We start from the raw sequence: 922,746 nt of genomic DNA, 5'->3' as shown, positions 1-922,746 counted from the left end.
TGAGTTTCGGCGGGCCCAGCGGTCCCGCCCTACCGCACGTTTCGTCACTTCTTCAGGAAATTCTCAATAGGGCAAATCGACGGGCGACGCGGTTACTTGAACTCGGCGGCGCGGTCGGGCTTGGCCCACGCGGTGTAGAGTTCCGCGAGGTGCTCGCGCGTTTCCTGGACGATGCTGCGGCGGAGAGCGGGAATGCGTTCGAGGTTGGCGGCGAGGGCGCGGTGGCCTTCGAGCAGCAACGGCTCGGCTTCAGTAAAACGGCCGAGGCGCGCGAGCGCGGTGCCGAGTTGCGCGCGGGCGGCGGCGGTCACCCAGCTGGAGGAGTCGGCGCGGAGTTGAGCGTCGAGCGATTCGCGGAGGACGGGCTCGGCGGCGGCGGGTTGATTTTGCCGGAGGAGCAGGTCGCCGAGTTGAAACAGAGCGGCGAGGGTGTGCGGATGGGTGGAGCCGAGCGCGGTGCGGCGGAGTTCGAGCGTTTCGCGGGTGAGGGCGCTCGCTTCGGCGAGTTTGTTTTCGCGGCGGTAGGTGTCGGCGAGATTGCCCATGAAGACGAGCGTTTCCATGTGGCGGTCCCCGAGCGTGCGGCGGGCGATCTCGACGGCGGTGAGCTGGAGACGCTCGGCGTCGGCGAGACGGCCGAGCGCTTTATAGACGCCGCTGAGGTTGTTGGTCGTGACGAGGGTGTCGTGGTGATCGGGGCCGAGGACGCGGCGGCGGAAGGCGAGGATGCGCTCGTTGATCTCGGCGGCCTCCGCGAATTTGCCCTGATCGCGGCACGCGAGGGCGACGTTGTTCCAGGCGGTGATCGTGTCGGGGTGATCGGGGCCGTGGGCGGCGGTTTCGATTTCGGCGGCTTCGCGGAAGGTCGCCTCGGCTTCGGCGAAACGTGACTGTTGGTTGCGCAGGCTGCCGAGGATACTGAGGCCGAAGAAACGGTCGGGGCTTTGGGCGCCGAAGACTTGGCGCGAGAGTGCAACGTTTTCGACGATGAGCGTCTCTGCCTCGGCGAGGCGGCCGAGGTCGCGGAGGTTTGCGGCGAGGCCGTCGGCGGCGGCGAGCGTGTCGGGATGCTCGCGACCGAGGAGCTTGCGGGTGCGTTCGAAGGTGGCGCGGTGGAGGCGTTCGGCGTCGGCGGAGCGGCCGAGGTTGGTGAGTTCGCCGGCGACTTGGCGGGCGGAGATGAGCGTGAGCGGGGCGTCGGAGCCGAGTTGCGCGACGCGGATTTTCCAGGCCTGTTCGATGTGCGGGAGCGCTTGCGGATACTCGCCGAGCGAGTCGTAAACGTGTCCGATCATGTTGTGCACGTCGGCCTTCACGAGTGGCTGATCGGCAAAGCGGGATTCGAGGCGGGCGGCGGCGCGGTCGAGGACCGTGCGGAGTTTGAGATCGCGGTCGGGTTGCTCAGTGGGCGCGGCCTGGGCGAGGAGATCGTTCTGGAGAAAGTCGGCGAGGGCGCGACTGGTCTGCGCTTCGGTGCGGGCGGCGCGTTCGGCGTGGCGCGCGCGGACAGCGAGCGACGAGCTGATGATCGTGGCGGCGAGCAGCACGGTGACGAACGCGGCGCCGATGCCGAAGGCGACGCGGTGGCGGCGGGCGTAGCGGGCGAAGCGCGTCCATGCGCCGGGCGGTTGGGCGAGGATCGGCTCGCCGGCCAAGAAGCGGCGCAAGTCCTCCGCGAGCGCGGCGGCGCTGGCGTAGCGGCGCTCGGGTTCGCGTTCGAGGAGTTTGAGCGTGATGGTCTCGAGCTCGGGTGGCGTCGCGGGCGCGAGGTAGCGGAGCGAAGGCGGGGGACGTTGCTCGACGAGCTGCGGGAGCGTGGCCGCGCTCGCGCCCGCGAACGGCGTGCGGCCGGCGAGCATTTCGTAGGCGATGACGCCGAGGGCGTAGAGATCGCTCGCGGCGGTGACGGCGCCGCTGCCGCCGCGGATGGCTTCGGGGGCGAGGTAGTGCGGGGTGCCGAGGACGCCCGTGACGGCGGTGAGGTCGCCGCCCGGCTCGAGTTCGGCGGCGAGGCCGAAGTCGGCGAGGCGCGGCTCGTCGCCGTCGAGGAGGATGTTGGAGGGCTTGAGGTCGCGGTGGAGGACGCCTTCGCCGTGCGTGTAGGCGAGCGCGCCGGAAATTTTATGGAGCAGGCTGGCGGCGTCGCGCGGCGCGAGCGGACCGCGGCGGAGGCGTTGCGCGAGATCGCCGCCTTCGACGTAGTCCATCGTGAAGAACACGTGGCCGTCGGCGCGGCCGGAGTCGTGCACCGCGACGATGTGCGGATGGCGGAGGCGCGCGGCGGTTTGGGCTTCGCGGAGGAAACGGAGTTCGGGGCCGGCGGCGCTGCCGGTGTCGGGCAGGGCTTTCAGCGCGACGATACGGCCGAGGGCGCTCTGGCGCGCGGCGTAGACGCGGCCCATGCCGCCGCGGCCGATGTCGTCGATGATCTCGTAGGCGCCGATGCGGCGGAGTCCGCCGGGGCGGTTGTCCGCGGGTTCTTCGAGTGGCGGGGTGAGCGCGAAATCCTCGCCAGCGAGCGCGCGCAAGCCTGCGCAGCGCAGGCACACGCCGCCGACGGCGAACGGGTGCGCGGTGGAGCCGCCGCAGGACGGGCAGATGTTGAAGAACGGTTGGGCGGAAACGCTGGGCATGGCCGGTGCGGCGCGAGCGGGAGAACGAGAACGATTGCGAGAAAGAGGAACGATTGATCAGGCGCGGAGGGCTTGGAGGAGGTGCTGCATTTCGGCGCGCACTTCGGTCGGGTCGCTGACGGTGGCGGCGACCTCGAGTTTCACGAGTTCGGCGTAGCGTTGATTGAGGCGGTGGACCCACACGGCGACGTTGGTGCGCGTGGTGCCGAGTGCGGCGGCGGCGCGGTCGTAGTCGCCGGGGCTGGGCGCGGCGCTGAGGAAGGCTTTGAGCACGGCGAACTGCTCGCGGCGCGCGGGCGTGGATTGCTCGTCCTCGAGTTTGCGCAGGGCGCGGGCGAGCAGGGTGAGCGCCCAGCTGCGTTCGAACACGCTGCTCGGGTCGGCGGCGGGCTGGTCGACGGTGGCGAGTTCGCGTTCGGCGTCGACGGAGGCCCAGTCGATGAATTGCGCGCGGCCGCCGCGTTTTTGCGCCGAGGCGCGCTCGAAGTGTTCGCTGAGGAAATGCCGCAGCGCGCCGACGAGGTAGCCGCGGAAGCGACCTTTGGCCGGATCGGGGCGGTCGAGAAAATCGCCGTCGAGGAGGTAGACGAAGAAGTTCTGCGTGAGATCCTCGGCGTCGGCGGGCGAGTGGCCGCGGCGGCGGAGGTAACCGTAGATCGGCAGCCAGTAACTGGCGCAGAGTTGCTCGAGCGCGGAGCGGCGATTGGTGGAGTCGCGACGCGCCTGCAGGATCACGCTCCACTGTGTGGGCGCGAACGGGGCGCCGGCCTCGGTGTCGGGCGGCGGCGTGGGGCGGGGCGCGTTATCAGTCATGACTACCAATCGGTCGCGATCGGGAGTGCGTGACTGTTTTGACGCCGGAGCGGGACCGTCAAGGGATAACCGGGCGCGGAGGAGGGCCATGGGGCTGGCCGGCGGTGCGACGGCGGAGGACAATTAGCGCCGCGATGCAGACCAGCAGCCCGCCAACGAGGGCGGATGATGCGGGTTCGGGCACGGTGGAGAGGACGAGGCTGTGATCGTCGGAGAACGCGTCGATGTAGGAGCCGCCGTTGGCGCCGCGCTGGGAGACGATCGTGTAGGTGATGGCGCGCGTGCCGACCGGCACGGCGAAAGAGTCGGAGTAGTAGTTCCAGAGCGAGCCGCCGGAGTAACTGGAATTCAGATCGGCCGTGGTGGCGGTGCCGAGCGAGTTGGAGGAGGCGTCCTGAAAGGTAAGCGTGACGTGGAGGTAGTCGGGCAGGCCGCCTTGATAGTAGATGTTATACCAAAGCGAGACGTCGGCTGAGACCAGTCCGGCGTCGATGCGGTCTAGGATGACGGAGGAGAGGGACGTGAGATTCACGAGTTGGCCGAGCGTGCCGGAAGCGCCGGGTGCGGCACCGGCGACGAATTGGCGCGTTCCGCTGTGCGGGTTGTAGCCGGGATCATAGGTGCCGGCGTCGGCCAGGTAGCCGACGCCGCTGGTGATCGTCCATCCAGTGAGGTTGGACTCGGCGCCGGGATTGGTGAGCAGTTCGCCGGTGAGAATGGTCTGTGCCGAGACTGACGAGGCGCAGACGAGCGACACGCCGAATGCGACGACGGCGAGAAAGGAAGAGCGAGTGGGCGCGATCCGCGAGTGCGTCGCGCGGGCGTGGAGAAGAGTGCGCATGAAGAATCGGGAGGATTGGGGAAACGCGGGCGGGCGATTGCAGAAAAACAGAAAAATCGCCGCCGACGCGGGAGAGGCGTCGGCGGCGAAGCGGGTCGGGCGGAGTAAGTGATGCGACTGAGTGGTGGTGGGACTGTCACCTAGTAGGTGACAACGTGCGCAGGGGCGGACCGTGATGTGCGAGTGCGCGGCGCCGGAGAAGTGTAACCTATTAGGTTACACTTTCCGGGAAGCGGCGCTGAGCCGCGCGGCGGGCTCCGTGGGCGGTGACGACGGAAATACTCCGAAAAAAAACCGCCGGCACTTTTCGGTGCCGGCGGTGGTGAGCGATGGTCACTTGTTAGGTGATCATCCAATGAGGGCTGTGAGGGACGAGTAACCTATTAGGTTACTCGTGCGGGATCACTGCAGCGCGGCGCTGAGGTCGAAGACGAGCAGGCCGGAGGCGTCGGCGGTGAAGGCGCCGGTGGCGCTGGGCTGGACGACGATGTTGGCGTTGGCGCCGTTTTGGACGGCGATGACGCTGTAGCGCGCACCGGGGGCGAAGCCGCTGAGGTGATGCTTCGTCGTGGTGAGCGGCGCGCTGTAGGCGGTGCCGTTGGTCGTGGCGCCGTAGTTTACGGCGAAGAGCGCGACTTGGTTGCCGACGATCGCGCCGGCGAAGGGGTCGCCTGCGGTGCTGGCGAGCAGCGTGGGCGTGAGTTGCGCGGAGGCGGCGTCGGCGCCTTGGAGGACGTGGAGGAAGCGCGTGCTCGTCGGGTTCGTGGTGTCCTCGACGACGAGGCGGCCCTTCGACGGCTCGAGTTGCGCGACGTTGGTGAGCGTGCCGTCCTCGGCGATGTAGGTCATCGTGCCGTTCGCCGGGAGGAGCGAGTGCACGAAGAGATACTGGCCGCGCGGCGTGACGACGGTGGCGCGGCGATTCGCGGCGTCGAGCGTCGGCGTGGCGGTGAGCGTGAGGTTGAAGCGCTTGAAGCCGTTGTGGACCGACGAGGCGCGGTCGTAGACGACCACGACGTCGGGCTGGAGCCAGAGGAGTGAGCGGCTGGCGTGCGAGATGTCGAGAAGCGCGTCGGCCGGCGCGAATTGATTGGGGCGGTTGTAGAGCGCGGTCAGATCGGTCTGAGCGTGCGTGTAGCCGGGGCCGGAGCTGGCGGTGGTGATCGGGTCGCCGCTGCTCTGGTGCATGTTCCACTGCGAGCCGTATTTCAGATACGGGCGCTCATACCACTGAATGAAGGGATCGCCGGAGGCGCACCAGTTCTGGAGCGAGAGCGTGTTGTGCCAGATCGTGGACTGGCCGACGCCGTAGTTGTCGTAGTTGGAGAACTCCTTGGTGAGCCACTCGCCTTTGCGGTAGAACTGAAACTGGCCGCCGTCGCAGTTCTGGTGGTTGATCGAGAGCCAGCCGGAGCGGAAGTCGAGGAACGTGGCGTTGGGTGACCAGTCGGTGCGCGCGAGGATGCGGCCGAGGCCGGGGTCCCAATGCGTGGTGGCGTAGCCCGGGCGCGGATCGGCGGGATTCATCGCGGTCGGGTCGGTGGGATCGAAGAGCATGAACGCGAGGATCGGCTCGTGCGTGCTGTAGGGGCGCTTGAGGCGTTCGATGAAACCGGAGGCGCCGCCCTCGACGGCGTTCAGCGCGATCCAGCGGGCGGCGTTGAGGTGGTCGCTGCGGCCTTGCTTCAATTCGACGAGCGCGAGCAGCGCGAACTGCGTCATGTTGTCGGGCGTGATCCAGAGGCGGAGCAGGTCGCCGAAGTTGGCGAACGAATACACGGGCCCGAGGTAGGATTGCGCGGGATCGATCTGCTGCTTCGGCACCATCATCGAGAGGAAGCCGTGCACGTAGCGGTCCCAATGCGGCGAGCCGACGAGGCTGACTTGCGGGCCGCAGAAGGCGGGATCGGTGAAGCCGGCGGTCTGCATCGCGAGGAGCTGGCCCTGGATGTAGGCGATGGAGTGGCCGTAGAGGCCGCCTTCGGGCGCGTTGCCGCCGGAGGCGAGGCCGACCTTGGCGGTGGCGGGGAGATTCAGCGCGGCGCGCACCTCGGCGGGATCGCCGAACATCGCGAACTGCTGGTAGAGCCACGCGCCGGTGGCGTTGGAGAGGTAGGAGCGCAGCGTGTTGCCGAGCGCGGCGTCGGGCAGCGAGGCGTCGAGCGCGGGATCGTCGACCGGATCGAAGGCGAGCGGCATCATGGTGATGAGGCGCGCGTGGTTGAGGTAGTAATTGTTCGCCGTCATTCGGTAGGCGTGGCCGCCGGGGAGAAGTTGCAGGCTGTTCGTGACGCGGTTGGGTTTCGGAGAGTCGCCGCCGGTGGTGTAGGCGGTGATGCAATCCTCGGCCCACGTCATGAAGACTTGGCGGATGACGGCCTTGTCCGAGGCGGTGAGGATCGTGACGGGCGAGCCGGCGGCGTCGGTCACGCCTTGGAGCCAGTCGGCGAGCAGCGGCCAGGTTTCACCGGCGGAGTTGGAGCGGTTGAAAATCGAGAAAATCGGATCGCGGAACGGCGCGCCCTTGAGGTGCGGTTTGGCTGCCTCGTTCATGATATACATGAACAGGTCGCGCGCCTTCTGCGCGTAGAGGAGGCGGGCGTTGGCGTCGGGATCGACGAGCGCGTGGAAGGCGAGGACGAGCGCGTGCTGCTCGCTCACCATGTCGCTGGTGACGTTGGGGCCGGCGTAGCCGTCGATGTTGCCGGAATCCGGATACGGATTGGCGGGCTGGCCGTTCGGGAAGCAGAGCGTGTGGACGTGGAGCGCGAGCTGGAGATTGGTGCGCAGGGCCTGTTGCCAGATCGGATTGCCGGCGTGTGCCCAGGAGCGGAGACGCGGGAGGTCGCTCGTGTTGAGCCAGAGACGCGGGTGGCCGGCGACGGTGGCGGGGATGGGCTTCGGCGTGTGGAACGTGGCGGTGATCGCGACGTTGGAGTTCGGCATCTGGAACGTCGTGGTGCTCGCGAGCGCGTCGGCGAACGCGACGGAGCCGCTCCACTGCTTGAAGGCTTGGCCGGCGGGCGGAGTGCCGGCGGCGAGCGTGACGGTCGTGTAGGGCGCGGCGGTGATCGTGGCGGCGCCGTTGGCCGTGCCGTTCGTGACGGTGACGGTGTAGACAGACTGCTGCGGCGTGCCACCGCCGGGAGGCTGCGTGGTCGGCGGGGTGTAGCCGGCGGGCGCGTCGATGGTGAGTTTGATCGTGCCGGTGGCGCTGGCGCCGACGGAATCGGTGACGCTGACGTAGGCGGAGAACGGATAGGAATAAATCCACGGCGAGGTGCCGACGGTGCCGGAGATCAGGCCGGAGGTGGAGAGCGAGAGGCCGGACTCGAGCGAGCCGCCGAGGATTTTCCACGAGTAGGGCGCGGTGCCGCCGGTGGCGGAGAGCTGGTGCGAGTAGGTGGTGCCGCCGGTGGCGTTGGGCAGCGTGGCGGCGGAGGAGATCGTGAGCGGCGCGGCGGCGGGTGGTGGCGGCGTGGTGGCGGCCTGGTAGTTCGCGGTGACGGTGGTGGCCGTCGCGGGCATGGGGAACGTGGTGGTGGCGGCGCTCGCGTTGGCGAAGGCGACGTTGCCACTCCAGTTCTTGAACGACTGGCCCGCGGGCGCGGCGGCGGCGACGACGGTCGCGGTGCTGCCGGCGGTGAGCGAGGTGGCGGCGGCGCCGTTCACGGTGCCGTTGACGACGGTGAGCGTGTAGCTCGCGGCGGGCGGCGGAGTGGCCGTGCCGGCGACGACCGTGACGGTGGTGATGGCGGAGTTGGCCTTCTGGCCAGCGGTGTCGTAGGCCGTGACGCGGAGGAAGACGTTGCCGGTCGCGGTGGGCGTCCACGAGACGGAGAACGGCGCGGCGGTGGCGGTGCCGATGAGCTGGCCGAGCTGGAGGTTGAAGAACTCGACCTTGGCGATCGGGTTGGCGTTGCCCGAGACAGTCGCGGAGATCGTGACCGGAGTGCCGGTGGCGACGGTGGATTTGTTGGCCGGCGCGGTGATCGACGGTTGGAAGGGCTGCGTCGCTGCGAGCAGCGGACGCGCGAAGGCGAGGAATACGGTGCAGGTCGCGAGGAGCGCGAGCCACACCGTGATGCGTGGAGCAGTGTCAGTGTGTTTCATCGCGACGGATTCCCGGGTGGGGCCGGCGGGCATTTCAGCTTTTACACGGCGTCTTAGCCGACCGGCCAAGTGCCGCGGGATTTTCGCGAATTCGCGTAATCGCCGCCCGCCGTCTCCCCAAACCGCGCCGATGAAACCGTCGTCTCTTTTCTCGCTCTGCTCGTGGTTCCGGGTGGCGGGGTTCGGTGTTTGCGCGGCGGTGCAGGCGCAGGTCTCGGTCGTCGACCTCGGCACTCCGACCAGCAACAGCGTGGCTTACGCGGTGAGCAACGGCCAGCAGGCGGGCTTCGACGGAACGGTCGCGACGGTGTGGAGCGGAAGCGCGGGCAGCGCCGTGAATCTCAACCCCGCGGGCGCATTCGATTCGCATGCGCGCGCGACGAACGGCACGCAGCAAGGCGGCTGGGCGGATTTCGTTGGCGTGAACGGCAACGATCACGCGGCGCTGTGGAGCGGCACGGCGGCGAGTTTCGTCGATTTGCACCCGGCGGGCGCGTCGTCCTCGATCGTCCTGGCCTTGAGCGCCACGCAACAGAGCGGCTCGGCGCACTACTCGGGCGTAGCGCATGCGACGCTCTGGAACGGCACGGCGGCAAGCGCGGTGGACCTGAATCCGGCCGGCGCGGGCGGCTCCGAGATTCTCGTGCTGAACGGCGCGCAACAAGGCGGCCAGGCGCTCTTCGGCGGCGTGGCGCACGCGGGGCTGTGGAGCGGGAGTGCCGCGAGTTTCGTCGATCTGCATCCGGCGGGCGCCGACTACTCGCTGGTCTACACGATGACCGGAGCGGCGCAGGCGGGCCAGATGGGCGTCGGCGGGAATTCGCATGCGGCGCTGTGGTTCGGCAGTGCGGCGAGCGTCGTGGATTTAAATCCGGCGGGCGCGACGAGCTCGGCTGCCTACGCGGTGGTCGGTTCGTATCAGGCCGGTGTCGCGCAGATTGGCGGTTACGATCACGCCGGTTGGTGGGCGGGCGACGCGGCGACGTTCCACGACCTGCAGCCGGCGATCACGGCGGCGATCGGGCCGAGCTTCACGTCGTCGATCATCCACGGCGCGGAACTGGTGGGCAACACGCTGTATTTGGTCGGCCAAGCCTACGATGCGGGCATGGCCGACCAGCGCGCGATCCTCGTGACGGTTTCGGCGGTGCCGGAGCCGGCGGCGAGCGCGTTGATGATCGCGCTCGTGGTGCTCGGGGCGATGTGGCTGGTGTTGCGCCGGCGGAAGGTCGTGTCGTGAACCGGTTCGCCCGAGGTGCGCTGCTGTTTCTGGTGTTCGCCGGCGTGCTGGCGGCGCAGACGACGCTCTACGTGACGGTGGGGCCGTATTTTTATTCGTTCAACGCGCTCACCGGCGCGGCCATCGCGGCGCCGTTGGGAAACACGAATTCGTATACGTGGCAGTCCGCGCTCGATGGCAAAGGCCAGCTCTACGTCGCGTTGTATGGGCAGGGGCAGGTGGGCCTCTACAACGCGGCCACCGGCGCCACGCTCAATCAGACCTTTCTGCAGACGGGCGTGAACACGCCGACCGGGTTGGCGTTGTGGGGCAACAATCTCTACGTGGCCTCGCAGCCGCTGCAGCGGATCAGCCTCTACGACGCGACGACCGGCGCGCTCGCGAACGCGAATTTCCTGACCGGTTTCGCCTCGCCCGAATACCTGCTCTCCGACGGAAACGGGCGACTCTACGTCAGCGACTACGCGGGGACCGTGGGCGTGTTCGATGCCGCCACGGGCGCGGCCATCAACCGCAACCTCGTCACCGGCATCGCCGGAGTGCCCATGGGAATGGCCGTGAACACCGCGAACAACCGGCTCTACGTCGCGTCGGTGCAGGGAAACAGCGTGGCGGTTTTCGACGCCACGACCGGAGCGATGATCAACTCGAATCTCATCAGCGGACTCACCAGTCCGCGCGCGCTCGCGCTCGATCCGGCCGGGGCGCTCTATGTCAGTTCTTACAACAGCACCGGCGGCTACTACCAAGTCGGCAAGTTCGATGGTCTCACGGGCGCGGCGATCAACCCGACGCTGTTGATCAACGGCGGCAGCATCACGTCGTTGAACATTCTCGCGGTGCCCGAGCCCACGACTTGGGTGTGTCTCGCTATCGGCGTTGTGTGGCTCGGGTGCTGCGGCTGGCGCCGCCGGCGCGCTACCTGACGCGGCGGTATTCGCGCCAGCGCTCGTTGTCGCCGAAGAGCGGAAACGGCTCCGCCACCGGTTGGTCCTGCGCGAGCACGAAGCGTGGCGTGAAGAGCTTCGCCTCGTCGGCCGCGTGGAGTTGATACGGCGGACCGCCCTGTTCCTCGCCGAGGTAGAACAGGCCCACGAGCACGCCGCCGGGCTTCAGCAGCTGCGCCATCCGGGTGATGTATTTCGGACGCAACTCGGGCGGGAGCGCGCAGAGGAAAGTGCGTTCGTAGACCACATCGAACGGCGCCGCCGCGAAATCGAAGGTGAAGTAGTCCCCGAGAAACACGCGGTCGGCGAGCAGCGGCCCGAGGTTGGCGCGGGCGCGCTCGACGGCGGCGGGCGCGAAATCCACCGCGGTCACGTCGTAGCCCGCCTCGTAGAACGCCGCGATCTCGTGCCCCGCGCCGCAACCGGGGATGAGCGCGCGTCCGCCGTTCGGGCGTGCTTCGAGATAGCGCTTCAGCTGGGGCGGCACACCACCGTAATCCCACGGCGTCGTGCCGGAGGCGTAGCGCTCGTCCCAGAACTCCGGGCGCGAGGGGTGGCTCATGGCAAAGAAAGAACCGCACCACGAGGGTGCGGTTCCAAGAAAATATTCGGCGCACTGCCCCCAGCGCGCCCGGCGGGAGGATCCCGCCGCACCCGCCGGACAGCCACACACGGCCACTCCGGCGGGCGGAAAGTCAGTGGGCGTCCTTGCGACGGAAACGCGGCAGCAGCATCGGCGTGCGGCGGCGGTAGTCGTGGTATTCCGGATGCGCGTTGGCGAGATCGCGTTCCTCGAACTGGATCGCGACGAAAATGTAGGCCGTCGTCAGGAGAGCGAAGAAGAGATGCGCCACGGTCATGTGCGGCGTGAGCCAGAAGGTCATCAGCCACCCGACGTAGAGCGGATGGCGGACGACTTGGTAGAGTCCGGGCGTGACGAAGCGCAGGCCGGTGTAGTCGCGGCCGTGGAAGAACAGCCACACTTGGCGCAGGCCGAGCAGATCGAAGTGATGAATGAGAAACGTCGTCGCGAGCACGACGAGCCAGCCGAGGGCGTAGCCCACTTGCAGCAGCAGGCGCACCGCGGGTTGTTCGACGGTCCACACGCTGCCGCCCATCGGCTCCCAGTAGCGGAAGAGCACAAGCAGCGCGACCGACGACGCCAGCACGTAGGTGGAGCGCTCGGCGGCGACGGGGACGAACCGCGTGAGCCAGCGCTTGAAAAACGGGCGCGCCATCACGCTGTGTTGCAGCGCGAACAGGCCGATCAGCGCGGCGTCGATCAGCGCGGCTCCGCCGAACGACGTCGCCGGCGTGCCGTCGATCGTCTTGGGGACCATGAAACCGCCGATGAAACCGACCGCATACAGGACGGTGCCGAAGAAGACCGCGTAGGCGAAAAGACCGTAGAGCAGCACGGCGACGCGGAAGAGGAACGAGGCGTTTCTCATGGAGGCGCGAGTCAGTGCGTGTCGCGCGCGAGTTCAAGGGCGCGCGTCCTAGCCGGTGGCGGGAGGGAATGGACCTCACAAATTCGGTGGCCCTTTCGCGCCGGAAACCGCCGCGCCGAGCCGGCCGATGCATTTGCACGCGCCGCTCAAGCGCGGCGCGGTTGTGCCGATGAGCACCGTCGCAGTCTTAGTTTTCAACCCCCGTTGTCTATGTCCACGAAGCACCTTGCCGGTTTGCTGGCCTTGGCGTGCGCCGTCACGGCGTTCGCGGCCGAGAAGAATCAATTGCGCGTCGAATCCAGCCGCGCGCTGCGGCTGGTCATCGTCGATGCCGAGCGCAAAGCAGCCGGCCACGATGCCCTGCACACCGCGTTCGCGGAGGCGCTGGCGTTCGAGCTGGGCCAGCGCTGCAAGGAGCCGGTGCCCGTGAAGCCGCAGACGCAGGACGCGGATCGCGCCGCCTTCGGCCTCGCCAACGGCAGTTGCGATGTCGGCCTGATCGTCGGCAACGGCATCCCGCGCGCGATGGTTTCGGCGGACTTCGAAATCCTGAAGGCGTCACAGACGGGCCCGAAGGCGAAGTTCGCGCTCTACTTCGTCATCCGCAAAGAAGACGCCGGACTGGCCCAGATGCTGTCCGCCGCGTTTCCCGAGACCTTGAAGGGGCAGTTTTTCCTGCGCGCGGTGGCCAAGGCCAACGGCCAGGACGTTCCCGACGATTGGCAAATCGTGGTCGCGGCGAAGTGATTTTGCCGGCGCCGGCCTGCGGTGTCGCGAAGGGAATAAGCGGCGCTCGCCGAGCGGATGAGGTTTGGTGCAATTCTTGCCGGGGCCGGATTTCCGCCGCGACGCGCGCAAAGATACGGTCTTAGTGGCGCGCGGGGGCGGCTTTGGAGCTTTGCTCATGCAGGCGATGAGTGCAGCTCACCGGCGAAAAATGGGCCGGAACGCACGCGACGCGGATTTCGCCCGCGCTGCACACTCGGCGTGCTTGCGGAAAAGCGCGCACGGGCGCATTCGCGAGACATGGCCGAGGAAATCGACGGGGTGAGCGTGACGGCGCCGGAGTCGGGCACCGCGGGCGGGCAACTCATCGGTGAAAGCGAAGTGATGCGACGCTTGCGACGCGCGGCGGAGGAGATCGCGCGGAGCGACGTGACCGTGCTGATCGAGGGCGAGAGCGGCACCGGCAAGGAGCTCGTGGCGCGGCTCATTCACGAACACAGCGCGCGGGCGGCGCGGCCCTTCATTTTCGTCAACTGCGCGGCGCTGCCCGAGCAACTCGTGGAGGCGGAGCTGTTCGGTTACCGCAAGGGCGCATTCACGGATGCGCGCGCGGACAAACTCGGGCGCTTCCAACTCGCGGACGGCGGCACGCTTTTTCTCGACGAGATCGGCGACCTTTCGCCGAAGGGGCAGGGCGACCTGCTGCGCGTGCTCGAGGACGGCGCGTTCCGCATGGTCGGTGGCACGGAGCTGGTCCGCGTCGACGTGCGCGTGGTGGCGGCGACGAACAAGAACCTGCTCGATGCGGTGGCGGCGGGGAAGTTTCGCGAGGATCTCTACTACCGCCTGCATGTGATTCCGATCGCGGTGCCGCCGCTGCGCGAGCGTGCGGAGGACATTCCGCTGTTGATCGAGGCGTTCGTGGTGCGCTTCTGCGCGAAGCACCGGCGCCGCGCGAAGCGGCTCGCGCCGGAGGCGATGCGGCTGTGCCAGCGGTTCCCGTGGCCGGGCAACATCCGGCAGCTGCGCAATGTCGCCGAGCGCATCGTCGTGACTTCGAGCGGGCCGGTGATTGGCGTCGATGAGTTGCCCGACGAAATTCGCGCGCAGGAAAGCGCCGGCGTCAGCGTGGAAATCCGCGCGGGCATGACGATCGAGGAGGCGGAGAAATTGCTCATCACTCAGACGATCAAACACGCCACGGCGAACCGCGCGGCCGCGGCGCGCCTGCTCGGCATCAGCCGTCGAGCGCTGCAATACAAGTTGAAGCGCTACGGGCTGCTCGAACCGAAGGTGGTCTGAAATTTGCACCGCGCGCCGGCGCGGCGTGCAAGGATTGCGCCGCGCGGCCGTGGGGAAAACGCCCAGATGCCGTGGGAGCGGCGGGTGATTCGCGCGGCAAGTGGTTCGCGTGCGCCCGCTAACGTGCGCCCGCGCAGGGGCGGCACGCGCATTGCGAAGGAAGGAGGCGTGCCCGCACCGGGCACACCAACCGAAAGCTTCCCATGAATCCCGAACTCAATCCCACCGCGGGCGCCAGTGCGCCCGTCATCGCTCAGCCGACCAACACGCCGGTCGTCGTTTCCGTGACGCCGATCGCATCCGCCGCGCCCGCTCCCGCCGTCGCGTCCGTTGCCGCGCCGAAACCCGCGCCGCGTCCCGTCAAGAAGCCGCGCGCCACGAAACGCACGCCCGTCCTCTGAACTGGTTCCACGCAGGCGGCCCGCGCGCCGGGCCGCCTTTTCTTTTTCCACTTATGAACGCTTCCATTCCCGTCCTTCAGGAACTCCATTCGATCGAGGTCGCCGCCGCCGGTGATCTCTCGCCCGAGCGCGCGGCCCGCGCGGCCGAGTTGCGGGCGTCGTTGCCGCCACCGGTGCTGGCGCACTACAACCGGCTCGTCGTGAACGGCGCGAAGCCGTTCGCCGAAGTTCGCCGCGGCGTCTGCGGCGCGTGCCACTTGAAACTCGCGTCGTGGATCCGCCAGGTGGCGGCGAGCGACGAGCTGCATCTTTGCGAACACTGCGGGGCGTATCTCGTGTTTGTCCCGGAGGAGCCCGCGCGCGCCGCCGTCACGCCGCGCGTGGCGCGCCGCAAGGCTTCGCGCATCGACCTCATCCGCGTCGCGGCGACAGCCGGCGTGCATTGAGGCGTCGCATCCGGGCGGCGGCCCGATCGCGCTGCAACCGGCGTCGGCGGCGAGGGGGCGGTGTGGCGCTACTCGCGCCGACGGCGCACGGCGAGCGCGACGAGCCCGAGTCCGAGGCCCAGGAACGCGAATGTGGAGGGCTCGGGAATGGAGGAGACGCCGTGGAGGCGAACGTCCGCGAGTTGTGATGCGGTGAGCGCGCCGTTGTAGAAGAAAAGCTCGTCGATGGTGCCGGCGAAGTATTGGCCGGAACTGGGATTCATGCCGACGCGCGTGAGGTTCCAGCCCGTGCCGAGCACGGCATTGGTGGCGGTGTAGGCGCGGTCGTCGACGTAGAGGGTGGCGGTTTGTGCGGGCTGGTCGTAGACGACGGCGACAAAGGTCCAAGTGTCGGTCGCGACGCTCTCGCCGCCGAGTGCGCCGCCGCTGCCGATGCCCGCGCTCCAGCCGGTGGTGCTGCCGCGGTCGTCGATGCCGAGGGAGCGGTCGAAACCTCCGTTGTCCTGCGAGACGATCTGGCGGATCGGCGTGTTGCTGGAGGCGCGCACCCAAGCACCGATGGTCAGTCGCGGGTAGACGCTGGGGTTGATGTTGAGGCCGGCCATCTCGAGGTAGTTCGATGTGCCGTTGAAGAGGTAGGCTCCGCCTTGGGCGCCCGCGCCGGTGTAGCCGCCGCTCGCGGTGTAGGTGGCGTTGACGGTGTTGGCACTGAAGCCGTGATTGGTCGCATCCACGGCGTTGCCGGCGAACGGGAAATACGCGATCAGCTGCGCTGGGACGACGGGGACGCATGAAAGCGCGGCGGCGAGGGCGAGGAGAAAACGGAAAAGCACGGAACGAGAAGGCGTGGTCGGAGAATGAAAATCCCGACACCTGGCACGCATACGAAGACGGCGCTGAGGAGGGATTTCAGGCGGGCCGAATACTGGCGAAGCGGGGTCGCGCACCGCGCGTAATTCGGCGAGACGCGCCGAGCGGGCGGCAAAAGGCGGCAGGCTTCGATGAAGCGAATAGGGCGTGGCGATGAGTTCCACGGCGTCGGGCACTCCGGGACCGGCGTCGAAGAGCTTGGGCGGTGTCGCGGTGCGAGCGGCGATCTCTTCCCATCGGCGCGGGCGATGGCGCCGCGTCGCTCGACTCAGGTGCGTCGGCGGCGAAGGTGGAACTGGCGCCGAAGGCGAGCGGCGCGGCGGTGAGAGGGATCAGGCGATTTTGGCTATTTTTTCGCCGGTCAGTGCGGGGGCGGGGCGTTCGAACCGTTGGCGCAGGCGCAGGAACGGTTTTTCCACGGCGAGATAGAGCAACCAGCCGACAAGCAGCGCGCTGCCGCCATAGACGAAAAAGGCCTGCGCCGTGCCCTTCGGCACGAAGGCGGGGAAGTGGTCGCGCAGCACGGCCCAGGTCATCTTGTGCGTGAGGTAGGTGCTGAACGTGATCGTCGCGAGCCAGCGGGCGCCGGGGATTTCCACGCGCGACCACACGCTGGCCGGGCTCGCGGCCATCACGAGGAGCAGGCCAAAGCCGACGGCGAGCAACGGGTAGCCGAGCACGACTGCGGCTTCCGTCGTGCGCGGGAATGCCACCGCGATGGCGACCGCGAGCACGACCGCCCCGAGCGCGCCGACCCACGCGTGGTGCGCCGCGGCGCGTTGCCACCACGCGGGACGAAAGCTGCGGATCGCGGCGAGCGTCACGCCGACGAGCAAACCGTCGCAGCGCACCGTCGTGGGATAGTAAACTGTTTCCACGAAACGCCACGGCTCGGTGTCGAGCACCGCGCCCCCGTCGAGCGTGTGCCGCCAGAGCCACAAGCGGAGCGCCACGCCGCCGAGCGCGACGGCGGCGATGAGCGCGGCGACGAGGCGCGCGGAGCCGAGCCGCAACGCGCCCCATGCGAGACACGGGAAGAGCAGATAAAAATGCTCCTCCACGCACAGCGACCACGCGTGCGAGAACGCGATGTTGTGTTGGTAGTCGATGAGGAAGTTCTGCGTGAACGTGAGGAACTGCCACGCGGGCTGCATCCCGGGCGACTCGCGCCACTGCGGCAGCCACGCGTAGAGTGCCACGACGACGCCGTAAGCCGGCAGGATGCGGAACGCGCGGCGAAGGTAGAATTTTCGGATGGCGCCGGGCTCCGCGCGGTCGAACGAGCTGAAGAGTTGCAGCGCGATCAAGTAGCCGCTGAGGACGAAGAACAGGTCCACCGCCATCCAGCCGGAGCGGGCGACAAAGGGGAACGGCGTGCCGAGCCCCAGCACGAGGCCGTGAAAAAACAGCACCCACAAAATCGCGATCGCTCGCAGCAGATCCAGTCCCGCAAAACGCATCGCGGGAGAGTTCCGCCGCGGAGGGAGACTACAACGGGAAATTGTTCACAATCGCGCGGAGCGCGGGGCGAAAAGCCAAACGGGAGCGCGCGAGTGAGTGCGCAAAAACCGCGTCGCTTGGAGAGGGATTTTCACTCGGAAAAAGCCGTATTACGGCAAAATCGTTTTAGGAGATTTTGCGGGGAATCGGGGCAATGGGAAGGTGGGCGTGAGGCTGGCGCTTTGCGGTGCACCTCGATCGAAAGAAGGGCGCGTGCAAGCACGCTGCCTACGGCGGACACCAGGACTCAGCTCGGCGTCAGGGCGTGCGGGTTTCGGCGAGGAGTTTTTCGATGCGCTGGGTGCGCGGGGGCGTCGCGCCGAAGGCTTCGCGCGCGGTCTCGGCGGCGGGCGCGAGGAGGTCGCGGGCTGTGGCGAGTCACGAGAAGGCCGCGGGGTGTGCGCGTCGGTTCAGTGCAACAGCTCGGCGAGGCGCTGGCACAACACGCGATGCGCAGGGCTGGCGAGGTCGGTGAACGCGAAGTGGTCGGCGTCCGCGAGTTCGACGAACTCGACTTCGTCGCCCGCCGCGCGCGCGGCGGCGGCGTAGTCGCGGGTGAGGGTGAACGGGAGCACGTCGTCCACGGTGCCGTGCAAGAGCAGTTGGTGCGTGCCGAGCGGAAGCAGGCGGTGCGGGTCGGCAGCAGCGTAGCGAGCGGGATGAGATTCGGGGGTGCCGCCGAGGAAGGTGGCGACGGCGTCGCGGCCGGAGTGCAACGCGTGGGCTTGGGCCAGATCGGCCACTGGCGCGAGGCCGGCGGCGCCGCGCAGGCGCACGCGCCGCGGCCCGGTCACGGCGGAGGAGGGGCGATTTTTCGCTGCTGCCCACAATGCGAGGTGGCCTCCGGCGGAGTGTCCGGCGACTACGACGCGCGAGAGATCGAGCGCGACGCCTTGGTCTACGAGAGCGGCGAGGTGGTCGATGCCTTCGGCGACATCGGAAAGAGTGCCCGGCCAGCCGCCGCCCGGCTCGCCGACGCGGCGGTATTCCAGATTCCAAACCGCGTAGCCCCGCGCGACGAGATCGGTCGCGATCGGTGCTAGTTCGTCGCGACCATAGGGCGCGCGCCAGAAGCCGCCGTGCAGCAGGACGACGACGGCCGGCCGCGCATTCGCGGGCAGATAGAGATCTCCGACTTGGCTGGGCGCGGAGCCGTAGGCGAGGGTTTGCATGACGGGTGGGAAGGCTTCGCCGTGACGACGGCGTGGCAAGCGCGGAAGATATCAATGCCCAAGCTTCCCATCGTGGGCGCGTTGCCCTGGTGACGTCAGCGAAGAGAGCGGGGCCGTGAAGCGAATGGCGACCGCTGAGAGCTGGCGGACAAAAATGAAAAAGGCCGGTCGTGAGACCGGCCGGCTATCGGGGGTTGCAGACCGCCGCTACCGAAAGAGACAAGCGCGGGGACTCAGATGAGTCCGAGCTTCATCTTTCCCTCTTCGGAAATCATCGATTGGTTCCAGGGTGGTTCCCAGGTGATGCGCACGTCGGCGGCGGCGACGCCGGGGACGAGGAGGATTTTGCTCTTCGCGTCTTCGGCGATGACCGGGCCCATGCCACAGCCGGGAGCGGTGAGCGTCATGGCGACGTCGACCTTGTGGCCGCCGTCGTCGGCCTTCGAAATGTCCATCGTGTAGATGAGGCCGAGGTCGACGATGTTGACGGGGATTTCCGGGTCGTAGACTTGGCGGAGTTGTTGCCAGATCTGCTCGGGATCGGGCGCGCCGTCCGGCGAAGTTGAGGGCTGGGAGTTGAGGGTTGAGGGCGCGGCGACTTGTTCGCCGAGCGCGTCAGCGTCGGTGCTGTTGATGCGGAACAGGCCGTAGCCCGTCTGCACCGTGTAGCTGCCGCCGAGGACTTGGTGGATGAGGACGGTCTCGCCGGCGGGGAGCGTCTGCTTGTCGCCGGACGGGATCTGGTGCGCGACGACGTCGCGGGAGAGGGTGCGTTCGCGGTTTTGCATGGGAGCTGTCAGCTATCGGCTGTCAGCGATCAGCTTTTCTGCTCCGGCCCGGTTTGGCGAGCTGAGAGCTGAAGGCTGAGCGCTGATCGCTTACTCTTTGAACTTGGCGCGGATGATTTCGCTCAGGCGGTCGTGGAGTTCCTGGTTCTCGATTTTGCCGAGGACTTCCTCGAAGAAACCGAAGACGAGCAACTCGTCGGCTTGGGCTTTCGCGATGCCGCGCGACTGGAGATAAAATTCCTGCTCGGCGGGGATGCGGGCGGACGTGGCGCCGTGGGTGCAGCGGACGTCGTTGGCCTGGATCTCGAGGCCGGGGAGCGAGTGCGCCTCGGCGTCGTCGGAGAGCATGAGGTTGCGGTTCGACTGATAGGCGTCGGTCTTCTGCGCGTCGGGATCGACGACGATCAGGCCGGAGAAGATGGTCTTCGCCTTGTCGAGGAGCGCGTTCTTGTAGAGGAGATTCGAAGACGTGTTGGGCGCCTGGTGAATCTGCAGCGTGCGCTGGTCGAACTCCTGCGTGTCGTGCGCGATCGTGAGCGCGAGCATCTCCGAGTGCGCGCCGGGCGCTTGCAACTGAGAGAAACTCTCGTGCCGCGCCTGGCGCGCACCGGCGTGGAGATTGAGGGAGAGCACGCGCGCGTCGCGGCGGGCGACGGTGGCGTTGAATTGGAGCGAGAGCGTCTCGCGGCTCCAGTCCTGCATGGCGACGTAGGTGATCTGCGCGCCGTGGCCGGCGAAGAGGTCGTTGCCGCCGCAGACGAACTGGCGCTCGCCCGCGTTGGCGGAGCGGAAGAAATCGGCGACGGTGACCTTCGCGTTCTCGTCGGCGACGACGAGCGTGTGCGGGAAGAGGGCGGTGCCGGAGTGGGCGGCGTAGTGGAAGACGCCGAACGGGACGGCGACCTCGGTGTTCTTCGGCACGTAGACGAAGGCGCCGTCCTCGAGGAAAGCCTCGTGCAAGGCGGCGAATTTCTCGGAGCCGAGCTTCGACGGCTGCGTGAGCAGGTGTTCGCGGACGAGTTCACCGTGCTTGAGGAGGGCGTTTTGGAGCGACTCGAAGATCACGCCCTTCTGCGCGAACTCGGCGGCGACGGACTCGTTCACGACCACGCGGTGGTTGGCGAGCGCGAGCGTGCCGGCGCCGGTGATGCCCATCGTGGTGTGGTGGGCGTCGGCGAGTTGGATCGGCTCGGGCAGCGTGAAGCCGTCGAGCGTGAGCGCGGCGAAGTTGGAGAAACGCCAGCCCTCGTCGGTGCGCTTGGGCATCGGGAGGGCGGCGAAGCGCTCGTAAGCGGCGCGCTTGCGGTCGAGCCACCACGCGGGGAGGTGGGCGACGCGCGTGAGGTGCGCGGCGAAGGCTTCGCGGGTGAAGGAGCCGACGGTGGCGGAAGTGGGAGCGGAAACGGAAGAGGGCATTGGGTTTGGATCGTTCTCGTTCTCTTGCTCGTTCTCGTTCTCTCGGTCTTCTCCTTCGTCGTTCGTTTGGAGAACTAGAAGGAGAACGAGGAACGAGAACGACTTGGACGTCAGCCGACGGAGCCTTCCATTTCGAGGTCGATGAGGCGCTTCAGCTCCACCGAGTATTCCATCGGGAACTGGCGGGCGAGGTCGTTGATGAAGCCGTTCACGGCGAGGCTCATCGCCTGCGCTTCGGTGAGGCCGCGCTGTTGCATGTAGAAGATCATGTCTTCGGAAACCTTGGACACGCTCGCCTCGTGCTGCGTGGCGTTCTTGTCGCCGCGCACGGTGATGGCGGGGTAGGTGTCGGTGCGGCTGTTCGTGTTGATGAGCAGCGCGTCGCACTCCGTGTTGTTTTTGCAGCCCTTGAGATTCTTCGGGATGTGGACTTGGCCGCGGTAAGTCGCGCGACCCTGGCCGACGGAGATGGATTTGGAGATGACGTTGGACGTCGTGTTGTTGGCGGCGTGGATCATCTTCGCGCCGGTGTCCTGGTGCTGGCCGTCGTTGGCGAGGGCGATGGAGATGACTTCGCCGCGGGCGCGCTCGCCCTTCAGAACGACGCCGGGGTATTTCATGGTGAGGCGGCTGCCGATGTTGCAGTCGATCCACTTGATCTCGGCGTCTTCCATCGCGAGGCCGCGCTTGGTGACGAGGTTGTAGACGTTGGGCGCCCAGTTCTGGACGGTGATGTATTGGATCTTGGCGCCCTTGAGCGCGACGAGCTCGACGACCGCGCTGTGCAGCGTGGAGGTGGAGAACTTCGGCGCGGTGCAGCCTTCCATGTAGACGACCTCGGCGCCTTCGTCGGCGATGATGAGCGTGCGCTCGAATTGGCCGAAATTTTCCGCGTTGATGCGGAAGTAGGCTTGGAGCGGGTGCGAGACCTTCACGCCCGGCGGGACGTAGATAAAGGAGCCGCCGGAGAACACGGCGCTGTTGAGCGCGGAGAACTTGTTGTCGCCGGTCGGGATGACCTTGCCGAACCACTTGCGGAACAGCTCGGGGTGTTCGCGGAGGCCTTCGGTGGAGTTGACGAAGATAACGCCCTGCTTCGCGACGGCTTCCTTGATGTTCGAGTAGGCGGCCTCGGAGTCGAACTGCGCTTCGACGCCGGCGAGGAACTTGCGCTCCTGCTCGGGGATGCCGAGGCGCTCGAAGGTTTTCTTGATGTCGTCGGGGACCTCGTCCCACGTGCGCTTCGGCTTCTGGCCGCTCGAGAGGTAATAGCGGATCTTGTCGAAATTGATGTTCTCGAGATCCTTCGTCGCCCAATGCGTGGGCATGGGTTTTTCGAGGAAGGTCTTGAGGGCCTTGAGGCGGAATTCGAGGAGCCAGTCGGCTTCCTTCTTCACCGAGCTGATGTAGCGGACGGTGTTTTCCGTGAGGCCGGTGCCGGCGTCGAACTCGTAGTTGACGTCGTAGCTGAAGTTGCCGGCGGATTGGTCGATGCCCGCGACTGGATTTTCGACGGCGGCGTCGACGGCATCGGTTTCACTCGGAGGTTTCATGAGGTGGGCGGAAAGTTGAGAGCTGAGAGTTTGTAGGAGCCTGCTTGCAGGCGATGGGTTGCAGGGTCGCCTGCAAGCAGGCTCCTACAAGGTGGCGCGAAGCGGCGTTCAGGCTTTGACGAGTTCCTTCTTCACCCAGTCGTAGCCCTTGGCCTCGAGTTCGAGGGCGAGGGACTTGTCGCCGCTCTTCACGATGCGGCCGTCATACATGACGTGGACGAAGTCCGGGACGATGTAGTTCAGGAGGCGTTGGTAGTGCGTGATGAGGAGGACGCCGAGGTTGGGGCCGCGGAGGGTGTTGACGCCTTCGGCGACGATGCGCAGCGCGTCGATGTCGAGGCCGGAGTCGGTCTCGTCCATGACGGAGAACTTGGGTTCGAGCATCGCCATCTGGAGGATCTCGCAGCGCTTCTTTTCGCCGCCGGAGAAGCCTTCGTTGACCGAGCGGGAAGTGAACTTCCGGTCGATCTTGAGCATGTCCATCTTCGAGTAGAGGCGCTTGTAGTAAGCGGTGGCGTCGAGCTCCTCGCCCTCGGCCATGCGGGCTTGGACGGCGGCGCGGAGGAAGTTGGCGATGGAGACGCCCGGGATCTCGCTCGGGTATTGGAAGGCGAGGAAGAGGCCGGCGCGGGCGCGCTCGTCGACTTCCATGGAGAGGATCGACTGGCCGTTCATCAGCACGTCACCGCTCGTGATCGTGTAGTCGGGGTGGCCGGCGATGGCCTTGGAGAGCGTGCTTTTGCCGGTGCCGTTGGGGCCCATGATGGCGTGCACTTCGCCCTGATTGATCGTCAGGCTGAGGCCTTTGACGATGGGCTTCTCGCCGATGCTGATGTGGAGGTCTTTGATTTCGAGTTGGCTCATGTCCGGATGCGGAAAGTTGAGAGTTGAGGGCTGAGAGTTGGGAGAGGGGTCAGTTGGCGCCGTGCGTGATGGGCGGGTGGGCGGCTTTGCCGCGGAAGCTCAGTTCGATGTCCGACGCGCTGAAGCCCGGCGGGAGCAGCTCGTGGAGGCGCGCGATGACGTCGGCGGGCAGCTCGATGTCGTGGAGTTCGCCCGTCGCCTCGTCGCGGAAATGCGCGTGCTGGCAGAGATTCGGGCAATAGCGCGTCGGCGCGCGCTCGAAGTTCACCTGGCGGACGAGGCCGCACTGCACGAGCGTCTCGAGGCAATTGTAGACGGTGGCGAGCGAGATGGTCGGCATCTGGGACTTCACGCGGGCGAAGATTTCGTCGGCCGTCGGGTGGTCGCGTTTTTCAACGATGACCTTGAAAACGACTTCGCGCTGCGGCGTGGGCCGCAGGCCGGAGTCGGTGAGGCGCTTCACGAGCGCGTCGGGGGTGAAAGGCGTGGTTTCGTTGTCCATTGAGGAGGAGCGGTGAAGGCAATGCGGTTGGGACTGAGTTTCAAGTGAGAATTAGAATAGTTCTAATTCCATTGTGTCATCCGGCGGCACCAAACCGCTCAAGTGGCGGTCTGGCAGTGGTATCGTTCGGGTGGTCGTTCTTTCCCCCTTTTGCCCTGAGGCTGCCTGAGCAGGCGGCTTCAGCCGGCTCCGCAGATAAGCTCGCCGTCGCCAACCCTCGCGGCCTGGCTTCTGCTTAAATTGAGTGGTCCTCCACGTTTCCCCCGGTTAACACGCTGACTGGAATGAATTTTCATCGTCTCATCACGACGCTCGCCGCTTTCGCGTGGCTCGCCTCCGCCGGGTCGCTGCGTGCCGGCGTCGAGCGGGTCACGGTCGATCACGAATACGTGAAGCAGCTCGCGGCGGAGATCGCCACTGAGCCCTACGAGCCCCCGCGCGAGCAAGTGAGCCCGTTTTTCCGGAAGCTCGGCTACGACCAATATCGCCGCATCCGTTTCATTCCGGAGAACTCCTTGTGGCGGTCGGACAACCTGCCGTTTCAGGTCCAGTTCTTTCATCCCGGCTACCTGTTCAACCAGACTGTCGAGGTGCACGAGTTCACGGCGACGCACACGCAGCCGCTGCCGTTCACCCAGAAATTCTTCGACTACCAGGAGCTGAAACCGTCCTTCTGGGCCAAGCGCGGCCTCAACTACGCGGGCTTCCGCGTGATCAACGAAATCAACCAGCCGGGCAAATGGGACGAGATCATCTCGTTTCTCGGCGCGAGCTACTTCCGCGCCCTCGCGAAGGAGCAGCGTTACGGCCTCTCCGCGCGCGGCCTCGCGCTCAACTCCGGTGGTCCCGCGCCCGAGGAGTTCCCGTCGTTCATCGAATTTTGGCTCGGCAAGCCCGACCTCGGTGCGAAATCCCTCGTCGTCCACGCCCTGCTCGACAGCAAATCCGTCTGCGGCGCCTACAGCTTCGTCATCACGCCGGGCGACGAGACCGTCGTGGACGTGAAGGCCACGCTCTATTTCCGCACCGCCGTCGATCTGCCGGGCTTTGCGCCGCTCACGAGCATGTTCTGGTATGGCGAGATGTCGCCGCACCACTACGGCGATTTCCGCCCCGAGGTGCACGACTCCGACGGCCTGCTCGTCGCCCCCAGCAAGGACGAGCGCGTCTGGCGCCCGCTCACGAATCCGCCCGGCTTGCTCCGCAGCGACATCCCCGCGCCCGCGCTCGCCGGCTTCGGCCTGCTCCAGCGCGACCGCAACTTCTCCAGCTACGAAGACCTCGAGGCCTTCTACCACATGCGCCCGAGCGTCTGGGTCGAAGCGATCGGCCAGTGGCCCGCCGGCAAAGTCCGCCTCGTCGAGCTGCCCGCCGGCAACGAATTCAACGACAACATCGTCGCCTTCTTCACGCCCGACGCCCCGGTCGCACTCGGCAAGCCGATGGAGCTGAACTGGCGCCTCCACTGGACCAACGCGTCCACTTTCGGCGGCGGGTTGGGCTGGGTGCGCTCGACGCGCCAGACCCAGCACGACGGCGCCGAGAACCGCACGCGCTACGTCGTCGATTTCAACGGCCTCAAGCCCGACGTCGTGCCCGTCGACGCCGAGCTTTTTCCCGAAATCGTCACCGCCGGCCCCGCCAAGCTCGAGCACACGCACGTCGTCCGCAACGAGCAGGACGGCTCGTGGCGCCTCGTGATGGCATTCTCCGCGCCCGCCGGCTCGCCGCTCACCGAGCTGCGCGCCCGCCTCAAGCTCGGCGACAAGGTCGTCACCGAGACTTGGGCGATGTCCTGGAAGCCGTGAACGCCGCCGGCAAAGTGGCCGACGCCGCCGAGTGGGCGGAGGCGCGCGAACGCGTTCGCGCCTACCTGTGTGCGCACGGGGTGCCGTCGGCCCGCCTCGAAGAGTTGACCGAGCAAGTGCTCGCCTTCGCGCGCGAGCGCCGCAGTTCGCAGATGGAGCAACATCCGGTCGAGATCGCCGCCGACGCCGCGATGCTGCTCATCGACGGCTGGATTCAGATGCACGTCGGCACCGACCCGACGGAAAACGAAGGCCGCCGCTACGCGCACGAACGCGCCGCCGTGCACCTCGCCGACCTGCCGCAGCGCTGGCCGCAGCATTTTCTCCGCGACGACGATCTGCCGCCGGAGATGCTCCGCGAACTCCGCACGACCTACGTCGAAGCCGGACCCGATCTCGAATTCTCCAACATGACGCCGCGCGCCATCGACCTCGGCGTCGTCTCGGAAGTCGCCGACAACACCTGGCGCACCTTCGACAAGTGGCCGTTCCTTCGTGGTGTCGCCACGTGGCTGGTCTACCTCGGCGCGCTCGCCGCCGCGTTCTACGCCGTCCGCTACTGATGAATTTCCCCGCCCGCAGCTTTGGCCGGTGGAGCGCATTGACCCCAATGCGCTCACTGCGCGCGCTCGCTGCGAACGAGCGCGTTGAGGTCAACGCGCTCCACCTCGGCGCGCTTTGTCTCTGAAAATGGGCTTCCGCTTCAAAGTCCCGCTGCTGCCCTTCGAGCTGCGCTCGCCCTCGCGCATCACGCGCCGGCGCACCGCGGTCGTGACCTTCGTCGTCGTCGTCACCGCCACCGGCTCGTTCCTGATGGGCGACCTGCTCTGGGGCATGCCGCTCAAGGGCTCCGCGTGGGTGATCTGGGCGCTGTTCACGCTGCTCTTCGGGTTACTCTCGTTCGGCGCGTCGCAGGCGGCCTTCGGCTTCCTCGCGCGCCGCGGGCGTGGCGACCGCGCCACGATTTTCAACACGCTGCCGGAGGACCCGTCGACCGTTCCGCTCGCGCCGACCGCGATCGTGTTGCCCGTCTACAACGAGGAAGTGACCCGCGTCTTCGCCGGTTTGCGCGCCATCTACAAATCCATCGAGCGCACCGGCCAGATCGAGCATTTCGATTTCTTCATCCTCAGCGATTCGACCGAGCCCGACCAGTGGATCAAGGAGGAACTCGCTTGGGTCGAACTCTGCCGCGAGCTCGGCGCGCGCGGCCGCATTTTCTACCGCAAGCGTCGCATCAACTCGAACAAGAAGGCCGGCAACATCGGCGACTTCCTGCGCCGCTGGGGCCGCCGTTTCCGCTACATGGTTGTGCTCGATGCCGACAGCGTGATGGCGGGCGAGTCGATCGTCACGATGGTGCGCCTGATGGAGCGCAACCCGCGCGCCGGCCTCATCCAGTCCGCGCCCGCGCTCATGGGCGCCGAGACGCTCTTCGCGCGCGTGTTGCAATTCTCTTCGCGGCTCTACGGCCCGATCTTTCTCGCCGGCCTGAACTACTGGCAACAGAGCGAGGGTAATTACTGGGGGCACAACGCCATCATCCGCGTGAAGGCGTTCATCGACCACTGCGCGCTGCCGCAATTGCCCGGACGCGAACCGTTCGGCGGTCGCATCCTCTCACACGATTTCGTCGAGGCCGCGCTGCTGCGTCGCGCCGGTTACGAAGTGTGGCTCACGCCGGGACTCGAGGGCAGTTACGAGGAGTTGCCGCCGACGCTGATCGACTACGCCAAGCGCGACCGCCGTTGGGCGCAGGGCAACATGCAGCACGTGTGGCTGGTCTTCGCGCGCGGCCTGCACAGCGTCAGCCGCGTGCACTTTGCGATGGGCATCCTCGCCTACAGCTCGTCGCTCTTCTGGTTCGTGTCGCTCGTGATCGGCACGCTCTTCATGGTGGGCTTCAATCGCACCGGTCTCACTTGGATGCCCGAGCCCGGCGTGGCATACCTCCTGGGCCTGCCCGCCGGGGCGCAGGGGGGCGTGCTCGCGGTCGCGACGTTCGTGTTGCTCTTCCTCTCGAAGGTCCTCGCTGTGTTCGATCTCGCGCTGCAACCCGGCGGCACGGCGCGTTTCGGCGGCCTCGGCAAAGTCTGCGCGGGCGTGCTCGGCGAAGTGCTGTTCTCCATCCTGCTCGCGCCGGTGCTGATGCTCTTCCACGCGAAATTCGTCGTCTCGATCATCCTCGGCAGCGGCGTGAAATGGGTCACCCAGCGCCGCGACAGCGAGGACACGATCAACTGGCGCGAAGCCTACGAGACGCACAAGGGCCACCTCGCGCTCGGTCTCATCTGGACGCTCGTGCTGGTGCTCTTTGCGCCGGGGCTGCTGGCGTGGATGTCACCGGTGCTGCTCGGCATGATTCTCGCGGTGCCCTTTTCCGCGTTCACCGCGCTCCGCCGCTACGGACAGGCCGCGCAACGCGCCGGCATCTTCTGCACGCCGGATGAACTCGACCCGCCGGCCGAGTTGCGCGAATTGCAAGCCAAGCTCGAGGAGCCCGCGACCGCGGCGTTCAGCGCGGAAATGGGCGGACGCGACGTGGCGTTCACGCGCGCGATCGTCGACCCCTACGTCAACGCCGTGCACCGCTGCCAGCTGCGCGACCGGCGCGCGCGGGCCGAGGCGATCACGGAATATTTCCGCATGATGCAGGAACACCTGTTGCGCGAGGGACCCGCGGCCATGAAGTCGCACGAGAAACTCGCGCTGCTCGCCGACGCCGACTCAATGGACCGCCTGCACCGCGAAGTCTGGACGCGTCCGCTGAGTGAGCTCGCCCCGTGGTGGCGCGACGCGCTCGCCGGTTATTCGCCGCGCGCCGTGGCCTGACGCGGTTTAGCTGAACTGTGACCGCGCTTGTAGCGCGGGCTTCCAGCCTGCGTTAGGGCGCGTCTTCAAATTGAAGTGTAGCCGCGGCGCGGAACGTAGTCCGCGCACTCTCCTCGAGCGCGAGCGGCTGCCGTATTTTCGGAAACGCCATAGCGTCTTTTCTGCTTTTCTGTAGCCGGGCTCGCTGAGCCCGGTCGCGCTTCCTCCCTCTGAAAAGCCCCTTTCCGGGGTCAGCGACCCCGGCAACATTTCTTTGAAAACGCCATAGAGCGTTTTAAGCTGAACTGAGGCCTACGCCACCTCCTCCGCTGCGGCCCCGCTTTGGTTTAAACCACCCTGACGGTGGCGAGCTGGCGGGCACGGGGAGGCGTTGGCGCGGCCGCGGGCGTGGAGCTGGCGGCGGCGATCATGCTGGCCGGTGCGGGCGCGGATACGCGTCCGACCAGCCGGGCCAGCTCGGCGATCGACGATTTCAACTCCGTGGATAGTGCGATGAGCTCGTGGGCGATGCCGGCGCCTTCCTCGGCGCGGGCGGCGCTGCCTTGGATTACCTTGTCCATTTCCGCCACCGCGTGGTTCACCTGCGCGATCCCTTGCGTCTGCTCGGAGGAGGCGCGGGCGATTTCGCCGACGAGCTCGTCGACGCCTCGCGATTTCGCGGCGATCTCCTGAAGTCCGGCGGCCACCTTCTGGCAAACCTCGGCGCCATGCCGGCTTTTCGCAACGGAGTCGTCGATGCGCGCCGCAGTCTCGCGCGCGGCCACCGCGCTGCGCTGGGCCAGCGCGCGGACTTCCTCCGCGACGACGGCGAAACCCGCCCCGGCCTCGCCTGCCCGGGCGGCCTCGACGGCCGCGTTGAGCGCGAGGATGTTGGTTTGGAAGGCGATCTCGTCGATGGTCTTGATGATCTTCGCGATGCCGGCGCTCGATTCCGTGATCGCGGACATGGCGCTGTTCATCGCGGCCACCTCCTGCGTGCCCTGATCGGCGGCGTGTCGGGCCTGCGTGGCCAGTTCCTTGGCACGACCGGCGCCGTCGGCGTTGTGCTTGGCCATGCTGGAAATCTCCTCGAGGGAGGCGGAGGTTTGTTCGAGCGATGCCGCCTGCGACGACGCTCCCTCGGCGAGCACCGCGCTGTTCTCCGACAGCGCCTTCGACGAAGTATCGTTGCGTTCGGCGCCCTCGCTGAGGCGCTGGATGAGTGCCGCGAAAGGACGCGGGATGCTGCGCGCGACGACCAGCGACAGGGCGGCGAGCAGCACGAAGCTCGCCCCGGCGGCCACGAGCACGCGACGCATAAACCGTGAGAACTGGGCCGCGCTTTCGTCATTGGCGGCGTGGGCGGCGGCCTCGATCGCTTCGCTGAGCTTGGCCATTGAGTCCTCCAATTCGTGGAAGGATTCCTGCACGGCGGTGAAATTGTTGGTCGCGGCCGCGAGATCGCGCCGGCTGAGGGTCACGCTTTCCTCGACCACTTTGACGTAGCGGTCCAGCGGCGCGCCGATGGCGTCGAGTTGGGCGAGGATGTGCGGGTCGAGCGGACGCTGGCGGTTTTCGGCCATCTTGGCCCGGATTTCCTGCGCATGCTCATGGAGATCGCGCTCGACCTCCTGGGACATCGCGTGGTCCCCGCGTTGCGCGGCGAGCACGGCGGCCATCGCGTCGCCGCGGAGAGCGTCATGCATCATGTCGGCGTATTGCTGCGTCTGGAGCGCGCTGGCGAGTTGCAGCATGTGGCCGTTGCCCGCGCGGATCGCGGAGAATTCGCGAAACGCGACCCCCAGGATGGCAACGAGCGCGATCGTCGCGAGCACAGTGATGCTGAATACCTTTTGGGTAACCGAGAAGTTCATGCGGGGAAACTCGCCCGGCGGGGGACCCGGTTTTCGAGATGACCCGTCAACCATCGACCCCGGGCCGCAGGTCTTGAGGCCCATTTCGCCCCGCTCCGTCGATGGCCCCCGCTCTCAGGCCGACTGGCTCTGGAGTTTTTTTGGGGGTGTCCCCAAAAACCAATGCCACGGCTCGTATCCGATGTGGTGTGGATTGTTGCGGGGATACGAGAGGGTGAACCCAAATTCGGCCGCGCGACGCCGCAGCCAGCGATATTCCTTGGTGCGGTCGAAGGTGGCCTCGAAGTGGGCGCTCTCGTCCGGCGATCCGATGTCGATCGCGCGTCCGGTGTGGTGCTCGCTGCAGCCGGGCGCTGCGACGTAGCGCAGGATGTCCGCCAGCGGCCTGCCTTTCGCGAGGTGGCCGCGGATGATCTTCGTTTGGCGGGCCACGCTGCGGAATCCGGAGAGCGGCAGCAGCGTCAGGCCGTCCGCGGCGGCGGCATCGCGCATCCGGCGCCAGGCAGCGGCCGCGCGCGGCGTGAGCCGGATGGCTTTGCCATCGTCGTGCGCGCGGGCGACGAGCACGAGCTTCGTCGCTTCTCGTTGCAGCGGCAGTCCGCGCACTCGCGGATAGTCGGCGGGAATGCCGAGCTGCTTCCAGACGCGCGCGTAGCGATGCTTAGCCACCGTGCTCGGCGAGCCAGCGTTCGGCTTCGATCGCGGCTTGGCAACCCATGCCGGCGGCGGTGATGGCCTGCCGGAAAACGTGGTCGGCGCAATCGCCCGCGACATAGACGCCGGGCGTCTTCGTGCGCACTTGCGAACCGGTGACCGGCACGAAATAGCCCTGCTCGTCCGTATCCACCGCGCCTTTGAACGGCTCGGTGTTCGGCACGTGGCCGATGGCGACGAAGACGCCCTTCACGGGGAGCACGCTCTCGGCGTTCGTCTTCACGTTCTTGATCTTCAGGCCGGAGACGGCGCCCTCGGCGACGCCTTCGACGGAGACCGGCACGCTGTCCCACACGCATTCGATCTTCGGGTGCGAGGTCGCGCGGTCCGCCATGATCTTCGAGGCGCGCAATGTGTCGCGGCGGTGGACGAGGTAAACTTTCTTGGCGAAGCGCGTGAGGAACAGCGCCTCTTCGGCCGCGCTGTCGCCGCCGCCGATGACCGCGACGTCCATGTTGCGGTAGAACGCGCCGTCGCAGGTCGCGCAAGTCGTCACGCCCTTGCCGCCGTAGAGTTCCTTCTCGCCCGGGATGCCCGTCATGCGCGGCGAGGCGCCGGTGGCGACGATGATGACCTTGGCTTTGATCTCACGGTCGGTGAGCTTGAGCGTGTGCGGCCAGCTCGAGGTATCGAGCCCGGTCACGGTGCCGCTCTCGTAGCGCGTGCCGAATTTCTCCGCCTGCTTGCGGAGGTTCTGCATCAGCATGAAGCCGTCGACGCCCTCCGGAAAACCGGGGAAGTTCTCCACCTCGGACGTCGTCGTCAGCTGCCCGCCCGGCAGGGAGCCTTCGATGACGAGCGGCTGCAGGTTGGCGCGACCGGTGTAGATGGCGGCGGTGAGCCCGGCGCAACCGGTGCCGACGATGACGACATTTTCGATTTGGGGGGCGGACATGGGAAAAGGCCATCAGAGAACTCACGCCTCTGCGCAGCGCAACTCCGCAGATGGGCTTGTGCCGAAAGAACCAATCGCGTGGCGGCTTGCGCCCGCCCCGGCGCGCGCGCAACTTGCCCCGATGTCCGCGCCCGGTCCGCACGACGGCTTCTTCACTTTCGATACGCATATCGACACACCCACGGCGTCGCTCATGCGCGACGGCTGGGATTTCGGCGTGCGACACGAGCGCGCCGCCGATCGCACGCAATGCGATCTGCCGCGCATGGCCGACGGCGGCGTCGACGCGCTGGGCTTCGCGGTGTTCGTGACGCAGGCCGCGCGCACGCCCCCGGGCTTCGCGCTGGCGCACGAGAAGGCGATGCAGGTCTTCGATCGCATCCACGCGGTCGTGGCGCAGCATGCGGACCGTTGCGGCATCGCGCTCCGCGCCGACGACGGCCCGCGACTCAAGGCCGAGGGCAAGCGCGCGCTCTATCTCGCCATTGAGAACAGCTACTCGCTCGGACTCGACGCGGGCAACGTGGCGAGATTCCACGCGCGCGGCGTGCGCATGCTCGGTCTGAATCACATGGTGCACAACGACGTCGCGGACTCGTCCACCGATCCGCGTCCGCCGGAGTGGGGCGGGCTGAGCCCGTTCGGCAAGGAAGTGATGGCCGAGTGCAACCGTCTCGGCATCGCGCTCGACGCCTCGCACGCGAGCGACGATGCGCTCTGGGATTTGCTCGAGCTGTCGGCCACGCCGCCGTTGCTCACCCACAGCGGTTGCCGCGCAGTGTGCGATCACCCGCGCAACATCGGCGATGAGCTGCTCCGCGCGCTCGCGGCGAAGGGCGGCGTGATCCAGATCAACGCGCTGCCCATCGCCGTGAAGAACTCCCCCGGCAACCGCCAGACCGAGGAAGGCGCGAAGCTCTTGCTCAAATTGAAGGACCTCGTGCTCACGCCGGAAATCCGCGCGCAATACGCGGGGGAGTGGGCGCGGATCGACCGCGAACATCCCGCGCCTAAGTGCACGCTCGAGGATTACATCGCGCACGTGGAGCACGCCGTGGCGGTCGCGGGCATCGATCACGTCGGCATCGGTTGCGATTTCGACGGCGGCGGCGGAGTCGACGGGCTCGATCAGGTCGGCGACTATCCGAATCTCACCCGCGCCCTGCGCGCGCGCGGCTGGAGCGAAGAGGCGCTGGCGAAGCTCTGGGGACAGAACACGCTGCGCGTCCTGCGCGCATGCGAAACGCACGCGGCGCGCTGACGCGACTTCTCCCGTCCGGGAAATTGGTTGAATGGTGCGGCAACCGCCGAGCCATTCGCGGCTGATGACGGCGCGCAGCAGCGCGTAAACTTCACCTCGGTCGCGTGGCACTCAAGCGCTCTTGCGCGAACGCTTTTTCGGCCCTCGCCGAGCAAGCGGCTTCTCCGGGTCGCGGCCGATCTGGAACTCCGAGAAATCGTTCCAGACGCCTTCGTAGGCTTTGTCCTGTTTGTAGATTTGCAGGATGCGCGCGTGCTCCTGGTCCGTCGTGGGGAAGATGCGCGGTTCCTCGCCCGGCAGGAACATTGCCGTGTAGGAGCGCTTTCCATCGTCCATGCGTCGGATGACGAGCATGGAGCACTGCTATGCCGCTCGCGCTCGCGCGCAACCCCGCAGTCGCGGCATGTCCGGCGCGCCTCCGCGGTCGCGGCATGATTGCGCCGGCGGTGTCTGGCAAAGTTCTTAATGAGCAACTATTGAAGATCACCTAAAGGAGTGCCTGAGGCGGCATCACGGGTAGGGCGGGACCGCTGGTCACGACCTGCCGCGCGCGTCGTCATTTCTGAGAGTGTCACCCGCTGGCGCCGCGGGCGCTGAATACGCCCGTGCGCGATTGCGGCGCGGACTGAGTAGGGGGACGTCGGGAAGAAAAGTTCTTAATGAGCAACAAACGCTCCCGGCAGAAAGATCACCTGGCACTACTCCGTTACGTGAGTGCGCTTGCAAGGCAGCCCGCGACCTCCGGGCGCGGGTGCCTGGGACCCGTCCTCGGAGAGGCCGGGCCACCTCGCGTTCTCCGAGTGAAAATAGGGACCTAACGGAGTAGTGCCGTGGACCGCGGTTTTTTCTGTAGCCGGGCTGGCTGAGCCCGGTCGGCGCTTCTTCCCTCGGGAAAGTCTCTTTCCGGGGGCAGCGACCCCGGCTACATTGTTTTTGAAAACGCTGAGGGTGCGGGAGCTGGTCGGCGACGCATGCGGCAAGAGCGCGATTGCACCGTCGCGTGCGGCGCGCAGCGTTGCGCCATGGCCACTGCGCTCCTTGCCGGCGGGTCCGGACTTGTCGGCGGTTATCTTCTCCAAGAGTTACTCGCCGCGCCGGAATACGATCGCGTGGTGGCGGTCGCGCGCCGCCCGCTCGGAGTGGAGCACCCGAAGCTCACGCAGATCACCACGGAGTTCGCCGCGCTACGGCAGCTCGCCCCGCCGCTGCGCGGAGACGACGCGTTCTGCTGCCTCGGCACGACGATCAAGAAGGCGGGTTCGCGCGAGGCGTTCCGCGCCGTCGACCAAGGCGCCGTGCTGGCGTTTGCGTGGGCGGCGCAGCAGGGCGGCGCGAAGCGTTTCTTCCATGTCTCGTCGATGGGGGCGGACGCGGCCTCGCGATTTTTCTACACCCGTGTGAAAGGCGAAACGGATCACGCGCTGGAAGTGATGAACTTCGATACGCTCGGCGTTTTTCGCCCAAGCCTGTTGCTCGGTCCGCGGACGGAATATCGACTGGGCGAGCGGCTCAGCGCGGTGGGGCTGGCGATGGCCGCGCCGTTCCTCGTCGGAAGCTGGCGCAAATTCCGCGCGATCGAAGCCGAAGTGGTGGCGCGGGCGATGGTGCGCGCGTCGTTCGGGCGCGGACCGCGCGGGACGCTTATTTTCGAGTCGGGCGAGATTCAGGATCTCGGCCGTCGTTAGCCGGCGTGTCGCCGCGCGAGACCGGGCGCAGCACGATGGTCTGCTTGTCCGTCTTGCCGCCGACGCGGAGCGCGAGCGTCACGGGCAATTCGTCGGGGAGGTCGCCGCGGACGAACGAAGTCATCGGTGTAAACTCGGCCGTCTCGCCGGGCGGCACCGTGAGCTTGGCGGGGAGCACGACGAAATTGCCGAGCGGAGAATCGAAATCCGGCGCGGCGACCTCGAGCGGTGCGCTGCCGGTGTTGCGCAAGCGCAGGTGAATCATCAGCGGCAGTCCGCCCGCCGGTGCGATGCGCGGGCCGCCTCCGCCAAACTCTCCGCGCGTCTCCTCACCGCCACGTTCGCCGCCTCCGCGCGGACCGCCGTGGCTTCCACCGCCCGGGCCACCGCCGAATTGCATGGGGCCGGCGCCGCCGCCGAAACTCATGCCGCCACCTCCGCCTCGGCGCCCGCCACCGCCCTCGCGACCGCCGCGCGTGTTGCCCTCGCCGCCGCCTTCGGGGCGCTGGAATTCCATGCCGACGTGCACCGTGGCGACGAGCTGGCCGCCGAAGAACATGCCTTCGCCCGCGACAGGTGTAGGGGGCTTGGGCGGTGCGCCGCGGTGCGGGCGGTCGTCGGACGCGCACGAGGCGAGCAAGCTGGCAACCAGGACGGCCATCAACGATGGCCAGAAGCGGGGGCGGGAGCGCATCCGGTTTGAGACGCGCGAATCGCGTGAAGGTTTCGCGGCGCGCGGGAGTTTGGGACCAAGCGCGCCGCGCACGGGACGAGACCGCGCTGTCAGCTCCAGTGGTAGTTGAAGCTGACGCTGATTCGCTCCTCGGTCGTGCGATTCGCGGCGACTTCGTGGCGGAGCCAGCTTTCGAAGAGCAAAAGCCAGCCGGCTTTCGCGGGATAAGTGATGTGCTGCTGGTTTTCGCGGCGCGCTGCGGCGACTTTCGGCGGCGCGGCCATGAACTTGCTCAGGCGCGGGTCCTCGAACTTCAGGCCGGGGCAGCCGGGCGGCGTGACGACGTAATACGTGCCGCTGATGAAGCTGTTGGGATGCAGGTGCAGGCTGTGCGCGGCGTGCTCGGGCATGATGTTCACCCAGAAATCGCTCATCGCGATCTCGCGGCCGCGGAGATCCATGTCGAGTTCGCGGGCGAATTTCCGCACGTGCGCGGTGATTTTCTTCTCGAGCGCGGCGAAGGTGGACGAGAATTCGTGCAGGCGGTTCAGCGAGGCGTAGGAGGTGTAGCCGCCGGGGTAGTTCTTCTCGCACCACTTGCGGCCGGCGGCGTCGTAGTCGCGGATGCGGCGGCACTCGTCGGCGAGCTCGGCGTTGAAGCGCTCGAGTCCGGTCCGGAGCAGCGGTTCATGGTAAAGGTAGGTCGGAAACCAGGCGCGCGTCGGCATGGCGGGACTGTGAGCTGCCGTCCCGGCTCGTCGCAAGGGACGAAAAATCCCTGAAAGCCGCGCGCAGCGAGTTTTGAGATTGAGCTAGGGGTTTTCCCCTGTTTCACAGGCCAGCTTGGATTTATGAAACACACCCTTCACCGCATCCTCGCGAGCTCCTTGGTGGTGCTCGCCCTCGCCAGCGCCGCCCGCGCCGACCGCATCGAGCTGACCGACGGCTCCGTCGTGAACGGCAAGCTCCTCTCCGCCGATCAGGGCCAGTTCAAGGTCGAGACGAAGTTCGCCGGCGTGATCACCATCGCGCAGGACCAGATCAAGGCCTTCTCGACCGACGAGGCCGTGAACGTCGGCCTGAAGGCCGGCACGCAGGTGCTCGGCACCGTCGCCTCCACCGGTGGCGGCATCGCCGTGACCGCCGCCGACGGCCAGATGTCCGCCAGCGCCGCCAACGTCGTCGCCGTCTGGCGCCCGGGCGAGGACAGCCCCGCCATCCGCGAGGCCAAGGCCGCCGCCGAGAAACTCAAGCGCCGCTGGGCCTACGAGGCCGGCGTCGCGATCAACGGCCGCACGGGCGGCTCCGAAAAATTCGCCGGCGCGCTCGGCTTCAAGGCCACGCTCGAGAGCAGCGAGGACAAGCTGATGTTCAACGCCGCGATCAACCGCGCGCAGGAAAACGGCAACCAGACCGCCGACGACTGGAAAGCCGGAGTCGACTACTCCTCGTTCTTCACCGGCTCCGCCGTGTGGTATGCCCGCACCGAGCTCTCGAAGGACAAGATCAAGAACATCACCCTGCGCTCGAACTCCGCGTTCGGTGTCGGCCGCAAGCTCGTGAAGACCGACGCACAGGACCTCGAGGTGCGCTTCGGTGTGGGCTACATCTATGAGACCTACACGGGCGTGACGCCGGACTTCAGCTCCGCCGGCCTCGACCTCGCCGTGATCAACAAGCAGACCATCGGCTGGGCCACGATGAACAACTCGCTGACCTACACGCCGTCGTTCAAGGATTTCTCGAACTACCGCGCCGTGCACGAGACGACCTTCGACCTGCCGATCAAGTCCGGCGATTTCTGGAAGCTGCGCATGGGCGTGAACAACGACTACCAGAGCCAGCCCGCGGGCAACGCCACGAAGCTCGACACGACCTACTTCACCGCGCTGATCCTGAACTGGAAGTAAGCGCAAGTCGCCCGGCGCGCTCGGAGCGCCGGCGGAAATTTCAAAGCGGAGCCGCGAGGCTCCGCTTTTTTTGCGGCCAGGCGGAGGGCCAGGCAGGCGATGCGAGACAGCTTAGCTGTCGCCCTCGCCGTTGTAGGAGCCTGCTTGCAGGCGACCCAACGACCGGGCGGGAGTGCGCGATTGGTCGCCTGCAAGCAGGCTCCTACATTGGCTGATCCGGGAACGCGGCCTCGCTCCCGCTGCCGCTCACGCCTCCAGCGCGAAGCTCCGCACCACCCGATACGCCGGCGGCGACCCGGCGCGCAGCTCGCTCGCGTAGAGCTCGAACGACGCCACGCGGAACGGCGGCGCTTCGAACGCGCGGTGGCGGTGCAGAAATTTGTCTAGGCGCTTCGCGTCGGTCTGCTCGCCGAGCCGCGCGACCGTGAAGTGCGGCGCGAACGTCCGCACGTCGATCGTCATGTCGACCGAGAGCAGCGCCTCGTCGACTTGCTTGCGCAGTTGAAAGAGCCGCGTGTGTCCGGTGCCTACGCCGGCCCACAGCACCTTGGCCGGGCCGCGCGGGGGAAACACACCGAGCCCGCCCACCGGCAGCACGAACGGCTCCACGCGCACGCGCGCGAGCGCGGCCTCGATGTGCTCCTGTTTTTCCGGCGACAGGTCGCCGATGAAACGCAGCGTGAGGTGCAGGTTGTCCGCTGGCACCCAGCGCGTGTCGGCGAGGAAGTCGTCCGCCAGTGCCGCGAGGTCGGAGCGCACGACGGCGGGCGGCGTGAGGGCGACGAAGAGGCGCAGCGGACTCATGCGGGTGAGCGAAGCGGCGCGCGCCGGCTCCGCCAGCGCAAAGTGCCGCGCGAAAAAGGTGTGGAGCCCGCCGCTTCCCGCTGTTTGCTTCCGCGCCATGAAGAAAGCCGTCCTGCTGTTCTGCGTCCTGGTTCTGAGCGTGAGTGCGGGTGAGAGTTTCTGGGAGCGACTCACGCCGGAGCAGCGGGCGAAGGCCGGTCTCGAGAGCCTGACGCCGGAGCAACGCGCTGCGCTCGACGCGCTCGCGGCCGAATTCGCGGCGAGCGAGTCGGGTCACGCCGCCACCGCCGCCCGCGAGAAGGCGATCGCCGAGACGAAGGCGGTGGCCCAAGCCGAAGCCAAGGCCGAGGCGAAAGCCGAAATCGAACGCGAGAAAAAGGCGCGCGTCGGCCTCGAGGAGAAGCGCTCGCCGGCGGCGGACACGATTCGCGCGAAACTCATCGGCACGTTCCGCGCATGGGGCCCGGGCGCGGTATTTCCGCTCGAGAACGGACAAATTTGGATGGCCGAGAAGAACAGCGAGGAGCGCTTCTTCGGCCGGCGCGACAACGTGGAGGTCGAGATCCGCCCGTCGTCGTTCAACACTTGGAAGCTCTACCTTCTGCCGGACGGACTCTGGATCCGCGTGAAGCGCATCAAGTGATCCGGGCTGGCGGGAGCTGGCTCGATTCCGTGGCGATGTGGCGTGCGCTGGCGAGGCGCGCCTGAGCTAGCGCCGCGAGTTCCGCGCCCATGGAGTCCGCGGAAGGCTCAGTCTTTCTTGAGCAGCAACGGAACGATCTGCGGGTAGATTTCGCGGGCGATGGCGCCGGGGTTTTCGGTCGCGGGATAATCGGCACTCCATATCGCGATGCCGTCGACCGTGCGCTCGATTCTCACCCAGGTGACCGGCTGCCCGTCAACCGTGGCAGGAGCGCAGGAGAGCACGAGGCGCGCGCCGAGGGCGGCCCCGCGGGCGGCAGGCGTTTCGCCTTCCTTCAAGGGCATGGTGCTGAGACTTGTCCGGACGCCGTTCAGCAGGACCAGTTTGCCGAAGAGTTCACCGGCGAGGGCCATGCCGTTGCTCGCCCCCGAGTGGGTGACGATGATCAGGTCGACCGGACGTTTTGCGGCGGCCGTGTTGGGCTCCGCCCGGCGCCGCGGATCGTCGGCCTTCGCGGCGACATCCTCCGGCTGGCTGGATTTCTGCGGGGGCGCGCTCTCCATGCTCATGGAGCAGTTCGTGAACGCGTTCAGCGCAGCGACGACGAGAAGGGCGCACGCGAGGATGCGGCTCCAGCTCGGGAGCTTGAGCCAGGAGTGCCAGAGTTTTCTCCATCCGCTGGCCGGCGCGACGGGGGCCGATGGCGGGAGGTATTCCGGGGCGCGGGCGACCTGGGCTGGTCGTGGCGCGGCTGCGGGCGCGTGGTGCAAGCGCTGCGGGCCGCCGGCGGCGAGCCGTCGCGCGAGTTCGCGGAACGCCGGAGTGGCGTCGCCCCCGGGCACGCGCAGCCACTGCACGGTCAGGAATTTCTCGGGGACCCGCGAGGTGGCCTCCGTCGATTCGTCGATGGCCACGGGCAGGAGAAACACGACTTCGTCGGCCATATCGAGCATGCGCTCGAGCGCGAAGCGCCACTCACGTCGGAAATAGCCTTCGAGCCGGGCGCTCGCGCGGGTGGAGATCACGGGCATGAAGTAGGTGCACTCGCGGATCTGGCGGCGGATTTTTGCGTCCCAAGCCTCGCCGCCGGTGAGCTCATTTTCGTCATACCACGCGTCGACCCCGACCTCGTTCAGCGCGTCGCGCAGCTTGCGGATGGCGGGCCGGTCTTCGGAGGCGTAGCTCAGGAAAACGGACGGGCGGCCGGCGGGGGCGGGATCTTGGGACATGACGGCGGGCGAGGCTTGCGTCGAGGAGGACGCCGTCAACGGACCTGAGACGAGGGGGCGGAGCTTGCGCCGAGCTGCGGTCGGGTTGCGTCGTAGGCGGGTTGTCGTGCGGTCGCCGCAGAGGCCTCTCACGGCACCGGAACCTGGCTCGCGGGCGCTCCGTGTCGTCCGCGAGCAGGCGATTCCACGTGCGCCTCTTCGGTTTTTCGTCGCTGCCTCACTGGAGGCCGCGGTCGAGCGGCGCGCGGTAACTCAACCGAGCGTCCGAATGCCTCGGGGCGCGCTCGAAGCGCGGGGCGCGCGCTTCAAGGCGCGACGATCTTCACGTCGCGCAGAATCCACTTCTTCTCCGCGTCGCGGCCCATCTGCGCGGTGATGGCGTCGCCCTTCTTCACGCGGGCGAGCACTTCGGCTTCGACGCGGAACATCATTGTCATCGCGCGCATCACGCCGGGGATGTCCTCGTGTTTCACGACGAGCGCGGATTTGTCGGCGAGGACTTCGACCACGACGCCTTTGAGCGGGTGCGTCTGCGGAGCGGGAGCGGAGTCGGCGGCGGTCGCGGCGGGCTTCTCGTCGCCGGCGTGGCAGCAGCAGACTTCCTTGCCCTTGCAGCAGGCGCAGCCGCAGTTCTTGGCGGAGTCAGCGGCGAAAAGCGCGGCGGGGAGCAGCGAGATGAAGGCGAGGAGGACGGAGCGGAGTTTCATGGTGAATCGTTGACGGAAGGATGAGTGGGCGCGGTGGGTTCGCAAATCTCTAGGAGCGCGAGTTCGTCGCCGCGGACGACGGCGAGCGGGCGCGGAGTGGTGGCGCTCGCGCTCGGGGCGGGGGCGGGTTTCAGCGCGGCGGCGTTGATCAGTGCGGTGTGGATTTGCGTGGCGGCGGGGGATTTCGGGTTGGAGGCGTCCTTGGGGACGGCGTCGGTCCAGCTGATGAGGGCGGTGAGGCCGTCGCCGTCGCGCCGCGCGGCCATGCGCGCGAAGCCGCTGGCGCGGACCGAGGACGTCGCGGCGACGAGCTGCGGCGCGGAGAGCGTGCCGTCGGGGAAAATGCGGCGCACGTAGAGGCCGGCGTCGTTGCCCTGCGACTTCGCCTCGAGCCAGGAGACGAGTGAGGAATTGTCGGCGAGTTTCACGAGGTCGACGCGACCGATGGGGCGACCGAGATCTATGGCGAGCGCGGGGCCGAAGGTGACGCCGCCGTCGCGCGAGACCTTGGCTTGCACGCGCGCGATGCCGTTGGCGGCGGTGAACCACGCGATGGCGAGCGACTCGCCGCGCGCGTCGGCCGCGGGGCCGTTGACGGGGCACGCGGGGATTTTCCAACCGTCGTCGTGGAGCGGGCGCGGCGGGCCCCAGATCGTCTGGTTGAAAAAGCAGATGCGGTTGTCGCGGATTTCCTCCCGCGTGTGGCCGCGGTAGGCGACGACGAGGCGGTCGCCGCCGAGGTGTGCGAGCGTGGTCTGGCAACAGGTGCAGACGTCGGGATCGACAACCCAGTCCTGCAACGTGGCGCCGTCGGACGCGAGCAGGCGGGACTTCAGGCGCATCGCGGGTGCGTAGGGCGCGTTGGGGTCTTTGGCCGGCTGGGCTCCGCCTTCGCCCAGGCTACGGCGCGACGCGCTTCGCGCGGGATCGCGGACGCGTGCGCCTTCGAGCCAGACGGCGAGCAAGCGTCCGCCGCTGAGCGGAGCGAGCGAGACGAATTCGTGGCCGAGGTGGTCGGGTTTGCTCCACGTGGCGCCGCCGTCGCGCGAGCGGGAGAACCAACCGTCGTAGCCGTGGGCGTCTTCGCCTTCGGGCTTTTGAAACCACTGCGCCCAGAGCTGGCCGTCGGTGCCGACGGTGAGCGAGGCGAAGTCGGCCCAGTTCTCCATGAGCAGTTCCGTGCTGACGATCGGTCGTGGTGCACTCCACGCGTCCGCGCCGGGCGCGAGGGTGACGAGCCACAGTGCGCGCTCGCCGGCGGCGACGCCGGGGCCGGCGTAGGTCAGGTAAGTGGTTCCGTCGGGTCCGGTGTGGAGCGACGATTCCTGGGTGTCGGCGGGAGCGGGCGACGGGAACTCGCGCACGGCGCCGTGGGCGGTTTGCGCGCAGAACGCGAGGCTGAGCAGGACGGCGTGGAAAGTCCGTGTCATGGCGTGGGAACCGCGAAGGTGAGATTGCCCCAGTAACTTTGCCAGTCGTATCCGGGTGCCTCGGCGAGCGGGACCATGTGCACGACGCTGATCATCCAATCGCCGGCGGAGGGGAGCGTGAAGGCGACCGTGCCGTCGGCGGCGGTGCGGGCGGGGAGTTCGGTGAGCTTGTCGCCCTGGCGATGCCACGCGCGGACGAGGGCGCCGGCGAGCGGCTGGTCGTCGAAGAACACGGTGAAGCCGAGCGAGCCGCCGGGGCGCAGCCGGAACGGATCGGCGCGCGGCACGATTTCGAGGCGCTGGCCGGTGCGGGTGGCGTAGGTGGTGTCGGACGCCGCGCCGACGCGCACGAGGGTTTTGACGCAGCGGCGGTAGAGTTCGCGGCCGGGGGATTTTTCCTGACCGCGCTCCGCGCGGAGGGCGAGGATGTGATCGAGGCCGTCTTCGCGCAGGTAGTCGTTGAATTTCTCCGCTTCGAGCGTGATGGGTTTGGCGATGGTATCGACGGCGAGGAGGTGCGTGCCGGCGCCGGAGAGCGGAAGGGACAGCGTGTGCGACTCGGAGGCGGTGGCGTGGACGCGCGAGTATTCGTCGATGCGGCTCGAGGCGGAGATGTCGCAAAACGCGGTGACGAGGTCGCGCGTGAAGGGACGGGACTCGCCTTTGAAGTCCGTGCCGACGCGCAGCGCGAACTCGACGGTGTCGTCGGGCGCGGCGAAATGCGACGAGGGGCGCAGCCAGAATTCGTGCGCGGAAAGCGGGGCCGCGAGGAGGGCCAGAAAGGAGAGGGAGCGGAGTGCGGTCGTGATCATGGGAGGCGGAGGGCGGACGGAGGAGGGACGAGGCGGGCGTGAGGACGGCCCGCGCCGTCCCTCCCATCCTGCAATGGGCTAGAAGGTCACGCGCGTCGAGAACTCGGCGCTGATCGGGTCGGCGAGGCGGCGCATCGTGGTGCCGGCGACGGGTTCGTATTCGGCGTCGGTGAGGTTGCGGCCGCGGAGGTTGAAGACGAGGCGGCGCCACGTGTAGCTCACGCCGGCGTCGACGGTGGTGTAGCCGGAGGCGACGACGGAGTTGTTGTTGTTGGCGAAGCGGTCGCTGACGTGGCGAACGGCGGCGTTGAGCGCGAAGCCGTTGGCGAAGCGCTTCGAGGCGAAGAAGCCGAGAACCCACTCGGGGACGTTCGACGGTGTGTTGCCGCTGCGGTTGATGACGCCGGTGCCGAGGTTCTCGGCGAAGGAGCCATACCACGCGTCGGTCCACGCGGCGTTGCCCTCGAGGCGCCAGCCGGGAGCGGGTGACCACGCGAGCGCGGCTTCGACGCCGCGGGAGTTTTGCGCGCCGATCTGCTGCGAGATGCGCAGGCCGGTGAGCGGGTCGAGCGTGGAGGCGAGGAGGTTGTTCTTCTCGATGTCGAAGAGCGCGAGCGTGGCGTCGAGGTTTCTGCTGAGCGAGCCCTTGAGGCCGACTTCGTATTGGCGGCCGGTTTGCAGGGCGAAGTCGTTCGACGTGGCGGTGAACGAGACGAGTTGCGTGGTGGGCTCGGCGGCGCGGCTGTAGCTGGCGTAGAGGTTCAGGTCTTTCATCACGGACCAGACGAGGCCGCCGCGACCGGTCCACGGGGAATAGCTTTTCGTGTAGGTGGCGAAGGCGGTGGTGGGCGTGACGAGCGTGTCGCGTTGGAGGTCGATGGAGTCGTGACGCAGGCCGGCGACGAGTTTGAGCGAGGGCGTGAGGTCGAGGGCGTCCTCGAGGTAGAACGCGAGGGTGTCGATCACGATGTGCGAGGTCTTGAGGAACTGATCGGGGTTGCCGGGGCCGTAGGTCTGCGCGGGATTGAGGAGCGTCACGCTGGTGGCGATGGTGGCGAGGCCGGCTGGCGTGCCGCCGCGCGTGAGGTTGTTGCGCTCGAAGAAGCCGCCGACGATCACGCGGTTCGGCCGGCCGGCGAGCGTGCCCTTGTAGATGGCGTCGAGGCGGTCGCCGCTGAGGATGTCGTCGCGGTAGATGTGGAGAAACGAGGAGCGCGAGACGAGCTGCGTGACGGGATTCCAGACGTTGGCCTCGAGGTTGCGCCACTTGAGGAGCTGCGTGGCGAGGTAGGCTTCGTTGCGAATTTCCCACTCGGGCGAGAGGCGCAGCTCGGCGCGGAGGCGCGAGAAGGTGTTCTCGGTCTTCGCGTAGTTATCGAGGATGTTGTAGTTGGTGCGGCGCGCGGCGGGCTCGATGCGGGGATTCACCATGCGGTCGGTGGCGCTGTTGAACGTGCGGACTTCGACCGGCGAATTGGCGACGGTGGTGTTGATCACGCCGTCGTAGACAACCGGATTGCCGTAGTAGGACTCGTTCCAGTCTTTCAGGCCGGTGGTGTTGAAGGTGAGTTTCAACGCGTCGTTGACTTGCCAGCTGAGCGCGGCGGCGAGGCCGTCGTAACGCTGGGCGTTGCGGTCAACGTAGCCGGCGGTCTCGTTGTGCGAGTAGTCGATGCGCGAGGTGACGCTGCCTGTCTTGCCGAGCGGAAGCGGGCCGCCCCAGCCGAGGCCGTAGCGGTAGCTGTCCCACGCGCCGATGGAGGCAAAGGCTTCGCCGCCGGCGCGCGCGCTCGGCGGTTTCGAGAGATAGTTCACCGCGCCGCCAATGGCGCCTTCGCCGAACATGAGCGAGGCGGGGCCTTTGAGGATCTCGACGCGGTCGAGGAGGAACGAGTCGACGGTGCGCGAGGATTGCGACGCGGTGTTCTGACGGATGCCGTCGCGCATGATGGTGACAGAGTTCGAGCCAAAGCCGCGCGTGGAGTAGGTCGGGATCGAGCCGAACTGCGTGCCGCCGGTCATGCCGACGGCGGCCTCGACCGCTTCGACGGCAGTGCGGAGGCCGCGCAGTTGCATCACTTCCTGCGAGACGATCGAGACGGAGGCGGGAAGGTCGCGGTTGGAGAGACCGAGACGCGAGCCGGTGGCGGGCGCGGAATCGAGCGGGAGCGAGAAGTCCTTTTGCTTTTCCGCGGTGACTTCGAACTCGTCGAGTTTGACGACCTCGGGTTTGGCGTCGCCGGCCGGGGCGGCGGGCGCGGTTTGGGCGCGCAGGCCGGTCGTGGCGAGCAACGCAAGGAGCGTGAGAGAAGGGAGCGTGGATGGCTTCATGACGAAATACACGGTGACGGTGGAGGGTTCGGGTTCAGCGCGCGTTGAGTTCTTCCCAGGTCCAGAACTTGTCGCGCTTCACGGTGAGGCGGATGACGGAGACCTGTTCGGCGGTGACGGCGGGGGCTTGGTTGCCCCAGGAGTTGCGCGCGTAGGTGATCGCGGCGGCGAGGTCAGCGTCGTTGAGCACGGGGCCTTGCGGCGGCATGACGCTGTTGAACTCGTGGCCGTTGACGGTGATCGGGCCTTGGAGGCCGTGGAGCGTGGCGCGGATGATCTTGCCTGGATCGGCTTCGGTGATGAGCGGCGATCCGGCGAGCGGCGGGAAAACGGCCGGCACGCCCTGGCCATTGGCTTGGTGGCAGACGGCGCAGACTTTTTCGAAAACGGCTTTGCCGGCTAGCACCTGGCGCGCGAGCGCGTCCTCGGGGGACTCGGTCGCTGCGGTGGGCGCGGTGGCTTCGGAGCCGGATTTCGAACAGCCGGCGAGCGTGAGGAGGGCGAGGCCGGCGGTGAACGCGGCAACGCGGGTGGAGCGGAATGATTTCATGGTGTTGCGAAAGAGGAGGGCCGCCCCGGCGCTCTTATGAAAAACCCGACAGGACAAATGACGGTTTTTCCGCCGGAGCGGCCCAAGTCGTGGAGGGAAGGTCAGAGGGTGACGTCGAGTTTGAGCCAGAGTGTGCGGCCAGGCTCGTTGACGCGCGCGGTCTGGACGAAGCCGGAGACCATCGCGCCGGATTTGCTGAGGTGTTCCGCGAAGGCGCGGTCGAAGACATTGTCCACGCCGGCGGAGAGGCGGGCGCGCGTGGTGGGTTTCCAACTGGCGTGCAGCGAGAGCGTGCCGAAGCCGGCGGTCTCGCCGAGATCCTGTCCGACGATGTTGCCTTGGCCGATCGCGACGCGATTCTGGCGCGCGACGGCGCGGAGGAGCGCGCCGGCCGACCATGTCGGGCGCGTGTAGGCGAGGGCGAGGCGTGACTCGAGCGGCGGGAGCTGCGCGAGTGGGCGCGCGTCGGTGTCGTTCGCGCCGTGCACGTAGGCGAGCGAGGCGTCGAGTTTCCAGTCGGAGGCGAAGCGCCACACGAGGCCGGCCTCGCCGCCGCGCGTGGTGGCGTCGATGTTCCGCGTCACGACGGCGCTGCGCGTGCCCATCATGCCGGACGGTTTCGTGAAGCCGCTCTGGACGAGGATGAAGTCGTCGATGCGCGCAGCGAAGAGCGAGGCGTTCCACTCGAGCGCGCCGAGTTTGCCGATCGCGCCGACGTCGAGCTGCGTGGTGGTCTCGGGACGCGTGCCGAAGGCGGTCACGCTGTCCGTGGACTCGTTCTTGATCGCCTCCCAATAGTCAGGATAGCGCTGCGTGCGGCCGAGACCGGCGAAGAGCGTCGTGGCTCGACCGGACGTGCCGAGGTCGCGTTCGTAGCGGACGAAGCCGCTGGCAAGATCGCTGGTGCGCGTGTGGCCGGCGGAGGGATTCGGCGCGGTGCTCATCATCGAGAGCGCGACCGCAGCGCGGCTGTCGGTGGCTTCCCAGCGGTCGAGGCGTGCGCCGGCGTAGGCGCGCGAGCCGGGCGCGGGCGCGATGGCGGCCTCGCCGAAGAGACCGCGTTGTTTGAAACGGGCGTCGCGGACGCGGGCCATCGCCTCATAGGGCATCGTCGTCTCGTTCATCGTCGACCGGACGGTGTGGAGGTTGGTCTGCGTGTCGGCGCCGAGCGTGAGGCGCGTGGACTCGCCCGGCGTGAGCTCGAGTTGCGCGGTGGCGCCGGTGGTCTCGCGGTCGGGGTTGGCGACGGCGGGATTGGGCATCATCATCGATGCGGCGAACGGCCGCAGCGAGTAGTTGTCCATCACGTGGTCGACGTAGTTGTGGAAACCGCGCAGCTCGACGGCGGCGACGAGCGGGGTGAGTTGTTCGCGGCGGAGGCGGAGCGCGTAGTTCTCGCGGGCGAATTTCACGCCGTCCATCGCGCGGTCGGCGTAGGCTGCCTCGCCGTCGCTGACCGCGCCGGAGAGTTCGACGAACGTGAGCGCGTCCGGCGTCCAGGCGGCGGTGGCGTTTGCGCTCCAGCGCTTGTAGGCGCTGTGCACATCGCGGCCCGCGCCGTCGGCGTAGTCGTCGGCGCGCGTGGTGGTGCCGGTGGCGCGGACTTGCCAGTCGGGCGCGCCGGTGCGGGCGTCGGCCACGGCGTCGAAGCGCCCGAAACTGCCGGCGGTGACGGAGCCGAAGAGCGACGACTCGCGCGCGGCGAGACGGCGGTAAGTGCGCTCGAAGAGCACGACGCCGGCGCTGTTGCCCGGACCATGGAGGACGGATTGCGGGCCCTTCACGACGGTGATGCGGTCGTAGGCGGCGGGAAAAACGTAGGCGGTCGGCGGATCCATGCGGTTGCCGCAGCCGCCGAAGATGCACTGGCCGTCGAGCTGCACGCCGAGGCGCGAGCCGGCCATGCCGCGGAGCACGGGATCGCCGTCGGTGCCGCCTTTGCGAATGACGGCGAAGCCCGGCACGGCGCGCAGCGCATCGGCGCCATCGTGCGCGGGCATGGGTTGCGCGGGGGCTTTCGGATCAGTGGTGACGACGAGCGGCTGCGCGGCCCTGGCGCCGGTGACGACCAACGGGTCGAGTTCGACGGCGGGCTCGCGGGCGGGTGGAGAGGCGGGCTCGGACGCGGTGGCGACCAGAGCCGTGAGAGAGAGGGAAGCGGCGAAACGGAAAAACGAGTGCATGACGAAGGAGCGCGAAAAACGCGCAGGGAGACGGGGACGTGCGCGCGCGGACGGAGGCCGGCGCGGCCAAACGCAACGGACGCAGCGCTACGAGGCGCGCGTCGACGGGAGCGTGGTGGGAGGGCTCGGGGGCGCGTTAAACGCGCGGGGGCGGCACGGGCACCGCATCGGTGCGCGTGAGGCCGGCCTCGTTGGCGAGGCCCGGCCAGGCGAAATCAGGAGCGATCACCACGACCGGAGGCGTGGCGTGAAAAGCGAGGACGACACGGTCGCTGCCGCCGAGGGCGTCGTCGCGCGGCAATTGGTCGCGCGCGGTGTCCTGCGCGGATTGGGCAACGTGACAGAGGTCGCACGCCTCGCCGCCGACGAAGGTCACGCGCAGCGCCTCGTGCACCGGCATGACGGCGGAGTAGTCCTGAAACATCTTCGCCCACGCGACGACCTGCACGACGTTCCACACCGCGCCATTGGCACAAAGCCAGGCGACGAGCAGCGCGATCGTGGAGAATTTGCGGCGCATCGGCGGGGAGGCATGCGCACGCGGCGCGCACAGGGCAAGCGCTTTCGCGAAACGTGACGCGCGGAATCACGCCGTTAAGCGAGTCCGATAAGTTGCGCTGTGACTGCGCAGGCGAGCACGACGGCCCACGCCGGCACGCGGGGCACGAGCAGCGCGATGAACGCCGCGGCGACGAGCACCGCGCTGCGCCAATCGCCGAGCGCCGCGCGGCCGATCGGGTGAATGAGCGCGGCGAGCAGCAGGCCGACGACGGCGGCGTTGGCGCCCCGCAGAGCGGCTTGCGCGCGCGGATCGGTGCGGAGCGTTTGCCAGAAGGGCAGTGCGGCGGCGACGAGCAGCAGGCCGGGAAGAAAAATCCAGAGCGTGGCCCACGCCGCGCCGGCGATGCCGTGCGTGGTCCCGCCGAGGAAGGCAGCGAACGTGAAGAGCGGTCCCGGCATCGCCTGCGCCGCGCCGTAACCGGCGAGGAATTGCTCCGCCGTGACGCCGTCCGTTGCGACGAACTCGCGCTGCAGCAGCGGCAGCACGACATGGCCGCCGCCAAAGACGAGCGCGCCGGCGCGGTAGCATTTGTCCGCCAACGCCGCAGGCCAATTTGCCGTATTACGGCAAATTGCCGGAAACGCGACGAGGAGGCAGAGGAATACCGCCAGAAAAATCGCGGAAGCGCGGAAGGACGGAAGCGCGGACGCTGCGGCGGGGCGTTGCGGCTTCGCGGTGCGGTCACGATGGAGCCACGCGACGCCAATGGCAGCGCCGGCGACGATCACGGCGAACTGCATCCACGCGACGGGTGCGAGCAGCAGCGTGGTGGCGCTGGCGAGCACGAGGGCGGAGCGCGTGGTGTCGGGGGCGAGCGTGCGCCACATCGCGAGCACGGCTTGGGCGACGACGGCGACGGCGGCGAGTTTGAGGCCGTGCAGCCAGCCGGTGCCGAGGAGCGCGCTGAGTTGTCCCGTGCCGAGCGCGAAGGCCGTCATCAGCGCGGCGCTCGGCAGCGTGAAGCCGAGCCACGCGGCGATCCCGCCGGCCCAGCCGCGCCAGAGGTAGCCGAGACCGAAGCCGGTCTGGCTGCTCGCGGGGCCGGGGAGGAATTGGCAGAGCGCGACGAGGTCGGCGTAGTGCGCCTCGTCGATCCAGCGGCGGCGCTCGACGTAGTCGCGGCGGAAGTAGGCGAGGTGCGCGACCGGTCCGCCGAACGACGTGCAACCGAGGCGCAGCGCGGCGAGGAAGATCTGCGGGACGGTCGGAGGCGGCGGTGGATTGGCCACGGGGAGGAGCGAAGCAGTTGAACCACGAATGGACACGAATGAACACAAATGACGAGAGGCGGTGTGACTTTTTCGCGTCAGGGCATGGCGACCTGTTTCCGAGCACGAGTGGCGCGGCGTGCCGACTGGGGTGTGGCTTGGAGCGTCGCGAGCAAGCTCGCTCCCACAGTGGATCCCGCGCGGTTTTGCGGAGGCTTGCGCCGGGGAATAGGGCGACGCTCAATCTGGTCGCGCGACGCACCATGCTCCTCGCTCTTCACAAACCTTACGGCGTCCTCTCGCAGTTCACGCCCGAGCCCGGCTCGCGGTGGCGGACGCTCGCGGAGTTTGGTTTGCCGAAGAACGTTTACGCGCTCGGGCGGCTCGATGCGGATAGCGAGGGATTGCTGCTGCTCAGCGACGAGGCGGGGTTGAATTCGCGGTTGCTCGATCCGGAGCGCGGGCACCGGCGGGAATATTGGGTGCAGGTGGAGCGCATCCCGACCGACGCGGCGCTGGCGCAGCTCGCGCGCGGCGTGACGATCGGCGACTATCGCACGCAACCGTGCGGCGTGCGGCGGTTGGAGCCGGCGCCGGAGTTGCCGCCGCGCGAGCCGCCGATCCGCGTGCGGCAGAGCGTGCCGGATTGCTGGCTGGCGCTGGAATTGAGCGAGGGAAAAAACCGGCAGGTGCGACGCATGACCGCGGCGGTGGGGCATCCGACGTTGCGGCTGGTGCGCGCACGGATCGGCGCGTTGACGCTCGCGTCGCTCCAGCTGTCGCCTGGCCGTTGGCGGGAACTCACGCGCGGGGAACGCGACGTGGTGTTCGCCGCTTGAAGCAGGACCATCGCGGCCGCCCGGGCCGCCGAGTCACGCGCGGGCCGGTGTTTGCGAGGCGTCGTTCTCCGCGAGCGCGGTCGCCAGGTGGCGGCGCAGTTTGCGCGAGGACACGCGGAGCTTCAGGACGCGGCGCGCGAACGAGGAGTTGTCCGGATGGATTTTGAAATCGACGGCGTCGACGGCGAAGTCGCGCAGGGTGCGCTGGCGGCCGATGTCGCGAACGAATTCGAGATCCGGATCGAAAAAACCGGGAAGCGCGCTCAGCAGCGGATAAAGCAGCAGTCCTTGGAGCGGCAATGAGCGCAGCAGCGCACGGCGCGCGAAATGCTCGGCGTTGATCCGATGGCGGGCACAGTAGCGCTCGGCGATGGTGGGCATGCGGACGCGCATCCGACGGTGCGAGCGTCGCCGCCTCGAAGACGAACTGACGAACGGAGCTGGGCGGTTGACGAGCGGCGCGTCAGGACCGGGCGACCTGGGGGATTTTCCCTGTGAAACGCGGGCCGAAGACGCACAGCACGAGGCCGGAAATCACGAAGGCGGCCGCGGCGATTTTCCAGCCCGGCAGCGACTCATGCAGATAGATCGCCGAAGTCACCATGCCGAACACCGGCACCAGCAGCGTGAATGGCGTGACGGTCGATGCGGGGTAGTGGCCGAGCAGCCAGCTCCAGATGGTGTAGGCGACGAGCGTCGAGAGGTAGACGGTGTAGGCGACGCACACCCAAGCGGTGGCGCCGGTGTGCGTGAGGGCATGCGCGATGGCTCCGGGACCCTCGAAGGCGAGCGAGGCGGCCAACATCGGGAGCGGCACCACGAGCCCGCCCCACACGACGAGCGCGAGCGGGTTCACTTTGCCGAGGCGGCGCGAGGTGACGTTGGCGAAGCCCCACGAGGCCGCGGCGAGGAGCAGGCAGAGGAAACCCGCGAGCGTCATCTCGCCGCCGGTGTGCCGGCCGACGATGAAGAAACCGCCGGCGGCGACGAGCGCGCCGGCCACCTGCACGAGGCGCACGCGTTCGCCGAGCATCACGACCGAGAGCGCGAGCGACACGAAAACCTGGAACTGGAGCACGAGCGAGGCGAGGCCGGCGGGCATGCCGAGTCGCATGCCGAGAAACATGAAGGCAAATTGCGCGGCGAACATCGTGAGGCCGTAGGTGAGAAGCTGCGCCCAGGTGATCGCCGGCCGCGGCAGGAAGAACACGAGCGGCAGCGACACGAAGACGAAGCGCACGGCGCAGAGCAGCAGCGGCGGCAGATCGACGAGCGCGAGCTTCAGCGCGACAAAATTGGAGCCCCAAATCGCGACGACGAGGAGGGCGAGCAAAAGATGGCGGAGCGGAAGCGTGGAAGGCACGCCGGGAAGGTTGCGGCGGCGCGGCGCGCAGCAAGGGCGGAACGTGTTCCGCTCGCTCTGCTTTCGCCTAATTTGACCGGCACAGATGCGAGCGCGGCGCGGCGGGGATGCCACTGCGGGCAAGCAGAACGCGTTGAGGTCAACGCGTTCCACCAAGGAAAGCGTCAGGCGGTCTTGAAGACGAAGAGCTGGCCCTTGGCGGTGCCAACGGCGAGCAGCGCGTCGTCGCCGCGCCACGCGAACTTGGTCGCGGCGGAGGGCATTTTCACTTCGGCGAAAAGCGGATTCTTGCGCGCTGGCGCCCAGAGCGAGAACTCGCCTTCGGCGGAGCCGCTGGCGAGCAGGCCGTGGGAATTTTGAAACGCGACCGCGACGACGCGATTGTTGTGCGGGAGCATGAGCGGCTCGCGGCCTTCGGGGCCGGCGCCACTGCAATCCCAGACGCAAGCGTCGCGACCGCCGCCGGTGGCGAGCCATTTGGAGTCGTGGGAAAACGAGAGTTCCTTCAGCCGCGTCTCGTAGCCGCTCATGTGCAGCTCGAGATCCTCGGCGGGCGCCCAGAGGTGCACGGCGTTGTCGTGGCAGCCGGCGACGAGCCAGCGGCGGTCGGGCGACCACGTGAGCGCGTAGATCGCGTTGCCGTAGGAGAATTCCTTGTGTGCCGTGAAATCGGCGGTGTTCCAGAGGGAAACGTGGCCGAAGCAGGCGGCGGCGAGAAGGACGGGGGAGTTGAGAGTGGAGGGTTGAGAGTTGAGGGATGGCGACGCGGCGAGGGCGGCGATGGTTTTTGGGGCGTCGGGGAATGCGTGCGCGGTCGAACCGTCGGCGCGGAGAGCGAGGAGTTTTCGGCCGGCGGCGGCGAAGAGAAGCTGAGCGCCGAGAGCGGAGGGTTGAGCGCTGGTGGTCCAGACGAGGTGCTCGACCCACGCGTTGCCGAGTTTGGCTTCCGCGGTTTGGGCGCCGGTCGCGGCGCTCCAGAAACGCACGCAGCCGTCCTGGCCGCCGCTGGCGAGGACGTCGCCGGACGGCGACCACGCGAGGCAGTTGGCGCCGTCTTCGTGGCCCGTGAGCGTGTGCTTCACGGCGCCGGTCGCGGCGTCGTAGAGCGAGATGCCGCCGGCGGCGGACGCGGCGGCGAGGAGTGAGCCGTCCGGCGACCACGCGAGGTCGATCGCGTAGTCGTCGAGCGTGGCGGCCCAATGCTTGGCAAAATTCATGGTTCCCCAGTAGCGAGTAGCGGGTAGCGGGTAGCGAGTAGAAAGAGAACCCGCGAGGCACTGAGCGCGACGTCGACTCGTCCGCGCCGAATGCGGCGCACCAAGATCACTGCGAGCAGCGTCCTGCTTGTGCGGTGTGCGGCCGGGGCGCTCTGCGCCCGTTGAAATTGAAGGTGGAAGTTTAGGCGTCCACTCGCGCCGAGCGTGTCGCGGCCGGTGAACCACTTATGCCGAAGTCCGGGCGGCGCTGACGCGGGATCGGTGGCGACGCAGGGCTGCCGCGCAGAGAGCGGCGGCGGCGAGGATGGCGGCGTAGGTCGAGGGCTCGGGCACGGCGCTCACGGTGAGTGCGAAACCGCGCGAGGTGATGTTCATCGTCTCGAGGTCGAAGTAGGATCCTGAACCGACGATTTGGCCGCTGTCGTTGATGCCGTAGGCGTAGTTGAGGCTCACAAATCCGCTCGCGGTGGCACCGTCGCTGAACGAGCCGACGAAGAGTGTGTTGAGGCTGATCATCTCGCTGTTGGCGTAGTAGAAGGCGCGGCTGTTGTCGTCGTCGTCGGTCGAGTAGCCCACGACCGCGCCGGAGGCGTTGATGCCCCGCGCCACGCTGGACGTGTCGCCGAGGAGCGTGCCGAGGTCGCGCATGACGCCGCCGGAATAGGCGAAGGCGTGGTTGTCGCCGTTGCTGTTGCGCGAGACGCCGACGATCGCGCCGGCATCGTTGAGCGCGAAGGCATCGGAAGTGTCGCCGCCGAGCGTGCCGAGGTCCGACATGACCCCGCCGCTGTAGACGAAGGCGCGGTCGTTGTTGCTGGCGTTGCCGGCGTAGCCGACGATGGTGCCCGAGCTGTTGATGGCACGCGCGCCGCTGTAGTCGCCGCCGAGGGCGCCGAGATTCTGCATCGTGCCGCCGGAGTGGGAGAAGGCGAACGAGTTGCCGCCGGCCGTGGCGGCGTAGCCGACGACGACCCCGGAGTTGTTGATGCCGAAGGCGGCGCTGTTGTTTTCGCCGCCGAGGGTGCCGAGGTCGGTCATCACGCCGGCGCTGTAGACGAAGGGGTGGCTCGAGCCGGCGCCGAAGTAGGCCTCGCCCACGACGGCGCCGTTCGAATTGATGCCGTAGGCCCAGCCGCCGTAGGTGAGGCTCAGCTGGGTCAGGACGCCGTTCGAGAAGCTGACCGGATAACTTTCGGAGAGATCGTTGGCCGAGGCGCCGGCGACGACGCCGGAGGAGTTGATCGCCCAGGCTGCGTTGTCCAGGTAGCGATTCGTGGTGGCGATCAACGGCAACGTCGTGAGGCCGGAGCCGACGTAGGATTGCGCCAACGCGAGCGGCGCGGAGAACAGAAGGAACGCGACGGCGGGAAGCAGCAGGGAGCGACGGGGCATGCGGCACGATGAAAATGGCTGGGCGGTGGCGCTACGTGAAACCGCGTTCGGCCGGACCGAAGAAGACCATGTTCGTTCGACCAGGCGGCGCTCGTTGCGACCTTCGGCGCGGAGATAACTCCGTCGCCTGCGATTGCGCGCCGGATTGGCGTGTCTTTTGCGGCGGGCCTGTTTGCTTGGGCGCGTGCCCGAGCTGCCGGACATCACTGTTTACCTCGAAGCGCTGGAGGCGCGTGTCGTGGGCCAGGTGCTCGAACGTGTGCGGGTGCTCGATATTTTCGTGCTGCGCACGGCGCTGCCGCCGATCGATGCGCTCACGGGGCAGCGGGTGGCGCGGTTGCGGAGAATGGGGAAGCGGATCGCTTTCGGATTCGAGGATGGGAAGTGGCTCGTGTTGCACCTGATGATCGCGGGGCGACTGCAGTGGACTGGGGGCGCGCTCGCCGGGCCGGCGCAGTTGAAGGTGAAGAACGCGCTCGCGCATCTCGGGTTCGCGAACGGCGTGCTGACGCTCACCGAGGCGGGCACGAAACATCGGGCGTCGCTGCATGTCGTCGCGGACGAGGCGGGTCTGGCGGCGCACGCGCGCGGCGGGTTGGATGTCTTTGCGGCAACGGCAGCGGAATTCGCGGCGCGGTTGCGGAGCGAGAATCACACATTGAAACGCGCGCTGACCGATCCGCGGCTGTTCGACGGCATCGGCAACGCCTACTCGGACGAGATCCTGCACGCGGCGCGACTGTCGCCGGTTGCGCTGACGTCGAAGCTCGGCGACCGGGAGATCGCGCGACTGCACGGGGCGACGCAGCGCACGCTGCGCGAGTGGACCGAGCGATTGCGCGCGGAGGCGGGAGAAAAATTCCCGGCGAACGTCACGGCGTTTCGCCCGGAGATGGCGGTGCACGGGAAGTTCGGCGAGCCGTGTCCGGTGTGCGGCACGGCGGTGCAGCGGATCCGCTACGCGGAGAACGAGGTGAACTATTGCCCGCGCTGCCAGACGGGCGGGAAGCTGCTGGCGGATCGCTCGCTCTCGCGGCTGCTCAACTCGGATTGGCCGAAGACGATCGACGAGTGGGAAGAGCGGCAGGCGGCGCGGTGAGGCGCGTCACTGCGGCTTCGCGGCGGTGAGCACGCCATCCGCGATGCGGTTCGCGATTGCCGAGGGATCTTCCGTGAGCACGAAAGTGCCGGACCACGCGACGGCGCCGGTCTCGCTTTTGATCAGAACGATCTCGAGGCTGGCCTCGCTCGCGGGAGTCGCCGGGGCGGCCGTTTCGCCGGCGGGCGGATTTGCGGGTGCGGCGGGAGTCGCGGTGGGGCGAACGATGCGCGCGCCGAGCACGAAGCCGGCGTCGAGGCGTTTGCCGAGGGCGGCGAGGGCTTCATTCGACGGCGCGGGGAGCGGCGTGGCGATGAGACCGGTTTCACCGGCGCGCTCAATGGAGAGGCGGCCCCAGAGCGGCGTGAAGACCTGGCGGAGAAACGCTGCGTCCTTTTCGTCGGTGATGCCCGCGTGGAAGGGGACGGCGACGATCTGTTTGTCGGAGGCTTCGGAGTTTTTGATCTCGGTGGCGAGGCGCTTGGCCACTTCGTTGCCGAATTCGGCGAGGCCGGCGGGGAGGCCGGATTCCTTGAGGGCCTTCTGCGCGGCGGCGAGGTCGGCGGCCGTGAGCTGGGGCTTGTTGCGCTTCTCGGTTTTCTCCGCGGGGGCTTTCCCGGTCGGGGGCGCTGAGCGGCTGCGCACGCAATAGGAGAAAAACGAAATGCACGCCCAGACGATGAGGATGATGCGAATCCACTTCGGCGCGCGGCGGAGGAGCAGCCACGCCGCGGTGATGACCCACCAGATCACTTCGGCGAGGAATTTCAGGCCGGCGGGCATGCCGTTGCCTTGCACGTGGGGAAACGGCGGCATCGGCGGCGGGCCGTCGTGGTTGGCGGAATGAGAGTCGTGCGGCGCCGGGCTCGTCGGCAGCGGCGGAGGAGCACCGTGCGCGGGCGTGGTCGTGGCGCGTGAGATCGGCGGCTCGGCGCGGCCGCGCGGCGGCAGCGGTGCAAGGTGCTCGCCGGTGGCGATGCGGCGCGCGAGGTTTTCCAAGGCCGGTGTCGCGGCGCCGCCGGCAGCACGAAGCCATTGCACGGCGAAGAATTTTTCCGGGACGCGGGCGTTGTTCTCCGAGGTGCCGTCGATGCAGACGGGCAGGAGGAACATCACGTCGTCGGCCATATCGAGCGTGCGCTCGACGGCGAGGCGCCACTCGCGGCGGAAGTAGCCTTCCTTGCGTCGCTCGGTGTTGGCCGAGATGACGGGCATGAAGTAGTCGCACTCGCGGATCTGGCGACGGATCTTGGCGTCCCACGAGTCGCCGCCGCCGAGTTCGTTTTCGTCATACCACACGTCGAGACCGGCCGCGGCGAGCGTGTCGCGCAGTCGACGCGCGGCTTCGCGATCCTCGGAGGCGTAGCTGATGAACAGCGTCGGCTTGGGTGTCGGTGTGGCGGGGGACGTCACGCGGGGCGACGTTCGCAATGCCGTCGGGGCGGGTCAAGCGCGCGGCGTGTGGCACGGGAGCGCGGGAATTTTGGTGCGCGGCGGGCGGCGGAGCGCGTAGGGTGGCCGCATGATGTTGGCGTGCGCGTTCCTGGCAGTGGCGGTGGCGGCGTTGTGGCTACCGGGCGTGTGGTTCGGCCGGCCGGCGTGGCAGTGGATCACGGTGGCCGCGCTCGGTGTGTCGTGGTGGGCGGGCGCGCTCGACGCGACCGGCGCGTGCGTGGCCGTCGTGTGGTTCTGGGCCGCGCACTTGTGGGCGAGCGATGGCGGCGCGCCGCGCGGTCGGCGGGGACTGGAGGCAGGCATCGTGCTGGTGGCGGCGGTGGCGTTGATGACGCACGGAATGCCGGGCTTCGCGAATCCGCGCGTGATCGGGCCGGTGCGGTTCACGCCGGATGCGGTGCCGTTTTCGCTCTATGTGAATTTCGACAAGACACTGATCGCGCTCGCGCTGCTCGGGCTGGCGCACGCGCGCGTGGGCTCGGCGCGCGAGGGGCGCAGCGTGCTGGGCGAGGTCGCGAAGATTGCACCGCTGACGATTGCGGTCGTGTTGGCAGGATCGTTCGCGCTCGGCTACGTGCGCTGGGCGCCGAAGCTGCCGGCGGAGGCGCCGCTGTGGCTGGCGGTGAATTTGCTGTTCACGTGCACGGCGGAGGAGGCGCTGTTCCGCGGGTTCGTGCAAGGCGGGTTGCGGCGAGCGTGGGCGCAGCGGCGCGGCGGCAACTGGCTCGCGCTGGCGGTCGGCGCGGTGACGTTCGGCCTCGCGCACGCGGCGGGCGGTTGGAAATACGTGGCGCTCGCGACGGTGGCGGGCGCGGGCTATGGCTGGGTTTACGAGCGGACGCAGCGCGTCGAGGCGAGCGTGCTCGCGCACTGGTCGCTGAACGCGCTGCACTTTTTCCTGTTCACCTATCCGGCGCTGGCGCGGTGAGCGAGTGATCGGGCGAGTAACCTAATAGGTTACTCAGCGGGCGGTGCGGCGGGAGTTTCTCGCTCTGGCGCGTGCGAGAAACTGTCACCTATTAGGTGACAGTTCAGGCGGCGCGCGACTGGACCGACGCGCGGCGCTGACGGCGGTAGGCGGCCAGGCTCAGAGCGGCGGCACCGAGGAGGGCGGCGGTGGTGGCGGGCTCGGGGACGGCGGTGAGTTGGAGCGTGGAGCCGACGAGGGCGAGCGAGTAGGTGTAGCCGCTGACCGTGGAACCGAGAATGAAGTCGCTGGCGGTGAAGCTGCTGGTGGTGGCGCCGGAGAAATCGAAGAGCGTGTAGCTGGCGGCGGTGAAGCCGCCGGCGTTGCTGAGGTTGAGCGTGATGCCGCCGGCGGAGGCGGAGCCGGTCAGAGTGCCGCCGCTGACGCGAATGAGGTCGCTGGTGGTGCCGAGTTGGAAATCGAGCACGGCGCCATCGTTGAGCGTGAGGCCGTTGGTGAACGAGAGCGTGCCGGGCGAGTTGCCGGGCGCGAGGTGGGCGCCGGACTCGAGCGTGGTGGGACCGTCGATGAAACCGCTACCGCCGAGCGTGGCGCCCGCTTGGACGGTGACGCTGCCGGAGCCGAAGGCCGAGCCGGTGGTGTTGTTGGCGAGCAGCGTGCCGTCCTCGATCGTGGTGCTGCCGGTGTAGGTGTTGGCGCCGGTGAGGGACGTGGCGCCCGGACCGCGATGGACGACGTCGATTCCTCCCTCGATCGTCGAGGCGAAGATGTAGGTGCCGCCGCCGACCGCTCCGGTGTGGTTGAAAACCACTTGCCCGGTGCCGGAGCCACCGGCAATGGCGGCTGCGATGGTGCCGGCGGCTCCGCCGTCGCCGATCTTGAGCGTGCCGGAGCTGCCGCTGTTGACGCCGAGTTGGATGACGCGCTGCGTGGAGCCCGAGTCGAAATTGATCGCGCCGCCGTCTTTCACGATGAGGGTGCCGTTGCCGTTGTATCCGTTCCAGATGTAGTCGTGGGCCGTGTAGACCGCATCGGTGCCGTTGACCGTGAGTGTGCCGGTGCCGTCGTTTTGGTAGCCGAGATAGGTGTAGCGGGCGCTGCTGGCGTGGGCGCCGTCGGCGACGGTCATCGTGCCGGTGGCGCTGGAGCCGAGGAAGAGGTCGCTGGCGTTGGTGAAGGTGGAGCCGGTGCCGCTGACAGTGATCGCGCCGCTAGAACCCGCGTTATGGCCGACGTGGTTCGACGTCCAGGTGACAGTGGTGGCGAACGTGCCACCGCCGGTGACGGAGAGTGAGCCGGAGCCAGACTCACCGAGGTAGAAGTAGCCGGTGGTGAACGACGAACCGGGGCCGTCGATCGAGATTTTGCCCTGCGAGTTACTTGAGGCGGTGCCGAAAACCGTCAAGTCCGCGGAGGCGGTGGCGCCGCCGGTGAGGTTGAGCTGACCGATGCTAGAGTAGTAGTTGCCCAATCTGAGTTCGTTGAGGTTCGTCCAAGTCGAGCCGGCGCCGTCGACGTTGACGGTGCCATTCGCGGCGTAGCCGATGTAGCCGTAGGTGTTAGTGACCGCGCTGCCGCTCTGGATGTTCAGCGTGCCGTCCGTGAAGATGAATCCGACGTAGAGATCGTTGCCGATGTCCCAAGGCGAGGACTGGTCGGTGGGCACAGTGACGGTGCTGGTGATTTGAACCTGCGCTTCGACGGCCGGGATGAGCAACGTGGCGAGACCGAGCGAGAGAGCGTGCTGGAGCGGACGGAGTGAAGCGCGCGGAGACGGATGCATGTGGCGGGCGGATCGACCAAAAAGCCCGGCGCGGGCCGGGCTTTCTCGCGAGTTCAGGTGGAGAGTTTGAGTTTAAGTTGTCGGTGCGGCGGTGGCGCGGCGGCGGCGGATCGCGGTCACGCATAGAGCTACGGCGGCGAGGGCGGCGGCGTAGGTCGACGGTTCCGGCACGGCGCTGGGGGTCGCGGTGAGAATGGCGCCGTTCAGGATCGCGTTGCGGTTGATGGCGTCGCTGATCGCAAACGAGAGGTTGCCCGCGCCATCGGTGGTCAGGTCGGCAAAAATGGCGCCGGTGGTCTGGTAGTATCGGACACCCCGGCTTTCGAAGCCAGTGGACCAGACGGTCGCGACGCCATTGATGCTCGGCGTGTCACTGTCTAGGAAGAAGCTGAGGCCGTGCGCGACGCTGAAAATCTCAAGACTGTAGATGAGCGAATTGTCCAAGCCGGAAAAGGTGAGCGTGAGCGTGTTGGTGCCGGTGGCGGTGCCCCAAGCACCGTCGCTCGTGACGGAAGCCGGTGCGCTGGTGATTCCGTTTCCGGCGGCGTAGTCGCCGAGGGTGTTGAATCCGCCGCTGCCATTCGTCGTGAGTGTGGCGCTGACGCTCGTCGAGTTGCCGGTGGTGAGTTCAAGTCCCGTTTCGCTGCCACCAAACGTGTTGATCGAGGTCCAATTGGTCGCGGTGCCGTTGTTGCCGTCGGGCGAAGTGGTGTTGATGTCCACGCCGATCCTCTGGCCGACGATGAGTTGGGCCGAAGCGACGGTGGCGAGAGAAACGACCAGGAGGAAAGCGGCGATGCGGTGGAGCATGGAAAAGTGGGGGCGGAAAGGTTCGGTGCGGTGAAGCTGCGCGCGGCTGCGGTGGGGCCAAGGCGGCAAACCTCGTAGTTCTACGAGGTCGGGGGATTGGGCGCTTGCGGCGGCGGGAGTGGTGTCGTGAACTGCCGTGATGCCCCCGGCTGTGCTGGCCCGCAGGTTCGATTTGTTCTTCGTGTTGGTGCTGACCGTCACCGTGGTCGGCGTGCTGATGCTGGGCGTGGCGGGGGATCGCGCCGGGATGCATGCGCTGCCGGAGGGCGCGGACGCGACGGTCGAGGTGCTGCACGATCCGGTGGCGAGTTTCACGTTCGCGCAGGCGCTCGCGCAGCCGGCGGCGGAGTGGCGGCGCTGGAGCGGGCCGGGCTACATTCAGTCGTTCTACGGCGAGGCGGTGTGGGTGAAATTCGTTTTGCGGAACACGAATGACGCGCCGCAGCGCGGCGTGCTGGCGGATGCGGAGTATTACACCGATCGCATCGATCTTTGGACGAGCGACGGCCGCGGCGGCTGGAACCGGCAACGCGCCGGCGAGTGGGTGCCGGCGGCGGAGAAATCGCTGTGGGGGCGCGATGCGGCATTCCTCGTCGAGGTGCCGGCGCACGGCGAGCGGGTGTGCGTGATGCGGCTCGAGGATCATTTCGGCGTGTGGCTGCGGCCGGTGTGGTGGCCGGAAGTGCGGGTGTTCCTCGCCGCGCAAACCAAGAACACGGTCGTTGAGGCATGTTATTTCGGCATCCTGCTCGCGCTGCTCGTCTACAACGGTGTGCTCGGCGTGCGGCTGCGGCATCGCGACATCGGCTGGTATCTCGGCTATCTCGGCGCGGCGGGCGTGTTCATGTTTTTCTGGCGGAGCGAGCATCAGGTGTTCGGTTTGGCGCTCGGTTCGCCCGTGATGGAAACCTGCCTGATGCTCGGACTGGCGGGCAGCGGGTTCTGTCTCGTGCAATTCGCGCGCGTGTTCCTCGAACTGCCGCAGCGCACGCCGCGGCTCGATTTCGTCGTGCGCGTCGCGCGTTCGCTCACGCTCGTGCTCGCGGCGGGCGCGCCGACGATGCTGTGGGTCAACAACACGATCTGGCTGCACTTTGTCGTGGGCGGAGTGGCGGCGACGCACGTGGTGTTGTTCGTGGCGGCGGGTGTCGCGTGGCGGGCGGGCGCGGCGCAAGCGCGGTATTTCGTGCTCTCGTTTGCGTTGCTGACGGCCGGAGCTGCGCCGGCGGCGACGATCTGGTTGCTGTCGCTGCCGCTGAATTTCTCCGCGCGCGCGATCATGATGGGTTCGGCGGTGGAAATGCTGCTGCTCTCGCTGGCGCTGGCGGATCGCTTTGCCCGCCTGCAGGAGGAAAAGATCGCCGCGCAACAGCGCGCGATGGCCGAGGCCGAGCAACGCCACGCGATGCAGGAGGCTTATGCCGACGAACTCGAGTTCGAGGTCCGCGAGCGCACGCGCGAACTGGAGGCGGCCAACGCGGACAAGGATCGCATGCTCGCGGTGCTCGGCCACGATCTGCGCGGCCCGCTGAGCGGCCTGACGCAGACCGCCGAGCACCTGATCGAGCAGCGCGATGCGCGCGGCGACGCGAGTTTCCCGCGCGACGTTGCCGGCACGGGCCGCGCGCTGCTGCTGCTGATCGAGGATCTGGTGTTGTGGGCGCGGTTGCGCGCCGGGACGCCGGAGATCGCGTCGCGTTCGCTCGACCTGTTGGTGGCGCCGGCGGTGACCATGCATCGCAGCCTCGCGGATCGGGCGCGGGTGGAGTTGCAGCTGCAACTGCCGGCGGGTCTGCGCGTGGAGACCGATCTCGTCCTCGCACAGACGCTCGTGCGCAATCTCATCGGCAACGCCGTGAAGCACGCGCGCACGCGGGTGATCGTATCCGCGAGCGCGACGGCCGGCGGCGTGCAACTCGTGGTGAGCGATGACGGTCCGGGCCTGCCGGCGGAAGTCGCGGCGCGGTTGCAGGATGACGGGGCGGTGTTCAGCGCGGGCGGTCTCGGACTGCGCCTGTGCCGGGAAATTTGCCGACAGTTGAACGTGCCGCTGAGCAACCGAGCGGCGCCGGGCGGTGGAGCGGAGTTCGGTTTCGTGTTGCCGGCGGCGCGGGAGGCGCGGCAGGTCGCATGAGCGCGCCCGCGGAGTTTGCGGCGACGTGCCGCGTGTTCGTGGTGGAAGACCAGGGGATGTTTCGCGCGTTTCTGGAGCGATGGCTGGCGACGCAGCCGGGTTTCGCGCTCGCGGGGACGGCGCGCACGGGCGAGGAGGCGCTCGCGGCGCTCGAAGCGGCGCGCCCGGACGTGTTGCTCGTCGACTTGCAGCTGCCGGGCGTGGACGGGCTGGGTTTCGTGCGCGCGGCGCGGCAGACGCGGCCGCAACTTCGTTCGCTCGTGCTGTCGTCGCTGATGGATCCGCTGGCGCTGACGCGGGTGCGGGAAAGCGGCGTGGAAGGCTATCTCGAGAAGGATGCGCCGCCGGCGGAGTTGGGCGAGGCGCTGCGGGCGGTGGCGCGAGGGCGCGAGTATTTCTCGGCGCGGTTCCGTGCGGCGCTGGCGGCCGAGCGCGCCAACGCGGCGGCGGTCGGCAAGGTTCTCTCGCGGCGCGAGCAACAGGTGATGAGCCACGTGCTCGAGGGAAAAACGAGCCGCGAGATCGCCGAGGCGCTCGGCGTGAGCGTGCGCACGGTGGAGTTTCATCGGGCGAACGTCATGACGAAACTCGGCGCGACCAGCGTCGCGGAGTTGCACGCGATCGCGCGGCGGTCCGGGACGACGTGAGGAAATTGGCGGACGGACGGTGGAGGAGAGAAGCCGCTGGGTTTACGAGCGCTTCGTTGCGCATCCAACCGCTGCCGGGGGGCGACCAGCGAACGCTGGTCGGTGATTACAGGAACTATTCGGCGCGGTCAGACGAGGCAGGCTTTGAAGCCTTCGGTCAACGCGGCGCGGTCGAGGTTTTTGCCGATGAAGACGAGGGTGTTGGTGCGGTTTTCGTCGCGCTGCCATTCGCGGTCGAACTTCGCGTCGAAGAGCATGTGCACACCTTGGAAGACGAGGCGCTTGTTGGTGCCTTTCACGCAGAGCACGCCCTTCATGCGGTAGATGTCGCCGCCGTGTTTCTGGAGGAGGTTCGAGATCCAGTCGTTGAGCTTCTTTCCGTCGAGGTCGCCGGGGACGCTGATGCCGACGGAGGAGACGGCTTCGTCGTGCGAGTGTTCGTGGCGGAAGGTGCGGTCCCAGGCGTAGCGGAGGAAGCGTGGCTCTGTGGCCGGGCTCGTTGAGCCCGGGCCGGGGTCGGAGACCCCGGCTACAGCATAGAGATGCGTGGGGACGTCGTGGCCGGTGAAGAGCAGATAGCGGCCGGCGGCGGGGATCGTGAGGCGGAACTTGCCGTATTCGTTGGCGAGTTTGAGGCGGTTGAGTTTCGAGCCGACGATGAGCGGCTCGCCGGGGAGGACGATGTTTTCCCAGTCGGAGAAGACTTGGACGACCTCGTGGATGACTTTCTCGAAAGCAGCGGTTGTAGCCGGGCTCGCTGAGCCTGGCCAACCGGGGTCAACGACCCCGGCTACAGGGAGAACGACAACATCGAGTTCGTTGTGGTTGTGGCCGCAGTCGGGACCGCACTCGTGATCGTGTTCGCCGTGGTGGTGGTGCGCGTGGTCGCCGTGATCGTGGTCGTGGCCGCAGTCGTGCTCGTCGGCTTCGGCGGGATCGTGGCCGATCTCTAGTTCGTGTTCGCCGGGTTGCAGTTCGTAGCCGCCGGCCCACTCGAAGGGGTATTCCATCTCGAGGAACTGCGGGTCGACTTCGACGGCGCGCTCGAGTTTGAAACCGCCGAGATTGAGCACGCGGTCGATCGGGACGGCGGCGTTTTGCGCGCGGTAGACTTTCGCGACGGCATTGATGCGGCGGAGGCGTTGCTCGAGCGCGTCGAGTTCGGCGGGCGTGATGAGGTCGGTCTTGTTGAGCAGGATGACGTCGGCGAAAGCGACTTGCTTGAGCGCTTCGGGCGAGTCGTCGAGGTGGAGCAGGATGTGTTTCGCGTCGACGACGGTGACGATGCCGTCGAGGGAGAACTGCTCGCGCATCTCCGGGTCGGTGAAGAAGGTTTGTGCGACCGGCGCGGGGTTGGCGAGGCCGGTGGTTTCGATGAGGATGGCGTCGAGGCGGTCCTTGCGCTTCATGAGGCGCGCGAGGATGCGGAGGAGGTCGCCGCGCACGGTGCAGCAGATGCAGCCGTTGTTCATCTCGAAGATTTCCTCGTCGCTCTGGATCACGAGCTGGTTGTCGACGCCGACTTCGCCGAACTCGTTTTCGATGACGGCGATTTTCTTGCCGTGCTGCTCGGTGAGGATGCGGTTGAGCAGCGTGGTTTTGCCGGCGCCGAGGAAGCCGGTGAGGACGGTGACGGGAATGGGAGCGTTGGCCATGTCGGAGGACGGAAATCGGAGGACGGAGAACAGAAGACAGAGGACAGAAAGGGCGCAGAGGCAAGCGGGGCTTGCGGCACCGGCGCGGCGCGTAGACGTCGCAGGCGGCGTGCGCGCGGTGCGTCGCTCCGGTTCGGAGCGCGGCCGCACGACGCGCGAGCGCGAGACGACGCAACGCGTTCGAGCAAAGTTGCTCATTAAGAACTTTCGCCGGGTGGCGGGGAGGCTTGCGCTGCGGCGAGGGGCGCGGTGGATTGGCGGCCATGAGCGATTTGCCGCCGTTGCCGACTGAACCGAAACCCGGACTCTACCGCCACTACAAGGGCAACGAGTATCGCGTGCTCGGGCTGGCGCGGCATTCGGAGACGCTGGAGCCGCTCGTGGTTTATCAGGCGCTCTACGGCGAGCGTGGCACGTGGGTGCGGCCCGCGGGGATGTGGAGCGAGATCGTCGAGGTCGGCGGGCAGCGCGTGGTGCGGTTTGCGCGGATCGGCGATTGAGCGGGCGAGCCGAGGCGTGCGGCGGCGCAGGGGGCGACGGCGCGGAAACGAACTTGAGCGGAGCGGCTGAGGGCGGTTGGGGCAACCGCCCCTACCGGAGGGCGAGGGGCCGATGCGTTGGCGGAGCACCCTCGCTCGGAGAGCGCGGGCTGCCTCATGCGGCTTTTTTGTGCGCGGCGAGCGCGGCGGCGAATTCTGCGCGGATTTCCTCCAGAGCGTGCTGGGTCTCGGGGGACTTCAGCATGGCCTGTGCGATCGCGGTGCCGAGGCGGCGGCCGGCGACGACGTCGCTCGGATAATGCGCGCCGCCGTAAAGGCGGCTGAGGCAGACGAGCTCGGCTTGGTGGGTGAATTCGGCGGCGTGTTCCGGGAGCGCGGCGGCGAGCAGCGTGGCGTGCAGCCAAGCGGCGGTGGAGTGTCCGCTGGGGTAGGAGGCGCCGTCGGGTTTGTTTTCGAGGGCGAGGACGAGCGCGGGGTTGTCCTGATGGGGCCGGAGGCGGGCGTAGGTGTTCTTGGCGCGGTCGGTGAAGGGACGCGTTTCGCCGGTGGAGTTTTTGATGAACGCCGCGAGTTTCGGGAGCGTCTGCGCCGTCGCCCAGTCACCGACGACGGGCTGGACCATCTTGAAGACGTCGTATTTTTCCCAGCGGCGGGCGAGGGCGACCTGTTCGGGCGTGCGGTTCTGCGCGAGCAGGGCAAGCGTGGCGCGTTCGGCTTCGGCGACGATGGAGTCGGGGGCGGGCGGCGGCGGGACGACTTGGAGCGGATCGAGCGCGTCTGGGGCGAGGAAGGCTGCGCGCGCGAGGCTAACGACGAGCGTGAACAAAACCGCACAACGTAACATGCCGGCGGATTGAACACGCGCTGCGCACGGTGTCGATAGAACGTTGACGAACGGTGCGTCACCGCTCGTCCGGCGCGACCTTACTCGACGGTGCGGAGCTGGATGCTGTCGACGCGCTGATTCGTCTCGGTGGTGATGTCGGAGACGATGACGATTTTGTCGCCGGCGTTGAGGCGGCCGAGTTTGCGCAGGGCGGAGACGGCGCGCTCGAGGGTTTTTTCCGGATCGCCGAAGGGGTGGAGGAGATAGGGTTCGACGCCGCGGACGATCTTCAGGTGGCGCAGCGTGTCGATCGAGTCGGTGACGGCGAGGATCGGCGCGCAGGTGGGGCGGTGGGCGGCGAGGCCGGCGGCGGTGATGCCGCGGCGCGTGAAGCAGAGCAGCGAGGAGTTCGGCAGCTCGTTGGCCATGATGACGGCGGAGCGGAGGAGCTTCATGCGCTCGGCGATGAAGACGGCGGGTTCCTCGATGTCGGCGGCCATCTCCTGTTCGATGCGGCGGGAGATCTTGTCGAGGATGGCGACGCACTCGAGGGGGTATTTGCCGACGGTGGTTTCGCCGGAGAGCATGACGCAGTCGGCGCGTTCGTAGACGGCGTTGGCGACGTCGGTGATCTCGGCGCGAGTGGGCATCGGCTGGCCGATCATCGACTCGAGCATGTGGGTGGCGATGATGACGGGGCGTCCGATGGCGAGGCAGATGGAGACGGAGCGGCGCTGGACGACGGGGAGGTCTTCGAGGGGGATCTCGATGCCGAGATCGCCGCGGGCGACCATGAGGACGTCGGTGGCGCGGATGATTTCCTCGAGGTGCTCGATGGCGGATTGGTCCTCGATCTTGGCGATGATGCGCGCGGCCGAGCCGTGTTGCTTGAGGAAAGTGCGGAGGTCGTGCACGTCGCTGCCTTCGCGGACGAAGGACAGCGCGACGAAGTCGATGCCTTCCTGGATGCCGACGAGCGTGTCGCCGCGGTCCTTTTCCGTGAAGGACGGGAGATTCACCCGCACGCCCGGGAGGTTGATGTGGCGGCGGGACTTCAGCTCACCCGGAGTGAGCACACGGCAGCGGATGCGCGTGTCGTTTTTCTCGAGCACCTCGAGGCGGATGAGGCCGCTGTCGACGAGGACGGTGTCGCCGACGCGGATGTCGTTGACGAGATTGCGGTAGTTGACGTCGACGGAGCGGACCTCCTCGGCGCGTTCGGTCTCGTTGTCGGGTTTGACGGAGAAGTCGAAAATCTCGCCCGCCTTCAGCTCGATGGGGAGGGCGACGTCGCCGGTGCGGATCTCGGGTCCCTTGATGTCCATCATGATCGCGACTTCGCGGCCGCATTTGCGCGAAACCTCGCGGATGCGGCGGATGATGGTGCGGGTCCAGTCGTGGTTGGCGTGCGCCATGTTGAGGCGGACGACATCGACGCCGGCCTCCATCAATTGCGTGAGCATCGCTTCGCTCTCGGTGGCGGGGCCGAGAGTCGCGATGATTTTGGTGCGGCGGAAAGGCACGGGCGTCATGCGGGGCGAAAAGAAGGCCCGGCCGGGGGCCGGTGCAAAGCAAAAGGCTGTGTCACCATGAGCGGAACGATTTGTTACAGGCGGTTAGTAGTTTTTCCGTGCCATGCCCGGGGGTTCCACTACACAAAAAGGCGCGTTTCGCGTCGTTGGCCCACTTCTTCTCTCGCCCTCATGTCGCTCAGCATCGTCGCCCTCTGCCTACTCTGTGTCGTCGGCATCTACTTCTACAACAACCCGCTCAAGCACGGCCCGTGGTTCCTGAGCCGGCGGTTCATCAACTGGTTCCCGCTTGGGATGACGTATGCGTTCCTCTACATGGGGCGCTACAACCTCACGGTGGCGAAGAATTCCTTCGGCGCGCGGATGACGAACGAGGACTTCGGCCTCATCTTCGCGGCGGGCACGATCACCTACGGTCTTTCGTTCCTCGTGAACGGCCCGCTCGTCGACAAGATCGGTGGCAAGGCCGGCATCCTCATCGCCGCCGCCGGCTCGGCGATCGCGAACATCGCGATGGGCGTCCTCACGTGGATGGCGGTGACGGACCGCGCGCAGTTCAACTTGGTCGTGGTGTTCTCGATCGTCTACGCGCTCAACATGTATTTCCAGAGCTACGGCGCCGTCTCGATCATCAAGGTGAAGGCGAACTGGTTCCACGTCCGCGAGCGCGGCGTGTTCGGCGCGATCTTCGGCACGCTCATTTCGTTCGGCGTGTATTTCGCCTTCGATTGGGGCCGCGCGCTCATCGAGATGACGAGGAAGAGCCCGACGTGGAACGTCGGCTGGCTGCAAGATACGCTCCGCGCGCTCTTCATGCCTGACGGCGTCCATGTCGATGCGACTTGGACCGTGTTCTTCGTGCCGGCGGCGCTGCTCATCATCTGGATGGCACTCGATGCCTGGCTGATCAAGGAACTGCCCGAGGACGCCGGTTTCCCGCACCTCGACACCCACGACGCGTCCTCCGGTCACATGCACGAGGAATACACCACGATGGATCTGCTGAAAAAAGTCTTCGGCAGTCCGATCATGCTCCTCGTCGCCGGCGTCGAACTGACCTCCGGCGTGCTCCGCAACGGCATCATGCAGTGGTATACGGTCTTCGCGCACGACGTGCCGCAAAAGGGGGCCGAGGGCATCCTCAACAACTGGGGCCTGCTACTCTGCATCTTCGGCATCGTGGGTGGTTTCGCGGGAGGCCTCATCTCCGACAAGTATTTCCAATCCCGCCGCGGACCGCCGGCGGCATTGTTTTCGTGCTTCATGCTCATGATGGCGGCGGTCATGGCCATGTTCATCTTCTCGATGCCGTGGCTCGTCGGCGTTGCTGCACTGCTCATCGTCGCGGCCGTCACCGGCGTGCACTCGCTGATGTCGGGCACGGCGGCGGCGGATTTCGGCGGCCGCAAGGCGACGGCGACCTGCTCGGGCATCGTCGACGGCTGCGTCTATCTTGGCAGCGGCATCCAATCGATCTGCGTCGGCTACCTCTCCGCCAACAGCTGGCGCTGGTGGCCGATCTTCCTCATGCCCTTCGCGCTCGTCGGCGCGTTCATCGCCTGGCGCATGTGGCACGAGCTGCCGGCGGCCACCCGGAAATACATCGAGGAAAACGAGAGCAAGGCGCAGAAGCCGGCCAAGGCCTGACGCGCGCGCCATCCCCCTCCGACGCCGGCCCGCGGGACGGCGTTTCTGTTTTCGCCTAAAACTCCAACGGCTCGCTCGCGCCGCCCGGGGCGACGACCGAGAAGTTGCACCGCAGCGCCGCGAGCGCGGGACCGCACGCGGCTTCGACGGCGGCCGGCGAATTGCAGTCGCGGCTGAGGTGCGCGAAAAACACGTGGCGCCAGCGCGGGTTCGCCACCGATTGCAGCAGCTCCCGCGCGGCTTCGTTGGAGAGGTGGCCGTGCCGGCCGTTGATGCGCTGTTTCACCGACCACGGGCGCTTCGTGTCGGCCTCGAGCAGGCGCGGGCAGTAGTTCGCCTCAATCACGAGCACGTCGGCGTCGCGCACGCGCTCGCGCACGTGTTGCGGCGCGTGGCCGAGGTCGGTGAGCCAAGCGAGCGTGCGGCGCGGAGCGAAGAGGTCGCCCTCCTGGCCGTGCGAGATGAAGAACCCGACCGGATCCTGCGCGTCGTGCGGCACCGAGAACGCGCTGACCTCAAGGTCGCGGAAGCGGAACGTCGCGCCGGTCTCGAAGACCTGCCAGTTGGCGCGGTGCTTGAGCGTGCGCTGCACGGCCTGCGCCGTGCCGTGGTTCGCGAAGACGCGGATGTTTGGGTGCTTCGCGAGGCCGCCCAGTCCGGAGGCATGGTCGCCGTGCTCGTGCGTCAGGAAAATGGCGTCGATGCGCTCGAGCGACTCGCCGGCGGCGGCCAGCATCTCGCCGAGCCGGCGCGCGGAGAAGCCGGCGTCGACGAGCACCCGCGTGTCGTCGGTGGTGAGGAGAGCGGCGTTGCCGTTGCTGCCGCTGCCGAGAATGCGAAAGCGCACGGGCATCGCGGCGATTGAGCGGCGCGCGCGCGGCGCGGAGCAAGGGAAAAGTCCGGAATCGCTCCACGCCCGCCGTGCGTTTGGCCTTCGCGCGGCGCGTCGTGCCGAAGGTCTTCGCCCGACGCGCCGAGTTGGCGCCGAGCGAATTGTCACCGATTAGGTGACCGATTCCGATAGACGTGGGGGCGAATGGGGAGCCGGCGGTGCGTGGCGCCGGCGGCATTCAGGAGAAGTCGCAGAGCTCGCCGATCGCGGCGGCGGAGCCGTCGCGGGCCCAGCCGTCGAGTTGCGCCTGGTCCTTCAGTTGCTGCCCGCGGAGGCGCGAGACGAGGGCGAAGGTGTTGGAGCACTCGGACAGGGCGGTCATGTCGCCCCAGAGTTTTTCGAACTGCGCGACGGGATAGACGTCCTCCTGGCCGTGACCCCAGCGCTTCTTCACGTCCTTGAGCGTGACGTAAGTCGGCAGGCGAGCGCCGAGCGTGCGGACGGCGGCGGCGCATTTTTCCGCATCGGCGAGATCGGCGCGAGTAAGGGAGAAGAGCGCGAGCAGGCGGTCGAGGTCGATCCAGCAGGTGTTCGTGTTGTAGTAGGTCAGCGCGAACTCGTCCTCCTCGCGCGGCAGGGCGAGGCCTTCGACGAGGCGCACGCGGTCGTCGACCCGTGCGAGGCCGCCGCCGTGATCGTCGATCCGGCGCGTGATGACTTCCCAGCCGAGCGTGGTGCCGGCGGATTGGAACCAGTCGACCATCGCGGGATCGGGCGTGGCGCCGAGCGTGTCGATGTTGTGCACGACGAGCGTGCGGAGCTGCGGATGCGCGGCGAGCAGGCGGGCGAGCACGCCGTTCTTGAGGAGATTGGGAATCTCGAACCAGTGGCCGACGGGATGCAGGCACTGCGCGGGCAGGTTGTCCGTGTAGTCGGCGCCTTCGCCGGTCGCGCGCGCCCAGTTCGTCAGCGCGGCGCGCACGCTGTCGCGCATTTTCTGCTTCTGTTCGTCGAGACGCTGCTGCGCGGTCTCCTCCCACGCGAAGTGGAGGTCGCGCACGGTCGGCACGAGGCGCAGGCCGATCGAGCGGCCCGGCGAGAGCCAGACGTCGCGGCCGAGTGCGTCGCCCACGAGCTGGCGCAAGCGGGACTCGATCGGCGCGTGGGTCAGATGGCTCGTGGTGAACACGTGGGGAATCGTCGCGCCGTGCGCGCGGGCGAGGTGGCGCGTCTTGGCGAGATGGACCTCGATGAAACTGCGGTGGCGGCCGGAGAATTTCGCGAACGGGTGCAGGCCCTTCACCACGCCGGCGCCCTGCGTCCAGCGGCTGCCGACGCCGGCGGCGTAGGTGACGACGGCGACCTCGCCGCGACGGAGCGCGGCCTCGCCGGCGGCGCGATGCGCGGCGTCGACGCGCGTGGCGTCGAAGAGTTCGCGGGCGGGCACGTCGTCGATGCGCGTCGTGGTCGGCAGACGGTTCATCGCGAGACCGATGCGGCCGTTGCGGAGGTCGGCGCGGATTTGCTCGTGCTGGACGGGATCGAAGCCGTTCGCGGTGAGTTGTGCGTGGAGTTGCTGCGCTGCGTCGTCCTTGTCCGCCGCCGACGGCAGCAGGCGGTCGAGCAATGTGGGCAGCGCGGAGGAATATTCGGGCAGCGTGCGTGCGGCGGCGGTGAATTGCTGGACGTCGCTGCGTTCGCGCGCGGAGAGGTCGCGAACCTCGCGGCGCAGGACGGCGGGCATCGCGGCCTGATAGTAGCCGACGGGCAGCAGCGCGGCGGGACCGGCGAGCAGCGAGGCGACGGAGCCGTGCTCGTTGATGGCGAAGTCGTAGACCACCGGGTCCATCGCGAACGGCAGCGCGGCGGCGAGCTCGCGCTTCGTCTCGAGCATCGTGCGCTGGAGAAATTCCTGGCCGGCGCGTTTCTTCTCCGGCGCGAAGATGAAGCCCATGCCGCCGCCGGACATGCCGCCGAGCATCCAGAAACCCCAGAAGTCGTCGCCGAACGCGGCGCGGACTTTTTCGATGAGCTGCTCGGTGTAGGAGGTCGTCACCCACGGGATGATCGTGTGGAGCGGGCCGAAGAAATTGTCGGTCAACGCGCGACCGAGCGCGCGGATGTCTCCGCGAGCGAGGAGCGCGAGGATCTCGTCGAGCGTGGCGACGGCTTGCCCGCGGGCGCGCCAAGCGGCGTCGCTGCGCAGCAGGTATTTCTCGGTCACCATTTCGAGGATCGGGCCGACGTTTTGCGCCATGCCGCCGTGGACCAGCACGAGCGAGTCCTGGAGTTTTTTTCGCGCCTCGGCCGGCACGCGGTCGGGGCCGAGCAGCGTGTGGCGCGGGAGAAGGCAGCCGCGGCTGGTGCCGTGTTCGGCGTCACCCGGGCGCGCGACGGCGCCTTCGATCAGCTTGATGCCGGGCCAAAGGCCGCCGGAGTCCTGCCAACCGCCGCCGGAGCCGCCGAGCCATTCGCCGAGGATGGCGCGGGCGGCGACCATGCGGCGCTCGGGCTCGGTCATGGGGCCGGAGAGCGACGCGATCTGGCTGGTGGCGCGCATGCACACGCCGATGAGCGCGCCGAGGAGATTGGTGGAGACGGCGAGGCGCGAGCCCTTGGGGATGCGGTTGACGTTGCTGACCAGCTCGAAGCCGCGGCCGGGGCCGAAGATGCGCGCGAGCAGGTCGGCGAGCTGCGTGCCCGAGCTTTCGATGCCCGGAGGAACGAGGCCGGCGGCGATGATCGCGGCCTTGAGCAAGCCGAGATAGTCGCGGCCGAAATCGAAGACGTCGTCGAGTTTCTCGAGTCGCGCGCTCGCCTCAAGGTCGACGCTCGCGAGGCGGATGACGGGTTCGTCGATGACGCGGAAGTAGGCTTCGACCGGCGGACGCGGCGCCGCGTCGCGGCCGTGGACGCCGAGATCGATGGAGATGTTGAGCACGCGCGCGCCTTCCGGAAAATCCATCCCGAGGAAAAAGATGTCGCTCCAGCCGCAGTGCGTGAGGTCCATGCGCACGGGCGTGCATTCGCGCAGGACGGGGAAGGGCGCGGCGGCGTGCTCGCGTCGCAGCAGCTCCGGATGGACCCGCAGCGGCTGGTCGAGCGGATGGCCGAGGCGGAACATCCAGGCGTTGCCGCGCGTGGAGCGCACGGTGCGGCGCACTTGGTCGGCGAGGGTTTGAAACGCGAGCTGGTGATACGCGGCGGCGAGCGCGGAGGAGAGCGTCTCGTTCGCGCCCTGCTCGGCGAAGGCGGCCTGGAAGTGCGAGATTGCCTCCTCGAAGCGTCGGTCGAGCAGCTGGGCAAAACCCTTTTGCGGCACGCGTCCCGTGCGGGCGTAGCCGGCGCGGGCGGGCAGCTCGTAGCGGTGGATCGCGGCGAGGAAAAACAACGCGCGCACGCGGTGGTAGAGGTTCGTCTCGCGACGGCGGAAGGCCTCGAGCTCGGCGCAGGCGGCGAGAAGCTCGGCGACGGAGCGGCCGGCGCACCAGCGTTCGAGGGCGAGGTCGCGCAGCGCGGGCTCCGCGCCGGCGATGATGTCGGTGATCCGCGGCGTCATGGCTTAGTTGGCGCGGATAGCGAGCAGTTCGATCACCTGCGTGAGCACGAGGTCGCGGTCGCGGCCGGCGAGCGAGAGCGCGAGTTGCGCCGTGAGCAGGCCGTAGGGCGCGCCGATGTCGTAGCGGCGGCCGGCGAGGGCGAGCGCGAGGTAGCGGCGTTTCGCGGCGAGCGCGTGGAGGGCGGGCGACAGGCCGAGCGCGGCGTCCGGCGCGGCGGCGCGCCGCTCTTCGAGCAAGGTGAAGATTTCGCCGTCGAGCGCATGCAGGCCGAAGAAACAGAGGTAGAACCCGGCGCGCAGGCCGGGGACGATAAGCTGTTGCTCGGCGAGGGTGGGCGTCGGTTTTTCGAGGACGGTCTCGATTTGGTAGAGCGAGCGCTCGCCGTTGCCAACGAGGTGGCCGCCGATGGCGCCGTAGGAAGTGAGGAGACTCTCGCGCGTGGGCTGCACGGCGGACACCGGCGCGTTTTCCTGTGCGGCGGCATCGATCAGCTGGCGGGCGCAGCTCACGGCACCCGAGGCGACATGCAAGTGGTCGCCGACGAGGTGAAGGAAGGCATCGGTGCCGCAGAATTCGCGACCGCAAAGCAGGGCGTGCCCGTAGCCGCGTGGTTCATTTTGCGGGACGAAGCGCACGCGGTCGCGCAGCGGCCCGCAAGCGGCGGCATAGGCGGCCTCGTCGCCGGGGCACACGACGACGGCGAATTCCTCGATCCCGGCGCTGGCCGCTTCAGCGAGCACGATCTGGAGGGCGGATTTCGTTTCGCCGTCGCGGTCGACGAGCGTTTGCAAGGGCAGGGCGCGCTGCTTGGGGTTCGCGGCGGTGATGAGGGCTTTGCGGATTTTCATGGCGGCCGGAGGTCCATCGTCGCGAGCGGCGCCGGACCCGGCAACGGCGAACTTGACCGGAGCGGGGCCGCGTCCCGGGCGGCGCAGTTGACGCGGCGGGGAAACTGGCTTGGCTCGTCCCTCCATGCCCGCGAAACGCACCGCCCGTTCCCGACGTCCCGCCACCGCCCGCGCGGCCCAGCCGGCGTCCGTGCGCGTGCTCGATGGCGTCGTGACCATTACGCGCCAGGTGCACTTCAACTCCGCGCACCGGCTCTACAACCCGACGAAGAGCCTCGCTTGGAACCAGCAGCAATACGGCCTCTGCACGAACCCGCACTGGCACGGCCACAACTACGTGCTCGAGGTTTCGCTGCGCGGCCGCCCCGATCCGGTGACCGGCTACCTCATGGACCTCGCCGAGCTGAAGCGCATCCTCCAGCGCGCGATCGTCGACAAGTGCGACCACCGCAACCTGAACGACGAGGTCGATTTCCTTCGCGGCATCATTCCCTCGACCGAGAACCTCGTGATCGCGTTCTGGAACGAGATCGCCCCGCACATCAATCTCCCGCACGCGCGCCTGCATTGCGTGCGCCTCTACGAAACCCCACGCAACTTCGCCGAGTATTTCGGCCCCGACGCCAGCTAACCCCGACGACCCGGGGCTACGGTTATCGTCCCAACCGCCTGGCGTTCCACGCACTCAAAAACGACATGAGCAAATCCAAGCCGATGTATCTGCATCGCTCCGCTGCCGGCACCGCGCCGCGCACCGCCCGGAGCTACGATGCGAAGTTCCGCGCCACGCCGGCCTACCGCGCCTCGCTGCCCGACATGATGGAGGCCGCGCACGACGCCATCCAAGGCGCGAACGTGCCGATCCAGCAGGTCGGCATCCATAATTTCAAACTCCCGCTGAAATACCGCACGAAGTCCGGCGAGACCCTCACGCTCGAGACGAGCGTCACCGGCACCGTGTCGCTCGAGGCCGAGCTGAAGGGCATCAACATGAGCCGCATCATGCGGACCTTCTACGAGCACAAGGACGAGGTCACGACCGGCGAGTGGATGGGCAAGGTCCTGAAAAACTACCTGCGCAACATCGACAGCAAGGACGCGCGGCTGAAAATCTCGTTCTCCTACCCGATGGTGCGCGAGAGCCTGCGCAGCGGCCTCGAGGGTTATCAGTTCTACAACGTCGCGTTCGAGGGCGTGATGACCCGCGACGGACGCTATCGGCGCTTCATCCACTTCGACTTCGTCTACTCGTCCGCCTGCCCGTGCTCCGCGGAACTCAGCGAGCATGCGCGCGACCAGCGCGGCGCCTACACCGTGCCGCACTCGCAGCGCAGCAAGGCGCGCGTCACCGTCGAGGAGGCGCCCGGGAAGAAAATCTGGATCGAGGACATCCACGCGCTCTGCCTCCGCGCGCTCCAGACCGAGACGCAGGTGATGGTGAAGCGCGAGGACGAGCAGGCGTTCGCCGAGCTCAACGGCGCCTACCTCAAATTCGTCGAGGACGCCGCGCGCCTGCTCTACAAGGAGTTCGACGCCGAGAAGCGCATCATCGATTTCCGCATCGCGTGCTCGCACCTCGAGTCGCTGCACTCGCACGACGCCGTGAGCGTGATCTGCAAGGGCGTGAAGGGCGGCTTCACCGCCGACTTCATGGACTTCGGCGCGCTGCTCTGTTGACGAAAGGCGGCGGCGCATGTGGCAGGAACTCACGCGCGGCACGGCCTTGTTGACCGCGGCCGCCTTGCTGCTGCTGCTCGGCTTTTTCCTCTGGCGCGTGAACAGCGCGCTGAAAAACGCCTTCCGCCATCGCGAGAGCTACGCGGAAAACCTGCGCCGCGCCGGCCGGACGGCCGAGGCGGACCGCGTCGACGCTGAGACGCGCGGGCTTGCGCGACGGTTGCCGCTCTACGGCCGGATTTTGGTCGTCGCCGCGCTCGCGCTCGGTGCCGTTGGTTTGCTGCGACTGCGGTGAACTGACCGATTGTAGGAGCCTGCTTGCAGGCGACCGCCGCGGCTCCGCAGCAGAAACGAACTTCGGCCATCTTTGGTCGCCTGCAAGCAGGCTCCTACAGGCAAACCCCGCAAGACCGCGGCACACGAGGGCCGCCGTGGTTTGGGATTTGGAGTTTGGCGATTTTCCGCCCACGGTGGCGCGGTGCCGAAAAAATCTCCGCCCGTCGCTCCCGCTCCCGTCGTGCTCATCACCGGCGCCTCGCAAGGCATCGGCGCCGCCATCGCGCGCGTCTTCGCCGCCGAGCTGAAAGGCGTGCGCCTCGCACTCGTCGCTCGCAACGCGCGCAACCTGCGCGCGGTCGCGGCCGAGTGCGCCCAGTTCGGCGCGGAAGCCGCGACGTTCGCGTGCGACACGAGCGACGAGGCCGCAGTGGCGAAGATGGCGCGCGGTGTCGCGAGGCGTTTCGGCACCGTCGATGTCCTGATCAACAACGCCGGCGCGTTTACGCAGGCGAAGTTCGCCGACACGACGGTCGCGGAGTTCGATCGCATGATCGCGGTGAACCTGCGCAGCGCGTTCCTCGTCACGCGCGCGTTCCTGTCGGCGATGACGGAGCGGGGCAGCGGAGACATCTTCTTCATGAGTTCGATCGCGGGGCTCGGCGCGTATCCGAATGCGGCGGCGTATTGCGCGGCGAAGTTCGGCGTGACCGGTCTCGCGCAGGTGTTGCGCGCGGAAACGCGCGACGCAGGTGTGCGGGTGTGCTGCGTGCATCCGGGCGCGACGTGGTCGCCGTCGTGGAGCGGCAGCGGCGTGACGCCGGAGCGCATCATGCCCGCCGAGGATGTGGCGCGCGCGTTCCTCGATGTTTACCGGCTCGGTCGCACGACGGTGGTCGAGGAAATCGTGCTGCGTCCACAGCTGGGCGACCTCTGAAAGTTTCGCGCGTCCCGCGTGCCACCAGGGCTGGATGGGGCAGAGATTCACCGGAGATTTACCGGGGCGGGCGTCCTAGCCGAAAGGCCCTCGGGGTATTCACCCAGTCGCGAGTAAATTGGCTCGCGCGCAGGCGCGGCGATTTCACCTTCGCCCCCGACCGGCATGAGCTCCCCACGACTCAGCATACTTGCGCTATTCCTTTTCGCGACCCTCGCGGCGCGCGGGACCGCGCAGACCGTGCTCTACCGTGATTTCACGAGCACGACCGGCCTGACTCGGAACAGCGTCTCCGTCTCCGGCGGTGCGATCACTCTGGCGGACAACGCCAACGACCGCGGGTCGGTTTTCACGTCGTCGACCTATTCGATCTCGAGCTTCAGCGCCGCGTTTGAGTTCCGGATCACCAATCCGGGCGGTGGCACGGATTCGTTCAACCAGCAGGGCGCGGACGGACTCGCGTTCGTCATCCAGCGCGCGCAAGCGAATGCGCTGGGCAGCTCGGGCGAGGGCCTCGGCTATCTGGGAATCAATCAAAGCGTCGCGGTCGAATTCGACACGTGGTTCAACTCCACCCGGGCCGATCCCGACTCCAACCACTACGGCCTCGATCTCAATGGCAGCGTGAACTCGGTCGTCACGGCGGCGGAGTCGACGCGATTCGACAACGGCCAGAAGTGGTCCGTGTGGGTGGACTACAACGGCACGGCCTTGGAAGTGCGCGCGAGCACGACGGGCGTGCGCCCCACGACGGCGTCGCTGACCTACGGCACGGCGCAGAATCCGTTCGATCTCGCGACGGCGATCGGCGGCGCGAACGCCTACATCGGCTTCACCGGCGCGACCGGCTCCGCCACGGGGACGCACCAGCTGCTGTCCTTCGCTTTCTCCGACACGTATGTCCCGGGCGGAATTTCAGTCATTCCGGAGCCGTCGACCTACGCGCTGTTCGGCCTCGGGCTCGGTTTGGTCGGAGTGGCGGCTTGGCGCCGTCGGCGCGGTTGAGCGCCGAGCGTCCGGTGTGGGCGTAGTCAGTCCCTGTCGCTTGCACGCGGCTCGGCGTCGAGTTCGTGGCAGGCGTGGAGGAAGGTCGCGGCGGACCACGCCTGGTAGGCCTTGCCCATCGGCCGGCCGGTCTGGCCGTGCACCCACTCGTTGAATTCCCACTCGCGGTCGCGGCCGAGTTGGTTGACTTGCGCGAGGCGCACCAGCTCGCGGCAGGCGACTTCGTGGAAACCGAGTCGCTGGATGAAGCGCACCCACAGGCCGCCGATGAAGGGCCAGATGCCGCCGTTGTGGTAGTGGTGCGGCAGGTTGAGCAGGTTGACCGTGTAGTAGGCGCGCCAGTCGGGATCGCCTGACTGCACCACCGGGTAAAGGTTGGCGACGGGCCAGGGCTGGTTGACGCCGACGCCCCACATGAAGCGGAAGGCCGTGCGCGCGCGCTCGACGTCGAGCACGTTCATGAGGAACGCGAGGATGTTCGCGTAGGTGTCGCAGCGCCAGTTGAAGGCGAAGGGCGTGATCTCGGCCAAGAGATATTGCGTGTCGCCGAGCGCGAACTGCCGGTCGGCGAAGCGGTGCGGGCGCGTCTCGGTGCTGGCGCCGTTCGTGGTCGGCCAGAAGGCCTCGAGCACGCGCGCGCGGATTTTTTGCGAGCGACGCAGGTAGGCCGCGGCTTGGTCGAACTGGCCCATGAGCTCGAGGATGCGGCCGTAGCAGACGTTCGCGCCGAACCACAGCACCTCGTCGTAGAGAACGTTGTAGCTGCGGCCGAAGAGGTCGGTCCAGTCGCCGGCTTCCGGGATCTCGAGCAGGCCGTCGTTGTTGGCGTCGTGGGCGGCGAGCCAGACCATGACGTCGTGCAGGCGGTCGGCGTGGCGGTAGAGCAGGGTGAGGTCGCCGGTGCGGGCGGCGTAGTTGTAGAGCGCGATGACGACCCACAGGCCGCTGTCGATCGAGGCGATGTTGCCCACGCCGGAGTAGTCGGCTTCGCCGGTGTCAATGCGGACGTTGGCCGGGATCTGGCCGTGCACGGAGACGGCGCCGAGCAGCGTCTCGAAGGTCCGGACCTGCGCCGCGCGCACCTCGGGGTCGTCCACGGAGAGAGTGCTCCAGATCGTGATGGCGCCGTCGCGCGCCCAGACGCTGCGGTAGTTGGCGTCGGTGCCGGTGACGGTGTTGTCGGCGAGCGAGCAGGCGGAGAAGCCGAGCGGCGTGATGTTGCGCTTCAACGCCTCAAGTGCGCGGGCGTAGCCGGTGCGGAGCAGTTCGCGTTCGTGATCGGCGAGTCCGCCGAGGTGCGTGCCGGTGAAGAGCTGGCGGAAGCTCGGCGCGAGATCGTCGGCGGCGATGCGAGCCTCGGCGCGGCTCGGCACGGCGCAGACCACGCCGAAGTGGCAGAGCCCATCGAGCACGCCCTCGGCGAGGATCTGGCGCGAGGTGTAGATCGGGATGTCGACCGTGGCCTCGAAGAGTTCGGGCTGGGCGTTTTCCACGATGATGCCGCGGACGCCGGGCAGGCGGAACATCGAGGCGTCGTTGCCCGTGTCGCCAGCGACGAGAGTTTCGTCGAAGGCGATCCCGAGGCGCGGAGCGAGCCAGGCGAGCGCGCCGCCCTTGGTGGCTTGGCGCGGAAGGATGTCGAGGTCGCGCGAGCTGGAGTAGACGACGTTGACCTCGAGACCCGCGAGCGCGAGCTGCGCGCGCAACTCGCGGACCGCGCTGCGCGGCGCACGGTCGAGGAACCAGCTGGACTTGAACTCGTGTTGGAACTCGTCGGGCTGCGCCCGGGCGCCGGGAAACTGGCCGACGATCTGGCGGACGAGCGCGAGGTCCCAGCCGGTCCGGAGGTGCGCGTGGAATTCGGTGAGGAAGGCGCCCGCGCGCACGTCGTAGATCTGCGTGCCGACCCCGCCGATGTAGAATTCGGCGGCGGGCAGCGTGCCGTCGTCGATGAAGCGCCGGAGGTCGTCCACCAAGCGTCCGCTGTTGTAGGCGAGGAGCGGGCGCGCGGCCGGGTCGAGTGCTTCCCAGGCAAATTTGAAGCGGCGCGTCGCCTCGGGATTGCCGAGGAGCGTGCCGTCGAGGTCGGAGCTGAAGAGGCGAATGGAAGGCATCGGGGGCGGGAGTTGAGAGTGAGGGTTGAGAGTTGAGGGACCGAGTGGAGGAGAAGCGCGGTGCGTTGCTGGCGGTCTGCGCTCAACTCTCACCTCTCAACTATTAACAGTCCCTAGTCGCCGTCGTTCCACGGCTCGTCCCACTCGGTGTCGCTGAAGGCGAGCGCGGTGGCGCGTTCCTCGATGAGGCTGACGAGCTGCTGGGCGATGCCGGTCCAGGTGAAGAGGCTGCGGGCCTTGTGCGCGCCCATGCGCGAAAGCCGTTGGGAGAGCCGCGGGTGTTTCAGGACCTTCACGATGGAGATGCCGAGGTCGAGCTTGTCGAACGAGTCGGCGTAGAGCGCGTGGCGGCCGAAGGTGAGCGCGCGGTAGAGACCGCCGTGCGTGGTGACCACCGTCGGCGTGCCGCAGGCCATCGCCTCGATCGCGGTCATGCCGAAGGGCTCGTAGCGGCTGCTGAGCACGAAGACGTCCGCGGCGCGGTAGCGGTTGGCGAGGTCACGGTCGGAGACGAAGCCGCCGAACGTGACGCGCGATTGCAAGCGGTAGCGGCGGACGCGTTTCTTCAGATCGGCGAGGATTTCTTTTTCCGCCGCGTTGAGGCGCGTGCCGCCGACGGCGAGATGGAGATGCGCATCCTCGATGCGCGGAGCGACGATGGAGAAGGCGTCGATGAGCAGGTCGTAGCCCTTGTTGCGGGCGAGGCGGCCGATCGCGAGGACGACCTTGCCGTCGTAGCCGAGGCGACGGCGCAGGGTGTTGCGCGAGGCGGCGCTGACGGGGAAGAAGCGGTTGTCGTCGTAGCCCGGCGGGATCATGTGCACGTGCTCGGCGGGCGCGCCGTAGTCGGCGGCGATCATGTCGACTTGGAGCGGCGTGGTGGCGATGACCTCGTCGCAGGTGGCGTAGAGGTGGCGCTCCTCCTGGATGCGCTGGGTGAAGTTGTATTTCTCCTCGAAGCGCGCGACGTCGTGCGGGTAGTCGCGTTCCATCAGCTGCTTTTTCCACAGCCCGAGCGAGTGCGGCGTGTGGATGTGCGGCACGTCGAGCGCCTCGGCGAGACGCCGGGTGGCGACGCCGGCGTCCCAATAGTGGCTGTTGAAAAATTGGTAGCGCAGCCGGTGCCGGGCGATGAAGCGCAAGGCGTGTTCCGCCCACTCGGCGAGGTGGCGCGCGAGGTATTCCTTGTCGATGAAGTTCGGGCCGCCGCACGGCATGCGGATGATGCGCACGCGCTCGGCGACGGCTTCGATTTCGGGTTGGTCCTCGAAGCGGCGCGTCCAGATGTCGACCTCGTAGCCGAGTTGCGCGAGCTTCTTCGAGAGTTCGAGCACGTAGACCACCTGGCCGCCGGTATCGGCGGCGCCGAGTGGCGGCTGGGCGGCGACGTAGCCGTGCGTGGAGACCATGCCGATGCGCGGCAGGCGGGACTCAGGGAGCTTGTTGGGCATGCGATCCTTTGGTTCGGCCCGGGCACGCTGAGTCGGCGGCGGGCGGTGGATGAAGATCCGCGTCGAAACAGACGCGGTCGCCGCAGCGGCGGCGAATTGGCGGCGCGCTCGCGCGCGTGCGTGGAAGCGAACCCGTGCTATCGCACTGACCGCGCGAGCGACGCCGCGGTCAATCAATTCGGCTGCTCGCGCCTGCCAAGGTTTCGCTCATGGGGGATTTCCCCAAAATTGCTGCCGTGGCGATGCGGCCTGGTTCACGCGCGGCGAAGCGTGAACAGCGCGACCTCGGGCCGGACGTTGAAGCGCACGCGCATCAGGTGGCCGACGCCGCGGGAAATGTAGAGCTGGCGCTCGCCGGCGAGATCGAAGGCGCCGCAGGTGTAGCGGCGGTTTTTCACCGGCAGGATGGGCGGCGGGAGGAACGGGGGTTTGCATTGGCCGCCGTGCGTGTGGCCGGCGAGGATCCAGCCGTGGAAATTTTCCCAGCCCGGCAGGTCGCATGCGTCCGGGTTGTGGCAAAGCGCGAGAACCGGCGCGCCGGCGGGCAATCCGGCCAGCGCACGCGTCGGGTTGAAGCGGCCGGCCCAGAGGTCGTCGAAGCCGACGATGCGCAAGCCGGCGCAATCCGCCTGGGCGTTGCGCAGCACCTGCACGCCGGCGCGCGTGAGCTCGGCGGTGACGGCGTCGGCCTCGTCGGGGTGGCTCCAATTGTGGCCGTAGTCGTGATTGCCGAGGACGGCGTAGCTGCCGAGCGAGCCGCGCGGAAATCCCGCGAGGAGCCGCCGAAGCTCGGCGAGACCGGCCGCGCCGCTGGAGGTGATGAGATCGCCGGTCTGCACGACGATATCCGGCCGGCGCGCAGCGACGCGGCGAAACGTCTCGGCGATGTAGTCGGGATCGACGGTCCAGCCGACATGCACATCGGAAAAATGGGCCAGCGTGCGACCCACAAGGTGCGTCGGCAGGTGGCGGATCGGCAGCTCGCGCTCGGTGATCTCGAGCCAATGCGGCTCGACGCGCCAAGTGTAGAGGAAGGTCAACGGCACGCCCGCGGCGGCGGCAAGAAAGGCGCGGCGGGTGAGGGGGCGAGTGGGCATGGGCGGAGCCGGTTTGTTCACGCTGCCGTTCGCCGCGGCCGTGCGCAAGCGCCGCGAGTTTTCGGCTCGAAGGCGGGGCGCGGCGCGGCACACTCCGCGAGTCGGCGTCGTGTGACGCCGCGGCGCGCCGGGGCCACGGCGGGTCGATCCCCACGCGTATCTCCCGATCGTCTCCGGCCCCATGAACATCCCTCGTTCGCTTCGCGCCGCGCTTTGCGCGGTCGGCATTCTCCTGTCGCTCGCCGCGCGTGTCGCGGCCCAAACCACGGCCGAGCCGCGGGTCACCGCGCTCACCGGACATCTCGAATTGGGCTACGACATCCGGGTGACCATCGCGGGCTTGGCGGCGTGGGCGGCGCAACCGGGCAACGACGTCGGGCGACTCGTGCCGGTGATCAACGGCCGCGCGATTCGCGGTTGTTACCCGATCGAGCAGGACCTCGCGGACGGCACGGTGAATTTCCGCCCGCAGATTCTTCCGCAAAACCGCGACGTCTGGGTTGATCTGTTGGGCGAGCCAAAATCGCGGACGAAGGCGGTGGCGTTCTCGGTCGAGCAGGAGGATCGTTCGCCGTTCGCTACCGCGCTGACCGGCAAGGCCAGCCCGCAGCTCACGGTGATTTCCGGCGTCTACGGCGCAATCGCGCTCGTGTTGGTGGCGTTGATCGGGACCACGTGCGTGTGGCTTGGCCAGCGCACCGGGCTGCTCCGTGACGCCGGTCCCGCGGGTCAGCTGCGTCCCTACAATCTCGGCCGCTGCCAGATGGCGTTTTGGTTTTTGCTCACGTTCGTCTCCTACATCGTCATCTGGCTCATCACCGATGCGGCGGACACGATCACACCGGGTTTGCTCGGGTTGATGGGCATCAGCGCGACGACGGCGCTCGGCGAGGTCTTCATCGATGCCAACAAGGACGCGACGGCGGACACGCAGCGCCAGGCTTTGAGTGCGGAGCGCCAAGCGCTCGCGCAGGCGGTCAGCGAGACCGAAGCGAAACTCGCCACGTTCGCGGACGACGCGGTCGGCGCCCGCTCAGACTCGACGCGCCAGCTGACGGAGCAGCGCACGCGACTCGCGCAGATCGACGCGCAACTCCCGGCGCTGGCGCCGACTCCCGGCGCGAACGTCTCGGGCGGTTTCCTCGTCGACATCCTGTCCGACGCGCAGGGCTACAGCTTCCACCGTTTCCAAATCGTCGCGTGGACGCTCGCGCTGGGGCTGGTCTTTCTCTCCTCGGTCTACAACAGCCTCGCGATGCCGGAATTCAGCGCGACGATGCTCGGCCTGATGGGCATGAGCGCCGGCACCTACATCGGCTTCAAGTTCCCGGAAAAACGCTGAGGCGCCGCGCGGTTCGCGGGGAAGCAGGCTTGCGCGCCTCGGCGATTCGTGCCGAAACAGGCGCGTGACCACCAGCCGTCCCATCGTGCTCGTCGTCGAAGACGAAGCGGGCATCGCCGAAACGATCGTGTATGCGCTGCGCACCGAAGGGTTCGCGCCGCTCTGGAAAACGACCGGACGCGACGCGCTCGCGGCCTTGCGGACGGAGCCGGTTGCGCTGGTGGTGCTCGACGTCGGTTTGCCGGATATGAGCGGTTTCGACGTGTGCCGCGAGCTGCAGCGTCTCTCGCCGGTGCCGGTGATTTTCCTGACGGCGCGCGCGAGCGAGGTGGACAAGATCGTGGGGCTCGAGCTCGGGGCGGACGACTATCTGGCCAAGCCGTTCAGTCCGCGCGAGCTCACGGCGCGGGTGCGCGCGGTGCTACGGCGCACGCAGGGCGCGCCGCGCACGGCGGCGACGGCCGGGGCGGTGTGGCAACACGACGCGGAGCGCTGTCGCATCGTGTTCCGAGGGCGCACGCTCGATCTGACGCGCAACGAGTATCGGTTGCTGGCGACGCTGCTAGCCGCGCCGGGCCGCGTCTTCAGTCGCGACCAGCTGATGACCGCGGCGTGGGACGATCCGGGCGCGGCGCTCGATCGCACGGTCGATGCCCACGTGAAACAGGTGCGCGCGAAGCTGCGCGAGGTGGACGCGGAGAGCGATCCGATCGTCACCCATCGCGGGCTGGGGTATTCGCTGAGGGAGGAAACGTGAGTGGCGCGTGGCACAGCGCCGCTGGCCTTTGGCGTAGGGCCGGTCTCCGACCGGCCGGGTTTGAGGGCTGCTCGGCGGTAGCGGCCGCGTGTTTGGGTGCAACTTGGCCGGTCGGAGACCGGCCCTACGGATGAAAATTCGCACGATCATTTTTGGCGTCTACGTGGGCGTGTCGGCCTTGGGATTCGCGGCCGTGATGGGCATGGCGCTGCGCGACGTGCGGCTGCGCTACGTGGAGTCGATGCGCCGGACGATGGGCGACACGGCGGTGTTCCTCGCGAATTTTGCGGCGCAGGAGCCAGAGGCGGATTGGGCGCGGCGGCTGCGGCAAATGCCGGCGCAGGCCGAGCTGTTGCGGGTGTTCGCGTGCGATGCGGACGGGCGCGTGGCGTTCGACGCCGGCCGGCGCGACGTCGGGCAGGTTTATGAGTGGGGCATGTTCGGCGGTGGAAAATTCGCCTCGGAGAACTACACGCTGCCGAACGTCGCGGTCGTGGACAACGAGCTGCGCGTGCGCGCTCCGGTGCGGCGGGGCAACGAAATCGTCGGCTGGGTCGGCGTGGGCCGTCCGCTGGCGACGGTGGTCGAGGGCGTGACCCGCGCGCGCTGGCGGCTGGTTTTCTGGGCCGGCGCGATCGCCCTCGTGATGATCGCGGTCGGCTGGTGGGTGTCGGCGCAATTGGTGCGCTCGCTCGAGCGTCTGACGGTGCACGCGCGGGCGGTGCGTGACGGGCGCGCGTCGGTGGCGCCGACGTCGCGGGCGCGAGAGATCGCGGAGTTGGCGCGGGCGTTCGAGGAGATGCGCGATGCGCTGGAGGGGCGGCAGCACGTCGAGCGCTACACGCAGGTGCTAGCGCACGAGGTGAAGGCGCCGCTGGCCGCGATTCGCGGGGCGGCGGAGCTGATGGACGAGACGATGCCGGAGGAGCAGCGCGCGAGATTTCTGGCCAATATCCGCGCGGAAGCGGCGCGCATCCAGGCGATCATCGAACGGCTGCTCGAGCTGTCGTCGCTGGAGGCGCGGAAGCAGTTGCAACGCACCGAAGCGCTCGCGCCGGCGGCGCTGGTCGCGGAGGCGGCGGATGTGCTGCGCGGGGCGTTCGCGGCGGCGGGCGTGACGCTGCGGGTGGAGGCCGCCGAGGGAGCGAACGTGCGCGGCGAGCGCGTGCTGTTGCGCGAGGCGCTGGTGAATCTGTTGCAGAACGCGCTGGATTTCTCGCCGCGCGGGGCGGAGGTGACGCTGCGCGCGGTCGAGGCGGAGGGACGCGTGAGATTCGTCGTCGAGGATCGCGGGCCGGGCGTGCCGGACTACGCGCTCCCGCGGGTGTTCGAGCGGTTTTATTCGCTGCCGCGGCCGGGCACGGAGCGGAAAAGCACGGGCCTCGGACTCGCGCTCGTGCGCGAGATCGCGCATCTGCACGGCGGCGAAGCGACGTTGGAGAATCGCGCGGACGGCGCGGGGGCACGGGCGGTGTTGAGTGTGCCGACGGAGTAGGGCGCGACCGCTCGGCTCGTCGCGCAGCTGGCATCACCTTCTCGGCGCGCCCAGCGGTCGCGCCCTACCTTTCGCGTCAGGATTTCATCCACGGTTCATCGGGATTTCACAGACGCCGGACAGGATGAGTGCATGGAAAACGCCTTGCCTCCCGTCATCGTCGCGCCGGCCAAGCGGCGCAGTCACGTCAGCCTCAAGCTGCTCTTCATCGCGTTGCTCGTGTTGGTGCTGCACGGGCCGCTGGCGCTGATCAACGATCTGCGGCAGGAGCGCGCGCAGAATCGCGTGGAGGGCGAGAGGGCGGTGATCGAGCGTCGCGTGGCGGCGCGGAAAACGGGCGATGTCGACACGCAGCGCGTGACGCCGCCAACGTCGGCGGCGACCGAGAGCGCGCCCGCCGAAGGTTACCGGATGGTCGAGCGGGCGCTGAAACACAGCGTGCTGGTGCTGACGCTGGTGTTCACGGCGTTTTTCCTCTTCGAGACGCTGGCGGGGTTGCGGCTGCACGCGGTGCACTACGGCTTGGTGGGCGCGGCGCTGTGTTTGTTCTACCTGGCGCTGCTGGCGCTCGGCGAGGTGCTCGATCCGGGTTGGGCGTATGTCGGCGCGGCGGTGGCGTCGTCGCTGCTGATCGTGGGTTACAGTGCGTCGATTCTGCGGAGCTACGCGCGGGCGGCGTCGATCGCGGCGCTGCTCGCGAGCGAACACAGCGTGCTCTACGTCGTGCTGCGAATGGAGAATTACGCGCTGCTCGCCGGCACAGCGGCGCTGTTTGCGGTGCTCGCCGCGCTGATGTGGTTCACGCGGAAGGTCGACTGGTTCGCGCAGGAGGCAGGGAAGGAAGTGCGGGCGTGAGCGAGAACGCCGATGAATCACTTAGTGGCGGCGTTGGGCAGGGTAGCGGCCGCAGCGTTGGACTGTGCGCTCAGGTAACGCGGTTGGCGTCCGCATGGGCCGAGTGGGTATTGAAGTCGCGGTAGCGAAAGTGCTTTTCGATCAGCGCCTCGACGAAATCGGGATCCTCGATACCGAGGAAACCGACGTCGCGATGATTCACGCGGCCCTTGGTGCCTTGGTAGGGAATCGTGGTGAAGACGACGGAGCCACCGGTCAGCTTGCGACGAGTCTTGCGGAGGAAGCGGATGTCGCGGTCGATGTAGCTTTCGGTTTCGCTACGCCAAGGGAGGACGCGAACGATGAGCAGCCGAGATTCGGTGATGCCGTAGAGCGTGAAGAGCGACTGAATTATCTCCCAGATGATACCGCCAAACATGAACAATCCGCCGGCGAACATGAGCAGAGAAATGAAGTTGAAGTCGGTTTCCCATGCGCCAGCACCTGCGAAGGCGAGCCAAGCAGTCATGAAGAGCAGGACGAAGATTTTATCGCCGCTCAGAAAAGCCAGCGCTTCGGGTTCTTCTCTCCAGAGGAGGGTTTCGCCGGGACGGAGTTCGGATTCTAGAAACTGCTGTTTGGTCATGCGGCGGCAGCTTTTCGTCGCCTGCGAGCAGGCTCCTACAACAGGGATTGCTGATCGCTGCCGGCTAACGGTTTCAGGCCGATGGCGTGGTAGCCTTTCGGCGTGAGGACGCGGCCTTGGGCGGTGCGGGCGAGGTAGCCTTCCTGAATGAGGAACGGTTCGTGGACTTCCTCGAGCGTGTCGGCTTCCTCGCCGACGGCGATGGCGATGGTGCCGAGGCCGACGGGGCCGCCTTTGTAGTTTTCGGCCATGAGGCGGAGGACGCGTTTGTCCATCTCGTCGAGGCCGGCGGCGTCGATTTCGAGGAGTTCGAGTGCGGCGGCGGCGACGGGCTGCGTGATTTTGCCCTTCGCTTTTTCCTGCGCGTAGTCACGGACGAAGTTGACGAGATTGTTGGCGATGCGCGGCGTGCCGCGGGCGCGGGTGGCGATTTCCTGGGCGCCGCCGGCGTCGATCTCGACCTTCAGCAGGCCGCAGCTGCGCTCGACGATGCCGCAGAGCGTGGCGCGATCGTAGTAGTCGAGGCGGGTGTTGAGCGTGAAGCGCGAGCGGAGCGGCGCGGTAAGCAGGCCGGCGCGCGTCGTGGCGCCGACGAGCGTGAACCTCGGGATCGTGAGCCGGACGCTGCGGGCGTTCGGGCCTTGGTCGATCATGATGTCGAGGCGGAAGTCCTCCATCGCCGAGTAGAGATACTCCTCGACGGTTTTCGAGATGCGGTGGATTTCGTCGATGAAGAGGATGTCGCCTTCCTCGAGGTTGGTGAGCATGCCGGCGAGGTCGCCGGGTTTCTCGATCACGGGGCCGGAGGTGACGCGGACGTTGCGGCCGAGTTCGTGGCCAAGGATGAAGGCGAGCGTCGTTTTGCCGAGGCCGGGCGGGCCGGAGAGGAGGATGTGGTTGAGGGCTTCGCCGCGGCGCTTCGAGGCGCCGACCATGATCTTGAGGCGGTCGACGGTTTTCGGCTGGCCGGCGAAATCGGCGAAGGAGAGCGGACGCAGCGCGGCCTCGGTCTGCGAAACCGGCGCGCTCAGGGCGTTCGTGATGAAGTCGGTGCCGGTCGCTTTCGGCGACGGGCTTTTCGACGCGGACGCGGTGGGCTGGGTGAGGGGGCGGTTCGTGCCTCTAGCGGGCTCGGGCATGCGCTCAGTTCAGCACTTTGAGGACGGAATGCCAGCCCGGTCAGCCGGATTTTTCGGCGGTGGCGGGCAGCCAGCCCTGAGCGCGATACCACGCGATTTCGTCGCGGAGCGTGTCGGCGAGCGGACGGAAAGAGAGGCCCAGCTCGCGGAAGCTTTTCTGATGATCGAAGCGTGAGCGGTCGTTTTCTTGAGCCATGAGACGCACGGTGGCGAGACTGAGCAGCGCCGGGCGTCTGGCGATCCGCGCAACGGATTCTTCCATCAAGCCGAGGAGCCGAAGCGCGAAGAGCGGGATGCGGCGGCGCGGTGAGGGCACGCCGCTGGCGCGCTCGAGCTCGGCGAACAGGCCCGCCATGTCGCAGTGCCGGCCCGCGGCGAGGTAGCGCTCTCCGCGCCGGCCGTGTTCGGCGGCAGCGATCAGCGCCGCGGCGACGTCGCGCGCGTCAACGATCGAGAACGTTCCGGGCGGCACGCCGGGGAGTTTGCGTTGCACGAAATCGAGGACGGTTTGTCCCGCGGAAGTCGGTCCGCTGTCGCCGGGGCCGTGCATCCAGCCGGGCAGGACGAAACAGGCCCACATGTCGGCGTGGCGCGCGAGGAATTTCTCCACTTCGTGTTCGGACTGAATCTTGCTGCGATAGTAGTCGTCGGCTTCGTCGGGGGTGCGGCGCATGGTCTCGTCAATCAACGCGCCGGGAGGGCCGTTGAGCACGGCGATGGAGGAAGTGTGGACGAACCGGCGGACACCGGCGTCCCAAGCCGCGTGCAGGAGGTCTCGGGTGCCGGAGACGTTGACGCGATGCAGGCGCTCGCGGTGATCGCCGCCTTGGTAGGCGGCGCGGAAGTGGGCGGCCGTGTGGAAAACGACGTCGACCTGCGCCAAGGCCTTGGCGAACGAGCCGACATTGGTCATATCACCCTCGATGATTTCCACTCCCGTGAGTTCGGAGAGCTGCTTTTCCGCCTTGGCGCGGGAGCGGGCCAAGGCGCGGACGCCGATGCCGCGGGCGACGAGCGCGCGGACGAGATTGCTGCCGAGCAGGCCCGTGGCGCCAGTGACGAAGGCTCGACGCGGAGGGGCTGGCGGCGGAGAAGGACGAGTTTTCATTTCAGATACCGGACGGTATTTGGAGGAACTCGACTGTCCAGAGTAATTTGCCGATATGAACCGACGACCCCTTAAGCGCTCGCGCGCGGAAACCCAGGCGGAAACCCGGCGGCTCCTGCTGGATGCGGCAGCGCAGATGTTTGCGCGGCGCGGTTATCACGGAGTGTCGATCGACGAAGTGGCGGAGGCCGCCGGCTACTCGAAAGGCGCGGTGTATGCGAATTTCGACAGCAAGCAGGACCTGCTGCTGCAGCTGCTGGGCGAGCACATGGAGGCCAAACTGCAGAGCCTCGAGGCGGCGTTGCTACCCGCCGGAATCGAGGGACCGCGGTTGGATCATCTGGAGCAATGGCTCGGGGCCACGAATGCGGTCGCGGACTGGCCGCTGCTTGCGCTCGAACTTCAGCTGCATGCGCGGCGCGATCGGCGTTTCGGGATGAGGGCCGACCGGCTCTTCGAAGAACACCGGGCGCGCTTGGCGGAGTTGATCGGGCGATTCTTTGCGGCTGCGGGGCGAAAGCCGCCGGTGCCGGTTGCCGAGCTGGCGCGTGGTTGTTCGGCGCTCGCGGAAGGACTGGCGTGTCAGAGCGGTCTCGGCGATCCGGCGAAGTCGCCCGCTGGTCGACTGCTCGCGGCGTGGATGGGCGCGCTGTTGGAAACGGCGCCGAAGGTCGGCGCCAAGCCGGGCGGCTAGCTCACGGGGGAGACTTGGGGCCGCGCTGGCCCGGGCGGCTTACGGTGCGGGAGTCGGGGCGGATTTTTCCGAGAGTAGAGGGATTGGGGAATCCCAAACCCAAAGTCGGAAATCCAAGATCATCTCACTTCCATTCCACCTGCGCGCCGATGCTGCGGAGGTTTTCGACGAAGTTCGGGTGGGCGCGCTTGATGGTGTCGGCGTTTTTCACGACGGATTTGCCCTCGATGCTCGCGGCGACCATGTAGAGCGCGACGGCGGCGCGGATGATGTAGGGCGCCTCGACCGTGGTGGGGCGCAGCGGCTTGGCGCCGAAGACAGTGATGCGATGCGGATCGCTGACGACGATGTGCGCGCCGAACTTCGAGAGCTCGGCCATCCACGTGAAGCCGCCTTCGTAGACCTTGTTCCAGAACATCACCTCGCCCTTGGCGCGGACGGAGAGCGCGATCATAACGGGCAGCAGGTCGACGGGGAAATAGGGCCACGGCGCGGCTTCGATCTTCGGCAGCAGGTTCGTGGTGAACGGTTGCTCGACGACGAGTTTTTGCTTCTTCGCGACGAACGCAGTGTCGCCTTCGTAGCCGACCTGCACACCGAGTTTGGCGAAGGAGCGGTTGATGAGATCGAAGTGGTGCGGGAGCGAGTTCGTGACGCGCACTTCGCCGCCGGTGATGGCGCCGAGGGCGAGGAAAGTGACGACCTCGTGGTGGTCCGTGTTGATGGTGAACGAGCCGCCTTTGAGTTTTTTCACGCCGCGCACGGTGATCTTGCTCGTGCCGAGGCCTTCGAGGTCGGCGCCCATGCCGACGAGGGCGGCGCAGAGGTCCTGCACGTGCGGCTCGCTCGCGGCGTTGATGATGACGGATTCGCCCTCGGCGAGCGCGGCGGCCATGACGAAGTTCTCCGTCGCGGTGACCGACATGTAGTCGGGCCAGTGGCGCGCGCCCTTGAAGCGGTTCTTCAGCCGGATGGTGAGCTTCTCGCCGCGGCTCATCGTGGCGCCGAGTTTTTCGAGGATCTCGAGGTGCGGATCGAGCTCGCGGATGCCGAGCGAGCAACCTTTGGCGTTGGTCGGCACGACGAGCTTCTTCATGCGCTGGAGCAGCGGCGCGAAGAGGAGCACCGAGGAGCGCATGCCGGATGGCAGCTCGCCGTCGAGGCGCGCGGCGTCGAAGGTGGAGTGGTCGACGTCCATGCGGCCGGCGCCGCGGTCCCAGTTGATGCGCGAACCCTGCTCCACGAAAAAGCCGACGAGCTTGTCGACGTCGGTGATGTTCGGGACGTTGAGCAGCGTCACCTTCTCGTCGGTGAGGAGCGTGGCGCAGAGGATCGGGAGGACGGAATTCTTGTTGCCGGACGGCGTGATGGTGCCGCTGAGGGGCTTGCCGCCGTGAACGATGAGGTCAGCCATGAAGGGAAGTTGAGAGCTGAGAGTTGAGAGCTAAGAGCAACTCGGCCGCAGAGGTGATCGCCGGCGCGAGGGATATGAAAAGGGATGCGCGAACTTCCGTCGAAGCGTCCTGCGATGCGACAAAAAAAGGCGCCCCGGAACGGAGCGCCTTGGAAGAATTTTTCGTGAGCGAGGGCTCAGGCCTGCGGGGCGTCGCCGCCACCGCCGTTGCCGCCACGGTTGTCGCCGCGGAAGCCGCCGCGATCGCCACCGCGGCCACGTCCGCCCCGGCGACGACGACGGAAGCCGTCCGCGCTACCGCTCCGGCCGCCGTCACCACCGCGACCTTCGCCGCGGAAGTCGCCACCGCCGCGGTTTTCACCGCCGCCTTGGGGCTGGCCTTCGCCACCTTGTTCGCCGCGCGGAGCATTGTCGCCGCCTTGGCCGTAAGGACGATCGCCGCCACGATGGTGGCGATGACCGCCGCGTCCGCCGCGGTGATGACGATGACCACCGCGTTCGCCGCGGTGTTCGCCGCCGCCGTGCGAGTGCGGTTGCTCGGGCTTGGCTTCGGGTTGGGCGCTGCCGCCCGTGAAGAAGGCTTTGATCTTGGCGAAGAAGCCGGTGGGCTTCGCGGCGGCGGCCTGCGTGGCCTCCTGCGCGCGTTGCTCGCGATCTTCGCGGCGGAATTCCGGGCGCTGGTGGCGCAGCTGCTCGCGCGGAGGCTGGCCCTCGGGGCGCGGCTCGCGGGGCGCTTGCTCGCCGCCTTCGCGGCGGTCGCGACGGTCGCCTTCATAGCGGCCTTCGCGGCGCGGACGGTCACCGCGCGGTTCGCGCGGGCCGCGGAAGCTGTCGCTTTCCCAGGTTTGCGGGGCGACCGACTTCGGACGCTCGGGCGGGAGAATGTTGAGTTCGGCTTTTTCCTCGGGCGTGGACGCGGCCGGAGTGGCGGCGGGACCATCGAGCGGGAAGAGCTCGGCGGGAGCGGCCTTCGACGAGGCTTCGGCGGGCTTCGCAGTCGGGGCGACGGCAGTCGCTTGCGCGGGGGCTTCGGCGACCGGGGCCGGAGCAACGGTTTCGGCGGCGGGAGCGGCCTCGGCTTGCGGGGCGGGCTCGGGCGTCGCGGGAGCGAACGGGTTCTGGTATTCGCGCGGGGCGTTGACGATCTCGATCGCGGTGGGCTTGTAGTCTGACTTGGCGGGGGCCGCGGCGGCTGCGGGTGAGGCGGCGCTGGGGCGTTTGCCGCGGGCCAGGCCCGAGCCGCGGCTGGAGCCGAACGAGGAGACCGGCGCGCTCGCAGCGTCTGCCGGCGGAGTCGCGGCGGCCTCGGCGGGCGCACCGGACTGGTCATTGGTGGACATGTCTATCTTCTTGTTTGGAAAGCGCCTGCCGGGAACGGCGGCGCTGGTGGGTTGGTGCCGGCCGGAGCCCGCGGGGCGGTCTCGACACACCGCGCAGGGCGCAGTGAAACGGCGGCAATAGGAGAAGCCACGGTCGGCAAACCCGCACTCCCGCGCAACAGCTAATTTTTCCGGTCCGGGGCTTGCCAGTCGCTCCGGCCGCTCCCACGCTGCGGCGCCATGGACAAACTCGAGGAGATCTTCCGCATGCAAGATGCGCTGAATAAGCGCATTGGGGTGAATCTGCCGCCGCCGACCGACGAGGAAAAGGCGAAGTGGATCCTGAACTACACGCGGGCGATGCAGCAGGAAACCGCCGAGTTGATCGACTCCGTGCCGTGGAAGTGGTGGGCCAAATACCAGAAGTTCGACGAGCAGAACGCGAAGGTGGAGGTCGTCGACCTGTTCCACTTCCTCGTGTCGCTCGCGCAGACGCTGGGCATGACCGCGGACGATGTTTACCAGGCTTACCTGAAGAAGAACCAGGTGAACCACGCGCGTCAGGATTCGGGCTACGCCAAGAAGGACGAGGCGGACTCGAAGCACATCTGAGCCGGCGCAGCGCGCCGGTTCAGGGGGCAGGTTTCAGCGGTCAGCGATCAGCGTGATGAGGGAGAGCGGTGCCGGCAGGAGTGCGCGGTGCAGCTTTCAGCAATCAGCGCGGTCAGAGGGCAGAGGTGTGCACGGAGGCGGCTGAGCGGTCCGTGGTGCCTTGGTGTAGGAGCCTGCTTGCAGGCGATGAAGCGAGTTCGTGCGCGTTTTGACTCCTCGAAACGCGGAGGGTCGCCTGCAAGCAGGCTCCTACAAGACTGGGCGGGGTCTGGGCGCGTGACGTTGCGCTTTGAGCGCGGCGCGGCGGCGCGGCGATGCCGCGCTCGCGCGCTTCAGATCACCGCGACGAAGCTCCCGTCGAATTCGACGGCGGGCTTGCCGTTGGGGCCTTCGACGATGGCGCGCAGTTCCATGCGTGCCTTTTGGTTGCGACCCAGATCGGCGAGGAAAGCGCGGACGAGTTCCGGCGACGGACGCTCGCACACGGCGCGCAGCGGGCCGGTGACGGGAGCGCGGTAGAGGGCGTTGCTGCGTTTCACGACGACGTGGCCGTCGAGGCCGGCGTCGCGCAGCACCATCCAGAGTGAGCCGTAGCACGCGAGCGTGGGCAGCGCGTGGAGCGAGCCGCCGAACGCGGTGCCGAGGTGGTTCTTGTTCGGCTCGAGCGGCGCTTCGAGGACGAGCCGTTGCGCGCTCGCTTCCACGGCGCGCAGGCCCATCGCCCGCGTGAGCGGGATTTGCTCGTGGAGAAACGCGGTGAGTCCGTCGGCGGTGACGCTGTCGGGGACGAGGTGGCTCATGCGGGGCGCAAAATGGCGGTGCGTCCCGGGCGCGGGCAAGGTTTGTTCTGCCGTCGGAGATTCGAAGCGTGGCGAATTTGTCCTGCGGCGACGCGCTGGTGCGTTGTAGAGTTGCAACTCCTCACTCCATGAAATCCTCCGACGACCGTTCACTCTACCTGCTCCTGCTTCACCAACCCGCGGTCGGTCCGCACCCGACGGCGGCACAGATGCGCGAAATCATGGAGCAATTTGCGCAATGGATGGATCGCATCCGCGCCGACGGACAGCTGGTGGCGTCGCACGGTTTGAAGAACAAGGGCAAGGTCCTGCGTGGTCGGCGCGGCGCGACGATCGCGGACGGTCCTTACGCGGAGGCGAAGGAAATCGTCGGCGGCTACGTGCTGATTCGCGCGCGGAGCCTGACTCAGGCCACGGCGGTGGCGCGGCGCTGTCCGGGGCTCGATCATCGGCTCGTGGTCGAGGTGCGGCCGGTGAAGCACTGAGTCGCGCGACGCGGCAGCTGGGCTGGTTGCGGACTGGGATCAGTCGCCGATGATTTTGATCAGCACGCGCTTTTTCCGGCGGCCGTCGAACTCGCCGTAGAAGATCTGTTCCCACGGCCCGAAATCGAGTGCGCCGGCAGTGATGGCGACGACGACCTCGCGGCCCATGATCTGGCGTTTCAGGTGCGCGTCGGCGTTGTCCTCGCCGGTGCGGTTGTGGTCGTAGGCGCTGTGCGGCTTCTCGGGCGCGAGTTTTTCCAACCAGCGTTCATAGTCCGCGTGGAGGCCGCGCTCGTCGTCGTTGATGAAGACGGAGGCGGAGATGTGCATGGCGTTGACGAGGCAAGTCCTTCGCGCACGCCGCTGGCGGCGACTGCGGCCTCGACCTGCGGGGTGATGTTGAGGAATGCGCGGCGCGTCGGCGTCTCGAACCAGAGTTCCTGACGGTGGGATTTCACGCTGGCGACGATGCGCGCGGGTCGCAGGGTGTCAGCATGGAATGCCGTTCCAGCTGCGGTGCGTGTTGCATCGCGCCGAGCATCACGTCGCCGATTCCGGGCATGCCGCGCGGCAAGCCGGCGGGGATTCCGTGCGTGCAGCTGTTGCCGGACATGCGGTGCGCGATTTTCGGACGGCCGGAGCGACCGGTGTTTTGCGCGAGCTTGCGGCCGAGCGAGGAGATGTGTGGCGGGTCGCGTGAGGAAGCGCTGGCGTTCCTCACGCGGCTGGAACAGCAGACAAAATAAAAAGCCCCGCGTGGACGCGGGGCTCGTGAGGCGGGCGAAGATCGCGTGGCCGTCGCTCAGTCCGCGCCGTTGACGCGTTTGTAGGCGAGGGCGGCCACGGTCGCGCCGACGAAGTTGGCGACGAGGTAGATCCAGATGCTGCCCCAGGCGATGATCTTCATCGTGCAGACGCCGATGGCGACGGCGGGGTTGAACACGCCGCCGGAGATGCCGCCGACGGCATAGGCGCCGCTCAGCACCGTGAAGCCGATGGCGAAACCGTAGAAGGAATTGCCGCTGGTGCCTTTCGCGGTGGCGACGTTGAGCACGACCCAGACGAGCGCGAAGGTGAAGAGAAACTCGGCGAGCAGGGCGGGGAGGATTTCGGGCGTCATCGCGCCGCCGATGGCCGCGGCCTTGGTGACGAGGCCGGTTTTGAGCGCTTGCACGCAGAACGAGGCGCCGAAAGCGCCGCCGACCTGGGATGCCATGTAGGGCACGACGTCGGCGGTGTCGCATTTGCCCCGCAGCCAGACGCCGAGCGTGACGGCGGGATTGAAGTGTCCGCCGGAAACGTGTCCGCCGGCGAAAATCATCACCGCGAGGACGGAGCCGATCGCGAGTGGTGCCATGTCTCCCGCGCCGGGCGCGATGACGGTCATGCCGATCGTGAAGACGAGGAAGAAGGTGCCGATGAACTCGACGAGGTATTTTTTCATAACGTGGGTGGGTGGCGCGGAACGCTGCGGCAAGGCGGCGCGCTAGTCGAGTCGCGAGCGGACGACACACGGTGGGCGCTTGCAACTTTCGGCGGTCGGGCCGAGTGATAGGGGCGTGACTCGGTTCGTGAAAATGGTCGCGGTGGCACTCGCCGTTCTCGTCGGCGCGGTGGCCGCATTCTTCGGGATGTTGGTCGTCGGCGCGATTCTGATCGCGACGGGCCTGCTGGCGTTGCTGGGCGGCAAGCGGTTCAAGGTAAACGTTGCCACGCGCCCGGCTTCGCGGACGGGCGCGCCCAATGGAACGGCCGCGCCGCCGGCGGGCGGAGACGTCATCGACGTCGAGACGCGCAAGGTCGAGCCGCCGCCGCGCGAGTTGACCTGAGCGCGCGGGTTACGCGGTGCGGAGGGCGGCGCCTTCGCGCAGGCCGGTGCCGTAGGCGGTGAAGACCTTGCGGATCTCGTCGCGCACGCGGCGGAATTCGGCGAGCACTTCGGCGTCGGTGCCGGTGGCGTGTGCGGGATCGTCGAAGCGCCAGTGGTGGCGGTTCACCTGGCCGGGGAAGATGGGGCAGGCTTGGTCGGCGACGCCGCAGACGGTGATCACGGTGGTGATCGGCGTGTGCATGAATTCCTTCATGTGCTTCGAGGTGTGCGCGGAGAGATCGATGCCGATCTCGCGCATCACTTCGATGGCTTTCGGGTGCACGTAGCCGGCGGGTTTCGAGCCGGCGCTGTGGACGGCGACGACATCGCCGGCGGCGGCGCGGAGGACGCCTTCGGCCATGTGGCTGCGGCAGGAATTGCCGGTGCAGAGGATGAGGACGTTGGGTTGGGACATGCGGGGAAGCAGTTGAGCGTTGAGGGATGAAAGTTGAGAGGGGCCGGTGGCGGCGGCTCAGGCGGCTTGGCCGAACCAGCGGCGGCGGAACCAGAAGGCGACGTGCACGAGGCCGATGAGCGCGGGGACTTCGATGAGCGGTCCGACCACCGCGGCGAACGCGACGCCGGAGTTCAGGCCGAAGACCGCGATGGCGACCGCAATCGCGAGCTCGAAGTTGTTGCCCGCTGAGGTGAACGCGAGCGTGGTGGCGCGCGGGTAGTCGGCGCCGAGTTTCTTCGCCATCGCGAAGCTGACGAGGAACATGATCGCGAAATAGATCACGAGCGGCAGCGCGATGCGTAGGACATCGAGCGGGAGTTTCACGATGGCGCCGCCCTTGAAGGTGAACATCACCACGATGGTGAAGAGGAGCGCGCCGAGCGTGAGCGGCGAGATGCGCGGGATGAATTTCCGCTCATACCATTCCTCGCCCTTGAGCGGCACGAGCAGCACGCGGCTGAGCACACCGGCGGCGAACGGGATGCCGAGGTAGATCATCACGCTCCAGAAGATGTCGATCATGCGCACCGGCACGACCGCGCCAGCGAGGCCGAAATACGGCGGCAGCACGGTGATGAAAATCCACGCGAAGAAGCTGTAGAACACGATTTGCGCGATGCTGTTCAACGCGACGAGGCCGGCGGCGTATTCGGGGCTGCCCTTGGCGAGATCGTTCCAGACGAGCACCATCGCGATGCAGCGCGCGATGCCGACGAGGATGAGGCCGACCATGTAGTCCGGGTGGTCGCGCAGGAGGGTCACCGCGAGCAGGAACATCAGCACGGGACCGACGAGCCAGTTCTGCACGAGCGAAAGCGAGAGCACGCGGACGTCCGCGAAGACCTTGGGCAGTTGCGCGTATTTCACCTTCGCGAGCGGCGGATACATCATGACGATGAGGCCGATCGCGATGGGGAGATTCGTGGTGCCGACGGTCAGCGGCGCGAAGAACGCGGCCGGGTCGGCGATGACGAAATTGCCGAGCAGCACGCCGGCCGCCATGGCGGCGAAAATCCAGACCGTGAGGTAGCGGTCGAGGAAGAACATTTTCTGGGCGACGGAGTCACTCATGTGCGGGAAGGTTCAGCGGCGGGTGAGACGGAGGATGCGGCGGCGGGGCACGGCCGGCGTGGCGCAGCCGCAATCGATTTGGGTGGAGAGATGGGCGAGGCGCTCGAGGTCGCGGGCGAACTGCGGCTCGGTCGCGCGGGCGTCCTGCAGGCAGCCGAGGTTGGCCGTGAGCGCGGGCGGCGCGGGATCGACGAGCGCGTAGACGCGCCAGGGACCCTGTTGCGACGTGGCGACCAAGCCGTTGCGGCGGAGGTAGGCGAGGTGGCGGGAGATGCGCGCCTGCGGGAGCTTCAGCGCCGCCTCGAGGTGGCAGACGCAGAGCGGCTGCTGCGCGAGGAGGTTGAGCAGGCGCAGCCGCGTCGCGTCGCAGAGGCAGTCGTAGATGCGGAGCAGGTGCACGCGGACAGGAAGGCACGCGGATTCGTATTCGCCAAGGCGAATATGAGGGGCTGACGCGCGGCGACGTTACTTTTGCGTGACGCGGTGCGGCGGCCGGCGGGTTCGGGGCCGCCTCAGGCGCCGGCGGCCCAGTTTTCGAGGAAGGTCTGTCGCTTAACGGGGTTGAACTCGACGAAACGGTAGGTGGCGACGCCAGCTTGCGCGTAGGGATCGTTGCGGAAGAAGGTCTCGAGTTCGGCCTTGGAGGGAGCGCGGGCGATCACCATCCCGCCCACCCGCGGATTTTGCGGACCCGACATGAGTAGCCAGCCGCGGTCGTAGCCGGTTTGGAGAAACGCGCGGTGCTCCGGCAGGATCGGCTCGATGCGGCTGAGTTCGACGGTGAAGGTGATTTCGACGACGAAATGGAGCATACGGCGGAGAAAAACATGAACGTCGCCCACTGCCTACGCCGGGTCAGGTCATAGCGCCGGAGTGTGAAATGGCGCCAAAAAATGCCCTGCGGCCGGGCTTGGCCGCAGGCGCGCGGAACTGGCGCGGGAGCGTGGTAGGTTGCGACCGGTTCGCGTCACGCGCTGGCGGTGCGCGCGAGATAGACCGTGCCGGCGGAGTCGCGGTCGAGGAGCGGATTCGGGAAAGTGATGACTTCGGCGCGGACGGTGGCGAAGACTGTCTGGAGCACGCTGACGAACACCGCGTCCGGCGGGTCGTCCGACCACATCGAGAACACGCCACCGGGGTGGAGGTGGGCGGTCATGGCGCGGAGACTGGCCGTCGTGTAGAAACCGGCGTTGGCGCTCGCGAGGTGGTCGCGCGGGGTGTGGTCGATGTCGAGCAGGATGGCGTGGTATTTCCGCGCCTGATCGAAACCGAGAGGCGAGGTTGCGAGCGCGAAAAAATCGCCCGCCGCCAACACGCAGCGCGGGTCGGCGGTGAGACGCGGCCCGAGCGGAACCAGCCCGCGCCGATGCCAGTCGATGACGGGCGGGAGGAACTCCACCACGCGGAGGCTGCGAACCTGCGGGTAGGCAAGCGCTGCGGCCGCCGTGTAGCCGAGGCCCAGCCCTCCGACTACCGCGTCGCAGGGGCCGCCGCCGAGTTCGCGCAGCGCGAGATCGGACACGGCGTCCTCGACCGCGTGAAACATGCTCGTCATGAGGAAGGAGTCGCCGAGCATCACTTCGTGCACCGTGAGATCGCCGAGCATGGCGACGGTGCGGCGGCGCAGGACGAGGTCGCCCAGCGGCGTCGGTTGGAAATCGAGTTCCTCGAAGAACGGCTTGGGCGAAGGCATGTCCGCAGTGTGCGGGCGGCGAGACCGGCGGCTACTGTATTCCCGGCGTCGTTTTGAACCGAAGGGCGCGGCGCGCATTTCCCGCCCGCTCAGGAACAGAGGCGAACTCAGGCTGGCGGGGTGGAGGAGACGAGGCGGGTGATACGGCGGGCGCCCCAGCAATTAAACTGGCGGGAGTGCTCGGCCCCGTCCGCTCCGTGAGCGTGGAGAGGGTGGGAAACGCGTGGCCGGACCAGATTGCGCCGGCGCCGGGCGGCAAGATTTGTGTCGATTCGTGTCCATTAGTGGTTCCCCTCTGATCGCTCCGCTTCCCGACATGGCCAAGTCCGACGAATCCACCCCGAAGATCATCTTCTCGATGCTCGGCGTCTCGAAGAAAATCGAGCGCAAGGAAATCCTCCGCGACATCTCGCTGTCGTTTTTCTACGGCGCGAAGATCGGCGTGCTCGGCCTCAACGGCTCCGGCAAGTCCTCGCTGATGCGCATCCTCGCCGGGCTCGACAAGGAGTTCGACGGGCATGTGGCGTTCGAGCCGGGCTATCCGGTGGGTTTTCTCCCGCAGGAACCCGCGCTCACGCCCGGCGCGACGGTGCGCGCGTGCGTCGAGGAGGGCGTGAAGCACCTCACCGATCTCACGGCCGCCTACGATGCGTCGTGGGATGAGATCGCCGCGGCCGAGGACGACGCGGCGCGCGATGCGATCACGGAGAAGCAGACGAAATTGCAGGAGCAGATCGACGCGCTCGGCGCGTGGGACACGGCACCGATGGTCGAGCAGGCGATGGACGCGCTGCGTTGTCCGCCGCCGGACGCGATCGTCGACACGCTGTCGGGTGGCGAGCGCCGCCGCGTCGCGCTGGCGCGGTTGCTGTTGCAGAAGCCGTCGATTCTCCTCCTCGACGAACCGACGAACCACCTCGACGCCGAGAGCGTAGGCTGGCTCGAGCAGCACCTCGCGCGTTACGAGGGCACGGTCATCGCGGTGACGCACGATCGCTATTTCTTGGACAACGTCGCGGGCTGGATCCTCGAACTCGACCGCGGCCACGGCATCCCGTGGAAGGGCAATTACTCCGGCTGGCTCGAGCAGAAGCAGAAGCGCCTCGCGATCGAGCAGCGCACCGAGGACCGCCGCCAGAAGGCAATGGCGCGCGAACTCGAGTGGATCCGCGCCGGCGCGAAGGCGCGGCAGGCGAAAGGTCAGGCGCGCATCAATGCCTACGAGGCGATGCTCAAGCAGGATGTGGCGGAGCAGGAGAAGAAGTTCGAAATCATCATCCCGCCCGGTCCGCGCCTCGGCACGCTTGTGGTGGAAGCGCAGGGCATCACCAAGGCTTACGGCGACAAGTTACTCTATGAAAACCTGTCCTTCTCGCTGCCGCCTGGCGGCATCGTCGGCGTGATCGGTCCCAACGGCGTCGGCAAGACGACGTTGTTCAAGATGATGACGGCGCTCGAGCAGCCCGACGCGGGCCAGTTTCGCGTCGGCGAGACGGTGAAGACGGCCTACGTCGAGCAGTCGCGCGACTCGTTGCAGAACGAGAAAACGATTTGGGAGGTGATCAGCGACGGCCAGGAAATAATGCCGCTCGGCGCGCGCACGGTGAACAGCCGGGCGTATTGCGCGCAGTTCGGTTTCACCGGCGCGGACCAGCAGAAGAAGGTCGGCGTGCTCTCCGGTGGCGAGCGCAACCGCGTGCTTCTCGCGCGCGTGCTGAAGAGCGGCGCGAACCTCATCCTGCTCGACGAGCCGACGAACGACCTCGACGTGAACTCGATCCGTGCACTCGAGGAAGGTCTCGAAAATTTCGCCGGTTGCGCGGTGGTCATTTCGCACGATCGCTGGTTCCTCGACCGCATCGCGACGCACATCATGGCGTTCGAGGGCGACAGCTACGTGCACTGGTTCGCGGGCAATTACTCCAGCTACATGGAGGATTACCACCGTCGGAAGGGCAAGGAGGCCGACCAGCCGCACCGGGTGAAGTATCGGCGTTTGACCCGCTGAGCACGGGCGAAGGTGGTCGCCGCCGCCGCGGCGGCGACAGGCGTCGTCGAGGACGCCGACGCCCACCACCGAATCTGGCTGCGCGACTCGCGGTCGCTGCTAACGGGCGCAAAAAAACCCGCACTGAGGTGCGGGTTTAGCACGAAAGGGCTTTTCGTTTGGCTCAGGCGGCGATCGGAGCGGGCTGAAGAGCGCGGCGCTGGCGGAGGCGGAGAGCGACCAGACCGGCGACGAGCACCAATGCGGCGAGCGAAGCGACTGTGCTGGCTTCGGGAACGGGGGTGGTAAAAACGGAGATCTGAGAGAAAGTCCAATCGTTGAAGCCGATATTCGTGGCACCGTAAGCGAATGCATCGATGTTCGTGACGCCGAGACCGAGATTCGTGCCGCCGGTGAGATCGGTGAGCATCAGTGCGTAGGTGTTGCCGGGGCTAGTGTTGTAGCCATAGGTGGCGGAAATCATCGGAGAGACCAGCGTCGTCAGGTCGAATGTGTATGCGTAGGTGTTGTAAGGGCCGCCGGGGCTGGTGTTATTGGGGAGAGGCGCCCAGCCGGAGTTTGACGCGGGAATGTTGATCGTGCCGAAAGAGACCGTGGTGCCGCCGACGAAGCTGGAGCCATTCCATTGACCAAAGGTCGCACTCAGGTTGGTCGCGGCCGAGGACCCACCGGCGCCTGCAAAAAAGTTATACGTCATGCTCTGCACCGAGTAGACGCCGGTGAAGGTCTGCCCGAAGGTGCCTCCGTTAAAGGTGAAGACGCTGCCGCTGTAAGCGGGTCGAGTGTCAAACGTCTGAGGTTCGGCCAAAGCAGAGCCAACCAGGCCGAAAAGGCCGGTCGCGAGGAGGAGTAACGTGGTGCGCAATTTCATGCTGGGGTGATTACCTTAGTGTATTTCGGGAATGGCAACTAAAAATTGTTCACAGGCGGGAATTTTACCTAGCGGACGTCACCATGCTTTGGAGGATGGCGCGCATTTGGGCGCGGGCGTTGCCGCCGTTGGAGTCGAGGGCGACGGAGAGCAGCTGGGCCGGCTGGTGTTGCCTGCCTTCTCGGATGTCGCTCCATCGGTGCTCCCAAGCGGTGCGATTGGAGCCGTCGGTTGAGAGGAGCGGTTGGCCGCGGGCGGAGTCCCAAATGACGAAAGCGACCAGCATGTCCGTGCCGGCGCGTCGGAATCTGTAAATGTTGAACACCAATCGATTACTGGGGACCTGAATCTCGATCGGATCCTCATCGGCGACCAATTCGCACCCACTCAGCGGAAGGCAGACCGTGGGGTTGTGGAGGAACGGCACGAAGCGTGCGATCTGTCCCTTCGTCCATTGCACGTAGTAGGCCCAGACCCACTCCCCGCTCGGCAACGCCCAACGGGCAGCCGTGAAACCATTAGGGCGGAGCATGTCGCGGGCGACCTCGCCCAAGCCCTCCGCTTGGTAGGTCGGCAGGCCGGTCGGCCAGCGGACGGTCCATTGCGGAACCTCATTTTGGGCGCGTGCGCCGCGGAGATACCACAGGCGGGCGCCCGCCTCGTTGATCGCCAGCAAGCTGACAATCGCCCCCACCCAAACCCAGCCTGGGTGCAGTGCCGGCAGCGTCGGCCGCGCCTCTTGGCGAACAATCGGCTGCGGCATGCGGTAGCCGGCCCACTTGATCGCCAGCCAGCCGGTGCCGATCACGCTCGCGACCATCGCGGCCCAGCCGGCGATATCGTGCGCCGCGAGCACCGCGGCTTCGCCTTCCCCCGCGCGCCAGGCGAGGAAAAGGATGCGGAAAAATTCCCCGCGATCGCGAAGCCGACGCTCAAGCCGAGCAGGCCCGCGCGGCGCGCCCAGCCGAAGCGATACCATTCGCCGAAAAACAGGCCGATCATCACACACGCCTGCAGCGAGCGGATGCCGCCGCACGCTTCGTCGATGCCGACCCAGCCGGTGGCGAGACGGATGCTCGTGCCGGTCGCGAGCGCCGGCCGGCCGAACAGGTTGGCCAGTTCCGCCACGATGCTCGCGAACACCTCGCGCATCGGCACGATCAAGCCCGACTCGATCACGCTCGGCGTCGGGAGGGCGCTGATGAGCAGGACCATCGGGGGCAACGTCCAGCGTAGGCCTTCACGACCGCCGATCAGCCATGCGCCCAGCGCGACCACGACGACCGCGCCTGCCACCGAGCCGGCCAGGAACGTCGGCAGGAGCGGATAAGGAATCGTCAGCAGCCGAACCGGCACCGCCAGCAGCACCACGAGCGCCGCCGCGGCCCACAGCCATTTGGGAATGTCGCGCGGTGTGGTCGCGATCGGTCGCTCCGTCCATCGTTCCCACCACAAGAACGCCATCAGGACAGGCACCGCCCACGCGTGGCCGAGATCAGCGGAGTTGGACCAAGCGGCGGCCAGCGGCGAGAGCAGGAGCAAACCTCCTGCTGCCACGATCGCGGTGACCGCGAGCGTCGTGCGTCGTGTCGCTTCCATCTCGGCTTAGTTCTTCTTGGCCGGCGCCTTGGCGGCGGGCTTACGCGTCAGCTCGGTATTCGCGCGGCTGAACAAGAACGTTTCCTCCGGCAGGAAATCCACGTTGGCGCCGCGTTTTTGCGCGGCTTCGACTCCGGCGGCGTTCTTGCCGACGCCGTAGATGAAGGCGAGGTAGGGCGCGCGGGGCGGGTAGTCGCGGTCGGTTTCGGCGAGCTGGTTGACGAGCGCGATGGCTTCGGCGCCGCGTTCCGCCTGCGCGAGCGCGAAGGCGTAGTCGGTGATGTAGGTGGCGTTCTTCGGATCGGCGTCGTGGAGCTTCTTCAGCGTTTCCTTCGCCTGGTTCCAGGTGGAGTTCGGCTCGATCAACAGGCTGAGCAGCGCCCAGTCATGCTGATAGCGCGGGACGGAAGGATCGGAGTCGCGCAGCGTCCGCAGCACATCGCGCATGTCGGCGGTGCGCTTCTTTTCGCGGAAGATGTTGAACAGCGCCTGATGCGCCCACGTCTGGTCCGGATAGCCGCGAGCGATCGCCCACAGCGCGCGCTCCGCTTCGTCCGTCCAGCCCCAGAGAGAGGCGAGGCGTTGCAGCGTGCGCAGCGCGGACAGGCTGGTTTGCGCCTTCGTCACGGCGACATCCCACGCTTCACGGCGCAGGTTGAGGTGCGAGGGCTCGTCGAGCGCTTGGGCGGCGACAACGACCTTCAACACTTCGCGGGGGAACGGGCCCCAGCCGCCGGCTTCGAGGGCGGGGAAAAGGTGGTCCCAGTCTTTCAGCTGGGCGTAAGCGTCGACGCGGCTCGCTTGCACGGCGGGAAGGTCGCGGACCTTGGCCGGCAGCGTGTCGAGCCACGCGAGCATTTCCTTGCCGTGGCCTTGCACGAGCAGCCACTGCGCGAAAACCGGCGCGTCGGCCTCGGTGCCGGCGGCTTTGGCGAGTGGCGGCATCAGTTGCTCGAGCGGTTTTTTCTGCACGAGCAGCTCCAAGTTCGCGAGTTGGAGGCGGTCGTTGAAAACAGACTTGGGGTTCGCGACGATCGCGCGCCAGCGGCGTTCGGCATCGGCGTAGTCCTTGCGGCGGATCGCGTCGCTCGCCAGGCCGCGCTCGATTTCGAGACTGAGGGCGGGATTCTCGCGCGCGATCTGGTCGAGCTGCGCCCGCGCTTCCTCGCGGCGTTTCTCCGAGGGGTTTTGCAGGTAGAGCAGGGCTTCGGAGCGCTTCAGTTCGACGCTGTCGGGCGTGCGCTTGCGGAGCTCGTCCAACAGCGCGGCGACGACGATCGTGTCGCTGGTCGAGGCCGCGTAGGCGAGGGCGGCCTGGAGCATCGGGGTCTGCGCGGAGAGCGCGGGAGAGGTGCCGCTGAGCGCGTCCTTCGCGGCGTTGAAATCGCCGAAGCGGATGCAGCATACGACGAGCTTGGCGGCGTCTTCGGCGGAGTTCGGCATCGCTTCGACGACGGCGCGGCGGAGTCGCATCGCCTGCGGGGCGCCGACTTGTTCGAGCATGTCCGCGGCGAGGCGGAGCGCGTTGGGGTCGCCGGGCACGGCTTTCAGCGCGACCTCGAGGGCGACTTGGGCGCTCGCGGCGTCGCGCTTGTCCATGAACTCGCGCGCCTGCACGAGCGCGCGCTGCTGTTTCCAGCGGGCGTAGCGCGGCACAGCGTAGTTATACAAACGCCAACCGCCGTAGGCGAGTGCGGCAATGCCCGCGAGCACGCCGAGGAAAATGAACCGGCCGCGATTACGCGAGCGGCGTCGAACCTGCATGAGTTGCATGGGGGCCTTCTGGGTTGCGATCGGCGCCATCGCGCCGGGTGACCGGGGGCAGCGCGTGCGCCAACTGCTAGTGTCCGCTTCCGTTGCGTCGAGGGAGAAATCCGGCGGCTCGCGTCCCAACCGCTCGGAACCGGAAGGGTTTGGCACCGGTGAATGATCGTGAACGGAGCGCGTCCATCGTCATCAGGCGGCGGCGGAGTGGCGCAGGGCGTGCGCGGTGTCGAGCGTCTGGCGCGCGAGCTCGAGCTGGGCTTTGTTGAGCGCGATGCGTTGCGCGCTGTGCCAGCCGATGAGCACGAGGCCGGTGGTGCGTTTGCCGTCGGTCATGGGGATGAGCACGAACGAGGGCGGCGCTCCGGTGGCGTCGAGCATCCAGGACGGGAGATAGGGCTTCAGCTTGGGATCGCGGAGATCGTGGATGACGACCGCCTCGCGCCGCGTGAAGCAGACGCCGAAGACCGTCCGTTCATCCGAGCGCACGGTGGCGACGAGCTGGAAGCGCGCCCAGCGCTCGCCGACGCCTTGGTTGAGCGAGAGCACGGGGCTGCCGGCCTGGCTTCCGAAGTGCCAGCATTCCTGTGCGCCGAAGCTGTCGCGCACGAGGTCGAGCGCGCTGAGCCACGGATCGCCCGCCACGGGAACGGGCGGCTCCGGCATGGGCGCGGTCTCGAATGGCGGCGCGGAAATCGGTTTGAGTTCTTCCGGCAGCGGCGTGGCGGCGCGGATTTCCTCTACGGGCGGCTCGGCTTCCGGAGCAGGCGGGACGTCCGCGGCGGGCTCGGGGGCTGGCGCGATGATCTCGCTCGCGGCTTCATGGGTCGGCGCGAGCGTGTCGTGATTGGGCGATTCCGCATCGAGGCGCGGCGCGGTAGCGGCCGACGAGTTGAGCGGGGCGGATTCGGCGGCGGCGATCGGAGCCACCGCGGCTTCGCCGAGCGCTTGCGCGAGGGTCGTGTTGATCGCGTCGTCCTGCGCAGCGGTGACGAGCACCTCGGGGCCGGCTTCGGGGGCGGGTGGCGTGATCGCGACCGTGTCGGGCGCCACGTGCTGCACGCGGGCGCGGATGCGGTTGAGGCTGGTGGTGGGCAGCGCCGCGATGCCTTCGGTGCCGAGGAAACTCGAGAGTCGCGAGTCGGCGTGCGCGAGCGCCTCCGGAATGTATTCGAGGGCGTCGGGGATCACTCGGCGGAAACGTTTCGCGAGCTCGCGGGTTTCCTCGCCGAAGGTGTCGGAGCCCTTGTTGCCGTCGAGCGCAGCGCGGGCGATGCGGGTGCCGAAGTCGGCCATCGCGAGCAGACGGGTCTCCGGGAGCGTGGCGGTGCCGCCCATCGCCTCGGGCGAGACGTCGCGCAGCGCCTTCATGAATTCCTCGGGCAGGCGGGCGCCGGCGAGGAGCTTGCGGCTGAGTTCGAGCGGCGTGGTGCCGAACATGCCGCGGAAGGCGAGGTCCTCGGGCTTGTCCTTCAGACGGTTCATCGCCTCGCGGTAGTGCTCGAGCGAAACGGCGGGGAGGATGATGTAGCCGAAATTGCGGAGCGTCGCGGCGGCGAACGCCAGCTCGGGATCGACGTAGCCGAATTTCTGCGCGCAGCCTTGGGCGATCAGGCCGGCGCACAGGGCCTGGGCCGCGGCCTCGCGTTGCTCGGGTGGGTTGCGGCCGCCGGCGTTTTCGACCAGCATGATCGAGAGCGTGAGGCTGCGCACGCGGCTGAAGCCGATCTGGTGGATCGCGTGGGTGAGCGACGACAGGGGCGTGAAACTCGGGTTGTGCACGATCGTGTTCGCGATTTGCACGATCCGCGCGAGGACGGCGGCGTCCTTTTCGATCAAGTCGGCCAGCTCCTGAATGGTCACCTCGGCGAGGTTGGTGGAGATGGTCTCGATGATGGCCAGCAGCTCGGGCAAGCCGGCGCCCTTGCCGTTCTGCAGGGCGGCGCGGGCACGCTCGAGCGTCGCGGTGGCCGAGAGTGGGGTAATCACCTGTCCTGCATCGGCTCGCGACCGTGGCGGTTTAGTCCCAGCCGGGAAAAACCGCCGAAAATTACGGGGAAACTCCTGCCGGCTGCAGCGAGGGGCGGGCTGCAGCCGGATTTTTGCGTTAGCGGACGAAGAGCGTGCGTTCGCGGCAGCGCAGGTCGTCGCGGTCGTAGTAGCGCTGCCACCACGGCGCGGCCTTGCCGTCGGGCTTCGGTCCTTGCAGGCGCAGGGGTTTGGCGGCTGTGGCCTGCGTCAATGCGGCGCGGAAGTGGTTGTGGTCGACGAGTCGCAGCGCCTCGATCGCGTAGGCCGTGGCGACGTTGCGATCGTAGAGGGCGAAGAGGTTGTCGTTGTTCTCCTGCTCGGCGAGTTCAGCGAGGTTGGATGAACCGGCGAAGACGACGGGGTTCGTGTCGTTGAAATCGACGACGATGAACTTGTGGTGGATCACCTGCCCCTGGCCGCCCGCGGTCTCCTTGCGGAAGTTGGCCGGCACCTGCTGGGAGAGCGCGGCGAAAGGCACGAGCACGCCGCGATTCGAGCCGGGTTTGTAGAGGCTGATGTCGCCGCTGGTCTTCTGCGTGATGCCGTAGCTGTAGATGCCCGGATCGGCCGCGACTTCGCGGAGGCGTTTGAGCGTGGCGCCGGAGCCGCCGAGCTCCATCACGGCGAACAGGACCGAGCTGTCCGCGGCGGCGAGTTCCTGGCTCACGAGGTCCAGCGAGATTTTGCCGTCGGTGTGCGGGGCGAAACTCAGTTTCGCGGTCGGCAGGTCGAGCGGCGGCACGTCGAGCCAGGCCTTGGCGAGGGCGCTTTTCTTGAACGGTTCCGTGCCGCTGAATTTATCGCCGGGCTTTTCGACGCCGCTCGCGAACGCGAGGTCGAAGGCCTGGCCGAACCAGCCGGCGACGGTGGCGTCGTTCCAGCGCAGCACGTTGTTCGCCTGCACGTAGAGGCCGCGGACGGAGAAGTTCGCCGAGCCGCTGATCGCGGCGACGGGCACGCCGTTGCGGCGCAGGATCATCACCTTCTGATGCGCGTAGCGGCGGAAATGTCCGTAGCGCACCGCGGCGCCGGCGTCCGCCAGACGGCGGCCGGCAACAGGCTCGAGCGCGCCGGCTTTGGTGTGGCCGTCGGAGTCGTCGATGAAGACGCGGAGCTTGTTCTTCAGCTTCGCCAGATCGGCGAGGAGATCGGGTGCGTCGAGGTCGTAGGCGAACACATCGACGCTGACGTTGGCGCTCGACTGCGCGGCGGCGAGGCAGTCGGCGACGAACGTCTTGATAATTTCGCGGCCGTGGCCGCCGAGCCAGGCCCAGCGCTCCTCATAGGGTTTGATGTCGAAATCGAGCGTCTTGCCAGGCCGAACGTCGGCGTTCTTGAACCGCGTCGCGTAGGCCTGCGAGCTCATGTAGCCGCGCGTGAATCCGTATTCGAGGTTCGCGAATCCGTCGGCCTGCAGGTCCAGTTGCGTGGCGACCGTGGGACCTTTCTTGAGGCCGCTCGCGCCGTGATACATCGCCGTGACCTCGTAGGTGAAGACGCCAGGCGGCACGCTCGCGGGGAAATGCACCCAGTGGAATTTCTGGAACGGCGCGGCGACGGAATCCGTCCACACGCGGTCCTTGGCGGTGGTCTTGCTCGTGTAGGCGGTGGCGAAACTCAGGCGGTTCGGCAGCCAATACGCGGCGCCCTTCGGCGGTTTCACTCGGATGGCGAAGCCGGCGAGGCCAGCGGTGAGCGACTCGGCGAGATCGAACGCGAGCAAAGCGGAGCGGTCCCCGCGATAACCTTTGACCGTCAGGCCGTCCCGCGTGTGGACGGCCGAGAGAGCGGTGTGCATGACTATCTCCTCGTGTTAGCGGCCCGTGCGGGACGGATTCTGCGCCGCCGAGAGGAGGGGGAAACTCAAAAAACGGACGTGACCGAATCGTCACTCGAAGCCGAACAGCTCGCCCATCTGCCGGCGCTCTTTCTTGGTCGGCCGGCCGCGACCGCGCTCGCGGGCGAGCAGGTGCTCGAGATTGGCCTGCTTCGCGCGCTCGTATTCGGCGGCGGGCGTGAGATCGACGATGAAGTCCGGGAGTTGTTTCGCCGCCACCCGCGAACGCGGCACGCCGACGACCTTGAGGGTGCGCGTGATCATGCCGACGCGCGCGGCCACGACTTCGCCGACGTGGATGTCGCGGCCGGGTTTCGCGTCGAGGCCGTTGACCTGCACGCGGCCGTTGCGGCAGACGGCGGCGGCCTCGGCGCGGGTTTTGAACACGCGCACGCTCCAGAGCCATTTGTCGAGGCGGGTATCGTCCATGATGCGATCGAAGGTCGCCGCCATGAGAGCCGCGAACGCGCCCAAAAACAAGCGCGCGGCGCGCGGATGCCGCTGTAGGACCCTGCTTGCAGGCGACCAATGCGCCCGCGGAGCAATCTCAAGATTGCCGGCAAGCAGGCTCCTGCAATTGGCGCGAAGGCGCGTTCAGCGTCCGCCGTGGCGGCGTTCCCAGGCGAAGAGGTATTGTTGCGCCAGCCCGGCGAGCGGACCGAAGTGCGTGCGCCCGAAGTGCGCGACTTGGGAGGGCTTCCATCCCTCGAGGCCGTAGCGGCGCGCGAGCGATTTCAGGATCCACGTATCCACGGGAAACGCCTCGAGCTGGCCCGCGCCAAAGAGCAGCACGCAGTCCGCAACCTTCTCGCCGACGCCGGGCAATTCCAGCAGCCGCGCCTTCGCTTCGGGATACGGCGCGGCTTCGGTCGCCTCAAGCCAGCCGGGGCGCGCGGCGATGAACAGGGCCGTCTCGCGGATGTAGCGGGCGCGGAAACCGAGCAGGCACGCGCGGAGATCGGCTTCGGGGATCGCGGCGAGTTCGGACCACGTGGGCAGACGGTGAAGGGTAGGGTCGGACCGCTGGGCCGACTGCAAAGATGTTCGCGGCGGGCCCAGCGGTCCCGCCCGACCGTCGGCGGCGGCAACTTCGCCCGTGAGGGGCGCGCCGTGGCGTTCGGCGAGGAGCGCGACCATTTGCTTGATCTGCACGATCTGTTTCGTGGCGCTGCAGAGGAAGCCGAGCAGCGTCTCGCCGAACGGCTGACGCAACAGGCGCAGATCGCGGAACACGCTCACGCATTGCGCGAGGTGCGCGTCGCTGCGCCACGGCAACGCGTCGGCCAGCGCGGCCCAATCGTGTTCGTGGCCGAGGTAGCGCGGGAGCTCCGCCGCGACACGCGCTTCGAGCGCGAGCGGCGCGCGCCACTCGAGCGTGTTGTCTGCGAGGCGCAGTTGCGCGACGCAGTCCGACCACGCGCCGGTCCAAATGCCGTCGGCTTCCTGGCGCCAGCGGAACGCCTGGCCGCCATCGAGCGTCTCGGCGAGCACGGCGGCGGCGGGAGACCAGCCGGCGATCCGCCGCCACTCACTCCAGCCGCGCGGAGCCATGCCTCACTTCTGGGCGGGTTTTTCCCAGAGGTAGCTCTTCTCGGTCGCGAGGACCTTGCCGTCGGCGTCGACGAGCTCGAGCTTCCACGCCATCGGCGAAATCGTGTTCGCGGCCCAGTCGGCGCCGGTCAGGCCCAGTTGATAGACTTGGTTGCCGGCGGGCAGCGCCGCGGAGAACTCGAAATGGCGCGGTTGCGTCGCGCCGGGCGTGACCACTTCGAGGCGGAAGCGGATGTCGCGCGCCGGGCCGTCGTTGTCGGTGCGGACGAGGAAGTAGTAGCCGCCGCGCGCGGCGGGTTGCGTGCGCAGGACGACTTCGCCGCCGCTGTTTTCGCGGCCGGTGAAGTATTCCGAGATGCGCTTGAACGACGCGGCGTCGCGCCAGCCGGTGAACACGCGCACGACGCGCACTTCGGCGGCGGAGAGCGTGGTCGCGGCGGTGGCGAGGACGAGGAGGAGCGCGAGGTGTCGCATCGGGCGGACGGTGCCGTCAGGGCGCGGCGAGGTAAACCTTTTTGTATTGGTGGAAGCCGAGCAGCGCGGGCTCCCAGCCCTTCACGGCCGGGCTGATGAGATACGAGCGCGCGCCGAAGAAAACCGGCGCGATCGGCGCGGCGTCGAGCAGGCGCGCTTCGGCCGCTTGGAACGACGCGTAGCGCTTCGCCTGTTCGGGCGCGACGGCGGCGGCGGCGATCGCGGCGTCGTAGTCGCGGTCGGCCCAGCCGGTCCAGTTGTTCGAGCCGCCGCCGACAAACATGTCGAGGAACGTCACCGGGTCCACGAAGTCGCCGACCCAACGCGCGCTCGAGATCGCGTAGTTCAGCGACTGCTGGTTCGAGACCCAGGTCTTCTGCTCCATCGGCGAGAGCGTCACATGGATGCCGAGGTCGCGCGCCCACATCGCCTGGATGGCTTCGAGCGTCTTGGCGTGGAGTTCGTCGTTCTTGATCTGCACGTCGAGCGTCGGGAAGTTTTTCCCCTCGGAAAATCCGGCGGCGGCGAGCAGCGCCTTGGCCTGCGCGATGTCGTGCGCCACGCGCGCGGTGGCGGTGTAGCCGGCGCAATCGGGCGGCGTGTAGTGCGGCGCGGGCGCGCGCGTGCCGCGCAGCAGCGTGCGCGAGAGCTGCTCGCGGTCGATGGCGAGCGAGAGCGCGCGGCGGACGCGGGCGTCGTGCAGCGGCGGACGCGTGGTGTTGAAGCGCAGGAAGAACGTCTCGAGGAACGGGTCGAGCCGCAGCGACTGGGGCGCGGTCTTGCGGTAGGTGTCGACCTTGGCGAGCGGCAGCTCGTTGGTGATGTCGACTTGGCCCGCGCGGAAGTTGCGCTCGTCGACGTCCAGATTCTCCGTCGGGAAAAACACGATGCGTTCGAGGCGCACGGTGGCGGCGTCCCAGTAGTGGGCGTTGCGCACGACTTCGACGCGCGCGTGGGACTCCCAAGTCTTGAGCGTGAACGGGCCGTTGCCGACGAGATTGCCGGGGCGCGTCCACGCGGTGCCGCGCGCGGCCGTCGCGCCGAATTTCTCCAGCACGCGCGGTGGCAAGGGAAACCAGATGGGGTTGGCCGTCAGCGCGGGCAGATACGGCGTGGGGCGCGTGAGCGTGAGGCGGAGCGTGTGGTCGTCGGTGGCTTCGGCGCCGAGCGTGGCGGGGTCGGCCTTGGCGTTGGCGATCGCCTCGGCGTTTTTCAGTGGGAAGAGCAGGTAGCTGTATTCGGCGGCGAGCTGCGGCGAGAGGGCGCGATGCCATGAGGCGACGAAATCGCCCGCGGTGAGCGGCGAGCCGTCGGACCATTTTAGATTGGCGCGGAGATGGAAGGTCCACGTGAGGCCGTCGGCGGAAACGTCCCACCGTTCGGCGGCGGCGGGCACGGGCGAGGAGGTTTTCTCGTCCAGCGCGCAGAGTCCCTCGAAGAGCGCGAGCGCGATGTTCTGGTCGGTGAAGGCGGTCATCACCTGCGGATCGAGATCCTGCGGTTCGGCGCCGTTGCCGATGCGCAGGACCGCGCCGGGTGCGGTGGCGGACTTCGGCGCGGACTTGGAGCAGCCGGCGAGCGCGAGGGCGGCGGCGGTCAGGAGGAGCGTGATGAGACGCATGGCGGCAAAATGCATGCGAGTGGGCCGCGCGCAAGGCGCTGAAATCCCGGCGCGGTGTGCCGATGAGGAATTGGAGCCCCCTTTTGAGCGCCTCCGCCCGATCTCCTTCCTCCTCCGCGGTCGTCGCCGAACTGCAAAGCCGGCATGCCACCGAAGTGCGGAGCTATGCCGTGGAATTGTGGGACGGGGACGAGGGCAAGGCCGCCGCCTCGCTCGAGGTGTTTTGGCGCGAATGGGTGCCGCCGCCGGGTGTGGCGGACGAGATTCCGCGGGAATTCGTGTTCGCCGCCGCGCGCCGACAAATCGTGGCCGACCTCCGCCGCGCCGGAGCGAGCCCGGCGGAAGCGGAACTCGAAAACGACACGGGCGGGGAATCCCAGGACGCGAGCGCGCGCCTTGCGGGGCGTTTTCGGCGACTCACCTCCAAGCAACAGGAGCTGGTGCGGCTCCACCTGAAGCATCGCTTCGATCTGGATGAGATTGCGGAGATCGCCGACCTGACGCCGGCCAACGCGGCGCAGGTGTTGCACACCGCGATCGGCAAACTGAACGGCTCGGCGCTCGACGATGCCCGCGCCGTGCGTCTGGCGCTCGCCGGAACCAGTGGCGATGCGCTCGCGAGCGAGACCCCGGAGCGACGCGCGCACGTGGCGGAGCTGCGCGTGACGTTGGAGGTGATCCGGCAGGTGCTGGCGCGGGGCGCGGAAACGTTCCGGCCGCGTCCGAGCGCGAAACGCCGGCGGGCGGTGTGGCTTTGGGTGGTCGCTGTCGGTTTGGGTGTGGTCGCGATCGCAGCGGCGGTCTGGTTTGCGCGTCGCGAGGCGCCGAGCGCGAGCGCCGTTGCGACGTCTGACGCGGGCGGGCAGCAGCGCGTGGCGATTCGCCGCGTAGCCGGCGATGCGGCGCCGCCCGAGCGGAAGGCAGCCGCAGCGGAAGATCGAGGTTTCCCGAGCGCGAGCGGACTGAGGTCGCCGAACCGCACGACTATGGCAGCCGCCGCGACGACCGATGCGGGCGCAAGCGAGCGTGCGCCGGGCGGGCCGAGCGCGACGACGGCATTGAGTGTCCAAAGCACCCCGCCACCGGCGCGCGGCGGAGGCACCGCCGATCCGGCAAGGAGCGTCCCGCCGGAAGCCGCCGCGACGAAGAGCGCGGTCGCGGAGGCGGGTGGCATTTCCGGCGGTGCGCCGGCGATTTCTGTCTCTGCGGAAACGCCGGGCGGCTCGCGCTCTGTTGCCGTTACCGAGGCTCGTGGCGCTGACCGAGCCGCGTCCTCCGGGACTAGCGCGCCGCCCGATTCCGGTCCGACCGGCGCGCGCGCGCCGACGGAGAAAATTGAGGAGTTGCGCGCGGTCGAGCAGAAGCCCTTGCGGCCGTTGTCGGACAAATTGGACACGGCCCCGATCGCGGCGCTGCGCAAGGCGCTGACGGCGTCGCGCTGGCCGACGCGCGCGGAAGTGAGCGTCGGCGCGCTGCTGGGTGCGTTGCCGCCGTCGCCCGAGCCGCCGCGAAGCGAGGCACCGGTGTTTTCAACGCGCGTGGAGTCGAGCGTTTCGCCGTCGAATTCGGCGCGTCGCCTTGTGCGCGTGGCGGTGCGGGCGCGCGACGATGCGCCGGCCACACGCGCGCCGGCGACCGTGATTCTCCTGCTGGATGTTTCGGGTTCGATGGATGCGCCGAATCGGTTGCCGCTGGTGCAGGCGGCGGTGGCGGGCCTGTTGCGCCGATTGCAGCCGGAGGATCGCGTCGGCATCGTGACGTATGCGGGCGAGCCGACGATTCTGTTGCCGCCGGCGCGATTGGCGAACGAGCGCGAGGTGCGCGGGGCGATCGATGCGCTCGAGGCGAAGGGGCGCACGAATGGCGGCGCGGGCCTGCGCGAGGCGTTCGCGATGGCGGCGGCGGATGCGGGCGCGGGCGGGGAACACGTGGTGATTCTCTGCACCGACGGCGATTTCAACATGGGCGCGACGAGCGAGGAGGAGCTCGGCGCGTTGATCGACGGACAACGCGACGCCGGCGTGCGGCTGGCGATCTTCGGCTTCGGCCGCGCGGATCGGATCGATGCGCGACTCGAAGCGCTGGCGGCCCGTGCGCGCGGCGGCAGCGGCTACGTGAACACGCAGGCCGAGGCGGAGCAGGCGTTGGTTTCGCAACTGGACCGGTTGTTCGCGCCGGTGGCGGAGCAGGTGAGTGCGACGGTGGAGTTCGACCCGGCGCGCGTGGCGCGGGTGCGGCGGATCGGTGACGAGGAGATGACGCCGGTCGTGCGCGGAGCGGAGATTCCGATCGCGCAGCGGAGGCGTGTGCTGCCCGGGGAAACGCTGTCGGCGCTGTTCGAGGTCGAACCCGCGACCGGAGCAGGGGCGGACTCGAGCGTGAGCGCGGAAGGCGAAGCTTGGCGCGTGCGCGTCGCGGCGCGGTTGCCGGGCGATGACGGGCAAAGCCCGTATTACGGACTTTCGTCGGGCGCGGTGGGCGCGGGGGAGTTTGCGTCGGCGTCGGTGGATTTCCGTTTTGCGGTGGCAGCCGGGTTGTTTGGCGAGGTGTTGCGGGCCGGGCCGGCGGAGGCGGCGCGGTTGGACGACGTGGCGCGGTGGGCGCGTGGCGCGGTCGGCGAGGATGCGGGGGGCTATCGCGCGGAGCTGATCGCTTTGATGGAGTCGGCGCAGCGTGCGGTGCAGCGCTGAGGAGTTGTCCTCCGGCGTCGCGTCAATGCCGCAATCGACCTGAATTTCGCGGCGGCAGCGGAGCAATTTCGTTTGCTGCGTCGGGCGCGAGCGGGCAATTACTCGCGCCAATATGGAGTGGTTTTACGCGAATGGAGGGAATCGCATGGGACCGGTGAATGCGACGGCGTTCGAGGGTCTGGTGCGCGACAACATCGTGGTGGCCGACACGCTCGTGTGGGCCAAGGGCATGGCGGATTGGCAGCGCTGGAGCGAAGTCGAGCCGACGACGGGCGTGTGCACGGTGTCGGGCGGGCGTTTTTTCACGCGCGACCTCGTGTCGCACGACGGCAAGCTCGTGAGCGCGGAGCAGAAGGACGAGTATTTCCAACGCGTGCGCGAGGGCGTGCAGCACCCGGGCGAGGTGCACTTCGCGGGATTCTGGGTCCGGTTCCTGGCGAAGTTCCTCGACGGGTTGCTGCTGTGGATTCCGAACGCGGCGATCAGCTTCGGGTTGTCGGCGGTGTTTTTCGGCAAGTTCTTGTATTCGCCGCAGATCAACCAATTCGATCTCGGCAAGTGGCTCGCGTATCAGGGCACGGCGATGCTGTGCTCGACACTCGTGAATGTGACCTTCCAGTGGTTTTTCCTGACCCGCCACGGCGCGACGCCGGGCAAGATGGCGCTCGGGCTGAAGGTCGTGCGCAGCGACGGATCGCCGATCACGGGCGGTCGCGCGGTCGGCCGCGCCTTGGCGGAAGTCGTGAGCAGTCTCACGCTGCTAATCGGCTACATCCTCGCGGCGTTCGATGACGAGAAGCGCGCACTGCACGACCGCATGTGCGACACGCGTGTGATCCGCACGAAATGACCCCGCACAAGCTCGCGTGCCCCAAGTGCCGGCGCACCGTGCCGGAGGTTTTCTGGCAGGGCGTCGACATCGTGCGCTGCCCGGCGTGCGAGGGCGAGTTCGAGCAACTGCGTTTCCCGGCGCTCGCGGCGGCGCGGCGCGTGGAGCGGGCCGGCGCGACCGCGGCGGGCGAGGCCAATTGCTATTTCCACGCCGAGAACCGGGCCGAGGTGGCGTGCGACGGCTGCGGGCGCTACGTGTGCGCGGTGTGCCGGGTGCCGATGAGCGGAAAAAACTACTGCCCGTCCTGCCTCGAGACCCGCGCGGACCGGCGCAAGCTGCCGGAGAACCACCGCGTCCTGTATGATCGCATCGCGCTCGTGCTGGCGTTCCTGCCGCTGATCATGTGGCCGCTGACGCTGATCAGCGCGCCGGTCGCGCTGGGGGTTTGCTTCTACGCGTGGAAAAAGCCCGGCAGCCTCGTGCCGGGATGGCGGCGCACCCGCCTCGTGATCGCGGGTCTCGTCGCGCTGATCCAGGTGGGCGTCTGGCTGTTCGTTTTTGGTTCGATGCTGTTCCGCTGACATGGCCGAAACCACCGCTCCCTCCACTCCCGTTTACCGCAAGCTCACGCCGTTGAAGCGCGGGTTCGGCGTGCTTTCGCAGCTCTGCCTCGCGCCGGACCACCTGCTGCATCTCACGTCCACCGGCTACAACGAAACCTACCGCCGGTTCTACCTGCGCGACATCCAGGCCATGCTGATCGTGCACACGGCGCGGCGAGTCATCTACGCGAGCGTGTTCGTGGTGGTGGGCCTGCTGGCGCTTATGATCGTGCACAGCGCGGGAGGCGGTGCGTGGGGCATGAGCATCGTCGGCGCGGTGGTCGCGGCCTTGCTCGTCTGGAATCACCTGCGCGGCGCCGGCTGCCGGGTGGTGGTCATCACGGCCGTGCAGCAGGAAAACGTGAACGCGCTCTGCCGCCTGCCGCGCACGCGGAAAGTGTTGGCCGAGCTCCGGCCGCTGATCGAAGCCGCGCAGGCCGATCTCGCGGCGGCGAACGCCGCGGATGTCGCCCCGCCCGCGGAGTCCGGTGGCGCGAGCGCGGCGCCGATTCCGCCGCCGCTGCCACCTCCGCTGCCGCCGGCGTTGCCGTCATGAGTTCGTTCGCGACGCGAAAATGCGTGCGGCACACCGAGCGCGAGGCGGTGGCGCGGTGTCCGTCGTGCGGAGGAGATTTTTGTCGCGAGTGCATCGTGGAGCATGACGGACGTGTCTTGTGCGCGACCTGCCTCGCGAAAACGGTGGCGACGACGGGCGCGGCGAAGCCATCGGCGGCGTGGCTGCCGCGGAGCGGCGACGTCGCCGTGACGGCGGCGTGCGTGCTGTTGCTCTGGGTCGCGTTCTACGGTTTTGGGCAGTTTCTGAAAGCGCTGCCGCCGCAGCTGCACGAAGGCACGGTGTGGCGCGAGGCGTTGGACAATCCGGGTCATGGCGAAACGCCCTGAGGCAAAGACGATCCCGCGTGCGGTCGACCTGATCGAGGAGGCCGTGCATCTGCTGCGCGCGCATCCCGGTGCGCTCGGGCTCTACTACGCGGGCGCGGCGCCGTTCGCGTGCGGAGTGGTGTTTTTCTGGGCTTACGTGAGCTGGTTCGTGCCGAGTGACGGCGCGATCGCGCTCGGAGCGCTGGGACTGGCGCTGGCCTTTGGCGTGATGCGAACGGCGCAGCACCGCTACGCCCAGAATCTGCGCGCGCACCTGACCGGCGACGCGCTCCCGCGCTGGCGCACGCGCGACTGGACGCGCGAATGTGCGGCGCAATTTCGCCTCCAGGCGCCGGGCGTGGTGGTGCTGCCGCTCGCGGCGGGCTTCGGTGTGCCGTTCGGCTGGGCCTACGCGTATTTCCAGAGCGCGGCCGTGCTGCCGTCGGGCGACGGAGCGAGCGCGGCGGAGCGGCGGCGCGCGGCCTGGGAGCAGGCGATGTTGTGGCCGGCGCAAAATCACTGGGCGCTGGCGATCCTGTCGATTCTCTGGTCGATGGTCTTTCTGAATGTGGCGGTGGCGTTCGTGGTGGTGCCGATGCTGGCGACGCGCTGGCTCGGGCTGCACACGGTTTTCGCGCTGTCGGGTTGGTCGTATTTCAACACGACGTTCCTCGCCGTGATCGCCGCGCTGACGCACCTCGCGGTCGGGCCGTTGATCAAGGCGTTCTACGTCGTGCGCGTGTTTCGCGGCGAGGCGCGCCGCAGCGGCGCCGATTTGCTGCTCGTGCTGCGACGCGAGCAGGCCCGACGCACGGCCGCGCGGGCGGGGATTGCGGCGCTCGTGTTCGCGACGCTGTGGCTCGGCGGCGTGCCGACCGCGCGCGCGGCGGACGTGTCGCCGACGCCGACCGTCGCGCTGGAGCCGCGGCAACTCGATCGCGCGCTCGATGAGGTGCTCGCGCGCCCGGATTTCCGCTGGCGGCTGCGGCCGCCGCCGGAGGCAGCGGAGGCACGGAGGAAAAAGGAAGGCATCGTCATGGGTTTCCTGCGCGCGACCTTCGAGACCGCGCGCGAAGTCGTTCGCTCGGTCTCGCGCTGGCTGGATGGTGCGAAGCGTTGGCTCGCCGACCTGTTGCCCGGCGGCAAGGACGACAAGACGCCGGCGCGCTCGCGGGATGGCACGGCGTCGCTGCGCTGGATGGATGTCCTGCAGTTCGGCGCCTACGCGCTGCTCGCGATCGTGGCGGGACTGTTGCTCTGGGTCGTGTGGAAGGTTTTCGAGCACAACCGGACGCGCCCGCTCGCGGGCGGCGCGGCCGGCGCGTTGCCCACGGCGGCGCCGGATTTGCGCGACGAAAACGTCGAGGCGTCGCGCCTGCCCGCACACGAATGGCTCGCGCTCGCCCGCGCGAAACTGGCGGAAGGCGAGTGGCGGCTGGCGTGGCGCGCGCTCTTCCTGGCGACCATCGCGACGCACGCGCACGACGGGCTGTTGTCGCTGGCGAAGTTCAAGACGAACCTCGACTACGAGCGCGAACTGCGGCGGCGCGCGCTCGGTCGGTCGGGCGTGGCGGAGGATTTCCGGGCGCGCCGCGAGGCGTTCGAGGCGGTGTGGTATGGCCATGAGCCCGCGAATGCCGAGGCGGCGCGCGATTGGCTGCGGCAACTGGAGGCTCCGCGATGAACCGCCGCGCGCTCCGTTGGTTGTTTCCCGTGGCCGCGCTGGTGTTGGCGGCGCTCGCGCTCGGATGGGTGTTTTCGATCCGGCTCGGCGGCGGCGACGCGTATCCGCCTTACTCGTCGTTCCGGTCGGACGCGCTCGGCACGCGCGCGCTTTACGAGGCGCTGGAGACTCTGCCGGATTTCCGCGTCGAGCGGCAGTTGAAGCCGCTCGCGCGGCTCGGCGCGGAGCCGCGACTCGTGGTGTTGCCGGGATTGCTCTGGCACGACTGGGAGAAAATTCCCGAGGATGAACTCGCGGCGCTGAACGCGGCGGCGAACGCCGGCAGCACGGTGGTGCTGGCGTTCCAGAGCGTGAGCAAAGCCGAGGAAGAGGAGTGGGTCGCCGCGGAGAAAGCGCGGGAGAAGCGTGAGGCCGAGGCGAAGAAACGAGCCGGCGAGGACGAAGACGAGAAGGACAAAAAAGCGAAGAAGCCGGCGCGCGGACCCGGTGGGCGCGCCAAACGCGAGCCGGAGGAAAAAACAATCGCCGACGCATGGCAGGTCGGACTCGGCGTGCGGACGTTGTTGGCGCCGCCCACGGCGCAGCGCGATGCGACGGCGCCGGCGCAGCTCACGGCCACTCTCGAGTGGCACGGCGAACTGTGTTTCAAGCCGACCGATGGCTCGCCGTGGCGGACGCTTTACGCGCGCGGGCCGTCGACGGTGGCGGTTGTGCGATCCTTCGGCGCGGGCAAGATCGTGCTGCTCGGCGACGCGTTCGCGCTCAGCAACGAGGCGATGCAGAAGAATCGCGCGACCGGATTGGTGGCGTGGCTCGTCGGCGGGCATCGGCGCGCGGTGTTCGTCGAGAGCGCGCTCGGACTCGGCGAGGAGAACGGCGTCGGATTTCTCGCGCGACGCTATGGCTTGGGTGGCGCGCTGGCGCTGCTCGCTTTGCTCGCGGCGCTGTATCTGTGGCGGCGCGCGGTGGCGTTTTATCCGGTGCGCGATCCGCTCGAAGCCGGCGGCGAGATTGCACTCGGTTACGAGCCGGCGGCGGGGCTCACGGCGCTGCTGCGGCGGGCGCTCGGCGCGGGCGCGGTGTTGCCGGCGTGCGTCGAGGAGTGGCGCGCGGCCCGGCGGGCGGGCGGCAATGCGGCAGCGACGGCGCGTTTCAACGCGGCGTGGGAAGCGCGCGACCCGAAGGTGGCGCCGACCGAAACCTACAACACGCTCGTGCGGGAGCTGAAACCGCGCTGAATTTATGAACGAGAAACTCGAACCCACCCTCGCCGCGCTCGCGGCGGCCCGCCGCGAAGTCGCCAAGGTCATCATCGGCCAGTCGGCGGCGGTCGAGCTGGCGCTCATCACGATCCTCACGCGCCAGCACGCGCTGCTCGAAGGCGTGCCTGGCGTGGCGAAGACGCTGCTGGTGCGCACGCTCGCCCACGTGCTCGGAGCGGAGAGCGGCCGCGTGCAGTTCACGCCCGACCTCATGCCAGCCGACATCACCGGCACGAACATCTTCAACCTGCAGACGAATCAGTTCACGCTGGTGCGCGGGCCGGTGTTCACGACGTTCATGCTGGCGGACGAGATCAACCGCGCGCCGGCGAAGACGCAGGCCGCGCTGCTGCAGGCGATGCAGGAGCGCTGTGTGACGATCGATCGCGAGACGCACGCGCTCGATCCGGACTTCACCGTGTTCGCGACGCAGAACCCGGCGGAGTCCGAGGGCACTTATCCGCTGCCCGAGGCCCAGAAGGATCGTTTCATGTTCCGGATCCAGATGGCGTGTCCCGCGCGCGACGACGAAATCTCGCTTGCGCGTCGGATGCTCACGGCCGACGCGCCCGAGGCGGCGCTGGCGCGCGGTGACGTGCAGGCGGTGCTCGAACGCGGCCAGCTGGCGACGCTCCGCGCCAGCCTCGATGCGATCGCGGTGCGCGACGAGTTGATGGCTTACATCGTGGATCTCGTGCGCGCGACGCGCACGGACGAGAGCGTGCTCGTGGGCGCCGGCCCGCGCGCGACGCAGTCGCTGTTGCTCGGCGGCCGGGCGAAGGCGGCGATCGAGGGACGCGACTACGTGACGCCGGACGACATCCGGCAGCTCGCGCCGGCGGTGCTCGCGCACCGCATCGTGCTGCGGCCGGAGTTCGAGATCGAAGGGCTGTCGGTCAACGAGGTGCTGAACCGGTTGCTGGAGCAGGTCGCGGTGCCGCGCTGAGACGTTTCATGATCCCCGTTCCCTCCCGTCGTCTTTTGTGGTGCGTCGCGGCGCTCGTGCCGGCGGCTGCGCTCGCGGGGCCGTTGGCGGAACTTTGGCCGCTGTGCGTGATCGCTCTGGCGGCGTTGGCGCTCGTGGCGGGCGTGGATCTGTTGCTGACGTTGCGCGCGGGACACCTGCCGGTCGTGACGGGTGAGGCGGTGAGCCGGCTGACGAAGGATCGCGGGGCGAAGTTGCCGCTCGTGCTCAGCTACGACGCAGGCGCGCCGGCCGAAGTGCGGCTGGGTCTCGCGCTGCCGGGCGTGTTCGCCAGCAAGGAGCGCGTCCTCCGCGTGGCGTTGCCCGCGGGTGGCAAGCGCGTGCTCGTGCACTGGGAATGCACGGGCGAGCGCCGCGGCCGCTACACGCCCGGCCCTGTGTGCCTCGAGGCGGATTCGCGGCTCGGCTTCTGGCAATTGCGCGCACAGCAGCCGCTCGCGGGCGAGTTGCGCGTCTATCCGAACTTGTTTTCCGAGCGGCGGCAGCTGGCGGCGCTGTTCCTGAATCGGGGGCTGGCCGGGGTGCAACTGCGGCGGACCGTGGGGCGCGGGCGCGAGTTCGAGCGGCTGCGCGAGTATCAGCCGGGCGACAGCTTCGACGAGGTGCATTGGAAAGGCACGGCGAAGCGCGGCCGGCCGGTGACGAAGATTTTCCAGGTCGAGCGCACGCAGGAGATATATGTCGTGATCGACGCGTCGCGGCTGTCGGCGCGACCGGTGACGATCGAGGGGCGCAGCGTGACGACGCTCGAGCGGCAGATCACGGCGACGCTCGTGCTGTTGCTCGCGGCGGGGCGGCAGGGCGACCGATTCGGGTTGGTGGCGCACGATGCGCGCGTGCGGACGTTCGTGCGCGCCGGGAGCGGCGCGACGCACTACGGGGCCTGTCGCGAGGCCGTGCATGCGCTGGAGCCGAGCGAGACGACGCCGGATTTTGCGGAGTTGTTCGCGCTGCTGCGCACGCGGCTGCAGCGGCGCTCGCTGCTGGTTTTTCTCACGGATTTGAGTGATCCGGTGCTGGCGGAGGAGTTCGTGAAACACATTCCCGTGCTCTCGCGGCAGCATCTCGTGCTCGTGAACCAGGTGCGCGCGCCCGGAGCGGAGGCGTTGTTCACCCGGCCGGTGGCGAACGAGGCGGAGATGGTGGCGCGGCTGGCCGGACACTACCAGTGGCGCGAGGCGCACGAGATCGCGCGGTTGCTGCGCCCGCATGGCGTGACGTGCGCGTTGCTCGAACACGAGCGGCTGGCGGCGGAAATGGTCGGGCAATACCTGCGCGTGAAGGGAGGCGGTTTGCTGTGATCGTCGATCTCGCGAGATTCGTGGCCGCGGAGGAGCCGTATTGGCTGCGGCTGGAGAAGATGCTCGACCGTCGCCAGCGCGACGCGTGGGCGCCGCTGTCGCTCGCGGAGGCGAAGGAACTGGACTATCTCTACCGGCGAGCGGGCGCGGATTTGGCGCGCGTGGCGTCGTTTTCGGCGGAGCCGGAAATGCGCCGGCGGCTGGAGCTGCTGGTGGCGCGGGCTTACGCGGAGATCCACGGCACGCGGCGGGTCGGGTCGGCGCGGTTGCGGCCGTGGCAGTGGTTGAGCGCGACGTTTCCGCAGACGCTGCGGCGGCACGCGCGGGCGCTGTTGCTCACGGTCGTGATCACGTTGGTCGGTGCGATCTTCGGCGGCGTGGCGGTGGCGGTGGACCCGGAGGCGAAGGAGGCGTTGATGCCGTTTTCGCATCTGCGCGGCGACCCGGCGGATCGCGTCGCCGAGGAGGAAGCGGCGATGAAGGACCGGCTGGCGGGTCACAAGGCGACGTTTGCGGGCGAGCTGATGACGCACAACACGCGCGTGTCGCTCTTCGCGCTGGCGCTCGGTTTCGCGTGGGGCGCGGGCACGATCGTGCTGCTGTTCTACAACGGCGTGATTCTCGGCGCGGTGATTGCGGATTATTTGTTGGCGGGGCAGGGCGTGTTTCTCGCGGGCTGGCTGCTGCCGCACGGCGTGATCGAGATTCCGGCGATCCTCGTTGGCGCGACTGGTGGTTTCGTGCTGGCGCGCGCGGTGATCGGACGCGACGACGGGCGTCCGCTGGCGGTGCGGTTGCGCGCGGTGGCGGATGACGTGGCGACGCTCGCTGCGGGCACGGCGCTGATGCTGGTGTGGGCGGGCGTGGTGGAGTCGTATTTGTCGCAGTATCACGAGCCGGCGATCCCGTATGCGTTGAAGATCGCTTTCGGCGTGGTGGAGCTGGGGTTGCTGGTCGCGTATTTCGGCTGGGTCGGGCGCGGCAAGGCGAAGGAGGCGGCGTCGTGAGCGACGAGCGCGTCGATCGGTTGCGCGTGCGCACGCCCGAGGGCGTGAGTTTCACGTTTCATCTGGCGAGCCCGGTGACGCGGCTGGCGGCGTGGTTTGTCGACGCGCTGACGATCATGGCGGCGTGGACGGCGATCTCGGCGGCGATTTTGTTGCTGGGATTGCTGAGTGCGGACGTTGCGCGCGGCGCGGTGCGGATCGGGTTTTTCGTCTGGGTGACCGGCTACGGCATCGTGTTGGAGTGGCTGTGGAACGGGCAGACGCTCGGGAAACGGATGTTGCGGCTGCGCGTGATGGACGAGCGCGGGTTGCCGCTGCGGTTTTCGCAGATCGTGATTCGCAATCTGCTGCGCGCGATCGACGTGTTGCCGGTCGCGTATCTCGTCGGTGGCGTGGCGGCGCTGATGGGGCGGAAGAGCCAGCGGCTGGGGGATTTTGCGGCGGCGACCATCGTGGTGCACGAGGCGCCGCCGGTGCGGGTGGATCTTGGCGGCATTGTGCTGGCGAAATACAACTCGCTGCGCGGGCAGCAGCACGTGGCGGCGCGGTTGCGGGCGCAGATCAGCCCGGCGCTGGCGTATGCGGCGTTGCAGGCGTTGTGGCGGCGCGAGGAGTTGGACGACGCGGCGCGGGTGACGCTGTTTGCGGAGCTGGCGCGGCATTTCCGGTCGCTGACGACGTTGCCGGCCGAAGTGGACGAGGGGATTTCGGACGAGCAGTTCGTGCGCAACGTGGTGGAGGTGGTGTTCGGAGCGCGGCCTGAGTCGGCGGCGGTGGGCGGCGCGCCGGCTGCTGCGGTGGCGCGTTGAGGCGCGCGGCGCTATTTTTCTGGTTTTGGGCCTAAGAAGACGCAGGCTCGCCCGTCGAGCATGGCAGGTGACGTGAACACCCCAGGAACAATCAATGAAAGCCATGCCTTCGTGGAGACGGCGGTCGCCCGCCATCAAGCGCCGTTGCTGCGCTATGCCACTCGACTCCTGCACGGAGACGCCGACCGCGCGCGCGACGTCGTGCAGGACACGTTCGTCAAATTGCTCGCGCAGAAGCCGGCCGACGTCGAGGGGCACCTCGCGGAGTGGCTGTTCACGGTGTGCCGCAACCGCGCGCTCGACGTCTTGCGGAAGGAGGGGCGCATGAAGTTCTTCGAAGAAGGCCAGGCCGAGCGCCTGACGACCGCCGAGCCGCTGCCGGGCGCGGGCGCGGAGCGGGCCGAGGCGCAGGCCGCGGTGTTGAAGCTCATCGAGCGCCTGCCGCGCAACCAGCAGGAGGTCGTGCGCCTCAAGTTTCAAAACGGTTTTAGCTACAAGGAAATCAGCCGCATCACGTCGCTGTCGGTGACGAATGTCGGCTTCATCCTGCACACCGCGGTTGCGCGGCTGCGGAAGGAGATGGCGGCGCAGGCCGACTAAGGCGCGCCCCAGAAAAGGAAACGACCATGAAAATTTCGGAATACAACCAAGACGATCCCCGCCTGACCGCTTATGCGCTCGGCGAGATGGAGCCGGCGGAACGCGCCGAGTTTGAGCAGTGGCTGCTGCAGCAGCCCGAGGCGCAGAAAGCGGTGGACGAGATTCGCGCCGCAGCGGCGATGCTGGGCGACGCGCTGGCGGCAGAGCCGGCGACGATGGCGAATGCGCCCGTCATCGATGCGAGCGCAGTGCTGGCCGCGCAGCCGAAAGCGGAGCCGGTCGACGAGTATCGTCGGAAACGCAGCAAGCTCCTGCAATTTCCCGCGCTCTATTACATGACCGCCAGCCTCGCGGCGGCGTGTTTCACGGTGATGTTCTTCACGTCCGCCGAATACCAATCGAAGGAGCAGAAGCGCTACATCGAGATGAACGAGGCGATGGCGGACGCGATGCGTGCGAAGGCGGCGGGCGCCGAGGTCGCGCGTCGCAGCGAATTGGAGTCGCGCGCGGCGGAAGTGCAGGCGCAGCGTCCGGCTGTGACGTTTGCTTTGCCGTCGACCCCACCGCCGCCGCCACCGATTGAGGCCGCGCAGGTCGCGCTGGCGGGTGTGAGCGCCACCGATCAGGTTGCGAGTGGTGACGCGCCGATCTCAGCACCCCTCGAGTTGCGGGCGAATCAGGGCAATGACGCGATCAAGCTCCAGCAATTCGCCGTGACCGGTGCGGCGCCGGCCAGCGCAGGCTCCACGCAGGAGCAGGTGACGTTCGGCTACGGGTGGGCGGCCGGTTCTCGCCCGGCGGCCGCGCGGATGGTTTCAACTCTGGACGCGAAGCGCAAACCGTTGAGCGTCTCCGGCGGGCCGGTGCTTTCGCAGACGGAGCCGTCGAACACCGAAAGCTACGCGCATACCGAGGAGAATCCGTTTCTCACTGTCGCGCAGAACCCGCTGTCGACGTTCTCGGTCGACGTCGACACGGCGTCCTACGCGAACGTGCGGCGCTTCCTTCAGCAAAAGATTCTCCCGCCGAAGGGGGCGGTGCGCATCGAGGAACTCGTGAACTATTTCCCGTATCGCTACGCGCCGCCCACGGATCGCGCGCCGTTTGCCGCACATATGGAGGTGGCGAGCGCGCCGTGGGCGCCGGAGCACCGGCTCGTGCGCATCGGTTTGAAGGGCCGCGAGGTCAGCGACGCGGCGCGGCCGAAGGCGAATCTCGTGTTCCTGTTGGACGTGTCCGGCTCGATGAATGCGGCGAACAAGCTCCCGCTCGTGAAGCAGTCGATGCGGATGATGTTGGAAAAGCTCCGCGCGGATGACCGTGTGGCCATCGTGGTCTACGCGGGCGCGTCGGGCATGGCGTTGCCATCGACGCCGGTGCGCGAGAAGGCGAAGATCATTTCCGCCATCGATCAGCTGCAGGCCGAGGGTTCGACGAACGGCGCGGCTGGCATCCAGCTCGCTTACGACATCGCGAAGGCGAACTTCGTCAGTGGCGGCGTCAACCGCGTGGTGCTGGCGACGGACGGCGACTTCAACGTCGGCGTGTCGAGCGAGAGCGAGCTGACGGGCTTGATCCAGGAGAAGGCGAAGAGCGGTGTGTTCCTGAGTGTGCTCGGTTTCGGCATGGGCAACTACAAGGACAGCACGCTCGAGCAGCTGGCCGACAAGGGTAACGGCAATTACGCCTACATCGACTCGCTGGCTGAGGCGAAAAAGACGCTGGTCGAGCAGGCTGGCGGCACGCTCGTCACGATCGCGAAAGACGTGAAGCTCCAGGTGGAGTTCAATCCGGCGGTGGCGCAGGCGTATCGCCTCATCGGTTACGAGAACCGCATGCTCCGGAAGGAAGATTTCAACAACGACAAGGTCGACGCCGGCGAAATCGGCGCGGGCCACACGGTCACGGCGCTCTACGAGGTGATCCCGGTCGGCGTGGCGATGCCCGATGTCGGCTCGGTCGACGCGCTGAAGTATCAGAAGACGGACGTCGGAGGACGGAAGACCGATGACGGTGGGCGGATGACAAACGCGCGGGGTCTGGCTGGTGCGAACGGCGAGCTGTTGACGCTGAAGATTCGTTACAAGGAGCCGGCGGGCGACGTGAGCACGAAGCTCGAGTTCCCGCTGCGCGACAGCGGCCAGGCGTTTGCGGATGCGAGCGTGGATTTCAAGTTCGCGGCGGCGGTCGCGGCGTTCGGCATGCGCTTGAAGGATTCGCCGCATCACGGCGAAGCCAGTTTCGCGGCCATCTCCGACTGGGCGCGCGAGGGCACCGGCGACGATGCCGGCGGCTACCGCGCGGAGTTCGTCGGACTCGTGGGCGATGCGGCCTCGCTGGCGGAGAATTGAGGCGCTGAGGCGGCGCGACGAACGATCCACGGAGATCGTTCGTTCGCGCGGAGGTAGGGCGGCGAGCGCCTTCGCCGCCGCGATGCGGCGTGGAGCGGAGTTCGCGCCCTACCTTTTCTGCTGCGCCCGCAGGCCGCGAAATACCGGCACGAAAAAAGCCCGCTCGGGTGAGCGGGCTCGGAAAGGGGCGACTTGGGTCGCGGCCGAGTTACTTGTGCTCGGGCTTCTTCTCTTCCTTCTTGCCGTCCTTCTCCGCCTTGCAGCCGCAGGGGCCGTCTTTGCAGCACTCCTTGCAGTCTTTGCAATCCTTGCAGGCTTCCTTCTTGGCATCGCCGCCGGCGAAGGCGAGCGAGCCGAGGGTGAGGGCGAAGAGGGTGACGACGAGACGAGTGAGGTTTTTCATGTAGTCTGGGGATTTGGGTTGGAAGATGCGCCGCTCGGAACGAGTCGGCGTCGAGGGCGTAATACGACAGATTTGACCGGCCCCCTCGAACTTTTTTTGACGATGCTCAGGGATGCTCCCAGGGATTGATATGTGCCACGGAACGCTCTTGCCGGGCGTCCGGGGCGACCAAATCCTCGCAAGATGGCACAATTTGGACCTTTCGCCGTCGTTCGAGCGCAGCAACTGGCGCCGCAATTCGCGGTGACGTTCGCTTACGTGGAGGAGGCGTTGCGCGCCGGTTCTGAGATAAACCGGCGGATTCTCGCCGTGCCGGCGGGAACGAGCCACCGCGTCGAACTAGGTGGCGGCGTCTTCGCGATGGAGCAGGCTTACCGGACGAAGGCGCGGCCGGAGGGATTCTTCGAGGCGCACCGCCGCTATATCGATGTGCAAGTGATCGTGGCGGGCGCGGAGGCGATGGAGGTGGATGACGTCGCGCGGCTGACGGTGACGGTGCCCTACGATGCGGAGCGCGATTTCGAGAAATTCGCCAATAGCCAGCCGGCATCTCGACTGATCGTGCGTGCGGGCGACATTGCGCTGTTTTTCCCCGCTGACGGACACATGCCTTCGCTCCACGAACGGGACGATGCGCAAGTGGTGCAAAAGACGGTCGTGAAGGTGCCGGTTTTTTGAGCGCGTGAATTACCGTCACCATTATCACGCCGGGAATTATGCCGACGTGTTCAAGCACGTGTTGCTGCAGCAACTCGTGCGCGCGATGCAGCGGAAGGAGAAGGGATTTCTCTACCTCGACACGCACGCGGGGCGCGGCGGCTACGACCTGAGCACGACCAACGTGCTGCCCGACGGGCGCGAGCGCGCGCCGGAGTGGCCGGCGGGCATTGGCCGTGTGTGGAGTGCGCCCGGTTTGCCGGAAGACGTGAATCACTACGTGGCGGCGGTGCGGGAGTTTCAGATGCGCGCCGGTGGCAGTGAGGTGGGCGAGCCGCAGCTTTATCCCGGGTCGCCGTGGATCGTGGCGGCGCTTTTACGGGCGCAGGATCGCGCGGCGCTGTGCGAATTGCGTGAAGACGACGCAGAGGCGCTGGCGCAGGATTTTCGCGCGCATCGGCGCGTGTCGGTGCAGCGCATGGATGGTTACACGGCGTTGAAGGCGATGCTGCCGCCGCCGGAGAAACGCGCGCTCGTGCTGATTGATCCGCCATTCGAGAACGCGAGCGAGTTCGCTGACATCCGCTTGGCGCTGCGCGAGGCGCTGGCGCGATTTCCGAGCGGAACCTATGCGATCTGGTATCCGATCACGGAGCGCGCGAAGAGCGATCGGTTCCTGCGGGAGGTGGCGGACTCGCCGTTTGCGCCGCCGGCGTTGTGCGCGGAGTTGCAGATCGCAGCGGATGCGTCGCAGGTGCGCATGAAAGGCTGCGGTCTGCTCGTGTTGAATCCGCCGTGGCAGATCGACGCGGAATTTCGCCGGGTGTTGCCGACGCTCGCGGAGCGGTTGCGGCAGGATGCGGGCGGCGAGGCGCGCGTCAGCTGGCCGGTGCCGGAGCGTTGAGCAGCGAAGCGGCGGAATCGGCAGCGGCGCCGACGCGGCGAGTGATGCGATTCGCCGTGAAGGGCAGCGGCTCGAAGATCACGCGCGGGTTGAGTTGCGGTGCGCGGAAAACCGGACGCCCCCACAGCACATCGCGCTTCGCCGTCGATCGAGGGGCGAAACCGGCCGAAACGGCGCGGCTGAGGCGTTGGGTGAAGTGCGTCATGGTGGTCCTCCTGTGAAACGCGGAGAGGACACTTTGTTTCTCGAAAAATGCCGGGGCGGAGAAATTTCTCGGCCGGACCTCGGCTCGCTGACGACTCGAAGCGGCGAGGCGGCGCGGTGACGCGCGCGTTTTGTTCGGAGATCGGGGCAGTAAGGAGAGAAATTCGCTGACAGCGGTGAAGTGGCGCGCGGTTTTGTGAATAACCCGGCCGCGGCCGAATCTCTGACCCCTAAATGGGAAGCGGGCCGCCCACCCCTGGGCGGCCCGCCATTGCTGTTATCTACCCCAAACCCCCGCTAGGCGGGGGAAGCTATGCGAGAAGGGATATAGCCGGTTTCATGCCACGCGGCGTGCCAAGCTGCGTGTCACAGAAACATTACGTTTCGGCACGACGATCATTAGGACACCGGCGCGCATCTCGGCGCGGAGCGAGGCGAAGTCGAAACCCAGGCCGAGGCGGAGCTTCAGCTCGTAGTCGCGCTGGGCGGCTTCGAGGTGGAGCGCGGAGAAATTCACGCGCACCGGGTGGCTCTTGCGGGCGACGATCACGAGGTCCGGTCCGCGCGTGGTGATGTCCACGTGGCTGGGGTCCACGCCGGGGATGAAGACGGCGAGTTTCAGCGCCTGCGCGAGGTCCGTGATCTCGTAACGAGGCTGACGGAACTCCGCGACGGCGACGTTTTCGTCGGTCTCGGAGTGGCTGAGGGCTGGGATGATCGTATGCATTGACTGGAAAAATTGGGAAAAGGGAATGAAGAGCGGGGCTCGTCGGTTTTCACCGGCGGGTCTCCTGGGTTGAGGACGATGACCTTGGTCTCGGTCTACGTCAGGCCAGGCAGCCCGCGTCGGTAAGTTTCGACCAAATGGCGACGCATTGGCGCTGCTGCAGCTGTTGCTGCATGCCACGGCACGCGACCATCTGCGAAAGCGCAGCATGGCGGACGTGACGATGGACTGGAGCGGCGTGAGCCATTAGGTAAGTGGTTTGAACGATGCTCAGACGCATCGGATAAACAAGTGGTTTCTTAAGCCGGAACCGTGCCAGCCACCACTATGACTCAAAGGCACAGCTCTCTTGCCCCGGCGAAAACGGCCCGGCAGGGTGCAGAGCATGAGCAAACCGATGCGCGACGACCAAACCACGGTGGCGGAGCTGCGGGAGCGCGTGATGGCGTTCGCGCGCGAGCGGGATTGGGTGCAGTTCCACTCGCCGAAAAACCTGAGCATGGCGCTCGCCGCCGAGGCGGGCGAGTTGATGGAGCATTTTCTCTGGGCGGAATCCGCGGCGTCGCAGGGCGTCGTGCAGGATCCGAAGAAGCGCCAGAAGATCGCCGACGAAGTCGCGGACGTGGTGATCTACGCGCTGGAATTCGCCAACATCAGCGGGCTCGACGTGGCTGCCTCGATCGAGGCGAAACTCGCGCAGAACGCCGCGAAATATCCGGTCGAGAAGGCGCGCGGACGCGCGGACAAGTATACGGAACTCTGACGAAACCGGATTTGGGAGAGCGGAAACCGGAAAGAGTCCGGAACCGCGCGTGATCGCGGCAACGGGGTAACGTGCGCCATTTGCGCCATGTGCGCCGTGACGATGGGGAATGGCGCTCGAGGCCCTATGCGCTCTCCGGTTTCCCCGATCCGGTATCGCGTCAGGGCCGGCCGCCGAAAGTCACGTAGTCGTCAAGTTCCAGCCAGTCGAACCACGTGGCGACGTCTTCGCGCTGCGGCGCGTTCTTGCGGTGGATATCGTTGAAGAATTCGCGGCCGTCCGGGTTCGTCGGCGTGAGTTGCTCGAACCAGCGCGACCACTCGGCGACTTCGCTCGGGTGCTTTTTCGCCGCGGCCTGCACGAAGGCGAGCAGTTCGCTGTCGCTCTTGCCGGTCTTGACCTCGGCGAACATCGCCTCGGGCGCGATGCCGGTGAAGGCCCAGAAGCGTTTGTCCATCGGGCAATCGAAATGGTAGTCGCCGTTCGTGCCGGCGATCTGCGCGCGGGCCTTGTCGATCAGGCGCGGCAAGTGCACGTAGCCGCCGAGGCGCGTGCGCGGGCTGCGGGGCGGATGGCGCGTGAGATCGGGCGCGGCGAAGGAGATGGCGTTGGCGGCGGCGCCGGCGGGCGCGGTGTAGGCGTTGTGGATGTTGGACATGGTCAGGAAACAGGCGGGATGCGCGGGCCGGCGTGGCAAGCGCAGCCGGGAGCGCAGGGCGTGGCGGACGCCGCGGGCGTCGACTTCTCGCTGACGCCCATGAGGCCGTAGCCACCGGAGATTACGCGGCGCACGCGCTGGCCGGATGCCGGGTCGCGCGTGAGCGGAGCGTCCTTCATGCTTTGGACGACTTCAAAACGACGCGGCGTATCGCCGGGCTGCTCGGGGATCGTTTCGTAGACGTAGGTGGCCATGGGACGCCTTTGGTTGAAATCCGAAACGCCCGCGATGCAAGCGCGCGGCTTCGGTCTCGACGCGGCCCGGGGCGCGGGGCAGTGGTTTTGGCCGATGAAGGCCTCCGCCGCCCTCGAAAAATACTACGTGCTGCCGTGCTGCCTGCTGCTGCTGAACCTCGCGAACGAGATCATCGCCTACAAGGCGAAGCTCATCGAGGACGGGCTGCTGCGCACGCTGTTCATCATGGGCACGGTGCTGTTCGGGGCGTCGGTCGTGGCATTCGCGATCGCGCCGGCGGTCGTGTGGTGCGTGCAATCGCTGCGGCGCACCAGCCGCTCGGCGGGCGGCGGCGTGGGCGAGCTGGCGTTCCTGGCCGTGCTCGGGGCGGCGATTTTCTGGCTCTATTACCGCAACTACCTCATCGGCACGGAGGCCATCCTGCCGGCGGCGTGGCGGAATTACTGAAGAAATTCGGGCAGGCGGAGCTGCGAAATTCGCTCTTCGAGCTGTTGAAGTTCCGGACAAAGCACTCGAATGCGTCTGTAACGACGGACTGCCTCGCGCATGAGTTCGTGGCGTCCTTCCGCCGGCAGATCGTAAACGCGGCGCTCTTTGGCGAACGGCTCGAAATAGGTCTCCTTCGGGTCGCATTCGGTGCGAATGGCATTCCAGTTTGGGCGGTTGAACCCGGCCAGCAGCCAGATTTCAAGTTCCTCAATAGCTTGAAAGGCGATGAAGTGGCACCTTGGGCCTAGTGTTCCCGATGCTTCCACCCTGCGCTCCAACTCGCGTAGTGCGTGCTCGCGATCACCACCGCGAGGGCGGTCGGGAGCGCAGCAATCGCGATCGACCAAAAGCAAGATCAAGTCAGCCATTCCAGAGCGGGTGGCGATTACCGGCAGCAACAGCTTCGTATCCATCGCTTGCTCGACGCTCCCCATTCGTTCTGGAACCGCAGCTACTCGCGCTCGCGTGCCGAGGTATTGGAACAGGGCTTGAAGCGTCAGTTCCGCGATGAAGCGATCTCGCGGGTAATCTTCCAACACGATCGAGACATTCACGATTGCGGAGGCTCTTCGTTCACGAACGAAATCTCGGAAGGCTGGCCCTCGGCAAAATATACGGCGTCTTCGAACCATCCGCTTTCGAACAATCGCGAGGCCTCCGACTTTTGGAGCGTGTCTTCGAGGTGAGGGATTTCTCGAAATGGCTTTAGGCGTGTGTCCGCTGAGGAGGGCAGGCGATAGGCCAAATAGGCATGTTCGCGGTGATTTCGTCCCAGCCATCCCAGCAGCGCCGGTGAATGGGTAGTCAATAACACCTGTGGCTTGCCGTCTGAAACCTGTTTTTGTAACAACTCGCTCACCAATTGCACGCGCGTCGGGTGCAGTCCGCTTTCGATTTCTTCGAAACAGAGCAGAGATGGAGCTTCGGGTGAAATGACGGACGCAAGAATGCCTAGAAAACGCACTGTTCCGTCGGAAGCACTCGAAAGTGGCACCTTCCGTCCACTAGCCTCTTCGAGAACGGCGAGAATCTTGCCGTCCGGATATTCCTCAAAGGTGAATCGGACCACGTCCATTGGCGTCAGAGCTTTGATCCATCCTGCCAAAACAATCTCCTTGTTCTGATCTTCGACCAAGTAGCGGAGGACGGAGCTGAGATTGTCGCCGGATTCATTGATCGTTTTCTCCCCTGGAACCGAGGGTTGCCGCATTGCGGCAGGGTTGAAATCGATGAAGCGGATGCTGGATAGCTGACTGCGAAGCCGCGTGATTGATCTAGCGACTCGGTTTGCGGCCCAGTCGTCGCGGATCGAAGTGGCTTCCGCCACTTGCGAGAGCATCGGCTGATGCGAGGGAAACGTAGCTCGTTGCCCTTTCCTGAAGTCACCGCCGGCGGGCAGGCGAACATCGAGGACCTTCATTCCTCGGTCTGCCGAGTATGTTTCAAAACGAAGGCTTCCGTTTTCGATCAGTTTTTCGGAAGCGATCAGGGGCCCCTTGTTGTCAACCGATACTTCCACCGAATAGTCGAACTGATCGACTACCGTTCGCAGGGTTAGGCTGTGCTGATCGAAGCGAACGGTTCCGGGCGCGCCGCCTCGTATGCCTGGCCAGCCGACACCACTCTTGCCGCCAAAAATCTCAGGCAGCGTAAGACCGCGGCCAACGGCATGAAGGAACTTGAGCGCGTCGCGCAGGTTGCTTTTCCCTGTCGCGTTGGCGCCAATGATCGTGGTGATCGGACCGAACTGCAGCTCCGCTTTCGGAAAGCTCTTAAAATTCGTCAGCGAGAGCGTGGTGAACATGCGCGGTAGCGTGGCAGATTTCCAAATCGGTGGAAGCCGAGATATCGTTTCACTTACGGTCGCGGAACTTTGCACTAGGCGGGCCAGCCGGCGCGGAGTTCCTCCGGCGTGCGGCCGGCGGCGCGCAGGGCGCGGAGCGAGAGCGCGTCGTGGCGTTTGGCGAGGCGCACGCCGGCTTCGTCGGTGACGAGCGGGCAATGGTGGAACGCGGGCGCGGCGTGGCCGAGGGCGCGGAAAAGCAGGAGCTGGCGGAACGTCGACTTGATCAAGTCGGCGCCGCGCACGACTTCCGTGATGCCGAGGTCGGCGTCGTCGACGGCGCAGGCGAGTTGGTAGCTCGGCGCGTCGTCCTTTCGCCAAACCAGGAAATCGCCGAAATCGCGGCCGGCGACCGCCTGTTGCGGACCGAAATGGCCGTCGACGAACGCGATCGTCTCGCCGTCGGGCACGCGGAAGCGCCAGTTCACCGTCACCGGGTCGGTGAGCGGCGGCAGCGGCGCGTCGGCGGGCGGGCGGAACTCGGGTGGGTAGAGCGGCTCGTCGGATTCGTCGCCCTCGTGCGGGGCGGTGGCGGCGGCGAGCACGTCCTTGCGCGAGCGGTGGCACGGATAGATGAAGCCGCCGGCGTGCAGCCGGGCGAGCGCGGCGCGGTAGATCGGGAGGCGCGCGCTCTGGGAGATCATCGGCTCGCGCCACGTGAGGCCAAACCAGGTGAGGTCTTCGCGCATGGCGGTGACGAATTCCGGGCGGCAGCGCGCGGTGTCGAGGTCGTCGTTGCGCAGAAGCAACTCGCCGCCGGCGGCGTGCGCGCGTTGGTGGGCGATCCAGAAGGTGCGCGCGTGCCCGAGGTGAAGGAAGCCCGTGGGCGAAGGGGCGAGGCGGCCGCGGTAGGTGGACGAAAGAGGAACCACTGATGGACACTAATGAACACTGATGAAGCTGCGCCGAGCCGGAAAATTAGTGCTGATTAGTGAGGATTAGTGGTTTCAAAGGAGCGGATGAAGTCCCTGTGCGTCTACTGTTCCTCGAGCGATCGGCTGGAGGCGAAGTATGTGTCGATGGCCGAGCAGGTCGGAGTCGAGATCGCCCGCCGCGGCTGGGCGCTCGTCTACGGTGGCGGCAAGACCGGCCTGATGGGCGCCGTGGCGCGCGGCACGAAGGGCGCGGGCGGTCGCGTGATCGGCGTCATCCCGGAGTTCATGAAAGCGCGCGAACTCGAATTCACCGAGGCGGACGAGCTGATTTCGGTGATCACGATGCGCGAGCGGAAGATGCTCATGGAGACGCGGGCCGATGCCTTCCTGGCGCTGCCGGGCGGCTGGGGCACGCTGGAGGAGTTGCTGGAAATCCTGACGCTTGCGCACCTCGAGGTGCTGCAAAAGCCCATCGTGATCTTCAACCAGGACGGCTACTACGACGACTTGCTGCGGATGTTCGACCGGATCGTGAGCGAGAATTTCATGCGCGAGACGATTCGCGGGAAATTTGCGGTCGCGAAATCGATCGAGGAGGTTTTCCCGCTAATCGACGGTTGGAAACACCAGCCGGGTGACGCGAAGTGGTATCAAACGCGCTGACGCCATGACGCTCGAGGATACGGTGGCGCTGCTGCGCCGGCACGAGGCGCGGGTGGAGGCCGGACATGAGGCGACGATGCTGGCGGAATATTTCCCGTTCATCGCGGCGCATCCGGATTGTTTGCTGCGGACGTGCCGCGACGGGCATCTCACGGCGTCCGCTTGGGTCGTGGATGTGGCGCGCTCGCGCGTGCTGCTGACGCATCATCGGAAACTCAATCTGTGGGTGCAGCTCGGCGGGCACGCGGACGGCGAGGCGGACTTGCTTACGGCGGCGTTGCGCGAGGTGCAGGAGGAATCCGGCCTGACGCGGGTGCGCGCAGTGTCGGCGGAGATTTTCGACGTGGACCGCCATCGCATCCCCGCACGCAAGACCGAGCCGGAGCACTGGCATTTCGATGTGCGTTTCCTGATCGAGGCGGACGGCAGCGAGCCTGTGGTCGTCAGCGACGAGTCGCACGATGTGGCCTGGGTGTCGCTGGCCGAGGCGACGCGGCTCAATCCCGAGGAGTCGATCGCGCGGATGGTGCGGAAGACGCGTGGGGCGGCTTGACCTCAAGACGCTCGAAAGTGTTGCCGACGACGTGCCTCCTCGAACGCGTTGAGGTCAACGCGTTCCACCTTAACGGTAGAGCGTGACGAGATCTTCCGTGCGCGCCCAGCCGGTTTGGCCGCCGGCGAAGTTCAGGCGGCTCCAGCCGAGGAAGGTCTTGTCGACGATGGCGATCGAACCGGCGGAGAGCGCGGTGGTTTTCTGCGTGTCGGCCTCGGTGGGCAGCGAGCGAAGCGTGGAGGCGCGCCAGACGAGGACGGCGTCGCGTTGCGCGAGCTGGCCGTAGGTGCGCAGGCTGAACGTGGCGGCGGCGGCGAGCAGGATGGCGAGCAGCACGACGGTGAGCGCGGTCGGGCGCGCCCAGTAGCCGACGCGGTGGTAGCCGTTCAAGAGGAGCAGGCAGAGCGCGGCGGCGATGAGCAGCGCGGCGGCGAGGACGGCGAGTTGCCATGTGCCGGGCGACGCGGCGCGGGCGAGGGCGTGGCGGCCTTCGCCGCGGGAGAACTCCACGAGCTCGGGCGGCGCCATGCCGGAACGTTGCAGGCCGAGCGCGAGATCGGCGCGTGTGTTCTCGTCCGAGGGAGCGAGGAGGAATGCGGCGGTCCAGTGCGCGGTGGCTTCGGCCCAGCGGTCTTGTTGCGCGAGGGCGAGGCCGAGGTTGTGGCGGAGCGTCCAGTCGCGCGGATCGGCGGAGACTGATTTGCGCCACGCGCTTTCGGCGGCGGTGAAGCGACCGGCCTTGTAGTCGGCCGGCGCATCGGCGCGGGCGACGTTCGGAGCGAAGACGACCACGAGCGCGAAGAGGAACGGCAACAGGTGCCGCGGGGCGAACAGTGAGAGCACGGGCCAGCCGGGGATGCGCACGGCTTGGAGGGCGCCTTCGGCGCGGAGCGGCCAGTCCTGCGGCAGCGCTCCGTCGCGGCTGTGTTGGGCGCGGTCGGCTTCGTTCCAGAGTGCGCTCCAGGCGCCGGCGGCATCCTTGGCGCGGGCGGCGATGGTTTCCTGGACGAGCGGGGCACCGGGTGCGGCGTGCGGGATTTCCCAGAGGGCGGCGGTGTGGAGCTGCCAGAGGCGGAGCTGGGTGTTGCGCGCGTTGCTGTCGGGTCCGACGGTGCGCATGCGGTCGAGCACGCCGGCGAGGGCGGCGAGGGAGTCGCGGCGGCGGCGCTGCGGGTCGAGCGCGCGCGAACGCTGCGCGGCGAGCGTGAGCCAGAGCAACAGAGGACAGAGGACGGAGGACAGAAGACCGAGGATGACGAGGCGATCGGTCGGCATCGGGGCGACGCCGTGACGCGATTCGAGCAGCGGATCGCGCGGGAGGTTCTCGGGCGGCGTCGGCGCGACGGGATCGGGGAGCTTCAGCGTCGGGGCGGCGTTGTTGGCGGGCGGGTTGAGCGAGAATTGCACGGGGCCGTTCGCTTGCGGTGCGACGGGCGTGGCGGCGGCGGGGCCGACGGTGATCGTGACCGGTTCGGTGGTGATCGTCTTGTAGGAACTCGTCGCGGTGTCGAAGTAGGTGAATTTGACGGAGCCGAGCTTGTAGGTGCCGGGCTTGTTGGGGACGAGGACGACGTCTTCGCTGAGTGAACCTTCGAAGAGCGCGTTGTCCTTCATCGTGCGCTTGGACTTGGGCTGCACGACGGAGAAGTCGCTGGAGACTTCGCGTTGCGGCAGGCCGGCGATGTCGGGCCAGTTGCCGAGCCCGGTGAGTTCGAGCGTCCAGGTGACGGGCTCGCCGACGGCGGGCGCGGTGGGCACGACTTTGGAGACGAGGGCAAAGGTGCCGACGGCGCCGGAGAAATCGCCCGGGCCGGCGGGGAGCGGCTTGATGGTCAGCTCGAGCGGGTCGGTGGCGAGGACGCGTTGCTCGACGGATTGCTGGGCGAAGAGCCCGAAGCCGACGGTGCCGACGTTGAGGTTGACGAGCTGTTGCGCGGGCTTGATCGTGAAGGTGCCGGGCTGTTTCGCGTAGCCGCGCGTGGTCTGCGTGACGAGGAAGCGGCGTTCGCCACGGAGCATCGTCTCGCTCGGCTCGGGCTTGGACCAGTCCTCGACGACGAGCGGCGTGGGTTGCCAGTCGATGTTGGAGGCGGGCGAGTGGAAGTAGCGTTTGATGACGCTGAGTTCGTAGGCGATCGGAAAGACCTCGCCGGCCCAGAAGGTGTTTTTCGGGATGTTGAGTTTGGCGGAGGAGATGTCGGTGACGGACAAGCCGCTGCTGCCGACGGTGGCGTCGCCGACGGAGTAGGTGGCGGGGGCGACGCGGAGCGCGCCCTTGTCGGTCTGGATGGTGAACGCGGGGATCGTGATCGTGGAGCGCTTCGAGGGGCGAACGGGGTAGGTGAGCGTGAAGCGGCGCGAGACCTTGAAGTTGATCATCTGCGTCTCGCTGCTTTGCGAGGGACGGCCGAAGGTCAGGCCGTCGACTTGCGGCACCGGCGGCGCGCCGTCGGGTTCGCATTCCTCGAACACGAGGGAGAGTTCGCTGACCTGGTTGTAGCCGAGCTGGCCGGCGCCGGGTTCCCAGCGCACGGTCTGGGCGCGAAGGGTCGTGCCGGCGATGAGCGCGACGACGAGCGAGGCGAAGAAAAGCAGGAAAGTGAAGCGCGAGGCCACGGGGGTGGGAGCGGGAGGGCGGGCGATGGTGGGTCGGGTCGCCTGCAAGCAGGCTCCTACATGGCGAGAGGCGGCGAGTATGGAAAGCGGGCGCATTACCAGTCCTTGCCTTTCTTCGGCGCTTTTTGCGGCTGACCTTGCATGAGCTGTTGGAGCTTGGCGGGCGAATCCTGATTGCGGACCTGTTCGAGCTTCTGGAGCGGCATGGCGAGGTCGGGATCGAGCGGGACTTCCATTTTCTTTTCCTTCTGGCCGCCGACTTTCTGGGTCTGCGGCTGCGGGGGCTGTTGTGGAGGTTGTTTTTCGTCGTCGGTTTTCGGCGGCTCTTTCTGGTCCTTCATGTCGCCGAAGGCGTCCTGTTGCTGCTTCTGCTGCTCCTGTTGCTTTTGCTGGTCGGAATTCTGTTGGTCCTGCTGCTGTTGCTGCTGCTGGTCCTGTTTCTGTTGATCTTGGTTCTGCTGATTCTGCTGTTGGTTTTTTTGATCCTGCTTCTGCTGCTGGTCTTGTTTCTGGTCCTGCTTTTTGTCTTCCGGCGGTTTCTCCAACAGTTGTTCGAGTTCCTTGCGCAGGCGTGGCCAGTCGGCGGCCTTGGCGTCGGCTTTCTCGCCGAGGTCGACGGCGGCGAGCGCGTCCTTGACGACGCCTTCGGGCGGACGTTGCTGGCCGGACTTCATGCGTTCGCCGTAGGTGAGGGTCGTTTGCGCGAGGTCAGCGCAATCCTTCGCGGCGAGCGCGCTCTTGTCGGCGAGGCGAGCGACGGTGGTGGTGAGCGGCTTGGAGAGGGTGTCGGACTCGCCGCCTTCGGCGGCGAGAGCTGAGGGTTGAGAGCTGAGAGCTGAGAGCCAGAAGATGGCAGCCAAGGTCGCGACGCGGGCAGCGGTGCCTTGGGCGCTCCGCGTTCCGCGATCGGCATTTCGCGCTTTTCCGCCCAGCGGCAGCGCGCGCTCGCGGGGGCGCACGGGGAACTCGGCCCAGAAGCTGATGAAGAGCAGCAGCAGGCCGGGCGCGAGGAACCACTGGAAGCGCTCGATCTTGCGCGCGGTGTTTTTCTCGGAGAACTCGCCCTTCCTGCCGGCTTCGACGGTTTTCTTGAGCAGCGACGGCATGTCGATCCACGCGCTGGCGTCGGCGTAAGCGCCGCCGGTGGATTGCGCGAGGTCTTGCAGCGTGGAGCTGTTGAGACGCGAAAGCACGACGGCGCCGCGGTCGTCCTTTACGAAACCGCCGCTGCCGTCGGGGATGAAGGAGCCTTGCGTGGTGCCGACGCCGAGACCGATCACGCGGATGCCCTTCGTCTTGAGCTGTTCGCCGAGTTCCTTCCAGCCGTCCTCGGTGCTTTCACCGTCGGAGAGGATGATGAGGTAGCGGTCGGCGGTCGACGTGCCGAAGGCCTGCATCGAGGTTTCGAGCATGGCTTTGTAGTTCGAGCCGCCCTCGGGGAGGAAATCGGGTTTCAGCGCCGGCAGAAACTCCCGCAAGATCTCGTAGTCGGCGCTCAACGGGCTCTGGAGAAACGCGGTGCCGGCGAACAGCACGAGGCCGACGCGCTCGCCCTTCAGGCCGTCGAGGAGCGAAGTGATGAGGAGCTTCGAGCGGTCGAGGCGCGAGGGCTTCACGTCCTGCGCCAGCATCGAGCGCGAGAGGTCGACGGCGATGAGCACTTCGCGCGACTGGTCGAAGACTTTTTCCTCGATCACGCCCCACTGCGGGCGGGCGAGCGCGATGATGCACAGCGCGAGGCCGAACCACAGCCAGAGGCGCGGGCGCGTCTCGGCGGTGGTGTGGCGCGTGCCGAGCGAGACATCGAACGAGCCGGCCCAAGCGCGTGCGACCTTCGGCAGATCGGCGGCGGCGGTGGTGGCGCGACGCGCGAGCTCCCATGAGAAGAGCAACAGCAGCGGAAGCAGCAGCCAAAGAAGGTGCGGTGAGTGGAAATCGGGAATCATGCGCTCTTTCGAGGTAGGGCCGGACCGCTGGGCCGGCCGATATCCCGCGGCGCGCCCAGCGGTCGCGCCCTACCTCTCGGCAGTTGCGGTGGGAGGGCGACTAGGGCGCCGAGGAAGAGGAGCACGGCGCCGGGACTGGCGAACCACGCGAACAGCTCGGTCGTGATCAGGTAGGACTTGGCCTGAAATTCGATCTTCTGGGCGGCGTCGATCGCGGCGAAGGCTTTCTCGATCGTGTCGGAATCGGCGGCGCGGAAGAACTTGCCGCCGGTGGCGTCGGCCATGGCGCGGAGCTGGCCTTCGTCGAGGTCAGAGATGGCGCGGCGGTAGCCGATCTTGTTGCCGTTGTCGTCGAAGACCGGCATCGGCACGAGGCCGTCGCGGCCGGCGCCGACGGTATAGAGGGGAACGTTGCGGGACTTCGCGATCTCGGTCGCCTGCTCGGGCGTGAGCAGGCCGCGGTTGTTGGCGCCGTCGGTGAGGAGGACGACGAACGCTCCTTTGCGTTTGTTGCCCTCTTCGCGTCCGGCTTGTTCGAGTCGCGTCAGCGCGACGCCGAGGCCGTCGCCGATGGCGGTGCCGTCCTCGATCAGGCCGATCTTCAGGCGCTCGATTTGGCGCGCGAGCCAGTCGTGGTCGAAGGTGAGTGGCGCGAGCGTGTAGGCGCGGCCGGAGAACACGACGAGCCCGATGCGGTCGCTGGTGCGCTGGGTGATGAAGGCTTGGATGACGGGCTTGATCGCCTGCAGGCGGTTGATGCGGTCGCCGCCGCGCTCGTAATCCTCCGCGAGCATCGAGCCGGAGAGGTCGATCGCGAGCATGAGGTCGTAGCCTTGCTGCTTCACCTCGCGCTTGTCCTCGACGATTTGCGGACGGGCGAGGGCGACGATGAGCAACACGAGCCCCGTCAGCGCGAGAGCCGCAGGCCAGCGCGAGGTCGGGATGAACGTCGGTCGATGCCACGCGCCCGCGAACGGCACGACGAGCACCGGCGCGCCGCGACGGCCGCGGACCCAGATCAGCAGCGGCAGCATAAGCAGCGCGGCGAGCCACCAAGGATCGGCGAAGGTGTAGTTCGTGATCGTCATTCGACGAAGTGCGAAGGGCCAGGTGACAAGGGCCAGGAGCTGCGAAGCATGCGGTGCATCGGTGAGCGGGTTCTTGTTACTTGGTCCTTGTCACGGGCTGCTTTTCGCCGCGCTAACGGCGATTTCCCGCGGCCATGCGGGCGTGGAAAAAGCGGACGAGTGCGTCGAGGCGATCCTCGCCCGTGCCGACGACGAGGCGGCTGAGCGGATTCGGGAAGAGATCGCGGAAAGCTTGCTCGCGCTGGTCGACCCAGAGCTGGTGCGCCGCGCGTTGCGCGGAGGAGGCGCCGTTGAGGTTCACGAGGCGGCCGGTGGTCGGGTCGTAGGCGGTGAGCACGCGGCCGTGCGGCAGCTCGCGGTCCCACGGGTCGTCGACGCGGAAGCCCATCGTCTGATAGCGGCGCGAGAGCACGCTCCACCCTTCCGGATAGGCGCGCGGCGCGAAATCGCCGAGCCAGATCAGGATCGAGTGGCGCGGAGCGGCGTGGGCCAGCAGGCGCCACGGGATGAAATCGGCGGAGGGTTGAGAGTTGAGGGCTGAGAGTTGAGGGCTCTCGAGCGACGGCGCATCGCGTCCGAGCAGCTGGGCGGCGAGATGGAGAATCTGGCCGCGGCCGCGGACGGGTTCCTTGAGCGTGTAGCCTTCGGGCGAGGCGTGGAGGAAGCCGACGCGGTCGCGGTTGACGGCGCCGAGCAGCATGACGAGGCCGGCGAGTTCGAGCAGCGCCTCGCGTTTGGATTTTTCGCCGGAGCCGAATTGCAGGCTGACGCTGTCCTCGAGCACGAGCAGCAGCGTGACTTCGCGTTCCTCGATGAATTTCTTGCGGTAGGGTTCGCCGAGGCGCGCGGTGACGTTCCAGTCGATGTCGCGGATGTCGTCGCCGAAGGTGTATTTGACGACCTGGTCGAACTCCATGCCGCGGCCGCGGAAGGCCGAGCGATACTCGCCGCTGAGCACGTTCTCGACCGCATGGCGCACCTTCCACTCCAGCTGGCGCAGCAGCGCGAGCTGGGAGGTGACGACGGACGTGTGCTCTGTGATCGGGTTGGGCATTTACTCGTTCTTCGTTCTCGTTCTCTTTCCTCGTTCTCTCGGGTGGTGCGCGGGGAGAACGATTACGAGAACGAGAAAGATCTGGTTCAGGCCTTGGCCGGGACCGGCGTGCGCTCGAGGACTTGCGTGAGGATCTTGTCGGAGGACAGCTCCTCGGCCTCGGCTTCGTAGGTGAGACCGACGCGGTGGCGCAGGGCGTCGTGGAAGATTTCCTGCACCAGCACGGGCGACAGGTAGTCGGAGCCGCGCAGCCAAGCGAGCGCGCGGCCAGCTTGGAAGAGTGCGAGCGAGGCGCGCGGGGAGGCGCCGAAATTCAGCAGGCGCTTGGACGCGCCGCCTTCGGAGGCGGCCGCGAGGTCGCGCGTGCCGCGCACGAGCGCGAGGATGTAGGCCTGCACGCCGGGCGAGACGTGCACGGCGTCGACGTAGGTGCGGAGCGCGATGAGTTCCTCGCCGCTCGAAACGGGTTGGAGTGCGGGCGCCTTCGTTACTTGGCCCCACATTTCCATCATGCGCGCCTCCTCGGCGGCGGTGGGATAGTCGACGAGCAGCTTGAAGAGGAAGCGGTCGGTCTGCGCCTCGGGCAACGGGTAGGTGCCTTCCTGCTCGACCGGGTTTTGCGTCGCCATGACGAAAAACGGCTTCGGCAGCTGGTGAGAGTGGCCACCGATCGTGACCTGGCGTTCCTGCATGGCTTCGAGCAGCGCGGATTGGACTTTGGCGGGCGCGCGGTTGATTTCGTCGGCGAGGACGAGGTTGGCGAAGATCGGGCCTTTGTGCGTGGCGAAGGCGCCGTCCTTGGGCGAAAAAATCATCGTGCCCACGACGTCGGAGGGCAGCAGGTCGGGCGTGAATTGGATGCGCTCGAACTGGACGCCCAGCGCGGTGCCGAGCGACTTGATCAGGAGCGTTTTGGCCAAGCCGGGCATGCCCTCGAGGAGCACGTGGCCGTTGGCGAGGAGGGCGACGAGGAGACGTTCGACGACGGCGTCCTGACCGATGACGGCTTTGCCGATTTCTGCGCGGAGTTTTTGGGACCAAGCGGGGCCGTTACTCATAAGTGGGCAGTGAAGGGAGGGGGTTGGGGAGTGACAAGCGCCGAACCGCGAGCGGCGCGTGGCGTCGGATGAACACGCGCGCGGCTGCGACAGACGGTTGGGGGGCGTCGGTGTTTCGACTCGCAAAAGCGGTCACGATTGCACGTGCGAGGAGGCGGGCGGCTGAGGGCAACATCGGTCCGTTTACGCGGCGCCGGCACCGCGATTTGTCTACTTGTTGAGCGAAAAGTGCCGATGGAATGGCTTGCAGGGAAGCCGTCGGCATCCCGGCACGTATGGGCAACCGGGCAGAACTTTTTCTCCTTCTGGCCTCGGCGGTAACGCTGAGGGCGCAGGTGCTGTTGAGCGACGATTTCGGGTCCAATGGCGCGCTGGATCCGAGTCGCTGGGTCGCGGGGCCGTCGATCGATGGCTCGTCGGTCACACAAGCGGGCGGGAGCGCGGTGTTTTTCCAGCATGGCGTGCTGTGCTCGGCCCAGGCTCTGGCTCAAGACATCGTGGTGACCGGGACCATGCGCATCGGGACCGGGGGCGACGAGTTGATGGTGGGCATCCGGACGGCCGGGACGGCGGGCACCAATCATTGGGGCGACCACGCCGGCATCGTGTTCGAGGTTTCGCGATGGGGCAGCGATACGCTCGGGATTTTCTACATGGATCAGTCGGGCGGCTTCTACGCGCTCGCGCAAAAGAGCTACGCCCTGACGACGGGAGCGTCCTACGCATTCACCGTCACGGCGCAGGGCAACCAACTGAGTTTTGCGATCAACGGCGTCACCCAACTCACGGCGACGAGCAGTGTCAGTTACGGCGACTACGTGACGATCGCCAATAGCGCCGGTGCGGGAGCGACCAGTTATCTGGACTCGATTTCGGTGACGGCCGTGCCGGAGCCGGCGCCCGTGGCGTTCGCCGCCGGGCTGTGCGGCTTGGGTATCGTGGCTGTCCGCCGGTGGCGGCGGGCCTGAGAATCTTCGTGCGCCGCCGGTTCGGCCGGCCCACGCTGTAGGCATGACCGGATGGCCTGATTTCGTGGTGGGGGACCTGGCGGCGCGACTGGAGCGGATCGGGCTGCGCGCCGACGATTTCGAGGAACGTTACGTGCGGGGAGCGGGAGCGGGCGGCCAGAAGATCAACAAGACCTCCTCCACGGTTTGCGTGAGGCACCGCCCGAGCGGGATGGAGGTTCGCTGCCAGCGCGAGCGTTCGCAGGTGCGGAATCGTCGTCTCGCTTGGGAGGAGATCACGGCGAAACTGGAACAGTCGCGCGCTTCCGCCGCCCACGCCGCGCAGGCGGCGCGCGAGCTGGTGCGCCGGCAGTCGCGCCAGAAATCGCGCGGCCAGAAGGCGCGGATGATCGCGGGTAAGAAGCACCGGGCGAGCATCCGGGGCGCGCGCCGCGGCGGTGCGGACGGGTGGTGACGGCGGGAGCGGCGAGCCGCATTGACCTGCGCGCTCGCGGCTAGCCGACTGGCCCGTGGATTCGCGCTTTCCTTCATTTCGGCGGGGGTGTTGGGTTGCGGGACACACATGAATCTCCTCGTCACGAACGACGACGGCATCGGCTCGCCTTTCTTCCATGAACTGGTCCACGCGCTCCGCGCCGCCGGCCACCAACTTTATCTCGCCGTTCCCGCCTCGGAACAGAGCTGGACCGGCGCTTCGAAGACCCGCTCGCGCCCGGTGAAGTGCGCCAAGGTCGACCGCGGCTTCGGTTGTCCGACGTGGATGCTCGACGGCACGCCGTCCGACTGCGTGAACATCGCCATCGCGCACCTGCTCGGCGACGTGAAGATCGACGCGGTGGTGAGCGGCATCAACGTCGGCTTCAACTGCTCGCTCGGCTTCATCCTCGCCAGCGGCACGGTCGCCGGCGCGTGGGAAGGGGCACTGCACGGGTTGCCGGCGTTCTCGTTTTCGCAGGACGTCTCGGAGGAAGTCTACGCGCATCTCAAGGAGCGCGGCGGCGAGCCCGAGGGCGAGTTGCTCGCGACACTCAAGACCTCCGCCGCGCACGCCGCGCGCCTCGTCGGCGAACTCGCGCCCGGCATGCCGCGCAACAGTTTCACGGTGCAGAACATCAATTTCCCGATCCCGTGCCGCGCCGACACGCCGGTGAAACGCACGGTGCCCGCGCAGGTGCACGTGCCGGGGCTGTTCTCGCCGGCGGCGGACGACGGTTCGCACCGGCTCGTGTGGGGCAACATCGTCGACGTATCGCCGCCCGAGCCGCTCTCGGATGTGCGCTGTCTCGAGCAGGGCTGCATCAGTCACACGGTTCTCGACTACCGTCGTCTCGGGCATAGTTAAGAGCGGATGCAGTCGAGTCAGCCCGATCCGAAAAAAGGTGAGCGTGAATACTTCGCGCGCATCGGCCCGAAAGGCATCCGGCATGCGACGCTTAAACCGTTTTCCGAGGACAATTGTGCGGCGAATCTCGCGCATCTGGATGCCCTGTTTCATTTTCTCACGCCACCGCCGGCGCGGATCGTGGAGTTCGGTTGCGGCACGGGGTGGCTCTCGCTCTTTCTCGCCACCCGTGGCTACGCCGTCACCGCGGTCGACATTGCGCCGGAAGCCGTCGCCGCCGCGAAGCGGCAGCAGGAACTTCGTGGGATCGCCGGTGCGGAATTCCTGGTCGGCGACTACGAACACCCCGTGGCCGGAACGGGCTTCGACTACGCGTTGTTTTTCGACGCGCTGCACCACGCCGAGGACGAACAGCTCGCCGTGCAACGCGCCTACGACGCGCTGCGGCCGGGCGGCGCAATGATCGCGTTCGAGACGCGGGAGGGACACAGCGAAACGGAGATTTCGAGGCGCGCGGTTGCTGAGTTCGGGGTGCACGAGAAGGACATGTCGTGCGCCAAAATCGCTGAACTCGGCCGCCGCTCCGGGTTCAGTCGGCATCTCATCCTGCCGCGCGCGCATGAGACGATGCGCAGCCTCTATCGTCCGAGCTACGCGAAAGCCACGGGCCAGTTCGACCTGCGCGTGCGCCTGTTGCTCAGCAAACTGCGCGTGATTCGCCGTCTGTTCACGTCGGCGGACGAACAGTTTGTCGTCCTCTGGAAGTGAATGGGTGGCGTTCGGCGCGGGTCGCATGTCGGCGGGAACGTTGACCCCTGCAGCCCGCGCGGATTCGCTCGGTGAGATGACGCGCGTTCGCCTCGCCGGGATTCCGCTCGAAGTTTCGCCGCTGTGCCTCGGCGGCGTGCCATTCGGAGCGCCGCTTGACGACGCGGCGACGTTTGCGTTGCTCGATCGGTTCGTGGCGCTCGGCGGCAATTTCATCGACACGGCGCGGATGTATTCCGATTGGCTGCCGGGCGAAAAGGGCCGCAGCGAACGCGTGCTCGGCGACTGGTTGCGCGCACGAGGCATTCGCGAACGGCTCGTCGTCGCGACCAAGGGCATGCATCCCGACCTCGCGACGGTCCACGTGCCGCGCAGTTCGGCCGCGGAGATCCGCTCCGACCTCGAAGCGAGTCTGCGGACGCTGCGCCTCGAGACGATCGACCTCTATTGGCTGCATCGCGACGACCCGGCGCGGCCGGTCGAGCATTTCGTGGACGTGCTCAATGCCTTCGCGCGCGAGGGCAAGGTGCGGGCGTTCGGGTTTTCGAACTGGACGGCGGAGCGACTGCGGGCGGCGCACGATTACGCGCGGCGAAGCGGACAGCAGACGCTCACGGCGAGCCAGCCCTTCTGGTGTCTCGGTTGCCGTCAGGCGAAGGAACCGGGCTTCACGGGCTGGGTGAAAATGGACGCGGCGGTGCACGCCTTTCACGTCGAGAGCGGCGTGGCGGTCATTCCCTACACGGCGCAGGCGAAGGGATTCTTCACCAAGGCGCAGCTGTCGCCCGAGAAGCAGCCGCGCGATTTCGCCGCGCACGAATTCAACACGCCGGCGAATCAGGCGCTCGCGCGCGCGGTGGGCGAGATGGCGCGGGCGCGCGGCGTGACCGCGAATGCGGTCGTGCTGGCGTATCTGTGGACGCGGCCGTTTCCGGTCGTGCCGATCATCGGCGCCAGCCGCCCGGCGCAACTCGACGACAATTTCGCGGCGGCGGGCTTTCGTCTGAGCGCGGAAGAACTACGAGCGCTGGAAGCGGCGTCGAATTCGGGGCTCGAGTAGCACCGTCGTCCGTTCATTCGCGGAGTCCGGGCGGTTTCCGCGGGACGACGTCGGTGTCGTCGACCGGCGCGGCGTCGCGCGGTAACCTAATAGGTTACTCGGCGTCCGGGCTACTTGGCGCGCGACGGGGTTGGCGGGGAAGGGTTGCAGGGGTTGCTACTTCAGCAGCGCGGCTTTTTCCGCCGGCGTGAGGTAGGCGATTTCGAGGGCGTTGCGGCGGGCTTGGAGAATCTCGGCCGGCGTGAGGCCGGCGGCGGGCGCGGCAACTTCGAGTTCGTGGCGCAGGTCGATGTCGCTCACGCCGGGGTCGTCGGTGTTGATGGTGGCGAGTAGGTCGTGGGCGAGGAATTGCTTCAACGGATGCTCGGTGAGCGAGCGCACGGTGTTCGTCTGGATGTTGCTCGTGAGGTTCGCCTCGATGCCGATGCGGTGGTCGCGCAGGTAGTCCATGAGCACGGGATCGTCGACGGCTCGGACGCAATGGCCGATGCGGGTGGCGCCGAGTTCGCGCAGGGCGGCCCAGACGCTCGGCGCGCCGCCGGCTTCGCCAGCGTGGACGGTGATGTGCCAGCCGGCGTCGCGGCCGCGCTTGAAGTGCTCGCGGAAGAGTTCGGCGGGCCAGTTCTTCTCGTCGCCGGCGAGGTCCAGCGCGGTGATCAAGTCGCGGTGCGCGAGGAGCGCCTCCAGCTCGCGTGTGCAACTCTCCGGGCCGAAGGTGCGGCTGAGGATGCCGATGAGCTTCACCTTTACTCCCGTGGCGCGGCTGCCTTCGCGCACGCCTTCCGCGATGGCGGTGATAACGTCGCGCTGGTCGAGGTTGTGGGCCTGCGCCATGAAATACGGGCTGAAGCGCAGCTCGAGATACGCGATGCCCTCGCGGTGGGCGTCCTCGACGTTTTCCCGCGCGACGCGGCGGCAGGCGTCGGTGTCGCCGAGCACGCCGACCATCCAGTCAAGCCGCTGCAGAAACGCGATGAGGTCCTGCACGGCGCCGTGAATCTGCACGTGCGGACGGAGCGTCTCGATGGTGTCGCCCGGGAGCCGCACGCCGAATTTTTGGCCGAGTTCTAGGATCGTCGCGAGACGGACGCTGCCGTCGAGGTGGCGGTGGAGGTCGAGAAGCGGCAAAGAATCTGACATTCGCGCAGTCTGAAGATACGTCGCGCCGGGCACAACGCTGCGGTTGCGTTTGGCGGCAATCCGTCTTCACTGCCCGGCCCGATGATCGAAGTCGAAAATCTCACGCGCGTCTTCCGCACCTACAAGAAAAAGCCCGGTTTTTGGGGCGGCGTGACGGGCTTGTTCAAACGCGATTTCGAGGAGACGCGCGCGGCGGACAACATCAGTTTCTCGATCAAGGAGGGCGAATTCGTCGGCTTCCTCGGACCGAACGGCGCGGGCAAGACCACGACGTTGAAGATGCTGTCGGGTCTCATTTATCCCACGAGCGGCCAGGCGCGCGTGGCGGGCTTCGATCCGTCGAAGCGCGAGAACGCCTACCGCCGGCTCTTCGCGCTCGTGCTCGGCCAGAAGAACCAGCTGTGGTGGGACCTGCCGGCGCTCGAGTCGTTTTTCCTGCTGCGCGCGATCTACGGGCTCGAGCCGAAAGAGTATCAGCAGACGCTCGACGAGTTGGTCGCACTGCTCGGCGTCGGTCACAAGCTGAACGTGCAGGTGCGCGAGCTCTCGCTCGGTGAGCGCATGAAGATGGAGCTGATCGCGGCGCTCCTGCATCGCCCGCGCGTGCTGTTCCTCGACGAGCCGACGATCGGCCTCGACGTCGTGTCGCAGAAGAACGTCCGCGACTTCCTCCGCTCCTATAACCGGAAGAACAAGACGACGATCCTGCTCACGAGCCACTACATGGCCGATATTTCGCAGCTCTGCGAACGCGTGATCGTGATCGACCACGGCAAGAAGATCTACGACGGCAACCTCGACCGCATCGCGGGCGCGGGCGCGCGGCAGCGCATCATCAAGTTCAAGCCGCGCGACGGCGCGTTCCCGGCGGATTGGAAACCAAGCTCCGGCGAGGCGAAGACGTGCGAAGACGGCGAGATTCTCCTCCACGTGCCGAGCGAGCAGGTGACGGCGGTGTGCCAGCAAATCCTCCAGCAGGGCGCGGTGGACGATATCACAATCCAGGATGTCCCGCTCGAGGACATCATCAGCGAGATTTTCTCGCGCGGCGCCGCGGCGCGTTGAACGCGCGGAGCGACTAGGACTGGGGCGCGAGCTTTTCGCGCACGAGCGCGGTCAGCGCGGCGACGTTGAACGGTTTTTCGACCACGGTCGCGTCGGTCGTCGCGGGCGGAATGGCGGCTTCGCCGATCGTCGTGAGGAAAGACTGAATGCCGGGTTGCAGCAGGCGGGCCTCTCGCGCGAGCTCGGCGCCGGACGGGCCGGCGCGAGGATCGAGTTCGATGACGAGGCCTTCGAACGTCTCGTCGACGAGCAGCGCGCGCGTGCGGTCGGCGTTCGGGCTCTTCACGACGTGGAAGTCGCGGCCGAGCACCATGGCGAGCGTGTCGGCGACGGCGGGATTGTCATCCTGCACGAGCACGGCGGGGCGCAGCAACTCGTCGTAGAGACCGGAGCGTTGCAGGGCGGAGGCAAGGAGCGCGTCCGGCGTGCGGCCGTCGCGACCGAGTTCGGAGTAACTCAGGCGCAAGCCGGGCACTCCGGCGAAAGCGCCGCGCACCTGTCTCAGGCGGGCGCGGAGCGCGAGGCCGCCGCCGGCGAGCACGAGGCCGATGCGGTGGGCGTCGTAGGGTCCGGCGATTTCGGAATTCTGGAGCGCGGCGCGCACGGCCGGCAGGCGGCGGAGGACGCCGTTCTGCGGATCGGCGCTTTCGACGAGCGCGATGCCGCAACGTTGGTTGCCCGCCAGCGCGCGGAACACCTCGCGCTGGAAGCCGTCCATCAGCCGACTCTGGTCCGGCGTGAGGTCCTGCAGCACGAGAATCCACACGCCGCCCGCGTCGGGGGCGCGGCGGACTTCGCCATAGACGAGTTTGCCGTCGGCACGCAGGTGGAAGTTCTCCGTGCCGGTCTCGAAGTCCGCGAACGGCAGCGTCGCGGATCCGAGCCAGCGGACGGCGGATTCGTTGGCGACGATCGGACGGCGATCCAGGCCGTAGGCGGCGATGCCGACGGGCGCTTGATTCAGCAACAGGCGCAGCAGTTCGCGGCCGCGCGCGGCGTCCTGCGCGCGCTGCGCCTGCGACAGTGCGGCGCCGAGGAAGTCGGCGAGGCCCGCGAGCAGGTGAAGGTCTTCCGCGGCGAACGGCCGGCGCTGGTCCACGCCGACCTGCAACGCACCGAGGTTGCCGGCGTCGCTCATGATCGGGAGCGAGAGCGTGGCGGGCGGGAAGCGCGAGACGCCTTCCGCGATGCCGCGGTCGAGCGCGATGAGCGAATGCTCGAAGGTCGGCGAGCGGTCGAGCGCGGCCTGCAGACCGGCGACGAAGCGGTCGAAGTTGTCGAATTGCCCGAACGCGCGCGCGAGGGCGCGGAGCGCGGCGGGGCCGTTGACGGGAATGGTGGCGGCGGCGGACATCGGTTACGCGGGCGGCAAGTAGACGCGGAAAGTGGTGCCCTGACCGGGCGTGCTGGCGACTTGGATTTCGCCGTGGTGGTGCTGCACGATGCGCTTCACGATCGCGAGACCGAGGCCCATGCCGTGTTTGCCGCGGCGTTCGCCGGTGGCCTTCGTGGTCGTGAACGGCTCGAAGATGCGCGGCTGGACTTTCGGGTCGATGCCCGGGCCGTTGTCGCTGACGCTGGCGCAGAGCTGTGGTGTCGGCACGTCGGCGGTGCGAAGCTCGAGCGAGAATTTCAGCTGGCCGCCGCCCTTCGGCTCCATGGCTTGGAGCGCGTTTTGCGAGAGATTGAGGAAGACCTGGAGCAGCTGGCTGTGGTTGCCGCGCACCGGCGGCAGCTGCGAGACGGCTTCGAGCGAGAGCACGACGTGCACGCGGTCGGCCTCGGGGCGGATGATCTCGGCGACGGTGCGGACGACTTCGGCGAGGCTGACGGCGGTCATCTCGACCTTGTTGCTCTCGGCGAAGGCGGCGACGTTTTCGACGATGCTGGCGATGCGGTTCACGTCGCGTTGCACGACGCCGCTGAATTCATGGAGCGAGTCTGGATCCGGCCGGCTCTCCTTCAGCAGCGCGGAAAAGGTCTGGATCGAGGTGAGCGGGTTGCGCAGTTCGTGGGCGAGGCCGGCGGCGAGCGTGCCAAGCGCGATCAGTTTCTCGGTCTGGCTGGCGCGGCGCTCCAGTTGGCGGGCGCGGAGCGTGACGGCGACCTGGAGGCACAGTGACTCGAGGAGCGTGATCTCGGCTTCGGTGTAGCGTTCGCCGCGTTCGCGCGGTCCGAGGAGGAGGATGCCGGAGATGAAGTCGTCGCTGGCGATGGGGAAGGCGGCCTCGACGGGGAGTTTTTCGCGCCAAGTGGCCAGGGCCTGCACGACGTCGGGGGCGAATTCGACTTCCGAGCCATCGAAGAACAGCGGGCCCGGGCGTTCCTGGAACACGCGTGTGAGGGCGAAATCGATGGGGAGAATCTGCGGCGCGCGCGGCCAGCCGTGCACGGCGCGCAGCTGGTAGTCGCGGTCGAATTCGGTGCGCGCGTAGGCGACGGCGGCTTCGAGGTTGAAGGCCTTGGCGATCTCGCGCGCGGTGTTTTCGAAGATTTCCTGTTCACTGCCGAGCGAGACGAGGCGGACGCCGAATTCCTTGAGCGCCTGTTGCTGGCCCTGGCGGCGGCGGAGGTAAGTTTGCGCGAGGATGCGATCGGTGGCGCGTTGCAATCGAGGCGCGGCCCAGAGGAAGAACAGGCAGATGACGATGCAGACGAGGAAGTGGGTGAGCAGTTCGACCGACCCGAATTCGTAGCCGAGCGGCGGCCCGATGGTCGCGATGAGCAGCAGGTAGAAGACGCCCAGCGTGACCGCGATGCCGAGCTGGACGGTGGCGTGGACGAAGTCGTAGGTGACGAGCGGCAGCTGGTAGCGCGACACCGCGTGCGCCATGATCACGAGGTAGAGGAAGATGAGCAGGTTGCCGAACGGGGCGAGCTTCACGCCATACCAGAGAGGGAAGTTTGTTGCGCCGCCGCTGAAGCCGACGATCGAGGCGAGCAGGATGTTGCGGAGCTGCGTGGCGCGCCCGCCGGTGGCCGCGCGGAGGTGCTTGATCAGCAGGTAGCCGGCTTGGAGGGTGAACGCGCCGAAGAGCGTCAGATAAACCCAGTAGAGCGAACCGGCCCGCGGCCAGTAAGGCATCGACATCATGGGGCCGACGCCCGCCACCATGTGCGGGGTGAAATTCACCAACGCCAGCACGATGGCGGTCACGTAGCCGCCGCGGACCCACCAGCGGTGGTCCTCGCCGCAGAGTTCCGAGATGAAATGGAAGAACGCGACCGGCACGAAATACGCGAACAGCATCAGCAGGCGCGTGAAGAACAGCGCGTGCGTGGCGTCGTCGGCGATTTGCCAGAGGAAGTAGGCCGCGGACCAGCAGCCGGTGAAGAACGCGAAGACGCCGAACCGGATGTTGATGCTATCCTGCCGTCCGCGGGCGACGACGGCGAACGCGAGAATGCCAGCTCCCAGGAAATTCAGGAACGAGGAGATGGCGAGATAGCCGCTCACTTCTGGGCCTTGATAACCACCGCCTGGTTGCCGAGCGAGTGAAAGCTCTCGCGCACGCTGAAACCGGTTTCGAGCACGAGGCCGGCGAGCTCCGTGTCGCTGAAGAACGCGTAGTGGCCGACTTCCTCCTTCAGGCGGATCTTGCCGGCGGCGCGCAGGAGGTTGCGGGCGCGCTCCAGCTCCTCGGGTGAGGCCTGCTGGTCCATGAAATCGCGGTAGATCGCCGACATGTCGCAGTGCGGCTTCATGCTCGACGCCACGAGCACAGCGCCGGGTTTGGCGACGCGGTGCAGTTCGCGCAGGAGCAGCTGCGGGCGTTTCAGGTAGGAGAGCACGAGGCTGCAGCACACGACGTCGAACGTGCCGTCGGCGAAGGGCAGGCGAGGGGCGCCGCTGGCATCGCCGAGGTCGTTGAAGTCGAAACGCAGATAACCCATGCCCGGCGGGCCGCCGCGCGCGACTTCGGCGCGATCGCGATCGAGCGTGGTGAGGTGGTTGCCGAGGGCGTCGTTCAGGCCGCGTTCGGTCAGCTCGAGGCCGACGTAGAGTGACGGCGCTTCCGGTGCAGCGGCCTTCACGCGACGCTGGCGGATGGTCTCGTGCAGCACCCAGCGGCCGAACATGCCGTTGCCGCAGCCGGCATCGAGCACGGCGGCGCCGGGGCGGAACGCGCAGAGGCGGCCGAGCAGCTCCATGTAGTCGCGGTAGTCCTGCGATTTCTCGAGGACGGAGTATTTCTCAAGGTAGCCGGACCAGAAATTCGTCTCGGTCTCGGCGGGCGCCTCGGAGCGGCGGAGGCGCTCGCGCTCGTCCTTGTTCTGCGCGATGACGAGCTTCTTGTCGGGCACCTGGAGCTTGGCTTGATCGTCGCCGGGATAGTCGCGCTCGCTGAGGCAGGCCCAGACGACACGGCGGAAAACCTGCTCGGCGGCGCGGGGATTCTCACGGACCTCGTGCATCGCGCCTTCGACGGCGACGAGCTTGGCGAGCGGCTGATTTTCGGTGGCGCGAACGACATCGCCGTGGGCGACCCAAGCGTCGTTCATTGCGAAGAAATAGATCAGCGGCACCTTGAGCTTCGCGATGTCGGCGACCGTGCCCTCCAAATCGTGCATGCGGGTATCGACCGCGGTGCCGAGGAAGATTTCGCCGTTGATGTCGAAACCGAGAATGTCGGTCAGGCCCCAGTGGCGGCCTTGCAGGAAGGTCCCGAAGATGTCCTCGCGGTAAACCTCGCGCAGCGTGTGCTGCATGTTCACCACGCCCACGACGCTGATGAGGCGGGTGATCCGGGTTTCCGTGACTGCGGCGCGGAAGGCGCAGCGGGCGGAGAGGCTGTTCGAGACGAGCACCGCTTCGCGCGCATAGCCCTTTTCCGCGAGGAAGTCGTAGCAGGCGATGATGTCGTCGACCGCGCCCGGCAGGCTGAAATCCTGCATGCGACCCTCGCTCTCGCCGACGTGGTTGGTCTGGTCGAAGCGGAGGACGTTGAGGCCGTTCGCCGCGAGATAATAGGCCAGCTGGAGGTTGTTTTTCTTGGTCTCGCCGTATTTCGGGGCGATCACCACCCACGGGCGGCTGGCGAGCTGGCCGGTGTGGTCGAGGCACGCCGCGACCTTCAGCCCCGTCCGGCTGGGAAAATAGACGTAGTCCGTCCGAATTTGTCCGGTGTGGACACTCGAAGAATCCGCAATCATCTGAATCGGCCCGCGCCCCGAAAAAGAGAGAATTTCCCAAGCTGATGCAACGAGCAAGTCACGCTGCTAGGGAGATTTCCGGGTTTGTTCACAGGAGTTCACGCTTGCTTCGATTGGCGAGCGTCCGTCTCCTCGACGCACTCACAGGAAGTGACCCGGCTTCTCCTCATTACCGACGATTCCCCTTCGGCGCTGCTTCTCCAAACGGCGCTGGCTTCGTCCGCCGACTTCCAAATCCATCAGCGGTCCTCCGTCGGGGACGCTCGTGGACCACTCACCGCCGGGGCTTTTGAAGCCGGCCTGTTCGTGCCGGCGCGTGTGGACGCGGAATTCGCCCAGTCGCTCGCCGCCGCACGGGCCGTAGCCCCCCAGTTGGCGGTCGTGGTCGTGGCTCCGGCCGGCACGACGGTCGAGGCGCAGGCGCGGCTGCTCGCCGCCGGCGCGGACAGCGTGCTCTTTCAACCGCTGGATGTGGCCGCGTTGGCCGCCAATCTCACGCGCCTGACCGCTCGCGCGGCCGTGACCGCGGGCTCGGGCGGCGGCGATTCGGCGCCCGTGTTCGCGCCGAACCGGCTCAATGCCAAGGCTGCCGCGCTGTCCTCTGCGCTCGAAGTGCTGCGGGATTTTTCGCAGGTGCTGGGCTACTCGCTCGATTACCGGCAGTTGACGCACCACTTCATCCTGAAACTCCGCGAAGTCGTCGGCGTCTCGCGCATCGCCATCTTCCTCGAAGCGCCTGCGGCCGACGCCCTGCCGGGCACTGCGCGCGGGGAAAACTCCGCGCTGCCCTGCGCCGCGGCGATCGGCCTGTCCGCGGATCTCGTCGAGTGTTTCGCGCTGACCCGCCGCAGCGGGCTCGGGCGCCAGCTCTCGCAAAACCCGCAGATCCTCCGCTCGCCCGCCGGCTCGTCCGCGCCGTTCGTCGACCCGAAGCTCGCGCGCGAGTTCGAGGTGCTCGGCGGCCAGGTCGCCATCCCGGTCAACGACCGCGAGCGCACGCTCGGCGTCGCGGTCCTCGGCGGCCGGATCACCGGCGGCGAGTTCAGCGACGAGGAGCTGCTGCTCGTTTACCATCTGCTCGAGGAGCTCGGCCTCGCGGTGAAGAACAGCTGGCTGCACCATCAACTCGTCGGCAGCCACCGGCTCTTCGCCAGCGTGCTGAACGGCCTCACCGTTGGCGCGCTCGTGCTCGGTCCCGCGCAGCAGCTCGTCTACGCGAATCGCGCGATCATCACCTTCCTCCGCGGCGACGCCGCCACCCAGCTCGACGTCCACGACCTGCCCGCCGCGATCGCCGCGAAACTCCACGAAGCCAGCGAGCGCGGCGTCGAGGTGGAGCCGTTCTTCCACGAGATGGGCGAGGGCGCGGCTGCCCGCGTGTTCCGCGCCACGGTCATCCCGCTGCGCCAGAGCGGCAGCAAGCTCCCGCAGACCGCGCTTCTGCTCCTCGAGGATTTCACGAAGATCCGCGCCGCGCAGCGCGCTGAGATCGAGTCGTCGAACCTGAAGCTGATTTCGCTCATCGCGCGCCGCTTCGCGCACGAGATCCGCAACTCGCTCGTGCCGCTCACGACCCACGCGCAGCTCTTCGACGCCGAGATCGAGCACGCGGATTTCCGGGAGTCGCTGAAAACCGCGCTCGCGCGCGAGACGCAGCGCATCCAGCGGTTCACCGACCAGATGCTGCTCCTCGCGCGTTCCGAGCAGGCGCCTGCGGAACTCGTCCCGCTCGACGACATCCTGCGCGCGGCCTTCGAAAAATCCCGCGCCTACGCCGGCGGCGAGGCGGTGCTCGACATCCAGAGCGACATCCCGCCCGTGATGCTGCGCTGCAACCGCGCCAGCCTCGCGCATGCGTTCCAAGAGATCTTTCTCAACGGCCTGCAATCGAGCGCCGACGGCGCGCGCCGCGTGAGCGTGGGATTGAACGCCGCGCCCACCGCCGACGGCCGCGCCGAGCTGATCATGCGCTTCCGCGACAGCGGCAGCGGTTTCGCCGCCGACGCGGCGCCGCGTGCCACCGAACCGTTTTTCACTACTCGCAACACCGGCGTTGGTCTGGGCCTGACCATCGCCCGCCGAGTGATCGAGGCTCATCAGGGACACCTCGACATTCAGCCGCGGCTCACGCCGGGCGATGCGGATCTCACGATTCGGTTACCTCTCCCACGCTAAGCATGATTCCGGTCACATCACCTCGCACCGCCCGCGCACTCGTTGCGTCGCTGGGCGGAGCCCTCGTTCTCCTGGCCGCCGCGCCCGCCGCGCTGGCCTCCGGCACGCGCGTCGGTTTCAAGGACGCCTTCGCCACCGCGCGCGGCAACGCCTTCGTCGCCACCGCCGACAATCCCAGCGCGCTCTACTATAACCCGGCCGGCATCGCCCAGCTCGAAGGCACGCAGTTCGCCGGCAACATCTACGAAGTCGCGCTCTCGTCCGACTATTCGGGTGCCGCCGGTTCGGCGTCGATGAACGATGACTACGTCACCGTGCCCGCCGTCTACGTCACGTGGAAGCCCGCCGGCGCCCCGTGGGCCTACGGCATCGGCGTCTACGCGCCCTTCGGCTTGAAGAGCGATTGGCCCAACTCGTCCCCGCTGCGCACCTTCGCGCTGAAGAACGAGCAGACGTTCCGCACCTTCAATTTCACCGGTGCGTGGCAGGTCTCGCCGGAAGTCTCGCTCGGCCTCAGCGCGACCTACAATCGCGTCTCGACGAACCTCAACCGCGCCCTCGGCGTCTTCGCACCGAACGACCTGTTTCGCTTCGAGGGCGACGGCCACGCGTTCGGTTTCAACGCCGGCCTCCTCTGGAAAATCAACGAGCGCCACCAGTTCGGCCTCAGCTACCAGAGCCGCACGCGCGTGAAGCTCGAAGGCACCTCGTCCACGATCCCGCTCGTCGCCAGCGAGCCGGCAAACGCCACCTTCGATTTCCCGGAAGTTGTGATCGTCGGCTGGTCGTTCCGCCCCACGCCACAGTGGAACATCGAGGCGAACATCGATTGGACAAACTGGGATCGCTTCAACGTCGTCACCGTCAACAAGGCCTCGGGCAACCAGCCGCTCCCGTTCAACTGGGAGTCCGGCACCTTCTACGAACTCGGCGCGACGCGCTACCTGAGCGGCGGCTGGAACGTCTCGGGCGGCATTTGCTACACGGAGAACAACACGCCCGACGCCACCTACACGCCCGCCGTGCCCGACAGCGACAAGACCTTCTACTCGCTCGGCGTCGGCTACCGCGGCCCGGCCTTCTCGGCGGACTTCGCCTGGCAATACGCGACCGGCGACTCGCGCCGCGTCACGGGCAGCCCGGCCAACCTCCTCGGCGGCACGGCCGATGGTTCCTACAAGAACTCGATCAACGCCTTCTCGCTTTCCCTCGGCTACAAGTTCTAATCCGCCCTCGCGCACTCATGCTCGCCGCCCCCGCGTCCGTGTCCACCGTCCCCGCCAACGTCACCGCACCTTCCACGCTCCCGACGCTCCTGATCGTCGACGACGAGGAGGGCCCGCGGCACTCGTTGCGGATGGTGTTCCGGCAGGATTTCAACGTCCACGCGGTCGAGAACGGCGACAAGGCGCTCGATTACGCCAAGGCGCACCCGGTGCAGCTGGCGATCCTCGATATCCGCATGGCCGGCAAGTCCGGCATCGACGTGCTCCGCGGCCTCAAGGCCATCGATCCGCACATCGAGGTTATCATGCTCACCGCCTACGAAACGATCGAGACCGCGCGCCAGGCGCTGCGGCTCGGCGCGTGCGATTACCTGAGCAAGCCGTTCGATCTTTCGACGATTCGCGAAGCCGTGACGCGCGCGCTGCACCTGCGCCGGATTTCGGAAACCGTTTCCTCCACCTCCGAGCGCCTGAAGGCCCTCAGCGAGCAACTCAACGACGCCTCCGTGAAGGAGGAGATGGCGCGCACCACGACCGAGATCTACGCCGGCGCGCTGCACGACATCAACAACCCGCTCACCGTCATCACCGGCTACGTCGAACTCCTCCGCCACAAGCTCGACAGCGTCGGCTCGCTCTACGGCGCCGACCTTCAGGCCGTGCGCGAGGACGTCAATCTCCTCGCCAAGCAGGTCAACACCTGCGCCGCCATCACGCGCCGCTACCTGCGCTTCGTGAACAAGCGCAGCGCGCAAGCCCCCGAGGTTTCCGTCAACCAAGTCATCGACGACGTGCACACGCTGATGCGCGGCCACCCGAGCCTGCGCGGCGGCAAGCTCTCCGCCAAATACCTCGAACGCGACGCCTCCGCGCAAATCGGCGGCACCGAGCTGATTCAGATTCTCCTCAACCTCACGGTGAACGCATTCCAGAGCGCCGAGCGCCCGCAGACCGTGTGGATCGCCGCCGAGCGCTACGACGACCCGCTGAAGATCGAGACCTTCCGCGACACGCCCGAGGAGCGCTTCATCAACCTCGAGTCCTTCGCCAACCACGCGCCGTTGGTCGCTCTCTCCGTCATCGATCAGGGCCCCGGCATTCCGCAGGACGTGCTCTCGCGCATCTTCGAGCCGTATTTCACCACGAAGGCTCAGTCCGGCACCGGCCTCGGCCTCGCGATCGTCGTCCGCCTCGTGAAGCATCACTGCGGCCTCATCCAAGTGAAGACCAAGCTCGGCGAAGGCACGCGCTTCACGATCTACCTCCCCGCCAAGGATCCGAGCAACTCCGGCAACCCGTTCGGGAAGTGATTCGCCCGGGCCGCAGCGGGTCCGGCCCGCTCGCCCGCGTCTCATCCGGCCCGCCAGCGCCACAAGCGAGGATGCGGCCGCCGATACCGGTCACCTAATAGGTTACTCGTTCCCTCGTGTCCGCTGCGGACGGGCCGATCTGCGGTCGCGACTCCGCCGCTCGGCTGCGCGCTTGCCCGCGTGTCGCATCAGGGCTTCACTCCGCGCGTGATCGAAATCGTCATCGCGCTCATCTCAGCCGCGCTCGCGGGCGGACTCGGCTGGTTCTATGCGCATTCGCGCTCCGCCGCCGTCGCCGAGCGCGCACGCCTCGCCGTCGAGCAACTGGCCGCCGCCCAGGTCGAGCTGTCCAACCTCCGCACCCAGATCGCCGCCCTTGCCTCCGACAAGTCCCGCCTCGACACGCTGCTCACCGCCGAACGCGACGCCCTCGCGCGCGCGCAGACGCAGTTGACCGACACCTTCAAGGCCCTCGCCGCCGACGCGCTCAGCCGCAACAACGACGAATTCCTCAAGCGCGCTGGCGAGTCCCTCGTGAAGCCGATCCGCGAATCCCTCGACAAGGTTGACACGAAAATCGTCGCTCTCGAGAAGGCCCGCACTGAGGCCTACGGCTCCCTCTCGGAACAGCTCAAGGGCCTCGCCTCCACCAGCGCCTCGCTCCAATCCGAGACCACCAAGCTCTCGCGCTCGCTTCGCTCCACCTCCACCGCCGGCCGCTGGGGCGAGCTCCAGCTCCAGCGCGTCGTCGAGCTCGCCGGCATGGTCGAGAACGTCGACTTCATCCAGCAGACCGCCGTCGGCGAGTTCCGCCCGGACATGATCGTCCGCTTGCCGGGCGGCAAATCCATCGCCGTCGACGCCAAGGCACCCATGCAGGCCTACCTCGAGGCCCTCGAAGCCGCCGACGAGTCCGTGCGGAAGGCCAAGTTCGCCGAGCACGCCCGCGCGGTCCGCACGCACATCGACGCGCTCGGCAACAAGGCCTACTGGAAAGCCATCCAGCCCGCCCCCGAGTTCGTCGTTCTCTTCATCCCCGGCGAAGCCTTCTACTCCGCCGCGCTCCGCTACGAACCCGACCTCTTCGAGCGCGGCACCAGCGTCGGCGTCATTCTCGCTTCGCCCGCCACCCTCATCGCCCTCCTCAAGGCCGCCGCCTACGGTTGGAAACAGGAGGCGCTCTCGAAAAACGCCGACGAGATCCGCCGCCTCGGCGTCGAACTGCACGAGCGCATCGCCACCGTGGCCGACAACCTCGACGCGCTCGGCCAGCGCCTCACGCAGGCCGTCACCGCCTACAACAGCACCGTCACGTCCGTCGAAGGTCGCGTCCTCGTCACCGGCCGCAAGCTCGAGAAGCTCGGCTCCGGCTCGGACAAGAAGATCGTCGAGCCGCGTCTCATCGAAGAGACGCCCAAGGGCCTCACTGCTCCGGAGCTGAAACGATGAACTCTCCGTCACTCGAAGGCCGCTGGCAGCCGCTCTACGCCGAACTCGACGGCGAGCAGGCGCCCCAGGAAGTGCTCCAGCAAACCGAGTTCGAACTCGACGCCGGTATCTACACCGTGCGCTTCGGCGGCGTCGCGGCGGACACCGGTTCGTTCACCGTCGACGCAGACACGGCGCACCATCTCACGCTGCACGGCGCCGTCGGCCCCAACGCCGGGCGCACCATTCCGTGCCTTTTCAAGTTCATCGACGACACGTTGATGATCTGCTTCGGCCTCGGCGGCACGCGCCCAAAGAATTTCCGCACCGCGCCCGGCGCGCAGCTCTACCTCGTCACGTATTCCCGGCGATAGGCCGGCGTTGGCGCACGCGCCAGACGCAACCGACCACGGTCAAGAGCCCGAACACTGCGAGGGCGATCAGGACCGGCCACAGGATGTGCGGATTCGTCCGGCTCTTGCGGAGCACGAGCAACGGCAGCGCCAGATACCAGCCGCCTGCGAGCAACCCCAGCCAGTTCATCCAGCGCAGCGAACCACGGCCCCAGAAACTCAGCGACCAGCCCGCAACGAGCGGCAGGCCCAGCAACGCCCAGAAAAGGGGCCGCCCGGTCGCTCCGCCGACGCCGCCGCCACTCGACAGGACGCCGATCGCGCCGAAGCCGAACGCGGCCAGCGCGAAGTTCGTCGCCCGGGCGCGCTGCACCGTGCGGTCCGCCGGGGAGACGAACGCCGCGGCGGCCAGCAGCGCCGTGCCCGCGAACAGGACGACCCCGCCGTCGAGCGGATCGATGCCGCCTACCAGCACCGCCAATCCGCCGAGGATCGCCAAAGCTTGGCCCCACTTTTCGCGCGTTGTCATGGCGGCATTCTACGCCTCCGCGCACCGTCACACCCACGACAATCTTTGCGCAGTGCACCGACGCGGGATTTTGCTTTTGCGAGCAGAACGGCAATCTGCGGCTATCTCTACCGCCATGCTCCGCGTCTCCGGCCTGTTCATCTATCCCGTGAAGTCCTGCCGCGGTCTGTCGCTCGACGTCGCGAACGTGGATGAGCTCGGGCTCGTCGGCGATCGCCGGTTTCTCGTGGTCGATGAGACGGGCAAATTTCTCACCCAGCGCACTCACGCGCGCATGGCGCAGATCGCGACCGCGCTCGACGCCGAGCGGCTGACTCTCTCGGCGCAAGGCGCCGGTTCGGTCTCCATCGCGCGCGCGCCGGACCCGGGCGCGCCGCTGCGCGGTGTGACGGTTTGGAAGCATAACGATCTGCAGGCGGAGGACTGCGGTCCGGAAGCGGCGCAGTGGTTGAGCGGTTTTCTCGGCGCCCGGCTGTCGCTCGTGCGGATCGGTCCGGCGTTCGAGCGGAACGTCCTGAAGAAAGCCGGCCGGCCGGGGGATGTGTTCAACTTCGCCGATGCGGTGCCGGTCTTGATCGCGGGCGAGGCCTCGCTCGCGGACCTGAACGATTGCATCCAGGAAAACGGCGGCGAGCCGGTGCCGATGGATCGTTTTCGCCCGAACATCGTCGTGAGCGGCGGCGCGCCGTTCGCGGAGGATGACTGGCCCACGGCGCGGATCGGCGACGTCGTGCTGCGCAACGCCGGCAAGAGCATCCGCTGCATCGTCACCACCACGGACCAACTCACCGGCGAGCGCGGCAAGGAGCCGCTGCGGACGCTGGCGACCTACCGGCGCGACGCGACGGATCCGACAGGAGTGTGTTTTGGCACGAATTTCATCAACGAGACGAAGTGCGGCGTGTTGCGCGTCGGCGCGGAGGTCGTCGTTGGCGGAGGTGCAGTATGAGCGGGGAGGGCACGGTCTTTTCGCGCGACGTGTTGCTCGCGGTCGGTTTCACGTTGCTGATCGCGGGCGTGTTCCTGCGCGGCTTCGCGCGCTCGACGCGGCGGTCGCTCGCGCTGCGTCGACAGCACGAGTTGCACGTGCACGGAGTCGACCGAGGTGCGGCGGCGGAGGAGCCGGTGAAAACGACTCACTTCGAGCGAAACGTCGGCCGCTATGCCGCTGCGGGCGTGGCGCTCGGCCTAGCGGTGATCGTGGTCGCCTTCTTCCGCTCCTGAGGCGCGGCGCGGTCAGGCCGACGATTTGTCGGGGAGTTCTTTCGCTTCGATGTGCCCGAGGCGGCGCGATTCAGTGAGCAGCCACACCATGTAGCCGACGATGGCGAGGTTCACGACGAGTGCGGTGATCTTGAACCAGGAGACGCGGTGGAAAATCTCGTAGATCTCGACCGGCACGTAGATCGCGCCACTGAGCGCCGCGAGCCACTCGGCCCAGCGGCGTTGCAGCCACAGGCCGTAGGCTTCGGCAAAGCGGAGAGCCGAATACAGCGCGGCGAGGCACGCGAGCAGCACGAGGTGCGTGTTGTTCACGTTGCTCATCGCCTCGATGAAAATGTGCGGGTAGTGGTGCGCGGGGTTCAGGTGCAGTCGCGCGACGAGGTGCTCCGCGAAAGCGGCTTGGTCGCGGCCGAGCAACGAGAGGAGCCCGAAGCCGACGATGAGCACGATCGCACCCTTCAGCGCCTCGAGCGCGGCGACGATGCGAAGGCCTTTCTTGTGGGACGGGACGGACACGCGAATTTCGGAACTTACCGCGGCCACGTCGCGAGGCAAAGGCTTACTCGTGCCCGAACGGCTCTACCGGGCGGAAACCCGGCGTTCGGCAGGCGGCATCGCGCTCGGCGGGCGTGGCGAAGAGATAGGCGGCATATCCGCCGAAGCCGCCGCCGCAGTATTTCCATGCGAGCGGGCGGCACGCGGCGAGCGCTGATGCGGCAGGCGCAGCGGCGTCGCCGGGCAAGGGATCCATGCCTTCGGCGCGTTGCGCGGCGTAGGACTGGCGCACGGCGTCGGCGAGGAGCGCGAAGTCGCTTTTCCACACCGCATCACGCGCCGTCCGGCCGGCGCGGTAAATCGCATCGTAGTCGCGCGCGCTGTCGGCGATGGCAGGAGTGCAGTGGCCTTTGCCCGTCCAATAGAGCGCGAGTTTGCCGGCGAGAAGCGCGCCGTCGGTTTTGATTTCGAGGACAGGCTTCGGTCCGCTGCGCCAGGCGCAGAGGCCGCCTTCGCGAATGATGGCGGGGTCTTGCCAACCGACGCCGAGGTCGAGTTCGGCGGCCACGCCGTCCTTGCCGTTGAGCAAGGCCCACGCGCCGCTGCCGCCGAGGCCGGCCTTGTGTTCGTAGGGCCAGTCGCGGAGGGAGACGGTCGGCGAAATCGCGCAGTTGACGATATAGCCGCCGGCGCGGGCGTGGCGCGGGACGTCGAGCCAGCCGCCGGCGAAATCGATGCGCAACGGCGCCTCGCTCGGCGCTTTGATCCAACGGACGATCTCGGAAGTGGAGACCGGCGTGAATTGCGGCGGGGTTTTCGGGAGGACGACGTAGCGCGCGCCGACTTGGGCGCAGAGGGCGCGTTTCAGGTCGGCGTATTTGTCGTCCTCCGTGACGGCGAGGATGTCGGGCCGGAGGCGCAGAAAGTCGTCCTTGAAGTCGAGGCCGTGCTCGGTGCCGTGGGTGACGATGACTTCGTCGACCATGTCGAGCGCGGCGATGAGGGCGCGCTTATGGTCGTCGGGCAGCGAGCTGCGGCGCTGCTTGTGCTGCCAGAGCACGTCGGCGCCGGCGAAGGTCACGGTGAGGTGCGTGCCGAGGGCTTTGGCTTCGCGGAAGAACTGGACGTGACCGGCGTGCAGAATGTCGTAGCAGCCGGAGACGAAAACACGGGTCATTCGGGAGAGGTTTAGCGAAAGAGCGCGCCGGGTTGCACGCGCGGAATTGCGTCGAAGCACGCGAGCGCGCGTCCCGATGAATTTGCCGTATTACGGCAAATTCATCGGGGCTGGGCCGCGGGCGTCGCGGTGGCGCGGGGCAGGTGGGCGTCCCCGTGGGGGCAAAGAAAAAGCCGCGACGTGAGTCGCGGCTTCGATGCGGAAGAGGGCGGTTGGGGCAACCGCCCCTACCGGTTGCGTTAGGATTGCGCGGGGGCGTCGGCGGCCGGAGCGGCGGGAGCCGGGGCGGCGTCGGCCGCGGGCTGCTTCTGCTGCTCGAGGTCCTTCATCGCGGCGCGGCGGCTGAGGCGGACCTTGCCGGAGCGCTCGTCGATGCCGATGCACTTGACGGTGATGGAGTCGCCGACCTTGACGACGTCTTCAGTGCGGCGGACGCGGAAGTCCGCGAGCTCGGAGATGTGCACGAGGCCTTCCTTGCCCGGGAGACACTCGACGAACGCGCCGAACTCCTTCGTGCCGGTGACGCGGCCGGTGTAGATCTTGTTCATCTCGATCTGGGCGCCGCCGCCGCAGAGGGCGTCGATCTCCTGCACGGCGCGGTTCATCGCGTCGGCATTGTTCGAGTAGATGAACACCTTGCCGGAGTCGTCCTCGGCGATGTCGATCTGCGCGCCGGTCGTCTCGGTGATGCGGCGGATCGTCTTGCCACCGGGTCCGATGAGCAGGCCGATCTTTTCGGGATCGATCTGGATCGTCTGGATGCGGGGGGCGTAGGTGCTGAGGTCCTTGCGCGGCGCCGGGAGGGCGGCGAGCATGGTCTTCAGGATCTCGATGCGCGCGTCGCGGGCTTGGAAGATCGCGGTCTTGGCGATCTCGAAGGGCAGGCCGTTGATCTTGAGGTCGAGCTGGAAGCCGGTGATGCCCTTGGTGGTGCCGGCGAGCTTGAAGTCCATGTCGCCGAAGTGGTCTTCCTCACCGAGAATGTCGGTGATCGTGACCCACTTCTCGATGCCGCCTTCGGCGTTGTTCTGGGTCATGAGACCGCAGGAGATGCCGGCGACCGGGGCGATGATCGGCACGCCCGCGTCCATGAGGGAGAGACAGCCGCCGCAGATCGAAGCCATCGAGGTCGAGCCGTTGGAGGCCATGATCTCGGAGACGACGCGGATGGAGTAGGGGAACACGTCCTCGGGCGGGAGCACCGGGACGAGCGAGCGCTCGGCGAGGGCGCCGTGGCCGATTTCGCGGCGGCCGGGGCCGGTGAAGCGGCCGGTTTCGCCGACGGAGAACGGCGGGAAGTAGTAGTGAAGGAAGAACGACTTGGAGGTCGCGCCGACGGTGAGGCCGTCCATTTCCTGGGCTACCTTGGTGGGCCCGAGGGTGGTGATGGCGATGTTCTGCGTGTCGCCACGCTGGAAGGTCGCGGAGCCGTGCACGCGGGGGAGAACGCCGACTTCGGCGTGGAGCGGACGGATGTCCTTCTGGCCGCGGCCGTCGGCGCGGACGCCCTTGGTGAGGACGGTCTGGCGGTAGGCCTTGTATTGCAGGTCTTCGAACACGACGTTCAGGTCGACGTCGGTGAACTTGTCGGCGCCGAGCTCGGCGGTGAGGGCGGCCTTGGCCTCCTCCTTGAGAACCTTCACGGCGGCGCTGCGGGCAGCCTTTTCCTTGCCGAAGATGGCGGTGGCGAGGCGGTCGGCCGGGACGACGCGCTCGATGATGGCGCGGGCCTCGGGCGTGGCGCCGACGAGGGCGAACTGCGCCTTCGGCTTGCCGCACTTGGCGACGAGCTCCTCGATGGCGGCGATGATCGGCTGGATGGCTTGGTGACCGAATTCGAGGGCCTTGATGAACTCCTCTTCGGGCAGCTGGTCGGCCGAGCCTTCGATCATCAGCATGTCCTTCTTCGTGCCGACGTAGATGAGGTCGAGCGTGGAGGAGAACATCTGCTCGATCGTCGGGTTGGCGACGAACGCGCCGTCGATCAACGCGACGCGGACGCAGCCGATCGGGCCGGCCCACGGAATGTCGGAGATGGCGAGGGCGGCGCTGGCGCCGTTGACCATCGAGATGTCGGAGTCGTTGACTTGGTCGGCCGACAGGAGCTGGCCGATGATCTGGACTTCATTGAGGAAGCCTTCCGGGAAGAGGGGGCGGCAGGGACGGTCGCAGAGGCGCGAGGTGAGGATTTCCTTCTCGGACGGACGGCCTTCGCGCTTGAAGTAGCCGCCGGGGAAGCGGCCGGCCGCGGCGTATTTTTCGCGGTAGTCGACCGTCAGGGGGAAGAAGTCCTGGCCGGGGCGCATGGTTTGCGCGGCGCAGGCGGTGACCATGACGTTGGTCTCACCGACCGTGACGATGACGGCGCCGCCGGCGAGATTGCCGTAGGTGCCGGTGGAGAACTTGATGCCCAAGCCGGGCACTTCGATAACGTGTTTCTGATTCATTTGATCTAACTTCGGATGTAGGTGCGCCGCCTCGGCCGCAAAGGGCGGCAGGCGGAGCGGGGTTCGAACGATTGGCCGTTTCCGTTCCCCTCTGAATCAGTTGCCGAGATATTTCGGATTACTGCTCCCTTGGGTGGAGCGCGTTGACCTCAACGCGCGGGGCTTCGGTTGCCTGAACGCGTTGGGGTCAACGCGTTCCACCTTGGAAGGAGTAAGCGGAAATGTCCCGGTGAACTGGTCGCGAGGTGAACAAAAGGCGGCCCGACGGTGGGCCGCCTTTCGTGAAAGCGGGTTACTTACGCAGGTTGAGCTTCTGGAGAAGCTCGTTGTATTTGGCGAGGTCTTCGCGCTTGAGGTAATCAAGCAGCTTACGACGGCGGCTCGCCATCTGGAGGAGGCCGCGGCGGCTGTGGAAGTCCTTGCGATGCGTGCGCAGGTGCTCGGTCAAGTGATTGATGCGAGCAGTGAGCAGCGCGATCTGGACGTCGCTGGAGCCGGTGTCCTTCTCGTGGGTTTTGAACTGGGCGATAACTTCTGACTTAACGGGTTGTGACATTGGTTTATGTTGTTGATGGCGCGGTCATTTTGGAGGCTTTCGCCTCGTGCCGCCCGCTTTTGGAGGGCCGGCGGCACCGTTATCCGTCCGGTTGCCCGGACTGACCGTGGTGGGAGCCCGCGACCAGCGGACTCTCACTAACGCAAGCCGCCATTAACCAAACCGGCCGGGCGGCGGGCAAGCGCTAATTTGCGAGACTATCGCCACAGGATATGCGTTGCGATCAGGAGTGCGATGAACCCCAGCAATGAGAACCAAGCCGCCTTTACCCAACGGTTTCGCGTGAAGCGGAGTGCCATGTAGTTGATCATGTAGAAAAAGCTGAGCCCCAGCGTCACACCCAACACGTGCCCAACGATTCCCAACTTGCGCTCCCAGTATTCCTCGGATCCGAAAAGCCGGAGAACCCAGCTCAACGTCGCGACGAAAACGAAATAGAAAAGGGAGCCGCGGAAAAGGCGTTCGCCTATCGAGCGTGCCGGGCGGCCAAGCTCTACTTCTTCCGCGAGCTTCGGATTGATCATGGAATCGAATTACCCCGCCCGCAGCGTCAGCCCCCTGATGCCTTCGCACCCGGGCAGCTTCCGGAGCTTTTCGAGGATTTGGAGGCGGTGGTGGAAGAGTTCGTTGCGCACCACGGCGTGCGAGCACAGCACCAGCAATTGGCCGCGTTCGACGACGACCGGGTGCGAGTAGGTGGCGTTGGCCACGCCGACGAGTTCGGCCCACTTTTCCCGGATCGAGTGCTCCAGCGAGTCGTGGCTGATGCGGTATTTGACCAGCAGCTCGTCGATCAGCTTGCCGAGGTCCTGCGTCTTGCGGTGACGCGACCGGCTATCCTCCTCCGGCAGGCCGCGGAAGGACGCGATGAGGTTCTCGACCTCGTGACTGAACTCTTTGGGCGCTTCGGGCATTACCGGAGGTGAACCACGAATGGACACGAATGAACACGAATGGTCCGGAATTCGTGTCTATTGGTGTTCATTCGTGGTTGCCTGGCTTGGGCTCGGGCTAGCGCGATGCTCGTGTTCGTAGAGCCGGCTGTAGCGCACGAAGGCGCCGAAGGCGGTGGCCCATGCGATGTAGAAACCGGGAAAGCCGTCGAGAAAACCCAGCCGCAGCACATACGCGCGGAAGAACCGCCACGCCGGCCGGAACACCGCCGCGCCGAGTGAAAAGCGGCCGCCCTTGGCCATCTGTTGCTGGAGGAACAGATCGGCAAACGGGTTGATCTTCGCCACGTGGTGGCTGAGCGTCGGGAAGGAGTAATGGTGCAGGTCGCCGCGGAGCGTCGCGACCGGACCGTCGACGTGCATGTGCTCGTGCACGAATTGGTCGCCGCCCCACCGGCAGTGCGCGCGGTTCACGAGGCGGGTGTTGTGGTCGGGATACCAGTCGCCGTGCGTGATCCAGCGGTCGATGAACCAGACCTTGCGCGGGAAGCGCGCCGCGTGGAACTTCCGGTCGTCGCCGCGCGCGAAGAACGCCTCGATCTCCGCGCGGAGCGCCGGCGAGACTTCCTCGTCGGCGTCGAGGCAGAGCGCCCACGGTTGCGAGCAGCGGTCGAGCGCGAAGTTCTTCGTGTCGCGGTAGCCGCGCCACTCGGTCTCGAACACCAGCGCGCCGTGCCGCATCGCGACTTCGGCGCTGGGGTCGGTGGTGTTGTTGAGCACGACGACAATTTCCGCGGTCCATCCGCGCACGCTTTCGAAGCAGCGCGGCAGCGAGTGCGCCTCGTTGCGGGCGATGATGGAGACGGAGATGGGCAGCGCTTTGGACACGTTCGGCGCGAGGAGGACACATCCGCCGCGCCATGGCAACGCGGACGATGACGACGCTGGTTCCCCCGCCCGGAGGTCGCGGGCTGCCCGGCGAAGAAAGGTTTTACTTGGAGCGTCCTCCGGCGAAGCTGCGCCGGATGTCCGTCGCGATCGTCATCCCGGTGCTCAACCAGCTCGCCTACACGCAGGGCTGCGTGCGGTGCCTGCAACCGGACCTCGCGGCGGGCGTGAAGGTGATCGTCGTCGACAACGGCTCGACCGACGGCACGCGCGAGTGGCTGGCGACGCAGCCCGCGCTCACGGTCATCCGCAACGAGCAGAACCGCGGCTGCGCACCCGCGTGGAACCAGGGTGTCCGCGCAGCCAATGTTCCTATTAAGAACATTGGCGAAGACGCGCAGGCGAGCGGCCGGGAGACGAATGTTCTTAATAGGAACATTGCCGGGGCGGCGCCGGACTGGGTCGTGGTGCTGAATAATGATGTGCTGTTGCCGGCGGGGTGGCTCGCGGCGTTGCTGGGCGCGGCGGGGCGGCATGGGCTCGATGTGGTTTGCCCGGCGATGCGCGAGCGCGACCAGAATTACGATTTCGAGAGCTACGCGCGCGAGTTCACGACGAAGCTCGGCGGCGTGGTGCGACGTGGCGGAGCGCACGGTGTTTGTTTTGCGGTGCGGCGCGCGGTGTTCGAAAAGATCGGCGGATTCGACGAGGCGTTTCGCATCGGGCAGTTCGAGGATGCGGATTTCTTCCGGCGCGCGCGGTTGGCGGGCTTTCGCACGGGCGTGGTCGGCGCGTGTTTCATTCATCACTTCGGGTCGGTGACGCAGGACGCGCTGAGCGACACGAAGAAGCAGCGGCCCTACGAGGCGGAGAACCGTGCGTATTTCCGGAAGAAATGGAAATTGGGCTGGGCGCGGCGCCGTTGGGAGAAGGCGGCGGACGGCTTGCGCGATTGGTGGTGGCGGACGGCGGAGCGCGCGCGCTTCGGGCACACGCTGCACGAGAAGTGGGATGGGGAACGCGTGCGGTTTTATTGAGGCGGAGAAATCGCGAAAGCGCGGAGAGGCGGCGACACGAAACGTCCTTCCGTGATTTCGCTCTTCCGTGTTTCCGCGATCTGGTTCGGCTCGTTCGGAGAACTCGCCCTACCTGATCGCCGCGCGCGCGGCGGCGAGCACGCGCTCGACCGTGATGTTGCGCACGCAGTGGTTGTGATACGAGTCCTCCGGCGCGCACTGGCCGGGTGAGACGCAATGCACGCACGGCAGCGGCGGTTGGAGCGTGACGTGGCCGGTGCCGACCGGTTGCCAGATGTTCATCGGCTGCGAGCCGAACAGTGCGACTACGCGCGTGCCGGAGGCGGCGGCGACGTGCATCGGGCCGCTGTCGTGGCAGAGCAGCGCGGGAGCGGCGGCGAAAAGGCCGGCGAGCTGCGTGACACCGAGACGCTGATCGATGCGGACGGCGGGCGACCGCAGGTGGTGGAGGATTTCATCGACGGTGCCCTGTTCGCCGGGGCCGGCGATGATCGCGGTCGTCACGCCCGACTCGGCATGGAGCGCGTCGATGACTTGCGCGTAGTTTTGCGGTGGCCAGATGCGCCACGCGCTCCGCGAGCCGGGATGCACGAGCAGGCGCGCGCCGCGGAGGAGTTCGCGTCCGGCGGCGATTTCGGCCGGACGCGGCACGAGGCGGGTTTCGCGGGTGACGATCGGCACGCCGATCTGCTCGAGAACGTGGAGGTAGAGATCCGTGATGTGCCGCGTGTCGAGGAACTCTCGCGGAACTTGGACGGCGGACGTGTAGAGCGCGGCGAAGTGCAGGCGTTCGCCGTGGCGGACGGTGGCTCGCGCGCCGGCGCCGGTGGCGCGGGCGATGACGGCGGTCTTGTCGCGGTTGTCGAGGTCGAGCACGTGCGTGAAGCCCGCGCGGCGCACGCGCCAGAGGAAACCCGGCCATGCGGCGGCGGTTTGCGGAAACAGCCAGCGTTCGTCGACGTCCGGATTGAGTTCGAGAATCGGCGCATAGGCCGGCTCGCAAAGGACGCCGATACGCGCGGTCGGCCAGTGCTGTTTTAAATTTCGCAGGAGCGAGCCGAGCAGCACAATATCGCCGAGGTAGCGGCGGCGGATGACGAGAACGTGCGGAGCGGCGGGCACGCCCCGGATGTTGCGGCGCGGTGCGGCCGGGCGGCAATCCAACTTTGCCGACCTCAGAGCATGTAGGCATTTGCGCTAGCCCACTCGGGCCGGACGGCGAGGGCGTCGCGGCGCTTGTCGAGTGAGTGGCGCAGGTTCTCGAGCGGGCGCTGCACGGCGTGACGCAATTGGCAGGCCACGCGCCATCCGGTGGAGAGGGGCGTCGTCCGGTCCGGCGAAGGCGGCGGTCCGCCTACCCGGCGTTCCGCTTTCTTCAGGTAGTGGGAGGCGCGGTAGAGAATCAGCCGGTAGTCGAACTCGGTCAGGCCGGCGGCGGTGCGTTTCTTCGGCGAGTCGAGAAACTGCGCGACGAGGCGCAGCGTTTCCTGCTGGGCGACCGCGGCGTGGTGATTCGCGTGGGACTGTTGCGCGTCGTGGCGCCGGAAGGCGATGAGAGGCTCGGGCGTGTAGGCGAGATCGCCGGCTTCGAGGAGGTGCAGCCAGAGCTCGAGATCGACCAATTGTCGAAAGGCGGGCGAGAAGCCGCGGTCGAGCGCGGAGCGTCGCAGCAGCACGGCGCTGGGTTCGCCGATGAGGTTTTGATTGGCGAGCAGGCAGCGGCCGATCAACGCGCGGCCGGGGTGCAGGCCGGCGCGGCGCAGGGGATTCCAGAGATCGAGGGGACGGGAGTCCTCGTCCATCACGCGGCGCGCGGCGGTGGCGATGACGGCGCGCGGGTGGCGCTCGAGCAGCTCGACCAGACGCGAGATCGCGTGGCGGGAATTGAAGGCGTCGTCGCCGAAGAGGAATTTCACGTAGTCCCCGCGCGCCTGACTCAGGCACCAGTTCCAGTGGGGAACCATGCCGAGGTTGCGCGGTTGGATCACGACCCGCACGCGTGGGTCGGCTTGGGTCAGTTCACGGATGATGCTGGCCGAGTCGTCGGTCGATCCATCGTCGCTCACGAGGATTTCCAGGTCGGAATAGTCCTGCGCGAGCGCGGACTGCAGGGCCTGCGGGAGGAAGCGGGCGTAGTTGTAGGTCGGGATGAGGACGCTGACCAGCGGCGGGCGGGAGGGATTGAGTCGGCTCACGCCGCCTACGACGCGCGTTCGCGAAATGTGTTTCCCCGGTGTCGCGGGTCTCCGATAGGCCAATCTGCGGCCCGCGGGGAACAAGGCGTTCTCCCCTGCGTTGAAACGTGCGCCGGCCGGGACGAAAAAATCCGAAGATTTTTTCGGGAACCGCTTCAGGGCGCCGTCGTGCCGCCGGCCTGGCGGTCGTAGAGCGATTTGTAGAGGGCGTTGCCGGCGTAGAGCGCGGCGTGGTCGCCTTGGGCGATGACGCGACCGTGATCGAAAACCAAAATCATCGAGGCGTCGCGGATCGTGCTGAAGCGGTGCGCGATGATGAGCACGGTCTTGCCGACGACGAGATGGCGCAGGGCGTCCTGCACGGCGGCTTCGCTGTCGGAGTCGAGCGCGCTGGTGGCTTCGTCGAGGATGAGGATCGGGGCGTTGCGCAGGAACGCGCGGGCGATGGCGAGGCGCTGCTTTTGTCCGCCGGAGAGGAGCGCGCCGCGTTCGCCGACGACGGTGTCGTAGCCCTGCGGCTGTTTCTCGATGAACTCGTGGGCGTGTGCGGCTTTAGCGGCGGCGACGACTTCGTCGCGCGTGGCGCCCTCGCGGCCGAGGAGCAGGTTGTTGAAGATGGTGTCGTTGAAGAGCACCGGTTCCTGCGAGACGAGCGCGATGTTGCGGCGCAGGTCGGCGAGCCGCATGGCGCGGACGTCGATGCTGTCGATGGCGACGCGGCCGGCGGCGACTTCGTAGAAGCGCGGGACGAGGTTGGCGAAGGTGGTCTTGCCCGCGCCGCTCGGGCCGACGAGCGCGCAGACGGTGCCCGCAGGGATGCGCGCGGTGACTTGGGAGAGTGCCGGGCTGTCGCCGTAGGAGAACGACACGTCCTCGAACGCGAGGTCGCCGCGCAGGCGCGAGACGGCGACGGGCGCGGCGGGATCGGCGATGGTGACGGGTTCGTGGAGGACGACTTCGAGGCGGTCGAGCGAGGCTTCGCCGCGTTTCATCTCGCTGTTGAGCGCGCCCATTTTCTTCACGGGCTCGTAGGAGGTGTAGAGCGCGCTGATGATCGAGATGAACGTCGCGAGGTCGACGCCGCTGCCGTAGGCGTAGATGAGGGTGAAGGCGATGCCGCCGGCGGAGATCACCTCGATCGCCGGCGTGAGGGCTTGGGCGTATTTCGTGATCTTCATCTGCGCCGTCACGAGTGCGGCGGTGCCGGCGGCGAAGCGCTTGGTCTCGCGTTCCTCAAGGCTGAAGGCGCGGACTTCGCGTGCGGCGGAGAGGTTTTCTGAAAAGTGAGAAGTCACGTGTCCGAGGCGCGACTGCATGTCCGCAGCCCGCTTGATGACCTTCTTGCCGACGAAGCGAATCGGGAGAACCACCAACGGCACGGCGGCGAGGCACACGAGCATGAGCGCGACGCCTTGCGAGGTGTAGGCGAGGTAGCCGACGGCGAAGATCGAGCCGATGAGAGTTGCCGGCTGCTTGATGCCGTCGTTCGCCAGCTGCGTGAGCGTGAACTGGAGCTGCGCGGTGTCGGCGAGGCCGCGCGAGATCAGGTCGCCGGTCTGCTTGCGTTGGACGAACGAGAGCGGGAGCAGCTGGAGCTTGCGGAAGTAGTCGAGGCGGATGGCCTCGAGGATGCGGACGCCGGCGTATTGCGTGTAGAAACTGTTGAGGTAGCCCGTCACGGCGCGCAGCAGGAACACCATCGGTATGCACGCCGCGATGAGCATGACGGTCGACATGGGCAGCGCGCCGCCTTGTCGGTCGAAGATGGGCGGGAAGACGTATTTGACGAGCAGCGGGATGCCGGCGCCGCTCGCGACGCCGTAGAGCACGCCGTAGCAAATGGCCTTCGCGATGGGACCGCGGACTTGCTTGAGGTAACCGAAATACGGGCGGAAGCGGCGGAGAGTCATTGGGCGCGGCGGAAAGGGTTAGTCCTTCGCCGCGCGGACGTCCAGCGCGTCGCGCAGGCCGTCGCCGAGGAAGTTGAGCGAGAAAAGCGTGAGCGAAAACACGCCGCCAGGGAACACGAGGAGCCACCAGTATTCCTCCATTTTCTCCGCGCCGTCCTTGATCAGCGTGCCCCACGAACTCATGGGCGGCTGGACGCCGAGGCCGAGGAAGCTGAGGAAGGCTTCGAGCAACATCACGGCGGGAATGGTGAGCGTCGTGTAGACGATGATCGGGCCGAGGATGTTCGGGATCAGGTGGCGGAGGACGATGCGGCGATTGCTGTAGCCGAGCGAGCGGGCGGCTTCGATGAATTCCATTTTCTTCAACGCCATGACCTGACCGCGGACGATGCGTGCCATCGTCAACCACTCGACGGCACCGATCGCGACGAAGAGCAGGATGATGTTCCGGCCGAAGATTACCATGAGCAGGATCACGAAAATCGTGAACGGCAGGGCGTAGAGGATGTCGACGATGCGCATGAGCACCGCGTCGACCTTGCCGCCGTGATAGCCGGCGGCTGCGCCGTAGAGCACGCCGATGGTGAGCGCCACGAACGTCGCGCTCAGGCCCACGCCGAGCGAGATGCGGCCGCCGTAGAGCATGCGCACGAGCAGATCGCGGCCGAGCGTGTCGGTGCCGAGCCAGTGTGCGCCGGACGGTGGCGTGGCGCCGAGGTCGAGGTTCTGGTCTTGGTAAGACAGATTGAAGAAGAGAGGCGCGAGCAGGCAGAGCGTGCTCAGGACGAGCAGCGTCACGCCGCCGAAGACCGCGAGCTTGTTCTTTTTGAGCCGGTGCCAGGCGTCCGCGCCCAACGAGTGGCCGGCTTCCTCGGGAGCGGCGGCGGGCTGAGCGGAGGAGGTGAGGGGAAGCGCCACGGAGTTAGGTGCCCACGGAATACGCGGAAAACACGGAAGAGGAAAAACCACTAAACACACGAAAGGGGGCTGCCGCGCTCGGAAGCTCTTTCGTGTCTTTCGTGTGTTTCGTGGTGAACATGCTCATTCGAATTTCAGCTTCGGGTTGAGCCAGACCTGCGCGATGTCGACGAGCAGGTTCATCACGACGAGCAGGCCGCCGTAAAGGATGACGGTGCCGAGGACCAAGGTGTAGTCGCGATTGAAGGCGCTGTTCACGAACTCGCGGCCGAGGCCGGGGATTTGGAAAATCGTCTCGATGACGAACGAGCCGGTGAGGATGCCGGCGATGGCGGGCCCGAGAAACGACACGACTGGCAACAGGCCGCCGCGGAGCGCGTGCTTGAAGATGATGCGCGCCTCAGTGGCACCCTTGGCGCGGGCGGTGCGGATGAAATCCTGGTGCAGCACCTCAAGCATGCCGCCGCGCGTGAGACGCATGATGTAGGCCGCGTAGACGAAGCCGAGCGTCACGCCCGGCAGAATCCGGTCAGTCGGCCCATACCAACCGGAGACGTTGAACCAGTGGAGGTAGATGCCGAGCGAGAGCGCGAGGATCGGGCCCAGCACAAAAGTCGGCACGCAAATCCCGATCATACCCACGCCGCTGCACAGGTAGTCCAGAAAGGTGTTCCGCTTCACCGCGGCGATGACGCCAAGCGGGAGGCCGAGCGTGAGCGCGATGAGGAGCGCCCACGCGCCGAGTTCGAGCGAGACGGGGAGCTTGTCGGCGATGATTTCGTTGACCGTGCGGTTGGTGTATTTGAACGAAGGGCCGAGGTCGCCCTGCGCGAGCTTGCCGAGGTAGGTGAGGTATTGGCGCCAGAGCGGCTGATCGAGGCCGTAGTGCGCTTCGAGATTTTTCAGAATCTCCGGCGGGATCGCCTTCTCCGCGGTGAACGGCCCACCCGGCACGAAGCGCACCATGAAGAACGTCGCCGTGATGATGAAGAAGATCACGGGAATCGTCTGCAGCAGGCGGCGGAGGACGAAGCGGAGCATGGTCGGAGGACGGGTGAAAGAGGACAGAGGACGGAGGACGGAGGCCAGACGGAAACGGCCCGCCATGGTGGTTTGGAGCTTCCCGTCCGGCGGCGGATACTGCTTTCTTTCGTCCGCGAACCGCGCTGGTATCGCAGCCCTGATGATGAGCAACCCCTCCACGCCGTGTCATCGCCCGTAGCCAATTTCGTCGGCAAATTCACCGTGCTGAACGGCGCATCGCGCGAGTTGTGGCTGACCTTCGGCGTCAAGCTGCTGAACTTCGCGGCCTACACCGTCACCAACCTGACGCTCAAGCGCTGGCTCTCGACGGAGTTCGGTTACTCCGACCAGCAGGCGCTCGGCCTCGTGGGCGTGTGGTCGATCGTCATGACCGGAAGCACTCTGCTGGTTGGCGCGCTGACGGACGCGATTGGACTGCGGAAATCTTTCTTCCTCGGCATCTGGATCTGCATCGTCGGACGGGCGGTGATGGTGTTCGCACCGACGCCGTGGATCGCCATCGGCTTGGGCATGTTCCCCCTCGCCATCGGCGAAGCGCTGGGCACGCCGGTGTTGGTCGCCGCCACCCGCAAATTCTCCACCACGGCGCAACGTTCGATCTCGTTTTCCGGCGCCTACATGATGGTCAACGCCGGCTCGTTCATCGCTTCGATCCTGTTCGACGAGGTGCGGCAGGGGTTGGGCGAGAACGGTCATCTGACGCTGCCGGTTCTCGGCACCACGCTGACGACTTATCGCACGTTGTTCTTGGTGAGCTTCGGTCTCGAAGTGCTGATGCTGCCGCTGGTGTGGCTGATGCGGCGTGGCGTCGAAGTCACGGACGACGGAGTGAAGATCGTGCCCCCGCCGCCCAAAGTGGCATCGGGGAACATGCTGGAAGAATTTTCGGAATCCGTCGCCGGCAGCTTGAGGGAAACCGTGCGGATCTTCCGCGATCTTTTCCGCCAATCGGGCTTCTACCGGTTGATCGCGTTCCTGGTGCTGATAGCGTTCCTGAAACTGATCTTCATGCAGATGTATTACGTGTTTCCCGAGTTCGGCATCCGCGTGCTCGGCGACGGCGCGCCGGTCGGGAGACTCTGGGCGATCAACGCGCTGATCGTCGTCTTGCTCACGCCGATCGTGGGCGCGCTCACGCAGCGGTTTCCGGCCTACAGCGTGGTGACGGTCGGCGGGTTCATCTCGGCGGCATCGGTGTTCGTGATGGCCATGCCGCCCGCGTGGTTTCAGCCGCTGGCGGACAGCGCGGCCGGTCAATGGCTCGGCCACAGCTATCTGGGCGTGAAGGGCGGCATCCATCCCTACTATGTGATGGTCGCGCTCTACGTCATCGTGCTGTCGATCGGCGAGGCGTTCTACTCGCCGCGCGTGTATGAATACGCCTCTTCCATCGCGCCCGCGGGCCAGGAGGCGTCCTACGGAGCGCTGTCCTACATTCCGCTGCTGCTCGCGAAACTCTTCATCGGAACTTTCTCCGGCGTGCTGCTCGCGCGATATTGTCCGGCTGTCGGCGAGCGCCAACCGGAGACCATGTGGCTGTTCGTGGCGCTCACCGCCACCATCGCGCCGGTGGGCCTGATCGCGCTGCGCAACGTGATCCGGGTGCGCGAGGCCGGGCGGGAGAGTTGAGCGCGGATTGACGTGATTGAGTGGGCGCCGGGTTGAGTCAGGCTCTTGGTTGCCGATGTCGGTCTGCCGTCGCCGGTGTGGAAACCGGCGACCACCTTGCGGCAAACTGCGAACGGGTGGGCGTCGGTTTCCAGACCGACGCCGGTCGCCAATGGGGACATCGGCGACCACCCCGTGCTGGCCCGGTTAGTTGGGCGCTGGCGTCGCTGATGGCGCCTCGAGCGCGGCGGCATCAATGACCCACGGCCAATCGTCTGGGCGGGCACAGAGGGCTCGCGCGACGGGATTGTTGCGAATGTAAGCGGCTTTCAGTTCGAACTCGGCGTCGTTGCGGATCCGGTGATCGAAGTAGTTGTCTTGCCAGGCGACCTTCAGTGTCCGCGTTTGCCACGCCTTCCAACGACCAACAGTGAATCGCATTTCCGAATCAGGCGGAAAGCTGATGAGCGCGTGCAGATGGTCGGGCATGAGCACCATCAGGTGGCAAAACCAAGATGCCCGCTGGTGGTAGAAATTCACGGAGGCCAACAGACCGCGCGCGATGGCCGGATCCGTCAACGGATGCCGGTTCTCTCGGCTCGCGCGAATTCGGAGGTGAAATATCGCGCCTGTTTTCACCCAGGTGGGAGTCTTGTGGTGTAGGCGCCGGGTTGAGTCGCGGGGCATCGGACGTCGGCGTGGCCCCGCCGTCGCCGGTATGGAAACCGGCGACCACCTTGCGGCAAACTGCAAACGGGTGGGCGTCGGTTTCCAGACCGACGCCTGTCGCCGATGGGGACATCGGCGACCACCTCGGGGCGATGCTAGTCGCGAGCCTTTTCCCGCATCATCGCGTCGCGCTTGGGCTTGAACTCGTTGCCGGCGCGCCATTGCGGCCAGGTGTCGCCGTTGGCGATGCGGAGGCCGACTTCGACGAGGAACGCGGTGTCCTGCGCCGCGCCCTCGAAGGTCCAGTCAGGCTGCACTTCGTCGGTGACCTTGTGGTAGCGGTTGGCGACGTAGTCCTTCACCTGCTTCTCGGCGAAGTCCTCGTCCTGGCCGATATACTTGCGGCCGTTCTTCGGGTAGTAGGAAGGCACGCCGACCTTCGCGAATTCGAAGTGGTCGCTGCGGTAGTAGGAGCCGAATTCCGGGTGCGCCTCGGGGCCCATGGTGCGACCCATCTCCTTGGCGACGGCGATGCCGATGTCGTCGATGGTCGAGGCGCCGAAGCCGATCGTGGTCATGTCGCTCGTCGGGTTGAAGGGATTCGCGCCGTCGATGTTGATGTTCGCGACGGTTTTGTTGAGCGGGTAGAGCGGATTCTCGGCGTAGTAGCGGGAGCCGAGCAGGCCTTTTTCCTCGGCGGTGACGGAGAGGAAAAGGATGCTGCGCTTCGGGCGCTGGTCGGCCGGGAGCTTCGACATGATCTCGGCGATCTCGAGCAGCACGGCGCAACCGGCGGCGTTGTCCGCGGCGCCGTTGAAGATCTGGTCGCCGACGAGCTTCGGTTCGCGGCCGAGGTGATCCCAGTGCGCGGTGTAGATGACGAACTCGTCCTTCAGCTTCGGATCGGCCCCGGGGATCATCGCGACGACGTTGCGCGAAGCGACGTTGCGGAGCTGGTTCTCGACGACGAACGACGCCTTGGTGCCGAGCGGCATTGGCGTGAAGTCGCGGGTCGCGGCGGCTTTCTTCGCGGCGTCGTAGTCCTTGCCGCACGAGGCGAAGAGCCGGCGCGCCGCGTCGAGCGTGAGCCAGCCTTCCATCGCGACGTGGCCGGCGTTCTTGTCGAGCGCGCTGATCTCGAAGTTCTCACGCGCGCGGCTGCCGGTGACGACGGCGAAGGGATACGCGGCCGGCCCAGTCTCGTGGACGATGAGGCACGCGGTCGCGCCTTTGGCGGCGGCGATCTCGTATTTGTAGGTCCAGCGGCCGTAGTAGGTCATGGCTTTGCCGCCGAAAACCTTCGGGTCGAGCCCGCCGGTCTTCGGGTCGAGGACGGGCGGGTCATTGATGAGCATGACGACGGTTTTGCCGCGCACGTCGACGCCCTTGTAGTCATCCCAGCCGAACTCCGGCGCGACAATGCCGTAGCCGACGAAGACCACGTCGGTGTCCTTCGCTTCGACGCGCGGCTCGATGCGCGACGACGGGCCGACGAAGTCGTTGATGTTTTCCATCGTGAGCGTGACGCCGTCGCGGTTGAACGAAAGCGTGGGGGCGGAGGTGATGCCGACGAGCGGCGCGTTTTGCAGGAAGCCGCCCTCGGGGTTGCCGGGCTGGAGGCCCATTTTCTGAAACTCGCCAACGAGGTAGGCGACGGTCTTGTCCTCACCGGGCGTGCCGGGCGCGCGGCCTTCGAATTCATCGGAGGCGAGAACCTTCGTGCGCTCGAGGATGCGCGCGGCGGAGGCGGCGTGGGGAAGCGGAGGAAGTTCGGCGAACGCGCTCGCGGTGGCGAGCAGCGCGCCGAGGATACAGGCGGCGGGGCGGTGAGGTGACATGGTTAGGTTGTGTGTGAGAAAAAGCGGGAACGGGATCACGGCTTGGCCGCGGTCCGGAGTGAGGCATCGCGGACGGCTTTGAACTCGGTGCCAGGTTTCCATTCGGGGATGGTGTCGGCGTTGGCGACGCGGAGGCCGAGGGCGAGGAGGAACTTCGCGTCGGCCGCGGCGCCGCCGCAGGTCCAGTCGGGGCGGACTTCGTCGGAGACCTTGTGGTAATCGTTCACGAGATACGAGAGGCGCAGTTTCTCGCCGGTGCCGGCGGGCGCGTCGAGGAGATCGACGCCGGAGCGCACGAAGAAAGCCGGCACGCCGACCTTCGCGAACTCGAAGTGATCGCTGCGGTAATAGTAACCTTTCTCCGGCTCGGAGTCGGGACGCAGCACGCGGCCTTGCTCGCGGGCGATGGCGGCGGCGTAGTCGTCGAGTGTAGACGGATTGCGGCCGACGATCTCCAGATCGCGCGTCGGGCCATAGGCGAGGTTCGCGTCCAGCGGCTCGATGTTGAGGTTGGCGACGGTGCGCGCGAGCGGGTGGAGCGGGTTGCGCGCGTAGAATTGCGAGCCGAGGATGCCTTTTTCTTCGTAAGTCGGCGAGAAGAACAACAGCGAACGACGCGGGCGCTCGGCGGCGGGCAGCGCGGCGGTGACTTGCGCGATCTCGAGCATCATGGCGACGGAGATGGCGTTGTCGGCGGCGCCGTTGAGGATCTGGTCGCCGGTGAGCGCGGGGTTGCGGCCATAGGCGTCCCAGTGCGCGGAATAGACGACGAATTCGTCGCGCAACTTGGGATCGGAACCGGGCAGGAGCGCGATGACGTTGCGCGAGGTGACGCTGCGGACCTTGTTCGCGACGGCGACGTGGGCGCGGGCGCCGAGCGACACCGGGCGGAAGTCGCGGCGCGCGGCGGCGGCTTTCAGCGCGGCGTAGTCGTGGCCGGCGGCGGCGAAGAGCCGGCGCGCGGTGTCGAGCGTGATCCAGCCTTCGACGGCGACGCGCTGCTGGCTCGCCGCCTCGGAGCCGACGTCGAACGTCTCGCGTCCCGAGCCGGCGGCGATGACGGCGAACGGATAACCGGCCGGACCGGTCTCGTGCACGATGAAGACGGCGGCGGCACCGCGCGCGGAGGCGCTCTCGAATTTGTAGGTCCAGCGGCCGTAGTAGGTCATCGCCTTGCCGCCGAAGATCGTGTCGTCGAGCTGGCCGGTTTTCGCGTCGGTGATCGGCGGGTCGTTGATGAGCATCACGACGATCTTGCCGCGCACGTCGACGTCCTTGAAATCGTCCCAGCCGAATTCGGGCGCGGTGATGCCGTAGCCGACGAAGACGACTTCGCTGTCCTTCAGCTCGACCTGCGGCTGGCGGCGGCGCGAGAGCGCGATGAAGTCGAGGCCGACTTGCGGCGTGAGCGATTGCTTGGCGGAAGCGCCGAAGGAGAACGTGAGCGCGGATTGCGACGTGAGGCCGGTGGTGACGACGTTTTGGACGAACGTGCCATCGGGGTTGCCGGGTTGCAGGCCGAGTTTTTGAAACTCGCTGATGAGGTAGGCGACGGTCTTGTCCTCGCCCGGCGTGCCGGGGGCGCGGCCTTCGAATTCGTCGGAGGCGAGCACCTTGGTGCGCTCGAGGATGCGGGCGGCGGAAGGCGTGGGGACTTCAGCGATCGCGCTCGTGCAGGCGAGCAGTGTGAGCAGGCTGAGGGAGGCTTTCATGCGAAAGGGTGACTTCTTCATAGAAGCGGTTCCAGAGCGCGTCTTGGCGCCAGCCGGAGACGTGTGGGGCGACGAGGTAGTCCTGGGAATTGAAGTAGAACGGCACGACGGGCAACTGGTCGAGCAAGCGCTGCTCGGCGGCGCGGTAAAGTTCGGTGCGACGAGTGGCGTCGGTTTCGCGGCGAGCGTCGCGTGCGAGTTCGTCGTAACGAGCGTCGGACCAGCGCGGGAAGTTGCCCGGCGCGCCGGTGGTGAGTTCGTCGAAGAGCGCGCTCGCGTCGTCGTAGTCGGGGATGGCGGGCATGAGCGCGATGGCGAAGTCGCCGGCGATGACGGCGGCCATGTGGACTTTGCCCTCGCGCTGGACGATGGACGTCTCGATGCCGAGTTCGCGGCGCCACATTTGTTGGGCGGCCTCGAGAATGGCGGGGTTCACGTTCCAGGCGGCGAGTTCGAGTTTCGGAAAACCTTTGCCGCCGGGGAAACCGGCTTCGGCGAGGAGCGCGCGCGCGGCGGCGGGATCGGGAGTGAGTTGCGCGGCGCCAGTGTAGCCGCCGAGACCCGGCGGGATGAAGCTTAGGGCGGGGCGCTGGGCGCCGCGGAGGATGTTGCGGACGATGGCGTCGCGATCGAGCGCGAGGGCGAGGGCGCGGCGAACGCGGATGTCGTCGAGTGGCGGGCGCGTGGTGTTGAGGGCGAAGTAGCGCGTCTCGTGGAGCGGCTGGCGGCGGAGCGTGGGCGCGGCGTAGTTATCCAGTTTGGTGAACGGCACCGCCATGGTGAGGTCGACTTGGCCGGCGCGAAAGGCGCGCTCCTCGGTGTCGCCGCTGTCGTAGATTTGGTAGCGGACGCCGGTGAGTTTGATGCGGTCGACGGCGTGGTAGTGCGGGCTGCGTGTGACGAGGAGGTGCTGGGCCTTGCGCCACTCGGCGAGGATGAACGGGCCGTTGCCGGCGTAGTGGCCGGGCTCGGTCCACGGCGCGCCGCGCGCGGTGGCGCCGCCGAATTTTTCCACGGTGGCGGAATGCACGGGCAGCCACGGGCCGCTGGCGGCGAGCGCGAGGAGGTGCGGCGTGGGTTGTTCGAGCGTGAGGACGACGGTGCGCGCGTCGGGTGCGGTGACGCCGAGCTGGGTGGGTTCGGAGATGTGGCCGCGGTAGAATGCGGCGGCGTTCTTCAGCACAAAGAAGAGCGGGGCTTTCGGCGCGCCGAGGGCGGGCGTGAGCGCGCGGCGGAAGGAGTAGACGAAGTCGGCGGCGGTGACGGAATCGCCGTTGGACCAGTGCGCGTCGGCGCGGAGATGGAACGTCCACGTGAGACCGTCGGCGGAAGTTGCCCAGCGCTCGGCGACGCCGGGGAGTGGCGGGCCGCCGGCGGGATTGGGGACGACGAGGCCTTCGGTGAGCGCGCGGATGAGGAAGAATTCGTCCGGCAGCGTGGCGAGGTGCGGATCGAGCGTTGCGGGCTCGTTGCGCTGGCTGATGCGGAGCAGTTGCTCGGTCGAGGCGGGTGCGTCGCGGCGGCATCCTGTCCAGATCACGCAGAGTGCGAGGGCACAAAGCAGGGAGGACAGTGGACGGAGGACGGAGGACAGGCGGCGGAAGACGGACGGACGCGCCGCTGCGAGGGCTTGTGGCGCGGAACGGAGTCCGCGCCCTACCGTCATCTCACGGCGCGAGCGACACATGCCGGTAATCCATGTGATCCATCGGATTTGGCAACCAGTCCTTCACGGACGGGGAACAGAGATAGACGTGCGTGTTGAAGTAGACCGGGATGCAGGGCGAGCCTTCGAGCATGACGAGTTCGGCTTGTTGGAGGAGCTGGCCGCGAGCGGTGGCGTCCTTCTCGGTCATCGCGCGGTTCATCAGGGCGTCGTAGTCGGGGCTGGCCCAGCCGGTGTGGTTGTTGCCGGCGTCACTGCGCCAGAGGTCGAGGAAGGTGGTGGCGTCGAGGTAGTCGCCAACCCAATCGCCGAAGAGCAGCTGGTAGTTGCCGGTGCGCCGGTTGGCGAAGGCGACCTTGTATTCCTGGTTCACGAGCTGGACCTCGATGCCGAGATCGCGGCGCCACATTTCCTGGATGGCTTCGACGACGAGGCGGAGCACTTCGGAATTGTTGTAGGTGATCTCGAGCGGCGGGAAGCCCTGGCCGCCGGGATAGCCGGCCTCGGCGAGGAGTTTTTTCGCGGTGTCGAGGTCGCGGGGTGGCAGCGCGGGCACGGGGTAGTCGGGCATCTCGCGCGGCACGAGCGAGGGAGCGGGGCGCTGGCCGCCGCGGAGGACTTTTTCGACGATGAGCGCGCGGTCGATGGCGAGCGAGAGCGCGCGGCGGACGAGCGCGTTGTCGAGCGGGGGCTTGCGGGTGTTGGCGCGGAAGAAATACGTGCTGAGATACGGGTCGATGCGCAGCGACTCGGGCATCGACTGGCGGTAGCTGGCGAGTTTCGAGAGCGAGAGATTGTAGGTGAGGTGGAGCTGGCCGGCGCGGAAGGCGCGCTCCTCGGCGTCGACGCTGTCGATCGGGTAGAAGACGATGGAGTTGAGCTTCACGTGCTCGCGGTCCCAGTAGGTCGCGGATTTCTCGACGACGAGGCGCTGGTGCGACGTCCACTCCTTGAGATGGAACGGGCCGCTGGTGACGATGCGTTGCGGCGTGGTCCACGCGGTGCCGCGCTGGTAGGCGTTGCCGGCGGCGGCGATGGCGCGGACGTTGACGGGGCGCCACGGGGAGTTGAGGAGGACTTGGAGAAAATACGGTGCGGGCGCAGTGAGATGGACGACGAGCGTGCGGGCGTCGGGTGCAGCGAGACCGACGGCGGAGAAGTCGGCTTTGCCTTTGTTGAACTCCTCGGCGCCGCGGACCATGTAGAGCATGTAGGCGTAGTCGGCGGCGAGCGTCGGCGTGAGGATGCGTTTCCAGGATTCGACGCAGTCCTGCGCGGTGAGGGGTTCGCCGTTGGACCACTTGGCGTTGGCGCGCAGGTGAAACGTGTAGGTGAGGCCGTCGGTGGAAATGTCCCACCGCTCGGCGAGGGCGGGGACGGGCTTGAGGGTCTTCGGGTCGAAGCTGACGAGCGGCTCGAACAGCGAATGGAGGACCTTGGCTTCGCCGATGCCGGTAACGACGTGCGGATCGAGGTCGCTCGGCTCGGCGCCGATGCTCATGTGCAGCGTGCCGGTGCGGTTGCCGATTTGGACGGGCGTCTCGCGCTTTGAGCAGGCGGTGCCGAAACAGAGGACGGAGGACAGAAGACAGAGGACTGAAAGGCGCGTGAGGTGGAGCGCGTTGACCTCAACGCGCTTGTTGGTCGTGCGAGAGCGCATTGGGGTCAATGCGCTCCACCACACGAGTCGGCGGTCACAGACCGCCGCTACAGGGGGAAGCTGCGTGGACATGAGAAACTCAGACGCGCTCGATGAGCGCGACCGCGTGCGCGGCGATGGCGAGGCCGCGGCCGATGTCGTCGCCGCCCTCGTTGGTCGTTGCCTTCAACCCGACGCAATCGACCGGCAGGCCGGTGGAGCGGGCGAGGGCGGCTTTCATCTCGGCGAGGTGCGGGGCGATCTTCGGTCGCTCGGCGATGAGCGAGGCGTCGATGTTGGCGGGGCGCCAGCCGCGTTCGCGGAGCGCGGCGACGACGTGTTGGAGGAGGACTTGCGAGTCGGCGCCTTTCCAGCGCGGGTCGGTGTTGGGGAAAAAGTGGCCGATGTCGGGCAGCGCGGCGGCGCCGAGCAGGGCGTCGCAGATGGCGTGGGTGAGCGCATCGGCGTCGGAGTGGCCGTCGAGGCCGAAGTCGCAATCGAATTTCACGCCGCCGAGGACGAGTGCGCGTCCCGGCACCGTGCGGTGGATGTCGTAGCCGTGACCGATGCGGAAGGAGGACATGAGAGCGGTCAGCGATCAGCTCTCAGCGCTCAGCTCCCGGAACAGGAACTCGGCGTAGGCGAGGTCTTGCGGAGTGGTGAGCTTCGGGTTCGGGTGCGGGTTCTCGAGGAGGGCGACGGGGTGTTTCAGCAGCTCGACGGCGGAGGCGTCGTCGGTGAGGCGTTTCTTCTGCGCGGCGGCTTTGGCGTAGGCGCGGCAGATGAGGTCGCGGGAGAAGACTTGCGGGGTCTCCATGGCCCAGAGCTGGTCGCGGTTGAGGTTGCGGAGCATGCCTTCGCCGGAGTGTTCCTTGATCGTGTCGGTGACGCGGTGGGCGAGGACGACGGCGTCCTCGCGGCGGACGATCTTGTGGAGCGCGTGCAGTTGCTCCGGGCGGACGAGCGGGCGGGCGCAGTCGTGGATGAAGACGTATTTCACGTCCTCGGGGAGTTCGGCGAGGGCGGCGGCGACGGAGTCCTGGCGTTCGTCGCCGCCGGGGACGAAGAGCGTGGGCGTGGGCGCGTAGGCGGAGAGTTCGACCATCTGGCGTTGGTCGCGGTAGGTGACGACGAAGAAGTCGATGACGCCGCTGCGGTAGAACGTGGCGGCGGAGTGCGCGAAGACCGGTTTGCCGGCGAGCGGGGCGAGGATCTTGTCGGGGACGGCGCCGGCCATGCGGCGGCTGCTGCCGGCGGCGAGAAGGATGGCGGCGGTGCGGCTCATGGGGTAAAAAAAGCTGAGAGCTGAGAGTCTAGAGCTGAGAGATTCATCTGAGCGGTGAGACCGGTTAGGCGCCGTTGAGTTCGGCGAGGATGCCGCGGGCGGCGGCGGCGGGATCGGCGGCCTTGAGAATCGGGCGGCCGACGACGATGTAGCTCGAACCGGCGCGGGCGGCGGCGGCGGGAGTCATGACGCGCTTCTGGTCGTCGCCCCCTTGCTCGCTCGCGGGGCGGATGCCGGGCGTGACGAGTTGCATGTGGGCCGGGAGCGAGGAGCGGAGCAAAGAGACTTCGAGCGGCGAGCAGACGAGGCCGCGCATGCCGCTGTCGGCGGCGAGGCGGCCGAGGCGGGCGACTTGTTGCTCGGGGGCGACGCTGACGCCGATCTCGGCGAGGCCGGTGGCGTCCATGGAGGTGAGCACGGTGACGCCGAGAAGGAGGAGGTTGGGATTCGATTTTTGCTGGGCGGCGACGGCGGCGCGCATCATCTCGCTGCCGCCGGCGGTGTGGAGCGTGAGCATCTTGATCGGCAGCGGGCCGAGCGACTCGACGGCTTTGGCGACGGTGTTGGGGATGTCGTGCAGCTTGAGATCGAGGAAGATGTCGAAGCCCATCCCGGCGACTTCGCGCACGTAGTTCGGCCCGTAGGCGGTGAACATCTGGAGGCCGATCTTCACCCAGCGGAGCTGGCCGCGCAATTGGCGGAGGATCGGGGCGGCTTCTTCGCGCGTGGGAACGTCTAAGGCAAGGATCAGGTCGCAGGGCATGCGGGGAGACCACTAATGGAGAGGAACCCGGCTGAATCAAAGAGAGAATTCGCGGGGACGGGCCGGAAGGAGGGGGCGGCAAATGCCCGGCCAGTTTCGGCTAGGAGACCGCGCGGCACTGTGCCTAACTGAAAAGGCGTGCGATGAACGTGACCGTTTCCAGTCCGGCGAAGATCAACCTGTTCCTGGCCATCACGGGCCGGCGGGCGGACGGTTTTCATGATCTCGTCTCGGTGGCGGCGCCGCTGGAGTTCGGGGATGAGCTCGGCGCAGAGGAGGTGACGCGGCAGACGGAAGACGGAGGTCGGGGGACGGAGGGCCAAGCGGCGCGGTTCACGATGGCGTGCGATGCAGCCGACGTGCCGGTCGATGGGACGAATTTGATTTTGAAGGCCGCGGAATTGTTCGCGGCGACGACCGGCTGGGATGGCGCGGCGCACTTTCAGTTGGTGAAGCGGATCCCGATGGGCGCGGGGCTCGGCGGCGGCAGCAGCAATGCGGTCGCGGCGCTGCGCGCGCTCAATCAGCTCGCGGGCGGGCGCGCGAACGAGGCCGAACTCGAGGCGATGGCGGCGCGGCTGGGGTCGGATTGCGTGCTGTTCCTGCGGAGCGCGCCGGTGGTGATGCGCGGTCGCGGCGAGCGCGTGGAATCGCTTCCGGCCTCGGCGGCGGCACGCCTGCGCGGGCGGCGCGTGCTGGTGTTCAAGCCGAGTTTCGGCATCGCGACGCCGTGGGCCTACGGGCGCATGGTGGCGCGCGGGAGCGACTATCTCGATGCGGCGCGCGCCGAGGAGAAATTGGCGGCGTGGCTCGCGAGTGGCGCGCCGGCGGAGGAACTCCTTTTCAACAACATGGAGCCGGCGGCATTCGGGAAATTCGTCGCGCTGCCCGTGCTGCTGGCGCGGTTGCGGGAGGAGTTTGGGCTCGCGCCGCGCATGAGCGGCAGCGGCAGCGCGTGCTTCGCCCTGCTCGGTGACAATCAGGCAACGACCCCAATCGTGGCCCGAATTCGCGAAGCGTGGGGCGAGACGGCCACGGTCGTGGAGACGCGAATCGCCTAGTTACGCATTGACCGGGTTTGGCGACGCTTCGTTAATCATCGGACGCACATGGACGCCCGCGGCAAAACCGAGACAGTGATCCGGGGCATCGCCGCATCGCGCGGCATCGCCTACGGACAGGTGTTTCTATACCTGCAGAGCGAGCTCGAGGTGCCGCGCTATCAGGTGGAGCCGGCCAAGCGCGTGCAGGAAATCGCGCGCTTCGAGCAGGCGCTGGTGACCACGCGCCAGCAAATCGCCGCGATCCAGCAGCAGGTGCGGAAAAATCTCAGCGAGGAGGAGGCGCTCATCTTCGACGCGCACCAGATGGTGCTCGAGGATCAGGCGCTCATCGGCGAGACGATCCGGGATTTCGAGACGACGGGGCTGAACATCGAGACCTGCTTCAACGCCGTTGCGCAGCGCTACATCCAGGCATTCGCGGAGATCGACGACGAATACCTCCGCGAGCGCGCGGCCGACATCAAGGACGTTGCCCGGCGCGTGCTGCACGTGCTGCTCGGCCAGTCGGCGATGAATCTCTCCGAGCTGGTCGAGAAACGCATCATCGTCGCGCACGACATCTCGCCCTCGGAGGCTGCCGGCATCGATCGGAGCGCCGCGCTGGGCATCGTGACCGACAGCGGCAGCCGCACGAGTCACGCGGTGATCGTGGCGCGTTCGATGAAGATCCCGGCGGTCGTCGCCGTGCGCGATCTGACGAAGAGCGCGAAGGACGGCGACTGGATCATCATCGACGGCTACGATGGCGTCGCGATCCTGCACCCGACGCAGGCGACGCTGTTCCGCTACGGCAAGATTCAGAAGGAGAAGAGTTCGTTCGAAACGCGCCTGCTCGCGGCGAACGAATTGCCGGCCGAGACGCTCGACGGCGTGCGCGTGACGCTCCGCGCCAACATCGAGAAGGCCGACGAAGTCGCGCTCGTGCGCCAGTATCGAGGCGAGGGCGTGGGCCTTTACCGCACCGAGTATCTTTACCTCAGTTCGCACCACCTGCCGAACGAGGAGCACCAATACGCGAACTACCGCGCCATCGTCGAAGGCCTCGCGCCCGCGCCGGTGACGATCCGCACGCTCGATATCGGCGGCGACAAGCCATTGCCCGGCAACCCGGAGCTGATCGGCCCCGAGGCGAATCCGTTCCTCGGCTTCCGCGCGATCCGCATGTGCCTCGAGAATCCGGAGCTATTCAAGGAGCAGCTCCGCGCCATCCTCCGGGCCAGCGCGCACGGCAAGGTCGAGATCATGTATCCGATGATCGGCTGCGCCGAGGAGCTTGAGAAAGCCAACGCGCTGCTCGCGGAGGCCAAGGCCGAGCTGAAGGAGCGCGGCCAGGCGTTCGACGAGAAGGTGCGCGTCGGCACGATGATCGAGATTCCCAGCGCGGCGCTCGCGGCCGACACGCTCGCGCCGCACTGCCAGTTCTTCAGCATCGGCACGAACGACCTGATCCAATACCTGCTCGCGATCGATCGCGGCAACAACCGCATCGCGCACCTCTACGACCCGACGCACCCCGCGGTGCTGCGCGTCTTGAAGCAGGTGATCGACGCCGCGCACCAGTATCACCTCAAGGTGAGCGTGTGCGGCGAGATGGCCGGCGACCCGATCTACGCGCCGTTGCTCGTCGGGCTGGGCGTGGATGAACTGAGCATGACGCCCCCGCTCCTGCCGGCGGTGAAGTATCTGGTGCGCGCGATGAAGTTCAGCGAAGCGCAGAAGCTCGCCGCGGATTGCCTGGCGCAGACCGATTCGAAGAAGACCGCTGCGATCGTCGACGCGTTCTACGAAAAGCACGTCGGCACGGAGTAACGCGCCTCGCTAGTTGACGAACGTCGCCTTCACGCGGCGGGACACCAGGAAGTAGGGCACCCACAACAGGGCCTGGAGTGAGGCTCGGATCGCCTCCATGTAGGTCCCAATCGCGGTCGGGTCTTTGGTGTTGCCGATCAACCAACCCCCGAGCGCATCGATAGCATGTAGCGCGACCATGGCGAGCAGCAGGGCGATCACGAGTTTCGGCGCTTGGCGTTTGGTGCGGAAGAAAAACACCGCGGCGATCACGCCGAGGGCCAGCACGGAGACGTTGCCTGCGAGTTCGAAGACCAGCAGCGTGATCGTGCCCGGTTGGTAAGTCGGCGAGCCCGGCGACGAGAAGGTGTCCCACACCTGGGAGTTGAAGTAGGCGTTGGCGGTGGAGCCGAACGTGTAGAGCAAGGTGAAGGGCCGAATCACGAGACTGATCGCGGGTAGGATCAGCCAGCCCCCGATGCCGCGCAGATGGGAGTCGACCAGCGGCGGTGGCTGGTCCGTGGGCAATCGATCGAGCCAGAGCGCGAATTTCGTCCAAGCGATCAAGAGAACCACGACGAGCAGAACGGAGCGCCAATTCAACTCGAAGCCATCGCTCGGCGCCGGGACGGACGCGGCCGGCGTCGCGGCGGCCTCGCCGTGGCGAAGCGTGTAGCCGACTTCCTTGCGGATACGCGCGAGCTCGGCGACGTGTTTCGGCAAATCCGCCGCGAGGACGTGATCGGCGCGGGACTGCCACGTGTAGAGTGCGCGGAAGACCTGATCGGCGTAGTGCGACTCGACGTGGAAGCGATACCACGGTGTCTCGATGGTTTGATCGTCTCCGTTGAGTTGCCACGAGCCGCGGAGGTGGATGTTGGTGCGGACCGTGATGTCCACCGGATGATCCAACTCGAGTGGCGCGCTGCGAGTGAGGCTGTCTGGTTGCACGATCCTGTTGTTCAGATCCCACGGGTAGAACTCGGCCGTCCGGGCGCTTTTGTCGGCCGTCAATTGCCAGAGATCAGGCACGGTGCAGTGCAGCTCGATCTCGATGATGTTGCGCTCGGCGTCGTCACGCCAAATCACCGGTGAGCTGAGGGTGAGCGACGGGAAGCCGCGCTTCTGCCGGTCGAGGTATTCGCGCGTGACCTCGTCCTTCGTGCGGCCGGCGAGGTAGGCGCGGGTGCTGTATGCGCTGGCCCCAAAATAGCGGTAGATGATGTCGAGTTGCGCGGGCTTTTCCGCGTCTTCGTAGGAAAAATCCTGAGTGACTTCCACGCGACGCCGGGCCTCGGCCCGCGCAGGAATGCGCTGCAGTCCCACCGCCGCGGCGGGATGCACGACCAGGCCGGCAGTGTCGGTCTCGGCGTCGCGCTGGAGGAGGTTGCCCCGGTCGTGAAGGCTCGTCGGGTCGAGCCAGTAAGTTTGTTCGCCAAGAACGACGCGGGCGATGACGTGGTTGAACGCGTAGGGGCTCGGCAGGGATTCGGTGGTGGTGTGGAGGCGGTAGGTGTTCACCAGCGTCGGGGCGGCAGCAATGCCCGCTTCGCGGAGGAGCGCGCAGAAGAGCGTGACCTTGTCCTTGCAGTCGCCGAAACGCTGCCGGAGCACCTGCGCGGGTGGGTGCGGGCGGTGGGTGTTGGCGCCGAGTTCGACACCGAGGTAGCGGACTTCGCGTTGGACGAAGTCGAGAATCGCGAGAACTTTTTGCTCGGGCGTCGCGGCGGGGGCGGCAAGCGCGAGAGCTTTTTCGCGGAGCTCGGGCGCGTCGGGGAATTGAGTGTAGAGTGGCAGCGCCCAAGCGCGAACAGCCTCCCAGTCGGCAAACTCGCTGACGGCGAGGTAGGGGTATTGGACGTGCCACGAAGGCGCGTCGTCCTCGGCATTTACGGGCGCAACGTTGCGAGAAGTCCACGTGTGATCGGCGATGCCGGTGGTGCTCGCGGTGAGGTGATGCTCGAGCTTGGCCTGACCAACGACGCGCCAATGGAGCGGACGCTCGGCGGGCATGATGATGCGGATGCGCTCAAACGCGACGGGAGAGCGCCAAGCGATGGAGGTGGAGTCGATGAACTTGCCTTCGAACACGGGATTCATGCCGCGGACAGTGAAGGCGCACTCGACGATATCGCCCTTTCGCACGTCGGCCAGCGTCGTGATGGCGGAGAGCTCACCGTTGAACATCTGGCGCTCGAGGTCGCGCTCCTGCTGGATGACTTTGATCTCGGAGAGATTCAGTCGGTCCTGTGTGGCACCGTCCCGCCAGATTCGAATGAAGTGCAGTTCGAGTCTGGCGTAGCTCGGGTCGAAATACTGGGAAAGTTGCGCGCCGGCGGACAGGCCGGCGTCGGAGGTGATCCGATAGGCGTAGTAGGTGGTCGTAGCCTGGTCGGCGACCTGCGTCTGTTGATCGAAGACGTAGTAGGAAAGCTCGTGGTGCGCGTCTTCGGTGGTGAGGGGGCGCCGGCTTTCGGCGGCGAGATCAAACTCGGTCGACAGCGTGAACCAATCGGGCAGCGAGGCGATGCGGGGCTGTCGGGCGGAGTCGTCGACGGCCGAGACGGCGACAACCGTGGCTAACCAGAGTGCGATGCGGATGGCGGTGCGAAAATGACGACGGATCATCGGGGGCCCGCGCAAGCACAGCAGCCGCGTTTGGCCGGGCAACGTAATTCAAGTGCGAGGTGCGTGCGACGCGTTGCGGAGTAGCACGCGCATTGCGCGCGGTTAGGCGGGTTCATACCGCGACGCGCGCATTGCCGAGCGGGCGGGGACATGATAGCCACGTCGGCCGTCAGCTGAGTATTGCTGTTTTTGGAGAACCCCCACCATGGCGAATATCAAAGCGAAGGGCACGATCGGCATCCTGACGGGTGGCGGCGACGTGCCAGGACTCAACCCCGCGATTCGTGCAGTCACGATTCGCGCCCTGCGCGAAGGCTACAAGGTCATCGGCATCCGCAAAGGCTGGGGCGGACTCGTCTCGATGATCCGCGACAAGGACCACGACAACAGCGAGTATTTCGTGCACCTCACCGAGGAGATCGTGAACCGCGCGGGGCGCACCGGAGGCACGTTCCTGCACAGCTCGCGCACGCGCCCGAGCCACGTCCCGAAGAACAGCGTGCCCGAGCACCTGAAGTCCACCTATAACGCGGACCTCAACGACCTCACGCCCGAAGTGCTCAAGAACCTCGAGTGGCTCGGCGTTGACCACATCATCCCGATCGGCGGCGACGACACGCTCAGTTACGGCGTGCACCTGTTCCAGCGCGGCGTGAAGGTGATCGCGATTCCGAAGACGATGGACAATGACGTCCCCGGCACGGACTACTGCATCGGTTTCAGCACCTGCGTGTCGCGCACGATCAGCCTCGTGAACACGCTGCGCACGTCAGCGGGCTCGCATGAGCGCTTCCTCGTCGTCGAGGTCTTCGGTCGCTACGCGGGCTTCACGGCGATGCTGCCGACGATGGCCGGCGCGGCGAACCGCTGTGTTATCCCCGAGTGGAAATTCAACATCGAGCGGCTCACCGAGCTGCTCGTCTCGGACCGCGTCAACAACCCCAGCAAATACTCGATCGTGCTCGTTTCCGAGGGCGCGTCCTTCGAGGGCGAAGAGATGGTTTATGAGAGCGCCGAGAAGGACATGTTCGGCCACGCCAAGCTCGGCGGTATCGGCGACATGGTGGCGTCGCGGCTCAAGGACCTCTCCCCGAAATTCAACAAGGGGAAGAAAATCGAGTGCATCAACCAGCGCCTCGGCTACCTCGTGCGCGGCGGCGATCCCGACGCGGTGGACTCGATCGTGCCGATGGCCTATGGCAACCTCGCGCTCGATCTCATCATGCAGGGCATCCACGGGCGGCTCGTGGTGTTGAAGAACGGCCGTTACGACAACCTGCCGATCGAGGTCATCACCTCGACCAAGAAGGTCGTGAACGTCGACAAGTTCTACAACACCGACCGCCTGCGCCCGCACTACCACAGCTTCGAGATGCGCCCGCAGTTCATCATGACGAGCGAGTGAGACGCAGCGCGGCTTTCCGAGATCGGTGCCGGCGTCCCCGCCGGCAACGGACGTTCGCGGCCTTGCGGGCGCTCGGCCCTGCACTCACGTTTCGCGCGTTTGCAGTGGAGGGCCGAGCTCCTGCGAGGCCGCAGTGCGATGCGGCGAAAAATTCGTTCTCCCGCTAGCGATCGTGCCACCTCAGCTCGTGAATTTCTCCGGCGAAAGGCCAATCTGCGGCGCGCGCAACCAAGCCCTGGCGCACCGGATTGTTGCAGACGTATTCCCATTTCCGGGCGTAGGAATCACCGGTGCGGAGCTGCGTGTCCCAAAAGTTCTTTTGCCAGATCGGCCTCTCCTCGGCCCGTTTCCAGGCGCGGGTCGACAGATTTTTCCAATAGCTGATCCAGTCACGGAGCGGTGATGCAGGCCAGACGTTCGGGGCGCAGAAAAGATGCAGGTGATCAGGCATCACGACATAGCGCCCAATTTGCCAGCGATCAGCTTGGCTCCACGCGGAAAGGAGAAGCTGGTGGACGTTGGTGTTGGCGAGCAACGATCTCCGGCGATGCACGCAGACGGTGACGAATACGACGATGCTGCGATTTTCGTTTTCGTGGGTCGCGAAGTGCGCGGGATGTTTGCGCTCCGGAAGCATGGGAAGGTGTTCGCAGATAGTTGGCTTCGAGGGCGGCGGCCTCGCGGGAGCTCGGCCCTCCCAGGCTATGAGAATTACGCCGCTGGCAATCGCGCGGTGAAGCGTGCGCCGCGGCCGGGCTCGTTGGCGGCGGTGAGCGTGCCGCCGTGGTTCTGCACGATGGCTCGCGCGATCGCGAGGCCGAGGCCGGTGTGGCCGCTGCCGCCGGTGCGGGCAGCGTCGGCGCGGTAGAAACGCTCGAAAAGGTGCGGCAGGTGCGTCGGCGGGATGCCCGGACCGTCGTCGACCACGGTCAGCGTCACGCCCTCTGCGGTGGTGGTGCAGGCGACGCACACGATGCCGCCGGGGCTGTCGTGATGCTGAAGTGCGTTGGCCACGAGGTTCGAGGCGAGAATGGAAAGCGCTGCGGGATCGCCGAGGCACACGGCGGGCTGCAGGTCGGTCTCGACGGTGAGCTGGCGCTCGGCGGCGAGCGGTCGGAGATGCGCGACCGTATCGCGGAGCAACGCGGCGAGGTCGCAGCGTTCGCGCGGGGCGTCGGCGCCAGCCTCCTGCCGGGCGAGCAGGAGCAACGATTCGGTGAGCTGCCGCATGCGCTCGGCGGCGGTTTGGCAAGTGGCGAGGGCGGCGCGGTATTCCTCGGACGAACGCTCGCGCTTGAGCGCGCGTTGGGTCTCGGCGAGCAGGATCGTGACGGGCGTTTTCAGCTCGTGCGAGGCGTCGGCAGTGAACTGCTTCTGCCGCTCAATCGCGGTGTGCAGGCGGTCGAACGTGGTGTCGAGCACGCGGCCGAGCTGGTCGAGTTCGCTGTCGCCCACGGTGGTGCCGATGCGCTCGGCGAGATTGCCCTCCGCGATGCGCGTGGCGGTGCGACTGATTTTTTGGATTGGCCGGATGGCGCGGCCGGCGAGCCACCAGCCGCCGAGCAGGCCGAGCGCCCAGATGGCGAGGCCGGTGCCGGCGAGCGAGAGCACGAAGCGTTTCATCTCCTCGCGCTCGGGCGTGAGGTCGGCGCCGACGACGCTGGTGATGCCTTCGGGATTGCGGTGGATCGTCTCGCGGCGGTCGCCGAGCGTGCGCCAGTCGTCGTTGAACGCCTCGGGCGAAAGCGGTTGGCCGGCCAGATCGGCGGGAAGATTTGGCGAACGGAGCAGGATGCGACCGTCGACGTCACGGAAGACGAAGTAGGTGTAGCCGGGCTCGGTGCCGTTGAACAACGAGGCTGCGGCGGCCGGGATGACCGGATGCGGTCCGCGGAGGTATTCCATCACGCGCGCCGGGGAGAATGGCTCGGGTTTGCCGGTGAGCGGCGACGGCGGCAGCGCCTCGACCAGACTGCGAATGAGCGTGCGTTCGGCCTGGGTGATGTTGCGGTCGGCGCGGCGGAGCTGGTTGGTCCATGCGAGCCGGTAGATCGCGCCGCAGAAGGCGAGGATGACGCCGAGCAACAGGACAGCGTGCCAGACTTGGACGCGCCAGCGGATGGAATGGAAGAGCGAACTCATTCGATGGCGTAGCCGTGACCGCGGCGCGTGGTGATGAAATCGCGGCCGAGTTTTTTGCGGAGGTTGGAGACGTGGACGTCGAGTAGGTTGGAGAGCGTGCTGTCGTTCTCGTCGAAGAGGTGTTCGTAGAGCTCGGTGCGGCTGACGACCTGGCCGCGGTGGAGCGCGAGGTATTCGAGCAGCGCGTATTCGCGGGCGGTGAGCACGATTTCCTCGCCGGCGAGCGTCGCGCGTCGCGCCGCGGTGTCGAGGACGAGGTCGCCGACCTGCAGGGTTGACTGCGTCTGGCCGGCAGTGCGGCGGATGAGCGCGCGGAGGCGGGCGAGCAGTTCGTCGAGGTCGAAGGGTTTGGTCAGGTAATCGTCGGCGCCGAGGTCGAGGCCGCGCACGCGGTCGGGCACGGCGTCGCGCGCGGTGAGCATGAGCACGGGAGTGCGCCGCGCGGGGCGGAGGCCGGCGAGCACGCCCCAGCCGTCGAGCTTGGGCAACATCACGTCGAGGACGATGGCGTCGTAGGCGGTCTCGCGCGCCTTGAAGAGGCCTTCCTCGCCGTCGGCGGCGGTGTCGACGGCGAACTGCTCCTCGCGCAGCGCGGCGGTGAGGCTGCGGAGGAGAAGCGGATCATCTTCGACGAGGAGGACGCGCATGCGGGGACTCACTCATGCCGCAGGGCGTTGATCGGATCAAGCCGCGCGGCGCGGCGCGCCGGGGTGAAGCCGAAGGCGATGCCGACGGCGGCGGAGAAGATGAACGCGATGACGTTGATCTGGGTGTTGAAGACGAAGCCCACGCTGATCAGCTGCGCGAGGCCGGCGCAGAGGCCGACGGCGAGCAGGATGCCGATGAGGCCGCCGACGCAGGAGAGCGTGACAGCTTCGACGAGGAACTGCAGCAGGACCTCGTGCGCGGTGGCGCCGATGGCGAGGCGGATGCCGATCTCGCGGGTGCGCTCGGTGACGGAGACGAGCATGATGTTCATGATGCCGATGCCGCCGACCATCAGGCTCACGCCGGCGACGGCGGCGAGCAGCATGGTCATCATCTGCGTCGAGGAGCTGAGCGTCTCGGCGATCTGGCGTGTGTCGAAGACGCTGAAATTGTTCTCCTGGTTAGACTGGAGATTGCGGCGCGAACGCATGAGGCGGGTGATGTCGGCGATGAGCGCATTGCTGTCGGCGCCGTCCTGCGCGGAGATGCTGATTTGGGTGATGTCGTGCGTCGTGGTGCGGCCGACGAGGCGGCGCTGCAGCGTGGTGAGCGGCACGACGAGCGTGTCGTCCTGGTCGCCCATGCCCGCCTGGCCTTTGCTGGCGAGGAGACCGATGATCTCGACCGAGGCGCGACCGACGCGGAGCTTGGCGCCGATCGGGTTCTCGTCCCCGAAGAGTTCCTTGCGCACGGTCTGGCCGATGACGGCGACGGCGGCGCCGGTCTTGAGTTCGGCGTCGCTGAAGAAGCGGCCTTCGGCCAGCGACCACTTGTTGATGGTGAAATAATCGGGCGTGGAGCCGGTGACGTTGGTTGCGCGGGCGTTGTTGAGGTAGATCGTGCTGAGGGAGGTCGAGCGGATCGGCGCGATGGCGGCGATGCCGGCGACCTGTTCGCCGAGGATGACGGCGTCCTGCTCGGAGAAGTTGGGCACGCCGGCCGACGACGCGCGCGGGCCGAAGCCAGCGCCGGGTCGGAGCATGAGCAGGTTGCTGCCGAGCGAGGAAATCTGCTCGCGCACGGCGTTGGTGGCGCCGTCGCCGAGGGTGACCATGGTGATGACGGCGCTGACACCGATGATCACGCCGAGGACGGTGAGGAAGGCGCGGGTGAGGTTGCGGCGGATTTCCCGCACGGCGATGGCGAAGGCGTTCCAGATCATGGGAGGAGTGGGTCAGGCGGCGGCGCGCCGGTCGGATTCGATGAGGCCGTCCTTCACGCGGACGACGCGTTGGGCGTAGGCGGCGACGTCGTCCTCGTGCGTGACGAGGATGACGGTGATGCCGTGCTCGGTGTTGAGGCGGACGAGGAGGTCCATGACGTCGCGCGTCGTGGACGAGTCGAGGTTGCCGGTGGGTTCGTCGGCGAAGAGCGTGCTCGGTTCGGTGACGAGGGCGCGCGCGATGGCGACGCGCTGCTGCTGGCCGCCGGAAAGCTCGGCCGGCGTGTTGCGAAGCTTGTCGGGCAGGCCGACGGACGTGAGCGCGGCGCGGGCGAGTTCGTGGCGTTCGCGGCGCGGGATGCCGCGGTAGAGGAGCGGCAGCTCGACGTTTTCGAGCGCGCTGGTGCGGGCGAGGAGATTGAAGCCTTGGAAGATGAAGCCCAGCGCGTGGCGGCGGAGCAGCGCGCGCTGGTTGGCGTCGAGCCCTTCGACGGCGATGCCCTGATAGAGATACGAGCCGGTGGTCGGCGTATCGAGGCAGCCGAGGATGTTCATCAAGGTGGATTTGCCGGAGCCGCTCGGGCCCATGATGGCGACGAACTCGCCGCGCTGGATCGTGAGATCGACGCCGCGCAACGCCTGGAAGGCGGCGTCGCCGCTGCCGTAGGTTTTGCTCAGCTGGCGGAGTTCGATGAGAGGAATGTCGGCGGCGGAGTTCATGACGCTGGCGAGTTGAGGCGGAGGATGACGGGCGCGCCTTCGGTCAGGCCGTCGGCCGAGACTTCGGTGTAGCGGCCGTCGGTGAGGCCGAGTTTCACGGAGACGGCTTGCGGCTGGCCGTCGCGCAGCACCCAGAGACGGCCGGTGCCGATGGGAAGTTTCTCGGCGTTGGCGTCGCCCTTGTTGCTGCCTTGGCGGCGCGGCGGCATCGGCGTGAGGCTTTGCACGAAGGATTTTTTCGCGGCGGTGGTGGCGGGCGCGGCCGACGCGGGATCGAAACGCAACGCGGCGGCCGGCACGAGGAGCACGCCCTTGGCCTCGGCGACCTTGATGTCGGCGGTGGCGGTCATGCCCGGGCGCAGGCTGAGGTCGTCGTTGGAGACTTCGAGGTCGGTCTCGTAGGTGACGACGTTGTTGGTCGTGGTGGAGCCGTAGGCGACGCGCGAGACGTTGGCGCGGTAGGCGCGGTTGGGCCAGGCGTCGACGGTGAAGCTGGAGTGGAGGCCGGCGGTGACGCGGCCGATGTCGGCTTCGGCGACGGTGACCTTGAGCTTCATATGCTCGAGGTTCTCGGCGAGGACGAAGAGCTCGGGCGCGTTCAGCGAGGCGGCGACGGTCTGGCCCGGCTCGACGCTGCGGGTGAGGACGATGCCGTCGATCGGCGACTTGATGATGGCTTTGCCGAGATCGTTTTCGTTGATGCGTAGCTGGGCCTCGGCCTGCGCGACGGAGGCTTGGGCGCTGAGCAAGTTGGCGCGGGCGCGCGTGGCGGCGGCTTCGGCGGCGTCGAGATCGGATTGCGAGGGCAACTTGCCGCCGCTGACGCGGTGGAGTTCCTGCTGACGCGCGAGCGTGGCGGCGGTTTCCTTGACGGTGGCCTCGGCCTGCGCGACGGAAGCCTGCGCGGATTTCAGCGCGGCGCGGCTGCTCTCGGCCTGCTGGGCGACTTTGGTGCTGTCGAGCTTGGCGAGCGGTTGGCCCTTTTTCACGCGGTCGTTGATGTCGACGTAAACCTCGAGGATCGTGCCGGAGAGTTCGGAGCCGACGGTGACCTCGTTGGTCGGCTCGAGATTGCCGGTGGCGGTGATGGTGAGGCCGAGGTCGCCGCGGCGCACGGCTTCGGTGGCGTAGGTTGGGCCCTGGTTTTTCGCGGCGCGGGCGCGGCTGATCCAGAAACCACCGCCGAGCACGATGACGGCGGCGAGGGCGATCAGGATATAGCGGGTTTTCTTTTCGGAACCGGCGTTGCCGGCGCGGATGACGGCGGCGAGGTCGGCGGGTTTTTGGGAAGGGGAGGTGGGCTTCATGGCGATGACGGTAAAGGGTTCAAGAGTTGGTCCAGCCGCCGCCGAGGGCTTTGTAGAGCTGGATGTGAGCGGTGGCGCGGTCTGCGTTGGCGGTGACTTGCTGCTGCTCGACGCTGAGGAGGGTGCGTTGGGCTTCGAGGACGGTGAGGAGATCGGCCTGGCCGGCTTGGTATTGCAGCTCGGCGAGGTGCTCGGCTTCGCGCGCGGCGGTGACGGCGGTGTCGAGAATCGCGAGGCGCTCGGTGTTGCGCTGGACGGAGACGAGGGCGTTCTCGACTTCGGAAAGCGCGGTGAGGACGGTCGACTCGTAACTGATGAGCGCTTGTTTTTGCAGGGCGCCCTGCACGCGGATGGTCTGCTGGATTTTGCCGCTGGCGAAGATCGGCGCGGTCAGGCTGCCGAGGACGCTGGCCACGGTGGACTCGGGCGAGAAGAGCTTGCCGGCCTCGAGCGCGTCGACGCCGAGCGAACCGGTGAGGTTGAGCGACGGGAAGCGCGCGCGCTCGGCCGCGGAGGTGCGTGCGGCGGCGGCTTCGACGGCGCGGGCGGCGGCGCGGACATCAGGGCGCTGGCGCAGCGTCTCGGCGGGGATGCCGGTGGCGAGCGTGGCAGCGACGGCGGGCACGGCGGCGGATTCGCCGAGCAACGCGTCGAGCGCGCCGGGCGTTTGGCCGGAGAGCAACGCGAGCTGGTTGCGCGTCTGCGTGACGGTCTGCTGCAAAGTCGGCAGCGACGCGCGCGTCTGCTCGAGCGTGCTGACGGCCTGTTGCGTATCGAGCGCGGTGACGGTGCCGGCCTGCTCGCGCCAGCGCGTGAGCTGGAGCGTCTCTTCGCGCGAGGCGAGGTTGCGGCGGACGATTACGAGCTGTGCCTCGGCGGAGCGGAGCGTCACGTAGGCGGTGGCGACTTCGGCGGCGAGCGAGGCTTGGGCGCTGCGGAGATTTTCCTCGGTCTGCGCGAGATCGGCGGCGGTGGCGTCGAGCGTTTTGCGGTTCTGGCCGAAGAGATCGATCTCCCAGCTCGCGTCGAGCGAGGCGGAGTATTTTTCCGCGCGAGTGGTGACGTCAGTGTTGCGATTGTTCGTGCGCGAGCCCGAGCCGGAGATAGAGGCGGACAACGACGGCAGCAGCGCGGCGCGTTGGACGCCGTAGCGTGCGCGCGATTCCTCGATTTTGGCGAGGGCGGTGCGCACGTCGGGGCTGGATTGCAGCGCACCGGCGATGAGGCGGTCGAGGACCGGGTCGTTGAATTGCTTCCACCATTGCGCGAGCGCGGTGGCGTCGGCGGGGCCACCCGCGGTGGTTTGCTGCCACGCAGTCGGGACGGCGGCCGCGGAGCGGACGGGGTCGGCGGCGACGGCGCTGTGGAGGGCGAGGCTCGCCAGGGCGGAGCTGGCGAGGCCGAAGCGGAGAGAGGAGAGTGAAAGGCGCGGGATCGGCATGACGGCGGGAATGTGCGCCGAAGATAGCCGAGCGAACCTTTAGGGAACGTGAAGCGCTGTGCGCCGCCGCGCAAAAGACACAGCGCGGCTCGCTTGCGTATTTTTTCGCCGGAGAAGCCCGGCGCAGAAGACGAACGACGGCGAGCCGTCGCGGCGGCGCTCAGCGCGCGGCCTTCACTCCGCTGGCGAGCAGCGTCTCGAAGCGCGGTTCGCCTTCTTCGCGCGCGACCGTCGTGACTTCGACTTTCTGGAAGCCGGCTTTCTTCAGGAAGCCGTGCAGCGCGCTCTCCTTGAAGCCGAGCCAGAGGTCGCCGTAGAGCTCGCGGGCTTTTTCGAAGGTGTGCTCCTTCAGGTCGAGGACCACGAGCTGGCCGCCGGGTTTCAAAATGCGGAACGCTTCGTCGACCGCGGCCTGCGGGTGCGCGGCGTGGTGCAGCGCTTGCGAGAGGATGGCGAGGTCGACGGACTTGTCGGCGAGCGGCACCTGCTCGATGTCGCCGAGCTTGTAGCTGAGATTGGCGAGGCCGTTCTTCTTCGCGAGTTCGGTGCCGACCTCGACCATCTTCGGCGAACTGTCGATGCACCACACGCGTTCGGCGCGATTCGCGAGGAGTTGCGAGACGAGGCCTTCGCCGGCGCCGAGGTCGGCGACGGTGATCGCAGGCACGAGGCGGAGCGCGAGATGGCCAAGCGCCTCCCACGAGCGGCCGGGGCAGTAGCCTTTGCCGAGGCGGCCGGCGATGAGGTTGAAATACTGCTCGGAGACGCGACGGCGGCGCTGGAGCACGCGGTCGAGATTCTCGCGGTCCTCGGCGGACTCGGGCAAATCCGACACGGAATCGCAGGCGGCGCGCAGGAGCGCGAGTTGCTTGGGCGCGAGATTCGGGCGCAGGGAGTAGAAGGCTTTTTTGCCTTCGCGACGGTCGTTCACGAAGCCGGCTTGGCGGAGGAGAGCGAGCTGGGACGAGATGCGGGACTGACCCATGCCGAGGATGTCCTGCAACTCGGCGACCGAGAGCTCTTCCTTGAGGAGCAACGCGAGCACGCGCAGCCGCGTGGAGTCGGAGAGGATTTTCAGGCTGTCCCAGGAGGTGCTCATGCGTTCGGGTGAAGCTGAAGCGCGCGCCGCCGGGGCGCAATCGCGCTGTGCGGCGCGGTCAACCCAGCCATTTCTGCACGAGCAGCACGCCCTGCCAGAGTCCGAGGGCCATGATGCACAGGCCGGAAATCACGTGGAGATAATGGAGTGTCCGGGCGTGCAGGCGGTCGCGGAGGGCGCCGGCGCCGAGACTGAGCAACAGCCACCACGTGGCCGAGCCGGTGAAGACGCCGGCGACGAGTTCGAGTGCGTGCAGCGGCGTCGTGGCCGAGACGCCGAGGCCGACACCGGCGAAGATCGCGACGAAGGCGAGCACGGTCGCCGGGCTGGTGAGCGTGAGGGCGAGCGTGGAGAGATAGGCGGCTTGCCAGCTGCGGGTGGGCGGAGGCGGCGCTTCCGCGGCGGCCTTGGCGGGTGGTTGGGCGAGGACGGTTTTTAGCCCGAGTGCGACGAGGAAGAGTCCGCCGAAAAACTGCAGCCACGACTCCATGCGCAGCAGGAAGGATGAGATCGCGGTCAGGCCGAAGGCGGCGATCAGGCCGTAGAGCGCGTCGGCCGAGGCGGCGCCGAGACCCGAAACAAAACCCGTGACGCGACCGTATACCAAGGTGCGACGGAGGCAGAGAAAACCGATCGGGCCGACAGGGACGGCGATGGCGAATCCGATGAGCAGACCTTTGAAAAACATCGGCGAATCCGGCGACGATTCCGGACGGCGCGCCGGTTGACAAATCAAAAGGTCCGGGGAGGCGACAGGCGTGTCGCTGGCCGCCCCGCACGTGTGGAAGTCAGGTTGGTCGAACGACTGGGCCGCAAAACGAAACGGCCGCGACTTGAGTCGCGGCCGGAGATTTTTTGCGGCGGTCGTGGAGCGCCGCTACTGCGAGGCGGAGATCAGGCCTTGGCTTCGGCGTAGCGGGCGATGCCGGCGACTTGATACTCGTGGTTGGCGCCGGCGATCTTGAGCTTCACGTGCTCGCCGACCTTGCGACCGAGGAGGGCCTGGCCGAGCGGAGTCTTGTAGGCGATGACGTGATTGTCCGGATCGGAATCCCAGGCGCCAGCGACGGTGTAGCGGACGGCCTTGCCGTTGGTGACGTCGCGGAGGTCGACGATCGTGCCGACGGAAACCTGGTCGGTCGTGGCATCGGCGAAATCCGAGATGCGCGCGCGGGCCAGGTCGCGCTCGAGCTGCGCTTTTTGCGCCATGAGCACGGACTGGTCCTGCTTCGCCATCTTGAACTCGGAGTTCTCGCGGAGGTCGCCGTGTTCGCGGGCGGCGGCGATGGCCTTGGAGTTGTCCGGGATGCGCTTGGAGACGATCTCCTCGTATTCGGTGCGCTTTTTCTCGTAGCTGGAGCGCGAGACGATGAGCTGCTCGTCCTTGGCCTCGGCGTCGCCGGCGACGAGCGCCTGAAGCGAGGGGAAGAGTTTGATGAAGCGGGCGAGGAGGGACTTCTTGGTGAGTTCCTCGAAGCCTTGGTTGAGGAGAAGAGTATTCGCGAGGTCGCGGGCCGTCTCGGTGTCGGCGGTGGCGAGGAGATCGGAGATGAGCTCCGGATCATCGCTCAGCGCCTCGGCGAGCGGGATGCGGCGCGTGCCGGCGGACTGGAGCGCCTCGTAGTCGATGGCGAAGAAGATCGCGGAGAGCAGGCGCGGCGTGACGAGGTTGTTGAGCAGCTTGGCGAACTTCTTCGAGTGACGGTTCTTGATCACCCAGAGGAGGACGGGCGCGCGGAGGTTTTGCTCGGTCTTCCAACGGACGAGGGTCTGCGCGAGTTCATCGGACTGGCCGTGCTCGACGAGGAAGTTGATGCACTCGGTGGTGAACTTGCCCTGCGAGGTCTTGAGGAGGGCGAAGACGATTTCGCGCCACTCGAGCGGGTGGGTCTCCTTCACGAGGTCGAGGAAGCGCGATTGGAAGTGAACCGGGATCTTCTCGGCGATGGCGCTGAGGCCGCGGACTTCCTTGATGAGCTCGGCTTGCGGCGGGTTCAGCTTGGTGGAGTCGTGGCCGAGGATGCGGGCGAGTTCGTCGCGGACGAAGGCGCCGTAGAGGCGCTCGGCGGCATCGAGCTGGTTGGAGTCGCGGACGGCTTCGGTCAGGCCGGTGAGGACGGACTGGAGACCGGCTTTGGCCTCTTCCTTGATCGACGCGGCGAGGAGGTCCTCGGCGAGGGTGATGCGGCGGCGGGCGGAGCGGGTGGTGCCGAAGGCTTCGAGGATCTCGTCCTCGGCGGAAACGGGTTCCTCGCGGACGACGTAGACTTCGGTCTTCTTGGCCGGGACGCCGACGCGCGGGTCCTTGATGAGCTGCTTTTTGACGTTGGAGAACCAGCGCTTGAACTTCTCCTCACCGACGACCTGGGTGAGGGTCGACTCCAGCTCGATGGCGGAGGCGGCTTTGTTCGGGTAAACGGAGAGCGTCTCGATGACCAGCTGGACGGGGTTGTTCTCGATCAAGTCCTCGACCTTGGCGGCTTCGGTTTCCTTGCGGGCGAGGATGTGCTTCGCCGGCAGGACGTCCATGGTGTTGATGCAGAACGCCGGGTCCATCGCGTGGGATTTCTTCCCCTTGAAGTCGATGAGCAGCTTGCCGGCGGACTCGTCGAAGCTCTTGATCTGGCCGAAGCCCCAGCTGCGGTGCATCACGTAGGCGCCGGCTTCCATCGCCTCCAGTTTCGATTTCGACGCCTTCAAGGCGGGATTTTTGGCGATGATCGCGGAGATAACCTCGGAATTCATATTTGCGTAGCGAGTCGTTGAAAGGGTTAGTTCAGTCCGACATGCGCAACGTTGTCAAACAGGGTTTCCTCAAGCCCCGCTCCTCCACGGTGAAACCCGGTTCGGACGGTTGGGAAACCGCCGTGCTCCTCGTCGAGCGCTGGCTCGCGACCAAGCAGCGCGTGGACACGCTGTTGGAACAACTTACGCCGGGTCTCCTGCCTCAGGAACGCGCCCGGGCGCAGCATCTTTTCTACGGTGTCGTCCGTTGGGCCGACCGTCTCGACGCCGCCCTGGCCGGGCTGATGGCGCGTGCGCCGCGGACCAAGGTGCGGGCGGTGCTGTTCGTGGCCGGGTTCGAATTGCTGGAGGCCGGCGCCGAGCCGGCGAAAGTCGTCCATCATGCGGTCGAGAAGGCCAAAAAAGTCGCGAGCCTCAAGGAGGCCGGCTTGATCAACGCCGTCGCCCGCAAGCTGGCAGCGCGACTGGCCGAAAAACCGGCGGCCCTCGCCGAAGCCTACGCGCACCCGGCTTGGCTGGTGACCCGCTGGGAAAAACAGTTTGGAGCGGACGCGACGCGGCAACTGCTCGAATGGAACCAGCAGCCGGCGCCGGTCTACGCGCGCTGGCGCGCGACCGACGCGAGCGTGGTGCCGCCGGAATTTCTCACGCCGACGAAATGGGAAACTTATTTCGAGGTTAAGGCCGGCCACTGGGACGAGGTCCGCCAGCTCGCGCAAAAAGGCGCGCTCTATCTTCAGGACCCGTCGACGCGCCTCTGTATCGAGTTGCTCGCGCCAACCGCCAACGAGACGATCCTCGACGCCTGCGCCGCGCCGGGCGGCAAGAGCCTGCTCATCGCCGATGTGATGAAGACCGGCCGCGTGGTCGCGCTGGATTTGCCGGCGGCGGAAGGCGAGCGCGACGTGCGTTTCGAGCGCTTGAAGGAAAACCTGACGCGCGTGCCGGCCGGCGTGGAGGTCGCGCTGATGCCGGGCGATCTGCGGCAGATCGCGCCGAAATTTTTCAAGGAGTTCAACCTGCCGGAAAGCTACGACGCCGTGCTCCTCGACGCGCCGTGCAGCAACACGGGCGTCATGCGCCACCGCATCGACGTGAAGTGGCGGCTGCAGGAAGGCGATTTCGCGAAACACGCCGCGCAGCAGCTCGCGTTGCTCCGCTCCGCGGCGCGCCTCGTGCGCGAGGGTGGCCGGCTCGTCTACTCGACGTGCAGCATCGACCCGGCGGAAAACGAGGAAGTCGTGCAGCAATTCATCAAGCACTCGCGCACGCCCTGGCAACTCGAGCGCCACGTGCTGGCCTATCCGTGGATCGACGGCCACGACGGCGCGGGGGCCTTCCTGCTGCGCAGGAAGTAGTGGTCAGCTATCAGCAATCAGCCAGACAAGCGGCACTCGGGTTATTTGAGCCGGGCACGCATGTCCGGCTCGTGTTGCAGGCCACTATGCTCCGGAGCTGAAAGCTGATCGCTGACAGCTGAAGGCTGAAGGCTGACCGCTGCCTATGGCACCAACTCGAAGACTGGGATCTCCACGTCGTATTCGCGGGTGCCGGTCAGGAAAGTGTAGGTGATCTTCGCGGCGCTCTTCACGAGCAGCGCGTAGCGTTCGAAATCCCAGTTGGCCACCGGCTCGCCGTTGATGCGGACGACGAGGTCGCCTTGTTGCACGCCGAGCGCGGTCGTCGGCGAGTCGGGGATGATCGTCATGACGCGCCAATACGCCGGCGCGCGCGAGAACGACAGGCCGGTGCTGCGGCGCGGCTCCATCTTCACCATGCCATCGGTGTCGCGCGTGAACGTCGCGTAGTTGCGGCGTTGATCGAAGGTGATCGCGAAGTGCTTCAGCAACTCGCCGCCGACGGCTGAGAGCTGGTCGGTGAGGTCGACGACGGGTTGTTCGACGACGTGCGCGCCGAGCCAGAGGTTTTGCGCGACGCGTCCGACTTGCTGCGCGCGGTCGCCGGCGAGGGAAGAAACGACGGTGCCGGGGCGCGGACCGGCGGCGAAGCGCGGGTGCAGGCCGGCGGGGTTGAGGTTGAGCGCGCCGTCGCTGCCCGTGTCGACGAGAACCACGAACGACTCGTTGCCGAGCTGCACGGGAATGAGCGGCGTGCTTTGCTCGTTGTTGAAGGCGATGGTCGACGTGCGGCCGCGGTTGATCGGCGGCACCGGCGTCAGCGGTTGCGGGGCGACGACGAGGCGCGAATTCGGATAATCGAGGGTGAGCAACGTGTCGCGGAAGACCGGGAAGCCAATCAGGCCGTCGATGGTGAGACCGAGGTGCGCGGAGAGCTCCGCGAAGTCGTAGACGAGCGCCGGCACGCGCTCGAACACCGCGTCGCCGAATTGCAGGCGCTTCAGCGAGACCGCTTCGAGCGTGACCTCGCCGCCGTTGGCCGAACGAACGCGCACGCTGCGCTTGGTGGCGTCGCGGTCCTTATGGCCGATGGCCTTGGCGAGCGGCGCGGAGACGAGCGTGGCGGTGGAGCCGGTGTCGACGAGGAAGCGGCGCGTCGTGCCGTCGGCCTGCACGGCTTCGACGAGGAAGAAATTTGAGACAATGCGCGCCGGCAGCGTCGAGGGCTTCGTCGCGACGACGGTCTTGCCGGGGCGGCCGAACGGCAGGCTCGCGCAACCCGCCGCGACCAGCAGCCAAACGGCGGCGAGCAGCGGGAACAGGAAAGTGCGCAAGGCGGTTTTCATTTGTGCGGTTGCGGCAGTGCGAGGCCGAGCGCGAAGGGCACGACGAGCAGCGCGCCGGCGAGCGCGAAGGTCGCGGTGCCGCCGACTTGGAAGAACAACACGCCGGCCACAGCCGGGCTGCACGCGCGCGCGAGGAAACCGAGCGAGCGGAAGATGCCGGTGACCTTGCCTTGCTCCTCCGCCGAGGCGTAGAGCGAGATGAGCGACGAGAGGCCGACGTTGGCGAAGCCGGAGCCGACCGAGCAGAAGGTCAGCGCGACATACATCAGCGGCACCGAGTGCAGCAGGCCGACGGTGAGACCGAGACCGACCATGCCGATCGCGACGAAGGCGATGCCCAGGACTGCGGCGCGTTTTTCGCCCATGCGCGGCACGAGCCGGCGGACGAGGAAGCCCTGCGTGAGGATCGAGACGACGCCATTGTAGACGAACACGCTGACAAGGTCGCGCGGCGAGTAGTGGAACGCGTCCGCAGCGAAGAACGTGATGAGCGTCTCGAAGAAGCTGAAGCCGAACGTGAGCAAGAAGCCCACGACGTTGGTGCGGCGGATCGCGGCGTCGGGCAGCGTCAGCAGCGCGCGCAGCGGATTGCGCTCGCGCAGCGTGGCGCCGGCGCCGCGTTTGTCCTCGGGCAACGTCTCGCGGAAACGCGCGGCGATCCACAGCAGGTTCACGAGACACATGCCGAGCGCGATGAGCGCCGGGACGCTAAAAGGATGGATGCCCCACGCGGCGAGGCTCGGATGCGCGGTCAGGAGATTGAAGCCCGACGTGAGTCCGCCGATCGCGGGGCCGGTCAGGAAGCCCAGGCCGAACGCCGCGCCGACGATACCCATGCCCTTGGCGCGATTTTCGCGCGTGGTGACGTCGGCGACCGACGCGATCGCGACGGCGAGGTTGCCGCCCATGATGCCGGCCAGCACGCGGCCGACGAGGAAGACGACGAACGAGCCGCTGAACACGAGCAACAGGTAGCTCAGGGCGTTGCCCGCCACGGTGAGCAGCAGCACGGGACGCCGGCCGACGCGGTCAGAGCGCGCGCCCCACACGGGCGAGAACAGGAACTGCATGAACGCGTAGACCGAGCCGAGCAGGCCGCCGAACAGCGCGGCGACGGCGACCTCGGGCACATGGGAGTTGTGCGCGAACGATTGCAGCTGCGCGAACAGCGTGGCGAACAGGCCGCCCTGCGGCTCGTGCGCGATGTAGTAGCGGAGCAGTTCCGGCCCGAGCGGGAAGAAAATCGAGAAGCCGATCAGGTCGATGTAGAGCGTCAGGAAGATGACGCCGAGCGAGAGCGGCTTGGGAGCGGTGGACGGAGTGGACACGGGAAGCGGCACGTTGGCGAAAAGACGTCGCCGCGCAAAGCCCGTTTCGCGTCCTCGCGAGGATTGCGGCGCGGCGGGGTGAGATCCCCACGGTTTCCGCCGGCGCGTGGATTCGGAGGGCGAATCCGTCAGGATTTCGCGGAGTGCGCCGCGGTCACCGCGCGAGATGTTTCTTCAGCTCGGCGATGAGCGCGGAGATCTCGAACGGCTTTTGGAGAAACGCGACGGCGCCGAGTTGCGCGCAGCGCTTGGCGGTGTCGATGGCGCTGTAGCCGGAGATGAGAATCACTTTTTGCTGGCCGCCCTGCATGCGCAGACGACGGAGCGTCTCTTCGCCGGACAGGCCGGGCATCGTGAGATCCAGTAGGATCAAATCGATCGCGCGCGTGTGTTCACGACAGAGGCGCAAGGCAGTCTCGCCGTCGGGAGCCTCGAGCGCTTCCAGTCCGGCCATCTGCAGCGCGAGCAAGGTCATGTCGCGCACGTGCATCTCGTCGTCGACCACCAGCACCGTGCCGCGCAACTCCGGCCGGTTGGCGGCGCCCGGTGTTCCCGCGGTCGGACCATGGGACGCATGGGCCTTGGCGCCCGCTGGCGCGGCGGGAAGCAGAAGGCGGAAAGTCGAGCCGACGCCCGGTTCCGATTCGACGAACAGGGCGCCGTGATGGCTGCGAACGATGCCGAGCACGGCGGAGAGACCGAGACCGCGGCCGGAAAATTTGGTGCTGAAAAAAGGCTCGAAGATGCGCGCGAGCATTTCGGCCGGCATGCCGACGCCGGTGTCCGTGACCTCGAGCCCGACGTAGAGGCCGCCGGGCAAGTCGGGTCGCTCGACCGCGCCGCGCAGTTGCAGACGGGTCATCTCGGTGGCGAAGGTGCGGAGCGTGACCAGGCCGGATCCTTCGACGATGGACTCCGCGGCATTCATCACGAGGTTCATGACGATTTGCCGGAGTTGCGTGGCGTCGGCTTGGACGGCGGGCAGCGCGCTGTGCAGCCGGAGGTCGAGGCGCGCGCTCTTGGGCAGCGAGACTTGGAGCAGGCCCGTGGTGTCGCGGACGAGTTCGGAGAGGTTGACGCGACTGGTGGTCAGCGGGCTCTTGCCGGCGTAGGCGAGCATCTGGCCGCAGAGGTCGGCGGCGCGGCGCGAGGCTTTCTCGATTTGTTGCAACTGGGCGTGAACCGGGTGGGAGGCGGAGAGGGATTGGCGCGCGAGGGAGGCGTTGCCGAGGATGGCGGTGAGGAGATTGTTGAAATCGTGGGCGATGCCACCGGCGAGCACGCCGAGGCTCTCGAGCTTTTGCGTCTCCACCATCTGGCGGTCGAACTCGCGGGTGCGCGATTCGGCCTCCTTGCGCGCGGTGGCGTCGACCTTGAGGCCTTCCAGCGCGATGGCACGGCCACCGGCGTCGTAGACGACGTGGCCGCGCTCCCAGAGGTGGCGCTCGCTGCCGTCGGCGTGGCGCACGCGGTATTCGAGTTCGAAGGTGCTTTGTTTCGCGATGGCTTCGTTGATGCGCCGTTCGCACTCGGCGAGATCCTCGGCGCGCAGCCGATCAGCCCAGCGGACCCGGTTGCTGACGAAGTCATCGGCGGTGAAGCCGCACAGGTCGACGATGCCCTCGCTGACGAACTCGACCGCGAAGGGCGAGGCGGGTGCGCAGCGGTAGGCCGCGCCGGGCATGTCGGACAAAATGGACGCGAGCCGGCGGCGGCTTTCGAGGAGTTCGGCGGTGCGCTCCTCGACCTCGCGTTCGATGCGCGCGGTGCGCGAGAGTAGGCCGAGGGCGACGAGGGCGGCGAGGGCGACGAAGCCGAGCTCCACGGCGAGCACCATCCACGGAATGAGGGTGCGCTGGCGGGTCTCCCAGACCGGATTGGGCGCGACGACGATGCGCCATTTGCGGCCGCCGACGTCGAAGGTCTCGCTCATCGCATCGGCGGGATTGGTCGGGAATACCGGGGCCTCGATGACGGACGCGGCGGCATCGCGGCTGCCGCTGTATTCGCGGCCGTTGATGCGGGCGTAGAGCAGCCTCAGGTGATCGAATTGTGCGCTGTCGTCGTAGTAGGCGAAGTCGAGCGCGTCGTCGGGGTTTTCCGCATGCACTTGTTTGAGCAGCGAATCGACCGAGAAGATCGCTTGGATGAATCCGGCAAAGCCGTCGGGGGCCGCGCCCGGAATGTCGGCGTGAAAGACTGGCGTGATGAAGATGACGCCGGAGCCGCGGTCGGTGGCGGTGGTGCGGATCAGGCGCACTTGCGGGCTGATCTGCATGTGTCGCGTGGCGCGCGCGGCGTCGAGGATCGGCCGGGTCACGATGCTGGCGTGCAGATCGAAGCCGAGCGAAGGCTCGTTGCCGGCCAGCGGCTCGACCCAGGTGATGGGCCAGTATTCGTCGCGGTCGCGCGCGGGGATGGCGGCGCTGCCGAGCTGCGTCGGCACGTCTCGCTCCCAGATATGGAAGCCCGGCGCGCCACCGTCGGCGATGCGAGTGGCCTCGAATGCCGGGCGACGTTTGCGGGTGACGCGCGGCGCCCATTGGAACGCGCGCGCGGCGGGCAGGCGTTCGAGCAGCGGGCGCGTGTAGTCGGAGAACTCCTTCAGCGAGACGTCGTCGGAGTGTTCGAAATACGCCCGCAGTCCGCGGACGACTTCCTGGTGCAGGAGCAGCCGCTCGCGAGCGAGCCGCATGTGCACCGAGGAGCGCCGCTGGAACGTCGCCTCGATGCGACGCTGCTCCGTTTGCCGGACAAATCCCCAGCCGGCGAACGAGAGCGCCGCGCCGACGATGACGAGGGCAGCGACGATCTCGCGGCGGCGGGCCACGAGGGCCGAGGGAGCGGCCGGAATTTCCATCAAGCGCGATAGGGCAACGGGAAGTTGCCCGTGAGGGCAACGACCTTCGCCTTCACGTCGGCCAGCGCCGCGGCTTCCTGCTCCGTGCCGATGGCGACGAGCACCTGGTCGATCAACGCGGCGACCTGCTGGAACTCGGCTTCCTTGAAGCCGCGCGTCGTCATGGCCGGCGACCCGAGGCGGATGCCGGAGGCCTGGAAGGGCGAGCGCGTCTCGAACGGCACGGTGTTCTTGTTGCAGGTGATGTTGGCGCGATCGAGCGTCTCCTGCGCGACCTTGCCGGTGAGGTTCGGAAGCTTGGCGCGGAGGTCGACGAGCATGAGGTGGTTGTCGGTGCCGCCGGAGACGATCTTGTAGCCGCGTGCGACCATCGCCTCGGCGAGGGCGGCGGCGTTCTTCACGACCTGTTGCGAATAGGTTTTGAACTCGGGCTTCAGCGCTTCGCCGAAGCACACGGCCTTGGCGGCGATGACGTGCATGAGCGGGCCGCCTTGCGTGCCGGGGAACACGGCGGAATCGATCGCCTTCGCGTGGGCCGCCTTGCAGAGGATGAGGCCGCCGCGCGGGCCGCGGAGGGTTTTGTGCGTCGTGGTGGTGACGAAATCGGCATGCGGCACCGGCGACGGATGCACGCCCGAGGCGACGAGGCCGGCGATGTGCGCGATGTCGGCGAAGAGATACGCGCCGACCGAGCGCGCGATCTCGCCCATGCGGGCGAAGTCGATGACGCGCGAGTAGGCGCTGGCGCCGACGGTGATCATCTTGGGCTTCTCGCGCTGGGCGACGGCGGCGAGCTCGTCGTAGTCGATCAGGCCGTTGTCCTCGCGGACGCCGTATTGGCAGAAGTTGTAGAGTTTGCCGGAGAAGTTCGCCGGGTTGCCGTGCGTGAGGTGGCCGCCGTGGCTGAGATTCATGCCGAGGAGCTTGTCGCCCGGCTGGAGGACGGCGGCGTAGACGGCGGTGTTGGCTTGCGCGCCGGAGTGCGGCTGGACGTTGGCGTGCTCGGCGCCGAAGAGTTGCTTCGCGCGCTCGATGGCGAGCGTCTCGACTTGGTCGACGTATTCGCAGCCGCCATACCAGCGCTTGGCCGGGTAACCTTCGGCGTATTTGTTCGTGAGCACGCTGCCCTGCGCCTCCATGGCGGCGGGGTAGGTGAAGTTTTCCGAAGCGATCAGCTCGATGTGATGCTGCTGGCGCGAGAGCTCGCCGACGATGGCGGCGTGCAGGGCGGGATCGAGCTGGGCGAGGGGAGCGGAGTTGAGCGACATGTGGAAAATCAGGAGACGGGCACGAGAGTCTTCAGCTGCGCGACGATGCTGGGGATGGCCTCAACCATCTCGTCGCGGCTCGCTTCGTAGAGCTTGAGCGGACCGCCGAAGGGATCGGCGATCTCGCGGCTGGCGCCGTCGGGGAGAAAATCGCGGAACAGATGCAGGCGCTCGGGCACGGGCGAAGCCTGCAGCTCGATCAGGCTGCGATGCGACTCGGTCATGCACAGCACGAGCAGCGCGGTGTTGAGCATGTCCTGGGTCAGTGGCCGCGCGCGATGCGCCGCGATGTCGATGCCGACCTTCTTGAGCGCGACGACGGAGTTGTCCGAAACGTATTCGCCGGGACGCGCGGCGACACCGGCGGAGACCACTTTGAGGTTCTTCAGCGGGCCATTCTCGGCGGCGAGGGCGTGAGAGAGCAGGCCTTCGGCCATGGGGCTGCGGCAGATGTTTGCCGTGCAGACAACGATGATGGGGCCCGGAGCTGGCATGAAATGACCGCCAACGGGTAAGCACTAACCTGCGCGCTGCAAGCCAAAGGGCGGGCGCGTCGCGTCACCGGCTCCGGCTGAGTCGAGCGATGGGCGCGTTGAGAAGCCGTGCGCCGCGCTCAGCTGCGTTTCAGCGCCGCGAGCGCGCGGTGCAGATGCACGGCGCGTTGGAGGACGCGGTCGGTCAGAACCGGGGCCTTTTCCGGGGCGGGCTTGGCGAGATCGGGCTCGGCGGGGGGCGCGGCGTTGGGGTTGCCGTGCTCGAATTCCTTCACGAGCGAGGCTTCGTCGAAGCGCTCCTTTTCGATTTTTCCCGTGATGAGCGCTTCGAGCGTCATCCCGCCGTCGAAGGCGTCGTAGGCGCGACGATCGGCGTCGGCGGTTTGGGCGACGACGACGGTGGGCACGGGGAGGGATTCCGCGACGCCGAGCGTCACCGCGGGCGTCTTGAGCAAGACGGGCGTGAGCGCGGCCGGAGTTTGCGGAGAGACAAGCACGAGCAGCGGCGCGCCGCCGGAGCGGCGGGCGAGAACGCCGCCGAACGCGGTCGCGTCGTCGTCGCTCGCGGTCGTGTAGCGCAGGTCGACGACGAGGGCGGTGCCGCGGGGCAGCGTGCGGGCGAGCAAATCCTGCGCGTCGGCGACGCGGTGCACGCGGAGGTAGCCCAGGCCTTCGCCGAGGTCGTGCAGCTCGGAGGCGATCGCGGCCGATGTGTCTGCGGACGCCGAGGGCGCGGCATCGGCTGCGAAGATGGGTGCAGGCAGCGTGAGGGCGCAGAGCGCGGCGAGGAGCGAGAGGGATTTCATCGGCGGTTGAGCTGGCGGGCGCCGATGTCGCGGCGGAAATATTTCGAGGCGCACTGGAGCGCGTCGCACGCGGCGTAGGCGCGGTCGGCGGCTTCGCGCAGCGTGGAGGCGAGCGCGGTCACGCCGAGGACGCGACCGCCATTCGTGACGATTTCGCCGGCGGTGTTTTTCGCCGTGCCGGCGTGGAAGATCGTCGTGCCGGGCGGAAGCGCGGCGGGGAAGGTGATGACGTCGCCCTTGGGAAATTTGTCCGGATAACCTTTCGCGGCGACGACGACGCAGAGCGCGGCTTCGGGGCGGACTTCGAGAGTGGTGCCGGCGAGCTGGCCGGTGGCGGCGCGCCAGAGCAACGCGAGCAGGTCGGTCCTCAGACGCGGGAGCACGACCTGCGTCTCGGGGTCGCCGAAGCGCGTGTTGTATTCGAGGACACTCGGGCCGCTCGCGGTGAGCATGATGCCGATGAAGAGCGTGCCGCGGAAATCGATGCCTTCGCTCGCGATCGCGTCGACGGAGGGCTTCACGATTTCGCGGTCGATGCGCGCGAGCAGGTCGGGCGTGACGACTTCGGCCGGCGAGTAGGTGCCCATGCCGCCGGTGTTCGGGCCGGTGTCGCCGTCGCCGACGCGTTTGTGATCCTGCGAGACGGGAAGGATGACGTAATCGCGACCGGAGACGACGACGAGGATCGAGGTCTCGTCGCCGAACATGCAGTCCTCGACGAGAATCTGGCTGCCGGCGGAGCCGAATTTGTTGCCGGCGAGCATGTCGTGCACGGCGGCCTCGGCTTCGGCGAGTGTTTGCGCGACGACGACGCCTTTGCCGGCTGCGAGGCCGTCGGCCTTGATCACGATCGGCGCGCCGCGTTGGCGGATGTAGTCGAGTGCGGGCGCGACTTCCGTGAAGATGCCGGCGGCGGCGGTCGGGATGCCGTATTTCAGCAGGATCTGTTTCGTGAAAACCTTCGAGGCTTCGAGGCGCGCGCCGTCGGCCTTGGGGCCGTAGGCGGGAATGCCGGCCTTGATCAGCGCGTCGACTAGCCCGAGCGAGAGCGGCACTTCGGGGCCGACGACGACGAACTCGATGCGCTCGCGCTGCGCGAGTTCGACGAGGCCGGCGATGTCGTCGGCGGCGATGGGGAAGCACGCGACGTCCTGCGCGATGCCGGCGTTGCCCGGAGCGCAAATCACGCGCGGCTTAGCCGGCGAGGCGAGCAGCGAGCGCACGAGCGTGTGTTCACGCCCGCCGGAACCGATGACGAGGACGGAGGTGGGAAGTTTCGCGGAAGCCACAGGTGGAGAACAGATGGGCACGGATGCCGGGCCGCGTCCAGCCCGCGGATGCGCATGACGCGGCGTCCCGACGCGGATTTTTTGTCCGCTTTTGCGCCGACGCGCGGTTAGAGAGTGAAGCCGCATGTCGAACGATGCCGAACTCCTCCGAACTTACGTGCAGCGCCGGGACGAGGGCGCGTTCACCGAACTGGTGCGCCGGCATGTCGACGTGGTGTATGCCGCCGCGTTGCGGCGCGCCAATGGGCGGGCGCATCTTGCGGAGGACATCACACAGCGCGTCTTCTGCGATCTCGCCCGCAAGGCCGCGCTCCTGGCGCATCATCCCGTGCTGATCGGCTGGTTGCATCGCAGCACGCGCTACGCGGCGATCGATGCGCTGCGCGCCGAAATGCGACGCGAGAAAATCGCCCGCGAACTCACCGCCATGACCGACTCATCGTCCGACGCCGAAATCACGGTGCCGTGGGAGCAGTTGCGTCCCGTGCTCGATGCGGCGCTCGACGAGCTTTCCGCGCGCGATCGCGAGCTCGTGTTGCTGCGCTATTTTTCCGGGCTGACGTTCGCCGACGCGGGCGCGCGGTTCGGCTTGCGCGAGGATGCGGCGCGGCGGCGCACGGAGCGCGCGCTCGACAAATTGCGCGGTCTTCTCGCGCGGCGCGGCGTCACGTCGACGACGGCGGCGCTGGGCGTGTTGCTGGCGAATCAGCCGCTCGTGGCGGCGCCGGCGGGTGTGGCCGCGAGCGTGTCGGCGGCGGCGGTGGCCGCGGCGCCGACCGGCGCGGCGGCGGCCGTGGCGACGTTTTTTCTTATGAACAAGACTGCTGCTGTCGCGCTGAGCGCGCTGGTTGCCGTGGGTCTCACGACTGTGGTGTGGACCTCCGTGGCCCGGGATCGTGGTCCGGAACTGGAATCGCTCCGCGCGGAAAACGCGAAGCTCACGCGCGCCAACGCGGCGGGAGCGCCGTCGAGCGAAGTCGCGGCGATCGCCAACGAATACGCGACGACGGCGACCGCGATTTCGCGGGCCATGGAGCGACGGCAGGCGAACCGAACCGGTGCGGCGGCGTCCGCGAAACCCGACGCGGCCTCCGCGGGCGAAGTCACGGCGCGCGGGCACCGCAATCACGGCACGGCGACGGCGCACGATGCGGCGCTGACGTTCGGTTGGGCGACGGATATCTGCGATCCGGATGAGCTGGCGAAGCTGGTCTATTTCGACGCGAAGGCGCGAGAGGCCGCGGTCGCGGTGCTCGCGGGAATGCCGGAGGAGATTCGCGCGCAGTATCCGACGCCGGAGAAGCTCTACGGGATGTTGCTGGCGGCGTCATGTCTCGAGGCTCCGCCGCCCTCGGCGGAGATGATGGAGCGGATGATGAAGGTCGTGGAAATCGCTCCGGGCCGCGCGGCGTCGCGGCGCGTGGGCTCGGACCGGAATTATCACGAGTATCAGCTCACCGAAACGGGTTGGAAATACGTATTGCCCGAGGGCGGTGTGAAAGGTCTCCCCGGCATCCTGAACAGCGGGACGCTGGCGCGGTTGAACAAAACGGCGGCGACGTCGCCCTGAGTCATGAAGATTTTCAAATGGATCATCGGTGCGGCCGTTGTGGCGGCAGTGCTCACGACGGGAGGGCTGACCTATCGCCAGAGACAACAGGACGGCGAAATCCGTCGTCTGCGCAGCGAGAACAACCGTTTGCGCGGCGAGGCTTACCGGCGGCAGGCGAGTGCTGCGGTGCCCGTCGCGTCAACGGGGAGCGAGACGGCTCGCACCTCCCGCGCGAAACCGGCCGAGGTGGTGACGCGGAAGGTCGAGGAGTATCGCAACGAAGGTCGCGCGACCGCACGGGCGACGCTGCAGACGCTCGCGTGGAGCTGCGACCGTGCTGACTTGGAGGCGTTGAAGAGCCTGGTGCAATCGGAGCCGGACGCGCGGGCGAAGGCGGAGGCGTTCTACGCGAGCTTGCCGGCGGAGGGGCGCGGCCAATGGAAGTCGGCGGACGAGATGGTGGCGTCGTTCGTGATGCTGGCGGCGCAGATGAGTCCGTTTCCGAGCGCCGATGTGCTCGACGCTGCGGCGATGGAATCGGCTGGCGAGGAGCGGATGATGTTGCGAGTGCCCGGCACCAACAAGGATCGCTTGGCGTTTCAGCGCGGCGCGGACGGGAACTGGAGCTGCGTGATCGACGTGCGAAGGATGGATAGGCTCCTGGCGATGGCGAAGGAATTGGCGACGTCGGCTCGTTGAGCCGGCGGCGCATTCAGCATAAGGACGCCGGCCGGGCTGGGGAGCCCGGCCGGCTTGCGCGTCTTGCGTGGTGGGCACCGGCGTTCCCGCCGACGCGTGTCGCCGCCGCCGACCGGTTGCTCAGAGCACCTGCAGCGTCTTGCGGTAGAAGCGGAGGACTTCGTCGGGGTCTTCGGAGAAGAGGACGTAGTCCTTCATCCACGCGGGCGCGCGTTTCTCGCGGATCATCAGGTTGACCTGTTTCTCGAGATCCTTCCAGAAGCCGGAGCCGAAGAACACGTAGGGCGTGCGCGGGCGGATGCCGAGCTTGAGGTTGCAGAGCTCGATGCCGATTTCTTCGAGCGTGCCGACGCCGCCGACGTTGAAGATGCAAAAGTCGGCGACTTCGAACCACTTTTGGCGGAAGTGCCGCGACGTTTCCTGGAACGTGTTGAAGAAGTCCACGCCGAGCTCGGGCGGCTGCGCCTCGAGTTCGAGGAAGCACGCGCCGGTGAGCGCGCCTTTCGCGCGGGCGGTCTCGGTGGCGAGGCGCATGACGCCGCCGCCGCCGCCGGTGAGCACGCCGATGTTCGGGCCGATGAAGCCGCTGAGTTTCTCGACGAGCGAGGAGATGCGCGCGGTGTCGTCGGCGTCGAGCTGCACGGCGGAGCCGTAGAACGCGAGGATGGGGCTCTCCTGGAATTTCTTCGCCATCTCCTCACGCACGAAGAAGCCGTGGCCCTTCTTGTAGGTGTGGAGGTAGAGGTCGTTGGTCATCTCGTCGTGCCAGTAGACGGGGATGCCGAGCGAGTTGAAGGTATCGAGGCGCGCGTGCGCGTTCGAGGAAAGGAAGTAGCCGTGCGTGCGCGAGGCGCGGCGGAAGATGACACGCTTGAGCTTCACGTCGCCGAGGCGCGTGATGAGCTCCATGTGCTCGAGCAGGTCTGGGAAGTAGTCGGCGATGAGCGTGTCGGCGTCGGCGGGAGCGCTGTCGAGCGCCTCGATGAGGGTGTTGGCGCCGAGGGGGCAGGAGCCGGCTTCGAGGAGTTTCTTGAGGTCCTCGTCGTTCGCGCGGACGACGACGGCGCGGTTGGCCATCGTGGCGCTCTGGCCGCGGACGGTGATCTTGGTTTTCGGTTTCGCGCCGCCGGAGTCGACAGCCGGATACTCGTCGAGGCACTTGTAGAGCGTCGAGACGGTGGAGAGCAGGCGCGTGCGGCGTTTGGCGAGCGACTTGAACTCGGTGTCCTCGGACGGCGGCGAGCGGAAGACCTCGACGGAGACCATGGGGTTCACGACGGGTTGATCGCCCTTGTTGTAGATTTCCAACATGACGTTCGTGCCGAACGTCTTCACGGGATCGAGCAGCACGGCGCTGGTGTGGAGGCCGAAGTTGCCCTCGCCGGGGCTGAGCACGACGAAGTGCTCTTTCAAATAGAGCGAGCAGCTCGTGAGGATGCCGGCGCGCGGCGGGATGGTGAGCGGCGAGGCGTCGTGACGGATCTGGACCTTGTCGATGAAGCTGCGGCCAGCGTAGCCGGAGACGATGTGCTCGAAGTTCAGGCGCGTGAGGCGCGGGCTGAGCGTGTAGCTGACGGCGTGGGGCGTGAAGAACACGCGGCCCTGCGAGTCGATGGAGATGGTGTTCGGGAGCTTGAGCTGGTTGGCCTGCACGGCGTCCCAGATTTCCTTGGTCGAGAGCTTGGCGGCGACGGGCGCGAAGAAGAGGCGGCCGGCGGGCACGCCGGGGCGCAGGAGTTTCTTCCAGTAGGGCGCATTCGGGAAACTCTGGTCGTAGAGCGAGCAGACGACGTCGAGGACCAGACGGTGGCCGTCGACGCTGGGCGCGCCCTGCGCGATCATCTCGATGCCGATGCGCGCGAGCGACGAGCGCTCGGTGAACCGCAGGTCGGCGAGGTGCGCCTTGAGGAACTCCATCTCGGAGGGATTGCGCGGCCAGAAGGCGAGAGTGAGGCTGACGGAGTCGGCGCCGTTCTTGGTCTTGACGGTCAAAATCTGGCCATCGGTGCTGTGCCAGAATTGGTTTTCGTTCATGGGATTGGCGAGGGTGGGCAAGGGCGCGGCGAGTGACAAGCCCGTGATGTTCACAGCTCCGGTGTCGGGCGCGGCCCGAGGGAAAATGGCCGCCAAAGGGGTTGATTTTTGGCGAGCGGCCCCGCAAGTTCGCTCTTTTAACGGCACAAAGAACCCGGGCCGTTTTCCAACCGGGGCCTCATCCCTCAATGAAATTCACGTCCAAACTCAGCGCAGGCATCGCCTCCCTCGGCCTGCTCGTCGCCGCGACTGCCCAAGCGCAGAACCCGGTCAAATTCGAACTCCCGCAGGTCGGCAGCGGCGCGCAGGCGCCCGCCGCTCAGACGGCCCCGGCCAATGCGGCCGCTCCCGCCGCCGCTCCGGCTGCTCCCGCGGTGACCTACACCGAAGCGCAGATCATGGAGGCTTATGGCTGGATGCTCGCGGCGCGCGGCAACTTCGCCGGCTACGAGTTCACGCCCGCCCAGATCGACGCGATGGCCAAGGGCATGACCGAGGCCGCGCAGGGCAAGGACCTCACTTACGACGGCAAGCAGATGGGCGAGCAGCTCCAGGCTTTCCTCGCGAAGAAGCAGCAGGCTCTCCTCGAGAAGATTCGCGTCGCGAACCTCGCCAACACCGCCGAGTTCTTCACCAAGCTGAAGGAAAACAAGGCCGTGAAGGAACTCGCGAACAGCAACGGCCTCCGCTACGAAGTCCTCAAGGAGGGCAAGGGCCAGATCGCGAAGGAAGGTCAGCTCGCCAAGATCCACCTCATCGGCGCGTTCACCAACGGCCAGGTCTTCGAGTCCACGCTCCAGCAGCAACAGCAGGGCGGCGGCATTCCGGAGCCGGTCGACGTGCTCGTGAAGTCCGGCACCAATGCGCCCGAGGGCCTCATCCTCGCGCTCAAGAACATGCCGGTCGGCGCGAAGTGGCGCCTCTACGTCCCGCCGCACCTCGCCTACGGCGACACCGGCGCTCCCGGCATCCCGCCGGCCGCGACGCTCCTCTTCGAAGTCGAAGTGTTCGGCGTGGCCGACGCCCCGGCCGAGCAGCCCGCGGCGAAGTAAGCGCGAGCGACAGCCCGACGAAATTTCAGAATCACCAACGCGCTCCCGACCGGGAGCGCGTTTTTGTTTTCGGTCCGCCGAACACGTCTGCTTCGGAGGGCCCGCGTCCCCGCGGGCCGGAAATCGGTTCGCACCGATGATCCGCGGAGGGCGAGGCTGATCGCCGCCGCGTTGCGAACGCCTCCACCGCCCCGCGCTCAGCTTTGTGCGACCGTCGCCGCGAAATCCGCGGCGAAGCGATCCACGGTTTCCGGCGCCGTCGCCCACGAGCACATGAGGCGGTAGCCGTTCTCGCCGATGAAGCGGTAGAATTGCCAGCCGCGCGCCGCGAGCGCGTCGGCCTGTGCGGAGGTCAGCTCGACGAACACGCCGTTTACCTCCGGCTCGACGACGAGCTTGCCGCCGGCGGCGATGAGCGCGCGGGCGAGGCGTTGCGCCATGGCGTTGGCGTGCGCGGCGTGCTTAAGCCAGGCGCCGCCTTCGAGCATGCCGCACCATTGCGCGGCGGCGAAGCGCTGCTTCGAGGCGAGCTGCGCGCCCTGCTTCACGCGATACTCGAACTCGCGCGCGTGCTCGCGATTGAAGAACACGACGGCCTCGGTGGTGTTCATGCCGTTCTTCGTGCCGCCGAAGCTGAGCACGTCGACGCCGGCGCGCCACGTGAAGTCGGCGGGCGCGATGCCGCGCGGCGCGAGCGCGGCGGCGACGTTGGCGAAGCGCGCGCCGTCCATGTGCACGCCGAGCCCGTGCGCGTGCGCGAGGTCGGCGACAGCGCGAACCTCGTCGGGTTGATAAAGGGTGCCCCACTCGGTGGCCTGCGTGAGTGAGAGTGCGCCGGGTTTCGGATAATGCACGCCGTGTCCGCGCGAGAAGACGGGTTCGATGTCGGCGGGGCGCAGTTTGCAGTTCGGACCTTTGACGGTGATGACCTTGCCGCCGCCGAGGAAGAATTCCGGCGCGCTGCATTCGTCGGTGTCGACGTGGGAGAATTCGTGGCAGATGACGCTGTGATAGCTGCGGCAGAATTGCGCGAGCGCGAGCGAGTTGGCGGCGGTGCCGTTGAAGACGAAGAACACTTCGCAGTCCGTCGCGAAGACGTCGCGGATGAGCTGCTTGGCGCGAGCGGTCCACGGATCGTTGCCGTAGGAGGGAACCGTGCCGGCGTTGGCGGCGGTGAGGGCGGCGAGCGCTTCGGGCGCGATGCCGGCGGTGTTGTCGCTCGCGAAAGTGTAGTCGGGCGGGACGGACGCGGACATGGTGCGCGGAGGTTTGGCGAAACGCCGCGGGTTGCCGAGAGAGAAGTGCCGGCGCGAATGTTCCTATTGAGCAACTTTGGGCGTTCGCAGCTCGAGGATCGCGTGTGCGCTTCCGGGGCGACAGGTGGGGGCGCGACGCACGGCGGCCTTGCGCCGCGGGCGCGGGCGGTATTCGTTCGCGCGAGTGGAAGCGCCCCGCGTCAACCTCTACCTCGTGGGTTTCGCCGGCACCGGCAAGAGCACGGTCGGCCGGCACGCGGCGCGCACGCTCGGCTACACGCTGCTCGACGTCGACCACGAGATCGAAGCGGCGCAGGGGAAGCCGATCCCGCAGATTTTCGCGGAGCAAGGGGAGCCGGCGTTTCGCGCGATGGAGCGCGCGTTCATCGAGAGCGGGCATCCGGCGGACGGTTGCGTAGTCTCGTGTGGCGGCGGATTGGTGGTGCAGGACGGAATGCTCGAGTTGCTCAAGGCACGTGGCGTGGTGATTTGCCTGCACGCGTCGCTCGCGACGGTTTTGGAGCGCACCGGACGCAACAATCACCGGCCGTTGCTGGCCGGAGAGAATCGCGAGGAAAAACTCCGCACGCTCTATGCGGCGCGCGAGCCGATCTATCGGCGCACCGGCACGATGGTTCTCACGGACTCGCGGCCGCTGCGCGAAATCGTCGCGCACGTGTTGCGCGTCTATCGGCAGGAAGCGCGCGAGTGGCGGCCGACGGCATGAGCGGGTCCACGCAGTCCGCGCTCGCGGGCGAGCGCCGGGAGGAATTGCGCGGTCGATTGCTCGCGTGTGGTTTCGACGTGGTGCGGTTCGCGTCGGCGGCGCCGGCGGGTGGTGAGGCCTTGCGCGCGTGGCTGGCGGCCGGGATGCACGCGGACATGGCGTGGATGGAGCGCACGGTGGGGAAGCGCGGCGACGCGTCGCTCGTGCTCGAGGGCGCGAGGAGCGTCGTGGTGCTCGGCGTGAACTATCGCGGGAGCGATGCGCTCGAGGAAGAGTTCGCGACGACGGTGCGGCCGCGTTGGGCGCGCTATGCGTTGCACGAGGATTACCACGACACGATGAAGCCGGGTCTCGCCGCGGCCGGGCGGGTGCTGGAGGAGTTCTGCGGCGCGGCGGCGACGGATTACCGCTACTACACGGACACGGGGCCGGTGCTGGAGCGCGGTTTCGCGGCGCGGGCGGGCGTGGGATTTCGCGGGAAGAACGGCATGCTTGTTTCGCGCGAGCACGGGAACTGGTTGTTCCTGTCGGTGATCCTGACGCGCGTGGCGATCGAGTCGGACGCGCCGCTGCGTCCGGAGCTCGCGCGGGCAACGGGCGACGAGCCGGCGGGGTTGTTGTGCGGCAAGTGCACGCGGTGCATCGAGGCGTGTCCGACGGCGGCCATCACTGCGCCGGGCGTGGTCGACGCGCGGCGGTGCATTTCGTATCAGACGATCGAGAACAAGGGTGTGATTCCGCGCGAGCTGCGCACGGGGATCGGCGCGCGGGTTTACGGGTGCGACGTGTGCCTCGAGGTGTGTCCGTGGAACCGGTTTGCGCGCGAGGGGCGTAAGACGTTGCTCGTGGCGCGCGAGGAGCTCGCGGGTCTGACGCTCGCGGAGTTGCTCGCGCTGACGCCGGAGAGATTCGCGACGGCTTTCCGGCGCACGGCGGTGAAGCGACTGAAATTATCGGGCCTGTTGCGGAACGCGTGCGTGGTGGCGGGCAATTCGGGCGATGCGGCACACGTGCCGGCGCTCGTTGGACTGGCGATGCATGAGCTGCCGCTGGTGCGGGCGCACGCGGTGTGGGCGGTGCGGAAGCTGGCGGGCGGACGCGCGGCGGAGTTGCTCGCGGCGACGCGCGCGACGGAGACGGACGCGGCGGTGCTCGCGGAATACGCGGGTGTTCCCTAGGGCCTTTTCTGTAGCCGGGCTCGCTGCGCCCGGTCGGCGCTGCTTCGCTTGGGAAAGCCCTTTTCCGGGGTCAGCGACCCCGGCTACATTATTTTTGGAAAATGGTGTAGATGCTCGCCTTCGTCCCGGTGGCGGTGGGGGGCGCCGACGTCCGACCGGGTCGGCGCTATTTCGCGGCGAAGAGTGCGCGCATGCGCTCGGCGAACACGGGCGGCGGGCGGACGGGCTCGCCCTTTTTGTTGATGAAGCTGTGGACGGTGAAGCCGGTGACGAGCAGCTCGTCGCCGCGTTTGACTTCGTAGTCGAGGCGGATGCGCAGGAGCGGTTTCTCGGCGAGGGTCGTGATGACCGTGATCTCGTCGTCGTAGAGTGCGGGACGGAGGTATTTCGCGCCGACTTCGATCACGGGCAGGAGGTAGCCTTGCGTTTCGAGGTCGCGGTAGACGATGCCGTGCTCCTTGAGGAGGTTGGTGCGGCCGACTTCGAACCAAGCGAGGTAGTTGCCGTGGTAGACTACGCCCATCATGTCGGTTTCGGCGTAGCGCACGTGAACGGTGGAGCGAGAGACGATCATTGCGGCGGGGGCGTGGTTGCGGCGGGCGCGGCGGGTTGTCCAAACAAGGTGAGCGCGGCGGCGTCCCAGGTGTGGCTGAGGGCGCGGGCCTGGCCGGCGGCGCCGAAGCGGCGGCAAAGCGCGGGGTCGTTGATCAGGCGAGCGAAGGCGGCGGTCAGCGCGGCGGAGTCGTCGGGAGGCACGAGGATGCCGGTCTCGCCGTCGATCACGGCTTCGGGCACGCCGCCGATGGCGTGGGCGACGACCGGCAGGGCGTGCGCGCCGGCCTCGAGGTAGACGAGACCGAAGCCTTCGATGCTGAGTTTGTGCGGCATGCTCGTCATCGCGAAGATGTCGGCTTGGGCGTAGATCGGGCCGAGGTCGGCGTCGGGCACGTCGCCGAGGAATTTGACCGGGAAGCCGGCTTCGGTGGCGGCGGCGCGGATGGCGGGTTCGTAGTTCTCTTTGCCGTGTCCGCCGACGATCCAGTATTCGAGCCGGGCCCGCAGGGGGGACGGGAGGGCTTTGAGGGCTTGGAGGACGCGGAGCTGGCCCTTGCGGGGGTGGATGCGCGCGACGGTGAGGATGACGATGCGGTCTTTCGGTGCGCGCGGCCCGGGCAGATTGGCGGATGCAAAGTCGGCGCGGAGTGCGCCGGGGGTGAGAACGACCTTGGGGGCGGTGTCGGGGAAGAGGTCAACGAGCAGACGTTCGGCGTAGCGGCTGACGACGCTGATGCGGTCGGCGCGGTCGAAGAGCCGCCGGGCGCTCGCGCGCATGAGCGGGCGCATGGCGAGTTTCAGAATCTCGGAGCCGTGGAGCGTGATGACCAGTTTGCCCGGGGGCAGAATGTCGAAGAACTGCAGGAGCGCCATCGACAGCAGCGGCCCCGGCTCGGGGACGTAGAGGGTCGCGTCCTCCCAGTGCTCGCGGTGGCGCAGGAGGTGGCGCGCTGTCCGCCACTGGTTGAGGAGGCTGTGGGAGCCGTCGATATTCAGCCGGTTGACTTGGAAAGGCCAGGTGGGCTCGGTCGTTTTGCTTGGGAGTTTCGGCGCCCAAACCTCCACGGCATAGCCCAACCGCGAAGCCGCCGCAGCCATCTCCGCGGTGTAGACCGCGATGCCACCGCGATGGGGAAAGAACTCGTGCGTCACGGTCACGAGGCGTGGCTGGGTAGGTTCGGACATGGGAACGTTGGGTTTAGGCTGGGGGAGGGTGCCGCCGCCAGCGAATTATTAATGGAGGCTTTGCGGGGCTTCGTTGTCGTAACGGCGGCACCATCGGCCACCCGGCCCCTAGGTTTTTAGGGTTTACACTCTCAGGCAGGTTCACCTAATTCTCCCCAAATGGCACAGGCAGTTAACAATCCTTCGGGATTTCAGCTCAAACCGTTTACTCCCGAGGATGATGCAAACCTTCGCGAGGCCTTGAAGCGTTGCTCCGCGGCGACTTACGAGGCGGCGGCTCAGTTCCGCAAAACCGGCAACACCGAGCACCTGCCCGCCATCGTCCTTGGCATCATTGAGCGCTTCGTCGAGCCCGACCTCCGCGCCAAGCTGAAGGACGCAGACGACGACCTGCGGATCATCGAGGACCTCGGCATCGATTCGCTGACGATGATGGAAATCGTCATCCTCGTGGAAGATGTGCTGCAGATGTCGATCAACAACGAAGAGCTGCGCCACCTCCGCACGGTTGGCGACGTGAAGACCTTCATCGAGTGCAAGGTCCGCGGCTTGCCCCTCCCGAAGCCCACCAAATTTCTCCCGATCGAGCAAATCGCGTCGATCATGCCGATCCAGCCGCCGTTCCTGTTCCTGAGCGAAGCCTCGGTTAGCGCGCACGGCGCCAACGCCAAATACAAGATCAGCGGCCAGGAGTTCTTTCTCCAGGGTCACTTCAAGGACAACCCCGTGCTGCCCGCCTCGATCATGCTCGAAGCGCTCGGCCAACTGGGTGTGCTCTTCCTCCTTGAGGCCCAGATCGGCGAAGCCGGCAAGACGGTCGACCCGAAGATGATTTTCTTCACCTCCTGCGAAGGCGTCCGCTGCCACCGCGTGTGCCGTCCGGGTGACGTGCTCAGTCTCTCGATCAAGCCGAAGCGCCTGAAGCTCCCGCTCGCCACCTTCGAAGGCCAGATTCGCGTCGGCCAGGAGAAGGCTGCGATCGCCGAGGAAATCACGCTCACCTTCGCCTTTGCCGAGGAAACCGCCCAGCCCGCCGCCGTCGCGGCGCCGGCCGACGCGGTCGGCAAGCAGATCGAGAGCACCGGCTCGCAGCCCACCGCAGCCACGGCCTGAGCGCGAGCTGGATGGCTTCCGTTTTGCACGGGCCTGTTGACCGGCCCGGCGAAACGCTCTTGAGTGTCCCGATTCTGTCGCCGGCCCCCGCTCGGCGACGCCCCTGACCTCACTCATGCGCAAAGTCTACATCACCGGCGTCGGCTTCATCACGAGCATCGGCAACGATCTCGCCACCGTCACGGAGAGCTTGCGCGAGTTGCGCCACGGCATGGTGCTCTACCCGCCGTTCCAGAAGCCGGACATCCCGGTCAAGGTCGCCGCTCCGATCAAGGACTTCCAAACCGACACGACCGACGCGGAGGACTGGAAATTTCCCGCCCGCTACAGCATTCGCCGCGAATTGCTCCGCGGCATGGCGCCGCACGGCGTCTACGCCTACTGCGCGATGCTCCAAGCCCTCGAAGACGCGAAACTCACCGAGGCCGACTACTCGAACAACGACACCGGCCTCTACGCCGCGTCCGGTGGTTCACCCTTCCTGCTCGGCTACTACCTGGAGCGCCTGCGGAAATTCGGCGTCATGCGCTGCCAGCCGCTCGGCATCGTCGCGTCCATCGCCGGCACGGTTAACTTCAATCTCGTCTCGCATTTTAAGATCAAGGGCGCGTCCACCGGCTTCTCCTCCGCTTGCGCTTCGTCGGCCCACGCCCTCGGTTTCGCCTACGACGAAATCACTCTCGGCCGCCAGAAACGCATGTTCGTCGTCGGCGCCGAAGACGGCAACGTCGAGAGCATCCTGCCGTTCGCCGGCATGCGCGCGCTCTCCGTCCAAACCGATCCCGCGCAAGCCTCGCGCCCGTTCGACGCGGCGCGCGATGGCTTCGTCGGCACCGGCGGCGCGACGGTCGTGGTGCTCGAGAGCGAGGAAGAGGTCGAGCGCCGCGGTGCGAAAATCTACTGCGAAGTCGCCGGCTGGGGCCAGGCCTCCGACGGCCACAACGTCGCCATCTCGCACCCCGAAGGCACCGGATTGCGCATCGCGATCGAAAACGCCTTCAAGGCCGCCGACATCACGCCCGACCAAGTCGACTACGTGAACGCCCACGCCACCTCGACGCCCATCGGCGACATGTCCGAGGCGCGCGCCCTCAAGGCCATTTTCGGCAACGCCCCGACGCGTCCCGCCATCAGCAGCACGAAGGCGCTGACCGGCCACGGGCTCTCGCTCGCCGGCGCGATGGAGGCGGCGTTTTGCGCCGTCGCGATCCGCGAGGGCTTCATGCCCGGCTCGGCGCACATCACGAAACTCGACCCGGCCTGCGAAGGACTGAACATCATCCGCTCCACGCTGCCCAACCGCCCGAACGTCGTGCTCAGTAACAGCAGCGGCTTCGGCGGCGCCAACGTCGCCCTCGTGCTGAAGAGCGTCTGAGCCGCCGATGAGCGCCGCCCCGCTTTCGTCGCGCTACCGCACCGCCTTCGTGACCGGCGCCAGCACCGGACTCGGGCTGGCCTTCACGGAGATGTTGCTCGCGGAAGGCGTCGAGGTGTGGGGCACCGCGCGCGATACAAAACGCCTCGCCCCGCGCGAGCGCTTCCACGCCGTCGCGCTCGAACTCGGCGACGGCGCCGCGGCCGAGCGCGTTTTTCTCGAAGCGGACCGCGCCGCCGGTGGCTTCGATATCGTGATCAACAACGCCGGTTTCGGCGCCTTCGGCAGTTTCGCCGAGACCGATTTTGCGCTCTGGCAACGCCAGCTGGAAATCATGCTGGTGAACACCGCGCGCCTTTCGCACGCGGCGCTCCGCGGCCTACTCGCGCGCAAGCGCGGCGTGCTGGTGAACATCTCGTCGCTCGCCGCCGAGTTCCCGATGCCCTACCAGGCGACCTACAACGTCGTGAAGTCCGGCCTCAGTGCGCTGAACGAGAGCCTGATGTTCGAGACCGCCGGCACCGGCGTCGCCGTGATCGATTTCCGCCCGGGCGATTATCGCACCGATTTCGAAGGCGCGGTCGTGCGCCCGGAAAAACTCGCCGACGCCAAACAAGAACGCGTCTGGGCCGCGTTCCACCGTCTGATGGAGGGCGGCCCGGCGCCGGCACACGCCGCCGATTCCCTCCGCCGCGCCCTGCAACGCGGCCGCAGCGGCACGGTGCGCACCGGACGTTTCTTCCAGGCGGTCGTCAGCCCGTTCCTCGCGCGTTTCGGTTCGCTGTCGCTCCGGCGCGCGATCATCGGCAAATACTTCGATCTCTGACATGGCGCGCGTCCGCATCCTCATACTGACCTCCTCGACCGGCGCCGGCCACGACGCGCGCGCCCAAGCCTTTGCCGAGTGGTGCTTCGAACTCTACCGCCACGACGTCGACGTGCGCATCGAGCAGATGCTCGAAAAGTCCTCCACGTTTTTCCGGTGGGGCGTCGAGTTCTACAACTGGATCCAGAAAAAGTCCCCGTGGATCCACAAGGCATTCTTCCTCTTCGTCGAGCTGCTCAGCCTCCTGAATCGCCGCTCGGTTTCCTGGGGCCGCCGCTACTACGAGAAGGTGCTCCTCGACTACCGGCCGCACCTCATCTTCAGCGTCCACGACTGCCTGAATCGCGGCTACTTCCAACTCGCGCGCAAAATGCTCGGCGCGGACAAGGTGCGCTGTGCGACCTATTGCGGCGAGTTCTCCGGCGGCTTCGGCTACAGCGTGAACTGGGTCGAGCCGACGGCGGACCTCTACATTTCGCGCACGCCGACCGCCAGCGACTATGCCGTGAAACTCGGCATGCCCCGCGAGCGCACCCGCGTCCGCGGCCACCTCATGCGCCCGCGCGCGCACCTCGAGGTGCTCAAGACCGCGAGCGCCAAGCGCGATTATCTCGTCGACACTCTCGAGCTGCGTCCCGACCTGTTCACGGTCTTCCTCGCGACCGGCGGCAACGGCGCCAACAACCATCTTGAGCTCCTCCCGCGGCTCCTGCCCTACGGCGACCGCGTGCAGGCCATCGTCATCTGCGGCCGCAATCGCGACGCCTACAACGACGTGCTGCACTGGCGCAACGAGCACCCGGAACTCAACTGCTTCGTCGACGGTTTCTCCGAGGAAGTGCACCTGCTCCTACAGGTGAGCGATGCGACCGTCACGCGCGGCGGCACGACAACTTGCGCGAAGGCGCTGCACTTCGAGTGCCCGATCATTTTCAACGCCTTCGGCGGTGTCATGCCTCAGGAGGAACTCACGGTGAAATTCTTCCGCAATGGTCACGGCGCGGAGATCATCCGCAACGCCGACGATTTCGCCGCGCTGATCAAGCGCTGGCAGGAAACGCCGCAGGATTATCGCGAGCTCCGCGAGCGATTCCTTTCGCTCCGCTACGACGAGGAGCCGACGACCGTCATCACCGAACTCGTCGACCTCGCGCAACAAGTCAGCGGCACCCGCCTGAAGCCCCGCGCGTTCCCGCCGCCGAAGACGAAATAGACGCGTGAAATTGAGTGGGCTCGTGGCCGGAAGCGTCCGCTCAATCGAGAGCGAACTGAATCGCCACCTCGCTCGCGCAGCGAACCGGCACGCCATCTTTTCGGCCCGGGGCGAATTTCCATTGAAGCACGCACTGTTGTGCCGGCGCGGCAAAGCCCGGATGGGTTGCGTTGACGACTCGGGCGAGCTGCACTGAACCGTCGGGTTCAACGATGAACTCCACGCGAGCTTGCCCAGTGATCTTTTTCTCCCGGAGCTCGATGGGGTAGTTCGGCGCGATTCGCCGTATGGGCACGGGCAACGAGTCGTTCGCGTTCTTCGCCGGGTCGAGCGCCTGCAATTGGCCGAACAGAGGACTGGACGGGCCACGGTCGGGCTTCGGCGGCGGAGGTTGCGACGCGCAGCCGGCGAGAATCCATGCAACTAGGGTGACTGATGGGAGATGAAACCAGCGATTCATCGGGCGGATTCGGCATCAGACGATGCACTTGGGGAAAAGTCGGAGCGAGCAGGATCGCATCTTTTTTGTGTCCCTGCGAGCCGCTTCGTGGCTAGTTCATCGGCTGCTTGCCCGCTCGCCCGCTCAAAGTCGCGTTTCTGTTCACGACCTTTCCGAAGACCTCGGAAACGTTCCTGCAGCGCGACGTTGCGGCATTGATCGACCACGGCGTCGACGTGCGGCTCTACTCGCTGTGGGGTGGCGGCGGTGAGTTTCGCGGCCGTCCGGTGCGCACCTTCAATCTCTGGAAGCTCGTGCCGTTGTTCGTGTTCACGATTCCGTGGAACTGCCTGCGGCGTCCGCGCATCGTTCGCGATCTCTTCGAGGGCGTGATCATGCGCGCCCCACCGGCGTGGCTGAATTTCTGGGAGAACATGCTCGGGGCCGGTTTCGCCGGGTGCTTCTACCGCGAGTTCCGCCGCGATCCGCCCGATCTCGTGCACGGCGCGTGGGCTGGCGCGCCCGCGACGGCCGGGTGGTTGCTCTGGCGCATCCTCGGTCTGCCGTTCAGCTGCGGTGCGCATGCTTACGATCTCTATGAGCACGGCGGCGACTGGTGGCTGCTCGAGAAGCTGCGCCTCGCGCGCTTCGTGCAGACCTCGACCGACACTGGCCGGCAATATCTCATCGAGCATGGCATCGCGGCGGAGAAAATTTTCTCCATCCGTCGAGGCCTCGCGGAGTTTCCCGCGTTCAAACCGCTGCGCGCGTCGCGCCGTCCGCTGCGCCTGCTCTGCATCGCGCGGCTCGTGGAGAAGAAGGGACTGCATCACCAGCTCCGCATCTACGCGGCGTTGCGCGATGCTGGCTTTGCATTCGAGGCGCGCATCGCGGGCGATGGGCCGCTGCGCGAGGAATTGCGCGCGCTCGCGGCCTCGCTGGGTCTTTCCGCGCACGTGAAATTCCTCGGCCAGCTGCCGCACGAGCAAATCTGGAGTGAACTCGCCTGGGCCGACGTGCTGCTGCACACCGGCGTGGTGGCGCCGAGCGGCGATCGCGACGGATTGCCCAACGTCATCCCCGAAGCCATGGCCGCCGGAGTGCTGGTCGTGAGTTCGCCGGTGTCGGCGACGGTCGAAGCCGTGCAGTCGGAACGCACCGGTTTGGTGTGCGATGTCGACCTCCCGGCGGCGTGGAAAGTTGCGCTGGAGCGCCTCGCCACCGACGACGCGCTCGCGGATCGCTTGCGGCGCGGAGCGCGGGCATGGGTGGAGGAAAATTACGACGCGCGGAAAAACACCGCGCGCCTGCTCGAACTCTTTCAGTCGGTGGCCCGGCGATGATCTACTTCGACGTCACCAAAATGCACGCCGCCCGCCAGAAGTCGGGCCTGACGCGCGTGAGTTCGCGCCTGCTGGCGGAGATGCGAGACGCCGTCGTGCCGGTAGCGTGGAGGAAAGGGCGATTCGAAACGGTCGAGGCGAAGGCCCGCATCGTGATCTTCCACGCGAGCGACTGGCTGCTGACGGTCGAGCTATTCAGCGGGGCGGAGCGACCGGGCTTTCGCGAGTTCATCGCGCGTCCGCCTTGTCGGCTTGCGGCAATTTTCCCGGACGCGATTCCGCTGACGCATCCGCATATCACTTGGCCGCACAGCGTGCAGCGTCATCCGGACTACATGAAGCTGCTTGCCGGCTTCGATCGCGTGTGGGGCATCTCGCGCGCGGTGGAGCGTGATCTCACGGGCTTCTGGGCGTGGCAGGGCGCGGCGGTGCGGGCGCAGACGGGCGCGGTGGAACTCGGTTCGGATTTCGACGGCTCGCCGCGCGCGAGCGTGGCAACGGCGGTGCCGGCGCGCGGGTCGTTTCTCTGCGTGGGCATCATCGAGCCGCGCAAAAACCAGATGTTTCTGCTGGATGCGGCCGAGGCGCTGTGGCGCGCCGGAGCCGACTTTGACCTGCACATCGTCGGGCGCGTGAATCCTCACTTCGGCGAGCCGATCGTGAAGCGCATCAAAACGCTCGCGAAGCGGGAGCGCCGCCTGCAGCTGCACGTGGCCGCGAACGACGCGAAGCTCCGCGAACTCTACGCGAACGCGAGCGCGGTGGCGTTTCCGACGATCGCGGAGGGTTGCGGCCTGCCGGTGATCGAGGCGCTGTGGCGCGGCGTGCCGTGCGTGTGCAGCGACTTGCCGGTGTTGCGCGAGAACGCCGATCACGGCGGCTGCGTTGTCGCAAAGACGAACGATCCCGGCGACTGGACGGCGAAACTAGGCGCAATGCTGAGCGATGCGACGCTGCAAAGGCGGCTGCGCGCCGAGGCTGTCACGCGGCCGTTGCCGACGTGGAGGCAGGCGGCCGAGGTCTTGTTGAGCGGCTTGCGCTGAGCGCGACGCTCAGAGCTGCTTCACCGCGTAGGCCATCGCGGCGTGGATCTTTTCCAGATCCTCGTCGCTGTGAAGCGCGGAGACGGCGGTGCGGATCAGGTCCTTGCCCGGGGGAACCGCGGGCGCGATGGACATGACCGTGAAGACGCCCTTCTCGAGCAGCGCCTGCCAGAAGCGGTAAACCAGTTCCTTCGAGCCGAGCACGATCGGCACGGCGGGCGTTTCGCTGTCCCAAGTGTCGAGGCCGAGGCCCTTGAGCATCTCGCGGTAACGCTTGGTGTTCCGCCAGAGACGTTCGAGGTGCTGCGGCTCGCTCTGCATAATGTCGAGCGAGGCGGAGGCGGTGAACGCCATGCTCGGGCTGATCGCCGCGCTGAAGAGCGTCTGCTTCGAGTTCGTGCGGAGATACTCGATGAGGTCCTTGCCGCCGGCGACATAGCCGCCGGTGCTCGCGAGCGACTTGGACATCGAGCCGCAGATGATGTCGACCTTCTCGTTCAGCTTGAAGTGGTCGACGGTGCCGCGGCCCTGATGGCCGAGCACGCCGAAGCCGTGAGCGTCGTCGACCACCGTGAAACAGCCGGCCTCTTCGCCGAGTTGGGCGATCTCGGGCAGGCGGCAGATGTGGCCTTCCATCGAGTAGACGCCTTCGACGACGAGCATTTTCGGCGTGCTGAAGGGGATGCTCTTCAGCACCTGGCGCAGGTCCTCGGGGTTGTTGTGGCTGAAGCGCTCGACGGCCGCCATCGAGAGGCGCACGCCGTCCCAGAGGCAGGAGTGGATGTTCTTGTCGGCGACGATGGTGTCGCCTTTCTGCGCGAAAGTCGCGACCGCGGAGCAGCAGGAAACGTAGCCCGCGACGCTGATGTGGCAGGCCTCGCGGCCGAGAAACGCGGCGAGCTTTTCCTCGAGTTCGACGTGGTAGGCGCGCGAGCCGTTCGAGATGCGGGCGCCCGTCGTGCTCGTGCCCCACTTTTTGGCGGCGGCGCCGGTGGCCTCGATGACCTTCGGATGGAACGACAGGCCGAGGTAGTCGTTGCTCGAAAGCATGATCATGTCCCGCCCTTGCAGCCGGATGTGCGTGCCCTGTTGCGCCTCCATCGCGTGGTAGTAGGGCTTGTATTTCAGGCGCATCTTCGTCGCGTAGTCGTCCTTCGCGCGTTCGATGATCGCCTTCTTGGTCTTGGTGAAGAGGGAGAGGGCCATGGATATCCGCCGCTGACTACGCGGCGAAACGGAGGGGTTGGCAACCGCAAAGGCCGAACTTCAGTCGCGGCGCGGCAGCGCGGCCATCCAGCCGAGTAATTCGCCGGCGTAGTCGCTCCACGAGCGGAATTTGCGCGCGCGCGCCTGCGCCGCCAGATCGGCGGCGAGCGCCGCATCACCCAACAACTGACGCATCGCGGTCGCGAGATGGTCCGCGTCGGGTCGATCGAGCAGCAGCACGCCGCCACCCCGCGCGGCCTCGCCGAGCGCGCCGTGCCCCGAGCCGATGCACGGCCGGCCGTGTTGCAGGCTCTCCACGACGGGCAGGCCGAATCCTTCGATGAGCGATGGGTAAACCGTGAAGGCGCAGCGCGCGTAGGCGGCGTGCAGTTTCTCGTCCGAGACGGGGCCGTGATGCGTGATCTTGCGGCCGCTCTCGCGCAGCGTCGCGATCCGCGCGAGCGCCGGCGCGGCGGTGTCGGCGCGGGCGAGGCCGATCAACTCGAGTTCGAAATCGCGACCTTCGCGCCAGAGCGTCTCGGCGGCCTCGAGGAGCGCGAGGTGGTTCTTGCGGCCTTCGATGGTGCTGACGCAGAGCACGCGTGGCGCGCCACCGCTATTCGCGGCGCCGAGGGCCCCCGTGGGCACCGGGTCGACGCCGTTGGGGATCGCGCACACGGGCGGCGTCCGCGCGATGCCGGCCCAGCGCCAGAAATCGCGCAGGCTCGCCGCCGAATCCTCGGAGACCGCAGCGATGCCGTCGAATTGCGCGAGCTCGACGAGGTAGCCGGGCAGTCGCGCGACGGTGGCGGGCGGAGTGAGTTCGGGGAATTTCAGCCCGATTGCGTCGTGGAAAACCGCCACGCGCGGGCCGCGCACGCGCGCGAGCAGCGCGGGGAGTTGGGCGGCGACCTTGGTGGAGAAAAGTTCCGGCACCACGAGGCCGCGGGCCGGCGGCAGTTCGCCGCTGCGGCCCAGCAGGCGCCGCGCGCGCCCGGCGAGTTTCTGGGTCAGCGTCCACTTTGCGCCGCGCGAGCCGCTGCCGCCCCCGGAATCGCGCAACGTGGCGAGTTCCTGCGCCGTGAGACCGCGCCACGCGTGCTCGTGCGGATCGAAGCAGATCGGCGCGGCTTGCCCGCGTTTTTCCAGTTCGCGGAACAGCGAGCGCACGACGCGCTGGATGCCGGTCTGCGCGCGCGTGTGGCTGGTGTGAGTGGCGTCGAGGAGGATCATCGGCGACAGCAGTCGGTAGTGTCTGCGGTGCGATGGCGCGAACCTGCGCGTGGTCCGATCATTCCGCTGGACGCACCGCGAGCCAGCGTAGCGCAAGCCCTTGGCGCACTTTCGGTGACGCGTCGGCGTCGGGTGCCCCGGGGGGCGGCGGTGCGGGCGTGGCGTCAGGGAGCACAAGCTGGATGACCCCGAACGGCCGGGCGTTCCACATGGCCTTTCCCACGACCGCGCGGATCACGCCGGGCTCAGTGAAAGGCGAATCGAAGATGAGCTGGCCGTTGAATAGCAGCTGGCAGCGCTGATGCGGAGCCTTGCCGGATCCGGTGGTGTAGGGAAGTGCCACCACTTCAAGAAACACGTCGCGTGTCGCGGGCTGCGCACGAAAGATCAGCGCGGCGTGCTGATCTGTGATCGGTGTGAGGGTATCCGTCGCCGTGCCGAGTCCCGTCGCAATCACATTCAATCCGCGCCCTCCGGTGCGAAAATCGAGTCGATCTCCGGTGGGGTTGACGGCTTCGGTAAACCTCCGACTTGCTCCCTTCTCGAGCTCGAGGATGGGTTCGGCGCTCGTGGTCTTGTCGATGGCGGCTTCGCTGACGAACCACATGTGCCAGATGCGGATGGCCTCAGAAACGTGTAAACTGGGGCGGGCGGAGAAGATCGCGGGCTTGGCATCCGGTAGCGACAGTTCGAGCACCGCACGGCGACTGGCGTTCCACAGCGCGGCCGGAATGGTGACGGTGGGCAGCGTGCGCGCAGGCGTCAGCGCGAGTTCGCCCACGCGCGTGCCATTCCAACGAATCTGGACGCGTTGCTGCGGGGAATTCCACGCAGCGATGTCTAACAAAAGTTGCACGTCGCTGCTGGTGGGCTTGGGCGCGAAGAGAAAGCGAACGGCGTTCTCGTCGGAACAGGCTGAGTCGACGTTGCCCGTGGTGAGGCCATTGATGACGTGACGGAAGGCGTTTTGGTTGAGGCCGAATGAGAGAGTGGCGCCGCGTGGGTCTACAACGGCGGGTTCTGCCGCAACGCTCAATTTCCGCGGCGCTGGCACGCGGCCCTCGCCTGCACGGGAGAGCCACCAAACGTCGGCGGCGTTTTCGGGCGCCGGGCCGAGATGACGGATGTCATGCTCGCGACCGAACATAAAGTTCCACGATTGTGCGGTGTAGAATGGGATCCCGTTGCGCTGCAATTCCAGAGCGACCGCGGCGGCCGCGGGCCAAGTCTCGTGTTCAAAGACGAGCAACTTGGCGCGTTTACCCGGGTGTTCCTGCAGGAGCCGGGCGACCGTGTCGCGCACTGCGCGGCCTGTTTCGTCATCGTTCAGCGGGCGAGCGGCAAAGCCTCGCGTGAAACCGACGGCGGCAAAGCACAGAATCAAGACCACCGCCGTCGGCGATTCGCGCGGTGGAAACAGAGTGAGAACAACTCCGAGGCCCAGCACCGCGCCGAAATAATAGACGCCGTAGTAGAAGAACCCGTTGAACTGATACATTGGCCCGGCTTGGAGCAGTCCCCAAATGGCGCAAAGGCTCATCGTCAGGGCGAACATGAGATAGGCCGCGGCGATGAAGCGGCGCGGCGCCTCGGCCAAACGATCGCGGCGAAGGAAAAAGAGCGCGGCCGGTGCCAGAAGTGCGAGCACCCAGAGCGCCAGGCGGAGAGCGTTAAACGCGAAGAACTGTGCGGTCGCGTCGCCCAAGTGCGTGAGAATTTCTTCCTGATTGGTCGCGTAGGTTGTGAACGACAGGAAATAAAGGAATGACTGCAGCAGCGTCTTGCCGTGGCTCGCGTTCGAAAGAAACCGCCCGAGAATGGTGGCGACATTCGACTCGGTCCCGTAGCGGACCACATCGATGGCGAGCGGCAAAACGAAGATACCGATGCAGGCGACGCAAAACCACAGCGTGCGACGGTGTGCCCGCAGTTCCGCCCGCCAATCAATGCCACGCCGGCGCCCTTCACGCCAGTTGGCAAAGAGGGCGACCCCACCCAACGCTCCGACGAACAGGGGTTGAGCGACGTGGCCGTGGAAGAGAAATCCGCCGGTCAGAGTCATCACGGCGACGTCGCGGGTTCGCCCCGCGGCGACAGAGCACGCCGCCGCGAGAAAGCAGAGGAATGGCATCAGCAGCACGTGCGGCGGCCAAACACTGGTGAAAGCTCCGAAGGTGTTGGAAAAGTGCCACGCCCCAAGCACCAGCGCCCCAGGCAAGAGATAAGGCGAGGTCAGCCAGCTTTCCACGATCGCAAGGGCGAGGACGAAGCAAGCGACCTGTAGGATCAGCGACCCCAGGATATGCGCATTGTGGGGAGCCGGCGTGACGCCGAAAGTGTCGTGGAAGATGAACTCGGACGCGGCGTAGACGTAGAAGAATGCGGGACCTGGATGATTGAATTCGAACCGCGAGTAGTTGCCGTAGATTTCGCGCAGGTGCTTCGCGTTCGTCGTCTGCAAGCTGTTCACCGCGCTGTCGCCTTGTTCGAAAATCGGTGTCTCCACCAGCACGCCTTGCCACGCGGCGAGCAGGGCCACCAGCAGCACGCAGGCGGCCAGCGCCGTGATGCGCCAGACGGATCGCGGTTGGGTGAAAAGGAGCGACATGAACCCGATAGCGTGAGGTGTAAGCTGATTTCAGCGCAATGAGTTTTTGGTCACGACTTCAGCGCAGCGATCGATTATGGAGAGGACACCGGTCGCGGCGCGAGCAAAGCGAAGTCGCTTCCCGTCAGCAATCGCGCCTGCCCGGTGCCCACGGTGTCGGCCCATTCGCGGCTAACCAATCGCGGCGCTCGCGTGTCATGCGGTGATTCGAAAGCGACGGACTCATGCGCATATCCACCGCTTTGCGCGCTGCCGGCAGCGAAGCTGATCGTGACGTCTCGAAGAAAATAGGTTGCCCACATGCTGTGGAAGAATGCCCATTGAAACGTGTCCGCCTCGATCACCACTCGTTCCACGCGGGCATCGCGTAACGCGGACCCGAGATCGAGCCAGTCGCGGTGAAGGGTCTTCCGGCCGCTCCACTTCCAATTGTCGGTGAAAACGACGACCTGAACGTAGGCGAAGAACACGATTGCAGCGGCGATGACGCCTGCGCGCGAAAGCCGAGCGTTCAAGGCGCCGGCTAGAGCAACGACGCCGACGGGCAACACCGATGCGATGAAGATCGCCGAAAATTGGACGGTTTTTTGCCAGCCGTAGAGGAAGCCCGTCTGCGCTGTGTAGCCCGCGAGAACCAGTGCGCCGAGGAAGAGCGCCAGGAGCCCGACTCGATCACGCGAACGAGCAACGACGAAGCCGAATGCCACGATCAAGCCGAGCGACGCAAGCGCGCCCCCGACCACCCCGAGTTCGGTTCCGACTTTGGAGGACAAGCTGAGCAGTGCGGGGATGAATTCCGACGGCTCGGTCTTGCCGAGCACGTTGGCCCAGTTCGTATTCGCTCGTGCGCTTGCGAACGAGACGCCGAAGCCATGCCACGCGCGCACCGTCGTGGCAGGATTGATGAGCGCACCGAGCGTGCTCGCGCTGAAGAGCGCGGCGATCGCCCACGCTTGCGTGCGCGGTTCGCCAACGACGCGGCGCAGCGTCAACGCGCCCGCGGGCAAGAGCACGAACGGCGCCATCTCGGGATAGCTGCAGAGCAGCGCATGAAACGCGACCGCGGCGACACCGACTTCGAGCACACGATCACGTCGCGCAACGGCGCGAAAAGAGTGCTCGAGTCCGAGCACGAAGGTGGTGCCAGCGAGCATGCCGAGGAGATTGGGCAGGTTCTCGTTGTGGTGGAAGAAGGCAAACAGCGGCTGGGCGGCGCCCAGCATTGCGAGCATCACGCCGGTGACGCGGTCCACGATGAAGAAACGGATCACCAGGTAACACGCCGCGAGCCAGACCGAGAACAGGGCGGCGGAAGCGAACAGATAGGCGCGCAGCGGCGAGGTCTGCGTCAGCGAAGCGCACAGGGCGACCCATGCTTCGGATCCCATGCGTCCCCAGCCAGGCTGCCAGCCGGCGATGGCGGTTGTGACATTCAGCCACGGGTGTTCAGCGTTGCGCGTGAACAGGGCGAGGTAGTTGCTTTCGCGCAGCCGTTCCGCGCCCATGACCCAGAAAAACGCATCGTGGTTTGCCGCGCCGCCGTAGAACAGCACGTCGGAGCGTATCAGCGGAGCTAGTAAGATCGCGAGAAACAGCGCCGCGCTCAACGCAACCACCGCACCGCGACGCGAAAACCACAACCCTACCAGTTCGCGCGCGTCGCTGCGCACCACTCCCGGCAACGAAAGCCCGGCAGGCAGCAGGCAGATCCACGCGCCGAATCCCCGCAGCGGCACGAACGCGTTCACGGCGGCGGCAGCACACAAGAGCAGGCAGAGGCCGATGAGCAGGCTCCACGCGAGGCGTTCGCCGGGCGTTGTCCCGAGTCGTCGGCCGCACCACGCACCGAGCAGCCACAGCGCGACGGGTGCGCCCGCGAGGATGAGCAGTCCGGTCAGCATCGAAAGATCATTGAAACGCGATCAAATGGCGGTGCATCTCGGTTCGACCAGCTCACTGGCGGAGCCGGCGGCGAACTCGAACATGCATCAGGGTTTTGGAGCGATTCGCAGGTTGCTCAACTTGAAGCCTAGAATGCGGGAGTCCGCGTTAGACGGGCGGACCGCCCGTCCGTTGAACCGAAAGGTCACCAAATTCGAACCGGGTTGCAGGGTCAGGAACAAATTCGCTTTAGGAATGGGCGCGGGACCGGCATTCACGCGCCAAACGATCTTGCGGTTGAAGTTGGCGATGAGCACGCCGGGCCGCAGCGCGCTGGCCTCGAGCGTCAATTCGGCAGCTTGCGGCTCATGACTCGACGACCAGATGAGCAGAGTCGCTTCGTTGCCGGCCCAGCGCCAAGAATCGCTGGAGTCGTGCTCAAGGGGAAACCAACCTTCACCGGCGTAGAGGTGGAACTGGTCTTCTCTCACGAGCGTCGTGTGCCACGGATCGGACAACCGCGCGTCGTTGAGATCCGGCAAACGTGGTGTGTGGACAGGCTGGAGGGCGAAGACGATGTGTTCACCGGCTTGCACCAGGACTTTTTTTCCGAGGGCTTTGAGCTGTGAACGCAGTTGTGCGCCCCCGTCGGAAAATGCCGATTTGTTAAGATAGAGCGCGGCGTAGCCGGCTTCCTCGAGGGCAGCGCAGAGAAGATCTGTGGGCAGCGTGGCGACGTAGCGTTCCCACCGCAGCGCGCGTTCGTTTGCGAGCAGGCCGTAGCTAAAGCGCGTTCGCTCGGTGAACAACCAAGGCCGAAACAGTTCGTAGTCGGTCATGGCGTGAACAGGAGGTTGTTCCAAAAAGGGGACGGCCGGCAGTTGGAAGACAGCGGCGCCGGCCGGCAATTGTGTGTCCAACGCCGCACCCACTTCCCGATCAATCGCGATTTGGTTGGCGAGGGCAGCGTTCGCCGAAGACGAGCGCGGCTTGGGCACTTGATCCCAAAGGCCGATCGCCACCAGCGCCGTGGTAATCACGACGGCCGCGACGGGGGAGACGCGGCGACCGGCGCGCGAGGCCCATGAGGCGAGCGCGAACAGCGCCAGCGCCAGCAAGTAAATACTGTAGCGATTGCCCGCGCGGAACAGGTCGAGGCCGCCGAAAGCCAGCAGGCTGTTGATTCCGCCGATCACGAAAAAAATCGTGATCCCGGAAAATGCCGCCGCGTAGCCGGGGCGCGCGCGCGGACCACCCCGGCGCCAGCGCCGCACGATCGAGCCGATCATGCAGAGCAGGCCCGCAAGGCCTGCCAGACCGAAGTAAGGAGAAAACAACTCGCCCTTGAAGGTGCTTACCGCGGCATAGCGCTCGCCGATTGCGCCCACCTCGCCCCAGCGATGCGAAGGTGGCGGGATGAACCACTCGATGGGTCGGAGACCGTAGAGTTCGGTGGCAGCATAGTTACGTTCCAGTCCGGAATCTCCGCGCAGCATGGCCAGCAGCGAGCTGTAGTTCAGTAACACCAGCGTGCCGAAAAAAATGGCAAGGCAGATGCCGCCCCACCGCAAGTTCGCGCGGCGTCGAGCCGTGGCCGCTTGGTAGGCCAGCGCCCCCCCCATCAACAGGCAGTAGGCGAAGCCAAAATAGGGATTGCCCATGCCCGTCGCCACTGCGGTGGCGATCCCAAACCAGCGCCAGCGTGCGAGTCGCAGCAATTGATGTCCGCTGCCGATTAACCACACGTGCAGCAGCTGAGCTGGCACGACGTAGGCGAGCGTGAAGGAAAAGTGCGACAGGCTCCGGTGCAGCAGATAGAAACTGAACCCGAACAAAACGGCCGCGCCGGTGGCAAACGGCGTGCGATGTCCCAGCGCGCGACTGCAAAGATAGAATACTGCCACTGCGCTGAGGTGGGCGAACAGCAAGGCTAGGTTACTGGCTGGGATCAGCCCAATCGTCGCGCCGATCTTCCCGAAGAGAATAAAGAGCGGTGCATCGGGCATGGGGTAGCTCGACCAATCGGCGCCCCATGGTGCGCCGATCGGAGGCATGGTTTTATCGAAGAAGAACGCCAGGCCGAGTTGCCCGGAGAGTTTCAGTCGCGCCAGGACTTCCAAAGCATCGATCGAATACGCGGCCGGCAGTTGCCACGCGCTCCACCGCCACAGGCCTGTGGCCCAGAGCGCCGTGCCCACGATCGCGGCTGCGGTTAGCGAGCGGTAGAGAGCGGTGCTTTTTTCAACGCGCAGTCGCATGTGTAGTCGCCGCGAGGATGGCAAAAGAGACAGGGCAGGCCATCCCTTTCTATGCCGACATTTTGCGAGCTCGCGGTAAATCTCGTCGCCTCGTGGATCGCGACGGCTAATTTTCCGCGCCGTGCACGACGACGAATACCGCAAGATGGCCGACGTTGAGGACGTCATGTGGTATTACCGCGCGCTGCATCGCCACGTCGCGGCAGCGCTGCGTGGAGTGGCGGAACCGGATGCGAGGATTCTCGATGCCGGATGCGGCACCGGCGGCCTGTTGCGGCGGCTCGCCGCGACGAGTGCTCGCTGGCGGCTGGAGGGACTGGATTTTTCGGCGATCGCCGTCGAGGCGGCGCGGGTGCGCACGGGTCTGCCGGTGACGCTCGGCTCGGTGACGGCGCTGCCGTTTGCGGACGGGCAGTTCGATGCGGTGGTGTCGTGCGATGTCGTGTGTCAGGTGCCGGACGGTCGTGCGGCATTGGCGGAGTTTCGGCGCGTGCTGAAGCCGGGCGGCGCACTGGTGCTGACGATGCCGGCGTATCGCTGGATGCATTCGTATCACGACCGCCAGGTGGGAAATCTCTGGCGCTGCTCGCGGGGCGAGCTGAACGAGCTGCTGCGCGCCAGCGGGCTGCGTCCGACGTGGTCGAGCTATTGGAATACGACGACCTTCCCGTTGGCGGTGGTGCGGAGGAAACTCTTTCCCGCCCCGGAAGGAGCGAGCGATGTGTTTCTGTTTCCGCCGGCGATCGAGCGTGCGTTCGATGTGCTGATGCAACTGGAAAACGTCTGGCTGCGGACGGGCAGTGCGCTCCCGTTCGGCAGCTCGGTGATCGTTGTGGCGCGGGGCGTTGACAGAGCGGCGGCGGCGTGGTGATTTCGCCTTCGCTCATGTCGACCCCGGACCAGCCGGCTCTCAGCTTCGTCATCCCGCTTTACTACAGCGTCGAGACCATTCGGCCGCTGGTGAAGGAAATCGAGGCGCTCACGATCGCCGGCGGGCACGAGATCGTCCTGGTGAACGATGGTAGCCGTGATGCGACGGCGACGGTCTGCCGCGAGCTCGTGCGCGAGGCGCGGGTGCCGATCACGTTCGTGAATCACGCGCGGAATTTCGGCGAGCACAACGCCGTGCTGACGGGCTACCGCCATGCGCGGGGACTTCATGTGGTGAATCTCGACGACGACGGGCAGAATCCGCCCACGGAGGCCGTGCGGTTGTGGGAAAAGGCGCAGGCGGAGGGACTCGATGTCGTCTATGGTCACTACGCGCAGAAGGAGCATTCGCCGTTTCGGAATTTCGGCAGCTGGTTCACCAATCGACTGACGGACTATGTGCTCGATAAGCCGCGGGGCTTTTATCTTTCGAGTTTTCGGTGCGTGAGCGCATTCGTGGCGAAGGAGGTCGCGGGCCACGAGGGCCCGTTCCCGTATATCGACGGGCTACTGCTGCAGGTGACACAGAGCATCGGCTCACTCGAGGTGCAGCATCGGGCGAGACAAGCGGGACAAAGCGGCTACACGCTGCGCCGTCTGTTGCGACTCTGGGCGAGCACGTTCGTGAATTTCTCCGTGATGCCGCTGCGCATCGCGACGCTGCTCGGGCTCGTCATGGCAGCGGGGGGACTCGCCGGCCTCGCGATCGTCTTCTATCTGCGCTTCATGAACGACGGCCCGGGATACGGCTGGGGTTCGCTGATGGGCGCGCTGCTGGTGTTCTCCGGCACGCAGTTGGTGATGCTCGGACTGATTGGGGAGTATATCGGCCGGATGTTTCTCACGGTGAATCGCCGGCCGCAATCGGTGGTGCGCTCAGTTGAGTGTGGCGGCCCAGTGGCCTGAACCCCGCTAGGTTTACCAAAGACTGAAAGCGTCGAGGCGCTGGCGATAACGCCGGCCGATCGCGGCGGGAGAGAACAAACGGCGGATGTCGGCCGCGCCTTGTTGACCGAGGCGTTGCGCCAACGCCGAATCCGACACGACTTGTCGCATTGCGTGAGCGGCGTGCTCGACATCGGCATCGGCCCAAGTCTGGCCGCGGGCGTAGGGGCCGTGATCGCGCTCGAGGGTCTTGAGTTGGTAGCGAATCGGGAAGCCGTTGGCGGCGGTCACGAACTCCGTGGTGGCGGACCAATCGGTGCTGATGACCGGTTTGCCGAGGAACATCGCTTCGGCGAGTCCGAGGCCGAAGCCTTCGGCGCGGTGGAGCGAGACGAAGCAGTCGCAGGCTTGCTGGAGCTCGAGCACCGTCTCGCGCGGCAGCGTGTCGCAGATCAGGTGAGCGTCCGGCAGGTCGGCGAGTTGCGCTTGGAGTTCGGCGAACTCGGCGGGATTGAGGCCTGGATTGTGCGTCTTGATGACGAGGCCCGCCGAGCCGGGATTCGGGAACGCGCGCTTGAACGCGGCAATGACGGCCTGCGGGTTCTTGCGCTCCTGCGTCGAGTTGAGGTCGTAGATGAAAAGGAAGAGAAATTTGCGCGCGGGCAGGCCGAACTTGGCGCGGAAGTCGCCGCGTGGGATCGGAAAATCGATCGCGAGAGGCATGGTCAGGACCGGCTTCGGCAGCTTTGCGGCGATCGCGGTGCGCGCGAAGTCGGACAGGCACCAAATCTCATCGAACAGGCGGTGATGGCGCACGCGGCTGTCGGGAAAATCGGTCAGTTCCCACGCCCAGAAGCCGATGTTGTAGCGGCCTTGGCGAAAGGCCTTGCCATGATGATGCTCGATTTCCTCGGCCTGCGGAGCGTCGAGATGGAAGACGTTGATCGGATACGGATTCTCCTCCTGCAGACGTGCGGTGAACGAGTCGTCGTTGCGCGAGTTCAGGCAGTTGATCTTGAGCTCCACGAGTGCGGTCGGCAGCTGGACGGCGTCAGCAGCGCGCACCATGCACCGCGCCATCTCGGCGACTCCGAGTGCGGCGCGGAAGTGACCGATGACGTTGAGGCCCGGCTTCCAACTTTGCTGCACGAAGGGGCGGGCCGGCGTGAGATGGCCGAGACGGAAATTAATGAGCTCCTTTCCGTCGACGCGCAGCGCCTCGAGCGCGAGCGAGCGATTGCGGCGCTGGAGGCGGTATTCCTGTAGCAGCTTGTAGAGGGACGACGGCAGAAACTTCAGCGGCTTCGTCACGCGCCCGAGCCAGGCAAGCCAGTTGCTCCAATAAACGTCGTCGAGTTCCAGCGTGACGACGGACTTTTCTGGCAAACCGCCTCCCGGCAGAGGGAATTGCCACAGGAAGGCGCCCGCGCGCACCGGCCAGATGGCGCCGAGTTCTTTCCCATTCAGTTTCACCCGGAGGCCGGGGAACGGCACCGAGGTGGGAAACTCCTTCGAGTAGTCGACAACGGTGCCGATGATCTCGAGGCGGTGCCCGGGCACCACGACCGGCACGCCGATTTCGCCGCGGTCACGGAGCCATGCGGTGGTGCCGCTGAAGAACACTCGGTGACTCGGCCATTGCGTCTCCTGCGGTGGCGACCAACCAGCGACGGAGCGCGAAGCGGGCGACGTTTGTCTGCTCCAAAGCGACATAGGATTGGTCAGGAGAGCGGCAAACCGTGCGGCGCGGCAAGCGCTTTCCCTGCGTGGAGGAGCTGCTCCCAGCGCGATTCCTCCGCATGAAGATTCTGGCTGACATTGCTCTCGGCCCAGCGGCCAGGACGCGGTGTGACGCCGGCGAGAAAATCGGCCGCGGCCTTCTCAGCTCTCGGGTGCCGCGGGAGGCGGCCGGCTTGGGCGTCGGCGAGAAAAGTCTCGCACCAGGCGCGCCACGCCTCGCGTTCGAACACGTCGCGCCAGCGGCGAAAAAGGCGGTAAGAATTTTCTTCGTTGCGAAGGTTTCTTCCCGGTGAAGCGCTGACGTGGTGCAGCACGACGCTTTGCAGCGCCGTCCAAGTGGAGCGACCGGCTTGGCGGGCACGGAAGCAGAGATCCACGTCCTCGCCGCCGTTTTTGAATTCCTCGTCGAAGACGCCGAGTTGCGCGAAGAGTCCGCGTGGGATCGCGAAACACGCGCCTGTGACAGCCGGCATCGCGGCGTAGCCCGGTGTGGTGGTCGTGGCGGACGGCAGCGTTTTAAGGTGCACGGGTTTCCCGTTGGCACTGACAACAAGGCCGGCGTGGTCGAGCGTGCGGTCGGCGTGTCGGAGTTGCACGTTGCCGATGATGCCGGACCGCGGAAGGCGAGCGAAGCCTGCGTGCATCGGCTCGAACCAGCCCGGCTGCAGCACGAGGTCGTTGTTGAGAAAAAAAAGAAACTCCCCCGTGGCGACTGCCGCGCCGCGGTTGCAGGTGGCCGCGAAGCCCTGGTTTTTCTCGTTGAGGATGACGCGTGTGGGCGTGGGCAGCGTCTCCAGCCAGCTACGCGTGCCATCGGTGCTGCCATCGTCGACGAAAATGATCTCGTGCGCCAGTCCGGCGGGAAGCGTCTCGCGCAGGCTCGTCAACATGGCCTGAGTGAGCGGCAGGCAGTTGAAAAGCGGGATGATGAACGAGACCTGCATGGAACTTCAGCGCGTTGAGGAGCGCGTTCTCGCGAACGCCAAGCTCAGGCGAGAAGGCGGCGGAGGTAGTCGCCGTAGGAGGACTTGCCGAGCTTCTTGATGTTGGCTTCGAGGCCGGCGCGGTCGATCCAGTCTTTCTTGAAGGCGATTTCCTCGAGGCAGGCGATTTTCAGGCCGGTGCGGTTTTCGAGGACGTGGACGAAGGTGGCGGCTTCGACGAGCGAGTCGTGCGTGCCGGTGTCGAGCCACGCGGTGCCGCGGCCGAAGAGTTCGACGTGGAGCGCGCCGCGTTCGAGGTAGAGGCGGTTGAGGTCGGTGATTTCGAGTTCGCCGCGCGCGGAGGGCTTGAGGCTGCGGGCGAGGGCGACGACTTGTTCGTCGTAGAAATAGAGGCCGGGGACGGCGTAGTTGGACTTGGGCTGCTTGGGCTTTTCCTCGAGTGAGACGACGCGGCCATCCGGGGCGAATTCGACCACGCCGTAGGCGGTGGGGTTGGCAACGTGGTAGCCGAAAATGGTGGAGCCGGCGGTGCGACGGGTGGCTTGTTCCAGCGAGCCGACGAATTCTGCGCCGTAGAAAAGATTGTCGCCGAGAACGAGGGCGGATGGCTCGGTGCCGTTGAGGAAGCCGACGTCGGCGGCGATGGTGAACGCTTGGGCGAGGCCGTCGGGGCTGGGTTGCTCGGCGTAGGAAAATTTGAGGCCGAGGTTCGCGCCGTCGCCGAGGAGTTTCTTGAAGAGCGGCAGATCGGTGGGCGTGGAGATGACGAGGATCTCGCGGATGCCGGCGAGCATGAGCACCGAGATCGGGTAGTAGATCATCGGCTTGTCGTAGACCGGCATGAGCTGCTTCGAGATCGCGATGGTGAGCGGGTAGAGGCGGGTGCCGGAGCCGCCGGCGAGGACGATGCCTTTGCGATTCATGGGGGTAAAATCAGACTTTGGTGCCGAGGCGTTCGCGGGAGTATTTCTTCGCGGTGATGTCGGCGGCCCAGCTGCGGTGCGTCAGATACCAGTCCACGGTCTTCTCGATGCCGGTGGCGAAGGTTTCGGCGGGTTTCCAGCCGAGTTCGCGGTGGATTTTGGTCGCGTCGATGGCGTAGCGGCGGTCGTGGCCGGGGCGGTCGGCGACGTAGGTGATTTGCTTCGTGTAGCTCTGGCCGTCGGCGCGCGGGGATTTTTTGTCCAGCAGCGCGCAGATGGTGTTCACGATTTCGATGTTCGGCTTTTCGTTCCAGCCGCCGATGTTGTAGGTCTCGCCGACGCGGCCGCCGAGGAGCACGGTCCAGATGGCGCTGGCGTGGTCTTCGACGTAGAGCCAGTCGCGGATCTGCATGCCGTCGCCGTAAACGGGAAGGTTTTTCCCCTCGAGGGCGTTGAGGATCATCAACGGGATGAGTTTCTCGGGAAAGTGGAACGGGCCGTAGTTGTTCGAGCAGTTGGTGGTGAGCGTCGGCAGGCCGTAGGTGTGCTGGTAGGCGCGGACGAGGTGGTCGCTGGCGGCCTTGGAGGCGGCGTAGGGCGAGTTGGGCTCGAAATTGTGGTCCTCGGTGAACGCGGCAGCTCCGGGCTTGAGCGAGCCGTAGACTTCGTCGGTGGAGACGTGGAGGAAGCGGAAGGCGCTCTTCTTCGGCTCGGGGAGTTTGGACCAGTATTGCTTGGCGCAGTTGAGGAGGCGGAGCGTGCCGACGACGTTGGTCTGGATGAAGGGCTCGGGCGAATCGATGGAGCGATCGACATGCGACTCGGCAGCGAAGTTCACCACGGCGTCGATCTGGTGCTCGGCGAGGAGCTGCGCAACGAGCGTGGTGTCACCGATGTCGCCGTGCGCAAAAACGTAGCGCGGATCGGAGGCGAGGTCGGCGAGGTTGGCGGGGTTGCCGGCATAGGTGAGGGCGTCGAGATTGACGAGCTTCGTGAGCTTCGAGCCATTTTCGAGCAGGCGCTGGCGGATGAAGTTGGAGCCGATGAAGCCGCAGCCTCCGGTGACGAGGACGTTCATGGGGAAATCAGGCGGAGCGCACCCAGCGGCGCAGGTCGCGTTCGACGGCTTCGTGGACCTCCGTCATGCGGATGCCAGTCGCGGCGAGCTTCGAGGAGTTCATGACGCAGTTGGAGCGTGGGGTCTTGGCGGCTTTCGACATGAAGTCGGCTTCGTCTTTGAAGAACTGGAAGTTCTTGTCGGAAACGCCGGTCTTCTTGATCAGCTCGACGACCTCGTGCGTGGTGATCTGGCCGGGGTTGGTGACGTTGTAGGTGCCGAAGGGCACACGCTTCTCCCAGCAGGCGAAGGTGGCGGCGACGAACTCTTCGAGTTGCGAAATGGAGTTGGTGGCTTCGAGCAGCGTGGCGTAGCGCTGGAGCTTCGTGAGGTAGTTGCGCGGGTTGTCGACTTCGTTGAAGGGGATGCGCAGGCGCCAGACGTAGACGCTCGGTTTGTCGGCGAGGACCTCTTCGCCGAGGGCTTTCGTGCCGGAGTAGAACGAGCAGTTGTTAGTGCGGAAGGAAAAGTTCGGTGTGTCGGTCTCGGTGAAGCCGGACCCGTCCTTGCGCGCGCCGGTGTAGATGCAGCCGGAGGAGACGTGGCCCCACGGCACGCCGGCATCGGCGCAGGCGAGGGCGATGGTGCCGGGGAGGACGGCGTTGCCATCGAGGCACTCGGACTTGTGCAGTTCGCAGGCGTCGACGTTGGGTTTGCCGGTGTAGCCGGCGGCGTTGATCAGGAACTCGGGTTTTTCGCGACGGAGCAGGTCCGTGAGCGTGGCGCGGTCGGCGTAGTTGACGTCCGCGCGCCGCAGATTGCGGAACGGGATGCCCTTGCGCGTGAGCAGGGCCTGATAGGCGTGGCCGACGTAACCGGAGCCTCCGAGCAGGTAGATCATGGAGCGGTTACGAGACAGCGTGGTGCGGCGGGCGTCAACACGCTGTTTTGAGAGCGAGAACACTTACTTTTTTCGGTAGTCGCCGCGGGAGAAATACTTTTCCAGCCAGACGTAGGCGCAGATGAAAAAGTAGCGGCTGCCCATCTCCTTGATCTTTAGCTTGGCCTCGCCGTATTTGCGATTGCGCCAGGAAATCGGCATGCTGGTCCAGCTGTAGCCGCGGACGATGGCTTTCAGCGGGATCTCGACGGTGAGGTTGAAATGCGGCGCGAGAAACGGCCGGCAGCCTTCGATCACGGTGCGGCGGTAGGCCTTGAAGGCGTTGGTCGTATCATTGAGCGGGATGTTGAATCCGATTCGCACGAAGAAATTCGCGAGGCGATTCACGAGCAGCTTCACGCGTGGGTAGTCGATGACCTCGCCGCCCTTGACGAAACGGGAGCCGAAGACGCAATCCCAGCCGTCGTTCAGCAGACGCCAGTAGTTCACGGCGTCGGCGGGCGAGTCGGAGGCGTCGGCCATCATGATGGCGACCGCATCGCCTTTCATATGGTTAAGACCGTAGACGACGGCGCGGCCGAAGCCATGCGGGCCGGGATTTTGGACGGGAGCGAGCGTGGGAATCTTCTGCTTCAGCTCCTGTAGCACGGTCCAAGTGCGGTCGCGGCTGCCGTCGTCGACCACCACGATCTCGTGCGGCACGCCTTCGCGGGTGAAGGTCTCGTAGATGTCCGTCAGCGTGGGCGGCAGCGAGTCCTGCTCGTCCCGGGCAGGGATAACGATCGAATAAAGTCGGAGAGGCGCGGCGGCCGCGGGCATCGGACCATTCGACAACAACCGGGCTGCGGGGCAAGCCCGGGCTAGCGGGGCGCAGACAGCTCCAACCAATCGGGGTGCGCTTCGGCATGGCGGGCGATTTCGTCGAGGATTGCCGACGCGGCCGTCCGCGGTTGCCAGTTCCAGAGCCGGGTGGCTTTCGCGTGGTCCAGGACGATCCACGGGATGTCGAACGGCCGCGGTGTGCCGTCCTGCGCCACCGTGTGCGGACCGAAGCGCCCGGCGCACCAATCGCTGAGTTGCTTGAGCGACATGGCGGATGCGGCGCCACCGGAGAGGTTGATGAGCCGATCCGCTGTGCCGAGTTTGCCGGCGCGGAACTGTTTTTCCAACAGCGGCACCAAGTCCCGCGGATGCAGGCAATCGCGCACCTGATGGCCGAGGCCACCGAAGCCGAGGTATTTCAACGGACGCTTCCGCCGCCACGCGTTGATCCAGTAGGCAAAGATGCCTTGGTCCGCGCGACCGAACTGGCCTGCGCCCGCGAGCACGCCGCAGCGGTTGATGAAGACCGGAAAGCCAAATGTTTCGCCGTATTCGAGCGCCATCGCCTCGGAAGCGAGCTTGGTGGCGCCGTAGAGCGAGATCGGCGCGCCGGTGGAGAATTCCTCGTTCAACCCCGCCGCGCTCAACTGCGGCGGCAGCGGGCGGCTGACGTCGGGGACGAAGGCGTCACGCTCGACCGCGACCGCGAGGCTGGCCAGCGGCGCGATCGAATAGACGCGGCTGGTGCTCAGGAGAATGAAGCCCGCGCGGTGGCGCTTGCAGTATTCGAGAACGTTGATCGTGCCGGTGAGGTTGTGGTCGACGAGCTCGCGTGAACTCGTCTTGCCGTCGACGCCGGCGAGCACGCTGGGGTTCGCCGCCGCATCGATCACGAAGTCCGCGGGCGGCAACGCATCGATTTGATCGGCGAAGCGCAGGTCGGCCGTGATGACCTTCACGCCGAGTTGCGCCAGCGGCGCGCGATTCGTTTCGCTGCCCGGGCGGATGAAATTGTCGAATCCCCATACCTCGTAACCGCCCGCCTCCACGAGCACGCGTGCGACCGTGCTGCCGACGAAACCGCAAATGCCGGTGATGAGGACGCGCATGCTCCGATCACGGAAGCAAACCGCCGAGGAAGGGGAAAGCGGGAAATCGACGGCGCGCGCTCAAAATTGCCAGCGACAGGCACCGGAAAGGCCGGTGGAAGCGGAGCGCTGACCGCTCGTGGCGAGGTTTGCAGCGATCGAGATCCCCACGTGGCGGGTGGCTTGCCAGTAAACGCCGACGTCGGCTTGCAACTCGTCGGCCTCGGCTGGCCGTCCGGGCGCGAGGTAATAGTCCGTGTCGCCCGAGGCAAAGTGCGATGGGACGCTCCGGTCGCGATCGAGTTCGTGCAGCCAGCGGATCGCAAGATGCGGGCTCCACTTCGAGCGGCTCGGCGCAGGCGCGAGGTTGAGACCCGCGAGAAGGCGTAGCGAGCGATTGCGCCAGTCGGCGAAATGCATGCCTGCGTTGCCTGCGGCCGATTCGCTGAAGTCACCGGCGCGCCAGGTGGACTCCAGTGCGCCCACTTCAACCGTGAGCTGCCCACGCGGACTGCGGAAGTCGCGCGCGGCCGTGAGCGAAAAGTCCCACTGCTTGGCCGTGGGATGGGCAACCGCGAGCGCGTCGAAACCGGAGTAGGTGATGCGGCGGCGAAGCGAGTATTCGTGCTGAGTGAACGCGATTGTCGCATCGAGGTGGACCGGACCGGCGCTCCATCGCCCATGCAACCCGGGAGTGATGCTGCGATTCGACGATCGGCTGCCGACTTCGTCGAGTTGGACGGTCTCTTCGTCTCTTGCCACGCTGGTGGCTAGCGTCCACGTGCTCCCGCGCCAGACGGCGCCGGCGATGCCGCCATCCGACGATGCGACAGAGCGCGGGTGTTCGCCGTTCGCGTCGCGCTCGCGGCGGGTATGACGTGCGGAGAAGAACACGCTATTGGGGGCGTCGAGCTGGCGTTCGATCCCGGCGTGGCGAGCGGCGGATTGGACGAACGCTTGATCGGGCAGTTCCGCGTAGCGATCTGGGGTCAGTGCGGCGAGTGCGGTGCGCACGTCGTCAGTGGCGGTCATACGGTTGAGGCCGGCGAGCAGATCGAAGTAGCCGGCTTGGGCCGTCGCGAGGGTCTCATCGAGATGGACGCCGAGCGCGGTGGAGGCGGGCGAGTTGGCGGCGGCGAGGCCGGCGAAGGATTGCTGCTGCAACCGGACGGCCACGTCGGTCGCCGTGTATTCCAAGGCAGCCTTGAGCATCGCGGTGGAGCTGGGCAGTCCGTTGGTGGTGGTGAACCGGCTGACAATTCTACTCGCGGCGACGACGGGATAGCGGTGGCTGCCGACCTGCGCGGCGACCGGCAGCGCTCCGAGGTTCAGTGCACCGTCGAGACTGGCGGTGCCGCCAACACTTACATTGGCGGTGGCGGGCGAGGTCAGCGACAGCTGGCTGCCGGACGCCAGCGAGAGGTCGCCGCCGACGCGGAGCGGATTGTTCCCCATTGCGATATCGACGTTGCCGCTGATCGATTTTATCGCGACGGGACCGGTTGCTTCGGTTGCATCGATGCGGATCATGCCGGCGATCGAATTCGTGCCGACAATTGCCAACCCTGCGGTGTTGGCGGCGTCTTGAATGCGAATGGTGGCACAATCGATCGATGAAACGGTGCGAACGAGTCCATCGCGCACGGACGACTGGTCCCGGAAAACAACCAGCGAACCTCCGAGAAATGAGTTCATGGCAATCTCGCCGCCATCAAGGATGGACGCGTCGCGGAATTCCAAGCTGCCGTTACCTCTTCCTGCACCGACGAGGATATGGCCGCGATCGACGGAGCTGTCGGCGAAGATCACGGCGGAGCGCGCGTTGAAGAAGGTGTTGTAGACTGTGGCTAGGATGTCGCCTTGGAAGACCGAGGCGGCTGCGAAACGCAGGGTGCCGTTCGGCACAGACAATCTACCGTGATCACCTGCAGGTGATACGCCGGCGCCGCTGATGGTGAGTGTGGCCGCTTGAAGTGCGCCGGCCGGGCCCGCGCGATCAACGCCACCCACCTGAACTTCTCCTCGCGGCAAGTCGAGCGCAGCGAGCGTGATGTCGGTGCCGCTGATGATGGCGAAGTTCCCTCCGCTCGGAGGCGAGGTCGGAAACACGGCGATCGCGCTCAGGGAGTTTGGCACGCCGTCACTCCAGTTGGTGGGATCGGCCCACGCTTGTGAGCCGGAGGCGGGCGCAATCCAAGTGGAAGTCTGCGCCAGGCCGATGGCCGGGATCAGGAAGGCGACGAGGAACGCCGGGCGCGCGAGCACGAGGATTTTATCGGATGACATGACGGGGCGATGTGGGGCCGTTCGTCATCCACGACATTCCGTCGGCTGACTTCCGCCATCGGTGCCCGAGAAATTTCGCCAGGCTCGCCGCTCAAAACGTCGCCGTGAGCGAGAGGGAGAGCGTGCGGCCGCGCCAGTCGCCGTAGGATTGCACGCCGGCACCGGAGGGGGCGTTGACGTAGCGCGGGAAGGCGGCGGCGAAGACGTTGTTCACGCGGAGTTGTGCGCGCAGGCCGTGGTGGGCGTCTGTCCACGGCAGCCAGCGGGCGAGATCGCCCTGGATGTAGACGTCGGCTTGCCAGGTGGACGCGATGCGGTCGGAGCCTTGCGAAGCCCATTCAAAATCGGGGAGCCGGCGCGAACCGAAGTAGTGGGCGTCGGCGCCGAGGCCCCAGGCGGGACGATTCCAACTCGCGCCGACGTTGAGGCGGTGGCGCAGCAGATGGACGTTCGACATCGAGCCGTCGGGGTGGTCGATTTGGTCGACGACGCGGCTGCCGGGCAACAGCTGGCGATCGTAGCGCTGGAAGTAGACCCAGCGTGAATAGAGATCGAGCGTGCCGCCGCCGATGGCGGGCAGGCTCACGTCGGTCGAGAAGTTCCAGTTCTGGGAGTGGCGGCGTGCGGCGTTGATGATGCCGCCGGAAACCTGCGTGATGCGACCGGAGGCGTCGCGGCGCACGCGATCCGGCAAGACCGTTTCGAGGTTCACGGCGTCCTGAGCCTTCAGGTCGAAGAGTTCGTTGGTCTTGCGCGTATCCACGAAATCGAGCGCGAGGCGGAGGCGGCGCGTGCGGCCGCGCTGGAAGATCACGCCGGCGGTTTGAGTGATCGCGTCCTCGGTTTTGAGTCCGGGGTCGACTGGCTGCGTGGCGTTGACCACGTAGCCTTGCTGGAGGATGGGGTCGAAGATGAAGGTGCCCTCGCTGCCGCCAGTGCCGCCGCCGGGCGCGACGATTTGCCGGCTCATGCCCGGGGTAGGGAAGCGGCTCGAGGTGCTGAAGCTGCCGCGAAAAGCCAGGCCGCCGACGAACTCGGCTTTGAGGGCGAGCGTGGGGGCGACGTAGGCTTCGCTGGCGTTGTTTGAGGCGATGTAGCGGGCGGCGACGTCGGCTTCGAGCGACGCGAGCCAGCGCGGCAGCCAAGCGGAGGGGAGCAGCGGCGCCTGCAGTTCGCCGAAGCCGCTGTAGCGTTCGATCGAGCGCGCGCCCCACGTCTGCGTGTCGCCGACGATGCCGCCGTTGCCATAGCGACGGTAGTCCACGTAAGACGCGCGGTGGTTGCGGCGGTAGTCGACACCGGCGTTTACGACCGCGCGGCCGGTGGGCAGCGTGATGTCCTGATTCGTGGCGCGGACGGCGGCGTCGAGCGCGTCGTAGTCACTGAATGTCACCGTCTGGCCGCGGCCACCGTAGAAGACCAGCGCCTCGTCGTAGAATGCCGCAGGTGCGTCGGTGGTTTGCGTGTCGCGCAGCGGGTTGTAGCGACCTTGGTCGACGAGGCGCTGCCAAGCGGTGGGATCGACTTCGACGATGCCGCGCAGCCGCGTGACCGAGCGTGCGAATTGCAGGTCGGTCGCCACGCGCCACTCAGCGGGCAGGCGGATCAACGCGCCTGCCAGCACCGAGTAGGCTTCCTGGCGGACGCGCGTGTAGTCGGGGCCGAGGGCGCGGGGGATTTCGTTGAGCGAGACGGCCACTTCGCGTCCGAAAGGGTTGAACGGCGACGTCGCCGGCAGGCGTAAGTCTTGCGAGAAGACGTTGTAGCCGCGGTCGAGTTGTGTGGCGGAATACGAGCCGTCGAGGCCGAGCTGCACGCGCGGGGTGAGATCGTAATTGAGCGAGCCAAACCACGTCGCGCGGTCCTGCCGGCGGCCGTAGGCGTAGTCGCGCGTCGCCGGCGAGGACGAGAAACCGCCCGGAGTGCGGAACAGCGCGGTGCTGCGCACGCCATCGCGTCCGGCGAAGGCGGCGAGTCCTCCAAGGCCGTCGGCCCCGGGCGCGACGGACGTGAAGCGTGAGGAGCCGCCGGGCAACACGGGCGCGCCGTCGAGGCTGCGCACATTCGGCGTGGCGCGAAAAATCTGATCGCTGGCGGTGTCGACCGGCCGCGCCGCGATCAACCCGAGTTCGGCCTCGGTGGGCGGCAGGTTGCGGCTGAACGTGGCGTTGAGCCGCACGCGCAACCGGCCGTCGAGCAACGTGCGGCCGTGCAGCAGTGCCACCGTCTTTTCGGGCGCGTCGTAGCCCGCGAGCGTGTTGGTGTAGGACGTGTGCACCTCGGTGGAGTTGAACTCCGGGCGCAGCACGAGATTAATCACGCCGCCGACGGCGTTGCCGCCGTAGAGCGCGGCCGCGGAGACGGGCAGGACTTCGACCTGTTCGATGAGGCTGAGCGGGACGATGTTGACGTCCGGCGCGCCGAGGCGGCCGGAGACGTCTTGGATTGTCTCGGGCAGGCGGCGGCCGTTGATGAAGATGATGGTTTCGTCGCGCTCGAAGCCGCGCAGTTGGAGGTTGGAGCTGCCGGTCGTCACGAGGCTGGTCTCGGTGCTCGATTCTGCGGGGCTCGCGGCGGCGTCGCTGTCGAGCAGTTCGCGGCTGAGAAACTGGTTCAGGTTGACCGCGCCGCTGCGGACGATCTGGTCGCGGTTGTAGACGGCGAACGGCAGCGCGTCGTCGACGGTGCGCGGCAGGTCGAGATTGCCGGCGGCGCGCCGCGCGATGAGCACGGGGTTGCGTGAGGTGCGGAGCGAGTTCGACTCGGCGTTGACGGTGTAGGGCGCGAGCACGGTGACGTCGCTGCCCAGCCGCAAGCGCACTGGCGCGAGCGTGAGCACGCGATGCGGCTCCACGGTGAGATCGACGAGTTCGACCGGTTGGAAACCGTCGGAGGCGACGTGCAGCCGCCAGCTTCCCGCGGGCACGGCGTCGAAGTTGAATTCGCCATCGCGGTCGGTGGCGGTCGCCTTGGCGGTGCCGAGCAAGCGCACGGCGATGCCGGCGATGCCGCGGCCATCCGGAAGCAGGATGCGGCCGTGGACCGCGCCGGTCGCGGGCGCGGCGCGCACAAGGAACTTGCCGGCGCGATTGCGGCGGCCGACGAAGCCGGTGCCTTCGAGAAGTTGAGCGAGCGCGGCCTCGGGCTCGAGTCGGCCGGACACGGCATGGGCGGCCACGCGGTCGAGTTCGTCGAAGGCGAAGAGGACCTCGACTTCGGCCTGGGCGGAAAAGGCGAGCAGTGCCTGCGCGGCGGATTGCGCGGGCAGCGAGAAGTCGCGCGGCGCGGCCCGGCTCGATGGGTTCGAGGCGAGGGCGAAGCAGAGCAGCGGCAGCGCGCGAACGAGAACACGGAAGAACTGACGCACGGCGACGGCGAAGCGGTTCAAGGCGCGTGGGCGGGGACGACGAGGTAGCCGCCATTCTCATCGCGGCGGACTTTGACCTGCAGGCTGTCTTCGATGCCGCTGAAGAATCCGTCGAGGTCGTCGAGGCTGAAACGTCCGCCGACGGTGCGCGCGGCGACTTCCGGGGCGGCGTGGAACGTGCGGCCATGGTAGCGCGCGAGCAGGGCGAGGGCCTCATCGAGGCGCGTGCCGGCGAAGATGGCGAGACCTTGGCGCCAGGCGAGTGCGCGTTCGAGGGCGGCCGCGTCGAGCGTGCGCTGGACAATGTTATCGCCGTCGATGGCGAGCTGGCTGCCCGGCAGGAGATCGACGGGCTCGGCGCGCAGGGGGCGCACGCGGACTTTGCCGGAGGCGACCGTGACGTGGAGTGTGGCCGGGGCTGCAAGAACATCGAAGGCCGTGCCGGTCACGCGGACAGTGCCGTCGGGCGTCTCGACGAGGAACGGGCGCGCGGCATCGGGCGTGACGGTGAAGAACGCCTGTCCGGAGGCGAGCCGCACGCGGCGCTCGGTGCGGGTGAACTCGACGCGCAGGCTGGTGTGGGCGTTGAGTTCGACCGACGAGCCGTCGGTGAGTGCGAGGGTTTGGCGTTGGCCCACCGCCGTGACGGTCGTCTCGACGCGAGCCGCGGGAGAGGCGATGTGGAACACCAAGGCGACTGCCGCCGCCGCTGCGAGCGTCGCTCCGGCCCAAATCGGCCAGCGCGACCAGGGACGCGACGAGGCGAGCCTTGGTGCCGGGGGGATTTCCGCAACCTGATCCCCGATACCTGCAAGCAACGGCATCTGCTGTTCGAGGTTCGCGGAAAATTGGCAATAGGACGAGAGGAGCGCGCGGTGGTCCGGCGCGGCGGCGAGCCAAGCGTCGAGCGCGGCGCGGTCGTCCGAGGAGAGATCGGAGCCATCGAGGCGCGCGGCCCAGAGTGCGGCTTGGTCCTCGGCCGCGGGGTTCGGGGAAGGGGATGGCTTCATGGTTGTGCCTCCTGGGGAGAGGCAGTGGTGACGGGCGAGGCGGACTCCAAGTCGGCGCGGAGGAGACGAAGTGCGCGAGCGTGCTGCTTTTCGATCGTGCTGATCGCGATGCCGAGGCGGGCCGATATTTCCTGGTGAGAGAGCTGCTCGATTTTGCGGAGAAGCAGCACGGTGCGGCAGCCTTCGGGGAGGCGTGCGATGGCGGCGTCGAGGCGAGCGAGCTCCTGGCGGGCGATCACCTGTTGCACGACGCCGGGAGCGGTGGCGGCCGCGCGGTCGGCGTCGATTTCGGCGGGGACGACGGGGGAGATTGCGCGGCGTTTGAGGCGGTTGATGGCGAGACGGCGCGCGGTGGTGTAGAGGAGCGCGTCGGGATTTTGCGCCGAGGCGTTTTCTACGGACGGACGGACGCGGAGATAGGCGTCGTGCGCGACGTCCTCGGCCTCGGCGGGATTGCCCAGCAGGCGCGAGAGGTAGCGGCGCAGCGGGCTGATCGTGCGGCGGTAGAGTCCGGAAAATGGCGAAGAGTCATCTCTCATCGTCGGCTTGTCCTTGTATCCGACAATCCGTGGATGCCAACCCGCTACTCGGCGCGTGGATTTTTGCTGGAACGATGAGTGTGTGCGCCCAGTGAGGCGGCAAGGGCGAGAACGGCGCTCATCGAGGCCGCGCCACCGCCGGACGATCCGGCGGAGCTCGGTGCGGGGGGGGTTGTCCAAATACCATTGGAAAGTGGGCAAGGGGACGCCGGAGGCGGCAGTGGTGAAGGCGACGCTCGTGCCGGCGGTGACGGTGGTGCTGGCGGGGTGCTGCGTTAAGACGGGGGGCGGTGGGTTGAGCTTTCCGAATGACGGAGCCGTTCGCGATGTAGAGGTTGTCGGCGGTGTCGAGGGCGAGTCCTTCAGGGCGATGAAAGCGGGCGGTGGAGCCTGAGCCGTCGGTCGCGCCGACGCTCGACGCGCCGGCGAACGTGGTCACCCCGAGTAAGCCGGAGGCGAGACCGCCGCGGAAGCGGGCAGCAAAATTGCCAGGAGGAAGGCTGGGACCGTGAAGCGAGCAGGCATCGGTGCGAGCGGGTTGGCCGCACCCAGGCTGACAGATAAAGCGGTCCGGCCAGCTACCGCCTGCGCCGATGAATCACGGGAGCCCGCGGTTTCAGGCGGTCTTCGGGCGGGCTTTCCACGCTTCGACGATCTGGCGGATGGTTTCCTCGAGCGAGACGCTGATGTCCCAGCTCGGGTAGTGCGCGCGCATTTTCCGCAGGTCCGAGTAATAGCAGATGTGGTCGCCGGCGCGGTTCTGATCGACGTAGGTGTAGATCTGTTTCTTGCCGGAGAACTTTTCCGCAATCTGGAACGCCTCAAGGATCGAGCAGGAGTTATTCTTGCCGCCGCCGAGGTTATAGACCTCGCCGGCGCGCGGCGCGCTGACGAACGCGGCCATGAAGCGCGCGACGTCGAGCGAGTGGATGTTGTCGCGGACCTGTTTGCCCTTGTAGCCGAAGACGCGGTATTCGCGGCCCTCGAGGTTGCACTTCACGAGGTAGCTGAGGAAGCCGTGGAGCTCGACGCCGCTGTGGTTCGGGCCGGTGAGGCAACCGCCGCGCAGCGCGCAGGTGGGCATATTGAAGTAGCGGCCGTATTCCTGGACCATCACGTCGGCGGCGACTTTCGATGCGCCGAAGAGCGAGTGCTTCGACTGGTCGATCGTGAAGGTCTCGGCGATGCCGTGCGCATAGGCGGGATCGGCGTAGTCCCAGCGGGTCTCGAGTTCGGCGAGTTTGATGGAGTTGGGCGCGTCGCCGTAGACCTTGTTCGTGCTCATGTGCACGAAGGGCGACTCGGGGCACGCCTGGCGCGCGGCCTCGAGGAGGTTGAGCGTGCCGACGGCGTTGGTGTCGAAATCGTCGAAGGGAATCGCGGCGGCGCGGTCGTGCGACGGCTGCGCGGCGGTGTGGACGATGACCGAGGGTTTGAGTTGCTTCACGAGCGCGAGCACGCCCGTGCGGTCGCGGATGTCGAGTTCGTGATGCTGGAAGCCCTGCAGGTCCTGCGTGAGGCGCTGCTGATTCCAGCGGGTGTCACCCTGCGGGCCGAAGAAGACGGCGCGCTGGTTGTTGTCGACGCCGTGGACAGTGTAGCCCTGCGCGGCGAAGTAAACGCACACTTCGGAGCCAATGAGGCCCGAGGAACCGGTGACGAGGATGGTTTTAGCCATGAGAGAGAACAGTTAGAGCTTCGGCGGAGCGGGTTCAACTCGATCGCGCCGAATGTAGAGGCGAGCGTGGATCTCGTCGACGATCTGCACGTAATCGGCGCGGACCAATGCGGCTAGTTCCGGAAATGTCTCGTGCCCGAACTCGCCCCGGTCCTGATAGGCGAAGGCGCCGTCGCCGACCGCGTCGATGAAGACGGCGGGTCGGTTGCGATGGAAATCGGACAGGTAGCGCTGGCGGTAGTAGTGCTGCCATGGTCCCGGTTCGATCTGGCGCTGACTGTGGGCATCCCTGATGGCCTGGGGTAGCTGGCCATGCACGTAGATCTCCGTTGACCATCCCCAGACGGCTATCGTGTCGCCAGGGCGGGCAACTTGACGAACCCGGCTCGCGAGAGAGCCATAGGGGTGCCGCCAGTGGTCCGACAGCTGGCCAATCATGAAGGGGGCCGGCAGCGTCGCGCGCACGGCGACCAGGGCGAGCGGCGCGGCAAACAGCGCGCCGAGAGTGGCCCAGCGCAATGCGCGGTGCCGCGAGTCGGCCGCCGTGCGGAGGGCGGCGCCAGCCAGGGCCGCGAGGGGGATTATCGAAAACAGCAGATAGTGGGAAAATCCGCGGCGCGGAGATAATACGACGATCACGGCCGTGGCCGCCAGCAGGGCCGTAGCCGCTCCAAAGGTCGAGGGGCGTTGGCGACGCATTGCGGTGGTGGCCAAACCGACGAAGAGCAGGCCTCCGCACGCGATCAGAAACGCAGGGAAGATCCGGAGTGGCGTGGTTAGTCGTGCGAATTCCCGGAGCACGAACAAAAGATCCCATCCTTGATCGGCGTATTGGAAATTGCGGGCGATGTAGCTGAACCAGAAATCTGACCACACGTGCTGTTGCGCCAAGCAGCCCGCCGCCAGCAGCGTCGGCACCGCGAGACCGACGGCGTAGCAGGCGAGTTCGGTTGCGGACGTCTTCCAGCTGACGTTGCCGCGGAGCAGCGCGAGCCAGCAAGCGCCGCCAGCGAAGAGAACGACGAAGGGCGAGGCTTGGAGTTTCGCCCACGGTAGAAGGCCAGCGACGAAGCCGGCTGCGATCCAGCCCGGACGAGTGTGGCCCGAAGACCCCGGCCGGGTGCGCCACCATAGGGCGGCAGCGGCGGTCGAGAGGAAGATCGGCACATGCTCGGTGCTGTAGTGAATGAACTCCCAGTCCGTCGACAGGGCGAACATGAGCGTGGCGGCGAGCGTCGCGGGCAACGCCGACGGCCCGGCTTCCTGCGCGAGCGTGCGGCGCAGGATGACGAGGCTGCCGGCGACGAGAAGCAGGCCCACGAGCCGGGCAAAAAAGAAATCCAGCGGGGCACCGACAAGATGCGGCAGGAGCAACACGTAGAAGTCCAGCGGGCCGGCGGTCGCACCGTCCACCGAGCGCCAGAAAACGGGATCGTGGGCGAGGGTAATAGCACCCGCGATCTGTTGGGCTTCATCCGGGGTGAGTTGATGGGCGGCGAGCAGGAATGGCCAACGCCACGCGAACAAGGTCGCCACGATAGCGGCGTCGATCCACGCGTCGTTGGTGCCTCGGCCCGGGGAGCGCGATGTCGCCCGCCAAGCCAGAATCACCGCCCAGCCGGTCACCGCCAGTGCAAGGCTCCAGTAGAGGAACGGATATGCATCGAGCCAGCTAAACAGAGCTTTCAGCATCGCGCCCTCTTCAGAGTGGACCGAAGCGCGACTTGGCCCAGGCCCATAGCCAAGTGATTGGGTCGCGAATGACGCGGATCTTCTTCCCCTCCGCGAACGAGCGCGACGTGTAGCTGACGGGAATCTCGATCGGCCGGTGGCCGGCGCGCACGAGCTTGATCAGCAGCTCCCAGTCGAAATCGAAGCGGTTGCACGTGAGCGTAACGCCCCGCAGACACTCGCGCCGGAAAACCTTATACATCGTAAACGGATCGCGCAGCCACACCCAGAGCGAGGCGTTGATCAGCAGAGTGAATCCCCAATGCGCACAGTTCAGCACGAAGGCGCGGACCGGCTGGTCGTCGAAATGGCGGATCTTGAAACCGCCCTTGCCGTGCCGCGAGCCGAGCACGAACGTCCGCTCCCCCGCGAGGATCGGGGCGAGCAGCGGTTCGTAGTCGTCGAGGCTGTATTCGAGATCACCGTCCTGGATGAGGACGATGTCGCCCGTGGCCGCAGCGAGCCCGGCGCGGACGGCGTGGCCCTTGCCGCGCGGACGATCCTCCAGGATCACGTGCACACGCGGGTGCGAAGCGTAGCTTTGCACGACGGCGCGCGAACCGTCCGTGGAATTGCTCTCCACGAGGATGATCTCGATCGGCACGCCCGCGATTTCCTTCGCGATAAGTTTATCGAGCGCTTCGCGAACGGTGCTGATCTCGTTGTAGACGGGAACGATGACGGAAAGCGTGCTCAAAGGCCGGAAGGAAAGCCGGTCGGACCGCCTCGCGTCAATCGGAACCTCAGGGCGCCGCGGCGCGTTCGCGGCGGCCCCAACGCCAGCCGGCGGCGATCAGGCCGGCGAGGCCGAACGCGGCGAGCCCAAGCGCCAGATCGAAGTGCCGCGGCACGTAGCGGAAGGCGATGCGGTGCGAGCCGGCGCGATCGATCACGATGCCCTTGAAGGCGTGGTTCAGCCGGAGATAAGGCACCGTCCGGCCGTCGAGCTCCGCGCGAAAATCGCCCTTGATCCATGCCTCGGTCAGCACCACGACGCCGGGGCCGGGGGCGTTGATCTCGAACTCGGTTCGATTGTTCGTGAGCGCGTAGCGAGTGGCGGGGACGATTTGCCGGGTGCTCGCGTCACGCGAGAGCGAGGCCGGCAATTCGCCCGCATCCTGCGCTTGGATCGCGGCGAGCGGGCGCGCCGGGTCGCCGCGCACGAGCGCGGCGAAGTCCGTCACGTCTTCGTAAACCGCCACGCGGTCGGTGAAGAACGCGCGGGGCCACGCGGCTTCGTTGCGGTAGAGATCGAGGTCGGCCATGCGCACGGGTTTCAGCCAGCGACCGAGCACGCCCTGATCGCTGTGGAGGTCGACGATATAGCGGACGTTGAACAGATTCAGAAACGGCAGTGTTTGGCCGAGTTCCGCGGGGTCGAAGTAGAGGCGCCAGTCCCAGATGCGTGGGATGCCGAACGCCTCCTGCACTTGGCGCACATACGGGTTCATCAGCGCATCGCCGCCGTTGATGCCTTCGACGTCGTAGACACTGCTCCAGCCGGAGAAGAGGTTGTTGTGCAACCCGACCGCGCGGCCCGGCTCGCCGCGCGCGTCGGCATGGAGCGCCTCCATCGCCGCGGAGCGGGCGAAGAAGTCCTGGCGCGGTGCGGCGTCGAGCGTCTGGCCCGGATAGGGTGAGTGCACCTGCATGCCGTGTTTCCACAGCAACGTGAGCGTGCACGCCGTCGCGAACAGCACCACGCCCGCGCTCAGCGCGCGGCGACGCAGCGAGCGGTCCACCGCCCAGGCGAGGCCCGCCAGCGCCGCGAGCAGCGACGCGAAATAACCCCAGACGAAATCGCTGCGCGGCACCGTCTCGCCCCAATGCAGGTAGGTGTAGGTGCTGCGGTGCACGGCCTGCGTGAAGCCGAGGTAGAGGAATACCAGCGCGAAGAGCAGCAGCGCGCCCACCGCGAGGTCGCCGCGGCCCTCGGGCGTGCCGAAGCGGGCGCGGGCCTGCGCGAAGCCGACGCCTGCGAGCACGGCGCAGAGATGAATCAGGCCGACGCCAAACGAATTGTCGATGTGGTGGATGTTGCCGAAGAACGGCCAGTTCGCGATCCACTGCGGCGGCACGAGGCCGAAGACGAACGCCAGCGGCACGAGAGCCGCGAGCGCGAAGCCTAGCGCGAAGCGGTTGTGCGCCGCCGCGCGGAGATTGGCGAGGAACAGCAGCACGCCTGCGAGCAGCAGAAAATTGCTCGAGGGATTGAACACGCGCTCTCCCTCCCAGAGCGGACGCAGCAGCGCCTCGTCGAACAACCCGAGCAGCAGGCTCGGCTGGAGCTGGTAGGCGAAGGTCTCGTTGTAGCTCGAATAGGACGAGCGAATCGTGTCGACGAACGTCAGCCACAGCGGCGCGGTGACGAGCAGGAGCGCCGTGCCTGCCGCCGCCGCGATCCCGGTGCGCCGCGCGCGCTCGCGCCACGGCGCCGCCGAGCACAGCACGAGCACGGCGCCGACGAAGTTGAGCGAGAGCACGGAGACGTAGGCTTCCTTCGCGGTGCCGCTGGTTATCATCGCAGCGTTGGTGACGACGAGGCCGACGGCCGACCAGTAAAGTCCGCGCCGCGTCTCGGCCGAGCAAAGGCGGCACCACGCGTAGAGGATCCACGGGCCGTAGCAGAAACTGAAGAACGCTGGGTGATTTGCGCGGAATGCAAAGAATCCGCTGAACACCGCCGCGAACGCCACGAGCGCTGCTGCGAGGCGCTGGCGCGTGATGTGCCAGACGACCAAGCCGAGGCCGAAGCCGAGGAGCCACTTCGCCGCGAGGTATTTCAGGTCCCACGCCCAGGCGTTGCCGCCCGCGAGCGCGACGAGCGTGTTGAGCGGATCGCCGATCATCATCTGGCCTTGGCCGAGCAGCGGCGTGCCCGCGGAGTTGTAGCGGTTCCAGAGGGGAATTTCGAAATGGTCGTAGATGCCGCGGGACTGCACCGCGGTCATCGGCACGTGTTGCCACATGATCGCGCCGACGTCGGCGCCGCGCACGTCGACCTGCGCGGCCTCCTTCGCGCCGGGGAGGGTCGGAAAGCCGTCGTAGAGGAGAACCGTGCCGTAGTTCGGCGACACCAGACTGGCGCCGAGGAAAACCACGGGATAGGTGCTGAGCACGACCGCCAACGCCGCCACCGCGGCGATGAACCCGCGGGGATTCGCGGCGGCCCAAGCGCGCAGGCGCGAGAAGGCGCGCGCGAGCGGCGGCGAAAGGCGCGGCCAGGTGGCAATCGCTGCGCCGACCAACAGCGCGAGCACGACGAACACCGGCACGGCACGGCCGAGCATCGGCAGCAGCGCGGAGCCGGCTTTCACCGGCAGGCGGATGAGATCGGTGTGGAGCGCAACGTTCAGATAGGCATCGTTGGCGCCAGATGTCGTCTCGAGCACGAACGTGTCGCCGCGGACGCTGGTGCGCGCTATCTGGTTGGCCGCCTTGAAATCCTCCGGCGCGAAACGGTGCAGCACGGAGCCGTCGGGGCGGCGAATGACGGCCTCGGCGATCGTGACCGTGCCGTCGCCATCGATGGGGTCGAAGCGCAGTTCGCGCACCACCTCGGCGTTGAGGCGGAAGCGGAGCGTGGCCGCCGGTCCGGGCGCGACGGGCACGCGCGCGGAATCGGTCTCGTTGAACTTCCGGCCGGCGTTGTAGAAGAGCTGCGCCGTGCCGCCTACGGTCGAGGAGAGCGTGACCTCGAAATTGTGGAACTGGCGCTCCTCCACCGCGCCATGGAAGGGCAGGATCGTGTTGGCCACGACGAAGCTCAGCACTGCGACACCGAGCAACGGGGAGAGCCACCGCAACCAATTCATCGGGCAAGGGTCTTCGAGCGCCGCGTTGCCGGGCAAGACTTAACGACGGGCCAGCGCTCGTTCCATCGCGAGCAGCAGCACGGCCGCGATACCGGAGACGAGCGCGAGCCAGCGCCCGAGCGAGGCGAAGCGCGCGGCGATCGCGGAAAAGCGCGCGACTTCGACTGGTTCCTCGAATGCGAGCCAGCCGGACGGCCGCTCGATACGCGCGACGAGCTGCGCCGTGCCGGCGGGCAAGGCGACGGTGGCCGAAAACTCCGGGCTGTGGCCGGTGCGCTCGGCGAGCACGTCGGCGACCGGCGCGCCGAGGCGGGTATCCCGGAACTGCAGGATCGGCGCCGCTGCGCCGGCGAGGGCGCCGTCGAAGCGGAAAAGGAGCGTGGTCGAACGGGGGAAGTCCATGACGACGCTTTCCCATGTGCCCGCGCGGCCGCCGCGGGAACTCCAGTGGCGCGAGGGTCGCGCGGCCTCAGTGCCGGCGGCGACTTCGTGCAGCACCTCGTCGCCGCGTGCGGTTTGCAGGCGCAGAGGCGGGCGGACGCTGGCGGGCATGATGGCGCGAAGCGCGGGCTGGTCGATGCGTTCGCGGAAGTTGTTCGCGTTGGGGTAAGGAAAATCCTCGCCGCGCAAGTGACTCGGATCGCCGGTGGCGAGGTAGGCGCGGGTATTGGCCTCGCAGCGCGCGTAGTAGTCGCGAGTTGCCGGGAGGTCGTTGACGTAGTTTGCGCGCGTCAGGCGATAGACGCCCCAACCGGCGGTGGCGCTCCACGCGACGAGCAATGCCACCGCGGCGAACCGCCACCCGCGGACGCAGCGCTGCACGAGCCACGCGGAGGCGAGACCGTTGACAGCGAGTCCGAGGGCGAGGGTGTCCATGTAGCGCGAGGCCGGATAGTCGGCACCGGCGCCGCGGGCGTAGGCGGATGCAAGAATCTGCGCGAGCGTCCAGCCTCCGAGGGCAAACAGCACGAGAGCGTCGGACCGCGGGTCCTCGGTGGCGCGCTGCGCGAGCCGCGCGGCGAGGCCGACGAGCGGCGCCCAGAGGAGCGCGGCGGCCCAAGGGGACTCAAGCGGCCACTCGAGACTGTGAAGCGTGTAACGGAAAAATTCGGAGAGGTCGCGCGCCTTGAGCGGATCGTGGCCGACGTAATGCACGTGGAGCGCTGCGCCCGCCGCGATGAGCGCTGCGCAGAGCACCAGCGAGGGCCCTTGTGATCGCAGCGGACGGCTGCCGCGCCAACTTTGCAGGAGCGCGACCGCGACGACGGCGACGGCGGCGAGGAGACCGGACGCCATGCTAAATAGTGCGAGCAATCCCGCGACGCCACCCAGCCACCAACGGGCTGTGCCGGGTGCCGACGTCGGTAGCAGCACGATCGCGGAGAAGGATAGCAGCAGCAGGAAGTATTGTTGCGAGTGGAAGCCGCTGATCACGTTTTGCCACGAGATGGGCAGCCCGATGAGCGCGGCAGCGAGCACGAAGCCCACCGCCGAGCCCGATGCACCGAGCAGTCGGCGGGCAAAACCCCAGAGTGCGATCGCGAGGCCGGCGTGCAGGAAAGCGTTGACGACGCATTGGAGGCGCGCGTCCCACTGGCCGTTGACGGCGAGTTCGGCCATCCCAAGCAGGCGCGTGAGGGCGACGCGGTGCTCGTTGTGCGGGCGGATCAGATGCTCGAGCGTGAGCCCACCCTTGGCCCAAGGCACGAAGACCGTGATGCCTTCGGCATCCCATTGGTCCCACATCGGCAGGTCGGAGCCGAAGCGGTGCACGACATCAAGTTTCAGCCCCACCACGATACCGCACAGAGCGAGGGCGAGCAGAGCGGTGACAAAACGGCGGCGCATGAGACAGGGAAATGTCACTCGCGCGCCGCGGCGGCGTCAAAAGGAAACCCGTTGCGGCTCAGTCCATCGGTTGCCTGAGGATTGCGACCGACTGCCCGAGGTTGCCGAATTCGCGCATGCGCTGGCCGCCCTCCCACACGATCTCCTCCGGGATCGGGAAATGCGGTTTGTCACCGTCGTGGATCGAGACGATTTCAAAACCGGCATGCGCAGCGAAAGCGCGGATCGCGTCGCGGTCGAGGAACTGGTTTAGATGCCGTCCGTGCTCCTGCCGGATATAAGATGCCGCGAAGGTGTCCCAATGGCAGGGCACCGCGAACTCGAGGAAGGAGAAAACAAACGTGCCACCCGGCTTGAGCACGCGCTTCACCTCGTGAAAGTAGCGGTAGGTGTCCTCGTGCAACAGATGAGTGAAAACCGAAAAGAAACATGCGTAGTCGGCAACTGCGTCGTCGCACGGAATCGCTTGGCCTTCGGTGGCGACAAAGCGCCAATCGGGGCGTTGGCAAAGCTCCCGTGCGTAGTCGAGCAGCGCAGGCACGACGTCGCACCCAATATAGCGAATAGCGGGGAACGGCGCCAGCTGCGCGGCGAGCCGACCGGAGCCGCAACCGATGTCGGCGAGCAAGTGTCCGTCCGCAAGTCTGAGCGAGCGCAGGAGAAAGTGCTCAAGCTTTCCGACGGCAATGAACTCGCCACCGATCGCCTGACGAAGAGCTTGATCGCGCTGAATGCGCTCTTCGAGCGCCGCCACGTGGCGCTGGTAAGCCGAGCGGGAGTGAGTGTCGGTCATGCGGCAGGATACGCGGTGTGCTGTTACCCATTCGACAACCGGTCGAGCGAAACCCTCTATTGCGAACTGCGCGAGGCGCCCGGAAAACACGGGCGCCGCCTCGCCGCTCGATCAGTGCGGATAGCAGCCTTGGCTGACGAGATCGGGAGGGACCGACCAGCTCAAGTTCGACGCCCCGATCTTTCGCACGATTACGCGCGAAGCGAGACAACCATAGTGCCATTCGACCCGGCTGGCATGGCTGTCGGCTCTGAGCAAGGATGGACCCATGACGCAGGGCATGCCCATGCCGCGACCGACGATCTCGAAGCCCGTGGCGGCATTGAAGAGAGCGTCCCAAGCGAAGTCGGAAAAGCGAAAATAGTCCCAAGGAACCTCATGCACAGGCCATGATTGGTGCGTATTGATCATCGCCAGTCCGCCGAGCTTCATGACCTTGTTGAGTTCAAGAGACACGAGCCATGGCATCGCGAGGTGTTCCCAGACGGAGACTGAAAACACGAAGTCGAAGTGGTCTCGCGGCAGTGTTTGCGAGAGTGCGTGCGCGTCGCCGACTACGGTTACATTCTCTCCGGCCAGTATGTCGAATCCCGTGTAGTTGCAGGTGGCGGGAAACAGGTTGCGGCGGCTGATGCCGGAACGCGCGCGCGAGCCGATCTCAAGCACGTTGCCCTGCGGCAGAGCCTGCACCGCGCCCCAGAACGGGCCTTCGCTGTTGAGGAATGGGTCAGCTGCGAGGCCGGCTTGGGCGGGAGCGGCGAGTTCCATGCGCCCGTCGGGATACTGGAAAATCAACCGAATGCGTGTCAGCTCGTCAAAGGGGGTATTAACGGGCAACGCGTGGTGGAAATGGAACGACCAATGATCGCAGTCCGAAGCGTTGAAATCATCATTCGCGGCGACGACTGCGTGGAGCGTCCCATCCCAGCGCTGCACATGGGGAATGGGGCGACCGACACCCCGACAATGCACGCGACCTCGCACAAAGAGCACATCACGAAACACGAAGAAATCGCGGATCTCGCATTCGGCCGAGACGACCGCCGTTGATGGCTGGACCCTAGGTTTGATCAGCCAGCGCAGCAACGACGTCATAATCATGTCCTCGTGGGTCGCGGCGGGCAGGCGTATTTGAAACCTTCGATCTCGAGCGAGAAGTTCGGGTTGTAGGCCGGGTCGCTCTCGAGCTCGGCACCCCACGTGCGCTGCATGTAGGCGACTTCGTTCGCGAAACGTGCCTGCTTCTCCGGCGTGTCCTCGGTGCCGCGGCTCGCGGACTCGTGGTGGTAGAGCTCGGCGAAGGGCGTCCAGAGATTCAGATAGCCGGCCGCGCGGACCTTCAGGCAGAAATCGACGTCGTTGAACGCCACGGCGAGGTCGCGCTCGTTCAGTCCGCCGACTTGTTCGTAGACCGCCTTGCGGACGAGCAGGCACGCGCCGGTGACGGCGGAGTAGTTCTGCGCGAGGCGCGCGCGGTTCTTGTAGCCGTCGGTGTGGCCGGGCTGGCGATAGAACGCGTGGTTCGCCACGCCGCCGAGGCCCAGGATGATGCCCGCGTGTTGCAGCGTGCCGTCGGGGTAAAGCAGCTTGGCGCCAACGCACCCGATCTCCGGACGCACAGCGTGCGCAACCATCTCGTCGAGCCAGTCCGGGTTGATGACTTCGAGGTCGTTGTTGAGCAGGCCGACGATCGAGCCGCGCGCGTGCGCGACGGCGAAATTGTTGATCGCGGAATAATTGAAGGGCGCCGCGTAACGGACGACCCGCACGCGGGCGTCGCGCGCCGAAACGGTGGCGAACCACTCAAGGGTGGCGGGTTCCACGGACTCGTTGTCGACCACGACGATTTCGAAGGCCGGGTAAGTCGTCTTCGCCAGGATGCTCTCGACACAGGTGCGCGTGAGCGCGAGGCGGTCGCGCGTCGGGATCAGCAGCGAGACGAGCGGCGCCGGCGACGGCAGCGGGCGGACGATGCGCCAGTGGTCGCCGGGCACGGGGCGTAGTTCGACTGGCGCGCCGAGCGCCGCGAAATGATCGCGCAGCGCGCGCTCGGCGGCGGTGACGGTGTAGTTCTTCTCGCCGACGGCGCGCGCGGTGGAGCCGGCGATGGCGCGCCAGTGGTAGAGGACTTCGGGGATGTGGACCACCTCGCTCGGCCGCATCGTGCGGATGAGGCGCAGCGCGAGATCCCAATCCTGGCTGCCTTCGAGGCCGACGCGGAAGCCGCCGACGGTGCGGATCTTTTCCGTGCGAATGACGGAGAGGTGCGAGAGGCAATTCTGGCCGAGCAGCAGGTCGGGCAGGAAGTCGGGTTTGAGGTAGGGATCGAAACGCTCGCCGCGCTCGTCGATCTTGTCCTCGTCGGTGTAGAAGAAATGGGCATCGGGCCGGCGCGCGATCTCGAGCGCGACGCGGGCGAGGGCGCGGGGCGAGAGTTCGTCGTCATGGTCCAGCAGGGCGACGAACTCGCCGCGCGCGATCTCGAGCGCGGAGTTGCTGGCGGCGGAAATGTGGCCGTTGCGTTCGCGCAGCACGAGGCGGATGCGCGGGTCGGCGGCGGCGAGCTCCTGCAGCACGCGGCGCACGTGCGGCGCGGTGGACGCGTCGTCGGCAATGCAGAGTTCCCACTCATCGTAAGCCTGCGCCTGCACGGAGGCGACGACGCGGCGCAGCCAGATTTCCGGCGTGTTGTAGACCGGCATCACGACCGAGATCAGCGGCCGGTGCGGGAGGCGGGCGACGGCGTCGCGGAGCGCGCGCAGGGCGCTGGGCGTGATCGCTTCGTAGAGGTGCAGCCACTTCTGGTAGGACTCGATCTCCGGCGGTCGCGCGGGCGGGAAAACCACCAGCCCGCGGCGGAGCAGCAGCTGCCACTCGCCGTCACCGCGGCGCGCTTCGACGACGACGGGGAAGCGGCCGGCTTCGAGAATCGTGTCGATGGCGAAGCCGCAGCTCGCGGCCACGACCGGGCCGTGCACGGCGGTGACGTCGTCACGTTTTAGACCGGCTTTGCCGCGAAAAACTCGTTCACCGATCGTCGCGCGGACATCGTCGGGCGTCGTGCCGTCGGGCAAAACGCACCAGCCGCGGATGAGCAGCGGGCCGGCGGCGTGGTGCCAGAAGATCGGTTCGTCGACCGAGAACTTCGCGTCGGGTGCAGGCGGCGTTGCGGGCGCAGCTGCGACTGGCGTAGGTGTCGGGTTCGCGGGCGTGCGGTCGAGGAATTGCCGGCGCAGTGCGCGGAGCGGCGCGGTGGCCTGCCAGGAGAAGGTCTCCTGCATGTTCCTAATCTTGCGCTCGCGGTCGGCGATGCGCGCGGAGAGTTGCGCGGCGGTGTCTTCGGCGACGGCGGTGGTGCGGACGAGTTCGGCTTGGAAGTTGTAGAGCTGGCGCTGGAGCGTGGCGATGATGCCCTCGAGTTCGGCGATGCGCTGCTGTTGCGCGGCAATTTGCTCGGTGGCGCTTTTCTTGAAGGCGGCAAAGGCTTCCTGCGTGCCGGCGAGCGTCTGTTCGAGGTTGGCGACGTGCGAGCGCGTTAGCTCGCGCTGCTGTTCGAGGCGGGCAATTTCCTCCTCGAGCTTGGCGCGGAGTTCGGTGCCGAGGCCGCGGCGCGCGGCGGTCTCGGCGGCGCGGAGCGAGGCGGTGAGAAGATCGAGCTGTCCGAGGGCGGCGGCGCGAATCGCGGCGTCGGACGAGGCGAGTTGGCGGCCGAGCAATTCACCGAACAGCGCGCTCTCGGAATCGCCGTCGCGCAATTGCTTCCACGCGGCGCGGCTGGGGGCGGCGGTGGCGGCCGTGTAGGCGTCGAGCAGGCGCGCGCCGACGCGATCGGGCGCGAAGGTTGCGCGGGCGAAGGCGGCGGCGTTTTCGCCGAGCGTGCGGGCGAGCGCGGTGTCGGCGAGGACGCGTCCGGCGAGCGTGGCGATTTCCTCGGCGTCGCCGCGACGGAGCAGCAGGGCATCGATACCGTTGCGCAGTTGCAGGCCGACGTTGGTCGCGGGGGCGACGATGGGGCGGCCCGTGGCGAGAAATTCGGGGAGCTTCGACGGCAGGCGGTAGTCGTCGAACGCACCGGGTTGACCGGGTTGCACGAGCACGTCGGCGAGCGCGAGCAGCGCCGGGAGCTGGGCCTTCGGCACGAAGCCGGCGTCGAGCGTGAAGCGTTTCCAGTCGAACGCGCAGTCGCGCACGAATTCCTCGGGATGAAAGCCCGTGCGCACGAGGCGGACGGCGTGGCCGCGCTCGTGGAGCAGGTGCACGGCGCGGAGGAGCTCGCGCATCGCGGGCGTGCTGGCGAAGGTGGTGCTGCCGGTGTAGACGATGACTTTCTCATGGCGCGCGAGGCCGAGCGAGTGGCGCAGCGCCTCGTCGGGCGGCTGCGGATGGTAGAGCGAGAAATCGACGCCAGGTGGCAGCTCGTGCGTGGGCACGGTGGCGGGCACGAACTCGCCAAGGCGCGCGACGATCACGGTGGCGGCGTCGGCGAGCGCGAGGAGCTGGCGGTAGCGACGCGGGTGGCTGACGCCGTCGGGCAAGAGCGCGGCGAGCTCGTCGTCGGTCAACGTGGCGAGCTCGGCAAAGGGTTTCTTGGCGAACGCGGCGGTGAGGTGTTCCTCGTTGTCTTCGAGGTGAACGACGACGCGGGTGGCGGGCGCGAGGGCTTGGTGCGCGAGGACGAAGCGTCGGACACATTCGCGGGGCGTCCACGCGTGGAGCACATCGGCCGGGCGCCCGTCAGCGAAGCGGACTTCGCCGTGGAGGACTTGCGCGTAGTTGGCGGCGGTGAACGCCGGCTGCGCGATGGCGGAGAGCGTCTCGAGTCCGCGCGGGACGGCGACGATGCAGGAGTGGCCTTGGCGCGTGAGCCAGTCGGCGAAGCCGCCGATATGGTTCAGGCTGTTGGTGGTGAAATCGCCGTAGTTGACGAAAAGGATGTTCACCAGGCGGTGCCGCGCTCAGCGAGCGGAGGCGGCGATCTTCGATTTGTCCTTGGGCTCGGGGAGATTCTCGAAACCGGGGGCAAACTTGAAGACGACGGCATCCCACGGCGTGGCGCCGCGGAGGGCGCGGTTGGGCGTGAGGCTCCACTCGCAGATGAGGCGGCCGGTGAGGTTCGGATCGGCGAGGCCGACGTCGGCGAAGGTGTTTTCGCGCGCCTCGAGGCGGTTCACGGTCGAGTAGAGGCGGCCGCGGAAGTCGGCGAAGACGAGGGCGGGCGTATTGCCGCCGGCGCGGACGATCGACTGGGCGTCGTTGTTGCGGCCGGCGCGGGCGAGAAGGAAGGCGAGGTCGGCGAGCTGGCCGTGGCGGCGGCCGACAGCGACGGCTTCGGGGTAACGCTCTTGGTTGGCGAGGGCGTCCATTGCGTCGCCCGCCCACGCGGCCTCAGGCGCGAGGCGGGCAGCGGTGTCGAGCTGGCCGAGGAACGCGTAGTAGCGCGCGTAGTCGGCGCGGATTTCCGTGGCGGGCTGCGCGCCGAAGCTGCGGTAGAAATCGTGGACGGAGGCGGCGGGCTGGTCCGGATTTTGGATGCCGTCGAGGCCGTCGTAGAGGCCCTTGAGCGGGCGTTTTTCCTGCGTGGCGCGGTCGATGTGCTTTTGTCGGCGCACGAGGCCGCGGAACATCGCGGCGCGGAGCACGCCGGCGTGCTCAGGATAGGCCTTAAGGAAAGCGTCGAGCGTCTCAGCGGTCTCGCCGCGGAAGGCGATGGCCTCGGCCTGCGTCGAGAGCAGGAAGCGGTAGGGCGCGGCGTCGTTCCTGGCGTTGGCGACGAGTTCGTTGGCGAGCTTGTCGTTGCGGTAGGTGGCGGCTTGGCGGACGACGATGTTCCAGAGCCAGAGGCGTTCGTCGTCGAGGACGGGGAACGCGAGGGCTTCGCTCCAGCGGATCTGGCGGCAGAGGGTCTCGACGATGGTTTGGAGGAGGGCTTTCTTGCCGTCGTCGTCGGTGTTGGTCTCGAGGCCGTAGAGGAAGATGGCGCAGTTCACGGCATCGAAAGCGGCGACTTTCTTCTCTTCGAGGCGCGGGAGGACCCGGGTCTTGAAGTATTCCGGCGCGAAACTGCCGACTTTCAGTGCGTGGTCGCCGAGTTGTTTGGCGGTGGGCGTCGAGGGGTAGGCGCGGGTGACGCGGTCGAGGTTGGCGCCGGCGCGCTTCCAATGGAACTGGATGTAGGCGTAGGAGTATTTTCCTTCGACGACGTTGTTCACGTAGTCGTTTGCACGCGCGTAAAGGCGCGCGGCTTCGGCGTCGGCTTCGGGGCCGGAGAAGGCGGTGATGCCTTCCTGCGCGTGGAGGGCGAGGGCGAGGAGCGGGAGGAGGAGCAGGCGGCGAAGCAGCATCGGACGGAAAAAGTCGCGCCGGCGGACGCGGGGCCCGCCGGCGCGAGGAGTTGAATCAGAGTTTGTAGCCGGCGGCGGCGGCGTCCTTGGCGAACATCTTCACAGTGTCGAGCGACAGCGCGGTGAGGTCCATGCCATACATCTTGGCGGCCTTGCCGAGGATGTCGTGCGGGACGGTGACGATGTCGCAGCCGGAGTCGGCGGCCTGGAAGATGTTGAGGACTTCGCGGACGGAGGCCCAGAGGAGTTCGGCCTTGGGCTGACCGGCGAGGAGGGCCTTGGAGGCGCGCATGATCGGCATTGGGTCGACGCCGGTGTCGGCGATGCGGCCGGCGAACACGGAGACGACGGACGGCACGGCGGGATTGAGCGCGGCGGCGACGCCGGCGACCTGCTCGAGCGTGAGGAGCGCGGTGATGTTGAGCTTCACGTTCTGAGCGGCGAGCTCCTTGATCAGCGGGAGGCAGGAGGCGCCGACGGAGTTCGTGATCGGGATCTTCACGTAGACGTTCGAGCCCCAAGAGGCGATCTTCAGCGCCTGGCGCTTCATATCGACGAGGTCGTCGGTGAAGACTTCGAGCGAAATGGGTTTCGCGGTGACGGTCTGGAGCACGTCCTTCGAGAACGCCTCGTAGTCCTTGATGCCGGCCTTGTTCATCAAGGTCGGGTTGGTCGTCAGGCCCTTGATGTAGGGCTTGGCGTAAAGATCGAGGATGCCGGCTTTGTCGGCACCATCAGCATAGATTTGGATCTTGAGATCGCTGAGGGATTTCATGGGGGAGAGGGTCGGATTGAATGGGTTGGGCTTAGAGGCGGGCAAGGATAATCCCGGTCGCCTCGGTGAAGGATTTGACGGTGTAATCGGGCTTCGCGCGCAGCTTCTCGTCGTAGCCCCAATCGATGAAGATCGTGCGCACGCCGGCGGCAGCGCCGCAGTCGATATCGCGCCAGCGATCGCCCACCATCCAGCTCCGCGACAGGTCGAGGCCGAGCTGGCGCGCGGCGTCGAGGAGCATCGCGGGCTTGGGCTTGCGGCATTCGCACGGTTGCCCGTGGTCGGTGCCGCCATGGTAGCAGACTTGGATGAGGTCGAGCTGCGGGATGAGCGTGCGCAGGTGGGCGTGCATGGCCTCCACGACGGATTGTGGCTGCGTGCCGCGGCCGACGTCGGGTTGATTGGTCGCGACGACGAGTGCGAAGCCGGCGGCGTGGAGTCGGGCGCAGTTTTCCGCGACGCCGTCGAGCAGGCGAAACTCGCCGATGGTGGCCGGCGGGTAGGGCTTGCCGTCGCGGACGACGGGGGCGTTCAGCGTGCCGTCGCGATCGAGGAAGACGGCGGGACGAAGAGTCATGGGGCGAAAAAAGGCCGCGCCTCGCGGCGCGGCCAGCGGAGAGATCAGAGTTGTGCGGCGAGGCAGCTCACTTTTTCGCGACGACGCTTTCCCACTTGGTCTGGTTCACCTTGAGGTCGGGGTGCGACACGAAGAGATGCCAGACGACGGCTTGGAAGGCCTCGGAGTGCGGGGTGATGTTATTGGCGTTGACGGTCGGGACGATGACGCAGGCATCGGCCTGAGTGGCGGTGTAGCCGCCGTCCTTGCCGAGGATGCCGATGACGCGTGCACCGACCTGCTTCGCGAGCTGGATGGCGGAGATGAAGCCCGGCGAGACGTTCTTCTCGAGGTTGCCGCCGCCGACGGAGAGGACGAAGAGGCAGTCCTTGCTGTTGAGCTTCGAGCCGCGGAGCCACTCGACAAACACGCTGGCCCAACCTTCGTCGTTGGTGCGGGCGGTGAGTTCGGAGACGTTGTCGGTCGGGGCGTAGCACTCGATGCCCGCAATCTTGCGGAAATCGTTCACCGCGTGCGAAGCATTGGCGGCGCTGCCGCCGACGCCGAGGATGAACAGGCGGCCGCCGCGGGCGCGCACGGCCACGAGCTCGGCGACGCATTTCTCGCAATCGACCGGGTTGAGCTTGGAGACAATTTCAGCGGTCTCCTTGAGGTGCTGAACAGAATAGGACATGGAGCGATACAGGTGTTGGTTGAGGGGGGAGTGAAGTCGAATATTCGACGAAAACTGTGTCGAGTGGATAGCGGGTGCCGGGATCACGCTTGTCGCCGAATGCTCACGACGTCCCTCCGGCACGCAGCAAGCGGTCGAGTTCCTGCAGGCCGGTGTGCGAGCCGATTTCGTAGAAGCGCTGTTTCATCTCATAGCCGGCGAGTTCGCCGCGGTGCACGAGGTCGGTTTGCACCGCGGCGAGGTCGACGACGGCGTCGCGCGGGTAGCCATCGAAGGCCGCGGCGCGGAAGAGGCTCAGGCCGTAGTCGATATGGCGCATCTGCGGGACTTTTTCTTTTTTAGAATAGAGGCGGATGCGGCCGTCTTCCCACCAGACGTTGCTGGCATCGTAGGCTTCCCGGTTTTCGAAAACGGTCATCAGGCCGAGCTTGCCGGAATCGAGGAACGACTGGCCGACGGCGCGGTAGTCGACGGGCAGGTAGGAGTCGCCGTAGAGCACGTAGAACGCGTCGCCGAGCTTGGGAAGGGCGCGGATGAGCGCGCCGCCGGTGCCCATCAGTTTCTCGCCATCGAACGAGTAATCGAGCTGCATGCCCCACTTCGAGCCGTCGCCGTATTCCTCGACGATTTTCTCGCCGAGGTAGCCGACACAGAGCACGACGCGTGTGAGCCCCTGGCTCTTGAGGAGGCGAATTTGGTGCGAGAAAAACGGCTCGCCCGCGACCTCGACGAGGAGCTTAGGCACCTTTTCGGTGATGGGGCGGAGCCGGGTGGCGAGGCCACCGGCGAGGAGGGCGACGGGGAGATCCTGTGGTTTCATGCGGCCTTAGAAGGCGACGTAGATGAAAGGTTCGATGGGCAGCGAAATGCGGTAAAGCAAGTAATGCAGGAACAGCCCGAGCGCCGCACCGAGGAGAAAAAGGCCGAGCAGGCGACGCGCGGAAGGGCGCGGCGGCTCCGAGCGCGGAACGGGAGCGGGCGGAGGCGTGGGATGGGACGCGGCGCTCATGGTTTTTTCTGGGCGAGACTGCGAATTTCTCGCGCAACGAGTTCGGCGAGTTTGTCGCCGCCGGAAGGCGTGAGGTGCGTGCGGTCGTGGAAGTCCTCCACGGCGAAATCCGTGCCGTAGATCGCACTGGCGATACCGTGTTCGCGCCAGAGCGCGGCGTAGGCGGCGAACACGGCGTCGTCGCGCGCGCGTTCGGCGGCGGTGAGGTGCGTGCGGTGGTAGGGCGAACTTTGGCTCAGGAGCATCAGCATCCGGGGGCGTAGCGAGGGAGGGAAGGTCTTCTCAAGGTCGTCGCCGGCGGAGGCGAGGCGCGTGGTGTCGACGCTCCAGCCGCCGTTCGGCGTGGGCGTGGCTAGCGGCGCGGTGACGCTGCGGACGATTTCCATCTCGCGCACGAGATTCGGCCCGAAGCGTTCGGCGACGGGCGGAGGCGGGGTTTCGTCGTCGGGAAATGCATCGCGCGCGCGCCACGAGGAGGTGCCGGTCACGCGATTCCAGACGGTGAATGCGTAGCGGTAGGCGACGTGTTGCCAGAGCGCCTGGAAATGAAACCACCGATCAAGCGCGGCACCGCGCATCTCTTCTTCGCGTTCGCGGCGTGTGTTGTCGGGCAGCGAGGCGAGGCGGAAGGAGAGGTCTTTTTCTCGCAAAGGCCAATCGTGCAGCGCGCCGCGGGCGCGCGCGGCCCAGAAGAAGTGACGGTAAAAACCTTCGAAAGCACGCACGACGCCGCCGGGCGACGTGTTGGCGATGTAGACGACAGGCACGTCGCGGCGGAGTAACGACTCGGCGACGAGGGCGCCTGCCTCGCTGGGGAAAGCGCCGCGGAACGACAGGTTGACGACCACGAAATTGGGGCCGAGCAACTCCTGCAGGCGCAGGCTCCAGAGGCGGTCCTCGGGCTGGCCGACGCCGTTGAGCACGGAGTTGCCACCGACGATGACGAGCGTCTTGCCGGGCTGCCAGTGGGCGAGGGCGAGATTCTCCAGCGACGCGAACGTCGGGTAGAAGAGCGACTCCGGGCTGATGAACGGATGAAAGCGCCGGAAGCGATCCGGTTTGCTGTAGCCTTCGGCGGCTGCGCCGAGGAACACGGCGAGCGCGAAGCCGGCGAGGAGGCCGGCGAGCAGAGCGAGTGTCGGGAGCCGGCTGCGCACGATCAGGCGACAGTGCGCATCGCGCGGCGCTTGGCAATGCAGGCGCGCCGCGCGTGGGACGGAATCGCGCGCTCAGTTTTGCGCGACAACCTTGCTGCCCTCGAAGTCGAAGCGGAAGCGGACCTCCTGCAGGCCCTTCTCGCGCATCGCGTGGCGCAGCTTGGTCTTGTCGGCCGCGTAGAACATGAGGAAGCCACCGCCGCCGGCGCCGATGAGTTTGCCGCCGAGCGCGCCGTGGGCCATCGCGTAGTCATACCACTCGTTGATGTGCGCGTTCGACATGCCGGAGCTGCGGGCCTTCTTGCGCTGCCAGTGGACATCCATGAGGCGGGCGAACTCCTCGAGATTGCCCGTCTCGAGGCACTCGAGCGACTTGTAGCCGAGCTCCTTCGTGAAGTGCAGGTTGTCGAGCATCGCCTTGTCGTTCTGCTTGGACTTGTCGTTCTGGTCCTTGAGGATCGCGGAGGCGGAGCGCGAGTAGCCGGTGAAGAAGAGGAGGAGGTTGTCCTCGAGATTGTAGAGCGTCTCCTCGGAGATGTTGCAGGGGCGGTATTCGACGCGGCCGTCCTTATGGAACGTGAAAGCGGTGATGCCGCCGATGGCCGCGATATATTGATCCTGCTTGCCGATGGGTTCGCCGAGTTTGTTGAGTTCGATGTCGCAGGCCTGTTCGGCCAGTTCGGCAGGCGAGACGATGTTTTTCTTGTAGGTGTGGAGCGCCTTCAGCAGCGCGGTCGTGAAGCTGCCGGAGGAGCCGAGACCGGTGCCGCCGGGGATGTCGGCCATCGAGGTGAGCTCGATGTGCGGATCGGTCACGCCGGTGAGCTTCAGCGCCTCGCGGACGATCGGGTGCTCGACCTGATCGACGGACTGCACGCGCTCGAGCTTCGAATATTTGACGATGATGTCCTGCTGAAACGTGCGGTGCTTCGTGATGTAGACGTATTTGTCGATCGCCGCAGCGACGAGGAAGCCGGTGTGCTCGCGGTAGTAGGACGGCAAATCAGTGCCGCCGCCGCCAAGGGAAATGCGCAGGGGGGAACGCGTGATGATCATGTTGCGGGCAAGAAATCGGATTACAGGAGGGCGGGAAGTGGAAAAGAAGTGGGCGGTCGGCTAGTAACGGTGCTACGGGCGCGGATAACCGCTGCTGCGGTAGATCGTTTCCACGATTTCCAGCGTGCGGATGCCTTCAGCCAAGCCCGGCTGCGGCTGGCGGCCGAGCCGGATGTCTTCGATGAACGCGGCCGTTTCGAGCGCCCACGAATCGTCGGTGTGGCCCGCGTAGTTGGAGATCTGGGCTTCGGGGCGTTGGCCGAGTTTCTCCGCCGGCATCGGATAATAGGTGAGCGTCTCGTTGCCGTAGCTGCCACCGAGGCCTTCGATGATGATCTTGCCGGTGCGACCATAGAGCTCGAGCGAGAACATGTTTTTCCACTCCGTGCAGCTGGCGTGCAGCCAAGCGGTTTGATCAGCCCCGGTGCGGAGCGAGATGAAGGCGTTGTCGTCAACCTTCATGTCCCAGAAATTGGTCGTGGCGTGCCCCTCGATGCGGGTGAACTCGCCGAGGAACCAGCCGGCGAGGTCGATCAAATGCACGCCTTGGTCGATCAGTTCGCCGCCGCCGGAGAGCGCGGGGTTGGCGCGCCATTCGCGGTCGTAGCCGTGCCGTCCGCCATGGCCGTAGCGACCGCGCAGGAACATCATCGGTCCGAGCGCGCCGGCTTCGAAGAGTTCGCGTGCCTTGCGCAGGGCGGGGTGGAAGCGGTGGTTGTAGCCGATGCGGACCTTCGCGCCGGTCCTCTCGGCGGCGGTTTGGATCTCGCGGAGTTGGGCGGCGTTGAGCGCTCCGGGTTTTTCGACGAGCACGTGTTTGCCGGCGCGGACGGCGTCGAGGGTGATGGGCGCGAGGGCGCTGTTGAGCGTGGCGACGACGACGGCGTCGACCTGCGGATCGGCGAGGACGGCCTTGTAGTCGGTGATGCCCCGGCATCCCGGCGTGAGCGCGGCGAGATCGGCCGCGCGGGCGGCGTCGAGGTCGCAGGTATAGAGAATCGGGTGGGGCTTGAGGCCGTTGACGCGTTTGCGGCCGATGAGACCGCAACCGATCACCGCGAAGCGCAAAGGGTTTTGCGACTTGTCACACATAGAGGGTGCAGTTTCTCAGCGCGTGTGCGATGGGCAAGCTAGAGTTTCAGTCGACACGCGCGTCACCGTTCGCATCGCGGGCTGTATGAGGTGTTCGGGAGCGCCGATCGCATTGTGCCCGGCACCCATGCAGCGCGTTTCGCGGCGGGTTACGAGGATGGGCTGGCCGCGTCGCGGGGAGGGCGCTGCGGTGAACGGCTTGCCGTGGGGTGCGCGTTAAGGAGCAACGCGGTGGAAACTCACCCAGCGAACCGACTGGCCATCGATCATTCACGTCGCCCGCGACCGGCGCGGCGCCCCTGTCTACGGCGGCTTGACGGCTCGTGTTTCGTGGCGCCGCGGGGAGGTTTTGCGCTTGTGGCGGGAGTGAAAACGCGCGCTTTTTTTCGTCCTGCGCGTGTGTAAACTTTCCCCCCAGATCCCTGAGGTTCGCGCCGGCCGCCTTTGGTTGGAGCGTGCGTTGACCGTCGCGGTGTTGCTGGCGGTGCTGGCATTCTATCAATGGACGATCGATCCGTCCGGAAAATTGCCAGCGTTTGATCGCGGCGGCAGCGATCACTACAACTTGCTCTTGCGCGGCTGGCTGAAGGGACAACTCGCGATGGACGTCGCGCCGGACCCGGTGCTCGATGCGATGGCCAATCCCTACGACCCGACGCAGCGCGGTGCGCACGGGGTGCACGACGCCTCGTATTTCCGAGGCAAGCACTACCTTTACTTCGGCGCCGCGCCGGCGCTGCTGCTGCACTGGCCGGGGCACGCTCTCACCGGCAATTTCGTCACGCCGCGCTATGCGGTGCTGTTCTTCGCCGGGTGCGGCTGGATCGTTGCGGCGTGGCTGTGGCGTGCGATTTGCCGCCGCGCCGGCGCGCGCGGGGCGATCTACTGGCTTGGCCTGCTCGCGATCGGCGCGGGGAATTTCGTGGTGCCGTTCCTGCGCCGACCGGACGTGTGGGAAATCGCGATCGCGTGTGCCCACGCGTTGTTCATGACGACGCTCGCGTGCACGTGGCGCGCACTGGATTCGCCGCGGCGCGCGGGGTGGTTCGCCGGCGCCGGGCTCGCGCTCGGTCTCGCGATCGCGTCGCGCCCGGTGTATCTCGCGGCGGGTTTCGTGATGCTGGCGCCGTTGTGGCGTGCGGCACAGGAGGCGGGGTGGGGCAATTTCTGGCGGCGCGCGACGTGGTGGCGGCTGTTCGCGGCCGGGCTGGCGCCGCTGCTCGTCGTGGGTGCGCTGATGGCGTGGCACAATTACGCGCGTTTCGGCAACCCGTTCGAGTCGGGCCACACTTACCAACTCGCGGGCATGGAGGACCACACGAAGCAGTCGGCGTTCGGCGGCGCGTTCATCCTCTATAATCTTCGTCTCTACCTGCTGACCCTGCCGCAGTTCACCGCGTATTTCCCGTTCCTGACGGTGGCGAATGTGCCGCCGGCACCCGCGGGCTACATCGGCACCGAGGACGTGCAAGGCGTGCTGCTCGGCGCGCCGTGGGCGCTGCTCGGTCTCGCGCTGCTCGTGCCGCGCTGGCGCCCGCGCGGCGTGGCGGGCGTGTGGACGGCGATGCTCGCGCTGTCCGGCGCGGGGGCGTTGCTCGTGCTGTCGACCTTCGGCGGCTCGACGAATCGCTACATCGTGGACTTTTTTCCGGCATGGATCCTCGTCGGCAGCATCGGGGCGCTCGGGCTCACTGGTGCGTTCGCCGGCGACGTGCGGCGGTGGATGGTGGCCGTTTGCGCAGCGCTTGCGCTGTGGTCGGCGGCGTTCAACGCGATGATGAGCGCGCAGCACAACCGGCTGTTCGAAGTGCTGTTCCCGGTGGAATTCGAGCGCGTCGCGCGCGGAGCGAACTGGTTGCCGTGGACGTTCGAGCGCGTGCGCGGCGTCGACTACGGGCCGCTGGAACTACGGGTCGTATTTCCGGAAACGCATCTAGGTGACGTCGAGTGCCTTGTTGCGACGGGGCGCCATTTCCTCGCCGACTATCTTTACGTGCAGCGCGTCGAAGGGCATCGCATTCGCTTCGGTTTCGAGCACACGGCCTACGGTGGCGGCATCGGGCCGTTCGTCGATTACCTGCCCGGGCGCGAGAATGTCATCCAGATCGAGATGGGTTCGCTGTATCCGCCGGCGTCGCATCCGCTTTTCCGCGGGATGACGCCTGATCAGATTGCGCGGCGAAAGAACCAGGTGCGGGTGCTCGTGAACGGCAAGGAGGCGCTCGCGCTGCGTGAGGCGAGCTGTTTCGAGGCGACGGAGTTTGCGCCGTCGCTCGGCACGAGCGGTCCGCTGCGGCCGGCCTTCAAGGGCGATTTCTCCGGCCGCATCGTCGCGCAACGCCGCGTGCCACTCACCGCGGAATCGCTCGCGCGCGAGGAGACCGGCCCGCTCCGCCTCATCGTGGAGCTCCCCGGCTGGACCGGCCCCGGCAGTCTCCCGCTCGTGTGCTCGGGGCGCACCGGCGCGGGCGATTTGATTTTCCTCCAGCGCGTCGCGGAGAATCGCATCGTGATCGGGCACGATCACTGGGGCTCGGGGGCCATCGAATCCGAGCTAATAGACGTGGTTCCCGGTGAGCACCTCGATTTCTGGATCAGCGCACCACCGCTCCGGCGCGACGGCAGCACGAGCGGGCTCGTGGTGAAGCTCAACGGTCGCACGCTGCTCGACGCGCCCCGGGATTTTCACCCCCCCGCCGGCCCGGCGCGCATCGGGGTGAACTCCATCGGCGCCTCCACCTCCTCTCCGCGGTTTTCCGGCCGGATCGTCTCCGCCACCCGCGAGTGAAACGCGGCGGGAATTGCGTTGTCAGCGCCTGAGCGCTCCCGCTTCTTGGACGCTGCGTTGATGAAGTTGCCGCGTGAATCCCTGCTGCGCCTCCTCCGTTTCGGGACGGTGGGCGTGACCGTCATGTTTTTTTTCATGGCGCTGAACTGGGCGTTTGGCCGCGTGCTCGCGCCGCAACTGGCCTTCCTCGCGGCCTATCCGCCGGCGCTGCTGCTCCACTACCTGCTTAACAAGCGCTGGACCTTCGCCGACGCGACGCCGACGGATAGCCGCAAGGTCGCCGATTACCTGCACACGGTGCTCGTCACCTTCCTGATCCAGTGGCCGGTTTTCACGCTCGCACAGACCGTGTTCGGCTGCCCCGCATGGTTCGCAGCGGGCGTGGCCAACCTCACGCAGATGACCGCCAGCTTCCTGCTGCTGCAATGGCGCGTCTTCCATCCGGACGCCGCCAAACGCGAACTCACCGCGCGCGACGCTTGGGGTCGCCTGCTCGGACTCGTCGTCACGCTCGCGCTGAGCGCGTTGCTGCTCTGGACCGTGCTCGGAAAATGGGAATTTCCGCGCCTCGGTGGCGAGCAAGGCGATTACTACAACCGCCTCCTCCGCGGCTTCCAGCACGGCACGCTCGCACTCGATCTGCCGGTGCCGCCGCGGCTCGCGCAACTCGCCACGCCCTGGGACCCGACGCAGCGCCCGGCCGATCTGTTCGTGCCGCCCGACGTCAGCTACGCGAACGGCAAATTCTATCTCTACTTCGGCGTGGCGCCGGTGGTGACGCTACTCGCGCCGTTCAAGCTGCTCACCGGACAGGAGCTGCCGTTCCCGTATGCGCTCGCGACGTTCGTGCTCGCGGCGTTCTGGATGCTCGCGGCGCTCTGGTTGCGCGTCGTTCGCGATCAATTTCCCCGCGCGAGCCTCCTGACCCGCATCGGCGGCCTCGTGGTGCTGGGACTCTGCGGCGGGCTGCTCGTGCTGGCGCGACGCGCGAATTTTTGGGAACTGCCCATCGCCGCCGGCCAGTTCTATCTCTCGGCCTTCGTCGCGTGCTCCTACGCGGCGTTGCGCGCGCCGCGTCCGTCGCGCTGGCTCGCGCTCGCCGGCTTGTGCCTCGGCCTCGCGGTCGGTTGCCGTCCCACGCTCGTCGTCGCGGGCGCCGGTCTTGCCGTGCTCGTGCTGGCGCTGACCGCGCGCGCCGCCCGGCGTGACGGCGCGGGGTGGCTGCCGACCTTCGTGCGGCACTGCCTCTGGGCCGGGGTGCCGCTCGCGCTGTGCGTGGCGGCGCTGCTCGCCTACAACCAGGCGCGTTTCGGCAATCCGCTCGAGTTCGGCCTGAATTACCAGCTCACGTCCGTTTACGAAGCGAAGGCGCGACACTTCAGCCTCAGCTACGTGCCCTTCAACCTCCGCGCATATTTCTGGGTGGTGCCGGAGGTGAACCGCTATTTCCCGTTTCTCTCCCAACCGGAACTGCCCACGCCGCCGGCCGGCTACTACTCGGCGGAATTCGTCTACGGCTTGTTCTGGGTTTGTCCGGTGCTGCTGCTCGTCGCGCTGACTGGCAGGCAACTCGCGCGGCGGCGCGACGACTGGCCGGCGGACGCCGCGGTGCTCGTCGGCGTGTGCGGCGCAATGGCGCTCGTGACGACCGCGTTGATGCTCTGCTTCAACACCGCCGTCTCGCGCTACGAAGCGGATTTCCTTCCGTGGTGGCTGTTGTGCGGCCTCGTAGGCTTCGCCGCATGGGAGCAACGCGCGGCCAAACCCGGCCTCGGTCGCGCGCTCTTCGCCGTCGCCGCGGGCGTGTCGGGCCTCGCGGCGTTTCTCGGTAGCAGCGCGCTCCACGGCATGCTGCTGGATCGCAATCCCGAAGCGTATCGCGCGCTCGGCCGGGCCTTCAATACACCGATCGCGTGGTGGGAAAAGCTCACCGGCCAATCCACAGGCCCGGTCGAGATGGAAGTCTATTTCTCGATCCGCCCCGGCAAGGGTCGCGAGCCGCTGCTCGCGCTCGGCCGCCATGTGCCGGGCAGCGCGATGTTCTACGTCGAGCACCTCGACGACGACCGCGTGAAATTCAGCTTCGAGTCCGCGCGGCAGGAGTTGATCGAAACCGAGCCCATCGCGCTTCCGCGCGGTCGTCCGCACCGGGTGCGCCTCGAGACGGGCGCGCTGTATCCGCCGGCGGAGCATCCGCTCTTCGCTGATCGGTCGCCGCTCGAAATCGCGAGCGTCAAGGACTGGGTGCGCATCGCCGTTGATGGCCGCATGCTGCTCGATCGCGCGGCGGGCGCGCCGGAGATTCCGCCCGATGCAGTCGCTGCCGGCGCGGATCGCCGCAGCGGACGCGATGCGGTTTTCTCGGGTGTGATCGATCGCGTGACGCGCACCGGCTTGCCGCCGCCGCTCGTGGATACGGGGGCGGGCGGGGATGTTTCGCTCGCGGTGAAACTACCGGCGCCCGGCGTGGCGTGGACTACGGCGTTCGCGGTGCCGGCGAATGAGGTCGGTCTCGCTCAGCCGCTGGTGACCGTTGGCGAGAGCGGGCGCTCCGATCTGCTCGCCGTCGCGCCGGCCGAGGAGAGCTTCAAGTTTTTCTACGAACGCTGGGGTGCCGGCCTGGTCGAGAGCCCGATCTTCCCGCTCGGTGCGGAGCGCGCGCTGGCGCTGCGCGTGCGGCTCGGCTCGTTGCTGGCGATCGCGCCCGGCTCGCCCCTAGTCGCATTGCGGCGCACGCTTGCGGTGTGGCAGGACGGGAAACCGATTTGGTGGCTTCGCACGGAGCCGCCGCCGGCGGATGCGGGCGTCGTTCGCGTCGCGCGCAACGCCATCGGTTCGAACGCGGCGGCCACGCTCTTCCGCGGACGCATCGGCGATTGGCGGCGTGAGCCGGCGCCCGCCGCGTGGCGCGCGGGCCCCTTCGCGGGCGTCGAACTCACCCTCGGTGGACGTGGCGTTGGCACACAGCCGCTGGTGGCGACCGGCAAGGCCGGCGCGGCGAACACGCTCGCGATCGACTGGTCGCGTCCGGGTGTCGCGCGGTTGCTCTACGATCACTGGGGTTACTCGGCGACGAGCGGGCCGGAGTTTGCCTGGGCGGACGGCGAAGCACATGCGCTCGCGATCGAGCTGCCCGCGTTCCCCACGCTCGGCGGGAATGGCGCGGCACAGAAGGGGCCGTTGCGCGTGCGTGTTGACGGCCGCGTGGTGTGGGAGACGGAGGTGTCGTTTTATCCTGCAGCCAGCGAGACGTTGGTGCTCGGCGAAAATCGCGCGGGCTCGTCCGTGGCTGCGCCGGAGTTGACGAGCGTGCTGCTCGACGTGCGGCAGGTGCCGCTCGGCAACGAGAAACCATGAGCGGTTCGACGGTGCAGACTCGGCCTCTCGTCCGCTGGCGGGGCGCGGCAGCAGTCGCGGCGACGGTGGCGCTCGTCGCATGGTTTTACTGGTGGACGGTGCTGACGACGGCGGAAGACGTGCGCATCGACGGACCGAAGCGCGATTACTACAACCTGCTCGTCGATGGTTTCCAGCAAGGCCATCTCTGGATGGATGCGAAGCCGGACCCGGAACTGCTCAAGCTCCCGCCCGAGCAGCGGCCGGGTCGCGCGCCGTATCTGCTCGATGCGAGTCTCTACCGCGACCGCTATTACCTGTATTTCGGCGTCGCGCCGGTTGTGCTGCTGTTCTGGCCGTTCGCGGCGCTGACGGGAAATGACCTGCCGGTGGCGGTGGCGGCGCTCGTGCTCGCGCTCGCTGCGCTTGCGGTCTCTCTGCTCTGGTGGCGCGAGATGCGCCGGCGCTTTTTCCCGGCGCTCGGACGGAGTTGGGACATGCTCGCTGTGCTCGCGCTGGGTCTTTGCACGGTGATGCCGTCGACGCTGCGGCGTCCGCTCTTTTACGAAGTCGCCATCACGGCGGGCTGGGTGTTCGGGGCGCTGATGCTCTGGGCGCTCGCGCGCGCGGCGCGGAGTCCGCGGCCGGCACGCTGGCTCGTCGCGGCTGGCATCGCATGCGGCCTCGCGATCGGCTCGCGCGCGAATCTCGCGCCGGTCGCGCTGCTCGCGCTCACGCTCGGTGCGTGGCTCACCGCCCGTGTGCAAGGCGGCGGGATGCGGCGCGCGGTGGCGTGCGTGGCGTTCGCGGCGGCCGGCGCGGCGCCGATCGGTGCTGGGTTGGCGGGCTACAACTACGCGCGCTTCGGCAGCGTGCTGGAATTCGGCCACAGCTATCAACTCGGCCTGAATCCGCAGCGGATGTTTCGCGGCACGAATCTCGCGCACAACATACCGCTCTACTATTTCGCGCCGCCGCAGCTGAGCGTCTACTTCCCGTTCTTGGCGCCGGCGGAGGAGCCGCCGAAGCCGGTGGACTACATTGGTCGTGAGCATGTGCATGGTGAGTTCGCCTGGGTGCTGGTCGCCGCGCTCGCCGCGGTGTCGGCACTCGCGGCGCGGCGCTGGCGCGCGCTGGGCGAGTTCGCGTTGGCTGCGCTGCCGGTCGCCGTGTGGTTCGGCGGCAATCTGCTCGTGACGAGCCTGACGGGCGTGCGCGCGAATCGTTACATGCTGGATTTCCATCCGGCGCTGGTGTGGCTCACGCTTGGGGTGTGCGGGCTGGCGTTCGTCGAGCGGCGCACGGCGTTGCGGGTGCTCGCGGCGGGCAGCGGGCTCTTCGTCCTCGGTGCGGCGCTTTTCAACGTGCTCGCGAGCATGCAGGTGCATGGGTTCTTCGCCACGACCGATCAGGCCCGCTATCGCGAGACGGCTTCGCGCGCGGACGCATTTGTCGCCCGGCTCGCTCCGGGACTATTCAAGAACGTCGGCGACCAGACGGCGGAGTTGCAGTGGCCCGCGGAAGGGGCGGGTGGACGGCATCCGCTGCTGTCGGCCGGCGCGACAGGTTTCGACGACGGCGTGTGGGTCGACTTCGACGGCGGGCGTCGCGCGCGTTTTGTCTACCAGCACTGGGAATACGGCACGGCCGCCGGCGAGTGGTTCGATTTCCAGCCCGGCGCACGCAGCCGCGTGCGAGTGACGGGGGCCTTCCTCCTGCCGCCGGTGCGTCACGCGTGGTATGGCGCGCGCACCGCTGATGAGCGCGCGGTGCTCAAGCGCCGGTTGCGCATCGCGGTCGACGGGCAGTTGCGGTTTGAACGCGACGTGCCGAGCCACGACACCTCGCCGACGCAGGTGCGGTGGGGAAGCTGGCGGATCGGTCGTTCGCCGGACGCGGTTTTTCCAGGGCGCATTCTCGCCCCGGGCTCGACGCCGCTAGATGACAGCTGGGTGGCGGCGCGGCTGGCGCGCGCGGGGACAATCCGCCTCTCGCTGACGTTGCCGCGCGATCGTTTCGGACTGGCAGAGCCGCTGGTCGTCACCGGCGGCTATCCGCGCTGTGACATGCTGTATGTGATATTTACGCGGCCCGGGTTTGTGCGGCTGGTGCATGATCGATTTTCCGCCGGCGATGAGCAGTCGGAGGAATTTGCCGTCGACTACCAGCAACCGCAGTTCGTCGAGGTGGAACTGCCGTTCGCTCGAGATCCCCTTGGTTGGACGGAGGGCGACCGCATCGAACTCGCCGACGGTGCGCCGCCGCGAGTGCGCTGGAACGGCCGCGAAGTGCTCGTTCTCGGCAAGGGCGCGCACCCATCGACCCCGGCGGAAATCGTGCTCGGCGCGAACCTCGTGCAGGCCTCCGGTGCGCGACGCTCGTTCGCCGGCGAAATGCTTGAAGGCATGCGGTTGCGTCCGCTCCACACGGCCGCGAGCGGGGCGCTCGATGCGCCGGCGTTCACGGCCGCAACGTTCCGTGGCACGCGCGGCACGATCATCGCGTGGCGCCGCGGCGACGGGTCGCGCGCAGCGATCGTATGGCGGCGCGATACGCCCGCGGCGGCGCCGCGGCTTGGCTGGGCTGATGAGGACCGCGTGGTGTGGAGCGGGCAAACCCTCGACGCCAGCGGCGCAGCTTTGCATGTGGAGTTACCGCAAGCACGCCTCGCCGCCGACGAGAAGGGCCGCGGGCTTCTCGAGGTGGAGCAGGGCGGCAAGATCGTGCTAACGGCGCTGACCGATTTCTTCACGGCGGCTCCGGCCGAGGCGCGGGCGCTCGAGGGCGAATGGCGCGGCACGGCGCTGCGGCAGTCAGCGGAGGCTGCCCATGCACCGACATTGCCCGGCCGCGTGCGTCTGAGGTTCAGCGTGCCCGAGGATGGATTTCTCCGCAGCCAACCGCTCCTGCTGGCCGGCAAAGCGGGGGCGGCCGATTCGGTCTATCTGCGTCCGGTGGGAGGAGGGCGCTACGTCGCGGGCATCGACCACTGGGGCTACGGCGGCGCCGAGAGCGCGCCATTCGCGCTGCCGCCCGGCGTGCACACGGTCGTCATGGAGCTGGCCACGTTGTTGCCCGGCGGCGCACGGCAAGGTGTGCGCGTCTGGGTGAACGATGCGCTGGTGCTCAACGAACCCAACCAAGCGCTGCATCCGGTGCAGCCGGCGGACGTGGTGTTCGCCCGCAATCCTGCCGGCATGTCGACCAGCGGCGAGAAATTCGAAGGCACGCTCTACTCGGTGCGCACCGACGTGCCGACGCCGCAATGAGCACGACGGCGGCGAAATCTCGCTCGACGGCGAGCGCGGTGGCCGCGTCTCGGCGTCCGGCGCCATGGCTGTTGGCGGCAGTGGCGCTGGTGCTGTTCTCCTATGGGGCGATCACGTGGCGCGTGACGAACGGCCGTCTGATCGGCCGTGAACCAGCGGCCTATTACGAGCTGCTTACCGAAGCCGTCGTGCATGGGCGCACGTCGTTGAGCCTCGAGCCGGATCCGCGCCTGGCGCAGCTTGCGAATCCGTGGGCGGGGCCGCAGGGCATCCCGCGCGCGCACGACGCGACCTACTTTGGAGGAAAATACTACCTCTACTTCGGCGTCGCGCCGGTGGTGCTCGTGCTCGCGCCGTGGCGGATCGTCACGGGCACTTACCTGACGGATTCGGCGGCGATTCTGGTGTTCATCGCATTCGGCTATCTGCTCGGCCTGCGCTTCGTGCTCCGCGCCGCGCGCGAGAGTGGTGCGACGCTCGGCGATCGCGCCGCGGCGGGCGTGGCGCTGGCGCTGGGGTGGGGCGCGTTTCTGCACTACAACCTCGCGGGTGCGCAATTTTATCAGGTGCCGATCGCGTGCGCGTTTGCGTGCACGATGGCGGCGGCCAACGCGCTGCTCGCGGCGTGGCGGCGCGAGGGACGCGGCGCGGTGGCGGCGTGGCTGGCGGGCGGAAGTTTTTTCGCCGGCGCCGCCGTGGGCGCGCGGCCGAATTTTCTTTTCGTGCTGCCCGTGTTCGGCGTCGCGGGTGCGGCGCTGGCGTGGCGGCGGCAACGTGCCGGTGAGCGTCGCGCCGCGCTGATATTGCTCGGCGCGACGGTGGGGCCGGCGGCGCTCGTGGGCGCGGCGCTCGCGGGCTACAACTACGCGCGCTTCGGCGATCCGCTTGAGTTTGGGTTGAGCTATCAATTCGCCGCGATCGACATGAGGCATTTCAAGCTCTTCGGCCCGGAGTTTTTTGCGCGATGTTTCGACGCCTATCTACTCTCGCCTGCGCGTTACTCGATCTATTACCCATTCGTCGGCCTGCGCGAGGAGACGTTCGGCCTGCTCACGTGGGCGCCGGCGGCGCTGATGGCGCTGGGGGCGCCGTGGTTCGCGTGGAGTCGCCGCGCGGAGTCCGGCTCGTCGGCGACCGGGGCAGCCACTCTCTTCGCGGCGGCGGCGGGGGTGACGACGCTCGGAACGCTGTTGCTCTACTCTTACCAACTCGAGCGCTACGAACTGGATTTTCTCGGTCCGCTGATGGTTGCGGCGTGGGTGGTCGCGCTCCTCGCGTGGCCGACCGCGCGCATGCTCGGGCGCATCGTGATCGGGTTGTCGCTCGCCTGGACCGCGTTGCATTCGATGGCTTTTACGCTGCCGCCCGCAGACACTACACGGTGGGCGCATGTGGCGAATCTCGTGCCGGCCGCGGCGGAGCGTGTGCTGAGTTGGAAACACGGTCCGCTCGAACTAACGGTCACAATGGCGGATTGCGCGGTCGGCGCGCAGCAGCCGCTGTTCGCGACGGCCGAGGGACGCGACGCAGTGTTCTTGCAGCGCACGGGCGGGGCGACCTTCCGCGTGGGCTTCGCGCACCGCGGATTTCCGGGCGTCTACGGAGATGCATTCGAGGCCCGGCCCGGCGAGCGGCGGAAGTTTGTCGTGGATCTCGGCGGCCTGTATCCCCCGGCGGAACATCCGTTTTTCGACGGGTGGAGCGCGGCGGAGGTCGCCGTGCTGCGGCGGCGCGTGAGTGTGCGTTGCGATGGCCGCGAGGTGCTGCGCGCGGAATCGGTTTTTCACGGTTCGAGCCGGCTCGATTGGGAGTTCGGGACGGCGAGCGGGCTCGATTGGATCGAGCGGCGGTTCAGCGGGCGCATCGAGAGCTGGCGCGTGCTGCCGTTCGATCGCGCGAGTGTGACGGCGGGGCTCGGCAGCGGGCCGGTGCGCCTGAGGCTACGCTTTCCGTCGTTCGTGAACATGGTCGGCGAGCCACTGATCAGCACGGGGCGCAGCGGTGCGGGCGATCTGGTTTACGTCTTCTACGTCGCGCCCGGGCGCGTGCGGTTCGCTCATGACTCATGGAGCAGCGGCTTGCTCGAGTCGGACGTGGTTTCGTTCGATCCGCTCGAGGAGCAAGTGGTCGACGTCGATTTCGGCGGGCTGCATCCCGTGGCGGCGCCGGGTGTGCGGACGCTCGGGGAGTTCCGATTGGGTTTCAACGGTCGCGAAGTGCTGCGTGCGGCCCGGCACTATCATCCGGCGTTGGCGAGCGAGGTGGCATTCGGCTACAACGCCATCCGCGCGAGCACGGCGGATGTGCGCTTCCGCGGCGAGCGGTTGGCGGCGGAGCGGTTGTCCGCATGGCCGGAGCCGCCGGCCGATTTCGGCCCGATTGCGCTGACGTTGCGCTGGCCGGAGAAGCTGCCGATCGGACGCGCGGAGCCGTTGCTCGTGACCGGACGGACCGGCGCGGCGGATGTGATTTGGGTGCGCTATGTGGACGCGACGCATGCGGTGATCGGCTACGACTGCTGGGGTCGCGGCGGACCGCAGACTCCGCCGCTGGCGATTGAGCCGGCTGGCGTGGCGACGGTCCAGATCGCGCTGGGCAATCTGTTCACTCCGCGGGCAGCGGCCTGGAGCGCGCTCACGCCGGAAGCACGCGCGCGGGCCGCCGAACTCTTGCGCGTGCGGGTCGATGGCCGTGTCGTCCTCGATGTGCCGGCGGCGCCGCACCCGACGGCGCCGGCAGAGATAAAGACTGGGCGCAACGACATTGGCGCATCGTCGTGTGCGGCGGTTTTCAGCGGAGAAATCCTGCGGGTGCAGCGGGTTGATCCCGCAGTGGGTGGTTGACCGAAGGAATTGGTTGCGTAGCTCCGGAGCGCTCCTTTCGCTCGGACCTTTCCATGCTGAAGTCCCCCCGTCGTGTTCTGGTCGTAGGCGCCGGCCCGGCCGGCCTCACCGCTGCCTACGAAGCGCAGAGGGAGGGTTGGAGCGCGGTCGTGCTCGAGAAGGATCCGGAGTATGTCGGCGGCATTTCGCGCACGGTGCGCAGCGGCGGGTATCGCTTCGACATCGGCGGACACCGGTTCTTCAGCAAGTCGCCGGAGGTCACTCGCTGGTGGAAAGAGCGGCTGCCGGACGATTTCATCCAGGTGCAGCGCATGTCGCGCATCTACTATCGCGGGCGTTATTTCGATTACCCGCTGCGGCCGTGGAACGCGCTCTCGAATCTTGGCGTCTTCACGAGTATGGCGTGCGTGGTCAGCTACGCTTGGGCGCGGGTGTTCCCGCGCGAACCTGAGGTGTCGTTCGAGGACTGGGTCTCGAATCGCTTTGGCCGGCGACTCTTCAATATTTTCTTCAAAACCTACACGGAGAAAGTCTGGGGCATCCCGACCAGCCAGTTGAGCGCCGACTGGGCCGCGCAGCGCATCAAGGGCCTCTCGCTCTCGCGCGCGATCCTGAACGCTTTCCGTGGTGCGCCGAAGAAGTCCGGCGAGGTCATCAAGACGCTCATCGACACCTTCGACTACCCGCGCTTCGGTCCGGGGCAGATGTGGGAAAAGACGGCGGCCGACATCCGCGCGCTCGGCGGCGAGGTGCGGCTCGGCTGGCGCGTGGAGCGCATTCGCCACGCGAACGGGCGCGTCACCGCGCTCGAGGCGGTGCGCGCGGACGGCGGGCGGGAGACGTTCGAGGCCGACGCGTTCATCCTCTCGATGCCACTGCGCGAAACCGCGCTGGCGTTCGATCCGCCGCTGCCGGCCGCGGCGCAGCAGGTGGCGCGGGCGTTGAGCTATCGCGATTTTCTCACCGTGGCGCTCGTGGTTGAGGGCGAGAATCCGTTTCCGGACAACTGGATCTACATCCATGAACCGGGCGTGAAGCTGGGGCGCATCCAGAATTTCAAGAACTGGAGCGAGGCGATGATCGGTCGGGCAGGCACGACGTGCCTCGGGTTGGAGTATTTCTGTTTCGAGGGCGACGGCCTGTGGTCGATGAGCGATGCCGACCTCATTGCGCTCGGCACACGCGAACTCGAGCAACTCGGCCTCGCTCGCGCCGCGCAGGTGCGCGAGGGCAGTGTGGTGCGCGTGGAGAAGGCTTACCCGGTTTACGATCCTGGCTATCAGGCGAACGTCGACGCGATCCGCGCTGCGCTCGCGCCGTTTTCCAACCTGCAGGTGATCGGCCGCAACGGCATGCACAAATACAACAACCAGGACCACTCGATGATGACGGCGATGCTGGCCGTGAAAAATCTCGAGGGTGGCGCGTTCAATCTCTGGAACGTCAACACCGACGCGGAATACCACGAGGAAGTCCGCTCGGGTGAAGACGGCAATGCGGGTCGCGCGGTGCCGCGGCGCGTGGGCGAATGACGCCTCAGAACTTCTTGCCGCGCTCTTCCGGCACGATGCGGCGCAAGGTGTAGATGTCCGACGCGGCGAGTTCCACGGCCTTCGTGTGCAGCGTCTCCCAAGGGTCCCATGGTGCGCTGAGCAGGCGGCCGGTGATGCCGTCGGATTGTTCGGAGAGCAGGTATTCGACGAGATCGAGCGCGCGGGCGAGCGAGGATCCGCCGGTTTGCTTCTGCTTCAGCGCCGCGGCGTATTCGGCCGCGCCGACGATCGCGGGGCCCTTGGCGATGACCTCGTCGGTGAGGCGAGTGTTGATGGCGCCCGGCGCGATGGCGTTGATGTCGTAGGGCTGGCCGCGCATTTCCTCGGCGATGGTTTCGACCAGGCGGACGACGCCGGTTTTGGCCACGCCGTAGGCGGAGAAATTGAGACGTGACTTCGTGGCGCCGCCGCCGGAGAAGCACACGACTTTGGCGCGGCGCGCGGTGCGGGCGAGGAGCGGCTGGCTGGCGCGCAGCGTGTAGAACGTGCCGTCGAGATTCGCGCGCACGGTGGCGCTCCACCCGAGCGGGTCGGCGCTGAGCGCCGGGCCGATCTCGCCCTGCACGCCCGCGCAGGCGATGACGGCATCGAGCGAGGCGGTCTGCGCGTGCACCTCGGCGCACGCGCGCTCGACCTGGGCCCACTCGCCCACGTCGCAGCGGATGGCATGGAACTTCGGCCCGATCGATTCCTGCGCCGAGCGGGCGAGGCCCCAGACTTCGTGGCCGTGCTGGACGAGGCGCTCGGCGAGAGCGCGGCCTATGCCGGAGCTGGAGCCCGTGAGAAGGATTTTCATGGGAGGAAAATTGGAGGCGAACCGCGCCGCGTGCTCAACGCTGTTGTGCCGGGGCGGCGAGCGTGATGCCGCGGCGACAGTAGAGCACGACCTTGCGACCGAAGAGTTCGTAGTCGGCCGCGCGTTCCAGCTCGCGCGCGGCGATCACCGTGAGTTGCGGGTGCAGGCGTCGCATCTGCTCGTCGTAAGGCCATTGGCTGCGCGATCCGCTCTCGGTCAGAAAGACGAAATCGCTCTCGCGCAGGCGTCGCACGATGACGTCGTCGGCCTCGGCGGCGATACCAGTCGGGAGTTTCATTTCAAACTGCACCCAGCGGCGGTGGCGCTCGTAGCAGACGACGCGGAGGATCTGTGCGTCGAGGTAATCGGTGATTTCGTCGGTGGCGATATTGGGGCGATTGAGGCCGGCGCAGCGCGAGGCCTCGTAGAGCTGGTCGGCGATGGTGGCCGCGCGGCGTGCGTCGGCGGCGAAGCCGGGATCGTTGGCGCCGGCGCGCAGCGCGAGCATGAATGAGGTGCCGCCAAACAGCAGCGCGGCCCCCGCTGCGACCGCCAGCGCGCGCGGGCCGGGGGCGGCCCAGCGCACGAGACCGAGCAGTGCGAGCACGGCACCGGGGTTCAGGATGCCGAGCACGACTTCCGATTTTTGAGAATGGAAAACGAGCACGACCGCGGGCGCGAAGAAGAGGAGGGCACCCAGCCCGAGCCACTCGCGCGCGATGGCGGCGGGCGCGGCGTCGGCTTTGCGCGGCAGCAGGCGCACCGCGGCGGCGAAAGCCGCGAGTCCCAGCGCGGCGAGACCGAAGCTGGCGCGCGCGTGCCAGTCCGCCCAATGGCCGAAGACGAACCGCACGGAATCAAGGAGACCGAGGTGCGGCGAGCGCAGCGCGCTTTCGGGGCCGATGAAGTGGCCGACGACGTAGTAGTTCCAGACCCAGTCGCGGTTGATCCAGAAGATCGGTGCGGCGAGCGCGGCTGCGAGGGCGGCGGAGAAGAGCAGATGGGCGAGCCGCGTGCGGCGATCCGGCTGGCGCACCAGCCAGACGAACAGCCCGACGAAGACGAGCACGAGATACGTGCCCGTAAGAAACCGCGTGAGCAGGGCCAGCGCGCAGGCGGCGCCGAAGGCGAGCGACCCGCGGCGCGAACGGAAGCCGTCGCTCGCTAGCAGCGCCGCGCTGAGCACGCCAAAGGCGCACACCGCGAGATGGTCGAGGCGGAAGTCGATCGCGGTGCCCGGTCGCACGAGCCACGGTCCCGCCAGCGCGAGCGGCAGTGCGGCGGCGAGCACCGTGAACGCGAGCGAGCGCGAACGACGCCACACGGCGAGCGCAAGGGCAGCTTGCCACGCGACGAACGCCAGCATGTTCAAGGCGAGTGCGGCGCTGCGCGACGGGCCGGCGAAGAGGAAAATGGTGATCGCGCCGAAGTCATGAAGCGTGCCTTGGGCAGACGGGTTGACGAGCGCGTCCCACAGGCCGCGCGCGACACCGACTTCGCGCAGGTGTTCGTAACCGGTGTAGGCTTCGGTGAGGTATTGGATCTGGTCGTTCCAGCGCGGGTAGACCCACGCGTGGTGCTGCGAGGTGGCGCGATCGAACGCGAGGAATTCTCCCAGCAAGGCGCCGGCGACGAGCAGCCCGACCAGCCACAGGCGGACGCGGGCGGGCGCGGCGTTCAGCGTTTCACCCATGGGGCGGCGATGGTGGTGTCGATCTCGGGCACGTCGCCTTGGTGCGCGACCGGCAGGAGAATGGGACGAAGATCGACCTTCTGGTAGGCCCGCTCGACGTTGTCGGTGAACTTGGCCTCGTAGCTGATCACCGTGCCGGCGCGGCGGCTTTGCTCGCGCCGCACGGAGGTGATGAGGAAACGCGTGCCGCGCGGGATGACATCGAGGATGCGGACGCCGGACTGTTCTCTGCCGCGCGCAGTGGCGGTGGCGGTCTCGGGCAGGGCAGCGACGCGCGTGCGGGCGTCGCGGTGATTCGTGCCGAGGAGAGGGAAGCCGCTGGTGGGGTGCTCGCGATCGGCGAAGACGAAGCAATCCTGCTGGAGGATGTATTCGCGTCCGGGGACGACATCGTAGGGCGCGAGGCCGTTGACGTAGGAGATTTTCGTCGTGTTGACCTGAAACCAGATGAACCAGCCCACGAGGGCGGCGCCGACGATCGCGATGAGCCACTTCATGCCGGTAGCGAAGGCCAAGCTCGGGCGGTTGGCGAATTGAAACTCACTGCGCGCGAGGCGCGAAGAGGCGGTCGAGGAGGCGCTTCAGCTCGACCGAAAGCAGCAATGTGACCACGAGGGCGACGACCATGCCCAGCGCGAGCGTGGGCGGTGTGGGTTGGCTGACGTGAAACCAGCGAATTTGCAGGATTGTATTGTAGTCGCGGAGCAGCGGTTGGTGGATCAGGAAAATTTCGAGCGAATGGGCGCCGAGGAAGGCGAGCGTGCGCTGCACGGGCGCGGCCGCACTTGCGGGCAGGGCGGGACGCAGCCAGAGCGTGTAGGCGGCAATTAGGGCGAGCCCCGCCACCGCGGTGTGAAACACGATGCCCTGCGTGTAGGGCACGTAGACGAGGATGAAAAACGCGGCGCCGAGGGTGGCGTTGGCATCGAGCGTGAGTCGTCCGTCGCGCAGCAGGCGACCGAGCAGGATGCCGAGCACGAAGCCGGGCAGACGGAGGCCCAGATGCGCGAACATCGCGGATTGTCCGGAGAAGAAGAAGGCGAACGAAACCGCCACCGCGACGAGCGCGCCGGCCAGCAGCAGCGACTCGCTGGAACGCAGGCGACGGAACCACAAGTAGAGCAGGTAGAGGGAGACGATGAGCGTGATGAACCAGAACGAATCGTTCACGGAGAGGCCGAGACCGTCGCCAAACCACGCGTGGACACCGAGCGCGTGCAAGGCGAGGTTGATCGGGGAAGCCGGTTGTTCGAGGACCACCGCATTTGCGACGGCGTAGGCGGCGAGCACGATCCAATAAGCGGGAGCAATGCGGCGCAGCCGGCGCGCGAGAAATTTTCCCGCTGGTTCGTCCCCGTGGCTGCCGAGCGCGAGGCCGGCACCGCTGAGGATCACGAAGATGTCGACGCCGAGATCGCCGTGAAGGAAATTCTGCCAGACGAGAACGCCTCCGGCATGGTAAAGCACAACGAGGAGAATCGCGAGGCCCTTGAGTTCGTCGAAGGCTGCGATGCGACCGGCGCGAGGGCCGCCGGGGACGGTGAGGGTGAGTTGCATGGGGTGCAGCGCTCGCGCTCCAGCGGCGCCGGCGAAATGTTTTCCGAATCCGTCGCAGCGGGTCAATCCCGCGCGGGCGCTCAGTGGTTGGCGCGGCGCACGGCGGCGGAGGCCTCCGCAGGCGTGAGCGCGAGACGTTCGAAGCGACCGTCGAAGAATTCCGGCGTGGTGCTGAAACCGGCCGAGTTCAGACCGAGCGTAATCTGAGAGAACGAGGCGAGGTGGAGATTGAGATCGAAGCGGGCCAGCTCGCGGTCCGACGAGAGCACAACGAGTTGGCGGGCGAAGGCGCCGGAAGCGCCGTGCACGAGCGGGCCGATCACGATGTCGAGCTGGGTGCGGCCGGGGGGCAGATCGATTTCGGGGCCGGCGAGCAGCCCGCGGCTCCACTCGTCGACGGCAAGACGCCAGCGTTTCTCGCCCACCGGCTGAAGCAGCAGCAACGATCCGGCGCCGGTGGTGCCACTCGCGAGGAGAGGCTGCGGGGCGCGGGAGCCTTCCGGTTGTTCAAAGGCGATGCGGATCACGCCTTCGGGGCCCGTGGCCATCGGTGGCATGTTGAGAGGCTGCCAGGTGACGCGTTCGATGGTGCCGGAAAACTTCGGCGAGTAGGCGTTGTAGGTTTTCCAGTTGGTGCCGAATTGGCGGTCCCACGGCGCGGCTTCGAAGAAGGTCATCACGCTGTCGAGCACGACCTGATCGTCGAGGATGACGCGCACGCGGTTCTTGTGCGCGCGCACGGCGGTGGCGTCGAATTGCCGGTTGAAGGGATCGTCGAGCGGCGGGAGCAGGCTGCCCATCTCGATCTTCACCCGGTAAGGACGGTTCGGCTCGTAGGCGAGGAGGGTGGAACGAGGTCCGCCGTAGCCGTTGTGGTCGGCGATGAATTCGAGGTAGCCGTTGGGGTGCTGCGCGACGTAGACGGCATCCGTGTAGAGCGGCACACCGGTGGTCAGCAGTGGCTCCACGACGGCGTGCTGCGTCGGCGCGAAGCGCACGGTGAGCTCGGGCCAGCCGGCACGCGCGAGTCCGAGAGTTTGCCAAGTCGACCAACTGGGGTTCAGCCAGGTGCTGAGTTGTTTGAACTCTTCGCGTCGCGTGTTGCGGAAGTGATCGAATTGCTGGATGGCGCAGAGCAAGTTGACTCCCGCGACGGTGATCGCGCCGAGGAGCGTGACGGTGCGCCACAGGCGGCCGAGGCCCGGTGCAGGAGTTTGCGCCAGCATGCCGACCGCGAGGATCGCGAGCAGCGTGGCGGGAAATTGAAAGTCGACGAGGTAGCGATTCGCACGGATACCGAAGCTCATCAGACACGCGGCGGAGATTAGCCCCGCAGCGGCGATGACGATCGCGGGGCGGCGCGCCTCGCGCAGCACCGGGAGTTTCGCACGCACGGCGAAAAATGCGCCGGCGATCCAGAGTGCGAACAGCGTGAAGGCGAGTTGGCCGTGGATCGCCTCGATGCCGTGGTAGCCTGGCGGACGAAAGCTGCCGTTGAGCGGGTAGGTGAAGGGAAAGTAGGGCAGGAACGACGGTGGGTTGAGGTAATACCAACGGAAGTTGGGCCAGAGAAAATCGAGGCCGATGGCGCGCTCGCCGGTCGTGAAGAAGACGTTTTCTCCGTAGTTGAAGCCGAACTCGGTGATGCTGCGGAAGCGGACGTAATTGTAGATCGCGAGACCCGCGCCGAGGGCGGCGGCGGGCAGGATCGTGGTGGCGGCGAGTGCGACGCCGCGCTGGCGCGTCCGCGGACCCTCCCGCCACGCCCACCACGCCACGAGCGCGAGGAGGGGCGCGAGCAGCACGAGATTGGGATGGCCCGACACAGCCAAGCCGACGGCCACGCTGCCCGCCAGGAGCCAAGGGAGCGCACGGGTCGGAGCGCGCAGCGCCTGTGTGATCGCAAGTGCGAAGCCGGCCAAGCATGCGTAGCCGAGCGAGAGCGGCAGCTCGTAGAACATCGATCGCCGCACGAGGAACAGCGTGCCGGTGCCGAAGGCAAGGAGCACGACGGCGCTGCAATCGGTGAGCGCGCCCGCGGCGGGAAACCAAGCGAGCTTGGCGCGCCGATACCAAGCGAGGCTGAGCAGGAAGCCGATGGCGGTGAACGCCACCGTCGCGACGTTGAGCGAGAGATCGTGGCCGGTGAGTGCGGAGTAGGGCCAGAGGAGAAGCGCGGCCGGGCCGACGCCGTAGAACAGATAATAGTGCCCTTCGAAGAGCGAGGCATCGAGCGCGCGGGGAGCTCGCTCGCGCACCGCTGGGTCTGGACTCAAGCGGTCGGGGTGGACCGGGAGGTTGAGGTAGGTGTGGCCCGACTGAAAACCGTCGACGAGCAGGTTGTAGTAATCCGTCTGCTGTCCGCGGAATTGGTAGCTCGTGCGGAACTGGTCGGTGTTCTTGCCGAGCCAGACGAAGACGGCGATGGCCGCCAGCACGAGGCAGCGCGCGCTCCAAGGCAGACGGGCGGGCGAGCTCGGGGCGGCCATCCGAACTTACTTGCGGGCCTCGTAGACCCAGCGGTTGGCCTCGAGCCAGCGGAGCGTCTTGATGATGCCTTGCTCGATGGTGAGTTTCGGTTTCCAGCCGGTGGACTGGATCTTTTTCGTGTCGAGGAAGATGAAGGGATTGTCGCCGATCCAGCCGCGGTTGCCGCCGGTGTATTCGAGCTTCGGCTGCAGACCGAGCGTGGCGCAAATGTGGCGGATGGAGTCGTTGACCTGCACGAATTCGGGCGTGCCGAGATTGTAGACCTGGGTGTGGTGCTTGGCGTTTTTCGCCGTGGCTTGACGCGTGACGTGAAGCATCGCGTCGATGCAGTCCTGCACGTAGAGGTAGCTCTTGCGTTGCGATCCGTCGCCGAGCACACGGAGGCGGTCGGGATGCTCGATCAGCTGCTTGTAGAAGTCGAAGACGTGGCCGTGGGTGTAGCGTTCGCCGAGGATGGAGACGAAGCGGAAGATGTAGGCTTCTTCGATCTGCGCGCCCTCGGCGTAGGCGGCGAGGAGGCCTTCGCCAGCGGTCTTGGAGGCGCCATACAGCGAGGTTTGGATCGGGAAGGAGTCGGTTTCAGGCGTGGGGCGTTCGGGCGTGACGAGCGCTTCGCCGTAGACGGATCCCGTGGAGGAGAAGCCGATGCGTTTCACACCATTGGCGCGCATGGCTTCGAGGACGTTGAAGGTCGCGATGGTGTTTTGCTCGAGATCCTTTCGCGGATGCTGCCAGCCGTCCTTGATGTCGGCGTTGGCGGCGAGGTGGAACACGAAGTCGACTCCCTTCATCGCGGCGGTGATTGCGGGGAGGTCGAGGTTGTCGCCGCGGATGAGTTGGAAATTTGGATGCTTCAGCGCGCCATCGAGGAAACGGATTTGGCCGGTGGAAAGGTTGTCCCAGCCGGTGACCCGCACGCCGTCCGCGAGGAGGCGGTCGACGAGATTGGAACCAATGAAGCCGGCGGCGCCGGTGACGAAGACGTGTTGCATGTCGGAGGGAAAACGAAGCGCGACAGTTGCGGGCGAGGCAAGCTCTAGTCTCGATCTACGGGCTTGGGGCGATGGTGGTGGTGGCTGGGATGGGCTCGGCGCTCACGATGCTGCCGGAGTAGGCGGCTACGCCGGAGCTGGCGCCGATGCTGTTGTAGCCGAAATAGACTTCGTCCGCGCGTGCGCGGTTGAACGGGCGCTCCAACTGCGCGACCGCCCGTCCATCAAAACGGATGAGAAGCGGGCCATAAAGTTGATGTGTCCCCCCGGGCTGCCCACGGGTGATCGGGAGCATGTGAATCTCGATGACATGCTCCTCCGCTTCGCTGACCGTGAAGCTCGGGGATTCCCAGAGGCCGCCGCCCCAGCTGTCGTGGCCGAAGCGCCATTCGCGCGGACCCACGCACCGGAGGACAATCAGGTCTCCGGATCCACTGCGTCCCGTCGCGACGAGCGGCTGGGGCGCCGTGATGCCTTCCGGTGGCAGTGTGATTCGCAGCCTCACCGCGCCCGTTTGCGGCCAGTTCGCGGGCGGGCGCAGCGTGATCGCGCCCCGTCGAACATCGGAAATGCGACCGCTGAACTTCGCGGCGCTGACGTCCCCGGCGATCGGGTTCGAACCGACGAAAACACGGTTCGACGTGGACGGGTAGGTGTCGACGGGCGCTTCGAGCAGCTTTTGTCCGTCCAGTCTGACTGAGAGCATGCGGCGCGTCTCGGTGACGGTGGTAGGATCGGCGCCCCGCCAAAACGGGTGTTGCGGTGCCGGAAGCAGGGAGCCGAGTTCGATGGCGAGCGCGTAGCGGCGGCCGGGCACGATCTCCACAGGGCGCGACTCGGGGCCGCCGGCGCCGGGGTGGAAGAAACCGACTCGGATGCGCGTGGGCGATTCGTAGCGGACGTAGATGATGTCGCCCGTCGAGTTCAACCCGCCGGTGGAGAGGAGCGGCTCGCGCACGCCGGCGGGGCGAGATGCGAACTCCACTTCGGCGTGCAGGGGCCCATAGCGGACACCGCTGATGCGCTCCACGAAGGCCGCCACGGTGTTGCTGCCACGTTCGAGCGCGAGGTAGAGCGGTCGGGGAGACTTGGCGGATACGCCGATGAAGAGTCCGGCGAGCAACGTCCACGCCGTGACGGCAATCAGAGTCGCACACGTGACCCAGCGAAGGCCGGCGCGCCAGTCGCGCGCGCGCTCGATGAGCACGAAGGCGCTGAGACTGCCCGCCAGGAGCAACGCCGGGGTGAAGTCCACCATGTAGCGGGTCTCCGACCAGTGGAACATCGCGAGCACGGCGAAATTCAGCAAGCCGAGCGTGGCCACCGCCAGCGCGGACGCCACGAAGTCATGGCGTTTCGTCAAGGTCAGTGCAGGCAGCGCGAGCCCGAGGCCGGCCAGAGGCACATAGAGCAGGACGCCGTAGGGGCGCGTGCCATTGAAATAGAACGGGAAGAACTGCGTGAGATCCAGGGCCCGGAGGAAATACATCTCGCAGTTCGTGAAGAAGTATTTGGTGCCCATGATCGCGACCGCAGTGATATCCGCGCCGGTGACGGCGTAGCGCATGCCGAATTCGAACGGGCTGTCGAATCGCAGGTAGTTGTGCAGCGCAAGCAGCGCAGCGACAGTGCCGATCGGAGCGACAAGCGCCGCGGCGAGGGAACGCATGCGAGCGCGGCGTTCGCTGACTGGCGCAGCGAGCAGCATCTGTCCGAAAGGAAAGAGCATTGTCGCCCCGGCAAGGACGTAGACGGGCCGCGCGCCGACGGCGAGACCCGCCATCAGGCTTGCCCCGGCGAGATACCAGCGTCCGTGGCGCCAATCCGCAGCCCAAGCTGCGCGCGAAGCGAGGTTCAGCATCAGCATGCCGCAGAAGAAGGCGGTGCTGATCGGCACAGTGTAGAATGTCGGCGAACTGGTGATCGCGAACAGGGGCGAGCCGAGTGCGAGCGTTAGCACGAAGACCGGCGGCCAGAGAGAATTCAGGCCGGGAAAGTGACGTCGGCGCACTTCGTTAAGCCAGATCGCGGCCAACGCCACGCCGAGAAACGAGAAGATGGCCGTCGTGAGCGCATCGGCGAGGTAGCGGCCTGTGGCACCGCGCCAGGGGAGTTGCAGGAGCGCGACGGGTGTCACGCCGAAATACATGTAGTATTTCCCGTGCAGGTAGCTCGCATCGTGGAGGCGCGGAATGCCTTGATAGCCGGCGTAGGGGTTGGCCAGCTCCGCTAGGCGCGGATCGGGCTCGGGGACAAAATGCAGTTGCCCGCGGTGCCACGCCTCGGTTTGCAGCCCGTAGAGCCCGATGGGGATGTCGCTGTCCCACGCGCCGCCCGTGGTGATGAGTGCGTCGGAAAAGTAGAGCCATCCGATCAGCGCGAGAACGGCCCAGAGCAGAATGCTCTCGCGGCGTCGCCTGCCCGTCGCGGGGGGGGAGAGTGGCGGGCGACCGGTCATGCGCGTCCGGACGTCAGCGCAGCGGCGTGGCGCGGGGAACGAGCGAGTAGCCGATGCAGAGGTTGCAGAACCACAGGGGCACGCCGAGCGGGAAGTAGGCGCGCGACTCGATGGTAAAATAGGGTTCCAGCTCGGCAACAATCTCGGGCACTAGGTTGATGTGCTCGCGCTGGTAGAACTCCGAGTAAGGCGCGGTGAAGTGGCGCTTCCAGACGCGTTCGGCCGAAATCTTGCGCGCGAGGCCGTAAGCGGGACTGCCCTCGGTCGGGATGACGATGAGCATGCGGCCGTTCTGCTTGTTGAGCAGGCGATACGCCTCGCGGACGGCGGCGGGGAGATTGGGCAGGTGCTCGAGGACGTGGACGGCGATGTAGCGATCGAAGAAGCCGTCGGGAAAATCCATGCGCTGCTGGCAATCGCCGACGACGGTCTTCACGTTCGGGAAGCGCCGGCGGATCTCCGCCGCCATGTTCTCACGGTATTCGTTGCAGTAGTAATTCCGCTCCTGCTCGGGCGTGAGCTTCTCGTATTCGAGGTGTTCGCCGAGTCCGGCGCCGATCTCGATCGTCGTCTTGAATTGCGCGGGCGAATGCTTGACCGGGAAGGTGTGGTTGAATTTCTCGACCAAGCCGTAGCGCGGGCGGCCGGCGAGTTCTTCGTGCCACATCTTCATGAACGCGTCGCTGCGTTCCTTCTGTTCCGGCGTGAGCGCCGGCAGGACCTTGGGCCACTTGGTAGCGGGAGAGGTGGTCGACATGCGAACCTCCGATGAAGCGCGCCCCGTGCGCGAAGTCCAATACGGAATTTTACCGCCCGGTGCGCCGCGCCGCCCGCAGCAGGAGCCACGGCAATACCGCCAGGCTGGTCAGCGAGAGATACCAAGCTGCACGCAGGGCGAGCGGGCCGGGATAAGTGAGCACCACGTCGACTTCGCCGGCCGGCACCGGCACCTGCACGAGGCCGTGGGTGGATTTTTGCACCGGGACGAAGCGGCCGTCCACGCGGGCGGCATAGCCGTCGATCCACATGCGAGGCGTCTCCAGGAAACCCACCTTCGGTGTGCGGACGCGCGCATGGAGCGGCATGTTGCCGAGCATCTGGATAGGCAACGCGGCATGGTCGAACGGGAGCACACGGTAGGAAACGCCGGGCCGGATCGAGGAGACGTTGACCTGCTGCGGGCCGGCACCGGTGAGGCGGAGTGGCGTGGCCTTGGTGGCGGCGGGGCCGGCGCCGAAGGCGCGGGGCTCGCCGTTCGACGGGAGCGTGAAGGCGCGGCGAACGCCGGGCGCTTGGACGACGACCTCGCCGGTGAGATCGGGCGCCGAGAAGGCGAACTCGATCAGATAGTCGCGCCTGCCTTCGAGCGTGATAAAGCTCTCGATGGTGATGGAGGCAAACTCGCCGGAGCCGGCCGCGACGAGCGCAGCCTGGGTGTTGTCCGCGACGGTTTGGCCCGTGGCGTCGACGATGCGCAGTTCAAACTCCGGATCGGTCCAGCCATTCGTGAAGTAGGGTGGTATCTGTCCGAAAAACGCATAAGAATAGCGGCTGAGCGTGAGGTTGTTCGGCGAAAACATCTGGCGATGCACCGCCGGCGCTATCACTGCCACGCCCGGTCGCGCGTGCAGCAGTGAAATCTGCCAAGCACTCCAGCCAACCGCGGCGGCAAGGAGTGCATGTGTTAACCAGCGGACCTTCGTATCGCGCAGGCTGAACGCGCCCAAGACGACTGCCGCGGAACCTAGCAGCGGGTAAAACCTCTGGCCAGGCCAAGTCATCTGCGCCACGAGCGGCGACGGCAGCGCGCGCCAGAGCGATTCGGCGAGATGCGGCCACGGGAAAAGCAGCAGCAGCACGAGTGCGATCGGTAGCGCAAACCCCGCCGCTGCTCGCCGCTGCACCGCAAGTATCGCAACGCCCGCGGCGAGCAGCAGCCACAGCGGCAGGCCGAATTGCAGCGCGAAGGGCTGTCCAGTCGCGTAGGGCCGCAGCGCTTCGGCGATGACGGCGCGCCAAACCGACCAGCTGAATTCGGCGAAAGGCGGATTGATGGTGGGAGTCGGCGCGACGTCCAATGTCGCCAAGGACACCCAGACGTAGGCTGCCATTGCGGCGAACAAGAGTCCTCCGAGGAGGATCGCGCGCCAGGTCTGTCGCAGTCGACCCGGACGCACGCACTCGGCGGCAATTGCGAATCCCCACAGTAGCGAGAACCACACCGCGATGGGACTATGCGCATACCAAATGAAACCAACTGCACCGGCGGCGAGGACGTGTGCGCCCGTGTTATCCGTGCGCTCGACTATCGCCAGTAATGCGAACCAGCCGAGCACAAGCGCAGGTGCCGCCATGTAGGTGGCGAACATATCCATCAACGTCAGCGGGCCGTAGATGGCCGGCGACAGCACATAGATCGCCGCGAGCAGCCACGCCACGGCGCGCCGACGTCCGGAGGCATGCAGCGCGGCAGCGTAGGCGGCGAGTGCGGCGAGGATCGCGGTCGCGGCGACGACCAGATTCTGTAACTGGACGGCTGATAGGCGACGAAACGTGGCTAGATCGATCAGGCCGGCGAGATGCGTGAAATAGGGCGCGGTGCGCACCGTATGCACGCCGCCGTTGAATTGATAGTCGCTGCCGCCGACGAGGATCGGCCGGACGCCGGCGCGCTCCTGTGCGACGAAATCGGCCACTTGGAGCGCGTAGTGGTGGCTGTCTCCGGCGCCGATCGCGCTCGCGCTGACGTAGGGGCGCACCGAATAGAGCGCGATGGGAATCAGCAGCGCTGCTAGCGCGGCGTCCTGCCAGCGCCACTGCGCGACACGGACGAGCGGGCGCACCGCCGCAAGAATCGCTAACGCGACGGCGCCGAGAAAGATTCCGGTGAGCATCGGCGCCGGTGGAGGGTCAGGAGTTGAACCCTTCGGCGCGGTCGACGATGAACTTCGGACGGCTGCGGACTTCTTCGTAGATGCGGCCGATGTATTCGCCGAGGATGCCGACGCTGATCAGCTGGATGCCGCCGAGGAACAGAATGAGAATCACGATCGTCGGATTGCCGAGCGGGAACGGGAAGCCCGCGAGCTTCATCGCCAGATACGCCAGTCCGATCAGGAACGACGCGCCGGCGATCACGAAGCCCGCCATCGTGCTCAGCGTGAGCGCGTAGGTGGAGAAGCAGAAGATGCCGTTGAAACCGATGCGCAGCGAGCCGAGGAAGCGGTTGTAGTTCGTCTCGCCGGCGAAGCGCGCGGGTCGGTCGAACGGAATCAGGCACTGCTTGAAGCCGACGACCGCGACCATGCCGCGCAGGAAGCCGTGGGACTCCTTCAAGCGAACGACTTCCTCGACCACGCGACGCGACATCAGGCGAAAATCGCCCGTGTTGGGCGGGATGCGCACGTCGGCGATCTTGTTGATCACCTTGTAGCCGGTGGAGGCGACGAGCTTCTTGATCCACGGCTCGCCCGTGCGCTCGCGGCGCTGCGGCAGCACGACGTCGTAGCCTTCGCGCCACTTGGCGATCATTTCCGCGACGAGCTCAGGCGGGTCTTGCAGATCGACGTCCATCACGATGACGGCGCGGCCGCGTGAGTAGGAGAGTCCGGCGAGAGTGGCCATCGGCTGGCCGAAGCGGCGGGAAAACTTCAGGAGCTTGATGCGCTCATCCTTCGCGCGCTCTTCGAGGACGACTTCCTCCGTGCGGTCCGGAGACGGGTCGAGCGAGAAGATGATTTCGTAGTCCTCGGTGATCCGCGAGAGGATGGGACGCAGCCGCCGGAGGAACTCCGGGACGTTCTTCTCTTCCTTGTAAACGGGGACGACGAGGCTGAGCAGCATGAGAGGGCTCTACGGAAACGATCAGTCGAAGTCGATATTCACGATGCGGAACGAGCGCTGGCGGCGGTCGCCTTTCGAGAGTTCGTAGACGCGATCCGAGGAGAGTTCGACGTGGCGTGCGGTAGTGGCCGAGAGCGGCACTTCGATGCGCTCGGTTTTATCGAGGCCGAGCGTGCGCGCGGTGACGGCGCCGTCGACGCTGACGTTGACCGCGTAGTCGCTGCGCGACGGGTAGCGGATGACTTCGATGAAGGCGTGTTTGGCCTTGTCGGTTGCCGGAAGAGTGAGCGTGGCGTGGTTTTCAACCCAACCGTCCTGATCGACGTGGGCGAGCTGGAACAGATAGCCCGAGCGGTGCCAGCCGCGGGCGAAGAGGTCGGTGCGGCTAAGGTTCTCGAACGAGATGTTCTTGATCAGGAACGAGCGCTGGCGCTTGCCGTCGGGCAGGGCGAACTCCGCGGCGGCGTCGAGCTGCACGCTGTGCGCTTTGCCGCCGAGGAGCGGGACGAAAGCGCTGAAGTAGGTGCCTTTGCGGACGATGTCGGCGGAGTAGCGCTGGCCGTCGAGCGCGAGCGTGAGGCGGTTTTCGTCGACCTTGGCCCAGCCCGGCATTTCGAAGTCGATTTTCAGCACCTTGAAATCGCTAAAGAGCGGCGCGTCGAATTTGGCGCTGCGGCCGATCCAGCCGTCGTCGTCGACGCCCTGAAGCTTGAAGCCCTCGCCGGAGCGGTTGCGGATGGCGCGGAAGGACGAGAAGTCGGGCAAATCGCCGACGGATAGCTCGCGGACGAAGGCGGAGAGATAGCGCGTGTCGCGTTCGCCGTAGGGCATGGAGCCGGAGAATTGCAGGCGGATCGTGGTGACGTCGGCCGGCTCGCGGACGAGGCGCGTGAGCGTGAATTCGCCGGAGCGGAGGTTCACGATCTCAGTCGGCTTGTCGTTGATGCTGATCGTGAGGTCGAGGCCGCGGGTGCGATACTCGGGCGTGTCGGGGACGTAGCCTTTGAAGTAGACGACCTGGCCGGGGTGCGAGCCGGCGAGTTTGAAGAACGAGTCGGGGCCGACCCAGCCGTCTTCGAACAGGCCGGAATACTCGAGGCCGGGATAGCGTGAGAGGTCCTTGGGAAATTCACCGATCTTCGCGGGGCGAACGAGTTTTTGGTATTCCTCGTCGGTGATGAGCGAGATGTCGCGCGTGAAGCCGACGAGACGGCGGTCGTCGAGGTTGAACTTCTCGCCCCAGAGCTGCATCAGGCCGGTCTTGCGCTTCATGATCGGCTGCGCCTTGTCGGCGAAGTCGACCGTGATGTAGGCCTGTTGCTCGAAGAACTCGGGCTCGAGGAGCGGCGAGACGATACGGGCGGAGCCGGCGCCGACGAAGCCGAGCGGGAAGTCTTCCTTGCCGATTACCTTGGCGCCCTTCGGCAGGTTGTAACGATCGCCACCGAGCGGGGTGCGGGTGAAATCGACGACCAGACGGATTTTCTCGGTCGGGCGAACCACACGGAAAAGGTTGTAGCGGCCTGTGCCGTGGAAGTAGACGGAGCCGCCGGTGACGGGTTCGCGCTCACGCTGGAAGAACGCGGCCTTGAAGCGGGCGGAGGAGTAGTAGTGCGGTCCGAGCTCCGAGTGGATGAAGACAAGGCGGTTCTTCACCTGGCTCTCGAGCTGGTATTGATACATGTTGTGTTCGTGCCAGCCCTCGCCGGGGGCGAACTTGTTGAAGTGGTCGAGCGGCGCGCGGATGGCGACGAAGAGGCGGTCGCCGTAGTTGAGGTGGCGCGAGCTGTTTTCGGTCCAGTTGTTGTCGAGCTTGTTGATCGTCATCACCCGGTAGTCGGGGACTTCGCCCTCCATGATTTCGCTGGGCAGGAACGGGCGGAGCAGCGCGAGTTTTTCGATGAGGCGGGCTTGCGGGCCGAGGTCGGGATCGGGCGTGCGCAGGAAGTTCAGCACCGCGATGTTCGCGATGTTGTCCATGTAGCTGCGGCTGAGGAATCGCGTGTCGATGTCCTTGGTGTATTGCGCGAGCATCTTCGCGCTGACGACGTTGCTGATGTCCGACTCGATGGCGTCGAACTTCAGATCTTTCGGCGGGGTGAAGCCCACGCCGAGTTCAGAGGCACCCACGACTTCGGAGAGGCCGCCGCCGTAGTTACCGAGCGAGGCGTAGCTGTAGTAGACGTGGCTCGGCACGGTGCAGAGCATGAAGATCACCAGCGCCGTCCGCGCGGCACGGCGCCAGTTCAGCTCGAGCAGACGAATGAAGCCCTTGGCCAGCAGCAGCGTGACGACCGGCTGCGCGAACATCGCGAGTTTGAAGAGACCGAAGTCCTGCCCCTTGAAAAACAGGAAGAACCCGAGGCCCGACATGATCACGGCGATGTAGCCCACGGGCTCGCGACCGAGGAGGTTCTTGATCGCGGCCCAGAGGAAGTAGATGAGGAAGAGCAGACCAATCGCGATCTGCACCGAGATCAGCGGGTCGACGCCCACGACGCCGAAGGCGTGCAGACCGAACAGCATCGGGACGAACGACGGCACCAGTGTCCACGGGAACAGCACGAGGCCGCCCGACTGGTCGTTGATCTCGGCCATCGCGCCGAGACCGGCCGAACCGACCGACTGCATGACGAGCGTGTTGATGAACTGGTAAGTGCTCGTGCCGAGCAGCGCGAAGGTGATCACGGCCGCGCCGAGCACCGTCAGCGCAAAGGGCTTGAACGCCTCCGGCCGCGTGTAGCGCAGGTGGAGCGCGTAGAGCACGATCGAGATCGCCACGAATGGCGCCACTTCGGGGTAGAAAATGCCGAGACAGGTCGTGACGATGCCGGCGAGGCCGAAGCGCCGCCAGTTGTTCTCGCGCGTCGTGAGCAGCAGCGCGCACGCCGTCAGCAGGATCGCAATGCCTCCCACCTGGGCGATGAGCTGGTAGAGCGTGCCGAGGCCGAACAGCGGGCTCGTCGCGAACAGCAGGAACGCCAGCAGCGTGAGCTTCCGGTAGCGCCCGCGCCAGATCGCGATCGCGCCCATGGCGAAGATCTGGAGCATCGAGAACACCATGATCACCGGCATGAACACCTGGTGAGGCTTCAAGCCCGTGACGGACGACGCGAACGCCAGCGTCAGCTCCGAGCCCGGCCGGATTTGCTGCAGGCCGTGCATGAACCAGTAGTGCTGCGTGTAGTCGCGGCCCTCGAGCTGGGTCTGCTCCGGCAAGTCGTAGTAGCCGTGGTGCAGGAAGCGGTCGGCGGCCAGACAGTAGTTGGCCATGTCGTCGTTACCGTAGGAAATCCAGTTGAAGCCGAACTTGAACATCGGCCAGCCCGCGTAGAGCACGAACAGCGTGGCGATGCCGACAAACTTGCCCAGCTGGCGCCACGGAAACTTCGGCTTGCGCCACCACAGGATCGCGGCCGACGCCACCAAGAGGCCGACGGCGAGCCACGGTCCGAAGGTTTTTACCGGGATGCCCCAGATGTTGAGGCGCGTCATCGTCACGATGAGCGTGGCGAGGCCGATGGTCGGCGAGATGAACCAGCTCCAGAGGATGCCGAGCCGGGGCCGGAAAAGGCTCACCACCGCCTGACCGACGACGGTGAAGAACGCGAACAGAGCAAGGACCAGAAGGAAGGGCAGCATTTGGTAAAACCGTAAAGGGCCTAGGAGAACAAACTAGACTCGCAGACCAAGGCTAAAAAGCTTCGCCGTGACACCGCTGGCAAACCGTGTTTTGCGGGCGAAATGTTCGATGCGGGACGGATCGGGATTCGGGCCATGGATCCGGGTGCGGATGCGGGTCATCTCCTCGTGGCCCGTCGTGTGGATTGCCGCGCTCGTCTTCTGTTCCACATGCACGCGGAAGGCACCGAGGAAATACGGCACGCGCACGATCCTCGCCTTCGCCTGTTGCATGCGCGCGATCAGATCCCAATCGAGTGCGAATTGGAACGACGGGTCGAGCCCGCCGATGGCTTCCCACGCGCGCCGGCGGAAGAACATCGTCTCCTGCGGCACGTAGTCGATCCAGTCCAGCACGTGCGGGTCGTGCTTCGGCAGGAACCAGCGGCCAATTTCCTGATCGAAGTCGTCGATCACGATGCGGTGGCCGTAAATCACGTCGACGTCCGGGTGGCGCGCGAAATACTCGCCGACGTAGCGGAGCGCCCGCGGCGCGATCAAGTCGTCGGAGTTCAGCCACGCCATGATGTCGTCCGGCCGGCCGGGCAGGCGCGCGAAACCGCGGCGGATGGCGTCCGACTGGCCGCGGTCCTTGACCGACTCCCAGCTTGTCAGCCGATCGGTGTAACGCTTCAGGATTTCCACGCTGCCGTCCCTTGAGCCGCCGTCCTGCACATGGTAGCGGAGCTTCGGGTAGCCTTGGTTGAGCACGCTGATCATCGTGCTCTCGAGGAATCGGTCCTGGTTGTAGGACGGCGTGACGATATCGAATTCCGGCAAGTGCGCGTCGGGCACGCTCGGTTTGCGCCTCAGGCCCTTGTCCCAGACGATCGGTCTCGGCTCGTATTGGCGAAGGACGCCGAGCTGGACTTCCTTCTCCTCCACGAGCGAGCGAAACGCCCACGCCTCGAGCGGACGCGTGACCTTCTGCTGGAAGAACGCGCGGGTCGCCACCCACGTCTTCTGCGCGCGGCTGAGGCCGGCGTTGTGCGCGGCGATTTGCTGGATGAGCGCTTCGCGCTCGTCGCACGCGCGCTTGAGCTGCTGGAGGACCACTTCCTTTTCATGCAGCCAGCGGCCGAAGCGTTTCGTCTGCTCGAGCTCGCCATAGCCGGCGGCGTAGTTGTCCGCGGTCGCGCGCGCTTCCTTGAGCATGAGTTCGAGGTTGCGGATGTGGACGTCCTTGTCGTGCAGCGCCTGCCCGTAATACGTGGCATCGAGCGGCAGCGCGGCGAAATGCGCCTGCACCTTGGCCAGCTCGGCCGTGAGCAAGTCGCGCTCGGTGGTGAGCGCGGCCAGCGAGGCGTCGCGTGCCGAGATCGTCGCGTCCTTCTTGTGGTGCGCCTCGACATGCTCGGCGACCTGCCGCTGGAAGTCCTTCACGATGTCCGTGAGCTTGAAGATGAGCGCCTCGCGCTCGTTGCATGTCGCCTTCAGCTGCTCGATCTCGGAATCCTTGGTGTTCGCCTCGGATTTGAGCGAGGCGATCTCGGTGTCCTTGGTGTTGGTTTCCGACTTGAGCGAGGCGATCTCGCCGTCCTTCACGTCGGCCTCGTGCTTGAGCGAGGCGATCTCGGTGTCCTTGGTGTTGGCCTCGCTCTTGAGGTCGCCGATCTCGGTGTCCTTTTGCGCGCACTCGGCTTCGAGCTCGGCCTTGATCGACTCCATCTCGACCTTGCGCTCCTCGGCGGCGCGCTTCAGGTCGTCGATCTCGACGTCCTTCTCGCGGCCGAGGTGGGTGAGTTCTTCGATCTTGTGCTGACGGTCGAGCCGGTCGCCCTGTAACTCGCGGTAGCGCGGCGTGACGGCGGCGATGAGCCGCAACGCGTCGGCGGAGACGGACTTTGATTCGAGAATGACGTCGAGCGGCTGTTCGCCCGCGGCGAGGAGCTGGCGCACGGCGGCGATGGCGTCGGTGGCGGAGACGAACTTCACGCACGGCGCGTCGCCGAAGTGGCAATCCCAGTTGCACCCGAAGCACGGCAGCGGTTGCACGAGCGAAATCACCTGCCGCCCCGCGGGACGGAAACGCGGCCAGTGTCCGCCGCCAAACACCGCGGCGACGGGTGTGCCGACGGCGGCGGCGAGGTGCATCGGGCCGGTGTCGTGGCCGAAATACAGGCGCGCGCTCTGCAGCACGGCGGCCAGCAAAGGCATCTCGCCGTCACGACCGAGCCACAGCCCGGGACGCGCGGCGCCGGCTTGCTCGCACGCGGCGGCCACGGCTTCGAGCGCGGCGCGTTCGCTGGTGTGGCCGAGCAGCAGCACGGGCAGCTTTTCCTCCTGCTGGAGGTGGCGGACGACGGCGGCGAAGCGGTCCGCGGGCCAGGCCTTGATCGCGACGTTGGCCAAGCCCGCGGCGAAGACCGCAGCCCAACGTTTCGGCTGCAGGCCGTGTTGCGCGAGCACCGCGGCGGCGGCTTGCTGCGCGGCCGGCGGCACATGGAGCGTTGGCACGGTGCGCGGCGCGGCGCGGCCGAGGAGGTGGTCGACGAGGCGGAAATTGTTCTCCCATTCCTGCGCGCGCTCGTCGACGGCGATGGTCTCGGGAAACACCTCGCGCGTGGTGACGCCGAAGGCGATTTGCGCGGCGTTGGCGAAGAGCGGATCAATCTCGCCCGCGCCGAGCGCGACGCGTCGTGCCTGCGGGAAGCGCGCGGCAAGCGCGACCTCGAGCCAGGTGCGGTTCAGCGTCGCCGCGACGATGAGGTCGGGCGGGCTGTCTGTGAGCGCGGCGAAGAGTTTTTCCAGCTCTGCGCGCGCGGCGTCGGGTGCGTCCTTGAAGGGGTTGATCGCCGCCGCCTGCCAGCGCACCGTGTCAGGGAACAGGGGCGCGAGCGTGTCGTAGCCCGGCCGGACGAGGAGCGTGTGACGCGCCTGCGGCCAAGCCGTCATGAGTTGGTCGAGCGCCGAGGCGAAAATCACCAAATCGCCGAATGTATCGGGTCGGACGTAGAGGATGTTCTTGAGCGGTGATTCCACGCAGTGAAGCGGAACAGAAAAAGGGCCGCGCTCGGGGGAGGCGAGCCTGATTTGGATTCGCAGGGGCGCCCACCTAAAGCGGCCTCAACGTGGAGGGGAATCCGACGAAAGGCGCCCGCGGAACGGATTGCCGTCGGCGAACTTCGGATCGAGATCGCGGCCGTAGCCAAACGTCCAACCCGCAGCGGTGCTTTGTGCACAGTCTGTTTCCCACAGCGGGTGGTCGTTGAAGTCGACGCGCAAGCGCGGAGAGGCGCTGGTGTCGAACCGGACAGTAATGCGGTGGGGCACGAAATAGCTGACGGGCAGCGGATCGCTGAGGATCTTGAGAATGCCGCCCTTGCGGCAGCCGATGCGGACGTGGCGGTCGTCCTGGTAAAACGCGACGACCGCCATGGTTGCGCCCGCTTCATCGCGCCAGCTCAGGAGAGTTTCGTAGACTTCGTGGCGACCGACCGGGAAGGTGGCCCGGAGCGTGACGGGCACGGCGTTCGTGACGTGCGGCGCGGAATCCTCGTTCCACCGGTTCGTGGCCCACACAGTGCAGCCAACGCCGAGCACCAATGCGGCCGCGGCGAACCGGCGCGCACTGGCCGGCTGCGAGCCGTTGGCCGTCGCGCGGGCGACGCGCGAGTGCGACACACGCACACTGGCCAGCGCTGCTGCCGCGACCAGGAGCCAGGCTGCCGCCGTGGTCCAGAAGGATATCTGGAGAAGCGGCGGCGCGGCATAGGTGAGGCGGATGCTGGACGCGCCCGCAGGGACGGGGAACATGAGCAGCCCGTTCGGCGAGCGAGCGGCGGTGACGGCGCGTCCGTCGACGGTCACGCGATAGTCGCGCAGGTAGAGCTTGGGCGTTTCGAGCCAGCCCTCGGAGGGAAGGTTCAACGCGAGCGCAAACGGCGTCAGCCCGGTCAGTCGCACGGGAAGATGCTCGCGTTGCACCACGAGCGATTGCACGGCGGCAAAGTCCGGGACCGGCGTGTTGCTGCGACTGAAGAACTCCACGCGCACTTCTTCGGGCGTGTTGCTTTCGTTGCGGAGCATGGTGGATTTCGTTTGTCGCGGGCCCGGACCGAACGCGCGCGGGCCGCCGGAGACGGGCAAATCGAACCGTCGCGCAATCCGGGAGCCGGTGAACACGAGCGTGCCTTCCGCGCCAGGATCATGGAAGCGGAAGCGGACGCAAACCGTGCTGCGGGGCGGCAACGTGATCGTTCCGGCGAGCTGGGCTCCATGCGGCACGGCGACGAAGCGCAGTGCGCGCTCTCGCGCCGCAGCCTGTTGCATGAAGCGCTGGTTCGACACGCGAACGTCGCCCGTCACGGGATTGATGAGGCGATTCTGGTTTTCCGCATCCATGTAGCCGAACGAGAAATGATCCGGCAGGTAGCCCCACATCTCATACGAATAGCGCGAGAGGGTGGCATTCTCCGGGAGGAGAAAACGGCGCGTCGCCGCCTCGGTGCGCGTGGCGCGGTGGCCGCGCGCGAGGAAGTGCCTGGATTCCCACGTGCTCGCGAGCGCGCCGAGAGCCAGCAGCCCGGTGCAGAGATGTTGGGCGCGTGACGTGCGCACCCGTGCCAGCGCGAGCACCGTTGCGATCGGGATGAGCGCGGAAAGAATCGGGTAGATGCGTTGCGCCGGCCATTTTTCCGAAACGGTCATCAGGAACACCGGCATCGAGCTCCAGAATCGATCCGTCACGCCGGGCCAAGGCACCAGCAGGAGGAACAGTCCCCCGCCAGCGAGCGCGCACGCCCGGCCTGCGCCGTCGTTGCGCCACGCGAGGCCGAGCGCGGCCGCGCCGGCGAGGAGCAACCCGGGCGCGAGGTGGAGATCGTGCACGAGATCGGCTCCGGCGGGGCTGACCGATCGCCATAGTCCGTCCCAAGCAGCGACAATCGAGTCGTAGACGGCGCCGCGCGCGAGCTCGAAGCCGAGGTAGGGATTTGCCGGCACATCGAGCGTCGCCACCGACACGAAGACGTATTGGCAGAGCATCATGCACAACAGCGCCGCGCCCGCCTGCCGCAGCAGCGTCTCTCTCCGGAAACCCTGTGCCGCCCAGCGCGCGATCTCGACGCCGGCGGTGAGCAGCGACGCCCACAATGCGATCGGCGCATGGGCCAGCCAAAGGAGCGCGAGGGCGAGCGCCTGGGCACACGGTCCGGCCACCGATTCCGGACGCCGCCAGGCCTTCGCCCAGCCCCAAAACAGCCAGGGCAGCCAAGGCAGCGCGACCCATGATGCCAACATGTCCCCCGCGTAGACCAGCGCGAGCACACCGGGCGAGCTCACGAACAGCACCGCGAGCCATGTCGCGCTCCACCGCTGGCGGCCGGCGAGCGAGCTGAGGGCCGCATATGCGCTCAACGCCGCCGCGAGCAGACTGCCGACGACTACCAGGTTCTGCACGGCGATGGGACTGAGCGTCCGGCCGGTGGCGAGATCCAGGAGTCCGCCCAAGTGCTGGAAATACGGCGCCACCCGCAGGGGATGCACCCCGCCATGGAACGCCGTGATGCTTTGCCCGACCCACACCGGAAAAATACCTCCGCGCACCTGCGCGAGGAAATCCGCCATTGCGCGACCATAGTGCTCCGCGTCGCCGGCCCCCACCAAGCGCGCCGTGAAATAGGGGTGGATCAGCAGCAACGCCGCGCCGGTCACGACAACGATGCGTGCCACTTCGGGCGCCACGCGACGGTCTTGCGCGATGCCCGCGACGATTAACCCGCGCAATATCAGTCCCGCGAGCACGGCCGCGCCCGCCGACAAAACGGGAGAGATTGCCCCACCGCTGAACATCCAGACCGCGAGAACCACACTGAAGACGCTCGCGCGCCTCCACCGCGCAAGCCGGTGGAACTCGGAACGCGGCAGGCCCAGTGCAGCGGTGACAGCCCGCGGATCGACCACGAGCAAAGCGAAAAACCACCATGCCACGCCGACCCAGAGCGACGCGGAAACCAGCATGCCGCGCCCGCCGAACCCTATGGACAGCACCGAGCCTAGCACGCAAATGACGGCGTGCGGCACAAGCCGGTGGCTAGGTAGTGCGGGGCGAGACAAGACCAACTCGTATGCGCTTTCATCGACCAGCAACCGCCGAAGCGGAACTGGGGTTGGACGACGATGCGCAGACGAGGCGGCGACTCAGGCGGTTCCACGCGAGTTATTCAAGTCCTTCTGCCGGGAAATTTCGGAGGACAGTCCGCAGAACCCGCCTTAGCTTCGCTCGCGCAGCTCAATCTGGAGTCGCTGCATCGCCCACCAGCGGTCGGTGGATTCGTAGGCCTTGTCGAGCAGGGCTTGGACGAGCCGGCCGGTCGGCTGCGCGGCGAGCGCGGTCGCGATGGCGGCGTCAGATGGCGTCGCGAGCGGCGCGCGACTTGCGGTGAAGAACAGATCGTAGCTGTAGACCGGATTCGCGAACTCGATCGCGGGAAAACCGAGTCGCCGGAAAAACTCTCCCGCACTCCGCCGACTGAACAGGTAGAGATGCTCGTCGTTGTTCCCATCCATGTGCTTCAGGAACAAATCGCCCGTGTGCCGCAGGTCTGCCTCGGTGAGGTGTTCCTTGTATTCGGGCGTCTGGATGACGAAGAACCCGTCGGGTGCGAGCAGTCGCGCGCAGTGCGCGAGCGTGCCGGCGGGCTCGGGCAGGTGTTCGAGCACGTCATTCAGCACGATGACATCGAAGCCGCCGGCGGGCAGCGCCAGATCCTCGACGCGGCCGGCGAGGGCGCGGATGCCGAAGTTTTTCTGCGCAAACTCGACCACCCACGGGCTCATCTCCGTGCCGGTGGCCTCGAATCCCGCCCAGCCGAGCAGCGCGACGTAGCCGCCGTGGCCGCAGCCGATCTCGAGCACCTTCGCCGGCGGCAGGCGGCGCGCGAGCAGGTGTCGCAGCCAGTGCGTGCAGCGCTCGGGCAAGTCGAGGCGCGCGCGCTGCGCGATATCGGGCAGGCCGTGGTGCTCGGACTGGCGTTTCAGCCAGTAGTCCTTGCTGTAGAATTCACCTTCGTCGCGCGACACGCGGTCGCCGTCGGCGCGCAGCGGCGCGCGGCTCACCAGCGTGCCGCACGCTTTGCACACGCGGTAATCCGCGGAGTAGTCGTCGAGGTGCGGGTGTCCGCACCAGCAGGCGCGCTGGGTGGCGGCGGTCATGCGTAGGAAATTTCCATCGGCAGCTTGGCGATGCCGTAGAAGGGCAGGGCGCCCGGCGCGTGGTGGCTGATCGTGAACGGTCCCACGCCACCCACGCGGTCGTGGAAGTGGCCGACGTTCGGATTGTCGGCGTCGAATTCCGCGGCGTCGAACGACAGCGTGTAGACGCCCGGCTGCACCGACCACGTGAGGCGGAACTCGAGCAGGATTTCCTGTCCGGCCGCGAGCGCCGGCAAATCGAAGCGCAGCTGCGGCGTGCCCGCGGCGAACACGAGGTTGTTCATCCGGTCGTGCACTTGGAGGCCGACCGACGGTCGGCGCACGGCGGTCTTCGCGCGCAGGAGGAGGTGGATGCGCGCCTGCTGCTGCAACTCGAACTCCGTCGCGGGCGTGCCGTGCGCGTCGAACACCGCACCGGCGACGAACTCGAACTCGCGGTCGCCGATGCGGGACTTCGCGCCGGCGAGCAGATCGTGCGCGAGCGCGGCCGAGCGCGCGGCGGTGTTCACGGTCTGGTGCGTGCCGGCGACGGCGTGCTCCGACGCGGCCCCGCGATGCAGGCTGAAGTAGCGCGCGACGCACTCCTCGGGCGCACCGTCGTGGATGAGCCGGCCGTTGTGCAGCAGGAGGCACCGCGAGCAGAGGTTTTGCACCGCCGCCATGTCGTGCGAAACGAAGATCAGCGTCGCGCCTGCGGCGAGGATTTCGCGGATGCGATCGAAGCACTTTTGCGTGAAGAACACGTCGCCCACGCTCAGCGCCTCGTCGACGATCAACACGTCGGGCTGCACGCTCACCGCGACGGCGAACGCCAAGCGCATCATCATGCCGCTGGAGTAGGTTTTCACCGGCTCGTCGATGAAATCGCCGATGTCCGCGAACTGCGCGATGGACGGGAACAGCCGCTCCATGTCCGCGTGCGAGAGGCCGAGAATGGCGCCGTTGAGGTAGACGTTTTCGCGGCCAGTGAAGTCCGGGTTGAAGCCCGAGCCGAGCTCAAGCAGCGCGGAGATGCGGCCGTGGGTCGCGATCGCACCGTGGCTCGGCTGCAAGATGCCGGCGATGAGTTGCAGCAGCGTGCTCTTGCCGGAGCCGTTGCGGCCGATGATGCCCAGCGCTTCGCCGCGGCGGACTTGGAACGTCAGCGGTTCCAGCGCGCGGAAATCGCGGAAGCACGCCGCGGCCGACGCCTCGAGCTTGGCGCGCGTGCCGGAGCCGGCGGGGAACAGTCGCGCCGCGCCGGCGAGCAGCGGACGTTTCAGCCGCGCGGCCGGCTCGGGCCAGAGACGGTAGGTCTTGGCGACGGACTCGGCGGTGATGACGAGGGATTCGCTCATGTCACAGCGCTTCCGCAAACGTGCGCTTGCTCGCGCGGAACACCGCATAGCCGAGCGCGAACATCGCCGCGCCGAAACCCCACGTGTAGGCGAGGTGCAGACCATTCACGGGTTGGTCGAAGAGGAGCGCGTCGCGTGCGAGGTCGATGGTGTGGAGCAGGGGATTCCACTTCAGGATCGACCAGCCGAAGGCGGACTTTTCAGCGATGCGCTCGGGCGTGAAGAACACCGCGCTCGACCACAGGAGGATCTGCGAGAGCAGCGGCACGATCTGCGTGATGTCGCGGAAGTAGACTCCGGCTGCGGCGAGCAGCCAGCCGAGTCCGACGGTGAGCAACACAAGCGGGAGCAAAATCAGCGGCAGCCACGCGAGGCCGGTGAGGCTGAGGCCGTGGCCGATGGTCGCCGCGGAGATCGCCACCAACGCGAGGCTGATCATGGCGTGAAACCAGAACGCGCCGAGCTGCGCCAGCGACAGGATTTCGACTGGGAAGACGACTTTCTTCACCAAATTCGGTTGCGAGAGCACGATGGTCGGCGCGACAGCCATGGTCTCGGCGACGAGGTGAAACAGGAGCAGCCCCAGAAAGACGCCGATGGCGTAATCCTTGCCCGTCTCGTTGGGGAGCACATGAAAGCGCCCGCCGAAGATATAGCCGAAGACGACGACATAGAGCGCGGCGGTGAACAGCGGCGTGAGCACGGCCCAGACGAACCCCAGGTAGCTGCCGCGATGCCGCATCTCGATCGCGCGCAGCGTGAATTGCCACCAAAGCGCGCGATGCGCGGCGAAGGCACGAGGACTAGGCGAAAAATTCCCCACAAGAATCAGGGAGGTTGCCGGCGTAGGGACCGGCGAGTCAATCGCGGAGGTCCTTGGGCGACTCTGGTTCGGCGACAGCCTTGGCAGGGTCCGGATGATTCCATTCGGGAGCCGCCTCGCGGGGGAAAAAGCGCGCCACGTCGCTGGGCAGGTAGGCCTCGTAGTCGTCGAGCGCGTTCGCTGCGTCGAGAGCGTGCGGCAAGACGAAGCGCGGCAATTGGGGGCTCATCACTGCGCGGACTTGCGGTGGAAGCGCCGGTGCAATCTGTGAGGCATTCGGGAACGGCGTTGCCTCGGCCTCCGAAGCGGATAGGGTGGGGGCATGCGTGACCGCAGGGCGCGAAATGGGCGAGGAATGCGGGGCGTTGGCGGCGCGCGTTGGCGGCCCGGGTCGGTTCAGCCGAACGCCCACAACCGCGGCGATAGTAAGAAGAAAAACTGAGCTGAGGATTAGCCGCCGCATGTTCGCAGGCTACGCGAGATCCTCTGCAGGGCAAGGGACAACACGACTGCGCTGCCGGGGGAGAAATCCCCTTGCATGAATATCTGCGCACGCTTGGCTGTGGCGTGCGGATTGGGCCACCGCAAATTTGTCACCTCGGAATAGGAATCCTGCTCGGGACCGGGAGGGCCCTGGCATGATTCCCCTGTCCAGCGGCCCCTCCCTTTCAATGCCCCGTGGCACTGCCCAGCTTGCTCAACCTATTACCTGCCTTTCCCCCATGCAAACGGCCCCCTCGCCTCTGATGCTCTTCTTGTCTGCTGCTTCCTTCGGGAAGCGCCTCGCGCGCATGAGCTGTCGGCTCAGCCTTTTTTTGTTCGCATGGGGGGGCGCGATTTCCTCGTGGGCTGCCGCTCCGTCGATTTACAACCTGCCGCCGTTCGTGACGGTGGACTCGGGGCAGTCGCTTACGCTGACGCCTGCGGTCGCCGGGACAACGCCGATCACCTACCAATGGAAGAAGAATGGGGTGGACATCAGCGGGGCTACCACCGCGTCCTTCTGGAAATCGCCGGTCGCCACTGCCGATGCCGGCGACTACACGCTGGTCGCCACGAATGCGTCCGGCTCGACGACGAGCAGTGTTGTCACGGTTCAGGTGAATGCGCCGCAGCCCCCCATGCTGTATCCGACCAGCACCGCCGTTTCGTGCGATTACGGCACCACGTTGTCGTTATCAATGACGGTCGCGGGCACGACACCTATGACCTTCCAGTGGAAAAAGAATGGCGTCGATATCCCCAACGCAACTTCCAGCAATTATTCCAAGAATTTGGTTACCGGCAACGATGCTGGGGTCTACACCCTCGTGGCGACCAACTCCGCAGGCTCAGCCACGAGCAGCGGCGTCACGGTGACTGTCGCCGATCCGGTCGCCCCCGAAATCTATGAACTGCCGTTGAACCGCACTGCGGAGCGCGGTGGGTCGTTCTCGCTGTCCGCCACGGTCAGCGGTTCGCAGCCCATGACATTTCAGTGGCAAAAAGACTCCGTCGACATTCCGAATGCGACCGACCGATACTATTCAAAATCGGATGTCGCGGACGGCGATGCGGGCGCCTATCGGCTGGTGGCGACCAACGCCGCCGGGAGCACCACTAGCGCCGATATCCCGGTGTCGGTGATCGCGCCGCAGCCGCCCTCGGCTCCCGCGATTACGTTCTATTCGACGCCGTCGGCTACCGCTTACGGGGATTCGATTTCGATCTACGCGTCCGTGACCGGAACCCAGCCGATGACTTTCCAGTGGTATCGCGACGGCACCGCCCTGCCCGGGCGCACGAGCAGCAGCCTCTACCTATCGCCCGCCAAGGTGTCCGACTCGGGCTCATATACGCTGCGCGCCACCAACTCTGTGGGCACGACCACGAGTATCGCCGTGCCCGTGACCGTTTCGGCGCCCGTCGGACCGACGGTTTCACCCCTGAACGCCAGCGTGAATTTGTCTTACGGTAGTTCGCTTAACCTTTCGGTCAACGCATCCGGCAGCCCCAGTCTACGCTATCAGTGGACAAAAGACGGCAATTTTATCCCAGGGGCGAGTTCCTCCTACTATTCCAAGGGCTCGGTCACGACTGCGGACGCCGGCCGCTACGCGGTGATCGTTGCCAACGACTGGGGCACCGTCACCAGTTCGGCTGCCGTGGTCACGGTGGCGCAACCGGTCGCGCCGACGATCCAGCTCAACGGCGCTGCGACGATCGATGTCGCCTACGGCGCTTCCTTTTCGATCTCACCGACGGTCAGCGGCACTTCGCCGATGACCTACGAGTGGCGGCGCAATGGCGTGACGCTGTTCGACGCGACGGGATCATCCATCGGCCGGTCGAGTGTGACCGGGGCCGATGCCGGCACCTACACGCTGGTGGTGACGAACGCCTGGGGCACCACCACGAGCACCGGAACGGTCGTCACGGTCGGCGCCGCGGTCGCGCCGCAGATCACCGGAGTGCCCGCCACCCTCAATGTGTCGTCGGGATCAAGCTTCAGCTTAAACGCCAGCATCGCAGGCACTGCGCCGATCGTTTATCAGTGGAACAAGAATGGCGTTCCCATTCCCGGTGCGACCTCCACTTCCTACTCGAAGGGCCTGCTTTCGGTTTCGGATAGCGGCATGTATACGCTCACGGCCGTGAATGTGGCCGGATCGACCACGAGTAGTGCTTGCACCCTGACGGTGTCCGCTCCGATCGCTCCGGTCATCTCCGGCATGCCCAGCAGTGCCACCATTAACTACGGCGCCTCCGTTTCCCTCTCGCCGAACGTGACGGGCACCTCGCCGATGACTTTGCAGTGGTCGAAGAACGGGAACGCGATTCCGGGCGCGAACAGCTCTTCGTTCTACCTATACAGCGCCACACCGTCGGACAACGGCACCTACACGCTCACCGCGACGAACGGGGCGGGCAGCACCACCAGCGCCGGATATCAGCTGACGGTTTTGCCGGGGCAGCCGCCGGTCGTCCACAATCTTCCCTCCACGATCACTATCAACCAGGGCAGCTCGTTCGCCATTTACCCGTTCGTCCAAGGGACTGGGCCCATGAACTTCCAGTGGCGGCGGGACGGCGTGGCCATCGTGGGCGCGATCAACTCCAGTTTCTCGAAGTCTTCCGCCCTTCCCGCAGACAGCGGCGCCTACTCGCTCGTGGTTACCAATGCGTGGGGCGCCGTCACGACGCGCGACATTTCGGTGACCGTGACGCCGGCGGTCGCTCCCGCCGTGCTCGACGTGCCGGCGGCGCGCACCGCCAACTATGGCGACTCGATCACGCTCTCGCCCGCAGTCGTCGGCACCGGACCTCTCTCGTATCAATGGTCGAAGGACGGGAATCCCATTCCCGGAGCAAATTCGCGGACGCTCGGGTTCTCGCCGGCGACCCCGGCCGTGAACGGCATTTACACCCTCACGGTCTCCAATGCGGTCGGGTCGGTCACGAGTCCTGGAATTACCCTGATCGTCAACCCTGCGGTGCCGCCCGCAATTTTCAATCTGCCGACAGATTTGAATCTCAGCTACGGATCGACGAGCCTATCGCTCGGCGCGATGGTCGTGGGCAGCTGGCCGATGTCCTACGTGTGGCGTAAGGACGGCGTGCCGCTTGGATCCAGCAACACTTCCTTTTCCAAATACGGCAGCATCACCCCGGCTGACAGCGGCGTCTACACGCTCACGGCAAGTAACGTCGCCGGGACCGCGACCAGCACGGTGAACGTGACCGTGGCAGCCGCAGCGGCCCCCAGTATCAGCGGCCTGCCGGCGACGTTGTCTGTCGTTTATGGTGGATCGATCAACCTCAACGCGAGTGTCAGCGGCAGCCCGTCGATCCGTTATCAATGGCGCAAGAACGGCGCCGATATCCCCGGAGCCAACAACTCCTATTTTAACGTTGGAGCCGCCACGCCATCGGACAGTGGCCAGTATTCGCTCGTGGCGACCAATGTTGCCGGCACGGCCACGAGCGCTTCCGTGGCAGTGACCGTCCAGGCCGTGGTCCCGGTCTCCTTTCTCGAGCAGCCCAGCTCGATCGCTGTTCAACCCGGCCTCACCGCGAATTTCTCCGTGCAGACGGCGGGCACAAGCCCGATCTCCTACCAATGGTATCGGAATGGTAGCGCAATCATTGGCTCCACCTCGAACGCGCTGGTGTTGTCCGGCGTGCAGTCGGCATCGGCGGGCGACTATACCGTGGTGGCGCGCAACGCCGGAGGTGAAGTGACCAGCAACGTTGCGACTTTGACGATGGAGACCCCGGTCGGCGTTCTGTCCGTCGCTGGTGGCAGCTGGCATTCAGCGATCCTGAAGGCAGACGGAACCCTGTGGATGGTTGGCGGCAACCTCTACGGCCAGTTAGGCAACGGGAGTTTCCGCGGCCGGCTGAATCCCACGCAGGTCGCAACCGGCGTGACGAGCGTCGCAACCGGCAACGATTTTACGATCTTTTTGAAGAACGATGGCACGCTGTGGGGCATGGGCAACAACGCGCAGGGACAGCTCGGCGATGGCACCACGCAGACGCGTGCCCTGCCGATCCAGATTGCCACGAACGTCGTCGCGGTCGCTGCCGGCTGGGCCCACACGCTCTTCGTGAAAAACGATGGCTCACTGTGGGGCATGGGCAACAACACCTCCGGCCAGCTGGGCGATGGCGCGGCGACCAACCGGCTTTCCCCGATTGCGATCGCGACTGCCGGTGTGCGCGCCGTGGCTGCGGGCGGCAACTCCAGCTATTATGTCACCGACGCGGGGACCCTTTGGGCGATCGGTGCTAATGGCAACGGACAATTGGGCGTGGGTGACGCGACGGATCGCCTCGTTCCCGTTTCCGTGACGACGGGCGTTGTCTCCGTGTCCGCGAGCGGAGGCCACGTCCTCTGGGTGAAGGCGGATGGCAGCCTTTGGGCCGCAGGCGGCAATGGCTACGGCCAGCTCGGCGACGGCACGACCACGCCGCGCTCGTCCGCGGTGCAGGTCGCCACCGGCGTGGAAAGCGCGGCCGCGGGAAGTTCGTTCAGCGCCTACGTGAAGTCCGACGGTTCCTTGTGGACGGTCGGCATCAATAGTTCCGGGCAACTGGGCGACGGCTCGTGGAGCAGCCGCACCACACCCGCAAGCATCGCCTCCGACGTTGCGTTCGCGATCGCCAGCCCCACCAACCTGTTCGTCATCTCGACGACCGGAGCACTCTACGCGACCGGCGAGAACTATTCCGGCGCACTCGGCGACGGGACCACATCTTCTCGGAACACACTGACCTTGTTGAGCGCCGCCCCGTCCAGCCTCGCACCTCGCCCCTTGCCGGCGGAGCAGGCCGTCGCTAGCGGTGGCGTGGTGCGCCTCTCGGTCTTCGGTGCCGGTGGCGCGAGCTATCAGTGGTATCGCAACGGCGTCGCGATCAGCGGCGCCACCGGTCGCACGCTGACACTCGGCGGCGTGCAGTCGGCCGATGCCGGCGACTACTCGGTCCTCGTCACGCTCGCCAACAGCTCCGTCGTGACCTTGCATTCGTGGGTTGGCGTGCGGTCGAGTCGCACCGCACACGGCGATCTCGATCGCGATGGCGCCCCTGATCTCGTCCTGGAGAACGCCGTCACCGGCCAGCGACTCATCTGGCGCATGCGCAACGGCGGCATCGTCGGCTCGGTGTCGCTGCCGACATTGAGCGCGGGCTGGCACTTCGCCGGCACGGGCGACTTCAACCGCGACGCCGTTGCCGACATTGTGCTGCAGAATACGCAAACGGGCGAACGGGTGATCTGGCTGATGAACGGTGGGACGATCACGGGATCGGCCGGCCTGCCGACGCTGCCGCTGGTTTGGCAGATTGCCTGTATCGGGGACGTCGACGGCGATGGCAGCGCTGACGTCGTGCTACAGAACACCGACACCGGGGACCGCCTCGTCTGGAAGATGAACGGCGTGGCGATCGCGACGTCGCTCGGCCTGCCGACTCTGGCACCGGAATGGCAAATTTGCGCCGTGATCGACATCGACTCCGATGGGCAGAACGATCTGGTGCTGCAGAACGTCCGCACCGGCGAGCGCAAGGTGTGGATCCTCGCGCTTCAGTCAGGTCAGCTGTCGATCAATCGAACCATCCCCCTGCCGACCTTCTACGCGGGCTGGCGATTTGCGGGCGGCGGCTTCTACACCACCGACGGCAAGCCCAACCTGCTTCTGCAAAACTCCCTGACTGGAGACCGCATTCTGTGGTCGATGGGTAGCGACGGCGCCATTCTCGGTTCCACCGCCCTGCCGACCCTTCCCGCCGATTGGTCGTTCGCCGGCGCGGCGACGAATCGCGCGCCGATTTCGGGCCCGCACGACCTGAGCGGCGACGGCGGCAGCGACATCCTGGTAACGAACACCGCGACGGGCGACCGCGTCATGTGGGTTATGCAAAACGGAGCCATCGCCGGCTCGATCGGCTTGCCCACGCTGCCGGCCGAGTGGCGCTTCGCCGGCATCGGAGACTTCAATGCCGATGGCCTCAACGACATCGTTGTCGAGAACACGAACACGGGTGACCGTGTGCTGTGGTTTATGAACAACGGCACGATCGGCGGCGGCGCCGGCCTGCCCGCCCTTGCGCCAGCGTGGCGTTTCGCCGCTGTCGTCGACGTCAACCTCGATGGCCAGCCCGACATCGTCCTGCAGAACACCAGCACCGGCGAACGCGCGATTTGGGTGATGGACCGCGCCAAGGTGGACAGCACCATCGCGCTGCCGACCCTGCCGACAAGCTGGAACATTGCCGCCGCCGGCAAGTTCACCGCCGATGGCCGCGCCAACCTCGTGCTCGAAAACACCAGCACTGGTGACCGGCTGTTCTGGAGCCTCAACCCCGACGGTTCTATCGCGCAATCGACCGGCCTGCCCACCCTGCCCGTGAGCTGGCGCTTCGCCGGCTCCGGCGACTTCAACACCGACGGCAAACCGGACCTCATCCTGGAGAACATGAGCACGGGCGACCGGGTGATTTGGGTGATGGACCGCACCACCATCGCCAGCTCGCTCGGGCTGCCGACTCTCCCGGCGTCCTGGACGCTGCGCGACTAAAGAACCGGCCAGTGTGATTAGTTCCCACTGGCCTATGAACGGACGGCTCCACGCACCGAGGCCGCACTAGGAGGTTCTGGCATGAACATGCCTGCGTGTTTTTGCTTTCGTGCTTCTGCTGAACTCTCCCGTTTGGCGTGGGGCGCGGCCCTTGTCCTGCAACTTGCGTCACCTTCGGCCGGGTATGGTGCCCCTTTGGGTCCTTGGCCGCAGCAGAGTCCAAGCCTCCGCCAACACCTTTCCCAGCCGGGCCGACCTTTATGGAGGCGTCTAGTTCGAAGGGGGGGTATCGGATCGTCGACAGTGGGGTGGAGTCCAGCTCGGCATCGGGCGAGTTCTGGACGAACGCCGATGTGGAGCGACTCGGAGGAAATCGTATCATGGCAATCGCTGGAGGGCCGACTGGGCTTGTGGCGACGAACGGAACGACCCAAGGAGTTTTTCTTTTCGACCACTGGCGAGGTATGGGCTGCCGGCGTGGTTTCGCGCGCGAGCAGTGTCTACGAGGACGTGGTCTATGCGGACGGTCGATTTGTTGCGGTGGGGGGCGACATTGCGACTTCTATTGATGGCAGGACGCGGCGTGCCGTCTGGAGCAACGAGCCTAGGCGCGGTTTTCGCGGAGTGGTTCGTGGGACAACGGAATGAGTCGCCGTCAATGTGGTCGGTCGCGTTTTCGGTCGACGGACGACGAGACGTGGGAGGAAACGGACCCAGTAGGGGGGGCGCACAGGAGTCGCCTTGGGTAGCGGTCGCTGCGTGGTGGTGTCCGCCTGCGGCGGGATTTATTCGTCCACGGACGGAGGCCATTGGCAATCGCACGGCTTGTCGCCCCGGCCGGAAGGCTCGGAACTGCACGGCGTCATTTCCAGACCAACCTAGCTTAGTGGGTCTTTGCGATCGCTTGCGGTCCAGATTTGTTGACCTCATCTGACAGAGAAAATTGGGTCGTCGATGAAGGGACTTTCGGCTCCAGCGCGATTCGGCGCCTGTTCAGCGGCAATGGCAGAATCATCGCGATTGGCGACCGAGGTGCTTTTTCCGCTCCGCCCAAATCGGGCCGACGATTGAACTGGAGCCCAGAAGCGGGACCGTGCTTTCCGGTCAAAGCGTCACTTTGTCCGTGCGCGCTAGTGAGGAATCGAATCTGCAGTGATATGAAGGATTGAGCGGAGATACGAGGCGGCGGATCGCCGGAGCCACGACGGAGACCTTTGTGAGCGGCCCACTCACCAATGCCACTGCCTACTGGGCGAGGGCGGCGGATAGCTCCGGCTCCACTGACAGCGAGACCGCAACGATTCAACTGGCCGTCGCCCCCGCCATCTCCGTTCAACCGGCGGATATCGATCCACGGGTCGGGGATTCGATCAGTCTTTCCGTTTCGGCGACGGGAGTGCCCGCACCGACGTTCCAATGGTATCACGGCATCGCGGGCGACGTCAGCCATCCCATTGAAGGCGCGACCTTGGCCACCTTGAGCCTCACGGCCCCTGCGGAGGTCGCCGCTATTGGGTCCGAGTCACCAACATCACTGGCAAGGTCGACAGCGCGGCCGGCAAGGTCGTGTCGTGGCAGCGGATCGCCCAGAAACGGCTATAGACCCGCTGGTTTAATTTGGGCGACCGGATGTGCGTGGGCGCGCACAAAGCAAGCCCGGTCGGGGCAACCATGGCGTCGCTTTTCAGCACTACGAACTTGGCGGACTGGCAGGAGGAACCGATCCCGATGCTGGTGCCGCTCAACGTCGCGGCGAACGAGGCGGGGAATGTTGGGTGGCAGTTTGCGACGTCGCGAGTTCTTCACCCACGAAACAGATTTTCTATTCCATCGACACACACGAATGGACTCAGGCGGCCATGCCGGCCGGATATCAATCCCAAGGGGTGTCCGCTGTCGCCTACGGCAACGGCCGCTTTGTCGTCGCCGGACGGGCGCAACTGGACGGCGGTGTCGTTCGGCCCGAATGTCGGTGACGGTATTCGCACGATCTATTTCGATGGCACGAAATTCATCGGAGGCGGCGACGGTTATGCCGCGGGCTACGCCGGGATTTCCGTGGGTGCGGTTTTCACGTCCACAGACGGCCTCACGCGGACGCGACGCTACCTGAGTCCCTTTTCGTCGCCAACGGCTCACCCGGACACGATTGGAGGAATCGCGCGGATTAAAAAGGTGGGTGATAGCTTAGTCGCGATCGGGGATAGCGAGTACAAGTTCATGTTTTCGTCGGACGGAGTGACGTGGACGGTGGTCGGCATTCCCGGTTCCGGCCCCGGCGGGTCGAGAGTGAAGGATATCGCATTCGGCAATGGGGTTTACGTTATGGGAACCGACAGCAGCCCGGCGCTATACACCTCGCCCAACGCGGTGACGTGGACGGCGCACACCGCGCCGCCTTCTCGGGAAAATCCGAGAGCCGCTTCCCTCGCGCTCACCTTTTGGCGAGGTGAGTTTATCGCTGCTCGCGGGACCACGGTCTACACTTCCGTTGACGGCGCTATCCGGCGCGTCCGCGCCGGCACACCTAGCCTACAGCCCAATATGTCTGTCGCCGCCTACCGGGCGGCGGGGCGATATGTGCGCTACAGCGCCTAGGCGTCCTATCCCGACAGCTTTGCGTTTCAGTTTGGGAATGGGCTGAAGTGGGAGCCGATCGCGACTCCTCCGGCGCGCGCGGAGACTCTCGGCGGTGGCTGGTTCGTGGGAGTCGACGACACTCACGCTTGGCGCTCCGTCGATAGAAATAACTGGACTGCGACGAGCCTGCCGTCGAGCGATGGTAGCTATTCGTCCCTGACGTATGCGGGTGGCCGTTTTTGCGTTCGGCTCGGCGGGCAAGCTCGCCGTGTCTACCGGTGGGGCTGTGTGGGCGACCCAGAGCCTGCCCGGCGGTCCGCTGATTAGGGATGTCTTGTCTGCTGCTGGAAAATTTTGGATGCTCGCGGGCAATAGGATTCTCTCGTCGTCGGACGGCCTCACCTGGTTCGTGGCAAAGGAGTTCAGTGGCTTGGCGCCTTGGTGGATCCTCTATGCCCAAGGGAAATTCTGGATCGATTCGTTCGTGTCCCTCGACGGCGTCCAATGGACCGCGCGCGATCAACAGTGGGGCAAAATGGTTCACCTGAACGGACGTTTCTATGGTTGGACGAGCCATTTCTCCGGTCTGGCAGTCTCGGACGATGGCGGAACTTGGCGGCAGACGACATTTTTCCCGCCCGGCTTTCCGTTCGACAGCGCCGCGGCCGGGGATGATGGCCAAGTGCTCTTGGCGTCGACCGACACGATCTGGCCGTCTGTTCCGGATCACTACGTGCCTCCTCCGGTCATCACGGGAGAGCTGACGCAGGACGTTGTGCTCGGCCGGCCCTTTTCGTTCCGAATTTCGGCCTGCGAATCCCCCAGCGCGTTCAATGCCTTGGGTTTGCCACCGGGATTGGCGGTCGATCTCGCGACGGGACAGATTTCCGGCACGCCGACTGCGGCGGGGACGTTCATCCTTACGCTGGCCGCCGCGAGCTCGCGCGGGCGGGACACCAAGAATCTCACGCTGATCGTTGCGCCACCTCCGCCGCCCGTGATCACGGACGCTTCCGGAGTGATAGTGGCGTGCGGTTTCCCCGCGCGATTCCCTTATTTCATCAAGCAACCTCCCCACGAGCTACAATGCGCTCGGTCTGCCTGCCGGTCTCTCCGTCGACCAAACCACGGGAGTAATCTCGGGCGTGCCGACGACGCTCGGGACGTTCGGCGCGCAACTCGTGGCGGCAAACTGGGGCGACACGGCGTGGGCCGATCTCCATTTGCAGGTGCGCGTCCCCGCACCCGATTCCCTGGCCAGCGGTCTGCAAAGCGATCTGCCGCTGGAGAACGGTCGCACCGGTGGGCGGGTGATTTGGCAGATGAAGGGTGTCGAGATCGCCACCTCGCTCTCGCTGCCGACCTTGGCGCCAGCGTGGCTGGTTTGCGCGGTGATCGACCTGCCGACGTTCTATGCCGGCTGGCGGTTTGCCGGCGCGGGTTTCCACACTGTGGATGGCAGGTCGAACATTGTTCTGCAAAATTCGCTCAGCGGCGAGCGCGTGCTATGGGCGAGGGGAGTCGCGGGCGACATCCTCGGCTCGACCGGCCTGCCGACCCTGCCGGCCGAATGGCGCTTCGCCGGCATTGGCGACTCCAACGGGGACGGGCTCCACGACCTCCTCTTGGAAAATACGAGCACGGGAGACCGTGTGCTCTGGATGATGAACAACAGCGTGATCGGTGGCGGTGCCGAGCTCCCGGCCTTGGCGGCGACCTAGCGGATTGCGGCGGTGGTGGACGTGAATCTCGATGGGCAACCCGACATCGTGCGGTAGAACGCCACCACCGGTGAGCGCGCGATCTGGGTCATGGACCGCACAAAGGTGGACAACACGATTGCGCTGCCAACTCTGCCGACGGAGTGGGGCATCGCGGCGGCGGGCCCGTTCGCGGCCGATGAGCTGGACAATCTGATTTCGGAGAACACCCGCACCGGCGACCGTGTCTTCTGGAGCCTGAATCCGAACGAGACGATCGCGCGATCAATCGGCTTGCCCACCTTGGCGGTGAGTTGGCGCATCGTGGGCTCCGGTGATTTCAACGGCGATGGCGGGCCCGACATTTTGCTCGAAAACACTGGCACCGGCGATCGGGTCGTTTGGGTCATGGTTCACACGAAAATCGCGAGTTCCCTCGGCCTCCCGACCCTTCGTCCGTCATGGCGCCTGAGGGGCTGAGGGCTAAAACCGCGACGGCCGCAGAACGACCGCGTTATCGCTCGCAGGCTGGTGCCGATTCTTGATTGCATAACTGCGGCGCGGTTGCCCTTGTGGGGCACTCATGAAAGTCGTCATTCTGTGCGGTGGCAAAGGCACGCGCCTGCGCGAAGAAACCGAGTATCGGCCGAAGCCGATGGTCCCGGTGGGGAATCGGCCGATCTTGTGGCACATTATGAAAATCTACGCGGCTTTTGGCCACCGGGATTTCATCCTTTGCCTCGGCTACAAGGGCGAAATGATCAAGGATTTCTTTCGCAACTACCAGTGGCACACATGCGACGCCACCTTGTCGCTCGGTCGCGGGACAAAAGTGACTTTCAACAACCGCCACACCGAGGAAAATTGGAAGGTGACACTGGCGGAAACTGGCGAAAACGCCATGACCGCCTACCGGATCCGCCAGATCAAAAGATATATTGGGCGCGACCAGACATTCCTCCTCACCTACGGCGACGGCGTGGGCAACGTGGACATTGCCGCGACGATCCGGCAACACCGCCAATCCAAGGCGGTGTGCACCATGACCGCAGTGCACCCCCCAGGGCGGTTCGGCGAGCTGTCGCTCGACGTTGCGCAGCGGGTGGTGGGCTTCAACGAAAAGCCCCAGACGGTGGGGGGCTATATCAACGGCGGTTTCATGGTCTGTGACCGCGCTATCTTCGATTATCTGCCGGACGACCCCGGCATGATGCTCGAGCAGCAACCGATGAAGGAGCTTACGCGCGACGGCAAACTCGGCGCCTACCTGCACGAGGGTTTTTGGCAGCCGATGGACACGTTCCAGGAATTCACGCTGCTCAACCGCCTCTGGGAGGGTGGAGAGGCGCCGTGGAAGATCTGGTGACTATGTTCCACGATTTCTATCGCGGCAGGAAGGTGTTCGTCACCGGACACACCGGCTTCAAGGGCAGCTGGCTGTGCGAATGGTTGCTGCTGCTCGGCGCGGAGGTGACCGGCTACAGTCTTCCGGCGGAAAACGGTTCGCTGTTCGCTCAGCTGGGCTTGGCCACGCGTATTGGCCGTCACATCGAAGCCGATATTCGCGATCCTGCGCGGCTTGCGGCCGAGATGACGGCGTGCGCGCCGGACGTTGTCTTCCACCTCGCTGCGCAGCCGCTCGTGCGCCTCTCCTACGCGCACCCGGTCGAGACGTATGCCACCAATGTGATGGGAACCGTTCACGTGTTATCGGCGACGCGGCAGCTGACACACCCATGCACTGTCGTCGTCGTTACCACGGACAAATGCTACGAGAATCGTGAATGGGTTCATAGCTACCGCGAGGAGGATTCGATGGGGGGCTGGGATCCCTACAGTTCGAGCAAGGGCTGCGCAGAATTGGTTGTGAGTGCTTTCCGCCGCTCCTATTTCCCCGCCCTCGCGTCCACGGTTCGGCTCGCGAGCGCGCGGGCGGGCAATGTCATCGGCGGCGGCGACTGGGCGCTCGACCGGATCGTGCCGGATTGCGTTCGCAGCCTGAAGGCGGGCGATCCGATCCCCGTGCGCAACAAGGTTGCTACGCGGCCCTGGCAGCACGTCCTGGAGCCGCTCAGCGGCTATCTTTTACTCGGCGCCCGACTCGCCACCGCCGAAGGACGCGAACGCGAAATCCTGGCTTCCGCCTTCAACCTCGGCCCTGCGATGACCTCCAACCGCACCGTGGCGGACCTCGTCGCCGAGATCTTGCGACATTGGCCGGGGCGCTGGGAAGACCGGAGCGATCCGCATGCGGTGCACGAGGCGAAGCTTCTGAATCTCGCCACCGATAAAGCCTACCATCATCTCGGCTGGCAGCCGGTCTGGCCATTCGCCGAGGCGATTGAGCAGACCGTGACGTGGTATCGGCAGGATCACGAAAAAACCGTCGCCGCGCCCGCGCTGACGCGCGGACAGATCCAGCGTTACGCGGAGGCTGCGGGCGCACTTTCACTTTCCTGGACACAATGAATTCCCCCTCATCCTTGGCGGAAAAGAAAGCCGAGATACTGCGCCTCGTGCGAGAGTATAGCGCAACAGCCCATGCTCATTTGCGCCCCGGGCGCGAGGCGCCGAGGGCGACGAGCCACGGGTTCAGGCCGGGCGAGGACGTCGTTCCCTACGCGGGGCGCGTCTTCACCGAGGACGAGGTGGAGGCGGCCATCGGCACGACCCTCGATTTCTGGCTGACGCTCGGCGTCGAGGGCGAAGCATTCGAGCACGAGCTTGCCGGCTTCCTCGGCGTGAAGCATACGCTGCTGGTCAACTCCGGCTCGTCGGCCAATCTCGTCGCGCTCGCGACGCTCACCAGCCACAAGCTTCCGCCGGCCAAACGAATCATGCCGGGCGACGAGGTGATCACCGTCGCGGCGGGCTTTCCCACCACCGTCGCTCCGATCGTCCAGCTCGGCGCGGTCCCGGTGTTCATCGACAATGATCCCGTCACGGGCAACGCGCGGGTCGATCGGTTGGAGGCTGCATACGTGCCGGGGCGCTCCAAGGCGGTGATGATGGCGCACACGCTCGGCAATCCCTTCGATCTCGGCGAGGTGCTCGCCTTCTGCCGCCGCCACGATTTGTGGCTGATCGAGGACAACTGCGACGCGTTGGGCTGCACTTATTCGCTGCCGATCGAACGCGCGCAGACGCTCGGCTTCACTGAGAATTCGCCGGGCATACCATCCGACGGCCGCACGATCACCCGCTACACCGGCACTTGGGGCGACATTTCCACGCAATCATTCTATCCCCCGCATCACCTGACGATGGGCGAGGGCGGCGCGGTCAACATCGTGCATCGTCCGCCGCTCAAGACCTACGCGGAAAGTTTCCGCGACTGGGGCCGCGACTGCTGGTGCGCGAGCGGGAAGGACAATACCTGCCACAAGCGCTTCGGCTGGCAGCTCGGTGAGCTGCCCGAAGGCTACGACCACAAATACATCTACAGCCACCTCGGCTACAATCTGAAGCCTCTTGACCCCCAGGCGGCGATCGGTCGGCAGCAGTTGCGCAAGCTCCCCGCGTTCATCGAGGCGCGGAAGCGCAACTGGGAGCACCTGCGGGCCGGCCTTGCCGGGCTCGAAGATCGCCTCGATTTCTCCCTTCCGACCCACGCGACCGAGTGGACGGCCCGCGGTTTCTCCTGGGATGCCACGGGAGCTCGCACCGATTGCTCGTGGTTCGGCTTCATGCTGCGGGTGCGGCCGAACGCCGGCTTCACACGCACCGATCTCGCGCGCCATCTCGACGAGAAGAAAATCGGCAACCGCATGCTCTTTGGCGGCAATTTGCTCCGCCAGCCGGTCTTCGTGCAGCTCAAGCGGGATCGGCCGCAGGCGTTTCGCGTCGTGGGCGGAGTGGAGGGGGCCGACGAGATCATGAATACTGCGGTGTTCGTCGGCACCTATCCGGGGCTCACCGTGCCGATGCTCGACCATATGGTCGAGACGATCCGCAATTTCTGCCGGCGCTGATTTTTCGCCCATGCGGCCGCTCGCCAGCAACGATCTTGAGGAAATCCTCCAGCGCACCCGGCCGCTGTGGGAAGAGGTGCGCGGAGCGCGGCTGTTCCTCACCGGAGGCACCGGTTTTTTTGGCTGCTGGCTCACGGAATCGTTTTTGCACGCGAATCGCCGCCTCGGCTTGGGCGCTTCGCTGGTGGTGCTCACGCGCGATCGCGACCGCTTTGCCGCCAAGGCCCCGCATCTGGCGGCGGCGGGGGAAATCCAGCTGCTGGTCGGCGACGCCAAGGGCTTTCCACTGCCGGCTGGCGCGTTTGATTTTGCCTGCCATGTCGCGACGGAAACCCGGCCCAACTACGAAGCGGTGAGCGCGGCGGAAATGCTCACCAGCAATCTCGCGGGAACGCAGCGCTTTCTTGAGTTTGTCGTCGCGAGCGGCGTCCGAAAATTCCTGTTCACCAGCTCTGGCGCGGCTTACGGGGCCCAGCCGGCCGAGATCGAGCATCTCCGCGAAGACCACCCGTTCGCTCCTGATGCGATGAGTCCTGCGGCGGCCTACGGCGAGAGCAAGCGCGCCTCCGAGGTGCTATGTGCGGCGGCCAGCGTGCCCGGCGTCCGCGAAGGCAAGGTCGCGCGCTGCTTCGCTTTCGTCGGGCCGCACCTGCCGCTCGATGCGAACTATGCGATCGGCAATTTCCTGAACGATGCCCTGGCCGGTCGCACCCTCCGGATCGGAGGCGACGGCACGCCGCGCCGCTCCTATCTCTACGCGGGCGACTTGGCGATCTGGCTCTGGACCATTCTACTGCGGGGCACGAGCGGGCGCGCCTACAACGTCGGCGCCGCGCAACATTACTCAATTCGTGAGATCGCGGAAATCGTGCGCGCGGAGGTGGCTCCCGGGCAGGACATCAACGTGGCGCGCGCCGCGGTGCCTGGGGCGCCGGTGAGCCGCTACGTGCCCGACACCCGCCGCGCCCGGGAGGAGCTCGGGCTTGACGAATGGGTGGCGCTGCCCGAAGCCATCCGGCGAACCGCCGCCTGGCACCGGGCCGACGGAGGATTTCCCCAATGATAAAACTTTCCGACTACGTCATGGAGTTGCTCGCTTCGCGCGGCATCGACACGTTCTTCACCGTTTCGGGCGGCGGCATTATGCATCTGCTGGACTCGCTGGGGTCCAATCAGCGCCTGCGCTACTACTGTAACTATCACGAACAGGCGTCCGCCATCGCCGCCGAGGGCTGGGCGCGCGTCGCGAATCGTCCCGCCGGCTGCCTCGTCACGCTCGGGCCCGGTGCGGTCAATGCCCTCGCGGGTGTCGTCGGCGCGTGGTTTGACTCGGTGCCGATGGTCGTGCTGACGGGCCAGGTGCGGCGCGACCTGATCGCCGATTATTCCAAGATTCGCCAGATGGGGCCGCAGGAGGGACCGACGGTCAACCTCGTCGCGCCGGTCACAAAATATGCGAAGACGATCCTCGATCCGCTGACGATCCGCTACGAAGTCGAGAAGGCGCTCTGGCTGGCGGTCAATGGTCGCCCGGGCCCGGTGTGGATCGACATTCCCCTCGATGTGCAGGGCGCGCAAATCGACGAGACGCAGTTGCGCGGATTCGACCCCGCGGAGATGGGCGAGCCATGGGATCGGGCGGCGCTGCAGGCGAAGGTTGCCGAAGTGCTCTCTTGGCTCGTGGCGTCGCGTCGCCCGGTGCTCGTCGGCGGCACCGGCATCCGCATGGGCGGCGCGCACGAACTTTTCCTGCAAGTCGCGGAGACGCTGGGCCTGCCGGTGGTGCTGCCCTACACGGCCAAGGACCTCATTCCCGAAGCGCACCCGTTGAACTTCGGCATCTTCGGCACCGCCGGGCAGCGCCGGGCCAACTTCGCCGTGCAGAACTGCGACCTCGTGCTCAGCTGCGCCTCGGGCTTCTCGCTGAGCAAGGTGGGCTTCAACTTCAAGGGCTTCGCGCCCAAGGGGCGCAAGGTGATGGTCGACGTGGACCCGGGCCAGCTGCACCACCAGGTGATTAAGCCGGACCTGCCGGTCCTCGCCGACGTGCGAGCGTTCCTGGAGGAGTTGCTCCGCCAAGCGCAGGGGCGTCGCTTCGAGTTTTCGCCACGGTGGCTGCCCGCTTGCCAACGCTGGCGCGAGCGCTACCCGATCATCGTGCCGGAATTTTTGCAGGACACCGGCCACGTGAACAGCTATGTGTTCATGGACAAGCTCGCGGACCACATGAAGGAGCGCGACGTGGTCGTCGCGGGGAACGGGCTCGACACGGTGACCTACTACCAATCGTTTAAGGTCAAACCCGGACAACGGACGATGACCAGCAACAACTGGGGCTCGATGGGGTGGGATCTGCCGCTTTCCATCGGAGCATGTATCGCGAACGAGCGCCGGCCCACGGTGTGCGTCACGGGTGATGGCAGCATCCAGTGGAACATCCAGGAGCTGCTCTTCCTGCAGCATCATCGCCTGCCGGTGAAGGTTTTTGTCTTCAACAATCGGGGATACTCGAGCATTCGCGCCACGCAAAACGCGTTCTTCAACGGGCGCTATGTCGGCGCGGACCTCGCGTCCGGAGTGGCGAACCCCGACTTTGCGAAACTGGCCGACGCCTACGGCATCGCCTATTTCCGTATCGATGGTCACGGGGATCTCGATCAGATCATCCCGCGCGTGCTGGCGACCGCCGGTCCCGCCCTCTGCGAGGTGAAGATCGCGATCGAGCAGGGCATCTCGCCCAAGGCCTCCGCGTTCCGCCGGGCGGACGGGACGCTCGAGTCGCGTCCGTTGGAGGACATGGCGCCGTTTCTCCCGCGCGAGGAAATCCACGAGAACATGCATCAGTTCGACGACGAAACGCCGGGACCATGAGTGGCTCCGAACGGTTGCTCGTGGCCGGTTACGGCAGTATCGGCAAGAGGCACCTCGGCAATCTGCGTCAGATGTTTCCGCGGGCCGAAATTGCGGTCCTGCGCAGCGGCGTGGCAGAGGGAGATTCGGCGCCCCCGCCGGGCGCGGATCACGTCTTCTACGACTTCGACCTCGTCCGTGCGTTTGCCCCGCTGGCGGCGATCGTTGCGACGCCGGCCACCCATCACGTCGAGCTGACCCGCCGCCTGCTGGCGATCGGTTGCCACGTGCTCTTGGAAAAGCCGATCGCGGCCACACCGGATGCGGTGCCCGAAATGATCGCGGAGGCCCGGCAGTTTGGCCGCGTGCTCATGATCGGCTACAATCTTGTTTTCACGCCCGCGATGGCGGCATTCCGCGAAGCCGTCGGTTCAGGGATGGCCGGGCAGCCGCTGTGCATCCGCGCGGAAGTCGGCCAATACCTGCCCGACTGGCGACCCGGCAGCGACTACCGGCGCGGCGCCAGCGCGCGGCACGACTTGGGCGGAGGAGTGTTACTCGAGCTCAGCCACGAATTGCACTATCTGGGCTGGATCTTCGGGCGCGTCGAGTGGGTCCAAGCCACCGTCCAGCGGAGCGGCACGCTCGAGTTGGAAGTCGAGGACCTCGCCCTGCTCAACCTCGGCTTTGCCGAGGGAGCGGTGGCGAGCGTGCAGCTCGATTTTCTTCAACGGACCTACAGCCGGTTCTGCAAGGTCGTCGGTTCGGCCGGAACTTTGCTCTGGGATGCAACCCAGCAGGCAGTCTTTTTTTTCCCGCCAAACGAAAAACGAGGACGGGAGGTTTTTCGGGAGACGGACGCCGACCGGAATGGCGCCTACCTGCGGGAGCTGGCACATTTTTTCGATTGCGTGCGGAACAACACGCGGCCGATGGTCGACGCCGACGATGGTTGGGCGGTTTTGCGCGTGATCGACGCGGCCCGGGCCAGCGCCAGCGAAGGCAAGAGGATCGTCTTATGAGTTCATCGCCGGTTTTACTCACGGAACTTTCATCTCTGCGGGGACGAGTTGCCCTCGTGACCGGCGGAGCTGGCCATCTGGGTTGCGCGGCGGCAGAAACGCTCGCGGAACTCGGTGCGGCGGTGGTGATAGTCGACTTGGATGCTACACGCTGCGCCGGCGTCGCGGATGCCCTGCGGAGCCGGTTCGGCGTTCCGGCGCTGGGACTCGCCGCAGACTTGGCGCGGGAGCGGGACGTCCGGGGCATCGCGCCGCGGGTGGCGACGGAATTCGGGCGCCTTGATGTGCTGATCAATTGCGCGGCACTGGTTGGCACTTCGGGCCTGAAGGGGTGGGCGGTGCCATTCCTGCAGCAGGACGTTGATACGTGGCGGCAGGCGCTTGAGGTCAACCTCACTGCACCTTTCACGCTCGTGCAGACCTGCACCGAGTTGCTGCGGCGCAACGGCAAAGGATCCGTGATCAACATCAGTTCGATTTACGGCGTCGTCGGACCCGACTGGTCTCTTTATGAAGGCACTTCGCTGGGAAATCCCGCCGCCTACGGCGCCTCGAAGGGCGGTTTGGGGCAGTTGACGCGTTGGCTCGCCACTACGCTTGGACCAGAGGTGCGCGTGAACACGATCGTCCCCGGTGGCATCGCTCGGGGACAGGCGCCCTCCTTCGTGGAACGATACGTCCGGAAGGTGCCGTTGGGCCGCATGGCGACCGAGCAGGATTTCAAAGGCGTGATCGCGTTCCTGGCCAGCGATCTCTCCGCCTATGTCACCGGGCAGGAAATCTGCATCGATGGAGGCTTCACGGCATGGTAACTGAAATGCAAATCGGCGGGCGTCGAGTGGGGGGGGGCCAACCGTGCTTTGTCATCGCCGAGGCGGGCGTTAATCACAATGGCGACCTCGCGCTGGCGCGGGAACTCGTTCGCGTGGCCGCTCGGGCCGGCGCGGACGCCGTGAAGTTCCAGACTTTTCGTGCGGCCCAGCTTGCCACGGCGGACGCGCCGAAAGCAGGTTACCAGAAGGCGGCGACCGCACCGGAGGAAACGCAGCAGGAAATGCTGCGCAAACTGGAGCTCTCCGATGCCGCGCACCACGAACTCAAGGCGTTGTGTGCAGAGCACGGCATCATGTTCATGTCCTCGCCGTTCGACGAGAGCTGCGCGGACTTCTTGCATGCACTCGGGGTGGATGCCCTCAAGGTGCCGTCCGGCGAAATCACAAACACGCCTTACCTGACCCATCTGGCGCGGCTCGGCGTCCCGCTAATCCTCTCCACCGGAATGGCGACGTTGGAGGAAGTCCGCGCCGCGGTTGCGGCGGTGGCGCGTGGCGGCCCCGTGTCGCTGGCACTGCTGCACTGCGTGAGCAACTACCCCGCTGCCCCGGCGGGATGCAATTTGCGGGCGATGGCGACGATGCAGCGTGAATTTGGAGTTCCTGTCGGGTTTTCGGATCACACCTTGGGCATCGAGGTCGCGCTGGCAGCCGTCGCGTTGGGGGCATGCGTCGTCGAGAAGCATTTCACGCTCGATCGTTCCATGCCCGGTCCCGATCACCCAGCTTCGCTCGATCCGGCGCAGCTGGCCGAATTTGTTGGCGCGATCCGTCGGGTGGAATCGGCGCTCGGCGACGGCATCAAGGCACCTTTGCCGTCCGAAGCCGAGACTGCGGCGGTGGCACGGAAAAGCGTGGTCGCCGCCTGCGATATCGCGGTGGGCACGAAGATCCGTGCGGAGATGCTGGTTTGCCGTCGCCCAGGCACGGGGATGCCTCCCTCGCGCTTGGAAGAGTTGGTCGGTCGGAGCGCGCGGGTTGCGATCGCCGCCGGCAGCCTGTTGCGTGAGGACCTGGTCTCATGAGACGGATCGGCGTGGTCACGGTCGGACGATCGGACTTTGGGCTCTATCGGCCGCTGTTGGCGCGATTGCGAGCGCGACGCGAAGTGCGGCTGAAGTTGTTCGTCGCGGGCGCCCACCTCGCGCGGGAACACGGCCGGACGGTGACGGAGATCGAGGCGGCCGGCTTTCGGGACTACGCGCCCGTGCCGACGCTGACCCGCGCCGACGACGAGGTGGCGGTCGGCATCGCCGCTGGCAGGGGCACGGCCGGATTCGCTCGGGCGTTCGCGGCGTGGAGGCCGGATATCCTCGTCGTTCTCGGTGATCGCTACGAGATGCACGCGGCGGTCGTTGCTGCGGTGGTGCTCAACATTCCCGTCGCGCACTTGCACGGCGGGGAGATCAGCGAAGGAGCCATCGATGACACGTTGCGGCACTCGATGACGAAGCTCAGTCACCTCCATTTTGCCTCGGCGCCGGATTACGCGCGACGGATCCGGCAGATGGGTGAGGAGCCGTGGCGGGTGCATCACGTCGGCGCGATCGGATTGGATAATGTCCGCGAAGTCGAAATCATGAGTCCCATGGAGTTAGGCGCCTCGTTGGGGTGGAAAATACCGTCGCAATTCATACTTTTTACCTATCATCCCGTCACCCTGGGGGCGCATGACTCGGCGGCCGAATGCCGTGATGTTCTCGCCGCGTTGGAGCAGTTTGGACTGCCCGTGCTGTTCACCGCACCAAACGCAGATGCGGGCGGGCGCGCGCTCGATCTCCTGGTTCGACGCTACGTGGCTCGAAGGCGCGGCAGCCACTATGTCAATAACCTCGGGCTCGTGCGGTATTACTCGGCGATGACGCACGCGACGCTGATGGCCGGCAACTCGTCGAGTGGAATCATCGAGGCGGCATCGTTTGATCTGCCGGTCGTAAACATCGGGGAGCGCCAGCGCGGCCGGCTCCGCCCGCGGAACGTCATCGATTGCGCGCCGCGTCGTCGCGCAGTCTTGACCGCGCTCCGCCAAGCGCTCCGGACGCGGGCGGAGGGAATGATGTTCGAGAATCCCTACGACGCCGGGGGCGCCGCCGCACGGATCGTCCGGGTTCTTTTGCGGGCGCCGTTGGGTGGTCGTCTGCTCCAAAAAAAATTCATCGATGCAAACTGACGGGCACAAAAGTCGCACCAAAATCGTGGGCCTGGGCGCAGGAGGGCATGCTTCTGTGATCCTGGATTTGATCGAATCCCTGCCTGGATCTCCTTACGAGGTCGTCGGTTTCCTTGATCCCGAACGGGGGCGCCATGGCAGTCAATGCCAAGGCGTCACTATATTGGGGGACGACAGTTTATTGCCGGAACTTCGGCGCGATGGCATCGCCGGTTGTTTCATCGGCTTGGGAAGCGTCGGACGAACGGCGGCGCGCCGGCGTCTATATGAACTTGCGGTCGAACGTGGGTTCGATGTCGTCTCCTTGGTTCATCCCGCGGCGGTCGTCGCGAAATCAGCCGCTTTGGGTGGCGGATGTTGCGTGATGGCGGGGGCGGTCATCAATTCCCGGGCGGCGCTCGGACGAAACGTCTGTATCAACACCGGCGCGATTGTGGAGCACGACTGTCGGATCGATGATCACGCTTTCATTGCGCCGGGAGCCGTGCTGGCGGGCGGGGTGCAGGTCGGGGCGGGGGCGTTCGTGGGATTGCGCGCCGGTGTCAAACAAGGGTGCGTTCTCGGGGCGGAATCGTTGACGGGCGCCGGTGCGATGGTGGTGCGTGATGTGGCGCCCCGAGCGGTGGTCGCGGGTGTGCCGGCGCGGGCGATGGACGCAAGATAGGGATTTTGCCCCGAGATTTGCGTTGCCGTTTGGTGCCGGGGAATCCCTGATGCGAGCGTGCACTCTTTTCGCGCGCCGGCGTCGGGCACGACCGGCGGCGTGTCCTAGTCAAACACATGGTAAGACCGGCAGAACTCTTCGTTTTTTCCACTTCGACCATCCGGTCCGCGGTGGCTGCGATCGACCGTAGCCGGAAGTTGGGGCTCGCGGTGGTGGTGGACAGGCAGGATCGTTTGGTGAACACGCTGACGGACGGTGACGTTCGTCGCGGGCTGCTCGCGGGAGTGTCGTTGGATGCCCCCGTCGAGCGCCTTCTCGAGATCAAGCGGAACACGCCCCACCCGGACGCGCTGACGGCACCGACGGGCACGGATCGGGAGTCGTGCGTTGCGCTGATGCGCCGGCACGGCGTGCGCCAGCTCCCGTTGCTGGATGCTGCAGGACGGGTGTCGGAAATCGCGACATTGGCTCCCCAGGACATGGACGAGATGGGGTTCAGCGCGGTGGTGATGGCCGGCGGGTTCGGCAAGCGGCTGTTTCCGCTCACGGAGCACACCCCGAAACCAATGCTCCCGGTCGGCGGACGTCCGATCCTCGAGATCCTCGTGCGTCAGCTCAGCGAGTCCGGCGTGCGGGATTTCCATTTCACCACGCACTATCGTCCGGAAAAGATCCGTGAGCATTTCGGCGACGGTTCCGGCTTTGGCGTAAACATCAACTACCTCAACGAGGAGAGTCCGTTGGGAACCGCAGGGGCGCTGAGCCTTTTGCCGGTGCCGCAGACCGATCAATTGGTTATCAACGGTGATATCCTCACGCAGCTGGATTTCGGCAGGATGTTCGATTTTCATCGCCAGCATAAAGCAGCGATGACCGTGGCCGTGCGCGAATATGAGCACGTGGTCCCGTTCGGCGTGGTGCGCATCAGCGATGCGTTGATTCGTGCGATCGAGGAAAAGCCCCGGCATTCCTGGTTCGTCAGCGCGGGCATCTACATCCTGTCGCCCCGCGTTTTCGACCATATTGTGCGGGGCGAGCGGCTGGACATGCCGCAGTTGATCGAGCGGATTATTCACGCCGGTCAGCCGGTGGCCAGTTTTCCGATTCGCGAGAAATGGACCGACATCGGCCGCCAGGGGGACTATGAGGCGGCGAACCGCGAAGCATCTTCTCTCATCAATGGACAATAAAGACTGGAATGGTGTCAGAGTGCTGGTGACCGGGGCGGGTGGCTTCATTGGGGGCCACCTCACCGAGCGTTTGGCGGGCTTGGGCGCGGATGTCCGCGCGATGGTCCGGTATTCGTCGAGCGGGCTCTGGGGGTGGTTGGAAGAGTCGCCTTGTCGGGGACAGATCAAGGTCTTCGCCGGTGATCTCCAAGATCGCGACAGCGTGAAGCAGGCGATGCGCGACTGCGAAGTGGTATTTCACCTCGGCGCGTTGATCGCGATTCCCTATTCTTACACCGCGCCGGTGTCGTATGTGCGGGTAAACGTCGAAGGAACCCTGAACGTGCTGCAAGCCGCGCGCGAGCTGGGGGTCCGTCGGCTCGTGCACACCTCGACCAGCGAAGTGTATGGCACGGCGCTCTACGCGCCAATCGACGAAAAACATCCATTGCAGGGGCAGTCGCCTTACTCGGCGAGCAAGATCGGCGCGGACAAGCTCGTGGAGAGCTTCCAGCGTTCTTTCAACGTTCCGACCGTCACCGTCCGCCCGTTCAACACCTTCGGACCTCGGCAGTCCGCGCGCGCCGTGATACCGACGATCATCACGCAGATCCTCGCAGGACGGGAGCGGATCGAGCTGGGCAACCTCACGCCGACGCGCGACATGAACTATGTTGCTAACACGGTGGACGCCTTCCTCGCCGCGGCCCGGGCGGAGAAAGCGATCGGCCAGACGATCCATTTTGGTTCGGGTCGCGAGATCGCAATCGGCGAGCTGGCGCAACTGGTCGCCAAATTAATGGACCGCCGGATTGAGGTGGTGCAGACGGGAGAACGTCACCGGCCGGACAAGAGCGAGGTCGAGCGTCTGATCGCCGACAACCGGCTCGCGCTTGCCACGCTGGACTGGCGACCGGCGGTCAGCCTTGAGGAAGGGTTGCTGCAAACGATCGCGTGGCTTGAAAAGAATCTCGGCCGCTACAAACCGAACCAATATAATGTCTAAACAATGAGCGCCTTTGTCCCGCTGAGCGTTCCGAACCTGGGTGGCAACGAGTGGAAATATGTGAAGGAGTGTCTAGATTCCGGCTGGGTTTCGTCCGTTGGAAGCTACGTGAACCGGTTTGAAGCCGCTATGGCCCAGGCCGCGGGGACCCGATACGCCGTGGCGACTGCCTCCGGCACGGCAGCGCTTCACACTGCGCTGATGGTGTTGGGCGTTCTCCGGGACGAGGAAGTGTTGATGCCGTCCCTCACGTTCATTGCGCCCGCGAATGCGGTGCGCTACCTTGGAGCGTGGCCGGTCTTCATGGACTGCGACCCGGTCTATTGGCAGATGGACCCGAATAAGGTGCAGGACTTTCTTCGGCGCGGCTGTGAACGGCGAGCCCACGGGGTCTTCAACCGCGCTACCGGGCGTCGCGTGGCCGCTTTGCTGCCCGTGCACGTGCTCGGGCACCCGTGCGAGATGCCCGCGCTCCTTGCGCTCGCGGAAGAGTGGAACCTGCCAATCATCGAGGATGCGACCGAGAGCCTCGGCAGCCGGTGCGCTGGCCGGCCCACCGGCTCGATCGGCCGGATTGGCTGCTTCAGTTTCAACGGGAACAAGATCATCACGACCGGCGGCGGTGGCATGCTGACGACGGACGATGCGGCCCTCGCGGAGCGGGCGCGCTACCTCACGACGCAGGCCAAGGACGACCCGGTGGAATTCGTTCACGGAGCGGTGGGCTACAATTACCGCCTGACGAATCTCCAGGCCGCCGTTGGTTGTGCCCAGTTGGAGCAACTGCCCGAGTTCCTCAAGACGAAGCGGCGCATTGCGGCGGCTTACGATGCCGCCCTCGGCTCGACCGGTCGATGGATCCTGCCGAAACAAGCGCCATGGGCGGAGACGAACTGGTGGCTCTATACGGCGCTGATGGTCGCCAGCGCGAAGACGGATCGGCGCGCCGTGCTGGCTTCTCTCCAGGACGCGGGGATTCAAACGCGGCCTTTTTGGCAACCGATGCACCTGAGCCCGGCGCATCGAGAGTGTCCGTCGTGGCACTGCAGCGTCGCCGAGGACCTATGGCAGCGCGGCCTCAGCCTTCCGTGTTCAACCAGTCTTGACGCCTCCACGCAGGAGCGGGTCATCGCCGCTCTGCTCGCGCTCAACTGAGGGAGCCTTATGGAGCGAAAACTGATTTCTCTGATCACCGGTTGCCGCAACGAGGAGGCCAACCTGAGGGAGCTCTACCAGCGCATTGGCGCGGTTTTCGAGAAGCTCCCCGCCTACGATTTTGAGCTGATCGTCGCGGACAATGCCTCCACCGACGGCAGCCGCGTGCTGCTGCGGGAGCTGTGCCGGGCGGACAAGCGAGTGAAGGCCATTTTCAACGCGCGCAATTTCGGGCCTGAGCGATCCGGCGGCAACGCGCTGCTCAGCGCGCGCGGCGCCGCCGTGGTGTGTCTCGCTTCGGACCTGCAGAATCCTCCCGAGATGGTGGAGGAGTTTGTTCGTCGCTGGGAGGAAGGACACAAGATCGTGGCAGCGGTGAAGGTGCGGAGCGAAGAGAGCTGGTTGTTCGGACTGGCGCGCAGCTTCTACTACGAACTTGTGCAGCGGATGTCGTATGCGACTCCCCTGAAGAACTTCACGGGGTTTGGTCTCTATGATCGCGAAGTGATCGAGCACATTCGCCGAATGGCGGATCCGGATCCGTTTTTCCGCGGCGCCATCGCGGAATTCGGCTACCCGATGCATCAAATCCCGTTTGTGCAGCCGGCCCGCAAGCGCGGCTTCAGCAGCTACAACATTCTCCGGCTGGTCGACCATGGGATCCTCGGCCTGATCAGCCAAACCAAGGTTCCGTTGCGCATTGCGACCTTGTGCGGATTCGTCTTTTCCGTGGTCTCGATGCTGATCGGCTTGTGGTATCTCGTGCGGAAGCTCGTTTTCTGGGATGCATTCACCCTAGGCACGGCACCCTTGGTTGTGGGGATGTTCTGCCTCGCGTCGGTGCAGCTCTTCTTCATCGGAGTGATTGGCGAATACATCGGCGCCATCTTCACCAAGGTTTCAAACCGACCGCTCGTCGTCGAACAGGAGCGGATCAATTTCTGATGGACGCACCGGAAGAGAGATCGTCCTCGCACAAGCGGCATGCGTTGGTCGCGATCCAGGCAGTTGTTTCGCTCGCGCTGATCGGATGGATTGTTGCACGTTTTGATCTCTCGCGCGCGATCGAGGTGGTGAGCCAGGCCCGGCTCGAATACGTCGCAGTTGGCTTTGCGCTGGCGAATGGCATGATGCTCCTCTTGGGGGTGCGCTTCGTCCAGGTGCTTCGGAAGGGACGTCTTGAGCTGCCGCGCGCCGAAGCCATCCGCATCGCCTGGGTGGGCCAGTTTTGGAATTTCTTTCTGCCGGGCAGCACCGGCGGAGACCTTTATCGTCTCGGCGCGCTGTGGACGGCGCATCCGGAGCGGAAGACTGACGCGACGCTCGCGGTGTTCGTGGATCGACTGATCGCCACGGCGCTGCTCGCGGCGCTGGCCGGCGTAGGCGTGTTCGTGCTGCCACTCGGCTCGGCGTTCGAACGCTGGCTAGAGCAGCAGCACTTGCCCGTCGGTCGGCTGGCGCTCGTGGGTCTCGCGGTCGCGACGATCGGGGTCGGCATGGCGCTGATCGGCCCGGTGCGCAGGCGCGCCGCGGCGCTCGCGCGCGGAATATTCGACCGGCTGGAGGCCGGGCGCGTTTTTCTCGTTCCCGATCGGCAGTTGGCGGCGATCATCGGCTTGGCGATGGCTGGCCATGCGGTGAATTTCACGGTGTTCTACTGCTACGCGCGCGCCGTCGGCCTGGAAATCACCTATTGGCAGGTGTGGTTCATGCTGCCCGTGGTGCTGATGGTGCTGATTCTTCCGATATCGATCAACGGCCACGGTGTGCGGGAAGTCGTGTTCGTGCTGATGCTCACGGCCCTCGACGTGGGATCGGCGGGGAACGTGCCGCTGCCCGAGCGGGTGATTGCGCTTTCCGTCGTCGGCTTGTCATCCGACTTCGTGATCGGACTCGCCGGCGGGGTCGCCTTTGTGCTGTCGCGCTGGAGCGCGTCGCGCGCGGTGGCGACCCGTGATGCCATGCTCTCGCAACGATGAGCTCCGCTCCCGCAACGCTGTCCGCCCGCCGGGCGTTTGGCTGGATCCTCCTGGTTGCAGTGCTCGCCCACGGGTTGCTCCCGCTGTGCACGATCGTCGTGAGCGACGACTGGTTCAGTCTGCTGGCTTACAAGGAGGCGTCGCTATCGGCGGCGTGGCAGGGAGCGATCTACCTGAGCATGCCGTTGACGGTGTTGCAGGCGTTGCCGTTCTTCCTGGTCGGAGACAATCTGCTCGTCCTGCGTCTCATCGATTTCGCGGTGGTGGTCGCGTTGGGACAAATGGTGTTTCTGGTGCTCTCGCATTTGGCTCCCACGCGGCGATTTGATGCTGCGTGGGTCGCCGCGTTCACCGTGGCCGTTCCGGGCTACTTGGTGCATTTCATGGTGAGCTTTCTGTTCTACCCCTTGGGCCTGCTGCTGTTCCTGACGGCACTGTGGCTGATGATGCTGGGGGAAGAGGCGGAAGGGCCGACGCGTCGCCGGCGGTTTTTCGTAGGGGCCGCAGCGTTGGTGTTCTATTCGTTTCATTTTGGGGCGTTGCTCGTGTTCTTCCTCTTTTTTGTGGCTGCGCATGCGGCGGTGTTTTGGCGGCGGAGCGGCAAGGGACTGGTGGATGCGACGCTGGAGTATCTCGCGTTACGCTACTGGCTGCTGGCGCTGCCGTTGCTATTTTGGCTAGTGCGCCAGGCCTTTGGCCTGATTTTCCCCACGTGGGAGCAATACAACCAACCCGCGCTCAACGGGCCGGTGATTCTCGAGGGCCTGCGCGGTTTCGGGTCGAGCTACCTAGCGCTCGCGGAATCCACGCTCTTTTCGTGGTGGTTTCTGGCGCCGCTTCTTCTCGGCCTGCTCGGGATACTCTGGTCGCGGGCGCCGGGGGAGCGGCCGGTCGCACGGGCGACCGACTTCGGTTGGGCGATGGTGGGGGGGGCGGTGTTGCTCGTCGGCATCCTCCCCTTCGTGCTTGTCGGAAAGAGTCCGGTGGTCGTTCCGGCGGTCGACGGGATGTCTGCCTTCGACGCGGCCAGCCAGCAGATTCTCGCCGTGATCGACAGGCGCATGCACCTGTTTCTCGGTCTCGCGGTTGGCTTGGTTGCGGTGCACGGTTTGCGGTGGCTGGCGGGGCTCGCCGGCCTCGATGCGCGCGTCGTTACCGCCGGGCTGGTGGCGATGCTCGCCGCCTGCATCGCGGCGGACGTCCGCTTTTATCTTCAGCTGGAAAAGCGCGCCTTGGTTATGGATGGCCTGCGCGAAAACCTGCGGGCCCGACCCGAGCTGAAACAGTATGGCATCGTCGGCGTCGTCGATCGGATAGACAACATCAGCACGACGTGGGATTCGTGGCCGCTGTTTTTTGAAACGGTGTGGGGTGATCGCGGGCATCATGGCGTGCCCGAGCTGTGGTATGGCCGGGATAAGAACAGCCGGTTGCTCTACGAGCCGGCCACCATCATCAACCAGCGGCTCTACGGCGGAGCGTGGTTTCGCTTTTTCCAGGCGCCTCCGGGGGAATCCAAACAAGCCACCCTGATCGTTGCTCCCGGCGAGCGCTATTTCACGGAAAGCGACGCCGGCGCGGTATTGCTGCACCAGTTTTATCGTTTCTTCAGTCCCGCACGCCACCGCGGCTATGCGAAAAAATTTACGCGTGTGACTGTGATTCCGAAGCTGGATGCGGTCGGCATTATGCAATCGCGCGCTTTCGGCGCCCGCTGGGCTGAGCTGGAACGAGTGCCCCTCGCTGGCGCGTCGCAAGCGGACAACGTCCTGCCATCCGAATCGTTCGCACTGCGCGTGAGGGAACAGCGGAGCCATGTCTTGGTTCTAGTCGAGCCGCCCTCCGACGCCGCGGAGATCGACCGGATGGGTCTGGTTAACCAGACGGGCCGGCCTTTGCCACTCATCCGGACGCGCCGCACCGATGGTTTGATCGCGCTAGTTGGGCTGACTGCGGCCGGTGACCAATCGATTGAATTGGTCGACAGCACGCTGAATGTGAAACGACGCTGCCCTTGGAAAGTCGCGCAAGTGCGCCAGCAGCCTGAGGGGGCGCCCGTCATCGTATGGGCACTGCCGCAGGCATTCTATTCGCCGGAGGCTTTTTTCCCCGATGCGTTTCGCGGCTGCTGGCAGGGCGACACCGGCGTCTACGCGTCGCTGTTTGGGAATCCGGTCACGTCCGCAGACGGCCGGGCGGTGGACAGGGACGGAGAGGTGGTGTTCAGCGATTCGGCTTCTGGAAAGACGCTGGCGAGCCGCATGATTCCAATTGATCCTGCGATGCACCACTACCTCCGCGTCGATTGGTCGGCGCCCAATCGGTCCGCGTCGGTGTTGATCACCGATCCCGCCGGCCGGCGGCTGCTCGCGATTCCGCCTCCGCCTGCCCCGGCGGTGCGCGACTATCTCGTGCCGAATGTGCCTGGCTGGACTTCGCTGCGCCTGGTGTTTCGGAGTTCGGGCGGTCTGGCGACGCTGCCTCGTTCCGTGCAACTGGTCCAAGGGGCTTCCCTGTCGGAGTTGCGAATTCCCGTTGCCGAAATTTTCCCTCCGTCCTCGGCCACTTTCCCCTCCATGGAAAGGTATCCATGATCAACCTCCTGAAATCGCGCCTCCGACCTTTGCTGGTTCCCTTGCTGGTTCTCGGTTTGTGTCTCGCGGCAATTTTCTTTCTCCGCAGTGTCGGTGGGCAGCCGCGCGGCCAGCTGCTGATCCAAACCGAAATGAATCGGCAGTTCGACATGTTTCAGGCCGCGCTCGCACAGGCGAACGACGTGCAGATCGAGATGCAGCGTCGCATGTTGCAGGCAGAGGAAATTCGCGCCGCGCTGACGGTGCAATTCGAGCGCTCCCAAAAGGAGCTGGTGGAAACGCAGCGGACGCTTCTCAGCGCCAATCAGGCGCTGCTGGCAACGCAGGATGCCCTGCGGCGCGCGCAAGAAGACTACGAACGGGCGCGCGATGGCGGCGCCACGGTCGCGAAGCCGGAGGCGTTGCCCATCGCCGCGTCGGAGCCCGAACCCATCACCGACGAGCAGCGACGGGACCTCGAGAAGCTGCGGCAAGACAATCTGCGGCTGGCCGAAGCCGTTGCGCAGAGTGTGGGGTATTTTGAACGTGTGTGGTTCGACTACTCGGCGGCGGGGAGCGCGCTGGCGTCGGTCCGGGCACAGCTCTCGATGCAGAAGTCGGCGGCTTTGGAGTCGATTCAACCGCCCCCCCCTGAACGAGCTCCAGATTTAGGTGCGCCGGTCGCGATCGGCGGGGTGGAGCAAGATAGGGTTCCCCAGATCTCGAACCGGTTGCTGAAGATGTGGATTGTGGAGCGTTTCGATACTCGTTCTAACGAGATGATCGCTCTTCAGCAACGGTTGACCAAAGTGAATCGGGCAATTCAGGAAGTGAGCGGTAAGCTGGTCGAGCGCCAGAAAGCGCTGGCGACGCTTCAATCCGAACTCTTAGAAAGGCGACCCGAAAAATGACCCCTTCGAAATCCCCCTCGGAAGACCAGTGGCAAGACCATGCGGGTCGCGAAAGACGCAGTGTGATTGCCCTGCTGATACTTGTTACGTTGGGCGTGTTGGTGCGCCTTTGCGCGCCAGCCTCGTTCGCGGAGATCCGTTTGCGTGATTTGGCCCGAATTCGCGAAGCGCTGGAGGCCTATCGCCGCGACCACCAAGCCTACCCGGCGGCTTCCTTCGTGTCCGCTTGGTCGGACGGAAAACACAATCCCGCCTGGATTCCCGGGCTGGTCCCGCAGTATCTTAGCCGCTTGCCAGAGGATCCCCGCGGCAGCCACGAATCTGCGCAGCAATATCTCTACACTTCCGACGGCAAAGACTACAAAATCATCGCTCATGGCCCGGAGGACTGCGCGCTCGTAGTGGCGCGCACGCCATCGCTTGCCGATCCGCGGCGGACGACTTGGGCTTACGGCTACTGGACCGCAGGGGCAGCGACGTGGTGACCGTGGAACCTGCCTTGCGCTTCCGAACCTTGGATTGGCTGCGTTATGCGGCGGTGTTGACCGTGATGCTCAATCATTTCTCGTCGACGCTGTTGCATCTGCCGTCCCCGCTTTTCGGGCCCGCTGTCTATGTCGAGCCGGCCCGCGCCGGCATCACTTTTCTCTTTGTCTCGAGCGGCTTCATCCTGCACTGGCGATATGCCGCCTGGCTCGATTGGGGATCAAAGGGACGAATGGCGATGTTCCTCGCCCGCCGACTCTGGGTGCTGGGACCGCCGGTCATGTTGGTGGTAGCGATGGATCTATTTGCCGGATCGACGGCAGTGGAGACACGCGCCGGGTCCGTCGCTATAGCGCTGCCTGCTTTCGCGACTCTGACGCAGTCGTGGACTTTCGCCACGATGGGCAACGCTACGACGATGTTTCCGTGGGATGCTGCAAATCTCGCCTGGCTCGCGAGCGATCTGCTCTTCCTGTATCTGCTCTACCTGCTGGTCTTTCCCTCGGCCCGGATTCTCGGCCGCGGTGGGGCGATCGCGGCAGGAGTCGCGCTCGCGGCAATGCAGTGGGGGGCATTCTCGTGGGTGACCATGCACCAGCCGGCGGTGCTCGCCGCGGCCGGCGAGATTTTCGGCGCTCGCGCCGTGTCGCCGGAGACCTTGCCAGTCTATTCCGCGCTCAAATGGCTGACGTTTTACGCACCGTATTTCCGCGCTTTCGAATTTTTGATTGGGGTGATGCTGGCGCAGGTTTGTCGCGCCGGCGGCCCGGCGGCCAGAAAGGGGGCGGTGGTAGCCGGCGTCGTGTTGGTGGCCACCGGCTTGGTGTCGTATGCGGTGGCCGTTGCGCCGTCCAATCTCGTCGCCCCGGCATTCCGATACGATTGTCTCGCTTGCGGCTTGGTTCTTTTGGCGTGGGCCGCAGGGGCGTCGACGATCACGCGCACGACTTGGGTCCAGCTGCCGCTTTCGGGATACATCCTCTGGATCTCGCACATGTTCTGGTTCAACGCCTACGCGTTGCCGCCGCTTCTAGACGTGTCGTCGCGGGATGCGTGGTTCATTGCCGGCCGGCTCACGATGCTCACGGCCTTCGTGGTCGTGACCAGCTACGGCTTGTGGGAGCTGTGGTGGCGAAGCACGCCGTCCTGGCTCGGTCCGCTCCGCAGTGAAAAGGAGGATGCGTGAAGAAGATTCCCCGCGCGGACATTCCCTCGCTGACCGGCCTGCGTTTCTTCGCGGCCGGCTGCATCGTCTTGAACCACCTGCTGCTGGGGATCGCCCCGGCGCGCGTTTTCCCGTGGACGGCGGGAGGCCTCGCGGCGTGCGGTGTTTTGGGCATGAATCTGTTCTTCGTATTGAGCGGCTTCATCATTCACTACAATTATTCCGCCAGTCTCGAACGGTTCTCGGCGTCCAGCCTTTACGGTTTCATTTCGGCGCGCATCGCGCGGCTCTATCCGCTACTGTTTGTGTTTATCGCGTTCGAATTTCTGACCGAGGAATACATTTGGCGGGCCGATCCGGCCACAGCGAACGCTCATCTACGGGCCCTGCCGGCTTTTCTCACGTTCAGTCAAACGTGGTTCTATCAGCGCTTGGATTCGTCCTTGTCCCTTGCCTATGCATTTCAGAACGCGAGCATCACGTGGTCGATCAGCACGGAGTTCCTGATGTATCTGTTTTACCCTGCGCTCCTGCACGCTCTGTTGCGTCCGAGTGAGTCGGTGCGCATGCGTGTGGGGAAGCTTTTTGTCGGCGTGGCGATTCTGTCGCTGGGCGTGTGCTGGTTCCATAATCACAGCGAAGTGGTGGACCAGTGGGGTGTCGCGCATTTCGGAGAGCAGGCGGGGAGCGCCTACAATCCCACTCATTCGTTCTGGCTTTGGTTCGTCTTCCTGTCGCCCTACCTCCGCTTTGCGGAGTTCACCATCGGAGCGCTCGCGGCCCATCTGTTCATGGGATTGGTGGAGCGGGGCCCGACCCGGTCGGAAAGGATCGGCGCGACGGCGGCGATGTTCACCGCCGCTGGGCTGATTCTTCTGAGCATGTTGCCGATGACGTGGCGCTGGGAATGGGAACTCGCCTATCACCGCGCCGTGGGGTATTTGCCGGCGGTGGCCGTGCTGATCTTTGGCGGCGCTCGATTGCAGGACGGAATCCTCGGTCGTGCATTCGCATGGCGCCCCTTCGTATGGGCGGGCGAGGCTAGCTACTCTATTTATCTAATCCATATTGTATTCTACAATCGCTTCCGCGTCGAGGCGGTGAGCGGGCCGTTGGCCGCCCTGCGGGCGGTTGTCACGATTGGGCTGATTATCCTCACCGCGCGCGTGCTTTTCGAAAAGATCGAGAACCCCGCTCGCGCATGGTGTCGCAGTGTCTTGCAGCGTCTTGGCGAGACCCGTTGGCTTGTGGCGCCGTTCACTTGGTTGGCGCGGCGCAGCGAGCGGACCCCGTGAGTGTGCTGGCGGTTTAGTTGCGCAAGGTCCAAGGGGGGCTGGCCGATGTAGCTGGCGATGGAGCCGTTTTGCCTCGCCCAGATCACGCGGCCGCCGGCTGCGGCGTTTGTCACCTGTGCGTCCGCCGGGCGTTCACGTTGACGGGTGGTAGTAGCCACAACTACGAGACATACCAACGAGCGGGGGTCAGCGCCGCGAAGTCGTCTTGGTTGTTCATGCGCGGGAGACGCGTGCAAGCGCCCGCCCGGCGTCCTCCCATTCGGAGCGAGGTGAGGTCGGTAAGGTGGCGGGATGGGAACGATTGTGGCGGAAGTAGTCGATGAGGGAGGGCGCGATTCGCGTGGGCGGCGACGGATGTCTGTGGCTCAGCGCGACGATTACGTGCGGGCGTATCGCGAAAGCGGCTTGAACCAGATGGCGTTCGCGAGGCGGGAGGAGCTGCGCTACTCGACGTTTGCGCACTGGGCGCAGAAGGCGGCGAAGGGAGAGTTGTGCGTGGCGGCGCCGCGGCAAGGCGCGATGCGGTTTGTGCAGGTGCAAATGCCGCCGACGCCGGCCGCTGCAAGCATCGAGGTCCGTTTGTCCGACGGCGTGGTCGTGTGCGGCGACGATGTGCGGAAGCTCGCCGCGCACAACCACGCCGTCGACTAGCTGTGAACTTTCAGGAGGTTGCCCCTCGGGTGCGGAGCAGAGAGAGATGGGTTGGAAGAGGAGACATGCAACTCAGGAGGCGCCAGAAGGACATGCACGCCAATGCTCGGACCACCCTGCGTAGTCGAGAAGACATCGTGCGCTTGGGTTTAGTGGAGAAGCAGACGCTGAAGGCGGCAGCTGCCGCCTTCAGCGTCTGTGCCAAGACCGCGCGCAAGTGGATGAACCGCTTAGAGGCCGACGGCGCGGCGCGGCTGCGGAACCGCTCCTCGCGGCCGGCGAGCAGCCGGAAAGGATCGCCGAAGGCCCGCGCCGCGAAGCCTGGCGTTGGCGGGAGCAGGAGTTGACCTAGGCCGAGATCAGCGAGCGCACCGGCTTGTCGGAAGCGGCGCTCAGCCGGATCCTGCGCGGCCATCGACCAGGTCCGCGACCACTTCCGGCCATTCGCTACGAACGGGAGCACTCCGGAGAGTTGCTCCACTTAGACACCAAGAAGCTCGGTCGCATCGAGCGGCCCAGCCATCGGCTCACCGGCGATCGCCGCGCCCAGGTCCCTGGGGCGGGCTGGGAATGTCTACAGATCCGCGTCGACGACCACTCCCGCTTCAGCCACGCCGCCCCCGAACGAGCGCAAACACACCGCCATCGAGTTCCTTGCGTCCGTCGTCGCCCATTACCACGCGCTCGGCGTCGCCGTGCAGCGAATCATGACCGACAACGGCAGCTGCTACCGATCCTCCGCCTTCCGCAAGGCCTGCACGCAGCTCGGCCTCAAGCATCTGTTCACGCAGCCCTACACCCCAAGGCCAACGGCAAAGACGAACGCTTTATCCATTCCGCTTTGCGCGAGTGGGCCTACGCCTGATCCTATCAAAACTCCAACGAACGCACCGCGGCACTGCCTCTGTGGCTGCAAAGATACAACTGGCACCGACCGCACCGTTCCCTGCAACGCCAACCACCCTGTCTCCAGGCTCCATCTGGAGGACAACGCCCTGACGACTCACAGCTAGGGCGCGCCTTCAAAGTCACTGAGCTAGAAGCGGACGCAGGCGACAGCGGTGTGCCCGTAGCGGGTAGCGATGCGGCGAGAGCGTTTAAGCGTGGCGAAGGTGTTTTCGACCAAGTGGCGCGCCCGGTAGAGATGGTCGTCGCAGGGTGGAGGGATCAAGCGATTGAGGCCGCCCGAAATCAAAGGTTGATGGCCGGCAAGCGCCACCAGTTCGCGTCGTAGCCCCGATCCGCGAGCACTTGGGCGCCGGTGCCAGGCGGCAGCAAAGCAGGCGCTTGGGTGATGTCGTTGCGCTCGCCGCCAGTGATTGCGAAGTGCACGGGATAGCTCAGGGCACCGGTCAGCAGATGGACCTTGCTGGTGAGTCCACCTCTCGAACGTCCAATCGCTTGGGCCGCCCATCCCCTCGTCCATGTGCGCCGTCGCCATGAACTCGCACGTAGCTGGCATCGATCGTGTAGGACTCCGCATCATGGTCGTTGGTCAACCACGAAAGGATCCTCGGCCAGAGCCGACAATGCAGCCAACGACGCCACTTGGTGTAGACGCTTCTCCCGTTCGGAAGACGTTCCGGCAAGTCGCGCCGCGGACTACCCGTGCGCGCGATCCAGAGCATCACTTCGACATAAGGACCGTCGTCGTGCCGCGGTCGTCCGCGCTGCGCCATCAGGCCTACTGCGCGATTTTCCGTCAGCGCGGCGTTCATTTTTTGACGCCGTCCAGCAGCCCTCACCCAGTCGTCGCGGCATCATGGCCTCCTCGTCAGCACTTTCCGCACCGCTCGTTTCTCAAAACTGCATTTTGAAGACCTGCCTTAGCAACCAGCTGAAGGCGCTTCATTCCACCAAATTTGCGGATTGCCAGAAAAGGGGATTCAGCCTCGGGGCGCGAAGTTGCGTGGCCGCAGGTATTCCCAGGTCCCTGCTGCGAACAGCGCGAGCCAGCTCACCAAGCTGACCCCGTAAACTGCGCTTACGACGAAAGGCGCCCGATAGCTCAATTCCACCGTATGTTCGCCCTGCGGCACGGGGATATTTAGCGTGCCGTCTGCCGCCGGGATAACCGGGGTCGGCATGGCGTCCACTCGCGCTTGGTAGCCAAGCAAAGCCATTCGCGGCGTCGCCAATATAGCGTCGGCGCTAGCGCGCACGCGGACACGCAACGGGGAAAACGATAATATTTCCACAGGCTCGGCTGCCGGGTCGAGCTTGCGCAGGCGCCATTCGCCAAATTGGCAGAAGGTAGAAGGTCTCGCATCGGCGCCAGTGGGGATGAAACGCACCACGATGCGCTCTGGCGCGCGCGCGGTTGTCCAAAGGGGCAGCGTTGGCGAGTTGCCCGGCAGAGTGCCAAAGGCACGCGGAGAGCCGGAGTGCGGCAGCTGGTATTCCCGGAAGAAAGTCGTGCCGGCGAGCTGCAGAACGCCTGTGTAATCGTGCGGACCGAACCGGAAATCGAGTGCGTAGCGAAAGCCCGGCTCTAGCGTAAACTCTTGGTCGAGCCGCAGAATGCCGGGGTTTGCGTCGATGTGCCCGGTGGCGGCGATGAAGCCGTCGGATGGAGCACGCGCTTCAAGCGTGTCGCCGCTGCGTGCGTCGCGCAACCGCAGCTCGGCTCGCGGATCCGCCACACCGTTCGTGAAACACTCGGGCAGCGCGGCGAAAAGGCCGTAGGAGTGATTCATCAAGAGTCGGTTTTCCGGTCGCAGCGCGCGCTCGCTGATCGCACGCGAAGCAGTCCGCTCGCCTCCCGCGCGGACGAGCTGCCGCGATTCCCACAGACTCCACACCACCGCGACCCCAACGAGCGCGAGCACGAGCGCCCGCCCGCGCGCGGCAAGTCCTCGGACGGCGAGCTGCATAGAAACGGTGAACATCATCGCAAGCAGCAGGTAGAATCGATGCATGGGCCAGTAGAACGTGATTCGCTTGATCGGTCCCGGGACGTGCGCCCAGAGCCACTCGGTGAGAATCGGCACGGGGAGCAACAGCACGAGCAGCATCGCGCCGGCGCAGAGCAGGAGCGCGGTGAGCAGTCGGATGCGCGCACCTTCACCGGTGCGCTCCGGCCAGCAGATGCATAGCGCCGTGGCGACGGCCGCGACTAGCCAGCAACCGTAGCCGAGTTGCAGATCGCTCAATGCTCGCGCCGCCTCACTCAGCGGTTGGAGCACGCGAGGGAAGACCTCGCGGATGGCCTGAGTTATCCGCTGATCGTCGGCCAGGCGGCCGACGACAACCGCGGCGGAGCCAGGAGCTTTCAGCATTGCGACGGAGATAAACGGGTAGGATCCCAGCAACAGAAATGCTCCCGCACCAATCCCCGCCCTGCGCCAGGAGCTGGGGGTGCGATGGAGGCCGACAAGTCGGACTATTTGGAAGGCGCCGACGATAAGCGTCAGCCAGAGGGCGATGGGGGCGTGGGCCAGCCAGGCGCCGGCCAGTCCCGTCGCCAGCAGCAGCTGAGCGAGCGTATCGTCCTTTTCGTAGGAGCGAACGGTGGCGAGCAGCGCGATGGGCAGGAAAGGGAGCACCATCCACGTCATGTAGAGATCTTGCGTGTAGATCGTGCCGAGCACTCCCGGGCAGCTGGAATACAGTGTGGCGAGGCCGGCGGCACGCCACGGCGATGCGGGATCGATCGCGCGGAGACAGAGGTAGGCGGAGACGATCCCAAGCACCCCACTGACAATCACGATGGCGTGTTGCAGCGCAAAAACCCCCAAGTGATGCAGGGTCAACAGATCGATCAATGCGCCCGCGTGCTGGTAGAGCGGGGCGACGCGCAACGGATACACCGCGCCGTTCCAAGCCCACTCTGTTTGGCCAACAAACACCGGAAAATGCCCCGCTTGGATTTGCGCCACGAAATCCGCCAGCATCTGCGCATACCAGAGCGCGTCACCAGTGCCTATCATCCGGCCGGTCGCGAACGGGTGCAGCAGCCACGCGGCGATGGCCGCGAGAAAAAGCCATCGTTTGGCCTCCGAATTCGACGGAGACGGAAGCAGAGATTTCATGGATGGACCATTGCGCCCATGGAGCCCGCGGAAGCTCGCGATGCCAAGCGGCTTTTGCCTTGAGCGAAAATTGCTTGATGGGGGGGCGCGTGGCGGTGATTGGTTCCCAGACGCTCGCATGATTTTCACCACCTACTGGTTTCTCACTTTCGCGATCGGCGTGGTGGCTCTCTATTGGCTGCTGCCGCGTCCGGCATGGCGGTTGTGGTTTCTGGCGGTGGCATGCGCGGTGTTCCACACACATTTTGCCGGTCCGGCTGGCGTGGCTCCGATTGTCGTGTTGATGGTGATCACGTATTTCGCCGGCCTCTCGCGAAAGACCTGGGCGTGCGTGGCCGCCATCGCAATCTGCGTGGCGGCACTGGCCTTCTACAAATACACGTTGTTTCTGATCGGCGCGCTGGTGGAGCCGTGGCAGCCGGTGTGGGCGTTCCACCTGCGCAACGCCACGCACGCGGTTATCCCCGGCGCGCCCCCCCTCGCGGTGAGCTTTTTCGCCTTCGAGTTCGTCCACTACCTCTATGAGGTGAAAAAGGGAGGAGAGCCGATCCGCAGTCCGCTGAAGTTCGTGCTGTTCTCGATCTTTTTCCCCTCGCTGGTGGCTGGTCCAATCAAGCGCTACACGCAATTCCTCCCGGCGCTGGAGGAGGGGAGCAAGACGTTCCGCGTCGACGATCTCGCCGAGGGTCTGCGGCGCGTCGGCGTCGGCTTTTTCAAGAAGGTGATCATCGCCGACAATCTCACCACTTGGATCGACATCTATCAGCCGCAGTTTGAGTCGCTGGGCATCTTCACGCGCTGGCTCGTCGTGGCGGCGATAGCGTTCCGCATCCTGATGGATTTCGCCGGCTACAGCGACATCGCGATCGGCTTCGCAAGGCTGTTGGGGGTTCAACTGCCGGAGAACTTCAACTGGCCCTACCTCGCGCGCAATTTGCAGGATTTCTGGCAACGCTGGCACATTTCGCTCAGCAGCTGGATTCGCGACTATGTCTATATTCCGCTCGGCGGCAGCCGACATGGCGTGGTGCGGCGCGTGGCGAACGGCCTGATCGCGTTCGGTCTATGCGGCTTGTGGCATGGGCCGGCGTGGCACTTCGTGATTTGGGGAATCTACCACGGCGTCGGCCTCGCGGTGTGCGCCACCTATCGCCAAATCCCGGGTCTGGGTGCCGCGATCTCGCGGGTGTTTGATCGCGAACCGATGGCCGCTCTCGTGGTCACGCAGGTCTACGCTTGGCTTGGCTGGCTGGTGTTTTTCTATCCGGTGGCGGACGCGCTCAAGATGCTCCGCCTGCTGATCGGACTATGAGCGACCGAACCTCGAACTCGTTTCGGCCATTCGGCTTTCTCGTCGGTCTCGCCGTCGGATTGGTGGCATGTTCGCTGGTGGCCCGTTGGGTTTCCGCGCGTGGCTACCATAGTCACTTCACGCGCTTCCACGTGCGACTCTCGCCGGAGGCCCACTATTACCCGACGATCGAGGAAATGCGCGGGATCGTGCGGGCGCGCTGCAAACCCGACCAGATTCTCGTCATCGTCGGTGGCAACTCTATCTTCCATGGCGTGGGGCAGCCAGTGGGCAAGATTTGGACCGAAGAACTGCAGCGCCTCCTCGGACCACGGTATTGCGTGATCAACTTCGCATTGCGCGGCGCGCTCTGCACGGATGGGGGTGCCTACGTAGCCGAGTCGCTGCGCCACGAGTTTCCGCGCCAGATCTATGTGGCTAACACATCGCCTTTCGCCGTGCCTGAGCCCTACGGCATCGAACCATATCGCTATCTGTTCTGGCAGACGCGGGCACGGGGTTTGCTCGAGGACTTCGCCCCGCGGGAAGCGCGCCTGAAAGGCTTCATGGCTCACGATTTGTCGTTGGGAGATCGATTTGATCTTACGGGTCGTTACTGGCTCGATCGAGCTTTCCGCTACAACGATCTGTGGAATTGGGTCGGTTACCGGTATTTTTTCACGATCCAGAATCCGCACACGCCGGACCGCCCGCAGGCGACTTGGGCGCGGAAAAAATTCAAGGACGAGGAGGGCGATTTCGAACTGATGCCTCTGCATGAGCGATTCAAAGCGGAGGGGCGTGAGGCCGAGATGAAGATCGTCCGCGGATTCAGTGCTACGCACGTGGAGCGCGATCCGGATGGACATTGGGCGGTGCGGATTGGTTCGCGGGAGCAATTTGCCGCGGCAGCGAAGGCAGCATTCCCCGACGATTTGAAGGCGCGCACGCTGATCATGCTCAGCCGCAACAGCCCCCTTTATCTCGGCCAACTCACACCGGATGAGCGTCAACGCGAGGAATTCGTCTACCGCGAAGGCATCGCGGCGTGGCGGGCGCTCGGCTACCGCTCGAACGACTACGGTGCGGATTTCGCGCCCGAGGACTTCGGCGATCGAACGCATCTCACCGCGGCGGGTGGGCGGAAACTGGCGAAGATTGTGGCGGCTGAAATCATGACGATGACTCGACAACTCGGTTACGAAAATGGAAGGGCAGGCGCCCAATGAGCGAGGCGTGGTCCAGGCTTCTCGCCAAGCTCCCTTCGGCGGTTCAGCCCGCTGCGGCGTGGTTGAGCAGCGCGCTGCTCGGGGTAGTGCTGGCCGTGGTGCTGCACTATGTGCTTTATCGCATCGGCCTGCCGAGCAAGCCCTTCATCTACGTTGCGTTTTGACGCGCAGGAGTTTCGCGTTGCTTCCAGTGGCGATTGCGCTCGTGTTGGTATTTGCATGCTAAATCGGTCTCTTTCCCGTTCGATCCTGTCTCTGTGTGCCGTATTCCTCAGCGTTGGGGTTACGCTTGCCGCCGACGACAATTTTAGCGCCTACCGCACCGAGGAGGTTTTCCCGCAGCTTAAGCCTATCCTCGAAAAGGCCATGGCCCAGTCGCCGCAAGTTCTCTTGCGCGCGCTCGATATCAATCAGGCCGAAGCGGCCTACGTCATGACGCGCAGCTCGCTCCTGCCTCGCCTCGACGCCTCTTATTACTACAGCACTAACACCACTGCGGTATCCGACGTGCGCGATGTGAAAAGCAGGAGCGATGGTCTCTTCTACAACATTAGCGTGAGCCAACCGCTTTTCCAATGGGGCACGCTCAAGGCGCAGACTGATTCGGCCAGAATCGGCGTGAAGATAGCCGAGAAGAACTTCGCCGAAGCCTATCGCCTCCTCGCCGTCACCATCCGGCAACAATACGGCGTCCTTATCTTGCGCAAGGCCGGCCTGAAGCTTGCCGCTGAGTCGCTCCGTTTGTCCCAGGAGAACCTCGCGGTGGACGAAGAGCGTTTGCGCACCGGCCGCATTTCACCGGGTGATATAATTGGACCCCGTCTGGCGGTCGACGAAGCGCGCATCAATCTTGAGCGCTCCGAGTCCGACCTACTCGCCGCGAAGCGCGCTTTCAGCCGCTTTACCGGTCAGGCGGTCATCGATGATGAGTCCATTCCGGAAACGATGCCGGTCGACCCGCACTACTACAGCATCGACCGCGCGACTCCCGTTCTGGACCTCTTCACTGCCGCCGGCATCGATGACATGCTGCCGCTTCAGGTCATTCAGGCGCAGATCAAACAGGCGGACTTGAACTACAAGGTAGCGAAGTTCCGCCTCTTCCCGAAGATCAGCGTTAGCGCCAACATTTCCCAGGCGAACCAAACCAACGCCTCCGCGACGGCGGTTTCACAAGTTGGCGTTGAATCGCGAAACCTAAACGTCATGGCCGTTTGGAGCATCTTCGATGGTTTTGCCACGACCGGCGCGAAACGCTCGGCACTCTCCAGCAAGCGCAGCTCCGAGCGGCAGCTTGAGATGATGCGGCAGATTTACAGCGATCAGGCCCGTGATCTAGAGCGCCAGATTCGCTATTCCGCTCGCACCGTGCAGCTCTACGATACTCGCCGCGCACTCAGCGAGGATGCCGTCAAGCGCACGCGCGACAATCTACAGCGCGGCCTCAACACCCAAAAAGACGTAGATGCCGCAAACATCAACTTCCTCAGCAGTGATTTCTCCGCGCTGCAACAGCGACTCGATCTCCTGAACAAGTGGACAGAGTTCCTGTCCCTCACCGGATCCGACAACGCGCTAAAGATCCTCCCGGCCCGCTACCTCAATGCCAAATAAGCCCTCCTCGAAGCTCGCGCTGCGCCTCGGCTTTGTCGCCTTGGTCCTCGCTGCGGGCGCTTGGCTCATTGTCTATTTTTCCCGCCCAGTTGCGGTTGTCGCTCCGGCGAAACCCGGCCTGGCGATCGATGCCGTGCCCGGCAGCGTTACCGTGATGGCTGAGTATCGCATGCTCGTGAAGACGGAGATTGCCGGTCGTGTCACCCGCAGCGAGCTCGACCCGGGCAAGAGCATGAAGCAGGGGGATTTCCTCGTCGCCATCGATCCGGGCGATCTCGAACTCGCCATCCAGCAGATCGAAGCTGACCTCAGCGCGCAAAGGCGTCGCATGCAAGTCGGCTCCGCGGTGAAAATCGAACTCGACAACGCGAAGGACGAACTCGCCAACATCGAGCGCCTCGTCCAGCTCGGCAGCCGCTCCTCCAGCGATTTGGTAAAAGCCCAGCGTCTCGTGAAGCAGGTCGAGCAAAAGCTCGCCCTCGAGGACGTAGAGAACAAGCAGAAGCTCGATACCTTGGAAAATCTCCTCGCCGTCAAGCGCCGCCAACTCACCAAGATGACCATGCGCGCGCCGTTCGACGGCGTCATCGCACAAGTATTCGCTCGGGCGGGCGACCTCATCGACCCGAATGCGCCTATTGCTGAGCTCATATCCACCAGCCGCACCGTCGAGGCGCGCATCAGCGAAGAAAACTTCTCCGGCATCCGCGTCGGCCAGCAGGCCTCCGTGCGTTTCCTGGGTTATGGTTTGCAACTTTACGGCGCCTCCGTCGCCAAGGTGCTGCCCACCGCCGACGCCGAGACGCAGCGCTACCTCGTGCATCTGTCGGTAGATTTGCCGCCGGAAAAACTCGTTCCGGGTCTCACCGGTGAAGTCAGCATCATCATCGGCAAACGCGATGCCAAGACCAACGTTCCTCGCCGCGCCCTCCGCGGCAACGAAGTGTTTGTCGTTGTTGACGGCAAGGTCTCCCGTCGCGCGGTCAAGGTCGGTTTCGTGGGCCTGAACCAAGCCGAGGTGCTCGAGGGCCTGAAGCAGGGCGATCTCGTCATCGTCGAAGATCTCGACCGCTTCCAAGCGGGCGACCGGGTCCGCGTGCTCGAAGAGCGCGCGACTACCAGCTCCTGACCTCGGGCATGTCGCCGAATTTCCGTATCGCCCTGCGGTTCCTCACCGCGAAGAAGCGCGCCATGCTCATGAGCTTGGCGTGCATCATCCTCGGCGTTGGCCTCTTTGTTGTGACACAGGCTACGACGAGCGGCTTCGAAAAATTCTTCATCAAGACGATCCTGGGCACCAACGGCGCGATCCGCATTTCCGACAAGATTCAGGACACGCTTCGCACGATGGAGGCAGGTGGTGGCGGCGCGGGCGATTTCGTCATCGCACAGAAGGAGGGTCGTAAGTTCATCGAAGGTATCGAGGAACCGAAGCTGCTCATTGATGCGCTGAAGGATTTCAAGAATGTCTCCGCCGTCTCCGAAGTCGTCACCGGATCGGCGATTCTCCGCAGCTCGTTCAAGAATGAGACGGTGAAGGTTTTCGGCATCCGCTTGGAGGATCACCTCAACGTTTCCGAGATGGCGTCGCAGATCGTCCGCGGCAGTCTCGCCAAGTTCCGTGAACAGCCGAGCAGCGCGATCGTGGGCAAGGTCCTCGCCGATCGTCTCCAGCTCGAAATCGACGACTCGTTCATCATCGAGGCTGCCGGTCAATCGCGCCGTTACCGCGTGGCCGCGATCTACGAAACCGGCGTCAGTGACATCGACAAGGAGCGCGTATATCTCCAGCTCATCGAAGCCCGCTCGATTCTGAAAAAGACCAACGGAGCCTCCTTCCTGCAGGTCAACGTCTACGACAAGGACCGCGCGCCTGAGGACGCGCGCCACATGGAAGAGGTGTTGCGCCACAGCGCCGCGAGCTGGCAGCAACGCGAAAAAACTTGGCTCGAGGTGTTCCGCGCGCTCCGCATCTCCTCGGGCATCACCGTTTCCGTCTTCACGCTCATCGCCGGCCTGGCGATGTTCAACACGCTTGCGATGATCGTCATGGAGAAGACCAAGGAGATCGCGATCCTTCGCTCGATGGGATACACGCGTGACGACATCTCGCACATTTTCCTTTGGCAGGCGGGCATCGTGCTTGCCATCGGCACGATCCTCGGTTGCGCGCTTGGTGCCGGCGTTACCTACGCTGTTTCGCAGACGCCGATCCGCATCCGCGGGATTTTCGCGACCGATACATTCATCGTCTCGTGGTCGATCTGGCACTATGTTTGGGCGACCGTTACCGCCGTCGTGATGGTGCTCGTGGCCTCGCTCATTCCTGCCCGGCGCGCCGCGCGTCTGGAGCCGGGCGACATCATTCGCGGCACCTCGCAGTAGCATGGCCACGGCAACGCAAGTCGCGCTCCGCTGCGAAAACCTGCACCGCTACCTCGGCCAGGGCGATGGCCGCGTGCACGTGCTGCGCGGCGTCTCCTTCGAGGCGCATCCCGGTCGCGTCACGGCGATCGTCGGGCCGTCGGGCTGCGGCAAGTCGACCCTGCTTTATCTCCTCGGCCTGCTCGACAAACCGGACGACGGCTCCATCTGGATCCGCGAGCAATTGATGTCGAACAGCGGCGATCTCGAGCGCACCGCCGCGCGCGGCGAGCACATCGGTTTCGTTTTTCAGTTTCACTTCCTGATGCAGGAGTTCTCCGCGCTGGAGAACGTCATGATGCCGATGCGCAAGCTCGGTAAGCTCTCGGAGGACGAGATGGCCGCGCGCGCCAAAGTGCTGCTCGGCGACGTCGGTCTCGGCGAAAAGACGCACCGTCTTGCCACCCAGCTCTCGGGCGGCGAACAACAACGCGTCGCCATCGCCCGCGCGCTCGCGAATCAGCCCGCGATCATTCTGGCCGACGAGCCGACGGGCAACTTGGACCAGAAGAACTCCGCCATGGTCTTCGATCTTCTGACGCGCCTCGCCAAGGAGAACGGCCAGGCGGTCGTGCTCGTCACGCACAACCCGGACATCGCGAACCGTTGCGATGAAATCCGGCCGATGCGCGACGGCGAATTCGTGCGCTGAATCGTTCGGAACGGGGCAGGGAAGAGGGCGTGCCGACGCTTATGACGGCGAAGTTTGCCGCCGCTCGGGCCAGTCTTGGGTCTCGCGCGTTCGCGTCCCAAAGACAGGGTGTTGTCCCGGTTTCTCCTCGGAAAATCAGGCCCGCGGGTGCGGGCCGCGCGGATTAGTCCGATTGGTTCGATTCTTCCCGCGCGCTAATAGTCACCCCGCGCAAAATGCCCTTGGAAATTTTGTTTTACTTCCCAGAAGGGCCTTCCTTTTCTCACCGCTTACGAACCACACACACCGTGAGCCCAAACTGTTCGCGCAAATCGTTTTTTGCCAAGTTGGGCGGCCTCATCGCCGCTATTGGCATTCTCCCCAAGGTCCTCGCGAAGCCCGAGACGCGCGCTGCCGCTCCCACGGTCCCGACCGCCATCGCGTTGCGCCCTGAGCAGCGCGCCGTGCCCCGCCAGGAAGGCAGCTTCTAAACCGTCCCGCGTTCCCGTCGACCCATGTCGAAAATCTTCCCGAAATCCGCGAACGCTCTGCCGCTGCAGATCGTGATCTTTTTGTTCGTGCTCGGCAGCGTCGCGACCGCCGCCGTCACCTACTACTCGACGCCGAAATATCTTCGCGTCGGTTACCAGCCGATCCAACCGGTCCCCTTCGACCACGCGCTCCACGCGGGCAACCTCGCGATCGACTGCCGCTATTGCCACGCCTCCGTGGAAAAATCGGCCACGTCCAGCGTCCCCACGGCGCAGACGTGCATGAACTGCCACTCGATCATCAAGCCCCAGAGCCCGCTCCTTGAGCCGGTGCGCAAGAGCTTCGAGACCGGCGAACCCGTGCCGTGGGTGAAAATCCACCAGGCACCCGACTACGTCTACTTCAACCACTCCGTCCACGTGAGCCGCGGCATGAGCTGCGTCGAGTGCCACGGCAAGGTGAACGAGATGTCCACGGTCTGGCACGACAAGTCCCACTCGATGGGCTTCTGCCTCGATTGCCACCGCGAACCCGAAAAGTTCGTCCGCAAACCCGCCGACGTTTTCAACCTCAACTCGAAGACCGTGGCCGAACAGGCCGGCCTCGAGGAGGCCCACAAGATGATCAAGGATTGGAAGGTTAAGCCCCCGCAAAGCTGCTCCGGCTGCCACCGCTGATGAAACGCAAATTTGACCATTCCGCCGCTCCCGCGAACGGCCAACGCTACTGGCGCAGCCTCGACGAGCTCGCCGACACGCCGGGCTTCCGCGAGCAACTCGCCCGCGAGTTCCCCGAGGGCGCGTCCTCCATCGAGGGCGTCGACCGCCGCCAGTTCATGAAGATCATGGCGGCGTCGTTCGCGCTCGGCGGCATCGGCCTCGCCGGCTGCCGTCGCCCCGAGACGAACATCCTGCCCTACGGCAAGTCGTCCGAATACATCGTCCCGGGCCTTCCGCTCTACTACGCCACCGCCATGCCGCTGCGCCGCCACGCGCAGCCGCTCCTCGCCGAGACGCACCAAGGCCGCCCGACCAAGCTCGAGGGCAACCCGAGCTACGATCCCACCGGCGGCGCCAGCTCGCTGATGGCGCAGGCTTCCGTTCTCGATCTCTACGATCCGGACCGCGCCACGCAGCACGTCCGCCAGGGCAACGTGATCGACACTGCCGCAGTCAACGACCTGCTCGCCTCCATTGCGAAGCAATACGCCGGCAACGGCGAAGGCCTCGCGTTCCTCGCCGACGAGTCCGCTTCGCCGACCCGCGCCCGCCTCGTCGCCGCGCTGAAGGCCAAGTTCCCGCGCGCCATCTGGGCCGAATACGAGCCGGTCGCCGACGAAGCCCCGGCCGACGCCGCCATCGCCTCCTTCGGTCAGAACGTGAAGCCGATCTACCGCTTTGCGCAGGCCAAGCGCGTCCTCTCGCTCGACGCCGATTTCTTCCACGCTGAAGCCGGCGCGCTCGAATACGCCCGCGCCTTCGCGAAGGGCCGCCGCGTCGCGAAGAAGGACGACCCGATGAACCGCCTCTATGTTGTGGAGAGCGCGTTCACGCTGACCGGCTCGATGGCGGATCACCGCCTCCGCCTCGGCAGCTCGCAGATTCTCGCGTTCGCCGCCGCGCTCGCCGGTCAGGTTACCGGCTCAAGCACCTTCGCCTCGCTCGCGCAGGGCCTCGGCGACGTGAACCCGAAGTGGATCGAGGAGTGCGCCAAGGACCTCGCCGAACACCGCGGAGAGTCGATCGTCATCGCCGGCGCACATCAGCCCGCCGCCGTCCACGTCCTCGTCAACGCCGTCAACGCGCACCTCGGCAACATCGGCTCGACCGTCGAGTTCGTCGCCGCCGAGCCGCGCACGGCCTCCACGATCCAGGCGCTCGCCGCCGCGATCAAGGCCGGTTCGGTCAAGACCCTCTTCGTCCTCAACGGCAACCCGGCCTACAGTGCGCCTGCCGACCTCGAGTTCGGCGCGCTGCTGAAGTCCGTGCCGGATGTCATCCGCTTCGGTTACCACGCCGACGAGACTGCCGCGCTCGCGGGCACGACGCTCGCCGCGACGCATTACCTCGAGTCGTGGTCCGACGCTCGCACGCTCGACGGCACCATCGTGCCGATCCAGCCGATGATTCTCCCGCTCTTCGGCGGCCTGATGGAAGTCGAGCTGCTTGCCCGCCTCGCCGGCGAACAGAATCCCGAGGCTTACGCCCAAGTCTTCACGACCATCGGCGGCATGACCGGTGGCGACAAGAAGGCCTTCGAGAAATTCCTCCACGACGGCGTGCTCGCCAACTCGGCCTACAAGCCCGTTTCGGTCACGTTCAACGCCGCCAACGCCGCTGCGCTCGTCGCGAAGGCCTCCGCCACCACCGCGCCGGCCTCCGGCAATCTCGAGGTTCGTTTCGCGACGGACCACAAGATGGACGACGGCCGCTTTGCCAACAACGGCTGGCTGCAGGAGTGCCCGGACCCGATCACCAAGATCTCGTGGGACAACGCCATCCTCATCTCCCCGCGTCTCGCGAAGGAGCTGAAGGTTTACCCGCACGGCAGCATGATCCAAGTTGCCCGTGTCGAGAATGCGGAATACCAGCAGGGCAAGGAGCTCGCCTACATTGGTGAGGTCGAGGTCAACGGCCGCAAGGTCACCGGCCCGATCCACATCCAGCCCGGTCTGGCCAATTACACGATCATCCTCCCGCTCGGCTACGGCCGCACCCATTCGGGTCGCGTCGGCACCGGCGGCGGCTTCAACGCCTACGCCGTCCGCACCGGCGCCGCGATGTCGTTCGCGATCGGCGCGAAGCTCACCGTGGTGGGGAAGAAGCAGAAGCTCGCCAACACGCAGGAGCATTGGTCGATGGAAGGCCGCGACATCGTGCGCGAAGCGAACCTCGACGAGTTCAACGCGAATCCCGCGTTCGTCGCCGCGATCGGCATGGAGTCCCACACGCCGCCCGTCTACGGCAAGGACAAGGATCAGCCGCTCGCCGTGAAGGCGGCGGCCACCCCGCGCGGCCAATCGCTCTACGAGCAGCCCAACTTCGACGGCATCCACCAGTGGGGCATGTCGATCGACCTCAACACTTGCATCGGCTGCAACGCCTGCGTCATTGCCTGCCAGGCGGAAAACAACATTCCGATCGTTGGCAAGGACCAGGTCATGCGCGGCCGCGAGATGCACTGGATCCGCCTCGACCGTTACTACAGCGACGGCAAGGCCGACGCGCGCCAGATGGCGGACTTGCTCGGTGGCGAGCGCAGCGACAATCGCGAACTTCCGGAAGATCCGCAGGCGGTCGTCCAGCCCATGACCTGCCAGCACTGCGAAACCGCGCCGTGCGAAACCGTGTGCCCCGTCAACGCCACCGTGCACGACGACGAAGGCATCAACACGATGGCCTACAACCGCTGCATCGGCACGCGTTACTGCGCCAACAACTGTCCCTACAAGGTTCGCCGCTTTAATTATTTCGACTTCAACAAGCGCGCGACCGACGCCCTCTACATGGGCCCGCTCGGCCACCAGAAGGAGATGCCGGAGCTGGTCAAGATGGTGAAGAACCCGGACGTCTCGATCCGCATGCGCGGCGTGATGGAGAAGTGCACCTTCTGCATCCAGCGCATCAATCAGGGCAAGATCGCCCAGAAGCGCAAAGCCGGCGCCAGCGGCGATGTCGAAGTGCCCGACGGCACGATCCGCACCGCCTGCCAGCAGGTCTGTGCGGTCGACGCCATCGTGTTCGGCAACATCAAAGACCCGAACAGCCAGGTTTCGAAACTCAAGGCGCAGGAGCGCGATTACGCGGTGCTCGGTTACCTCAACGTCCGCCCGCGTCTCACCTACCTCGGCAAGCTCCGCAACCCGAACCCGCACATGCCGGACTATCAGGCCCTCCCGCTCAGCCGGGTGGAATACAACAGCAAGAACCACCCGTCGCATGGCGAAGGCCACGCGCCTGCGCACGGTGAAGCTCAACACGGAGGGAAGCACTAATGGGCGCCCACTCCGCTGAGCACGCCGCTCACCCGATCCTCGCCGAGGTCAAGCCCGCGATCCTCCCGCGTGCCGAGCTCGTCCATCATCATCGCGACTTCAAGTGGATCACTGACAAGATCTGCGGCCTCGTCGAGGGCACGACCCCGACTTGGTGGTGGTGGTGCTTCGGCATCGCCGCATTCATCGCGTCGTTCACGGTCGCTGGCCTGGTCTACCTCGTCGGCACCGGCGTCGGTGTCTGGGGTCACGCCAATCCGGTCAACTGGGCGTGGGACATCGTCAACTTCGTCTTCTGGATCGGTATCGGCCACGCCGGCACGTTGATCTCGGCGATCTTGTGCCTCCTGCGCCAGAAGTGGCGCACGTCGATCAACCGTGCCGCCGAGGCGATGACCATCTTCGCCGTCGTTTGCGCCGCGATCTTCCCCGTGTTCCACGTCGGTCGCGTGTGGATGGCTTGGTATCTCTTCCCGATCCCGAACGCCAACTACATCTGGCAGAACTTCCGTTCGCCGCTCGAGTGGGACGTGTTCGCGGTTTCGACCTACGGCACGGTCTCCGTGCTCTTCTGGTATATCGGCCTCATTCCTGACCTCGGCACGCTGCGCGATCGCTTCACCGCCGCCGGCAATCTCCTGAAGGCGCGCATCTACGGTTTCTTCGCCATGGGTTGGCGCGGTTCGAACCGCCACTGGAGCAACTACGAAATGGCCTACCTGATCCTCGCCGGCATCAGCACGCCGCTCGTGTTGTCGGTGCACACGATCGTTTCGTTCGACTTCGCCGTCTCGCTGCTCCCCGGCTGGCACACGACGATCTTCCCGCCTTACTTCGTCGCGGGCGCGATCTTCTCGGGCTTCGGCATGGTGCTCACGCTCATGCTGCCGCTGCGCGCCATCTACCGCCTCGAGGACCTGATCACGCAGTATCACATCGACTGCATGTGCAAGATCACCCTGGCGACGGGCACGATGGTCGGCTACGCCTACTCGATGGAGTTCTTCATCGCGTGGTATGGCGCGAACCCGTATGAAGGCTTCGCGTTCATCAACCGCGCGTTCGGCCACTACGCCTGGGCCTACTGGATCATGATCGGCTGCAACGTGATCACGCCGCAGTTCTTCTGGTTCAAATCGATCCGCAACAACACGACGCTCGTCTGGATCCTCTCGATCTTCGTCAACGTCGGCATGTGGTTCGAGCGCTTCGTGATCATCGTCACCTCGCTCGCCCGCGACTTCCTGCCGTCGTCGTGGGGCTACTATTCTCCGTCGATCGTCGAAGTCTTCACCTTCTTCGGCACCTTCGGCGTCTTCTCGTTCCTGTTCCTCCTCTTCATCCGCTTCGTGCCCATCATGCCGATGTCGGAAGTGAAGGCGGTCATCCCGCAAGCCGACCCGCACGGCGCGGGCCACTAATCGGAGGCCACGACCATGAAAAAGACTTACGGACTCATCGCCGCCTTCGACACCGTGCCCGCGCTCTACCACGCGTGCGAGCACGTGCGCGACGCCGGCTACTCCAAATGGGACTCGCTCACGCCGTTCCCCGTGCACGGCCTCGACGCCGCCATGGGCATGCGCCGTTCGCGCGTGCCGCGCTTCTCGCTCGCCGGCGGCATCACCGGCTTTTGCACCGGCATGAGCCTCATCTGGTTCACCGGTGCGTTCGACTACCCGCTCATCGTGGGCGGCAAGCCCTACTTCTCGCCCATGTTCGCCTTCCCGGTGAGCTATGAGCTGACGATTCTCTTCACCGCGTTCGCGACCATCATCGGCATGTTCCTGCTGAACGGTCTGCCGATGCACTACCACCCGGTGATGAAAGCGCCGCAATTCGTGCGCGCGCTCGACGACCGCTTCTTCATCGTGATCGAGGCCAACGACCCGAAATTCAACGCCACCGCCACCCGCGAGCTGCTCGCGAAGATCGGCGGCCAGGACATCGCGGAGCTGGAGGAATAACCCCATGCGTTACGCCTACTACACGCTCCTCTTCGCCGTCGCCCTGACGATCTCGATCGCGGGCTTCCGTGGCATGCGCTCGACGCAGCCACCGCTCGTCGTGTTTCCGGACATGGACGTTCAGGGCAAATACAAGCCGCAAGCCGCCTCGAAGTTCTTCGCCGACGGACGCACCGATCGCCCCGCTCCCGCCGGCACCGTGCCGCGCGGCCGCAGCACCGCCGCCGATCCGGACTTCCTCCGCGCCGACGATGCCCACTACCTCGGCAAAAACGCCGACGGCTCCTTCGTGAAGGGTTTCCCGATCGAAGTCACCGAGACGATGATCCGTCGCGGCCAAAATCGCTACGCGATCTATTGCGCGCCGTGCCACGGCGTGAACGGCGACGGCCAGGGCATCACCAAGGCCTACGGCATGGTCGCCACGCCGACCTACCATGACGACCGCCTCCGCCTCATGGCCGAGGGCGAGCTCTTCAACACCATCACCAACGGCAAGAACACGATGTCGCCCTACGCCGACAAGCTCTCGCCCGACGAGCGCTGGGCCGTCATCGCCTACGTCCGCGCCCTCCAACGCGCCCACAATGCGAAGCTCGACGATGTCCCGCTCGCGAACCGAGGGGAGCTGAAATAACATGGCCACTTCGTCCACTCCCGTCGCCCCCAAGACCGGCACCGCCCTCGTCGTCGGTGTCGCCGGCCTCGCAGTCACCGCACTCGGCTTCGTCGTCTCGCCCGCCCAGCACGTCGCCACGTCCTACCTCGTCGGCTTCGCGTTCTGCACCGCGATCGCCATCGGCATGCTGCTCTGGGTCCTCATCCACCACATCTTCGACGCCGGCTGGTCCGTCGTGCCGCGCCGCCAGCTCGAGCACGGTCTCTCCGCGTTCCTGCCGCTCGCCGTTCTCTTCCTCCCGCTGCTCATCTCCGCTTGGGTGAAGCCCGGCCTGATCTGGCCGTGGATGGATCTCGGCCACCCGCTGCACGGCGGCCATGGCACCGTCGGTGACGACCCGCTCTACGTGAAGAAGGCGGGCTTCCTCAGCCTGAACATGTTCACCGGCATGTCCGTCGCGTTCTTCGCGATCTGGATCTGGCTCTCCTCCCGCCTCCGCAAGGCCTCGTTCACGCAGGACAAGGACGGCGACGTGAAGTGGACGCTCAAGAACCGCGTCACCGCCGCCATGGGCATCCCGCTCGTCGCGCTCTCGCTGACTTTCGCCGCCATCTACTGGATGAAGAGCCTCGAGTATCACTGGTTCTCCACGATGTATGGCGTGTGGTTCTTCGCGAACTGCATGCGCGGCGCGCTCGCCGTGCTCGTGTTCATCATGATCTGGCTCCTCAGCCGCGGCGACTACAAGGGCGTCGTGAACACCAACCACTGGCACTGCGTCGGCACGCTCTCGCACGCGTTCACGATCTTCTGGGCCTACGTCACGTTCTCCCAATACTTCCTGATCTGGAACGCCAACGTCCCCGAGGAAACCTTCTGGTATAACCTCCGCGAAATTAACAACAGCGACGGCCTCCCGAATCAGTGGAAGTGGGTCGGCATGGTGATCCTCTTCGGTCACTTCTTCCTCCCGTTCCTCTACCTCCTCAGCTATCGCCTGAAGAGCACGCCGCGCGGCCTCCGGTTCATCAGCGTCGCGATCCTCGCGACCATCCTGATCGACCTCTGCTACAACATCCTTCCCTCGCTCAAGGACGCGCACGGCGACCCGCTGCCGTTCCTCTCGCTGAATCTCCTCTGGGTGATCAGCTCGGTGGTCGGCGTGGGCGGCTTCGGCATCTGGGCCTACCTCCGGAGCTTCGCCACCGCCGACGCGAAACTCATCCCGATCCACGATCCGCGCATCGTCGAATCCCTCACGCACCACGACGCCACCGCCCCCGAGGAAGGCGCCGCCTCCACCGCCCACTAACATGAGCGACAACCCGCAAGCCTACGCCTTTCCGCAGCGCACGCCGGTGTTCACCGCCGTCGTGGTGATTCTCGTCGCCGTCCTCTGTGGCTGGCTCGTGAACCGCTACTACTCGCCCGCGCCGGCCTTCGACAACCGCGGCACGGCCAACCCCGCCGACTTCGACGAAGCCCAGCGCTGGAAGTTCTCCGCCGAAGGCCGCGCCAAGGCCCTCGCCGATCTCCAGCAGAAGGCCCAGGTCGACGCGACCACCTACGGCTGGGTCGACCAGTCGAAGGGCATCGTTCGCCTCCCGGTCGAACGCGCCATCGAGCTCACCGTCAAGGAGCACGCCCGGAAGTAATTTGCCGATGAATTCCACCGTCCCCAACGCTCGCGCCGAGCAGCAGGAGATCGACGCCTCCGCCAAGTGGCCCGTTCTCGTGTTCTTCAGCCAGGCCATCGCCTGGTTGCTCATCGGCGGCGCGCTCCAACTCATCGCCGCCACGCAGCTGCACACGCCGAACTTCCTCGGCTTCCTCTCCGGCTGCGAGTGGTTCACTTACGGCCGCGTCAACGCCGCCGCGAACGTCGTCCTCACCTACGGCTGGGGCTTCAACGCCGGCCTCGGCGTCGCGCTCTGGCTCATGGCCCGCCTCTCCGCCGCCGCCCTCCGCCACGGCGGCTGGCTCATCGTCGCCTGCAAGGCCTGGAACATCACCCTCGGCCTCGGCATGCTCGGCATCCTCCTGGGCGGCACGACATCCTTCGAGCTCCTCGAGATGCCGCGCGCCATCACCCTCATGATGCTCGTGTGCTACGCCGCCATGGGCGTGTGGGCGATCACCACCTTCAGCGTCCGCAACACCGACAACGTGTTCGCCTCGCAGTGGTATATCTTCGGCGCCGTCCTCTGGTTTCCGTGGCTCTTCGCCGTCGCGCAGACGATGCTCTTCTGCGTGCCGACGCACGGCGTCGTGCAGGCCATCGTCGACGCCTGGTATGTGAACGGCATTTACGGCCTGTGGTTCACGCCGCTCGCGCTCGCCTGCGCCTACTACTTCGTCCCGAAGGTCACCGGCAAGCCGATCCACAACTACTACCTCGCCGGCATCGGCTTCTGGTGGCTCGTGGTCTGCACCGCGTTCGCCGGCGGCTCGCGCCTCATCGGCGGCCCGGTTCCCGCGTGGGTCGCGACCCTCGGCGCGGTGGCCAACTACCTCATCGTTCCCGCCGTCGTCATCCTCTTCACGAACTTCTTCAAGACGCTCGCCAGCGGTTTCGGCGACGCCAAGGGCAGTGTCACCTTCAAGTTCACCTTCCTGAGCATCGTCGCCTTCTTCTTCGGCGCCGTCCTGAACCTCGTGCTCTCCAACCGCGGCTTCGCCATCGACACGCAGTTCACCCTCATCCCCGAGCTGCGCGACTGGGTGATCTCCTACGCGTGCTTCTCGACCGCCATGTTCGGCGCGGCCTACTTCATCATCCCGCGCCTCGCCGGCCGTCCGTGGCACTCGTCCGCGCTCGTCACGATTCACTACTGGCTGACGCTCGTGGGCATCATCTGCATCGTGGTCGGCGTCGGTTACGCCGGCTCGGAACAGGGGCACCTGCTCAACACGAACGCGCCTTTCGCCGACATCACGGCGATGCTCAAGCCCTGGCTCGCCTTCCGCACCGTCTCGCTGATGGTCCTGCTCGTCGGCCACGTCGCCTTCGCCATCAACTTCTTCTGGACCGCCTTCAACTCCGTCATCGAGACGGGCCCGAAGGCTGAGTTCGCCAATCCGCCCGCCATGGCCACGACCGCCTCGGAGGGGCAGCACGCATGAAAAACGGTCTCGCCCTCTTCTTCGGCGCCTTCGCCGTCCTCGCGCTCTCGACCGGCGCCGTCCTTTATTCCGCGCACAAGCAGCTCGGCTCGCTGACGCAATACAAGGACCCCGTCGACGAAGCCCTTCATCCCGCGCCGCTCACCGGCCTCGCCGACCAAGGCCGCGCCGTCTACCAGGACCTCGGCTGCGTCTCCTGCCACACCCAGCAGGTGCGCCGCGAAGGTTTCGGCGGCGATACCGCCCGCCAGTGGGGCACTCGCCAGAGCGTCGCCCGCGACTACATCCGCGAGAAGACCGTGTTCCTCGGCTCCAGCCGCATCGGCCCCGACCTGCGCAATGTCGCCGCCCGCGCCTACGCCGACGAGGCCTACCTCTACACGATCCTCTACGCGCCGCACGCCGTCGCCCCCGGCACGAATATGCCGAGCTACGACTTCCTCTTCGACGTCCACCCGGTCCGTCCCGGCCAAGCTTCGCCCTACGCGCTGAAGCTTTCCGGCAAGGCCGCGGCTCCCGCCGGTCACGAAGTCGTCCCGACGCACCGCGCCCGCGCGCTCGTCGCGTATCTGCGCAGCCTGAACGACTCCTACGAGTATCCCGAAGCCAAGCCCTTCACCGCCGAAGCCGCGAAGGAGGAGGGCAAATAAGATGAGCTCCGAAAACCACTCTCACCTCGAGCAGTCCGGCGCGTCCGACGAGTCGATTCAGCAAGTTCACGCGCGCCTGCAGTCGAACAAGCCCGAGAAGGCCGAAGGCAATCCGCGCTTCCCGCTCGTGCTGCTCGGCATCATGTGCTGCGCGATCTTCTTCGGCTCCGTCTATCTCGCGCACTATTCCGCGCACTTCGACGCCGCGATCTACAACGAGAACCAGAAGCCCTCGAAGCAGGCCGCCACCGGTCCGGTCATCACGCCCGCCATGCTCGGCAAGCGCGTGTTCACGGCCAACTGCATGACCTGCCACCAGGCCACCGGCCAAGGCGTCCCCGGCGTTTACCCGCCGCTCGCCGGCTCGGAGTTCGTTTTGGATCCGAAGCACGAGAAGCACATCATCAAGATCGTCCTCTTCGGTTTGAACGGTCCGATCACGGTCAAGGGTCAGAACTTCAACAGCGCAATGACGCCCTTCGGCGGCATCCTAAAGGACGATCAGATCGCCAACGTGCTCACCTACATCCGCTCGGACTGGGGTAACAACGCTCCCGCCATCACGCCCGAGCAGGTTGCCGCCATCCGCGCTGAACTCGGCGCGCGCGGCCCGTGGACGGTTGAGGAACTCCTCAAGACGCCGTAACCGGTCGACGACCTCGATTTCCAAGGCCGCCCTTTCGGGCGGCCTTTTTGTTGGCCGCGTCGCTCGGAAGCTCACGGGCGAGCAAAAGCTCGACCTGAATAGGATTAACGCTACCTCTGATTCGCGTGAAATCCGCTCAAGGCGCCGCCAGCGATCCGTTCACCCGCTACACCGGGGTGGAATTGCGGCACCTGCGCCTCGTCTGGACCGTCGGCGAGGAGCGCAGCCTCACCCGCGCCAGCGAACGCCTCAATCTCACGCCCTCCGCGCTCAGCCACCAGTTGCGCGTGCTGGAGGAAATCGTTGGCGGGCCGATCTTCCATCGCGAGGGCAAGACCATGCGCCTCACGCCCGCGGGCGAAGTCCTGCTCGACGCCGCCGTGCGCGTGCTCGGCACCGTCGCCGACGCCGAGGACCGCCTCGCCAAACTCAAGCAGGGGCGCGCCGGCACCGTGCGGCTCAGCACGCATTGCTACACCGGCTACCATTGGCTGCCCGCGGTCATCCGCTCGTTCCGCACCGAGCATCCCGAAGCCGATGTCCGCGTGGTCGGCGAAGTCACGCATCGCTCGCTCGAAGCGCTCTACAACCGCGAAATCGATCTCTCCATCACGACAGAAAAGCCCGAGCGCGCCGGCATGCTCGCTCGCGCCGTGCTGCGCGACGAGGTGCGCCTGCTCGTGCCCCACGATCACGCCCTCGCGCGCAAACTCTGGCTCGAGCCCGAGGAGATCGCGCGCGAGCATCTGCTCATGTATGCCTCGCGCCCGGAGGAATCCTCGCTCTGCGTCGACATCCTGCGCCCCGCCGGCGAGTGGCCGCGACGCTTCACCTGCGTGCAGCTAACCGAGGCGATTCTCGAACTCGTGAAGGCCGGCATGGGCGTCGCCGCGCTCGCCGAGTGGGCCGTTAAGCCCGCGCTCGCCGACGGCCAGCTCGTCGCCAAGCGCATCACGCGCAAGGGCTGGCACCGCACGTGGCACGCCGTCACTTGGCCCAAGGCCGAGGCCGGGCCGCTCGTGATGAACTTCGTCGACCATCTCGCGACCGAATTCGCGTCGCGCGGGAAGGCCGAAAAAATCTCCGCCTGAAATGTCCGCTCCCGCCAAACACGTTCCGTCCAGCTATCCGCCGCTCGAAGAGTTGGCCAACCGTCTCACCCACGGTCTCGGTGCGCTGCTCAGCGTCACGGGCTTGGTTTTGCTCGTCGTCTATTCGTCGCTCTATGGCAACGCGTGGCACATCACGAGCACCGCGATCTACGGCGCTACGCTCGTGCTGCTCTACAGCGCGTCCACCATCTACCACTCGGTTAAATCCGAGAAATGGCGCCGTCGCTGCCAGCGTTTCGATCACGCGGCGATCTACCTGCTGATCGCCGGCACCTACACGCCCTTCGTGCTCGGTCCGCTTCGTGGCGGTTGGGGCTGGAGTCTCTTCGGCGTTGTGTGGGGCTGCGCGCTGGTTGGCGTCGTGGTGAAATTCTTCTACGCCGGCCGCGGGGACGTGCTTTCGACGATCCTTTATCTCGCGATGGGCTGGCTCGTGGTCATCGCGGCCAAGCCGTTGTTCGCCGCGCTGCCGCTCGGCGGCATCTGGCTGCTGCTTGCGGGCGGGCTCTGCTACTCGTTCGGCACGATCTTTTATCTCTGGGAAAAACTGCCGTTCAACCACGCCGTCTGGCACCTGTGGGTGCTCGCCGGAAGCGTGTGCCACTGGGTGGCGATCTTCGGCTACGTCGTGCCGCGCGCGGCTTGAGCGCGGCTTACTTGCCGGCCTGTCTCGGCGCGCGCTGATCGGCACCGTTCTGGTGCAGCACCACCGCGACCACGCGGCCGTCGGCATCGCGCTCGAACGTGAGCGCGGCGTCCACGATGTCGTAGACGAAGTGGTCGGGTTTCGTGTTGTGCACGGGGAAGGTGGGCTGGCCCGTCAGCTTCACGGTCAGCGTCGTCGTGCGTTGGCCGACACCCACCTCGAACACGGTTCCCGGCGCCAGTTCGTAGGTGCCGGCGTATTCCCGGAGCTTTTCCACCGGGAGGAAATTCACCACCGGGGCATCCGCCGTGCGCTGCGCCGGGATCTCGCGTCCGTTTTGGTGCAGCGTGATTGACGTCACCTTACCATCGGCGCTGCGGGCGAACTGGAACTGCGCGGCCACGGCCTTCGCCGCGAAACGATCGTTCCCGAGATAGTTCACCGGCAGAAACGCCTGACCCGTGAGCCTGATGCGCAGCTGACCTTGCTCGTCGAACACCACCGTGAAGCGCGCCCGGGCATCGATGGCGTAGACGCCGGTGAATTTGCGGAGTTCATCCGCAGAGATCGCCACTTCCGGCGTCGGCGCTGATTTCGCGGCGCTGGTGTCGGTCGGTGGACGATGCGCGGCTGCGACCAACGCGGCGGGGTCCGGGTCGTCGTTGTTCAAGAGGACCACGAGCGCCGTGCGCGTGGCGGGCGTGAACTCGAAATGCGAGCGGAAGCCGCCCGTGCCGCCTCCGTGGCTGTAGACGGTGCGCCCGTCGCGCTCGCTGATGAAGATGCCGAGCCCGATCTGTCCGCGCGGCCCCATCGGGGCGCGCGGTTCGCGCGCGATTTTCCATGCGGCCGCGATCGGGCTGTGTTCGTCACACAGTGCCTGCGCGAACTTGGCCAGGTCGGCCGCCGTCGAGCGCAACGCACCGGCGCCGCTCAGCACGCCGAGGTTCCACGGCAACACGGCGACACTGCCCGAGTGTGGCACCGCGAAGCGCGTCTTCTGATCGTCGGTGAGCGCGATGGTGGTGTCGTTCATCGCCAGCGGGCCGGTGATCTTTGTGCGCACGAGCTCGGCGTAGCCGACACCGTAGGCGCGCTCGAGCAGGTGGCCGAGCAAACCCGCGCCGAGGTTCGAATAGTCCGCGGCTTGCGGGGGCGCCTTGGCGGGCTTGAACGAACCTAGAAAATCGTGGAGCTGCGGCTCGAGATAGTCGGCGTAGGGATCGGCCGGAACGAGCGGATGGAGATTGTCGGGCAGCCGCGGCAGGCCGGAAGTGTGCGTCGAAAGCTGGCGCAGCGTGATGGCGGCGACGTTGGGATGAAGGCTCAGGTCCGGTGGCAGATACTTCGTGATCGGGTCGTCGAGGCTGACTTTGCCGTCGAGCGTCGCCTGCGCCAGCAGCAGGCCGGTGAAGAATTTCGTGATCGAACCGATCTCGAACAACACGCGCTCCGGTGCCACACCGGCCGGCGCGGCGAGTTTGCCAAATGTGCTGTAGCTGACGTTCGCGCCGTCGATTTCCGCGCTGACGATGCCGCCGGCGGGGAGCTTGGCCGCAGCGTTTTCGAGCGTCGTCTTCAACGACGCGGCGGGCGGCGGCGGTGCATCGCTGGCAAGAACGGTCGAAGCGAGAATCGAAGCCAGAAGCAGACACGCGGGCAGTTTCATGCCGCGCAACTTGGCTTCGCGGGCGCGAAGCGGCAACGCGGGAAGTGGATGCGCGTGAACTCGCCGGCCGCGTTTGCAAAAATCATGTAGCCGGGGTCGCTGACCCCGGAAAAGGGCTTTCCCGCGGAAAGATGCGCCGGCCGGGCTCAGCGAGCCCGGCTACAGAAACCCGGCTACAGAAATACAGAGTATGCTCTACAGCGTTTTCAGGAAAACGGTAGCCGCTCGCATTCGAGGGGAGGGCGCGGACTCCGTTCCGCGGCGCGACGGCTCTAGCGGTTGAGCCACCAAACGGTGCCGTTCAGCACCGAGGCGAACGATACCCACGCGAGATAGGGCAGCCACAACATGGCGGCGATGCGGTCGATGCGCGCGAACTTCACTCCCGTGATCACGATCGCGGTCCAGAGCACGAGCACCTCGGCAAACGCGAGCCCGGGGCTGCGCAGGCCGAAGAACAGACACGACCACAGAGCGTTCAGAGCGAGTTGTCCGAAATACCATGCGAGCGCGTGCCGCCGCCCCGGCGTCTCCGTGTGGCGCGAGACCCGCCATGCGGCGACCGCCATCAGCACGTAGAGCGCGGACCACACCGGGCCGAAGAGCCAGCTCGGGGGATTCCACGACGGTTTCTGCAGCGTGGGATACCACGTGGTCACGCTGCTGCTCGTGGCTGCGCCGCCGATGCCTGCGGCCACGAACGTGACGATCAGGAATCCAAGCAGAACGAACCAACGCCGGTTAACCATGCGAACAACGTAGCCGGCACTCGCGGATGTGCAACGCGACCGCGCAGAAAGTGGTGCGGGGCGGGCGACGCGGACGCTATTCGATGGGGAACGCGTAGAGCGTGCCGTTGATGCCGCCGATGAGGAGGAGGTCTCCGGCGCGGGCGGGAGAACCGGGGAAACCCCAATTGTAGATGCCGGGCGGATTTGGCGCCGCTAGCCGCCAGACGAGCCGGCCCGTCGCGCGGTCGAGGGCCGCGAGGCCACCTTGGTGTCGGATCATGTAGGGCTCCTCCGCAGCGAGCGCGGCGTAAACGAATCGGTCCGTGACGAGCGGCCGGCCCCACGCGGAGCCGAAGACGTCGGTGCGCCAACGGATGTGTCCGTCGGCGGCATCGAAGCAAGTGACGCGGCGCAGGTCGGACGAGCCGATGTAGGCAGTGCCGTCGTTCTCCGGTGCGGCGACGGCGCTCGACTCGACCCATGAGCCCCAGAAGTCGAGCTTCCAGAGTTGCGCGCCGGTCGCCGGATCGAGCGCTTGCAACACGCTGTCGCGCCCGCCGCTGATCAGCTTGTCGCCCACGAAAGCCAGCGAGCTCGTCACGGGCGCCGGAGATTTCGCTTCCCAGAGCGTTCGGCCCGTCGCGCGTTCCACGGCAACGACGAGGCCGCCGACCGTGCCGAAGAAAACCCGGTCGCCGCGCACGGCGGCGGTGGCGCGAATCGCGCCTTTCGATTGGACGCGCCAGACGCGCTCGCCGGTGTCGGCTCGCACCGCGTGAAAACCGCCGTCGCCGGCGCCGACGTAGAGCACGCCATCAACGAGCATGGGGCGCGGCGCGCGGTGATCGAAACCGTCGTCCGCTTGTTGGATCGGGTCGGGGAGGATGCGCGAGATGCGCGCGTCACCGAGATCGTAGCGCCAGAGTTCCTTGCCGTCGGTGCGGGCGAGTTTGAAGAGATAGCCGTTGTCGCAGACGAAGAACACCGCTTCGTCGGTTGCGAGCGCCTCGCCGAAGATCGGCCGACCGGCCGGAAAACTCCACGCGACCGCACCGTCCACCGTCTTCACGGCCACGAACACGCCGCTCGTCGTGCCGACGTAGGCAAAGCCGTCGTGCACGGCGGGGCCGGCGTAAATCGAGCCCCCGAGCTGGGTCTGCCAGCGCGGCGCGGGGGCAGGTGGCAGGTCGGTGGGAATCGGGGTGTCGACGGGAAGTTGCGCGACTCGTTCGAGAGTGATGTCGCGATGATTGGTTCCGAAGGAGCCGTGGAGCTGGCCGTCCTTGAGCTCGAGGTCGAAGGAATCGCAGCGGTAGCGGTTGCCCGCGCGCGTGACGGTGCCGGGGATGGCTTGGCCGTAGAGATTGAGTTGCTCGAGCGTCAGCGAGAAGGCGAGGCCGCCCGAGGCGGCGCGCTGAAACTCCAGGCCGAGCGCGGAGAAGTTGTTCGTGCGCGCGTCGCCGATGCGACCGAGCCATTTGCCCTCGATGGGGTCGGTGCCGGCGGGCGCGGCGGCGAGCGAGAGCTTGGCGAGCAGCACGCTCGCGAGGACGAGGAGTGACAGGCGCATGAGCCGAGCCAGACACAGGGGTGTTGTCGGGGCAAATCCCGAGCGACGGACGGGGCGCGAAGAACGCCCAATGTCGCCGGTGTCGCGTTGATTGCGCGCGCAGCCGACCCGTCGCTGGTTGGGCGCGGAAACGTCTCTCTCGGCCCCGATCGCTTCCTCACCTCGCTCAGGAGGTCAGCATATACTGGCTGTTTTCGGTGGGCGTCTTCAGCGACACCTGGCCCGAGGAGACCTCGAGGTGGACGGTGCGGTTGATGTTGCCGCCGGTTTCGGTGCGGCGGACGACGTAGCCCTGTTGCGAAAGGTAATCGAGCGTCGCGCGCGTGTTGCGTTCGCCAATGCGGAACGGGTCGGTGCCTGCGATGACGCTGGCGCCACCCGCGACGAACAGCCGAAGTCGCGAGCGCTCGGCGCGGAGGCCGGCAAGGGCCTTGAAAAACGCGGGCAATCCCGTGTCGGCAAACATCGCGGGTTGGCGGGCGGCCTTGTCCGGCGAAATGGAGGATTCCGGCAGCATCAGGTGCAGGATGCCGGCGGCTTTCACGCCGGGATCGTAGGCGATGACGCCGATGCAGGACCCGAGCGCGTAGGTGCTGAGGATCACCTGCGCGTTGTTGGAGACCGCCATGTCGCCGACACCGATGACGACGCGTTGGGCAAACAGCGAAGCGACTGTGGGAGAACCGGCCATGGATCAGGCGGGCACGTCGCGGAAAGAGCGGCTTGCGGGCGCGTTGGTGACGGGGAAAAGCATGGGTGCCGGGCACGAATGCCGGCTCCCTTTGGTTCGGCTCCCGTCAGGCCAACTTTAGGGGATTCACCGGAACCTGGCTATTTCCCGGCCGGGCGGCGGGTAAAAAGGGGACCTCCCGCCCCGTGGCCGTCAGCTTTTCGGCTCGAAACGGCTTGCGGCGCGGTTCTTACGCACGGTGTCGGCCGCGGCGACAACGCCGTTCATGGCGATGTAAACACCCGGCGGCAGCACCTGCAGGGCGCCGATTGCGCAGCCGACGTTGAAGACCGCATCGCTGTCGCGGAACCGGGCCGGTTGCATAGCCCCCGTAAACACGACGGTTTTGTCGGCAAGGCCCTGCAGCTTGGCGGCCGTGGCGGTCATCGTGTCGGTGCCGTGCGTGATGAGAATGAGCTTCTCCGGGGCGGCTTCCACACGGGCGCGGATCAGGGCGCGGTCTTCGTCGGTCATCGCCAGGCTGTCTTTCTGGAGGACCGATTCGACGACGAAGTCGAACGTGACGTTCGAGTCGCGCAGGAGCGGGCCGATCTGGGGCTCGCCGACCTCGTAGGTGCTGGCGGCGTCGAAGTAGACCTTGTCGATGGTTCCACCGGCGGTGATGACACGGAGACGCATGGCCGGACGATGAAGCGGAAGCCGGTCCGGCCGCAAAGATTTTCCGTTCCGCCTTCCGGGCTAAAAGAGCCCGCGGGCCACGCCGGCCAGCCAAGGCGCCGCCGCCAGCACGAGCATCCCGAAACCGAGCAGCCCGCCGCGACGGAGATCGAACTCGGCGAACACGCGCGCCCAGGAGGCGTGAAACAGCCTGCGGCCCACCCATACCTCGAAGGCCAACATCAGACCGAGCCACAAGCCGCCCACGCCCCACGCGGCCGCAGCGCTCGGCGCCGCGAGCCAAGGCGCGGTGAGCCACGCGATGGCGAGGATGAGGGCGGAGCCGGTGAAGACGCCGACCTGCCGCGCGCGATGATCACCGAGCGGGCGGTTAAGGTAGCGCACGCGCAGGCTGCCGTGGACGGTTTCCACCAGCGCGATCAGCGCAAAGATGACCAGGGCTTTCCATGCCATGGTCGGATAGTGCCACAGATGCGCGCGGAATGCTCCGCACTCCTTGCGTCGCGAGTTGGTGGTTGGCGCATGGAAGGTGACGACGGCGCTGAATTTGTGGCACCCGCAGCGCCTGCATTTCCGTTTAATTAGTTGGTCACCTTTCGTGCGGTGGAAGTGCCTCGATGCCTTCCCATCCCGGGTTTTTCCACCGCGGCGCTGTCGGTAGCTGCACCATGGAGAAACCCGCTGTCTTGTCTGGCGATCCCGAGGTGTTGGTCGCCGCGTTTCATTGCCTGTTCGATTGCTTCGGTGCGCCCGCGATGCTCGTGGGGGCGGATAAAGTCGTCCGCGCGGTCAATCCCCGGTTGCTCGGGCTCGCGGGCCGCGAGGCTTCGCACTTCGTCGGGCGGGCGCTCGTCGATGCCGGGTTCGACCTGCCGGACACGGCGCTGGAACTCCTCGCAGGGGGCGACGCCGTCGAATTGCGGTGGCGGTTGGAGCCCGAGAACACCGCGGTCTGGACGGCGCGAGCGTTGGCGGCGGCGAGTCCCGGCAACTTGGCGGTGATGCTGTCGCCGACGCCGCGGGCGATGCGCGACCGGCACGGCGCGTTGGTCGCGGCGCGGAAGACCGGCGAGGTTTTCCCCGTGGAGATCAGCCTCGCGCCGATCGAAACCGTTGGCGGGCGAGTGATCGCCGCCGCGATCCGCGATGTCACGGCGCAACGTCGCGCCGAATCCGCCCGCCAGGCGGCCGAGCAGCGCCTGCGGCAGACCCAGAAAATGGAATCCCTTGGCACGCTGGCCGGCGGGATCGCGCACGATTTCAACAACATCCTGACCGGGATGCTGGGGTTCGTGGAACTCGCGCAGTTGCAGATGCCCGACGGCCACGAGGCGAAAGCCTGGCTGCACCAAACCACGGAGGCCGGGTTGCGCGCGAAGGGGCTCGTGCAGCAAATCCTCACTTTCGGTCGCCGGCAGGAAAGCCTGCTCGCGCCGATTCGCATGCAGAAGGTCGCGGCCGAGGCGCTCGCGCTGATCCGCTCGACCTTGCCGGCGTCGGTGCGGTTGGTCGCGGAGATCGACGACGGTTGTCCGCCCGTCCTCGCCGACGCGAGTCAGCTCTACCAAGTGTTCGTCAATCTCTGCACCAACGCGACACAGGCGCTCCCGCCCACGGGGGGACGCGTGACGGTGCGATTGACGGTGGCCAATCTGACTCCGGAGCAGGCGGCACTGCCCGCCGGCATGCCGGCGGGTGAAGTCGTCTGCTTCTCCGTCGAGGACGATGGTTGCGGCATCGTGCCCGAGGCGCTCGATCGGACTTTCGATCCGTTCTACACGACCAAGGCGCCCGGTCGCGGCACGGGATTGGGTTTGGCCGTCGTGGACAGTATCGTGCGATCGCATCGCGGGGCGGTTACGGTGCGCAGCCGCCTCGGCGAAGGCAGCTTGTTCTGCGTGCATCTCCTCGCGCTCCCGATCGTGCCGCTCGGGAGCGCGGCGCAAAGCCGCAGTGTCGCGCCCGAAGGCGACGGCGAATGCGTGCTCGTGGTCGACGATCAGGCGGAGAGTCGCACGGCGATCGTCGGCATCATCGAGCATCTCGGCTACAAGGTGGTGGAGCACGCGCACCCGCGCAGCGCCCTCGAGGAATTCCTGAAAAATCCCGAGCGGTTCAACGCGGTCGTGACGGACTTCGCGATGCCCTCGATGTCCGGACGCGAACTCGCGCGCCAAGTTCTCGCGCGGGCGCCGCTGATGCCTGTGATGCTCATCTCGGGCTATATCGATCAGGCGGAAGTGGACGACATGCGCGCGCTGGGCGTGCGGGAAATCCTGCGCAAGCCCGTCGCGTTCGGCGAACTCGCGGTCGCGTTGCGCGGGCTCCTGGCGCCGGCGCAGAAATAGCCGGTGGACATGCCGCCGCGCCACGGCGCAGGCGAGCATCGCCTTCGGGCGCAAAATCGTTCTGATGCCTTCGCGTGAGCGCGCGGCCCCATATTCTCTGGATCGTCACCACCCAGTGGCGTGCGCAGGCGTTTGGCCATGCCGGCGATGCGAACGCACGCACGCCGTGGCTCGACGGCTTCGCGAGCGAGGCGGTCAACTTCACGCAAGCCGTCACGCCGCACCCGCTGGGCCCGCAGGCGCGCGCGGCGCTGTTGACCGGCAAATTCTGCCCTGAAAACGGGGTGAGCAATTACTGGGACGCGTTGCCGAAAACGTCGCGCACCGTCGCGCACGCGATGGGCGATCGCGGCTATCGCACGGCGTGGTTCGGCAAATGGCACCTGAGCGAGCGCGACCGCACGGCGCCCTTCGTGGGCGATGTGCACGCGAAACAAATAGTGCCGTCGGACGCGCGCGGCGGCTTTGGGTTGTGGGAGGGATTCGAGGGCGGATTCCTGCTCAACGATCCGTGGCTGCACGGCACACGCTTGCCGGAGCCGAAACACTTCAAAGGCTATCAGGCGGACGTGTTGGTGCACCGCGCGGCGGATTGGCTGCGCGAGCGGCACGACGCGCCGGCGTTTTGCGTCGTCAGCCTCGAGGCGCCGCACCCGCCGTATCACGCGCCCGCGCCGCACGTGCACGAGGCCCGAGCGAGCGAGATCAAGTTGCGCGCGAACGTGCCGCTCGGCGGCGAGATCGAGAGGAAAACCCGCGACGAACTCGCGGGTTACTATGCGCACATCGAAGCGACGGACCGTGCGATCGGGCGATTGCTGGCGGAGGTCGATCTGAGCGAAACCATCGTGGCCTTCACGTCGGTGCACGGCGACATGCACGGCAGCCACGGGCTTTTTCGCAAGGCGTGGCCGCACGAGGAGAGCGTGCGCGTGCCGCTGCTGATCCGAGGTCTGAGGACGGAGAACAGAGGACGGCGCGATGAGGCGCCCGTGAGTCTCGTCGACCTGCCGCACATGGCGGTGGCGTGGGCGGCAGGGCGCGAATGGGTGTGCAAGCGCGACAGCGCGGCGATCTCGATGCCGAGCGCGACAGAGATTCCGCTGCAATGTCCGCACGCGTGGCGCGGCTTTCGCACGGCGCAGCACAAGGTCGTGTTGCGCCGCGAGCCCGACGGTCGCGAGGCGCCGTGGCTGTTCTTCGATCTCGAGCGCGACCCGCTGGAAATGAGAAACCTCGCCGAGGAACCGGCGAGGTCGGAGGAAATGCGGGAGCTGCTGCGGTGGGTGTGAGGAGCCGGCGGGCGCGTCGGTTCAGCGCGGAGCGTCGCCGGGTCGATCGATCTTCAGCGTCGCGATGATCGCTTCCGTGGCGACGAGTGCGCGCTGCATCTCCGCCGGGGTGATCCGCGCCTTGCCAGAGTATCCCATGCTGAAGCAGATCAAGTGGTCGGCGTTCAGTGCGCCGTAGTAGCGGCAAGTGGGAAACGTCAGGGCAAGCCCCCCGTCTGCGAGTTTGAGCTCCTCGCTTTTGAGCGAGGTGGTGGAGTCGATGGCCACGAGGTCGAGCTGACCGATGAGGAGCGCGCGCGATTGGGGCGACACTTTGCGCACGGTGCCGTCCTTCAGTTTCCACTGGCGCTCGTCGACGGTGGTGAGTGCCGCCGCGTCGGGGATGTGGTCCTTCGGAGGTGGAAAATCCGGAGGCAGCTTGCAGACTGAGACCGTCACGGTGAACGACCAGTCGCGAAAGTCCCCTTTCATGTCGTGGTAGTAGGTGGCGACGTTCCTCGCCAGCAGACCGCGCGGGTGGTGGAGGACGCGCGGATCGTCCGGCTGAATCGTCACGGTTGAGGCTTGGCCGCTGTAGCCGAGCGCGAAGGTGGACGGCACTTCATAGCTCACCTCGATACCTTGCACGGAGAACGAGTGGGTGAGATTGGCGGGCGCGTGCCGGGTTGCGGAGTGGCTGGAGGCAACGCAACTGAACATCGCGACGAGTGTTCCCGTGAAAGCGCGCGATAGCCAACGCCGAGGCGGGTTGGACCTTGGTGGTGGGCCGATGTGGGGAAAAATCATGGCGTGTTTGATGCGCGCTGGACGCTGGCGGTGGGCGCGCAGCGGTCAAACTTCGAGGCGTGTGTCGCCTCGATCAGGCCTTTGCGGCGAAATATTTCCGCACCATCGCGTGAAGGTCGTCGAGCTTCACGGGTTTCGGCAGGTAGTCGTCCATCCCGGCGGCGATGCAGCGCTCGCGGTCGCCTTGCACGGCGTTTGCCGTGAGCGCGACGACGATCGGCTGGCGCGTCTTCGGCAGGAGCTGGCGAATCTCCCGCGTGGCAGTGAGTCCGTCCATTTCGGGCATCTGGACGTCCATGAAAACCAAATCGTAGTCGCGTTGCTCGATGGCGCGAATGGCTTCGAGGCCGTTGCTGACCGCGTCGGCTTGGTAGCCGAGGCGATTGAGCAGGTGGAGCGCGACCTTCTGGTTAACGGGGTTGTCCTCCACGAGGAGGATGTCGAGCGGGATGCCGCGAGCGAGTTCGCTGTGCGGCGTGGTGGGCGCCGGGGCGGCGGGCGCGGGGATGGCGCCGCCTTTCATGAGGCGCGAGAGGCATTCGCCGAGGAAGGTCGGCTTGATCGGCTTCGGCAGCCGCATGACGAACGGCTCGGCGCTCTGGCCTTGGCGAACGCCGTCGGACGCGGCGGTGAGCAACACAATGGGAAGGCCCGGCTGGTGCGCGCGGAGATTCTTCACGAGCTCGTCGCCGGCTGTGCCCGCCAGGTCATGATCGATCACCGCAATGGCAGGGCGGCGGTCGGCGGCGGCGGCGATCGCCTGCGTGGCGTTTTCGGCGAGGACGGGAGTGCAGCCCCATTGTTGCAGGCAAGTGACCAGCGCGTGGCGGTTCACAGCGTGGTCGTCGACGGCGAGCACGGTCACGCCGGCGAAATTGAGCACGCGTCCGCCGGTGGGGATTTCTGCGCGCTCGGTTTGAATGTTGAAACGGAAGCGCGAGCCGTGGCCGAGCTTGCTGCTCACGTCGATGGTGCCGCCCATGAGCTGCACGAGGCGATCGCAGATGGCGAGGCCGAGACCTGTGCCGCCGTATTTGCGCGTGGTGGAGGAGTCGACCTGGCTGAACGGCTTGAAGAGCGCGCCCTGGCGGTCGGCGGGAATGCCGATGCCGGTGTCCGTCACGATGAAGTCGAGCAGCACCGTGTTGTCGCCGGGCGTGGAGGCTTCGACGGCGAGCTTCACTTCGATGGTGATGAAGCCGCTGGGTGTGAACTTCACGGCGTTGTTGACGAGGTTCACGAGCACCTGCCGCAGGCGCGTGATGTCGCCCACGATCCAGGTCGGCACGGAGGCGTCGATCGCGTAGGCGAGTTCGATGCCCTTGGCCGCGGCCTGCAGGGCGAAGATGTCGAGCGTCTCCTCGACGCATTGCGACAGCTCGAACGGGTGGCGCTCGAGTTCCATGCGGCCGGACTCGATCTTCGAGAAGTCGAGAATCTCGTTGATGATCGAGAGCAGCGCGTCGCCCGAGGTGCGGATGGTCTGCACGTAATCGCGCTGTTCGGGCGTGAGCGTGGCTTCCATCAGCAGGCTGGTCATGCCGATGACGCCGTTCATCGGCGTGCGGATCTCGTGCGACATCGAGGCGAGGAACTCGGACTTCGCGCGCGAGGCGGAGTCGGCCTCGGCCTTGGCGCGGCGGAGTTGTTGCTCCACCTCCACGCGCGAGGTGATGTCGGTCTCGATGACGATGAAGTTTTCGACCGCGCCCTCGTCGTTCAGCACGGGCTGGAGCTCCAAGTGCACGTGGTAGCGCTTGCCGCTGCGGGCGTGGTGGATGACGTCGGTGGTGATGGCCTCGCGGCGCGCGATGGCGCGCGTGACGCGCTCGACGGCGGTGAGGTCGTCCTCGGGACTGGAGAGCAACTCGACGAACGGGCGGCCGCCGATGTCCTCGAGCGTGTGCTCGGCGAGGCGGCTGAAGCTCTCGTTGACCCATTCGACGCGGCCGTCGGGGCGGGTGATGACGACGGCGTTGTCGGTGCGGGAGGCGACGAGGGAGAGTTTGCGCGTGGCGGCCTGCGAGGCGCGGAGGGCTTCCTGTTGGGATTTGCGGGAGGTGATGTTCTGGCAGGTGCCGGCGATGCGCAGCGGGCGGCCGATGCGGTCGGTGCCGACGCACTTGGCGCGAAGGACGAACCATTCCCAGTTGCCGTTATGGTGTTTCACGCGGAACTCGGCCTCGAAGAGTTCCGCTTTGCCGGCGAGGTGAGCTTCGAGCGCGGCGTGGTAACCCTTGAGGTCGTCGGCGTGGATGAGGCGCAGGAGCGACTCGTGCATCGCCGGCATGAACGCGGCGTCGTAGCCGAGCGAGTTCCAGAAGCCGGCGCTGTAGATGGCGCGGCCGTCGTTGAGATTCCACTCGATGACGCCGATGTGCGTGGCGTCGAGCGCGAGATTGAGGCGCTCGTCGGTGACCTTGAGGCGCGCTTCGATGCGGCGGCGTTCCTCGTTCTCGGCGCGGAGTTGTTCGGAGGTGGATTCGGCGGCGCGCTGGCGGTTGCGGGCGGATTGGGCTAGGTTGACGACGAGGCCGAGCAGCAGGGAGACGCCGAGGCCCGAGGCGAGCGCGACCTCGGGGAGGTATTGGCGATTCGGCGCGACGAACTCGGGGCGCGGGAGGAGTTCGAGCACGACGCGCTGGCCGAGGAGATTGAAGACGGCGGATTGGCGGAGGCGTTCGTTGGAGTTCGCGATGCGCTCGGCGGATTGAAAAACCACGACGTCGCGCGCGGTGGGTTGCGCGGCCTGGGGGTTGAGGAAGCGCGCGGTGAATTCGTAGCGGGACGAAATGTTGAGCCGGTCGTCGATCGCGTCGAAGACCTTGGGCAGGGCGAGTTCGCCGACGATGAAGCCGTCGAAGGTGCCGCCGCTCAGGACCGTGGCGTAGACGGCGAGCGACGGCGGCTGCACGGGCGAGACGATCGGCGCGGCGATGGCGAAGGCGAGCGTCTCGCGCGCGGAAGTGAGGGCCTGCAGGCGCAGCGGATCGCGGCGGTGGTCGAAGGACGCGGCGTCCTCGTTGCCCTCGCGGGGCCAGAACCAGCGGGTGCGGAAATTGGCGTCGACCCAACTGATCGAGCGGTAGGCGGGGAAGTCGGCGGCGTGGGCGCGCGCATCTTTTTCCCAGCTGGCGAGCGGCGTGCCGCCGGAATCCGTCCAGCGCTCGGCCATGCGGCGGAGGTTGTTGATCTGCGCCTCGGTCTCCGCCTTGAACGCGGAGGCGACGGTGTTGATCGTGAGATTGGTGGTGGTGTTGAGGTAGGCGGTTTGCTGGCCGCGCAGCGACACCCAGAAGAGGATCGTGATGGTTGCGCTCGCGGTGACGACGGGGAGCCAGAGCCAGCGCGGGCCGGCTTCGTCGGTGGTCTCGGAGGCATCGCGAGCGGCGAGCAGCACGAGGGCGACGCCGAGGAGCTGGAGCGCGAGGGCGGCTTGTGGGCCGATGTGCGCTTGCGATGCCCAGAAATCGATTTGGGTCAGGCCGATCCGGCCCGCGAGCACGGCGGTAAAGCCGTAGGCGCAGGCGAGCGAGCCCGCGAGCGCGAGCAGCAGCGGCCGGCGCGGGTCGATCCGCACGGTGCCGAGCCAGGCGAGCAGCGCGCCGGTGGCGACGAGGATGACTCCGAGAAACAGCGGGACGCGGCCGATGTTGTTGCCGTCGATCAGCTGGTCGTGGTGCGTGAGGAGGTTTTCCACCTCCGGCCACCACTTCAGGCCCGTGCTCGCCAGCCCGAGAACCGCCAGCAGCGTGGCGACCAGTGCGGGCAGGGCCGAAACGCGCCGACCCGGCAGCACCGCGAAAAGAAAGGGCGAGAGGCCGAGCGCGAAGAAGCAAAAGGCCGCGTTGGCCGGCAGGGGGACGTCGTAGGCGCGCGGTTGCACCCAGTTCACTTGACCGGTCCACCAACCGACCAGCGCCAGACCGCCCAAGACAGCCACGGCCAGGAACGGCAGCAGGTGCAGGTTGCGCAGCAGGGTGGTCGACGTGACCTTCGACATTGAGCCCCAGAACCTACGTGGAGCCCGATGCGGTTAGCAATGAAATAGGTGTTTCTACCTAGCGAACATTTCAGCTGTCGTTCAGTGCAGCTGAGGAGTTATGGCCCGCTCGAGGGCTTGGGCTCGGGGCTGGGCTTCTTTTCGGTGGCGGGAGCGGGTTCGGCGGGCTTTTCCGGCGTGCGGCCGGCACCGCCGCTGCCGAGGATCGAGACCGACCAATTGGGTTTTTGGATCGGGCCGGTCAGGCGGAGATCGAGGATGCTCGCGAGGGGATTGACGACAATGCCGACGACGAACGTGAGCGGGTTCCGGTTCTCCTCGTAGGGTTTGAACTTCGCGGTGAAGTTGAGCGTGCGGTCGCTGAGCCGGTAGTCGCCCTTGCCTTCAATGAGGGCGGTCGGACCGGTGACGCGGATGTCGGGGAAGGTGACGAGGCCGTTCTCGAGTTTGTAGCTGGCGCGCAGCGTATCGAGTTTCAGCGACGAGAAATTCAGGGACAGGCTGCTGAGCACCTGCGACAACAGGCCGAACAGGTGCACCTCGCCGAGTTCCGCGCCGGCGAGTTGGACGTTGCCGCTGCCGACGAAGGATTTCACGTCGTCGGGATTGCCGTTCGCGGAAACGGCGAACTGGAGTTTGCCGCCGCTGGCGCGCTTGAGGAGTTCCTTGTTCGGCGAGACGTTCGCGTCGGTGCCGCCGCGTGCGGCTTCGAACTCATGCATCGCCCGGATGGCGCGCACCATGTCGGCGTTCTCGATGTAGAAATCGAAGCCGAGCTTTCGCGCGCCGGCAGCGGAGGAGTAGGAAGCCTTGGCGGTGCCGCGGCCGCCGGCGACGCCGATGAGGATGCGGTCGAGGCGCACTTCGGGGCCGCTCGCGCCACCCTCGGCCTCGATGCTCTCGAGGGGAAATCCCTCATAACTCAACCCGCCGTTGGCGGCGCCGGTGAAGCGCAGCTCGGGCGAACTCTTGCCGTTCACGAAATCCGTGGCGCCCCAGAAGTGCACGTCGGCGGGCCGGCCGAAGCTCCAGGATTTCAGCAACGTCTCGGCGGTCTCCTTGCCGAGGTGGCGCAAGGTTTCCGGCTCGAGGTTGCCGGCGAGGTCGAACTCGAGGCGGCGTTGCTCGCGCGTCGCGGGGTCGGCGTAGCGCTTGAACCAGCCGCTCGCGCGCTGGGCGCCGCCGGCGCGCTCGACGCGCAGGTCGAAGGCGTGGACGTATTGCGGCCGCAGAAAGACGATGGCGTGCGCGCGCTCGAAATCGGCGCCGAGGACCTTGGCCGTGACCGCTTCGGTGCTGCCGTAGTAGGCGACCTTGGTGACGTTGCGCCAGTTGCCGATCACGTCGACGTCGGCATCGGGCGGAGCGCTCGCGAACGCGAAGTTGGCTTCCCAGAATTTCGGCCACCAATCCGAGCGGAACCAGCCGGAGATCGAGTCGGGTTGGAGCGAGCCGCGCAGGAGGAAGCGGTAGTCCCACGTGCGGAAATTCATGAAGTAGCTGCCGCGGCCGTAGTTCTCCCCGATGCGCGCGATGGCATCGTAGGCGAGGAAGTTGCCGTCGCTGTCGACGTCGATGCGGCCGCGGGCGTGCGTGACTTTCACGCCGCGCGAGTCGAGGCGTTGCGCGCGGACGCGCGACTGCAGCTGCTCGAACTTCCAGCCCTGGCCGAAGAAGACGTCGGCGTGGACGTCGACGGGGTCGCTGAACACGAAATACGGCGCGAGCTTCGGCGTGCGGACGGGCAGCACGGCGTCGACGAGCGACGGCGGCACGCGGCCGTCGAAGTGGAGCTGCGCGATTTGGCGGGCGAGGTCGGCCTCGGCGGAGAGCGCGAAGGCGACGTGGTGCGCGCGGACTTCCAGCGCGGCGCGGATGGGTTTGTCCTGCTCCCAGTTGAGCTGGATCACGGGCTGTTCGACTTGCTCGTTGTAGGCGGTGACGCGGTCGGCGGTGAGCCGCACGACGGCGGAGCGCGGCGGCGTGCCCGAGAGCGGGGAGATTTCCGTGGTGATCAGGCCGCGGGGTTGCTCGATCGCGATTTGATCGTGCACAAGGAGGCGATCGGCGTGGAAGCGGAGGCGCAGCGGGCGGGCCTCCGTGCCGTCGAGCCGCAGCGTGGTGCGCGCGTGGAAACCGGTCGCGGTCACCGGCCAGTTTTCGGCGGAGCGCACGGCGTCGGCGGTGAGATCGAGTTGGGCGACGTGGCCGACGCCGGGGCGGAATTCGATCACGGCGGCGAGGCGCGGGTGTTCGAGCCGTTCGAGTTTCGGCAGCTCACGGACGAGACGCTGACCGTAGCGGAGCGCTTCGCCGATGATTTTGGCGGCGTCGGGCGGCGTGCCGGTGCGCGGGGGCAGCTGGATGTCGCCGCGGGCGGTGACAAGGAGGTTGCCGACGCGAAAGTTCAGCTGGTCGACGTGGACGAGGTTTTGTTCGAGGCGGAGCGTGACGCTGATCTCGCGCAGCACGGGCTCGGCGACGCCGCTGGGCGAGAGGAGGGCGGGGAGTTGGAGCGTGCCGCCGTCGAGGCGGATTTCCTCGGGGGCGTGCTGGCCGGAAAGGTAGGACCAGATGCCCTTGCGCACGTAGAGGGTGCGGCCGGTGAGCAGCGGGTCGTCGAACTGGCGCGAGCGGAGGCGCACGCCTTCGAGGAGGATTTTGCCCGTGGGATCGAATTGCGCGCGGGCGAAGGTGGCGGCGAGGTTCGCGTCGGCGAGCCGCGCGTCGAGCGTGCGCGTGACGAAGGACGGGACGGGCAGCTCGTGCGCGAGTGCGATCCAGATTTCGGCGGCGAGCGTGAGGCTCAGGACGATCCACAACGCCCAGCACGCGAGCGTGCCGGCGCACGACAGGCAGAAGCGCGTGGCGGAGGCGACGTGACCTGGGCGTTGGGTGGACAAGGCGGAAGACGGAGGACGAGAAGCGGAGGGCGCGGGCGAGCGGTGGAGTCGCCGGCGGCGCGGTGGTTCCGCGGGATCAGCCCTTGGGTTTTTCGGTCGGGGCGGGCGCGGCGGGCGGCGGGCCGGGATCGTTTTTGTCCGCGTAAGTCAGGGCGAAGATCGCGTCGACCAGTTCCTGCGGGACTTCGTAGGTGACGCCGCCGAATTCCTCGGTGCCGGCGAGTTGCGTGGTGCCGCCGAGGCGCTCGGTGAGGTTAAGTTTGGACGTGACCGTTTGCGCGTTGCCGCCGGCGAGGGTAAGGGCGACGTCGAGCCGGTAGCGCCAGGCGGGATTGCTGCCGTTGGAGGAGGCGCGCGCGGGATCGAAGGTGTCGGCGACAAAGCGCTTGGCGCGGAGCTTGCGCATCTCGGCGAGGAGCGTGGCGAGGTGCGGGCGCTTGGCCTCGGGCGCGTCGGAGGCGGCGATGCTGGCGGCGGTGAGTTCGCCGCCGGGCGCGGCGTTGAGAGCGATGACGACGGTGTTGGTGGAGAGATCGGTGAGGGTGAGGCCGACGACGTGGGTGCCTTCGGGGAGTTCGCGGAGCACGCGCTGGCGGAAATGCAGCGCGGTGACCGGGACGTCTTCGAGGAGATCGGTGTCGATCTCGTAGACGTAGGGGGCGTTGGCGACGCGGGCGTAGGCGACGCCGGGTGCGGCGGGCTTGGTGCCGATCTGGAGTGTGGCCGAGGAGGCATCGGCGCCGGTAGGGCCGCCGCCGGTGCGGAGGTTGAGGGTGATTTCGCGTTCGGGGCGATTGAAGCCGAAGCTCTCGAGATCGGCGGCGGACGGGGCGTCGCTGAGGAATTGGGTCGCGGAGAGGAGTTTCAGGCGCTGGAGGAAGTCCTGCACGATCGCGGTGTCGGCGGGGATGGTCTGCGGGACCTGGCCGGTGGCGCCGCGGACGACGACTTGCCAGGCTTCGGTGGCTTGGGTGGCGTCGAGGCGTTGGAGGGTGAGTTCGGCGCGGTCGGGCGCGGCGAGCGTGAGCGAGGTGACGTCGGCGAAATCGAAATCGAGCACGTGGCGGTCGCGGAGGGTTTCCTGCGCGCGGGCGAGGCGGTCGAGGAAGCCCATTTGCTCCTTGTTGCTCTGGCTCTGACCGGCGGTGAGGCGGGTCACGAAGACGGCGGGCTTGTCCTCGAGCTTGGCGTAGACTTCGACGGTGCCGATGGTGCCGGGAGCGGGGGCGGCGGAGGCGAGGTTGCCGATGAGCAGGGTTTCGCGGCGGGCGTTGCCGTCGAGCGTGAGGCGGAGCTGCGGGGAGGCGAGGCCGGTCTTGGCGGGGTCGGCGTCGCGCGCTTCGAGAAAGCGGCTGACTTGGAGGCCGGTGAGGGCGGCGATGGTGGTTTCGGTTTCCGGCTTGTTGCCGCGGGTGTTGATGGGGGTCTCGAAAGTCCAGTGCTTCGGGTCGCGGCGGATGCGGACTTTGGCGCTGGAGGTCTGGACGACGAGGGCGCGCACTTCGAAGACGGGCACGGTGAAGATCGATTCGGAGCGGAGTTGCTCGGCGGGGAGGCCGAGGCTGTCGGCGAGCGTGCGGCTGACGACGTGGATGCGGCTGCCGTCGGGAGAGAGGACGTAGAGGCGGTTGGCGGTCTCGGTGCCTTTGCCGATCTTCAGCGCGTAGGATTTGCCGGCGGAGGTGAAGGTGAAGGTCATCACCGGGTCGGCGAGGTCGTAGTCGGCGAGGGAGCGGCCGCTTTTGTCGAGGTCGGCGACGGCGAAGCTGGTTTCGTTTTCGAGGAGCTGGAGTTCGTTGAGGATGCGCGCGACGGCGTGGGGATTGGCGGGCCAGGCGAACGGTTGCGTGACGATCCACGCGCCTTCCTTGTTTTTCTCGATGGCAATGGTGGGGGCGTTGCGGCTGGTGCGGGTGAATTTCTCGATGTTGGACGTCTCGGCGCCGAGCACGCGGCGCCGGGTCTCGAGCTGCGCTTTTTCCGCGCGCCACTGTTCCTCGTAGCGGAAGATGTAGAAGAACAGGACGACGTTCAGGAAAAGGAGGACGACGGTGACTTTGGAGCGCATGGCGAGGGAGCGATCAGCGGTCAGCTTTCAGCAGTCAGCCATAACAGGCGGAGAGTGATGACGGCATTCGCATGGGTTGATTGAGCTGATGGCTGAGAGCTGAAAGCTGATCGCTACGACCGCCTCGTCCAGTAGACGATGAGGCCGAGGAGGGCGGCGGCGCCGGGCACGATGAGGAGCAGACCGAGACGCAGGCGGTCGAGTTCCTCGGTGGAGAGGGCGAGTTGGAAGCGCTCGATGGGACGGGCGGGAATGCTGAGGTAAACGTCGCGGTCGGCGGCCCAGTTCACGGTGTTGAGGAAGAGCATCAGGTTGCCGAGGGTGGCGATGCGGTTGTTGGTGATGAGGTCGGAGGTGCCGAAGACGGCGAGGCGGCCGCCGGGAACGCTGAACTCGAGTTTGGCGGGCTTCACGCGCTCGGCGACGGTGAGGATGCCGAGATTACCCCGGAGATCCTGACCGGGCGTGTAGGCGTAGGGCGGGCGGAGGCGGTAGCCGCGCTCGCCCCAGGCGTTTTCCGTGGTGGCGGCGAGAGTCTGGACCTTGATGCCGTCTTCCATCGGGGCGCCCGGATCGGCGGCGACGGTGCGGGCGGCGCCGATGAGGACGTAGCTCTGGTTGTTGAGCAGGGTTTGGGTGATGGGATGCGGAGAGTAGGTTTTGATCAGCGTTTCGCCGCTCTCAGCGCTGGCGGCGGCGCTGGGGTCATAGATGACGTCGTCGTAGGCGATGATGCCCCAGTCGAAGAGGAGAATATCGAGGCCGTGCAGGCGGCCGGGATTCAGCATGAGGATGATGCGGCCGGCGCGCGTTTGGAGATAGTTGCGGAGCAGTTCCTCCTCGGCGCGTTGAAACGGCTGCGACGGGCCGACGATGAGGAGCAGGGCGGCGTCCTCGGGGATCTTGCGGTCGTGCGCGAGGTCGAGCGCACCGAGGTCGAAGTTGCGCTGGCGAAGCTGGTCGCGGAGTTGCGAGAGGCCGCGCTCGGTGACGTCGTCGGGCTGGGCCTCGCCGTGGCCGAGGACGAAGTAGATTTTTTTGCGGCCGCTGGCGGTGACGTCGAGGATGGCGGCGGTGAGCGTGGCTTCGCCACGGAAGGCTTCGCGCGTCTTGTTGTTCTTGATGCGGTAGAGCTCGTCGATGGTGACGACGCGGCGGCGGTCGCCGGCGGTGACGATCACGGCGTTGGGCTGCTGCTCGATGCCGAGGGCCTGCGCCTGCTTGGGGTTTTGGAAGATGTCGACGAAGTCGACCGAGATGGGCGCGCGCTCGTTGTTGCGGGAGACGAAGACGAATTCGCGGAGCAGCCCGCGGAGGTCAAGGTAGGCTTGGGCGAGTTCGTCGCTCTCCTTGTCGTCGCGGAAGGTGACGTAGAGGTGAACGGGTTTCTCGAGGCCTTCGAGGTAGGAACGCGTCTCGGCCGAAAGAGAATAGCGGCGGGATTTCGTGAGGTCGAAGCGGCCGAAGTGGTTTTGCGCGACGTAATTCAGGCCGGCGAACAACGAGAGAAAGAGCACGGCCTGTAGCAGCAGGTTGATGATGCGGACCCAGCGCGCGGCGCGAAAGCTGTCGGCGAAGTGCATGCGGTCAGCCTTGGAGGAGCTTCGCCTCGACGCCGAGGATGCTGAAGATCAGCGCGAGCACCGAGCCGGTGAGGTAGAAAAACACCTGGCGCGTATCGATGACGCCGTGGCTGAAATCCTCGAGGTGAGTGAAGGTCTGCAGGTTTTCCACCGCGGTGCGCACGGACGCGAAGCCCTCCTGTTGCAGGAGCGGCGTGTTGCCGAGAAAGTAGACGCCGGCGGTGAGCGCGAACAGGGCCGTGAAGCTCAAGATGCCGGCGACGGCCTGGCTGCGCGTCAGCGCGCTCGCGAGGATGCCGATGGCCACGAAGAGCAGGCCGCTGACGGCGATGAAGGTGTAGCCGCCGACCAGCGGGCCCCACTCGAGCAGGCGCGCGTCGCGCGAGTAGTGGTGCAGGATGTAGTGGAAGCCGCCGGTCGAAGCCCAGAGCAGCAGGTAAAGAATGTAGGCGGCGCCGAATTTCCCGAGCACGACTTCGGTCGTCGTTACCGGCGTGGTGAGCAGAGTCTCGAGCGTGCCGAGGCGGCGCTCTTCCGCGAGGCTGCGCATGGTGAGGAGCGGCACCATGAAGTAGACCGGGATGATGAAATACTGGAAAAACTGCTGCGCGGGCTGCTGCTCCTGCGGGTGCGTGCTGTAGTTGTTGAGGATGCCGGCGAAGATGAAACCCATCACGCCGAGGAAGAGCACCGCGGCGACGTAGGTGCTCGGGTTGAAGAGCAGGGCGCGGATCTCGTGGGCGAGGATGGTGAGGAAGTGACGCATGGCGGAGCGGGAGCAGTCAGCGATCAGCGGTCAGCTTTCAGCTTGGGAAAGCGGTGAGGTGCTTGCGGTCGATCGCGGCCAAGAGCGGATGTTCGGGCAATCGCAATCGTCGGCCGGAAGCTGACGGCTGAGAGCTGATCGCTGACACCTGAAAGCTGATCGCTCCGTGCTCATATTTTCGGCAGCGGCGGGCGGCTGGGCGCGGGGGCCGCGGTGTCGGGCGCGCGGGCGTCCCAGCTGCGGCGCGTGGCGGCGAGGAAGACGTCTTCGAGCGTCGGCAACGAACGGCTCAGGGCGCGCAGGCGGTAGCCGCGCGTCGGGAGCGCCTGCAGGAGTTTTTCGCCGAGATCCGCTTCGGAATTCGTCGTGAGCATCACGACGCAGAAACCGTCGGGGGCGCAGTCGCTCACGCTGGCGACGCGGATGGTGGCGTCGACGTCGGCGAGGAGCACGGGCAGTGCGGCGCTGTCGCCGCTGAGTTCGAGGCGGTAGGTCGAGTGGCCGAAGATTTCCTGCCGCAGGTGCGCGGGCGAACCCTGGGCGACGATGCGACCACCGTTGATGATGAGCACGCGGTCGCAGGTGACTTCGATCTCGGGCAGAATGTGCGAGGAGATGATGACGCTCATGCGGCCGCGCAGGCTGGCGATGAGGTCGCGGACGATGAGGATCTGGTGCGGATCGAGGCCGATCGTCGGCTCGTCCATGATGATGATGTCCGGTTCGGCGAGGATGGCCTCGGCGATGCCGACGCGCTGCTTGTTGCCCTTGGAAAGGCGGCCGATGATCTTGTGGCGGTTGCGCTTCAGGTCGCAGAGTTCGAGGACTTCGTCGATGCGGGCGCGGAGTTTGGAGCGCGGCATCTCCTTCAGACGGCCGCGGAACCAGAGGTATTCCGACACGCGCATGTCCTCGGGCAGCGGGTTGTTTTCCGGCATGTAGCCGAGGTGGCGCTTGGTGAGTTCGGGGTGGCTGGCCACGGGGTGGCCGCAAATGCGCACCGAGCCCGAGGTGGCGGGCAGGTAACCCGTCAAAATGCGCATCGTGGTGCTCTTGCCCGCGCCGTTCGGTCCGAGCAGGCCCACGATCTCGCCACGCTTCACGGAGAAGCTGATGTCGTTCACGGCGGTGAGGGAGCCGTAATTCTTGGCGAGGTGCTCGACCTCGATGGTGATGTCGTTGGGTTCTGCCATGCGGCAAAGTGCGGACGCTGCGCCATTAACACGGGCTTTGCGCCCGCATCGCAAGCGTCGAGTCGGCGGTCGCGCACGTCCCGTCGGCCCGGGAAAACCCGGCGGCGAAAGGCGCGGCCGCCACGTCAGACCGCATCCTTGCCTAACGTGACCTCGCCGGCGCGGAACCGTTCCGTCGGACCGGCGTCCGTGCGCACGATGAGCGAGCCTTCGTCGTCGATGCCCATGGCCGAGCCGCGCACGGTGCGGTGGCCTTGAATGACCGTGACGGGCTTGCCGCGGAGCAGGTCGTAACGGTTCCAGAGATCGGCGAAGCGCGTGCGATAGGAACCGTCGATGAACTGCGCGTAGGCTTGCGTGATGCGGCTGATGAGCGCGGCGGCGAAGCGGTTGAGGTCGAGCGGCTCGCCGCGCGCCTCGGCGAGCGAAGTGGCGAGGCGGCGCAGGTCGACGGGCAGGTCGGCGTGGCGGCCGTTGACGTTCAGCCCGAGGCCGAAGACGAGGTCGCGCACCTGGTCGGCGTCGATGCGCGCTTCGGTGAGCATGCCGCCGGCTTTGCGGCCATCGATCATGAGGTCATTCGGCCACTTGAGGCGCGGTGTGAGGCGGCAGAAATTCTCCACGAGCTCGCACACGCTGACGCCGGCCCACAGCGTGAAATCCTGCAGGCGCGCCGGCTCGAGTTGCGGGCGCCAGACGAAGGTGACGTAGAGGTTGCCGTTGGCGGCGCTGTGCCACGCGCGCCCTCGTCGGCCGCGGCCGCGCGTTTGTTCGCGCGCGAGGATGGCGAGCGGCAGGGGCTCGTCGGCGGCGAGGCGGCGCTCGGCTTCGCTGTTGGTGCTGTCGACGGTGTCGAGGCACACGAGGTGCGGCGCGCGCGTGCGGCCGAGGTGTGTGCGGATGAGCGCCTCGTGGAGTTTGTCGGGCGGTGCGATCAGGCGGTAGCCCTTGCGCGGCTCGGACTCGATGACGAAGCCTTCCTCGATCAGTCGCTTCAGGTGGAAGAAGACGGCGACGCGCGTGATGCCGAGTTGTTTCGCGAGCCGGGTGCCGGGGACGAGTTCGCCGGGGTGGGCGAGAAATTCGCGGAGGATGACGACGTCGGTGTCGGACTCAGGCACGGCGAGAAAGTTGGCGCGGCGTTCGCGCGCTGGCAAGCGGCGCTACTTCTTCGCGCCGTTGGAAACGTCGATCACGTGCTGCAGACGCTCGTTCTCTTCGGCGTTTTTCTGCGCTTCGTAGGCGGCGCGCGCGCGGTCGGCGAATGACGGCGAGAGGAAGGGGATGTGCCAGCGGTTCAGCGCCATGTCCAAGGCGTTCATGTTGGCCTCGGCGAGGCGGATGGCCTTCTTCGTGATCTCTTGCTGGCTGAGGGCGTCGTCACCGCGGAGTTCCTGCTGCTTCTTCTCCACGACCTTGTAGTCGGGCAGGTGGACGACGCCGTCTTTCTCCACGGTCTCGGTGTTGCCGGACGGGGCGGCGGCGGCCTTTCGCGCGGCCTCCTCGGCGGCTGCTTTGCGCGCGGCGTCGCTCTTGGCGGCGTTGAATTTCGGGAGCCGGGAAAGGAGCGCCTCGTTGGTGCGGACGGAGGTGGTGGGCGTCGCGGGTTCGTCGGCGCGCGCGGTGAGGCCCGCGAGGAAAGCGGCCGAGGTGAGCAGCGCGAAGAGGTGGCGGGACGAGCGCATCACGGCTCCGACAAGGTTCACTGGTCGCGGTTCAGTCAAACCCGCATTCACTTTCCCTTTTCCTTCGGAAGCTTTCGGAAATCGAGGGCATCGCGCAATTCCTGGGCGGCGCGCGGGTCGAAGGTTTCCACGGTTTTGGCGAGGTCGAGGAAGCGGTTGAACTCCGCTCGGAATTTCTTCGCTTCATAGCGACCGCGGGCCCGAGCGACGAAGGACGGTCCCACGAGGGGAATCGACCAGCGGTTCAGAAGCAGTTCGAGGGTCGTCATGTCGGCCTCGAGGCGGCGCATTTCGCGACGGGTGACGACGTCACCTTTCAGCCAGTCGTCGGGATGGGGCTCGGCGACTTTCTTTTCGATGACGCGATAGTCCGGCAGCAAGACGACGCCTTCCGACGTGACTTGCGGATCCGCGAAAGTGTTCGCGGGCGCCGGCGCGGATTCGGCAGGCGCGCGGGGCTCGAACTTGGGCAACTGCGCTCGCAGTGCGGCCTGGAGTCGCGGCGAAGTGACCGTGGGCGCCGGAGCGTCGGCACCGAGTGCTGCCGGGCAGAAGCTGAGCGCAGCGAGCAGCAATCCGAGAGCGCACCGGGGCGAGTGCATGGACGTTGGGACCGTCCAAACGGAACTCGGTTCGTGCGCGGCGGAAAAATTACGGCTTCCCGAAATCCTCCGCGTGGGCGCGGAGGCGCGGCCAGTGGATGTCGGGGATCGAGGCGCCGAGGTGTTGCACGGTTTCGGCGCCCATGCGCGAGCCGATCGCGCCGGCGAGGGCGAGCGATTTGCCGCGGAGGTAGCCGTAGAGGAAGCCGGCCGCCCACGCGTCGCCAGCGCCGGTGGTGTCGATCACGCGCTCGACGCGGACGGGGAAGATGCGGTGCAGCTCGCTGCCTTGGGCGACCCATGCGCCGTCCTTGCCCATCTTCACGGCGGCGATGCCGCCGAACTGGGCGAGTTCGCGGGCATAGGCGTCGTAGGCATCTTCGCGACGGAAGAGCGCTTTCGCCTCGTCTTCGTTGCCGATGACGACGTCGAGGCCGGCGCGGAGTTGCTCGAAAATCCAATCGCGGGCGACGTTGACGACTTCGAAGGACGCGAGGTCGAGGCTGATCGTGCAGCCGGCGGCGCGCGCGGTGTCGACGACCTTCTGTGCGAGCGCGGGGTTGAAGAGCAGGTAGCCTTCGATGTGCGCGTGGCGGCAGCCTTTGAAATCGGCAATGGTGATCTCGTCGGGGCTGAGCGTCATGGCGGCGCCGAGGTGCGTGCGCATGGTGCGCTGGCCGTCGGGCGTGACCATGGACAGGCAGCGGCCGTTGGGGAGCACGGCGCGCTTGAAGCGCGAGCCGTCGCCGCCGGCGGCGACGAAGTTCTCGAAGTAGTGCTCGGCGGTGATGTCGCCGCCGATTTTGCCGAGGAAGGTGGTTTTCAGGCCGAGCTTGGTGGCGCCGAGCGTGGTGTTCGCCGCGGAGCCGCCGGGCATCATGGCGATGCGATCGCCGAGGCGGTGGAGAAGCGTGACGATGTCGGCGTCGTCGACGAGCACCATGCCGCCCTTGTCGCCGGCGACGTATTGCTTGAGGAACGCGTCGTCGACGTGCGCGAGCAGATCCATGATGGGATTGCCGACGCCGATGAGTTCGAAGGTGTGCGCTGCGGTGTGCTTGGCCATGATCGGAGAACTGAAGACGGAGAACGGAGATCTGAGGACTCGGAACTGAGGACCGATGACGGACGGTCGTCAGAGAGTCACGGTCATGCTTGTGGCGAGGATCGGCTCCTCGTCGACCTCGATGAGGATCGAGTAGTCGCCCGGTTGCGAGAAGGTGAGGTTGCTCAGCTCGTTGATGAGGTTGATGCGATGGAGCGGGCTGCCGGATTCGAATTCGCGGTGGATGAGCTCGCTGAGGCGCGTGGGGTCGAGGCCCATGGAGATCTTCACGCGATGTTTGCCGTGCGCGACGTCGGTGAGCGTCATGAACCACACCATGTAGGGGTGCGTGAGAGGGAAGGAGCGGCCCTTGATGTTCGAGAAGACGCCGAGGATGGTGTGTTTACCGGTGGCGGGGTCGATGTGGACACCGTCGCACGTCATCCAGACAAGAAGCTGAGGTTTGGCCTGCACAGTGTGGCAAAATCCCGGCAGCTCGCTGAACTGGCAAAGCTTTTTCTCGGGCGGCGGCGTGATAAAAGCCGCGCGCGTCCAAGCTTTTTCTTGTGTCACGACTCAGCCCCACCAATACCGTAAAGCCCGTGAAGTATATTTTCGTCACAGGCGGTGTGGTTTCATCTTTGGGCAAGGGTCTCACGGCGGGCTCGCTCGGCGCGTTGCTCGAGACGCGCGGGCTGTCCGTGCGCATCCAGAAGTTCGACCCTTACCTCAATGTCGATCCGGGCACGATGAGCCCGTATCAGCACGGCGAGGTTTACGTGCTCGACGACGGCGCGGAGACCGACCTCGACCTCGGTCACTACGAGCGTTTCACGAGCGGCAAACTCAGCCGCGCGAATTCGCTTTCGTCCGGCCAGATCTACGAGGCCGTGATCGCGAAGGAGCGCCGCGGCGATTATCTCGGGAAAACCGTGCAGGTGATCCCGCACGTTACGAACGAGATCAAGGAACGCATCTACAAGGGCGGCAAGGGCGTCGACGTGCTCATCACCGAGATCGGCGGCACGACCGGCGACATCGAGGGCCTGCCGTTCATCGAAGCGCTGCGGCAATTCGCGCTCGAGGTCGGTCCGCGCGAGTGCTGCTTCATCCACGTCACGCTCGTCCCGTGGGTCAACGCCGCGGGCGAGATGAAGACCAAGCCCACGCAGCAATCCGTCGCGAAGCTCCGCGAGATCGGCATCCAGCCACACATGGTCGTGTGTCGTTGCGATCACCCGCTGCCGCTCGAGATGCGCGAGAAAATTTCGATGTTCTGCAACGTCCCCGTGAAGGCCGTCATCGCCGCCGAGGACGTCGAGTCGTCGATCTACGAGCTGCCGCTCATGCTCCAGAAACAGGGCATGGACCAGATCGTGTGCGACCTGCTCGGCATCAAAAACAAGGCGCCCGCGAAAAACATCTGGATCGACATCGTCCACCGCATCAAGTCGCCGAAGCACACGGTGAACATCGGCGTGGTCGGCAAATACATCGAGCTCCAGGACGCCTACAAATCCGTCTACGAGTCGCTCGCGCACGCGGGCATCGCGAACCATTGCCGCGTGAACATCGTCCGCGTCGACGCCGAGGATCTCGAAAATAAGTCCGGCCTCGCCGCGCTGAAGAAGCTCGACGGCATTCTCGTTCCCGGCGGCTTCGGCGATCGCGGCATCGAGGGCAAGATCGCGGCCGCGAAGTTCGCGCGCGAAAACAAGATTCCGTATTGGGGCCTCTGCCTCGGCATGCAGGTCGCCGTGATCGAGTTCACCCGCAACGTCCTCGGCCTGAAGAAAGCGAACTCGATGGAGTTCGACGAGACGACGCCCGATCCGGTCATCGCCCTCATGGACGAGCAGCGCAACGTGGTCCAAAAGGGTGGCACGATGCGCCTCGGCGCCTACGCCTGCCAGCTCAAGGCCGGCACGCTCGCGCGCCGCGCCTACGGCCAGGACACCGTCACCGAGCGCCACCGCCACCGCTACGAGGTGAACAACGACTACCTCGAACGCCTCGAGAAAAAGGGCATGGTCATCTCCGGCTGGAATCCGAAGCGCGGCCTCGTCGAGGTCATCGAGCTGAAGGACCACCCGTGGTTCGTCGGCACGCAGGCGCATCCGGAGTTTCAATCGAAGCCCAACAAGGCGCATCCGCTGTTCGCGTCCTTCATCGCCGCCGCCATCAAGCGCCACGGCGCGAAGAAATGAGTTGAACCACGAATGAACACAAATGAACACCAATGGTTCCGCGCTTCGCGGGTGTTTGGCCATTCGTGTGAATTCGTGTCCATTCGTGGTTAGTTTTCCGTCCTCATGATTTTCGATTCGAAGAAGCTCCTCCTCATCGCCGGCCCGTGTTCGCTCGAGAACGAGACCGTCTGCCGCGCCGTCGCCACGACGCTGAAGCAGCTCGCGGTCGAGCACCGTGAGCTGAACATCATCTTCAAGGGCTCTTTCGACAAAGCCAACCGCACCTCACTCGGCGGCGATCGCGGCACTGGCATGGAGGAAGGGCTGAAACTCCTCGCGCTCATCAAGCGCGAGTTCGGTTTCCCTGTGCTCACCGACATCCACGAGCGTCAGCAAGCGGAGCCCGTCGCCGCCGTGTGCGACGTGTTGCAAATCCCCGCGTTCCTCTGCCGGCAGACCGATCTGCTCCTCGCCGCCGCCGCGACCGGCAAGACGGTGAACGTGAAGAAGGGCCAGTTCCTCTCGCCGCAGGAAATGGAGTTCGTCGTCGGCAAGCTCCGCGATGGCCACGCCGCCGAGATCTGGCAAACCGAGCGCGGCACGACCTTCGGTTATCAGAACCTCGTCGTCGACATGCGCTCCTTCGCGATGATGAAGGCGCTCGGCTATCCCGCGATCTTCGACGCCACGCACAGCGTGCAGCTGCCCGGCGCCGCCGGGGGCAAATCGGGCGGACGCCGCGAATTCGTGCCGCCGCTCGCCAAGGCCGCGCTCGCGGCGGGCGCCGACGGCCTCTTCATCGAGACGCATCCCGATCCCGCCAACGCGATCTCCGACGGCCCGAACATGATTCCACTGCCGGATCTGCCGAAGCTCATCGCGCAATGCCTCGCCATCTGGCGCGCCGCGCGCAGTTGAATTAGTCCGAGCCCGCCACCCTGGCGGGCTTTTTCATACCCGCCGACGCGAACTTTTCCCGCCGGGCGCGGCATTGACCGCTGCGACGCACCGCCGCAATTTCGCGGCAAAGAAACACCCCCATGTCCACGTTCCAGATCGACGTTCCGATGCCCTCGATGGGCGCCACGGTGAGCGAGCTCACCATCATCAACATCGTCGTCGCCCCCGGCACCAAGGTCGCCAAGGGCCAGAAGCTCGCCGAACTCGAGAGCGACAAGTCAGCGTTCGATTTCGAGTCGCCCGCCGAGGGCACGATCGTTGCCGTGAAGGGCAACAAGGGCGAAGTGAAGCGCTCCGGTGAAACGCTCTTCCGCATGGAGACGAGCGATCAAAGCCTGCAGCACCTCGCCATCGCCACCGCGCAACACGACGCCCAAACGGCGGCACACGCCGCCCCGCACGCGCCGGCCGCCGCCGCCAAGGCGCTCGTCTGGACGCCGCGCGCGACGAAGATGGCTCAGGAAGCTGGCCTCGATCCGACGAAGATTTCCGACATCGAAGCCACCGGCCCCGGCGGCCGCGTCTCCGGCGACGACGTCGCGAAATACCTCGCCAGCCGCAAGTGACGAGCGCGTCGGCCGCGGTCCGGCCGAGCGCCGGGCGCCTTGTGTAGGCCGTGAGCTTACTCGCGCCAGTTGGGTCACGGTGCGACCGAACCCACTGTCAGCGGTTTATTTCGCGCCCAGCTCGTAGCCCAGCACGCTCAACGCCGCGACGGCCGCCGTGTCGCAACGCAGCACCAGCGGTCCGAGCGTGACCGGCGCGCAACCGGCCATGACGCACGCGGTGATTTCCGCCGGCGAAAAATCTCCCTCCGGTCCCACCAGCCAGAGCACGCGTTGCGGCGGTCGCCCGTGCTGCGCGCGCCAGTGCTCGACGACGCTCCGCAGCGGCTTCGCTCCAGCGTGCAGGCTGGCGACGAGCTTGAGATCGAAATCCTTCGCGCTTCCCGCGAGCAGCGCGTCGAGCTTCGTCAGCGCGGCGATTTCCGGCACCCACGGGTTGCCGCATTGCTTCGCGGCTTCGATCGCGGCGATGCGCCATTTCTCGATCTTCTTGTCGGCGCGATCGGCATCGAGGTGCACCTGGGTCCGCTCGGTGACGAGCGGCACAATGCGCGCGGCGCCGAGCTCGGTGGCGTGGCGCACGATCTCGTCCATCGTTGCGCCCTTCGGCATCGATTGCGCGAGCGTGATGGCGCAGGGCAAGGGAGCGGCTTGGTGCGTCGATCGCACGCGGAGGACCGCGCCGGCCTTGGCGGGATCGACGCACTCGCATTGCCACTCGCGCCCGTGACCGTCGAACGCCACGACCGGATCGCCGCGCTGGCAACGGTTCACGGCCACGAGGTGGTGACTCTCGTCGGCGCCGAGGCGGATTTCCGTCGCGGTGCCGACCACATCCGGGGCGTAGACGCGAAAGTCGGGCATGGCGGGGGTTGGGTTCGTTGCGGTGGACGCCGCTGCCGCGCGCGGCGTCAGCCTCGGCGCGATCGGCGGCGCAGGAACTGATAGCCGCCGCAAAGCGCGAGACCAAGCGCGAAGGCGATGGTCGTGCTGGGTTCGGGAACGGGCGTAAAGTTCAGGGTCAGTCGATTGTCCGTGAGCGAGACGCTGAACCAATCGGGCGAGACGGTGCCGGCGAAATGCGTGGTGTTGACGGTGAACTTCGCGGCGTCGAAGCCCGTGACGCCGTTGGCCGAGAGAATCGTCCACGATTGGGACTTCGCGGGATCGAAGTTGCTAACTTCGTTGTAGAAGCTCGTCGTGCTGGCGGTTGCGGCGAGGGAGAAGAGGTTGATCGCGATCGGCGCGACCGTGCTGACGGCCGCGAGGTTCCAGGTGCCGGGCGAGGTGAAGCTGTAGGCGGTGGCGCTGACGCCGCCGTTGGCGTCGTTGACGAATCCGATGTTGAACGTCTCGCTGCCCGAAAAATCCAGCGCGGAAAAGCTCCCGGTGCCGGCGGTCAGCGCGAGCCGCAGGGTGGCTTGGTTCTGAATGTTGTAGTCGGCGAGCGTTCGCCCGTCTTCGAGCGTCTGGGCGGCGAAGGAGATGGTTTGGAACATCGGCAGGAGGCCGGAATGGTCCTGGATTTTCGCCTTAACGTTCTCGATCGAGTCGCTCGCTTCGACGTTGAGAGTGATCACCGCGTTGGTGGGCGTGCGGGTGAAAACGGTTATCGCCAAAGCCGACGGCGCCCCGCTGATGCCGAGCAGGAGGAGCGGCAGGAACAGGTAAGTCGATGATGGCCGAAGACGCATGTGCGGCCGCGAAGTTGCTCCGAGCGCGGCTTCGGAGGCAACGGCGTTTTCGTCGGGGCGCCGGCCGCCGCGGGCTTCAAAACAGAGTTTACATCGGACGCCTCGCCCGCTTCTGTGCCGGCCTTGGCTCGCCCGAATGGCGGAATTGGCAGACGCAACGGACTCAAAATCCGTCGCCCTCTAAAGGCGTGTGGGTTCGACCCCCTCTTCGGGCACCAAATTTCTTTCGCGCGGCGAAAGAAATTTGTCCGCCGTAGCCTCGGCGAAGGCGGACCTACGGCGGCGGAAGTCGCGCCGCGACTTCAACTCCGTGGCCGCATGGCCGTCCAGCCGCGCCGCGCCTACTTTTTCGCCGGCTTGGTCGTCGGCTCCTCGACGCCGAGGATGATCAGCTCGCCCGGAGTGGCGCGTCCTTGGCGAACCTTGGCCTGCACGGTGGTAGGGCTGTCGGTCGTGCGACCGAAGAAATTGGCGCCGACCTGGCCCATGCGGTTCAGCGCGATGGTGAAATTCGTGCCGGCGGCGCGGATGTTGAGATGCGCCACCCAGACGGGCCGGCGCTTTTGGCCGGGTTGTGGGGGCGTCTTGAGATCGTAGGCGCAGACGATGACCAGGTAGCGCTCGCTGGAGAGGTCGGCGCGCAACGTGGCCTCCTCGGCGCTGCCGAACGCCTTCGCGCCGAGCTGGCGCAGCGATTTCGTGTAGCCGAGCAGTTGCGCGTTGCTCGCCTCGCTGAAGTTGCGCGCGGCCTCGTCGTTGAAGCCCTTGATGGTGTCGAAGCTGGGCGAGATTTCCGTCTCGCGCAGCGAGGCGGCGATGTCCGACGGGGAGCCGTCGCCCGCGCCCGCCGTATCGTTGGCCGGCGTGGGGTCCTTGAACAATTGGTCGGCCGCGGTCGACTCGAGGTGCGGCGTGTCGCGCGGGTCGAACGACAGCGTGGTGACGTTCTGCGCATCGCGCAGGGATTGATGCGGCGTCGTGACACCCCAATGGATCACGAGTAGCAGGTCGGCGCTCGCGAGATCCTTGGCCGGCCAGTATTGCTGCCGCGCGAGCTCCGGAGCCAGCGACTCGGCGATCTGCCGGAATCCCGTGCGCTCGAGCGAGCCGTCGGCGGTGATGCCGCCGAAGAAGCTGCCTTCGCCGAAGACGTAACTCTCGGGACGCACTTGGTCGCCGCCGAACTTGCGTTGCGTGTAGCTGTCGTTGGCGCGGGCACTGACCACGACATGGTCGTCGGCGCGGCTCTCTCGCGCGGCAATGACGGCCGTGACCAGCACGAGCAGCATGCGGAGCGCGGGGTTCGGACTCATTGGGGCGGGGGCAAGCGATTTGAGAACAGCGACGCGGTCGATTCAAGGACGACAGGCCCTCGCTTCGTCGGTCAGTCCGAATGGTGCGCCTCTGGCTGCGCGAGGAAGGGCAGCGGTTCGCTCTCCGTGTGCGTCGCAACGGCGAGGCGTCCGATCAGCGGGGCGGCGTCCAGCGCGCGCTCAGTTTGCTTCCGCGCCCGCCACGAGCAGAAAGGCGTTTAATGCCGGATCGGGCGGGGCATCTTTTCGCCAGCCGAGCACGAGCCGGCTTTCCGGCGCTGGACCGTCGAGCGGACGAAAACTGACTTCCGCCGGCAGATGGCGCGCTTCGGAGGGGCACATGAAAGTCGCGCCGAGCCCGGCGCGCACGAGACCGATGGCGTTGGCGCGCGGCCACACTTCGTCAGCGATGCGCGGCGTGACGCCAGCTTGTTGAAACGCGGCCAGCACGCGGTCGTAGAATCCGGGATTGTGCGCGCGCGGGAACATCACGAAGGGCGTGCCGGCGAGGTCGCGGAGCTTGAGTTTTTTCGCGTGGGCGAGGGGATGCTCGCCGGGCAGGAGGACGCCGTTTTTCTCCCGCAGCAGCACCTTCGTGCGCAGGCCGGCGGGGGTCTGTTCGTCCGGGTGGAAAAAGCCGCACGCGATTTCCCCGGCTTTCAGCGCGTCGAGTTGCGCGGACGTCGGCGACTCGTTCAGCTCCACGCGCACGCCGGGATAGCGGCGGTTGAACTCGCGCAGGATGCCCGGCAGCACCGTCGCCATCGCGAGGCCCGTGAACGCGACGCGCACGTGCCCGGCCTGGCCGCCGGCGAGCGCCTGGATATCGCCAGGCACGGCGGCGAGTGCGCGCAGAAGCGGCTCGATGCGTTCGAGGAACGCCTTGCCGGCGGCCGTCAGTTCCACGCGCCGCTGCGTGCGGTTGAGGAGATCGACGCCGAGAGATGTTTCCAGCTGCGTGATGGCGCGAGACAGCGCCGGTTGCGCGATGGCGAGCGACTCGGCGGCCTTGCGGTAGTGGAGCTGCCGCGCCACTTCGCGGAAGTAGACGAGGTGGCGCAGCTCGAAGGGATATTGATACTCGCGCGGCATCAATCGTGATGAAAGAGGTATTTCCGGTTATGGCAAGAAACTGGTAAGCTCGCGACCGCTTCGAGGCTCACGCCACGGAGCCGCGTTGTTTTTGACCACGGATTTCACGGATTGCACGGATCGGTTTCATCCGTGTTATCCGTGAAATCCGTGGTTCAGTAGTCAATCGCCCGAACCACTTCTCGTTCCTGTTTTTTCCTTCCATGTCCGCTCCCCAATCCCTCTTCGAAAAAGTCTGGGCCGCCCACACGGTCAAGAAACTGGCCAACGGCCAGACGCAGCTGCTCATCGGCACGCACCTCATCCACGAGGTCACGTCGCCGCAGGCCTTCGGCATGTTGCGCGACCTCAAGCTCCCGGTGCTCATGCCGCACCGCACGTTCGCCACGGTGGACCACATCGTGCCGACCGACCAGCTCGTCGAGCCCTACGCCGATCCGCTGGCGCAGGCGATGATGGACGAGCTGCGGAAGAACTGCGCGCAGTTCGGCATCACTTTCTTCGACCGCGCGAGCGGCAAGCAGGGCGTGGTGCACATCGTCGGTCCCGAGCAGGGCATCACCCAGCCCGGCACCACGATCGCGTGCGGCGATTCGCACACGAGCACGCACGGCGCGTTCGGCGCGATCGCGTTCGGCATCGGCACCTCGCAAGTGCGCGACGTGCTCGCCACGCAGACGATGGCGCTCGGCCAGTTGAAAGTCCGCCGCATCGAGGTGAACGGCAAACTCCGCGCCGGCGTCTACGCGAAGGACGTCATCCTCCACATCATCCGCACGCTCGGCGTGAACGGAGGCACCGGTTTCGCTTACGAGTATGCCGGCAGTGTGTTCGACGGCTTCTCGATGGAAGAGCGCATGACCGTCTGCAACATGTCCATCGAGGGCGGCGCGCGCGTCGGCTACGTCAATCCCGACGAGACCACGTTCGCCTACCTGAAGGGCCGTCCGTATTCGCCGACCGGCGCCGCGTGGGACGAGGCGGTGGTGCGCTGGAAATCCTTCGCGAGCGACGCCGGCTGCCGCTACGACGACATCGTGAAAATCGACGCCGCCGACATCGCGCCGACCGTCACCTGGGGCATCAATCCCGGCCAGGGCATCTCGATCTCCGAGAACATTCCGAGCCCGGACACCGCCACTTCCGCCGACGACAAGGCCGGGATCATCGAGGCGCTCGCTTACATGAAGTTGCCCGCGGGCGCGCCCATCAAGGGCACGAAGATCGACGTCGCGTTTCTCGGCTCGTGCACCAACGGCCGCCTCTCGGACTTCCGCGAAGTCGCCAAATACGTCAAAGGCAAGCGCGTCGCGCCCGGCGTGAAGGCCATCGCCGTGCCCGGCTCGCAAATCGTCGCGCTCCAGTGCGAGAAGGAAGGCATCGACAAGGTCCTCGCCGAAGCCGGCTTCGAGTGGCGCGGCGCCGGTTGCTCGATGTGCCTCGCGATGAATCCCGACAAACTCGTCGGCGACCAACTCTGCGCCAGCTCGTCGAACCGCAACTTCAAGGGCCGCCAAGGCTCCGTCACCGGCCGCACGATCCTGATGAGTCCCGTCATGGTCGCCGCCGCCGCCGTCACCGGCACCGTGGCGGATGCGCGCGAAGTCTTCGCGGTTAACTGAGCTATCAGCTCCCAGCGCTCAGCAATCAGCTCCAAGCCCGCTGTCTCTCAACTCTCAGCCCTCAACTCTCAATTTTCATGGCTCTCGCCAAAATCACCTCCGTCACCGGCCGCGCGGTTTCCGTGCCCGGCAACGACATCGACACCGACCGCATCATCCCGGCGCGCTTCATGAAGTGCGTCACGTTCGACGGTCTCGGTGAGTTCCTCTTCCACGACGTCCGCCACAACCCGGACGGCTCCAAGGCCGCGCACCCGCTCAATGAGCAGCGCTTCGCCGGCGCGACGATTCTGCTCTCCGGCGCCAATTTCGGCTGCGGCTCCTCCCGCGAGCACGCGCCGCAGGCGATCCAGAAATACGGTTTCAAGGCCGTCATCGCGGAAAATTTCGCCGAGATTTTTTTCGGCAACAGCACGACGCTCGGCATGCCGTGCGTCAGCGCGAAGCGCGAGGACATCGCCAAGCTCGCCGCGTTCGTGGAGGCCAATCCGACCGCTGAAATCACGATCGACCTCGCGAAGCTCGAAGTGCGCTTCGGCGGCGCGAGCGTGCCGATTACGCAGCGCGACAGCGCGCGCGACGCGCTCGTGAACGGCCGCTGGGACGCCATCGGCGAACTCCTCGACGGCATCCCGGCGGTGAAGGACACCGCGAAGAAGCTGCCGTATCTGGCGGTGTGACCGAGTAGCGCAGGCTTCCAGCCTGCAGCGAACGTCAGAGCAGGCTGGAAGCCTGCGCTACGACTATTTTGCACCGACGAAGGGCGCAGCAAGACTGCGCCCCTATCAAAACAGTCTCGGGCGGCGGCTCGTCGGGGACGACTCGCCCTACCTTTCCTCTGCGGCGCGTTTGCCCTGCTTCAGCTCGTGCGAGAGCATGAGGAGCGAGGCGCCGAGGATCATCGCGGCGCCGAGCCATAGGTAGCCGCTCGGTGCGTAGCCGAAGAATAGCCAGCCGGCCGCGACGTTCAACGGCAGCTTCAGGTCGTCGAAGGGTTGCACGTAGGCGGCGTCGGCGACGGAGTAGGCGAGCGTCAGGAAATGTTGAGCGGCGGCCGTCAGGACTCCTGCGGCCACGAGGAGCGCGAGCGCCGCGCCGGTGGGCAGGCCGAGTCCGGCGCCGCTGCCGAGCGCGAGCAGGCCGTTGAGCGGCGTGAGCAGGAGCAGCAGCCAGACGGTGATCGTTTCGGGGCGTTCCTGATGGGTGAGCCGTTTCATCATCAGCGAGGCCACGCCCCAGAGCAGGGCGGCCGCGATTGGCAGCAGGCTGTAAGCCGTGAAGGCGTCGGACCAAGGCTGCAGGATGATCATCACGCCGGCGAAGCCGACGCTCGTGGCCAGCCAGCGCATCGCGCCGACCTTCTCGTGGAGAAACAGCCGCGCGCCCACGATGACGAAGAACGGCGAAGTCATGACCAAGGCGATCGCCTGCCAGATCGGAACGTGCGCGAGGCCGGCGACCCACGCCTGGACGCCGAGCGCGGCGAGTGCGACGCGAATCAGGTGATAAACCGGACGCGACGTGCGCATGGCGCCGAGCCCGAGTTTGCGCAACAGCGGCAGCGCGAGCACCAAGGCGAAGGCGTATTGCCAGAACGCCACGGTGGCGGGCGCGAGCGAGAGTCGCATCGTCAGCCATTGCGTCGCGACGTTGAGGAGCGCGAAGGCAACGCCGGCGAGCACCATCCAACTCGCGCCGGCGATGGCGCGTCCGGCGGACGGAGCCGCGAGTGTTCCGCGGCCGCTCACTTCGTCGCGGTTTCGCGGTATTGGCCGAGTTCGCGGTAGCGCTCGTAGCGGTCGTCGAGGAGCTGCTCCTCGGACTTTTCCAGCAACTCGTCCAAGTGGCGCTTGAAGGCGGCCTTCAGCGCGGTGGCGGCGGCGGCGGGGTCGTTGTGCGCGCCGCCGAGCGGCTCGGGGATGACTTCGTCGACGACGCCGAGTTCCTTGAGGTTGGCGGCGTTCAGTTTCAACGCCTCGGCGGCCTTGGGTGCTTGGGCGCGGTCCTTCCAGAGGATGGCGGCGCAGCCTTCGGGGGAGATGACGGAGTAGTAGGCGTTTTCGAACACCAGCACGCGGTCCGTGACAGCGATGCCGAGCGCGCCGCCGGAGCCGCCTTCGCCGACGACGACGGCGATCGAGGGGACTTTGAGCAGGGCCATCTCGCGGAGGTTGACGGCGATGGCTTCGGAGACGTGGCGGGCCTCGGACTCGACGCCGGGGTAGGCGCCCATCGTGTCCACGAAGGTGATGACGGGCAGGCCGAATTTCTCGGCGAGTTTCATCAGGCGGAGGGCCTTGCGATAGCCCTCCGGCTGCGGCATGCCGTAGTTGCGGATGACATTTTCCTTCGCGTCGCGGCCCTTCTGCTGGGCAATGACCATGACGGCGCGGCCCTCGAAGAAGGCGGTGCCGCCGAAGAGGGCGCGGTCGTCGTTGAACTGGCGGTCGCCGTGGAGTTCCTGAAAGTCGCTGAAAAGCGCCTGGATGTAGTCGAGCGCGTAGGGGCGCTTCGGATGACGCGCGACCTGGATGCGCTGCCACGGCGTGAGGGAGGAGTAGATCTCGCGTTTTGTGACCTCGATCTTCTGCTCGATGGCCGAGAGTTCGGCCGACATGTCGATGTTGTTCTCCAGCGATTGCTGGTGCAGCGCGTCGAGCTGTTTTTCCAGTTCGCGGAGCGGCTTCTCGAACTCGAGCAGGTAGGCGGGACGATCCATAAGGTGCGGAGCGTAGGGAGGCGCGCGGGCGCGTGTCAACGGGCGGCCCGAGCGGCCGTGGGGTGGACTGAGCGAGAATTGCCTTGATGGCTAGGGTGTTTTCCCGTGCAGTCTCGGGCGTGAGCCAACCCTCGGGCGATCAATCACCTCCGCAACCGCGAGAAGCGAGTTCGGCGGATGCGTCGCCTCCGGCGGGGGGCAGCTGGCCGCCGTTGCCGCCGTCCGTGGTGAACCGGCTAGTGTCGTCGGCGACGGCGACGCCGTTCGTGCCGGACGAGCGACCGGCGATTTCGCAGATGCCGTTTTCCTGCGTAGTTGATCCGCCGACCAAGAAGGCGCGCGTGCGCATCGTGCCGGCGGAAGAAAAACCGGAAGAGGCTCCGCGCGCGGTCGTCCCCACGGCGCCGCCGAACGGTCCGCGGCCGGCGGTCGTCGCGAATCCGGCGCTGAATGCTCAGACCCGCGTGCTGCTCACGGGCGCGGACGCGACGATCCCGCCCATGCCGGTGCCGATGGCGACCACGCCACCGTTCACGAGCGCGACGAGCACCGCGCCTTTTTCCGGAACGCCGCCGCCGTTCGAGTTCAATCTGCCGAAGCGGCCGCAGGTGCGTTGGTGGACGGGTTCGACGGTGATCCTGCTCATCGGTTGTCTGGCCGGCATCGTTCAGTATCAGCGGATGCAGCGGGCGAAGCTCGAGGTTCCGCCGCCGCCCGCAGCGGCGCCGCGTGCGGCGGAGGACAAGGCCGGGGGCGCGGCCGCCAGCTCCACCTCGGTTGCGACGCCTTTCACCGCGTTAAAGCAGGCGAAGGAGACCATCAAGGACGCCGGTGAGAAGCACAAGGCGGCCTACGACCTCGTCGAAAAGATGCTCGATGATCCGAATGCCGCGGTCGATGGCGCGCCGAAGCCCGTGGTGGCTCCGTCGGTGACGCCGACGCCCGAGCCGGAGGTGACGAACAAGCCGAAGCGCGATGCGGTCGCGGTGCTGCTCGGCAGCGACGGCGAGTTTGTGGTGCCGGCCGGTTCGCCGAAACCGAGCCTGGGATTTGCTCGCTGGTTGAAGGCGGCCAAGATCGGTGGAACCCGCCTCACCGGCCAGCCGCGCGTGCTGATTGGCGCGAGCGCGTATACCTTTGGCGACGTCGTCGAACTCAATCTCGGCGTCGTGCTCGACGGCTACAACGCCGAGACGCGATCGCTCCGCTTCAAGGAGCCGTCCGGCGCGGTGATCGAACGACGGATCTGAGCGCGGCGCGCGCCCAGCGGGGCGTCTTCGGCGCGAGGTTCGCGATGGCTCACAGGCCGCCTTGGTGGGCGGCGGGATTTTTCAGCTGGTCCTTCCAGCTCGCGATTTTCGCCTGAGCTCCGAAGTGCTCGGCTTTGGCCTTGTCGCCTTTTTCCATCCAGACGCGCGACAGGGTGGTGTTGATGAAGAGGTCGTCGGGCTGCAGGCGATGCGCTTGCTCGGCGGCGTGGAGGGCGTCGTCGAAGCGGCGCAGGCCGAAATTGATCTCAGCGGCGGCGTGCCACGCCGCGAACGAGTCGGGCGCGGCGGCGGTGGCGCGCGCGAGCTTGGCGAGGGCGTCGTCGTTGGCGCCCATGGTGTAGTCGAAGGTGGCGTCTTCGATCAGGTGTTGGAGCTCGTCGGCGGTCACGCGGCGCAACGTAGCAAGGTGCGGCCAAAAAGAAAGGACGGCCTCGCGGGCCGTCCTGTTTGCGTGGAGAAAATTGTTGGGAGAACTCAGCTCTTCGCGGCGGCGGCGGGCTTGTAGCCGGCTTCGATGGCGATGTTCAGCGTGACTTCGTCGCCGAGGATCTTCGGGCCGTAGGAGACGCCGAAGTCATTGCGGTTGATCTTCGCGGTGGCTTCCCAACCGGAAACGGTCGCGCCGCCCATGCCGGGGCCGGTGCCGAGGAGCGTGACTTGGAGGGTGACGGGCTTGGTCGTGCCCTTGATCGTGAGGTCGCCGGCGACGTCGAAAGTGTTCTCGCCGGTCTTTTTCCACGACGTGGACTTGAAGGTGGCGGTCGGGAACTTGGCCTCGTCGAAGAAGTCGGGGCTCTTCAGGTGGCCTTCGCGCTTCTCGTTGGCGGTGCTGACGGAGCCGACGGCGACGGTGGCCTCGACGCTGCTCGATTCGGGCGCGGCGGCGTCGAAGGTGATGGAGCCTTCGACCTTGGCGAAGCTCGCGGAGAACTTCGAGACGAGGTGGCGGATGCTGAAGCCGACGGACGAGTGCGTCGCGTCGATCTTGTAGGTGACGGCGTCGGCGCGCGCGGCGACGACGAGGGCGAGGGTGGCAACAAGGGTAAGGAGACGTTTCATTTGGTTCAGAGGTTGAGGACGCAGACGGGTAGCCCGGTTTGTTGCGGTTGCAACTAATTTATTCGAGCGGGTTCTTCGCCGCACCTGGAGGCTGTTTGCACTCGCCAGTGTGTGCGCGGGTGAGCCCTGGCCAATTTGCCGTATTACGGCAAATTGCCGGGGCGAGGCAGGGCGATGCGGCCTCTGTTTTTTAGAGGATGAGCATCGCGTCGCCGTAGCTGAGGAAACGGTAGCCGCGCGCGGCGGCCTCGGCGTAGATCTCGCGGAACCACGCGATGCCGTCCGTGCTGCCGGGCGCGAGAAAAGCGGCGACGAGGCAGAGCAGGGTGGAGCGGGGCTGGTGGAAGTTCGTGATCAGCGCGTCGACGGCGGCGAACGTCGCGGGCGGGTGGATGTAGATGTCGGCCTCGCCGAGGTAGTCGCGTCCGAGCGGTGCCGCGTGGCGGCGGCGGAAATCTTCAAGCGTGCGCAGGGACGTCGTGCCGACGGCGATGCGGCGTGGCGCGGCATTGTCGGGAGCGGTGGGAGCGAAGAGCGCGGCTTGGGTGGCGGCGGGGACCTCGTAGACCTCGCGGTGGATGACGTGGTCCTCGACGTTCTCGGCGGCGATGGGGCGAAACGTGCCGAGGCCCACGTGCAACGTGACGTCGGCAAAGCGCACGCCGGCGCCGGCAAGTTGCCCGAGTAGTTGCGGCGTGAAATGCAGGCCGGCAGTGGGCGCGGCGGCGGCGACTTGGTGCGCGCGGTCGGCGTAGACGGTTTGGTAGCGCTCGCGATCGATGGCCTTCGCGGAATCGTCGCCGCGTTCGGTGATGTAAGGCGGCAGCGGCATCTCGCCGATGCGGTTGGCGATCGTGAGGATGTCAGCGCCGCCGTCGCCGACGAACGCGACGCGGAAGAGTCCCTCGGCATTCTTTTCGCGCACAGTGGCGGCGAACTGGCCGGGGAGGCCGAAGGTCTCGCCGGGAGGGACCTTCCGGCCGGGACGCAGCAGGCACCACCACTCGTCGTGTGCGTTGACGGCGGGACGCAGCAGGAGGCACTCGACCGCGCCGCCGGTCGGGCGGCGGGCGTGCAGGCGCGCGGGGATGACGGCGGCGTTGTTGCGGAACAGCGTGTCGCCCGCGCGCAGGTAGTCGCCGATTTCGCGGAAATGCCGGTGCTCGATGCGCCGCTCGGCGCGGTGCACGACGAGCAGGCGCGAGGCGTCGCGTTGCACGGCGGGCGTTTGCGCGATGAGGTGCTCGGGGAGCGGGTAGTCGAAGAGATCGGTTTTCACGAAGTCCGAGCGGTCTTTGTTTCCCGGCTGGAGTTGGCGGTCAAGTGCTGGCAACCGTCGGAGATGTCCGCCGCGCCGCCAACCTGGAAAACACCCGCGCTGTGGCTCGTCGCGGTCGCGTGCGGCCTGCCGTGGGTCACGCCGCCCGTGGCGTTGTTCGCGGGGCTGGTGTTTGCGGTGTTCATTGGCAACACCGACGCGAAGCGCGCGGCGAAGGTGCAGAAATACCTGTTGCAGGCTTCGGTCGTCGGACTGGGTTTCGGCATCCAATTCAGCGCGGTGATGAAGGCCGGTTCGACTGGCGTCGTCACGACCGCGCTCACCCTGGCTGCGACGATCGGATTCGGAGTGTTGCTCGCGCGGTGGTTCGCAGTCGAGCGGACGACGGGGCAGCTCATTTCAACGGGCACGGCGATCTGCGGCGGCAGTGCCATCGCGGCGATGGGGCCGGTGCTCGGCGCGGAGGCGGGAGTGATGTCGGTGGCGCTGGGTTGCGTGTTCGTGCTGAACGCCGTGGCGCTTTTCCTTTTTCCGGCGATCGGTCACCTGGTTGGGCTGACGCCGGAGCAGTTCGGCTATTGGGCCGCCATCGCCATCCACGACACGAGTTCGGTCGTGGGTGCGGCGGCGAAATACTCCGCGGCTTCGCTCGCCATCGCGGTGCCGGTGAAATTGGCGCGCGCGCTGTGGATTCTGCCTCTGGTGGCGGTCGCGGCGTGGAAGGAGAAGCAGCGCGGTGCGAAGGCCGTGATTCCGTGGTTTGTGCTGCTGTTCATCGCGGCTTCGGCGCTCGCATCGGCGTTTCCCGCCGGGGCCCCAGTGTATCAATTCTGGGTCAGCGCGGCCAAGGCGGGGCTCGCTGTCACGCTGTTTCTCATTGGGGCCAGCCTCTCCCGGGAAAATCTCCGCTCCGTCGGCTGGCGGCCATTTGCGATGGGAATCACGCTGTGGCTGGCAGTTAGCGTGGTTTCGCTGCTCGTGATCCGTCGCGCGGTCTAAGTGCTGTCATAAAGAAAGACCGCCGTTGACCGATTCTCCTCTGACCCGCAGAAATTCGCCCGTCTCTTTTCTCGAATGACGTCGAGCCTCAAGCTCTCCCTTCACCTCTTCACCGCTCTTATTATTGCGGTCGTCATTCTGCTTACCCCCTCCAACGGGCGGCTTTCGCACAACTAAAGAGACTCAACTCTCCAAGTTTCGAAAAGGCCGCCCAAACCGGGTGGCCTTTCTTTTTTCCGAATGAAAACTGTCCTCAACCACCACCTCAACCGCCCCGCCACGGGGGCTGCACGCGCATGAGCGAAGACCTGCGCAAGAACTCCCGGGCGATCACCGAGGGCGTCAGCCGGGCGCCCGCGCGCGCCATGCTCAAGGCGGTCGGATTCACCGACGAGGACCTCAAGAAGCCGCTCATCGGCATCGCGAACACGTGGACCGAAATTGGTCCATGCAACTATCACCTCCGCGAACTCGCCGAGGCCGTGAAAGCCGGCATCCGCGCGGCCGGCGGCACGCCGATGGAATTCAACACCGTCTCCATCTCCGACGGCATCACGATGGGCACCGAGGGCATGAAGACCTCGCTCATCTCGCGCGAAGTCATCGCCGATTCCATCGAGCTCGTCGTGCGCGGCAATTACCTCGACGGCCTCGTCTGCCTCTCCGGCTGCGACAAGACCAACCCCGGCGTCATGATGGCGCTCGCTCGCGTCAACGTGCCGGGCCTCGCCCTCTACGGCGGGTCGATCAACCACGGCGATCACCACGGCAAGGCGCTGACCGTGCAGGACGTGTTCGAAGCCGTCGGCGCGTTCAACGCCGGCAAGATCGACGAAAAGGAATTCAAGTGCGTCGAGAACGCCGCGTGCCCGACCGCGGGTTCGTGCGGCGGCCAGTTCACCGCGAACACGATGGCCACCGTCATGGAGGCCGTCGGCATCTCGCCCGCGGGCTTGAACGGCATTCCCGCGGTCGATCCGACGAAGAAAGACGCGGCGCGCCGCTGCGGTGAACTCGCCGTCGAACTCGTGCGTCGCGACCTGCGCCCGGCGCAGATCTTTATTCGGCCGGCGTTCGAGAACGCCATCCGCGCGGTCGCCGCTTCGGGCGGTTCGACCAACGCCGTGTTGCACCTCATCGCTCTCGCTCACGAGGTCGGCGTGCCGCTCTCGCTCGAGGATTTTGATCGTCTCAGCGACCAGACGCCGACCATCGCGACGCTCAAGCCCGGCGGTCTCTACACCGCGCCCGAGATGCACGCCGCCGGCGGCATCACGCTGCTGCTCCGCCGTCTGCTCGAGGGCGGATTGCTCACCGGCGGTTGCCCGACGGTCACCGGTCGTTCGCTTGCCGAGGAAGTGAAGAACGCGCCCGAGACGCCCGGCCAGCAGGTCATCCGCTCGGTCGAGAAGCCCTTCAAGCCGCACGGCGGCCTCGTCATCCTCCGCGGCAATCTCGCCGAGGAAGGCTGCGTGCTCAAAGTCGCCGGCAGCAGCGTGCAAAAGCATCGCGGCCCGGCGCGTGTGTTCAACTGCGAGGAGGACGCCATGGCCGCGGCCACCGCGCAGAAGATCAAGGCGGGCGACGTCGTCGTCATTCGTTACGAAGGGCCCAAGGGCGGCCCCGGCATGCGCGAGATGCTCGGCGTCACCGCCGCGCTCGCGGGCGCCGGCCTCGCCGACTCGGTGGCGTTGCTCACCGACGGACGCTTCTCCGGCGCGACGCGCGGCATGTCCATCGGTCACGTTGCGCCCGAAGCCTTCGTGGGTGGCGCGATCGCGTTCGTGCGCGAAGGCGACATCATCGAAATCGACGTCGCCGCGCGCAAATTGCACGTCGAGGTCGCGGCGGTCGACTTCACCTACCGCCGCCAGGGCTGGACGCCGCCCGTGCCGCGTTACCAGCGCGGCGTGATGGCGAAATACGCCAACACCGTCTCGTCCGCCGCGCAGGGCGCGGTGACTTCCTGAGCTTTTCTCCAACCTCCAAAATTCTTTCACGCATGAAACTCACTGGCGCAGAAATCATCTGGGAATGCCTCATCCGCGAAGGCGTGGATGTCGTGTTCGGTTACCCGGGCGGCGCGATCCTCCCGACCTACGACGCGATGACGAAGTATCCGCAGATTCATCACGTCCTCACGCGCCACGAACAGGGCGCCACGCACATGGCCGACGGCTATGCGCGCGCCAGCGGCAAGGTCGGTGTCGCCATCGCGACGTCGGGCCCCGGCGCCACCAACATGGTCACCGGCATCGCCACCGCGATGATGGACTCGTCCCCGATCGTGTGCATCACCGGCCAGGTCGGCTCGCGTGCGCTCGGCACGGACGCGTTCCAGGAGACCGACGTCACCGGCGTCACGCTCCCGGTCACGAAGCACAACTACCTCGTGACGAAAACCGCCGACATCGCGCGCGTCATCCGCGAGGCATTCTACATCGCCAAGAGCGGTCGCCCGGGCCCGGTGCTTGTCGACATCACGAAGGATGCGCAGCAACTCACCGCCGAGTTCGACTGGGAAGCGGCCGCGCCGAAGCTTCCGGGCTATCGCCCGAACCTCCGCGCGTTGCCGACCGAATACGAGCGCGCGCTCGAGTTGATCAATTCCGCCAAGCGCCCGGTGATCCTCGCCGGCCAAGGCATCAAGCTCTCCGGCGCCACCGCGCAGGTGCTCGAACTCGCCGACACCGCGCGCATCCCGATCGCGGTCACGTTGCTCGGCCTCGGTGTCGTGCCGGCTTCCTCGCCGTTCAACCTCGGCATGATGGGCATGCACGGCGAGGCGTGGGTCAATCAGGCCATCCAACAAGCCGACCTGCTCATCGCGCTCGGCATGCGCTTCGACGATCGCGTCACCGGCAACCTCAAGACCTACGCGCCGCACGCGAAGAAGATTCACGTCGAGATCGACCCGTCCGAAGTGAACAAGAACGTCCACGTCGACGTGCCGCTCATCGGCGATCTCCGCGAAGTGCTCGAGGAATTGCTCCCGAAGGTCCGCACTTCGGACCGCGGCGAATGGTGGGCCAAGATCGCTGAGATGAAGGGCGACTCCGCCGTGCGCGACATCCAGGCGCTCCCCGACAACGGCCACCTCTACGCCGCGCACGTGATCAACGACCTCTGGCGCGCCACGAAGGATCGCGACACCATCGTCGTTACCGACGTCGGCCAGCACCAGATGTGGGAAGCGCAGTATTATCGCCACGAGAAGCCGCGTTCGCTCATCACCTCCGGCGGCCTCGGCACGATGGGCTTCGCGCTCCCCGCGGCCATCGGTGCCAAATTCGCCTGCCCGGAAAAAGACGTGTGGGTGGTCGTCGGCGACGGCGGCTTCCAGATGACTTCGTGCGAACTGGCCACCGCCGAGCAGGAAGGCATCAAGGTCAACGTCGCGATCATCAACAACGCCTTCCTCGGCATGGTGCGCCAGTGGCAGGAGTTTTTCTACGAGAAGCGCTACGCCGCCACGCCGATGACCGGTCCTGACTTCGTCAAACTCGCCGAAGCCTACCGCCTCAACGGCCTGCGTTGCGACAAGCGCGCCGAGGTGAACTCGACGGTCAAAGCCGTGCTCGCCGACAAACGCACGACCGTCGTCGACTTCGTGGTCGAGCAGGAGGACGCCGTGTTCCCCATGGTGCCCGCCGGCGCCGACCTCGATGCGATGATCCGCCGCCCGAAGCGCGAAATCCTCGCCGAGTCCGGCGCGGACAAGGAGTGGCAGATGCCCAACGGCGAGAGCGCCGCCGTCTCCGAACTCACGCTCACCGGCGGTCCGTCAAAAGCCGCCTCCGTCCCGGCCGCGAAGCGCAAGCCCGCGCCGTCACTGAAGAAAAAATCCGCCGAGACTTCGAAGAAGTCGAGCCGCCCCGTGGTCGCGAAAGCGACGAAGGCGGGCAAGCGCCGCTAACCCGAGGAGAATCCCGCCATGCCGAAACATACTCTCATCGCCTACGTCGAGGACGTGCCCGGCGTGCTGAACCGCGTCGCTTCGCTGTTCCGCCGCCGCAACTTCAACATCGACTCTCTCACCGTTGGCCGCACCGAGCAGGCCGGCGTCTCGCGTCTCACCGTCGTGGTCGACGCCACCGACGCCGGCGCGCGCATCGTCGAGGCCAACCTCTACAAGCTCGTCAACGTGCTCCGCGTCGACGACCTCACGCACAAGCCGGCGCTCAACCGCGAACTCGGCCTCGTGAAGGTCAAGGTCACCGCCGCCACGCGTTCGCAGGTGCTTGAGTTCGTCGACATGTTCCGCGCCCGCGTCGTCGACGTGGACGAGGAATCGCTCGTCATCGAAGTCACCGGCACGCCGGAGAAAATCGGTAAGTTCGAGATGGTGCTCCGTCCCTACGGCATCCTCGAGCTCGTCCGCACCGGCTCCGTCTCGATGGCGCGCGGCCACGACAAGCTCTCCGCCAATCCGCCGCTCGTGCGCGCGGAGGTCGCCGCGAGCGCGGCCGACGACCACAGCCACGCCGGCGTCTCAATGTCCGTATGAAGCAGAGCAATCCGCTTTCAGCGCTCAGCTTTCAGCGTTCGGACACCACCGCGCCGTCGCTGAACGAGTTCTTCGAGGAATCGCCCGCCGCCGACGCTGCACCCGTCGCGGCGGACTACGATTTCTTCGGCGGCTCGCATTTCACACCGGAGCTCACGCGCTAACGTTCCCGTTTCTCTCAACCCTCATCTCTCAACTCTCAACTTTTAATACCCATGGCTAAAATCTATTACGACAAGCAGGCGGACCTCTCGCTGATCCGCGCCCGCAAAGTTGCGATCGTCGGCTACGGCTCCCAAGGCCACGCCCACGCGCTCAATCTCCGCGACAGCGGTGTCGACGTGCGCGTCGGCCTCGCGAAGGACTCCAAGTCCCGCCCGAAGGCCAAGAAGGCCGGCCTCAAAGTCGACACCGTCGAAGCCGTCGCGAAATGGGCCGACGTTATCATGATGCTCGTGCCAGACCACGTCGCCGCGCGCGTCTACCGCGAGTCCGTCGCTCCGAATCTCGCCGCCGGCAAGGCGCTGTTCTTCGCCCACGGTTTCAACATCCGCTTCGGCGGCATCAAGCCCCCGGCCGACGTCGACGTGTGCATGGTCGCTCCGAAGAGCCCCGGCCACCGCGTGCGCGAAGTGTTCCAGGAGGGCGGCGGCGTCCCCGGACTCTACGCCGTGCACCAGGACGCCTCCGGCAAGGCCAAGGCCCTCGCGCTCTCCTACGCGCGCGGCATCGGCTGCACCCGCGCCGGCGTGCTCGAGACGACGTTCACCGAAGAGACGGAGACCGACTTGTTCGGCGAGCAGGCCGTGTTGTGCGGCGGTTGCTCCGAGCTGGTGAAAGCCGGCTTCAAGACGCTCGTCGACGCCGGCTATCAGCCGGAGATCGCCTACTTCGAGTGCCTCCACGAGCTGAAGCTCATCGTCGACCTGATGTATCGCGGCGGCCTGAACTACATGCGCTACTCCGTTTCCGACACGGCGGAGTGGGGCGATTATCAGAGCGGCCCGCGCGTCATCACCAAGGAGACGCAGAAGGAAATGAAGCGCATCCTCGCCGACATCCAGAGCGGCAAGTTCGCCAAGCGCTTCATGGCCGAAAACGAGAAGCACGGCCGCAAGACGATGAACGCGTTCCGCAAGAAGGAGCGCAGCCAGCCCATCGAAAAGGTCGGCGTGCAGCTCCGCGCCATGATGCCGTTCCTCAATCCCGTCGTGATCTCGAAATAACCGATTTGGTGTTGTGTTACCCCGGCGGGCGGTCGCTTGCGGCCGCCCGCCACCTCTCTCCCTACAAAATCACCATGAACAATGCCTCCTCGTCCGCGCGCCGTGAAGACACCTTCCGCGTGACGGACTTGTTCTCGCCGAACGATGCCCACGCGGACCCGCGCTCCCAGCGCTCCGCCGCGGAACCCGCTACGCGTCCCTCGGCCGCGGGCGTTCCCGACTCTTTCGTCTTCGTCAACCCGCTCTTCTCCACTCCGCGCGATCCGCGCCCCCACACGCAGCGATAACCGCTGCGTTTTTCGTTTCTCCAACCCGATCCCATCATGTCCTCGAATTACGTCCGCATTTTCGACACCAGCCTGCGCGACGGTGAGCAAGCTCCCGGCGCCTCCATGACCTCGAGCGAGAAGCTTGAAGTTGCCCGCACGCTGGCGCGACTTGGCGTCGATGTGATCGAGGCGGGTTTCCCGGCGGCGTCGCCCGACGATCTCGCCGCCGTGCAAGCTATCGCCGCCGAGGTTGGCCAGACTCCCGTCGAAGGCCGTCCGCAAAGCGAGCCGCCGATCATCTGCGGCCTCGCGCGCTGCACGCGCAACGACATCGCGACCGCCTGGGAAGGCGTCAAAGGCGCCAAGCGCCCGCGCATCCACACTTTCCTCGCGACGAGCGACATTCACCTGCAGCACAAGCTCCGCATGACGCGCCCCGAAGTCGTGGCGCGCGCGGTCGAGATGGTGACGTTCGCGCGTTCGCTCTGCGCCGATATCGAGTTCTCGCCCGAGGACGCCGGCCGCAGCGACCCGAAGTTTCTCTACGAGGTGCTCGAAGCCGTCATCAAAGCCGGCGCGACCACGCTCAACATTCCCGACACCGTCGGCTACACCATGCCCGACGAATACGGCGCGATGATCGCCGGCGTCATCGCCAACACGCCCGGCGCGAAGGACGTGATCATTTCCACGCATTGCCACGACGACCTCGGCCTCGCCGTCGCCAATACGCTCGCAGGCCTCCGCGCCGGCGCGCGTCAGGCGGAAGTCACGCTCAACGGCATCGGCGAGCGCGCGGGCAACGCCTCGCTTGAGGAACTCGTCATGGCGATCAAGACGCGCGGCGAGAAAGTCGGCCTGCAAACCGGCATCGACTCGAAGCAGCTCTGCCGCGCCTCGAAGCTCATCTCACGCGTCACCAGCTATCCCGTTCCGCCGAACAAGGCGATCGTCGGCGCCAACGCCTTCGCGCACGAGTCCGGCATCCACCAGGACGGCATGATCAAGAACGCGCAGACCTACGAGATCATGCGTCCCGAGGACGTCGGCGCGACGCAGACGACGCTCGTGCTCGGCAAGCATTCCGGCCGCAACGCCGTCTCGAAGCGCCTCGCCGAACTCGGTTATCCGCTCGAAGGCGAGGCGCTCGCGCGCGCCTTCGCCGAGTTCAAGAAACTCGCCGACCGCAAAAAATCGGTGCACGACGCCGACCTCATCGCGCTTGCCAACGACGAGCGCACGCAGGCGCCCGAACTCTGGACGCTCGAAGATCTCCAGGTCGCCTGCGGCACGACCGGGCTCCCGACTGCCACCGTCCGTCTCAAAGGCCCCGACGGCAAACTGCACGTGCACGCCGCCGTGGGCACCGGCCCGGTCGACGCGACCTACAAGGCGATCGCGACGATCGTCGGCACCCCGGTCGAGTTGGTTGAATTCGTCGTCAATGCCGTCACCGAAGGCATCGACGCGCTCGGCGAAGTTTCCGTCCGCGTGAAGCACGACGACCAACGTTCCGCGCACGGCCACGGCGCCGACACCGACATCATCGTCGCGAGTGCGAAAGCTTATCTCGCGGCGGTCAACCTCGTGCTCTCGCGCCAGAACGCCGCGCCGGTGCACGCGCAGAAATCCAGCGTCCCGGCCGACGCCGCGCACTGAGTCCCATGTGCGCCGTCGCTGAAGTTTGGAAAGAAAATCAGGTTGTCGCCGACTATCTATCGCGGCGACAAGCGATACCATTCAGTGAGGCGCAGAGCGGAGTGATGCTCGACGTGCTCGCCGCGGGCTGCGAAAGCGTGGGAACGTTTCTCGATCTCGGATGCGGCGATGGTGTGCTTGGCGCCGCCATGCGGGCGCGTTTTCCAGCGAGTCGTGGCGTGTTGCTGGATTTCTCGGAGCCCATGCTCCGACGTGCGCGGGAAATGCTCGCGTCGGAGAAGGATGGTCTGGAGTTTGCGCTCGCCGACTACGCCACGTCCACGTGGCTGGCCTCGGTGAAGATGTTTGCGCCGTTCGATGCCGTGGTTTCCGGCTATTCGATTCACCATCAGCCGGACTCTCGCAAACGCAGTCTCTACGCGGAGATATTCGCGCTGTTGCGGCCGGGTGGGTGGTTCGTGAACGTCGAACACGTGGCGCCGGCGGCATCGCTGACGACGGCGATCTTCGAGGGGCATTTCATCGATCATGCTTTTGCCGTCGAATCCGCGCGCGGCACCGGTCGCTCTCGCGCGCAAATCGCGGATGAATTTCACCGCCGGCCTGACAAGGCGGCCAACATCCTCGCGCCCGTCGAGACGCAGTGTTCGTGGCTGCGCGCCGCGGGCTTCGAAGAGGTCGATTGCTTCTTCAAAATTCATGAACTTGCCGTCTTCGGCGGTCGACGCCCGTCCGGTCTCTAGTTTTTCCATCATGTCCACTTCCGTCCTCCCCGCTTCTGTCGAAGTTTTCGACACCACGCTGCGCGACGGTGCCCAGACCGAGGGCATCTCGTATTCGCTCGAGGACAAGATTCGCATTGCCCAGAAACTCGACGAGCTCGGCGTCACCTTCATCGAAGGCGGCTGGCCGGGCTCGAACCCGAAGGACGCCGCGTTCTTCGACGCCGCGCGCACGCGCACGTGGAAACACGCGAAAATCGTCGCGTTCGGCGCCACGCGTCGCGCCAACATCGCGCCCGCCGACGATCCAAGCGTGCAGGCGCTCGTCGCGGCGGGCACGGAGGTTTGCTGCATCTTCGGCAAGTCGTCGGTGATGCAGGTCGAGGAAGTGCTGCGCACCACGCTCGACGAGAACCTGCGCATGATCGAGGACACCGTCGCTTACCTGCGCGCGCAGGGGAAGCGCGTGATCTACGACGCCGAGCATTTCTTCGACGCGTTCGACGCGAATCCCGACTACGCGCTCAAAACGCTCGCCGCCGCGCAGAAGGGTGGGGCGGAAACACTGACGCTCTGCGACACCAACGGCGGGCATCTGCCGTGGCAGGTCGAGGACACCGTTCGCGCCGTTCGTGCGCTCTTCGGTCCAGCGCAGCGCATCGGCATGCACACGCATGACGACACCGGTTGCGCCGTGGCGAACACCGTCGCGGGCGTCCGCGCCGGCGCCGCGCACGTGCAGGGCACGGTCAACGGCTTCGGCGAACGCTGCGGCAACGCCAACCTCTGCATCGTGGTGCCGAACTTGGAGTTGAAACTCGGTGTGCGCGCGCTGCCCGCCGGCGCCTTGGCGCGCCTCTACGAAGTTGCGCATTTCGTGGCCGAGGTCGCGAATCTCTCCCTCAACGAGCACATGGCCTACGTCGGTCACAGCGCGTTCGCCCACAAGGCCGGCGTGCACGTTTCGGCGATGCTGCGTCATCCCGATGCCTACCAGCACATCGAGCCGACGAAAGTCGGCAACGAGATGCGCGTCGTCGTCAGCGAGCTCTCCGGCCGCGCCAATCTTGTTTCCAAGGCCGAGCATTTCGGCGTGTCCGGCCTCGACGCGCAGACGGGCGCGAAGGTCGTGGAGGACATCAAGGCGCTGGAGAACGAGGGGTTCTCGTTCGAGGCCGCCGAGGCCAGCGTCGCGTTGCTCGTGCGTCGTCGCGCGCCGGAATACGCCGCGCCGTTCAAGCTCATCAATTATCGCGTGATGGTCAGCCGCCACGACGAGAAGCGTTTCGCCGAGGCGACGATCAAGCTCCAGGTCGAGGCCGACGAGGTGCACACCGCCGCCAGCGGCGACGGTCCGGTGCACGCCTTCGACCGTGCGCTCCGCAAGGCGCTCGAACCGCACTTCCCGGTCGTGCGCGGCATACACTTGGCGGACTACAAGGTCCGCATCCTGAACACCGGCTCCGGCACCGCCGCCATCACGCGCGTGCTGATCGACTGGCACAACGGCGACGCCCGTTGGAGCACGGTCGGCGCCGGCCCCAACATCCTCGAAGCCACATGGCTCGCATTGGCCGATGGTTACGAGTTCGGGCTCACTCCTGTTTCCACGAAAACGCCGGCCGCCGTGTAAAAAACGGCTGGTCAGCAAATCCCAATCCACGCGGCGCACGGCCGTTATTTCCCGTGCAAAATACTCAGCATCAATGAAGGCAACCATCGCACTCACCCCCGGGGACGGCATCGGCCCCGAAGTCGTCCACGAGGCACGACTTCTGCTTTCCGATGTGGCGAGTCACTATGGTCACCAATTCGAATTCACCGAGCACCTTCTGGGCGGCTGCGCGATCGATCGCCACGGCACTGCACTTCCGGACGAAACGCTTCAGGGCTGTCGTCGCGCGGATGCTGTTCTGCTCGGCGCCGTTGGTGGACCTAAGTGGGACGACCCACAGGCCAAAGTCCGCCCCGAACAGGGCCTCCTCGCGATCCGCAAGGCGCTCGGACTTTACGCCAATCTCCGGCCCATCAGCCCGCATCCCGCGCTCGCCAAGCTCTCTCCGCTCAAGCCCGAGCGTGTGGCCGGAGTCGACTTCATCGTCGTTCGCGAACTCACCGGTGGACTCTATTTCGGAACTCCTAAGGGACGCGAGCAGACGCCCGACGGCGAGCGCGCCGTCGACACGCTGGTCTACACCGAGGCCGAGATTCGACGCATCGTGAAACTCGCCTTCCAACTTGCGCAGCTGCGCCGGAAGCTCGTCACCTCGGTCGACAAGGCCAACGTGCTCGAGTCCTCCCGGCTCTGGCGCAAGGTGGCAATCGAGGTCGGCAAGGAGTTCCCCGACGTGAAACTCGAGCACCAGCTCGTCGACTCCTGCGCCATGCGCCTCATCACGCATGCGTCGTCGTTCGACGTCATCGTGACCGAAAACATGTTCGGCGACATCCTCACCGACGAGGCCGCTGTGCTCGCCGGATCGCTCGGCATGTGCCCCAGCGCCTCGCTCGGCGAAGGCCGCATCGGCCTCTACGAGCCCATCCACGGTTCCGCGCCCGACATTGCCGGCAAGGGCATCGCCAATCCCACCGGCACGATCCTTTCCGCCGCGATGCTGCTCCGCCACTCGCTCGGCCTCGAAGCCGAGGCCAAGGCCGTCGAGGCCGCCGTCTCCGCCACGATCGATGCCGGCCAGCTCACCGGCGACCTCGGCGCCGCCAAGCCGCTGACGACCGCGCAAATGGGCGCGGCCATCCGCGCCCGCCTCGCCGACGCGCGCAACTGAACGCCCGCGCGCCCAATTTCCCATGATAGCTACAACCAACCGCTACAGCTCCGAGGCCGGTGCCGCTCCCAGCGGCACGATGGAAGCCCCGCGCGACGCTATCCGTCGCTCGGTCGCCGCCGTCGATCCCTCGCTCGCGTTCCCGCGCACCTCGGTGCGCGTCCGCGAGTCGAACCCGAACCACCACCTCTGGAACAACAACGGAACGTGGTATGTGCACTACACCGTGCACCCGACGCCGCTCACCAAGTCGCGCGTCCGGATGTCGCTCGAGACGAAAGACCTCGAGACCGCCCGCCAGCGTCGCGACGAGATTCTCGCCCGCGCCGGCGCCTGTCTGTAACCTGCGCCTCCGATAAAAACCGGCGCACCGCAAGCGGTGCGCCGCCGCCAGAGAAATTTCGCACCTACTCAATCACCGCAACCGGGCGGAGGGCCCGGTTTTTTTGTGTCCGGAAGAGGCCTGCCCGGAGAGCGGTGGCGAAATGGGCGTTGGGTGTCGCTCGGAATAAAAACGTGCTTGCCAGTGGTGGGGCCGCCCCGCGAAATCGGCCCCTCGTTCTTTCGCCAACATAGCTCAGTTGGTAGAGCAGCGCTTTCGTAAAGCGCGGGTCGCTGGTTCAAGTCCAGTTGTTGGCTCCACTTTGAAAAGCCCGGCTTCCTCACGGAAGCCGGGCTTTTGCGTCAAGAGGAGGTAGGGCGCAGCACGAGCGTCACGAATTTCGGAAGAAGCTATCGCTCGCGTCGCCAGCAACCATTGCTGGCTCTGCGTGTTTTGCAGGGGAGGAGGCGAGTTTCTTCTCGGTGGCCAACCGCTTCATTGTTCGAGCGGTGGAAGCTGGAACGTGGGCCTTCTGGGCTGCGTCGATAGCGGCATTTCCGCTGCCCCCACCGACAAGACTGTTCAACGACAGGACGCTTTCGAGCATGGCGGTCGATTGCGACTTGAGGTCCACCGACGCGGCGGCGGTTTCCTCGGCGTGCGCCGCGTTGCTCTGGGTGATCTTGTCCATCTGGGAGACGGCCGCGTTCACTTGCCCCAGTCCCTGGCGCTGCTCCTTGGACGCCGAGGCAATCTCGACGACGAGCGTGTTGACCTTGCGGGTTTTCTCCGTGATTTCGCGGAGTCCATCGGCGACCCGACCGGAAATCTCGACGCCGCGCGCGCTCTTGGCGATCGAGTCGTCGATTTTCTCGGCGGTTTCGCGGGCTGCTTGCGCGGCGCGTTGAGCGAGGTTGCGCACCTCGTCGGCGACGACGGCGAATCCGGCACCGGCCTCGCCGGCTCGCGCAGCTTCAACCGCTGCATTCAGCGCGAGGATATTGGTCTGGAAGGCGATTTCATCGATCGCCTTGATGATTTTCGCGATGTTGTCCGATGCGGTGCGAATGTCCGCCATAGCGGCGACCATCTCCTGCATTTGCTGGGAGCCTTGTTCGGTGGAGCGCAAAGTGTCGTCGGAAAGGGTGCGGGCGTTCTCGGCGTTCTCGGCGTTGCGCTTGGTCTGGCCGGAAATCTCTTCGAGTGACGCCGAGGTCTCCTCGAGCGAGGCGGCTTGGGTGTTGGCACCTTCCGCCAAGGATTGGCTGGCGGCGGAGACTTGGCCCGCCGCGGTGCCGACGTGGCCGGCCGCGAGGTTGAGCGAGGTGGAGACGGTGCCGAGCGCGGCGTTGGTTTGGCGGGCGATGAACCATGAAAAACCGATGCCGAGCAGCACGCTCAAGGATCCGGCAACGATCAGGGAAATCGACGTGCTCCGCACGGTGTCGACGAGTTGCTGGCCGCCGACTTCGCCGGCGTGGGCGTTTTCACCGAGGATGGTGAGCGTCGCGGTGGAGAACTCGTTCAACGCGGCGACCATGTCGATGGTCAGAATCTTGCGCGCCTGCTCGCGGTCGTTTTGCACGAGCGAGAGGTATTTTTCGCGGAGTCCGAGGTATTTTTCATGCACGCGGCCGAGCGCCTCGTATTCGCGGCGTTCGGCGTCGGTCTGGAGCGTCGCGGCGTAGATCTTGTCGGCGGCGCGGAATTTCTTGGTGTCCTCCAGTGTGGCGTCTTCGATCGCCTTGCGTTCGCTGGGGTCGATGTTGTCGAGAAGGCGATAGAGCCGGACCATGTTGATCATGGGCAGGTAGTTCATCGTGCTCGTCTGGATGACGCCGGGCAGGTTCTTGCCGCTGACGGCTTGCCCTTGCGTTTGGATGGAGCGCATGCCGAGCACGCTCCATGCGGTGATGATGAGGGTGAGGCTGCAAAGCAGCGCGGCGAGAACGGCAATGCGTTTGCCGATGGTCCATTGTTTCATGGGGATGCGAGTAGGTGGGCGTCTCGGGGGGCAACGCATCCTACTCATCGGCGCTCGGCGGGCGCGCGTGGGCGCGCATGTTGTGCAACGCCGTGCAGATATTGCTGGCGTGTTCGTTCGCGCGGGATCGCCCGCCCTCAGCCTTTGGTGGGCTCGCCGGTGATTGCGCGGTGCATCGTGCGGGCGAGTTCCTCGTTCGTGAAGGGCTTCGAGAGCAGCGCGACGTGGCCGATCTGGGCGAGTTTCTCGGGCGAGATGCGCGAGAAGTAGCCGGACATGATCACCACGGGCAGTTGCGGCGCGAAGGTGCGGATCTCGGCGGCGAGTTCGATACCTTTCATCACGGGCATCGTCTGGTCGGTGAGGAGCGCGGAGTAGTCGGCGGCGTTGCGGCGAACGACTTCGAGGCATTGCGCCGGGGAGTCGAACGACGCGACGCGGTAGCCGTTTTTCTCGAGCGCCATCTGGGCGAAGCTGCGGACGATGTCCTCGTCGTCGACGACGGCGATGAGTTCGCCGTTGCCGCGCGGGACGAGGTCCATCGGCGCGTTGGATTCGACGGTGGGCTGCTGCGCGATGGGCAGGAAAAGCGTGAAGGTCGCGCCTTTGCCGGGCGCGCTCTCGACCGTGATGGCGCCGCGGTGGGCTTGGATGATGCCGTGCACGACGGAGAGGCCGAGGCCGGTGCCCTGGCCGACTTCCTTGGTGGTGAAGAACGGGTCGAAGATGCGCTTGCGCGTCTCCTCGTCCATGCCGTGGCCGGTGTCGGCGAAATCGATGCGGGCGTAGGGACCGGGCGGCAGGTTGTTGAGCGCCCCGGCGGTCTCGGTATCGAGATCCTGTTGCTGCAGGGTCAGGCGCATCGTGCCGCCGGTGGCGCGCATGGCGTGGGCGGAGTTCGAGCCGAGGTTGAGGAGGACTTGGTGAATCTGCGTCGCGTCGGCGAGCACGCGGCCGCACGGGGCGGCGGTGTCGACTTCGATGCGGATCGTGGCGGGGACGGTGGCGCGGAGGAAGCGGCGGGCATCCTCGACCACTTGCACGAGATTGACGGGCACCTTTTCGCTGTCGGCCTGCCGGCTGAAGGTGAGGATCTGGTCGATCAACTCGCGCGCGCGCAGCGAGGCGTCGCGGGCGGCGCCGAGGTAGTTGCGGGCCGGGTCGTTCTCGGGCAGCGTGTCGAGTGCGAGGTCCTGGTAACCGAGGATGCCGGTAAGGAGATTGTTGAAGTCGTGGGCGATGCCGCCGGCGAGCGTGCCGAGCGTTTCCATCTTCTGGGCCTGGAATAGCTGGCCCTCGAGCTGGCGGCGCATCTCCTCGGCGTCGCGACGACCGGTGATGTCCTGAAACGCGCCGTAGAGGCGCGTGGCGCGGCCGTCCTTCAGCTGCGCGCGACCGAGGACGCGCACCCAGAGCTTGTGGCCGCGGGCATTGATGAATGGCAGCTCGAGGTCGAAGCCGCTGCCGGCGCGGACGGCGTTCTCCATCGCCTCGGTGAGGGTGTGGCGGGCTTCGGGCGGGTAGAACGAGAGGGTCTTCTCGAGCGTGGGCTCGAAGCCGAGCTCGACTTCGTGGATGCGGAACATCTCGGGCGACCACGTGAGGCGCGCGGTGTTGAGGTCCCATTCCCACGCGCCGATGTGCGCGAGGCGCGAGAGTTGCAGGGACATTTCTTCGCCGTGGCGCAGGCGCTCCTCGAGTTCCTTGCGCTGCGTGATGTCCGTGTGCGTGCCGACGACGCGGGTGGGGGCGCCGGCCGCGTCGCGGGCGACGACTTTGCCGCGGCCGAGGATCCAAACCCAGTGACCGTCCTTGTGGCGGAGCCGATACTCGGCTTGGTAGATCGGGGTGCGGCCGGCGAGGTGCTCGGCCATGGCCTGTTCGGCGTGCGCGACATCGTCGGCGTGGCCGATTTCGAGCCAAACGTGGCGCGCCGGCAGCTCGTCGGTGCGGTAGCCAATCATGCCGGCGAATCGAGCGTCGCGATAAATCAGGCCGCTCACCAAGTCCCAATCCCACACGCCGTCGTTCGTGCCCGTGAGGGCGAGTTGCCAGCGCTCTTGCGAGATGCGGAGTTCCTCGCGGAGTTCCTTGGCCTCGGTAATGTCGCGATCGAGGCCGACGAGGCGCAGCGCCGAGCCGTCGCGGCCACGCTGGATGATGCCGAGCGCCTCGATGTGGCGCAGCGTGCCGTCGGGGCGGCGAATGCGGAACTGACTCTGATAAATCGGCGTGTGGCCGGCGATGGCTTCGGCGATGGCGTGGTCGTCCTGATCGGCGTCTTCGGGCAGCACCCGGTCGTGCCATTCCTGGACGGCGCCGCTGAACGCGCTGCGATCGATGCCGTAGATCTCGAGCATGCGGTCGTCCCAGATCATCCGGCGCGTCGCGAGGTCCATTTCCCAAACGCCGTAGCCCGTGGCCTTGATGGCGAGGCTGAGCCGGTCGTTCAGCGAGGCGAGTTCGCGGGCGCGAGCGTGTTCCTCGGTCACGTCGCGATCGATGCCGACGACGCGAGTCACGCGACCGCTGCCATCGCGGCGGAGCACGCCGAGCGTCTGAATGTGGCGCTCGGTGCCGTCGGGCAGCGCGATGCGGAACTGATCTTCAAATCCCTCGTCGGCGGCGAGCGCGCGGCCGATTTCCTCCTGCACCTGCTCCCGATCCTCCGGGTGAATGCGGGCGAGCCACGCACCGGACGTGCCGTCGAATTCCGTGGGCGTGTAACCGTAGAGCGCGCACTGGTGGTGGTCCCAGTAGACGCGTTTGTTGACGAGGTCCCAGTCCCACACGCCGAAGCTGCCGGCGCGCAGCGCGAGATCGAGGCGTTCGGTGGTCTTCTGGAGTTCCTGCGTGCGCTCGCCGACGAGGACCTCGAGGTTAGCGGCTTGCTGTTGCAGGCGGGCGGTCAGCAAGTCGCGCGAGGTCTCCGCATCGAGGCGGCGCTGATCGATCGTGTCCATCCGTCGCAGCGCGTAGGTGAGCACGCCGAAAATGACCACGCTGTAGCCCACGTTCAGGAGCAATCCGGTATCCTGCGTCTCTGCTCCCAGCGGGGCGAGCCACCACGAACCCAGGATGAACATGAACAGCGGCACCACGAGCCCGATGCACAGCAGCACGAGCGAAAAATAGCCGAGCGGATTGATCCGCGAGAACACCGGGACAATCTCGCCGGTCAGCCGCGCGCAGACGATGGCGATGCCGAGCAGGAGCAGTCCGAGCGAGCTGGCCACCGCGATCGGGCCCTCCGACGGCCCCGCGATCTCGCCGCCGAGCGACAGGATGGCGAAGCTGGTGACCGCGAGCCCCAGCCAGTTCGAGATGCCGAACCAGTGCCGGCGTTCGTGCGCCAAGGCCAGCAAACCGAGGCCGGCGAGGCAGAGCGGGAGCGCGGCGTTGACGACAAGGCGGTTGCTCGAGGACGAATCGAAGGCCACGCCGAGCGCCGCGCCGAATTGGCCGAGGTCGATCCCGAGTGTCGCGCCCAACGTCGCGCCGCCGGCCGCCACGACGAGGAGCACCGCCAGCACTTGCCCAGCGATGCGGCGCAGCGTGTCCTTGGATTGTTGCTGCAGGAGCAGGAGAGCGGCGCCGCCGACCATCAGGCTGATGGCGGTGTTCACACTCATCGGGCGTCCGTGCGGCCAGAGGCGTTGCAGGATTTCGATGTCGGTGATACCACCGATCAGACCCAGAGCGCCCAGTGCGCACGTGGACCAAGCGGCGTTGCGGGCGATGCGGCTGAGCTTCAAGTCGCGGACAGGCACAGGCCTGCACCGTTGGGGTTCGGCCGGATGCGGGCAACATTTATGCGCGCGCCTCTCGCCGTCCCTCGGCGGAATCCGGCCCGCGAGTGCCCATTCGCGGGGTTTTTCGGCTCGAGCAGCTAAATCACAGTTAAGGTTTCCCGCCCTTGTCCGATTTAGCGCGATGCAGTCATGAAAGCCAAATCCCTGATTCTTTTGTCGGCCGCCCTCGTGTTCGGTTCTTTGCCGGTGATGGCGGATGAAGGCCTCGAAGCCCCCGTGCCCGTTCGCATGGTGCCACCCAAGTTCCCCCCCGAGATGCGCCGTGAAGGCACCGGCGGCGTCGTCACCGTCAAATGCGTGATCGACGAGAAGGGCAACGTTACCGAGCCGCAGGTCGAGAAGGCCTCGAACGACGCGTTCGTTCAGCCGGCGCTCGACGCCTTGCGCAAATGGAAGTTCAAGCCCGCCAAGAAGGCCGGCACCCCCATCGCGCTCAAGGTCAGCATCCCGATCCAATTTAGCATCAGCGACGACTGAGCGGCTGTCTACCGTCCGTCTCCCTGATCGTCCCCGAACAATTACCTGATCCTGTCATGTCGTCCTCCCGCACTCTCACCATCGGGCGCCGCATTGCGCTCGGTTTCACCCTCGTGTTCGTGCTTCTGGGCGCGATCGCCGTAGTGGCGTGGATCGCCCTCGGGGCCTCCGGCCGCAAACTCACGGAATACGCCGGCAGCGCGCGAGAGACCAACACCGCCGCCGGCCTCGCCGCCGCGATGATCGAGGTCAAGCTGCAGGTTAACGAATACCTCGCCGTCTCCGACGCCACGCACGCGCAGGCCTACAAAGGCGCCAAGCAAAAGCTCGATCAGGAAATGGCCGCGGCCGCCAAGATCATCAACGATCCGGCGCGCTCCGCCCAGCTGGCTGAGGCCTCCGGCTTGCTCGTGAAATACGACGAGGCCTTCCAGAAGATCGTCGCCACCACCGGCAAACTCGACGCGGTCGTCGCGGATCAGTTCACCCCGCGCGGTGACGAGATCGCCGCCGGCCTCCAGAAGGTCCTCGGCGACGCCAAGAACAACGGCGACATGAACGGCGCCTTCAAGGTGTCCAACGCCCTCAAGGCCTACTTCGAGAGCTCCAGCCTCGCGAATTCCTTCATGCTCACCTCGCGCGTCGACTACGCGCAGGCCGCCAAGAAGAGCATCGCCACCGTCGCCGACTCCATCGTGAAGATGCAGCACGATCAGGAGGAACTCGTGAAACTCGACGCCTCCCTGAAGGACGAGAACAAGGACGCACTCCTGAAGTCCCTCGCCATCGCCGCCGGCGCCTACTCCTCCGCCCTCGACGAGATCATCGCCGCCAAGCAGGACCGCAACAAGCTGATCACCGAACAGCTCAACAAGATTGCCCCGCAATTCACCGCCGCCCTCGTTCGCGTGAAGGACTCGGTCGTCGAGTTCCAGGCTTCGCTCGAAGGCCGCATGCGCACCGAGCAGCGCCGCAACGAAATCCAGGTGCTCACCTTCACCGCCGCGGGCTGCATCGGCGGCATCCTCGCCGCGTGGTTCGTCATCCGCAGCATCACCCGCCCGATTTCCGTCATCGCCGACCAGCTCGCCGCCGAGTCCGCGCAGACCCACACCGCAGCGCTGAAAGTCGCAGAGGTCTCCACGCAGATGTCCGACGGCGCGAGCCGACAGGCCGCCTCGCTTGAGGAAAGCAGCGCCTCGCTGCACGAGATGGCGAGCATGACGCAGCGCAACTCCGAGGGCGCGCAATCCGCCAAGGGCCTCGCCGCCGAGGCGCGCGCCACCGCCGACGCCGGCGCTCGCGACATGGCCGCCATGCGCTCCGCCATGGGTGCCATCCAGTCGTCGTCCTCCGAAATTTCCAAGATCATCAAGACGATCGACGAGATCGCCTTCCAGACGAACATCCTCGCGCTCAACGCCGCGGTCGAAGCCGCCCGTGCCGGTGAGGCCGGCGCCGGTTTTGCGGTCGTCGCCGAGGAAGTCCGCAACCTCGCCCAGCGCTCCGCGCAAGCCGCCAAGGAAACCGCCGCCAAGATCGCGGACGCCTCCTCCAAGAGCGAGCAAGGCGCGCAGATCAGCAGCCAGGTTGCCGCCAGCCTCGACTCGATCGTCCAGAAGATCCGCCAGCTCGACGAAATGGTCGGCTCCATCGCCCAAGCCTCGCACGAGCAGAGCGAGGGCATCGGCCAGCTCAACCAAGCCGTCGCCGGCATGGATCAAATCACGCAGGCCAACGCCGCGCTCGCGCAGCAATCCGCCAGCTCTGCCGAGGAACTCCAGGGCCAGTCCGCGCAGGTCCGCGCGGCCGTCGAGGAACTCATGCACATGGTGCACGGCGACGCCCAGCGTCAGTCGTTGACCGCCCCGGTCCACGCCGCGAAGTCGAAAGGCAAGCCGGCGGCCAAGGTCGCCGCGGCCGCGACCACCGAAGCCCCCGCGATCGTGAGCCCGCGCCTGCACGGCGGCGCGCCGGCCGCGAAGGCCGAAGTTTCCGAGTCGCACTTCATCGACTGATTTTCGTTTCGTGATTGCACTGAGCGGAGACGCGCGCGTCTCCGCTTTTTCTTTTCCGGGATCGGCCGGCCGGCGGGCTGCCTCCGGCAGCGGGCGCAAAAAAACCAGCGGACAATGTGCCGCTGGCGTAGGTGGAAAAAGTTCGGTGCGGGTCAGGCGCGCGCGCGCTTCATCGAGGCCGTCGGCGGCTGCGTGCGGAACGGCTGCGGGTCGAAGATCGCATTCGGGTTCACCAGCTCGGGCGGTGAAAACAGAAACTTCCCCCAGCGCACGTCACGTCGCGGACCGACCACGCCCAGCGCGCTGGCATATTGGGCGTGACGGAGGTTGGGGTAGGGCGAGGCCATGTCCTCTTATCGGCACCGCGCGCGGCGACTGAAACCGAAACCTGCCGCGTCCGGCGCGTGTTCGTGAAGGGTAGGGGCGCGCGCCGGTGTTATGGCTGGTGAACGCTTTTCCCCATGAAAAATCACCCGCTATTTCTCGCCACGTTCCTCGCGCTGCTCACCACCGGCTTCGCCGATGTGCGGGGCTTGCGCATCAAGGAACGCGTCGATCCGGTTTTCCCCGCCGAGGTGACGCTCGAGGGACTCACGCGCGGCACGGTGCACTGCATCATCGACATCGACGCGACCGGCAAGGTCGAGGACGTGCTCATCACCGCCTTCACGCACCGGTCGTTCGGTCGCGTGGTGCGCGAGGCGGTGCGCCAATGGCGTTTCGAGCCCGCGTTGCTCGACGGCAAGCCGGTCGCCGCGCAGACGGCGCTCGAGTTCACCATCGAGGGCGTCGGCTGCGTCGTGACGCTCGACAACAACACCTACCTCAACCAGCGCTTCGAGCAGTTGCTCGGCCCGACTTACGCGTTCCACCCGTTCACGCTGCGCGATCTCGATGCGATCCCGGTGCCGCAAAAGACGGTGATGCCGTTCTATCCGACCGAGGTCGCCGCGCGCCTCCGCGGCCAGGTGCGGGTCGACTTCTTCATCGACGAAACCGGACGCGTCCGCGTGCCGCTCGCGCAGCCCGACGCGCCGGCCGAACTCGCCGCCGCCGCCATGAACGCGGTGCGCCAGTGGCAATTCGCTCCACCGCTCCGTCGCGGCGATCCGGTGCTCGTCCGCGCCAGCCAGGAGTTCCACTTCAGTCCGTGAGCGCGCCACCGCGCTACACACGAGCCGACCCGCGAGGGCCGGCTTTTCTTTTGGGGCGAAACGCCTTGGCGCTCAGCGCGCGGAAGCGAACGGCTCGCCGGCGCGCAGCGCGACGCGCAACGCTTGGCGCGCGCGATAGAGGCGGGTTTCGACGCCGCGCTCGCTGCAGCCGACGATGCCGGCGATCTCGCGATACGAGAGCCGCTCGAAGTGGTGCAGCAGAAGAGTCGTGCGCAGGTCGTGCGGCAGCCCGGCGATGGCGACGTCGAGCGCGGCGAGCGCCTCGCTTTGTTCGAGATTGGCGTCCGGCGTCGGCGCATCGTCCGCAAACGGAATCACCTCGCCGCCCTCGAGGCTAGTGGACGGATGACGACGCCACCAGCGGTGGCGGTTGTGGCAGAGATTCGTCAACGTGGTGAACAGTCACGCGCTCAGATTGGTGTCCGGTCGCAGCGTCGCGCGTTTCTCGTGCAGGCGCACGAACGTCTCGAGCGCGAGTTCGCGCGCGTCGGTCGCGTTGCGCAGGTAGCGCCAAGCGAAGGCTGTCAGCGGACGTTCCCAGCGCGCGACCAGACGCTCTAGCGCCGCTTCGTCGCCTTGTTGCAGGGCGATGAGATCGGTGCGATCGGCGGCGGAGTCGGCGGGCACGCAGGCGTGCGCTAGTTGACGGTGCGCACCGGGGCCGGGGTTAGGCGCGTGAGGTAGCGCGCGCGTTGCTCGGGGGTAAGTTCCCCCGCCGTGGAATCGACAAGGTGGCGGGTCGCGGTCGACCAATCACGGTCGATGCGGCGCCAGATATCGAGGCAGCGCGCGAAGGCGATGAAATCGACCCGGCCTTCCGTGCGGCGGACGCGCTCGAACGTCTCGAACTCCGCGCGCATCTGCGCCGCCTGGGTCGCGAGCTCGCGCAGTTGCGGTCCGGAACGGTCGTGGAGCGCCTGAATGCGGGCGAACTGCTCGTCCGTGAGCTGCAGGTCGGTCTTCATCCACGCGACGACGTCATTGGCGCGTGTTTCCGATGCGCTGCGCCAGGCAAACCAGCCGACATGGGCGGCGATTCCCGCGAGCAACCCGAGCAGAAGAATGAAGGTGGATTTCACGTGCGGTCTCCCTTCGGTGCCGCCGGTGGCGTGGCGGTCACGAGCGGATCGATCAGGCGGCGGTAGCTCTCCAATAGTTGGGTGTCCCGATCGTGCCGCACGCGCGACACGCGGATCTCCGCGAGGAACAGCCCGAGCAGCACGCAGGCCGCGACGAACACGGCGGCAAACGCCGGGTGGGCGAAGAGGCTTTCCGTCTCGGCGGCGCGACCGTGGAGGCGTTGGCGCAACGCCGGCATGAGCGGCGCGAAGGGCGGCGGACGTCCCCAGCGTTCCAGCAGGGGATCGAGAGGATCTTGGGGTGAATCGGACATGGCGACGGGCGCAGACCGCGCTCACCAGCCATAACACCGCATCACACCGAAGTCCTTCAAAATTTCCCGCGCGACGCGCATAGTTCGGAGATGTGAGGCGACGATGACGATGGGTGTGGAGGGCGGGCGATACGAAACCGTGCAACCGCCCGGCTGCGGTGCTGTCTCTGCGCTCGACGCCGGGCGCGCATCCGTGCAAGGTCCGGCGCTTTCCATGAAGAAATTCGCTGTGTTCGTTTCGGCCGCCGCGCTCGCCGCGGGTTCGGTTTTCGCCCAGAATAACGCCGCGCCGGCTCCCGCCGCCGCGCCCGCTGCCGCTCCGTCACCGGTCGTCGCGCCCGACGCCGTGGTCATCTCGGCCAACGGCATCGCCGTGAAGCGCGCGGAGTTCGAAGAGGCGGTCAAGGGTCTGCCGCAGCAGTATCAGGAATACGCGCTGGGGCCGGGCAAGAAGCAGTTCGCGGAGGACTTCCTGCGCATGAAGCTGCTCTCGGTCGCGGGCCTGAAGGCCGGCCTCGACAAGGATCCGGAAGTCGTCGCCCAGTTGAACAGCCTCCGCGACCAGATCGTGGCGTCCGCGCAGCTGAAGAAGATGCAGGAGGCCGTGCAGGTTTCCGACGAGGACCTCAGGAAGACTTACGAATCGCGCAAGGGCGAGTTCGAGAAGGCGAAGGCTCGCCACGTGTTGATCGCTTTCAAGGGCAGCCCCGCAGCGCAACCCGGCAAACCGGAACTCACCGAGGAGCAGGCCAAGGCCAAGGCCGAGGAACTCCGCGCGAAGATCGAGAAGGGTGAAGCGAAGTTCGAGGACGTCGCGAAGACCGACTCCGACGATGTCGGCTCCGGCGCGACCGGCGGTCTGCTCGGCGAATTCGGCCGCGGCCAGATGGTGCCCGAGTTCGAGCAGGCGGCGTTCACGACCGAAGTCGGCAAGCTCAGCCCGGTCATCCGCACGCAATACGGTTATCATTTCCTCAAGGTCGACGAGCGCGGCGTGACGCCGTTCGAAGAGGCGAAGGTCTCGCTCGAGCGCGCGGAGCGCACCGCGAAGCTGCAGGCCGAGAGCAAGAAGCTGCTCGAAGACGCCAAGCCGACTTTCGACGAAGCGTATTTCGGCAAGTAAGTCGCCGTTTAACGCTCGGGATTTCAAAGCGCGTCCGATCGGACGCGCTTTTGTTTTGGGCGAGCGGCGCGCGCATGACGCGTCGCGGCCAAAGTGGAGTGTTGACAACGCTAAAGCCGGGGCCCTTTTTGGCCGTTCCTTCGCAAGAAGGAGCCACGTTGCCCGGTAGCTCAGTGGCAGAGCAGGTGACTGTTAATCACTTGGTCGCTGGTTCGATCCCAGCCCGGGCAGCCATTTTAAGCCAGACACTTCCGGTGTTTGGCTTCTTTGTTTTTTGCGCCCATCAAGGCGCGATCGCCTCAGAGCTTCAGGCTCTTCACCTCGATCAGGCCGTCGAGCATCAGCACGACGGACTGCACCATCGGGCAGGGCGGGCAGGAGAAGCGCACGCGGTCGCGCACGTAGGCGATGTCGTCCACGGATAGCGGGCGCATCTCGGCGTTAATGAGTTCGAGGAGGGCGTCGTCGCGCATGTCTTGGGGGCCGGCCGCGAGCTGGCGGAGGGCTTCCCGGACTTTGGGCGTGAGGTTGCGGCGCTTCATGGGCTTCAGGCGTGCGCGTAATGCGGCAGAATGTCTGCGGTGCGCAAGAAAACCTTCGCGCGGGCTTCGCGGCGCGACGCTCAGCGAGACGACGTGTGTGTGGTGCGGAGAGAGCCGAGCCGAATTTCGACCTCGTCGCCATGAGCGCTGCGAACGTCGACGCGGCCGCGGATCCGCTCGCACGGGTGGGGGAGTTGTAAAACAGGATTCGCGCCGCTCGCGAAAGTTTTGTTTGCTTCGCCGGGGTGCGGTCACTCAACTCTGACCTCTTTTCCACTACGCCTGCCTCCAATTCCGGAGTATCAGGGGGAACGAAAACCATGAAGAAATACCAACTCACCGTCACGACCCGCGAGGGCACCGGTCGCAGCGCCTCCCGCCGCCTCCGCAAGGCCGAGAAGATTCCGGCCATCCTCTACGGCAAGCACACGAAACCCGAGACTCTGTCGGTTAGCTCGACCGAGTTCGTCAAGCTCCTCAAGGACATCGCCGGCCGCGCCGCGCTGATCGAATTGAAGCGCGATGCCGGCGCCGCCGCTCTCTCCTTCCTCCAGGAAGTCCAGCGCGACCCGATCACCGACAAGTATCTCCACGTCGACCTTCAGGAAGTGAAGGAAAACGAGAAGATGGTCATCAACGTCGCGGTCGTTGTCGTGGGTGAAGCCTCGGGCGTGAAGAACGAAGGCGGCCTCCTCGACGTCGCCACCAAGCGCCTGAAGATCCGCTGCCTCCCGAAGGATCTGCCGTCGTTCATCGAAGTCGACGTCACGCCGCTCAAGCTGAACGAGTCGATCCACGTTTCCGAAATCAAGACGGTCGCCGGCGTCGAGTTCCTCGACAACCCGAACCAAGCCGTCGTCCTCTGCGTTGAGCCGCAGGAAGAAGTCGCTGCCACTGTCGCCGCTGCCACGCCCGCCGAGGGTGCTGCCGCTCCGGCCGCTGGCGCCGCTGCTCCCGCCGCTGGCGATGCTGCCGCTGCTCCCGCTGCGGGCGCCGCTGCCGCCAAGCCCGGCGATGCCAAAGCCGCCGCCGCCGCTCCTGCCAAGGACGCGAAGGCCGCCGCTCCTGCCGCCAAGAAGTAATCGTTTTCCCGCGGTGCGCCGCCAACTCGGCGCACCGCGTTGCAGCACGTTCTTTGATCCATGTCCGTCACGCTCCTCGCTGGACTGGGCAACCCCGGCGCGAAATACGCCGCCACGCGACACAACCTTGGTTTCATGGTTGTCGATGCGCTGGCCGCGGCCGAAGGGCTCTCGTGGAAACACGAGGCACGCTTCGAGGCCGATATCGCGCGCTGGAATGTCCGACCCGGTGAGACCCGCTGGCTGATCAAGCCGCAGACCTTCATGAACGAGAGTGGCCGCGCCCTGCGCAAGCTGCTCGATTTTCATAAGCTCCCGGCCGAATCGCTCGCGGTGGCCTACGATGAAATCAACATCGAGATCGGCCGCGTGAAACTCTCGGTCGACGGCTCCGCCGGCGGCCACAACGGCATCGCCAGCCTGCTCGGGCACGTCGGCAACGGATTCATCCGTTACCGCCTCGGCATCGGCAGCAGCGAGCGCCCGGTCGGCATGGACATCGCGGATTACGTGCTCGGAAAATTCTCCCTCTCAGAACAAACAATCATCGATCAAAACCTGAAAACGTTCGTCGAAGGCGCCCGCCTGCTCTTCACCAGCAGCCCCGCCGAAGCGATGAACCGCCTCAATCGCAGAACCCGCCATGAACAAGCGTAACTACAAAGCCACTTTCATCCTCGATAATCGCGGCAAGGAAGACTCCGTCGACCAGATCATCGAAGGCGTGAAGAAGGAAATCGTCGCCGTCCAGGGCGACGTCACCAACGTCGAACAGCTCGGCCGCCGCGACTTCGCGCGCAAGACCGACGCGAAGTTCCCCGCCGGTGTCTACGTCTCCATCAGCTTCTCGGCCCCCGCCGGCGCCAGCGCCGCGCTTCAGGAGCGCCTCCGCCTCAACGACAGCGTCTATCGCACGCTCGTCCAGAACGCCTAAACGCCCAACGCGCCCCGCGCCTCCGCCCCATGGCCAATCTCAACAAAGTCATGCTCATCGGCAACCTGACGCGCGACCCGGAACTCCGAGTCACGCCGAAGGGCACCGCCATCTGCACCTTCTCGCTCGCCGTGAACCGCAAGTTCAAGGACGAGAGCGGTGGCGAACGTGAGGAAGTGACCTACGTTGACATCGAAGCCTGGGGCAAGGCCGGCGAGAACATCTCCAAATACTGCACCAAGGGTCGCCCGCTCTTCGTCGAAGGCCGTCTGCGCCTCGACCAGTGGGAAGACAAGAACACGAAGGAAAAACGCAGCCGCATGAAGGTCGTCTGCGAAAACTTCCAGTTCCTCGGTTCCGGTGGCGGTCGCGGCGAAGGCGGCGGCGGTGAGGGCGGCGAAGGCCGCACCTACAGCGCCCCCGCTCCCCGCGCCAGCGCCCCGAGCCGCCCGGCTCCGGCCGCGCAGGAGAATCTCGACGAAGACGTGCCGTTCTGATCCGCGGCGCGCGTTAACTTACACAAAAACAAAATAACTCAGTCCGACAATGGCTCACAACGAAGTGCTCCTCCTCAAACCGGTCGACGGCCTTGGCGCCGAAGGCGACCAGGTCCGCGTCCGCGCCGGCTATGCGCGTAATTTCCTCCTGCCGCAGGGCATCGCGGTTCCGCTCACGGTTTCCAACCGCAAGCAGATCGAAGCCCTCAAGAAGGCCCGCGGCATCCGCGAAGCCAAGGAACTCAACGGCGCGCAGGAACTCGCCGAGAAACTCAAGAAGGCCAACATCGCCATCGCCGTGAAGACGGGCGAGGGCGGCAAGCTGTTCGGCGCCGTCACCGGTAACGATCTCCACGACAAACTCGTGGCGGCCGGCATCGAGGTCGAGAAGCGCCGCATCCACCTCGGCCAGCCGGTCAAGACCCTCGGCAAGCACGAGGTCACGATCAAGCTGCACGCCGAAGTCTCGGTGGAAATCTCCTTCGAGGTCGTCTCCGAGAACCCGATCATCCCGGTCGCGACCGAGGCCGCACCCGCGGGCGACAAGTTCGACCGTCCCCGCCGCGAGCGCAAGGAGCGCGCCTAAGCGCACCGCGCAAAACGACCGTCAGGTCCGTTCCCATTCTGCCGAAGCCGCGACGCAAGTCGCGGCTTCTTGCTTTGCGAAGGTGGGTGTCGCCTCCGCGGCGTCGCTCTCGCGGTTGCTGCGACATTGGCGAATGCCAGATTGGCCGCACACCACCGAGAGCCGAGCGCCCGCAAGGCGTGCTTGCGAATGACTTGTGGGCAAAATTTCTGACTCGGGGATTGCTCGGATGCCTTTGCGTCACAACAACCATGCGTTCCATGGTGCAGCCGACTCCCGACAACCCCGACCGCCCTGCTTCGCGCCGCCGTGCCTTCCGCGATGGCGGGGATGCGACCGGCCTGCCGCAGTCGGCGGTTTCGCGCGAAATGCCGTGGAGCGAGGAAGCCGAACAGCACGTCATCGCGTGCTGCTTGCTCGATGGCAGCGACACGATCGCACGCTGCATGGAGGCACGTGTCGGGGCCGAGTGTTTCTTTTCCGCCGCGAATCGCCTGATCTTCGAGGTCATCGTCGACCTCTATCAGAAGAGCCCGCCGGTCACGCTTGAGATGCTCGCGGAGGAGTTGAAGACCCGCCGCCACCTCGAGGCCATCGGCGGTTTCCCGTATCTCATGCAGATCACGGGGAAGATCCCCACGACGGCGCACGCCGGCTACTTCATCGAGAAGGTTCGTGAGAAGCACCTGTTGCGCGAGTTGATCAAGGCCGCCACGGGTGCGGTCGAGCAGTGCTACAGCTTCACCGGCGGACTCGAGGAGTTCATCGACAAGGTCGAGCAGGAGGTTTTCAAGGTCACGCAGGACCGCGTCAGCGACAGCGCCGCGGAAATCAAGGAGGCGATGAAGGACGCCAACACCGTCATCGCGAAGCTCCTCATGAAGAAGGGCGAGCTGACGGGCGTCTCGTCGGGATTCAAGGACCTCGATCAGATGACATTCGGCTTCCAGAAGCAGGAAATGATCATCATCGCGGCGCGCCCTTCGATGGGTAAGACGTCGTTCGCGCTGAACATCGCCGAGGCCGCCGCCATGCCGAAGAAGGGCGACCCGGCGCCGGTGTTGATCTTCTCGCTCGAAATGAGCGCGGCCCAGCTCGCGCTGCGTATGCTCTGCGCCCGCGCTCGCGTGAACCTGAAGCTCCTGCGCGACGGCCTCGTCGCGCGTGACGGCGCCGAGGTCAACGCCCTCGGCCGCACGGCCGAGGAGTTCAAGAAGGCCCCCATCCTCATCGACGATTCCTCCAGTATCACGGTCATGGAGATGCGCGCGAAGGCCCGCCGCATCTACGCCCGCAAGAAACTCGGCATGATCATCGTCGATTACCTCCAGCTGGTGAACGGCACCGATCCGCGTGCACCCCGCGAACAGCAGGTGGCCGAAGTTTCCCGCAATTTAAAGGCCATGGCGAAGGAACTGGACCTACCGGTAATTGTCCTGAGTCAGCTCAACCGCGCTTCCGAGAAGGAGAATCGCACGCCCCGCTTGTCGGACTTGCGTGAATCCGGCTCGATTGAGCAAGACGCCGACGTGGTCCTCATGTTGTCCCGCCCCAAGGATGCCGACGAGAAATTCCAGACTGCCGCCAACGCGGCAGACTTAATCGTTGCCAAGCAACGTAACGGCCCGGTAGGTGATTTGAAATTAACTTTCCTCCAAGAAATTACGCGCTTTGAAAACTTCACTCCGTAACCCGCTTCGGCGGGTTCTTGCTCTCTTTGTTTTGGTTCTGGCCGGGGTGACCGGCGCGTTCGCCCAAACGGCGCCTCGCAGCGGTGCGTCCGCCCAGGAGCAGGCCCCGCAAGGCCCCGTCTACAAGATCGGAGCGATCTCCGTGAAGTTCGTCGGCGTTGCCAACGTCTCCGAGCAGATCGTCCGCGCGAACATGTCCCTGCGCGAGCAGAGCGATCTCGACGAGACGCTCATCGACCGCGACATCCGTTCGCTCTACCGCACTGGCCTCTTCGAGTTCATCGAGGTCAAGCGCGAGCAACTCCCCGGCAACATCGTGAACCTCGTCGTCGAAGTGACGCCGAAGTTCCGCGTCCTCGCCGTGAAGTTCGAGGGCAACTCCTACTACAAGGAGCGCCGCCTCAAGAAGGAGATCAAAACCGTCCCGAACGGCGCCCTCGACGAGCGCCAGGTGAAGGACGACTCCGAGAAGGTCTACGAATTCTACCAGAAGGCCGGTTTCAACCAGGCCCAGATCAACTACACCATCGATCGCAACCGCAGCACGGGCTTCGGCACCGTCACCTTCAAGGTCCGCGAAGGCGCCAAGGTGAAAATTTCCGACATCAAGTTCGTCGGTAACGACCACATCAAGGCCCGCCGCCTCCGTAAAGAGATGGAGACATCCAAGTGGCACCCGTTCTCGTGGCTCACGGGCGGCGGCCGCTTCAAAGACGACGACTTCGACGAGGACCTGAACAAGCTCCGCGACTACTATCGCGAGCAAGGCTACCTCGACGTCGAAATCGCCGAGGACAAAGTCACCTTCGATTACCCGACCCCGAGCAAACTCGTCATCACCATCCGCGTGAACGAGGGCCGCCAATACCGCGTCGGCGACATCACCTTTACCGGAAACAAGATTCACCCGTCGCGCCTGCTCGGCCTCGTCGTCCGCCAGCGCAAAGGCACGCTCTTCGTCCCGTCCAAGCTCGATAAGGACGTCGAGAACCTCGAGGATTTCTACGGCCGTTCCGGCCACCTCGACACCCGCGTGCGCCTGAACCGCAAGCCCAACCTCCAGACCGGCAACATCGACATCGAATACGCGATCACCGAGTCCGAGAAGTTCCAGGTCGAGTCGATCAACATCGAGGGCAACTCCAAGACCAAGAGCATCGTCATCCTCCGCGAACTCGTGCTCGGCCCCGGCGACGTCTTCGACTCGGTGCGCATGAAGATCTCGAAGATCCGCCTCGAGAACACGCGCTTCTTCGAGGACGTGAACGTCACGCCCGAGTCCACGAACATCCCCGGCCGCCGCAACCTCCGTGTCGCCGTCCACGAGGCTCGCACGGGCAACCTGACTTTCGGCGCCGGCTTCAGCTCGCTCGAGAAGGCCGTCATCTTCGCCGAAGTCACGCAGTCGAACTTCGACCTGTTTAACCGCAAGAGCTTCTTCCAAGGCGACGGCCAGAAATTCCGCCTCCGCCTTCAGCTCGGCTCGCAGTCGTCGGAAATCGTCCTCGCCTTCGAAGAGCCCTGGCTCTTCGAGCGCGAACTCGCCTTCGGCTTCCAGCTCGCGCGCACGACCTCCGACTACCAGTCGGCCTACTACGAGGAAATCCGCACCTTCGGCCAACTCTACCTCCGCAAGCGCCTCTTCGGCCTCGTCGAAGGCACCGCCACCTACAGCTACGAAATCGTCGACATCGCCAACGTCGATCCGAGTGCGCCGGCCATTTTCCAGGCGCTCGCCGGCAAGACGACGATCTCGAAGGTCGGCTTCTCACTCCTTCGCGACACCCGCGACAAGATCATCAACACCACGCGCGGCAACCGCATGGAGTTGATCACCGAAGTCGCGGGCGGACCCTTCGGCGGCGACACTGACTACTACCGCCTCGAGTTCCGCGGCGCGCAGTTCTACCCGGTCTTCGAATTCCAGGAACAGGTCCTCGGCCTGCTCGCCCGTGGCGGCATCGTCGAAAACTACGGCCGCAGCACCAGCGTGCCGTTCTTCGACCAATACTTCCTCGGCGGCCCGCAAACACTGCGCGGCTTCGAATACCGCGAAGTCGGCCCCAAGAACAGCGTCGGTGAGCCGCTCGGCGGCAAGTCCTACGGCTTCGTCTCGGCCGAATACTCCTTCGACGTCGTGAAGCCCATCCGCTTCGCCATCTTCTACGACGGTGGCTTCGTGAATCGCGACGCCTACGACTTCTCGCCCGCCGACTGGAACGACAACTTCGGCTTCGGTCTCCGCCTCTTCGTGGCCGGCGCCCCGCTCAGCCTCGACTTCGGTATTCCGCTCACCGGCGACAAATACAACAAGAAGGGCAGTCAGTTTAATTTCAACTTCGGCACCCGCTTCTAAACCCACCTAGTCTGATCCCAATGCACAAAGCTATCCGCTCCCTCCTCGCCTGTGCCGGCCTCTTCGCCGGCGTCGCCTCCCTGCAGGCGCAGGCGCTCCTCAAGGTCGTCGTCGTCGACATGGCCAAGGTCTACGACACCCACTACAAGACCGAGGAAGCCAACGCCAAGTTCAACGACGCTGCCCAGCGCGCCCAAGAACAGCTCGAGAAGCTGAACCAGGACCTCCAGAAGAAGGTCGAGGACTACAAGGCGCTCGTCGAGCAGAGCAAGAGCCCGCTCGCCAACGACCAAGCCCGCGCCAAGGCCAACGAGGACGCGCAGCGTGCGATGCAGGACATCCAGAACCTGCAGAACGAAGCCCAGAACTTCCGCAACAACACCCAGCGTTCCCTCCAGCAGCGCGCCAAGAATCACCGCGACCTCATCATGGACGAAATCATGAAGGTCGTGAACGACATCTCCCGCGCCAAGGGCGCCTCGCTCGTCCTCGACAAGTCCGGCCCGAGCATCCTCGGCATTCCGGTCGTCCTCTACAGCGATCCGAGCTACGACATCACCGACGAAGTTGTGAAGGAAGTGAACAAGGACCGCCCGGCTCCCGCTGCCGCCGCCGCGCCCGCCACCACCGGCACCGCTGCTCCCGCTGCGACCACTCCGGCCGCGACCAACGCCGGCGGCTTCACCGTCCCGAACGTCACGCCGCAGCCGAAGAAGCCGTAAGCACGGCTGCGTCGCTTCTCGCCCTTCGGATTCTCGAGGCCGGTCGCAAGACCGGCCTTTGCTTTTGGCGGACAGTTGCCACGGATTCCAACTGGCCAAGTTCACGCGAGCCGCGCGGCTCCTCCTTCCTTGCCCTGAATGCGAGAACCGGACTTCCTTGCTCGCATGCAGGTCGCCTACACGCCGGAGGAAATCGCCGCGATCGTCTCGCCCCAGCGCACTTCCGGCCAAACTTCCCAGCAAATCCGCGACATCGCCTCGCTGAAATCCGCCCAGCCCGGCGATCTGTCCTTTCTCGGCAATCCCAAGTATCGCGCCGAAGTCGCCGCCACGCGCGCCTCACTTGTGCTCGTGCCGCTCGACTACGCCGGCGAGCCCCAAGCCGACCAGATTTTCTTCTTCGTCGAGAAACCTTCCGTCGCCCTCGCGCGCCTCTGCGCCCGCATCGAGCAATCGCTCTGGCCCAAGCCGGCTCCGGGCATCCATCCAAGCGCCGTGATCGCGTCGACCGCGAAGGTTTCGCCGCAAGCGACGATCGGTCCCCTTTGCGTCGTCGAAGACGGCGCCACCGTCGGTGCAGGCAGCTTTCTCCAAGCCTCGGTGTTCGTCGGACGTAACGCGAGCGTCGGCGAGAACTGCTGGGTGCAGCCCGGCTGCATGATTTCGGGCGGTTGCGAACTCAAGAACCGCGTCCGTCTTCAGCCCGGCGTCGTGATCGGCTCGGACGGCTTCGGCTACGAATTCGTCAACGGTCGTCACGAAAAAGTCCCGCAGATCGGCATCGTGATCGTCGAAGACGACGTCGAGATCGGCGCTAACTCCACTCTCGATCGCGCGCGTTTCAGCCGCACCGTGGTGGGCGAGGGGACGAAGATCGATAACCTCGTGCAGGTCGGCCACAACGTCATCATCGGCAAGCACTGCATCCTCTGCGCGCAGGTCGGCATCTCCGGCAGCACGACGCTCGAGGACTACGTCGTGCTCGGCGGGCAGGCGGGCGTCGGTGGCCACATCACGCTCGGCAAAGGCACCAAGGCCGGTGGCCAGACCGGCATTGCGTTCGACACCGAGCCGGGCAGTTACCTCAACGGCACACCGGCGATCCCCTACATGACGGAGCGCCGTCTCCAAGTTTTGCATCAGAAACTCCCCGAATTGTTCAAGCGGGTTGAAAATCTGGAGCAGCGACCGAAATAGACTTCCGCCCTCGGGAGGAAATCCCTTGGCTCCCGCGCACACATGAAGGACACGCGGCTGAAAATCTTCTCCGGTTCATCCAACCGCCCGCTTGCAGAGGAAATCTGCAAGTCCATCGGCGTCCCGCTCGGCGAGGCGACCGTGACTTGCTTCCCCGACGGCGAGTCTTTCGTGAAGATCAACGAGAACGTCCGCGGTGCGGACGTCTACATCATCCAGTCGACCTGCCCGCCGACGAACCATCACCTGATGGAGCTGTTGATCATGATCGACGCCGCGAAGCGCGCCTCCGCCGCGCGCATCACGGCCGTCATCCCGTTCTACGGTTACGCTCGCCAGGACCGCAAAGACCAGCCGCGCGTCCCGATCACCGCCAAGCTCGTCGCCAATCTCCTCGTCGCCGCCGGCGCCACACGCGCGCTCACCATGGACCTGCATTCGCAGCAGATCCAGGGCTTCTTCGACGTGCCGGTCGATCACCTGTTCGCGTCTCCCGTTTTCTTCCAATACCTCGCGACCAAACGCACCCCGAATCTCGTCGTCTGCTCGCCCGACGTTGGCGGCATGAAGATGGCCGCCGCCTACGCCGACGCGCTCGGCGCCTCCATCGCGCTCGTCGCGAAGAAGCGCATTAACGCCACCACCGTCGCCGCGACGAACATCGTCGGCGAAGTCGCCGGCTGCGACATTCTGCTCGTTGACGACATCACCGAAACCGCCGGCACCATCACCGCCGCGGCGAAAATCCTCCGCGAGCACGGCGCCAAGAGCGTGCGCGCCGCCATCAGCCACTGCGTCCTCGGCGAGACGGCCTACAAGCGCCTCGGCGAAGGCCTGCTCGACGAACTGATCACGACCAACTCCGTGCCGATCGACCCGCGCGGCCTGCCCATCACGGTCCTCAGCGTCGCGCCGTTGCTGGGCGAGGCGATCGTCCGCATCAACAGCAACGAATCCGTCACGAGCCTTTTCAAAATCAAGGGCTTCTGAGGTCGGTTGCGGAACGGGCGGAGCCGGCTAGTGTCGGACTCCGCTCCCCATACTTTCCATGAAAGCCAAAGTGTTCGTTCTTTCGTTGTGCGTCGGCCTCGCGGCCGGCCTCCTCACCCTTAACGCTCAAACCAAGCCCGCCACGGCGAAAGGCGCCAAAGCGTCCGCCGCGAAGTCGGAGCTGAAGCACCCCGACCTCAAGCTCGACGCCACGCCGGTCGGCGAAGGCAAGGCGCCCGTCCTGACGAGCTATGCCGACGTGCTGACCGATGTTCGCCCGGCCGTTGTCTCCGTCTATTCGAGCAAGATCGTGCGCCAGCGCGTGCCTGAGTTTTATCGCCAGCTCTTCGGCAACATCCCCGATCGCGAGCAGAAGCTCAGCGGCCTCGGCTCTGGCGTCATCATTTCGCCCGACGGCTACATTCTCACCAACAACCACGTCGTCGAGGACGCGGATGAGTTGAAGGTCGCACTCTCCGACGACCGCGAGCTGCCCGCCAAGCTCATCGGCACCGACCCGAAGACCGACGTTGCCGTGATCAAGGTTGACGCCGACAAGCTCCCCTTCGTCACCATCGCCGACAGCGACCGCCTGCGCGTCGGTGACGTCGTGTTCGCCATCGGCAATCCGCTCGGCATCGGCCAGACGGTCACGATGGGCATCGTTTCCGCGACCGGCCGCAAGAACGTCAACCTTCTCACCGATCGCGAGCCCGACGCCTACGAGGATTTCATCCAGACCGACGCCGCCATCAACATGGGCAACTCCGGCGGCGCGCTCGTCGACGCCAAGGGCCGCCTCGTCGGCGTCAACTCCGGCATCGCCACCAACAACCGCGGCAACATCGGCATCGGCTTCGCCATCCCGATCAACCTCGCGCGTTCGGTCATGACCAGCCTCATCGAAACCGGCACCGTCGTGCGCGGCTACCTCGGCGTCTCGAGCGAAACGCTCACGGCCGAAGTCGCCGAATCGCTCGGCCTCCCGCGCGAGACGCGCGGCGTCGTCATCACCGACCTCAGCCCGAAGGACGGCCCCGCCGCCAAGGCCGGCCTCAAGCGCGAGGATATTGTCACTGCCGTCAACGGCCGCGCCATCGCCTCGCGCGACGACTTGCGCCTTACTATCGCGCAGACGATGCCTGGCACTAAGGTGCGCATCGATTACCTCCGCGACGGCAAAGCGCAAAACGCCGAAGTCACGCTCGGCAAGCTCGAGGATGCCGCTGCCGACGGTGAATTTCTCACCGGCGTCGTGGTTCAGCAGATCACCAATGACCTTCGCAGCGAACTCCGCATCCCCAACGAAGTCGAAGGCCTCGTCATCACCGACATCGCTCCGACCTCGCCCTTCGGTGATGTCTTCCCCGTCGGCGCCGTGATCGAGCAGATCAACCGCGTGCCCGTCGCCGATGTCGCGTCCGCCAAGCGCGCTCTGCGCGAAGGCCGCAACCTCGCGCTCATCTACTACCGCGGCAACTACCGCTACGTCGGCTTCGTGCAGCGCTGAGCGCGCGAATTTCCGCACCGAAAAAGACGAAGGCGCGCCGACCGGCGCGCCTTTTTTTCGGTTGGTCGTCAGCGTTCCCACTGCCGACGTCTCTGCCGTGGAGGGCGCGCTTCCCGGCGCGCCGCGACCATTTCCTGCTGACGGAACGCGAAAAAGCGCGGCAGTAGCCGCGTCCTCCAAAACTGGCGCGGCGTGGCGTCGAGCCGAGGGGCTCAGCTCCCCGGTTTGCTCGCAGGAATCGCCGCAAGCTCCGGCGGGAGCTTGTCCGCTTCGTAGGTCGGGAAACTCAACTCGAGCAGCGAAATCGTCGGCACGCTGAACTTCGCCTTGCCCTCGCTGCGGTCGACGAGCACCGCGACCGCGACGGCCTGGCCGCCGGCCTTGGCGATGATGTCGAGGCACTCCTGCACGCGACCACCGCGGGTGATGACGTCTTCGACGACGAGGATTTTCTCGCCCGGCGCGAGGGTGAAGCCGCGGCGCATCACGAGCACGTTGTTTTCCTTCTCGGCGAAGATGAAGCGGCTCTTGAACTGCCGCGCGACTTCCTGACCGATGACGAGTCCGCCCATCGCGGGCGCGAGCACGGTGGTGAACTGCACGCCGGCGAGCCGGTCCTTCAGCAACGCGCCGAGCCGCTCGACCTCGGGCATGTATTGGCATACTTGGGCGCACTGGAAGAAGTGTCCGCTGTGCAGACCGGAGCGGAGCACGAAGTGGCCTTGGAGGAGCGCGCGGGTGCGTTTGAAGATGTCGATGACTTCAGCCTGGACGTCCATGGGGCCGGAAACGTGTGGCAATCGTTGGCGAAATGGAATTCATTTCTGGTCAACTTCGCATGGACTCGACCGTCGCACCTCCGCTGGAAGACGAGCTGGGTGACGTCCTGGAAAAGGCCGCCCGCCACGCGGCGATGACGTATGAGGCGGTCGCAAAGGCGGCCAACGTCGAGCTGATGAGAATTCACGACGCGGTCGATTACCGGCCGGACTTGAAGCCCGCAGAAATTGGTCGGCTGGCCCGCGTGCTGAACTTGAACGAAGTCGGTCTCTGCGCGCTCGCGCAGGGAGCGTATCCGCGTCCGGAGATCGGCGGGTTGCCGTTCTGTCTGTTCCCGCTGCGCATGCCGTTCGGTGTCGGCGTGGCGAACGCCTACGTCCTGTCGCAGGGCGGCGACACGGGGATTCTTTTCGACACCGGCGCGAGCGGACCCGAACTGCGCCGCGCGTGGCCGGCTCGGATCAAGAAGCTCGCGGCGGTTTTCGTGACGCACTACGAGGCCGAGCACATCGGCGGGCTCGAGGAAGTAATGGCGGAGTTTGGGCTCAATCATTTCTACGGTCCGCCGACAGGACGCTGGCCGCGGTGCCTCGGGCTGGGGGAGGGGCAGACGGTGGAAGTGGGCGGCTTCACGATCCGCGCGCTGCTGACGCCGGGACACGCCGCCGAGCACAATTGCTACGTCGTGGCATGCACGGCGCGGCCGACGCGCGAGGAGTTGGTGATTTCGGGCGATCTGATTTTCGCCGGGTCGCTGGGCGGCGGGTATTTCTGCTGCCAGCGGCAATTGAAACACGCGCGGCGCGTGCTCGAGGCGCTGCCGGCGGAGGCGTTGATCGCGCCGGGCCACGGTCCGATTTCGACGGTGGCGAACGAGCGGCGGTTCAATCCGTTTCTCGGTTGAGCGGCTGCCTCGCGGCGCGCTCGACAGCGCGGGGACGACGCGGTCCAATCGTGGCGCGATGAAAAAGATCAAGGTCGCGCAGTTCGGCCTCGGGCCGATCGGGTTGGAGTCGTTGAAACTCGCCGCGCAGCAGCCGTGGCTCGAAATCGTCGGCGCAGTCGATATCGATCCCGCCAAGGTCGGGCGCTCACTCACGGAGGTGACGGGGCTCGGCCAGCTGGATGGTTTGCGCGTCGTGCGGGACTTGGACGAATTGTTCCGCGAGACGCCACCGGAGGTGATCCTGCACACGGCTTCCTCAAACGCCGCCGTGACGCTCGCGCAGATGCGGCCGGCGCTGGAGTTCGGCGTGAGTGTGGCATCGACGTGCGAGCAGCTGATTTTCCCGGCGTTGAAGGCGCCCGACTTGACGAAGGAATTCGACGCATTGTGCCGTCACACGGGAGCGCGCGTGGTCGCGACGGGAGTCAATCCGGGATTCGTGATGGATGTGTTGCCGATCGCGCTGACCGGCGTGAGCCGGAGCGTGGAGAGCATTTTCGTGGAGCGCGTGGTCGATGCGTCGACGCGCCGGCAACCGTTGCAGGCGAAGATCGGCAGCGGTCAGGAGGCGGACGAATTTCGCGCCAAGCTTCAGTCGGGCAGGGCAGGGCACGCGGGCTTGTTGGAGTCCGCTGCCCTCGTCGCGCACGCGATGGGATGGGAGCTCGACAGTCTCGCGGAAGAGGGCGAGCCGGTGATCGCCGAGCGGGAAATCGTGACGCCGTTTTTCAAGGTGCCGCCGGGCAAAGTGTGCGGCATCCGCCAGCGCGCTGTGGGTGTGAGCGGAGGCGTCGAGCGTGTGGTGTTGGATATCGCGATGTTTCTCGGCGCACCCGAACCCCACGATCGCATCGTGGTGAACGGACGCCCGCCGCTCGACGTGATCGTGCGACGAGGAGTCGCGGGTGATGACGCGACCGTGGCGGCGCTCGTCAACTCGGTGCCGCGATTGCTGGCGGCGGCTCCGGGTGTGAGACTGGCGACAGATTTGGCGTTGCCGAAGTGGGCGGGGAATTCGTGAGACTTGTTGCGAAAATTAGCCGCGTTATCCTGTAGGAATTTCCCATGTTTCATAGGGGAATGGTGTTGACACCACATGCTCGTTCCCAAGGTTTGCCCTTCTGATTTTCTGGCTTCCTAGCTCAATGGTAGAGCAGCTGACTCTTAATCAGTAGGTTCGGGGTTCGAGTCCCCGGGGAGCCACCAAATTTGTTGTTTGAAGTCCCTAAGTCTCAGTGCGCAGCGCGCCTTGCCGGCGTAGCTCAACGGTAGAGCACCTGTTTTGTAAACAGGCGGTTGCGGGTTCGAATCCCATCGCCGGCTCCACTTTTGAATCTCGACTCCGGCAAGCCCACCCCACGCCGCTCGCACGATCACTTGCCACTGCCTGGTGGTGTAATGGTAGCACAGCAGATTCTGACTCTGCTTGTCTAGGTTCGAGTCCTAGCCGGGCAGCCAGCAACACAACCGATGCGCGACTCCTCGCAATCGCTGAAAAAGAAAGCGCATTGACAGGGTAAAGTGATTCCCAAACTTTTTGGCTCTCGCCCGCACACACCTCTTGCCCCGTAGTTTCAACCCTTTCCCCGATACGCGCCCGGCCTGCAACAAAGGCGGTCGCTCGGCGTCTAACCCCACCCCGCGGGGCGTAGCGTAACGACGCTCACCAGATTTCCACCCAGACAAACTTCATCCCGGAAAATCTAATCCCTAAATCGCACTATGATCACTGCACACCTGCCCTTGGCGTTCCTGATGAACCAGACTCCGATGGAGCTGTTCAAGCACGGCGGCCCCATCATGTGGCCCATTCTGCTCGTGTCGTTCCTCCTCATCACGGTCGCCGTCGAGCGCATCATCTTCATCATCCGTGAAGCGACCCGCCGCCAGCCCGAGGTCGTCGAGAAGATGCTCGAGAAGGTGGAGACCCGTGATGTCGACGGCGCCGTCGAGCTCGGCAAGAAGAGCCAGGACTACGTCGCTCGCATTCTCGTCTACGCGCTGACGCACAAGGAGCACTCCCTCGGCAACGCCTTCACCCGCGCCGCCAACCAGGAGCTCCAGCGCTTCTCGCAAGGTCTCCCGACCCTCGACACCTGCATCACCGCCGCCCCGCTGCTCGGTCTTCTCGGCACGGTGACGGGCATGATGAACACCTTCGGCGCCCTCTCCGGCGGCGACATCGCTTCGGCGGCCGGCCAGATCACCGGTGGTGTGGCCGAGGCGCTCATCGCCACAGCTTGCGGTCTCGCGGTCGCCATCACGGGCCTGCTCCCCTACAACTATCTCAACGCCCGTCTGGAAGAAGCCCGTCACGAAGTCGAAGACGCCTCCAACTCGCTCGAGATCATCATCAACAAGTCCGAGAGTGTGAACCGCTAACCGCGGGTCACCTCATCGGTAACCCTCGACTCACCCAGTCATGCACGGCGGTGGTGGTGGCACAGGCCCCGGCGGCACCAAGAAGGCGCGCATTGAGATCATCCCTCTCATTGACGTCATCTTCTTCCTGCTCGCGACGTTCGTCCTGTTCACCCTTTCCCTCAACAAATCCAACGGCCTGAACGTTCAGCTGCCGGTGGCTTACGGCGATCCGCGCGACCCCGCCGGCTCCGTCACGATCTCTGTGACCGACGAAGGCACGCTCGCGTGGAACAAGGACCTCGTCACCCTCGACGAGTTTCTCCAACGACTCCAGCAATTCAAGGCATCGGACCCCGAAGGCCGCATCCTCATCAATGGTGACGAGCGCGCGTTCTTCGCTCAGGCGATCTACGTCTTCGATGAAGCCCGCAAGGCCGGCTTCACGAAGGTGTATGTCGAAGTTCGAGCCCGTTGATCTAAGAAAACGACGCGTCGCGCGTCATCCGTTAAGCATCCTCACTCATGCAAGGCACCAAAATCAAAGTCGCGAAGCTCAAGAAGGCGCGCATTGAGATCATCCCTCTCATTGACGTCATCTTCTTTCTCCTCGCGACCTTCGTGCTCTTCACGCTCTCGCTGAACCGCATCAATTCCGTCCCCGTCGATTTGCCCGCCGGTGTTCCGCAGAACACCTCCAAGTCGGAGGAGCCGACGACCATTCAGGTCTCCGAAGCCGGCAACATCTTCTGGAATCGTGAGCTGATCGATATGCAGGAGCTGCCCGCGCGTATCGCGCACTACAAGTCGCAGACGGAGGATCCGAAGATCCTCATCGCCGGCGACGAGAAGGCCCGCTTCGGCGCGACCGTTCAGGTGCTCGACGAAATCCGCAAGGCCGGCATCCAAAAATTCTCGGTCGAAACCCGCACCCGCCCCACCGGCAAGTAATCCATGCGTAGAGATCTCATCATCGGCCTCGTCGTCTCGATCGCGCTCCACGCGACGTTCCTCTACGGCTTCAACACCAAGGCCAGACCGAAGGCCAAAGCCGCTGAGGAGAAGACCGAACTCATTCAGATGGAGATGCCCGTCATCGAACCCGAGAAGGAGGAAACGGTGGAAGAACTCTCCGAAGAGGCTCCCACCAACCAGCTCGCCCCGCCGAGCCTCGCGGATGTTCCCTCCGTGTCCGTGACCGCCTTCACTCAACCCCTGCAGCCGCCGCCCCCTCCGGGCCTCACCGCCGCGAAGGGCGCGATCTCGATCCCGGTCGTCAAGCCTGGCACCAAGCTCGGTGCCGGCATGAAGGACCTGTTCGACGTCGCCAACCTCGACCAAGTTCCGGTCGCTCGCGTGCAAGTCGCGCCGAATTATCCGTTCGAAATGCGCCGCGCCGGCATCACTGGCACGGTCACGCTGGAGTTCATCGTCTCCTCGTCCGGCGACGTCGTCGCCTGCCAGGTGGTGAAATCCAGCCAGCGCGAGTTCGAGCAACCCGCCATGCAGGCCGTCTCGAAGTGGAAATTCAAGCCCGGCAAGAAGGGCGGCCGCGCGGTCAACACGCGTTGCCAAATCGATATTCCGTTCACTCTCTCCGAGGACTCCTAAGCCATGTCTTCCCTCCTTTCCCGCTTCTCCGCTCGCGCGCTCGCGGCCTTGGCCGTGACGCTGCTGACCGGCAGCGCGTTCGCCCAGGCTGAGAAGCCCTACAACCTTTCCGAGCCCGTCAGCGAGTTCCTAGGCGGACCCTACAAGACCGCCGCGGAGGCCAAGAATTACGATGCGGTCCTGACCGGCGTCGATGCCCAGATGGCAAAGCTCAAGGATCCCGGCAGTTTCGACGCCGCGGTGCTCCTGCAGATCAAGGCTCAAACCCTCCTGCAAAAGACGGACTACAGCGCCGCCATTCCGCCGCTCGAACAGGCGCTCCAGCTCTCCGAGGCGCACACGCCGAATTACTTCGAGGAGCGCACGACGCTCGAGTTCCTCTACTTCCTCGCGCAGCTCTACTACCAGGAAGCCACGACGAGCAAGAACCCCGCGGTTATCGGCGGCTACTTCGAGAAGGCTGACATTTACATGGGCCGCTGGATGAAGCTGAACAAGAAGCCGAATCCCGACGCGCTGCTCTTCTACGCGTCCCTGCTCTTCAATCGCGCCGCGCAGGACACCGAGCATCCCGACATCGAGGCCGTCAAGAAGGCTCTCGATATCGTCGACAAAGCCATGCGCATGTCGACCCGCCCGAAGGACAACCTCTACCTGCTCAAGCTCGTCTGCCTCCAGCACCTCAATCGCAACGCCGAAGCCACCGAATTGCTAGAGCTGCTCGTCAAGCAACACCCGGACAACCGCAATTACTGGCAACAGCTCGCCGCCCTCTATCTTGGGCAGCAGCAGGACATTCGCGCCATCCTCTCGTTCGAACGCGCTCAGGCCAACGGCTTCATGAATGCGCCGAAGGACAACTTCAATCTCGTCGGCATTCACTTCAATATCGGCCAATACGAACGCGCCGCCGAGCTCCTCGAAAAGGGACTCCACAGCGGCACGATCGATAACGACCAGAAGAACTGGGAGCTCCTCGCGTATTCCTACCAGCAGCTCAATCGTGACCTCAAGGCGATCGATACGCTCAAGGAAGCCTCCAAGGCGTTCCCGAAAGCCAACGGTCAGCTCGAATACCTCATCGCCCAGAACTACTACGCGATGGAGAAGCTGGATGATGCGCTCCCGTTCCTCCAGGCCTCCGTGAAGAAGGGTGGCGGAAACAAGCCGCACTCCACCTACCTGTTCCTCGCGTTCATCGCCTACGAGCTGAAGAAATTCGACATCGCGCTCGACGCAGCCGAGCGCGCGATCGCGACGCCTGAAGGCAAAGCCGAAGGCACCCGCATGAAACAGGCGATCCAAGACCTCATCAAGGAACGCGAAGCCAAAGCCGCGAAAGCTCTCTAACCCCTTAATCGAAACATGAACAAGATCTACATCCTGGTCCCCCTGCTTGGATTGCTCGCCTTCGGCGGCATCTACTGGAACTTCACCAAGGAATACGAGGCGAAGCAGGTCGCCGTTAGGCAGAAGATCGAGGCGGACCGAAAGGAAAAGGCCAAGAAGGACATCCTCGCGCGCGAAGCCGCGATCAAGACCGCCATCGAGGCGACCGAGAAGCGCAAAAAGGAGCGCGAGGAGAAGGAGCGCGTCGACGAGGCCAAGAAGAAAGCCCGTCTCGAGGCCGAAGACCGCCGCCAGCGCGCGTTCGACGACCGTAAGCGCACCCGCGACCAACTCGAGCGCCTCAAGAAGGACGTCGAAGGCGTCAAGGCCGAGGTCGCCAAACTCGAGGAAGAGAAAAAGAAGAACTCCGATGAGCAGGCCTTCCTTCGCACCTACGTGAAGCAAGCCGAAGCCAACGTGAAGTATTACTACGACCTCCTCGACAAACTCGCCGCTGCCGAGGCCGCCAAGGCCGCCGCCGAAGCCGCCGCGAAAGCCCAGAAGAGCTAACCCACTTCGTTCGCACACCCACCATGAACAAGTTTTACATCATCGTTCCCGTCGTGCTGCTCGGCGTGTTCCTGTTTTTCTATAACGGGGCGCTGAAAGAAATGGACGCGAAGGAAGCCGTCAAAAAAGAAGAGATCGCCAAGGTGAAGGCCGCCGACGACGCGCGCCGCGCCGATATCGAAAAGAAGGCCGCCGCTGACGCCAAGAAGCGTCAGGACGAGCGTGACGCCGAGGATCGCGCGAAGGAGCAGAAGAAGATCAAGGAATACGAGGACGCGATGCGTCAGCTGAAGGACGAGGCCGACAAGTATCTCGCCGAAGCCGACAAGAACCAGAAGGACGCCAACGCCCTCGAGCTTCAGCTCAACGACCTTCGCTCTCTCAAAGAGAAGACCAATCGCGAAGCCTTCGAACTCGCGAAGCAGGTCGAACTCGCCAAGATCGCGCGCCGCAACGCGGAGCTCGAAATCCAGCGCATGGTCGACATGGTCGCGACCAAGATCGGTGCCAGCTCGTTCGCGGCGATGCCGCCTCCGCCGGCTCCGCCGAAGAACTGATCTCCCTCGAGAGAATCCCTTTCAGCCGCGTCGTGAGACGCGGCTTTTTTCTTTTCCTGCGCACGACGTGTGTCGCGACAAGATTCTGCTTGCTTCGCCTTCACGCAGGCGACTGATTAACCGCTCTCTTCCGCTGTCGGGGCGTAGCTTAGCCTGGTAGAGCGCTACGTTCGGGACGTAGAGGTCGTGAGTTCGAATCTCACCGCCCCGACCATTCTGAAAAAAGCCGCTTTCTCCTCCGAGAGGCGGCTTTTTCGTTGGAGCGCAACAAATACCTCTATTCCTCGCTCACCTGCCGTTGGAGCAAGGATACGTTCGCCGTCTTAAGGATCGAATACGTCCGCGAGGACCGTCCCGCGGACGACGGTTTCGCGATCCCGCTCCTGAACGTTGCGCTGCTCCCGCCGATCAAAGTCATCTATAGGCCCGGTTGCGTGGCGCACTCACAAGGTGAGTTCCGCGTCGATTCGAGCGAGCAACTTCCGGTTTCGAGTGACGCTCACTCCCTGCGCGCGGGCCTTACCTGAAATTATTTTCAGACGGGCTTCAGCTTCCCTTAAAAATCGGCGACTACCTTCGCGGCGCACTTTCGGGCCTTTCCGCCCGATCACCGCAAGCCCGCTTGAACTTTTCGGCCGCTCACCCCACGCGCCGTGCCTCGCTCGTTGCCGGTCTTCACCTTTGCCCGCCGCTCCTACTCGCGCAGACGGCGGGGCATTTCTCGGCAACCGGCGGTGATTCTGAAAACATCGTCCATTTCGAGGCCCACAAGGTCACCACGACGATCGGCCGCTACACCGACGACGCCACGCCGGTCGCGCAGGTCGACCTGCCGTTCAGCGTGCGGGTGCGGAGCCGTGCCTTCCCCGACGATATGCGCTCCTCGCCCCTCGCGGATGCCTTCCGCTACGTCGTCGGCTTGAACGAGCAGGGCATGAACACCAACGCCATCACGCTGCGCGGCTTTTCCGCCGCAAGCTCCCGTCTGCGGAGCACCAAGGTCGACGGCCTCGCCGGCTCGCAGTCGCGCTTTGCCTCACCGCCGACCGTCAACGTCGAGCGTCTCGAAGTGATCGAGGGCTCGACCTCCATCCCATGCGGTCAGCCAAATCCCGGCGGCTTGCTCAACACCGTCTGGAAAAGCCCGCTCGCTCACGCGCAGACCACGCTCTCGGTTTTCGCCAGCACCTACTCCGGCCATACCAGCAGCGTCGGCGACGCCAACAGTCTTACCACTTCCTTCGGCTCCACCGGCCCGATCGACCGGGCCGGCCAGTGGCTCTATCGCATCCCCGCCAGCTGCGAGGACAGGACGTCGTTTCGCGACTACGCGGTGGCGCCGTGGCACGTTCCTTGCATTCGTCCTGCTTCATTTTCTTTGAATTGGGCCGAAGCGCACCAAAGCCTTTCCACGCCGACGGGCGAAACCCCTTTGCGTTCCCCTGCGCAATTCGCCCGGAGGTAACTAGCCAACCTATGAACACCGAAACGATGCGTCACAGCATACGCCGCGGAGCTTTGTCCGCGTTGTTCGCCCTCGGCACCCCCGCCGTCTGGGCTCAAGCCGTCCCGGCGGCTCCCAGCCACGATACCGTCAAACTCGACACCTTCACGGTGACGGGCTCCAACATCAAACGCGTCGATCAGGAGGCCGTTCTCCCGGTCACCGTCATCGACAAGGCGGCGATGGAAGCGCGCGATGCCACCACGCCCGTGCAGCTCCTCACCGCGCTGCCGCAGATCACCAACGTTCCGCTGAACGAGTCCACCTCGGGCGGCGCCAACACCCGCGGCGACAACGCGAACGTCAACCTGCGCGGCATCGGCTCGGGCAACACCCTCGTGCTCATTAACGGCCGCCGCGTCGCGCCGCACCCCGCGACTTCGCCGGATGCCGGCGCGCTTTCATTCTCGGTCAACGTCAACCAGCTGCCGACGCAGGGCGTCGATCGCATCGATGTTCTCCGCGACGGCGCCTCCTCCATCTACGGCTCCGATGCCGTGGCTGGCGTCATCAACTACGTCATGCGTCAGCAGTTCGACGGCACCGAGGCGCGCTTCCGCGCCACCGTGCCGGAGGAGGGGGGCGGCCAGACCTACTCGCTCTCCGTCTCGCACGGCGGCGATTTCGCAGGCGGCAAGGGGCGTTTCGTCAGCACCTTCGACTACCTCTGGCGCGAGTCGCTCTTTATGAGCGAACGCGATTACTCGGCGCGCGCCGACCACTACCTCGACGCCCCCGCGCCATTCAACATCGCGGGCTCCGCGTTCGACGGTCGCTCGACGACCAGCATCTGGCCGAGCTTCCGCCTCGGCGCGGCGGCCTCCTCCGGCACGACGAACTACTTCCGCCCGGTCAACGGCACGCCGACGCTCACGACCGTCGCCCCCACGCGCACCACGGCGCCGGAATACTACCTGAACGTGAACACGTATCAGAACCTCGGCCAGACCTGGAGCGAGCGCGTGAATTGGTTCAACTCGTTCGAATACGACCTCTCCGACCGCCTTGTCGCCTTCGCCGACATCTCGTTCTACCACGCCGACACGCGCCTCTTCCGCCAGCCGTTGCCGTTCAACGCTCCGAGCGCCGACCAGATCGCGACGATGAGCGCCGACAATCCCTACAACCCGTTCGGCTCGCGCTTCCGCAGCCCGACCGGCGCGCCCAACGCCGACGGCACCGCGCGCATCGTCGGCACGCCGACTGCGATCACTCTGCTCACGCACACGATCCAAGACGCCGGCCCCGAGCGGATCGACGTATCGTCCGGGCTCTACCGCATCGTCGCCGGCCTGCGCGGCCAGATGTTCACCGACTGGAACTGGGAGACCGCCGGCCTCTACACGCGCGCCTACGTCACCGACCTCTCCAACAACGCCGTGCGCGAATCGCTTTTCCGCGCCGCGCTCGGTCGCACCGACGCCACGGCCTACAATCCCTTCGGCTACACCTTCAAGGTCGAGGGCGGAGCCGTCGTCGCCGACAAAGCCTACACCAACCCGCAGTCCGTCATGGACACCTTCATCCGCAAGTGGTGGCGCAATGGCTTCTCGTCGATTGCCAGCGGAGATTTTCGCGCGGCCGGTCCGATGTTCTCGTATTGGGACAACACCGCCTCGCTCGCCGTCGGCGGTGAATTCCGCAAGGAGGAGTTCAAGGACCATCGTCCGCCCTACGCCGGCGTGAACCCCGCCGACTCCGGCCTCGACGTCAACGACAACGACTTCGTCCAGGCCTCACCCAAGCCCGACTCAGGCGGCGACCGCACCGTCTCCAGCGCCTACGCCGAGGTCGTGCTGCCGGTCGTCTCACCCAAGAAGAAACTCCCGCTGCTCTACTCGCTCGAGCTGACGAGCTCAGCGCGCTTCGAGCACTACTCGGACTTCGGCAACACCACTAAGCCCAAGTTCGGCCTGAACTGGAAACCGTTTCGCACCGTCATGGTCCGCGCCTCCTACAACGAGGGCTTCACTGCGCCGAACCTCCCCACGCTCTACGCGCCGAATCAGTTCACCGTCGACAGTCCGCCGGGACAGCCTGACCCCTACCGCAACCCGGTCACCGCCGAGGGCAGCTACGTCCAGCGCAACTACTCCACCGGCAACCCGAACCTCCTGCCCGTGACCTCGAAGGGCAAGAGTGTCGGTCTCGTCTTCGAAGCGCCCTACGTGAAGGGCCTGTCCTTTACCGTCGACTACTGGAAGATCGACCAGGCGAACGTCATCGGCTCGTTCTCCGCGTCGCAGATCCTCAACAGCGACGACGCCCTGCTCAACGCCTACGTCCAGTCCCAGCTCGCCGCCGGCAAGACGATCGACCAGATCGACCTCGGCTCGGGCACGGCCAACTACAAGGGCGACCCCGGCATCGCACGCTTCGCCGTCACCGCGACCGATATCGCCGCGTTTGCCGCCTTTAACGCCGGCAAGCCCGCCGCCCAGCAGCGCGCCGTCGTCGGCAAGATTCTCTCGCGCACCGCCGCCTACCAGAATCTCGCCAAGGGCACCGCCTCGGGCGTCGACTTCGGTTTCACCTACCAGATTCCGTGGACGGACTACGGGCGCTTCGCGCTCTCCAGCGAGTGGACCTATCTGATCGAGAGTTACCAGCAGCGCAACGTCGGCGCCAACGCCGCTCCGCTCTACATCGAACGCCTCAACGTCGACGGCACCACCCGCCTTCGCGGGAATGCCAACCTCACGTGGTCTCGCGGCCAGTGGCGCGCGGGCGTCAGCGGCTACTACATCGGCAAATACGCCGACAGCGGCGCGACCACCACGGCGACCAACTACACCAACCTCGGCGCGCCGGGCTACCTCTCGAAGCAATTCGACAGCGGTTCCTACCTCTACCGCTACGTCGTGGAGGATTCCACTTCCTTCAATACCTTCGTCAGCTACCGCATCCCGAAGACGAATCGGAAATGGCTGTCCGATGTCGGCCTCCGTCTCGGCGTCGTCAACTTCACGGACGTGAAGCCGCCGCTGACCTCGGGCGCCTTCGGCTTCTCGTCGTCGGTCTACGCCCACCTCTTCCCCGGCCGCACCTGGACCTTCGACGTGTCCAAGCGCTTCTAAGCCGTCTTCTCCCTCGCGCCCCGCTCCCGCCCGGAGTGGGGCGCGTTTCTTTCGGTTCCCCAAGGTCACACCATGAAATCCGCCCGCATTGTTTCGTTCGCCGCGGCTGCGCTGCTCGCGCTGCCCCTATCCGCCCAAACCACCAAGGCCGAGGTTGCCGCCGCGATCGACGCCCGCCACGCCACCTACGACGAACTCGCGCTCAAGATCTGGAGCTTCGCCGAGGTCGGCTACCAGGAGGTGAAGAGCTCCGCCGCCCTGCAGGAGCAGTTGAAGAAAGAGGGCTTCGCCGTCGAGGCCGGTGTCGCCGGCATCCCCACGGCGTTCGCCGCCAGCTTCGGCAACGGCGGCCCGGTGGTCGCCATCCTCGGTGAGTTCGACGCGTTGCCCGGTGTCTCCCAAGACGCTGTGCCCGAGCGCAAGGAGCGTCCCGGCGTCGGCGCCGGCCATGCCTGCGGTCACCATCTCTTCGGCACCGCGTCCGTTGCCGCCGCCATCGCCGTGAAGGACTGGCTCAAGGCCACTGGCACCCCGGGCACCGTCCGTTTCTACGGCACCCCGGCGGAGGAAGGCGGCTCGGGCAAGGTCTACTTCGTCCGCGCCGGGCTCTTCAAGGACGTCGATATCGTCCTCCACTGGCACGCCGGCGATCGCAACGCCGTGCGCCTCTCCAGTTCGCTCGCCAACAAGTCCGGCAAGTTTCGTTTCCACGGCGTCGCCTCGCACGCCGCCGCCGCGCCCGAGCGCGGCCGCTCGGCCCTCGATGGCGTCGAGGCAATGGACCACATGGTGAACATGCTCCGCGAGCACGTGCCGGATTCCACGCGCATCCACTACGTGATCACGCGCGGCGGCGAGGCGCCCAACGTAGTGCCCGCGTTCGCCGAGGTCTACTACTACGTCCGCAGTCCCAGCCGCGAAATCGTCGAGGACGTCTGGTCGCGCGTCGAGAACGCCGCCAAGGGCGCCGCGCTCGGCACCGGCACCACGGTCGACTGGGAGGTCATCGGTGGCGTTTACGAGCTGCTCCCCAACGAGGCGCTCGCCCGCGCCATGCACGCCAATCTCCTCACCGTCGGCGGCGTCGCCTACACCGAAGCCGAGAAGGATTTCGCCGCCAAGATCTCGCGCACGCTCTACGGCAAACCGGTCGCCGTCGAAACCGCCGCGCAGGTGCTGCCCTTCGATCCGAAATCCGCCAGCTCCGGCGGCGGCTCGACCGACGTGGGCGACGTGAGCTGGGCCGCGCCCACCGTCGGCCTCAACGCCGCCACGTGGGTCCCCGGCACGCCGGCGCACAGCTGGCAGGCCGTCGCCGCCGGCGGCATGACGATCGGCCTCAAGGGCATGATGGTCGCCGCCAAGACCATCGCGCTCACCGCCGTCGATCTCTACACGACGCCCGAGCTGATCGCGAAGGCCAAGGCGGAGTTCCAGCAGCGCCGCGGGCCCGATTTCAAATATTCGCCGCTCCTCGGCGACCGCGCGCCTCCGCTGAACTACCGCGAGTGACGCGTGGCGCGGTTTCCGCAGCCGCGCCCCTCGCAACCCGCGCCCGCACGGCGCGGGTTTTTCGTGCCGCCTTCCGGCGCGGCGCCGGAAAAGAAACAACCCGCGCTGCACCGCGCGGGTTGTGTTTGCAGTCTGGGCTATGGCCCCAGGTTCACTCCCGCCAGAGCTGGAGCGAACGAAGGTAGTTGCCGCGTTCGTAGGCCTCGGGGTCCGGGCAATTGCGCAGGCTGAGCGCGCCGCGCATTTCGGAGACGGAGGTGTATTCGAACTTGTCCATCCAGAGCTTCAGTTCCGTGAGGATGTTGCCGAGCGTGTCCGGTCCGTCGCGCAGGAGCGCGGCGACGACTTGGACCGCATCAGCGCCCGCGAGGAGCGCCTTCACGACCTCGGCGGCGCTGTGCACGCCGCCGGAGCACGCGAGGCTCAGCTTCACCTGATCGCGGAGCAGCGCGAGCGCGCGGAGACGCAGGCGCAGATCCTCGGGCGAGGAGAGGCCGAGTCGCGGCACGACGTCGAAGGTCTCGATGTCGATCTCGGGCTGGAAGATCCGGTTGAACAATACGACGCCGTTCACGCCGACCGCCTCGAGCTCGGCCACGAGGTGGACGGGCGAGGTGAAGAACGGCGAGAGCTTCATCGCGATCGGAACCTGCACGTTGGCGCGAACGGTGCGGGCGATCTCGAGCACCCGGTCTTCGATTTCGGCGGAGGATTCGTCGCGCCGAGTGGCGAAGAAGTAGGTGTTGAGTTCGATCGCGTCGGCACCGGCCTTCTCCATCAGCCGCGCGTAGTCCGTCCAGGAACCGAGATGCGTGCCGTTGAGCGACGCGATGACGGGCAGGTTGGTGGCAGCCTTGATGGCGGTGAGGCGGTCGAGGTATTCGTCCGGCCCGAGCAGGTAGTCCTGCCCTTGCGGGAAGAACGACGTCGCTTCGGCGAAGTTGTCCTGCCAGCGCTCGATGTGGCGCGAGACGGCGACGGCGTTGCCCTCGATCTGTTCGGCGAACAGCGAGTGCATCACGATCGCGGACGCGCCGGCATCCTCGAGCTTGCGGATGTTGTCCAGACGCATCGCGAGGGGCGATGCGCCGGGCATCAGAGGGCTCTTGAGCTCGAGGCCGAGATACTTGGTCGTGAGGTTCATTTGGGGTGGGGCGGCGTTGCTCAGTTGTTCGGTTTGACCTCAGTCGCGGGCGCGGCCGGAGCGGCGGGCTTCGGGGCGGCGGCGTTGGCGGCCATTTGCTGGTAGCTGGCGACGCGCTTATCGACGGCCTTCTGGGCCTGTTCGGCGAGGGCGGCGGCGCGCTCCGGATTGGCCTTGAAGAGCACCTGGTAACGCAGCTCGCCCTTCGTGTAGGCGCTGAGCGGCTGCTTCGGCGCGGCGGAGTCCATGATGTCGACCGGGAGGTTCTTCGCGGCGCGCTCCGGATCGTGACGGAACAGCGGCCAGTAACCGGTATCGACCGCGAGTTTCTGTTGGTCGAGGCCGGCGGAGAGGCCGTAGCCGTGCGCGATGCAGTGCGAGTAGGCGATGATGAGCGACGGGCCGGGGTGCTTTTCGGCCTCGATGAAGGCCTGCACCGTCTGGCTGTCCTTGGCCCCGAGGGCGACGCGGGCGACGTAGACGTGGCCGTAATGTGCGGCCATTTGCGCGAGGTCCTTCTTGTCGGTGTCCTTGCCGGCAGCGGAGAATTTCGCGACCGCGCCGAGCGGCGTGGACTTCGACTTCTGACCGCCGGTGTTGGAGTAGACCTCGGTGTCGAGGACGAGGATGTTGACCTTGCGACCGCTCGCGAGGACGTGGTCGAGGCCGCCGAAGCCGATGTCGTAGGCCCAGCCGTCGCCGCCGATGATCCACACGGACTTCTTCACGAGGTAGTCCGCGAGTTCGAGCAGGCGCTTGGCGCGCTCGTCGGAGGCCAGAGCGGGAAGGAGCTTCTTCAGCGCGGCGACGTGGCCGCGCGCGGTGGCGATGCCGGCGTCGGTGAGCTGGTCGGCGCCGGTGATGCCGGCGACGATGTCGGCGGGCAGTTGCGGCGCGAGTTCCTTGAGGAGCTGCTGCGACTGGACGGCGAGTTGGTCGACGCCTGCGCGGATGCCGAGGCCGTATTCGGCGTTGTCCTCGAAGAGCGAGTTGGACCAGGCCGGGCCGCGACCGTCACGATTGGTCGTGTAGGGCGTGGTCGGCAGGTTACCGCCGTAGATCGAGGAGCAGCCGGTGGCGTTGGCGACGAGCAGGCGATCTCCGTAGAGCTGCGTGAGCAGCTTCAGGTAGGGCGTCTCGCCGCAGCCGGTGCAGGCGCCGGAGAACTCGATGAGCGGCTCGCGGAATTGCGTGCCCTTGACGGTGTCCTCGAGCAGCGCGGCCGGGGCCGGCGGGAGCTTGAGGAAGAAGTCGAAGTTTTCGCGCTCCTTGGCCAGCAGCGGCTCGATCGGGGCCATCATGAGCGCCTTGCGCTTGAGGTCGGTCTTGTCCTTCGCGGGGCAGACCTTGTGGCAGAGCGTGCAACCGGTGCAGTCCTCGGGCGCGACTTGGATCGTGTAGAGGTGGCCGGGGGCCGCGGTGCTCTTGAGCTTGGTGCTCTTGAACGAGTCGGGCGCCTTCGCGTTGATCGGCTCGGGGAAGGCGGCGCAGCGGATCGCGGCGTGCGGGCAAACCATCACGCACTTGTTGCACTGGATGCAGAGCGACGGATCCCAGAGCGGGATTTCGAGCGCGATGTTGCGCTTTTCCCACTTCGTGGTGGCGGTCGGCCAGGTGCCGTCGACCGGGAACGCGCTGACGGGCAGCTCGTCGCCGCGGTTGGCGAGCATCATCGAAGTGACGCGTTGGACGAACTCCGGCGCGGACTTCGCGACGACCGGCGGGCGCGAGAAGCGCGCGGTGACGGCGGTCGGAACGGTGATCTCGTGCATGGCCGCGAGCGCGGCGTCGACGGCGGCGTTGTTCTTCGCCACGACGGCGTCGCCCTTCTTGCCGTAGGTTTTCTTGATCGCGTATTTGATGGCGGCGATCGCCTCGTCGCGGGGGAGAACACCCGACAGCGCGAAGAAGCACGTCTGCATGATCGTGTTGATCTGGCCGCCCATGCCGGCGGCGCGGGCGACAGTGTAGGCGTCGATCGAGTAGACTTTCAGTTTCAGCTCAATGATGCGGGCCTGCACTTCGCTCGGGAGGCGGTCCCAGACTTTTTCCGGCGGCGTGGCGACGTTGAGGAGCAGCGTCGCGCCCGGGCGGGCCTGCGCGAGGACTTCCATGCGCTCGACGAAGGGGAAGTGGTGCACCGCGACGAAGTCGGCGTTGGCGATGAGATACGGCGCGCGGATCGGCTTCGGGCCGAAGCGCAGGTGCGAGATGGTCATCGCGCCGGACTTCTTGGAGTCGTAGACGAAGAAGCCTTGGGCGAAGAGGTCGGTGCCTTCGCCGATGATCTTGATCGAGTTCTTGTTCGCGCCGACGGTGCCGTCCGCGCCGAGGCCGAAGAACATCGCGCGGCGCGTGTCGTCGGTTTCGAGGTCGAACTTCTCGTCGTAGGGGAGGGAGAGCTTCGTGACGTCGTCGTTGATGCCGACGGTGAAACGCTTCTTCGGCGCGGCATTGGTGAGGTCGTCGAACACGGCCTTGGCCATCGCGGGCGTGAATTCCTTCGAGCCGAGGCCGTAGCGGCCGCCGGTGAGCTCAACCTGGCCGACGCGATCGCTCTCGTAGAGCGCCGTGGCGATATCGAGGAAGATCGGCTCGCCGAGCGCGCCGGGTTCCTTGGTGCGGTCGAGGACGGCGATCTTGCGGACGGTCTTCGGCAGCGCGGCGAGCAGCGCCTTGGCGTCGAGCGGACGATAGAGGCGAATCTTGAGCACGCCGGTCTTCTCGCCCTTGGCGTTCAGCCACGCGGAAGTCTCGGAGACGGTCTCGGCGCCGGAGCCCATGACGACGACGACGCGGTCGGCGTCCGGTGCGCCCTCGTAGTCGAACAGCTTGTAGGCGCGGCCCGTGCGGACGGCGAACGAATCGAACAGTTCCTGCACGACGCCCGGGACGGCGTCGTAGAAGCCGTTGGCGGCTTCGCGCGCCTGGAAGAACACGTCGGGATTCTGCGCGGTGCCGCGGATCGACGGATTGTCGGGCGTGAGCGCCTTCTTGCGGAACGACTCGATCGCGCCTTGCGGGAGCAGCGCGCGCAGGTCGTCGTCGGAGAGCAGGTTGATCTTCTGCACTTCGTGCGAGGTGCGGAAGCCGTCGAAATAGTGGATGAACGGCACGCGCGTGCGGAGCGTCGCGGCGTGGGCGATGGCGGAGAAGTCGAGCGCTTCCTGCACCGAGTTGGCGCAGAGCATCGCGCAGCCGGTCTGGCGGCACGCCATGACGTCGCCGTGGTCGCAGAAGATCGACAGCGCGTGCGTCGCGAGCGAGCGCGCGGTGACGTGCAGCACGAAAGGATGCAGCTCGCCCGCGATCTTGTAGAGATTCGGGATCATCAGCAGCAGGCCCTGCGAAGCGGTGAACGAGCTCGCCAGCGCGCCTGCGTTCAAAGCGCCGTGGAGCGCGCCGGCGGCGCCGCCCTCGGACTGCATTTCGATGACCTCGGGCACGTGGTTCCAGAGGTTCTTGCGGCCTTGGGCCGACCATTCATCGACCCATTCGCCCATCGGCGACGACGGCGTGATCGGATAGATGGCGAAAAGTTCGCTGAGGCGATAGGCGACGGTGGCGACGGCCTCGTTGGCGTCCAAGGTCGCGGTTTGCGGAACAGGGCGTGAGATCATGGTGGAAAGCTGCGGCTCGGCCGCGCCTCAGTTGTATCCGCTCCGGTGCGCGCTCTCTCCGCGTCCCTTGCGCATTCGTGCGCACTGTCTTCGCGGGTGCGCGCGCAGCGTATTTTCGCTGCGTAAAACGCTGCCGGCCAGCGGACCCGCCGAACCGGGCTGGCCCGGAAGTTCGGGCGCTTGTTTGACCAATTTCCCCTTGCCAACGCGGGCGCGGCTCTCTGTTTTCGTCCGCTCTCGTCATGCAAAAGACCAAAAAGTCCGTCGCCAAGCGCTTCAAGCTGTCCGCCAAGGGCAAGCTGATCCGCCGCACGCCCGGCTTCCGTCACCTGCTGGCCGCGAAGAGCACGAAGTCCAAACGCCGTGCTTCCCGCGACAAGCTTGTGGCCGCCGGCCATGCGGAGCCGCTCAAGCGCTGCCTCCCGTTCGGCCTCTAAACTAAGCCGCAACGAAAACCACAACTTCGCCAGGCGGGTGAACGTCTAACGAACCGACCCGCCGGCGACCAAAACCAAAACTAAACATGGCTCGTGTCACCAACTCCCCCGCGTCGCGCAAGCGCCGCAAGAAAGTGCTGAAATACGCCAAGGGCTATTTCGGCAACAAATCGAAGCTGTTCCGCTACGCCAAGGAAGCGGTCCAGCACGCTTGGCAATACGCCTACGCTGACCGCAAGAAGAAGAAGGCCAACATGCGCGGCCTTTGGATCGTGCGTCTCAACGCGGCGTGCCGCGAAGCCGGCATCAGCTACAGCCGCTTCATCGAAGGTCTCAAGGCCGCCGGCATCCTCCTCGATCGCCGCCAGCTCTCCGAGATCGCGATCGCCGACGCCGTCGCCTTTAAGAGCCTGGTCGTTAAAGCCCAGGACGCGTTGAAGGCAAAGGCCGCCAAGGCCTGAGCAAGCAAGGGTAGGGCGAGTCGTCCCCGACGAGCCGCCCCACCACCAACGCGAGCCGGCTAGAGGCTCGCCTTCGGTTTCACAAACCACTTCCCTGAAGGACGGGCTGCCCAAAGCGCCCGTCTTTTTTATTTCCCGGCTCCAATCGTTCTCATTCTCCTACTCGTTCCTCGTTCTCCGAGGATTCGAGAACGAGAAAGAGAACGAAGAACGAGAACGATTTTCCCGATGCAAGACACCCTGAACGCCCTCCTCGCCAAGGCGCCCGCGGAACTCGCGGCGCTGAAGTCGCGCGCCGAATTCGAGGCCGCGAAGGCCCGCTACGTCGGCCCCAACGGCGAGTTCACCGCCTTGATGAAGCAGCTCGGCACCGTGCCGAAGGAGCAGCGCCCCGTCATGGGCAAGCTCATCAACGAGGCCAAAGGCCAGCTGCAAGCCCAGCTCGACGCCACGCTCGCGCGCATCGCCGACGCCGAGATCGCCGCGCAACTCGGGCCCGCCGTCGATCCGACGCTCCCGTCGCCCGACGCCGGCCCCGGCACTTACCACCCGCTCACGCAGGTGCGCGAAGAGATGTGCCGCATCATGCGCAAGGCCGGCTTCACGGTCGTCGAAGGCCCCGAGGTCGAGACGGAGTATTACTGCTTCGATGCGCTCAACACCGCGCCCGATCACCCGGCCCGCGATGCGCAGGACACCTTCTATTTCCCCGAGGCCGCGCGCTTCGGCAACGTCTCGCGCAAAGTCGACGGCGAGAAATACCTCCTCCGCACGCACACCTCGTCGGTGCAAATCCGCACCATGCTCAAGGGCCAGCCGCCCATCCGCGTGATCTCGCCCGGCCGCGTCTACCGCCGCGACACCACCGACGCCACGCACAGCGCCAATTTCCACCAGCTCGAGGGCCTCTACGTCGACAAGAACGTCACCGTCCGCGACCTGAAGGCGATGCTCGACTACATCTTCGCCTCGCTGCTCGGCAAAGGCACGACGACGCGCTTCCGTCCGCACTACTTCAGCTACACCGAGCCGTCCTTCGAGGTCGACCTCTCCGCCAAGCACCTCCCGAAGGTGAACAAGGAATGGATCGAGATCGGCGGCTGCGGCATGGTTGATCCCGCCGTGTTCGAAGCGGTCGGCTACGACCCCAACGTCTGGAGCGGCTACGCTTTCGGCATGGGCCTCGAGCGCCTCGCGATGCTGGTCTACGGCATCGATGACATCCGTTACTTCTACCAGAACGACGTCCGCTTCCTGAAACAATTTGCCTGAGAATTAACCACGAAGGACACGAAGCACACGAAGGCGATACTTCGTGCTCTTCGTGAGCTTCGTGGTGAATCACGACGATGAAAATTTCCCTCAACTGGCTCAAACAATACGTGAACCTCGACGGCGTCACCGTCGACGAGCTCAAGCGCGCGATCACCTTCGTCGGCTTCGAAGTCGAAGGCGTGGCCACGGCCGGCTTGCAGCCGCTGCAGCACGTCGTTGTCGGCGAGATCAAGACGCGCGAGAAGATTCCCAACCTCAAAAAGGAAATCTCACTCTGCACCGTCGATGTCGGCGCCGAAAACGGCGGCATCCGCCAGATCGTGTGCGGCGCGCCGAATTGCGACGCGGGCAACCGTGTCCCGGTTGCGCTCCCGGGCGCCGTGCTGCCCGGCGGCTTCGCCATCGCGCTGCGCAAGACCTACGGCCACGAGTCGCAAGGCATGATGTGCGCCGCCGACGAACTCGGCCTCGGCGACGACCACGCCGGCTTGCTCCTCCTCGATCCGGCCACGCCGATCGGCACGCCGATCAACGCCGTGCTGCCTCCGGGCGACACCGTGTTCGACATCGAGATCACGCCGAACCGCCCCGACGCCCTCAGCCACATCGGCATCGCGCGCGAGATCGCCGCTTGGTTTCGCAAAGATCTCTGCTTCCCGCAGGTCAAATTCCGCAACGAGACGCACGGCTTCCGCGGCGACATCCTCAGCGACATCCGCGTCGAGGCGCCCGAAGATTGCCCGCTCTACGTCGGCATCGCCATCGCCGGCGTGAAGGTCGGCCCGAGCCCCGCGTGGATGCAGGAGCGCCTGAAGGCCGTCGGCCTGCGCCCGATCAACAACCTCGTCGACGTCGGCAACTACGTGATGCTCGAACTCGGCCAGCCGTTGCACGTGTTCGACGCCAAGAAGATCGCCGGTCGCAAGATCGTCATCCGCCGCGCAGTCGACGGCGAGAAACTCACCACGCTCGACGGCAAGGAGCGCGCGCTGAACAGCCGCATGCTCGTCATCGCCGACGAGAAGAATCCGATGGTCGTCGCCGGCATCATGGGCGGTGCCAACGCCGAAGTCGACGCGACCACGACCGACGTCGTGCTCGAAGCCGCTTACTTCCGCCCGCAGTCGATCCGCTGGACTTCCAAGCGACTCGGCCTCGCGTCCGATTCTTCGTATCGCTTCGAGCGCGGCGTCGATCCGCACAGCACGCTCGAGGCGGCCGGCCGCGCCGTCGATTTGCTCCTCGAAACCGCCGGCGGCACCGTCGTCGGTCCGTCGTTCAAGATCGGCGGCGAGCAACCGTGGTCGCGCGAGATCAAAGTCACGCCGGCCTACATCCGTGCGCGCCTCGGCTTCGACATTCCCGATGCGGAGATTCGCACCGCGCTCACCGCGCTCAATCTCGCCATCGTCGGCGAGAGCCAGTTCGCGGACGGCACGCCCGAGTGGACCGTCGATGTTCCCAGCTACCGCGGTGATCTCGATCGCCCGATCGATCTCGTCGAGGAAGTGCTGCGCATCTACGGCACCGAGAAGGTTCCGCCCGCGCCCGCCGTCGGCCCCGCGCTGCCGGAAGCGGAGGACGACCCGGTCGCCGTCTTCAACGGCAAGGTCACCGACTACCTCGTCGGCCAGCATTTCCACGAGTGCGTGAACTACACGCTGCGCTCCGCGAAGGAGCTCAAGACTTGGGTCTCCGACGCCGCCGCGCAGGAACTCGCGCTCTCGAATCCGTTCGTCGAGGACCAGTCGAGCCTCCGCCCGACGCTCGTGCTCGGCCTGCTCGAATCGCTCAAGCTCAACCAATCCCGCGGCAACGCCGTCTCGCGCCTCTGCGAAACCGGCCGTGTGTTCGTCGAGATGAACGGCACCGTGCACGAGTGCGTCGGCGTCGGCTTCGTCATCGCGCACAACCCGAAGGACCGCGCGTGGCTCGCGCGCCCTGAGCCGGATTTCTTCCAAGTGAAACGCTACATGGAAGCGCTGCTCGCGCAGGCTGGGCTGAACCTGAACTCGCAACCGCTCGTGCCGGTCACCGGCGCGTTCTGGGGCTGGCAGGAAGGCCACGCGGCCGCTGCCGGCGAGATGAAGGGCGGCTGGGCCGCGCGCTTCGGCCTGCTCAACCTCGCCATGGTCCGCGCCGCCGGCGTCGAAGGCAAGGTGTGGGCGGGCATGTTCGCGATCTTGCCGGAGAGACTCACGGCGGAGAGCGGCCACCGTCGCTTCCAGAACTTCAGTCTGTTCCCCGCTGCGCTGCGCGACATCGCGCTCGTGGTCGACGGCGCGCGCCACGCCGAGGAGGTGCGCCAGCAGCTCCTGACGGTCGCGCGTGCGGCCGCGACGAAATTCGCGGTCGAGAGCGTGAGCGTGTTCGACGTCTACCAAGGCGCCGGATTGCCCGAAGGGAAGAAGAGCGTCGCGTTCTCGCTTTCGTTCCGTTCCGCCGAGCGCACGCTCACGGACGACGAGGTCAATGCGGCCTTCGCGGAGATCCAAAAGAAGATCACCGCCGACGGCACGATGACCGTGCGCGCGTGAAAGGTGGAGCGCGTTGACCCCAACGCGCTCCACCGCCGGGCGCTTGCGCCCGGCTTTTTTGTGCCCATGTTTCGGCGCATGAAATCCACGACTACCCCGGGAATGACGCGTCGCGATGCACTCAAAACCCTCGGCGCCGGCGTGGCGCTCGCCGGCCTAGGCGCGATGAGCGTGCGCGCGATTGCCGGCGAAACCGCCCCGGTCGCGAGCGACGCCGCGCTCGGCTGGGAATTACCCAAGCTGCCTTACGCTTATGCTGCGCTCGAGCCGCACATTGACGCGCGCACGATGGAGATTCACCACACGAAGCACCACCAGGCCTACATCACGAATGCGAAGAAGCTCCTCGAGTCGCATCCTGAACTCCTCGCGAAAGGCCCCGAAGCGCTCGTGCGCGATCTCGCCAGCGTGCCCGAAGCGATCCGCACCGGCGTCCGCAACAACGCCGGCGGTCACGTGAATCATGCGTTTTTCTGGAATCAACTCGCGCCTGCCGGCTCGTCCGCGCTTGGCGAGAAGCTCGCCGCGGCCATCGCGCGCGATCTCGGCTCGCTCGACGAATTCAAGAAGCAGTTCACCGACGCCGCCATGAAGCGCTTTGGCAGCGGCTGGGCGTGGCTCAGTGTGAAGGGCGGCAAGCTCGTCGTGCATTCGACGGCGAACCAGGATTCGCCGCTCAGCGAAGGCCTCACGCCCGTGCTCGGCCTCGATGTTTGGGAGCACGCATACTATCTCCATTACCAGAATCTTCGCGGCGACTACGTGAAAGCGTATTGGAACGTCGTGAACTGGGCGCAGGCCGAAGCTAACTACGCGGCTGCGGTTCACAGCTGATCGCCGCGTGGACACCGTCGCGAAAAGCTTCGAAAAAACCGGGCTGTCGTCCGCGCGCCGTCACTTGTTTCTCTGTCGCGGCCCGGAGTGTTGCGCGCTCGAGGACGGCGAGCGGACGTGGCAGCACCTCAAGGCCGAGGTGAAGGCTCACGATTTGCCCGTGATGCGAACGAAGGCCGACTGCCTGCGTGTGTGCGCCGAGGGCCCGTGGCTCGTGGTGTATCCGGAAGGGGTGTGGTATTCGCACGTGACGCCGGAGCGATTCGACCGCATCCGCCGCGAGCATTTGCAAGGCGGCGTGCCCGTCGCCGAGTGGGTGAGGGCGACGCAGCCTTTGGGTGGAGTAGTTTGAGACCAGCGAGCTCCTCCGCGCGTTGCGCGACGCGCGCTAGTTGTTCGCAATGCCGTCGTCGGGCAGGGGGCCTTGCAGTTGGCGGCGCAGGCGTTGCTGCTCGATATCGAGTTTCAGCTGCGCGGCGAAGAGTTTCAGTCGCTGGCGCGTGTCGAGTTCCTCGAGCAGGCGCTGCTTCACGGTCGTATCGTCGCAGAGATTGAACACCGCCACATCGGCGAACGTGTCGAAATCTTCAATTCCCTCGAGGAACTGCGTTATGCCTTTCGGCCCCGGCGCGCCGAGCCGGCGGCGGAGGTTGAGCAAGCGCAGCACTTCGAGCCGCATGATTTCGAGTTGCGTATGATTGCCGCCGCGCACGCTCGCGAGCGGTTGCACGGCGATCATACGATACGGGATTTCCCGGAGGATCTCGCGGATCTCGACCCGGCAGACGCCTTGCAAGAGCAGGTTGGACGTGCCGTCGTCGGCTTCCTGGCACGCGCGGACGATGCCGACGGAAGCGATGCGATGAGGTGGTTCGATGGCGTCGGGTTCGTCGGATCGCGCGGCGTCCAGATGCGCGACGGCGAAAAGGCGGTTGGTCGCGAGCACGTCGCGGAGCATGGCGCGGTAGCGCGATTCGAAAATGTGGAGAGGCAGGAGCGACTGCGGAAAAAAGACCGTGTTCGGCAGCGTCATCACCGGCACGGCGTCGGGCATTTCAATCGTCTCCATGCGGGCAACTTAGGCCGTCAGACGCGGAAAACAAACGCGACCTTTGGCACACTGTGACAAAGCACTGCGGCGCACTGTGTGTCACAGTGGCTCAAGGAGGCGGGGAATCATCTGGAAGTGTGCGATCGAATGTATCGTAAGATATTGTTGTTCAATATCTGGTGAGTTGGTGGTGCGTTGGGCACGCCCTTTGCAAAGAGGGGCGCATCATGAGCAGAATTCTAGGCATCGATTTGGGCACAACGAACTCGTGCATGGCCGTCATGGAGGGTGGCGAGCCGGTGGTTATCCCGAACGCCGAGGGTGCCCGCACCACGCCTTCGATCGTCGCTTTCACCAAGACCGGCGAGCGCATCGTCGGCCAAGCCGCCAAGCGTCAAGCGGTGACGAACCCGAGGAACACGATCTTCTCCGCGAAGCGCCTCATCGGCCGCAAATTCACGGAAGTCTCCGAGGAAGCGAAGAACCTCCCCTACAAGGTCGTCGCCGGCAAAAACGGCGACGCTTACATCGAGGTGCAGGCCGGCGACAAGACCGAGACCTTCGCGCCGCAACAGATCGCTGCGTTCGTGCTCGGCAAGCTGAAGGCCGACGCCGAGGCCTATCTCGGCGAGAAGGTCACGCAGGCCGTCATCACGGTTCCCGCCTACTTCAACGACGCGCAGCGCCAAGCCACCAAGGACGCCGGCAAGATCGCCGGCCTCGAAGTGCTCCGCATCATCAACGAGCCGACCGCGGCCTCGCTCGCCTACGGCCTCGACAAAAAGAAGGACGAGAAGATCGCGGTGTTCGACCTCGGCGGCGGCACGTTCGACGTGTCGATCCTCGAGATCGGCGACGGCGTTTTCGAGGTGAAGGCCACCAACGGCGACACGCACCTCGGCGGCGACAACTGGGACGACGCGATCATCACGTGGCTCGTCGAGAGCTTTAAGAAGGAAAACGGCATCGACCTCCGCAAGGACGCCATGGCGCTCCAGCGCCTCAAGGAAGAAGCCGAGAAGGCGAAGATCGCCCTCTCGTCCGCCACGACCTACGACATCAACCTGCCGTTCATCACCGCCGACGCCTCGGGCCCTAAGCACCTCAATCTCCAGATCACGCGCGCCCAGATGGAGCGCATCTGCGAATCGCTTTTCGATCGCTGCCTCCAGCCGTTTAAGAACTGCATCAAGGACGCCGGCGTCTCCACCGACAAGATCGACGAACTCGTGCTCGTCGGCGGCATGACCCGCATGCCGAAGGTCGTCGACATCGCGAAGCAACTCGCCGGCAAGCAGCCGCACCAAGGCGTCAACCCCGACGAAGTCGTCGCGGTCGGCGCGGCCATCCAAGGCGGCGTGCTCAAGGGCGAAGTCCGCGACGTGCTCCTCCTCGACGTCACGCCGCTCACGCTCGGCATCATGACCGCGGGCGACGTTTCCACGCCGATGATCCCGCGCAACACCACGATCCCGACGAAGAAGGCGCAGGTGTTCTCCACTTACTCGGACAACCAGCCCGGCGTCGAAATCGTCGTCCTCCAAGGCGAGCGCCCGATGGCCCGCGACAACAAGACCCTCGGCACCTTCAAGCTCGACGGCATCCCGCCCGCTCCGCGTGGCACGCCGCAGATCGAAGTCACCTTCGACATCGACGCCAACGGCATCCTCCACGTCACCGCCAAGGACCTCGGCACCGGCAAGGACCAGAAGATCACCATCCAAGGCTCCTCCGGTCTTTCGAAGGAAGAGGTCGAGAAGATGACCCGCGAAGCCGAAGCCAACGCCGCCGAAGACGCCAAGCGCAAGGAGGCCGTCGAGACCAAGAACCAACTCGACACGACCATCTACCAACTCGAGAAAACCCTGAAGGACGCGGGTGATAAGATCCCCGCGGAGATTAAGGGCAAGTTCGAGACCGCCATCGCCGACGCCAAGAAGGACCTCGAGTCCGCTGATGTCGCGCGCATGAAGTCCGCGCTGGAAAACCTCCAGAAGATCGGCGCCGAACTCTACCAGCAGGCCCAGGCCGCCGGCGCTGCCGCCGGTGCGCAGCCGAACGCGGGCGCCGAGTCTGCCACGGGCGCTTCCGCTTCCGAGCCGAAGAAGGCCAAGAAAGCCGACGGCAAGGTCGTCGACGCCGATGTCGAGATCGTCGACGAAGACAAGAAGTAACCTGACACCACCAGCGAACCCGTGCCGCGCTTGCGTCCGGGTTCGCCTCATTTTCCCCAAACCAACCTCCAACCAAAAACCACTAAACCAACATGGCTAAAGTGAACATCAAACCCATCGGTGATCGCGTGCTTGTGCAGCACATCGAGGAAAAAGAGCAGGTCCGCGGTGGCATCATCATCCCGGATTCCGCCAAGGAAAAGCCGCAGGAGGCCAAGGTCATCGCCCTCGGCACCGGCAAGAAGGACGAGAACGGCAAGGTCACTCCCTTCGAAGTGAAGGTTGGCGACCGCGTGCTCATCTCCAAATATGGCGGCACCGAGGTGAAGATCGAAGACCAGAAATACACGCTGGTCCGCGAGGACGACATCCTCGGCGTCATCGGCTGAGCCGAAACCGCCCTCAACTCTCAACCCTCAACTCTCAACTAGTTTAATCAAATGGCAGCCAAACAACTCCTGTTCGACGAGGCAGCTCGTCAGAAGGTTCTCCGCGGTGTCGAGCTCCTCTCGAAGGCCGTTAAAGTCACCCTCGGGCCCAAGGGCCGCAATGTCGTCATCGACAAGAAATTCGGTTCCCCGACCGTCACCAAGGACGGCGTCACCGTCGCGAAGGAAGTCGAGCTTCCCGATCCCTACGAGAACATGGGCGCGCAGATGGTGAAGGAAGTCGCCTCCAAGACCTCCGACGCCGCTGGCGACGGCACCACCACCGCCACCGTCCTCGCCGAAGGCATCTACCGCGAAGGCCTCAAGAACGTCACCGCCGGCGCCAACCCGGTTTACCTAAAGCGCGGCATCGACAAGGCCGTCGAGGCCGCCGTCGCCGAGCTCGCCAAGATCTCCAAGAAGGTCAACGACCGCGAAGAGATCCGCCAGGTCGCCACCGTCTCCGCCAACTGGGACGACACCATCGGCAACATCATCGCCGACGCCATGGACAAGGTCGGCAAGGACGGCACCATCACCGTCGAAGAGGCCAAGTCCATCGAGACCACCCTCGACGTCGTCGAAGGCATGCAGTTCGACAAGGGCTACCTCTCGCCCTATTTCGCCACCAACATGGAGGCCCAGGAAGCCGTGCTCGAGGACGCCTACGTGCTCATCCACGAGAAGAAGATCTCCAATCTCCAGGAGTTCCTCCCGCTGCTCCAGTCGGTTGCCAAGACCGGCAAGCCGCTTCTCGTCATCGCTGAGGAAGTCGAAGGCGAAGCCCTCGCCGCCCTCGTCGTGAACAAGATTCGCGGCACCATCAACGTGTGCGCCGTCAAGGCCCCTGGCTTCGGCGACCGCCGCAAGGCCATGCTCGAAGACATCGCCGTCCTCACCGGCGGCAAGTGCATCACCGACGACCTCGGCCTCAAGCTCGAGAACCTCAGCCTCGCCGACCTTGGCAAGGCCAAGCGCATCGTGGTCGACAAGGAGAACACCACCATCGTCGAAGGCGCGGGCAAGGGCTCCGAGATCCAAGGCCGCGTGAAGCAAATCCGCCGCCAGATCGAAGAAACCACCTCCGACTACGATCGTGAGAAGCTCCAAGAGCGCCTCGCGAAGCTCGCCGGTGGCGTTGCCGTCATCAATGTCGGCGCCGCGACCGAAGCCGAGATGAAGGAGAAGAAGGCCCGCGTCGAAGACGCCCTCCACGCCACGCGCGCCGCGGTTGAGGAAGGCATCGTCGCCGGCGGCGGCGTCGCTCTCCTCCGCACCGCGAAGGTCATCGAGAACCTGAAGCTCGAAGGCGACGAAGCCTTCGGCGCCCAGATCGTGCGTCGCGCCATCGAGCACCCGATCCGCATGCTCTGCACCAACGCCGGCGTCGACAGCGGCGTCGTCGTCAAGGAGGTCCTCGCGGGCAAGGGCAACTTCGGTTACAACGTCGCCACCGGCGAGTTCGAAGACCTCGTCAAGGCCGGCGTCGTCGACCCGACCAAGGTCACCCGCACCGCGCTGCAAAACGCCGCGTCGATCTCCGGTCTGCTCCTTACTACCGAGTGCATGATCACCGAGATCCCCGAGAAGGAGAAGGCCCCGGCCGCTCCTGGCGGCGGTGGCATGGGCGGCATGGACTACTAACCCACCTGCGCTCCTCGCGGAGCGACGGCGAGGCAAAGTCCTCCGACACTCAACTCCTCCTACTTCAAGGCGCGCTCTGCGGAGCGCGCCTTTTCTTTTGCTCCAGCCGCAGCGGGTCGGCGTAGAGCAGTCAAGCCCGCCGCTTCATCTAATCGGTGTGGTTTGGGCCGCTGACTGCTCCGGCGGAGCGGGTAGTTTCGCGCGCGATGCTCGCGGTTCGTAACCGGCGAGAAGCCCCCGCCCACCATGAAAATACCCTTCGCCCGATTCGTGCCTGTCGTTGCGTGCGCGCTTTGCCTCAGCCTCACCGCCTTCGTGCAAGGCTCGCAAAGCAACGATGCCGCCCGTCTCGAGCAGCTCCGGGCAGAGATCGCGCGCCACGACGAACTCTATTTCAAGAAGGCAGCGCCCATCATCACCGATGCCGAATACGATACCCTCAAGCGGGAGCTGCGTGAGTTGGAACAGCGCATTCAGCCAGCCACCTCGGACGACGGTGAAAACGCGCCGGAGGGCGTGGGCGACGATCGCTCCGGTGCGTTCGCTGCGGCGCGGCATGTGGTGCCCGTGCTCGGCTTGGAAAAGAGCCACAGCGACACGGATCTCAGGAAATTTCTCACGAAGATCGCGCGCACCTTGGGCGACGAGGAGGTGGTTTACATCGTGGAGCCGAAATACGACGGCCTCTCGATCAGTGTCACTTACGAGCAGGGTCGACTCGTGCGCGCCGTCACGCGGGGCAACGGTCGCGAGGGCGACGATGTCACCGGCAACCTGCTGGAATGCGCGGATGTTCCCCGCCAGCTGGCCGCGCTGCACGGCGAAGCGCCGGCTTTGGTCGAGTTGCGTGGCGAGGCATTCATGTCGCAGGCGGAGTTCGAGCGCCTGAATGCCGGACGTCGTGCGGCGGGCGACGAGCCCTTTGCGCATCCACGCAACGTCGCTGTGGGAACGTTGAAGTCCGCCGATGCGACCGAGCGAGCCGGGCGCAAGCTTCAGGTCGTGTTCTATGGCTGGGGCGCGTGGCTGCCGGCCGCGGGCGCGCCAGCTTCACAGCGTGATTTGCTGGCGCGACTGTCGAAGTGGGGCCTGCCGCGACCGGAGTGGGCGCGTGCTGCGGTGGGATTTGACGGTGCGTGGCGCGAGGTGAAGGTGATCGAGTTGGCGCGGCCGACGCTGGGTTTTCCGATCGATGGCGCAGTGGTGAAGGTGGATTCGGCGGCGCAACGCGAACGACTTGGCGATTCGAGCAGCACGCCGAATTGGGCCGTCGCGCATAAGTTCGAACCGGAGCGCGTTGAGACGAAGTTGCGTGCAATCACGCTGCAGATCGGTCGCACGGGCGTGCTCGCGCCGGTGGCGGAGGTGGAGCCGGTCAAGCTGGGCGGCGCGACGATTCGCCGCGTGTCGCTGCACAATCGGGACGAGATCGCGCGTCGCGATCTGAGGGTGGGGGATTGGGTCACCGTGGAGAAGGCGGGCGAGATCATTCCGGTCATCACCGCGGTCAACCTGAGTCGGCGCCCGGCTGGCACCGCGCCGTTCATTTTCCCGGCCGATTGTCCGTCCTGCCGCGCCGCGTTGGCGGCAGAAGCGGGGCAGGCGGCGGTGCGTTGCCCGAACCGCAATTGTCCCGCGCAGGTGCGGCGGCGTTTGGAGCATTTCGCGTCCGCCGAGTGCGCGAACTTGAGGGGCTTCGGTCCGGGAGTGATGGAGAAGCTCGTGGCAAACGACCTCGTGCGGGAGCCGGCGGATTTTTTCCGTTTGGAGCGACCGGCGTTGGAGAAGGTGGTCGGCGAGCGCACGGCGGCGAAATTGCTGGCGGCGGTGGCGGCGGCGAAGAGGCGGGACGCTTGGCGCCTCGTGCTGGGATCGGGCATCGCGGAGATCGGGCCGGCTGGGGCGAAGGCGATTGTGGGTCAGTTCCCGAGCGTTACCACGCTGGCGCGGGCCACTCGCGGCGATGTGCTCGATGGAGCGCGCTCACGCATACCCGGTTTGAGTGACGTCGCGGCGCAAGGGTTGGTGGCTTTCTTGGAAAATGAGCAGTGCCGAGGCTCTCTGGCCCGGTTGGGCGAGTCGCTGAGTGTCGATTGACTCCGTTGGCGCGACGGGAAGCCGAAGGGCTGGCGTTGGCCGGCACCCGCGTCCTTGCCAGCGTGCAACGGATGTCCTTCGCTCGGCCGCATGGAAGTGGTCTTTCTCGGCACGGGCACGTCACAGGGCGTGCCGATGATCGCGTGCGATTGTGCGGTCTGCACGTCTCCCGACCCGCGCAACCGGCGGACACGTTCCAGCATTCACGTCACGATGGGCGATCTGCATGTGCAGGTGGACGCCACGCCGGAATTTCGCCTCCAATGCGTCCGCGAAAACATCCGGCAACTCGACGTTTTCATCCTCACGCACGGCCACGCGGACCACATCACGGGCATGGACGACCTGCGCCGCTTCTGCGATTTGATCGGCGGTGAGGCGCTGACGGTTTACACGACGGACGAGGGCATGGCGCGCGTGCTGTCGATTTTCCCTTACGCAGTCGCGGAGCGGCCGGTTTCGAAGGGCTACGCTGCCTTTCGGCTCCTCGAGATGCCGCCGGCGCTGGAGTTTCCTCAGGGCACCATTCGCTCCACACTGCTACCGCACGGCGGTTTGAACACACTGGGTCTCATCTTCGAGGAGCGGGTGAGCGGCCGAAAATTCGTTTACTACAACGACTGCAAGCGTCTGCCGCGCGAAGCGGTCGCATTGGCCAAAGATGCCGACCTGGTCGTCCTCGACGGTCTTCGCCCGGCGCCGCACCCGACGCACATGAATATCGCTGAAGCGTGCGCGGCCGCGGCAGAGATCGGTGCGCCCATGACCTACCTGACCCATCTGACTCACGCGATCGATCATGGGCCTTTCGAGGCGACGCTGCCGACCGGGGTGCAGCTCGCCTACGACGGGCTCCGGTGGCGGCTTTAGGGTTTCGCCTGATGGCGTTATGACGCCCAACATGCTGATATTGTGGTTGATTTAATTCCCACTGAATCAATGTAGTTTAGCTCACTCGTGAAACTCTCCAAGCGCGGCGAATACGCTCTCCGGTCCCTCATCAACCTCGGCATTGCCGCCAAGGTCGGGCGTCCGTTGCTACGCGTGTCGGAGTTGGCGAAGGCGGAAGACCTGCCGATCAAGTTCCTCGAACAGGTCATGCAGCAGCTGCGCGAAGCGGGTTACGTCGAGGCCGTGCGCGGCAAGCTCGGCGGCTACCGCCTCGCGCGTGAGTCCGGCAAGATCAGCATCGGGCAGGTCGTCCGCTTGATCGACGGCCCGCTGGCGCCGATCGGCTGCGTGAGTCAGTCGGCTTACGAACCGTGCAATTGCCCGGACGAGGCGCACTGCGGCCTCCGCATGCTCATGCTCGATGTGCGCAACGCCATCGCGAACATCCTCGACCGCTACACGCTGGCCGACGTGGTCGAGGTGACGACGCGCAAGATGGTTCGCGACGGCTTGCCGCTGCCGTTCAGCGCGCCGGTGGTAGCCCCGCGTCCGGCCGCCGCGCCGCGCGCCCGCTCCGCCAAGTCGCGCCTCAGCCCCACCGAGGGCGTCGTCCACGAACTTCTGGGAGACTACGCGATATGAACCAATCCGCCGCCACTCCGCCCGCCGAGCGCTCGCCCGACTGGCTCCGCCTCGTGCAGGAAAAGGTTGAATCCCTCCGCTACGGCGTCGTCCAGCTGGTCGTCCACGACGGTCGCGTCACGCAGATCGAGCGCACCGAGAAGACGCGTCTGCCGAACGACGCTGCCTCGCACGCTCCCTAAGCCCATTTTTCTCGCCTACCGCGCCACCCGCGGCGGCCCCACTACGAAGCCCGACACGATTCTCGACGCCCTGACCCTGCCAAGGGAAGTGCCCACACCAAGCACCACGCCCGTTCATGAGGACCACTTCCATCCGACCACTCGCACGCGCCTTGCTGGCGCTGCCTTTTGCCCTCGTCGCCGCCCACGGCGCGGACGATGCCGATATCAAAGCGCTGCGCGACCAAATCCGCGCCCTTGAGCAAAAGCTGCTCGTCCTCGAGCGCAAACAGGAGCTCAAGGACGAGGCTGCCGCCGCCGCCGCGCCCGCCACGCCGAAGATCACCGTCAACGACAAGGGCGTCACGCTCGCCTCCGCCGACGCCGCCAACTCGCTCCGCTTGCGCGGCCTCGTGCAGCTGGACTCGCGCCTGTTCTTCGGCGACGAGGGCGTCACGAACAACGCCTTCGTTCTCCGCCGCGCTCGACTCATCACCGAGGGGCAATTCGCAAAAAACTACTCGTTCCAACTCGTGAGCGAATTCGGCGGCAGCAGCGTCAGCATCCTCGATGCGAACCTGAACATCTTCCTCACGAAGGCGCTCCAGGTCCGCGTCGGCAAATTCAAGTCGCCGGTCGGGCTTGAGCAGCTGCAGTCGGATTCGTGGACGTTCTTTAACGAGCGCTCGATCGCCAGCAACCTCGTGCCGAACCGCGATCTCGGCATCCAGGCGTGGGGCGATTTGGCCAATGGTCGCGTCAGCTACGCCGCCGGCGTGTTCAACGGCGTCGCCGACGCCGCGAGTTCGAACAACACCGACTTCGACAATGAAAAGGATCTGGTCGCGCGCGTGGCCTTCACGCCGTTCCGCAACGACGCGGGGTCGCCGCTCCAAGGCTTCACCTTCGGTCTCGCCGGCAACATCGGTCGGGAAAAGACCGCCGCCGGCCGTCCTTCCGGCTACCGCACCGACGGTCAGCAAACCTTCTTCTCCTACAACTCCAGCGTTGTCGCCGACGGCCTGAACTGGCGCATCTCGCCGCAGCTCGACTACCGCAACGGCTCCTTCGGCCTCCTCGGCGAATACATCGTCTCGACGATCAACGTCCGCCCGAGCGCCGCCGGCGCGAAGACGGAATTGCAGAACAAGTCGTGGCAAATCGCCACCGGCTACGTCCTCACGGGCGAAGACTCGTCCTACAACGGCGTCGTGCCGCGCTCCAACTTCGACTACGCCGCCGGCACGTGGGGCGCGTTCGAAGTCACCGGGCGCGTCGCGCGCGTCGACGTCGATGATGCGGCGTTCCCGCTTTTCGCCTCCGCCGCGAGCAGTGCGAACCAAGCGACCTCTTTCGGTGTCGGTCTCAATTGGTATCTGAGCAAAGCGGTCGTGCTGAAGCTCGATTACTATCAGACGGACTTCGGCTTCAACGCCGCCGCTCCGGCCGTTTCCTCCGCCGCCGTCCTGCGCCAGGACGAGAAGGCGTTCATCACCCGCTTCCAACTCGGCTTCTGATCCGCGCGCCGCGCCACCGACCATGAAATTCAAATCCCTCTTTCTCTTCGCGGCCCTCGCCGCCGTTGCCTTCGGCAAGTCCGTCGAACTCCTCAACGTCTCCTACGATCCCACCCGCGAGCTCTACGCCGAGTTCAACCCGGCCTTCGCCGCCTACTGGAAGGCGAAGACGGGCGACGACGTCACGATCAAGCAATCCCACGGCGGCTCCGGCAAACAGGCCCGCTCCGTCATCGACGGACTGCCAGCCGACGTCGTGACCCTCGCCCTCGCCGCCGACATCGACGCGCTCTACGAGAACGCGAAGCTCATTCCCGCCGACTGGCAAAAGCGCCTCCCGCACAACGCGACGCCCTACACCAGCACCATCGTGTTCCTCGTCCGCAAAGGTAACCCGAAGGCGATCCGTGACTGGGACGATCTCATCAAGCCAGGCGTCTCAGTCATCACGCCCAACCCGAAGACTTCCGGCGGCGCCCGCTGGAACTACCTCGCCGCCTGGGCCTACGAAAAACACCGGCGCGGCACCGATGAAGCCGCCAAGGCCTTCGTGTCCGCGCTGTTCAAGAACGTGCCCGTGCTCGACAGCGGCGCGCGCGGCTCGACCACCACGTTCGTCCAACGCGAGATCGGCGACGTGCTCCTGGCCTGGGAGAACGAGGCCTTTCTCGCGCTGAAGGAATTCGGCGCCGACAAGTTCGAGATCGTCTCTCCTTCGCTCAGCATCCTCGCCGAGCCGCCGGTCTCCGTCGTCGACAAAGTCGTGCGCCGGAAAGGCACCGCGGAGGTCGCCCAAGCCTACCTCGAATACCTCTACTCGCCCGCGGGCCAGGAAATCGCCGGCAAGAATTTCTATCGCCCGCGCGATCCCGCGATCGCCGCGAAATACGCCGGCACTTTCCCCGCGCTGAAGCTCGTCACGATCGACGAAGAGTTCGGCGGCTGGGCCAAGGCGCAAAAGCAACACTTCGCCGACGGCGGCGTGTTCGACCAGATCTACGCGAAGTAAACCGACGCACACACACCACAACACCGACCAACACCAGCCGGGGCGCGCCGACCATGTTCACGAGGGCACGCCGGACGCCGCCCCGGCCTTAACTTGAAACTCATCATGAGTGCCAACTCCCGCCTTGCTTCGGGGACCTCCGCGTCCTCCGGCGTGCCCTCGCTTTCGCTGGCCGACCGGCTCAGCGCCCTGGTCGAGGCCGCGCCTCTATCCGACTACCTCTTCAGCTCGCCGCTCGGGCCGTTCTACAGCGGCGACACGGCGCACTATCTCCCGCACTTCGTCTACTTCGGGCCGCACAGCTCGCAGGAATCGCTGCGCCTCGCGCTCATCGCCGGCGAAGGACGCCACGACTTGCTCGCGGCGCGCGCGCTCGTGACTTTTGTCGAGCGACTCGCGCAACATCCGGAACTCGGGCACAGTCTGAATCTCTCCTTTTTCCCTGTGGCGAACGTGCTGCGCCACCTCGGCGGCGACGAGGAGCGCGATTTGTCGAACGCCGATTGGTCGCGCGCCGACGAGCCCGAAATCCGCCTGCTCGCGCAGGACGCGCGCTTGCGCGGCTACGAGGGATTCGTTCGCGTCGTGACGAGCGCCGACGAAACGCCCTCCGCCTGGGTGCGAAAGATCGCGACGGAAAGCACGGCGGCCACCGATGTCGAACTCTTCAACTCCGAGGACTTCAACCCGTGGTCCGTGCGCTTCGAGACGCTCGGCGTCGGCGGCGCTTCGGCCGGCCCGCTCACGCTGGCGGCTGACTTGCCCTTTGCGCCATTCGAGATCGAGCTCGCGCTGCCGGCGCATTGGACTCAGGCGCAAGCCGACCGCGCCATCGGTGCGCTGTTGAAGCGGCTCGTAGTCCGCTACCGCGCGTTTCACGCTTACGGACAACACCTCTAAACGCGTGGACGCCGGCGTGACATTGCCATTGCCGTTTCAAGCTCCGCGCGGGGCGATGCCGCGCACGGGGCCGTTGGAGACGCGCGCTGCGGTGCAGGCGTTGCCCGATGCCGCACGCCGCGTCGTGACGTTACGTTTCGTCTTTGGAATGAAGCAACGGGAGATCGCGACACGACTCGGCCTTTCCGAAGACGACGTGTTGCGGCTGCTCGCGCAGGGAGTTTGCGCCGTGGCCGCGCGGAAGGAAGGAGCGTGGTCCTCGCGATGAGTGCTTCGGCGCCAACCGCGGTCATCGCTCCGCCGTCCCGTCGCGTGCTGCCGGGCTTCGGGCTGTCGCTCGGGTTCACGCTCGTCTATCTGAGCCTGATCGTGCTCGTGCCGCTCTCGGCGGCGTTCCTGCGGACGGCTGGCATGGAGTGGGCGGATTTCTGGCAGACGATCACAGCGCCGCGCGTGATGGCGTCGTATCGCCTGAGCTTCGGTGGCTCGCTGATCGCCGGTGGCATCAACGCTGTGTTCGGTCTCATCGTGGCGTGGGTGCTGGCGCGCTATTCCTTTCCGGGCAAACGCATCGTCGACGCGCTCGTCGACTTGCCCTTCGCGCTCCCGACCGCCGTGGCCGGCATCGCGCTCGCGGCCGTCTACGCGCCGAACGGTTGGATCGGCAGTCTGCTCAAGCCTTACGGAATCAAAGTCGCCTTCACCGAACTGGGCGTGCTCATCGCCCTGACGTTCGTCGGCTTGCCGTTCGTCGTGCGCACGCTGCAACCGGTCATCGAGAATCTCGAGCCGGAGCTCGAGGAGGCGTCGGCGAGTCTCGGCGCCACGCGACTGCAGACGCTGCGGCGCGTGGTTTTCCCCCAGCTATTGCCGGCGTTGCTCACGGGTTTCGCCTTGGCGTTTGCCCGCGCGCTCGGCGAATACGGCTCGGTCGTCTTCATCTCGGGCAACATGCCCGGCCGCACGGAAATCACGCCGCTGCTCATCGTCACGAAGCTCGAGCAATACGACTATCGCGGCGCGACGGCGCTCGCTGTCGTGATGCTCGTGGCATCGTTCGCCCTGCTGCTCTTGATCAATACGCTCCAGAAGTGGAGCAATTGGAGGAACCAGGAGTAATGGCTGGCGCGACCACACTCTCCGTCTCGCGTCAGGCCGCATCGGCCGGACGCAGCCAACACGAGCCGCGTTGGCTGAAATGGACGCTGCTCGGAACGGCGTTCCTGTTCCTCGGACTCTTCCTCGTCGTGCCGCTGGCGGCCGTCTTCACCGAGGCGCTGCGCAAGGGCGTGGGCGCTTATCTCGCATCGTTTCAGGATGCCGATGCGCGCGCGGCGATCCGCCTCACGCTCACGACGGCGGCGATCGCGGTGCCGTGCAATCTGGTCTTCGGCGTCGCGGCGGCGTGGGCGATCGCGAAATTCCAGTTCCGCGGCAAGAGCCTGCTCATCACGCTCATTGACCTGCCGTTCGCAGTGTCGCCGGTCATTTCCGGCCTGATATACGTGCTGATGTTTGGCGCGCAGGGCTGGTTCGGACCGTGGCTGCAGGACCACGACATCAAGATCATCTTCGCCGTGCCGGGCATCGTGCTGGCGACGACTTTCGTGACGTTCCCCTTCGTTGCGCGTGAGCTCATTCCGTTGATGCAGGCGCAGGGCAACGACGAGGAACTGGCGGCGTTGACGCTCGGCGCGAGCGGCTGGCAGACATTCTGGCGCGTGACGCTGCCGAACATCAAGTGGGGCCTCTTCTACGGCGTGATCCTCTGCAACGCCCGTGCGATGGGCGAATTCGGCGCGGTTTCCGTGGTCTCCGGCCACATCCGCGGCGAGACGAACACGATGCCGCTGCACGTCGAAATTCTCTACAACGAATACAACTTCGTCGCGGCATTCGCCGTGGCATCCCTGCTGGCCATCCTCGCTCTGCTCACGCTCGTGTTGAAGAGCGTGATCGAGTGGCGCGCCGAGCACGCAAATCCCGTTTCCGAATGAGCGTTGAAGTCCACCGCATCCGCAAGACGTTCGGCGCCTACGCCGCCCTCGACGACGTCAGCCTGAAAGTGCCCACGGGACGTTTGACCGCGTTGCTCGGTCCATCGGGCTCCGGCAAGACGACGCTCTTGCGCATCATCGCGGGGCTCGAGTTCGCCGACGCGGGTTCGGGCGGCATCCTTTTCCACGGCACGGATGTCACGGGTGTGCCGGTGGGCGAGCGCCAGGTCGGATTTGTTTTTCAACATTATGCTCTGTTCCGGCACATGAGCGTGTTCGAGAACATCGCCTTCGGTCTGCGGGTGCGCCGAAAGAACCGGCCCAGCAAAGCTGAGATTCGCGACCGCGTCCTGAGCTTGTTGAAGCTCGTGCAGCTGGAGGGCTACGGCGACCGTTTGCCGGCGCAGCTCTCGGGCGGCCAGCGCCAGCGCGTGGCGCTCGCTCGCGCACTCGCCGTCGAGCCGAAGGTGTTGCTCCTCGACGAGCCGTTCGGCGCGCTCGACGCCAAGGTGCGCAAGGAACTGCGGCGCTGGCTGCGGCTTTTCCACGAGGAGGTTCATCTCACGACGATTTTCGTGACGCACGATCAGGAGGAGGCGCTCGAGATCGCCGACGAGGTCGTGATCATGAACCAGGCGAAGATCGAACAGATGGGCTCGCCGCAGGAGGTTTACGATCATCCCGCGACCCCGTTCGTCTATGAGTTCCTCGGCAACGTGAACCGCCTGTCGCTGCCGTCGAAGGGCTTCGATCGCGCCGATGCCTTCGGCAACAACGGCGGTCGCGTCGCCTACGTGCGGCCACACGACGTCGAGATCGTGCCCTACACGCCGGGCGACGAAGGCGAGCCCGCCGTGGTGCGCGGCATCCACTCGGCCGGGCCCCTCGCACGCGTGTCGTGCGAGCGCACCGCCGTCGATGGCGAGTTCGTCGAGAGCGAGATTTCCCGCCAACGCCTCGTCGACCTGAAGCTCGAGCCGGGCTCCGTCGTGCATCTTCGCATGCGCCGCGGCCGGCAGTTCGCGGAAGATTTCAGCATTTAACCTCCACCCACCATGGCTCGCATCCTCAACGACATCACCGAAACCATCGGCAACACCCCGCTCGTGCGCCTCAACCGCACAGCTCGCGAACACGGCGCCGTCGCCGACATCGCGCTCAAGCTCGAGTTCTTCAACCCGCTTTCCAGCGTCAAGGATCGCATCGGCTTCGCCATGATCGACGACGCGCTGAAGACCGGGAAGATCAACGCGAACACCGTCCTCATTGAGCCGACCTCCGGCAACACGGGCATCGCGCTCGCGTTTGTCGCCGCAGCGAAGGGCCTGAAACTCATCCTGACCATGCCCGAGACGATGAGCCTCGAACGCCGCAAGCTGCTCAAAATCCTCGGTGCGCGCCTCATCCTCACCGAGGGCGCGAAAGGCATGAAAGGCGCCATCGCGAAAGCGGAGGAACTGCAAAAACAGATCCCGAACAGCGTCATCCTCCAGCAATTCGCGAACCCCGCCAACCCGGCAATCCACCGCGCGACGACGGCGGAGGAAATCTGGCGCGATACCGACGGCAAGGTCGACATCGTCGTCGCCGGCATCGGCACTGGCGGCACGATCACCGGCATCGGCGAGGTGCTCAAAGCACGGAAACCTTCCGTGAAGATCGTCGCGGTCGAGCCCGATGCTTCGCCCGTGCTTTCCGGCGGCTCACCGGGGCCGCACAAGCTCCAGGGCATCGGGGCGGGTTTCGTGCCGCCCGTGCTCAACACGAAAATCTACGATGAGGTCATCCGTGTTAAAGAGACCGACTCCGGTCCGATTTCGAAACAGGTCAACCAACAGGACGGCATCCCGATCGGCATTTCGTCGGGCGCGGCGGTGTGGGCTGCGTTGCAGCTCGCCAAGCGGCCCGAGAACCAAGGCAAACTCATCGTCGCGATCATCCCGTCGAGCAGCGAACGCTACCTTTCGACGTGGCTGTTCACCGAGGTGAGCGCCGAGAGCGACTCGATCGACGACTTGCTGCCGAAGACCTGAGTTTCACGTTACCGCCGCACCGCGCACGCGGACGGCTTTCGTTTTTCCGCCGCGGTGTGAGCGCCGCGGCGGCGAGGGTGACCAGACCACTGGAATCCGTCGCCTACCCGCTCCGGCGGGCTTGCGAGGTTTCTATTTTGGCTGCGTTCGCCCTGGGGTGTTTGGGCGCTGGGGTAGTGCCTGAAAGCAATGATGCAGTGAATGGGCGAGCGCAGCCGTTTTTCCTCTTCTTCGCGCAAACATGTCCGACGAAAAATTCACGATCGCGATCATCGGTGGCGGCGCAAGCGGCTGCCTGGTCGCCGCGCAGGTGCTCCGCCAAGCGCGGCCCCCGGTCCGCGTGCTGCTCTTTGAGCGCATGACCGAGGTCGGCGGCGGTGTCGCCTACGGGACCGACTTCGCCGGGCACGTGCTCAATGTGCCCGCGGCGCGCATGAGCGCGTGGCCGGACGCGCCAACGCATTTTTTCGATTGGGCCGCCGCTCGAGTAGGGCAGACGGATTTTCCCTCGCGCGTCGCACCGGGTGATTTTCTGCCGCGGCGTATTTTCGGCCGTTACCTCGCGGATGTGCTCGCGGGAGCGCGTGGCGTTGCCTCGGTCGGCGTTGAGCTGCTCGAGATCAAGGGCGAGGTGATCGACATCGAGGACGAGACCGGCGAGCGACGCTTGCGGACAGGCGACGGCCGGTCGTTCGCCGCAGACGAGGTCGTGCTCGCCCTCGGTAATTTGCCCGGCGAATACCCGATTCGCCGCTCACTCCCGATCTATCACTCGCAGCGCTACGTCCACGTGCCCTGGCGGCCGGGCACCCTTGCGGGTATCCCGCCGGACGCGGACGTGTTGATGGTCGGCGCCGGGCTGACCTCGGTCGACCTCATCCTCCAACTCGCCGCGAACGGCCATCGAGGGACGATCCACGCGCTGTCGCGTCGCGGACTGTTGCCGCAGGCGCATCGCGCCGCGCCCGCGTATCCGGATTTTCTTGGAAGCCGCGAGCCGCCGCGAACGATTCGCGAGCTCGTGCGATGTTTGCGCCGCGAGATCGCGCGTGCGGCGGAGCGCGGCATCGACTGGCGGCCGGTGTTGGACTCGATCCGTCCGCACTCGCAGGCGTTATGGCGCGGGTTTTCCTGGGGCGAGCGAGCGCGCTTCATGCGACACGTGCGGCCGTTTTGGGAAGCACACCGGCACCGGCTCGCTCCGTCGGTGGCGGCGCAGGTGGAGGAGCTGCGGGCGGCTGGTCGCGTGCGATTCTACGCGGGAAGGTTGGAGAAACTGCTGGAGTCGCCGGATGCGGCAGTGGCGGTCTTCCGCGAACGCGGCACACGCCGGACGCGCACGCTGGACGTAGCCAAGGTGATCAATTGCACGGGGCCACGGACGGATTATTCGAAGTATCAGCACCCGCTGCTCGTGAATCTGCTCGCCCGCGGGTTGATCGACCACGATCCGCTTGCCCTCGGGCTGCGTGCAAACGTCGACGGCGAAGTGCTGAGTCATCGCGGCGGACCGGTTGGCTGGCTGCACACGCTCGGCGCGCCGCTGAAGGGCGAGCTGTGGGAGTGCACGGCCATTCCGGAAATCCGCGTCCAAGCGGAAGGACTTGCAAGGCGCTTGGTCGACCGCGTCCTTGCGGGGCGTTGAGACTAGTCGCGCCCGTTGCGCTCCGTCTGCCGATACCAGCGGTAGAACGCGACGACGAACGCACCCATCATCACGGACATGCCGATGAGCTTCATCATCGCGCCGCCGAGGACTTGGTCTTCGTGCGGGTCGAGACGCTCGAAGAGGCGCGGAGCGAATTCGTAGGTGGGGTAGAGGACGTCGCTCGAGAAAGTGATGTAGGCGAACACGGGCGTCATGCCGATGGTGATGCCGAGGAAATAGAGCATTTGCCACGCGTAGCTGGCGGGTGGGTATTCGCGCGACGGACTGCAGACCGGCCACCACAGGAAGAGCGCGGCGCCGAAGAACGAGAAGTGCTCAGCGATGTGCACCCAACGGTCTTGCAGAGCCCAGTCGTAGGCGCTCGGAAAGTGCCAGCACGACATGACCAGCACATAGATGAGACCGCAGATGATCGGATGGGTAAAGAGGCGCAGCAGGGCGCGGAGGGATTCGCGTCCGGTGACAAGGCTGACCAGCCAGTCGGGCAGCCCGCGGAGGAAGAGGATCGCGGCAGGGTAGATGATCAGCTGGTGCTGCAGCATGTGCGCGCTGAGCAGGAAGCGTTCGCCCATCTGGTCGAGCGGCGAACCGACGGCCAAATAGAAGATGAAGAGAGCCGAGTAGAACTTGATCGCGTGCGCGCGCGGGTAGGGCGTGCCGGCGGGGGCCAAACGCGCACGGAGCGGACCGGTGGCGATGGCGTAAAGCCACCCGAGAAAGATCAGGCCGCCGATGAGGAACGGTTCGTTGTGCCAGTGGGTCCAGTCGATCATGGGAGTGGCGTTGCGCGCGTGTCGTCCGAGCGAAGCGCAGAAAGCAGACGCGCGCGAGCTTCGACTGGATGCGGCGCTGGCGCGGAAAAGCGTAAAATAAAAAAGCCGCACGGGTTGCGTGCGGCTCGCGTGGAGGGGAAAGGGTTTCGCGTTTAGAGCAGCAGGCCCACGATCGAGGAGAGCGGCTTGCTGGCTTCGGCGCCGAAGAGGTGCAGCAGCGCCCACATGGTGCCGCCAGCGAGCACGAGTCCGATGAAGAACAGGATCGTGCAGAAAACTTTGTCCCACTTCAGGTGCATGAAGTAGAAAATGACGTAGAGGAACTTCACGGCGGAGAAGAACACCAGTCCGCCGACGACGAACCACTTGGCGAGCGGCAGGTAGACGAGGACGATTTCGATGCCGGTGATCACACCGAGGAGCATCGCGATTTGGACGTAGGTGTGGAACTTGCTCGGCTCGTGGTGGCCGGCGGCGGGAGCAGTGGCTGCGTGAGCGGACATGGGAAGAAGTCTAGAGCTGAGAGTTGAGAGCCGAGGGCCCGGAAGGCACGACGGCTCAGATGTATTCGAGCAGGTAGACGGCCGTGAAGATGATGATCCACACGATGTCGACGAAGTGCCAGTAGAGGCCGACCGCCTCGACATCGATGGCGTTGCGCTCACCGAAATCGACGCCGTGACTGGCGCGCGAGAACCACGCCATCACGCCACCGGCGGCAACGAGGCCGAGGAGCGGCATGAGATTGTGGCTGAAGAACTCGGCGACGGTGCCGTGGCCCTTGGCGAGGCCGATGCCGGCGGGAACGATGAAGATGAACGTCAGCGCCATCGCCGCGCAGACGGCGGCCACGTGCACCAGCGTCTTGGCGAATTCGCCCCAGCCGCCGCTGTCGGGCGACGAGGACTTGAAGGAGCGCACATACATCAGGCCGAGGATCAGCACGCCGATGGCGACGTGCGTGCCGTGCGTGCCGGTGAGCGTGTAGAAGGTGGAGCCGAAGAGGCTGTTCGAGAGCGTCATCTTCTTCTCGTGGACGAAGTGCACGAACTCGTAGACCTGGCAGCCGAGGAAGATGCAGCCGAAGAAGATCGTCGTGAGGAGGGAATTCCGCATCGAGCGCAGCTGGCCGCGCTGGATGGCGTTCACGGCGAGCGCCATCATGAGCGACGACATGAGGAGGATGAACGTCGAGAAGGACGTCAGCTCGATGTCGAAGATCTTGGTCGGTTCGGCGTTACCCGGGGGCGGGTTGAGGCGGTAGACGAGGTGCGTGGAGATCAGCGCACCGAAGAACATGCAGTCCGAAGCGAGGAAGGCCCACCAAAGGAGCTTCTTGTTCGGAATGCCCGTCGAGGTGGACGGGTCGTGGTGGTGGTCGATGGCGCCAGCGGCGGCGTTGCTCATGAAGAGTTGAGAGTTGAGGGCTGAGAGTTGAGAGCCGGAGGAGGCTTAGTGGCGCGAGATGGTCTCGTTGCCCTTTTCGTCGAGGTGGATGTGGTAGCCGCCCGGTCCTTCGAGCGCCCAGAGGTAGCAGCCGATGAACACGACGACCAAGCCGCCGATCGCGATGGGAAGGTGATGGAAGGCGAAGGCGATGGCGCCGACGAGCAGACCGAGGGCGGCGATCAGCGGATACCACGATTGGTCGGGCATGTGGATGCCGCCGTGCTCGGTCTCGGCCTTGATGTGTTCGGCCTGCTCCTTGGCGATCTCCTCCTTGTGGTGCTTCTCATACCACCACGCGTCGCGGGCGTGGACGGTCGGGATGGCCTTGAAGTTGTATTCCGGCGGCGGCGACGGGATCGACCACTCGAGCGTGCGCGCATCCCACGGGTCGTTGCCGCATTTCTCACCCTTGAAGTAGGTGTAGACGAGCACGGCGAAGTAGGTGAAGACGCCGAGGCCGAGTGTGTAGGCGCCGATGGTGGCGATGAAGTTGCCCTCGTTCCAACCCATGTTGGCGTCGTAGGTCCAGGTGCGGCGCGGCATGCCGTTCAGGCCGAGGAAGTGCATCGGGAAGAACGTCGTGTTGAAGCCGACGAAGATGATCCAGAAGGAGAGCTTGCCCCAGAATTCCGGCACGAGGCGGCCGAAGAACTTCGGGAACCAGAAGTGGATCGCGGCGAGCAGCGCGAAGGTCGCGCCGCCGATCAGCACATAGTGGAAGTGGGCGATGACGAAGTAGGAGTCCTGCTGTTGGGCGTCGGCCGGAGCGGCGGAGTGCATGATGCCCGAGAAACCGCCGAGCATGAACATCCAGATGAAGCCGAGCGCGAACATCATGGGCGTGCGCGTCACGATCTGGCCGCCCCAGAGAGTGCCGATCCAGTTGAAGATCTTCACGCCCGTCGGGACGGCGATGGCCATCGTCGCGAGCGAGAAGGCCGCGGTGGCGACCGTGCCCATGCCGGTGGTGAACATGTGATGCGACCACACGCCGAAGCCGATGAAACCGATGGCGGCGCCCGAGAAGACGATGATCGGGTAACCGAAGAGCGGCTTGCGCGAGAACGTCGGGAGGATTTCCGAGACGTAGCCCATCGGCGGGAGAATCAGAATGTAGACTTCCGGGTGACCGAAGACCCAGAAAAGATGCTGCCAGAGGATCGGCTGGCCGCCGTTGGAGGCTTCGAAGAAGTTCGTGCCGAAGTTGCGGTCGAACATGACTTCGACGAGCGCGATGGCGATGGCGGGGAGCGCGAGCACGAGGAGGAAGCTCGTGATGAGCGCCATCCAGGTGAACACCGGCAGACGCATCATCGTGAGGCCGGGCGCACGGAGATTGATGATCGTCACGATAAAGTTCAGCGAGGCGACGATTGAGGAAAGGCCGAGCACTTGGAGGCCGAGCACCCAGAGGTCTGTCGAGGCGTCAGGTGTGAAATTCTTCGAGGTGAGCGGGGCGTAGCCGAACCAGCCGACGTCGGGCAGGCCGGCCTTGATGCTCGGGAACACGTAGGAGAGCCAGCCGACGTTGAGGATGATGGCGCCGGCAACGAAGACCCAGAGTGAGAACGTGTTCAGGCGCGGGAAGGCGACGTCGCGCGCGCCGATTTGCAGCGGAATGAGCAGGTTGAAGAACGCGGCGTTCAACGGCATCACCGCGAGGAAGATCATCGTGGTGCCGTGCATCGTGAACAGCTCGTTGTAGAACTGGGCCGAGATGAAACGGTTGTTCGGAACGATCAGCTGCGTGCGGATGAGCAGCGCCTCAAGACCGCCGACGAGGAAGAAGAGGCACGCGAAGCCGGCATACATGAGGCCGATCTTCTTGTGGTCGACGGTCGTCAGCCAACTGACGAGGCCGGTCTTCGCCATCGGGCGCGGGAGCAGTGAAATCGGCTTCGGGGCGGCGTGCTCGGTGCCACCGTGATAATCGGACTTAGCCAGTGCTTGGGCCATGGGAGGAGTCGTGTGAGTGCGTTCGGTAAAGGGTGGGGGCGCTTACTTCAGGCTCTGCAGGTAGGCGACGAGAGCGTCGATTTCCTTGTCGTTGAGTTCGAAGAGGCGCTTGCCGTTGGTGACGTCGACATAGCCGCCGTTGAACATCTTGTTGCCCGGTTTGAAATACTCGGGGTCCTTGATCCACTGGTGCATGCGCTCGGGCGTGTTCTCGAGGACGCCGGCGGCGATCGTGGTGCGGGAGCCGACGTGCGTGAGGTCGGGGCCGGTGATGCCGATGCCTTCGTGGCCGCGGACGGTGTGGCAGGAGATGCAGGTCTTTTCCTGGAAGAGCTTGCGGCCTTGCGCGATGAGCGCGGCGTTCTCGCCGGCGTTGGGGCTCTGCTTGTGCTTCCACGCGGCGAGCGGATCGGCATCGAAGTTGCCCGAGGCGGCGAGCGTGCGGGAGTCGACGGAGCCGGCGGCGGGGGCGGGCAGGGAGGCGAACTGCACGCGGATCTTCTCGTCCTCGGCGCGGATGGCGGCGGCGGTGGCGTTGCGCGCGGGGCTCTTCTGGTGGTCGAGCCACTTCACGTAGTCGGACGGCGAGAGCGCGATGACGCGGAAGCGCATGATCGCGTGCGAGGCGCCGCAATACTCCGCGCACTGGCCGTAGAAATAGCCGGGCTTCTCGGCTTTCAGCCAGAGGAAGTTGCCGCGATTCGGGATCATGTCGACTTTGCCGGCGAGCTTCGGGACCCAGAACGAGTGGATGACGTCGACCGTGCGAAGATTGATGCGCACCGGCACGCCGGCGGGGATGACGACTTCGTTGCCGGTTACCAGCGGACCTTCACCGCCGGTGGGGAGCGCCATCTTGTCGTTCGGATATTCGAAGCGGAACCACCACTGATAGCCGGTGGCGTTGATCTCCATCGCATTCGCCTTCTCGGCTTCGGGGATGTCGTGCGTATACCAAATGTTCTTCAGCGTCGGGATCGCGATGATGACGAGCAGCGCAACCGAGGCGCCGATGAGCGCGATTTCGACGAACGGGTTTCCGTGGCCTTGCGGCGGCGGCTCGGCGTGCTCATCAGCGTCGCTCTTCGCACGGAATTTGATCTGCGCGTAGGCAAGCACCGCGCCGACGATCACGAAGATGAACATGGTGACGTAGACCGTCACCATGAAGAGGTCCCACTGCGCGCGCGCGACGGGGCCGTCGGCGACCATCGTGGATTGCGGGCCCTTGAGGTTGAGAATTTTTTCGCAGCCGGTGAGCAGGGCGAGGGTCGTGCTCGCGAGCGCGAGCGCGCTCCAACGGGAGAGCGAGCGGGAAACGAAGCGTGTGCGGGTCATGTGTCGAAGGGGGCAACGGCGTTGCGTGACGCCGCCGCGGGAGAATGACGCGCCAGCGTTCGCAACTTGCCCCGCATTTCAACAGCAAAAGAAAGACAATTTATGCGTAGCGCGATTGGCAAAAATCGTTCCGGGCCGGGGTATTAAGGCATTTCGCCGGATCGATAAGTCGGGCGGAATCCTTGAGCTGCGTCATTGCGCGATGCCCGCCGGTATGCGAGGGTGCGACCCTCTTATGAAAAACCACACGCTTACCCTCGCCCTGTGCGCCGGTGCCCTCTTTTTTGCGGGCTGCGGCAAGAATGAATCCGCTGGCGGTTCCGCCGCCGCCACGGCCGACGCGAATGCCGTCGCCACGCTGGAACTCACGGCCAACGACTCGATGAAGTTCAGCGCCACCCGCTTCGAAGTGAAGGCCGGTCAGGACGTGAAGGTGATCCTCACGAACATCGGCTCGATGCCGAAACAGGCGATGGGCCACAATTTCGTGCTCCTCAAGAAGGGCGCGGATGTCGAAGCCTTCGACAAGGCCGCCGTGATGGCTGTGACCACGGATCACATTCCGGCCAACATGCAGGATCAGATCATCGCCCACACGAAATTGCTCGGGCCGAAACAGACCGACGAGATCACGTTCAAGGCTCCGACCGAGCCGGGCGAATACACCTTCCTCTGCTCGTTCCCGGCGCACTTCCAGACCGGCATGAAGGGCGTGCTCGTGGTGAAGTAAACTCGAGCGCGATCACCGCAAAAAACGAAAGCCGGGCACTTCGCCCGGCTTTTTGATTTGCGCCGCTCGGGCGAGGGTTCGGCTCAGGCCGTTTTCGGCCACCAGACGTAGAGGAAGAAATAGACGAGCACGCCGGTAACGCTGACGTAATACCAGATCGGGTAGGTGAACTTCGCCCAGCGCTTGTGCGCGGCGTAGTCGCCCTTGATCGCCAGCAGAAACGTGCGCGGCACGAGGTAGGCGATCGAGATGGCGAGCAGGATGTGCGAAACGAGCATCACGTAGTAAATGGTGCGGATCGCGCCCTCGCCGCCGAACTGCGTGTGCAGCGCCTCGCCTGCGCCGGCGGCAGCACCTTTGAGCGCCTTGTGTGTGAGATAGCCGACGAGGAAAATCGCGGACACGACGCCGGCGCTGAGCATCACGGCGCGGTGCGCGCGCTCATTGCGCTGTTTGATCAGCACGTAGCCGATCGTGATCAGGATCGTCGCGAGGCCGTTCAGCGCGGCGTTGAGGGCGGGGATGTCGTTCAGCGTCATGGCGGAGGCTCGTCAGAGCTTGAAGAAGAAACGGTCGACCACCAACAGGCCGAGCACGAGCGGCAGGTAGGCGAGCGAGTAGTAGAAGAGGCGGCGCGCTTCCTTGTCGCGCTTGTCGGGGTTCAGAAAATCGAACGCGGATTTCAGCATCCACAGCCCGAGCGCGGCAGCGAAGGCGAAGTAATACCACGAGCAGTAGCCGAGCAGCGACGGCGACACGCCCGCGACTGCGAGCAACACGGTCCAGACGAAGGTCTGCGCGGCGACGCGCCGGCCGCTGGGATCGAGGACCGAGATCATCTTCATGCCGGCGGCGGCGTAGTCCTTGCGATAGGTCCAGGCCAGCGAGAAGAAGTGCGGCATCTGCCACGTGTAGAGAATGGCGAACAGGGCCCAGCCGAGGCCGGGGTTGGTGCGGCCGGCGGCAGCCCAGCCGATCATCGGCGGGAGCGCGCCGCTGATGGCGCCGATCTCGGTGTTCCAGCGCGAGCGGCGCTTGGCCGGCGTGTAGATCGAGATATAGGCGACGATGGTGGCGAGGGCGAGGAAGGCGGAGAGGCCGTTGACCCACTTGAAGAGCACCGCGAGTCCTGCGACGCACAACAGCCAGCCGACGACGAAGGCCGAACCGGGTTGCACCGCGCCGCACGGGATCGGGCGGTCGGCCGTGCGTTCCATCAGCGCGTCGGTGTCGCCTTCCATCCACATGTTGAGCGCGGCGGCGCCGCCGGCGCACAGCGCGGTGCCGAGGACGACGAATCCCGTGCGCGCCCAATCGACATACGAGTAGGGCACGGCCGCGAGGTAACCGAGCATCGCCGTGATGACCGACATCAGGCTCAGCCGCGGCTTGGTGAGCTCGAGGTAGTGGCGCCAGATCGGGCGTGGCGCGTCGTCGGCTGTCGCGGCGGCGTGGCTCATGCGCGAGAATCGCCGTCGGACGACGGACGGTGGGTCAGGAAAACGAAGAGGAAAGTCGTCGCGAGAAACAGCGCGCCCATCACGACATGGCCGACGGTCACGGCGACGCTGCGACCGGTCCAGACGGTTTGGATGCCGAGATAGATCTGCGCCGCGACGAGCGTGACGAGCACGACGCTCCCCGCGCGGACGCCGGCGGCCAGCGAACGCTCGCGCGAGAGATAATGGCCGTAGACGAGAATCGAGATCGCGAGGGCGGCGGCGATGACGCGATGCGCGAACTGGAGCGAGACGAGGTAGTTCCAGGCGACCGGCAGCAACGGCGCGCCGTGCTCCGGGAAGGCGCCGATGGAGGGCGGCGCGTGGTTGTGGCGCATCGTCACGGCCACGGTGAGTTGCAACAGCAGCAGCCCGGCGCAGAGCAAACCGAGTTTCTTCACACGCGAGCCCGCGTGGCCGAGCGAGCCCTCGACCCAGAATCTGGAGACGCCGGCGGCGATGGCGAAGAGCAGGCAGACGTAGATCTGCGCGAGCATGCCGTGCGGGATGCGCAGCATCTGGCCGAACGTCATCTCGAAACCGGGCACCGCGAGCGAGTCGAGCAGCACGCGTTTGCCGCCGATCAAGCCCTGCACGATCACGATCGCGAGCGCCCACCAGCCGAGTTTGCGGAGCCAGGCGCGCGATTCGCGCAGGTGCAGCCACACCGCGAGTCCGATGGTCACGAGGCCCATGACCGCGCCGGAGAGGCGGTGGGAGTGCTCGGCGAACTTGTCGATTTCGGTCAGCCAACCGTGAGGGTTGACCGAGCCGTTGGACAGCGGCCAGTCGGGGAAGGCCATGCCGGCGCCGATCGTGGTGGTGAGTGCGCCGAGGGCCACGAGCACGAAGACCCAGGCGCTGCCGAGAGCGGCGAACCAGGCGAGGGCGGGTTTGTAGTCAGCGGTGCGTTGCATCAGGCGTGGGCAGGCGGGAGGAAACGCGAAGTCATACTTCGCCGGAACGGGGCGCAAACCTTTTGACAATTTCCGGCTTTGGCAAATGGGTCACGGGCATGACTCCGCGTTATTCGTTCGGTGCGCGCAGCGCGCTCGGTGCGCTAATGGCCGCCGCGTTGTTTGCGGGCGGTTGCGGCCGCGAGACCACAAAATCGAACGCGCCGACGGAGGAGATCGCCGCCGTCTGGGACAAGGACGCGATGAGCGCCACCGACTACATCAAGCGGCAGGAGTCGCGCGATCAGCCGAAGCGTTTCCCGATGGTCGGCGAGATTGTCAGCGCCGACGCCGCGCGGAAGGTGCTGCTCGTCACGCACGAGGAGATTCCCGGCTACATGCCGTCGATGACGATGGAGTTCAAGGCCACGGCCGGCGACCTCATGAACGCGAAGGCCGGCCAGCGCATCCGCGCCGTGATGGTCGAATACAAGGGCGAGTATTCGCTCGAGAAAATCTGGCCGGACGACGCGGTGACCGTGCGCGCACTCGACGCCGCCGCGAAGGCCTTGGCGCAGGACACCGCGACGCGCGGCAAGGGCGCCTATCGCGAAGTCGGCGAGTCCGCGCCGGACTTCACGCTGCTCGATCAGGAAGGCCGCACGGTCTCTGCGAATCGTTTTCGCGGGAAAAAGGTCATGATGAATTTCATCTTCACGCGCTGCCCGGTCGCGACGATGTGCCCGGCCTCGACGGCGAGGATGTCGGCGCTGCAGCAGGCGGCGAAGAAGGCGGGCGTCACCGGAGTGGAGTTCGTCTCCGTTTCGCTCGACCCGGAATACGACACGCCGGGAATCCTGAAGGACTACGCCGACGCGCGCGGCCTCGATTTGAGCAACTGGTCGTTTCTCACCGGGCCGGACACCGCCATGCGCCAGCTGTTCGCCCAGATGGGGATCATCCGCGAATTCGAGGGCGGCACGATCAAGCACAACCTCGCCACGCTGCTCATCGATGCGAACGGCCGGATTATCCACCGCGTCGACGGCTCGCAGTGGACCAATGATGATTTTCTGCCGAAAATGAAATGACGTGCGCCGAACCTGGAGCGGCAATCCGCGATCGCCGCCCCCCCAGCGCACTTGCAACATCCCGTCCGCGCCCACCGACCAAGCTGAGATGACGACTCCCACGCGCCCGCCGCTCACCCGCCCGCCGCTCCGCTCCGTCGGCCTCATCACGGCCGTGGCGCTCGCGCTCTACGTGACGGTGCGCCTGCTGCCGACCGGCTCGAATCTCAACCACATGGACTTTCGCGTGACTGGGAAGGACGCGATCGAGTTTTGCGATCCCTCCAGTCCACAATTCATCCCGGTCATCGCCGCGAAATCCCCCGTGCAACTCTCGCTCGCGAGCGAGACGCCGCCGCAACGGGGCAAGCCGACGAAGTTCACGCTCACGATGCGCACGGCGAACGGCAAACCGGTCGGTCCGGCCGATCTGCTCGTCGCACACACCCGCAAGCTTCACCTGCTCGTCGTCGATCCGACGCTGAACGACTATCAGCACATCCACCCCGAGCCCGGCCGTCGCGAGGGCGATTGGGTGTTCGAAATGGCGCCCGACCGCGCGGGCACGTATCGCGTTTTCGCCGACTTCACGCCGGCCGCGACCCAGCGCGGACTCTATGCGTCGGTGGACTTCACGGTGCCCGGTGATGTCGCGCGCGTCTCGCGGACGATGAACACCGAGTGGCAAACGAACGGCTTCAATGTCACGCTCGACGTCCCTTCGTATTTTCGGGCGAAGACGCCAGCCGATCTCACGTTTCGCATCGAGAGCCCGGGCACGGAGAAGCGGCCGGTGCCGTTGCAGCCGGTGATGGGGGCGTTCGCGCACCTCGTGGCGTTCGATGAAGAGCGCAGCGGTTTCGCGCACCTGCACCCGACGGAAACCGATCTCACGAAGCCGCCCGCGGCGCTGAAGCCGGAGCTGCACTTCAAGGTAACGATTCCTCAGCCCGGCCGCTACGTGATCTGGGCGCAGGTGAACCTCGCGGGCGACGACGCGTTCGTGCCGTTCTGGGTCGAGGTGTTGCCGTAGGAGCGAGGCGCGGCCAGTAACGCATTCGCGCTTGCGCGCGCGTAGGTGCCTGCTCGCGCGACTGTCTCCGCGCTCGGGTCGCCTGCAAGCAGGCTCCTACAGGAGCCGCTGGGCCCGGCGCTTCCGTTTCTTTAGCCCTTAGTTTTCCGCTCCAGCGGGTGGCGCAGCGTCGCGATGGCGCCGCCTTTCGGGTTCTCGTTCAGATTCACTTCGCCGCCGAGGTTGCGCATGGCGTGGCGGGCGACCGTGAGGCCCATGCCGACGCCGACCGTGTGCTTCGAGCTGATGAAGGGCTCGAACGCGTGGTCCTTGATCTCGGCGTCGATGCCGCGGCCGTTGTCCTCGACGTGCACGAGCAGGTGCCGGCCTTCGTCGCCCTTGTCGAGAATCTCGGTTCGGATCGTGATCGGGCGCTGATCGTCGGGGGCATCGCCGTAGGCTTCCCAGGCATTGATGAGCAGCTTGGCCACCGAGTCCTCGAAGACTTCGACGTTCGTCTCGAGCGAGACGTCGCCGACGGAATTTTCGATCGTCACCGGCTGCTCGATGCGGAACTCCGCCTGGTAGCGGCTCACGCTGCTGGCGAGCAGGGACTGGAGCGTGGCGCGGCTCGTGTGCGGCTTGTTCTTCACCACCAGATTCGTGAGCTGCTTGATGATGGCGACGATGCGGTTGACGGCGTCCTCGAGGCTTTGCGCGTTCTTTTTCACGAGCTCGGGCTTCTCGTGGTAGGCCTTGATGAGGTCGACGTAGCCGATGACGACGCCGAGGAGATTGTTCAGATTGTGCGCGATGCCCTGCGTGACCGCTCCGAGCGTGGCGGCGCGGCGCGAATCGCCGAGGCGGCGTTGCAGCTCGACCAGTTCGCGGTTCATCGTGACGAAGCGCAGCTGCGTCTGCACGCGGGCGAGTGTCTCGTCGAGGTCGATGGGCTTGGTGATGTAGTCGACCGCGCCGACGCCGAGGCCTTCGATCTTTCCCTCCTTGGAGGTGCGGGCGGTGATGAAAATGACCGGGATGATCTTGGTCTCTTCGTCGGCTTGGAGGCGCTGGCAAACCTCGATGCCGTCCATGTCGGGCATCATCACGTCGAGGAGGATCAAGTCGGGTTTGTCGGCGGCGACGAGGTCGAGCGCTTCGCGCCCGGAGAACGCCGTGGCGACTTGCATGCCTTCGCGCTCGAGTTTGCGCTTCAGGAGCTGGACGTTGATCGGCTGGTCGTCGACGACGAGAATCTTGGAAGGCATGGACGTAACGAGTATCCCAAGGAAGCGCGCGCCGCGTAACGACGCAAGCCCCGCCTACATCCGCCGGGAGATTCCCTGCAAAGCCAGCGTGAGGCCGTGGCGCGCGACGGACGACAGCGAGTTTCCTAGGGTGAAATCCCGGGCCGGCACGAGCAGTTGCCACGCGTGTTTCGGCGCCGTGCCGAACGCGGCGCGCGCCAGCGAGAGCAGCGCGGCGGGAGTGAGCGCGTGGTCGAGGCCTTCGCGCTCGGACGACGTCGCGTTCACAGGAACAAACACGACGCCGTCGGTGTGCAGCGCGGCGTCGACGAAGATCACTTCGTCGGCGGCGGCGATATCGGCGGCGAGTTCCGGCGTGAGTTCGTGGCGTGCGAGCGCGAGCACGCCCGGCACCGCCCAATCAGCGACGTGCTGCGCGATCAGTTGGCCGAGACCGTCGTCGCCGAAGAGCGTGTTGCCGTAGCCCAGCACGAGCAGGCGCGCGCGAACGGGACTGGGCGGATGCGGATAATCGGGCGAGATCATCGCGCGCTAGTCGCGGGCGACGGTGTTGAGGATCGCGCCGGTGGGCGAGACGAGTTGGACGAGGAGGGGCATTTTGCCGACGGCGTGCGTCGAGCAGCTCAGGCACGGGTCGTAGCAGCGGATGCCGTGTTCGACGCGGTTGAGCAGCGGCTCGGGAATCTCGGTCGAGCCGGGCTTGATCCACGCGCGCGCGATCTGCGCGACGGTGCGGTTCATCGCGAGGTTGTTGTGACCGGTGGCGATGATGAGGTTCACCTTCGTGAGCAGGCCGTTCTCGTCGACGGTGTAGTCGTGGATGAGCGTGCCGCGCGGCGCCTCGCTGACACCGACGCCGTGCAGGTGGTTGATGCCCGCGTCGGAGCGAATGTGATCGCGCAACAGGTCCTCGTCGTCGCAATAGAGCGCGATGCGCTCGAGGGCGGCGAGGATCTCGATCAGGCGAGCGTAGTGATAGAGGAACGACGACGTCACCGCGCCGCCGCGGCCGAAGCTGCGGAAGTTCGCGAGTTCAGCGTCGGCTTTCGGCGTGCCGATCGTCGTGCAGACGTTGAGGCGCGCGAGCGGGCCGACGCGATAGAGTCCGGCTTGCGGGCCGAGCGCGCGGTAGTAAGGCGACTTGAGATAGGATGAGGTCTGCACCTGCTCGGCGATGAGCGAGGCGTAGGTCTTCGGGTCGATCTGGTCCTGCACGATCTGGCCGGCGCTGTCGGTGAAGCGCAGCTTGCCGCCGTGGTGTTCCCATTCGCCGCGCGGGCCGACGAGGCCCATGAACATAGAGGGGAAGTCGCCGTAGGTTTCGATTTCGCGGCCGTGCGTTTCGAGCACGTGTTTGAAAAGTCCGATCCCGAGGTTGGTCGTGGCGAACGCCTCAGGCAGCCACGCCTTGATCTTGTCGAGCGTGGCGCGGTCGACGCCGCTGCGCACGCCGCCGGGAACGGCCCAGCCGGGGTGAATCTTTTTTCCGCCGAGCAATTCGATGATCTCCTGGCCGAACTGGCGCAGGCGGATGCCGGCGCGGGCGAGTTCGGGTTTTTGCGCGGCGAGGCCGAAGACATTGCGCTGTGCGGGCGGCGTGTCCCAGCCGAGCAGGAAGTCCGGCGAACTGAGGTGGAAGAAACTCAGCGCGTGGCTCTGCACGATCTGGCCGAGGTTCATCAGGCGGCGCAGCTTGTCGGCCGCGGTGGGCACGCGGACGGCGAGGATGGCGTCGCCAGCCTTGGCGGAGGCGAGCAGGTGCGAGACCGGGCAGATGCCGCAGATGCGCGCGGTGATGCCGGGCATCTCGGCGAGCGTGCGGCCTTCGCAGAATTTTTCGAAGCCGCGGAATTCCGTGACGTGGAACTCGGCGTCGGCGACGTGGCCGTCCTCGTCGAGGCGCAGGCTGATCTTGGCGTGGCCTTCGATGCGGGTGACAGGGTCGATGAGAATGCGACGGGTCATGAGCGGGCGTTTGTGCGGGGGCGAGCGCGCGGCGCTCAGCCGAATTTCAGTTGGGAACCGCTGAGCGCGGGGGCGGCGTCGAGGAGGTGGAGGAGGAGGGCCTTGATGCGGTCGGCGGGCGGCGGGCAGCCGGGCAGGCAGTGGTCGACTTTGATCAGCTGGTGCAGCGGCACGACCTTGGGCAGCAGCGGCGGCAACACGCCGTCGAGCGCGGGCTTCACCGGGTTGGCCTCGGCGGCCTCGACGTAGGCGCGCTGAAGGACGTTGTCGGCGTTTTTCGCGCCGAGGACGTTGCGCATCGCGGGGACGTTGGCCGTGACGGCGCAGTCGCCGAACGACACGACGATCTTCGTGCGCGCGCGGATTTGATGCGCGAGCTCGACGTGGTCGACGTTGCAGATCGCGCCCTCGACGAGGCAGAGGTCGACGTTCTCGGGATAGGTTTTGAGGTCGGCGATGGGGCTGTAGACCACCTCGACGCGGCCGGCGAGATCCAGGAGGAACTCGTCGAGGTCGAGGAAGGACATGTGGCAGCCGGCGCAACCACCGAGCCAGACGGAGGCGAATCTTAAGCGTTCCATTGTTGTTTCTCCCGGGCGTTGACGATGAATTCGAGGCGCGAGCGGTCGCGGACCATCTCGCCGGCGGAGGCGCCGCGGTAGAAGAGCGCGCCGGTGGGGCAGCTCATCACGCACTTGCCGCACGAGGTGCACGTGTCGGCGTCGGCCCACGGCTGCTTGAGGTCGGTGATGACTTCGCACTTCGCACCGCGGCCGGCGACGTTCTTGGTGCCGGCGCCTTCGATGTGCCAGCAGACGCGGACGCAACGCGTGCAGAGGATGCAGCGGTTGTGGTCCATGCCGTAGAGCGCGTGCGATTGGTCGACGGGCCAGCGCGGCGATTGGTATTCGTAGCGCACGTGGTCCATGCCGCAATCGGCCGCGAGCGACTGGAGTTCGCAGTGGCCGTTGGACACGCAGACGGCGCAGGTGTGGTTGCGCTCGGCGAAGAGCAGCTCGAGCGTGAGCTTGCGGTAGTGGCGCAGCTTCGGGGTGTCGGTGTGGATGTCCATGCCTTCGCGCACCTTGGTGGTGCAGGCGGGCAGGAGCTTGTTGTTGCCGGTGACCTCGACGAGGCAGAGGCGGCAGGCGCCGACGTCGTAGACGCCGTCGAGGTGGCACAGCGTCGGCAGCTTGATGCCGGCCTCGGTGCAGGCCTGGAGGATGGTCGCGTCCTCCTGCGCGGAGACGGGGCGTCCGTCGATGGTGAGGGTTTTAACAGCCATGGCGGGGCGAGGTCAGGAGTGGTTCGAGTGAGGCGCGTGTGGCGCGGTCTCGGGTTGGAGGAGCTCCTCGTATTCGTGGCGGAAGAACCGCAACGTGCTCAGGACGGGATTCGGCGCGGTCTGGCCGAGGCCGCAGAGACTGGTCTGGCGGACCATGTCGCAGAGTTCCTCGAGTTGCTTGAGGTCTTCGGCGGTCGCGCGGCGCTCGATGATTTTGTTGAGCAGCTGGTGCATTTGCACCGTGCCGGCGCGGCACGGGATGCATTTGCCGCAGGATTCGTCGCGGCAGAACTCCATGTAGAAGCGCGCGATCTCGACCATGTTCGTGGTGTCGTCCATCACGACCATGCCGCCCGAGCCCATGATCGAGCCGAGCTGGCCGAGCGAGTCGTAGTCGACGGGCGTGTCGAGGTGCTGTTGGGGAATACAGCCGCCGGACGGGCCGCCGGTTTGCACGGCCTTGATCTCGTGACCGTCGGGTGCGCCGCCGCCGAGCTCCTCGACGATCTCGCGGAGCGTGATGCCCATCGGGACTTCGATCAGGCCGTTGTTCTTCACCTTGCCGGTGAGAGCGAAGACTTTCGTGCCCTTGCTCTTCTCGGTGCCGATGGAGGCATACCACTCGGCGCCGCGCTGGATGATCGGCACGATGTTGGCGAAGGTCTCGACGTTGTTCAGGAGCGTCGGCTTGCCCCAGAGGCCGGACTCGGCGGGGAAGGGCGGGCGCGGGCGCGGCTGGCCACGCTTGCCCTCGATCGAGGCCATGAGCGCGGTTTCCTCGCCGCAGACGAAGGCGCCGGCGCCGATGCGGACCTCGACGTTGAACGAGAACGGCGTCTCGAAGATGTTCGCGCCGAGGATGCCGATGGCCTTGGCCTGCTTGATCGCGAGGTTGAGGCGGCTGATCGCGAGCGGGTATTCGGCGCGCACGTAGAGGAAGCCTTGGTCGGCGCCGGTGGCGTAGGCGGCGATGGCCATGCCCTCGAGCACGAGGTGCGGATCGCTCTCGAGAATCGAGCGGTCCATGAACGCGCCCGGGTCGCCTTCGTCGCCGTTGCAGACGACGTATTTCTTCGGGCCGGCTGCGCGGGCGACGGTCGCCCATTTCAGGCCGGTCGGGTAACCCGCGCCGCCGCGGCCGCGGAGACCGCTCTTGGTGATCGCTTCAACGACGCCGGCGGGCGTGTTCTCGGTGAGAACCTGGAGCAACGCGCGGTAGCCGCCGGCTTCGATGTAAGCTTCGATCCGCTCGGGGTCGATGACGCCGCCGTTCGCGCGGACGATGCGCATCTGGCGGGCGAAGAATGGGTGTTTCTCGTCACCGAAGGGCAGGCCGGAGGGCTGGCCTTGGATTTCGCCGACGAGCTTGGTGGCGTCGTCGGGCGTGAGGTGTTCGTAGAGTTTGCTGTGGCCGTCGGGCTGGTCGACGGCGACGAGCGGGCCCTGGCCGCAGAAGCCCATGCAGCCGACGCGGCGGACTTCGACGTCCTTCGTCAGACCGGCGGCGGTGACGGCGGCGTCGAGGTTCTTCTTGAGCTTGTCGGATTGCGACGAGAGGCAGCCCGCGGACATGCAGGTGCGCAGGCAGGTCTTCTTGCGCGTCGCGTGCTCCTTTTCGGCGAGAGCGTTCAGGTCTTCGAGTTGCATGGGGCAGTGAGAAGTTTTTCGACGGCGGCGAGCGCGGAGTCGGGGGTTTGTTTCGCGGCGACGGTGCCGTCGTAGACGACGGCCGGCGCGATGCCGCAGGCGCCGATGCAGCGCGCGGTGACGAGCGAGAGCTTGTTGTCGGGCGTGGTCTCGCCGCTCTTGATGCCGGTGCGCTTCTCGAGCGCGGCCATGATTTTGTCGGCGCCCTTGACGTAGCAGGCGGTGCCGAGGCAGACGACGCAGTTGTGCTCGCCCTGGGGTTTCAGGGAGAAGAAGTGATAGAACGTCGCGACACCGTAGACGCGGCTCGGCGGGAGCTTGAGCGACTTCGCGATGTAGAGCAGCAGGCCGTCGTCGAGGAACCCGAAGAGTTCCTGGGCCTTGTGCAGGACCTCGATGAGAGCGTCGCCGCGGAACTGCTGGCGCTTCATGAAGGTGTCGAGGATGACGAGTCGCTTGTCGCCGCTGGGATGAGGGGTGGCGGCGGCTTTCTTGCGCTCGAGTTTTCGGCGGGCTTCCGTGAGTAGCATAGGCGGGGGCGGCCAATCCGGACCTTCCCGCACCGCCTCCAGCGGTCCGATAGGGCTAGGACCGGCCGGTTAGTTTTGGCGTGAAAGGGTATCCGGAACGCGCGGGCCGGACTGAGCGCGCATTGCGCAAGGGCCAGCGTGGATTGGTGCGCAGATATTGGCTCAAATTTCTTCGAGCGCGGAAGATTCTCCTATGAGGAACGCGTGCCAACCGCGTCCACGGTGGTCCCAAACCTCGTTCAACAATGAGTGTCCTAAAACGCTCGCATCCGCGTCGAGCAGGGCAACACGGCCGCATGGCGCGGGACGAATTCCCGCCGAACGAAGCGGGACGGGGGCCGACAACTCGCGTGAGCGTGGTCAGCTCACTGCTCGTGCGGCGAGGGGTGCATGCGCGGCGCAGCGTGCGTCTGGCCGCTTCGCACAGTCCGCTGAGCGGGAGTCACCGCCATCGATCAGCGGAGCGGGCGAACGAGCCGCGCGCTGGGCGAGCCGAATCCATCGAGCCCGCGCCGAAGTTACTCGGAGCGGCTCAGGCGGCGCGGTTTTGCCGGTAGGCCTTGACCGTGTTCTTCATCAACATCGCGACGGTCATCGGGCCGACGCCGCCGGGAACCGGCGTGATCTTGGCACAGAGCGGGGAAACGGTCGGGAAATGCACGTCGCCGGTGAGGCGATAGCCGGTCTTCTTCGTGGCGTCGGGCACGCGGTTGACGCCGACGTCGATGACGACGACGCCCGGCTTCACCATGTCGGCGGTGACGAACTCGGCTTTGCCGATGGCGGCGATGAGGACGTCGGCCTGCCGCGTGATGGCGGGCAGATCCTTGGTTTGCGAGTGGCAGATCGTGACCGTGGCGTTGGCCCACGCCTTGCGCTGGACGGCGAGCAACGCGGCGGGTTTGCCGACGATGAGCGAGCGGCCGAGCACGACGACGTGTTTGCCGGCGAGGGAAACTTTCGCGCGCTGGAGCAGCTCCATGATGCCGGCGGGCGTGCAAGCGACGAAGCCCGTCTCGTCCTCTTGCGCGAGCTTGCCGAGATTGAGCGTGTGGAAACCGTCGACGTCCTTCTCGGCGGCGATGCGGCGGAACACCGCGACCTCGTCGATGCCCTTCGGCAGCGGCGATTGCACGAGGATGCCGTCGACACCGGCGTCGGCGTTGAGGCCGTCGATGATGGTGCAGAGTTCGGCCTGCGTGATCGTGACCGGCGGGAGGATGAGGCGGCTCTCGATGCCGATCTCGGCGGCGGTCTTCTCCTTTTTCTTCACGTAGGAAATCGACGCCGGATCGTCGCCGACACGCACGAGGGCGATGCAGGGCTTGCGGCCGGTGTAGCCGGCGACTTCCGCTTTGAGTTCCGCGACGATTTCGGCCGCGACCTGATTGCCGTCGATGATTTCCATGGGGAGAGAAAAAAGGGGGCAGCGGGTGCTGCGGTTTGTCGTCGCGAGGCCCGCGCAGCGGGCCGTGGCGATCCAGCTGGAATTCAGATGGATTGCTTCGTCGCTACGCTCCTCGCAATGACAGCGCTGGAATGAAAGCCAAGTCGGCTCCGTGAGTCAGCCGGGATTTCGCGAGTCTTATTTGCGCTGGATCGACTCGGCGGCGACCACGAGGTCCTTGCCGTCGACGGTGTTTCGCACCGTGCCGGTGATGACGACCTGCAGGTCGAGGTAGCTCTCGATCTTCTCGGTGAGGACGAGGCGCTTGGTGTCGACGTAGGCGAAGCGGCGGCCGTTGCTGTCGGTCAGCTGGTAGTCGTAGACGGGCGTGGAGCCGAAGAGCGTGGCGCGCGCGGCGACGAACGTGCCCGTGAACAGGCGCGGCGTGTCGGCGCTGTTGCCCGTGATCGCGACCGGGCGGCCGGGCTCGGTGCTCGAGGCGGCGGGCGCGGACGGCGCCGGCGCGGCGGTCAGCGGCGTGGCGGACGGACGGTTGGCCATGGCGCCGACGGCGATGAAGCCCTGGAGCTTCTTCTCGACGCGGACCTGCAGCCAGTCGCCGGTGGCGAGGCCGACGACCTCGGACTTGTCGCCCTTCTGCGAAACGGTGATGACGGCGGACGTGACCTTCGGCTCGCTGTAGATGTTGGCCCCTTCGCGGACGCTGAGGGCTTTCGTGATCTCGCGGCCGCGCGAGTAGCCGTTGAAAGTGCCGTCGACTTCGACGCGGCGCCAGCCGGCGGGCGCTTCGCCGACGACGGTGATCGTCGCGCCGGCGGTGAGACGGGTGAGGACGGGAGATTTCGCGTCGGCTTGCTGGAAGACCGCGGTGTCGGTCGCGACGGTGTCGGCGAGGAGGCGCGCGGCGGTGAGCGCGAGGGCGAGGAGAGTGAGCTTAATCTTCATGGTCGTTGAACGCGGGCTGTTCGGGAATCGCGCGAGGCGTCGCGAAGAGCAGTGAGATTTCCTTCGTAGAAAGTTGTTTCACCCCGCGCAACGGGATTCCTTTCAGGCGCAGCGCTCCGATCTGGTAGCGACGGAGACGTTTCACCGGGAAACCGAACGCGAGGAACAGCTGGCGGATCTCGCGCTTCTTGCCGTGGTGCAAGTGGACGTCGAGCGAGGAGGCGAGCTTGTCGCGGTTCGGGTTGAGCAACAGCGCGTGTTCGACCTGGAGGTGCTCGTTCTCGACCTTCACGCCTTTGAGCAGCTGGCCGACTTTGCTGGCGGGGAAGGGGCGCTCGAGCGTGACGTGGTAGCGCTTCACGACCGTGTTGGACGGGTGCATGAGCTTGTTCGCGAGCTCGCCGTCGGTCGTGAGGATGAGCAGGCCCTCGCTGTCCTTGTCGAGTCGGCCGGCGCAAAACAGCCGGAGTTTGCGCCACTCGCGCGGGAGCAGGTCGAAGATCGTGCCGTCCTCGGCGTGCGGGTCGCTGTTGGAGCAGACGAGGCCGCGCGGCTTGTGCATGGCGAGGGTGACTTTCGGCTGCGCGGTCGAGCGCACGGGCTTGCCGCGCACGGTGACCTTGTCGACGCCGGGCTCGACCTTGCGTCCGGGCTCGGCCTTCTCGCCGTTCACGTAAACCTCGCCCGCCGCGATCAACGCCTCGGCCGCCCGGCGGGAGCACAGGCCGGAATCGGCGATGAATTTCTGAATGCGAACGGGTTCCATGCCCGCACGTTTGGGCCGCGCGCGGCGGCGGGCAACAGGAAAGCCCCGTTGGCGTTTTGCGTCACCTGCGGCAAAGTGACGGTGAACGGGCTTGCCACCTGCTTCGGCAGCCCGGCAGAACACGCCTTCCACGCATGCATCTGGAGCCCGCTCCCGCCACGTTCTCCAAGGACAACCCGTTTCCCGCTCGCCTCACGGAAAACCGCCGCCTCAACCGCGACGGCTCCGCCAAGGACACGCGGCACTTCGTCATCGACCTCGCCGACAGCGGCCTGACCTACAAAGCCGGTGACTCGCTCGGGGTTTTCCCGACGAACCGCCCGGAACTCGTCGACGAAGTCCTCGCACGCCTGCACGCCACGGGCGACGAGCTGGTCAGCCCCGCGATGCTCAAGCTCGCGACGCCGATCACGCTGCGCGAAGCGCTTTTCTCGCGGCTCGCGCTCGCCGGGCCGACGAAGAAAATCCTCGAAACGCTCGCGGCCAAGACGCCTGATCACACGGAGAAGGAGAAGATCGCCGGCCTGCTCGCGCCCGAGGCGAAGGAGCAACTCACCGCCTACCTCGCCGAGCGCGAATACGTGGACCTGCTCGCGGAATTTCCGCACGCGCGCGTCACGCCGCAGGAGTTCGTCGACCACCTGCGCAAGCTGATGCCGCGCCTCTACTCGATCGCGTCGAGCGGCCGCGTCCACCCGACGCAGGTGCATCTCACGGTCGCGGTCGTCCGCTACGAGACCAACGGTCGCCAGCGCCACGGCGTGTGCTCGACCTTCCTCGCCGACCGCGTGGCTGCGGGCGAGACGGCGGTGTCGGTGTTCGTGTCGCTCTCGCATTTCGCGCCGCCGGCGGATGGCGCGAAGGATGTCATCATGGTCGGACCGGGCACCGGCGTGGCACCGTTCCGCGCGTTCATGCAGGAACGCGTGGCGACCGGCGCGACCGGTCGTAACTGGCTCTTCTTCGGCGATCAGCGCCGCGCGACGGATTTCCTCTACGAAGAGGAGTGGCTCGCTTGGCAGCAGCAGGGCAAGCTCGCGCGCCTCGACGTCGCTTTCTCGCGCGACCAAGCGGAGAAAATCTACGTGCAGGACCGCATGCGCCAGAACGGCGCCGAGCTATGGGCGTGGCTGAAGGCCGGCGCGCACTTCTACGTCTGCGGCGACGCCAAGCGCATGGCCAAGGACGTCGACGCCGCCCTCCACGAAATCGTCGCGCAACACGGCGGCCTAGACGCCGCCGCCGCGGCAGAGTTCGTGAAGCAGCTCAAGAAGGACCACCGCTACATGCGGGATGTTTACTGAGCGCTCCGCTGTAGGCGCGTGCTGGCGCGCGGTATTTTGATCCCCAACAGGGTTCGAAGTAAGCTCAGGCAGGTCTGTTTCGTCTTCAGGGCGGAATCTTGTCCGGCAAACCCGAAAGCCGCCGCCACCTTCGTGTCACTCATAGTATGTGCCGCCAAATTTCTCGCTTTGTTCAGCCGCCGAACATCTCGAAACCAAATTTGGTCGAGGCGGTCGAGAAGCGAACGACCAGCCCCAGAAAGATTCTTTGGCTTCCGCTCCTTAGGGAGAAACGGTGAGGACTGAAGGACCTCAGGGGCCTTCTCTTGATAATACTGCCGTAGGAAACTGTCGAATCGTTCACTGAAATCTTGGTCTTTAGAAATTAATACCAGAAATTCAGTAGGTATCGCGATCGCGCGATCAAGCGGGTCCATATCGCGGGGAAGATCTTTCTGCGAAATGCAGAACGCCTCTAGACAGCGCAGCAGGTCTTCAAATGATCGCGGAAGGAGATCGAATTTGGGATCGAACTCGGGAGCCTCGAATTTCGACATACCCAAGAGAATCACTAGGTTTCGGCGAACAACAAAGTCAGTGAGACACCACGTATCGATGACAAGATGGCGAATATTTTTCTCGCGGCCGATCGCTCTCACCATCGGCAATATCTGTGCAACGGTTGCCTCAAAATCTTCAGAGTTCGAAAAAAGCGGCGACATCTTCGTTCCACGGGCGTAAAACGGTATCGATTCAAGGCGGGCATTGCGCATGACTCCATGCAAGTTATTCGACCGGTCTGACGACAAGTCTGCATTCGGGCGGGCGCCTTTTCGCGCTTGCCCGCCCGTAGCCATCTGCATCCCATCCGCCTCCCATGAGCCTGACCTACAACAATCGTGTGGCCCTCGTCACTGGCGCGGGGCGTGGCATCGGCAAAGCCATCGCTGAACTCCTCGCCAAGAACGGCGTCACGGTGATCTGCGTGAGCAAGTCCGCGGACAGCTGCGGCGCGGTCGCCGCCGGCATCGTCGCGGCGGGCGGCAAGGCCAAGGCCCTCGCGGTCGACGTCGCGGATGGCGCGGCGGTGAAGGCGGCGTGCGAGCAGTTGCTGGCCGAGTTCGGCAACATCGACATCCTCATCAACAACGCCGGCATCACGAAGGACGGCCTGCTGTTCCGCATGAGCGAGGACGACTGGAACAACGTCATGGCGACCAACCTGACGAGCTGCTACCACTTCACCAAGCTCGTCGGCCGTCCGATGACCCAGAAGCGCTGGGGCCGCATCATCAACATCACGTCGGTCGTCGGCCTGATGGGCAACCCCGGCCAAGCCAACTACTGCGCGGCCAAGGCCGGCATGATCGGCTTCACGAAGTCGATCGCGAAGGAGTTCGCGGCGCGCAACATCACGGTCAACGCCGTGGCGCCCGGTTTCATCAAGACCGACATGACCGCGGGCCTGCCCGAGGAGGCCGGCGAGAAATTGATGAGCGTCATCCCGCTGAAGCGCCTCGGCGAAGCCGCCGACATTGCCCACATGGTGGCGTTCCTCGCCTCCGAAGAGGCCGGCTACATCACCGGTCAGGTTTTTACCGTTGACGGCGGCATGGTGATGTGATGCCGATTTGACCACATTTTAGCCCCGACCAGACACCCGAACCCTTTCCAACATGGCCGACCAGAAAACCATCGAACAACGCGTCAAGCAGATCATCGTTAACCAGCTGAACGTTAACGAAGAGCAGATCACCAAGGAGGCCTCCTTCCTCGACGATCTGGGCGCCGACTCCCTCGACACCGTCGAGCTCATCATGGCCTTCGAAGAGGAGTTTAAGAACGAGATCAAGGGAGAGATTCCCGAGTCCGACGCCGAGAAGCTGCAGACGGTCGGCGACGTGATCACCTACATCGAGTCCAAAGCGGGCGCGAAGTAAGTTCCCTTTCCTAAAGGCGTTCTACCACCCGGAAAATCGGGACTGGTAGAACGCCTTTTTATTTTCACTGTGTCCCGCTGATGGAAACCGTTTCTCCGCACAAACGTGTCGTCGTTACCGGTCTGGGCGTCGTCGCCTCGCTCGGCCATAATGTGCCCGACTTCTGGGCCAGCATCCTTGCCGGCAAGTGCGGCATCGATCGCGTCACGCAGTTCGACGTCAAGGACTACGCCTGCCAGATCGGCGCCGAGGTGCGCAACTGGGACCCGGCGCAGCACATGGACCCGAAGGAGGTCCGCCGCAACGACCGCTACACGCACTTCGGTTTCGTGGCGGCCAAGCAGGCCATCGCGGACGCGAAGCTCGACATGACCAAGGAGGACGCAGACCGCGTCGGCGTCATCATCGGCTCCGGCATCGGCGGCATGCTCACGATCGAGAACCAGCACAAGAATCTCGTCGAACGCGGCCCGCGCAAGGTGTCGCCGTTCATGATTCCGGCGCTGATCAGCAACATGGTCGGCGGTCTCGTCGCCATCGAGCTCGGCGCGCGCGGCCCGAATTTCGGCGTCGTCAGCGCCTGCGCGACCGCGACCCACGCCATCGGCGAATCGCTCCGCATGATCCGCGGCGGCGAGGCCGACGTGATGGTCTGCGGCGGCGCCGAGGCGGCGATCACGCCGTTGTCCTACGCGGGCTTCTGCTCGATGAAGGCGATGAGCACGAACAACGAGAACCCGCAGAAAGCCAGCCGTCCGTTCGATGCGAACCGCGACGGCTTCATCATGGGTGAAGGTTCGGGCATCCTCGTCATCGAGAGCCTCGAGCACGCGCTCGCGCGCGGCGCGCACATTTACTGCGAACTGACCGGCTACGCTGCGACCTGCGATGCGTTCCACATCACGCAGCCGGATCCCGAGGGCAAGGGCCTGTCGCTCGCCATGACCCGCGCGCTCGCCGACGCCCGCGTGCGCCCCGAGGAGATCGACTACATCAACGCGCACGGCACCTCCACGCCCTACAACGACAAGTTCGAGACGCTCGCGATCAAGAAGGTCTTCGGCGAACACGCCAGGAAGGTCATGATCAGCTCCACCAAGTCGATGACCGGCCACCTCCTCGGTGCCGCCGGCGGCGTCGAGGCCGTGATCAGCGTGAAGACCATCGAGACCGGCGAGGTGCCGCCGACGATCAACCTCGAGACGCCCGACCCGGACTGCGACCTCGACTACGTGCCGAACGTGAAGCGCAGCGCCAACGTCCGCACCGTGCTGAGCGACAATCTCGGCTTCGGCGGCCAGAACGCCGCGCTCGTCTTCCGCAAGATGTGAGCCGGCGGGTGGCGGGGCGCGCCTAATTCGGGCTGGCGGACCGTGTGTCCGCCATCTTCCATTCGCGTTGCCCCAGCCAATCCTCCGCCGGCGCGAGCCGCGCGGTTTCGCCGTTTGGGTGGGATTTGTTCGTGGCCCTCCCGCTTCAAATTCGTGATCTTCTGGTGCGCGAAGCGCATTTGCGCCTCGGGCGCGAAGCAATTGCCCCCGTGTTGGACGAGCAGGCGGCAGCGGCCGTCGCCCTCCGCAAGCAGCGCCCGGGGCTGTTCGCCGCGAAGGTGGCCAAGGAAGCCCACGCCCGACTCGAGGCCGAGGCGGAGGAAGGGCTTCGCCTGTTGCGGAACGGCATCGCGCAACTCGACCGCGTCGAACCGCACATCCGGAAATTGGTGATCGAGGCGGCGGAGGATTACTGCCGCGAGCACGAGCCCGAATACCTGCGCGCGCTCGCGTTGCGGGAGCATCGCGCCGACTGGGATCGCTGTCTCACGCGGTTCGGCGAAAAGGTTTTCGGTCTCACGCAGGCGCTCGGCAATGTCCGCAACATGGCGACGTCCGGCTACGAGCGCTTTCAGCAATCGTATTCGCAGGCGGCGTTGCAGGGCTTCCTCATCGCGATCGATGCTGCGAAAAAACTGGAGCAGGAAATCTGTTTCGCCAACGACGTTGCCGAAGTGCAGGCGCGCTTGCTGCGCGACACGCGCCTGCACGCGATGGAGCTGCCGCGCCTGCGCAACGTCAGTTACTCGCCGTGGATTGCGATGCTCAGCAGCGTGCCGCTCGCGGAGGCGCAGCCGCAGTTCGACAAGATTCTGTCCGAGTTGAAACAACTAGTGGAGGACACGTTGCCGGCCATGCGCGAGCAGGCGCGGTTGGTCGACACGAATCAGAGCGAAGCGCTGGACGGATACGTCATGCGCGTGCTGAACCGCATGCGCGAGGAGGCCGCGACGCTCGTGAATCCGGAGGAGACCGAGCAAAGCGTCGCGGAGAGCGAGAAGATGCTCGAGACCCTCGCCAGGAAATCCGTGCTTGGCCGGCTGGCGCGTCCGGCCTGAACCCGTTTTCGATGCGGCTCTCGTCGCGAAAGAGAGCGCCTTGTCGCGACGTCAGCGCGAAATCACGCAGCTAGAAGCGCCGCGGATAGTCGTTGCCGGCTTGATCGCGAAACAGGAGGCGGCCGGGCGCGATTTCGACCAAGGTGAGCCCGGGGGCGACTTCGGCTCCGACTTGGCGCGTCTTGCCGTTGATCACCGCGCGTCCATTCGATCCGACCATCACGGCCGAAACGGCCAGCTTGCGGACGATCTCGAAATACTCCACCGAGCTGGCGGCCGGCGTCGCCGCCGGTGGAGGCGGCTCAGCGACGGGAGTCGGGTTGCTCAAGGTCCGAACGAGGGCGGCTTGTGTGTTATTTTTCGCGGCAATTTGGGCGGTGATTTCCGGACTCGCCTTCGGTGCCGGCGCGGGCGCGACGATGGGAGCTTCCGCTGGCGCGCGGCGCACGAGCCACCATGCGGCTCCGCCGCAGAGAATTGCCAGCGCGGCCAAGCCGGCGATGAGGGCGGGAGAGCGCTTGGGAGGGACGATCGGTGGCGCGCTTTCGGCGGTGACGATGGGAGGAGTGGACACGCCGAGTCCCGGCCCCGTGGCGTCGACTGTGGTCTCGGGGGGCGGCGTCACGGCCTTGCCTTTGCTCTTGGCCAATGCAGCGGCGATGTGGCTCACGCGCGGCAAGGTGGCGGTTCACCCCACAGCGCACAACCTCGATTTCTGTTCCGATCGAATCATGGACGACGTGAATCTAATAAACGCGGACGCGGTCTGCGGTCGCGTTGCGCCGGGCGCGGAAAACGCGCTTTGCTTGCCCCAACCAAGCACCCCATGGCCACCCCGACCAAACGCACCAGCCTGACCGAGAGCGACCCGGAGCGGTCGCTCGAGTTCGAGTTCATCCGCGCGACCGAAAACGCCGCGCTCAACGCCGTCCACTGGATCGGCCGCGGCGACAAGGAGGGCGCCGACGCCGCCGCTTGCGACGCGATCAACGGCACCTTCGACCACATCGACATGCGCGGCGAAGTCGTGATCGGCGAGGGCATCAAGGACGATGCCCCGGGCATCTTCCTCGGCGACAAGCTCGGCACGTGGAAGGCCGGCTCGCCGAAGTTCAACATCGCGCTCGATCCGATCGACGGCACGACGAACATCTCGAAAGGCCTGCCCAATTCCATCTCCGTCATGGCCGGCGTGCTCGCGCCCGAGAAGGGCCACGCGATGGTCAACATCCCGACATTCTACTCGGAGAAGCTCGCCTACGGTCCGCAGGTCGCGCGCGCGATGGAGAAGAACAAGGCCATGCGTTTCGACCTCGACACACCGGTCGAGGAAATCGTCCGCAAGACCGCAAAGATGCGCGGCAAGAACGTGCGCGAAGTCGTCGTCGTGGTCCTCGACCGCCCGCGGCACGAGAAGATCATTCGCGGCGTGCGCAAAGTCGGCGCCGCGCTGCGGCTCATCAGCGACGGCGACGTCACCGCCGCCATCGCGCCGTCGCTGCCGGACAGCGGCGTCGATCTCTACCTGGGCATCGGCGGCTCGCCCGAAGGCGTTTTGACGGCTGCGGCGCTCCGCGCGCTCGGTGGCGGCCAGCAGCTCCGCATGTGGGTGCGTGACGACGAGGAGAAAGCGCGCATTGCCAAGGATCCGGCGGGGAAGGACCTCGCGAAGATCTTCTACGCCGAGGATCTCGTCACCGGTCCGGGGGCGATCTTTTGTGCCACCGGCATCACCTCGAGCTGGCTGCTGCCCGGAGTGAAGGTCGTCGGGCGCCACGCCACGACGCACTCGATCCTCATGCGCGCGCGCAGCCGCACGATCCGCTACATCCAAGCCGTGCACGATCTCGACCACAAGACGATCTACCTGCGCAGCCGAAACACGGAAACCCTGGTCTGAGGCGAGGTCGCGGTGGATGCGTTGCCGTAGCGACCGGCTCACGGGCCGGTCCGCTTATCGCGGCTCGATTTGCGGCAGATTTCCGCCTGCCGCAAAAAGTCCAAAAAGCCGTTGACGGCGGGTTTCGGCGGCCCTTTTACTCGCCCTTCCATTTTTGTGGCTCGGTAGCTCAGTTGGTAGAGCAGAGGACTGAAAATCCTTGTGTCGTCGGTTCGATTCCGACCTGAGCCACCACTTTCAAACGCCGCCTGTCACCAGGCGGCGTTTGTCATTCAGGGCGCATCTGACGCGGCGAGAAGGATCTGCACGGCGCGCTCCAAACCGCGGGCGTCGTCGGCGTCGAAGCGGTTCAGCTTCGGGCTGTCGAGATCGAGGACGCCCAAGAGGCGGCCGCCGTGGAGCAGGGGGACGACGACTTCGGAGTTCGAGGCGCTGTCGCAGGCGATGTGGCCGGGGAACTCGTGGACGTTGGCCACGACGACCGTCTCGCGCGTCGCCGCCGCCGTGCCGCAGACGCCTTTGCCGAGAGCGATGCGCACGCAGGCGACCTTGCCTTGGAAAGGTCCGAGCACCAGCCCGCCGTCCTTCAGCAGGTAGAATCCCGCCCAGTTGAGGTCGGGCAGGGCTTGCATGAGCAGCGCCGAGGTCTGGGCGAGGTTGCACACCCAGTCGCGCTCGCCGTGGAGCACGGCTTCGAGTTGCCGGTTGAAGGCGGCGTAGAACTCGGACTTGGAGGAGGCTTGGATGGCGGCGACCGCGTGCGACATGGCGGCAGCAAAGCGACAACCGGTCCCGGCGCAAGCGGACGCGCAGTTGAAACCTTCCCGGGAATAAATCATCCTGCCGCGACTCCCACGCCCGATGCCAAGCGATGCCTTCACGCAGCTGGTGGACGCGCACTATGCGCCGCTCTACCGCTTCGCCCTCAGCCTGACGCGGAACACGTCGGACGCGTGCGACCTTACCCAGCAGACTTTTTTCATCTGGGCGCGGAAGGGCGATCAGCTCCGCGAGGAGGCGAAAGCCAAGTCCTGGCTGTTCACCACGCTCTACCGCGAGTTCCTGCGCGGGCGTCGCCGCGCCGAGCATGTGACCGCATTGGAGGATTTGCCACCGGGCGAAAATGATCCGGCGGCGCCGGAGGTCGACCTCGTCACCGGCATGGATGCCGGCCTCGTTGTCGAGGCATTGCAGGAGGTCGACGAAGTCTACCGCGTGCCGCTGACCCTCTTTTATCTCGAAGACCTCGCCTACAAGGAGATCGCCGATGCGCTCGAGGTGCCCATCGGCACCGTCATGTCGCGTTTGTCGCGGGGCAAATCCCAGCTGCGCAGCGCGCTGGCGCGCAAGGAAGCGGGTCGCAACAAAGTCGTGGCATTCGACAAATCCGCGAGGAAACACTCATGAACAACGAGGAGGCAAAATTCGTTCTCCACGCCTATCGGCCCAACGGCGCCGACGCGGGCGACCAGACCTTCTGCGCGGCGCTCGAGCAGGCGAAGCAGGATCCCGCGCTCGGAAAGTGGTTCGCGGCGCAACAGGCCTTCGACCGCGCGATGTGTGCGAAGCTCGGCGGCATCACGCCGCCCGACCACCTGCGCGCGTCGATCCTTGCCGGCGCCAAAGTCAGCGAACCGCCGGTGGCGCGGTCGTGGTGGCGCAGCCCGGTGCCGGTCGCATTGGCGGCGAGTCTCGCCTTGTTGCTCGCCGTGGGGATCGCCTTCTGGCCGGCGAGCGCGTCGGCGGAACAGATCGCAGCCTTCGCGATCAACGACACGCTGCACCAATCCCACGAAGCGACTGAAGGGCCGGAGGCGATCGAATTGCAGGCCATGCTCGGGCAGGCCGACCGTCGCCTGAGCGCCAAGATGCTGCTGGATTTCGCGGCACTGCAGAAGAACGGCTGCCGCACCGTGCGTTTTGCCGGGCGCGATCTGCTCGAGGTTTGTTTCAAGCGGGACGGGAAGTGGTTTCACTGCTACGTCGCGCGGGCGGCCGATTTCCCGCAGCTCGCGAAGAAGCTCGTGCCGAGTTTCACGGACCAAGCCGGCGCCAGCGCGGCCGCGTGGAGCGATGGTGAGCACATTTTCGTCGTGGCGAGCAAGGCGGGGCGTGAGGCGATCCAGCGTCTGATCTGACGCGCGAGCAAAACCGCGCACCTGCGCGGCGGGGCGGTTCTCGCGCTGCCGAGGCCGGTGGCGCGAGCTCGTCCGGCGTGTAGATCCGCAGAAAAAGAAATTTCGCTCCGGTGCCGGTAGGCAGAAGCGTCCCAATCCGGACGCACTCGGAAAGCGTCTTGCGCGTGCCCTTGTAAACGCCGCGACACGGCGGCGCAGGTTGTAAATGGCACAGGCGGAAAAGTCACTTGTCAGGGTTCGTTTCGCGCACTTTGTGCCGACGTTCTTGTGATCAACACCGCCCAAAAATTCCTTCTCACGCTGTGCGCCGTCGCGCTCGCGCTGCCCTTGTTGGGAGCGTCCGAGCGCGCCGAGACGCTGCGCGCGATCAATTGGGTGGAGAATCCCACGAACCACACGCGGCCCGGCTCCCGCGGCGAGTTGGGGCCCTATCAGTTCATGCGGCATACGTGGCGGCTGCACACGCGCACGCCGTTCAGCCAGGCGGTCGTGCGCGAACAAGCTGACGCGGTAGCGGTGCGCCACTACGAGTGGATCGTGGACGGGTTGCGCGAGGCGGGCATCGACGCGAACCCATTTAACATCGCGCTCGCTTGGAACTGCGGCCTCGGGGCCGTGAAGTCCGGTCGCATTCCCGCGATGAGCTACGCTTACGCGGAGCGCGTGCAGAATCTCGTGGAGCAGCAGCGCGCGAATCGGCAGGCCGCGCTGGCCGACTCGCCGGCGCAGATCGCGGCGAAGCCCGAGACCCCGAGCGCGGCGGAAGAACCGGCGGGATTTTTCGTTTTTGATCCGTCGCGCAGCGCCGCGCCGAAGTTCGTCGTTTCGACGGGCGAGCCACTCTACGAGCAGCCGATGCCCGTGGTTTTCACTGAGAAGACGGAACGCGCTCCGGTCGTCACTGCGGTGCGCAACAGCGAGTCGTCGGCGCCTGCGATTTCAGGCGAACCCAAGTCGATGTTCGCGCTGAGGAGTGTCGCGGCGCCGCGGTTTGCGTTGATCCGCTGATCGAACCGACCCTCTTTGCCATAGTCACGACGCCGTCCGCGAGGGCGGCGTTTTTTCTTGGCGGTAGCGCGGCGCAGTGGGCTCCGCTCGCTTACTCGAGGAAGCTCGTCTGCTTCGGCGAACGCGTGGATTTCTTTTCGTCGTCCGGCGAATTGAGATGCCGCGGCGGACGGGCGACGCGCGAAGCGACCGCGCCCTCGCGGTCGGACACGACGCGTTCGCACATCTTCTCGATCTGCAGGTGCAGCCAGTTGGTCGTGGGGCTGTTCTCCGTGTAGTCGGCGGGGCCGTAGTGGTCGATGCGGCCGGCTTGGCGGAGGCGGTCGTTCTGCTCGAACTCGGCGCGGACGGCGGGATTGTAGACGGCGTAGGTCTTGCCGCCGCCCTTTTTCACGACCGAGAAGCTCGGGACATCGCTCGGGCCGTCGGCGATGTAGATCATGTTCTGGAGCGGGATGCGGCGATCCTCGGGCGACACCTTCGCGTTGACGTCGATCGCGGCGTTGCGGTTCGTGCCCTTGTTGATCTCGAAAATCGCGCGCGTCTTGGTGGTGTTGTCGATCATCACGCCGATCTGCGCGATCTCGGCGGCAGCGTCCAAGACGAACTCCTTCTGTTTCAGAAAGCCGGGCTGCAGCGGGTTCTCGATGAACTCGCACGCCCAGATGTGATCGACGAACGGCGCGATCGCGCTGCCGCGGACCATCTCGGCGAGTCCGGTGCTGACGATGTAGTGCTCGAGCACGATCTCGTGCTTCTGGAACTCCGGGCGCGCCTTCACCCAATCACGCGACGACTGGAAGAACTCGGGCAGGCCGGGGTAGAACTTGATGTCGCGGCCGCACTCGCGGAGCACCTTGTTGTTCAGGCCCGCCATCGGGCCGGCGAGGACGTAGGTCAGCAGGTGGTTGAGATAACTGATCTCGGGCGAAATGTGGTAGCCGCGGCGGCGGTAGTTTTCGGCGAGCGCGTTGGTCTCCGTCCAAAACGTCTGCTCGTCCACGCCGAAGCGCTTGAACAGCGGAGCCTGCATGTAGGCGGGAATTAGGGTCTTGTCGAAGTCCCAGATGCAGGCGACGATGTTTTGAGTGAAGAGCGGAGAAGCCATCGCAGAAATGTTTTACTAGGCGGCGCGAGCCGCCCCTGATTGGCTTCCGACGCAAGCCGCCCCCTGCGGCTGACGCAATTCGCAATTTCTCCCCTGTGCCGCGCGCATGGACCAACTGCCCGACATCACACCGTTCCAGCACCGCCTCGACGAACTCGATGCGCAGATGGCGGAGCCGTCGTTCTACGCGAACGCCCGGCGCGCGGCCGAGGTGACGCGCGAGCAGCAGCGCCTGCGGGCGCTCGTGGACGAATTTCGCGCCTACGAGAAACTCGGCTACGAGATCGTGGAGCACGGCGCGCTCTTGAAGGACCCGAAGGCCGACGCGGATCTGCGTGGTCTCGCGGAGATGGAGTTGCCGGATTTGGAGAAGCGCCGCGCAGCGCTGCACGAGTCGGTCTTGCGTGCGATGATCCCGCCGGAGCCGTCGGACTCGCGCAACACCGTCATGGAAATCCGTGCGGGCGCCGGTGGCGACGAGGCGAGCCTGTTCGCGGCGGAGCTTTATCGGATGTTCGTGAGATACTCCGAGGGCCGCGGCTGGAAGGTGCAGCCGATGAGTTCGAGCGGGTCGGATCGCGGCGGATTCAAGGAAGTGATCTTCCTTGTGACCGGCACCGACGTCTACAAGCGCCTGAAATACGAGAGCGGCGTGCACCGCGTGCAACGGATCCCCGTCACGGAGGCGAACGGCCGTATTCACACTTCGACGGTGACCGTGGCCGTGTTGCCGGAGGCCGAGGAGGTGGATGTGCAGATCGATCCGCAGGACCTCGACGTCACCGTGCAGCGTGCGAGCGGACCGGGCGGGCAGGGCGTGAACACGACCGACTCGGCCGTGCGCATCATCCACAAGCCGACGGGCCTCATTGTGTTTTGCGCGGACGATCGTTCGCAGATCAAAAACAAGGCGCGCGCGATGGCGGTGCTGCGTTCGCGGTTGTTGAAGCTGAAGGAGGAGGAAGAGCGCGCGAAATACGCCGCGCAGCGCAAGGGCCAGATCGGCACCGGCGATCGCAGCGAGCGCATCCGCACCTACAATTTCCCGCAGAATCGCGTGACCGATCACCGCATCGGACTCACGCTCTACAGCCTGCCGCAGGTGCTCGAGGGGAATCTCGACACGCTGATCGAGGCGCTCCAGCGCGCGGAGTTCGAGGAGAAGCTCGCCGAGCTGACCGGCGCGCCGGTGATCGCGCGTCGCGGCGCGAGCGAGGACGACGAGTGAGATGTTGACCGTCCTCGAAATCATCAAGCGCACGACCGAGTTTTTCCAGAAGCACGGCATCGAGAGCCCGCGGCTGAACGCGGAGTTGCTGGTCGGCCATTCGCTCGGCCTCAAGCGCATGCAGCTCTACCTGCAATTCGAGCGCCCGCTCGCGGAGGCGGAGCTCGCGAAGATCCGGCCGCTCGTGAAGCGCCGGAGCGAGCGCGAGCCGCTGCAATACATCGTGGGCACGACCGAGTTTGGTGGACTCACGCTGAAGGTGGACCGGCGCGCGTTGATTCCGCGCCCTGAGACGGAACTGCTGGTCGAGATCGCGAAGGAACTATTCGCGGTCGCGCCGCCGGCGCGCGTGCTTGATCTCGGCACCGGCAGCGGGGCCATCGCGCTGGCGCTGGCCAACCATTTTGCGACGGCGGCGGTGATGGCCGTCGACGTGAGCGCGGAAGCGCTGGCGCTCGCGGGCGAGAACGCCACGGCGCTCGGGCTCGCGGAGCGGGTGAGATTCCTGCAGTCGGACTGGTTCGCGGCGGTGCCGGCGGACGAGAAGTTCGATCTGATCGTCGCCAATCCACCGTATTTGTCCGACGCGGAGACCCGGGAAACCGCGCCCGAGGTGCAGAAATTCGAACCGTGGAACGCGCTTTCGGCGGGGCCGGATGGTTCGGAGGCCTTGCGCAAGATCATCGCCGCGGCGCCGGCGCGGCTGACGGCGGGAGGGGGCTTGCTGCTCGAGACGGGCATCGCGCAGCACGCGCAGTTGCTCGAAGCGGCGAAAGCAGCCGGTTTCGCGAGTGCCGAATCTCGGCGGGATCTTACCGGGCGGGATCGCTTCGTGATCGCGCGGCTCTAAAAGAGCGAAGGCCGATCGATTGATCGGCCTTCGGCGAGATTCCAGTTGGCGCAACGCGCGGTCAGCCGCGCGGGAGACCGGCGGCCGGCATCGGCGTGCGGCGGGCCCAGAGCGGGGAATCGGCCAGGCGCACGGCATCGGAGACGACGCGAAGCGTTTCGCGGAGGTGGACGTCAAATTTCGCGGCGGTGGCGCTGTCTTCGGCATCGGTGTCGCCTTCGGCGGGCGGCGGCTCAGGAGGCGGCGGGTTCTTGATGACCGCGTCGAGCTTGACCTCGCGTTTGGTGAAGTCGGCTTTGGCGAGGGTTTTGAACTCGGCTTCGAATTTCTTGCCGGTCGCTTCGATGGTTTGCTTTTCCGCGCGGCGCTTTTCGAGGTTCAGGGAAACGGATTTCTGCTCGGTGCGTTCCTTGAACCAGTTGATGTTCTGTTTGAGGACGCTGAATTCCTCGAGCGAGTCCTGACGCTGTTTGCTGGCGGCTAGGAGCGGCGCGACGAAGGCTTGGTTGAGCGGGCGGCCGACGAAGGGCGTGGAGCTGATCTCGTCCCACACGAGGGCGTTGGGCTCGGTGGCTTCGCCGACTTCGATGTAGTCGTCGATGGAGGGGAGGACGATGTCGGGCGTGACGCCTTTCTTCTGCGTCGAGGAGCCGTTGGGCAGGTAATACTTCTGGGTCGTCAGTTTCGCGGCGCCGGCTTTGCCGTAGTCGCGGGAGAGCTTGGGCAGGTAGCGCTCCATCTCGAAGATGACCTGGACGGTGCCTTTGCCGTAGGTGGAGCTGTCGCCGATGATGACGGCGCGGCCGTAGTTCTGCATGGCGCCGGCGAAGATTTCCGAGGCGGAGGCGCTGAAGCGGGATGTGAGAATCGCGAGAGGGCCGTCGTAGGCGACCGTGGTGTTGGTGTCGCGGCCGACGGAGACGCGGCCGGCGGAGTCGCGGACCTGGACGACGGGGCCTTGGTCGATGAAGAGGCCGGAGAGATTGATCGCCTCGGAGAGCAGGCCGCCACCGTTGCGGCGCAGGTCGAGCACGAGCGCGGTGATGTTCTCCTTTTTGAGCTTCGCGATGAGTTCGGCGACGTCGTTGCTCGCGGAGGCGCGGGTGGCGTCGTCGGTTTCGCCGCTCTCGCCGTAGAAGGAGTTCAGGGTGATGACGCCGACGGGGGAGATTTTGCCGCTGGCGTCGGGAACTTCGTAGAGGTCGGCGGTGGCGCGGGCTTGGTTGATCTTGATGTTGTCGCGGACGATCGTGATTTGCTCGGTCTTGGACTGGTCGACGGCTTTTTGCGGGATGACGGAGAGCGTGACTTTGGTGTCCTTCGCGCCGCGGATCATCTGGACGATTTGCTTGTTGCGCATGCCGACGACGTCGACGGCTTCCTGGCCCTCCTGCTGCACGGCGATGATCTTGTCGTTGGGTTTGAGCTTGCCGGTCAGATCGGCGGGGCCGCCGGGGACGATGCTGACGATCTTGCAGTAGCCTTCCTCGTCGACGGTGAGGACGGCGCCGATGCCGACGAGGTGAAGGTTGATGTCGACGTTGAAGTCGTCGAGGTCGCTGGCGGAGAAATAGGAGGAGTGCGGGTCGTAGAGGCGGGTGAGCGCGGTGAGGAAGCGGGCTTCGATCTCCGAGGGCTGGACTTCGGCGGTGTTCTTGAGGAAGCGGTCGAAGCGTTTGGTGATGGTGGCCTTGGCGGCCTCGATCGTCTTCTTGTTGAGGAGCTCGTTGATCAGCTCCGCCTTGAGGCGGCGGGCCCAGATGGAATCGGCTTCCGTGGCGTCGGCGGGCCAGGGGCCTTTGGTGCGGTCGATCGTGTAGGTCTCGTCGGCGGTGAGATCGATGTCCTTGGCGAGTTGGTCTTTCACCCAAGTGACGCGGGAGCGGGCGCGTTGCTCGAAGAGGCCGTAGATTTTGAACGCGGCGTCGATGTTTCCGCGATAGGCGAGATCGTTCTCCATGTTGGCGCCGTAGAGGCGGCGGAGGGCCTGTTCGTCGGCGGCGGTGAAATAGAGGCGCTGCGGGTCGAGGAGCGCCATGTAGTCGGTGATCAGTTTGGGGTAATCGTCCGCCTTGATGCCGTTGCGGTTGAAGTGCACGTAGTCGAGCATCTGCTTGAGCGTGCGCACCTCATTTTGCATGAGGGGATTCGTGGAGTAATCGCGATCGGTGATCGCGAAGGCCACAGGCACGGCGGCAAGCCAGAGAACGGTGCGAAGAAGGCGTGGAAGGCGCATGCGGAGGAGTTAGTCGCGCGGGGCGGGAGTTTGTTTCTTAATTCGTTGAATTACGGTCTCGATGCGGCGAAGCCGGCGGAAAGTGCGGCGCTTGCGCGGGGCAAACGGCTCCACATCGGCGCGCGGTGGGCGACCTTAAGGGCGTCAACGGCGGCTGAGGAGGTCCTTGGCATCGTCGAGCAGGCGTTTCTCCTGCTCAGTAAGAGCGCCGAAGCCGTGCGAATTTATCTTGTCGAGAATGCGATCGACCTCCGCGCGAAGGTTGGCGGGCGGATTGGACCCGGTGGCGGCCGAGCCGGAAACTGGTGACGGTGCTGCCGCCTGTTTCTTCCGGCGGAAGATTTGCGGGAGTCGGAATGTGGCTTCGGTTGCGCGATCCAGACCGTTTCGGGCAAAAAAGAACCGATAGTAGAGCCAGCCGGCGAGCATGCCACCGAGGTGCGCGGAGTGGGCGATGCCGGTGTCGAACGTGCCGCCGGGGAGCTCGCTGAAAAGGTATCCCAACGCGTCGATTCCGAGGAGAATCCACGCGAGGAATTTCGGCTTCAGTGTGACCGGCAACACGAAGAAGAGGAGGAAGGTGATTTCGCGCTCCGGCGCGACGCAGGCAAAAAAGACGAACATGCCGGCGAGAACGCCTGATGCCCCGACCAGGGGGAACGGCGTCGCGCCCCACGAGTGGGTCGCGACCCAGAGCAGTCCACCCATGATCGCGGTTCCGAGGTAGAACTGGATCAGCCCGCGCGAACCGAGAATCGGCGCAATCTCTCGTCCGATCAAAAACAGGCCGAGGCAGTTGAGGACAAAATGAAGCAGCCCTCCGTGGAGCAAAGAGTAAGTCACCAAACGCCACACTTCACCGTGCCAGAGCCCGGCTGGTGTGAGCGCAAAAAGTTGCTGGAATGCTCCGCTGTTAAAGAAGCGCTCAAAAACGAGCTGCAGCACTGAGCCCGCGATGACAGCACTGAGAATCCAAGTGAGCGCCGAGGTGGCCTCGCGCGGATAATCCGAGCGCATGTAAGAGCGGTCCGAAAGCATCGAGCGAAACTTACGCGCGCCCCTTCCAAATACAAGCCCGGGCTCCGCCGTTAACATGACGCGGACCGGTGAGGCGGAAGGGTTCGCCCGCTTGACACCGTATTTCAAAATCCTTGTATCCGCCCATGGCCAACAAAGCAGAGAAGTGGAAAGAAAACGCCGCTGGAAAGTTCTACGTCGATCAGCAGTGCATTGATTGCGATCTTTGCCGCGAGACGGCGCCCGGTTTTTTCACCCGCCACGATGAGGGCGGTTACTCTTTCGTCCACAAGCAGCCTGCCACCGAGGAAGAAACGGCGCTCTGCATGGAGGCTCTCGAAGGTTGCCCCGTCGAGGCCATCGGCAACGACGGCGAGTAATCTCGCTCGTCTCGAAACGGACTGATCACCGCTGCGACCTTCGCAGCGGTTTCTTTTTCTCATTCATGTTAAGTTTGATTCAAGAGAACAGAAACATTGCTGCGAAAGCGACACGAGCGGTGGCGAAATTCGTTGGCGTAGCGACGCTCTTTGCGTTGCGCCTGCTCGCCGCCGCCGACGACGGAACGGCAAAAAAACTCCCCGAGTTTGTGGTGAATGAGGTTCGCGTGGCCAATGACGAGGCGGCGGGCACGTTGGGAATGGCCGTCACGGCATTGCGTTTTGAGCCGCGCGTTGATGTTCAGGCCCGTAGCTTTGCCGAGGCTCAAGCTGACGTGAGCGTGCGCGGAGGTGTGTTTGAGTCGACCGGCGTCCGGATTGGCGCTGCGGCGGTGGCGGACCCCCAGACGGGACACTATCTTTTCGAGCTCCCCGTCGCCCCGGAAATGCTGGGGGCTCCCGCTGTGGCCACGGGTGCCGCCAACGCCGCTCGCGGCTTCAATGCCGGCACGGGCTCGGTGGAATACGGCTGGGCACCTGTGCGCACGGGCGGTCGGGTCGCGGTGGCCGCCGGGGCCCATGGCTATGACCGGCAGGCGATCTATCTTGGCCGTGCGTCCGATTCGCCCAATGGCGTCGGCGGCGATGTCTCGTGGGCGCGATCGCAATCCGACGGTGCGATTGCGTTCGGTGATCACGATTTTTCGCGCGTTGCGGCGCGCATGCAGCGCCGCTCGTCGGATTCGCGGTCGCAGACGGACCTGTTCGCCGGTTATCAGCACAAATTCTTCGGCTGGCCCAACCTCTACACGCCGTTTGGTTTCAACGAAACCGAGAACCTGCAGACAGTGTTGATCGCGCTCAACCACTCGTGGCGCAGCCAGGCGGGCAGCGAGTTTCAGGCGGCGGCCTTCTATCGGCGCAACAAGGACGACTACGAGTTCAACCGCCTCGTTCCCGGCGCGTCGAACCCGTTCCAACACACGACATGGTTGCGTGGCCTCGCCACGAGGGGGCGCGTGCAATTCGCCACCGCAGCGCTCGGCTATTCCTTCGAGGCGCAGCGGGATCGTCTCGAGTCGACGGCGTTGACGTTCGGGCGCTTCAATGAGCGCTCGATCGAAAAGGTCACGCTGTTGCCCGAGTTATCGGCGCCCACCAGCGCAGGCCGGGTGACCGCTCGCGCCGGCGCGGCGTTCGACCATTCCGATCGCGACGGATCCGCTTGGTCGCCGATCGCGGAGCTCGAATGGCGCGGCGTGGAGGGACGCATGATCCGCGGTGAATATTCCGAAGCGACCCAGCTGCCGTCCTACACCGCGCTGAACTCCTCCGCGACCAGTGGCCTTTTCCGCGGGAATCCCAATCTCTCCCGCTCGCGCGCGCGGAACCTTGAGCTGAGTGCAGCGTTTGCCGTCCGCGGCTGGTCGGTCGAGACGGCGGTTTTTCGGCGATGGGATGACCGCTTGGTGGATTGGACTTTCCGTCGCGGCGTCACGGCGCGCACCGCCAATCCCGTGGACACGGTCACCGACGGGATCGAGGTTCTGGCCACTCGGCACTGCGCGCGTGTCGATCTCACGTTCAGCTATGCGTGGCTGCACAAGCGCAGCGACTACGGTGCGGCGCTCGTCGATGCGAGTTTCTATGCCTTGAATTTCCCGGAGCATCGCGCGACCGCGGCGATTCGTTGGCGCGTCGGCCACGGCGTCGAACTGCGGTCGGACAACGAGTATCGCGTCCAGGCGCCGAATTTCCTGCGTGTCATCGGTGGCGATCGCGCCGTGGTCTCCTCGCTCGGACTCCACTTCGCTCCGCCGGCGCTCCGTGGCTGGGAGTTCTCGGCCTTGGTGGACAACCTATGGGACTCGGCGTTTCAGGAGATCCCGGCCGTGCCCGCTTCGCCGCGACAATGGTCCGTGTCCGCCGCGTTCCGTTGGTGAGGGATTACACGGCCGCCGGGCTGTTTCCAGCTCGCTGAATTTCACTGGAAAAATCCGTCTCGCTGCGGATTTTAGACGCGAACCCATTTTCAACCATGCTGCTCTGGATCATCCTCATCATTGTTCCCATGCTATTCGGCCTCTACGCGCAGATGCGTGTGATGAGCGCCTATCGCAAGAACGTCGAAATCCCCTCGCGTGGTCGTATCACCGGTCGCGAGGCCGCGGCGGCCGTGATGGAAAGCGCGGGCATTCACGACGTCGAAATCGTCCGCGTGGAGGGCGAGCTCTCCGACCATTACGACCCCTCGAACCGCCGGCTTGCGCTCTCCGAGCACAATTACGACGGCACGAGCCTCGCCGCTCTCGGCGTCGCGGCGCACGAAGCCGGACACGCCATCCAGCACAAGGTGGGCTACGGCATGATGACAGTCCGTCAGACGCTCGTGCCCGCCACGCAGATCGCCTCCGGCGCCTCACAACTGTTGATCATCATCGGCATCGTGCTCGGCGCGAAAGCCGCCGGCGGTATCTTCCTGATGCTTGGCGCGGTTGCTCTCGCGGTCATTTGTCTCTTTCAACTGGTCACTCTTCCCGTCGAGTTCGACGCAAGCCGTCGTGCCAAAGCCCAACTCGTAAATCTCGGCATCATCGGCCGCGATGAGATGGACGGAGTGCACGAAACTCTCGACGCCGCTGCGTTGACCTACGTTGCCGCGTTCGTCGCGTCGCTCGGCAGCTTGCTCCATATCCTCTTGCTGCTCGTCGGCGGGCGCCGCGACGACTGATCCGCTCACGCTCCCGCGCTAGACTTCGTCCCACGCCAGCCGCTCGGCTGGCGTTTTTCGTTCCAACGGGCGCCGGGCCGTTAGCGGGCCGGATTGCCGCGCACGCAAGCGCCCGCCGGCACCTCGCGCGTGACCACACTCATCGCGCCGACGACCGCCCGTTCACCAATCGTGATGCCCGGCAACACGAACGCTCGCGCACCCACGAACGCGCGCGCGCCCACCACGATCGGCGCCGTCATCAGCGGCCACTCGGCATCCGCGAGATCGTGCGTGCCGGTGCACAAATAAGCTTCCTGCGCCACGAGCGCACCGGCGTGCAGCGTGATGCGGTCGAGCGAGTAGAGATTCGCGCGGTCGCCGACGCACGCGGCATCGTGCAATTCGATGTTCCACGGCAGCTGAATGCGCGCGCGTTGGTGCACGAACGGCGTGCCGACGATCTTCGCCCCGAACACGCGCAGCACGACGAGGCGCCAGGGGTTCAGCGGTTTGGGCGTCCAGCGACACAGCAGCGGCCACGCGAAATCCCAAGCGAGCATCGCCACGCGGCGGCGGAAACTCCACGGCGTGTGACGGCCGGGCAATTGGCGGCGGACGAGAGGCTGACGGCTCATGGGGCGGAGCGGAGCGTTGTCGATGTGCCCGCGCGCGTCGAGTCTGCAAGCGTCTCCTCGACGACCGCTTCGAGCCGCGCGACCGCCGTGTCGATCGCGAAGCGCCGTGCGAAGCAGTCGCGCGCCGCGCGGGCGGTCTGTTCGCGCTCATCGCGGGCACAGTTCGCCCAGCGTTGCAGCAGCTGCGTCGCGCCCGCCACCGAGTCCGGCGCGGCGAAGCCCGCGCCATCCGCCACAATCTCGCGCCACACGTTGACCTGATCGCTGATCAGAACCGGCCGACGGCACGCGAGCGCCTCGACCACGGCCAGGCCGAAATTTTCCTGATGCGAGACCAAGACGAACGCCGCGCACGCGCGCAGCGCGCCCCATTTTGCGTCGCCTTCAATCATCGGCAGCCAATGCACCACGGCGGTCGCTTTAAGCTCGGCAGCGAGTCCCTGCAGCGCCGCGCGGTAGGATTCGTCGCGGCACGGCCCCGCGATCACGAGATCGGGCCAGTCGCCTCCGCCGGAGCGGGCGGCCGCGTAGCCGCGGAGCAGTTCCTCGAGGCCTTTCTTCGGATGCAGCCGCCCGAGAAAAAGCAGAAAGGGCCGGTCTGCGAGCGCGGGGGCGAGCGCGCGAAACGCCTCCCGCTGCCGCGCACTCTCGACCGGCGGTTCCGGCAGACCGAGCGGAACCACTTCCTCCTTTGCGCGGTAGAGCCAGAAGCTTTGTCGCGCCAGCCGGCGCTCCTCTTCGCAAGTGAAGAGCACGCGCGCAGCGTCGCGCAGCACGCGATACTCCGCCCAAGGCCAATAGAGCCACTTCTTCGCGTGCTTCAGCGGGTAGGTGCGCTTGAACCACGGATCCAGCATGCCGTGGCAGTAGACGAGGTAGGGCGTGGAAGTGCCGTGCAGCGCTCGCCATGTGCCCAGACCCGGATACTGCCAGAGCCCGTGCACGAGCACGGCGTCGAAGTCCTGCCGGCGTTCGCGCAACCAAGGCACGAAGTCGCCCGCGTAGCCGTAACCGGCCGAACTTCGCCCCACGACGCTCAAGTCCGGTTGCCCCGCGTCGGCGGGGTCGAGCGATGCGATGGCCACCGCATGTCCGCGCGCCTGCAGCGCGGTGGTCAGCTGCCGCACCGCCGTCGCGACGCCGCCGGTCTCGGCGCGGAGCGAACGGACGACGTGGAGAAGACGGCGCGGCATGGTTCCGTCGCTGGCGTTCACCAGACCCAACCTTCGGTTCGGTGAAAATACTTCGCGTCGCGCGGCAAGTCCTTCACGCGCCGCGCGGGCACACCCGCATAAAGTCCGTCGGGCAGGTTTTCCGAGGAATTGAGCAGCGCCATCGCGCCGAGCACGCAGCGGTCGGGCAACCGCGCACCGCCGAGGACGACGGCCGCCGTGCCGACGAAGCAATACTCGCCGATGGCGATCGCCGCGCAATCCTGCCGGCTCTGCTCAATGTCGATCGAGTGCGTCAGGAACTGCGAGCGGTAGCCGGCGATCGTCGTGAAGGCACCGATGCTGATCCGGTCCGTGCAGTCGAAGTGGTGGCCCTTGGTGAGGGCGGCGTGGGCGCCGACGACGAGGGCCGGGTCGCGGTCCGGCCGATGCGCGAAGTGCCGCGTGTCGCCGCGCGGGAAACCGGTGATCCAGTTTTGGCGGTCGATCAGCGTGTGCGGCCCCAGCTCGAGTCGCGCGAGGTGGATCGCGACGTTGAGATGACCGATTCGCGCGCCTTCATGCAGGATGAGCTTCTCGGGGAAGATCCAAGACCAGCCGATGTGCGCGGTCGGGTGGATTTCGTAACCGTAGCACGCCGTCAGCACGCGCCGGCGCAAAAACCACGGCAGCAGGACGACGAACAGGCGAAGCAGGAACTTCATCGGGGGCGCGGGAGCGAGATGACCTCTTCGTAGAGTTGGAGATAGGCGTCAACCATCCGCTCGACGGAAAACCGCCGCGCGTTGGCCAGTCCGCGGGCGATGACCGCCTCGCGCTCCGCCGACGAACCCAGTCGCAGCGCCGCCACCGCCATGCCCGCTTCGTCGTCGAGCGCGCAGACCTGGGCGGCGTCGCCGCCGACTTCGGGCAGCGAGGTGCGGTCGCTGCAAATCACCGGGCAGCCGCACGCCTGCGCTTCGAGCACGGGCCACCCGAAACCCTCGCACTTCGAAGGGAACAGCAATGCGTGCGCCGCGCTGTAGAGCGCGGCCAGCTCGGCGTCGGTCGCGCGCGGCACGGCGAGGACCTGCTCCGCGAGACCTTGGGTGGCGATGGCCGTGTGCAATTCCTCGGGCAGCTCGGCGCCGCAGAAAACGAGTTTGCCGGGCCAGCCTTGGGAGCGCATCCGCGCGAAAACGCGGAGCACGCCGGCTTTGTTTTTGCGCGCGAGATTGGATCCGACGTGCAGGAGGTAGGGCGCCGAGCCGAGGAGCGGCGCGACCGTCGCGACGCATGCGCGCGCCTCAGCGATCGGGACGGGACGCAGCGGCTGGTTGAGCCCCAGCGGAATAGCTCTGCGCACCTGTCGGGCGTGGCGCGGCACCAGGCGCTCGGCGTCGCCTTGGGTGCTCTCCGAATCGCACGCGATGGCATCGGCGCGCGCGAGTCCGCGCACGATGGCACCCTGCAAGCGGCGACCGAGCCACGAGGCCGGGCAATCCGTGTCCTCACCCAACGCGCCGCGCACGGCGAGCAGGTCGTGGCAGGTTGCGACCCACGGGCGGTCGCGCCGCGCGGGGATGTAGAGCGCGTTGGAGTGGTCGACGACGTGGATCACTTGCGCCGCCGCGATCGGGCCTCCGTGCAGCGCGTCGCGCAATTCCGAGGGAAACGAGAGATACTTCGCCGCGTAGCCGGCCCATTTTTCGCCCGCGACGCGCGCCACCCAACGATGGCCGGTCAGCGGTTTAGGTGCTGTGACCGTGACGTCGTGTCCGCGCGCGGAAAGTTCCCGGCGCAGGAGCTCGCCAAAGCGCAGCATGCTCTGCTGTCCGTCCGGGGCGTAGTTGGCGAGGAGGGCGATCTTCACGTCGGTTTCAGCGCGGCGTCCTCGGTTTCCTCGTCGTCGTCGGTTTCCTCGGCGATTTCATCCTCGGGCGGATTGAGCGCGGCGAGACTGAGTCCCGCGGTGAACACCGCGAAGCCCAAGTGCGTCGATGGTCCCCATTGCGAATTCAGCATCGGGAAAAACGCCGCACCGGCGAGCAGCCAAGCGAGTGGATCGCCGTCGAGCCGCAGTTGCCGCCAGGAGCGCAGAAGCAACGCGAAAGCGAGCCACACGCGCCAGCCGATGAAGGCGAAGCCGAGCAGCGGGCCGATCTCCAGCACGATGCGGCTCCACTCGGACTCGGCCAGCAGGAAGACCTTTTTGCCGGTAGTGAGACGGGCGCCGGCCAGCGTGCCGAGGCCGATGCCGTGGCCGGTGAGGGGAGCGTTGAGCGCCTGTTGAAACGGCTGGGTGTAGTCGTTGATGACGCGATCGACGATGTTGCTCTCGAAGGAGCCGCGGTCCGACATCAGCGAGTCGTTCCAGCGCGTCTGGAAAGCCTCCACGTAAACCGAGTCAGTCGCGGCGGCCAGCATCACGCCGGCAACGATGGCCGGCGCAAAATAACGCGGGAGCCGGCGAGCGTCCCGCAGGGCGGCCATGAGTCCAAACGCGCCGATCACGAGCGCGGTGAACAGGAGCGAACGGCTGATCGAGACCGGCAACGCCACGAAGCAAGCGACGGTCGCCACCAGCAGCAGCACGCGCGAGACGCCCTCCCGATGCAGCCAGCCGGCGAGCACGAACGCTCCCGTGAGATTGAAGAACAGGACGAGGCCGCTGATGAAGCTGAACGGCCCCGGCGGACGGATGCGCTCGAGCGCGCCCAGGATCTGACCGGACTCCTGTCCGCCGACGCCGACGTTCACCCACGCGGTGCGCGGCGAGTTGAACTGCACGAGCATCAGCGCGACCACCGGAATCGCGAGCCACAGGCAGACTCGCGCGTAGCGGCGGACGTCCTCCCGATCCAGCGTCGACCCCATCACGAAGATCAGCGGCAGGTGCAGGAAATTGGTGCGCAGGCCGAAGAGCGCTACCATCCACGGCGTGTCGGTGGAAAAGACGAAGGCCAGCGAAAGGACCGCGAGCAGGCCGAGAAAGATGACGTGCGATCCGCCCAGCGAGCGGCCGGACATCCACGCGAAAAGATAGATCAGCACCACCAGCGGATCGCGAATGATGAAGATCACGTCGCTGAGGCCCGGGAAGACCCACTTGCGCAACACGCCTTCGCCGATGATCAGGGCGAAATAGAGCCAGAGAAGGGCGCGGAGCCAGAGGAGCGGGCGGTTGGGGGTCACGGGTTGCTTGGTTCGGAGAAGAGAGCCGAGGAAATCGTGGCCGCGTGGTTTGCCCACGAAAAACGGACGCTCGCGGCCTGCGCCGCGCGACCCATCTCGCCGAGCTGGGCGCGGTTTTCCGCGCACCAAGCCAGTCGGCGCGCGATTTCACCGGGAGCGCGGATAGGCACGATGAAGCCGCTGGCGCCGTCCTCCACCACGTCGCTGGCGCCGGTGTTCGCCGTCACGATCGCGGGCAAGCCCTGGCTCATCGCCTCTTGCACGACGAGCGCGCGGCCTTCGACGATCGAGGGCAGACACAGCACGTCGCAGGTGCGCATCAACTCCAGCACCGCGGCGTGCGGGCGCGTGGCCTCGTAAGTGAAACGCACGCCCACGGCGCGATAGAATTCCAAGGGGAGCACCGGCGATCCGATCACCACCAACTCGACGGCGGCGGCGCGCGTCCCCAGTTCGCGCATGGCGGCGAAAAGATCGGCGAGGCCCTTGCGCTGAGTCATCGTCCCGGCAAAGAGCACGCGCAGCGGTCGGGCCGCGTCGGGGGCCCGGCGCTCCGGGCCGCAAGGCGGCGATCCGAACGGCGCGACGATCACCCGGCGGTCTTTCCGCACGTTCGCCGGCAACGACGCGGCAACGAACTCGCTCGGGCACACGATGTGGGTCGCGAGCGACAGCTCGCGGTCCTTGCGCGCGAGTTTCTCCGCGGAATCCTGCGGCCCGAGCAACGTCGGCGCCCAGTCCGGCCAGCGACGCGCTTCTTCCTCGAGCAGCCGGCGGCTCGTTCGCCAATGCGCGATTGGCAGGTCGTAGCCGCGCAACCAGCCGCGCGCCGCGGCGGCGGCGAAACTGTCCGCCGCGCCGTCTTCGTAGGCGTAAACGGCGCTCGCGGCGATGCGGCCGCGCTCGATGCGTCGCGCCATCCATGCGTCGAAGCCGCGATAGACCGCATCGACCGAGAGCGCGCCGGTTTCATGTCGCACGAGCGCGCGGGCGCTGAGCCGGCTCGCGGCGAGCCGTGCCGCTTCGCGCCAAGGGTGCGTGACGACGGGGCCGGCGGTGTCGCGCGAGAGGGCGCGGCGGGAGAGTTCCGCCGCCATGCCTCGCGGCAGCAGGCGATCAAACCACGCCGGTGCGCGCCAATCGAGGCACGTCGCGACTTCAGCCAGCCGTCCGTCGCGCCGCCACGCTTGCGCGAGATTGCGGAAAAACTGGTTCCCCGTCGGATGCATGAGCACCACGCGATCCCGGGCTGTGGCGGGGGAAGTCATCACGCGCGGAAGATCGGCTCGTCGACGAGCCGCAGGCCGTTGGTCCAAATCTGCCGCCGGGCGCGCCGCTTTTCGCCCCAGCGCAGCGCAGCCATCGCGGGCGCGCGAACGCAGAACTCGAGGAGTTGCGCGGCGCGACTGAGGGCGCGTCCGTGATAGGCGACGCTGGCTTGCTCCGACCACGCGCGGGACAACTGCCCGCGGCGCGCCAGCAGGAGCTTCCGCCAAAGCCAGAAGTCGTGGAGCGGACGCTTCCATTCGCGCCACACGGAGGCGGCAAGCGGCGACTGGTCGGCGGCCTGCCGCAGCGCGACGAGCGGCACGAGCCGGAACTCGGCGAGGCGCGTGGCTTCGCGCGCGGGATCGCGGGAAAGTTGCCCGTCGCTCATTCGATAGGAATGCAACACGCGCGCGTCGTAGTGGAAGTGCCGCCCGAGTCCCGCCAGCAGCAGCCAGTAGTGGTAATCCTGCGCATACTTCCAGCGCACCTCGGCGGCCAGCAGGGGCGCGATCGTCGTGGCGCTGCGGCAGAAAATCGAAGGCGTGTTGATGACGTTCTCCTGCAGGAGCACGCGCAGCATGGCGGCCGGCTCGATCGTTTGCCCGCCCCACGCGGCGAGGCGCTCCGCCAGGACGCGCGCGGGGTGATACCAGATTTCGCGGCCGTGCGCGTCGATTTGGATGCCGGCGCCGAAGAAGATGTCCGCGGCGGGCGTCTTCTCTGCGGCCGCGAGACGATGCGCGAGAAACTCCGGATGCAGAAGATCGTCCGCGCCCGGATTGCACCAGAACGGCGCGCGCACCTCGCGCAGCAACTGTTCCGTGGCGCGCGCGACACCTTGATTCGGCGTCCACGAGAGGAAGCGGAAACGCGGATCGGCCGCGTAACGCTCCAGGCCCGGCTGCTGGTGATCGTCGCAGCCGTCGCTCAACACGAGCACTTCGAAATCCGGCATCGTCTGCGCCACGAGCGACGCGCACAACTCGAGCAGGAACGGCCCCGCCTTGTAGGTCGGCACGACGACCGAGACGCGAGGAGGGTTTGGCAGGGCGGCGCTCATGCGGCGGGCTTGGGTGCGGGCGCGCGCCGCCGGGCGATTTCATTGCCGATCTTCCGACCCAACTGGTTCCAGCCGAGCGCAAGCGCGCCCGCCGGACGCAGCGCTTGAAACCGGATCGCTTCCGCCGGCGCGTCGATGACGGGTTGCGCGAGCTCACGCGCAAAACGCCCGCGATGGGCCGAGAGGAAATGCGCTCCGATCGTCGCCGGCTCCACGTGCGCGCCGGGATAGAGATTGAGCACCTGCCGCGGGTCGACGGCGTGGCCGTTCGCCCTCCGCGCCAGCGCCGCCCAGCACGTGGGCTCGGTCCACGCGGGAATCACGCGCCAGTCCGGCTGCGCGAGAAACCAGTCGACGAAATCGAGATCGTAGCACGCGCGATCGATCAGCGTCAGGCCGGTGTTGATGCCTTCCACGATGCGCAGCCGCCGCCGATCGAGCAGGTGCCAGGGCCGCACCGAATACGCCATCCAGACCGTGTCGCGAAGAAACACGCTGCGGCCGGCGAGCGCCTCCCGGCAAAACAGCCCGCGAAACGGCCGGAAAAACCGAATGTCGCCGTCGACGTAGCAGCAGTCGCCCGGCTCGAGCAACGCGACGTCGAGGAGCTTGAGTCCCCACACCGATCCGGCGCGAAACGCGCGCGCGTTCGGATGTTTGGCCAGCCGCTCCGCCATCGCCGCGTCGGCGTCCGCGCGTCGCACCACGCGCAGGCGGGGAATCTCGGTTTCGAGTCGCGCGATGTCGGCGTCCGTCAGCGAGCCGTCCTCGTGCACCACCGTCGCGAACGCGTCCGCGCTGCACGCGACCAGCGTCCGCCAACACGCGAGCATCAGTTCGACGTCGCGATGGCAAAGCAATGTTCGCACCGCAACCGGCGGCACCGCGTCAGCGCTCATGTTGCTCCAAATCCGCGAGGAATTGCCGCGCGATCGCGGGCACGCCGGGGCGCGGCGCGGTGTGGCCGGGCGCGTCCGCGAGACGGGCCGGATCGCGGAAATACGGCACGAAGCCCGGATCCTCCGCCGTGTCGTCCGGCGGCAACGGCACGCCGCGCGGCGGATCGCCCGCGGCAGTGGCGACGACTTTGACGCCGTGCTCGCGCAGCGCGGCGGCGCTGCTGCTCTTGCCGAGAATGTTCCAGGGCATCGAAGTCACCGCGAAGTCGAAGCGCGCAAACACCTCGGCAAGGCGCTCGGTCGAACAACGACCGAGCCGCACAAACGTGATGCGTCCGCGCCAGCGCTCCTCGATCTGCGCGAGCAACGGGCCGCCGGGGCCGATGCCTCCCGCGGTGACGAACGCCGCTGGTCGGCCGAGCGCACGCGCCAGTCGTTCGAAATCCCCAAGAAATGCCTCCGGCTGCCAGTTCGGGTGCAACGAGCCGAAGAGCCCGCACACGAGCGCGTCGGACGGCACGCCGTCGATCGCCTCCGGCACGGGCGCGGCGACCGCTGGCACGCTGCCGAACATCGGCAGCCGCCCCGCGCGCTGTCCGACGCCGGCGAGGACGCTGACGTTGCACGCCGTGCTGGTGTGCACGCAGTCCGGCGCCGAGCGACGCAGCAGCGCGCGCACCGCACGCTGTTGCGCCCAGCCGACGAGCCGCTCCTTCAGCGACGCCCCGCGGTGCACGCCGATCCACACTTCGTGGAAGAAAATGTGCCGACGCGGCGCGGTGTGGAGCAGGTCGGCGAGCAGGGGCACACGCGCGCCGAACAAGCCACGCGGATCGAAGCTGTAGGGCACGAAATGCAGGCTCGTCCAATCGGGGGCGAACTCCGCGAGCCAGCGTCGCGCGGCCGCGCCACCGTCGGCGCGCACCGCCGCGTCGCTGAGGCGCAGGATGCGCGGATCGTCCGCGCCGGGTTCCTCCGGCTCCGCGAGGCTGACCCACCGCACGTCGTGTCCCGCCGCCGCGCACGTGAGCCCGAGTGTCCGCGCGTAGTCGCCCACGCCGTCGCGGCCGGGAGCAAGCGAACCGGTGATGAAGGCGAGTTTCATGACGCGGCCACCGACCGGCGCGACGCGCTCAGCCAGCGGAAGAACAGTTCCCGCCACGCGCGCCGCCGGCCTTCGGTGAAGCGGTGCAACAGCGTCACCGCGCCCAACACGCCGAGCGCGAGCCCGACCACGTGTCCGGGCTGCCGCGGGTCGTAGAACGGCAGCGCCGCGCCGAGCACGAGCAGCGGGTAATGATAGGCGTAGAGCGAGAAAGTCATCCCGGCGGCCGCGCGCGCCGGGCGCTCGATCGGTGCCGGCACGGACGCATTTTTCCACAGCCATCCGCAGCCGAGGACATGCGCGCCGAAAAGCGCGCCGAGCAGCAGGTCGCTGCCCCAACGGCCGGAGTAGAACCATGGCGCGACGGCGAGCGGCCCGCCGGGGAAGCACCATCCCTTGATCCAAAACGCCAGCAGCAGCGCGCCGGAAACGCCAGCGACCGCCGCAGCGAAAAGCCGGCCCGGTTCGAAGCGCGCTTGCAGCCACCACGCTGCGACACCGGTGAGCCAGACGGGCAGGAGCAGCAGCACTTTCGGCCCCACCAGTGCGACGACGGCGAGCATCAAGCCCCAGCGCCAGCGCGCGGCGCGGGCGTAGACCCAAATGCCGAACAGCACGTAGAACCAGAACTCGTATCCCAGCGACCACAGCGGGGAGTTCGTGGCCGGCGACGCGCTGAGGAACCACGCCTCCTGCAGGAACACGGCACAGAGCGCGAGGCGCGCGCTTTCGTGATCGCGCAGGACGGCGGCGGCGAGCGCGGGCACCATCCGCGCCGCGACCATCGCGAGCGCAGTCAACGCGAGGGCCGGCAACACCACCGAATACATCCGCGCCAGCCGGGCGGCCGCGTAGTCGATCACCCCGCGGTTGCGCCCAAGCGTGGCGTCCGCGATCACGAAGCCGGAGAGGAAAAAGAACACGATCACGAGCTCGTGCCCGAGGTCGGGAAAGACCACGCCGGTGGCGGAAAACCACGGCAACCCGACGTGCCCCAGCATCACGCCGAGCGCCGCGAACGCCCGCCACGCGTCGAGGTAGACGGAGACGGCGGGCGTCATGCCGCCGACTCGCGCGCCCGCGGCCGAATCCCGCGAGGCAGTAGCGAGGAGCGGAGCTTGTCCGACGGCGCTCATCGTTCGGCGAGCTCCCGGTAAGCGTGCGCGTAGAACTCCGGGCCGCGCAGCTCCTGCGCGAGTGAGTCGCGCGTGCGGCGCGCGCGGGTGGCGTATTCGCCGTCGGACATCTCCGCTGCCGCGCGCAGGCAGGCCGCGAGGCCCGGGATATCGCCGGGCTCGCAGACGAGCGCTTCGCGGCCTGCGGCTTCCGGCACGCCGCCATCGCGCGTGATGATGCATGGCACGCCGACCGCGCGCGCCTCGATCGCGGTGAGGCCGAAATCCTCGCGGGTGTTCGGTGGCACGACCATCCAGCGCGCCGCGCGGATCGCGTCGGCCTTTTCGCTTTGAGATAGAAAGCCGAGCGCGGTCACGCCACGCACGCCGAGTTCAGCGAGGCGTCGTTCGATCCGCGGGCGCAGCGGGCCATCGCCGATCAGGCACAGCGGCCAGCGCGCGGGATCGAGGGCGGCCTGCGCGTAGGCTTCGACGAGCGTGTCGAGGCCCTTGTTTTCAATCCAGCGCGCGGCGAAGACGAAGCCGCGGCGCTGTTCGATGGGGCGCTCGCCGCTGGCAAGTTCGCAGAGGGGGAATACGACCTCGCTGTCCGGCCACGCCGCCGGGCCTTCCCAGCTGCGGCGCACGAAGTCCGAAATGTAGAACCGTCGCGCGGCCGCCCGCCGCAGCAGCACGTCCCACGCGCGTTGGCGCGGTGAGTTTCCCGGGGTGCGATGATTGATCACGTTCACGAGCACCGGGCATCGTGCGAGCTGCGCGGCGAGCAACGTGTCCGGGCTGGGATTGAACGAGTGGACGACTTCCGCGTCGCCGACCGCGCGCCACAACGCGCCGCTCGCGCGCGGGATGAATTGCACGCGGGCGCCGAACGGCGCGCAGGCTGCGGCGAACTCCGGTCGCAGTTCGAAGCTCGCGACTCGTTTGAAAAAAACGGTCAACTTAACCTCCGGGTGCGCGGCGAGACCGCGCAGAATTCCCAGAGCGAACGCTTCCATGCCGCCGTAGCCGCCGAAAGTGGGGCTGACGAGCGCGACGCGGAGCGGGGCCTGTCCGGAAGTCATCGTTGGGCGAGCCAGCCGAGGTAAGCGGTTTCGAGCTGCGCGACGGCGCGCTCCCAGCGGAATTCCTGCACCGTGCGCCAGCCGGCGAGGGCGATGCGGTGGCGCAGCGCGGCGTCGGTGATCAGGTGCTCCAACGCGCGGCGGAGTGCCGGCGCGTCGCCGATCGGCACGACGAGCGCGTTTTCCTGATCGCGGAGGTCGGCGCCGAACCCGGTCGGCGTCGTCACTGCGGCGCAGCCGCATGCCATCGCTTCGGCGGTCGCCATGCCGAAGCCTTCGTAGCGCGCGGGCAGCACAAAGATCGAAGCGCGTGTGAGGCGTTGCGCCAATTCCTCACGCGAGATGCGACCGGGCACGTGCAGACGCGGACGGAGCGGGGTGGGGAACAGGGCGCGCAGCTCTTCCTCGCCGCGGCTCGTGCCGATCAGCTCGAGCTCCGTTTCCGGATGGCGTTCGAGGAGCGGCGTGACGGCGGCGACGAGTGTGTCTACGCCCTTCCGTTCGATCCACGAACCGAGAAAGGCCAGTCGCGGTGGGCGCGCCGTGGGGGCCGAAGTGGCAAGAAACTCGTCGTCGAGTCCCGGCGGCACAACCGCGACCCGTGCCGCGGGCAGGAAGCCGCCCCGCACGAGGTGTGCGCGATCGGCGCCGCAGAGGGCGGCGCAAGCGTCGATGTGCGTGAAAGCCGCGCGGTCGAGCGCGCGGTGGAGCGGTGCCGTGGCGCCGGCGGTTTCGCCGGCCGCGGTGGCGAGCAGTTCGCAGCCGTCGGTGCGGTGCACGAGCAGCGGACGTTGCCGGCGGCGGTGCAGCCAGCGCGCGAGCCAGCCGAACTCGCCGCCGTTGATCTCGACGAGATCGAAGCTCTCGCGGGCGAGCGTGCGTTGCAGGTGCCAGCGCGCGCCGAGCGCGAGCCGGAAACGATGTCCGGCGCGCAGGCGCGGCCAGAGCCGCACGGCATCAGGCTCGATGACGCGCACGCTGTGCCCGCGCGCGCGCAGGCCTTCGCTGAAACGCACGCGCGTCTTGCCCGAGCCGAGGGCGGGATCGAGCGGGCAATTGCTGTAGACGAGAATCTTCATTCGGCGGAGCGCGGCGACTCAGACGAAGGGAATGGCCTCCACGCGCGCGGCCCACGGGCTGCGCGAGGACCATGCCAGCACGTTGTGCGAGCCGGACTCGATGATGCCGGCCCAGCTCTGCTCGAGATCCGCGAGCGGCGTGAAGCGATCGGTGACGGCGACGAAGCGGTCGTAGCCGAGCGCACGCCATTCGGCGGCGAGGTCCGCCGGCTGGTGGCCGAAGTCGTGCAGCCAGCGCGACCAGACCTCCATGTGCAGCACGGGATGGTGCGTCCGCAGCAGTTCACGCGCGCCGCGCAGGGCGAGCAGTTCGGCGCCTTCGATGTCGAGTTTGATGAAGGCGGGAGCCGGCGAGTTGAGCGAGGGAAAGAACTCGTCGAGGCGATGGCCCGCGCAGGCGAAGGAGCGCACCGTGCTGTTTTCCCACGCGGCAACTTGGTGCTGCGCCATCGACGCCTGACCGGAATCGCTGCCCGGCAGCATCAGCGTGACCGGTCCCGAGCGCTCGCAGACGGCGGCGTTGTGCAGGTGGACTTGCGGCCAGTGCGCTTCGGCGGCGAAGCGCGCGCGCAGCTGCGCAAACGTGTCGGGCACCGGTTCGAATGCGTGCACATGTCCCCGCGGACCGGCGAGGCGGGCGAAGACCTCGGTGTAGAGACCGACGTTGGCGCCGATGTCGAGGACGGTGTCGCCGGGCCGCACGAGATGCAGGAAGAGGAACAGGTCGCGATTCCAGCCGGGTTTCCAGCGCAACAGGCGCGCGAGCAGGCGCGGTTGGTGCGCGGTGAGAAAGTTCTTCACGGTGGATTTCATGCAGGCGGCAGGCGGGAAGATCTAGCGGCGGCGGTGGCCGGGATCGAGGGTTCGCGCGATGGCGGCGGAAAGTTCCTGGCCGTTGAGACGCTCCGCGGCCGCGGCGGCGATAGCGGCGCGGGCGCGCGGCTCGCGGGTCCACGCCAGCGCCTCGTCGGTTCGCGCGAGCAGGTCGGTGAGATCGCCGGTGCGGTAGCGGAAGACGCCCGGCAGCGTCAGATACGGTTCCGGAATGAGCGTGCGATCGGCGATCACGACGGCGGTCCCGCACAGGAGGCTCTCGATCAGGTTGGTCAGGCCGCTGGGATAGCGATCTTCGGCGCGAAGCAAAATCCAGCAGACGCGGCTGCGGTGATACGCGCGCCGCAATTCGGTGTCATTGCCGACGGTCGTGGCGGCTTCGGGGCGGCCGACGATTTGTGCGGTGACGGGCGTCAGCAGCACTCGATGCCGCGCCGTATCCAGCGCGGCCCGGGCAAGGGCCGTGTCGCGCTGGGACATGCCGCTGATGATCACGTCGGCCTCGGTCGGCACCGGAGCGGTGGCGCGATAGTAGGCCGGATCGCAGCCCCAGAGCACGAAGCTCGAGCGGGCGGACATGCCGCGCTCATCGAGTCGTTGCTTGGCGCCGGGCGTCAGGCAGAAGATATGATCGCAGGCGCGCAGGCGGTCGAACTGGAGATCGACTTCCCAATCCATCCAGACCCACGTCGCGAGCGGCCGGCGCGGAAAGAGTTCCTTGAGCAGCGGGAAGACCTGCCACAGGTCCGGCTGCGAGACAACGTAGGTGCCGGCGGCGTCGCGACCCAGCCGCCAGAGGGTCGCGGCGAAGATCGAGGGATCGAGCCCGCCGAGACGGTGGCGGAGATGGATTTCCCAACGGTTCAGCCGATGCGTCAGCAGCGCGTCGTCGGGTTGCGGCGCGTAGCCCCAGTAGTGAAGAGGACTGGTCGAGCCGTCGTTCGACATGGCGCGTCGCGCGCGGAGCGTGGAGTTGACGTAGACGATGCTCATCGCCGGCGATGGCGCCACAACCAGACCGGCGTCAGGAGTGCGATCACGCCGGTTTCCGCGATCCAGCGACCGAGAAAGCGCGCGGTTTCGGAGGCGTTGCGGCTGCCGGCCCATTGCTTGAGCCGGGCGCGGAGGAAAAATCCCGGGCTCATGCCGGCGCGCGAGAGCGGCAGTCGGTGTTTGCGCGCGAAATAGAACGATGACTCGTGCGCGAGCGCCGAACGCCAGACCGGGCCGAGTGCGCGCGGCGGGTGTTCCACGGCGGCGGCGGGAACGAAGCGCACGCCATGGCCGGCCGCTTTCAACCGGTGGTGAAAATCCACGTCCTCGAGGTGGGCGAACGGGAATCCCTCGTCGAAGCCGGACAGGGCGCGGAATGTTTCGGCGCGAATGGCGAAGTTGCAGGACCAGAGCCGCCCGCCGGACTCGTTGCACGGTGCGAAGCGCAGCGACCCCATGTTTCGTTCGCCGCACCACGTCCGGCCTTCCAGCGCGGCGATCGTCGATTCGCCGGTCTCGGTGGCGAAGGCCGACAGCCAGCCGGCGTCGGGCAGGCAATCGTCGTCGGTAAACGCCAGCCAGGCGCAGCCGGCGAGGCGGGCGCCATGATTGCGGTTGGCCGCCGGGCCGCGTTGCGGACCGCGTGTCCAACGCGCCCAGGGAAAGCGAGTGCGGACGAGCGTCTCCGTCGCGGTGGAGCGGCTGTCGTCGGTCACGATCACCTCGTAGTCGGCGGCAGCTAGCGTTTGCGCGCCGGGCGCGAGCCGCTCCAGCGCGGCCGCGAGAGTGTCGGGCCGGTTGCAGGTCGGGATGACGACGGAGAGGATCACCGGAAGGACGCGAGGATGCGATCGACGGGCACGGCGATGGCGTGCGGATCGTCGTCACCTTCGGCCGCGCCGGACTTCGCCGGGCCGACGAGCGCAGTGTAGTCGAGTGCGAGGGCGCCGGAGAGCACGAGACTGAAGGTGGGCAAATAGGTCGGCGGAAAGAGCTCCACGACCTGCGTGCCGGGCGCGCAGAAGGCGAGATTGGCGAGGCCGCCGCCGGTCGGCATGACGATCTGACGCGCGTGGGCGAAGAGGGCGGCTTGTTCGGCCAACGTGTGTTGTTCGAGAAGCACCTTCACGAAGCCGGCGCGTTGCAGGTGCGTGTGGCCGGTTTCTCCGCCCGTCCAGCGGCGCGCCGCGGCGAGTTCGCGGGAGATGACGATCTTCTCCGGCCAGGTGCCGGAAGTTGTGCGGGCCTCGGAGAACAGCTCGCGGACGAAGGCCAGTCCCTCGGGTGTGTAGTCGAACTTCTCCGGCTCGCAGCCCGGCTCGGCGTAGGACGGCACGAGCAGCGAGTCGGCGGCGAGATGCGTGTGCGCGTCCGCGAACACGAGCCGGTCACGCGCGAGGCCGAGGCGCGCCAGCGTTTGCTCGTGCCACGGACGCTGCGCGGAGGCGGGGAGCACGAAGCCGTCGATGCGATCGAGAGCCCAGCCGGCGTCGCGCAGCAGCCCGAGTTTCGGCACGGCGTCGAGCAGCCAGTGGTGGAAATTCTCGCAGAAAAGCGTGCTGAGGACGGCGAGCGTGCCGCTCCGCTGTCGCAGCCGCGGCAACAGCGGCTGGCGCAGGGCGTCGTGGCCCGGATTGTTTTCCGGCGGCGCGAAGTTCTCGAAGCAGGGCGAAAGCTCGCAGTGCAGCGCGTCGTCGGCGTCGATGACGTAGCCGTAGCCGCGTCCCCAGAAGCGCGCGCGCGGCAGCTCGACGACGAAGCGCGGCTTGATCGTGCCGTGGCGCATGGCGGCGAAACGCCGTGCGATCGGCTCGTCGGCGTGGCGCGCGTCGGGGCGCGTCACCGGCCGCGCGTCGCTCAGGGCGTGGAGCCGAGCTTGCGGGTGGGCGCGCTGCCACTCGCGCGTGTCGGGCACATGCTGGCGTGGCGGACCGAATTGCCGCGACGAGCCGGGCACGCGGCGCAGCGTCGCGGCCGCGAGATCGCGGGCGACAACGCCAACGGAGCGCAGGAGCGGTTTCATCGGGCGAACAGCGAGCGGGCGGCGCAGTAGTGCGGGCAAAGCGCGCTCACGGCGGCGGCCGGCCAGTCGCCGGCGCGGAGGTCCTGCGCGATCATGGTGCGCCACGAATACCACACGAGGCGCGGATAGCTGCGCAGCACGGCGCGCCCGGCGGCGGCGTAGTTCCAGCGCCAGTAACGCTCGAGGACTTTCGCGGCGGAGTTGACGGTGTTGCTCCAGACGGTGAGTTCGGGCGCGAACACGACGTCGTAGCCGGCCGCGAGCAGTCGCCGGCCGAGGTCGGCGTCTTCGGTGGCGCGCAGCGTGGGAGTGAAGCCGCCGACGCTCGCGGCCGCGCCGCGGCGCACGAAGGTGCCGTAGGTCGAGAGCAGCGCGCGGGCATGGCGGCCGGGTTGATCGTCCTGGCGAAAGAGATGGCGCGCGCGCCAGCGGCTGGCGACCCCGCGCGGCACGGGATCGGCGAGCGGACCGAAGGCGGCGGCGGTCCGCTCCGCCGCGAAGAGCGGGGCGGCGGCGGCGGCGAAACCGGGCGGCAGGCGATTCGTGGCGTCGCAGGAGAGCACGAATTCCTCGCGCGCCTCCGCCATGGCGCGGGCGCGCACGGCGCCGCGGCCGAGGTTGCTTTCGTGCCGGATCACGCGGATGTCGAGTCCGGCGAGTTGGGCGAGGCTGGCGTCGGTCGAGGCATCGTCGACGACGAGCACTTCCGCGGGCGGGAGGGTTTGCGCGAGCACGCTCTCGACGGCGGCGCGAATGGTCGCGACGTCATTGCAGCAGGGAATGTAGGCGGAGTAGCGCACGCTCAGTCGAGCCGGGCGAGGGTTTGCTCCCAGTGGGCGACGAGCCGCTCGCGCGCGAAGGTGCGCTCGGCCCAGTCACGATTGGCGCGGGCGACGGGCGCGAGGTCGTTGGTCGCGCACCATTCGATGATCCGGACGAGATCTCCCTGGCGGGGCAGGCGCAGGTGCGCGTGCGGCACCCAGTGATTGGCGAACGCGCGGCGCTTGAACCAGCGTTTCGCCACGCGCAGCTCGGGTTGCGCGACGAATTCGCTCATCGGCGGATAGTCGAGCGTGATGACCGGCAAGCCGCTGGCGACGGCTTCGAGCACCATGAAACCGATGCCCTCCATCTTCGAAGGCTGGATCGCGCAATCGGCCTCGGCGTAGAGCGCGGCGGGATCGTCGAGATTGCCGACTTGCACGGTGACGCGCGCGTCGGCCGGCGGTAGCTCAGCGGCGGTTTGCAGCCGCACGACCAGGCGCGCTTCGGGCAGGCGCGTGCGGGTGAAGGCGGCGACGGTGTCGCGCGTGCCCTTGCGGTCGTCGCGGTCGACGAGGCCGGCGTTGTGCACGAAGCGGCGGGCGGGGCCGCGAACCGAGCGCGCGGGGAAACGCGTGAGATCGAACGCCCACGGCACGACGGCGACGTTTTTCCAGCCGTAGGCGCGGATGTTTTGCGCGGAAAATTCCCCCGGGCACGCGAAGAGATCGCAGTCGCGCCACTCGGCGGCGCGGCCGTGGAACCACTCCCACATCGGCACGCAGACGGTCTTCACCCCGAGCCGGCGCGCGGTGGCGAGCAACTGCGGATGCCAGGCCGGACGCTCGAAGAACAGAATGCCCTGGAGGCCGGCCAGCACTTCCTCGACGCGCGCGGGCGGATCCTTGGGATCGAGGCGAGTTTCGTCGCGCGGATCGAGCGGGTGGTCGGTCAGGCGCTCCGAAGGAATGACGATGTGCCGACCGAGGCCGAGGACGCGCCGGGCGTCGGCGGCCATGCGGCCGAAGCCGGTGTCGTCCTTGTGGGCCACGACGGCCCACCGGGAAAAGTCGACGTTCATGTGGCGTCGCGCGGCGGGTTGCCGCGGGCGAATTCCACCCAGCCCGCGGAGCGGGCGATGCCGTCGGCGAAGGACACCGGCGGCGCGTAGCCGAGTGCGGTGCGGGCGCGCGCGTCGATCATGCGATGGCGGTTGCGCTGCAAGGCGGTCAGCTCGGCGCTGAGTTGCCGCGAGGGCGCGGGCGCGTCGAGCGGGGCGAAACCGCCGAAGGCGGCGCGGCCACTCCAGCCGGCGAGGGCGCTTTTCACGGTTTGCTTGAACCGAGTCGGGATGCGAGCGAGCGCGCGTTGCGTGGTCGGATGCACGCGCAGCGCTTCCAGTCGGTGACGCCAGCCGGAGGGCGGCTCGGCGGAGATGCCATCGACGATGAGATCGGCGCTGTGGCCCAGCGCACGCGCGAGGGCGGCGTAGAATTCGCGCCAGGTCACGGTCTCGGTGTCGCGCACGAGGAAGGCGCCTTGGCGCACGTTCGTCGCGTGCAGCGCGGCTTCGATGGCGGCGATGAGATTGTCGACGTAGATTGCCGGGCAAATTCCCCCGCCGGCGTCGAGGCAGGGCAGGAGGCCGTGGGCGAGTTGTTCCGCCGGCTCGGCGATCCAGCGCGAGCGCGGACCGTAGACGATGCCGGGACGCAGGCGAATGAGCGCGGGCAACGCGGCGGCGACGAGGCGCTTTTCCGCGGCGATTTTGGCGCGGCCGTAAGCGAAGGGCTGGTCGGTTGCGAGCGGGGCGTCCTCATCGTAGTCGTGTGCGGGCGCCGGGCCATGGACCATCGCTGAGCTCAGGTAGATGACGCGCTCGACGCGTGCGTCCGTCGCAGCGCGAGCGAGCGCGGCCGCGGCGGCGACGAGCGCGTGCGAATCGCCGACCATCGCGTGCACGACGGCGTCGCAGCCGGTGAGGGCGCGCGTGAGTTCGGCGGCGTTGGTGGCGTCCGCGAAGCGGCCCTCGAGCGGGAAGCGCGCGAGGCGGGCGAGGTTGGCGGGGCGGCGGACGACGGGCACGACCTCGGCGAAACCGGTCAGGTGCCAGCGCTCGATGAGGCGCGTGCCAACGAAGCCGCCGGCGCCGACGATCGCGATGCGAAGTTTGCGGCCGCTCATGATTGGTCGCGCGCGGCGCGCACGCCGGCTTGTTCCTCGTGGGAGAGCCACGGACTTTCGAGCAGTTGCCGCGTCGCGTAGCCGCGCTCGACTTCGCGCAGCGCCCGCAACGCTTCGGCGCCGCTGACGCGCGGCGCGCGGGCGTGGCGCACGGCGTCGATCACGTCGGCCAGCTGGCTGACGAAAACATCGTCGTAGCCATCGCCCGCGCGGCGGCCGGCAGGAGTTTCGCATTCCGTGCGGACGATTTGCCAGAGGGAGGAGCCGGCGAGTCGCACCTCGAGTTCGTTGGTGCGTCCGACGCACCAGACAATCTCGCCGCGCTCGAATTCGAGGCGCCAGCGGTTGGGCGTGGCGGAGTCGCGCGAGAGAAAAATGTGGCTTGTGGCGCCGTTCGCGTGGCGGAGCCGGGCGCGGCAATTGGCTTCGAGGCCGCCCGCGGCGTCGTCGGCGTAGACGAGTTCGAGCGGCTCGCCGAGCCACCACACGAGCGTGTCGAGCACGTGCGCGCCGACATCGAGCCAGACACCGCCGCCGGCTTGGCGTCGATCGAAGAACGACGGCGTGGCGGCCGGCCAGTCGAAGGCGCCGCCCTCGCGGACGTCGATGCGGCGCAGCGGGCCGAGGGATTCGGCGGCGAGATAGTCGCGCACGAGCTGGAGCGCGGGGAAGAAGCGGCGGAATTGTCCGGCGGCGAGCACGCGGCCGTGGGTGCGCGCGGCGGCGACCATCGCTTCGGCGTCGGCGACGGTGGAGGCGAGGGGTTTTTCGCAGAGCACGTGGGCGCCTTGGGCGAGCAAGTGCTGCGCTTGCGCCGCGTGGAAGCGGGCGGGGGAAGCCACGAGCGCGAGGTCGATTTCGCCGGGCGCGATTTCGCCGAGATCGGCGCAGGAACGCGCGCCGGGAAAGTGCCGCCGGAGGAGGCTTCGCCGCGCGGCGTCGGGATCGACGAGCGCCGTCACGTGCGCACGTCCGGCGGCGGCGAGATGGACGAGCGCGGGCGCGTGGCTGCGCTCGACGATCGCGCCGCAGCCGACGATGGCGATGCGCGCCGTGGCGGGGGCGTTCATGGCGCGGCCTCGCAATACGCGAGGAGCGAGAAGCCGCCGAGCAGGCGCGAGGTCCATGCCGGCGAAAGGCGGCGGCCGAGGCGGCGGAGGAAGCGCAGGCGTTGCTGCTGCGCGTCGGGCGGCGGCAGGTCGAGTTCGACGGCGGTGAACGTGTGGGCGCGGACGGTGTAGCCGGCGTTGGCGAGCGCGCGCAGCGCGGTCTCCGCGGTGAAATAGTGCAGGTGGCCGACGCTCTCGAAATTCCAGTCGAGCCGCCGCGGCTGACAGCTGCTCAGGAGCGAGAGATCGAGCGGCAGATGGAAGACGTGCGCGCGCGCGCGCGGCCGGAGCGCGCGGAGGAAACCGAGGTAATCCTCGACGTGCTCCGCGACGTCGATGGCGAGCAGCAGGTCGCTCGGCGGTGTGTCGAGCGCGAGGAAATCGCCGAGGACGAAACGCAGCCGCCCGTTCGCGAGCGGCGCGGCGAGCTCGAGCGCGGCGGGAGCGATCTCGTAGCCGGTGAACTCGCCGGCGCCGAGCGCGCGTTGCAGCTCGGCAAGGATGCCGCCGGCGCCGCAGCCGACTTCGACGATCGAGCGCGGCGTGCGATTTTGCCGGCGCAGGAGCGCGGCGATCTGCGCGGCTTTCCACGCGGAATGCTCGCGGTGCCAACCGGGATGGCGGCTCAAATAGTCGCCGTCCGAGTAGCGGGATTCGGCGGGCGAGGAGTCGTGCGGCGGCATGGGACGGAGGCGATGCGGCGGGGCGGAGCGCGCGGCGTCAGCGGACGCCGATGCGGTGCAGCAGGCCGGTGCGCACGCGCGTGGCGTGGTGGCGGAGCCAGGTCCAGCGATAAGACCACCGTTCGCGGCGGAGGGCGCGGGCGAATTGCGGCGCGAAGCCGCGCCAGTGCGCGGCGAGCCACGCGGCGTCGATAGGGTCGCGCAGCGCGATCAGGTTGCCCACCGTGCTCTCGGGCGCGAAAAGCGCGGCGAAGTCGGCGGTGGCGGCGAGGTCCACGAGTTGCGGCTCAGCGCGGCTCTCGTCGAGCAGGAGCGCCTGGCGGTAGCCGAGGGCTTGCAGGTCGCGGAGACAGGATTGCGTGCCGGCGAAAAACTCCTCGCTCCAGCCGCCGCGCGCGTCGCGGCGCGGGCCGCCGCCGCCGTATTCGAAGCAGACGAGGGCCGGCCGGACCGGCGCGGCAATCCGGTGCAGGCCGGCGACGACGGCGGGTTCGCTGCCCTCGGTGTCGATCTTGAGCAGTGTGACGGTGTCGAGGGCGAGCTCGGCGGCGAGCGTGGGAAGCGTGACGGCGCGGACGCGGCGGGCGTTCGCGCTCGCGCCCCACCAGCGCGGGTTGAGCGAGCTGACGTCGGGCAGATCGTGGCCGTTCACGGCGCCGAGAAAGATGTCCACTTCGCCGTCGGTGGCGGCGACGGCGGCTTCGACGAGCGGCACGCCGTGGCGCGCGCAGGCGTCGCGGAGCACGGGCGTGGGCAGCGGCTCGACGGCGAAGCAGCGGTGGCCGCGCGGTCGCGCCCACTGGAAGGTGAAGTTCACGCGGCCGAGGCCGATCTCGACGACGGTGCCGGCGGATGCGGGATCGAGTCGCGCGAGCAAATCGGCGAGCAGCAGGTCGGTGCCGAGTTCGAGGTTCATTCCCAGTGGAACTGCCAGTCGGCGCGCGGGCCGAGCAGACCGCGCGGCATGTAGCCGACGAAGCCTTGCGGGGAAACTTCGAAGCCGAGCAGCGGTTCGAATTCCTCGAACAGGCGCACGGCCTGATCGCCGCTGCGTTCGCAGGCGGAGACGCCGACGGTGTAGTTGCCGGGCTTGAGCAGGCCGCCGGGGAAAGTGCAACGCGCGCGCAGCGTCGCGCCGGGGCGGGAAGGTCGCGCGATGGGCGTTTCGAGGTCCTGCGTGAGGAAAAGCTCGTGGCCCTTCTGGTCGTAGAGGGAGACGCGCAGCACCCACGGCGTGCGGATTTCGCGTTCGGCGCAGGTCAGCTCGATCGTGACGGCGTCGTCGGGTGCGAGGACCGCGGCGGGGGCGCCGGAGGGCGCGAGCACCGCACCGCGCACGAAGAACACTTCGCGGTGCGGCTTCAGGTCCGACGGGCGAGTCCACTCGGCGCTTTGGGTGGAGGCGCGGGCGAGGTAGTCCTGCACGACTTGGGCCGCGGCACCGAGTTGGGTGACGCGGCCGCCCTCGAGGAGGACGGCGTGCGTGCAGAGGCGCGCGACGGCGGCCATGTTGTGCGAGACGAAGATGACCGTGCGGCCCTCGGTGCGCGCGACGTCCTGCATTTTGCCGAGGCACTTCTGTTGGAAGGCGTGGTCGCCGACCGCGAGGACCTCGTCGACGAGCAGGATCTGCGGTTCGAGATGCGCGGCGACGGCGAAGGCGAGGCGCACATACATGCCGCTGGAGTAGCGTTTCACCGGCGTATCGAGGAAGCGCTCGACCTCGGCGAAGGCGACGATCTCGTCGAACTTCCGTGCGATCTCGGCGCGGCGCATGCCGAGGATGGCGCCGTTGAGGAAGATGTTCTCGCGGCCGCTGAGCTCCGGGTGGAAGCCGGTGCCGACTTCGAGCAGCGAGGCGACGTGGCCGCGCAGGCGGACTTCGCCGGCGGTCGGCTCGGTGATCTCGCCGAGGATTTTCAGCAGCGTGGACTTGCCCGCGCCGTTGCGGCCGATGAGGCCGAGGACTTCGCCCGGCTGCACGTCGAACGACACGTCGCGCAGGGCCCAGAACGCGTCGGCGTCGGAGGCCGGCGCGCGGCCGCGAAAGCGCGTCCACGCGCGTTCGATTTCGGAGCGGAGGCTGGTGAAGCCGATGCGCCCGAGCTGATAGCTCTTGGAAACTCCGCGGACCTCGATGATCGGACGGCTCATGGGCGGGGCACTCAGACGGTGTCGGCGAAGGTGCGCTCGGCGCGCTGGAACACGAACAGTCCCGCCGCGAGCACGAGCAGCGTGCTGCCGAGCGAGAGCGTGGCGAGTTGCGGCGTGAGGGTGCCGGTGCCGAAGCAGGCGAGACGCAGCATTTCGACCGGGCAGGCAAGGGGATTGAGCGCGGCGACCCAGCGGGCGAGCGGGCCGAGTTGGGAGAGCGGATAGATCACCGGCGTGGCGAACATCCACATTTGCACGACGAAGGGCAGGGCGTGCTGCAGGTCGCGGTATTTTGCCGAGAGGCCGGAGGCGAGCAGGCTGACGCCGAGGGCGAGCAACGCGACCTGCCCGAGCGTGAGCGGCAGCAGGGCGAGGGCGACCGGGATGGGCTGCCACGTCCGCGCGCCGAGCAACGCGGGAACGTAGAAGCCGAGGAAGAGCAGCATCTGCAAGAGCAGCGGGACGATGCTGGCGAGCACGACGGCGAGCGGCACGACGAGGCGCGGGAAATAGACTTTGGTGAAGACCGGCGCGTTCACCTGAAACGTGTTGCCGGCACCAGTGAGGACGTTCGCGAAATAGGCCCAGAGCAGCATGCCGCTGAGGTAGAACAAGTGCGCCGGCACGCCGTCGGTCGAGGTGCCGAGGCCGCGGTTGAACACGAGGGTGAACACGCCGGTGAGCAGGAGCGGTTGAAGCAGGAACCAGAGCGGGCCGAGGATCGTCTGCTGGTAACGCGAGACGAGGTCGCGCCGCACGAGGAGGTAAAGCAGGTCGCGATGCTGGAGGAGCCGCGCGAGATCGAGGCGGAACCAGCCGGTGCGGGGACGGAGGATGCGTTCGGGGACGGACAAGGTTTTCAGGATTGGCGCGGCGCGGCGTCGAGCGTGGCGAGGTCGGCTTCGACCATCAGGCGGGCGAGCGCGGCGAGTTTCGTGGACGGGGACCAGCCGAGTTGGGCGCGGGCTTTGGCCGGATCGCCGACGAGGTGCACGGGCTCGGCGGGACGCACGAAGCGCGGATCGATCTTCACGTGGGCGTGCCAGTCGAGGCCGACGGTGGCGAAAGCGGCGTCGAGAAACTCGCCGAGCGTGTGACTCTCACCGGTGGCGAGGACGTAGTCGTCGGGTTTTTCCTGCTGGAGCATGCGCCACATGGCGTCGACGTATTCGGGCGCGTAGCCCCAGTCGCGGGTGACGTCGAGGTTGCCGAGCGTGAGTTCCTTTTGCTGGCCGCGCGCGATGCGGGCGGCGGCGAGGGAGATCTTGCGCGTGACGAAGTTCTCGCCGCGGCGCGGCGACTCGTGGTTGTAGGCGATGCCGTTGCAGACGTAGAGCCCGTAGGAGTCGCGGTAGACGCGGCCGAGGTTGGTCGCGAAGGCCTTGGCGCAGCCGTAGGGGCTGGTCGGGCGCAGCGGTGTTTCCTCGTTTTGCGGCGCGTTCGTGGGCGCACCGAAGATCTCCGAGCTGGAGGCGTGGTAGAAGCGGACGGGTTGCTCCTGGTCGCGGAGAATCTCGAGCAGGCCGAGCGTGGCGTTGGCGACTTCCTGCACGGTGGCCTCGGGGATCTCGAAGCTGAGGCCGACGTGGCTCTGGCCGGCGAGGTGGTAGACCTCGGCGGGTTTGATCGCGCGGAAGAGGCGGCGCAGCGAAGTGGTGTCGTTGAGGTCGCCGTAGTGGAGGAAGAGATTCTTGCCGCCGATCGCGGCGTCGTGCCGCAGGTGTTCGATGCGCGAGCGGTTGAACAGGCTCGCGCGGCGCACGAGGCCGTGCACGGCGTAGCCGCGCGCGAGCAGGAACTCGGTGAGGTAGGAGCCGTCCTGTCCGGTGATGCCGGTGACGAAAGCGGTGGGTGAATTCATGAGAGGGAACTCCGGGAATCGGTAAAGCTTCGCCCCACGGCGTCGCGAATACGCCGTTTGAAACCGAGGTGATTAGGGTAACACGCCCGCATTCGGCCTGAGGGCCCTTCACTCTCCGGCCCGGCGGAAATGCGGTCAAGCACGGCTTCTCCCATGAAGCCGTGGCGGGGCGGGACTTCGGCATCGACAGCGATTGGGGCTCTGTTTCAGTCGGGACGCGGGCCAGCGCTGTCCGCCGCAGCGAGCCATGCGGCGGGATTTTCCATGCCGTTTCCCGATCAAATTTCACTGTCGTTGCCGCCGCCGACCGAGGTTGGTGCGTTGGGCGTGTTTCAATTGAAACGTCTCTGGGCGCGCGCGCGTGCCGCCCGCCGCGGCAGGCCGTTGGAGGGCGACACGATGGAGTTGCACCGCGACGGATTGGTCCGCGACGCGCTTGGGGTCGGATTGGAGCAGACGCAGCAATTCCTGCTGCAGAACGATCCTTCGTTCGAGGAACTGGAGCGATGGATTGTCGCCACGGCCGGAGCGCCGGATGCAATGCTGGTCGCGCGCATCAATGCCGCCGTCTCGGACGCGCCGCCGCCGGAAGCGACGCGCGGCTGGCTGGCGGAGATCGACGCGATGCCCCCGGTGCTCGATGCCGCGGATCTCGCCCACTGGGACGAACACGGTTACGTGATCGTGCACGACGCGGTGCCGGAGGACTCGCGGCGCGCGGCGGTGGATGCGATCTGGCAACACGAACACGCGAATCCCGACGATCCCGCGACGTGGCATGCGCCGCGCCGGCAGGGCATCATGATGTCGATGGTGCAGCACCCGGCGTTCACGGCGAACCGCCGGTCGTTGCGGGTGCACAAGGCCTTCGCGCAGCTGTGGGGGACGGCCGACCTGTGGATGACGTGCGATCGCGGTGGGTTTAACCCGCCGTTGCGGCCGGGCGAGAAGTTCAACGCCACCGATCTTCATTGGGACATGAGTCTCGCGCGGCCGATGCCGTTCGGCGTGCAGGGCATTCTTTATCTCACGGACACTCCGCCCGAGCAGGGGGCGTTTCGCTGCGTGCCGGGTTTCCATCGCCGGCTCGATGCGTGGCTCGACAGCCTGCCGCCCGGCGCCGATCCGCGGGCGCAGGATCTGCATGGCCTCGGTGTGAAGCACATCGGCGGGCGGGCGGGCGATCTCGTGATCTGGAACGACAAGCTGCCGCACGCCGCGAGCCCGAATCGCGGCGTGCGCCCGCGCATCGTGCAATACCTCACCATGTATTCCGCACGCGTCGCGCCGAGCGCGGTGTGGGTGTGAGGGCGCGCTGAACCGCGACGGATCCGGCGCGCCACGTTGCGCGGCGGGCAAAATTCGAGTCGACGGAGGTGCGCGCGGGAACCAAGCAATGACCGCGTGAAACCCCTTCCGGATCGAAACGAACGACGCGCGATTTTCGGGTTGGGGGCCGTGTGCGTGCTGTTCACGGCGCTCGTGCTGCCGACCGTCGGCGAGGGCGTCAGCAGCTGGGACAGCCACAAAATTCAGGTCGCCGTGCGAGCGTTGTTGGATGGAGGCACGGTGATGTTGTCGCGTCCGCCGGGGCATCCGACGACGGAGTTTTTTCTCTTCGGTGGAATCGGCTGGGTGGTGGAGCGATGGCTGGGCGGCCGGTTCAACGAGACGCTTTTTCTGACCATGCAATGGCTGGTGGCGCTCGGCGTGGCGGCGATGGGATACGCGTGGCTCCGGCGCACCGGGCTCGACGCGGTGAAGGCGTTGCTGGTGGTTTCCGCGCTCCTGTTTTCCCCGCAGTTCCTCGACCAGACGGTCAACGGTGAGGAGATCCTGTATGCGCTTTTGTTTTTGTTCTCCGCCTTGTTCGTGCTCGCCGGGGGCGCCGCGGAAAAATTGAGCGGGTGGCGCATTGCCGCGGCAATCGCGCTGTTCGCGCTCGCGGTGGGATGCCGGGCGGAGTTCGTGCTGTGCGGGGCGGTCTTCCTGCCGGTGGCGCTGATCCAGCGCGGAGTCCGCGATGGGCGGACGTGGACGCTGGCGGTGGCGGGCTCCGTGTTGGCGGTGGCGCTGGTCTGGTCGCCGGTGTTGCCGGTGATCTGGCGCGATGGTTCGCGGGCCGGAGACGTGGCGGACATCCACGGTGCGCCCGTGGTTCTGGTTTGGGGCTACAAGGTGATTTTCCGGAGCTTCGGGTTTCCGGTGAGCCTCGTGCTCGTGGCCGCGAGCTTGCTGGCGCTGAAAGACCTCGTGCGGGCCGCGCGTCCGTGGGCGAAGCGCGAGTGGACGGTGCTGGGGGTATTGCTCCTCGTCGCGATGCTCCTCGGGCTGTTCCTGTGGCAACCGGGCAAGCCGGCCTACATGCTCGTCTGTCTGCCGTTTTTGTTGTGGCTGGTGGCGCAGCGGGCGAACGGCTGGCTGGTGGGCGTCGCGGCTTTGACGGCGATTAGCGCGTGCGTCGGCGTCGATATTTTCCGCGACCGGGAACTGACGAAGCCGCACCTGGTCCCGGGCGCGTATCGTGCGGCGATCAGCGAAAAACCCGCGCGGCGGCTCGCCTACATCACGCAGCTCGCACGGACCGAAGTCGCGCGGAAATCGGTGATCGTCGGCGACGCGTGGTCGTGGGTTTACGAACACCACTTGGAGCGCGGCAACTGGCCGGCGCGTCGGGAGAGACTCCAGTCGATCGGGATCGGAGGCTACCGTCTCGAGGGAGATCCCGACCGAATCGTGCTGCCGCGCGAAGCGACTTTCCTGCGGGAACCGCTGCGCCGTGCGCACGAAGCCGGCTATGAGATCGTGATGGATCGCACGCTGTGGCGGACGTTATATGCGCGCTACCAAGTGACGCTCGTGACGGGCGATCAGGCGATGATCGGACGCATCCCCGTGCGGCTGGTGGATGTCGAAGATCGGGAGTGAGCGGCGCGAGAACGTCGCGACCGCCGCGCGAAATCAGTTCGCGGACTCCACGGGTTCCGGTCGGAGCCAGGCGCTCATGCGCGGGAAGATCGGTGCGCCGGAGCCGTCGTCGTGCATGCGGGTGAGCCCGAACCAGTGCAGGAGCGGCGAGCCGGGAGCACCGGGGCCGGACATGGCGGCGAGGAGAGATTCGGAGGCACCGTGATAGCCGGCCGGGTGAAAAACCACCGCGGGATCGATGCCGAGATGGACGGCCGCAGCGTAGGACCAAGCTTGGGCGGCGATCTCGTCGGCTTGTGTGCTGTTGAGGTCTCCGCTCATCGCGGCGCGTTGCGAGGGCGGCGTCACGGCGATGTGTCCGGCTTCGTGCAGGAGATCGCCGGGGTAGGTGAGTCGCGCGCGGTCGATGACGAGACCGCCGTTCTCGATCAGGATGCCAGGCACGAATGTCTTGTCGGGCAAGGAGCGCTCGGCGACCGGGAGGCCGATTTCGCGCAGGAAGGTGACGATGCGGTCGAGGGGCATGACGGGGAGGGGGCGAGGGCGAGCAAAGGGTCGGCCGGCGCGGTGGCAACTCTGCGAACTCCTCCTGCGCAGAAAGCGGTTGCGCGGCGCGCCCCGGACGCGTCGTCTGGCGCGGTGAACCCCACTCGCGAAGCCTTCACCGGTTGGATCGATTGCCTGCTCGACTCCTCCCGCACGCCGCTCGAGCACCGCGACGCGGCGCACGCCTGGTGCGCGTGGGCGCTCGACCGGCTCGGCATCGAGGCGCAGCAGCTCGATCCGGTCGGCGAGGCCTGCGCGCAGCCGACGAATCTGGCGAGCGGCGAGGCCATCTCGCCGCAGCGCGCAGTGCTCTGTCTCCGCGAGCAGCAGCGCACGGCGGTGTTCCTGCGTGCGCTCGATGCGGCGGTGCGCGCGGCCCGTGAGAAGTTTCCCGGCGAAACGATCCACGTCGTCGAAGCCGGCTGCGGCCCGGCGGCGCCGATGGCGTTGAGCGTCGCCGCGCGCTACTCGCCCGATGTCGTGCAGGTCACGTTGCTCGACATCCATGCGGCGTCACTCGCGGATGCGCGTCGGCTCGCGGCGGAGATTGGCGTCGAGCGTTCGATCCGCGCCACGGTTTGCGGCGATGCGTCCGCGGTGCGCTTTGCGGAGGCGGATCGACCGCACGTGATCGTGGCGGAGGTGTTGCGGCGCGCGTTGAAGAAGGAGCCGCAGGTGGCGGTCACGCGGGCGCTCGCGCCGCAGTTGCGCGCGGGCGGATTTTTTCTGCCGGAACGGATCGAAGTCGGGCCCGGCGTTCTGCGCGGCCTGCGGGAAGCCGCGAGCGCGCCCGCCTTCGAGTGGCTCGGCGCGGCATTCACGCTCGATGCCTGCGTGGCGGGATCGGTCGCGGCGGATGCGGCGGGGCGATTGCCGGAACGGACCGTGGCGGTGCCACCGCACGCGGCGGGCGCGTTGCAGTTGCTCACGCGGATGGAGGTGTTTCGCGGACACGTTTTGGGCGACTTCGAGTGCAGCCTGACGATGCCCGAGCGCTTGCGCGGCGTGCCGGCGGAACTCGCGGCGGCCGGAGGACTCCTGCGCTTCGCCTACGAAATCTCGGCCGACCCCGGGCTGCGGCTCGTCGCGGCGGAGCCGATCGCGGAGGGCGTCGCGCGGTGAATGGCACGGTCGGAGCCGCGGGATGGCGCGATTGGCGCGTCGGTTTGATCGCCGCGGTGTGGCTCGTGGCGTTGGGGAAGCTCGCGTTCACCGTGGGGGGCGGCGGTGCGCAATGGTGGCATCACGACCTGCGGACGCTGGCGCGGGATCAGGCGTTGTTTTATGCGGGGACTTATCCGCATGCGGCGCTGGCCGCGGCGGCGGGCGAAGTGCGGACGGCGTATCCGCCGACGTCTTTTCCGCTGTTCCTGCCGTGGCTGCCGCCGGGGATGACCGGTGGCGCGCTGCGCGCGTGGTTCGCGGCGGCGCAACTGGCGGCGCTGGCGGCACTGGCGGCGTTCGCGTGGCGGCGCGGGCGCGCAGTCGACGCGCGGCTGGCCTGGCTGCTCACGGGCGCGCTGCTGGCGACGAGCGGCGTGCGGGCGGATTTGTTGTTCGGTAACATGGCGCTGATCACGACGGCGCTGTTGCTCGGCGCGTTGCTCGCGCTGGAGCGCGGCCGGGTGATCGGCGCTGCGGTGGCGTGGGTGGCGGCGATGGTGAAGCCGCAAATGGGTTGGTTGTTCGCGCTCGCGCTTTGGCGGCGCGCGACGTGGCGGGCGTGGCTCGGTGCGGCGTTGCTGCTCGGCATCAGCGGTGTGGCCGCGTGTGCGTGGACGGGAGTCTCGCTCGCGGCGACGCTCGGCGTGGGGGCCGGCGAGGAGGCGACGAAGTGGGCCGCGTGGTCGCCGCTGAACAATTTGCCCGTATGGCTCGGCGCCGCCGGACTCTCGCCGCAAGCGGCGCTGGCGCTCGGCGCGGCGCTGGCGTTGGCCGCGGGAGCATGGGCGGTGACGCGGCCGGGGTTGCGCGACGATTGGCTGGGGCAGTTCGCCGTGCTCGGCCTCGTGAACCGCATCGGGGTCTACCACAACTATTGCGACGATGTTCTGTTGGTGTTCGCGCTCGTGTGGCTCGGCCGGCGCGCGTGGCGCGGGACGCGCGCGGACTGGGCGATCTGGCTGGCAGTCGCGGGATCGGTGGCGTTGCCGACGTCGGCTCTGGCCGCGGGCGAAGCGAAGGCCGCCGTGTTGCTCGTGTGGGCGGTGGCGGCGGCTTGGATTGTCCGCCGCGCCGGCAGGGTTCAAGGCGAGGCGTGATCCCGCAGCGTGGCGAGCAGCGTGGTCCAGGCGGCATCGTCGTCGCCGTGAGGGGCCGAACGCAGCATCGCGGCGGCGCGTGACAATTGCGCGGCGGTGACGATTCCGTCCTCAACGGTGCCGTCGGCGCGCCGCCGGAGCAGGCGGGCGGGGCGAGTGTTTTCCTCTAGCGCGGCCCACGGGAGTTGGGCGCGCCATTGCTGTTGAAACGCACAGGCGGTGGGCCGTGCCAGCGGGACGATCCGTTTCTCGAGCGGAGCCGGCGCAAATGGCGGGCGGAGCGCGTGCGGCACGGCCCACGACCAGCAGAACGCGCCGTCGACCAGATCAGGAGCATCGATGAGGACGAGCGTGCCGGGCGCGTTGTCGCGCGCGGCGGCTTGGACGGCGTGCGCGAAAGCGCGGGAAGAATCCGCGGCGCGTCGCCACGGAGTCAGGGCCATCTGTTGAAGTATGGCTGCGATCAGGACGCAAGCGGCTGCGGCGACGACGAACCGGCGGCGAGAAGGGAGCAGTTCGTGCATCGTGAGCGCGGCGACGAGGGCGAGGCCCGCGCTCGCCGGGTAGAGGTGCCTCGCGGAAAAATACGTCAGAATGAGCGGCAGCGTCGTGCACAGATACCAGCCGACGCCCAACCCGAGCACGCGGCGGCGAAAGGTCGGCGCTCGCGCGCGACTCAGCCAGAGAATCGCAGCCACCGCGGCGGTGCCGGCGGCGAGACCGATGGCGACCACCCGGAAGAACTCGAAGCCGTGCCACGGAAAACCCGCGTCGCGCCAGCGCGCGAGCCATTCGGCGGCCGGCGGAAAAAGATAGGCGACGTAGCGGACTTGGCGCCCGGCCAATTCCTGCAACACGCCGGGCGAGAGGAGCGACGGCAGGCCGCGGCCGACGGTTTCCGGTCCGGCCGCGCCGAATGCGACGTAGCGGCACGCGCCGTAGACCGTGAGGACGGCTGCGGCCGCGAGGTAGGGGCGCCAAGTGCGCGCATCGCGCCAGCGCGCGCCGAGCGCGAAATCGACGGCGAGCATGAGACCGGGGAAAACGAGCGCGGATTCCTTCGTGAACAGCGCCGCCGCGAAGCAGAAGGCGAAGGCGGCGAGCGATCCGGTGCCGGAGTCCTCGCGGCCACGGAAGCGCACGAGCGCGAGCACGGCCCAGAGCGTGAAGAGCGTCGCCAGCGCGTCGACCCGACCGGTGATCCACGCGACGGCGGGCACCGTCACCGGGTGGAACGCGAACACGGCGAGCGCGAGCAGTGCGACGCGGCGGGCACGCGTGAGCTCCCACGCGAGCGCGCCGACCAACGCGGCGCAGCCGGCGTGGAGAAGCAGATTGGTAAGGCGAAAGCCGAACGGTTCCGCGCCCCAGAGCCGCGCGTCGAGCATGAACGCGAGGGCGTCGAGCGGGCGGATCTCGCGCAGGTCGACGGAGAAGAGTCCCGCCTGCCAGCTGCGCGTGAACAGGCCCGGCCACTCGGAAAACGGAAACGTCGCGTAGCGTCCGATGAACGCGAAATCGTCGCCGACGAAATACGCGGAGAGCAAGCGGCCGAAGCCGAACAGTGCCGCGCCGAGCGCGCAGGCCGCCAGCAACCACGAAGGCGTGCGGGGGTTGGGCGGAGTGCGGGGATCGACGGCCATCGCGCGGCAGGCAACGAATCGAGTGGTGCGGCGTCAATCGCGCGGCGGCGGCGCGGCGCGATGCCCGGTGTGCGGTGCCGAATGCGGAAACGCCGTTGAAATGGCGTGAGCCGCTCGCAGAGTCGGCGCATGTCGTCCCCGGCCGCACCCCGCCGCGCTGTGTTCGTCGCCGTGCTGGCGGCGGTGGTCGGCTTGCTGTTCGTGGTGCGCGGGCGCGAACTGTTTCGCCAGCCGCTGCTCGAGCAGGCGGACCTCGCGCTGAACGCGCTGCAGATCGCGAACGCGAAGCACGGCGCGGAACTGCTGGGAAACTACTCGCGCTTCGAGTTCCACCATCCGGGGCCGGCGTTCTTCTACGTCTACGCGGCGGCGGAGCGATGGCTGCACGACGCGTGGCGGCTGGTGCCGTCGCCGGGCAATGCGCACCTGATCGCGGGTGTGGTGTTGCAGGCGGCTTTTCTCGCGGCGGCGGTGGCGTGGCTGGCGGCACTGATCGGGCGCGCGGCGTGGCTGCCGGGCGCGCTGCTCGCGCTGGCGCTCTACTCCGTCGGGCATAGTGAGGCGTTCACGAGCATTTGGCCGCCGCACGTTCTCGCGGTGCCGTTCCTGTGTTTCCTCGTGGCGGCGACGGCGGTGGCGACGGGGCGAGTGCGCGCCGCGGTGCCGCTGTTTCTCGCCGGTGGTTTTCTGGTGCATGGACACGTGGCGCAGCCGCTGTTCGTCGGCGTCATCGGCAGTTGGGCGCTCGTCGCGGGGGCGCGGCAATGGCGTCGGGAAAACCCGTCGGGCACGGTGGCCGCGTTGATCCGAACGGAGCGCTGGACGCTGGCGATCTGCGCCGGGTTGCTTGCGCTGTTCCTGTTGCCGCTGGTGGTCGAGGTCGTGTCCCACGGCGCGCGCAGCAACGTGGCGGCGATCCTCGCGCGCTCGGAGGCGAACGCGCGCGGGCACGCGAGCTTCGGTCAGGCGGTGGTGTTTTTGCTCTCGTATCCGGTGACGGATCGCAGCGCGGATCGATTGCTGACGGCGTTCGGGCCGGGGATCGGGGCGTTCTTGCGGGCGCACGCGGTCGGGATGGCATTTTGGACCGGCGTGCTCGCGCTGCCGCTCGTTGCGGCGCTGACGTGGGCGCGGCGTTGGGCGACGGAGGAGCGGCGGGTGTTTTCGGCGGGTGCGATCGCCCTCGGGCTCGCGATCGCCGGAGCGCTGGTCTGGGGCATGGCGCAGGCGGACGGCGTGCGCCACTACAACGGATTTTTCTTCGACGGCTTGTTCGGTTTTGCGCTGCTGCTCGACGTGGCGCTGCTGGTGCGCGCGCTCGATCTGCGCGCGGAGCGCTGGGTGCGGATCGGTGTGTTCGCGGCGGCGGCGCTCGTGGCGGTGTGGGCATGGCTCGTGCGGCCGATCGCAGCGGAGGAGCGCGGACTCTCGATTCGCGCGGGCGTGGCGGCGGCATTGGCAACTGAGACCGATCGCCGACCGAAGCTGTTGGTCTTCGATGACGAAGCGTGGCCGGTGGCCGCGGCGGTCGCGTTGGAACTGGTGCGGCGCGACGTCGAAGTGCGCGTCGATCCGTGGTGGGCTTTCATGTTTCACCGGCAACACGATCGCGGCACGCGGCCGCCGGAGGACTTCGACGTGTGGCGGATCGGGCCGGAAAAGGCGGCCGATGCCGTGCCGTTGGTGCGGAACTGGACGCTGACGCGGGCGCCAGCGGCGCTCGAGCCGGCGGGAGCGGCGATCACTTTCGGCGGGGACGGCGGTGCGTTTCGCTACGTGGTCGCCGGCGTAGAGTTGGGCGAGCCGACGCGCGACGGCTTCGTCAACGATCGGCGGGTGGTATTGCGTTTCGCGCCGGCGGCGACGAACGCGGACGTGCGGCTGGTGTTCGAAGCGACCCGCGTCGATGCGGCGCGCGGGGCGATGCCGGCGGAGGTGTTTTTCAGTGGCGAGCCACTCGGGCGCGTCGTGCTGGACGATGCGGGGCGCGCGGAGGCACGCGTGCCGGCGGCGGCTTGGAACGCGGCGCGCGTCGCCGTGCTCGAGCTGCGTTTTCCGGAGGCGTTTGCCGAGCGGCGGGCGCTTCGGCCCGGCTACGAGGCGTGGCGCTCGTGGCGGTTGCGCGCGGTGCGCACCGCCGCGGAAGAAAACCGCTGAACCGCTCATGTCGCACGAAGCAACGAGTGGAAACTTGAGCGGGTCGCGCGGGCGTTTGATCACTTCCGTCCTCGCGGGCGTGCTGGTGACGGCGGTCGCGCGGCTGCTCGTGGCCGGACTGACGGGGACGAGGGCCGGAGCGGCTGACGCGGTCGTCGCGGGATTGACGGGCGGCGTGGCGATGGGGGCGGTCGAATGGATGCGGGCGCGGCGCGTGGCGCGCGGATGGCGGATCGCTGCCGCGGTCGTGGCGGTGCCGACGATTGCGGTGTTTTGGGTTGCGACGGTGCTTGTCACGTCCGGCGCTCTCACGCTGGGGCAGGCGCTCTACGCGATCGCACTCGCGGCGCTGGCGCTTGGCGCGCTGGGGCGCGGGACGCGGGCCGTGGCGGAGGAGAAGCGCGGCGCGGAGCTGTCGCGGTTGCTCGGCGTGGGCTTGGTGGCGCTGTGGATCGTCCATCCCTACGTGACCGACAGGATCGTGGGCGGCGAGGACGCGCGTTGGTATGCGAGCGTGTTCGAGGATTTTCTCGCGCAATGGCGGCAGGGCGTTTTCCCGGTTTTTGTCGGGCAGGGAGAAAACGGATTCAACGGCGTCGTGCACCTGTTCCGCTCGGCGCCGGCGCATCTTTATCTGGGCGGCGTGCTGGACGCGCTGACCTGGCGGAGCCTTGGGCCGGTGGCCGTGCAGCACGCGACGGTGCTTGTGGCGGCGCTGGCAGCGGGGTTCGGAACCTATTTCGGATTGCTGATGCTCGTGCCGGGCGCGCGTTGGCGGGCGGCGGTGGCGGCGTGCCTCTACGTGCTGTGTCCCGGTGTCGTGGCCACGCTGATCTGCTCGGACATGTTCATGACTTTCATGGCGGTGCCGCTGTTGCCGCTGATGGTGATCGGCAACGTGCGAGCGGCGCGACCGGACCACCCGCGCTACGGACTGCTCGCTGTCGTGTTGGCGCTTGCCTGGTATTGTCATCCGCCGCTGGCGCTGTGGGGCCTGTTGATCAGTGCGGTGGCGCAGGCTGGTGTGCTCGCCGGCACGACGGAGCCGGGCGCACGGGTGCGCGCGGCGATCCCGGCGGCGATGCTTTTCGTCGGACTGACGTGCTTCTATTTCGTTTCGATGTCCGAGGTGCCGGCGTTGAGCCACCTGCCGCTGCTGCCGGGGCTGATGCAGATTGGCGGAATGGTGTTGCTCGGCGTGGGGCTGGCGCGGTGGCTGGCGGAAATGCGCTGGCGCGAGCTGGGCTGGAGCGCGGCGGGGTTGGCCGTGCTCGGTGGCATCGAGCCGGCGTGGTTTCTTTGGGGCGCAACGGCGACGGTCGTCGTGCTGCTGACGGGAATCGTTCGCGGGCGCCACGCGAGCTTGTCGTCGCACGGGCGGTTCGTGGCGCTCTTTGTGGCGTTTGCGGTGGGTTTGGTGGCGGCGGCGGTGTTTACGCGCGAGGTGTTGGTGGGACGAAGTCTCGAGGTCGAAAGTCTTCGCCTGATCCGGGCGAAGCTCGATGTCGCCTGGCGGCCGATCCAGGGCCCCGGGGGGCGTCGCTGGAGTGAATTCCAGCTGGGCTGGTCGTTGTTCGCTGCGCTCGGCGCGGGGGCCGTGGCGGTGTTCATCCGCCGCCGCGCGGAGCTGCGCTGGATCATTGTGCCCGTCGCGGTGCTGGTGCTGGCGGATTTCCCGGTGTCACGCGCGAGCGATTTTTTCGTGGTCACGTTCCCGACGGCGCTCGCGGAGGTGTTGAGCTTCCCGCTGTTCCAGCGCGAGCTGCCGGTGCTGGCCGCGCTGGCGACGGTCGGCGGATTTCTCGCGATATCCGGGAGCGGCGGCCGGCCCGCGTTGCGGCGCGCGGGTGCGGTGGCGCTGGGATTGGCGCTGCTGTGGTCGCTCGCGGAGAGCCGGAAGGTGGCGCGGTTCGCGCGCAACGCAACCGCCAGTCGCGACGAGACAGCGGCGGTGCTGCGACCGGAAAACCTCCGACGTCTGCGGTATTCCTACGATCTCGTGGCGTGGCCGCGGTATTTCCAAGACGCGTGGCTCGATTGGCGGATGGAGAGTCGCGTGCTGGATGCGAGAGGCGCGGTGGTCGTGGGCCCGGTGGAGATTGCGGAGGCGATGCGGGAGGCGACGCCGGCGGCCAAGCTTTCGTTTACCGCCACGGCTGATCGCGACCATCCGCGCATGCTCGTGCTGGCGCCGGTCGTGACGGTGCCGCCGCGTTCGCGCATCCTGTTGCGGATTGCGTTCGCGCGCGAGCGCGAGAGCGATCGTTTGCTTGTCACGGGTCGGCGAACTGGGCGCGAGGTTTTCCTGCCGGCGGTTCCGGCGGACGGGGCGCGGGCGCACGTGGTGTCGCTGGTGAATTCGGGCGACGAGGCGGACGCGGTGCGACTGACCTTCCTGCGCGCTCGGGCGGAGCCGCTGCCGGCGGGGGATTTCGCGGACGCGGAGGTGATTCGCTATGACGAAAGCCGGCATCCGATCAGCGTGGAGTCGCTGATGCCCTACCGAGCGCGCGTCCGTTCGCCGCAGGCGGGAACGCTCGAGCTGCCGCGGGTTTTCGTGCCGGGCTACCGTGCGTGGGTGGACGGGCAGGAGGCCGAGGTGCGCGCTTCCTCGGAGCATCTCGTCGCGGTGCCGATTCCCGCGGGCGAGCATCAGGTGCGAGTCGCCTACGTCGGCACGACTCTCTCGTGGGCGGCGCTGGCGGTGAGTGCGGCGACGTTGCTCGTGGCAGCGGGGTTCGCTGTGTGCCGGTGGTTCGCGCGTTGAGTTACGCGCTCGCGCCACGGTCGATTGGCGTGGGCATCTGCCGTCCGGTGGTGTCGTCGGGACGCGCCCGATCATTCGGCTGGGCACTCGACGACATTTTCCCATCGTCGATGCGAGTGCCCCTGATTCGGTCAGTCCTCGATTCCTGCCTCCGCTGGCTCGACGGTGCTCCGCTGCGTGCGGAGTTGCTGGCGTGGTCGCTGCTCGTCGCGTGTGTCGCGCTCGCGCTGCGGGGCGGGCGAAGCGATGGAGCGCCGGACGGACGCGGTCGCCGCGCGCTCTTCGTGTTCGTGTTGGTGGCGTGTCTCGCGGCCTTCCGCTGGCCGGCGCTGTTCGTGCCGGAGACTTTCAACATCGACGAGAGCCAGATGGTTTCGGGAGCGGTGACGTTGCGGCACGATCCGGTTTTCTGGCGTTCGATCGAGGGCCAGACGATCGGGCCGCTCGATTACTATGCGCTGGTGCTGCCCACGTGGTGGGGCGGACGGAACGTGTTCCTCGGCGCGCGCACGCTCGGCCTGCTGTTGGTGGGTGCGGTGATCGTGCTCACTTACCGGACGGCTCGCAGGACGCTGCCGGAGCGGGTCGCGCGGGTCGCGGTGCTGCCGTTGCTGGCGTTCTTCGCCTTCACGCGCGACGGGGAGTTTCTGCATTACTCGAGCGAACAGTTGCCGATCGCGCTGATCGCATTGGCTATCGCGGCTCTCGTGCGGGGGGAAGCCGGCGGCGGGCGGCGCTGGTCGCTGCTCGCCGGAATCGCGCTCGGTCTCGCGCCGCTGGCGAAAATGCAGGCGGCGCCGCTCGTGGCGGCGCTCATGGCGGGCGTGGCTGGCTGGCGGTGGTGGCAACGCGCCGCGCCGGCGCGCGCTGGTCTCGATCTGCGTTGGCTGCTGGCGGGCTTCGGCGCCGTGTGGCTCGCGCTCGCCGCGTATGCGACCGGGTTCCACGTCTGGCCCGACATGCTCGCGTCGTATTTCCGCGCCAATCTGTTCTACGTCGACGCGAACACCGAGCAGGTGGCGCGGTGGCGGGTCTGGCGGGCGATTGCGGCCGCCACGTTGCGCCACGCGGAATTCGCGCCGCTGTTGCTGACGACGCTCGCGCTGGTCGGTGCGGCGGCAATCGGCGGCGCGCGGCCGCGCGGGCATGTTGCGTGGCTCGCCATGCTCGGCGGGCTCGCGAGCGTCGGCGCGCTGGCCGGCGTGCTGGCGGGGGCGCGGACGTTTGCGCATTACCTGCTGCTGCTCACGCCGGGCCTCGGTTTGTTGCTCGCGAGTGGATTCGGTGCGCTGCTCGCGGCGGAGTCGTCGCGAGCGCGCGCCTGGCGTTTGGCCGGCTGGGTGCTGCTGCTGGGCGGCGGGCTCGTGTTGCCGGCGGCGAACCGGCTGGTGCAGGGCAATCGGTTCGCTGGGCAGTATCGTGAGAATCGCGCGAATGCCGCGGGCGTGCCGAATCCGGTCGTGACCGAGTTGCGGCGCTGGGTGGCGCCGGGCGAGCCGCTGGCGGTGTGGGGCTGGGAGCCGCTGATGTATTTGCGGACGGGCTGTTGGCAGGCGACGCGCGACCCGAGCACGCGGCGACAGGTGGAAGCGGGCGCTGATCGCGCGTATTATCGCGCGCGTTATCTGGACGACCTGCGCCGGAGCAATCCGCGGGCGTTGGTGGACACGACGGCGGCGCATCGGCGCGGCTTCGGGTTCGAGCATTTTCCGGAGTTCGTTGCCTATCTCGAACGCCACTACGTCTTCGTGGCCGAGATCGAGCGGCGGCGCGTCTATGTGCGGCGCGATGTGGTCGCGCACGGCGCGGCGGCGAGCCGGTCGGAGGGCGGGCGATGAGCGCCGCGGCACGGGAAGCGACGAGCGGCGGTCACGCGCCGGAGGGGCGTATGCCCGGACTCGATGGGTTGCGGGCGCTGGCGATCACGCTCGTGTTGGCGGCGCACCTGCCGTTTTTGCCCGGCCTGGGCGAGCGGGCGATGCGTTGGAAGGTCAACCTGGGGTTGCTGGGGGTCGAACTGTTCTTCGCGCTGAGCGGTTTTCTGATCGGCGGAATCCTGCTCCGCACGGGAGAGCGGCTGCGGTCGCCGCGGGTGATGGGCGGCTTCTGGCTGAATCGCTGGCTGCGGACGCTGCCGAATTTCTACCTGATTTTCGCGGTGAATCTCGTGCTGGGGCTGTGGGTCTTCACGCGGCGGCATGAGCCGTGGCAGACGTTCGGGCTCACCGCGATTTTCAGTCAGAATCTGACGCGGCCGCCGGGGTGGTTTTTCACCGAGGCGTGGTCGCTCAGCGTGGAGGAGTGGTTCTATCTTTTGCTGCCGGCCGGGCTGTGGATCGGCCTGAAACTGCGGCGGGGATTCGGCGAGACCTACGTGGCGATGGGCAGCCTCATGATCGTCGGCACGGTGGTGCGGCGCGTCCTGTTTCCGGGCGATCCGTCGTGGCCGTATGGCGAAAATCTGGTTGTCCTCAACCGATTCGACGCGCTGGGCTGCGGGGTCATGGCGGCGTGGCTGGCGTGGACGCAGGCGGAAGCGTGGCGGCGCTACGCGGTCCCGGCGGCGGTGGGCGGACTGCTCCTGATCGGCGGGGCGTTGGGGCTGCGCGACACGGTCGATGCGACGGCGGGCGGCTGGCGCGCGGTGTGGCCGCTGTTGCAACCGCTCGGTGGCGCACTGTTGCTGCCGGCCCTGTCGGGCTGGGCGGGCTGGCATGCGCCCAAGCTCGGAGTTGCGACCGCCACCTTGGCCCGCTGGTCCTACTCGCTGTATCTGGTGAATTCGTTGATCGCGTTCACGGTGACGCGCATGATGTCGTCCGCCGCCGCCGCGAGCGGCGCGGTGGCGTGGCTCGGCAACGCGGTGTTTTTCCTCGCGAGTTTGGGTTTCGCCTGCGCGTTGCACCACGCGTGGGAGGCGCCGATATTGCGCTTGCGTGAGCGCATCCCGTGGTGCCGCGAGGCGAATGCGGCGCGGCTCGAGCGACCGGTGGGGTGAGGTGCGGCCGTGCCCGCGTGGGGCGCTCGCATCAGGGCGTCGTCGCGCGTTGCGGCGAGCGCCGGCGATAGACCGCGAAGGTTTGATCCGTCTGCAGGTAGCGCCGGCCCGGCAGGGCGCCGAGCGCGGCGACGTCCGCCGAGCGGTCGAAGGTGCGGATCAGTTCGTAGGCGGCGGCGGGAGCCGTGTCGGTCGCGAGGAGGCTGGGTTGCGAGCGTCGAACGTTGTCGCGTTCCCACGGACGCAGCACCAGCCAGTCGGGTTGCAGCGCGGCGATCAGCGCGCCGTAGTCGTCTGTGCGGAGGCGCCGCCGGGCGGCGACCATTTCGCGCGAGGTCAGGCCGGGGAAGTCGTGGGTTTTCAAGCCGGAGTAGTAGCCGATGTAGCCGACGCACTCGAGGAAGACGGTGTCGCCTGCGCGCGCGTGGGCTCGCAGCCATTCGCCGATGACGCGGCGGTTGCCGGTCTCGTCGAGCTGCTGGTGCCAGCGCATCGTCCGGGAGATCATCGCGGCGGACGCGCCTTGGGTGACGAGCAGCGCCGCGACGAGCGCGAGCGGCGCCGCGACGCCGATGCGGCCGAGACGCGAGAACTCATCGCGACGCAACCACACCGCGAAGTCGCCGACGATGCCGCCCCACGCGAGACTCGCGAGCAGCGCATAGGAGGGCGCATACCACGGATAGAACGGCGCGCTGGCCGCGTAGAGCGTGGCGAGGAAGAACGCCAATGACGCGATGCGGCCGAGGCGTCCGCCGCGCGGGTTGAGCCAATAAAGCCACGCGACGGTGGCCAGCACGCGCCACACGATGAGCCACGTCGCGCCCCAATCGCTCGCGAACCGCACGTAGCTCGCGCCGTAGATGCGGGGCAGCACGGAGCCGTGCGCGAGCATTTCCCATGGCGCGCGGACGATCGCGCGAAGCCAGTCGCCGGCGGAGGCGTGACCGAGTCCCTTGGCCACGACCGTGTGCGGAATCGGCGAGCCGTAGTAAAGCGTGGCTGCGATCAACCACGGCGCGTAGAGCGCGGCGGCGAGCGCAGCGGCGGCGGCCGCGCGGCGAAGGAGAGGCTTTCGATCGGTGACGCCGAAAATTAAAACCGCCGCCAGCGAGGCGACGACGAGAATGAAGGCGTCGGGGCGCGTCCACATCAGCCCCGCCCACGCGACACCGAGCCGGCGCCAGCCGTCGCCTGCGAGGAGCGCGTGCAGTTGCAGCGCGAGGAAGAAAATCATCAGCGGCGCCTCCATGCCGGCGACGGTGAAATCGAGCGTCTTGGGATCGCACAGCACGAGTCCCGCGGCGACAGCTGCGGCGACGAAGCTCGAGCCTTGCCACCGTCCGAGATCGAGCACCAGTCCGAGCGCGCTCCCGAGCGCAACGGCGCCGATCAATCGGTAGAGCCAAAGCACACGGACGGGATCCTCGCGCGCACCGTCGAGCGCGGCGAGGCCGGCGAGCAGCAGCGTGTGCAGCGGCGACGTGAACGTGTGCAGCTTTTCTCCGGGCTGGAACACGAGGCCGTGGCCGAGCGCGAGATTCCGGCTGGCTCGGTAGGAGATGTAGAAGTCCTCCCACGCGTGCTGCGTGTAGAGGCCCCACGTCAGCACCGCGACGATGGCCGCGCCAATCCCGATCAGGAGAAAACGAGCGAGCGAGCGATCCAGGGCGGGGGACACGGCGCCAAGGCAGTCGCGCGGCACGGCCCTGACAAGAGAATTTCCCCGCCGTCTCAGCGCAGCGGTTCGCCGGCGACGAGCGCGCGCCACTCCGCGTCATCGAGCGGGAGCGGCACGGCGCGGAAGTCGGCCTTGAGGGCTTCGGGCCGCGTCGGCGGGGCGACGCGGGTCAGGCCGCGCTGCGCGGTGGCGAAACCCGCGACAGAGTAGCGCTGTTCGACGAGCGTTTCGCCGTGCTCGGGTCGCGGCACGCGTTCGAGTCCGTGCAGCCGGGCGATCCAGGAGGGAAATTCGTTCCACGCCACGACGGTGGGCTGCGTGAAGCGCGCGAACTCGGCGAGTTTCCGGCCGTTCGGCAGCGGATGCTGCACGGAATACGCGTGAAAATACCAGCCACGCAGCTGGAACGGCGCACCGCCGATTTCCCACGGCTGAATCAGGCCCGCGCGCAAGGCCTGTTCGTGCAACCGCACCGAGGCCGCCGCGTCATCGATCGCGACCTTGGTCAGCAGCGCGAACCACAACTGCGCACCGGCGAGAACCGCGAGCGCGCCCGCGATGACGGGACGGAGGCGAGGTGCGGTAGCAGCGTCGGCGATCGCGGGTTGGGTTGCCTCGTCGGCCGGCAACACAGCGAGGAAAGCCAGCAGCGAAATCTCGAACGCGTAGCGATCGAACAGCAGTTGCCGCAGCGCGATCGCGCCGAGCGTGGCCAGCAAACACAGCGCGAGGTCGAGGCGCAGGCGGAAGCGGCCGCTGAGCCAGCCCGCGGCGGCGAGCAGCAACGCGAGTTTGCCGTAGGCCCAGCCGGACGGGCCATAGAGAAAACCGTAGCGGTGATCGACCATCACCAAATGACGCGGGTCGAGAAACAGGCACGCGGCGGCGACGGCGCCGACGACGATCCAGCGCGCGCGGCTCCATGTGCCGGGACTGAAGCTCGCTCCGCGCACGAAGCGTTGGGCCAGCGCGCCGCCGCCGAGGGCGAGGAGCGCAATCACGCCGCACGAGAACATTGCGGTGGCGAGCGGGCGCGGACTGAGATCGGCGATCGTGCGCAGCGTGCGGTCGAACTGGATGTCGGAGATGTTCATCGCCCGCGCCACGGCGAAGAACCAAGCCACGCCGGCCGCGACGACGGCTGCCGGGATGCGCCAAACGGCGGGCTCTCCTCGGCGCTCGCCGAGCCAGCCGCGCACGGCCGCGGTGGCGGGCAGCAACAGCCAGAGCACGGCGCTTTGGCGATTCGCGATTGCCGCTGCCCAGACGAGGGCGAAGACCACCCAACGCCGCCGCTCCGCCGCCCAGAGGCACCACAGCATCGCGGGCAGCGAGACAGCGAGGTCGATGAACTCGGCGTTGCGCCGCAACAGCGGCGGGAAGGAAAAGATCAGCGCTGCGCCGACGATCGCCGCGGTCGTTGAGTCCCAGCGGCGGTGCAAGAGCAGGCAGAGCGCGAGCATTGCGGCTGCGCCGCCGACGAGCATGAGGCCGTGCATCGCGACGGTCATGCTGCCGGTCGCTTTGAAAATGATCGCCGCGAGACTCGACAGCGTTGCTGCCCACGGTTCGAGGTAGTTGTCGGTCCACGGGCGTCCGTGCTGGAGTGTCTCGACCACCGATTTCACGTAGCCGAATTCGTCGCCGCCGACGGGTGTCACGCCTTCAGGCAGCATCCACGCCAGCGCGCCGGCATACGCGATGGCGGCGAAGGCAAACGCGAGCCACGGCGGACGCGGCGATGACGGGCGGAAGGGCGACATGAGAGGCGCGGCCGGAGCGGGCCGGGAGCGCATCGCTATTTCCCGCGGTGCGGACCGGCGAGCCCAAACTGGCCGCGCGGGCGTGGCCGCGAAGCTCCTTGCCTGCGTCGCCGTCGTTTTCAGTCTTGGGCGCCGTGCCCCCGCGTTTCCCTTCGCCCTGCCTCTCGTGTTTCTGTTCCGCGTTGCGGAGGAGTGAGCGATGAGCGTGCGGCCACGACGCCTGCCGCGCTTCGTTGCCGTGTCGCTGATCGCGGCTTGTTGGGTGGCGGCCGCGGTCCTGCTCGCGGTGTTTTTGGTGATCGGCGCGATCTGGCGGGACGTCCGTGCGCCGATGGAGAGCCGGCTCACCGCCGGGACGCCGGCGGAAATGATCGCTTACCTGGCCTACAATTGGCGCTTTCGTCCAACGTGGCAGGAAGACACGCAGCGGGCGATCTACGATCCGGAGCTCACCTACGTGCCGAAGCCCGGCGTCGCGCGCTTCACGACGGCTGAGTTCGACACGACGATCACGATGAGCGCGGCGGGACTGCGTCAGCAGCCGGAAGCGGCGGCGGGGAAAAAGATCGTGGTGCTCGGCGACTCGTTTGCGATGGGCTGGGGCGTGAATGACGCGGAGACATTCTCGGCGGTGCTCGCGAGCCGTTACGGTTGGCCGACGGTCAACACCGGCGTCTCGTCCTACGGCACGGCGCGCGAGTTGCTGCGCTTGCGCCGGCTCGGCCTGGCGCGCGACGCGAGGGCGCTGGTCGTGCAGTATTGCGAGAACGACGACGTGGAGAATCTCGCCTTCCTCGCCGGCCCGGAGCACTTCACCTCCCCGCAGCGCACGGCGCAGTCGTGGGCTGACATTCATGGCAAATTGGCGGAGCAACCCACCTTCGTCGCCGTCGCGCGCCATACCGTGGGCTACGTCGTGGAGCGCTGCCGTTCGGAAGGCTGGCGGACGGCGTTGGGCCGAATCTGGCAGGACCGCCTGCCGCCCTATGGCGTGCTCGTCAAGGCGCGTGGGCGGCGGACGCCCGAAGCGGCGGCGGAGACTTTTTTGGCGGTGTGGGACCGTTTTCCGGAGTTGGTGGGCGTGCCCGTGATCGTGACGGAGATGAGTCTTCATGGCGCGGATTCCGGTTTCGTGCGCGCGCTGCGGCGGCTCGCGGCCGGGCGGAAGAACTTTCATGTCGTGAGTCTGACGTTCCACCCGGAGGAAAACTATCCGTTCGACGGACACATCAACCCGCGCGGCCACGCGTCTGCGGCGGCGCAGCTCGATCGCGCGTTGCACGATCTCGAGGCGGACGCCGCCGGCGGGCGCCGCTGACGCTACGGGAAAGGGATTGCCCGCGCTCCGCCGCCCGCCACGGTGCGTGATTCGTGATGAGACGCATCCCCTCCCGACTCGGCCGCTGGCTCGCGATCGCGAGCATTGGCGCGATATGGGCGGCGTTGTTGGGCTTCGCGCTGTATTTCGCGGCGGTGTATGCGATCTACGCGGATTTGCGCGCGCCGGATACCAGTCACCACACCGCCGGCACCGGCGGCGAATATGTCGCGGGCGCGATCTACGATCGGTTTCGCAGTCCTTCGAAGTCGAATCCCGATCCTGAGTTGATCTACGTGCCGGCGCCGGGAACGCAGCGTGCGCAAGCCCCGGAATACGACGTCGCGATGACTATCGCGCCGGAGGGCGTGCGCGCCCAACCGCCGCCAGCTCCCGGCGATGCGCCCGGACTCGTCGTGGTCGCCGGCGACTCGTTCACCATCGGGCTCGGCGTGGGCGACGACGAAACTTTTTCGGCGTTGCTGCAGCGTGTCTATCATCATCGCACGGTGAACACGGGAGTCATTTCCTATGGCACGGCGCGGGAACTCTGGCGGCTGCGCCGGCTCGGCCTGCTCGAAAAGGCGTCGGTGCTCGTCATCCAGTTTTGTTGGAACGACGCGGAGGAGAACCACGAGTTTATCGTCAATCCGAGCGGTCGATTCGGCCAGCGCGATTACAGCGGCACCTGGCAGGTGGTGAAGAATCCTTATTATCCGGAGCTGTCGTATCGCACGACCCTCTCGGCGGTGACGGGCTATCTCCGTGGCGCGATCAGGGACCAGGGGGTGGGTGCCACGCTGCGCGGGCTGTGGCGGAATCGGCGGGCGGCGCTGGGCGGACCGATTCGCGCGCGCGGCGGCCGCGACGGGGAGGCGTTGGCGGCGGACTTCCTTCGGGTGCTCGGGCATTTTCCGGAATTGAAGGGCAAGCCGGTGGTCGTGCTCGAGCTGAACGATCGCGGGGCGAGCACGGGGTTCCTCGCGGCGCTGGAGCGGCGCGAGGTGCCGGGGATCGTGACGGTGCCGGTGTCATTCGTGCAGGAGGATTTTTTCCGTTTCGACGGACACCTGAAGCAGTCCGGTCACGCGAAGGTCGCCGCCGAGTTGGACCGCGTGCTGCGCGAACTCCCATCGCGATGAGCTCGTCTCGCACGGCTGCGACAGGCTCGACGGAGAACGGGAAAATGGTTCCAGTTAGGCGTGCATGTGAACTCCCATGGCCAGAATCCCGTCCGGGCCGGCGGGCGACTTGAGATGATCAATCGGCTGATACTCTGGCTGGCGCTGGCGGGAATGATCCTGACGTTGCATCTGTGGATTCAAAAGTCGCGCGGGTTCGACCAGGGCTGTCTCGGGTTGGCGACGCACGCTGACGTGGTGATCGAGAAGGGGTGCCGGGAGGTGAGCGAGTTGCCGGGCGGGCATCTGTTCGGCGTTTCGAACGCCGCGTGGGGCTACGCGTTCTATTTCACCGTGGCGCTGCTGGCGTTCGGAAAGATCGTGTCGGCGCCGATCTGGGCGCGGCGGATGCACGCGGCGAGCGAGGTGCTCACGGCGGTGGCGTTTCTCTATTCGCTATGGCTGGTTTATCAGATGGCGGCGGCGGGGACGTGGTGCGTGTTGTGCCTGGTCTCCGCGGGGTTCGTGACTTTGTTGGTGGCGGCGCATGCGGCGGTGCGTTCGCGTGGCGGTTTCCAGCCGGTCGAGGAGTCGGCGCGGGGCCGCGAACTCGGGCTGGCCGTCGGCGGGCTGTTCGCGATGTCGGGCGTGCTCGTGGGGGTGGTGCTTTTCGTGAACCGTCTCGGCACGCGGCCGCTGGAGCAGGGGACGACGGGAGCCGAAGTGCAGCGGCTGGTGGGGCGGGCGCTGCCGCTCTACATCGACGGCGATCGGTTGCAGGAAATGCGGGCGTGTCGCTTCGATCAAAGCGGATCGGTGCTGGACATGGTGAATTTCGTGGGGCGTGACACGCCGTTCGTGGGTGACGCGAGAGCGCTGCGCGTCGTGCTGTTCGTCGATCCCAATTGCCCGCATTGCGCGGTCTATTTTCCGGAGTTCATGCAAGCGGCGGAGTCGCTGAAGGAGCGCGCGGGCTTCACGGTGGTGCCGCTGATGTTGTGGGAAACGTCGCGGCGGCAGGTCGCGGCGCTGAAGCTCGCGGAGGGAAGCGGGAAGTATTTCGAGCTGTGGCGCGCGATGTTCAAGCAGCAGGCCGGGCCGCGGAAGGGGATGACGACCGAGCAGATCGCCGTTCTATTTCGCGAGCTGGGGCTCGATGCGACAAACCTCGAACAGCGACTGGCCGCGCTGGGCCCGTCGGTGGATCGGGCGCGGGCGGCGGCGCAGGCAGGTGGCATCGAACTCGTGCCGGCGGTCTTTATTGGCGGGCGGCAAGTGTGGCTGGGCAACGAAAGCCCCGAGTGCCTGGCTAAGCTTGTCGATCGTGTGGCCGCCGAGGTCGCGGCCAAAAAATAAGCGACGGAGGAGCGGGCGGGCGAAAAAAGCCCGCCGACGATGCGGCGGGCTGAAAGCGTGGGCTGTCTGCGGGCTCAGCTGCGGACCGGGAAAACGCCGAGCAGCGCGATGCAGTAGGTGATCGCGACGAAGGGTGGGGTGATGCTGAAGGGCTGGCTGCCGCCATTCGGTTGGACGGCGAGCGTCCCCGGATTGAATTGCGCGGACACTTGGGTGACGGCCGCATTCGTGGCGAGGGTGGCGGCGTTACCGGCGGTCGCATACGCGTTCACGTTGTTGCCCGTGACGGCGTCCTGCGAAACGCTGAGCAGGGAGCCTTGAGGGCTGTCGGTGCGCGCGGTCGGACGGGTGAAGGCGTTGATGGTGGTTTGCGCAGTCAGGTTGTTGATTGACGGCTGGGTCGTGTAGCCGATCCCGTGGGTGTGCGCCGGCATGTTGGCGGTGGTCAGCGAGAGCTGGGCAACGCCGCCTTTGGTGCCGAGGTTATAGGCCGGAAGGCCCGCACCGGCGCCTTGGCCGATGGTGACGCGACCTTGCAGGTCGGGGAGCTGGAAGTTCGACGTTCCGTTGCCACCGAAGTAGGTGCCGATGAGCGCGAACAGCGCTTGGTTTTGACTGATGGGCAGCAACTGGCCCGCGCAATAGGCGTAGCCGCGCGGGTTGAAGTTGAAGCCGAACTGTTTGATTTCGCCGACGAACGGTTCTGACATGGTAGTGTGCTTTCGTGGTTGTGGGTGGGAGTTTCGGCTTTTCAGCCGGAAAAGGGAGAGTTCGCGGCCGGGCGGAGGAGGTTGAACACGACTTCGTGGCGGAGCGGGCCGCGGCGCCCGCGCACGGGCGTGAGGTAGAAGGAGTGCTCACCCAAGACCGGGTGCGAGAGCGTATAGTTGCCGAAGGGCAAGTCCGGGTCCGCACTGCGGAACAGCAGCGAGAAGCAGAGCTGAATCTCGTCGTCGATCGACGTTTCGACCGTCTCCAGCGTCAAGGCCACGGTCTGTCCGTCAGCACGGGTCACGAGGAACTGCTCGTTGAGATGCGCGGTGAAAGACTGCGGCTCGAAATTCATGGCTCAGCGAAAGGCGAGGAACGGGCGCAACGAGCAGCTAGGGGAAGTGTCCGTGCGGGACGTGGGGCGCATGACGGGTCAGCGAGTGAGGGTATCTGCCCGGTGGCCCCCGAGAGCAGTGACGCGACAAAGGCAGGCCTCCGCGCGAATTGCACGCTCAAATTGTCCGCCCGCGCGAAACGCGATGCACGCGGAGGCGCGTGGCGGCTCCACGGTTGACTTCGCCGCGTCCGTTCGGTTGCCATCGCGACGCGGGGGCCACCGCACCCAACTACCCTAACGCCGTGGACGCTTTTCTTACTCTCCGCCCGGTTCGCGCCGATGACGAACCGTTCCTCCGCAATCTCCGTGCGCATGTCGATGTTGAGCGGCTCGGCCTGCAGCATTGGAAAAACGATGACGAGTCCGTGGAGATGGCGCGCAGGGTCGTGGATATGCAATTCGCCGCGCACGCCGCGCACTACCGGCAGGTCAAGAGCGCGCGCGACACGAAGGATTGCATCATCGAACTCAACGGACACCCGGTCGGACGTTTCATCGTCACGCAGGACGCGGAACGCGTGAACCTTTCCGACATCGCCGTGCATCCGAATTTTCGCGGCCAGGGCATCGGCGTCGCGGTGATCCAGTCGACCATGAACGAGTGCCAGGGCAGCAAGCGGCTGCTGCACCTCCAGGTCGACGTCGACAACTCGGTTCTCCAACTCTACCTGAATCTCGGCTTCCGCGTGATCGGGGAAGGCGCGTCGCACTATTTGATGGAGTGGGTGCCGCCGAGTCTGATCGGACAGACGCAGGTCTTCGCACCGAAAACGACGCCGTGAGCGCGCGGCACCACGCGACGTTCGTCATTTCCACGGGACGTTGCGGCACGCAATGGCTCGCGCACGCGCTGGCGTTGCCCGGCGTCGGGGCCGGGCGCGTCGAACACGAGCCGCTCGGCGAGCGCTACCGTCCGCGCGTGCTGCTCGGTGCCAGCGGCGATCCGGCGGCGCTGCCGTCGGCCGATCAGGCGCGCGTGGAGCGACATCTCGCGAGCATCGAAGCGACGCTGGAGCGGGAGGACTATTTCGAAGCCGGATTCCCGTGCTGGAGCGCGTTGCCGTATCTTTGCCGGCGCTTCGCCGGGCGGGTGCGCATCGTGCACCTCACGCGCCATCCGGTGCCGGTCGCTTATTCTTGGACGGCGCATGGCGCCTACATGCCGCCGACGTTGCCGCAACTTCCGGAAAAAATTCTGCTGCATCCGGCGGACGGCGGCGTCTCGTTTCCAGAATATGCGGAGAGGTGGCCGGCGCTGCATCCGGTGGAACGCGCGTTGTATTTCTGGGCGGAGGTGCACGCCTTTGCCCTGCGGCAACAGGCCGCCGCGGGCGTGCCGTGGTTGCGGGTGGAGATGAAGGAGCTGTTCACCGACGCCGGCGTGGAGCGACTGGCAGCGTTTCTCGGCATTGGCGTGAGCGCCGCGCTGCGGGCGGCACGCACGGAGGTGGTGGACGAGCACCACTGCCAGTTGCGGGATTGGATCGAGCCGCAAGTGATCGAGCGCCATCCGCGCGTCCTCGAGATCGCGCGCGCACTCGGCTACGATCCGCTGGCGTTCGACGTCGCGGCGCTGAAGCGCCGCTACGCGCCGCAATTTGCGTGACCGCGAGTGGCCGCGAGGAATGCGGCGTAGTGCGGCAGGGTCCAGCGTTCGGCGGCTGCGAGCAACTCGGGCGTCGCTGCGGCGCGCTTACGTGCGCTGTCGGGTTGAAAATTCGCGCTGGGATTTTTGGCGTCACGCTGCGCCGCGGCGGCAAGCGACGCGCGTTCACCGGCGTCGAACGCGCAACCGGGCAGCGCCTGCCACACGAAGTCGGGCAGCTGCGCGTAGTCGACGGCATGCAGTTGGCCGCGGTGTTCGTGCGCGGCGCGGAAGAACGCGCCGAGGATTGCGGCGGCGTGTTCCACCGGAGTAAGCGCGTCGCGCTCGGCGCGGGTGAGGCCGAGTTGTTCGGGCAGCACGGTGTCGCGCACGAGCGTCATGCTCGGTTGGCGCATCAGCGACGCGAGCACCTCGACCGGATGGCGGTGAAGAAAAATGAAGGGTGTGCGCGGGAACGCGCGGCGCACGAGCGGCACGTCGAAAATGTGCCAGCAGTCGAGCTTCACGAACAGCCGCCGGCTCGCCGTTGCGTGTGGTCGTGCCAATGACGCGATCGCGCCGCGCAGCCACGCGATGCGCTCGATGTCGGTCGTGGCGGCGCGCGTGCGCGGGAGCCGCAAAATCTCGTCCGCCAGCGGAGGCTCGGCGAGCACGGTGTGTTGCGGCAGCGCAGCGAGCATTTGCGCGAACAGCGTGGAGCCGCAGCGTGAGACGTGGAAGACGATTAGGTCTGGCTCGCGGTCTTCGACTCCCTCGAGCGCGGCGAGCGGAGTGGTGCGGAGCTCTCCACCGCGATTGGCCGGCAACCGACGCAAGCGTCGCAACGTGTCGTCGAAGAACGGTTCGGTGTATCCTTGTCCGTCGGTCGCGAGCCAGGCCACGCGCCACTCGGCGCCGGGAACGAGGTGCAGCGGTATTTCGCTCATGGGCCGAGTTGCGCGAAGTAGATCGTCACCGGCGCGCGGTGTGCGGTGCGGGTCGAAGCTCGGTCCGCGCGGCGCTCCTGCCGGCGCGGAATGCGCGCGCGCTCACCGATGCGGGCGAGAGCCTCGTGCTGTCTTGCGGAGACGAGCGAGCGCGAGTGGCGGAGACGGCGCAACAGGTTCACGGTGGAGTGGGGCGGCGGTTTCATCGCAGCATGGGATGGCTCGCTCGGCTATCGCGACAGAAATAACGCGGCGCTTCGGGCTTGGCTCGCGCGTCGGGAAGCGCGGCGAAATTTCCGGTTCGCTCGCTGTCAGCTCCGGCGCACGTAGCGCCACAGCCAGAGGAAAGGCGTCGCGGGATAGTAGAGCCAGAACCAGCGGTCGGGCAGTTGCCACATTTGCCAGCTGGCGGGGGAGAACACGTGGGGCGCGAGCACGCGCCATTTCGTGGTGAGGCCGCGAGCGAGGCCGGTGCGGTAGTGGAGTTGTCGCGCCCACTCGAGGGCGGTCTCGTTCGCGACGGGAGCGCGCCCAAGCTGGCGGCGTGCCTCGGCCAGCAGCGAGGCATCGGCGGAAATGTGGGCGAGGGCGGGCGGGAGCGGCGCGCCGAGAAGTTCTGCCGCGAGTGCCACGCCTTGGCGCAGGGCGCGGTCGGATCCGGCGGCGCGTGCGCGTGCATGCAGTGCGCTCCAATCGAGTTCCGGGCGTTGGAGGAGCCGGACGATGTCCACGAGCCAGAAGAGTCGGAACCATGCGTGGCGCGCGCCGTGTTGCAGGAGGAAAAGCGCGTGGTCCTCGAGGGCGAGCGTGCGGGTTTCGCGGCCGCCGAGAGACACGTTGGCCCGCGGCCCAAGGGCATCGATGCCCTCGAGTCGCCATAGCAATTCGACGCGCAGTGCGCCGCCCGGGCCGTCGAGGCGGAGATACTCGAATTCGGGTTTCAATGCGATGAAGGCACGGCTTTGGCGTGGAGTGAGTTGTTGCTCCGGCCGCGTGCGGCGCAGGCCGGCCGCTTGGAGGACGGCGTCGGCGCGCAACGCATGTTCGGGTGCGACCACGAGATCGACGTCACCGGCAAAACGGCCACCGAGCGATCCGTGCAATTGCTGCGATAGGGCCACGCCCTTCACGGCAAACGCGGGCACGCTGGCGTCGGCCAAGAGCTTGAGCAGGCGGAACAGTTCTCCGGTTTGCTGGAGTGAGCGCCGCGTAGTCTCCGCCGAGGCGGCGTGGATCTGCTGCGCCACGGGCGGCGGACAGTGGGCGGAGATCAGAGGGGCCACGTGACGTTGGAGGAAAGGGGCTAGGCGGTGGCGATCGACTTCCGCGATGAACCGGGGCCACGACACGCCGACCGGGTCGAGGTGCGCTTCCGTCCTCCCCAGCGCTGCGCGCGTGAGTTGGAGGAGGAAACGCTGTTCGGGCGTGACATTCATGCGGGGTGACAGGCCGGGTGCGGGGCATCCTGAGGTGCCGCCGACGCAGGGCGAGCGAATCGTTCCATGCAATTCGTGCCGGCGTCGAATCCCAACCCTGGCATTTCAGCGAACCGCGCAATCAACGTATGACTGCGCGGAAAGAAGGTTTTGTTGTCGACATTATGAGCGCATAGGGTGTTTTGACCCCCCGTCTGGGGTTGCCCGATTTCCGGCCCATCCAATCGTGCCACCTCGACCCTCCACCTGTTGACCATGAGCAAAATCATCCATCGCCTCGCCATTTTCGCTGCTGCGAACTTGATCGTCGCCAGCAGCCTTGCCGCCGCCGAAGTCGGTCGCAGCCGCGTCGTAACCACCTTGGCTGCGCGCCTCGATTACGACTCGAACATTTTCGTCAATCAGAGCGAAGTGCGCGACTGGATCTACTCGATGAACGGTGGCGTGCGAATGATCCATGACGTCAGCGAAGTGACGACGGATGTCGGCGTTTCGGCGAACGGACAGATCTTTGCCGATCATTCGGACCAGAATTCCTTCGATCCCAGCATCGACGGCCGCATCGGTTACGTGCCCTCGGACAAGACGAACCTGAAGCTCTCGGGCGCTTTCCGCCGCACGTCGATGGCCAACGAATCGCTGAACACCCGCGCGAAGTCCAACGACCTCACGTTCGGTGGCCAGTGGGAACACCTCACGACGGAGAAGTTGGGTGTGCGCCTGACCGCTGACTACGCCAAGAGCGACTACCGGACGGCCGGATTCAGCGACACGGCCAACTACTTGGTCGGCGTCGACGCCGTCTACGTCTATTCGCCCAAGCTGCGCACCTACGCGGGCTTTGCCTGGGGCGAGTCTTGGACGGCCAATCGCGCCTTCAACCGCCGCAATGCCGGCGGCGACGACAAGCGCTACACGATCGGCTTCGAGGGTGAACTCGCGCCGAAGATCACGGGCGACCTGAATTTCGGTGTGGTCCAGCGTGAATTTGCGGTGTCGAACTTCGGTGACGATAGCGCGTTCTTTATCGCGAGCCGTCTGTCTTGGGCGGCGGCGCAGAAGACCGTCTGGTCGCTCCGCGTGAACCAAGGCCTCAACGTGACGGCCTCCGATCAATCGGTGAAGAATTTCGATGCCGGCCTCGTGCTCTCGCAGGAACTGGCGGAGCGCCTCAACCTGGAAGGCAGCCTTGGTTACACGCGTGCCCGCTACAGCTCCTTCGGTGGCGCCGGTGCTCGCAACGACCATGGCCTGAGCGCGCGCGTGCGCCTGAACTACGCCTTCTCGGAGAATGCCACCTTCGACGCTTCGGCGGGTCTGCGTGACAACAACTCCACTTTGGCGGTTTCGGATTACCAACAAGTCAACATCGGTGCCGGCTTCACGTATCGCTTCTGATTTGTCTCGCCGCGCGGCTTCGCGCGGCTGCCAATCGACCGGCATGGTTTCCTCTTGGTTCGCTTTGGGCTCCGTCATGCGGCGGAGCATGCTGGTCCTTATTGCCTCGCTCGGAGTCTGCGGCCTGTTGCAGGCGGCCGAGCCCGCGGCGACGAGCAGCTATCGGCTGTTTGTGCGCGACCTCGTGCAAGTCACGGTGCAAGGCGAGGCTGACGTATCGGTCCAGCGTCGCGTCGACGGTGCCGGTGAGATCGCCGTGCCGCTTCTCGGCCCAGTGAAGGTCGTCGGGTTGACGCTCGCGCAGGCGCAGGCCGAGATCCGCCGCCGCTACGTCGCCGAGGAGATTTTCATCCGACCCGAGGTCGTGGTGAGCGTCGTCGAATACAGTCCGAAGGAGGTCATGGTCCTCGGCCAGGTGGGCAAACAGGGCAAGCTGTCGCTGTCCCCGGAGGCGGCCGGCATGCCCATCATCGAAGCCATCACGGGGGCGGGCGGTTTCACGCGCATTGCCAAGAGCGACGCCGTGCGAGTGACGCGCAAGGACGAGGGTGGGGCCGAGCGGATCTTCACCGTCGATGTGGAAAAAATGCTCTCCGGGCGCGGTGGCGCCGAGCCGTTCCAGCTGCAGCCGGGCGACGTCGTGTTCGTGCCTGAGCGCGTTTTTTGAGACCGACCCCGATGGCACGCTCCGACTCTTCCAAACCCGCCAAGAAAACCAGCTCTCCCGCTCCCGTCGGCCAGGGCTCGATCGATTTGCGGCAGTTGCTGATCGTGCTGCGCACCCACTTCTGGGTCGCGGCGGCGCTGACGGTTGTCGCCTGCTCGTTCGTCGCGTGGCAGCAATTGAGCCAACCCAAGCTCTACTCGGCGGATGCCTCCCTGTTCTTCGAGCGTCCGTCGCGCGTCCAGGAAATGCGGCAGTTGCAGGATTCGCCCATGGACGAGATGCAAATCACCACTCGGCGCGAACAGCTGCGGAGCATCGAGCTGGCGCAGCGCGTGGCGAATTCCTTCACGCCGGAGGAAGTCGAGTTGCTCACCGGCTCCGCCGAGGGTTCGAAGAACCCGGCGAAATCCAGCGGCGCGGGCCGCGACCTCGTGAGCCTGGTTCGGCACGCCGTGTCCTCGGAACGTCGTCCTGACACGATGCTGCTCGTCGTGAGCGCCGTGCACACCGATCCGCGTGCGGCCGCGTTGATGGCCAACCGTTACGCCGAGCAGTTCATCCGTTTCGTCTTTGATCGCAGCGCGGCGGGCAACGATGCGGCGCTCGCCTTCCTGAAGGAACAGGCGGACGACTTGCGCAAGAAAGTCGAAGCCTCGGAGCGCGATCTGCAGGACTATCGCCAGCGGTTCCACCTCGTCTCCCTCGAGGCGAACCAGAACATCGTGGTCGACAATCTCAAGACCCTCAACGCCAGCAACACGGCGGCCCGCGTGGCCCGGCTCGCCGCCGAGGCGCGTTTGGCGCAGGCGGAAGACCTGTTGAAGCGCGACGCCAGCGCGGAGCAGATGGCCTCGGCCACCGGTTTCGAAAGCCTGGGCGAAATCGCGAAACGCCTCGCGGAACTGCAGGCCAAGCGCGCCGTGATGGCCGAGCGTTTCGGCCGCCGCCACCCGGCGATGCAGGAACTGGCCCGCGAAATCGATGCGCTCCAGAAAGTCCGCGATGAACGGGTGAAGCTCGCGATCGCCAGCCTGCGCGATCAGGTCGACAAAGCCCGCACGGAGGAAAAGCAGCTCACCGATCAGCTCGCGGAGGCCGAAAAGGAGTCGCTGCACCTCGATCAGATCGGCGTTGAATACAACACGCTTCGGCGCTCCGCGGAGTCGAACCGCGCGACTTACACGCAGATGCTCACGCGCCTGAACGACGCCACGATCAGCTCGCAGTTGACGGGCGTGAACGTGAAAATTTCGGAGTTCGCGACGCCGCCCGCCGCTCCCTTCTCGCCCAACCCGCGCCGGACGCTGCTGCTGACGTTGGCCCTGGGCCTCGCGATTTTCGTGGGCTACCCGTTCGCCATGGAGCTGTTCTTCGGACGCATTCGCAGCGTCGCGGACGTGGAGCATTTCCTGAATACCGAAGTCCTCGGGGAAATCGGCGCCGTCCGCCAGGGCTCCGACAGTGATCGCGCGCAGCTGGTTCGGGGAGAGGCCGACGAGACCGCCACGGAACAATTCCGCGCGCTCTACAGCCACCTGTTGCTTTCCTCGCGGATCGATCCGCCGAAGACGATCCTCGTGACGAGCACGCTGCCGAGCGAAGGCAAGAGCTTCATCGCGGCCAACCTTGCCCAACTCTTCGTCGCCCACGGGCAGCGCGTGTTGCTCATCGACGGCGATTTCCGGCGGCCCGTGCAGCATCGGAATTTCTCGCTGCCCAACAACGCGGGTATTCTCGCCTGGCTCGGTCAGCCGCGCCCGATCGGCCCCGAGGTGCTCAAGGATCCGACGCTCGGCATCCACGAGGTCGCGGCCGGCCTGCACATCCTGCGCGCCGGAGGCAGCAGCCGGAAAACCACCGAATTGCTTTCCGGCGAAGCGCTGCCGCGTTTGCTCGAGGAACTCCAGCGCCACTTCGACGTGCTCATCATCGATACGCCGCCGGCGGGCGTGTTTCCCGACGCCATCGCGTTCGCGAAACACTGCCACGAAGCCCTGTTCGTCTGCCGCTTCAACACCGCGACGCGCCAGGCGGTGCGCGGGGTGCTGGAGCGTTTCCGGCAGGCGGATATCGAGACTCCCGGCGTGGTGCTCAATGCCATGCCTTCGGGCTTGGGCGGATCGACGTATTACTACGGCTACGCCTACCACCAGTCGAAGAGCTACGGCAAAGCCTACTCCCACAAGCCGGCGAAGGACGGCTGAGATCGCGCGCGTGTTGCGGCGAGCCGGGCGATTTCAACCACGCCTGAGGCCGCCGGCGGTTGCCACAAGCACCGTCCAGAGCAGGAGCACCGCGGGATTGTGGAAGGGGAAATCGATCCACGCGTAGAGCAACAACAGCCCCGCGCCGCCGAGCGCGGTGCGGCCGGCTCCACCCGCCCGGCGCCAGCTCTGCCACAGCCTCGCGCCCGCCGCGCCCAGCAGCAGCGCCGCACCCAGCGCGCCCATTTCGGCCAGGATGTGAAGCCAGTCGTTGTGTGCGAACTCGACGCGGGCGACGCGACGCCCTCCTTCGTCGCGCAGATACGGCCCTTGGAAGACCGGGAAGACGATCTCGTAGCAACCCACGCCCCAGCCGAACCATGGTCGCGCTTGGAACATCCGCCACGTGTCGCGCGAGATTTCCACCCGCAGATCGAGCATGCCGCCGGCCGCGTGTTGGGCGAACTGACGCTCGGTCCGTGCGAAGTCGGCGCGCCCGCGCTCGATGTAGAAACGCGCGATGAAGCCGGCGATCAGGAGGCAGATCGCCAACAGCACCGCCGCCCCCCACACCCGCCCGCTGCGCCCGCGGCCTTGCCCGAGCTGAACGGCGGCCCGCAGCGCGAAGCCACCGGCGATGGCCGCCGCGAGCAACAGGCCCGCGCGCGAGCCGGGCAGCGGCAAAGTGCACAGCGTCACCAGCGCGATGCCGCCGAAGAACACCGTGCGGCCGCGCGCGGCCGGTTCCCCGGCGAGCGCGGCCGGCCAGTGCGCCAACGCCAGCGCGGCGCCGGCGATGCTGCCGAGCGCGCCGTAGGCGGCCCAGTGGTTCTTGTAGTAGAACGTCGCGAAGAAATACGTGGGCTCCGGGACGTCGAAGGCGCCGAGCATCCGGTCTGCGCCGAGGAAGTGAAAACCGGCTCCCACGGTGGCGAGCGCGAAACCGTTCAACGCCGCGCCGGCCCAGATCAGGCGCACGGCGCGCGCGGGCGGACGCAATCCGGACAGCGCCGCGCCTTGGAGCAGTGCGGCGAGCCAAGGCAGCGCTCCGGTTACCGTATGTGCTCGATCCACCGTGGTGGGCAGCCAGTGCCACCAGCCGGCCCGCTCGTGCCAGGTGCCGTCGGGACGGAGTTCGTGGCTCGGGTTGAGGCAGGCGAGGCCGACGAGCGCGAGCCAGAGGACGGCCGGGACGAGCGCTCCGCATCCGAGCGCGACTCCTTCCGCGCGACGCGCGAACCAGAGGGGAAGACTCAGCGCCGTGAGCGCGAGAATCCACGGCAGGGCGTTGTGGGCCATGCCGCCGCCGAGCCACGAAGCCGCCACGAGCAACCCCAGCGTTTGCACGACGAGCAGCATTTCCGCCGGCGAGAGCGGTTCGGACGGCGCGGCGCGAGAGGAGCGGGGCGGGGACACGACGTCGCTAGGACTCGGGCGACCCTCCCATGCCGGCAAGCGAAATTCTCCGTGGCGGGGCTTGCCATCGCGCGGGCGTGCGGGGTTAAGTGCCGCGAATTGCCGATGATTCGCCGCCGCTCACTGTCGCCTCCCGCCAAGTCCGCCCGTCGCGCGCGCAGGAATCCGTGCGATCGCGAATGAGCGGACAGGGGAAAGTTCCGGTGTCGGTGCTCGTGCCGGTGCGCAACGAGGCGGAAAATCTGCCGCGCTGCCTCGCGAGCGTCGCGTGGGCGGCGGAGATTTGGGTCGTGGATTCGCACAGCACGGACGCGACGGCCGAGGTCGCGACGCGGCACGGGGCGCGCGTGGTGCAGTTCGCCTTCAACGGCACGTGGCCCAAGAAAAAGAACTGGGCGCTCGAGAATCTGCCGTTCGCGCACGAGTGGGTTTTCATCCTCGATGCGGACGAGGTGCTGCCGCCCGGGGCGGAGGAGGAATTCCGCGCGATCGTGTCGGCGCCCGTTTCGGACGTGGCGGGATATTGGATCAACCGCCGCTTTCGTTTCATGGGGCGCTGGCTGCGGCACGCCTACTATCCGAACTGGAATCTCCGGCTGTTCCGCCACGCGCTCGGTCGTTACGAGAAGATCACCGGCGCGGCGACCGAGAGCGGGGACAACGAGGTGCACGAACACGTCGTCGTGCGCGGGCGCACGGCGCGGCTGCGCTGTGAGATGGATCACTATGCCTTCCCGTCGATCGCGGCGTTCGTCGAGAAGCACAATCGCTACTCGAACTGGGAAGCGCGCGTGGCGTGCGAGCGCGGCAGCGGCGCGGCGGAGTTGCAGCTGGCCGAGGTTGGCTGGCGGAGGCGCGTGAAGCACTGGGTGCGGCGTTTGCCGCTGCGGCCCTGGCTGCGGTTCGCCTATGTTTATTTCTGGCAGCGGGGATTTCTCGACGGTCGCGAAGGTTACTACTTCGCCCGGCTGCATGGGTTCTACGAATTTCTCGCGGTGACCAAGACCGAGGAACTGCGCCGTGGAAACGCGAAGGAGGCGGCGCATGATCGCTAGAGAGCGAACGGGCCCGGACTTGCGGCGCGTGCGCGTGCTGGGCGTGGATTTTTTTGCCGGCTCGCTTGAGGAGGCGGTGGAGTTCATCGCGGAAGGCGGTTTGCTCACGGCGCCGTCGGGTATCGGCATGGCGGAGGATCTCGTGCGCTCGCCCTCGTATCGGCGGGCACTGACCAGGAGCGATCTCGTGCTCACCGACTCGGGGCTTTTGGTCACGATGTGGCAGCTGCGCACCGGCCAAAGGTTGCCGCGGCATTCGGGGCTGAAATTCCTGCGCCGATGGTTCGAGCGACCGGAAATGCGCAAGCCGGGCGCGGCCTGTTGGGTGATGCCGAGCGTGGGCGATGCCGCGCGCGCTCGGGCGTGGCTGGAAACGATGGGGGTGCCGACGGCCGAGGAGGACTTCTATGTGGCGCCGTGGTATGGCGAGGGTGAGCTCGTCGACGAGCGCCTGCGCGCACATTTGGAAGCGCGGCGGCCGGCGCTGGTCTACCTCGGCATTGGTGGCGGGGTGCAGGAGCGGCTGGGCTGTTACCTGCGCGAACAGCTGAGCTACCGTCCCACCATCCTTTGCCTCGGAGCGGCGCTGGCTTTCCTGACCGGAGCGCAAGTGGCGATTCCGGTCTGGGTGGATCGCGCCCGGCTGGGTTGGCTGTGGCGTGTCTTGTCTCATCCGCGGCGGTTTGCCGGCCGATATCTTCGCGCGATGAAGTTGGTTTGGCTCGTTATGAGAGACGGAGAGGCGTTCCCGCAATTAAGAGGCTCGACGCGAGTAGGAGAAAAACCCTAGACGTTCCCCGTTCGCGGCGTGAAGGGCCATTCAACGCGGACGCTTCGAAATGCTTGATCGCCGCAGCGCTGGCTTGGCCAGCATTCACAGTTTCCTCGTCGCCGCCGAAGCGGCAGGCCTCTGGCTGGTCATGGCGGAGGGGGCGCCTTTGGTTCGTGGGAAGCAGTTTACGACGCTCCTGCCGCACGCGTCCTATCCTCTGGCGATCGCGAGCGCGGTTTTGCTGACGATGGGCTCGGCGTGGGCGGTGAAGAGCGAACTCGCCGTCCTCGGGTGGGGGAGGTCGTTGCAGTTGGCGGCGAAGCAACTCGTCATCATTGCGGGCACCGTTTTCACCGTCGTCGTCGGATTCAAGGACCCAGGCATCAGCCGCCTGTTCTTGGCTTCATACTTTCCGATCCTCGGCTTGTTGCTCGTGCTGGTGAACCGATTCCAGCCGGTGTTGTTGAGGCAGTCGCTGTTTGGCGGCCGCTCGCGTATGCCGACGCTGGTCATGGGTGACGGGCGCCAGTTTCCCGACATGCGTCGCTGGCTCGAAGCGGGTGCGCCGCTGGGATTGCAGCCAATCGGACGGGTGCGCTACGCGGGGGAGTTGCCGAATCTGCCCGAGCTGCCCGAGGTGGGGCAGTTCGAGGATTTGCGGGCGACGATTTTGGCCACCGGTGCGCAGCAGGTGCTGATGCTGAACCTTCCGAAACACGCGGAAGATTTCGACCATCTCGTGAGGGCCTGCGCGGCGACGGGTTGCCGCCTGCTGGTGCAGAACGATCTCGCGTTCCGGCTGGCGCATCCGCTGCGGCAATTCGTGCAGGATGGCTACAGCTTCATGGCGTTTCAGGATGAGCCTCTGGAGAATCCGGTTTTGCGCGGAGTGAAACGCGGCATGGACATCGCCATCTCGCTCCCTGTCGTCCTCTTCATTTTGCCACCCCTCGGACTCATGGTGTGGCTGATGCAGCGGCGGCAGGCGCCGGGACCGCTGTTTTATCGGCAGCCGCGGTCGGGTCGTGCCGGACGCGAGTTCATGGTGCTGAAATTCCGGACGATGTATGCGACGGCGGAGGGGCAGGGGCAAACCTCGCCGGGAGACATTCGGGTCTTTCGCTTCGGGAGGTTCCTCCGACGCACCAGCCTCGACGAGATGCCGCAGTTTTGGAATGCGTTGCGCGGCGACATGAGCGTCGTCGGTCCGCGTCCGCATTACGTGCGTCACGACTCGGAATTCGCCGACGCCGTGGAAGTTTACCGCATGCGGTTCTTCGTGAAGCCCGGCATCACCGGTCTCGCTCAATCGCACGGGTTGCGCGGCGAGATGCGGACTCCGGACGCCATCAGCGCGCGCCTGCAGCTCGACCTTTTCTACATTCACAACTGGAGCGTCTGGCTCGACTGCGTGATCATCTGGCGAACGATTCGGCAGATTCTCCGGCCGCCTTCCGGTGCGTGCTAATACCTTAGTTTTTGTTTCGCCTCGCTCCATCCAGTCCTCTTACCTCCCCGCCTCGCCATGAACTCCCGCAAAATCCTCGCTTCATTGGTTCTTTTCCTCGGTTGCACGCTCGCCGTGTTTGGCGCCCCCAGTGCCACCGTGCTGACGGTCAAAGGCACCGTTTCGACCGGTTCGCATCAATCTCTGCAACCGGGCGCCGCTCTGCCGGTTGGCGCCGTGATTCAGACCGGCTCCGGCGCCGAAGTCTCGCTCCGCTTTTTCGATGGCACCGTCGCCAACGTCCTCGCGGATAGCGAGCTCACGATCGAGCGTCTCGATGCCGAGGTCCAGGGTGGCCACAACGCCAAGGAGACGACGACCCTGAATCTCCAGCGTGGCACCGTGGTTGCCAGCCTCGATCCGGCGAAAAAGGGCATCACCAATTTCAGCGTGCGCACGCCGCGCGGCATCGCTGTGGCCAAGGGCACGGTCTTCGCGGTGCGCGTCACCCAAGACAAGGCCAACGCGACCGTCGGCACGATGAGCGGTGTGGTGACTTTCATCACCGATCGCGGCGAGATCAGCGTGGCCTTCGGCCAAGCCTCCTCCGGTGGCGCCGCCCAGACGGTGGCGGAGGCGGTGGCGGCTGATCCCTCGCTCGCCAGTGTTTTCCTCGAAGCGGCCGTGTCCGTCGCCAATGCGATTGGCCAGGGCGCCATCACCAACACGGCCGGCACGCCGAATCTCGTCGAGGGCGTGCTCGCGGCCGTCGTCAAGGTCGCCGCTGAAGCGAACCCGAACTCCACCGGCGAAATCGTGCGCGCGGTGACCGGTGCGGTGGGCAGCGGCAACGCCGGCCTCGTCGCCGTCGCGACCTCCGCGGCCGGCGCTCCGGCCGCCGACGCGGGCAAGGGTGGCGACAACAACGGTGGCAATGCGACGATTCTCCCGGCGCTCGATCAGACCCAAGTGGTCGTCAGTCCGTCGCGGAACTGAGCATTTCCAAATCTCTCCAACCAACGCGGCGCATCGAGCGCCGCGTTTTTTTTTGGGCCGCGAACAGCGCGCTGGCGGAAGGGGAGGGATTCGAACCCCCGGAGGCTTGCGCCTCAGCGGTTTTCAAGACCGCCGCAATAAGGCATAATTTTAAACCGCAAGTAGTTGGATCATAATTTATAAGCAAATAAATGATGCATTTGGATATGTGGGCAAAACAGGTCGAAATGGCATCTGGAATGGCCACTTTTGGCCACATTTTCACTCCCCGATCGAAGCGCGCTTGGTGCACGGTTTACGTGCTCCTTCGAATCTCGTGAAGGCCAGGTCCTGCGACGATCTGTCAGTCGGGCGTGTCTTTCGTCCTTAGCCCGCGTGCGTGGTGTGAAAATTGGCAACGCCACACTCGGGGCCGGGTCAGTTGCACTTTTGCTCGCCGGCAAAGGTTCGCGGATATTTTCCCGGGGTTCTCATGGTTCGGCCCATGTGAGCGGGCATAATCCCACGCCTCGCGGTGGTTTCCGCCGAACACTCCGGCGGCCCATTCCGCGCTTTTCCACCATCGCCTCCGCTCATGCCCCCAAACTTCCTCCGTCTCCGCGCCGCACTGGCGCTTGCCGTCCTCGCCGCCGGGTTTTCTTCCCCGCTTCGCGCCACGCCGCAGAGTGACGACGCGGCGACGAGTCTCACAACGATTCTCTACGAAAACCTGTTCGCATACACGTCGTTCGACGGTGCGGTCTTCGGTCAGCAGTTCGCCACGTGGAAAGGGCTCAACGCCGACGGCAGCACCTGGCAGGGGAATGCCAATCGCTCGGATATCAAGACCGTGACGGGGCACCATCCCGGGGTTTCCGGCTGGAATTTCGACACCTATCTTTATGCGACTGCCAGCCAGCGCACGACGATGCGGCAGCGCATGCTGGACGACTTCGCGCGCGGCATGATTCTCACGATCCACTGGGAAATGCGCAACCCGCTCACCGGCGGCAGCGCGAAGGACCGCACCGGCGTGAACGATACTCCCAGCGTGCTCGCGCGCGCCGTCACCTCCGGCGAGGCGGCCAACACGAAGCTCAACAGCGATCTCGACGCGCTCGCGACCCTGCTCGGCCAACTCACCGTCAACGGTGAATCGGTGCCGGTAATCTTCCGCCCGTATCACGAAATGAATGGCGATTGGTTCTGGTGGGGCGCAGCCGTCCCGAGCGAGTTCACGACGTTGTGGAACTACACGCTGACCTACTTGCGCGACACGAAGGCTGTGCACCAGCTCCTGTATTGTTACGCCCCGTCGGGCAACCAATTCAACTCGAAGGCGGAGTATCTCATCTACTGGCCGGGCAACGCCAAAGTGGACGTCTGCGGCGTCGACCAATACCTGAAGGATACCGACGCCATCTCGAAGTGGAACGACGCGCTCGGGTATGCGTATCAAGCCGCGAGCGCACGGGGCAAGCCGACGGCGTTCACCGAGATCGGCCGCACCGCCGGCCTTGCCGGCACGACGAACCCGGCTTGGTGGACGACGCGGGTGCTCGCCGCCTTCAACGATCCCGTTCGCCCGCTCTGGACGAAGTGCGCCTATCTCATGACCTGGACCAATCAGGCTGCGAGTTCCTATTGGGTGCCGTATTATTCCGGGCACGAGCAGGCGGCGGATTTTCAAGCCTTCGCGAACGACGCGCATGTGCTGTTGCAGGGCGACTTCACGCCGTATCAATGAGCGGATGCACGGCATGCGTGTCGCGGGCAAAAGAGTATCCGATTGCACCACGCCGTCACTCGCGGTGAGAAATTAGCCAATGCCAACGCCGAGCCGTCTCACCGCGCCGCCTGCCGAGCGCCCGTTCCACCTGTTGGCCAAGCCCGGCGGCGCGCTCTGCAACCTCGGTTGCGAATACTGCTTCTACCTCGAGAAGACGCATCTCTACCCGGGCGCGAAGAATTTCCGCATGTCGCCCGCCGTGCTCGAAGCTTACGTTCGCGACTACATCGCCGCGCAGCCGGTGCCGGTGGTGAACTTCGCCTGGCAGGGCGGCGAACCGACATTGCTCGGCGTGGATTTCTTCCGCGAGGTCGTGGCGCTTCAGCGGCGCTACGCCGACGGCCGGAAAATCGAAAATGCGCTGCAAACCAACGGCACGCTGCTCGACGACACTTGGGGCGAGTTCCTCGCCGAGAATCAATTTTTGGTCGGCATCAGCATCGATGGGCCGCGCGAACTGCACGATGCCTATCGCGTCGACAAAGGGCAGCGACCGACCTTCGACGCGGTGATGGCCGGTCTCGGCGTGCTCAAGAAGCACCGTGTCGAGTTCAACACGCTCACCACGGTGCATCGGCGGAATTCGCCGTTTCCGGTGCTCGTCTACCGGTTCCTCCGTGAAATCGGCTCGGGATATATCCAGTTCATCCCAATCATCGAGCGGACGGCACCGAAGGCCGGGGCGCCGGACGGGCTTTGGCTCGCGCCACCGCCCGATCATCCTGGGATGGAGAACTACGACGAGCACGTCATGCCGTGGAGCGTGCGCCCGGGCGACTACGGTGACTTCCTGTGCCGCATCTTCGACGAGTGGGTCGAGCATGACGTCGGTCGGGTGTTCGTGCAGCAGTTCGACGCCGCGCTGGCCAACTGGGCGGGCGAACCGGCCGGCGTCTGCATCTACTCGGAGAAATGCGGCGGCGCGCTCGCGATCGAGCACAACGGCGATATCTACAGCTGCGACCACTACGTCTATCCGCGCTACCGGCTCGGCAACCTGCTCAACGAGTCGCTCGCGTCCATGGTCGATGCGCCCGCGCAGCGCCAGTTCGGCGAGGCGAAGTCGGCCACGCTGCCGAAATATTGCCGCGACTGCACGGTGCGTTTCGCCTGCCACGGCGAGTGCCCGAAACACCGCTTCCTCCAGACGCCGGACGGTGAACCGGGACTGAACTACCTGTGCGCCGGCTACCGGAAATTCTACCGGCACATCGATCCCGCGATGAGCACGATGCTGGAGCTGCTGCGCGATCGACGCGCGCCGGCGGAGATCATGCGTCTGCCGCGTGCGCGTTGGTCGAGCGCACGGCGGGCGAAGAGCGGCAGCGCCACGCGCTGAGGTCACGCGGCCGATTTAGGTGCGCATCGTCGCAGGCTCCTCCGCGAGCGGCCCGGACGCAGTGGCGCCCGCGATCGTCGGCGCTGGCGCGGGGGGGCGCTTTTGCAGTTCGACGAGAGCAAGCAGCAGGTCGCTCTTCGCCAGGCTGCCGACCAGTCGGCCGTCGCTCGCCAGCACGGGCAACCGCTCCGCCCGCACGCCGAGGAAGCGTCCCAACGCTTCGCCGAGCGATTCGCCGATACGCACGCACGGAAAATCGTCGTGGAGAATGTCGCTGGCGATGACGACGTGCGCCATCGCCGGTTCGCTGAGGAATGGCTTGATGTCGTGCAACGCGACGACGCCGAGAAATTTCCGCTCGCGCGTCACGACGTAGAGATTGTTGACCCGCTCGGAGAGGAAAAGCCGCGCGATATCTGCCAGGCGCGCGTCGTGGAGGATGCAGGGCGGATCGCTCCGCATGAAAGCTGCGACGGCCTGACCTTCCCAAGTTTTTCCGGCGGGCTGCTCGGCGGCTTTGCGCCGGAGTGATTCGCTGTAGAGCGAGTGGCTCCCGAGCCCCTTGGCGGTGTAGTAGGCGATCACGGTGCAAAGCATGAGCGGCAGCACGATGTCGTAGGTTAGAGTCATCTCGAAGAGCATGATGATCGCCATGAGCGGAGCGTGGCAGACCGCGCCGAGAAACGCCCCCATGCCGACGAGTCCGAACGCGCGTGGATCGCCGGCGGCGGCTGGCCAGAGCGCGTGCACCGCCGTGCCGAAGAGAAATCCGCCGCTGGCTCCCATGAAAAGCGAAGGCGTGAAAACGCCGCCCGGTGCGCCCGAACCGAACGAGGCGGCGGTGGCGAGCCACTTGCAGGCGAGGACCAGGATCAGCATCCCCCAGCCGATCTCGCCGTTCAGGATGTCGACGACGACGATGTAGCCGTTGCCGCAGACCTCGGGAATCCGCATGGCGACGAGTCCCACCAGCAACCCGCCCAAGCCGAGGCGCAGCACCAACGGCAGGCGCAGGCCGACGAAGAATGCTTCCGCCCGGCGCAACGAACGGAGGAACAGCGGGGCGAGCGAGCCCGTCAGCAGCCCGAGTAGCACGTAAGGTCCGATTTCCCAGAGCGAGCCGAGATGGAATGCCGGCACCGCGTAGAGCTGGGCGGCGTTCGTCAGCGTCCGCAAGGTCAGCGCGGCGGCGACGGCGGACACGACGAGCGGCCCGAGGTTTTCCATCGCGATCGTGCCGAGGATGATTTCCGCGATGAAGAACGAGCCGCCGATGGGCGCGTTGTAGGCGGAAGCGATGCCGGCCGCACCGCCGCAGGCGATCAGCAGGCGGGCGCGCGGCGGGGGCAGGCGGCGCCAGCGCCCGATGAGCGAGGCGAGCAACGCCGCGAGTTGCACGAGCGGACCCTCGCGACCGATCGAGGCACCAGAGCCGATCGCGAAGAGCGCGGCGCCAATCTTCGTCAGACTCGCACGCACCGGCAGGCGTCCTGATCCGAGCGAGATCGCCTCCATGTAGTCGGTCGAACTCTGCCCCGGCAGCAGCTTCTGTCCGACCCGAAGGATTGCTCCGGTGAGCAGGCCGCCGAGCGTGGGCACGCCGAGCACGGCCCACCACGGGAGCAGGCGCATCGACTCCACGATGCCCGCGCGCGAGCCGGTGAGCAGGCGGTGCGTCCCTTCGGTCAGGCTCGTGAACGCGAGGGCGGCGAGGGCGCCGAGCACGCCCGCCACTGCCGCCCACAGCAGCGTCACCTGCCACTCGGTGGGCTGCAGTTTTTCCTGCAACCACACGCGCCAGCGCAGCAGCTTGAGCAGGTGCTGCAGACTGGCGTCGTAGAGTCGGTCGAAAGTCATCGGTGAGGGCCGGGCAATGCGCCTCCTCGCGCCTCCTTGGGCGTGACGGCAGGAGGCGCGCGGCGCGGCGAAGGCGGGCGGTCAGAAGACCGGTCTCATGCGTTCGCCGCGACTTGGCGGCGGCGCAGGAGCTCGGCGCGCACTTGGAGCATTTTTTCCGTGGTGAGGGGAAAGCGGGCGACCGTGATCAGCGACACGATGACCGTGAGCGCCGGCAACCAGGCGAAGCAGACGCGCATCCAGAACAGCGTCGTGGCGCTCTGTTGCGCGCCGAGTTTCGCGTCGAAACCGAGGCCGACCAGCAGGAGGCCCGACAGGAAAAGGCTGAGGGCGAGGCCGCATTTCCCGACCCATGCGGAGATCGCGTAATACAGCGCGTCGGAACGCGTCCCGTTCTGCAGCTCCTCGTGGTCGACGATGTCCATCGTCATCGAGGGCACGAGCATCCACAGACCGGACAAACCCGGACCGAGCAGCACGCCGATGACGAGTTGCCAGTGCGGGTGCGCGGGCGTGAAGAGGAACCATTTTAGCGTGGAGCCCGTGAGCACGCAGGCGAGGCAGACGAGCAGGGCGCGGCGCTTGCCGATGCGACCGGAGAGCGCCGCGATCGCGGGCGTGAGCGCGATGGTGGAAAGCAGGTAGACCGTGCCCCACCAGCCGCTGACGATCGAGGCGGCCTTGGCGTCGCCGCCGTGGACGTAGTAGACGTTCACGTAGATGCCGAGGGCGTTGACGGTGTTCAGGCCGAGGTGGGTGAGCACGATCACTAATAGCAGCAGTCGAAACGGCCGGCTGCGCAGCGCGGTGGGCAGGCTGATGCGGAGCGGCACGGCGGCCTGCTTCGCCGCCTGGCGGAAGAGGCGCTCCTTCAGCGTCACGAGAGGGACTACGCCGATCAGCAGGTAGAGCACGCCGAGGCCGAGGCCGACGATCCGCACGCTTTGCACCGGGTCGCCGAGCCAGCCGTTTTGCGTGAGCGGAAAAATCCATTGGATGCCCACGCCCGAGATCGCCGCGACGACGGTTTTCACCGCCTGCACGCGGGTGCGTTCGTGCGTGTCCGACGTCATCTCGAATGCGAGGGCGTTGAACGGAATCACGAACACGGCGTAGGCCGCGTAGAACAACAGGCCGGTGACCATTAGCCACGCGAACCGCGACGCCTCGCTGCCGCCGGCGGGGCAGAACATCATCAGCGGCAGCGCGACGGCGCAGCCGACGATGCCGACCGCGACGAAGGGCTTGCGGCGCCCCCAGCGCGTGCGGGCGTTGTCGGAGGCGCTGCCGACGAGCGGATCGATGAACGCGTCCCAGACGCGCGAGATCGAGATCATCAGCCCGACCAGCGCGGGGCTGACGCCGAGCACGATGTTGAAGATGGGATTCGCGACGTTCTTGAGGCCGGCGTTTCCGAAATTGTCGAGAATGCCACCGATGCCGAACGCGAGTTTCTCGCGCCACGGCACGCGCTCCTCCGGCAATGCGGTCGGACGTGGCGTGGCGTCGACGGAGGCGGTCGGTGCGCTCATGAGCCGCCGACGGGCGTGAGGCGGAGCTCGGTCAGCGCCGGGAGTTTCACGGCGCCGGCGCCGGCGACTTCAAGAAACAGGAGCCGGGGCTGCGCGGGGGAGGCTGTGGGGAGGTCGAGCGGCGGAAACTCGAGATCGTTGTCGCGGGTGGCCGCTTCGACCGTGGCGCCGCCTTCGAGGTGCAGTCGCAGAGTCGCAGACTCCGCGGGCATTTTGCCGCGGAAACGCAGTGACGCGCGGTAGCGCGTGCTCGCGCCCGGAGCGACGCGGAAGGTCAGGCGATCGCCGGGATTGCCGAGACCGAGCACGGCGTGGTTCTCCACGCGCACCGACTGGCCCTGCGCGGCGACGGCGAGGTAGGCGTAGAAGCCGGTCGCGATCGCGGCGACGCCGGGATCGTCGGCCGGCACGCTTGCCGGCAGCACGAGCACGGGTTTCTGGAACGATGGCGGCTGCGCGACGATGCCGCTCCACCAGCCGGCGAAGATCGTGTCGAACTCGGCCTTGACCGCGGGATTTTCCAACGCGGTGCGTTCGCGCCGTCCGTCCGGCGTGCTGACGTCGTAGAGCGAGCCCTTGGTGAGTTTGAGATTGCCCCGGCGCACGGAGAACACGGTGGCGATGGAGTTCGCGGCGTCGCCGAGCGTGAGCAGCGGTTGCGGGCGCACGGTCAGTCCGGCGGTGTCGACGCGCGGCAGTTTGCCGACTTCGAGGCCGGCGCTGTTCAGCACCTCGATCTGGCACCAAGCGCGATCGGCGTGCTCCCATTGGCCCCGCTCGAGGAGCGGGCGCAGGTCGAAGCCATCGAGCGTTTTTTGGCCGCGCGGGAGTGCGACGCCGGCGGCGGCGAGGATGGTCGGATAAAGATCGGCGACCGTGGCGACGTCTTGCACGACGCGCGACGCGAGGTGCCCCGGTTGCGTCACGAAGAGGAAACTGCGCACGCCGTTCTCGTCGACGCGGGTCTTGGCGCCGCGCAGGCCGCTCGGGTTGCGCCGCTGCCATTCCTCCTCGTTGAGCGTCTGGTGCGTCGGGCCGTTGTCGCCGAGGACGAACACGAGCGTGTTTTTCGCGAGGCCACGCTTTTCAAGTTCGGCGAAAAGGCGTGCGAGCTGGGTGTCGAGGAACGTGAGGCTGCCGTAGAGCCGGGCGAGTTCCGTGCTCACTCCGGCTTGCTGATACGCCTCGATGAATTCCGGCGGCGCGTGGAAGCCGGCGTTCGCTGCGCCGTCGCTGATTTCGCGCGGACCGCCCACGCCGCCGTGACACGTGATCGGGCAGTAGTAGAGGAAGAACGGCCGGTCGCCAGCGCGGTCGATGAAGTCGACGGCCATGTCGGCGAGTCGTTCCTCGGTCCAACCCTCGGTGGGCAATGGATGGCCGTTCCGCATCATTGGATTGTCCTTGTAGACGTAGAGGCGTGCCATCGTCGCCTCCTCGAATCCGCGTTCCCACGGAAAATAGCCAGTGGTCTTGCCCACGTGCCATTTGCCCATGAATCCCGTGCGATAGCCGGCGGCGCGCAGCGGCTGGGCCACGGTGGTTTCATCGAGCGAAAGAAAATCCTGTCCGGCGTGCACGCCCCAGACGCCGGTGCGCAGGTGATGCCGGCCGGTCAGGAGCATCGAGCGTGTCGGCGAGCAGAGCGGCGCCACGTAGAAATTCTCGAAGCGGACGCTGCGCGCGGCGAGGGCGTCGAAGGTCGGCGTCCGGGGGCCCTGGCCCCACGGGTGGCGAAACCCCATGTCGTCGAAGCCCTGATCGTCAGTCTGGATGACGATGATGTTGGGACGCGCCGCCACCGCGTCGGCGGCGAAGGACACGTGCGGGGCGGCGGCGAACAAGGCGGCACCCACGGATGCGCGCAGCAGGGGCAGGGTAGCTTTCCTCATCGGGGCAGCATAGGGGCAGTGGAGGTGACGGCCAAGGAGTGAGCCCGGCTTCGTTCTGAGATGCTTTGTCGAAAGCGTCCGAGGGCAAAGGATTTCAGACGAAGCCGTCGCGTTCTCAATGTCCGAAGTGCGGGTGTCTGCTAGGATTGCGCCGATGCAGCCCAATCTCGTCTTCGTCTTCTCCGACCAGCAGCGGCGTCACGCGGTCGGCTGCATGGGTGAAGATCCGGTGCTGACGCCGAATCTCGATGCGTTCGCACGGCAAGGGGTGCTGGCGACGCAGGCGGTGGCCACCTGTCCAGTGTGCACGCCGAACCGCGCCTGCATGCTCACCGGACGCTTCCCGCACGGTTGCGGCGTGCTGGCGAATGACGATGTGCTCTCCCCGGCGGTGCCGACGATCGGCGACGCGCTTCGCGATGCCGGCTACCACACCGCCTACATCGGCAAATGGCATCTGCACCACGGCTCGCAGTTCGTCCCGCGCAGCCACCGTCGGGGTTTCGATTTTTGGCACGCGAACAACGTCAACCACAACCTCTTCGAGTTGAGCTATTGGGAAGAATCGCCGGAGCCAGTGGTGCGTGGGCCGGGCTGGCAGGCGACGCATGAGACCGATGTGGCGTTGCGCCATCTGCGCGAGCGGCCGAAGGACCAGCCATTCGCGCTCTTCCTCTCCTGGGTGGCGCCGCACAACACCCACGGCGCGGGCTTCACACCCTATGCCGACTTCCCGGTCGACGATGCCTACGCGCGCATGATGGAGGAAGCCGGCTACTCGGGACGCGACATCCAATATCACGCGCCCGCTCGCTTCGAGGCGCCCTATCGCGATCGCAAACTTCCGCGCCGCGCGAATGTGCCCGACGACTACGCCGCGGCCGCGGTGCCGGGCTATTTCGGCGGGTGCACGGCGGTCGACGCGGAGTTCGGACGATTGCTCGATTACCTCGAGGACGCGGGCCTGGCTGACAACACGATCGTCGTCTACACCTCGGACCACGGCGAGATGCTCGGTTCGCATGGCCTGATGCAGAAGTTCGTGTGGCACGAGGAATCGATCGCCGTGCCGCTGCTCGTGCGCTGGCCCGGACAACTGCCGGCCGGAGCACGCACCGACGCGCTCATCAACAGCCCCGACTTGATGCCCACGCTGCTCGACCTGCTCCGCGTGCGCGCACCGGCGGGCCTGGATGGTCGCGCGCTCTCGCGCTGCCTGCGCGATCCGGCGTTCGCCGGACCGGAGGAGGCCGGGCTGTGTTTCTTCGCGCCGCGCCGGCGCGTGCTGGAGCAGAGCGGCACGCGCGACGACCTCGGCTGGCGCGCGCTCCGGACGCCGCGACAATTGTTCGTGGCCGACGCCGACGAGCGGCGCGGCGGCTACCGCGAGCTGCTCTACGATCTCGAGCGTGATCCGTTCCAGCTGACTCCCGTGGTGAATCCGTCCGACGCGGGCGCGAGCGCCTTGCGGCGGCGTCTCGCGGCGTGGCTGACGGAGCGCGGCGACAGTTTCCGCCATCGTCTCCGCGTGGCGTTGTGAACGACGGACTGCCGCAGGTTCGCAGGGGAAAGGCGCGCGTTCACAATGCGCGCGCGACGCGGATGGGATAGGTTGCGCGCACTTCGCCCGGAGTCTCCGCGGCGAAGGGCTGATACCCTCCACCCTCGTTCCCCAATGAAACTCCGAGCGATAGTCTCTCGCGGCCTGGCACGCGCCGCCGCCCTTGTGTTGGTGAGTTCACTCCTGACCGCCGCGGCCTTCGCCACGCCGAAGCGCCTCACGATCCGCGGCACGCAGATCTACGACGAACTCCAGCGCCCGATCGTCCTGCGCGGCGCCAACGTGAACTCGAACGACGGCTCGCTGTCGCCCAGTTTCGCCGCGGATGAAATCAAGAACCGGTATCACATGAACTGCGTGCGGCTGCCGGTGGAGTTCAAATACTTTCCCAAGGACCACCCGAGCCATGACGACCGCACGCTCGATCGCAACGGCGACCTCGTCGATCTTTACACCTACTCGCTCGACGGCTCGGGACTACTTATCCGCACCGCGACGCCGAACAGCGTGCCTGACATCGTCGAACTCACCCAGATCTGGGTCAACGCGCTCACCGCGCAGGGCCTCTGGGTCTATCTCGAGGCGCGTGCGAACGATTGCGACGCCAATGCCGAACAGGCCAAGCCGAACGAGAGCGACGGGCATTTCTACGACACCACTTCGCTACGGCACGAGAAGTTCCTCGCCTTCTGGAAAGCGATCGCGGACGCCTTCAAGAACACCGACTACATCGCCGGCTACGGTATCCTCGCGGAGCCGAGTGCGAGCCGCCTCGGCACCTCTGACACGCCGCCGGCGGAACCGGTGACCACACTCACGACTTTCCAGCTCGCGGTGATGAACCACATCAGCGACCCGACGAACGGCTCCGGCGACACTTGGACGCCATTTTTCGTCGGCACGGATTTCAACTACGACACGCTCCAGTTCCGCTACGCGGATTACGACGCTTTGATCGCCGCCTACCCGGAACGCTGCATCTACGAGGTGAACGTGCTCATGCCCAAGCCCTGGATTCAGCACGGTTGGAGCGATACTACGACCGCGATACCGATCGATCCTGAACCCGTGTGGGACGACTGTTACGGCGCCAAGACGATTCCCGGCAGTCCCACCGGCACCCAGTATACCTATCCGCAAACGCCCCTCGCCAACTATGACGATCTCATCGCGCCCATCGCCGGCGGCCCCGCAGACTGGGAACTGGAAAAGCTGTTCAATGCGCATCGCGTCGATGCCAACGGGGAGATGATCCCCGGCCTGCTCAATCGCGCGTTCTTCGAGTGGTATCTCCAACACTACGCGACGCAATTCATGGCGGCGAACAAGGTCCCCTTCGTGCTCGATCAGTTCGGCGCGGCGACGGAGGCGAACGGGCAGTTGAGCTATGAAAAGGATCTGCTCGAGACCGCGGAGAAATTCGGCCTCGGCTGGACGCGCTGGGGCTACAACGCCGGATCGAGCTCGCGCAAAATCTACGGCAACCCCGACGTCGAAGACTACTACGAGGACATCGGCACGGCGATCGACGGCGGCGAGGTGCTCGCGCATGCCGCCGTCGACTCGAGCGGCACCGGCGTCGCTCGCATCCGTGCGGAGCACCTGAGCCGACAGATCGCGGCCATCCCGGATAACTTCCGCTGGCAACTCTACGATGAAACCAACGCGATCGATTCGGCCGCCTTGCACGCCAAGCCGGTCGGCGCCGGCGGCACGACGCCGGCCGACGCCACTTCGCCGCGGCTGGATTTCCGCGTGAAGTTCCCGGCCACGCTCACTTACCCGAAGACTTTCCGCGTGTGGGTGCGGATGAAGGACGGCACTTCATCGAACGGCATCTGGTATGCCCTCGACAACGGCACCGCTGGCGAACTCGCTTCGGCGAACCCGAGTGCGTGGTCGTGGGTGAACACGAAGAATACGACCGTCGCCTCGGTCAGTGTGCCGTCGAGCGGCTTCCACACCCTGAATATCTGGATGCGCAAATCCAACGTCTCCGTGGATGAGGTGCTGTTGACGACGGATTCGAGCTACAATCCGAACACCACTGCGTTGCCGGGCTACTCCGCGCGCCAGATCGAATTGCCGGCGGTGCCGTGAAAACGCGCCTCCTTCTTCATCGCTTCGCTCGCGGTGCGCTGCTCGCCGGTTTACTCGCGGCGGCGAGCGCGCGCGGCCAGCTGGCCTTCACCGCCACCGAGCGGCACGTGACCGCCGATCCGGACGCTACTTCGCTCGCGCTGGAGTTTCCGTTCCGCAACGACGGCACGTCGCCGGTCACGATCAAAGCCGTGCGCGCCGCTTGCGCGTGCACGGCGGTCGAGCTCACGCGGCGCACCTACGCGCCGGGCGAGTCCGGCGTCGTGATGGTCGAGCTGCACTACGCCGATCTCACCGGGCACCAACGCAAGACCGTCCACGTCGACACCGACGCCGTCGGCGCCGCGTCGACGTTGCTGACGCTCGACGTCACTATTCCCGAGCGGATGGTGGTGGAGCCGCGCCTGCTCACCTGGCGGCGCGGCACGGAACCAACCGCGCAAGCGGTCGAAGTGACCGTCGCGCCCGGTGAAACCCTGCGGCCGACGGGCGTGAGCTGCGAACCGGCCGGGTTGTTCACCGCGGAATTGCGGCCGCTCACCGGCGATCCGCAACGCTACCTGATTACGATCACCCCGCCGGCGGCCATGCGTCCGGCGCAGGCGATGCTCACCGTCCACACGAACGTCCCGAGCGGACGCGCGCACCGTTTCCGCACGGCGCTCTTCGTGCGTTGATGGGTTGTCCCTTCCCGGTCGCGGCTGGCACCCCCGCGACCGGGATTTTCCGGGGTGCCGCCTGTTTCTCCTTCCCATGAAAACTGCTTTTGTCCGTCTCGTGCGGGGAATGTTGCTGGCTGCTCTTGTCACCACCGCGAGCGCCACGCCGAAACGATTGTCCATCGTCGACCGCATCATCCTCGACGACGCCGGTCGCGTGATCCAGTTGCGCGGCGGTAATTTGAAGGGCGCGACCGTCACGGAGGCCGCGGACTTGAAAAACAACCTCAAGATGAACTTCGCGCGACTGCCGATCGAATGGAACGACGACACGCGCGATTCGGGCCACGCTTCCGGCTTGAAGCAGACTTACCTCGACCAGATCGACGACTGGGTGCAGGCGCTCTCCGGCGCGGGCATCTGGTTCGTCCTCGAGATGCGGGTGGACGATCCGACGTCCAAGCTGCGCGACCTCTACAGCCCGACGGGCACGACCTACCTGGCCTTCCAGAAAACCTGGGTCTATCTGGCCGCACTCTACAAGGACACGGACTACGTCGCGGGCTACGGACTGCTCGCCGAGCCGAGCGCGAGCGCGTTCGATTCGGAGCCGTGGAGCGTGTTGACCACCTTCCAAAAGGCGCTGATGGACCAAATCAGCGCGCCGGTCGCGAGTGGCGGCGCGGGCGATACCTGGACGCCGTTTTTCGTCGGAACCGATTTCAACTACGACACGATGCAATTCCGTTACGATGGCTACTACACGGCCCTCGCCTCCTACCACGGTCGCTTGATCTACGAGGTGAACGTGCTGATGCCCAAGCCGTGGATTCAGGATGGCAGCGCTCCAGACGGCGTGCCGCCGGGTAATGCGACCTACCCGCAGGCCACGCAGACGGATTTCACGCCCCTGATCACGCTCCAGCTTGGCGACAAGGACGACGCGGGCAACGACCTCGTGCTGCCACGCGACACCGAGAAGGTCTTCAACCTGCGCCGGAAGGAGCCGACCAAGTTTCCCCTGATGCTGTGCCAGAATTTCCTCGCTTGGTATCTGCAGTGGGCGGTGGATTTCTCGGCGCGCAATGCCGTGCCGCTCTATCTCGACCAGTTCGGCGCCGATATCCGGGCCGACGATCAACTCGGCTACGAGCGCGACTTGATCGAGGTCGCCGAACGCGCTGATCTGCCGTGGACGCGCTGGGGCTACACGGCCGGGCAGCCCGGCCGAAAGATCGTCGGCAACACCGACGTCACCGCGCTCTACACCACCGTCGGCGCGCAGGCCGTGAGCGGCCAGCTCATGGTGTGGCAGCCCGACACCACCGGACTCGTGCGCATCGAGGCCGTCAGTTACGGCGCTGCCGTTGCGGGACCGGCACACGACTGGAGCTATTTGTCGGTGGCGAATGCGCTCGGCCGTGGCGCCGTGCGCGCGCTGCCCGCGGACGATGTCTCGAAGAGCGCCGCCAATGCGCCGCGGATGGATTTTCGCGTGAACTTCGCGCAGACGGGAACGTATTACGTTTGGGTTCGCCTGAAAAATGGCACGACGTCGACGGGAGTCTGGTTCGGCCTCGATGGCACGGCTTCGTCGCAGAAACTCAGTTCCGACGTGCCCACCTCGTGGCGCTGGGTGCGCGGCCAGGGCAACGTCGCGCCGTATGCGTCCGTGACCGTGACGACCGCGGGATTGCACACGTTCAACCTCTGGATGAATCGCTCCGGCGTCGCGGTGGACGACATCATCCTGACGCCATCGTCGACTTGGACGCCGCCGGGCACGCTGCCGGACTATTCGTTGCGCACGATCGACGCGCCGCTGCCGCCGTGATCGGTTGCCGGGTGCCTGGATGCGGCGGATGAAGCGCGCAGCTCATCCGCCGTTCGGGCGAGCGGCCGGGCTCAGGTCGCCCGCTCGTTGTTCGCGCGGATGAAGGCGATGAGCTCGTTCACGCGTCCGAACGCGACGCACGTGACGGTATCGGCGCCGCCATAGTAGATCGCGAGGCGGCCGGTCGTGCCATCGACGAGCGCGGCGCAGGGAAAGCAGACATTCGGCACGTCGCCGGTGGTTTCGTAGGGCATCCACGGCGCGATCAGATACGGCGCGGCGCGCGCGATCACCTTCCAGGGTTTTTCCAAATCGAGCAGCGCGGCGCCGAAGGAGTAGACGTAGCCGTTGCAGGAGCGCTGCACGCCGTGATACAGCAGCAGCCAGCCTTCGGACGTTTCGATCGGCACGGGGCCGGCGCCGATCTTGAGCGATTGCCAGCCCTTCTCGATGCGCACGGGGCTCATCACGTGGCGGTGGCGGCCCCAGAATTCGAGGTCGGGGCTCTCGCTGTAGAAAATATCGCCGAATGCGGTGTGCCCGTTGTCGCTCGGCCGGCTGAGCAGCGCGTAGCGGCCGCCGATGCGCCGCGGGAAGAGCACGCCGTTGCGGTTGTAGGGCAGCAGGGCGTTCTCGAGTTGGTGGAATTTTTTGAAATCTTCCGTCCACGCGACGCCGATCGTCGGGCCGTGATAGCCGTTGCACCAGGTGACGTAGTAGCGGCCGTCGATCGGCGTTACGCGCGGGTCGTAGCCGTAGACCATGCCGCCGAGTTCGGGATCGGCGCCTTCGAGCGTGAGCGGCTGCGGCGCGATGTCCCAGCTCAGCGCATCGGAGCTGAAGCCGGCATGGATGCGCATCTGCACGGCGCGGTTGTCGACCCGGAACACGCCGGCGAAGCCGCCGCGGAACGGCGCGACCGCGCTGTTGAAGATGCTGTTCGACGTCGGCAGGTGGTCGCGGCGGATGACCGGATTGCCGGAAAAGCGCCAGAGAACCTCCGAGGAGTTCGCCGGACGCTCTTCCCACGGGATGTTGGGCAGGGCGGGAGCGGAAACGGTGATGGGCATAAAATCAGGACTGCGGCTTCGGCGCGGCTGCGGGTGCCGCGGAGTCCGGCGGCAGCGTGTAGAGCCGGGGCAGATCGCGCTCGAAAAGCGTGAACGGATCGGCGTGGAATTTTTTGAAATCCTCCGCGCCGGGCTCGCCGGGGAGCGGGATCCAGTGCTGTTCCTCCGATGCGTTCTGCCAGAAGAGCACGTAGGCGAGACCGCGCAGCGCGGGATCGTCGCGCAACAGCGGGAGCAGTTCGCCGGTGAAGTAGTCGGGCTTGCCGTTCTGGCGCCAGCCGGCCTGCGGACCCGTCTCGGTGAGTGCGGCGAGCTTGCCGCGCTTCGCCGCCTCGGCGACGGCGAGGCGCAGGCACGGCACGGCGCGCGCGAGGTCGCTCTTCGAGTAGAAATCGTAGCCGAGCAGGTCGACCCACTCGTCGCCGGGATACCGCTCGAAGTAGGTTTCGGGCGAGGCGCGGCGGTTGGGCGAATAGGCCCAGAGCAGCTGGTGCAGGCCGCGGGTGTTGCGCAGGTGATGGACGGTGAGGCGCCACAGCGCGATGAATTCGTCTTTCGTGCAATACGGCTGACCCCACCACATCGTCGCACCGGTGTGTTCGTGCCACGGACGGAAAATCACCGGCACCGCGCGGCCGTTTTTATCGCGGAGCGTGGCGAGAAAACCGGCGAGGTCGTCGAGCATCGCGAGGAATTTTTCGTGGTGGCTGCCGCCCGGCAGGATCGCCGCGACCGCGGGCGTGTGGTCGTTGTAGCCGCCGCCGGAGACGGGGTTGGCGGCGTGCCAGCTCAGCGTGATGACGGCGCCGCGCTCGAAGGCCGCCACAATGTCGCGCCGGGCATCGGCGCGACGATCGGGCTCCGCGACGAGCAGGCTGAAGTCCCAGCTGTGCACCGCCGGAAAATCGCCCACGAGCACGCGCACGTCGGAGCGCTCGGCTTGCCAGCGCCAACCGGCGCCGCGCGCTGTCGTGTGGTGATGGCCGACGAGGATGTGGTCGCGCGCGACGGTGCCGAGATTCGCGAAGAGCGCGCGTGTTTCGGCGGTCGCATGCTCGTCGATCGGCTGAGCCCGGAGGCTGAGCGCAAGGCAGGTGCCGACGAGGAAGGGGAGGACGGAATTTTTCAAAGGTGGGGCAAGACGCGCGGCTGGTAGTTGGGCCCGTGCAGACGCTTGTCGTCGGGGCGCGGCCAGCGCACACCGTAGGCGCCGCCGGCGGATTCGGCGCGCGCCTTGTAGCCCCACGTGTGGAGGCAGCTCGCGCCGAGCCAGGCGAGGAGTTCGTTGCGGAGTTCTTGCTTCAGCGCGGCATGGGTGGGATCGTCCCAGAGGTTGCGGGATTCGTGCGGATCGCTCCGGAGATCGTAGAGTTCGCCTTCGGGCTGGCCGTGGTAGAGGACGAGCTTCGCCGTCGCAGAGCGGATCATCAGGAGGTAGTTGTCCTCGCAAAACACGTGGCGCCGGGCCGGCACTGGTTCGGTGCGCAGATAGCCGGCGAGCGATTGCCCTTCCAGTCGCGCGGGCACAGTGACGCCCGCGAGTTCACAGACGGTCGGACCGAGGTCGATGAGCGAGACCAATTGCGGGACGACGCAGCCGCCCGGTGCCCCGGGGCGAAAATCGCGCACGACGAGCGGCACGTGCGTGACCTGGTCGAACATCAGCCATTTGTAGGCGAGATCGTGGTCGCCTAGCATCTCGCCGTGGTCGGAGGTCACGATGACGACGCTGTTCGCCAACAGGCCTTTTCGTTCGAGTGCGGCGACGACGCGGCCGATCTGCTCGTCGACGAGCGTCACCTTCGCGTAGTAGTGCTTCCGCATGCGGCGGATGTCCGCGTCGGTCGCGCCGGCGAGATCGATGCGCGACTCGTGGTCGACCTGCGCGTGGAAATCGCGGACGGCGGCGTGTTGCGGCGGAGCGCGCTCGAAATCGTGCGGCCGATCCACGGGCGCGGGGAATTCCGCTTCGCGTCCGTCGTAGGCGGCGAGGTGGCGCGGCAACGGATCCCACGGTTCGTGCGGGCCGGGAAAACCGATTTGCAGGAATGTGGGGCGCGTGGGATCGGCTTCGCGTTCGATCCAGGCGACGGCGGAGTCGCCGGTGAAGACGTCGCTGTGGAGGCGTTCGTCGAGGTGCCACGGCACGGCTTGAAATTTTCTGGTCCACTCCGGGTCGGTGCGGTGCCGGAAGTTGGGCCGGGCGTGACCGTGCAAGGCGAGGTGACGCCCCCACGCATCGTCGCCGTTACCGCCGTCCCGTGAGGTCGAGGTGGGATTCTCCACGATCAGGCGCTCGTGAAAACCAGCGGAGGCGTCGCGCGGCTGGAGGTGCATCTTGCCGAGGTTGACGCAGTAGTAGCCGGCGTCGGCGAGATCCTGCACCCAGAGCCGCTGGTGCGCCCAGTTGTTGAAGGAATAGCAGCCGGTGTTGTGCGCATACATGCCGGTGAAGAGCGCGGCCCGCGAGGGTGTGCAGGTGGCGCCGGCGGCATGGCAGTTCGTGAAGGAAACGCCGCCCCGCACGAGCGCGTCGAGGTGCGGCGTGCGCATCCAAGGATGGCCTTGGGCGGCGATCGTGTCGGCGCGCTGCTGGTCCGTGAGGATGAGAATGATGTGCGGACGGGAGGTCATGCCGCACCGTTGCCCGGCGCGTCGGCGCCGTCGGTGGCGCGCGCCGACGCGATCAGATCCGCGAGGCTGCCGGTGGCGAGGCACTGCACGTAGTCGGCGCCGCCGTAGTAAACCTTCACGCTGCCGTCGGCTTCGGGAATCACCGCGCCGGGGAAGACCACGTTCGGCACTTGGCCGATCATCTCGTAGGGCTCCTCGACCCAAAGGATCGGGTGGGCGCCGCGGGCGATGACGCGCCACGGCTGCTCGAGGTCGAGCAGCATCGCGCCCGCCGCGTAGTTGACGCCGTTGCAGTGAGGGAAAACGCCGTGGTAAACGATCAGCCAGCCCTCCGCGGTGCGGATCGGCGGTGCGGCGGGACCGATTTTCTTGTGTTCCCAGAAACGGTGCGGATGGGCGACCGGGCGGGTGTGTCCCCAGAAATGCAGGTCGGGCGACGCGGAGATCCAGATCGATCCGCTACCGTTCGGATGCTGCGGCCGGTGGAGCATCCAGTAGAGGCCGCCGATCTTCTCGGGAAAGAGCACGGCGTTGCGGTTCTGGATGTGGTGCGGAAAACTGACGTGTTGCGCCGAGCGGAAATCCGGGGCGAGCCGCGCGAGCCCGATGCGGCAGCCGCTCTTCGAAACGGCGGCGTAGGTCAGGTAGTGCTCGCCTTCGAGCGGGTTGATGCGCGGATCCCACCAGGTGCCGAGACCCGGCGGGGCGATCTTGGTGGCGTCGGCGAATTCAGCCTGCCGCTCGGTGTCGCAGAGGACACGCAGCGGCTCGGCGTCGGGCGTGAACTGCACGCCGTCGCGGCTGCGCGAGATCCAGGCGTGGTGGCGCTTGCTCGGTTCCTCGACGCGGCTGGCCATGATGTAGTTGCCGTCCGTGGTCTTCACGACGCCGGAGTTGTAGACGCCGGCGCAGGGGAACGGCATACCGCGGGGATGCAGGATGGGATTGGCCGGATGTCGCTCGAGCACGCGCTTGCTCGGCTTCGATGAGGAATGGGGCATGGACCGAGTCTAGGCTCCGGCGGTGGCGGCGGCCATGAGCTTGAGCGGCAGGAATCTGAAACTCTTTCGCTAGCTCTGAGCGGCGTCGCCTTTCCAGCTGCGCGCCTTCTCGCGATAGCGACGCGGGGTCTCGCCGGTGATGCGCTTGAAAAGCACGCACAGATATTCCGGGTATTCGATGCTGGTCGCCTCGGCGATCTCGGCGATCGAGGCGTCGGTCTCGGCGAGCAATTCCTTCGCGCGCTGCACCTGCGCGTAGCGGATCTCCGCTTGCGGCGAACGCCGGAGGTAGTTGCGGAATTTCCGTTCGAGCACGCTGCGGGAGACGTGCACTTCGCGCACCACTTCGTCGACGGTGAGACCGCGGCAGGCGTGCTCGCGGATATAGTGGAGCGCGCGCGCGACTTTCGGGTCGCCGATGGCCAGGACGTCGGTTGAGCGGCGGGCAACGACCTTCAGCGGCTCGACGAGTTCGCCGGACTCTTTCGCCGCCTCGCCCTTCATCGCCGCATGCAGTAACTCCGCGGCGCGGTAGCCGATGCGGTTAGCGTTCACGGCCACGCTCGACAAGGACGGGTGGCAGAGCTCGCAGCGCGACGATTCGTTGTTCGCGCCCAGCACGGCCACCTCTTCGGGCACGACGATGCCGGCCTGCTGGCAGGCGTTGATGACCTGGATGGCGCGCAGATCGTTGCACGCCATGACGGCGACAGGGCGAGGGAGGCGCCGCAGCCAGTCCACGATCACGGCTTCCTGCGCGCTGTTCCAGTCGGGCGCCTGCTTGCCCGGATAATCGGTCTCGAGCACGTCGCATTGCTGGCCGCCGAGCGTCACCGCCTCGACGAAGCCGTGGCGCCGCTCCTGCGACCACGAGGTGTTGGCGAAACCGCAGAAACCGAAGTGCGCGTAACCTTTCTCGAGCAGGTGCTCTGCGCCGACGTGTCCGATCGCGACGTTGTCGGGCCGCACCTTCGGCACGCCGGGGAACGCCTCGGGATTATCGCGCAGGTCGACCAGCGGAATCCGCCGGCGCCGGCACTGCTGGGCGATGGCCGCGCTCGTTGGTCCGCAGATCACGCCGTCCCATTCCTGGCGGAACAACCAGTCCGGCTCCTGCACGCTCACGGCCTGATCGTCGACGAAGGCGAGCCACGGCCCGTGCCGTTGCTCGAACTGCGCAATCCCGCGGAGGATCGCCTGGTTCTCCTCGAAGCGCGTGCGGATGACGACGGCGACACGTTTGGCGGGGCTCATGGCGGCAGCAAAGAATATCAGGTGACAGCAAGCAAGACGCCGCGCAGCGTCGCCGGTTTCCTCCGAAGAACTCCCCGGCGAACCGAGTGGAATTCACAGAATTTCGCCGAAAGAACTCATTCAATCCGACCGCCTCGAACCGCTAAGCTCCGGTGATGTCACCCCAAGCCCCTCACCCCCGACTGGCGTCGCGTCCCCGCACCGCGCGCCGCGCGATCCCGTTTCTCGCGCTTTGCGCGGCGTCCGCCGTGTGCGCACAGACGACTCCGCCGGCCAAACCCGGCGAAGAAGTCGTGCAACTCTCCGTCTTCGAGGTCTCGGCCACCACGTCGCCCAGCTACCATACGGCGCAGACGCTCAGCGGCAGCCGCACGGTGGAGGAAGTGCGCGATCTGCCGCTCTCGATCCAGGTCATCAACCCGCAGCAACTCGCGGATTTCAACGTCACGGATTTCCGCAACCTCGGCCCGCTGCTCGTCGGCGCGGAGAGCACCGAACAGACGAACAGCGACCGCGCGGTCAACCTTCGCGGCTTTCAGAGCGACACGCAGCTCACGAATTTCTTCATCCGCTACCTGCCGAGCGACACCTATAACGCGGACCGCATCGAGGTGATCCGTGGCGCAAATTCGCTCATCTACGGCGAGGCGGACCCCGGCGGTCTGCTCAACGTCGTGACCGTCCGCGCCCGCTTCGACAACCGCAGCGCCGCGCTCTCGTATCGCGCCGGCTCCGACGATCTCAACCGCGCGACCATCGACGTGAACGCCGGCAACAAGCGCTTCGCCCTCCGCGCGCTCGGCCTCTACCACAGCAAAGGCAGCTGGGAGCACTGGACCGGAGATCTGCGCCGCAACGTTTTTCTCACCGGCGGCCTGCGCCTGTTCGACAGTCGCGTGACGGTGCGCGGCGACATCGAATACGGCGAACAGCGCGTGCGCGGCCCGAGCACGGTGCCGACGTTCAACTTCACCACGGCCGACCAGGCCAAGGCGATCCCCGCCAGCCTGCTCGCGTATCTCACCGACAGCCTCTACGCCCGCGTGCCGGCGAACGGCACGCTGAAAAGCCTGCTCGGTTACCCCGTGCCAGAATCGATCGTGCCGATCGGCACGAAGTTCGAGGGGCCGGACGACATTGGTCGCCGCCGCTATCGCAACGTGTTCGGCGAAATCCAATTCGTGCCGACACAAAACTGGCAACTGCTGCTCACCGCCAACTACCAGCAGATGAACTTCCTCAACGACGTCGCGCGCAATACCGGCACCGTGCGCTACGCGGCGAGCACCGGCGTGTTCACGGTCAACCGTAGCTGGGGTCGCCGCACGATCGATGAGGGCGCGCGCGGTGTGCGCTTGTTCTCCTCCTACGAACTCGATCTCGGCTGGACGCACCAGCGCCTCATCACCGCGGCGGACTACAACCGCCACGATGTCGACTCCATCAACGACGAACTCTACACCCTCGCGACGAACGCGGCCGTGACCGAAGTCTTCACGCTCACTCCCGGGGCGCTCGATAACGACCGGCTCGCCGTGGTCGCCTATCCGAGCGGCCTCGCTGGGACTGGCTACCGTCCGCTCACGAACAACGGCAACAATCTCAATCGCGTCGACGCCTACGCCGGCCTGGTCGCCGCGTCCGGATCCTACCTGAACGGCCGCTTGCGCACGCTGCTCGGCGCCCGTTACGACAAATTCGACAACGAGCAGCGCGACCCGATCTTTGCCGGCAACACGCGCACCTTCGGCTCCGCGCGCACTACCAGCGACAGCCGCGTGAGTCCGACGCTCGGCGCGCTCGCGCACGTCACGAAGCACTTCTCGCTCTTCACGACATATTCCGAGTCGCTCAAGAACACGAACGGCTTCCGCTTCGACGAGAACAACCAGGTGCTGCCGCCACAGACGGGCAAGGGCACCGAGGGCGGCGTGAAGCTCGATCTGTGGGACGCGCGGGTGAACGCCCAGCTGTCCGCCTTCGACATCGAGAAGACCAACATCGCGGAGAACAAGACGATCACCACGAACGATCCCGTCACCGGCCTGCCGGTCTCGCGCGTCGTCAGCGTGCCCGGACAAACCGGCCGCTCGAAGGGCTACGAGGCGCAAGTCGACGTCGACCCGACGCCGCAGTGGACGGTATCGGGCGGCTTCGCCTACACCGACGCAAAGATCACCGCCTCGGCCACCGATCCGTCGAGCGTCGGCCGGCGCTTCCAGGGCGGGAAAAAATACGCGTTCAACCTGCTCACGCGCTACGCCTTCGCGGACGGCCCGCTCAAGGGATTCAACGTCGGCGGTGCGCTGAAGTATCGCAGCCAGCCGTTCTTCGCGAACGTCAACGGCGTCAATGTCTACCTCGACGAGAGCACGGTCGCGGACGTGTTCGTCGGTTACCGCGTCAAAGTCGGCAAGCGTGTGACCTGGCGCTCGCAGCTGAGCATCGGCAACGTGCTCGATGTGCAGGACCGCTACACGAACGGCGGCTCCGTGCGCTACACCGAGCCGCGCAGTGTGCAGTGGACGAACACGCTCTCGTTCTGACGTAACCCTCCCGGCGCGCCCCGCGTCGCTGGGAGGACTCTTGCTTTCATGAAAAAGTCACCTCGCATCCTTGCCCCGGCCCTCGCGCTTCTGACCGCGACGGCGGCGCTCGCCGCCGGGCCGAAGCGCCCGAACGTGCTGTTCATCGTCTCCGACGACCTGCGGCCCGAACTCGGCTGCTACGGCGCCGACTACATGCACACGCCGAACATCGACCGCCTCGCGAAGACCGGCACGCTGTTCGAGCGTCCCTACGTGCAGCAGGCCGTCTGCGCGGCGACGCGCGCCAGCTTTCTCACCGGCTGCCGCCCGGACACCACGGGCGTCGACTACCCCTACACGAAATATTTCGTCGATACCTTCCTGAAGGAGAAGCCCTCGCTCATGCGGCACTTCATGGAGCAGGGCTACCACGTGCGCACCTTCGGCAAAGTGCATCACGGGCTCATCGAGCCGCTCTCCGAGCCGCATTTCAAACCGAAGGCCGGTTACTACGTGCTGCCGGAGACGATCGCTCGCACCGGTGGAAAGAAAGGCGACGCCGCGAAGGGACAGTCGCCGGTGTCCGAATTCGGCGACCTGCCCGACGACGCCTATCAGGACGGTCAGATCGCCGACGCCGCGGTCGAGACCATCGGCCGCGTGGCGAAGCTCGACGAGCCGTTCTTCCTCGCCGTGGGTTTTCAGAAACCACACCTGCCGTGGGTCGCGCCGAAAAAATACGCCGATCTCTACGACCGCGACACCGTGCCGATCTCACCCAACCCGCAGGCGAACGCCGGCGTGCCGGAATACGCGACCTCGCACCACGCCATCACGAAGTTCGCGGGTTATCCGAGCGATGAGGTCACGGAGGCGCAGCAACGCGAGTTGCGGCGCGACTACTTCGCCTGCGTGAGCTTCGTCGACGCGCAGGTCGGGCGGGTGCTCGAGGCGCTGGAAAAATCCGGCGCGGCGGCCAACACCATCGTCGTCTTCATCGGCGATCACGGCTGGCATCTCCAGGATCACGGCATGTGGGGCAAGACGACCAACTACGAACGCTCGACCTGGTCGCCGCTCATCGTGCGCGCGCCGGGATTCGCCGCCGCGCAGCGCTCGAACGCGCTGGTGGAATACGTCGATATCTACCCCTCGCTGCTCGACCTCTGCGGCCTCGCGGTGCCGGACTACCTCGAGGGCACGAGCTTCAAGCCGCTGCTCGCGAAGCCGGACACGCCGTGGAAGACGGCCGCCTTCAGCCAATTTCCCCGCCGCAACACGGTCGAGGGCTACGCCATCCGCACGGACCGCTATCGCTACGTCGAATGGCGCGACAAGAAGAGCGGCGCCGTCACCGCCTGCGAACTCTACGACCGTCAGGACGACGCGAACGAAACCATCAATCTCGCCGATCAGCCGGGGCGCTCCGTCCTGCTCGCCGAGCTGGCGCGGCAGTTGCACGCGGGCTGGAAGGCCGCTCTGCCGGCCGGGATCACCAACCGCTCGAACAATCCGCCGGCGCCGCCCAGCCCCAAGCTGCGCGATTCAGAAAACGAACCCGACTGAGCCGACGATGCGCGCTCGTTCCAATTCACGACGGGCTTGGGCGACCGCGCTGTTGGCCGGGGCGTGGGGCATCGCCGGAGCCGCTACGCCGACCCGGCCCAACGTGCTCTTCATCGCCGTCGACGACCTGCGGCCCGAGCTCGGCTGCTACGGCAGCGCGTTCATCAAGACGCCGAACATCGACCGTTTCGCGCGCACGGCCGAGGTCTTCGAGCGGCACTACACGCAGTTCGCGGTCTGCATCCCGTCCCGCGTCGCCCTGCTCACCGGCCTGAGTCCGGAGCGCACGCACCAAACCTACGGCCCGCCGGTGTGGGAAAAGGTGCCGGGCGCGCAGCCGTGGGGGCGCACCTTCCAAGCCGCGGGCTATGCCACCGTGTCGCTCGGAAAAATCTGGCACGTCGAAGGCGGCGTGCTCAGCGACACGTTCGACGTCCTGCAGAAAACTGATCGAGGCCGCGGCTACGGCGATCCGGCGAACGACGCGAAGTTGAAAGCCTGGCAGGAAGCGAAGCGCGCCCGCGGTGGCAATCGCGGCGACGACAACGACCTGCCCGGCGGCGCCCCGATCGCGGAGGGCGTCGACCAGCCGGACAGCGCCTATATGGACGGCGCACTGGCCGACGACGCCATCGCGCAACTCGCGTGTCTCAAGTCCGACGGCCGGCCGTTCATGCTCGCGGTGGGTTTCCACAAGCCGCACATCCCCTTCGTCGCGCCGAAGCGCTACTGGGATCTCTACGACCCCGAAAAGCTGCCGCTCGCTGCGAATCCCCGCGCGCCGCGCGATGTGCCGGCGATCGCCTGGAGCAACAATCCCAATTTCCACAATTACGACTACGACGGACACACGCCGCTGCCGAAGGGCGGCTGGGAGGCGCAGCAGATGCCGGAAGCGACGGCGCGTTGGATCCGCCACGGCTATTTCGCGTGCGTGAGCTTCGTCGACGCGCAGATCGGCCGCGTGCTCGACGCGCTCGAACGCGAAGGCCTCGCGGAGAACACCATCGTGGTGCTGTGGGGCGACCATGGTTTTCACTTGGGCGATCTGAACCTCTGGGGAAAGCAGACGAATTTCGAGGAGGCGGCGCATTCGCCGCTCATCGTGCGCGCTCCCGGTCTCACGACAGCGGGCACCCGTTCCGCCGCGCTAGTCGAGACGGTCGATGTGTTGCCGACGCTCGTGGAACTGTGCGGCATCACGCGACTCCCCGTGACCGACGGCACGAGCTTCGCTCCGGTGCTGCGCGAGCCCGGTCGGGCGTGGAAGGACGCCGTTTTCCATGTCTTCGATCGCAAATGGACGTTCGAGGACGAGTCGCGCAAGGAACTCGTGATCGGCCATGCCGTGCGCACGGCGGACTACCGGCTCATCGAATGGCGGCGGGGCTGGAGCCTCGCCGGGGAGCGGGTCGCGGTGGAACTCTACGACTACGCCGCCGATCCGCTCGAGACCCGGAATCTCGCGGACGACCCTGCGCACGCAGCAGTGCGCGCGCAACTCGAGGCCCGGCTTCGCTCCGGTCCCGCGCGGCTGAATCCCTGAGGCGAGCGTGCCGGTGCGCGCTCGCGCCGCGCCGGACCGCGGAGCCGCGCAGCGAATTCTCAGAAGGGAGCGGCGCGTTCCCAGTGAGCGTGTCGCTCGGTCGTGTTAGCGTGCGGGTCACCCCTCGCAGCGCGTGCCCGTGTTGGGCGCGCCGGAAAGTCTCCCCATGCAATCTGTCTCCTTCATGTCTCGTTTCGCGCGCGGCCTCGGTGCCGTCGCGCTCGCCGGCTGGACCGGCCTCGTATCCGTCCTCGCGTTTTCCTCGTCCGATCAGGCGCCGTGGGTGCCGATCGGCATGGGTGGCAACGGCTACATCGACGATCTCGACGTCCTGACCGCGCCGGGCGGCACGCGCGGGCGCTATTTCGTCGCGACCGGCGTGGATTCCGGCGGCGTGTGGGTGAGCTTCGACGAGGCGCAGAGCTTCGTGCCGCTGGGCGGCCCGACCTTCGCCGGCACGGCGGGTGAAGGCAAAGCGAACGGCAACGTCGTGAAGTTTGTCGCGGCCGACCCGACCGGTCGCACGGTGCTGGTCGGCACCGACAGCAAGGAGGTGTTCCGCTCCTATGTCTCCCCGACCACCGGTGAGCTTCTGCTCGCGCCCGTCACGCCGCCGAGCGGCGGTTTTTCCCAGGCGATCAGTGTTTTTCAAACGGCACCGTCCGACGCGCAGGTGATGTATGCCGGCGGCGGCAACCGCCGGGTCTACTACAAGGGCAAGATCGGCATCTCCGAGTCGCTGCCCGCGATGTGGAAAAGCACGGACGCCGGCCAGTCGTGGACGGAGATGGCGGCACTCCCGATCCCGAGCGGCGTTTATGGCACCGTCTGCAACATCGCCGTGCATCCGACGGACTCGTCCATCGTCCTCGCCGCGACCGACCAGGGACTCTACAAGTTCGCCGCCGGGTCTTGGACGCGGCTCGGCGCGCCGGGCACCAACCAGCTGCCGCATCGCGCGGTCTTTGGCGTGTGCTTCGATCCCGCCTCGACGACCGGGCAGATCATCTACGTCACGATGATGCCCTACGATGACATGGAGACGTTCCTGCTGACCGATGCGATTCCGCCGGGCGAGACCGGCAATCGCGGCGGCATCTACAAGTCGACCGACGGCGGCGCCACGTGGTCACAGCTGAGCGTCGGCTTCACGCCGCCAGCGGGGAGTTTCTCCGACACCGGCTTCTTCTACAACGTGCAGGTGAGCGCAGGTTCGTCGACGCGGGTGTATGCAACCTACGCCGCGAAAACCGCGGCGGCGCGCGGCGTCTTGCGCAGCACGAATTCGGGCACGTCGTGGACGCTCGTCAGCGAGTCCGACCCGAACGTCACGCTCGACTATCAGGGCGTGTTCCGTCCGGCGATCCTGGGCGTGTGGGCCGAGTCGTCGAGCAACGACCACGTGTTCGTCACCGGCGACGTGGCGAGCAACTACAAGAGCGCGGATTCGGCGGTCTCGTTCCGGTCGTTCACCTCCAGCGTGAGCGGAGGCGCCTACCGCGGTTGGGGCCTCGAAGGCGGGCGCGGCAAATACCTCAGCCTCGCAGCGGGCGATCCGACGAAAATGTTCTGCGCCGACACCGACCGCGGTTTCTGGACCAGCGCCAACGGCGGCACGAGCTGGACGCTGCGCTTCAATCCCGACAACGCCACGCAAGGCAAGGGCCGCTTCATCCTGCCCGATCCGGACAACGCCAGCATCGTCTACGCGGCCTCGGCCTATCGCACGATCGACTTCGGCGTGCCCCCGCGCGACGTGCCCCACTTTTTCAAGAGCACCGACGGCGGCGCGACGTTCTCGAACACGGCGCCCGGAGTGTTGAACGGCGTGACCGAAAACAACATTTGGGACATCGCGCTCGATCCCACCGTGCTCGCGTCCGGCTCCGTCGACGGCCAGCGCATCATCTACCTCTCCGCCGGCAGCAAGGCGCAGTATCGCGTCGAGGCGGTGCTGAACACCACAGCCAAGACCTACGACGTCTACGTCGACGGCAAGCTCCTCACTTCGACCCCGTTCGCCTTCGAAAACAGCGCCGCCGGCGCGATCTCGAAGCTGGAGTTCCAGATTCCCAGCGGCACGGCGGCGACGAAGTTCTTCGCCGACAACGTCGGCCTCTACGCCTCGTATTACGACCAGACCGCGCCCGCGAGCCTCAGCACCTTCGAAAGCGACACGACCGGCGGCGCGCCCGCGGGTTGGGCGATCAGCGGCGCTGGCAGCGCGGTGGTCGCCGAGATCCCGCACACGAGCCCGAAGGTCCTGGAAATGGCGACCGCGACCTCCGCGCAGAGTGTCACCGCCGGCGTGACGCTGGGCAGTGCGCTCTCAGGCGACATGGTGCTGGTGCGGTTCGACGTGATCCTCGACGACAGCACGACGACGAAGCGCGCGGTGATCTACGGTGGCGGCACCAACAAGGCGGCTTCGCTCGTCTTCGTGAACGACGGCCTGAAGGCCGCCAACGGCTCGGGTTCGCTGCCGAAGATTGCCAGTGTCGAAAATCGCTACGTGCATCGCGGAATCTATCGGAGCATCGACGGCGGCGCGACGTGGAGCGACCTGTCGAACGGCCTGCCCGGCGGTTCGCATCTCTCGCACGTCCGGGTCGATCCGAACACGGCCACGACTCTCTACTGCAGCGACGAGCGCACCAACGGCGGCCTCTACCGCAAGGTCGGCTCTGCGGCGTGGACGAAACTGTTCCCGACCGGCGCGATCTCGTTCGCGAAGATCGGGGCGATCGCGGCCGTGAGTCGCAGTGGCGTCACGCACCTCTACGCCGGGGTGAACGGCGGCACCAGCGCGGGCCTGTGGAAGAGCACCGACGGCGGCAGCACGTGGACGCAGCAGCTGAATCCCGCCATGAACACCACGCTGTTTCCCGACGGACTGCCGGCCGACCTGACGTTCTCGCACATCGAGACCGGAACGGGCGACGAGGTGGTCGTCGCCAGCTCCTATGGCGTCTTGCGCACCACGAATGCCGGCACGAGCTGGGCCTGGTTCAACGACGGCATCCCGAACGCATCGACGGAGTTCGTGCGGACCGCGACCGTCGACGGCGTCAAGCGCCACTACGTCGGCATGCGCACGGAGGGCTTCGGCGTCCGCTACAAGATGCCGCTGGACGTGGCGTTCAAACGGAAGTCGGGCGGCACTTGGGTGAACGACTGGCGCCACATCCCGACGCTCGCGCGCGTCGGCACGCAGGCCTACATCGACGCCGCCTATCAGCTCGACGCGTTGCCGAGCGCCGGCGCGGTCTGGCTGTGCACGACCTCGATGGATGACCGTTCCGACACGAGTTCTTCGCTCCTCAAGCTCCAACCCGCAGTGAGCTGCCAAGTCTACGTGGCCGTGCCGACCGGCGCCACGCCGGGCTGGCTCTCGGCGCAGGGTTTCTCGAAGCAGACGACAACGATCTCGATCACCGAACGCGGCTCGACGACGGCGACGACGCTCGATGTCTGGAAAGCGACAGTGACTAGCGGCACCGTGACGCTCGGCGGCCTCAAGAACGGCGGCAACACGCTGGCGGCGGTGAACTACCTCGTGTTCCTCGAGCCAAACTGAGCGCTCCGCCCTGCAAACCACCGTGGGTGCGCCCGCTTCGCCTCGTCAGAAACTTCCCGCCGTCGCCGCGCGCTGGCTTGCGGCGGGGCGCGGAGGGCGTTTCGTCGTGCGCATGTTCCGAGTCGTATTCCGCGCCGTCGCGTGCATGTCAATCGTCCTGCCGCTCGCGTTGCGTGCCGCGGCAGCGTCATTTCAGCCGACGGTGGCCAACACGTTCGTGCCGGCGGCCGAGCCGCCGTCGGGGATGGTGTGGATTCCGGGTGGCGAATTCTCGATGGGCCTCGCGGAAGTCGGACCCGAACTCTGCGGGCCGGGCGGCACGACGGGTTCCGACGCGCAGCCGATTCATCGCGTGGCCGTAAACGGATTCTGGATGGATGCGACGGAGGTGACGAACGCGGAGTTCGCCCGCTTCGTCGCCGCGACGGGTTACGTGACCGTCGCCGAGCGAAAGCCGCGCGCGGAGGATTATCCCGGCGCGCCCGCGGAGTTGCTCGTGCCCGGTTCGGTGGTGTTCCTGCCGCCGGCGCGGCCGGTGCCGCTGACCAATGCGCTCGTGTGGTGGCGTTACGTGCCGGGCGCGGATTGGCGTCATCCGCAGGGCCCGGGCAGCTCGCTCGATGGTCGGGAGAAATTTCCGGTGGTGCACGTGTGCTACGAAGACGCCGAGGTTTACGCGCGGTGGGCGGGCAAACGCCTGCCGACGGAAGCGGAATGGGAATTCGCTGCGCGTGGTGGACGGCCAGGGGAGCGTTTCACCTGGGGCAGCGAACTCGTGCCGGACGGTCGCTGGATGGCGAACATCTGGCAGGGCGAATTCCCCTCGCACAACGCGGCCTCTGATGGCTTCGCGGACCTCGCGCCGGTGGCCTCGTTTCCGCCCAATCCCTATGGGCTGTTCGATATGGCCGGCAACGTCTGGGAGTGGTGCAGCGACTGGTATCGGCCCGACGCCTATGCCCGCGACACGGCGGAAGCGCACAATGGTGTGACACGAAATCCGCATGGTCCCACCCGCGAAGCGTCATTCGATCCTGGCGAGCCCGGTTTGGCGAAACGCGTGCAGCGCGGCGGCTCCTTCCTTTGTTCGGACCAGTATTGCATCCGCTACACGCTCGGTTCGCGCGGGAAAGGTGCTCCCGACACGGGCAGCGTGCACCTGGGCTTCCGCTGCGTGCGCGACGCGGCGGCGGTTGACTCTCCGTGACTGGCGCGCGACGGCCATCTTGGTCGGCTTCGTTTTCGATTTTGTGGGTCCTCGGCGTTTCGAACCATGCGTCTCGATAGGCGGTTGCATGGGAGATGCCGCCGGGAACCCGTCGAAAGAGACGCGTTCAGGAGAGAATGAACTCGATTCTCCGGTCCGTGGCCCGGCATTTTTGCTCCGCTTCGGGCCAGGGGCGAGGGGGCGCTGTCAGTTTTAGACAGGTTGGTTTGTCGCGCAGGTTGGCGGTTCCGTCTCGATGGGCTTCTCGCCTTTCACCTGCACTCCTTCGCGCCCGTCCTTCCGGCCTCGCGACGGTGAGCCTAACAAGCTGAGGATCGTGCGCCGGTAGGGGATTTGATTCGCCAGGCCCTCGAGTCGGTTGGGTGCGAGTGCCGGATTGCGGTGAGCGACACCGAGGCGCTGGCTCTTTCCCGCGCAAGCGCCCGATCCCGTCGCGAGGATGATCAAATGGGGGTTCGCTATGGCGCCCGTGGTTGAAAACTAGCGCGGCGCTCGGCTTACGACCACGGACGTCTACTACTTGGCCGGTGCGATCGGCACTGACACGAAGGCTGTGTTGAAGCGTCACGCTGCAAGCCAGCAGTCAACCGATCCGCGCGGGCCATGGCGCGACTCTACAACGGCACGGCGCGCTGCTCTGAAAGGCAGCGCGTTATTGCTAGCGCCGCTCGATCCTTGCGGCTCGGCCGTGCTTGAGTGTGGCGGCTTTGGATTTCCGATTGTTCTGTTTGGCTTTTCCCGGCTCGCGTTTCCGAGTGGAGCGCCCGGCGATTTCGCGGACACGCGCGAGAGCGCCCGGCACGAATGCTCCTTGGATCAGCATGTTCTTCGTGACCTCGGGCACTCCCTTTTCTCCACGCAGAATCATTCCGGACAACAGATCCGTCGCGGTGCGACCGATCCACTCGCCGCGTTCGTCGATGCCGCCGTCGGGACGGTTGGGGCCGACGTCGACCAAGGCGTAGGCGAACGGCGGCGGCTCGCTGCGATAGATCCGGGCCGCGGTTTCCTTCAGGCGGTCGATTTCCGGCGTGATGATCACATCAGGCTTTTCCTGCTCGAGCCAATGGATCAGCAGACTGCGGTAATCAATGTTGCCGGGCGGGGTGACCAGCGGGCGCACGATTTCCGTGCCGCCGTAGGCGTTGTGCCAAGCGAGTGCCGCCGTGAAGTTGTGCCGCACGCGCTGCTCCATTTCATAGGAGATATCGAGGCCGATGCGCCGGTAGCCGCGAATCGTGAGTTCGCGGCAGAGCAGCATCATGTTGTTGAATTGGTCCGACACGACGCGGCAAAACTCGGGACTGATCACGGAGTGGCTCGTGGAGACGACCGAAAACTGATTCCACGCCAGCACGTCGTCGCAAACCACCGGAGTGCGCAACGGCAACAGCAGCAGACCTTCGACTCCGCGGCTGAGGAGCACGCGCTCGAGCCGCTCTGGACTGCCGGCATAGTCGGCGAGATTGAGCAGATCGAAGCCGAAGCCGAGTTCGGTGGCGCGCGCGCGCGCGCCCTCGGCGATGCGCCCGACCCAATCGTGACGACGGGACGATGTGTGATCCGTGAGCCCGCAGATCATCGCCTGCAAGCGATGTGAGCGGCGGATGCGCAGATGATGCATGAGTCGCGACACCGTGGGGTCCGGTCGGTAGCCGCGCTTGAGCGCAAGCCGCTGGATACGTTTGCGCGTCGCGACGGAAATCTTGGGATTGTTGCGTAGCGCGAGCGAAACAGTCATCGATGTCACGCCGGCTTCCTTGGCCAGCGAACGCGTGGTGGGGGCGGGCGACAAATTCATCGTTTACTGCATAGTTACGAGGAGCCGGGCGAAGCAAGACCGACGTTGCCAATCGCAGATGCGGCGCGTTGTGTCCGGGCAATGGCAAGCCCTGTGAACCAGTCAGCAGTTTCGCCCGCCGTCACCCGCGCTCGGGCCGGCCGACAGCGAGTCAGAGCGGGACGCGATGTGCGCCTCGCGATCGGCCGGGCTCGATAGTCCTCATGCCTTACAAGCTTTGCATGGTCGGCTGCGGCTGGTTCGCAAACCATCAGTATGGTCCTGCGATCCGCCAGCTGATCGCGCAGCACGCGGAGTGGGAATTTTCCGCTTGCTGTGACGTGGTCGAGCAGAAGGCGCGTGCCTTCGCCGAGGCATTCGCCGCGCGGCGAACTTACACGGATTTGCTCGCCATGTGCCGGGAGGAAAAGCCGGACGTCGTGCTCATGGCCGTGCCCAGCGGCGTGATGTTCGAGGCGGCGTTGCGGGTATTGCAGGAAGGGGTGCCATTGCTGTTGGAGAAGCCGCCGGGGCTCACGCTCGAGCAGTGGGCGAGCTTGGAGGCGGTGGCCGTGCGTGACCGCGTGCCAAACCAAGTAGCCTTCAACCGTCGACACATGCCAGCGCTCGGACGCGCTCGCGCTGTTTTGGAGGAGAAATTCACGCAGGCGCATATTAGCCGCATCAGCTACACGATGTTGCGGTGCGGCCGGCTGAACGAGGATTTCTCCACTACGGCCATTCATGCCCTCGACACGCTCCTGTTTCTCGGCGGCAGCCCCTTCACCGAGGCGCAGTTTCGTTTCGGACCAGTGGAGCGTGGGCAACCGGTGCGGATCACGCTGGATGCGGTGGCGCAGTCGGGTATCCGCTCGCATTTGGACATTCTGCCGGACGCCGGTCGCAGCGTGGAAATGATCTCGGTGGACGCGGCGGGGCAGACGCTGGAAATCCGCCTGGCCGCGACCCCAGAAGCCGATTTGCAGGGCGAAGTCGATTACTGGCGGCGCGGTGTGCGGCACGCGGTGTATTCCGATGCGGCGTCGCCCGTCCATTCGCGCAGCGGCGTCTACAACGAGATCGCGGCCTTTTGCGCCGTCGTGGCGAGCGCGACGGGGCGGCCGGCGCCGACGCTTTCGGAGTGCGGACAGCAAGTGGCTTTGATGGAGGCGATCCGGTCGCGTCGCACCGATCGACTGGTGTGGGACAGCGACGCGCGAAGATTGGTATCCGTCGAATAGGATTATGCAAAATCCGACAAGCTGGTGGAGCGGAGGCGACACAGCGGCGACGACCTGCCGCCGTGGCTTTGTGGGTTTAGCCCGCGTCGGCTGGCAGCGAACAGGTTTAGTGTATCTGGCCTTGGCCTGCGCTGCGATCTCACTCGTGGCGGCGGAACCAGTGACGGTTCCCGGGCGGGGCGATGGCTGGCGGATAATCGGTCCCGGCGGCGGCGGCGCGACTTTTTGTCCGGTGATCAGCCCGCACGATCCGAACCTGTTCTTCGTGGCGTGCGACATGACCGGAGCCTACGTGTCGCGCGATGCGGGTGTCTCGTGGCGGATGTTCAACCTGCAGGAAGTCGTGCGCGAGTTCGCCTTCGACGCGCGCGATGCCGACACGGTCTATGCGCGCGGTAACTGTCTTTGGGTGAGTCGTGATCGCGGTCGGGCTTGGACGAAATTGTTGCCGGCTGAGAGCGAAGCAGACGAGCCGGTCGCGGTGGGCGATCACGCGGATATCAATCAGTTCACGCGCGACGGTCGTGCGTATCGGGTCACCGCGTTGGCCAGCGATCCGGCGATACCGAACGCGATTCACGCGGCGGTGCAGTTGGGCGAAGAGCAGACCTTGGTGTCGTCGAATGACGGCGGACGCACTTGGACGCGGCGTGCGACGCTAGCGCGACGTCCCATAGCGCTGATCGTCGATCCGAGTTCGCCGCTGGTGTCGCGCACACTGATTGCGGTGCAGGCGAGCGGGCTCGTCGTTTTTCGAGGGGAGGAGCATACGGATTATGCCGCGCCGGCCGGCCTGACGATTGCCGGCGTGGCGGCGGCGCACGATTCCATCGCGAACGTGACAACGATCTACGCCGTCACGGGCGGGGATGATTCGCGCCTACTTGTCTCGCGCGACAACGGCGCGCAATGGACGGACCTTTCAGCGCATCTGGTAACAAATTTTCCGGGCACGCGGCGGGTCGATTTCCGTGCCGTGGCGGTGCCGCGCGACGACGCGACCGTGGTGTATCTCTCCTTTAAAGGTCTGATCGGAGCGGATGGCAGCGAACGGCTGGGCGTGGCGCGGAGCGATGACGGAGGACACACTTGGATTTTCCCGTGGCTGGATCGGGTTGTCCCTGACGCGCTGGCTGCAGACAAGGAGAAGGGGGCCATCGCGGGTTGGATCGACGAGCATTTCGGACCGGACTGGGGCGAGAATCCGTTGGCGATGAGTGTTGATCCGCGCGACGCTCGCCGGGTGTTGGCGACTGACTTCGGCCGCACGATGCAGACGACCGATGGTGGTCGGACCTGGCAGCAGGTGTATACGCGGGCCAGCGGAACAGGCGGATGGATGTCGCGTGGTCTTGATGTTACCAATGTTTATGCGTTGAAGTTCGATCCGTTTGACGCCCGGCACGTCCTGATGGCGTGCACGGACATCGGCCTACTACGCAGCCGGGACGGCGGCGAAAGCTGGAGCGCGGCTACTCCCGCGCCGGGCCTGCCGGCGAAATGGGAAAATACGACTTACGCCTTGGTATTCGACCCCGCCGTCCGGGGTAGAGTATGGGCTGCGATGAGCGGCACGCACGATCTACCGCGGGAGAAAATGTGGCGGAAGCGGGAGCCGAGGGCGTTCGACGGCGGCATCCTGTTTTCCGACGATGCGGGGGAGCATTGGCAGACCGCGAAGCTCGAGGTGGGGGAGGCGGCGGTGACGGATTTGTTGCTCGATCCGGAAAGCTCCGACACCCGGCGGACGTTGTATGCCTGCGCATTTGGTCGCGGCGTGTTGAAGTCCGTGGATGGAGGCGCGAGCTGGCAAAGCAAGAATCAAGGGCTGGATAGCCACGAGCCGTTGGCTTGGCGTATTTACCGGCGGGCCAGTGACCGCGCACTGTTTCTCGTGGTGTTCCGGCGCAAGGACGCCGCCCAGCCTTCCGCCGACCAGATCGGTGCAATCTATCGCTCCGTCGATGGTGCGGAGTCGTGGCAACGGCTTGCCTTGCCGGAAGGCGTCACCGCTCCGACCAGCCTGGCCATAGAGAGTCTGCCTGCCGGCACGCTGCTGCTGGCGGCGTGGGGCCGACGAGGAATCCAGTCGGCGAAGGGGGATTCGCAAGGCGGCATCTATCGTTCGACGGACGACGGGCGGACGTGGGCGCCGGTGCTCGTCGCGGACGCGCACATCGCGACTTTGACGACGGATACGCGAACGGGTGATCACTACGCCTGCGGATTCAACGGGAAAGCATATCGCTCGACGGACGAAGGTCGCCACTGGCAGACGATCGCGGGCTACGACTTCAAGTGGGGACAACGCGTCGAGCCGGACCCGAAAACTCCCGGAAAAGTGTTCATCCTCACCTATGGCGGAGGAGTGTGGCACGGACCGGTTGACGGCAGCGTCCGGCGCACGAATTCTTCGCGTTGATCTGAGCGCACGCCTCCCGGCACAGCATCATGATCACAGGGAACCCCACCGCGGGAAAAGTTGCGCTGATCACGGGCGGCGCGGGATTCATTGGCAGTCACCTCGCCCAGCAGCTGCTGCGGCGCGGCATGCGCGTGCGTGTGCTGGATAATTTCCGGACTGGATCACGCGCCAACCTCGAGGGCTTGGCAGTCGAATTGATCGAGGCGTCGATCCTCGATCGGCAGGCGGTCGCCAATGCGGTCGCAGGTGCGACGTGGGTCTTCCACCTTGCGGCCATGATCAGTGTGCCAGAATCCGTGCGCCAACCCCATGCGTGCGTCGAACTCAACGTCACCGGATTGCTCAATGTGCTGGAGGCCGCTGCTGCGGCTGGAGTGAAGAAACTGTGCCTGGCGAGTTCGGCGGCTGTTTACGGCGACAATCCCGTGGTGCCGAAGGTCGAGACGATGCTGCCGGAGCCACGCAGTCCCTACGCGGTGACCAAGCTCGACGGCGAATACTATTGTCGGCAGTTCGCCGAGGCCGGGCGTTTGTCCACGGCGGCACTGCGCTTTTTCAATGTCTTTGGCCCGCGACAGGACCCTGCGGGCCCTTATGGCGCTGCGATCCCCCTGTTCTTCCGCGAAGCGCTGGCGCAGCGTCCTCTCACGATCTTCGGCGATGGCGGACAGACCCGGGACTTCATCTACGTGGAGGATATTGTCGACGCGCTGATTTTTGTGGCGAGTCGGGAAGACGCCACAGGGGTCTTCAATGCGGGCTACGGCGCGCAGATCACGATTTTGGAGTTGGCGCAGGAAATTCTGCAGCTGACTGGTTCGCACTCCCCGATCCAATTCGCGCCTGTCCGCGACGGTGACGTTCGGCATTCGCGCGCGAGCATCTCGCGTTTGCGTGAAGCCGGCTGGGCACCGACGGGAACGTTGGCGGCAGGACTGCGCAAGACGCTCGCCACGCTTCGAGGGTAGCCGGGTCGGCACTCGCGACACGGTGCGGAGCGACTGCGAGTCGGCGAGCGGCTGCGGTGGCGCTCACGCCAAAGTGCTGGAAAAATTTCCGCGGGCCGGCGATCACGTGCCTGCAAGACACGGAATCTATGCGGCTACGCCGCGACAAACGCCGCTGGCAACCGCGCGGGATTACTGCATACCGGTAAAGGTTTTGAAGTCGGTCTCCTCGTGGGGCAAACGGCTGGTGCGTCAGTGCCCCTCGTTTCCCAAGGTCACCTCCTTGGACCAAGTTAACCCCAACTATTCATGAAACACCTCGCTAACCGATGCCTGCCGTTGGCTGTGCTGTTGCTGACCCAGTTGCCAGCTCAGACGGTGCCGCCGGCCACGACGGACAAAGAGGCTGCGTCCAATACCACGGCGAAGACCGACGATACTCTCGTCCTTTCGCCCTTTATCGTCAGCTCCTCGAAAGACCAGGGCTACCGTGCCTCGAACTCGATCTCCGGCTCCCGTTTCGACACTCCGATCAAGGATCTGCCCTTTGCGCTGAATGCTTTCACCAACGAGTTCATCCAGGACCAGCACGCTTCCGGCCTTTACGACATCGTGAAATACAGTCCCGGCGTGACGTTCGTCGGAGGTGGATTCGACGACGGCAATAGCCACTTCACCATCCGCGGCTTCGATGCTGGCAGCCAGCCGCTCCGCAACGGATTCACCGGACCGCAAGTCGTGGACCCCACGATGGTGGAACGCGTCGAGGTCATGAAGGGACCGTCGTCGTTCCTCTACGGCCAGCTTTCGCCCGGCGGCATTGTGAACGTGATCACGAAGCGCCCGTTGAACTATAATCAGAACACGCTCATGCTGAGCGGCGGCAGTTACGACTATTTCGTGGCGAACCTCGACAGCACCGGCCCGATCGCCAAAGGACTCGACTACCGACTTGGCCTGACCACTGGGCAGGACTCGCACTACTACGACGCCTACGATGCCAATCGGTGGGCGGCCTCCGGCTCTCTCGCTTGGCAGATCAACAAGACCGGCCAGCTCATGGTGAGCTACGAGAAGTTCGACAAGGACGAGAGCCCGCTGCTCAACCCCCTGCCGACGGTTTACGACAGCCGCCTGCCGGACGGCAGTAAGAATGGTCTCTTCTATCCCGGCCTCCCGCGAACGTTCAACGTCTCCTCGAACGCCAACTACCGCCGCACGAAGAGCAGCAACCTCGTCGCCGAATACAGCCAGGGTCTGGGCGAGCACTGGAACGTCCGCGCCGTCTTCGCCAGTTCCTCCCGCGACATCGCCTACTACAACAACGCCCGCTTCATTGTCGGCTACGGCGTGTTCACCACGACGCCTGTTCCCGCCACGGCCTCGCTGCCGGCGATCAGTCCCGAGAACGCCCTCATGCGTCGCCCCAACACCGGTCATTACTGGGGCGACACGCACACCTACAACGTGGAGGCGATTGGCAAATATCAGCTCGGCAGTGTTTCCGCCAAGATCCTCTTCGGCGCACAAAACGAAGACCAGAATTCGGACAACGAGAAGCGTCGCGCCGCGACAGCCGATTACCCGCGCGCTTGGGACCTCTCCAATCCGGCCACGTGGAACTACAACGAACCCGTGCCGAACATGCCGGTGATCTCCTTCTGGCACGACGACGTCACCATCAAATCCTACTGGGCCGGGCTGACTCTCGGCTTCTTCGAGGATCGCCTGCTCGCGCTCACCGGCATCCGCCACACGGAGACCGAGACGGTCTCTACCAGTCGGCTGACCGGCGACGTGATCCCCGCCTACGTATCATCGGCCAACACGCCGCAAGCCGGCGTGCTCTACAAGATCACCCCCGAGATCTCCGCCTACGCAGCCTACAGCAAATCCTTCGTTCCGAATTCCGCCGATCTCTACGACGCGGATGAAAACTACATCGGTCCCGCCAAGGACCCGATCGGCGAGGGCTTCGACATCGGCGTGAAGGCCGCCTACCTCGACGGCAAGCTCTCCGGCACGATTAGCGCCTACCAGATCCGCAACAACAACCTCATCCAGTCCATCGCCGCTTTCAATTCCGCAGGCGAACTCGCCTTCCGCAGCGTGCAGACCGGCATGACCCAGAGTCGCGGCGTCGAGTTCGACGTCGTGATCAGCCCCATCCCGAACTGGCAGACCTACCTCGCCTACAGCCACCAGAACGCCATTTATTACCGCAACCCCGAGAACACCGCGCTCGAAGGGGTGCCGCTTCTCGGCTCGGTGCGCGACATGGGCAGCGTGTGGACAAAGTATTTCTTCACCGCGGGCCCGCTGAAACACGCCTATGTCGCGGGCGGCATGACCTGGCAGGGTTTCCAGAAAGCCTCCGATCAGAACAACGCGCTGTATTTCCGCCCCTACGCACTCTTCGATCTGACGCTCGGCTACTCGACTAAAATCACCGGTCGCAACACCGAGTTCGCCCTGTCGGTAAAGAACATCGCCAACAAGGCATACACGCCGTCGGTCAACACGCGGGGGGATCCTCGCATGGTCGTCCTCACAGTCACCACGCACCTCTGAGATTTTGGTATGTAAGACTCGCGGCGGCTTGCGGCAGGGGGCTGCAAGCCGCCGTTTGCTTTTGCTCTTGGGCGGCTCCGTCGGAGCGCCACTATTGAACCAATCGCTTCGTCTTCCGCCGCGTCCCGCTCGTCGACCGCATGTTGCCACCTCCCGTTTCGTCTTCCGCGCCGCCCGCGAATGATGGCGCTACCCTCGTTCCGCGGTGGCGCGTCGGCACGCTGAGCTATGGGAAGGGCGCTCTCGTGCTGCTGTTCTTTTGGCTGCTTTGGGGCGATTTCACGTTCACGCTGATTAAGGACCGTTCAATCCCCGTCATTGTCCAGCTGCTGTTGAAGAAGCATGGTGCCTCCGATCTCCTGACGGGGCTGCTCCTCGGCACGGTGCCAAGTTTGATGAGCGTCTTTGCGGCGCCGATCGTGAGCTACTACTCCGATCGCCACCGCGGCAAGCGCGGCCGACGCATACCGTTCCTGATGATCACCACGCCGATCGCGGTGTTGGCGATGGCCGGGCTCGCGGCGGCGCCATGGCTGGTTCGCCTCCTTCCCATCAGCGGTGGCTGGAGCGAGGGCGCGGTGATGCTTTGCCTGCTCGGGCTTTTCTGGACGGTCTTCGAGTTTTCCGCCGTGACCGCCAACGTGATCTTTCTCGGCCTGATTAACGACGTCGTTCCGACGAATCTGCTCGGTCGTTTCTTCGGACTCTTCCGTATCCTCGCCCTGCTGGCCGGCATGGGTTTCAACCTCTGGTTGCTCGGCGCGGCGGAAACGCATCACACGTTGATTTTCGCTGGCATGGCTGGGCTCTACGGCGTCGGCTTCTCCCTGACGTGCCTGCGGGTGAAAGAAGGCGACTATCCGCCGCCGACCGCGGCGCCGCCTGGCGGCGGCTGGGGAGCGGCGCGACGTTACTTCGCGGAGTGTTTCACCGAGCCGTTCTACCGCTGGGTGTTTGCCTATTTCGCGCTGGTGAACGTCGCGTTCTTTCCCATCAACCTCTACAACATCTACCTCGCGCGCAGCCTCGAGGTTGACATGGCGTTCTACGGCAAGTTGCTCGCGTTCTCCTACCTGCTTTCGCTGCTGATGTCGTATCCGATCGGGGCGCTTGCGGATCGCTATCATCCGTTCCGCGTCAGCTGGGTCTGCGTGGCGCTGTATACCGTTTTCTGTCTGGTGGCTGGAGTTGTCACGACAAGCGGCGCCGCGTTTTCGGTCATCTTCGTTCTCCACACGTTCCTGGTCGGCATGGTCATCACGGCGATCTCCTCGCTGGGACAGCGGCTATTTCCTCGGTCGCGATTCGCCCAGTTCTCCTCTGCAGCGCTCATGCTGCTCGCGCTCCTGCAAATCATCTTTGCGCCCGTGGTCGGCTGGCTTCTCGACGCGTTCGGCCATGCCTATCGCCACACCTACACGCTGGGCTTCGCCGTCAACCTCGCGGTGTTGGCCACTGGTGTTGTCGTTGCGCGCAAAATCCGGCGTCTCGGCGGCTATACCAATTATCAGCCGCCGGGCGAAACACCGGCCGGCAATCCCTGAGCGCGGCGCGCGCCCAATTCAGGCGCCGCCCGCCAGCAACCGAAAGTCGATGTTGCACGGCGGCGGAAATTCTCGCTGCGCCCGCGCGAGGAGCGCGGAATCGAATGGCACCTTTTCGCGCGCGGCCAGTTGGCGCGCGTGCCACTCGAACCAGAGGTTCGTCAGCGTGAGCTCGCCTTCGCGGATCGTGGCGAACGGATAGGCAAAGACCGGTGCGACCTCGTCGAGCCGTCCCGCCTTCAGCGCCCCGAGCGCGCGGAAGATCGTCATTCGCTCATGGGATGCCAGCGCCGGTTCCAGTGCGCCGACAAAGGCATCGAGCCGATCGTAGAGCTGCAAGTCGGCGAGGTATTGTGCGTATTCGATCGCGAGCGCGCTCGGGTGCGGGCCGCAGGCCCACGCCTGGGCATAATGCTCGAGGGCAACGGTGGACTGACCTTGCTGGCGTGCGAGCTGCGACAGGTTGCGATGGGCCCACGCAGTCGGTTGCAGCGCGAGCGAGCGCTCCCACGCGCTGCGCGCGCCAGCGACTTCGTAGTTTTCCAAGTGGGCGACGCCGAGGTGATACCAGCTGAGCCAATGATCTCCACGCCCGGCGGCGAGTGCGCGCTCGAGCAGCCAGCGCCATTCATCCTGGATCAGATAGGCGCCCGGATCCGGTGTGGTGGCCGAGCATGCGGGCAGCGCGCCCGCCTCGAGCAATTCCAACCAAGGCTGCTGCTCGGCGGTCAGGCTCGAAAGAGGAAACTCCATCTCGACCGGGAGGTAGCAATGTGTGCCCTGTCGTGCGGCCCGCAGCCGTTCTAGAGCGCCCCAGCCGGAGCCGACGTGAAGAATCTCGCGTGGTGGGAGTGTCGCCGTTGCCGCGGCCGCCTGATGCCAGGTCTCGAGTTCGTGGACCGGCAGCAGACGCTCCATGCCTTGCTCCGCGGCAATTCGTGCCACGGACCAGTCGGGCGAGTGCAACGTGTCGGGATCGCCGGCCAGCATGCCGTAAGCTTCAGTCCATGACCACTCGGCACGCGCGGGCATTGGCAAGCACGCGGCCTGGAGTCTGGCGAGTCCGGCCTGGATCTCGATGTAGGCGCGACCCGGCTCGGAAAGATAAGTCTGCCAGTTTCGCCCGCCGCTGCCCATGCCCCAGCAGAACATCTTGCGGCCTTGCAGTCGGGCGGTGGACATCTGGCCAAGTCCTTTCCCGTCCTCCGCCACCGCGGCAATCCATGGTCGGCGCGTGTTCTCCAAGCGGTAGAAGAATTCGTGCGTGATCGGCAACGAGGAACTGTAGCTCGCGTCGCGTCCGAAGAGCTCCGGCATCTTGTCGATGGCCAGCGGTTGCTCGCCGACGTTGTGGAGGCAAGTGTCGGCGGGCACCAGCACGCGTGTGCCGGGAGTCTCTGGCACAGCGATGTTCGACCACCAATACATTGGGATCTCGTGCGTGTGTGGATTCAGCAGCCGCACGCGCGCGAGCAGACAGCGCGAGTCGGGCGGAAGGTGAAAATCGATCTGCCACGGGAACGCCTTCGTGCGGTCGAATTCGTAGAACCGGAGAATGTCGTAGCCCTGCGGCGCTGGCACGCGAGCGGCGAACACGGGCGAGCAGGTCAGGTGATGATGACCGAAACAGCCCATATTCCACTCGATGCCGCCACTGAACCACGCGTTGCGAATCGCGAGATTAGCCGGCTGAAACACGGGATTGCGATCGAGCAACTCCCGCTGTTCCGCCAAATGCACGAGCGAGACGAGTCGGCCGCCTAGTTCAGGCAGAAAGGTGGCGCGCAGATGCTTGTTTTGCAGCACGAGAGAGCGGAACGCACGTGGCTGTCGCTCGCGATCGTAGTCGTCCTGCAGCCGGTGCGGCAGCATGCGGAACTGCGCCTTCCAGCCCGCATACCGGCGCTCCTCGTCCGGCAGCTGCGGATCGACGTTGATCGGGAAATTTTCGCTGAGGGAACGAAAGACCGGGAGTGGATTCTCGCCGCCGAGTCGGCCGGCCGGTAGAATGTAAGGTGCGGAAGTGAGCGAGGTCATAGCTTGGGAGCGGATAGATCAGGCGCGCTGAGTCAGACTCCCCGGCGCGACGCTGTGACGGAGAGGTTGTCCATCGCGGTAGGCGATGAACTCGTCGATCACGAGATCGGCGAGTCGCGCCGCCTCATTGTTCATGGCACCCGCCAGATGAGTGGACAGATGCACGTTGGGGAGCGCATACAGCGGCGACCCGGACGGCAGCGGCTCGGCCTCAGTCACATCAAGGAGCGCGGTCAAATCGGGCCGCCGGGCGAGAGCCTCCACCAGACCGGCTTCGTCGACCTGCGGACCGCGGCCGGTGTTGAGGAAAACCGCGCCGGGTCGCATGGATAGAAAATGGTGGGTGCGGATCGCACCGCGCGTATGCGGAAAATCCGCGAGGTGGTTCGACACCACGAAGGCCGAGGTGAAGGCCTCCTCAAGCGAGACCTTCGTGCCGCCGAGCGCGTGAGCCTCGGCTTCCGAGAGATAGTCCTCCACCAGCAAGAGTTTGAGTTTGAAGTGCCGCAGCAACGCCGCGGTCTTGCGGGCGACCGCGCCCACGCCGATCAGCGCAACGGTCTCCGCGTAGTTGCCTGGTCCGCGATGGCAAGATGGCCACGCTTCCGGAGCGCGGTATTCGCGGGAGTTGCGAAAGTAGCCCTTGGTGCCGAGTAGGATTTGCCCCAGGCAGAATTCCGCGACCGAGTCCGCGTTTGCCTCCTTAGCGCTTACGATCTGAATGCCTCGCTTCAGGAACGGCGCCGCGAAATGACTCACCGAACCGGCGGCGTAGAACAGCACGCGGAGCTTGGGAAAAAACTCCAGTTGGGTTTCCGTGAGGCAGGGCATGCCCCACGTCGAAAAAATCACCTCGAGCTCACTCAGCTCCGGAACCATTCCAGCGAGATTCTCCGCCGTGACGGTGCGCGGATACAGGTCGCAAAGCGCCGCGAGCTGCGCGCGCCGGCCGTTGCCGTAGGTGTAGTCGATGGGGGAAATCGGAAGCCAATCGGCGGGCCCGGAGAAAAACGCGGCTTTGATCTTGTGGGTGGTGCGCATCAGAAGGTCGGTCGGTTCCTCGCCGAGGAGTTGAACAGTTCGGGCAAGTCGGCCCATTGGACGTCGGGATCGGCGCTGATGCGTTGCATTTTCGCATCGAAGTCGGCCCAGTCGGACTCGGTCATAAACTCGTAGCTGTGACCCCAGAAATAGAACACCGGCGCGCGCGCTGCTTTTGCGGCACCATAGCGCTCCCAAAAGGCCGGGTCGGCATGATGGCAATCGGTCGCCAGCATCAGATTGTCGTCTGCGGGTAGGCAGGGCGTGGCGTTGCGACAAGTCCGAGCATAAACGTGGCCCGCATCCCTGACGACTTCCGCCAAGGCATCGTCGTATTCGCCGTAGGGATAGGCAAAGCCGCTCACTTCCTGTTGGAAATGATCCTGCAGCTGCGCGCGTCCGTCGGTGACTTCTCGACGCCACTCGCTTAGAGAGAGACGGGAGGGAAACGGATGGGTTAGCGTGTGATTTGCGATCGTGAAGCCCAGATACGTCTCGTGGAGTTCGGCGAGAGCCAGTCTCTGCACGACCTTGGTTTGCTGGTAGACCCAAGCGTGACCGCGACCGGCGCCGTGCAGTCCGTAGTTGAGATTGAAAGTAGCGCGCGCTCCGCGCGCCCGCAGTAGCGAGCACAAGCGGATGTCGTCGACGACACCATCATCCCAACATTGAACGATCTTCATCACGGGTGGCTTAAGAAACTGAAAGAGGCGGGCCAGACCGCTTGCGGTCTGAGTGAACGCGAATGCCGGACGCTCTTTGCAGTGCCTCGTGCCGCGCGCAAGGGGGAAGCGGATCGTGTTCTGGTAAACGAGCCGCAGGCGCGCGCCCGCGTTGGGCGAGGGTCTGATTTTCAGAGGAGAAAGAGCGAAGAAGCGCATTCCGGAGTGCACTTTACTGCATAGGTAAAATCTACCCGCGGGACGCTGATCGCACGCCCCGGCGTGGCGTCTTTTCCGACCATCGAGCGGCGTGGGGCGTGTGGTGAGTTTACTGCAAAACAACCTCGGTCGGCCGCCAGCTCGACAGCTTCCGGCTTTGGTTTCATCAGGTGGCGAAAGATCTCGTGGGTCATCCAGCCATGTCCTCCCAGCCCCTTTCGATGCGACCGCGTTCCCGCAGCGTGCGTCGCCGCCACCGCCAGACCGGTCAAATTTTCGAGGGCGCGCTGCACGTGGGAAACGGCATCGCCGTGGTCGAGTCGGCGGCCCTGGCCACCGGCCGCTCCACGCTCTCGATTCTTGAGGAAATCGTGAAGGGCTTGCTGGTGCAGAAGGGGGTCGATTGGACCGGCACGATCCTGAACGAATACCTCGGACTTTACCTTGAGTCGCGCGGCGTGTTCGCGCTGGTGACGGAAAAGGAAAGCGGTCGCTTGGTCGCGCATGCCGCAGTCTTCAGCTCCGCTTGCGCGGCGGGCGCTGGTTTACTGGCGCACGTGCGTGCGGCGCAAGGGTGGGGTGGTTACGGATTGGGCACGCTCGTGACCGAGGCGGTGACCGGAGCTGCGTTGGCGGAGGGCGTTCCATTCGTGGTGCTCGAGACCGACGACCGGCTTTTTCGGGCCAAGCAGGGCGAGCGTGCCGCCTACGGAATGTATGAGCGCCTCGGCTACACCGTGCTGCGCGAACGACGCGATGCTGATTCTGCCGCTTGGATCATGGTAATTAATGCACGGATTTTCGCCCTCGGGCAGAGACTGAATTCTGCCCCTGCTCCGAGCGAGAATGGACGTGCGCGCATGGGCCGGGAGCAGGCTCGGTTGGTGACGAGGTTGCGGGCGCTATACTCGCTGCCGACGGGAAAATTGCGGCTCGAACCGGTGCGCGCCGGCGATTTGGGCGGTCTTTTTTTACTGCTGAACCTGCATCCGCCGCGGGATTTCACGGGCCGTGTCGCCTCGTGGGGGGTGCGCGATGGTCCGGAATTTGAGCGCGAGTTTGTGGTGCGAATTCGTCCGGTGCTGGCAGCCGGCACACCCCCGGAGGATGTCAGCGTCGTCTTGCGCGACTCGCGACTTGGAATCGTCGCGGTCTGCGCCGCGCGACGTTCTCCGGCGCGCAGCGTCTACGAGGTCGATTTCTACTGCGTGCCTGGATTACTTCGCCGGCGCCGGGGTGTCGTGCGTGAGTTGGTGCGGGCGGTCCGGCAGCGAATCAAAACCGAAGCGCCTGACACCGCGCTCGTGGCCGTGCCCGCAACGGACCGGCGAAAGGCGCGAGCGCTCGCCGGTGCGCTAAGCGACGTCACGCGCGCGAAAAAAGCCGATAAGTGCCGCGTCTCATGAATGCTGCCGTGAATCCTTCGCGTTGGTGGTTTTACTATGCGGTGCTGACAATGGCGACGTGGGGGGTCTGGGGGGCGCTTATTGATTCGACTGCGCGCGCCGGATTTCCGGAGGCGCTGGGCTACATCGTGTGGACGTTCACGTTGTTTCCGCCGGCGCTCTTCGCGCTTTGGCGCGCGGGTTGGAAAGTGGAGCGCGACGCAGTTTCCGTCACGTTGGGGCTGCTGGCCGGCGTGCTTGGCGCAAGTGGGCAGCTCGCGTTATTCAAAGTGCTGCGGCTGGCGCCGGCGTATTTGGTTTTCCCGATCGTCTCGCTTTCACCGGTCGTGACAGTAGCTTTGGCGTTTGTGCTTTTGCGCGAGCGCGTGGCGCGCAAGGACTGGGTCGGCATCGCGCTGTCCCTCGTGGCCGGGGTGTTGCTTTCCTATACGCCGCCCGCGGGAGGAGCGAAAGGCACCGGCTGGCTGCTGCTCGCGCTGTTCGTCTTCCTGACGTGGGGCGTGCAGGGCTACGTGATCTCGCATGCCAACCGCCGCATGAGCGCCGAGAGCATCTTTTTCTACATGGTCGTGGGCAGCCTTCCGTTCCTGCCGGTGGCGTGGATGATGGTCGGTGAGCACCAGCCGATAAACTGGGGTTGGAGTGGATTTTGGGCCGCGATCGCGATTCAGAGTCTAAACTCAATCGGTGCGCTTCTGCTCGTCTACGCGTTCCGCTACGGCAAGGCGATGGTGGTGGCGCCGCTCATCAATGCGGGCGCGCCGGTCCTGACGGTTTTTCTATCCCTGCTGCTCTATCGCACCGTGCCGAATGGGATAAACCTCGTCGGCATCGCGGCCGCGTTGGTTGCGACGCTCATCATGGCGCTGACGCCAGAGCCCCTGCCGTCCACAGCCGAAACGAAGCAGCCGTAATCTGCCTGTCTTACCCCATGTCCGACCGAAACGCTTCGCCCGCCGAACTCGCCGCCATTTCCGCCGCTTTCCCGTTGCTTGGAAGGTTCGTCACCGGCGCACTCTACGGCAGCGGCCACATCAACGACACGTTCGCCGTCACCTTCGACCAGGCGGGCATCACCGTGCGTTACATCCTGCAGCGCGTGAATCACCGGATTTTCAAGGACGTGCCTGCGCTGATGGAAAACATCCAACGCGTCACCGCGCACACCGCGCGCCGCGCGATCGAGGGCATCCACGGTGCGCGCGGCGCGCTCACGCTCGTGCCGACTCGTTCGGGCGAGGCCTATCACCGCGACGCTGCGGGCACCTATTGGCGCTGCTACCTCTTCATCGAAAAGGCGGCGACATACGATCTTGTGCGCGATGCGCATCAAGCGAGCGAAGCCGCCGCAGCTGTGGGCGAGTTTCAGAGTCTGCTCGTCGATCTCCCCGGCGAACGGCTGCGCGAGACCATCCCGCATTTTCACGATACGCCCCGCCGCTTCGCCACGTTACGCGCTGCCGTCGAACGGAATCCACATGGCCGCGTGGCGGCCGCCGCAGCTGAAATCGACTTCGCGCTCTCTCGCGAGCCGATCGTGGGCCGGCTGCTGGAACTGCACGCGGCGGGGCAGATGCCGGAACGCATCACGCACAACGACACCAAATTCAACAACGTCATGCTCGACGACGCGACCGGACGCGCGCTGTGCGTGATCGATCTCGACACCGTAATGCCCGGCCTCGCGCTCTACGATTTCGGCGACATGGTGCGCTCGGCGACCAATTCCACGGCGGAGGACGATCCCGAGCCGCGCAATGTGCAGATGCGCATGGATATTTTCGAGGGCTTGGTTTCGGGCTACCTCTCCTCGGCCGGCGCGTTTCTCAACCCGACCGAGTGCGCGCACCTCGCCTTCTCGGGGCGGCTCATCACGTTCGAGATCGGTGTGCGTTTCCTGACGGACTTCCTCGAGGGCGACGTTTACTTCAAGACGAGACATCCGTGCCACAACCTTGATCGTTGTCGCAACCAGTTCGCTCTCGTGCGCAGCATCGAGAAGCAGGAGTCGGCCATGCAGGCACTGGTGGCCAAAATGTGTTCCGCGCGCTGAGCGTGTTCTCCCTATGAATATCCTGCGTTTCTTGGTTTTGGCCTGGCTGGTCCTCGCGCTGCGCGGCTCGGTGAGCGCGGCGACCCACTGGGTTGGCACCTGGGGAACGAGCCCCGGGCTGCGGCTCGGGAGCGCGGAGGAAATGCAGAAGGAGGGTTTCCTGTTCCAGGATGAAACGCTGCGGCAGGCGGTGCGCATTTCGCTCGGCGGCGACGAATTCCGCCTGTGCCTCTCCAACGCCTACAATCCGGAACCGGTGACGATCGACGCGGTGCATCTCGCGCGCCGCGACCGCGGGAGCCGGCTGGTGACCGGATCGGACCGCGCAGTGACGTTCGGCGGACAGACCGAAATCACTCTCGCGCCGAACGCACGCGTGCTCAGTGATCCGATCCAGCTCACGGCGCCGTCCGGTGCGGAGTTGCTGGTCAGCCTCCACGTTGCTGGTCGCTCGTTCGGGGCCGGCGTCCACTACGATACCCTGCAGGCCGTTTACGCCGTGCGCGGCAACCAGACCGCCGCCGAGCTGTATCCGGACGACGCGCGCAAGGTTTCCGGCTGGGTTTTTCTCTCTGGAATCAGCGTGCGCGCTTCGGCGCGCGCTGATTCCCTCGTCGTGCTCGGCGATTCGCTGACCGACGGCGCCTGCTCGACCTTCGACGCGAATCGTCGCTGGCCCGACCAACTCACGGATCGGTTGAACGCGGCGCGTCGGGCGCGCGGGGTGGTGAACGCGGGCATCAGTGGCAATTGCCTGCTGACCGATCCCACGCGCTGGCTGTCCGATGGGGAAAGCGCGCTGGCGCGTCTGGAGCGCGATGTCTTCGCCACGCCCGGGGTGTCAGCGCTGCTGGTGCTGGAGGGCACCAACGACATTGGCACGCATGCGGTCGATCCGTCGCGGGTCGGCGCCTTGATCGCCGCCTTGCAGCAAGTCGCGGCGCGTGGTCACGAGCGCGGCCTCAAGGTTTATTGCGGCACGTTGCTGCCGTTTTCGGGTGCGGGCTATTTTTCCGCGGAGAAGGAGGCGCAGCGTCTGGCGCTGAATGCCTGGATCCGTGCCAGCACCTGTTTCGATGGGGTCGTGGACTTCGATCAGGTTATGCGCGATCCAACGCATCCGCAGCGCCTGCGCACGGACTACGATTCCGGCGACCATCTCCACGCCAACGACGTCGGCTACGGCGCGATGGCGCGGGCGGTGCCGCTCGATTGGTTCAAGTGAGCCGCGGGCGCGAAAGGGAATCCTTATGGACCACAAATCCTTCGATCTCGTCATCCTCGCTGCGGGGATGGGCAGCCGCTTCGGCGGACTCAAGCAGGTGCAGCCCGTCGGCCCGGCGGGGGAACTGATCATCGAATACTCGGTGTTCGACGCGTTGCGCGCGGGCTTCGATCGCGTGGTGCTCGTTATCCGGAAGGAAATCGAGGACGAGTTTCGCGCCACTATCGGCCGCCGTCTCGAACGACGCATCGCGGTGGATTACGTGTTTCAGGATCTCGCCGACGTTCCGGTGTCGTCCGCCGCGTTCGCCGCGCGCACGAAACCCTGGGGCACGGCGCACGCGGTGTGGGTGACGCGGAAGGCGGTCGCTCGTCCCTTCGCGGTGATCAACGCCGACGATTTCTATGGCGCGACGGGCTATCGGGTGTTGGCGGGACACTTTGCGCGGCCGGGCTCGAGTTATGCGCTGGTCGGTTATCAACTGCGCCAGACGCTGTCCGAGCACGGCGCCGTCAGTCGCGGCGTTTGTCGAGTTGGTGGTGACGACCGGCTGCAGCAAATCACCGAGGTCACGAACATCGAAGCCGATGCCGGAGGCGCGCGCTATGTGGATGCGGCGGGCGCGGTGCAGCGTCTGACCGGCGACGAGATCGTCTCGATGAACTTCTGGGGCTTCACGCCTGCGGTTTTCGAGCAGATCGAAACGACGCTGGCGGAATTCCTGCGGACGCGCGGCGCCGACCCGAAATCCGAGTTCTATCTCCCCACGACGCTCAGCGCCTTGAACGAGCGCGGAGCCGCGCGCATCGAGTTGCTGCGCAGTTCCGAGGCGTGGTTCGGGCTCACGTATCGGCAGGATCTGGCGGCGGCGCAGAGTGCGATCGGTGAACTGATCCGGGCTGGACGTTATCCCTCGCCGCTGTGGGCCGCGGAGTGAGACCTCGATCGGTTTACTGCCAAACAAAAAGCGCCCTGAACACTTTTGCCACCCACGGCCATCGGAAACCATTCTCCATTCGCGCGGCGAGCCGGTCTCGCTGCGTCCATCCGCCACCTGGCCTTTCGCGATGAATAAGCACCTTCTCCCTGTCCTCGCCGGCGTTTTCCTTGCCGGTGCGACGTTCGGCGTTGAGCCGGAGTTCGACCGTCTGCGGCTGAAGGACTATCATCCCGTCTCGCTCTACCGCATCCAGCAGACGCTGGTGCGCCGCGCTGCCGTGCCGGTGATCGACATGCACTCGCATTCGTTCTTCGTGCAAAACGAGGCGGAAATCCGCCGCTGGGTGCAGCTGATGGATGAGGCCAATATCGAGCGCACGGTTGTGCTCACGGGGGAGAGCGGCCCGGCATTCGACGCGCTGGTCGCGCGCTTCGCGCCATTCAAGGACCGCTTCGAGCTGTGGTGCGGTTTCGACTACACCGGAATTGAAGAGCCCGGCTACGGCCCGGCGGCGGCGGCGGAGCTCGAGCGTTGCCGGCGCATGGGGGCACGCGGCGTGGGCGAGGAAAGCGACAAGGGCCTCGGGCTCATCCGCCATATCCCGGGCCGTCCGCCGCCCAAGCCGGTGCATCCCTCCGACCCGCGGCTGGATCTGCTCTGGGAGAAATGCGCTGAGCTCGGCCTGCCGGTGAACCTGCACGTGGCTGATCCGATCTGGATGTATCAGCCGCTCGACGAAAAAAACGAGGGCATGCCCAATGCCGCGATCTGGAAGATCGGCTCCGAGCCCGAGCGCGTCGACTTGGACGGCATGATCGGCCACCTTGAAGAGACGCTGCGCCGTCACCCACGCACGACGATCATCGCCTGTCACCTGGCGAACCTCGACTACGATCTCACACGACTCGACGGCCTGCTCGCCCGTTTTCCGAATCTCTACGCCGACATCGCAGGACGGCTCGCGGAGACGGCGGCGATCCCACGGACGGCGGCGGCGTTCATCGAGAAACACCGCGACCGGCTCCTCTACGGGACCGACATGGAGCTGACGTCCGAGATGTATCGGATGACGTTCCGGATCATGGAAACGACCGACGAGCATTTCTACGGCGTCGATCAGTTTTGCTACGTATGGAATCTCGCCGGTTTCGGTCTGCGGCGGGAGACGCTCGAAAGGCTCTATCGCACGAACGCGCTCGAACTCATGCACCGGCTCCAGCCAGCCAACTATCCGGCCCCGTCCGCGAAACTCTGACGATCTTTACCCTATGAAGAAGCTCCTCCTGTCCCTGCTCGCGCTGGCTACGCTCACTCCGGCGTTCGCCCAAAAGTTCAAAGGCCTCGCACTCACACCGCCCATGGGCTGGAACTCCTGGAATAATTTTGAGGACAAGATTCACGAAAGCCTGGTCAGGCAGACCGCCGATGCGATGGCCGCCAACGGGATGCGCGACGCCGGCTACGTCTACATTGTGATCGACGACACGTGGTCGCTCAAACAGCGCGATGCCAACGGCAACCTCGTGCCCGACCCCGTGAAATTTCCAAGTGGCATGAAAGCACTCGGTGATTACCTGCACGCGCGTGGCTTCAAGTTCGGCATCTATTCCGACGCGGGCCCCGTCACCTGCGCCGGCTATCCCGGCAGCTGGGGCCACGAGTTTCAGGACGCGCGCCTCTTCGCCTCGTGGGGAGTCGACTATCTGAAATACGACTGGTGCAACCATGGCACTGCCGACCCGAAGGACGCCTACATGCGGATACGGGATGGACTCTACGCCGCAGGCCGCCCGGTCGTGCTGTCCATCTGCGAGTGGGGCGAAAACAAACCGTGGGAATGGGGCGCTGAGATCGGCCACCTTTGGCGCACGACGTGGGACATCTACGACTCCTACAACGGCACTTCGCTCGGCAGCTCCGGGTGGAAGCGCACGCTGGACAGCCAATACAACAACATCCGCACCAACGGCGACAACGGCATCAACAAATTCGCGGGCCCCGACGGCTGGAACGATCCTGACATGCTTGAAGTCGGCAATCCCGGCCTCACCTACGCCGAGTCCCGCGCGCATTTCGCGCTCTGGTGCATGGTCGCCGCGCCGCTCATCGCCGGCAACGATGTTCGCGCTCAGAAGCCCGAGATCACCGCACTCCTCACTCACAAGGGCGCTCTCGCCATCGACCAGGATCCGCTCGGCAAACAAGGCTATCGCGCGCTCTCCGAGCCCGAGAAGAATATCGAGGTCTGGATCAAGGAGCTCTCCAACGGCGAGCTCGCCGCCTGCGTGCTCAACACCGGCGCCGCGACCGCCGACCTCACGGTCGAGTGGGGCCGCTTCTGGACCGTCACCGGTCAATACGCCATCACCGACGTCTGGACTGGTAAGGAGGCTGGCGACACGCGCCAGCCATCGGTCTTCCACCTCGAATCGCACGACGTCGCGCTGCTGCGCCTGAAACCGCTCAAGCCCTGAATCGCCCTGCTGGCGATCGCGCCATGACTTTCCCCGCCGCAGTGTCGTTCCCTGTCGCTCCGCTTCTCCTGTTCCAGGGAGACTCGATCACCGATGCTGGGCGCGATCGCAGCCGCCCCGTGCCGAACGACGCGGCGGGTCTGGGCGCGGGCTACGTGACGCGGATTGCGAGCGCGCTGCTCGGTCGCCATCCGCGCGCAGGCTGGCGGCTGGTGAATCGCGGTGTGAGCGGAGATCGTGTCGTGGATCTGCTCGCGCGCTGGCCGCGCGACGCGCTGCATCTGCAACCGGACCTTGTCAGTGTGCTCGTCGGCGTGAACGACACGTGGCACGCCTACAACAATAGCAACGGCGTCAGCGTCGAGCGCTACGAGGAAATCTATCGTCTGCTCCTGCGCGATTTGTGTGTGGCGCGCCCTCAGTGCCGGCTGGTGCTCGGGGAGCCCTTTGCCCTGCCCGGTGGCGAGTTTGCAGCGGATTGGATGCCGGAATTGCGTGAACGCAGTGCTGTCGTGCGCCGGCTCGCGCAGGAATTCGGCGCCGCTTTCGTCGCTTATCAGGCGTGCTTCGATGCCGCGCTGGCGGAATACACGGTCGCCGAGCTGGCGCCGGACGGCGTCCATCCGTCCCCGCTTGGTCACGAGTTGATGGCGCAAGCCTGGCTCGCTGCCGCGGGACTCTGAGTCATGAAGGATTCGCCGGAACAATTCCCTCAGGCATCGAGCGGCCCCACGCTCGCAGCGCGCCCCGCCCGCACCTATCGGCGCGGTTTCTCCACGCTGGGATGCCCGGCACTCGGTCTAGCGGAGGCATGGGCGCTCGCGCGACGCTTTGGCGTGGATGCGATCGAACTCCGGATGCTGCACCGCGCCGTCGATTTGCCGGCGCTGTGGACGCAGCAAGGCATCGGCCCGGTTGAACTCGCGGCGCGGATTCGTGCGCTCGGTGCGTCGGTCGCGGTCCTCGACACGTCGTTTCACCTGATCAGCCACACCGCCGAAGAACGCGAAAAGCTGCTGGCGCACGCCGTCTTCGCCGAAGCGTGCGAGGTGCCGTTTCTGCGGGTCTTCGACGGCGGTGCGCGCGCTGACGACGAGGAACTGGACGCCGCGCTGCGCACGCTTCGCTGGTGGCACGAGTGCCGCGACCGCGGGAATCTACGCGTCGATCTGATCGTGGAGACGCACGATTCGTTGCTGAAGGCGGCCGCGCTGAGCCGGTTGCTCGCGGCGGAGCCGCGCTGCCGACTGTTGTGGGATGCGCATCACACGTGGAGACGCGGCGGCGAGTCGCCCGCGGCGACTTGGGCGGCGATCAGCCGGCACACGGCTCATGTGCACGTGAAGGACAGCGTGACGATCATGGGCCGCGAGTTTCGTTACGTGCTGCCGGGTTTCGGCGAGTTTCCCATGCCCGAGCTGCGGACGCTGCTGGCGCGCGACGGTTTCGCCGGGGTCGTCTGTCTCGAATGGGAGCGCGGCTGGATTCCTGATCTTGCACCGCTCGAGGAAGTGCTCGCCGCGGCGAACAACGGCTGGTGGTGAGGCGGCGGTTCAACGGCGCGGGTCGGCGCGTTCCTGCACCAACGTCACCGGACCGAGCAAGCCGGAGGGGAGCAGCGTGGTTTCGGTCTCGTAGAAATCGACGGTGGTGAACGTCGTGCGGGTGCCGGGCGGCGCCGGCTGATTCTCGACATACCAGCGCGGCATCGGCGCGTCCGGCGCGTAGCCGTCCGTGCGCGGCAACCGATTGTCGCCGATGAGTCGGTTTGTCCAGAGGTTGGTCACGCGCACGCGCAGCGTGTTCACGCCTGGTCGCAACCAGTGCGTAATGTCGAACGCATAGGGGGCGCACCAGCGCAGGCCGAGCGGGCGGTCGTTGAGCGTGACCTCGGCGGAGATTTCCACGCGTCCGAGATCGAGCGACACCGCACGTCCGCGCTCCAGCCAGTCGGTCGGCACGTCGAACTCGGCGCGGTATTCGGCGGTGCCGGAGAAATAGCGGACGGCTGGGCGCGGGTCTTCGCTCCAATCGCTCAGACGATAAAATGGCGTCTCCCAGTGCGCGGCGTCGACGGGCTCGAAGGTGACTTGCCACGGACTTGCGAGCGTGAGCGGCGGGCGCGTCGCGGCGGAAGCGACGGACGATGGCACCGCGCTGGCGGTTTCGCGCGAACCGGCTTCGCGACGGAACACCACGAACGCCGAACCATGCGCTGGCAGGGCGAGCTCAAGTTCGGTGCGGTCGCCGTGGCTGGCAAAGACGTCAAGCGGTTGGATCGTGCCGGTCTCCGCGTGCCAGCGTTCGGGCCGGCGGCCGGCGACGCGGAAGGAGCAGCGCAGCACCCGCGCGTCCGCCGTCGGATTCAGCACGAAGAACAAGTCGGTGTCGTCCGTGCGCCGGTGCGCGAAGGGCGCGTCGGGCGCGCCTTCGACGACGAGATCGGGTTTCAGCCCGCCGTGGGAAAACTGCGCCGCGCGTTCCGCGACTGAGGTGGCGAGTGGCAGCAAGCGCGGGCCGACGTTCGCGGGCGCCCAGAGCGCGGCCACAAGGGCGGCGAATTCCTCGCGCTCTGCGGATGACGGCGCGCGGCCGCTCAAGGTGGTCGGTGCATCGCCGAGGATGGGCACGCCCGCCGCGGCGAATTCCCGCAGCCGTCGCAGCACCGGCAGGCTGAGTTGGGCGGAGTTGCGCAGCAACAACAGGCCATACGAGGTCCCTTCGGGGAAAACAAGGCGACCACCGCGCGTCGAGAGCCGGTGCAACAGCGCGGGAGTGTCGAGCAGGTCGAAGTTGTAGCCCGCAGGCAGCGCGAGCTGTTCGCGCGTGGGCGTTGGTTGCGGCGAAGTTTCGCCGGGGTAGACGAGCACGTCGGCGACCGGCTGCCCTTGACGCAGCAGATAGGAGCCGCGCGCCACATAGCGGAGCCATTCGCGGCCCGCGGTCGGCCACCACGTTTGGGTGCGATCGAGTTGCGAGCCGATGTCTCCCATCGTCATGCCGGGGACGACGTGGGTGTTGGCCTGATGCGCGAAGCGGTGCAGACAGAATTCGTTCACGCCGCGAGCCCAGGCATAGTCGCCGGGGAATTTGAGCCGGGAGGGATGGACCTTCCAGTTGACGTCGCTCCACGACGTGAACGCCTCCGCCGAAACGACCGGCTTGCCGTAGATATGTGCAGCCGAGATCGCGGCCTCGAAGTTCGTGCCCTCCTGCAGATCGAGCCAGAATTCGGCCATTGGGATGTCCGCGGCGCCCCCTGCGGTTACGTGATCAAAAGGCCCGAAGCCGTAGGGCTCGATATACGACTGCAGGCCGCGGCGATGACAGAGCTCGGTGAAGGCGGCGTAGTAGTTCCGCTGCATCAGTCCGGCGAGGAGCCCTTGGAAGTCGCGCAGCACCGCGTCTGCCTCAGTGGCGTCGCCCTGACAATAGCCCGCCAACAGCGGCAGATAGGGCAGCAGGTCATAGCCGTGTGCGAGCTTGAATTGCGCGGCGAGATCGGCGGTCCAATTCTGCCCGCCCATCTCGTAGCTATCGAGTGCCACGTATTTGAGTGTTGTGCCGGCCAAGTCTCCACACTCTGCGGTGACGCGATCGAGGTAGGCGGCAAAGTGTTTTTCCAACGCGCGGCGGTCGAACTTGTCGCACTCCAGGCCGCGGCCAGCAGCGGTCGCGGGATAATTGGTCGCGGCGGTCGTGGTGTAGCCAAAACGCAGGACGCGCCAGACGCCAGCAGGCAGCTCGACCGTGAAATTGCCTGCATGGTCCGGCAAACCTGGCAGCACGCGCGGCATCGGATGTGACGCCGCCGGCCAGACGAGTGGCGCGAGCTGATCGGCGGCGAGACGCGCCATGCCGTTGCGTGCGGGCCAGTCCGGCAAACGTGGACAGGTTGAAAGCTCGGCATGGGTGAGCTCGACCGCGCGCGAGAAAACGACGCGAAACACCCGGGCGGTGACCGGTGCGAAACTAGCCGTGAAAACGCCCGTGCTTTTGCCGGTGCGATAGGTATCCAGCGCGGCGACCGGATGGAAATCCTCGCCGTCGTCGGAAACCAGCAGCTGGGCGGTCGCGTGACGCGAGCGATGTTCCAGCGTGAGCGAGCGCGCGGTAAACGGGGCCTTCGCGGCAAATTCGATCCACGGTGCTTTGCCCTCGGTGGCGGCCAGCGCGACGACCTGACCGCCGTCGCTCGCGCTAAGGCGGTCGAGCGTGGGGACGGACGGCGACGAGCGCAGCGTGAGGACCGCGGCGCGGGCGGCGAGTTCACTTTCCTCCGCCGGGCAGGCGAGCACTGCGATTTCGCGGTAGAAGCCGAGTTGGGTCGTGGGCTGGGGGAGGCGGAGTCGCTGCGCCACGCCGCCGCGCACCACGGTCTCGCTCCACACGAGGCGTTTCATCGAATCTTCAGCTTGGATCCACGGCCCGCCGCTGGAGGACCAGCCGTCACAATTGTGCAGGCCGAGCGTGAGGCCGAGTCGCCGGGCTTCGTGGGCGGCGTGCGCCAACAGTGCGCGATAGCGGTCGGAGTTGAAGGCGACGTCGCCCGCGGGGATGCCGTAGTCGACGCTGAAGAGAATAACACCGCCCACGCCGGCCGCGGCCAGCGCCTCGAAGTCCTTCGTGAGGCCCTCCGCGGAGACGTTGCCGTTCATGAGATGCATCCACACGCGTGGCTTGGCTTCCGCTGGCGGCTCGGCGAACAGCGCCTCGTCGAATTCTCTAGCGGCGGCGCAGAGGGCAAACAGCCCTGTGATAAGCCACAGGCAGGCAAAGCGACGGCAGGTGGGCTGCATAGTCAGGACGAGGCAATGTCGCCAGAACCCTCGTAGCTAAGCAAGCGACCGGCGCCGACACGAGAGAATGCAGTAGAACACGGGAAATGCCCCTTGCCTGCGCAGCGGAGTATCGCGGTTAGGGCGGGGGAACTGCTGTTTCGGCGGGGCCGCCACTTGCGGCTGGGGATTCGGTGCGGCGGCGGGCGGAAATGCGAACTGCACTTGTTAGGGGCGCAGCGTTTCACCGCGCAGTAAAGAGTGAGTCTGGAACCTCGTTCCCTTGATCTAAAGCTAAGAAAAATCGATGGCGGCGGGCACGGGGCGATTCGACGCCTCCCATATGCCGATCAGCGCCTGCCGAGCGGCTTCATCATACAATCTCGGCCCTCCTCCCTCCGTAGAAAGCCGTATCGAATGGCCGACAGCATGCATCGACTGGACGCCGCCAGCGCGTGCGGTGGACGAATGGCTGCGCAGAAAGAGCGTCTAGATGGCAATCGCGAAGCAAATCCATCTGCAGTCTTCGGCAGGTTCGCTGAACCTACCGATCGGACACGGATGGCTAGCTTCTACAGCAACCGAGTGCGCACCCGTGTCGGAGGCGCCAAACTTGGCACGGGCGGTCGTAACGCTGCGCGATGTCGCCCAAACCTTACGCGTGCCACTCAAGAGGGCGGCGGTATATTGCGATCCGGCCGTCGTGCGCATCCCTATCCCACATTTATCCTGCCGGCGGTTGAAAATGAGGGCGTCGAGCGGCGGATCCGCATTTATGCCGATGACTTCGAGTCTTGGCTCGAAGGCTTACCGCGGATCCGCAGTTCCGTTCGTCGCGACCACAGTGCGTCCAATTTATAGTGCGCAGGGGTGAAAGCGAAGAATCGGTCGCCCTCTTTTTTTGTTAGTCGCTCGAGGTAATGCCGGCGAATTATCGCCTCGCTGGTTCCCGCCTCCATAGCGCAGTCGGTGAGAGATGCGCGTGTCGCCGCTGCTGAAATCGCTGTGTGTCGCACGAGATTTGCGTGGCGGTCCTCCAACGGAATGTCCTGTTCGGCCATCTTTTCAGGGGACGCGAACTTCCGCACGCGCTCGTCGAGCGTTCGACTGTCGCTTATGTCCCACCCGCGGCGCCGAAATTCGCGCAGCCACGCATCGAGAGTTGGGTTGATGCGAACATTTCGACCGCCGCGGTCCTTGTCTGCTTTGGTCTTCACCACGTTTGCAGGGAGGTGCATCCACCCGGTCTTCAGGTTGACGTATTTCCAGATCGATTTGCCGTTGCGCACCATCGCCTTCATCTCGTCGGCGCGCACCATCCCGAACAGGCGCACGACGATGTTTGGCGCGTAGCAGTTAAGCACTGCTCCCTTGATCAGTTGTTCGCACTCTTTGACGGTGTAGATCTTCGGTCGCGAAGGGGCGTATTCAGGCTCGGCGACGGCTTTGACTGGATTCACTCCTATCCATGTGCCGGAGACGTTTTTCTTTCCGCGCGCGAACTCGAAAAGAGCGTGGAGCGAATCCCACCGATGGAGCTTAGCGACGTTGCCGAAGGGACAGGTGCGAATATACTCATCCACGATTGCCGGAGTGATTGCAGCGATCGACTGCGAGCCGTAATTCGCCGCAAACTCATCCAGATAGGTTTTGTGGGATTTGTATGTGCGTGGTGATTTGCCCACACGTGTGGCAAGAAACCGACTGACTGCTTCAGACACAGTCGGCGGAATCGCATGGTCCGGATTGTAGTTGTCTGCGAACCACTGCACTGCCTTCAAAATCGAACTCGCGGATTCAATCTCCTCCGGCACGTAATAGCCCGCATCGCGGAGGCGCGTGAACGCAAGTTCGGCGAACTCGATCTGCGCTTTTGTCAGCCGTGTGACCTGGGAGGTGAGTCCCGCGTCGACTTGCACGGTTCGCTTCTTGATCGCGGCGATCAGTGCGTCGGCATTTTCGGCGGTCGGGACGTTCTTGCGTTGTCTGACGCCATTCTCGAGCCATTCGACGTGGCAGGAATAGGAAAGAAATTTCCCGTCTGGGGCGGGGTGAGGGGGCATCGATACCGAGGTTCACCTCGCGGAGGTTTTGGATTCCTGGGGGCGCTTCATGGTCCGAATTGTGGCCACAATTTGGCCTAGAAATTCGCGACCAGTTCCAGAGCGCCTTTACGCGTTGTTGGTTTAGCAGCCAACTAACCATCAATTGGCGGAAGGGGAGGGATTCGAACCCCCGGAGGCTTTCGCCTCAGCGGTTTTCAAGACCGCCGCAATAGACCGCTGGTTTCGTTTGTTAATGTCATATATTGAATAACTAACGACGTTTTTTTCGTAATTGGCAAGCGATAGCTAGAAGCGATTATCGCCATCAATTTTGGCCACATTTGGCCACATTTCGGACGCGACGGGCATGGCGAGTATTGCGCGTCCAAAATGCTAGAAGCATTGTTTCGGTCTCGATCATGGGCGGGTCTCTGGTTGCCGAAGTCTCAAGCCAGTGTCGAAACGAATTGGGCGCCACCTGCTGGTCGACCTGTCCAAGCACAGAGAGACCCACCTCACCCCAGCCAATCACACGAGGAGTCTGCAGCCATCGCGCGATGCGGCATTCATGCTGAACCGCGCGAGTCCCAGCGAATTACCAGTTCGGCGTCGTGAACACGCGTTTGTAGTCTTCCCAGCGCGCGTTCATCAGATCGAGTTTCTTCTGCAGCTGCGGCCGCAGATCGGGCGTAAAGCGCGTGATGTCCTCTTCCTCCGGCGTCGCAGCGGTGAGCAGGTAGTCGCTGGGGCGCTCGCCGAGCAGCTCCATCAACAGCGCGGTGTTGTCCAGCTCGGCGCGGGCGGTCTGCATCATCATCTGGCGATCCCAGCCGGATTGGGTTTCGACCACCGGGCTCGGATCAGGTGCGAGGCCGAGACGGCGAACGCGATCGAGCTGCGCCTGGTAGCTGACGGCATTCTGCGCGTTGCGCACGATGCAGAGAAAGATGCGGAGGCGTCGCGCGAGGTCGGCATTGCCGATTTGTTCGGCGAGGTTTGCGGCCTCGCTGACGTGACGCTCAATCGGTGCGCTGACGCGGTTCACGAAATGGCGCCCGCTCCAGCCGCCGTAGACGTCGGTGGCTTGCACGTCGGAGAGGCTCTCGGCGTGCGCTTCGTCGAGGGCCTGGAACTGGAAGCGGCGGTAGTAGGCCTTGTCGGCCGCCGGAATTTCCTGGGGAAACGGCACGAAGGGGCGCGTCAGCCAGCGCTGGTGCACCGTGCCGAGGTAGTAAATGAAGCCGCCGGTATCGAGAAGACGCACGAGGTCGCTGGTCTCCTGGAGGTGGAGCCAGAGTCGCAGGAGGCTGTCGGCGTGTTGCTCGCCCGCTTGCGCGCGGGCGACATCGCGCAACAGCGTGAGCTTGGCGACGGGATTGCGCGCGGGCTGGGCGCGGAAGCGGTCGTAGACGTCGAAGAAGAGCGCGCGACTCCGCCGGTCGCTCAAGGACACGAACATGCGTGGTGCGGCGGACTCGTGCGTGGCCATCAGCGCGTCGACGAATTCGGCGATGCGTGGAATGCCGAGGACGGGCGTGAAAGTGTTGCCGTAGGCTTCGCCCGTTCCGGCGGAAACCATGAATGGTGTGCCGTCGGGTCCTTCGAGATTCTCGATCGAGCTGCCAGCGGTGAGCTTGCGCGCGATGCGGAGCGGATCGGCTTCACGCGTGAGTTTGATGCGAATGTCGAGTCGCGTCTGTGCGTCGTTTGCGCCGGCATGCAGCACCGCGAAGAAGGCGCTGAGGCGCTCATCCATGCTGCGATGGCGAAACAACGTGTTGCCGAACTGACCGCTATAGAGTCCGGGGCTCCAATCGAGTCCGGAACCGGAGTCGTTGGTGAGGATGTCGACGATGTCGATTTCCGGACAGCGCCGCAGCAGCGCGGCCATCGCTTCGCGGAACAACGCCAGCACTTCCGGGTGATCGATCGATGGCGCAAAACGCGCCACGCGGGAACGCGTCGGATGGTCGACGCGCGCGCCGCGCCAGAGGGGATGGTCGCGAAAAACGGCCTCCGGCAGCATCGATGGCTCGGCCAGGCCGAGCAGGCCCTTCAATCCGTGCTTGCGCAGAATCTGTCCGCGCGCGGCGAGGGTTTGCAGCACGCGTTCGGAATGGTCCTCCGGGAGATAGCGCTGCAGTGCGGCGGGACGCGTGATCTTGAGCAGGCCGACTTTGGTGATGACCCACGCCGGGTAGGGATCGCCTGGCTGATCGTATTCCCAGTAGCTCCAAGGCAGCGACGGCGTGAGGTCGATGTGCGTGGCGCCGGATTGTTTGGCGCGCACGGCGAACTGCTCAAAGTCTTCGAGGTCGGCGTAGACACTCGAGAAAACGGTTTTTTCGAAAGCGCGACTCGACACGGCGCTGGCGAGCGCGCCGATGGTCAGGGTGAGCGCGAGAACGAAGGGGAGGATGGGCGACGGAGCCGCGCAACGAGGGTAGGGAAACGGCATAGCGCCGGCCACGATGCGGTGCCGCGCGCCGCAGTTCGAGACCGCGCCTGCGCAAGCCGTTGCGTCGGAGCGAAACGGACGGGAAGTGGTGGACTATTGTCGTTACCGCGTCGCGTTGCCGTAGACTCCGGCCGCGAGAGCCGGCGACGTCGTTCGGCTGGCGGCGAGTTGCTGGACGCGCAGCGTGAGTTCGGCGACGCGGAAGATGTGCGCTTGAGTCATGGCGTGTTCGGTGCGTTCGAGGCAGTCGCGAATGAGTTGGTCGAAGAACGGGAAGCCGATCCGGCCGGCGACGGGGATGTGATGCTCGCCGGTGCCGTCGACGACGTAGACGTGGCTGCCGGTGCGTTCGCGCGCCACGTCGATGTATTTGCGCAGCTCGATGTAGCCGCGCGTGCCGAGAATGAAACTCCGGCCGTCGCCCCACGTGCCGAGCCCGTCGGGTGTCAGCCAATCGACGCGCACGAAACCGGTCGCCCCTGTGTCGGTGCACAGTGAGGCTTCGCCATAGTCCTCGAACTCGGAGGCGTCGCCGTGCGCGTGGTTGGCGGCCATCGCGTGCGTAATGTCGACTCGATCAGCACCGGTCCAGGTGAGGAGTTGCTCGAATTGGTGCGAGGCGAGATCGCAGAGGATGCCGCCGCTGCGAGCCTTGTCGTAGAACCAGGCCGGGCGACGGTCGCGTCCGATGCGATGCGGACCGAAGCCGACGACCTGCACGACCTTGCCGATCACGCCACGCGCGATGAGCTGCGTCGCGTGCAGCGCGGCTTCGTTGTGGAGTCGTTCGCTGTAGTAGACGGCGTATTTGCGGCCGGTCTCAGCAGCGACGCGGCGCGCCTCGGCGAGCTGCGCGAGCGAGGTGAGCGGCGCCTTGTCGGTGAAATAGTCCTTGCCCGCGCGCAGCACCCGCAGACCGATGCCGCAGCGCTCGGAAGGCACGGCGGCGGCCGTGACGAGACGCACGGTGGGATCGTCGAGAATCTCGTCGAAGGTGCGCGCGAGTTTCGCCTGCGGGTAGCGGGTTTGCAGCGCCGCGGCCTTTGCGGCGTCGGGATCGTAGACCCACGCCAGCGTTGCGCCGGCGGCGAGCAGGGCGTCGCACTGCCCGAAGAGGTGCGCGTGCTCGAAAAACGCCGCGGCAAAGACGAACTCGCCCGGCGCGACCACCGGTCCGCGCGGACCGGCTAGGCCGATTTCTTCCGGCGCGTAGGGCGAGCTCATTGGGCGAAAGTGACCCGGCTCAGAAATAGCCGCCCTTTTCGGTGATCTGTTTGACCGTCTCGCCGGCGGCCACCCACGAGAAGATCTTTTTCTCGTTGGATTTGATCTCCTCGGCACGCAGGAGGACGTCGTAGGCGATGTCGCGCGGCACGCAGACGACGCCGTCGATGTCGCCGAGGATGATGTCGCCGGGTTTGATGAGCACGTCGCCGATCTGAATCGGGATCTGGTAATGCGTGATCTGGCAGCGGCCGAGCGAGCCGTTCGGGATGCGGTGCTTGTAGAACACCGGAAAGTTCTTCTCGAGGATCTGGTGCGTATCGCGGATGCCGCCGTCGATGCACGCGGCGCGCACGCCCATGCCGTGAGCGGTCGCGGTCATGACGCCGCCCCACATGGTGGCCTTCTCGTCGCCACTCGCGTCCCACATCACGAAGCTGTCTGCGCCGAGGTGGCCGAGCATCTCCTCGCGGAATTTCATCTCGCCGGTGATCTTCACGTTGGGCGCGCTCTTCACCGTGAACGCCAGGCCGGCGACCGTGCGCTCGGGACGGAGAGGCTTGAGATGGCAGGGCAGCGCCTGGTCGAGCAGCGCGAACTCGCGCAGCACATCGCTGACGGCGCCGGTGTAGAGCTGCTCGTAGCGATCGAGCACTTCCTTCACGGGCACGGGGAACGGCTTGGTCGAGATCTCTTCGCGCGCGGCGATCAGCTTCTCGAGTTTCATCATTCCGACTTCTTTGCGGTAGGCGTCGATGGACATGGGGAAAAGGGTGGGGCGAGTTTGGTTTAGAGTTTTTCCAGCCATTCTTCGGGAGTGGTGCGAACCTGCAGTGCGTCCATGAGGCCGAGGAGATAGCCGTCGGCAAAAAGGCGTCCGAGGGTGCCGTAACCCGGAGTGTCGTTGGTTTCGCCGGCCATGGTCGGCACGTGATCGCAGCGGACCGGGCCGCGAAAACCGGCGTCGTGATAGAGCCGCAGCATCGTGGCCATGTCGGTCGGACCTTCGTCGTGGAACGTCTCGGTGAAACATTGCGCGTCGCCGACGACGTCGCGCAAATGCACGAAGTGCACGCGGCCGGTGCCGGTGAAGCGGCACACATGCTCGGCGAGGCGGCGCTGCGTTTCGTCGGAATCGGCGCCGCTCATCAGTTTCCAGTTGGCCTGACAAAACGTGAGTCCGTGGTGCCGCGAAGGCGACAGGTCGAGCACGCGCTCGAACTGCGCCGGCGAATGGAAAATGCGGCCGAGTCCGCGCAGCGCCGGCACCGGCGGATCGTCCGGGTGCGCACCGAGGCGGACGCCCGCTTTCTCCGCGACCGGCAGGATTGCGCGCAGGAAAGTGACGTAGTTTTCCCAGATGCGTTCGGCGGAGACTTCGCCGTGCTCAGTCAACGTCGAGGGCATGCCAGCGACGTCGAGCTGCGAAACCAGCGCGCGACCGCGGCCGAGGACCTCGGCGTTCGAGCGATGCCAGCCGATACCAGCCATGAAATTGTAGCAGAGCAGCCGCAGGCCGAGCTCGCCCATGTTGCGCAGCATCGTTTGGTAGGCGGCGATGTCTTCGTCGCGCCCGGGGAGGCCGAGCTTGATGCGCGTCATGTCGATCGGGTCGCCTTCGAGGCCGATTAGCGTGAGGCCGGCATCCGCCAGTTCGCGTTGGATCGTGCGCAGCGTGTCGATCTCGCTCGGCGGCGGCAGATGCGTCCAGCGCGGATCGGTTTTCACGACGCAGTGGCGAATTCCCATCTGCACGGCCAGTGGCCAGAGCGGCGCCGGGCGCGGTGGAAGAAATTCGATCAGGAACATGGGGCGAAAATCAGAGAGCGGTCGCGATTCGCGCTCGCGCGCGCTCAGCGCGGATCGAGGCGATCGGTGGTTTTCGCGGTGTCCTCACGGCGACTGTTATTTGCGACAATGTCGAAGCCGCCGGTGAGGCGGATGTCCTCGGAGGAGGCGCCGATCATCACGGTAAAACGGCCGGGTTCGACGACCCACTCGCGCGCGCGGTTGTAGAGCTGGAGGTGCTCCGGCGTGAGCGTGAAGGTCACGGTCCGCGTTTCGCCCGGTTGCAGCGGAAGGCGCGTGAAGCCGCGCAGCACTTTCTCGAAGGTGACGACGCTGCTGTAGTCGTCGCGCACGTAGAGTTGCACGACCTCGTCGCCGGCGCGCGAGCCGGTGTTCGTGACATCGCAGCTGACGGTGACGGTGCCTTGCGGGCCCTGCGTCTCCGGACTGACGCGGAGGTTGGCGTAGCTGAACGTCGTGTAGCTGAGGCCGAAGCCGAATGGGAAAAGCGGACCCTCGACCTGGCCACCGTCCTTGCCGTGCGAGCCGGGATGCGCGGGGAAGTTCAGCGGAATCTGGCCGACGCCTTTCGGGAAGGTGATCGGCAGGCGGCCGGCGGGATTGTAGTCGCCGAACAGAACGTCCGCGACGGCGTTACCGCCGTCCTCGCCCGGGAACCACATCTCGACGATCGCAGGAATGTGTTTGGCCGCCCAGTTGATGCTGAGCGGACGGCCGTTGCTGAGCACGAGCACGACGGGTTTGCCGGTGGCGTGCAGGGCGCGGAGGAGGTCCTCCTGGTAACCGGGCAGGTCGAGGCTGATGCGACTGCGCGATTCGCGGCAGAGTTCATCGGTCTCGCCGAGCACGGCGATGACGACGTCGGATTCGCGGGCGGCAGCGACCGCTTCGGCGATGCCGGCTTGCACGGCGGCGGACGGCGGCTCCTTCGAGACGTCGCTTTCGGGCCAGCGCTCGTCGACGACGTCGACGCCCTTGACGTAGCGGACGTCGGCGGCCGAGCCGAGCTTGGTGCGGATGCCGGCGAGCGGGGTGACGAAGTCGAGGCGTTGCGCGCCGTAGCGCGACCACCAGCCGTGCGCGTTGTCGGCGAGTGGGCCGGTGACGAGCACGCGCTTGAGCGACGACTTGGCCAGCGGGAGGGCGTTGGCGGTGTTTTTCAGCAGCACGATGGATTCGCGCGCGGCTTGATGAGCGACGGCGAGGTGTGCCGGCGACCGGACGACGCGATCGGCTTCGGCCGGAGTCGTGCGGTAAGGCGCGTCGAAGGAGCCGGTCCAGTATTTCACGCGCAGCACGTCGCGCACGCGCGCGTCGATCGTTTCGACAGAGAGTTTTCCTTCGCGCACGAGCGCGCGGACGAGGTCGGTGTATTCCGACGGCGGCGTGAAGTGCGTGCGGATGTTCAGGCCGGCTTCGATGGACTGGCGCACGGCCTCGATGGGCGTGGCCGCGACGCGATGCTTGGTGTGGATGAATTCCACGGCCGAGCTGTCGGAAACGACATAGCCTCGGAAGCCCCAGTCCTGCCGCAGGATTTCGGTGAGGAACTCGTAGCTGCCCTCGATGGGCACGCCGTCGTAGTCGTTGTAGGAAGCCATGACGCCCATCGCGCCGGCATCGCGCACGGCCTTGCGGAACGGGTGCAGGAAGAGCGTCTGCACATCGCGCCAGCCGATGTGTGGATCGGTGCGCGCGGCGCCATCGCGACCGCCTTTGGGAATGCTGTAGACCGCATAGTGCTTGAGCGTGGAGACGACGCGGTGCTGTTGGAGTCCGCGCACCTGCGCCATGCCGTATTCGGCGGTGAGAAACGGGTCTTCGCTGTAGGACTCGATCACGCGGCCCCAGCGCGGGTCGCGCGCGAGGTCGAGGACGGGCGAATAGACGTTGGTGTAGCCGAGTGCGCGGGCTTCGGCGCCGGTGACGTTGCCGATGGCGGCGACGAGCGCGGTGTTCCATGAGCTGCCGACGGCGAGTTCGGCGGGGAAACTCGTGGCCTTCGAATGCATGAGGCCGCGAATGCCTTCGTTGGTGAAATCGGCCGGGATGCCGAGGCGGGTGCGCTCGATGAACCAGCGCTGGACTTCGTTGATGGCGCGCGTGTGGAGCGAATACGGCAGATCGTGCACCGGGTCTGCGAGGTCGCGCTCCCAACCGGTGTTGCCGTTCATGTGCTCGTCGATGTTGCCGATGCCGTCCTTCCAGAGCGCGGTGTCCCACGCGGGAGTCGGCAACTCGTCCTGCGACACGCGCGGATAACCGTAGAGCGTCACCAACTGAGCCGTTTTCTCGTCCATCGTCATTCGCGCGAGCAGATCGGTGATGCGCTCCTCGACGTCGCGGGAGCGGTCCTCATAGGGGTCGAGCTTTCCGTTCTTGTTCAGATCGATCCAGCCGTCGTGGTAGATGGCTGCGGCCGCTTGGGCACGAACGAAGAGGTCGGGCTGCGACGGAACCGGCTGCGCTCCGAGCGGGAGCGAGCCGATGGCCAGACAGGTGACTAGCAGCGAAGGGCGACGAAGGGACCGGATCATGGGGTTGGGAAAGAGAGGAGCGGCGCCGAGGAAGCGAACGGGACGGAGCGCGTTGCCACGGAGCTCGAGATGCCATCAGGGGTTGTGGCGTTCCGAGCGAGGCAATCCGCAAGACTAACGTTTCTGCGTTTCGGCGTCTATGGATGGAGTTGACAACATTTGCCCGAAATTGACCGAAGCAGTCGGGCGAGGAGAGTGCGAGAGCATGGGAAAGCAGTCATGCACGCAGACGGCGTCGAAACTCGACCGGGGTCTCCTTCAGCGCGCGGGTGAAGATATCGTAGAACGAGCTGGAGGATCCGAAGCCGCTCGCGAAAGCCACATCGAGCACCTTGTCGTCCGTCGTGAGGAGGAGTTGCTGCGCTCTGGTCAGGCGGTGCTGCAGCAGGTAGTCGCGGATCGTGACGCCGCTGAGGCGGCGAAAGAGCGGCATGGCGTAGTTGGGATGCAGGCCGGCGGCCCGGGCGATTTCCGTGACGGTCAGGTCTTCACGGTAGCGCTCCGCCATGCAACGAGCCATGCGCTCGACGTGCTGCAATCCGCCGCTGACCCGATGGCCGGACGCCGAGCTTCGTTCCACGGACTGGCGGGCGAGAGACAGGAAACAAGCCTGCAGTTCCAGCAGTAGCCGGCGCCGGTCGCGTTCGTCCGCCCGAAGCAATTCGCCCACCCAGGCCCGCACCGGGTAGCGGTCGCCGAGCGCGGGCGGCGCAATCCACCATTTGCCCTCCACCAATCCGCGCATGAAGCGCTCCGGCAAATCCCAGCTCCAGACCCAGGCCAGCGGCACCGTGATCCAAGCCATCTCCGTGTCCGGTTCCACCGCGACCAGGCTGTGCGGGGTCGATCCCCAGAAGACGGTGAGGCGGCCGGCTTCGAGGCGTTGCATCGCGCCGCGGTGCAGGTAGGTGACGGCGCCGCGGAACGCAAAGTTCAGTTCCACCTCATGGTGATGATGGATCAACGCCATGGGCCGGGGCGGAGCCAGCAAGCGGGCATTGAGGCCAAAGGTTTCGAAGCGAACGTCGGGCACGGAACTTATTTTTCCGGAGAAAGCTGGCCGTCCGTCCGGAGGTGGCCAGCCGCAAATTCGTCTAGGGTGAGCGCATGTCTTCTGTGCCCAAGACGCGGCCGCCGGTGCTTTCGTTTCCGGATCAGCTCGATCATGTCCGTGATGTCATGCGCGGGCAGACGGAGCGGCTGCACGAAGTGGCTTCGCTCTTTGCCGAGGCGATCGCGGCGGGTGGATTGGTTCACGTCTATGCCAACGGACACTCCCGGCTGGCCGTCGAGGAGTTGTGCGTCCGCATGGGAGCGCTCACGGGTTTTCACGCTCTTCTGCAGACGGGGCTGACGACGTTCACCGACGTCGTGGGGGTGAACGGTATCCGGGTTAATCAGGCGATCGAGAAGTTCGAGGGCCTGGGCGCGCGGCTCCTCGACGACTACGACATCGGTCCGGGAGAGCCCTTGCTGGTGATCACCGCCACCGGAACGACGCCGGCCGCCGTGGACATCGCGCGCGAGTGGGTGGCGCGTTATCCGGATAATCCGATCGTGGGTTTGTGCTCAGCGGCCCAGTCCGCCCGCGCCACGCCGAAGCACAGCTCGGGCGAAAATCTCTCTCACGTCATCGCACGCGCCCGTCGAGGTGTCCTCATCGATAACGGCATGCCGATTGGCGACACCACGGTGTTGGTGGAGGGACGCACGGGTGCCTATCCAATTTGTCCGCTCTCATCGGTCGCCGCGCTGACCGCGATCCAGTGTCTCAACGAGCTCACTTTGCGGGAACTCGATGCGCGCGGCGTGGCGCACCACGTCCTTCGCAACATGCACCTGGGGGATACGCACGATTCCTACGAACGGTGGATTCGTGACCAGCGCGCCCGCTACGCGCGAGCGCTCCATCGCCCGACGCACGTCGGGCCGTCCCCATGATGCGGCTCTACAGCAAACAGATCCCGGTCGTGCCAGCCTACGACGTGGTCGTCGTCGGCGCGGGCTCGGCGGGAGCCGTGGCGGCGATCGCGGCGGCTCGGCGTGGTGCACGAACCCTTCTGCTGGAACGGTTGCCTTTCCTCGGAGGGACCAGCACGGCGGTGCTGGATACGTTTTACGGACTCTACACCCCGGGCACGCGGTCGCGGAAAGTCGTCGCCGGAATCCCGGACGACGTGATGGCGCGATTGCGCCGCTACAACTCCTGGCTGGAGCGCCCCAACACGCACGGTGCGGGCACGGGCGTCACTTATCATCCCGAGTATCTCAAGATCGTGTGGGAGTCGCTCGCCCGAGAAGCGGGCGTTTCGATCCTGCTCAACGCATCGGTGCAGGACGTCGTGGTCGATGACGGACGGATCACTGGCCTTGTGGTGGCGACCAAGGACGGACTGAGGTTCTGTTCCGGCAAGACCTATATCGATACGAGCGGCGACGCGGACGTCTGCCACTTTGCCGGAATCAGCTACGAGCTCGCGGGCGAGATCGCCCCTGCGCAGACGCTCACGACCACGTTCAAGATGGTGAACGTCGACGTCGCCCGGCGAAAAAGCATCTCGAAGCAGGAATTCCACGCGCTCATGGCCCGCGCCGCGGAAAGCGGTCGATACGCGCTACCGCGCAAGGAAGGCAGCGATCACATCACACCGGTGGAGCACATGACGGCGACGATCATGACCCGCCTCGCCTCCTATCGGAAAGACGCCAGCGGCACCACCAACGCGACCGATCCCGATTTTCTTTCGCGCGCGGAGATGGACGGTCGGGAGCAAGCCGTGGAATACATCCGGTTTTTGCGCGACTGCGTGCCCGGATACGAAAAGGCACAGCTCGCCTCTTTCGGTGTGCAGATCGGCGTGCGCGAAACGCGCCGGGTCCACGGACTTTACCGACTCACGCGGGATGATGTGCTGGGTGCGCGACAGTTCGATGACCAGATCGCGCTCTGCGGAGCTCCGATCGAGGATCATCACGGCGGCGCCGACACGGCCTGGGCCTACTTGCCGGACGGACAGTGTGTCGGCGTGCCGTTCCGCACCTTGGTTCCGCGGGATGGCCGCAATCTTCTGGTTGCGGGGCGTTGCTTTTCCGCGACCCACGACGCGCACGCGAGCGTTCGCTCGATGGGACAGACCATGGCCATGGGACAGGCCGCAGGAACCGCGGCCGCGATGGCGGCCCGCGCGGATAGAGAAATCGCCTCCGTCGCGGTGGTGGATCTGCGCGACCAACTTCGTCGTGACGGAGCAATCCTCGAACTATGAGCGCGTGGATCGGACTCGATATCGGCGGCACGCGCCTGAAGGGCGGCGTGATCGACGCGGCGGGCCGGATCGTGGCGAGCGAGGTGGAAGATACGCGGGCGGGCCAGCCGCTACGCGCGCTGGAACGACAACTCGATGCCTTGGTGGCTCGGCTGCAGCGGCACGTCAGCGACCGTCTGGCCGGTATCGGTGCGGCGATCACTGGCCCCGTCGATCCCGAGATGGGCTGCGTCTATCTGCCCGGAAAGATTCGCGGACTCGATCGCCACCGGACGGTGCCGTATCTGCGGCGTCGTTGGCAGGTCCCGGTTTTGGCGGACAACGACGGTCGTCTCGCGTGCTTCGCCGAGTGGCAGAGCGGTGCCGGAAAAGGCGTGGACAATCTGCTCGTGGTGACGCTCGGCACCGGCATCGGCTCGGGCGTGGTCCTCGACGGCCGCTTGCTGACGGACCGTCACTTCCAGCGTGGGACGCAGTGCGGGCACATGATCATCGACTTGAACGGCCCGCGCTGCCTCACGGGCGCCGCGGGCACGGGCGAGAGCGTCGCCTCGGTCACTGCGCTGGTTCAAGCGGCGCGCGATCATGTCGCGCGCGGGCTCGATACCGTTCTCGCCGGGTTCGCTCCCGCCGAAATCACGTTTCCCGCCGTCGTGGCGGCCGTGCGGCAGAAAGACCGCGTGGCGGCGGAACTTTTCACGCGGTGGCTGGACCGCTTCGCGGCCGTCCTGCTCAATGCCTATTACGCTTACGCGCCGGACTTGATTCTGCTCGCGGGCGGGCCGGTGCAGGCGGCGCCGTTGTTTCTCCGCCCGCTGGAAAAACGAATCAACGTCGCAGCGTTCGTCGTGCCGGTAGGACGCCGCATCCGGTTGCGCGCCGCGGCGCTGGGAAGCGACGCCGGTTGGGTGGGGGGCGCGCTCTTGGCGCGGGAAAAATTTGGAGGTGCCGCGTGACCGGTGCGCTCGCAGGGAAGGTCTGCCTTATCGCCGGCACCACCGGCATCGCGGGAGCTTCGGCGCGGTTGTTCGGTCGCGAAGGGGCGCGCGTGGTGGCGGTCGGCCGCTCTGCCGGAAACGCCGCGGCGCTCAGCGAAGAACTGTCAGCGGCGGGCGTGGAAAATCTCGTGCTCGCCGAAGATTTGGCGAACCCCGGAGCGGCTAGTCGCGTGATTGCCTCCACGCTGGAACGGTTCGGCCAGGTGGAGGTGCTGTTTCACGTCGCGGGCATCAGCGGCCGCAAGTTCGGCGACGGACCGCTCGGGGAATGCACGGACGAAGGCTGGGACACCGTCATGTCCGTCAATTTGCGCGCCATGATGCAGCTCAATCGTGCGTGCCTGCAGCACTGGCTCGGACGGGGCGAGCGGGGCGTGATTCTCAACATGGCCAGCGTGCTCGGTTTCGCGTATGTCGCCGAACACTTCGACACCGTGGCCTATGCCGCGGCGAAGGGAGCGATCATCTCCCTGTCGCAACATGCCGCGGCGACCTACGCGCGTCACGGAATCCGCATCAACGTCCTCGCTCCCGCTCTGGTCGAAACACCGATGTCGGCTCGTGCCACGCGCGATCCCGTCATTCTCGAACTGCTGCGGCGCAAGCAGCCGCTCACGGGGAAACCGTTGACCGATGCGGACTGCGCGCGCGCGGCGCTTTATCTGTGCAGCGACGCTTCGGCCGGCGTCACCGGCATCGTGCTGCCCGTCGACGCCGGCTGGTGCGTGAGCGGCTGAATCAGCGAATCCCCCGCCATCTCCCGATGAAAGATCCCCTCTTGATCGAATGGTCCCGCCTCACGTGCGACGAACTGGCGACCGTCGACCGGCGGTTGCCGGTCATTATTCCGATCGGACTCATCGAAGCCCACGGGCCGCATCTCGCCTTGAGCGTCGACTGCGATACGGCGGCGTATTTTTCGCGCGCTGTCGCGGAATCGACCGGTGCGATCCTCGCACCGATTTTCAACTACGGTTACGCCGACGAAATGGCGGACTACCCGGGCACGATCGGCCTGACGGCCGACACGCTGGCGGCAGTGTATGCGGACCTCGCGAGTCACTTTTGTCGCCACGGTTTCATGCGGCAGATCTGGCTGTCGGGGCACGGTGCCAACCGCATTCCCTTCGATGTCGCCCTGCCGCGCATCTGGGCGCGGCATCCCGAGGCGCGGCTGGTTTACTGGAATTACTGGACCGAGGCCGGCTTCACCACGATCGCCCATGCCGACCAGGGCGAGACGGAGATCGCTCTCGCGGTGGGCACTCGCGCTTGCATGGAGCGAGCGCGGGACTTCCGCGTCAGCAAGCCTTGGTATCGCCTGCGGTCGCGGCACGCGCTGTATCCGGAAACCGGCGGCATCAATGGCGAACCGTCGCGGGCGAGTCGTGCGGCTGGTGAGCGCGCGCGTGACGAAATCGTGCAGCGGCTGGCTGCGAAAGTCGCCGCGATCATCGCGGCCGAGCGAGACGCTCCATGAGTGCGCACCATCTCATTGTCACTCGTCGAATCCTTTCGGCGGCGGTGATTCCCGCTCCGGAGCTGGCGGTTCCGGTGGCGCGGGCGCTGTTGGCGGGCGGACTCGATGTGATGGAAGTCACCTTTCGCAACGCGCATGCCGCCGAATGCATCCGGCGCATTCGTGCCGAGGTGCCAGGCATGACGGTGGGCGCCGGCACGCTGTTGACGCCGGCGCAAGTCGACGCGGCGCGCGCTGCCGGCGCGGAGTTCGGCGTGTCGCCGGGTTTCAATCCGACCGTTGTGAGCTATGCGGTGGGCGCTGCGTTTCCGTTCGTGCCCGGCGTTCTCACGCCCGGGGAGATGGAGCAATCGCTCGAGTTGGGATGCAACCTGGTGAAGTTCTTTCCGGCCGCGGCGGGCGGAGGCCCGGATTTCATCAAAGCCGTAGCGGCCCCCTACGCACATACCTCGCTCCAACTTGTTCCTCTCGGCGGAATCGGAGAGCAGAACCTGGCGAGCTATCTCGCGCTGCCGTTGGTGGTCGCGGTGGGGGGCTCATGGCTGACCGATCGAGAGCTGTTAACCGCTGGTCGCTGGGACGAGATTTCCGCGCGCACGCGGCGAGCCCTGGCGATCACCACGGCCGCGGGCATCGAGGGGAGATGACTGCGATGTGGCCGTTGGTCGCGATGGAGAATGCGTTGTTCGGCGATCCTTCGCTGGGCTGGGAGCGACGCTGCGCGCTGGTGGCCGAAGCGGGCTTTGCAGGAATCTACGCGGTGCCTTATCCGCTCGCGGACGACGATCTCGTCCGGCTTGCGGCGCTCGATGTCGTGCCGGCTCGCCACGGACTGAGGGTTGCGGGCGTCTATGCGAACATCGATTTGGCGCTGGCGCCGGACGCGCCTTGGAATGCGCGAGTTCGGCGGCTGTTTGAAATCATCGCGGGCGTGTCTCGCGTGGAACTGAGTTTCAAGTGCAGCGTTCCGTCGCGCGAAGCGCCGGCGTGGGAAGAGGCGATCGTCGCGCGACTGGAGCCGCTGCTGGCTGTGGCCGAGCGGCGCGGTCTCGAGGTCGCTCTGTATCCGCACTCGTTCTACCCGCTCGAAACCGTGCGGGAGGCAGAGCGAGTGGTGCAGCGCATCGCGCACCCGCGCTTGGGTTTCGCTTTCCCGGTCTCGCACTCTTATGCGCTTTGTTCTGCCGAGGAAACCGCACGGCAATTGCGGGCCTGCGCGAACCGGCTCGCAGGATTCAACGTCTGTGGGTGTCGTCGGCTCGCGCCGCAGCCGCCGGCGAAATGCGCGCACTTTCCGCCTGACGAAGGCGATCTGGAGATCGCGCCGCTGATGGCCGTGCTGCACGAGGAGGGATATCGCGGCGACATCGTCGTGCAGGGACACGGCTGGCAAGGCGACCTGCCGGGGATGTTGCGCCGTGCGGCAGCTTATCCGGGGTTCAGGAAGGAAATCGCTGCATCATCGCTTCCTCGGGAGGCGGTCGACCGCACGGCTCCGGAGGCACGGTTTCCCGGAGCGGAATCGCATCATCTTACGTCATGAAAAAAATTAAACTGGCCGTGGTCGGCGCCGGCGCATTCGCCCGCGTGTTCATTCCGTTGTTCAAGGCGCATCCGCAAGTGCGCGCGGTGTGTCTTGCTGAAGTGCTGCCTGATCGCCGGCGGGCCGAGGCGGCCGCGGCGGGCATCACGGAGACGTTTGCCACGTTCGAGGACGTGCTCGCGAGCGATTGCGATGCCGTCGCGATCTTCACGCAACGTTGGCTTCACGCGCCGATGGCCATCGCCGCGCTGAAGGCGGGCAAGCATGTCTACTCGGCGGTGCCGGCGGCGATGACGCTCGCGGAGCTCACGGAACTGGTCGAAGTCGTCAAACGCACCGGGCTCACCTACGCGCTGGGCGAGACCAGTTACTATTATCCGTCGACGGTGTTTTGTCGCGAGATGTGGCGACAGGGGAAGTTCGGCCGCTTCGTCTACGGCGAGGGTGAATACATGCACGATATGTCGCACGGTTTCTATGAAGCTTATCAGCACAGCGGCGGCGCCGACTGGAAGCGCACCGCGGGCGTGCCGCCGATGCTTTATCCGACGCACACGGTCAGCATGATCGTGGGCGTCACGGGCGCTCGCCTCACGCAGGTCTCGTGCTTGGGACAGGTCGATCAGAGCGGTGATGGCGTTTTCGGCCCGGGGCTGAACTTGTGGGACAACGCCTTCAGCAACGAGACCGCGCTGTTCCGCACCAGCGATGGCGGTGCGGCGCGCATCAATGAACTCCGCCGCGTCGGACACTGGGGTGGTCGTTCGGTGCGGCTCAGCCTTTTCGGCACGGAGGGGTGTTTTGAGGAACAGCCGGAAGGCGAAGTGTGGGTGAATCGCGCTCGCGAAGTGACGAAACTCACGGAGCTGCTGCGCTGTGGCCCGATCACAACGCAGGATCGCGCCGCGGCGCAGATTCGCGAGGACGGCACCCAGCACGATTTTCATTCCGGCATGGCGCCGGTTCACCCGGTGTGGCGACTGCCGAAGGAATACGAGGGTCTGGGCAGCGGGCACCATGGCTCGCATCAATTTCTGGTGGACGACTTCTGTCGCGCCGTCGGCACTGGCGCGCTGCCGCCGAACCATGTCTGGGCCGCGGCTCGCTACAACTTGCCCGGCATCATCGCCCATGAATCGGCGCTGCGCGGCGGAGAGCTGATGCCAGTGCCCGATCTGGGCGGGCCTCCGGACGGCGCCCGGCTGCTCGAAGATGAGCTGGCCAAACTCGCGCCCACGACACCGACCTGGTCCCTGCCGAAGCCCGACTACACGGGCGAGAAGTGGTGGTGACCACGCTGCGCCTCCGCTGGCGCGCGCTTCACGGCGATTTCCACTTCACGACCTTGGAGCGCTCCTGCCGGTAGGCGGAGGCACTCCGACCCACGTAGAGCGTGAAGTTACGGCTGAACAACGCCAGCGAACCAAAGCCGGAAAGGCGCGCGATCTCGGTCAGGGTTTTGTCGGAATTGATCAGCAGCGTTTTTGCCCGCTCGAGTCGCACCGTGCGCAAATAGCCGAGAACGGTTTGACCGGTAACTTTGCGGACGACGCGCGCGACGTGCTCTTCGCTTTTGCGGACGTGCCAGGCGATCTCGCCGAGCGTCAGCGGTCGGGCGTAGTTGCGCAGCAGGTATTCCTTCACCTGGTTGACGAGAGAACCTTGGCCCGGCTCCGCGGATTTTTGCGGAGTCGGATTTTCGTGCACCATGCGAGCGACGTGGACGACGAGATTGGTGCTGAGCGCGCGAACGCGATGGCGGATGCCGGTGGGGTGCTCCTCGATGTCGCGCCGGATCGCGCGCAGGATTTCCTGCATCGGAGCGGTCTGGGCTCCCGGCAGGTGGCGGATCTGGCGGAAATGGTGGCGCACGAACGCACCGAGATCCGATTCGGGATTGCCGCGCACGGGCGGATTGGAGCCGGAGCTGCCGGGAGGGGCGAGCGGCGGCAAGGCGAAGGCGATCTTCAACGCGTGCACTTTCGCCGACTCGCCGGCGCGGGCGACGCGGTAATGCTGCACGCACCGGCGCGGCACGACGAGAATGTCGCCCGTCTTGACGGGGAAGGCACCGAAACCCTCGATCTCGCCGGTGCAGTCGGCCTGCAGGAAAAAGAGCAGCTTGCGCTCCGGGTTCTGCACGGTGACGTCGCTGTCGTCGGGGATCACGAAGCCGAGTTCCGAAACGGTCGAGAACGGGGCACCGAGCCGTTCGATCGAATGGAAGGTCATCGCCATGGCGCGTCAGTTTCAGACAAATGTTGTCAAGGGCAACCATAGACGCCCGCCGCGAGCCGGGATAGATTTGCCCTGGTCGGGCGGCGCGGCGATGCCCGCGGAATTGCGTGCCGCGCGGAGCCCGCCCCTGCCTCTCCGTGCTCGATTCACCGTCCACACTGCTCGCTGGATCTGCGCGGTCCGTTCGGTCTCGCCGCGCCGATTCGCTTTTCTCCGCTGTCGTTGGAAGGCACGTGTGCGTCATCGTCTGCTTCGCGATCTTCGCCGGTTGGACGGCGTCCACGTCGGCTGCGAGTGGCACGACGATCCTGGTCGATACCGGTTCGTTCGAGACTGCGGCGGCGGCCGCCAGCGCCGAAGGGGAAGTCGTGTGGCTCGACGACGATCTGGTGGACGACAATGCCTGCACGCTCAGCTTTGCCGCGCTGGAAGTGCAACGCTACCTGCGTCGGATGACCGGTCGGCCCGCCGACTTCGCCGTCGCGCGTTCCGCGGCGCGGTTGCCGCCGGGCGATGTGCTCGTGGTCGGTTTGGCGCATGATCCGCACGTGCGGCGCGTGGCGCAGTTGTTCAACGCGCGGCTCGAACACATGGAGTTCGGGCCTGAGGGTTATTGGCTGAAATCGGCGATCGTAGAGGGGCGCCGCGTCGTCCTGATCGCAGCGCAGGAGCGACGCGGTGCGCTCTACGGCGCCTACGATTTGTTGTATCGATGGGGTTGCCGCTGGTTCGACCCCGGCGAGCAAGGCGAGGACGTGCCGGACCTCGACGCGTTGCCGGACCTCGACGTCACGCAGCGTCCCAGTTTCACCAGTCGTGGTTTTCTGGCGTGGGAAAACCGCGGCGACTCCGCATTCCTCCTCTGGATGGCGCGCAATCGCCTCAACTATTGGACACTCGAACAGGAGCCGCACGCGCTGATGCACAAGCTCGGCATCCGGATGATTTGCGGTCGACACGATGCCGAGCACGAATTCATCGGACCCAGAAAGCCTTACCCTTACGATCATCGCCGATTCGCCGGTGACGAGGCCCAGCCCCGAGATCCGTATGCGGAGAGTCTCGAGTTCAAGGGGGACCTCGATGGCGACGGTCAATTGTCCTATTTCGAGGCCCACCCGGAATGGTATGCGCTGGTCGGTGGCAGGCGCGTGCCCGGAATCGAAGTCAACCGCGGCACGAACTATTGCACGTCGAACGCCGATGCCACCGCCGAGTTTGTCGGCAACTACGTGCGGGCGCTGGTCGAAGGGCGATTTCGCGAGGCGGACATCGTGCGCTTCTGGGCGCTGGATGTGGGCAAGTGGTGCGAATGCGAAAATTGCCGCGCTCAAGGCTCGCCCACCGATCGCTATCTCCAGCTGGTGCACCGGTTTTGTCAGGAATTGGACGAGGCGCGGGCAGCGGGCCGGCTGCGGCGACCGCTCGAGGTGACGTTTCTAGCCTACGGAGATGTGGTGGAACCGCCGAGTCGACCGCTGCCACCCGGCTTCCCGCGGGACTATTGCATGGCGACGTTCTATCCGATCCAGCGCTGCTATGTGCACCGCCTCGACGATCCGGACTGCACGGCGCGGAACGAACGATACCGTCGACAACTTACGGGTTGGGCGAGCGATCCCGAGCGACACTACCGGGGAAAACTCGCGGTGGGGGAATACTACAATGTGCGCGGCTTCAACAGCCTGCCGGTCTGCTTCATGCACACGATGGCGGTCGACATCCCAACCTATTTTCGCGCCGGTGCGCGGTCGTTCGACTACATGCACGTGACCACGGCGCGATGGGGCAGCAAGGCGCTGACGAACTACCAAATGGCGCGCCAGCTCTGGGATGTGCAGACGGACTGCGACGCGCTTTGGCGGGATTACTTCGCCCGACGCTACGGAAACGCCGCGGGCCACCTGCGCCGCTTCTACGCATCGCTCGAGCAGATGTTGGCCAACGTCACTGAGATTAAATACACCCTCGCACCGCGACTGAACACCGGCGAAGCGGTTTTGTTTCCCAACTCGCACCTGCGCTTTCGGAGTGAGCCCGGCGAACTGCGTGAAGGACCGACGCTCGCCGAAAGCATCGAGCATGGCCGGAGTTGTCGCGAATTGATCCAGTCCGCGTTAGCCCTCGATTTGCCGCCGGCAGTGCGGGCGCGTGTCCGCGAAGACGAAGAATGCTTCGCCTACGCGGAACGAACGCTGGCGTATTACGCGGCTTGCGTGCAGGCGTTCACTGCGATCCGGGCCGGGCAGCGCGACGAAGCGCGTGCGCATTTAGAGGACGCGCGGCACGTGGCGGAAGAGTTGCGCCGGGACGAGATTTCAACCCAGGGATCATCGGCCCACGCGAACGCGGCGAACGCACTCGAAGCCACACGCGCCGCGGGCGCGTTGCAACGGCTGGCCGACCTGCTCGATGCGCCGCGCTGAGGCAGCGGCTTGGAGGCGTCACGACTGTATCCTCGCGTCCACCGCTCCAGCGACCGCTCGCACCGCCGGTCAATCGGGGACAAATGTTGTCAAGTTGAACCATAGACGCTCGCCGTGCGATGCAGTAGAGTCTGGCTCCCGCTTGTCACCCCGGCAGTCCCCTTGTGTGGAGGGCTGCGCGAAGAACAGAACAAACCCCGCGTCTCACCCCATGAATTTGTCGTCTCCGTCGCTCAGTTGGCGCCGCGCTGCTCAGTTCCTGCTGCTGCTCGCCGCTGGCGGCGGGTTGTCGGACGTGCTCGCTGCTGAGATTGCGCTGCCGACGGTCGGCGAGGTTCGGCCGCGCGCCGCGAAGGAGATCGCGTCGTCGAGCTGGTCGATCGGCGCCGAGACGCTCGATCGGGATTACGCGATCTATCGCAACTACCGCGACTACCTGGGCCCGCTCGGCGCGAAGCGCGTTCGGGTGCAAGCCGGTTGGGCCAAGTGCGAACGCGAGCGCGGCGTCTATTCGTGGGACTGGCTCGACGAGGTGGTCGACGACGCGCGGGCGCAGGGCGTGCAACCGTGGCTGGAAATCAGTTATGGCAACCGTCTTTACCCAGGCGGTGGTGGCCAGGGGCTTGGCGACGGCCTGCCCTCATCGCCCGAAGCGCTCGAGGCGTGGGATCGCTGGGTGCAGGCGCTGGTCACGCGCTACAAGGACCGCGTGCGCGAATGGGAAATCTGGAATGAGCCGGATCTCGTTTCGCCGACGGCGCCGACGCCCGAGGCCTACGCGAATCTTTTTCTGCGGACGGCGTCGATGGTGCGCGGGCTGCAGCGGGAGAGCCGGATCCTCGCGCTCGCGATGGTGGGCAATGTCGATTTCGCCGATCAGTTCCTCGCCGCGGTGCAGACGAAAGGACGCTTCGATCTCGTGGATGCAATCACGATCCACGGTTACCCGCGCAATCCGGACGACACGACGAACATCGATCGGCTCAACGCCGTCATCGCGAAGTATGGCCGTGCGATTGAGGTGCGGCAGGGCGAGACGGGCGCGCCTTCGCAACGCCAGGGGCAGTTCGCGCTCCGCGAGATTGCCTGGACCGAAAACCTGCAGGCCAAGTGGAACCTGCGGCGCATGCTCGCACATCGGGGACGCGACGTGGCGTTCAATTTGTTCACGCTGTCCGACCTCCACTATACCTACTATCACCGTGAGCCGGGCGATGCTCTGCGCATGAACTACAAGGGTCTGCTGGCGACGAATCCGGATCGGACCATCGCGCGGCCGAAGGTCGCGTATCGCGCCGCGCAGAACGTGTTCGCGATTTTCGACGACACATTGAAGCGGATCGCCGATTTTCCGTTCACCACGACGGCGCTGCGCGGACTGGCTCTTCACGGCTACGAGCAGGCCGGCGCGCAGGTCGTGGCGCTCTGGTTCAACGACGCGCCGCCGTCCGAAGCTAACGGCGTGACCTTGGTCGAGCTGACCCTCCCCAAGGCGCGCTTCACGGAGCCGGTGCTCGTCGATCTGCTCACCGGACGCGTTCACGCGCTGCCGACTTCGCAGTGGAAGGCCGGGCCGGAGGGCGTGGTGTTCTCCAACTTGCCGGTCTACGATGCGCCGTTGCTGATCGCCGAGCGCCGTGCGCTGCCGCTCGCAGAGGCGAAAACCCCTTGACGAATTTCCCCGTGCCGACGTCGCCCATGCCTCTCGCTCGCCTCCGCTGGCTCATCCTCGGGCTGCTATTCCTGTCCACGGTGATCAACTACGTGGACCGGCAGGCGCTGTCGGTGCTGCTGCCGACGCTGCGCTCGGAGTTAGGACTCTCGAGTGCGGACTACGGATTGATCACGACGGCGTTTCTGCTCGCCTATACCGCGGCGCAGGTGCCGATCGGGATGTGGATCGACAAGGTCGGCACGCGGCTCGGGTTCTCCGTTTCCATCGTGGGCTGGTCGCTGGCGGCTGTGCTGCATGCTTTCGTGGTGGGACCGATCAGTCTACTGTTCGCCCGCGCGCTGCTCGGCGTGACGGAAGCGGGCAACTGGCCCGCGGGCACCAAGGCGGTCGCGAGCTGGTTCCCGCAAAAGCGGCGGGCGTTCGCGATGGCGATTTTCGACGCAGGCTCGGCGGTGGGGGCGGTGTTGGCGCCGCCGTTGGTTGCGTTGCTTGCTCTCCAGTGGGGCTGGCGCGCGTCGTTTGTGGTCACTGGCGTCTTGGGATTCGTGTGGCTCTTGGGCTGGCTGTGGCTCTATCACGCGCCGCAGGAGCACCCGCGGCTCTCCGCGGCCGATCGCGAGACGGTGATCAAAGAAGTGGGCTTGGCGCCTTCGAAGCCACCGGTTTTCGGGGCCGCACTTCGTCGCATCGTGCGAGAGCGCCAGCTCTGGGGCTTGATGACGACGCGCCTGATGGCGACACCGGTCTGGTGGTTCTATGTGTTCTGGCTGCCTGACTATCTGAGCAAGGGCCGCGGCTTCTCGCTCAAGGAAATCGGATTCTACGGCTGGATTCCCTACGTCACGGTTGACCTTGGTAAAATGTTTGGCGGCGCCGCCTCGGATGCGCTGCTGGCGCGCGGCTACAGTGCCACGTTTGCCCGAAAGACCCTCATGATCCTCGGCGCGTTCGCGATGCTGGGCGGTCTGCAAGTCGTGAACGCCGATTCCGCGATCGGCGCGATTGGCTGGGTGTGTTTGGCGACGTTCGGCTTTGGCATGTGGAGCGCGAACATCCTCGCGTTGCACGCGGATATGTTCCCGGCCGAAACGATGGGAACCGCGATGGGCTCGACGCTGATGGCGGCCAGCCTGGGCGGCGCGGTGTTTACCTTTGGCGTGGGCCAGGTCGTCGATCGCATCGGCTACAGCCCGGTTTTCTGGACGGTGGGCGTGCTGCCGCTGATCGCGTGTGTGGCACTGCTGTTCTGGGTCGGACGCGTCGAGCGCATCCGCGATGCCTGAGGCTTTCCGGTGAACATTTTCATTCACGACGATTTCCTGCTGCGCTCCGGGACCGCCCGGCGCCTCTACCACGACTACGCCGCGAACGCGCCGGTCATCGACTACCATTGCCATCTCGACCCCGCGGATCTGGCCGCCGACCGGCAATACGCTAACATCGGCCAGTTGTGGGTGACCGGTGATCCCTACAAACACCGCGCGATGCGCATCGCCGGCGTGCCGGAGTGCGACATCACCGGCGACGCCAGTGATCGCGTGAAGTTCGATCGCTGGGCCGCGACGGTGCCAATGACGCTGGGCAATCCGCTGCATCATTGGACGGCGCTTGAGCTGAAGCGGTTCTTCGACATCGATGAGCCGTTGACCCCGGCCACGGCCGATCGCGCCTGGCAGGTTTGCAACGAGCGTTTGGCTGATGGCCGGTATTCCGCGCGTGGCCTGCTCGCGCAGGCGCGGGTGGAATGCGTCTGCACGTCGGACCGCCTGTTGGACGATCTTGCCCCGCACATCGCACTCGCCGGCGCCGGAGGCGGGCTGCGCGTGCTGCCTTCCCTGCGCGCGGATGATGTCGTGGCGGTGGACTCACCGGACTTCGCCGCCTGGGTGCGGCAATTGGCCGTCGCCACCGGCGAGGGAGTTGCGGACTACGCCAGCTACTGCGCCGCGGTCGGGCGCCGCCTCGACGAGTTCTCCCTCGCAGGCTGCCGGCTCTCCGATCACGGCTTGGACGAGTTCTTCCACGTCAAAGTGAGCGAGACGGAAGTCGCGGAGCTGTTCTCCTATCGCCTGCGCGGAGAAATGCTGACGCCGGCGGAGAGCGCGAAGCTGCGTTTCGGTCTCCTGCGTTTTCTCGGCCGGGAATACGCGCGCCGCGGCTGGGTCATGCAGCTCCACGTCGGCGCGCACCGTCGCACCAGCTCACGGTTGCGGCGGCTCGCGGGGCCCGCGGGCGGTTATGCGGGCATCGGGAGACAGTGCAACGTGGCGGCGTTGTCGTCGTGGCTCGACGAGTTGGAAGAGCTGGGCGGGATGCCGCGCACGATCATCTATCCGCTGAATCCGGCCGACTTCGTTCCGGTTGCCGTGCTGGCTGGTTCGTTCGTCGAGGATGGCGTGCCCGGCAAACTGCAACTGGGGCCGGCTTGGTGGTTCAACGATCACGCGTCCGGTATGCGCGCGCAGTTCGACGCGATCGCCAACTACGGGCTGCTCGCGGTCAGCATGGGCATGACGACCGACGCGCGCTGTCCGCTGTCGATGCGGCGACAGGAATATTTCCGTCGCATCTTTTGCGACTGGCTGGGGGAGCAGGTGCAAGGCGGCGCGGTCCCCGCCAATTTCGATGAACTTGGCGCGCTGGTGCGCGCGGTGGCCGGGGGCAATGCGCGCCGATTCCTTTCGCTCTAATCATGTCAAATTCCGGTTCTTCCTTTTTTACGAACAAGGTCGCGGTGATCACCGGCGCGGGCGGCACATTGTGCTCCGCCATCGCCCATGAACTCGCCCAACAGGGCGCCCGCGTCGCGTTGCTGGGCCGCACGGCGGCGAGTCTCGAGCGCGCGGCGCAGGGGATTCGCGCGGCCGGCGGCACGGCGCTGGTTGTTCCGTGCGACGTCACGAATCGGGAGGAGGTCGAGCAGGCCCGCAGCGCGATCAGTCGGGAACTCGGGGAGTGCCATCTGTTGATCAACGGCGCCGGCGGCAACCAGCCCGATGCGGTCACGACATTGACGGAGTTTGCGGCGAGTGAATTGACGAACCACCGGACACCCGGCGAACGCGGTTTCTTCGACCTCGACCTGGCGCGTTTCGAGGATGTCGTGCGCGTCAATACTCTGGGCACGGTGATTCCGAGCCAGGTGTTCGGCCGCGAGATGGCGCAGCTCGGCCGCGGCTCGATCCTGAATTTCGCCTCGATGAACAGCTACCGGCCGCTCACGCGCGTGCCGGCCTACGCCATGGCGAAAGCGGGCATCGTGAACTTCACGCAGTGGCTCGCGGTTTATCTCGCGCCGGCCGGCGTTCGCGTGAACGCCGTCGCGCCGGGCTTTTTCGTCAACGAGCGCAGTCAGAAGATTCTGATGAAACCGGAGGGCGGTCTCACGGCGCGCGGGCAGAGTGTGATGGCGCACACGGCGCTGAAACGCTTCGGCGAGGCGCACGACCTGCTAGGCGCGGTGTGCTGGCTGCTCGACGATCAGCGCGCGGCATTCGTGACCGGCATCACGGTGTCGGTGGACGGCGGCTTTCTCGCGTCGTCCGGGGTGTGAGGAGAACCGGGCCATGGGCGAGCGATCACTGAGCCGCTTCCCTTTCGGGGAAATTCTCCGCGAGCCACGCCGCGCCCCGGATTTGTTTCCGGCTCTCGGTCCGGTGGCGGACTCGCCGTCCCACACGGTGCCGGTGCTCTGCAAGGCGATCCGTGTCCTCGAAGCGGTGGCGCAGAGCCCGGCCGACGCCACGACGAAAAGCTTGGCGGCGACGCTGCGAATCTCGCCGACCACGTGTTATCGCATTTTGAAATCGTTTGTTGCGGCGGGCTGGTTGCGACCGCGCGCCGGCGGGGCCTTCGAGATTTCCGTCGGCCTCGTGCCGCTCTTCCGGCCGCTGTTGCGTCACGAGATCCTGTTGGGCGCTGTGCGCGAGCCGATCACCGCACTGGTGGGCGAGACCGGTTTGACCGCGAAGCTCACGGTTCGGCAAGGCGACCAGGCGGTCACGATCCATGCGACGCAGTCGCCGCAGGCTGGCGCGATCGCGTCGCGGGTGGGGGCGGCCGTCTCGCTCGCGATCGGTTCCAGTGGGGCGACTTTCCTGGGCGCGTGTCCGGACACCGAGGTGAATCGCGTGCTGTCCGCAGCCCCGCCCGAAGTGTGGCGGCTGCAGCGACGGGCGGACGTGCTGCAGCGTATTCGCGAGGCGAGACGCGCGGGCGTTTGTTTTGACCACGGTTCGTATCGCGCGCAGTTGCACACCTTGTCGGCGCCGTTGTTCGGGGCCGCGGGAGAGACTGTCGCAGTGCTGACGCTCCTCGGTTCGCCGCTGCAATTGGATTCGGCGGTGCGTTCGGCGCTGGTGCGCGAGCTGAGGCAGACCGCAGAGAACTGTTCGCAGGCGGCAAGATTGGATCTGCCGCAGCCCCCACACGGCGCCGTCATCGGCGCGCGCTGATTTTCTCGCGACTCGCTGCGGCGGTCCGCGATGCGTTCTCCGGATCAGGATTCTGTCTTCGTCCCTCGCTGTTACTCGAGGCGACGCACAGTCCTTCGACTGGTAACCGCGTGGTCCCGTTTGCTTGCGTGCGTGTGTCCGGGCGGATGGAGCGCGTATCAAGCGGCGACAAATGTTGTCAAGTGGGACCATAGACGCGTGCCGCCGTAATCCTGTAGATTCTACTGCATAATTGGCGCGTCCCCTGTTTTTCGCCCCACGTCAACCCCAGCCAAATAGCTCAGCCCGTGGCGTCCCCCGTTCTCTTCGGAGCCCGAGCGCTCGATCTCTGCTTTCCCCTGTCGATTCTAACCCCCGCAGAAACCCCATGAACATTGCCACTCGTTTGTTTGGTTCGCCTGTTGATCCGCTTGGTCGGTTCTCAGTTCGCCCGCGTTTGCTTTTCGTCTCCCTGTCGCTCGCGCTGCCCGCATTGGTCGCCGCGCAATCTACGTCGGGCGCCAGTGCGTCGACAGCTCCCGCGGACAGCGAGGTCGTCAGCCTCAGTCCGTTTGTCGTGAACACCTCGCGAGACATCGGCTACCAGACGAACGAAACTTTGTCTGCCAGCCGCACCAGCACTTCGTTGAAGGATTTGGCGAACCCCGTGGATATTTTCACGAAGGAGCTGATGGATGATCTCGGCATCAAGGACATCCAGGACCTCACGCTCTTCGCGACGGGCGTCGCGCCGAACGCGGTGGGCGATTTGAATTCGGCCGGTGAAGAGCGCGAAATCTGGAATCAGAATTACATGCAGATTCGCGGTTTCAAGACGGGCACCGCGACGCGCAACTTCATGGAACTCCAATCCGTTTTCGACGCCTACAACTCTGAGCGCGTCGAATTCAGCAAGGGACCCAACTCGATCCTCTTCGGCACGGGCAACCCGGGTGGATCGACGAACTATTCGACGAAAACCCCGGGCTTCCACAAGGACGCGCGCACGGTGCAATGGGGCACGGATCAGGAAGGCACGGTGCGCCTCACGGGCGACTTCAATCAAGTGCTCGTGCCGGACAAATTGGCGGTGCGGCTCAATCTTCTGCACCAGGAGCGTGAGTTCTATCGCAAGCCAGGTTATCACGACGAGCGGGCCGGCCATCTGGTCGTGAGCTACAAGCCGTTCAAGAAAACGACCATCACGCTCGGCCATGAGAATCGGAAAGTGACGCGCGCCACGCCGCGCGGTGCGTATCCGACGGACGCCGTGACTCCCTATCTGCAAGCGGGGGCGCCGCTGGTCACCGCCGTGGCGGCAACCGGCAGCAACGGCCAGATCAACGGCGTGCCGACCAACGTGAACCTCACGACGCTCGGCATGCGCATCTACGGCGCGATTTACGTCTACGATGCGACGGCGGGCGCCCGCAACGGCACCCGCACAGCCACCGGCGCCAATTACCAGATCAACGGCTCGCCCGTCGCTTCGCTCGATCCCGAAGCGATCGGCTTCCGCCGCGACTATGCGGTCACCGGCCCGAACGGCCTCGCCGATGTCAAATGGGAGATCACCGAAGCCGATGTCACGCACCAGTTCGGTGAGAATCTGAACGTGAACTTCGCCTTTGCCCGTTCCAATTCGCTGAAGCGAATCGTCAATGCGGTGGATAACACGTTGAAGGTCGACCCGAACTCCTTCGGCGTAAACGGGCACCCGCGCGAATACTACATCGATATCAATCCGTTCTGGATCAATCTCGACAACGAGATCACGGACTATCGCGCGACGGCGGCTTACGACCTCGATCTCACTCGCTACAACCGCTGGCTTGGCCGCCATCAAATCGCGGGCATGGCCGAGCGTAACGAGCGCTACGAGATTTGGGATCACGGCCGGCTGACCTTGGTTTCATCTCCCACCGGTCCGAACGCCAATCTCATCGCCACGGCCTCGCGTTTCTATCTGCGCCAATACCTGAATCCCGCGGCCGGCGTCTACAGCGCCCCGGACCTGCGCGATTTCATTTATTCGAATCAGTCGATCAACTCCAACGGCTACGTCGCCGAATTCCGCCGCTCCACGGCCTTCGCGAGCAAGAAGGACCTCACGCAGCAGGATTCGCTCCTCGGCGTCGTGCACAGCAAATGGTGGGACGGCCGCATCGTGACGACCGTCGGCGTGCGCAAGGACGATCGTGATTTCTGGACCGCGGCGTTTCAGGATGCGGGCGAGCGCAAGCCCGTGAACCTGATCACGGGCGCTCCGGCGGGCAGCTCCGATCCCGCGCACGCGGCCTTGCCCGACGTGCCGACCCAATCGCTCTCGACCATCTCGCGCAACTACGGCGGCGTGCTGCATGTGAACAAATGGCTGAGCCTGAGCTACAGCTACGCGACGAATGTGTCGCCCGGCACGGAGAGCAATGGCTTCTTCGGTCAACGCGTTCCGCACTCGACCGGTGAGTCGCGCGATATCGGCGTGCGTGTCAGCCTCTGGGATGGTCGCTTGACCGGCTCGCTGCTGACGTATGTCACCAAGGAGGTCGGCTCCATCATCAACGGCACGACGATCAACGTGCCGCAGACCGGAATCGACGGCATCGAGGACATCCTGCTCGAACGCGGCATCACCACCGTGAACCCGATCCAGACGGGCGGGGCGTGGACCACTTCGGATCGCGAAGCGAAAGGCGAGGAGTTGCTCATCGTCGGCCAGATCACGCCGGCGTGGACGGTGCGGCTCTCCGCCACCCGCAATGCCAATCGCCTCACCAACATCGCGCCGGAGGTGAAAGCGTTCTTCGCCAGCCGCGAGGCGCTTTATGAACAGCACAGCGCCTTGCTGCCGGTGAGCGGCGTCGGCGACTCCATCGGCCAGCGGCTGAACGAAGTGCGCACGTCCTTCGCGTTGCTCGCCACGCGCGAGAACGTCCAGCAGTTTCCCTCGAGCGAATACGACGCGCGCCTGACGACCAAGTATGCGTTCGGCACCAAGCATTGGAAGGCACTCAAAGGCTTCACCGCGGGCGGCAACTATCGTTGGGCGAGCGCGCCGATCATCGGCTACTACAAGAACGCGAACAACACCTTCGACGTGAACCGCTCCTACCGCGGCGAGGAGGATCACAAGGTCGACCTCTTCTTCACCTACGAGCGCAAGCTCACGAAAGACATCCGCTGGAAGATCCAACTCAACGTCGACAACCTCTTCGATGAAACCGACCCCTACGCGGTGGGCGCGATCAACGACATCGACGGCCCCGGTTTCAAGTGGGTGGTTTATCGCATGCGTCCGGTCGACGGTCGCATGGTGCGGCTGACCAACACGCTCAGTTTCTAAAAGACACGAAGCGATTTTCGATCATCTCGCGATTCGCGGGCGGCGGCATTGTAGCAATGCTTCCGAGCCGTCCGGGGGGACCCTGCGTCGCGTGCGTTGGAGAGATCCACGTGCGCGGCGCAGGGAATAGCGGTATCGGCTATTCCTTGCCGGGCGTCGGTGTGAAACTCAGCGCGTGGCGACTAACATGCGTGCGTTGGTGAACGCGAGGTCGACTGTTCCCCGACGGGTGACCTGCCGGTGCCGCGACCATGTTCGCGCGCGAGAGAAGCGCTGCGCAGCCGGACGGTCTCGGCACTTCCGTCTGGATTTGCGGCGAAGGCCGGCTCAAGCCCGAGACCAGGCCGGCGCCATTTCAGCGAGAGTTTTCCCGCTCGCGTAGGCGGCGCGAAAATCGTCCTCGATCCCGGCGATGGCGATTTGCTCGTCGCCACCGGACAGGGCGGTCCGTTGCACTGACGCGGGGTTGACGTTTCGGATCGCTGCCGTGGTTTGGATCAGCTCGACGAGGCGCACGTGCTCCGTGGCGCACTCGAGACCGCAGATCGGCGTGCGAGCATCCGACAGGCGAGCGATGACGCGATCGAACATCACCGGGCGCGTGACATTCGCGGCCGGCAGCGGGATGTGCCGAGTGTTCGCCTGAACCGTGATTCTCACGCTCTCGTTGTTCGTCCACTCAGCGGTGCCGTGTTCGCCGACGAGCAGGAGTTGCTGCGGCAGTTCCGCCGCGCAGCTGTGCGTCGTGTAGCATTTGACGGCCACGCCGGTGTCGGTCTGCGCGTGGATCACGGCGGTGTCGAAATTCTCGATGGGCTGCGCGCGGAAAAGATCGGCCTGCATGTGACGCACGCGCGCGGAGCGGGCGGGGGCCGCGCCGGCGAAGAAGAGGGCGAGGTTGACGAAATGGGCGAAGGCATTGTTCACCGGCGAGTCGTGCACGGGCGTGCCGTGGCTCGTAATCCTCCCGGCCCAGTTGTTGCGGCGGTAGTAGCTCAGCGGACGCGCCCGCGCCGCGAGGATGCGGATTTCGCGCAGGCGGCCGAGTTCACCGGCGAGGAGGGCGGCTTTGAGGACTTCGTTTGCCGGTTGGTAGATGTCCTGAAAACCGACGGCGACGAACCGGCCGCTGCGTCGCTCGGCCTCGGCGATGGCGGCGGCCTCGCCGAGGGTCGCCGTCAGCGGTTTTTCGACGAGGACGTTCGCGCCGGCGGCGAGCGCGTCGAGGGTCATCGGGGCGTGACACGAGATCGGCGTCGGCAGGCAACACAGATCAAGTCGACCGGCTTGCGCGCGGAGCATCGTCGCAAAGTCGGTGTAGATTTCGCAACCGTTCGCGGCGAGCGTGCGCAGCAGCTCGGGATGATTCGGCGCATCGACGGCCACGCAGGCGGCGAGGACGATGGCTCCCGCAGCGTGCAGGCGCTGCAGTTCCTGAAGATGAATCACGCCATAGCCGGAAACACCGACTAGGGCGACGCGTGGACGGGAGGCGATGGGCGGCGACTCAGGCATTGGTGGCGCCGGCGCGTTGATCGAGTTCGGTTTTCATGGTGCGGACCCGGGCGTCGGTGAGGGGGTAGCGGATGGCGAGGTAGAGGCTGATGGCGAGCAGCACCGCGGGCACGCCGGCGAAGATCAGGCGCAGTGTCATGAGCGCTTCGGGGGTTTGCGCGCCGCCCTTGGCGACGTCGAAGCCGGAGAAATCGAGCACGAATCCGGACACGAGAATCGCTACGGTGAGGACCGTCTTCTCAAACCAGTTGGCCACTGCGGCATACATGCCTTCCCGGCGCACTCCGCTCTGGTGCTCGTCGTAGTCGGCGACGTCGGCCTTCATCGGATCGACCAGCACCCAGAAGCCCGAGAAACTCGGCGACAGCAGCAGCATCGAGACGTATTGCAGTTCGGGGATCTCGCGGCTGTAGCAGAAATATTTGCTGATCGAGGCGAGGATGCCGCAAGCGATGCACCAGCGCACGACGCGGAGTTTGCCGTGTCGCGTGGCGAGGCGGGATACGATCGGGACGGCGATCATACCGGCCACCGCGTAGAGCGTCTGGGATTTCGCGTGCAGCATCGCGCCCGCGACAGTGTCGCCGGCGAACACGTAGTAGCTGTTCACGTAGACGCCGAGCTGCGCGACCAGGTTCGTGCCGACGAGCATGCCCAGCACGATGCCGACGAGGTAGAGGAATGGCCGGTTGTGCAGCGTCTCCCGCATGCTCGCACGGAGCGGGATCTTGGCTTGGGCGGCGGCGCGCTTGGCGTAGCGCTCGCGGGTGAACAGCACAGTCGGGATCGCGAGCACGATGAACAATGCGCCGATGATCAGCCCGAGTGTGCGCATGCCGGCGATGGTGCTTTCGAACACGGGCAGTTGCGCCACCGAGAAGACCCACGGGACGATGAAGAACGTGAGCTTCGAGACGATGGCGCGCACCGCCGTGACGCGAACGCGCTCGTTCGAGTCGGTGCTCATCTCATAGCCGAGCGTGAGGTAAGGCACGCCGTAAACGGCGAACGCCGTGAAAAAAAGCAGCGCGGTGACCAGGAAATAGCCGAACGCCCAGTTCGCGCTCCAGCTGAGGGGAACGAACCAGAGCAGAGGAAAGGTGAGCGCGCAGAGGAGCGCGCCGACCGCAACGAACGGTCGCCGCCGTCCCCAGCGCGAGCGATAGTTGTCGCTCATCGATCCCACGACGGGGTCCATGAACGCGTCCCAGAGGCGTCCGATTCCGAGCACGACACCCACCAGCGTCGGACTCATGCCGAGCGTGATGTTGTAGATCGGGTAGGCGATCGTGTTGAGGCCCGACGCACCGAAGTTGAACGGGAGCGTCCCGCTCGCGAAACCGATCCGCTCCAGCCAGGTCGTCTGCTCTTTGGGGGGCGTGGCGGCGGGCGGCGGCGGAGGCGTCATGAAGCGGGATGTCCGGGAGGGTGGTGGTGTCGTTTGTCGCGGAGCGCAGTGCTCCGGCCGGCGGGTGGGCGCCGGCCGGTCGCGTTGCTCACGTGAGTTCGTGCAGGCGCTGGCAGCCCGGACGGAGCGGCGCGAGCGTCGCAATGTCCACGGCCTGGCCGGTCGCGATGGAGATGTTCGCTGCCGCGCCGATGAGAATCGAAGCCGCGCCCTGTTCGTGGCCCGCGTTGCGATGGAGGAGATCGGGCGGAGGTTGCGCGCTGAACATCTGCTCCTGCAGCAGCGTATCGCTGCCACAATGATTGCCCGGCACCGCGGGCACGGTGAATTCCTCCGGCGCCTGGAAAAGCCGCTGCACCGTGCCGCGCATGACGTGTTCGCCCTCGGACTTGATGTCTTTGTCGCCGGTCATGATGTGCGAGGCGTGATCTTCGGTGTATTCGATGCGACCGGCGTCGCCCGTGATCGAGACGCGGTAACCCTCGTTCGGGCAAAAGGCGTTGAGCGAATACGTCACCATTTCTCCCGTGCGGTATTTGATCAGCACGCTCATCGAATCCTCGATGTCGATGTCGTCGCGAAACACGTTTTGGTCGCGGATGTAGCCGTTGTCCGGTTCGGCGTCCAAATAGAGAGCCTTCAGGGTCGGGTCCTGGTCGAGGTGCAGGCTGAACGGATCGGCTTTCGCGCCGGCGGAACCGGTGTAGCGAGGATAGGCGGTCAGGCCCTGCTGCCCGCGCGCGAGCGCGTTCCATTTGCCATAGAAAACGAGATCGCCGAACGCGAAGACGCGGGCCGGGATGGCATCGAGCATCCAGTTGATCAGGTCGAAGTGATGGGTGGATTTATGCAGCAGCAACCCGCCGGAGTATTCCTTCCGGCTGTGCCAGCGGCGGAAGTAATCGGCGCCGTGCGAGGTGTTCAGGCGGTATTCGAAATCGATGTGCTTGATGCGGCCGACGGCTCCCTCTGCGATGAGCTGGCGCACTTTCGTGATGCCCGGAGTCCAGCGGTAGTTGAACGTCGTGCGGACGCTCTTGCCGGTCCGCGCGATCGCGGCGGCGATTTCGTTGTATTTGGGCGCGTCGATCGTGAGCGGCTTTTCGGAGATGACATCCGCGCCCGCTTCGAGCGACTTCACGATGAAGATATGATGGAGGTAGTCCGGCGTGCACACGACCACGACGTCGGGCTTCTGCTCGCGCAGCATGAGATCGAAGTCCGCGTAGGTGGGAACGGGCGCGATGCCGTAGGCCTGGCTGAGGCGCTGCTGATGATAAGTCCGCCGCGTTTCACTGGTGTCGCACAGGCCCACGAGAGCGCAGACGTCCGAATAACGCTCCACGATCGGATCGATGAACGTGGTGATGCGGCTGCCGGTGCCGACGACGGCAAATTTTTTCTTGGTCATGATCGAATAGCTTGAGGGTTGAAAAGGGATCGCCTCGCGCCGCCCGCGGCTCGGACGCTGACGCCCGCGGGTCGGACCTGGGCGAGGACGCGGTGACCGGTTGCTGCGCGGTAGCGCGGCGTGCCGGGCCGCCGTCAGCTAGCGACGGGGAACGGACGCGTGAGGCGCGACGCGGAGTCGCGGTCGAGAAAGATGAAGGCGGCTGGGTGCGTCCGCACGGCCGAGGCCGGGCAGGCGGTGGCCAGCGGGCCTTCCAGCGCGCCGCGCACGGCGTCGGCTTTCCGCAGATCCGGCACGGAGCAAACCCAGTGCCGCGCGCGCAGCAGCGCGGAGCACGTGACGGTCAGCGCATAGCGCGGCACACTGGCGAGGTCCGGAAAATGTTTCTCGTTCACCTGTTGCATGCGGCAGGCCTGATCGAGTTCGACCTGCTTGACCGTGAGCGGGTCGTTGAAGTCGGCGACCGGCGGATCGTTGAAGGCAATGTGGCCGTTCTCGCCAAAGCCGACGAAGGCGAGGTCGATGGGCGCGGCGTCGAGCAGCTGCGCATAGCGCCGGGCTTCCTCGTGCGGATCGGCAGCATTGCCGTTGAGATATTCGACGGAGCGAAACGGTGCGCGATCGGCGTAGCGGGTCTTGATCCAGCGCCGGAAGCTCGCCGAGTGATTCGCGGGGATGCCGACGTATTCGTCGAGGTGGAAGGCCTCGACCTTGTCCCACGCGAGGTCCGCGGCCATGAGGCGCGCGGCGAGTTCGATTTGGGAGTTGCCCGTCGCGAGCAGGACGCGGGCGCGGCCGTGCGTGGCGATGGCGCGGGTGAGGATTTCCGCGGCCTTCGCCGCGGCGGCTTGACCGAGTTCCGCCGCACTGGCGCGGACGTCGACATTCAGGGGGGCGGAGGCGTTGCGGTCAGTCGGGTTCCGAGACATGGCGACAACGCTTGGGAAACAAATCCGGCAGGCAAGGAGCAGGAGCTGCGAAAATATCCAATAGGGGAATATCTTCGAAGTGACATTCGACCGCGGCGCCTGAATACGCTGGGACCATGAACGACGCACGTCTTGCACCGGATGCGACGACCGAGCCGCGTGGTTTTTTCGATCTGCAGGTCAACGGATTCGGCGGGGTCGATTTCCAGCGCGACGAGCTGACGGCAGCCGAGCTCGGTGTCGCGGTTAAACGCCTGCGGCAGTTCCGCACGTCGCGGATTCTTCTGACGCTCATCACGGACGACGTGGAGCGGATGTGCCGCAAGCTGGAGCGCATCGAGCGATGGTGCCGCGCCGACCCGACGGTTGCGGAGACCATCGTCGGGTATCATCTCGAGGGCCCGTGGTTGCGGCCGGAGCCTGGTTTTTGCGGTGCGCACGATCCGCGACGGATGTGCGATCCTACAGTGCGCGACCTCGAACGCCTGCTGGCGGCGGGGGGGGGCCGCGTGCGGCTCGTGACCTTGGCGCCGGAGTTGCCAGGCGCGACGGAAACGATCGCCCACGCCGTGCAGCGGGGCGTGCGTGTGTCGGCGGGACACACGGATGCGGACGATCGTGATATCGACCGCGCGATCGCGGCCGGCCTCAGCCTTTGCACCCACGTGGGCAACGGGGTGCCGGCCCAGCTGCATCGACACGACAACATCATCCAGCGCTTGCTCGCCCGCGACGAGCTCACCGCCATTTTCATACCCGATGGAATCCATGTGCCGCGCGCGGTCTTGAAGAATTTCGTGCGCGCGAAACCGCGGGACAAAGTCTGGTTCACGACCGATTGCATGGCCGCCGCGGGCGCCGGCCCCGGTCGCTACACGCTCGGCGCGCTGACTACGGAAGTGGGCGCCGACGGCATCGTCCGGCAGCCCGGGCAAGCGTCCGCGTTCGCCGGCTCCTCGCTGACGATGGATGCGGCCTATCGCAACGTGCGGGAATTTCTGGGGTGGTCGGAGGCGGAGGCGATGGCGGCCTGCTCGACGCGCGTGGCGGAGGCGCTGGGGTTATAGCCAACCCGCAGGTGTGCGGCCGCGCGGCGGAATTGCTCTTTCACTCGCGGTGGCGGTGCGCAGTATCACGCCGTCATGGCGAAAAAGAACGGAGGCGTCCGAAATCCCGATCGCACGCGGCGACGATTGCTTGCCGCGGCGATTCGTTTGTTCGCGCGTCAGGGTTACGACGGCGTCTCGGTCGATCAGATCGTCGCGGCGGCCAAGGCGAACAAGCGCATGGTCTATCACTATTTTGGCGACAAGACCGGCATCTACCGCGCCGCGTTCGACGACGTGTATCGCCGGCTGGAAAAGCTGGAGTTCCACGCGGTCGAGTCCGGGGCCACGCCGACAGCGCGCCTCACGAAACTGTTGGCAGCCTATTTCGATTTTCTCGACGCCAATCCCGAGTTCGTGCGCTTGCTCCTCTGGGAAAATCTGGCGAAAGGGCGGCAGCTCGCGGCGCGCCGAAAGGTGCTGGATAAAAATCCGTTCCTGCAGCGATTTCGCGCGATCACGGAGGATGGCATCGCGCGCGGAGAATTTCGGGCGGAGCTCGATGTGACGCATCTGCTGATCAACCTGATCGGCCTTTGCTTCATCTATCACTCCAACCGGTTCTCGCTGTCGCAAAGTCTCGCCGTCGATCTCGACGATCCCAAGGTGAAGCAGGCGGCGCTGCGTCAGGTGCTCGCGCTCGTCTTCTCCGGCATCGCGAAGCGTTGAGGCGGCGCCGCCGGGACCGCGGCTAGGCGAGCCAGCGCGTCAAGTTCGCGGCCACGAATGCATCGTCCACGAGCCACGGATAAGCTGCGGCGACGCGCGAGATTTCATCGGCCTGTCCGGTGGAGAGTTGTTCGTGCGGATCGAGACACGCCGTGGAAACCAGCAGGCCCTGACGGCGCAGCACCTCGTGAATGCCGGGAATGCAGCCGGCAAAACCGTTCGCCGCGTCGAAGATCGTCGCGTTTGCGTCGGTCAGCTGAGCGTTCCTCGTGTTCCAGTCCGCTGCCTGCTCCGCACGGGTGCGGTCGCTCTTGATTCGCTCGAGGAGCGCCACCGCGCGCTCCGTCCACACGCCCCATTGCCCAAGCAAGCCGCCGGAGATGAAGCGCGGTCCGTGGCCGAAATCGAAGCGCGTGAGCAGGTCGGCGATGATGTTGTCGTCGTTGCCCGTGTAGAGTGCGACGTCGTGACGTCCCGCCGCGCTGACGGCACGCACGACATCAATCGTGCCGTAGCGGTTGAACGGCGCGATCTTGATCGCGACCAGTTCGGGAATCTCGGCGAACTCGCACCAGAAACGGTAGGAAAACCGCCGGCCGCCGACCGCGGGCTGCAGATAGAAGCCGATCAGCGGAATGTGGCGTGCGACCACCCGGCAGTGTTCGAGGATTTCGCCTTCGGGCGCGGCGTTCCACGCACCGAGGCTGAGGAGCCCGGCGTGATAGCCGTGCGCGCGGGCCGTGGTCGCTTCGGCGACGGCTTGGGCCGTTTTTCCGCAGAGGCCGGCGATAAGCGCGCAGCGTTTCGCGCGATCGGAACCCCACGCGCGGGCCGTCGTGGCTGCGAGGCGCAACACTGGCTCGTAGAGTCCGTGCGCGGCATCGCGGATCGCGAATTGCGTCGAGTGCACGCCGACGGCGAGGCCGCCCACGCCAGCATCGAGGTAGTAGCGGACCAGCGCGCGCTCGTGCCGCTCGTCCCATTTGCGGTCGGCGGTCAGCGCCAGCGGCAGGGCGGGGATGACGTGTCCTTCGAGGAGATGCGCGCGGAGGGCGGATGCGTTTTTGATCTGCATGGTCAGAATTTTCCTTCGCGATTTTCAAAACCGGTGGGCTTGCCCCACGTGACATGGTCCGCGCGCACCCAACTCGCGACCCAGTGGATCATCTGCTCGGTGGAAACGGTGGGGCGGCCGAAGAGGCGATGGGAGAGGGAAGCGTTGTTCAGCCACGCGGTGGCCGCAGGCTCGCCTTGGAAGTTGACCGGACGCTCCAGCAGGCGACCGAACGACTCGGCGAGCGCGCGAACGCTCAGGATCTCCGGGCCGGTGAGGTTGAGCGGTCGGGCCGGGCACGCCGAAAGATCGAGGCATTGGATGGCGTGCGCGATGGCGTCGCTTTGCCAGATGACGTTGCAGTATCCCATGCGGAGATCGACCGGCTCGCTGCGCGCCACCTTGAGCGCGATATCGAGCAGCAACCCGTAACGAAATTCCACGGAGTAGTTCAGCCGCACGAGCGTGGCGTGACAGCCAGGCGTTTCGAGAAACGCGCGCTCCCGGCCGGCGCAGGAAGCGGCGTAGTCGCCCACCGGCGCGAGCGGCGTGGCCTCCGTGGCGCCGCCGCTGGCCGGCGTGACGAACGGGTAGACGCAACCGGTCGAAAACGCGACGAGGCGCGACGTGGCGAAGCGGCGCGCCACTTTGCGCGGCATCTCGACGTTCATCTGTTGCAGCAGTTCCGGCGACGTCGCCGTGCCGAATTTCACGCCCGCGAGGAAAAAGACGGACGGCGCGTCCGGCAGCGTGCGCAGGAACGCCTCGTCGTGGAGGTCGCCCGCGATGGTCTCGACGCCGAACGCGTGGAAGTCCTCCCGATCGCGCAGGCTCGTGAAGCGCGACACCGCAATCACCGGATCAGTGCGGCCCAGGCTCCGCAAGGCGGTGCGCAGCATCGCGCAGAGGTGCAACCCCATCTTGCCGCCGGCGCCGAGCGCGAGGAACGGGCCGCGCTGGTGCGCGAGGCAGCGGAGCACGGTGTCGGCCGGCTGGCTGAGGAACGCGTCGATCGCTTCCGGCGCGCAGGGGAGGTTCGCGGGCGCGTTGCGTCCGGTGGCCGCGGTTTTCATAAAGTAACCACTCGGTTACTAGTTGCTTTTTGCGACGCAAGCGGAAACGCTGCGCCTCGTCCCGCATGAACGACCCCCGCCGCTGTGCGCTGCCTGAAACTTGCGATGCGTTGCTCGCGCAGATGGTCGCGCACCCGACGGTGAATCCGCACTTCGGCGGCTCGGTCGGGGGGCAGGCCGCGCTGGTCGACTACCTGCGGCACGTGGCGGTCGCGTGGGGCCTGGACGCGCGATTGTGTCCGGTTGAAGGAGGAGAAGCGAATCTGGTCCTCACCTGCGAGGTGGAGGCGGGCGCGCCCTGGCGGCTGTTCGAGAGCCACCTCGATACGGTCGGCACCGAGGGCATGACGATCGATCCGTTCCGCCTGGCGTTCCGCGACGGACGGCTCCACGGGCGCGGAGCGTGCGACACGAAGGGATCAGGGGCCGCGATGTTGTGGGCGTTGCGCGACTACGCGCCGGCCCGATCACCGCCGCAACGTTGCGGTCGTTTTCACGGTCGATGAGGAAGCGCGGATGTCCGGCGCCCGGGCCTTCGCGGAGGGAGCGCTGCGCGATTTTTTGCCGACGTTGGAAGGCATGGTCGTCGGCGAGCCGACACGGCTGCGTCCGGTGACCGCGCACAATGGCGTGGTGCGTTGGAAGACGAGCACGCGCGGCGTGGCGGCGCATTCCTCGGTGCCGGCGAAGGGGCGATCGGCGATCTCGGCCCTGCGGCCCGTGCTCGCCGCGCTCGAGGACGATTACGCGCGGACCGCCGAAAAATCCCACGCGCTGACGGGCAATGCCGCCTTCAGTGTGAATGTCATTCGCGGCGGATCGCAGGTGAACGTGATTCCCGACCGCTGCGAAATCGAATGTGACCGTCGCCTCGTGCCGGGAGAGCCAGTGCGCGAAGTGCTGGCGGAGCGCGATCGATGCCTTGCCGGCTTTGCGGTCGAGCATTCCGACCTTTACGTTGTTCCGCCGCTCGACGATGCCCGGCCGCCCCAGTTTCTCGGCGATCTCCAGCAAGTGCTGGCGGCGCATGGGCAAGATCCAGCGCTGCAGGGAGCCGCTTACGTGACGAACGCGAGCCACTACTCCGCGGCAGGCGCTCCAGTGATCGTGCTGGGGCCCGGAGATATCGCCCAAGCTCACACCGCGGATGAGTGGATTGGGAACGATCAGCTGATGCTGGCAGTCGACATCTATCGGAACCTGATGACGCGATGAGTTTATCTGAGAGCACAACGGCCGCGATTCGGACGGTGCAGGCGCGTCGCGGCCAACGAGGAACGGATGCCAGCGGTGCAAGGCTGTGCGCAGAATCGCGGTTGCCGACGAAGTGCGACGGTCCCACACCGTCGCCCATGTGGATGCGATTCGTCTCTGCGATCCTGGGCTGCGTCGTGTCGCTATTCCTCGCGTCTCCGACCGGGGTCGCGGGTGAGCCGTCGGTGCTGCCGGATCTCTCCTACCGGGAGCGGGCGAGTGAGATGAAGGACGGAGATCGTTGCCGGCTCGATTTGTATCTGCCGGAGAAGGGCGCGAATTTCCCCGTGCTCGTGTGGCTGCATGGCGGCGGGTTGACCGGAGGGAGCAAGAGCACGGACACTGGCCGACAGGCGGCTCGCCGTCTGGCCGAGGGAGGCATGGCCGTCGCGATGGTCGAATATCGATTCAATCCGTCGGTCAGTTTTCCTGCCTACGTGGATGATGTCGCGGCGGCGATCGCTTGGGTGCGGGCGAACATTGCGCAACACGGCGGCAATCCGCAGCGCGTGGTGCTCGGCGGTCATTCGGCCGGCGCTTACCTCGCTCTGATGGTGGCGCTCGACGAGCAATATCTCCGCGCGCATGGCCTCGATGCGCGCGCTCTGGTCGGGCTGGTGGCGTTGAGCGGGCAAACCAGCACCCATTTCACGGTGCGGGAAGAACGCCGCCTGGGCGCGCGGCTCGTGGTCGACGACGCGGCCCCGTTGTTCCATGTCGGACGCCGCCCGTTTCCGTTTCTCCTGCTCACTGCGGGCGAAGACTTGCCGTTGCGCGTCGAGGAAAACCGCTTGCTGGCGGCCGCGCTGCGGGAAGCGGGTTCGGCGGTCGAGGAGCGGGTCTTCGAAGGACGGTCACACGGCACGATCTTCTCGCGGATCGGCACGAAGGACGATGCGGTCGCCGCGATGATCATCCGGTTCGTGCAAAACGCCGGACCCCAGGCGGAGGCGCCCTGAGTGCCGCCGTTCGCCGTTTTTAATCGCAGGCAGTGGCCGCTGGAGGGCTGCGCTTCCGCTGATCACCCCACCGAATTTTCCTTCGCTCCATGAATCTACGAACTCTCCTGGCCGGCCTGACGCGGCCGTCCCGTTTCGCCGTCGCGGCCCTGGCCTGGCTTTGTGCGAGCGGCACCCTTTGCGCTGGCACCGGCGACGAGCCGCGGGCCGTGCCCACGTTCCAGTGTGTCGGTCTCTACTGGCGCACGCCGGAGGGAGACGCGACTCGTGAATGCCGGGTGCGCTACCGCGAGACCGGCACCGAGACGTGGCAGGCGGCGCTGCCGCTCTGGTTCGATCCGCACGAGCACGCGTCCGCTCCCGAACGCAGTCGCGAATACCGCGGCAGCATCGTGGGGCTCAAGTCCGGCACGAGCTACGAAGTCGAACTGGCTCTCGCGAGCGGCACGGCGCAGCAGCTGCGCTTCACGACGTGGAGCGATCAGCCGAAGATCGCACGCGTCGTGACGTTGCCGGAGAAGATCGAGGGCATCTACACGATCCGCGAAGGCGGTTCCGCGGTGGAAGGCTATGTGGTCTACGCGCCGGCGCCGGGCCGCACGGTCGAGATCGACGGTCGCGGGGTCGATGATGTGAACGTCCGCGTGGAGGCTTCACACGTCATTGTTCGCGGACTGGTTCTTCGCAACGCCCGACGGCACGGCATCGATCTGGGTGCCGTGAGCGATGTCATCATCGAGCACTGCGACATCTCCGGCTGGGGTGAGGATATCGAGGACGGCTTCGGACGGGATTTCGACTCGGCCATCTACCACCGCACGGAAGACGGCGAGCCGCGGACCTTGCGTCGCGTCGTGATTCAGCACAACCGGCTGCATCACCCACGGTCGAACTCGAATTCGTGGCTGCAGGCGCGTCCGACCAACCGCAACAGCCGCCATCCGATGGGGCCGCAAGGCATCACGTTCGTCAACGGCGACGGCGAAATCGTCGTGCGGCACAACCGCATCTACTCGGACTTCGAACACATGTTCAACGACGCCATGGGTGAGTTCCACAACTTCGGCTACACGGGTTTTCCGGGACGCGATTCCGATGTCTACGGCAACCGCGTGTCGCATTGCTGGGACGACGGACTCGAGATTGAAGGGGCCAACATGAACGTGCGCGTCTGGGCCAACGTGATCGATTGGACGTTCGACGGCATCGGCGGCGCGGCGACGGCGCTCGGTCCCTGCTACATTTTCCGCAACGTCTACCTGCACTCGCGCCGCGGGCCGGGGGACAGTGAGACGGCGCTTCGCGGGCAATATTTCCTCAAGCTCGGCTCCGATCCGAAGCGCGCCCTCACGGCGCGCGGTCGCATGTATGTATTTCACAACACCGTGCTCCAACCGCGTGACGCGAACGGAAAGCCGGCCGGGGCCGAGCGCGGACTCTACCTGACCTCGAAGGAAAAACATCAGACGAACATCGTCAGTCGGAATAACCTGCTCTGGTTGCGCGACGAGAAGGGCGCCGCCGTGTTCGACGGGCAGAAATCCCCGGAGAACGATTTCGATCACGATCTTCTCAACGGTTCCGTTTCGGCCGCGCCGGGCAGCGAGGCACACGGCATTGTGGCGACGCCGGTGCTCGGCGCTCCGCTCGACGTGCGCCGCGCGTGGTCGATGACGCTGCAGCCGGGCACGCCGGGTCACGACGCGGGCGTGCCGTTGCCGAACTTCAACGAGGGTTTCTCGGGAGCGGCGCCCGACATCGGCGCGTTCGAAGCGGGGCGCGGGTTGTCCGCCGATTTTCCCGCGGCCACGAGTGAGGCGACGGATACGACCACGGCGGTGGGCGTCACGGTGCGACCGGAAGTTGCCTTTCTCGCGGCTGATCGCGCTGAACGACTCGACGTGTATCTGCCGGGCGGATGGACGGCGGAAGCAAAACTGCCGACAATGGTGTGGATTCACGGCGGCGGCTGGACCGGCGGCGACAAGGCCGCGGCGCGCGATCGCAACGTCTGTCACGCGCTGGCGGCGGGCGGCTACGTCACCGTGAGCATCAACTACCGCCTCGGCGCCGGCGCGTGGCCGCAGAATCTCGAGGACGTGAAGAACGCGGTGCGCTACGTGCGCGCTCACGCCGCGCAACTCGGCGTCGACCCCGCGCGCATTGCGCTCGGCGGCGGTTCGGCCGGCGGGCATCTGGCGTTGATGGCCGCCTACACGGCGGACGCCGACAAATGGGAACCCGCGCAACCGTGGCCCGGCGTGTCGAGCCGCGTGGCGTGCGTGGTCGATCTCTATGGGATTACTGACGTGCGCGCCTGGCTGGCCGCGCCCGCGGAACAAGCGAAGGCGAACCGCTCCCGCACCAACCACGCGGTGTTCGCCGCGGTGGGATCAGCGGTGCCGCCCGACGTTTCTCCGCTCGCCCACGTGACTGCGAGTTCACCGCCGACGCTGATCCTGCACGGGCGCGCCGACCGCACGGTCGACGCCGCGCAATCCGTCGCGCTCGCCGAGGCTCTGCAGGCCCGCGGCGTGCCGCACGAGTTGCTGCTGCTCGACGGCGTGGGCCACACGTTCGATTTCGATGGCTGGAATCATCGACCGTTGCCGCAGGACGTGCGTCCCGTGGTGTTCGGTTTCCTGAGCCGGCATCTTTCGCAGCGCTGAGCCGCGGGCGGGTCGGGGCGCGGGTCGCTCGAGCACTCGCGGGGCCCCGCGGGCGAAGCGCAGTTGACCTCGACACGAGCGTCTGCCGCGATGGCCGGGCCTCGGCGCGATGCCGAGCGCGCCACGCGTTATTCTTCCTCATGCAATTCCCCGAGAATCGCGCGCCCGGCGCGCGCGAAACATGCAACGAATTGCGCAGGTCGGCGGTTGGAGGATTGCACCGGTGAAGACCATATGACCGCGACGCTCACGCAGTCACTGCGAGCGTCGCGCCGCTTCCCGGCGCACCCCTGATCACCGCAAAGCCCCCCAATGAAAACCCCCTCCGCACTCCGCTCCGCGCTGCCGCGTCTCCTGATCGCGACAGGGTTTGCCGCCACTTTGGTTCAGCCGGCGTTGGCTCAGAGCACTTCCGCGACCACTCCCTCCGGTTCGGACGACACCGTCGTGCTCAGTCCGTTCGTCGTGAACACCTCGAAGGACGTCGGCTACGTGGCCAACACCACGCTCTCCGGCACCCGCACCAACACCGACCTAAAGGACGTCGCGAATCCGCTCGACGTTTTCACAAGCGAGTTGATGCGCGACCTTTCGATCCAGGACATCCAGGACCTCACGCTCTTCGCCAACGGCGTCGAACCCAACGGCGCCGGCGGGTTCAACAGCGACGGTCAGGAGCGCGAAGTTTGGAACTACAACTACATGCAGATTCGCGGATTCAAGACCGGCGTCTTGACCCGCAATTTCATGGACCTGAACGCGCAGTTCGAAGCCTACAATTCCGAGCGCGTCGAATTTTCGAAAGGCCCCAACGCGATCCTCGCTGGCTCGGGCAATCCCGGCGGCACGGTGAACTACGCGACCAAGACGCCGCGCCTGCAGAAATCCAGCTACGCGGTGGAACATCGCACCAGCGATCTGGGCAATCAGCGCGTGTCGACGGATCTCAACCAGGTGCTCGTCGCCAACAAACTCGCGATTCGCTTGAATGCTCTCTGGGAAGATGAGGAATCCTACCGCCACCCGAGCTACGAAAAGCAGGAGGCGTGGCACCTTACCGGGTCGTGGCAGCCGTGGCGGGGCACGACGCTCACGGCCGGTTACGAGGACCGTGACTCCAAGCGCGCCAGTCCGCGCGGCATCTTTGCGCGCGACCGCGTGACCGCGTGGAAAAACGCCGGTTCGCCCATCGTGACGGCGGTGCCGTCGAACAACAACGTGGTCGTGGCGGGCCTCAGCGGCACGCGCGCCGCCAGCACGCTCGGCATGGCCACGCTGAACGGCACCAATTGGGTGCTCGATTCCGATGGTGTGATCCGCAACACCGTGCGCACCGCGCGCGGTGACGTCATCAGCGTCAACACCGTCAATCTCGATACTGCCGCGACGAGCCTCGATTTCCCGCGCGACGTCTGGATCGGCGGCGCCAACGGCATCAACGACAGCCGCTGGAAAATCGCCGAGGCCAACCTCACTCAGCAGATCACGCCCGATCTCTTCCTCGAGGTCGCCTACGGTGACACGGACAATCGCGTCCGCCAGGGCAACAGCGTCAGCCGCGAACTCTACGTCGATCCGAACAGCTTCGGCGACAACACGCACCCCGGCCAGCTCTACGCGGAGACGCGCCCGTTCTGGATCGACCGCGGCATCTACATTAATCACTTCCGCACCACCGCTTCCTACAACCTCGACCTCACGAAGCGCAGCAAATGGCTCGGCAAGCACTCCTTCGCCGCCGCCTACGAGCACAACGAGCGCGAAGAGTGGCAGGACAACGGTCGTCTGACGCTCACGCAAACGCCGACGGGCCCGGTCACGGGCAGCATGCAGAGCGCGCCCGCCTTCAACATTCGCGACTACATCGACATCGATCGCGGCATCATCAGCCAGCGCGACCTGCGCGATCTCTACTATTCCGATGGCATCGAGCAGGGCGGCTACGTCGCGCGCTTCGTCCGTCGCGAGAGCTATGCCGCGGTCCACACGCTCACGAAGCAGAATTCGATGCTCGGCGTCTGGCAGAGCCGCTGGCTGGAGGATCGCATCGTCGGCACCATCGGTCTGCGCGAGGATCGTCGCGCCGAGGCCGTGGCCCCGATGGTGCTCGACGCCACGGGCATCTGGGTGCCGCAGACGCTGGTGGCCGGCACACCGGCGGGCAGCACGCATCCGCGTTACGCCGCGTTCACCGCTGCGCCGAAATACGACAGCGGCATCTCGCGCAACTACGGCGTCGTCGGACACGCCACGCGCTGGCTGAGCTTCGCCTACAACCACGCGACGAATTTCTCGCCTCGCGTCGAGAGCCGCGGCCTGTTCGGCGATTACCTCGAGCCGTCGACAGGCGAGTCCAACGACTACAGCATGCGCCTGTCGCTCCTCGACGACCGCGTTTCGGTCACGCTTACCCACTATGAGACGAGCGAGATCGGCTCCGCCACCAACGGCACGGGCATCAACTCGCCTGTCACGGCGATGAGCGAAATCGAGGACATCCTCGTCGACAACGGCCTCTCCACCGTCAACCCGATCGTCGGTGTCTGGACGACTGCCGACCGCACCGCGAAGGGCGAGGAACTCCTCATCGTCGGCAATCCGACCCCGAATTGGACGTTCCGTCTTTCCGCCAACCGCCTGGTCAACCGCCAGCAGAATCTCGCGCCCGATGTGCGCGCCTACTACGCCGAGCGGATGCCGTTCTACGAGGCGCAGAATCCGGCTCTCATTTCCCCGGGCGAGACGCTCACGCTTGGCGATCGCATCACGCAGGCGAAGACCGCCTACGGCCTGATGAACACGCGCGAAAACGTGCAGGTGTTCCCGGCCAGCGAATACAACGCGCAGGCGACGGCGAAATACAGCTTCGGACGCGAGAGCCGCTTCAAGGGCTTGGCGCTCGGCGGCACCACGAGCTGGAACAGCGCTCCGATCATCGGCTACTACCGCAATGCCAACAACACGTTCGACGCCGCGCGTCCCGTGGAAGGCGCCGACCGCCTGCGCCTCGACTTCGTGGCGTCCTACGAGCGCCGCCTGGCGAAGCGCGTGCTCTGGCGGGTGCAGCTCAACGTCTACAACGTCTTCGACAACGACGACCCGTATCCGATCGGCGCCGTGAATTCCGCCGACAATGCGAACTTCACGTGGGTGAACACGACATATCGTCCGATGGACGGCCGGATCATCACGCTCACCAACACGTTCACGTTTTGATCGCACCGCGGCTTCGCCCGCGCTCTGCTGCGCTCCTGCTGATGAACTTCCGGCCGGCCCTCCTCGTCCTGAGTTTCGCGCTCGGCGCTGTCCTGCACGGCGCCACAGCGCCTGCGCGCGAGGCATCTCCCACCGCCGGACTCGACTGGCCGGTCCTCGGATCGGTCGAGCCGCGTGCGGCGAAGGACATTTCCGCGGCCTCGTTCTGGTCGATCGGCGCGGAGACTTACGACCGCAACTTCATCGACTACGAAAAAATCCGCGATTACGTCGGCCCGCTCGGGGCGAAGCACATGCGGGTGCAGAGCGGATGGTTTCGCTGCGAACCGCGGCCCGGCACCTACGAGTGGGCGTGGCTCGATCGGATGATCGATCACGCCGTCGCGCAAGGCGTGCGACCGTGGTTACAGATCAGCTATGGCAACCCGGCCTATCCCGGCGGCGGCGATCGCGACCTCGCGGGCGGGTTGCCGACTTCGCCGGAGGCGCTCGCGGCGTGGGATCGGTGGGTGCAGGCGCTCGTGACGCGGTATCAGGATCGCGTTTTCGAGTGGGAAATCTGGAACGAGCCGGACCTGAACCGCACCGGCGGCGCCAAAACTGCCGCCTACCTCGATCTCTTCGTGCGCACCGCAACCATCGTGCGCGCCGTGCAGCCGCGCAGCCAGATCTGGGCGCTCGGGCTCTCGAGCAAGATCGACTACGTCGATGAGTTTCTCGCCGGTCTCAAGGCCCGCGGCGGCTTGCCCCTGATCGATGCGATCACGATCCACGGTTACCCGCGCAATCCCGACGACACAACCAACCTCGATCAGCTCCGCGCCGTGATCGACAAGCATGGTGCGACGATCGCGGTGCGGCAGGGCGAGACGGGTGCGCCGTCGCAATTCCAGGACCGCGCGGCGCTGAAGAACATCCAGTGGACCGAAAATCTTCAGGCGAAGTGGAACCTGCGGCGCATGCTCGCCCACCGCGGACGCGATGTGCCGATGAATCTGTTCGCGCTGTCCGACATGACTTACCGGCCGGCGGCCGGTGGCGTTTATGTGAACCACAAGGGCCTGCTGGCGACGAATCGCGACCACAGCGTGGCCTACCTGAAGCCTGCATACCGCGCCGCGCAGGCGGTCTACTCGATTTTCGACGACACGCTCGAGCGCATCGCCACGTTCCCACACACATCCACGGCACTGCGCGACGTCGCGCTCTTCGGGTATCGGCGCGCGAGCGACGGTGCGACGGCGGTGACGTATTGGTTTTGCGACGCCGCGCCCAGCGAGTCCAACGGCGTGGATCGCATCCAGCTGACGTTGCCCGCAGCCCGCTTTACCGAGCCTGTGCTCGTCGATCTTCGCACCGCGACGGTGCATGCGATTCCCGGCGTCGACTGGTCGTCGGATGAAAAGGGCGGCACGGTTTTCCGCGCCCTTCCGGTCTACGATTCGCCGCTGGTGATCATCGAGCGCGCCGCGCTGCCGCCGCGGTCGCGCGCGCCATGAAGCTTCGCAGGCTGGCTGGTGTCATCGCCGGCCTCGCCGTGGCGACCGTGAGTGCCGGCGCTGAGCCGACGATTCGGGATGTCGCGTATTTGCCGGCCGAGCGCACGGAGAAACTGGATGTGTGGCTGCCCGATGCGCGCGTGCCGCGGCCGCTGCCGGCGGTGCTGTTGATCCACGGCGGCGGCTGGCGCAGCGGAGACAAGGCGGCGCCCGGCTACCGGGAAATCGCGACCGAGTGCGTGGCGCGCGGCTATGCGGTGTTTTCGATCAACTATCGCCTGAACGACTCGGTGCAGGAAGCGGACGGCAAGGTTCGCCACACGCGCTCGGTCTGGCCGCAGAATTACGAGGATTGCGAAGCGGCGTTGCGCTGGGTGCGCACCGAGGGCGCGCGGCTTCACCAGATTGACCCGAATCGGGTGGCCGTGATGGGCGGCTCGGCGGGCGGGCAACTCGCGATGCTGCTCGGCGCGCAGCACGCGGTCGAGGTGCGCGCGATCGTCAGCCTTTACGGATTTGGTCGCATCGACAGAAAATGGCTGGCGGCTTTCGCGGGGCGCGATGAGACGGAGACGGCGGCGCGGGCGCAGGCCGCTTCGCCGGTGGGCTATTTCGGTCCGACATCGCCGCCGCTGTGGTTCGCGCACGGCACAGGCGACGTGACCGTGCCCGTCGCGCACGCGCGATGGTTTGCGAGCGAGCTCGAACAACGTCGCGCACGCTACGTCTACGTCGAGGTCGCCGGCGCGCCGCACGGGTTTTTCCTGCAGACGGCGCTGACGGATATTCGCCCGGCGCTGTTCGCGTTTCTCGAGCGACAACTGGCGCCGACGCCGTAGCGCGGCGCTCAGCGCGCGGTGACCGGAGTGTCCAAGGACGACTTGATGCGGCGGACTTCCGCGTCGTTCAGCGGATAACGCGCCGCGAGGATGAGGCTGCCGAGGAGGAACAGTGCCGGCACACCGGCGAAAGCGAGGCGGATGGTGAGGAGCGCGGATTCGTCCTGCGCGCCGCCGCGGGCGACGTCGAAGCCCGACAGGTCGAGCACGAAGCCGGAGGCGAGCATCGCGAGCGTCAGCGCGGTTTTCTCGAGCCAGCAAGCGACGGACGCATACATGCCTTCGCGGCGGAGGCCGGTGCGGTGTTCGTCGTAGTCGGCGACGTCGGCTTTCATCGGGTCCACGAGCACCCAGAAGCCGGAAAAACTCGGCGCGAGCAGCAGCATCGAGAGGTATTGCAGCCACGGATATTCGCGGTTGAAGAAGAAAAATTCGCTGATCGAGGCGAGCACGCCGCAGCCGATGCACCAGCGGATGACCCGCAACTTGCCGTAGCGCGTGGCGAGCGACGACACGATCGGCACGGCGATCATGCCGGTGACGGCGTAGAGCGTTTGCGCACGCGCGTGCATCGCGGCGCCGGCGACGGTATCGCCGCCGAAAACGTAGTAGCTGTTGACGTAGATGCCGAGGTTGCCGACGAGCGTGGTGCCGATCAGCAGGCCGAGGACGATGCCGACGAGATAGAGAAAGGGGCGGTTCTGGAACGTGAGGCGGAGATTCTCGCGTGCGGGGACCTTTTTCTGGGCGACCATGCGCGCGGCGTAGCGTTCGCGCGTGAGGAGCATTGCGGGAAGGCCGAGAACGAGAAAGAGCCCGCCGATGATCCAGCCGAGTGTGCGCATGCCGTCGACCGTGCTCTTGAACACCGGCAGCTGCGCGACGGCGAAGACCCACGGGATGATGAAAAATGTGAGCTTCGAAACGACCGCGCGCACGGCGTGGATGCGCACCCGCTCGTTGGAATCCGTGCTGAGTTCGAAGCCGAGGGTGAGATAGGGCACCGCGTAGACGGCGAACGCGGTGTAGAACACGAGGGTCGTGACGAGAAAATAGCCGAACATCGCCGGCTTGCTCCACTCGGGCGGCACGAGCCAGATGATGGGGAAGGTGAGTGCGCACAACACGGCGCCGACGGCGATGAACGGTCGGCGGCGGCCCCACTTGGAGCGGGAGTTGTCGCTGACGTGCCCGACGACGGGGTCCATGAAGCCGTCCCAGAGCCGCGCGATGGCGAGCACGATGCCGACGAGCGTTGGGCTGAGTCCGAGCGTGATGTTGTAGATCGGGTAGGCGATCGTGTTGAGGCCGGACGCGCCGAAGTTGAAAGGCAGCTGGCCGCACGCGAAACCGATGCGTTCGCGCCAGGTGGTTTGCGGCGCGGCGGGAGCGACTTGAGCCGGCGGAGTTTCGCTCGCAGGGGAAACAGGTGTCATTGGGGGCGGTGGGGCGGACGAGGGTCCGGCGATGGTGACCGCGGGAGCATGCAAGGGCAGCGCAAGGTGATGCAAGGCGTTGCGCGCGCCGCGCAGGTTGTGACGGCGCAAAAGAAAACTCCGGGCGTGGCCGCCCGGAGTTGGATGAACCGCGAGATTCGAAACCGAAGCGGGAATCAGCGCGGCACGATTTGGAAACCGGAGATGCCGGTGCGGACGCCGCATGTGGCGGAGATCCGGAAGGTGCGGTCGGTGAGGCCGCGGAAGACGACGAACTCGTTGCCGTCGACGGCGGCGGTCGTGTTCGGCGCGGTGGATTCGTTGTAGCTGGCATCCCACACGCGGTTGTCGTCGCGGATGCATTTCGTCTCGCTGGTGACCCACGCGGTGCCGTTCCAGAGCTGGAGGTTGACTGTCATCGTGGCGGGCACGGATTCGAGCGGCGTGCGGCCGCCCCAATAAACGTAGACGTCGTAGGTGGCGTATTCGGTGGGAACCTGCGCGACGGTGGCGCTCACGGTGCTGTTATTGGAGTGACCGCGCTGGCCGCGCATCATTTTGGCGTCGTCGTCCATCGGCGCGGCGAGCATGCCGGTGTTGTTGGTGTAACCGTAGTTTGTGTTGCCGAACGTGACATCGGCGGTCGTGGCGGCGCCGAGCGAGTCGACGAGGTCGGTCAGCGCGCTGCTCGAGGCGGCGTTGTTCCAGTTCAGGGCGGGCACTGCGCCGACCACGTCGGTGGCGGCGAGCGAGTTCGTGGTGCCGTCCGAGATGTTCACGCTGATCGCGTTCGCCGTCCATGTGCTGCTGTAGCCCTTGGTCGTGCCCCAGGTGGCGTTGTCGTAGGCATTGACCGGCGAGCCGCGCCAAGTGTCGGAGCGCGCGACGTATTGCGGGTTCGTGCCGGTGGCGAGGCTGTAGGTGGCGGTGTTGTTGTTCGTGACGGTGCCGCCGGTGAAGAACGTCGTGGTGTTGTCGTTGCGCGAGACGATGCTGTCCTCGATGGTCAGCGCCGCGCCGGCTTCGAGGTAGATCGAGCCGCCGGAGTCGAAGGTGGAGTTGCGGATCGTGGCCTGTGCATTGATGCGCAGCCAGACGAGGTTCGGACTGCTCGTGCCGCCGGAGCCGCCGGTGGCGGCGCCTTCGACGCCGTTTGCGCCGAGGCAGTTTTGCAACACGACGCCGGTGGTGCCCCAGATGCGATACTGGCGGAAATTACCGGCGGCGACGCAGTCGATCATCGTGAGGTTGTCGGCCTTGTCGTCGAAGCCGCCGTCGTTGTTGTCGTAGGACTGGCAGCGGATGCGGAGGATGTTGTAGTGGCCGCGTTCGGTGGAGAAGCCGTCGCCGTTCCAGTAGTCGCCGCTCGACTGGTTGTAGCCGTTGTTGCGCGCCACGCAGTCGATGAACGTGATGTCGTGGATGATCGGCAGGCTGCCGGCCTCGTCCTCGCAGAAGAAGCCGTTGGGCGTGTTCTTCGCCCAGTAGTCGAGGTTGCCGCCAGTGCAGTCGGCCGAGCAGTTCTGGAATGCGACGAAGCTCGAGTAGTCGCCGATGCGGAAGGCTTTCTTCGTGTAGCGGATCACGTGGCAGTTTCGGACGAGGACGTTGTTGCAGTTGCGAATGCGGATCGCGTCCTCGACGGAGTCGAAGCTCAGATTTTCGAACGTGATGTGATCGCGCAGCGTATCGGTCGTGCCGATCTTGGGCATGTCGATCACCCAACCGTGCTCGATGAAGCTGAGGTTTTTCACCGTGATGTAGCTCATCGCGCCGCTGCCGAAGCTGAGGAAGTTCGACGAGGCGTTGTTGTGGTTGTCGAAGGTGCCGTCGAACAGCGGGAGGCCCGCGCCGGTATCGACGCCTTGGACGACCACGGGCGCGCTGGACGTGCCGCTCTTCGTCATCGTGACGGTGCCGCCGAGCGAGTAGGTGCCGCTGCCGAGATTCACGGTGTGGCCGGAGCTGAGGGAGTTGAACACGGCCTGCAGCTCGGTTTCGCCGAAGGCATTGGCCCAGTTGGAGCCGTTGTGGGCGCCGGCGCCGGTGGGCGTGATGTAGTGGTTCGGGCCAGCGTTGGCGGCGATCACCTGGATCGCGACGCGACGGACGGTGACGGCGCCGGAATTGTCGGTCGCGATGCACTCGGCGGTGAACGTGCCGAGGGCGGTGTAGGTGTGCGACGGATTCTGCGCGGTCGACGAGCCGCCGTCGCCGAAGGTCCACGCATACGAGGCGATCGTGCCGTCGCTGTCGGTGGCGGAAGCGGTGAAGTTGACCGTCAGCGGCGTCATGCCGGAAGCGTAAGGCCCGGCGGCGATCGTCATGATCGGAGCGATGTTGGGCGTGCCGCTCGCCTGATAATAACCGCGCTCGGGGCTGGTGTAGGTCTGGCTGTCGAAGGCGTTGGCGGGTGAGCCGGTCCAGGTGCGCGCCGGTGCGGCGTAGTTTGGATTGGCATCCGGGCCGGTGCTCGGCGTGTAGCGGATGGTGCGGTTGAGGAGCACGCCGGTGTTGGTCATCGCGCCGCTGGCGAAGACGCCGTCGACGGAGAGAATGGAGTCGTTGAGCGCGACCTGGGCGCCGGCTTCCACGTAGACCTGCTCATCGGTGGCGTTGAAGAACGTCGACTGGCTGACGCTGACGCTGTCGCCTGCCGAAACCCAGAGGCCGTGCGCGGGGTAGGCGTCGCCCCACGAGGCGTTGTAGGCGGAGAGACAGTTCGTCATCACGCCGTTCGAACCCCAGATGCGGAAGCCGCGTTTGTTGCCGAGGGCGACGCAATCGCGGTAGTTCGCGCTCCGGGCCTTGTCGTCGAAGCCGCCGTCGTGGTTGTCGAACGCCCGGCAGCGGAGGTAGGTGTAGTTGTAGTTGTTGCCTTCGGTGCTGAAGCCGTCGCCGTTCCAATAGGCGACGGGTTGCGAGGACATGCGGTTGTTCTTCGCCGTGCAGTCGGTGAACGTGTTGTCGTGATTACCCGAGCTGGAATCGGAGAAGAAGCCGGTGGGGTAGGCTTCAGTGGGGAACGCGTCGTTGCCGCCATTGGCATCGGCGGTGCAGTTTTCGAAGCTCGTGTTGTTCACCGCGCCGGCGAGGCGGAAACCCTTTTTCGTGTGCCGGATGATGTCGCAGTTTTTCACGACGCAGTTGGTCCAGTTGATCATCGCGATGCCGTCGCGCACCGTGTCGGCGTCGATGTTGTCGAGCGTGAGGTTCGAGTAGCTGGCGATGCTGTTGGCGGTGACGGCCTGCAGGTAGCGCGAAATGCGGAGGTCCTTCACGACCCAGTAGGCGACGTGTCCGTCCTCGATCGTGGAGAAGCGGATGCAATACGCGCTGCCGCCCGATGCGGCGGGCGTCGTTTCGTTCCAATTGCCCTGCATGAGCGGCAGGCCGGAGCCGGTGTCGACGCCGATGATCGATTTCGGGCTTCCGCTCGTGCCGCTCGACGAGAGCACGAAGGAGGGATTCGTGTAGGTGCCACTGCCGAGATAGAGAATATCTCCGGGCGTCAGCGCGGCGACGGCGGTGGCGAGTTGGGCCTGCGAGTAAGCGTTGGCCCAACTGCCGCCGGTCATCGTTCCCGCGCCCGAGGGCGTGGCGTAATACGGCGTGGCAAAGACCGAGGTCAGCAAAGTGAGCAGGCAAGTGCTCACGAGCGCGCAATGCGCGAACAGTCGTTTCGACGTGATCATGGGGGGTATGCGTTGAGCACGCTACAGCCAGCGTGCGCGGTGCCCTTGTGTGCGGGACGGCAAGCGACGCTACCGAACGCGGGTGCAATTCGTTGCATCCCGTCACGACTGGGGAAAACACCGAGGCGGCGAGCGGTGATGCACCGTGCCCAGCGTAATGGCTTGCCCGGCGGACGGCGCTCGTTTTGTTGGCCGCGATGTCTGGCGCGCCTGCTAACCCCGGCCCACGTGATGCGGCTCAACTCTCGATGGACGCGGTCGCGGCTGCGGCCGGTGTAGCGACCAGCACCGTCTCGCGCGCGCTCAAGGGCGATCCGCGCATCAGCGCGGCGACGCGGGAACGCATCCAAAAAATCGCCGAGCGCATGGGCTACCGTCCGAATCCGCTCGTGTCGGCGCTCATGGTGCATTTGCGGCACGGACATCCGCCCGCGGCGCGATGCAATCTGGCGTGGCTCGATTTTTTCCCGCAGCCGGAGGACTGGCAGCACGATCCCGTGCATCGCGCGTTCTGGACGGGCGCGGCGGCGCGGGCCGAGGCGTTGGGTTACTCGATCAGCCGTATTCGTGCGACGGGCAAACCGGCGGTGAGTCTCGCCCGCTCCCTGCGCAATCGCGGCATCCAGGGCGTGCTGCTGCCGGAGTTCGCCGCGAGTGGCGGGTGGGCGACGAGCATTCCGCTGCCGCTCGAGCAGTTCACCATCGTCAGCGTGGGCACGCGGTTCGAGCGGCCTTCGTTGCACTACTCGAGCGACGACCAATACGAGTGCGGCCGCCTTGCGGTGCAACGGCTGTGGCAGATGGGCTACCGTCGCATCGGCTACGTCGGCGAGACGCGCGTGGAGCGCATCGTGAACGGCCGCTTTCTCGCCGGCTATTTTTCCACGCTGCAAAGCGAACTCGGTGGCGTGGCGCTGCCGCCGTTGCTGACCGAGCGCGACGAGGAAGTGATCCCGTGGCTGCGTCGCGTCGCGCCGCAGGGGATCATCACGGCGAATCGCCGCCTATTAAACGTGATTCGGCGCCACGGCGTGCGCGTGCCCGAGGACGTCGCACTCGCGCACCTGAACGTGGACGATGTGGAAAACGCGGCGCCCGGTGACGTCGCCGGCGTGCGACAGGACAACGCCGGCGTCGGCAGCAACGCGGTCGAGCTGCTCGTCAATTTGCTCTATCAAAACGAGGTCGGCGTGCCCGAGCACCCGAAAGGACTGCAGGTGCACGGGGCGTGGGTCGACGGCGCGACGGCACGCCCGCTAGCCAGTGCGTGAGGAGCGTGTCGCCTACGCGGCGGGCGCGGCGACGCCCTTCTCTTCGAAGTAGGTCATTCCCATCAACTCGTCGGCAATCGCGGCGATCTGCGTGCGCATGATGGCGGGCGAATACAGGCTGCGATGATCGGCCAGGCCGTGCGTGACCATGAGACGCGCGATGCCTTCGTTCGCGGCGGACAGGGCGTCGAGTGCTTCCTGGACATTGAAGCGGCCGGGCGAGGTCGGCGCGGGCGGCCAGCGGGCGTCACTGACGTAGGCGGTCGTGATTTGCCGCATCACGGTGCGGAACTCGGCGTCGCGGCGCATTTCGTCGATGCGCAGCGTGGCGGCGATTGCCTTCAAACCCTCGTGCATGCTGCGGCAGACCGGATCGAGCAGCCGCGCGTGCGGCGTGTTGGCCCAGGCTTTCGCGGTGCCGCCGTGCCAGGCGCAGCCGTTCTCGATGCTCTCGAAACCGCGACCGGGGATGGCGGCGTAGGTCGCGACAGCTTCGCGCGGCGTGATCAGGCGGAAATCGAGTTCGCGCGCGATCCGCAGGACATTGCGGAAGCGCGTGACGCTGTCGGGTGCCGGTTCGAAGAAACGCGCGAGACCGAATTGCTTCACGTAGAAATACGCGGTGGTGCCGACATATTCGGCGTCCTCGGCGTAAGGGAGCAGGAAACCGTTTCCTCCGGGGATCCGATCGCGCCAGCGCGCGAGTGTCGCGCGGACCTCGTCGGCGCTGATCGGCTGCTCGCGATTTCCCTCGGTCGCGCCCATGAGATACCAGAGGAGAATGTTGCACATCATGTCCGAGCGCAGGATCACGCGCAGGCCGTTCGAGAGCAGGTTGGGGCGAATGAGGGTCTCGAGCACTTCGGGGCGCCGGGCGATCTCGGCCTCAATTTTGAACAGGGCATTCTTGTTGCTGTGGCCGCGAACGTCGAAGCGCAGGCCGGTCGCCTCGCGCAGGCCCGGCACGCTGGACAACAGGTAGGAATCGGCGTCACCGATGAGCGTCTCGTAACCAGCCGCGCGGAAAATCTCGGGAATGAAGCCCGCCCAGCTGCACTCGGGATTCCAACCGGTGACGGGCCGGACGCCGGTGAGGCGTTCCCACGTGTCGAGCCCTTCGCGCAACGACTCGAGGCCGATCTCGGGGTCGATGTTCGCGAGCATGATGTGCGTGTGTGGCGAGCCGACGGGTTCGATGCGACCCTCCTTGATGCCGGCCTTGAGCTGATCGAGCACTTGCGGCGCGGCGGCGGCGATGATCTCGAGCGTCTCGCCGGAGGCCTCGAACGCGAGCGGCGCGTCCATCTCGGCGGAGAGCGCGAAGAGCGGACCGTAGGTTTGCGCTGCGACCCAGCCGCGTTTTTCGGGGCGGAGTTGCGAGTATTGGAGATTGCCGTGCGGCAGGAAAATGACGCCAGGTTTGGGCTGACTGGTGGGGCGTTGGGTGGGGGCCATGTGGGAGCACGCACTAAGCGCAGACGCACTCCAGCGATGCGAGGCCCCGACCTGCGCAAAGCCTTGCGCAAGCCGCTGCGACGACTTGCGCCCGGCCGCGAGATCACTCGCCCAGCACCCGCGTGCCGTGCGGATTGTCGATCGCGATGAGCCAGGTGCCGTCCGCCTGACGTCGCAGGACGTCGCTGGAGTTGCCGCCGAGTTCGACGGTTTGCCCATCCGGAGCGGTCCCGCGCAGGGACCACCGGGAGTGATAGAGTGCAACGTCTCCGTCGGAGAAGATTTGCTGGCGATGCGTCGTGAGGCACGGCTTGAGCGCGAGCAATTCGGCCAGGGCGGCGCGAACGGCGGCGCGTCCGTGCACGACCTTGCCCGGTTCTGGAACGAAGACGGCATCGGCCGTGTAGAGTGAAGCCGCCTGATCGAGATCGGCGGCATTGAGCGCGTGGACGAGACGCTGAACGGTGGCGTCGGGGGATTTTTGATTCATGCCCGGGCAACGTAGCGCAGCGCGCTGACAGCGTGCTGTCAGGAGATCGGAGCGCGCGGTGCGCGCATCGGCGTGCAACGCCTTGCACCAACATTCGCTAGTCGACGCCGCGCGCGCTGGCGTAGCTGACCACCGCCGGATGCGCCGCTGCGTGCGTGCGCATCCGAACCCCTAACCCCACCTCTCGATGCACACGCTCCTCCCGACGTTCCTTCGTCGCGCGCTGGCCGGCTCTGCCTTTGTTGCCGCTGCGCTCTCGGCTTTCGCCGGTCAAAATTATTACGCCACCCCGGCTGGTGCCGGTGCCCAGGATGGCACCTCGTGGACGAACGCCTGGCCGCAGGCGCAAATCCAGACTGCCGTCAACGGTCTCGGCGCGGGTGACACGCTGAATCTCGGCAGCGGCACCTACACGATCACCTCGCTCGTCATCAACAGCAGCGGCGAGCCGGGCAATCCGAAGAGCATCGTCGGTGTCGACACCGGTGGCGGCCGACCGCTCTTCCAAGGCAGCTTCAACATCGCGAACGATGCGGGTGGCGCGCGTTTCATCCATTTTCCCGGCGCGGCGCATCACTGGGCGTTCCGCAATCTCGCGTTCCGCAATCACCCCTGGGTGATCAACATGAGCCTCGTCGCCTCGGGCAACGACACGCTGCGCTCCAACCTCGTGTTCGACACGCTCTCGTTCGACACGATCGAGGACGCCATCCGCCTCTACAACGTCAACCACGTCGAGGTCGTGAACTGCACCGCGATCCGCTACACGAAAAAGGCGTTCCGCGTCGGCGACCACACGAGCTTCATCACCTTCCGTGCGACCTCCGCGGACTGCACCGGCGGCGATCCGGCGTTCGTCGCGAAAGCGATCCCGGTCGGCTTCGGCGGCGACGACACCGACGGTCTGCCGATCATCCACGACGTCGACTTCATCGACTGCATCTCGTCCAACAACGGCTATCCGCAGGGCGGCAGCAACTATTGGAACGGCGACGGCTTCTCCACCGAGCGCGGCACCTACAACGTCCGCTTCATCCGCTGCCAGGCCTTCGATAACAACGACGGCGGCTTCGACAACAAGGCGACCGACGTGCTCTACCAGGATTGCATTTCGGTCGGCAACTCGCGCGGCTACCGCCACTGGGCCGGCGGCGGGCAGATGGTGAATTGCCTCGCGGCCTTCAACGTGAAGCGCGGCGGCACCGGCGGCGCTTACGGCGTCTGGGTGAGCGGCAACGGCGGTGCACTCAACGTGGATTATTCCACCTTTCACGGTCTCGGCACCGCACTCTCCGTCGATAGCGGCGGCATCCTTTCGGCGAGCAACTCGATCCTCTCCGCCGAAGGGGCGATCACCAGCTTCGTCAGCGGTTCGGCCACGCTCAATCAGACGGTCATGTGGAGCGAGAGCACCGGCATCGATCCCGACTACATCGATCGTGATCCTCTCTGGCGCGGCGTGCCGGCCAACGCGATGGACAGTCAGCTCTACGGCCTCACCAAGGGCTACAGCAGCGCGCGCGTCGACACTACGCCCAACGCCGCGCCGACGCTCGCGATCGCGGCCAGCGTCACCAGCGGTCTCGTGCCGTTGACGGTTGCTTTCACCGCCGACGCGGCCGACAGCGACTGCACCCTCGTCGGCTACGCGTGGACGTTCGGCGATGGCCAGTCGTCCGCGTTGCAGAATCCCACGGTCACCTATTATGCGCCCGGCACCTTCACCGCCACGTGTGTGGTGACGGACAATCGCGGTGCGAAGACCACGCAAACCATCACGATCAACGCGTCGATGCCGACCACACCGGTCGCGATGCGCATCGAGTCGGGCAGCTCCACTGCTTACACGGATGGCCTCGGTCACGTATGGGCGGCGGACTTCGGCTTCACCGGCGGCGGCATGGCCGATCGCGGCGCCATCGAAATCGCCGGCACCAACGACGACCGTCTCTACCAGACCGAGCGCTGGGGCGTGACCGGCTACTCGCTCATTGTGGCCAACGGCCTCTACGAGGTGCGCCTGCATTTCGCGGAGACTTTCTCCGGCGTCACCGCGGCGGGCCAGCGCGTGTTCAGCGTGACGGCGGAAGGCACCGCGCCCGCCGGTTGGACCAACATCGACATCTTCGGCGAAGCCGGTGGTCGCGACATTGCGCTCGTGAAGTCCGGCATTGTCGCCGTGACCGACAACTACCTCGATCTGTCCTTCGCGGCGTCCGTCAACAACACGCTCATCAACGCGATTGAGATTTTCCCGGTCGCGGGCGGCGATCTGCCGCCGGTGCCGCCGGCGGGGTTGAGCTTCAGCGACGCGACGACGAGTTCGTTCACCGTCAGCTGGGCGCCCGCGACCGACGATGTCGGCGTCGTCAGCTATGATGTTCTCCGTGACGGCGTGCTCGTCGGCTCGACGACGGGCCTCAGCCTGCCTGTCACGGGCCTCGATCCCTATACGACCTATCGCATCAACGTGCGGGCGCGCGACACCGCGGGCAACGGTTCCGCGCTGAGCGCACCGCTCTACGCCCGCACGCTCGATGACGGCACGACGGGCGCAGAGATCATCATCGACAATCTTGCGCCGTTGCGCGTGGCGTTCACGGGCGAGTGGCAGACCGGCACGACCTCGAACACTTACTACGGCCCGAACTACCACCATGACGGCAACGCCGGGAAAGGCGCGAAGAGCGCCCGTTTCATTCCCGACTTTCCTGCGGGCGCGACCTACAGCGTCTACGTTCGCTGGCCCGCCGGCGCGAACCGCGCAAACAATGTCCCGATCGACGTCATCCACGCGAGCGGCACCACGACGAAATCCTTCAACCAGCGCGTGAGCGACGGCGTCTGGGTGCTCCACGGCACCTACGCCTTCTCCGCCGGCACCGGCGGCAGCCTGCTCATCCGCACCACCGGCACCAACGGCTTCGTCATCGCCGACGCCGTGCGCTTCGTGCGCGAGGCGGCCGACACTACCGCACCGTCCGCGCCGGCCAGCCTCGCGGCAACCAGCGTGACGAGCACCGCGTTCACCCTCACGTGGACGGGCGCGACCGACAACGTCGGCATCACCGGCTACGACGTGTTCCGCGATGGCGTGCAAATCGGCACCGCCACGAGCACCAGCTTGCCCGTCACCGGCCTCACGCCCTACACGAATTACTCGATGACGGTTCGCGCGCGCGATGCCGCCGGCAACGTCTCGGCGCTCAGCGCACCGCTCGTCGTGCGCACGCTCGATGACGATGGCGGCACGGGTGGGGCGGAGATCATTCTCGATAACACATCGGCCGTCGGCGTGACGATCACCGGCGACTGGATCTCGGCCACGACGGCTGCCGGTTATTACGGCACGAATTACCTGCAGGACGGCAATGTCGACAAGGGCACGAAGAGCGTGCGCTACACGCCGGACATTCCCGTCGCTGCCGACTACACGGTCTATCTCCGCTGGACCGCGGGGTCCAACCGCGCGAGCAACGTGCCCGTCGACGTGATCCACGCTGGCGGCACCGCGACCAGCGTCGTCAACCAGCGGGTCAACGGCGGCGCGTGGATTTCTCTCGGCGTCCGCAGCTTCGCGGCCGGCACCGGCGGCAGCGTGCTCATCCGCACGACCGATACGAACGGCTTCGTCATTGCTGACGCTGTGCGCTTCGTGCGCGTCGCGGCCGGCAGCGATACGACGGCGCCGTCCGTGCCGGCGGACTTGTCCGCCTCCGCCGTCGGTGAAAACGCCTTCACGCTTTCGTGGACGGCCTCGACCGACAACGTCGGCGTCACGGGCTACGAGGTCTTCATCGACGGAGTTTCACGCGGCACCGTTACCGCGGCGACCGCCAGCGTCAGCGGCCTGACGGCGAACACCACCTACAGCGCCACCGTGCGCGCGCGGGACGCTGCCGGCAACTGGTCCGAGGCCAGCAGTCCGCTCAGCGTAACGACTGCCGGCAGCGCCGCCGACACGGTCGCGCCCAGCTCGCCGGCCGGGCTCGTCGCCAGCGGTGTGACCGCGACCTCGTTCACGCTTTCATGGCCGGCTTCGACCGACAACGTCGGCGTCACCGGCTACGAAGTGTTTCGCGACGGGGTGTCGCTCGGCGCGCCCGCGTCGACGAGCTTCAGCGTCACCGGTCTCGCACCGAGCACGGCCTACGCGATGACCGTGCGCGCTCGCGACGCCGCCGGCAATTGGTCGGCGCCGAGCGCGACGTTGAACGTGACCACCGCCGCGTCTCCGGGTGGCGGGACCACGGTGAACGGCCGCGTCATCAGCGTGAATCTCAGCGATGGCACGAACTCACTCGCGCCGGAGGAAATCGCCGGCGCCGTGGCTGCGCCGAACTGGAACAATTCCATCGCGGCGAATCAGCCCGTCACCAACGCCCCCGATGATCTCGGCAGCGCGACGACGGCGGATGTGACGTTCACGAATGCCAGCTTCACTTACCTCAACGCGACCGCCGGCACTTCGCCCGACGCGAAGATGATGCGCAGCCAGCGCGGCCTCAGCAACGGCAGCACGATGACGGCGACCACCGCCCAAGTGCCCTACGCTCGCTACGACGTCTACGTTTATTGGGGCGGTCGCACGACGCAGGAATCCGTTCCCGCCACCATGACGCTGAACTTCCAGAAGTGGAACGGCACCGCGTGGGTCACGGCCGAGACCAAATACATTCGCGATACGAATCGCACCTGGAGCGGCACCTACGTGGAGTCCACGGCAGCCAGCGCCGCGGAGGCGGTCGATGGCCAGGACTACGTCGTGTTCCGCGGTGTCACGGACGCCACGTTCCGCGTTTCGGCGACACTGGGCTCGCGAGCCGGCATCAGCGGATTCCAGATCGTCGAACAAGTGCCGGTGCAGACGGGCGCCGTGCCGGTCATCACGAGTGCGACGGCGATGTCCGGTGAGTTCGGCGCGCCGTTCAGCTACACGATCACCGCGACGGAAAGCGCCACCGCGTTCGGCGCGACCGGTCTGCCGGCTGGGCTGAGCATCGACGCGGCCACGGGTGTCATTGCGGGTGTTCCCAGTGTTGCGGGCACCTTCGATGTCGCGTTGTCGGCGACGAACGCCACCGGCACCGGCGTTGCGGTGCTCACGCTCACGATCGAGCGCGCGCCGCAAACGATCACCTTCGCGGCTCCGGCCGCGAAAACGTTTGGCGACGCACCCTTCGCGTTGGGCGCGACCTCGAGTGCCGGCCTGCCGGTCACGTATGCCGTCGCGAGCGGTCCGGGCAGTGTTGACGGTGACGTGCTGACGATCACGGGCGCAGGCTCCATCGTCGTCGTCGCCAGTCAGGCGGGTGACACGACTCACCTGCCGGCGACGCCGGTGGAAGTGACGATCGTCGTCGCACGTGCGGAGCAGCTCATCAGCATCGATTCGCCCGAGGAGAAGACGTTCGGTGACGCGCCGTTTGTCGTGAACGCGTCGGCGAACTCGGGTTTGCCTGTCACGCTCGCGATCGAAAGCGGCCCGGCCACGCTCAACGACTCCACGGTGACGATTCTCGGCGCCGGCGTCGTGGTGCTCACGGCGACGCAGGTCGGCAACGATAACTTCCTGCCCGCGGAGTCGGTCGAGTTCTCCATTCAGGTTTCGCCGGCCGGCCAGGTCCTCGTTGTCTCGTCGCCCGGAGCAAAAGTTTACGGCGACGCGCCGTTTGCGTTGTCGGGCGCGGCCAGCTCGGGCTTGCCCGTCAGCTACGCCGTGGTGAGCGGGCCGGCGTCGGTCGCGGGCAATCTCGTGACGCTGCTCGGTGCAGGAACGGTCGTCGTGTCGGCGGAGCAGCCGGGCAACGCCAACTACTTCGCCGCGGAGCCGGTCACGTTGTCGTTCGAAGTCGCGAAAGCGGCGCAGACGATCACGTTCCCCAATCCGGGTGCGAAAACCTTCGGCGACGCGCCGTTCGCGTTGGGGGCGACGTCGAGTTCCGGACTCGCGATCTCGTATGCGGTTGTGAGTGGTCCTGCGACGCTCGCTGGCCACACGGTCACGCTCACGGGCGCTGGCACGGTGACCCTCAGCGCGGCGCAGGGCGGCGACGCCAACCACCTGCCGGCACCGAGCGAAACCGTCTCGTTCGCCGTCGCCAAGGCCGGCGCGACGATCACCCTCGCAGGCTTGTGGCAGCTCTACGACGGCGCGCCGAAGACGGCGACCATCGTCACCACGCCCGCCGACCTGAAAGTCACGATCACTTACGCCGGCAGCGCGACGCCGCCGGTTTATCCCGGAACGTATGCGGTCGAGGCGACGGTCGATGAAGCGAACTACAGCGGGTCCGTCACCGGCACGCTCGTGATCGCCTCGGGCATCACGGTGCGGCACGCACCGACGCTCAACGGCACCGTCGACGGCTCACTGCAAGTGCTCACCGCGGAATCGATCACCTTGAACGGCTCCGCGGTCGTCACCGGCGATCTGCTCGTTCCCGGCACGCCTGCGGTGCGGCTGAATGGTCAACCCGTCTTCGGCGGCACCGTGGACGCGACCGGGCAGGCCGGCGCGACGGCTTTCACCGTCACGCTGAACGGTGGCTCGAAGCTGCGGCACCTCGTGCGCCGCGTCGATGCCGCGACGCTGCCGGTCGTGACGGCACCGTCCGCGCCGGCCGGCACGCGCGACGTCGTGTTGAACAACGCGACGCAGGACGCCGGCGATTTTGCCACGTTGCGCAATCTCACGCTCAACGGCAACGCGGGCACGCGCACGATTCCGCCGGGCGTCTACGGCTCGTTCACCGCCAACGGCTCGTCCGGCTTCGTGCTCGGTGTGGCCGGCTCCACGACGCCCGCCGTCTATCAGCTGCAAAGCCTCACGCTGAACGGCAACAGCCGCGTGCAGATCGTGGGCCCGGTCGTTCTCGTTCTCGCCAATGGCACGACGATCAACGGGGAATGCGGCGTGGAGGGCGCGCCGGAACTGCTCTGGCTGCAGATCGCCTCGGGCGGCCTGACACTCAACGGTGGCGCCCGCTTCCATGGCTTCGTCGAGGCGCCGGCCGGCACCCTGACCGTGAACGGCAACACGACGCTGCACGGCGGCGTGGCCGTGGATCGTCTGGTCGTGAACGGCGGCGCGCTTCTTCGCGGTCCGGAGCAGGACTGATTCGCGGCGCCACGCGCGCTTCGTTTGATTTCCGCGCCCGCCTCTGCCGAGGTGGGCGCGTTTTTTTTGAGCCGCGCAGAAGTTGGCCATTTCGGTGGAGCGCGGTGACCGCAACGCGCTCGGAGCGGATTGAGGTCAATCCGCTCCACCTTCCGGCGTGACGCGCGCGGGAGCTTCGCAATCACGGATGTCGTGAGTGGCTGCGCATCCGGAAGGCGCCGCTGGGGCCAGCGGCGCCCACCCGCGCTACCGTGCGACGGCGTCGTGCATCCGGGTAGGGCGAGCCGTCCCGACGAGCCGCGGCTCACCGAGGACGGTTCGCCCTACCGTTTGCCGGATGCGCGAGATTCGACACAACTCCAGGCTGGTCGTTCGTGGCGGCTATGATCGGTGGCTGCCAGCGCGAGGCGCGCCATGGCGTCAATTCGGGACAAGCCTTATCAAGTGGGGCGATAGACGAAATTCGCGGCGTTAGTGTAGCATCGCCGCCATTGCTGAGCGTTCGGTCAATCGAGGCCAAACGCGTTGTGTCACCCCCTTCGTTCTTCTCTCGCCTCCCCGGTTCGCGGCCGCCTGATCCACGTGATCGACCCCTGCTACCGACGGCTCGGCGGAGTGGTGCAGTCCCTAACCCCACACCGTAGTCATGATCCCGAGAACAATCCCCGGTCGTGTTTCGGCGCGAGCCATCCCGCGCCTCTCGCTCACCGCCTTCGCGCTTTCGCTGGCCTCCTCCGGCCTCTGGGCCCAAGAGGCAGCGCCCGCTGAAAAGAAGGCCGAAGACATCACCGTCCTGTCGCCTTTCGTCGTCAGCTCCAAGCAAGTGCAGGGCTACGTGGCCACGACCACGCTCGCCGGCAACGGTCTGCGCACGGAACTGTCGGACGTCGGTTCGGCGGTGAGCGTCGTCACCGCGAAGTTCCTCGAGGACACCGGTTCGACGAACCTGCGCGATGTGCTGGTCTACACCACCGGCACCGAAGTCACCGGGCTCGGCGGCAACTTCTCCGGCGCGGGCTTCGGCACGGAGCAGTTTCGCGAGGCCGGTCTCTCCAACCGCACCGGCACGCGTGTGCGCGGACTCGCAGAGGCGACGCAGGCGCGGAATTTTTTCCGCTCCATCATTCCGACCGACTCCTACAACACCGATCGCATCGACATCAATCGCGGCGCCAACGCGCTGCTCTTCGGCGTCGGCAGTCCGGCGGGCATCATCAACTACTCGACGACCGAGGCCTTGATCGGCGAGACGTCGGGCAAGGTCGATTTGCGCGCGGGGTCGTTCGGCAGTTACCGCGTGAGCGCGAACTACAATCAGACGCTGGCTGACGATCAGTTCGCGGTGCGTGTCGCCGCCTTGCAGGACGACGAGAAGTTCAAGCAGGAGCCGGCGTTCAACGAGGATCGCCGGTTGTTTGCCGCCATCGGCTTCAGTCCGAAGGCGCTAAAGCGCGGTGCGTTCAGCGGCACCACGCTGCGCGCGAATTTTGAGACGGGCGAGATCGACGCCAACAATCCCCGCACGCTGCCGCCGCAGGATCGCATCAGCAGCTGGTTCGAGCCTTACGCGGAGTGGGTGGCCGCCGGCATCCCGGCGAAACCGACCTGGAATGCGCATCAGCCGCTCGGCGCGACGCCGCGCGGGTTGGGCGTGGCGCAGAACATCAATCGCGGACCGACGATCATTTTCCCGGATCACACCAGCGCCGATCCGCGCGATCCGGTCGGCACGGTCAACGGCACGCCGGTCGCGGGCCGTCCGTTCGTTTCGACGCGCTACTATTTTCCAGGCGTCGGCCTGGTGGGCACGGCGGCGCATCTCGCGCCGACGCGATTGGGCGCCGGGTTGTTGAGCGCCGGTTATCCGGACGCGGAGTTCTACGCGCAGCCTACGATCGCCGATCCAAGCATCTTCGATTTCTACAATCAGCTGCTCGATGGTCCCAACAAGGAGGAGAAATCGAAGTTCGAGGCGGCGAGCATTTCGCTCGAGCAACTGATGTTCCGCAAGAAGCTCGGCCTCCAGTTCGCTTACGACGACCAGAGCTACCAGGAGACCCTGATGGCGATGATCCCGGACGACGCGCAATACATCTCGATCGACATCAACACCGTCATGTGGGACGGCACACCCAACCCCAATTTCGGCCGTCCCTACGTGGGCACGGCGGGCTCGGCGGGATACTCCAAGGAGGACATCACGACGTATCGCGCCCGCGTGTTCTACGATTTCGATTTTGCGGAGCACGACAGCCGCGCTCCGTGGCTGCGCTGGCTCGGTCGCCACGTCGTTTCCGGTCTCTACCAGAAGGAAACCTACGACCGGGATACGCGTTCGGGCGCGCCCTACACGGTCCTCGACAACTGGCCGAACGGTAACAACCAGAACCGCGCCGCGGATGTCGGCAAGCTGGTGGGCACGTTGAACTACCTCGGACCCTCCCTCGCATCGGCGTCCACGACGCGCGGCGCAGGCATCCCGCGCATCATGGCGAACCGCCTGGATTTTCCGGCGACGATCGCGAACTACCTACTCCTCACGCGCTCCGTCGCACCCAGCAACGCGACCGCGCCGCAGGCGCAATACGCGGTGCGCTACGACAACTTCGACGTCATCCGCGCCGACGAGGAGTTGACCGAGACGGCGAGCGGCGCGCTGAAGGCGCGGCGAGTGCTCGAGTCGCGGGCGTTCTCGCTGCAGAGCTTCCTGCTCGACAGTCACATCGTCGGCACCATCGGCTGGCGCAACGAGCGCTCGGAGATCAAGCGCGTCTCCGCTCCGGTCAACCCGGTCGAGTCGAACCGTCTCGTGAACAGCCCGCTGTATTCAATCGATGCGCCTGGCGCCGCGGTGCAGCGCTTTGAAAGCACGCCGCGCGCGTGGAGCGTGGTGGCCAAGACGCCGGCCAAGTGGGTCCGGCGCGTGCCCGGCTTGAGCAGCTTCAACGTGTTCTATGGCGAATCGCAGAACTTCGATCCGCCGGAATCGACCGTGCTGAACGTCTTCGGCGACGAGATCGCGCCGGCCTCGGGACAGACGACCGATTTCGGTTTCATGCTATCGGCCTGGTCCGATCGCGTGACGTTGCGGACGACGTGGTATGAGACCAACCAGATCAACGTCCGCAACTCGTCGCTCTCGACCGCGATCGGCGGCATCATGAACCGCCACACGAAAGCGTTCGACGCCGTGACCAACGGCTACGAACCCGATTCGAACGGCGATCATTTCCCCGACGGCTACGTCGCGCCGCCGCAGGTGTTCCTCGATCAATGGAAGATCGTGACCTCCGGCAATACGATCACGGTCAGCAACCCTGGCCACATCGACACTAGCGATTACGTGACCAAGGGCGTAGAACTCGAACTCGCGGTGAAGCCTTACGCCGGTTGGTCGGTGCTTCTCAACGTCACCAAGCAGGAGGCCTCCCGCAGCAACAGCGGCGCCGCGCTGCGCGAGTTGCTGTTCAACACGCCGACATCGACCGGTCGCACGCTGGCGGAGGAGTGGAGCAACGACAACGCGCGCAGCATCGCGCTCAACGCCGGCATCACGACGCCCACGCAGGGCGGCACGCTCGCCAACGAGTTCCTGCGCTACATCCTCAACCCGCTCAACAGCGTGTTGCTGGCGGATGGCGGCCCCGCGCAAGAGTTGCGGAAATGGCGCGCCAACGCGGTGCTCGCTTACGATTTCACGCACGGCGCGCTGCGCGGTGTCGGCGCCGGCGTCGGCGCGCGCTGGCAGGACAAGGTTGCGATCGGCTATCCGGTCGTCACCTACGAGGCCGATGGTCTGCCGAGCGACGGCGTCGACGAAGACACGGATTTCCGCGGCTACGACGTGCGGAATCCCTTCCTCGGCGACGACGAACTCAATTGGGACTTCTGGGTCTCCTATTCGCGCCCCATCCTCAAGGAACGCATCCACTGGAAGGTGCAGTTGAACGTGCGCAACGCCTTTGCGGGCGATCATCTGATTCCGATTGCCGCCAATCCCAATGGCCAAGTCGCGGTCAGCCGCATCGGCGCTCCGATGGAGTGGACGATCTCGTCGACGTTCGCGTTCTGACCTGCATCGATCTCGTTCGCTCGCGGATCGTGACGCCCTGTTCGGTTCACGATCCTCGCGGGATTTGCCCGTCTCAGCCGGAAGCGCGGCGGCGGGCCCTCGATGAAAATGCGCCTGCCGCACGCGGAGCGGCTCGTGCCGCGCGGACCGCGTGACGATCACTCACACTCCCTCGGCGGCTCGCGTGTCGCGGAAGCGGATTGCAACGAATTGCGCACCTCAGCGGTGGAAGAGCCCGAGGCGGTCGCGCACACCAGCGAGGCGCACCTGTTCTTCCCCGCGCGTTACCCCCGAAATAATCCCCGCTCGCGGGCCGCGCTGCGGCACGCTTCCCCGCATGATGTCCGGTGCATTCTCTCTCCCTTTGGCCGTGGCGCTCGAGCCGGCGGCGAGCTGGCTGATCGCGTTTCTGGTGGTCATCGCTCTGAGCCTGACTGCGCGGATCAACGTGGGGTGGCTCGCGATCGCGTTTGCGGGGATCGTGGGCGTCGGCTGGGGAAGCTTGAAACCCGCCGCCGTGCTCGGGTCGTTTCCGGCGTCGTTGTTCGTCACGCTGCTCGGCGTGACGCTGCTCTTTGGCGTGGCCGAGAAAAACGGTGCGCTCGCGGTGGGCACGACGGTGTTTGTGCGGGCGTTCGGCGGCGTCGCGGCGTTGCTGCCGCCGGCGTTTTTTCTCCTCGCAGCCATCGTGTCCGCGGCCGGTCCGGGCGCGGTGGCGGCCACCGCTCTGGTCGCGCCGCTGGCGATGACGGCGGGTGCGGCGGCGCGGGTGCCGCCGGTGCTGATGGCGTTGCTGGTGGCGAACGGTGCCAACGCCGGCTCGCTTTCGCCGTTCAGCGCCGTGGGCGTGATCGTGCAGACTCAGTTTGTGAAGGCCGGCATTCCGATCGAAGGCTGGCGCGTGTTCCTGCCAAATTTCGTGGCGCACACGATCATGGCGGCGCTGGCATATCTGTTCTTCGGCGGGTTGAAGCTCTCGCGGCAACGCGCGGAGATCGCGGCCGGTGAGGCCGTGACGTTTGGCCGCGCGCAGATCGTCACGATCGTGGTCACGGTCGCGTGGATCGGGGCGGTGGTGTTGGGTTGGGCAGACTTGGGCCTCGCGGCGTTTGTGGCGGCTTCGCTGCTGATTCTCGTCGGCGCGGTGGACGATGCGGCGGCGACGAAAGCGGTGCCGTGGTCCGTGCTGGTGATGGTGTGCGGCGTCAGCTTGCTGGTGGAGATCGGTCAACGCATGGGCGGCCTGCGGCTCTTCACAACCGGCCTGGCCCAACTCGCGACGCCCGGTTCAGTGAACGGCGTCATGGCGTTCGTGACCGGCTTGGTCTCGACCTACAGCTCGACGTCGGGCGTCGTCTATCCGGCCTTTCTGCCGATGGTGCCGGGGCTGATCGGTGAATTGGGCGGCGGCGATCCGGTCGCGGTGGGACTGAGCATCAATGTCGGGGCGGCGCTGGTCGATGTGTCGCCGTTGTCGACGCTCGGGGCGTTGTGCATCGCGGCGGGCGTCGCGCGCGGCGCGGACGGCAAGGCGATGTTTCGCACGCTGCTGCTGTGGGGATTCGCGATGACGCTCGTTGGAGCCGTTTTCTGCCAGCTCTTCATCGGCTGGTTCGTCTGAACGTGCCGCTGCTTTCATGAAAGACACTGTTGCGAGTTATTCTGTCGAGATCGTCGCTCGGGCCGTGCGGCACGGGGAGCGGGTGGCCATCGTGGATGGCGAAGGGGAGGTGTCCTACCACGACTTGGTCGCGGCGGCGCATCGCGCGGCGGACTGCCTGCTGGCGAACGGCGCCGACCTCGCCGGTGCGCGGGTGGCGCTGCTCGCGCCGCCGGGCCGTGATTACGTGATTGCCCAGTGGGGCACGTGGCTCGCCGGCGGAGTGATCGTGCCGCTGTGCCTCACGCATCCGCTCGCCGAGATGGCTTACATGGTCGGTGACGCCGAAGTGAGCGTGATCGTCGCGCATCCGCAGTTTGAGGCGATGGCGCGTGAGCTGGCGGCGACGCGCAGCGTGCGGGTGGTTTCCACGCTCGAATTTCGCGCCGACTCGGTCCGAGCCGGTCGATTGCCGGAGGTCGGCGCGAACCAGCGAGCCATGATCATCTACACGAGCGGCACGACGGGAAAACCGAAGGGCGTCGTCACGACCCACCGCAACATTGCCGCGCAGATCACGGCCTTGATCGACGCGTGGGAGTGGCGGCCGGGCGATCGCATCCTGCATGTGCTCCCGTTGCATCATCTCCACGGGGTGATCAACGTGCTCGGTTGCGCGTTGTGGGCGGGCGCGGTGTGCGAGATGCACGCGCGCTTCGAGGCGCGCGCGGTGTGGGAACGGATCGCGCGTGGCGGGCTGACCTTGTTCATGGCCGTGCCAGTGATCTACCAGCGGCTCATCGCGCAGTGGGACGAAGCCAACCCCGAGGAGCGCGCGATGCTCACGCGGGCCGCGAGTGCGCTTCGCCTCATGGTCTGCGGCTCGGCGGCGTTGCCGGTCCCCGTGTTCGAAAAGTGGCGCGAGGTGAGCGGCCAGTTTTTGCTCGAACGCTACGGCATGACCGAGATCGGCATGGCGCTGTCGAATCCGCTGCACGGTCCGCGCCTGCCGGGCACGGTGGGAGTGCCGTTGTCCGGTGTGCTGGTCCGGCTGGTGGACGAAGCGGGCGCGGTGATCGAGGCCGACGATCAGCCGGGCGAGATCGAGGTCGCCGGCCCCGCGGTGTTTCTGGAGTATTGGCGCCGCCCGGCGGAGACGCTGGCGGCGTTTCACGAAGGTTGGTTTCGCACGGGCGATATTGCCCGCCGCCGGGTCGGCATCTACGCGATTCTCGGGCGAAACTCGGTCGATATCATCAAGACCGGCGCCTACAAGGTGTCCGCGCTCGAGATCGAGCACGAGCTGCTCGCGCATCCGGCGATCGAGGAGTGTGCGGTGGTGGGCGTGCCCGACGACGAGTGGGGCGAGCGAGTTTGCGCCGTGATCAACTGGCGAGGCGGCGCCGGCTTGTCGCTGGAGGAGCTGCGCGCCTGGTGCAAGGAACGGCTCGCCGTCTACAAGGTGCCGAGTCGCGTGCTCTCGAATGTGCCGCTGCCGCGCAACGCGCTCGGCAAGGTGACGAAGAAGGACGTTCAGGCGCTGTTCAAATGCACGCCATGAATCCGACGCTGCGGGAATTCACGCCGAAGGGCCGGGTGCTGATCGGCAAGCCCGGGCTCGATGGACACAGCCGCGGGGCAAAATTTATTGCGAAGGCGCTCGCCGATCACGGCTTCGAGGTGATCTACACCGGCATCCGGCGCACGCCCCGCGAGATCGCGGTTGCCGCGGTGCAGGAGAATGTGGACGTCGTCGGCTTGTCGCTGCTTTCCGGCGCGCATCACACGCTGTTTCCGGCGGTGCTTGCGGAACTGCGCGCGCTGGGCGGAGGAGACATTCCGGTGATTGTCGGTGGCGTGATTCCGTCGGCGGACATTCCGGCGCTGCGGGCGCTGGGCATCCGCGCGGTCTTCACGCCGGGCGCGCCGCTCGCGGAAGTGCTGGCGGCGTTTGAGGAGGCGTGCCGCGCGCGGCCATGAATCCTTTCACGGGCGATCTACCCGCATGGAGCGCGCTCGACCAGCGAGCGCTCGCGCGCTGGTTGTCGGAAATCGAGACGCGCACGCCGGCCGGATGTGCCGCCAGCGCGGCGCTGCAACGGCAGGAATGGCCCGGCGTGAATATCGGCATCACGGGTCCGCCGGGCTGCGGCAAGTCGACGCTGGTGGGCGCACTCGCGCGCGAGTGGCTTCGTCGCGGCGAGTCGGTCGCCGTGCTCGCGATCGATCCTTCGTCGGTGCGGCACGGCGGGGCGCTGCTCGGGGATCGTGTGCGCATGATGGACGGCACGCTGGACGAACGGGTGTTCGTGCGCTCGCTGGCGACTCGCGGTGAGGCGGGTGGTGTGGTCGTCGCCGCGGCCGATCTGGCGCGTCTGTTGCGCGCGGCCGGTTATCGGCGCGTGCTGATCGAGACCGTCGGCGTCGGTCAGAGCGAACTCGCCGTCGCCGCCCAGGCCGATCTCACGCTCGTCGTGCAGGCGCCGGGCGGAGGCGATGAAGTGCAGGCGATGAAACACGGCATTCTCGAGGTGGCCGATGTGTTGGTGGTCAACAAGGCCGACCGGCCGGAAGCGGGCCGCCTGGCGGAGCACCTCGCGCGTTGGACCGGATTGCCGGCCGAGCGCATCTGCCGGACCAATGCGTTGAGCGGCGACGGCGTGGCGTCGTTGATTGATTTGGTCGAGCGGTCCGCGGGCACGCGCGGCGAGCCGCGCCGGCACGACGAGATTCGGGCGATCGCCATCGCGATGCTCACGCGTGAAGTCGACCGGCAGTTGCGCGACCATCCGCTCGACGAGAGCGATACCTGGACGGCCGCGGAACAAGTGGTGGCGGCGTTGCGGCGGAAATCGCCCAGGGAAGAAAACTCATGAATCGAAGTGAGTGGGAAGAATCCGTGCTGAAACCTGCGTTGGCGAAAACGCCCGAGCGGTGCGACCGCTTCGAGACGGCGTCCGGCCTGCCGCTGCCGCGCGTAGCGCTGCCGGCGACGCCGGATGCGGACTACGCCGGGCAACTCGGACTGCCGGGCGCGTATCCGTTCACCCGCGGCATCCACCCGACGATGTATCGCGGACGCCTGTGGACGATGCGGCAATACGCGGGCTATTCGACGGCGGAGGAGACGAACCAGCGCTTCCGCTTCCTGCTGGAGCAAGGCACGACCGGACTCTCGATGGCCTTCGATCTGCCCACGCAGATCGGTTACGACTCCGACGACCCGATTGCGACGGGCGAGGTGGGGAAGGTCGGCGTGGCAATCGACTCCGTCGCGGATCTCGAACGCGTGTTCGACGGACTCCCGCTCGATCGCGTTTCCACCTCGATGACGATCAACGCCACCGCGGCCATCCTGCTGGCGATGTATGTGGTGGCGGCGGAGCGGCGCGGCGTCGCGTGGAACCAGCTGCGCGGCACGCTGCAGAACGACATTCTCAAGGAGTATATCGCACGCGGCACTTACATCTTTCCGCCCGGCCCGAGTCTTCGTTTGACGACGGACACGATCGCCTGGTGCCTCGAGCATACGCCCGGCATCAATCCGGTCTCGATTTCGGGTTATCACATTCGAGAGGCCGGCTCGACGGCGGTGCAGGAAGTGGCCTTCACGCTCGCCGACGCGGTGGCCTACATCGAAGCGGCGCGCGGCGCGGGGCTCCGCCTGGAGGATTTCGGCGCGAAGCTCTCGTTCTTTTTCAACGCATCGTCGGATTTTCTCGAGGAGGCCGCGAAGTTCCGCGCGGCGCGGCGGCTCTACGCGCGGCTGGTGCGCGAGCGGTTCGGCTGCGCGGTGCCCGAGTGCCAGGCGCTTCGTTTTCACACGCAGACTGCTGGCCACACGCTCACGGCGGTGCAGACGGAGGTGAACGTCGTGCGGGTGACGTTGCAGGCGCTGGCCGCGGTGCTCGGCGGCACGCAGTCGTTGCACACGAACGCGCGCGACGAGGCCCAATCGCTGCCGACGGAGGAGTCGGCGCGTCTGGCGTTGCGCATTCAGCAGTTGATCGCCGCGGAGTCAGGCGTCTGTCACACGATCGATCCGCTCGGCGGCAGCTATCTGGTCGAGCAGCTCACGGATCGCATCGAGGAGGAAGCGCGGACGTTGATCGCACGCATCGATCAACTCGGAGGAATGCCGGCGGCCATCGCGAGCGGCTGGGTGCAGCAGGAGATCGAAGTCGCGGCGTATCACCACCAATGCGAGGTGGAATCCGGCGAACGCAAGATCGTCGGGGTGAATTGCCACGTCGTGCCCGAGCAGAGCGAGCCCGCGGTTTTTCGTCCCGATCCCGCCGTCGAGCTCGCTCAGGTGGCGCGATTGCGCGAACGAAAGGCGCGGCGTGACAGCGAGAAAGTCCGCACGGCGCTCGCCGACGTGCGCCTGGCGGCGGAAGGAACCACGAATTTGCTGGGACCGATCATCGCGGCCGTGCGCGTTGAAGCCACGGTTGGCGAGATTTGCGGCGTGCTGCGTCAGGTTTGGGGAGAACACAAAACCCGGATGAGCTGACGATCTGTTGCGGCGGCCGGCGCGGCGTTGCCGGCCGGCCTCGGGAGCGATGCAGCTGAAAGCGCGGCGCGTGCCGTCACTTGGCCGCGGCTTCGGCCGCGGCGTAGAAGTAGACGACGGAACGGAAGCGCGCGTCGCGCGGCGGAGGCACGTCGCGTTTGAAGGACCACTCCCAATTGAATTTCACCGCCGTGCGGAAGGTGAGGGGATCGTTCCAGAAAAGTTTCACGTTCACTTCCGCGAAACTCTGGCTGCCGCCGGACGTGAGCGCGGCGCTGTGCGGCTTGTGTCCCCACGCCATGTCGAAAAGGTCTTCGTGGCCGGTGCCGTTCCAGGAGTTTTCGGGAAAGCGGCGCTCGTCGTCGAGGAAGACGTGCTCGTCGAGTTCCGGCTGGCATTGAAAACGATCGAGGTAGGCGACGATGTGGCCGCGACCGGTGAAATCGAGCGCGGTGAAACCGTTGTGGTAGTAGAACTCGGCCGCCGGCACGTCCGGATGGAGATAGCGGTCGCGCGCGGCGACGAACTCGCCGTCGTTGGCGCGGGCATGCAGATAGAGGGAATCGCCGGGCAACTCCGGCATGGCTTCGTGCGCGACGTGCACGCGCACGGACAGTGGGGCGGCATTGCGGTTCACCAGCCGGATATCCGCGCTGCGGTGGAACGGCATCGCGAAGCGGAGATATTGCCAGCCGTCGGGCGTCCGGCCGAGCGCGAGCGTGCGTTGCGCGAGTGAACCCAGGCCGGTGTCCAGCGGTATCGCGATCGCCGGAGCGGTCGCGCCGTCCCAGCGGACCTCGAGCCAGAGCGAAGCGAGTTCCGCCGGCGTGGCGGAGCTGAGCAGACGGATTTCGCGGATGAGGCCGGGACCGGTCAGCGCGAGGCGTGACGACGGGTCCTCGCCGGGCTGCACGGTGATTTCACGGTCCGTGACGGCGAACGAACCGGTGGTGGTGCGCGTGGACTGAAATTGGCTCCAAGCTTCGCGCGTCAGCTGCAGTTCGCGCTGGTCCGACTCGGAAAGTTCGAGCGGGTAGGGTTGGACGACCGTGTTTTCCGGCAGGTGCTTGAAATTGATGTTGGTGTAGAGCTGCTGCTTTTGCAGGTAGCGGAACCGCGTCTGAAACGGGATGGGGACATACGACACGCCCCACACGTGGCGGCGGCCGGTTTCCTTCTCGGCGGTCAGCTGGCGGATCGCGGCCGAGCGGATTTCGCACAAGGGCGGGACGAAGGGGGCGCGATCCATGCCGAAGAATTTCTCGGCGCTGCCCTCGTAGAGCACGCGACCGTCGACTTCGATGCGGATGGGCTGCCACTCGCCGCCGTGCGTCGACCAGATGCGCGACACGACGCCGGGACCGGAGGCGTCGGCGTAAACCAGCCACTCGCCTTCGCGGTAAAGATAATCGAGTCGATCCGGGTTGTCGCCCTTGCGGCTGAAGCCCGATTGCTGGGTCAGTCGATGCGGTTGCGATTGAAAAAGATGATCGCTCTCGCGCAGGCGCCGGAGTTCCGCGGCGAACGAGACCGAGAGCGGCGTTTCTGGCGCGCCATTGGCCGCAGCGGACAAGAGGGGCAGCAACGCGAGGAACCGAAGGGGGGGCAGTTTTGCGAACATGGGGTAAGGGGATGCGGCCGAGGAGCGGGCGGACGCCGGGGGCAATGCGGGATCGCCGCCTCGCGCTGCGAAACGGCCGCGGCTGGCGCCGCCGGTGACACCTGCAGCCTACTCTTTCCGGCGGCTCCGCGTCTATGCTCCCAGTTGACAAGATTTGCCCGCAATTGACGGCCAATCCGCGACGCGGCGGGCACGGTTACCGGGCGTGCGTAAGCGCGCGCGGAGTATGTCCGCACTCACGCGGCTTCACCGGACTGCGGGAGGCGCCCAGTCGATTTTGAGCGGATGCTTTGCGGGATCGAACATCCAGCCATCGTGCGCTGGCCCGCGGTTGAAGAGCGTGGGACCTGGCGGACGTGCGAAGAAATACTCATCCGCGAAATCGTAGATCGCGTTGAACTCTTCCGGCCCTTGGTCGTGACCTTTCTGGCCATATGCGTTCGTGTGATCGCGCCAATGGATGCGGCACCAGCGCGCCGCGCCGAACCAGTCGTAGATCAGCAGGCCGGTGCGGATGCCGGCCTCGTGTGCGAGCCAGTTGTCGAAGCCGTCGCCCAGTGCGCTCAGACTGAGCAACGGACGCGGCGCGATGAGCGCAATCAACGTCGGCACGTCCCACGGCTGGCGGTTCTGCCGTCCGGCGAACTCGCGATAGCGCGGGTGATACCAGTGCGGAAACTTCTCGATCATGATCTGCGCGTAGTCGTCGCGACCGCGAAACCCGTTGGGATCACGCTGTCGCAACGCGCCTGTGGAGAATGGCCCCGTCGCGGACGGCGCCGCGATCGCGATACGCTCGTCGAAAATCGCGGCGGCCATCGCCGTGGCGCCGCCGCGCGAATGTCCGGTGGCGATGATTTTCGTCAGGTCGGTGACGCCGAGCTGATCGAGCACGTCGATCACGGGCTGATACGCCCAGGCCCACGCGCCGATCGTGTGAAAATCGTATTCGGGATAGAGCGGGAAAATGCCCGCGTGGCGGTCGGCGTTCGCGGGATCGTCGGGCGCGACTTCCTTGCGCTGAAACTCCACCACCGCGTAACCGCGCCGCACGCCCTCGGCCATGCTGTAGCTCGGGGAAGGATGCCCGTGTTCGGGATAATTGTTGATGAGCGTCGGGTAACGTTTGAGCTCCGCGGGCCGCCACAGATTGAACGTGAAGGAATGCGTCCGGCCGTGGCGCGTCAGCGTGATGCGGTAGCACTGACGGCGCCCGGGGATCTTCGTGCCCGGCGAGGTATAGGCTTCGTCGGAAGTGCGGACGAAGGACAGCTCTGACGGCGTCGGGCGCGGAGGAATCCGGCCGTAGAGATAGTGCTGGAGCAGCGCCTTGAGGTAGGCGCGTTGCTGCGGCCACTCCGCGCGGCTGCTCACGCGCGAGCCGTCGGGTTTCTCGAACGGATCAGGCATCAACGCGCGATCAGGCAACTGTTCGACGGACGGAAACGCGTAGTCGTCCGCGCGAGCCGCCGACGCGTCCCCGAGGCCGAGCGCTCCGGCGAGCAGGGCACAGCGCAGCAGACGCGCGCCAATCCCTCGGCTTTTTCTCGGTGGAGTTGAACGGTCGGGCAAGAGGGCGGGGGCGGACGACATGAGGAAGGGGAGTTCGAAGCGCGACGCGCGCGCTCGCTTCGCAGCGTCCCTCTCGAAACGCCCGGCGGTCAAGCGAGGCTCACGGTCGTTTCATTAGGGAACAATTTTGTGCCGCCCGCGATTTGAGCGGTGCGGGAAAGCGCCAACGGTTTTGTCCGCTATGGCATTCGTGGGGCCCTCGCGGCGCCACTTGGTCCCGGAGGCACAATAGCTCCGGGCGATTATCCACGTTACCCCAACTCCAGAAGAACATGATATCTCCTCGTTCGAACGCCACCGCGCGCCGCTGGCTCGCGGTCGCCTGCACCGTCGGTTTCGCCGCCACGGCTTTTGCTCACGTCTATCTCTCGCCGACCGGCACCGGCACCCGAAGTGGCGCCGATGCAAACAACACCAAACCGGTCAGCCTCTTTCAAAACGAAATCCTAAGCCTGACTCCCGGCAACACGATCTACCTCACCTACGGCACCTACAATCTCACGCAGCTTTCGATCGTGGGCAGCGGCACCGCGGGCTCGCCCAAAAAAATCGAGGGCATCCCGAACGCGCAGGGCCAGCGGCCGGTCATCCAGGGCGCCTGGGTTCCCGGATCGACGGCCGACTACCTGTTCCGGTTCGTCAACTACGGCGGCGCCGAGACATCTCATTGGGAAATCAAGAACCTGCACATCGACTCCTACGGGTTCGTCTTCGACATGCCGCTGAACGGCGAGACGTTCACGCTCCGGCAAAACATTCTGTTCGAGAACCTCTCGATGCGTTCGATTGAGGACGGCATCCGCATCCGCAATGCCAGCAACATCACAGTGCGCAACTGCTCCGTGGTTCGACACACGAAGAAGGCGTTTCGCGTCAGCTATTTTTCGCGCTTCGTCACGTTCGAGGACTGCGATACCGACGCCACCGAAAATACGGATCGCGACACGGACCCCAACAACAACTACCCCACCAAGTCGATTCCCGTCGGCTTCTGCACCGACTCGCCGGGCATGGCCCGCCCGAGCATCCATGATCTCCGCTTCACCGACTGCGTCGCGCGCAACAACCGTTTCGCTCCGCAGAGTTCGGGCGACTACTGGAACGGAGATGGCTACAGCACCGAGCGCGGTGTCTACAACGTCACCTACAGTCGCTGCGTGTCCATCGACAATCATGACGGCGGCTGGGACGACAAAGCGGTCAACGTCATCTACGAAAACTGCATCGCCATCGGCAACAAACGCGGCTTCCGCAACTGGGCCAACGGCACGCTGATCAACTGTCTCTCCGTCGACAACGTGAAGTGGGGCGGCAACAGCAACTCGCTCGGCGCCTGGTTCGGCAGCGCTACCGGCGCGGGCACGATCATCCGCTCGACGTTTCACAACAACGGAGACGCCCAAATCCTAGCCGAGTCGCCCGGCACGATCGTCGCCACCGACTCGATCCTCTCAGTCGACGCCGACGCCCCGGCCGGTGCCACTCTGCGCGCTGGCACGATCACGCTCAACGGCTGCGTCGAATACCAGTTCGGCGTGACCGGCACCAATCCCGCCTACGTGGGACCGATCGTGGACTGGGAACTTGCTCCCCCCGATGCCTTCAACAGCACCGCGTTTCTCACCAAGGGTTATCAAGGCCAGGGCACCGCGACGACCGCACCCGCCGCACCGGGCGCCGCCACCGCGACGCTGAACGCCGCGCAATCCAATCACGTCGATCTCGCGTGGACCGACAACTCCACTAACGAGCATGGCTTCCGCATCGAGCGCTCGGCCAACGGCGGCGCCTACACCGTCGTCGGCACCACCGGCACGAACGCGAATCGCTACATGGACACCGGTCTCGCCTACGGCACCAGCTACGCGTATCGCGTCTACGCCTACAACAACATCGGCTCGTCCACGAGCTACGCGTCTGTCACGCGCGCCACGCCCGCCCTCGCGGCGCCTGCGACGCCGACCGGTTTCACGGCCGTCGTCGATCTCGAAGCCGGCGGCGCTCTCGCGCTCGCGTGGACGGACGCATCGACGAACGAGACGCATTTCGAAATCCAGCGCAGCAGCGACGGCACCAATTACAGCGTCATCGCGACGGTTCCGGCGCAGTCGATCGCCTACACGGACGCGACGGCCCCCGTGAACACCACCGTGCACTATCGCGTCCGCGCGGTGAATTCCGCTGGCGGCGCCAACTCCGCCGTCCAAACAGTGGCCGTTCCGTGGGTCGTCATCGTCGACAACCTCGACTCCAACGTCGAAATCTCGCCCGTCAGCCCGGCGGAATGGGTTCAAAGCACGGGGCAACCGGGTTTTTGGGGAACGAATTATCACGCGGACACCCTACCGAGCGCCGCAGCCAGTTTCGGATTTGTGCCGGCGGTGCCCTCGACGGCCAGCTATCAGGTCTACATGCGGTGGGCCGCCCACAGCAACCGCGCCGACAACGTTCCGGTCGACATCATCCATGCGGGCGGAACCAGCACCGTCACCGTCAATCAGAAGGGCGGCGGCGACGTCTGGAATCTCCTCGGCACTTACACCTTTAACGCCGGATCCACCGGCAAGGTCGTGATCCGCAACACGGGCGTGAACGGCGCCGTGATCGCCGACGCCATCTGTCTTCGCGCCACGGCGACGAGCGGCCCGAACGCGCCGACCAACGTCACCGCGACCGCCGCCAGCGGCACGACGGTCAACCTCACCTGGAGCGATCAATCGAGCAATGAAACCGGTTTCCGCGTCGAGCGCTCGACCGACAACGAGAGCTTCACCGCCGTCGGCACGACGGCGGCGAATGCCACGAGCTTCTCCGACACGAGCGCCACCGCCGGCCTCACCTATTACTACCGCGTCCGCGCGGTGCTGGGCAGCACGCCCGGGGCGGCCTCGTTGAATGCGACGACGTTCACCCCGCTGGTCATCATCCTGGACAATGTCCCCTCGACTGAAGTCGTGCATTCCCCAAGCGCCTGGACGTCGGCCAATCTCGTGTCGGGCGCCTACAACAATGAATACGTCCACGACGACAACTCGAGCGCCACGATCGCCAAGATGATCGTCTTCCGTCCGACCATTCCCGGTGACGGCACCTACCAGGTCGAAGCGCGCTGGACCGCCGGCAGCAACCGCGCCAGCAACGTCCGCTATCTGCTCTCCGGTTCGATGGGCCGGCTGCCGTTCGTCGCGAATCAGAAATACAGCAACAACACGTGGGTCACGCTCGGCACGGTAACGTTCCGCAGCGGCACGGGTGGCACCGTGCAGTTGTTGAACGAAGGCGCCAACGGCTACGTGATCGGCGACGCCGTGCGCTTCACGCGCGTCGCGCCGTAACGGACTCCGTCAACTCCGCCTTCCGGATACCTCTCGCTCCGCGGCCCATCCTGGCCGCGGAGTTTTTTTGCGACCTCCGAGTTCTCGCGAATCGCGTTAGGGGCCTCCGTCCGTCCCGTCCCGTCGGACGTCAGCGGTGCGAGTTTGCTTTCAGCGCGCGCAACTCGCGCATCACCGCGGAGAGGTCGGCCGATTGGTTCAAACCGCCGAAGGCGTCGTGGACGGCGCGATAGAGTCGATAGAGTTCGTTGTAGCGCCGGCGATTCGCCGCCTGCGGGCGGTAAGCGATCGGCTTGAGCGAAGTCATCTTGCGCTGGGCCGAGGGAAAATCGGCATGCGCGTCGGCGAGGACTGCGGCGGAAACGGCCGCCCCCAATGCGCAGGTCTGACTCGAACGGGAGACGAACATCGTGCAGCCCGTGACGTCGGCGTAGATTTGCATCAGCAGCGGGTTCTTCTCCGCAATGCCGCCGGCGCACACGATGCGGCGGGTCTCGATGCGATATTCCTGCAAACGCTCGAGAATCGCGCGGGCACCGAATGCCGTGGCCTCGATCAAGGCGCGGTAAATCTCCGCCTGCGTCGTGTGCAGCGTGCAGCCCAGCAGGGCGCCGCTCAGGAGCGGATCGACGAGGATAGTGCGATTCCCGTTGTGCCAGTCGAGGGCGAGGAGCCCGCTCTGCCCGGGGGCGAGCCGCGCGGCTTGCTTCGTCAACACGCGATGCATCGCGGCGTCGCCGCCGCAAACGACTTCCACCCACCATTTGAAAATATCGCCGACGGCCGACTGACCGGCCTCGAGGCCGTAGAATCCCGGAAGAATGGCTCCCGGCACGATCCCGCAAATGCCGGGAATGTCGGGGATGGTTTTTCGCATCGACACCACGCCGCAATCGCACGCGGACGTGCCGATGACTTTGACGATCGTGCCTTCCCGCACGCCGCAGCCGATGGCGCCATAGTGAACGTCGAACGCGCCGATCGCGATCGGGATGCCGGCCGGCAGGGCTAGTTTTCGCGCCCATGGCGCGCTGAGGTAACCCGCAGCCGTGCGCGCGTCGTGAGCCTTCTCATAGAGCCGCTCGCGCAGCGCGGCCAGTTGCGGATCGAGCTGCGCGAGGAACTCTTGATCGGGGAGGCCGCCCCATTCGTCGGAGTAAAGCGCCTTGTGTCCGGCCGCGCAGATCCCGCGCTTGATTTGGCGCGGATCGGTGATGCCCGCGAGAACCGAGGGCACCCAGTCACACAACTCCACCCAGGAGAATGCCGCGGCGAAGACGTCCGGCGCGACATTGCGACAGCGCCAGAGCTTGGACCAAAACCATTCCGAGGAGTAGGTGTTGCCGCACTTGGCGATGAAATGCGGGCGCTGCGCCGCCGCGAGCTCGGTGATCCGCGCGGCCTCGCGCCAGCTGGTATGGTCTTTCCACAGCCAGCACTGGGCGTGGAGATTTTTCTTCCAGCGCGGCGCGGAGGCGAGCGGGACATTTCGCGCATCGACGGGCAAAGGCGAGGAGCCGGTGGTGTCGACGCCGATCCCCACGACGCGCGAGGCGTCGAAGCCGCGACGTTTTCCCGCTCGCTCGAGCGCGCCGTGCACGGCCCGCTCGAGACTGATCAAATAGTCGGTCGGATGCTGGCGCGCGAGATCGTGGTCCCGCGGGTCGAGCAGGATGCCTTGCTGACCGGACGGATAGTCCGCGACGCCGGCGCCGAACTCGGCGCCGTCCGCGCAGCGGACGACGAGTGCCCGGACCGAGTTGGTGCCGAAATCGATTCCCAGTGTATACATGATCGAGAGGAGGCACGGAACGTCGCGTGTCGATGCGGCGTCAGGGACGCTTGGTCCATTTCAGCTTCGCCAGCTGGATGCCGTTGAAGTCCGGTTTGACGGACGCGATGTAGTCCTGTCCGTCATGATGCACGATTTCCGGAGCGGCGACGGCGAGCGTGCCGATCATGTAGCGATCGTCGTTCACGCCGAAATCCAGCGGATTTCGCGAGGCATACTGCGTGTTGATGTGGTCCTTGCCGTAGCGCTGATTGCGGAAGAGATAGTAGATGCCGTTTCGCTCGACGATGAACGGGCACTCGGCATCTCCGCCGTGCCAGCGGCATAGCGCGGTCGCGCTCCCGCCGGCCGAGACGATCATCGGTTCGCTCCAACGTCGCAGATCCGTCGAGGTCCGGCAGAAAATCGCGGCGAGCGGCGGCGTGCCGGTCTTTTCCTTGTGATCCGAGTAATAGCAGAAGTAGAGCTCGCCGACCTTGAACAGCATGGCGTCCCGCGTCTGCGTGTGAGGACCGGAGAAGAGATCCGGCTGGCCGCGCTCGTTTTTGACGTGCTGGAAATTTTTCCCGTCGCGGCTGGTCGCGAGACAGATGCGCAGCCAATCGCCGTAGAACATGTAGTAGGTGCCGTCGATCCGCACGACGTGCGGGGCCTGTAGGCCGCCGTCCGTTTCGCCGAGCGCCGGATCCGCCTGCATCGCGATGCCCATCGGCTTCCAATCGGGGTCGGTCAGGCTCTTGCCTTCCCAGCGGTAAAGCAGGCGCGTCTTGCCGCCGCAATTGGTGCGTCGAATGCAGGACCACAGTTGCCACGTGCCATCGGCGGCCTGCCAGATCGCGAAATCGACGGGCTGTTGTCCCGGGCTGCCGATCGCTCCCAGGTCCGGATTGTTGGCGATGCTCCACCAATCGCCGTCGATCACGGGCTGTTCGACGCCGGGCAACTCGCTCGCGCGCGCGAGACTGAGACCGAGAACGAGGAAGAGAAGCGAGAGGAGCGTTCTGCGACGGAGGGGTTGGGTATTCATGATGAGAGCGAAGAAAAGCGGGGGCCGCCGGCGGCGGGCGTGTAGGCGATCTCGCGCAGCGGAATGCGTCCGGCGCGGACGTCGAGGAACGGGCGACCGTCGCGCACCCCAACCAAGCCGAATCCGGTGGCCGCGCAGAGGAACGCGCGGAAATCGCCCGTGCACGGCGGTTGCAGGTGCAGCACCTGCGTGACCGCGTCATAGCGCGCGCCGCTCATCGCCTGGAGCAGCGCATACGACGACAGCGCGCGGCCATACCAGTGACCGCATTCGTATTCGTTGAAGGGATTGCGAACCCGCCCGTCGTAGCGGGCGCGGCACAAGCGGACGACATCGAGGCCTTCGGCGACGTGCCCCGTCATGATCAGATGCGAGGCCACCTGATACTCGATGCCGGTCCACACCTCGTCCGAATACGGAAACGCCAGCGGCGGCTTGTCGCCACGCGGCCACGTGCACAGCAGCAGTCCGCCCTCGCGACCGACCGCGTAGGTGGGGCGCTGTGGATTGGCGTGATCCGAAAGATCGCGCCGGAGATTGTGGCGATATACGGCGCGCAGGTGGCTCGTGATCAGGTCCGGCTCCGCGATGTCGCCCAATCCGGAAACACGGGCGAACCACGCGCCGATGACGCCGTCGGCGAGACAGCCGGGTCCGTATTGGTGCAACGGCCCGCTCTCTTCGACCAGCGCGCGCCATTCCGGCGAGACGGTCACCTGACCATGCGCCGCCTCGGCGGGATTCTTCGCGCGGAGGTTCTTCCACACGACGCGCTGGTGCAGATACTCGCCGTTGAAGAGAACGGTCCGGAGTCTTTCACCTCCCGCTGCGAGCAGCTGCGTGTAGCGCGCCGCGTCGTCGCCGAGCGCTCGCGCGATCTCGATCGCGGCGGACAGAGCGCCGAGGTAAATCGTCGTGGCCATGCTGTCTGGGCCCCACAGCTCGATGTCGTAGGTGTTGTGATGCGGCTCCTCGATGAGGCCCTTGCCTTCGGGGTCCCACGTGGCGATGCAGTAGTCTAGGCTCTGCCGCACACGCGGCCACCAGCGGCGGAGCCAGTCGGTGTCACCGCTGATCCGCCAGTCTCGATAAAACTTTATGATGCCGCCCAGCTGGCCGTCGGCGGCTGCCACGGTCGCTTCCTCGGGCGGGCGAATGGGCAGCGACGTGCGGAAATTCTGCCGTCCGTGCTCGTCCTGCGAAGGGCCGAACTCGCTCTCGCGCAAACTCCGCTCGAGGGAGGGAAACAGGTGCGCGATGGCCTGCGCATAGTTCCACACGTGCGTGCAGGAACCGGCGCAACTTCCGGAGTCGTCCTTGCATCCCTCCCACGCCCACAGCCGGCCGGCCTGCTCCCGCAGCAACGTGGGCGATTTCAGAATCGCGAGATTCGCCGTCACCGCTTCGAGGACTTCCGGCGAAAGCGTCGTGTCGTGCAGGCACGCAGCAAAACGATCGCTCGCGGAGCGCAATTCGCGATAGCGTTGGCGCCAATCCGCGAGCACCGCATCGATATCGCGGTAGCGTTGGGCATACCAAGGTTGGTAGCAGCCCGATTCCTCATACGGCACGGGCGGGGCGAGGACGTGGATGCGGTCCGTGCGCAGCTTGCTGCGCGGGACGTGCCAGCCGAGTCGCAGCGTGATGGTCCGCCTCGCGCCCGGCGCGAGGCGCAGCGGCACGTAGAGCGAGGCACCGCGCGACGGCGTGCTGGTGGCGTGCGGCGGTTGGTCGGGACAGGCGCCGGACTCGACGTGATTCCACACTATCGGAAGCCAGTCGCGGAAGCGTCCGCGGAACCACGCGGCGTCGACGCGCGTGTCTGGCTCGTCCACACAGGCGGCAAATGAGGCCTCGAGCCACGGCGCGTCCGATGTCGGCTGGGCGCGCAGCACGAAGCCGCCCGGCACACGCCGCACCTCGCGAGCCGACTTGTCTGACGCAGTGAAAAAATCCGCCGCGTGGAACGAGAACACGGCCTCCACGGGCGCGGCCGTGTGGTTGACGAACTCGTATTCGAGCGCGGCGACGGGCAGGCTCGAGTCGTCCGCGTCCGGCGGCGTGAACGGACTCCACGCCACGAGGCGCACGCCGAGCGGCAGTTGCTCGTCCGTGAAATCGATCTCGGCGAACGGAAACCGCGCGCGGAACGTCGCCGTTGCGAGCCGCGGAAGACCGTAGGGCTTGCCCTCGCCGCCGCGCGCCGTTCCGGGCGCGCCAAAGAGTTTCCACGTTGGCACCGACCCTTCGAGCACGCGCGCGATTCGCTGCGGCCCGGCGATCGAGATCGCCGCGAAGGCGCACGGCTCGTTGAAGACGTCGGGATGGTGCCGCAGTGAGGCGTGTGAGAGCGATCCCGAGCCCTCGATGCAGATCATGCCCGAGCCGATGCCGCCCAAGGGGAACGCGACACGATCCAGCTGGCGACCCTGATACGGCGCGCCGAACGCGCGGTTCGCTGCGCTTACATCCGGTGCTGCGCTGGTGGCTGGAGCGGACGTGGCGCGGGCCGGGACGCCGCCGCCCGCGGCTACGGCGCCGGCGAGCGCGGACATTTTGAGAAAGTCGCGTCGGCCGAGAGGGCGGTGCGCTGAGTTGCCGGCGGCAAGGCTCATGGCGTAGACGCGGACTCTTTCGTCACGATCCGTGACGGGATCGTGTAGATTTTTTCCGGCACGAATTCCGGCTCGCGCAACATCCGCGTGCCGATCTCGACCGCTTGTTCAACGCAGAGCGGATAGACGAACGTCGCCGCGAGCACGCCGTCGGTCACCTTCTTGATGCCGCCGGTGTCGCCGGGCAGGCCGTCGATGCCGACGAAAATCATTTCCCGTTCGCGGCCTTTTTCGCGGGCGGCGAGATAGGCGCCCATCGCCATCGGATCGTTGCGGGCGTAGACCACGTCGATGGCCGGCGTCGCCGCGAGTATTTCGGTCATGCGGTCCTTGGCGGTGCTCTGCAGCCAGTTGGCGACCGCTTCCCCGACGAGTTCGATTTGCGGATACTGTTGAAAGACCGCGTGCGCGCCGCCCGCGCGATTGATCTCGGCCTCGACGCCTTTCAAGCCGGCGAGCTCGACGATCCGTCCGCGCGGTGCGCCATGTTTTTTCTTCAGGTGTTCGACGATGAACTCACCGGCGAGGCGGCCGATCCCGCGGTTGTCGGCGCGAATCCACGTCGTGTAGTGCGGCTCGAGGATGTCGCGCTCCAGACAGATGGTCTTGATCCCGGCAGCGGCGGCGCGCCGCATGACGTCGGTGAGCGGCGCGCGCTCGTTCGGCGCCACGATCAGGAGATCGGGCTTGCCGCGAATGGCGGTCTCGATCTGCGCGATCTGCTTCGCGCTGTCCTGCTGCGCGTCCATGACGACGAGCTTCACGTCCGACTGCTGGCCCCACAGGCGGGCCATGGCGTCGTTTTGTGCGGCCCGGTAAGGTTCGGCGTTGTTGCACTGACTGAAGACGACCGTGAAGCGGGGCGCGGCGCCATCGCGCGACGCCTTCGGCGCGCAGCCGACGAGGAAACACGAGGCCAGAAGCGAAAGCAGTAGCAGGAGACGAGGGAGGGTTTTCATGGAGTCAAAGTTCGCGGCCTCCGCGGCGCTGCAGCCAGACCGCGGCAACGATCAGGACGGCCTTGATCATCAGCTCGACGTTGCTGTCCACCATGCGGAGGCGCAGGAGATTCGTGAGCAGGCCGAGCAACAAGGCGCCGGTCATCGTGCCGATCACGGTGCCGCGGCCACCGGCGAGCGCGGTGCCGCCGATCACGACGGCGGCGATCGCGTCGAGTTCGTAGGCCACGCCGTCGTTGGGGTTGCCTTGGAAGCTGCGCGCGGCGTGGATCAAGCCCGCGAGCGCCGCCAGCGCTCCGCAGCCGATGTAGGTGGCGAGTCGCACGGCGCGAATCGGCAAACCCGAGTAGAATGCGGCCCGCTCGTTTTCGCCGGTGGCGCGCAAGTAGCGGCCGAACACCGTGCGGGTGAGCACGAGGTGGACGATCACGGCCAGCGCCACCCAGGCGCCGATGACAAAGGGCTTGTGCGAAAACGTGGCCGCGAAACGCGCGGATGCGCTGTCGCCGAAAGCGAAGTCGACGTTCGTGTTGCCCGTGAGCCAGCGCGTGAGCCCGCGCACGCCGATCATCGTGGCGAGCGTCATCACGAACGGCTGTAGCCCGAGTCGCGTGATAACCAGGCCGTTGACCGTCCCGACCGCTGCTCCGGCCGCCAACGCCAAGGCCACGGCCGTGGGGACCGTCCCGCCGCCGCTGAAAGGTTGCCAGCGCACCAGCACCAGGCCGGCCACCGAAGCCGCGCAGGCGAGCACGCTGCCGACCGACAGGTCGATGCCCGAGCCGATGATCACGAGCGTCATCGCGAGCGCGATGATGCCGATCTCCGACTGCTGCAGCAGGACGTCGGAGAGGTTGCCCGCCGAGAGGAAGATGATGTCGCCGGCGCTGTCGCGCGGGCTCAGCAGGATGCCGAGCAGGAAGACAAGCACGAGCCCGGCCAGCGGGCGCGAGTTGCCGAGATGTTTTTTCCAACTGATCTGCATGGGCGGGCTCAAGATCCGGTCGCGAGCTTCATGATCGACTCCTGCGTGGCGGTGGCGGCGTCGACGATTCCCGCCACGCGTCCCTCGCGCATCACGAGAATGCGGTGCGCGTTGGCGAGGAGTTCGGGCAGCTCCGAGCTGACCCAGATGATGGTCATCCCGCGCGCGGCCAGATCGGCCACCAAGGCGGCGAGTTCGTCCTTCGCGCCGATGTCGATCCCGCGGGTCGGATCGTCGAAGAAGCACACCGTGGGCTCGGCGAGGAGCGATTTGCCGATCAGCACCTTTTGCTGATTGCCGCCGCTGAGCGCGCCCACGGGCTGCGCGGCGCTGGCGCATTTCACGCCACAGCGCGCAATCATGTTCGCCGCCGCGGACTGCTCGCGCGCGCCGCTGATCCAACCACGCGTGGCAAAGCGTCGGAGCTGCGCCAGCGTGAGGTTGGCCCTGATCTCCATCTGCAACGCGAGTCCCTCGCGGCGATCCTCCGGCAACCATGCCACTCCGCGGCCGATCGCCTCGCGCACGGAGCGAGGCGCATAGGACTCGCCGCGCAGCACGATCTCGCCGGTTTCCACTCGGCTGATGCCCGCAAGCGCGCGGCCCAGTTCGCTGCGACCTGCGCCCACCAAGCCGGCGACGCCGAGAACTTCACCCGACGCGACGGCGAATGACACATCGCGCAACTTGCGGGTGCCCACTCGGCGCAGCACGAGCGAGTTGGCGGTGGAACGTTGAGGACTCGGCCGCCGCGTCAGGGAAACCGCGCGGCCCACCATGTGCCGGATGACGGAGTCGACGTTCGTCTCGGCGGCGCGCAGGGTGGCGACGTGTTCCCCGTCGCGCATGACAGACACGCGATCGCTGACGCGGAAAATCTCCGCCATCTTGTGCGAAACGTAGACGATCGCGACGCCTTGGCGGCGCAGTTTCGCGATGACGGCGAAGAGACGCTCGACCGCATCGTCGGTCAACGCACTCGTCGGTTCGTCCATGAAGATGACGCGCGCCTCGAAGCTGAGCGCGCGTGCGATGGCGACGAGTTGCGCCTGGGCGAGGGCGATCTCGCCCAGCGGCGTGGCGGGATCGAGGGCGAGGCCGACTTCGCGCAGGTGCGGCTGCACGGCGCGGTGGAGTCGGTCGAAATTCACGACGCCCCGGCCTTCGAGCCGCGGGTTGTCGAGCGCGATGTTCTCCGCGACGGTGAGGCCCGGAAACAGGTCGAGTTCCTGCATGATCATCGCGATCCCGGCCCGGTGCGCGTCGGCCGCGTTGCGCCAGCGGACGGGGCGGCCGTCGAGCCGTAGTTCGCCGGCATCAGGTGTGGTGAGGCCGCAGCAGATGCGCGCCAGCGTGCTCTTGCCCGCGCCGTTCTCGCCGCACAGTGCGTGCACTTCCCCGCGCCGCAGGTCCCACGAGACGCCGCGGAGCGCGCGAATGCCGCCGTAGCTTTTTTCCACGGCCGCGCACGATAGCACGGGCTCGGTCGTGGTGTCGTCTGGCGGCCGCTCAGGCATGACGAAGGGGAAGGGGCGGCCGACGGCTCATGCCACCAGCGTTTGGAGAAGAATTTTCCGGTTCAAGGGGCGCGGGCCGGAAAAAAATCCAATAGAGAAAAAATCTGCGGCTGAGACGCGCCGACGGCGGACGGCCCCGGGCCGGAGACGTAGCTCCCGTGCTCGGCGGACTACGGCGTGCGCTGCGCGGTCGGTGGCAGCATGGCGGACAGGCCCGCTTCAAGCGTGCCCGCCGGGGTGAAACCGGCGCGGCTCAGTTTCGAGATGTCCGCTCGCGAGTGGCGGACATCGCCGGGGCGTGCGGGTGCGTGATGGATCTCCGAGCGCGAAGCGGCGAGGGCGACGATGCGGTGGGCGAGCGCGCGAATCGTGACCTGATGGCCGTAACCGGTGTTGAACACCCCGCGGAGGCCAGGAGTGGTGGCCGCGAAGACGAGCGCCGCCACGATGTCGTTCACAAAAACGAAGTCGCGCGTTTGTTCACCGTCGCCGTGGATCGTGAGCGGCCGGTTTGTCAGCGCTTGTCGGAAAAAGATCGGCACGGCGGCGGCGTAGGCGCCGTTCGGATCCTGTCGCGGGCCGAAGACGTTGAAGAAACGCAGTGCGGCGGTATCGAGGCCCCGCGTTTCGGCGTAGAGCTGGCAGTAGTATTCGCCCACGAGCTTGGTGACGGCGTAGGGGCTGCGCGGCGCAGGGGCCATGGTCTCGTGCTTCGGCACCGCGGGATCGTCGCCGTAGACGGCGGCGGAGCTGGCGAGCACGACTTTGCGGACCTTGGCGGCGGCCGCGGCGTCGAGGACGTTGATGAGGCCGTTGACGTTCAGGTCGGTGCACTCGGCCGGGCGAGCGACCGACTCGGGCACACTGACCAACGCCGCAAGGTGAAACACGTAGTCGACTCCGCGCATCAGTCGGCCGACGAGATCACGGTCGAGAATGGATCCCTCGACGAGATCGACCTGGAGTCCGCGCAGATTGTCGCGCCGGCCGGTTCGGAAATTGTCGAGGGCGGAGACCTCCGCGCGCTTTTGAAAATACTCGACCACATGACTGCCGATGAATCCCGCGCCGCCAGTGACGAGAATTTTCATGGGGCGGAATGGCGACGAACGATGGCTTCCATCTCGTCGCGCTGCGCTTCCATGCTCGCGAGGAGCGCGAATTGATTGCGCGCGCGGTCCAGGTTGTGAGCGGGGTGGGCCGTCTTGAAGTAGACGTCACCCTCGAGATAGTCGGTGAGAAAGCGCATCCCGATCTCGAAGGTGATGAGCTGCGCGGCGCGTGCGAGGTGGGCGATTTCTGCCGGCGTGAGCACGCTGCGGGTGGCGGCGAGATAGCCTGCGACGAGGGCGTCAAAGATCGGAAGCTGCGCGCGCACCTTGTCCGCGCAGGGATCGTCCTCTGCCGCGGCATTCGTGGCCGAGCGCGCCATGTCACCGAAGTCGTAGAGCGACAGGCCCGGCATCACGGTGTCGAGGTCGATCACGCAGACGGCGCGGCCGGTGGCGTCGTCGACCATGATATTGTTCGCCTTGGTGTCGTTGTGCGTGATGCGCTCGGGCGCGTCACCGCGCGCGTGCAAATCGAGCAGCAGTTCCGAGAGGGATTCGTGCCGGCGGGCGAACTCGATCTCGGGACGCGCGGAAGAGACGCGTGCGCGGCAATCGCTCCGGACCGCGTCCTCGAAGGCGCGGAAACGGCGCCGGGTGTCGTGAAACTGCGGAATGGTCTCGTGTAGACGCGGGCCGGGAAGGTCGGCGAGGAGACGCTGGAACTCTCCGAAAGCGCGCGCAATCTCGTAGGCGAGTTGGGGCGAGGTCACGCGGTCGTGCGTCGATGCGCCCTCGATGAAAACATAGGCCCGCCAGCAGTCTCCATCGGCGGTGCGGTGAAAGTTCTCCCTGCGGTGGGTGCGGACGAGCGTCAGAGCCTGCTGCGATGGCGGCCTGATGGTGGATTGATCGAGCTTGGCCGCGACGTGAGCCGAAACGCGCGAAATGTTGTCCATCAGACGGGGCACGTCCCGGAAAATGCGGGCGTTGATGCGCTGCAGAATATAGCGGACCCGGGTTCCGTTGTGATCGCAGTCGACAGCAAACGTCGCGTTGATGTGCCCGCTGCCATGTGGAGCGCCCGTGACGTAGTTACCGCGGAGCGGAAAGGCCTCGCAGATCGCGGCGAGATCCGGAAGAGGCGGGTTCACTCTCGGCCCTCCTTGTTCGGCGAGTGAATGCCGTGAACGAGTTGCCGACAGACAGCGTTGGGCCGTGCGAGGCGACCGTGCCATCGGCTCATGCCGGGGATGAGAGCGCGCGGAAAGAAAAACCATGGGACGATCAAACAAAGCATGTCGTGAGGCACGCCCCTTCGGGAAAAAGGGAAGAGGGCACTCGAGACCGTGTCGTGAGGCCCGCGCAGGAGAGAACGGGCGAATCTTGATTTGGCCCTGACGTTCTGTGAGCGCGCCTTGCCACCGAGGTGCATTGTCGCCGTCAGCGATGGAGACGTGCTCGAGGTCGCAGCTCAGCGAAGCGAGGCGTGCATGGCATCGCACTCGCCGAGCCCTTGGTCGGCGAGGTGCCGGAAACGCGGAGCCGCCGCGCGCGGTGTTTCGGTGGCGACGCTACATCGGCGCTTAGGGTGCGCTCGGTGCGCGACGATCGATGATCAACCGCCGGCGGATGCGTGGCGACCGCGCGGACTATGCCCGTAGCGCAGGCGATACGCGCGACCGAGGCTGTTCGGACTCGTGAATCCGCTGGCGAGCGCGACGTCCTCCACGCTGAGTGACGTGGCCGAGAGCATCGCGCGCGCGTGCTCCAGCCGCAATCGCCGCAGCATGGCGCCCGGCGGCTCGCCGTAGCGGCGATGGAACTGCCGGATAAAATGCTCGCGACTGATCCCGCACCGGTCCGCTACGATCTTCAAATTCACCGGCGCGCGAAAGTGATTCTGTAGGAAATGATGACCGTGCTCGATCGGATCGGTGGTGTGAGTCTCCCGCACCTGCTCGCGGTAGAGTGCGGTCAGCAGCCGGTAGACGAGTTCGGATTCGTGGAACTGGTCATCGAAGGTGCGTTCGCAAAACCGCGTGAACAGTTCGCGAAACAGCAATTCGGCCGGCGACCTCAGTGGCATCGCCACCACCGAGTCGAAATCAGCGCGCAGTTGTTGGAACAGCGGGGCGAGCGACGCGGCCGGAGAAAACGCAATGAAGCGGTGCCGGTAAGGCGCGGTCGCATTCTCCGGGAAACCGTAGCTCGTGTGCTCGCGGTGGTGGAAAAGCATCGCGTGACCCGGCGACACCGCGCGTTCTCCTCGCTGGTCTTTGAAGAACGCGGCGCCTTCCAAGGTATACTGGACGATGAGATAATTCTCCCCGCCGCGGCGGCTGTTGTCCCAGTGATACGCTGGCGAGGTGTGCACCTCTTCGGCGGCGCACATCATTTTTCCGAACGTCTCGAACGCCATGCGTCCGTAATTCGCGGGTCCGGTCGACGGAAGCAAGACTTTGCTGGATTGCGCCTCCTCACGAGCCAGCAAGACGGACGAATCACATTTTCGCCGCATCGAATCAGCGTTTTGATCACTGGGGCGAACCTTCGGGCAGCCGGAGTAGAGACACGTGCGTTCCCGTGTCGGGGAGCCGCGCGAATTCTTCAGAAAGATGAACGAACTGAAAGTCGGCATAATCGGGTCTGGCGGCCGGGGGCGCGTCCTCGGGGCGGCGGTCCATCGGCCTGAAAGCGGCGCGCGGGTCGTTGCCTGCTGCGATACGAATCCGCACGCGCTCGCCGCGGATCGACGCCACTACGGCTCCGCGATCATGACCACACGCGATTACCGTGAGCTCCTCGCGGAGCACGTAGACGCTGTGATCATCTCGACGCCGGATTTTCTGCACGAGGAACACGCGTGTGCCGCGCTCGCCTCCGGGCGCGCGGTTTTTCTCGAGAAGCCGATGGCGCTCACGATCGACGGATGCGATCGCCTGCTGGCGCAGGCGGCGAGGAGCGGAGCGCGGCTCTACGTGGGCCACAACATGCGACACATGCTTTTTGTCCGCAAAATGAAGGAACTCATCGATCAGGGTGCGATCGGCGAGGTGAAGGCATGTTGGGTTCGCCATTTTGTGGGGCACGGCGGTGACTATTATTTTCGCGATTGGCACGCGGAGCGGCGTTACGCGGAGGGACTGTTGCTCCAGAAGGCAGCGCACGACATCGACGTCGTTCATTGGCTGTGCGGCGGCTACACGCGTCGGGTGAGTGCGATGGGGGCGCTGACCGTTTATGGCGACGTGAAGGAACGTCTGCCTGCGCTCAACGGTCCGCGTCGCCTCGCGCCGCCGCAGGTGCGTCTGGACCGATGGCCCCCGGCAACTCAGCGCGATCTCAATCATCGGATTGATGTGGAGGATCTGAGCCAGGTGCTGATGCAGCTCGATAACGGCGTGCTGGCGAACTACGCGCAGTGTCACTACACGCCGGATTACTGGCGCAGTTACGTCGTGATCGGCACGGAGGGCCGGCTCGAAAATTTTGGCGACGGTGGCGCTGGCACGGTGGTTCGCGTCTGGAATCAGCGGAAATCCGGCTACGATCCCCGCGGAGATCTCATCTATCGAATTCCCGCGCGGCGCGGCGCGCACGGCGGCGCGGACGAGGCCATCATGACGGAGTTCATCCGCTACGCGCGCGAAGGCGGCGTCACGGCCACGTCACCGCTCGCCGCGCGCGAGAGTGTGGCGACGGGCGTGACCGCGACGCGTTCCCTGCGCGCCGACGGCGTGCCGCTGGCGGTGCCGGTGGTGCCGCGACAGCTGGCGAAAATCTTCGCGCGACCGCGCCGCTAATGGAGCGAAGGCGTGGCGCAGTCGCTCGCCAGCATCCGCGCCGCTGGCGGAAGCGCGCCGTGCCGGAGCGCACTTCAATACTACAGTAAACCGACTACCTCATTTGCGGTAGAATTTCGATTTCACTTGAGGACATGCGCGGACGAAAACCGCGCGGCATAGAGGCTTGCGTCGAACTTTCCCAATGATCCCCCGGTTCTGAGCAAAGTTCTCCCGTTCTAGAACGACCGATCCTACAGCTTCAGAATTTCGCGCAGCTCAATGGCAAAGCGGTAACGTGCGTTGCCTTGTGTGTGGCTGCGCGAAAGTGCCTGGCCGGCGGAGCCTCCGGGCTCCGCCGGTTTCAGCGGCCTGCATGGCTGGCGTAAGCTCGTGACCTACGACCCCGCGAACCTTCCTGCGTTCGCATGAATGGTAAATTCTACTGTGTGGATGAGGTAGCCGCAGGCGCGCGGGTATGATGCGCGTCGAGTGCCGCGGGTGCGCATGGTCCCGCGCGAGCGATGCTTCGCACCGCCCGCCCGGCTTCGTTTCGGACGGAATCCGGTGTTCGGGTTTCCGTGAGGCGTTCGCCGCTAAGCCCGGTGCGATGTGTCTCACGTCCCAGTCGATTCACGGCGAACAAGGCGCGGTGCGCGATGAACTACACTTTTGCGATCTGCTCTCACGAGACGCTCTTGCGGCAAGCGTTAGTGGGCTGTTTAGAGCGCGATGCCCGCGCCCGATGCGTCGCGGAGTTTTCACCGAGCATGGGTCTGGATCGAATCCCGGTGGGCACGGATTTGTTGCTGCTAGATGTCGATGGTCCCGAAGAAATATTCCTGCGCAAATTGCAGGTGATCGTTGGCGCCCGTCATATCCGGCGTGTGCTGTTGCTGACGGGAACGACGGGGGGCTATGCCGCTCACTTGGTTTGGATGAACAATTGGCACGGCCTGGTGCACAAGTCCGATGCGATCTCGGCGGTGCGTGAGTCGATCGAACGAGTTCTAAAGGGCGGCATTTCGCTGAGTCCAAACGCGGGAGTTTACGAGAGAATAGATTTCTCCCGTGTGCTCTCCGAACGGGAAGTCGAGCTGTTGCGCGAAATGGCGCGTCATGAGGATATGAAGCTCGTCGCACACCGTGTAGGCCTAACCGCGGCGACCGTGCGAACTCACCGAAGAAACATCTTCCGCAAATTGAATCTTCGAACCCAGGCGAGCCTGGTGCGATTCGCACTGCGCTCCGGCCTTCTGTCGCTCCATGCGTTCATCGCGCGTGAGTGATTGGGTTTGGCGCGGAACCCATCGCCGGCGGTCCGCTTCGCGTCCCGACGGCGTCTGTGATGTATGCGTATGGCTACACGAGTTCCTCTCCAAGGAGACGCCGAATTGCGCGTCCTTTCCCACGTTCGCGGCTGCTGGAATCCCCGCAACCGCTGCTTGATCGAATTCGGTCTCCGCACCGGATTCCGCGCTTCTGAAATCTCCGCCCTGCGCATCGCCGATGTGTGGGATGGCACTGACGTCCGCGCATCAGTTACGCTCGCTCGCCGCTTCCTGAAGAACGGTCGCGGTGTTCGTCGTGCCGCGGTGCGTTCCCGCACCGTCCCCTTGAGTGAGGGAACGCGCGGCGTGGTGCGCGATTACCTCAATCACCGAGTCGCGCGCGAAGGTAATCTCGACGTCGATTCGCCGCTCTTCAAGAGCACGCAACGACCGGATCGCGGGATCGGGCGGTGGATGATCAATGTGCTCGTAAAGCGCGCGTGCGCGCAAGCGGGACTGCCCCAGCACGGACGTTGGGGCAGCCACACGCTGCGCAAAAGTTTCGCGCACCACGTTTACCGGGCGAGCGGGCATGACATCAATCTCACGCGCGCGGCGCTGGCGCACCGTGACATCGCCACGACGCAGCGCTACCTGACGGTCTCCGAGGAGGAGCTGCAGGCGACAATTCGCCGCATCGGCTGATCGACATCGAACGCGCGCACGCCGGGAAACGCACTTCGCTGTCCTGCGCCTCCGCTCCGAAAACCGCACCCGTTTCTCGGCTATCGTGTGCGCTTTCGCTCGGGAGGGACGAAGCGCACCCCATTTCCGCTACCCATCAGTGGCTGGACCCAAGACCGCGACCATATCGCGGCTTTGCCAGCCGGGTTCGGCTGCGCGGAGCTGCTACGGAAGCGGCACGCGATCCGGACGGCACGTCGTTCAGTAAAGGGCGAGGTGCCGTTCGGGTCGCCGTTCAGTCGAGGGAAGCAATTTGCCATCCCCATGAAATGCAAACACGCCAATGATCCACCACGCCAACGCCCGTCGGTCGTCACCCAGACGCAGGGAAAAGCGCATGAGCCGCAGTCGAAGCACCGCACGACAATCATTCTCGAGATCACGCTTCTTGCGCTCAAGGTCGTGCAAACGATCGTAGGTATCGCCCATCACAAGACCGGTGAATGACCGTTCAAGACGCCTCCCTGACTGGGAGGCGTTTTTTAAGAGAAAGTAGAATACGGTGACTCGCGGCGCGGCCCCCCGGCGGATACCATCGACGCGTGCGTGCGGCGACCTCGTCGACTTTTGAAAGCGTGCCTTTTCAGCTCGTTTTTCCGAAAGAATCCATCAGCACTTGAGTCGTCAATTTTGGCAACTAATCTCCTTTGCTGGAATGGTTTCCCAAATTAAACCGCTCTGGGCGCGGTTCTTATTAGGAAATCACCGATTGATTTTTCTGCATTTGTTGCGATTGTTTCGTTGGTTTCGATTAATGCATCTAAATTCACCTGCTCCTATGAGTGCCATTGCCGCCCGAATTTACGAACCCGTCCTGCCGGACGAAAATGATCGCGAATTGGCGAAACAATCCAGCCGTTCGCTCGTCAGCCATTTGCGCAATCTTTCCGAGGCCCGCCTCAGCGTCGTGGAAAAGGGCGAAACGGTCGAAAATGTCGTTCTCCCAAAATCCGCGCTCAAACTGCTCGTCGATCTGCTGGCTGAAATGGCCCGCGGCAATGCCGTCACGCTGATTCCGGTCCATGCCGAATTAACTACGCAGCAAGCGGCCGATCTGCTCCAGGTCTCCCGGCCTTTTCTCATCGGGCTCCTCGATCAAAAGCAGATTCCCTTCCGCAAAGTCGGCACGCATCGCCGCGTGCTGTTCAAGGATCTCATGGCCTACAAACAAACGGTCGACGCGCAGCGCGCCGACGTGCTCGACGAACTGGCCAAGCAGGCGCAGGAACTCAAGCTCGGCTACTGAGCGGGTGCGGTCATGGCCTTCACCGCGCTCTACGACGCCTGCGTCCTTTATCCTGCGCCGCTGCGCGACCTCCTGCTCCAACTGGCGTTGACCGATCGTTTCCGCGCGAAGTGGACCGCCGCGATTCACGACGAGTGGATGCGCAACGTGCTCAAACAGCGGCCGGACTTGACCGCCGCACAGCTCCAGCGCACGCGCGAACTGATGGACTCGCACGTGCGCGACTGCCTCGTCGACGGCTACGAACCGCTGATCGCCGGTCTGACGCTGCCCGATCCCGACGACCGCCACGTCCTCGCCGCCGCCATCCACGCCCGCGCCGACGTGATCGTCACCTACAACCTGAACGATTTTCCCGCCGCCGTGCTCAAGCCCTACGGCCTCGAAGCGCAGCACCCCGACGAGTTCATCTACCACCTCACCGACCTCGCCCCGGAAGCCGTCACGCTCTCCGCCCAGCGTTGCCGCGCCCGCCTCAAAAATCCGCCGAAGAACACCGAGGAGTATTTGGGTATTCTCGCGGGCCAACAGTTGCCGCAGACGGTCGCCTTCCTCCGCCAGATGGACGGCTTGATTTGAACATGTCTGACGACGCGGAGCGGTGGTCCGAGATGATCATGGACTGCGCCACGCTCTGTGTGGCTCCGGTTTGGGCCAGTCTGAGTGCCTCGGCGCCATCGGTTTCGGTCGATCACAACGGCACGGGAACGTTCATTGATACCGGAGCGCGGAAGATTCTCGTCACCGCGCATCATGTCCTCGCGAAGGTGAGGGAAGTGCAGGCGAACCACCCGGAAGCGGGTTTGGCCGTGAACCTCGCGAGCGGCATCACGCCATTTTATCCCGATTTCGACGTGCTCGCCGAAGATGCCGAAGCCGACTTGGCCGTCCTCGATTTTCCCTTTCTGTCGCGATGGCCCGGTCATGCCAAACGCTATTTCCCCATCCGGACCTGGCCCATTCCACCGCCGCAGCGCGGCGATCCGGTAACGCTCGTGGGTTTTCCCGGCGCGGCCCGGCGGACGTTCGAAGCCTCCGGCAGTTTCTCTCCGGTGGGAGTCGGCATGCTCGTGTCCAATAATCCCCAGCGGCATGTCGCCCTGGTCAACGAGTCTGGCAACCTGACCACGATCGAGAATGGGGTGGCCCGTCCGGGCGGGATCGAACCGGGTGGGTTGAGCGGCGCGGCCGGATTCTTTTTTCGCGACGACCGATTTCATCTCGCCGGTTTCGTGTATGAAGGCAGTCCTGACATGCTGTTGCTGACGCCGGCGACGCGTTTGCAGCCTGACGGTTCGCTCTACCCGTCGTAATCCGAGGCGACACCGCTAGATCTTTTCGATGTAGGCCGCGACGGAGGGATAGTCGCGTTGCGTCACCAGCGGCAGTTCGATCGCGAGCACAGCCAGGCGGAGATTCAAAAAATCCCAATACTCCCGACCATGCGCGAAGCTCGACAAACCGACGCAGCGGTAGACCGCAGAGTCGGGGAGGGGCACCGATTTGCTTTTCGGGATGTAGGTGGTCCATTGCGGTGAACCGCGCGAATACGCCACGCGCAGCTTCGGGTTCTGCTTGGCGCCTTCGAAATCGAACTCGCGCACCGAACCCGCGCCCAGGCGGAGTTCCTTCTTGGAGTATTTCTCCTCGAACATCACCACGGCACAGACGCGATCGCTCAGGTCCACGATACGGTTGAGACAGGCTTCCAGCGAGACATCGAAGTCCTCCCGTAAGCGGAGCACGAGTGAACCGTCGATCGGACGGACGCTCATCCGCTCGCTAAAATCGTCCCACGGCATGAGCAACTCGGCCGCCCCGATGTTGCACAGCCGCTCGAATTCCGCGTGCACCGGATCGAACGCGGTCTTCCCTCCGCGGTGGCGGGTATATTCGTAACAATCGGGAAAGAATGTGTGGGCGAGCTCGTGACAAATCGAGAACCGGATGCGCTGACGCGGAGTCAGTGGGTTGTATTCGAGCTGCAACTCACCCTGGCCGTCGGGAAAGATGCGCGCGTCCGCCCGGATGTCGTCGTCCGCCGGACGCACTTGGACGCCCATGAAGCTCGCCAATTCCTCCGGCTCGTAGGGCGGCCCATGCCACAGGCAGGCTTTGGCCTCCTCCACCTTGGCTCGCGCCAGCCGGCGTATCAATGCGACCGGGTCGTCCACCTGATAGTGGGCGAGTAATTGGAGCACCGACTTATGGCGCCAAACACGCAGCGGCAGAGCCGCCGGAGAATCATCTTTCGGAAGCATTGCGTTTGGCCCGTTGGCCAAACGAAAACTCAATGCTACGGTAGAGCCAAGCCCAGTCTTCTTTGGTTTTCGCGCCCGCGCCCGCGCGGTGCTGCAGCACGTAGAGCGCCTGCAGAGTGTCCTCATTCAGGGTTTCGCCCTGGTCCTGGGCTTCGCGAATGTAAGCTTCCAATCCCGGTTCCAAGGATTCCGGCACGAGGCGCCGCGCTTTGACCGGCGCTTTGTCCAGCAGCAGCGCGATGGTCACGCCGAGGGCCTTGGCAATCTTGTTGAGCGTCTCGAGCGAGGGATTGGCGTCCTCGCTCGTTTCGATCTGGTAGAGCAAACCCTTGGAGAGATTGGCCTTCTCCGCCAGTCCCGGCAGAGTAAGTCCCTTCTCGATCCGAAGACTCTTGATGCGATTGCCGACGATGGTGGGCATGCCCGATTAGTGGAATCTTGGTTCTTTTTTGCAAACTAAAAGGCATCCGGGTTTTTTCTGATTGACGGTTTCATAAACAGAACCAAATTGCGAAATATTGCTTTAAATTGAACCTTCCCCATGACCTACACTGAGTCGGATTTGGAACGAATTTTCGCCCGCACCAATGGTTGCTGTCATCTCTGCCACGCGCGGCTGGCTTACGTTAACTATGGTTTGGCTGGTCGCCGGGGCGGTTGGGAAGTGGAGCATTCCGTGCCGCGCGCGAAAGGTGGCAGCGACCACGGCAACAATTTGTTCGCTGCGCACATCACCTGCAATCGTCGCAAGGGGGCGCTGACGTCACGCACCGTGCGCGCATGGTCCGGCAAGACGCGCGCGCCTCATTCGGCGAAAAAATTGCAAAGGCTCCGCCACGAAAATGGAGTGGCTGGGGCGGTGCTGTTGGGTGTGTTCGGGCTGGCCACGGGTCCGATCGGAGCAGCGCTTTGTGCCGGGGCCGGGTATGCAGTCGGACAAGCGGTGAGTCCCAAAAAGTGAGGCAATCATGCCTGCGAACTCGAACAATATGCCCCCTTCGACGCTTACGGATGCAGCACGTCCGTTTCGTGTCTTGGCATTGGACGGTGGAGGAATGCGGGGACTCTATGCTGCGACGGTGCTCGACACGATCGCGCGGCATTTCGCGGTGCAGCGCACCACAGACGGGCTCGATGTCGGCAAAGGGTTCGATCTGATCACGGGCACCAGCACGGGAGGAATTCTGGCGACGGCGTTGGCAGCAGGATTGCCCTTGGCGAAGGTGACTTCACTTTACCGCGAGGACGGTCCCAAGATATTCACGGACCCCACGCCGTCGGGTTGGGCGCGAGTAGCGTGGATGATTCGGAATCTTTGGAAGCCGGCGAATACCAACCAGCACCTTCGCGCGACATTGGAGGCGTTCTTCGGGTCGGAGACACTTGCCGCCCTTTATAAACGTCGTGGCGTTCGGCTGTGCATCCCCACCGTGAAGGCGGGTGAGCAAGTGGCCAAAGTCTTCAAAACCCCGCACCTCGCTCGCTTGACTCGTGACGGTGCTTATCGCCTGACCGAGGTATGCTTGGCGACCAGCGCCGCGCCCATTTACCTGCCGTTGGTAGATTTGCCTGAACCCGGACGGCGCGATCACAGTTTTACCTACGCGGACGGAGGCTTGTGGGCCAACAATCCCGTTCTGGTCGGATTAGTGGAGGCGCTCGAAATCGTCGGCACGACCGGCCGCGCAATCGAAGTGCTGTCGGTGGGCACATGTCCGGCCCCCGAGGGGGACGTTATCATGCCGGGCAACGAAAGCATGGGCCTCTACCAGTGGCAGGCGGGAATCAAAATCGCTTCGCTCTCTCTCAACGCTCAAGCATCCGGACATGCTTTCATCGCCAAATTGCTGGCGGACCGCTTGACGGCCTTGGGCCAGCCCGTGCGCATTTGTCGCCTCGATTCTGCACCTCGCTCGGCGGCGCAGATGCAGCACATGACTCTCGACGGAGCCGGGCCTGAGTCTTTGCGAGCGCTTGCCCAAGCGGGAATTCAGGACGGCGAGGCCGCTATTCGGCGCTGCGATGGCGGCAGCACGACGCTGGACGCCGACGGGCAGATGCTCGCGTCAATCTTTTCCGACTTACCTGTCATCCAAGGATAAAATCATGAACTACATCGATTGTTCCGACGACATCCGCAGCTATCACGACGACGACGTGAAGCTTTCTGAAGAGACGCGCAAGAAATTGCGCGGCCACCGCAATGCCAACCGCGACCGCCTAAAAGAAAATCTGAAGGAGAAAAAGAAACCGGCACCGCTGCGCTTCCAAAAGCAGGGCTCGTATGCGATGCGGACAACAATCCAGCATCCGGCGAATGACTACGACATCGACGACGGTGTTGTTTTCGCTAAGGCGGATTTTAAGGGGGAACGCGGCGCCGAAATGTCCGCGCTAGACGCCCGCAAGATGGTCGGCAAGGCACTCGAAGACGACCGGTTCAGCAAACAGCCGGAGGTGCTGAAGAACTGTGTGCGGGTGTATTACAACGAGGGCTATTACGTCGATGTGCCCGTTTACCGCGAGTCCGGCGCAGAAGGTGCGGAGGTGCGGGAAATCGCCTCCGCCGATTGGCGGGAGTCGGACCCTGCGGCGATCAACGACTGGTTCGAGAAACGTGTCGCCGCGCGGAAATCGTCCGACGATGACGCTGATACCCAGCTTCGGCGGCTGGTGCGGCTGCTGAAGCGTTACGCCACGAGCCGGGAAAGCTGGAACCTTCCGAGCGGTTTCATCCTCACGATCCTCACAGACGAATCCTACTCCTATTTCGACCAGCGGGAGGACCGCGCGTTCTATAATCTCATCGTCGCGATTCGGAGTCGCCTGCGCACCAACCTTGTCGTCCGGAATCCCGTGCAAGACGAGATTCTGACCAAAGAGGATCCCGATCCGAAAATGGTCGCCCTCCGCGATCGGCTTGGCGAAGCGATCACCACCCTGGAGGTGCTCAACGACCCGAAGGTCACGCGTCGAGAAGCGCTGAAAGCGTGGGCGAAAGTTTTCAACACCGATCATTTCGACGACGAGATCGAGGGGGACGACGGTGACACAGAGGCAATGTCGGTTGTTGTCGGCGCCTCGACACCCGCCGCGGCGGTGCACAAGGAGGGAGGAGGTCGTTTTGGCTGAGCCGAACACAAAGCTCACTCGCCTAAAGGAAGAGGCGTTGGCGGCAGTGACCTATTTCATGGCGAGCCGTCTTGGCACCGTGAAACTGGACGGTGGCGCCCTCGGTCGTGGAGAAGTTGCGGGCTGGCGCACTACACTTTCCGTTGCGGGCACCTCCGTGCCCGTGCGGATCGCTTTGGACGTGGAATTTCCCTTCTCCGCACCCCGCTTCTACCTCGAGGGCGGGCCGTTTTTTTTGCGCTATCCGCATGTCGATGAAGGGGAGAAGCTTTGTCTCAATCCGAGCACCACGACGTATTCACCGGCTCGCCCCGTGGATGTGCTTACTGCCACGATTGCTGATGCGGAACAACTGCTGGCCGACAGCATGGCAGGACGAAATCGAGACGACTTCGCGCGTGAATTCCAAAACTATTGGATTGAATACCGGAAAAACGAAGAGGGGCCTGTTTGGAGCCTCCTTCGTCGATTCGACCAGACCCGCATCGTCTACTACTGGGCGGGAACGGAATTTCAGGTTGTTGGAGAGTCGCCGGAGGAGGTGTCAACCTGGCTGGACCGCGCGTTTCCGAACGGGCAGGAGCGCAAGCGCACGATTCACGAAACTATTTACGTGGCGCTGCCGCGGCCGCTAATGCCGGAAGATTATCCGCGCACGAATGCGGACTTTCGGCGCTTGGCAACGGCCGCCGAACCGGAATGCGATGAATTGCTCACTAAAATCGCGCCACAAGAAAGCCGTAGCCTCTACATTGTTTTCGGTTTTGCCGGCGCGGGCGGCCCCGTGCTCGCTGGGCTGCGCTTAACCGATCCGGTGGCGCCCTCGGCCTCGAACTGGACAAAGACACGTCCGACCAAAGCGCATGGGTTTCGGGCGGGCCATATCCCTCCGGCCCAACTGTTGTCGCGGTATTATAGTAATGCGCGCGCGGTGCCGTTGGCAGTGCAACGCGTGGATTCGCCGTGGCTGCTTCAGCGGGGAAGTGCCGGCTTCGATGCCGTCCTCGCCGGTAAATCGGTCGGCGTTGTGGGCTGTGGTTCGCTCGGGGCGGAAATTGCACTGCAATTGGCCAAGAGCGGTGTCGGTCGACTCTGGTTGGTGGATAATCAGGCGTTCTCTTGGGATAACGTCGGACGGCACGTTTTGCCTGGTCGCTATGCTGGGCTCGCGAAAGATCAGGCCTTGAAACGATTCTTGGAGGAGCAAATGCCCAGTCTCGCCATCGAAACCGGCGGCGGCTGGAACGCACAAAAAGTGCTCCGGGAAAGGCGCGCTTTCGCGGAGTTGGATTTGATTGTGTCGACCACGGGCGATTGGGGGACGGAAAGCTATTTGAACGCGGTGGCACGCACGGCCCGCATTTTCCCCTCAATCGTTTTCGGCTGGACTGAACCGTATGGTTTGGCGGGTCACGCTTTGGCTGTGCGCGCGAGCGGTGGCTGTCTCGCCTGCGGATGCACCGAGACCGGTCTATTTGCGCGTCGTGTCACCGCATGGCCGGCCGGCCGCTCACTGATGGTTCAGGCGACGGGTTGCGGAGATCTTTTTCAGCCCTACGGGACCATCGATGTGGCGCCGATCCGCGCTATGATCGCAGAAACGTGCCTCAAAGCACTGCGCCAGGAAATCGCCACTTCTACGCTGTGGAGCTGGATGGGCGATCGCTCGCGTCTGAAGGCTTTGGGCGGTGCGCTTACACCGGAATGGGAGAGACGAGTGACGGCAGACTGGTGTCGGTCTGAATCCGAGTGGCCGGTCGCGAAAGGATGCCCGTTGTGCCGAACATGAGCGACGATTTGGCTATTTATTTCGCGCGCGAAGTGGCGTGGGAACTTTGTATTGAGCCCGCAGTGCTGCGGCATTTCGCGAAAAACCGGCAAATCGGTGCCGCAGATCCCGAGGTCGGCGGACAACTATTCGCAGTCTTTGAGAAGTATCGCGTGCGCGTGGTCCATGCGACCGGACCACGTAAGGCGGATCATCGCCACCGGTATGCGTTCGTTCCCAACCGTCGGTCAGAAAACCGCGAGATCAAAACCGGCTTCGGCACGGGTCTCCATTTCATTGGAGATTGGCATACCCATCCGGAGGTCGCGCCAAAGCCTTCCCGTGTCGATCTCGCGAGCATGAAGGACTGCTTCAAAAAATCCCAACACAGTCTAACGCATTTCGTGATGGTTATCGTCGGCCAACAGGAAGGGCCGAGTGATTTATGGGTCAGCTTGCATGACGCGAAGCGATGCATTCGCATGCAACTTCGACGCTCGTTACCCCTCGATACGAATGAAGTTTTGGTGCCACGGAGCGGCGTAGCTTCATCTCCGTTTGCGCGGCTCAAAAGGGCGCTCCGTTTTGGAGCAACGCCCCTCACCGATGGAGATACGCACTCTCCGCTCAGAGCATGAACGTTTGGAAACTCAATCCCTCTGACCTGTATATCTTCGACGGCGACGACGTCGTGCGTGGCCTCATGCGGCAGCTCGGTGTAACGAACCTCTTCGCTCGCGCGAAGGAGTTCGACGCGCTCCACGCCTTCGTCGCGTTTGATAATCATCCCACCCACTGGATCATCTTGCATCTCTGGCAGGGCGTGCCCGCGTATTCTCCGAATCACGCCGTGCATCAGCTCGTGCGCCACGCCGATCCCAATGGCCTGTTGTTCGAAGCCGCCCCCAAATCGTCGACGAGCCGCGCTGCGATGGAAGAACGGCTGATTTCCGAGGCGCTCAAGATGGGCGCGAAGACGCCATTCGTTTTCCAACAACTGCCGCACGGATCGGCGTCGTAGTGCACATCGCCTCACTCTGACTATGCGCTTCCCCCATTACCTCCGCGATCGTTTCGATCACCCCTACCGCCTCGACTTCGACCGTAGTCGCGAATGCTGGACCATTCGCGTCTGGGACGGCCAACTTCCGGCCGCCTACCTCTACGCCTGGCACGTGCGCGGCCAACTGCTGCGCATCCAAGACTTCAAAGTTGCCGACGATCTCGTGGTCCCGGAACCACCGCTCCGCCATTTGCTCCGCCAGCTCTTGCGCCTGCGTCCGCGCACGCTTTCCTACCGCCGCCGCGGGCTCGGCACCGCACTGCTCGCGACCGTGGTCGCCTACGCCGACGCGGAACGGATTCCCTGCCTCGAAGGCGACATCGTGGAACGCGACCGCGCGCAATTCCCCGGCTTGCCGGAGTGGTATCAGGCGCGCGGCTTCACCCTCCGCCGCGACGCCCAGGGCCTGCATTTCCATCGGACCCTCGCCATGCCCTCCACTCTCAGCGCCTAAACTTTATGAGCGACAATCCTCATCTCCGCGGTCGCCAAGACCACCAGTCCGTCTCCCGCCAGACTCACGAGGTCGGCTATGTCATCCGTCAACTCACCCAATGCCACCCCGATGTCCCGCGCGACCAAGTGGTGAAGTCCATCTTCGCCGCCCGCGATGCCATTGCGCCTTCTGAAGGCCGCAGTCGCCTCCTGGCCGACGCCGAACGCCGCATCGAAAACTCAAGTAACCATGTATTCCTACGCCATCGGCACTATTCTCATCCGCCCCAAGGGACCGCTGACTCACGTGGGCGTGGTCACCGAATCCGGCACCGTCTTCCACAATACGCCGGAGCGGGGCGAACACGAATCGAGCTTGGAAGAGTTTGCTGCCGGCGGGCCCGTCACGGTGCGCAGCCGCGTCACCGATCTGCCCGCCTTCCTGCACCGCCTCCGCCAGCGTCGCTTCAACCTGCGCCCCTACGACGCCTTCTCGAACAATTGCGAGCACACTGTGACCGCCCTTGCTGGTGAGGAGCCGTCGAGTCCGCAGCTCCAAGGGTGGGGACTGTTGGCGGGAATGGCAGTATTCGCGGCCGTTCTGACGCGATAATAAATACTACACATTCCGCGCCATGTTCGCGAAACCGCATGAACAATCCTATTCGGATTGCGCGGCAGTGCATCCTGCACCTCACTACTTCCGCGCGTTGCGGGGGCCAACGTGCGCGCACTTCCTCTCTCAAGCGAGAGTTTAATTTTATGCCTCCGCAACTGATTCGTAGTTCTCTTTACAACGCGCGCGTGCTCCTGGCCGTGCTCTTGGTGGCCGGGCTATCCGGTCCGTCTTTCGCCAAAGCGACGGCGGGATCGGACGACATCGGCAGCATCCGCGTGAAGAGTGGCGCCCGCCTCGGCGATCTGCCCCCGATCGCGATTGCGCTCGAGGACGTGGAACTCTCCGAAGCGATCTACCAAACGGCGGTCCAATCGGAGATTCCCATTTTCTTCACCTCCGACGCGCCCGTGTGGAAAGAGCACGTGAGCTTTCATGGACAAATCCGGCCCCAGGAGTTTCTGGCCAAAATCGCGGCGGAGCATGGTCTCATGCTGCGCCGAACCGAACAGGGCGACCTGCTCAACGTTCTCGACGCGGAAGACCCTCGTCTGCGGGAGATGAAGTTCTACGAGTTGAAAGGCGTTCTCCTGCTCAGCGCGATGCGGTTCGACGCTGCGGCGAAGGATCGTTTTGAAGGAGAAATTAAGGGCGTCCTCGTCGGGAAGGCGGACGGCCCGCGTCAGCCGCGGCCGCGCGTCTGGTATAGCGCCTTTATCAACTGCCTGGAGGTCGAAGCGACGGCCGAGCAGCACGCCCGGCTGGCGGAGTATCTTGCGCGCGTGGACCGGCCGGCCCATCGCATCGCGGTTGTGCCCTGCGACGCCAATGGCCGACAGCTCGGCTTTTTGCTTCTCACCGAAAACGCCGAGACGAGCTATAGCGAACGCGTCGGCATCGCAGGGAACGAGCAAGGCGCGCTTTACACCCAATTTCGCGTGCGGCCCACCGTCGTGGAGCAAGAAGGAAGAACCGCGATTCGTTTCGCTGGCTGGACTGCGGTGCGCACCACGCTCGCCGCTCGGCAGCCGTTCGACGTGACCGTCTACCAAGAGGACAAGTTCACGATCTACGATCAGGAACACCGGCCATATTACTTCCGGGTGAAATTAGCTGACTAGATCGCGGAAACCGCCTCCCCCGTCTGGCTATCGCGAGGCTAGGCGCTCGGAAACCGCGGGATATTCTTCCGCGCGCAACGGTTTCACCACGAAGAAACCCTGCGAGCGTTTGAAGCCCATCCGGTGCGGAAACAGGCGCATCGCCTCGGACGGATCGACTGATTCCAAGCGCATGGTGTCCAGCGTCGCGCGCGGGATGCCCACCGACAGAATCGGTTGGGGCCGCGCGTGCCCCGTCGCCGCATCGAGCAACGTGGCTTCCACCTGCACGACCACTCGGGCCAACGGCAAAAACGTCAGCAGTTCGCGGGCGGCACGCAGCGCGCACCCACACACGTAATCTTGATACAGCTCGTTGCGCTTGCCCGCAGGAATCGTTTTCACCGTCAGCTTGCCACGACTCGTAAGACTCTTCGCCTCCTGCGGCACCACCCGGTCGCTGTCGACCAACAACCGCACGAAAGCCGTCGCCCGATCCGGAAACTGAATTTCCGCGATGCCGCCCATGTCGATCAGCTCCGCCAACGGATCCATTTCGTCGACGGCCTTCCGGTAAGCCGCGGTGTCTCCGCGCAGCACCGCTTGCGCCACGGCAGTCGGTCCCTGCCACGCCTCATAGTGCTGTCGATATAACTTCACCGCGCTTTGGTAGGCCGCCTCGTCTCCGGCTTTCGCCTCGCGAATCTTATCCTCTAGTTTGGCCCGCGCTTTGGCTTCCCCGCCGAACCAGCGGTGCCAGAAGCGCGGTTGGAATTCATCGCGCTCTTGCACGGCAGAGTCTTCGCGGGTTGATTTCCGCGTCGGCTCAACCGGCGGCGGCTTAGCCGCCAGCTCCTGCCAATCGATCGCTTCACCCACGCGATGGTGAATGTTCGCCAAGCCCTGCATCTGTTCTTCGTATTCTTCCACCTCGGCGCGGGCGCATTCGAGTTCGTCGAGCTTGGCCCGGAGTTTGGCCGCACGCACCGCCGCCCGGTGCCGACGTTCCGCATCGCGCTGGGCGCGGCGTGACGCCGCGGCAACCTCGCGGAAAAAACCGTTCAGCGTCATGGCGAATCGGATTGGTTAAAGTCAGCTTTTGAACGCGACCGGGGCCGCGTCGCCGATCATCGCGACCGCGTGATAGGCGCAATAGCCCGCCGCGGCACGCGCATTCGTGAGATCGGTGGTCACGACATTCGTCATGCCTGCCGTCGTTTGATCGCTGCTCCATTGGCATTTCCAAGCCGTCGTGACGTCTGGAATTTTGCCCCAGTTCGCTTCTTTGAGCTTGGCGTAGAATTTCTGTCGATTCTCTTCCGAGACCCCTTTTTCGAGGTCGAGCGTCATCATGATATGTTTGGGCATCACTGTTCCGGCGAGGGCCGTCTCCGTAGGTGATTAGCAAAAAGGCCGTGGACTGCGCACCATGCGCAATCCTCGGCCCGAATTGATTTCACCACACATCCAGATGGTCGCAAGCCGGAACGAAAGACCGTCGCCGACCGATTCTTTCTATTCATCGCGCACCACGTCGTGCGATCGGAGGCGCGCTGCCGCGGTGAAGAAATTGGCTCGTCAGAGTGATCGCCTCCGTCTACTCGATGACTCGGGCCACCGCATCGTTCGCCGCGATGCGCTGGCCCTTTTTTCATTCCCGCTCTCGGCCCACCACGAGGAATCTCATGCACCCCAAAGTTACAGCGCTCTTGCGCCGGCTATTGCCCTTGGTCTCCACCGCACCCGCGGTCGCGGCCCAAGCGGAGCCCGTCGATGTTCCCGCACCGTCTTCTCCCGCAGACAACCCCGCCGTCCAATCGCACACCCCCACGGTGAAGAAACTGGTCTATGGCTTGGCCCGCGCCGGACACAAACTGCTCGCCACGCACCGTTCGCACTCTTCGCACCGTTCCCATTCTTCGCATTACTCGGGCTCCAGCGGCGGAAGCTCGGGCAGCAGCTATCCCTCCACCACACCGGCGCCGACGCGACCCGCCAAAACCGAAAAACCGCCGGCGCCCGCCAAAGCGAAAGGGGAAGAATCCGCCCCCGTCGCTCCCGATCTCGCCCGCGTCCTCGCCAAGCTCCCCAAAGTTCGCTCGCAATGGCCGGCGGAAGCGCGCCTCACCAAAGTGACGCAATTCACGCTGAAGGACGGCGACAAAGACGTGGGCGTCATCCGCCTCGAAGAAGGCACGCGGGTGAAGATCGTCGCGATCAAACGCGAACACGCCGTCGTCCGCATCGGTGCCACCGAATCCACCATCCCCTTCCCCAACACCGACGTCATCGAGCGCATGGGAGGAGCGGAAAAAATCCTCGCGCTGCCCGACGAACCGGAAACGGAGAAAAAGGAGTCCACGCCATGACGCCCGTCGTGTTCACCGTCGATCTCCAGGTGCACACGATGGAGTCGATCTGCCGCACGGCGTATCGGTTTTCCGGCCGTGCCTTTATTCGGCTCCGTAAAACGGAAGCCGGTCTCAAAGTCGGCCTCGAACCCAAGCTCAGCACGGAAGACGCTTCGGTCCTCGCGAAGGAATTCGAGAACGACCTGCTCGACCAACGCCTCCGGTCGATCGTCGCCGCGGAAACTTCCGGCATCCGCGACCTGATCCTGGCGCACGCGCTCTCGCAATCGGTCCTCGTGCGTCCCGAGTGGGAAAATCCGCGTGAACCCGCCCGCTCCTAGTCTCGCGGCGAGTTTCCGCGACCAGGACCATTACGCAAGTGGGGTCGGCTACGACCTGCTCCCGTTCCGTTTTCTGAAGCTGGACGACAAACGAACTGTCGTGACCAACGCCGGCGGCGATTACCGCGTTGTGCCGCGCGAGATGATCGCCCCGCTCGTTACTAAGCAACTCGAGCCTTCGGCTCCGCTCCTCGACGACCTCGAACCCGCGCACGTGATTACCCGCGGCGCCAAGGACGCGCACCTCGAACTCCTCGCCGCCCAACTCCGCACGAAACACTCGCGGCTTCCGGACCTCGCCACGCTCCACCTCTTCGTGGTCACGCTCCGCTGCGATCACACCTGCGGCTACTGCCAAGTTTCGCGCGTTTCGGAAAACCGCACCGCCTTCGACATGTCCCCGGAGACCGCGGATCGCGCGGTGGACCTGATGCTCCAATCTCCGTCCTCCCAATTGAAAGTGGAATTTCAGGGCGGGGAATCGCTGCTCAATTTTCCGCTCATCCGCCACATCGTCCAACACGTCGAAGCGCGGAAAGAGGGGAGAGACATCGCTTACGTCGTCGCCACGAATCTTTCTCCGCTCACCGACGAGATGCTCGCGTTCTTTCGCGCGCATTCGATCACCATCTCCACCTCGCTCGATGGCCCAGCCGCGCTGCACAACCGCAACCGCCCGCGACCCGGCCACGATGCTTACGAACGCACCGTGGCCGGAATTCAGCGCTGCCGCGCCGCGCTAGGCGAGGGGAGCGTCTCCGCCCTGATGACCTGCACCGCCGAAAGTCTCGCCCAACCCGAGGCGATCATCGACGACTACGTCCGGCTCGGTTTCCGCGAAATCTTTCTCCGCCACATCAGCCCCTACGGCTTCGCCGTCAAATCCGCCGCCAAGCTCGGCTACGAGACGGATCGTTTCCTCGCGTTCTACCAACGCGGCCTCCGTCACATCCTGAATCTCAACCGCCAGGGCATTCCGTTCCGCGAAGTCTACGCCTCGATTCTCCTCCGCCGGATGCTGACCGCCTTTCCCACCGCCTACGTCGATCTGCAATCGCCGATGGGCGCCGCCCTCGGGGCCCTCGTCTACAATTACGACGGCGACGTCTACGCCTCCGACGAGGGCCGCATGCTCGCGGAGATGAACGATCACACTTTCCGCTTGGGCAATGTCCACCGCAGCACCTGGTCATCCCTTTTCACGGATACCGCCATCCTCGACCTCGCCTACCGCACGATGAGCGAAGGCCTCCCCGGCTGCAGCGACTGCGCCTTCCAACCGTGGTGCGGCACCGACCCCGTCTTCCACCACGCCACGCAAGGCGATCCGATCGGCCATCGGCCCACGAGCGCCTTCTGCCGGCGGAATATGGGGATCATGCGGCACCTCCTCCAGTTGTTGGAAGATTCACCGGCGGACGCGAAGATCCTCCGCTCTTGGGCGACATGAAACTGTCCGGCCCCGCTTCATTTCCCTTCGTCGGCGAGCCACGCTTGCTGCGCCTCGAGCGGGCCTGCGACTCCGGTTTCGAGGCCATCGATCTCGCGCACCCTACGGAAACGTGCCCGGTCGGGTTCACCGCGGCACCCCACGCCGTGGTGCTCTCCTCCGATTTCGATTACCTCCAAGTCGGCGACATCCTCCGCGCCAATCCGGCCGCCCGCGAGGTCCGCACTCTCTACCGGCGGCACTCCCGCCACAACGTCCTCTTCTTCACCGAGCGCTGCAACAGCCGCTGCCTGATGTGTTCGCAACCGCCCCGCGCCGTGCAGGACGATCATCTCGTCGCGGAAATCCTTCAAATGATTCCGTGGCTCGATCGTAGCACGCTCGAACTCGGCATCACTGGCGGCGAACCGACGCTCCTCGGCGATCGCCTCCTCGACGTTCTCCGCGCCTTGCGCACGCACCTCCCCGACACCGCGGTGCACATGCTCTCGAACGGCCGGCAATTTCGCTTCGCGCCCTTCGCCCAACAAGTCGCCGCCGCCCAACCCAAGGACTTCATGATCGGCGTCCCGCTTTACGCCGACACGGCCGCGCAACACGATTACGTCGTCCAAGCCCGCGGCGCTTTCGAAGAAACTATCTTCGGCCTCCTCAACCTCGCTCGCGTCGGCGTCCGCATCGAACTGCGCTGCGTGCTGCACCGCGCCACCTATCAACGCCTGCCCCAGTTCGCCCGCTTCGTGGCCCGCAATCTCCCCTTCGTCGACCAAGTCTCCTTCATGGGGCTCGAACTGATGGGTTTCGCCCGCTCGAACCTCGACGCCCTTTGGATCGATCCCGCCGACTACCAAGCCGAACTGGAACAAGCGGTCGAAGCGCTCGATACGGCCGCAATCCCCGTGCAACTCTTCAACCTGCCGCTCTGCGTGCTGCGCCCGAATCTGGTCCGCTTCGCTCGGCGGGCGATTTCTGACTGGAAGAACATCTATCTTCCGGCCTGCACGGAATGCGCCGCGCGCGATCGGTGCGGCGGCTTCTTCGCCTCCTCCACGTTGCGTCACTCTGCGCACCTTCGGCCATTTTCAGCTCCGATTGCTACCTTCGCCGCATCCCAGTGAATGAATTCAACTGCTATCGCTTCCCTAACGGGACCAATTGGTGATGACCGCGGCTTCCGCGCCATTCAAAGCGTAGACCTGCTATTCCCCTAGGAACGTCCAGCGTATGACCGTTCTCGATATCGATCTCGACGCGTTCGTCCAACCTGCGGTGGCCAACCGACGTGAAGGAGATCCACGCCCCGACGACGGTGACCACACGGTCTCGTCTGTGGGCGAGGTTTCCGAATATCTTCATAAGTGGCACGTGACGCCAAAGACGCCGTTGCTACGCTGTGAACTTCACGACGGAGTGCTTGCCCCCGTCGCGGCGTTGATTGGAAACGGAGTTCTTAGCCCGCCGCTGCGATGGGTGCATGTCGACGCGCACGATGATCTCTACGGGCACTACTCGCGAAAGACGACGTCAGCGAATTTCATGTATGAAGTGATTCGCAGAAAATGGCCCTCGGAAATCGTGTGGGCCTATCCGCCCAATCACGATCAAGGTCCGCCAGGCTACGTCTTCGATTGGCGCACCCGCGAAATTTGCTTCGAAGATTACCGTGCGCCGTTTCGGGCTGTTCCGCTTGCGGAACTGACACTCCCGGACGCTCCCGCCTTTGCGTTTCTGTGTCGCTCTCCGTCATTCTCGCCGCCGAAAGCAGACGCTCTGTTTGACTATATCGTGTCCTGTTTTGCCGTCGCGGAAGTTTCTTGAGGACCGGTAACGGCCACTTGCGCACGATTCGAAAACTGGTGTGCTGCCAACTCGGCAGTTTGCTGCATCAAAATCCGCAAGTGCGGTATCGTCCGGTTGGCTTTCATTGCTTCGGCGTCGGTCGCAGGCAGCGTTCGAGTAAGGTGCTCCAGGAACTCGACGACGCGAGGGATTCCTCGGGTCGTCCAGTCGGCGATTTGCCAACCGATTTGGTTCAGAGGGATTTCGTGATAGGTGAGGTGCATCACGCGCTTGTTGACGGCCCGGCTCTCCTCTTCGGAGAGAAACGGTCCGGCGCTGACGAAACCGTAAAAATCTTCCGCGACGACATCATCAGCGCGATGTTTCCCGTCACGTTTGCGAAAGAACTCGTTCAAGCAGCGGAAACTGAGCAGCGAAGTTTCGATGGACGCATTGCTCATCAGAGTGAGCAGTTCGTAGCCATCTTCGTTGCCTGGCTGAAGCACGGGACGAAATTTTGTGATCCAGATCATCAGGGTGAAGCACTGGCACGCCCGTGTGTGGAGGCGGTCGAGTGCGAGATTCTGTTCGGCGATCGTCGGCATCACCGGAGAGTTAGGCGGGCGCTCCGCGGCGCGCTAGGTGTTTCATCTTCCGATGAAACGATTGATCGGAGCTTGCCGGCGGTCGAGCACGACCGCCGGCCGATGCTTCACCCGAGCAAGTCCCACGCCTCCTGATACCGTCCCAGCGCCTTCCGCAGCGCGCGGTGCTTGGCATCATCCACCCGGTCCAGCTTCCAGTTCATCAGCTCCCGCTCCGCCAACCGGATCGCCGTTCGCAACGCCTCCCGCACCTTCCGGTTGATCCGCTCCGGCCGGTCGGAGTTCAGCCGCTCGCACAGGGCGTCGATTTCCTGCTCCTCCAGCGCCCGGATCAATCCGCCCGCCGTCGCAATCTCCGCGATCGCCGGGAACACGCCGGTCGCCAACGCCGCCTGGTAATGCCGCAGCGCCGCCAGCACCGTCGCGTGCTCCCGCTCGTCCATTCCGTAGTGAATCGTATTCATGGTTCGTCGCGCGCGAGCGCGTTCGCCGGTCGGACGACGTGTCCGTGTCTCAGGCTCGCTCCCGCGCCACGTCACCGCCGGAGGCGGGCGAAGGAGGACGACCTTGACGGGCGTGGCACGCTGGGAGCGCCGAGGAGGGCAAGGTTACCCGAGCCGGCGCACCAACTCCCGACCTGGCAGCGCCAAGCACTCATCTGCAATGACGGTCCATCCGTCGACCAAGAGTTGGTCAATGAATGCTACGTCGTCGTCACCGAAATAGACGCCGGCTCCGTAGACCGGATTAGTGAGCCAAAGCACCCCAGGCTTCCGTCCCATCTTGGCCATTGCAGGTTTCAGCCAAAATCCCTCAGCACTTCGGCGCAGGAATATCTTTTGAGTGGCGATGCCAAACCGGTCGGCGGCGTGGAACAGGGAAAAATAGGCCGGGCACACGGCCACGATGCGCTGCCGGGCGCGGCTACGGAGCCAATTCAGCACACAAAGGATCGAAGTAGTCGTGGAGGGCGTGAAGACGCCAAAGCTGTTTTGGGTCGACGCCCCAAACTTGGCGATCACAGCCTCGGTTTCGGCGACTTGGTAGGAAAACCGATACGCAATGGCGCTGCTCAGGGAAGGCAGGTCCAGATGTGGTAGCATTGCGGTTTCGAATTCCTCCGTGGGATCCCAATGCGAGATGTTGAATGGGGCGACGCCGTATTCGCGTGCGTAAGCCTCCTCGATGTTCTCCAATAGTTCGATGCACTCGATCTCGGGCAGTGCACTACCGGCAGGGGAAGAACGCTTGGTTCGGCGCATACTGATTGCAGGATAATCCTTAGTTATCCTGCCTTTCTGGGGCCGCTGGCCCGAAAGAGACGGCGTGGATGCCGCAATTGAAGGCATTCCCGTTGCGCGCGGTCACTGACCTGCGCGTAGATCGTCGTGGTGGCGATGGAACTGTGTCCGAGGAGGCGCTGAATGTGACGAAGGTCCACGCCTTCCTCGAGCAACTGCGTCGCGAGTGTATGCCGGAACATATGCGGCGTCACGCGCCCGCAGCCGCTGGTGGCGGCGGCCTGGCGCACGACTGTCCGGATCGACTGTTCGCTGAGGCGGCGCCCGGCCCGGTTCAGGAAAAGAAAAGGCAGCTCAGAATCGATCCGCTCCCGAAGATCGAGCCAGATTTGGAGGGCTCGGCGCAGCTCAGGGCTGACGATTGGAACCGTCCGTTCGCGACTGCCTTTTCCGTCTACCAAGATGGTGTCGTCGGATAGGTTCACTGCCGTGAGCGTCAGGCGCGAAATTTCCGATACCCGCATGCCGGTGCAGAAAAGCAGCTCAATTAGCGCGGCGTTCCGCTTCTGCCGCGCGATCGTTTTTCGCCGGTTACTCGACGCCGGACGATACGCCGTCGCGATCAGTTGCTTAATCCCTGCTTTCGAGACGGTGGGGGGTAAGGGCCGCCCCAGCTTGACGCCGCTGCGAAGATCCTGCGCCGGATCGATCGCAATGACATTCTCGCCGGCTAAATACCGGAAAAACGATTTTACGGAGGCTAGCTTGCGTCGCACTGTCCGTGGTTTGCTGTCCGCATAGGTGCGGAGAAATTCGCGCAACGTATCGCGCTTAACGGCATTCAGATCAGCTGCGGCGACGAACGCACGCAGCGCGTGAAGGTCGAGCCGATAGGCTTTTAGCGTGTGGAAGCTGAATTTTCGCTCTTCGGCGCAATACGTGAGGTAACCCTGAATAGCTTGGTCGAAACGAGTCATCCAGCCACTTCATCCGTCGAAGGAACGGGAGTCGAATCGCTCTCGCGACTCGGCTTCAGGTAGCTGTTATTCGAGTGCCGACCTAGAGCGCGCAGGGCTGGCGACCAGAGCCGAAAAGGGCCGCCGCCAACCTGCAAATCCACACGCGTTTTGCCACTATCGGGTGAGGTTTGCGGCGGACACGGCGTGTATCGCTAACCTCATCCCGACGGCCTTGGATCGATCAGATGTCGTCCGGGGGCGTCCCGGGTTGTGACATGTCGCTGGTTCACGCGCGTGCGTTCTTGCGCTTCGAGCGTTCACGGAGATAGCGAGTTCGTCTTTCGCGTTGGGCTTGTTTTTTCCACCATTCGTATTGCGTTCCCGAGCAATGATTCAGCTTTTCAAGCACGCGTCGGAACGTTCGATAGGAACAGGTGGGGAATCCTCCTGCCGCCTTGCAGGTTTCCCACATTTCCCGCGACGAGTAGCAGATGGAAGGATGCCGAAAGAGGCGATCGAATTGGTATTCCAGCCAGCGCACGCAGCGCCCCCTCATGCAATTCTGGGTTGGCCTATGGCGGCGCCCAGATCGGCGGAATGCTCCCGAGGGCCGGTCAGTAAAATTATTCCACCAATTCCGGAATGTCCGTTCGCTCATTTGAGTTCTTGTTCGGAACTCCTTCATGCCGACAAGGCGCGAGTGCTGAGCGATCGATTTCGCCTCGGCCAGGGTCAATTGATTTGCTTCGAGTATCTTTGCGAATCCGGCGCGCATCCGCTCCCACAGCTCAAAACGAGCGATTTCGGAAGGGTTGTCTGACGGACCTGGCGAACAGCGCTTAGTGCGAGGCATTTCGGAAATAGATTACTGTCCAACATTTGACGATGTAAACACGTTTTCATTGGAGAAAATGCCATTCTGCATGGAGGCGTCGGCGGCCCATAATTATGGGCATGACCATATCGAAGTCTCCGGAAGCCTTGCGGAAGGCCAAAAGTCGCGAACTAGCGAAAGTTCAGTTCGGCACTGTCACCTACACGTTCGAACTCACGGAACGGGAACAGATGTCAGTGAAGCGCCACTTACTGGCGAAATTTGGCCACGATGGCTCGATCACATCTCGGAAAGCACGCCTGGCGAAGCAAACTGAGCAAGGCGTAGTGCAGGCGGAGCTGTTCGGTTTGGAAAGCAACCAAGGTATTACGAATGTGCCATCCGTCGCCCGATGAACACGAAAACACATCGGCGGCATCTGCGGTTACCCGCCTCCACAGACGCGGCCATTCTGGAATACGCCGACTCTCATCACAAATCGGTAACTTGGGCCGTCATTCAAGCGATTGATCTTCTCACGGAGGACGGACGGAAGCCCGCGACTCCGTCGACCATGTCGCAGGTATCGGCGGATATTGCGCGTATGCTGCAGGTTTCCGTCTTCGTCGCGAATTCCGTGCGGGAATTGAAGGCGGAACTGCTGCGGCAAGGTGACGTTCGTTTGGCGCTCGGTGAAGCCGCGAAGCTGACCGACCTGATGCACCAGCTCGACAAGACGGAAGCCACGCTGACCAGTTTGCGGCGGCAACTTGCGCTTCACCTGGCGGCGATGCCGGCGGCCAAACACACGGTTCGCACGAATCGGCGCCGAGCAAACGAGCGTGCAACTGAGGAGGCACTGCGATGATTGAGAAGTCGCTTCCCCAAACCTCTGCTGAGTATCCCGGACAGAACGTTGCAGGCAAGGGTTCGCTGCGTGACATGTCGCCCGAATTTTTGGCCGGCGATCAGCAGGAAATCAAAGACGTGGTGCTCTCCCTTGGAAGCCGCAAATGTCGGGCTGTGCAGTTCGTCCAGCGGTTCTCGGAACCGTTATCGGTTGTAGGGCTGCACAGGATTTATTCGATCGCGAACCATCGCCTTAAACTTCGTTTGGGTGCGTTGCCATCGACTCGGATTGCCCGCATGATTGTGTTGCATCCAGACGGTCCGGATACCCACACGGTGGGCATCCCATTAGATCTGCTGACTGGACGGACTGTCGAGATCCTGCCGAAGCGGAAAGAACTAATCGAACTGCTCGAGGCAGATTGCCGCCTCATCAATCTCGAGCACGGCTTCTCGTGTGGCAGAGATTTTTTTCGACGCAGGCTTACGCAAGAGCCGCGCGGTCGTGGCATCAGCGACGATGCGCGTGCCGCGTTGCTAGCGATAGATGGAGAGCTCGGAGAGCTGACCCGGCAAGGCGTTCTTCGAAGTCGTTGTGAGCTACTGGACGCCCTCCGTGAGGCACCAGGTGTGCGACATGTCACAGCGTTCTACCGCAAAGTGAAAGGCTTCTATGGCATCGCAGAAAACGAATGTAGTTTCGAGTTCCTCGGTGGAAAATACTCCTCCGACTTCCCCTGGAGCACAGCCGCTTGGCTCGGTGACAAGCCGGCTTCATGCCGCGACATTGGCGCTGCTGCAGCAGAGCTTGCCGAATTGCGTCCACGCGTGGCTGCGCTCGCCGGAAGGTGGGCAGCCGTTGGTCCGCGAGTGTTTGGAGGTGACATCGTCGGCCTCCCTCCAGGCTTTTCGCGAGGAGTTCGCGAGACGTATGAACGGCTTGGAGGAGCGCCTCGCGAGCGCGCCTTCTGGCACGAAATCACCGGACACGGTTTCGGTGAGCCGTGGCCGCTCGTGGCGGATTATCAAAGGGACGGCGGTCGTGGTCCTTGTCGTTCTCCTGATGTCCAATCTGACAATCCAAATTCAGGAACGAGCGCAGATCAGGCGAAGCCAAACGCAGATAGAAGAATTGGAAGCGGAACGGCGGCATCTAATCCAGTGCCTTCGAAAGCTGAAACAGCAGAAGCAGAAGGCCGCGATGGAGCTTCGGGACTCGGTTTGGGCTCAACGGATCGTGTCGTTGCGCGATCCGGAGGGTCGCCTCTGGGTGCAAATGAAGCCCGGCACGCAGCAGGGGACGATCGACGTGCGCGGGACGACCACAGTATGGATTCTTCCGGTGGAAGTGCCACTTGGGCCCAGCAACACTCCACAGAAATAGACTATGAGCACGCCAGAAAACTCGCAATCCTTGCCGAACGGCGCGGACGCCTCCTCGAAAATTTGCGAAGCGTTGCAGCAGGAATTCGCCGCCTTGCGCAAGGAGTCTCAAATTCTCTCCGAGCAATGCTTGGCGCTGCAGACGCTCTGCATATCGCTGTCGAAGCAGGTCAGCAGGGAGCGCAGCGATCGTTTGGTGTCAGAAAAAACGCAGCAGCGAATGATCGAGGAGGCTTTGATCTTAGTCCAGAACCTATGCGTCGACGCGAAACGGGAGAACATGGAGGTGCGGTTCGGTGCGTAGCAGTTTAGCACCGCGCCTTTGATCAGTTGTTCGCATTCTTTGACAGTATAGATTTTCGGACGCGAAGGTGAATATTCAGGCTCCGCGACAGCCTTCACAGGGTTTACTCCGACCCACGTGCCGTTGACGTTTTTCTTCCCGCGAGCGAACTCAAACAGAGCGTGGAGCGAGTCCCAGCGGTGGAGCTTGGCGACATTTCCGAAGGGACACGTGCGAATATGTTCATCCACCATCGCCGGGGTAATCGCCGCGATGGATTGGGAACCGTAGTTCGTCGCAAACTCCTCCAAGTAGGTTTTGTGAGACTTGTATGTGCGAGGTGATTTGTTTGCACGCGTGGCGAGAAACCGACTGACTGCCTCAGACACGGTCGGAGGAATCGCCTGATCAGGGTTGTAATTATCGGCGAACCACTGCACCGCCTTCAAAATCGAACTCGCCGACTCAATTTCTTCCGGGACGTAGTAACCGGCGTCGCGAAGGCGGGTGAACGCCAGTTCGGCGAACTCGATCTGCGCTTTGGTGAGTTGCGTGACTTGAGTGGTGAGCCCGGCGTCGGCTTGCACGGTGCGCTTCTTAATCGCGGCGATCAACGCGTCAGCCTCTTCTGCGGTCGGCACGTTCTTGCGTTGTCTCACACCGTTTTCGAGCCACTCGACGCGGCAGCTAAAGGAGCAAATTTTTCCGTCGGGGCCACGGTTGGGATGCCACCTCCAGCGAGGTTCGCCTCTTGGAAATTTCGGATTCTTGGGGCGTTTCATGGTCGAATTGTGGCCACAATTTGGCCACATTGTAAAAATCCGCCACCCGTTTCGCGTGTTATTTGTGAGTTATTAGTTTCATAACTCACTAATCACCAAGTGGCGGAAGGGGAGGGATTCGAACCCCCGGAGGCTTTCGCCTCAGCGGTTTTCAAGACCGCCGCAATAGACCACTCTGCCACCCTTCCGTGGGAGCGAGGAAATCGCTGGCAGCGTTGGCGGAATTTCCGCAGTGTCCAGCCCGCAACTCGCCGACGGGGCCACGCGGCGTCCTTCATCGCCATGGCTCCCCTCCATTCGTCCGTTGCGGAAATGCAAGGCCTCTACGGGCCTTTTACCATGCACGAGCGCGTCGTGCAAAAAATCTGGCTGCAGCAGGATTTCGCGGCCGCGCGCGCGAAACTCGTCGACGGTCGCGCGCTCGATATCGTTTTTCCCGGCCGCTGGAATTTGCTCGGCGGGCCGGATTTTCGAACCGCCCAACTGCGCATCGACGGCCACGAAATCGTCGGAGACGTGGAAGTGCATTTCCACGCGCGTGACTGGCGCGCGCATGGACACGCGGAGAACGCGGCGTATGCGGAGGTGGTTCTGCATGTGCTCTTGTTCCCGCCCGAATCCGGCGAGCCGCCGCAGCGGCGGGCGGACGGGACCGGGATTCCGGCGCTGGTGTTGCTGCCGCTGCTGCATCGCGACCTCGAGGAATACGCCGCGGACGACGCGCTCGAGGCGTTGACGGCGCGGGACGAGTGGCGGCGGCTGGAGGAGCTGGCGAATCTGCCGCCCGACGTGCTGCGCGCGCGCCTCGCGGAGCTCGCGCACCAGCGCTGGAATGCGAAGGTCGCGACGGCGCGTCAGCGGATCGCGCGACTCGGTTTCGATGCCGCTGCGCATCACACCGCGCTCGAGATTCTCGGCTACCGGCACAATCGCGTCCCGATGCTCGCGACGGCGGAGCGTTGGGGTATCGACGACTGGCGCGCCGGGGAAGATGATCGCGTCGTGGCGGCGTTGGCGTCGGTGCACGGTTGGCAAACGCACGGAGTGCGCCCGGCAAATCACCCGCGCACGCGGCTCGCGCAATATCGGGAGTGGGTGGCGCGCGTGCCGGACTGGCCGCGACGACTCGCGGAGTGGGGCGGGGCGTTGCCGGTGCTCGCCTTTGGTCCGGACGTGACGACGGCGCATGCGCGCCGCGCGGGGGTGTTTCGCGTGTTGCACGAGCAACTCAGCCGCGACGTCATGGCGGACGCGGTGAGCGGGCCGCGCTTCGACACGTTGGTCTGCGATGGATTTTTGCCGCTCCTCGCCGCGAGCGATGAGCGTCCGGGCTTGGACGAATTCTGGTTTCACTGGTTCGCGGGCGATCTGCCGGACGCGGTTCGCCGTGGGCTCAAACGGCTGGCCGTGACGGGCACTCGCGATTGGCCGCTCTCCCATGGAGCGGCGCAAGGGTTGCTGGGGTGGTTGATCGATCGGGAATATCGCGCGTAAGTGCCTGTCAGCTCGCTACAGGCGGCGCGCTTGACAACGCGCGCTCGCGGCGGCTACCTTGCGCGCTCACTCAAGTTCACTTTCCACAAGTGGGCGGGCCTACGGGTCCCGCCTTTTTTTTCCCACCACACCAACATCATGAGCAGCGAAATCCTGTCCGTCCTCGAATACATGGAGAAGGAGAAAGGCATTCCCCGTGCCGATATGATCTCCGCCATTGTGAACGCCATTAAAACGGCGGCGCTGAAGGGCGTGAATTCGGGCCAGGAGCTCAAGATCGAGATCAATCCCAAGGACGGAAAGCTGAAGGCGTGGGCGATCATGAAGGTGACGGATTCCGTTTCGGATCCGAAGACGCAGATCCATATCGAGAAGGCCCAGGTGTTCAAAGCCGGCGCCCTGGTCGGCGACACGATCGAAAAGGAAATCGATCCCTCTTACCTCGGCCGCATCGCGGCGCAGACCGCGCGTCAGGCGATCATGCAGCGTCTCCGCCAATTCGAGAAGGAGCGCATCTACGACGACTTCAAGGATTCCGTCGGCGACATCGTCAGCGGCACCGTGCGCCGTCGCGAACGCAACGATCTCTACATCGATCTGGGCAAGGCCGAGGCCATCATGCCCGGCAAGGAACAGGTCCCCGGCGAGGAATACGCCCCGGGCGAGCGCATCCGCTGCTTCCTGCTCGAGATTGAGAACTCCAGCCGCGGCCCCGAGGTCATCCTCAGCCGTGCGACGCCGAAATTTGTCCGCCGTCTTTTCGAGCTCGAAGTCACCGAGATCGCCGATGGCACCGTGAAGATCGAGGCGTTCGCCCGCGAGCCGGGTTACCGCACGAAGATCGCCGTCACCAGCACCGACCCGAAAGTCGACCCGGTCGGCGCCTGTGTCGGCGCCCGCGGCGCCCGCGTGAAGAGCATCGTTCGCGAGCTCGGCGGCGAGAAGATCGACATCATCCCGTATCACGCCGATCCGAAGGAAATGCTCGTCGAGGCCCTCAAGCCCGCCGTGCCGCGCGAAACGATTCTCGACGAGAAGAACAAGCGCATGCTCGTGCGCGTTGCGAACGAGGACCTCGCCGTCGCCATCGGCCGCAAGGGCCAGAACGCGCGCCTCACCTCGCGCCTCGTGGGCTGGCGGCTCGACATCGAGGAGTGGAAGGCCACCGCCTCCGATCCGCGTGCGCAGGCCATCAACGCGCTCGTCGGCGCGTTCGGTTTCGACAATTCCATCGCCGAGCGCCTCGTCGCCAACGGCATCAATTCCCCCGCCGCCTTCGAGGGCGTCGAGGCGAGCGACTTGGCCGGCATGGGCTTTACCGACGAAGAAGCGCAAGGCGTCATCGCCAAGGTTTCCGGGGCCCAAGCCTGATTTTCATCCACGCCACGCAACGTTACTCTCTTACTGACATACTGACTTAATGAGCGCCCGCATTCACGAGATCGCCAAGCAATACGGAGTTGAGCCCAAGGAGATGCTTTCCTGGCTCAAGGAGCAGGCCTTCGTCTCGGCGGACACCAAGTCGGTTTCCAGCACCGTCAGCAAAATCTACTACGACGAGATCGAGAAGAAGTGGGGCGGTCACAAAGCCGCCGCCGAGGCCGCTCCCGCCGCTCCGGCGGAAGTCGCTGCGCCTGCTCCCGATGCTCCGGGCCACGTGAAGCTGCCTGCCGGCGTCTTCGTGAAGTCCGCACAGGACGTCGTGCGCGAAAAGGAGGAAGCCGCCAAAGCCGCTGCCGCCGCCAAGGCCGCCGCCGCTGCTGCCGCGAATCCGCCCGCGCCGGTTGCGCCCGTGCCGGCTCCCGCCGCTCCGGTGGCCCCCGCGGCGCCCGCGCCCAAGGCTCCGCCCGCGGTGGTCGCGCCGCCGACTTTCAAGGCCGCGCCGACTCCGCCGCCGATCGCTCCGCGTCCTTACACGCCGCCCGCGCACTTCTCCGCTCCCAAGCCCGCGCCCGCCCCGGCGCCTGTTGCTCCGGCTCCTGTCGCGCCTGCTCCGGTCGCTCCGGCCCCGATTGCGAAAGCCGCGCCGCTGCCGCCGCCTGCGCCAGTTGCGAAAGCTCCGAGCATGCCGCCGCCCCCGCCGGCTCCCGCCGCGCGTCCCGGCTCCTCGCCGACGCAGCCGCCTCCGCCGCCGACTTACAAGGCTCCGCCCGCTCCGCCGTCAACGCCGGCCGTCTCCTCCGTCACTGTGACCGAGGAGGGCGGCGTGAAGATCATCCATCTCAAGCCGCCGATCGTCGTTCGCGACTTCGCCGTCGCGCTCGGCCTCAAGCCTTTCAAGCTGATCTCCGAGCTCATGGAGATGAGCATCTTCGCGTCGATGAACCAGTCGATCGACGAAGCGGTGGCCAACAAGCTCGCCGAAAAACACGGCTTCCTCCTCGACATCAAGCACCGCGGCGAACAGCAGCCCGTCAGCCCGGCCGTTAAGAAGGAAGAGGAGAAAAAGTCGCGCGAAGAAAAGGCGCGTGAAGAGGACGTCAAGAATCTCGCGCCGCGTCCGCCAGTCGTGGTCATCATGGGCCACGTCGACCACGGCAAGACCTCGCTGCTCGACGCCATCCGCAAGGCCAACGTCGCCGCCGGCGAGTTCGGCGGTATCACGCAGCACATCGGCGCCTACCAGATCGAGCACAACGGCAAGAAGATCACCTTCCTCGACACGCCCGGCCACGCGGCCTTCTCGGCCATGCGCGCTCGCGGCGCCAACGTCACCGACATCGCGGTGCTCGTCGTTGCGGCGGATGACGGCTTCATGCCGCAGACCGACGAGGCGCTGAAGCACGCCCAGAACGCCAAGGTTTCCCTCATGGTCGCCGTCAACAAGATGGACATGAAGGGCGCGAACCTCGACCGCGTGAAGGGCCAGATGCAGGAGCGCAACATCGCGCCCGAAGACTGGGGCGGCGACATCATCACCGTGCCCGTCGCGGCGATCAAGAATCAGGGCATCACCGAGCTGCTCGACTACATCCTCCTCCAAACTGAAGTTCTCGATCTCAAGGCGAACCCGAAGGCGGAAGCCAGCGGCGTCATCATCGAGTCCGAAGTCGAAGTCGGCCGCGGCCCCGTTGCCACCGTCATCGTCCAGCGCGGCACCCTCCGCATCGGCGACGCCATCGTGTGCGGCCCGCATTGGTGCAAGGTCCGCGCGATGTTCGACGACGCCGGCGCCAACGTGAAGGAAGCCCCGCCGTCCGCGCCCGTGCGCGTCATCGGCTGGTCCGGCACGCCGGATTCCGGCACGAAGTTCACCGCGGTGAAGAACGCCCGCGAAGCTGAGAAGATGGCCGAGGACGCGGAGCACCTCCTGAAGAAGGAAGCCGTTACCGCCGCCGCCGTCCCGAAGGACACGTCGCTCGACGCCCTCTTCGCCAACATCGCTGCGACGCAGGAAAAGGTGCTCAAGGTCGTCCTCAAATCGGACGTCTACGGCTCCGTCGAAGCGGTCCGCAACGTCCTCGAAGGCATCAAGAGCGCCAAGGTGAAGCTCGACATCGTCGCTTCCGACGTGGGCATCGTCACCAAGAACGACGTGCTCATGGCCAGCGCCGCCAAGGCCGTCATCATCGGTTTCAACACCAAGCAGGAGAACGGCGTCACGCCGCTCGCCAAGCACCACGGCGTCACCATCGAGCACTTCAACATCATCTACGAACTCGGCGACCGGGTGAAGGAGATGATGGCCGACCTGCTCGAGCCCGACCTCAAGGAGAACAAGCTCGGCGTCGCCGAGGTTCGCCAGGTGTTCCCCATCTCGCACGGCTTCGTCGCCGGCTGCCTCGTCACCGAGGGCAAGATCAACCGCAACATCTCCGCCCGCGTCCGCCGCGGCAAGGAGTCGGTCTTCGAAGGCAAGGTCGGCACGCTCCGTCGTTTCAAGGACGACGCGAACGAAGTCCGCGCCGGTCTCGAGTGCGGTATCCGCCTCGACGGCTACGACGGCTACCAGCCCGGCGACAAGATCGAGTGCTTCGAAATCCAGAAGGTGCGCGCGTCGCTCTGAGCGCACGCCGCACATTTCTCGGCTCTCGGTCCCATCCCGCCAGCCTGCCATGAGCAACCGACTTCTCCGCGTCAACGAGCTGCTCCAGCGCGAGGTCAGCGCCTACCTGCGCAAGCGCTACACGAGCGAAGCCACGCGCCTGACCATCTCCGGCGCTGACGTCACCGGCGACCTCCGCGAAGCGAAAATCTATTACTCGGTCGTCGGCTCCGATCCGGACGAGATCGCCAAGATGGGCCGCTGGCTCCGCTCGAAGGTCACCGAAATCCGCGGCATCGTCGCGAAAAACGTCGTGATGCGCCACGTGCCGACGCTGACGTTCCACCACGATGCTTCCGGCGAACGTGCCGTGCGCATCGAGACGCTCCTCGACGAGATCGACAAACAAGGGAAGAAACCGGAATGAGCCACTATCCCGAGTTTCAGGCGTCGTTCACCGCGTTCCTCGCCTCGTTGCAGGGCCAGCGCGTGGCGGTCATCGGTCACCAGCGCCCCGACGGCGACTGCATCGGCTCCCAGGTCGCTCTGACCCGCGCCCTTCGCGCGCGCGGCATCGACGCCATCGCGATCAATCCCGATCCCGTCCCGCGCCGCATCAAGTTCCTGCTCGGCGACACGCCGTTTTTCCAGCGCGACCACATCGAGCACGACGGCCGCCTCGCGGTCTTCACCGACTGCGCCGATCACAACCGCGCCGGCGACAAGACCCGCGCGCTCTACGCGGAGGCCTTCGGCTGCTTCGACCACCATCTTTCCAACGTCGGCTTCGCGCGCCACAACTTCGTCGACACGAAGAGCGCCGCCACGGCCGAGGTGCTCGCGGGCCTCTTCCTCGATGCGGGCGTGCCGATCGACGCCGTGTCCGCTCAGGCGCTCTACACCGGCATCATGACCGACACCGGCCAGTTCCGCTTCGCCTCGACTTCGAAGCGCGTGTTCACGCTCGCCGGCGAACTGCTCGCGCGCGGCGCGAATCCCGCCCAGGCCGGGCAGGAACTCTATGAGCGCGAGTCGCTCGGGAAGCTGAAGCTCCTCCAACACTTCATCGGTTCGCTGAAACTCGAGTGCGGCGGCCGCGTGTGCATCGGCGTGTTGCCGCAAGGCATTTTCGAGCAGACCGGCGCCAGCGTCGAAGACACCGAAGGTCTCGTGGACTACGCGCGCTCGCTCGACGGAGTCGCCATCGGCGCGTTGATCGAAGAGCGTCCGGGCGTCATGAAAGCCAGCCTGCGCGCGCAGGACGCAATCTACCGCATGGATTCCATTGCGGCGAAATTCAACGGCGGCGGCCACGCCAGCGCGGCCGGCCTGAATTTCCCCGACACGCTTTCCTCGTTCTATCCGAAACTCGTCGCTGCGTTCGCGCAGCGCCTGCAGGAAGTCGACGCCCTCAAGAAATGAGCATCCGTCCTCCCAAAGAAGTCGAGGGCGTGCTGCTCGTCGACAAGCCCACCGGCATGACGTCCCACGACGTCGTCTACCGCCTCCGCCGGAAATTCCAGATCCAGCGCATCGGCCACGCCGGCACGCTCGACCCGCTCGCGACCGGCCTGCTTGTCATGCTGGTCGGCAAGGCCACGAAGATTTCCCAATACCTCATTAGCGAGGACAAGGTTTACGAGGGCGAGATCACGCTCGGCGCCAAAACCAACACGCTCGACGCCGAGGGCGAAGTGATGGAGACGCGCCCCGTGCCGCCGCTCACTGAGGAGCAGGTGCTGGAGGCGATGAAGGGTTTTCTTGGCGACCAATACCAGACGCCCCCGATGTTCTCCGCCGTGAAGATCGGCGGCGTGCCGCTCTACAAGAAGGCGCGCGAAGGCGAGGAAGTGGAGCGCGAGCCGCGTTTCATCCGCGTCGCGGCGTTCGACCTGCTCGGTTTCACCTCGCCCAAGATCGCCTTCCGCCTCGCTTGCACGAAAGGCACCTACGTCCGCGTGATCGCGGGCGATCTCGGCGAGAAGATCGGCTGCGGCGCGCACCTCTCCGGCTTGCGCCGCACGGGCAGCGGCAAGTTCACGATCGCGCAGTGCACGCCGCTGGCGGAGATCGAGACGATGGAGATGGCCGAACTCGAGAAGCGCCTCATTCCGATCCACGAGGCCGCGCCGCGCATCGCCTACACGTGAACGCGCCGCGGCAGTTCGACTCGCTCGAGCGGGTGACGCTGCCCGCCGGGCCGGTTCATCTCGCCATCGGCATGTTCGACGGCGTGCACCTCGGGCACCAATCGGTGATCGAAGTCGCCGTGCACTCCGCTCATCGCAGCCGCGGACTCGCGGGCGTGCTCACCTTCTGGCCGCACCCGAGCGCAGTCCTGCGCCCCGAGAAGCCCACGCCGCTGATCCTCGCGCCCGAGATCAAGCGCGCGCAGCTCGGCCGACTCGGCTTGGATTTCCTGGTCGAACATCCGTTCTCGCTCGAGTTCGCGGCGACCACGGCGAGCGGTTTCGTGACCTTGCTCAAACGCGCTTTTCCGGGGCTCGAGGCTGTTTACGTCGGCGAGAACTTCCGCTTCGGCCGCGGCCGCGAAGGCGACACGGCGACGTTGATCGCCGCGGCGCGTGAGGCGGGCTTCGCCGTCTACAGCGCGCCGCGCCTCAACCACAACGGCGCCCCGATCAGCAGCAGTCGCATCCGAGAGCTGATCGCCAGTGGCGAGATCGAGGAGGCGAACGCGTTGCTCGGTTACTCCTACTTCGCCGACGGCATCGTCACGGAGGGCAAGCGACTCGGCCGCACCTTGGGCTTTCCGACGCTGAACCTCGCGTGGCAACCCGGCCTCGCCCCGCGCTATGGCGTCTATCTCGTCACCGTCTGCGGCGCGGATGGGAGGATGCAACCCGGGGTGGCGAACTACGGCCTGAGACCGACGGTGGAAGCCGGCGCGACGGCCCCGCGTTTGGAAGTGCATGTGTTGGCTCCGACGTCGCTGACTTATGGCGACCGCGTGACGGTGCGCTGGCTGCGCTTCTTGCGGCCGGAGAAGAAGTTTTCCGGGGTCGACGAGCTGCGGAAGCAGATTGAAACCGATCGTCAGGCGGCCTTGGCGGCGCTCCTTGAATTTTCTGCCGAAGAAACTCCAAACGGCGCTTGACTAGGGTGGGGCCGATTCTACTTTTCGGCCTCTTTCGTCCCTCACGGGGTGGTAGCTCAGCTGGTTAGAGCGTCTGCCTGTCACGCAGAAGGCCGCGGGTTCGAGTCCCGTCCATCCCGCCAATTTAGGCCCCGATTTCCTCGGGGCCTTTTTCTTGCGCGGAACTCAGCCTTTATCGGCGGCGATCAACTGGCGGAATGCTCCACCGTCGCGCTGGCTCAAGGCCTCCCAGGAACCCGTCTCGACGATCGATCCGCGGTCGAGCACGACGATGTTGTCGGCCATCCGCACCGTGGAAAGGCGGTGGGCGATCAGGAGGAGCGTGAGCTCGCCGGCGAGTTTCTCGATCGCGTCCTGCACGAGGCGCTCGTTGTGGGTGTCGAGTGCGCTGGTGGCTTCGTCGAGCACGAGCAACGTCGGCCGGCGCAGGAGCGCGCGGGCGAGCGCGATGCGCTGGCGCTCGCCGCCGGACAAGCGCAGGCCGCGGTCGCCGACGAGGGTGTCGAGCCCCTGCGGGAGCCGCTGCACGAATTCTTCCGCGGCGGCGGCGCACAGGGCCGCGCGCAGATCCGCCTCCGACGCCGAGGGCTGCGCCCAAAGGAGATTTTGCCGGACCGTGTCGTGAAACAGGAACGTCTCCTGCGGCACGTAGGCGATCGATTGCCGCCAGTCGTGAAGGCGCGGGCCGGCGAGGGAATGTCCGTCGATCAGGATTCGGCCCCGCGTCGGCACGAGCAGGCCGAGTGCGAGATCGGCGAGCGTGCTTTTTCCAGCGCCGGAAGGTCCGCAGAGCGCCGTGACGCGGCGCGCGGGCATGACGAGATTGATGTCGTGCAGCGCGACCTTCGCGTCGCCGGCGGAGGGCGCATAGGAGAACGACAGGTTTTCGATGCGCAGCTCGTGCTGCAGCGCGAGGCGCTCGGTCACCGCGGGAGGCGGCGGCTCGGCGGCGGTTTCCAAATCCGAGCGGAGCCGCTCGGTGATGGCGAAAGGGGCCAATGACAACGTGAGCTGGTGCCACGTGTCCTGCAGCGAGTTGGCGTAGGCGAGGAGCCGCGAGAATGCGAACGCCAGCACGATCAGCCGCGCCGGTTCGACTTGGCCGATCGTGACGGCGAACCAAACGAACGCGCCGATCGCGACCACGGCGCCGAGTTCGAGCCAGATGCGCGTGAATGCGTTGAAGCGGTAGAGGCGCAGCGTATGCGCCACGATGGCCGCGGTCGCTTGCTGGAATTTCCGGAGATGCAGCTCCTCGCGCCCCTGGCTCTTGGCGATTTTGATGCCGGCGAGGTGTTCGTTGACCGTGTGCGTCAGTTCGGCGCGGGCGCCGAAGCCGAGCTTGCCTTGTTCAAAGGCCGCCCGGCGCAGGCGGCGCAGTCCGAGCGCGAAGACGGCACCCGAGGCGAGCGCCATCGCGGTCATCGAAGGGGAGAGCGCGAACGCCACGCCGATTTGCGCGAGGGCCATCAAGCCGTTGCCCAGCAGATTCAGCATTTGCTGGCCGGCCCCGCCGGCGGACGGAATTTCGTGCACCAGCGCGTGGCTGATGTCCGAACTGCGTTGGCGGGCGACGAACAGCCAGTTCGCCTGCACCAGCGCGCGGTAGAGGCGGTTGCGCAAGTAGTCCGTGTAGCCGGTCTGGATGTTGAGCCCGACGAAGCCCGAGTAGGCGCGCAGCAGCGCTTGGGCGACCTTGAGCGCCACGAAAACCGCAATCAATACCGCCAACGTCCGCGGCAGGCCGAGCCAGTCGAGCGCATGCAGCGGCACGGCGGCCCAGCCGCTCAGCGGTTGGATTTCGCCCAAGCCGACACTGTGCAGCAGCGGCAGAAGCAGCAACAGACCCGCGGCCTCACCGCCGCCGATGAGCACGATCAGCGCCAGCGCGCCCCACAGACGTCCGCGCGCGTAGCCCGCGAACGACTGCCAGAATGCGCGGAACAGTTCAAAGGAGCGAGGGTGCGGGGCGGAGTCGGACACAGGGCAACGGACGACGATGGGCCGAGTGTGCGTTCGCGGTCGGGCGAGTCACCTGAAATCTCCGTCCGCCGTCCGGTGCGTCGGCGGTGCGCGGCGCGCCTCAGTAGAGACCGTTACGATAGTGTTCCGTCCACGAGAACAGGGCGCGATGCTCCTCCGCCATGCGCGCGTAGTCGGCGTCGGAGAGTCGCAGGAAGGGCACGCGGCCGTGATTCTTGTAGTCCTTGAACCACGGTTGTTGAAACACGGTGTAGAGGAGCGGGCGGACCAGCTCGGAGCGATTCGCGAGCCCCTGGTGCTTGAGCCGATAGTCCATCAGCAGGCACGAACCGACGGGAATAATCGGATCCACGAAGGGCGCGCTGGTGACATCGCGATCCACATCGAGGTGCGTGCCCGGAAACAGCCGCGTGGTGCCGGTGGAGGCGTTGAACTCGACCAGCGGCACGAAGAAGTTCACCGCGTGGGCCGGGGCGAGACGATTGATGGCTTTGTTGAACAGCGGCGGACCGTCGAAATGGACATGCTGATCCTGCGCCCCGGGCAACGAGGTCACCGCGCCGAACGCGCCGATGATCATTTCCGGTCCCACGACGGCGCGCAGCACCGGGAGCGCGAACGGATTGGCGAAGAAGTCCGGCGAGCCGAACGGTCCGGAGAGTTCGAGCGCCGCCATGAAGCGCCGGTTACCGACTCGCCCGGAGATTTCAGGCCGTTCAGCGCGTTGGAGTGGCGGGTTGCGGGCCAACACCTCCTCGCGCATCGCCGCGATGTGCTCCGGAGCAAGGACGTCGCGCAGCATGACGCAGCCGTGCGTTCGCAGCGCGCGCGAAGCTTCCGCCAGATTTTCCGCGGAGAGCGCGCGAGCGGTTTGTTCGGCGGGAGTGATTGCGACGGAGATCAGCATCTCGCTCCATCCAGCCAAAACTCAGGGGATGCGCCAGAGATAAATCTGGGCCATCCGCGCGGGTGATGTGCGCACCAATGCGGTTTTTTCCGGCGGCCAATCCGGGAAGAAATAATCGTGCGACACGACGCGCGTGCCCGGTCGCGCGTGCCGCAACAGCCGCTCGCGCACCGGTGCATAAAGTGCCGGCAGCAAATACAGGCAGATCACGCTCGCGCCGTTGACGTCGGCGGCAAAGAGATCGGCGCAGAGAAAGCGCGCTCGCGCGCCGAGCCCGGCTTGCTCCGCTTGCTCTTGCGCGCGGGCGATCAGCGCCGGATCGCGGTCAATGCCGCACGCGCAGGCGCCAAAGTCCCGCGCCGCCGCGAGCACGACGCGCCCGTCGCCCGAGCCGAGATCCATCACCGTGTCGGCGGCGGTGGTTTCGGCGAGAGCCAGCATGCGCTCCACCACGATTTCCGGCGTCGGCACGAACGGGGGGATAGGCAACGCGCCGCCCGCTCCGGCGGGGAGCGGAGCCGAGGTTTCCGTTGGCGCGGGCAATCCGAGGATGCGACGGCTGTGGTTCAGTGCTCCCGCGACCGCCGGCGCGGCCGTGGCGGACCCCACGACCGCATGAGCGAGATAGACCGTTTGCCAGGCGCGGAGCAGATCGAAACGCAGGGGCGGCGAGTGATCGTGCGCAAGAAAGTGCAACCATTCCTCATCGGGCAGCCGGGGCAGCACGCGGCCGGCGATCGAGGGACCGCGCACGGACTGCGGTGCTGCCGCCGTCGCAACCAGTTTCACCGGCGTGTGGCCGAGCGCCGCCACTTCGAAGCTCCGATTCACCTCGCGGTGTCCGGCGATGGCGAGCGCGGCGCGCGCTTGCGGCAAGTCGCCTTCCCGGACGAGCAGTTGAATCGCCTCCGTGGTTTCCGCGAGCGGCCGGTCCGGGGCGAAGCATTGAGTGAACATCCAGTCATCGGCCACGGCCCACGCGACGCCGTGTTGCTGCAGCACGTCGCCGAGGTGGGCGATTTCGCTGGCGCGGGCGAGAGCTTGCAGATGAGCGACCGCGCGAAGTTCGTCGAGCGAGGTGCGAATCTCGGCGGGACAGGCGAGGCGCAATTGTCCGCCGGCGAGTCCGTGGGCGAGGAAGAGCAGCCCGCGGTGGACGCGGGCGAGCCAGAGCAATCGAGTCCAGTCTGGCGCGACGATTCCCGGTTCCGACGTATCCGTCGCCGAGATCTCGGGCGGTAAGCACGCGCGGGCCGCAGCGCGGAGCCAGAGCATTTCCGGGAAGTTCGACGACATGGGAAGGTGGCGCGGCCCACGGCGCAGACGACGGACGGGCATGGACCGGAGGCGCTCAGTCCATGGGGTCTTCGGCCGCGCTTCAATCCCATTGCCGCCGGGCAACGCGAGCGGCGATGCGGGTGTGCAGGCGATTCCGCTATCGCCTGACGCGGACGGAGCGTCAGTCTGGCTCCGTGCTTTCCCCGTTTTTCGTGGCCGCAGTGGATTCAGGCGCGTTGAGCGTGCTGCATTTCGTCGGTGCAGCCGTGGGCATGCTGCTGGTGTGGGCAACCGTGGCGCGGCGCGATCTTTGGCCGTTTTCGCATTATCCGATGTTCGCGGAGAAACTCGATGCGGGGTCGGTGCGGTTTTTCCGGCTGCAAGTGCGGCTACCCGATGGACGTGTGGTGGGCGCGAGCGGAGTCGCGGATGCGTTGGTCGATCCATTCCACCGCGAGTGCGAGCGGCTGTGGGCGAGCGCGGGGCAACCGTCCGCGGAGTTGCTGGATGAGCTGATGTTCCGCGGCTGGCGCGAGGCGTGCCGGCTCGAACCGGCGCTCGCCGGGGCGGAGAAGGTGGCGATCGTGATGCGTGTCGCGCGCACGCTCCCCGGCGACAAGGTCGTCGTGGGGGAGAAGATTGTGCATGAATCAGCGCCGGTTGGGCGCGCGGTGGGCGCATGAACGCGACGGCGAACCTCGATTTTTTCCGGGCGGTTTACGCGGGCTCAATCGCCTTCGCCGTCGCGGTGCAGTTTCCGGCGCACTGGCGTTGGGTGCGGGAGCGGGGTGAGCGACGGGAGCTGCCGCGCTTGCTCAGTTGGATGCCGATGCCGCGACTCGGCGCCGGGAGTTTTGCTAGCGTTGCGGGGGTCTTTGTGACGTGCCTGGCGCTGGCGGCCTCCGGCGTGGCGGTGGTGCCGGCGCTCGTCGCGGCCGGGGTCGCGGCGTTGGTGTATTTTGCACAGGTGATCGAGTTGCCGGCGGTGCGACGGAAGCCGAATACCGTGCCCGTGATCCTGGCGTTGCTCGGCGCGGCGGCGTTGTTGCCCGCCGGAGCCGCCGACGCGCGGGCGTGGCTCTGTCCACTGATGATCAAGCTGCTGCTGGCGCAGATCTATTTTTCGTCGGCCTTGGTGAAGCTCAGTCGCGGCGGCGCGGAATGGATGCGCGGCACGACGTTTCGCATGGCGCTGCTGCGTTATCGGCTGCGCGACGGCAATCGCTTGGCCGAGTGGCTGGCGCGGCGGCCGGTGATGTGTCGCGCGGCGGCGACGTTCGTGCTGCTGTTCGAGCTGCTGTTCTGGCTGGTGATTCCGTTTCCCGTGCTGGCGTGGGTTTTCGTGCCGGCGGGCGTGGCGTTCCACGTCGGAACGGCGGTGCTGATGCGGATCCACTACTGGATTTATCTCGGTCCGGCCTACTTGATCTTCTGCGTGAGTTGAGCGGCGGCACCAAGCGGCGCGGCGGAAATTTGCGGTGGCGTTGCCAGTGCAGGTCGGAACAATTCGCGCTGTTCATGGAATCGCCGTATCACTATCGGGCTTTCGGCCTCAACGTCCTCTCGGACTTTGAAGTTCCATTCTGGGGGCCAGGCTCGGCGCCCTGGGATGCGCGTATCGTGCGCGGGATCGTGCCGGCGGAGCCACCCGCGGGCGAGGACCTGTGGCACGGAGTTTTTCGCGGCGGTGTGGGCAGAGGATGGTTTAATTTTCCGGGCGTGATGCGGGTCATCGTGGAAGCGGGAGAACGCATCGTCGTCGAGCCGGCGCCCGACGCGAATCCGGCTTGGCTTACGAACGCGCTGGCTGGAACGGTGTCGTCGGCGTTGCTCTATCAGCGCGGCGGACTTTGTCTGCACGCGAGCGCGGTGAGCTGGCAAGGACGCGCCTACCTTGTCATGGGGCCATCGGGCGCGGGGAAATCGACCACGGCGTCGGCGCTGCTGGCTCGCGGCTGCGAATTCATCTCGGACGACATCACGGTCGTGACTGCGGGCGCAAACGGCGAGTTCTTCGCGACGGCGAGTTTTCCGGCGATGCGCTTGCGGGAAGACTCGCATGATGAGCTGGGCGACGAACTGGACGCGACGCGCGTCTTCGATGCGTCCGACGACAAGTTTCGGTTGAACTACGGTGGTGCCGTGGCGACGCGGCCAGTGCCGATCGCGCGCATCTGTTTCCTCGAGCGCGACGAGACCCTGCGCCTCCCACGCCGGACCCCGCTGACCGGCCACGAGCGCGTGAGCGCATTGCAGCGGAGTTTCTTCCGGCGGCGCATGGCGAAGATCGTGACCGATCCGGTGCGGCTGGCGACCGTGAGCATCGCACTCGCGCAGGCGGTCGATGTCGTGCGTCTGTCGCGCCCGGTGGACGGCTTCGCGTTGGACGAGCTTTGCCAGCTGGTGCTGGAGTGAGCGGCGTCAGGCCGGAGGCGCGGCCTGCTTGGCGCCGCCGGCATTTTGGCGGAATTTCCAATCGAGCACGTGTCCGAGCATGCGGATTTCCGGCGGGAAAGTGAGGAAGCCGGAGAAGGTGCAGATCAGGTGGCCGATCAGGCCGAGGCGCTCCGCGAACGGCGGCACGGTTTCCGGTGCGAAGACCGGCGAGCCTGCCGCCACGGCGTCGGCGCGGATGAATTGCGCCGCGACACTGCAGCGCGGATTGCCGCCGCGGTCGCTCGCGCGGCTGCCCCAGTGCAGCACGGACTGGTTCCACGCGAGCAGGCTGCCGGCGGTGGCGGGCAGGGCGCGGATGTTTTGCAGCGCATCGCCGGGGATTTCGAAGCGATGGTCGGACGGCACCACCGGAGCGTCGCCCGGCCGCATGCCGGGATCGAGGTGCGCCGGCAAAAGATACATGCAGCCGTTGAGCGGCGTGGTGTCGGTCAGCGGCAGCCAGACCGTCAGGCGGCGAGGGGAGCCGTCGGCGTTGCAGGAGACGCCGGTGTAGTCGCGGTGCGGCACCCAGCCGGCGGCGTCGTTGGACGGCGGCACGAACCACGCCCAGAAATCCGCCCGCACGCGATAATCGGCGCCGAGCACGTGGGCGAGAAACGGCTGCAAGCGCTGAAAAACTCGCCACGCCTCGTCGTAGACGAAAATGAACGCGACGGGGATGTTGCGGGCGTGCAGCGCGGCCAGCGCGTCGCGCAGCGGCGCGAGTTCGGCGTCGGGCAGAATACCGGGAAGATTGATGTAGCCTTCGACGCGGAGCAGCTCGACGCAGCGGTCGAGTTCGGCGCGATCGATGGCCACGCTCGGTGGCGGCGTCGCGGTTTCCACGGAGAGGGCGGGACACAGGCCGCGCCAAAAGGCGACGTCGCTCGCTTCGGTCGGCGTAAGTAGCTTTGCGTTGGGCGCGGGCATCGTTTCTCGTGGACGCCGGATGCTCCACCCAAGCGCAGACGCCAACAAGTCCATTCTCGCGGAAACGAGCGCAGTGGGCGGCGTGGTTCGGCGCTACCGCATCTACGGCCAGACGATCGCGTCACGGCGCGAACTGCCGGGATTGCCGCGTGTGGACGACATGGCGGAGCCGGTCGACGTCACACTGCATTGGGAAAAGGTGCCGGAGCAGTTGGCGGAGGCGAAGATGGAGGGTGCGTGTTTTCAGGCGGCGCCCGGCGAGTTTCTCATCTGGCGCGAGGGCGTGGCGCGGTTTCACGTGCGCGGAGGCAACGCGATCGCGATCGAGGCGGACGCGGGGGCGAGCGCGGAGAAATTCGTGGCGCTGCTGCTCTCGGCGCCGTGGGCGGCGCGATCGTTGCTGGCGGGATTGCTGCCGTTGCATGCGAGCGCGGTGGCAATGCGCGAGGGCGCCGTGGTTTTTCTTGGTGGAGCGAGCGCGGGCAAATCGGAGATCGCAGCGGCGAGTCACGCGCGAGGCTTCGGTGTGCTGGCGGACGATCTCACGGTGCTGCGCGTCGACGCCGGCCGCGCGATGGTCGCGCCGGGTTTGCCGCGCGTGCAGCGGTGGCCGGCGACGAACGGCGAGGCGCGTGGCGTGCTCGATTGCTCGGCGCACGCGCCGACGTCGGCGGTGCCGTTGGCGGCGATCTACGTGCTCGATCGCGGCGCAGCGCGGGCGCCGGCTCGTCTTGCGGGGCCGGAGGCAATCGCGGCGTTGGTCGATGGCGTGTATCGGCCGGCGTTCGTGCGCGGGCTGGGCCTCGAGCGGCAGGTGCTGGCTCAGGCTGCCGCGTTGGCTAAGTCCGCGCGGGTGCGGCGCCTCGTGGTGCCGGACGGCGGTGATCCGCGCGATCTCGTCGCGCGCGTGGTGGAGGACCTCGCTTCATGAGCGGAATCACGTGGCTGGCGAGTTATCCGAAGTCGGGCAACACGTGGTTGCGCGTCTTCCTCGCGAACTTACGGGCGGGTGGGGCGGTCGAGGCGGACATCAACGCCCTTGGCACGCTGCAGCTGTCGGCGCGCGAGGTGGTCGATCGGCAGCTCGGTTGGGAATCGTCGGAATTCTCGGCGGAGGAACTCGAGGCGTTGCGTGGGCCGGTGCAGCGCGCGCTGGCGCGTTCGACGACGGAGTTGCCGCCGATCAAGACACACGAGGTCTTCGCGTTGCCGTCGGGCGGGCGGCCGCGGTTTTGCGCGGAGGCGACGCGGGCGGCGATCTACATCGTGCGCAACCCGCTCGATGTGGTGGTTTCGCTCAGTCACCATTGGGGCGTCGATCTCGAGCGGGCGATCGCCGTGCTGAACGACGCGGAGGCGCGGCTTGCGTCGGGGCCGCCTGAGTGGCTGCTGCCACAGGTGTTGGCGGACTGGAGCACGCATGTCGCGAGTTGGGCGGGCGCCACCGCGGTGCCGGTCACGGTGCTGCGTTACGAGGACATGCTGGAGCGACCGGTGGAGACGTTCGGACGCGCGGCGCGCGCGGCCGGGATCGAGGCCTCGGCGGAGGCGATCGAGCGGGCGATCGGGCACTCGCGGTTCGAGAATCTGCAAAAGCAGGAAGCGACGAAGGGTTTTCAGGAGCGCGCGGCGGCGCGGAGTTTCTTTCGCGAAGGCCGCAGCGGTGCGTGGCGCGGTAAACTCGGGGCTCGCCAAGTGGCGGCGATTATCGCACGTCACGAGTCGACAATGCGTCGATTCGGTTACCTCGAAAATCTCCATGACCTCCCATCCTGAAGTGTTCGATCGTCGCGGCTATACCGTCCTGCGCGGCGTGTTGCCGGCGGGGCAGCTGGCGATGTTGCAGGCCTACGCCACGCACTATGCCAAGGAAGGCAATGTGATCACGGATCGCCTGGTGCCGGGCACGCCGGCGGGCTACGCGCATCCGTGCATGGAGCGGGTGCTGTTGCAGCTGGTGCCGACGATCGAAGCAGGGTCGGGGCGCAAAGTGTTCCCGACTTATTCCTATTTTCGCGTTTACCGTCGCGGCGACGTGCTGCCGCCGCACAAGGATCGGCCGTCGTGCGAAATCAGTTTCTCGCTGTGTCTCGGCTACACCGGTGCGACCGACTGGCCGTTGCGGCTGCAGACGGTGGACGGTCCGGAGGCCGCCTCGCTGGCGCCGGGCGACGGCGTGCTCTACAAGGGCATCGAGATGACGCACTGGCGCGAGCCGTTCGAGGGCGAGTCGGCGGTGCAGGTTTTCCTGCATTACGTGGATCAAAACGGTCCGTGCACCGAGTGGCGTTTCGACAAGCGCGAGGGGCTGCGTCTGCGCGCCTGAAGGGGAGATTCATTTTTATGAACCGAATCGGGGAATACTGGAATACGCTCGGCCAACGGCTGGAGGCGGCCACCGCGGGCATGGATACGATCGAGGATTTTTCCGGCATTGCGACCGAGGCTCTGACGGCGCTCCCGGCGCCTCGCATGACGGCGGCGGAGATCGCCGAGTGGGTGATCGAGGAAGGCAAGGTGCCGCCGCAGGTGAATTACTATTCGAGCTTCGGCGACCCGCCGCTGGTCGTCTACTCGACGCCGAAATTCTATATCGAGGCGCTGTTCTGGTTCCCGAGTTCGACGGCGATCCACGGTCACGCGTTCACGGGCGCGTTCGTCGTGCTCGATGGTTTTTCGATCGAGACGCGCTACCTCTTCCACTCGGAGCGGGAGATCGAGGACGGCGTGCTGCAGGGGCGGCTCGTGCCGCGCGAAGTCGAGTTCATCGGCCCGGGCAAGGTCTGTTCGATCCTCGGGGCGGACAGTTACGTGCATGCGGTCGCCCATATGGGCAATCCCTCGATCACGCTGGTCGTGCGGACCTACGGCAGCCGCGTGCACCGGCAATATCGTTATCACCGTTGCGGCCTGGCGACCTGTTCGAACTTGAACAAGAACGAGATTCCGCGGCAGGCGGCGGTGTTGCTGGCGGTGCGTCGTGCGGCGCCGGCGGATTTTCTGCCGACGCTCGAGCGTTTCCTGCGCCACGCCAATGTGCACACGTTCTACGGCGTGTTGGAGGTGCTGATGCGTTCGCTGCCGGCGCCGATGTATCGCGACGAACTGCTGCCGTTCGTCGAGGCGCGATTCGGCGAGACGCGGGGGGAAGTGCTGGCGGGAATCCGCGAAATCCTCCGCGGGAAAGCCCTGTGGGCCGGGGCGCGCAACATGCCCGGCGCACACGGCGAACTGCAGGTCGCGCTGGCCGAATTTCTGCCCGATCCCGTCGAACGCGACGCGGTGCTGCGCTCGAGCTACGGAGAGAACTATCATCAGCTTCCAGCGAAATGGCGTGAAATGGTCGTCGCTTCGGTGAAGGGAACGGCCTGACCCGACGAGCGCTGTTCCGGACCGCACGGGCGGGGGAGCGGTGGCCACCGTGACATGAGCGCGATCTGCGGACTTTTTCAGCGCGATGGCGCTCCTGTCGATGCCGGCGCGGTGCGCCGGATGGTGGACGTGCTGGCGCATTGGGGACCGGACGCGACCGGCGCGTGGCACGGCGGTCCGACCGGCGTCGGGCACGCGGCGCTGTGGGTGACGCCCGAGGCGGTGGGTGAGGCGTGTCCGTTCGTCGATCCCGAGACGGGCAGTGTGGTCACGGCGGACGTGCGGATCGACAACCGCGACGAATTGTTGCCGGAGCTCGCGCCCGCCGCGGGGCGCGTGGTGGGCGACGTCGAGTTGCTTGCTTTGGCCTACCGTAAGTGGGCGGAAGGTTGCCTTGACCGGATCGTCGGCGATTTCGCGTTCGCGATCTGGGATGTGCGGCGGCGGCGTTTTTTTTGCGCGCGCGATCCGATGGGCGTGAAGCGGATGTTCTATTTCCTCGACGCCCGGCGTTTCATCTTCGGCTCGGAGATCAAGGCGCTGTTCACGCGGCCGGAGGTGCCGCGGGATCTGAACCGGTTGCAGATGGCGGTGGCGCTGGCGGGGCTGCCTTCGTTCGACGATCAGACCGCCTTTCGCGCGGTGAAGGTGCTGGAACCGGCCTCAGCGCTCACGGTGGATGCGGAGGGGGAGCGTCGCTGGAAATACTGGCGGCTCGACCCGGAGCGCGAGATCACGCTGGCGCGGGATGAGGATTACGTGGATGCGTTCGAGGAGATTCTCCGCCGCTCGATCCGGTCGCGGGTGCGCAGCACGGGCCGCGTGGGGGCGTTGCTCAGCGGCGGTCTCGACGCGACGACCTGCCTCGCGCTGGCGCGGCAGAGCACGGCGCCGGGCCAGATCAGCGCCTTTTCGTGGGCGTTGGCGGAAGGCGACGATTGGGCGGTGCGCGACGAGCGGCCGTATATCGAGGCCTACTTGCGGCGCGATCCGGTGGATCACGCGTATCTCCTGTCCGAGCCGAAGTGGCTGCTGGATTTTCCGCTGGAAATGAAGCGGCATCGGGACGAGCCGGAATCGCGCATCGATCACTGCCAGTTCATTCCCACTTTCATCGAGGCGAGACGCCGAGGCGTGCGCGTGCTGCTGCACGGGGCCGGCGGCGACGAAGCGGTGAGTTACGCGGCGCGCGATTTCGCGCTGGCTTGTGTGCTCGCCGGCGATTGGTCGGCGCTACATTGGGAGGCCAAGGCGCTGGCGGCGGAGAACGGAATCAATCGCCTGCAGGCGCTGCCGCGATTGCTGGAGTCTTGGCGGGAGCGCGGCGAGTGGCGCACTCCGTTCTACTATCAATGGGCCTATCGTCGCTGGTGCGAGCGGGTCGCGGATTTGTCGGACCGCGCGATTCCGATCGCGAGTCACGTGGCGCGCGAGGTGGGTTTGGTCGACTACGTGCGCGACGTGATGCGGCCGCGGATCGCGGGGGCCTGGCGGCGGCCGCTGAGGGCGGAGCAGATTTACACGTTGAATCAATCGCACGTGATCAGCGACCAGGTGGGTGTCTGGGACTATGCCGCGAGCTTCGGCATCGAATGCCGGTGTCCCTATCAGGATCGGCGCGTGGTGGAGTTTGCGGTCGCGATGCCGGTGCGGCAGCACCGTTACCGAGGGGTCAGTCGACGGTTGTTGCGGCGGGTGGCGCAGCGCTGGGTGCCGCCGGAAATTGCCCGACGGCGCGATAAATCGCCGACGATGCCGGATATGGCCCGCAGTCTCTGCGCGCTGGCGCCGGACCTGACGCGGCGCATCGAGGCGTGGCGATCCAGCCCGGCAGTCCTAGACATGCTGGATGTCGACTTGCTGCGCGCAGATCTCGCTTGGGTGGTCAAGGCGACGGAGACGCGCCCCGCCGACTGGTCGCCGGTGTTGCCATTATGCCGGGGATTGTTGCTCGGCAGTTTTCTGGCTCAAGATAGCGCGTCACGTGAAGGGAATACCCCATCTTTAGCTTGACCCGGGGACGACGTTCAGCGTCTAACGTAACCATGAACACCGGTGACACGCGCGCTGCTTGGGATACTCCGCAACTCATTGCTCTCGATTTAGGCTCGGCTCAGGCGAAATATTGCCAGTTTGGCAGTGAGGGTGGTCCCGACAATGGTCCGCTCCCCTCGACCTCCATTAATCCGCAAAATCCGGCGCAATACTGCAGCGGAAGCCCGATTTCCCCGTCCTGATCAGGCTGATTCCGGCTGGGAGGGCCCGTCAGGACGCACACAGGTCATGGTAGGCTTGTGTGCTCGCGGGAGTAGCGGCGCGGGACGCAAAAGTGTTTACGGTGTGTATCGCTCCGGGATGAAACCCGCGTCGCTGGTCCTTGGAATAGCTGCCGAGGGTGCGCACCACCTCGGAATTATCAGGCGATAGGGCGTGTTCGGAGAATTCGCCGGCTATTTTCAGGTAGTGGGCGACGTGGTCGCGATAGTCGATTGCGGCGGCAAATTCCGAGCGGTGGGCGAGCCCGAGAGAGAGGTTCCGTTCGATATACCACGCTGCCCACGCCGCGAGGTTCTGCGGTCTTTCCTCGCCGGGCTTCAGACCCCAGATTTCGGCCAGCCGCGCCCGTGATTTCTCGCGGAGGAAGTGGGGTTCGCTGGCGGTGAGCGACGCGACCACTTCGGACGGTTCGCGAAAGAGGTAGAAAAAAGGCACGCCCGGAAACGCCGCGCGGAACGCCGGAAGATGAACGAGCGCGTGCGAGCTCAGCTTCAGCACCAGCCGTTGCTCATGCGTTCGCGGTCCCAAGCCGAAGGCGCGGATGAACGCCCGCAATTCTCGCGCGAAGCTGCCCGCCGACAGCTCGGCGTGATGTCGCCACGCGAATTTCGCCAGCACATCCGGTTCGGCGAATACCCGGTTCGCCGGATCGAGTGCGAGCAGGCGGGCCAGCAGCGTCGAGCCGCAGCGGCTGCAGTGAAAAATCAGGGCCGCCACCGGGAGCGTGGGTTCAGACTCAGTCCTTGCCACCAATCCGGACAGCGAAACAACGTCGAGCGACGACGCGGCGGCCGGTGCGAGGGCGCGGAGCGGCACGAACGAGCGGTGACCGGCGGTGACGTAGCCGCGCGGGAATGGGCAATGCTCCAAGCCGGCGCTGAGGTAGCTCGGATCGGCACGGTGGGAAGCGGAGGGTGCGCTGGCCATGGAGTCGCGGGCAGGTTGGCGCGGCCCGAGGCGCAGCGCGCTAAAAAAACGCGCGGTGCGGCACCGGCTGCCTCGACACTCGGGCGTCTGGTGGCGTAGCTTCGGCGATCTCTCCCTCCGGCGGCATGCCCTGGCTTGATACCATTCTCGCTTCGTTGTTGGTCCTGTGGACCCTCGGCGTGCTGTTCTTCAACCTGCCGCTGCGCGGTCTGAATCGGCCGCTGGACAAGATGAACGGGAGCCGCCTCTTCTCCCGCTGGTCGTTGTTTTCTCCCGCCAATGCGACGATCAGGCCCGGCATCTTCGAAGTCCATTTCCGCGACCGCGTCGGGAAGGCGACGGATCCTGATTGGCAGCTCGGCGCGTGCGGTTCCTGTTGGGCGTGGCGCGCGTTTTTCTGGCTGCCGGAGCGATTCGTTGCGGCGGCGGTGCAAAACCTCGGGCGCGAAATCCGCTCGTGTTTTGGGCAACGCCCGCCGCTCACCGCGCTGGGAATGGAGCGCGCGCGAGTGCTGGAGGCGTTGATCGAGCGCCGCCATCCGCGTGTCGGCACGGCGCCGCGCGAGTTTCGCGTGGTGCGGCGGTTCGCGAGCGACGGCACGATGGAGAAAGTGCTCGAATTTCCCGGGAGATCCCATGGCGCTGGACGCTGAAGCTGCCGCGTGTCTGGCGTGGAGCGCGCGCATTTGCTCCGTGGGGCTCGTGTGGCAGTCGCTGGAGCTGGCGTGGCTGGGGCGGGAATTGCGTGACGGGCACGTGTTGGGGCGCGAGTCGGCGCGCGCGCTGGCAGGCGCGTCGGTGGCGTCCGTCTCAGAAGGGGATTGGTCGTCCGATCGCCTCTTTCTGCTCGTGCGGGCGCTGGCGGGGGCGGCTTGTTGGTTTCTCCCGTTCGGGACCGCGGCCAGCGCGGGCGTGTTGGTCGGACTGTTCGTGGGGCAGCTGTATTTCAACCGGCGTTTCGCGATCGTCCTGACCAATGCGGATCACCTGAATTTGTTGTGCCTGGGCGCGCTCGCGGCCGCGGGCTGGCCGGGTGCGTCTTTCGGTCTGCGCGCCTTGGCGCTCGGGTTCATCGCGTTTCACGGGTTGTTCGGCTACGTCGCGGCGGGCGTCGACAAGCTGCTCGCGGGCAATTGGCGCACGGGCGTGCGGTTGGTCGCCGTGTTTCAGGACAGCTCGTATCGCGTGCCGGCGCTGGCGAAGTTGGCGAGTCGCCCGCCGATCGGGGCGCTGCTGGCGTGGGGCACGATTTTGCTCGAGGTGTTTTTCCCCTTATGCCTCGTGCTGCCGCCGAGCGGTCTCTGGACCTTCCTCGCGGCGGGGATTCTGTTTCACGCAATCATCGGTGTCGCGATGGGGCTGCCGATGTTTCTTTGGGCGTTCGGCGCGACCTATCCCGCGATGTATTTCGTGCACGAGTGGCTGGCCGCTTGGTGGCGCGCGGCGCCGAACTGAGCTTCCTCCGGTGCGCACGTTTCTCCTCATCGTCGAATACGGTTTCGTGGTCCTCGCGGCGGTGTGGACGCTCGGCAGTATTCTTTTCGCGGTGCCGCGGCGTTGGGGGCGCGGGTGGTTGAGCGCGTTCAATCACGGACTGTGGTTCGCCGACTGGACGGTCTTTGGCACCGGGCGCGAGGACAGCGGGATCGTGCGTTTCACGTTGGAATTTCGGGATCGGGCTCCGGGGCAAGAGGCGGCTTGGCGGATAGCGATGCAAGGCCGGCCGTGGAGATGGCATGCTTGCCTGTGGCAACCGGAGCGGCGCGTGGCGGATCGTCTGCACCGACTCGGGCGGGATTTGGGCTATGTTCGCGATGCCGCGGTCGAGGGCGCGGAACGGATTGCGGAACGTCACGGCAAGCTGATTGCCCGGCACCTCGAGGACACGTGCCCGCGGCCGCCGGGCACGCAGCGCGAAATCCGCCTGACGCGGAGGAGTTCGCGGCTGCGGTATCCGAGCGACACGGGAGCGGAGGCGCCGGTCGCGCTGATCGCAGAAGAGGTCGTCCTTGAGCGAACGGAGGCGGCGCGATGATCGACGCGTCTGATGCGGTTGCGCTGCTGGCGCTCACGCTTCGCCTGAGTGCGATCGGTGTGTGCATCCAATCCTGCGAAGTTCTGTCGCACGGGCACGAACTGCGTGCCGGACGATTGTTCGGCCGGATCGATCGTCGCACGAGTTGGTGGCGCAACTTGATTCGCGTGGCCGACGATTTTCCGGGCTGCGCGTGGATTCTGGCGATGCGGGCCGCCTTGGCGGCGACGGCGTTTTTTTTGCCTTACCCGTCCATGATGGCCTTCGTCGTGGCGGCCGCGCTGGTGGCCATCCAGCTCTACTACAATCGCCGTTTCGTCATCCTGGCCGGAAACTGCGAGACCGTCTTCCTCATTGCGCTCGTGGCCGCGGGCGCCGGGGCGCTGCCGCAGGTGGACACGTGGGTGCGCGGAGTCGCGCTCGCGTTCATGGCGGCGCAGGTGGTGCTGGCTTATTTCGTGGCGGGTTTGCACAAGCTGCGGTCGCGGGCGTGGAGCGACGGGCAGCGGCTGCGGCAAATCGCGGCCGACGGACCGTATCTGTGGCCGTCTTTCGCGCTGCCGCTGGCGCGCGGCAATCTGGCGCGCCTTTCGTCGTGGTGGATCATCGGCTGGGAGCTGGCGATGCCGGCGGCGCTCTTGCTGCCTTCGCCGTATTTCGAGGCGATGCTGGTCGGCGGCGTGGTTTTCCACGGCCTCGTGGCGGTCGTGATGGGCCTGCACGGCTTTTGGTGGTCGTTCATGGCGGCGTATCCCGGCTTGATCTACGTGCACGGGAAAATCCTCGGAGGCGGCGGCGCGTAGAATCTGGCCTCGCCGCCGCTCGCGGTGACCTATCGAATAACTGTCATGCGCTTGTCATCGTTCATTGGGGAAACGGGATCGAGTGAACTGCTCGCGGCCTATCGCGGGCGCTATGCGATCGCCCGTCCCGAGCGCGTGGCGGAGCGTTTCGCCGCGCTGTGGGCCGAGTGGGAGCTGGAGGCGATCTGCCGCTTCACGGTGCTGCCCGAGTCGGACACCTTCCGACTCGTGACGCACGGGAAACAGGTGCCGCCGCCGACCTATCGCGGAAGGCCGGCCGCCGCGCTGCATGCGGCGGTGCAACAATTCCGGCAGTCGGGCGCGACGGTGAATTTCCCGCGGGTCGAGGCCTATTCGAACACCGTTCTCGCGCTGGTGCGCGAGATCGAGCGCGCGTTCGATTGTCATGTGCGGGTGCACTTTTTCTCCACGCCGCCGCGCGCGCAGGGACTCGGGTTGCATGCCGATCACGGCGACGCGCTGATCCTCCAAGTGCAGGGCAGCAAAACGTGGGATGTCTACCATGGCTCCGATCGCTGGCCGGCCGCCGAGGTGCCGGCGAAGTTGAAGAGCGAACCGCCGGACACATTCACGTTGGAGACCGGCAGCTGGTTGTTCGTGCCGGCGGGCGTCTATCACGAGGTGCGCAATCGCGGCGACGAGCCGTCGACGCATTTCACGATCGGGTTTCATCCGCTGAGTTGGGCGGCCGGCATCGAGTCTGCGGTGCAGCGCGCGCGGCAGGCCTCACCGGCGTGGCGTGAACCGCTTTCGGTGCTCGGCGGCGCGCCGGCCGCGGCGGAGGTTGCCCGCCGCCTGGAAATGTTGCCGGCCTTCCTCGCCGAGGCGATGGCGGTGGAGCGCTACGGCGTGCCGCTGCCCGACGGCGAGGTGGTCGCACGTGAACGCTTGGAGAGCATCGATCGCGACACGCGATTGGCTTGGCGCGGCGATGCGGTGACGTGCGACGCGCGCCCCGATCGCTGCGATTTGTCGCTGGCCTACCGCAGCGTGCCGTTGCGGCTGCGCCCGGAGCTGGCCGACGTTCTGCGGCGGATGGGAGCGGCGAGTGGCTTTACGCCCGGCGAGTTGGCGCTGCCGGAGGCGGAGAGCGTCCTGCTGTGCCGATTTCTTGCCCACGTCGGCGTGGTGCAATTTGCCGCGAAACGCTGACACCGGATGCCGCTCGGAGCCTCCGGTTGTTCAGGTTGATACTTGACCGAGCGAACGCCTGATCTCTACTCGCTCGTTCATCATGTCGCCCCAAACCGTGCTCTCCCGGAATCCCGAAACCATCGCCACCGAGATCGACGGTGAAGTGGTGCTGATGAGTCTGACCACCGGCCGAACCTTCGGCCTCGACAAGCGCGGCAGCGCGATCTGGGCGCTGATCGAGCAGCCGCGGACCGTGGCCGCCGTGGTGGCGGAGTTGATCAAGGCTTACAACGTCACGGCCGAGCAATGCCAGGCGGACGTGATGACCTTCGTCGGCAAGCTCGTCGAAGCGCAACTCGCCTCGGTGAAGGATCCCGTTGCCTCGACCTGATTCCATGCTCGAGGACACCGCGGTGTTCCAGCGCGCGCGGGCGATCGAGCGCATGCAAGTCGATCGCGCGGCGGTGCTGGTGAATCGCGGCGAGCAGGCCTACTTCGGCGTCAACGCCGTGGGCGCACGCATCTGGGCCCTTCTGGAGGAGCCGCGCAGCGTGCCGGATCTCGTCCGCATTCTCACTCGCGAGTTCGCCATCGACGACGCGGCGTGTCGCGAGGCGACCGAGGCGTTCCTGCGCCAGCTGCTCGCGCGTCAACTCATCGAACGCAGCCCCTGAGCGCGGGGCGCCCCAATCACATGGACCTGGTTTCCCTCATTGGCCCGGCGGAGTGGAACGAATTTCGCACGGCGTTCGAGCGCCGCGCGACCGTCACGCACATCGCGACCGACGCGCCGCGTCGATTCCAAGGACTCTGGGCCGACTGGGATCTCGACGCCTCGTGCCGCTTCACCTCCGTCACGCGACACCCGCACTTCCGGGCGTTGAGCCGCGGCAAGCAGGTGCCGGTGGCGGCCTTCACGGATCGCATGGGCGCGTTCCGCGAGGAGGCCTTCCGGCAGATTCGCGCCGCCGGCGCTTCGGTCGCGTTCAGTCATTTTGAGAATTTCTCGAACATCGCGCTCGCGCTGACGCGGACGCTCGAGGCGGAGTTCCATCTCCCGGTGCAGATCAACGTCTACATCACGCCCGGCGGGAATCAGGGACTCGGCGTGCACGTGGATCCGCACGACGTGCTGATCCTGCAAATCCAAGGGCAGAAAGACTGGGATATCTACGACGCCGCCGGCGTGAAGAGCGAGATGACGCTGCAAACCGGCGGCTGGCTCTTCGTGCCGAAGGGCACGCGTCACGAGGTGCGCAATCGCGGCGTCGAAACGTCGGTGCACTTCACGATCGGTTTCCATCCGCTGACGTGGGGCGAGGTTTTTCAGCGCGCGTTGCAACAGGCGCGCGTCGACAACCCGACCCTCAATGAACGACTGATCGTCGGCGCAAACCTACAGGCAACTCCCGACCAGGTGCGCGAGCGGTTGGGCGCGCTGCTGCCGTTCGTTGATCTGGCCCAGTGCGCTGCGGACTACTACCGCGATTTTTCCCAGTTGAGCGTGGCGGTGCCCACCAGCGAAGCGATCACGAGGCAGGAATTGGAGCGGCTGACCGAAGCGAGTCGCCTGCGCTGGTCGAGCGGCACCGAGTTCGCGCGGCCCGTCAACGGCCTGCCCGAACTCATGCGCGGCTACCGTCGGCATCCGTTGCAACTGGCCCACGATTGGGCCGAGCCCGTCGCGTGGATGCAGCGGACCGGCGAGTTCACCCCCGCGCAGCTGCCGACCGCCAACGTGGCGGATGCGGTGCTGCTGTGCCGGTTCCTCGCAGGCTTGGGCGTGCTGGAATACGCCGCGCCGTAGTCGCGTGGGCGTTTAGCGCGCTTCGTCGGCGAACCTTGCGACCACGACGTGGGCGGCGGCCTCGCGTTCGCCGGTGACGATCTTGTCGCCGGTGCGGATCCACGCATGTGCCATCATGTCGTCGCGCTTCTCGGCGAGCAGCGCCACGCCGAAGTAGAGCGTGTTCGACAAACGCCGGCGGCGGAGCATGCGTTGCGCCGCGAGAGCCTGCGGCAGGCAGACGAAACCGAGCGGCACGTGCCGCGCCACAGCCTGCACCGCCCACGAAATTTTGACTGCCACGCGGCGATCAGCCGGGGAAATCGTGGGCGTCGTCTCGTGCTCGCTGCGGCCCAGTCGCGCCGCGTAGCGGCGAAACGGCACGAGGAGCACGACAATCTTCGCGGCACACAGAAAGGCGAACGCCTCGAACGCGAGCAGCCAGTCGTGGCGGTCGCGGCGGAGGAGTTTGGCCAGGGAATTCATCGTGGACGGAGCGAAGTGACCGTCATTGTGCGGTCCGACGTCGCGCCACGTCAGCAAGTTTTTCGCCGGATCAGCGGTCGCGCCTCAGCGTGAGCCTGCGGTGCGGCGACGCGCGAGATCGGCCGCGATCTGCGGTTCGAGGCGTTCGAAGCGGCCGTAGAACAGCACCGGCACGAGCGCGAGGGCGAAGGCGAGCGTGGGCAGCCAGACGACGCCGAACGTGATCGCGTGAAGGGCGGCGGAGGTTTGTGCGGCTTTCGGCACATAACCCGCCGCGTCGAGCAGCCACATCGGGAGCGCGCCGCCGAGGCCCGCACCCGCTTTCAGGCAGAATGCGGCACCGACCGCGGTGAGGAGTCCCGCGGCGCGGATGCCGGTTTTCCATTCGCCGTAGTCGACGCTGTCCGAGAGGACGGAAAACGGCATCGCCATCGCGGCGCCGCTGGCGACGAAACCGATCGTCCAGCCGGTCAGCACGAGCGAGATCGATGCGCCGCTGCGCAGACCGGCGTAGACGACGAGTTGGCCGACGATCATGCCGGCTAACCCGAGCGCCCACACCGTGGTCTTGGAAACGCGCCGGCAAAACCACGGCAACAGCAACGCGGTGCCGAGCGAGGCGAAGTCCAAGCCGTTGGCGAGTTTCAGCAGGTCCGGACGATGCAGCACGTATTCTAGAAAGTGCGGCGCGACCGTGACGCGCGAGATGAAGCCGATCCAGAAGAGGAAGCTGCTGGCGAAAATGATGAACCACGGCCAGTTCCCGCGCAGCGCGCCGAAGGTGCCGCGCAACGGCACCGGCGTCGATTCGACCGGCACCGTTTCCCGAAGATTGCGAAATGCCGTGAGAAACAGCGCCAGCGATACCGCGGCGAAAATCGGCACGGCCAGCATGTAGCCACGGCGATCGTCGCCACCGCCGAGCACGCGCACGAGTTCGAGCCCCGTGAGATTGACGATGAGCACGCCGAGCTTGGAGCCAACCATGCGGAACATCGTCAGCGTGACGCGCTCGTGCGGATCGGGCGTCAGCGCGGAGAGAATCGACGTCACGGGCGTGTTGATGCCGGTGTAGAGGACGTTGCTCACGATGTAGGTGATCGCGGCGTAGGCGACCTTGGCGCCGTAGCTCAGTTCGGGCGTGAGGAACGTCAGCACGCCGAACACCGCGAACGGTCCCGACAGCCACAGGAACCACGGGCGGCTTTTGCCCCAGCGGCTGTTCGTGCGATCGAAGATGATTCCCCAGATCGGCGCGTCGATCGCGTCGACCCAGCGCGCGACGAGCAGGATCGTGCCGACGGTCGCCGCCGGAATGCCGTAGGTGTCCGTATAGAAATACGGCAGATACCACATGATCCAACAGAACAGCAGCTGTCCGGCGACGTCGCTGGCGGCGTAGCTGAACCGCGTGGAGGCGGAGGTCGTGCTCAAGGGGTGGTGGGGTGGGGTAGGAAAGCAGCCGCGGTCTGCTACGGCGTCAGCGCTTCGAGGCCATGGCGCGCGAGCACGTCGCGCAGCTTCACCGGCCGGCCGCTCGCGCAGGATTCCTCCATGGCCTGCATCAGCGCGACGGTGACGATGCCTTCGTCGACGTCGGGCGTGGGCTTGCGGCCGTCGGCGAGGGAGCGCGCGAAATACTCGATGTAGTTCTGGTATTCGCCGGCGTGGTGCGAGTGGCCGCCGAAGCGGAAATAGTAGTCGTCCTTGTCCTCGAACGTTTCGACGACGGACTGCGTGTCGGTCTTCCACGCGTAGCGCAACTCGTAGTAGTCGGCCTGGCCGGCGCCGAGCGCGCCGCGCAGCACGCAGCTCATGTTGCTGTCGCGTGAGTTCGGCGTGACCGGGCTCGTGTAGGTGCCGCTGACGCGCGCGATCGGACCGGAGCGGGCCTTGTAGATGAAGTGGAACGTGTCCGCGTGGACGAGCCCGAGCTTCGCGCCGTTTTCGCTCAGGCGCGAGTAGCCCATGACTTCCTCGATATCCGGCAGATACCAGCGGATGAAATCCACCGGATGACTCAGGCCGCCGTAGAGCCACTTGAAGGCGTCGGTCTTGGCCCAGCCCTTGGCGAGAAACCAGCGGTGGTCCGCGTTGTAGTAGGCTTCGACGGAGTTGAGCGGGCCGAATTTTCCCGCCTCGAAGTGCTCGCGCTGGCGCGTGAACGGCGCGAAGAAGCGCGAACTCTGGCCGACCATCACGCGCTTGCCGGAAGCGGCGGCCGCGGCGCGCACTTCGGGGGCGCGACTCAGGTCGTGGAGGAACGGCTTCGTGCAGACCACGTGTTTGCCGGTGCGCAGCGCGGCGATGACGTGGTCGGCGTGCAGGTGATCCGGCGTGTAGATGCCGACCACGTCGACGGCGGGATTCCCCAACAGCGCCGCGTAGTCGTGCGTGTATTTATCGAGCGGCAGCTGAAACTCGGCGCAACGCTCGCGGCCGAGCGCGTCGTTCAGATCGCACAGCGCGACGACGTCCCACAGTTCGCTGTGCAGGCCCGCCGAAATGATGCTGCGACCTTCACCGAGGCCGAGAACACCGAGTCCGAGTTTTTTCATGGAAGAAGAATCAGGCGGCGGCGACGCCGGCCATGAGCTGCATCAGCCGCGCCTCGCTGAACTCCGCGCGCGGCACTTCGCCGACGAGCTGGCCGCCGCGCATCACGAGGATACGTCCGCAGAGGCCGATCAGTTCCGGCAGTTCCGAGGAGATCATCAGGATCGCTTTGCCCTCGCTCGCGAGCGCGTCGAGCAGCTGGTAAATCTCGGCCTTGGCGCCCACGTCGATGCCGCGCGTCGGCTCGTCGACGATCAACACGGAGCAATCGCGCGTGAGCCACTTCGCGAGCGCGACCTTCTGCTGGTTGCCGCCGCTGAGCGTGCCGACGCCGGTCTCGATCGACGGCGCCTTCAGATTGAGCCGTTTCGCGAAACGCTGGGCGACGCTGCGTTCCTCGCTGGCGCGCATCCAGCCGGCGCGGCTGAGGGCGGGCAGGGAAGCGAGCGAGTTGTTCTCGCGGCAATTCAGGCCGAGCACGAGGCCCTGGCGCTTGCGGTCTTCGGGCAGCAGTCCGAGCCCGGCGCGGAGCGAGGCATCGATCGAACCGACTTCGATTTCGTTTTCGCCTATGCGCAGGCGGCCGGTGGCGTCGGGATCGAGGCCGAGCAGCGCCTGGGCAACTTCGCTGCGACCGGCGCCGACGAGCCCGGCGAGGCCGACGATTTCGCCGGCGTGGAGCTCGAAACTGACGTCGCGAAAGCGCGACGGATGCGCGAGCCGCTCGACGGCGAGGCGGCGCGGACCGCGGGCTTTGTGAAGGTGTTTCGGCTCCTGCACGAGCAATTCGCGGCCGATCATCTGCGTGACGACTTGCTGCGGCGTCGTGTCGGCGATGCGTCCGGTGGCGACGTGACGGCCGTCGCGGAGGACGGAGATGTTGTCGCACAGCGCGAACAGCTCCTCCATGCGGTGCGAGACGTAGATCAGCGTGAGGCCGCGCGCCTTCAGCTTTCGCACGAGGGCAAAGAGCTCCTTCGTTTCGCCGGCGGAGAGCGAGCTGGTCGGCTCGTCCATGACGATGATCTGCGCGCCGGTGCCGACGGCGGCGGCGATCTGCACGAGTTGCTCCTGCCCGGTGGAGAGTGTGCCGATCAGGCGGTCGGGATCGAGGTCGGCGTGAATCGACTCGAGCATCGTGCGCGCGCGGGCGCGGAGGGCGGCGCGGTCGACCCAGCCGAGGCGGTTGCGCGGCAGGTCGCCGAGGCAGAGATTTTCGGCGATGGAAAGGTTCGGGCAGAACGCGAGTTCCTGGTGGACCATCGCGATGCCGAGCGCGCGCGCGGCGAGCGGCGAGTCGGGAGCGATGACGCGGCCCTCGAGGTGAATTTCGCCTTCGTCGGCGGTGTAGACGCCGGCGAGGATCTTCCCGAGCGTGCTTTTGCCGGCGCCGTTCTCGCCGATGAGCGCGTGGCACGTGCCGCGTTCGATCGCGAGACTGACGCCGTCAAGCGCGCGGACGCCGGGGAAGCGTTTCGTGATGCCTTGGAACTCGAGGTAGGCCACGGGGGTGAAGCGGCGGAAGGGTAACGCGAGAAGGCGCGGCGCGCTACCTGTCAGCCGTGGATCGTTGCCCGGAAAATCACTTCCGGAGCCACTTCGCCCAGTTCTTCGCGTAGTCGTCGAGGTTGTCCTTCGACACCGGGACCAGCGCGCTCACTTCCTTCACCGCGGGCGGGTCCTTCTTGAGGACGATCTTGTCGATTAGCAGCGCGACGGAGCGGTAGCCCCACTGGTAGCATTGCTGGCCGAGGAGCACCGGGACGTGGCCGGAGCGGATGTAATTGAGCTGCGCGGGGAGCGCGTCGACCGAGACGCATTGCACGGTGCCGGGCTGCCACTTGAGGGCGTTCTCGGTGAACAGCGCCCAGCCGCCGATCATCGCCCAGCCGGTGATGTCGGGGTTGGCTTGCATGACCTGCTCGACCTTGGCGGCGGCGTCCTGCGGGGTTTCCTTGTGGTAATAGACGTCGCGGATCGTGATGCCCGGATACTTCTTTGCGGCTTCGCGGACGCCGGCGACGCGGCGCTGGAGGTTCGGGGCGTTCTGGTTGCCGGCGAGGACGGCGACGATGCCCTTGCCGCCGAGAACGCGCGCGAGTTCCTCCATCGTCTGTTTGCCGCAATCGAGGTCGTCGACGCCGTAGGTGGCGAAGCGCTTCGAGTTCGGCGCGTCGGAGTCGAAGGTGACGATCGGCACGCCGTTGCTCACGGCGGAGTTGATGGCGTCGGTGAGCTTGTTGGCGTCGGAGCAGGAAACCGCGATGCCTTCGGCGCCAGCGAGGACGAGCTGCTCGATGGCTTCGGCCTGCTTCTGGGCGTCCTCTTCGTTGGGCGTGCGCCAGTCGATTTTGATGGTCAGGCCGAGCTTTTTGCCGAGATCAACGGCGGCGTCCTCCGCGCCGACGCGGGCGGCTTGGAAGACAGGGTTGCCCTGCGATTTGGCGACGAGGCCGAGGGTGATGGTGCGCGGGGCAGCGCTCGCGGCGACGGCGAGCAATGAGGCGAACAGGAACGTGGAGGGTAGCTTCATGGGAAAATCAGGCAGCCGCCCGCGCCTGCCGGCGGCGCGCGAGCCAGTTGTTGACGTTGTCGAGCACCACGGCGGCGACCACGACCACGCCGATGATGATCTGGCTGTAGTTCTGGTCGATGCCGAGGATGACGATGCCGGAGGAAATCATCTGGATGACGAGCGCGCCGAGCACGGCGCCGAGCGCGGTGCCCTTGCCGCCGGTGAGGCTGGCGCCGCCGACGACGGCGGCGGCAATGACGTTCAATTCGTAGCCTTGGCCGTCGCCCGAGGTGGCGGCGCCGTAGTAGCCGATGGAGAGCAGCGCGGCGATGCCGGCGCACAGGCCCGAGAGCAGGTAGACGCCGATCTTCACGCGCTCGACGCGGATGCCGGAGAACCGTGCCGCGAGCTCGTTGCCGCCGACGGCGTAGACGCGACGGCCGGCGGCGAGGCGGCCGAGGAAAATCCAGCCGGCGACGAGCACCAGCACCATCACCGCGAGCGGCACGATGCTCAGGCCGTTGCCGATTTCGAAGCGCACGAGGTCGCGGAAAGCCGGTGGAAATCCGCCGACGGATTGCCCGCGCGTCACGACGAACGCGATGCCGCGCAGGATCGCCATCGCGCCCAGCGTGATGATGAACGGATGCACGCGCAGCGCGACGATCAGTCCGCCGTTGGCGAGTCCGCACAACGCGGCGGTGCCGACGCACGCGAGCGAGCCGAGCAGCACGCTGGCGAAAGGCGACGAGCCGGCGTGCGCGCCATCCGGGCCGAATTGCTGGAACGCCAGAGCGCCGAGCACCGAGGCGAGCGCGTAGATCGAGCCGACGGACAGGTCGATGCCGCCGGCGATGATCACGACCGACATGCCCACCGCCATGATGGCGATGAAGCTGGTGTCCTTGGCGAGTTGCGCGAGGTTCTGGGCGTTGAGGAATTTGTTGCGCTCGATGAAGGCGGGGACGCGCTCGCCGGCGTCGTTGGTGGTGAAGACGCGTTGCCGCGTGCCGTCAGGGCCAATCTCGAAGAGCGGCGTGCGGACGGTGCCGCTGAAGAACCACAATGCGGCGCCGAGCACGAACACGACGAGCAGCAGGCCGCTTTCGGGGATGAACAGAGCTTGGCGCAGGCGGGCAAGCATGGGGTAGGCGACCAACGGAACCAGTCCCGCGACGCCTGACAACCGAAACCTACACCTTTACGGGAAAGTCCGATGGGAAACGCACGCGCCTGCGCAACAAGATGAGCGTTCGCAGGCTTGCAACTCATCGCGTTGCGCGACTCGACGCCCCCTGATTCGCCGTGGCGAAGTGCGACCGGTCAGCGTCGAAATCGGGTGCCGGGTCGAGCGGGTGTTCCGTAACCACGGCGACGCGGCAAAAAATAGTCGCAACGCGCGCTGGCTATTTCGTCGGGCGATGCCTTTCTGGGCGCGCCCTCCTTGCGGTGCGTCGCGGGGATGGCAATCCACGCTCCCACGAATTTCCATGCATCCCGAGTCCGAATCCACCGCGGCCGAATCCGGCCATGTCCACGATCACGAAGAGCTTTCGCTGCCCTTGTTCGCGTTCACCGTTTTGGCGACGCTGGGCGCGTTCGGTGCGATTCTGTGGCTCGCCGCTCCCGCGGTGTGGGACCTCCAGTGGCTCGCGCCCGCGTGGAAGTTCGGCGCGGCGTTCGCGCTCATCAGTCTCGTGAACTGCTTCATGGAGTTTTTCTTCCATCGCTACGTGCTGCACCTGCCGGCGATCCCGTTTCTGAGCCGCCTCTATCGTCAGCACACGCTGCATCATGCGTTGACGCGAATCACACGCCGGCCCGCGCGCGACGGGCGCGGAATTCTCTTCATCGAAAACAAATTTCCGATCACAGAGCCCGAGCAGACCGAGGCGTCGTTTTTCCCCTGGTATTCGCTGACCGTGTTCGCGGCGCTGCTCTCGCCGCTCTTCGCGCTGCTGCAATGGCTCGCGCCGTCGTTTCCGTGGTTTGCGGGCGGCTACGCGGCGATCGCTTCCTCGCTCGTGCTCTACGAGGTGTTGCACGCGATCAACCACTGGCCGTTCGAGACGTGGGCGCCGCTCATCACGCATCGGCGCTGGGGCTGGTTCTGGCAGCCGGTGTATGCGTTTCACTTGCGGCACCACGCGGTGACGGATTGCAACGAGTCCGTCTCGGGATTTTTCGGCCTGCCGGTGGCGGATTGGGTGTTCGGGACGTGCGTGATTCCGCAGACCGTCTACGCGGAGGGCGAGGAGGCGACGCCGGAAAAATTCGCCAGCCCGCAGCCGTGCCGACCCATCCGGGCGCTCGACGCGTGGGCCCAAACGTCCATCCAGCGCCGGCGCGCCGATGCCTCGGACGGTGCGACGGCGGAGAGCGCCGACTCGCGCGTCTATACGCGCGGCGAGGAAATTGCGCACTGGGTGACCCACGGAATCGGGCTCGCGGTGAGCGTCGCAGCGCTGACGCTGCTCATCGTTTTCTCGAGCCTGCGCGGCAGCGCTTGGGAAGTGGTCAGCTTCACGATCTTCGGCCTGACGCTGCTCGGGCTGAGCACCGTGGCGGTGTTGCGGCAGGCGTTCCGGAACGGACGGGCCAAGGAGCTGTTCCGCCGCCTAGACCAGCCCGCGATCTTCGTGTTCATCGCTGGCACCTACACGCCGTTCCTTTTCTCGAATTTGCGCGGCGGAACCGGCTGGTTGTTCGTCGGTGCGATTTGGGGACTCTGCGGCGCGGCGGCGGTTTACAGCTTGGTGTTCGGTGCGCGGCATCGGCTCGTCACGATCGTGGCCGGGCTGTTTGTGAGCTGGACGATCCTGGTCGCGATGGGCGGCGTGATCGCGACGCTGCCGCCGGCGGCACTGTGGCTGCTCGTTGCGGGCGCCGCGTGCTACGGAGTCGGCGCGGTCTTCTATTTCTGGCAACGGCTGCGCTTCCACCGCGCCACCTGGCACGCGCTCGTGCTCGGCGGCAGCACGTGCCACTTGCTCACCGCGATTCTGTTCCTGCTGCCGGTGACGCGCTAGGCGTCCCGGCTCAGCCGAAGAGCTGCAGGATTTTCGAGGGGAAGAGGCCGAAGAGGACGATCAGCGCGCTCGCGATGAGAAGCGCGAGGCCGGCTTGCACCGGGACGTTGATCTTCGCGGTAGCGCCTTCCTTCGGGCCGGCCACGAGCGCCTGCTTCAGGATGAGCAGGTAGTAGTAGAGGCCGACGGCGCTGAGGGCGATGGCGGCGAACGTGAGCCAGCCGACGGGGCCGTTCAGGCCGGAGAGTTTCAGCGCCGAGGCGAAGACGGAGAATTTGCCGAAGAAGCCCGCCAGCGGGGGCACGCCCGCGAGAGAGAGCACGAAGACCGCGAGACAGCCCGCGAGCAGCGGCGAGCGCTTGTAGAGGCCGGCGAGGTCCGTGAGGTCCTGGCAGCGGCCGGCGCGTTCGACGACGGCGATGACGCCGAAGCAGCCGACGGTCGCGAGGCCGTAGGTGGCGGCGTAATAGAAAACGGGGCCCGGGCCGGCGCGGCCGGCGGCCACGACGCCAAGGAGCATTGCGCCGGCGTGCGCGATGGCCGAGTAGGCGAGCAGGCGGCGGACGTTGGATTGGGCGAGAGCGCCGAAGTTGCCGACGAACAGCGAGGCCAGGGCGAGCAGCGCAACCATGGGCGTCCAGCCGACGACGAGCGGCAACTCGCTGATGCGCCCGGCGGTGAAGCCGAGGTTCGGCCAGAGGAGCCGGTAGAAGAGCACGAAGCCCGCGAGTTTCGAGGCGGAGGCGATGAGCGCGGCGGACGAGGCGGGCGCGCCTTGATACGCGTCGGGCGCCCAGAGGTGGAACGGCGCAGCGGCGGCCTTGTAGCCGAAGCCGACGATGATCATCGCGAGGGCGACGACGACGAGCGGCGTCATGCCTTGGAGCGAAATGTGAATCGCGATCACCGGCAGGTCGATCGAGCCGGTGGCGCCGTAGAGCAGGCTGAACCCGAAAAGGAGGAACGCTGCCGACATGGCGCCGAAGAGGAAATATTTCAGCGCGGCCTCGGCGGATTGGGGCGAGGTCTTGTCCCAGCCGGCGAGGACGTAGAGCGAGATGCTGGCGAGTTCGAGGGCGAGGAAGGCGACGAGGAGTTGTTGCGCGCCCGCCATGAGCGTGAAGCCGGCGGTGGCGAGCAGGAGGACCGCGACGTATTCGGCCGGGTGGCGCAGCGTGACGACGTCGTTGAGCAGGCCGAGCGTGAGCCAGGCGAGCAGGAGGACGCCGAGGCGGGTGGCAAGCGTGAGGCGGTCGAGCGAAAAGACGCCGCCGAAAGCGGTGGTGTCGATGCCGGCCTGCAGGGAGCCGTAGAGTGCCGCGACGATCGCCAGCATGCCGATGAAGACGGCGGGGCGCAGGCGGGCGGCGGTGTCTTTGCCGCGGCCGGTGGCGAGATCGAAGCCGAGCACGACTAGCGCGCCGAGCGTGAGGGCGGTTTCGGGCAGGAAGGCCCGGAAGAGTTCAGCGTAGCTCAAGCCGTTCATGACGCACCTCCCGTCAGCGCCGCGCGGAAGAGCGGCGATTCGAGCGCGGGCCGGATCCAGTCGAGCAACGCGTCGGGATTCAGGCCGAGGTAGACCATCGCGGCGATCAGGAGGATCGCGCCGGCCTTCTCGGGCCAGGTGATGGGCGGGAATTCATGGGCGTGCGGTGTAGCCGGGCTCGTTGAGCCCGGCCGGCCGGGCTCGGCGACCCCGGCTACAGGTGTGCCGGCGTCAGTCTTGCCGAAGAAGGAGACTTGGATCGCGCGCAGCGTGAAGGCGGCGGCGATGAGGACGCCGGTCGCGGCAACTAGCGCCCAGAGCGGCTTGGTCTTCCACGTGCCGACGAGGATCGTCAGCTCGGCCGGGAAGCCGCTGAAGCCGGGCATGCCCATCGAAGCGAGGCCGGCGATGACGAAGACGACGGCGGCGAACGGCAGGAGCTTGTGCAGCGGCATCGCGCGCAGGTCGGCGAGCTTCCGCGTGTGCGTGCGCTCGTAAACCATGCGGCCGACGACGGCGAAGAGCAGCCCGGCGATGATGCCGTGCGAGAACATCTGTAGCACCGCGCCGCTGACCGCGACGGAGTTGGCCGCGGCGAGGCCCAGGAGCACGAAGCCCATGTGGCTGACGCTCGAGTAGCCGATGACGAATTTGAAGTCCTCCTGCACCAGCGCGACGAGGCCGGCGTAGACGATGCCGATGATGGCGAGCCACGCGATGACCGGCGCGAAATAGGCCAAGCCGGTCGGGAACGTCGCCATCGCGACGCGCAGGCAGCCGTAGGCGCCGAGCTTCATGACGACGCCGGCGAGCAGCATCGAGGCGGCGGTCGGCGCGGCGACGTGGCCGGTGGGCGCCCACGTATGGAAGGGGAACATGCCCGCGAGGACCGCGAAGCCGGTGAACACGAGGGCGAACATGCCGAGCTGTTCGAAGCGGGAGAATTGCGTGGCGGCGAGCGCGAGATCGGAGAGCGCGAAGCTCGAGCCGCCCGAAGCGGCGTAGGCCCAGAGCAGGCCGGCCATGACGAGCGCGCTGCCCGCGAACGAGTAGAGCACGAGCTTCATCGCGCCGTATTCGCGGTTGGTGGAGCCCCAGTTCGCGATGAGGAAATACTTCGGGACGATCGCGATCTCGTAGAAGACGAAGAACAGGAACGCATCCACGCTGAGGAACACGCCGAACACGCCGCCGATGAGCGTGAGGTAGAACGCGAAGAACTCACCGGTGCGCTCCTCGATGTTCCAGGAGAACAGCACGCCGACGGTGGCGGCGAGGCCGGTGAGCACCATGAGCGTCATGCTGATGCCGTCGGCCGCGAGATGGTAGCGGACGCCGAGTTCGGCGATCCACGGTGCGTCGACGAGCGTCTGGAGATTGTTGGTCGGCGTGAAGTGTGCGCCCGCCCAGAGCGCGAGCCCGAGGGACGTCAGCGCGGTGACGAGGGCCACGATGCGCGCTAGTTGCGCCGAGCGCGCGCCGGCCAGCAGCGCGAGCGCGGCGCCGGCGAAGGACACGTAGATGGTGCAGGGAAGCGCGTTCATTACGGAAGGTGGGAGACCCACGAGGTGACGAGCGGGTTGACCAGGCCGGCGAGGAGCTGCGGGAGCAGGCCGAGCACGAACATCAACGCGATCAGCGGCAGCAGCGTGAGCTTCTCGGTGGTGTCGAGTTCACGGAAATTGACTCCGGCGCCCTTGGCCGGGCCATGGAAGACGCGTTGCCAGAACGTGAGCAGGAAGAGCGCGGTGGCGAGCAGGCCGAGCGTCGAGACCGCGGCCGTGGCGGGCGCGAGGCCGAAGACGCCGCGGAAGATCAGGAACTCGCCCACGAAGCCGTTCAGGCCGGGTAGACCGAGCGAGGAGAACATCGAGATGCCGCACAGCGCCGCGAAGAGCGGGGCGGCGGTGCGCACGCCGCCGAAATCGTCGAGGCCGCGGCGACCGCCGGCGCGTTCCGCGAGCAGACCGACGCAGAAGAACAGCGCCGCGGCGGAGAGGCCGTGGTTGAACATTTGCAGGATCGCGCCGCTCAGCGCCGAGGCGGAGGCTTCGCCGGGTTTGCCCGCGAGGGCGACGGCGAAGAGCGCGAGCAGGCAGTAGCTCAAGTGGTTGACCGACGAGTAGGCGACCATGCGCTTGAGATCGGTCTGCTTGATGGCGGCGTAGGCGCCGAGCACGACACCCGCGACGGCGAGCCAGATCAGGCACGGGGCGGCGGCGTGGAGGTCAGCCGGGAAGATCGGCCAGAGGATGCGGAGGAAGCCGTAGACGCCCATCTTAGACATCACGCCGGTGAGGAACATCGACGCGCCGGTCGGCGCCTCGGCGTAGGCCGGAGGCAGCCAGGTGTGGAAGGGGAAGAGCGGGACCTTGACCGCGAGGCCGAGGAAAACGCCGAGGAAAACGAGGTGCGGCCAGTAGCCGCCGATGGCGCCGAGTTGCGTGGCGAGCCCGCCGGATTTCGCGAACGCGGCGAGTTGCACGAAGTCGAAGGTGCCCGCAGCGGCGAAGAGCGCCGCGAACGCCATCAGCATGAACGCGCTGCCGCCGATGGTGTAGATGACGAACTGGTAGGCCGCGCGCGTCGCGCCGGGGCCGCCCCAGAGTTTGATCAGGAAGAACGCCGGCACGAGGCTCAGTTCCCAGAAGATGAACCACGGGAAGAAATCCAGCGCGAGGAACACGCCGAGCGCCGCGCCTTGGAGGAAGAGGAACAGCGCGGCGTAGAGCGACGGCTGCTTCACGGTGCGGATGGTGCCGAAGAGCGCGACGGGAGCGATGATGCCGGTGAGCAGCACGAGCACGAGGCTCAGGCCGTCGACGCCGAGGTGGTAGTTCACGCCGAGCGCGGAAATCCACGCGTGCTTCTCGACGAATTGCAGGCCGGCCGCCGGGTCGAAGCCTGAGAGGACGGTCGTGCCGAGCGCGAGCGTCGAGAGGCTGACGAACAGCGCGATCAGGCGCGTCGGGCCGGCGGGGAGCTTGGGCAGCAGCGCGAGCAGGAGCGCGCCGGCCCACGGCACGAAGATGATGAGCGAGAGGAGCGGGAGACTGTTCATCGCGCACCTCCGAAGATGACGACGAGAAGGACGATCACGAAACCGAGGACCAGCGTGCGGAGGTAGCCGTGCGCGCTGCCGGTTTGAGCCTTCGAGTAGGCTTGGCCGGTGGCGCGGAGCGATTCCGCCGCGGAGTTGAAGCCGCCGTTGAGGCCCTGTTCATCGGTGTCGCGATTGACGACGCCGGTGAACTCGCCGAGTCCGGCGAGGAGGCGCACGGCGCCGTCCCAAACGTAGCGGTCGGACCAGTCGGAGAACGCGGCGAGGGCGGCGTTGGCCTTGAAAGCGGTGGCGGCGTAGAGTTCGTCGAAGCCGAGGCGGGCGGCGAGCGCGGCGAAGACGCTCGGGAAACGTTGTTCGAGCGGGTCGCGGGCAGCGGCGTCGGCGCGCGGGCGGCGACCGTAGATCGCCCAGCCGGCGCCGATGCCGATGGCGACGAGAACGATCGAGGTGACCATCAGGCCTGCGCCCTCGAGCAGCGAGTGGCCGTGGACGGCGTGCTGGCCTTGCAGCATCGCTTGAAGCCACGGATAGGCGGGCGTGCCGAGGAAACCGAGCGTGACGGCGAACGTGGCGAGGATGATCAGCGGGACCGTCATCGCTGGGCCGTTTTCGTGCGCGTGCTCGGAACCGTGCGAGCGGGCCTTGCCGAAGAACACCTCGGCCATCAGGCGGGTGTTATAGAAGGCGGTGAGGACGACCGCGACGATCGCGGCGTAGAAGGGAATGTGCGAGGTGTCCCACGCGTGCGCGGCGTGGAGGATGGATTCCTTGGACCAGAATCCGGAGAAGAGAAACGGCACGCCGGCGAGCGCCATCATGCCGACGGCGAAGGTGGCGAACGTGACCTTCATGTGGCCGCGCAGGCCGCCGAGCGCGCGGATGTCCTGTTCGTGGTGCGCGGCGTGGATGACCGAACCGGCGCCGAGGAAGAGCAGGGCCTTGAAGAAGGCGTGCGTGAGCAGGTGGAAGATCGCGGCGGTCCACGAGCCGACGCCGATCGCGAGCATCATGTAGCCGAGCTGCGAGACGGTGGAGAAGGCGAGGATGCGCTTGATGTCGTTTTGCGCGACGGCGATGACGGCGCCCATGAGCGCGGTGATGGCGCCGATGAAGGCGACCACGGTCAGCGCGTGCACCGGGACGTTGGCCAGCATCTGGTCGATCGCCATCAGCGGATAAACGCGGGCGATGAGGAACACGCCGGCGGCGACCATCGTCGCGGCGTGGATCAGCGCGGAGACGGGCGTCGGACCTTCCATCGCGTCCGGGAGCCAGACGTGCAGCGGGAACTGGCCGGACTTGCCGACGGCGCCGCAGAAGATGAGGAGGCCGATGGCGGTCGAAAGCGCGAGGCCGCCGCAGACCTGCTGACCGAGGAGCGTTTGCAGCACGGAGGACTCGAGCGCGCCCTTGCCGGCATCGTAGAACAGCAGCGTGCCGCCGGCGTGTTGCAGCCAGAGGATGCCGAGCAGGAAGCCGAGGTCGCCGATGCGCGTCGTGATGAAGGCTTTTTTCGCGGCGGCGGCAGCGGACGGTTTGTGGAACCAGAAGCCGATGAGCAGATACGAGGCGAGGCCGACGAGCTCCCAGCAGATGAAGAGGAGCAGGAGGCTGTTGGCGACGAGCAAGCCGAGCATCGCGGCGGCGAACAGGCTGAGGAAGCAGAAGAACTGTTTGAAGTTCGCGTCTTCCTTCATGTAGCCCGTGCTGAAGATGAAGATCAGCAGGCCGACGAACGTGACCATCGTGCACATGAACGCGGTCAGCGGATCGAGCAGGAAGCCGAGCCGCAGCGCGCCGGTGCCGAGGTCGAACCATTCGAAGTTGTAGACTTGGTGCGCGGCCGGATGAGCGAGAGCGCCCTTCAGGGCGAAGCACGAAACGACGAACGCGGCGGCCATCGACAGGATGGCGGCGCCGGCGGCGAGCGCGCGGCCTTTGCGGGGTGTCAGCGCACCGATGGCGGCGGACGCGAGCGGCAACGCCGGGATGAGCCAGAGAGAGTGGGCGGAGAGAGTCATGGCTCAGCCTTTGAGTTGAACGGCTTCCTGGAGCCGGATGCTCTTCTGGTGGCGATAAATCGCGATGACCAGGGCGAGGCCGACGGCGGCCTCGGCGGCGGCGACGGCGATGGAGAAGAGGACGAAGATCACGCCGGTGCCCAGTTCCGGATGCGGACCGTAGCGCCAGAAGGCGATGAAGTTGAGGTTCGCGGCGTTCAGCATCAGCTCGATGCCGAGGAGCACGAGGATGCTGTTGCTGCGCGAGAGGGCGCCGATGAGCCCGATGCAGAAGAGGAGCGTCGAGACGACTAGGCAGATTTGGAGCGGGCTCACGAGGCGCCTCCTAGGTTTTTTTCAACACAGAGGTCGCAGAGGACACAGAGGAAGGGCAGAGCGGCAGAGTCCAATCTCTGTGCTCTCTGCGTCCTCTGTGTTTGCTGGATTGGGACGAAGCTCATGATGCGTCCTCCTTGTCCTGCGCGGCGATCACCACGGCGCCGAGGAGCGCGACGGTGAGGATGAGGCCGGTGATGAGGAGCGAGACGGCGTGCTTGCCCATGAGTTGTTCGCCCAACTGGCGGACGCTGACGCTCGCCGGTGCTGCCGTGTCGGCGGCGAGCGGCGAGCCGAGGATGGCGCCGATGAGCACGCCGGCGACGCCGCCGGCGGCGATGATCGCGAGCATCGCGCGCGAGAGCGAGGCGGGCTCGATCGGGCCGAGGTCGCCGCCCTGCTTGGTGAGCAGCACGGCGAAGAGCACGACCATCGAGATCGCGCCGACGTAGACGAGAATTTGCGCGAAGGCCACGAACTGCGCGCCGGACCAGAGGTAGAGCGCAGCGAGGCCGGCCCAGCTGGCGATGAGCAGCAGCGCGCTGTGGATCAGGTTGCGCAACGACATCGCCACCGCGGCGGCGGCGAGCGTGACGAAGGCGATGAGGAGCAGCGCGGGTGTCATGACGCGTAGCGGTAAGTGCGGGGCGCGCGGCCCTTGTTGAGGCGGCGGGCGATCACGAGGAAGGGCACGAAGATGATCGCGGCGGAGATCGGCCAACGGGCGATGTCCATCACCGGCGAGACGTGTGCGGTCAGAGTCCAGAACGCGGCGTTGGCGACGTTGATCAGCGCGAGCGGCACGAGGAGCTGCCAGGCGAGGCGCGTGAGCTGGTCGATGCGGAGGCGCAGCAGCGTGCCGCGGATCCAGATGAAGAAGACGACCATCAGGATGAGTTTTCCCATGAACCAGAGGTAGGACGGGATGAACTCGAGGAAGGGGAACGGCGCTTGCCAGCCGCCGAGGAAGATCGTGATGCCGAGCCCGCTGAGGGCGAAGAGCCCGAAGTATTCGGCCATGAAGAAGAGCGCGTATTTGAAGCCGGAGTATTCGGTGAGGTGGCCGGCGATGAGCTCGGATTCGGCTTCGGGCAAGTCGAACGGCGAGCGGTTGCTCTCGGCCAGCGCGGCGACGAGGAAGATGAGGAAGCCCGCGAAGCCCCACGGCGTGAAGACGTGCCATTGCGGCAGGAACCCGAGGAACCAGCCGCCCTGCGCTTCGACGATCTGCTGCGTCGAGAGCGTGCCGACGATGAGGATGACGGGGACGACGGAGAGGATCAGCGGGAGCTCGTAGCTGATGAGCTGCGCGAGCGCGCGCATGGCGGCGAGGAGCGAGTATTTGTTCCGGCTCGACCAGCCGGCCATGAAGATCGCGAGTTCGGTGGCAGCGCCGGCGGCGAAGAAGTAGAGCACCGCGGCGTCGAGATCGACCGGGATCATGTGGCGACCGTAGGGCAGCACGGCGTAGCCGAGGAGCGAGAAGGCGACGACGGTGACCGGGGCGAGGAAGTGCAGGAGCTTGTCGGCGGTGGCGGGCACGATGTCTTCCTTCGTGAGCGCCTTGACGGCGTCGGCGAAAGGCTGCGTGAGGCCCCAGAGGCGCGGGCCGTTTTTCCAGAAGGGCAGGCCGGCGCGGTTCGGGCCGAGGCGGTTTTGGACGCGCGAGAGGAGTTTGCGTTCGGCGATGGTCGTGAACGCGAAGAAGAGGCCGAAGACCGCGAGGATCGCGACGATCGTGATCAGCGAGCTAACGAGCCACTGCAGCGAATCGGGGAACCAGCCGACGATTTCGTCGCGCACGATGAGCGGCAGGACTTCGAGGAAAGCGCCGTCGGCGGAGGATATCGAGCTGTAGGAGCCTGCTTGCAGGCGACCGGACAGCCCGATAACGGTTTGCGCGAGTGAATCGCCTGCAAGCAGGCTCCTACAAAAGAGGTCGGCGCTCATGAGGCGGCGGGCGGCTGAGGAGCCGACGCGCTGGGCGCGGGGGCGGGTTGAGGTTTAACAGCAGTGGCGGGCCCGCCTTCGCTCGGAGAGCTACGGCGAGGTTCGTCCTTCGGCTGCGCCGAAGGCGAAGCGGGGGAGGAAGCGGGAGCGGCGGTCGGAGCCGCGGGCGCGGCCTTCGCGGCGGCGGCTTTGGCGGCGGCGGCCGCAGCGGCGGCCTTGGCTTTTTCCTCGGCGGCTTTGCGGTCGGCGGCGAGGCGGGTGTCGACTTCGGCGGCCTCGGCCGGCCGGATCTGGTTGTAGTAGTCGTTCGACTTGGCGAGCTGTTCGCGCTTGAGCAGGAGGCCTTCGAAGCGGTTCGAGGGCGCGACCTCAAAAACCTTGTCCATCTTGATCGAGTCGAACGGGCAGACTTCGGCGCAGATGCCGCAGCTCATGCACACGGACGTGTCGATGTCGAAGATCGCGGGATAGAACTGCTGCTTGCCGGTGGCGTCGGGCTTCTTGTCCTTCGATTTCTCGATGTAGATGCACTGCGGCGGGCATTCCTTCTCGCAGATCTGGCAGGCGACGCAGCGCAGCGTGCCCATCGGGTCGTCGGGTGTTTCGCAGACGAGGAAGGGAAACGAGCGGTAATTCTCGCCGATGGGCGCCTTCTCTTCGGGGTAGGAGACAGTCACCATGCGCTCGGGCGTGGTGTAGCTGCCGACGAAGTTCTTCGCGGTGACGGCGAGGCCTTTGAGGAGTCCGGTGCCGAGCATGGTGGGCGCTGCGCGCGGTTGAGAGCTGAGGGTTGAGAGTTGAGGGCCGGTCAGCGATCGACCTCGCCCAGGACGATGTCGATGCTGCCGAGGATGACGACGGAGTCGGCGATGGTGTGGCCGAGGCACATTTCCTCGAGCAGCGTCAGGTTGATGAGCGTGGGCGGACGGACGCGGTAACGATACGGATTGGGCGTGCCGTCGCTGATGAGATAGAAACCGAGTTCGCCCTTCGGGCCTTCGATGCGGCCGTAGGCTTCGCCGGCCTTCGGGCGGAAGCCGCGGATCTTCGCTTTCGGGTCCATGACCGGGCCGGCGGGGAGATCGCGGAAGGCTTGCTCGAGGATTTTGACCGACTCGCGCATTTCGAGAATGCGGAGCATGTAGCGGTCGTAGGTGTCGCCGTGCGCGCCGAGCGGGACGCGGAAGTCGAAGCGCGGGTAGAAGCCGTAGCCGTCAACCTTGCGGAGGTCGTAGTTGTAGCCGGAGGCACGGAGGCACGGGCCGGTGATGCCGGCGTTGATCGCTTTCTTCGCGTCGAGGACGCCGACGCCCTGCGTGCGGGCCAGCATGATCTCGTTGCCGGTGAGCATCTGCTCCCACTCGTCGAGGAAGCGCGGGTAATCGGCCACGAGCTTCTGCGCGGCGGCGAGCCACTCGGGCGAGGGATCGACGCGGCAGCCGCCGAAGCGCTGGAAGTTGCACATCATGCGCGAGCCGCTGAGCGCCTCGAAGAGGTCGAGGAACTTCTCGCGCTCGCGGAAGCCGTAGAGGAGTGGCGTGAACGAGGTGCCGAGGTCGTTGAAGAGGAAGCCGACGAGGCAGGTGTGGTTCACCAAGCGCGTCATTTCCGCGAGGATGACGCGGAGGTATTGCGCGCGGTCGGGCACGGCTTGGCCGGCGAGTTTCTCGACCGCCATCGCGTAGGCCCAGTTGGTCGACATCGAGCAGAGGTAGTCGAGTCGGTCCGTGTAGGGCATCGAGCCGAGGTAGCTCGTGCCTTCGGCGATCTTTTCGTGGTTGCGGTGCAGGTAGCCGAAGACGGGCTTCAGCTTCACGATCTGCTCGCCGTCGAGCGTCGCAACCATGCGGAACACGCCGTGGGTGGACGGGTGTTGCGGTCCCATCGAGACCTCGAGCAGGTCGCCGTGGAACGGGTCTTTCACGGCGCGGACGGTCGGACCTCGGAGCCCGCCGAGACCGGCGGGAGCTGAGAGCTGAGAGTTGAGAGCTGAGAGATCGGAGAAACTCATGGCTTCACCTCCGGTTGGGCCGCGGGTTTTGTAGCCGGGCTCGTGGAGCCCGGGCCGGGGTCGGCGACCCCGGCTACAGGAGCGGGTGCCGGATAATGCGCCTTGGCGCGGGCGAGGACGGCGTCGTGCGGGGTCGGTTCGTATTCGAAGTCGTCCGGCGAGACGTAGTCCTTGCGCATCGGGTGGTCCTTGAACTCGTCCCACATGAGCAGGCGGCGGAGGTCCGGGTGGCCTTCGAAGACGATGCCGTAGAGATCGAAGATTTCGCGCTCTTGGAAATCGCAGGAGCGCCAGACGGGCGTGAGCGAGGGGAGCGTCACGTTGTCGCTGCGGTTGCCGGTGCGCATGCGGATGACGACCGGGCCGTGCTTCAAGGCCATCGAGTAAAGGTGATAGACAGCCTCGAGGTAGCCGGGCTCGGTGCGCTTGGTCTTCTCTTCAACGACCTTGGCCGGGCCGCCGGCGGCGTCAGGCACGGTGGTCTTCTTCACGTCGACGATTTCCTTGTCGAGCCAGTCGACGCCGGTGGCGTTGGAGCAGTAGTCGAATTGGAGCGCCTCGTCGTCGCGGAGAAAGAGCGCGATCTCGCGGCCGAGCTTCGAGTCGATGAGCAGCGAGTGCTCGGCCGCGGCGCCGGGGTTGAGCTGGATCGAGACTTGGGCGCCGGGGAAGCGCGTGGCGATGCGATCGCGGATTTGTTCGAGCGTTTCCATGGCTCAGGCTTTGCGCGGGAGCGACGGCGGCGACCACACGTCGGGGTTCTTGGTCGGGATGATGTCGTGCTCGCCGTAGGTCGGGACGGGGAACTCGCTTTGCACGTCGGAGCGGAGGTGCTTGGCGGCCTGCGGGCCAGCGACCTTCTCGGTCTGGATCTTCTTCTGTAGTTCGATCAGGCCGTTGAGCAACGCCTCCGGGCGCGGCGGGCAGCCGGGGATGTAGATGTCGACAGGGATGAAGCGGTCGATGCCTTTGAGGACGTTGTAGCCCTGCTTGAACGGGCCGCCGGAAATCGCGCACGCGCCCATCGCGATGCAGTATTTCGGCTCGGGCATCTGGTTCCAGAGGCGGACGACGTTCGGCGCCATCTTCTTGGTGACGGTGCCGGAGACGATCATGAGGTCGGCCTGGCGCGGGGACGGGCGGAAGATCTCGGCGCCGAAACGGGCGATGTCGAAGCGCGCGGTGGCGGCGGCGATCATCTCGATGGCGCAGCAGGCGAGGCCGAACTGGAGCGGCCAGATGGAGTTGGCGCGACCCCAGTTGTAGAGCTCCTCGAGCGAGGTGAGCAGGATGCCGTTGCGGCGGAGCTCTTCGCGCTCCGCGTCGGAGATGTTTCCGGCGGCGGGGAACGGCGTCGGAGCGTTTCCGCCTTCGCTCGGTGAGCTACGGCGAGATTCGTCCAGCGGCTGCGCCGCAGGAGAAGGCGTGGAGGGAGCGTCGCTCATTTCCAGTTGAGGTGGCCGCGTGCCCAGGCCCACACGAGGCCTTCGGCGAGAAGAAGGATGAACACCAGCATCGCGAACAACGCGCCCGCGGGCAGGCCGGTGAAGGCGACGGCGAAGGGCAGAAGGAACAGCACTTCGACGTCGAAGATCAGGAACAGAATCGCGTAGAGATAGTAGTGCGCCTTGAACTGGATCCACGACTCGCCCTGCGGCGGGAGGCCGCACTCGTAGACAGCGTTCTTGAGGGCGTTGGGCTTGGCCGGTTGGAAAAACAGCACCCAAAGCCGGGCGACACCCAAAAGGATCAACGGGAAGGCGACAGCTACGCCAAGGAAGAGGGCCAGGAATGCGTGGGGATGGCCGTTCATGTTTTTTTGGTAAGGGCAGCTTCGGAATCTGCCAACTTCTATTCAACGCCGGAACCGTTCCGTTAATTGTCAGAAGCTAATCATCCGTTGGCTGGGCCGCGCGATTAGGGCCGGTGCAACTAATATCACTCCGCCAAGAAACGCGAAGTGCCCGGCAAAGCGTGGTGAGCGGGGTGCGCGATGACACGCTAAAGTGAGCGCGTCACTCCACTCCTCCACCATGGCCACTCTCACTGATCGTCTCTCCTACAACGTCGCGGGTCGCTTCTACGTCGACTCGAGCTGCATCGACTGCGACCAATGCCGCGTCATCGCGCCGGATCACTTCGGTCGCAACGAAGACACCGGCACGTCGTTCGTGGTGAAGCAGCCGGTCAGCGACGAGGAAGTCGCCAAGTGCAAGGAAGCGATCGACGCTTGCGCCACCGCCTCGATCGGCGACGACGGCGAGTAACCAATTTGTGTGTTAGTTCGTGTGTTCAACCGGCCGCGGCGCTTAGCGCCGGGCCGGTTTACGCTTTATAGGGCGCGCGACTCGAGGACGCCGCGCCACAGTGCGACTTCGCCGTCGATGCCGTGAGCCGCGAGGCGCGCGGCGATTTCGTCGAGGGTCGGTTCGACGACGCGGTGCTTCGGATCGGCGGGCCACTCGGGTCGAGCGGCGCGGGCAATGGCCCAGCACGCCCAAGCGCGCCAGCGGCGCTGGTCGCGGCGCGGCTCGTTCATGCGGTCGGCGAGGTGTTGAAAATGCACGCGCGGGTTGCCGATGAAGATGTCCGCCGGCGTGTGGGCGAGAAACCAGCGCATCGCGGCGTAGGGCAGCGGCCAGTTGCGCAGGATCGGTTCATCGCCGCGCAAATCCGCGCCGAGCGCACGGTCGAGGCAGAGTGTGGCGCGCGCGGCGAGGCCGCGTCGCCAGAGATAATGGCCGTAGGTCAGCGCAGTGAGGTAGAACGCCGCATCGCGTGCTTCGCCGTGAGCCGTGAGCGCGCCGGCGTCCATGGCCGCGGGCGGTGCGGGCAGGTGGGGGCAGGGCGGGAGGGAGTGGTGCACTCGTTCTCTTTCTCGTGGTCGTTCTCGTTCTCTCGGGTCGGGCGGAGGCAGAGAGAACGAGAAAGAGAATGAGAACGAGAACGATTTGGAGGCGGGGCGGGCGAAGTTGAGCTTGGCGGGCGGGCCCGGCTCCGCGCATAACGGGGGCTCTGGAAGAGCAGACCTCAGATTTGATCAACGAAGTGCGCGGCTGGCGTCGCGCGGCGTTGTGGTGCGTGGCCGCGCTGCTGCGCATCTGGGTGCGCACATTGCGCTACGAGGTCGATGCCGAGACGGCGAAGCGCCTCGCGAAGTCCGACGTGCCGGCGGCGATCGTGCTCTGGCACAACCGGCTGTTCCTCTCGCCGGAGTTCTTTCGCCGGTTTCGCACGCAGCGGCGCGTCTACGGTCTCGTGAGCGCGAGCAAGGACGGCGCGTGGCTCGCGGCGTTTTATCGGATGATCGGCATCCATCCGGTGCGCGGCTCGAGCAGCAATCTCGGACGCGAGGCGGCGCGCCTGCTCATCGAGCGGATGCGCGAGGGACACGACATCGGCATCACCCCGGATGGTCCGCGCGGTCCGATGTATGTGGTCGAGCCGGGCGTGCTGGTGGTGACGCGGCGGTTGAATGCGCCGATGGTGCTGCTCGGGGCGGAGTTCACGCGCGCGAAGCGCCTGCGGAGCTGGGACCGGCTCTATGTCCCGTGGCCGTTCTCGCGGGTGAAATTGCGTTGCACGGTGCTGGAGCCGGTGCGCGCGGACGGAGAAAAAATCAGCGCGGACGATGTCCGCGCTGCGTTGTGCGCGATCAATCCGGATACGGACTGATCGCGGTGGTGGCGACTGAGCGTTCGCTCAGAAGGTGGGCGTGACGGTGACGCTCTGGCCGGGTTCGACGACGTAGTCGTTGCCGGTGCACCAGGTGACGTCGTTGATCAGGACCTTGAACACGACGGGAGCGGTCGCGCCCTTGAGCGTGGCGGCCCAGCCGTCGGCGGCGATGCAGTCCATCGCGACGCCGTGGTCCCAGCTGAGGCCCGGGCCTTCGCCGCGGAGGTAGAGGTGGTTGCCAAAGCCGATGTCGAGGCGCGCGGAAATGACCGTGGCCGGCGGGGCGGGCGGCTCGGACTTGCGGCGAGCGGCGGGCGCGGCGGCGGTGGGAGTCGCGGCTTTCTTGGCCGGGGCTTTGGCGGGCGCTTTGGTGGCTTTCGGAGCGGCGGCCGCGGGGGCGGCTGCCTTCTTGGTGGTCTTCTTCATGGTTTAAATTGAATGGGTTCGACTGGCGGAGGGTCTGTTTCCCGCCGCTGGTTGGGCGGTGCAACAGCAAATTCAGGGCCAGACGCGGCGGGCCGTCGGAAGATTTACGGCAACATCTGCGTGGTGACCGAAAAATTTTGATTTACTCCGGCGAAATCGGCCTGCAAACAAACACCTCCCTCCGGGGCAGTAGCTCAGTTGATAGAGCGCGTCGTTCGCAACGACGAGGTCGTCGGTTTGATCCCGATCTGCTCCACCAAATTTCCTAAAACGCATCCGGCCGCCGACTTTCGTTCGGCGGCCGGTCGTTTTTGGGGAGGCGAGTTCGGCTCTCGGGCGGGCCAAAGAAAACGGGCCGGCATTGCTGCCGGCCCGCGGGAGGGATGGCGAGCCCCCGCTCGCCTTCCACGCCTGCCGCCGACTGCTCCGTCGCGGCAGGTTGGACCCGAAGGGTTAGAAGTTGCCGCGGATGCCGAACGTCCAGTTCGTGCCGTAGTTCTCGTAGCGGAAGAGCACGTCGGGGTTGCCGGCGCTCTTTTCCATCAGGAGGTGCGGTGTCTCGAAGATGTTGCGGCCGGCGAAGAAGAACTGGAGCCGCTCGTTGATGATGAACGCGCCGCTGAGATCGCACTTGGTGTTGCGCTTCTGGTAGCGGTTGGAGGCCTGGAAAGGCCCGGAATCGTCCTGCCAGATGGCGCTGAAGCTCAGGTTGAACCACTTGTTGCGGTGCGCGAGCGTGCCCTTGAGCGTGTGCGGGATGACGCCGAGGATGACCTGCGTGGGCGGGGTCTCGACGTAGGTGCGCGTGTAGGAAGCGGTCAGCGACGTGCCCTGCATGAACTTCGGGAGGAAGTTCAGGTATTGCTGGTAGGAGTATTCCATCGAGCTGTAGGTGATGGGCAGCGGAGCGCTGGTGTAGCTGATGAAATCGTAGCCGTCGTAGTCGGGGTCCGTGTTGCCGTATTCCTCGGAGGTGAGGGTTTTTTGGAGCGTCTTGTTCGTGACCTTGCTGCGGCTGGCGACGACTTGGATGTTGTTCACGCCGGTGCTGCCGAAGAAGTAGCTGAGCGAGGCGGCCATTTTCTTGGAGCGCTCGGGGAGCAGGTTCGGGTTGGGCGTGTTGATCTGCAGCGCGTCGTCGTTGATCTGGCGCGTGCCGCTGATCTTGCCGAGGTCGGGACGGCGGATGGTTTTGCCCCAGCCGAAATCGACGAGGAGGTTCGGGAGGATCGAGTATTTCGCCGTGGCGCTCGGGAAGTAGTCGGCGTAGTCGCCGTGGCGCTGCACGCGCGGGCGGGAATACTTGTAGTCGATCGCCGAGATGCTGTTCGGCGCGAGCGCAGCGGTGACGGGATAACCGGCCGCGGCGACCTGCTGGTTGGAATACGGGTCGAGCTCGGTGGAGTCGATTTCGGTGAGCTCGTAGCGCACGCCACCTTGGAGAATGAGTTTCTGGATGCGCGTGTTGCCCATGAGGTAGCCGGCGGTGACGGTTTCCTTCACGTCGTAGGTCGGCTGGTTGAGATACATGCCGGACTCGTAGTTCGCGAGGCTCACGCCGGAGGTCGACGAACCGGTCGCGCTGGTCGGGAGCGTGCGGACGAAATACTCCGGGTGCTCCGAGAAGAGATGGCCGATCGTGTCGCGATCGGGGAATGCGGGTGCGCCGCCGCCGTTGATCGACGTGAAAACGACGCCGGGCTGATTGCCGCCTTGGAAGAGCACGAAGGGTGAGGGGAAGTTGGCGAATGAGCCGGTCGTGCCGCCGCCGGGGCCGACGTAGAGCCACTTGTCGGAGTCGTTCGAGTTGCGCGCCCACTGATAATTGCGGGTGCGCTTGGCGCCGAACTGGAGGAAGGACGGGATGCGGAACGGCAGCGTGTAGCGCGCGTTCACGTCGCCGGACTTGATGTCGATCGTGTTCTGGCGGTTGTCGTCGGAGAGGCGCGGGTTGGTCTGCAGCGCGAGGTTGGTCCAATCGGAGCCGCCGGTCTGCACGATCTGCCAGTCGGCCGCGTCGGGCGCGGAGCGCGTGGCGGTGAAACCGATGCCGGTGACGTTGTTCACCGTGGTGTTCGCGACGAGCTTGTGCGCGAGGTTGTCGTAGTCGTTGCGCGAATGCGACGTGGTGAACGAGCCGTCGAGGCGGAGATTCTCGCGGCGGTATTCGAAGCTGGGCGAGAAGGTGAGCGTGTTGGTGAACTTGGCGCCGTTGCCGCCGCCGAACTGGAGGCTGCCGGCGTTGGCGGGCGAGGAGCCGTAGGTGAGGACGCCGTCGCCGGGGACGGTCGCGCGGGTGCCGCCGGCGATGGCGGTGACCTGGCGGTTGTAGAATTGCGCGTGGTAGCGGCTGAAGAGCGCGTTGAGCGAGAGCGTGAGGTTCGGCGTGGCGCGGAAGTCGAAGGTCGCGGTGTAGCTGCCGCGGTTGGTCCACTTCGGGCCGTCCTTCAGGAGCACCTGCGTGAGGACCTGCGCGCGCGTGTCGGGAGCGACCGGTGTGCGGTTGTAGGTGTGGTCGACGCGGTATTGCTCGTTGTAGAGATTCGATTCCTGGAAGTTGAGGATGACGCCGAGGCGGTTGTTCAGGAAAATGTCGGAGTAGTAGCCGTTGAAGTTCGGGCGCCATTTGCGGCCGACGCGGTCACCGGGTCCGGGCGTGGCGCCCAGCGTGAATTCCTGCGAGTTCAGCACGGTGGAGAGCGTGGCGCCGAAGTGGCGGCCTTTGCGGTCGAAGGCCTTTTTCGTCTTCAGGTTGATGTTGCCGGCGGGCGCGTTGGCATCCATCGCGGCGCTGGTGACGCGGTTGATCTCGATCGATTCGATGCTGTTGATCGAGATGCTGTCGAAACCGAAGGAGCGGTTCGCGGTGCCGGAGGCGGAGTTCTCGAAGCCGACGTATTGGCCGAACGAGTCGGCGCTGGCGATGTTCTTGCCGTCGAGCGTGACGGAGGCGTATTCGGAGCTCATGCCGCCGATGCGCGGGCCGCGGGTGTCGGCCTCGACGTATTCGAGTTCGACGCCGGGGAGGAACTTGAGGAACTCGCCGACGTTGCCCTCGGTGATGTTGCCGAACGCGTCGGAGGCGACGGAGCGGCTCATGTTCATCGAGTTCTTCTGGCGCGAGAGCGCTTTGGCGTTGCCGTCCTTCTCGGCCGTGACGGTGAAGGACTGCAACTGCACGACGGTCTCGCTCTTCGCGGCGTTGGCGGTGCCGACCTCGATTTCCTGATTCGTGGTCTCGCCGGCGACGACGGTGATCTTCATCGAGACCGGCGGCAGGCCGAGGTAGGTGACGGTGAGCGTGACCTCGCCGGCCGGCACGCGGGCGAGCGAAAAGTAGCCGCTCGTCTCGGAGACGGTGGAGAGATCGGTGCCTTCGACGCGCACGATGGCGTCGCGGGGATATTCCTTGGTCACGACGTTGTAGACGTGACCGGCGATCGTGCCGGTGGCGTTCTGGCCGAACGCGACGACTGCGCACGCGAGGGAGACGAGCGCAGCAAGCGCCCGGATGGGTAGGGATCGTTTCATGGAGGTGCTAGGGGATGAGGCCGCGGGTAGAAGCGGTGCTCGACGTGGCGGACGCGCCGTTGGGGTGCGTGCGAGCGCGGGGAGATTATCGCGCGGCGCGGTGAGCCGCATCCCTCGTTGGAGGGAGGGCGCGCATACGGACGCCCCTCCAATGAGGGATGGCGTTCGCGGTCCGCTGCGGTAGAGTGCGTCGGCTGCGGGCGGAGTGGTTTCCGCGCGCGGGCCGTGCTGCTGTGCTTTTCCCCATGCCCCTTCGGTCAATCCGCCGCTTCGTCTGGTCGTGCGCGGCCTATTTCATCGTTTCCCTCGCGTGTGCCGCTGCGCCGGCACGCGTCGCGCAAGAGCTGACGGACGCGTGGCGCTTCCGCTTCGGCGAACTCCCGTCGACGCCCACGCTCGCGGACACGGCGCAGTGGACCGAGATCGCGTTGCCGCATACGTGGAACGCCCGCGACGGCGCCGACGGTGGTGGCGACTACGCGCGCGGCACCGGCTGGTATCTGCGGCGCTTCACGCTCGGGCCCGAATGGGCGGCGAAGCGCGTATTTCTCGAATTCGACGGCGCGAGCCGCGCCGCGAAGGTCTTTCTCAACGGCCAACTTCTCGGCGAACACGTCGGCGGCTTCGCGCGTTTCCGCTTCGACACCACGGCGGCGCTGAACCGCGCCGGCGAAAACGTCCTCGCTGTCGCCGTGAGCAATGCGCCCGACGGCACCGCGCCGTTCAGTGCGGACTTCACGTTCTTCGGCGGCCTCTATCGCGGCGTGCGGCTCGTCGGCGTGGACGATCTCCACGTCGAGCTGATGGACCACGCCTCGCCCGGCGTCTACATCACCAGCCAGCATGTGACAGCCGAGAGCGCGGGCGTCTGCGTCGTGGTGCTCGTGCGCAACGATGCGACGCAAGACACGCGCGGCGAGATCGAGGTGGTGCTCCGCGACGCGGCCGGAAACGTGGTCGGCACCGCGCGCAAAGCCGCCGATTTCCCTGCGGGCGCGACGGCGCACAACAGTGTCGATTTCACGCTCGCGCACCCGCGGCTGTGGGACGGTCAGCGCGACCCGCACCTCTACCGCGCCAGCGTGATCGTGCACGCCGACGGCGCCGCGCGCGACGCGCTCGAGCAGCGCTTCGGCGTGCGGTCGTTCCGCATCGATGCGGACAAGGGATTTTTCCTCAACGGTCATCCGCTCGATCTTCACGGAGTCAGCCGTCACCAGGATCGCATTGGCAAAGGCTGGGCCATCAGCGAGGCGGACGAGCGCGAGGACTTCGCGCTGATCCGCGAGATGGGTGCGACCGCGGTGCGTGTCGCGCATTACCAGCAGTCGCCGCTCTGGTTCGATCTGGCGGACGAGAGCGGGTTGGTGGCGTGGGCGGAAATTCCCGTCGTCAACGAGGTGCCCGCGGGCGCGCACTACCTCGAGAACGCCCGGCAGCAGCTCCGCGAGTTGATCCGCCAAAACTACAACCGGCCCGCGATCGTCGTCTGGGGCGTCGGCAACGAGACGCGCGAGGACGGCGAGAAATCCTCCGGCCCGATCCGCGTCAACGGCGTCGAGTCCGGCCGCGTCCTCGCCGCGCTCGCTCAGACGGCGAAGGCCGAGGATCCGACCCGCCCGTCGGTCTACGCGTCGAATCATCAGGCCGAGGATGCGCGGAATTTCCTCACGGAGGTCACCGCTTTCAACCGCTACTACGGCTGGTATCACGGCCGCGCCGACGAGATCGGCCGCTGGCTCGACGACGCGCACCAGCGTTATCCAGCGTTGCGCTTCGGCATCAGCGAATACGGCGCGGGCGCCAATCCCGCACAGCACGAATGGCCCGCGCGCAAGCCGCCGCACGCCGGTCCGTGGCATCCCGAGGAATATCAAAACGATTACCACGAGACGCACTGGCTGGCGTTTCACGCGCGGCCGTTTCTCTGGTGCAAGTTCATCTGGAACATGTTCGATTTCGCCGTCGATGCGCGCAACGAGGGCAGCAATCCTGGTATGAACGACAAGGGACTCGTCACCTACGATCGTCGCATGAGGAAGGACGCGTTCTTCTGGTATAAAGCCAACTGGAGCGACGAGCCGGTGCTCTACCTGACGAGCCGCCGCTGGACGGAGCGCCCGGCGGGCCGCGCGGAGTTGAAGGCTTACTCCAATGCGCCGCGCGTCGAACTCTGGCTCGATGGCAAGTCGCTCGGCGTCATCGAGAGCGACGAACACCGCTTCCGCTGGCCGGTCGAACTCGCGCCCGGAGAGCACCACGTCGTCGTGCGCGCTGGCACGCTGTCCGACGCGATCACTTTCACCTGTCTTCCTCCGAAACCCGCCACCCCATGACTAAGCTCTCGCTCGCCGCGCCTTCTGCCGCCCGTCCGTTTCCCGCCGATTTCGCGTGGGGCGCCGCGTCTGCTTCCGCCCAAGTCGAGGGCGCCGCGCAGGAAGACGGCAAGGGCGAGTCGATCTGGGACGTGTTCGCCCGCCGACCCGGCGCGGTGAAGAACGGCGACACGCCCGCCGTCGCGTGCGACCACTATCACCGGTGGCGCGAGGACCTCGACCTGATGGTCGATCTCGGCGTGAAGCACTACCGGCTGTCGATTGCGTGGCCGCGGATCATGCCGGACGGCGTCGGCACGCTCAACCGTCGTGGGCTCGATTTCTACTCACGCTTGCTCGACGCGATGCTCGCGCGCGGCATCACGCCGTGGGTGACGATGTTTCACTGGGATCTGCCGCAGGCGCTCGAGGCGAAGGGCGGCTGGCCGACGCGGCAGGTGGTCGACGCCTTCGCCGACTACGCGGACACGCTGGTCAAGACCTACGGCGATCGCGTGAAGAATTGGATCACGCTGAACGAAATCGCCGTCTTTGTGGACAACGGCTACTCGGTCGGACGCCACGCGCCGGGGCGCAAAGAGGATTTCGCGACCGTGCATCAGGCGTTCCATCATGCCGTGCTCTGCCACGGCCACGGCGTCCGCGCCGTGCGCGAGCATGGCGGCAAAGGTGCGCTCGTCGGCCTCACCGACAACTCGCGCGCCATCACGCCGGTCAGCGAAACACCGGAAAACATCGCCGCGGCGCGCGTAGCGTTCGCGCGGCAGAATTGCCGCATCCTCGAGCCGATTTTCACCGGCGCCTATGGCGAGATCTACCAGAAGCACACGAAAGGCTGGCTGCCGAAAATCGCGCCCGGCGACATGGCACTGATCGCCGCACCGACGGATTTTCTCGGCATGAACATCTACTCCGGCGATTTCGTGCGCGCCGGTGCGAACGGCGAGCCGGAGTTCGTGCGCGTGCCCGAGCACTACCCGGTCGCGGACAGCCCGTGGCTCCGTTGGAATTCTCGCGCGCTCTACTGGGGGCCGCGGCACGCGGTCGAAGTCTTCGGCGCGAAGGCCGTCGTCATCACCGAAAACGGCGCCGGCTACGACGAGGCGCCGCCGGTGCACGGGCAGGTGAACGACCTGCACCGCCTCGAATACATCCGCGCCTGCCTCGGCGAACTGCACCGCGGCCTCCGCGACGGCGTGCCGACGCTCGGCTACTTTGCGTGGTCGCTGATGGACAACTTCGAGTGGGCCGATGGCTACGCGCGGAGGTTCGGGCTCGTGTATAACGATTTCACGACGCAGCAGCGCACGCCGAAGGCCAGCGCGCTCTGGTATCGCGAAGTGATGAACGCCAATGCCCTCGTCTGACGCCGCTCCCTTTTCCCGACGCGCCTTCGTGCGCACGCTCGGCCTCGCCGGCGCCGCTGTCGCGGCCGCGCCGCTCGTCAACGAGAGCGTTTTTCGCGCCGCGGCGGGCGACCCGCGCACGCTCGTGCTGATCCATCTCGCTGGCGGACACGATGGCTGGAGCACGTTCGTGCCGGCTGACTCCGACGACTACTATCGCGCGCGCCCCACGTTGGCGCTGCGCCGCCCGGAGCTGTTGCGCCTTAGCGAATCGCTCTGGCTGAATCGTGCTGCGAGCGACCTCGCGCCGCTGTTCGAGCGCGGCGAGTTGGGCATCGTGCCGCAGGTCGGTTTGGCGCCGGCGAGCCTCAGCCACTACCGCGCGACGCAGGTATGGCTTAGCGGCGGCGCGCCCGAGGAAATCGAGACAACGCCGTGGTTCGCGCGTGGCAACGCGACGGTGACGGAGCTGAGCGGCGACTTTTCGGCATCTCTCGCCCGCGTGGGCACAGAGGCCGCAGCGCGCGACGAGACGGAGGTGTTTTTCGTGCGGCTCGGTGGCTTCGACACGCATTTCGACCAGCGCGTCGCGCACGATGCGGCCATCGCTGCGTTCGCGCGCGGCGTGGCGCAGCTCCAGCGCGCGCTTGCCCGGCGTGGCGTCGCGGAGCGTGTGCTGACGGTGGCGTTTTCGGAGTTCGGTCGCACGCTGGCGGAGAACGAATTCTCCGGCACCGACCACGCGGCGGCCGGTCCGTGCTGCTTCATCGGCCCGGGCGTGCGTGGCGGCGTGCTCGGCCGGTTCGATCCGACGGTGGCCGCGCCGGTCATCGACCATCGTCGCGTGATTGCGACCTGCGAAAGCTGGCTCGGTTGGGCGGAAGGCGCTGGCGCCACGTTCAAATCGCTGCCGGTGCTCACCTGATTTATGCGTTCCACATTCCTCGGCCTCGCGGCCGCACTCACCCTTGGCCACGCGCCGTTCGCGTTCGCGAGCGGCTCGAACGTAGAAGTCTACCTCACGGCGCAGGAGGGCGGGGCGCGGCTCGCCCGACAGGAGCCGCTGGCGCTGCATGCCGCGCCGGAGATGACCGAGAAGACGGCTTACGTGTTCGTCGATTGCTCGAAGCAATTCCAGACGATGGTCGGCATCGGCGGCGCGCTCACCGACGCCGCGGCGGAAACCTACGCGAAGCTGCCCGAGGCGAAGCGCCGCGAGTTGCTGCGGGCGTATTTCGATCCGCGCGACGGCATCGGCTACACGCTGGCGCGAACGAACATCCATTCGTGCGATTTCTCGAGTGGCAGCTACACCTACGTCGCTGATGGCGATCGCGAGCTGAAGACCTTCTCCCTCGCGCACGACGAGCGCTACCGTCTGCCGTTCATTCGCGACGCGATCGCGGCGGCCGGCGGCAAGCTCACGCTCTATGCGAGCCCGTGGAGTCCGCCGGGTTGGATGAAGAGCAACGGCGAGATGCTGCACGGCGGCACGCTCAAGCCGGAGTTTGCGGCGGTGTGGGCGGAGTATCTGGCCAAATTCGTGCACGCCTACGAGGCGGCCGGCGTGCCGGTGTGGGGCCTCACGGTGCAAAACGAGCCGATGGCGGTGCAGAAGTGGGAGTCGTGCATTTTCACCGCGGAGGCCGAGCGCGATTTCGTGCGCGATAACCTCGGGCCCACGCTCGCTCAACGCGGCCTCGGCGACCGCAAGCTGATCGTCTGGGACCACAACCGCACGCTGATGTATGACCGCGCGCGCGTGATGCTGGAGGATCCGGCGGCGGCGAAGTTCGTCTGGGGCGTTGGCTTCCATTGGTATGTCAACGACGCCTTCGAGAACGTGAAGCGCGTGCAGGAGGCGTTTCCGAACACGCACCTGATGCTGACGGAGGCGTGCCTTTACCCGTGGGATCGCGCGAAGATGAACGAGTGGCACTGGGGCGAGCGTTACGGCACCTCGATCCTGCGTGACCTGAACAACGGCGCCGAAGGCTGGACCGATTGGAACATCCTCCTCGACGAAACCGGCGGGCCGAACCACGTGCAGAATTTCTGCTATGCGCCCGTGCACGGCGACACGCGCACCGGCGAGCTGCTCTGGATGAATTCGTTCTACTACATCGGACACTTCTCGAAATTCATCCGCCCCGGCGCGCGCCGCGTAATCGCCTCGACCACGACCGACGAACTCGAGAGCACGGCCTTCGTCAATCCCGACGGCACGACGGCGATCGTGGTGCTCAACACCGGTGACAAAGCGCAGCCGTTCGTGCTGAGCCTCGGTCGCGAGGGTGTCGCCGCGACCACGAGTCCCGCGCATTCGATCATGACGCTGGTCGCGCCGGCGGCGAAGTGAGCGCGGCCCCGACCACAACTCGACCAGTTTCGGGCAGTATGGTCGGGCAGTTTCGACCGCCGCATTCAACTTCACCGCGAGGTGGGTCAGCCATCGATTTGGCTGGGCGCGTAGACTGAGGGGAGCTGCACCGAGCGGCTGATGGAGGCGCCGTTCATTCTCCAGATGATGAGGTGGCCGGCCTGCGGGTTATGCACGAGGAGGTCGCTGTTGCCGTCCTGGTCGTAGTCTGCGACGGCGACGATGTGCCAGCTGCGGTCGAGCGTCGGAAGGGGAGAGGACCGCGCAACGCTGCCGTCGGGATTGACCGACCAGATCACATGCTCCCCTGTGCTGGAGTTCTCGAGGACGAATTGTGCGAGGCCATCGACGGAGAAAGTGCCGCTGCCGACCACGTGCCAATCCGCCGAAAGCGTGGGCAACGGGACGGAGGCGTGGACGCGCCAACCATCGAGAATCCAGACGACTTGCTGTCCGTCGTTGATATTGCGGAGCAGAATGTCGGTGCGGCGGTCGTGGTTCAAATCGGTCGTGGATTCGAACCGCCAGCCTGGGGCAAGCGTGGGCAGGTTCAGTGCGCTGACAAGGGTTGGGCCGCGCATCAGCCAGATCCCGCGCGCCCCCGTGCCAGTGTTCTCGAACAGCAGGTCGTTGTAGCCGTCACCGTTGAGGTCGCCGCCGTGCGACACTCGCCATTCCGCCGCAGTGCCGGGCAACTCGAACACTGTGTGGAACTCGAGATCGCGGAGCGACGCCAGCCAGCGAGAGCGCTCGGTGGGATTGGAAAAGAGGATGTCGGGGAAGCCGTCCCGATCGAGATCCTTGGCAATCGGCCCCCGCGCTGCGTTGATGGCGGGGCCGGCGAAGGACCACTCAGCGGGCAGAGTTGGCAGCGTGACGGTTGCCGCCACCGTATAGTCGCTCGCGAGGGACCAGAGCCGGCGCTCACCGGAAAGAGCATTTTGGAGGAGGATGTTTGGGCGGCCGTCGGAGGTCAGGTGTCCAACCCCCGCGATGCGCCAGCCATCGTATCCGGCCGGCAAAGTCACCGATTGGGCGATGGCGAAGTCGGCATTCATGATCCAGAGGACGCGTTCGCCGCTTTCGGTGTTTTGGAGGACGATATCCGCCCGGCCGTCGCCCGAAAAGTCGGTCGCGCCACCGATCAACCACATGGTAGGCAGGGCGGGCAGTGCGAGCGAGGACTGGATCGCCGTGCCCGCCATCTTCCAAACTACACGTTCACCAGTGGCGCTGTTTTGGAGGAAGATATCAGGCTGGTCGTCCGCGTCAGCATCGCCGACACATGCGATTTGCCAGACGGTCGGCAGGGTGGGAAGCGCAACGGAGGAGACGATGGTTGCGCCGCTCATCAGCCAGATGACATGCTCGCCGGAGAGCGTGTTTTGCAGCACGATGTCGGCGCGACCGTCGGCGTTGAAGTCACCGACGCCCGCAAAATGCCAGCCACTCGTGAAAGTCGGAAGGTTGGCCGAGCCGACGATCGAGGTGCCGCTCATCCGCCAGATGACGCGTGCGCCGCTCACTCGATTCTCCAAGAGGAGATCCGTCTGGCTGCCGCTCAGGAGCGAATCCTGCGGAGCCCGTGCGACAGTCATCGTGATGTCGCGCATCGCGGAGCCCGCGCTGTTTGCCGCGCGCAGCTGAACGACAAACGTGCCCATGACGGTGGGCGCGCCGGAAATCGCGCCGGTGGCCGGATCAACCACAAGACCGGCGGGCAGTCCCGAGGCGCTGAAAGACGTTGGTCCGTTGGTTGCAGCGATCGCCAGTTCGAAGGGGAACCGCAAGTAGCCGGTCGCGGTTGCGCCGTTAGTGATCACCGGAGGAACGGCGGGGGCCACCGTGAGCGTAAGTATGCGGGAGTCGCGGCCGGTGGTGTTGGCGGCGGCAATCGCGATGGCGAAGGCGCCACTCGCGCTGGGCGTGCCGCTGACGACGCCGGTCGACGTGTCGACGGTGAGCCCCGGCGGAAGGCCGAGGGCATTGAAGGCATTGGGGGAATTGGTGGCGTCGATGGCGTAGCGGAACGGCAAGTCAACCTGCGCCGAGGCAGTAAGCGCGCTCGTGATCACCGGAGCGGGACGCACCACGGTGATCACGAGCGTGCGGGCATCGCGGCCGTAGTTGTTGGCGGCGGCGATGCTGACGCCGAATGCGCCGATGGCAGTGGGGGTGCCCGAAATGACACCGGTGACGGTGTCGACGGACAGCCCGGGGGGCAGGCCTAGCGCGTTGTAGCTGTTGGGCGTGTTTTTGGCGGTGATGGAGTAGGAGAACGGAGCGTCGCGCGTGATTGAGGCGGTCAGCGCGCTGTCGATCACAGGAGGCATGGCGGCGAGGCCCGACCAGTTGAGTTGCACGGGGCCGTAGCTCCCCGAGGAATAGCTGTCGACCGCGACATAGTAGGTGACGCCTGCCGTAGCCGCAAAGGTGAGGCGACTGGTCGTGTCGGTATTGCTGTCGTCGTTGCGGGCAACGATCGTGAGGGACGAAAGGGCGGTGCCAGTGTAGACTGCCAGCGTGGTATCGAAGCTGCTACCTTTGGTCGTCAGCAGCGCCGTGCCTGTTGATGGGGCGAGCCAGCGATACCAGATCGAGTGGGAGTTGCCTGACCAGTGCACGGGTTCACCGCTTTCGGCGGTGGCACGGGCGTTGTTGGCAACGAGCGAGCCGAAGCCGCCGTTGATCGCCTGCGCGTTGGCAAAATTGTCGTTGGGCGGGACGACGGTCGTGTCGTAGATGACGAAGCTGACCGCGCGCGTGTCCCAACCGATGGTGTTGCCGGCGCGGAGCTGCACGTTGAACGTGCCAGGTGTGGTGGGCGTGCCGGCAATGCCGCCGGAGGCGGAGTTGATCGTCAGGCCGGGCGGCAGACCTGTGGCGGCGTAGTCCGTGGCGCTGTAGAGCGCCACGATCGGATAGTTTGCGGAAATTCCGGCCGGCAGGTAAACTGCGGATTGATTGGTGATGGTGGGGGCGCGGGTGGCGACGTCGCTCCAAGATAGGTTGAATGGACCGGCCCGCGTGTCGGCACCGTCGACCAGGATGTAGTAGGTGTTGCCCGCCACGGCGTTGAAGTTGAGCAGACTATCGGTCGTGCCACCTGCGGGATCGTCGTCGTTGATGCCGACTTCGGTGAGATAGTAGGGCCCGCTGGCTGCGGACCCCGTGTAAACCGCGAGAACGGCATCGAGGCCGGAGACCGCGAAGGTCATGCGGCTGATCGGCGTCGCTCCGTTGGTCGGTGCGAACCAAGAATACCAGACGGTGCGGCCCGCAGCGTTGGGCAGGGTGGATTCAGCGGACTCCCGAGTGGCGTGGAGATTGGAGCCGACGATGTTGCCTGATCGGGAGGAGCCAAGGGAAACCGCGTTGGCCAAGTTGTCGTTCGGTGGCGGTCCTGCTGCGACGGTGAGCGCGAGCGTCTTGCGATCAGTGGCGGTGCTGTTTGCGGCGGCAATCTCGACATTGAAGGATCCGACGGAGATCGGAATGCCGCTGATGACGCCGGTCGATGTGTCGACGACGAGTCCGGAGGGGAGCCCGATGGCGTTAAAGCTGTTCGGTTGGTTGGTGGCGGTGATCGCGTAGCGATAGGAGGCGCCCGTGGTCGCGGAACTCGTGAGGCTGCTGGTGATCACCGGGGGCGGGGCGGGAACGACGTTCAACGTAAGCGTGCGGGAGTCGCGGCCACCGTAGTTGGCGGCGGCGATGGTGACGCCAAAGGTGCCGGGGGTGGTGGGAGTGCCCGTGATGCTGCCGGAGGAGGTGTTGATCGTCAGCCCGGGCGGCAGCCCCAGCGCATTGAAGCTGGTTGGGCTGTTGGTGGCTTGGATCGTATAGGAAAATGCGACGCCGACCTGGGCCGAGGCGGCGGTGGCACTGAAGATGACGGGGGCGGGCTGCGGGGAAACCGTCAGCGAGAGCGTGCGGGAGTCGCGGCCGCCGTAGTTGGCGGCGGCGATGGAGATATCGAACGTGCCTGCCGTCGTGGGAGTGCCGGAAATCACGCCGGTTGTTTGGTTGACGGAAAGGGCGGCGGGCAGCCCGGTCGCATTGAATGCGGTCGGTGAGTTCGAGGCCGTGATCGTGTAACTGAAGAATGATCCAGCTTGGCTGCTGGCTGAGAGTGGGCTGGAGATCAGGGGGATTGGCGGCAAGCCGACGGAGAGGACGAGGGTGCGCGTATCGGTGCCGAAAGTGTTCGCCGCCGCGATGGTGACGCCAAACGTTCCGCTCGCGGTCGGTGCGCCACTGATGAGGCCGGAGGTTTGGTTGATGGCGAGTCCGGCAGGGAGTCCGGTGGCGTTGTAGGCGGTCGGCGAATTGGTCGCGGTGATCGCGTAGGAGAAGGACGCGCCGGCCAAGGCGGTGGCGGTCAGCGAACTGGTGATCGCGGGCTGCGATGGGTGCGGTGCGACGGTGAGGGTGAGGGTGCGTGCATCGCGCCCGAAGATGTTGGCCGCAGCGATGGTCACATGGTAGGTGCCGGTGGCGATCGGTGTGCCCGAAATGACGCCCGTATCGACGTTGACGGTCAGCCCAGATGGGAGTCCGACCGCGTTGAAGGTTGACGGGTTGTTTGTGGCGGTGATGGCGTAGGAGAATGTTGCATTGGCGTTGGCGTTGGCGGTCAACGCGCTGCTGATAGCGGGCGGGGCGGCCGGTGTGACATTGAGTGTTAGAATCCGGGTGTCTGTGCCGTAGCTGTTGGCCGCCGCGATCGTGACGCCGAAGGTTCCTGTTGCCGTCGGGGTGCCGGAGATCCGTCCGCTGTCGAGATTGACCGACAAGCCGGGAGGCAACCCGGTAGCGTTGTAGGTCGTCGCGCCCGGAGCGACGATCGCGTAGTTGAATGCGGTGCCGAGGTAACCATATGCGTTCAGTGAACTCGAAATCGCCGGGGTCGTCGGTATGGTGCCAGTAACGGTATACTGTCCGATGCTGCCATAGACGGTGTAGCCACTTGGCGGATTGCTGAGCGGGGTTCCTACGCCAACCGGGGCCACTTCGAGGAAGAAGGTCCCGCCGGTGACGGTTGCGGTCAGGGTCGCCCGGGTTTCGTCCGTTGGATTCGCGGTTGCGAGCACCGTGCCGTTCGCGTCGAGCAGGCGCAACCGGATGTCGAGGTTGCCCCCGTTCGTGTATTGAGCGGAACGGAACGGCGATGCGGTCACGCTCACGGTGCCTCCCCCGAGGGTCAGCCGGAAATAGTCGACGTCGGTGGATTGTTCGATGAGCCCGGAAAGGGAAATGGCGTTGCCTTGTGGAACGACCGTCGTCGCCGTCGCCGGTGTGTTGCCAACGTCGTCCGCGCGATAGGTGAGCAAATTCGCCATGATCGCCAGATCGTCCTCGGTGTTGTTGGCCCCGTAGTATTCGCCTTTCGACCATTGGCTCACGGCTTGGTTGTAGCCGGTGCCCATGATGGGACCCCAGGAAACGGCGCCGCTGCCGTGGCCGCCATAATACGTGAGGCTTGATGTTCCGTCGTGGGACAAGCCCAAATTGTGGCCGAATTCATGGCTCGCGGCTTCCGAGACGATATCGGGACGGCCCCCGGCAAGGTTGTTGTAGTAGACCAACGCGGGCTGATAGGTGGTGACATAACTCGAGTAGTTGAAGACTCCGACGTAGGCTACGCCGCCTGCCGTGCTATAGGGCGCCGCGACGCCATTTGCGTCCGTGTTGCGTGTGATCAGCACACGACCTGTTCGGGGTCCGAAAGTGGTTGGCTCAACCGTGGTCACGTTGATGTTGAACGGCGCAAAGTCCTCCGCCACGCGCTGCCAGATCTGGTAAATCGCCGATTGCTCGGCTTCGCTGAATGTCGCCGAATCGCCGTCCAGATCATACGCGAGGAAGTTCCACGAGGAGACGTTCGCGCTGCTGTTCCACGCGGAGCCCGTCAAAACATGGCCGTTGAAGTCCAGATAAAGCACATTGGCTGCGCCGGGCCGGCTGCTGTAGGCGGGTGGGTTTGCGATCGGCACTGTTATGGGCTCCGCCACCGAGGCGGAACTGCCGGGCGCCCAACTCCCGTCGATCAGAGGTTTGGCCTCGTGGGGTTCGGCTGCTGGTTCCGGCACTGCGGTCAAGCCCTTGCAGACGTAGTAGACCATGCCGGTCGCGTCGACGCGCAGGGTCTCGATGTCATTGCGGTGAAATTGCATCCCGGAGAGTCGCTTCAGCGCGAATTCGCGCAGGGGGGCGGGTAGGGCCGTCAATTGTTGGCGCAGCGTGGACTCGGGGACATCCTCAACCTGCACCGGAATTCCGGCACCGAAGACGATGCGTGGCCCCGGCATAGCGGACGCGGCCTCCGCAGGAGCGGATCGAGTTCGGCCGGCGATGTTTTGCCTTTCTGCAGCGATAGGGCCGTCCTTTGGGGATACCGGCGTGTGTGCGAGCCAAACCCACGCACCCACCGCGCATACTATTCCCAAGAGGGATCCAACCGCTCTTACTCTCCGCATGAGCGGCATAAAAACCGCCCGCGCGCTAGTCCGTCAACCATCGGATTTACTACTATGGCCGGCTAAGGTTTCAGCCCGGGGGGCAGAGGTGAATGATGCCGCGCTGGAGCGCAGCCGTGACGGCCTGCGTGCGGTCGGCGACGCGGAGTTTCGCGAGGATGCTCTTCAGGTGATCCTTCGTCGTGTATTCGCTGATGCCGAGACGGTCGGCGATCTCCTTGTTGGCGAGGCCGCGGGCGAGGGCGTTGAGCACATCAATCTCGCGCGGCGTGAGCTGTTCGTAGAGCTGGCGCGACTTCAAGCGCGAGGCGACGTCGCGCGGGATCCAGCGCTTGCCGGCGGCGACGGCGTGGATGGCGGGGATGAGTTCCTTGTCGGTTGCGCTCTTGAGCACGTAGCCCTGCGCGCCGGCTTCGAGGGCGGTGTGGATCTCCTCGTCGCCGTCGAAGGCCGAGAGCATGAGCACGCGTGCGTCGGGCGCGCCGCGACGGATCTGGCGCAGGGCCTCGTGGCCGCTGCGGCCGGGCATGCGCACGTCCATTAGCACGAGCTCGGGCCGAAGCTGTTCGTAGAGCGCGACGACTTTGTCGCCGTCGTCGGCCTCGGCGACGACGCGGAGGCCGGGCTCCGTGTTGATGAGCGCGACGAGTCCCATGCGGACAATGAAATGGTCGTCGGCGACGAGGATTCGGACTTCGGTGGTGGCGGTGGTGCTCATAGCACGGCGGCGTCGCGCGGGGTCGCGGCGGAAAGTTTAAGGGTGACCTGCACGGTGGTGCCTTCGCCGAGCGGGCCGGAAATATCGAGGCGGCCGCCGAAGCGCTTCGCGCGCTCGCTCATGCCGAGCAGGCCGAAGTGGCGGTCGCCGTGGGCGGCGACGCGGTTGGGCGCGAGACCGCTGCCGTTGTCCTTGATCGAGAGCGTGACCTGGTCCGGCGTGAAGGTGAGGCGCACGAGCGCGAGCGTGGCGCCGGAGTGCTTGATGACGTTGGTCAGCGCCTCCTGCGTGATGCGGAGCAGATTCTCCTCGACGATTTCGGGCAGGCGCTGGCGCTCGCCGAGCGTCTCGCACTCCACGGTGACGGCGCTGCCGGCGGCGACTTGGCGGCAGGTGATGGCGATGGCTTCGGCGAGGTCGAATTGGTCGAGTTCGCGCGAGCGCAGCGCCCAAAGCGACTGGCGCAGCTCGAGCTGGCTTTGGCGGAGGAAATCGCGCGCGAGTTCGAGCGGCGCGCGCGCCTCGGCGGGCTTGGTGGCGAAGAGGCGCGCGGCGGTGTCGAGTTGGAGGGCGATGCCGGTGAGCGTCTGCTCGAGGCCGTCGTGCAGCTCCTGCGCGAGGCGCGTGCGCTCCGTGAGCACGGCGCGGAATTCCACCTCGGCGGCCTTGCGCGCGCCCATCTCGTGCTGGAGCTGCTCGGTGCGTTCCTGCACGCGCTGCTCCAGCTGGTCGTGCGCGGCCTGCAGTTCGTGTTGGGCTTTTTCGCGTTCGGCGATGGCGGCGCTGAGCATGGCGTTTTTCTTCGCGATGGTGAGCAGCCACGCGACGACGCCGGCGAGGACCACGGAAATGATGATGAAGCCGACGATCATCCGTTCCGCCGTGAACCAGCTCGGGTAATCCAGCACGCGAACGCTGCCGGGATTGGGCAGGAGGAGATTGAGCGAGCGCATCCTGCCGTCGTCGCCAGTGTCGTATTTCGCGACGCCCGCGAGTTCGACTGTGGCGCCGAGCGGCACGAGCGTGAGCACGGAGGATTCCTGCGGGGTCTCGCATTCGGCGGTGAAGGTCGCGTCGGCGTTCTGGATCGTGCAGACGACGCGGACGCCGGAAAACGGCCCGGCCTCGCGCTGGACCGGGCGCACGCTCCGCGCGAGCAAGCGGCCGCGCAGGAGGATGAACTCGGCCGGATGCAGGCCGTTGCGCAATTCCTCGAACGGAATCTCGCGCGCGGCGAGCGGCGGCTCGTTGCCGTCGACGGGACGCAGCACGGCGTCCTTCAACACTGGCTGGTAGTCGACGAACTCCACGAAGCCCACGGCCTCGACGATGCGTCCGGGTTGGAGCTGCTGTGGCTGGCTGGTCTGGATGTGCAGCGCGCCGGTGCCGTCCTGCACGAAGAGATCGAGGCCGATCCGCTGCAGCGTCACGGCGCCGCGCACGTGGATGCGTTCGCTCAGGCTCGCGTCGGCGCGGTAGCGCGCGATGTCGCGGATCGCGACGGCCGGTTGACCGAAGGGCGGGTGCGTCTCCGCCTGTTCGACGAGAAAATCCTCAGCGGTCGGCACGAACAGGTTGACGGCCGTCAGCTGGTGGATCGCGGCGTTGAAGGCCATCGTCACCGTGCCGCGCACGCGAACCTTCGCGGCGATGAGCGACTGCGGGTCGACTTGCGGCGGGAGCTTCGGAAAGACGCGGACGCGATACGCGCCGACGGAGAGTTCGACCTGGAGTTTGCGGGTGGAGGTCACGCCCACGGCGCGCACGAGACCGGAGATTTCGACGCGCTGCCCGTCCTCGACGCCGGCGAGGAGGCGCTCGACGCTGACCTGGCGCGCCTGAGGCAACGAGGCGAGGCCGCCCTTGGTCAGCTTCACGGCGCGCACGACCGGAGCAAACGCACCGGGGCGGCTGAAGCCGGTCACTTCGATGACTTCGCCGACCGCGGGTGACACGCCGACATGGCTGATGAACACGCCGCCGCTTGCGTCCTGGACGATGAATTTGCCGTTCCAATCCGGTTCGGCGGCGGTGACAACGCCGCGAACGGCGACCGGGAGCTCGATCGCCGCGGCCTCGGGCGAGAGCGCGAGCACCTCGGCAGCGGAGCGCAACGGGGGAGGCGGGGAGACCTCGGCCCGGGCGTCCGCGAGCAACACGCCCGCGCCCAACAGCAGCGCAAGCGCGACGCGACGGAAGGGGCGAAAGGGGTTAACGACGGGGTCGATGCCCCGAGCGAATCGTCCGCCGCGCGCCTTTCCAAGGCTTCTTTGCCCCCCTCGAAAGAGGGATGCGGCCACACAGGAAACTCTCCTGGAAATCGAAATGGTCGGGCTGGTGAGATTCGAACTCACGACCTCTTGCACCCCATGCAAGCGCGCTACCAGGCTACGCTACAGCCCGATTGTTCATCGGAAGGGTGAAGAAGCCCCACGGCCTCGGACGAGGCAAGTCATTATTTTCAGGGGACGATTCCCGGCCACTCTCCCGAACGAAACATGGCGTCCCCGGCGTGACTCGAACACGCGACCAGCGGTTTAGAAAACCGCTGCTCTATCCAGCTGAGCTACGGGGACAACCGTCGTGGCACTTTGCGCAGGCCGGAGGCGCTTGTCCAGCGCGGCGAGATTCCTCGTCGGCGGCGCGCTGGCGCGAAGTCGGCGTCGATCGACAGCCCGGAACCGCCCCGAGCCGGACCGGTCGCAACGGTGGGCCAAATGATGCGCGCATTACCCCGATTGCTGATTTGGTGGCTCACGGCGGCCGCGACGTGCCTGCCCGTGGCCGCGCTTGCGGGCCGCGCGAGCGAGAAGGTCGCGCAGGCGATCCGCGATGCGCTGCCGCGCTACGATCCGGCGCAACGTGCGAGCGCCGAGCGAGGCCAGGAAGCCAAGCAAAACTCCGGCGATCGCTCTCCCGTGCTGAAGAATCCGGCCCCGCCGTTGCCAGCCGCCCCGGTCGTTCCCCCGCCGCCGCCGACTCCCGCGGCCGATGCGCCGGTCGTGCAACTTCAGCCGTTCATCGTGCATGGACGTCGCGAGCAGCCCATCGTGCGCTTGCCGCGGATCGTGGCGCCCGAAGCGCTGCGTCCGGGCGAGGAAACCGCCGATCCCTATATCACTCCGGACGAGCGCCGGGCGCGCCTGCAACGGAAACACCTCTCCGCGCTCGACCGCTCGCTGAACAAGTTGTCCCTCGGCACGGCCCTCCCGAATTCCGCCGACGCTCGCGCTTCGGACGCGGAGCGGCGTGAGCAATTCGCGCGCGGCGCCGCCCAAGTTGCGGACGCGATTCAACTCGGGGCCGTCGCCGGAGAGGACGAAAAGGCGCTCAAGGAACTGCGCGAACTCTACCTGCAGTTGATGACCACACGGCCGAAATGAGACGCCGCGCTGAGTTTTTTGCCCGCGGCGTTTCGTGGTGACCTCGAACCCGCAAGGGTTGAGCGTGGAGCCATGCAACCGGCCGAACTCCTTCCCGAAGTCGCTGCCATCGCCCGCGGGGCGGGCGAGATCATCCGCCGGCACTTCGCCGCGCCGATCCCGATCTCGGCGCGCAAGTCGACGCGCTCCGACGTCGTCACGGCCGCCGACACCGAGGCCGAGGCGTTCATCGTGCGCGAATTGCTGGCGAGATTTCCGACGCATCACATCGTCGGCGAGGAAGGCGGCGGGCAGGGCGCGCCGGCGGCCACGGCGCCGTTCCACTGGTTCGTCGATCCGATCGACGGCACGGTGAATTTCGCGGCGAAGCTCCCGCATTTCTGCACCAGCATCGCGCTCACGACGCCCGACCGGCAGCCACTGCTGGGCGTGATCTACGATCCGACGCGCGATGAGCTTTTCACCGCCACGCGTGGCGGTGGCGCGCACCTCAACGGCGGGCCGTTGCGCGTGACGACGATCGAGGCGCTGAACGACGCGGTGCTTTCCACCGGTTTCCCTTACGACAAGCACACCAACCCGGCCAACAACGAGCGCGAGTGGGCGGCGTTCCTGAAGCATATCCGCGGCGAGCGCCGGCTCGGCTCCGCCGCGCTCGACCTCGCCTACGTCGCCGCCGGGCGTCTCGACGGCTATTGGGAGAACTACCTGAATCCTTGGGACACGATGGCGGGCGTGCTGCTCGTGGCGGAAGCGGGCGGCACGGTGACCAACTACGACGGCGAACCGAATCCCCAGCGGGTCGACCGCGGGCGCTACGTCGCGAGCAACGGACTCATCCACGGCGCGATGCTGGATGTGCTCGCGTCGGTCCGCTGAACCGCGGGGGATGACGGCGGCGCCGGGCGTGTCGGCCGAAGTCGGGAAAACTTTAGGAAATTCTGCGAAAATTTTGTCGCGGGCGCGGCGGGGATGCTGTTCCTTGGGCGCGTCGTGCGTAAGTCCTTTCAACGTCAGCTCTTGATCATCGCCGCCTTGGGCGGCGTCGGGCTGCTCGGGCTGGCGATCTGGTCACGACAGGGGGCGTCAGCGGCTCGCGAGGCGCATCCCTCGATCGCCATGCGGGCCTCGCTGCCCGCGGACAAGGTGGTGGCTTTCGAGACGCCGGAAACGGTGGCCGATGCCCCGGCGGCGGTCGGTTCGGGCGCGGCGCGGGTCGTCGAGCAGCTGCCGGCGGGCGAAGGCGCGCAGTTTTCCACCCTGATCGAGCTGCAGCTCGCCGCGACGGACATGAATCTCGACCTCGATCTGACGACCAAGCAATGGCAGGCGTTCGCGGCCGCGGTCGTGCAGGCGCAGGCGGTGCGACACAATTACGAGGCGACCATCGCGACCGCGACCTCGGTCGCGCCGGGTCGCTACCGCATCGACATCCCGGCCTACGCGGCGGCCGGCGACGAGCTCCGTCGGCAATTTCTGGCCGACCTCGAGCGGGGTCTCGGCAAGGACGCGGCGACGGAAGTCACGCAGGCTTTCGCCCACCGGTTCGAGGGCAGTTTCGCTGGCTTCGGCGTGAGCGCCCAGACGCTCGAGGTTACGGGCGATCCGAAGCACGGGTCGACGAACGTCGAGGTTTCGCGGACGGTGCGTTATTGGGACAGTGCGGACGGTCGCGAGCGGATGACGACGCGGCGCGAGGTGCATTTCCCGAGTGACGAGGACCCCAGCGGTGAACGCTGGAACGCTTTGCTGGCGCTGGTCTCCGCGAGCTGAACCAACGGGCTGAGCCGGGCCGCCGCGCCCGGCATTTACGCCGTCTTAGCGCCGCGACGAGCTTCGGTAGTCAGCGAGATAATTGTCGAGGTCCGCCTGGGCTTTGCGGCGTTCGAGTTCGTAGGCGGTCGGCTGCTGCGTCACGGCGGGTGCGCGGGCAAACCACTCGCGTGAGGCGCGGGCGACGGCGGCTTCGCGGCTCATGCCGGTGGCCGTGAGATCCTTGACGCGCTCGTCGACGTAGGCGCTGCGCGCCGTAAGATCGGTGAAGCTCCCGGGTGCGTCGCGGAAACGGGGCTTCGCTTGACTCGATTTCTGGGAGGCGCAACCGGCGGCGACGATCATCAGCGCGGCGGCGAGCAGGGCGAACACGCGACGGGCTTGCATGCCGGCATGCTTCACCGAAGGCGCCCGCGCGTCAACGCCGCGTCCGCTTCACCCCCACGCGCGCGCACGATCGCAATCTCAGCGCGCCGCGCCGAACGATGCCGCCCCCGCCGCCTCACGTCCCGCGATCTCGGCGGCGACGCGCAGCAACGCGCCGTGCGCGCGGACCGCCATGCGCACGCGGCTGCGTTCGTCGGCCGACATTTCCGGAATCCGTGCCGGCGGCGCCGGGCGGAACTCCGGGAGAAAATAGCGCTCGTAGATCGCCCGCTGACGGGAAACGCCGCTGATGTTGCCGATGGCTGTGACCATTTGCGGGCCACGGAAAACCCACGCGCGCCCGCACTGGCAAGCGGCATCGCCCCTCGAGGCGGTCACACTTTCGTGACAACGACGCGGGCGCTTTGCCTTCCGCGGGTTTCTTGCGCGCGGGCTTGCGCCGGGCGCCGTCGTTGCGGGAAGCTGCGGCGTGACTCCGACCGAACAACTTTGCCTCGCCTGCGGGCTGTGCTGCGATGGCACGCTCTTCGACGGCGTGCAACTCGAGCGCGGAGACAGCGCCAGGAAACTGAACGCGCTGGGTTTGCCGGTCACGACCTACCGCGGGCGCATACCGATCTCCCGTTTCTCGCAACCCTGCGCGGCCTTGTGCGAGGATCGCAGTTGCCGGCTCTACGCGAATCGCCCCGGGCAGTGCCGCAGCTTCGAGTGCAAGCTCTTCAAGCAAACCCGCGCGGGCGAAGTCGAACTTGGGACCGCGTTGCGCCTCGTCGCCAAGACCCGCCGGCTCGCCGATCGCGCGCGACGCCTGCTGCAGCGGCTGGGCGACACGGAGCAACACCGCTCGCTCGGCGAACGCTTCCATCGCATGGATGACCGCTTGCGCGCCGATCCGTCCGACGCCGAGGCCCTCGCGCGGTTCGCCGACCTGAGCCTCACGATTCATCGCCTCAAACTTCTCGCGCACGAGCGCTTCTACACCCGCCCGGAGAAGACGAGTCTGACCGAGTGAGCGCCGCGCGGCGGACGCGGGAGCGCGGGTTGATCGCGCCACGTAAACGAGGTCGCGGCGAATTGTCCGCCGCGCGCAACTTCCACTCCGGTTGCGTGTGCTTTCGCTGGATTTCCGGAACTTCATTCCGGAAGACCGGACACAGATTCAGTAACTTCGTCCCCAGCGCCCCGTGATTCGTCCCCTGATCCGTCTTTTCTCCGCCGGCAGCCTGGCGGTGTTTGTCTTCGCCGCCGCCCCGCCGCCAAGCTCGACCGCGGTCGATGCCGCCACGGCCGAGGATTTTGGCCGGAACGTGCAACTCGCGCCGTTCGTCGTGCGCGGCGAGAAAATCGCCATCTCGATCCACGCGCGCACGAAGTCCGACCGGCGCTACGCCACGGAGTTTGCCGAGGAGGTCGTCAAGGTCGCGTTCGAGACGATGGACAACAAGTCCACCGGCGCCGGCCTGGTCATCGTGGGCCGCGAAGGTGAGCCGCATCCCGTCGTGATGATGCGGAAATTCCTCGCGATGGCCGATGCCGGCCAGCTCCAGCCCGGCGTGGCCGAGCTGGCGCGCGGACTCGACGCGAAGCTCACGACGTGGAAGTCGACGCTGAACCTCGACGAGAAGAGCCGCGACGCGGAACGCGAAGGCCCGAACATCACGTTCGACCAGATTGTCCCGGCGCTCCCGGTGCCGCTGGAGGGCGTCGCCGCCAAGCTCTACCAGCTGGCCTGGGACGAGAAGTTCGACGAGGCGCGGCTCGCCGCGCGGATGAGCACGCTCACCATCGCCGATCTCGAGAGCAGCCTTTTCGCGAAATACGACTGGGTGTTCTACCTGCCGCCGCGCAACGCCTTCGATCCTGTCATCGATCAGATCGTGACGGAGGTCATGAAGCACGAAAAGATGGGTCTGCTCAAACGCGCGGCCATCCGCAGCGCGATGGTTGTGTTCAAGCCCGCCATCCGGAAGTCGGTCGAGGGTTTCCGCAAAGGCATGCTCTACATGACGGTGCTCCAGGCCCGCAGCGGCTGGAGCAAGGACGACATCAAGGCGCTCACGGGCGCCTACGTGCAGGTGCTGATGCCGGATTTCAAATTCAACGACGGCGCGGAGCAGACGCACGAGCGCATCATGGCCGCGATCGAGAAGCAGAAAACGAAGAACGCCGAATACGCGAAGGATCCCTTCGTGGTCCCGGCCCGGTTGGCGACGTTCGATGCGGCGGCCTACGCGCGCTTCGTCGGCGACTACGGGAAGTTGGAGAAGGAGCGGAAGGAAAAACAGGCGAAGCCGAGTCGCGCGCTGCTCTACGAAAACGAGGCCTGGCTGTGGCAATACCGCGCGGGCAAAGCGACACGGTTGTATCCCGCCGGCGAGCGACTCTTCGTCTCCACAGACGGAAAACTGACGGTGGAGTTCAAGCTCGACGAGCACGGCGTCGTCACCGCCGCCGAGGAGCGCCGCGTGCGCTACCGCCAGACGTTTCCGCACCCGGCCGTCGAAGCGAAGAAGAAGTGACCGTGACAAGCGAGCGGCGGGGTGGGGCGGAGCGCCCGCGCGCCCGCTGCGAGCGTGGCTGCCGCCGGCCCCGGCGGTTAAGTTCGCTTATTCGCGCGCGGTGCGTCCCAATGCGTGCCGTCTCCATGAAAATCAAATCGGCCACCTTCGAACTCAGCGCACCGAACCTCCCCGCCTGTCCGCGCCTGCCGCTGCCGGAGTTCGCCTTCATCGGCCGCTCCAATGTCGGCAAATCCTCGCTCATCAACCTGCTCGCCGAGAAGCGCGACCTTGCGAAGGTGTCCGACCTGCCGGGCAAGACGCGCCTGATGAATTTCTTTACCTTCAACGCCAGCTGGCGCCTCGTCGATTTGCCCGGCTACGGCTACGCGCACGTTTCGAAGCAGGAGCGCGCCGCCTTCAACGAAGCGGTCGCGGAGTTCCTCACGCGCCGCGAAAGCCTCCGCCACACCTACGTGCTGATCGACTCGCGCCTGCCGCCGCAGGGCATCGACATCGATTTCCTCGGGTGGCTGGGCGACGAGCGCGTGCCTTTCTCGCTCATCTTCACGAAGGCGGACAAGCAGTCGAAATCCGCCACGCAAGGCGCGATCGAGCGCTTCCGCCAAACCGTGTTGCGCGACCAGCCCGCCGAGCCGGCGATCTTCATCACTTCCTCGAAAACGAAGGACGGCCGCGGCGACTTGCTCGCGCACATCGCCGCGCAGCTGGAATAAAGCGGACGCGCCCTCGGAATGCGCCGAGGCGCGGATCGGTGTTTCGCGTGGCGCCGTGGGCGAGGGCATCCGCTTTTCGTTCCGCGATGCCATTTGACAGGGGCGGGGCTTGAGCTGCCGTCGCGGAGCGGCACAGTGCGCGCATGCGCTTCCCCTGCCGCCGGATTTTCTCCCTTGGGTTGATCTTGCTCGGCGGCGCCGTCGGGCGCGGCGCCGCGATCGCTCCGGCCGGGCCGGGACCTTTCCCGGTCGCCACCACGCAACTCGAAGTTCGCCCGCAGGCCGACGCGAAGGCCATGTTCGCCTTCCTCAACGGCGCGCGCAGCGGCAAAGGCACGTCGTATCTGACCGACATCCTCGTCCATCCCGACGCCGTCCCGACCGTGCAGATCGACGTGCCCGCCGACGCGAAGAGCTACGGTGCCTTCGCCGGGACGCGCGTGCCGCTCGTATTGCTCGTTGTCTATCCCACCACGCGCGACAATCCGCGGCCCGACTACGTCTTCCCCTACACCGAGACTGGCGACCGCACCTTCACGCACATGCAGCGGCCGGGCGAGAAACCCCTGCTGGCCGATCCCGCCGCGAAATACCCGCTCATCGTTCTCACCGGCGGCTACAACACGCACGGGCTCTGGCATCTCTTCCACCTCAAGCAACTGGCCGCGCACGGCTACATCGTCGTCGACCTCTTTCACGGCGACGGACGCAGCGATCAGTTCGCCGCCAATCTCGCGCTCCGCGGCCGCGCCGTGCGCGCGGCGCTCGACCATCTGTTGCGCGATCCTGACTTCGGTCCCGCGATCGATTCCACTCGCATCGGGGCCACCGGCGAGAGCGCCGGCGGACACACCATCCTCGCCGCGCTCGGCGGCATCGACCCCGCCGGTCGCGTGCCCGGCCTCGCCGATCCGCGCGTGAAGGCCGCGGTGGGCGTGGTGCCCTTCATGGGCGGCAGCTTCGGTTTCTGGCCCTTCAAGTTCGACGCTTGGTTCTTCGGCGAGGATCACTCCGGCCTGCGCGGCGTGCGCCGGCCATTCCTCGCGATCTACGGCGGCAAGGATTCTAACGTCCCGCCCGCTGGCGTCGAAGCCGGCGTCCGCGCGCTCGGCGGGCCGACGCTCGCCGTCCGTCTCGACGACGAGGCGCACCTCCTGACGGACACCGCACAACGCGACGTCCGCACGTGGGAGCTGCTTTTCTTCGACGCCTGGCTGCGCGATGACGCGGACGCCCGCCGCCAGCTCGAGCAAGCCGAGTCCGTCACCGGCGGCGTCGCCGACCGCGTCACCTACCGGAGCGCGGCGTCGCGGTAGCGCGCGCCGCGCGCGATCGCTCCAGCACGCGCAGCGCGAGCGCGCCGACCAGCACGGCGAGCATCACGGCGTAGATCGGCCCGCCGGAGAGGCGCTTGGCGCCGCTCAGGACGAACACCACCCACAACCAATAGGCGCCGACGGTATGCAGCCGCCGCCACCGCTCCGCACCGAGCCAGCGCTGGGCCGCGTCGTTTGACGTGGCGGCGAGCAGGGCGATGAAGAGGTATCCGCTGCCGCCCGCGATCAGCATCTGCGGCGCGAAGACCTCGCGGCCGAGTTCGGGCGACAACGTGCCGAGCCGGATGAACAGCGCGGCGTGGATCAGGTGGGACGTCGCGAACGCCAGCCCGAGATGCCGGCGATGCCGGCGCAGGAACTCCGTGGCGGCGCACGGCCAGAGTCCGGCCAACGCGCGGGCTGCGAAGGTCAGGGCAAACAACCCGAGCGAGGTGCGGGCCGTCAGCCGCACGGCGCGGCGCACGGCCACCTCGCTCGTCGGGTCGGCGTGGAGCACCGTCGCGACGGCGGCGAGGATGGCGAGCGTGGCGAAAAGCCAGAGGAGAAGTCCGCGGGAGCGTGGGCGGGCGGTCATATGTAAGCGGCGATAACATTGGCGGAGGCGACGACGGCAAACGTTATTTGTCTTCGGCCGGGATTTTTCTTTCGCTGCGGGATGCCTCGAACCCGCCGCCCGCGGAAAACCTATCACCATGGAAGCCTGCGCCAGGCCTTGCTGGACGCCACGCTCGCGCTCGTGGTCGAGCAGGGCGTGAACGGCTGGTCGCTGCGCGATGTCGCGCGCCGCATCGGCGTGTCCTCGGCGGCGCCGTTCCGGCATTTCGAGAGCAAGGCGGCGCTGCTATCGGCCGTGGCGGAGCTGGGCATGCACGATTTCGTCGCGGCGGTGGCGCGTGAGGTCGAGGCGGCGGAGCCGGAGCGGCAGCTGCACGCGATGGGTGTCGGTTACCTGCGCTGGGCGATCGGCAATCCCGCGCAGTTCATCGTCGTTTCGGATCGCTCGCTCTTCAACCTGGCCCAGGCGCCGGCGTTGCTGGCCCAGAGCGAGTCGGTCATGGAGCAACTCGACCGCCGGCTGATCGCGCGCTACGGGAGCCGGCCGGATTTCATGCTCGCGCCGGGCCGGCTCGTGTTTCGCGCGCAGGTCTACGGCCTCGCGCGCATGGCGGTGGATCGCCATTTGGAGGAGTGGTCGGTCTCGCCTCGCGAGACGCTCGACTACTGCCTGCGGATCCTAGACCAGTTCTTCGCGCTGCTGCCGGACGCGAAGCCGAAGCCGCGCCGCGCGAAGCGTTAGGTTGTGGCCCGCCGGCTGCGGCGCACGATCAGTTCGGCGACCGCGACGTTGATGCACCAGGCGAGCGTCATCAGCAAATCGCGCCGCAGGCCCAGCATGGGCCCGAAGGCGAGGGTGGGCGGCAATAGAATGAGCACCTGCGTGCCGGCGCCTTGACCGAGCGCGTAGGCCCGCACGGCCCAGTCGCGGTGCGCGGGCAGGTCGCGTTGCAGGACCGCGCGCCACGAGAGCCACAACGCCGCCGTCATGCCGACGCCGACCAGCAGGCGGACTGCGACAAGCAACGAGCCCTGCAGCGGCGCCGGAATGACGTAGAACGCCGTCATCCACAGCCCGGAGAGCGCCGCGAGGAATCCTGCGATCATCACCGGCCGCCCCCACGCGCGGTGCAGCGCGAGGTGTCGGTTCCGGAAGCTGGGATTGAACTGGAGCGCGCCCACGAGGCAGTAAACGATCGACGCCACGACGTGGATGACCACCGGCGTGGGCGACGCCAGGAATCGCGCGCTGTCGGGCGCGTCGCCGGTCGGCCGGGCAACACTCACGACGCGCGCGATGCCCGCCGCCACCGGAATGAGGCTCAACGCCCACAATCCCGCCGTCACGCCCCAACCGCTTCTATGGTTTCGCTGCATCGCGCGAATCTCCCGCGTGAGCCCGCCTCCGCAACGGCAACGAGGCAAGCCGTTCTTCTGCGGGCTTCAGCCGAGCAGCAGCCCCAGTTTCACGAGCTGCGCTTCGAGTTCGGCGATCGAGCTCCACGGCAGGATGGGGGAGTTCTTGCGCTCGTCGGGCGGATCGCGCTCGAGCGAATCCGACCACCCGCCGCAACCGGTGAGCGGGAGCAGGGGACGCTTGTGCAGCCAGGCGAGACAAACCTCGGACTTCGTGCCCGCGCGCCCACCGATGACGAGGCAGGCGTCGCCCGCGAGCGCCATGAGGAGATTGCGCGCGTCGCCCATGCCGCACGGGATGAGCACGGAGCACGGCCAGTCCTTCACGCCGATGTCGTCGTGGGGAACAATGGAGACCACGGTCCCGCCTGCTGCCAACGCCCGTTCCGCCGCGACCCGCGTCGCCGGCGCGCCGCAACCGCTGACGACTGTCACACCGCGCCGCGCGAGCATTTCGCCGGCCGCGCCGGCGAGTTCGTAGGCGGGCGAGCCGGGTTCGGCACTGCCGAGGATGCAGACTTGTGGGGCGCGCTTCGTGGGGTTCATGCGCCGCAGGCTGGAGCGGCGTGGTCCCGCGACAAGGGAATAGCCGCCCGCTGGGCCGAAGGGCGAAACGCGCGGGCCGGGAGGCGGACGACGCTCGCATCGTGGGTCTTGCCTCCCGATTTCCACTCGCGTTGCATCGCGTCATGACGACTTGGGTGCGGTGGTGGAGCGCGGTGATGGCGATGGCGGCGGTGTTGAGCGTCCCTGTGCGGGCGATCGAGTGGCCCGACGAAAGGCTCGCCGATCAATCTCCGGAAGCGAAACAGGTGATTGCGAAGCTCGAAGCCGGTGACGAAGCAGGTGCGATCAAGCTCGCCGGAAAACTGATCCGCAAGAAGCCCGACGTTGTGGACCTGCCGGTCTTGCTCGGCGCGATTCACGCCGGCAATGGCGCCTACGATGACGCGATCGAGGCGTGGAAGCATGCGGTGCGCGGCCGCGATACCGACGTGGTGCCGCTCGCCATGATGGCCCGCCTGCACGAAGAGCGCGCCAAGCTCGGGCCCGGCGGCGCGCACGTCGGGGGCGGCATCCGTTACAGCGCAAAGGATATGAAGGCCGATCGCGACACGTTCGTGCAGGCGCAGTATCGCGCCGGTGCCGAGTGCCTCGCGCAAATCGTCGCCCGGCAGCCGCGTGCGCTTCCTTATCAGGTGAAGCGACTCGAGTTCTTGGTCTCAGCAAAGGAATTCGCCGCTGCCCGCGCGGCGGGCGAGGAATACCTGAAGCTGAATCCGGAGAACGGTGATTTGTGGCGACTCCTCGCCGAGGCGGAGGTCGCGGCCGGAGATCAGGCCCGTGCGCGTGCGGCGGCGGAGCAGGCCGTGCACTGGCAGCCGAACAACGCGCCGGCGTGCCGCGTGATGGCGAACATCCTGCGAAGAGCGGGCGATGCCAACGCCGAGAGTTGGGCGCAGCGCGCGCGGTTTCACGCTTACGTCCCGGAGTTTCTCCACGGGTCCTTTTCTCCCGAGGCGGCGGCTTTCGTGGATGTGCTCAGTTTTCCCGCGAACGGCCTGCGCGCGGATGGTTCGCCGGACGAGCAAGTGCAGAAGAAATGGCAGGAGGCGGCGCGGCAGGTGATCCGGGAACTGGAGACGCGGAAAGACGAATCCAGTTCGCAACTGCTGGCCGCGGCGGCGTGGCGGCACGAGTGGCACGGCGAGGTCGAGAATGGGATTTTTGCAGAGCTGGAGCGGCGCCGGGCCGAGTCGCTGCTGATCGCCTTGTTTGATCACGCGGAATCGACGTGCACCGTTGGCGGCGCCGCGCCGGCACTGGCGCGAATGAAGAGCGACGCCGTGTTCGCCGCCATGATCGAGCGACTGCCGCAGGATCGCAGCATGTTTCCGATGGGTTTGCCGGAGTCGCTCGCGCTCTATCAGCGCCCGGAAGCGGTCAAGGCGCTCGATGCGGCGGTGCGCGTGGCGATCCAGGAACAGCGTCGCGCGGGCCAAGGCGTGGATGCTTTGATGGCGGGGATGGGCACGCGCCTTTTCGTCGAGCGCTGCCTGTGGTCGTTGGCGACGTTCAAGACACCCGAGGCGCGGCAGGCGCTCGAACAGGTCGCGGCGGATCGGGATTGGGCCATCGAGGCCGGCGCCGCCCTCTACGTGCAGAGCGGCGACGCGGCGATCTTGGAAAAGCTGCTGCAAAGGCTCAAACGCGAGCCCAAACAGGCCGAAGGCGTGGCCGAGCAACTCCGCGCGCACGGGCTCGAGTCTGCGGCCCAAGCCGTCGCGGTGTTGATTCCGAAAGCACAGAAAAGCGAGTAGGGCATTCGTCGCAATCGCGATGGCTCCGCTGGCGCAACCCGCACCCTTCATGTTCGAAATCCTCGTTCCCATTCCGTTTCTGGTCATCGGCATTGCCGCGACGTTCTTCCGAGAGCGCGCGGCGGAGTGGTTCTGCCGGGCGGGACGCGCGTCGTGGCGCGCGGGAACGTTCGGCCTCACCGACATGGCGCCGCTCTACCGCGAAGAAATGGCGAAGCAGGTTTTTCGCCTGCTGGGGCCGCTGTTCCTGTGCGCCGGTTTGTTCGTGGGATGGATGAGCGTGCAGTCGTTTTCCGGACCGAATTCGTGGGCCGCGATGCGGCAGGCCCGCGCCTATGTCGAAGCGCAGCACCATGCGTCCGGCGGCTGGAAATTTAGCGCGAGTTCGAAGCCCGACGACACGGTTGAAATCACTTACCGCTACGGGGAGAAGCGCGGCCGCTTGCTCGCGACCTGGAAGACCGACCACTACGAATTCACGGAGTTGCCGGAAGAGGACCGGCGGCGGTAGCGAACGGAAGCGCGCCGCGCCTCAGGCGATTGCCGTGCCACGCCGCGCATCGGGTGCTCTTCGGAAAGTTCGTGCAACCGGAGGCGGGCTGCGGTGTTTTTGCGGGCACATGACGCTCCAATTCCCTTTTCGGCGCGCGGCTCGGCGCGGTTTTTGTGTCCTCGTTGCGCTGCTGGGCGCTGGGCTCGCGTCCGCGGCGGGGGAGAAGAAGGTCGCGCCGCCGGAGGGTGTGCCGGCGAAGGATGAGTTTTCGCGGATGGTGCAGCTCGCGCCGTTCGTCGTGCGCGGGCAGCAGCTCGCGGTGTCGATTCACGCCCGCAATTCCCGGGACCGGCGCTACGCGCAGGAGTTCGCCGAGGAGGTGCTGCGGGTGATCCATGAAACCGGCGTGAGCGAACGGACGGGCCGCGGGCTCGTCATCATCGGCGCGAAGGGCGAACCGCACCCGATCCGCTGCTTCCGGCAATTCCTCGCTCTGGCCGAGGCCGGCAAGCTCGATCCCGCGGTCGCGGCGCGCGTGCCGGAGTTGCAGGAGTCGATCGAGCATTGGCAGCGCCGCTCGGAGAATCGCGGGAGCGGTTCGGCCGTGAAGATCGAGGCGAAGGGATCGAAGGGCGGGGCCGACGGCGAAGTGGATCTCGAATTCGAGAGGATCGTCAGCGCGCTGCCGCTCCCGTTGGAGGGACTCGCGGCGCAGCTCTATCAGCTGGCGTGGTTCGAGAAGTTCGACGCGGCGAAGGTGGAGGCGAAGCTGCGGGCGCTGCGCGCCGCCGATCTCGAGCGCGACCTGTTCACGCGCTACGACTGGGTTTTCTATCTGCCGCCGCGCAATGCGTTCGATCAGGTGCTCGACGAGATCATCGCCGAGGCGATGAAGGAAGAGGAGGCGGGGTTGCTCGCGCGGATGGCGGTGAAGAGCGTGATGCTCGTGGTGAAGCCGAAGATCCGGAAGGCGATCGAGGGCGTGCGCCACGGCCTGATGTTCGACTGCGTCGTGCGCGCCCGCGCCGGGCTCGACGACGACACCGTCTCCGCGCTCACCGGCGCCTACATCGAGCAATTCATCCCTGACGAAGAGAAGTTCGCGGGTTCGGACCACGAGCGCACCGTCCGCGCCGTGCGCACGGAGTGGGAGCGGTTGAAAACGAAAACGCCGCCCGCGGAGTCCGAGGCGGAGTCCGTCGGAGCGAAACCCGCCGAGCCGCCGCGCTGAAAGCGTGGGGAAGCCGGCCGCTGTAGGCTACTCGCAGACGTGACTCAAACGTCGCCGGTCGTCACGCCGCGCCGCGCGAGAATTTCGTCGGCTGCATCGGCGAATTCGTGGACGTGGGAGCTAGGTTCAGCGCTACCACGAATACAATCTGCGGCGGCGGCTACAGAATACGGAAGTCCGAATAGCCTTCGATTCGCCAATGCTTCCCCCGTTGTTTGGGCACTCCGCGTAGCTCAACAAATTTCCCGGCTCCATGTGCGTCGAAGGCGGTGCGATAGTCTGCATCTGAAACTTCAACCTGCATCTTGAGATCAGTGTAATCGCCACCGTGAACTTGCACGGTTATCTTCCTGTGCGCGATCAAACTCATTTGGAGTGGGGGAACATCGGACGAGAGTGCCACCACGCTTCCCGTAAAAACGGTAGGCGGAGGTTGGATCATTGCCTTCAGCGCTTCCGAAGTCTCCTTGATGAGCGAGACTTTGCGCGCAGTTAATTCGAATCGTAGAGGAGATTGTTGAAGTTCAGGCTTCTCAGGGAACATTGACGACCAGCCGAAGGAAATAATTAGAGGACCGTCGTCGCTCACAGCGGCTAAACGTAGGATTGCATCGCACACATTCGCGTTAAATGCCGTTTGGTAACTGTCCCGTAACGGAGCTAAATCCTGTGCAGCTTCGGACTCCTCAGTTTTTAAAAAACCGGTTGCGAGCCGTTCCAGGACACGTCTCTCCATTGGCTTAACAGAGGGTTGCCCGATGAGTATCTGCCCCTGCTCGACTACGGGACATTCGACTCTGAAACCAAAACTTCCCGCGAAAGTGTGTCCGAACAGAACTTCTTCAGTTATCGAGTTTGCCTTTGGATCAGGAAGAAATGGTTCGGGGTCTTCCTCTGCATTTGCAGTTTGTGTGAGAAGGTTTCTCAACTCGGAAACAATTTCATGCGCTCGTGCCAGTGTAATTTGGCTTCGGGGATAGATTCCGCAGAGTGTGTCGAAGTCGATTCCTGAAATCTTAGCGGCAATTTTGGGGACAGTAGTTTTTGCGAGAGCTGCAAGGATCTCCACTGCGGTGTGGATATCCTGTTCGTTTGCCTGCCCATCCGGAGCAATTCGAACGACCAATTTGATCGGTCCTTCAATCGGAGAGATGCGCTTTTCAAAAACCCTGAACGCTAGTTCTGAATCTGATGCCTGAAACGGCTCAGAGCCGAACGATAGACGCTTTTTTCCACTACGATCAGACCAGCCATCTTTCAGGAGAAAAGCGGTGAGCTTCGGCAATGATACGTGGGAGCCACTCATGAGAACTGCTCCTCCATCTCGTTAACCAAAAGCCGCAACGTATACGGATCGAAACGTTGAGATTTGGGGATGTGAACTGCCGTCGTGTTGTCGTTTTCTGTCGGTGCCCCGCTGATTCGTTGCCAATAGCAGCAGTGCCGAAGGATCATCTCTTCGTGTGATAGCTCTACCCAATCATGTGCGGAATCCGGTAGGCAGAGAAGGATGAGGTAGATTGGGATGCCTCCGAGCGCACTGCGCGTGATCAGTCTGTTGTATGCATCGACAGGCATATCGTAGACGATCTCGTCTGCATTCTGTGTCGTTCGCCAGTTTTTCGTAGCCTTCGCTTGATACTCGATGCCAAACCCCGTCTCAATGCGCTTGTTCTCGACGACAACGACCTTTTTGAAATTGCCATCTGTGCCGTAGTCTAGGTCTCCGCCGCGGATATTCGCGTTAAGTCCGGCTTTGGCTGCGACCGCTGTTAAGTAGGCCCGGGAGAGCAACTCCTCGGTGTGCTGAAGTGTGATCATTTGCTCGGCCCAAAAAATAGTTAGGCAGCTGGCTGATCGAAATCAAGCTTCGCTCAGTTCGCAGGCGTTGGACGCGCATTTCGTCCGTGACCGCCGATCAAAGCTCGCTTCGATAGTTTTACTTCACTCTATGACCGCCAAAGAAGCCCTCGCCCAACTCCAAGCCCTCGGTGACGAAAAGCTGCGCGCGCAGATGATCAAGCGCGGGGCGCCGGAAAATCAGTTCGGCGTCAAGCATGGCGATATCCGGGCGTTGGCGAAGAAGATCAAGTCGGACCACAAGCTCGGACTGGAGCTGTGGAAGACGGGTCACGTCGAGGCGCAGCATCTGGCGGTGCTGATCCTCGAGCCGAAGAAATTGTCGGCGAAGGAACTCGACGGCCTCGTCCGCACGACCAGCTGGTCGTGGGTGGCGGACTGGCTCTGCAATTACGTCATCGATCACCACCCGGCGAAGGAGTCGCTGCGCGAGGGTTGGATGAACGACAAAAATGTCTGGGCGGCGCGCGCGGGTTGGTATCTGACCGGCGAGCGCGCGGCCGACGACGCCGAGGGACTCGATTTGCCCGCGTTGCTCGACCGCATCGAGAAGCAGATGGCGAAGGCCGCGCCGGAGGTGCAGTGGACGATGAATTCCTGCCTGGCGAAGATCGGCATCAACCACCCGACGCTGCGCAAGCGCGCCGTGGCCATCGGCGAGAAGCTCGGTGTCTATCGCGATTATCCCGTTTCTAAAGGCTGCACCTCGCCCTTCGCGCCGATCTGGATCGAGGCGCTGGTGAAGCGGCAGAAGTGATCCGGCAGATATTTGCCCACGGAACACACGGAAGAAGGGCCCACGAAACACACGAATAGACACGAAAGCAGCGCCGCTTCAGGAGGTTTTGCCCGCGAATAGATTTCTGTGTGTTCCGTGTCTTCCGCGGGCAATTCTGGGGGGCTTTCTGGTCAGCTCGGTTTCGTGTGATTCGTGTGTTTAGTGGGCGTCTCTGGTTCCGGGGCTTTGTCACAGAGGAAAGCGAAGACGAACCGGAGGACACGGAGGCGATGCTCCGTGTTCTCGGATTGGACCTCTTTCGGGCTCCGTGTCGAAAGCTGCTACCGCCACGCGCGGCGGGCCGAAGAACGCGTTGGGGTCAACGCGTTCCACCTTAGTAGTCGAGATACGGCGCGAGCCATGGGCCTACGCCAAGGCTTCGGTCCACAGGTCTTCTCGGCTTAGTAATCCAAGTAAGGCGCGAGCCACTTCTCGGCTTCGGGGACGGCGATGCCTTTGCGGGTGGCGTAGTCAGCGACCTGGTCTTTGCCGAGTTTGCCGACGGCGAAGTATTTCGAGTCCGGGTGATTGAAATACAGGCCGCTGACGCTGCTGGCGGGATGCATCGCGCACGACTCGGTGAGCGTGATGCCGGTCTTCGCGGTGGCGTCGAGCAGGTCGAAGAGCGCGGGCTTCTCCGTGTGGTCGGGGCAGGCGGGATAACCGGGCGCGGGACGGATGCCGCGGTATTTTTCGCGGATGATATCCTTCAGCGCGTAGTTCTCGAGTTTGCCGTAGCCGGAGAAGTCGCGCGCTTGCTTGTGCATGTATTCCGCGAGCGCTTCGGCGAGACGGTCGCCGAGGGCCTGCGCCATGATCGCGCTGTAGTCGTCGTGCTTCGCGCGGAATTCCTGGGCGAACTCCTCCACGCCATGGCCGGCGGTGACGGCGAACGCGCCGAGGTAGTCGAGGCGGCCGCTGTCCTTCGGCGCGATGTAGTCGGCGAGGCTGTGGTTGTGCTGGCCTTCGGGCTTCTCGTTTTGCTGGCGGAGGAAGTGGAAGGTCTTGAGGACCTGCGAGCGCGACTCGTCGGCGTAGACCTCGACGCTGTCGCCGACGCTGTTGGCGGGGAAAAAGCCGAGGACGGCTTTGGCGGTGTAGCGTTGCTCGGCGAGGATGCGTTGGAGCATCGCCTGGCCGTCGCGGTAAACCTTGGAGGCTTCCTCGCCGACGACGGCGTCGGTGAGGATGTCCGGGAAGCGGCCGTGGAGTTCCCAGGCGGAGAAGAACGGGCCCCAATCGATGAGGCCGACTACGTCGGCCAGCTCCAAGCGGTAAGCTTTAAGCTCTACGCTCTCAGGATTCGGCGACTGGTTGGGCTTAGCGCTTACAGCTTTCTGCTTATCGCTCTCCACCGCATCGGTGGAGAAGGTGCGCGTGCCGAGGAATTCGGGGCGCGGGATGTCGACGATCGACCACTCGGTCGGCTGGGCGCGCTTGCGGGCCTCGGCGATCGGGAGGAGTTTGCGAGCGGTGCGGCGGTCGCCGAACTCGATACGCTGTTTCTCCTGCTTCTCCTGGATGTCGGCGACGAACGCGGCCTTGTTGTCGGTGCTGAGGAGTTGCGAGACGACGCCGATGACGCGCGAGGCGTCGAGCACGTGGACGACCGGCTCCTCGAAATGCGGGGCGATCTTCACCGCGGTGTGCGCGGCGGAAGTCGTCGCGCCGCCGATGAGCAGCGGGAGTTTGAAATCGAGGCGCTGCATCTCCTTCGCGACGTGCACCATCTCGTCGAGCGAGGGCGTGATGAGTCCGGAGAGTCCGATGATGTCGGCCTGCTTCTCCTTGGCGACGGCGAGGATCTTCTCGCACGGCACCATGACGCCGAGGTCGATCACCTCGTAATTGTTACAGGCGAGCACGACGCCGACGATGTTCTTGCCGATGTCGTGGACGTCGCCCTTGACGGTGGCCAAAACGATTCGCCCAGCCGAATCGTTTTTGCCACCGAGCTGAGAGCTGAGAGCTGAGAGCTGAGAGCCAGAGTCCGGACTCTGGACTCTAGACTCTAGACTCTCAGCTTCTGCTGCTCTCCGCGCGGCCTTCTCGGCTTCCATGAACGGTTGCAGATACGCGACCGCCTTCTTCATCACGCGGGCGGACTTCACGACCTGCGGGAGAAACATTTTTCCGGCGCCGAAGAGGTCGCCGACGACGCGCATACCGTCCATCAGCGGGCCTTCGATGATGAGGAGCGGCTTGCCGTATTTCTGGCGGGCTTCCTCGGTGTCCTGGTCGATCCACGCGTCGATGCCTTTCACGAGCGCGTGCGAGAGGCGCTCTTCGACGGTGCCTTTGCGCCAGGCCTCCTGAGCTGAGAGCTGAGAGCTGAGGGCTGAGGGCTTATCGGCGCCGGTCGCTTTGAGTTTTTCGCCAAAGTCGACGAGGCGCTCGGTGGCGTCGGGGCGGCGGTTGAGGAGGACGTCCTCGACGAGCTCGAGCAGGTCCTTGGGAATCTCCTCGTAGACCTCGAGCATCGCCGGGTTGACGATCGCCATGTCGAGGCCGGCGCGGATCGCGTGGTAGAGGAACGCGGCGTGCATGGCCTCGCGGACGACGTTGTTGCCGCGGAAGGCGAACGAGACGTTGGAGAGGCCGCCGCTGACCTTGGCGTGCGGGAGGTTCTGTTTGATCCAGCGCGTGGCCTCGATGAAATCGACGGCGTAGTTCGCGTGCTCCTCGATGCCGGTGCCGACGGTGAGGATGTTCGGATCGAAAATGATGTCCTCGGGCGCGAAGCCGGCGGAGCCGACGAGCAGGCGGTAGGCGCGTTCGCAGATGCGAATCTTGTCGCCGAGCGTGGAGGCCTGCCCCTGTTCGTCGAAGGCCATGACAACGACCGCGGCGCCGTAGCGGCGGATGACGCGCGCCTGCTCGAGGAACTTGGCCTCGCCCTCCTTGAGCGAGATCGAGTTCACGATGCCTTTTCCCTGCAGGCATTTCAGGCCGGCTTCGAGCACCTCCCATTTGGAGGAGTCGATCATGAACGGCACCTTCGCGACTTCGGGCTCGGAGGCGCAGAGTTGGAGGAAGCGCGTCATGGCGGCGGGACCGTCGATGAGGCCGTCGTCCATGCACACGTCGATGACGTTGGCGCCGTTCTCGACCTGCTGGCGGGCGACGCTGACGGCTTCCTCGTATTTGTTTTCCTTGATGAGCTTCGCGAACTTCGGGGACCCGGCGACGTTCGTGCGCTCGCCGATCATCGTGAACGTGCCTTCGCGATGCGTGAACGGCAGCGAGCCCGACAGGCCGAGCTTCGGTGCGAGGATCGTGAGCGAGCGCGCGGGCTTCGGGCGCAGCGCTTCGGCGATGGCGGCGATGTGCTCGGGCGTGTTGCCGCAGCAGCCTCCGGCGATGTTGAAGAGGCCGTGCGATGCGAAATCGCCCATGTAGCGCGCCATGTCGGCGGGCGTGAGGTCGAAGCCGGTCGGCGAAAGCGGATTGGGCAGGCCGGCGTTCGGGTAGCAGGAGATGAACGCGTCGGACTTCTGGCCGAGTTCCTCGAGGAAAGGGCGCATCAGGTCGGGACCGATGGAGCAGTTGAGGCCGACTGCGAGCGGACGGGTGTGGCGCACGGCGTTCCAGAACGCCTCGACGGTTTGCGCGGAGATCATCGTCTCGCCGCCGCGGCCCACGGCGGCTGAGATCATCAGCGGCAGGCGCACGCCGTCGGCGGCGAAGACTTCGTCGATCGCGACGAGGGCGGCCTTGGCATTGAGCGAGTCGAAGATGGTTTCGACGAGGAGGAGATCGACGCCGCCCTTGATCAGCGCGCGGATCTGGCGCGTGTAGTCGGTTTTGACTTGGTCGAACGTGATGACGCGGAAGCCCGCGTCGTCGGCATCGGGAGAGTTCGAGAGAGAGACGGTCAGCGGTCCGATCGCGCCGGCGACGTAGCGGCGGCGCCCGGTGGCGTTGGCGACGCGGTCGGCCCAGCGGCGGCATTGTTGCGCGGACTGGAAGTTGATGTCGTGCGCCAGCTCGGCGAGAAACGGGTTCTTGATGATCTCCTCGTAGAACGCCGGGTCCTTGCGGCCGCCGCGCTCGCGCGGGTCCTCGATGAAGAACTCGCTCTGGCCGATGGAGGTCGCGGAAAAGGTGTTGGTCTCGATGATCTCCGCTCCGGCTTCGAGGAAGCGCCGGTGGATGTCCTCGATCGTGGGCGCGAGGGTGAGGGAGTAAATGTCGCCGTTGTTCTTGAGATCCTTCGGGGCGTTGCGGAAGCGCTCGCCGCGCACCTGCTCCTCGGTGTGGCCGTAGCCGCGGATGGTGGTGCCCATGGCGCCGTCGATGATGACGACGCGCTCCGCGAGGGTGCGGCGGAGGGCGATTTCGGCGGCGGAGAGAGTGCGGTCGGTCGGCATGCGGTCAGTTCGTATCGATGCATCAAGATTCGATGATGCGAGAAAGGCAACAGTGGCGTTTGACCGCTCGGGCGGAGCGCGAAGTTTTATGACAATCCAGGAATCCGGCCAGTGAAGACAGGGCGGCGAGCCGCTCGCCGGCGCGATCAGTTTAAGTTGCGGCGCAGAGCGGAGTCCGCGCCCTGCCTTCGCCAAGGCTGCGCATCGTGTCACCACAATCCGCGCGCAGCGATTGCGCTTGCGGCGTGGCGAGCGAATTGGGTTCGTTGCGGCTCCTGAGTTCTTTCATCCTCAACTTGGCAGACGCAGGGAAGGCCGTGCAAACCGGCCACAGTTGCGCTGCGGTAACGCATGACTCGCGCTCGCCGGTGGCAGGCACCGGAAACCAATTTTCGCTTCGGCGAAAGTGAAGGGGAGCGCGGGGTGCGCCTCGCGCGAAGTAACAAGTCGCAAGTGCGCAAGTAGCAGGAGCCCGCTCCTGTTACTTGGCCCTTGGTCCTTGGACCTTCGCGCGGACGGCGCGGATTGCGGAGTCCGAACATCTGGCTGCCGAGGCTCACCTTCCGTCGATGCGCGTCACCGCGCGCGGCGGAAACTTCATCGCATTACGCCCCGGGGATTTCTTCGGGGCCAGTGAAGGGTGGGAGTGGAAACCTGTTTGAGGCGCCGTCGCAGCAAAGCCGGCACCCGGGCGTGGATCTGCTCTTGCCGCTGGAAAAGCAGATCATGTCCAACTCGTTTGCGACGTCGCTTCGACGCTCGCTCCTCCTCGCCGCCGGCTTCGCGCCGGGGCTCCTCGCGCTCGCGCAAGACGCGGCGCCCACCAAAGTCGACGACTACGTCGTCACCGCCACGCGCACGCCCGTCGCGGCCAATACGCTCGGCAGCGCGGTCGACTCGATCAGCGCCGCCGAACTCGCGCGGCAACAACTCACCGGCTTGCGCTCCGCGCTGGCCGGCGTGCCCGGAGCGCCGGCGTTCGCGTCCGGTGGCGCGGGCGGCTCCACGTCGCTCTTCCTCCGCGGCGCGAACAGCAACCAGACGCTGTTCCTCGTCGACGGGATCCGGTTCAACGACCCGAACACCGACTACGCGGTCGCGCTCGGCGGCGCGTGCGTCAGCGCGTGCGACTCGCTCGAGATCGCGCACGGGCCGCAGAGCACGCTCTACGGCGGCGAAGCGGTCGGCGGCGTCGTGTCGCTGCGCGCGCAGCGCGGCGCCGGGGCGCTCAGCGGCAGTGTGGCGGCGGAGGCCGGCTCTTTCGGCACGATCCAAGGGGCCGTGAAGGCGCAGCGCGGCGACGCGAAGAACGCGTTCTCGTTCTCCGCGCTCGGCGGCCACACCGACAACGATCGCGCGAACAACGATTTCGATTCCGCGACCTACGTGCTCCGCGTCGATCATCGCGCGAGCGACGCCGTCGCGCTCGGGGCGACGTGGCGCGGCTTCCACGGCGTCTACGGCTCGCCCGGCACGCGCTTCACGAACGATCCCGACAATCAGGACCGTGAGAGCAACCAGCTCGCGACCGTGTTCGCGGACTTCACGCCTTCGCCGACGTTGACCAGCCGCGCCGTGCTCGGCGGGCAGGATCGGCGTTTCGTCTCGGAAAACCCGCGCGCGGGCGGAGCGACGCAGATCACCGTCGTGAAAAACCGCCGCGCCGTGCTCGACTGGCAGGCGAGCTACGCGGGCGTCGAGAAGCAGCGCATCACCGGCGGCGTGACCACGGAGGTCAACCACACGGTCAACACGGGCTTTGGCGCCATCAACAAACACCAGCAACTCTTCGCGGTGTTCGTGCAGGACGAAATCAATCCGGCCGAGAACGTCTACCTCACCGCCGGACTGCGCAGCGACGACTTCGACACCTTCGGCCGTGCGACCACCGGTCGTGCGACGGCGGCATGGCTCGTGGCGCAGCAACGGGTGAAGCTCCGCGCGAGCTACGGCACGGGTTTCCGCGCGCCGTCGTTTCTCGATCTCTACGGGCAAAGCGCGTTCTACGTCGGCAACCCGAACCTTGCGCCGGAAAAGGCGCGCGGCTGGGACGCTGGCGTCGATTTCTACCTCGCGCACAATCGCGGCACGCTCAGCGCGACGTGGTTCGATACGCGTCTGACGAACCTCATCACCTACGATTTCGTCGCTTTCCCGAGCACGGTGAAGAACGTCGAGCGAGCGCGCACACGCGGCGTGGAGTTGTCCGGCAAGTTCACGCTGCCGGGCGCGAGCGCGACCGAGGCGCGATTTGCCTACACCTATCTCGAGGCGGACAACCTCACGCAGCACACGCGCCTTCTGCGCCGCCCGCGCCACAGCGGCTCGGCGGATCTCTGGCACGATTTCGGTCGCGGCTTCAGCGCCGGCGCGGGCGTGGCGTTCGCCGCGCAGCGCGAAGACGTGCACGCCGCGACGTTCGCAAACATCGACGCGGAGGACTACGCGGTCGCGCGCGTCTACGCCGCCTGGCGCGCGACGGACACGCTGACGCTCAAGGTGCGCGTGGAGAACCTGCTCAACGAGACCTACGAGGAAGTGCACGGCTACCCGCAGCCGGGCGCCGGCGTCTTTGCCGGCGTGGAGTGGAGGTTCTGAGCCTCCGGGTATTCGTCGATGCATGCGAAGGCCGCCGTGAGGCGGCCTTTTTCCTACTGTTCGAGCAACGTCGGGGCGTCGCGCGCTTGCGCCGCGAATTGGGCGCGCAAGACTCGCGCCATGGCCACCCCGCCTGTTGTCGCCCCAACGTTGGTTGTCGCATTGCTGTTCGCCTCGGTCGCCACCACGACCTCGGCCGCGGATTATCCGATCCGCCCGGTGCCGTTCACGGACGTGCGCGTCACGGACGGCTTTTGGAAAACGAAACAGGAAACGAATCGCTCCGTCACGGTGCCCTTCGCGCTCGCGCAATGCGAGGAATCCGGTCGCCTGAAGAACTTCGATCTCGCGGCTGAAGTCATGCGCCGGCGCGCGGCGGGCGAGAAGGATTTCCAAATCAAGCCGCCGACGATCTATCCGTTCGACGACACCGACGTCTACAAGGCGATCGAGGGCGCGTCCTACGTGCTCAGCATGCGGCCGGACGCGGCGCTCGAGGCGACACTCGACGGCTGGATCGCGCGCTTGGCGGCGGCGCAGGAGCCCGATGGGTATCTCTACACGTTCCGCACGATGCATCCCGATTCGCCCGGGCACGAGTGGGTCGGCGCGAAACGTTGGGAAAAGGATCCGCAGCTCAGCCACGAACTCTACAACTGCGGTCACCTCTACGAGGCGGGCGTCGCGCATTTCCAGGCGACCGGCAAACGAGCGCTCCTCGACGTGTGCGTGAAAAACGCCGAGCTGCTCTGGCGCGACTTTGGCGATGGCCGGCTCCGCATCGCGCCCGGGCACGAGATCGTGGAGATGGGACTCGTGAAGCTCTACCGCGTCACCGGCGACGCGCGCTGGCTGAAGCTCGCGCAAATCTTCCTCGATGCGCGCGGGCCGGGCGGCTCGTCTTACGGGCAACAACACGCGCTCGTCGTCGACCAGACCGAGGCGGTCGGCCACGCGGTGAGGGCGAACTATCTCTATTCGGGAATGGCCGATGTCGCGGCGCTGACCGGCGATGAGCGTTACCAGCGTGCGATCGAGCGCATCTGGGAAAACATGGCGGCGCGGAAACTCTACCTGACGGGCGGCGTGGGTGCGCTCGCGCGCGGCGAGGCCTACGGCGCGGATTACGAGTTGCCGCACGACGGCTACAACGAGACCTGCGCCGCTGTCGCCCTGATGCAGTGGGCGCACCGGATGTTTCTGTTGAGCGGCGAAAGCCGTTTCATGGATGTGTTCGAGCGCACCGCGTTCAACGGCTTCCTCAGCGGCGTGTCGGCAAGCGGCGATCGGTTTTTCTACCCGAACCCGCTGGCCTACGACGGCGCGGCGAAGAACAACCACGGCCACGCCGGTCGCGCGCCGTGGTTCGGTTGCGCGTGCTGTCCGCCCAATCTGATGCGCACGCTCGCGTCGCTGACGGGCTGCTTCTACGCGGTGAAGGGCGAGGCGCTCTACGTGAACTTCTACGCGGCGAGCGCGGGCGAGATGAGCGTGGCCGGGCAGAAAGTGCGCGTGACGCAGACCACCGACTACCCGTGGAGTGGACGCGTGAAGTTGGCCCTCGCGCCGGAAAAGCCGACGACTTTCACGCTCAAGCTGCGCATTCCCGGCTGGGCGCAGGGCCGGCCGGTGCCGTCGGATCTTTACCGCTATGAAAAACCGAAGGCGGCGGACTGGGCGGTGCGTTTCGGCAACGAGCGCGCGGCGCTGGTCGAGTCGGACGGCTACGTCTGGCTCACGCGCGAGTGGCGCGCGGGCGACGAGGTTGAGGTCGATTTTGCGATGCCTCCCCAGATCGTGCGCGGGCATCCGGCGATCGCCGCAACCGAAGGGCAGGCGGCGTTTGAACGCGGTCCGTTGGTCTATTGTTTTGAGCAGGCTGATCAGCCGATTCCGGCGAGCGTCGCCCGGACGCCTAGGATCGCGGCGGTCGCGGGCCCCGGATTGCTCGGCGGCGTGACGGCGCTCGACGTCGACGGCGCGATCGCCGTGCCGTATTTCGCGTGGGCCAATCGCGGCGTCGCACCGATGGCGGTGTGGCGGCCGGTGAAGTGAGTTGGCTGAACGGGTCCGCAGACTCCGCGCTTGCCGCGACTCTCTTTCGGGGGAAACTGCGCGCACCCCGTTTGTCCATGATGCACCACGTCGTTCGTTGCCTTCTTGCTTCCGGTTCCGTCGCGGTCGCCGCTTTCGCGGCCGAGGACAGTTTCCGCCACGGCCAGCCCGCGCAATCGCAGCGCTCCGCGGCCGACTACGTGCCTGATCTGAATGCGTTCGCGAAACCGCAATCGAGCGAGCTGCGCGAGTTGGTCGAGCGCTTCATGGAAGATCGGCACGGCCTCGAGGTGATGCACCCGGTGCCGAACTCGCCCGTGCAACTGCGACGGCTCGGGGAATTTTATCGCGCCTGGCAGGCGAAGCTCGAGGCGATGGACTACGAGCAGCTCGGCGTGGAGGGTCGCATCGACTGGCAGCTGATGCGCGCGGAGCTGAAATACCAGCTCGCGCTCCTCGACCGGCAGCAGAAGCGCATGGCCGAGATCGTGCCGTTGTTGCCGTTCTTCGAGCAGCTCGCCGCGCTGCAGGAAAAGCGCCGCGAATACGCGCGCCCGGATGGAAAAACGGTCGCCGGCGTGCTGGCGGACGCCCGCGTGCAGCTCGATGCCGTCCGCAAGGCGCTCGAGTCCGGCCTGAGCGACAAACCCGCCGAGAACGCGATCAAGCCGAGCAAGATCGTGGCGCTCCGCGCGATCAACCAGCTCGACGCCACCGGCAAGCAGCTCGCGGATTGGTTCAAACACTACGACACCTACGACCCGGAGTTCGGCTGGTGGACGCGTGAGCCTTACAAGAAGCTCACGGGCGCGCTGGACGACTACGCGAAGTTCCTCCGTGAAAAAGTCGTCGGGGCGAAGCCGGGCGAAGACGAGCCGATCGTCGGCGATCCGATCGGCGCCGATGGCCTCGCGGTCGATCTCGAGCACGAGATGATTCCCTACACGCCGCAGCAGCTGATCGCAGTCGCGGAAAAGGAATTCGCGTGGTGCGAAACCGAGTGGAAGAAGGTCGCGCAGGAACTCGGCTACGGCGACGACTGGAAGAAGGCGCTGGAAAAAATGAAGGAGGACTACGTCGCGCCGGGCGACCAGCCGCAGATGATCGCAGGCCTGGCTTACGAGGCGGTGGATTTCATCACGAAACGCGATCTCATCACGGTGCCGCCGCATATGATCGACGACTGGACGATGACGATGATGTCGCCCGATCGGCAGAAGGTGAACCCGTTCTTCCTCGGCGGCCCGCGCATCATCGTCTCGTTCCCGACGGACACGATGGATCACAAGGACAAGCTCGACAGCCTGCGCGCCAACAACGTCCACCTGTGCCGTGCGACCGTCTTCCACGAGCTGATTCCCGGCCACCACATGCAGTTCTGGTATATGGATCGCTACAATCCGCACCGCCGCGCGTTCGACACGCCGTTCTGGGTCGAGGGTTGGGCGCTCTGGTGGGAATTTCACCTCTGGGATCTCGGCTTCCAACAGAAGCCGCTCAACCGCGCCGGCGCGCTTTTCTGGCGCACGCATCGCTGCGCGCGCATCATCTTCTCGCTGAATTTCCACCTCGGCAAATGGACGCCGCAACAGTGCATCGACTTCCTCGTCGATCGCGTCGGCCACGACCGCCACACCGCCACCGGTGAGGTGCGCCGCTCGTTCAACGGCGACTATTCGCCGCTCTACCAAGTCGGCTACATGATGGGGGCGATCCAGATCCGGGCGCTTTACGCCGAGTTGGTGAAGAGCGGCAAGATGACCGAGAAGGATTTCCACGACGCGTTCATGAAGGGTGGCGAAATGCCGATCGAGATGGCGCGCGCGCGGCTCAGCGGCACAAAGCTGCCGCGCGACTGGAAGTCATCCTGGAAATTCGTCGGGGAGAATCCGTGAAGAAGCCTCGCGCACCGAAGAAACCTTCGACGGAAATCTCCGCGCCCGCCGGCAAGGCGCTGCGCTGGGCCGTGGCGGTGACGTGCGTCGCGGCGATCGCGCTGCTGATGCGGCTCGCGCGCGACATCCTCGCGCAGATCGAGGCGCTCGGTGGCACGGGCGGAGCGGGCGCGATGCGGTTGCTCACCGGTCTCTTCGTCGTGATGTGCCTCGCGGGCTTCGTCGCCGCCGGCCTGTGGAAAGTCGGGCGGAGTTTGCTCGACCGAAACGGAAAGAGCTAACCGCGCGCTCCGTGCAGCGCGTCGAGACGCGCGAGCATTTCGTCGTCGCTCAGGTCGCCGGGCCAGCCGTAGGCGGAGGCGAGGGCCGACTCGATGGCATCGCTGTCTTCGCTACGCGACGCTCGGGCGAGGGCGAAACGGTTTTCCTCCTGCGTGCGCGAGAGGGAGTTCAGCGGCGTTGCGGGCGGCCACGGGAAAGGGAAGGAGCGCAGCGCGGCGAGCAAGTCACCGCGTCGTTCGCTCCAGAGTGCGAAAGGACGGGACGCCAGCACGGCGGCGCTGAAATCGTCGTCGCGCGCCCACACGACGAGCGAGTCGTCGGGCAGCACGTCGCCTTCGATCCAAGCGAACGCCGGGTCCGGCTCGTCCGCCGGTGCGGCAAGAAAGCGCTCGAGTCGGGCGAGCGCGTTGCGCAGGTCGTCGTTTCGGCTGGGCGAGTGGAGCGGTGTGCCGGAGCGCGCGAGAACGGCGAACGGAGCGGCGTAGAGTTGCGCCTCGGCTTCGCTCATCGCGGCGGGAAAATCGACGACGGTGAGCCGGCGTTCCGCGCCGTCGGAGGCGACGCCGATGAACTCGCGCAGCACGTCGGCGTTGGGTTTGCCGGTGGCGTTGCGGGCGGCGCGGAGGCGCTTCAACCCGGCGGGCTGAACGACGCGGGCCGGATCGATGCGTTCGCCGCGGAAGGCGAACGGGAGATTCTCGGGCAGCGGCGCGGGTGCGGGCATGAGTTATCCGTTGCCGAAGGCGCGCGGGCCGCCAAGCGTGCAATCGCATGAAGCCCACGCTCGTTTACCCCTTCGCGCTGGCGTTCGTCGCGGCGTTGACCGCCGCTCCCTCGACGAACATCGAGGCGATTCGCGCCGACCGTGCGGCGCGGCAGCAGGAGCTGATGGCCGAGTATCGCGAGTTTGTCGCCTTGCCCAACGTCTCGGGTGATCGCGAGAACGTGCGCCGCAACGCTGAGTTTCTGGTCGTGGCGATGAAGCGGCGCGGCATCGCGGCCGAGTTGCTCGAGGGCGAGACGGGCGCGACGAATCCCGCGGTGTTCGGCGAGGTGAAGGTGCCGGGCGCGACGACGACGGTGATTTACTACGCGCACTACGACGGGCAGCCGGTGAACCCGAAGCAGTGGGCGGAAGGCTTGGAGCCGTTCAAGCCGGTGTTCGTGACGGCGCCGGTCGAACGTGGCGGCAAGAACGTCGCGTGGCAGCCGGGCCAGCCGATCGATCCGACGTGGCGCATCAGCGCACGCGCGGCGGCGGACGACAAGGCGGGCGTGTTTTCGATTCTCAACGGTTACGATGCGCTCGTGCAGACCGGGCAGGCGCCGACGGTGAACGTGAAGTTTTTCTTCGAGGGCGAGGAGGAAATCGGCTCGGTGCACCTCGCGGAACTGCTGCGGAAGCACAAGGCGAAGCTCGCGAGCGATCTTTGGATCATTTGCGACGGGCCGCGTCACGTTTCGGGCCGCAAGGTCGTCCAATTCGGTGTGCGGGGCGACGTGAACATGGACCTGATCGCGTATGGCCCGAAGCGTCCGTTGCACAGCGGCAACTACGGCAACTTCGCGCCGAACCCCGCGCAGCGGCTCGTGACGTTGCTCGCGAGCATGAAGGACGACGGCGGCCGCGTGCTCGTGCCGGGATACTACGACGACTACGTGCAGTTTTCCGAGACGGAGCGGCTGGCGGTGCGCGAGGCGTCGTTTGCCGATGCGGCATTGCTGAAAGAGCTCGGGCTCGCTCAGCCCGAGGTGCCGGGCCGGGCTTTGCTGGAGGGCTTCGAGCTGCCGACGCTCAACATCAACGGCATCCAATCGGCGAACGTCGGGCGGCTCGCGGCGAACATCATCCCGAGCAGCGCACGCGTGACCCTCGATCTGCGCATGGTGCTCGGCAACGAGTGGCGGCGGCAGGTGCAGCGCGTCGTCGATCACATCAAGGCGCAGGGCTGGCATATCATCGACCACGAGGCGACCGACGAAGAACGTCTCGCGCACGCCAAGCTGATGCGCATCGAAGTCGGCAGTGGCTACAACGCGCAGCGGACGCTGATGAATTTGCCGATCGCCCAGAAGGTCGTCGCGGCGGTGCAGTCGACCAGCGCGGAGCCGGTTGTGAAGCTGCCGACGGGCGGAGGCAGCTTGCCGCTGATCGTCATCGAGCAGGAACTGGGCGCGAAAGTGATCACGGTGCCGGTGGCGAACTACGACAACAACCAGCACGCCGAGAACGAGAACATGCGCGTCGACTATCTCTGGGAGGGGATGGCGACGTTCGCGGCGCTGATGCGGTTGGAGTGACGGAGGGTGAGGGCGCGACACGCGGAAGCCGGTCGCGCGTGCGGGAGCGGTTTTGACAGCGAGTTGACCGAAATGGTGTTGCTGGTGCCCGCCGCTCGCGGTTTCACAGAAGCCATGCGCTTCCTCGTCCTCGCCGTCGCATGCTTGCTGCTGGCAGTGGCGCCGGCGTCGGCCGTCCACTACGGGCAGTCACGCGAGGACGTCATCAAGGAACTCGGCAAGCCGGCGTCCGACCTGAAGCGCGGAACGCGCGAGGTGCTGATCTACAAGGCCGGGCGGATCGAGTTGGACGGCGGCAAGGTCGCCATCGTGCAAGGATTGCCGGTGACGGAAGAACCGGTTGCGGCGCCAATCGCTGACTCCCCGTTGCCCACATCTCCGGTCGAGGCGGCGAAGGCGGCGGCTGCGGACGGCGCGAAATCGAAGCCGCTCCCGGCGGCCGCATCGCCCGTCTCGACTGCGAAGGAGAAAAGCGTGGAGCAGCAGATGATCGAGGCGGACGTGGCCGCGCGGGCGAAGATGGAGAAGCAGATCGAGGAACTCGAAAATCCGCCGAAGCCGGCGCACGACTACGACCGCGGGCCACCGCGGTGGCTGACGTTCATCGTCGAGCTGCTCGTCAAGGCGTTGCTGATGCTCGCGGCGTTGAAGCTCACGGCGAAGTATTGGGGCGTGGAGATTTCGTGGTTCGGCCTGGCGATGGCTGCCCTGGCGGACACGGTGACGCGGGCGGCGGTGGGGGCGATTGCGCTGTGGGCGCTCGGAATGGGGACGACGATGTATGCGGACGAAGCGACGGCCGCGATCATCCTCGTCGTCGTGCTGCGCAAGGTGAGTTACAACCAATCGCTCGCGCAGGCGGTCACGATCACGATGACATCCAAGACGTTTTCGATCGTGGTGGGTTCGTTCCTATCGGTGTTCGTGTTGCGCACGCTTTTCGGCGGCGGCGGCGGGCTCATGCCGTTCTGAGTTCGCGCGGCCGGAGTTCCTGCGGAATTGAGGCGACGAAATTTTTTCGCTTGTGCACGTGTCTGTCCCAGCTACCTTGACGAGACAAGGTAGCTTGCTCATCCCGAAATCATGGCCATCGACGAAAAATTCACCGCGATCCGCAAAGGACTCCTCGAGTTCCTGGTGTTGAAGATCATCGCGGCTGAGAAGGTCTACGCGGCGGATATCCTCGCGCAGCTGGCCAAGACGGATTTCGCGACGCAGGAAGGCACGCTGTATCCGCTGCTGAGCAAGATGCGGCGCGAGGGGCTGCTCGATTACGAGTGGCAGGAGTCGGAGGCGGGACCGCCGCGGAAGTATTACGAGCTGACGGCCAAGGGCCGGGAGCAGCTCCGCGAGACGCTCGACTACTGGGGCAAGATCAGCGGCACGGTGAAGAATCTCGGGCAAAAATGAACGGCCTGCGGGCCTTCCTTCCATGAACAAGGTGATCACGATCAATCTCGGCGGCACGGCCTACCAGCTGGAAGAAACCGGCTACGATGCGTTGCGCGCCTATCTCGAGGCCGCGGGAGCGCGGCTCCAGAACAATCCGGACCGAGGAGAAATTCTCTCTGACATCGAGGCGTCAATCGGCGAGAAGTTCCGCGGGCGCCTCAACGCGCACAAGAATGTCGTGACGGCGCAGGAGGTGGCGGCGGTGCTCGCCGAGATGGGGCCGATCGAGGACGACTCGTCGGCCCACGCGCCCGGCGGCGCCGCGCGCAACGAGCCAAAGAGCGAGTGCGACGAGCCCCGCGCGGCGGGAGCGGCCGGGGCCGGCCCGGTGAAGCGGCTTTATCGCATCTACGACGGCGCGATGGTTTCGGGCGTCTGCAACGGGCTGGGCGCCTATTTCGGCGTCGACCCGACGATCGTGCGCGTGGCGTTCGTGCTGCTGACGCTCGCGTGGGGCGCGGGAGCGCTGGTGTATTTGCTGCTCGTGATCGTGGTGCCGGTGGCCAAGTCGCCGGAGGAGAAGGCGGCGTCGGCCGGCGAGCCGTTCACGGCGCAGGAGTTCATCAAGCGGGCGCGTGCCGGCTACTACGGCGCGATGCGCGACTTCCATGACCACCACGCGCGGCGCGAGTGGAAGCGGCGGTTTCGCGAGGAAATGCGCGGATGGCGCCGGTCGTTCCGGCGCGAGATGCGCGCGGGGGCTTGGGGACGTTCCGCTTGTTTCAGCGAAGGTGGCGCCGTGCCGCCGACGCCGACTTTTGCGCTCCCCTTCATTTCCGTGATGCACGGCATGCTGGCGGTGCTGATGGTTTGCGCGGTGATCACGCTGCTGGCGACGGGGACGCTGCTCGGAGCGGCGTTGCCGGCGAATCTTCCGGTGTGGGTGGCGCTGCTGCTGATGCTGTTCGCTTACGGCATGGTGTCGTGGCCGCTGAAGGCGGCGCGGCGTGCGTTCTATCACGGAGCGTTTTCCGGGCCGCCGTGGGCGTGGTCGGCGGCGATGGCGGTCGACTGGGTCGTGTGGCTCGCCGTGGTGGCGGTGATGCTCTGGCTCGCGGTGAAGCACCTGCCGATGGCGCAGGACGCGGTGCACAACCTGCCGGGCGTCGCGCGGGATGCGGCGCACAGCATTCGGGAGTGGTGGAGCAGCTGGTGAAAACCGCCGCGCAGAACGAATCAGGCGTCGCTCCGGTCGCAACGGGCCGGCTGCAGCGCTTCCGCAGCGAGTTGGCCGACCTGGCGTTCGCGCTGGAGCGGCGCGGGCGGATCGACGCGGCGGATGTGGTGAACGCGATCGCGGCGCGCGTGGCCGAAATCGAAGCCGAGTTGGCTGTTACGGCGGAGCCTGGTGCGACATGATTGCCGCCGTCATCGTCCTTGCGGCTCTGATGGTGCTCGTCGCGACCGACCAAGCCGACGGCGGCAGCTGACGGGGGCCGCGCTCAGCTGGCGAACTGCACCCGCGGGTTCGTATCGAGGAATTTCGCGATGGCGGCGACGAAGGTGGGGCCGTATTCGGCGCGCTTCTTCTCGCCGATGCCGGTGATGCCGTCGAGTTGGTCGACATCGATCGGGTATTCGCGAGCGAGCTGGCGAAGCGTCGCATCGCCGAAGACGACGTAGGCCGGAACGCCGCGCTCGTCGGCGAGTTTCTTGCGCAGCTCGCGCAGGCGGGCGAAGAGGATCTCGTCGCACTCGATCTCGCCCTCGCGGCGCGTGATGCGTTTCGCTTTCGGCAGCGAGAGCGGTTTGGTGAGGGTGATCTTTTCGCGCGAGCGAAGGACGTTCATGCCGTCCTCGGTGAGTTCGAGAATGGGAAACTCACCCTCGGCCTGGGCGACGTAGCCGAGGCGCATGAGTTCGCGGCCGACGGCGGCCCACGCGGGGCGGGCGAGTTCCTTGCCGATGCCGTAGGTCGTGAGCTTGTCGTGATTCCAGCGCAGGACCTTCTCGGTTTCGGCACCGGTGAGGACTTCGATGAGGTGATTCATCCCGACGCCGAAGCGGCCGGTTTGGCGGATGCGGTAGATGCAGGAGAGGAATTTCTGCGCCACGACGGTGCCGTCGTAGGTTTCGCGCGGCTCGAGGCAGTTGTCGCACGCGCCGCATTCGTTGACGGGAAACTTCTCACCGAAGTAAGCGAGCAGCTCGCTGCGGCGGCAGCCGGCGCTCTCGGCGTAGTGCATCATCAGGCGGAGCTGATTGCGTGCGACGGTCTTCTCGTGCTCATCGGTCATCTCGTCGATGAAGTGCGTCTGCTTCGCGGCGTCCCCGCCGGAGAAGAGCAGGAGGCAATCGCTCGGCAGGCTGTCGCGGCCGGCGCGGCCGGTTTCCTGGTAGTAGCCCTCGATATTTTTCGGGAGGTCGTGGTGGATGACCCAGCGGACGTTGGGCTTGTTGATGCCCATGCCGAAGGCGATCGTGGCGCAGATGATGCGGCACTCGTCGCGGAGGAAGAGTTCCTGGTTGCGCGACCGCTCCTCGGCGTCGAGCCCGGCGTGATAGGCGCGGGCGGAGAAGCCGCGGCCAGCGAGCGCCTCGGCGACGCGCTCGGTCGTGGCGCGCGTGGCGCAGTAGATGATGCCGCTCTCGTCTTCGCGCTTGCGGACGAAGTCGATGATTTGCTTCAGCGGCTGGTCCTTCGCGAGGACGCGGTAGGTGAGGTTCGGGCGGTTGAAGCTGGCGACGAAGACGGCGGGGTCGCGCAGCTGGAGGTGTTTGACGATGTCCTCGCGCACGCGCTCGGTCGCGGTGGCGGTGAGCGCCATGACGGGCACCTCGGGCAGGAGTTTGCGGAGGCGGGCGAGCTGGCGGTATTCGGGGCGAAAATCGTGGCCCCACTCGGAGACGCAGTGCGCCTCGTCGATGGCGAGGGCGGTGATGTTCCAGTTGGAGAGGTTCTCCTTCCACTCGTCGAGCATCAGCCGCTCGGGCGCGACGTAGAGCAGGCGCCACTCGCCTTTGTGCAGGCCGCGGAGGCGCGATCTCGCTTCGTCGGCGGAAAGAGTAGAATTGAGAAATGTGGCGGCGACGCCGGCGGCCTGGAGCTGGTCGACCTGATCCTTCATCAGGGCGATGAGCGGCGAGACGACGACGGTCAGGCCGGAGCGGTGGAGCGCGGGGAGTTGGAAGCAGAGCGATTTGCCGCCGCCGGTGGGGAGGAGAGCGAAGACGTCCTTCCCTGCGAGGGAGGTCTCGATGATCTCGCGCTGCAACGGCCGGAAGGCGCCGTAGCCGAACGTGGTTTTGAGCGTGAGCAGGAGGTCGTCCACAAACTGTCCAGAGTGCGTGACGGCCCGTGCGGCAATCAAGCGTGGAGGCGAAAATGCCGGCGAGTTTTTATTTTAACCCGAGCCAGCGGGCGAGGGCGCGGACGGCGTCGGCGGATTGGTGGCCGCGTTTGACGGAACGGGCTTCGACGCGGAGGCGGCCGGCGGCGCGGTCGGCTTTCGGATCGACGTGGCCGACGAGTTCGAGGCCGGCGAGAATCGGAAGCGAGTAGTGGCCGCGCACGCGTTTGGCGGGCGGCGTGTAGGCTTCCCACGTGTAGTCGAAGTTCCAGAGCGCCGCCGTGACGCGGCGGTCGTAGATCAGCGGGTCGAGGGGGGCGAGGAGGTGGAGGGGAGGAGTTGAGAGTTGAGGGCTGAGCGTTGAGAGCTCGAGCAGCGGGAGGTCGCTGCGAAGGCAGAAGAGCGGGGGGCAGCCTTCGACGGCGATGGGTTGAACGAGTTCGGCGACGAGGGGAAGTTCGTCGCGTTTGAGGGTGCAGAGGCGGCGCTGACGGAGTTTCAGTTCGGCGCACCAGCGGGCGGTGGCGCGGCGCGACGGTTCCGATTGTGCGAGGATATCGGGCGGGAGGATGCGCTCGGGCAGATCGTAGTAGCGGCGGTTGCCGGTGCCGCGTTTGGCGATGAGGAGGCGGCCGTGAAAGAAGAGTTTTTGCAGCGTCGCTTTCACGAGCGACGAGGCACCCCAAATCTGCCGCGCGGGGCCGTGATCGTCGAAGTCCTCCGCGCTGAGCGGACCGCGCGAGGCGATCTCGATGAGGAGCTTTTCGGCGAGAGCTTTTTGTTTCGCCGACAGGCGGCCCGACCAGGCGCCGGAGCGGTGGGTGCGGCTGCGCATGGCGGCGAGGAGGTGCGGCCAGGCTTCGTGGCCGAAGGCGACGAGGATGCCGGTTTGCGGGTGGTGATGTTCGAAGGCGTTGCGCGCTGCCGCGGATTTTACCGTCACGTCGCCGTGCAGGTGTTGCACGAGGTCGCCCTCGCGGTAGCCAGCGACGCGATTGCGCAGGATGAGATCGTGCATGCGCCCGCAGATGTTGAGCGGGTCGATTTGGACGTAGCCGAGATGGGCGAGGGCGGTGCCGACGTCGGCGACCGGCTCGTCGAGCAGCTGCGCGCGGCGCATGAAGCGGCGGGCGTGATCGGGGGGCAGGCGGAACGGTGCGGGCAGCACGGAGGAAGAAAGACTGAGGACGGAGGACGGCGGGGCGGCAAGCTCGACGACGAGGCAGCGGGTCGAGTGGAGAAGCGGTGCAGTTCGGGTGTGTTGCGGGTGGTCGGCTGTTTTTCGCCTTCGGCTGCGGGCGTTGCTTTCGGCTTCGGAAAATAAAAAGGCCGCGCATCGCTGCGCGGCCGGGAAGTTATCTCGGGCGGTGCGGTTATTTCTTCGGCACGGCGGCTTGCAGCTCGTCGAGGCGCTTCTGGAGGGCGTTCATCTCGGTGACGAGGCGCTCTTCCATCTTCTTGCGGTCGGAGCTGTTCACGATGCTCATGCTGGCGGCGTCGCGGACGACGTTGGCCGGCAGCGAGAGGAGGCGGGTGAGAAGGCCCTGATCCTTGAAGCTGCTGAGGTAGAGCGCGGTGATTTCGTGGGAGAGCTTCATGGAGTCCTGCGCGATGGCTTGGGCGGTCATCACGTTGTTGTTGAGCTCCTGGTTGCGGGCCATCTCGGCGGTGAGGACGCCGCTGATCTGGTTCGTGATGCGCTGCGAATACTGGGCGATGGACTCGCGGGTGAGGTTCTGGTCTTTCGACATCTCGGCGAGGATCGGGGAAATGCGCTCCGCGAGGCGGCCGCCGACCTTGTCGATCTGCTCGTTCTGGATCTTTTCGGCTTCCTCGGGCGTTTTCGGAACCTGGCCGTAGGGGAGGACTTTGGCCGCGATGGCTTCGGCGAGCTTGTTCATCTTCTCTTGATTCAACTTCTGCACCTCCTCGTCGGTCATGAACATGTCGGCGGAGCGCTTCGCGATGGCGTCCTTGAGCAGCGTGTTGACGGCCTCGATGTGGCGGCGGGTCTCTTCCGCGGAGGCCTTGAGTTCGGCGTTGGTCTGTTCGCGCAGCGCGTTCATCTCGGTCTGCTGCCGGGTCGCGAGGTCTTGCACGGTTTTTTGGTGGAACCAGAAAATCGCGCCGCCAACGAGAAGGGCGGTAAGGATGACCGCCGGAATTTGTGCTTTAAGATTTTGCCACATGTGTGTGTCGGGTTGAGATAACTGCCGACAGTCAGACAGATAGAATGTTCAAATGCAACGCCGCCTTCGTCTCGCCAAACGTGTAAAAACCTCTGCCGCATGAGTCTGAATCGCTACGAACAATCGCTCTTCGATTACTGGCAACGCCAGCCGGAGGAGTTGCGGCATTGGCAGATGAAGACCGTGGAGGCGGCGAAGCGGTCCGCGTTGCCCGGTGACGTCGCGCGCGGACTCGAACGTGAGCTGTGGGACTATTTTCGCGAGCGGACGGCGCAAGTGCCGGCGCTGCGGTCGCTCAGCCCGGGTGGCGGTGAGCGCGTGAGCATGCTGAATCTCGCCGAGCTGATGCTGCGACTCTGGGGGCCGCTGCCGAAACCAAAACGCCCGGCGACGCGCCCGCCGGAGAGGTGAAGGGACGGTGCGTCAGGCGTCGTGTCGCAACGTGACGAGCGTCGCGCCCCAGCTGCCGCTGTGTTCGTCGCCGAGGCGGAAGCCGACGACGCGCGGCGAGCGGCGCAGGAGTGCGTGGACGGTCTCGCGCAAGGTGCCGGTGCCTTTGCCGTGCACGACGCGCACGGTGAAGATGCCGGCGCGGACGCACTCCGCGAAATAGTCGTCCAGCAGCGTTGCGACCTCGGCCGGGCGAAACGTGTGCAGGTCGAGCTCGCCGGTGATCGGAACACGGACGGGTTCGTTGGCTGCCGGGTCTTCGGTCACGGCGGCAATCAAGGTGAGAGGCCGGACGTGCGCAAAAGAAAACCCGCCCCTTGCGGGGCGGGTTGGACACACACACAACTGACAAACAAAATTCGGGAGATCAGGAGCGAACCTGCGCGGGCGTCTTGCTCGCGACGGCGACCGGGCGCTCTTGCTGCGGGGCGCTCTGCGCGATGACGTTGAGCGAGGGCAGCGTGGTGCGGACGGCGACCGTGGGCTTGGCCTGGTTGCGGAAGGCCTCGAGGCTCTGCGCGATGGTCTTCTCGGCTTCCGTGTAGCGCGGGGCGGTGACGATGTAGGCCGGGAGGTCGACGACGTTTTCGTTGTGGTTCTGCGCGGCGGCGGAGGCGGCGGTGACGGTGAGGCTGGCGCTCACGAGGGAGAGGATGAAAGTGATCTTCTTCATGGTTCGTATCGGTTGATGCCACCACTACACGCAAGCGCGGTGCCAAGTTGCGGAGGGTCGCGTAAGTGGCAGTGAATGCGTGGAATGGATTTTTCGGGCTAGTTGGGGAACCTGTGCGACCCCGCCTCTCCGTCACGCGCGCGGCATCGGCGATTCCCACGCGTGGGACGATTTCGGCCGGGTCATGCCTGACCATGACTTTCGGACGCCGAAAGGGCGTCGCGAGCGGCTGAGGATGGCGCTGAATTGGCGGCGTCATCCTCGTTTCCGCCATGCTGCAATTCGATCATCTCACTCAGCGCTACGGCGCCCTCACGGCACTCGACGACGTCTCGCTCATGATCGAGCGCGGCGAGTTTTTCGGCCTGCTTGGACCCAACGGAGCGGGCAAGAGCACGCTCATGTCGCTCATTGCGGGTCTGCGCGAGCCGACCGCCGGCACGTTGCGGCTCGGCGGCGTGAATCTCGCCGGGCGACCGACCGATGCCGTGCGCGCGATCGGTTTCGTGCCGCAATCAGTCGCGCTCTACGAGGATCTCACGGCGGAGGAGAATCTCGGCATCTTCGGTCGCCTCTACGGTCTCGCGGGCAAGGCGCTCGCCGCGCGCATCGACGAGTGCCTGGCCGCGGTGCAGCTGGCGGATCGCCGGAAACACGCGGTGAAGACTTTTTCAGGCGGCATGCAGCGACGGCTGAATCTCGCCGCGAGTCTGCTGCACGAGCCGCAGTTGCTGCTCTGCGACGAGCCGACCGTCGGCGTCGATCCGCAATCGCGCAACGCGATCTTCGATCTGCTTCAGCGGCTCAATCGCGAGGGGCTGACCGTGATCTACTCGACGCACTACATGGAAGAGGCCACGCGACTCTGCTCTCGTATCGGCATCATCGACCACGGCAAAATTCTCGCGCTCGGCACGCTGGAGGAATTGCTCGCGCGCCTGCCCGCGGCGGAGGTCGTGAGTTTTGCGCGCGACGGCACGCCGCCCGCGGCGGTCGCGGCGCTGGCGCGCTTCGGGACGTTGCGCGAACACGACGAGCGCTGCGAAGTGCTCCTCGCGGCGGGCGCAAGCCTTGCGGACTTTTTCGCCGCGACCCAGGCCGCCGGCTTGCCGGACCGAGCGTTCACGCTGAAGCGCCCGACGCTCGAGGATCTCTTTCTTCACCTGACCGGCAAAACCCTGCGCGAATAACACCGCCATGCACCTCGTCCTCACGCTCCTCCGCAAGGATTGCCTCAATTTCAAGAAAGACCGCGTCGCGGTGGGCCTCACATTCCTCGTGCCGATCGTGCTGATCTACATCTTCGGCCAAGTGTTCGGCGTGAACCGCAAGGACACGGGGCCGGTCGGCATACCGCTCGCGATCGTGAACCAGAGCAGCGCGCCGGAAGTGGCGACACTGATCGACGCGCTGAAACGCGAAAAGGCGTTCCGCGTCGTCGAGACCGGGACCGACGCCGACGCGCAAGGTCGCCTCCAGCCGCTGACGGAGGAGGTGGTGCGCGCGGGCTTCAAGAACGACCGCTTCCGCTTCGCCCTCGTGTTCCCGACGGACGCGACGAGCGACGCGCGTTTCGGGCTGCGCATGAAGTTCCTCACAAATCCGCGCAACGAGATCGAGACGCAGACCGTGACGGGCTTGCTCCAGAAAACCGTCTACACCGCCGCGCCTCAGTTGCTCATGCAGTCGCTGCGCAAGCAGGCGGTGGAGTTCATCGGCGCGAAGGACACCGACAAATTCTACGGCGAGATCGCGGGCAGCGTGAGCCGCGCGTTCAACCTCGATGAAGCCAAAGTGCGCGAGACCATGGCGCGCGGCGAAATCCCGCGCTCGAACCCGGCGTCCGCGAAACCCGACGGCGCGTCTGCGAGCGGCGTCGGCGACTTCATGGATCGCGTGATCAAGATCGAGAAAGAGCAACTCGCCGGCGCACAGGTGAAGAACGCCGCGGCGACGCGCGTGGTCGGCGGCTGGGCGATGATGTTCCTGCTGTTCTCGCTCAGTGGCATGGCGACATCGCTCTTCGAGGAGAAGAAGGCCGGCCTTTTCCTGCGGTTGCTCTCGGCGCCGGTGCGTCGGTCGCACCTGTTGTGGAGCAAGTATCTCTTCGGCATCGCACTCGGGCTCGTGCAACTCGTCACGCTCTTCTTCGCGGGACGCCTGATGTTCGGCATCGATGTGCTTTCGAATTTCGGGAATTTCGTCGTGATTTGCCTCGTGGCGGCGATGGCGTGCACGGCGTTCGGGATGTTGCTCGCGTCGATCACGCGCACGCAGGCCGCAGCGTCGGGGCTGGCGACGCTGCTGATCCTCACGATGAGTTCCATCGGCGGCGCGTGGTTTCCGACGTCGTTCATGCCGGAGTTCATCCAGAAACTCAGCAAGCTGACCGTCGTCTACTGGTCGATGGAAGGCTTCGCGCTGGTGCTGTGGAACGGATGCACGTTCACCGAACTGCTGCCGACACTCGGCGTGCTGCTCGGCATGTCGGCCGTGCTCGTGGCGATCAGCCTGTGGCGATTCCGCCGCGGGCCGATTTTCGATTGAGCGAGGCGGCGCGGATGCCGCCGGGGATCAAGCCTTGGGCTGGTCCGGCGGCGTCGTCTGGGACGTTGGCGTTGGGCCCGTCGGCGGCGCGGCGGGAGTGACGTTCTGCGGCGGTGCGGCGGGCGCGACCGGCTTCGGGGCGAAGCGCTTCGCTTCGGCGGATTCCTCCGGTTTCTCGTCCATCGCTTCCTTGATCTGATACTCGACGTCGGCCGCGGCCTTCTTGAATTCCTTCACGGATTTGCCGAGTCCTTTGGCGAGTTCAGGGAGCTTGTTGGCGCCGAAGAGGAGCAGGATGATGAAGAGGATCAGCATCAGCTCGGGGCCGCCGATGCCTTCGATGAACGCGAACGGGAAATTCATGGTCGGGGATTAGACGTGCGCGGGCCGAAAAGGTAACGGCGAAAATCGCGATTAGCCGTGCGTGATGTCGACGAGGAATTTCTGTGTCTGGCCTGGCCCGACATGATGCAGGCCGAGTTTGGTTTCCGGCGCATTGGGCGGGCCCATCCACGGCTCGACGCAGTAATAGGGGACCTTGTCGTCGGCGGCCCAGGTGACGACGGCGGCGTCCTTCGCCGTCGTGTTGGAGAAGCCGGTCCGAAAACGCAGACGCGCGCCGGTGGTGCGCTCGGTGACCTGAAACTGGTGGCCGCGCAACGCGGTGTGGACCGTGTCGATGAGCGCCGGGTTGTCCAACGTCTCGCGCGGTTGCAGGCGCGGGCCGTCGACGAGTTGGCCGGATTCGTTGCGGCGCACCGTGCGCGCGGCGGGGACTTCGAGCACGTAGTCCTTCCGCGTGAGGCCTGCGGACCACGGCAGGTTGAAATAGAAATGATGGCCGGCCGACCACGGGATGGGCGTTTGGCCGAGGTTGGTGAGCTCGAGTTCGACGTATACCGCGTTCGCCTCGAAGCGGTAGCTGACGACGAATTCGTAGTCGAACGGGTAGCCCTCCTTCGCCTCTGCACCCGGCACGAACACGGCGGAGAAACCGCGCTCGTCGAGGCGCTTCACGCGGAACTCGCCTTGCCGCGCGAAACCATGCATTGGCATCGGTCGACGCACGCCATCGTCGGCGCGCCAGGAGCCGATCTCGCCGCGGTCGTAGATGCGGCCGTTGAAAGGGAAGAGAATCGGATTTCCGCCGCGCACCTTCGCGATGTCGTCGAGCTTGTCCAGTTCCGGCCAGTAGATGAGGTCGCGGACGTTGCCGTCGCCGAGAGTGACGTTCCAGTGCATCAGGCGCGCGCCCTTTTCCGGCAGGGCGAGGAAGGTCGACGGCCCGACCTGCCAGCGATAAATCGTATGCCCCAGATACGGGATGCGTTCCATGTTGGCTTGGTTTGAAAGAAAAATGCCGCGACACACCAACCCAAATCGCGCCGCTCGCGTGTCAGGCGCGAAAAATTTGAAACGCTTCGGGGCTTTGTAAGTTGAGCGCGCTTGCAGCGGTTGCGCGCTGCGGTATGGTCCGATGCTGTGAACCTTGGGCGTCTTGCCTTTCTATTCCTCGTGGCGGTGGGAGTGTCGTTCGCGGCGGATCACGCCGTCGCCACCCCGCCGACGGTCGCGCCGGCCAAGCGCGTCGCCTTTGTCATCCCCGTGCGGGACGAGATCGCCAAGCCCACGCTCTACATCATCCGGCGCGGCCTGAAGGAAGCCGTCGAGCAGAAAGCCGACCTGGTCGTGCTCGACATGAAAACGCCCGGCGGCGCACTCGATTCGACTTTCGAGATCATGGAGGCGCTCGGCAAATTTCCGGGCAAGACGGTGACGTTTGTCGACGATCAGGCGATCTCCGCCGGCGCGTTCATCGCCGCGACGACGGAGGAAATCTGGTTCGCGCCGCGCGGAAAAATCGGCGCAGCCGCGCCGGTCGACTCCTCCGGCAAAGACATCGACAAGACGATGAGGCAGAAGGTCGTCAGTTTTCTTCGCGCCGAAGTGCGTTCGATTTCCGAGGGCAAAGGCCTGCGCGGGCAGGTGGTTTCTGCGATGATCGACGAGGATTTCGAGCTGAAGATCGGCGACACGATCCTGAAGCCGAAAGGCGAACTGCTCACGCTGACCGCGAGCGAAGCGATGAAGACCTACGGCGACCCGGCGCAGCCGCTGCTGGGAGCCGGCATCGCGACCGATATCACCGCGTTGCTCACGAAGAAATTCGGCGCGGGCAACTTCGAGGTGCGCGAGTTTCGCATCACGTGGTCGGAATCGCTCGCGCAATACCTCACCGCGCTCGCTCCAATTCTGACGGGCCTGGGCCTGCTCGCGCTGTTTCTGGAATTCAAGATGCCGTCGCACGGCCTGTTTGCCGGCGTGGGCATTCTCCTACTGCTGGTCGTCTTCTTCGGTCACTACGTGGCGGGTTTTTCGGGGCACGAGCCGGTGCTGTTGTTCACGCTCGGCCTGTTGCTGGTGCTCGCTGAGGTGCTGTTTTTCCCCGGCGTGGCATTGCCGGCGGTGACGGGGCTCGTGCTGATGCTCGGGGCGCTCGTGTGGTCGATGGCGGACCTGTGGCCGAATGAGCCAATCCAGTTCTCGGGCGAGGCGTTTGCGCGGCCGCTGTCGAATGTCGGTCTCGGCGTGCTACTTTCGGTGGCCTTCGGCGTCGTGCTGCTCCGGTTCCTGCCGCAAGGATGGATCTGGGACCGCCTGACCGTGAACGCGGTGGCGGGCACGGTGGCGCAAGCGGCGGCCGGTGGCGCGCGGACGTCGGACTTGATCGGTGCGAGCGGGATCGCGGCGACCGCGTTGCGCCCGGGAGGACAGATCGAGATTGCCGGCCGACGCTACGAAGCCCGCGCGGCCCTCGGCAGCATCGCGTCGGGGACACGCGTCGTGGTGCGCGCGCGGGAAGATTTCGCCTTGGTGGTGGAGGAGGACAAAGCATGAACGCGATCATCCTGTTGTTTGTCGTCGGCGCGCTGTTGCTCACGGCGGAGATTTTCCTGCCGGGTGCAATCGCGGGCATCATTGGCGGCGTCGCGCTCGCGGCGGGGAGTCTGCTGTCGTTCCGCGAATTCGGCTTCAACGGCGGGCTGCTCGCGAGTTTCGGCGCGCTGGCGCTCGTCGGCGCGATGCTGTATCTCGAACTCGTGGTGCTGCCGAAAACCGCCTTCGGCAAACGCATGGTGGTGCAGTCGACAGTCAGCGCCACCAGCCAGCCCCCGCCGGCTCCGGCGGAAGTCGTGGTCGGTCGTGACGCGGTCGCGCTCACGACGCTCGCGCCGAGCGGCTACGTCGAGATCGACGGGCGCCGCTACGAGGCTTTCAGCCGCTCCGGCCACGTGGCGAAGGGCGCCGCGTTGCGCGTGGTCGGCGTCGACAATTTTCGCATCATCGTCACCCAATCCTAAATTTAACCCATGAGCTCGATCCCCCTCATATTCCTCATCCCCATCATCGTTGTCGTCCTCATCATTGTGGGCGTCTTCATTTCGTTCATCGGCGTCTGGCTCAAAGCCCGCCTGAACGGCGCGCCTGTCAGTGTGCTGAATCTCCTCGGTATGCGCCTCGGTGGCGTCCCCTACGGCCTCGTGGTCGAGGCACGCATCACGGCGGTGAAGGCCGGCATTGAGGTCTCGACCGACAAGATCGCGGCGCACTACCTCGCGGGCGGCAATGTCGTCCCGACCATCCAGGCGATGGTCGCGGCCGAGAAGGCCGGCATCGAGCTCGGTTGGGATCGCGCCTGCGCCATCGACCTCGCGACCAAGGGCTCCGGCAAAAGCGTGGTCGAGGCCGTTCGCACCTCCGTCGATCCGAAGGTCATCGATTGTCCGAATCCCGACCAAGGCCGCACCACCATCGACGGCGTGGCGAAGGACGGCATCCAAGTGAAGGTGAAGGCGCGCGTCACCGTGCGCACGCACCTCGACCGCTTCGTCGGCGGCGCCAAGGAAGAGACCATCATCGCGCGCGTCGGCGAAGGCATTGTCACGACCATCGGCTCGGCCGAGAGCTACAAGACCGTGCTCGAGTCGCCGGACAGCATTTCCAAAACCGTGCTCGCGCGCGGCCTCGACGTCGGCTCGGCGTTCGAGATTCTTTCGATCGACATCGCGGACGTGGACGTCGGCGAGAACGTCGGCGCCAAGCTCCAGGAAGCGCAGGCCGAGGCGAACAAGAACATGGCGCAGGCCCAGGCGGAAATCCGCCGCGCCGCCGCCGTCGCCCTCGAACAGGAAATGAAGGCCCGCGTGCAGGAGATGCAGGCGAAGGTCGTCGAGGCGCAGGCGCAGGTGCCGCTCGCGATGGCCGAGGCGTTCCGCACCGGACGACTTGGCGTCATGGATTACTACAAGATGGAGAACATCCAATCGGACACGGCCATGCGCGGTTCCATCGCGCACCCCGAGGGCAAGAAGTAAGCCCCCCGCGCGGCTTCTCCCCATGGAAGAAATCCTCAACTGGGTCGCAAAGCACGCGTGGACGCTCGTGATCATCGCGGGCGTGATCGCCCAGGTCATCAAGGCGATCCGCGGGCAGAAGGACGACGAGCCTGCCGCGCCCGCGGACTCCGCGGACAAGCCGTTCGCCGATCCCGAGCTGGCCGAACGCACGCGCCGCATCCGCGAGGACATCCAGCGCAAGATCGAGGAACGCCGGCGCGGGATGGGGCAGGGCGGCTACGAGCAGCCGTCCGCGCCGCCGCCCGTTCCCGCAGCGGAGGAGAATCCCTACGACAACCCGCCGCCGTTGGTGCGCGAGGTCGTGGTCGAATCCGCGCCGGAACCGATCCGCGCGAGCGTTCCGCGCTTCGAGACGCAGCGTCACGCCGAGATATTGGAGCAACAGGCCGCGCTCGCGGAGAAGATGCGCGAGCTCGAGCTGATGAAAGCCGCCGCGGCCCGCCGCACGGAGTTCGAGCAGCAGACGGCCGACACGCAGACCGCGGACAAGGTGGCGGCGCGTGGGGCGCTGCTCGACGATTTGCGCAACCGCGGCGCGCTGCGCCGGGCCTTTGTCCTGCGCGAAGTGCTTGGCCCGCCGGTGGCGCTTCGCTGAGCATCGCATTTCGGGCGCGGTTCGCCGCGCCCTTTTTTTTGCGCAGGGAAAAGCAGCGTCGCGATCGCCTCCGAGCCTCCCGGCGTCTCCGGTGTTGAACTCGCGCGCGTTTCCGGCAGCGTCGCTCGTCCATGGACCGTCTTCAAGGCCTGTGCGGAATCGCGTTGATCCTCGGTATCGCGTTCCTCGTCTCGAATAATCGTCGCCGCATCAACTACCGGCTCGTCGCCAGCGGCATCGCGCTCCAAGTCGTGATCGCGCTGCTGGTGTTCAAAGTCGGCCCGGTGGGGCGCTTCTTCCAGCTGCTGGGCCACGGCATCGGCAAGCTCGAGGAATTTTCACGGCAGGGCGCGGCGTTCGTCTACGGTGGCATCGCCGTCGACCAGGGCGGCAAGATCGGCAACTATTTCGCCGGCGGCTTCGTCTTCGCCTTCAACGTCACCGCGACGATCGTCCTCGTCTGCGCGCTCGTCGCGATACTCTACCATTTCGGGATCATGCAGCGCGTCGTGGCGGTCATCGCGCGCGCGATGAATTTCATCATGCGCGTCTCCGGTGCCGAGTCGCTGAGCAACGTCGCCAGCGCCTTCGTCGGCCAAGTCGAGGCGCAGGTGATGATCCGGCCTTATCTCTCCGGCATGACTAACAGCGAGCTGCTCGCCTCGATGAGCGGATCGCTCGCCTGCATCGCGGGCGGCATTCTCGTCGTCTACGCCAACATGGGCGCGGCGGCAGGCATGGACCTCGCGCCGAAGCTCATCACCGCGTCGCTCATGGCGGCGCCTGGTGCGCTCGTGATCGCCAAGATCGTTTTCCCCGAAACGCAGGAGAGCCAGACGATGGGCACGGTGAAACTCGAAGTGAAGAGCGGGTATTCCAACGTCATCGATGCGATTTCCCACGGTGCCGGCGACGGCTTCAAGATCGCGATGAACGTCATCGCCATGCTCATCGGCTTCATCGCCGTGATCGCGTGCCTCGACTGGATCCTGACTTCGATCGGCCACATCTTCAGCCCGAACTTCAATCTCACACTGAACTGGATTTTCGGGAAGCTGTTCTACCCGATGGCGTGGGCGATGGGCGTGCCCTCGCAGGACGTGAGCAGCGTCGCGACGCTGCTTGGCCAGAAGCTCACGATCAACGAATTCGTCGCGTTTCAGAATCTCACCAACAAGAGCGTGCCGATCGTGACCGACAAGGGCCTGCTCATCCTCAGCATCGCCATTTGTGGTTTCGCGAACTTCAGCAGCGTGGGCATGCAGATCGGCGGCATCGGCGCGCTCGCGCCCGAACGCCGCGCCGACCTCGCCAAGCTCGGTTTGAAGGCGCTGCTGTGCGGCACGCTCGCGTCGTATCTTTCCGCGACGTTGGCGGGCATCGTGATCTGAGCGAACCGCGCCGTAGGGCGCCGGCCTGTAAACACTAGGTGAATCCCCTCGCACGCGTGGGGCGTCGGTGACTTTTGCGTGTTGGGTGAAACTATTGGCGTCGTTCGTGCGTCAATGCCGCTCGAAGTCCCCCGCCATGAACCATGCCATCGAAATCCTCCTCGCCGCCGGTGCGCTTGTCGCAGCCGCTGCGGTGGGAGCCACCTGCCTGATCGGTCTCGCCGTCTGGCTGGGTGGCCAAACCGAGCGCCCGGCCAAGTGACGCCCTGACGCTCTGCACTTGGCGGCGAGGGCCAGCGCCGCAAGTGTGGGTTTCATGGATGTGCACGAACGCCTCGCGAAATTTCTCGGCCAAACTCCCGCCGTCTCGTCGGCCGCGTTTGTCGCGCCCAACGCGACGGTCCTCGGCGCCGTCACTCTCGGGGCCAACAGCAGCGTGTGGTATGGCTGCGTGCTGCGCGGCGACATCAATTCGATCGAGGTGGGCGAGGGGAGCAACGTTCAGGACCTCACCATGGTTCACCTGGCCGACAATTTCGGCGTGAAGATCGGTCGCTACACCACGGTCGGTCACAGCGCGATCGTCCACGCGTGCGAAATCGGCGACGAGTGCCTGATCGGCATGGGCGCGACCATTCTCGACGGCGCGAAAATCGGCGACCAGTGCATCGTTGGCGCCAACGCGCTCGTCACGCAAAAATTCGAAGCACCGGCGGGTTCGATGATTCTCGGCTCCCCGGCGAAGATCGTTCGCGCGCTCACGGACGACGAGCGCGGCAGCATCAAGAAATGGGCGCTGAAATACATCGAGGTCGCGCGAGCGCACGCGGAGCGCGTTGAGGGTTCCCGCAGCGTTTGACGCCGACCCGCGTCGAAGGGATCGGCCGGCCTTTCGACAACGGATGCGCAGACCTCCGTGCGTGTGTCGATTACAGTGGGACAACCCAAGGAGATCCCATGAAACATAACGTCGGATCCTACGATGCAGGAATTCGCTACGTGCTCGGCTGGTTGATCGTCATCTGGGGCGTGCACACGGGCAACAAATGGGGCTTCATCGCCCTGCTACCTCTGATCACAGCGGGAATCGGGTTCTGCCCGGCCTACTGTCTGTTCCACGTCGACACGACCGCGCCAGACAATCACGTCGCCAGCTAACGCGCGCGTTCGAGGACGCTGAACGTGTAGCGGTAGTTTGCGTCGGCGCTTTCCTTGCGCCATGTCTCGCGCCAGGCGAGGTGGCGCCACTCGGGGAAGAACGTATCACCCGGCACGTCGGCGTGCACGAGTGTGAGCAACAGTCGATCGCAGATCGGCAACGTTTCCTCGTAGATGCGCTGGCCGCCGCAGACCATGATTTCACCCGGGAGCGTTTGCGCGATCGCTAGCGCCGTCGTCACGTCGCGCGCGACGTGCACGCCCGGCGCCGCCACCGTGGCGCTCGAAGTGATCACGACCGGCACGCGACCGTCCTGCCGCACGCGTGGCCAGGTTTCGTAGCAAATGCGACCCAGCACCACCGTCGTGCCGGCGGTCTTGTCGTGGAACCACGCCTTGTCCTCGGGAATATCGAACGGCAAGCGCCGGTCGCGACCGATCACGCGGTTCTTGGCGCAGGCAACGATGAGGTTGATCGGTTTCGGCATGGAATTTCAGGCGCTGTCGGCGAGGCGGACGTGCACCGCGGCGCGTTCGAAGTCGCTCGCGGCGAGCAAGGGCGCGGGTTGCATCCGTCCGAGGCGCGCCACCCAGCGATCGGGCACCTGCTCCAAACGTGTGGCGAAATGCGTCGCGGTGTCGTTGTAGTAGGTGCGCGCGAGCGCGACGCGCTGCTCGGTGGCTACGAGCTCGGTTTGAAGCCGCGCGAATTCGGACTGCGTCTTCAGCTCCGGATACTTTTCCACGACCGCGCGCAATGTTGCCGCCAATCCGCCGAATTCTGGTCCGGCCACACCGGGCGCCGTGGCGGTCTGCTGCGCGCGCAGGAGCGCCAGAGCGGACTGCAACGACTGCTCGTGCGTGCGCAGGCCATCGAGCACCCGCACCAGCGCCGGGATCAAATCGTGGCGGCGTTTGAGCTCCACCTCGATCAGCGACCAGCTTTGGCGAACCCTTTCGCGCAATCCGACCAGGCTGTTAAACACGACCCAAACCCAGGTTGCTCCCCACAGCGACAGGAATAGCGCGGCGCCCAGCGCGGCCGGCACCCACGGCGTTGCCGGCATGACATCCGGCGCGAGCAACGCGCCGGCACCTACCGACGCGGCCAGGCCGAAGAGCCACGTGGCCCAGGAGCCGAGCGCGTAGTTGGCGAGCACGCGCTCCTCGCTCCGGCAACTGATGAGAAAGAGCGGCGCGTCACGGTCGTGCGCGATCTCCGCTGCGACGATGTCCGCGCGTTCGCGTGCGCGGCCGACGATGTAGAGACTCGCGTGGAGCGGGATCCCTGATTCGGAGAAGCGACGCACGTGGTCGGAGTCCGAGACCGCTCCGGGCGGTCCTTTCGCATAGTAGAGGGCGTCGCCGCGGGACACGGTCTCCGAAAACAGGGGACAGGTTTCGATTCGCGCGCCGTCGGGGCGGATCAGGACGACGCCCGTGTCGTCCCGCAGGTAAAATGGGATTGTCTCGCCGCCGCTCGCGACGGTCGACCAGCCGCTTTCGTGGCGCGTGCGCGTCTGCGGCTTGCCGTCTTTGTCGGTGTAGTGCTCGACGACGGTCCGCGACCAGCGCTCCTCGACGGTGTAGCCGTAGCGCACACAAGGAGCCTCGGCGAGGAAGCTGCGGAGCGGTTCTTCCGCCTCCGCCGTCCCCTTGAGTTCGACGAGACCGATGAAGACGCCCTGGGTCTTCGTCGTGGGCAAGTCCCGGAGCAGGCGATGCCGCCGCCGCAGATGCAGGCTCCACGCGAGCAGCAGGAGACTGCCGGTAAGGAGCGCGAGGCTGGGGGCGAGCGGGCGGTCCATGGGCGGAGGGACCAAGTCATCGGTTTGGCGGCGCAGTTTGTCGAGAATTAGGCGCTGCTGCGGCGAGGAAAGACCTCCCACTATCGGCCCAGACGAGGGTTGCGCTCTTGTCTTGGCGGCGGCGCGCGGTATCCCGGTTCGCATGATTATCGGTGTCCCCAAAGAAATTAAGATCGGTGAGAAACGTGTTTCGATGACCCCCAGCCTTTGCCGCCGCGTCACCTCGCTCGGCGCGAAGGTCATCATGGAAAAGAACGCGGGCCTGACGGCCGGTTTCACCGACGATGAATACAAGGCCGCTGGCGCGACCTTCGCGACTTCCGCGGCCAAGGTCTGGAAGAGCGCCGACATGATTCTCAAGGTGAAGGAGCCGCTCGAGGCCGAGTTCGACCTCATGCAGCAGGGCCAGACGATCTTCACCTACCTGCATCTCGCCGCCGGCCCGGCGCTGGCGAAGCAGCTCTGCAAAAAGGGCGTTCTCGGCATCGCTTACGAGACCGTCGAGGGCGGCGACGGACAATTCCCGCTGCTCAAGCCGATGTCGCACATCGCCGGCCGTCTCTCGATTCAGGTCGGCGCGTATTTCCTTCAATCGCAGGTCGGCGGCTCGGGCGTGCTGCTCGGCGGCATCCCCGGCACGATGCCCGGCCACGTCGTCGTGGTCGGCGCGGGCAACTCCGGCGCGCACGCCGTCCGCATGGCCGCCGGTATGGGCGCGCGCGTCACGGTGCTCGATCTCGACACGCGCAAGCTCGAGGTCATGGACCAGGAATACCGTGGCAAGGTCGTCACGCTCGTTTCCAACCCCGCCAACGTGGAAGCCGAAGTCGCTTCGGCTGATCTCGTGATCGGCGCGGTGCTCATCCCGGCCGCCAAGGCTCCGATCGTCGTCACCAAGAAGATGGTGAAGAACATGCGCCCCGGCTCGGTGATCGTCGACATCGCGATCGACCAGGGCGGCTGCATCGAGGGCATCAAATACACCTCGCACGAGAAGCCGACCTACCAGGAGTTCGGCGTCAACCACTACGCCGTGCCGAACATGCCGGCGCTCGTCGGCCGCACCTCGACGCTCGGTCTCACGCAAGCCACCGAGCCCTACGTCGCGATGATCGTCCAGAAGGGCGTCGAGCGCGCGCTGAACGAGCACAAGGGCCTCGCCAAGGGCGTGAATACTCGCGGCGGCCGCATCGTTTACGACGAAGTCGCGAAGGCCGTCGGCTTCGATCAAGCCTGAGCGACCCCGCGCACTCTGGCGTGTTGAATCTTCCGCCCGGCGCCTCACCGCGCCGGGCTTTTTGTTTGCCGGGCTTTTGCCGCGCGAGCCATTGTGCGGACGCGGGCCCATTCAAAATGGGCAATCTACGTTCTTGTCTTCGCGGCGTGCTGCTCGGGCTGGCGGCGCTCCTCCTGCCGTCCTCGCTCCCGGCCGCCGAAAGTGGCTTTCCGGGCGAGAAATCGCGTTGGCGGCTCCATCGCTCGTCGCATTTCGAACTCTACACCAACGACAGCGCGTGGCGCGCCGTGGACACGTTGAGCGATCTCGAATTGCTCCGCGCGTTCTTCCTCGAACAGGTTCACCTGCGCGAGCATCGCCCGATCCCCGTGACGGTCTTTCTCTTCGCCGGTGAAAGGGATTTCCAAGCGTGCCTGCCGACGACGGTGAATCGCGCGAATCGCCTGCGCGGGCTGCACCTCGCTCAGGCCGATCGCACGACGATCCTGCTCACACCGCCCGACAACGAAGAGAGCTCGCCGCTGGTCGTGCGGCACGAATTCGTGCACCATCTCTTCCGCGTGGCGGAGGAAAATCCGCCCGTGTGGTTCAACGAAGGAATGGCGGAGGTCTACTCCACCGTCGCGATCGAGCGCGGGAAGCTGATGTTCGGCCGTCCGCCGCTCGGCTGGTTGCGCGCGTTGCAGCAGGAGAAGTTCATGCCGCTCGAGCAACTCGTCGCCACCGGCCGCGACTCCGCACTCTATCGCGGCAACAGCCATACGGGCATCTTCTACGCGCAGTCGTGGTTGCTCGTGCATTTCTGCTATTTCGGCGCGGTCGACATTCCGTTGGAGAACCGGCTCCGCTTTCTCGCGGCCGCCCGGTCGCCGGAGGTGAATGAGAATCCCGCGCTGTTGCGGGAAGCGAGCAAGCAGCTCCTCGGATGGGACCTCGACCGTTTGACCAAAGAGTTGAATTTCTACGCGTCCGCCGGTCGCTACCAAGCGCGCAGCGCGCCGCCGCCGCCGGTGCCGGATGCGAAGACCTTCACGGTGGAGGACATGCCGCCCGCGACGATGCGGTTGCGTCTCGCCGAGGTGCTGGTGCGCACGCGGCAGGACCCGCGCGCGGAGTTCGCGCTGCTCGAAGCGGCCAGCGCGGGCGACGTCCGCGCCAACGAAGTCCTCGGCACGCTCGCGCGCTCGAAAGGCGACACCGTGGCGATGCAGGAGCGGTGGCAGAAGGCCCTCACCGCCGACGCTCCGAATCCCGCCGTGGCGCAGGAATACGTCGAGTATCGCACGCGGCAGCTGTTCGCGCGCTTCGACCCGTATTACCGCATGCCGGCGGAGCTCGGGGAAGAATTGCGCAGCTGCCTGCTGCGCTCCATCGCAGCGACGCCCGAGCAGTCGCGTGCTTACGAGATGCTCGCTTGGGTCGAGGCCAGCGCCGCGGAGCCGATCGTGGCGAACCTGAATACCGTGCAGCGTCGCTTCGCCCAATTGAAGGCCCGGGATCGCACGCTTGTTGCGCTGGCGTGCGCGCGTCATCACCTCGGCAAGGATGCCGAAGCGCTGCAGTTGCTCGATCAACTGCCCGGTTTGGCCCCCGATTCCTGGAGCCGCGAAGCGGCGGAGGTTTTGCGGGCGAAGATGGAAGGCCGGCGGCCGGTGCATGAAAAATCTCCCGCACGTGAGAAGCGGCCTTCATTCGCGCCGACGATTAAGATCAATCCGATGAGCGAGGCGCCGCGATGAGTTCGCCGTTTTTGTTTTCAGACAAACCAGCGGGGCCGTATTCGCGTCCGGACGTTTGCCGCGGCGCGCCAGTGCCGGGACGGCGCAGGGGCGGAGGCTGGCGTCGCTTGGCGCGCACCGTGTGTTTGGCTGTGCTGGTGGGCGTGGCGCCGGCGTGGCTGGTTGCCAAGCCGGAGAAGTGGGTCGCCGTGCAGAGCCCGCTGTTCACCGTCCTGACACCGGCGTCCGAGGCGACCGCGCGGCGGTGGGCCGTGGAGCTGGAGCAGTTTCGCCGGGCGATGCAGCTGGTCGTGGACGTGCCGGAGCAACAGCTGCAACCGGTCACCGTGCTGCTCTTCCCGCGCGACCGGGAATTGCGGCCGTTCAAGCCGCTCGAAAACGGCAAGCCGGAGGAGATCGGAGGTTTTTTCGTGCACGTCGGCGGCACTCACGCGCTCGCGCTTGCCTTGGACTACGACGAGCGGACCACGCGGCAGCTCGTGTTTCACGAAGCTGTGCATTGGTATAGTGCGTCGGCGGAGCAGAATCTCCCGGCGTGGCTGGAGGAGGGCGTGGCGGAGGTCTACTCTACGTTCCGCGCCGAGGGCGACTCGTGTTCCTTCGGTGCGTTGATGCCCGATCACTTGCGGTTGCTGCTTCGCGAAGGGGTCGATGTTGGCCGGCTGGTGATGACGCCCCGCGAGGGCATACGATTCAACGAGGGCAATCGCGCGACGCTGTTCTACGCCCGTTCGTGGTTCATGTCGCACTATCTGCTGTATGGCCGCGGGTCGCCGGGTCGCGATGCGATCGCGCGCTATCTGGATGGATTGGCGCACCGCGCGGATTTGGAAGGGGCTTTTCGTGATGCGTTCGGCGCGGACTACGCGGAGTTCGGTCGCAAGCTGGCCGCGTATCTCAAGCAGGGGCACTACGCGCCGCAGCGTTTCCGGGTGCCCTATGCCGATATAGAATCGAAGTTGACCGTCCGGCCCGCGAGCGTCGCTGAAGTGGAGCGCACGAAAGGCATTCTCCTGCTCGGTTCGCGGCGCGGAGAGACTGGCGCAGCGCTCTCGTTCTTGCAGCGGGAGACCCAACTCGCGCCGACCGATCCTCTCGCCTGGCAGGTGCTGGCTGAAGCTCAGTCCATGGCAAAGAACCACCAGTCGGCCGCGGACTGTTTTGCGCGCGCCATCGCCGCGGGTTCCCGCAGCTATTACGCGCACTACGGCTACGCGGTGGCGAGGATGCAGGCCAGCGAGGTGGTGGAGGACAACTTCAGTCCGGCGCTGGCGCTGGATGTTGCGCGCGCGCTCCGGCAGGCGCTGGCGCTGAATCCCCGTTTCGTCCCCGCTTACCAGGGTCTCGCCGGGGTTGTTTCGGCGCTCGAAGTCTACGACCCCGCCGACCGGCGCTTGCTGGAGAAAGGCGCGCAACTCGCGCCGGACGATGCGGCAATCGATGTGGGACTCGGGGTGGCGGACTTACGGGAAGGAAACGAGCGTCGCGGGCGGCAGCGGCTCGAACTCGCGCTCGTCGATCCACGCGCCACAGCGGACCTGAAGCAGTTCGCGCGGCGTCTCCTGCATGTGCAGGACTGGCAGGAGGTCGAGCGTGAGTTGAATGAGCTTTTCGCGAAATCCAACTACGCGCGCATCGTGTCGCGCATCGACGAAGTGCGAGCGAAGTTTCCCGAGCCGCACCTGCAGTCGCTGTTGGAAGTCAATCGCCGCACAGCGACTGCTGCTGATCGGCTGTCGCGTGCCGTCGAACATGCCAATGCCGGCAGAAAGGCCGACGCCCGCCGGCTCTTGCAAGAGGTCGTTGATTCCGACGCGGAAGCGCGGGACAAGAAGGAAGCCAAACGGCTGCTGGGACTGATAGGCCAGTAGCCAGGGCGGTGGCGAAGGGGCAGCAAAAAGGCCGGCTTGCGGCCGGCCTTGAGGGGAAAGGAGCGGAGAGCGCGGCTCAGGCAGCGACGATCTTCACGCTCTCGACGGCGACGCGGTCGATCGGCGTGCTCTTCTCGCCGCCGTTGGACTTCACGGGAACGTTGGCGAGTTGCTCAAGCACTTCGTCGCCCTTCACCAGCTGGCCGAAAGCGGTGTATTGGCGGTCGAGGAAGCGGGCGTCGCCGTGGCAGATGAAGAACTGCGAGCCGGCGCTGTCGGGGTGCGAGGAGCGGGCCATCGAGATGACGCCGCGCACGTGCGCCTTGGCGTTGAACTCGGCCTTCACCTTCCAGCCGGGGCCGCCGGTGCCGGGCATGCCGGTCTCGCCGGCCTTCGTGTTCGGGCAGCCGCCCTGGATCATGAAGCCCTTGATGATGCGATGGAACGCGGTGCCATCGTAAAAGCCCTCGCGGGCGAGTTTCTTGAAATTCTCGACGGTCTTCGGCGCGACGTCGGGCCAGAAGGCGATGGTCATTTCGCCGTAGCTGGTCTTGATGACGGCGACTTCGTTGGTGGAGGCGGTTTCGCTCATGGAGCTGAAACAAGATTCGGGAGCTGGTGGGGCCGCAAGGTGAAAGCGGCGGCGAGCCGGCTGGAGCCGGCCACCGCCGTGAAGATCCGCCCCTCAGGGGGTCCGATCCTTGTGGTCGAAGAATTTCTGGATGCGGGAGCGCCAGTCGTCGATGTCGACTTCGCGCATGTATTTGAACTCGATCTTGAGAATGTCCGGATCGTGGGACGGATCGTGCAGGCGGTGGTAGATGTCCGTGAAATGCTTCGTCACCTCCGTGCCGACGATGTGGAGGGTGGAGTTGATCACCTCGCCTTCGCCGTAGAAGTGCACGAACACCTCGTCGTCGTCGATGATGACGAGCTCGAAGGAGTTCGACACGCGGGTGAGATACAAGTCGAACGCGCAGCCGCGGAAGGTTTCCAAATACACCTCGATGTCCTTCAACTTGGCCTTGTTGTTCGCGGCAATGATGCGGGTGTATCTCTTGACGGGTTGGATGCCCAGCTGGGCGTCGCCGAGCACGCGCTGCCTGATCGCTTCGCCGTAGTTGTCTTGGTTGCCCTGTATCGCCATCGGGAAGAAGCGGGTGGAACGGATGTTCTCCTTGGCGCGCATGGTAGCGGCGATGAGCGCGGCGAAAGCCTCGCGCTGGCCATCGATGAACAGGTAGGTGCCTTTCTGGGTGGTCTTCACCTGTTGCACGAGTTCCGAGACGTCCTTGGCGAAGCCCTTGCTGATGACTGGCAAATCGCGGATCAGCGAATACAGATTTTCTGTGGCGGTCCGGATATCGGGAGCCTCTGGATTCTGCCGCTCGCGGCTCTTCACCGCTTCCTCGATCTCACGATGGAGCTGAGGCCACGAGAAGCGGAGGATGGCCGCAAGATCACTCTGCGTTTTGGGCGATCCGAGGGCCTTGTTGATGGCCTCGCAGGCGCTCTGGAATCCCTCCTTCGTGAAGCTGCGGGCCTGAAACTGCCGAAGCGGGCTGCAGAGTTCATGCGGCAGTGCATCGAAGAGAATCGGAATGACGCGGCTCTCGTTGGTCATCTTGGAGAGTGCTCCAGCCTCGAAGGCCATCCAGCAATTGTTCAGATTCTCCTGAGTATAGACGAATATGCCAATGTGGCAGTTTTGAAGAATCTCGGCCAGCTCTGGGGACCAGCGTTGGCCGGCGCCGATGTCCTCCGGCGTGAAGTAGACGTCGAGATTGCGGAAGTTCGCGATCAGCCAATCTTTGAGGATTTTGGCGATGTCTCCGCTAGAGCCGCTTGACGACCAGCTGATAAAAACAGTGGGATTCTGACTCATGGGTGGGGTGCTTCAGGAGTATATATGCAGATAAAGCGCCAGACGGCGAGCGTGTAGTGGGGCCGCAGCCAGAGTAGGAAATTGATTCAGCCCGACTGGCTCCTTTGAGGACAGGTGGAGGCGAGGCATGCGAAAGTGCCGCCGGTTGTGCGGTCGATATAGCGGTGCCTTCGGGCCCGACGATTGCCGCGACGCTCTTGGCCGACGAAGGCCGGCCGGCGAGCGTCAGAATTGATTGATGCGAGTTTCGCGGGCGCGGCGGGTTCCAATTCGAATGCACGAGACCCTGTCGGGCTGGGCTGTCGCTGGACGGCGCCAGATTCTTGCCGCCGTGGCGAAGGCAAGAGCGCAAAGCGTCCCGAAGATTTAGCACAAAATGCGCTGTGCCGTCGGTCCGGACGGGGTATCCTGTGGCTCAACCAAGGAGGTGTCATGAAAACCCGCGAACACCGTGAAGACCGGCCGCGTGGCGACCTCACCGAGGAGATCCGCCACGAAGCCTATCTGCTCTGGCAACAGGACGGCTGCCCCGACGGCCGCGAACTCGACCACTGGCTGGCCGCGCAGGAAAGGGTGCGCCATCGCCGCCAAGCGCGGCGTGCGCCGGACGATGCGGGCGAAAGCCCAATCCGTCCGACCGAGCAGCTCGTGACGCCGAATTGAAGTCGGCTGCCCCGGGCGACGATCAGGAGCTGGTCTTCTTCGCCACGTGCCGGTCGAGGAAGGGCAGCAGCTCGCCGAAGACCCGCCGCCACTCGCGCGGGAAGTCGGGACTGTGGTCGCCGAGGAGCTGATCGGGCCCGCGGATCGTCAAACCTTCCAGGAAGATGTGCGGGGTGCCGCCCTTCGCGAGCGCGCGCTGCACACGCTCGGCTTCGTAATACAGGCCCGCTTTCGGGTCGCGCGGGTAGTAGTGGAACGAGGGCACTTTCAGCTCCGAGAGAATGGGAACGGGATTGAGCGTTTCCATGTAGCGGCGCACGCCGGTCTCGCCGCCGAGGCGCGACTTGACCTCATCCTGACTCATCCGACCGTAAACGAAGTCCATGTGGTCCACGTAGTCGAAATGGGCGGGAGCCCAGAAGTTCACGACGGCCGCGAAACGCTGCGGGTGGCGGCGCGCGGCCTGCACCGCGGTAAGGCCGCCCTGCAAATAGCCGAGCACCGCGACCCGCGCAGGGTCGACGATCTGCTTCTGAGCGAGCCAGTCGATCCCGTCGACGAGATCGTCGACGATCTTGCCGCCGAGTTCCTGATTTCCCGCCGCCCAGAATCGCTCGCCGTAGCCGACGGTGCCCCGGGTATCGATATCGACGACCGCGTAGCCGGCGCACGCGAGCGCCTGCTCGCGTGGCGAGTATCCGAAATGGCTGCGCTCCGGACCATCGACGATGAGGACGGTTGGCCACGGTCCCTTGCTGTTGGGTGGCAGGTGAACGCGACCGTGCAAGGTGAGCCCGTCGCGCGAGCTGAATTCGAAATAGCGGTTTTGCGCCAAGCGGGCCGGTTGCGGCTTCGGCGAGACCGTGCCGAATTTCACGAGTTTTCGGACTTTCACGTCGAAGAGGTAGAAATCGCCCGCCACACGGTCGCTCGTGCTGAAAACGATGAGGCGCGATTTGTCCGGGGTGACGCTGACGATTTGGTTCGTGGTGTTGGGCAGCGCAGCGTCGAGAGCATCGGCGACGGCTTGATCGTCCGCGTTCAGGTAGCGGAATTTCGGCCGGTCCGTTTCGAAGGCGACGTATTGCATGCGGGTCCAGTCCTCGCCCCATGCCGACAGGTATTCGGGGTCGATCGTATCGGCCGCACATAGGAGTTCCTTGGCGTCGGTGGCAGGGTCCCATGCGATCAGGCGCACGGTGTCGCCGGAAGCGGAGTCGAAACCCACGAGGCGGCGCTGATCCTCCGCGACCCACACGGGCTGGAAATCGGGCAGGCGACGATCGCCCAGCTCCACGCGTCGCCAGCCCGAGCCTTGCGGGAGGACCATGAACCATTTCTCGTGCAGGCGTCCGAAGCCCGCGACGACGTCCCCCCGGGCGGTGGTCAACCAGCGTTGCACGTAGCCGGAGGGCACGGGCACCTGGGTGGCACGCCCGGTGCGGACGTTGAACTTGAGCAGATCGAGGTCCCAATTCCGGTAGCGGACGAGTAGCACGTTCTCGGGGTCGTCCGGCAACGGATTGGCCAGTCCCGCGTAGCGGAGGTCGCTGGGTTGATCGGTCTTGAGGGTTTTCAGATTGAACGTCTCGAACCCCGCGCGTCCGTCGCGCTCGTCCAGGATCAGCAGCAGATCGGGTGACTTCCACCAGTAGTTGCGGAAGCGGGCGTCGGTGCGCAGGAGCGGTGTGGCTTTGTTGGTGGCGAAATCCACGAGGCTCAAAACCTCCTCCTGCCCGACCAGCATCACGACGCTGTAGGAGCGGCCGTCGGGGGCGAGGCGGGGCAGGCGAAAGCTCGGGGGCGCGAAGAAATACTCGAGCGGCAGCGGAGCGGGTGAATCGGCGGCGAGGCTGGCGTGCGTGCACGCGGCCAGCGCCAGGACAGCGCAGAGCAGGCGTTTCATAGGGGCGAGGGAGCGGCTGGCCCGGGCCGCTCGAATACGGAGAGAGACTTGAAGCGCGCTCGTGAGCGGCAAGGTGAATCTTGCCGCGCTACGGGGCGGCGCGGACGGGCAGCGTCCGTTGCAGGAAATCCAGCATCGCCGAGTAGACGCGGCGGGTCTCCTCGTGCGTGCGTCGGTCGAAGTCGGCCATCGTCTGGTCGACTTTCTCCGGTGGCTTTGGCGTCACGAGGATGACGCACTCCGCGCCGGCCTGCTTCATCGTCTTTTCCACTTTCGCGCCGGAGCGCTCGTTCATGTTGCGCGTGAAA

The 922,746-nt window shown here is 66.1% G+C and carries 773 protein-coding genes, 13 tRNA genes, 3 pseudogenes and 1 riboswitch (1 of these 790 cut by a window edge); of the genes and pseudogenes, 399 read left to right on the top strand and 390 right to left on the bottom strand.

The annotated features are described in order from the left end of the window. Positions 1-92 precede the first annotated feature (92 nt). The 4 genes from HZA32_20095 to HZA32_20080 form a co-directional block, all read right to left on the bottom strand. Entirely contained in the window at positions 93-2,633 is a 2,541-nt protein-coding gene (locus HZA32_20095; protein ID MBI5426384.1) for a serine/threonine protein kinase, read from the bottom strand. A gap of 57 nt (positions 2,634-2,690) precedes the next feature. After that, complete coding sequence (locus HZA32_20090) at positions 2,691-3,446, bottom strand: sigma-70 family RNA polymerase sigma factor (protein ID MBI5426383.1); 756 nt, start codon at positions 3,444-3,446, stop codon at positions 2,691-2,693. A gap of 58 nt (positions 3,447-3,504) precedes the next feature. Then, positions 3,505-4,287 carry a PEP-CTERM sorting domain-containing protein gene (locus HZA32_20085; GenBank protein MBI5426382.1) on the bottom strand — a complete coding sequence of 261 codons (783 nt, stop codon included), beginning with the start codon at positions 4,285-4,287 and terminating at the stop codon, positions 3,505-3,507. A 402-nt stretch (positions 4,288-4,689) separates the two neighbouring features. Continuing rightward, the gene (locus HZA32_20080; protein ID MBI5426381.1) at positions 4,690-8,400 is read right to left on the bottom strand and encodes an Ig-like domain-containing protein; all 3,711 of its coding nucleotides are present in this window, start codon (positions 8,398-8,400) and stop codon (positions 4,690-4,692) included. Between the two features lie 130 nt (positions 8,401-8,530). Between HZA32_20080 and HZA32_20075 the strand changes: the two genes are divergently transcribed. After that, on the top strand, positions 8,531-9,640 hold the full coding sequence (locus tag HZA32_20075) for a PEP-CTERM sorting domain-containing protein (protein MBI5426380.1): 1,110 nt from the start codon (positions 8,531-8,533) through the stop codon (positions 9,638-9,640). Continuing rightward, a complete protein-coding gene (locus HZA32_20070; protein ID MBI5426379.1) occupies positions 9,637-10,566 on the top strand; it encodes a PQQ-binding-like beta-propeller repeat protein in 930 nt (309 codons plus the stop codon). Before HZA32_20075 ends, HZA32_20070 begins: the two co-directional genes overlap by 4 nt. On the opposite strand, the gene HZA32_20065 is transcribed toward HZA32_20070, so the two are convergent. Both HZA32_20065 and HZA32_20060 read right to left on the bottom strand, forming a co-directional pair. Beyond that, entirely contained in the window at positions 10,559-11,149 is a 591-nt protein-coding gene (locus HZA32_20065; GenBank protein ID MBI5426378.1) for a methyltransferase domain-containing protein, read from the bottom strand. The two genes, HZA32_20070 and HZA32_20065, sit on opposite strands and share 8 nt — an antisense overlap. Before the next feature lie 133 nt (positions 11,150-11,282). Continuing rightward, the gene (locus tag HZA32_20060) at positions 11,283-12,038 is read right to left on the bottom strand and encodes an isoprenylcysteine carboxylmethyltransferase family protein (protein ID MBI5426377.1); all 756 of its coding nucleotides are present in this window, start codon (positions 12,036-12,038) and stop codon (positions 11,283-11,285) included. A 210-nt stretch (positions 12,039-12,248) separates the two neighbouring features. Here HZA32_20060 and HZA32_20055 point away from each other — a divergent pair, with 210 nt between their 5' ends. The 4 genes from HZA32_20055 to HZA32_20040 all read left to right on the top strand — a co-directional run bounded on the left by HZA32_20055 (position 12,249) and on the right by HZA32_20040 (position 14,913). Then, positions 12,249-12,785, top strand: coding sequence for a hypothetical protein (locus HZA32_20055; GenBank protein ID MBI5426376.1), 537 nt, complete (start codon positions 12,249-12,251; stop codon positions 12,783-12,785). Between the two features lie 57 nt (positions 12,786-12,842). Continuing rightward, complete coding sequence (locus tag HZA32_20050; GenBank protein MBI5426375.1) at positions 12,843-14,066, top strand: sigma-54-dependent Fis family transcriptional regulator; 1,224 nt, start codon at positions 12,843-12,845, stop codon at positions 14,064-14,066. Positions 14,067-14,269: 203 nt separating this feature from the next. Further along, positions 14,270-14,467 carry a hypothetical protein gene (locus HZA32_20045; protein ID MBI5426374.1) on the top strand — a complete coding sequence of 66 codons (198 nt, stop codon included), beginning with the start codon at positions 14,270-14,272 and terminating at the stop codon, positions 14,465-14,467. A 53-nt stretch (positions 14,468-14,520) separates the two neighbouring features. Further along, positions 14,521-14,913, top strand: coding sequence for a hypothetical protein (locus HZA32_20040; protein ID MBI5426373.1), 393 nt, complete (start codon positions 14,521-14,523; stop codon positions 14,911-14,913). A 68-nt stretch (positions 14,914-14,981) separates the two neighbouring features. Here HZA32_20040 and HZA32_20035 read toward each other — a convergent pair whose 3' ends face one another. The 8 genes from HZA32_20035 to HZA32_20000 all read right to left on the bottom strand — a co-directional run bounded on the left by HZA32_20035 (position 14,982) and on the right by HZA32_20000 (position 23,578). Next, the gene (locus HZA32_20035) at positions 14,982-15,746 is read right to left on the bottom strand and encodes a LamG domain-containing protein (protein ID MBI5426372.1); all 765 of its coding nucleotides are present in this window, start codon (positions 15,744-15,746) and stop codon (positions 14,982-14,984) included. Between the two features lie 369 nt (positions 15,747-16,115). After that, positions 16,116-17,243, bottom strand: coding sequence for an acyltransferase (locus tag HZA32_20030; GenBank protein ID MBI5426371.1), 1,128 nt, complete (start codon positions 17,241-17,243; stop codon positions 16,116-16,118). A 450-nt stretch (positions 17,244-17,693) separates the two neighbouring features. After that, positions 17,694-18,455, bottom strand: a complete 762-nt coding sequence (locus HZA32_20025; GenBank protein MBI5426370.1) for an alpha/beta hydrolase — start codon at positions 18,453-18,455, stop codon at positions 17,694-17,696. A gap of 233 nt (positions 18,456-18,688) precedes the next feature. Beyond that, a complete protein-coding gene (gene sufT / locus HZA32_20020; protein MBI5426369.1) occupies positions 18,689-19,243 on the bottom strand; it encodes a putative Fe-S cluster assembly protein SufT in 555 nt (184 codons plus the stop codon). Positions 19,244-19,333: 90 nt separating this feature from the next. After that, positions 19,334-20,659, bottom strand: coding sequence for a Fe-S cluster assembly protein SufD (gene sufD, locus HZA32_20015; GenBank protein MBI5426368.1), 1,326 nt, complete (start codon positions 20,657-20,659; stop codon positions 19,334-19,336). Between the two features lie 110 nt (positions 20,660-20,769). Beyond that, the gene (sufB, locus tag HZA32_20010; protein MBI5426367.1) at positions 20,770-22,212 is read right to left on the bottom strand and encodes a Fe-S cluster assembly protein SufB; all 1,443 of its coding nucleotides are present in this window, start codon (positions 22,210-22,212) and stop codon (positions 20,770-20,772) included. A gap of 108 nt (positions 22,213-22,320) precedes the next feature. Beyond that, positions 22,321-23,076: a Fe-S cluster assembly ATPase SufC gene (sufC, locus tag HZA32_20005; GenBank protein ID MBI5426366.1), complete on the bottom strand. Its 756-nt coding sequence runs from the start codon at positions 23,074-23,076 to the stop codon at positions 22,321-22,323. A 49-nt stretch (positions 23,077-23,125) separates the two neighbouring features. After that, on the bottom strand, positions 23,126-23,578 hold the full coding sequence (locus tag HZA32_20000) for a transcriptional repressor (GenBank protein ID MBI5426365.1): 453 nt from the start codon (positions 23,576-23,578) through the stop codon (positions 23,126-23,128). Positions 23,579-23,862: 284 nt separating this feature from the next. Between HZA32_20000 and HZA32_19995 the strand changes: the two genes are divergently transcribed. The 3 genes from HZA32_19995 (at position 23,863) to mdoH (ending at position 28,218) form a co-directional block, all read left to right on the top strand. Further along, complete coding sequence (locus HZA32_19995; GenBank protein MBI5426364.1) at positions 23,863-25,386, top strand: glucan biosynthesis protein; 1,524 nt, start codon at positions 23,863-23,865, stop codon at positions 25,384-25,386. Continuing rightward, positions 25,362-25,949: a hypothetical protein gene (locus HZA32_19990; GenBank protein ID MBI5426363.1), complete on the top strand. Its 588-nt coding sequence runs from the start codon at positions 25,362-25,364 to the stop codon at positions 25,947-25,949. Before HZA32_19995 ends, HZA32_19990 begins: the two co-directional genes overlap by 25 nt. A 127-nt stretch (positions 25,950-26,076) precedes the next feature. Next, positions 26,077-28,218, top strand: coding sequence for a glucans biosynthesis glucosyltransferase MdoH (gene mdoH, locus HZA32_19985; GenBank protein MBI5426362.1), 2,142 nt, complete (start codon positions 26,077-26,079; stop codon positions 28,216-28,218). A gap of 326 nt (positions 28,219-28,544) precedes the next feature. Here mdoH and HZA32_19980 read toward each other — a convergent pair whose 3' ends face one another. The 3 genes from HZA32_19980 to trxB all read right to left on the bottom strand — a co-directional run bounded on the left by HZA32_19980 (position 28,545) and on the right by trxB (position 31,680). Continuing rightward, complete coding sequence (locus tag HZA32_19980; GenBank protein MBI5426361.1) at positions 28,545-29,951, bottom strand: chemotaxis protein; 1,407 nt, start codon at positions 29,949-29,951, stop codon at positions 28,545-28,547. Between the two features lie 234 nt (positions 29,952-30,185). Continuing rightward, the gene (locus HZA32_19975; protein MBI5426360.1) at positions 30,186-30,638 is read right to left on the bottom strand and encodes a D-alanyl-D-alanine carboxypeptidase family protein; all 453 of its coding nucleotides are present in this window, start codon (positions 30,636-30,638) and stop codon (positions 30,186-30,188) included. Positions 30,639-30,732: 94 nt separating this feature from the next. After that, positions 30,733-31,680, bottom strand: a complete 948-nt coding sequence (gene trxB, locus HZA32_19970; protein MBI5426359.1) for a thioredoxin-disulfide reductase — start codon at positions 31,678-31,680, stop codon at positions 30,733-30,735. 121 nt (positions 31,681-31,801) lie between these two features. Between trxB and HZA32_19965 the strand changes: the two genes are divergently transcribed. Then, on the top strand, positions 31,802-32,941 hold the full coding sequence (locus HZA32_19965; protein MBI5426358.1) for a membrane dipeptidase: 1,140 nt from the start codon (positions 31,802-31,804) through the stop codon (positions 32,939-32,941). 111 nt (positions 32,942-33,052) lie between these two features. Here HZA32_19965 and HZA32_19960 read toward each other — a convergent pair whose 3' ends face one another. Beyond that, positions 33,053-33,295: a hypothetical protein gene (locus tag HZA32_19960; protein MBI5426357.1), complete on the bottom strand. Its 243-nt coding sequence runs from the start codon at positions 33,293-33,295 to the stop codon at positions 33,053-33,055. A gap of 668 nt (positions 33,296-33,963) precedes the next feature. On the opposite strand from HZA32_19960, the gene HZA32_19955 reads away from it, so the two are divergent. Then, positions 33,964-34,626, top strand: a complete 663-nt coding sequence (locus HZA32_19955; protein MBI5426356.1) for an NAD(P)H-binding protein — start codon at positions 33,964-33,966, stop codon at positions 34,624-34,626. Here the strand turns inward: HZA32_19955 and HZA32_19950 are convergent. Both HZA32_19950 and HZA32_19945 read right to left on the bottom strand, forming a co-directional pair. Continuing rightward, positions 34,583-35,287, bottom strand: a complete 705-nt coding sequence (locus tag HZA32_19950) for a hypothetical protein (protein ID MBI5426355.1) — start codon at positions 35,285-35,287, stop codon at positions 34,583-34,585. The two genes, HZA32_19955 and HZA32_19950, sit on opposite strands and share 44 nt — an antisense overlap. Positions 35,288-35,409: 122 nt before the next feature. Then, positions 35,410-36,027: a hypothetical protein gene (locus HZA32_19945; GenBank protein ID MBI5426354.1), complete on the bottom strand. Its 618-nt coding sequence runs from the start codon at positions 36,025-36,027 to the stop codon at positions 35,410-35,412. Between the two features lie 123 nt (positions 36,028-36,150). Here HZA32_19945 and HZA32_19940 point away from each other — a divergent pair, with 123 nt between their 5' ends. Beyond that, positions 36,151-37,209, top strand: a complete 1,059-nt coding sequence (locus tag HZA32_19940; GenBank protein ID MBI5426353.1) for a DUF481 domain-containing protein — start codon at positions 36,151-36,153, stop codon at positions 37,207-37,209. Between the two features lie 246 nt (positions 37,210-37,455). Here the strand turns inward: HZA32_19940 and thpR are convergent, their stop codons facing one another. Then, positions 37,456-38,013 (bottom strand): RNA 2',3'-cyclic phosphodiesterase, encoded by a 558-nt coding sequence (thpR, locus tag HZA32_19935; GenBank protein ID MBI5426352.1) that lies wholly within the window; start codon positions 38,011-38,013, stop codon positions 37,456-37,458. Positions 38,014-38,110: 97 nt separating this feature from the next. On the opposite strand from thpR, the gene HZA32_19930 reads away from it, so the two are divergent. After that, positions 38,111-38,656 carry a hypothetical protein gene (locus HZA32_19930; protein ID MBI5426351.1) on the top strand — a complete coding sequence of 182 codons (546 nt, stop codon included), beginning with the start codon at positions 38,111-38,113 and terminating at the stop codon, positions 38,654-38,656. 107 nt (positions 38,657-38,763) lie between these two features. On the opposite strand, the gene HZA32_19925 is transcribed toward HZA32_19930, so the two are convergent. The 9 genes from HZA32_19925 to chrA form a co-directional block, all read right to left on the bottom strand. Next, positions 38,764-39,885, bottom strand: coding sequence for a toll/interleukin-1 receptor domain-containing protein (locus tag HZA32_19925; GenBank protein ID MBI5426350.1), 1,122 nt, complete (start codon positions 39,883-39,885; stop codon positions 38,764-38,766). A 305-nt stretch (positions 39,886-40,190) separates the two neighbouring features. Further along, complete coding sequence (locus tag HZA32_19920) at positions 40,191-40,592, bottom strand: copper-binding protein (protein MBI5426349.1); 402 nt, start codon at positions 40,590-40,592, stop codon at positions 40,191-40,193. After that, positions 40,589-42,022: a hypothetical protein gene (locus HZA32_19915; GenBank protein ID MBI5426348.1), complete on the bottom strand. Its 1,434-nt coding sequence runs from the start codon at positions 42,020-42,022 to the stop codon at positions 40,589-40,591. The genes HZA32_19920 and HZA32_19915 overlap by 4 nt, the downstream gene beginning before the upstream one ends. Further along, positions 42,019-42,834 carry a DUF4198 domain-containing protein gene (locus tag HZA32_19910; protein ID MBI5426347.1) on the bottom strand — a complete coding sequence of 272 codons (816 nt, stop codon included), beginning with the start codon at positions 42,832-42,834 and terminating at the stop codon, positions 42,019-42,021. Before HZA32_19910 ends, HZA32_19915 begins: the two co-directional genes overlap by 4 nt. Positions 42,835-42,912: 78 nt before the next feature. Beyond that, positions 42,913-45,165 (bottom strand): TonB-dependent receptor, encoded by a 2,253-nt coding sequence (locus HZA32_19905; GenBank protein ID MBI5426346.1) that lies wholly within the window; start codon positions 45,163-45,165, stop codon positions 42,913-42,915. A gap of 34 nt (positions 45,166-45,199) precedes the next feature. Further along, positions 45,200-45,715: a cytochrome c gene (locus HZA32_19900; GenBank protein MBI5426345.1), complete on the bottom strand. Its 516-nt coding sequence runs from the start codon at positions 45,713-45,715 to the stop codon at positions 45,200-45,202. Positions 45,716-45,816: 101 nt separating this feature from the next. Next, positions 45,817-47,898, bottom strand: coding sequence for a TonB-dependent copper receptor (locus HZA32_19895; protein ID MBI5426344.1), 2,082 nt, complete (start codon positions 47,896-47,898; stop codon positions 45,817-45,819). Positions 47,899-48,034: 136 nt separating this feature from the next. Beyond that, complete coding sequence (locus tag HZA32_19890) at positions 48,035-48,418, bottom strand: hypothetical protein (GenBank protein ID MBI5426343.1); 384 nt, start codon at positions 48,416-48,418, stop codon at positions 48,035-48,037. 74 nt (positions 48,419-48,492) lie between these two features. Then, positions 48,493-49,689, bottom strand: a complete 1,197-nt coding sequence (chrA, locus tag HZA32_19885) for a chromate efflux transporter (GenBank protein MBI5426342.1) — start codon at positions 49,687-49,689, stop codon at positions 48,493-48,495. A gap of 242 nt (positions 49,690-49,931) precedes the next feature. Here chrA and HZA32_19880 point away from each other — a divergent pair, with 242 nt between their 5' ends. Continuing rightward, a complete protein-coding gene (locus tag HZA32_19880) occupies positions 49,932-50,507 on the top strand; it encodes a pseudouridine synthase (protein ID MBI5426341.1) in 576 nt (191 codons plus the stop codon). 33 nt (positions 50,508-50,540) lie between these two features. Here HZA32_19880 and HZA32_19875 read toward each other — a convergent pair whose 3' ends face one another. The 4 genes from HZA32_19875 to HZA32_19860 form a co-directional block, all read right to left on the bottom strand. Next, positions 50,541-50,888 (bottom strand): hypothetical protein, encoded by a 348-nt coding sequence (locus HZA32_19875; protein ID MBI5426340.1) that lies wholly within the window; start codon positions 50,886-50,888, stop codon positions 50,541-50,543. Positions 50,889-50,970: 82 nt separating this feature from the next. Beyond that, positions 50,971-51,870, bottom strand: coding sequence for an EamA family transporter (locus HZA32_19870; protein MBI5426339.1), 900 nt, complete (start codon positions 51,868-51,870; stop codon positions 50,971-50,973). 164 nt (positions 51,871-52,034) lie between these two features. After that, positions 52,035-53,087: a WD40 repeat domain-containing protein gene (locus HZA32_19865; GenBank protein ID MBI5426338.1), complete on the bottom strand. Its 1,053-nt coding sequence runs from the start codon at positions 53,085-53,087 to the stop codon at positions 52,035-52,037. Between the two features lie 225 nt (positions 53,088-53,312). Then, positions 53,313-54,479, bottom strand: a complete 1,167-nt coding sequence (locus tag HZA32_19860) for a PEP-CTERM sorting domain-containing protein (protein ID MBI5426337.1) — start codon at positions 54,477-54,479, stop codon at positions 53,313-53,315. A gap of 184 nt (positions 54,480-54,663) precedes the next feature. On the opposite strand from HZA32_19860, the gene HZA32_19855 reads away from it, so the two are divergent. Further along, entirely contained in the window at positions 54,664-55,578 is a 915-nt protein-coding gene (locus HZA32_19855) for a formamidopyrimidine-DNA glycosylase (GenBank protein ID MBI5426336.1), read from the top strand. Positions 55,579-55,584: 6 nt separating this feature from the next. Here the strand turns inward: HZA32_19855 and HZA32_19850 are convergent, their stop codons facing one another. Next, complete coding sequence (locus tag HZA32_19850) at positions 55,585-56,991, bottom strand: TIR domain-containing protein (protein MBI5426335.1); 1,407 nt, start codon at positions 56,989-56,991, stop codon at positions 55,585-55,587. Between the two features lie 109 nt (positions 56,992-57,100). Here HZA32_19850 and HZA32_19845 point away from each other — a divergent pair, with 109 nt between their 5' ends. Then, positions 57,101-57,961: a CPBP family intramembrane metalloprotease gene (locus HZA32_19845; GenBank protein MBI5426334.1), complete on the top strand. Its 861-nt coding sequence runs from the start codon at positions 57,101-57,103 to the stop codon at positions 57,959-57,961. Between the two features lie 103 nt (positions 57,962-58,064). Here HZA32_19845 and HZA32_19840 read toward each other — a convergent pair whose 3' ends face one another. Together HZA32_19840 and HZA32_19835 are read right to left on the bottom strand one after the other, a co-directional pair. Next, entirely contained in the window at positions 58,065-59,744 is a 1,680-nt protein-coding gene (locus HZA32_19840) for an autotransporter-associated beta strand repeat-containing protein (protein MBI5426333.1), read from the bottom strand. Positions 59,745-59,816: 72 nt separating this feature from the next. Then, a complete protein-coding gene (locus HZA32_19835) occupies positions 59,817-60,554 on the bottom strand; it encodes a hypothetical protein (protein ID MBI5426332.1) in 738 nt (245 codons plus the stop codon). Positions 60,555-60,693: 139 nt separating this feature from the next. Here HZA32_19835 and HZA32_19830 point away from each other — a divergent pair, with 139 nt between their 5' ends. Next, a complete protein-coding gene (locus tag HZA32_19830; GenBank protein MBI5426331.1) occupies positions 60,694-62,688 on the top strand; it encodes a sensor histidine kinase in 1,995 nt (664 codons plus the stop codon). Further along, positions 62,685-63,335 (top strand): response regulator transcription factor, encoded by a 651-nt coding sequence (locus HZA32_19825; protein ID MBI5426330.1) that lies wholly within the window; start codon positions 62,685-62,687, stop codon positions 63,333-63,335. The genes HZA32_19830 and HZA32_19825 overlap by 4 nt, the downstream gene beginning before the upstream one ends. Before the next feature lie 128 nt (positions 63,336-63,463). Here the strand turns inward: HZA32_19825 and HZA32_19820 are convergent, their stop codons facing one another. After that, a complete protein-coding gene (locus HZA32_19820; protein MBI5426329.1) occupies positions 63,464-64,990 on the bottom strand; it encodes a GTP-binding protein in 1,527 nt (508 codons plus the stop codon). Positions 64,991-65,253: 263 nt separating this feature from the next. Here HZA32_19820 and HZA32_19815 point away from each other — a divergent pair, with 263 nt between their 5' ends. Continuing rightward, complete coding sequence (locus HZA32_19815) at positions 65,254-65,490, top strand: DUF1653 domain-containing protein (GenBank protein ID MBI5426328.1); 237 nt, start codon at positions 65,254-65,256, stop codon at positions 65,488-65,490. 154 nt (positions 65,491-65,644) lie between these two features. Here the strand turns inward: HZA32_19815 and HZA32_19810 are convergent, their stop codons facing one another. Together HZA32_19810 and pyk are read right to left on the bottom strand one after the other, a co-directional pair. Beyond that, positions 65,645-66,334: a phosphatase PAP2 family protein gene (locus HZA32_19810; protein MBI5426327.1), complete on the bottom strand. Its 690-nt coding sequence runs from the start codon at positions 66,332-66,334 to the stop codon at positions 65,645-65,647. 80 nt (positions 66,335-66,414) lie between these two features. Then, positions 66,415-67,848, bottom strand: a complete 1,434-nt coding sequence (gene pyk, locus HZA32_19805) for a pyruvate kinase (GenBank protein ID MBI5426326.1) — start codon at positions 67,846-67,848, stop codon at positions 66,415-66,417. 171 nt (positions 67,849-68,019) lie between these two features. On the opposite strand from pyk, the gene HZA32_19800 reads away from it, so the two are divergent. Beyond that, positions 68,020-69,495 (top strand): MFS transporter, encoded by a 1,476-nt coding sequence (locus HZA32_19800; protein ID MBI5426325.1) that lies wholly within the window; start codon positions 68,020-68,022, stop codon positions 69,493-69,495. 55 nt (positions 69,496-69,550) lie between these two features. Here the strand turns inward: HZA32_19800 and HZA32_19795 are convergent, their stop codons facing one another. The 3 genes from HZA32_19795 to HZA32_19785 all read right to left on the bottom strand — a co-directional run bounded on the left by HZA32_19795 (position 69,551) and on the right by HZA32_19785 (position 74,735). Next, complete coding sequence (locus HZA32_19795) at positions 69,551-70,348, bottom strand: MBL fold metallo-hydrolase (protein MBI5426324.1); 798 nt, start codon at positions 70,346-70,348, stop codon at positions 69,551-69,553. 217 nt (positions 70,349-70,565) lie between these two features. Further along, a complete protein-coding gene (locus HZA32_19790; protein MBI5426323.1) occupies positions 70,566-73,886 on the bottom strand; it encodes a UTP--glucose-1-phosphate uridylyltransferase in 3,321 nt (1,106 codons plus the stop codon). 3 nt (positions 73,887-73,889) lie between these two features. Next, the gene (locus HZA32_19785; protein MBI5426322.1) at positions 73,890-74,735 is read right to left on the bottom strand and encodes an NTP transferase domain-containing protein; all 846 of its coding nucleotides are present in this window, start codon (positions 74,733-74,735) and stop codon (positions 73,890-73,892) included. 124 nt (positions 74,736-74,859) lie between these two features. Between HZA32_19785 and HZA32_19780 the strand changes: the two genes are divergently transcribed. The 5 genes from HZA32_19780 to HZA32_19760 all read left to right on the top strand — a co-directional run bounded on the left by HZA32_19780 (position 74,860) and on the right by HZA32_19760 (position 78,630). Next, complete coding sequence (locus HZA32_19780) at positions 74,860-75,366, top strand: 6-carboxytetrahydropterin synthase (protein ID MBI5426321.1); 507 nt, start codon at positions 74,860-74,862, stop codon at positions 75,364-75,366. Between the two features lie 65 nt (positions 75,367-75,431). Continuing rightward, positions 75,432-76,412, top strand: a complete 981-nt coding sequence (locus HZA32_19775; GenBank protein MBI5426320.1) for a GTP cyclohydrolase I FolE2 — start codon at positions 75,432-75,434, stop codon at positions 76,410-76,412. A 16-nt stretch (positions 76,413-76,428) separates the two neighbouring features. Then, on the top strand, positions 76,429-76,707 hold the full coding sequence (locus HZA32_19770; protein MBI5426319.1) for a hypothetical protein: 279 nt from the start codon (positions 76,429-76,431) through the stop codon (positions 76,705-76,707). A 183-nt stretch (positions 76,708-76,890) separates the two neighbouring features. Beyond that, on the top strand, positions 76,891-77,625 hold the full coding sequence (locus tag HZA32_19765; GenBank protein ID MBI5426318.1) for an SDR family oxidoreductase: 735 nt from the start codon (positions 76,891-76,893) through the stop codon (positions 77,623-77,625). 165 nt (positions 77,626-77,790) lie between these two features. Further along, entirely contained in the window at positions 77,791-78,630 is an 840-nt protein-coding gene (locus tag HZA32_19760; protein MBI5426317.1) for a PEP-CTERM sorting domain-containing protein, read from the top strand. A 26-nt stretch (positions 78,631-78,656) separates the two neighbouring features. Here HZA32_19760 and HZA32_19755 read toward each other — a convergent pair whose 3' ends face one another. From HZA32_19755 to HZA32_19745, 3 genes are all read right to left on the bottom strand, one after another. Further along, positions 78,657-80,744: an HAD-IIB family hydrolase gene (locus HZA32_19755; GenBank protein MBI5426316.1), complete on the bottom strand. Its 2,088-nt coding sequence runs from the start codon at positions 80,742-80,744 to the stop codon at positions 78,657-78,659. Positions 80,745-80,857: 113 nt separating this feature from the next. Then, entirely contained in the window at positions 80,858-82,195 is a 1,338-nt protein-coding gene (locus tag HZA32_19750) for a glycosyltransferase (protein ID MBI5426315.1), read from the bottom strand. A 254-nt stretch (positions 82,196-82,449) separates the two neighbouring features. Continuing rightward, positions 82,450-83,292, bottom strand: coding sequence for a metallophosphoesterase (locus HZA32_19745; protein MBI5426314.1), 843 nt, complete (start codon positions 83,290-83,292; stop codon positions 82,450-82,452). Positions 83,293-83,473: 181 nt separating this feature from the next. Between HZA32_19745 and HZA32_19740 the strand changes: the two genes are divergently transcribed. From HZA32_19740 to HZA32_19725, 4 genes are all read left to right on the top strand, one after another. Continuing rightward, on the top strand, positions 83,474-84,634 hold the full coding sequence (locus HZA32_19740) for a hypothetical protein (GenBank protein ID MBI5426313.1): 1,161 nt from the start codon (positions 83,474-83,476) through the stop codon (positions 84,632-84,634). Between the two features lie 64 nt (positions 84,635-84,698). Further along, positions 84,699-85,391 (top strand): two-component system response regulator CreB, encoded by a 693-nt coding sequence (creB, locus tag HZA32_19735; protein MBI5426312.1) that lies wholly within the window; start codon positions 84,699-84,701, stop codon positions 85,389-85,391. A 130-nt stretch (positions 85,392-85,521) separates the two neighbouring features. Continuing rightward, positions 85,522-86,886: a two-component system sensor histidine kinase CreC gene (gene creC / locus HZA32_19730; GenBank protein MBI5426311.1), complete on the top strand. Its 1,365-nt coding sequence runs from the start codon at positions 85,522-85,524 to the stop codon at positions 86,884-86,886. A gap of 132 nt (positions 86,887-87,018) precedes the next feature. Further along, positions 87,019-87,741: an inner membrane CreD family protein gene (locus HZA32_19725; protein ID MBI5426310.1), complete on the top strand. Its 723-nt coding sequence runs from the start codon at positions 87,019-87,021 to the stop codon at positions 87,739-87,741. A gap of 70 nt (positions 87,742-87,811) precedes the next feature. Here the strand turns inward: HZA32_19725 and HZA32_19720 are convergent, their stop codons facing one another. The 3 genes from HZA32_19720 to HZA32_19710 are packed head-to-tail and all read right to left on the bottom strand — an operon-like array spanning position 87,812 to position 90,613. Then, positions 87,812-88,366, bottom strand: a complete 555-nt coding sequence (locus HZA32_19720) for a hypothetical protein (protein MBI5426309.1) — start codon at positions 88,364-88,366, stop codon at positions 87,812-87,814. A gap of 35 nt (positions 88,367-88,401) precedes the next feature. Further along, positions 88,402-89,505 carry a Holliday junction branch migration DNA helicase RuvB gene (gene ruvB, locus HZA32_19715; protein MBI5426308.1) on the bottom strand — a complete coding sequence of 368 codons (1,104 nt, stop codon included), beginning with the start codon at positions 89,503-89,505 and terminating at the stop codon, positions 88,402-88,404. Between the two features lie 40 nt (positions 89,506-89,545). After that, positions 89,546-90,613 (bottom strand): SDR family oxidoreductase, encoded by a 1,068-nt coding sequence (locus HZA32_19710; GenBank protein MBI5426307.1) that lies wholly within the window; start codon positions 90,611-90,613, stop codon positions 89,546-89,548. 55 nt (positions 90,614-90,668) lie between these two features. Here HZA32_19710 and HZA32_19705 point away from each other — a divergent pair, with 55 nt between their 5' ends. Further along, positions 90,669-91,307: a TetR/AcrR family transcriptional regulator gene (locus tag HZA32_19705; protein MBI5426306.1), complete on the top strand. Its 639-nt coding sequence runs from the start codon at positions 90,669-90,671 to the stop codon at positions 91,305-91,307. Between the two features lie 124 nt (positions 91,308-91,431). Here the strand turns inward: HZA32_19705 and HZA32_19700 are convergent, their stop codons facing one another. Together HZA32_19700 and HZA32_19695 are read right to left on the bottom strand one after the other, a co-directional pair. Continuing rightward, positions 91,432-92,721, bottom strand: a complete 1,290-nt coding sequence (locus HZA32_19700; GenBank protein MBI5426305.1) for a UDP-N-acetylglucosamine 1-carboxyvinyltransferase — start codon at positions 92,719-92,721, stop codon at positions 91,432-91,434. A 176-nt stretch (positions 92,722-92,897) separates the two neighbouring features. Beyond that, positions 92,898-94,061, bottom strand: a complete 1,164-nt coding sequence (locus tag HZA32_19695; GenBank protein ID MBI5426304.1) for a hypothetical protein — start codon at positions 94,059-94,061, stop codon at positions 92,898-92,900. 219 nt (positions 94,062-94,280) lie between these two features. On the opposite strand from HZA32_19695, the gene HZA32_19690 reads away from it, so the two are divergent. After that, positions 94,281-94,652 (top strand): dUTP diphosphatase, encoded by a 372-nt coding sequence (locus tag HZA32_19690; GenBank protein ID MBI5426303.1) that lies wholly within the window; start codon positions 94,281-94,283, stop codon positions 94,650-94,652. Between the two features lie 332 nt (positions 94,653-94,984). Here the strand turns inward: HZA32_19690 and HZA32_19685 are convergent, their stop codons facing one another. Beyond that, positions 94,985-95,452, bottom strand: coding sequence for a YiiD C-terminal domain-containing protein (locus HZA32_19685; protein ID MBI5426302.1), 468 nt, complete (start codon positions 95,450-95,452; stop codon positions 94,985-94,987). Between the two features lie 128 nt (positions 95,453-95,580). Between HZA32_19685 and HZA32_19680 the strand changes: the two genes are divergently transcribed. After that, complete coding sequence (locus HZA32_19680) at positions 95,581-95,937, top strand: hypothetical protein (GenBank protein ID MBI5426301.1); 357 nt, start codon at positions 95,581-95,583, stop codon at positions 95,935-95,937. Positions 95,938-95,976: 39 nt separating this feature from the next. Here the strand turns inward: HZA32_19680 and HZA32_19675 are convergent. Continuing rightward, a pseudogene (locus HZA32_19675) lies at positions 95,977-96,395 on the bottom strand (YjbQ family protein). Positions 96,396-96,431: 36 nt separating this feature from the next. Here HZA32_19675 and HZA32_19670 point away from each other — a divergent pair. Then, on the top strand, positions 96,432-96,683 hold the full coding sequence (locus HZA32_19670; protein ID MBI5426300.1) for a YkgJ family cysteine cluster protein: 252 nt from the start codon (positions 96,432-96,434) through the stop codon (positions 96,681-96,683). Positions 96,684-96,739: 56 nt separating this feature from the next. On the opposite strand, the gene HZA32_19665 is transcribed toward HZA32_19670, so the two are convergent. Then, complete coding sequence (locus HZA32_19665; protein MBI5426299.1) at positions 96,740-97,381, bottom strand: aquaporin; 642 nt, start codon at positions 97,379-97,381, stop codon at positions 96,740-96,742. Between the two features lie 127 nt (positions 97,382-97,508). Between HZA32_19665 and HZA32_19660 the strand changes: the two genes are divergently transcribed. After that, on the top strand, positions 97,509-97,766 hold the full coding sequence (locus HZA32_19660) for a hypothetical protein (GenBank protein ID MBI5426298.1): 258 nt from the start codon (positions 97,509-97,511) through the stop codon (positions 97,764-97,766). Positions 97,767-97,775: 9 nt separating this feature from the next. Here the strand turns inward: HZA32_19660 and HZA32_19655 are convergent, their stop codons facing one another. The 5 genes from HZA32_19655 to HZA32_19635 form a co-directional block, all read right to left on the bottom strand. Further along, positions 97,776-98,222, bottom strand: coding sequence for an arsenate reductase ArsC (locus HZA32_19655; protein ID MBI5426297.1), 447 nt, complete (start codon positions 98,220-98,222; stop codon positions 97,776-97,778). Positions 98,223-98,279: 57 nt separating this feature from the next. After that, complete coding sequence (arsB, locus tag HZA32_19650) at positions 98,280-99,335, bottom strand: ACR3 family arsenite efflux transporter (GenBank protein MBI5426296.1); 1,056 nt, start codon at positions 99,333-99,335, stop codon at positions 98,280-98,282. A gap of 12 nt (positions 99,336-99,347) precedes the next feature. Next, positions 99,348-99,734: a winged helix-turn-helix transcriptional regulator gene (locus HZA32_19645; protein ID MBI5426295.1), complete on the bottom strand. Its 387-nt coding sequence runs from the start codon at positions 99,732-99,734 to the stop codon at positions 99,348-99,350. Between the two features lie 113 nt (positions 99,735-99,847). Continuing rightward, positions 99,848-100,147: a hypothetical protein gene (locus tag HZA32_19640; protein ID MBI5426294.1), complete on the bottom strand. Its 300-nt coding sequence runs from the start codon at positions 100,145-100,147 to the stop codon at positions 99,848-99,850. A gap of 155 nt (positions 100,148-100,302) precedes the next feature. Continuing rightward, on the bottom strand, positions 100,303-101,028 hold the full coding sequence (locus HZA32_19635) for a spermidine synthase (GenBank protein MBI5426293.1): 726 nt from the start codon (positions 101,026-101,028) through the stop codon (positions 100,303-100,305). A 316-nt stretch (positions 101,029-101,344) separates the two neighbouring features. Here HZA32_19635 and ettA point away from each other — a divergent pair, with 316 nt between their 5' ends. Beyond that, positions 101,345-103,036 carry an energy-dependent translational throttle protein EttA gene (ettA, locus tag HZA32_19630; GenBank protein ID MBI5426292.1) on the top strand — a complete coding sequence of 564 codons (1,692 nt, stop codon included), beginning with the start codon at positions 101,345-101,347 and terminating at the stop codon, positions 103,034-103,036. Positions 103,037-103,199: 163 nt separating this feature from the next. On the opposite strand, the gene HZA32_19625 is transcribed toward ettA, so the two are convergent. From HZA32_19625 to HZA32_19580, 10 genes are all read right to left on the bottom strand, one after another. Beyond that, a complete protein-coding gene (locus HZA32_19625; protein ID MBI5426291.1) occupies positions 103,200-103,907 on the bottom strand; it encodes a hypothetical protein in 708 nt (235 codons plus the stop codon). 64 nt (positions 103,908-103,971) lie between these two features. After that, complete coding sequence (locus HZA32_19620) at positions 103,972-104,763, bottom strand: hypothetical protein (protein ID MBI5426290.1); 792 nt, start codon at positions 104,761-104,763, stop codon at positions 103,972-103,974. Further along, the gene (locus HZA32_19615) at positions 104,712-105,506 is read right to left on the bottom strand and encodes an exosortase/archaeosortase family protein (GenBank protein ID MBI5426289.1); all 795 of its coding nucleotides are present in this window, start codon (positions 105,504-105,506) and stop codon (positions 104,712-104,714) included. Before HZA32_19615 ends, HZA32_19620 begins: the two co-directional genes overlap by 52 nt. 6 nt (positions 105,507-105,512) lie before the next feature. After that, complete coding sequence (locus HZA32_19610) at positions 105,513-107,309, bottom strand: hypothetical protein (GenBank protein MBI5426288.1); 1,797 nt, start codon at positions 107,307-107,309, stop codon at positions 105,513-105,515. Positions 107,310-107,462: 153 nt separating this feature from the next. Next, positions 107,463-109,259, bottom strand: a complete 1,797-nt coding sequence (locus HZA32_19605) for an HDOD domain-containing protein (protein MBI5426287.1) — start codon at positions 109,257-109,259, stop codon at positions 107,463-107,465. A 118-nt stretch (positions 109,260-109,377) separates the two neighbouring features. Next, on the bottom strand, positions 109,378-111,099 hold the full coding sequence (locus tag HZA32_19600; GenBank protein MBI5426286.1) for a hypothetical protein: 1,722 nt from the start codon (positions 111,097-111,099) through the stop codon (positions 109,378-109,380). Positions 111,100-111,189: 90 nt separating this feature from the next. Beyond that, positions 111,190-111,567, bottom strand: coding sequence for an RNA-binding S4 domain-containing protein (locus HZA32_19595; protein ID MBI5426285.1), 378 nt, complete (start codon positions 111,565-111,567; stop codon positions 111,190-111,192). A gap of 165 nt (positions 111,568-111,732) precedes the next feature. Further along, complete coding sequence (locus HZA32_19590; protein MBI5426284.1) at positions 111,733-112,689, bottom strand: DNA-binding protein; 957 nt, start codon at positions 112,687-112,689, stop codon at positions 111,733-111,735. Positions 112,690-112,692: 3 nt separating this feature from the next. After that, on the bottom strand, positions 112,693-113,163 hold the full coding sequence (locus HZA32_19585; GenBank protein ID MBI5426283.1) for a hypothetical protein: 471 nt from the start codon (positions 113,161-113,163) through the stop codon (positions 112,693-112,695). Between the two features lie 16 nt (positions 113,164-113,179). Further along, complete coding sequence (locus tag HZA32_19580) at positions 113,180-114,799, bottom strand: peptide ABC transporter substrate-binding protein (protein MBI5426282.1); 1,620 nt, start codon at positions 114,797-114,799, stop codon at positions 113,180-113,182. A gap of 68 nt (positions 114,800-114,867) precedes the next feature. Here HZA32_19580 and HZA32_19575 point away from each other — a divergent pair, with 68 nt between their 5' ends. The 13 genes from HZA32_19575 (at position 114,868) to HZA32_19515 (ending at position 129,789) form a co-directional block, all read left to right on the top strand. Continuing rightward, a complete protein-coding gene (locus HZA32_19575; GenBank protein MBI5426281.1) occupies positions 114,868-117,474 on the top strand; it encodes a DUF3520 domain-containing protein in 2,607 nt (868 codons plus the stop codon). A 112-nt stretch (positions 117,475-117,586) separates the two neighbouring features. After that, complete coding sequence (locus HZA32_19570) at positions 117,587-118,324, top strand: RDD family protein (GenBank protein ID MBI5426280.1); 738 nt, start codon at positions 117,587-117,589, stop codon at positions 118,322-118,324. Further along, on the top strand, positions 118,321-118,887 hold the full coding sequence (locus HZA32_19565) for a hypothetical protein (protein ID MBI5426279.1): 567 nt from the start codon (positions 118,321-118,323) through the stop codon (positions 118,885-118,887). Before HZA32_19570 ends, HZA32_19565 begins: the two co-directional genes overlap by 4 nt. Before the next feature lies 1 nt (position 118,888). Beyond that, the gene (locus tag HZA32_19560; GenBank protein MBI5426278.1) at positions 118,889-119,464 is read left to right on the top strand and encodes a hypothetical protein; all 576 of its coding nucleotides are present in this window, start codon (positions 118,889-118,891) and stop codon (positions 119,462-119,464) included. Further along, the gene (locus HZA32_19555; protein MBI5426277.1) at positions 119,461-119,811 is read left to right on the top strand and encodes a rhomboid family protein; all 351 of its coding nucleotides are present in this window, start codon (positions 119,461-119,463) and stop codon (positions 119,809-119,811) included. The genes HZA32_19560 and HZA32_19555 overlap by 4 nt, the downstream gene beginning before the upstream one ends. Further along, positions 119,795-121,474, top strand: coding sequence for a hypothetical protein (locus tag HZA32_19550; protein MBI5426276.1), 1,680 nt, complete (start codon positions 119,795-119,797; stop codon positions 121,472-121,474). Before HZA32_19555 ends, HZA32_19550 begins: the two co-directional genes overlap by 17 nt. Next, positions 121,471-122,712: a hypothetical protein gene (locus HZA32_19545; GenBank protein MBI5426275.1), complete on the top strand. Its 1,242-nt coding sequence runs from the start codon at positions 121,471-121,473 to the stop codon at positions 122,710-122,712. The genes HZA32_19550 and HZA32_19545 overlap by 4 nt, the downstream gene beginning before the upstream one ends. Positions 122,713-122,716: 4 nt before the next feature. Next, positions 122,717-123,682 (top strand): MoxR family ATPase, encoded by a 966-nt coding sequence (locus HZA32_19540; protein MBI5426274.1) that lies wholly within the window; start codon positions 122,717-122,719, stop codon positions 123,680-123,682. Positions 123,683-123,690: 8 nt separating this feature from the next. After that, on the top strand, positions 123,691-125,022 hold the full coding sequence (locus HZA32_19535; GenBank protein MBI5426273.1) for a DUF58 domain-containing protein: 1,332 nt from the start codon (positions 123,691-123,693) through the stop codon (positions 125,020-125,022). Then, positions 125,019-126,029 carry a stage II sporulation protein M gene (locus HZA32_19530; protein MBI5426272.1) on the top strand — a complete coding sequence of 337 codons (1,011 nt, stop codon included), beginning with the start codon at positions 125,019-125,021 and terminating at the stop codon, positions 126,027-126,029. Before HZA32_19535 ends, HZA32_19530 begins: the two co-directional genes overlap by 4 nt. Before the next feature lie 20 nt (positions 126,030-126,049). Continuing rightward, positions 126,050-126,838, top strand: a complete 789-nt coding sequence (locus tag HZA32_19525) for an RDD family protein (protein MBI5426271.1) — start codon at positions 126,050-126,052, stop codon at positions 126,836-126,838. 60 nt (positions 126,839-126,898) lie between these two features. Continuing rightward, a complete protein-coding gene (locus HZA32_19520) occupies positions 126,899-127,438 on the top strand; it encodes a sigma-70 family RNA polymerase sigma factor (GenBank protein ID MBI5426270.1) in 540 nt (179 codons plus the stop codon). A 449-nt stretch (positions 127,439-127,887) separates the two neighbouring features. Beyond that, positions 127,888-129,789 carry a VWA domain-containing protein gene (locus HZA32_19515; GenBank protein MBI5426269.1) on the top strand — a complete coding sequence of 634 codons (1,902 nt, stop codon included), beginning with the start codon at positions 127,888-127,890 and terminating at the stop codon, positions 129,787-129,789. A gap of 208 nt (positions 129,790-129,997) precedes the next feature. Here HZA32_19515 and HZA32_19510 read toward each other — a convergent pair whose 3' ends face one another. Continuing rightward, complete coding sequence (locus HZA32_19510; GenBank protein MBI5426268.1) at positions 129,998-130,192, bottom strand: hypothetical protein; 195 nt, start codon at positions 130,190-130,192, stop codon at positions 129,998-130,000. Positions 130,193-130,375: 183 nt separating this feature from the next. Here HZA32_19510 and HZA32_19505 point away from each other — a divergent pair, with 183 nt between their 5' ends. Next, positions 130,376-130,870, top strand: a complete 495-nt coding sequence (locus tag HZA32_19505) for a YhcH/YjgK/YiaL family protein (protein ID MBI5426267.1) — start codon at positions 130,376-130,378, stop codon at positions 130,868-130,870. 4 nt (positions 130,871-130,874) lie between these two features. After that, positions 130,875-131,753, top strand: coding sequence for a 23S rRNA (adenine(2030)-N(6))-methyltransferase RlmJ (locus tag HZA32_19500; GenBank protein MBI5426266.1), 879 nt, complete (start codon positions 130,875-130,877; stop codon positions 131,751-131,753). On the opposite strand, the gene HZA32_19495 is transcribed toward HZA32_19500, so the two are convergent. Further along, on the bottom strand, positions 131,728-131,958 hold the full coding sequence (locus HZA32_19495; GenBank protein ID MBI5426265.1) for a hypothetical protein: 231 nt from the start codon (positions 131,956-131,958) through the stop codon (positions 131,728-131,730). The two genes, HZA32_19500 and HZA32_19495, sit on opposite strands and share 26 nt — an antisense overlap. A gap of 336 nt (positions 131,959-132,294) precedes the next feature. Further along, positions 132,295-132,684 carry an Hsp20/alpha crystallin family protein gene (locus tag HZA32_19490; protein MBI5426264.1) on the bottom strand — a complete coding sequence of 130 codons (390 nt, stop codon included), beginning with the start codon at positions 132,682-132,684 and terminating at the stop codon, positions 132,295-132,297. A gap of 385 nt (positions 132,685-133,069) precedes the next feature. Between HZA32_19490 and HZA32_19485 the strand changes: the two genes are divergently transcribed. Further along, positions 133,070-133,447 (top strand): nucleotide pyrophosphohydrolase, encoded by a 378-nt coding sequence (locus HZA32_19485; protein ID MBI5426263.1) that lies wholly within the window; start codon positions 133,070-133,072, stop codon positions 133,445-133,447. 160 nt (positions 133,448-133,607) lie between these two features. On the opposite strand, the gene HZA32_19480 is transcribed toward HZA32_19485, so the two are convergent. Together HZA32_19480 and HZA32_19475 are read right to left on the bottom strand one after the other, a co-directional pair. Continuing rightward, the gene (locus HZA32_19480) at positions 133,608-134,105 is read right to left on the bottom strand and encodes a DUF5069 domain-containing protein (GenBank protein MBI5426262.1); all 498 of its coding nucleotides are present in this window, start codon (positions 134,103-134,105) and stop codon (positions 133,608-133,610) included. Between the two features lie 2 nt (positions 134,106-134,107). Then, positions 134,108-134,359: a zinc ribbon domain-containing protein gene (locus HZA32_19475; protein ID MBI5426261.1), complete on the bottom strand. Its 252-nt coding sequence runs from the start codon at positions 134,357-134,359 to the stop codon at positions 134,108-134,110. On the opposite strand from HZA32_19475, the gene HZA32_19470 reads away from it, so the two are divergent. Continuing rightward, positions 134,358-134,807, top strand: coding sequence for a hypothetical protein (locus tag HZA32_19470; protein MBI5426260.1), 450 nt, complete (start codon positions 134,358-134,360; stop codon positions 134,805-134,807). The genes HZA32_19475 and HZA32_19470 overlap by 2 nt on opposite strands. Here HZA32_19470 and HZA32_19465 read toward each other — a convergent pair. From HZA32_19465 to gluQRS, 3 genes are all read right to left on the bottom strand, one after another. Further along, complete coding sequence (locus HZA32_19465; protein MBI5426259.1) at positions 134,801-135,403, bottom strand: hypothetical protein; 603 nt, start codon at positions 135,401-135,403, stop codon at positions 134,801-134,803. The genes HZA32_19470 and HZA32_19465 overlap by 7 nt on opposite strands. Continuing rightward, complete coding sequence (locus HZA32_19460; protein MBI5426258.1) at positions 135,400-136,653, bottom strand: AAA family ATPase; 1,254 nt, start codon at positions 136,651-136,653, stop codon at positions 135,400-135,402. The genes HZA32_19465 and HZA32_19460 overlap by 4 nt, the downstream gene beginning before the upstream one ends. A 74-nt stretch (positions 136,654-136,727) precedes the next feature. Beyond that, on the bottom strand, positions 136,728-137,564 hold the full coding sequence (gluQRS, locus tag HZA32_19455; protein MBI5426257.1) for a tRNA glutamyl-Q(34) synthetase GluQRS: 837 nt from the start codon (positions 137,562-137,564) through the stop codon (positions 136,728-136,730). Between the two features lie 87 nt (positions 137,565-137,651). Between gluQRS and HZA32_19450 the strand changes: the two genes are divergently transcribed. Together HZA32_19450 and HZA32_19445 are read left to right on the top strand one after the other, a co-directional pair. Beyond that, the gene (locus HZA32_19450; protein MBI5426256.1) at positions 137,652-138,230 is read left to right on the top strand and encodes a TIGR00730 family Rossman fold protein; all 579 of its coding nucleotides are present in this window, start codon (positions 137,652-137,654) and stop codon (positions 138,228-138,230) included. Positions 138,231-138,234: 4 nt separating this feature from the next. After that, positions 138,235-138,783, top strand: coding sequence for an NUDIX hydrolase (locus HZA32_19445; GenBank protein ID MBI5426255.1), 549 nt, complete (start codon positions 138,235-138,237; stop codon positions 138,781-138,783). Positions 138,784-138,852: 69 nt separating this feature from the next. Here the strand turns inward: HZA32_19445 and HZA32_19440 are convergent, their stop codons facing one another. The 5 genes from HZA32_19440 to HZA32_19420 form a co-directional block, all read right to left on the bottom strand. Then, complete coding sequence (locus tag HZA32_19440) at positions 138,853-141,399, bottom strand: BatD family protein (protein MBI5426254.1); 2,547 nt, start codon at positions 141,397-141,399, stop codon at positions 138,853-138,855. Between the two features lie 95 nt (positions 141,400-141,494). Beyond that, entirely contained in the window at positions 141,495-143,345 is a 1,851-nt protein-coding gene (locus HZA32_19435; protein ID MBI5426253.1) for a VWA domain-containing protein, read from the bottom strand. After that, positions 143,342-144,433: a VWA domain-containing protein gene (locus tag HZA32_19430; GenBank protein MBI5426252.1), complete on the bottom strand. Its 1,092-nt coding sequence runs from the start codon at positions 144,431-144,433 to the stop codon at positions 143,342-143,344. Before HZA32_19430 ends, HZA32_19435 begins: the two co-directional genes overlap by 4 nt. A gap of 112 nt (positions 144,434-144,545) precedes the next feature. Next, positions 144,546-145,487, bottom strand: coding sequence for a DUF58 domain-containing protein (locus tag HZA32_19425; GenBank protein ID MBI5426251.1), 942 nt, complete (start codon positions 145,485-145,487; stop codon positions 144,546-144,548). A gap of 86 nt (positions 145,488-145,573) precedes the next feature. Further along, on the bottom strand, positions 145,574-146,545 hold the full coding sequence (locus tag HZA32_19420) for a MoxR family ATPase (protein ID MBI5426250.1): 972 nt from the start codon (positions 146,543-146,545) through the stop codon (positions 145,574-145,576). 239 nt (positions 146,546-146,784) lie between these two features. On the opposite strand from HZA32_19420, the gene HZA32_19415 reads away from it, so the two are divergent. The 5 genes from HZA32_19415 (at position 146,785) to HZA32_19395 (ending at position 150,683) form a co-directional block, all read left to right on the top strand. Next, complete coding sequence (locus HZA32_19415; protein MBI5426249.1) at positions 146,785-147,513, top strand: hypothetical protein; 729 nt, start codon at positions 146,785-146,787, stop codon at positions 147,511-147,513. Between the two features lie 43 nt (positions 147,514-147,556). Then, positions 147,557-147,967, top strand: a complete 411-nt coding sequence (locus HZA32_19410; GenBank protein ID MBI5426248.1) for a peptide chain release factor-like protein — start codon at positions 147,557-147,559, stop codon at positions 147,965-147,967. 108 nt (positions 147,968-148,075) lie between these two features. Continuing rightward, on the top strand, positions 148,076-148,855 hold the full coding sequence (gene surE, locus HZA32_19405; GenBank protein ID MBI5426247.1) for a 5'/3'-nucleotidase SurE: 780 nt from the start codon (positions 148,076-148,078) through the stop codon (positions 148,853-148,855). Positions 148,856-148,861: 6 nt separating this feature from the next. Beyond that, the gene (locus HZA32_19400) at positions 148,862-149,623 is read left to right on the top strand and encodes a class I SAM-dependent methyltransferase (GenBank protein ID MBI5426246.1); all 762 of its coding nucleotides are present in this window, start codon (positions 148,862-148,864) and stop codon (positions 149,621-149,623) included. Positions 149,624-149,699: 76 nt separating this feature from the next. Then, positions 149,700-150,683, top strand: a complete 984-nt coding sequence (locus HZA32_19395) for an aldo/keto reductase (protein ID MBI5426245.1) — start codon at positions 149,700-149,702, stop codon at positions 150,681-150,683. Positions 150,684-150,839: 156 nt separating this feature from the next. Here the strand turns inward: HZA32_19395 and add are convergent, their stop codons facing one another. After that, on the bottom strand, positions 150,840-151,823 hold the full coding sequence (gene add / locus HZA32_19390; GenBank protein ID MBI5426244.1) for an adenosine deaminase: 984 nt from the start codon (positions 151,821-151,823) through the stop codon (positions 150,840-150,842). Between the two features lie 81 nt (positions 151,824-151,904). On the opposite strand from add, the gene HZA32_19385 reads away from it, so the two are divergent. Beyond that, a complete protein-coding gene (locus tag HZA32_19385; GenBank protein ID MBI5426243.1) occupies positions 151,905-152,888 on the top strand; it encodes an ABC transporter ATP-binding protein in 984 nt (327 codons plus the stop codon). Between the two features lie 13 nt (positions 152,889-152,901). Here HZA32_19385 and HZA32_19380 read toward each other — a convergent pair whose 3' ends face one another. The 3 genes from HZA32_19380 to HZA32_19370 are packed head-to-tail and all read right to left on the bottom strand — an operon-like array spanning position 152,902 to position 158,042. Next, positions 152,902-154,242 carry a hypothetical protein gene (locus HZA32_19380; protein ID MBI5426242.1) on the bottom strand — a complete coding sequence of 447 codons (1,341 nt, stop codon included), beginning with the start codon at positions 154,240-154,242 and terminating at the stop codon, positions 152,902-152,904. Between the two features lie 3 nt (positions 154,243-154,245). Beyond that, complete coding sequence (locus tag HZA32_19375; GenBank protein ID MBI5426241.1) at positions 154,246-156,345, bottom strand: hypothetical protein; 2,100 nt, start codon at positions 156,343-156,345, stop codon at positions 154,246-154,248. Further along, positions 156,342-158,042: a methyltransferase domain-containing protein gene (locus tag HZA32_19370; GenBank protein ID MBI5426240.1), complete on the bottom strand. Its 1,701-nt coding sequence runs from the start codon at positions 158,040-158,042 to the stop codon at positions 156,342-156,344. Before HZA32_19370 ends, HZA32_19375 begins: the two co-directional genes overlap by 4 nt. Positions 158,043-158,192: 150 nt before the next feature. Here HZA32_19370 and HZA32_19365 point away from each other — a divergent pair, with 150 nt between their 5' ends. From HZA32_19365 to HZA32_19345, 5 genes are all read left to right on the top strand, one after another. Further along, a complete protein-coding gene (locus HZA32_19365; protein ID MBI5426239.1) occupies positions 158,193-160,217 on the top strand; it encodes a hypothetical protein in 2,025 nt (674 codons plus the stop codon). A gap of 2 nt (positions 160,218-160,219) precedes the next feature. Continuing rightward, complete coding sequence (locus HZA32_19360) at positions 160,220-161,443, top strand: outer membrane protein transport protein (GenBank protein ID MBI5426238.1); 1,224 nt, start codon at positions 160,220-160,222, stop codon at positions 161,441-161,443. A gap of 17 nt (positions 161,444-161,460) precedes the next feature. Then, the gene (locus tag HZA32_19355; protein ID MBI5426237.1) at positions 161,461-162,753 is read left to right on the top strand and encodes a response regulator; all 1,293 of its coding nucleotides are present in this window, start codon (positions 161,461-161,463) and stop codon (positions 162,751-162,753) included. 207 nt (positions 162,754-162,960) lie between these two features. Then, a complete protein-coding gene (locus HZA32_19350) occupies positions 162,961-164,202 on the top strand; it encodes a DNA recombination protein RmuC (GenBank protein ID MBI5426236.1) in 1,242 nt (413 codons plus the stop codon). Further along, on the top strand, positions 164,199-164,555 hold the full coding sequence (locus HZA32_19345; protein ID MBI5426235.1) for a TIGR03067 domain-containing protein: 357 nt from the start codon (positions 164,199-164,201) through the stop codon (positions 164,553-164,555). Before HZA32_19350 ends, HZA32_19345 begins: the two co-directional genes overlap by 4 nt. Here the strand turns inward: HZA32_19345 and HZA32_19340 are convergent. Continuing rightward, positions 164,536-165,063: a hypothetical protein gene (locus tag HZA32_19340; GenBank protein ID MBI5426234.1), complete on the bottom strand. Its 528-nt coding sequence runs from the start codon at positions 165,061-165,063 to the stop codon at positions 164,536-164,538. The genes HZA32_19345 and HZA32_19340 overlap by 20 nt on opposite strands. Before the next feature lie 115 nt (positions 165,064-165,178). Between HZA32_19340 and HZA32_19335 the strand changes: the two genes are divergently transcribed. Next, positions 165,179-166,012, top strand: coding sequence for an MOSC N-terminal beta barrel domain-containing protein (locus tag HZA32_19335; GenBank protein MBI5426233.1), 834 nt, complete (start codon positions 165,179-165,181; stop codon positions 166,010-166,012). Continuing rightward, positions 166,009-166,287: a hypothetical protein gene (locus tag HZA32_19330; GenBank protein ID MBI5426232.1), complete on the top strand. Its 279-nt coding sequence runs from the start codon at positions 166,009-166,011 to the stop codon at positions 166,285-166,287. The genes HZA32_19335 and HZA32_19330 overlap by 4 nt, the downstream gene beginning before the upstream one ends. Before the next feature lie 12 nt (positions 166,288-166,299). Here the strand turns inward: HZA32_19330 and HZA32_19325 are convergent, their stop codons facing one another. The 7 genes from HZA32_19325 to HZA32_19295 form a co-directional block, all read right to left on the bottom strand. Then, positions 166,300-166,803 carry a DUF2127 domain-containing protein gene (locus HZA32_19325; protein ID MBI5426231.1) on the bottom strand — a complete coding sequence of 168 codons (504 nt, stop codon included), beginning with the start codon at positions 166,801-166,803 and terminating at the stop codon, positions 166,300-166,302. Positions 166,804-166,846: 43 nt separating this feature from the next. Continuing rightward, positions 166,847-167,959, bottom strand: a complete 1,113-nt coding sequence (locus HZA32_19320; protein MBI5426230.1) for an adenylyltransferase/cytidyltransferase family protein — start codon at positions 167,957-167,959, stop codon at positions 166,847-166,849. 239 nt (positions 167,960-168,198) lie between these two features. Further along, a complete protein-coding gene (pnp, locus tag HZA32_19315) occupies positions 168,199-170,406 on the bottom strand; it encodes a polyribonucleotide nucleotidyltransferase (GenBank protein MBI5426229.1) in 2,208 nt (735 codons plus the stop codon). Positions 170,407-170,698: 292 nt separating this feature from the next. Continuing rightward, complete coding sequence (gene rpsO, locus HZA32_19310; GenBank protein MBI5426228.1) at positions 170,699-170,962, bottom strand: 30S ribosomal protein S15; 264 nt, start codon at positions 170,960-170,962, stop codon at positions 170,699-170,701. Positions 170,963-171,159: 197 nt separating this feature from the next. Further along, positions 171,160-171,486: a hypothetical protein gene (locus tag HZA32_19305; protein MBI5426227.1), complete on the bottom strand. Its 327-nt coding sequence runs from the start codon at positions 171,484-171,486 to the stop codon at positions 171,160-171,162. Positions 171,487-171,495: 9 nt separating this feature from the next. After that, positions 171,496-171,876, bottom strand: coding sequence for a DUF721 domain-containing protein (locus HZA32_19300; GenBank protein ID MBI5426226.1), 381 nt, complete (start codon positions 171,874-171,876; stop codon positions 171,496-171,498). A gap of 57 nt (positions 171,877-171,933) precedes the next feature. After that, positions 171,934-172,731, bottom strand: a complete 798-nt coding sequence (locus tag HZA32_19295; protein ID MBI5426225.1) for a glycosyltransferase family 2 protein — start codon at positions 172,729-172,731, stop codon at positions 171,934-171,936. Positions 172,732-172,880: 149 nt separating this feature from the next. Between HZA32_19295 and HZA32_19290 the strand changes: the two genes are divergently transcribed. Continuing rightward, the gene (locus HZA32_19290; protein MBI5426224.1) at positions 172,881-173,780 is read left to right on the top strand and encodes a glycosyltransferase; all 900 of its coding nucleotides are present in this window, start codon (positions 172,881-172,883) and stop codon (positions 173,778-173,780) included. 108 nt (positions 173,781-173,888) lie between these two features. On the opposite strand, the gene HZA32_19285 is transcribed toward HZA32_19290, so the two are convergent. From HZA32_19285 to HZA32_19265, 5 genes are all read right to left on the bottom strand, one after another. Then, on the bottom strand, positions 173,889-174,902 hold the full coding sequence (locus tag HZA32_19285; protein ID MBI5426223.1) for a glycosyltransferase family 9 protein: 1,014 nt from the start codon (positions 174,900-174,902) through the stop codon (positions 173,889-173,891). 53 nt (positions 174,903-174,955) lie between these two features. After that, entirely contained in the window at positions 174,956-175,975 is a 1,020-nt protein-coding gene (locus HZA32_19280) for a glycosyltransferase family 2 protein (GenBank protein MBI5426222.1), read from the bottom strand. Between the two features lie 155 nt (positions 175,976-176,130). Beyond that, positions 176,131-177,885: an ABC transporter ATP-binding protein gene (locus HZA32_19275; protein ID MBI5426221.1), complete on the bottom strand. Its 1,755-nt coding sequence runs from the start codon at positions 177,883-177,885 to the stop codon at positions 176,131-176,133. Between the two features lie 18 nt (positions 177,886-177,903). Then, the gene (locus tag HZA32_19270; protein MBI5426220.1) at positions 177,904-178,803 is read right to left on the bottom strand and encodes an ABC transporter permease; all 900 of its coding nucleotides are present in this window, start codon (positions 178,801-178,803) and stop codon (positions 177,904-177,906) included. Between the two features lie 123 nt (positions 178,804-178,926). After that, positions 178,927-179,844 (bottom strand): ABC transporter permease subunit, encoded by a 918-nt coding sequence (locus HZA32_19265; protein ID MBI5426219.1) that lies wholly within the window; start codon positions 179,842-179,844, stop codon positions 178,927-178,929. A 165-nt stretch (positions 179,845-180,009) separates the two neighbouring features. Between HZA32_19265 and HZA32_19260 the strand changes: the two genes are divergently transcribed. Then, the gene (locus HZA32_19260) at positions 180,010-181,476 is read left to right on the top strand and encodes an MFS transporter (GenBank protein MBI5426218.1); all 1,467 of its coding nucleotides are present in this window, start codon (positions 180,010-180,012) and stop codon (positions 181,474-181,476) included. Between the two features lie 186 nt (positions 181,477-181,662). On the opposite strand, the gene HZA32_19255 is transcribed toward HZA32_19260, so the two are convergent. The 8 genes from HZA32_19255 to pyrF all read right to left on the bottom strand — a co-directional run bounded on the left by HZA32_19255 (position 181,663) and on the right by pyrF (position 191,027). Continuing rightward, positions 181,663-182,142, bottom strand: a complete 480-nt coding sequence (locus tag HZA32_19255; GenBank protein MBI5426217.1) for a transposase — start codon at positions 182,140-182,142, stop codon at positions 181,663-181,665. Positions 182,143-182,279: 137 nt separating this feature from the next. After that, positions 182,280-183,962, bottom strand: coding sequence for a M28 family peptidase (locus HZA32_19250; GenBank protein MBI5426216.1), 1,683 nt, complete (start codon positions 183,960-183,962; stop codon positions 182,280-182,282). A 35-nt stretch (positions 183,963-183,997) separates the two neighbouring features. Beyond that, the gene (locus tag HZA32_19245; protein ID MBI5426215.1) at positions 183,998-185,674 is read right to left on the bottom strand and encodes a M28 family peptidase; all 1,677 of its coding nucleotides are present in this window, start codon (positions 185,672-185,674) and stop codon (positions 183,998-184,000) included. Next, the gene (locus tag HZA32_19240; GenBank protein MBI5426214.1) at positions 185,619-187,214 is read right to left on the bottom strand and encodes a peptide ABC transporter substrate-binding protein; all 1,596 of its coding nucleotides are present in this window, start codon (positions 187,212-187,214) and stop codon (positions 185,619-185,621) included. Before HZA32_19240 ends, HZA32_19245 begins: the two co-directional genes overlap by 56 nt. A 127-nt stretch (positions 187,215-187,341) precedes the next feature. Further along, the gene (locus HZA32_19235) at positions 187,342-189,000 is read right to left on the bottom strand and encodes a peptide ABC transporter substrate-binding protein (GenBank protein ID MBI5426213.1); all 1,659 of its coding nucleotides are present in this window, start codon (positions 188,998-189,000) and stop codon (positions 187,342-187,344) included. 79 nt (positions 189,001-189,079) lie between these two features. Further along, on the bottom strand, positions 189,080-189,562 hold the full coding sequence (locus HZA32_19230; GenBank protein MBI5426212.1) for a 2-C-methyl-D-erythritol 2,4-cyclodiphosphate synthase: 483 nt from the start codon (positions 189,560-189,562) through the stop codon (positions 189,080-189,082). 15 nt (positions 189,563-189,577) lie between these two features. After that, the gene (gene ispD / locus HZA32_19225) at positions 189,578-190,264 is read right to left on the bottom strand and encodes a 2-C-methyl-D-erythritol 4-phosphate cytidylyltransferase (GenBank protein MBI5426211.1); all 687 of its coding nucleotides are present in this window, start codon (positions 190,262-190,264) and stop codon (positions 189,578-189,580) included. Positions 190,265-190,328: 64 nt separating this feature from the next. After that, on the bottom strand, positions 190,329-191,027 hold the full coding sequence (pyrF, locus tag HZA32_19220) for an orotidine-5'-phosphate decarboxylase (protein MBI5426210.1): 699 nt from the start codon (positions 191,025-191,027) through the stop codon (positions 190,329-190,331). 143 nt (positions 191,028-191,170) lie between these two features. On the opposite strand from pyrF, the gene ispE reads away from it, so the two are divergent. Together ispE and ptsP are read left to right on the top strand one after the other, a co-directional pair. Then, positions 191,171-192,088 carry a 4-(cytidine 5'-diphospho)-2-C-methyl-D-erythritol kinase gene (gene ispE / locus HZA32_19215; GenBank protein ID MBI5426209.1) on the top strand — a complete coding sequence of 306 codons (918 nt, stop codon included), beginning with the start codon at positions 191,171-191,173 and terminating at the stop codon, positions 192,086-192,088. 48 nt (positions 192,089-192,136) lie between these two features. After that, positions 192,137-193,900, top strand: coding sequence for a phosphoenolpyruvate--protein phosphotransferase (gene ptsP / locus HZA32_19210; protein ID MBI5426208.1), 1,764 nt, complete (start codon positions 192,137-192,139; stop codon positions 193,898-193,900). A gap of 9 nt (positions 193,901-193,909) precedes the next feature. On the opposite strand, the gene HZA32_19205 is transcribed toward ptsP, so the two are convergent. Further along, positions 193,910-196,507, bottom strand: a complete 2,598-nt coding sequence (locus HZA32_19205) for a DUF3857 domain-containing protein (protein ID MBI5426207.1) — start codon at positions 196,505-196,507, stop codon at positions 193,910-193,912. A 205-nt stretch (positions 196,508-196,712) separates the two neighbouring features. Between HZA32_19205 and HZA32_19200 the strand changes: the two genes are divergently transcribed. Continuing rightward, positions 196,713-197,912 (top strand): ATP-dependent 6-phosphofructokinase, encoded by a 1,200-nt coding sequence (locus HZA32_19200; protein MBI5426206.1) that lies wholly within the window; start codon positions 196,713-196,715, stop codon positions 197,910-197,912. Positions 197,913-198,075: 163 nt separating this feature from the next. On the opposite strand, the gene HZA32_19195 is transcribed toward HZA32_19200, so the two are convergent. The 10 genes from HZA32_19195 to HZA32_19150 form a co-directional block, all read right to left on the bottom strand. Beyond that, positions 198,076-198,549, bottom strand: coding sequence for a transposase (locus HZA32_19195; protein MBI5426205.1), 474 nt, complete (start codon positions 198,547-198,549; stop codon positions 198,076-198,078). Between the two features lie 74 nt (positions 198,550-198,623). After that, positions 198,624-200,054: a HAMP domain-containing protein gene (locus HZA32_19190; GenBank protein MBI5426204.1), complete on the bottom strand. Its 1,431-nt coding sequence runs from the start codon at positions 200,052-200,054 to the stop codon at positions 198,624-198,626. Further along, a complete protein-coding gene (locus HZA32_19185; protein MBI5426203.1) occupies positions 200,051-200,701 on the bottom strand; it encodes a response regulator transcription factor in 651 nt (216 codons plus the stop codon). Before HZA32_19185 ends, HZA32_19190 begins: the two co-directional genes overlap by 4 nt. An 8-nt stretch (positions 200,702-200,709) precedes the next feature. After that, complete coding sequence (locus tag HZA32_19180; protein MBI5426202.1) at positions 200,710-201,924, bottom strand: ABC transporter permease; 1,215 nt, start codon at positions 201,922-201,924, stop codon at positions 200,710-200,712. Positions 201,925-201,936: 12 nt separating this feature from the next. After that, positions 201,937-202,644: an ABC transporter ATP-binding protein gene (locus HZA32_19175; GenBank protein ID MBI5426201.1), complete on the bottom strand. Its 708-nt coding sequence runs from the start codon at positions 202,642-202,644 to the stop codon at positions 201,937-201,939. After that, positions 202,641-203,951, bottom strand: a complete 1,311-nt coding sequence (locus HZA32_19170; protein MBI5426200.1) for an efflux RND transporter periplasmic adaptor subunit — start codon at positions 203,949-203,951, stop codon at positions 202,641-202,643. Before HZA32_19170 ends, HZA32_19175 begins: the two co-directional genes overlap by 4 nt. 19 nt (positions 203,952-203,970) lie before the next feature. Next, a complete protein-coding gene (locus HZA32_19165; protein ID MBI5426199.1) occupies positions 203,971-205,392 on the bottom strand; it encodes an efflux transporter outer membrane subunit in 1,422 nt (473 codons plus the stop codon). 160 nt (positions 205,393-205,552) lie between these two features. Next, positions 205,553-206,491, bottom strand: coding sequence for a metalloregulator ArsR/SmtB family transcription factor (locus HZA32_19160; protein MBI5426198.1), 939 nt, complete (start codon positions 206,489-206,491; stop codon positions 205,553-205,555). Positions 206,492-206,549: 58 nt separating this feature from the next. After that, entirely contained in the window at positions 206,550-207,179 is a 630-nt protein-coding gene (locus HZA32_19155; protein ID MBI5426197.1) for a LysE family transporter, read from the bottom strand. Positions 207,180-207,385: 206 nt separating this feature from the next. Next, positions 207,386-209,236, bottom strand: coding sequence for a GreA/GreB family elongation factor (locus HZA32_19150; protein ID MBI5426196.1), 1,851 nt, complete (start codon positions 209,234-209,236; stop codon positions 207,386-207,388). A gap of 41 nt (positions 209,237-209,277) precedes the next feature. Between HZA32_19150 and HZA32_19145 the strand changes: the two genes are divergently transcribed. Next, entirely contained in the window at positions 209,278-210,594 is a 1,317-nt protein-coding gene (locus HZA32_19145; protein ID MBI5426195.1) for an RNA methyltransferase, read from the top strand. A 143-nt stretch (positions 210,595-210,737) separates the two neighbouring features. Here HZA32_19145 and HZA32_19140 read toward each other — a convergent pair whose 3' ends face one another. The 7 genes from HZA32_19140 to purD all read right to left on the bottom strand — a co-directional run bounded on the left by HZA32_19140 (position 210,738) and on the right by purD (position 220,111). Next, positions 210,738-211,940 (bottom strand): aspartyl protease family protein, encoded by a 1,203-nt coding sequence (locus HZA32_19140; protein MBI5426194.1) that lies wholly within the window; start codon positions 211,938-211,940, stop codon positions 210,738-210,740. After that, positions 211,937-213,268 (bottom strand): MFS transporter, encoded by a 1,332-nt coding sequence (locus tag HZA32_19135; GenBank protein ID MBI5426193.1) that lies wholly within the window; start codon positions 213,266-213,268, stop codon positions 211,937-211,939. Before HZA32_19135 ends, HZA32_19140 begins: the two co-directional genes overlap by 4 nt. A gap of 154 nt (positions 213,269-213,422) precedes the next feature. Beyond that, positions 213,423-216,098, bottom strand: a complete 2,676-nt coding sequence (locus HZA32_19130; protein MBI5426192.1) for a CHASE domain-containing protein — start codon at positions 216,096-216,098, stop codon at positions 213,423-213,425. 29 nt (positions 216,099-216,127) lie between these two features. Continuing rightward, positions 216,128-217,396: a serine hydroxymethyltransferase gene (locus HZA32_19125; GenBank protein MBI5426191.1), complete on the bottom strand. Its 1,269-nt coding sequence runs from the start codon at positions 217,394-217,396 to the stop codon at positions 216,128-216,130. A gap of 8 nt (positions 217,397-217,404) precedes the next feature. Then, on the bottom strand, positions 217,405-217,890 hold the full coding sequence (locus HZA32_19120) for a low molecular weight protein arginine phosphatase (protein MBI5426190.1): 486 nt from the start codon (positions 217,888-217,890) through the stop codon (positions 217,405-217,407). Positions 217,891-218,009: 119 nt separating this feature from the next. Continuing rightward, positions 218,010-218,696 carry a hypothetical protein gene (locus HZA32_19115; GenBank protein ID MBI5426189.1) on the bottom strand — a complete coding sequence of 229 codons (687 nt, stop codon included), beginning with the start codon at positions 218,694-218,696 and terminating at the stop codon, positions 218,010-218,012. Beyond that, a complete protein-coding gene (gene purD / locus HZA32_19110) occupies positions 218,693-220,111 on the bottom strand; it encodes a phosphoribosylamine--glycine ligase (GenBank protein ID MBI5426188.1) in 1,419 nt (472 codons plus the stop codon). The genes HZA32_19115 and purD overlap by 4 nt, the downstream gene beginning before the upstream one ends. Here purD and HZA32_19105 point away from each other — a divergent pair. Both HZA32_19105 and HZA32_19100 read left to right on the top strand, forming a co-directional pair. Further along, positions 220,110-221,555, top strand: a complete 1,446-nt coding sequence (locus HZA32_19105; GenBank protein MBI5426187.1) for a sigma-70 family RNA polymerase sigma factor — start codon at positions 220,110-220,112, stop codon at positions 221,553-221,555. The two genes, purD and HZA32_19105, sit on opposite strands and share 2 nt — an antisense overlap. A gap of 39 nt (positions 221,556-221,594) precedes the next feature. Beyond that, positions 221,595-222,236, top strand: coding sequence for a hypothetical protein (locus tag HZA32_19100; protein MBI5426186.1), 642 nt, complete (start codon positions 221,595-221,597; stop codon positions 222,234-222,236). A gap of 120 nt (positions 222,237-222,356) precedes the next feature. Here the strand turns inward: HZA32_19100 and HZA32_19095 are convergent, their stop codons facing one another. After that, positions 222,357-224,270 (bottom strand): LOG family protein, encoded by a 1,914-nt coding sequence (locus tag HZA32_19095; protein ID MBI5426185.1) that lies wholly within the window; start codon positions 224,268-224,270, stop codon positions 222,357-222,359. Between the two features lie 188 nt (positions 224,271-224,458). Between HZA32_19095 and HZA32_19090 the strand changes: the two genes are divergently transcribed. Further along, positions 224,459-225,322: an FKBP-type peptidyl-prolyl cis-trans isomerase gene (locus HZA32_19090; GenBank protein ID MBI5426184.1), complete on the top strand. Its 864-nt coding sequence runs from the start codon at positions 224,459-224,461 to the stop codon at positions 225,320-225,322. 197 nt (positions 225,323-225,519) lie between these two features. Here the strand turns inward: HZA32_19090 and HZA32_19085 are convergent, their stop codons facing one another. Beyond that, on the bottom strand, positions 225,520-226,578 hold the full coding sequence (locus HZA32_19085) for a low specificity L-threonine aldolase (protein MBI5426183.1): 1,059 nt from the start codon (positions 226,576-226,578) through the stop codon (positions 225,520-225,522). A gap of 184 nt (positions 226,579-226,762) precedes the next feature. On the opposite strand from HZA32_19085, the gene HZA32_19080 reads away from it, so the two are divergent. Both HZA32_19080 and queG read left to right on the top strand, forming a co-directional pair. After that, a complete protein-coding gene (locus HZA32_19080; GenBank protein MBI5426182.1) occupies positions 226,763-227,305 on the top strand; it encodes a shikimate kinase in 543 nt (180 codons plus the stop codon). After that, entirely contained in the window at positions 227,302-228,483 is a 1,182-nt protein-coding gene (gene queG / locus HZA32_19075) for a tRNA epoxyqueuosine(34) reductase QueG (GenBank protein ID MBI5426181.1), read from the top strand. Before HZA32_19080 ends, queG begins: the two co-directional genes overlap by 4 nt. Positions 228,484-228,649: 166 nt before the next feature. On the opposite strand, the gene HZA32_19070 is transcribed toward queG, so the two are convergent. Both HZA32_19070 and HZA32_19065 read right to left on the bottom strand, forming a co-directional pair. Then, positions 228,650-229,057: an acyl-CoA thioesterase gene (locus HZA32_19070; protein MBI5426180.1), complete on the bottom strand. Its 408-nt coding sequence runs from the start codon at positions 229,055-229,057 to the stop codon at positions 228,650-228,652. Next, positions 229,054-230,223, bottom strand: a complete 1,170-nt coding sequence (locus HZA32_19065; protein MBI5426179.1) for a glycosyltransferase family 4 protein — start codon at positions 230,221-230,223, stop codon at positions 229,054-229,056. Before HZA32_19065 ends, HZA32_19070 begins: the two co-directional genes overlap by 4 nt. Before the next feature lie 159 nt (positions 230,224-230,382). Between HZA32_19065 and HZA32_19060 the strand changes: the two genes are divergently transcribed. The 4 genes from HZA32_19060 to HZA32_19045 all read left to right on the top strand — a co-directional run bounded on the left by HZA32_19060 (position 230,383) and on the right by HZA32_19045 (position 234,750). Continuing rightward, positions 230,383-231,336: a FabA-like domain protein gene (locus tag HZA32_19060; protein MBI5426178.1), complete on the top strand. Its 954-nt coding sequence runs from the start codon at positions 230,383-230,385 to the stop codon at positions 231,334-231,336. A 115-nt stretch (positions 231,337-231,451) separates the two neighbouring features. Further along, a complete protein-coding gene (locus tag HZA32_19055; GenBank protein MBI5426177.1) occupies positions 231,452-232,711 on the top strand; it encodes a beta-ketoacyl-[acyl-carrier-protein] synthase family protein in 1,260 nt (419 codons plus the stop codon). A gap of 7 nt (positions 232,712-232,718) precedes the next feature. After that, positions 232,719-233,537 (top strand): SDR family NAD(P)-dependent oxidoreductase, encoded by an 819-nt coding sequence (locus tag HZA32_19050; protein ID MBI5426176.1) that lies wholly within the window; start codon positions 232,719-232,721, stop codon positions 233,535-233,537. A gap of 1 nt (position 233,538) precedes the next feature. Then, positions 233,539-234,750, top strand: coding sequence for a glycosyltransferase (locus HZA32_19045; GenBank protein ID MBI5426175.1), 1,212 nt, complete (start codon positions 233,539-233,541; stop codon positions 234,748-234,750). A 40-nt stretch (positions 234,751-234,790) separates the two neighbouring features. Here HZA32_19045 and HZA32_19040 read toward each other — a convergent pair whose 3' ends face one another. Continuing rightward, positions 234,791-235,210, bottom strand: coding sequence for an energy transducer TonB (locus HZA32_19040; protein MBI5426174.1), 420 nt, complete (start codon positions 235,208-235,210; stop codon positions 234,791-234,793). 107 nt (positions 235,211-235,317) lie between these two features. Here HZA32_19040 and HZA32_19035 point away from each other — a divergent pair, with 107 nt between their 5' ends. Beyond that, positions 235,318-236,532: a glycosyltransferase gene (locus HZA32_19035; protein MBI5426173.1), complete on the top strand. Its 1,215-nt coding sequence runs from the start codon at positions 235,318-235,320 to the stop codon at positions 236,530-236,532. Next, positions 236,529-237,575 (top strand): glycosyltransferase, encoded by a 1,047-nt coding sequence (locus tag HZA32_19030; protein MBI5426172.1) that lies wholly within the window; start codon positions 236,529-236,531, stop codon positions 237,573-237,575. The genes HZA32_19035 and HZA32_19030 overlap by 4 nt, the downstream gene beginning before the upstream one ends. 9 nt (positions 237,576-237,584) lie before the next feature. On the opposite strand, the gene HZA32_19025 is transcribed toward HZA32_19030, so the two are convergent. The 5 genes from HZA32_19025 to HZA32_19005 all read right to left on the bottom strand — a co-directional run bounded on the left by HZA32_19025 (position 237,585) and on the right by HZA32_19005 (position 246,761). Then, complete coding sequence (locus HZA32_19025) at positions 237,585-238,781, bottom strand: aminotransferase class I/II-fold pyridoxal phosphate-dependent enzyme (protein ID MBI5426171.1); 1,197 nt, start codon at positions 238,779-238,781, stop codon at positions 237,585-237,587. Between the two features lie 60 nt (positions 238,782-238,841). Further along, entirely contained in the window at positions 238,842-240,014 is a 1,173-nt protein-coding gene (locus tag HZA32_19020; protein MBI5426170.1) for a glycosyltransferase, read from the bottom strand. Positions 240,015-240,072: 58 nt separating this feature from the next. Next, the gene (locus tag HZA32_19015) at positions 240,073-242,622 is read right to left on the bottom strand and encodes a hypothetical protein (GenBank protein MBI5426169.1); all 2,550 of its coding nucleotides are present in this window, start codon (positions 242,620-242,622) and stop codon (positions 240,073-240,075) included. Between the two features lie 74 nt (positions 242,623-242,696). Then, positions 242,697-244,229: a hypothetical protein gene (locus tag HZA32_19010; GenBank protein MBI5426168.1), complete on the bottom strand. Its 1,533-nt coding sequence runs from the start codon at positions 244,227-244,229 to the stop codon at positions 242,697-242,699. A 381-nt stretch (positions 244,230-244,610) separates the two neighbouring features. Further along, positions 244,611-246,761 carry a hypothetical protein gene (locus HZA32_19005; GenBank protein MBI5426167.1) on the bottom strand — a complete coding sequence of 717 codons (2,151 nt, stop codon included), beginning with the start codon at positions 246,759-246,761 and terminating at the stop codon, positions 244,611-244,613. Positions 246,762-246,882: 121 nt separating this feature from the next. Between HZA32_19005 and HZA32_19000 the strand changes: the two genes are divergently transcribed. Then, positions 246,883-247,632, top strand: a complete 750-nt coding sequence (locus HZA32_19000) for a class I SAM-dependent methyltransferase (protein MBI5426166.1) — start codon at positions 246,883-246,885, stop codon at positions 247,630-247,632. A gap of 14 nt (positions 247,633-247,646) precedes the next feature. After that, positions 247,647-248,597 (top strand): glycosyltransferase family 2 protein, encoded by a 951-nt coding sequence (locus HZA32_18995; protein ID MBI5426165.1) that lies wholly within the window; start codon positions 247,647-247,649, stop codon positions 248,595-248,597. A gap of 12 nt (positions 248,598-248,609) precedes the next feature. Here HZA32_18995 and HZA32_18990 read toward each other — a convergent pair whose 3' ends face one another. The 29 genes and pseudogenes from HZA32_18990 to HZA32_18850 all read right to left on the bottom strand — a co-directional run bounded on the left by HZA32_18990 (position 248,610) and on the right by HZA32_18850 (position 285,774). After that, positions 248,610-250,199, bottom strand: coding sequence for a glycosyltransferase family 4 protein (locus HZA32_18990; protein ID MBI5426164.1), 1,590 nt, complete (start codon positions 250,197-250,199; stop codon positions 248,610-248,612). Positions 250,200-250,297: 98 nt separating this feature from the next. Further along, complete coding sequence (locus tag HZA32_18985; GenBank protein ID MBI5426163.1) at positions 250,298-251,260, bottom strand: glycosyltransferase family 2 protein; 963 nt, start codon at positions 251,258-251,260, stop codon at positions 250,298-250,300. Between the two features lie 44 nt (positions 251,261-251,304). Continuing rightward, positions 251,305-252,183, bottom strand: coding sequence for a glucose-1-phosphate thymidylyltransferase RfbA (gene rfbA / locus HZA32_18980; GenBank protein ID MBI5426162.1), 879 nt, complete (start codon positions 252,181-252,183; stop codon positions 251,305-251,307). A 10-nt stretch (positions 252,184-252,193) separates the two neighbouring features. Next, a complete protein-coding gene (rfbB, locus tag HZA32_18975) occupies positions 252,194-253,261 on the bottom strand; it encodes a dTDP-glucose 4,6-dehydratase (protein MBI5426161.1) in 1,068 nt (355 codons plus the stop codon). 7 nt (positions 253,262-253,268) lie between these two features. After that, entirely contained in the window at positions 253,269-254,141 is an 873-nt protein-coding gene (locus tag HZA32_18970; GenBank protein ID MBI5426160.1) for a sugar nucleotide-binding protein, read from the bottom strand. Between the two features lie 63 nt (positions 254,142-254,204). Then, positions 254,205-254,960 carry a glycosyltransferase family 2 protein gene (locus HZA32_18965; GenBank protein ID MBI5426159.1) on the bottom strand — a complete coding sequence of 252 codons (756 nt, stop codon included), beginning with the start codon at positions 254,958-254,960 and terminating at the stop codon, positions 254,205-254,207. Between the two features lie 41 nt (positions 254,961-255,001). Then, entirely contained in the window at positions 255,002-256,072 is a 1,071-nt protein-coding gene (locus HZA32_18960; GenBank protein ID MBI5426158.1) for an NAD-dependent epimerase/dehydratase family protein, read from the bottom strand. Between the two features lie 60 nt (positions 256,073-256,132). Continuing rightward, positions 256,133-258,337: an autotransporter domain-containing protein gene (locus tag HZA32_18955; protein MBI5426157.1), complete on the bottom strand. Its 2,205-nt coding sequence runs from the start codon at positions 258,335-258,337 to the stop codon at positions 256,133-256,135. A 91-nt stretch (positions 258,338-258,428) separates the two neighbouring features. Next, positions 258,429-261,725 carry a TonB-dependent receptor gene (locus tag HZA32_18950; protein ID MBI5426156.1) on the bottom strand — a complete coding sequence of 1,099 codons (3,297 nt, stop codon included), beginning with the start codon at positions 261,723-261,725 and terminating at the stop codon, positions 258,429-258,431. Continuing rightward, positions 261,722-262,714, bottom strand: coding sequence for a FecR domain-containing protein (locus tag HZA32_18945; protein MBI5426155.1), 993 nt, complete (start codon positions 262,712-262,714; stop codon positions 261,722-261,724). The genes HZA32_18950 and HZA32_18945 overlap by 4 nt, the downstream gene beginning before the upstream one ends. Beyond that, entirely contained in the window at positions 262,711-263,253 is a 543-nt protein-coding gene (locus HZA32_18940) for a sigma-70 family RNA polymerase sigma factor (GenBank protein ID MBI5426154.1), read from the bottom strand. Before HZA32_18940 ends, HZA32_18945 begins: the two co-directional genes overlap by 4 nt. 156 nt (positions 263,254-263,409) lie before the next feature. After that, positions 263,410-263,625: pseudogene (locus tag HZA32_18935) on the bottom strand (immunoglobulin domain-containing protein). Between the two features lie 244 nt (positions 263,626-263,869). Beyond that, positions 263,870-264,931, bottom strand: a complete 1,062-nt coding sequence (locus HZA32_18930) for an NAD-dependent epimerase/dehydratase family protein (GenBank protein MBI5426153.1) — start codon at positions 264,929-264,931, stop codon at positions 263,870-263,872. 12 nt (positions 264,932-264,943) lie between these two features. After that, positions 264,944-266,623, bottom strand: coding sequence for a hypothetical protein (locus HZA32_18925; GenBank protein MBI5426152.1), 1,680 nt, complete (start codon positions 266,621-266,623; stop codon positions 264,944-264,946). Positions 266,624-266,633: 10 nt separating this feature from the next. Beyond that, positions 266,634-267,359: a glycosyltransferase family 2 protein gene (locus HZA32_18920; GenBank protein ID MBI5426151.1), complete on the bottom strand. Its 726-nt coding sequence runs from the start codon at positions 267,357-267,359 to the stop codon at positions 266,634-266,636. Between the two features lie 46 nt (positions 267,360-267,405). Beyond that, a complete protein-coding gene (locus HZA32_18915) occupies positions 267,406-270,477 on the bottom strand; it encodes a hypothetical protein (GenBank protein ID MBI5426150.1) in 3,072 nt (1,023 codons plus the stop codon). A 39-nt stretch (positions 270,478-270,516) separates the two neighbouring features. Then, positions 270,517-272,325, bottom strand: coding sequence for a hypothetical protein (locus tag HZA32_18910; GenBank protein ID MBI5426149.1), 1,809 nt, complete (start codon positions 272,323-272,325; stop codon positions 270,517-270,519). A gap of 58 nt (positions 272,326-272,383) precedes the next feature. Next, positions 272,384-273,118, bottom strand: coding sequence for a class I SAM-dependent methyltransferase (locus HZA32_18905; GenBank protein ID MBI5426148.1), 735 nt, complete (start codon positions 273,116-273,118; stop codon positions 272,384-272,386). Between the two features lie 111 nt (positions 273,119-273,229). Further along, positions 273,230-273,886 (bottom strand): methyltransferase domain-containing protein, encoded by a 657-nt coding sequence (locus tag HZA32_18900; GenBank protein ID MBI5426147.1) that lies wholly within the window; start codon positions 273,884-273,886, stop codon positions 273,230-273,232. Between the two features lie 329 nt (positions 273,887-274,215). Next, positions 274,216-276,399, bottom strand: a complete 2,184-nt coding sequence (locus HZA32_18895) for a glycosyltransferase family 2 protein (GenBank protein MBI5426146.1) — start codon at positions 276,397-276,399, stop codon at positions 274,216-274,218. Between the two features lie 1,674 nt (positions 276,400-278,073). Next, positions 278,074-279,459: a hypothetical protein gene (locus HZA32_18890; protein ID MBI5426145.1), complete on the bottom strand. Its 1,386-nt coding sequence runs from the start codon at positions 279,457-279,459 to the stop codon at positions 278,074-278,076. 55 nt (positions 279,460-279,514) lie between these two features. After that, on the bottom strand, positions 279,515-280,234 hold the full coding sequence (locus HZA32_18885) for a transaldolase (protein MBI5426144.1): 720 nt from the start codon (positions 280,232-280,234) through the stop codon (positions 279,515-279,517). 31 nt (positions 280,235-280,265) lie between these two features. Further along, positions 280,266-280,811, bottom strand: coding sequence for an HAD family hydrolase (locus tag HZA32_18880; GenBank protein MBI5426143.1), 546 nt, complete (start codon positions 280,809-280,811; stop codon positions 280,266-280,268). A 67-nt stretch (positions 280,812-280,878) separates the two neighbouring features. Next, positions 280,879-281,484 carry an SIS domain-containing protein gene (locus HZA32_18875; protein MBI5426142.1) on the bottom strand — a complete coding sequence of 202 codons (606 nt, stop codon included), beginning with the start codon at positions 281,482-281,484 and terminating at the stop codon, positions 280,879-280,881. 103 nt (positions 281,485-281,587) lie between these two features. Next, positions 281,588-282,304, bottom strand: a complete 717-nt coding sequence (locus tag HZA32_18870) for a nucleotidyltransferase family protein (protein ID MBI5426141.1) — start codon at positions 282,302-282,304, stop codon at positions 281,588-281,590. A gap of 6 nt (positions 282,305-282,310) precedes the next feature. Beyond that, positions 282,311-282,493, bottom strand: coding sequence for a hypothetical protein (locus HZA32_18865; protein MBI5426140.1), 183 nt, complete (start codon positions 282,491-282,493; stop codon positions 282,311-282,313). Next, the gene (locus HZA32_18860) at positions 282,490-283,650 is read right to left on the bottom strand and encodes a hypothetical protein (protein ID MBI5426139.1); all 1,161 of its coding nucleotides are present in this window, start codon (positions 283,648-283,650) and stop codon (positions 282,490-282,492) included. The genes HZA32_18865 and HZA32_18860 overlap by 4 nt, the downstream gene beginning before the upstream one ends. 72 nt (positions 283,651-283,722) lie before the next feature. Then, entirely contained in the window at positions 283,723-284,706 is a 984-nt protein-coding gene (locus HZA32_18855) for a galactokinase (protein MBI5426138.1), read from the bottom strand. 72 nt (positions 284,707-284,778) lie between these two features. Then, entirely contained in the window at positions 284,779-285,774 is a 996-nt protein-coding gene (locus HZA32_18850; protein MBI5426137.1) for a Gfo/Idh/MocA family oxidoreductase, read from the bottom strand. Positions 285,775-286,195: 421 nt separating this feature from the next. On the opposite strand from HZA32_18850, the gene HZA32_18845 reads away from it, so the two are divergent. The 5 genes from HZA32_18845 (at position 286,196) to HZA32_18825 (ending at position 299,566) form a co-directional block, all read left to right on the top strand. After that, positions 286,196-288,586, top strand: coding sequence for a hypothetical protein (locus HZA32_18845; GenBank protein MBI5426136.1), 2,391 nt, complete (start codon positions 286,196-286,198; stop codon positions 288,584-288,586). A 60-nt stretch (positions 288,587-288,646) separates the two neighbouring features. Then, entirely contained in the window at positions 288,647-291,943 is a 3,297-nt protein-coding gene (locus tag HZA32_18840) for a GtrA family protein (GenBank protein ID MBI5426135.1), read from the top strand. Then, entirely contained in the window at positions 291,940-295,191 is a 3,252-nt protein-coding gene (locus tag HZA32_18835; GenBank protein ID MBI5426134.1) for a hypothetical protein, read from the top strand. The genes HZA32_18840 and HZA32_18835 overlap by 4 nt, the downstream gene beginning before the upstream one ends. Positions 295,192-295,280: 89 nt before the next feature. Beyond that, the gene (locus tag HZA32_18830; GenBank protein ID MBI5426133.1) at positions 295,281-298,034 is read left to right on the top strand and encodes a hypothetical protein; all 2,754 of its coding nucleotides are present in this window, start codon (positions 295,281-295,283) and stop codon (positions 298,032-298,034) included. A gap of 53 nt (positions 298,035-298,087) precedes the next feature. After that, a complete protein-coding gene (locus tag HZA32_18825) occupies positions 298,088-299,566 on the top strand; it encodes an NAD(P)/FAD-dependent oxidoreductase (protein MBI5426132.1) in 1,479 nt (492 codons plus the stop codon). A gap of 4 nt (positions 299,567-299,570) precedes the next feature. Here the strand turns inward: HZA32_18825 and HZA32_18820 are convergent, their stop codons facing one another. The 17 genes from HZA32_18820 to HZA32_18740 all read right to left on the bottom strand — a co-directional run bounded on the left by HZA32_18820 (position 299,571) and on the right by HZA32_18740 (position 326,641). Next, positions 299,571-300,383, bottom strand: a complete 813-nt coding sequence (locus HZA32_18820) for an SDR family oxidoreductase (GenBank protein MBI5426131.1) — start codon at positions 300,381-300,383, stop codon at positions 299,571-299,573. A gap of 34 nt (positions 300,384-300,417) precedes the next feature. After that, complete coding sequence (locus HZA32_18815) at positions 300,418-302,076, bottom strand: hypothetical protein (protein MBI5426130.1); 1,659 nt, start codon at positions 302,074-302,076, stop codon at positions 300,418-300,420. After that, positions 302,061-302,573, bottom strand: a complete 513-nt coding sequence (locus HZA32_18810) for a hypothetical protein (GenBank protein ID MBI5426129.1) — start codon at positions 302,571-302,573, stop codon at positions 302,061-302,063. Before HZA32_18810 ends, HZA32_18815 begins: the two co-directional genes overlap by 16 nt. A gap of 43 nt (positions 302,574-302,616) precedes the next feature. Continuing rightward, entirely contained in the window at positions 302,617-303,633 is a 1,017-nt protein-coding gene (locus HZA32_18805; GenBank protein MBI5426128.1) for an acyltransferase, read from the bottom strand. A gap of 80 nt (positions 303,634-303,713) precedes the next feature. Beyond that, the gene (locus HZA32_18800) at positions 303,714-306,122 is read right to left on the bottom strand and encodes a hypothetical protein (protein MBI5426127.1); all 2,409 of its coding nucleotides are present in this window, start codon (positions 306,120-306,122) and stop codon (positions 303,714-303,716) included. Between the two features lie 6 nt (positions 306,123-306,128). After that, positions 306,129-307,115, bottom strand: a complete 987-nt coding sequence (locus HZA32_18795; GenBank protein ID MBI5426126.1) for an NAD-dependent epimerase/dehydratase family protein — start codon at positions 307,113-307,115, stop codon at positions 306,129-306,131. A gap of 55 nt (positions 307,116-307,170) precedes the next feature. Next, positions 307,171-309,573, bottom strand: a complete 2,403-nt coding sequence (locus tag HZA32_18790; GenBank protein MBI5426125.1) for a hypothetical protein — start codon at positions 309,571-309,573, stop codon at positions 307,171-307,173. A 13-nt stretch (positions 309,574-309,586) separates the two neighbouring features. Continuing rightward, a complete protein-coding gene (locus HZA32_18785; protein MBI5426124.1) occupies positions 309,587-310,330 on the bottom strand; it encodes a class I SAM-dependent methyltransferase in 744 nt (247 codons plus the stop codon). A 49-nt stretch (positions 310,331-310,379) separates the two neighbouring features. Further along, positions 310,380-312,467, bottom strand: a complete 2,088-nt coding sequence (locus HZA32_18780) for a hypothetical protein (GenBank protein MBI5426123.1) — start codon at positions 312,465-312,467, stop codon at positions 310,380-310,382. A gap of 16 nt (positions 312,468-312,483) precedes the next feature. Beyond that, positions 312,484-313,416, bottom strand: a complete 933-nt coding sequence (locus HZA32_18775; GenBank protein ID MBI5426122.1) for a glycosyltransferase family 2 protein — start codon at positions 313,414-313,416, stop codon at positions 312,484-312,486. 21 nt (positions 313,417-313,437) lie between these two features. Then, positions 313,438-317,058, bottom strand: a complete 3,621-nt coding sequence (locus tag HZA32_18770; GenBank protein ID MBI5426121.1) for a hypothetical protein — start codon at positions 317,056-317,058, stop codon at positions 313,438-313,440. A 33-nt stretch (positions 317,059-317,091) separates the two neighbouring features. Further along, complete coding sequence (locus HZA32_18765) at positions 317,092-320,079, bottom strand: glycosyltransferase (protein ID MBI5426120.1); 2,988 nt, start codon at positions 320,077-320,079, stop codon at positions 317,092-317,094. Positions 320,080-320,163: 84 nt separating this feature from the next. Further along, a complete protein-coding gene (locus HZA32_18760) occupies positions 320,164-323,088 on the bottom strand; it encodes a hypothetical protein (GenBank protein ID MBI5426119.1) in 2,925 nt (974 codons plus the stop codon). 222 nt (positions 323,089-323,310) lie between these two features. Then, entirely contained in the window at positions 323,311-324,252 is a 942-nt protein-coding gene (locus HZA32_18755; protein MBI5426118.1) for a class I SAM-dependent methyltransferase, read from the bottom strand. Next, complete coding sequence (locus HZA32_18750; protein MBI5426117.1) at positions 324,249-325,589, bottom strand: ABC transporter ATP-binding protein; 1,341 nt, start codon at positions 325,587-325,589, stop codon at positions 324,249-324,251. The genes HZA32_18755 and HZA32_18750 overlap by 4 nt, the downstream gene beginning before the upstream one ends. 1 nt (position 325,590) lies before the next feature. Beyond that, entirely contained in the window at positions 325,591-326,412 is an 822-nt protein-coding gene (locus HZA32_18745) for an ABC transporter permease (protein ID MBI5426116.1), read from the bottom strand. Positions 326,413-326,449: 37 nt separating this feature from the next. Further along, positions 326,450-326,641, bottom strand: coding sequence for a hypothetical protein (locus tag HZA32_18740; protein MBI5426115.1), 192 nt, complete (start codon positions 326,639-326,641; stop codon positions 326,450-326,452). Positions 326,642-327,134: 493 nt separating this feature from the next. Between HZA32_18740 and HZA32_18735 the strand changes: the two genes are divergently transcribed. From HZA32_18735 to HZA32_18610, 26 genes and pseudogenes are all read left to right on the top strand, one after another. After that, complete coding sequence (locus HZA32_18735; protein MBI5426114.1) at positions 327,135-333,473, top strand: immunoglobulin domain-containing protein; 6,339 nt, start codon at positions 327,135-327,137, stop codon at positions 333,471-333,473. A gap of 1,671 nt (positions 333,474-335,144) precedes the next feature. Then, positions 335,145-336,071: a hypothetical protein gene (locus HZA32_18730; protein ID MBI5426113.1), complete on the top strand. Its 927-nt coding sequence runs from the start codon at positions 335,145-335,147 to the stop codon at positions 336,069-336,071. Between the two features lie 1,037 nt (positions 336,072-337,108). After that, complete coding sequence (locus HZA32_18725; GenBank protein MBI5426112.1) at positions 337,109-337,774, top strand: putative Ig domain-containing protein; 666 nt, start codon at positions 337,109-337,111, stop codon at positions 337,772-337,774. 90 nt (positions 337,775-337,864) lie between these two features. Next, positions 337,865-338,233 (top strand): FG-GAP repeat protein, encoded by a 369-nt coding sequence (locus tag HZA32_18720; GenBank protein MBI5426111.1) that lies wholly within the window; start codon positions 337,865-337,867, stop codon positions 338,231-338,233. Between the two features lie 103 nt (positions 338,234-338,336). Next, positions 338,337-339,119, top strand: coding sequence for a glucose-1-phosphate cytidylyltransferase (gene rfbF, locus HZA32_18715; GenBank protein MBI5426110.1), 783 nt, complete (start codon positions 338,337-338,339; stop codon positions 339,117-339,119). A 2-nt stretch (positions 339,120-339,121) separates the two neighbouring features. After that, the gene (rfbG, locus tag HZA32_18710) at positions 339,122-340,222 is read left to right on the top strand and encodes a CDP-glucose 4,6-dehydratase (GenBank protein ID MBI5426109.1); all 1,101 of its coding nucleotides are present in this window, start codon (positions 339,122-339,124) and stop codon (positions 340,220-340,222) included. Then, positions 340,219-341,724, top strand: a complete 1,506-nt coding sequence (gene rfbH, locus HZA32_18705; GenBank protein ID MBI5426108.1) for a lipopolysaccharide biosynthesis protein RfbH — start codon at positions 340,219-340,221, stop codon at positions 341,722-341,724. Before rfbG ends, rfbH begins: the two co-directional genes overlap by 4 nt. 10 nt (positions 341,725-341,734) lie before the next feature. Continuing rightward, a complete protein-coding gene (locus HZA32_18700; protein ID MBI5426107.1) occupies positions 341,735-342,787 on the top strand; it encodes an NAD(P)-dependent oxidoreductase in 1,053 nt (350 codons plus the stop codon). Next, positions 342,784-344,595 (top strand): thiamine pyrophosphate-binding protein, encoded by a 1,812-nt coding sequence (locus HZA32_18695; protein MBI5426106.1) that lies wholly within the window; start codon positions 342,784-342,786, stop codon positions 344,593-344,595. The genes HZA32_18700 and HZA32_18695 overlap by 4 nt, the downstream gene beginning before the upstream one ends. A 20-nt stretch (positions 344,596-344,615) precedes the next feature. Next, complete coding sequence (locus HZA32_18690; protein MBI5426105.1) at positions 344,616-345,596, top strand: Gfo/Idh/MocA family oxidoreductase; 981 nt, start codon at positions 344,616-344,618, stop codon at positions 345,594-345,596. Next, positions 345,593-346,408 (top strand): SDR family oxidoreductase, encoded by an 816-nt coding sequence (locus HZA32_18685; protein MBI5426104.1) that lies wholly within the window; start codon positions 345,593-345,595, stop codon positions 346,406-346,408. The genes HZA32_18690 and HZA32_18685 overlap by 4 nt, the downstream gene beginning before the upstream one ends. A gap of 5 nt (positions 346,409-346,413) precedes the next feature. Further along, positions 346,414-347,454 carry an N-acetylneuraminate synthase gene (neuB, locus tag HZA32_18680; protein MBI5426103.1) on the top strand — a complete coding sequence of 347 codons (1,041 nt, stop codon included), beginning with the start codon at positions 346,414-346,416 and terminating at the stop codon, positions 347,452-347,454. Further along, positions 347,451-348,599, top strand: coding sequence for a UDP-N-acetylglucosamine 2-epimerase (hydrolyzing) (gene neuC / locus HZA32_18675; GenBank protein ID MBI5426102.1), 1,149 nt, complete (start codon positions 347,451-347,453; stop codon positions 348,597-348,599). The genes neuB and neuC overlap by 4 nt, the downstream gene beginning before the upstream one ends. Continuing rightward, positions 348,589-349,263: an acetyltransferase gene (locus tag HZA32_18670; GenBank protein MBI5426101.1), complete on the top strand. Its 675-nt coding sequence runs from the start codon at positions 348,589-348,591 to the stop codon at positions 349,261-349,263. The genes neuC and HZA32_18670 overlap by 11 nt, the downstream gene beginning before the upstream one ends. Before the next feature lie 170 nt (positions 349,264-349,433). Further along, on the top strand, positions 349,434-350,453 hold the full coding sequence (locus tag HZA32_18665; protein MBI5426100.1) for a nucleotidyltransferase family protein: 1,020 nt from the start codon (positions 349,434-349,436) through the stop codon (positions 350,451-350,453). Continuing rightward, positions 350,443-351,438 (top strand): GDP-mannose 4,6-dehydratase, encoded by a 996-nt coding sequence (locus HZA32_18660; GenBank protein ID MBI5426099.1) that lies wholly within the window; start codon positions 350,443-350,445, stop codon positions 351,436-351,438. Before HZA32_18665 ends, HZA32_18660 begins: the two co-directional genes overlap by 11 nt. A 3-nt stretch (positions 351,439-351,441) precedes the next feature. Further along, positions 351,442-352,593, top strand: coding sequence for a LegC family aminotransferase (locus HZA32_18655; protein ID MBI5426098.1), 1,152 nt, complete (start codon positions 351,442-351,444; stop codon positions 352,591-352,593). Positions 352,594-352,602: 9 nt separating this feature from the next. Next, the gene (locus HZA32_18650; GenBank protein MBI5426097.1) at positions 352,603-353,538 is read left to right on the top strand and encodes a glycosyltransferase family 2 protein; all 936 of its coding nucleotides are present in this window, start codon (positions 352,603-352,605) and stop codon (positions 353,536-353,538) included. Further along, the gene (locus tag HZA32_18645) at positions 353,538-354,572 is read left to right on the top strand and encodes a flippase-like domain-containing protein (GenBank protein MBI5426096.1); all 1,035 of its coding nucleotides are present in this window, start codon (positions 353,538-353,540) and stop codon (positions 354,570-354,572) included. The genes HZA32_18650 and HZA32_18645 overlap by 1 nt, the downstream gene beginning before the upstream one ends. Next, positions 354,569-357,166 carry a hypothetical protein gene (locus HZA32_18640; protein ID MBI5426095.1) on the top strand — a complete coding sequence of 866 codons (2,598 nt, stop codon included), beginning with the start codon at positions 354,569-354,571 and terminating at the stop codon, positions 357,164-357,166. Before HZA32_18645 ends, HZA32_18640 begins: the two co-directional genes overlap by 4 nt. Further along, complete coding sequence (locus HZA32_18635; protein MBI5426094.1) at positions 357,163-358,056, top strand: hypothetical protein; 894 nt, start codon at positions 357,163-357,165, stop codon at positions 358,054-358,056. Before HZA32_18640 ends, HZA32_18635 begins: the two co-directional genes overlap by 4 nt. Positions 358,057-358,118: 62 nt before the next feature. Next, on the top strand, positions 358,119-358,541 hold the full coding sequence (locus tag HZA32_18630) for a hypothetical protein (GenBank protein MBI5426093.1): 423 nt from the start codon (positions 358,119-358,121) through the stop codon (positions 358,539-358,541). 2 nt (positions 358,542-358,543) lie between these two features. Beyond that, positions 358,544-359,728: a hypothetical protein gene (locus HZA32_18625; protein ID MBI5426092.1), complete on the top strand. Its 1,185-nt coding sequence runs from the start codon at positions 358,544-358,546 to the stop codon at positions 359,726-359,728. Further along, entirely contained in the window at positions 359,725-361,002 is a 1,278-nt protein-coding gene (locus HZA32_18620) for an acyltransferase (GenBank protein MBI5426091.1), read from the top strand. The genes HZA32_18625 and HZA32_18620 overlap by 4 nt, the downstream gene beginning before the upstream one ends. Before the next feature lie 354 nt (positions 361,003-361,356). Beyond that, positions 361,357-361,653, top strand: a complete 297-nt coding sequence (locus HZA32_18615) for a hypothetical protein (GenBank protein ID MBI5426090.1) — start codon at positions 361,357-361,359, stop codon at positions 361,651-361,653. Positions 361,654-361,718: 65 nt separating this feature from the next. Then, positions 361,719-362,666: pseudogene (locus HZA32_18610) on the top strand (IS481 family transposase). 178 nt (positions 362,667-362,844) lie between these two features. On the opposite strand, the gene HZA32_18605 reads toward HZA32_18610, so the two are convergent. The 3 genes from HZA32_18605 to HZA32_18595 all read right to left on the bottom strand — a co-directional run bounded on the left by HZA32_18605 (position 362,845) and on the right by HZA32_18595 (position 365,684). Further along, positions 362,845-363,051, bottom strand: coding sequence for a transposase (locus tag HZA32_18605; GenBank protein MBI5426089.1), 207 nt, complete (start codon positions 363,049-363,051; stop codon positions 362,845-362,847). Continuing rightward, positions 363,006-363,371 carry a transposase gene (locus tag HZA32_18600; protein MBI5426088.1) on the bottom strand — a complete coding sequence of 122 codons (366 nt, stop codon included), beginning with the start codon at positions 363,369-363,371 and terminating at the stop codon, positions 363,006-363,008. The genes HZA32_18605 and HZA32_18600 overlap by 46 nt, the downstream gene beginning before the upstream one ends. Before the next feature lie 168 nt (positions 363,372-363,539). Then, entirely contained in the window at positions 363,540-365,684 is a 2,145-nt protein-coding gene (locus HZA32_18595; GenBank protein MBI5426087.1) for a hypothetical protein, read from the bottom strand. 118 nt (positions 365,685-365,802) lie between these two features. On the opposite strand from HZA32_18595, the gene HZA32_18590 reads away from it, so the two are divergent. From HZA32_18590 to HZA32_18495, 20 genes are all read left to right on the top strand, one after another. Beyond that, positions 365,803-366,996 carry an MBOAT family protein gene (locus HZA32_18590; protein ID MBI5426086.1) on the top strand — a complete coding sequence of 398 codons (1,194 nt, stop codon included), beginning with the start codon at positions 365,803-365,805 and terminating at the stop codon, positions 366,994-366,996. A gap of 176 nt (positions 366,997-367,172) precedes the next feature. Beyond that, a complete protein-coding gene (locus HZA32_18585) occupies positions 367,173-368,204 on the top strand; it encodes a hypothetical protein (GenBank protein MBI5426085.1) in 1,032 nt (343 codons plus the stop codon). After that, positions 368,201-368,368, top strand: coding sequence for a hypothetical protein (locus HZA32_18580; GenBank protein ID MBI5426084.1), 168 nt, complete (start codon positions 368,201-368,203; stop codon positions 368,366-368,368). The genes HZA32_18585 and HZA32_18580 overlap by 4 nt, the downstream gene beginning before the upstream one ends. Positions 368,369-368,423: 55 nt before the next feature. Continuing rightward, positions 368,424-369,818, top strand: coding sequence for a TolC family protein (locus tag HZA32_18575; GenBank protein MBI5426083.1), 1,395 nt, complete (start codon positions 368,424-368,426; stop codon positions 369,816-369,818). Further along, entirely contained in the window at positions 369,808-370,947 is a 1,140-nt protein-coding gene (locus HZA32_18570) for an efflux RND transporter periplasmic adaptor subunit (protein MBI5426082.1), read from the top strand. Before HZA32_18575 ends, HZA32_18570 begins: the two co-directional genes overlap by 11 nt. A gap of 8 nt (positions 370,948-370,955) precedes the next feature. Then, positions 370,956-372,203 carry an ABC transporter permease gene (locus tag HZA32_18565; GenBank protein MBI5426081.1) on the top strand — a complete coding sequence of 416 codons (1,248 nt, stop codon included), beginning with the start codon at positions 370,956-370,958 and terminating at the stop codon, positions 372,201-372,203. Between the two features lies 1 nt (position 372,204). After that, positions 372,205-372,894, top strand: a complete 690-nt coding sequence (locus HZA32_18560; protein MBI5426080.1) for an ABC transporter ATP-binding protein — start codon at positions 372,205-372,207, stop codon at positions 372,892-372,894. A 326-nt stretch (positions 372,895-373,220) separates the two neighbouring features. Then, positions 373,221-373,364 (top strand): hypothetical protein, encoded by a 144-nt coding sequence (locus tag HZA32_18555; GenBank protein ID MBI5426079.1) that lies wholly within the window; start codon positions 373,221-373,223, stop codon positions 373,362-373,364. Positions 373,365-373,388: 24 nt separating this feature from the next. Continuing rightward, complete coding sequence (locus HZA32_18550) at positions 373,389-374,042, top strand: cytochrome c3 family protein (GenBank protein ID MBI5426078.1); 654 nt, start codon at positions 373,389-373,391, stop codon at positions 374,040-374,042. After that, the gene (locus HZA32_18545) at positions 374,042-377,359 is read left to right on the top strand and encodes a TAT-variant-translocated molybdopterin oxidoreductase (GenBank protein ID MBI5426077.1); all 3,318 of its coding nucleotides are present in this window, start codon (positions 374,042-374,044) and stop codon (positions 377,357-377,359) included. The genes HZA32_18550 and HZA32_18545 overlap by 1 nt, the downstream gene beginning before the upstream one ends. After that, the gene (gene nrfD, locus HZA32_18540; protein ID MBI5426076.1) at positions 377,359-378,780 is read left to right on the top strand and encodes a polysulfide reductase NrfD; all 1,422 of its coding nucleotides are present in this window, start codon (positions 377,359-377,361) and stop codon (positions 378,778-378,780) included. Before HZA32_18545 ends, nrfD begins: the two co-directional genes overlap by 1 nt. A 15-nt stretch (positions 378,781-378,795) precedes the next feature. Beyond that, positions 378,796-379,326, top strand: a complete 531-nt coding sequence (locus HZA32_18535; protein ID MBI5426075.1) for a DUF3341 domain-containing protein — start codon at positions 378,796-378,798, stop codon at positions 379,324-379,326. A 4-nt stretch (positions 379,327-379,330) separates the two neighbouring features. Then, positions 379,331-379,963: a cytochrome c gene (locus HZA32_18530; protein ID MBI5426074.1), complete on the top strand. Its 633-nt coding sequence runs from the start codon at positions 379,331-379,333 to the stop codon at positions 379,961-379,963. Between the two features lies 1 nt (position 379,964). Next, the gene (locus HZA32_18525; protein MBI5426073.1) at positions 379,965-381,257 is read left to right on the top strand and encodes a hypothetical protein; all 1,293 of its coding nucleotides are present in this window, start codon (positions 379,965-379,967) and stop codon (positions 381,255-381,257) included. A gap of 1 nt (position 381,258) precedes the next feature. Beyond that, positions 381,259-381,600: a hypothetical protein gene (locus tag HZA32_18520; GenBank protein MBI5426072.1), complete on the top strand. Its 342-nt coding sequence runs from the start codon at positions 381,259-381,261 to the stop codon at positions 381,598-381,600. A 7-nt stretch (positions 381,601-381,607) separates the two neighbouring features. Beyond that, complete coding sequence (locus HZA32_18515) at positions 381,608-383,068, top strand: cbb3-type cytochrome c oxidase subunit I (protein ID MBI5426071.1); 1,461 nt, start codon at positions 381,608-381,610, stop codon at positions 383,066-383,068. Beyond that, positions 383,065-383,718 carry a cbb3-type cytochrome c oxidase subunit II gene (locus HZA32_18510; GenBank protein MBI5426070.1) on the top strand — a complete coding sequence of 218 codons (654 nt, stop codon included), beginning with the start codon at positions 383,065-383,067 and terminating at the stop codon, positions 383,716-383,718. Before HZA32_18515 ends, HZA32_18510 begins: the two co-directional genes overlap by 4 nt. Position 383,719: 1 nt before the next feature. Beyond that, positions 383,720-384,364: a cytochrome c gene (locus HZA32_18505; protein ID MBI5426069.1), complete on the top strand. Its 645-nt coding sequence runs from the start codon at positions 383,720-383,722 to the stop codon at positions 384,362-384,364. Positions 384,365-384,489: 125 nt separating this feature from the next. Continuing rightward, positions 384,490-385,455, top strand: coding sequence for a LysR family transcriptional regulator (locus HZA32_18500; GenBank protein MBI5426068.1), 966 nt, complete (start codon positions 384,490-384,492; stop codon positions 385,453-385,455). A 1-nt stretch (position 385,456) separates the two neighbouring features. Further along, positions 385,457-386,122 carry a hemolysin III family protein gene (locus HZA32_18495; GenBank protein MBI5426067.1) on the top strand — a complete coding sequence of 222 codons (666 nt, stop codon included), beginning with the start codon at positions 385,457-385,459 and terminating at the stop codon, positions 386,120-386,122. Positions 386,123-386,129: 7 nt separating this feature from the next. Here the strand turns inward: HZA32_18495 and HZA32_18490 are convergent, their stop codons facing one another. The 6 genes from HZA32_18490 to HZA32_18465 form a co-directional block, all read right to left on the bottom strand. Next, positions 386,130-387,791, bottom strand: a complete 1,662-nt coding sequence (locus tag HZA32_18490; GenBank protein MBI5426066.1) for a serine hydrolase — start codon at positions 387,789-387,791, stop codon at positions 386,130-386,132. Positions 387,792-388,063: 272 nt separating this feature from the next. After that, positions 388,064-388,540 (bottom strand): tryptophan-rich sensory protein, encoded by a 477-nt coding sequence (locus HZA32_18485; protein ID MBI5426065.1) that lies wholly within the window; start codon positions 388,538-388,540, stop codon positions 388,064-388,066. Positions 388,541-388,616: 76 nt separating this feature from the next. Further along, positions 388,617-390,092 (bottom strand): PQQ-binding-like beta-propeller repeat protein, encoded by a 1,476-nt coding sequence (locus tag HZA32_18480; GenBank protein MBI5426064.1) that lies wholly within the window; start codon positions 390,090-390,092, stop codon positions 388,617-388,619. Positions 390,093-390,258: 166 nt separating this feature from the next. Beyond that, the gene (locus HZA32_18475; GenBank protein MBI5426063.1) at positions 390,259-390,783 is read right to left on the bottom strand and encodes a chemotaxis protein CheD; all 525 of its coding nucleotides are present in this window, start codon (positions 390,781-390,783) and stop codon (positions 390,259-390,261) included. Positions 390,784-390,975: 192 nt separating this feature from the next. After that, complete coding sequence (locus HZA32_18470; protein ID MBI5426062.1) at positions 390,976-391,461, bottom strand: asparaginase; 486 nt, start codon at positions 391,459-391,461, stop codon at positions 390,976-390,978. A gap of 60 nt (positions 391,462-391,521) precedes the next feature. Next, positions 391,522-391,914, bottom strand: a complete 393-nt coding sequence (locus HZA32_18465; GenBank protein ID MBI5426061.1) for a hypothetical protein — start codon at positions 391,912-391,914, stop codon at positions 391,522-391,524. Positions 391,915-392,129: 215 nt separating this feature from the next. On the opposite strand from HZA32_18465, the gene HZA32_18460 reads away from it, so the two are divergent. Both HZA32_18460 and HZA32_18455 read left to right on the top strand, forming a co-directional pair. Continuing rightward, positions 392,130-393,809 (top strand): response regulator, encoded by a 1,680-nt coding sequence (locus HZA32_18460; GenBank protein MBI5426060.1) that lies wholly within the window; start codon positions 392,130-392,132, stop codon positions 393,807-393,809. 74 nt (positions 393,810-393,883) lie between these two features. After that, positions 393,884-395,101 (top strand): sulfatase-like hydrolase/transferase, encoded by a 1,218-nt coding sequence (locus tag HZA32_18455; protein MBI5426059.1) that lies wholly within the window; start codon positions 393,884-393,886, stop codon positions 395,099-395,101. Positions 395,102-395,122: 21 nt separating this feature from the next. On the opposite strand, the gene HZA32_18450 is transcribed toward HZA32_18455, so the two are convergent. The 12 genes from HZA32_18450 to HZA32_18395 form a co-directional block, all read right to left on the bottom strand. Then, positions 395,123-395,800, bottom strand: coding sequence for a hypothetical protein (locus HZA32_18450; protein MBI5426058.1), 678 nt, complete (start codon positions 395,798-395,800; stop codon positions 395,123-395,125). A 160-nt stretch (positions 395,801-395,960) separates the two neighbouring features. Further along, the gene (locus tag HZA32_18445) at positions 395,961-399,890 is read right to left on the bottom strand and encodes a response regulator (GenBank protein ID MBI5426057.1); all 3,930 of its coding nucleotides are present in this window, start codon (positions 399,888-399,890) and stop codon (positions 395,961-395,963) included. A gap of 98 nt (positions 399,891-399,988) precedes the next feature. Next, the gene (locus tag HZA32_18440; GenBank protein MBI5426056.1) at positions 399,989-402,793 is read right to left on the bottom strand and encodes a hypothetical protein; all 2,805 of its coding nucleotides are present in this window, start codon (positions 402,791-402,793) and stop codon (positions 399,989-399,991) included. Positions 402,794-402,869: 76 nt separating this feature from the next. Continuing rightward, the gene (locus HZA32_18435) at positions 402,870-404,861 is read right to left on the bottom strand and encodes a DUF4340 domain-containing protein (GenBank protein ID MBI5426055.1); all 1,992 of its coding nucleotides are present in this window, start codon (positions 404,859-404,861) and stop codon (positions 402,870-402,872) included. A gap of 113 nt (positions 404,862-404,974) precedes the next feature. Further along, entirely contained in the window at positions 404,975-406,444 is a 1,470-nt protein-coding gene (locus HZA32_18430) for a GldG family protein (GenBank protein MBI5426054.1), read from the bottom strand. Between the two features lie 4 nt (positions 406,445-406,448). Continuing rightward, positions 406,449-407,210: an ABC transporter permease subunit gene (locus HZA32_18425; protein MBI5426053.1), complete on the bottom strand. Its 762-nt coding sequence runs from the start codon at positions 407,208-407,210 to the stop codon at positions 406,449-406,451. Positions 407,211-407,380: 170 nt separating this feature from the next. After that, positions 407,381-408,403, bottom strand: coding sequence for an ABC transporter ATP-binding protein (locus HZA32_18420; GenBank protein MBI5426052.1), 1,023 nt, complete (start codon positions 408,401-408,403; stop codon positions 407,381-407,383). 125 nt (positions 408,404-408,528) lie between these two features. Continuing rightward, complete coding sequence (locus tag HZA32_18415) at positions 408,529-409,524, bottom strand: biotin--[acetyl-CoA-carboxylase] ligase (protein MBI5426051.1); 996 nt, start codon at positions 409,522-409,524, stop codon at positions 408,529-408,531. Between the two features lie 42 nt (positions 409,525-409,566). Then, entirely contained in the window at positions 409,567-410,088 is a 522-nt protein-coding gene (locus tag HZA32_18410) for a hypothetical protein (protein MBI5426050.1), read from the bottom strand. A gap of 47 nt (positions 410,089-410,135) precedes the next feature. After that, positions 410,136-410,690: a hypothetical protein gene (locus tag HZA32_18405; protein MBI5426049.1), complete on the bottom strand. Its 555-nt coding sequence runs from the start codon at positions 410,688-410,690 to the stop codon at positions 410,136-410,138. A 49-nt stretch (positions 410,691-410,739) separates the two neighbouring features. Next, positions 410,740-411,756, bottom strand: a complete 1,017-nt coding sequence (locus HZA32_18400; protein MBI5426048.1) for an adenosine kinase — start codon at positions 411,754-411,756, stop codon at positions 410,740-410,742. A 69-nt stretch (positions 411,757-411,825) separates the two neighbouring features. Further along, positions 411,826-412,209, bottom strand: a complete 384-nt coding sequence (locus HZA32_18395; GenBank protein MBI5426047.1) for a hypothetical protein — start codon at positions 412,207-412,209, stop codon at positions 411,826-411,828. Positions 412,210-412,337: 128 nt separating this feature from the next. Between HZA32_18395 and HZA32_18390 the strand changes: the two genes are divergently transcribed. From HZA32_18390 to HZA32_18380, 3 genes are all read left to right on the top strand, one after another. Next, the gene (locus tag HZA32_18390; protein MBI5426046.1) at positions 412,338-413,942 is read left to right on the top strand and encodes a CTP synthase; all 1,605 of its coding nucleotides are present in this window, start codon (positions 412,338-412,340) and stop codon (positions 413,940-413,942) included. Positions 413,943-414,047: 105 nt separating this feature from the next. After that, on the top strand, positions 414,048-414,842 hold the full coding sequence (gene kdsA, locus HZA32_18385; GenBank protein ID MBI5426045.1) for a 3-deoxy-8-phosphooctulonate synthase: 795 nt from the start codon (positions 414,048-414,050) through the stop codon (positions 414,840-414,842). A gap of 122 nt (positions 414,843-414,964) precedes the next feature. Then, a complete protein-coding gene (locus HZA32_18380; protein MBI5426044.1) occupies positions 414,965-415,450 on the top strand; it encodes an E3 binding domain-containing protein in 486 nt (161 codons plus the stop codon). Positions 415,451-415,555: 105 nt separating this feature from the next. On the opposite strand, the gene HZA32_18375 is transcribed toward HZA32_18380, so the two are convergent. Together HZA32_18375 and HZA32_18370 are read right to left on the bottom strand one after the other, a co-directional pair. Continuing rightward, positions 415,556-416,314, bottom strand: a complete 759-nt coding sequence (locus tag HZA32_18375) for a 16S rRNA (uracil(1498)-N(3))-methyltransferase (GenBank protein MBI5426043.1) — start codon at positions 416,312-416,314, stop codon at positions 415,556-415,558. A 47-nt stretch (positions 416,315-416,361) separates the two neighbouring features. Beyond that, a complete protein-coding gene (locus HZA32_18370) occupies positions 416,362-417,144 on the bottom strand; it encodes a PEP-CTERM sorting domain-containing protein (protein MBI5426042.1) in 783 nt (260 codons plus the stop codon). Positions 417,145-417,274: 130 nt separating this feature from the next. On the opposite strand from HZA32_18370, the gene HZA32_18365 reads away from it, so the two are divergent. Continuing rightward, positions 417,275-417,362, top strand: a tRNA-Leu gene (locus tag HZA32_18365). Between the two features lie 123 nt (positions 417,363-417,485). Here HZA32_18365 and HZA32_18360 read toward each other — a convergent pair. Together HZA32_18360 and HZA32_18355 are read right to left on the bottom strand one after the other, a co-directional pair. Beyond that, positions 417,486-418,457, bottom strand: a complete 972-nt coding sequence (locus tag HZA32_18360; protein MBI5426041.1) for a hypothetical protein — start codon at positions 418,455-418,457, stop codon at positions 417,486-417,488. Between the two features lie 180 nt (positions 418,458-418,637). Further along, complete coding sequence (locus tag HZA32_18355) at positions 418,638-419,549, bottom strand: LysR family transcriptional regulator (GenBank protein MBI5426040.1); 912 nt, start codon at positions 419,547-419,549, stop codon at positions 418,638-418,640. A 203-nt stretch (positions 419,550-419,752) separates the two neighbouring features. Here HZA32_18355 and leuC point away from each other — a divergent pair, with 203 nt between their 5' ends. After that, the gene (gene leuC / locus HZA32_18350) at positions 419,753-421,171 is read left to right on the top strand and encodes a 3-isopropylmalate dehydratase large subunit (protein ID MBI5426039.1); all 1,419 of its coding nucleotides are present in this window, start codon (positions 419,753-419,755) and stop codon (positions 421,169-421,171) included. Positions 421,172-421,248: 77 nt separating this feature from the next. After that, positions 421,249-421,851 (top strand): 3-isopropylmalate dehydratase small subunit, encoded by a 603-nt coding sequence (leuD, locus tag HZA32_18345; GenBank protein ID MBI5426038.1) that lies wholly within the window; start codon positions 421,249-421,251, stop codon positions 421,849-421,851. A gap of 147 nt (positions 421,852-421,998) precedes the next feature. Here leuD and HZA32_18340 read toward each other — a convergent pair whose 3' ends face one another. From HZA32_18340 to HZA32_18330, 3 genes are all read right to left on the bottom strand, one after another. Beyond that, a complete protein-coding gene (locus HZA32_18340) occupies positions 421,999-422,856 on the bottom strand; it encodes a DMT family transporter (protein MBI5426037.1) in 858 nt (285 codons plus the stop codon). Between the two features lie 59 nt (positions 422,857-422,915). Further along, positions 422,916-423,890 (bottom strand): acetyl-CoA carboxylase carboxyltransferase subunit alpha, encoded by a 975-nt coding sequence (locus HZA32_18335; GenBank protein MBI5426036.1) that lies wholly within the window; start codon positions 423,888-423,890, stop codon positions 422,916-422,918. Between the two features lie 139 nt (positions 423,891-424,029). Further along, a complete protein-coding gene (locus HZA32_18330; protein ID MBI5426035.1) occupies positions 424,030-424,239 on the bottom strand; it encodes a hypothetical protein in 210 nt (69 codons plus the stop codon). Here HZA32_18330 and HZA32_18325 point away from each other — a divergent pair. After that, positions 424,232-425,140 (top strand): hypothetical protein, encoded by a 909-nt coding sequence (locus HZA32_18325; GenBank protein MBI5426034.1) that lies wholly within the window; start codon positions 424,232-424,234, stop codon positions 425,138-425,140. The two genes, HZA32_18330 and HZA32_18325, sit on opposite strands and share 8 nt — an antisense overlap. 49 nt (positions 425,141-425,189) lie before the next feature. Here HZA32_18325 and HZA32_18320 read toward each other — a convergent pair whose 3' ends face one another. The 3 genes from HZA32_18320 to queA all read right to left on the bottom strand — a co-directional run bounded on the left by HZA32_18320 (position 425,190) and on the right by queA (position 427,499). Then, on the bottom strand, positions 425,190-425,549 hold the full coding sequence (locus HZA32_18320) for a hypothetical protein (protein MBI5426033.1): 360 nt from the start codon (positions 425,547-425,549) through the stop codon (positions 425,190-425,192). A gap of 86 nt (positions 425,550-425,635) precedes the next feature. Next, positions 425,636-426,220 carry a YceI family protein gene (locus HZA32_18315; GenBank protein ID MBI5426032.1) on the bottom strand — a complete coding sequence of 195 codons (585 nt, stop codon included), beginning with the start codon at positions 426,218-426,220 and terminating at the stop codon, positions 425,636-425,638. Between the two features lie 190 nt (positions 426,221-426,410). Beyond that, on the bottom strand, positions 426,411-427,499 hold the full coding sequence (queA, locus tag HZA32_18310) for a tRNA preQ1(34) S-adenosylmethionine ribosyltransferase-isomerase QueA (GenBank protein ID MBI5426031.1): 1,089 nt from the start codon (positions 427,497-427,499) through the stop codon (positions 426,411-426,413). A 63-nt stretch (positions 427,500-427,562) separates the two neighbouring features. On the opposite strand from queA, the gene HZA32_18305 reads away from it, so the two are divergent. The 12 genes from HZA32_18305 (at position 427,563) to HZA32_18250 (ending at position 440,309) form a co-directional block, all read left to right on the top strand. Continuing rightward, positions 427,563-428,498: a putative sulfate exporter family transporter gene (locus tag HZA32_18305; GenBank protein ID MBI5426030.1), complete on the top strand. Its 936-nt coding sequence runs from the start codon at positions 427,563-427,565 to the stop codon at positions 428,496-428,498. Between the two features lie 296 nt (positions 428,499-428,794). Further along, positions 428,795-430,468, top strand: coding sequence for a dihydroxy-acid dehydratase (gene ilvD / locus HZA32_18300; protein ID MBI5426029.1), 1,674 nt, complete (start codon positions 428,795-428,797; stop codon positions 430,466-430,468). Between the two features lie 32 nt (positions 430,469-430,500). Then, positions 430,501-432,414 (top strand): biosynthetic-type acetolactate synthase large subunit, encoded by a 1,914-nt coding sequence (gene ilvB, locus HZA32_18295; protein MBI5426028.1) that lies wholly within the window; start codon positions 430,501-430,503, stop codon positions 432,412-432,414. A gap of 18 nt (positions 432,415-432,432) precedes the next feature. After that, the gene (ilvN, locus tag HZA32_18290) at positions 432,433-433,005 is read left to right on the top strand and encodes an acetolactate synthase small subunit (GenBank protein MBI5426027.1); all 573 of its coding nucleotides are present in this window, start codon (positions 432,433-432,435) and stop codon (positions 433,003-433,005) included. Next, positions 433,002-433,169 carry a hypothetical protein gene (locus tag HZA32_18285; protein MBI5426026.1) on the top strand — a complete coding sequence of 56 codons (168 nt, stop codon included), beginning with the start codon at positions 433,002-433,004 and terminating at the stop codon, positions 433,167-433,169. The genes ilvN and HZA32_18285 overlap by 4 nt, the downstream gene beginning before the upstream one ends. 51 nt (positions 433,170-433,220) lie before the next feature. Next, positions 433,221-434,231 carry a ketol-acid reductoisomerase gene (ilvC, locus tag HZA32_18280; protein ID MBI5426025.1) on the top strand — a complete coding sequence of 337 codons (1,011 nt, stop codon included), beginning with the start codon at positions 433,221-433,223 and terminating at the stop codon, positions 434,229-434,231. Positions 434,232-434,554: 323 nt separating this feature from the next. After that, positions 434,555-436,159 carry a 2-isopropylmalate synthase gene (locus tag HZA32_18275; GenBank protein ID MBI5426024.1) on the top strand — a complete coding sequence of 535 codons (1,605 nt, stop codon included), beginning with the start codon at positions 434,555-434,557 and terminating at the stop codon, positions 436,157-436,159. A gap of 5 nt (positions 436,160-436,164) precedes the next feature. Continuing rightward, positions 436,165-436,902, top strand: coding sequence for a class I SAM-dependent methyltransferase (locus HZA32_18270; GenBank protein ID MBI5426023.1), 738 nt, complete (start codon positions 436,165-436,167; stop codon positions 436,900-436,902). Continuing rightward, the gene (locus tag HZA32_18265; protein MBI5426022.1) at positions 436,859-438,514 is read left to right on the top strand and encodes a citramalate synthase; all 1,656 of its coding nucleotides are present in this window, start codon (positions 436,859-436,861) and stop codon (positions 438,512-438,514) included. The genes HZA32_18270 and HZA32_18265 overlap by 44 nt, the downstream gene beginning before the upstream one ends. 73 nt (positions 438,515-438,587) lie before the next feature. After that, positions 438,588-439,667: a 3-isopropylmalate dehydrogenase gene (gene leuB / locus HZA32_18260; protein ID MBI5426021.1), complete on the top strand. Its 1,080-nt coding sequence runs from the start codon at positions 438,588-438,590 to the stop codon at positions 439,665-439,667. A 154-nt stretch (positions 439,668-439,821) separates the two neighbouring features. Further along, positions 439,822-440,010, top strand: coding sequence for a hypothetical protein (locus HZA32_18255; protein MBI5426020.1), 189 nt, complete (start codon positions 439,822-439,824; stop codon positions 440,008-440,010). A gap of 223 nt (positions 440,011-440,233) precedes the next feature. After that, positions 440,234-440,309: transfer RNA gene (locus HZA32_18250), tRNA-Thr, on the top strand. 71 nt (positions 440,310-440,380) lie between these two features. Here HZA32_18250 and HZA32_18245 read toward each other — a convergent pair. Next, entirely contained in the window at positions 440,381-441,973 is a 1,593-nt protein-coding gene (locus HZA32_18245; protein ID MBI5426019.1) for an MCP four helix bundle domain-containing protein, read from the bottom strand. Positions 441,974-442,110: 137 nt separating this feature from the next. Continuing rightward, positions 442,111-445,743: a PAS domain-containing protein gene (locus tag HZA32_18240; GenBank protein MBI5426018.1), complete on the bottom strand. Its 3,633-nt coding sequence runs from the start codon at positions 445,741-445,743 to the stop codon at positions 442,111-442,113. A gap of 171 nt (positions 445,744-445,914) precedes the next feature. Here HZA32_18240 and HZA32_18235 point away from each other — a divergent pair, with 171 nt between their 5' ends. Continuing rightward, the gene (locus HZA32_18235; protein ID MBI5426017.1) at positions 445,915-446,262 is read left to right on the top strand and encodes an energy transducer TonB; all 348 of its coding nucleotides are present in this window, start codon (positions 445,915-445,917) and stop codon (positions 446,260-446,262) included. A gap of 56 nt (positions 446,263-446,318) precedes the next feature. Then, entirely contained in the window at positions 446,319-448,280 is a 1,962-nt protein-coding gene (locus HZA32_18230; GenBank protein ID MBI5426016.1) for a chemotaxis protein, read from the top strand. 152 nt (positions 448,281-448,432) lie between these two features. On the opposite strand, the gene HZA32_18225 is transcribed toward HZA32_18230, so the two are convergent. Next, positions 448,433-448,627 (bottom strand): hypothetical protein, encoded by a 195-nt coding sequence (locus tag HZA32_18225; GenBank protein MBI5426015.1) that lies wholly within the window; start codon positions 448,625-448,627, stop codon positions 448,433-448,435. A 114-nt stretch (positions 448,628-448,741) separates the two neighbouring features. On the opposite strand from HZA32_18225, the gene HZA32_18220 reads away from it, so the two are divergent. Further along, on the top strand, positions 448,742-449,434 hold the full coding sequence (locus tag HZA32_18220; protein ID MBI5426014.1) for a TonB family protein: 693 nt from the start codon (positions 448,742-448,744) through the stop codon (positions 449,432-449,434). A 72-nt stretch (positions 449,435-449,506) separates the two neighbouring features. On the opposite strand, the gene HZA32_18215 is transcribed toward HZA32_18220, so the two are convergent. Genes HZA32_18215 through HZA32_18200 form a run of 4 tightly spaced genes read right to left on the bottom strand, consistent with a single transcriptional unit; the run spans position 449,507 to position 450,848 of the window. Beyond that, positions 449,507-449,845 (bottom strand): RNA polymerase sigma factor, encoded by a 339-nt coding sequence (locus HZA32_18215; GenBank protein ID MBI5426013.1) that lies wholly within the window; start codon positions 449,843-449,845, stop codon positions 449,507-449,509. Positions 449,846-449,857: 12 nt separating this feature from the next. Then, on the bottom strand, positions 449,858-450,082 hold the full coding sequence (locus HZA32_18210) for a hypothetical protein (GenBank protein ID MBI5426012.1): 225 nt from the start codon (positions 450,080-450,082) through the stop codon (positions 449,858-449,860). Between the two features lie 11 nt (positions 450,083-450,093). Then, positions 450,094-450,504: a hypothetical protein gene (locus tag HZA32_18205; GenBank protein ID MBI5426011.1), complete on the bottom strand. Its 411-nt coding sequence runs from the start codon at positions 450,502-450,504 to the stop codon at positions 450,094-450,096. A gap of 26 nt (positions 450,505-450,530) precedes the next feature. Further along, entirely contained in the window at positions 450,531-450,848 is a 318-nt protein-coding gene (locus HZA32_18200) for a hypothetical protein (GenBank protein ID MBI5426010.1), read from the bottom strand. A 214-nt stretch (positions 450,849-451,062) separates the two neighbouring features. On the opposite strand from HZA32_18200, the gene HZA32_18195 reads away from it, so the two are divergent. Further along, positions 451,063-451,971, top strand: a complete 909-nt coding sequence (locus tag HZA32_18195) for a peptidylprolyl isomerase (protein ID MBI5426009.1) — start codon at positions 451,063-451,065, stop codon at positions 451,969-451,971. A 159-nt stretch (positions 451,972-452,130) separates the two neighbouring features. Continuing rightward, positions 452,131-452,205 (top strand) — tRNA-Asn (locus tag HZA32_18190). A 65-nt stretch (positions 452,206-452,270) separates the two neighbouring features. Here the strand turns inward: HZA32_18190 and HZA32_18185 are convergent. Next, on the bottom strand, positions 452,271-452,513 hold the full coding sequence (locus HZA32_18185) for a hypothetical protein (protein ID MBI5426008.1): 243 nt from the start codon (positions 452,511-452,513) through the stop codon (positions 452,271-452,273). A gap of 320 nt (positions 452,514-452,833) precedes the next feature. On the opposite strand from HZA32_18185, the gene HZA32_18180 reads away from it, so the two are divergent. From HZA32_18180 to HZA32_18130, 11 genes are all read left to right on the top strand, one after another. Continuing rightward, positions 452,834-453,595: a 50S ribosomal protein L25 gene (locus HZA32_18180; GenBank protein ID MBI5426007.1), complete on the top strand. Its 762-nt coding sequence runs from the start codon at positions 452,834-452,836 to the stop codon at positions 453,593-453,595. 60 nt (positions 453,596-453,655) lie between these two features. Further along, a complete protein-coding gene (locus HZA32_18175) occupies positions 453,656-454,252 on the top strand; it encodes an aminoacyl-tRNA hydrolase (GenBank protein ID MBI5426006.1) in 597 nt (198 codons plus the stop codon). Further along, positions 454,239-454,529: a 30S ribosomal protein S6 gene (gene rpsF, locus HZA32_18170; protein ID MBI5426005.1), complete on the top strand. Its 291-nt coding sequence runs from the start codon at positions 454,239-454,241 to the stop codon at positions 454,527-454,529. Before HZA32_18175 ends, rpsF begins: the two co-directional genes overlap by 14 nt. Before the next feature lie 29 nt (positions 454,530-454,558). Further along, positions 454,559-455,026, top strand: coding sequence for a single-stranded DNA-binding protein (locus HZA32_18165; protein ID MBI5426004.1), 468 nt, complete (start codon positions 454,559-454,561; stop codon positions 455,024-455,026). Between the two features lie 49 nt (positions 455,027-455,075). Continuing rightward, entirely contained in the window at positions 455,076-455,612 is a 537-nt protein-coding gene (locus HZA32_18160) for a 50S ribosomal protein L9 (protein ID MBI5426003.1), read from the top strand. A 251-nt stretch (positions 455,613-455,863) separates the two neighbouring features. Continuing rightward, complete coding sequence (dnaB, locus tag HZA32_18155; protein ID MBI5426002.1) at positions 455,864-457,303, top strand: replicative DNA helicase; 1,440 nt, start codon at positions 455,864-455,866, stop codon at positions 457,301-457,303. Positions 457,304-457,334: 31 nt separating this feature from the next. Continuing rightward, positions 457,335-459,659: an outer membrane protein assembly factor BamA gene (gene bamA, locus HZA32_18150; protein ID MBI5426001.1), complete on the top strand. Its 2,325-nt coding sequence runs from the start codon at positions 457,335-457,337 to the stop codon at positions 459,657-459,659. Positions 459,660-459,679: 20 nt separating this feature from the next. Then, a complete protein-coding gene (locus HZA32_18145) occupies positions 459,680-460,381 on the top strand; it encodes an OmpH family outer membrane protein (GenBank protein ID MBI5426000.1) in 702 nt (233 codons plus the stop codon). Positions 460,382-460,546: 165 nt separating this feature from the next. After that, entirely contained in the window at positions 460,547-461,578 is a 1,032-nt protein-coding gene (gene lpxD / locus HZA32_18140) for a UDP-3-O-(3-hydroxymyristoyl)glucosamine N-acyltransferase (protein MBI5425999.1), read from the top strand. Between the two features lie 42 nt (positions 461,579-461,620). Then, positions 461,621-462,568, top strand: a complete 948-nt coding sequence (locus tag HZA32_18135) for a ribose-phosphate pyrophosphokinase (protein ID MBI5425998.1) — start codon at positions 461,621-461,623, stop codon at positions 462,566-462,568. Between the two features lie 58 nt (positions 462,569-462,626). After that, on the top strand, positions 462,627-464,078 hold the full coding sequence (locus tag HZA32_18130; GenBank protein MBI5425997.1) for a Do family serine endopeptidase: 1,452 nt from the start codon (positions 462,627-462,629) through the stop codon (positions 464,076-464,078). Positions 464,079-464,290: 212 nt separating this feature from the next. Here HZA32_18130 and HZA32_18125 read toward each other — a convergent pair whose 3' ends face one another. Then, positions 464,291-464,857 carry an orotate phosphoribosyltransferase gene (locus HZA32_18125; GenBank protein MBI5425996.1) on the bottom strand — a complete coding sequence of 189 codons (567 nt, stop codon included), beginning with the start codon at positions 464,855-464,857 and terminating at the stop codon, positions 464,291-464,293. Positions 464,858-464,916: 59 nt separating this feature from the next. Between HZA32_18125 and HZA32_18120 the strand changes: the two genes are divergently transcribed. The 17 genes from HZA32_18120 to HZA32_18040 all read left to right on the top strand — a co-directional run bounded on the left by HZA32_18120 (position 464,917) and on the right by HZA32_18040 (position 478,325). Then, positions 464,917-465,762: an MBL fold metallo-hydrolase gene (locus HZA32_18120; GenBank protein ID MBI5425995.1), complete on the top strand. Its 846-nt coding sequence runs from the start codon at positions 464,917-464,919 to the stop codon at positions 465,760-465,762. Between the two features lie 58 nt (positions 465,763-465,820). Further along, positions 465,821-466,825, top strand: coding sequence for a dihydrodipicolinate reductase (locus tag HZA32_18115; protein MBI5425994.1), 1,005 nt, complete (start codon positions 465,821-465,823; stop codon positions 466,823-466,825). A gap of 110 nt (positions 466,826-466,935) precedes the next feature. Further along, a tRNA-Lys gene (locus tag HZA32_18110) sits at positions 466,936-467,010 on the top strand. A gap of 45 nt (positions 467,011-467,055) precedes the next feature. After that, positions 467,056-467,130: transfer RNA gene (locus HZA32_18105), tRNA-Thr, on the top strand. Positions 467,131-467,188: 58 nt separating this feature from the next. Continuing rightward, positions 467,189-467,262, top strand: a tRNA-Gln gene (locus HZA32_18100). A 264-nt stretch (positions 467,263-467,526) separates the two neighbouring features. Next, positions 467,527-468,186 (top strand): MotA/TolQ/ExbB proton channel family protein, encoded by a 660-nt coding sequence (locus tag HZA32_18095; GenBank protein ID MBI5425993.1) that lies wholly within the window; start codon positions 467,527-467,529, stop codon positions 468,184-468,186. A 40-nt stretch (positions 468,187-468,226) separates the two neighbouring features. Continuing rightward, entirely contained in the window at positions 468,227-468,643 is a 417-nt protein-coding gene (locus tag HZA32_18090) for a biopolymer transporter ExbD (protein ID MBI5425992.1), read from the top strand. Positions 468,644-468,690: 47 nt separating this feature from the next. Next, entirely contained in the window at positions 468,691-469,116 is a 426-nt protein-coding gene (locus HZA32_18085; GenBank protein MBI5425991.1) for a biopolymer transporter ExbD, read from the top strand. A 3-nt stretch (positions 469,117-469,119) separates the two neighbouring features. Beyond that, positions 469,120-469,776, top strand: a complete 657-nt coding sequence (locus tag HZA32_18080) for an energy transducer TonB (GenBank protein ID MBI5425990.1) — start codon at positions 469,120-469,122, stop codon at positions 469,774-469,776. Between the two features lie 3 nt (positions 469,777-469,779). Further along, complete coding sequence (locus HZA32_18075) at positions 469,780-471,126, top strand: hypothetical protein (protein MBI5425989.1); 1,347 nt, start codon at positions 469,780-469,782, stop codon at positions 471,124-471,126. A gap of 15 nt (positions 471,127-471,141) precedes the next feature. Then, on the top strand, positions 471,142-471,675 hold the full coding sequence (locus tag HZA32_18070) for a hypothetical protein (GenBank protein ID MBI5425988.1): 534 nt from the start codon (positions 471,142-471,144) through the stop codon (positions 471,673-471,675). Between the two features lie 23 nt (positions 471,676-471,698). Next, entirely contained in the window at positions 471,699-472,232 is a 534-nt protein-coding gene (locus tag HZA32_18065) for a hypothetical protein (protein MBI5425987.1), read from the top strand. 137 nt (positions 472,233-472,369) lie between these two features. Beyond that, positions 472,370-472,446 (top strand) — tRNA-Pro (locus HZA32_18060). Between the two features lie 43 nt (positions 472,447-472,489). Next, positions 472,490-472,759 (top strand): hypothetical protein, encoded by a 270-nt coding sequence (locus tag HZA32_18055; GenBank protein ID MBI5425986.1) that lies wholly within the window; start codon positions 472,490-472,492, stop codon positions 472,757-472,759. A 95-nt stretch (positions 472,760-472,854) separates the two neighbouring features. Next, positions 472,855-473,697 (top strand): TonB-dependent receptor plug domain-containing protein, encoded by an 843-nt coding sequence (locus HZA32_18050; GenBank protein MBI5425985.1) that lies wholly within the window; start codon positions 472,855-472,857, stop codon positions 473,695-473,697. Positions 473,698-473,750: 53 nt separating this feature from the next. Further along, entirely contained in the window at positions 473,751-476,813 is a 3,063-nt protein-coding gene (locus HZA32_18045; protein ID MBI5425984.1) for a TonB-dependent receptor, read from the top strand. A 72-nt stretch (positions 476,814-476,885) separates the two neighbouring features. After that, complete coding sequence (locus tag HZA32_18040) at positions 476,886-478,325, top strand: amidohydrolase (GenBank protein MBI5425983.1); 1,440 nt, start codon at positions 476,886-476,888, stop codon at positions 478,323-478,325. A 151-nt stretch (positions 478,326-478,476) separates the two neighbouring features. Here HZA32_18040 and HZA32_18035 read toward each other — a convergent pair whose 3' ends face one another. Next, positions 478,477-479,469: a dihydroorotate dehydrogenase-like protein gene (locus HZA32_18035; protein ID MBI5425982.1), complete on the bottom strand. Its 993-nt coding sequence runs from the start codon at positions 479,467-479,469 to the stop codon at positions 478,477-478,479. A 20-nt stretch (positions 479,470-479,489) separates the two neighbouring features. Continuing rightward, positions 479,490-483,089: a pyruvate:ferredoxin (flavodoxin) oxidoreductase gene (gene nifJ / locus HZA32_18030; protein MBI5425981.1), complete on the bottom strand. Its 3,600-nt coding sequence runs from the start codon at positions 483,087-483,089 to the stop codon at positions 479,490-479,492. 242 nt (positions 483,090-483,331) lie between these two features. On the opposite strand from nifJ, the gene rpmI reads away from it, so the two are divergent. From rpmI to HZA32_18000, 6 genes are all read left to right on the top strand, one after another. Continuing rightward, entirely contained in the window at positions 483,332-483,526 is a 195-nt protein-coding gene (gene rpmI, locus HZA32_18025) for a 50S ribosomal protein L35 (GenBank protein MBI5425980.1), read from the top strand. A gap of 86 nt (positions 483,527-483,612) precedes the next feature. Next, positions 483,613-483,987 carry a 50S ribosomal protein L20 gene (gene rplT, locus HZA32_18020; GenBank protein ID MBI5425979.1) on the top strand — a complete coding sequence of 125 codons (375 nt, stop codon included), beginning with the start codon at positions 483,613-483,615 and terminating at the stop codon, positions 483,985-483,987. A gap of 228 nt (positions 483,988-484,215) precedes the next feature. Continuing rightward, positions 484,216-485,259 carry a phenylalanine--tRNA ligase subunit alpha gene (gene pheS, locus HZA32_18015; GenBank protein ID MBI5425978.1) on the top strand — a complete coding sequence of 348 codons (1,044 nt, stop codon included), beginning with the start codon at positions 484,216-484,218 and terminating at the stop codon, positions 485,257-485,259. A gap of 77 nt (positions 485,260-485,336) precedes the next feature. After that, on the top strand, positions 485,337-487,799 hold the full coding sequence (locus HZA32_18010; GenBank protein ID MBI5425977.1) for a phenylalanine--tRNA ligase subunit beta: 2,463 nt from the start codon (positions 485,337-485,339) through the stop codon (positions 487,797-487,799). A 102-nt stretch (positions 487,800-487,901) separates the two neighbouring features. Then, positions 487,902-488,633 carry a superoxide dismutase gene (locus tag HZA32_18005; protein ID MBI5425976.1) on the top strand — a complete coding sequence of 244 codons (732 nt, stop codon included), beginning with the start codon at positions 487,902-487,904 and terminating at the stop codon, positions 488,631-488,633. A 7-nt stretch (positions 488,634-488,640) separates the two neighbouring features. After that, positions 488,641-488,985: a (2Fe-2S) ferredoxin domain-containing protein gene (locus tag HZA32_18000; protein MBI5425975.1), complete on the top strand. Its 345-nt coding sequence runs from the start codon at positions 488,641-488,643 to the stop codon at positions 488,983-488,985. Between the two features lie 36 nt (positions 488,986-489,021). On the opposite strand, the gene HZA32_17995 is transcribed toward HZA32_18000, so the two are convergent. Further along, entirely contained in the window at positions 489,022-489,702 is a 681-nt protein-coding gene (locus HZA32_17995; protein ID MBI5425974.1) for an LON peptidase substrate-binding domain-containing protein, read from the bottom strand. Positions 489,703-489,911: 209 nt separating this feature from the next. Here HZA32_17995 and dnaK point away from each other — a divergent pair, with 209 nt between their 5' ends. The 16 genes from dnaK to HZA32_17915 all read left to right on the top strand — a co-directional run bounded on the left by dnaK (position 489,912) and on the right by HZA32_17915 (position 506,822). Beyond that, on the top strand, positions 489,912-491,858 hold the full coding sequence (gene dnaK, locus HZA32_17990; GenBank protein ID MBI5425973.1) for a molecular chaperone DnaK: 1,947 nt from the start codon (positions 489,912-489,914) through the stop codon (positions 491,856-491,858). Positions 491,859-491,950: 92 nt separating this feature from the next. After that, positions 491,951-492,247: a co-chaperone GroES gene (gene groES, locus HZA32_17985; GenBank protein MBI5425972.1), complete on the top strand. Its 297-nt coding sequence runs from the start codon at positions 491,951-491,953 to the stop codon at positions 492,245-492,247. Between the two features lie 51 nt (positions 492,248-492,298). Continuing rightward, positions 492,299-493,930, top strand: a complete 1,632-nt coding sequence (groL, locus tag HZA32_17980; protein MBI5425971.1) for a chaperonin GroEL — start codon at positions 492,299-492,301, stop codon at positions 493,928-493,930. A 246-nt stretch (positions 493,931-494,176) separates the two neighbouring features. After that, positions 494,177-496,027, top strand: a complete 1,851-nt coding sequence (ligA, locus tag HZA32_17975) for an NAD-dependent DNA ligase LigA (GenBank protein MBI5425970.1) — start codon at positions 494,177-494,179, stop codon at positions 496,025-496,027. 90 nt (positions 496,028-496,117) lie between these two features. Then, positions 496,118-496,897, top strand: coding sequence for an MBL fold metallo-hydrolase (locus HZA32_17970; GenBank protein ID MBI5425969.1), 780 nt, complete (start codon positions 496,118-496,120; stop codon positions 496,895-496,897). A gap of 87 nt (positions 496,898-496,984) precedes the next feature. Then, positions 496,985-497,560: an Rrf2 family transcriptional regulator gene (locus HZA32_17965; protein ID MBI5425968.1), complete on the top strand. Its 576-nt coding sequence runs from the start codon at positions 496,985-496,987 to the stop codon at positions 497,558-497,560. Continuing rightward, positions 497,557-497,742, top strand: coding sequence for a YezD family protein (locus tag HZA32_17960; GenBank protein MBI5425967.1), 186 nt, complete (start codon positions 497,557-497,559; stop codon positions 497,740-497,742). The genes HZA32_17965 and HZA32_17960 overlap by 4 nt, the downstream gene beginning before the upstream one ends. 116 nt (positions 497,743-497,858) lie before the next feature. Beyond that, on the top strand, positions 497,859-499,238 hold the full coding sequence (locus HZA32_17955) for a porin (protein ID MBI5425966.1): 1,380 nt from the start codon (positions 497,859-497,861) through the stop codon (positions 499,236-499,238). Between the two features lie 22 nt (positions 499,239-499,260). After that, entirely contained in the window at positions 499,261-500,247 is a 987-nt protein-coding gene (locus HZA32_17950) for a sulfate ABC transporter substrate-binding protein (protein ID MBI5425965.1), read from the top strand. Positions 500,248-500,352: 105 nt separating this feature from the next. Further along, positions 500,353-501,147: a hypothetical protein gene (locus tag HZA32_17945; protein ID MBI5425964.1), complete on the top strand. Its 795-nt coding sequence runs from the start codon at positions 500,353-500,355 to the stop codon at positions 501,145-501,147. Between the two features lie 55 nt (positions 501,148-501,202). Further along, complete coding sequence (locus tag HZA32_17940) at positions 501,203-501,415, top strand: hypothetical protein (GenBank protein ID MBI5425963.1); 213 nt, start codon at positions 501,203-501,205, stop codon at positions 501,413-501,415. Then, positions 501,412-502,266, top strand: a complete 855-nt coding sequence (gene cysT / locus HZA32_17935) for a sulfate ABC transporter permease subunit CysT (protein ID MBI5425962.1) — start codon at positions 501,412-501,414, stop codon at positions 502,264-502,266. The genes HZA32_17940 and cysT overlap by 4 nt, the downstream gene beginning before the upstream one ends. Next, positions 502,266-503,144, top strand: coding sequence for a sulfate ABC transporter permease subunit CysW (cysW, locus tag HZA32_17930; protein ID MBI5425961.1), 879 nt, complete (start codon positions 502,266-502,268; stop codon positions 503,142-503,144). The genes cysT and cysW overlap by 1 nt, the downstream gene beginning before the upstream one ends. After that, positions 503,141-504,187 (top strand): sulfate ABC transporter ATP-binding protein, encoded by a 1,047-nt coding sequence (locus HZA32_17925; GenBank protein ID MBI5425960.1) that lies wholly within the window; start codon positions 503,141-503,143, stop codon positions 504,185-504,187. Before cysW ends, HZA32_17925 begins: the two co-directional genes overlap by 4 nt. Before the next feature lie 12 nt (positions 504,188-504,199). Then, positions 504,200-505,177, top strand: a complete 978-nt coding sequence (cysK, locus tag HZA32_17920) for a cysteine synthase A (GenBank protein MBI5425959.1) — start codon at positions 504,200-504,202, stop codon at positions 505,175-505,177. 241 nt (positions 505,178-505,418) lie between these two features. Continuing rightward, a complete protein-coding gene (locus HZA32_17915; protein MBI5425958.1) occupies positions 505,419-506,822 on the top strand; it encodes an FAD/NAD(P)-binding protein in 1,404 nt (467 codons plus the stop codon). Between the two features lie 2 nt (positions 506,823-506,824). Here the strand turns inward: HZA32_17915 and HZA32_17910 are convergent, their stop codons facing one another. From HZA32_17910 to coxB, 5 genes are all read right to left on the bottom strand, one after another. Continuing rightward, entirely contained in the window at positions 506,825-507,619 is a 795-nt protein-coding gene (locus HZA32_17910; GenBank protein ID MBI5425957.1) for a cytochrome c oxidase assembly protein, read from the bottom strand. Between the two features lie 152 nt (positions 507,620-507,771). Beyond that, complete coding sequence (locus tag HZA32_17905; protein MBI5425956.1) at positions 507,772-508,122, bottom strand: cytochrome C oxidase subunit IV family protein; 351 nt, start codon at positions 508,120-508,122, stop codon at positions 507,772-507,774. Between the two features lie 55 nt (positions 508,123-508,177). Further along, on the bottom strand, positions 508,178-509,026 hold the full coding sequence (locus tag HZA32_17900) for a heme-copper oxidase subunit III (protein ID MBI5425955.1): 849 nt from the start codon (positions 509,024-509,026) through the stop codon (positions 508,178-508,180). 45 nt (positions 509,027-509,071) lie between these two features. After that, positions 509,072-511,024 (bottom strand): cytochrome c oxidase subunit I, encoded by a 1,953-nt coding sequence (gene ctaD / locus HZA32_17895; GenBank protein ID MBI5425954.1) that lies wholly within the window; start codon positions 511,022-511,024, stop codon positions 509,072-509,074. Positions 511,025-511,066: 42 nt separating this feature from the next. Continuing rightward, positions 511,067-512,362, bottom strand: coding sequence for a cytochrome c oxidase subunit II (gene coxB, locus HZA32_17890; GenBank protein ID MBI5425953.1), 1,296 nt, complete (start codon positions 512,360-512,362; stop codon positions 511,067-511,069). A gap of 235 nt (positions 512,363-512,597) precedes the next feature. Between coxB and HZA32_17885 the strand changes: the two genes are divergently transcribed. After that, positions 512,598-513,092, top strand: coding sequence for an azurin (locus HZA32_17885; protein MBI5425952.1), 495 nt, complete (start codon positions 512,598-512,600; stop codon positions 513,090-513,092). Positions 513,093-513,175: 83 nt separating this feature from the next. Here the strand turns inward: HZA32_17885 and HZA32_17880 are convergent, their stop codons facing one another. Genes HZA32_17880 through HZA32_17870 form a run of 3 tightly spaced genes read right to left on the bottom strand, consistent with a single transcriptional unit; the run spans position 513,176 to position 515,508 of the window. Continuing rightward, on the bottom strand, positions 513,176-513,631 hold the full coding sequence (locus HZA32_17880) for a DUF420 domain-containing protein (protein MBI5425951.1): 456 nt from the start codon (positions 513,629-513,631) through the stop codon (positions 513,176-513,178). Positions 513,632-513,643: 12 nt separating this feature from the next. Then, positions 513,644-514,552 carry a protoheme IX farnesyltransferase gene (cyoE, locus tag HZA32_17875; GenBank protein MBI5425950.1) on the bottom strand — a complete coding sequence of 303 codons (909 nt, stop codon included), beginning with the start codon at positions 514,550-514,552 and terminating at the stop codon, positions 513,644-513,646. Further along, positions 514,549-515,508 carry a COX15/CtaA family protein gene (locus HZA32_17870; GenBank protein ID MBI5425949.1) on the bottom strand — a complete coding sequence of 320 codons (960 nt, stop codon included), beginning with the start codon at positions 515,506-515,508 and terminating at the stop codon, positions 514,549-514,551. The genes cyoE and HZA32_17870 overlap by 4 nt, the downstream gene beginning before the upstream one ends. A 98-nt stretch (positions 515,509-515,606) precedes the next feature. Here HZA32_17870 and HZA32_17865 point away from each other — a divergent pair, with 98 nt between their 5' ends. Continuing rightward, positions 515,607-516,578, top strand: coding sequence for an SCO family protein (locus HZA32_17865; protein MBI5425948.1), 972 nt, complete (start codon positions 515,607-515,609; stop codon positions 516,576-516,578). An 88-nt stretch (positions 516,579-516,666) separates the two neighbouring features. Then, positions 516,667-517,590 carry a hypothetical protein gene (locus tag HZA32_17860; protein ID MBI5425947.1) on the top strand — a complete coding sequence of 308 codons (924 nt, stop codon included), beginning with the start codon at positions 516,667-516,669 and terminating at the stop codon, positions 517,588-517,590. A gap of 131 nt (positions 517,591-517,721) precedes the next feature. Here the strand turns inward: HZA32_17860 and HZA32_17855 are convergent, their stop codons facing one another. The 10 genes from HZA32_17855 to HZA32_17810 all read right to left on the bottom strand — a co-directional run bounded on the left by HZA32_17855 (position 517,722) and on the right by HZA32_17810 (position 527,383). Further along, complete coding sequence (locus HZA32_17855) at positions 517,722-518,837, bottom strand: hybrid sensor histidine kinase/response regulator (GenBank protein ID MBI5425946.1); 1,116 nt, start codon at positions 518,835-518,837, stop codon at positions 517,722-517,724. Positions 518,838-518,891: 54 nt separating this feature from the next. Further along, positions 518,892-519,362, bottom strand: coding sequence for a hydrogenase maturation protease (locus HZA32_17850; protein ID MBI5425945.1), 471 nt, complete (start codon positions 519,360-519,362; stop codon positions 518,892-518,894). Between the two features lie 6 nt (positions 519,363-519,368). Next, positions 519,369-520,802 (bottom strand): Ni/Fe hydrogenase subunit alpha, encoded by a 1,434-nt coding sequence (locus HZA32_17845; GenBank protein ID MBI5425944.1) that lies wholly within the window; start codon positions 520,800-520,802, stop codon positions 519,369-519,371. Between the two features lie 35 nt (positions 520,803-520,837). Further along, the gene (locus HZA32_17840) at positions 520,838-521,383 is read right to left on the bottom strand and encodes an oxidoreductase (GenBank protein ID MBI5425943.1); all 546 of its coding nucleotides are present in this window, start codon (positions 521,381-521,383) and stop codon (positions 520,838-520,840) included. Then, on the bottom strand, positions 521,371-522,087 hold the full coding sequence (gene hoxU, locus HZA32_17835) for a bidirectional hydrogenase complex protein HoxU (GenBank protein MBI5425942.1): 717 nt from the start codon (positions 522,085-522,087) through the stop codon (positions 521,371-521,373). The genes HZA32_17840 and hoxU overlap by 13 nt, the downstream gene beginning before the upstream one ends. Before the next feature lie 12 nt (positions 522,088-522,099). After that, positions 522,100-523,734 (bottom strand): SLBB domain-containing protein, encoded by a 1,635-nt coding sequence (locus HZA32_17830; GenBank protein MBI5425941.1) that lies wholly within the window; start codon positions 523,732-523,734, stop codon positions 522,100-522,102. Beyond that, positions 523,716-524,264 (bottom strand): bidirectional hydrogenase complex protein HoxE, encoded by a 549-nt coding sequence (hoxE, locus tag HZA32_17825; protein MBI5425940.1) that lies wholly within the window; start codon positions 524,262-524,264, stop codon positions 523,716-523,718. Before hoxE ends, HZA32_17830 begins: the two co-directional genes overlap by 19 nt. Before the next feature lie 532 nt (positions 524,265-524,796). After that, positions 524,797-525,672, bottom strand: a complete 876-nt coding sequence (folD, locus tag HZA32_17820) for a bifunctional methylenetetrahydrofolate dehydrogenase/methenyltetrahydrofolate cyclohydrolase FolD (GenBank protein MBI5425939.1) — start codon at positions 525,670-525,672, stop codon at positions 524,797-524,799. A 177-nt stretch (positions 525,673-525,849) separates the two neighbouring features. After that, a complete protein-coding gene (locus HZA32_17815) occupies positions 525,850-526,617 on the bottom strand; it encodes an SH3 domain-containing protein (protein MBI5425938.1) in 768 nt (255 codons plus the stop codon). Continuing rightward, complete coding sequence (locus HZA32_17810) at positions 526,607-527,383, bottom strand: rRNA pseudouridine synthase (protein ID MBI5425937.1); 777 nt, start codon at positions 527,381-527,383, stop codon at positions 526,607-526,609. The genes HZA32_17815 and HZA32_17810 overlap by 11 nt, the downstream gene beginning before the upstream one ends. A gap of 134 nt (positions 527,384-527,517) precedes the next feature. Between HZA32_17810 and HZA32_17805 the strand changes: the two genes are divergently transcribed. Further along, complete coding sequence (locus HZA32_17805; protein MBI5425936.1) at positions 527,518-528,687, top strand: sulfite reductase subunit alpha; 1,170 nt, start codon at positions 527,518-527,520, stop codon at positions 528,685-528,687. On the opposite strand, the gene HZA32_17800 is transcribed toward HZA32_17805, so the two are convergent. Next, the gene (locus HZA32_17800; protein MBI5425935.1) at positions 528,681-529,439 is read right to left on the bottom strand and encodes a hypothetical protein; all 759 of its coding nucleotides are present in this window, start codon (positions 529,437-529,439) and stop codon (positions 528,681-528,683) included. The genes HZA32_17805 and HZA32_17800 overlap by 7 nt on opposite strands. Positions 529,440-529,543: 104 nt before the next feature. Between HZA32_17800 and fabG the strand changes: the two genes are divergently transcribed. The 4 genes from fabG to HZA32_17780 all read left to right on the top strand — a co-directional run bounded on the left by fabG (position 529,544) and on the right by HZA32_17780 (position 532,995). Beyond that, positions 529,544-530,290: a 3-oxoacyl-[acyl-carrier-protein] reductase gene (fabG, locus tag HZA32_17795; protein MBI5425934.1), complete on the top strand. Its 747-nt coding sequence runs from the start codon at positions 529,544-529,546 to the stop codon at positions 530,288-530,290. Positions 530,291-530,342: 52 nt separating this feature from the next. Beyond that, positions 530,343-530,606, top strand: a complete 264-nt coding sequence (acpP, locus tag HZA32_17790) for an acyl carrier protein (GenBank protein MBI5425933.1) — start codon at positions 530,343-530,345, stop codon at positions 530,604-530,606. A gap of 80 nt (positions 530,607-530,686) precedes the next feature. Then, on the top strand, positions 530,687-531,937 hold the full coding sequence (fabF, locus tag HZA32_17785; GenBank protein ID MBI5425932.1) for a beta-ketoacyl-ACP synthase II: 1,251 nt from the start codon (positions 530,687-530,689) through the stop codon (positions 531,935-531,937). Between the two features lie 164 nt (positions 531,938-532,101). Continuing rightward, positions 532,102-532,995: a hypothetical protein gene (locus HZA32_17780; GenBank protein ID MBI5425931.1), complete on the top strand. Its 894-nt coding sequence runs from the start codon at positions 532,102-532,104 to the stop codon at positions 532,993-532,995. A 70-nt stretch (positions 532,996-533,065) separates the two neighbouring features. Here the strand turns inward: HZA32_17780 and HZA32_17775 are convergent, their stop codons facing one another. Then, positions 533,066-533,665 carry a hypothetical protein gene (locus tag HZA32_17775; protein MBI5425930.1) on the bottom strand — a complete coding sequence of 200 codons (600 nt, stop codon included), beginning with the start codon at positions 533,663-533,665 and terminating at the stop codon, positions 533,066-533,068. A 156-nt stretch (positions 533,666-533,821) separates the two neighbouring features. Between HZA32_17775 and glpX the strand changes: the two genes are divergently transcribed. After that, complete coding sequence (glpX, locus tag HZA32_17770; protein ID MBI5425929.1) at positions 533,822-534,895, top strand: class II fructose-bisphosphatase; 1,074 nt, start codon at positions 533,822-533,824, stop codon at positions 534,893-534,895. A gap of 158 nt (positions 534,896-535,053) precedes the next feature. Beyond that, positions 535,054-535,129 (top strand) — tRNA-Phe (locus HZA32_17765). A 38-nt stretch (positions 535,130-535,167) separates the two neighbouring features. On the opposite strand, the gene HZA32_17760 is transcribed toward HZA32_17765, so the two are convergent. Next, positions 535,168-535,662 carry a GAF domain-containing protein gene (locus HZA32_17760; protein ID MBI5425928.1) on the bottom strand — a complete coding sequence of 165 codons (495 nt, stop codon included), beginning with the start codon at positions 535,660-535,662 and terminating at the stop codon, positions 535,168-535,170. Positions 535,663-535,756: 94 nt separating this feature from the next. Between HZA32_17760 and HZA32_17755 the strand changes: the two genes are divergently transcribed. The 3 genes from HZA32_17755 (at position 535,757) to HZA32_17745 (ending at position 538,041) form a co-directional block, all read left to right on the top strand. Then, entirely contained in the window at positions 535,757-536,302 is a 546-nt protein-coding gene (locus HZA32_17755; GenBank protein MBI5425927.1) for an RNA polymerase sigma factor, read from the top strand. After that, a complete protein-coding gene (locus HZA32_17750; protein MBI5425926.1) occupies positions 536,299-537,033 on the top strand; it encodes a hypothetical protein in 735 nt (244 codons plus the stop codon). The genes HZA32_17755 and HZA32_17750 overlap by 4 nt, the downstream gene beginning before the upstream one ends. Positions 537,034-537,300: 267 nt before the next feature. Continuing rightward, the gene (locus HZA32_17745) at positions 537,301-538,041 is read left to right on the top strand and encodes a hypothetical protein (protein MBI5425925.1); all 741 of its coding nucleotides are present in this window, start codon (positions 537,301-537,303) and stop codon (positions 538,039-538,041) included. 91 nt (positions 538,042-538,132) lie between these two features. On the opposite strand, the gene HZA32_17740 is transcribed toward HZA32_17745, so the two are convergent. After that, on the bottom strand, positions 538,133-539,149 hold the full coding sequence (locus HZA32_17740) for a haloacid dehalogenase-like hydrolase (GenBank protein ID MBI5425924.1): 1,017 nt from the start codon (positions 539,147-539,149) through the stop codon (positions 538,133-538,135). Between the two features lie 106 nt (positions 539,150-539,255). On the opposite strand from HZA32_17740, the gene prfA reads away from it, so the two are divergent. Next, positions 539,256-540,377, top strand: a complete 1,122-nt coding sequence (prfA, locus tag HZA32_17735) for a peptide chain release factor 1 (protein MBI5425923.1) — start codon at positions 539,256-539,258, stop codon at positions 540,375-540,377. Position 540,378: 1 nt separating this feature from the next. Further along, positions 540,379-541,227 (top strand): peptide chain release factor N(5)-glutamine methyltransferase, encoded by an 849-nt coding sequence (prmC, locus tag HZA32_17730; protein ID MBI5425922.1) that lies wholly within the window; start codon positions 540,379-540,381, stop codon positions 541,225-541,227. A 61-nt stretch (positions 541,228-541,288) separates the two neighbouring features. On the opposite strand, the gene HZA32_17725 is transcribed toward prmC, so the two are convergent. Both HZA32_17725 and HZA32_17720 read right to left on the bottom strand, forming a co-directional pair. After that, entirely contained in the window at positions 541,289-543,463 is a 2,175-nt protein-coding gene (locus HZA32_17725; GenBank protein ID MBI5425921.1) for a carboxy terminal-processing peptidase, read from the bottom strand. Positions 543,464-543,607: 144 nt separating this feature from the next. Beyond that, complete coding sequence (locus tag HZA32_17720; protein ID MBI5425920.1) at positions 543,608-544,501, bottom strand: rhomboid family intramembrane serine protease; 894 nt, start codon at positions 544,499-544,501, stop codon at positions 543,608-543,610. A gap of 125 nt (positions 544,502-544,626) precedes the next feature. On the opposite strand from HZA32_17720, the gene HZA32_17715 reads away from it, so the two are divergent. Next, a complete protein-coding gene (locus tag HZA32_17715; protein MBI5425919.1) occupies positions 544,627-544,860 on the top strand; it encodes a ferredoxin in 234 nt (77 codons plus the stop codon). A 68-nt stretch (positions 544,861-544,928) separates the two neighbouring features. Here the strand turns inward: HZA32_17715 and HZA32_17710 are convergent, their stop codons facing one another. Beyond that, a complete protein-coding gene (locus HZA32_17710) occupies positions 544,929-545,558 on the bottom strand; it encodes a hypothetical protein (GenBank protein ID MBI5425918.1) in 630 nt (209 codons plus the stop codon). 24 nt (positions 545,559-545,582) lie between these two features. Between HZA32_17710 and HZA32_17705 the strand changes: the two genes are divergently transcribed. Further along, the gene (locus HZA32_17705; protein MBI5425917.1) at positions 545,583-546,803 is read left to right on the top strand and encodes a TonB-dependent receptor; all 1,221 of its coding nucleotides are present in this window, start codon (positions 545,583-545,585) and stop codon (positions 546,801-546,803) included. Between the two features lie 95 nt (positions 546,804-546,898). Further along, on the top strand, positions 546,899-547,591 hold the full coding sequence (locus tag HZA32_17700) for a zinc metallopeptidase (GenBank protein ID MBI5425916.1): 693 nt from the start codon (positions 546,899-546,901) through the stop codon (positions 547,589-547,591). Between the two features lie 80 nt (positions 547,592-547,671). Here the strand turns inward: HZA32_17700 and HZA32_17695 are convergent, their stop codons facing one another. The 25 genes from HZA32_17695 to gmd form a co-directional block, all read right to left on the bottom strand. After that, positions 547,672-548,208, bottom strand: coding sequence for a putative colanic acid biosynthesis acetyltransferase (locus HZA32_17695; GenBank protein MBI5425915.1), 537 nt, complete (start codon positions 548,206-548,208; stop codon positions 547,672-547,674). Next, positions 548,205-549,401: a glycosyltransferase gene (locus tag HZA32_17690; GenBank protein ID MBI5425914.1), complete on the bottom strand. Its 1,197-nt coding sequence runs from the start codon at positions 549,399-549,401 to the stop codon at positions 548,205-548,207. Before HZA32_17690 ends, HZA32_17695 begins: the two co-directional genes overlap by 4 nt. A gap of 17 nt (positions 549,402-549,418) precedes the next feature. After that, on the bottom strand, positions 549,419-550,084 hold the full coding sequence (locus HZA32_17685; GenBank protein MBI5425913.1) for an acyltransferase: 666 nt from the start codon (positions 550,082-550,084) through the stop codon (positions 549,419-549,421). Beyond that, positions 550,081-551,232: a glycosyltransferase family 4 protein gene (locus tag HZA32_17680; GenBank protein ID MBI5425912.1), complete on the bottom strand. Its 1,152-nt coding sequence runs from the start codon at positions 551,230-551,232 to the stop codon at positions 550,081-550,083. The genes HZA32_17685 and HZA32_17680 overlap by 4 nt, the downstream gene beginning before the upstream one ends. Then, positions 551,229-552,554, bottom strand: a complete 1,326-nt coding sequence (locus HZA32_17675) for a hypothetical protein (GenBank protein ID MBI5425911.1) — start codon at positions 552,552-552,554, stop codon at positions 551,229-551,231. The genes HZA32_17680 and HZA32_17675 overlap by 4 nt, the downstream gene beginning before the upstream one ends. Next, entirely contained in the window at positions 552,551-553,822 is a 1,272-nt protein-coding gene (locus HZA32_17670) for a glycosyltransferase family 4 protein (GenBank protein ID MBI5425910.1), read from the bottom strand. Before HZA32_17670 ends, HZA32_17675 begins: the two co-directional genes overlap by 4 nt. Next, on the bottom strand, positions 553,822-554,883 hold the full coding sequence (locus HZA32_17665) for a glycosyltransferase (protein ID MBI5425909.1): 1,062 nt from the start codon (positions 554,881-554,883) through the stop codon (positions 553,822-553,824). The genes HZA32_17670 and HZA32_17665 overlap by 1 nt, the downstream gene beginning before the upstream one ends. After that, positions 554,880-555,782, bottom strand: coding sequence for a hypothetical protein (locus HZA32_17660; protein MBI5425908.1), 903 nt, complete (start codon positions 555,780-555,782; stop codon positions 554,880-554,882). Before HZA32_17660 ends, HZA32_17665 begins: the two co-directional genes overlap by 4 nt. Then, positions 555,772-556,887, bottom strand: a complete 1,116-nt coding sequence (locus HZA32_17655) for a hypothetical protein (GenBank protein ID MBI5425907.1) — start codon at positions 556,885-556,887, stop codon at positions 555,772-555,774. The genes HZA32_17660 and HZA32_17655 overlap by 11 nt, the downstream gene beginning before the upstream one ends. Then, positions 556,884-557,948 (bottom strand): acyltransferase, encoded by a 1,065-nt coding sequence (locus HZA32_17650; protein MBI5425906.1) that lies wholly within the window; start codon positions 557,946-557,948, stop codon positions 556,884-556,886. Before HZA32_17650 ends, HZA32_17655 begins: the two co-directional genes overlap by 4 nt. 71 nt (positions 557,949-558,019) lie before the next feature. Further along, complete coding sequence (locus HZA32_17645; protein MBI5425905.1) at positions 558,020-559,084, bottom strand: glycosyltransferase family 4 protein; 1,065 nt, start codon at positions 559,082-559,084, stop codon at positions 558,020-558,022. Next, on the bottom strand, positions 559,081-560,163 hold the full coding sequence (locus HZA32_17640) for a glycosyltransferase family 4 protein (GenBank protein MBI5425904.1): 1,083 nt from the start codon (positions 560,161-560,163) through the stop codon (positions 559,081-559,083). Before HZA32_17640 ends, HZA32_17645 begins: the two co-directional genes overlap by 4 nt. Positions 560,164-560,181: 18 nt before the next feature. Beyond that, on the bottom strand, positions 560,182-560,976 hold the full coding sequence (locus tag HZA32_17635; protein MBI5425903.1) for an FkbM family methyltransferase: 795 nt from the start codon (positions 560,974-560,976) through the stop codon (positions 560,182-560,184). Positions 560,977-560,997: 21 nt separating this feature from the next. Continuing rightward, positions 560,998-561,990 (bottom strand): hypothetical protein, encoded by a 993-nt coding sequence (locus tag HZA32_17630; GenBank protein MBI5425902.1) that lies wholly within the window; start codon positions 561,988-561,990, stop codon positions 560,998-561,000. Further along, the gene (locus HZA32_17625; protein ID MBI5425901.1) at positions 561,987-562,820 is read right to left on the bottom strand and encodes a glycosyltransferase family 2 protein; all 834 of its coding nucleotides are present in this window, start codon (positions 562,818-562,820) and stop codon (positions 561,987-561,989) included. Before HZA32_17625 ends, HZA32_17630 begins: the two co-directional genes overlap by 4 nt. Continuing rightward, positions 562,817-564,013 (bottom strand): glycosyltransferase family 61 protein, encoded by a 1,197-nt coding sequence (locus tag HZA32_17620; protein MBI5425900.1) that lies wholly within the window; start codon positions 564,011-564,013, stop codon positions 562,817-562,819. Before HZA32_17620 ends, HZA32_17625 begins: the two co-directional genes overlap by 4 nt. Beyond that, complete coding sequence (locus HZA32_17615) at positions 564,010-564,813, bottom strand: glycosyltransferase family 2 protein (GenBank protein MBI5425899.1); 804 nt, start codon at positions 564,811-564,813, stop codon at positions 564,010-564,012. The genes HZA32_17620 and HZA32_17615 overlap by 4 nt, the downstream gene beginning before the upstream one ends. 2 nt (positions 564,814-564,815) lie before the next feature. Beyond that, on the bottom strand, positions 564,816-565,856 hold the full coding sequence (locus HZA32_17610; protein ID MBI5425898.1) for a glycosyltransferase: 1,041 nt from the start codon (positions 565,854-565,856) through the stop codon (positions 564,816-564,818). Beyond that, a complete protein-coding gene (locus HZA32_17605) occupies positions 565,853-566,959 on the bottom strand; it encodes an NAD(P)-dependent oxidoreductase (GenBank protein ID MBI5425897.1) in 1,107 nt (368 codons plus the stop codon). The genes HZA32_17610 and HZA32_17605 overlap by 4 nt, the downstream gene beginning before the upstream one ends. Beyond that, the gene (locus HZA32_17600; GenBank protein MBI5425896.1) at positions 566,956-568,029 is read right to left on the bottom strand and encodes a Gfo/Idh/MocA family oxidoreductase; all 1,074 of its coding nucleotides are present in this window, start codon (positions 568,027-568,029) and stop codon (positions 566,956-566,958) included. The genes HZA32_17605 and HZA32_17600 overlap by 4 nt, the downstream gene beginning before the upstream one ends. Beyond that, positions 568,026-568,751, bottom strand: a complete 726-nt coding sequence (locus HZA32_17595; GenBank protein ID MBI5425895.1) for a class I SAM-dependent methyltransferase — start codon at positions 568,749-568,751, stop codon at positions 568,026-568,028. Before HZA32_17595 ends, HZA32_17600 begins: the two co-directional genes overlap by 4 nt. A 37-nt stretch (positions 568,752-568,788) precedes the next feature. After that, positions 568,789-569,667: an FkbM family methyltransferase gene (locus tag HZA32_17590; GenBank protein ID MBI5425894.1), complete on the bottom strand. Its 879-nt coding sequence runs from the start codon at positions 569,665-569,667 to the stop codon at positions 568,789-568,791. After that, entirely contained in the window at positions 569,664-570,905 is a 1,242-nt protein-coding gene (locus HZA32_17585; GenBank protein MBI5425893.1) for an ABC transporter ATP-binding protein, read from the bottom strand. Before HZA32_17585 ends, HZA32_17590 begins: the two co-directional genes overlap by 4 nt. Before the next feature lie 11 nt (positions 570,906-570,916). Next, positions 570,917-571,771, bottom strand: a complete 855-nt coding sequence (locus tag HZA32_17580; protein MBI5425892.1) for an ABC transporter permease — start codon at positions 571,769-571,771, stop codon at positions 570,917-570,919. Then, entirely contained in the window at positions 571,765-572,766 is a 1,002-nt protein-coding gene (gene gmd, locus HZA32_17575; protein ID MBI5425891.1) for a GDP-mannose 4,6-dehydratase, read from the bottom strand. Before gmd ends, HZA32_17580 begins: the two co-directional genes overlap by 7 nt. A gap of 264 nt (positions 572,767-573,030) precedes the next feature. On the opposite strand from gmd, the gene HZA32_17570 reads away from it, so the two are divergent. Beyond that, positions 573,031-574,074 (top strand): phytanoyl-CoA dioxygenase family protein, encoded by a 1,044-nt coding sequence (locus HZA32_17570; GenBank protein MBI5425890.1) that lies wholly within the window; start codon positions 573,031-573,033, stop codon positions 574,072-574,074. Between the two features lie 150 nt (positions 574,075-574,224). Continuing rightward, a complete protein-coding gene (locus HZA32_17565; GenBank protein ID MBI5425889.1) occupies positions 574,225-575,694 on the top strand; it encodes a hypothetical protein in 1,470 nt (489 codons plus the stop codon). 33 nt (positions 575,695-575,727) lie between these two features. Here HZA32_17565 and HZA32_17560 read toward each other — a convergent pair whose 3' ends face one another. Next, positions 575,728-576,219, bottom strand: coding sequence for a hypothetical protein (locus tag HZA32_17560; GenBank protein MBI5425888.1), 492 nt, complete (start codon positions 576,217-576,219; stop codon positions 575,728-575,730). A gap of 114 nt (positions 576,220-576,333) precedes the next feature. Here HZA32_17560 and HZA32_17555 point away from each other — a divergent pair, with 114 nt between their 5' ends. Further along, complete coding sequence (locus HZA32_17555) at positions 576,334-577,362, top strand: hypothetical protein (GenBank protein ID MBI5425887.1); 1,029 nt, start codon at positions 576,334-576,336, stop codon at positions 577,360-577,362. Beyond that, complete coding sequence (locus HZA32_17550; protein ID MBI5425886.1) at positions 577,359-578,501, top strand: DUF2029 domain-containing protein; 1,143 nt, start codon at positions 577,359-577,361, stop codon at positions 578,499-578,501. The genes HZA32_17555 and HZA32_17550 overlap by 4 nt, the downstream gene beginning before the upstream one ends. Here HZA32_17550 and HZA32_17545 read toward each other — a convergent pair. Beyond that, the gene (locus tag HZA32_17545) at positions 578,486-580,144 is read right to left on the bottom strand and encodes a hypothetical protein (protein MBI5425885.1); all 1,659 of its coding nucleotides are present in this window, start codon (positions 580,142-580,144) and stop codon (positions 578,486-578,488) included. The two genes, HZA32_17550 and HZA32_17545, sit on opposite strands and share 16 nt — an antisense overlap. 129 nt (positions 580,145-580,273) lie before the next feature. Here HZA32_17545 and HZA32_17540 point away from each other — a divergent pair, with 129 nt between their 5' ends. The 4 genes from HZA32_17540 (at position 580,274) to HZA32_17525 (ending at position 588,066) form a co-directional block, all read left to right on the top strand. Next, entirely contained in the window at positions 580,274-582,301 is a 2,028-nt protein-coding gene (locus HZA32_17540) for a hypothetical protein (GenBank protein ID MBI5425884.1), read from the top strand. Positions 582,302-582,380: 79 nt separating this feature from the next. After that, positions 582,381-585,068 (top strand): hypothetical protein, encoded by a 2,688-nt coding sequence (locus tag HZA32_17535; protein MBI5425883.1) that lies wholly within the window; start codon positions 582,381-582,383, stop codon positions 585,066-585,068. Positions 585,069-585,178: 110 nt separating this feature from the next. Continuing rightward, positions 585,179-586,906, top strand: a complete 1,728-nt coding sequence (locus tag HZA32_17530; GenBank protein ID MBI5425882.1) for a glycosyltransferase family 39 protein — start codon at positions 585,179-585,181, stop codon at positions 586,904-586,906. 50 nt (positions 586,907-586,956) lie between these two features. Then, positions 586,957-588,066: an acyltransferase gene (locus HZA32_17525; protein MBI5425881.1), complete on the top strand. Its 1,110-nt coding sequence runs from the start codon at positions 586,957-586,959 to the stop codon at positions 588,064-588,066. A gap of 31 nt (positions 588,067-588,097) precedes the next feature. Here the strand turns inward: HZA32_17525 and HZA32_17520 are convergent, their stop codons facing one another. After that, positions 588,098-589,747, bottom strand: coding sequence for a hypothetical protein (locus HZA32_17520; GenBank protein ID MBI5425880.1), 1,650 nt, complete (start codon positions 589,745-589,747; stop codon positions 588,098-588,100). A gap of 53 nt (positions 589,748-589,800) precedes the next feature. Further along, positions 589,801-591,510 carry a hypothetical protein gene (locus tag HZA32_17515; GenBank protein ID MBI5425879.1) on the bottom strand — a complete coding sequence of 570 codons (1,710 nt, stop codon included), beginning with the start codon at positions 591,508-591,510 and terminating at the stop codon, positions 589,801-589,803. A 199-nt stretch (positions 591,511-591,709) separates the two neighbouring features. Between HZA32_17515 and HZA32_17510 the strand changes: the two genes are divergently transcribed. From HZA32_17510 to HZA32_17500, 3 genes are all read left to right on the top strand, one after another. Then, entirely contained in the window at positions 591,710-592,828 is a 1,119-nt protein-coding gene (locus HZA32_17510) for a hypothetical protein (protein MBI5425878.1), read from the top strand. Positions 592,829-592,884: 56 nt separating this feature from the next. After that, complete coding sequence (locus tag HZA32_17505) at positions 592,885-593,970, top strand: hypothetical protein (protein ID MBI5425877.1); 1,086 nt, start codon at positions 592,885-592,887, stop codon at positions 593,968-593,970. Positions 593,971-594,084: 114 nt separating this feature from the next. After that, positions 594,085-595,305 (top strand): vitamin K epoxide reductase family protein, encoded by a 1,221-nt coding sequence (locus tag HZA32_17500; GenBank protein MBI5425876.1) that lies wholly within the window; start codon positions 594,085-594,087, stop codon positions 595,303-595,305. A gap of 74 nt (positions 595,306-595,379) precedes the next feature. Here HZA32_17500 and HZA32_17495 read toward each other — a convergent pair whose 3' ends face one another. Together HZA32_17495 and HZA32_17490 are read right to left on the bottom strand one after the other, a co-directional pair. Then, positions 595,380-596,015, bottom strand: a complete 636-nt coding sequence (locus tag HZA32_17495) for a tail fiber protein (protein MBI5425875.1) — start codon at positions 596,013-596,015, stop codon at positions 595,380-595,382. A gap of 41 nt (positions 596,016-596,056) precedes the next feature. Next, complete coding sequence (locus HZA32_17490) at positions 596,057-596,371, bottom strand: hypothetical protein (GenBank protein ID MBI5425874.1); 315 nt, start codon at positions 596,369-596,371, stop codon at positions 596,057-596,059. Between the two features lie 284 nt (positions 596,372-596,655). Here HZA32_17490 and HZA32_17485 point away from each other — a divergent pair, with 284 nt between their 5' ends. Both HZA32_17485 and HZA32_17480 read left to right on the top strand, forming a co-directional pair. Beyond that, positions 596,656-597,195 carry a GNAT family N-acetyltransferase gene (locus HZA32_17485; protein MBI5425873.1) on the top strand — a complete coding sequence of 180 codons (540 nt, stop codon included), beginning with the start codon at positions 596,656-596,658 and terminating at the stop codon, positions 597,193-597,195. Beyond that, positions 597,192-598,019, top strand: coding sequence for a hypothetical protein (locus tag HZA32_17480; GenBank protein ID MBI5425872.1), 828 nt, complete (start codon positions 597,192-597,194; stop codon positions 598,017-598,019). Before HZA32_17485 ends, HZA32_17480 begins: the two co-directional genes overlap by 4 nt. On the opposite strand, the gene HZA32_17475 is transcribed toward HZA32_17480, so the two are convergent. From HZA32_17475 to HZA32_17465, 3 genes are all read right to left on the bottom strand, one after another. Continuing rightward, positions 597,998-598,945 carry a sulfotransferase gene (locus HZA32_17475; GenBank protein ID MBI5425871.1) on the bottom strand — a complete coding sequence of 316 codons (948 nt, stop codon included), beginning with the start codon at positions 598,943-598,945 and terminating at the stop codon, positions 597,998-598,000. The genes HZA32_17480 and HZA32_17475 overlap by 22 nt on opposite strands. Next, positions 598,942-599,151: a hypothetical protein gene (locus tag HZA32_17470; protein MBI5425870.1), complete on the bottom strand. Its 210-nt coding sequence runs from the start codon at positions 599,149-599,151 to the stop codon at positions 598,942-598,944. The genes HZA32_17475 and HZA32_17470 overlap by 4 nt, the downstream gene beginning before the upstream one ends. 105 nt (positions 599,152-599,256) lie before the next feature. After that, positions 599,257-600,381 (bottom strand): nucleotidyltransferase family protein, encoded by a 1,125-nt coding sequence (locus tag HZA32_17465; GenBank protein MBI5425869.1) that lies wholly within the window; start codon positions 600,379-600,381, stop codon positions 599,257-599,259. A gap of 255 nt (positions 600,382-600,636) precedes the next feature. Between HZA32_17465 and HZA32_17460 the strand changes: the two genes are divergently transcribed. From HZA32_17460 to HZA32_17450, 3 genes are all read left to right on the top strand, one after another. Continuing rightward, a complete protein-coding gene (locus HZA32_17460; protein MBI5425868.1) occupies positions 600,637-601,779 on the top strand; it encodes an outer membrane beta-barrel protein in 1,143 nt (380 codons plus the stop codon). An 88-nt stretch (positions 601,780-601,867) separates the two neighbouring features. After that, positions 601,868-602,446, top strand: coding sequence for a polysaccharide export protein (locus HZA32_17455; protein MBI5425867.1), 579 nt, complete (start codon positions 601,868-601,870; stop codon positions 602,444-602,446). A gap of 11 nt (positions 602,447-602,457) precedes the next feature. After that, entirely contained in the window at positions 602,458-604,650 is a 2,193-nt protein-coding gene (locus HZA32_17450) for a polysaccharide biosynthesis tyrosine autokinase (GenBank protein MBI5425866.1), read from the top strand. Between the two features lie 33 nt (positions 604,651-604,683). Here HZA32_17450 and HZA32_17445 read toward each other — a convergent pair whose 3' ends face one another. Continuing rightward, positions 604,684-606,066, bottom strand: coding sequence for an O-antigen ligase family protein (locus tag HZA32_17445; GenBank protein ID MBI5425865.1), 1,383 nt, complete (start codon positions 606,064-606,066; stop codon positions 604,684-604,686). A gap of 179 nt (positions 606,067-606,245) precedes the next feature. Here HZA32_17445 and HZA32_17440 point away from each other — a divergent pair, with 179 nt between their 5' ends. From HZA32_17440 to HZA32_17415, 6 genes are all read left to right on the top strand, one after another. Next, positions 606,246-607,121 carry a glycosyltransferase family 2 protein gene (locus tag HZA32_17440; GenBank protein ID MBI5425864.1) on the top strand — a complete coding sequence of 292 codons (876 nt, stop codon included), beginning with the start codon at positions 606,246-606,248 and terminating at the stop codon, positions 607,119-607,121. Positions 607,122-607,149: 28 nt separating this feature from the next. Further along, positions 607,150-607,911, top strand: a complete 762-nt coding sequence (locus HZA32_17435; GenBank protein MBI5425863.1) for a WecB/TagA/CpsF family glycosyltransferase — start codon at positions 607,150-607,152, stop codon at positions 607,909-607,911. A 49-nt stretch (positions 607,912-607,960) separates the two neighbouring features. Then, positions 607,961-609,361: an exopolysaccharide biosynthesis polyprenyl glycosylphosphotransferase gene (locus HZA32_17430; protein MBI5425862.1), complete on the top strand. Its 1,401-nt coding sequence runs from the start codon at positions 607,961-607,963 to the stop codon at positions 609,359-609,361. Positions 609,362-609,418: 57 nt separating this feature from the next. Beyond that, entirely contained in the window at positions 609,419-610,336 is a 918-nt protein-coding gene (locus HZA32_17425) for a FecR domain-containing protein (GenBank protein MBI5425861.1), read from the top strand. Between the two features lie 574 nt (positions 610,337-610,910). Continuing rightward, complete coding sequence (locus tag HZA32_17420; protein MBI5425860.1) at positions 610,911-612,062, top strand: hypothetical protein; 1,152 nt, start codon at positions 610,911-610,913, stop codon at positions 612,060-612,062. Positions 612,063-612,141: 79 nt separating this feature from the next. Further along, complete coding sequence (locus HZA32_17415) at positions 612,142-613,443, top strand: anaerobic sulfatase maturase (GenBank protein ID MBI5425859.1); 1,302 nt, start codon at positions 612,142-612,144, stop codon at positions 613,441-613,443. Between the two features lie 15 nt (positions 613,444-613,458). On the opposite strand, the gene HZA32_17410 is transcribed toward HZA32_17415, so the two are convergent. From HZA32_17410 to HZA32_17400, 3 genes are all read right to left on the bottom strand, one after another. Next, positions 613,459-615,300: a ClcB-like voltage-gated chloride channel protein gene (locus tag HZA32_17410; protein MBI5425858.1), complete on the bottom strand. Its 1,842-nt coding sequence runs from the start codon at positions 615,298-615,300 to the stop codon at positions 613,459-613,461. A gap of 95 nt (positions 615,301-615,395) precedes the next feature. Then, positions 615,396-616,832 carry an MFS transporter gene (locus tag HZA32_17405; protein MBI5425857.1) on the bottom strand — a complete coding sequence of 479 codons (1,437 nt, stop codon included), beginning with the start codon at positions 616,830-616,832 and terminating at the stop codon, positions 615,396-615,398. After that, complete coding sequence (locus HZA32_17400) at positions 616,829-618,724, bottom strand: sulfatase-like hydrolase/transferase (GenBank protein MBI5425856.1); 1,896 nt, start codon at positions 618,722-618,724, stop codon at positions 616,829-616,831. Before HZA32_17400 ends, HZA32_17405 begins: the two co-directional genes overlap by 4 nt. A 154-nt stretch (positions 618,725-618,878) precedes the next feature. On the opposite strand from HZA32_17400, the gene HZA32_17395 reads away from it, so the two are divergent. The 4 genes from HZA32_17395 (at position 618,879) to HZA32_17380 (ending at position 624,878) form a co-directional block, all read left to right on the top strand. Next, complete coding sequence (locus tag HZA32_17395) at positions 618,879-620,264, top strand: sulfatase (GenBank protein MBI5425855.1); 1,386 nt, start codon at positions 618,879-618,881, stop codon at positions 620,262-620,264. Between the two features lie 192 nt (positions 620,265-620,456). Continuing rightward, positions 620,457-622,385 (top strand): hypothetical protein, encoded by a 1,929-nt coding sequence (locus tag HZA32_17390; protein ID MBI5425854.1) that lies wholly within the window; start codon positions 620,457-620,459, stop codon positions 622,383-622,385. Then, positions 622,382-623,062 (top strand): DUF1573 domain-containing protein, encoded by a 681-nt coding sequence (locus HZA32_17385; GenBank protein ID MBI5425853.1) that lies wholly within the window; start codon positions 622,382-622,384, stop codon positions 623,060-623,062. The genes HZA32_17390 and HZA32_17385 overlap by 4 nt, the downstream gene beginning before the upstream one ends. Positions 623,063-623,138: 76 nt before the next feature. Next, a complete protein-coding gene (locus HZA32_17380; protein MBI5425852.1) occupies positions 623,139-624,878 on the top strand; it encodes a cellulase family glycosylhydrolase in 1,740 nt (579 codons plus the stop codon). Between the two features lie 71 nt (positions 624,879-624,949). Here HZA32_17380 and HZA32_17375 read toward each other — a convergent pair whose 3' ends face one another. The 5 genes from HZA32_17375 to HZA32_17355 all read right to left on the bottom strand — a co-directional run bounded on the left by HZA32_17375 (position 624,950) and on the right by HZA32_17355 (position 630,837). Then, on the bottom strand, positions 624,950-625,948 hold the full coding sequence (locus HZA32_17375) for a glycoside hydrolase family 130 protein (GenBank protein MBI5425851.1): 999 nt from the start codon (positions 625,946-625,948) through the stop codon (positions 624,950-624,952). A 4-nt stretch (positions 625,949-625,952) separates the two neighbouring features. Beyond that, complete coding sequence (locus tag HZA32_17370; protein ID MBI5425850.1) at positions 625,953-627,077, bottom strand: beta-mannosidase; 1,125 nt, start codon at positions 627,075-627,077, stop codon at positions 625,953-625,955. Beyond that, on the bottom strand, positions 627,074-628,582 hold the full coding sequence (locus HZA32_17365; protein ID MBI5425849.1) for a sulfatase-like hydrolase/transferase: 1,509 nt from the start codon (positions 628,580-628,582) through the stop codon (positions 627,074-627,076). Before HZA32_17365 ends, HZA32_17370 begins: the two co-directional genes overlap by 4 nt. Continuing rightward, on the bottom strand, positions 628,579-629,583 hold the full coding sequence (locus HZA32_17360) for a glycoside hydrolase family 130 protein (GenBank protein ID MBI5425848.1): 1,005 nt from the start codon (positions 629,581-629,583) through the stop codon (positions 628,579-628,581). The genes HZA32_17365 and HZA32_17360 overlap by 4 nt, the downstream gene beginning before the upstream one ends. Before the next feature lie 69 nt (positions 629,584-629,652). After that, positions 629,653-630,837 (bottom strand): DNA-binding transcriptional regulator, encoded by a 1,185-nt coding sequence (locus HZA32_17355; GenBank protein MBI5425847.1) that lies wholly within the window; start codon positions 630,835-630,837, stop codon positions 629,653-629,655. 155 nt (positions 630,838-630,992) lie between these two features. Here HZA32_17355 and HZA32_17350 point away from each other — a divergent pair, with 155 nt between their 5' ends. The 5 genes from HZA32_17350 (at position 630,993) to HZA32_17330 (ending at position 641,261) form a co-directional block, all read left to right on the top strand. Next, positions 630,993-633,383, top strand: coding sequence for a TonB-dependent receptor (locus tag HZA32_17350; protein ID MBI5425846.1), 2,391 nt, complete (start codon positions 630,993-630,995; stop codon positions 633,381-633,383). A 48-nt stretch (positions 633,384-633,431) separates the two neighbouring features. Next, positions 633,432-634,931, top strand: coding sequence for a sulfatase (locus HZA32_17345; GenBank protein MBI5425845.1), 1,500 nt, complete (start codon positions 633,432-633,434; stop codon positions 634,929-634,931). Positions 634,932-634,938: 7 nt separating this feature from the next. Next, entirely contained in the window at positions 634,939-636,477 is a 1,539-nt protein-coding gene (locus tag HZA32_17340) for a sulfatase (protein MBI5425844.1), read from the top strand. Between the two features lie 166 nt (positions 636,478-636,643). Further along, positions 636,644-640,054 (top strand): hypothetical protein, encoded by a 3,411-nt coding sequence (locus HZA32_17335; protein MBI5425843.1) that lies wholly within the window; start codon positions 636,644-636,646, stop codon positions 640,052-640,054. 112 nt (positions 640,055-640,166) lie between these two features. After that, on the top strand, positions 640,167-641,261 hold the full coding sequence (locus HZA32_17330) for a formylglycine-generating enzyme family protein (GenBank protein ID MBI5425842.1): 1,095 nt from the start codon (positions 640,167-640,169) through the stop codon (positions 641,259-641,261). Positions 641,262-641,940: 679 nt separating this feature from the next. Here the strand turns inward: HZA32_17330 and HZA32_17325 are convergent. Beyond that, complete coding sequence (locus tag HZA32_17325) at positions 641,941-643,083, bottom strand: LacI family DNA-binding transcriptional regulator (GenBank protein MBI5425841.1); 1,143 nt, start codon at positions 643,081-643,083, stop codon at positions 641,941-641,943. Between the two features lie 203 nt (positions 643,084-643,286). Between HZA32_17325 and HZA32_17320 the strand changes: the two genes are divergently transcribed. From HZA32_17320 to HZA32_17300, 5 genes are all read left to right on the top strand, one after another. Next, complete coding sequence (locus HZA32_17320) at positions 643,287-644,303, top strand: Gfo/Idh/MocA family oxidoreductase (protein ID MBI5425840.1); 1,017 nt, start codon at positions 643,287-643,289, stop codon at positions 644,301-644,303. 232 nt (positions 644,304-644,535) lie between these two features. Continuing rightward, positions 644,536-646,725 carry a hypothetical protein gene (locus HZA32_17315; GenBank protein MBI5425839.1) on the top strand — a complete coding sequence of 730 codons (2,190 nt, stop codon included), beginning with the start codon at positions 644,536-644,538 and terminating at the stop codon, positions 646,723-646,725. A gap of 29 nt (positions 646,726-646,754) precedes the next feature. Next, positions 646,755-647,696, top strand: coding sequence for an NAD-dependent epimerase/dehydratase family protein (locus HZA32_17310; GenBank protein MBI5425838.1), 942 nt, complete (start codon positions 646,755-646,757; stop codon positions 647,694-647,696). 288 nt (positions 647,697-647,984) lie between these two features. Then, entirely contained in the window at positions 647,985-650,246 is a 2,262-nt protein-coding gene (locus tag HZA32_17305; protein MBI5425837.1) for a TonB-dependent receptor, read from the top strand. 245 nt (positions 650,247-650,491) lie between these two features. Next, the gene (locus HZA32_17300) at positions 650,492-651,790 is read left to right on the top strand and encodes an MFS transporter (protein MBI5425836.1); all 1,299 of its coding nucleotides are present in this window, start codon (positions 650,492-650,494) and stop codon (positions 651,788-651,790) included. Between the two features lie 18 nt (positions 651,791-651,808). On the opposite strand, the gene HZA32_17295 is transcribed toward HZA32_17300, so the two are convergent. From HZA32_17295 to HZA32_17285, 3 genes are read right to left on the bottom strand one after another with little or no spacing between them, the layout of a single operon-like run. Then, entirely contained in the window at positions 651,809-653,827 is a 2,019-nt protein-coding gene (locus HZA32_17295; protein MBI5425835.1) for a DUF5107 domain-containing protein, read from the bottom strand. Between the two features lie 18 nt (positions 653,828-653,845). Next, the gene (locus HZA32_17290; GenBank protein ID MBI5425834.1) at positions 653,846-654,868 is read right to left on the bottom strand and encodes a hydroxyacid dehydrogenase; all 1,023 of its coding nucleotides are present in this window, start codon (positions 654,866-654,868) and stop codon (positions 653,846-653,848) included. Further along, positions 654,868-655,749 carry a polysaccharide deacetylase family protein gene (locus HZA32_17285; protein ID MBI5425833.1) on the bottom strand — a complete coding sequence of 294 codons (882 nt, stop codon included), beginning with the start codon at positions 655,747-655,749 and terminating at the stop codon, positions 654,868-654,870. Before HZA32_17285 ends, HZA32_17290 begins: the two co-directional genes overlap by 1 nt. Positions 655,750-655,949: 200 nt before the next feature. On the opposite strand from HZA32_17285, the gene HZA32_17280 reads away from it, so the two are divergent. From HZA32_17280 to HZA32_17240, 9 genes are all read left to right on the top strand, one after another. After that, positions 655,950-657,155: a hypothetical protein gene (locus HZA32_17280; GenBank protein MBI5425832.1), complete on the top strand. Its 1,206-nt coding sequence runs from the start codon at positions 655,950-655,952 to the stop codon at positions 657,153-657,155. Then, positions 657,152-658,069: a DMT family transporter gene (locus HZA32_17275; protein MBI5425831.1), complete on the top strand. Its 918-nt coding sequence runs from the start codon at positions 657,152-657,154 to the stop codon at positions 658,067-658,069. The genes HZA32_17280 and HZA32_17275 overlap by 4 nt, the downstream gene beginning before the upstream one ends. Positions 658,070-658,086: 17 nt before the next feature. Further along, positions 658,087-659,208 (top strand): aminoglycoside phosphotransferase family protein, encoded by a 1,122-nt coding sequence (locus tag HZA32_17270; GenBank protein MBI5425830.1) that lies wholly within the window; start codon positions 658,087-658,089, stop codon positions 659,206-659,208. After that, entirely contained in the window at positions 659,111-660,433 is a 1,323-nt protein-coding gene (locus HZA32_17265) for an SGNH/GDSL hydrolase family protein (GenBank protein ID MBI5425829.1), read from the top strand. The genes HZA32_17270 and HZA32_17265 overlap by 98 nt, the downstream gene beginning before the upstream one ends. A 25-nt stretch (positions 660,434-660,458) precedes the next feature. Next, the gene (locus HZA32_17260; protein ID MBI5425828.1) at positions 660,459-661,370 is read left to right on the top strand and encodes an NTP transferase domain-containing protein; all 912 of its coding nucleotides are present in this window, start codon (positions 660,459-660,461) and stop codon (positions 661,368-661,370) included. 130 nt (positions 661,371-661,500) lie between these two features. Further along, complete coding sequence (locus tag HZA32_17255; GenBank protein ID MBI5425827.1) at positions 661,501-662,628, top strand: amidohydrolase family protein; 1,128 nt, start codon at positions 661,501-661,503, stop codon at positions 662,626-662,628. A 13-nt stretch (positions 662,629-662,641) separates the two neighbouring features. Continuing rightward, positions 662,642-663,847: a glycoside hydrolase family 27 protein gene (locus HZA32_17250; GenBank protein MBI5425826.1), complete on the top strand. Its 1,206-nt coding sequence runs from the start codon at positions 662,642-662,644 to the stop codon at positions 663,845-663,847. Positions 663,848-663,870: 23 nt separating this feature from the next. Beyond that, positions 663,871-664,530 (top strand): SGNH/GDSL hydrolase family protein, encoded by a 660-nt coding sequence (locus HZA32_17245; protein MBI5425825.1) that lies wholly within the window; start codon positions 663,871-663,873, stop codon positions 664,528-664,530. Between the two features lie 3 nt (positions 664,531-664,533). Then, complete coding sequence (locus HZA32_17240; GenBank protein MBI5425824.1) at positions 664,534-665,391, top strand: TIM barrel protein; 858 nt, start codon at positions 664,534-664,536, stop codon at positions 665,389-665,391. A 9-nt stretch (positions 665,392-665,400) separates the two neighbouring features. On the opposite strand, the gene HZA32_17235 is transcribed toward HZA32_17240, so the two are convergent. The 8 genes from HZA32_17235 to HZA32_17200 form a co-directional block, all read right to left on the bottom strand. Continuing rightward, positions 665,401-668,646 carry a hypothetical protein gene (locus HZA32_17235; GenBank protein MBI5425823.1) on the bottom strand — a complete coding sequence of 1,082 codons (3,246 nt, stop codon included), beginning with the start codon at positions 668,644-668,646 and terminating at the stop codon, positions 665,401-665,403. 752 nt (positions 668,647-669,398) lie between these two features. After that, a complete protein-coding gene (locus HZA32_17230) occupies positions 669,399-670,688 on the bottom strand; it encodes a hypothetical protein (GenBank protein MBI5425822.1) in 1,290 nt (429 codons plus the stop codon). A gap of 577 nt (positions 670,689-671,265) precedes the next feature. Continuing rightward, the gene (locus HZA32_17225) at positions 671,266-673,128 is read right to left on the bottom strand and encodes a hypothetical protein (GenBank protein MBI5425821.1); all 1,863 of its coding nucleotides are present in this window, start codon (positions 673,126-673,128) and stop codon (positions 671,266-671,268) included. 102 nt (positions 673,129-673,230) lie between these two features. Beyond that, a complete protein-coding gene (locus HZA32_17220; protein ID MBI5425820.1) occupies positions 673,231-674,352 on the bottom strand; it encodes a Gfo/Idh/MocA family oxidoreductase in 1,122 nt (373 codons plus the stop codon). Positions 674,353-674,371: 19 nt separating this feature from the next. Further along, the gene (locus tag HZA32_17215) at positions 674,372-675,115 is read right to left on the bottom strand and encodes an RraA family protein (protein ID MBI5425819.1); all 744 of its coding nucleotides are present in this window, start codon (positions 675,113-675,115) and stop codon (positions 674,372-674,374) included. A gap of 26 nt (positions 675,116-675,141) precedes the next feature. Then, entirely contained in the window at positions 675,142-676,161 is a 1,020-nt protein-coding gene (locus HZA32_17210; protein MBI5425818.1) for a mannonate dehydratase, read from the bottom strand. Between the two features lie 44 nt (positions 676,162-676,205). Further along, positions 676,206-678,698: a glycoside hydrolase family 3 C-terminal domain-containing protein gene (locus HZA32_17205; GenBank protein ID MBI5425817.1), complete on the bottom strand. Its 2,493-nt coding sequence runs from the start codon at positions 678,696-678,698 to the stop codon at positions 676,206-676,208. Positions 678,699-678,915: 217 nt separating this feature from the next. Further along, positions 678,916-679,731 carry a helix-turn-helix domain-containing protein gene (locus HZA32_17200; GenBank protein MBI5425816.1) on the bottom strand — a complete coding sequence of 272 codons (816 nt, stop codon included), beginning with the start codon at positions 679,729-679,731 and terminating at the stop codon, positions 678,916-678,918. Positions 679,732-679,805: 74 nt separating this feature from the next. Between HZA32_17200 and HZA32_17195 the strand changes: the two genes are divergently transcribed. The 8 genes from HZA32_17195 to HZA32_17160 are packed head-to-tail and all read left to right on the top strand — an operon-like array spanning position 679,806 to position 687,277. Further along, on the top strand, positions 679,806-680,639 hold the full coding sequence (locus HZA32_17195) for a sugar isomerase domain-containing protein (protein ID MBI5425815.1): 834 nt from the start codon (positions 679,806-679,808) through the stop codon (positions 680,637-680,639). Further along, on the top strand, positions 680,639-681,964 hold the full coding sequence (locus HZA32_17190) for an FAD-dependent oxidoreductase (GenBank protein MBI5425814.1): 1,326 nt from the start codon (positions 680,639-680,641) through the stop codon (positions 681,962-681,964). Before HZA32_17195 ends, HZA32_17190 begins: the two co-directional genes overlap by 1 nt. Positions 681,965-682,011: 47 nt before the next feature. Then, the gene (locus tag HZA32_17185; protein MBI5425813.1) at positions 682,012-682,920 is read left to right on the top strand and encodes an ROK family protein; all 909 of its coding nucleotides are present in this window, start codon (positions 682,012-682,014) and stop codon (positions 682,918-682,920) included. Beyond that, positions 682,902-683,699 carry an SDR family oxidoreductase gene (locus tag HZA32_17180; GenBank protein ID MBI5425812.1) on the top strand — a complete coding sequence of 266 codons (798 nt, stop codon included), beginning with the start codon at positions 682,902-682,904 and terminating at the stop codon, positions 683,697-683,699. The genes HZA32_17185 and HZA32_17180 overlap by 19 nt, the downstream gene beginning before the upstream one ends. Positions 683,700-683,725: 26 nt before the next feature. After that, positions 683,726-684,442, top strand: a complete 717-nt coding sequence (locus tag HZA32_17175; protein ID MBI5425811.1) for a creatininase family protein — start codon at positions 683,726-683,728, stop codon at positions 684,440-684,442. Beyond that, positions 684,439-685,089, top strand: coding sequence for a bifunctional 4-hydroxy-2-oxoglutarate aldolase/2-dehydro-3-deoxy-phosphogluconate aldolase (gene eda / locus HZA32_17170; GenBank protein ID MBI5425810.1), 651 nt, complete (start codon positions 684,439-684,441; stop codon positions 685,087-685,089). Before HZA32_17175 ends, eda begins: the two co-directional genes overlap by 4 nt. A gap of 5 nt (positions 685,090-685,094) precedes the next feature. Then, positions 685,095-685,985, top strand: a complete 891-nt coding sequence (locus HZA32_17165; GenBank protein MBI5425809.1) for a sugar phosphate isomerase/epimerase — start codon at positions 685,095-685,097, stop codon at positions 685,983-685,985. After that, the gene (locus HZA32_17160; GenBank protein ID MBI5425808.1) at positions 685,982-687,277 is read left to right on the top strand and encodes a Gfo/Idh/MocA family oxidoreductase; all 1,296 of its coding nucleotides are present in this window, start codon (positions 685,982-685,984) and stop codon (positions 687,275-687,277) included. The genes HZA32_17165 and HZA32_17160 overlap by 4 nt, the downstream gene beginning before the upstream one ends. A gap of 28 nt (positions 687,278-687,305) precedes the next feature. On the opposite strand, the gene HZA32_17155 is transcribed toward HZA32_17160, so the two are convergent. Next, positions 687,306-688,223: a helix-turn-helix transcriptional regulator gene (locus tag HZA32_17155; protein MBI5425807.1), complete on the bottom strand. Its 918-nt coding sequence runs from the start codon at positions 688,221-688,223 to the stop codon at positions 687,306-687,308. 233 nt (positions 688,224-688,456) lie between these two features. Here HZA32_17155 and HZA32_17150 point away from each other — a divergent pair, with 233 nt between their 5' ends. The 7 genes from HZA32_17150 (at position 688,457) to HZA32_17120 (ending at position 700,100) form a co-directional block, all read left to right on the top strand. Then, positions 688,457-690,649, top strand: a complete 2,193-nt coding sequence (locus HZA32_17150; protein ID MBI5425806.1) for a DUF4838 domain-containing protein — start codon at positions 688,457-688,459, stop codon at positions 690,647-690,649. Positions 690,650-690,860: 211 nt separating this feature from the next. Continuing rightward, positions 690,861-692,321 carry a hypothetical protein gene (locus HZA32_17145; protein ID MBI5425805.1) on the top strand — a complete coding sequence of 487 codons (1,461 nt, stop codon included), beginning with the start codon at positions 690,861-690,863 and terminating at the stop codon, positions 692,319-692,321. A gap of 26 nt (positions 692,322-692,347) precedes the next feature. After that, positions 692,348-693,607 (top strand): MFS transporter, encoded by a 1,260-nt coding sequence (locus tag HZA32_17140; GenBank protein ID MBI5425804.1) that lies wholly within the window; start codon positions 692,348-692,350, stop codon positions 693,605-693,607. 9 nt (positions 693,608-693,616) lie between these two features. Further along, complete coding sequence (gene uxaC / locus HZA32_17135; protein ID MBI5425803.1) at positions 693,617-695,014, top strand: glucuronate isomerase; 1,398 nt, start codon at positions 693,617-693,619, stop codon at positions 695,012-695,014. A gap of 2 nt (positions 695,015-695,016) precedes the next feature. Next, positions 695,017-695,877 (top strand): SDR family oxidoreductase, encoded by an 861-nt coding sequence (locus HZA32_17130; GenBank protein MBI5425802.1) that lies wholly within the window; start codon positions 695,017-695,019, stop codon positions 695,875-695,877. 13 nt (positions 695,878-695,890) lie between these two features. Continuing rightward, positions 695,891-696,778, top strand: a complete 888-nt coding sequence (locus tag HZA32_17125; GenBank protein MBI5425801.1) for a MarR family transcriptional regulator — start codon at positions 695,891-695,893, stop codon at positions 696,776-696,778. Positions 696,779-697,214: 436 nt separating this feature from the next. Further along, positions 697,215-700,100, top strand: coding sequence for a hypothetical protein (locus tag HZA32_17120; protein MBI5425800.1), 2,886 nt, complete (start codon positions 697,215-697,217; stop codon positions 700,098-700,100). Between the two features lie 327 nt (positions 700,101-700,427). On the opposite strand, the gene HZA32_17115 is transcribed toward HZA32_17120, so the two are convergent. The 4 genes from HZA32_17115 to HZA32_17100 form a co-directional block, all read right to left on the bottom strand. Beyond that, entirely contained in the window at positions 700,428-701,615 is a 1,188-nt protein-coding gene (locus HZA32_17115; protein ID MBI5425799.1) for a Gfo/Idh/MocA family oxidoreductase, read from the bottom strand. Further along, on the bottom strand, positions 701,608-703,023 hold the full coding sequence (locus HZA32_17110) for an MFS transporter (GenBank protein ID MBI5425798.1): 1,416 nt from the start codon (positions 703,021-703,023) through the stop codon (positions 701,608-701,610). The genes HZA32_17115 and HZA32_17110 overlap by 8 nt, the downstream gene beginning before the upstream one ends. A gap of 88 nt (positions 703,024-703,111) precedes the next feature. After that, on the bottom strand, positions 703,112-704,434 hold the full coding sequence (locus HZA32_17105; GenBank protein ID MBI5425797.1) for a Gfo/Idh/MocA family oxidoreductase: 1,323 nt from the start codon (positions 704,432-704,434) through the stop codon (positions 703,112-703,114). A 134-nt stretch (positions 704,435-704,568) separates the two neighbouring features. Continuing rightward, the gene (locus HZA32_17100) at positions 704,569-705,363 is read right to left on the bottom strand and encodes a glucosamine-6-phosphate deaminase (protein ID MBI5425796.1); all 795 of its coding nucleotides are present in this window, start codon (positions 705,361-705,363) and stop codon (positions 704,569-704,571) included. Positions 705,364-705,479: 116 nt separating this feature from the next. Between HZA32_17100 and HZA32_17095 the strand changes: the two genes are divergently transcribed. Both HZA32_17095 and HZA32_17090 read left to right on the top strand, forming a co-directional pair. Next, positions 705,480-706,430, top strand: a complete 951-nt coding sequence (locus HZA32_17095; GenBank protein MBI5425795.1) for an N-acetylglucosamine-6-phosphate deacetylase — start codon at positions 705,480-705,482, stop codon at positions 706,428-706,430. A gap of 75 nt (positions 706,431-706,505) precedes the next feature. Next, on the top strand, positions 706,506-707,138 hold the full coding sequence (locus HZA32_17090) for a TetR family transcriptional regulator (GenBank protein ID MBI5425794.1): 633 nt from the start codon (positions 706,506-706,508) through the stop codon (positions 707,136-707,138). A gap of 22 nt (positions 707,139-707,160) precedes the next feature. Here HZA32_17090 and HZA32_17085 read toward each other — a convergent pair whose 3' ends face one another. Further along, positions 707,161-708,213 (bottom strand): dihydrodipicolinate synthase family protein, encoded by a 1,053-nt coding sequence (locus tag HZA32_17085; GenBank protein ID MBI5425793.1) that lies wholly within the window; start codon positions 708,211-708,213, stop codon positions 707,161-707,163. 2 nt (positions 708,214-708,215) lie between these two features. Beyond that, entirely contained in the window at positions 708,216-709,265 is a 1,050-nt protein-coding gene (locus tag HZA32_17080) for an NAD-dependent epimerase/dehydratase family protein (protein MBI5425792.1), read from the bottom strand. Between the two features lie 354 nt (positions 709,266-709,619). Between HZA32_17080 and HZA32_17075 the strand changes: the two genes are divergently transcribed. The 6 genes from HZA32_17075 to HZA32_17050 all read left to right on the top strand — a co-directional run bounded on the left by HZA32_17075 (position 709,620) and on the right by HZA32_17050 (position 719,701). Then, on the top strand, positions 709,620-710,480 hold the full coding sequence (locus HZA32_17075; GenBank protein ID MBI5425791.1) for a M20/M25/M40 family metallo-hydrolase: 861 nt from the start codon (positions 709,620-709,622) through the stop codon (positions 710,478-710,480). 143 nt (positions 710,481-710,623) lie between these two features. Beyond that, complete coding sequence (locus HZA32_17070) at positions 710,624-711,478, top strand: alpha/beta hydrolase (GenBank protein ID MBI5425790.1); 855 nt, start codon at positions 710,624-710,626, stop codon at positions 711,476-711,478. 89 nt (positions 711,479-711,567) lie between these two features. Further along, positions 711,568-714,147: an alpha/beta hydrolase fold domain-containing protein gene (locus HZA32_17065; protein ID MBI5425789.1), complete on the top strand. Its 2,580-nt coding sequence runs from the start codon at positions 711,568-711,570 to the stop codon at positions 714,145-714,147. A 312-nt stretch (positions 714,148-714,459) separates the two neighbouring features. Continuing rightward, complete coding sequence (locus tag HZA32_17060) at positions 714,460-717,363, top strand: TonB-dependent receptor plug domain-containing protein (protein ID MBI5425788.1); 2,904 nt, start codon at positions 714,460-714,462, stop codon at positions 717,361-717,363. 41 nt (positions 717,364-717,404) lie between these two features. Further along, entirely contained in the window at positions 717,405-718,862 is a 1,458-nt protein-coding gene (locus tag HZA32_17055) for a beta-galactosidase (GenBank protein ID MBI5425787.1), read from the top strand. After that, positions 718,859-719,701, top strand: a complete 843-nt coding sequence (locus HZA32_17050) for an alpha/beta hydrolase (GenBank protein MBI5425786.1) — start codon at positions 718,859-718,861, stop codon at positions 719,699-719,701. The genes HZA32_17055 and HZA32_17050 overlap by 4 nt, the downstream gene beginning before the upstream one ends. 8 nt (positions 719,702-719,709) lie before the next feature. On the opposite strand, the gene HZA32_17045 is transcribed toward HZA32_17050, so the two are convergent. Together HZA32_17045 and HZA32_17040 are read right to left on the bottom strand one after the other, a co-directional pair. Beyond that, a complete protein-coding gene (locus HZA32_17045; protein MBI5425785.1) occupies positions 719,710-721,137 on the bottom strand; it encodes an MFS transporter in 1,428 nt (475 codons plus the stop codon). A 176-nt stretch (positions 721,138-721,313) separates the two neighbouring features. Next, on the bottom strand, positions 721,314-724,067 hold the full coding sequence (locus HZA32_17040) for a PKD domain-containing protein (protein ID MBI5425784.1): 2,754 nt from the start codon (positions 724,065-724,067) through the stop codon (positions 721,314-721,316). Between the two features lie 1,013 nt (positions 724,068-725,080). On the opposite strand from HZA32_17040, the gene HZA32_17035 reads away from it, so the two are divergent. Then, on the top strand, positions 725,081-726,103 hold the full coding sequence (locus HZA32_17035; protein ID MBI5425783.1) for a LacI family DNA-binding transcriptional regulator: 1,023 nt from the start codon (positions 725,081-725,083) through the stop codon (positions 726,101-726,103). A gap of 12 nt (positions 726,104-726,115) precedes the next feature. Here the strand turns inward: HZA32_17035 and HZA32_17030 are convergent, their stop codons facing one another. Together HZA32_17030 and HZA32_17025 are read right to left on the bottom strand one after the other, a co-directional pair. Next, on the bottom strand, positions 726,116-727,558 hold the full coding sequence (locus tag HZA32_17030; GenBank protein ID MBI5425782.1) for a glycoside hydrolase family 57: 1,443 nt from the start codon (positions 727,556-727,558) through the stop codon (positions 726,116-726,118). Positions 727,559-727,661: 103 nt separating this feature from the next. Further along, positions 727,662-728,048, bottom strand: coding sequence for an SgcJ/EcaC family oxidoreductase (locus tag HZA32_17025; protein MBI5425781.1), 387 nt, complete (start codon positions 728,046-728,048; stop codon positions 727,662-727,664). Positions 728,049-728,235: 187 nt separating this feature from the next. Here HZA32_17025 and HZA32_17020 point away from each other — a divergent pair, with 187 nt between their 5' ends. From HZA32_17020 to HZA32_16990, 7 genes are all read left to right on the top strand, one after another. Beyond that, positions 728,236-735,168 carry a fibronectin type III domain-containing protein gene (locus HZA32_17020; GenBank protein MBI5425780.1) on the top strand — a complete coding sequence of 2,311 codons (6,933 nt, stop codon included), beginning with the start codon at positions 728,236-728,238 and terminating at the stop codon, positions 735,166-735,168. 646 nt (positions 735,169-735,814) lie between these two features. Beyond that, positions 735,815-739,240, top strand: coding sequence for a TonB-dependent receptor plug domain-containing protein (locus HZA32_17015; protein ID MBI5425779.1), 3,426 nt, complete (start codon positions 735,815-735,817; stop codon positions 739,238-739,240). Positions 739,241-739,610: 370 nt separating this feature from the next. Continuing rightward, positions 739,611-740,861: a C4-dicarboxylate ABC transporter gene (locus HZA32_17010; protein ID MBI5425778.1), complete on the top strand. Its 1,251-nt coding sequence runs from the start codon at positions 739,611-739,613 to the stop codon at positions 740,859-740,861. Positions 740,862-740,877: 16 nt separating this feature from the next. Beyond that, on the top strand, positions 740,878-742,401 hold the full coding sequence (locus HZA32_17005) for an AMP-binding protein (GenBank protein ID MBI5425777.1): 1,524 nt from the start codon (positions 740,878-740,880) through the stop codon (positions 742,399-742,401). Further along, positions 742,398-742,820, top strand: coding sequence for a cobalamin B12-binding domain-containing protein (locus HZA32_17000; GenBank protein ID MBI5425776.1), 423 nt, complete (start codon positions 742,398-742,400; stop codon positions 742,818-742,820). Before HZA32_17005 ends, HZA32_17000 begins: the two co-directional genes overlap by 4 nt. Then, the gene (locus tag HZA32_16995) at positions 742,817-743,716 is read left to right on the top strand and encodes a methylmalonyl Co-A mutase-associated GTPase MeaB (GenBank protein MBI5425775.1); all 900 of its coding nucleotides are present in this window, start codon (positions 742,817-742,819) and stop codon (positions 743,714-743,716) included. The genes HZA32_17000 and HZA32_16995 overlap by 4 nt, the downstream gene beginning before the upstream one ends. After that, entirely contained in the window at positions 743,713-745,353 is a 1,641-nt protein-coding gene (locus HZA32_16990) for a methylmalonyl-CoA mutase (protein MBI5425774.1), read from the top strand. The genes HZA32_16995 and HZA32_16990 overlap by 4 nt, the downstream gene beginning before the upstream one ends. Positions 745,354-745,429: 76 nt before the next feature. Here the strand turns inward: HZA32_16990 and HZA32_16985 are convergent, their stop codons facing one another. Continuing rightward, positions 745,430-746,974, bottom strand: a complete 1,545-nt coding sequence (locus HZA32_16985; GenBank protein MBI5425773.1) for a DUF2961 domain-containing protein — start codon at positions 746,972-746,974, stop codon at positions 745,430-745,432. A 246-nt stretch (positions 746,975-747,220) separates the two neighbouring features. After that, positions 747,221-748,567, bottom strand: coding sequence for a hypothetical protein (locus HZA32_16980; protein ID MBI5425772.1), 1,347 nt, complete (start codon positions 748,565-748,567; stop codon positions 747,221-747,223). A gap of 251 nt (positions 748,568-748,818) precedes the next feature. On the opposite strand from HZA32_16980, the gene HZA32_16975 reads away from it, so the two are divergent. Then, positions 748,819-751,881 carry a hypothetical protein gene (locus HZA32_16975; protein MBI5425771.1) on the top strand — a complete coding sequence of 1,021 codons (3,063 nt, stop codon included), beginning with the start codon at positions 748,819-748,821 and terminating at the stop codon, positions 751,879-751,881. Between the two features lie 130 nt (positions 751,882-752,011). Here the strand turns inward: HZA32_16975 and HZA32_16970 are convergent, their stop codons facing one another. The 9 genes from HZA32_16970 to HZA32_16930 form a co-directional block, all read right to left on the bottom strand. Further along, positions 752,012-753,673 carry a ribulokinase gene (locus HZA32_16970; protein ID MBI5425770.1) on the bottom strand — a complete coding sequence of 554 codons (1,662 nt, stop codon included), beginning with the start codon at positions 753,671-753,673 and terminating at the stop codon, positions 752,012-752,014. A gap of 40 nt (positions 753,674-753,713) precedes the next feature. Then, positions 753,714-754,700 carry a hypothetical protein gene (locus tag HZA32_16965; protein MBI5425769.1) on the bottom strand — a complete coding sequence of 329 codons (987 nt, stop codon included), beginning with the start codon at positions 754,698-754,700 and terminating at the stop codon, positions 753,714-753,716. Next, complete coding sequence (locus HZA32_16960) at positions 754,697-757,315, bottom strand: twin-arginine translocation signal domain-containing protein (GenBank protein ID MBI5425768.1); 2,619 nt, start codon at positions 757,313-757,315, stop codon at positions 754,697-754,699. Before HZA32_16960 ends, HZA32_16965 begins: the two co-directional genes overlap by 4 nt. Continuing rightward, a complete protein-coding gene (locus tag HZA32_16955) occupies positions 757,312-758,274 on the bottom strand; it encodes a substrate-binding domain-containing protein (GenBank protein ID MBI5425767.1) in 963 nt (320 codons plus the stop codon). The genes HZA32_16960 and HZA32_16955 overlap by 4 nt, the downstream gene beginning before the upstream one ends. A gap of 4 nt (positions 758,275-758,278) precedes the next feature. After that, entirely contained in the window at positions 758,279-759,259 is a 981-nt protein-coding gene (locus tag HZA32_16950) for an ABC transporter permease (protein ID MBI5425766.1), read from the bottom strand. An 8-nt stretch (positions 759,260-759,267) separates the two neighbouring features. Continuing rightward, the gene (locus tag HZA32_16945; protein ID MBI5425765.1) at positions 759,268-760,776 is read right to left on the bottom strand and encodes a sugar ABC transporter ATP-binding protein; all 1,509 of its coding nucleotides are present in this window, start codon (positions 760,774-760,776) and stop codon (positions 759,268-759,270) included. 170 nt (positions 760,777-760,946) lie between these two features. Beyond that, a complete protein-coding gene (locus HZA32_16940) occupies positions 760,947-761,867 on the bottom strand; it encodes an NAD-dependent epimerase/dehydratase family protein (GenBank protein MBI5425764.1) in 921 nt (306 codons plus the stop codon). Further along, positions 761,864-763,063 carry an aminoglycoside phosphotransferase family protein gene (locus tag HZA32_16935; protein MBI5425763.1) on the bottom strand — a complete coding sequence of 400 codons (1,200 nt, stop codon included), beginning with the start codon at positions 763,061-763,063 and terminating at the stop codon, positions 761,864-761,866. The genes HZA32_16940 and HZA32_16935 overlap by 4 nt, the downstream gene beginning before the upstream one ends. 380 nt (positions 763,064-763,443) lie before the next feature. Beyond that, entirely contained in the window at positions 763,444-764,247 is an 804-nt protein-coding gene (locus HZA32_16930; GenBank protein MBI5425762.1) for a helix-turn-helix domain-containing protein, read from the bottom strand. Between the two features lie 196 nt (positions 764,248-764,443). Here HZA32_16930 and HZA32_16925 point away from each other — a divergent pair, with 196 nt between their 5' ends. The 7 genes from HZA32_16925 to HZA32_16895 all read left to right on the top strand — a co-directional run bounded on the left by HZA32_16925 (position 764,444) and on the right by HZA32_16895 (position 770,184). Further along, positions 764,444-765,631: a Gfo/Idh/MocA family oxidoreductase gene (locus tag HZA32_16925; GenBank protein ID MBI5425761.1), complete on the top strand. Its 1,188-nt coding sequence runs from the start codon at positions 764,444-764,446 to the stop codon at positions 765,629-765,631. 638 nt (positions 765,632-766,269) lie between these two features. Further along, positions 766,270-766,899, top strand: a complete 630-nt coding sequence (locus tag HZA32_16920; protein ID MBI5425760.1) for a response regulator transcription factor — start codon at positions 766,270-766,272, stop codon at positions 766,897-766,899. A gap of 105 nt (positions 766,900-767,004) precedes the next feature. Next, entirely contained in the window at positions 767,005-767,586 is a 582-nt protein-coding gene (locus tag HZA32_16915; protein MBI5425759.1) for a tyrosine-type recombinase/integrase, read from the top strand. 303 nt (positions 767,587-767,889) lie between these two features. Next, complete coding sequence (locus tag HZA32_16910) at positions 767,890-768,072, top strand: hypothetical protein (protein ID MBI5425758.1); 183 nt, start codon at positions 767,890-767,892, stop codon at positions 768,070-768,072. Between the two features lie 331 nt (positions 768,073-768,403). Continuing rightward, positions 768,404-768,871, top strand: coding sequence for a helix-turn-helix domain-containing protein (locus tag HZA32_16905; protein MBI5425757.1), 468 nt, complete (start codon positions 768,404-768,406; stop codon positions 768,869-768,871). A 12-nt stretch (positions 768,872-768,883) separates the two neighbouring features. Beyond that, entirely contained in the window at positions 768,884-769,450 is a 567-nt protein-coding gene (locus HZA32_16900) for a PIN domain-containing protein (protein ID MBI5425756.1), read from the top strand. 2 nt (positions 769,451-769,452) lie between these two features. Then, entirely contained in the window at positions 769,453-770,184 is a 732-nt protein-coding gene (locus HZA32_16895) for a trypsin-like peptidase domain-containing protein (protein ID MBI5425755.1), read from the top strand. Positions 770,185-770,199: 15 nt separating this feature from the next. Here HZA32_16895 and HZA32_16890 read toward each other — a convergent pair whose 3' ends face one another. Then, positions 770,200-771,072, bottom strand: coding sequence for an ImmA/IrrE family metallo-endopeptidase (locus HZA32_16890; protein MBI5425754.1), 873 nt, complete (start codon positions 771,070-771,072; stop codon positions 770,200-770,202). Positions 771,073-771,115: 43 nt separating this feature from the next. Beyond that, on the bottom strand, positions 771,116-771,553 hold the full coding sequence (locus tag HZA32_16885) for a helix-turn-helix transcriptional regulator (GenBank protein MBI5425753.1): 438 nt from the start codon (positions 771,551-771,553) through the stop codon (positions 771,116-771,118). A 120-nt stretch (positions 771,554-771,673) separates the two neighbouring features. On the opposite strand from HZA32_16885, the gene HZA32_16880 reads away from it, so the two are divergent. The 9 genes from HZA32_16880 to HZA32_16840 all read left to right on the top strand — a co-directional run bounded on the left by HZA32_16880 (position 771,674) and on the right by HZA32_16840 (position 779,267). Beyond that, a complete protein-coding gene (locus HZA32_16880) occupies positions 771,674-772,093 on the top strand; it encodes an HNH endonuclease (GenBank protein ID MBI5425752.1) in 420 nt (139 codons plus the stop codon). A 7-nt stretch (positions 772,094-772,100) separates the two neighbouring features. Further along, entirely contained in the window at positions 772,101-773,234 is a 1,134-nt protein-coding gene (locus HZA32_16875; GenBank protein ID MBI5425751.1) for a patatin-like phospholipase family protein, read from the top strand. A gap of 4 nt (positions 773,235-773,238) precedes the next feature. Next, complete coding sequence (locus HZA32_16870) at positions 773,239-774,264, top strand: hypothetical protein (GenBank protein MBI5425750.1); 1,026 nt, start codon at positions 773,239-773,241, stop codon at positions 774,262-774,264. A gap of 46 nt (positions 774,265-774,310) precedes the next feature. After that, positions 774,311-776,053 carry a ThiF family adenylyltransferase gene (locus tag HZA32_16865; GenBank protein MBI5425749.1) on the top strand — a complete coding sequence of 581 codons (1,743 nt, stop codon included), beginning with the start codon at positions 774,311-774,313 and terminating at the stop codon, positions 776,051-776,053. Then, on the top strand, positions 776,050-776,670 hold the full coding sequence (locus HZA32_16860; protein MBI5425748.1) for a Mov34/MPN/PAD-1 family protein: 621 nt from the start codon (positions 776,050-776,052) through the stop codon (positions 776,668-776,670). Before HZA32_16865 ends, HZA32_16860 begins: the two co-directional genes overlap by 4 nt. Further along, a complete protein-coding gene (locus tag HZA32_16855) occupies positions 776,667-777,053 on the top strand; it encodes a hypothetical protein (protein MBI5425747.1) in 387 nt (128 codons plus the stop codon). Before HZA32_16860 ends, HZA32_16855 begins: the two co-directional genes overlap by 4 nt. Before the next feature lie 22 nt (positions 777,054-777,075). Next, on the top strand, positions 777,076-777,549 hold the full coding sequence (locus HZA32_16850; protein MBI5425746.1) for a hypothetical protein: 474 nt from the start codon (positions 777,076-777,078) through the stop codon (positions 777,547-777,549). A 231-nt stretch (positions 777,550-777,780) separates the two neighbouring features. Further along, the gene (locus HZA32_16845) at positions 777,781-778,143 is read left to right on the top strand and encodes a hypothetical protein (GenBank protein MBI5425745.1); all 363 of its coding nucleotides are present in this window, start codon (positions 777,781-777,783) and stop codon (positions 778,141-778,143) included. A 149-nt stretch (positions 778,144-778,292) separates the two neighbouring features. Next, positions 778,293-779,267 (top strand): hypothetical protein, encoded by a 975-nt coding sequence (locus HZA32_16840; protein ID MBI5425744.1) that lies wholly within the window; start codon positions 778,293-778,295, stop codon positions 779,265-779,267. A gap of 27 nt (positions 779,268-779,294) precedes the next feature. Here the strand turns inward: HZA32_16840 and HZA32_16835 are convergent, their stop codons facing one another. Further along, complete coding sequence (locus HZA32_16835; GenBank protein ID MBI5425743.1) at positions 779,295-780,317, bottom strand: hypothetical protein; 1,023 nt, start codon at positions 780,315-780,317, stop codon at positions 779,295-779,297. Between the two features lie 21 nt (positions 780,318-780,338). Next, complete coding sequence (locus HZA32_16830; protein ID MBI5425742.1) at positions 780,339-780,596, bottom strand: hypothetical protein; 258 nt, start codon at positions 780,594-780,596, stop codon at positions 780,339-780,341. 335 nt (positions 780,597-780,931) lie between these two features. On the opposite strand from HZA32_16830, the gene HZA32_16825 reads away from it, so the two are divergent. From HZA32_16825 to HZA32_16805, 5 genes are all read left to right on the top strand, one after another. After that, on the top strand, positions 780,932-781,615 hold the full coding sequence (locus HZA32_16825; protein ID MBI5425741.1) for a hypothetical protein: 684 nt from the start codon (positions 780,932-780,934) through the stop codon (positions 781,613-781,615). Beyond that, complete coding sequence (gene hxsD, locus HZA32_16820; GenBank protein ID MBI5425740.1) at positions 781,612-781,938, top strand: His-Xaa-Ser system protein HxsD; 327 nt, start codon at positions 781,612-781,614, stop codon at positions 781,936-781,938. The genes HZA32_16825 and hxsD overlap by 4 nt, the downstream gene beginning before the upstream one ends. Before the next feature lie 55 nt (positions 781,939-781,993). Next, on the top strand, positions 781,994-783,388 hold the full coding sequence (gene hxsB, locus HZA32_16815; GenBank protein MBI5425739.1) for a His-Xaa-Ser system radical SAM maturase HxsB: 1,395 nt from the start codon (positions 781,994-781,996) through the stop codon (positions 783,386-783,388). After that, the gene (gene hxsC, locus HZA32_16810; protein ID MBI5425738.1) at positions 783,385-784,506 is read left to right on the top strand and encodes a His-Xaa-Ser system radical SAM maturase HxsC; all 1,122 of its coding nucleotides are present in this window, start codon (positions 783,385-783,387) and stop codon (positions 784,504-784,506) included. Before hxsB ends, hxsC begins: the two co-directional genes overlap by 4 nt. 106 nt (positions 784,507-784,612) lie before the next feature. Further along, positions 784,613-785,206, top strand: a complete 594-nt coding sequence (locus HZA32_16805; protein MBI5425737.1) for a hypothetical protein — start codon at positions 784,613-784,615, stop codon at positions 785,204-785,206. Here the strand turns inward: HZA32_16805 and HZA32_16800 are convergent. The 5 genes from HZA32_16800 to HZA32_16780 all read right to left on the bottom strand — a co-directional run bounded on the left by HZA32_16800 (position 785,167) and on the right by HZA32_16780 (position 788,825). After that, the gene (locus HZA32_16800; protein ID MBI5425736.1) at positions 785,167-785,772 is read right to left on the bottom strand and encodes a hypothetical protein; all 606 of its coding nucleotides are present in this window, start codon (positions 785,770-785,772) and stop codon (positions 785,167-785,169) included. The genes HZA32_16805 and HZA32_16800 overlap by 40 nt on opposite strands. 107 nt (positions 785,773-785,879) lie before the next feature. After that, positions 785,880-786,236 carry a hypothetical protein gene (locus HZA32_16795; GenBank protein MBI5425735.1) on the bottom strand — a complete coding sequence of 119 codons (357 nt, stop codon included), beginning with the start codon at positions 786,234-786,236 and terminating at the stop codon, positions 785,880-785,882. Positions 786,237-786,380: 144 nt separating this feature from the next. After that, a complete protein-coding gene (locus HZA32_16790; GenBank protein MBI5425734.1) occupies positions 786,381-787,034 on the bottom strand; it encodes a hypothetical protein in 654 nt (217 codons plus the stop codon). A gap of 23 nt (positions 787,035-787,057) precedes the next feature. Next, positions 787,058-787,990 (bottom strand): tyrosine-type recombinase/integrase, encoded by a 933-nt coding sequence (locus HZA32_16785; protein ID MBI5425733.1) that lies wholly within the window; start codon positions 787,988-787,990, stop codon positions 787,058-787,060. A 268-nt stretch (positions 787,991-788,258) separates the two neighbouring features. Beyond that, positions 788,259-788,825: a hypothetical protein gene (locus tag HZA32_16780; protein ID MBI5425732.1), complete on the bottom strand. Its 567-nt coding sequence runs from the start codon at positions 788,823-788,825 to the stop codon at positions 788,259-788,261. A 101-nt stretch (positions 788,826-788,926) separates the two neighbouring features. Here HZA32_16780 and HZA32_16775 point away from each other — a divergent pair, with 101 nt between their 5' ends. From HZA32_16775 to HZA32_16765, 3 genes are all read left to right on the top strand, one after another. Beyond that, the gene (locus HZA32_16775; protein MBI5425731.1) at positions 788,927-789,202 is read left to right on the top strand and encodes a hypothetical protein; all 276 of its coding nucleotides are present in this window, start codon (positions 788,927-788,929) and stop codon (positions 789,200-789,202) included. Further along, positions 789,199-789,654 carry a hypothetical protein gene (locus HZA32_16770; GenBank protein MBI5425730.1) on the top strand — a complete coding sequence of 152 codons (456 nt, stop codon included), beginning with the start codon at positions 789,199-789,201 and terminating at the stop codon, positions 789,652-789,654. Before HZA32_16775 ends, HZA32_16770 begins: the two co-directional genes overlap by 4 nt. Before the next feature lie 654 nt (positions 789,655-790,308). Continuing rightward, positions 790,309-791,019, top strand: a complete 711-nt coding sequence (locus tag HZA32_16765; GenBank protein MBI5425729.1) for a hypothetical protein — start codon at positions 790,309-790,311, stop codon at positions 791,017-791,019. A 107-nt stretch (positions 791,020-791,126) separates the two neighbouring features. Here HZA32_16765 and HZA32_16760 read toward each other — a convergent pair whose 3' ends face one another. Both HZA32_16760 and HZA32_16755 read right to left on the bottom strand, forming a co-directional pair. Beyond that, complete coding sequence (locus HZA32_16760) at positions 791,127-792,083, bottom strand: hypothetical protein (protein MBI5425728.1); 957 nt, start codon at positions 792,081-792,083, stop codon at positions 791,127-791,129. 100 nt (positions 792,084-792,183) lie between these two features. Further along, positions 792,184-792,271: transfer RNA gene (locus tag HZA32_16755), tRNA-Ser, on the bottom strand. A gap of 94 nt (positions 792,272-792,365) precedes the next feature. Between HZA32_16755 and HZA32_16750 the strand changes: the two genes are divergently transcribed. The 8 genes from HZA32_16750 to HZA32_16715 all read left to right on the top strand — a co-directional run bounded on the left by HZA32_16750 (position 792,366) and on the right by HZA32_16715 (position 800,802). Continuing rightward, on the top strand, positions 792,366-793,577 hold the full coding sequence (locus HZA32_16750) for a DUF2851 family protein (GenBank protein MBI5425727.1): 1,212 nt from the start codon (positions 792,366-792,368) through the stop codon (positions 793,575-793,577). 138 nt (positions 793,578-793,715) lie between these two features. After that, complete coding sequence (gene nusA / locus HZA32_16745) at positions 793,716-794,948, top strand: transcription termination/antitermination protein NusA (GenBank protein ID MBI5425726.1); 1,233 nt, start codon at positions 793,716-793,718, stop codon at positions 794,946-794,948. A 49-nt stretch (positions 794,949-794,997) separates the two neighbouring features. Further along, the gene (gene infB, locus HZA32_16740; GenBank protein MBI5425725.1) at positions 794,998-797,583 is read left to right on the top strand and encodes a translation initiation factor IF-2; all 2,586 of its coding nucleotides are present in this window, start codon (positions 794,998-795,000) and stop codon (positions 797,581-797,583) included. A 49-nt stretch (positions 797,584-797,632) separates the two neighbouring features. Further along, entirely contained in the window at positions 797,633-797,989 is a 357-nt protein-coding gene (locus tag HZA32_16735) for a ribosome-binding factor A (GenBank protein MBI5425724.1), read from the top strand. After that, complete coding sequence (locus tag HZA32_16730; GenBank protein MBI5425723.1) at positions 797,986-798,984, top strand: bifunctional oligoribonuclease/PAP phosphatase NrnA; 999 nt, start codon at positions 797,986-797,988, stop codon at positions 798,982-798,984. The genes HZA32_16735 and HZA32_16730 overlap by 4 nt, the downstream gene beginning before the upstream one ends. Then, positions 798,981-799,712, top strand: coding sequence for a tRNA pseudouridine(55) synthase TruB (gene truB, locus HZA32_16725; GenBank protein ID MBI5425722.1), 732 nt, complete (start codon positions 798,981-798,983; stop codon positions 799,710-799,712). Before HZA32_16730 ends, truB begins: the two co-directional genes overlap by 4 nt. Positions 799,713-799,783: 71 nt before the next feature. Next, positions 799,784-800,680, top strand: a complete 897-nt coding sequence (ribF, locus tag HZA32_16720; protein ID MBI5425721.1) for a riboflavin biosynthesis protein RibF — start codon at positions 799,784-799,786, stop codon at positions 800,678-800,680. 45 nt (positions 800,681-800,725) lie between these two features. Next, positions 800,726-800,802, top strand: a tRNA-Asp gene (locus HZA32_16715). A gap of 43 nt (positions 800,803-800,845) precedes the next feature. Here HZA32_16715 and HZA32_16710 read toward each other — a convergent pair. The 3 genes from HZA32_16710 to HZA32_16700 all read right to left on the bottom strand — a co-directional run bounded on the left by HZA32_16710 (position 800,846) and on the right by HZA32_16700 (position 804,866). Continuing rightward, complete coding sequence (locus tag HZA32_16710) at positions 800,846-802,663, bottom strand: ABC transporter ATP-binding protein (GenBank protein ID MBI5425720.1); 1,818 nt, start codon at positions 802,661-802,663, stop codon at positions 800,846-800,848. Positions 802,664-802,763: 100 nt separating this feature from the next. Then, on the bottom strand, positions 802,764-803,570 hold the full coding sequence (locus HZA32_16705; protein MBI5425719.1) for a phytanoyl-CoA dioxygenase family protein: 807 nt from the start codon (positions 803,568-803,570) through the stop codon (positions 802,764-802,766). 21 nt (positions 803,571-803,591) lie between these two features. After that, positions 803,592-804,866 (bottom strand): methyltransferase domain-containing protein, encoded by a 1,275-nt coding sequence (locus HZA32_16700; GenBank protein ID MBI5425718.1) that lies wholly within the window; start codon positions 804,864-804,866, stop codon positions 803,592-803,594. Positions 804,867-805,060: 194 nt separating this feature from the next. On the opposite strand from HZA32_16700, the gene HZA32_16695 reads away from it, so the two are divergent. The 3 genes from HZA32_16695 to HZA32_16685 all read left to right on the top strand — a co-directional run bounded on the left by HZA32_16695 (position 805,061) and on the right by HZA32_16685 (position 807,263). Continuing rightward, entirely contained in the window at positions 805,061-805,531 is a 471-nt protein-coding gene (locus HZA32_16695) for a hypothetical protein (protein MBI5425717.1), read from the top strand. Continuing rightward, entirely contained in the window at positions 805,528-806,292 is a 765-nt protein-coding gene (locus tag HZA32_16690) for a hypothetical protein (protein ID MBI5425716.1), read from the top strand. Before HZA32_16695 ends, HZA32_16690 begins: the two co-directional genes overlap by 4 nt. A 74-nt stretch (positions 806,293-806,366) precedes the next feature. Continuing rightward, positions 806,367-807,263 carry a hypothetical protein gene (locus HZA32_16685; protein MBI5425715.1) on the top strand — a complete coding sequence of 299 codons (897 nt, stop codon included), beginning with the start codon at positions 806,367-806,369 and terminating at the stop codon, positions 807,261-807,263. A gap of 6 nt (positions 807,264-807,269) precedes the next feature. Here HZA32_16685 and HZA32_16680 read toward each other — a convergent pair whose 3' ends face one another. Continuing rightward, positions 807,270-808,214 carry a phytanoyl-CoA dioxygenase family protein gene (locus tag HZA32_16680; GenBank protein ID MBI5425714.1) on the bottom strand — a complete coding sequence of 315 codons (945 nt, stop codon included), beginning with the start codon at positions 808,212-808,214 and terminating at the stop codon, positions 807,270-807,272. A 19-nt stretch (positions 808,215-808,233) separates the two neighbouring features. Between HZA32_16680 and HZA32_16675 the strand changes: the two genes are divergently transcribed. From HZA32_16675 to HZA32_16655, 5 genes are read left to right on the top strand one after another with little or no spacing between them, the layout of a single operon-like run. Continuing rightward, positions 808,234-809,145: a hypothetical protein gene (locus HZA32_16675; GenBank protein MBI5425713.1), complete on the top strand. Its 912-nt coding sequence runs from the start codon at positions 808,234-808,236 to the stop codon at positions 809,143-809,145. After that, positions 809,142-809,990 (top strand): sulfotransferase domain-containing protein, encoded by an 849-nt coding sequence (locus HZA32_16670; protein MBI5425712.1) that lies wholly within the window; start codon positions 809,142-809,144, stop codon positions 809,988-809,990. The genes HZA32_16675 and HZA32_16670 overlap by 4 nt, the downstream gene beginning before the upstream one ends. Then, entirely contained in the window at positions 809,974-810,540 is a 567-nt protein-coding gene (locus HZA32_16665) for a hypothetical protein (protein ID MBI5425711.1), read from the top strand. Before HZA32_16670 ends, HZA32_16665 begins: the two co-directional genes overlap by 17 nt. A 17-nt stretch (positions 810,541-810,557) precedes the next feature. Then, positions 810,558-811,586: a hypothetical protein gene (locus HZA32_16660; GenBank protein ID MBI5425710.1), complete on the top strand. Its 1,029-nt coding sequence runs from the start codon at positions 810,558-810,560 to the stop codon at positions 811,584-811,586. Positions 811,587-811,640: 54 nt separating this feature from the next. Beyond that, a complete protein-coding gene (locus HZA32_16655) occupies positions 811,641-813,599 on the top strand; it encodes a hypothetical protein (protein MBI5425709.1) in 1,959 nt (652 codons plus the stop codon). A 252-nt stretch (positions 813,600-813,851) separates the two neighbouring features. Here HZA32_16655 and HZA32_16650 read toward each other — a convergent pair whose 3' ends face one another. Then, a complete protein-coding gene (locus tag HZA32_16650) occupies positions 813,852-814,679 on the bottom strand; it encodes a hypothetical protein (protein MBI5425708.1) in 828 nt (275 codons plus the stop codon). 236 nt (positions 814,680-814,915) lie between these two features. On the opposite strand from HZA32_16650, the gene HZA32_16645 reads away from it, so the two are divergent. The 8 genes from HZA32_16645 to HZA32_16610 all read left to right on the top strand — a co-directional run bounded on the left by HZA32_16645 (position 814,916) and on the right by HZA32_16610 (position 820,590). After that, positions 814,916-815,443: a hypothetical protein gene (locus HZA32_16645; protein ID MBI5425707.1), complete on the top strand. Its 528-nt coding sequence runs from the start codon at positions 814,916-814,918 to the stop codon at positions 815,441-815,443. After that, the gene (locus tag HZA32_16640) at positions 815,427-816,245 is read left to right on the top strand and encodes a hypothetical protein (GenBank protein MBI5425706.1); all 819 of its coding nucleotides are present in this window, start codon (positions 815,427-815,429) and stop codon (positions 816,243-816,245) included. Before HZA32_16645 ends, HZA32_16640 begins: the two co-directional genes overlap by 17 nt. Positions 816,246-816,255: 10 nt before the next feature. Further along, entirely contained in the window at positions 816,256-816,825 is a 570-nt protein-coding gene (locus HZA32_16635) for a hypothetical protein (protein ID MBI5425705.1), read from the top strand. Continuing rightward, positions 816,822-817,628 carry a hypothetical protein gene (locus HZA32_16630; protein MBI5425704.1) on the top strand — a complete coding sequence of 269 codons (807 nt, stop codon included), beginning with the start codon at positions 816,822-816,824 and terminating at the stop codon, positions 817,626-817,628. Before HZA32_16635 ends, HZA32_16630 begins: the two co-directional genes overlap by 4 nt. A 51-nt stretch (positions 817,629-817,679) precedes the next feature. Then, entirely contained in the window at positions 817,680-818,801 is a 1,122-nt protein-coding gene (locus HZA32_16625; protein ID MBI5425703.1) for a hypothetical protein, read from the top strand. Between the two features lie 82 nt (positions 818,802-818,883). Beyond that, entirely contained in the window at positions 818,884-819,174 is a 291-nt protein-coding gene (locus tag HZA32_16620) for a PqqD family protein (protein ID MBI5425702.1), read from the top strand. 4 nt (positions 819,175-819,178) lie between these two features. Continuing rightward, positions 819,179-819,457, top strand: coding sequence for a PqqD family protein (locus HZA32_16615; protein MBI5425701.1), 279 nt, complete (start codon positions 819,179-819,181; stop codon positions 819,455-819,457). A 20-nt stretch (positions 819,458-819,477) separates the two neighbouring features. Then, the gene (locus HZA32_16610; protein ID MBI5425700.1) at positions 819,478-820,590 is read left to right on the top strand and encodes a hypothetical protein; all 1,113 of its coding nucleotides are present in this window, start codon (positions 819,478-819,480) and stop codon (positions 820,588-820,590) included. 12 nt (positions 820,591-820,602) lie between these two features. On the opposite strand, the gene HZA32_16605 is transcribed toward HZA32_16610, so the two are convergent. The 6 genes from HZA32_16605 to HZA32_16580 all read right to left on the bottom strand — a co-directional run bounded on the left by HZA32_16605 (position 820,603) and on the right by HZA32_16580 (position 827,270). After that, the gene (locus HZA32_16605) at positions 820,603-821,055 is read right to left on the bottom strand and encodes a lasso peptide biosynthesis B2 protein (protein ID MBI5425699.1); all 453 of its coding nucleotides are present in this window, start codon (positions 821,053-821,055) and stop codon (positions 820,603-820,605) included. Positions 821,056-821,139: 84 nt separating this feature from the next. Beyond that, on the bottom strand, positions 821,140-822,489 hold the full coding sequence (locus HZA32_16600) for an MFS transporter (GenBank protein MBI5425698.1): 1,350 nt from the start codon (positions 822,487-822,489) through the stop codon (positions 821,140-821,142). A 38-nt stretch (positions 822,490-822,527) separates the two neighbouring features. Beyond that, positions 822,528-823,613, bottom strand: coding sequence for a Gfo/Idh/MocA family oxidoreductase (locus HZA32_16595; GenBank protein MBI5425697.1), 1,086 nt, complete (start codon positions 823,611-823,613; stop codon positions 822,528-822,530). Positions 823,614-823,623: 10 nt separating this feature from the next. Beyond that, positions 823,624-825,171, bottom strand: a complete 1,548-nt coding sequence (locus HZA32_16590) for a sugar ABC transporter ATP-binding protein (protein MBI5425696.1) — start codon at positions 825,169-825,171, stop codon at positions 823,624-823,626. A gap of 22 nt (positions 825,172-825,193) precedes the next feature. Then, positions 825,194-826,144, bottom strand: coding sequence for a substrate-binding domain-containing protein (locus HZA32_16585; GenBank protein MBI5425695.1), 951 nt, complete (start codon positions 826,142-826,144; stop codon positions 825,194-825,196). 7 nt (positions 826,145-826,151) lie between these two features. After that, entirely contained in the window at positions 826,152-827,270 is a 1,119-nt protein-coding gene (locus tag HZA32_16580) for an ABC transporter permease (GenBank protein MBI5425694.1), read from the bottom strand. 346 nt (positions 827,271-827,616) lie between these two features. Between HZA32_16580 and HZA32_16575 the strand changes: the two genes are divergently transcribed. After that, positions 827,617-829,155, top strand: coding sequence for a hemolysin III family protein (locus tag HZA32_16575; protein MBI5425693.1), 1,539 nt, complete (start codon positions 827,617-827,619; stop codon positions 829,153-829,155). A 10-nt stretch (positions 829,156-829,165) separates the two neighbouring features. Here HZA32_16575 and HZA32_16570 read toward each other — a convergent pair whose 3' ends face one another. The 12 genes from HZA32_16570 to HZA32_16515 all read right to left on the bottom strand — a co-directional run bounded on the left by HZA32_16570 (position 829,166) and on the right by HZA32_16515 (position 841,815). Further along, on the bottom strand, positions 829,166-830,641 hold the full coding sequence (locus HZA32_16570; GenBank protein MBI5425692.1) for an NADH-quinone oxidoreductase subunit N: 1,476 nt from the start codon (positions 830,639-830,641) through the stop codon (positions 829,166-829,168). After that, a complete protein-coding gene (locus HZA32_16565) occupies positions 830,638-832,185 on the bottom strand; it encodes an NADH-quinone oxidoreductase subunit M (GenBank protein MBI5425691.1) in 1,548 nt (515 codons plus the stop codon). The genes HZA32_16570 and HZA32_16565 overlap by 4 nt, the downstream gene beginning before the upstream one ends. Continuing rightward, positions 832,185-833,702 (bottom strand): NADH-quinone oxidoreductase subunit M, encoded by a 1,518-nt coding sequence (locus HZA32_16560; protein ID MBI5425690.1) that lies wholly within the window; start codon positions 833,700-833,702, stop codon positions 832,185-832,187. Before HZA32_16560 ends, HZA32_16565 begins: the two co-directional genes overlap by 1 nt. Next, positions 833,699-835,726 (bottom strand): NADH-quinone oxidoreductase subunit L, encoded by a 2,028-nt coding sequence (gene nuoL / locus HZA32_16555; GenBank protein ID MBI5425689.1) that lies wholly within the window; start codon positions 835,724-835,726, stop codon positions 833,699-833,701. Before nuoL ends, HZA32_16560 begins: the two co-directional genes overlap by 4 nt. 3 nt (positions 835,727-835,729) lie before the next feature. Further along, positions 835,730-836,041 (bottom strand): NADH-quinone oxidoreductase subunit NuoK, encoded by a 312-nt coding sequence (nuoK, locus tag HZA32_16550; protein ID MBI5425688.1) that lies wholly within the window; start codon positions 836,039-836,041, stop codon positions 835,730-835,732. A gap of 121 nt (positions 836,042-836,162) precedes the next feature. Continuing rightward, positions 836,163-836,666, bottom strand: coding sequence for an NADH-quinone oxidoreductase subunit J (locus HZA32_16545; GenBank protein MBI5425687.1), 504 nt, complete (start codon positions 836,664-836,666; stop codon positions 836,163-836,165). Continuing rightward, the gene (locus HZA32_16540) at positions 836,663-837,991 is read right to left on the bottom strand and encodes an NADH-quinone oxidoreductase subunit H (GenBank protein MBI5425686.1); all 1,329 of its coding nucleotides are present in this window, start codon (positions 837,989-837,991) and stop codon (positions 836,663-836,665) included. The genes HZA32_16545 and HZA32_16540 overlap by 4 nt, the downstream gene beginning before the upstream one ends. Then, complete coding sequence (locus HZA32_16535) at positions 837,988-838,749, bottom strand: 4Fe-4S dicluster domain-containing protein (protein ID MBI5425685.1); 762 nt, start codon at positions 838,747-838,749, stop codon at positions 837,988-837,990. Before HZA32_16535 ends, HZA32_16540 begins: the two co-directional genes overlap by 4 nt. Before the next feature lie 50 nt (positions 838,750-838,799). Beyond that, a complete protein-coding gene (locus HZA32_16530; protein ID MBI5425684.1) occupies positions 838,800-840,002 on the bottom strand; it encodes an NADH-quinone oxidoreductase subunit D in 1,203 nt (400 codons plus the stop codon). Next, complete coding sequence (locus HZA32_16525) at positions 839,999-840,715, bottom strand: NADH-quinone oxidoreductase subunit C (GenBank protein ID MBI5425683.1); 717 nt, start codon at positions 840,713-840,715, stop codon at positions 839,999-840,001. Before HZA32_16525 ends, HZA32_16530 begins: the two co-directional genes overlap by 4 nt. A gap of 3 nt (positions 840,716-840,718) precedes the next feature. After that, entirely contained in the window at positions 840,719-841,447 is a 729-nt protein-coding gene (locus tag HZA32_16520) for an NADH-quinone oxidoreductase subunit B (protein MBI5425682.1), read from the bottom strand. Then, positions 841,444-841,815: an NADH-quinone oxidoreductase subunit A gene (locus tag HZA32_16515; protein ID MBI5425681.1), complete on the bottom strand. Its 372-nt coding sequence runs from the start codon at positions 841,813-841,815 to the stop codon at positions 841,444-841,446. Before HZA32_16515 ends, HZA32_16520 begins: the two co-directional genes overlap by 4 nt. A 220-nt stretch (positions 841,816-842,035) precedes the next feature. On the opposite strand from HZA32_16515, the gene HZA32_16510 reads away from it, so the two are divergent. Then, positions 842,036-842,269 (top strand): ferredoxin, encoded by a 234-nt coding sequence (locus tag HZA32_16510; protein ID MBI5425680.1) that lies wholly within the window; start codon positions 842,036-842,038, stop codon positions 842,267-842,269. A 65-nt stretch (positions 842,270-842,334) separates the two neighbouring features. On the opposite strand, the gene HZA32_16505 is transcribed toward HZA32_16510, so the two are convergent. After that, on the bottom strand, positions 842,335-842,817 hold the full coding sequence (locus HZA32_16505; GenBank protein MBI5425679.1) for a hypothetical protein: 483 nt from the start codon (positions 842,815-842,817) through the stop codon (positions 842,335-842,337). Positions 842,818-843,050: 233 nt separating this feature from the next. Between HZA32_16505 and HZA32_16500 the strand changes: the two genes are divergently transcribed. Beyond that, positions 843,051-843,677, top strand: coding sequence for a DUF374 domain-containing protein (locus tag HZA32_16500; protein MBI5425678.1), 627 nt, complete (start codon positions 843,051-843,053; stop codon positions 843,675-843,677). Between the two features lie 27 nt (positions 843,678-843,704). Here the strand turns inward: HZA32_16500 and HZA32_16495 are convergent, their stop codons facing one another. Continuing rightward, the gene (locus HZA32_16495; protein MBI5425677.1) at positions 843,705-844,106 is read right to left on the bottom strand and encodes a hypothetical protein; all 402 of its coding nucleotides are present in this window, start codon (positions 844,104-844,106) and stop codon (positions 843,705-843,707) included. Between the two features lie 183 nt (positions 844,107-844,289). Between HZA32_16495 and HZA32_16490 the strand changes: the two genes are divergently transcribed. Beyond that, positions 844,290-844,365 (top strand) — tRNA-Ala (locus tag HZA32_16490). Between the two features lie 194 nt (positions 844,366-844,559). Here the strand turns inward: HZA32_16490 and HZA32_16485 are convergent. Next, a complete protein-coding gene (locus HZA32_16485; protein ID MBI5425676.1) occupies positions 844,560-847,637 on the bottom strand; it encodes a TonB-dependent receptor in 3,078 nt (1,025 codons plus the stop codon). 245 nt (positions 847,638-847,882) lie between these two features. On the opposite strand from HZA32_16485, the gene HZA32_16480 reads away from it, so the two are divergent. From HZA32_16480 to HZA32_16465, 4 genes are read left to right on the top strand one after another with little or no spacing between them, the layout of a single operon-like run. Beyond that, complete coding sequence (locus tag HZA32_16480; protein MBI5425675.1) at positions 847,883-849,973, top strand: glycoside hydrolase family 2 protein; 2,091 nt, start codon at positions 847,883-847,885, stop codon at positions 849,971-849,973. After that, on the top strand, positions 849,970-851,340 hold the full coding sequence (locus tag HZA32_16475) for a beta-glucosidase (GenBank protein ID MBI5425674.1): 1,371 nt from the start codon (positions 849,970-849,972) through the stop codon (positions 851,338-851,340). Before HZA32_16480 ends, HZA32_16475 begins: the two co-directional genes overlap by 4 nt. Further along, a complete protein-coding gene (locus tag HZA32_16470) occupies positions 851,327-852,244 on the top strand; it encodes a DUF1501 domain-containing protein (protein ID MBI5425673.1) in 918 nt (305 codons plus the stop codon). Before HZA32_16475 ends, HZA32_16470 begins: the two co-directional genes overlap by 14 nt. A 3-nt stretch (positions 852,245-852,247) precedes the next feature. Next, positions 852,248-853,678, top strand: a complete 1,431-nt coding sequence (locus HZA32_16465; protein MBI5425672.1) for a glycoside hydrolase family 30 protein — start codon at positions 852,248-852,250, stop codon at positions 853,676-853,678. A gap of 86 nt (positions 853,679-853,764) precedes the next feature. On the opposite strand, the gene HZA32_16460 is transcribed toward HZA32_16465, so the two are convergent. The 5 genes from HZA32_16460 to HZA32_16440 all read right to left on the bottom strand — a co-directional run bounded on the left by HZA32_16460 (position 853,765) and on the right by HZA32_16440 (position 863,472). Next, positions 853,765-859,875 (bottom strand): putative Ig domain-containing protein, encoded by a 6,111-nt coding sequence (locus tag HZA32_16460; protein MBI5425671.1) that lies wholly within the window; start codon positions 859,873-859,875, stop codon positions 853,765-853,767. A gap of 373 nt (positions 859,876-860,248) precedes the next feature. Next, a complete protein-coding gene (locus tag HZA32_16455) occupies positions 860,249-860,896 on the bottom strand; it encodes a response regulator transcription factor (protein ID MBI5425670.1) in 648 nt (215 codons plus the stop codon). Beyond that, positions 860,893-863,010 carry a hypothetical protein gene (locus HZA32_16450; protein ID MBI5425669.1) on the bottom strand — a complete coding sequence of 706 codons (2,118 nt, stop codon included), beginning with the start codon at positions 863,008-863,010 and terminating at the stop codon, positions 860,893-860,895. The genes HZA32_16455 and HZA32_16450 overlap by 4 nt, the downstream gene beginning before the upstream one ends. Before the next feature lie 212 nt (positions 863,011-863,222). Continuing rightward, positions 863,223-863,299 (bottom strand) — tRNA-Pro (locus tag HZA32_16445). Positions 863,300-863,395: 96 nt separating this feature from the next. Next, a tRNA-Arg gene (locus HZA32_16440) sits at positions 863,396-863,472 on the bottom strand. 144 nt (positions 863,473-863,616) lie between these two features. Between HZA32_16440 and HZA32_16435 the strand changes: the two genes are divergently transcribed. The 3 genes from HZA32_16435 (at position 863,617) to HZA32_16425 (ending at position 866,052) form a co-directional block, all read left to right on the top strand. After that, positions 863,617-864,279: a hypothetical protein gene (locus tag HZA32_16435; protein ID MBI5425668.1), complete on the top strand. Its 663-nt coding sequence runs from the start codon at positions 863,617-863,619 to the stop codon at positions 864,277-864,279. 72 nt (positions 864,280-864,351) lie between these two features. Next, the gene (locus tag HZA32_16430; protein MBI5425667.1) at positions 864,352-865,158 is read left to right on the top strand and encodes an inositol monophosphatase; all 807 of its coding nucleotides are present in this window, start codon (positions 864,352-864,354) and stop codon (positions 865,156-865,158) included. Positions 865,159-865,299: 141 nt separating this feature from the next. After that, positions 865,300-866,052, top strand: coding sequence for a hypothetical protein (locus HZA32_16425; protein MBI5425666.1), 753 nt, complete (start codon positions 865,300-865,302; stop codon positions 866,050-866,052). Between the two features lie 45 nt (positions 866,053-866,097). Here the strand turns inward: HZA32_16425 and HZA32_16420 are convergent, their stop codons facing one another. Both HZA32_16420 and HZA32_16415 read right to left on the bottom strand, forming a co-directional pair. Then, positions 866,098-866,439, bottom strand: a complete 342-nt coding sequence (locus tag HZA32_16420; protein ID MBI5425665.1) for a hypothetical protein — start codon at positions 866,437-866,439, stop codon at positions 866,098-866,100. 78 nt (positions 866,440-866,517) lie between these two features. Beyond that, a complete protein-coding gene (locus tag HZA32_16415) occupies positions 866,518-866,751 on the bottom strand; it encodes a hypothetical protein (GenBank protein MBI5425664.1) in 234 nt (77 codons plus the stop codon). A 157-nt stretch (positions 866,752-866,908) separates the two neighbouring features. Between HZA32_16415 and HZA32_16410 the strand changes: the two genes are divergently transcribed. From HZA32_16410 to HZA32_16395, 4 genes are all read left to right on the top strand, one after another. After that, the gene (locus tag HZA32_16410; GenBank protein MBI5425663.1) at positions 866,909-867,451 is read left to right on the top strand and encodes a YkgJ family cysteine cluster protein; all 543 of its coding nucleotides are present in this window, start codon (positions 866,909-866,911) and stop codon (positions 867,449-867,451) included. 172 nt (positions 867,452-867,623) lie between these two features. Further along, a complete protein-coding gene (locus HZA32_16405) occupies positions 867,624-868,958 on the top strand; it encodes a hypothetical protein (GenBank protein MBI5425662.1) in 1,335 nt (444 codons plus the stop codon). Positions 868,959-869,083: 125 nt separating this feature from the next. After that, on the top strand, positions 869,084-869,674 hold the full coding sequence (locus HZA32_16400; GenBank protein ID MBI5425661.1) for a YihA family ribosome biogenesis GTP-binding protein: 591 nt from the start codon (positions 869,084-869,086) through the stop codon (positions 869,672-869,674). A 143-nt stretch (positions 869,675-869,817) separates the two neighbouring features. Further along, positions 869,818-870,990 (top strand): hypothetical protein, encoded by a 1,173-nt coding sequence (locus HZA32_16395; protein MBI5425660.1) that lies wholly within the window; start codon positions 869,818-869,820, stop codon positions 870,988-870,990. On the opposite strand, the gene HZA32_16390 is transcribed toward HZA32_16395, so the two are convergent. Next, on the bottom strand, positions 870,962-871,585 hold the full coding sequence (locus tag HZA32_16390) for a hypothetical protein (GenBank protein ID MBI5425659.1): 624 nt from the start codon (positions 871,583-871,585) through the stop codon (positions 870,962-870,964). The two genes, HZA32_16395 and HZA32_16390, sit on opposite strands and share 29 nt — an antisense overlap. 81 nt (positions 871,586-871,666) lie before the next feature. Between HZA32_16390 and HZA32_16385 the strand changes: the two genes are divergently transcribed. Further along, on the top strand, positions 871,667-872,308 hold the full coding sequence (locus tag HZA32_16385) for a TetR/AcrR family transcriptional regulator (GenBank protein MBI5425658.1): 642 nt from the start codon (positions 871,667-871,669) through the stop codon (positions 872,306-872,308). On the opposite strand, the gene HZA32_16380 is transcribed toward HZA32_16385, so the two are convergent. Continuing rightward, the gene (locus HZA32_16380) at positions 872,305-872,943 is read right to left on the bottom strand and encodes a DUF2306 domain-containing protein (GenBank protein MBI5425657.1); all 639 of its coding nucleotides are present in this window, start codon (positions 872,941-872,943) and stop codon (positions 872,305-872,307) included. The genes HZA32_16385 and HZA32_16380 overlap by 4 nt on opposite strands. A 66-nt stretch (positions 872,944-873,009) precedes the next feature. Next, the gene (locus HZA32_16375; protein MBI5425656.1) at positions 873,010-873,528 is read right to left on the bottom strand and encodes a Rossmann fold nucleotide-binding protein; all 519 of its coding nucleotides are present in this window, start codon (positions 873,526-873,528) and stop codon (positions 873,010-873,012) included. Positions 873,529-873,629: 101 nt separating this feature from the next. Here HZA32_16375 and HZA32_16370 point away from each other — a divergent pair, with 101 nt between their 5' ends. The 3 genes from HZA32_16370 to HZA32_16360 all read left to right on the top strand — a co-directional run bounded on the left by HZA32_16370 (position 873,630) and on the right by HZA32_16360 (position 877,027). Beyond that, positions 873,630-875,303 carry a hypothetical protein gene (locus HZA32_16370; GenBank protein MBI5425655.1) on the top strand — a complete coding sequence of 558 codons (1,674 nt, stop codon included), beginning with the start codon at positions 873,630-873,632 and terminating at the stop codon, positions 875,301-875,303. 49 nt (positions 875,304-875,352) lie between these two features. Beyond that, complete coding sequence (locus HZA32_16365; GenBank protein MBI5425654.1) at positions 875,353-875,814, top strand: hypothetical protein; 462 nt, start codon at positions 875,353-875,355, stop codon at positions 875,812-875,814. 109 nt (positions 875,815-875,923) lie between these two features. After that, entirely contained in the window at positions 875,924-877,027 is a 1,104-nt protein-coding gene (locus HZA32_16360; GenBank protein ID MBI5425653.1) for a hypothetical protein, read from the top strand. A gap of 160 nt (positions 877,028-877,187) precedes the next feature. On the opposite strand, the gene HZA32_16355 is transcribed toward HZA32_16360, so the two are convergent. Then, entirely contained in the window at positions 877,188-878,333 is a 1,146-nt protein-coding gene (locus HZA32_16355; protein ID MBI5425652.1) for a hypothetical protein, read from the bottom strand. Further along, on the bottom strand, positions 878,330-878,848 hold the full coding sequence (locus tag HZA32_16350; GenBank protein MBI5425651.1) for a DUF4365 domain-containing protein: 519 nt from the start codon (positions 878,846-878,848) through the stop codon (positions 878,330-878,332). The genes HZA32_16355 and HZA32_16350 overlap by 4 nt, the downstream gene beginning before the upstream one ends. A 130-nt stretch (positions 878,849-878,978) precedes the next feature. Between HZA32_16350 and HZA32_16345 the strand changes: the two genes are divergently transcribed. Beyond that, positions 878,979-879,644: a DNA alkylation repair protein gene (locus HZA32_16345; GenBank protein ID MBI5425650.1), complete on the top strand. Its 666-nt coding sequence runs from the start codon at positions 878,979-878,981 to the stop codon at positions 879,642-879,644. A 422-nt stretch (positions 879,645-880,066) separates the two neighbouring features. Here the strand turns inward: HZA32_16345 and metH are convergent, their stop codons facing one another. Then, on the bottom strand, positions 880,067-884,035 hold the full coding sequence (gene metH, locus HZA32_16340) for a methionine synthase (GenBank protein MBI5425649.1): 3,969 nt from the start codon (positions 884,033-884,035) through the stop codon (positions 880,067-880,069). Positions 884,036-884,288: 253 nt separating this feature from the next. Then, a riboswitch (cobalamin riboswitch) is annotated at positions 884,289-884,600 on the top strand. A gap of 161 nt (positions 884,601-884,761) precedes the next feature. Here metH and HZA32_16335 point away from each other — a divergent pair. The 4 genes from HZA32_16335 (at position 884,762) to HZA32_16320 (ending at position 890,864) form a co-directional block, all read left to right on the top strand. After that, the gene (locus HZA32_16335) at positions 884,762-886,633 is read left to right on the top strand and encodes a TonB-dependent receptor (protein ID MBI5425648.1); all 1,872 of its coding nucleotides are present in this window, start codon (positions 884,762-884,764) and stop codon (positions 886,631-886,633) included. Positions 886,634-886,753: 120 nt separating this feature from the next. Continuing rightward, the gene (locus HZA32_16330; protein MBI5425647.1) at positions 886,754-888,688 is read left to right on the top strand and encodes a glycoside hydrolase family 127 protein; all 1,935 of its coding nucleotides are present in this window, start codon (positions 886,754-886,756) and stop codon (positions 888,686-888,688) included. A gap of 77 nt (positions 888,689-888,765) precedes the next feature. Next, positions 888,766-890,583, top strand: a complete 1,818-nt coding sequence (locus HZA32_16325) for a DUF885 domain-containing protein (protein MBI5425646.1) — start codon at positions 888,766-888,768, stop codon at positions 890,581-890,583. Continuing rightward, a complete protein-coding gene (locus HZA32_16320) occupies positions 890,580-890,864 on the top strand; it encodes a hypothetical protein (GenBank protein ID MBI5425645.1) in 285 nt (94 codons plus the stop codon). Before HZA32_16325 ends, HZA32_16320 begins: the two co-directional genes overlap by 4 nt. Here the strand turns inward: HZA32_16320 and HZA32_16315 are convergent. Then, positions 890,861-891,589, bottom strand: a complete 729-nt coding sequence (locus tag HZA32_16315) for a hypothetical protein (protein ID MBI5425644.1) — start codon at positions 891,587-891,589, stop codon at positions 890,861-890,863. The genes HZA32_16320 and HZA32_16315 overlap by 4 nt on opposite strands. 47 nt (positions 891,590-891,636) lie before the next feature. Here HZA32_16315 and HZA32_16310 point away from each other — a divergent pair, with 47 nt between their 5' ends. The 5 genes from HZA32_16310 to HZA32_16290 all read left to right on the top strand — a co-directional run bounded on the left by HZA32_16310 (position 891,637) and on the right by HZA32_16290 (position 895,977). After that, entirely contained in the window at positions 891,637-893,166 is a 1,530-nt protein-coding gene (locus tag HZA32_16310; GenBank protein MBI5425643.1) for a M20/M25/M40 family metallo-hydrolase, read from the top strand. Positions 893,167-893,280: 114 nt separating this feature from the next. Further along, positions 893,281-894,138 (top strand): hypothetical protein, encoded by an 858-nt coding sequence (locus HZA32_16305; GenBank protein ID MBI5425642.1) that lies wholly within the window; start codon positions 893,281-893,283, stop codon positions 894,136-894,138. Between the two features lie 111 nt (positions 894,139-894,249). Beyond that, positions 894,250-894,576 carry a PadR family transcriptional regulator gene (locus tag HZA32_16300; protein ID MBI5425641.1) on the top strand — a complete coding sequence of 109 codons (327 nt, stop codon included), beginning with the start codon at positions 894,250-894,252 and terminating at the stop codon, positions 894,574-894,576. A 22-nt stretch (positions 894,577-894,598) separates the two neighbouring features. Then, the gene (locus HZA32_16295) at positions 894,599-895,774 is read left to right on the top strand and encodes a PspC domain-containing protein (protein ID MBI5425640.1); all 1,176 of its coding nucleotides are present in this window, start codon (positions 894,599-894,601) and stop codon (positions 895,772-895,774) included. Continuing rightward, positions 895,759-895,977 carry a hypothetical protein gene (locus tag HZA32_16290; protein MBI5425639.1) on the top strand — a complete coding sequence of 73 codons (219 nt, stop codon included), beginning with the start codon at positions 895,759-895,761 and terminating at the stop codon, positions 895,975-895,977. The genes HZA32_16295 and HZA32_16290 overlap by 16 nt, the downstream gene beginning before the upstream one ends. Before the next feature lie 83 nt (positions 895,978-896,060). Here HZA32_16290 and recQ read toward each other — a convergent pair whose 3' ends face one another. From recQ to HZA32_16275, 3 genes are all read right to left on the bottom strand, one after another. Continuing rightward, positions 896,061-897,890, bottom strand: a complete 1,830-nt coding sequence (gene recQ / locus HZA32_16285) for a DNA helicase RecQ (protein ID MBI5425638.1) — start codon at positions 897,888-897,890, stop codon at positions 896,061-896,063. A 67-nt stretch (positions 897,891-897,957) separates the two neighbouring features. Further along, positions 897,958-899,028 carry a winged helix DNA-binding domain-containing protein gene (locus tag HZA32_16280; protein MBI5425637.1) on the bottom strand — a complete coding sequence of 357 codons (1,071 nt, stop codon included), beginning with the start codon at positions 899,026-899,028 and terminating at the stop codon, positions 897,958-897,960. A 253-nt stretch (positions 899,029-899,281) separates the two neighbouring features. Next, positions 899,282-900,097: a hypothetical protein gene (locus HZA32_16275; GenBank protein ID MBI5425636.1), complete on the bottom strand. Its 816-nt coding sequence runs from the start codon at positions 900,095-900,097 to the stop codon at positions 899,282-899,284. A gap of 99 nt (positions 900,098-900,196) precedes the next feature. Here HZA32_16275 and HZA32_16270 point away from each other — a divergent pair, with 99 nt between their 5' ends. Beyond that, positions 900,197-900,508, top strand: coding sequence for a hypothetical protein (locus tag HZA32_16270; protein ID MBI5425635.1), 312 nt, complete (start codon positions 900,197-900,199; stop codon positions 900,506-900,508). Between the two features lie 12 nt (positions 900,509-900,520). Here the strand turns inward: HZA32_16270 and HZA32_16265 are convergent, their stop codons facing one another. After that, positions 900,521-900,814 (bottom strand): Smr/MutS family protein, encoded by a 294-nt coding sequence (locus HZA32_16265; GenBank protein ID MBI5425634.1) that lies wholly within the window; start codon positions 900,812-900,814, stop codon positions 900,521-900,523. 100 nt (positions 900,815-900,914) lie between these two features. Next, positions 900,915-901,220 (bottom strand): hypothetical protein, encoded by a 306-nt coding sequence (locus HZA32_16260; protein MBI5425633.1) that lies wholly within the window; start codon positions 901,218-901,220, stop codon positions 900,915-900,917. A gap of 272 nt (positions 901,221-901,492) precedes the next feature. Between HZA32_16260 and HZA32_16255 the strand changes: the two genes are divergently transcribed. Then, complete coding sequence (locus HZA32_16255; protein ID MBI5425632.1) at positions 901,493-902,410, top strand: ABC transporter ATP-binding protein; 918 nt, start codon at positions 901,493-901,495, stop codon at positions 902,408-902,410. 7 nt (positions 902,411-902,417) lie between these two features. Further along, on the top strand, positions 902,418-903,767 hold the full coding sequence (locus tag HZA32_16250) for an ABC transporter permease (GenBank protein MBI5425631.1): 1,350 nt from the start codon (positions 902,418-902,420) through the stop codon (positions 903,765-903,767). 27 nt (positions 903,768-903,794) lie between these two features. Here HZA32_16250 and HZA32_16245 read toward each other — a convergent pair whose 3' ends face one another. Together HZA32_16245 and HZA32_16240 are read right to left on the bottom strand one after the other, a co-directional pair. Beyond that, entirely contained in the window at positions 903,795-904,109 is a 315-nt protein-coding gene (locus HZA32_16245; protein ID MBI5425630.1) for a twin-arginine translocase TatA/TatE family subunit, read from the bottom strand. A 72-nt stretch (positions 904,110-904,181) separates the two neighbouring features. Then, positions 904,182-905,102 carry an aldose epimerase gene (locus HZA32_16240; protein ID MBI5425629.1) on the bottom strand — a complete coding sequence of 307 codons (921 nt, stop codon included), beginning with the start codon at positions 905,100-905,102 and terminating at the stop codon, positions 904,182-904,184. A gap of 111 nt (positions 905,103-905,213) precedes the next feature. On the opposite strand from HZA32_16240, the gene HZA32_16235 reads away from it, so the two are divergent. The 7 genes from HZA32_16235 (at position 905,214) to HZA32_16205 (ending at position 911,329) form a co-directional block, all read left to right on the top strand. Continuing rightward, positions 905,214-906,665, top strand: coding sequence for a hypothetical protein (locus HZA32_16235; GenBank protein ID MBI5425628.1), 1,452 nt, complete (start codon positions 905,214-905,216; stop codon positions 906,663-906,665). Beyond that, positions 906,662-907,129, top strand: coding sequence for a serine protease (locus tag HZA32_16230; GenBank protein MBI5425627.1), 468 nt, complete (start codon positions 906,662-906,664; stop codon positions 907,127-907,129). The genes HZA32_16235 and HZA32_16230 overlap by 4 nt, the downstream gene beginning before the upstream one ends. A gap of 9 nt (positions 907,130-907,138) precedes the next feature. Beyond that, positions 907,139-908,143, top strand: coding sequence for a flotillin-like protein FloA (gene floA / locus HZA32_16225; protein ID MBI5425626.1), 1,005 nt, complete (start codon positions 907,139-907,141; stop codon positions 908,141-908,143). A gap of 22 nt (positions 908,144-908,165) precedes the next feature. Beyond that, positions 908,166-908,780 carry a hypothetical protein gene (locus HZA32_16220; GenBank protein ID MBI5425625.1) on the top strand — a complete coding sequence of 205 codons (615 nt, stop codon included), beginning with the start codon at positions 908,166-908,168 and terminating at the stop codon, positions 908,778-908,780. A 131-nt stretch (positions 908,781-908,911) separates the two neighbouring features. After that, on the top strand, positions 908,912-910,171 hold the full coding sequence (locus HZA32_16215; protein ID MBI5425624.1) for a NupC/NupG family nucleoside CNT transporter: 1,260 nt from the start codon (positions 908,912-908,914) through the stop codon (positions 910,169-910,171). A 316-nt stretch (positions 910,172-910,487) separates the two neighbouring features. Beyond that, positions 910,488-911,030 carry a gamma carbonic anhydrase family protein gene (locus HZA32_16210; protein MBI5425623.1) on the top strand — a complete coding sequence of 181 codons (543 nt, stop codon included), beginning with the start codon at positions 910,488-910,490 and terminating at the stop codon, positions 911,028-911,030. Positions 911,031-911,128: 98 nt separating this feature from the next. After that, complete coding sequence (locus HZA32_16205) at positions 911,129-911,329, top strand: DUF2892 domain-containing protein (protein MBI5425622.1); 201 nt, start codon at positions 911,129-911,131, stop codon at positions 911,327-911,329. On the opposite strand, the gene HZA32_16200 is transcribed toward HZA32_16205, so the two are convergent. Both HZA32_16200 and HZA32_16195 read right to left on the bottom strand, forming a co-directional pair. Next, positions 911,326-911,817 (bottom strand): dihydrofolate reductase, encoded by a 492-nt coding sequence (locus HZA32_16200; protein ID MBI5425621.1) that lies wholly within the window; start codon positions 911,815-911,817, stop codon positions 911,326-911,328. The two genes, HZA32_16205 and HZA32_16200, sit on opposite strands and share 4 nt — an antisense overlap. Positions 911,818-911,823: 6 nt before the next feature. After that, the gene (locus tag HZA32_16195) at positions 911,824-913,137 is read right to left on the bottom strand and encodes a LemA family protein (GenBank protein ID MBI5425620.1); all 1,314 of its coding nucleotides are present in this window, start codon (positions 913,135-913,137) and stop codon (positions 911,824-911,826) included. 142 nt (positions 913,138-913,279) lie between these two features. Between HZA32_16195 and ald the strand changes: the two genes are divergently transcribed. The 3 genes from ald (at position 913,280) to HZA32_16180 (ending at position 917,984) form a co-directional block, all read left to right on the top strand. After that, complete coding sequence (gene ald, locus HZA32_16190) at positions 913,280-914,374, top strand: alanine dehydrogenase (GenBank protein ID MBI5425619.1); 1,095 nt, start codon at positions 913,280-913,282, stop codon at positions 914,372-914,374. 146 nt (positions 914,375-914,520) lie between these two features. Then, the gene (locus tag HZA32_16185; GenBank protein MBI5425618.1) at positions 914,521-916,113 is read left to right on the top strand and encodes a hypothetical protein; all 1,593 of its coding nucleotides are present in this window, start codon (positions 914,521-914,523) and stop codon (positions 916,111-916,113) included. A gap of 107 nt (positions 916,114-916,220) precedes the next feature. Further along, entirely contained in the window at positions 916,221-917,984 is a 1,764-nt protein-coding gene (locus HZA32_16180) for a hypothetical protein (protein ID MBI5425617.1), read from the top strand. Between the two features lie 76 nt (positions 917,985-918,060). On the opposite strand, the gene HZA32_16175 is transcribed toward HZA32_16180, so the two are convergent. Next, complete coding sequence (locus HZA32_16175) at positions 918,061-918,576, bottom strand: peptidylprolyl isomerase (GenBank protein MBI5425616.1); 516 nt, start codon at positions 918,574-918,576, stop codon at positions 918,061-918,063. A gap of 93 nt (positions 918,577-918,669) precedes the next feature. Further along, the gene (locus tag HZA32_16170; protein MBI5425615.1) at positions 918,670-919,869 is read right to left on the bottom strand and encodes a toll/interleukin-1 receptor domain-containing protein; all 1,200 of its coding nucleotides are present in this window, start codon (positions 919,867-919,869) and stop codon (positions 918,670-918,672) included. Positions 919,870-920,301: 432 nt separating this feature from the next. On the opposite strand from HZA32_16170, the gene HZA32_16165 reads away from it, so the two are divergent. Then, positions 920,302-920,532, top strand: coding sequence for a DUF2934 domain-containing protein (locus HZA32_16165; protein MBI5425614.1), 231 nt, complete (start codon positions 920,302-920,304; stop codon positions 920,530-920,532). Between the two features lie 22 nt (positions 920,533-920,554). On the opposite strand, the gene HZA32_16160 is transcribed toward HZA32_16165, so the two are convergent. Both HZA32_16160 and HZA32_16155 read right to left on the bottom strand, forming a co-directional pair. After that, complete coding sequence (locus HZA32_16160; protein ID MBI5425613.1) at positions 920,555-922,438, bottom strand: prolyl oligopeptidase family serine peptidase; 1,884 nt, start codon at positions 922,436-922,438, stop codon at positions 920,555-920,557. A gap of 88 nt (positions 922,439-922,526) precedes the next feature. After that, positions 922,527-922,746: the final stretch of a prolyl oligopeptidase family serine peptidase gene (locus HZA32_16155; protein MBI5425612.1), read on the bottom strand. The gene runs 1,685 nt beyond the window's last position; the window shows 220 of its 1,905 coding nt (coding positions 1,686-1,905); its start codon lies off the right edge, out of view; it ends in the stop codon at positions 922,527-922,529.

It is taken from the genome of Opitutia bacterium (assembly GCA_016217545.1).
GTDB lineage: Bacteria > Verrucomicrobiota > Verrucomicrobiia > Opitutales > Opitutaceae > Didemnitutus.
Note: the sequence above shows the minus strand (reverse complement) of the source record. Positions and strands in the feature narration are given on the sequence as shown.

Coding starts and splice junctions, on each gene's coding strand:
- HZA32_20095 (MBI5426384.1), bottom strand. CDS start 2,633: ATGCCCAGCGTTTCCGCCCAACCGTTCTTCAACATCTGCCCGTCCTGC.
- HZA32_20090 (MBI5426383.1), bottom strand. CDS start 3,446: ATGACTGATAACGCGCCCCGCCCCACGCCGCCGCCCGACACCGAGGCC.
- HZA32_20085 (MBI5426382.1), bottom strand. CDS start 4,287: ATGCGCACTCTTCTCCACGCCCGCGCGACGCACTCGCGGATCGCGCCC.
- HZA32_20080 (MBI5426381.1), bottom strand. CDS start 8,400: ATGAAACACACTGACACTGCTCCACGCATCACGGTGTGGCTCGCGCTC.
- HZA32_20075 (MBI5426380.1), top strand. CDS start 8,531: ATGAAACCGTCGTCTCTTTTCTCGCTCTGCTCGTGGTTCCGGGTGGCG.
- HZA32_20065 (MBI5426378.1), bottom strand. CDS start 11,149: ATGAGCCACCCCTCGCGCCCGGAGTTCTGGGACGAGCGCTACGCCTCC.
- HZA32_20060 (MBI5426377.1), bottom strand. CDS start 12,038: ATGAGAAACGCCTCGTTCCTCTTCCGCGTCGCCGTGCTGCTCTACGGT.
- HZA32_20055 (MBI5426376.1), top strand. CDS start 12,249: ATGTCCACGAAGCACCTTGCCGGTTTGCTGGCCTTGGCGTGCGCCGTC.
- HZA32_20050 (MBI5426375.1), top strand. CDS start 12,843: ATGAGGTTTGGTGCAATTCTTGCCGGGGCCGGATTTCCGCCGCGACGC.
- HZA32_20045 (MBI5426374.1), top strand. CDS start 14,270: ATGAATCCCGAACTCAATCCCACCGCGGGCGCCAGTGCGCCCGTCATC.
- HZA32_20040 (MBI5426373.1), top strand. CDS start 14,521: ATGAACGCTTCCATTCCCGTCCTTCAGGAACTCCATTCGATCGAGGTC.
- HZA32_20030 (MBI5426371.1), bottom strand. CDS start 17,243: ATGCGTTTTGCGGGACTGGATCTGCTGCGAGCGATCGCGATTTTGTGG.
- HZA32_20025 (MBI5426370.1), bottom strand. CDS start 18,455: ATGCAAACCCTCGCCTACGGCTCCGCGCCCAGCCAAGTCGGAGATCTC.
- sufT (MBI5426369.1), bottom strand. CDS start 19,243: ATGCAAAACCGCGAACGCACCCTCTCCCGCGACGTCGTCGCGCACCAG.
- sufD (MBI5426368.1), bottom strand. CDS start 20,659: ATGCCCTCTTCCGTTTCCGCTCCCACTTCCGCCACCGTCGGCTCCTTC.
- sufB (MBI5426367.1), bottom strand. CDS start 22,212: ATGAAACCTCCGAGTGAAACCGATGCCGTCGACGCCGCCGTCGAAAAT.
- sufC (MBI5426366.1), bottom strand. CDS start 23,076: ATGAGCCAACTCGAAATCAAAGACCTCCACATCAGCATCGGCGAGAAG.
- HZA32_20000 (MBI5426365.1), bottom strand. CDS start 23,578: ATGGACAACGAAACCACGCCTTTCACCCCCGACGCGCTCGTGAAGCGC.
- HZA32_19995 (MBI5426364.1), top strand. CDS start 23,863: ATGAATTTTCATCGTCTCATCACGACGCTCGCCGCTTTCGCGTGGCTC.
- mdoH (MBI5426362.1), top strand. CDS start 26,077: ATGGGCTTCCGCTTCAAAGTCCCGCTGCTGCCCTTCGAGCTGCGCTCG.
- HZA32_19980 (MBI5426361.1), bottom strand. CDS start 29,951: ATGCTGCAACTCGCCAGCGCGCTCCAGACGCAGCAATACGCCGACATG.
- trxB (MBI5426359.1), bottom strand. CDS start 31,680: ATGTCCGCCCCCCAAATCGAAAATGTCGTCATCGTCGGCACCGGTTGC.
- HZA32_19965 (MBI5426358.1), top strand. CDS start 31,802: ATGTCCGCGCCCGGTCCGCACGACGGCTTCTTCACTTTCGATACGCAT.
- HZA32_19960 (MBI5426357.1), bottom strand. CDS start 33,295: ATGCTCGTCATCCGACGCATGGACGATGGAAAGCGCTCCTACACGGCA.
- HZA32_19955 (MBI5426356.1), top strand. CDS start 33,964: ATGGCCACTGCGCTCCTTGCCGGCGGGTCCGGACTTGTCGGCGGTTAT.
- HZA32_19950 (MBI5426355.1), bottom strand. CDS start 35,287: ATGGCCGTCCTGGTTGCCAGCTTGCTCGCCTCGTGCGCGTCCGACGAC.
- HZA32_19945 (MBI5426354.1), bottom strand. CDS start 36,027: ATGCCGACGCGCGCCTGGTTTCCGACCTACCTTTACCATGAACCGCTG.
- HZA32_19940 (MBI5426353.1), top strand. CDS start 36,151: ATGAAACACACCCTTCACCGCATCCTCGCGAGCTCCTTGGTGGTGCTC.
- thpR (MBI5426352.1), bottom strand. CDS start 38,013: ATGAGTCCGCTGCGCCTCTTCGTCGCCCTCACGCCGCCCGCCGTCGTG.
- HZA32_19930 (MBI5426351.1), top strand. CDS start 38,111: ATGAAGAAAGCCGTCCTGCTGTTCTGCGTCCTGGTTCTGAGCGTGAGT.
- HZA32_19925 (MBI5426350.1), bottom strand. CDS start 39,885: ATGTCCCAAGATCCCGCCCCCGCCGGCCGCCCGTCCGTTTTCCTGAGC.
- HZA32_19920 (MBI5426349.1), bottom strand. CDS start 40,592: ATGAAACTCCGCTCCGTCCTCCTCGCCTTCATCTCGCTGCTCCCCGCC.
- HZA32_19915 (MBI5426348.1), bottom strand. CDS start 42,022: ATGACACGGACTTTCCACGCCGTCCTGCTCAGCCTCGCGTTCTGCGCG.
- HZA32_19910 (MBI5426347.1), bottom strand. CDS start 42,834: ATGATCACGACCGCACTCCGCTCCCTCTCCTTTCTGGCCCTCCTCGCG.
- HZA32_19905 (MBI5426346.1), bottom strand. CDS start 45,165: ATGAAGCCATCCACGCTCCCTTCTCTCACGCTCCTTGCGTTGCTCGCC.
- HZA32_19900 (MBI5426345.1), bottom strand. CDS start 45,715: ATGAAATCATTCCGCTCCACCCGCGTTGCCGCGTTCACCGCCGGCCTC.
- HZA32_19895 (MBI5426344.1), bottom strand. CDS start 47,898: ATGCACTCGTTTTTCCGTTTCGCCGCTTCCCTCTCTCTCACGGCTCTG.
- HZA32_19890 (MBI5426343.1), bottom strand. CDS start 48,418: ATGCGCCGCAAATTCTCCACGATCGCGCTGCTCGTCGCCTGGCTTTGT.
- HZA32_19880 (MBI5426341.1), top strand. CDS start 49,932: ATGCTCCTCGCTCTTCACAAACCTTACGGCGTCCTCTCGCAGTTCACG.
- HZA32_19875 (MBI5426340.1), bottom strand. CDS start 50,888: ATGCCCACCATCGCCGAGCGCTACTGTGCCCGCCATCGGATCAACGCC.
- HZA32_19865 (MBI5426338.1), bottom strand. CDS start 53,087: ATGAATTTTGCCAAGCATTGGGCCGCCACGCTCGACGACTACGCGATC.
- HZA32_19860 (MBI5426337.1), bottom strand. CDS start 54,479: ATGCCCCGTCGCTCCCTGCTGCTTCCCGCCGTCGCGTTCCTTCTGTTC.
- HZA32_19845 (MBI5426334.1), top strand. CDS start 57,101: ATGATGTTGGCGTGCGCGTTCCTGGCAGTGGCGGTGGCGGCGTTGTGG.
- HZA32_19840 (MBI5426333.1), bottom strand. CDS start 59,744: ATGCATCCGTCTCCGCGCGCTTCACTCCGTCCGCTCCAGCACGCTCTC.
- HZA32_19835 (MBI5426332.1), bottom strand. CDS start 60,554: ATGCTCCACCGCATCGCCGCTTTCCTCCTGGTCGTTTCTCTCGCCACC.
- HZA32_19830 (MBI5426331.1), top strand. CDS start 60,694: ATGCCCCCGGCTGTGCTGGCCCGCAGGTTCGATTTGTTCTTCGTGTTG.
- HZA32_19825 (MBI5426330.1), top strand. CDS start 62,685: ATGAGCGCGCCCGCGGAGTTTGCGGCGACGTGCCGCGTGTTCGTGGTG.
- HZA32_19820 (MBI5426329.1), bottom strand. CDS start 64,990: ATGGCCAACGCTCCCATTCCCGTCACCGTCCTCACCGGCTTCCTCGGC.
- HZA32_19815 (MBI5426328.1), top strand. CDS start 65,254: ATGAGCGATTTGCCGCCGTTGCCGACTGAACCGAAACCCGGACTCTAC.
- HZA32_19810 (MBI5426327.1), bottom strand. CDS start 66,334: ATGTTACGTTGTGCGGTTTTGTTCACGCTCGTCGTTAGCCTCGCGCGC.
- pyk (MBI5426326.1), bottom strand. CDS start 67,848: ATGACGCCCGTGCCTTTCCGCCGCACCAAAATCATCGCGACTCTCGGC.
- HZA32_19800 (MBI5426325.1), top strand. CDS start 68,020: ATGTCGCTCAGCATCGTCGCCCTCTGCCTACTCTGTGTCGTCGGCATC.
- HZA32_19795 (MBI5426324.1), bottom strand. CDS start 70,348: ATGCCCGTGCGCTTTCGCATTCTCGGCAGCGGCAGCAACGGCAACGCC.
- HZA32_19790 (MBI5426323.1), bottom strand. CDS start 73,886: ATGACGCCGCGGATCACCGACATCATCGCCGGCGCGGAGCCCGCGCTG.
- HZA32_19785 (MBI5426322.1), bottom strand. CDS start 74,735: ATGAAAATCCGCAAAGCCCTCATCACCGCCGCGAACCCCAAGCAGCGC.
- HZA32_19780 (MBI5426321.1), top strand. CDS start 74,860: ATGCCCGCGAAACGCACCGCCCGTTCCCGACGTCCCGCCACCGCCCGC.
- HZA32_19775 (MBI5426320.1), top strand. CDS start 75,432: ATGAGCAAATCCAAGCCGATGTATCTGCATCGCTCCGCTGCCGGCACC.
- HZA32_19770 (MBI5426319.1), top strand. CDS start 76,429: ATGTGGCAGGAACTCACGCGCGGCACGGCCTTGTTGACCGCGGCCGCC.
- HZA32_19760 (MBI5426317.1), top strand. CDS start 77,791: ATGAGCTCCCCACGACTCAGCATACTTGCGCTATTCCTTTTCGCGACC.
- HZA32_19755 (MBI5426316.1), bottom strand. CDS start 80,744: ATGCCTTCCATTCGCCTCTTCAGCTCCGACCTCGACGGCACGCTCCTC.
- HZA32_19750 (MBI5426315.1), bottom strand. CDS start 82,195: ATGCCCAACAAGCTCCCTGAGTCCCGCCTGCCGCGCATCGGCATGGTC.
- HZA32_19745 (MBI5426314.1), bottom strand. CDS start 83,292: ATGCCCACTCGCCCCCTCACCCGCCGCGCCTTTCTTGCCGCCGCCGCG.
- HZA32_19740 (MBI5426313.1), top strand. CDS start 83,474: ATGAACATCCCTCGTTCGCTTCGCGCCGCGCTTTGCGCGGTCGGCATT.
- creC (MBI5426311.1), top strand. CDS start 85,522: ATGAAAATTCGCACGATCATTTTTGGCGTCTACGTGGGCGTGTCGGCC.
- HZA32_19725 (MBI5426310.1), top strand. CDS start 87,019: ATGGAAAACGCCTTGCCTCCCGTCATCGTCGCGCCGGCCAAGCGGCGC.
- HZA32_19720 (MBI5426309.1), bottom strand. CDS start 88,366: ATGACCAAACAGCAGTTTCTAGAATCCGAACTCCGTCCCGGCGAAACC.
- ruvB (MBI5426308.1), bottom strand. CDS start 89,505: ATGCCCGAGCCCGCTAGAGGCACGAACCGCCCCCTCACCCAGCCCACC.
- HZA32_19710 (MBI5426307.1), bottom strand. CDS start 90,613: ATGAAAACTCGTCCTTCTCCGCCGCCAGCCCCTCCGCGTCGAGCCTTC.
- HZA32_19705 (MBI5426306.1), top strand. CDS start 90,669: ATGAACCGACGACCCCTTAAGCGCTCGCGCGCGGAAACCCAGGCGGAA.
- HZA32_19700 (MBI5426305.1), bottom strand. CDS start 92,721: ATGGCTGACCTCATCGTTCACGGCGGCAAGCCCCTCAGCGGCACCATC.
- HZA32_19695 (MBI5426304.1), bottom strand. CDS start 94,061: ATGTCCACCAATGACCAGTCCGGTGCGCCCGCCGAGGCCGCCGCGACT.
- HZA32_19690 (MBI5426303.1), top strand. CDS start 94,281: ATGGACAAACTCGAGGAGATCTTCCGCATGCAAGATGCGCTGAATAAG.
- HZA32_19685 (MBI5426302.1), bottom strand. CDS start 95,452: ATGAGCCACCTCGTCCCCGACAGCGTCACCGCCGACGGACTCACCGCG.
- HZA32_19680 (MBI5426301.1), top strand. CDS start 95,581: ATGAAATCCTCCGACGACCGTTCACTCTACCTGCTCCTGCTTCACCAA.
- HZA32_19670 (MBI5426300.1), top strand. CDS start 96,432: ATGGAATGCCGTTCCAGCTGCGGTGCGTGTTGCATCGCGCCGAGCATC.
- HZA32_19665 (MBI5426299.1), bottom strand. CDS start 97,381: ATGAAAAAATACCTCGTCGAGTTCATCGGCACCTTCTTCCTCGTCTTC.
- HZA32_19655 (MBI5426297.1), bottom strand. CDS start 98,222: ATGTCCCAACCCAACGTCCTCATCCTCTGCACCGGCAATTCCTGCCGC.
- arsB (MBI5426296.1), bottom strand. CDS start 99,335: ATGAGTGACTCCGTCGCCCAGAAAATGTTCTTCCTCGACCGCTACCTC.
- HZA32_19640 (MBI5426294.1), bottom strand. CDS start 100,147: ATGCTCCATTTCGTCGTCGAAATCACCTTCACCGTCGAACTCAGCCGC.
- HZA32_19635 (MBI5426293.1), bottom strand. CDS start 101,028: ATGCCTTCGCCCAAGCCGTTCTTCGAGGAACTCGATTTCCAACCGACG.
- ettA (MBI5426292.1), top strand. CDS start 101,345: ATGGCCAAGTCCGACGAATCCACCCCGAAGATCATCTTCTCGATGCTC.
- HZA32_19625 (MBI5426291.1), bottom strand. CDS start 103,907: ATGAAATTGCGCACCACGTTACTCCTCCTCGCGACCGGCCTTTTCGGC.
- HZA32_19615 (MBI5426289.1), bottom strand. CDS start 105,506: ATGGAAGCGACACGACGCACGACGCTCGCGGTCACCGCGATCGTGGCA.
- HZA32_19610 (MBI5426288.1), bottom strand. CDS start 107,309: ATGGCGCCGATCGCAACCCAGAAGGCCCCCATGCAACTCATGCAGGTT.
- HZA32_19600 (MBI5426286.1), bottom strand. CDS start 111,099: ATGCACACCGCTCTCTCGGCCGTCCACACGCGGGACGGCCTGACGGTC.
- HZA32_19595 (MBI5426285.1), bottom strand. CDS start 111,567: ATGGACGATACCCGCCTCGACAAATGGCTCTGGAGCGTGCGCGTGTTC.
- HZA32_19590 (MBI5426284.1), bottom strand. CDS start 112,689: ATGGCTCCGCGCGGCTGGAGTGAGTGGCGGCGGATCGCCGGCTGGTCT.
- HZA32_19585 (MBI5426283.1), bottom strand. CDS start 113,163: ATGCGACACCTCGCGCTCCTCCTCGTCCTCGCCACCGCCGCGACCACG.
- HZA32_19580 (MBI5426282.1), bottom strand. CDS start 114,799: ATGCATTTTGCCGCCATGCGTCTCATCACGCTCCTCCTGACCGCCGCC.
- HZA32_19570 (MBI5426280.1), top strand. CDS start 117,587: ATGGAGTGGTTTTACGCGAATGGAGGGAATCGCATGGGACCGGTGAAT.
- HZA32_19565 (MBI5426279.1), top strand. CDS start 118,321: ATGACCCCGCACAAGCTCGCGTGCCCCAAGTGCCGGCGCACCGTGCCG.
- HZA32_19560 (MBI5426278.1), top strand. CDS start 118,889: ATGGCCGAAACCACCGCTCCCTCCACTCCCGTTTACCGCAAGCTCACG.
- HZA32_19555 (MBI5426277.1), top strand. CDS start 119,461: ATGAGTTCGTTCGCGACGCGAAAATGCGTGCGGCACACCGAGCGCGAG.
- HZA32_19550 (MBI5426276.1), top strand. CDS start 119,795: ATGGCGAAACGCCCTGAGGCAAAGACGATCCCGCGTGCGGTCGACCTG.
- HZA32_19545 (MBI5426275.1), top strand. CDS start 121,471: ATGAACCGCCGCGCGCTCCGTTGGTTGTTTCCCGTGGCCGCGCTGGTG.
- HZA32_19540 (MBI5426274.1), top strand. CDS start 122,717: ATGAACGAGAAACTCGAACCCACCCTCGCCGCGCTCGCGGCGGCCCGC.
- HZA32_19535 (MBI5426273.1), top strand. CDS start 123,691: ATGATCCCCGTTCCCTCCCGTCGTCTTTTGTGGTGCGTCGCGGCGCTC.
- HZA32_19520 (MBI5426270.1), top strand. CDS start 126,899: ATGGCAGGTGACGTGAACACCCCAGGAACAATCAATGAAAGCCATGCC.
- HZA32_19515 (MBI5426269.1), top strand. CDS start 127,888: ATGCGTGCGAAGGCGGCGGGCGCCGAGGTCGCGCGTCGCAGCGAATTG.
- HZA32_19510 (MBI5426268.1), bottom strand. CDS start 130,192: ATGAAAAACCTCACTCGTCTCGTCGTCACCCTCTTCGCCCTCACCCTC.
- HZA32_19505 (MBI5426267.1), top strand. CDS start 130,376: ATGGCACAATTTGGACCTTTCGCCGTCGTTCGAGCGCAGCAACTGGCG.
- HZA32_19495 (MBI5426265.1), bottom strand. CDS start 131,958: ATGACGCACTTCACCCAACGCCTCAGCCGCGCCGTTTCGGCCGGTTTC.
- HZA32_19490 (MBI5426264.1), bottom strand. CDS start 132,684: ATGCATACGATCATCCCAGCCCTCAGCCACTCCGAGACCGACGAAAAC.
- HZA32_19485 (MBI5426263.1), top strand. CDS start 133,070: ATGAGCAAACCGATGCGCGACGACCAAACCACGGTGGCGGAGCTGCGG.
- HZA32_19480 (MBI5426262.1), bottom strand. CDS start 134,105: ATGTCCAACATCCACAACGCCTACACCGCGCCCGCCGGCGCCGCCGCC.
- HZA32_19470 (MBI5426260.1), top strand. CDS start 134,358: ATGGGACGCCTTTGGTTGAAATCCGAAACGCCCGCGATGCAAGCGCGC.
- HZA32_19475 (MBI5426261.1), bottom strand. CDS start 134,359: ATGGCCACCTACGTCTACGAAACGATCCCCGAGCAGCCCGGCGATACG.
- HZA32_19460 (MBI5426258.1), bottom strand. CDS start 136,653: ATGTTCACCACGCTCTCGCTGACGAATTTTAAGAGCTTTCCGAAAGCG.
- HZA32_19450 (MBI5426256.1), top strand. CDS start 137,652: ATGAAGTCCCTGTGCGTCTACTGTTCCTCGAGCGATCGGCTGGAGGCG.
- HZA32_19445 (MBI5426255.1), top strand. CDS start 138,235: ATGACGCTCGAGGATACGGTGGCGCTGCTGCGCCGGCACGAGGCGCGG.
- HZA32_19435 (MBI5426253.1), bottom strand. CDS start 143,345: ATGATTCCCGATTTCCACTCACCGCACCTTCTTTGGCTGCTGCTTCCG.
- HZA32_19430 (MBI5426252.1), bottom strand. CDS start 144,433: ATGACGATCACGAACTACACCTTCGCCGATCCTTGGTGGCTCGCCGCG.
- HZA32_19425 (MBI5426251.1), bottom strand. CDS start 145,487: ATGCCCAACCCGATCACAGAGCACACGTCCGTCGTCACCTCCCAGCTC.
- HZA32_19420 (MBI5426250.1), bottom strand. CDS start 146,545: ATGAGTAACGGCCCCGCTTGGTCCCAAAAACTCCGCGCAGAAATCGGC.
- HZA32_19415 (MBI5426249.1), top strand. CDS start 146,785: ATGGCTTGCAGGGAAGCCGTCGGCATCCCGGCACGTATGGGCAACCGG.
- HZA32_19410 (MBI5426248.1), top strand. CDS start 147,557: ATGACCGGATGGCCTGATTTCGTGGTGGGGGACCTGGCGGCGCGACTG.
- surE (MBI5426247.1), top strand. CDS start 148,076: ATGAATCTCCTCGTCACGAACGACGACGGCATCGGCTCGCCTTTCTTC.
- HZA32_19400 (MBI5426246.1), top strand. CDS start 148,862: ATGCAGTCGAGTCAGCCCGATCCGAAAAAAGGTGAGCGTGAATACTTC.
- HZA32_19395 (MBI5426245.1), top strand. CDS start 149,700: ATGACGCGCGTTCGCCTCGCCGGGATTCCGCTCGAAGTTTCGCCGCTG.
- add (MBI5426244.1), bottom strand. CDS start 151,823: ATGTCAGATTCTTTGCCGCTTCTCGACCTCCACCGCCACCTCGACGGC.
- HZA32_19385 (MBI5426243.1), top strand. CDS start 151,905: ATGATCGAAGTCGAAAATCTCACGCGCGTCTTCCGCACCTACAAGAAA.
- HZA32_19380 (MBI5426242.1), bottom strand. CDS start 154,242: ATGTCCGCCGCCGCCACCATTCCCGTCAACGGCCCCGCCGCGCTCCGC.
- HZA32_19370 (MBI5426240.1), bottom strand. CDS start 158,042: ATGATTGCGGATTCTTCGAGTGTCCACACCGGACAAATTCGGACGGAC.
- HZA32_19360 (MBI5426238.1), top strand. CDS start 160,220: ATGATTCCGGTCACATCACCTCGCACCGCCCGCGCACTCGTTGCGTCG.
- HZA32_19355 (MBI5426237.1), top strand. CDS start 161,461: ATGCTCGCCGCCCCCGCGTCCGTGTCCACCGTCCCCGCCAACGTCACC.
- HZA32_19345 (MBI5426235.1), top strand. CDS start 164,199: ATGAACTCTCCGTCACTCGAAGGCCGCTGGCAGCCGCTCTACGCCGAA.
- HZA32_19340 (MBI5426234.1), bottom strand. CDS start 165,063: ATGACAACGCGCGAAAAGTGGGGCCAAGCTTTGGCGATCCTCGGCGGA.
- HZA32_19335 (MBI5426233.1), top strand. CDS start 165,179: ATGCTCCGCGTCTCCGGCCTGTTCATCTATCCCGTGAAGTCCTGCCGC.
- HZA32_19330 (MBI5426232.1), top strand. CDS start 166,009: ATGAGCGGGGAGGGCACGGTCTTTTCGCGCGACGTGTTGCTCGCGGTC.
- HZA32_19320 (MBI5426230.1), bottom strand. CDS start 167,959: ATGACCCGTGTTTTCGTCTCCGGCTGCTACGACATTCTGCACGCCGGT.
- pnp (MBI5426229.1), bottom strand. CDS start 170,406: ATGAATCAGAAACACGTTATCGAAGTGCCCGGCTTGGGCATCAAGTTC.
- rpsO (MBI5426228.1), bottom strand. CDS start 170,962: ATGTCACAACCCGTTAAGTCAGAAGTTATCGCCCAGTTCAAAACCCAC.
- HZA32_19305 (MBI5426227.1), bottom strand. CDS start 171,486: ATGATCAATCCGAAGCTCGCGGAAGAAGTAGAGCTTGGCCGCCCGGCA.
- HZA32_19300 (MBI5426226.1), bottom strand. CDS start 171,876: ATGCCCGAAGCGCCCAAAGAGTTCAGTCACGAGGTCGAGAACCTCATC.
- HZA32_19290 (MBI5426224.1), top strand. CDS start 172,881: ATGTCCGTCGCGATCGTCATCCCGGTGCTCAACCAGCTCGCCTACACG.
- HZA32_19275 (MBI5426221.1), bottom strand. CDS start 177,885: ATGACTCTCCGCCGCTTCCGCCCGTATTTCGGTTACCTCAAGCAAGTC.
- HZA32_19265 (MBI5426219.1), bottom strand. CDS start 179,844: ATGCTCCGCTTCGTCCTCCGCCGCCTGCTGCAGACGATTCCCGTGATC.
- HZA32_19255 (MBI5426217.1), bottom strand. CDS start 182,142: ATGCCCCGCGACTCAACCCGGCGCCTACACCACAAGACTCCCACCTGG.
- HZA32_19250 (MBI5426216.1), bottom strand. CDS start 183,962: ATGTCACCTCACCGCCCCGCCGCCTGTATCCTCGGCGCGCTGCTCGCC.
- HZA32_19245 (MBI5426215.1), bottom strand. CDS start 185,674: ATGAAAGCCTCCCTCAGCCTGCTCACACTGCTCGCCTGCACGAGCGCG.
- HZA32_19235 (MBI5426213.1), bottom strand. CDS start 189,000: ATGCGCTCTCGCACGACCAACAAGCGCGTTGAGGTCAACGCGCTCCAC.
- HZA32_19230 (MBI5426212.1), bottom strand. CDS start 189,562: ATGTCCTCCTTCCGCATCGGTCACGGCTACGACATCCACCGCACGGTG.
- ispD (MBI5426211.1), bottom strand. CDS start 190,264: ATGAGCCGCACCGCCGCCATCCTTCTCGCCGCCGGCAGCAGCCGCCGC.
- pyrF (MBI5426210.1), bottom strand. CDS start 191,027: ATGCCCTGCGACCTGATCCTTGCCTTAGACGTTCCCACGCGCGAAGAA.
- ispE (MBI5426209.1), top strand. CDS start 191,171: ATGAACGTGACCGTTTCCAGTCCGGCGAAGATCAACCTGTTCCTGGCC.
- ptsP (MBI5426208.1), top strand. CDS start 192,137: ATGGACGCCCGCGGCAAAACCGAGACAGTGATCCGGGGCATCGCCGCA.
- HZA32_19205 (MBI5426207.1), bottom strand. CDS start 196,507: ATGATCCGTCGTCATTTTCGCACCGCCATCCGCATCGCACTCTGGTTA.
- HZA32_19200 (MBI5426206.1), top strand. CDS start 196,713: ATGGCGAATATCAAAGCGAAGGGCACGATCGGCATCCTGACGGGTGGC.
- HZA32_19195 (MBI5426205.1), bottom strand. CDS start 198,549: ATGCTTCCGGAGCGCAAACATCCCGCGCACTTCGCGACCCACGAAAAC.
- HZA32_19190 (MBI5426204.1), bottom strand. CDS start 200,054: ATGAGTTCGCTCTTCCATTCCATCCGCTGGCGCGTCCAAGTCTGGCAC.
- HZA32_19185 (MBI5426203.1), bottom strand. CDS start 200,701: ATGCGCGTCCTCCTCGTCGAAGATGATCCGCTTCTCCTCCGCAGCCTC.
- HZA32_19180 (MBI5426202.1), bottom strand. CDS start 201,924: ATGATCTGGAACGCCTTCGCCATCGCCGTGCGGGAAATCCGCCGCAAC.
- HZA32_19175 (MBI5426201.1), bottom strand. CDS start 202,644: ATGAACTCCGCCGCCGACATTCCTCTCATCGAACTCCGCCAGCTGAGC.
- HZA32_19170 (MBI5426200.1), bottom strand. CDS start 203,951: ATGAAGCCCACCTCCCCTTCCCAAAAACCCGCCGACCTCGCCGCCGTC.
- HZA32_19165 (MBI5426199.1), bottom strand. CDS start 205,392: ATGCCGATCCCGCGCCTTTCACTCTCCTCTCTCCGCTTCGGCCTCGCC.
- HZA32_19160 (MBI5426198.1), bottom strand. CDS start 206,491: ATGAGCACCTCCTGGGACAGCCTGAAAATCCTCTCCGACTCCACGCGG.
- HZA32_19155 (MBI5426197.1), bottom strand. CDS start 207,179: ATGTTTTTCAAAGGTCTGCTCATCGGATTCGCCATCGCCGTCCCTGTC.
- HZA32_19150 (MBI5426196.1), bottom strand. CDS start 209,236: ATGAATTCCGAGGTTATCTCCGCGATCATCGCCAAAAATCCCGCCTTG.
- HZA32_19145 (MBI5426195.1), top strand. CDS start 209,278: ATGCGCAACGTTGTCAAACAGGGTTTCCTCAAGCCCCGCTCCTCCACG.
- HZA32_19140 (MBI5426194.1), bottom strand. CDS start 211,940: ATGAAAACCGCCTTGCGCACTTTCCTGTTCCCGCTGCTCGCCGCCGTT.
- HZA32_19125 (MBI5426191.1), bottom strand. CDS start 217,396: ATGTCGCTCAACTCCGCTCCCCTCGCCCAGCTCGATCCCGCCCTGCAC.
- HZA32_19120 (MBI5426190.1), bottom strand. CDS start 217,890: ATGCCAGCTCCGGGCCCCATCATCGTTGTCTGCACGGCAAACATCTGC.
- HZA32_19115 (MBI5426189.1), bottom strand. CDS start 218,696: ATGAAATCCCTCTCGCTCCTCGCCGCGCTCTGCGCCCTCACGCTGCCT.
- HZA32_19105 (MBI5426187.1), top strand. CDS start 220,110: ATGTCGAACGATGCCGAACTCCTCCGAACTTACGTGCAGCGCCGGGAC.
- purD (MBI5426188.1), bottom strand. CDS start 220,111: ATGCGGCTTCACTCTCTAACCGCGCGTCGGCGCAAAAGCGGACAAAAA.
- HZA32_19095 (MBI5426185.1), bottom strand. CDS start 224,270: ATGAACGAAAACCAATTCTGGCACAGCACCGATGGCCAGATTTTGACC.
- HZA32_19090 (MBI5426184.1), top strand. CDS start 224,459: ATGAAATTCACGTCCAAACTCAGCGCAGGCATCGCCTCCCTCGGCCTG.
- HZA32_19085 (MBI5426183.1), bottom strand. CDS start 226,578: ATGTCCGCGTCCGTCCCGCCCGACTACACTTTCGCGAGCGACAACACC.
- queG (MBI5426181.1), top strand. CDS start 227,302: ATGAGCGGGTCCACGCAGTCCGCGCTCGCGGGCGAGCGCCGGGAGGAA.
- HZA32_19070 (MBI5426180.1), bottom strand. CDS start 229,057: ATGATCGTCTCTCGCTCCACCGTTCACGTGCGCTACGCCGAAACCGAC.
- HZA32_19065 (MBI5426179.1), bottom strand. CDS start 230,223: ATGTCCGAACCTACCCAGCCACGCCTCGTGACCGTGACGCACGAGTTC.
- HZA32_19060 (MBI5426178.1), top strand. CDS start 230,383: ATGGCACAGGCAGTTAACAATCCTTCGGGATTTCAGCTCAAACCGTTT.
- HZA32_19055 (MBI5426177.1), top strand. CDS start 231,452: ATGCGCAAAGTCTACATCACCGGCGTCGGCTTCATCACGAGCATCGGC.
- HZA32_19050 (MBI5426176.1), top strand. CDS start 232,719: ATGAGCGCCGCCCCGCTTTCGTCGCGCTACCGCACCGCCTTCGTGACC.
- HZA32_19045 (MBI5426175.1), top strand. CDS start 233,539: ATGGCGCGCGTCCGCATCCTCATACTGACCTCCTCGACCGGCGCCGGC.
- HZA32_19040 (MBI5426174.1), bottom strand. CDS start 235,210: ATGAATCGCTGGTTTCATCTCCCATCAGTCACCCTAGTTGCATGGATT.
- HZA32_19030 (MBI5426172.1), top strand. CDS start 236,529: ATGATCTACTTCGACGTCACCAAAATGCACGCCGCCCGCCAGAAGTCG.
- HZA32_19025 (MBI5426171.1), bottom strand. CDS start 238,781: ATGGCCCTCTCCCTCTTCACCAAGACCAAGAAGGCGATCATCGAACGC.
- HZA32_19020 (MBI5426170.1), bottom strand. CDS start 240,014: ATGATCCTCCTCGACGCCACTCACACCAGCCACACGCGCGCGCAGACC.
- HZA32_19015 (MBI5426169.1), bottom strand. CDS start 242,622: ATGTCGCTCCTTTTCACCCAACCGCGATCCGTCTGGCGCATCACGGCG.
- HZA32_19005 (MBI5426167.1), bottom strand. CDS start 246,761: ATGCGACTGCGCGTTGAAAAAAGCACCGCTCTCTACCGCTCGCTAACC.
- HZA32_18995 (MBI5426165.1), top strand. CDS start 247,647: ATGTCGACCCCGGACCAGCCGGCTCTCAGCTTCGTCATCCCGCTTTAC.
- HZA32_18985 (MBI5426163.1), bottom strand. CDS start 251,260: ATGCAGGTCTCGTTCATCATCCCGCTTTTCAACTGCCTGCCGCTCACT.
- rfbA (MBI5426162.1), bottom strand. CDS start 252,183: ATGAATCGCAAAGGCATCGTCCTCGCCGGCGGCTCCGGCACCCGCCTC.
- rfbB (MBI5426161.1), bottom strand. CDS start 253,261: ATGAACGTCCTCGTCACCGGAGGCTGCGGCTTCATCGGCTCCAACTTC.
- HZA32_18970 (MBI5426160.1), bottom strand. CDS start 254,141: ATGATCTACCTGCTCGGAGGCTCCGGTTACGTCGGCCACGCCTATCAG.
- HZA32_18965 (MBI5426159.1), bottom strand. CDS start 254,960: ATGCCCGCGGCCGCCGCGCCTCTCCGACTTTATTCGATCGTTATCCCT.
- HZA32_18960 (MBI5426158.1), bottom strand. CDS start 256,072: ATGCGCGTCCTCATCACCGGCATTTGCGGTTTCGTCGGCAGCACGGTC.
- HZA32_18955 (MBI5426157.1), bottom strand. CDS start 258,337: ATGTCATCCGATAAAATCCTCGTGCTCGCGCGCCCGGCGTTCCTCGTC.
- HZA32_18945 (MBI5426155.1), bottom strand. CDS start 262,714: ATGAAGCCATCCCCTTCCCCGAACCCCGCGGCCGAGGACCAAGCCGCA.
- HZA32_18940 (MBI5426154.1), bottom strand. CDS start 263,253: ATGAGAGATGACTCTTCGCCATTTTCCGGACTCTACCGCCGCACGATC.
- HZA32_18930 (MBI5426153.1), bottom strand. CDS start 264,931: ATGGCTAAAACCATCCTCGTCACCGGTTCCTCGGGCCTCATTGGCTCC.
- HZA32_18925 (MBI5426152.1), bottom strand. CDS start 266,623: ATGCTGAAAGCTCTGTTTAGCTGGCTCGATGCATATCCGTTCCTCTAC.
- HZA32_18915 (MBI5426150.1), bottom strand. CDS start 270,477: ATGAATTGGTTGCGGTGGCTCTCCCCGTTGCTCGGTGTCGCAGTGCTG.
- HZA32_18910 (MBI5426149.1), bottom strand. CDS start 272,325: ATGCGCCGCCGTTTTGTCACCGCTCTGCTCGCCCTCGCTCTGTGCGGT.
- HZA32_18905 (MBI5426148.1), bottom strand. CDS start 273,118: ATGACCGACACTCACTCCCGCTCGGCTTACCAGCGCCACGTGGCGGCG.
- HZA32_18900 (MBI5426147.1), bottom strand. CDS start 273,886: ATGGAACTCGCCGCTCCCGCCCAAGCCGGCCTCGCAGCTGACCCATTC.
- HZA32_18895 (MBI5426146.1), bottom strand. CDS start 276,399: ATGCAGGAGACCTTCTCCTGGCAGGCCACCGCGCCGCTCCGCGCACTG.
- HZA32_18890 (MBI5426145.1), bottom strand. CDS start 279,459: ATGCTGCTTCGCCGCCTGCTCCTCCTCCCGCTCCTCGCCCTCGCCCTC.
- HZA32_18885 (MBI5426144.1), bottom strand. CDS start 280,234: ATGAAATCCCTCAGCGATCTCAAGATCCAAATCTATGCTGATGGTGCC.
- HZA32_18880 (MBI5426143.1), bottom strand. CDS start 280,811: ATGACTCTTCGTCCCGCCGTCTTCCTCGATCGCGACGGCACGCTGAAC.
- HZA32_18875 (MBI5426142.1), bottom strand. CDS start 281,484: ATGTCCTATTCTGTTCAGCACCTCAAGGAGACCGCTGAAATTGTCTCC.
- HZA32_18870 (MBI5426141.1), bottom strand. CDS start 282,304: ATGAAACCACAGGATCTCCCCGTCGCCCTCCTCGCCGGTGGCCTCGCC.
- HZA32_18865 (MBI5426140.1), bottom strand. CDS start 282,493: ATGAGCGCCGCGTCCCATCCCACGCCTCCGCCCGCTCCCGTTCCGCGC.
- HZA32_18855 (MBI5426138.1), bottom strand. CDS start 284,706: ATGATCATCACGCGTTCCCCCCTGCGCATTTCCCTTGGCGGCGGCGGC.
- HZA32_18840 (MBI5426135.1), top strand. CDS start 288,647: ATGAAGTTGCCGCGTGAATCCCTGCTGCGCCTCCTCCGTTTCGGGACG.
- HZA32_18835 (MBI5426134.1), top strand. CDS start 291,940: ATGAGCGGTTCGACGGTGCAGACTCGGCCTCTCGTCCGCTGGCGGGGC.
- HZA32_18825 (MBI5426132.1), top strand. CDS start 298,088: ATGCTGAAGTCCCCCCGTCGTGTTCTGGTCGTAGGCGCCGGCCCGGCC.
- HZA32_18820 (MBI5426131.1), bottom strand. CDS start 300,383: ATGAAAATCCTTCTCACGGGCTCCAGCTCCGGCATAGGCCGCGCTCTC.
- HZA32_18815 (MBI5426130.1), bottom strand. CDS start 302,076: ATGGGTGAAACGCTGAACGCCGCGCCCGCCCGCGTCCGCCTGTGGCTG.
- HZA32_18810 (MBI5426129.1), bottom strand. CDS start 302,573: ATGAAGTGGCTCATCGCGATCGTCGGCGCCGCCCTCGTGGGCTGGTTC.
- HZA32_18805 (MBI5426128.1), bottom strand. CDS start 303,633: ATGCAACTCACCCTCACCGTCCCCGGCGGCCCTCGCGCCGGTCGCATC.
- HZA32_18800 (MBI5426127.1), bottom strand. CDS start 306,122: ATGGCCGCCCCGAGCTCGCCCGCCCGTCTGCCTTGGAGCGCGCGCTGC.
- HZA32_18795 (MBI5426126.1), bottom strand. CDS start 307,115: ATGCAACACGTCTTCGTCACCGGCGCCGCCGGCTTCATTGGTTCCAAT.
- HZA32_18790 (MBI5426125.1), bottom strand. CDS start 309,573: ATGACCGGTCGCCCGCCACTCTCCCCCCCCGCGACGGGCAGGCGACGC.
- HZA32_18785 (MBI5426124.1), bottom strand. CDS start 310,330: ATGTCGACCACCTCTCCCGCTACCAAGTGGCCCAAGGTCCTGCCGGCG.
- HZA32_18780 (MBI5426123.1), bottom strand. CDS start 312,467: ATGCTCACCGGAATCTTTCTCGGCGCCGTCGCGTTAGCGATTCTTGCG.
- HZA32_18775 (MBI5426122.1), bottom strand. CDS start 313,416: ATGCTGCTCAGCCTCGTCGTCCCCGTTTACAAGGAAGAGAAGAACGTC.
- HZA32_18770 (MBI5426121.1), bottom strand. CDS start 317,058: ATGCTGCCCTTCCTTCTGGTCCTTGCTCTGTTCGCGTTCTTCACCGTC.
- HZA32_18755 (MBI5426118.1), bottom strand. CDS start 324,252: ATGACCGCCGCCACCCAGCGCGCCTGCTGGTGCGGACACCCGCACCTC.
- HZA32_18750 (MBI5426117.1), bottom strand. CDS start 325,589: ATGAGCGAATCCCTCGTCATCACCGCCGAGTCCGTCGCCAAGACCTAC.
- HZA32_18740 (MBI5426115.1), bottom strand. CDS start 326,641: ATGAGCCCCCAATTGCCGCGCTTCGTCTTGCCGCACGCTCTCGACGCA.
- HZA32_18735 (MBI5426114.1), top strand. CDS start 327,135: ATGCAAACGGCCCCCTCGCCTCTGATGCTCTTCTTGTCTGCTGCTTCC.
- HZA32_18730 (MBI5426113.1), top strand. CDS start 335,145: ATGGCGTCGCTTTTCAGCACTACGAACTTGGCGGACTGGCAGGAGGAA.
- HZA32_18720 (MBI5426111.1), top strand. CDS start 337,865: ATGGACCGCACAAAGGTGGACAACACGATTGCGCTGCCAACTCTGCCG.
- rfbF (MBI5426110.1), top strand. CDS start 338,337: ATGAAAGTCGTCATTCTGTGCGGTGGCAAAGGCACGCGCCTGCGCGAA.
- rfbG (MBI5426109.1), top strand. CDS start 339,122: ATGTTCCACGATTTCTATCGCGGCAGGAAGGTGTTCGTCACCGGACAC.
- rfbH (MBI5426108.1), top strand. CDS start 340,219: ATGAATTCCCCCTCATCCTTGGCGGAAAAGAAAGCCGAGATACTGCGC.
- HZA32_18700 (MBI5426107.1), top strand. CDS start 341,735: ATGCGGCCGCTCGCCAGCAACGATCTTGAGGAAATCCTCCAGCGCACC.
- HZA32_18695 (MBI5426106.1), top strand. CDS start 342,784: ATGATAAAACTTTCCGACTACGTCATGGAGTTGCTCGCTTCGCGCGGC.
- HZA32_18685 (MBI5426104.1), top strand. CDS start 345,593: ATGAGTTCATCGCCGGTTTTACTCACGGAACTTTCATCTCTGCGGGGA.
- neuB (MBI5426103.1), top strand. CDS start 346,414: ATGCAAATCGGCGGGCGTCGAGTGGGGGGGGGCCAACCGTGCTTTGTC.
- neuC (MBI5426102.1), top strand. CDS start 347,451: ATGAGACGGATCGGCGTGGTCACGGTCGGACGATCGGACTTTGGGCTC.
- HZA32_18670 (MBI5426101.1), top strand. CDS start 348,589: ATGCAAACTGACGGGCACAAAAGTCGCACCAAAATCGTGGGCCTGGGC.
- HZA32_18660 (MBI5426099.1), top strand. CDS start 350,443: ATGGACAATAAAGACTGGAATGGTGTCAGAGTGCTGGTGACCGGGGCG.
- HZA32_18655 (MBI5426098.1), top strand. CDS start 351,442: ATGAGCGCCTTTGTCCCGCTGAGCGTTCCGAACCTGGGTGGCAACGAG.
- HZA32_18650 (MBI5426097.1), top strand. CDS start 352,603: ATGGAGCGAAAACTGATTTCTCTGATCACCGGTTGCCGCAACGAGGAG.
- HZA32_18645 (MBI5426096.1), top strand. CDS start 353,538: ATGGACGCACCGGAAGAGAGATCGTCCTCGCACAAGCGGCATGCGTTG.
- HZA32_18640 (MBI5426095.1), top strand. CDS start 354,569: ATGAGCTCCGCTCCCGCAACGCTGTCCGCCCGCCGGGCGTTTGGCTGG.
- HZA32_18635 (MBI5426094.1), top strand. CDS start 357,163: ATGATCAACCTCCTGAAATCGCGCCTCCGACCTTTGCTGGTTCCCTTG.
- HZA32_18615 (MBI5426090.1), top strand. CDS start 361,357: ATGTCTGTGGCTCAGCGCGACGATTACGTGCGGGCGTATCGCGAAAGC.
- HZA32_18600 (MBI5426088.1), bottom strand. CDS start 363,371: ATGAACGCCGCGCTGACGGAAAATCGCGCAGTAGGCCTGATGGCGCAG.
- HZA32_18595 (MBI5426087.1), bottom strand. CDS start 365,684: ATGAAATCTCTGCTTCCGTCTCCGTCGAATTCGGAGGCCAAACGATGG.
- HZA32_18590 (MBI5426086.1), top strand. CDS start 365,803: ATGATTTTCACCACCTACTGGTTTCTCACTTTCGCGATCGGCGTGGTG.
- HZA32_18585 (MBI5426085.1), top strand. CDS start 367,173: ATGCGCGGGATCGTGCGGGCGCGCTGCAAACCCGACCAGATTCTCGTC.
- HZA32_18580 (MBI5426084.1), top strand. CDS start 368,201: ATGAGCGAGGCGTGGTCCAGGCTTCTCGCCAAGCTCCCTTCGGCGGTT.
- HZA32_18575 (MBI5426083.1), top strand. CDS start 368,424: ATGCTAAATCGGTCTCTTTCCCGTTCGATCCTGTCTCTGTGTGCCGTA.
- HZA32_18570 (MBI5426082.1), top strand. CDS start 369,808: ATGCCAAATAAGCCCTCCTCGAAGCTCGCGCTGCGCCTCGGCTTTGTC.
- HZA32_18565 (MBI5426081.1), top strand. CDS start 370,956: ATGTCGCCGAATTTCCGTATCGCCCTGCGGTTCCTCACCGCGAAGAAG.
- HZA32_18560 (MBI5426080.1), top strand. CDS start 372,205: ATGGCCACGGCAACGCAAGTCGCGCTCCGCTGCGAAAACCTGCACCGC.
- HZA32_18550 (MBI5426078.1), top strand. CDS start 373,389: ATGTCGAAAATCTTCCCGAAATCCGCGAACGCTCTGCCGCTGCAGATC.
- HZA32_18545 (MBI5426077.1), top strand. CDS start 374,042: ATGAAACGCAAATTTGACCATTCCGCCGCTCCCGCGAACGGCCAACGC.
- nrfD (MBI5426076.1), top strand. CDS start 377,359: ATGGGCGCCCACTCCGCTGAGCACGCCGCTCACCCGATCCTCGCCGAG.
- HZA32_18535 (MBI5426075.1), top strand. CDS start 378,796: ATGAAAAAGACTTACGGACTCATCGCCGCCTTCGACACCGTGCCCGCG.
- HZA32_18530 (MBI5426074.1), top strand. CDS start 379,331: ATGCGTTACGCCTACTACACGCTCCTCTTCGCCGTCGCCCTGACGATC.
- HZA32_18525 (MBI5426073.1), top strand. CDS start 379,965: ATGGCCACTTCGTCCACTCCCGTCGCCCCCAAGACCGGCACCGCCCTC.
- HZA32_18520 (MBI5426072.1), top strand. CDS start 381,259: ATGAGCGACAACCCGCAAGCCTACGCCTTTCCGCAGCGCACGCCGGTG.
- HZA32_18515 (MBI5426071.1), top strand. CDS start 381,608: ATGAATTCCACCGTCCCCAACGCTCGCGCCGAGCAGCAGGAGATCGAC.
- HZA32_18510 (MBI5426070.1), top strand. CDS start 383,065: ATGAAAAACGGTCTCGCCCTCTTCTTCGGCGCCTTCGCCGTCCTCGCG.
- HZA32_18505 (MBI5426069.1), top strand. CDS start 383,720: ATGAGCTCCGAAAACCACTCTCACCTCGAGCAGTCCGGCGCGTCCGAC.
- HZA32_18495 (MBI5426067.1), top strand. CDS start 385,457: ATGTCCGCTCCCGCCAAACACGTTCCGTCCAGCTATCCGCCGCTCGAA.
- HZA32_18490 (MBI5426066.1), bottom strand. CDS start 387,791: ATGAAACTGCCCGCGTGTCTGCTTCTGGCTTCGATTCTCGCTTCGACC.
- HZA32_18485 (MBI5426065.1), bottom strand. CDS start 388,540: ATGGTTAACCGGCGTTGGTTCGTTCTGCTTGGATTCCTGATCGTCACG.
- HZA32_18480 (MBI5426064.1), bottom strand. CDS start 390,092: ATGCGCCTGTCACTCCTCGTCCTCGCGAGCGTGCTGCTCGCCAAGCTC.
- HZA32_18475 (MBI5426063.1), bottom strand. CDS start 390,783: ATGGCCGGTTCTCCCACAGTCGCTTCGCTGTTTGCCCAACGCGTCGTC.
- HZA32_18470 (MBI5426062.1), bottom strand. CDS start 391,461: ATGCGTCTCCGTGTCATCACCGCCGGTGGAACCATCGACAAGGTCTAC.
- HZA32_18465 (MBI5426061.1), bottom strand. CDS start 391,914: ATGGCATGGAAAGCCCTGGTCATCTTTGCGCTGATCGCGCTGGTGGAA.
- HZA32_18460 (MBI5426060.1), top strand. CDS start 392,130: ATGGAGAAACCCGCTGTCTTGTCTGGCGATCCCGAGGTGTTGGTCGCC.
- HZA32_18450 (MBI5426058.1), bottom strand. CDS start 395,800: ATGTTCAGTTGCGTTGCCTCCAGCCACTCCGCAACCCGGCACGCGCCC.
- HZA32_18445 (MBI5426057.1), bottom strand. CDS start 399,890: ATGTCGAAGGTCACGTCGACCACCCTGCTGCGCAACCTGCACCTGCTG.
- HZA32_18435 (MBI5426055.1), bottom strand. CDS start 404,861: ATGCGCTCCAAAGTCACCGTCGTCCTCCTTTTCCTGAACGTCGTCCTG.
- HZA32_18430 (MBI5426054.1), bottom strand. CDS start 406,444: ATGCACTTCGCCGACAGCTTTCGCGCCGCGCGCTGGGTCCGCATCATC.
- HZA32_18425 (MBI5426053.1), bottom strand. CDS start 407,210: ATGCGTCACTTCCTCACCATCCTCGCCCACGAGATCCGCGCCCTGCTC.
- HZA32_18420 (MBI5426052.1), bottom strand. CDS start 408,403: ATGGCAGAACCCAACGACATCACCATCGAGGTCGAGCACCTCGCCAAG.
- HZA32_18410 (MBI5426050.1), bottom strand. CDS start 410,088: ATGCGCTCGTCCCGCCACCTCTTCGCGCTGCTCACCTCGGCCGCTTTC.
- HZA32_18405 (MBI5426049.1), bottom strand. CDS start 410,690: ATGCACTCGCCCCGGTGCGCTCTCGGATTGCTGCTCGCTGCGCTCAGC.
- HZA32_18400 (MBI5426048.1), bottom strand. CDS start 411,756: ATGGCCAAGCACACCGCAGCGCACACCTTCGAACTCATCGGCGTCGGC.
- kdsA (MBI5426045.1), top strand. CDS start 414,048: ATGATTTTCGATTCGAAGAAGCTCCTCCTCATCGCCGGCCCGTGTTCG.
- HZA32_18380 (MBI5426044.1), top strand. CDS start 414,965: ATGTCCACGTTCCAGATCGACGTTCCGATGCCCTCGATGGGCGCCACG.
- HZA32_18375 (MBI5426043.1), bottom strand. CDS start 416,314: ATGCCCGACTTTCGCGTCTACGCCCCGGATGTGGTCGGCACCGCGACG.
- HZA32_18370 (MBI5426042.1), bottom strand. CDS start 417,144: ATGCGTCTTCGGCCATCATCGACTTACCTGTTCCTGCCGCTCCTCCTG.
- HZA32_18360 (MBI5426041.1), bottom strand. CDS start 418,457: ATGAGTCCGAACCCCGCGCTCCGCATGCTGCTCGTGCTGGTCACGGCC.
- HZA32_18355 (MBI5426040.1), bottom strand. CDS start 419,549: ATGCCGCGCGAGTATCAATATCCCTTCGAGCTGCGCCACCTCGTCTAC.
- leuC (MBI5426039.1), top strand. CDS start 419,753: ATGTCCGCTCCCCAATCCCTCTTCGAAAAAGTCTGGGCCGCCCACACG.
- leuD (MBI5426038.1), top strand. CDS start 421,249: ATGGCTCTCGCCAAAATCACCTCCGTCACCGGCCGCGCGGTTTCCGTG.
- HZA32_18340 (MBI5426037.1), bottom strand. CDS start 422,856: ATGGTGCTCGCCGGCGTTGCCTTCGCGCTCCTCAACGTCGCGACGCAA.
- HZA32_18335 (MBI5426036.1), bottom strand. CDS start 423,890: ATGGATCGTCCCGCCTACCTGCTCGAGTTCGAGAAGCCGCTCCGCGAA.
- HZA32_18330 (MBI5426035.1), bottom strand. CDS start 424,239: ATGCGCACGCGCGCCTTCTTGGTCGGCGGATCAACTACGCAGGAAAAC.
- HZA32_18315 (MBI5426032.1), bottom strand. CDS start 426,220: ATGAAACGTCTCCTTACCCTTGTTGCCACCCTCGCCCTCGTCGTCGCC.
- HZA32_18305 (MBI5426030.1), top strand. CDS start 427,563: ATGTCCGCCGCGCCGCCAACCTGGAAAACACCCGCGCTGTGGCTCGTC.
- ilvD (MBI5426029.1), top strand. CDS start 428,795: ATGAGCGAAGACCTGCGCAAGAACTCCCGGGCGATCACCGAGGGCGTC.
- ilvB (MBI5426028.1), top strand. CDS start 430,501: ATGAAACTCACTGGCGCAGAAATCATCTGGGAATGCCTCATCCGCGAA.
- ilvN (MBI5426027.1), top strand. CDS start 432,433: ATGCCGAAACATACTCTCATCGCCTACGTCGAGGACGTGCCCGGCGTG.
- HZA32_18285 (MBI5426026.1), top strand. CDS start 433,002: ATGAAGCAGAGCAATCCGCTTTCAGCGCTCAGCTTTCAGCGTTCGGAC.
- ilvC (MBI5426025.1), top strand. CDS start 433,221: ATGGCTAAAATCTATTACGACAAGCAGGCGGACCTCTCGCTGATCCGC.
- HZA32_18275 (MBI5426024.1), top strand. CDS start 434,555: ATGTCCTCGAATTACGTCCGCATTTTCGACACCAGCCTGCGCGACGGT.
- HZA32_18270 (MBI5426023.1), top strand. CDS start 436,165: ATGTGCGCCGTCGCTGAAGTTTGGAAAGAAAATCAGGTTGTCGCCGAC.
- HZA32_18265 (MBI5426022.1), top strand. CDS start 436,859: ATGAACTTGCCGTCTTCGGCGGTCGACGCCCGTCCGGTCTCTAGTTTT.
- leuB (MBI5426021.1), top strand. CDS start 438,588: ATGAAGGCAACCATCGCACTCACCCCCGGGGACGGCATCGGCCCCGAA.
- HZA32_18245 (MBI5426019.1), bottom strand. CDS start 441,973: ATGAAACAATGGACCATCGGCAAACGCATTGCCGTTCTCGCCGCGCTG.
- HZA32_18235 (MBI5426017.1), top strand. CDS start 445,915: ATGAAAGCCAAATCCCTGATTCTTTTGTCGGCCGCCCTCGTGTTCGGT.
- HZA32_18230 (MBI5426016.1), top strand. CDS start 446,319: ATGTCGTCCTCCCGCACTCTCACCATCGGGCGCCGCATTGCGCTCGGT.
- HZA32_18225 (MBI5426015.1), bottom strand. CDS start 448,627: ATGGCCTCGCCCTACCCCAACCTCCGTCACGCCCAATATGCCAGCGCG.
- HZA32_18220 (MBI5426014.1), top strand. CDS start 448,742: ATGAAAAATCACCCGCTATTTCTCGCCACGTTCCTCGCGCTGCTCACC.
- HZA32_18200 (MBI5426010.1), bottom strand. CDS start 450,848: ATGTCCGATTCACCCCAAGATCCTCTCGATCCCCTGCTGGAACGCTGG.
- HZA32_18195 (MBI5426009.1), top strand. CDS start 451,063: ATGAAGAAATTCGCTGTGTTCGTTTCGGCCGCCGCGCTCGCCGCGGGT.
- HZA32_18185 (MBI5426008.1), bottom strand. CDS start 452,513: ATGAAGCGCCGCAACCTCACGCCCAAAGTCCGGGAAGCCCTCCGCCAG.
- HZA32_18180 (MBI5426007.1), top strand. CDS start 452,834: ATGAAGAAATACCAACTCACCGTCACGACCCGCGAGGGCACCGGTCGC.
- HZA32_18175 (MBI5426006.1), top strand. CDS start 453,656: ATGTCCGTCACGCTCCTCGCTGGACTGGGCAACCCCGGCGCGAAATAC.
- rpsF (MBI5426005.1), top strand. CDS start 454,239: ATGAACAAGCGTAACTACAAAGCCACTTTCATCCTCGATAATCGCGGC.
- HZA32_18165 (MBI5426004.1), top strand. CDS start 454,559: ATGGCCAATCTCAACAAAGTCATGCTCATCGGCAACCTGACGCGCGAC.
- HZA32_18160 (MBI5426003.1), top strand. CDS start 455,076: ATGGCTCACAACGAAGTGCTCCTCCTCAAACCGGTCGACGGCCTTGGC.
- dnaB (MBI5426002.1), top strand. CDS start 455,864: ATGCGTTCCATGGTGCAGCCGACTCCCGACAACCCCGACCGCCCTGCT.
- HZA32_18145 (MBI5426000.1), top strand. CDS start 459,680: ATGCACAAAGCTATCCGCTCCCTCCTCGCCTGTGCCGGCCTCTTCGCC.
- lpxD (MBI5425999.1), top strand. CDS start 460,547: ATGCAGGTCGCCTACACGCCGGAGGAAATCGCCGCGATCGTCTCGCCC.
- HZA32_18135 (MBI5425998.1), top strand. CDS start 461,621: ATGAAGGACACGCGGCTGAAAATCTTCTCCGGTTCATCCAACCGCCCG.
- HZA32_18130 (MBI5425997.1), top strand. CDS start 462,627: ATGAAAGCCAAAGTGTTCGTTCTTTCGTTGTGCGTCGGCCTCGCGGCC.
- HZA32_18125 (MBI5425996.1), bottom strand. CDS start 464,857: ATGGACGTCCAGGCTGAAGTCATCGACATCTTCAAACGCACCCGCGCG.
- HZA32_18120 (MBI5425995.1), top strand. CDS start 464,917: ATGGACTCGACCGTCGCACCTCCGCTGGAAGACGAGCTGGGTGACGTC.
- HZA32_18115 (MBI5425994.1), top strand. CDS start 465,821: ATGAAAAAGATCAAGGTCGCGCAGTTCGGCCTCGGGCCGATCGGGTTG.
- HZA32_18095 (MBI5425993.1), top strand. CDS start 467,527: ATGATCACTGCACACCTGCCCTTGGCGTTCCTGATGAACCAGACTCCG.
- HZA32_18090 (MBI5425992.1), top strand. CDS start 468,227: ATGCACGGCGGTGGTGGTGGCACAGGCCCCGGCGGCACCAAGAAGGCG.
- HZA32_18085 (MBI5425991.1), top strand. CDS start 468,691: ATGCAAGGCACCAAAATCAAAGTCGCGAAGCTCAAGAAGGCGCGCATT.
- HZA32_18080 (MBI5425990.1), top strand. CDS start 469,120: ATGCGTAGAGATCTCATCATCGGCCTCGTCGTCTCGATCGCGCTCCAC.
- HZA32_18075 (MBI5425989.1), top strand. CDS start 469,780: ATGTCTTCCCTCCTTTCCCGCTTCTCCGCTCGCGCGCTCGCGGCCTTG.
- HZA32_18070 (MBI5425988.1), top strand. CDS start 471,142: ATGAACAAGATCTACATCCTGGTCCCCCTGCTTGGATTGCTCGCCTTC.
- HZA32_18065 (MBI5425987.1), top strand. CDS start 471,699: ATGAACAAGTTTTACATCATCGTTCCCGTCGTGCTGCTCGGCGTGTTC.
- HZA32_18040 (MBI5425983.1), top strand. CDS start 476,886: ATGAAATCCGCCCGCATTGTTTCGTTCGCCGCGGCTGCGCTGCTCGCG.
- HZA32_18035 (MBI5425982.1), bottom strand. CDS start 479,469: ATGAACCTCACGACCAAGTATCTCGGCCTCGAGCTCAAGAGCCCTCTG.
- nifJ (MBI5425981.1), bottom strand. CDS start 483,089: ATGATCTCACGCCCTGTTCCGCAAACCGCGACCTTGGACGCCAACGAG.
- rpmI (MBI5425980.1), top strand. CDS start 483,332: ATGCAAAAGACCAAAAAGTCCGTCGCCAAGCGCTTCAAGCTGTCCGCC.
- rplT (MBI5425979.1), top strand. CDS start 483,613: ATGGCTCGTGTCACCAACTCCCCCGCGTCGCGCAAGCGCCGCAAGAAA.
- pheS (MBI5425978.1), top strand. CDS start 484,216: ATGCAAGACACCCTGAACGCCCTCCTCGCCAAGGCGCCCGCGGAACTC.
- HZA32_18010 (MBI5425977.1), top strand. CDS start 485,337: ATGAAAATTTCCCTCAACTGGCTCAAACAATACGTGAACCTCGACGGC.
- HZA32_18005 (MBI5425976.1), top strand. CDS start 487,902: ATGACGCGTCGCGATGCACTCAAAACCCTCGGCGCCGGCGTGGCGCTC.
- HZA32_17995 (MBI5425974.1), bottom strand. CDS start 489,702: ATGGAGACGATTGAAATGCCCGACGCCGTGCCGGTGATGACGCTGCCG.
- dnaK (MBI5425973.1), top strand. CDS start 489,912: ATGAGCAGAATTCTAGGCATCGATTTGGGCACAACGAACTCGTGCATG.
- groES (MBI5425972.1), top strand. CDS start 491,951: ATGGCTAAAGTGAACATCAAACCCATCGGTGATCGCGTGCTTGTGCAG.
- groL (MBI5425971.1), top strand. CDS start 492,299: ATGGCAGCCAAACAACTCCTGTTCGACGAGGCAGCTCGTCAGAAGGTT.
- ligA (MBI5425970.1), top strand. CDS start 494,177: ATGAAAATACCCTTCGCCCGATTCGTGCCTGTCGTTGCGTGCGCGCTT.
- HZA32_17970 (MBI5425969.1), top strand. CDS start 496,118: ATGGAAGTGGTCTTTCTCGGCACGGGCACGTCACAGGGCGTGCCGATG.
- HZA32_17960 (MBI5425967.1), top strand. CDS start 497,557: ATGAACCAATCCGCCGCCACTCCGCCCGCCGAGCGCTCGCCCGACTGG.
- HZA32_17955 (MBI5425966.1), top strand. CDS start 497,859: ATGAGGACCACTTCCATCCGACCACTCGCACGCGCCTTGCTGGCGCTG.
- HZA32_17950 (MBI5425965.1), top strand. CDS start 499,261: ATGAAATTCAAATCCCTCTTTCTCTTCGCGGCCCTCGCCGCCGTTGCC.
- HZA32_17945 (MBI5425964.1), top strand. CDS start 500,353: ATGAGTGCCAACTCCCGCCTTGCTTCGGGGACCTCCGCGTCCTCCGGC.
- HZA32_17940 (MBI5425963.1), top strand. CDS start 501,203: ATGCCGCGCACGGGGCCGTTGGAGACGCGCGCTGCGGTGCAGGCGTTG.
- cysT (MBI5425962.1), top strand. CDS start 501,412: ATGAGTGCTTCGGCGCCAACCGCGGTCATCGCTCCGCCGTCCCGTCGC.
- cysW (MBI5425961.1), top strand. CDS start 502,266: ATGGCTGGCGCGACCACACTCTCCGTCTCGCGTCAGGCCGCATCGGCC.
- HZA32_17925 (MBI5425960.1), top strand. CDS start 503,141: ATGAGCGTTGAAGTCCACCGCATCCGCAAGACGTTCGGCGCCTACGCC.
- cysK (MBI5425959.1), top strand. CDS start 504,200: ATGGCTCGCATCCTCAACGACATCACCGAAACCATCGGCAACACCCCG.
- HZA32_17915 (MBI5425958.1), top strand. CDS start 505,419: ATGTCCGACGAAAAATTCACGATCGCGATCATCGGTGGCGGCGCAAGC.
- HZA32_17910 (MBI5425957.1), bottom strand. CDS start 507,619: ATGATCGACTGGACCCACTGGCACAACGAACCGTTCCTCATCGGCGGC.
- HZA32_17905 (MBI5425956.1), bottom strand. CDS start 508,122: ATGTCCGCTCACGCAGCCACTGCTCCCGCCGCCGGCCACCACGAGCCG.
- HZA32_17900 (MBI5425955.1), bottom strand. CDS start 509,026: ATGAGCAACGCCGCCGCTGGCGCCATCGACCACCACCACGACCCGTCC.
- ctaD (MBI5425954.1), bottom strand. CDS start 511,024: ATGGCCCAAGCACTGGCTAAGTCCGATTATCACGGTGGCACCGAGCAC.
- coxB (MBI5425953.1), bottom strand. CDS start 512,362: ATGACCCGCACACGCTTCGTTTCCCGCTCGCTCTCCCGTTGGAGCGCG.
- HZA32_17885 (MBI5425952.1), top strand. CDS start 512,598: ATGAAAAACCACACGCTTACCCTCGCCCTGTGCGCCGGTGCCCTCTTT.
- HZA32_17880 (MBI5425951.1), bottom strand. CDS start 513,631: ATGACGCTGAACGACATCCCCGCCCTCAACGCCGCGCTGAACGGCCTC.
- cyoE (MBI5425950.1), bottom strand. CDS start 514,552: ATGAGCCACGCCGCCGCGACAGCCGACGACGCGCCACGCCCGATCTGG.
- HZA32_17870 (MBI5425949.1), bottom strand. CDS start 515,508: ATGCAACGCACCGCTGACTACAAACCCGCCCTCGCCTGGTTCGCCGCT.
- HZA32_17865 (MBI5425948.1), top strand. CDS start 515,607: ATGACTCCGCGTTATTCGTTCGGTGCGCGCAGCGCGCTCGGTGCGCTA.
- HZA32_17860 (MBI5425947.1), top strand. CDS start 516,667: ATGACGACTCCCACGCGCCCGCCGCTCACCCGCCCGCCGCTCCGCTCC.
- HZA32_17855 (MBI5425946.1), bottom strand. CDS start 518,837: ATGCCTTCCAAGATTCTCGTCGTCGACGACCAGCCGATCAACGTCCAG.
- HZA32_17850 (MBI5425945.1), bottom strand. CDS start 519,362: ATGATCTCGCCCGATTATCCGCATCCGCCCAGTCCCGTTCGCGCGCGC.
- HZA32_17845 (MBI5425944.1), bottom strand. CDS start 520,802: ATGACCCGTCGCATTCTCATCGACCCTGTCACCCGCATCGAAGGCCAC.
- HZA32_17840 (MBI5425943.1), bottom strand. CDS start 521,383: ATGGAACGCTTAAGATTCGCCTCCGTCTGGCTCGGTGGTTGCGCCGGC.
- hoxU (MBI5425942.1), bottom strand. CDS start 522,087: ATGGCTGTTAAAACCCTCACCATCGACGGACGCCCCGTCTCCGCGCAG.
- HZA32_17830 (MBI5425941.1), bottom strand. CDS start 523,734: ATGCAACTCGAAGACCTGAACGCTCTCGCCGAAAAGGAGCACGCGACG.
- hoxE (MBI5425940.1), bottom strand. CDS start 524,264: ATGCTACTCACGGAAGCCCGCCGAAAACTCGAGCGCAAGAAAGCCGCC.
- folD (MBI5425939.1), bottom strand. CDS start 525,672: ATGGAAATCATCGACGGCAATCAGGTCGCGGCCGAAATCGTCGCGGAA.
- HZA32_17815 (MBI5425938.1), bottom strand. CDS start 526,617: ATGAAGATTAAGCTCACTCTCCTCGCCCTCGCGCTCACCGCCGCGCGC.
- HZA32_17810 (MBI5425937.1), bottom strand. CDS start 527,383: ATGGAACCCGTTCGCATTCAGAAATTCATCGCCGATTCCGGCCTGTGC.
- HZA32_17805 (MBI5425936.1), top strand. CDS start 527,518: ATGCATCTGGAGCCCGCTCCCGCCACGTTCTCCAAGGACAACCCGTTT.
- HZA32_17800 (MBI5425935.1), bottom strand. CDS start 529,439: ATGCGCAATGCCCGCCTTGAATCGATACCGTTTTACGCCCGTGGAACG.
- fabG (MBI5425934.1), top strand. CDS start 529,544: ATGAGCCTGACCTACAACAATCGTGTGGCCCTCGTCACTGGCGCGGGG.
- acpP (MBI5425933.1), top strand. CDS start 530,343: ATGGCCGACCAGAAAACCATCGAACAACGCGTCAAGCAGATCATCGTT.
- fabF (MBI5425932.1), top strand. CDS start 530,687: ATGGAAACCGTTTCTCCGCACAAACGTGTCGTCGTTACCGGTCTGGGC.
- glpX (MBI5425929.1), top strand. CDS start 533,822: ATGGCCACCCCGACCAAACGCACCAGCCTGACCGAGAGCGACCCGGAG.
- HZA32_17760 (MBI5425928.1), bottom strand. CDS start 535,662: ATGTCGCACGCGGTCGCCGCCATCCAAGCCTCCTCCAAGTCCGAGTTC.
- HZA32_17755 (MBI5425927.1), top strand. CDS start 535,757: ATGCCAAGCGATGCCTTCACGCAGCTGGTGGACGCGCACTATGCGCCG.
- HZA32_17750 (MBI5425926.1), top strand. CDS start 536,299: ATGAACAACGAGGAGGCAAAATTCGTTCTCCACGCCTATCGGCCCAAC.
- HZA32_17740 (MBI5425924.1), bottom strand. CDS start 539,149: ATGGCTTCTCCGCTCTTCACTCAAAACATCGTCGCCTGCATCTGGGAC.
- prfA (MBI5425923.1), top strand. CDS start 539,256: ATGGACCAACTGCCCGACATCACACCGTTCCAGCACCGCCTCGACGAA.
- prmC (MBI5425922.1), top strand. CDS start 540,379: ATGTTGACCGTCCTCGAAATCATCAAGCGCACGACCGAGTTTTTCCAG.
- HZA32_17725 (MBI5425921.1), bottom strand. CDS start 543,463: ATGCGCCTTCCACGCCTTCTTCGCACCGTTCTCTGGCTTGCCGCCGTG.
- HZA32_17720 (MBI5425920.1), bottom strand. CDS start 544,501: ATGCTTTCGGACCGCTCTTACATGCGCTCGGATTATCCGCGCGAGGCC.
- HZA32_17715 (MBI5425919.1), top strand. CDS start 544,627: ATGGCCAACAAAGCAGAGAAGTGGAAAGAAAACGCCGCTGGAAAGTTC.
- HZA32_17705 (MBI5425917.1), top strand. CDS start 545,583: ATGCAGCGCCGCTCGTCGGATTCGCGGTCGCAGACGGACCTGTTCGCC.
- HZA32_17700 (MBI5425916.1), top strand. CDS start 546,899: ATGCTGCTCTGGATCATCCTCATCATTGTTCCCATGCTATTCGGCCTC.
- HZA32_17695 (MBI5425915.1), bottom strand. CDS start 548,208: ATGAGCCGTCAGCCTCTCGTCCGCCGCCAATTGCCCGGCCGTCACACG.
- HZA32_17690 (MBI5425914.1), bottom strand. CDS start 549,401: ATGCCGCGCCGTCTTCTCCACGTCGTCCGTTCGCTCCGCGCCGAGACC.
- HZA32_17685 (MBI5425913.1), bottom strand. CDS start 550,084: ATGAAGTTCCTGCTTCGCCTGTTCGTCGTCCTGCTGCCGTGGTTTTTG.
- HZA32_17670 (MBI5425910.1), bottom strand. CDS start 553,822: ATGACTTCCCCCGCCACAGCCCGGGATCGCGTGGTGCTCATGCATCCG.
- HZA32_17665 (MBI5425909.1), bottom strand. CDS start 554,883: ATGAGCGCCGCCCTGCCAAACCCTCCTCGCGTCTCGGTCGTCGTGCCG.
- HZA32_17660 (MBI5425908.1), bottom strand. CDS start 555,782: ATGAGCGCTGACGCGGTGCCGCCGGTTGCGGTGCGAACATTGCTTTGC.
- HZA32_17655 (MBI5425907.1), bottom strand. CDS start 556,887: ATGAAACTCGCCTTCATCACCGGTTCGCTTGCTCCCGGCCGCGACGGC.
- HZA32_17650 (MBI5425906.1), bottom strand. CDS start 557,948: ATGACGCCCGCCGTCTCCGTCTACCTCGACGCGTGGCGGGCGTTCGCG.
- HZA32_17645 (MBI5425905.1), bottom strand. CDS start 559,084: ATGACTTCCGGACAGGCCCCGCTCCGCGTCGCGCTCGTCAGCCCCACT.
- HZA32_17640 (MBI5425904.1), bottom strand. CDS start 560,163: ATGAAGATTCTCGTCTACAGCAATTGCCCGCTCGATCCCGCCCTCGGC.
- HZA32_17635 (MBI5425903.1), bottom strand. CDS start 560,976: ATGAAATCCACCGTGAAGAACTTTCTCACCGCGCACCAACCGCGCCTG.
- HZA32_17630 (MBI5425902.1), bottom strand. CDS start 561,990: ATGAGCATCGTCTACGTCAACTCCACGCTCCGCGCGCGACGCGCCATG.
- HZA32_17620 (MBI5425900.1), bottom strand. CDS start 564,013: ATGAAACCGCTCCTGCGCTCCGTTGGCGTTGTCGCCCGCGATCTCGCG.
- HZA32_17610 (MBI5425898.1), bottom strand. CDS start 565,856: ATGAACGTCGACTTTTCCCGGTGGGCCGTCGTGGCCCACAAGGACGAC.
- HZA32_17605 (MBI5425897.1), bottom strand. CDS start 566,959: ATGAGCGGCCGCAAACTTCGCATCGCGATCGTCGGCGCCGGCGGCTTC.
- HZA32_17600 (MBI5425896.1), bottom strand. CDS start 568,029: ATGAACGCCCCCGCCACGGCGCGCATCGCCATCGTCGGCTGCGGCGCG.
- HZA32_17595 (MBI5425895.1), bottom strand. CDS start 568,751: ATGCCGCCGCACGACTCCTCGCCCGCCGAATCCCGCTACTCGGACGGC.
- HZA32_17590 (MBI5425894.1), bottom strand. CDS start 569,667: ATGAACCTCGAACTCGGCACCGACCTGCTGCTCGCCGATTTGCTCGCG.
- HZA32_17585 (MBI5425893.1), bottom strand. CDS start 570,905: ATGAGCCGTCCGATCATCGAGGTCCGCGGAGTTTCCAAGAGCTATCAG.
- gmd (MBI5425891.1), bottom strand. CDS start 572,766: ATGAATTCACCCACCGCTTTCGTCACCGGCATCACCGGACAGGACGGC.
- HZA32_17570 (MBI5425890.1), top strand. CDS start 573,031: ATGCCGTTTCCCGATCAAATTTCACTGTCGTTGCCGCCGCCGACCGAG.
- HZA32_17560 (MBI5425888.1), bottom strand. CDS start 576,219: ATGCCCCTCGACCGCATCGTCACCTTCCTGCGCGAAATCGGCCTCCCG.
- HZA32_17545 (MBI5425885.1), bottom strand. CDS start 580,144: ATGGCCGTCGATCCCCGCACTCCGCCCAACCCCCGCACGCCTTCGTGG.
- HZA32_17540 (MBI5425884.1), top strand. CDS start 580,274: ATGTCGTCCCCGGCCGCACCCCGCCGCGCTGTGTTCGTCGCCGTGCTG.
- HZA32_17530 (MBI5425882.1), top strand. CDS start 585,179: ATGCGAGTGCCCCTGATTCGGTCAGTCCTCGATTCCTGCCTCCGCTGG.
- HZA32_17525 (MBI5425881.1), top strand. CDS start 586,957: ATGCCCGGACTCGATGGGTTGCGGGCGCTGGCGATCACGCTCGTGTTG.
- HZA32_17515 (MBI5425879.1), bottom strand. CDS start 591,510: ATGTCGCCCTTCCGCCCGTCATCGCCGCGTCCGCCGTGGCTCGCGTTT.
- HZA32_17510 (MBI5425878.1), top strand. CDS start 591,710: ATGAGCGTGCGGCCACGACGCCTGCCGCGCTTCGTTGCCGTGTCGCTG.
- HZA32_17505 (MBI5425877.1), top strand. CDS start 592,885: ATGAGACGCATCCCCTCCCGACTCGGCCGCTGGCTCGCGATCGCGAGC.
- HZA32_17500 (MBI5425876.1), top strand. CDS start 594,085: ATGATCAATCGGCTGATACTCTGGCTGGCGCTGGCGGGAATGATCCTG.
- HZA32_17495 (MBI5425875.1), bottom strand. CDS start 596,015: ATGTCAGAACCGTTCGTCGGCGAAATCAAACAGTTCGGCTTCAACTTC.
- HZA32_17490 (MBI5425874.1), bottom strand. CDS start 596,371: ATGAATTTCGAGCCGCAGTCTTTCACCGCGCATCTCAACGAGCAGTTC.
- HZA32_17475 (MBI5425871.1), bottom strand. CDS start 598,945: ATGAGCGAAATACCGCTGCACCTCGTTCCCGGCGCCGAGTGGCGCGTG.
- HZA32_17470 (MBI5425870.1), bottom strand. CDS start 599,151: ATGAAACCGCCGCCCCACTCCACCGTGAACCTGTTGCGCCGTCTCCGC.
- HZA32_17465 (MBI5425869.1), bottom strand. CDS start 600,381: ATGAATGTCACGCCCGAACAGCGTTTCCTCCTCCAACTCACGCGCGCA.
- HZA32_17460 (MBI5425868.1), top strand. CDS start 600,637: ATGAGCAAAATCATCCATCGCCTCGCCATTTTCGCTGCTGCGAACTTG.
- HZA32_17455 (MBI5425867.1), top strand. CDS start 601,868: ATGCTGGTCCTTATTGCCTCGCTCGGAGTCTGCGGCCTGTTGCAGGCG.
- HZA32_17450 (MBI5425866.1), top strand. CDS start 602,458: ATGGCACGCTCCGACTCTTCCAAACCCGCCAAGAAAACCAGCTCTCCC.
- HZA32_17440 (MBI5425864.1), top strand. CDS start 606,246: ATGAGCGGACAGGGGAAAGTTCCGGTGTCGGTGCTCGTGCCGGTGCGC.
- HZA32_17430 (MBI5425862.1), top strand. CDS start 607,961: ATGCTTGATCGCCGCAGCGCTGGCTTGGCCAGCATTCACAGTTTCCTC.
- HZA32_17425 (MBI5425861.1), top strand. CDS start 609,419: ATGAACTCCCGCAAAATCCTCGCTTCATTGGTTCTTTTCCTCGGTTGC.
- HZA32_17420 (MBI5425860.1), top strand. CDS start 610,911: ATGCCCCCAAACTTCCTCCGTCTCCGCGCCGCACTGGCGCTTGCCGTC.
- HZA32_17415 (MBI5425859.1), top strand. CDS start 612,142: ATGCCAACGCCGAGCCGTCTCACCGCGCCGCCTGCCGAGCGCCCGTTC.
- HZA32_17410 (MBI5425858.1), bottom strand. CDS start 615,300: ATGACTTTCGACCGACTCTACGACGCCAGTCTGCAGCACCTGCTCAAG.
- HZA32_17405 (MBI5425857.1), bottom strand. CDS start 616,832: ATGAGCGCACCGACCGCCTCCGTCGACGCCACGCCACGTCCGACCGCA.
- HZA32_17400 (MBI5425856.1), bottom strand. CDS start 618,724: ATGAGGAAAGCTACCCTGCCCCTGCTGCGCGCATCCGTGGGTGCCGCC.
- HZA32_17395 (MBI5425855.1), top strand. CDS start 618,879: ATGCAGCCCAATCTCGTCTTCGTCTTCTCCGACCAGCAGCGGCGTCAC.
- HZA32_17380 (MBI5425852.1), top strand. CDS start 623,139: ATGAAAACTGCTTTTGTCCGTCTCGTGCGGGGAATGTTGCTGGCTGCT.
- HZA32_17375 (MBI5425851.1), bottom strand. CDS start 625,948: ATGCCCATCACCGTTTCCGCTCCCGCCCTGCCCAACATCCCGTGGGAA.
- HZA32_17365 (MBI5425849.1), bottom strand. CDS start 628,582: ATGACCTCCCGTCCGCACATCATTCTCATCCTCACGGACCAGCAGCGC.
- HZA32_17360 (MBI5425848.1), bottom strand. CDS start 629,583: ATGCCCCATTCCTCATCGAAGCCGAGCAAGCGCGTGCTCGAGCGACAT.
- HZA32_17355 (MBI5425847.1), bottom strand. CDS start 630,837: ATGAGCCCCGCCAAACGTGTCGCCGTCGTCATCCGCACGCGCTTCGAG.
- HZA32_17350 (MBI5425846.1), top strand. CDS start 630,993: ATGTCACCCCAAGCCCCTCACCCCCGACTGGCGTCGCGTCCCCGCACC.
- HZA32_17345 (MBI5425845.1), top strand. CDS start 633,432: ATGAAAAAGTCACCTCGCATCCTTGCCCCGGCCCTCGCGCTTCTGACC.
- HZA32_17340 (MBI5425844.1), top strand. CDS start 634,939: ATGCGCGCTCGTTCCAATTCACGACGGGCTTGGGCGACCGCGCTGTTG.
- HZA32_17335 (MBI5425843.1), top strand. CDS start 636,644: ATGCAATCTGTCTCCTTCATGTCTCGTTTCGCGCGCGGCCTCGGTGCC.
- HZA32_17330 (MBI5425842.1), top strand. CDS start 640,167: ATGTTCCGAGTCGTATTCCGCGCCGTCGCGTGCATGTCAATCGTCCTG.
- HZA32_17325 (MBI5425841.1), bottom strand. CDS start 643,083: ATGAATTTGTCGCCCGCCCCCACCACGCGTTCGCTGGCCAAGGAAGCC.
- HZA32_17320 (MBI5425840.1), top strand. CDS start 643,287: ATGCCTTACAAGCTTTGCATGGTCGGCTGCGGCTGGTTCGCAAACCAT.
- HZA32_17310 (MBI5425838.1), top strand. CDS start 646,755: ATGATCACAGGGAACCCCACCGCGGGAAAAGTTGCGCTGATCACGGGC.
- HZA32_17305 (MBI5425837.1), top strand. CDS start 647,985: ATGAAACACCTCGCTAACCGATGCCTGCCGTTGGCTGTGCTGTTGCTG.
- HZA32_17295 (MBI5425835.1), bottom strand. CDS start 653,827: ATGACCTCGCTCACTTCCGCACCTTACATTCTACCGGCCGGCCGACTC.
- HZA32_17290 (MBI5425834.1), bottom strand. CDS start 654,868: ATGCGCACCACCCACAAGATCAAAGCCGCGTTTTTCTCCGGGCCCGCC.
- HZA32_17285 (MBI5425833.1), bottom strand. CDS start 655,749: ATGCGCTTCTTCGCTCTTTCTCCTCTGAAAATCAGACCCTCGCCCAAC.
- HZA32_17280 (MBI5425832.1), top strand. CDS start 655,950: ATGTCCTCCCAGCCCCTTTCGATGCGACCGCGTTCCCGCAGCGTGCGT.
- HZA32_17275 (MBI5425831.1), top strand. CDS start 657,152: ATGAATGCTGCCGTGAATCCTTCGCGTTGGTGGTTTTACTATGCGGTG.
- HZA32_17270 (MBI5425830.1), top strand. CDS start 658,087: ATGTCCGACCGAAACGCTTCGCCCGCCGAACTCGCCGCCATTTCCGCC.
- HZA32_17260 (MBI5425828.1), top strand. CDS start 660,459: ATGGACCACAAATCCTTCGATCTCGTCATCCTCGCTGCGGGGATGGGC.
- HZA32_17255 (MBI5425827.1), top strand. CDS start 661,501: ATGAATAAGCACCTTCTCCCTGTCCTCGCCGGCGTTTTCCTTGCCGGT.
- HZA32_17250 (MBI5425826.1), top strand. CDS start 662,642: ATGAAGAAGCTCCTCCTGTCCCTGCTCGCGCTGGCTACGCTCACTCCG.
- HZA32_17245 (MBI5425825.1), top strand. CDS start 663,871: ATGACTTTCCCCGCCGCAGTGTCGTTCCCTGTCGCTCCGCTTCTCCTG.
- HZA32_17240 (MBI5425824.1), top strand. CDS start 664,534: ATGAAGGATTCGCCGGAACAATTCCCTCAGGCATCGAGCGGCCCCACG.
- HZA32_17235 (MBI5425823.1), bottom strand. CDS start 668,646: ATGCAGCCCACCTGCCGTCGCTTTGCCTGCCTGTGGCTTATCACAGGG.
- HZA32_17230 (MBI5425822.1), bottom strand. CDS start 670,688: ATGCCCCCTCACCCCGCCCCAGACGGGAAATTTCTTTCCTATTCCTGC.
- HZA32_17225 (MBI5425821.1), bottom strand. CDS start 673,128: ATGCCGTTTCCCTACCCTCGTTGCGCGGCTCCGTCGCCCATCCTCCCC.
- HZA32_17220 (MBI5425820.1), bottom strand. CDS start 674,352: ATGAGCTCGCCCTACGCGCCGGAAGAAATCGGCCTAGCCGGTCCGCGC.
- HZA32_17215 (MBI5425819.1), bottom strand. CDS start 675,115: ATGTCCATCGACGCCTACCGCAAAGAAGTCGGAATGATGAAACTCGAG.
- HZA32_17210 (MBI5425818.1), bottom strand. CDS start 676,161: ATGTTCCTGATCGAATTTCTTCCACCGCGCCCGGCGCCGCTCTGGCCA.
- HZA32_17205 (MBI5425817.1), bottom strand. CDS start 678,698: ATGATCCGGTCCCTTCGTCGCCCTTCGCTGCTAGTCACCTGTCTGGCC.
- HZA32_17195 (MBI5425815.1), top strand. CDS start 679,806: ATGTCTTCTGTGCCCAAGACGCGGCCGCCGGTGCTTTCGTTTCCGGAT.
- HZA32_17190 (MBI5425814.1), top strand. CDS start 680,639: ATGCGGCTCTACAGCAAACAGATCCCGGTCGTGCCAGCCTACGACGTG.
- HZA32_17175 (MBI5425811.1), top strand. CDS start 683,726: ATGAAAGATCCCCTCTTGATCGAATGGTCCCGCCTCACGTGCGACGAA.
- eda (MBI5425810.1), top strand. CDS start 684,439: ATGAGTGCGCACCATCTCATTGTCACTCGTCGAATCCTTTCGGCGGCG.
- HZA32_17165 (MBI5425809.1), top strand. CDS start 685,095: ATGTGGCCGTTGGTCGCGATGGAGAATGCGTTGTTCGGCGATCCTTCG.
- HZA32_17160 (MBI5425808.1), top strand. CDS start 685,982: ATGAAAAAAATTAAACTGGCCGTGGTCGGCGCCGGCGCATTCGCCCGC.
- HZA32_17155 (MBI5425807.1), bottom strand. CDS start 688,223: ATGGCGATGACCTTCCATTCGATCGAACGGCTCGGTGCCCCGTTCTCG.
- HZA32_17145 (MBI5425805.1), top strand. CDS start 690,861: ATGAATTTGTCGTCTCCGTCGCTCAGTTGGCGCCGCGCTGCTCAGTTC.
- HZA32_17140 (MBI5425804.1), top strand. CDS start 692,348: ATGCCTCTCGCTCGCCTCCGCTGGCTCATCCTCGGGCTGCTATTCCTG.
- HZA32_17130 (MBI5425802.1), top strand. CDS start 695,017: ATGTCAAATTCCGGTTCTTCCTTTTTTACGAACAAGGTCGCGGTGATC.
- HZA32_17125 (MBI5425801.1), top strand. CDS start 695,891: ATGGGCGAGCGATCACTGAGCCGCTTCCCTTTCGGGGAAATTCTCCGC.
- HZA32_17115 (MBI5425799.1), bottom strand. CDS start 701,615: ATGCCTGAGTCGCCGCCCATCGCCTCCCGTCCACGCGTCGCCCTAGTC.
- HZA32_17110 (MBI5425798.1), bottom strand. CDS start 703,023: ATGACGCCTCCGCCGCCGCCCGCCGCCACGCCCCCCAAAGAGCAGACG.
- HZA32_17105 (MBI5425797.1), bottom strand. CDS start 704,434: ATGACCAAGAAAAAATTTGCCGTCGTCGGCACCGGCAGCCGCATCACC.
- HZA32_17100 (MBI5425796.1), bottom strand. CDS start 705,363: ATGTCTCGGAACCCGACTGACCGCAACGCCTCCGCCCCCCTGAATGTC.
- HZA32_17095 (MBI5425795.1), top strand. CDS start 705,480: ATGAACGACGCACGTCTTGCACCGGATGCGACGACCGAGCCGCGTGGT.
- HZA32_17090 (MBI5425794.1), top strand. CDS start 706,506: ATGGCGAAAAAGAACGGAGGCGTCCGAAATCCCGATCGCACGCGGCGA.
- HZA32_17085 (MBI5425793.1), bottom strand. CDS start 708,213: ATGCAGATCAAAAACGCATCCGCCCTCCGCGCGCATCTCCTCGAAGGA.
- HZA32_17080 (MBI5425792.1), bottom strand. CDS start 709,265: ATGAAAACCGCGGCCACCGGACGCAACGCGCCCGCGAACCTCCCCTGC.
- HZA32_17070 (MBI5425790.1), top strand. CDS start 710,624: ATGCGATTCGTCTCTGCGATCCTGGGCTGCGTCGTGTCGCTATTCCTC.
- HZA32_17065 (MBI5425789.1), top strand. CDS start 711,568: ATGAATCTACGAACTCTCCTGGCCGGCCTGACGCGGCCGTCCCGTTTC.
- HZA32_17060 (MBI5425788.1), top strand. CDS start 714,460: ATGAAAACCCCCTCCGCACTCCGCTCCGCGCTGCCGCGTCTCCTGATC.
- HZA32_17055 (MBI5425787.1), top strand. CDS start 717,405: ATGAACTTCCGGCCGGCCCTCCTCGTCCTGAGTTTCGCGCTCGGCGCT.
- HZA32_17050 (MBI5425786.1), top strand. CDS start 718,859: ATGAAGCTTCGCAGGCTGGCTGGTGTCATCGCCGGCCTCGCCGTGGCG.
- HZA32_17045 (MBI5425785.1), bottom strand. CDS start 721,137: ATGACACCTGTTTCCCCTGCGAGCGAAACTCCGCCGGCTCAAGTCGCT.
- HZA32_17040 (MBI5425784.1), bottom strand. CDS start 724,067: ATGTCCTCGCAACCCGTCGCCTATTGGAACGGCGACGGCTTCAGCACC.
- HZA32_17035 (MBI5425783.1), top strand. CDS start 725,081: ATGGACGCGGTCGCGGCTGCGGCCGGTGTAGCGACCAGCACCGTCTCG.
- HZA32_17030 (MBI5425782.1), bottom strand. CDS start 727,558: ATGGCCCCCACCCAACGCCCCACCAGTCAGCCCAAACCTGGCGTCATT.
- HZA32_17025 (MBI5425781.1), bottom strand. CDS start 728,048: ATGAATCAAAAATCCCCCGACGCCACCGTTCAGCGTCTCGTCCACGCG.
- HZA32_17020 (MBI5425780.1), top strand. CDS start 728,236: ATGCACACGCTCCTCCCGACGTTCCTTCGTCGCGCGCTGGCCGGCTCT.
- HZA32_17015 (MBI5425779.1), top strand. CDS start 735,815: ATGATCCCGAGAACAATCCCCGGTCGTGTTTCGGCGCGAGCCATCCCG.
- HZA32_17005 (MBI5425777.1), top strand. CDS start 740,878: ATGAAAGACACTGTTGCGAGTTATTCTGTCGAGATCGTCGCTCGGGCC.
- HZA32_17000 (MBI5425776.1), top strand. CDS start 742,398: ATGAATCCGACGCTGCGGGAATTCACGCCGAAGGGCCGGGTGCTGATC.
- HZA32_16995 (MBI5425775.1), top strand. CDS start 742,817: ATGAATCCTTTCACGGGCGATCTACCCGCATGGAGCGCGCTCGACCAG.
- HZA32_16990 (MBI5425774.1), top strand. CDS start 743,713: ATGAATCGAAGTGAGTGGGAAGAATCCGTGCTGAAACCTGCGTTGGCG.
- HZA32_16985 (MBI5425773.1), bottom strand. CDS start 746,974: ATGTTCGCAAAACTGCCCCCCCTTCGGTTCCTCGCGTTGCTGCCCCTC.
- HZA32_16980 (MBI5425772.1), bottom strand. CDS start 748,567: ATGTCGTCCGCCCCCGCCCTCTTGCCCGACCGTTCAACTCCACCGAGA.
- HZA32_16975 (MBI5425771.1), top strand. CDS start 748,819: ATGATATCTCCTCGTTCGAACGCCACCGCGCGCCGCTGGCTCGCGGTC.
- HZA32_16970 (MBI5425770.1), bottom strand. CDS start 753,673: ATGTATACACTGGGAATCGATTTCGGCACCAACTCGGTCCGGGCACTC.
- HZA32_16965 (MBI5425769.1), bottom strand. CDS start 754,700: ATGAATACCCAACCCCTCCGTCGCAGAACGCTCCTCTCGCTTCTCTTC.
- HZA32_16960 (MBI5425768.1), bottom strand. CDS start 757,315: ATGAGCCTTGCCGCCGGCAACTCAGCGCACCGCCCTCTCGGCCGACGC.
- HZA32_16955 (MBI5425767.1), bottom strand. CDS start 758,274: ATGAAAACCCTCCCTCGTCTCCTGCTACTGCTTTCGCTTCTGGCCTCG.
- HZA32_16950 (MBI5425766.1), bottom strand. CDS start 759,259: ATGCAGATCAGTTGGAAAAAACATCTCGGCAACTCGCGCCCGCTGGCC.
- HZA32_16945 (MBI5425765.1), bottom strand. CDS start 760,776: ATGCCTGAGCGGCCGCCAGACGACACCACGACCGAGCCCGTGCTATCG.
- HZA32_16940 (MBI5425764.1), bottom strand. CDS start 761,867: ATGAAAATTCTCGTCACTGGCGGCGCGGGATTCATCGGCAGTCATGTG.
- HZA32_16935 (MBI5425763.1), bottom strand. CDS start 763,063: ATGGCACGGTCGCCTCGCACGGCCCAACGCTGTCTGTCGGCAACTCGT.
- HZA32_16930 (MBI5425762.1), bottom strand. CDS start 764,247: ATGGCGTTCGAGACGTTCGGAAAAATGATGTGCGCCGCCGAAGAGGTG.
- HZA32_16925 (MBI5425761.1), top strand. CDS start 764,444: ATGAACGAACTGAAAGTCGGCATAATCGGGTCTGGCGGCCGGGGGCGC.
- HZA32_16920 (MBI5425760.1), top strand. CDS start 766,270: ATGAACTACACTTTTGCGATCTGCTCTCACGAGACGCTCTTGCGGCAA.
- HZA32_16910 (MBI5425758.1), top strand. CDS start 767,890: ATGAAATGCAAACACGCCAATGATCCACCACGCCAACGCCCGTCGGTC.
- HZA32_16905 (MBI5425757.1), top strand. CDS start 768,404: ATGAGTGCCATTGCCGCCCGAATTTACGAACCCGTCCTGCCGGACGAA.
- HZA32_16900 (MBI5425756.1), top strand. CDS start 768,884: ATGGCCTTCACCGCGCTCTACGACGCCTGCGTCCTTTATCCTGCGCCG.
- HZA32_16895 (MBI5425755.1), top strand. CDS start 769,453: ATGTCTGACGACGCGGAGCGGTGGTCCGAGATGATCATGGACTGCGCC.
- HZA32_16885 (MBI5425753.1), bottom strand. CDS start 771,553: ATGCCCACCATCGTCGGCAATCGCATCAAGAGTCTTCGGATCGAGAAG.
- HZA32_16880 (MBI5425752.1), top strand. CDS start 771,674: ATGACCTACACTGAGTCGGATTTGGAACGAATTTTCGCCCGCACCAAT.
- HZA32_16875 (MBI5425751.1), top strand. CDS start 772,101: ATGCCTGCGAACTCGAACAATATGCCCCCTTCGACGCTTACGGATGCA.
- HZA32_16870 (MBI5425750.1), top strand. CDS start 773,239: ATGAACTACATCGATTGTTCCGACGACATCCGCAGCTATCACGACGAC.
- HZA32_16860 (MBI5425748.1), top strand. CDS start 776,050: ATGAGCGACGATTTGGCTATTTATTTCGCGCGCGAAGTGGCGTGGGAA.
- HZA32_16855 (MBI5425747.1), top strand. CDS start 776,667: ATGAACGTTTGGAAACTCAATCCCTCTGACCTGTATATCTTCGACGGC.
- HZA32_16850 (MBI5425746.1), top strand. CDS start 777,076: ATGCGCTTCCCCCATTACCTCCGCGATCGTTTCGATCACCCCTACCGC.
- HZA32_16845 (MBI5425745.1), top strand. CDS start 777,781: ATGTATTCCTACGCCATCGGCACTATTCTCATCCGCCCCAAGGGACCG.
- HZA32_16840 (MBI5425744.1), top strand. CDS start 778,293: ATGCCTCCGCAACTGATTCGTAGTTCTCTTTACAACGCGCGCGTGCTC.
- HZA32_16835 (MBI5425743.1), bottom strand. CDS start 780,317: ATGACGCTGAACGGTTTTTTCCGCGAGGTTGCCGCGGCGTCACGCCGC.
- HZA32_16830 (MBI5425742.1), bottom strand. CDS start 780,596: ATGACGCTCGACCTCGAAAAAGGGGTCTCGGAAGAGAATCGACAGAAA.
- HZA32_16825 (MBI5425741.1), top strand. CDS start 780,932: ATGCACCCCAAAGTTACAGCGCTCTTGCGCCGGCTATTGCCCTTGGTC.
- hxsD (MBI5425740.1), top strand. CDS start 781,612: ATGACGCCCGTCGTGTTCACCGTCGATCTCCAGGTGCACACGATGGAG.
- hxsC (MBI5425738.1), top strand. CDS start 783,385: ATGAAACTGTCCGGCCCCGCTTCATTTCCCTTCGTCGGCGAGCCACGC.
- HZA32_16805 (MBI5425737.1), top strand. CDS start 784,613: ATGACCGTTCTCGATATCGATCTCGACGCGTTCGTCCAACCTGCGGTG.
- HZA32_16800 (MBI5425736.1), bottom strand. CDS start 785,772: ATGCCGACGATCGCCGAACAGAATCTCGCACTCGACCGCCTCCACACA.
- HZA32_16795 (MBI5425735.1), bottom strand. CDS start 786,236: ATGAATACGATTCACTACGGAATGGACGAGCGGGAGCACGCGACGGTG.
- HZA32_16790 (MBI5425734.1), bottom strand. CDS start 787,034: ATGCGCCGAACCAAGCGTTCTTCCCCTGCCGGTAGTGCACTGCCCGAG.
- HZA32_16785 (MBI5425733.1), bottom strand. CDS start 787,990: ATGACTCGTTTCGACCAAGCTATTCAGGGTTACCTCACGTATTGCGCC.
- HZA32_16780 (MBI5425732.1), bottom strand. CDS start 788,825: ATGCCTCGCACTAAGCGCTGTTCGCCAGGTCCGTCAGACAACCCTTCC.
- HZA32_16775 (MBI5425731.1), top strand. CDS start 788,927: ATGACCATATCGAAGTCTCCGGAAGCCTTGCGGAAGGCCAAAAGTCGC.
- HZA32_16770 (MBI5425730.1), top strand. CDS start 789,199: ATGAACACGAAAACACATCGGCGGCATCTGCGGTTACCCGCCTCCACA.
- HZA32_16765 (MBI5425729.1), top strand. CDS start 790,309: ATGGCATCGCAGAAAACGAATGTAGTTTCGAGTTCCTCGGTGGAAAAT.
- HZA32_16760 (MBI5425728.1), bottom strand. CDS start 792,083: ATGAAACGCCCCAAGAATCCGAAATTTCCAAGAGGCGAACCTCGCTGG.
- HZA32_16750 (MBI5425727.1), top strand. CDS start 792,366: ATGGCTCCCCTCCATTCGTCCGTTGCGGAAATGCAAGGCCTCTACGGG.
- nusA (MBI5425726.1), top strand. CDS start 793,716: ATGAGCAGCGAAATCCTGTCCGTCCTCGAATACATGGAGAAGGAGAAA.
- infB (MBI5425725.1), top strand. CDS start 794,998: ATGAGCGCCCGCATTCACGAGATCGCCAAGCAATACGGAGTTGAGCCC.
- HZA32_16735 (MBI5425724.1), top strand. CDS start 797,633: ATGAGCAACCGACTTCTCCGCGTCAACGAGCTGCTCCAGCGCGAGGTC.
- HZA32_16730 (MBI5425723.1), top strand. CDS start 797,986: ATGAGCCACTATCCCGAGTTTCAGGCGTCGTTCACCGCGTTCCTCGCC.
- truB (MBI5425722.1), top strand. CDS start 798,981: ATGAGCATCCGTCCTCCCAAAGAAGTCGAGGGCGTGCTGCTCGTCGAC.
- ribF (MBI5425721.1), top strand. CDS start 799,784: ATGTTCGACGGCGTGCACCTCGGGCACCAATCGGTGATCGAAGTCGCC.
- HZA32_16705 (MBI5425719.1), bottom strand. CDS start 803,570: ATGCTGATCTCCGTCGCAATCACTCCCGCCGAACAAACCGCTCGCGCG.
- HZA32_16700 (MBI5425718.1), bottom strand. CDS start 804,866: ATGTCGTCGAACTTCCCGGAAATGCTCTGGCTCCGCGCTGCGGCCCGC.
- HZA32_16690 (MBI5425716.1), top strand. CDS start 805,528: ATGAACGCGACGGCGAACCTCGATTTTTTCCGGGCGGTTTACGCGGGC.
- HZA32_16685 (MBI5425715.1), top strand. CDS start 806,367: ATGGAATCGCCGTATCACTATCGGGCTTTCGGCCTCAACGTCCTCTCG.
- HZA32_16680 (MBI5425714.1), bottom strand. CDS start 808,214: ATGCCCGCGCCCAACGCAAAGCTACTTACGCCGACCGAAGCGAGCGAC.
- HZA32_16675 (MBI5425713.1), top strand. CDS start 808,234: ATGCTCCACCCAAGCGCAGACGCCAACAAGTCCATTCTCGCGGAAACG.
- HZA32_16670 (MBI5425712.1), top strand. CDS start 809,142: ATGAGCGGAATCACGTGGCTGGCGAGTTATCCGAAGTCGGGCAACACG.
- HZA32_16665 (MBI5425711.1), top strand. CDS start 809,974: ATGACCTCCCATCCTGAAGTGTTCGATCGTCGCGGCTATACCGTCCTG.
- HZA32_16660 (MBI5425710.1), top strand. CDS start 810,558: ATGAACCGAATCGGGGAATACTGGAATACGCTCGGCCAACGGCTGGAG.
- HZA32_16655 (MBI5425709.1), top strand. CDS start 811,641: ATGAGCGCGATCTGCGGACTTTTTCAGCGCGATGGCGCTCCTGTCGAT.
- HZA32_16645 (MBI5425707.1), top strand. CDS start 814,916: ATGCCCTGGCTTGATACCATTCTCGCTTCGTTGTTGGTCCTGTGGACC.
- HZA32_16640 (MBI5425706.1), top strand. CDS start 815,427: ATGGCGCTGGACGCTGAAGCTGCCGCGTGTCTGGCGTGGAGCGCGCGC.
- HZA32_16630 (MBI5425704.1), top strand. CDS start 816,822: ATGATCGACGCGTCTGATGCGGTTGCGCTGCTGGCGCTCACGCTTCGC.
- HZA32_16620 (MBI5425702.1), top strand. CDS start 818,884: ATGTCGCCCCAAACCGTGCTCTCCCGGAATCCCGAAACCATCGCCACC.
- HZA32_16615 (MBI5425701.1), top strand. CDS start 819,179: ATGCTCGAGGACACCGCGGTGTTCCAGCGCGCGCGGGCGATCGAGCGC.
- HZA32_16610 (MBI5425700.1), top strand. CDS start 819,478: ATGGACCTGGTTTCCCTCATTGGCCCGGCGGAGTGGAACGAATTTCGC.
- HZA32_16605 (MBI5425699.1), bottom strand. CDS start 821,055: ATGAATTCCCTGGCCAAACTCCTCCGCCGCGACCGCCACGACTGGCTG.
- HZA32_16595 (MBI5425697.1), bottom strand. CDS start 823,613: ATGAAAAAACTCGGACTCGGTGTTCTCGGCCTCGGTGAAGGTCGCAGC.
- HZA32_16585 (MBI5425695.1), bottom strand. CDS start 826,144: ATGAAGCTACCCTCCACGTTCCTGTTCGCCTCATTGCTCGCCGTCGCC.
- HZA32_16580 (MBI5425694.1), bottom strand. CDS start 827,270: ATGCTTGCCCGCCTGCGCCAAGCTCTGTTCATCCCCGAAAGCGGCCTG.
- HZA32_16575 (MBI5425693.1), top strand. CDS start 827,617: ATGCATCCCGAGTCCGAATCCACCGCGGCCGAATCCGGCCATGTCCAC.
- HZA32_16570 (MBI5425692.1), bottom strand. CDS start 830,641: ATGAACGGCTTGAGCTACGCTGAACTCTTCCGGGCCTTCCTGCCCGAA.
- HZA32_16565 (MBI5425691.1), bottom strand. CDS start 832,185: ATGAACGCGCTTCCCTGCACCATCTACGTGTCCTTCGCCGGCGCCGCG.
- HZA32_16560 (MBI5425690.1), bottom strand. CDS start 833,702: ATGAACAGTCTCCCGCTCCTCTCGCTCATCATCTTCGTGCCGTGGGCC.
- nuoL (MBI5425689.1), bottom strand. CDS start 835,726: ATGACTCTCTCCGCCCACTCTCTCTGGCTCATCCCGGCGTTGCCGCTC.
- HZA32_16545 (MBI5425687.1), bottom strand. CDS start 836,666: ATGACACCCGCGCTGCTCCTCATCGCCTTCGTCACGCTCGCCGCCGCC.
- HZA32_16540 (MBI5425686.1), bottom strand. CDS start 837,991: ATGAGCGCCGACCTCTTTTGTAGGAGCCTGCTTGCAGGCGATTCACTC.
- HZA32_16535 (MBI5425685.1), bottom strand. CDS start 838,749: ATGCTCGGCACCGGACTCCTCAAAGGCCTCGCCGTCACCGCGAAGAAC.
- HZA32_16530 (MBI5425684.1), bottom strand. CDS start 840,002: ATGAGTTTCTCCGATCTCTCAGCTCTCAACTCTCAGCTCTCAGCTCCC.
- HZA32_16525 (MBI5425683.1), bottom strand. CDS start 840,715: ATGGAAACGCTCGAACAAATCCGCGATCGCATCGCCACGCGCTTCCCC.
- HZA32_16520 (MBI5425682.1), bottom strand. CDS start 841,447: ATGAGCGACGCTCCCTCCACGCCTTCTCCTGCGGCGCAGCCGCTGGAC.
- HZA32_16515 (MBI5425681.1), bottom strand. CDS start 841,815: ATGAACGGCCATCCCCACGCATTCCTGGCCCTCTTCCTTGGCGTAGCT.
- HZA32_16510 (MBI5425680.1), top strand. CDS start 842,036: ATGGCCACTCTCACTGATCGTCTCTCCTACAACGTCGCGGGTCGCTTC.
- HZA32_16505 (MBI5425679.1), bottom strand. CDS start 842,817: ATGGACGCCGGCGCGCTCACGGCTCACGGCGAAGCACGCGATGCGGCG.
- HZA32_16495 (MBI5425677.1), bottom strand. CDS start 844,106: ATGAAGAAGACCACCAAGAAGGCAGCCGCCCCCGCGGCCGCCGCTCCG.
- HZA32_16485 (MBI5425676.1), bottom strand. CDS start 847,637: ATGAAACGATCCCTACCCATCCGGGCGCTTGCTGCGCTCGTCTCCCTC.
- HZA32_16480 (MBI5425675.1), top strand. CDS start 847,883: ATGCCCCTTCGGTCAATCCGCCGCTTCGTCTGGTCGTGCGCGGCCTAT.
- HZA32_16475 (MBI5425674.1), top strand. CDS start 849,970: ATGACTAAGCTCTCGCTCGCCGCGCCTTCTGCCGCCCGTCCGTTTCCC.
- HZA32_16470 (MBI5425673.1), top strand. CDS start 851,327: ATGCCCTCGTCTGACGCCGCTCCCTTTTCCCGACGCGCCTTCGTGCGC.
- HZA32_16465 (MBI5425672.1), top strand. CDS start 852,248: ATGCGTTCCACATTCCTCGGCCTCGCGGCCGCACTCACCCTTGGCCAC.
- HZA32_16460 (MBI5425671.1), bottom strand. CDS start 859,875: ATGCAATTTCACCGCAATGACATCGAGACCCTGCGCGTCGACGCGACC.
- HZA32_16455 (MBI5425670.1), bottom strand. CDS start 860,896: ATGAGCACCACCGCCACCACCGAAGTCCGAATCCTCGTCGCCGACGAC.
- HZA32_16435 (MBI5425668.1), top strand. CDS start 863,617: ATGCGCGCATTACCCCGATTGCTGATTTGGTGGCTCACGGCGGCCGCG.
- HZA32_16430 (MBI5425667.1), top strand. CDS start 864,352: ATGCAACCGGCCGAACTCCTTCCCGAAGTCGCTGCCATCGCCCGCGGG.
- HZA32_16420 (MBI5425665.1), bottom strand. CDS start 866,439: ATGCAAGCCCGTCGCGTGTTCGCCCTGCTCGCCGCCGCGCTGATGATC.
- HZA32_16415 (MBI5425664.1), bottom strand. CDS start 866,751: ATGGTCACAGCCATCGGCAACATCAGCGGCGTTTCCCGTCAGCGGGCG.
- HZA32_16400 (MBI5425661.1), top strand. CDS start 869,084: ATGAAAATCAAATCGGCCACCTTCGAACTCAGCGCACCGAACCTCCCC.
- HZA32_16395 (MBI5425660.1), top strand. CDS start 869,818: ATGCGCTTCCCCTGCCGCCGGATTTTCTCCCTTGGGTTGATCTTGCTC.
- HZA32_16390 (MBI5425659.1), bottom strand. CDS start 871,585: ATGACCGCCCGCCCACGCTCCCGCGGACTTCTCCTCTGGCTTTTCGCC.
- HZA32_16385 (MBI5425658.1), top strand. CDS start 871,667: ATGCCTCGAACCCGCCGCCCGCGGAAAACCTATCACCATGGAAGCCTG.
- HZA32_16380 (MBI5425657.1), bottom strand. CDS start 872,943: ATGCAGCGAAACCATAGAAGCGGTTGGGGCGTGACGGCGGGATTGTGG.
- HZA32_16375 (MBI5425656.1), bottom strand. CDS start 873,528: ATGAACCCCACGAAGCGCGCCCCACAAGTCTGCATCCTCGGCAGTGCC.
- HZA32_16365 (MBI5425654.1), top strand. CDS start 875,353: ATGTTCGAAATCCTCGTTCCCATTCCGTTTCTGGTCATCGGCATTGCC.
- HZA32_16360 (MBI5425653.1), top strand. CDS start 875,924: ATGACGCTCCAATTCCCTTTTCGGCGCGCGGCTCGGCGCGGTTTTTGT.
- HZA32_16355 (MBI5425652.1), bottom strand. CDS start 878,333: ATGAGTGGCTCCCACGTATCATTGCCGAAGCTCACCGCTTTTCTCCTG.
- HZA32_16350 (MBI5425651.1), bottom strand. CDS start 878,848: ATGATCACACTTCAGCACACCGAGGAGTTGCTCTCCCGGGCCTACTTA.
- HZA32_16345 (MBI5425650.1), top strand. CDS start 878,979: ATGACCGCCAAAGAAGCCCTCGCCCAACTCCAAGCCCTCGGTGACGAA.
- metH (MBI5425649.1), bottom strand. CDS start 884,035: ATGCCGACCGACCGCACTCTCTCCGCCGCCGAAATCGCCCTCCGCCGC.
- HZA32_16335 (MBI5425648.1), top strand. CDS start 884,762: ATGTCCAACTCGTTTGCGACGTCGCTTCGACGCTCGCTCCTCCTCGCC.
- HZA32_16330 (MBI5425647.1), top strand. CDS start 886,754: ATGGCCACCCCGCCTGTTGTCGCCCCAACGTTGGTTGTCGCATTGCTG.
- HZA32_16325 (MBI5425646.1), top strand. CDS start 888,766: ATGATGCACCACGTCGTTCGTTGCCTTCTTGCTTCCGGTTCCGTCGCG.
- HZA32_16315 (MBI5425644.1), bottom strand. CDS start 891,589: ATGCCCGCACCCGCGCCGCTGCCCGAGAATCTCCCGTTCGCCTTCCGC.
- HZA32_16310 (MBI5425643.1), top strand. CDS start 891,637: ATGAAGCCCACGCTCGTTTACCCCTTCGCGCTGGCGTTCGTCGCGGCG.
- HZA32_16305 (MBI5425642.1), top strand. CDS start 893,281: ATGCGCTTCCTCGTCCTCGCCGTCGCATGCTTGCTGCTGGCAGTGGCG.
- HZA32_16300 (MBI5425641.1), top strand. CDS start 894,250: ATGGCCATCGACGAAAAATTCACCGCGATCCGCAAAGGACTCCTCGAG.
- HZA32_16295 (MBI5425640.1), top strand. CDS start 894,599: ATGAACAAGGTGATCACGATCAATCTCGGCGGCACGGCCTACCAGCTG.
- HZA32_16280 (MBI5425637.1), bottom strand. CDS start 899,028: ATGCGCCGCGCGCAGCTGCTCGACGAGCCGGTCGCCGACGTCGGCACC.
- HZA32_16275 (MBI5425636.1), bottom strand. CDS start 900,097: ATGTGGCAAAATCTTAAAGCACAAATTCCGGCGGTCATCCTTACCGCC.
- HZA32_16270 (MBI5425635.1), top strand. CDS start 900,197: ATGAGTCTGAATCGCTACGAACAATCGCTCTTCGATTACTGGCAACGC.
- HZA32_16260 (MBI5425633.1), bottom strand. CDS start 901,220: ATGAAGAAGATCACTTTCATCCTCTCCCTCGTGAGCGCCAGCCTCACC.
- HZA32_16255 (MBI5425632.1), top strand. CDS start 901,493: ATGCTGCAATTCGATCATCTCACTCAGCGCTACGGCGCCCTCACGGCA.
- HZA32_16250 (MBI5425631.1), top strand. CDS start 902,418: ATGCACCTCGTCCTCACGCTCCTCCGCAAGGATTGCCTCAATTTCAAG.
- HZA32_16240 (MBI5425629.1), bottom strand. CDS start 905,102: ATGGAACGCATCCCGTATCTGGGGCATACGATTTATCGCTGGCAGGTC.
- HZA32_16230 (MBI5425627.1), top strand. CDS start 906,662: ATGAACGCGATCATCCTGTTGTTTGTCGTCGGCGCGCTGTTGCTCACG.
- floA (MBI5425626.1), top strand. CDS start 907,139: ATGAGCTCGATCCCCCTCATATTCCTCATCCCCATCATCGTTGTCGTC.
- HZA32_16220 (MBI5425625.1), top strand. CDS start 908,166: ATGGAAGAAATCCTCAACTGGGTCGCAAAGCACGCGTGGACGCTCGTG.
- HZA32_16215 (MBI5425624.1), top strand. CDS start 908,912: ATGGACCGTCTTCAAGGCCTGTGCGGAATCGCGTTGATCCTCGGTATC.
- HZA32_16210 (MBI5425623.1), top strand. CDS start 910,488: ATGGATGTGCACGAACGCCTCGCGAAATTTCTCGGCCAAACTCCCGCC.
- HZA32_16205 (MBI5425622.1), top strand. CDS start 911,129: ATGAAACATAACGTCGGATCCTACGATGCAGGAATTCGCTACGTGCTC.
- HZA32_16200 (MBI5425621.1), bottom strand. CDS start 911,817: ATGCCGAAACCGATCAACCTCATCGTTGCCTGCGCCAAGAACCGCGTG.
- HZA32_16195 (MBI5425620.1), bottom strand. CDS start 913,137: ATGGACCGCCCGCTCGCCCCCAGCCTCGCGCTCCTTACCGGCAGTCTC.
- ald (MBI5425619.1), top strand. CDS start 913,280: ATGATTATCGGTGTCCCCAAAGAAATTAAGATCGGTGAGAAACGTGTT.
- HZA32_16175 (MBI5425616.1), bottom strand. CDS start 918,576: ATGAGCGAAACCGCCTCCACCAACGAAGTCGCCGTCATCAAGACCAGC.
- HZA32_16170 (MBI5425615.1), bottom strand. CDS start 919,869: ATGAGTCAGAATCCCACTGTTTTTATCAGCTGGTCGTCAAGCGGCTCT.
- HZA32_16165 (MBI5425614.1), top strand. CDS start 920,302: ATGAAAACCCGCGAACACCGTGAAGACCGGCCGCGTGGCGACCTCACC.
- HZA32_16160 (MBI5425613.1), bottom strand. CDS start 922,438: ATGAAACGCCTGCTCTGCGCTGTCCTGGCGCTGGCCGCGTGCACGCAC.